This is a genomic window from Bacillus sp. FSL K6-2431, assembly GCF_038005165.1.
Taxonomy (GTDB): domain Bacteria; phylum Bacillota; class Bacilli; order Bacillales; family Bacillaceae; genus Bacillus; species Bacillus pumilus.
Genome location: NZ_JBBOSQ010000001.1, coordinates 2,705,804 through 3,550,276, shown reverse-complemented (window position 1 = coordinate 3,550,276; position 844,473 = coordinate 2,705,804). Strand labels below are relative to the sequence as shown.

The following is an 844,473-nucleotide window of genomic DNA, read 5'->3' as shown; positions in this document are numbered from 1 at the left end:
AGAATGCGAGGGTTTGTCTACACGCTGAGCATCTCTATAAAAAGAGATGCTTTTTTTCATACGTTTAAAGAGAAAAGCCATTGATAAATGGATTTTGTTCCTGCTCCGTAAGTACAGTGGTTTCTCCGCCATGTCCACTTAAAACAAGAGTTGATTCTGGTAAAGACAATAATTTGTTATGAATTGATTGAAGCAGCACTTCTTGACTGCCCCCTACTAAATCTGTTCTCCCGATGCCGCCTTCAAATAGCGTGTCACCAGAAATCACAAATCCTTCTTCCGCCGAATAGTAAGACACACTGCCTGGTGAATGCCCAGGAGTGTGGAACATCTCTAATGTAAACGATCCAATTTGAAGAGTTCCTTCTGACGTAATTAATTTTTCAGCTTCTTTGACCGTAATTCCATTTCCAATCAATCGAGCTGAACCGTTTAATTCAGCGTTCGTGAGCCATTCTTTTTCATTCTCGTGTACATAGAGTGGCACTCCCCACTCTGCGCGCACTTCATCTGCGGCACCGATATGATCAAAATGAGCATGTGTCAGTAAGACCGCAAGCGGTGTGAGCTGTTTTTCTTTTACATAGGAAATTAGCTTTTGTGCTTCACCGCCTGGATCAAAGATTAAACATTCTCCGTGCTCATTTTTCCAAATATACGCATTCGCTTGTACATAGCCTAGTGGCATTCTTCTCCAATTCATTTTCATCACCTACTTTATTCATTCTTTTTTATTATGAAGGCTACACAATAAAAATTCAAACAATCGTCAACTGGAATCTACTCGACAAGCTTTATGAAAACGGTTAAAATGAAAAGAAAGGAAATCAAGGGGATTGATGACAAAGGGGGACTTTCACATGATGCTCGTCATTATTTTTGGTCTAGTCACGATTTTAGCTGCACTCGGGATCTATCGCTCACTTAAAAAAGTGAACGTACTTGCCATCGCTTTTGCTGGCGCGACATTTTTGGTTTTTGGCTGGTTTACTGTCATGACCATCATCTATAGCGGTTATCCAACTGCACATTAAAAAGCCTGCATTTAGCAGGCTTTCGGATTGTTGACAAAGGGCTAAAATGATCTTTATTTTAGCCCTTTGTCTTTTTTTCAGCGTGATAGAAAACCTTTGCAGCCCTAGGAAGGACGAGTACCGGAGCGGAGCGAATTTGATATTCGTGAGCACCGGCACGCAGGACTGACACCGAATGCGAGGGTTTGTCTACACGCTGAAAGCCTGCATTTAGCAGGCTTTTTTTATTGATTCAAGTGCTTATTCACGCTTTCTATTTTACTTGTAAGCGTTGTGGTTTGATCCCGCCTGTCATCAATGCGGATATTGGTCGCTACGCGGTGCAGTCCCTTTTCAAAAGGTGCTTCATGAATGTGCTGAATGACTTCAAATAAAACGGATAATTCACCTTCAATTAATGTATTCATTGGTGTTAGTTGATAATTAATTTTCCCTTCTTTTTGAAAGCCTTCTAAAATTCTTTGTACATCTGCTACATAAGCACTGACACTTGGTGTTTCCGTACCTATTGGAATGATAGTGACATCTGCTATGGCCATGTTTATTGCCCCTTTCCACTCAAATCCTCATGTTTTCTCGTCCTCATTGTAACCTATTCGCAATCCATCATGCCATGCTCACGTTGCATTTAAAGAAGGTTTGTCCCGTTCTATCGTCAAATCCGCCCTCTCTACCTTCCCAATTTTTGTGAATAGCAGCAGGCATATCCCTGATACAGCTTCAATGATGCCTCCAGCCGCAATGACATATCCGGAACCAAATAATGTCGCCATATAGCCGCCAATGAGAGCGCCTAACGGGATCATGAAGAAGGAAATCATATTGATAATTGCATACACTTGCGGCTGATCCTCTGCTTTTACTGACAATTGAATCATTGTATGTTCAGGCACGTTGACTGCACTGATGGCGGCACCTAATGCAAAAGCTGATATAAACACAAGTGGTAAAAATGCGTTCATACCTGTGATGAAAAACGAGATTCCATCAACAATCCCGGCACCTATAAACAGCAGCCCATACCGGTTCACTTTTACCTTTGTCAAAACAAACCCCATCAAGAATGCACCTAGTGCCGTTGTGACTTTAATAAATGAATAGATCACGGGTCCACTATGTAAATCCTCTGTTAAATAAATAACAGACAATGCTTCCCATGGTGCGGCAGCAAAATTTGAGCAGACACAAAAAATCGCCAATGGGAACAAAATATGATGCCTTCTCACAAGTGAAAATCCCCGAATCAATCTTTTGCCGTATGATACCCCTTTTTTGGCTTTATCAATGATGATTTCTGTTTCATATGTAATGATTAATACAAGTAAAGCGGACAAGAGATAAAGAGGAATAATCACAAGCATTGTATATCCTACCCCTACAAACGCAATCATGACACCACAAACCGTGACCGTCACAAGCCTGACTACATGACTTGCTGATTGAATAGTTGCATTCGCTTTTTGTATGAGGTCCTCATGGACAAGCTTTGGAATAATTGATACAGACGCCGGTTCGTAGGAGCCACCAGTTGCCGAATGAAGCAGCATACACCCAATAACAAGTGCTAATGGCGTGAAACCATAAAAGTAACTGACCACAATCACAAGAATTATCGCTCCTCTTGTTAAATCAGCAAAACACATCCAAAATTTCAATTGATGCGGCTTCATCATTGGGGTAATTAGTGGCCCAACAATGGCTTGCGGAACAAAGCTGACCGCAATAAAAAAGGCTGTTCCAACTGCCCCTTTTCCGCCTAGTACTAAAAGCCACAAGATGGTGTTGAAAGATAAACTATCAGCTGTTATTTTGCACATTTTAGACATAAATAAGTAAGTGAAATTCCTTTTCCACAGGCTTTGAGCACTCAATGATCGACATCTCCCTAAAACATATCCTTTTTTTTACATCCATACCTTTCACAATAGCTCACAATTCAGCCTTCGTCAATTGCCCTAACATTATTTTTATTGACAATAAGAAATTGCTTCATGTTCAAATGTAAAAAGCACCTGACAGGTGCTTTTTAACACTTACATGCTTCCCATAACAACCGCTTTGTTTTCTCATAGATCGTGTCAAATTGATTCATGGAAAGAGGATTTTTTCCTAGGCCAAGCTCGACTGTATAGCCCTCATTGTGACATTGATAAATAAACCAATCACGATAGCCTGCATAGCTGTCAAGATATTGAATCGGTTTATAGCCGCTTACTTGTTCGAATCGTTTGACCGTTTCTTTTGAGATGGCTGGTTCATGACCAAGAAACCCCCAGTATATCTCTTCTCCTTGTGTATGGAGAGCAACAAGCCTGTCAAAGCGTTTTCGTAACGCTAGATTTGCCATCGCTTTCGCTTCTGGTTCTGTTAGCGGCTGATACCCAGGAAAACCTCGATTGGACGGAGCCTTAGTCTCATGACGGTAGTATTCGATCTCCCAATAAGCAGGAAATTGATTGTTCAAATCCACCCCTCGTATATTTGCTTTCCACTCCTGATAGTCAGCATATCCATCATGTAGCGGTGTGAATTCTTCACTGCTCAGACCAAGTGACTCTGGTCCATTTCGTACGAGGTCCACACCATCTGGATTCACCAATGGTACGATAGAGAGAGCTGTGGTTCGCAGAATATGAACGGCTTCATGATGCCTTGCTTGCACCGGGTCAGATGCAGCCAAACACAGCGATTTCAGCCATTTTATTAAAACAGACGTCGTGATCCATTCATTTGCATGAAAAGAGGCATTCAAATGAATAGAATGTAAATGCTGAACAGGCTCTGTTCGGATTTCATAAATAGGTGTATCAAGCACTGAATGACCTATGATGCTCATTTGAAGAAAAGGAAATGCGGCTTTCAAGTAGCTCAGCTCTTCTTCTAATTGAGCACTATCATATTCAAAGGTTCCATTGATCCAATCATCGGATTGCTGCAGCCTGTAAGGCGCAATAAATTTCTGCAGCTCACCTATGGAAGAAAATGAATGGATGCCTTCCGGAAGTCGGTATCCCGGTAAAAGGAGGTACTCATTGCTGATTTGATTGGATAAATGGAAAGCTGCATTCCCTATCTCTAACTGCTTTGCTACATGATCCTTTTCCTCTCCATCTAGGTGCCATTCAATTTTCCCAAACGACGTTGTCTTCATTTACATCCCTCCTCTCATACTATATGAGCCGGCAGACCAAAAAAGAAAACCTCTGCATGTAAAAATAACAGAGGTTTTCTCGTATGTTAGGACGCCTTTTTTAGCTGAGTTTCATCTTCTTTTTTGGATGGAGAATGGTCCGGGCTATTCCGGTCATAAAATCTAAGGAGATCCCCATAGATGATTTGATCAGAGAATTGGAGCTCTTGCTTTGCTTTCTCTTCATAAGACTGACACACAGTCTCATCATCTCTTGGCTCACCCGTTTTTTTATTGTAGCAAACACCATCTGTGAAAACACTGTCCTTCGTAATAAAACTGCCATCACGAAGCACGGTAAAATTATTCGTATCTTTCGATAAAAGATCATGGCCAAATTGAATTTGTTTACTTGTATCAATTCCTAATAGATTGAGTACAGTTGGGCGGAGATCGACCTGACCACCTACCGTATCAATTTCTTTTGGATGTTGGTCTGTGATCCCTGGAATGTGTACAACAAACGGGACTTTTTGAAGCTGTACTTCTTCAAATGGCGTAATTTCTTTATTTAAAAATTGCCCCATGGCTTCGTTATGGTTTTCCGAAATTCCGTAATGATCCCCATACAAAACAAAGATGGAGTTATCGTATAACCCAGCTTCCTTCATCTTCTTAAAGAAAAGCTTAAGTGCTTCATCTTGATAACGCACTGTAGGGAAATATTTGTTTAGCGTTTTGCTCTTAGAATCATATTCATCAATGAGCTTATCTTCTTCATCTAGATCAAACGGAAAGTGATTCGTTAATGTAATCAATCTCGTATAGAAAGGCTGCGGGATCGATTTCATCAATTCCGCTGACTGTTCGAAGAATGGACCATCTTTCAGCCCCCAGCCAACTGAATTTTCTTCATTTACATCAAATGATTTAATATCAAAAAACTTATCGTAGCCAAAGCTATCGTAGATCAGGTCACGGTTCCAGAAACTTTTGTTATTCGCATGAATGACAGAAGAATGGTACCCCTCATCCTTTAACAGCTCAGGTGTGGCTGTAAACTCATTGCTTGGATTTGTGAAGAACACAGCCCCTCTTCCAAGTGGATAGAGAGAGTTATCAACAATAAACTCTGAGTCAGATGTTTTCCCTTGACCTGTTTGATGATAGAAATTAGTAAAGTTGTAGCTTTTCTTGATTAATTTGTTTAAAAACGGGGTGATTTCTTTCCCGTTTAGTTTTTCATTGATCACGAAACTTTGTGTAGATTCAAGTGAGACAAGAATGACATTTCGTCCTTTTGCTTGACCAAACGTCTTTTCATTACGGTCGGTTTGATTTGCACTTATATAGTTTTCAATTTCTGTTAAGCTATTGCTGTCAGCAAGGGCTCGTTGAGCAGACTGCTTCGATTGCAGCACTCCATCATAAATATGGAAATTATATAAGCTGATATTTTTTACCAGCATCTCACGGTCAAATGAGCGAGTGAGCAGTTCTGGTCTCTCTGTTTCAGCCAAACCAAGGTTAAAGAAGAAAGTCGCTGCCACAAATAAATAATAGGCTGCTCGTTCTTTTCGTGAAATGGTGACATCCGTTCTAAAGGAAGGCTGCTTTTTATAGAGCCACATTAAAATGATAATATCAACGAACATTAGAAAATCGACTGGTTCAATTAAAGAGGTAATACTTGACCCGAGGTCACCCATATTGTTTGTTTGAAATAGGACGGGGATGGTTAAAAAGTCACTATAGAATCGGTAAAACACAATGTTAGCTAACAAAATAAATGTCAGAATAAAGCTCGTCACGATGATATATCGATTGCGATTTTTTTCTTTCATAAATAAACCGATTCCGAAGATAAACAAGATAAAGCTAAGCGGATTAATAAACAGGATGAACTCCTGCATGAAATTTTCTATTTTAATATTGAAGCTAGATTTATAGATAACATAGGTTTTGACCCACATGAGCAATGTCGCAATCAGTAAAAATGAAATCGCCTTTAATCTTTTCTTTCGCATTGTAACCTCCTTATGCTAAGCGAGCACTCAAGCTAGGGATACACCCTAATTATTGGTGCTTCTTCAAAAATAACTAAACTATATCTTATCCTGTATGTGCTGGAAAATCAATGTCTTTTTCCTCATGACAAACTTATGAATATGCTAAACATTTCATTTCATGCCCATCTATCGCTTTTTTTAATAAAAATGACATCATGATGACTTTTTTGTTTAAGACAACCATTTGTTTTTTGCCATCCATGCACCGCCGATGACTCCTGCATCGTTTCCGAGAGAGGCAATCACGACTTCGACATCATCAGCGCAAGGCGGAAATGCGTGATGCTTAACAACGCGCTCTACTTTACTGCGAAGGAGCTCACCTGCTTTTGAAACACCGCCGCCAATCACAATTTTTGTTGGGTTTAACGCACTGGCAAGATTCGCTAACACAATCCCAAGATGAGTCGTCACTTCTTCTACGACACGCATGGCAAGATCATCTCCACTTTCAGCGGCCTTAAACACATCCTTTGCAGTCAGCGAAGTGAGCGTGCCAAGTGAAGATGTATGCTGCTCTGTTACTAATTTATCCTTTGCAAGCCGGACGATGCCAGTCGCAGATGCAATGGTTTCAATACAGCCCGCTCTTCCGCAGTTACACGGTGCTCCTTGGAATGGAACGGCACAAATATGGCCAATTTCTCCGCCAGCCCCTGTCTCACCTTGAACAACTTCACCATTTACAATAATGCCGCCGCCAACACCTGTGCCAAGTGTGACCATCAGGATGTTTTTTGCACCATCGCCTGCACCCTTCCACATTTCACCGAGTGCAGCAATATTCGCATCATTTTCGATGACAGATGGAAGTCCGGTCTCTGCCTCTAGGTGATCTTTGAGTGGATAGTTTGTCCAGCCGAGATTCGTTGTTTTATAGACAATCCCAGATACTTTATCTACAGGCCCAGGTGCACCCATTCCAATCCCAATCAGCGCTGATTTGGGCATATTGATTTCGACTAGTTTGTGGTCAATTGATTTGGCAATATCGACTGTGATCGTCTGCCCTGATTTATCCGTAGGAATCTCCCACTTATGCTGAATTTCACCATATAGATTAATGAACGCAAGCTTAATTGTCGTACCGCCAAGATCTACTCCTACAAACCAATCCCCGATCATATGCCCTCCACCTTCACATTGTTTTTCGATTTAATTTGGCTAGTTCCATTTGAAGAATCGTCATTGCGTTTGACCATTCTGTCCGGTCAATAATGCCCGATGTATACATTTCCTTCAGTTCATCTGCCATAAAATCTAATTCCACTTCACGATCTCCGAAATACACATAATTTCCAAATCTCATGAGCAGCTGCTGTACATCATATAACGTTTTCATTGTTTTCACCATTTCTTCTCATCAACAGATAGGATAAGCGTATTCATAAATGCGCTTTCAGTCAAGTCATTCAATGTGTTTGCGAGTTTTTAATATATTGTTTCAGCTTTAAAAATTGATCATTTTTTGGATCTTGGTCTAACCCTTTTTCTATTAGAGCCTCTGCTTTCGCTGTCTCTCCTTTTTCTACGTACAACAACGATAAATGATACAGTTTATTTGGATCATCTGGATTTTTTTTAAGCGACTTTTGTAAAAATCCAATCGCTTTGTCAAGGTGTCCGAGCTGGGCTTCCGATAGTGCATATATATGTAGAGCCTCAGCTGATGCATCCTTTTGATGTACATATTCCTCTAGACGTTTACTTGCTTCGTTATAGTTCTTGTCATCAAATAAACTTGCTGCCTCACTTACTGCTGCCGCTTCCTTTTGATCGTCTGAATGAAACCCTGTATACAATCCAAAACCACCAATCAACAGTAGAACAATACTAGCAAGAAACATTTTGACAGGCTTCACCTGTTTAGGAAGCCGGACAGCTAAAGCCGCTAAAAAACCGCCAACCAGACCGCCAAGGTGCCCTGCGTTATCAATACCTGATACGGTAAAGCCGATCCCTAAATTGATGAGGATGATCACAATAATATTTGTCCCCATCGTCCGGAAGAAGAGCTTGCGGTTAGAAATTGCCAAATATAATAGTGCACCTAAGCATCCAAAGATCGCGCCTGATGCACCGGCTGCGATGGCCGTATTAAAGACAAAGCTCGCTATGGAACCAAAAATGCCGGAAATGAAATAGATGAGCAAAAATCTCCATGAGCCATAAATTTTCTCAACAGCCGCTCCGACAGACCAAAGAGCAAATGTATTAAAGAGTAAGTGTGTCAAGCCAATATGCAAAAACATTGGTGTAATCAGACGCCACCATTCTCCATCTAAGATCAGCCCATTATTTTTAGCACCAAACGCTGTCAAAGTTGCCGTATTGGTACTTCCGCCAAATAGTTCAAGTAAAAGAAACATCACCACTTGAACAGCGATGAACAGGTAGGTGAAAATCGGTCTGCCATTTTGAAAAACGGCCCGTTCTCGTTCACGCTGCTTTTCCTGATCATCAAATGCTTGAAGTACGCTCACTTTAAGCTGGATGACATCTTCAGCTGTGTCTCTTTTTGCCTCTTCTACATCCACTGTCAGCGATGTATTGAGCCATTTTTGCAGCTCATTTACGTCGTGTTGAAGAGTGTCTGCATTGAGTAATACAGGTGTAACCGTCACCTTTTGCTTTTTTTGCGGTTGACCGTTTAGGTCCTCCCAATCATCTACAGGGTCGTCAGCTGTAAATTGGAGCTGTAAGAGATGCAGAGAACGTTTACGCATGGCCTCTCTCAGCTGATCCATCCGATACGTCTGTTCTTCGATATCTCGAACGATCTCCTGTTTAAAATTCACATCTTTTCTATATAGACGGATGAGATCATACCCTGAGTTTCGTGGTGCTTCAAAAAATATTTCATCTTCTGGAAACGGACTTTGAATCATCTCGTACCCTTTTTGTCTTAATTCATCAACAACTCGCCAAAATAAACTATCTATGACATTCATTCATTCGCGCTCCATTTTTTACATTATTATAACAAGAATCGTTCTGATCCGCATTTCTGAACAAAAAAATCCCGGCGTCTGCGGGATTAGAATGCTTGGCGAATAAATTTCGTCCGAAAATATGGGATTTTCATCAGCCACTTAATAAAAAAGTGACGCACTTGATTTTGACCTAAGATCAAATTCATCAGCCGGTAACGATTTTGCACGAGAACGAATGCAAACAATGTGAACACAATGCTCCAAATCATTTTATTCATCATATTCCCTCCTATGTTCGTATCGTGGCTTAAATAGGATGTGTTTATGCATGAACCATCATTTTTATCGCTTACCATGCGATATGCTTTCACACTCTAATCCCTTGTTCTTTTGATTGAATATAATAGACCTCTTCACACTCGGATTGATCATAAGAAACGTCAAATTGATGAAGATCGATTAAATCCTTGAACGTATGAGGCAGCTTACAATTCGGCTCTACCTCTTCCATCTTGTGAGGGAAGTAACTGTCGTATGGATTTGGTGTATGAACATATACAGCGTCTAAACCAGGGTCATGTTCGTGAATACAAATCCATGTTTGGTATGGCTTTTCAAAGCCTTCAAGCTGTTTTAACAGCCTATGATATAAAGCGATATGGGCTTTGATATGCTCTCTTCTTATTTTTAAGCTATTTTCCCCGACCCCAAAAAAATCAAGGTGCGTATGCCAAAAATAAAACCATGAATCCTGATCAAGTTTGAGGTCACAAGTATTCACTTCCTCCCACATATTGCGGAAGTATCTTTTCTTTCCACGAAATTTTTTCAAAACGGACCTCCTATCAGCTAAAATGCCATGACCTTATGAAACAACAAAAAGCCCGTTCTTTGGACAATCAGCGGACTTTTACTTTTGATATGACGTGCCTTTTTCACTGACAATCATAGACACCGGTATGTCGTGCGCTTCAGTCGGCACATGCCTGATTTGCTGTAAAGACAGACAAAGTGCAATGGTTCCCCCGTGATAGTCAGCTAAGTAGCGGTCATAATAGCCGCCCCCAAATCCAATCCGGTAGCCTTTTTGATCGAAGCATACCCCAGGCACAATGATTAAATCAATGGTTTCTTTATGTACAGCTGTTGATACTTGAGGGTCTGGTTCCAATAGCCCAAAGTAGCTGGATGTCATCTTTGTTTCGGGTGTATATTCATAAAACATCATCTCTTTTGTTTTCGGAAAACAGGTAGGGATACATACTGTTTTTCCTTCTTCCCACGCTTTTTCAATTAGAGGCATTGTCGGTATCTCTTTTCCTCTAGACATCGTCAAAGCGATCTTTTTCGCCTGTTTCCATGCTGGCAGCTGCAATAAGTGCTCATGAAGTAAAGCCGTGCTGCGCTCAAATTCTTCAGGGCTTATCTGATCAAGCTTGGCTAATGTTTGAAGGCGAAGCTCCTTTTTCATACAGATCATCTCCCATCATAAAAAAACAGCAGGAAAATTCCCTGCTGCTTACTTTGTTTCACGATGTACAGTTTGTTTTTTATCACGTGAGCAATACTTTTTGAATTCAACGCGATCTGGATTGTTTCGCTTATTCTTTTTAGTAATATAGTTACGCTCACCGCATTCAGTGCAAGCTAGAGTAATATTTACGCGCATATTTTTCCCTCCAAACTAAAATCAATTCACATTCAGACCTAACTATAATACCACTTCTAGCTTAGGAATGCTAGAATGTTTTTTCACCAATTTCAATTTGAGTGCATCCACTTACATATCGCATGCTTATGTCATGAAAAATCGTCTGCTCCCCTATAAAACCTGATCCTTTGTCGTACTGTATACATGAGAGACCCTCTTCTCCCCGCCGCTTTCATTTATTTTGACAGCGAGGCAAGGTTTTCATACCCGTTTTACATATAAAAAGAAAAAAGATGAAAAAAAGGTGATTTTCTTCAGCAATTCCTTTTGAAACTAGCTTTTTTATGGTATAAAAAAGAAGGGTCGAAAACTGTCTGAAACAATCTTGGAAGCCTTTTATGGCTTTCAGCATTAAAATATGAATAAAAGGTGATGAAACATGGAAATTGCAATTATCGGATTGCTTGTTGTCAGTATTGTACTGATCGCATTCTCATATTTTCAAAGAGAACCGATTAAAGAAGTCGAGCAGGAACTTGAAACACTTCAACTATCTGCAATGCAAGAAATCTATAAACTGAAAAAGAAAATGAAAGTGCTTGAAGAAGAATTACTTGAAACAAACATCGTCGTCCGCAAGCATTCAGAAATTGATCCATCCATCGCAAGACAGATCATTTCAAAGCACCAAAATGGCATGTCTCCTGAGGCCATTGCGCGCGCTGAGCATGTATCTGTAGAAGATGTCAACATGATCATTAAAGACAACGAGAGGGTGCTTGTATGACGAAAAAAAGCATCCAAACGTTTGCAGCAGGTATGATTCTTGCAACTGGGGTTCTTGCGATTGTCTTTTTCCTCACTGGGAAAGACGAGGCAGCAGCTGATACAACAACAAAAGAAACCCTCGCACAGAAAGTAACAGACACTGACGTGAAAAACTATTTAGACTCCAAAAAAGAAGTCACTGTCAGCCGTGAAACGTACCAGCAGCTTCTTGACTATAAGGAAAAAGCGCTGAAGGCAAATGAAGACGGAGATTCTAAAAGTGATCAACAAAAAGAGGACAAGCCTAAAGGCAAATCGATCAAATTTGTGATTAAAAACGGTATGAGTACAAGTGATGTTTCAGACATGCTTGAAAAGGACGGCATCATCAACTCGTCTAAAGATTTTAATGATTACGTAATTGACGCCGGCTACCATAAAGAAATTCGTGCAGGCAAGTTCAATTTAAAAACAGGAATGACATTCAAACAGATTGTCAAAGCCTTAACAAAATAACAACAAACCCCCCTGGCGGCACTGACCTCCAGGGGGGTTTTGTTATCCAAATCGACCAGATATATAATCATTCGTTCTTTGATCGTTTGGCTCAGAAAACATCACATTCGTATCATTGACCTCAACAAGCTCCCCCATTAAGAAGAAGGCCGTTCGGTCTGATACCCGAGCCGCTTGCTGCATGTTATGCGTCACAATGGCAATCGTATATTTCTCTTTCAATTTCATAATCAATTCTTCAATCTTTAATGTTGAGACAGGATCAAGCGCTGATGTTGGTTCATCCATTAATAAGATGTCTGGGCTTGTAGCAATGGCTCTTGCGATACAAAGACGCTGCTGCTGACCGCCAGAAAGGCCTAGAGCGGGAGCACTTAATCGATCTTTCACTTCATCCCATAGGGCAACATCTCGAAGCGATTTTTCCGCGATTTCTTTCAATTGCTGCTTGCTCTTAACTCCATGAATTCTTGGTCCGTATACGACATTATCAAAAATTGACTGAGGGAAAGGATTTCCTTTTTGAAACACCATCCCGACATTTTTACGCAGCTCCACTAAATCGACACGACCTTTTAAAATGTTGTCATCTTTATACATCATATCCCCGGTGATTTTCACACCTGGCACTGTTTTGACCATAAGATTTAACGTTTTAATAAACGTTGACTTTCCGCAGCCGGACGGGCCGATAATCGCTGTGACTTCATGCTCTCTGATCGCTAAGTCAATATGCTTCAATGCATGATGCTGTCCATACCAAAGATTCATATCATTCACACGAAACACTTCTTTTTTTGCTGCTTTAGTTGCTACTGCATTCATCAAATCCACCCGCCTTATCCAAATCGACCATTGATATAGTCTTCTGTTTTTTGCTGTGCAGGACGTGTAAAGATACGTTCTGTGGCATCATATTCTACTAGATCTCCGTTTAAGAAAAAGGCCGTACGGTCTGATACACGGAGCGCTTGCTGCATGTTGTGTGTCACAATGACGATTGAATAATCATTTTTTAATTCGCCTAATAGCTCTTCAATTTTCGCATTTGAGATAGGGTCTAGGGCAGAAGCCGGTTCATCTAATAATAAGACACTAGGTTTCATCGCAAGTGTACGTGCAATACAAAGTCGCTGCTGCTGACCGCCTGACAATGACAAAGCAGATCGGTGCAGACGATCTTTGACCTCATCCCATAACGCCGCCTTTGTTAAGCTTTCCTCAACCGCATCATCAAGCACAGATTTTCTTTTTTCCCCGGCATACTTTAACGCATGGGTGATGTTATTGTAGATCGATTTAGGAAATGGATTTGGTTTTTGGAAGACCATGCCGATTTCTCTTCTTAAATTCACCACATTAATACGGTCATCCAAAATATTTAATCCTTCGTACATGATCGCCCCTTCACTTCTCGCACCTGGAATTAAGTCGTTCATGCGGTTAATGCTGCGTAAAAAGGTTGACTTCCCGCAGCCGGATGGACCGATTAATGCAGTAATTGCATTCTTCTCAATCTCGAATGAAATGTGATTGACCGCTCTTTTTTCACCATAATAAATGCTTAAATCCTGCACCTGTAAAATCTGTTCCGCTTGAAGTGGAGCCTTTTTCGCTGCAATCTCTTTTTTTTCTGCTAGCATTTGAACCATATCCCCTTCACACCTCTCTCACATTATTTTGACGTAAGCTTTTTATGAATAAATGAACCAAGCCATCTAGCAGCTAGGTTGAACAATAAAACTGAAAGCACAAGTACAGCTGATGCACCATTTGCGATGGCTTCTGCATCTGGAATGATTCCTTGTGTATTGACGTTCCATATATGAACGGCTAATGTTTCTGCCGGTCTAAACACATTCAGCGGTGACGTATCAGAAAAAGGACTCCAGTTTGTGAAATCAAGGCGCGGTGTGGAGAGACCTGCTGTAAAAAGAAGAGCAGCCGCCTCACCAAAGACTCTTCCTGATGCTAAAATCGCACCAGTGATAATAGACGGAAGCGCACCTGGAATAAGGACCGTTTTGACTGTATGCCACTTCGTTACACCAAGCGCTAGTGATGCTTCCTTTTGATCCTTCGGTACAGAGCGCAGCGCATCTTCTGTCACCCTGACCATCACCGGCAGGTTAAACACAGTGAGCGCAAGAGCTCCTCCAATAATCGTATAGCCCCAGCCTGTTAAATTCACAAACATGAGTAAACCAAACATACCAATGACGATAGACGGAAGTGAAGACAACACTTCGATACATGTACGAATAAAGTCTGTGACTTTGTTTTGAGGAGCGTACTCTGCCATATACACTCCGCCGCCGACGCCAAGCGGTACTGTAATCAGCATCGTAATAAACAAAATATAAAACGAGTTAAACAGCTGATCCCTGATGCCGCCGCCAGAGCCAATCGCACTTGAGCGGGTTGTCAAAAAGTCGAAATTTAATTCTTTTGCACCGTTGAAAATGATATAAGAAAACAAACCAACGAGAATCGCCGTAATAATGGCAGCACATAATCCAAATATAAATGTGGCAAAACGATCGGTCATTTTGCTATTCATTAAATCTTCCTCCTAGACGACAAGTATCTGATAATGAGTATGAACATAAATGATACAACTAGAAGGACAAGTCCCATTGACCAAAGTGTATTGTTCTCAACACTTCCATACGTTGTGTGACCCATGTTTAACGTAATAATGGTTGTTAATGTACCAGCTGTATCCATAATGCTCTCTGGTAAATTACGCGTGTTTCCAATGACCATCTGTACAGCAAGGGCTTCTCCAAATGCTCTAGCCATGCCAAGAACGACCGCTGTCATTAATGTTGGCAGAGCTGCTGGGACAAGCACACGTCTAATCGTTTGCCATCTTGTTGCGCCTAATGCGTACGATCCCTCACGTAAACTTTTTGGTAGTGAACCCATTGCATCAGTCGCAATGGATGTAACGGTTGGCAGGATCATAATAGACAGGACAATCGTTCCTGCTAGCACGCTATGCCCTGAGCCGCTTGACTTAAAATGTCCGATAAACGGCACCAATACTGTAAGACCTATGAATCCGTAAACAACGGATGGAATCCCTACAAGCAATTCAATGACTGGCTGGAGGATTTTACGTCCCCAAGCAGGTGCAATTTCTGTCATAAAGATTGCGCCTGCGATGCCTAGCGGCGCTGCAATGAGTGCCGATAGGAGCGTGACGGCGATTGATCCGAAAATAAAAGGAAATGCGCCGTACTGCGGGTTTTCTGCTGTTGGGTTCCAATTGATACTGGTTAAGAACTCAATTGGGCTTACACCATTTACAATGAAAGATTGTAAACCCTTAATGCCAAGGAAGATGGTAATGGCGATTGATACAGCAATCATTAAGAATGCGCAGAATCTCACCAAAATACTTCCTCTTACTTCATCCATTTGCCTATTTTTCTTCGAGCTGATCAGTCGATCGCTCGCTTCTGTATGTTCTATCTGCTTCATCTTTTTCTACACTCCTATGAATGTCATAAAAGGAAAAGTGAAAAGCTCCACTTTTCCTTCATCAGCAATTCAAGACCTCTTACTTATCTGTTTGTTTGCCTGTTGCGTCTCTTTCTACTTTCATATTAGCAACTGAGATGTAGCCTTGGTCTTTGACGATTTCTTTTTGTACTTCATCACTCATGAGGTAATCTAAGAATTGTTTTGCTAGACCATCTGGCTCACCTTTTGTATAAGAATGCTCGTAAGCCCAAATTGTATATTTACCGCTTTCTACATTGCTTTCTTCCGGTTTCACACCATCAATGCTAAGCGGTGTAATTTTGTCATCTGTTAAATAAGAGAATGCTAGGTATCCAATCGCACCTGGCGTTTCTGCAATCAGTTTTTTCACTGTGTTTGAAGAATCTTCTGTGATTCCTTCTGCAGGTGTTGCACCATCAAGTGCATATTTCACAAATGTTGCACGAGTTCCTGAAGAGTCAGGTCTGTTCACAAGAGTGATTTTTTGGTCTTTGCCGCCAAGCTCTTTCCAGTTTTTGATTTTACCAGTGAAGATTTTTTTCAATTCGTTCTTTGTGATGTCCTTGACACCCACTTCAGGGTTTACAGCTGCGGCCATTCCAACAACTGCTACTTTGTGGTCTGTTAAAGCTTTTGCGTCGATTCCGTCTTTCTCTTCTGCGAATACATCTGAGTTACCAATTTGTACAGATCCTTCTGACACTTGAGAAAGTCCTGTTCCTGAACCGCCGGCTTGTACTTGAATATCGGCTTTTGGATGTTTATCCATGAATTTTTCTGCTGCCGCAAGAACTAAAGGCTGCATCGCAGATGATCCTGAGATGGTAATGGAACCTGATGCCTCATCTTTGTTTGAAGCATTTCCTTTACTGTCTTTTGAATCTCCGCTTGAGCTGCTGTTTCCGCATGCTGTGACGAATGCTAACAATGCGATAGTAAGGAAAGTAAGCAGCCATAATTTGTTCTTTTTCATTTCAAGAATACCCCCTGAATAATTTGTCCTACGAGTAATACATTAAAGGTTCTTTATTAATTTCGTTTAAATGGAATGTTAAGGTTTTGTAAATGTCGAAGTTTTGTAGAGATCTTGCGATGTTTTTTATGTATTTTGTCAATTTATCTCGAAAATTTTGAAGAAAACGTAAAAAAACGCCCACAAAAAGTGAGCGTTTTTACCTAGAAAAGGTCTAGTCATTTGTTTCTGCTTCATTTTCAATTTTATTTTTGTTCTTCGCTTGTGTATCATTGCTTTCCTGTTTTGATTTTAGCTCAAAGTATTTGTCTAATACTTGTTCACCGATATCATTTGTAATTGGATAGCGCTGATTGTAGTCTTGATACACCCATGGTACAACGACGGAAATGGCCACTTCTGGATTATCAGCAGGCGCATACGCAACAAGTGTTGTGTTATATGTTGGTGTGCCGCGTTTGCTTTTAATTGGGCCGTCATAGAATGATTGAGCGGTTCCTGTTTTGCCAGCTGGGTTATATTTTTTGTTGCCAAAGTTCGAGTAGGCCGTCCCTCTTGGGTTCTGCATGACAAGCTTGAAGCCTTGCTGAACACGCTTGATCTCATCACCTGTCATGTCTAGTTTATTCAATACGTCTGGTTTGACGGATTCTGTTACAGCACCAATGCCGCGCTGCGGATCTGGCTCTCTCACTTCTTTAACAAGCTGCGGACGTAAACGATATCCACCATTGGCAATCGTTGAAACGTATTGCGCCATTTGCAGCGGTGTAAACGTATCATACTGTCCAATTGCATAGTCAAGCAGGAGACCAGATTGTGTAGACGTTCCCCGGTAGCCTGTCGCTTCGTTTGGCAGGTCAATCCCTGTTTTGACACCAAGACCAAATTTACTGAAATTATAACGGAATGTATCAAAAGCTTTCGGATCGATTGGGAGCGGCTGGTTCTTACGATACTCCCCTTTTCCAACGGCAATCGCTGTTTTAAACATATACACGTTAGATGAACGTTCGAGTGCCGTTAAATCATTAATGAGTCCCATATTTTGATAGGATTTCTTAGGCGGTGACTGCGCGATATACAGCGGTTCATCGTACTGGGTACTTCCAATATGAATCACGCCTGTTTTATATCCCGTCAGTACAGTGGCCCCTTTTACAGCTGAGCCCATCGCATAGGATGAAGTCATCGTTCCTAATGCGTAGTCATCAAATTTGTATTTTCCGTTTTTGTTTGAAATCTGTTTCCCCGCAACGGAGAGAACTTCTCCATTTCTAGGGTCCATCATGACAACAAACGCACGATCAAGAAGCTCTGTCCCGCCTCTTTGTTTCGCACTTCTTAAGTTCTTTTCAACGATTTTTTCTACTGCTTTTTGCAGCTGAATATCAATGGTGAGCACTAGGTCTTTCCCGCTCTTTCCTTCTGTTAGCACTTTAGAGCTTGTCACATTGCCCTCTTTATCAGTTGTACTCTGCTCTTTTTCCTTTTGGCCTTGCAGGACATCTTCATATTGATATTCTAGATAGCTTTTTCCTACACGGTCATTTCGGCTGTAGCCGAGCGATAAATAATGTTCAAGAAGTGACTGCGGAAGTCCTTCATCACTTGAGGACACGCTGCCGAGCATACTGCGAAGCAGTCCTTTATACGGATAGCTGCGTGACCAGTCTGTTGTGACATCCACACCTGGCAGCTCGTCCAAATGCTCAGAGACGTAAGCAATTTCGCTTGGCTTCACATCATCATTTTTAATGAATTGAGGCGTAAGTGCATAGCCTGCATCCATTTGTCTTTTAATCGCAAGCACTTGTAAGTCTTTTTTCGTCAGTTGATTTAATTCCTTGTCCGTGATGCGTTTCAGCTGAAGTTCATATAATTTATCATCAGCGACCTTATCGTCACCCTTTAATTCCGATTCCTTTTGAACAAGCTTTTTCGCTTCATTCGGGTGCGTTAAAATCCAGAAATCTTTTTTGTCACGATCGGTGATTTTTTTCGTACTCACATGAATCATATCCGCTAATTTTGTAGCCACTTTGAGCCGCTCTTCTTGTGAAGTCGTCGAGGTTCTCGTATATGTAATGGCATTTAGCGCTTTATTGCTGACAATCGTATTATAGTTTCGATCGTAAATTTTTCCGCGCGGAGCAGATGAGCTGACATTCACATCCTCTTGTTTTTCTGCCTGCTTTTTATAATCTTCTCCATTGACAATTTGTACAAATCCGAGTCTTACAACAACACCGGTAAAAATAATAAACGCAGCTAAAAATAGTAAATTCAGCCGAAGTGGAAGTGTTTTGCGCCCTTCCTTCACGTCTTTTTTGTTTTTCTTGTTTCTCATCACATCACCTTTTCTATCAAGAAAGAAATGGCACCCCTTTTTGTGTATAAAAGGTGCCATCATCATTTTAGCGGTTTTTCTATTATTTATCTAGAAATTTGATGTTCCATTGGTAAGAAATTTTACCTTTCTCCCTTAATAAGGTTCGTCTGAGAAACTGGCTTTTGACCGTCTGCCTCTTTCATATCAGCAGTTTTTTCTTTCAAATGAATATCTTTTACAAAGAAATAAATGAGAGTATGTCCCGCTCCAAGCACAACAAGAGATGCAGGTATCCCGAGCTCATCACCAAGTAAAGTGACAGACAGAAGAAACAACACAATGGAACAAATACGGCCAGCATTTAAAAACAGCTCCCTGACCACAATATATTCAATTCGGGCTTTCCTTGCATACCTTGCATGACCGATGACATCGTATGTTAAGGAAACATATGGAACAAGCAGAAGCGGATATCCTATCGCGATGGCTACCGCATACATGAGAAGTGATACATAGGACAAGTGAAAGACGATTAAGAACAAGGCGCCGTATAAAATCAGCCCGCCAAGCATAATGGCTTTCTTACGCCATTTTTTCTTAATCAAACGCGTAGCGAAGAAATAAGCGAAAAAGGCAACACCTGAGTTCACCAAACCAAATGTCCCGAGAGCAAGCTCACTGTTTGTTGCGATAAACACAAAGACACTGATTAAGAAGACAAAGACCCCTTCACGAAGCCCTTGAAAAAAGTGAGCTGTTGTAATCTTACGCCAATTCTCGTCGGCATGGCGTTCTTTCCATATTTGCTTGATGATAAATTTTCCTTTGGACTGCCTTCTCTTGAGGAAAAAGCTCATCACAACCGCTAATGAAAACAAAATTAGCGATAAAGTAAAAATCACTGTATAGCCCGTATCATCTGTTAATTGAGAAATGACAATACCCGCGATCAGTGGACCGATCATGCCAGCTGTAGAAGTGAGGACTCCGAGAAACCCATTAAAGAAATCTCTTGTTTCAGGCTCGGTGATCTCAAAGGTAAGTACGTTAAAAGCAAGCCAGTAAAAACCATAGCCGATCCCAAGGACACTCCCTAATAAAACAAGCCGCGCGGCCGCGTGCTCTCCTGCTATTAAGACAATTAAGTAAAAAGCGGCTAAGAAGATCACGCCGAAACGAAGGACAAACGCCCGGTCTATTTTTTTAGCAAGCCGGCCTGCGAATAAAAATGTAATGGGCTGAAGCACAACAATAGCCAGATTGTAAATCGCAAGATCTGTGAATTTCCCAGACTGTTTCCATAAATACACGTTTACAAACGTATTAGAAAGTGCAATGGCAAGTGCGTATAATCCGCCAATCGTGAGGAGGAGCATTAAATCTCTTGTAACATCCATGTCCCCGAACATTTTCTTTAATCTGCTCATATATTTCATTCTCCTTTTCTACACAATAGTCTGTCTCATCAAAAGGCAGATATGTAAAAAAAGGAGGGAAAATATAAAAAGACCTGCTTCTCTAAAGAGCAGGTCTTTTCAAATCAAATGGTTTATTTAGCTTCGCTGTAAAGGCGAGCCACTTCATCCCAGTTCACAACATTCCAGAAAGCTGAAATGTAATCAGGACGACGGTTTTGGTAGTTTAGGTAGTAAGCATGCTCCCAAACGTCAAGTCCTAGAATTGGTGTTTTTCCTTCAGTTAAAGGAGAATCTTGGTTTGGCGTGCTTGTGATTTCAAGTTTGCCATTGTTCACAACAAGCCATGCCCAACCAGAACCAAAGCGTCCTGCAGCTGCTGCAGCGAAATCAGATTTGAATTTTTCAAATCCGCCTAATTCTTTTTCGATTGCATCTGCAAGTTCACCAGTTGGTGCGCCGCCACCGTTTGGTGAAAGAAGCGTCCAGAATAATGAGTGGTTAGCATGTCCTCCGCCATTGTTACGTACAGCTGTACGAACGTTTTCAGGTACAGAGTTTAGGTTAGCCACTAGCTCTTCGATTGATTGATCTTCAAGAGCTGATACACCTTCGATTGCTTTGTTTAAGTTTGTTACATATGTGTTGTGGTGTTTTGTGTGGTGAATCGTCATTGTTTCCTTGTCGATATGTGGTTCTAATGCATCGTAAGCATATGGTAATTCTGGAAGTTTAAAAGCCATGGTTAAATTCCTCCTTAGAAATGTATGTACTGAAATGCTTCCTTAGGTCGTAAGCAAGCAATTCACCCTACTCAAAGAGTATCAAAAGAATTGGCTTGTTTCAACGTTATTGCTCATGATCTGAAACATTTCAGTGTTTATTTTGTATTTAGCCCTTTAGAAAGAGTTTTAAACGCCCTTTTTCTATTTATCGAAGAACATAAAATAAAAAGATGCCCAGCATCAGCGCTTGAATCAATCCTTTGGCAAATACACCTGATATAAATCCGATTAACGAGCCTAATCCTACTTTCACACTTGTTTTCACATCTTTTTGATGAACAAGGAGCTCTGCTATAACACTTCCGATAAATGGACCAATGATAATTCCTGCAATCGGAATCACAAAAGGACCGACTAATAACCCAATGGTGCTTCCCCAAATAGCTGCACGGCTACCGCCAAAACGCTTGACCCCAATCAGGTTCGAGACATAATCTGCCGCAAATAATACCGCGGTAAATACGGCTTGAATGAGCCAAAACGTCAGTGTCAGCGGCTCGAAGCTGAAAAAGAAACCATATAGAATAAATCCGAGAACCATAAAAACCACACTAGGGATAATTGGATAAACAAGTCCAACAAATGCAATGATAAATGCACAAATGATCAGAATCCAATACAGCACGTCCAAGTCACAGCCGCCTCCTTTTTATTTGCTGTATACATTATGCCTCATTCCCTCTATCTTAACCAGCAATGAAGGCCATACTTGTACTTGTTAGATAGACATTGATACAATATGAGAAATAGAAAAGAATGTAGGAAGTGAATTGATTGAACGTATTTAAACTATTGTTAAAAGGCATTTATTCACCAAAAGATATTGCGAAAGCACGGTTTACAGGGATTGGCAAAGCGATTTTATTCATTTTTATCCTTTCGATCATCGCAGCAGTTCCACAGGGCTATCATATGAGTCAAGAGATCTCGAATGCGATGTCAGGATTTCAGCATGTGATCAAAAAAGATTTACCTGATTTCTCAATCGAAAAAGGAAAGCTTCAAGCGGATCAAAGTGAACCGATAGAAAAAGAAGAAAACGGCATTACGATCATTTTTGATCCTGCTGAAAAAATAAAAGCAAGTGAGCTTGAATCAAAGCAAACGGCCATCGCATTATTAAAAGAAAAAGCTGTGATTGCTATTGATGGGCAAATGACAGATATCCCGTATCAACTGCTTGGTGGGACGCTGACAAAAGACGAACTTGCCCGCGTCACAAATCAGAATCAAGCGATTATTATCCCAGTCATCTGTGTGCTGTTATATCTATCAACTGCGGCTCTCATGTTCATTAGCGCAACTTTCCTTGCGATGCTTGGTACATTTATTAAACGCATGCAGCAAAAAGAGCTGTCCTTCCAAATGCTATGGAAGCTCTCTGCTTACTCACTCACATTAACAACAGTCTTTTTCGCCATCATGAGTGCATTAAACACGCCTGTTGCGAATTCATTTTTATTAAATTGGGTCATTAACTTTATCTTCTTATACCTTGTCGTAAAAGAAATACCCGCTAAACATAAACCACTTGTCAAAAATTAATTTAGTATATGAAAGCTCCCCCAACTTGGAGGAGCTTTTTATGTATGTGCATTCTCTATGATTCATCCGGATGAATGATCGCAAACAAATAATGATCTTCCCACACGTCATTAATCTTTACTTTTTTACGATTGAGTCCCTCATTTTCAAAACCTGTCTTTTCAAGCACACGAATGGAACCTATATTACTCGGCTTTACTCCAGCTTCAATACGATGCAGGTGCAGCTCATCAAAGGCATAATCGATGATTAAACGAATGGCTTCTGTCATATACCCTTTCCCGCCATGCTTTTCATCAAGTACATACCCCAGCCAAGCTCCTTCTACCGGGCCTCTTACGACAGAATTTAATGAGATTGTCCCAATTAAGGCATCTGTTTCATTTAAGAAAATACCGTGCATGTAGGCTTCATCCTGTACGCATCTTTCCACACTGCGCTGAATTCGTTCAATTTGACGAGATAACGTGAAAAAATCATCTTTGACCAAAGGTGTAAATTGCTGAAAATAGGAGCGATTCTCAAGTTCAAGTGCGAGTAGTGATTGTGCATCTTCTTCTGTTAGCGCTCTCACATATATATGCTGACTGATTTTCTTCATAAACTCTCCCCCCTGCTTTTATTTTATCATAATCGTGATAGAAGCTTGAAAAAGCACCGCCGAGCGTAAATTCAATACAAGACACACTAGAACGAACTAGAACCTCCCTTTCCAGCTTTTTTCCTCATGTTGGTTCTATCATTTCGGGACACGCATAGACTGAAGTAAACTCTTAAAAGCGGTGAGTGAAATGCGGCGTATTATTTTTTTGCTAATCAGTTTGTTTGTCCTATTTATTATCTTTTTTGATTTAAAAAATGGCACCATTCCCGTTGAAGAAGGTCCAGCTGTCCCTGCAAATGCCTTTCAAACACCTGAGAAAAAAGCATATAAGAACGTCACAGTGAAACAAGGTGAAACCGTCGTCTCTATCGTCCATACAAGTAAGCCTCTTGATGAAGTCATTGAAGATTTTGAAGAGCTGAATCAAGGCGTCAAAGCAAACGAAATTCGGGCAGGCAGCACATATAAGTTTCCGGTATATAAGAGATAAAACGTTAATTCCTTGTCATTCATACAAAGAGACTGTTACAATATGAACTGTAAAACAAGACGTACATGGCAAAGAATTGCTTGTACACTAAGGAGCGATTGACAAGTGAGTGAAGTCACACATCGTACTAAAACACGTCCCGTCAAAGTGGGACCTTTAACTATAGGTGGAAATAATGAGGTTGTCATTCAAAGTATGGCAACAACCAAAACACATGATGTCGAAGCGACAGTAGCTGAAATTAAGCGTCTTGAAGAAGCTGGCTGTCAAATCGTGCGTATCGCATGCCCAGACGAGCGTGCAGCAAATGCGATTGCAGACATAAAAAAACAGATCAACATCCCGCTAGTTGTCGATATTCATTTTGACTACAAGCTTGCACTGAAAGCGATTGAAGCAGGTGCAGACAAAATTCGAATCAACCCAGGAAACATCGGAAGACGAGAAAAAGTCGAAGCGGTTGTGAAAGCAGCAAAAGAAAAAGGCATTCCAATCCGTATTGGGGTAAACGCTGGTTCATTAGAGAAAAAAATTCTTGATAAATACGGCTACCCAACAGCAGATGGTATGGTCGAAAGTGCACTGCACCACATTAAAATTCTTGAAGATCTAGATTTTCATGATATCATCGTCAGCATGAAAGCATCTGATGTCAACCTAGCGATTGAGGCGTACGAAAAAGCTGCAAAAGCATTTGACTACCCTCTTCACCTTGGAATTACAGAATCAGGTACATTATTTGCAGGTACGGTCAAAAGTGCAGCTGGTCTCGGCGCTATCTTGAATATGGGGATTGGGAATACACTCCGCATCTCTTTAAGTGCTGATCCAGTTGAGGAAGTAAAAGTAGCACGTGAACTGTTGAAATCATTTGGTCTTGCAGCAAATGCAGCCACACTGATCTCTTGCCCAACTTGTGGACGAATTGAAATTGACCTCATTAGCATTGCAAATGAAGTCGAAGAATATATCTCCACGATTAAAGCACCGATTAAAGTAGCTGTTCTTGGCTGTGCTGTAAACGGTCCAGGTGAAGCGCGTGAAGCTGATATCGGAATTGCCGGAGCTAGAGGCGAAGGCCTATTGTTCCGTAAAGGTGAAATTGTTCGTAAAGTGCCAGAAGAAACAATGGTCGAAGAACTGAAAAAAGAAATCGATAAAATTGCTGAAGAGCATTATGCAAAAATGGAAGCTGAAAAAGCAAAAGCCAACGCATAACAAAAAACGCCTGACGTCACTGTCAGGCGTTTTTCTGTTCTTGTTAAAAGAACGGGGTGATAAATATGCCAAGGATGACGGAAACAATTCCGATCCCGATTGACCATGCGCCAAGCGCATGTGCTCCTTTTCTTCTTGCAATATAACCAACGACGATTGCCGCTACTCCTAATAGCACCGGCAAGACAAATAACGAGATAATCGCAATCGCGAGTGCTGTATAGCCTATCCCCTTACTGCCTGAATCGTCACCTACTTGGTCACGTTCTCGTCTGTCTACTCGATCTCTTGAAGCCTGATATGGCTCTGCAATTTCAGCAGCTGTTTCCTCTAGATAGCCATCATCATTACTAAAGTGTGTGTCGATTTCACGATCATTTCTTCTGAAATCTTCGTCTCTTTCCATGATCAATTCCCCCTTTTGGTTAATAGAAAGGAGCTTTTTTAGTATGAGCAAAAATGTCTGTTTCATGTTTGCTAAAACTTGCTGGAATTGTGAATTGATTATGTTACACTTTAAGAGTATAAAAATGAGGAGTGTGGGCATGTTACGTTTAGGAATTGATATAGATGGCACAGTGACGGCGCAGGACACCTTTGTTCCCTATTTAAATGAGTCGTTCCAATGTGCCATGACACTAGATGATATGACAGAATATGATTTGACGAAGCTTTTAAATATTTCTCAAGAAGAGTTTTGGGGCTGGATGAATCAGCATGAGCCTCTTATATATAAACAGGCAAAGCCTGCTAAGGACGCAAAAGAGATGCTTGATCAAATGAAACATCAACACAGGCTGATCTATATTACAGCGAGAAGGCAGCATCATGCGGATATCACCTACGAGTGGTTTCACAAACATCACGTGCACTATGATGACATTGAGCTGGTTGGCGGTCATCATAAGCTCGAAGCTGTTCAAAAGCACAAAATTGATGTGTTTTTCGAGGATCATCATGGAAATGCCACAATGATTGCAAAAGAGGCTGACATCCCGGTTATTCTTTTTAACTCCCCATATAATCAAATGCCCATTGACGACAGGATTATACGCGTCAACAACTGGCAGGAAGCATCTCAATGGATTAAACAATACGAGCAGCGTTTGGAAACTGCTTATTAATACAGAAAAGCCGATACTCTAATGTATCGGCTTTTTTGATGGAGCAAGCTTCCCTTCTGTCATGAGGAAATGGTACAGCGCTCCCTTCATGCCTGCCTGATTCAAGTAATAGCACGTTTCCACCTTCACTTGAATGTTCTTCCACGCAGGCAGAGTATGTAAATGTTTCTCAATATTTGATAGCAAATCTGGTCTTGCACTTACACCGCCACCAATGAGGATTTTCTCAGGATTAAGGACAGTTGCTACATTGTAAATACCAATGGCGATTCGCTTGTACCACTGATCCACTAGCTTTTCAATGGACGGATCATGCTTTGCCTTTTCAAAAATGTCTTGACCGTCTATTTGCGTGCTTTGCGGAATTCCTTGCTTTTCTTTATAGCTGCGAATTAAACCAGCTGTTGAAGCACTGCTGTTGAGTGTTGTAAATTGTCCATTGTCTGTCTCTGTCAGCATCATGCCAAATTCACCGCCGCGGAAGGAAGCCCCGCGTACAAGCTGACCGCCAGCGAAAATACCACCGCCAACACCTGTGCCAAGCGTCATACAAATAAAACTGTCACACTCTTTCGCATGGCCACTGTATTTTTCTGCAAGAGCTGCACAGTTCGCATCATTTTCGACTTCAACACGAAGAGAGGTTTTCTCTTCTAAAAGAGTTTTTACATTTTGACCATTTAAGGCAATGATGGCTCCTGCAAATTCTGTATAACCTGTTTCACTGTCCACAAAGCCCGGAAGACTAATAGCGATTCCGCTAACATCTGACGTTCTCTGATATTGTTTGACCACATCCGCCATCGCTTCTAAAAACGGTTCAAGCTGACGGCAGTTCGTTTCATAGTCACCGCTCGTGACCAACTCCCCATCCCGATCCATTAATCCATGTTTTGTTCTCGTCCCGCCTACATCAAACACGACATAATACGCCATTTTTGACCCTCCCTTTACTCCAAAAGACACAAATTTCTTCAGTACCTTGTTCTCATTTTAATGAAACAGCCGCCCTTTGTAAAACGTTTTCAAAAAGACAAGAGAAAAAGCCAGCTCTGCGGCTGGCTGTTTTATGAGTGAACTTCCTTCGGTTCGCAGGAAGGACACGTTCCGTATATTTCGAATTTATGTCCGCTAATGTGATAATCCTCTAGATCGGCGTCTAACTTGTCCATAGGGCAGGCATCGATCTCCTTTGTTTTACCGCATGTCAGACAAATAAAATGATGGTGGTGATGAGAAAAGGAACATTTAAAACGAAAAAGCTTCTCACCTGACAATTCCGTTGTTTCTAATATACCTAAGTCTTCATATAGCGACAGGTTTCGGTAAATCGTATCAAAGCTAAGACCCGGGTAGTCTTCACTTAGTGCCGTCAGCACATTTTTAGCAGTCAAATATTTATCAGAATCAGAAAACAGTTGAAGCATGTCTTCACGTTTGCTTGTATACTTGTAGCCTTTTTCCTTTAATAAATCAAGCGCTTCTTGTACGTTCATGATGATTCCCCCTTTTGAATTTTCCAATAAAAATACATCCGATTAAAATCAAAATGGACAGCATCACAATGGTTCCGCCTGGCGCTAAATCTAGATAATAGCTTAAGATCAATCCCGCCAATACAGACAATTCACCGAACAAGATCGAAAGGAAAATCGCCTGTTTGAACCCTTTAGCAATGCGGATACTTGCCGCAACAGGAAGTGTCATGAGCGCAGAGACAAGTAGTGTACCTACGATACGCATCGATGCCGCAATGACAAGTGCAACAACTAAGATAAAAATAAAATGAATCCATTTCGCTGAAATACCAGAAGCCTTTGCATGCTCTTCATCAAAAGAAAGTAAAAATAATTCTTTATATAAAAGCACGACAACTAACACCACAACGAGTGAGATCCCAACAACAATCCAAAGATCTAATCTCGACACCGCACTGACACTTCCGAACAAATAACTAAACAAATCTGTATTAAAGCCATTCGCTAGTGAAATGAAGATGACGGAAATCCCGATACCGCCTGATAAAATAATAGGTATCGCCAGCTCCTGATAATGCTTATACACAGAGCGCAGGCGTTCAATAAATAACGAACCGGCAACAGAAAACGCCATCCCTAAGTACAGCGGGCTTACCCCTGTCAAGAGGCCAAACTTTTTATCAAGAAATAAACTAGCTGCAATACCGGCAAGTGATACGTGACTGAGGGCATCTGCAATCAGCGAGAGCCTTCTCACGACGATAAATACACCAAGCAAGGGCGCAATAAAACCGATCAGCATTCCTGCGATAAACGCATTTTGTAAAAATTCATAATGAAAAAATGGAAATAGCATTATTCATGTCCCCCATGATGGTGATGATCGTGATGAATCACTTGAATGTCATGTCCGTAAAATTGAGATAACGCCTGATCATCCATTGAATCAAACGTTGCTGCATCTCCGTGGAAATGAAGTGTCTGATTTAAACAAGCCACATGGGTGACTTTATCAGAAACGGTGCCCACGTCGTGTGTGACGAGAATTAAAGACATTCCTTTTTCTTTGTTTAATGTTTCGAGCAGCTGATAAAAGCCTTCTACTGTCCGCTGGTCTACCCCAACCGTCGGTTCATCTAAAATGAGCAGCTTCGGCTGACTGACGAGCGCACGTGCAATAAAGGCACGCTGCTGCTGACCGCCTGAAAGTTCCCCGATGTTTTGGTGCTTTAAATCTTGTATCCCAACTGAACGAATGGCTTCCTCAACTTGCCATTTATCCTGCTTGCTCATTCGTTTGAATAAACCTATTTTCGCCGTCAATCCACTTGCGACGACTTCGTAAACAGAAGCAGGGAAACCTGTATTAAAACTATTCGCCTTTTGAGAAACAAATCCAATTTGATCCCAGTCTCTAAATTTTGAAGCAGGCGTGCCAAATAGCTTTAATTCACCTTGCTGTGGTTTAATGAGCCCAAGCAGGCACTTTAATAAGGTTGTTTTACCAGATCCATTCGGTCCAACAAGTGCTAGAAAATTTCCTTCCTCGACTGTTAAATGAATGTGATCTATGACATTTCGCTGTCCATACGAGTACGAAATGTCCTTCATTTCAATAATTGGCTTTGCCATGAATCTTTCCACCTTTAATCAATATAAAAAGAATGATTACGATTTATACAACAAAAAGAAAATGGCTTTTGCCATTTTCTCTGTCCATACATACATTTCATTATATAAAAGAAAGATTAAAAAGTAAAATAAAAGCTAATGAATGGCTGTTTTGAACTTACCGCCTTTTGTTTCATGCGTATCCATAATCGTAATAAATGCTTGACTATCAATTTCAAATACAATGGATTTTAGCTTTGTGATTTCAAGTCTTGTGACAACGGCGTAGATGACATCTTTTTCTTCATCTGTATAACCGCCTTTCCCTCTCAGCTTTGTCGTTCCCCTTCCAAGTCGATGAAGAATCGCATCTGAAATTTCATCATAATAATCTGACACGATAATGACAGCTTTTGTTTCATCAAGCCCTTGAATGACAGCATCAATTGTTTTCATTGCCAAATAATATGTCATAACAGAATACATAGCCTGCTCTGGTCCGAAGACAAAGCCTGCCCAAATAAAAATGAACACATTGACGATCATGACAAACTCACCGACGGAGAATGGAATTTTTTTCGTTAGCAGAATGCCTAAGATCTCTGTTCCATCCATTGAGCCTCCATTTCGAATGACAAGTCCCACACCAAAACCAAGTAATAGCCCGCCAAATACAGTGGCTAAGATTGGCTGATTTGTAAATGCCTCTACATGATGGAGCGAAGATTCAATCACGGCTAAGCTGACAATCCCAATTACTGTGGAAACCAGAAAGGTTTTCCCAATATGTTTGTATCCTGATATCATAAATGGAATATTCAAAATGACAACAATCGTCGCAAAATTGATGAATGGGTTATCTGTAAAGAGATAATCCAAAATAAGCGAAATGCCGATGATGCCTCCATCGATAATATTGTTTGGCACTAAAAATAATTCAATGCTGACTGCTGCGCATGTAGCTCCTACTAGAATCAGGAAAATTCTAAATATAAAATGAGGCACTGATTCCTTTCTATGCTGTTTACTATTTGCCATACGTTCTCCCCTCTACACAACTTAAATTTTCAATGAACATTTTATTCACTTTACTATTTTATCATTTCACAGGGTAAAATAAAATTTTTTGCACATTTTCCGTTTTCGCCCATACATTGTTACAGAGGGGAGGAATGGAATTGATTTTAATTCAAAAAATTGTCCTGCAACGGCTCAATCAGATCACAGCAAATGATCTGTTAAGGTATGCGAAGCAGTATGGTGTCAGTTTAACGTCAAACCAAGCTGCTGAGGTGGCCAAACTCATGAATGGGAAGAACATCAATATTTTTAATGATGCAGAGCGTAGCCGGCTTCTTAAGCAAGTAGAAGCGATTACATCTAAACAGACAGCTCAGACTGTCAATGATCTGTTTAATCAGTTTACAAGTTAAACAAAAAAGGGCCGCATTTAGCGGCACCTCATGATGTTATATGCTTTTTTACTGATTCTTAATTTTATCTAGTAAGCCTTCGTCAAATTGCTTTTCTTTTAGCATTGCAATTTCGAATTTGTAAGGTGGCTTTTTGTTCTTTTTATCTTCACCTACATAAGGCGTTTCTAAGATTTTTGGTACATCTTGAAGCTGCGGATGATGCACAATATTGTTCAGTGCATCGAAGCCAATTTCACCAAAGCCGATATTTTCATGTCGGTCTTTTCTTGCGCCTTGTACGTTTTTACTGTCATTAATATGAAGAACCTTGATTCGGTCAATACCAATGATTCGATCAAATTCTTCTAACACCCCATCAAAGTCAGTCACAATCGGATAACCAGCATCGTGTGTGTGACACGTATCAAAGCAGACAGAAAGTGCTTCGTTATGTGTCACTCCGTCGATAATTTGGGCAAGCTCTTCAAAGCTTCTTCCGCACTCTGATCCTTTGCCAGCCATTGTTTCAAGTGCAATTTGAACCTTTTGCCCTTTTACGATGACTTCGTTTAAACCTTCGATGATTTTTTGGATTCCTGCTTCTGGTCCTGCTCCGACATGTGCACCTGGGTGGAGAACAATCTGCCTCGCACCTAGCGCTTCTGTACGTTCAATCTCAGAGCGAAGGAAGTCCACACCAAGCTCAAACGTCGCTGGATTGACGGTGTTCCCAATATTAATAATATATGGTGCATGCACGACGATATCTGTCATACCATGCTCTTTCATATGCGCTTGTCCAGCTTCAATATTGAGGTCTTCAATTTTTTTACGGCGCGTATTTTGCGGTGCACCTGTATAAATCATAAACGTATTCGAACCATAAGAGGCAGCTTCTTGACTCGCTGCAAGAAGCATATGTTTTCCGCTCATGGATACATGTGAACCAATCTTCAACAATGTTTCCCCCTACTTTCCATTACGCTTTGACTTTCTACGTTCCTGTCTTTTGATTTTGTCCATCTCACGTGTCATTTTCTTTTTATATCCAGGTTTGACGGCTTTCGGTTTTCTCACAAGACGCTTTGCTTTTTCTTCAATTTCATTAGGTGCTTTTTTACGTCTTTGACGCTTCAAGCGGTCATCTGCATCTCGCCATTCGCCATGAACAATGGTTTTGTTTTCAAACACAACGCCCATTTTCTCAATTTGAATGAGTGCATCCTCATCAGCAAGCTCATAAATAGTCATCGCAATTCCAGATGAACCAGCTCGAGCCGTTCGACCAACACGGTGAACATAAAAATCAAGATCAGATGGAAGTTCATAGTTGATCACATGGCTGACACCTTTAATATCAATTCCGCGGGCTGCAAGGTCAGATGCCACAATATAAGTGAACTCTAAATCATCAATTTGTTTCATCACTTTTTTACGTTCGCGCGGCGTTAATCCACCATGAAGCACTCCAACTTTCATTCCTTTTTCTTGTAGGAATGATGCGATTTCATCAACGGTTGTTTTTGTATTGGCAAAAATGATGCCTAAATAAGGCTGTACATTCGTCACCATTTCATGGAGCAATTTTAGCTTGTCGCGCTGTTTAGATGGGACTAAAATATGCTGGATGTTTTCAGCTGTAATCCGTTTTGGTTCAACATGGGCATATTTTGGATTGTCCATATATTTTTTCAGGAATGGCTTTAGTTTTTCTGGAATCGTTGCTGAGAACACAAGCATTTGCAGCTGCTCTGGCATTTGTGAACCAATACGGTCCACATCTTCTAAAAAGCCCATATCCAGCATTAAATCCGCTTCATCAATGACAAGAGATGTCGCTTTGTAAACGTTCAGCGCCTGCTCATGAATGAGGTCCGCAATACGTCCAGGTGTGCCGACAACCAAATGCGGCTGGTTTTTTAGCTTTTGAATGGATTTCTGCTTGTCCGTTCCGCCAATGTAAAGCTTTGCTTTAATTTCTTCTTCTGGAGAGGCCTTCTTTAAGATCGTTTGGGCTTCTTTGAAAATTTGATTGGCTAATTCTCTTGTAGGTGCAGTAATCACGACTTGTACGTGCTCTTTGCTTGGATCAATTGAATGAATAAGCGGCAATAAGTACGCGTGGGTTTTCCCTGTTCCTGTTTGTGATTGACCAATCACGCTTTCTCCTTTTAACACAGCAGGGATAATTCTTTTTTGAATATCAGTTGGCTCATAAAAGCCCAGTTCATGAATAGCATCTATTATAAAAGACTTTAATTCATATGTCGTAAATTTTGTTTCGTTCATGTTTTCACTCCTTAAGGCAATGCCTTTTTGCTCATCTCCTCATTATAGCTGATTTTCAGCAAAAAAACCATGTCCGCTTTTCTTACAGGAAACCAATTGATGCTTCCTTGCATAACCTATGATTAGAAAGAGAATGCAGTAAGGGAGGTACAAGTATGTTAGGGCAAAGGCCTATGGGCGATTTTCAGCCGCACCGTCCCTCACGCCGGCATCTTGGAAATGGCGGACAGCCCGGAATTTTTCAAAGGAGGCAGCAGGCTCCTATCGAACAGACTTTTCAAGGGCAAGGCAATCAATTTCAGCAAATGATGCCTCGCTCCCCGTCTGTACAGGGAGGCGGTGTACGCGGAATGGGCGGAATTCCAGGAGGCGAAAGCCGTGCACTAGGCGGCGGAGCAGGAATGAAAGGCTTGCTCTCTAAATTTCTTCCTGGCGCAGGGGGAGCAGGGGTTTCTGGAGGTGGTGCGGGATTACAAGGAATCCAGAGCTTCGCAAATCCTGCAACCCTCTCAAGCATGTTGGGAAATGTTCAAAAGGTGCTCGGAATGGCGCAGCAATTTACGCCAATGATTCAGCAATACGGTCCTTTAGTCAGAAATTTACCTGCGATGATTAAGCTGTACAGCCAGCTTGGCAGTGCAGATGATGATGAAACAAGTACAGATGAAGAACCTAAAGAAATCGGCGAGGAAACAGAAGTGCAAAAAGAGGTTGCATCAGGAGATGATGAAATAGAAGAAAACGAAGAACCAGAGGACATCCTCGTCAAAAAAGCAGATCCTCACACATCACCTGCTCCTGAAGTAAAACCGAAAAAAAGACCTGGCAGCTCTGTTCCAAAACTATATGTCTAGTGATCTTTTAACGGCGAAGTGTCCCCTGCGTATAACAATCTTTGATATATACGCTTACTTTGGCTATAATGGAAGCTAGAGAATGATAAAAAGCCGTTTTTCCACGGCTTTTTATATTGTTCTTCTCTAGCAGCACTTCCCTACAGGAGGACGAATAAATGAATGTAATTAAAATTTCGCCGCGTGGCTATTGCTATGGCGTTGTAGATGCAATGGTCATTGCTAAAAATGCCGCACTTGATAAAAACTTGCCACGCCCAATTTATATATTAGGTATGATTGTGCACAACAAACACGTGACAGATGCCTTCGAAGAAGATGGGATCTACACACTGGACGGCCCAAACCGCTTGGACATTTTAAAGCAGGTTGAAAGCGGAACAGTTATTTTCACTGCTCACGGCGTTTCACCTGAGGTTCGTCAAATTGCAGAAGAAAAAGGTCTTGTCGCCATTGATGCAACCTGTCCCGATGTAACAAAAACACATGAACTCATTTCAGAGAAAACAGCCGATGGGTATGACATTATTTATATCGGAAAAAAAGGTCATCCTGAGCCAGAGGGAGCTGTCGGAGTAGCCCCTGACAAGGTGCATCTTGTCGAATCAGAAGCGGACATTGAGGCGCTCGATTTAACATCAGATAAATTGCTTATCACCAATCAGACAACGATGTCTCAGTGGGATGTCCACGATCTGATGGAGCTCATAAAAGAGAAATATCCTCACGTCGAGTACCATCAAGAAATTTGTCTTGCGACACAAGTACGTCAGGAAGCTGTATCTCAGCAAGCTGGCCAAGCCGATCTTACCATTGTTGTCGGCGATCCAAAAAGTAATAACTCCAACCGTCTGGCACAAGTGTCAATGGAGATTGCTGGAACGCAGGCTTACCGTATTGGTGACCTAAGTGAGCTCAAGCTGGAGTGGCTGCAAGGCGTAAATACCGTTGCCATTACTGCTGGCGCTTCTACACCAACGCCTATTACAAAAGAAGTGATCCGTTTCTTAGAAAACTACGAGCCGGATGATGAATCAACTTGGAAGATTGAACGATCGGTTCCTCTTTCGAAAATACTACCGCGCGTGAAAACAAAGAAATAAATAAACGTCAGAGCTTCTATGCTCTGACGTTTTTTGTTTACATAAATTGAAATGGATTTGTGTTTGATTCAGAAACAAAGAGCTGTACATCATACTTTTTCTCTGAACATAGCGATTGAAGCTTCGCCTTTACGCCCTCTTTCATCATCTTTTCTGCATAATGCCCTGGGTCCACTACGTTCAGCCCGAGCATCATGGCATCATGGGCGACATGGAAATAAAGATCCCCTGTCACATACACATCAGCACCCATTCTTTTTGCTTGATGAATGTATTTATTTCCGTCTCCGCCAAGCACAGCTACTTTTTTCACAACAGCGTCCTGATCACCTACAAAGCGAGCACCATTTACATCCAGCTTTGTCTTCACAAATCGCGCGAAGTCTCCAAGGGGCATAGGCTCTCTTAGCTCCCCTATACGGCCAAGCCCTTTTTGAATAGGAGGAAGGTCTGTCGTGTGTACACTATAAGCGACTTCTTCATAAGGATGTGCTTTGATCATTTCACGAATGACTTGTTTTTCAATACTTGCCGGGAAAATGGTTTCAATCCGTACTTCTTTAACAAATTCCAATTGACCGGTCTCACCAATGAACGGGTCCGCATCTTCTGATGGCAAAAAGCTGCCTGTCCCTTCATTTGAAAACGCACAATGGCTGTAGTTGCCAATATGGCCGGCGCCCGCATTTCCTAAAGCTGTCCGGATGGCTTCTTCAAATTCCTGCGGGACATAGAGGGCAAGCTGTTTGATTTGATCTTCATATGTCGGGACTAACACACTTGTTTCTTCAAGCTCTAAAGCCTCCGCAAGCAAGTCATTGACTCCTCCATCAGCCACATCTAAATTCGTATGTGCCACATATACTGCAATATCATGTTTGATGCATTTCTCAATGATTCGTCCAGCTGGCTGATCTGTCGCTACATGTTTTAACGGACGGAAGATCGGCGGATGGTGAGCAATCATGAGATCCACATTTTTTTCGATCGCCTCATCTACCACATTCTCTAGTACATCTAAGGTGATCATGACATTGTTTACCTTTTTATTTAACGTCCCAATCTGGAGACCGATTTTGTCTCCTTCCATGGCATATGCCTTTGGTGAAAATTGTTCAAATAATTGGATGATTTCATGTCCGTTTACTGTTTTAGCCAACAGTCAAAACCTCCTTTAGAATCTTTATTTTTACATGCAGCTCTTCAAGACGCTCCTTGTTCTCTTCTGTTCGCGCTGCCTGCTGAATTTGACTTTCTATCTTCTCCATATGCTGGAGCTCTTGCATCCACTTGCGCCGGAAGACGTCATTTTGCTCTTTCGCAAGAAACGGACCAACTAGCATGCCTGTTTCAATTGACATCCCTTCATAGGCTTTATCTTTGTCGCCTTTTTCGGCGATGATGATTTCGTATATTTTGCCATCCTCTTCTAAAATGACTTCACCCATCAATTCATACCCCTCTTGATAGAGCCATAAACGAATGTGGTGAGCATGGATATTCGGCTGAAGAATAAGCCTTTCATGGCCTGTGAGCTTATGCTTGCCGTCATGTAAAATGCTTGCGATGAGTGCTCCGCCCATACCTGCAATCGTTACAGCATTCACTTCGCCCTTTTCAATGACTTCAAGACCATTACCTTTTCTGACCGAGATCTGGTCATCTAATTCAAGTCTATGTACTTGCTGCTTCGCCGATTGAAGCGGTCCTTCTGTAATTTCACCAGCAACCGCTTTTACTGCTTTTTGATGCAGGATTGCATAGCACGGCAAATAGGCATGATCTGAGCCGATATCAGCAAAGACAGCCTCATGTGGTAAAAAGTCTGCGACTCTTTTTAATCGTTTTGATAAATTCATTTCATTCATACGTATCACTACTTTTCTTTAATGTTCATACTTGTCTATCTTATATAAATTATGGACTTTTTAAAAGTCGTTTTCAAATGAAAAAAGCTCTTCTGATCAAAAAGAGCTTTTTGCGTAACTTTATTTAATTTTGGATACCCATTCTGACATTTCATCAAGCTTCTCATTCGGGATTAGCCCGCCTGGCATCCCGTTGCCGCCTTCTTGAATTTTCTTCTTAATGTCTGCTACTTCAAGCTTGTCTCCAACACCTTTTAATGCAGGACCAGCACCGCCTTCATAGTTTTCCCCGTGACAACTCAGACAGTTTTGCTTATACAATTCTTCCGGCGTCGCATTCGCTGTTTCTTCTTGCTTTTGCTCCTCGCCTCCAGAGGCGATTTTGTCTTCATCTTTCAGCCCCTTCATTGATAAGAAAAAAGTGAGTCCAATACCTAAAATGGCAATCAATAAAAATGGTATAAGTGGATTCCGTTTCATTTCTTTCATCCTCCCCTTTGTGAAAACCCCTTTAAGACTATACAAACAATTCTAATTCTACTTTAATTTTACAAAAAGTAAACGAATTATGATACAAAACTTTGGTCAAGTTCACAGATTAGACAAAAATGATGCAAAGATGAGAAATGAAGCCTTCAGCACATTTTGATGTATTTTTTATACATCTTTTCTCTAAGAACGTTGCAAATTTATTATTTATTCAGTAAAATATAATCAGATTGAAAAAAGCGTTTTCATTTTTGATGAAGAAAGAACGGATCTCTTTCAAGATCCGTCCAGTTTCTACTCTAAGAAGTCTTTTAATCGTTTACTTCTGCTTGGGTGTCTTAATTTACGCAGAGCTTTCGCTTCAATTTGGCGGATACGCTCTCTTGTGACGCCGAACACCTTTCCAACCTCTTCTAACGTACGTGTTCTTCCGTCATCTAGTCCGAAACGTAGTCTCAGTACATTTTCTTCACGGTCCGTTAGCGTGTCTAGTACATCTTCAAGCTGCTCTTTTAACAATTCGTATGCAGCATGGTCAGATGGAGATGTCGCCTCTTGGTCTTCAATAAAATCACCAAGGTGCGAGTCATCTTCTTCACCAATAGGTGTTTCTAAAGATACTGGCTCTTGTGCAATTTTAAGAATTTCTCTAACCTTTTCTGGCGTTAAATCCATGTCTTCAGCAATTTCCTCTGGCGTTGGTTCTCTGCCTAGGTCTTGCAGAAGCTGTCTTTGAACACGGATCAATTTATTAATGGTTTCGACCATATGAACCGGGATCCTGATTGTTCTTGCCTGATCGGCAATCGCACGCGTGATCGCCTGTCTAATCCACCAAGTCGCATATGTTGAGAATTTGTATCCTTTGCGGTAATCAAATTTCTCAACTGCCTTCATAAGACCCATGTTTCCTTCTTGAATCAAGTCAAGGAACAGCATACCACGTCCGACGTAGCGTTTCGCGATGCTGACAACGAGACGAAGGTTTGCTTCCGCTAATCTTCTTTTTGATTCCTCATCGCCTTCTTCGATCTTTTGAGCATACGTAATTTCTTCTTTAGCAGATAACAAATTGACGCGTCCGATTTCTTTTAAGTACATACGAACAGGATCATTAATTTTGACACCTGGTGGTACGCTTAAATCATTTAGGTCAAATTCTTCTTCTGCTTTAGCCAGCTGCTGAACATTTGGGTCTTCTGTCTCTTCGTTTTCACTAATGAGCTCTACACCCTGTTCGCCTAAATATTCATAGTATTCATCCATTTGGTCTGATTCAATTTCAAAGCTAGACATACGCTCTGCAATTTCTTCGTATGTTAAAACGCCCCGTTTTTTACCCGTTTCAGTGAGCTTATCTCTCACCTGTTCAAAGGTTAATTCAGTTTCGGTTTCGTGGGCTTGTTTATCAGCCATTATGGATCCCTCCTTCCAAAGCTTGCAACGAATTCTAAAGTAACTTGCGATTTGCTTCCGCTCTGCTTTTCTCTCTTTATCAAACAGATGAGCAAATAGGAATAAAATAAAAAATGATGAAGGCAAGATGCTTGCGGTCTTATGCTCCTCCCGTAAAGGATTCATTGCCAGCCGTAAGTCTTGTCATAAATATTAGACGTATTACTTCAGCGAACGGTTCAACTGAACAATTTCTTTTGCAAGTGTTGCCGCTTTGAAGAAATCTTTTTGCCTCTCCGCTTCTGCACGTTCTAGTTCTTTTTCCTTTATCATTGACAAATTCCGATGATTCAACACTTTTTTTACATAATCACTTAATTCAGCTTCACTTAGTTCGTCTCCAACTTGAATCATGAATATATCCGTCAGAAGCTGATTGATGATATCATCTTCTATACGGTTCATTAGGTGCTGCGGCGTTGGTTCTTTGCCTTCTTCATACAAAGCATAAATGTACGTGGCCAGCGCCCTGTGAGAATCTATATTAAATTCAATCCCTACTCTGTCAAGTACTTTTCGGATCACGTCATCGCTTTTCAACATATGAGCAAGCAGCATTCGCTCTGCATTTTCATATGCTGGCCGCAGGCGCTTTCTTCGTACCTGTGTTGACAGATGTGCACGCCGTTTTTCAAGCCCGCTTTCTTCCTGCGTGCTTTTGGCTTCTTGACGCTGCTGTTTTTCAAACAGCTCCAGTTGTTCCTTTAATGAATCAAGTGAGATCGAGAACTCTCCAGCAAGCTGTTTCATGTAAATCTCTTGTTCCAAGGAACCGTTTAATCGGCTAATTTCTCGGAGTACCTGCTTCATATAAGTAAGCCGGTCTCCTTCATCAGATAAATTCTTTCCCCTACGGAAAAAGTTCATCTTAAAAGTCATTAATGTCACACTTGCATCTATGATGTCATTCCTAAATTTCTCGCCACCATATTTACGAATGTAATCATCTGGATCAAGTCCATCTGGTATCATGGCAACGCGAACTTTACATCCTCTTTTTCCAAGCAAATCTGATGCTTTCATGGTGGCTTCATAACCGGCCGTGTCAGAGTCATAGCAAAGAATGATCTCTTCTACGTTCCGTCTGAGAAGTTTTACGTGCTCTTCTGTTAGAGACGTACCCATTGTTGCAACACTTTCGCCGACACCTGATGTGACAGCTGAAATGACGTCAGCAAATCCTTCGAAAAGAACCGCCCGTTCGCGTTTTCGAATATGCATACGCGCGTCATGAAAGTGATAAAGCAGCTTACTTTTATGAAAAAGTGGCGTTTCAGGACTATTCATATACTTAGGCTGCTGATCACCAAGCGATCTTCCGGAAAAAGCGATGACTGTCCCGTGATGATCATGAATGGGAAACATCACACGATCCCTAAAGCGGTCAAAAAAGCCTGTTCCGTTTTCACGTTGAATCAAAAGACCGGCCTTCTCCATCATCGCAGGATCAAACCCTCGCTTTTCTAAAAACTTGGTCACGAAATCCCAAGAGTCAAGAGCATATCCGATCTCAAACTTGGCAATTGTTTCATCTGTAAAGCCTCTCGCCCGTAAATAATCGAGTGCATTTTGACCTTCCTTTGTATTTACCAGCAAATGGTGGTAAAATTTCTTAAGAAGCTCATGCGCTTCAATCATTTTATGATCTGCAGTGTCCTCTTGCTGTGAGGAGCTGATCTGAGCATTTGCTACATGATCAGGCAAATCAATATGGTACTTATCAGCAACATGTGAAACGGCTTCAATAAATGAGTAGCCTTCCATTTGTCTGAGGAACGAAAATACATTACCTCCTGCACCACAGCCAAAACAATGGAAGATTTGCTTATCTGCTGAAACAGAGAATGAAGGAGTATTTTCACCATGGAATGGACAAAGACCGAAATAATTTCGACCTTGCTTTCTAAGCTGTACGTATTCTCCAATCACTTCGACAATGTCTGCGTTTTTTTGGATTTGCTCCAAAAGTTCATCTGGTATACGTTTGCTCATCCTAATAACACTCCGTCGTACATTATTCGCCTTTTAATTCAAAAATCCTTCATGATTCGACAGGATTTTTTGTAGTTGCGTAATAAATCGCTTTTTATCCTCTTCTAAAAGCTTTTTGGGACCTTTTCCATATACACCTTTTCTTCGCTGTTTACTGGAAACATGTCTGCGTTCCAAATCAAAATCAATTGTTTCGTTTGTGTACATCCGTCCTCTTTCAGACAGTACAATGACCTGTCTTGGAAGCAGTAAGGAGGCAAGACCAATGTCTTGGGTGACGACAATATCATGCGCTGAAGCTGAGTTCGCAATGACTAAATCCGCTGCTTCCTTATGTGTATCTACAAAACGCCAATCTTCAAGTGGAGATCTTTTGGTTTGAAAATGCTCATATGAAGCAATGAACGTCACAGGTACTTGAAATTGAGATGCGACAGAAAGGATTTCGTCTTTTACAGGACAAGCATCTGCATCGACATAAATCGTCCTCTCTTGTTTATGTTCATTCAGGTGACTAATTCTCCATCCCTCCACCTTATTCCTGCTTTAGAGAAGCAAAAAGACCATACTTTTCCCCCATATAGCAAACAACAGTAAAACTCATTTTGTCGAAAAGTTATGTTCAGAATCACTTGACTTCTGCCAATATTAGTTTATTCGTTCTTGACTTAACTTAAACCTAAAATCAATCATTTTATCACAATTTTTTATTATAATACAAATGCAGCAAATATGCCATTGTTTTTGTTTACCCATTTCCCACCATAGGAAAAACCCAGGAGGAGCATCCTGAGTTTATTCGGAACCTCTTTTGGTCAGCATTTGATGAATGACATTTGCCGTTTCTTCAACTGCTTTATTCGATACATCAACGACTTGACAGTTAATGCGGTCCACCACTTTTTCAAAATACTCTAGCTCTTCTTTAATCCGTTCAATGTTCGCATAAATCGCGCGATCATTTAAACCTAGAGATTTCAAACGCTCTTTACGAATATGATTTAGTTTGTCTGGACTGATTTTCAGACCGATGCATTTCTTTGGATCAACTGAAAATAACTCCTCTGGCGGATCTACTTCAGGAACAATTGGAACGTTTGCTACCTTCAGCCGTTTATGCGCCAAGTATTGAGATAGTGGTGTCTTAGATGTGCGTGATACACCGATGAGCACAATATCAGCCTTTAGAATGCCTCTTGGGTCTCTGCCGTCATCATACTTCACTGCGAACTCAATGGCTTCAACCTTTTTAAAATAATCCTCATCTAATTGACGTACACGCCCCGGCTCATGTTTCGCTTCATTTCCATAAGCAGTCTCCATTTTATCGATCAGTGGTCCGATGATGTCATAATAAACGACTCCGTTTGCTTCTGCCTCTTCAATTAAGAATTGGCGCATTTCTGGCACAACAAGAGTAAAGCAGACGATTCCGTTATCTGCTTTCGCCAGTGAAATGACTTCTTTAATCGTACCGACATCCTCTACATACGGGATTCTTCTGATATTTGAATGGTCTGATGAGCCGCCATCAAATTGGCTAAGTGCCGCTTTGACTACGAGCTCTGCCGTTTCTCCTACTGAATCTGATACCACAAAAATTACGCGATTACTCATAACATCCCCTCGCAGTCTTCTGTAATTAGATTATTTCATTCTCCGATAAGTTAACAAGTATTTTCGTCATGTTTGTTTTTGTAATTCTGCCGACCACTTCAAAGCCTTTATCCGTATCTTTTATAACAGGAAGTGCGTCTATCTGCTTTTCAATCAAGTGCTTCGCCACACCCATAATGAAATCTTCCTTGCGACAAACGGTAATGTTCGGCATTCTTGTCATAATAATATGGACAGGAATAGATGGAAGCTCCTGTTTTCCAATACTTGCGCGAAGGAGGTCTTTCCTTGACAACACGCCTGTTAAAATAGAGTGATCGTCCACAACGAATAATGTGCCCACATCTTCTAAAAACATCGTACAAATCGCATCATAAACTGAAACATTCTCATGTATCACCACTGGAATGGATTGAAAATCTTTCACTTGAAGTTTTTTCAACTTATCTGCTAGAAGCTGCGTACCTGTTTTTCCTGTGAAAAAGTAGCCGACCCTTGGTCTTGCTTCTAAAAAGCCTGACATCGTTAATATGGCTAAATCCGGTCTGAGGGTCGCCCTAGTTAAGTTCAGCCGATCGGCGATATGCTCTCCAGTGATCGGACCATTCTCTTTGACAATCTGTAAAATCTGCTCTTGCCGTTTATTTAACTCGATTGTACTCACCACCTTTAAATAGAGAGAGCGAATCTTTACTTTATGTATATCATTTTCATAACTCATCATATTATAGCGCATCTTTGTCCGAATGAAACAAAAATCCACTCAAAAACCGTGAATTAAATGAGTAAAAAACGATTGCCCTTCAAAAAAGGCAACCGTTCTTAGGTATTTATTTTACTATTAAATTGTTCATATTCGCAAATGATTGAATGACTTTTGCTAGTTTAACCATTTGTGCCAAACGATTTCGCTTCAGCTTTTCATCATCTGCATGAACCATTGTGTGATCGAAATAATGAACAATCGGTGTTTTTAACGTATCAAGCGCCTCAAGTGCTGCGCTGTATTGCCCTGCTGCTACATGTTCATTGACAGCTGTCTCTACTTGCTGATACGCCTCATATAGCTTTTGCTCATGCTCATTTTCAAACAGCTCAGGCTGAATCTCTGCGTCTTCCCCTTTTTTACTGATTGAAATGACGCGTCCTAATGCTTCTGCTGTTTCTTTGAAGCTTTCTTGTTTCACGCTCTCTTCAAGAACAGCTGCTTTTTTCACGACTGCATAAGGTTCAATATTTTCAACATCCAGTACTGCATCGACAACATCATGACGGATATGCTCTGCTTGAAGGACATATTTTAAACGGTGTGTTAAAAATTCAATGAGAGCCGTTTCATGTGCTGCTTCTACTTGAGCAAGTGCCAAAAGCTCTTTGAATGAAATGTTCCAATGACGATCAAGCAGAATTTGAACGATACCGCTCGCTTGTCTTCTTAGTCCATAAGGATCTTGAGAGCCCGTTGGAATGACATCAATTGAGAAGAAGGAACAAATAGAATCCAGCTTATCGGCTACTGCCACAATCGCACCAATTAAAGTGGAAGGCGCCTCATCACCGGCAAAGCGCGGCATATAGTGCTCATTGATGCTCTTTGCCACTTCTTCATGTTCACCAAGTGCTTTTGCATATTTCTCGCCCATGATTCCTTGTAATTCTGGGAATTCATAGACCATTTGAGTCACAAGATCAAATTTCGAAATACTTGCGGCTCTTGCCACACGCTCTGTCGTTTCGTCATTTGCACCGACATGCGCTGCTAGACGCGTCGCAATGTCTGTCACTCTCTTGAGCTTGTCGCCAATTGTGCCAAGTTTCTCATGGAATACAACCTTATCAAGCTTTTTAATATTGTCTTCAATGACTAGTTTTTCGTCTTCTTTATAGAAGAAGGCAGCATCTGATAAACGTGCACGAAGTACTTTTTCGTTCCCTCTTGCGACATTTTCAAGCGCCTCACTGTTTCCATTTCTCACCGTAATAAAGTGAGGCAATAATTCACCTTGCTCATTTTTCACAGGGAAATAGCGCTGATGCTCTTTCATTGTCGTTACCAATACTTCTTCCGGCAATGCAAGGAATTCTTCTTCAAAGGAACCAGATAGTACCGTTGGGTATTCTACAAGATTGTTGACCTCTTCTAGAAGCTCAGGATCAACAGGTATCACCCAGCCTTTTTCTGAAGATAGAGCATTTAGCTGCTCGGTAATGGATTGTTTTCTTTTATCTGAATCTGCAATGACAAATTGATCGCGCAATGTTTGCTCATAAGAAGCAGGCGAGTCGATGGTGGCTGCCTTACCAAGGAAACGGTGTCCTCTTGTCTCGCGACCGCTTTTCACCCCAGCAATGTGAGCAGGTACAATCTCCTCTCCAAATAAACAAACAATCCATTTAATCGGACGGATGTAGCGTAAATCTTTGCTTCCCCATCTCATGTTCTTTGGAAAACTTAATGAAGCGGCGATCTCACCTAATGCTGGCAGAAGGTCTTTGACTTGCTTTCCTTCTTGAAACTTCTGGACATGGACATAATCTACTCCTTTGATCTCTTTAAAATAGAGATCATCTGTTGAAGCACCTTGTCCGCGGGCAAAGCCTTCCGCTGCTTTTGTCCAATTGCCTTCCGCATCTTGTGCGATCTTTTTAGCCGGACCTTTTGCTTCTTCTTTGATGTCTTCTTGTTTTTCTGCGACACCTTTCACAAGTACAGCAAGACGTCTTGGTGAGTTAAATAGAGCAACATCTTCAAATGAAATGTTTTGCTCTTCAAACCACACTTTTACTTTCTCGCCTAGCTGCTTTGTGCTTTCTGGCATGAAACGAGCCGGCATCTCTTCTAAGCCGATTTCGAGTAATACATCTTGTTTATTCATGAGAAGCCGCCTCCTCTTTTAGCATAGGGAATCCCAATTTTTCTCGTTCTTCATAATATGTTTTGGCTACTTTTCTTGCTAACTGGCGCACTCTTCCGATATAACCAGTTCGCTCAGTAACAGAAATTGCGCCCTTTGCATCGAGCAGGTTAAACGTATGAGAGCATTTGAGCACATAATCGTATGCCGGGTGAACAAGCCCTTTGTCCATTTGGCTATGCGCTTCTTTCTCATAGGTTGTAAATAAATCAAACAGCATATCAGTATTAGATGTTTCAAATGTATAAACAGAATGCTCATATTCAGCCATTAAGAATAAATCTCTCACCGTGAATCCGTCAGTCCATTCAAGATCGAAGACATTTTCTTTGTCTTGGATGTAGGAAGCAAGACGTTCAATACCGTATGTGATTTCAACGGAAACGGGCTTACATTCTAAGCCGCCGACTTGCTGGAAATACGTGAATTGGGTGATTTCCATCCCATCAAGCCATACTTCCCAGCCTAGCCCTGCACAGCCAAGAGATGGGTTTTCCCAGTTGTCTTCTACAAAACGAATATCATGTTTCAGCGGGTCAATACCAAGCGCTTTCAAAGATTCAAGATACAGTTCTTGAATATTGTCAGGTGACGGCTTAATGATTACTTGGAATTGATGATGCTGATACAATCTATTTGGGTTTTCTCCATATCTGCCATCAGCCGGGCGTCTTGAAGGCTCTACATACGCTACCTTCCATGGCTCTGGACCAATGCTTCGCAGGAACGTGTATGGACTCATCGTTCCGGCACCTTTTTCTGTGTCATACGCCTGCATTAATACGCAGCCTTCATTTGACCAATGCTTTTGCAGCGTCAAAATCATGTCTTGGATATTCAATGATCGCACCTCCATCTTTTCTACACCAGCCGCTATGTATGGCGGGTGGGTCTAGAACCCCGCAAAAGAACACAAAAACTCCCGTCTCTATGCTCGCAAGGCTCCTTGCAAACATAGGGACGAGAGTTTTTCCCGCGGTTCCACCCTATTTGCTGGTATCGTAGCATCCAGCCGCTTTGTTTTACGTTGCTCAAGAATGCCTTTCGTTACGCCTCCATCCTTAGCTTACACCGCCCTAAGGTCGCTTTTATGGATTTTGCGCAAGTACTTCTTTCTGTCAATGCAACATATTTTATCTTAGATGATCTTACAAAAAGTTATGGAAGATGTCAACTTTTGTTTTCCCCGCCCATGAGCTTTTTCATGGATTCCATCTGATTCATGAATTTTTTTGATTTCAAATAAAGGCCTGAATACTCTTCATAGTAGTGATCGAGCACTTGACGAATTTCTTGTTTCGTCTGCGGTTTCACATCAACCTGACCGAGCCTTGATAAATCAAAATAATGAAATAAACGGAGCAGCCTTGCAGCTGCTGGAGATAAGGGCAGTTTATACGGATCTTTAGAAAAGCAATTTCGGCAAATAAAGCCGTTGTCTCTAATCGAGAAATGAAACTGCCCTTCTTTTTGACCACAGTGGACACATTGATCCAGTTCGGGCTTCATTCCCATCACTGATAACATTTTGACCTCTACGATAAATAAGATAATATCAGCATCTGTGCCTTCATTCAGATGACGCAAAGATTGAAGCAGGAGCTCAAACAAATAAGGGTTTGGCTTTTTTTCTTCTGTGCCTTTATCGAGTAACTCTGTCATATATGCGGCATATGCGGTCAAAAATAAATCTTCCCGAATGGTTCGCATACTTTCAATCATTTCGCCTTGCTGGAGCGTTCCAAGTCCTGTTGATGATTGGATCAGGAAGGTTCCGTATAAAAACGGCTGGCTTATGGCTGACAGGCGGCTGTTTGATTTTTTTGCGCCTCTTGCCATCACACCAATTTTCCCATGTTCTCTAGTGATCAGCGTGACAATTTTGTTTGTTTCGCCATAATCTGTTGTTCTAAGGACGATTCCTTCACTTTTAATGAGCATTTGTCTACACTCCGAGCATTGGAGGGGGTCAAGAATTATAAGATTGGAAAATCAAATCGTGCTATCTCTTCTTCAAGTACATCGGGTCTTTCCAGGTTCTCCTTTTCTAATTCTTTGAAAAGCAGATACGTGTCAACGCTTCCTGTTTGTGAAAATACGTTCCATGTAAAATTCAACATAAAAACCCCACCTTTCTTTATTAGAAGCAGCAACGCTACATCCAACATATTAATTATATCTTGACCAGGCTACCTCCATTTCATGATAAACAATTTTTACTAATCGAACCGCACCATTGTCAGATTTTATGACAATAGCAGCAATTTTTTAATATTCGTCGTCTCTAAATCCGAAGTCACGAAGGTGAGTGGATTTATTACGCCAGTCCTTCTGAACCTTTACCCAAAGCTCCAGATACACTTTTGAACCGAGAAGTGCTTCAATATCTCTGCGCGCTTTTTGTCCCACTTCTTTTAATAAGCTGCCTCGTTTCCCAATAACAATCCCTTTTTGTGAATCACGTTCTACGACAATGGTCGCCGCCACATGGATCTTGCCATTTTCATCTGGCTTAATGGATTCGATCGCCACTGCAATGCTGTGCGGGATCTCTTCTCTTGTTAAATGCAGCACTTTTTCGCGAATTAATTCAGAAATAATAAACCTCTCTGGATGATCTGTTACTTGATCTGCTGGATAAAATTGCGGGCCCTCAGGAAGATAACCTTCAACCTGCTGAAGAAGCGTGTCAATGTTGTTTCCTTCAAGAGCTGAAATTGGCACAATTTCCTTAAATGGATAACGTGTGCGGTATTCATCAATTAAAAGGAACAGCTCATCTGGGTGAATTTGGTCGATTTTATTGACGACTAGGAATACCGGTGTAGATGTTTGCTTGAGTCGTTCAATGATGAATTCATCACCCTTGCCATAGCCTTCCTTTGCATTGATCATAAACAAGATCAGGTCGACTTCCTTCAGTGTATTTGTAGCCACTTTCATCATAAAATCACCAAGCTTATGCTTAGGTTTATGAATCCCTGGTGTATCGATAAAGATCGTTTGTGACGTATTTGTTGTTAAGACACCTTGCACTTTGTTTCGTGTCGTTTGGGGCTTATCACTCATGATGGCGATCTTTTGTCCAATCACACGATTAAGAAAGGTTGATTTTCCTACATTTGGTCTTCCAATAATGGATACAAATCCTGATTTGAAGCTTTCGTTAGTCATTTAAATCCTCCGGTGAAAATGCGCCTGGCAATAGTTCGTTTACTGTTGTTTCGTATATTTGTCCTTTTAAGTTCGTTAGAATCACTGGCATGTCAGGTGCACATAGCTCTGAAATAACCTGTCTGCATGCGCCGCACGGCGAAACAGGCCGGTCTGTATCAGCCACTACCGCTAGCATTTGAAACGATGTGATGCCTTCTGAATAGGCTTTAAAAAGTGCTGTTCTTTCCGCACAATTACACATACCATATGCTGCATTTTCAATGTTGCAGCCGCCATACACTTTTCCATCATTCGACAACAATGCTGCACCGACTTTGAATTTTGAATAGGGTACATATGCAAAATCTCTTGCTTTAACTGCTTCTGAAATCAACTCTTGTTTGTTCATTCCTAGTTCCCACTTTCAGAAGAAATGGACCCACTGTCACATTTATATTTTACATAATTCACGTGACATTTTCACGCCCATTTCTAAAAATGTTAATAAATAGTAATATTGTTCTATTGCATGATCTTCGGTAAGAAGATCATCAACCCAATCATAACCGAAATCGCGGCGTAAACGCAAACAGCGCCTGCTGCGGCGTCTTTCGCTTTCTCAGCAAGCGGGTGCCTCTCTTCTGTCATAAGGTCCACTGTATGTTCAATGGCTGTATTGACAAGTTCAAGGGCAAACATCCCCCCGCATAAAAGCAAAACGATCATCCATTCGAATGGTTCAATGTGAAACCAAAAGCCGCAGATCACCACGATGATGGCTGCGACTGTATGAAATCGAAAATTCCGTTCATTCAAGAAAGTTCGCCATATTCCTCTAAATGCATAATAAAAGCTCCGAAAAAAACGGGCAAGCGGCCTTCTTTTCTTACGAAGATCTTGAAAGGCCATAATCATCCAAGATCTTTGTCTGTTTGGCGAACATTTCTTTTTCATCTTCCTCTGTCATATGATCAAACCCGAGCAAATGCAGGAACCCATGAATGGTGAGAAATCCAAGCTCTCTCATAAAGGAATGTCCATATTCCTCTGCCTGCTCTTTCGTACGGTCCACACTAATGATGATGTCACCGAGTACAGGCGGAATATCATCAGCACCAATGATTTCAATTTCCCCTTCTCCTTCTTCTTCGAGTGCAAAGGAGATCACATCCGTTGGTGCGTCTTTTCCGCGGTATTCTTTATTAATTTGATGAATCTCTTCATTCGAAACGATCGTCACTGATACCTCCGCTTGATCTTTGACCTCAAGGGCATCAGCAGCGAACTGAAGAAGCTTTTCCACTTCTTCAAGCTGCTCTTTTGATACTTGTCCTGTTTCATCTATTAAATCGATTAACAATGTCATTTACTTCACCTTCTGCTTTGGGGCATCTGGATATTCAATCCGAGAATGGAAAATCCCCTTTAATGTTGTACAAATCGTTTGACTAATAATATTTAACTCTTTAAATGTCAGATCACATTCGCTAAATTGCCCATCCTGCATTTTATCGGAAATAATGCCTTTGACGAGCTTTTCGATCCGCTCTGGATTTGGATTATGCATCGATCGTACCGCCGCTTCCACGCTGTCCGCTACAGAAATAATGGCCGCTTCTTTTGATTGCGGTTTTGGCCCAGGATAACGGAATTCTTCTTCTGTCACCTGATCATCACGCTCTTTTGCCTTATAGTAAAAGAACTTTAACAGCGACTTCCCGTGATGCTGTTCGGCAATATCGACAAGCTCTTCAGGAAACTTCTTTTCTCTCAGCATATCAGCTCCATCTGTCGTATGGGCAATAATGATATTTTTACTTAGCTGAGGAGAAAGCTTGTCGTGCGGATTATCAATATTCATTTGGTTTTCGATAAAGTATTGCGGTCTTTTCGTTTTCCCAATGTCGTGATAATAAGCGCCGACCCTTGCTAAAAGACCGTTTGCTCCGACTGCTTCACATGCAGCATCCGCTAAATTTGCCACCATGACACTATGATGATATGTACCTGGTGTCTCTGTTAAAATCTTTTTAAGCAGCGGATGATTTGGGTTTGATAGTTCAATCAGCTTCATTGTTGAAAGAATGCCGAACATGCTCTCAAACACAGGCATTAGCCCAATGACCAAAATAGATGATGCAAACCCTGAAACAATCGCCATCATAAGGTTCACACCGATTTCAAGCCCTGATGGTGAGGAGTTTTGAATCAGCGTAATGGATAGAACCACAAGGACATTCACCAAAGCAACCGAAAGCCCTGCCTGCAATATTTTTGAACGTGCATTATGCTTTCTCAAAAATAAAATGCCCGCCATCCCGCTCACAAGGTAATAAGCGCAGATCACATAGTTAAAGACGCCGGTTACTCCTTGATTAAACATCATACTGCCGCAAAGAGCAAATACAAGGCCAGAGAAGATCGCTAGCCGCTCATTGATAAGGAGCTTGATCAGCATCGTGCCAAGCGCCACTGGCACCACATAACCTATCGTCGTATACTTCGTTTCCTGGAAGAGACTGAATACTTCCATGATAACTAAAATAATGGTGAAAATGAGCGAGTAGAGAAGCAACGACTTATTCTTATGAACAAGCGATTTTTTCCTCGATTCAAGTGAATGAATAATCGCTGCTAAGAATAGACCAATCAAGATCATAAGACCGCTTACAGGTTTAATCAAATTGGAGCTATTTAAGAGCCCTGTCAGTTCTAATTTACGATACACTTCTCGGTCGATAAGTTCTCCTTCTTCGACTAAGATTTGCCCTTGCTTAATTTGAACCGGCTGAATATTATCAGCGGCTTCTTGCCTTTTCTTCTCTGTCGCCACTGGATCAAATACATAGTTTGGAATGATCGCAAATTCACCAATTTCTTTCGCCGCATTTAAGTATTTGGATGGAATTGAGTTATTTTCAAGCTCTGTTTTCACTTGTTTTTTCTCATCTTGTAATTTCGCTGCTGTGATTTCTTTACTCATCAGTGAATTCACCACTGTGATGATGGAATCCTTAGTAAAAGAGAGATTTTCGTCACTTGCCTGAAGCAGTGCTTTGATGGATTGGTCTGAAACAGCCTCCTGCATATCTGATGTGAGTTTTTCTTTGACACGCTTGACCATTTCTTTATCTGATGGCGGATTTTCTTTTTCATCAGCTGCTTTCTTCTCTTCTTTAATGGCTTCGAAAAGGGAGGAGATGAGGTCAACACGATTGTCAGAATACGCTTTTTTGAGTGTATATTGATCCTCTACTTGATCTGTTGCTTCTTGCTTCTTTTCTTCTGTCGCTTCTTGATCATCGACGGTTGATGGAGAATAGATGGTCTGTTCGCTCACTGAAAATAGATCTAAGTCGAGCGATTCAGGCTTTACATGGAAGAAGAGCACCACGAATAGAATGGCTGCTAAACCAGCGTATAGCAAAACATTTAAATAACGTGAGCGCTCCATTTTCTGAGGTTCTTTTTTAGACAGCAGTCTTTTGCGCTTACTGTCTTTCTGATTCTTTCTCAAGGAAAGTACCTCCTTTTTTACTTTAAACCACGATCGAAACAAAATGACCCGATGAAGACGATCGGGTCACTAAGGTCATTTTTGCTTTTCGTATGCTCCGATGATCTTTGCCACAAGCGGGTGTCTGACCACATCTGTCTGGTCTAGCTCAATAAATGAGATGCCCTTGATCTCTGCAAGCATGTCCTTTGCAGCTGCAAGGCCAGACTGCATGCCCTTCGGCAGGTCAATCTGTGTAATATCTCCTGTAATGACCATTTTAGAGCCAAACCCAAGTCTCGTCAAAAACATTTTCATTTGGGCAGGCGTTGTATTCTGCGCTTCATCTAAAATAACAAATGCATCATCGAGTGTCCGTCCTCTCATATAGGCAAGAGGCGCTATTTCAATCACACCGCGCTCGATTAAACGTTCCGTATGATCACTGCCAAGCACATCATGCAAGGCATCATATAGTGGTCTTAAATAAGGATCTACTTTTTCCTTTAGATCACCTGGTAAAAAGCCAAGACTTTCTCCTGCTTCAACAGCTGGTCTTGTCAGGATAATCCGTTTCACATGTCCATTTTTCAGTGCATGAACGGCGTTGACGACGGCCAAATACGTCTTTCCTGTACCAGCTGGTCCAATTCCAAAGACCAGGTCATCTTTTTTCATCGCCGCAGCATATTCCCGCTGGCCAATGGTTTTTACCCTGATTGACTTTCCTTTAGCATTTTTCGTAATTTCATCTTCATACATATTTTCAAAATAATTGAGCTTGTCTTTTTGCGCCATTTTGATGGCATATACGACATCCCGTTCAGAAATCTCAATTCCTTTTCGGATGAGATGTAAGAGAGATGTCATCAGACGGCTCGCTGTTTCTCTTGATGCTTCCTGACCAGAAACATACACCTTTTCTCCGCGCGTAATAATGGAGACATTCAGCTCGTTTTCCATCAGTTTCAGATAAGCATCTTGATTTCCAAATAAAGCAATGGCTTCGTTTGGGCTATCTAATTTTTGTTGAATTTCAAGTAAATGTTCTGTCATTCTCTAGTCTCCCTGAACAATAGGTGTTGGTTGAACAATATCTTCTATTACTTGGTAAAGGATGATTAACTTAACTTTACCATTCCCTGTTGTCTCGTGCAAAACTTTTTCACTTTTCACCTCTCCTGTTTGACCTAGCTTCTCTTCTAATTCTTTTTTACCCATTTTAATCCCTGCTTGAACCGCTTCTTTATTTGTGTATGTCCGGTTTATTTTTTCGGTTTCGCGTGTCGTTTCTTTTTTATAGGAAAATGGGAGCTGGAAGTTTAAGAAATGGAGTGGGTGAACTTCAGTTTCTGTTTTTGGCTGCTTAAAATCATCCTTTTTAAAGGAAAAGCCCCAAAATGGCATTGAACCTCCAAATGCGGAGAGCTTGTGCTTTGTCTTCATTTTACCCGTAAAGACATCAAAAGATGTTCGAAGAGGGACAGAAACTTCAGAACGATACCACGTTTCACCATAAATTTTCGCTTTAGCACCAACCGTTTTTTGCTGGTCTTCGCTGCCGATGAGGCCAGAGACAAGCATTTGTCCTTTCTTCACATGTTCATCAACTGCGGCAAGCGGCTCCCCTTTTTCCACATACATTCTCGTGATGACCGCCTTCTTCTTGGCCACAATATGCTGAGGACTCGTATATTTCTCTTTTTCCGGCTCATTTTTTTCCACAACTTTCATTTGAAAAGTTGTACCGTTTAGTTCAACGCCGACCCATGTAATGCTTTGAATATTGGCGGTCAGTGATTTTTGAATTTTTTCAGGTGTTCCCATTAGAAACTGGAAACGGCCTTTTTGCACACCAATCTCGTCTAAATGCTTTCTCATCTGATGTTCAGTTTCTGGATTGGCCCCTTTAATATCAATTTTCCACACCATGTTTGAAAGTGCCAATATCGTCACTAGAAAAAACACAATCCCAAGGGTAAACCCAATATTCTTCCTTGACCATAGGAGAAGGAACGGAAATCCTTTCTTTTGATGAAATGAACATGTTACCTCATGATGTCTTTGTACTTTTCTAAAGGCATGTACATCTGATAAGCGAATAAATAAGCGCACGCTGTCTTGACGGCGGCTCACTTGAAACATTGTGATCCCCTGTCTCGTGCACTCATTGATGAGCCGCTCAATGCCGTTTCCCTTGATTTCCACTTCCACTCTGCCAATAAAATAGGCGAACCATTTATTCTTCACACTTCTCCCCTCCGTCAGTTAAGAATCAATATAACGGACCTCATCGATTTTCCCTTCTAATAAGATCTCTTCTGGCAAAATCGTTTTAATCACAAAATCTTTCCCTGAAATAATGCATTGTCCTTGTTTGAGCATCAGCCTTACCTCTTGATCACTGAAAAGCAAAAGCCCTTTATGATTCTCTATGTAAATGTGGAGTCTGCCAACCATCGTAATACGGGGAAGATCCATCATGACGTCTGGAGGGATTTCAAGTGTTCTTGTCAGCCATGCTTTAAGTCGATTTTTTCTTTTTCCCATTCAATTAGAACCCCTTCCCGCCCCATGTGTATGAGATCAAACTGAAAGATGGTGAGACTGATGAGAAAGCCTCTATATCATCCTATTCCTCAGCGGTTCAGATCATGCTAATGAATCCCGCAAAACAGCCGTTTCAGCATTTTTACTGCGAGAAATCTCCATCAGGTCAAACAAAAAAAAGCCCCTTTATATAAAGGGACTTTCTCGTTTATCTGTTATATGGCCGTTTCATCGTTCTGTGCGGCTTTTTCGCGCGCGGCTCTCCAAATACTTCTCCAAGGATCATCCCCTGAACAATTGTATCTTGATTGAGCTTCTCAATGATCTTTGGCTTCACTTCGGCAGAAGCAGCCTTTGGCCTTGTCAGTTCTCTTTCAAGCGATTGGAATTCTCTATTCAGCTCGCTTTTTCTTTCTTCCATTTCGGCAAGTGTAGCAGTATAGCGGTCCTGTAAGGATTGAGATGTTTTTTTCTTCATCCCGCCATGATCATGTACATCGCCGAAATCGTCCATCTGATCCGTCACGACTGGATCTGGACTTGTTTGTTTTGTTTGCTTTTGGGGCATCTGCTTACGCTGAGGAGCTGGCTTGTTTTGCTGATTCTTTTGTTCGTTCTCCTCTTGTTTGCCGATTTTCCCAAAGACAGCAGAGATGATACCGATGATAATCGCAATTAGTAACGGATTTTCAAATAGAATGTCCATTGGGCTCCCTCCTTAAAGCGTGAGAGGATGCTTATTTGTTTTCATTATCAGATGGACCTTTTGTCATTTTACCAAATGAATCTCTCATGTCCGTATCAGCATCGATATTCTTAATATTCATGTAGTCCATGACTCCAATATTACCTTCACGTAATGCTTCAGCCATTGCAAGTGGTACTTCAGCCTCTGCTTCTACAACTTTCGCGCGCATTTCTTCAACTCTTGCACGCATTTCTTGCTCCTGGGCAACAGCCATTGCGCGGCGTTCTTCCGCTTTTGCCTGTGCAATGTTTTTGTCTGCTTCTGCTTGGTCTGTTTGCAGAATCGCCCCGATGTTCTTACCGATATCAACATCTGCGATATCAATCGAGAGGATTTCAAACGCAGTACCTGAATCTAATCCTTTACCAAGAACTGTTTGTGAAATCATATCAGGGTTCTCAAGAACCTTTTTATGATTATCTGATGAACCGATTGTAGAGACAATCCCTTCACCTACACGAGCAATAATCGTTTCTTCCCCTGCACCACCAACAAGTCGGTCGATGTTTGCACGAACTGTAATACGTGCTTTTGCTTTCACTTCAATCCCGTCCATCGCCACACCAGAGATAAATGGTGTTTCAATGACTTTAGGGTTTACACTCATTTGAACTGCTTCAAGTACGTCACGGCCTGCTAGGTCGATCGCTGCACAGCGTGCAAAGTTCAATTCGATATTCGCGCGTTGAGCTGCGATTAATGCGTTCACAACTCGGTCCACGTTACCACCTGCAAGATAGTGGCTCTCTAACTGGTTAATCGTCGCATCAAGACCTGCTTTATGTGCTTTAATAAGCGGGTTGACCACTCGGTTTGGAATAACGCGGCGAAGTCTCATTCCTACAAGTGTAAAAATGCTTACCTTTACGCCAGCCGCTAGGGCAGAAATCCACAGCATCACCGGTACAAAGGTGAAGAAGATCGATAGAACGATCAGACCTGCTGCGATAATCACAAATAATAGTAAAGTAGATGGATCCATTTTATTCCTCCTATAAAATCAGTTATCTATACTTTCCTCACGACAATGCGTGAGCCTTCCGCTTTCACAATTTTTACTTGTTCATCCTTATCGATGAATGCACCTTCTGACACAACATCAATGCGCTCATCTCCAAATACTATTGTACCTGACGGACGAAGTGCGGTTGCTGTCACCGCGATTTGCCCAACAAGATCTTCTCTTGTTTCATTTGAGACATAACCGCTTTCCTTATTGGTTGAATCGGTTAAAATGAACTTTTTGAAAAATTTCATACGTTTCCCCAACACCTTTGTCAATAAAATAACTGCTACGATTGAAACAGCAGTGGCAATCAAGATGGAAATCGCCATTTCTGTAAAGCTTCCAGCTGCTAAAAACAAGCTGACAACCACACAGATCAGTCCAATGACACCTACGATTCCCCCGGGCAAAAACAATTCCAGAATCATGAGCAATATCCCTGCTATAAACAGGAACAACGTCTCATATCCTGCAAAACCAGCCACGAGATGACCATAAAAGAATAAAAGAAGCGCTGTCACTCCCATGGTGCCTGGAATCCCAAAGCCAGGAGAATAGAGCTCAACAATTAACCCTAAGCTTGCGATGGATAAAAGGATTGGAATGACGATTGGGTGCGTGAGAAAGCGCGCAACCTTTTCAGCAAAGCTCACTTCATCGTATTGAACAGAAGCATCGGCTAAATTCAGCTTTTGAAGCAAGTCATCCATATTTTTCGCTTCCCCTTCTGCATAACCGAATTGAAGCGCACGGTCTGTGTTGAAGGTGAGCAATTCTCCTTTTGGTGCACCAGCTTCTTTTGCGTCTATATCTACATCTGCCATTGCAAGTGCATACTTTGGATCACGCCCCTGCTTTTCGGCAGCATCACTCATTTCAGCAAGCCATAGCGATTCAGATTTTTGATCGGCAGCATTGCCTTCTCCATCAATGATCGCCGCAGCCCCCATCTTTCCATTTGGGGTCATATAGATTTGATCGGCATTTAGTGCAAGGAATGCCCCAGCTGAAAGCGCTCTATGATTCACAAACGCTGTCACAGGGATATCAGACGCACGAATGGCATCTGCGATCTCTAGCGCAGCATCGACTGCACCACCTGGTGTATTGATGTCTAGAATGATATGTTTTGCTCGTTCGGACTTTGCCTGCTCAAATGATCGTTCAATAAATTGAGAAAGTCCTTTTTCTACTGTATCTTCAATAGGGATAACATGAACTTTCTGATCTACTGATTTCGCGGTCAATTGAACCCCTAATAATAAGCATATTATAAAACAACTGAAGAGAGCAATAGAAATTTTTATTTTTTTCATCTATTTGGTGATCCCTCCTCTCTATCTTCCATTTTACTGTTCCTTTACATACGTTACAAATGTATCATAGGTTTCATTTTTATATGACAGAATGATGAAGGTATAAAAAAAGTACCCTTCTAACAATAGAAGGATACTTTTTTATTGAGACAGCTGTTCGCTGACAAGTCTGTTAATGACAGCTCCATCAGCTTTACCTTTTACTTTTGGCATAATAGCGCTCATGACTTTACCCATATCAGTCTTCGATGAAGCACCTGTTTCAGCAATCGTTTCTTTCACGATCGTTTGCAGTTCTTCTTCAGAAAGCTGTTCAGGTAAATAAACGTCTAAGATGTCAATCTCTTTTTGAACTTTATCTACTAAATCTAAGCGATTAGCTTTCGAAAATTCATGGAGGGAGTCTTTACGTTGCTTAATCTCGCGGGAAAGGACGGTTAGTTCCTCATCGCCGGTCAAACTGTCTTTCTTAAGCTTAATTGCTTCATTTTGGAGCGAAGCCTTAACCATCCGAATGACAACAAGCTTGTCTTTCTCACGGTTTTTCATAAAAAGCTTCATATCAGAATTTAATTGCTCAAGAAGACTCATAAAATCCACCCTCTTTAGAATTTACGTTTTCTAGCAGCTTCAGACTTTTTCTTGCGCTTTACGCTAGGCTTTTCATAAAATTCACGCTTTCTTGCTTCTTGCAATGTTCCAGTTTTGGATACACTGCGTTTAAAGCGACGAAGAGCATCTTCAAGCGATTCGTTTTTTCTAACGACCGTTTTTGACATTCTCTTTCCCTCCCTCCGAATACACCAATCGACTGCATTAAAAAAAGATATACATGTAAAACATGTACCTAGACATTATAATATAAGCCTAGTGTGAGGTCAACTAAGTGATTTGGAAATATATTTTCGTCATGAGCAGGTAGACAAGTCCATATATTCATTGGTAAGAGGAGGACTTTTCTATGATGGCGATCATTTATTTTTGTGCACTTATTTTCATTTTTTTATGGTCAATGGGTTTGCTGAGAAAAGGATTAATGGCGCTTGCGTCGTCTCGTATTGAGAAATCACTTCTTCTCTTTACAGATCATCCGGTAAAAGCATTCTTAGTCAGCATCGTATTTACAGGGATTCTTCAAAGCAGTTCAGCGTTTATGGTCATCGTGATTGGCTTTGTCAGTACAGGTATTCTCTCTTTTAAAAAATCCATTCCAATGATTCTTGGTACCAATATTGGCTCTACGTTTACAACAGAATTTATCGCCATTAAAATGGATGTTTTCATGTGGGTTTTAATCCTAGCTGGTCTGATATGCATGATGTTAGGCAAAAAATCTTTTAGGCATGCAGGAAAAAGTATATTTGGACTCGGGATGATCTTTTTTTGTATTCAAGGCTTTTCTAAAATTGCAGGTATGATGACAAGTCAGCCTGAGACATTGCGCTTTCTCGAAATGATGCAGCATTCTGACTGGACGGCGCTGCTTTCTGGTACTATTTTCACAGCGATTGTTCATTCAAGCTCCGTCTGTATCGGCATTTTAATGGGGTTTATGAATGAAGGAACGGTTGGGCTTCAGGAAGGCATCAGCTTTGTGTTAGGGTCCAATATTGGGACATGTATTACAGCCGTAATGGCTGCCATATCTGGCGGCTATGCAGCACGTCAAACGGCTTATGCACACGTTTTGTTTAATGTGCTCGGAGTGCTTTTATGTCTCCCATTTCTCGCCATGATGACAGAATTCGTCGCCCTTCTTGCAAACGCTCCCGCACAGCAAATTGCGCACTTCAGCCTGCTGTTTAATGTGGCAAGCTCTTTGCTTTTCTTCCCGTTCATCCGTCCATTTCACACATTGATTTTATGCCTTTTACCGAATCAATCAAAATAAAACACCGGCTTGCCCTTTTGGCACCGGTGTTTGATTGATTATGAGGTCATTCTCACTTTGTCTGTTTGTACTTCATCGCTTATACGAACGAATTGTCCTTCGTTATAAGGATAACCCGCTTTCGTAATTTTCACTTTGACCAAACGGCCGATCATGTCCTCTGTTCCTTCAAAAACAACCTTCATATAGTTATCTGTATAGCCCACATAAAGATTGTGCTTTCCTTCTTGTTCTTTGAAGGATTCTTCCGGAATAATCTCTAGGACATCTCCTTCATAAGCTGATGCGTATTCTTTCGCAAGCTGGTCAGAAAGAGCGATCAAGCGGTGGACACGTTCGTTTTTCACATTTTCATCCACTTGATCTTCCATTCTTGCAGCTGGCGTACCTGTACGTTTGCTGTAAGGGAATACGTGCAGTTCAGAGAATTGATGGTCTTTGACAAAGTTGTATGTTTCCAAAAACTCTTCTTCTGTTTCTCCAGGGAATCCTACAATCACATCAGAGGTGACAGCAAGACCTGGCAATGCTTTTTTCAGCTTTGTCAAACGCTCTGCAAAGAATTCCATCGTATATTTACGGCGCATTCTTTTCAGCACTGTATTAGAGCCAGATTGAAGCGGGATGTGAAGGTGTCTGACAATCTTATCTGACTGATCAAGCACTTCTATCACTTCATCTGTAATTTGACTTGCTTCGATAGATGAAATACGAATTCGTTTTAAGCCGTTGACACGTTCATCTAATTCTTTCAGAAGCTTTGCAAAGTTATAATCCTTTAAGTCTTCTCCGTATCCACCTGTGTGAATACCTGTTAATACAATTTCTTTATAGCCGGCATCCACAAGCTGCTGCGCTTGGTTGATGACCTCTTCTGGATCACGAGAACGAAGAAGTCCGCGAGCCCAAGGAATAATGCAGAATGTACAGAAATTGTTACAGCCTTCTTGGATTTTTAATGACGCACGTGTTCTGTCTGTAAAAGCAGGAACATCGAGTTCTTCAAACACACGTGCTTTCATAATATTGCCAACCCCATTAATCGGCTGTCTTTCTCTGCGATATTCTTCAATGTAACCGAGTAATTTATGTCTGTCTTGTGTTCCCACGACAATATCAACACCAGGAATCGCCATGATTTCTGCTGGAGATGTTTGCGCATAACAGCCTGTTACACAAATGACACCATCCGGGTTATGACGAATGGCTCTTCTAATGACTTGGCGGCTTTTTTTATCGCCAGTATTCGTGACCGTACATGTATTAATGACGTATACGTCTGCTTTTGATTCGTACTCTTTTCTTTCATAGCCTGCTTCTTTAAACAGCTGCCAGATCGCTTCTGTTTCATAGTGATTGACCTTACAGCCAAGTGTATGGAACGCTACTGTTCCCATCATGATTCACCTCTTAATAACTCTGTTTGATAAGATATAGCAGAAAGCGCGTAAAGAGGAGCTGTTTCTGTTCTTAAAATGCGTGGTCCAAGCCCGCAAATGACTGCACCATGCGTTTCAAGCGCTTCAATCTCCTTTTCTGCTAAACCGCCTTCAGGGCCAAAAACCACTAGCAAGGTTTGTCCGCCTTTCATCTGTTGGAGCACAGTTTGAAAGCGGCTTTGCTCTCCTTCTTTCGATGATTCTTCGTATGCAACGACACATTTATCGAATTCACCAGCTAATTGAGTCAGCTCTTTAAATGTTGATACTGGATCAACACGAGGAATGATATTCCGGTAGGACTGTTCAGCTGCTTCTTTCGCGATTTTCTCCCAGCGCTCTCGTTTTTTATGTGACTTCTTTTGGTCAATTTTTGTAATAGAACGAGCCGCTTGAAACGGGATAAATGCGCTTGCGCCAAGCTCTGTGCCTTTTTGGATAATCAGCTCAAGCTTATCTCCCTTTGGGAGACCGCTCGCAATTGTTACTCTTACCGGAAGCTCTCTGTCCTGATTTGTCCAGCCTTCAACGTGACAAATGACTTCTTCCTTTGTTATTGTATCAATTTTACTGAGCGCTTCAAAGCCGTCTGTCGTTAAGCAAAGGATTTCCTGCCCTGCTTTCATGCGCATGACGTTGGAAAGGTGATGTACATCTTCACCATTGATGACGATAGATCCCTTTGCGATCACTTCTTCTTTCGTGAGGTCGATAAAATATCGTTGCATACGTGTCCTGACACCTACTCGCTTTATTTTTTCGCTATAATGCTGACCCAATCTTCCATTGACAGCACTTCAACAATGTCAAAACCTGCTTCTTCTAATGCTGTTTTGACTTGTAATTTCTTTTGTCCAATGATGCCTGATGTAATGAAATAGCCATCTTTCTTCAATAAGTCATAGGCTTGATCTGTAAAGCGCAAAATCACTTCTGCGAGAATGTTGGCGACGATCACATCACGTTCACCTGAAATCCCATCAAGTAAGTTGTTTTGCTTGACCGTCACTTGTTCGCTTACACCATTTAGCTCGATGTTTTGCTTTGCACTTTCAACCGCAACGGTGTCGAGATCAAAGGCTTGAATGTCCTTTGCACCAACCATCGCTGCTGCCACACTTAAAATCCCAGAGCCTGTTCCAACATCAATCACCGTATCGTTTTCCTTCACATAGCGCTCAAGCGCCTGAATACAAAGAACGGTTGTTGGATGTGTCCCTGTTCCAAATGCCATTCCTGGGTCCATTTCAATAATCAGTTCATCAGAATGAACCGGAGTATATTCTTCCCATGTTGGAACGATGGTGAATTTTTCAGAGATTTTCACAGGATGATAGTATTTTTTCCATGCGGTGGCCCATTCTTCTTCATTTACTTCACAAATGGACAGCGTATTTCGTCCAAGGTCAATATCGTATAGAAGAAGATTGTTGATGGCTTCTTTGATCTCATCTACCGTTTCCATTAAAAAGCTGTTCATTGGAAGATAGGCTTTGACGATGACCCCTTCTTCAGGATAGTCATTCGGATCGAGCTGGTAGATCTCACCGTATACATTTTCACGTTCCTTGACTAAATCAAGCGGGTCCTCAATCACGACACCACTCGCACCTGCTTCATGCAAAATATTGGTGATTGGTTCCACCGCTTCATTTGTTGTATGGACGCTAATTTCTGACCACTTCAATACTACCAACTCCTTATCCGTCTTACTCGCCTTTAAATGCGCGTTTTACCTTATCGAAGAAGCTCATCTCTTGTTCGTCCGGTTTATTTCCGCTCACTTCAGCAAATTTTCTAATGATATCTTTTTGATTGTCCGTTAAATTTGTTGGTGTGACGACTCGTACAACGATATGCTGATCGCCTTGGCCATAGCCGCGTACATTTTTCACACCTTTTCCTTTGAGTCTAAACTTCGTGCCAGTTTGCGTGCCAGCAGGGACTTTTAATTTCACTTTACCGTGTAATGTCGGCACTTCAATTTCGTCACCTAATGCAGCCTGTGCGAAGGTTAACGGCATTTCGCAGTAAATGTCATCCCCGTCTCGCTCGAAGAATTCATGCGAACGCACATGGAACACAACAAATAGATCGCCTGGAGGTCCTCCATTTACACCTGGCTCCCCTTGACCAGACACTCTGAGCTGCTGACCATCGTCAACACCAGCTGGGATCGTCACATTGATTTTCTTACGCTTACGCACTTTACCAGAGCCGCCGCATGTAGAACATTTGTGATCGATTTGTTTTCCTGTTCCGCTACAGTAGTTACATACTCTGCGGTTGACCACTTTACCAAACGGAGTTGACTGCTCAACATTTAATTGACCAGAGCCGCCGCAATGTGAACAAGTCTTCGCTTCTGTCCCAGACTTTGCCCCTGATCCATGACACGTTTCACATGATTCCTCACGAGGAATTTCAATCGTTGCTTCTTTCCCAAATGCTGCTTCTTCAAATGAAAGCGTCATTGTATATTGCAAGTCTGCTCCTTGACGCGGTGCATTTGGATCTCTTCTTCTGGCTCCACCGCCAAAAATACTAGAGAAGATGTCATCAAAGCCGCCGAAGCCGCCAAAGTCTCCTCCTCCGCCAAAACCGCCGCCGCCAAAGCCTTGGTTTGGATCGGTATGACCGAACTGATCATACTGCGAACGTTTTTGATCGTCAGAAAGGGTTTCATAGGCTTCTTTTACTTCTTTGAATTTCTCATCTGAGCCAGCTTCTTTATTAATATCAGGGTGATACTTTTTTGAAAGCTTGCGGTATGCCTTTTTGATCTCGTCTTTTGAGGCGCTCTTACTCACGCCAAGCACTTCATAGTAATCACGCTTACTCATCTCTTCACACTCCCGATTTTCTCACATAAGTACGATTGTATCATTTTGATTTGACCTTTTTCAATTGCTTTCATCGTTGGAAAGAAAAAAAGTCAAAGCCAAGAGATCCTGACTTTGACTTTCTGACGAGTACGTTTCAGCAGTCTTTTTCAAAAGTAAAGGTGATTATTTTTTCTCTTGATCGTCGTTTACTTCTTCGTATTCTGCATCCACTACATTGTCATCTGCTTTTTGAGCACCTTCAGCGCCTTCTTGCTGAGCTTGTGCTTGTTTTGCAGCTTCTTCATAAAGCTTTGTCGTTAGTTCTTGAACGATTGTTTGCAGCTCATCTTTTTTCGCTTTGATGTCTTCAAACTCGCCTTTTTCGATCGCAGCTTTTAGTGCATCTTTCGCGTCGTTTGCTTTTTTCACTTGCTCTTCATCGATTTTGCCTTCTAGATCTTTTAATGTTTTTTCTGTTGTAAACACTAATTGATCTGCTTCATTGCGCACTTCGATTTCTTCTTTTTTCTTCGCATCTGCTTCAGCATTTTCTTCTGCTTCTTTGACCATTTTTTCGATCTCATCATCAGAAAGACCTGAAGAAGATTTGATGGTGATGTTTTGCTCTTTGCCTGTACCCATATCTTTCGCACGTACGTTGACAATACCGTTTTTATCGATATCAAAAGATACTTCGATTTGTGGTACGCCGCGTGGTGCTGGCGGAATGTCAGTCAATTGGAAACGACCTAATGTTTTGTTGTCTGCTGCCATTGGGCGCTCACCTTGCAGAACATGGATGTCTACCGCTGTTTGGTTGTCAGCAGCCGTTGAGAATACTTGAGATTTACTTGTTGGAATTGTTGTATTACGTTCAATCAGCTTTGTGAATACGCCGCCCATTGTTTCAATTCCTAAAGAAAGTGGTGTTACATCAAGAAGAACAACGTCTTTGACATCTCCTGTGATGACTCCACCTTGAATCGCCGCACCAAGAGCAACCACTTCATCAGGGTTTACACCTTTATGAGGCTCTTTGCCTGTTTCTTTTTTGATTGCTTCTTGTACTGCAGGAATACGAGTTGATCCACCAACAAGGATGACTTTATCAATCTCGCTAGCAGATAAACCAGCATCTTTCAATGATTGACGTACAGGTGTCATTGTACGCTCTACAAGATCTGCAGAAAGCTCTTCGAATTTAGCACGTGTTAGCGTTAATTCAAGGTGAAGAGGACCTGCATCTCCAGCTGTGATAAACGGCAGTGAGATTTGTGTAGAAGATACACCAGAAAGATCTTTTTTCGCTTTTTCAGCAGCATCTTTTAAACGCTGAAGCGCCATTTTATCTTTTGAAAGGTCAATGCCATTTTCTTTTTTGAATTCAGCTACTAAGTGATCAATGATCACTTGGTCAAAATCGTCTCCACCTAGACGGTTGTCCCCAGCAGTTGAGCGTACTTCAAAGACGCCGTCTCCAAGCTCAAGGACTGATACGTCAAATGTACCGCCGCCAAGGTCGTATACAAGGATCGTTTGATCTTCATCTGTTTTATCTAAACCATAAGCAAGCGCAGCTGCTGTTGGTTCGTTGATGATACGTTCTACTTCAAGACCAGCAATTTTACCAGCATCTTTTGTAGCTTGACGTTCTGCATCGTTGAAGTAAGCAGGAACTGTGATAACAGCTTTTGTTACTTCTTCGCCAAGGTAGCCTTCAGCGTAAGATTTAAGGTGTTGAAGAATGATTGCAGAGATTTCCTGCGGTGTATAGTTCTTGCCTTCAACTTCTACTTTATAGTCTGTACCCATGTGTCTTTTAACAGACATGATTGTGTTCGGGTTTGTAATTGATTGGCGTTTCGCTACTTCACCAACTTGGCGCTCTCCATTTTTAAAAGCGACAACAGATGGTGTTGTACGTGCTCCTTCAGCGTTTGCAATGACTTTTGGCTCTCCGCCTTCAAGTACTGCAACACATGAGTTTGTTGTTCCTAAGTCAATCCCAATGATTTTACTCATAATCGATGACCTCCCATTATGTAGTTATTGATTTACTTTTACCATTGATGGACGAATAACTCGGTCTTTGAGTTTATAGCCCTTTTGCAATTCTTCTACTACGATATTTGAATCAAAGTTTTCATCTTCAACTTGCATGACGGCTTGATGAAGGTTTGGATCGAACTCTTTGCCGACAGCTTCAATTGGTTCAACGCCTTCATTTTTCAACGCTTCTACCAGCTGGCGGTAAACCATTTGCATTCCTTCTAACAAACTTTTCGCCTGCTCATTGTCTGGATCAATTCCAAGCGCTCTTTCAAAGTTGTCAAGAGCTGGGAGAAGATCGCTGACAACATGTTGAGAACGATATTTTTGCACGGTCTCCACTTCAGTTCGAGCACGGCGTTTATAGTTTTCAAAATCTGCTTGAACACGCAGAATCTTGTTTTCTTTTTCATCTAGAAGCTGCTGCAATTCATCGATTTTCTCTTGGAAGGCAGACTGTTCATCATGCTTTGCTTCCTCAGTATCTGCTTGAACTGCTTCTTCTTGTGCTTCAACCTCTGCTTCTTGCTCAGGTGTCTGTTTTTCTTCTGACATTGTGTTCACCTCCCTCAAAAGATTCAAGAATACGAAGGGGCAGTGCCCCTATCTTTTTATCACCCTACTCATCATACAAATTGGAAAGTGCGTTTGACAAGTCTTTTGATACATGATGCAAAAGACTAACGACTCGCCCGTAATCCATGCGGGTTGGTCCGATGACGGCAATGGAGCCAAGTGATTTTTGATCAATCGAATAAGTCGCTGTGATCAAACTACAGTTCTCCATTGCTTCCAAATTGTTTTCTGAACCGATTTTAATGGTGATACCTTGCTGATTTGGATGAAACAGCTGCATGACATCATTCTTTTGCTCAATCAGCATCATGAGTGAGCGAATGCGGTCGATGTCATGAAATTCAGGCTGATTCAACATATTAATCTTCCCGCCAAAGAAAAGTTTTGATTCATTTTGTGTCGATGTAAATGTGTTGCCAAGCGCATCTAAAATGTGATCATAATCTTTTAAATGTGTGCGCAGAAGCATGACTACTTCTTTATACATCCTGTCCTTCAACTGGTCCATTGGAACGCCAGCTAAGCGGCTATTCAAAATATTCATCAGCTTCTCAATATCGGAGACATCGAGATGCTCAGAGAAGGTAATGGTTTTGTTTTCAACATGTCCGCTGTCTGTAATCATGATTGCTACGGCTTTATTTGGCTGAACGGGGACAAGCTGAATTTGCTTTAATCGATTTTCACTCAGCTTTGGACCAAGCACGATCGATGTATAGTTTGTGAGATCTGATAAAATTTCCGCCGATTTTTGAACTGTTTTTTCCAGCTCAAAAATTTTCTCCTGAAAAGCCGACTGGATAAGCACAAGATCTTTAGACGACAGTTTTCGCGGAGAGAGCAAATGATCTACATAATAACGATATCCTTTTTCTGAAGGAATTCTTCCTGATGAAGAATGGGTCTTTTCGATAAAACCAAGTTCCTCCAAATCAGCCATTTCGTTTCTAATCGTCGCAGAGCTGAATGTGATGTCCTCTTTTTTAGAAAGAGTCCTTGATCCAACTGGCTGCGCCGAACGAATAAAGTCATTAATGATGACTTGCAGAATCAAAAGCTGACGATTTGTTAACATCATCATCACCCCTGTTAGCACTCTCTTTCAACGAGTGCTAATTGTATAAACAAAATTACCAAACTCAAATTAAAATGTCAATTATAACTCACCGAGAAACGCTTGAAATACTTCATTTCCTAACAATTTCCCTTTTCTTGTCAAACGAATTCCAATGTCATCTTTTACAATGAGACCTTTTTCTTCTAATTCTTCAAGAACTGAGGGAAAAAGAGCTTCTGGTGAAGCACCATATTTGGCTTGGAAGTCGGCACTTTTCACCCCTTCGATTTTTCGAAGGCCTAGAAACATTTCTTCTTCTATCTGCTCTGCTTTTGTGACTTGATGAGTTTCTTTATACGGGAACCCAGTTTGCTCAATCAGTTCCAAGTAATGCTTCACTGGTCCTGCGTTCACATTTCGGATGCCATCTACATACCCGTGTGCCCCTGCACCGAAACCGAAGTAATCTTCATTGCTCCAATAGGTCAGGTTATGCTGGCTTTCAAAGCCAGGTTTGGCGTAATTGCTGATTTCGTATTGATGTAATCCATGGCGCTCCATTTCATCCATCACAAGTTCATACATTTCAGCCTCACGTTCTTGCGGCGGTAAATGCAGTTTTCCTTTTTGCATTAAGTTGTAAAACACCGTTTTCGGCTCCACAATCAGTGAGTAGACAGAATAATGCTCTGCTCCTAAAGAGAAAGCTGTCTCAAGTGAATTCATAACATGATGCTTTTCTTGATGCGGCAAGCCAAACATGAGGTCAAGGCTAATGTTGTCAAATCCAACCGCTCTAGCTCTCTCAAAGGACGTGAGAACATCTTTCTTTTGATGAACTCGTCCGATTTTTTTGAGCAAATCATCTTCAAAGGTTTGGACGCCAAAGCTTAGCCGATTGACACCGGCTTCTTTTAACACATGCAGCTTCTCGAGTGATAATTCATCCGGATTCGCTTCAACTGCAAATTCAACCAGGTTTTTTGCCGGCTTTAACACACGGTGAATGCTGTTCATAAGCTGGTCTAGCTGGCTAACGGTCAATGATGTCGGAGTTCCCCCGCCAATAAAGATCGTCTTGAGTTCTTGCTCACCCTTTTGCTCGATCGTGTGCTGCATCTCTTTTTCAAGAGCCGCTAAGTATTCATCGACTGGCTGCGTTTTAATGAAAAATTTATTGAAATCACAATAGTGGCAAATGTGCTCACAAAATGGAATGTGAATGTATGCTGCTTTCATTTGATGACACCTTCTTTACAGGTAAAGAGCCGCAGTTTATCGCTGCGGCACCTTTGTTTGTTTTCGACTATAAACGCCAAGGCTGACATTGTAAAGCAGGTTGCCTTGAGGAGGATGTTATTTTTTCGGTGTGCTGTCGTCCATCTTCAGCACAGCCATAAATGCTTCTTGCGGGACTTCAACAGAGCCCACTTGTTTCATGCGCTTTTTCCCTTCTTTTTGCTTCTCAAGAAGCTTTCTTTTCCGGGAAATGTCTCCACCATAACATTTAGCAAGTACGTTTTTACGCATCGCTTTAATGGTAGAACGAGCCACAATTTTTTGTCCAATCGCCGCTTGAACTGGTACTTCAAAATGCTGGCGTGGAATGAGTTCTTTCAGCTTTTCTACGATGATCTTGCCTCGTTCATAGGCGTAATCGCGGTGAACAATAAAGGAAAGGGCATCGATTTTTTCACCATTCAGCATGATGTCCATTTTCACTAGAGTAGATGGACGATAGCCAATCAGCTCATAGTCAAAGGACGCATAGCCTTTTGTGTTGGACTTGAGCATATCAAAGAATTCATACACGATCTCCGCCAAAGGAATTTCGTACACAATGCTCACTCGGTTTGCATCAAGGTATTGCATATCAATGAAATGTCCGCGCTTTCCTTGGCAAAGCTCCATGACAGAGCCTACATAGTCATTCGGCACCATCATTGTTGCTTTCACGTATGGTTCTTCAATTTTCTCAATCTTTTGCGGATCAGGCAGATTGGACGGGTTATCGACGATGATTTTTTCTCCGTCTGTCATATACACATCGTAAATAACACTTGGTGCTGTCGTAATGAGATCGATTTTAAATTCACGCTCAATCCGTTCTTGGATGATTTCCATATGAAGCATTCCAAGAAAGCCGCAGCGGAAACCGAAGCCAAGTGCTTGGGACGTCTCTGCCTCATATTGAAGTGAAGAATCATTTAATTCAAGCTTTTCTAGTGCTTCACGTAAATCGTTATATTTCGCTGTATCAATCGGATAAAGACCGCAGTAAACCATTGGGTTCAGCTTTCTGTATCCTGGCAGCGCTTCTTTCGCTGGGTTCACCGCACTTGTGATCGTATCCCCCACACGTGTATCGCCGACATTTTTAATTGCTGCTGTTAAGTAGCCAACATCTCCAACAGTGAGTTCATCTGTCGGCATGGCTTTTGGTGTGAATACGCCGACTTCAAGGACTTCAAATTCTTTGCCCGTCGCCATCATTTTGATTTTCTGACCTGGTTTGACCGTTCCTTCCACAATTCGTATGTACGCAATAACGCCGCGATACGCATCGTAGAGAGAATCAAATATAAGAGCTTGAAGCGGTGCTTCTGGGTCCCCAGCAGGTGCTGGCACCTTTTCGACGATTTGTTCTAAAATATCTTCGATCCCAATACCAGCCTTAGCAGAGGTGAGAACAGCTTCAGACGCATCCAACCCGATGACATCTTCAATTTCTCCTCTTACACGCTCAGGCTCTGCACTTGGCAGATCGATTTTATTGATAATCGGAAGAATTTCTAAGTTGTTATCAAGAGCTAAATAAACATTCGCAAGTGTCTGTGCTTCAATTCCTTGTGCTGCATCTACTACGAGAATCGCACCTTCACAGGCAGCAAGGCTTCGAGATACCTCATAGGTGAAGTCGACATGCCCTGGTGTATCAATCAGGTGCATAATATATTCTTCTCCATCCTTCGCCTTATATTTCAGCTGGACAGAGTTTAATTTAATCGTTATGCCGCGTTCACGCTCTAAGTCCATGGAATCAAGTAATTGTTCTTTCATTTCTCGCTGCGTAATCGCCGCTGTTTTTTCTAAAATACGGTCGGCCAATGTGGATTTCCCGTGGTCAATATGGGCGATAATGGAGAAATTTCGAATTCTTGATTGCCGTTCTAATCGTTTTTCTTTATCTGTCACAATCTATCACTCCTACTATAAAACGCGGGTTGCGCTAGGTTAGATTATATCAATAGGGCTGTAAAGATTCAATCGAAATCAAGAAAAGCCGCTCATTGATTAGCGGCTTTAGTCATATGGTGTAGATTTATTTATTTCCCATTTACCCAATCATAAAGAGAACGAGCTGCATGTGTCATGCCATCAGACAACACCTTTCCTGCTTTGGAGAAGGCATTAAAGCTCTCTATTTCCTCAAGCTGCTTTTGTTTTTCGGCAAGATCCTTTTCTGTAACAGCCGTTCCTAAGATAGAGGCTTCTCGTTCTTCTTCGTCGTTCATTTGGATGGAGAAAGCGCCTTTTAATTGCGGGTCATGGTAACCCTTCATTTGCAGCATGCCATTATTTGCCTGTTGCATTCCTAAAAAGACGCCAAATAGCAAGACCAGTCCTAAAATAATGGTTTTTCCCATAAATGATCCCATGCACCGTCACCACCTCAAGAGCGTTTTTTCTCATCCTTTGCTTTGCCGTTTACTTTTTCCGCATCCCAGAAAATGTCGCTGAAGACATCAGCTGCTGCATTGGATGCATTTTTCAATTCTTCCATATTATTATCCACTCCGCCAAATTCTAAAAGAAGGGCTTTGTCGGATAAATCTTGATTATAAATTCCATTATCACCAATTTCGCCTTTGGCAAACACACCGACACTGAGTCCTTTATATTTTTTCTCCATCAAATGGTGGAACTCCGTCGCAAGCTTGAGGTTTTTCTCATAGCTTTGATTCTTCTTCCCAACAACAAACGCAATTCTCGCATATTTTTTCCCTTTGATCTCGGCAGTAGTGTCTTTCTTTCTTCTCGAGTCACGGTGGATATCGATTAAATATTCTAGATCATCATTTTTCGCTAAGGCTTCTTTTACGACCAGTCTTGATTCATTATAAGACTGGGGATACTTTAGTCCTTTTTGCAGAAGCCGTTTTTCAACTTCTGTTTTGTCGACCGTATTCCCGATTCCTTGCTGATTAAGCGCCTTTCCGAACATGTCACCGACAAGGGTGACATTCACTTTTGAGTGCCGTGCATTGTTTGGATTCGTTTCTCCTTTTAAAAATGGTAAATATGATTCCGTATTATGTGTATGGTAAATGTACACAGCTTTTCGTTTTCCTGTCGACCGGTCCGGCTCTTTCGCAGGCTTTTTCGGCACATCTTTGTCGAGCTTGTCCAGCTCTGCTAAATTTGCTTCTTTTTCATCTTGAATGACTTCACTTGGCGGCGGCGATTCCATTGGCATGTTGGTATAGTCTGTTCCTTCACCTGCTAAGATGATTTTTGTATCAAAATGTTCAAAGCCTGGAAGTTCTCTACCTAGAAAACTACGCGGGTCTTCTAAATTGATACTGGTCGCAAGCTTGAGTGACAGTCCAGAGAAATGAAACCCTTTTTGATCTTTCGGGACGGCTGAGGCGAAATATTGGTTTTCCATGCCCATTAATGTGGCGAAAAACGCCCCGGAAAGCTCATCTGCTACACCATATAGCGAGGCTTGTGGCCTCAGCTCAGGTTTTAAAGATGTCAACGCCCCTGACATCACAAACACTACAACAAGCGAGGCTATAAATAAGAAAATGCTTTTGACTACTTTTGTTCCATTAATCGCAACGACCAACTGTCGAGGACGGCGGGGTCTTTTTTTCATGATTTACTCCCTCCAGCACGCTTTCTAGTAATTACACTATGAGCGAGCTAGAGAAAGTAGAACCGATTAATGATTATAAGAACCCATGTTATCTTGAGAGATTTTTTGATGAAGCGCTGTGTTTAATCCATTGGCGAGCACGTTTGCCATATCATCAATGAATGTATCCACTTCCTTAGGCGTGACCATGAGATTTTGCCCTAGCGGTGCAAGCACTTCATGGATCAGCTGCCGTTTCTCTTCTTCTGGAAGAGTTCCTACGATACCTAAGAATGATTGACGCGTTTCTTCATCTGGTAAGTCTTCTTCGTTTAGAACTTTTTTCTTCCCAAACGTCAAACCAGCCGGCACAAGAGAGCGGGACGGCCTGTCATCTTTCAGTTCTCTACCAAAATGCTTTAAGACATAATCAATTGTGTCACTTGCAATGGTGACTGCATCTACCACTGTCGGAACGCCAATCGCAATCACTGGAATTCCCAACGTTTCTTTGCTTAATTCTTTTCGCTTATTCCCTACACCTGAACCGGGATGGATACCTGTATCAGAGATTTGAATCGTCGTATTCACCCGTTCCACTGCACGAGCAGCAAGGGCATCGATTGCAATGACAAAATCGGGTTTGGACCTCTCGATCACGCCTTGTATAATGTCGCTTGTTTCAATACCAGTCAGTCCCATCACTCCCGGTGATAAAGAGGACACTGGGCGGTAGCCTTCCTGTACATTTTCCGGCTGTAATTCAAAAAGATGCCGGGTCACAAGCAGACTTTCAACCGTGAGCGGACCTAGCGCATCTGGCGTGACATTCCAGTTTCCTAGTCCTACTACAAGACAGCTCGCATCAGTCTGAATGCCTCGATCTTTTAAAAACTGAGCAAAATGATGGGCAAAGACTTCGACAACTTTTTCCTGCATCTCAGAATCTTTCTCCCGAATGCCCTGCGCCTCAAGTGTCAAGTATGTTCCTGCCTTTTTGCTGGTCAGCGCCTCCCCTTCTTTCGTAATCTCCACCGTGCGTATACGGATGCCATGCTCCTCTTTTTCCTTTTCGACAATCCCTTGAATTCCATCCTTTTTGACAACATTCGGATCGTTCTCTTGTTCTAGTATCTCTTTTGTTTCAACAGCCAAGTCTGTCCGAATTTGATAAGCACTTAAATCAAGTTTCTGTTTCTCCATAAAAAGACTCCTTCCACCAAGTAATTAACAGTAGTCTTTCCATCTCTTGAAAGAAACATTCGAGCGCTTCATCAATGAAAAATACTTTACATTTATATTGCATTCTAAAGGTGTGTTTGATAGAATACAACTTGTTCTATTGTGAAGATTTAACCTTAAGACAATTGTGTTTAGGTTGTATCTTAGGAGGTGAAACACATGCCAAATATTAAATCAGCGATCAAACGTACAAAAACGAATAACGAACGCCGTGCACACAACGTGACAATCAAGTCTGCGATGCGTACTGCGATTAAACAAGTTGAAGTTTCTGTAGCTAACAACGATGCTGAGCAAGCAAAAGCTGCTCTTTCTTCTGCTGCAAAACGCATTGACAAAGCCGTTAAAACTGGTCTTGTACACAAAAACGCAGCTGCGCGTTACAAGTCAAGACTTGCTAAACAAGTAAACGGACTTTCTGCATAATGCTTGCAACGCCTCAGTAATGAGGCAACTGTTTAACTGTACGTCCGTCCTGACCGGCTCAGCCATTAGGACAGACTGACAATTATACATCTAAACAAAAACGACCCTCTTTTTAGAAGGTCGTTTTTTTATGTTCAAGCGCCTAATAGGCGAAGCAGAAACAATTCTAGCAATAGCTGCTTGTCCTTTTTACCGGTTTTCATTTCATAATCGATCGTTGATAGCTCTTTGACAATTTGCTTCAGCTCTTCTTCTGAAAACAGCCTTGCCTGATCCATAGCAAGTTTCACGCGGAATGGGTGGACTTTTAGATTTGAAGCAATTTGTTTTTGCCCATATCCTTGCTGAGCGAAATACTTCGTCTGTAAAATCAAACGAAATTGAGTGGATATAAGTGCTAATATTTTAATGGGTTCCTCATTTTGTTTCAGCAAATCATAAAACATCTGCATGGCCTGAGAGCGGCGTCTGTTGACAATTTGGTTAATTAATTCGAAAATATTCTGCTCTAAGCTTCTTGCAACGAGCTGATTGACATCCGCTAATTCAATTTCTTCTCGCTCTCCAATATATGTACTCAGCTTCCTGACCTCTTGAAACAATGAGGATAGGCTTCCGCCGCACAGCATCACAAGCTGCTCAGCCGCTTCAGATGTCATCGCCTTTCCTTCTGTTTTCACCAGCGTAATGGTGAAATCCGTTGTTTCTTTTGGGTTTAACTCTTTTGCCTCAACCATAGCCGCTTTCTTTTTTAGCAATTTGGTGATTTTCTTCCGTTCATCCAGCTTTTCATATGGTGCCAATAAGACGAGAATGGTATAAGGCGCCGGCTTTTCTAAATAAGCTTCTAACAGAGAAAGCTCATGCTCAATCTTCTCTTTTTTCTTTTCCGCTGTAAGAAAATAAGGGTTCTTGATCACAACGAGACGTCTTTCTCCCATGAACGGAAAGGTTTCTGCATCTGTCACAGCCTGTTCAAGCGGCACCTCTTCCATATCAAAGACGGAGAAATTAAAATCCTTTGTCTCTTCGTCTACTACAGCTTGTCTTAATTTAGCTGCTGTTTCTTGCAGTAAATACGTTTCTTTTCCATATAAGCAATAAACGGGATGGATATCCCCTCTTTTTAAATTGTTCCAAACCTCAAAGACCATAAATTGAATCCCTCTCTTTCACTTCCTCCTCTATCCTAAAGTGTGCGAAGACATTAGTAAAGAGGAAGCTGAAAGTACCGCCTCCTCATTTATAGTAAACGTCTGGTGCAAGCTCCCGGGTCAGCTTGCTTCAGACGATATTCATAAAATGATCATGAAAATGGAAAACGGTTACTTTACCTTCTAGCAATTCCAAATGAGTTCAAGTATACTAAAATTAGCCAGGAGGGATGAAAATGAATGAATTTGAAAAAAATGTTCAAAGCAAGCGGAATGATGTGACCGACTCAGCCGTTGGTTTTATCGTCACATTCGGATTTTTCGCCTCAATGTTTATTTTGGCAACCATTATACACCTCGTTGGATCTTAACTTCATGATTGCTACATGACTGCCGTTTTGGCAGTTTTTTTATTGTTTTTGTAAGATATCATATGGAGGATGCGTGTAAAACGTTCCTTCCTTCTCAAGAAATCCATAGGTCACACTTCCGTCTTGATCTGTGCGGTACACCTTCGTTTGATGATCCTTTAGTTTTTTCAAGACTTCCTGATGAGGATGCTGATAACGATTGCGTTCACCAGCCGAAATGAGTGCGTGCGACGGCTCCAGATGCCGAAGCCACTCATCACTTGTTGACCCTTTGCTCCCATGATGCCCAACCTTTAAGACATCTGCTTGCAGGTGAGGATAGGCTTCTATAATATCTCGTTCCCCTTCATGTTCAAGATCTCCAGTGAACAGAAACCGTTTCCCGCCAAGATTAAAAGTTAGAACAAGTGAATCATTGTTCTTACTTGTCACCCGGTCTTGCGAAGGGTGAAGAACCTCAAATATGTGCTCTCCAACTTGGAGCTGATCTCCTCTTTCTAATTCATCAATCATAATCCCTTTTTCAGCTGCTTCTTTTAGCAGCTTTGCATCTTCTGGACTTCGGGCAAAACCTTTTGGTATGGCTAGCCGCTTTACTTTATTTCGTTTGATTAAACGAACTGCTTCTCCCATGTGGTCTTGATCTGCATGCGTGAGAATCAGCACATCAAGTTTTGCTATACCTTTAGAATGCAAAAACGGGATTAGTGTTTGTTCACCGATCGTAGACACTTTACGTCTTTTTTTCCATGGTTCATCATCAAAAGAAGGTCTGCCACCTGTGTCCACAAGTAGATGTCCCTTTCGGTAAGGGAGCTGAATAAACAAACTATCCCCTTGTCCGACATCCAGCATCGTGACCTCCCCTTTTTGGAGAAAATTCGGGTTGAAATAGTGTGCACTCAAGACACCGATGAGTAATATAATCGGCACGGCATAGGATTTCACGGACATTTTGCACTCCATCACAAACAGCAAAAAAACAATGGCGCTCACTTCAAGCAGAATATGCCACCAAGTCGATTTCATAAAAATCAGGTTGAACCCATCAAAAACTGCCATATGTGCTGACAACTGATGACTTAGCTGGATGACCGAATCAAGCAACTGGAACAACACTTTTCCAAGCGGAAGATAAATGATAGACAAAAGAAAAAAGAGTAAGGATAGAGGCAGGACAACTGTTGTATAAAAAGGGACAAATATCATATTCAATGGGATGCTCAGCAAAGAAAATTGCTGAAAATGATATAAAAGAACAGGAAGCGAGGCAAGCTGTGCAACAAATGAGACAAGGAACAACTGCATCACGGCGCTTTTCGCTTGCGATAAGATTCTGGTCGATAACAAAATAAAAAACGTAACCACGAATGAAAGCTGAAATCCGATCTCGAATAGATATAGAGGATGAATCGCTAATAAGAATAAAAACGTTGCGCTTAATACGACAGCAGAAGGCTGTTTCATTTCTTTTGGCAGGCTTGTCATCACTAAATAGATTCCTGCCATAAGGCAAGCTCTTAAAACTGATGGTGCAGCACCTGTCAAACAAGCATAAACAGGAAGAAAGCATAATAGAAGAAGACGCGCTGTCTCTCTTGTCACACCGGCACGAAGCAGACACCAAAATAAACAGGCAAGAAGCGTTTGCACATGCAGTCCTGAGATCGCTAACAGATGAATAACACCGAGCATTTGATAGTCTCTTAGCGTGTCAGGATCAATCAAATCACGGTCTCCAAAAATAAGAGCCTGTACAATACCTACAGAGTTTTTAGGCACATGATCTTCTAAGAATTTTAAGCCCTTTTGCCTCATCTTTTGAAGATAATAGGAAGGACGATCATTTGTTGTACAGCCTTTGATTGACTGCGGTAAGAAAATAGCGCGAATACCTTTTGATTGTAGAAATTGATCGTATTGAAACCCGTTAGGAATGGTTGCGTGTTTAGGCGGTCGAACATCACCTGTCATATGACAGCTCATACCTGGCTCTACGTCTTTTAACGTCTCTTTTTCACGCTCTGTTTGAATGGTATAGAAAGCGGCTAGCCGGTCATCTTCTGTTGACACAGTTGCCGAAAAACGATTGCCATCTATTTTCGGAATCGTTTCAATCACAACAGAGCCGGAAAAGAATTTTTCTTGAACAGGTTGCTCCGTTTCAAAAAACTCATGAACCATAAAAATAAGAGTATAGACGGCTCCACATAGGCTGATCATGAGAAAGAGTTTGGGGATTTTTTTCAGTAGGCTGAGAAGGAAGATGATGAGAAGAAAGAGAAGGAAGTACATATGAAGATGATATGCAGCCAGAGCAATTCCAACAGCTGCTGAAATTGCCCCAAACGGCAAATAATTAAACATAGGAAGTAAATAATTGATTCGCCTTCTCATGCATATTGCGAATTTCTGATTCACTAAGTCCTGATTCACTTAGTTTGCCAATTAGATCTGCAACAAAGGCTAATTTTTCTTGATTTTTTAAGTCGATGATCATTTCATCGAGTTCAACTTGTTCCGTTTGAACACCTGCCTGCTCAAATAAATCAATGGCATATGGGTGATTTTTATAATCCTTTGCATAGTAAACGGTTCGAATACCTGCTTGAATAATGGCTTTACAGCACTGCAAACAAGGAAAATGTGTGACATATATTTCAGCATCGGCTGTAGGTGCACCAAATTTGGCACATTGTAAAATAGCGTTCATTTCCGCATGGATGGTGCGAACGCAGTGATGATCAATGACATAGCATCCCACATCTGCACAATGGACATCACCAGCAATTGAGCCATTATATCCCCCTGCAATGATACGCTTGTCTCTGACGATGGTCGCCCCAACAGCTAACCGCTCACAGGTGCTTCGCAGAGCAAGCAAATGGCTTTGCGCCATAAAATATTGATTCCATGAAATTCTTTCCACGAGCTGATCCCTCCAGAATGATGGTTGGTATTAAGTGTACATGCCTTCCTTCTATACCGTCAATTCTACTTAACGGTCAATTCATTTTTCAGCCGTTCAATGGTCTTCTCCCCAAAACCTGAAATGTTCCGCAAATCTTCAATTTGTTGAAATTCTCCGTGCTCCTCTCTGTACGTAATGATAGCTTCTGCTTTAGCTGGCCCTATTCCATTAATGGTTAGCAATTCCGCTGCATCAGCCTGATTCACATTGACACCTTGACTCTTTTCATTACCCGATGGAGCGTCTGCACCTGCTGTTTGTGCCTCTCTCTCTGCTTCTCCCTGCTTCCGGACATAAATCATCATACTGTCTTCTAATTTTGCTGCTTGATTAATTTCAATCGTGTCTGCTTTACTAGTAAAACCTCCTGCTCTTCGAATGGCTTCTTCTACCCGTGCATCAGATTGAAACGTATAAACACCTGGCTTTTTTACAGCCCCTTTGATCTCCACAAAAATGGAGGATGATTCATTATCGGTCTTTTCTTGTTTGTTTTCTAATGTGACTTGTTTGTCTTGATCGCCCTTCAATACACTTGGCTCTCTAGTGCTCCCCTTATTTCCTGCCAAAAGGAAGAAAGTGATGATGATCGCGCCCATGAGCCCAGCTCCGATATAAAGACTGTATTTTTTCAATGGAATGAGTCGCTTCACGTGCTCACGCTTCTTTCAATCATATTTTTCTATTGCTCAACATACTGTTTAGAAGATAACAGATCCTATGCGCCTAAGGAGGGAGAACGTTTGAATATCGGGATAATCGGTACAGGAAACATGGGTACCATACTTACTGAGGCATTTATTGAATCAAAGGCAGTCAATCCCTCATCCATCACCATTACAAACCGGACCATAGAAAAAGCGTTCAATATAAAAAAGAACCACCCAGAGCTTGAAGTAACAAAACAGCTTACAGGAGCTGTCATGGATAAAGATTTCATCTTTGTTTGTGTCAAGCCGCTTGATATTTATCCTCTTTTAAAAGAGCTGAGCCCTCTTTTAAAAGAGCACCAAACCATTGTCATTATTACAAGTCCGGTTCATCCTGAACAGCTTCAGGATATCGTTCCTTGTCAAACAGCCAGGCTGATTCCAAGCATTACGAACCGCGCTTTATCAGGTGCGTCACTTTTAACATTTGGATCGTCATGTAATGTCGCGACGAAAACAGCGTTAAGACAATTAGCTTCCTGCATTTCAACACCTATTGAAATTCATCATTCGATTACAAGAGCGGCGTCAGATATCGTCAGCTGCGGTCCTGCCTTTATCAGCTTCCTCGTTCAGAAAATGATTGAAGCAGCCGTTGAAGAAACAGATATTTCTAAAGAAGAAGCCACCACCTTATCAGAAGATATGCTTGTAGGGCTTGGCCGTTTGATTGAAAAAAGAGTCTATACCCTTCCGACACTACAAGACAAAGTGTGTGTAAAAGGCGGCGTTACGGGTGAAGGGATTAAAGCACTTGAAGCAGGTGTTCAAGATATGTTCCACCGCCTTTTTCAAAACACCCATGAAAAATTCGATGAAGATCTTGAAGCGGTTGCGCATCAATATCCGCCAAGTGTGTTTACTGATGATCGCAGAAATTAATCAACTCTGCAACAAGCGAAAAAAGGGTTTTAAAAAACCATCGTTCCATTAAACGATGGTTTTTGGCTTCTTAGCTGAAATGAAATATCTTTCGGCGAATTCCCTGGGCGCTTCATTTGTAAAATCAGCGGTCACTTCTATTTGTTCAAAGCCAGCGGACTCAAGGAACGCCGCATAGGTCTCAAATGGAAATGTACGCTGTTCATGTGTCTCATCATAACGCTGATACACGTCTCCGTCCTTTACAAAAAAGCTTAAATCGTGAATGACCGAATACATGTCATCCCCTTTATCACTCTGCCAAATATAGCTGATCTCTTCATCTTGATCGGCATAAGTTGAACCTGGGAATACCTCTTCCATTTTATAAGGAGTATGAACATCAAAGAGTAAAACCCCATCTGCCTCTAAAAGCTGAAACATGTTTTTAAAGGTTTTTTTGACGTCATTTTCGTTTTTTAAGTAATTCAAGGAATCACAGCATATAACCGCCGCTTGAAAGACTTGCTCAAAACCCGTCAGCTCTCTCATATCTTGATGTAAAAATTGAATGGACTGCTTTTTCGCCTGTGCTTTTTGCTGCGCGAAAACCAGCATTTCTTCACTGAGGTCAATTCCTGTGACTGCGTGACCCTTTTCAGCTAACCGAAGAGAAATCTCTCCAGTTCCACAGCCAACATCAATAATGGCAGCATTCGGTTTGATATTCTGCTGGATCCACTGAACCCATTCATCATAAGGTGCATGTGTCATGAGCTCGTCATACACACCTGCAAACCCTTGATAAATCATGAGTTAATGCCAAGTGAAAGCGTTTCTCTCGGCGCATCTCCCCATAGCTTCTCTAGGTTGTAGTATCCTCTTTCTTCTTTGTGGAACACATGAGCAATGACATCACCAAGATCAATCAATACCCATCTTGCTTCATCAAAGCCCTCCATCTTCTTCACTTCGATTCCGCTTTCCTCTGCAAGATGTTTTACTTCTCTTGCAATGGCCTGCACTTGTTTATCAGAGTTCCCGTGACAAATGAGAAAATAATCGGCAACAAGTGAGATTCCTTGCATATTAAGGGCAATAATATCCTCAGCCCGTTTATCATCGCATGCTCCTGCCGCGACGTTTAAAATTGATGATGAATCCATCCAAATTCCTCCTTAATTGTTCTTATGCACAAGTGAGTTGTAAGTCGCAAGCGTATCTGGATAGACTGGCTGGTTCTTTTTCAATAAAAAGCTGATCGTGTTTTTTAGTGACTGAATCAGTGCGCTATCTAAATCTTGCTCTGCTAACTCTCTTACTTCTTCAACACCAGGGAAATGACGTCCTGGTTCGATATAATCAGCGACATAAATGACCTTTTCAAGTAATGTCATGTTTGGTCTGCCTGATGTATGAAATTCAATGGCCGTTAAAATATCTTGGTCGTTAATAGCTGCTTCCTTTTTAACCAAATAGGCACCAACCGGGGCATGCCAAAGCTCGGGCGAATATTCCAGCAATAGAGGGTTCATCTGTTCCTGCTGGATAATCCCCTTCATTTCATCCTTTGGTCTAAATTTCGCATAATCATGAAAAATAGCGGCGATCTCTGCTTTTTTCACATCTGCACCGAACCGTTCCGCTAAAGAAATAGCTGTCTCCATAACCCCGAGTGTATGTGTATATCTATGCTCTGTTAACTGCTCTTTGACACAGCTTAATGCTTCTTCACGATTCATATAAGTGATGCTCCTTTATATAACGCTCAACAGCTTTCGGTATCAAATAATCGACAGGTTTTTCCTGCATGATTCGCTGCCTAATCAATGTCGATGATACATCAAAAGCTGGAACATCTGCAAATAAAAGAGGATATGTTGTATTTCGGGTATAACCCGGTCTTTTCATCCCAATAAAAGTAATCATCTGAAGCAAATCATCTATCCGATGCCATTTTGGCAAATACTCGACCATGTCCGCTCCAATCATAAAAAAGAACTCATCTTCAGGATGACGCTTCTTTAAAAGCTCCACCGTATCTACTGTATAAGATGGACCCTCTCGCTCCATTTCAATGAGCTCCAATCGAAAATGTGGATTTGACTGGATCGCCGCATCCACCATTTTCACCCGGTGACGACTATCTGCTCGCTTCCGGTCTGTTTTATGAGGAGGCTTGTGATTTGGGATAAACCAAATTTCATCAAGCCCTACTTGAAAACGCACTTCATTTGCCATCAGCAAATGCCCATTATGAGGAGGATCAAACGTACCGCCAAACAACCCTATTTTTTTCATATCACATCCACCTTTACGGCAGCTTAATTTGTTTATTTTCCTTTGATTCTTTATAAAGGACAATCACATTTCCGATCGTTTGAACAAGTTCAGCTTTTGCACCTTTGACAAGTGCTTTCGCAACTTCCGTTTTGTCCTCGTCGCAGTTTTGTAATATGCTGACCTTTAACAATTCTCTTACTTCAAGCGCCTCGGAAATTTGCTTGATCATATTGTCATTTACCCCGCCTTTTCCTACTTGAAAAATAGGTGATAAATGATGTGCTTTTGCACGTAAAAAACGTTTTTGTTTCCCTTTTAACATGGTGTTCCTCCTAATTTCTGTATCACAATTGACTTCATTTTTCTTGCGTCAGGCGTGATGCCTGTCCACAGTTCAAAGGCTCTAGCTGCTTGTCCAACAAACATGCCGACACCATCTACTGTTTTCAAACCTAACCCAGCTGCTTCTCTGAGCAGTTTTGTTTCTATTGGATTATACACAATATCACAAACAACCGCTGTTTTTTTTGCGTTTACTAAAGAAATCGGGGTTTCTTCAACATTCGGGTGCATACCAATTGAGGTTGTATGGATGATGACATCATATTCCCCAAGCTGCTCTTCCGCCGTCTTTAATGTAATGGCACTAGAAGTGAAGTTCCCATCTGCACTTTCAATTAAAGCCTCAGCTTTTTCAATGGTACGATTGGTGATATCAAAGCTTTTCGGTGCATAGTCAGCGATTGTCGTATAAATCGCATTTGCCGCTCCGCCAGCACCAATCATTAGAAATGACAGCTCTGATAAAGGCTGATCCAAGGCTTCAAGCAATGAATGAAGAAAGCCCTCCCCATCTGTGTTGTACCCGACGAGCTGACCTCCTTCGAGCCGCACCGTATTGACTGCACGCAGGCGTTCAGCTGTCACATCAATTTTGTCCAGGTACTGCATGATGTCTACCTTGTGCGGAACAGTGACGTTAAAGCCGCTGATTCCTAAGGCTTTCATACCGCTAATGGCATCTTTCAGGTCATCATTTTCTACTTGAAAGCCATGATAATGTCCATCAATTCCAGCATCCTTTAATGCTGCATTATGAATATCCGGAGACATTGAATGGCCAACAGGGTTACCGATTACTCCGTATAAAGGTTTCAAGGTCTCTCCCCCTCTGAACATTTAAATTAACGAACGTCTCATAAACACATGCACGCCTTTTGGCGCATAGACTTTGATTTGCTTACCTGCATCATTTGCCGTAATCCACCCTAAGCCTGAGAAGACGATATCCATTTTCGGCTGATCAATGGTAAAGGTATGTGGAACGAGTGGAGGAAAATCTTCCATCCCCTCTTTTGATGGCGGTGATAGCAGTTCACCGGCATGTTTTTCATATAAATCATCTGCGTTCTCTAACTTTGTTCTGTGTATGTTCAGCTCATTTGGCATATAGCAGACAAATGACGTTCTGCCGCCTTTTACATAATCAAATCGAGCAAGCCCGCCAAAATAAAGCGTTTGAGCTTCATTTAATTGGAACGTTCTCGGTTTCAATTCTTTTTTCGGCGTTAAGATCTTCAAGTCATTTTTGCTGACATAGTGCGCCATTTGATGACGGTTGATAATGCCCGGCGTATCAAATAGAGCAGATCCGTCATCAAGCGGGATCTCAATGGCATCAAGTGTTGTACCTGGATATTGGGATGTGGTGATCACGTTCTCTTCACCAGATACTTCTTTGATGATTCGATTGATAAATGTGGATTTCCCAACATTCGTACAGCCGACGACATAGACATTTCTTCCTTCGCGGTAATGATCGATCGCTTCCATCACCTCAGGTACGCCCTGACCTCTGCTTGCACTGATTAAGAAAACATCGATCGGGTTCAATCCGTTTTCTTTCGCTTCCCGTTTCATCCAATGAATTAAACGATCTTTTTTCACGGATTTCGGTAAAATATCTACTTTGTTGCCGACGAGTAAAATCGGGTTACCACCGACAATACGACTCAGCCCATTAATCCAGCTTCCGTTAAAGTCAAAAATATCAACGACCTTGACAATCAGAGAATCTGTCTCTCCGATACTGTGCAATATATTTAAAAAGTCGTCTTCTGTTAAAGAAACATCTTGTATTTCATTGTAGTTCTTTAACCTAAAACAGCGCTGACAGATCACATCTTCTTTCAATAGAGATGCTGCCGGCGCATATCCTAATTGATCTTTATCTTCCGTCTGAATGGCTACACCGCAGCCAATACAAACAACCTTTTCCATTATTACTCTTCCTCCCACTGAATGTGGCCCTTACGCTTTAAGGCTCCTAAAATTCTGCGTTCAATCTGCCTGTTAAACTTTGTGATAAATCCGTCTGAGGCAGCAACAGGGACGACCAAAATCGTATGGAAGCCGTGACGATTCCCGCCTAGAACATCGGTCATGAGCTGATCCCCAATGACCACCACATCTTCTTTTTTCAATTGCATATCAGCGACGGCCTTATTAAAAGCTCTTCCCATCGGCTTTTTCGCTTTATAAATAAACGGAATATGAACTGGTTCAGAAAAAAGCTTGACCCTTTTTTCATTATTGTTCGATACAATCGTCACTTGTATCCCGTGATCCTTCATTTCTTGAAACCATTCAATTAAGCGGGGCGTCGCACTTGGACGATCCCATTCTACTAGTGTGTTATCTAAATCGGTAATAATTCCTTTTACATTTCGTTCTTTTAGTTTTTGCGGTGAAATGTGGAAAATGCTTTTCACAAATTCATCCGGTAAGAAATACTTCTTTAGCACAATTTGCACCCTTTCTTCCATTGGTTTTTCAGCGATAGTGTCGAATCAAATCACAATTTGTCTGTCTATCGAATACAATGAAAAAGTTTTCGACATATGACGAGGACCTTCAACAGTTGTGGATAATTTTACACACATTATCCACCTATATTTCATCACGCTTTCATTCAATTATAAACACTCTACCCACAAGTTATCCACTTCACCATGTGGATAACAGAACGATTGTTCTTGTTTCCCATTCATGGTAGATTAAAGGTACTTCAGAGACATTCGATCAACCTATGATGATATGTCTTTTCCTCAAGTTTTATGCCAACTTTTTCAGGGGAGGTGTTTTTCCCATCATATGGGTTTCTAGTATGAAAAAGCTGTCAGATGATTTACTTATAGAATCGTATTATAAAGCAAATGAAATGAACTTAAATCGCGACTTCATTGAATTAATTGAGACAGAAATGAAAAGACGTTCGCTCGGGCATATGCTCTCTGTTTCCTCTTAATTCCATATCACAGGAACCATGCCTCCCGAGCATTCTCTTTTTAAACTCAGGTGACTGATATTATATCACTTGCGCTATAGGCTTACTACTATTTTCCGTAAAAAACACCCCTTCTCAAGTAAAGAAGAGGTGTCTTATTTGCAAGGCTGTTCATTCCAAAACCATAACCCTCCACCTACGACCAAAATAACCACAAGGAATACAACAAGAAAAGCGTAACCGATTCCTGCTCCTTGAGCTGGATAAGGCGAACACGCAGGGTAAGGATAAGGGCATCCCCACATATCAGTTACCTCCTTCTAGGAAGATATACTGTTAGACTATGCTAAATGGATGATCTTGTTTAGGCAGATGGCCATCATTTAAAAATGTTTGATGACATCACGCTCTTTGATTTCGTTATAAATGATTCTTGCCCCTTTTGGCGTCATATGATTGCCAGAAGGGTCGATTAAACCTGATTGAATCAACGCATTGTCACTATCTTCACCAGCTTCTCGGATGAACGCTTTCCAGTTGTCGACAAGCGGTACTTGCTGATCCTTGGCTATTTCTCTCGTGATGTCATTATAGGAATTTTGCCAAGCTCTTGCCCCGCCTCTCTCAGCAAAATAAGATGACTTATACCTAGAGTAATAATACAAGCCCTTTTTTCCGCCTTCTACAACAGGTACACAAGTCATGAGAACCGGGGTAATGCCTGCTTTTCTACTTTCAGAAATGAAGTAGGTTACATTTTCTTTAAATCTTTTTTTCGTCACTCGGGGATGTTTCCCGTCTAAAATCGCCGCATCATTCGTACCGAACATGATGAGGACGTAAGTTGGTTTCTGCTTTAAAATATCCTGCTCAAAGCGAAGCTTCGCATCTTCAGTCGTCTGCCCGCCAATCCCTGCGTTCTTCACTTGAATTTGACCGCGCTCGACGTTTTTCATGAGATTCACCCATTTTTCAGATGTTGGATAATCTCGGAAGTCCCAGTTTGATCCCTTTGTATTGCTGTCGCCAAATGCAATGACACTTTCTTGTTCTGGCTTTGAGCACCCAGCAGCGACACAAAGCAGGATGAAAAGGACAACATATTTCTTCACAACATTCACCTCCAAAAGCCCTCTTCATATAGTAAACGACAAGACTTTTGGTTTCAATGAATGACTGTTTTTGACGAATACTTCCTATTGCAGTTGAACAGGTACATACGCTTTGTCATGATGCAGCAGTTCGCTCACTTTGACAAATTCATATCCTCGATCCTTTAATTCAGGTATCACTTGTTTCAGTGCTTCGACCGTCTGCTTCCGGTTTCCCCCGCCATCATGCAAAAGAATGATATCGCCGCCTTGAATATGATCAATAATACGGCTCGCAATTTTATGCGCGCCTGGTCTTGACCAGTCCTTCGGATCTTGCGTAAAGGACCACATGACCACATCATATCCTTGCTTTGACAAAATGCGGAAAGATTTCATCGTCAAGCGGCCGCCAGGAGGACGAAATAATAAGGGCCCGCCAGGCTGGAGTGAAGCGATATGAGCCGCTGATTCTTTTAGCTCCTGCTTGATCTCCTTTGATGATAACAGGTCAAAATACGTATGATTCATCGTGTGGTTGCCAAGCTCATTTCCTTCGTCCACAATCCGTTCTGCGATCTTTGGATATGCGTGAACCCGGCTTCCTACGACAAAAAAGCTGGCATTTACTTGATGCTGCTTCAGCACATCCAATATTTGATTCGTGTAAACTGGATGAGGTCCATCATCAAAGGTGATCGCAATCTTTTTCCGTTCCGCTCTCATGTCCCAGAAGGCACGTCCCGTTTTTTCGAGATCGACTCGTTTTAATGTATGTGCCTCTACTTCATTAGGAACAAAAGCACATAGCAGCAATATACACATCAAGACATGCAACCCTCTCATTTGACCGCCTCCACAGAACATTCTTACAGATTAAATTGCCCGCTTTTTGATGAATCATTCAGCATTCATGGTCACGATCCGCATATCTGACTTCTTTTTTCACATAAAAAAAGCCGGCCCATCAGGCCCGCTTTTTGTTTCACGTTTGGTTTCTCTCTTCAACTGTCGAACGTTGCTTAGAATTCATACAGACACTCTCCTTCTTGGATTTGATTTTGAGCCCATAATAATTTCTGATAATACTGGTTGGACTTCTGGTATTGTTGAGAGGCTTCTAAGGCTGTCGCAATTTCTAGTGAGATATCCTCTATATAAGAGTATAGGCTAAGTTTTTCCAAATAATCAATGGTTTTTTGCAGTTGTTTTTCATTTATTCCTTGAACATATAAAGCATCCAGATACTCAAACATATGACAGAACAGCTGGTCTTCATGCTTCTTTGCAGCTAATTTTCCATCTTCTAATATGCGGCGTGCTGCTACTTGTTCATTTTGTCTAAAAAGCAGTTTTGCGAGCGTATAGAGTGTATGTGGAAGCGTGGGAAGCTTCTCTTTACAGGCAATATCAGCCGATTCCGTTAAATAGCGTTCTGCTTCCTCAAGGTAGCCCAGCTCCCCGTAACATTTTCCTAAATTATAAAGCGCTGAACTGTATATCCGCGGGTGATCAATTTGTGATGCGAGCTGTTTTGCCTTTTTTAAATGAGGCAGTGCCCGATCTTTTCGTTTTAAATCTTGGTAGTTTCCTGAGATCACAAACAGGCACTGAATGATGCGAATAGTATAGGCATCATGCTGATCGTATATTTCTAGCGCCTTTAAAATATGATGCATCGAGACATGCGTTTGCTTCATAATATAGTAGGCTTCTGCTACTTTAAAATGAAACTCAGCCTGCTCAATATCATCAAATACCATAGACAGCTGTTTTTCTGCCACTCGGTAATATTTGACGGCTTCTAAATATTCTTTTTGACTAAACTCATGCATGCCACGAAAAAATGCATGGTAATAATGCAGCATATCAGATAACTCATGATTGGAGTTTTCGATTTTATCGACAAGATTAGATACTGAGAAAGGTTGATATTTTGAAGGGTGTATATAGTCAAGCATGATCTGGTGCCGAAAACACATGAGCTGATAATAAATCAGTAAATGCTGGTCCTCTTCCATCCGTTCAATTTCTGCTTCTACTTCTGCTTTCAGGATTTCCGCATCTGGAACACTGAACTGCCGTATCATTCGATACCATTCATTAATTTTCATACCTACATGTGAAGATAGAACCTTCCCCATGTTCCGAAAAAACCCCTTCCTTTTCGGTCTAATATTACATATTTTAGCACGCTTCTTGACCGCCAAGCACCGCAAAGAAACCGCAAACATATGAGCAAGGCAGCAAAAACAGACGAACAGAAGCCCGTTTTTTTCGAAAAAGATGATTTTTTCATCGTACAGACACAGACAATCCCCCCTTCACATACATTTGAGGATATAGGCAGTGGCCTAAACATGGTGGAGGTGAAAATCGTGGCAGGAGTATTTACAGCGATGGGATTGATGGTCAAAGAATTGGTGTTCTTAGTGTCCTATGTCAAAAACAATGCCTTTCCACAGCCCCTTTCGGGAGATGATGAAAAAAAATACTTAGCCCTTATGGCACAGGGCGATGAACACGCAAGAAATATGCTGATTGAACATAACCTTCGGCTCGTCGCCCATATTGTCAAGAAATTTGAAAATACCGGGGAAGACGCTGAAGACCTCATCTCCATCGGGACGATCGGACTCATTAAAGCAATCGAAAGCTATTCCTCTGGAAAAGGAACAAAGCTGGCAACGTATGCGGCGCGGTGTATTGAAAATGAAATTCTGATGCATTTACGCGCGCTAAAAAAGACAAAAAAAGACGTCTCCTTACATGACCCCATTGGTCAGGATAAAGAAGGCAATGAAATTTCTTTAATTGATGTCTTAAAATCCGAAAATGAAGATGTGATTGATACGATTCAGCTCAACATGGAGCTTGAAAAAGTAAAGGAGTATATCGACATTCTCGACGGCCGGGAAAAAGAAGTGATCGTCGGCCGGTTCGGCCTTGATTTAAAGAAAGAAAAAACGCAGCGGGAAATAGCAAAGGAGCTCGGGATATCGCGGAGCTATGTGTCTCGTATTGAGAAGCGGGCGCTGATGAAGATGTTTCATGAGTTTTACCGGGCGGAGAAGGAGAAGCGGAAGCGGGAGAAGGGGAAGTGAAAACAAACTTTTCCCAACTCCTATTAAAAAAACAGACCTTGTTGGGTCTGTTTTTATTTGAACATCACAATATAGCCCACATACACAAAAGAAAACTATGTCATGTTTTATCCCCATTTATTTCACTATGCTGTTTTCTTTTAAGTAACGCTCAAAAAGCTTATGACCTTCCTCCTCAATTTGGTCATCTTCAATCAGAGATTCTCCAATCAATAGCCCTAGATCATTCCACTTCTCATATTCCTTCAAAAGTGTTACTCCATAACTTTTTTGATCAAAAAACAAGAGCCATCTTCCTGTTTCTAAACTCTTAAAAAAACACGCCTTCATAATCAAAACCATGTTCATAATACCCTACATGTAAATGCATAGTTTCATCTAAGCTATGTAATTTTTCTTCTGTACTCACTTTCATCTGGCACCCCTAGCTTTCCATATCCTCCTGAAAATCAATATCTCTCAACTCGATCCATTCAACAAAATCAGGAAACGTTTTTGTCGTCAAAAAATGATGAACGATTTGATATGCTTGATCCCGATTGATGTAGCTACACGACGGCACATACAATGGGGATCCTGCGACCAAATGTTCGATGGTTTCAATTTTTTCTCCCTTTTTAAAGGAACCAAAAAATTCGGATACCTCATGATCAAGAAACCATACGGTTCCGTATAAAAGAAAACTAGACTTTCACTTTCCCAATCTCCCTCAATCTCAATGGAAGATTCCCCATTTCCTTGTTTCCAATACTCTTCATCTTCTTGAAAGAAGATTCTTTTCAAGAATTCTTCTCCCGGATTTTCTACTGGAGCTCCTGTGGGGCCGTAGTATAAAAACATCCATATCTCTCCTTCATACCTATATCAACTTGTTAACCAACTGTTCTATTTCCTTCAAATTGATAAAAAGCTTGTGGTTCTTCGTTTAATTTTAGCCAGTTATATAACTTGGGATTTAGCTTTTGAAAAGTTTGCTTGCTGACCCATTTTACTTCTTTGATATCATGATCCGGATCGAGAATACTCATTTGTCCTCCGGTGATTTCGGCAAAGAAGGTGATCATCAGCGCATGATGCTTTTTGTCTTGAAAGTATGCTTCTCGAACCGAATGAAGTTCATTTACTTTGCAAACATACCCTGTCTCTTCTTTCACCTCGCGAATCACGGCTTGATGCAGGTGTTCTCCTTTTTCTACAGCACCACCAGGAACTTCCCAATATCCCTTTACGTTTTTGACCATTAACATATTTTCTTCCTCATCATAAATAATAGCTGATACTACGTCTACTCGTTTCAAATGAATCCCCCTCAATCATTCTCTGTTCACATCAATTGTCGAATAAATAGCACGAACTGTTCATTTCAATACATTCATTATACGGTATCCTTGATACAAGGTAATGGTTAAGGAAGCAAAACAGCATTCGTGAGCAGATTGGAGGCCACAGCATGTGGATCATCATCATTTTACTTATTGTCCTCATTGGATTTACTGGGAATATCGTTTCCTTATTAAGACAAATGAAAAAGTCAAACGAGAAAATCATACAACTGTTAGAACATCAAAAACCGAAAAAATAAAAACTTCTCTCATTTAGAGGGAAGTTTTTTTAGAAAAAGCAATTGGAGAATTCTTACCGTTTCTCATGAAGCAACATATATCTGATTTTATGAATATAATGCAGCGCAATATGAACGAGACATAAAATGAGCCCGATCATCGCAAGAATATAAATGGGCAGCATCAAACCAGGTACATAGTTGACGATAAAACCCAAACAAAACGCTGTCAGCATATATAGGCTGATCAACCTCATCAATACCATCCGAAGCCCTCCCTTTCCACACTCATTTTAACATCATTTCCCTTTATTTTCATAATTGGCTTTAAAAAAAGATGCGAATCCACTAAGATTCGCATGATCATTACGTATTCAATTCACCTTTCTTCGCCCGCAATTCCTTCCACTGCTCAAGCTCTGACACTGTCAACAATTGATATCCTTGTTTGGTTAATTCCTTGATAATCGTGACAGCTGCATTTGCCGAGGTGTCATAGATGTCGTGCATTAAGACGGTTTCTCCGCTAGACGCATGTGTGAGAATGTAGTTAGCAACGTACTGGCTGTTGCGATATTTCCAGTCTTCAGGATCTACGTCCCAAAGCGTGACTTTCATATTGACAGCCGCGTTGATTTGCCCGTTTGTTCCTCCATATGGCGGTCTAAAGTGAGTCGGTGTAAAACCGCTCGCTTTTTCAATGATTTGCTGGGTCTCTTCTACCTGTTTGACGGCTTGTTTTAATGGCAGTCTTGTGAGTAAAGGATGGCTATAGGAATGATTTCCGATTTCATTCCCACCCTTTCTGATTTTATTTAGCATATCGGGATAATATTGAACCCTGCTGCCTAATACAAAAAATGTCGCATGTCCTTTGTTTTCTTTTAAAGCTGTTAAAATTTTTGAAGTCGTTGATGGATTTGGTCCATCATCGAACGTAAGGGCAATGGCTTTTTGATTTGGATTAAACGCTGACTGTTTTGGCAGTTTTACGATTTTTCTTTTTGGAATCGGTTCTTTTTTCTCATTTTTGTTCTTTTCTTTATTAATATATTCAGGCTTTAACATTCCTTTAAGCAGGGTTTTTTTAATCGCCAGCACTTGAGGGCCTTGTTCGCTTGGTGCGATTTGCCCTGCTGGAAAGTAGAATTCAATAAAACGATCCTTGATGGCAAAATACTGATAATGCTCTGCCGCAGGAGACGTTCCTTGCTTGAGTAAATGCTCATTTTCAGCAAGAGAACGATCTTTCTTTAACTCCTCAAATGTCATTTGAGACAGTTTTTGCAGATCTTCTTTCTTTGATAAAAATAAATCATCTATTGATAAAAAATGCTGTTTCTTGAAATCAAAATTGAATATCTTCGTTTGATGTGCGCCTTTTACTCCGCCTTTCAATTCATATGTATTGAATTTAATCGCAGCAGTTTGCTTGGCATAATGAATAATCTCGTAATCTATATTTAATTCGTATCGATTCTCTTCATCGACATCGCTCGCTTCGCTAAATGATGTTTTGAATTTGTCTAGCGCTGTTTCTGCATATCTTTTCATCTCTTGATCTAGCTTTTCTTGATGAAAGACCGGATAGTTGACTGCATATCTCATGTATCTCCCGTCATTCACGAGGGTGACTATCTCCACTTCTTTATAGCTCGCATCTGGTTCTACCTTCTTCTTCTCCGTCCCACTTGCCTGCTGATTATGATAAAATGCAGCAATTCCGATGATGATTGCAAGTCCGCATAGGACGAGACTGATTTTCCATTTCATTGACACAATAATTCCCCTCTCGTGATGGCGTCATGCCTTGATGACGTGTGTTTGTAGGATAGACTTTGTGCGAACCTAATTTAGTTTTCAAAAAACATAATCGTCACACTTTAGACACATTTTAAAAGAGGAATAGAAAAAGGGCTTGATTTCTCAGCCCTATCATTATTTTTGCATATATAGTTGAAATAATCTCGTTTCTTCATCAATCGAACTCGCTCGATCAAAAGCCGCTCTGACCGTCTTTGTATTGTTCAAGCGCTCATAAAGCATAGTCAATACAAAGATAAATGCCGCATCTCCATCAATGTAATCATCCGGCGCTATATAGGACAGGGCACCTGCTGCTAAGAAGGCATCTGCTAATTTTTTCTCACCTAGTGTGCAGCCTGTAGAAATGACGTGAATCCCCTTTAATGAAGCATACTGCTTGATTTCATCCGCTCCAAAAGCAGCGCCTCTAGGCTCCTCATCTTCGTATACATCTTCCCCTAATTCAGGCATGATCAATGCTCCTTCTTCACCGTGAAACGATAAAAGAAGGTAATCTATTTCTCTTCTATTTCTACCAGATAACACATGAATCAGGTCATTCGGTCTTCCAATCCAATGCATATCGACTTTCGCGCCGAAGTTTTCAAGTGCTGCACGCAGTGCAAAAGATTCCAGCTCACTATTAGGTCCTGCTGCTAATGTGATGCACATGGCTTGTTGATCCACTTCTATCTCCTCCAGACTATGATAAAAATAAAACCATTTTTTCCTCATCTGCATATGTATGATCTGGCCATTTTAGTGCTTTTTCTTCAAGCGCGTATGACTCAAATCCAATAGAGCGATACAGGCGTTTGGCTGAGTGATTGGTCGTCACGACTGATAAATACATTTGCTCGATGTCGTGTCGTTCTCCGGCGAATGAAAGAACTTCTGTCATCAAGGTCTTGCCTACTCCTTTTCCGCGGGCGCCCGCTGTAACATACATCGCTGCCACATTCGCTCGGTGCTTTAATTTCTGTAAGTTTTCTTGGATGAGCGTGACCATGCCCACAAGCTTCCCTTGATCAAAGGCGCCAAAGGTCCACATCAATTGTACCGAAGTATTGTACCGATTTGCTCTTCTTCATAACTCATCGCAAAGCCCTCTGGATGTCATCGTAGTGCTTCTAGTCTCAACGCGGCATATTCTTCAGCATCATCTGGAATTAACAATCGAATATTCAGAACATCGCCCCCAACAGAATGATTCATACGTCCAATTTTATCTTGAAAGGAGATTTTGATCAAAATTTTTCTTCTGAAAATAAAAAGGCATCCCATAAAAGGATGCCCCCTTCATTACCACTTGCAGCGTTTCACTGGACGGCAGCAAGGGTTTTTGATATCACTGCCGCAATCGTATTCTTTCACGATATACTCGTTATGAGTCGACTCAGTGACAGGATAGTAGTTTTCAATTCTTTTGATATTTTTATTGACGTTTGTGATATGCGTTGGATGAATTTTTCTGATGGTTTGTTCATTCGTTCTTGTGTTGACAATTTGACGTGTGGGGAAAACAACCGTTTCATCTTCTCCATGGTTTCCTCTGCGAGGTCCAAAGAAAAAATCATCTAATCGATTCCGGCTCATCTCAACACCCCTTCAATTTGTCTTTCACTTACACTCTATCGTATGTAAGAGACGTCATTTGTGATTAGATGCTTGTCTATTTTTTAAAAAATCCACTATTCATCTCGTTTTCTCTTTCTTTACAAAAGGTCATTTTTAACATATTATACAAATGATATATTGCGCAGAAAGGACATCTATGAAAACAAAACATAAACTCTTTTTATTCATGACATTTATTGTCATCATCATTGCTCTTCCAATGCTATCACCTATGATCTTCACAAATTCAACCGAAAAAGGCGCTATCCGGAAATCAATTTACCAAGAAGGATACCCTTACCAAAGCTATTTTGCTATTTTGAAAAAAACGAAGTACAAAGATCCTGAGTATGGCCAGCTTTATGATGTTTACTGGCAGGCTTGGAAAAGTGAAACAGGGATGACACCTTCTGTCTGCTATTCGAAAAAGGTCGAGAAAAATGAATATAAGGTTAGCTGCGGTACCGCCCCATAACCTTCCCACTCATCATCAAACACGAGGTGAACGATATGATCAATACGACACAACCAATCGAACGAAACAAGCTGGACATTGCACTTGAACTGACTCAATTGCATTTGAATCGATATGAAACGAATCATCCTGATCAGCTGAGTGAGGTTTATGCAAAATATTATGCGCTGCTTGAAGTGCTGGATTTATCTTCTTATGATCAATTGATTGATTTATTGCCAGATGAGCTAAAACAGACGCTTGAGTAAAAAACCCTCTATCCACATGGGATAGAGGGTTTTCTTTATACTCGTGCTGCCATATCGGTTTCGATTTGCTCTAAGCTTCTTCCTTTTGTTTCAACTAGTACAAAGCGGGTGAACAATAGTCCGATTAAGCAGATGACACCAAATGAGGAGAAAATAACCCCAAAGCTGAATTTATCTGCCAGGATAGGGAACACGAGTCCGACGGCTAACGATCCCGTCCAGTTAAAGGCAGATGAAATACCTGCGCCGATACCTCTGACAGAAAGCGGGAAGATTTCGCCGATGATGATCCACGTGATCGGTGCCCATGAGAAGGCGTAGCACAAGATAAAGCAGCAAAGTGAAATCAATGTCACCCAGTTTAAAATCCCTTCACTCACACCAAGTGCACCTAATGCGGCTGGTGCAAAGAAAGAAAGGGCCATGCCCGTTCCCCCTACGGTGAGAATCGTTCGGCGGTCGAACCGGTCGACAAATTGTAAAAAGATCACGGTGGTGACGACAAAAATGACACCGACAATGACTGTAAAACCTGCGGCAACCTGAGGTGCAAGGCCTACATTCCGAGCAATACTCGTTGCATAATACACTATGGAGTTCGCGCCTTGTATTTGCTGAAGGGTCGCCATCCCAACCCCTATGAAAAGAGCCATTCTAAATTTCTTTTGGAACAATTCACGAATACCAGAGCGTTCTTCTTTTGCGACTTCTAAAATTTCCTGCATCTCTGCTTCGATTTCTTCACGAGAAGAGCGTAGTGATCCTAATACCTCTCGTGCTTTATGAGGCATTCCGTGCTTAATTAAATATCTCGGAGATTCAGGAAGTTTCAGCATCCCAATATAAAGTACGATGGCAAATAAAGCGGCACTACCGAGCATCCAGCGCCAGCTGTCTGGAACAGGTTCAAACACAAATGCAACAATATAGCTCAGCAATAGTCCGCTCACGATCATGAGCTGATTGAGCCCAGACAATTTCCCGCGAATTTTAGCAGGAGCAATTTCAGACATGTATGCCGGCACCAAAGATGAGGCAGTTCCTACGGCTGTTCCTAAAAAGATACGTGCAATGGTTAATGAAATCTCTTCTGGTGCGATAGCTGATCCGATCGCTCCGACAAAAAAGATAACAGATGAGACCAAAATAAGCTTTCTGCGACCAAATTTATCCCCTAACAGACCGCTTAAAATGGAGCCGATAATCGCCCCGCCCATTAATGAAGAGACGACAATTCCAAGCCATAATGGGCTGAGCTGAAATTCTTGCTGAATATGTCCTTCTGCCCCTGCAATAATACCAATATCATATCCGAATAAGATGCCTGCAAAGGATCCGAAAAAGAAAATAAATTTACTTGACACTTTTTTCTCCAAGTGGATGACCCCCTCACTTAATTAACCGCTTTCATTTCATCCCGTGCTTCTACTGCACTCAGTAGAAGACCTTTTACCCTTCTATAAAACCACATATTCTGCATTGACAAGTTTTGCAAAATGAACAATTTGATCAACCGTTAAATTGAGGGATACGACTGTATGATGACCCCCACCTTGCTTAATCCATGCTTTGACGCCGTCCTGAAAATTCGGCTTGATTTTCCAGAGCACACGTGCAACCGGTAAATGAGGTGCTGCTTCCTCCGGCTCAAAGGCTTCAACTTCTTGTATGAGCCATTTGAAATGAGTTCCAAAGTCAGCAATAGAAACGACAACACCTTCCCCTGCTTTTCCATCAAACACAAGGCGAGCTGGATCTTCCCTGTTTCCGATTCCAAGCGGAGATACGACAATGACAGGTTTCGTATGGGCGAGCGCTGGATCTACTTCTAACATATGAGATTGCAGCACTGCTTCCTGTCCAGAGGTCATTTCATACGTGTAGTCCTCCATAAAACCAGTGGATTGATGATGACTCATCACTTTTAATAACCGGTCCAGCGCAGCAGTTTTCCAATCGCCTTCCCCCGCAAAGCCATATCCCTTTGCCATTAGCCGCTGTACCGCAAGTCCTGGCAGCTGCTTCATTCCATGTAAATCTTCAAAGTTTGTCGTAAAGGCATTGTACCCGCCTTCATCTAAAAAGCGTTTGATAGCGATTTCATAGCGCGCTTGCACCTTAACACTTTTTTCCCAATCTTCAACTGAATACGTTCCATAATCCACATCATATTGCGTTAAATACTCTGCAAATAATGCATCTACCTCTGCTTCTTCTACTGCACTCACATATTCGACAAGATCGCCTATGCCAAAGTAATCAACGGTCCACCCTAACTGAATCTGGGCTTCGATTTTATCACCTTCTGTTACAGCCACGTGGCGCATGTTGTCACCAAACCTAGCCACTTTGATCTGAAAGCTTTCATGATAGGCAGCTGCCACGTCCATCCAATCAGCGATTTGCTGCTGCACATCCGGCTTAGACCAATGACCGGCAACAATTTGGTTTTGTTTATTTAAACGTGCATTGATATAGCCATATTCTCTGTCTCCATGGGCAGATTGATGAAGATTCATATAGTCCATGTCGATCGTGTCCCACGGAATCTTTTCATAATACTGTGTGACAAGATGCAAAAGAGGCTTCTGCAAAAGATTGGTCCCGCGTATCCACATTTTTGCCGGTGAAAATGTATGCATCCACGTCATGACGCCGACAACTTCATCACGATAATTGACCTCTTTCATCAGCTTTGTGATTTGATCCGCGCTGACAGCTAGCTCCTGCAAGATCACTGGATAAGGAAGTAAACCGCTCTCATTTAAGGCATCCGTCATTTTTTGTGCATCTGCTTTTACTTTCTGCAGTGCTTCATCTCCGTATAAATGCTGTGATCCGACAATAAACCAGCATTCTTTATGTTGACTTGTTAACATAGAAATCCCTCTTTTCTTTATCTTGAAGGTTTTTGTCCGTAATACGCATGTTCGCCGTGTTTTCTTAAGTAATGTTTATCTAAAATTCGCTGCGGAAGAGGTTCTGCGTATTCATTTAATTGCTTTGCGAACAAATTCATTTTGGCAACTTCATCTAAAATCACACTGTTTGTGACCGCACTTTTTGCATCTTTCCCCCACGTAAATGGGCCGTGGCCTTGAAGCAATACACCCGGCACCGCCATCACATCTAGGTTTCTTTTCTCAAACGTTTCGATGATCAGCCGGCCCGTTTCTACCTCATAACCGCGATTGACTTCTTCTTCTGTCAGAAATCGAGCACACGGAACAGCGCCGTAAAATGTATCGGCATGTGTTGTGCCCATTGCCTGTAAATCGAGACCTGCCTGCGCCCAAACGGTTGCCCACATGGAATGGCTATGTGAAATACCGCCAATTTCTTCAAAGTGTTTGTAAAGAACAGCATGTGTTGCTGTATCTGATGAAGGGCTGTATTCCCCTTCCACTACTTCACCGTCAAAGTCGACCACAACCATGTCTTTAGCTGATAATTGGTCATACGCTATACCGCTAGGCTTAATAACGAATAGACCGCTGTCACGATCACACGCACTGACATTGCCCCATGTGAATTTCACAAGTCCATATTTCGGTAAATCTAAATTGGCTTCGTATACTTCTTCTTTTAAGCGTTCTAGCATACGGTTGTCACTCCTTTCTTTGGCATCAGATGTGATACTGCCGCCTCTTCAATCGGAAGGCCGTCTTGATAGCGCTTTAAAAATTCGCCAAAGCCTTTGACATCAAGTGGATCGGGTTCTATCAGTTCTTCTGATGTATGGGCAAACACTTGATGCGTGAGAAATTCAGCCAATGTTTGCTTTTGATGATGGACCATATAGGAAGCGAGGACAGCCATTCCAAACGCACCGCCTTCTCCCGCAGTAGAAACGACTGATACAGGTGTATCAAGCGCTGCTGCCACCATTTTTTGACCAACGAGCGGTGTTTTAAATAACCCTCCATGCCCTAATAACCGATCAATCGCAACCTGTTCATGTTCTTTTAAACGGTCCATCCCTATTTTCATTGCGCCAAAAGCAGAAAAAAGATGGGTACGCATGAAGTTAGCCAGATTAAAGCGGCTTTCAGCTGATCTGACAAAAAGAGGTCTTCCTTCTGGCAGTCTTGTAATATTTTCACCAGAATAATAGCCATAGCTTAAGAGCCCGCCGCCATCTCGATCTGCTTCTAACGCCTGCTGCAATAAGGCTGCGTATACCTTTCCTGACGACACTTGCACGCCTAGTGCGTCAAATGCCTCTCTGAAGATATTCATCCAAGCATTTAAGTCACTTGTACAGTTGTTCGCATGAACCATTGCGACTGGCAGTCCGTCCGGCGTTGTGACCATATCCACTTCTGGATACACACCCTTTAGCTCCTGCTCTAACACAATCATGGCAAAAACAGATGTCCCAACTGAAATGTTCCCTGTCCGTTTTTCTACACTGTTTGTTGCCACCATGCCCGTTCCGGCGTCACCTTCCGGGGGGCAAAATGGAATGCCTGGCCGCAAATGTTTGCCTTGATCTAAAATGGCTGCTCCTGCTGCCGTTAACACACCAGCCTCCTCGCCTGCTAAATAAACACGCGGCAGAAGGTGACGTAGCTTCCACGGATAGCCTTTTTCTGCGATCAAGTCTTCAAATTGATGGAGCATTTCTTCATTGTAATCTTTCGTTTGTTCATCAATTGGGAACATGCCTGACGCATCCCCAATGCCAATGGCCTGCTTTCCTGTTAACAGCCAGTGAATGTATCCTGATAGAGTGGTTATATATTCTAAACGGGAAAGGTGTTTTTCCTCTTCTAATATGGCTTGATACAAATGGGCAATGCTCCATCTTTCTGGAATATGAAATTGGAAGACATCCGTCAGTTTTTGACTCGCCTCAATGGTTGTTGCATTCCGCCATGTGCGAAACGGAACGAGGACCTCTCCTGTATGATCACATGCCACATAGCCATGCATCATAGCTGATACCCCAATTGAGCCAATGGTTTGAATGGTCACGCCATACCTTTGCTCGACTTGCTCTTTCATCTCTCGGTACGCTACTTGAAGACCTGTAATGATATCAATTAAGTTGTACGTCCAAATTCCTTCCTGGAGAGAACTTTCCCACTCAAATGCACCTTGGGCAATTGGCTGAAACGCTTCATCTATTAAAATGGCTTTAATTCGTGTTGAACCAAATTCAATCCCTAAAGATGTCCGTCCTTCTTTTAAGGCTTTGGTCGTCTCTTCATGATTCATTCTGCGTTCACCTCCATGAATGATAACGGTTTCAATTTTCGTTTTCTAGATTCATTGATTCTCTGTGCACATTCACAATATAATATTTGTACGTACATATGTCAATAATAAATATAGTTGTACATACACGATATGACAAAAACCTGCACTTTTCTAAAGCTGGTAAGACAGAAAGGGGAAGCGCCTGTTTTTGATTCGACAACCATGTTAAAATATGTCCATACAATTTCTTCTCAATCCGAGTAGATGATCAACTGAGAAAGAAGTGAAACGATGAAAAAGAAGTACCAGATCATTATCGATGATATAAAAAGCAAAATACTCACAGGGGATTACCGGATCGGGGAACGTATTCCAACTGAATCAAGCCTGCAGGAGATGTATCAAGTGAGCAGGCATACGGTTCGAAAGGCCATCTTAGAATTGTCGAGTGAAGGGTTTTTGCGAAGTGAAAAGGGTTCAGGCACATTTGTGACCAATCAATATCAAACAAAGCCTGCTGGACATCCGCATATGAGAACGATTGGGGTTATCACGACATACATATCCGATTACATTTTCCCTTCCATCATTCGAGGCATTGAAAGCCGATTAAACGAAGAGAACTATTCTTTGTTACTGGCGAGTACGAATAATGATGTAGAACAGGAGAAAAAAGCGCTCGAAATGATGCTGTCCTTTGGTGTGGACGGACTCATTGTCGAGCCGACGAAAAGCAATTTATACAACCCGAACATCTCGTACTACCTATCTTTTAAAGAACAGGATGTACCGCTCATTATGATCAATGCCTATTATGAGCAGTTAGAGGTCCCTTTTCTCTGTTTGGATGATGTGAAGTCCAGCTATTTAGCCACAAAAGAGCTGATCACCTCGGGACATCAGCAAATCGGCCTGATCTCAAAAACAGATGATTTACAGGGAAAGTACCGAATGAAGGGCTATATTCAAGCGCTCGGTGAAGCCAAGCTTAATTTCCTGCCTAAGCACGTCCTCTTTTTCGATACAGAATCGAAGCAGCATTTGGGGGATGATATTAAAACTTTCTTATTAAAGCATCAGCATGAGCTGACTGCCCTTGTTTGCTATAACGATGAGGTTGGATTAGAAGTTGCCAATGTATGCAGTGACATCGGTCTGTCCATTCCAGAGGATCTTTCCATTATTGGACAGGACAATTCGTATATTGCCCAGAAAAATGCCCATGTGAAGCTGACAACACTGACGCACCCTCAGGAGCAAATGGGCCGGGATGCAGCAGACTGGATGATTAAAAAGGTGCAAGGGAAGAAGAATCTCCCTCATCAAACCTTTTACGAACCTGAATTGGTTCCAGGTGAAACGATCAAACAAATGAATGCAAGAAAAAAATGAGCCCTTTTTGGAGAAGGCTCATTTTTTATATGGTTAGATCTCTTCTTTAGGGGCAGGCACTGCGCATACGCCATCTGCACATGCTGCTTCAAATGAATTGGCAGCCTCTTTCTCAGCTTGAGCTGCTTCTTCTGTCCAAGCCGTTTCAAGTGCACGCAGGAAGGTATCGGCTGGCTGTGCACCTGCCACTGAATATTTGCCATTGATCAAGAAAAACGGAACAGCATTGATACCAAGCTGTCTCGCTTCTTGTTCGTCTTTTCGGACATGATCAGCAAACTCTTCGCCGCCTAGAACTTGCTGTACTTCCTGCAAATCAAGACCTGCTTTTTCTGCAATATCTAAAAGGGTTTGACGATCACCAACATGCTTTCCATCTGTGAAATATGCTTGAAACAGCTCTCCCATGACGAAATCGCCTTTTCCCATTTGACCAGCATATTGCGCCAGCTGGTGGGCATCAAAGGTGTTTGTCAACACGAGTGGATCAAATTGAAAATCGATTCCTTTCTCTTTGCCGGCCTGCTTCACCTGCTCATTCATCGCCATGGCCTGGCTGCGGCTCATCCCATATTTTTTGACGAGCATATCATGGACATCAAAATCGACCTGAGCAGGTGCATGTGGATCAAGCTCAAAGCTTTTAAACTCGATTTCTACCTGTTCCTTTTGAGGGAATTGTTCAAGCGCTGTTTCTAGTTGTTTTTTTCCTATATAACAAAAAGGACAGGCGATATCTGACCAGATTTGTACTTTCATCTTCATCTTCCTTCCATGTTTACGCTTTTTCTTTAACGATGTAACAATTATAGTTACAACAAATCGGTTATGTCAAGATTCTGATCTTGATTGGAATGAAAAAGCCTCTCCTTTTAAGAAAGGAAAGGCTTTGAAAATGACTATTCTAAATTGGCATGGTGACCGTACATTTTATGAGTGTCGAGTTCTTTTATTTCCATTAAACGTAAAATGACCGCATCGTATGTCAGAAGTAGCGCTTGCTCAAATAGCGAGCCCATTGGCTGAATGGTATGATGGCTTCCTTCCTGTTGATCCTTTGGTGCACCTGACAGTAAGATGACTTTATCCGATAGATCAGCTAGAGGTGACTCAGCAGAAAGCGTGAAAGCTGCCACTTTTCCGCCAATTGCTTTCGCCTTTTTTGCAAGGACAAGCAAAGTCTCTGTTCGGCCAGATCCGCTCCCCACAATCAAGAGATCTTCTTCTGTAAAGGAAGGTGTATTGGTTTCACCGATCACATAGACCTTGACGCCAATATGCGAGAGTCTCATGGCAAATGATTTTCCCATCAAACCAGACCTACCAGCCCCTGCCACAAAGACCTTTCTTGCAGCTAAAATGCTTGAGACGAGTCGCTCCGTTTGTTCGTCTTGAATAGCGGGCGAGTGCTCAGAAAGCTCATTCAAAATGGCTTTCACATAGTCACTGGTCTTCATGATTGTGCGATCAGCTGCTTCATTTGTGCGGCCACTTCTGCTTTATTATCCTGGCTTGCGATACCGCCACCGACAATGATCAAATCAGGGTTTAATTTCACGACTTCAGGTAACGTATCAAGCTTAATTCCGCCTGCAATGGCTGTTTTCGCTTGTTTGACGACTTGTTTAATGGTCATCAGGTCAGCAAATGAGTTTTGTCCAACCGCTTGCAGGTCATAGCCTGTGTGCACACAAATATAATCGACTCCTAGCTCATCCAGCTCTTTTGCCCGGCCAGCGATATCTTTGATACCAATCATATCAACTAAAATCTGTTTCCCTCTTGCTTTCGCTTCTTTCACCGCTCCTTGAATGGACATATCTTCTGCCGCTGCAAGAATGGTCACGATATCTGCTCCAGCTTCGGATGCCTGCTGCACTTCATAGCCGGCCGCATCCATAATTTTCAGATCAGCGAGTACACGTAAGTTTGGAAATGCCTGTTTGACTTCTTTGACGGCACGCAAGCCTTCGTTGATCACAACAGGTGTTCCAATTTCGACTACATCAATAGATCCTTCTACTTCTTTGATCAGCTCAATCGCTTCTGGTATATTCACTAAATCTAACGCTAATTGTAATTTCATGAACGTTCACTCCCGTTTTTTCATCTCATCTTCAAGAGCTCCGTGAATAGGGCTTCTTGAACGATGAAATGAGTATAACAACTGGATGGAAGCAATCCAAGTACGCACTTTTTTTTTACATACTATACTTTTTCGCATATGGTTACAAAAAAGATACTGTCTTTCGACCAGTATCTTTTGCATGTATTACTATTTATCATCCTTTAAAAAATTGCTGTCGAGATACTGTTTTCCCCAATCATACATCGATTCTAAAATCGGCATTAAGCTTTCTCCTAGTTCTGTCAGAGAATACTCAACCTTTGGCGGAACGACAGGATAAACCTCCCGATGCACAATGTGATCTTCCTCTAATTCTCTTAGCTGATTGACAAGCATTCTTTGCGTAATCCCAGGCATTAACGACTTTAGCTCACCAAACCGTTTTGTCCCTTCTCTGCCCAGGTGCCATAAAATCAGCATTTTCCACTTACCGCCGATAATATTTAGCGTCAGCTCTTTTTCGCAATTGAACACTTTATTTTCCATACGTGATGACAACAACATACACTCCTTTGGTACAAACCATTTACGCTTTATCATATACTGCGGCAAAATGGATTGTCGAGCATACAGTCTTTGTTATTGATTTTGTTTGTTCACAAATGTCATAACAGACTCTGTCATTTTTTGCGCTTCTTTTGGCGCTCTGTCTGATCCAAACCATTTATTTAAATCACTGTGGCTCAGCGAATGGACCCGAAACACAAACTTAGAACCTTTATCATGGTTCAGTTTTTCTGCAAATCGATACACCTCAGGATTTTCCCACCCCGTGACCAAATAAACAGGCGGTACATTCGCTTGATTCATATAAGTGACAGGTGATGCCTTTGTCCAGTTCTTCTCCTGTTTACCAAATACTTTTTTATACGATGGAATGGCTTGGATAAATTGATTGATGTTTAACGGACCATCTAAAATCACGATAGAATTGATCGTTTTTGGCGACAGCCCCACACGTTTTAAGTAAGTCGAATCTGTGGCCACCAATGCCGTCAAATGACCGCCCGCTGAGTGACCCATGACATTGATTTTTGATGAATCAATTTGATACTCATCTGCATGATCCTTGACCCATTTGATGGCGTTTGCCGTATCATCTGCCATCTGCTCATAGTTGGCATCAGGGTGAAGCCTGTAATTCATCGAAACAAACACATACCCTTGACCAGTAAAATAATCCGCCTTTGAAGCGACTCTATTCTTATCTCCGCCTGTCCAGCCGCCGCCATGGAGATAGATCATGACTGGATGCTTCTTCTTTTTGTCTTCTTCTTTTCCCTTTGGCATATATATATCCAGTGTTTGCTGTTTGTTTTGTGTGTCTGCATAATGGATGTTTGTCGTCGGCTTAGGCTGGTTGAAACGGAACACAAAGAATGCGCATACCAATAAGCCAGCGATGACTGCTGCAAATAAAAGCCACTTCATCATTCGATTCAATGTCATTGCACCTTTCTATATTGGGATGGAGAAGCATGATTCGCACATATGTAGAGAGACTAGCCCGATTCATTTGAAACGACTTGTATGACTTGAACCGTTTCACAATAAAAAGAAAAATACTGTTCTTCATAGTCTTCGACAAAGTAATTCAAATTTTCCCAGCCTCTATCCAAAAACTGAATGTCCAATAAAATATGGTCATCGTTTGTTAACTCCAAATCTTTGATTTGAACAGAAGAGACGTTGGTAAATTTCAGATGAATGTCTGCTTGTAGATTCGGGGATTCATATGGGATGTGTAGAACAATACAATTGATCAAGTCGTAATGTTCATTATACTCTTTAAAGTAGTGAAATTCATTGATTTGCTTTAGATAGTTGATATTGAAATCTGGGATTTGTTTTTGGATTTTTTCATCTAAAAACCATGTCATCGTTTGTCCTCTAAAAGGTTATTGTATAAGTGCAATCATTCGTTTTCTTGTTTCTTCATGGTATTGAACATAGGAATGCAATAAAGGATACGATTCAAGGATCTGTTGATACGATTTGATTTGGGGATATTGCTCTTCAAATGACTGACGTAGCACGTTTAACTGTTTTTTCGGTATTCGTTTATGATCGATCACATAACTTAAGCTGCCTGCAACAAGTGAAAAAAACATATAAAAATCATCTGAACATATACCAGTTTCTTCTTCAAAAGAGACGATCTCATCTGGATAAGCTGAATCTAATAAGTATTGATAACGTTGTTTTAAATCATCGAATAAATCTTGTTTATCACGGCTGATTTTCATGGACCTTTCCCCAATCTCTCATTGTTTTAAATTCTTATTTAGACGCTAATGAGATCTTCCTATACACTGCAGATAAATTCTTGTGAATCGAAACATACGTTTTTCGATTCTATTGCGAGTAACATCCCATTGATGTTAAATAGAAAATTTGCATTTGCTTCAAATTCTTCAAGTAGTTCATTGTTCAAGTTCCCTGTATCATAAAGATGAAAGACAGATTTAAAATTTTCTATTTTACCCCTTCTGTTATTAATTCTTCAAATCTAGAATTACCTTACCACATTTATAAATCGTATTTCATGATGAGTGACATTTTGTAATTTTGATTATTTTATTTTCAATTATTCTCTTGAATTACTTTTTACTTATATTTGTAGAATAATTTTTAATTCTTGGACTTCTTTTGTATTACCTCTATAACAATACACTTACTTTAACTTTCGTAAAAGTTTATAAGGTTTCATAAAACTATATACCCTTTTGGCATATCTTCTCATGTTTAAAATTTGGGCAACAAATAAATAACAAAAAATGCGCCTTATAGTGAATAACATACTAAAAGGCACATTTCTACTAAAGCTATTTATATTTTCTTATCCATTCTTCCAAATCCTCTTCTGTGTGGAAATAGGAATTGGGAGCATCTTTCAAATCAATTCCACTTAGAAGAATCAGCATATCCCAAACTTTTTCATCATCGACTTCAGGATCATCTGCACTAACATAAATCTCAGCCCAATCAGAAACTTCTTCTCTAGTCATAGTCCCATTTAAGACTTTTTGTATTTTATTTATACAGTCTATCATTTCTGGTTCGACCATAAATTACCACTTCCCTATATACTGACCTTTACTGTTAAAGCGGTAATGCACTTTAACTTTACCATTTTGTGGTCTTACTTGTCTTACTTTACCACGATGATCAATAGTTTCATGCCATGTTCTCTTTTTTCCTGTTTTATAATTCCATTCTCTTACTACTCTTCTGCCCGCCATTTCCCCTTTTTTCTTAGCCGGTGTTACGTGGCCATAGTAACGGTAACGTCCCCCAGATAAATGCCTAACTTTTGCCTTGCCATATTTTTGTGATTGCTTATAATGTTCTTTTAATTTGCTATGCCTAGCAGCATTGTGGGCAATATTTGAAGATCGTTTAGCACGCTTTACTACTTTTAACACCTTGAATACCTTCCCAGGTCCAAAATTCGATGCTGCTGCTAAAGCTGCGCCTTTCCAGCCCTTGCCCGATTTATAAGCTTTGTATCCATCATATACTGCAAATCCTGCATTGACAACAAACCATACCCAATGGCCGTCTGGGTCTACATTCATGACTGGGTTGTTGTTTCCATAGGTATATCCGTTTTGATCTAGTGAATCTCCATCGCTTCCTGGATCTGGGTCAAGTGATAGGAATACGCCGTTTCTTGGTTCATAGTAGCGTGCGATTAAATAGTACAGTCCTGTTTCTTCGTCGAAGCGGTAACCAGCATAGCGATATGGGTTGCCTTTTACTTCTTCATCTTCTTTTACCTTTGTTGGAACGCCCCATGTATCGTATTCGTACTCAGCAACGATTTTTCCTGCACTATTTGTGATGGCCATGACATCACCGTGTGCATTGTAGTGATAGAAATATTTGTTTCCATTTTGCGTGAATGCAAGGAGTTGTCCACTGTCACCGTATGTGTATGCTTTTGTGACTTCGTTGTCTCCATCTGTTTCGTATAAAACATTCAGGCTGTCGCCGTCATAAAAGTAATTGGTGACTTTTCCATTCACTGTTTTTTGAATTCTGTATCCACGCTCATCATATTTGTAAGTGACAAATGGCTTGTCTTCGCCTTTTTTCGTGATGGCCGTTATGTTATCTTCTGCATCCCATTCATAAAGGAATTGTCCGTCAGACGTTCGGTTGCCATTTTTGTCATAAGTTAAAGTCTCATCATTTACCTTTGTCAGTTGGTTCATGATGTTGAATGATGCGTTGATTGTTTTTTTAGTGCCATTTTTTTCAGTCGTAACTGTTTTTCTGTTTCCAAACCCATCATATGTGTACTCAATGACCGTGCCATCTGGATGACTTTCTTTGATCAATTGATCTAATTTTCCATATTCATAACGAATCTTCCCGTTGCTTCCTTGATCAACCGTTATTCTGTTTCCATTTTGACCATATTCGTAAGCTTCGTTTAAGATCGTCGTGCCTTGGCTTGTTCCAATGTGCAAATCATTGATTAAGTTGCGCTCATCATAAGCAAAGCTAGCACCACTGCCGTTACCTGTAATAAAGGACTGAACATTTCCATTTTCATCATAATCAAACGAATACGTAGAACTCGAATCCTTCATCTGCGTCATTTGATCAAGCTTATTGTAACTAAATTGGTTCTTCCCTTTTTGATTTCCGTGTGTCCACTCAAAGGATTTCAGTTTATCTGAATCGGCTGGATACGTCCAAGTTTGGCTGCTGCCACGCTCTGTTAACTTTGTGATGCGATTTTGTTGGTCAAACGTGCGATTTTTGGTTGTGTTTTGTTCTTTGTTGACAACCGTTGTTTCGTTTCCGTTTTTATCATAGCTAAAGTGATATTTTTCTGTTCCATTATACGACTTTGATTTCACTCGGTCTGTTCCATCATACGTGAGAGACACTTCATGTCCATTAGCAGAAATGGTTTTGATTAAGTTGCTATTCGCATCATATTCACTTTTTAACACATTTCCTAAAGGATCAATGGTTTTCGTCAATTTGCCCATCAGGTCGTATTCAAATTGATACGTCTGATCTGACTCTGCACGAATCGTTTTCGACTGTTCATTGCCCTCTTTATCATACGTTCTCACAATGGATGTCCCGTTAGATAAAGTGATTTTCTTCAGCTGATCAGCCTGGTCATATTCGAATGTTGTTTTTTCGCCTTTCGCATCTGTTTCAGAAAGCTTTTTGCCCGTTTCGTCGTAGGCAGATTGAGATGAGTAACCAAGTTCATCCTCTTCTTTAACAGCATAGTTCCCTTTCTCATCGTAAGTGGTTTTCGTTAACAGACTACCTTCTACTAGACGGATATCATCAAACCAAGCCGTTCCAGTCGCGCTTTTTTGGAAAACAATCTGAACGTCGACTTTTTTCAATGGTTTTGTTTTTGGTATGACAACCGCCGCTCGGTTCCACTCTTGTGTACCGGTTGGGAATTTCGCATTAAACGTTCCTGTTGTGCCATCTGTATACGTAACGGACGCTTGAAGTGAGTAATCATTCTCATTTGAGGCTTTGACATTTTCAGCCTTAGACATCCCAGTCAATGTGACATACACAGATTGATCATTCACACTTTGTTCAATCGGTACAGGTTGTTTATAGATGGCATTTGCTTGAGTTGTAGAGGTTCTTGTCATTTTTAACGAAACGTCATCGTTAAAGCCTTCTTCATTATCTAATGAACCACCTGTTCCGCTCCAGCTTGTTGTTTTATCCGTAAAGGAATTATTTTTGACTGGATTATAACTTGATGAAACTTCTCCTTTTTCTAGCTGAATCTCATCGAACCAGGCTTTTCCTTTTCCAGCCTTATCTCGATGATCCACTTCCATATAGATTACAGCTTTGCCTGCATGAGATGGCGTCGTAAACGTGACTTGGCGTTTTGTCCAATCGTTTTTGCCTAATAATGTGCTGTAGCCGTTGCTGATCCATTGAATTCGTTTGTTATTTGTATCTCTTAAATCGATGTTAAAAAATGCTCTTGCTTTCGTTAGCTCTGTCTTTATTTTTCCACTAAGTGTATACGTCGTATTTGGCTCTAGTATTACTTCTTGAGTAGCAGAAGAATAGCCAAGTTCTGTTCCTTCAGTTGTCGATTGTGAACTGATCTCTAATACTCGGCCGCCAGATAACGCACCACTTTTCCCAGCTATTTGTGCTAGTTTCCCGTCATCCTTAGATGAGGTAAGCTTCCAGCCAGTTAGCGTATTTTCAAAACTGCCATTTTTTAATATACTCGCACCTGAAGCAAGTTCTTTACTCGTTTGTACCAAATTCCCGTAAGAATCATAAATACTTGCTGAAGACATATTTCCGCTTTGATCTGTCTCAGATACAGCATCTAATCCATCATAGGCGATATCTGTGATATCTCCTTCTGTATCTTTCACTTTAGTGACATCATTGTTTTTGTTATACTCGTAGGTTTCTGTGCCATAAGCATCTTTCGCCTGAATGACGTTGCCATTTTTGTCATACGAATAGCTTTCTGTAGCTTTTCCTTTTTCTACATCATTTGGGTCAGTTTCTTCTACGATTTGGTTGCCTTCATATTTCGTATTAGTGGTAATTTTAAGCCCTTCCGCATCATCTACAAATTGAATTGGATTGGCTGCTTCGTTATACGTATACTGTATTTTCCGACCGTTTGGCTGCGTCAGCATGAGTGTCTTTTTAGATAAATCATATGCGTACTCAAAGGTTTCTTTTTTTGCATTGATTGCCTTGACTAAACGATGATTTTCATATTGGTATTCTGTAAAAACAGGCTGATCTTCTGTGCTGTTTTGAGAGAATTGTTTAATCAGTTTGCCATCTTTGTCGTATTCATACGAGATGCTCGTTCCATCTGAATCAATGATTTTCATTAGGAAGCCTGCATCATACTCATATGAAAGCTTTTTTCCTTTTGGTCCTTGAACCGAGATGATATGACCATCTTCATCATATTCCATTGTTATTTTTCGACCAGATGCATCTTCTATTGATGTGAGCTGATTGTTTTCGTTATATTTGTATGTCGTTGTATTTTTATGTCCATCTACAACCTTGGTGATTTTCCCACCATTTTTACTAAAGTGTGCAAAGGTTTGATCCTTCGTTTTTAACATGTATTCATCTTTTGATTCCGTTAATTCAAGGAAAATACCTGTTGGTGGTTGATACGTACCATCTGTTTTTTTTGTAAAAACATGAGTTGTGGCATCTTCATCAAGATAGATGGCACCTTCTTTTGTTGGCGTGATACTCGTTTCTACATCTGCGTACCACCCTTGACCAAACAGGTGGTCAGCTGCATCTAAACTGTTGTATGTGCGACCAATTCCAAGTCCCGGTCCTCTTCCATCAATCGACATTTCTTCTTCACTGACAATCACATTACCAGTCGCACCATTTAGCTGGCCGTCTGGTATATCAATAATCGACCAGTAATCCTCTGTTCCAAGGAATTCAGCCCCTTCATGGAATGTCGGGTTAAAGGCTGGTGTCGGAATGGTTTCTCCATTTGCATCGTAGGCGGAAAGAGTAAAGGAGTAGTTCTTGCGTCCTTTATAATTTCCATTCGCATTTTCATATACTGGTGATGGGTCTAGCGCTAATTCCCCGCCCTTTCCATCTGTATGAAGCACATATTTCCCACTTTTAACTTCAGTAGGAGTCGGCCAAATGTTCTTGTTTTGTGTAGTCCAATGATCGACATCACCAACATCAAATGTTTGATATGCCTTACCATTATAGATGTTAATTTTATACCCTTTTGCATTTTTCACTTTGTCCCAATGTAAATTGATATAACCTGTTTGGCTCTCTTTTGTATTGGTATAAGCATATCCAGATAAAGCTTTCGGTCTAGATAAATCAGGTAAAGTTGGTCCAGCTGGCGGTGAAGCAATGGCTTCTCCATCTTTATTATAGGCAATCACTCTGAAGGAATAATGTTTTTGAGCCCCATCTCCTCCAGCATTTTTGTAAGTCGCACCAGGATGAATTGGAAGCTCAGCACCTTTTCCATCTTGGAGGTGCAATGCATATTTACCTGCTTTGATCTCAGCAGCTGTCGGCCATACTTTTTTCCCTTTTGTTGACCATGATGTTTGATTCCCAAGATCCAATGTCTCATAGCTTTTCCCATTAAACATTTGTATTTTATAACCAGTCGCACCGGATACTGAATTCCAAGAGAGATCAAAGTAACCTGTTGCGTTATTATTATTGAATCCTTTTGTACTAGGTGCTTTCGCTCTAGCCACATTCGGCACGACAGGTTTTACTTTTGCGGACATTGCGCCTTCACCTTGGTCAAAAATCGCACTTACAGCTACCCAATAATTTTTACTTGCCGCATAATTGCCGCCTGAGTTTTTGTAAACCGGGGAAGGATCAACTGCTAATTCAGTCCCGCCTTTTCCATCTAAATGGAGTTTGTATTTTTTTACTGCAATTTCGCTTGCTGTTGGCCATATATTCTTTCCTTTTGTACTCCATGATGCCACATTTCCAACTGAAATGGCTTCATACTCTTTTCCGTTGTACAGCCATACTTTGTAGCCTTTTGCGCCAGACACCTTTTTCCAACTTAAATTGAAGTAGCCTGTCCCATTTCCATTACTAAAACCTTTTACAGTTGGTGCATTTGCCTGCGGAATGGTATACGTTACTTCAATGACTGGTTTATTGGTAGAGTTTGTTGATGAGATTATTTTTTTCCAATGGTCTTGCCCATTTCCATTTGCATGTAATTTAAATCCATAGTTAGCTGTTCCGCTATTCCAAGCTTTGATGGTCGATGTCACATCATAGCTCGCCCATTGTCCTTTATATACATTGGCTTTGCCGATATTTTTGGAGCTTGGTTTATTATTCCATGTTAGTTTTGTATGATCATAGTTGGCATTCACTGTATCCAGCCAAAGACCAGTAGCCTTCGTCCCGTAATATGAATGAGCAACATACGTTTTGAGCGTCGCTTTCGTTACATTCATATTTTGAATCGGCTTGAATGAATTAAACTTCATAAACGCATAGTTTGTACCAGTTGTTTTATCATAATAACCTGTTTTCAGTACATAACTTTTAAGTTTAGCATCCCATTTTTGCGTAGAGGATGAATAATTTGTTGTTGGGTATTTACTCATGATAAATGTGTCTGCTGACACAGATAAAGAAGTCGAAGGATCGATAGACACAGGATAAACTCGTTCAGGATCTTTTAGCCATTTTTCATCTGCTGTCACACGAAGTAAATAGCCATCATCTTCTTTTTCTAATTTAAAGCTCACATCTTCTGAGCGAGCCACTTCACCTGACTTTTCATCTAAATTAGAATCAGTCATAAACGGTTTTGGGACTTGAAAAATGGTCCGTTTCTTCTGATCATAAAATGTGATAGAACCGTCTTCCTCGATTTCCCCAGTTAGATCAGTCTTTATTTTAAATGTAAATGAATTGTAGCCATCATATCGATTGAGTACAATATCTTCTTTGATATTTTCATTAAAGGTAAATGAACGTAAATCTATATTTGGAAATACCTCTTCATATGTAAGCTCGTTGGTGTTCTCTTTAAATTGTGCAGATGAATCTTTGGAATCGATTTCTGATTTATTTTTCCCTGAAGCTTTTAAAATTGAAAATTCAATTTGATGCTTCTTGTGTTCAAATGTGGCATATAGCCCTTGTTTCATTTGCTTTTGAAAAGTTGATTCTAATCTTGCATTTTCTGTTTCTATTTCTTTTTTCGAGCTCGTCTTTAATTCAGGAGAGATATCCTCCCACTCAGCATCTGGGGTCTCTTTTATATGAATTGGATCAGGATATACCTCTTGTGTAAATACACCCTCTCCTTCATAAAAAAGCTTGCTGTTTTCTGTTCTTTCTGAAAGAATTTCTCCGTCTTTTCCAATTTCATCTTCGTCAATACCTGCCATTTCTAGGGCTTTTGAATTATCTAATTCTTCTAAGCTGTTATGACTTGGTTTTGTATTTTCGTCATGTTCTTCTGCAAAAATATCAGAAGGAAACATTGATAAAAGCATCACAAACGATAGTAGTGCTGCAATATTCTTTTTCCAATTTACTTTTCTTTTTAGATTCATATTAATCTCCTTATCATATATTTGTAACATTTGTAACATTACGCCATATATAATAATACATTTGAAATGATACTTCAATATATTTCAATAAATATATCATTCTTTCAAACTAAACCATATATCATCAACTTATCAATAAATCCCCTTTTTCACATAAAAAAAGCACCCTAAACGGATGCTTCAATCAAATGATATTTTTTCAAAATGCGATAGGTGATTTCTTTTGCTTCTATTCCGGTGCCTTCGATATTTGTGGCAAAGATGTAGGTTTTGTTTTCATGTTTGATGAAGCCTACGTACCAGCCGATACCTGACCCAGAGCCTGTTTTTCCGTATAGGGTGGCGTGTTTCTCTTCTTCTTGTACCATCATTCGTTTGACTGTTCTCATAACAGTTAGGTCAAATGGAAGAGTCTCTTCATATAGCTGTTTGAGGAAACGAACTTGTTCGATTGGAGAAATTCGCAGGGTACTGCTTAACCAAAATTGATCGATTCCGCCAGATATATCTTTGTTCCCATAATGAATGGCTTTCACCCAATGATTCATGCGTTCTTCTCCAATGTCACGCGCCATGGCTTGATAGTACCAGACGACTGAATCTCTCATGCCAGATCCTAATGTATGATCCCTATTCCAGCTGTCAATCTCTCTTTTTACGCCATCCCAATATTTGATGTCGTATTCATCTCTCACTGCGCCTGTTTGGAGTCCGATTAAAGCATTTGCTACCTTAAATGTCGATTGAGGTGCAAAGCGCTCTTTCGCTCTATTTTTGTTATACACCCAAGGAGACTTTTCTTTTACTTCTTGAATCACAAACGTGCCTTCCCGATTTTTAAAGAATTCATCTACTGACCACGCTGGTGATCTTGCTTCAGTTGATGAAGGCTGGCTGATACAAAGTGCCATCAGCATGATGCTAGAAAACAGCCATTTTATATACTTTTTCTTCAAGACAACCGCTCCTTTTCCCATGATTGCCATGATTGTAGCATGTTTAAGCGATGGGATATAAGGTACGCTTGTCCTCTTTTCTTTCAAATAAAAAAAAGCCGATTTATCCGGCTTTTTACTGTATATTAGCTCTCTTTTTTCTCTTGAATGGCCTGTTTCGCCATTTTTGATATCGTCATATCGTCCATTGGCGGGTTATGTAGCCCGGCACGAATATCTCGATAGTAGCGCTGCAGTGGACAGTCTAGGCTTAAGCTTTTCGCACCCACTAAACGCATAGCTTTATCGACAACTTGCAAACTGTGATTAACGACGGTATGCTTTACAGCACCAAATTCATTGATTAACAGCTCTCTTTTCTCTGGCTTTTCATACAAAGTGGTCGTTGAGTAGATGACGTGGCGTGCTTGCTTTAATAGTAAGTCGATTTCGCCAATCAGTGTTTGGACATTTGGCAGATCACTAATCGTTCCGCTGATGCTGTTCGGTGAGTGGGTGATAGCATACTGAACAGCATAGTCTCTTGCCGCTTGCGCAATCCCTAAATAGCAGGAAGGAATATGTGCAATCCAAGGATTTAGCGTAACACCCCGCGGCCCTTTTTGCACCTCCACAAGCATGTCATCTGAAACCTTCACCTGATCTAAGATTAAATCATGACTTTCAGTTCCTCTCATGCCCACAACATTCCACGTTTCTTCTATTGAAACACCTTCTGTCTCACGGTGAATTAAGAAGAAGCCCATGGCCTCTTTTTCCTCGATCCATACGCCGACTAAAAAGTATGTAAGTGCCGGTGACATCGTTGTGAAAATTTTACGTCCATTGATGATCCACTCATTACCTGATCTAGTGGCTGTTGTCCCAGGCTTCCCGCCTCTTGTTGGACTGCCTGTCTGCGCCTCGCTCACGGCACGGTTGACAAGGGCGCCCTTCTTCACTTCTTCCGCAAAGAATTGCAGCTGCTGCTCATTCCATTGTTTCTTTTCGTAAATTTCGCCTACAACCCCTTGGTGCCAGCCGATTGATAAAGCGGTCGCTCCGTCCATACTGCCGAGCGTCTCTTGAAACAGAACCATATCTTTCACAGATTGACTTCCGCCTCCGTATTCAGCAGGAAGAGACAACGTTGTATAGCCCATCTCTACTAATGATTCAATATTTTTTTCAGGAAAATAAGCGCCTTCATCATGTTCTTTTGCCGTTTGTTCGATCGTTTCACGAAGAGATTCTAGTTGATTGAGCCATGTTTTTTGAAAATCGGTATCGACAAATAATGCTTTAGACAAAACGTATCCAACTCCTCTATATCTCACAATCTATCATATCTGATTTTTCCAATTGGAATAAATAAAACACACTTTACTTATAGGATTTAATGTGTTAAATTTTATCAATATTAAGTACATATGTCAAAGGAACGTGATGCTTTTATGATTTCAGCTACTAATCTACATAAATCTTATGGGCAGACCCATGTGTTAAAAGGCATTGATTTCACCGTACAAGAAGGTGAAGTGGTCGCCATTATTGGACCGAGCGGGTCAGGAAAAACAACACTTCTTCGCAGCTTAAACAGCCTCGATATTCCAGACAAAGGTGAGCTGACGGTTGGTGAAGCCACGATTCAATTTGAACGATATCATAAAAAAGATCTGCTAAAACTCAGGCAGCAATCCTCCATGGTGTTTCAGCATTATCACTTGTTTCAGAATAAACGAGCACTTGAAAATATTACAGAAGGATTGATCGTGTCTCAAAACATGTCTAAAAAAGAAGCTGAAAAGGTAGGGGAGCAATTTTTAACGCGGATTGGACTGCTACATAAAAAGGATGCATTTCCGAGTGAATTGTCCGGCGGTCAGCAGCAGCGAATTGGCATAGCCCGCGCTCTTGCGATGAACCCTTCATTGCTTTTGTTTGATGAACCTACGTCGGCACTGGACCCAGAGATGGTAGGAGAAATTCTAGAAATGATCAAAGATATTGCAAGTCAAGGCATGACGATGGTCATTGTGACGCATGAAATTTCTTTTGCAAAGGACGTGGCGGATACGGTGATCTTTATGGCAGATGGCGAAATCGTTGAAAAAGGCTCACCAGAAGACGTCCTATTGAAGCCACAGCATGAACGAACGAAACAATTTTTATCAAGAATTCATCGCGGCATGTGGCAAGAATCGGAGAAAGACAAATGAAACAAAAGACAGCATTCATGATGTCCGGTGTCCTTCTGCTTTTTCTTTCTCTGATGGGCTGCAGCAGTGTGAAAACCACGACCGACGATGGCAGAAAAATTGTAAAAATCGCACTGAGTGCAGAGGTCAATCCACCCTTTTTAGCAACAAATGAACGAAACGAACCGATTGGCTATAACATTGATTATTTAAATGAAGTGGAAAAAAGACTTCCTCACGTACATTTTGATTACATTTTTGGCGAGGAAGAATCGAATTTAATTGGTGTAGGCGCAGGGAAGTTTGAAATGGCGGCTAATTGGTTTTTTAGTAATCCTGAACGTGAAAAGCGTTTCCTTTACCCTAAAATTCCGTATGGTTATTCGATGACAGGTTTAATTGTGAATGAATCAGACAAAGAGATTCGATCGCTTGATGATATGACATCTAAAAAGCTGGCTCCTGTCAGCCCTAGCGGAGGCTTGCGTTCGATATTAAATCAATATAATCAAGAGCATGATCCGGATATTCCGCTGACGACTATTGAGAGCCCTTCAAATGAGCTTAACTTAAAGCGCGTTGAAAGTGGACGGTCAGATGCAGCATTTATGAACATTTCAACCTTTGATACCATTCAAAAGCATTTAAACCTAAAGGTCAAAGTTGGCGGCATTGTGTCAAAGGAGCCTATCTATCTTGTCTTACAGCCAAGCGAGAAGAAGCTTGCAAAAGATTTGGACCGGATCACACAAGAGATGATTGATGATGGAACACTGCCTAAGCTGGCGAAAAAGTGGTTTGGGATTGATTTCTTTCAAGATATTGATGACATCTCAGAGCAAGGCGATCAAAATGAAGGAAGGAATGAAGCGTCATGACGTTTACAGCTGGAGATTGGCTGCGCATTTTTTTACAGGTGCTTGAACGCCTGCCACTCACTTTTCTCATTATTATCGTGTCATTGTTTTTTGCCATCATCATCGGCTTGCTATTTGCATGTATTCGTATCAAGCAAATCCCAGTGCTGAAGCAATTGGCTGTTATTTATTTATCTTTTACACGGAGTACGCCTTTAATTGTTCAGCTTTTCTTGATTTATTTTGGACTTCCTCAGCTTTTGCTTGTGGCAGGGATTCAAATCAATCATTGGGATCGTGTGCTATTTGTGATGATGACGTTTTCTTTACATACGGGCGCTTATTTATCTGAAGTTTTTCGCAGTGCGTATTCATCTGTCGGGAAGGATCAGCTGGAGGCCGCCTACATTGTTGGGATGACAGATACACAAGCATTGATTAGGATCATTATCCCGCAGGCCTTCCTCATTGCACTGCCGAACCTCGGAAATTACACCATTGATCTCGTCAAAGACACGGCAATTGCCTTTACAATCGGACTCATTGATATCATGGGACAGGTGAAGATCATTTTAGGAAATAACTACGGAATCGGTCTGTTTGAGGTGTATGTGATCATTGCGATTGTGTATTGGCTTATTTGCATGAGTATTGAACTGATCACCATGCTGCTTGAAAGAAAATTTGTAAAAGGCCGCACCAGCCTGTCACGTTAAGGAGGCGATTTGATGCAAACCATTGATATTCAATTTGCGATTGACCAAGTACCTCATATTCTAAAAGGCGTTCCTTTTACATTATTGATTGCACTCGTTTCCATGGCTGTAAGCCTGATGATTGGATCTGTTTTTGCTTTCATTCGTCTCTTCCGCATTCCTGTACTCAGGCAGCTTGTGACGCTCTATGTCTCCTTTTTTAGAGGAACGCCTCTTATTGTTCAGTTGTTCGCTTTCTTTTATGGACTTCCTTTTGTTCTAACCAAAGTGAGCGGTACATTCGGGCTGACCTTTCATCCAGATATGGTCTCTCCATTAGCTGTTGCCCTTATTACATTCAGCCTTCATTCAGCCGCCCATTTAACAGAGGTTGTTCGGAGTGCACTTCTTGCGGTAGACAAAGGACAGCTTGAAGCGGCAAAAATTGTAGGGATGACGACACGCCAAGCGATGATGCGCATTATTTTGCCGCAGGCATTTGTGGTAGCCCTGCCGAACTTAGGCAATCAGCTCATTCAGCTATTAAAAGCCACCTCTCTTTCGTTTACGATTGGAGTACTTGAGATCATGGGGATTTCCCGAATCATTGCGAACGACGGCTATCAGTTTTTAGAAACGTATCTCGTCTCTGCTTTGATCTATTGGCTGCTGAGCATTTTCTTTGAACTCGCTTTTGCCTTGTTAGAGAAACGTGTCAGCGTGTACGGAAGATCTCTTGGACGATAAAAAAGTCGATCAGTCACAGAACCTGATCGACTTTTTTTGATCCATTTATTCACCTTTTTTAAGTATGTTAAAGGAAATTGTCCTGCTCTTTCCATTGATTGATCACTATGAATAGAAAAGAGAATGGCTTTTGCCATTCCCCTTCGATGTCTTACTATTCAGCACTAACTAAAATTTTCACTTGATCTTTTTCATTGATTAATGCATTGAAGCCATCCTCGATTACATCGTCAAGCTTGATTTTTTTCGTAACGAGTGTGTCAGCAGAGAAATAGCCTTTTCTCATTAAGTTTAATACAGATGGGAATACGTCTCTATAGCCGATGATCCCTTTAACTGTACGTTCTTTAATGACGATGTCATTTGGCATAATTTCTGCGCCTTTTTCCCAAATGCTTACAATGACTGTTTCACCTGAAATTCTAGTTGATTGGATTGCTTGCTTCAATACAACAGGTACACCTGTCACTTCAAAAGAAACATCGACGCCACCGTTTGTACGGCGTGCAATTTCTTGAACAACATCTTCATATTGAGAAGGATCAACAATGATCGCTCCAAGCTCTTTCGCTTTTTCTTGGCGTTCTTTAGATAATTCTACTGCGTAAATATCAGTAGCACCAGCTGCTTTTAATGCTTCAATAACAAGCAAGCCAATTGGTCCGCAACCAAACACAGCCGCTGTATCCCCAGCTTGTACTTTACTAGAACGAACGGCATATAAAGCAACTGCTGAAGGCTCTACAAGTGCCCCTTGCTCATATGAAATTTCGTCTGGTAATAAATGAAGTAATTCTTCATCGACAGATACATATTCAGAGAATCCACCGCCGCCTCCGGCAAGTCCTAAAAAGCCCATGTTTTCATCTAAGTTGTAAGCACCTTGATGTCCGTGAGTTGCAAAAATAGGCTCAACAACCACTCGGTCGCCTACTTTGTAATTGCTGACGTCTTCTCCTACTTCAACAACCTCACCAGAAAATTCATGCCCCAGTGTAATAGGTGCTTTTTCTTTTGTCAGTGGATGAGGTTCATTCACTGGAATGAAGATAGGTCCTCCTAGATATTCATGTAAATCACTACCACAAATGCCGCACCATTTCACTTTAAGTTTCACTTTTCCTGGAGCAACTTTTGGTTCATCAATTTCCTCTAGTCGAATGTCCTTTTGATCGTGCCAGCGTAGTGCTTTCATGTGTAAGACTCCTTTTCTCATCAATTTAATTAACTTACTTAAATAATTATAACATAATTTTTTTAATTTTCTAAGTAGGATGCACTATCTTTTTGCCAGTCAATGGACGAAAGATGATAAAACATAGCAATAAACAGACAAGAAGCATACATAGACTCCCGGTGACAACGGAGGTTCGGATTGATAAAACATGTGCAAGCCCACCAGAGACACCTGTCAGCATGATCGTCAGAATGGCTTCAACTAAAGCATAAAAACTGGCTACCCTCCCCATCACCTCTATCGGAATATTCGTTTGATAGAAAGTCATAAAACCTGTGTTCGCAAATGCTAAAAAGAATGCTAATATAAAAAATCCAACAGCGGCTATAAACAATGTGCTGGAAAAAGCATAAATGAGATAGCCACATGCCACCAACAAACTGCCAATCCCAAGCATGATCGAAACAGGCAGCCTCTCCACAATCACCGAATTGAGACCTGCGCCTGCGATAATGCCTGCCCCAGCTATACTCACAAGAAGACCATATTGTGTATCAGTTAGCAGAAGCACTTCTTTTGCAAAGGCTGTTTCAAGAGAGTCTATGGCAGTAGGAAGTACCGTGATAGCGGCACTAAACAATAAATACACCGCCATAATTTGGCGTGATGTCAAACTAAATCGAAGAACAAGCCTCGCATCCTCTTTTAACATTGAAAGGGTAAAACCCTTTTGGCCAGCATCTTGTTTGAGCAAATTCGGTAAACACATTGTTAATAGAGCAGATACCAACAAGCAGATCGCATTTATATAAATTGAAAAAACAGGTGTACCGACTAAAAAAAGCAGACCTGCTGCAGCGGGGCCAAGTAAAAACCCACCCGATTGTAATAATGAGCGAATGGCATTAAACCGTTTTCGGTTATTCGCCGGGATCAATCCTGTCATATAGACCATCGACGCTGGATGAAACATCGCTTGTGCCATTTGAATGAGAAACACCATCACATACAGGATGAGCAGATGTCCTGAAAATAACGCAAAGGGTATGCATGCGATCAGGATAGCTCGGCTGATATCTAAGCTGATCATCACTTTCCGCTGATTCAGCCTGTCAATCAAACTGCCAGACCAGCTGTTTGTCAAAAGAGCCGCAGCCGGTCTCAGCATATAGACGGCTGTTACAGCCAGCACAGAGCCCGTTTCTTGAAAAATGAGCAGATGGAGAGCAATCATATAAATCCATTCTCCTATGTTCGCAATTCCGATGGCTCCAAGCAGTAAACTCATATCCCGCCAATGTTTTTTCATCACTTTTCCTCCTATTTGTCATAAAAAAATCCCGCCCCCAAGACATTTCTGTCTTGAGGACGGGATTTACTCCGCGTTGCCACCTTAGTTTATTCATCTGTTGCCAGATGAACCTTAGCAGGTCATCATGAACCCATCTCTGTAACGGGAGAATATCGCTGCACCATCATCTGAAGGAATCCGGTGCAGAGCTAAGAGGCTTGGTTCCATCATGCTGCCCGGCTCCTTCTCAGCTTCACGGAGTTCTCTGTGCGGGACAGCTCATGATGTACTCTTCTCTATTTGCGCTATGTCTTTATTTCATCACGATCTTCAGTTGAGTTGTTACATATTGTACTGCGCCTTGATCAAAGCGTCAATGTTTTTTCAAGTTAATCAGCATAGATCATCTTTCTGGTCATGCCGCCATCAACGACTAAATCTGTGCCGGTCACAAATTGATTCTCCTCATCGGTTAAATAAAAGCAGGCCTTCACAATATCCTTTGGCGTGCCGACTCGATTGGAAAGATGCTGCTGGTGATCGATCTCTCGAAGATTCTCCTCATCCTTCGTTTCAATCCATCCAGGTGAAATGCTATTCACTGTGATATGATCCGGACTAAATGAAGCCGCTAAGGCATGAGTCAGCGCAGATATTCCACCTTTTGATGCAGCATATGCTTCTGTATGAGGCTCTGACATGGTCGCGCGGGTGGATGAAATGTTCACAATAGAACCGCCTTTTGGATTCTCTTTTATATAACGTGCTGCTTCTCTTGCACATAAAAAAGTCCCCCTTAGGTTCGTCTGTAACACACGATCCCACTCATCGACCATTAATTCGTAAGGCGATACTGTGTACATGACACCAGCATTATTAATGAGAATATCAATCGTTTTACAGCGCTCCGCCGCAAACGACATGAACTGCTGAATCTCCTTTTCTTGCCTCACATCCGTTTTCTTAAAATAAGCTTCTAATGATTCTTTTTTTAGCTCTTCCTCCAAGTGCTTACCCTTTTCTTCATCTATATCCGCAAGCACCACTCGTGCTCCTTCTTTTGCATAGCCCCAGGCGATCATTTCACCAATTCCATTGGCTGCGCCTGTGATGATAACGGTTTTATTGTGAAATTTCATTGTTTATCCAACCCTTTCTCCATCAGATGTTGTCGTCTATCATACCACTCATATATAGACGATACCTAGCCACATGAAACATAAAAGAACACCCTCCAAGTGATCGTGTCATGAAGAGGGCGTTTCTTTGGAATTCATTGATTCTATTTTTCTATATGGTGATTTTAAAAAGCAGCCTTTAAAATATCTAAGTAGTCGGCTTTCGTAACAGTACGAACATTGCTTGATGTAGAGCCGTTTTGTTCTGCTAATTCAGCCATTTTTTCAAAATCCTCTTCTTTTACATAAGATAAATCTTTTAGTGCTGGAATACCTAATTTTTTTGTGAATGTATACATGCCATCAATTAATTTTTGAATCGCCACATCATCTGAATCCGTTTTATCTGCAAAGCTCATTATTTTGGCAAGCTCTGCGTGTAATACCTTATTTTCGACTGCATTGAATTGCATAACATAAGGCAAAAATACCGCGTTTGCGATACCATGAGGTGTATCATAAAGACTACCAAGTGCTTCTGCTAAGCAATGAACGGCTGCGACATCGGCTGAACCGAAGCATAAGCCAGCAAGTAAGCTCCCTTCCTGCATTTTATATCTCGCTTCTAGATCAGATCCATTTTCATATGCCTTGGGTAAGTATTTTACAATTGTCTCCATTGCACTTGAACCCATTGCTTTGGAAATAGGATTTGTTACTTTACATGAATAGCCTTCAATAGCATGTACCAATGCATCCACGCCTGTTGCGGCTGTTATGCCTTTTGGCACCGTCAATGTAAGAGCAGGATCTAAAATCGCAATGGTTGGCCGAAGCAAGCCATGCTTTAATGTGATTTTTTTATGTGAAGCAGCTAACGTAATGACAGATGAACGGGTCACCTCAGAACCAGTACCAGCCGTTGTTGGGATACAAATTAATGGAGATAGATTAGCATACGCCTTCTTCCCTGATATATAATCTTCAGGAATGCCGTCATTTGGACCTAATAAAGCAATCGCTTTCGCCGTATCCATTGGACTTCCGCCACCAATCGCAATGACCGCTGATGCTTGTTCTTTTCTAAAGAGCTCTGCACCAGCTAGACATTCACTATCTCTAGGATTTGGAGATACTTGATCAAATACAACGACAGAATAACCAGCTTCCTGCAAATACGCTTCAATAGGCTGAACGAGCCCTGCGCTCTTCACACCAGAGTCCGTCACCAGCATAACTGTGGCACCCGGCAATACAATATCTTCTACTATAGATCCGATTTCTTTTGATTGACCAGTCCCCATCATCATTTTTGTTTGGCAATGATATTCAAAATTCATCATGATTTTTCTACTCCTTCATTTGTGTTTATGGAGTTAGCAGTTTGTTTTTCTGCTCCCCACCATTCTATTTCTTTTAAACCTGGTATGCTAGATGCATAAAAGACAGGATCTTTGCCTAACAATATTTGTTGAATGTAATCATCCAAAGCGGCAAAAGCGAACTTGCCTAGAATTGCAATCGCAATCAAGTTGACAATTGCCATAATGGCCATCGACAAGTCGGCCAAAGTCCAAACGATTTGTATGTTGGCCACAGCCCCAAACATGATCATCATTAATACCATAATTCGATACATCAATAGCGCTGTTACACTTTTATGGATAAAACCGATATTGGCTTCACCATAATAGTAGCCACCTACAATAGAACTAAAAGCAAAAGTAAATATAGCAAATGCTAAGAAAATACTAGCCCAAGATCCAAAATGCTGTGCCATTGCTGCTTGTGTAATTTCGATACCAGATAATTCACCAGCTGTTTCTACTGTCGATAGCATAATAATAAAGGCAGTACAGCTACAAACAACTAATGTATCAAAAAATACACCTAATAATTGAACAAACCCTTGTTTTACTGGATGCGAAACATTAGCGGCAGCAGCGGCATTTGGAGCACTTCCCATTCCTGCTTCATTGGAAAAGAGCCCACGTTTTACACCGTTCATTATCGCAGCACCAATCCCGCCCCCAACGATTTGCTCTAACCCAAACGCACTTTTCATAATACTTGTTAATGCCGCGGGTACAGCACCGATATTTGTGACAATCACATAAAGTGCTAAAATGATATAAAATGCCGACATAATTGGCACAATGATTTGTGTAAAATTAGCGATTCGCTTGACACCACCAAAAATGATGCAAGCAGTAAAAATTGTGACAAATAGCCCCATGGCAATTGGGCTGATCCCAAATGAATATTGAAAGGCATTTGTAATTGTATTCGTTTGTACAGCGTTAAAAATTAAGCCGAAACTAAGAATAACAGAAAAGGCAAAAACCCTGCTTGGCCACTTCATTCCGAATTGCTTTTGAATATAGTAGCCTGGTCCCCCTTTAAATCCATCATTTGTTCTAATCTTATAGATTTGAGCTAGTGTACTTTCAACAAACGCAGAAGCCCCCCCTAAAACGGCCGCAAACCACATCCAAAAAATAGCTCCTGGACCGCCCACTGTGATGGCAATGGCTACGCCTGCCATATTTCCAGTACCAATTCTTGTAGCAGCTCCAATAAAAAAAGCTTGCATAGAGGAAATTTCATGACTTCCCTTTTTGGTTTTGGGCGCTTTTTCAAAAATAGAACGGAAAATCTCTTTTAGTAAGACAATTTGCATAAATTTCATTCTCACTGTAAAGTAAATTCCTATGCCGATTAACATGACTACTAAAATATATGTCCATAAAAAATCATTCACTGAATTGACAATCACTTCAAACAAAGCCATCTCCCCTTTGCAAATCTGAATATTTGAAATAATACAACTTGCAAGCGCTTACTTTTATGATAGTAAAAATGTTATGATCAATCTATAGAGGTTTTCTGATGATATCAATCGGCTCGTCCGATTTAGGGAGGCTTGAAGTTGGAGATCAAACAACTGATAATGTTTCAAACAGCATCAAAAGTATTAAACTTTACAAAAACTGCACAAATGCTTGGTTATGCTCAATCTAGCATCACAGCAAATATTGTTGCACTGGAAGAAGAGCTAGGAACCCCTCTATTTGAAAGGCTTGGAAAAAGGGTGGTCTTAACAGAAGCTGGCAAACAATTTCAACATTATACGGATAAAATTTTAGGCTTAACTGGGGAAGCATTAGAGGCTGTTGGCGGAATGAATGAGCCAAGCGGCATTTTGAGAATATGTGCATCTGAAACACAATGCACCTACCGGCTTCCTCACATTTTAACGGACTTTCAAACAAAGTATCCAAAAGTCGAACTGATCTTCCGCCCAGGAATAGCGGAAAAGAATGTTCTAAATCTATTATTAGAAGGACAAATTGATGTCGCTTTATTGTCCATGAATCCTGTAGTATCCTCACATTTACTTGTAAAAGAATTAAAAGATGAACCGATGGCCATTGTATGCTGCCCAACAAATCCTTTGAGCAAAAAACAAAAAGTATATCCAATTGATTTGAACGAGCAAAGATTGTTGTTAACTGAAGACTGTGATTATCGCTACGCCTTTGAACATTCATTAACACAAGCGGGAGCAAAACCGAGAAGTAAACTAGAATTAGCAGATGTAGAAGCCATAAAAAAATGTGTAATGGCAGGCTTAGGAATCGCTGTACTTCCCGAAATTTCTGTGAAAAGAGAAATTTTAGAAGGCAATATCATCAAAATCAATTGGGTGGAACCCAGTTTCACGACGAAAATCCAACTATTTTGGCATAAAAACAAATGGATGTCCCCTGCTTTAAAGGCATTTGTGGATTTAACAGAGGATTATATCCTTTTAAACGGGTAATATGAGCCGTTTTCTATTTCTTTCATTGCCCCGCCTCCAAAATACTGAAGAGTTATTGTATATAAAAACCCTCTATAGCTATATAGAGGGCTTAAGCTTTCTAAATGATAAAAGTAATTTCATGCAAAGAGATTAATAGGATCGTATATTTTTCAAACCAATCACCATAAAAACAATCGTAAACGCAGCTAAAATTGTTATGTCTAATAATAAGATTGAGTAATTGACAGTACCGCTCATCATCTCACCAAAACCAGACATCATCCATGTTTGAGGTATAGCCAACGAGATTTTCTTCATCATGTCTGGAACGATATCTAATGGCCAATAAATACCCCCTAGCATGCAAGTTCCTACAATGATAATTGCACTAAATACTTCAGCTTGCTTTTTTGTATGAGATAAGGTTGCAATCATAAAACCTAAACTCACAACAAGCCCTATAACAAATGATCCAAACACTAAAATAAGCATAAAGTTTCCTAAGTATACATTGAAGAATATTGATAAGATGGTCAGAAGGACACCCAGTTGTATCCATCCAAGAAGAAAATAAGCTATGAAATACCCCAATAGCACAGATATTTTCTGGATGGGACTTGAAAGCAATCTTTGCCATGTATAATCTTTATATTCCAGATGAATAGAGGATGCCGAGCTTGAGATCGCAAACATCATAAACATGATGGTAAAGCCAAGCGGTATTAAATTTGGATGCTGGCTTACTTGGCTATCTTGATTTTTTTCAACCAATGAAATGGTGCCAGATTCATTTAACTTGTTCAAAGCATTGATGAGAGAAACACTTTTCTGCTCTTTTACACCCTGATTGATTTGATAAATGATGGACGCTGTCTCTTTTAAATAGGGAGATAAGACTGCATATTCCTCAGTTTTCTTATAAACTGTCACATCAAAAATCTCTTGATCTTTTAGATGGGACTTTAACGGGTTTGCGACTTTCACAGACGCAATGACCTTTTCTTCAGATACTAAATCTTTTGCATCGCTTTCAGTCGCCTTTACCCAGAGAAATTTGGTGTTTTTTTCGAGAATTTGAAAAATTTCTTGATCAAGTTTACCTTGACTGGGCTCTAGAATAAAAGCAACTGTAGGTTTCTTTGTATCAGATGCGGTACTTCCAAAGATAAAACTAAATACAATTGGCATAACAAATAAAAAAATGAGGGTCAATGGGGACTTTAATGTTTCTTTTAGCTTTAAAGCAATAATGGCTGATATTTTATGCATAGTGATGCTTCCTTTCAAAAGACATTCTTAATAAAGCAATGATGAAGAAAGCAAGTCCCATCCCACAGCTAAGTAATAATCCACTTTGAATTTCACTAAAATCAGCACCTGCCATACTTTTCAAAAACATTTGAAGTGCAAGAGAATTAGGCAAGAAATAGCTTATGTTGATCAACCATTGTGGAAATAAGTATAAGGGAACCATACTTCCACCTAAAGCAGCTAACACTTGAGTGCCTAAAATCCCCACACTGTTAAACGTTTTTTCCCTTTTGATAAAAGAACCAATCAGCACCCCGAAGCCCGCAGCATTAACTATAAAACTGCATCCTATCATGAAAACACTAAAAGGCTCTCCCCAGTTCACCTTAAAGACAAAGCTAGTAAATAAAATAATGACCGCAAGTTGAATCATACTCATCAAAACAATACCCAATAACTTCCCAACGATGTAACTAGTATTGCTTAATTTTGATACAACTAACCTTTTATAAACCTCTTCCTCTTTTTCCTCTATCATACTTCCAACTAAGAAAACAACAGTCATTAATAAAAAGAGAACACCCATCCCGCCCGAGTAGTATTGGAAAGAAGTGATCGGCTGGTTGTTCATATGAATATCCCTTTCGTTCACCAGTTCCTTCTTTAGTTGATGAGAAACGATTTCCACTTTTTCACCTTGATTTAACGGCATCAGAATACGATTCATATGATAATTTTGAAAGAATTGTAGAACCACATTTTCTAAGACTATTTCTTGTAAGACTGAATTTGGTCCTTTCAAAATATTCAATTGCACATGTTCATGATTAAATAGGCTTTTTTCAAAATTTGGCTTGATGATGATGCCCACTTTGATTTCTCTATTATTTAAATCTTTCTCTAGCTGATCTTTGGAGATGACCCTTACATCAATGATGTCACTGAGCTCATTCTTAGACAATGTCGATAGAAACATTTTACTTGTAGCGGACTTATCTTGATCTGTAACTCCTACACGAAATGAATTGATGCTGACTTCACTTTCTTGCTTCATATTCTCTCCAAATGCTGCACCTAAAATAGCAATCAATATAATAGGCATAAAAAAAAGTGTAAAAAAGCTTTTCTTATCTCTAAAAAACAATAATAGATCTTTTAGTACAACCCAGATGCTCATGTGTTCACCTCTAAACAGTCTAATCCCTCAAATTTTTACTAGTTAAATACAAAAAGACATTTTCTAAATTTGGTTCTACGATTTCTGCTGAAATAATTTGAATATTTAATGCGGTCACACCTTGAATGAGATGACTTAATAATTGCTGAGGATGTTGATCAAATATTTTCATTTGATTTCCTTGAACGTCGATTTCCTTTAAAGGGTCGACTTCATGTATGAATTGACGCACTCGATCTATATCATTTTGTCCATGTTCACATTTTATGGTCAAAACAATTTCTCTTTGATTTCCGACAAGCTCACTTAATTCATGCTGATCCCCTAAAGCGATGATAGACCCATAATCCATAATGGCCATTCTTTCACATAAAAATTCAACTTCTTCCATGTAATGACTAGTATATATAATGGTCATTCCTTCTCCATTTAATGTCTTAACTGTTTCTAATATATGACTTCTAGATTGGGGATCTATGCCTACAGTAGGCTCATCCATGATTAATAGTTTTGGTTGATGTAATATCGCGCAACCGATATTTACTCTTCTTTTCATTCCTCCAGAGAATACTTTCACTTGATCATTTGCTCTATCTTTAAGACCAATTAGCTCAAGTGTTTCTTGTACTCTGCTTTTCAACTCTTTTCCTTTGAGTCCATACATTCTCCCCCAAAACATTAAATTTTCTTTTGCTGTCAAATGTAAATATAAAGCGATCTCTTGCGGAACAATTCCTATCATTTGCTGCGCCTTTTTTGTTTCTTTTTTTACATCTATACCTTCAATCGTTATGGTACCGCTTGTGGCATGAATCAGCCCTGTCAAGATGCCAATCAATGTGGATTTCCCCGCACCATTCGGACCTAATAGTCCAAAAGATTCTCCTTTTTTTAAGTGAAAGGTTATCCCTTTTAATACCTGTTTATCTTCATAATATTTCTTGATGTTGTGTACGTTTAGCAATCAATACCTCTCCCTAGTCATTTAATATCAATTAAATTATCTGGTATGAACTTCAACTGTAGAATAATTTTTCCAATTCATATATTTTAACATGAGATGTATTGCAGGAGAATAGTACAGGTCATTTTAAAATTGAACATAAAAAAACTTACAGGATATAATCTCCCGTAAGTTTTTTCGATTATTCTCATTGATTCATTATTTAGAAATCATCCCATGCGGGTCAATGACAAATTTCTTCGCTACACCGGAATCAAAGTCGCTGTATCCTTGAGGGGCTTGATCAAGGTTAATGACGGTTGCATTCACCGCTTTGGCGATTTGTGCTCTTCCGCTTAAAATGGATTTCATTAGACTGCGGTGATATTGCATGACAGGGGTTTGGCCTGTCACAAAGGTATGGGCTTTTGCCCAGCCGAGTCCAATTCGCACTTTCAGTGATCCAACTTTTGCATCAGCATCCACTGCACCTGGGTCTTCTGTGACGTAAAGCCCTGGGATTCCGAGTTTACCGCCAACTTTGGTAATATCCATAATTGTATTTAAAACGGTTGCAGGCGCTTCTCCTTGATCTCCATGACCTGAAGCCTCAAAGCCGACACAATCGACGGCACAGTCTACTTCTGGCTCTCCTAAGATATTGGTGATTTGTTCGCCGATTCGATCATGTTTTCTTAAATTGATCGTCTCACAGCCAAAGCTTCTGGCCTGCTCCAGCCTTTGTTCATTCAAATCACCGACAATGACCGTAGAAGCGCCAAGAAGCTGAGCGGAATGCGCTGCGGCAAGACCTACTGGCCCTGCACCGGCAATATATACGGTTGAACCAGGCTTTACTCCAGCCGAATATGCACCGTGAAAACCTGTCGGGAAAATATCGGAAAGCATCGTCAGATCAAGTATTTTTTCCATCGCTTGATCTTTGTCTGGAAATTTCAGCAGCTGGAAATCTGCATACGGCACCATGACGTACTCGGATTGGCCGCCAACCCATCCGCCCATATCGACATATCCATAGGCAGAGCCTGGACGGTCCGGGTTTACATTTAAGCACACATGGGTTTTTTGTTCCTTACACATGACGCATCGTCCGCAAGCAATATTAAAGGGAACGGACACAAGGTCTCCTTTTTGAATAAACTCCACATCTCGTCCAACCTCAACGACTTCACCTGTAATTTCATGACCAAGGACTAGTCCTGCAGGCGCAGTGGTACGACCTCTCACCATGTGCTGGTCACTTCCGCAAATATTCGTCGTCACTACTTTTAAAATGACGCCATGCTCACATTTGCGCCCCACATTGGCTTTCGGTACACCCGGGCCATCTCTTAAAATCAAATCAGGGTATCCAATATCCTCAACTGCTACATTTCCTGCTCCTTTATAAACGACACCTTTGTTTCCCGACATATTTTCATTCCTCCCTTTTTGTTTAAAAATGAAGTCTCTACAATTTTCTCTACTTCTGAAGCAATTCCCTGCTCCAAATGGCACAATTGATAAAAAAAAGCGAAAAATGTCTATCACGGAGAGAAAAATGTATCTTCCAGTCAAATAAAAAAGAAAATATTGAAAAAAAAGCTAAACTTTTGAAGAACGGTGTCGATATAATAAATAAGCCAGACAGGTATCCTTAATCGACAAACAAATTCCTTATATATACTATCATTCCTTACACACCTGGCTGGCGCCTACATCATATACAAAAGTCTCTTCTGGTGAAGAGACTTTTTTTAATTCGTTCAAACATGATTCAATGACACGCAAAGAAGCTCCTCTCACGAAGAGCCTCTTTTAGAATGCTTGTTCATTACCTGGGAAATATTTTCATCATTTTAACGCTTTGATACAGATGTATGTATCATAGTGATAAACCGAAACTTCTCTAAAGTGATACGCTGAAAATAGGCGGCTGATCTCTTGTTCACTATACGATGAAAAAGAATGTGACCGCTTTTGTTCCTTCATCAGTTCCTGCTGTTGGAATGATAAGAATACTTCTCCATCCACTTGAAGAACGCGGTACACTTCCTTCATGACTTGCTCAATATCCTTCAAGTAATAAATGGTCTGCACCGTAAATAATTTATTGAATGATCTGTCTTCAAAAGGTAAATGCTCGGCTTTACCAAGAGTCACAACGGCTTTATCCTGTTCCACAAGCTTCTTATGTTTTCTTTTTGCATATTTGATCATATGACGAGAGGCATCCACTCCATATACTTTACCGCGATCAAGTTTCTCTGCTACCTTCGATAATGTCATGCCTCTTCCAGTACCGATTTCTAAAATCCGGTCATTTTCTTGTATATTTAAGAGTTGAATCGTCCATTCATTGATATTATGATGATTTTTTTCCATATAGCGGGCAACCCATTTTGAGAACAAGCCTTTTGGTTCCCTCATTTGTTTTCCAATCCAGCTTTGAATCAATGTTAACACCTGCTTTGCACCAGTAAATAAAACTATTTACGAATTTTCTTACTTTTCATATCGGCTCACACCTAACAAAGTTTAAGACCTAGTCCTAATCATTTGTTATTGATTAGACGGCATCTTTTCAGAAAATGTTTCGCAGAACTTCAAAAAATTTAATCCGAATAGGCGTTTTCATTAATTGTGCTCAGATTGATTTCGTTTTCTGCATGAGCTGCATATTTTATGAATGTATCTTGATTAGATAAAGGTGGTGCTAGATTATGGGCTTTGGTGGAGGTTATGCTGGAGGCTGCGGTGGTTACGGTGGCGGCTTTGCAGGCGGATTCGCATTGCTTGTTGTACTGTTCATTTTGTTGATCATCATCGGTGCAAGCTGGATTTGCTAATGTAAAAGGAGCAGGAAACGATAACGTTTCCTGCTCCTTTTCTTTAATACCAATAAGCTCGGTACTGATACATATATTGTCTGAGCATTTCCTCTTGCTCTCTTTGCATTCGGTACGGATTACCGTATCCATGCTTTAAGGAATGCGGAATGGATGCATATCCGTGCCCCACTGACGGAAACCTCATATATGGTGACATCGACATTCGTTGATCACCTCACAATCTCCTTTTACGGATATCATATGTGCAGATGATCAATGTGGAGCGTGTCTAAACCTGGTCCTTCTCCATCGTATAACAATCAAGTATTGCAAGCATCATAAACATGTCAATCTCCTCCTTTTCGCATTTTTCTTTTCGTATTTTAGTTCATGTACTTTAGTTGTTTCTGCTTCATTTCTTCATAAAATGTTTCGATTTGTTGTTCATAAAGAACTGTTTCAATGTCTTTGTATTTTCGTCGGATCGTCAATGTGATAAAAAATAAATGGATTGTCATATACGCTCACCTCCCTTCAGTTCGCAGCACGCGAAATAGCCCGCAGATCTTCTTTGTCAGTTGACCTGTGGGCACACAAAAATGCAGATCAAAAGACAGTGTCTTCCAACCTGCAATGGATGATACGTAAAATCCTCGTTTACTTTAACAGTTTTGAAGCGTGTGCACCGTATAAGGTAAAGGAAGGACACGAGCTCTTCCACAGGCTGATGACATGATGAAATTGTTGGTTGAATTGTTCACAAGTAGATACGAATAACATATTCTTCAGCCTCCTTTACGTTTTTAATTACTTTGTTAGTATATCCAGCAAGCACCATTTTGTAAACCTGTTTTTAGTAAAATAGATGATTTTTGTGTGTTTGACTAAATTTCTACATTTATTCTTGTCCGATTGTCCAATACAATCAAAAAAGCCCCCTCACGTATATGAGGAGACTTTTCGAATTAATCTTCATCTAGTTCTTGCAGTTTCTTTTGAAAAAAGATCGCACGTCTCACACAAAAAAAAGCTGCTAATAAGAAAATACAATCAATTCCCATCATCAGCATTTTTGGAGATGCTTCGATGTGTTGGCTTGGTATGATCGTACCAATATATAAAAAGGTGCTGACAGCAAGCAAAATAAAAGCGTACTGCTTGTAATCTGTCACTAAACCACTCCACTTTTTCTTCACTTGAATCACCTTCCTGTTTAACATGTCTATTGATAGCTTAACATAGTAAAAGAAAGGTAGTAGCATGTAAATCTATCCATTCACTAGTGCGTTTAGTCCCTGCTTCATATCATTCAGTAAATCATCCACATCTTCAATCCCGACGGATATACGAATTAGCCCATCAGTGATGCCAAGCTCCTCGCGGCGGTCTTTTGGAATGGACGCATGAGTCATTCGAGCAGGAACAGAGATTAAGCTTTCAACCGCTCCAAGGCTTTCTGCGATCGTAAACAGCTTAAGCTGACTTAAAAACACATCGACATGTTCTTCTTTTCCAATGTCAAAAGAGATCATGCCGCCGTAGCCTGATGCTTGCGTTTTTGCAAGTTCATGTCCAGGGTGAGCATCAAGACCTGGGTAATAAACACGTGTGACTGCTGGATGTTGTTCTAAAAACTCAGCGATTTTCTGTGCATTTTGCTGATGTGCTTCCATTCTTAGTCCAAGCGTTTTGATTCCTCTCATGAGAAGCCATGAATCCTGCGGTCCAAGAATTCCACCAGTAGAATTTTGAACAAAATGCAGTTCTTCCCCAAGCTCTTCAGTCGCTGTTACAACTAGCCCGCCTACGACATCACTGTGGCCGCCTAAATATTTAGTGGCACTATGCAGGACAATGTCCGCCCCATATTCAATCGGCCTTTGGAAATAAGGTGTGAAAAATGTATTATCAACAATCATTAAGATGTTGGCTTCTTTTGTCAATTGGCCGATCGCTTTGAGATCAGTCATTTTCAGTAAAGGATTGGTTGGTGATTCAATGTAAACCGCTTTTGTTTCAGGTAAAATCGCCTTTTTCACTGCTTCAGGATCACTTGTGTCAACAAAGGTCGCTTGAATGCCAATACGGTTGAGTACCTTTGTGATGACGCGGTACGTTCCGCCGTATACGTCATCTGTCAGGACAATATGATCTCCGCTGTTAAACAGCATCATCACTGCCGTAATGGCAGCCATTCCTGAACCAAATGCGTAGCCGTTTGCTCCTCCTTCAAGGTCACGAATGACGGTTTCTAGTGCCGTTCTTGTTGGATTCGCAGTTCTTGAATATTCATATCCTGTATGTTCGCCTGCTTTCGGCTGCTTATATGTGCTCACTTGATATATCGGCACAGACACAGCGCCCGTTTTTTCATCACCAGTTGTTCCGCTGTGTATCATCATTGTTTTTCGTTTCATTTTATTTTCCTCCCTCATAAATTCCTTTACTTAAATACCGTTCACTGCTGTCAGGAAAAATGGTGACGATGACTGTCCCAGGTGCTGCCTTCTTCGCTTCTTCTAAAGCGGCAAATAACGCTGCACCCGAAGAACTCCCGATGAGAACGCCTTCTTTTTCAGCAGCTACTTTCACCATTTGGAAAGCATCATCATCACTGACGGTATATATCTCATCGAATAAAGCAGATTCCATATAGTCTGGGATAAATTCAAGGCCGATTCCTTCCGTTCTATGCGGACCCGGATCTCCTCCATTTAAAATCGATCCTTCAGGTTCGACAACAACTGTTTTTAACGCAGGATGCTGCTCTTTTAAATAGGCAGCACACCCTTGAAAAGTCCCGCCAGATCCCGCTCCTGAAACGAATACATCGATATTTCCTTGCAAATCGGACCATAATTCTGGACCAAGCGTTTTATAGTAAGTCAATGGATTTACTTGGTTTTTAAATTGTAAAACGCAATAGGCATTGTCAAGGCTTGCCTCTAGTTCAAGGGCTCGATCAATCGCACCCTTCATGCCCTCTTTTCTTGGTGTATGAATAATCTCTGCACCGAGCGCTTTCATGAGCTGTTGTTTTTCTTGACTAAAATGTTCTGGTACGCAAAAAATGGTCCGCAATTGATGCTTTCTTGCACTGAGGGCAAGCCCAATTCCTGTGTTTCCAGCAGTTGCTTCAATGATGGTTCCGCCAGGGCGCAATTTGCCAGATGCCAATGCTTCTCTTATGAGCATATCACCTAAACGATCTTTAATACTTCCACCCGGATTCATCATTTCAAGCTTTGCATATACCTCTACACCTTCCGGGATGCCGATTCCTGACAATTTTAAAAGCGGTGTGCGGCCAATTAATTCTGTAATATCCTGTATGACAGCCATATGATTCCCTTCCTTTGTATGGAAAAGAAGGGGGAATCCCCTTCTTTTATTGAGTTTGCTTTATCATACGCAAGACAAGGTCGGTTGAGTGAATCGCTGCTTGCTCAAGAAATTGATCAAATGAGACATTGGATTCTTTCCCTGCAATATCAGATAGCGCTCGAACGACAACAAATGGCGTTCCAAAGAGCTGGCAAACTTGTGCAACGGCTGCGGCTTCCATTTCCACCGCATATAGCTCTGGAAACTTCTCTCTCACAAACGCTACACGATCCGGATCATTCATAAATGAATCTCCGGTTGCAATCGTTCCTTTTGCCACTTGGATATGATCGATCTCTAAAGCCGATTCCTCTGCCAGCTTCACAAGCTTTTCGTCTGCAACAAAAGCAGCTGGCAATCCTGGTACTTGTCCGTATTCGTAATTAAAGATCGTGACATCCACATCATGATGTCTAACATCAGTAGAGATGACAATATCCCCTACATTTAATGTGTGATGGAAACCGCCAGCTGATCCTGTATTGATCACATAATCCGGCTGAAAGCGGTCAAGCAGAAGTGTTGTGCTGACCGCTGCATTCACTTTTCCAATCCCTGATTTTAATAAAATCACTTCTTTATCTTCATAAACACCTGTTGTGAATTCACACCCAGCGATGTTTTCTTGTGTAGCATTCTTTAGTTGATCTCTTAATATCGTCACTTCTTCTTCCATTGCACCTATGACTGCGATTTTCAAATCAAAAACATCCTTTCATTCCCTTTTCTTCGCTTCTACGATCCAAACAAAATCATTCATTTGATGAAAGGACGTACTAAAACCTTCTTCTTCAAAGATTTGCTTTAGCACATCGATGGATGGATAATATTCCGTTTCTAAATCCTCAGCAAGCTGATCGAATCCTGCCGCTTTCGCTTTGTCAATTTCAGCTTGATGTGCTGCTTGATTTTGAAACATTGTATCAGCAAAGACTATTTTACCATCTGAGTGAAGGATGTTGCTATAGGTGTGAATGGCTTGTTTTTTTTCTTCGTCCGTTAAATGGTGGAAAGCATATGAACTGACGATTGTATCCGGCTCAAATGGCAGCGCTGGAAATGATAAAAAATCCCCATCATGAATCACATCGGGTATTCCCTTTTGAAGAGCCGCTTTCTTCATGGCGTCTGATGGTTCAACGCCAAATACGTTCTTATCAGCTGCGAGCAGTGCCGCTGTTAAATTCCCCGTGCCGCTTCCAAACTCAAGAACATCTTGACCTGCACGCAGAACAATTTCTTTTAAAATAACCGGATACCGGCGAAACACTTCTTCATACTGCTCATCATGACCACTTACCGTGTCGTCATAAGAGTCAGCCCAATGATCAAATAAAGAAAGAAACTCACGTCCCATTTTCTTTTCCTCCACTTTATCTATTTATTCCTATGCGTATAGTATGTTTTAATCCGTCGAACAGTTCCTATCCTACCACATGTTCAGTTTCTTTCCTACTAAAAAATACTGGGAGGGGTAGAAAAATATTTGCTCTTTTAGAGGAGAGAGATTAAGATGAATGAAGAGTATGGAGAGGTGAATCAAATGGATTTCCAGTTGGATTTTCTAAAAGATAAAATTGAATTCTTTGAAGCATCGTCTTTAAAAGAACTTGAACAAAAGATCCAAAAACAAATTGAACATAATCAGGCAATCTTGCTGACCGTTCATTCTGTCAGTCATCAAACGACTGTGATCGATGACCGGATTTTGTATACAGCGGTTGTTCATTTTAAGGCGAATATCTAAAAAAAGATAGCATGGCTGCTATCTTTTTTTCATGTTTATTTTAATTTTTCAACCTTTACAGGTTTCCAGCCTTTTTCATCTACCCATGTGATTTCCACGCGGTAGCGTTCGCCTGTTGATTTGTCACGGATGGTTCCCTTTGCATCTTGAGGGCCTCCGTTATTTCCTAACCAAAGAACTGTCATTTGATCTTCTGAAATTCCCGTTGCATAGGACATGGCTTTCATCATTTCTTTCCAGTCTTTTGAGTTAGAATCATAGGTTGCTGTATGTGAACCGGATTGCTCTGTTCCTACAGGCTCCCAGTCATCGCTTTCGTATGTTTTGTCTACGTCACTCGTTTTGCCGCCATCTGTTTCTTTGGCGTCTTTTAACGCATCTTTATTAGGCTCTTTTTCATCATCTGACTTCTTCGCATCGTCGTCTTGATCAGATGAGTCATCTTTTTTTGCATCTGAATCATCGGATGTGTCTTTCTTTTGATCTTTCACATCTTCATCTGATTTTTGTTTATTTTCACTTGTTGCAGGCGCTGTTTTAGATGGTTCTTTCGCTACATCTGTGTCTTTCGGTTTATTAAAAATTAATAAACTCGTTGCGACCACCAAAATAAGCACCACAACGATACCAATTAATATGTTAAGCACCATATTGGCCTTTCTGCGCTTATCACGATGTTCAAATCGAGAATTTCTACTCAAAATCTCTGCACTCCTTTGCCTCTGTTCCCTAAGTCGTTACTATTTTAACATGACATGAAGGGATGTTCTATGTCTGTTTCTTTTCAATTTCGTTGACCTTTTTTACAATATCATAAAACGCATCATTTGTCTTAGCCCGCCCACTTGTCTCATCAAGGTGAACAACGACAAGAGCATATTTTGGTTTTTCCACCGGAAAGTATCCAGCAAACCACTTATGATAAAGCGGATTCCCCTTTTTATCTTTACTGCCAGTTTGGGCAGTGCCTGATTTCCCCGCCACATCAAATGGAAGGTCTCGAAACCTTCTTCCTGTTCCTTTGTCAGACGTTACCACCTGCCTTAAGTACCTTTGCAGTTTTTGTGCTGTATAGCGGTCAATACTGCCCCCTTCTGGTCGTTTGTTTTGAAAGGTTAGCATCGTTGTTCCGTTTTGATACAGCACTTTTTCAGCGATTTTCACTTCTTTTCGTTCTCCGCCTCTTGCAATCGACGCCATCATATTGGCCATTTGCAAAGGAGTCGTTTTGACATTTTTTTGCCCTATTGCGGTTTGGGCAATAGCCTTTTTAACATGCTTGTCTCTTTTATCCCCCCACACATTGCCGGTTTCTTCACGATCAAACTGTTTGAAATGCTGCTTATGATAGACATCCCCTTCCCAGCCAGCTCGATCAATGAGTCCAAGCTTTGCAGCCGTCTTTTCAATGATTTGATCATCTGTTTGGATCAGCTTGTCAGCAAGTGTTGCAAAGGTATAATTACAGCTCTGCGAAAAACTCTCAGACAGATTCAGGACTTCCTGCGTTCCTTCTGGCTCTCCATATAAATTCTTTCGACAGTCATACATCGTTTGTGGCTGGTCGAGGTTTTTTTCGATTGCTGCGGCAAGTACAGCGGTTTTAAAGACAGAGCCTGGTGCCATGGCAGTCAGCATGTAATTTCTTGCTTCATGCCGGTTTTTGCTTGTGACGTTTGGCATACTTGCCATCGCCAGCACACTGCTGCTTTCAATGTCGAGCAGAACGGCCCCGCCTTTTTCGACGCCCTGGTCTTTCAGTACCTTCTCCATTTCAGCTTGCATGTTTTCATCAATTGTTGTTTGAACTTGAAGAGGATAAAATGAATGAGCCTCTGCTGTATATTTGACGTCCATCCCAAACAAAGGGTTTCCCCTTCCGTCCACATGATATAACAATTTTGTGTCTTGCTCGGGTAATAAAAATTCGTCAAAGGTACTTTCCAGCCCAAAAGTGCCGATTTCTGTACGGATGGAAAGCTCTTTTTTGTCAGGATAACGCTTTCTGAGCAATTCTGGATTCTCGCTCGTGAAGCCTAATGTGTGGAGGGCAAGTCTTTTTTTGTCCTTCTCTTTCATATATACGCCGTACACACCTGAATATTTCATATCATTGATGTCTTTCAGCTTTTTTTTCGTGATGTCATCTTTGAGAATCAGAGGTTTTTTGGTTTCTGTCAGCTGTTTTTTGAGTTCATCTTCTTCCATCTCAAGAATAGAGGCGGTTTGTTTTAAATGAGGAAGATCATATTGCAGGAAAGGAAATAAGATCACCGCAGGCTGTTCTTTTGTGAGAAGCGCCTCGCCGTTTCGATCTAAAAATTCACCGCGGCCATCTGAAATGACCACTTCTTCTGTACGCTGTTTGACACTTTCTTGTATTAAATTGATATCAAGCTTTGAAAAGGATTCTGTGAAAAACAGTTGAATTTCTGCCAGTCTGATGAGAAGACCGAGCAGCAGTATAAAAATAATAGCACCTGTCCATTGAATTCTACGTTTTTTGCGCATAAAAACACCTCGTCCCTATTGTGGACGAGGTGTTTATCGTATAAACGTGATTATGAAATTTTTACAATTTGGACGAACATTTCTCCGCCAGGTGTTTGAACGGTTACTTTGTCGTCTACTTGTTTGCCTAATAGGCTTTTTGCAATTGGTGAATCGTTTGAAATCTTTCCTTCGAACGGATCAGCTTCTGCACTTCCAACGATTGTGTAAGACTCTTCTTCTCCGTCTGGTAATTCAACGAAAGTGACTGTTTTACCAAGTGAGACAATATTTGAGTTTCCTTCATCTTCGATAATTTTGGCATTGCGAATCATATTATCAAGCGTAGTGATACGCCCTTCTACAAACGCTTGCTCTTCTTTAGCAGAATCATATTCCGAGTTTTCAGAGAGGTCTCCAAAGCTTCTAGCAATTTTAATACGCTCTACAACCTCTTTACGTTTAACCGTTTTCAAATGTTCAAGCTCTTCTTCTAATTTCCGTTTTCCTTCTTCTGTCATTGGAAATACTTTCTCTTGTGCCATGAATCATTCACTCCTTCTATTAATCCTCATCATACATACTTTCTGCACGTGAGTGACGACTGAAATATACAAGAATGAGGACTTCTTCATGCCCTCATTCCTTCTGTCCCATATTTGTAAAAGTCCATCTTACATGGCGTCCCTTTTAGATGCAACTATTATGCCTTTTCTCAGATAGGACCATCCGCAGCGGTCAAAAGATGATCTATCTTATCGCACAAACTGTGGAAAGGCACAGGAAGCTCCTGTACCTCGTTCGCCATTTCGATCATATGTAGAAGAATAGCTTATCCATTCTCCATCTTCCCAATACATAATATGGTCAGTGTACGATATGTCTATGCTATATTATTACATAATTGCTTTTTGATCAAGAATTGTTTGAAAATTTGTGATGATTTGTTTGTCGTTTTTTTAATATACTTTTACAAAATCGAAACCACTTCAATATTCAGCTTGAAAACGACATTTTTCTACATCTATTTCACATCATTGTTTTCCTATCATATCAAATCTTTCATTCAAAGTGTTACTTCTTAAAATATTTAAGCAGCTTCTACTTTTAGAAACAAGTGAAATATGGTATTTATTCTCTTTATTATGATGTTGAAAAGACCTTTACAATGTAAAGGTCTTTTTCTCCTCCACCATTTACTCTGCTCGGCTTTGAAGAATCGTTTGAATTTTTGTCACCATTAAGTCAATCGCCACATGGTTTTGGCCGCCTTCTGGGATGATGATGTCAGCGTATCGCTTCGTCGGTTCAATGAATTGGTTATGCATGGGTCTGACAACAGATACATACTGTTCAATCACAGAATCGATTGAACGGCCTCTTTCTTTCGTATCGCGTAAAATGCGGCGAATGATGCGAAGATCTGCATCTGTATCGACATACAGTTTAATATCCATTAAGTCTCTTAGACGTTCGTCTTCTAGTGCAAAGATGCCTTCAACAATGATAACATCCTTTGGTTCAACATGGACAGTCTCTTCTGAACGTGTGTTGAGCTTGAAATCATATATTGGCTTTTCAATGGATTCGTACTTTAAGAGCTGTTCCAAATGCTCAAACATCAGGTCATTGTCGAATGCGAGCGGATGATCATAGTTCGTAAGCAGACGCTCTTCAAATGGCATATGACTTTGATTTTTGTAATATAAATCTTGCTGAAGCATGAGGATGGAATGTCCTTTAAATTTTTCATAGATTGAATTGGTGACGCTCGTTTTACCTGAACCTGAGCCGCCAGCAATCCCAATGACAACTGGTTTACTCCTCATGTGCCTGTTATTTCCCCTTTCTCATCATGTTGCTTGGGTATACTTTTTGATCTAGCTTGAATTTAACGATTTGTAGCGGATGACGAGCGGCATCTAGTTCATTTCCTTTTTCATCCCAAATCGTCTCAATTTTGCATGTGAAATTCTCAATTTCTGGTCCGAAAAATTCGACTTCGTCACCAACTTTAAAGAAGTTACGTTGCTGCAATGTGACGATTTGTTCTTTTTCATCATAATGAAGAACGAGACCTGCGAAATCAAAAGTCGTTTTCTTTCCATGAATGCCAAACATTTGCTCATCCGTTCCTGGTACACCTTCAAAAAAGGCTGGTGCTGTGTCACGGTTTGCACATTTATCTAATTCATCTAACCATTCCTGCTCAATGACAAAATTGTCCGGGTCCGCACAATAGGCGTCGATGACTTTGCGATACACACTCACGACAGTTGCCACATAATGAATTGATTTCATTCGCCCTTCGATTTTCAAGCTGTCAATTCCCATTTCGATCATTTGAGGAATGGATTCGACAAGCTTTAAGTCTTTTGGACTCATCGCAAATGATGCGTCTTCCTCTCCAAATAATGGCGCTTCCTCAGAACCTTCTAGTTTATAAAGATCATAATCCCAGCGGCAGGACTGGCAGCAGCCCCCGCGGTTAGAATCTCTTGCCGTCATATGGTTACTGAGCACGCAGCGGCCAGAGTAAGCAATACACATCGCACCGTGAATGAACGTTTCAATTTCAATATCGACCTTTTCTTTCATTTCTCTAATTTCCAGCGCACTTGTCTCGCGAGCCAGCACCACACGCTCAAGCCCTTCTTCTTTCCAAAACTGAACAGCTTTCCAGTTCGAAAGAGATTGCTGTGTGCTTAAATGGACTTCAAGCTTCGGTGCGACACGTTTACACGTTTCAATGATCAGCGGGTCAGCCACAATAATGCCCGCTACTCCAGCGCCTTCAATCCCTTGAAGGTATTCCTCCAGCCCGTCCATGTTTTCGTTGTGGGCAAAGATATTCGTTGTCACATAGATTCGTGCACCGTATTTTTTTGCAAATGCAACACCTTCAGCCATTTCCTCAATCGAAAAGTTATCGGCATTTGAACGAAGTCCAAATTCTTTTCCGCCTATAAAGACAGCGTCTGCTCCGTAATGTACAGCAATTTTCAGCTTTTCCAAATTTCCTGCTGGTGCAAGCAGTTCTGGTTTTTTTGTAATGACACGTTTCCCGTCAATCATTTCAGAAATACCATCTTTCAATAGTGCCATTTCCTCTGCCTCCTCTTATATTAATAAACCGTTTCTTTAAAGAAGAACCCTGTATCAATTGAACGATTCACTGGCTGAATCTCTTCAATCCGCTTCACCCAGTCCTCTTTCTGATCTTCATACGCGTCTTTGTCAGTCGCTAATAAATCAATTGCTTTTCTATATAGAGACGTCACCTCTGTCATATAAGAAAGTGACTTTAAAATTCCGTCAATTTTAACTGAGTCAATGCCTGCATCAACAAATTCCTCTAATTCATCAATCATACACACATCATTTGGACTCATAATATGAGTGCCGTTTGCATCCTCGAAAATAGGGTATTTGTTTTGACGCTCTTGATCATGAAGGAATAGTCCTTCCTCCATATTTCTGCCTTCGACGTCCATTTGTTTGCCCTGATATTCAAAGTAGTTGCCAATGAGCGTACGTTTTGATTGGAACATACATGTCATGCCATGGACTTGAATTTCGATTTCCACCTCGGCATTTTCTTTGATGTCTATGACACTGTCCATATTCAGTTCTTTGGCAAGAACAGCACGCGTTGCACCTTTTCTGCCCCAGTAGTTACAAGTGTAGTAGTTTGTCCCAGTCGTTTCTGTACTCCAGTGGAGATTCAGGCTTACCCCTGCTTCTTTGGCGGCCATGATCACAGCTGGGTCTCCAAAGACGACGCCGTCTACGTTTAATGCGTCGAGAAAGGTTAAGTAATCTCCAAGCAGCTGCACACGATCATTATGAAAAATCGCATTCATCGCCACATACACTTTTTTGTGATGCGCATGTGCAAGCAGAGCCGTCTGTTTCACATCTTCTCTTGAAAACTCGCCTGCAAGACGAATACCGTATGTTTGTTCGCCTATTAAGAATGCATCAGCTCCCGCCTCGATTAATGGCAGTACATCTGACACCTTGCTTGGCGTCACAAGCAATTCTGGTTTTTTCATGATTGGTCACCTCTTTTTGTACTAATGGCGATCCCGTCTCCCACTGGAATAATGCACGTTTGGAAATCGGGGTTTGACATAAGCCATTGATTGTATCGATCAATTTTTCCAATTAATTGTTTTTTTCTTTTATCTTCTATTTCTTCTTCATAGTTCGTTGCCACTAAGCCTTTAAATAATACGTTGTCTGTAATAATCATTCCGTCATGAGCAAGCATCGGTTCAAACAGCTCAAAAAAACGTTTGTACTGCCCTTTTGCGGCATCAATAAAGATCACATCATAGGGCGCCATCGTTTGGACTGTTTTAGCCGATTCCATGGCATCACCAAAGAACACGTGTATTCTTTCTTTTAACTTTAATTCCTCAATGTTCCGTGTCGCTTCTTCATAGCGTTTCGCATTTCGCTCAATCGTAAAAATTTCAGCAGCTGGTAGAGCTGTCGCCATTCGAATGGCGGAGTAGCCTATCGCTGTCCCAACCTCAAGAATTTTCTTCGGCTTCTTCATCGACAGCAGCTGCAGTAAAAGTTCAATGCTCACCTTTTCCATAATTGGCACATGATGCTCTTTTGCATATGCCTCTAATTGAGCGATTGCATCAGGACTTGGGTGAATTAAATGTTCAATATAATCATTCATTTGATCATCTTCGATAGTCATTATTTGTCTAGCTCCTTCATGACCTGAAAAAGAAGAGTCCTGCCTGTTGCAGCTCTCTTTCTCGTCAATCTTTCGTTCATCTAAGTAAAACAACCCGATATATTTTACCACAAAGAAGTGGTAATTGCGAACCTATAAAATGGATATTCCAACGAAAAAAACTGCAGGCAATCTTGTATTGTCTACAGTCTTTTTCGATTCACATGTACATTAATTGCTGCCTGTGATGTATTTGGCTTTCGCTTTGTTGTGCTCATTTAACGTTTTTGTAAAGACGACTTCTCCATCTTTCTTCGCAAGGAAGTACACATAATCTGTTTTATCTGGATGCAGTGCGGCTTTCCATGAAGATTCGCCAGCATTTGCAATAGGTCCAGGTGGCAGTCCCTTGTTGTTATACGTATTATAAGGAGATTTCACCTTAAGGTCTTTGTAATAAACACGGGATTTATGCTCACCTAGTGCATAGAGAACGGTTGGATCGGTTTGAAGCGGCATGTCCTTTTTCAACCGGTTATAAAAAACACTGGAGATTTTTGCGCGATCCGTCTTTTCCGTTGCTTCCATTTCAATCAGTGATGCCATCGTTAACACATCATGTATGGACATGTTTCTCTTTTTCATGTCTTTTTCATACGTTTTCACGTATTGATCTGTTTGTTTAATCATTGTTTCAATGATCGTTTCGAGTGATTCATCCTCACGATAAAATGGATACGTCGCAGGGAATAAATAACCTTCTAACGGATGTTTCACCTGTTTGCCATTTACCTGTGAAGTCACCGTTTTCGGATATTTTTTCATTAACGTTTGAATAAACGCTGGATCATCTAGCTTCGCTTCCACTTCCTTCGCTGAAAAATTCGTCTGGTTTGCAATAACTGCCGCAATATCAGACAGCTGTTTTCCTTCTGGAATCACAAGCTGAAAGGCGTAGTCTGTCCCTCCAGATGTCAGCTTTTGAATCAGCGTGTCTGCGTCCATCGTTTGTTTCAAATGAAAGTATCCTGCTTTAAAGCCGGACGCATTTTTGTATTTTGCATAATAAGTAAAAATCGTGTCATTCGAAATGAGCCCATTTTCTTTTAAAATGCCCGCAATCTCACGGACTGATGTCCCATTAGGAATATGAATATTAATCGTTTGTTTGCTTTTTTGATCGACCGGTCCAAGTGCTGATTTAACATATAAAAAGCCTGATAATGCTGCAATGATGATGACAGCAAGGACAGATAACAGGACGATCCCCATTTTCCTTTTGAAAAATGGTCGTTTCTTTTGTTCTGAAAACATGCATGGCCCTCCTCACATCTAGCTTTTATAGTACATGATTCGACGGAGTTCGGCAATTACTTGCTCATGCATGTCATGACAGAACTTGACATAATACGGCTAAACCAACGCCGCCACCGCTCCCAATAGCAGCCATGACATAGCTTCCAATCGGTAAGGTGCGCGCTTCGTAAAATAGTCTCACCATCATCGCAGCGCCCGATGCGCTATATGGATGCCCAAGACAAAGTGCACCGCCTCTTTTATTGATTCGGTCATAAGGAATATCCAGCGTACGAGCAATCAGCGCTATTTTCAGAGCAAAAGCTTCATTGATTTCAAACAGTGCGACATCCTCTGCCTTGATTTTCTCTTGATCTAGAAGTTTCTTCATCGCATCAATCGGCGCAGCAGCTGGAAAATCGGGATGCATCGCCGCCACAGCACTTCCGGCATATCGCAGCATTGGCTGAAATCCATTCGCCTCCGCTAGCGCTCTTTCCATCACAACGACCGCTGCTGCACCATCTGCTTCTTTGCAGCTATTGGCGGCAGTCACAGATCCTTTTCCCGGTGAAAATATAGGCTTTGCCCGCTGGATCAGTTTCGCCATCGGTCTTATTTTCGCGGCCGCTTCATCTATGCTCAGTCCGTCAATCGAAACGATTTCTTCAGAATATGTACCACGTTTGATTGCGTCTATACTTCTTTCCCAGCTTAAAAGTGCATAGTCATCTTGTTCTTTTCTTGTGACGGAAAATCTAGAAGCCGTTAGCTCTGCTGCTTCTCCCATAGACGGATCTCCTATCCACTCCGGAGAAAAGCGTGCTCTTTCTTTCATTGGTGATCTGGATATGCTCTCAGTCCCGCCAGCGATATACATTGAGCCTTCCCCTGATCGAACCATGACGCAAGCTGTTCGGATTGCTTCTAGACCAGAGGCACACTGCCTATCAACCGTCATACCGGGCACTCCTAAAGAAAGCCCTGCTTCTAATGAGGACAGACGGGCCATATTTCCGCCGCCTCCTACAACATTTCCTAATATGATGTCGTCCGGTGTCATCCCTTTAGACAAATACTGAATAAGAGGCGCGGCTAATTGCTCTGGACGATAATCCTTCAGCATCCCGTTTTTATCACCGAAGGGTGTCCGTTTTGCTTGTACGATTACTGCTTGCATGACATCTGCTCCTCTGCCCACTTTTTCATGCTGGCACGTGCTATTTTTCCGCCGGATGTTTCAATTATTTGATCAATAACAAGCCATTTTTTAGGCACCTTGTAGGCCGCAAGTTTTTCTTTGACAGCTTGCCGAACCGTCTTTGTGTGCTGTCCTTGTTCAATAATGGCAACAGGGATTTCACCCCAATATGGGTCAGGAACGCCAACTACAACCGATCGCTTCACCTCTGGCTGTTCATTTAGCACACGCTCAATTTCCTCTGGAAAAATATTCAGCCCTCCATAGACGATCATGCCATTTTCACGGCCGCTCATATACAAATAGCCGTCTTCATCCAGCCAGCCCATATCATAAACGGTTATCCACTCTTCCGGCGGTTTCACCTCATGTAAGTAGCCTGCAAAAGACATCGGGCTCTTCACATAAATTCTTCCTGTCTCATTTGGCTGGCAGACAGTTTGATCAGCTCGCCTCACTTCAATTTGAATGGGAGAGAAAGGCCGTCCGACAGAAGAAGGCTTTTGTAGAAAGTCATTTGAAGATAAGTAGGAAACAAAGCTTAGCTCTGATGTGCCGTAAAAATCAAAAAATGTCACATGCGGATAGTTGGTCACGAGTTGTTTCTTTGAAGGAATGCCCCAATCTGCTCCAGATGATATGACAAGAAGCGAATTGTCTCTCGCAAAAGCGTCTATTTCCAGCAACGATTCTGTCATTGTCGGGACAGTATACATCACAGTAATGTCTCCTGTCTGTAAGGTTTTTTTCGCTTTCACTGGCGTAAATTTTTCTAAAAGCGTCACTGTGCCGCCAAAGTATAATGTACTAATGGCACCATATAAAAAGTGAGAGGATAAGAGTGTGCCTGCTATCAGAACATGATCTTGATGAGTGATTCCAAATGTATCGGCTGTCGTTCGAAAGCTTTCGATCCATGACTGCTGACGCCTGATAAAGGCCTTAGGCGAACCCGTTGATCCTGACGTAAATCCCATATAAAAGATAGGGTCGATCTCGCTGTCGCATTTGTTAAATGGACCTTGTGTGATGAGACTCATTTTTTCCTTCCATTCAGATAAAGAAAGAACATGCATGTCTTCGCTGTACTTTTCAAATCTATTTAAATATCGATCCTCGATAATGACGAGAGCTGCCTCACTTAACAAAAGCTTTTCTACACATTCTTCATGGCTCCATCTCGGATCAAGCGGGATAGCTGTCCACCCTGCAGAAGCAGCGCCAGCAAATATTTGGAGAAAAGAAGCACCATTTGATAATAAAAAAGCGACTCTTTTTTGCTCATGAGCCGTTTGTTGTAACCATTGCGCTGATAGCCGGACACGCTCATACCAATCTTGATAAGTGACCCTTTCTTGTCCATCAATGATGGCGATATGATCTGGGTTCATTTCTGCATGTGATGCATAGCATTCCGTTATTCTATTCAAACTGCACGCCTCCCTTTACGCACATCCCTTTTTCGATATGACATGGCCGAAATGATTTTCACCGTTAGAACGGCACATATGCCCGCTTTGATGAGATCACCTGGAATATAAATCAGACTAAGAAGAGCTGCCTGAGTGACCTTGATATCCATCATCATCGCTTGAAAAGGAATGCCGCATACATACAAAATTCCGATACTGCATACCGCAAAGATCATAAAAAGACGCAGAGCGGTCACTTTTTTTAATCGGTTGATCCACAAACTAATCATGAGGGCAGCTACTGGATAGGCAAGTAAAAATCCACCGCTTGGACCAAAGAAGACCCCTATTCCGCCTCTCCCACCTGACAAAAGAGGTGCGCCTGCTGCCACAACCAAAAGAAACAGAAGTAAACTGATCAGTGCATGTTTTGGCTTTAACAGACCCCCAGCAAGCAAAAGACCTGCCGTTTGCAATGTGATGGGTACAGGTGTAAACGTAAGTAAAATCGGCGGGATCAATCCTAACATCCCGATAACCGCAGTCATTAGCGCCATTTGCATCATGTCTTGGATTTTCAATATTCATACCCCTCACTCAATTCATTGTTAAAAATAGAGTAAAAGGTACGACTTATTATGTCAACATAAAATAAAATAAAGTTAACATATTGATCGTAAAAAAAGACCTGTGAAGAAAGATCACTAAGATCCGTTCACAGGCCTTTTATTCGTTCTATTCTTCGTCTTCTTCTTGATCTAAGAACGTATTTAACGTTTCTTCAATCATGTCCCACTCTTCATCCGTTTCAATAGGCTCTAGCTCGCCATCTTCACCGTTTTCGTTCGGCGTGAAGCTTGATGCATGAATTTCAATTTCTTCATTGTCTTGCTCAGAAATTGGGTAGTAAAGAACATATGATTTGTTAAAATGGTCGCTTTCAAAAGTAAATAGTACTTCGCAAAGCTGTTCATTTCCATTATCATCAACGATTGTAATTTGCTTTTCTCCGTGTTCCATTTGATTCACCTCATTTTAATTTAAGCTGTCTAAGTACCCTTGCAGGATCATAACAGCCGCCATTTTATCAATGACTTTTTTACGCTTTTGTCTGCTCACATCTGCAGAGATGAGCATTTTTTCCGCTGCCATTGTCGACAGACGCTCGTCCCAAAGCACAACAGGAACATTGTACGTGTTTTCTAACACTTTCGCAAATGATTGGCTGGCTTCGCCTCTAGGACCGACCGTACCGTTCATATTTTTTGGAAAACCAAGTACAATTTTATCCGTTCCATATTGCGAGACGATCTCGGACAGGCGGCTGAGACCGAAGTCTCCGCCTGCTTCATCAATTTTAATTGTTTCAATCCCTTGCGCTGTCCATCCCATTTCATCACTGATCGCAACACCAAGGGTTTTCGTGCCTAAATCTAAGCCTAAAATTCTCATGTTTTACGCCTCTTTATGTGTCTCTAAGTACGATTTAACCAATTCCTCAATTAATTCGTCTCGTTCTAGTTTACGAATTAGGTTGCGAGCATCCTGATGTCTTGGAATATAAGCAGGGTCGCCTGACAGCAAGTATCCGACAATTTGATTGATCGGGTTGTATCCTTTTTCTTGGAGTGCGTCATGTACTTTAATGAGCACTTCATTCACATTGGTTTCAGCTGAATCATCAGAGAAGTTAAACTTCATTGTCTTATCAAATGAACTCACTGCTTCTTGCACCTCTCTTCCAACATTCTACTAGCAAGCTTTTTTCTAACCGCTCATCTAATACCATTATTCTACACTACATCGCCTGATTATAAAACGGATTTGACAGATTCTTCGACAATTGCCAGTGCTTCTTCTAGCTTTTCCGGTTGTTTTCCGCCTGCTTGTGCCATGTCTGGGCGTCCGCCTCCGCCTCCGCCGCAGATTTCAGCTGCCTGTTTCACAAGTTTCCCTGCATGCAGACCTTTTTCGATGACGTCTTTTGTCACTCCTGCTGAAATGTTTACTTTTCCATTTTGAACGGCTCCGAGCACAATGACAGCTGATCCTAATTTGGCTTTTAAGTCATCAACCATTGTTCTTAAATGGTTCATGTCTTTCGCGTTTACTTTTTCAGTTAACACTTTTACTCCGCCGATTTCTGTCACTTTCTCTAAAATAGAGCCTGCTTCAGCCTGGCTTAATTTTGCAAGAAGAGATTCGTTTTCTCTTTGAACCTCTTTTAAATCTGCCTGCAATGAAGCGATACGTTTTGGTACATCCTTCGTATTTGACTTCAGCTCACTCGCTGCCTGCTCTAAAATCGTCAGCTGGTCATTTAATTCTTCGTATGCCCCTTTACCAGTCACCGCCTCAATCCGGCGTGTTCCAGCACCAATACCCGATTCAGATGCAATTTTAAACAACCCGATTTCCGCAGTATTTTGCACATGACAGCCGCCGCATAGCTCGATGCTGTAATCGCCTACTTGGACAACTCGGACAATATCACCATACTTCTCGCCAAAGAGCGCCATTGCACCCATTTCTTTTGCTTCAGCAATCGGCTTCAGGTCAATAGCAACAGAGATGCCTTCCCAGATCTTTTCGTTCACAATTTTTTCAATCTGAGACAATTCTTCTTTTGTGACTTGTCCAAAGTGAGAGAAGTCAAAGCGAAGTCTATTTTCATTCACCAATGATCCTGCCTGGTTCACGTGGCTGCCCAAAACGTCTTTTAGCGCCTGATGCAAAAGATGTGTCGCTGTATGGTTTTTCACAATGCCTTTTCGAAGAGCTGATTCCACTTCCGCAGTGACTTCAAGTCCTTTTTTGGCTGTACCGCTTACGACTACTCCTTCATGAACATGCTGACCATTTGGCGCCTTTTTCACATCTTTGATGTCAATGTTCACTTCAGCGCTTTTCAATGTCCCTTTATCAGCCACTTGTCCGCCGCTTTCCGCATAGAAAGGTGTTTCATCTAACAAAATTTGCACTGTATCGCCTTCATGTGCTTCTGTAACAATTTCACCATTTTGAAGCAATTCGACGATACGGGCATCTGCCGTTAGATTTTCGTAGCCAACAAATGTGCTTTCTACTTTAATATCTCCTAAAGCGCCACCTTGAACCTGCATACTGCCGACATCTTGTCTCGCATTTCTTGCACGTTCACGCTGCTTCTCCATCTCAGCCTGGAAGCCTTCTCGATCCACTGTCATGTTCTCATCTTCTGCGTATTCTTCTGTGAGCTCGACAGGGAATCCATACGTGTCATACAGCTTAAATACATCTTCACCTGAAATCTGTGTGCTGCCTTTGTCTCTTTCTTTTTTGATGACCTCTGACAAAATAGCTAAGCCTTCGTTCAGTGTTTCATGGAAGCGTTCTTCTTCATTCTTGATGACTTTCGCAATAAATTCTTCTTTCGCTTGTACATCTGGGTAGAAATCCTTCATGATTTCCGCCACAACTGGAACTAGGTCAAACATAAACGGGCGATGGATGTGAATGGTTTTTGCATAACGCACTGCACGGCGAAGCAAACGTCTTAACACATACCCGCGGCCTTCATTGGAAGGAAGCGCTCCATCACTTACAGCAAAGGCAACCGTTCGGATGTGGTCCGCAATGACTTTGAATGCTGTATCCTTTTCCTTTGTCTCGCCATAGCTTTCTCCAGAAATGGTCTCAACTGCACGAATAATTGGCATGAATAGATCTGTATCAAAATTCGTTGGCACGTTTTGAATGACAGATACCATTCGTTCAAGACCCATCCCTGTATCAATGTTTTTCTTCGGCAGCGGCGTGTATGACCCATCTGGATTATGGTTAAATTCAGAGAACACTAGGTTCCACACTTCTAAATAACGCTCATTTTCTCCGCCAGGATATAATTCTGGATCGTTCATGTCGTCACCGTACGATTCACCACGGTCATAGAAAATTTCTGTATTCGGTCCACTTGGGCCCTCGCCAATATCCCAGAAGTTGCCTTCAAGGCGAATAATACGTTCTTCAGGTACACCGATTTTATCTCTCCATAGAACATACGCTTCTTCATCCTCTGGATGGACAGTGACAGATAACAAATTCGGGTCAAAACCAATCCACTCGTCACTTGTGAGGAATTCCCACGCCCATTCGATCGCTTCTTCTTTAAAATAATCACCAATAGAGAAGTTGCCGAGCATTTCAAAGAACGTATGATGGCGTGCCGTTTTTCCTACGTTTTCAATATCATTTGTACGAATCGATTTTTGCGCGTTGCAAATACGCGGATTTTCAGGTACGACGCGGCCATCAAAGTATTTCTTTAATGTTGCCACGCCGCTGTTGATCCACAAAAGTGTCGGATCATCATGCGGTACGAGTGATGCACTCGGTTCTACAGCATGTCCTTTTTCTTTAAAAAAGTCTAAAAACATTTGGCGTACTTGAGCTGAAGTTAAAGTTTTCATTCAAAAAATCCTCCCTTATCATTCATCAATCTCCACACAAACGAAAAAACATCCCGCCCTATGCAAGCACAAAACGACTTACACAGGGACGAGATGCTCTCGCGGTACCACCCTGATTATAGACCTATTCCGTCTATCACCTTCACATCCGATAACGCCGGAAGAGAGCGGCAGTGTTTATCTGCACTCGGGACTAGCTTCCGTTAAAGGTCTGATAAGGCTTTTCTCAGCAAAATAAAGCCTCTCTCTGCAACAGCTTTTTAACGTACTCGGGTCCGTCATTGAATTCAGTATGTAGTATGAATCGAAATTATTATAGACAACTCGGCTTCTCTTGTCAATAAACGCTTCGTCTCATGAGGATATATTGCACAATGATCACTCTGATGATAGCGGCAGTTGGTACGGCTAAAATCATGCCTATTAAACCAAATAACTCTCCTCCTGCTAGCAAGACAAGCATAATGACGACAGGATGCATATGAAGACTTCTTCCTACGATGATCGGGCTGAGGACGTTGCTTTCTAAAAATTGCAGCACCGCTACTGTAATCAGCACAATCATAACCGATTTAACCGAGATGGTAAACGCAATAAAGACAGCGGGAACCGCACCGATAATCGGCCCAAAATACGGAATAACATTCGTTGCGCCAATCAGCATACCTAGGACAAGCGGATACGGGATATGAAACAGCCAAAGCACAATGGCTGCTGCACCTCCAATTAATGAACAGACAAGCAGCTGCCCTCTAATATAATTACCAAGCGATTCATCAACTGCCTTCACAAACGCATGTCCCCTCTTCCGAAATGATGGCGGCGTCAAATACCATGCAGCCCGCTTCATCGTATTCATGTCCTTCACCATATAAAAAACAAGAAAAGGAATGAGCGCTGCAACTAATGCGTAATCAAGTAATACTTTACAGCTAAGAATCATTCGCTCCGCGCCGTTAGCTGCATATGTCTCCGATTGAACAATTAAGCGATCCAAGCGGTCGTGAAGTCCGTCGGGCCAATGGTTTGTATGATGATGAATATGTGATAAAGCGCCATTATACGTTTCCGCAAGTACAGGAATTTGTTCTGACAGCTCATTTAACTGCTTGATCATGACAGGCGCTCCTTTATAAACCGCAAGCCCAATCCCGCCAAAAAACAGTACATAAATCAATAAGAGACTAACAGTCCTTGGCAAGCCCCCCGCGTGCAATTTTTCCACTATCGGATAAAGCAGATAAGAAATAAAAATGGCAATGAGCAGCGGAATTAGAACCGCCTTTAACAACAAAAAAATAGGCATCCATAACTCGTCGAGCTGCAATAAAATGAGCAAGGATGCAAGGACAAGCAGGACCCCTGCGGCATATATCAGAAATTGGACCGGACGTTTCTTCACCTTTTTCACCTCTTTTCTTATTGTTTATCCATCTTCTGTAATTATCCATGTAAATAAAATTTGTCCTAACTTTGTTAAAAATGAATACACATGAAACATACAGCTCCATCCAAAGTCACTAAAATGTCTACACTGAATATTCCATCATGTACAAGAGGAGGTTCTTCATGATCACATTCGAAGAAGTCAACAAGCATTATGGCCAGTTCCATGTACTGAAAGACATTAACCTACATATTCAAAAAGGTGAGGTTGTCGTGATCATCGGCCCTTCAGGATCAGGTAAAAGCACGATGCTCAGATGCATCAATCGTCTTGAAAGCATTGATGAGGGAAAGGTACTCGTCAACGAAGTGCCTGTTCAGCATCCGAAGACCAACATCAATCTTGTCAGGCAAAATATTGGGATGGTGTTTCAGCATTTTCACCTCTACCCGCATAAGACGGTGCTTGAAAACATTATGCTTGCCCCAATGAAGGTGAAAAAGGTGAGCAAGGAAGAAGCAAGGGAAACAGCCGAATTTTATTTACATAAAGTCGGCATTCCTGATAAAGCTGACGCCTACCCTTCAAGACTCTCAGGCGGACAGCAGCAGCGTGTTGCGATTGCAAGAGGGCTTGCGATGAAGCCAGAGGTCATGCTGTTCGACGAACCGACATCGGCTCTTGACCCAGAGATGATCGGAGAGGTACTAGATGTGATGAAGCAGCTCGCCCGAGAAGGAATGACCATGGTTGTCGTCACACATGAGATGGGATTTGCCAGAGAGGTCGCCGACCGTATTGTCTTTATTGATGAAGGCAGAGTTCTTGAAGAGTCAACACCGGCTGCATTTTATGAGAAACCGCGTGAGAAACGCGCTCAGCTCTTTTTAAGCCGTATTTTAAATCACTAGGGGGAATGATTTGATGAAAAAAATGAAACGCTTTGGCCTACTACTCTTTATGACTTGCTGTATTGCTGCATTGGCTGCTTGCGGATCTGCTGAAAAAGGCTCGACTGATGCAAAAAAAGGAAGCTCTTTAGAAGCCATTCAAAAAGACAAAAAAATCATATTCGGGGTCAAGAATGATACACGTCTCTTCGGTCTAAAAAATCCTAGCAACGGAGATATCGAAGGGTTTGATATCGATATTGCAAAAGCCATCGCAAAGGAAATGCTCGGCGATGAAGGAAAAGCAGAATTCAAAGAAGTGACATCAAAAACGAGAATTCCTCTACTGCAAAAAGGAGATATTCATGCGATCGTCGCAACTATGACGATTACCGAAGAGCGTAAAAAAGAAGTCAATTTCTCAGATGTTTACTTTGAAGCAGGACAATCATTGCTTGTGAAAAAAGGAAGCGACATTCAATCGATTGATGATCTTAAAAAAGGGACGAAAGTGCTTGCAGTGAAAGGATCTACTTCTTCTCAAAATATCCGCGAAAAAGCACCTGAAGCGTCTGTATTAGAATTTGAGAACTATCAGGAGGCTTTTACAGCTTTAAAATCAAACCAAGGGCAAGTGCTGACAACCGATAATGCGATCTTATTTGGTATGGCAGATGAGGATTCAAATTACGAAGTCGTCGGCGGCACCTTTACAGATGAGCCTTATGGTATTGCTGTGAAAAAAGGTGATCAGAAATTAACAGCTGCGATCAATAAAGCCCTAAAAACCTTAAAAGACAATGGAGAGTATGACAAGATTCATCAAAAATGGATCAAAGAATGACCGTTTGACGTGTGAAGAATGATTCTCTCAGGGTGAGCCGCTCATTGGCTCACCTGTTGATCAGGAAGGAAGTGAACTGATTGCTACGGTTTTCCATTCTTATTGAAAATTTTCATCTTTATGTAGAAGGCTTTAAATATACCATTGGTGCAAGTGTCATTGCTTTGATTGGAAGCTTTTTGATCGGTACACTCATTGCCATTATGAGAATTGCGCCACTTAGGCCGCTCAACTGGTTAGGAACGGCTTACGTGGAGTTTGTTCGGAATATTCCGTTATTATTGATTACATTTGTCTTCTTCTTTGGATTACCCGTGCTAGGCATTGTAGCAGATGGCTTCACCGCTGGCACAATTGCCCTTGCCATTTATACGTCTGCCTTTATTGCTGAAGCCATTCGCGCAGGGATACAAGCTGTACCGCTTGGACAAATGGAAGCAGCCCGTGCTTCAGGTCTATCCTATGGCGGGACGATGCGGTATATCATTTTGCCGCAGGCGATTAAAATCGTCATTCCCCCTCTTGGGAATCAATTTATTAATCTTGTCAAAAACTCCTCTATTTTAGGTGTCATTGCAGGGTTTGATCTCATGTATCAAGGAGACCTCATCGCTTCTAGAACATTTGTGACATTTGATGTCTACATCTTTGTTGCCATGTTCTATCTGCTATTAACGATTCCGCTCAGTTTAGGCGTTGGTTATTTAGAAAAAAGATTAGCAAGAAGCCACTAGAAAGGAGGAAACATCATGGATTTTCTAGGTGCCTACCAGCCTGATCATCTCGCCTTTTTACTTGAAGGATTTGCTGTCACCTTAAAAGTGGCTTTTATCTCCATCATTTTGAGCTTTCTCATTGGATTAGTCATTGGCACATTGCGGTTCGCTCAGATTCCGGTTTTATCAAAGATACTTGCAGTCGTCGTCGAAACCATTCGAAACCTGCCGCTCTTATTGATCATCTTTTTCACATATTTTGCACTGCCCGAAATCGGCATTAAGCTGAGCATTACAGCCTCGGCTATTGCAGCTTTAACCGTATTTGAATCAGCGATGCTGTCAGAAATTATTCGAAGCGGTTTAAAATCAATTGATAAGGGGCAGATCGAAGCAGCTAGGTCTTCTGGTTTAACCTATATCCAAACGTTAAAAATGATTATTATGCCGCAGGCTTTACGCCGTATGGTACCGCCAATTGTTAGTCAGTTCATCTCTCTTTTAAAAGATACGTCACTAGCTGTTGTCATTGCCCTTCCAGAGCTATTGCATCACGCTCAAATATTAAACGGTCAGAGCCAATCTTACTTACTGCCCATTTTCCTATTAGCAGCGATGATGTATTTTGTCGTCAATTTCAGCTTATCATTACTCGCGCGCCGATTAGAATATAGGCAGGCATAAAAAAGGACATCCGCTTTTGGCTTTTGGCGGATGTCTTTTTGTTTACATCATTCTCATAACGCGTTTTCTTAGCTTTTTCATATCCCGCTTTGATGGCATATCATATCGGCTTGCAAAGTGATATGCGAGTGCACCTGCACCAAGCGTTAATAGTGAAGAAGTCATTTTGCCCATTCGAAATTCCCCCTTAACACTTATAGTTGAATTGAACGTTCATCATCACTAAACAGATCATCTAAGCTGCTTAGTGTTCCGTCTTCTTCCACTTGGTGTGTAGATATTTTGCCTTTTGACAGCGTCAATTCAATAAAACAGCCCCAGCAATAATATTGATTGACCCCAATTTTTCCGATGTCTTTACATTTGCAATTTGGGCAAATGAGCATAATCAGCACCTCTTTACTTTCGGTTTAGAACAAGTGCTTCCTTTTGAACGTTGATCAAGGTTCCGGCAGCCTGCAGCTGTTTTCGGACCCCTGAAAGCTCTGTAAAGAAGCCGTCCGAGAGTTCATATGCTACGATTGTGCCCGAATTTGTGCAAAAGTATACATCTTCCAAAATGCCTAAATTTTCACCATCAGGCGACTGCATCATTTTCTTTTTCAATTTCGAAAATAAGAATGATGGGGCGGAGGAATCCATGCCTATTCCCTCCAGGCAGCTCACATATAAGCCTTTGTCTGTCAGCTGATCCCCAGCCGAGAATGGAACGAGTGCACAGTCTTTCTTTTTCCCATCTAACACATATCCTCCGCAGCTGCCTCCGGCTAATAAGCAAATATCTTTTATCGAACCAAGTGAATGAGACGTTTCACCTGTATAAATTGACATTCCTTCAAGCTCTCGACATGTTCTCAAAATGTGCTCAACCACCTTTTGCGGAACAGTCTTATCGTGTGCGTTTACTGCAAGACTCATACGAAGAAATGGCTTCCATGAACGAAATATGAGGATTTCTTTTCATGCTAAAAAAGGCTCCCATCTGGAAGCCTTTTATTCATGCATAAAATCAAATGGAGTGATTCCCTCCATACCGATATTTGCATCATGCACGCTAAACGGCAGTTCTTTTTGAAGTGCTGCAAGCTCAGCATCCATAACCTCTTCGGTTTGCACGAGCCGCATCGTTAAGGACGTTTGTCTGAGCGAATCCTCATTGTTTTTCACGCCCCACTCCAGTGCTGATTCCTCGCCGCACAGAATTAAAAACTTTTTACTTCGTGTAATGGCTGTGTACAGCAGATTTCGCCGAAGCATTCTGTAGTAGCTTCTCACGACTGGAAGCACAACGATGGGGAATTCACTGCCTTGTGATTTGTGGATGGAGCAGCAATAGGCATGTGTAAATTGATGAAAATCCTTTTTTGTAAAGGTGATTTCATTCCCATCAAAGGAGATCACAGCCATGTCTTCTTTTTCCGTGTTTTCTTTCGCATAAAAAATCGAGACAATTTCGCCAATATCACCGTTAAAAATATTGTTCTCCGGCTGATTCACAAGCTGAAGCACTTTATCACCGGTCCGGTACACCACATCACCAAACGGGATTTCTCTGCCTTTTGGTTTTTTAGGATTTAAAATGTGCTGCAGCATTTTATTGAGCTCATTAATGCCTGCTTTTCCTTTATACATGGGCGCAAGCACTTGAATGTCTTTAGCTGAATAGCCTTTTTGAGCAGCATTGCTGACGACTTTCTCAATCACTTCTTTCATTTGATCAACTGAGCATTTTATGAAAGATCGATCCTTTGAACGTGCGGTAATATCCTTTGGCAGGACGCCATTTTTCATATCATGTGCAAGCTCAACAATGCTGGAGCCGTCTGCCTGACGGTAAATATCTGTCAGGGTAACAGCTGGCACAGCTTGTGATGCAAGCAAGTCTCTTAACACTTGGCCTGGTCCGACAGACGGAAGCTGATGTTCATCCCCCACCATGATCACTTGGATATGATCAGGAATGGCCTTAAACAAGTGATTCGCAAGCCAAATATCTAGCATGCTTGATTCATCAATAATGACAAGCTTTCCTTCAATCGGCTGTTCTTCATCATGCGAGAATCCCTCTGACCCATTCCAACCAAGCAGCCGGTGAATCGTCACAGCTGGAAGCCCTGTTGATTCTGTCATTCGTTTAGCTGCTCGTCCAGTTGGCGCCGCAAGCACAAATGGAAAGGATTCATCTTTTTTGTAATCACTCGGATCAAGAGATACACCGTGAAGATCGCTGTAAAGCTCAACAATCCCTTTAATGACTGTTGTCTTCCCAGTCCCAGGTCCGCCTGTTAAAAGCAGCATTGGGGACATGAGCGCCTTTTGAATCGCTTCTTTTTGTGTCGGTGCATACTGGACGCCCAGCCGTTCCTCTAGCTCACCAAGGGCTAGAAGGAATTCTGATTCAGGGAATTGGTCTGCATATTCCGTTTGGGAGACGATTTTTTGTATACGTTTGGCGACACTTTGCTCGGCATAAAATAAGGACGGATGATAGCAGCGCTCATCTTCAATGATCATCTCTTTCCCTTCGCCAAGTGCAATGATCTGATTGGCGACGTCCATTTCCGTCACTTTGTACTCATTGCCTGTCTGATTGAGCAGTTTTCGGGTTTCGACGATCAAATCCTTTGTTTGTATGTACGTATGACCGTCCTGAAGGCTGGCTGTCTCCACTGTATAAAGCAAGGCTGCACGGATTCGCTCTGGATCATTTCCTGAGATACCGGTTCTAGCGCCAAGCTCATCCGCCTTAATAAATCCGATTCCTTCGACATCCTTGACGAGCTGATAAGGGTTTTCTTCAATCTTCTGCAGCGTCTCACTCTCGTACACTTGGTATATCTTCATGCTGAGCTGCGGACCAAAGCCGTATTGATTCAGGCTGATCATAATTTGTTCCAATCCTTGATGCTCCTGGAGCGCTGCGGCCAGCTTATCTGCCTTCTTTTTTGATAAGCGCGGAACGTCATACAAAACCGCTGGGTCACGCATTATTTTATGAAGCGTCTGACTGCCAAGCTGCCCTACAATTTCTTCCGCCGTCTTTTTGCCTATCCCCTCAAATAAATCACTTGAAAGATAATGGATGATTCCTTGCTTTGTTGTCGGTACTTCCTTTTGAAAATGAGTTGCCTGAAACTGTTCACCAAATTTCGGGTGGCTTGTGACTTTGCCATAGAAGGTGTAAGTTTCTTCCTCATGAAGTGCTGGGAAGTAGCCTGTGACAGATGCTGTTTTTTCCTCTAAGTTTTCCGATGTTTCAATGACTTTCACCTTTAACACCGAGTATAAATTACTTTCATTATGGAAAATAACGGCTTGAACTGTCCCCTTTAAAAATGGTTCGTCCTCAAGCTTCATTTGATCTGGATGTTCCTGCACAGGTCTTCCCTCCTTCCGTCTATTCTGCCTCTTGAATTAGCTTTTGCGCATGTAGTGCCAGCATATGGTCAGGCTGCACGTCAATCGCTTTTCCTAGCATCTCAAGTGCTTCGTCTTTTTTCTCTAAGTATGCATACGCAACCCCTAAATTATAAAAGGCATCTGCATGCTGCGGATCACGCGCGATCACCTCGGTAAAGGTCGTCACCGCTTCTTCCAGCAATTGTTCATTGGCTAAGCACATGCCAAATTGGAACCTTGCTTCATTATCATCTTCATTCAGTTCGATGGCACGCTGAAGATAAGGCATCGCAAGCTTCGGCTGCTCTAATTTGATGAGCGTTTGCCCCAGCATATAAAATAAATCACTATTTTCCATCCCAGCTTGAAGTGCTTGTTCAAAATAGTCTTTTGCTTTCATAAAGTCTTCTTTTAATGTGTAGACATTTCCTGCCCCGTAATAGGCTGCAGCTGCGGCGTGATCAAGTTCTATTGCTTTTTGAAAGAAGTTTAACGCACGTTCAAATTCATTGATGCTTGAAAGCAAGTTCGCAAAGTTAATATATGGAACCGGGTCTTTCGGGCTTTCTTCAATGGCTTTCGTAAAAGCTTCTGCTGCTTTTTCGATGTTCCCTTGATTTAAGGCTTCTATGCCGATTTCGTTATGATTCATTCGCTCTCTCATCCTTTCATTAAAAAACCTCAACAGCGACGTTGAGGTTTTGAAAACATGTTTACACATACGACAGCTTTTGGCCGTCCTTAAAGACATCGTCAATTGTTCCGCCACCGAGACATTCGTCGCCATCATAAAAGACAACCGCTTGTCCTGGTGTGACAGCACGAACAGGTTCATCAAAGATGACCATCGCTTCTTGCTCACCTGTCATTTTCACCTTCACATGGTGATCTTCTTGACGGTATCTGAATTTAGCTGTGCAGATTAATTCACCGTTTTCACCGACAATATGAGGACGAGTCCAGCTAATATTGACGGCTGAAATACTTTCAGAATATAAAAGTGGATTGTGGAAACCTTGTTCGACAAACAGAATATTTTGTTCCAAGTCTTTTCCAACGACAAACCAAGGATCACCGCTGCCGCCAATGCCAAGACCTTGGCGCTGACCGATCGTGTAATACATCAATCCATCATGCTCCCCTTTGACTTCTCCGTCCATCGTCTGCATCACGCCAGGCTGTGCAGGCAAATATTGACTAAGGAACGTTTTAAAGTTTCTTTCTCCAATAAAGCAAATACCCGTTGAATCTTTTTTCGTTGCTGTTGCGAGCTCTGCTTCTTTTGCCAATTCACGAACCCTTTTTTTCTCTAGATCACCGATTGGGAACATGACTTTATCAAGCTGTTCCTGAGTCAGCTGATTTAAGAAATACGTTTGGTCTTTGTTGGCATCAAGACCTCTTAGCATTTTAACTTCATCGCCAGTTCTGTCGACGCGCGCATAGTGACCTGTTGCTAAATAATCCGCACCGAGTGACAATGCGTGCTCAAGGAACGCTTTGAACTTAATTTCTTTGTTGCACATGACATCTGGGTTTGGCGTTCTGCCCGCTTTATATTCATCAAGGAAATATTGAAACACTTTGTCCCAATATTGCTTCTCGAAATTCACTGCATAATAAGGGATTCCAATTTGGTTGCATACGCGGATGACATCCTCATAGTCCTCCGTTGCTGTACATACACCATTTTCATCTGTGTCATCCCAGTTTTTCATAAATATGCCGATTACATCATAGCCTTGCTCCTTTAACATAAGAGCAGCAACTGATGAATCGACTCCTCCGGACATACCGACCACAACTCTTGTGTCTTCTGGTCTTTTTGTCATCTTCATCAACTCCATTTTCAATGAAACAGCATGTGCGTTTCGTTCTTCAGGTGCCTGGCTGTTTCATTTTTCACACACGAACAAAAGAGGAACGTTTATTTGGCTAAGCGTTTGACAACAGTTACTATCTTGCGCGCCGCCTGCTTCACATGATCCTCTTCATTCCCAAGACCGAAGCTTATTCTGACTGAGGACGTCAGCTTGTCTGCTTCTTCGCCATACATGGCGCTTAACACGTGTGAAGGAAGGACGGATCCAGCCGTACATGCAGACCCACTTGAAACAGCAATTCCTTCCATATCTAAATTCACAAGTAACGATTCGATAGAAACGCCCGGGAAATGAACATTTAAAATGTGCGGCAATGTCTCTTCCGGGTGCCCATTGATAGAGAAGTCGAGTGATTCCTCTTCGAATACTTGTAGCATGATTTCTTTGAGCTTACCATAATGCATGGCTTTTTCTCTTCTATTTTGCTTCGTTAATTGAACAGCTTCTGCAAGTCCGACGATCCCTGCCACATTTTCAGTGCCAGCACGGCGTTTTCTTTCTTGTTCTCCTCCGAAAATTTGCGGAGAAAGTTTCACGCCTTCGTTTACATATAAAAAGCCCGTTCCCATTGGACCATTTAGCTTATGGCCAGAAGCAGATAAGAGATCAATATGAAGGTCTGCTACATCGATTGGCATTGTTCCAAACGCCTGCACGGCGTCTGTATGAAAATGAGCAGTGTGATTGTGTAAAAGCTCGCCAATGTCTTTGATTGGCTGAATCACACCTGTTTCATTATTGCCGTACATGATGGTCACAAGAATCGTATCATCTCTTAGTGCTTGTTTTAGTTGTTCAAGATGAATCAATCCAGTTTCATCCACATCTAAATATGTCACGTCAAATCCTAGCTTCTCTAGGCGTTCACATGTGTGCAGCACCGCATGATGCTCTGTTTTTGCTGTGATGATATGTTTTCCTTCATGCTGTCTTGCCATGGCCACACCTGTAATCGCCAGGTTGTCCGCCTCTGTTCCTCCACTTGTGAGGATGATCTCCTGTGGTTTACAGTGTAATTCTCCTGCAATCACTTCTCTTGCTTCATCGAGCCACTTTCTTGCCTCGCGCCCATATGAATGAATGCTAGAGGGATTGCCAAATATCTCTGTAAAGTAAGGCATCATCTTGTCCACAATACGCTGATCCATCGGCGTTGTGGCTGCATGATCTAAATAGATACGTTCCATTCCCGGTACACCTCTGATCTAAATATAGAACATATACGCCTCTTGATCCTCGTCATCTTTATAGCTTGCCAAGTCTTCAAGAGTTGTATTGTCCAGTACGTCTTTTACTGCATCACGAATTCGAATCCAAAGTGCACGTTTTGCTGGTTCTTCGTTTTCAATGACTTCGACAGGACTAATCGGTCCTTCTAATACACGAATAATATCACCGGCTGTGATCTCGTTTGGTTCATGTGCAAGAACATAGCCGCCATATGCACCGCGAATACTTTTCACCAGACGGGCATTCCGAAGTGGTGATACAAGCTGCTCTAAATAATGCTCAGACAAATTATTGTTTTGAGCGATTGATTTTAATGATGTAGGGCCTTCGCCATGTTTTTTGGCTAATTCGATCATGATCGTCAGACCATATCTGCCTTTAGTAGAAATTTTCAAGTTAAACACCTCTGCGTTTTCTATTTCTATGTCATCAATTATTTTTCTGATTTCATATACGCTTATATAGACCAAAAGCAATTATATCATACTTTCAGCCAACTTTCATTTGCCGGTTCTGAGCGCTATAAGAGGACGCATCCCTTTTCTATTTGAAGAAATTTCGGTACTCTATACAAACAAGACATTGCTTTAGGAGAGATAATCATGAAACCTTTAGCGTACCGGATGCGCCCAAGTCATATTGAAGACATCATTGGGCAGGAGCATCTCGTTGGAGAAGGTCAAATTATTAGACGAATGGTCGAGGCAAAACATTTATCCTCGATGATTTTATACGGACCGCCGGGCATCGGAAAAACATCGATTGCGACGGCGATCGCTGGCAGTACAAGCATTGCGTTTCGAACGTTGAATGCGGTCATTCATAACAAAAAGGATATGGAAGCTGTCGCTGCTGAAGCGAAAATGAGCGGCCAGGTCATCCTCATTTTAGACGAGGTTCACAGGCTTGATAAAGGAAAGCAGGATTTTCTTCTTCCTTATTTAGAAAATGGCATGATCATTTTAATTGGCGCAACGACAGCTAACCCCTATCATGCGATCAACCCTGCCATCCGAAGCCGGACACAAATATTTGAGCTAAAACCGCTTAAAACAGAGCAAATCAAAGCTGCATTAACAAGAGCGTTACAGGATGAACATCGCGGACTTGGCGGTTATGAGGTGACAGTGGACGATGAAGCGATGAATCATTTTTCCAATGGATGCGGCGGGGACGTACGCTCTGCTTTAAATGCTTTAGAACTAGCTGTTTTATCGACAAAAGCAGATGATGCTGGGCATATTATGATCACTCTTGCCGCAGCAGAAGAATGTTTACAAAAAAAGAGCTTCTCACATGATAAGAATGGTGATGCTCATTACGATGTCCTCTCGGCTTTTCAAAAATCCATTAGAGGCTCTGACGCAGATGCGGCGCTGCATTACCTTGCCAGACTGATTGAAGCAGGGGACCTCGAAAGCATTTCAAGGAGATTACTCGTGATGGCTTACGAAGATATTGGCTTAGCTAGTCCGCAGGCAGGCCCTCGTGTGTTAAGCGCTGTTCAAACAGCAGAAAGAGTCGGCTTCCCGGAAGCACGAATTCCGCTGGCTAACGCAGTCATTGAACTGTGTCTTTCTCCTAAGTCCAACTCAGCATATAAGGCGATCGATGCGGCACTTGGTGACATTCGTTCAGGGAAAATTGGTGAAATCCCTGTTCACTTAAAGGATGCTCACTACAAAGGAGCCACAGCACTTGGCAGAGGCGTCGATTACTTATACCCACACGATTATGAAAACGGCTGGGTGAAGCAGCAATACTTACCTGATCCGCTGAAAAACAAGCAATACTATGAACCAAAGCAAACAGGTAAATTTGAAGGCGCACTAAAACAGGTATATGAGAATTTAAAACGCCAAAAATAAAAAAGCCCACCTGCCTATTAGCAGGTGGGCTGTCAGATTGTTGACAAAGGGCTAAAATGATCTTGATTTTAGCCCTTTGTCTTCTTTTCAGCGTAATAGAAAACCTTTGCAGTCTAGGAAGGACGAGCATCGGAGCGGAGCGAATTTAACATTCGTGAGCACCGAAGCGCAGATCTGACACCGAATGCAAGGGTTTGTCTACACGCTGGCCCCTGCCTAATTAGCAGGTGGGCTGTTTATTTATCCTTCACACGTGTAATTGGAATATCTTTCAAAAGCTGCATAATGACATGACCACCCATGATCAGTCCTGCGACAGATGGGACAAATGCGTTGGATGATGGCGGCATTTGTGCCTTGCGAATCTTCGCTTCATCATTTCCAACTTCTTTTCTGACATCTTCGCGGATGACAATCGGACTTTCATCAGAGAAAATGACTTCAATTCCTTTACGAATCCCTTCTTTGCGTAGACGCGTTCTCACGACTTTTGCAATTGGGTCGGTATGTGTTTTTGAAATGTCATCAATTTTGAAGCGGGTCGGATCTGTTTTGTTTGCAGCTCCCATACTCGAAATGATGTTCACATTGCGTTTCAGACACTCTTTCATTAAATGAATTTTATAGTGAATCGTATCTGACGCATCGATGACATAATCAAGTGGATATTCAAAAAATTGCTCATATGTTCCCTCTGTATAAAACATCTTGAGTGCAACAACTTCACATTCTGGATTAATATCAGCGATTCTCGCCTGCATTAAGTCAACCTTTGGCTGACCAACTGTTGAAAGCAATGCTGGCAGCTGACGATTTACATTTGTAATATCAATATCATCTTTATCAACAAGAACAATACGGCCAACGCCTGAACGAGCGAGTGCCTCAACTGCAAATGAACCAACGCCGCCCACACCAAGCACTGCAACTGTACTGTTTTTTAATATATCTAAGCCTTCCTTGCCAATGGCAAGCTCGTTTCTTGAAAACTGATGTAACAAGTGCCTCACTCCACCTTTATTTAAAATGAATCGAAAGAATCATATCATATTCAGACTTCTTCGTCATCCTTCTGAAAAAGAAAAAAACACAAAAAAGTCCCGACAACGCCGCCAGCTTTTCCTTCGTTTTGAACCCCGCACCATGCAGGTGGGTGCTTTCTTCCTGACTTTATAAGTCCTCTAAAGAGGCATTTATGCAGAAAGGAAAGGCAAGCTCCCGTATAAAAAAATGTTCGGTCAAAACTAGGTAACCACCGTACGTATCAGGACTTTATTTATTGATTGATGAAAGCATATCATAGGCATGCCGCTTTTTCAAGCGTTTACATGCCTATATCCATGCGTCTATTTTACTGTTTTACTTTTGTTTTAATCGCTAAACTTAGCTCATCCAGCTGCGCTTCGCTCACATGACCTGGAGCATCTGTTAGCACGCAGCTCGCACTTGCCGTTTTCGGGAATGCAATCGTGTCTCTTAGGTTAGAGCGGCCGGCAAGCAGCATCACTAAGCGGTCAAGACCAAGCGCAATTCCGCCGTGCGGAGGAACACCGTGCTCAAAAGCATCTAGAAGGAAGCCGAATTGTTCATAAGCCTCTTCTTTTGAAAACCCAAGTAAGCTAAACATTTTTTCTTGAATGTCCTTTTCGAAAATACGAATCGAACCTCCGCCAAGCTCATAGCCATTCAGGACAAGATCGTATGCCTGTGCCTTCATGTCCTCTGGGCTTGTCTCAATTAATTCAAGATCGTCGCGTACTGGCATTGTGAAAGGATGATGGGCAGCATAGAAGCGTCCTTCTTCTTCATCTTTTTCAAGCAGCGGCCAATCAACGACCCATAAGAAGTTGAATACAGACTCATCGATGAGTTCAAGCTCTTTGCCGAGTTTTAAGCGAAGGGCACCAAGTGCGTCATGGACAACAGACGTCTTATCTGCAACAAAGAGTAAAAGGTCGCCTTCTTCGACTTGAAGCTGCTCCTTTAATTCTGCTTGCTTTGCTTCGTCAAAGAATTTAGCAATCGGCCCTTTTAATTCTGTGCCTTCTGCTTTAAGCCAAGCTAGACCTTTTGCACCGTAGTTCGCAGCAAATGCACCAAGGGCATCAATGTCTTTTCTTGAGTAATTCGCTGCAGCCCCTTTGACATTGATGGCTTTCACAGCTCCACCATTTTTTACAGCTCCGCTAAAGACTTTGAAATCAGAGTCTTTTACCGTGTCTGAAATGTTGACAAGCTTCATCTCAAAACGTGTATCTGGTTTATCAGAACCATAAAAATTCATCGCTTCATCATAAGTCATACGAGGTAATGGCAATGTCAGCTCTACGCCTTTGACATCTTTCATCACCTTTGCCATCATCTCTTCAGCAAGCGTCATAATGTCCTCCTGACTCATAAAGGACATTTCGATATCGACTTGTGTGAATTCCGGCTGACGGTCAGCACGCAAGTCTTCATCCCTAAAGCAGCGGGCAATTTGATAGTAACGATCCATTCCTGAGACCATCAGCAGTTGTTTAAATAATTGCGGGGACTGAGGCAAGGCATAGAACTCTCCTTCGTGTACACGGCTTGGAACAAGATAGTCACGTGCACCCTCTGGCGTACTTTTTGTTAAAATCGGTGTTTCAATATCTAGAAAGCCGTTGTCATCTAAGAAATGGCGGAATGCTCTTGTGACCTCGTGTCGCATTTTCATCGTTTCAAACATAGCAGGACGGCGAAGGTCTAAGTAACGGTATTTTAAGCGCACATCTTCTGATACCTCGTCCGCTTGATCTGAAATGACAAAAGGAGGGGTCTTCGCTTCATTTAACACGCTGACCGTTTCGACTTGTATTTCAATTTTCCCTGTTTTTAGATTTGGATTAATTGTTGCTTCTTCTCTTGCGACAACCGTTCCTTTAATATCAAGGACATATTCATTACGAATCGATTCTGCTGTCTCAAGTGCCTCTTTTGAAAGGTCTGGATTGAAGACAGCTTGTACAATTCCTGTACGGTCACGCAGATCAATAAAGATTAATCCGCCAAGGTCACGTCTTTTTTGAACCCATCCTTTTAATACAACGGTTTGACCGATTTGGTCTTCTGTTACTTCTCCACAATAAAAAGTTCTACCAAACACAAACATTCCACTCCTTCTTTACGCCTTCTTGTGGGCCTTCATCATTTGAATCAGCTCATCAAGCTTCACTTCAATTTGTTCACCCGTTGTCGTATCTTTTACATTCACAATGTGCTGTGCCAGCTCATCTTCACCAAGGACAGCAATAAACTTGGCTTTTAATCGATCAGCCGCTTTAAATTGTCCTTTTAATTTCTTCCCTGTATAGTCCATTTCACTTGAAATGCCTTCTTTTCTTAGACGATTTAATAATGAAACAGCGTAATCTTTCGCATCATCACCGAGTGCAGCAATGTATAGATCAATGCCATCTTGCAATGGAAGATCAATCCCTTCAGCATCGATTGCTGATAGGAAACGCTCAATACTCATAGCAAAACCGATTCCTGGTGATTCAGGACCGCCAATTCCTTCAACAAGTCCATCATATCGGCCTCCTCCGGCTAATGTGGTAATCGCACCAAAGCCTTCAGCATTACTCATGATCTCAAATGCCGTGTGATTGTAGTAATCAAGGCCGCGCACTAAGTTCGGATCGACGACATATTCAACGCCTATATCTGTTAAGTATTGTTTGACCTTTACAAAATAAGTCCGTGATTCATCATTTAAGTAATCTTGAATGGATGGAGCCGTTGCCATCAATTCGTGGTCACGATCCTTTTTGCAATCAAGAATTCGCAGCGGATTTTGATGTAAACGGGTTTGACAGTCATGACAGAATTCATCGATTCTTGGCTCAAAGTGCTCAACAAGTGCCTTGCGGTAGTCTGCACGGCTCTCTTTGTCACCAAGGCTGTTAATGACGAGCTTTAAGTTTGAAAGACCTGCTTTCTCATAAACACTCATCGCAAGGGAAATAACTTCTGCATCAATGGCTGGGTCCTTTGAACCGATCGCTTCAATCCCAAACTGATAAAATTGACGATATCTTCCCGTTTGCGGACGTTCATAGCGGAACATTGGTCCGATGTAATACAGCTTTGTTGGCTGCGCCGGCTGTGCAAATAATTTATTTTCAACATAAGAACGTACGGTTGATGCCGTTCCCTCTGGACGAAGGGTGATGCTGCGTCCCTTTTTATCTTCAAATGTATACATCTCTTTTTGAACGATATCGGTTGATTCGCCTACTCCCCGTGCAAACAGCTCTGTATGCTCAAAAATCGGTGTGCGGATTTCTTTGTATTGAAAGGCCGCACATGTATCTCTTGCAATTTGTTCAACATACTGCCAGCGTTCTGACTCTCCAGGTAAAATATCCTGTGTGCCTCTTGGAATATTAAAACTCATTTTTCGTCCTCCTACGACCATCATTCATTTTTTTATGTGGACATATAAAAAACCCCCGCCTCTACTATGTGTATAGTAGGGACGAGAGTTATACCCGTGGTGCCACCCTAGTTGGAACATGATCTAGCCATGTTCCCGCTCAAATCCTTAACGCAGATTCACGTTCTCCGCCTATTGACTCATTTTTAGAGCGTTCAGCAGGAAACCTACAGAGTGTTCTTTCGTGATAAATGCCATGCGGATTCGCTTTCAGCCTAAGGCGATTCCTCTCTGCTCACGCAATTTACCCTACTATTCTCTATCATCAGTTCCACATTTTAAATTTTCAAGTGTGTTGATTTATATTATAATAAGGTCGGTGCTGCCACTCTGTCAACCCTTGCCGTGCCTCTTTTTCTTTTCCAGCTCTTCTTTTGACGTACATCCGTATTCAGATGCGGTTTCTTCAAGGAAGCCTGGTTGATCCATTTCGTCGTGCTGCCAGCGATCGATATCACGATGTCCATTATATTGCACTCGTCCTAATTTTCTGCTTAATCTCATGTTTGTACATCCTTTTATCACGTTTTTATTTAGTATAAACAGATTGATTCAATTTTATTAGGGAAACTGCAAGGAATTAGTCCATTACATAACGAATTTACATTCATCGGTTTTACAAGGGAGGGGAAAACACCGTTTTGAATCTAAAAAAACACAATCAAATGATGATGCTTCTTACCTGTTTTGTTCTTATCGCAAGTACTTTGCCTATGGCACATGCTACAGCACAAACAGATCAAGCTGTGGTCGCTACAGATGAAATCAATGTGAGAACGGGTCCTGGTTTAAGCTATGGAATCGCAGCTGTTGTGAAGCGCGGAGAAAGCTATCCCATTCTCACGAAACAAGGAGAATGGGTGCAGATCGGGCTATCGAACGGTCAAAAAGGCTGGGTCGTCTCATGGCTGATTACAACATCATCTGGCAGCCAAAAGTCTGCTAAGCCGAAGACACAAAATCAAAGCTCAGCAGAGAGCAGTTCCATTACATCGACAGCCTCTGATCTTCGCATACGGACGGGCCCAGGGACTTCCTATCAAGTCGTCGGAACTTTCCCGCAAGGCGCTTCGGCTAAAAAGCTGCAGACAAGCGGCGAATGGACAAAAATTTCGTATAAACAAGCAGTAGGCTGGGTTCACTCTGATTATGTGTCAGGCGGCCAAAAAGCTTCTCAATCAAGCGCTGGCGAGTCCTCTCGCTCTAAACAGACAGGCACAGTTGGCGTATCGAGCTTGAATGTAAGGCAATCGGCGGCACCAAATGCACAAGTCGTCGCTTCACTTGCCCGCAACACACAGATCACCATTTTGCGCGAGCAGAACGGCTGGTATGAAATTGAGGCAAAAGGCGTGAAAGGCTGGGCAGCAAGCTATTACATCGTCACAAGCAATGGAGCGAGTTCGGAGGGTGAAAAGAACTCATCTTCATCGGCTTCCCAAAAGAAAGCGTACATTGTTTACGATGGCACCAACATTCGAAAAAGTGCTTCTACCTCTGCTCAGATTGCAGAAAGAGCCACAAAAGGTGCTGCCTATCAAATTGTTCGCACGCAAGGTGACTGGTACGAGGTGACATTATCAAACGGCGGAACTGGTTATGTGGCAAGCTGGGTCGTTCAAACGAATAAAAATAGCAGCGAGGCACCAAGACCACAGCAGGATTCATCGTCAGGAACTGGTTCTTTAAAAGGAAAAACGATTGTTCTTGATCCAGGTCATGGCGGAAAAGACAGCGGTACGATTGGCGCAGATGGTGCGTTTGAGAAGAACATTACCATCAAAACCGCTAATTTACTGGCAGGCAAATTAAGGGCTTCTGGAGCAAATGTTTATTTAACTAGAAGTGAAGATTCTTTTATCAGCCTTCAATCGAGGGTCGCGACATCTCATTACAGAAATGCAGATGCATTTATTAGTCTTCATTATGATAGTTTTATGGACCCAAGTGTCAGAGGAAGTACGGCGTATTATTATCAAGCAGCAAAAGACCAGCAATTAGCGACAAATGTTCATACAGAAGTTGCTAAACGCTCTCAAATCCCTGATAAGGGTGTCAAATTCGGAGATTATTTTGTGTTAAGAGAAAACAAACGTCCTTCTCTTTTATATGAACTCGGCTATTTAAGCAATCCTCAGGAGGAAGCCATCATTTATAGCGCCTCTTACCAAGAACGAGTCACAGAAGGAATGACAGAAGGATTAAAACAATATTTCCGCTAGAAAAAAGAGGCCACTGCGCCTCTTTTTTGTTTGGTCGCAAAAGAAAAAGACTCTAAACAAACTCCTGCATGAGTTTATCTACAGTCTAAAGTGAATCTATTCTTTGCTATCCATCCAGATGGTGACAGGTCCTGAATTGGTCAATGACACATCCATCATCGCGCCAAAACGGCCAGTTTCTACATGAATGCCTTTTTCTCTAAGGGCTTTATTGAAACATTCGTAAAGGGCGTTCGCCGCATCTGGCTTGGCTGCTTTCATAAAATTTGGCCTTCTGCCCTTTCTCGTATCACCATAAAGGGTAAACTGAGACACAGACAGCACGCTTCCTTTTACATCCAATAACGAATGATTCATTTTCCCGTTTTCATCCTCAAAAATACGTAAATGTGCAAGCTTATCAGCTAAATAATGCACATCTTCTTCTGTATCTTCGTGTGTGACACCAACGAGTACCATATATCCTTCATTGATGGCTCCTGTGATCTCTTCTTCTACCTTCACAGATGCACTTGTCACACGCTGCACAACAAGCCTCATAGACGATATACTTCCTTTCTAATTCATGAATCGGCGAACAGAGTAAATGTCTTTGATTTGTTTAATGCGTTCTACCACTTTGTGTAAATGGTTAATATTTTGAATAAAGATCGCCATATGGATCGTCGCCACTTTGTTACGATCAGACTTACCAGAAACCGACGAGATGTTCGTTTTGGTTTCGTTGACTGCTTGAAGCACCTCATTAAGTAAGCCGCGTCTGTCATATCCTAATATTTCAATTTCCACATTGTATTCTTTACGGTTTCGAGCAGGCTGTTCATGCTCCCACTCAACCGGTATTAACCGTTCCTGCGCTTCTCCTGTCTTCACGTTCGGACAGTCATCACGGTGAACAGATACGCCTCGGCCTTTCGTAATAAAACCAACAATGCTATCACCTGGAACAGGATTACAGCACTTAGATAAGCGGACAAGCAGGTTATCTATCCCTTTGACTCTTACACCTGCTTCTCGTTTCTTCCCGTGATACGTCTTTGGCTCTACAGTCACTTCTTGAACTGTTTTTTCTTGTTCTTCTTGATCTCTTTGTTTTCTTTCTTTTTCAGTTAAACGATTGGCGACTTGGAGTGCAGTAATTCCGTTATAACCAACCGCTGCATACATGTCCTCTTCGTTTGAGAAATTAAATTTGTCAGCCACTTTTTGCAGGTTTTCAGCTGTCAGAATGTCTTTGACATCAAACTCAAGGTTTTTGATTTCTTTCTCCACGAGTTCTCGGCCTTTTTCGACATTTTCTTCACGGCGCTGTTTTTTGAAAAACTGTCTGATCTTGTGCTTCGCTTGGGAGGTTTGGGCAAGTTTGACCCAATCCTGACTTGGTCCATAGCTGTGCTTTGATGTCAGAATTTCAATAATGTCACCTGTTTTCAATTTATGATCGAGCGTGACCATCTTTCCGTTGACCTTCGCACCGATCGTTTTGTTCCCAATTTCCGAGTGAATCCGGTAAGAGAAGTCAATCGGCACGGAACCCGATGGCAGTTCAATGACGTCTCCTTTTGGAGTAAAGACAAACACCATATCAGAGAAGAGATCGATCTTTAATGATTCCATAAATTCTTCTGCATCTGTCGATTCATTTTGGAATTCAAGGATTTCTCTAAACCAAGAGAGCTTCTTCTGGAAGACAGCTTCCTCCGTTGATTCTGCTGACTCTTTTCCTTCTTTGTATGCCCAGTGTGCAGCAATTCCGTACTCTGCAATTTCATGCATTTCCACTGTTCGGATTTGAACTTCAAGCGGGTCACCTTTTGGCCCAATCACTGTTGTATGAAGCGATTGGTACATGTTCGGCTTTGGCATTGCAATATAATCCTTAAACCTGCCTGGCATCGGCTTCCAGCATGTATGGATAATCCCGAGCACGGCATAGCAGTCTTTAATGCTGTCAACCAAAATACGAACGGCCAGCAGATCATAAATTTCATTAAACTGCTTATTTTGCAGGACCATTTTGCGATAAATACTATAAATATGCTTTGGTCTTCCGGAAAATTCAGCCTTGATGTTTACCTCTGACACCCGATCTTTTACTTCATTGACAACCTCGTCCAAGTATTCCTCACGTTCCGCTCGTTTACGCTTCATGAGATTCACGATCCGGTAATATTGCTGCGGATTTAAGTAACGGAGCGCTGTATCTTCAAGCTCCCACTTAATCTTTGAAATCCCTAATCTGTGCGCAAGCGGTGCAAAGATTTCAAGGGTTTCATTTGAAATTCTACGCTGCTTTTCCTGAGGAAGGTGTTTGAGCGTTCTCATATTGTGCAGACGGTCTGCCAGTTTAATCAAGATGACGCGTATATCCTGCGCCATTGCCACAAACATTTTTCGATGGTTTTCGGCCTGCTGTTCTTCTTGTGATTTATATTTAATCTTCCCGAGCTTTGTTACACCATCAACAAGCATCGCAACTTCTTCGTTAAAATGCTCTTTTAAATCCTGTAATGTCACATCTGTATCCTCGACAACATCGTGCAGGAAACCTCCTGCAATGGTCGATGGGTCCATTTCAAGGTCAACAAGAATCCCCGCCACTTGAATTGGATGGATAATATAAGGCTCACCAGACTTCCGGTATTGCTCCTTATGTGCATTTTCAGCATATTCATATGCTCGCTCTATAAATTGAATATGTTCAGCGGACAGGTATTCTCTTGCCTTGTCAATGACCTGCTGCGCCGTTAAAACTTGTTCGTTCGCCATGGAATCACCTTTTTAAATGAAAACTGTATTGTAGTTTATTATCAAGAAAAATTCGATAGATGTAAAGAGAAGAAGTCCGCTAAAAGATTTTTGATAGGAAAAAAGCACCCTTCTTACCGAGTGCTTTTTTCGTAAAACTCCATTAGTATTGCATTAACGTCAAGATATCGTAACCGTCAAGCTTCTTTCTGCCGTCCAGATACGTCAGCTCAATCAAGAATGCAATTCCTGCCACAACGCCGCCCAATTCCTCTACAAGCTTGATGGACGCTTCAATTGTTCCACCAGTCGCAAGTAAGTCATCTGTAATCAATACACGTTGACCAGGACGAATCGCATCTTTATGAATCGTTAATACATCTTTCCCATATTCTAAGCCGTATTCGACTTTAACGACTTCACGAGGAAGCTTTCCTTCTTTACGAACCGGTGCAAAACCTACACCAAGTGCGTAAGCTACAGGGCAGCCAATAATGAATCCACGCGCTTCAGGTCCAACAATGAGATCAATGTCTCTTTCCTTCGCGTATTCAACGATTTGATCCGTTGCATAACGGTACACTTCGCCTTTATCCATTAACGTTGTAATATCTTTAAATTGTACACCTTCCTTTGGGTAGTCAGGTACAACTGTCACATATTGTTTTAAATCCATCTTTTCCTTTTCCTCCTCGTACGTCAAAGCACAGGTGAGACTTCGCTCATCATGCTATTCAGCCATTCCTTCAGCTCTTTGGCTGAGGAATATGTTAGTGTTTGATCGAGTTCCATCAATCGTTGTTTTGCTGTATAGGATGCTGATGCCGTTAAATCTTTTTTAGGGGCATCACGTACTATTGACAGCACACCATTCTCTATTTTAACAAAACCGAGTTCAAAAAACACCTTTGTCATAAAAATCATTGTATCTTTTGTCCAGCCTCTATGTTTCGCAAGCTCCATTCCTTGCTCCTTGAGAGGGAAACTTCCTCGCTTTAACAAGAATCCATAAAACCATTTGAATTGATCGCGGCTAGGGAAAGAGGACATGAAATGATCTTCTTTTCTTTGGAAAACCGTATAAACTCTAGCTGGCTTTTGGTTTACTAACAGCTGCCTTAGTAAGTGTTCATCTGCTGGAACATCTGCAAAGACAACATACTTGCCTTCTACATTGAATGTTGAAACATTTTCTGCATGGACATGATGAATCGGGATTTTGACTTCCTGTTTTGTTTCTTCGTCAAAACAGACCACCTCATATTTTTCTGGGTCAAGCGTGGAGATTGTCTTTTCCCAATCTTTTTTGCCGCGCAAATCAAACAGCTGCCACTCATCTACTCGGGCATCTTTTAGCATGAGCTGTGGTTTCTTCCGGTTATTCCATTCATTGATGGACATTTCACCAATGACGGAAATGCGGCTACCTGTGACAACTTCTTCTTTTAATTGACCTTGATGAAAACCGACACAGTCAAGCAGCTGGTCTTCGTCTTTCAGAGACATTTTAATATGATTCTGATTTGCTCCAATTGTTCGGATTTCTTCAAGTCTCACATCTTCAATCATGATGAACGGCTTTGGATTCTGCATGCCAAATGGTGACAGCATCCCCACTTCTTCAATTGCTTCAACCGTCAACTCGTCTACCTTGCATACAGCATCGACCCGCTGAATCGGAATAAAGTCTTCTTCTGTCAACGTTTCATTCGCATATTGATTTAATCTTTCCCTTAGTAAAGGAACATCATCCGCTCGAAGTGTCATACCCGCAGCCATTGGGTGCCCGCCAAAATGCGGCAGAATGTCACGGCATTTGCTTAAATGGAAAAATAGATCGAAGCCAGGAATACTCCGCGCTGATCCTTTTGCCATTTGCGTCTCTTCATCTATTCCAAGCACAATCGCAGGACGAGAAAATTTATCCGTCAATTTAGAGGCAACAATTCCGACAACACCCGGATTCCAGCCAGCTTTCGCTACAACGATTGCAGACTGGTCATCACCTGTCTCTTCCACCATTTGAATGGCTTCTTCTGTGATCGTACTCACAATTTTTTGACGTTCTTTATTCAGTTCTTGTACAAAACGAGCGAGTTCTTCTGCTTCATCCTTATCCTCTGTCATGAGAAGATGAACAGCTGGATCGGCCTGTTCAATTCGTCCTACAGCATTCAGCCTTGGCGCAATTTGAAAGCCGACCGTTTCCTCATTTGCTTCTTCAAGAGTAGCACCTGCTTCTTTCAATAACGCCTTCAGCCCCGGTCTATTCGACTGCCTAAGCTGCATAAGCCCTTTTTTAGCGAGCCATCTATTCTCATCATGAAGCGGCACAAGATCCGCTATTGTCCCAATTGCCGCAAGATCTAACAGCTGAGTTGGCAGCTTTCCAAGAAGTGCATGCGCCACTTTAAATGCTACGCCTACACCGGCAAGTTCTTTAAAGGGATACTCACAGCCTGGCTGCTTAGGATGAACAATCGCAAGTGCCTCAGGCAGTTCCTCACTTGGTTCATGGTGATCTGTAATGATCAGGTCTAACCCTATTTCTTTTGCAATACGTGCTTCATTTACAGCTGCAATGCCTGTATCGACGGTGATGACAAGCGATGCGCCTTGCTCTTTGATATATCGGAAAGCCTGTTCATTAGGCCCATAGCCTTCTTTAAATCGATCTGGAATATAAAAGTCTACTTTCGCAGACAACTCTTTTAATGTATGTAAAAGCACAGACGTACTTGTCACACCATCCGCATCATAGTCTCCGAAGATCACAATCGATTCCTGCTCTTCGATCGCTGTGTTGATGCGCTCTACTGCCTCTTTCATTCCTTTTAATAGAAATGGATCATGAAATTCGGCTTTTTGATCAAATAAAAAAGACCTCGCTTCTTCTACTTCTTCAAGTCCTCTTTTTACAAGAAGCGATGCAGTCAGCGCTGAAATATTCAGATTTTCAGAGAGTGATTTCACTTTTTCTTCGCTTGGATGTTCATATTCCCAGCGCATTTTGGATAATAACATAAATTCACCCCTCAACCACACTATTATACTAGAGTGGCCTGAGGGGTTTCAATTTTTATTTTATGAAATTGTGCTGGAAGATTATTTTTCCTTCCGGTTAAATGATGCTGGCTGTTCTTTTAAAGGCGTCACATTCGGTTTCTTTTGAACGTCTTTGTCGATCTTTTTATTCGAAACAGCAGGTGCAGGTGCGGCTGCACGCTCAGCTTTTAATGCCTTTAGTTCACGTTTTAGTTTCATAATTTGGAAAATCCCTGCAAAAGCCACAATGAGTCCGCCCATGAGCACAGAACCAATAATGACAAGGATCAGCGGCCATTCAGCCGATCCAAATAAGTAGTCAACTTGCACCGGCCGCACATTGATCACGGCAAATACTGAGACAATTAATACGAAAATAAATGCGAGTATGATGGTCCATTGTTGTTTGTTCATCTACATATCCCCCAAGCTTTTTCTTTTATTCTTCCCTTTTCATAGTCCTTTTTAAACACAGAAAGAAAAGCGCGGAAGAAAATCTATCAGTATAGGCATGATACTTCTACAGTTTCAAGCGCTTTCGGCTTATATACCATGCCGCCTAAGATTGCTGCAATTTGTCTTGCTTCTTCATCGTTTAGCAAGATATCAGAAATAGATTCTTCATGATCGTCCTCTTGAAAATGATACATTTCTCTCCTGCCGTCATCGTGTGTAATGATGGCAAGCTTCTCATTATTTCTTGTGATCATTTCGGCTTTGTGACCGATACCTGGCAGTTCAGTTTCCCGAACCTTCATAACAGCCCCACCAAAGCCAAATGCCTCAAACGGACACTTGCTTTCTATACTTGTCTAAACGTATGTCATTATAGCAAAAGACCATTTCAAGATCAATGATACCCGGAATGTTTTTTCGAATCGTCTTATTTTCGGAAAAACTAAAGAAAAAAGACTGCCATTTAGGCAGTCTCACTCAATTAAATATCTTGCTCAGTATCAATCTTCGCCGGTTTTTTCATCTCACGGCCTTTCCACATGAGCCAAATTTGCGCTGCGATATATAGAGATGAGTACACCCCTGTTAACAGACCGACAAGTAAGGCGATGGAGAAGTTCGTAATTGACGCTGATCCAAAGATAAGCAGTGCGATTACAACGACAAGTACGGTTAATACCGTGTTGACAGATCGCGTAAAGGTTTGCTGTAAACTTAAGTTCACAATGTACGATAGATCTTCAATGGTTTTTGGTTTGCGCTTCTTCATTTGTTCACGAACCCTGTCAAAGGTGACGATCGTGTCGTTGATCGAATATCCGATGACTGTGAGGATCGCCGCAATGAAGGTGACATCCACCTCTAAACGCGTAATACTAAAGAAGGCCACGATAAAGAACGCGTCATACAGCAGTGAAATAATCGCTGCAATGGCCATTTTATATTCAAATCGAACGGAGACATATAAAATGATCCCGATTGAAGCAATGATGACAGCATATAATGCATTTCGGGCAAGTTCTTTCCCAACAGTCGGAGACACTGTACTTACGTTCGGCTCCGTTCCGTATTTATCTTTGAAGTAATCTTTCACTTCAGCAATCTTTTCTTTGTTCGGCACACCGACAAATCTCGCTGCTGCCTGATTTTCTTTTTGACCCGATAACACGACACTGTCTGTCTCAAGGTCCAGCTTTTTAAAGTCTTGCTCGACTTGTTCAGTTGACAGCTTGTGATCACTTTGGATATCAATTCTAGTTCCACTAGTAAAGTCAATTCCCGCATTCAGCTTGAAGATGGAAAGAACGATGATTCCCGCAATGGTGATAGTAGCTGAGAAAATCATAAATCCTTTACGTTTGCTGACGAAATCCCACTTATCAAATGGTGTTTTTGGCTCGGTGGTTTCTGTTGTTTCATGAATGTTCATAATGTCTTTTTGACGAACACCAAACCAGCCTTTTCTCCGGTCAAGATAGCGGCTTTCAACAAGAAGACCAAGAAGGAATCTTGATAGGAAGACAGCTGTGATAAAGCTAGTTAAAATCGATAGGATGAGCATCGTTGCAAATCCTTTTACCGAGCTTGTCCCGAAGAAGAACAGCACGCCGCCGGCAATAATACTTGTTAAGTTTGCATCAAAGATGGTTGCAAATGATCGGCGGTTCCCTGATCTGAAAGCAGAACGGACTGATTTGCCGAGCTTGAGCTCTTCTTTGATCCGCTCATAAGTAATAATGTTGGCATCAACAGCCATCCCTACCCCTAGAATCAATGCCGCAATTCCAGGCAGCGTCATGACTGCACCCATCCAATCAAACACTTGAAGCGTAATGTAAATATAAGCTGAAAGTGTGATGACAGCGATAAGACCAGGTAATCGGTAATAAAGCAGCATGAATAAGAAGATAAATGCGATTCCTACAATTCCTGCGAACACTGTTTCGTCCAGTGCTTGTTCACCAAACTGTGCACTCACAGATGTTGAATATTTTTCTGTTAATTTCACTGGCAATGCCCCGGCATTTAAAATACTTGCAAGGTCCTTTGCCTCTTGGACAGTAAATTTCCCTTCAATTTGCACGTCACTGCTGTTGATTTCTTGATTCACATTCGGTGCAGAGACATACTTATGGTTTGATTTTGAGACTTCTTTTTTGAAGGAATCTCCTTTGTGGTAATCAAGCCAAATGACAAGCTGGTTATTCGGCGCCATCGCCGCTACTTTTCTTGTGACGTCACCAAATTTTTTCGCATCCTTTAGTTTAACCGTCACAATTGGCTCATTCGTTTGACTGAATGTTTGTTTTGCACTGTTTTCGACCAGGTCAGCCCCGTTAAGGAGTTCTTTATCATTCGTATCTCTGAAGGATAGCTGTGCTTCAGTGGAAAGAATCTCCCTAGCTCTGTTTTGATCTTTTACTCCCGCAAGCTGCACACGGATACGATTGTTGCCTTCAATCGAGATGTTCGGCTCACTTACACCTAGCACATTGGCTCTTCGGTTTAAAGCCTCCACTGTACTGACGAGGACACTATTTGTGATTTTATCCTCTTTTTTCACTGGATGTACATCATACAGGACCTCAAATCCACCCTGTAAATCCAGCCCTAGCGTCATATCTTTCGCAACAGGCTTTGTTAGTAAGCCTACGCCAGTTCCGATTAACAGAACCACTAAGAAAAACGCAAGAATGCGCCCTTTTTTCATTATGTATTTCCTCCTTAAACACCTGAATCCATTAAGATGGCTTATTTCAACAGTTCATCTAGCATATTCTTGCCATCTTCACTGTCCAAAAAAGCAGACGTTTTAAACGACTGAACGGTTGCATAGTTCATAAATTCGCCAATTTTCACAGATAAAATATCTGCAACCATTTCATGAATCGGATACTCTTGTTTTTTCTTCCACTTCTTATTCTCTAAGTATGACCATAATTCCTCTAAATCTACATCTTTATAGCCCAAAACGATGAATTCTTCAAGCTTACTGAACAGAAAAGGCTTTAAATGGTCTTTGTAAATTGCAGCCGGATGTTGTGTCAATGGGACGCTCCCCCTTTTCAGTTTTTATCGAGAGACTTGTCATGCTTGGACGATATACACGCATATCTTATTGTATATGATTCTATGTCGTTTGAGAAGGCAGGTGATCTTTGATTTGACGAAGCAAACGTTTTTAAAGGGCACGATTATTTTAATTTTAGCAGGTTTTATCACGAGAATATTGGGTTTTGTCAATCGAATTGTCATTGCAAGGTTCATTGGCGAAGAAGGAGTCGGGCTTTATATGATGGCTGCTCCTACCTTTTTTCTCGCTGTGACGCTAACACAATTCGGACTGCCTGTCGCTATCAGCAAGCTTGTCGCAGAAGCAGAAGCCCGGGGTGACAAACAGAAAACAAAACGAATTCTTGTCATGTCTCTTGCGATAACAGGGACTCTCAGCCTGATATTCACGCCGCTCTTTTTATGGTTTGCACCCATCATGGCAGAAAATATGCTGACAGATCCTAGAACGGTCTATCCACTGCTTGCCATTACGCCCGTTGTCCCAGTCATCGCCATTTCCAGTGTGCTAAGAGGATATTTTCAAGGCAGACAGCAAATGAGCCCGCTTGCCATATCTCAAGTACTGGAACAGGTTGCAAGAATTTCTCTAGTGGCAGTATGTACAACGGCTTTCCTTCCTTATGGGATTGAATATGCGGCAGCAGGTGCGATGATTTCATCTGTTATTGGAGAGATGATTTCACTTGCTTATTTACTGATTGCCTTTCGTTATAAAAAGACCATTCGTATTCGAAAACGATTTTTTAAGGCGATTCATGACGGTAAGGACACGTTTAAGCAGCTGATGAGTATTGCCCTGCCAACAACAGGCAGCCGTTTTATCGGGAATATTTCGTGGTTTTTAGAGCCGATAGTTGTCGCGCAGAGTCTTGCCATTGCTGGATATGCGGCTGTTGAGGCGACAAGACAGTACGGGGAATTGACTGGTCTTGCGCTGACTCTTTTGACACTGCCAAGCTTCATTACGTATTCACTCGCCACGGCATTAGTCCCGGCGATCAGTGAAGGAATGGAGCAGAACAAACGCAAAACGGTCGAATACCGGCTGAAGCAGGCGATGCGTCTTTGTCTACTCAGCGGGGGTATTTCCTGTATTATTCTTTTCGTTTACGCAGAAGATTTAACGCTCTTTATGTATGGTACATCGCATGCGGCTATTTATGTGAAATTCATGGCACCATTTTTTCTTCTATATTATTTTCAAGGGCCGCTTCAAGCCGTCTTGCAAGCACTTAATTTGGCTGGTGCGGCGATGACGAATAGTCTGATAGGTGCTGTTGTGAAAACAGGAATGATTTTTGTTCTTGCTTCACAGCCGGGCTTTGGCATTATGGGGGCAGCACTTGCAATATTAATCGGCATCGTCCTTGTCACGCTGCTTCATGCGGCAACTGTCGGTAAAGTACTGCCTATTCATTTACCAATGAAGGAATATGGGATATGCGTTCTTGTGATCATCGGCACTGGAGCCGTGAGCCTTTGGCTGAAATCTCAAGTAAACGGGCTCTTTTCTGCCCCGATTGAGCTTGTGATGCTGATCTTTGTTACGTGCGTAATGTATGTCATTCTATTAATCTGTCTAGGGCTAGTGAAGCGAGAAGAGCTTCGCCGTATCCCGTTTATAGGGAAACTGCTTTAGCTCATTTCTTCTTGATCACTTCATCTTTCAAATCAATATAAAACGTCTTTTGATTAAAGCTGCAGTAGGAAATTTGATCAATTTCATGATAGCCCCTTTTGGCAAGCTCATCTTTCAGCCACTGTTCATTTTGATTAATTTGCTTCAAATGATCGTGCTGTACAACGCCATCAGCAATAAGTGGCAGCTCAAGCGCTCCGTGTGTGTGCTTGTTTTCTTTTTCGACAACCGCAAGCTTTCCGGATGGCTCTAAAATGGCGTAAGACACATCCTGAATGCTATCGATGTTGTTTTCTCTTAATTGAATGAGCAGGTCATCAAAATTGTATCGCTGTTTTCTCATCGCACCCTCGTCAATTTTCCCATTAATGATGAGCAGGACCGGTTTGCCGTCAAGAAAGCGCCGGACACCTTGGAATTTCAATGAGAGATAGGCAAGTGTGATTTGAATGAAGGTTAACAGCAGGATCGGCCATACCGTATGTAACATGTGATCCTCGACTTCTTCTATAGCAAGAACCGCAATTTCTGCGATCATCATAAAAATGACAAGATCTAAAATACTCAATTCGCCAATTTCTCTCTTGCCCATTAACCGAAAAATAAACCAAATAAGAAAATATAAAATGATTGTTCTCATGGAGATAATCAAGATGTCCTGCATGTGATGTAAACCCTCCTTCTCCACCATAGCTTGTGTCAAAACCCTTTATTTATGTAGAAAAGAAAGCCTCTGTTTTTATCGTGAGAAACATGTCTATTTTTTCTTCTATGTGAATACATTTTAGTAAAAGACAAGCTTCGGTCAATTGGAGAGGAGACGAATCACATGCAGGAAACGAAACAAATCGGAAAAGGGATTTTATCCGGCTTAATGGCCATTTTTATCGTCATGATTGTCACAAGCTTACTTGTATCGCTCATGCTTACCTTCACAAGTATGCAGGAATCATCGTTTAAATGGATGATTATGATTTTGTCCTTTGTGGCACTTTTATTAGGGGGGATCATTTCTGGAGGAAAGGCAAAGGAGCGCGGCTGGTTCATTGGTGCGATTACTTCGCTGATCTTTTCCCTCACTGTATTTTTGTTTCAATATTTAGGGTTTGGAGAAACCTTTTCACCAGAGCAGTTCATCTATCATGGGGCATTTCTAGGGATTTGTATGCTCGGCGGAATGATTGGCGTCAATCTTCGAGGCAAATAAAAAAAGAGCGGATCTATATCGCTCTTTTTTTTATGGCTATGTATCGGAGGATTAGCCTTTGTCAGCTAATTCTCTAATAGCACGACGATCGAAAGTTAAACGGTTGTTTTCGCTTGTTTTGATGACCACTTTTGATTCATCAATGTAGTCGATTTCACCGTGTAAACCACCGATTGTGACGATTTTATCGCCTTTTGATAAAGATTGCTGCATCTGACGCACAGCTTTTTGTTGCTTTTGCTGTGGACGGATTAATAAGAAGTAAAGCACAGCAAACATGACAACAATCATAATGATTGAACCCATACCACCATCCATTCTATTTCACCCCTTTCTAAAGCATTGTAAAGCCTTTTCGTTTATGCGTTAAAAGTTTTTCGCATTCGGTTCGTTAAAGCCGTAACGCTCAAAAAACTCTTCTTTAAAATCACCTAAACGATCCTCACGGATAGCTTCTCTCACTTGCTCCATTAATTTTAACAGAAAATGAAGATTATGATAAGTTGTTAATCGAATTCCGAACGTTTCATTTGTTTTGATCAAATGTCTAATATAAGCGCGTGTGTAGTTTTTACATGTGTAGCAGTCACAATTTTCATCGATTGGTCTGAAATCACGCTCATATTTTGCATTTTTCACAACTAGACGTCCTTCGCTTGTCATGAGCGTACCGTTTCTAGCAATTCGTGTTGGCAGCACGCAGTCAAACATATCTACACCGCGAATGGCGCCGTCAATTAAGGAATCTGGTGAGCCGACACCCATTAAGTACCTTGGCTTGTCTGCTGGTAACAATGGCGTTGTGAACTCGAGTACACGGTTCATCACATCTTTTGGTTCCCCAACAGATAAGCCTCCGATGGCGTAACCTGGGAAATCAAGTGACACGAGATCTTTTGCACTTTGTTTACGAAGCTCTTCGTATTCTCCGCCTTGGATGATTCCAAACAGCCCTTGATCCTCTGGACGCTGATGTGCTCCTAGACAGCGTTCTGCCCATCTGCTTGTCCGCTCTACAGAACGTTTCATGTAATCGTATTCTGCTGGATATGGCGGGCATTCATCAAATGCCATCATAATATCAGAGCCAAGCGCATTTTGAATGTCCATGGCCTTCTCAGGAGAAAGGAACAACTTATCTCCATTTAAGTGATTACGGAAGTGGACGCCTTCTTCTTCAATTTTTCTAAATTCACTCAAAGAGAAGACTTGGAATCCGCCTGAGTCGGTCAAAATCGCTCGATCCCAGTTCATAAATTTATGCAGGCCGCCTGCTTCTTTCACAATGTCATGACCCGGACGGAGCCATAGGTGGTACGTATTGCTTAAGATGATGCCTGCTTCCATTGCCTTTAGTTCTTCAGGCGCCATCGTTTTGACTGTAGCCAGTGTACCTACCGGCATAAATACAGGTGTGTCAAAGGAGCCGTGCGGTGTATGAACGCGCCCTAGTCGTGCACCTGTTTGTTTGCATGATTTAATGAACTCATAACGTATCGGTAATTGCGACAAAATGAGCCCTCCTGTCTTTGTTGTATGATGTTATTGAATCAGCATGGCATCGCCAAAGCTGAAGAAACGGTATTCCTCTTTTACAGCCTCATTGTACGCTTTTAGGACATGCTCTCGTCCAGCTAATGCGCTGACAAGCATGATTAACGAGGATTTTGGCAGATGGAAATTCGTGATCATGCCATCAATTGCCTTGAATGTGTAGCCGGGGTAAATAAAGATTGACGTCCAGCCGCTTGACGCTTTGAATTCACCGTCATGCGCACTTGCAATGGTTTCTAGCGTTCTCGTTGACGTTGTCCCCACTGAAATAATCCGCCCGCCTTCTTTGCGAACGCGATTAAGCTCTGCCGCTGTTTCTTCATTCATTTCGTAAAATTCCGCGTGCATTTCGTGTTCTTCAATACGATCTGCACTGACCGGACGAAAAGTACCAAGCCCCACGTGCAGTGTAATGAATGCGATGTGCACACCCTTTGCTTTCAGCGCATCCAGCAGTTCGTTTGTAAAGTGAAGACCAGCAGTTGGAGCAGCAGCGGAGCCGACCTCTTTCGAATACACCGTTTGATAGCGTTCACGATCGTCAAGCTGCTCTTTAATATAAGGAGGCAGCGGCATTTCACCAAGGGATTCAAGTACTTCATAAAAAATGCCGGTATACTGAAACTCAACTTTTCTGCCGCCATGATCTAATTCTTCTGTACATACCGCTTGAAGCCTTCCATCACCAAATGTGATCACTGTTCCTTTTTTCACCCGTTTGGCTGGCTTTACAAGTGTCTCCCATTTGTCGCCTTCCTCTTGTTTTAAGAGAAGAAGTTCAACTTTTGCACCTGTATCCTCTTTCATTCCAAACAAACGTGCCGGCAGAACGCGCGTATTATTTAAAACGAGACAATCACCCGTTTGAAAATAATCGGTGATTTGTGAGAATGTATCGTGTTTGATTGCACCCGTTTGTTTATTTAAGACCATCAGTCTTGATGCGTCTCGTTTTTCAAGCGGTACTTGTGCAATCAATCTTTCTGGTAAATCAAAATCAAATAGTTCTAACTTCATTTCCTTCACCTATTCTGTAGTTAACTAGTTAACGTTATTTCATCCGTCCAAAGATATTCAGTAATATGGTTAGCACGATGCTAATGACAATGCATGTGATCACAGGAAAAAAGAATGTCACATTTCCTTTTTTCACAAAAATATCACCTGGAAGCTTACCAACCAATTGAAAACCTAATCCTGCGGCAAAAAGGACACCACCTAAAATCATCAATATTTTAGGGAATTCAGTCACGAATCGGAACCTCCATTTGAAAATGTTCATACGCTTCTCTTGTGACGACCCGTCCTCTTGGTGTTCTTTGCAGGAAACCAATTTGCAGTAAATACGGTTCGTACACATCTTCAATCGTATGTGATTCTTCTCCAATTGTCGCTGAGATCGTATCAAGCCCAACAGGCCCGCCTCTAAATTTTTCAATCATACTTAAAAGCAGCTTATGGTCGATATGATCAAGACCAAGCTTGTCGACTTGAAGGCGCTCAAGGGCATCTTCTGCAATGTCCTCGGTAATCGCGTGATTCCCAAGCACCTGCGCAAAATCTCTTACTCTTCTGAGTAGACGATTGGCAACCCTCGGCGTACCGCGGGAACGTCTTGCGATCTCTTCGGCTGAGCGAAGATCGATCCCAATCTCGAACAGCTCTGCTGTTCTTGAAACAATGTGAGCCAAATCTCTTTGCTCATAGTATTCCAATCTTGCATGTACTCCAAACCTGTCACGAAGCGGCGCTGTTAAAAGCCCGACACGGGTCGTGGCACCTACAAGTGTAAATGGCGGTAAATCAAGCCGTACAGAGCGCGCTGTATCTCCTTTGCCAATGACGATATCTAAACAAAAATCCTCCATTGCTGGATAAAGCACTTCCTCAATTGAGCGCTGCAAGCGATGAATTTCATCTATAAACAACACATCACCTGGCTCAAGAGAAGTCAAGATCGCCGCCAAATCGCCAGGACGTTCAATCGCTGGTCCAGATGTTGTCCGCAGCTGAACATTCATTTCATTGGCAATAATCGACGCGAGCGTTGTTTTCCCGAGTCCGGGCGGTCCGTATAAAAGGACATGATCGAGTGTTTCCTGCCTCATCCGGGCAGCTTCAATAAACACGCTGAGGTTATCCTTTACTTTTTGCTGACCGATATATTGGCTAAGTGTCTGTGGCCGCAGACTTTGCTCAATGGCTGATTCATGGTTGTCTGCTTCAGTTGAGACGAGCCGTTCATCCATGAGACATCACCCTATTTCAACATTTTTTGTAAAGCTTTTTTCACATATTGATCGGTTGTGAGATTCTTTTCTTCTTTTAACAATGGAAGAACCTTTTTAATTTCGCGATCACCGTATCCGAGAACACTTAAGGCTTCAAGCGCTTCGTCTAATGCCGTTTGCTGCGTTTCGACCTGAATATGGTCCTCGTGATTAAATAGATTGCCAATCATTTCAGGCACAACATCAGCTAGCTTTCCTTTTAGGTCGAGAATGATTTGGCGAGCTGTCTTTTTGCCAACACCAGGGAATTTAATCAGGAACGCTTCATCTTCACGTTCTATCGCTGAAATGACAGCGCCAGGATCTCCTGAAGCAAGAATCGCTAGAGCCCCCTTCGGCCCAATCCCTGTGACATTTAACAGTTTTGTGAACAGCGCTTTTTCTTCTCGTGTTTGAAATCCATATAACGAAAAAGCGTCTTCCTTTATGTAATGATACGTATAAATCGTTTCTTGTTTATTGATTTGATAGATAAACGGGTTTGGGCTATAGACTTGATATCCCACTCCGCCGTTTTCTATGACAACATATTGCGGGCACACATAATCAATGGTCCCTTTTACAAACTCTATCACCGTTTTCACCTCTTTGACTGTTCTTCATTGTAACATAAATCGAGAAGAAAACCGCAATAAAAGTTAACATACGTTCGCTCAATGCATTTTTACGATGACACCACGAAAAACAGCTTGCGGCCTTCACACCAGCAAGCTGTTATACGCTTTAAAACGATATTTCATTTCGGTAAGGCTTCATGACTTCAAGCACATGCTCAAATTCATCCTTTGTTCGAAAAGGAATGCCTTGCTCAAGCTGCTCCTCCACATGACTTTCTAAACGGGACGTATCAATTTGAAAAAAGAGATGAATGGGCTCCGCCCAGCCGTCAGGCCTTCCATGAAACGTAGAAATCACACCGTCCTCTGATAATCCGATATATCCATTTGCTTTACTTAATGGAGAGATATCATCAATTTGCTTTCTAAAAAGCGCAAAATCCTCTTTCTGCTCTACTAGCGTCCAGCCTTTATACTGCGACCAGAATGTGTCTTTGTCTTCTAATGATGCCCGGTGTCTTTCAATACTCACATCTCCGTCTAGATAAACTTTTTCAAGCTGTACGGTGATCGAGTTTGACTGCTTTTGCAAGTGTTCTTTTCCTTCCATATCCGTAGCGAAAAAAAGCACACTTGTCATGATAAGTCCTGTAACGAAACATTTCATCTTCACTTTCACTATTTACACCTCTTTAAAACATGAGATCGATGCATGACATATGTAGTTTGACCCATTTTTCTAAACATTAACCAAATCGATGACATGAATATATGGGAAGAGTCTTTCGTTGTATCCTTCATTCGTAAATGGTATGTTTTATACAATCCATTGCTTTATCGAATGCTCGGTTTTTTCATCATTCGTTTTTCAGCCGCATAAACTGAAACCAAAGAAGGTGAAGTCAATGTCAGAAGTCAAAAGATTAGCCGAATCGATTCAGTATCATGAGGATAAACGTCTTCATAAGCTTGCCTTTAAACCGGCAGAGCTTGAGCTGTGCGGCAAAGGAAGAAGTGCCTATGTCTTTTCATACAAAAAAAACGGCAAGAAAATGGCGTTAAAAGTCTTTTTCCCTTCTTATCAGCATATTGCCCGCAAGGAAGCCGCCATTTATGAAAAACTTTCTGGTTCGTCTTACTACCCTGAGATTTATGAATCTGGGGATCAGTATATTTTAATGGAATATATTAAAGGATATACATTCTATGAATGCCTCACAAAGGGGATTCCTATTAAAAAACAAATGATTGAACAAGTCGATGATGCGCTAGAAGAAGCACGCGAGAAAGGATTGAACCCTTCTGATATCCACCTAAGGAATCTGATCTTAACGAAGGAAGGACAGGTCAGGGTCATCGACGTTGCCCGTTTCACACAAACAAAAGCATGCCACCAATGGGATGACTTAAAAGCCGCTTACGCTTATTATCAAAAACCTTTCTTCCCGAAAAAAGCACCGCGTCTTTGGCTTGAAGTGATTGCTTATTTGTATAAAAAGAACTGGCTGTCTCGCGGCCAGCTTAATAATCGGAATGATTTCTCTGCATAATGAAAGCCGCTCTCACTGAGCGGCTTTTCTGTGTCAATCTGTTTCAACATGGATGCTATTCACATTTAATAAGTTAATGATTTCATTATTCAGCTTAAACCAATGATTGGCTTCTTCAATTTTCTTATACACATCATAGGTAGCTGGACGTTTTAGCTCGAAATCAAGCACTTCCCCATTGTTCATATGAAATGTTACCTTAAATACTTTCATCATAAGATCACCTTCCACTCTCTCTTGTTAGCTGGCCAAATAGATCGGCTCTTTTCATTCATTCTCTACTCAACTCGTTTCCCCTCCTTCTTTCCTTTCAAACACAAAAAGTTTAAATTTTGTTTAAATTCAAACAATATCTCTATCCCTCTTCTTTGCAAAGAAGTATATTATTTTAAAAAGGAGGTTTTCTTTATGAAACGGAAAAAGAAACGAACATCCCCAGAAAGACAAACAGTCGTGTTTCATTTAACAGATGCCCTCATTCCGAGTCTGGACATGATAGGGGTTGCATTAAAGGCATTTTTCCACCTCTTAAGAAAAGCCTTATCCGCGATCTGATAAAACCCCGCACAACATGCGTGCGAGGTTCTTTTTTAGGATGAATATATTTGACTTCCTTGGCTGATAAACTCCTTCGCCTTCTTCTCCATCTCTTTTTTTACTTCTTCTGATTGATTGCGAATATCATGGGAAATTTTCATGCTGCAAAACTTCGGCCCGCACATTGAGCAAAAATGAGCAGTCTTAGCGCCTTCGGCAGGCAATGTTTCATCATGGAACGCCATCGCTCTTTCTGGATCAAGTGACAGGTTGAATTGGTCCCGCCATCTAAATTCAAACCTTGCTTTCGATAAAGCATCATCGCGCTTTTGAGCAGCAGGATGTCCTTTTGCTAGATCAGCAGCATGTGCAGCAATTTTATAGGCGATCACACCTTCTCTTACATCTTCTTTGTTCGGCAGCCCTAAATGCTCTTTTGGCGTCACATAGCATAGCATCGCTGTTCCATACCAGCCGATCATAGCTGCGCCGATGGCAGATGTAATATGATCATATCCCGGAGCAATATCTGTTGTAAGAGGTCCTAATGTATAAAATGGTGCCTCTTTGCAAATCTCCATTTGTTTGTCTACATTCTCTTTGATTTTATCCATTGGAACATGCCCAGGTCCTTCAATCATCACCTGAACATCATGTTTCCAAGCGATCTCTGTCAATTCACCTAACGTTTCCAGCTCTGCAAACTGCGCTTCATCATTGGCATCAGCTATTGATCCTGGTCTAAGCCCATCTCCAAGTGAAAAGGCAATATCATACGTTTTCATAATCTCACAAATATCTTCGAAGTGGGTATAAAGGAAATTCTCTTGATGATGAGCAAGACACCATCTTGCCATAATGGCACCGCCTCTTGAAACAATTCCGGTTACCCGATCGACTGTCAGCGGAATATACCTTAATCGCACACCCGCATGTATCGTGAAGTAGTCTACTCCTTGCTCTGCTTGTTCAATTAACGTGTCTCTGTACACGTCCCACGTCAAATCTTCTGCCACGCCATTCACCTTTTCAAGCGCCTGATAAATGGGAACGGTGCCTACTGGGACTGGGCAATTGCGTATGATCCATTCTCTCGTTGTATGAATGTCCTTTCCTGTAGACAGATCCATCATAGTGTCTGCACCCCATCTGATTGCCCAAGTCATTTTTTCAACTTCTTCATCAATGGATGATGTCACAGCTGAATTGCCAATGTTCGCATTGATTTTGACATGAAAATGCCTTCCGATAATCATCGGTTCACTTTCAGGATGGTTAATATTCGCTGGAATGACGGCTCTTCCGCTGGCTACTTCCTCTCTCACGAACTCAGGACTTAGCCCTTCTCTTAACGCGATGAACTCCATTTCAGGCGTCACAATACCTTTTTTTGCATAATGCATTTGCGTCACACAGGCACCTTGTTTTGCGCGAAGCGGCTCATGATGAAAATCAGTAAGAACATGCTGATGTGACGATTTCTCTTTGGAGCGATATCCGTTATCTTCAGGTTTTACATGACGTCCTTCATAACTTTCTGTATCCCCTCTTTCTTCGATCCATGCCGCTCTCAGACGATGAAGCCCCTTTGTAACATCGATATGGGCACGCTCATCGGTGTAAGGTCCACTCGTATCGTACACACGAATCGGTTCATTTTGAATGTTTCCTGCCTGCGTCACCGTTTGTGAGAGGGCAATCTCTCTTTTTGGCACTAAAATGTCAGGTCTTGACCCTTTCTCATACACCTTTCGGCTGCCATCAAAGCTTGATAATAACGATTGAGTTGTTAGGGTATTTTTCTTTTCTTTCATTTGCTGTTCTCTCCTTCTCTTCTTGTCACCGGACAGGATGGAATCAGCACCAGCAAAAAAAACAGGCTCTATGAACAGAACCTGGTTTCGTCGTTAGAAATAAACATGAATCTCATTTATAAGACACATGTATCATCTTCAACTTCCCCACGCTGGTACGAGCCAGATCAGGTCCAAAGGGTTAAGAAGCATACACTTCTCTCTCAGCCCAGCCGCGGGCACCCCTAGTCACATTTATTCATTTCCACAACAGTGTAGCATAGAGATGCCACGAAAAAAAGGAGTTTTAGGAAAATAGTTCCTTTTCACTACAAAAGAGATAAAGCCAGCTTGATATACACCTTTATATACATCATCCTCCTCAAACATTTAGATAAAATCTGAAATAATCATTGATCCTTTTCTCCTATTATGTATAATTAATCTAAACGGAGAATTTTTATACAGACTTTTTTAAAGGAAGTTCTAGTCGATTGCAAACATTTCTCACATTTATCGTCATAGGATTCTCAATTGCTCTACCAGTTGGAGCGATCACGGTTGAAATGACAAAACAAGGATTAAAAAACGGCTTCTTTCATGGTTTAACTGTAGGAGCAGGCGGCATGACCATTGATCTCTTACTAATCATGGCTTTGTATGCTGGATTTGCTCAGTTTTTATCACTGCCATTTGTCCAAATCCCGCTCTGGCTGATCGGAGCTATCTTCTTAATGATGCTCGCATACGATTCCATTAAACATGCGGATCAAGACATCCATTTAGCTGGCGAAAAAGTCAATAAATCTTTCGCAAAAACGTACAGAAACGGCTTGCTTGTCGCGGTGTCTCCTGGAAACCTTGTGTTCTGGGTTTCTGTATTCGGAGCTGTACTGGCAGATGCATATACAAAAACAGATTCATCTGAATTTATGCTGGCATCAGGCGGTATTTTGGCAGGGATTCTCCTTCTCCTTCATGACATCAGTCTTCTCACCCTTGTATCCTTAACAAGAAAAGTGATGAATCGAACGATGATCAAATGGACATCCATTATTGCTGGTATTTTATTACTTGGATTTGGCTGTTATTTCTTTTACGAATTCTATATAGGCATTAAGGTTTATTTTTAAGAAAAGGCTAAAGTTCTTGAGGAACTTTAGCCTTTTTTACTTATCGAGTCATGCCTGTTTGACCTGTTTCAAATTGTGTTCTTCTCATATCTCTAAAGCGTGTGAAAGCTCCCTCGTCTTTAATGACTTGGACAGCTCTTCCATCCGCATAACGAGTCGCTGCTTCTTCCACTTGTGATACGCCCTCTGACGTCAGACGTCCATCTGATTTAATGGCAATATACACATTTTCATCTGTTACCATCACCTGTGAGTCTGCAACGTGGTTCATTTTATTGACGCGATTGGCAATTTTTCTTGAACGCTGCACATTCTCTTGTTTATCGTAGCCAGAGAACGACATTTGGTTATGATAGTTCATATCTCCATGACTGTAGCGTCCGTCACCACCTGCGAGAGGCGTTCGATCATCTGCTTGAGGGCGGGTGCGATAATCAACATTCGTTGTATTCCCACCGTTCATTCCCTCCATGAGTTCAGAAACTGGCCCTTGATGATCTTGGTTATTGTCATCCGCACGGTTATTCGAATGATATCCGACTGGCTGACCTGATTGATTATGACGTGTATCTACACCTGCATTGTCATTTGTACCACATGCCGTTAACCCAATAGGAAGAAGCACTAATGCGATCGTTTTTTGCCATTTTTGTCTCAAACGAAAAACCCCCTGTACAAATTCAATCTCATGAGCGCGAAACAGGCTCTGTTTTAGCATGTACAGTTTGGGGAAAAATCAAGCTGTCAGTTATAAACAAAAAAAGGAACGATTGAGATCGTTCCCTCCAGTTTGCTAAAATGATCTTTATTTTAGCCCTTTTTCTTCTTTTCAGCGTGATAGAAAACCTTTGCAGTCTAGGAAGGGTGAGCACAGGAGCGGAGCGAATTTGACATTCGTGAGCACCGGAGCACAGCCCTGACAAAGAATGCGAGGGTTTGTCTACACGCTGAAAGGAACGATTGAGATCGCTCCTTCTGTTATTACTCTTCTCCGTCTTCCTCTGGTCTTGCAAAAACAGATTGACCTGGATATGGCTGCATATAAGGCTGAGCTGGATAAGCCCCCATTTGGCCATAAGGTACAGGATTCGGGTAATGTCCTGGCCATGGCTGATGCTGCTTCATGCCATCATCACATCCGCAGTCTTCCTTGCCATAAGCTTCATTTGAAACATTTGGATAAAAGCCTTGATTCACGTTCGCATTGACATTTGCGTTGGCATTGGCATTTGGATGCATATGGTGGTGCCAGTGATGCCCATCGTTTGCATGATGTTCATAATGTTCTCCATAATAAGCTGGCGCTTGATACGCAGGATAATACGGCTGCGCTGGGTATGGATATGGCATCATGTGATGGTGATAATATGGCTGGACAGGATAGCAAAGACCTGACCCTGGTAAAATTGGCGATGCTGGCACCATTTGCTGCGGATATGGATACATTGCCGGCATGTAATGACCATGACCATAATAAGGATCATATGCGTCATGATGCTGGTGATGGTGATGATGTTCCTTATTCTCAGCCATTCCCCCTACCGCTGCGCCTCCTACATTCGGCATTTGCGGGAAATTAGGAAGGTTTGGGTAATTGCTGTGCTCCATATCTTTTCCCTCCTCCTTTTGATGCGGAATATGAATAAACGGATCATACCCCTTTGCCACTTCATCTTTTAAATGACCTTTATTTTCATGATGGAAATGGTCCTTGTTGTCTTTATGCTCCTTATTCTCATAATGAACATGATCTTTATGATCCTTTTTGTCATGAACATGATCTTTCTTTTCATGAACGTGATCTTTTTTCTCATGATGTTCTTTTTTGGGAGGAGGCGTGAATGGCTGGTAGAGATTGGTCTGATAATAATTCACATCGACTTGTGGAAAAGCTGGCTGCTCGATCTTTGGCACTGGCGGTACATAAGGTACAGGTTCGTTTGGCTTTTCTTTCGGCTTCGTATCTTGCACTTGCACGACATCTTTTGGCTTTTCTTTCACATACGGATGTTCTTTCGGCTTTGGCATTTCTTTTGCTTTCTGATGATCTGTTTTTACAGGAACACCACTAGATGGAATCTTGATCTTCATACCCGGCATGATCAAATCTGGGTTACTGAGCTGTGAATTTAGTTTTTTCAATTCTTGAAAGTCGACTCCGTATTTCTTTGAAATTTTCCAAAGGGAGTCTCCTTTTTGCACAATATGAATTTTCAACGTTTTCCCCTCCTATGCAAAACGTGAACGTAACGGTTATGTCAGAAGTACAATATGTTTCACCATAAATTTATGCCTATTTACAAGCCGATATGATAAAAACTTGTTTTCTGATAGGAGGGGCTGATTCATTATTTAATGGCGAGCATTTTATTCAGTGCAAGTAAAGCGTCTTTTGTCGTGTCTTCATTGACTTGAATCAAACCGACCGGATCACCTTTCTCTATGCTTTCTAGTGACCATAACAAATGAGGGAGATCGATCCGATTCATCGTCAAACATGGACACATATCCGGATTGAGGGATTCGATTTGTTTATCTGGATGCTGATCTATGATTCGCTTGACCAAATTCATCTCTGTTCCAATCGCCCACTTGCTTCCTGCTGCTGCTTCCTTGATCGTATCAATAATAAATTTCGTTGAACCGGCAAGATCAGAAGCCGTGACGACTTCATGCGTGCACTCTGGATGGACAAGAATTTGAATGTCACGGTCTCTTTTTCTCGTTTCTTCAATATTCCGCACCGTAAATTTCTCATGGACAGAGCAATGGCCTTTCCATAAAATCATCTTGATGCGGGAAAGAGGCTGATCGGTGATGAGCCTTTCTTCTATTTGATCCCAGACAGCCATTTCTTCAAGTGAAATGCCTAAATCAAAGGCCGTATTACGCCCTAAATGCTGATCAGGGAGAAACAGAATGCGCTCTTTTTGTGTGAGCGCCCACTCCAGCACTTTTTTAGCGTTTGATGATGTCACAGTAGCCCCGCCATGCTTTCCGACAAATGCTTTAATATCAGCTGTTGAGTTGACATACGTAAGTGGAAGAATTGTCTCCCCAAACAGATTAGTGAGCTGCTCCCATGCTCTATCCGTTTGTTTCATGTTTGCCATATCTGCCATTGAACAGCCTGCTCTCATATCTGGCAATAGAACCTTTTGATTCTTGTTTGACAGCATATCTGCCGTTTCAGCCATGAAGTGAACACCGCAGAACACAATGTACTCCGCTTCCTTGTTGTCCGCGGCTATTTGTGCGAGCTGCAATGAATCTCCTGTTGCATCTGCGAATTGGATGACTTCATCCTTTTGATAATGATGCCCCGGTATAAAAAGCTTTGATCCAAAGGCTCGTTTAATGTCTAATACACGCTGCTTCATCTCATCAACAGAGCGGTGTTTATATTCTTCTGGCATCATGGCTGCATGTTGATTCGCGAGTACATTAAGCAGTGACATGAGTGGTTCCCCCTTTATGACTGAATTCCATATTCATACTAAAATCAAATGCTGGGGCAGAATGTGTCAGAAAACCGAGTGAAATAAGGTCGACACCTGTCCCTCTGTAACTTGGCAATGTCTCTAGCGTGATGCCTCCTGAAGCCTCAGTCAGAATTGTCTCCGGCGTCATTTGTTTAAAACGTTTTACTTCGTCCGGAGAGCAGTTGTCAAACATGATGACATCGGCCTTTGCATCTATGGCTTCCTTTAGCTGCGTTTCTGATTCAATTTCCACTTCAATTTTCACCATATGACCGGCATATGCTCTTGCTTTCTCTACTGCTTCACGAATAGAGCCGCATGCGGCGATATGATTATCTTTAATCATTACCCCATCTGATAAGCCGAAGCGATGATTCTTTCCCCCACCTGTCTTCACAGCGTATTTCTCTAACATACGCAAGCCGGGCGTCGTTTTTCTCGTATCACAAATCGTAATCGACGGGTCCGCTAATCGCTGCACTGCTTCATGTGTTAAAGTGGCGATACCTGTCATGCGCTGCAAGACATTTAAAATGACCCGTTCTCCTTTTAATAAGTCGCTGACTGGTCCCTTTATTTTCGCCAGCACTGCCCCTGAATGAATCCAATCACCTTCTTCAAAGAACAACTCAGTCTGAATCTGTTCATTCAGCAGGCGGTACCCTATGTCAATGACTTGAGAACCTGCCAATACACCCGATTGTTTTGCGATGATATAGGCTGTTCCTTTCTTTTCTCCAAAAATGCCATCAGCTGATACATCTCCAAAACCAATATCTTCTGTGAAAAAATGAGTCAGCATTTGTTTTAACTGTAAACGTTCCATTTGGCACCGATCCTTTCATTTTTCATCATGTGAATGTGGCCTTTTTCATGGACAATTTGCACGCCCCGCCATAATGCATCATTCCGATTTGGATAATCCAATCGATAATGACCGCCTCTACTTTCTGTACGAAGTAATGCAGACTTCACAAGACAAATCGCTAATGTCCATTGATTGCTTAATTCGATCTGTTCACTTGTGATATCCTTCACATTCATTTGCTGATAAGGGACTTGCTGTAATGTTTGCAGTAAGGTCTTTAGCCCTTTTTCGTCTCTTACAATTGCGGCATATGTCGTCATCCATTGTCTCAACTGATTCTCTGAAATCTCTGGCACGGACCATATTTCCTGAATTGAGAAAGAGGGGATTGTTTTTTTCTGTTTAGGTACTTGTTCAATTCTCCGTGCCGCTTTGTTTCCTAAAACGAGACCTTCCAAGAGAGAATTACTCGCCAATCGGTTCGCTCCGTGTAAGCCTGTACAGGCCGCTTCTCCGATAGCAAAAAGAGATGGAACCGTCGTTTCTCCATATTCATTCACGCAGATTCCGCCCATTAAAAAATGCATACCAGGGGAAACTGGGAGCCTGCCGCTTGCTATATCGACACCTGCACGCTCACACATTGCAGCAATGGCTGGAAAACGAACTGAGAAATGTGGAATTTCGCTGATATTGAGATACAGATCATGACCTAATTGCTGTTCATGAAAAATAGCTCTAGCGACAATATCTCTAGGCGCTAAATCAGCTTGTGGGTGAATGCCTTTCATGATCCTCCTGCCTGTTTCATCTTCTAAATAGGCTCCCTCTCCTCGGACTGCCTCTGAAACGAGACCGACTGCTTTTCCAGCGATCGTCAAGAGGGTGGGATGGAATTGAACAAATTCGAGATCAGCTAATTGTGCTCCGGCTCGATAAGCCATCATCAGTCCGTCTCCTGTTACAGAAGGGTCATTTGTGTTTGTTTCATATAGGGAGCCGCAGCCGCCCGTGGATAAAACAACGGCATCTGCGGTCATGGTATGTACGCGATCTTTCTCATCTTTCCAGACCACTCCTATGCAGGTTCCTTCGTGAACGAGCAGATCAACGACATGGGAATTTTCATATAAATGAATATGTGAGCCAAGCTGATTTTTTAAATACTGCACGAGGGTTTTACCTGTTTGGTCTCCTCCTGCATGCAAAATGCGATGAGTCGTATGCGCCCCCTCTTTACCTAATTGCGGCACGCCCGTCTCCGTTTGATCAAATGGACAGCCTTCTTCTACGAGCTGCTCCACCATATGCTTTCCAAGACGTACGATCTCTTGTACCGCCCTTTCATCATTGTGATCACAGCCGGCGGCTAATGTGTCTTGTACATGCTGATGAACAGAATCCTGTGCTGAAAAGGCAGCAGCGATTCCTCCTTGTGCAAGCATGGAATTACTAGAGGAAAATTGTTTTTTTGTCATCATGATGACTTCGCAGCTTGCTGAAATGGTTTTTGCAAAGGAAAGCGCTGCAATGCCTGATCCCACCACAATGATTTTTTTGATTGATGACACCATCGCCCCTCCTGTCATTTACACCTGTCTTGACACATATCATTACACAACACTACAATAAATACAAGAAAAAATTTTCTCATAGGAGATGGATGGATTGGTTTATTTAGATTACGCAGCTTCTACACCTGTTTCGGAGGAGGCACTGCATGTTTTTCATCAGCTAAGTAAAGATTGCTACGGGAATGCAAGCAGTCTACATGATGCAGGCGGAAGAGCAAATGACATACTGACTTACAGCAGACAATCAATCGCTGCCATTCTTGAGGGCGAACCAGAGGGCATCTACTTTACAAGCGGCGGAACGGAATCCAATCTTCTTGCGATTCAATCGATGGCAAATGGTCTGCCAGCAGACAGGCAGCATGTCATCACAACTTCTGTAGAGCATCCTTCTGTTCATCATGCGGTTAAGAGCTTAGAGCGTCTTGGCGCGAAGGTTACGATCATTGAACCGAATCAAGATGGGATCATCACTCAGGACATTCTCAAAGATGCATTATTGCCTGAAACAGGATTAGTATCTATCCAGCATGCTAATTCAGAAACAGGGATTATCCAGCCGCTCGCTGAATTAGCACCCATTTTAAAAGAAAGGCACATTCTTTTTCATACAGATGCCGTGCAAACATTCGGAAAGGTTCGTGTGTCCATCAAGGAGCTTGGGGTTGATGCCGTATCCATCTCTAGCCATAAAGTGTATGCACCTAAGGGCGCTGGTGCTGTCTATATGGGCGCTCACGTTCCTTGGAAGCCTTTATATTCAGGTGCAGTTCAGGAAAATGGCTTCCGCCCTGGAACAGTGAATGTTCCATGCATCGGTGCTTTTGCTGCTGCGAGCGAACAATTAATGCTTAAGCTAGATGAGCAAAAACGGCAAAATGAGCAGCTTCGTGATTATTTTCTTCAGCATCTGAAAATGAGACAGCTTCCTGTTCGTACACTTCAGAACAATGGCAATCGCCTTATGCTGCCTCATATTATTGGTTGTTTTTTTGAAGGGTTTGAAGGACAATATGTAATGTTAGCATGTAACCGGCATGGGATTTGTATATCGACTGGAAGCGCATGTGCTTCTGGTTATCATCATCCTTCCCCGGCTGTGAAGGCATTGCACGTATCAGACCGTGATGCTCTTCAATTCATTCGACTATCATTTGGATCGAAGTCGTCAAAAGAGGACATCGATCAGCTTTTGCATACATTTGAACAATTGCAAAAGGAGAAGAAAGGAGCATAAGACGTGGAGCAAGAGAGGAAACTCATTGGCGAAGAGAGAAGAAACGCCATTTTAGAGTGGCTAAAAGAGACAGATACACCGCTCACCGGAAGCTTTTTGGCTAAAAAGGCGGCTGTCTCTCGACAAGTCATTGTACAAGATATCTCACTATTGAAAGCAAAAAACGAACCCATTATTGCCACAAGTCAAGGCTATGTGTATATGGCATCTCAGCATGCGCCAGAAAGAGAAATTGAACAAATCATCGCCTGCAAGCATGATCCTGTTCGTACAGAAGAGGAACTGACCTTAATTGTAGATTTTGGGGTGACGGTAAAAGATGTGATTATAGAGCACCCTGTTTACGGTGAACTAACGGCCTCGATTCGCGTCAGCACTCGCAAGCAAGTAGCTGATTTCGTTCATCATATTTCTAACACGGGCGCCTCCTACTTGTCAGAACTAACAGACGGTGTGCATTTACATACACTCACTTCTTACAGTCAAAAGCAGCTTGACCAAGCCATCCAAGCGCTCGATGATGCTGGCTTTTTAATTAAAGACTAAAAAAATAGTGTCCTATAAGGGACACTATTTTTCATTCGTTAGTTCATATGTTTGGTAGCTGCCGAGCAATTTGACTTCACAGCCAATTGCTTCTAATTCCTGAATCGCACCAGGGACAAGGACATCATCCATTTCTTTTTCTATATCTATAATAAATAAATAGTGTCCAAGACCAGTTTTTGTTGGACGAGATTCAATTTTTGACAAGTTGAGATTTCGCCAAGAAAAGGCAGATAACACGCGGTGCAATGCACCTGATTGGTCATCCTTTGGCAGACTGACGACAATGGTCGTTTTTGGCTTCGATGAGAACCCTGCATTCATTGGGAACGATGCTTTAGGATCTTTATGTAAAATAACAAAGCGTGTATGATTGTGCGGATAATCATGAATGTCTTTTTTTGCAATCGTTAAACCATACGTTTGTGCGGCAATTTCATTCGCAATGGCCCCAGCAGCTTCATCCGGATGCTCACTGATATATTTCGCTGCATAACCTGTTGATTCAACTGGACGATGCGGAATATCTGGGTACTGCTTTTTCAGAAATTGATGACACTGGGCAATCGCGTGCGGATGTGATTGGATCACATCTAATGTCTCCCAGCTTTCCGCTCTTGATGGGTGGACAAGCAAATGCTGCCGAATCGGTGCTGTCATTTCACCAACAATGGACAGCGCTTCTTCATGAATTAAATAATCAATCGTTAAGTTTACAGATCCTTCGAGTGCATTTTCAAGTGGAACGACCGCCAAATCGACTTCGCCTTTTGACACAGCATCCATACATTGCGGAATCGTTGCATAGGCACGCTGCACTGCATCTGCTGGAAAGCAAGAGCATACGGCCAAATGAGTAAATGTTGCCTCTGGTCCAAAATAACCTACAGTTAATTGCTTCATCTGCTATGATCTCTCCTTTTACGCCCCAGAACCTAGAATTTCAACTTTTTCGACAAATTCAAGTTTTCTTAATTGATTCATGACTGTATTGATATCATCTGCCATACCAGCCGTGCTAATGGATAGGGTGACATTCGCTCTTCCTTGCAGCGGAATCGTTTGGTGAATGGATAACACATTACAGCCAGAGTCAGCCACAATTTGCAGCAGTCTTGACAGAGCCCCAGACCGATCCTCAAGGTGGAAAAACAATGTGATGATCTGCTCTTTCACCATCGTATAAAATGGAAAAACAGCATCTCTGTATTTATAAAAAGCACTGCGGCTTAAATCCGCTTGTTGAACAGCATCGGCAACTGAATCCGCTTTTTTGCGATCGAGAAGCTTTTTGACTTCAAGCGTTTTTCGCATCGCATCTGGAAGGACATCCTCTCTTACTAAATAGAACGTTTCTTCTTTCACCTGTTTTCTCCCCTTTTAAAAACGGGAGAGCCCATGGACTGGACCCTCCTTTTGATCAATCAATAAATTCAAATTCAAATTCAAGCAGACGAATGATGTCGCCGTCTTGTGCACCACGCTCACGCAAGGCATCATCGACACCCATTCCGCGCAATTGTCTAGAGAATCGTTTCACGGACTCATCTCTTGAGAAATCTGTCATCTTAAACAGTCGCTCAAGTGCTTTACCCGTTATGACAAATGTACCGTCAGGATCTCTTGTGATCTCAAATGGTGCATCTCCCTCATCAAACCTGTACATTACGCGGTTATCAGACAGTTCCTCTTCATTATAAAGCGGGAATTCCGGTGTTGTTTCAAGCTGATTGGCGATTTCAAATAAAAGCTCACGAAGCCCTTCTCTTGTGATCGCACTAATTGGGAACACTTTATAGTCATCCGTTAATTTTTCTTTAAATGCCGCTAGATTGTCAGCAGCATCTGGCATGTCCATTTTGTTCGCTACAATGATTTGTGGACGCTCAGTCAATCTCATATTGTATTGCTCAAGCTCTTCATTAATCGTCACATAATCTTCGTACGGGTCACGTCCTTCAAGTGCTGACATATCAATGACATGGACAATGACGCGTGTCCGCTCAATGTGGCGTAAAAATTGATGACCTAAGCCAACACCTTCGTGCGCGCCTTCGATCAGTCCTGGCAGATCCGCCATGACGAAGCTTCGGTTATCATCTGTTTCGACAACTCCTAGGTTCGGCACAAGCGTTGTGAAATGATAATCTGCAATTTTCGGTTTCGCAGAAGAGACAATTGAAAGCAGTGTCGACTTCCCGACACTTGGGAAACCAACAAGTCCAACATCTGCAAGTACTTTTAATTCTAAGATGACGTCACGCTCTTTACCTGGTTCGCCATTTTCAGAAAGCTGTGGTGCAGGGTTTGCCGGTGTTGCGAAACGTGAATTTCCACGTCCGCCTCGTCCGCCTTTTGCAATGACTGCCCGCTGTCCATGCTCTGTTAAGTCTGCGAGTACCTGTTCCGTCTCTGCATCCGTCACAACCGTACCGGGCGGAACTTTGACAACCATTTCTTCCGCATTTCGGCCGTGCTGGTTTTTACTCATTCCGTGCTCGCCGCGATCCGCCTTAAAATGGCGCTTATAACGAAAGTCCATCAATGTTCTGAGTCCTTCGTCTACTTCAAATACAACATCTGCACCATTTCCACCATCGCCGCCAGCCGGTCCGCCTTTTGGCACATATTTTTCACGACGAAACGCCACCATACCGTTTCCGCCGTCACCGCCTTTAACATACACTTTAACCTGATCTACAAACATAACTTCCTCCGTTTCTCTGCATCACATATCTCATTCTTGCCTCAAACAAAGCTCGATCATGGACTCATGACTTGTCACATGAAATTGAACTACACTCATACATGGATAGTTTGCGTCATGAAACGCATTTAACGCATCCAAACTTGTTAATTTTCCTTTGAAATCAAAATATAAGATCACATCATTCTCTTCATGATCTGTTTGAAACGTGACCGTTAAATGATTTTCAGTTTTCTGGCAAACTGATTGATCGAATATCGAAAACAACTCCTGTGATACCGTTAGCAGCTGCGATTCATATGCTGATAAGTCTCGGGTTTCACCAAGCACTTCGTATTCTAAGGTGATAAAATGCGACTCCCAATTAAATGTTAGAAAGTAATAGGCCAATTGGGGAATTTTTAAATTTGAGAGTTTGGATTCATGCTGTGCTTCAATGACCATTTCTTCTATAATTTCAAACACACGGTCATATTTTTCTAATGTCAAGTTGCCCTTGATCAGCTGCAATTTATTCATCCAGTCATGTCTTGAACGACTGAGCAGATAGATCAATTCATTTGTTAATGCAACGTGAGTTAATTTTTCGTTTTGTTTACTTGATATCTCTTCCATTATCGCACTCCCAATCGTTTGGTCTCTCTTTTAGGAGTCTTATCATCAATATGTCTCCCTGAATTATAACAGAGAAGACAGCATAGAAAAACACTAGTTATGTGAGGAAAGGTTGTTTTTTCTGATCTATAGGAGAAAATGAGGCAAAGTCAGCAAACGTTCTTTGATATTGATGGAGTGCATCTCTTTTTCATCTTCGATACTACTTGTAAAAAGTGAAAAAAACTCCAGTCAATGACCGGAGTTTTTAGCAATTATTGTGCCGCAGGATATACGCTCACTTTTTTACGGTCACGACCGAAACGTTCGAATTTAACTGTTCCGTCGATTTTAGCGAAAAGAGTGTCGTCGCCTCCGCGTCCAACGTTTTCACCTGGATAGATTTTCGTTCCACGTTGACGATAAAGGATAGAACCACCAGTTACGAATTGACCATCAGCACGTTTAGCGCCTAAACGTTTAGACTCAGAGTCACGTCCGTTCTTTGTAGAACCTACCCCTTTTTTAGATGCGAAAAATTGAAGATCTAATCTAAGCATGAAGTTCACCTCCTATTTTTTTGTAGATATTCTCACATAATCGTGATAATCTCGTTCGATTGTTTCTAAGGAAACGACCATGCCTTCTAAAAGCAGCTGGGCTTTTTCAAAGGATACTGGATCTGTATCAGCCGGCAATTCAAAAGAGAAATAGCCGCCTTCCTCGCCAATATCAAGCAGAGGGTCCAATCCTGTCAGTGCAATAATTGAATTGACTGAACCGAAAACAACAGCAGATACTCCTGCACAAACGAGATCCTGACCTTTTTCAGCAAACTCGGCATGTCCAGTCATCTGAAAAGACGTAATGCTTTCATCTGCTGCCGACCGAGTAATGGTTGCTTTGATCATATCACTCACACGCCTTAAGCGTTGATTTTTTCGATAACAACTTTAGTGTAAGGTTGACGATGACCTTGTTTCTTGTGGTTGTTTTTCTTCGGTTTGTACTTGAACACAGTAATTTTCTTACCGCGACCTTGTTTTTCAACTTTAGCCGTTACTGTTGCTCCAGCAACTGAAGGGTTACCCACTTTGACAGTGTCTCCGCCGACAAACAATACGTTTTCAAAAGTTACTGTTTCACCTGCTTCAGCAGCTAGTTTTTCAACATAAACAGTTTGACCTTCTTCAACTTTTACTTGTTTACCACCAGTTTCGATAATTGCGTACATCTCTGCACCTCCTAATAAACTCAGACTCGCCGAATACAGGGGGCCTTAGGCTCTTTACACCTGCTTCGCGCGGTTGTAGCACGGGTGCTACATATCCATAACATTAAAAAATATATCAAATTAGACGCAGAATGTCAACGTATTTTCATCACTAGTACGGCAAAAGAAGCTCTTCCATGGAGGAGGTAGTTCTTCGATCTGAAAAATATGCATGAAGCAGTTCATTTTCGTCAAGCTGGCTCATTTTCACGCCATCTCTTTCAATAATAATCGGATGCTTACAGCCTCTTTGGAATCGCGCCATGACTTCATATACTTTTTCCTCAGCGCTCGCTCTCAGCGGAATCAGCTTTTCTACCTTTTGCTCTTTTTTACCGTAATAACGTTCTAGTAAAAAACGAACCCTGACATAATGCCGCTGCCGGTACTCCATCACGAGTGAATAGGCTAAAAAGGTGAGCAGCACCCAGCCGTTGAATTGAAGCGGCGCAAACAAAAGTAATCCGCCTGTCAACAGACTAAAAAAGACAAGGGAGCCTTTTATGGCAAGGGCATGTGCACGTTGGAAAGGGTAATATGCTGATAAGAGCAAAAAGAATAATTTCCCGCCATCTAGCGGCCAAATCGGCAAAAGATTCACAAGGAAAATCGCCATATTATAAAAAGTGAACATCGTAAAAATGTCGTGTGAAATAAGAGAAGCTTCCATGAAAAACCACGCCATTAGCTGGAGCGGTACATGCTGGAGCGGCCCGCATAAAATGACCGCCAGCTCTTCCTTTAGCGGGCGGTTCCCATGCTCTTCTACTTCTACCGCTCCGCCAAACGGGAGTAGAAAAATCCGCCGAATGCGCCAATGATAATAGCAAGCAGCCGCTGCATGTCCAAGCTCATGGACAAAGACGATAATGAGCAGACAAAGCAGCGGCTTGATTTGACCAGAGAGGATCGCAAACGCCATCACAATCCACAGCAGCGGATGAATGTGAATTTTCGTCAGCATGACCAGCCATCTATTCAAAGGTCATCACCTGAATAGGATCGATAAACTGTTCATTTTGCTTAATGGCAAAGTAATACGTGCCCTTTCCTTGATCATCCAGTGAGATCTGGCCAATTTTCTCACCCTTATCGACAAAATCGTATAAGGCCACATTGGCTTCCTTTAATTGACCGTACCAGCTATAGCTGTTATCCGCATGCTGCACGACCACTGTCAGCCCTGTGTCACTTTTCTTTTTCACTTCTACTACATAGCCTTCCTTCATACTGTCAATCGCTTCAGCCGATGTTTCGATTTTGACACCTGCTCCATTTTGCGTAAAGGATTCCTGTACTTTTCCAGAAGCAGGTACGGCCAGTTCTTGGTTCGCTTGTACATCTTTTTGGTCTTCCTTTTTGTCTGTTAAAAAGGCAAGGGGGTTTCCAACTGTTTTCTCAAACCAGCGATTGGCAGCAGCAAATTGAAAATCTTGCTCAAAGGTCTGCGTAATGATCGGCTTCAGCTGCTGAAACGGCCCTGCCTGACCTTTAAATGAAATGGCTGCAATCAACACAAGAGACGCAGATAATAAACATTTCAGCACAAAGGCATTGGGGTTAAATAGCGGATGCTGATATTTCTTCGGCTGATGAGACGACGATTCAAAGGAAGACGACCCTGAATGCTTTTCTTCCTCTGTCAGCATGACCCATGGAGGGATATCCTCTTTTTTCTTAAAAGTCGTCTTCTTAGATGGAGCAGCTGACTGCTTCGTTTTGCGGCGCTGCGCGATTTTCTTTCGGTACTCGTCCACTCTTTTCATGAGATCACCCTTTACATACAAACAGTTTGTACATTTTATGTGGCGATCTCATCTGATATGCAACAAAAAGACCGATTCTGATCGAATCGGTCTCATCTTACCTGAATGCTTATTAAGCTCTTACACCAAAAAATGCTTTCAGCTTCGCAAACATTCCTTTGTTTTCATCTTCAAATGATTGAAGTGGAACAGATTCGCCTAGTACGCGGCGGGCGATATTACGATACGCAATCGAGACTTTATTTTTAGCATCCATGACAATCGGTTCACCATTGTTTGAAGCCTTAATCACGTCATCATCATCAGCGACAATGCCAAGAAGATCAATCGATAAGTGATGGACAACTTCATCCACATCCATTGAATCGCCACTTTTCGCCATGTGTGTACGAATACGGTTGACAATCAAACGAGGTGGTTCGATATCTTCTTGTTCTAACAAGCCGATGATACGGTCGGCATCTCTTACAGCTGAGATCTCAGGCGTCGTCACGACAATTGCCTTATCTGCACCAGATACAGCATTTTTAAAGCCTTGCTCAATTCCAGCAGGGCAATCAATGACGACATAGTCAAAGTCTTGTTTCAATGATTGAATTAATTCTTTGATCTGCTCCGGCTCTACAGCCGTTTTATCGCTTGTTTGAGCAGCGGGTAAAAGATACAAAAGATCCTCGAAACGCTTATCTTTTACAAGCGCTTGGTGAATTTTACATCTTCCTTCTACTACATCGACTAGATCATAAATAATGCGGTTCTCAAGCCCCATCACGACATCTAAATTCCGAAGGCCAATATCGGTATCAACTAGACACACCTTTTTCCCTTGAATTGCTAGTGCTGTGCCTAAGTTTGCAGATGTTGTTGTTTTGCCAACGCCGCCTTTTCCTGAGGTAATCACAATAGCCTCGCCCAATTTCACATTCCTCCCTCAAGCCTTGTCAGATTAGGTCTTATATGAGCCAATTGCTGCAGGCGTTCAATGATCATGTTGCCATCTATATCTAAATAAGCACATTCCATTTCATTTCCATCTTCTTTTTGATCTGGTGCACGGTTAAACACTTGTGCGATGCGAAGCTGTGTTGGAATCATACGAGATGCCGCAATGACAGCTTGTTTATTCCCATTACATCCAGCATGTGCCACGCCTTTTAAAGCACCGAGCACAAAAATATTTCCCCCTGCACGAATCGTTCCGCCAGGATTGACATCTCCTACTAATAAGAGATCTCCTTCGACATACAGTACCTGTCCAGAGCGCACAATTTTGGCTACAGAGGTAATGTCAGCCTCTGCTTTTAATCGTCTCGCCTCTTCAGTTGACATGACGTCACTTTCAATAGAGTGAATGACGAGATGTTCATTTTCAGAGACTGCTTCAGTCAAACGCATTTCCTGATCCTCTGTTAAATACCGAAAACCAAGCTTAATATGCACATTAACCTTATGACCTTCTCTTCCATCTGTATATTGCTCAAGTAAAAGAACCTCTCGCAAGCCAGAAAGAAGGTCATCAAACGAACAGTCATCATTTAACTGTAATGTTAATCCGTTTTTTGTACCTTTTATTGTCACATATTGCTGTTTTTGAGTTTTCAAGATGCTCACCTCAACAACATACTCATTTCGCCGTATTTGGACAAACTCCTGCTTTTATTCGTCGATCAGTCCTTGTTTCATGTTGATGAAAAAGAGCCTAAGCGGCACAACAAGTATGAGAGACGCAGCAGTATTTAAAAGAATCGTTGGAATAAAGCGTTCGATGACATACGTATTAAACGGCATAATCCCTGGTTGAATTGTCGCTTGAACGCCGTACACATAAAACTCCATCACGGAAACAGCAATAATCGACAGAAAGACGACCACTAACATATTCGTTTGCAAAACTTTAAAGGCTTTCGCTAGCAAATAGCAGAGCGCTCCAAAGCCAAACATATGAACACCAAGTATGCCTGTATACGAAATATCATATAAAAGTCCAAAGATAAAACCGAAAATCACACCATATTTTTGATTCACAAACGCCGTCATAAATACAAGTGCGAGTAAGATGAAATGAGGAGCTAAAATTTGATTGTCTGAAACAAATGGGAGCTTCACTAGATCGACAAAAATACTGTCAAATACGAAGATAAACAACATGACGAAAGCAAGAAGGACACGTCTCACGAGCCTTCCTCCTTCGTCAATTCAGATGCATCTGCCGTACTTGAGCTGCGATTCACCACAATCACACGGTCTAAATTGTTAAGTTCAGCCGCTGGTTCTACATAAATGATTTTTGTCAGGCCGTAATGATCTGGCTCGATTTCACTCACCTTACCAATCGTCAAGCCTTGAGGGAATACGCCCCCTGCTCCAGATGTTTCAACAAGATCTCCTTTTTTGACATCTCCATCTGCATCAGATTTCAGAATATTCATTGTCAGCATTTTTTTCTTACTGTCATAGCCGTTAATAATTCCGTTGAGTTCTTCTTTGCCCTTTTTCGCAAAAATTTTCGTTGAAATTCTATTATTTTGGTCAGTAGAGCTTAGCAACCTTACAGTCGAAGTAAAATTGTTGAGCTTATCACTTTCAATTTTCCCAATTAACGCACCACTCTCATTTGTGACCGCCATATCTTTGTCAACGCCTTGTTTTTTCCCTTTATCAATCATGATAAAGCTATCCCAAAGGGACGGGTTTCTCGCGATAACCGTTGATAGAATTGGCGTATAATCACGAATAGAGTTCACATAACCGAGCTGCTTGCGTAGCTTTTTGTTTTCATCTTCTAGTTCTTGTAGTTTCGCCTCATATTGGGTTTGTCCATCAAGTTTTTTTCGAAGACGTTCGTTTTCATCGTATGTGTTCTTTAAATCTTGTACATTCCCATAAATACCGGCAATAAATTGTGATGGTTTATGAAATACACCTTGAAAAAAGCCTGTCGTATCCCCCACTAATTTTTCCGGCCATGAAGCACCTCTGCCGCTTTTCACTGAAAAACCAATCATGGCCACCAGTACGATGACACAGACAAGGAGCAACATTAATCTTTTATTCATAAAAAACTGCGGCATGTCTTACACCTCTTTATTTACGCCCGATTATCGATTATCTTTTGATTTTCCTTTGAACAAATGAATATGCTCTAGTGCTTTTCCTGTCCCGATCGCCACACAGTCAAGCGGATCTTCAGCAATAATAACTGGCATCTTCGTTTCATCACTAATAACTTTGTCAAGATTACGAAGCAATGCACCGCCGCCAGTTAAGACGATTCCACGGTCCATAATATCTGCTGCCAGCTCAGGCGGAGTTTTTTCAAGTGTCATTTTCACCGCATCAACAATTGTTTCCACTGTATCACGAAGCGCTTTTGCAATCTCATCTGCTGTAATCGAGATTGTTTTTGGCAGACCAGTTAAAAGGTCACGGCCCCGAATATCCATTTCATCATGCACATCAGGCTGCGCAGAACCAATTTCCATTTTAATAGCTTCTGACGTACGATCACCGATCATCAGGTTATACGTTTTACGGATGTAGCTGCTGATCGCATCATCCATTTCATCTCCTGCCACGCGGATTGATTGTGATGTCACAATACCGCCAAGAGAAATAATGGCTACCTCTGTTGTACCGCCGCCAATGTCAACAACCATACTTCCTGTTGGCTCCCATACAGGCAGGTTAGCACCGATCGCCGCAGCAAATGGCTCTTCAATCGGGTATGCGTCACGTGCACCAGCTTGTCTTGTTGCATCAATAACTGCACGCTCTTCTACAGCTGTAATACCAGATGGTACACATACCATCACGTAAGGTTTACGAGCAAAAAGCCCTTTGCCTTTTAATGCTTGATTAATGTAATATTTCATCATTGTTGCTGTCGTCTCGTAATCTGCAATGACTCCGTCTTTCATTGGGCGAAGTGCCACAATATTACCAGGTGTACGGCCAATCATGTTTCTCGCGTCATTTCCAACCGCCACTATAGACTTCGTATCAGTTTCCAAAGCTACGACCGAAGGTTCTCTTACAACAATGCCTTTTCCTTTAATAAAAACAAGCGTGTTCGCTGTTCCAAGATCTATTCCAAGGTCTTTTGTACCAATTCCAAACATATGTATGTATCTTCCTTTCTTAAACCAAAATTCCCTTTAGGGAAAAACTCATAAACTCTATTATATCGTAAAACATTGAAAAAAAAAGTGTTACAAATACCCTTTTTCCTTCAAACTCACAAATTTTTGATCACCTATGACCAGATGATCAAGCAGCTGTATTCCAATCAGCTTTCCACATTCAAAAAGTCGCTGTGTAACTTCAATATCTTCCCTGCTGGGCGTCGGATCTCCAGATGGATGGTTATGCACACATATAAATGAAGCGGCCGATCGTTTAAAGGCTTCTTTGAAAATTTCACGCGGGTGAACGATCGATGAATTCAGGCTTCCAATAAACACGGTATGTTTATGAAGAACTTGATTTTTTGTATTGAGATAAAGACAAACGAAATTTTCCTGTGTCAAAAATCTCATATCTTCCATCACAAAGTTCGCTCCGTCTTCTGGTGTGCGGATCACATAGCGGTTATCCGTCGTTTGATGGTGTAATCTAGTGCCGAGTTCTAAAGCAGCTAAAAGAGAAATCGCCTTCGCCTTTCCAACTCCTCTAATCTTCGACATTTCTTCAATTGAGGCTTCTTTTACAGAGCGAAGACCGCCAAATGTTTGCAGAAGTCTTGCGGAAATTTGGAGAACTGATTCTTTTTTCGTGCCTGTTCTTAGAAGGATCGCAACAAGTTCATGATTTGACAAACTGCTGGGCCCGTATTTGATAAATCGTTCTCTCGGTTTTTCATCATGAGGGAGATGCTTTAGCAGCATAGGGAAATCGTTCAGGATGACCACTCCTTTTAGAATTCCTTCCTGTCTTCAAAAAGGGGTGATTCCAAAGGTTTCAAGCACTCTGACTGTTTTCGCAATAGGTAGACCGACAACGGAAAAATAATCACCATCTATTTTTTGAACAAACAGTGCGCCTTTCCCTTGAATGCCATAGCTTCCCGCTTTATCAAGGGGTTCGCCCGTATCGATATAGCGGTCTATTTCATTTTGAGTAAGCGTCCAAAATGTCACTTCTGTCTGTTCATAAAATGTTTCTTTTCTATTCTCTGACTGAACCGTGACACCCGTCAAGACTTGATGTGTCTTTCCTGATAATAATTGAAGCATAAAAGCCGCTTCTTTCTTATCTTTTGGTTTCCCAAGACATTTGCCGTCAATTGCAACAATTGTATCTGCACCAATGACCACAGCTTTGGGATTTAATCTTTGAATATCATTTGCTTTTTGTTCTGCCAACCATTGGACGTTCTCAGCAGGGGAAAGGTTTCGATTTATTTCTTCTTTTAAATGACTTGCTTGAATGTCATAAGAAAACCCTGCTAGATCAAGCAATTCTTTTCTTCTAGGTGATTGCGATGCGAGAATCAATTGGTTCATGTTTGTTCATCCTTTCAGGGTTTAGCCTAAGAAGTAAGATACCCATTCATCCTAGCAAATGTACATCTTACCGACAATTTACGAAAATTCATTTTTCATGTACCTTCATCATTATGTTGGATGCAAAAGAAAAAAACTAGTCATTTTTTGACTAGTTTCGTTTCTTAAAAAATGATTTTACGTATTTAATTGATCAAGCAATGCCTGCTGAGATTTCCAGCCGTTTTCAGCAGTTGGGTCATTTAAGAGCTGCACAGCTTTTAGCAAACTGCTCTTAGCCGGTGCATCCTCTGTTTTGGCACTTTCAAGCTCAGAAATTAGCTGCGTGACTTCCTTTTGATCCACTTCATCGCCTGCAATCACTTTGGATGATAATACAGATGCCTTTTCTATTAAACTAGTCAGCTCATCCGGCACTTGAAATGAGAGCTCCTTTCCTCCCCACGCCTCAAAGTGCTGATCAATCAATTTCTTCCCTACAGCGCTTGTCATCCCCTGCTCTGTCGCAAGACCGGCAATGACATAATATCCATCATCCATGGAAACCTTTTTCCCAGCATATCCTGCATCTTTTAAACTGCCAACTAAGTCATCTGCTCCTTTTTCAGAAGAGAATTTCCCAGCCTGTACAACAAAGGTTGATAAACTGCCAGAGGCACTTTTTTCATCTTTGTTCTCTTTTGATTCATCTGTAGTACCTGCATTCGGCGCATCCCCGCCAGCTTTCATCGATGATTGATTTTCAGAACCAGATGCCGAGACACTGATATCTCCACCTGAAGGATTTGATGTACCATCTTGACTTAAACTAAGCGCAAACACCCCAAGGCCTGTCCCAAGAACGACCGCAAACACAATCGTTGTCATCACTCTCTTGAAGGGACCGCGATTTTTACCGAACTTCTGATCAAAGGAGCTTTTTTTCTTTTGATAAGGTGTGACGACTTTTGGATCAGAATGATAAATATGATCAGCAGCATCATCCCACTGGAAATCCTCTTCTTTCGGTTTAGCCGAATCTTCCTGAGAAGCCGCTGTCTCCTGTTCCGAATGTCTCTTTTCCTCCCAATTCGAAAACGTCACTTGATCCTCTTGCTGTTTTGGCGGCTGATGATCATCTTCATGCACCATTTCTTCCTTGCCATTAATATTGACCTTTAGCCCTTGTTTTTTTGCCTGCCTTTTTTTCACTGTCATTCCCCGCTTTCTGACATGTTTGTAAGAAAGACCTTTCTGTCCAATGAATCAGTGCGAATTTAACCCGTCCTTCTTTCTGTTTCACACTTTACCATAGCAGTAAAAAAAAAGAACAAGACTTTTGTCGGCAGGGCAAAAAAGTGTTCGCCAATTTTTTCACCCCTTCGACTAACCAAATTGAAACAAGACAGGAGCACCACAGAGATACAGCAAAAAAGAAATAGCGATCGAAGGAACAAAAGGGAATGGCTCGTTTACTCGAAAGGAAAAGACCTTTGCATAAACCATTCCAGCGATACATGAGAGAAAAAGCATGAGAAGGAAGGGCTTGAAGCCAAAGCAAAACGCAAGCACACTGAACAGCTTCATATCAGCTCCGCCCAGACTATTCGGCTTAAAATAATCTAAACTAGAAAACAAAAGAATGCAAAAAATCAGAGAAGCCGCCCCTTCCCACCAGATAAGAAGCGGTTCCAACGTGCGGTATATGACGAAAAGAGGGAAAAAGAAGAGAAACAGCTCGTTCGGCACCCTCATATAGAGAAAATCACTCACGACAGCAATCACGAATAAACTACAAAGAATCACAAGGAAAAGACTTTCAAACGAAAAACCAGCGATCCTATAAATGAGCAAAAAAAGACCGCCTGACAGCATTTCAATCGTTGGATAGAGCCAAGATAGCCGAATGCCGCAATGTTTACAAGACCCCTTCCATACAGCATAAGAAACGAGCGGGATCATCTCGTGCAGGGATAGCGGCTGTTTACAGGCTGTGCAGTGAGAGCGAGGGAAGAGAATAGACCGCTTCACTGGCAGCCTTTCGCCAGCGAGATGTAAGAACGATCCCATCGTGACGCCTGCAAGAAACAGAAAAATCTCAATCATATGTGGTGCTCCTTCCGGTAATAAGATAGACCGGATTTTACCATGACCCTATCCACCAAAGCATCTAGTGAAAATATGATTTTTCCCCTCTTCTACATATAAAAAGAAAAAGACGCAGGAGGCATCAAAGCCATTTGCGTCTTTTCGTTACCCAATCATACGATTTCGTAAATCTGAAATAAAATAAAGAGAGCCTGTCACAAGGATCACCGCTGAAGGATCATCACTTTTTTTCTGAATGAACTCAAGCACTGTTTGAGGGTCATCGTCATACGATTTTGCCTCTAACTGACTGCATGCATAAAGCTTTTCCGCTGATTCAGCTCTTGGAAAATCAAATGAAACAAAATGGATAGAGGAACTAATGGCTTCAAGTTTTTGAATCATTTGCTTGTACGGCTTATCTTTTAAAGCACTAAAACAGACATGCACTTGTTTACTAGAAAAATGAGCTTGTACCGTTTCAATTAAACGGTCGATTCCTTCTTCATTATGAGCGCCGTCTAAATAAACTGGTGGATGGTCTTTGACTTTTTCAAATCTTCCAGCCCAAACTGCATGCCGAATACCTTCATATACCTGCTCTTCTGTCACGCTAATATAGCCTTCTTGCTCCAGCCATTCAATGAGTAGAACAGCAAGGGAAGCATTTTGCTGTTGATGCGTTCCGATTAACCCTGTTTCAAGCTGCGGATACTGCCTTTTTGATGTGCTTAACGTAAATCGTTCTCCTGTTTCTGTTGGCTGCTGATGACTGAAGGTACAAGTATCCTGTAATGAAATGCATTCCACCTTCTTTTCTTTTGCGATATTTTGAATGACCGCAAGTGCTTTCGGTTGATGAACTGCGGTGATCATCGGAATACCCTCTTTGATAATGCCCGCTTTTTCAGATGCAATTTGTTCAAGTGTATCACCTAGAATCGCCATATGATCATGACCAATCGATGTAATCGCTGTTAAGATAGGTACGGCAACATTTGTTGAATCAAGTCTTCCGCCAAGCCCTGTCTCTAATAGGACAAAGTCTACTTGCTGCACATCTGCAAAATAAGCAAATGCACATGCGGTAATGATTTCAAACTCTGTTGCTTCGCCAAGCTCTGTTTGATCTAACTCATCAACAAAAGGCTTGATTTTATTCACCAAACTCAGCCATTCTTCATCCTGTATAGGTGCTCCGTTCACGCTGATTCGTTCATTGAACGTTAAAATAAACGGGGAGGTGAAGGTGCCGACTGAATAGCCTGCTGCCTGTAAAACGGAACGAGTAAACGCAATCGTTGAACCTTTTCCATTTGTACCTGCAACATGTACCGCTTTTATGCGTTGTTCCGGATGGCTTAGTTTGTTCATCAGCCACTTCATTCTTTCAAGACCCGGTTTTACACCAAAGGCCAGTCTACTGTGAATCCACTCAATGGCTTCATGATAGGTTGTAAACAATGTCATCTCTCATTTCATCCGAAATTTTCAAAAAAGACGACTCCATTTTGTTAGGAGCCGTCTTTTCAACCTTATGCTTTCAGCTCTTCAATACGCTTTTGAACAGCTTCGCGTTTTGCGACATAGTCACGTTCTTTCGCACGCTCTTCTTCTACGACACTTTCAGGCGCTTTTTTCATAAAGCCTTCGTTGCCAAGCTTTTTCTGGACGCGCTCTACTTCTTTTGTCAACTTATCAAGCTCTTTTTGCAGACGAGCGATTTCCTCATCTAAGTTGATTAAGCCTTCAAGCGGCAGAATGAGCTCTGCTCCAGAAATAACAGCCGTCATCGCTTTATCACTAGCTGGGACATCTGTGCCAATTTCAAGTACACTTGGGTTCGTAAAACGCTCAATATATGAACGGTTTTTCTCTAAGCGTTCCTGCACATCAGATGTAGAAGCTTTAATGTAAAGCTCCACCTGTTTGCTCATTGGCGTATTCACTTCACTGCGGATGTTACGAACAGAACGGATGAGTTCCACAAGCAGCTTCATATCAGCAGACGCTTGTTCGTTTGAAAGCTCTGGCTTCACCTCAGGCCAAGCCGCTACAGTAATCGATTCACCTTCGTGCGGAAGATGCTGCCAGATTTCTTCTGTTAAGAATGGCATGAACGGATGAAGAAGTCTCATCGTCTGATCTAATACGTACGCAAGGATCGAACGAGTCGTTTTCTTCGCTGCTTCATCTTCTCCATAAAGCGGAAGCTTCGCCATCTCAATGTACCAATCACAGAAATCATCCCAAATGAAGTTGTATAAATGTCTGCCCACTTCACCGAATTCATACTTGTCAGCTAGCTGTGTGACACTTTCAATCGTTTCATTTAAGCGGGTTAAAATCCATTGGTCAGCAACTGATTTTTCTCCTGTTAAATCAAGCTCATCATACGTTAAGCCATCCATGTTCATTAAAGCAAAACGTGATGCGTTCCAAATTTTGTTCGCAAAGTTCCAAGTGGATTCAACCTTTTCAAAGCTAAAGCGAAGATCCTGACCTGGTGAGCTTCCAGTTGCTAAGAAATATCTTAATGAATCTGCACCGTACTTGTCGATGACCTCCATTGGATCAATTCCGTTACCTAGCGACTTACTCATTTTACGTCCTTGCTCGTCACGGATCAGCCCATGAATCAGAACGTCTTTAAACGGTTTTTCTCCTGTGAATTCAAGACCTTGGAAGATCATGCGAGAGACCCAGAAGAAAATGATGTCATAGCCTGTAACAAGCAGGTTTGTTGGATAGTAGCGCTTGAAGTCTTCACTATCTGCATCCGGCCAGCCCATTGTCGAGAAAGGCCAAAGCGCTGAACTAAACCATGTATCAAGCACATCGTTATCCTGTTCCCAGTTTTCTATATCTTCTGGTGCTTCCAGTCCAACATATACTTCTTTCGTTTCTTTATGATACCAAGCTGGAATGCGGTGTCCCCACCATAGCTGACGAGAAATACACCAGTCACGGATATTTTCCATCCAGTGTAAATACGTCTTTTCAAAGCGGTCTGGAACAAATTGAACTTGGTCGTCCCCATTTTGAAGGTTAATGGCTTCGTCTGCCAACGGCTGCATTTTTACAAACCATTGAGTAGATAAATAAGGTTCAACGACAGCTCCGCTTCTCTCACTATGACCAACTGAATGCATATGGTCCTCAATTTTGAACAAAATACCCTCTTCTTGCAAGTCTTTTACAAGCTGTTTACGGCATTCAAAGCGGTCCATTCCTTTGTATTGCAGTGCATTTGCATTCATTGTGCCATCTTCATTCATGACAAGGATACGCTCTAAGTTATGGCGGTTTCCAAGCTCAAAGTCATTCGGGTCATGAGCAGGTGTAATTTTCACAGCTCCTGAACCAAACTCCATATCGACATAATCATCAGCAACGATTGGAATCTCGCGTCCTGTAATTGGCAAGACCACTGTTTTTCCAATTAAATGCTGATAACGTTCGTCATCAGGATGCACGGCAACGGCTGTATCTCCGAGCATTGTTTCAGGTCTTGTCGTCGCAATTTCAATTGAACCCGTGCCATCTGAAAGTGGGTATCTTAAGTGATAAAACGCGCCTTGAACATCTTTATAAATGACTTCAATATCAGAAAGTGCCGTTTTCGTCGCTGGATCCCAGTTAATGATGTACTCTCCGCGATAGATCAGCCCTTTTTCATACAATTGAACAAACACTTGGCGTACCGCTTTATTCAGACCTTCATCTAATGTAAAACGTTCACGTGAGTAATCAAGACCAAGTCCCATTTTCGCCCACTGACTGCGAATAAAGTCCGCATATTCTTCTTTCCATTTCCACGTTTCTTCCACAAATTTCTCCCGGCCAAGGTCATAACGGCTTACGCCTTCTTCGCGAAGCTTTGCCTCAACCTTTGCTTGGGTCGCAATACCGGCATGATCCATTCCTGGAAGCCATAGAACGTCATAGCCCTGCATCCGCTTCATACGTGTCACGATGTCTTGAAGGGTAGAATCCCACGCATGCCCAAGGTGCAGTTTTCCTGTCACGTTTGGTGGAGGAATGACGACTGTATATGGATCTTTCGTTTTGTCATTTTGTGCTTCAAAGAATTTTCCTTCAAGCCAGTACGTATAGCGGTCTTTTTCAATCGCATTTGGGTCGTACTTTGTTGGCATTTCTTGATTATTTGTTTCCATTTATGTAACCTCCACATTTTTTCGGCTGATGAAACATAAAAAAGCCTTTTCATCCTTATAAAAGGACGAAAAAGCTTTTTCGCGGTACCACCTTTTTTCATGGAACACATAGACGTGTCCCATACACTCTAAAGGATAACGGGGTTCTCCCGAATTTCTCTACTTGTTCATTCAAGAAATTAAGCTCACAGGCGACCTTCCAAACAAGTGCATCCTAGGAAACCTTTCAGCTCATGGTCTCCCTCTCTTTAGGGTCTTGCTTGTACTCTTCCTGATCCACGCTTACGATATATCACGTTCATCAGCACATACTCATCTTTTATTTATATTACTAAATGCCTTTTGTTTTCGTCAATCATCTTTTCCGCTTTTCTTCTTCTTTATACAAATTGGGCAAGCACCCTTTTCCTCTTTGCCCATATGATAATAACAAAATGAAGAAGGAGGGCGTTTGCTTTGAAAAAGATCAATCCTTACACACTTCCCCCCTGGCTGAGACAAATTCGGGCAGTGGCCTCCCAAGTCGTTCTCCCGATTGCGATATTTCAAGGGTTTCGTACGATCATTTTCCCCACAACATTTGACGTCCTCATCCTAGGTATTCTCATTTTTCTCGCCTGCGCCTTTCACCTTGATTGGTTTTAGAGACTCGCGCTTATGTACACACAAAATAACCTCGTCATTCCGCTGATGACGAGGCACTTTGTTCTTCTTCAAGCCGTCTAGCCTGCTCAATCTCGTGAATCTTCATGACGGTCGGCTCTGAATTTTTCATCTGCCAATACGCTCTTAACAGCTGTTGACAGCTTTCCATCTCATCCTGCCCGCCTGCTTCATAGGTTTTAACTGTATCAAACAGACCTTGTGGATAAGCAAGGTAACTAAGAAACAAATGAAGCTCTTCCTCCCGAAGAGGATTTCCTTTTTGGTACGTATAAAACAAGGAAGTGCATTCAGGACAAGACGTGGGATAGGTTTTGAATGTCCGATAGTAAAAGGTCAGAAGGTCATAAATGGGGGCGGCTTTTTTTGACCGCTCAAAATTGGTGAAATGTCCTGTACCCACATCATTATACAAAAAGTGATGAATCGACAGCTGCCCATGATTTAACACAACACGTGTTGTTTCTTTATCTTTCATTTCTTCATGCCAGTCTTCTAGTCGTTCGAGGGCAAATTCGCTGGCAGACATCGCCTCTGAAAAATACATCGCAGCAGCCAGTTCAAATGGCGACATATACCAAGTTTGCTCTGCCCGCTCTATGAATCGTTCATACATGTCTTTCTCTGTTTCCCATTTGGTCTTGATTTGTGTGTAGTGCGCTTCGATCTCTTGCTCTGTGATATCCATCATCACTTCAGTCCGCTTATGAAGTCTTGCAATCTCTTGAAATAAATATTCATGTTTATCGTCCTGCTCTTCTCTCTTTTCATTCGTCAGCCAAGGCATGAGATAGTATGCGTACTGGCTTTCACGATGACTTGAGAAAAAAGAACCGCTCTTCGTCCGATAAATCGGCACAAAAGAGCGATAGCCCTTTGATTCTAGTTCAAGCATTTGCTCTGTAAACTGCATATGCCTGTTGGCTTTTACTCGCTTTAAGGCAAATACGCCCTGCTTTGTATATACTTTGACGACAGCAGGACTGACAGGTTCAACGTATTCCGCCTCAAGCCCGTATTCGTATAGGACAGATTGGATCTCATCCACGTTCACTCACCACATTTTCTCGATCGGTCATCTCTTGTTAGGCATTGCTTTTTTGATATTCAGGAATATAAAGAATCTGCCCTTCTTCAAGCTCCGCATCCACCGATAATGAGTTTGTGCGAAGAAGCTGCTGCACATTCAACTGATATCGCTCACAAATACGATCGACCGTATCTTCTTGCTGAACTATACATATTTTCATGCGAGAAAAATCTTCCTCCTCCTGCTTAGCAAACAGCTTTGTTAAATAAAGAGAGTTTTCACTGCCAGACGTTTCTCTCACATCTTCTTCAAACTCCTCTTCTTCTTGAGCTGACTCATATACTTTTGGCGCTTCTCGTTCATATAACCGTCCGAGCTGGTACGTGTCATCCTGCGCCTCTTGCTCCTCTTCCACGTGATAAGCCGGTGATTCAAATACTGGATACGGCTGAACCGTTTCTTCCAGCTCTTCAGCTGCTTCGGGATCTTTTCTCACTTCCACCTCAAAGAATGTATCCTCCCGTTTCTCTTCTTCTAAGAGCTTAGGCGGTTCAAAAAATGGTGGTTCTTGCACCTGAGCTTCTGGTAAGGAGCGATAACCAAGCACCACTTCTTCTTGGCTCTCCGATTCTTCCAGTTCTTCGGTTTCTTCTTCCCTACTCATCAGCTCTATCTCAATTTCTTCTTCCTGCTTTTCTTCTTCGGCGCGCGTGTCATGCTGTAATACAGCCTGATCCTCATCAATCTCACGTTCATAGCCTTGTAGCTCTTCTTGCTCTTCATCTTCTGGCTGCAGCTGATAATCGTAGGTCACGTCGCCATATTCTTCTTCAGAACGATGAACAAATTCATACGGCTCCTCTACAGGCGCTTGAGGCATTTCCTCGTCTAATAGACCCTCAATCGCCAGATCAGCTTGAATGGTGAGCAAACGATTTTCTGTCAGCTGGTAATCAAACGCATCAATAAACACAAACACATCATTTAAATGACTGATTTTGTTTTTAGGAATCGTGATATCGACTGGGAATTGATGCAGAAGCTCCGCCGTCCCGTCTTCTCTGACCTTCACCTCATCAGCTTCTCTGTATGATGCATAGGAACTCAATTCACCCAATAGCTCCTCTTGATTTATGTTGTATTCTCCTGTTAGCTCGAGTGAACCTCTAATCGAAACATAATCATTCACTTCTTGAACGAGAATGTCAGGATCGAGAGAAATAGACAGCAGCTCACTGACTTCCTGTCCGCTTTTGAAATAGATGGATTCTTCTACTGAAAACTGTAATCGATTGTTTTGAGACAAGTCGGTGTCCTCCTTTCATCTAATCCTTCAAAATAAAATTAGATGTCAATACAGATGTATGTGAGAGGCAATGAAAATATGATTGGTTTTCAGCAACACAAAAAAGCCGATATGTCTCCATATCGGCGCAGCGTGTAGACAAACCCTCGCATTCGTTGTCAGTCCTGCGCGCAGGTGCTCACGAATATCAATTCGCTCCGCTCCTGTGCTCGACCTTCCTAGACTTCAAAGGTTTTCAATTCACGCTGAAAGGAAGAACACAAGGCTGAAAGCAAGCCTTGTGTCATGATCAAAAGCCGATATGTTTCCATATCGGCTTTCGTTTATCGACGTAGTTTTTGAAATACTTTTTCCACTGTCTCAATCGTATATTCGATGTCTTCATCTGTGTGAGCTGTTGACAGGAATAGTCCTTCGAATTGAGAAGGGGGAAGGAAGATGCCGTGGTCGGCCATTTCCTTGTAAAATTCAGCAAATAAAGCGAGATCAGCTGTTTTGGCTTTGTCATAATTGACCACTTCTTCATTTGTAAAGAAGAATCCAATCATCGAACCCGCACGGTTAAACGTTAATGGAATTCCATGTGCTTTCGCCGCATTTGAAATGCCTTCTTCCAGCCGGTCTCCTTTTCGTCTAAACTCTTCATAAGACTCAGGTGTCAGCTGTTTTAAGGTTTCTAAGCCTGCTGTCATCGCAAGTGGGTTACCAGATAACGTTCCTGCTTGATAAATTGGACCGCTTGGCGCAATTTGTCTCATAATATCCGCTCTTCCGCCATAAGCGCCGACCGGAAGACCGCCTCCGATCACTTTACCAAGACACGTCAGATCAGGTGTGATGCCAAAGTAGCCTTGCGCGCAGTGATAATCCACACGGAAGCCGGTCATGACCTCATCAAAAATGAGTAAAGCTCCGTATTGCTCTGTGATGTCTCTCAGCCCTTGTAAGAAACCGTCTTGCGGAGGGACAACCCCCATATTTCCTGCAACCGGCTCGACAATGACACCTGCAATATCGTCTCCAAATTCCTGAAAGGCAACTTGAATGCTTTCTAAATCATTGTAGGGCACTGTGATCGTGTTGCTTGCAGTTCCTTCAGGTACCCCTGGGCTATCTGGAAGCCCTAGCGTTGCGACACCTGAACCTGCTTTAATGAGCAAAGAATCACCGTGGCCATGATAGCAGCCTTCAAATTTCACAATTTTATTTCTGCCTGTAAAGCCTCGAGCCAGACGAAGTGCACTCATGGTTGCCTCTGTACCAGAGCTGACCATACGAATGACTTCGATAGAAGGAACCCGCTCTGATACAAGCTTAGCTAATTCATTTTCAACTAATGTCGAAGCACCAAAGCTTGTCCCCTTTTCTGCCACTCGCTGAATGCTTTCAACCACACGGTCATTCGTATGACCTAAAATAAGCGGTCCCCACGATAAGACATAATCGATGTATTCATTTCCATCAATATCATAGATTTTGGCGCCTTTGCCTCGTTCCATAAAAATCGGATCTGTGTTCACTGATTTAAATGCACGTACAGGGCTGTTGACACCACCAGGCATTAAATGCTGCGCTTCTTCAAATGCTTGCTTTGATTTTTCATAGCTACGTCCCATTTCAACGTCCTCCTGTCTATCCGTTCTTTATTCTGAGAGCCATTTTGCTGCATCTTTTGCATGATACGTAATGATGAGTTCTGCTCCTGCACGTTTCATGCTTGTCAGCATTTCAAGAACAAGCTCTTTTTCAGAAATCCACCCATTTTGAGCAGCGGCTTTGACCATTGCATATTCTCCGCTCACATTGTAAGCAACAATAGGGAGTGTAAATTCATTTTTCACATCACGCATAATGTCTAAATAAGAAAGAGATGGTTTCACAATGAGGAAGTCAGCTCCCTCTTCTACGTCAGATTGCGCTTCTCTTAGTGCCTCTAAACGGTTTGCAGGGTCCATTTGGTATGTTTTACGATCTCCAAACTGCGGTGTGCTATGCGCCGCGTCACGAAACGGACCGTAAAACGCACTTGCATATTTCACAGCATATGACATGACAGGTACATGAATAAAGCCAGCTTCATCAAGCGCCTCACGAATGGCAATAACAAATCCATCCATCATATTAGAAGGAGCAATGATATCTGCACCTGCGCGCGCTTGGCTAACAGCAGTTTTCGCTAATAGCTGAAGAGATTCATCATTTAAAATTTCTCCATCTTCAACGATTCCGCAGTGTCCGTGATCTGTATATTGGCATAAGCAAGTGTCTGCAATGACCACAAGCTCTGGGAAATGCTTTTTGATCTCAAGCGTTGCTCTTTGAACAATGCCATGATCGTGATACGCTTCACTGCCCACATGGTCTTTATGATCTGGAACACCAAATACAATAATTGATTTGATGCCTAGGTCGACAAGCTCTTGGACTTCTTCTTTTACAAGGTCCACTGAAATGTGATAAACACCCGGCATTGAAGGGACTTCTTTTCGGACATTTTCTCCCTCTACAAAAAAGATCGGATAAATGAAATCAGATGGTCTTAAAAAGGTTTCTCTGACTAATTCTCTCATTCCTGCACTTGTCCGCAGTCTGCGGTGTCTGTTAAATTTCATCATTGGTTCAACTTCCTTTCAGATAAACGGCACATCAATTCAAGCATTCCGTCTATCGTATAAATATCTGGGGTTTCAGAAGAAATCCCGTATTGAAGCAGCGCCTCTTTTGTCAGAGGACCGATCGTCACAAAACAGGTGTCAGAAGCAGCTAGCTTCGCTGCACCTGCCTCCATGGCATGCATAAATGAATGGACAGTGGATGAGCTCGTAAATGTAATAAAATCAAATGATTGCTTCGTCATTGCCGTTTTGAGAGCGGCAATTCCTTCCTCATCCTTGACCGTTTCATATAAAATCCATTCCTTTACTTCTATGCCAAGTGGAACAAGCGTTTTCTTCACGACATCTCGAGACAGGTGTCCTTTTGCTACAAACACACGCTCTCCCGGACGCACATGGTCAAGCAGCGCATCTGCGAGCTCTTCCGCTATGAATCGTTCTGGTACGACATCCACCTTCAAGCCGTGCTGCTCAAGATAGGCAGAGGTTTTCTCACCTACCGCAGCCACTTTCAAATGGGATAAACTCTTATGTAAATGATGGTCTTCTATGTAGCTCAGAAAAAAAGACGCCCCATTTACACTCGTGAAAACAAGCCATTGGCTATTTTCTAAGTCCTTTAAAAAGGCCTGCGCTTTTTCATTTGTGAGCGTAGGCTCAAACCGAATAAGAGAGGTTAAAACAGCATGGCCGTTCAGCTCTTCGATCTTCTGCTGAAACACACCCGCTTGACGTTCATTTCGAGTGACAAGCACCGTCTGTCCGTGAAGCGATTGGCCTATGGTCATTGGGAGGACAGATCCTTTTTCACCTTGTCGATTAAATCCTTTGCTCCCTTATCAGCCATCTGCTTCGCACATGCTGTTCCAATTGCCTCAGGGTCATAGCCTGATACAGTTTCTCGAATAATCGTGTGTCCGTCAGCAGATGCCACAAGACCCGTCAGTTCAATTTCATCGCGCTCATTTATCGTTGCATAGCCAGCGATCGGTACCTGACAGCTGCCATCCATTTGTTTGAGGAAGGCTCGTTCAGCGAGAACCGTTTTCTTTGTGTATTCATTCGTAAATTGAGCGAGGAGCTGCAATAGCTCTTCATCATCTCCGCGGCACTCAATTGACAAAGCGCCTTGGCCAACTGCGGGCAGGCAAGTCTCAGGAGATAAAAATTCAGACACGACCTCTTTGCTCCAGCCCATTCTGGACAGACCGGCAGCCGCTAGAATAATGGCATCATATTCTTCATTTTTCAACTTTTCCAATCGTGTATCAATGTTTCCTCGAATCCATTTAATGTTCAGATCTGGTCTTTCCTGAAGAAGCTGGGCACTGCGCCGTAAGCTGCTCGTTCCCACAATAGCACCATTCGGCAGCTCGTGAAGACGCAGATGATCCTTCGATATAAGAGCGTCCCTTACATCTTCACGCTCAGGAATACAGCCAATGACTAATCCTTCAGGAAGAGCAGCCGGCATATCCTTCATACTGTGAACGGCCATATCGATGTCGTGATTTAGCATCGCCTGTTCAATTTCTTTGACAAACAGTCCTTTTCCGCCAACCTTTGATAAGGTCACATCTAAAATTTGATCACCCTTTGTCACAATCTCTTTTATTTCAAAAGAATAAGAAGGGTTTAGTTCAGACAGCTTTTGAATGACCCATTTTGTTTGTGTAATTGCAAGCTTACTTCTTCTAGAACCTACTTTAATTGTACGCAATTCGTCTTCCTCCCGACAATGCCCTTAAGACTCATCATTATTTATTGAAACCAATGAAAGGTTGATAAGCTACCAAGCAGAAAATAATTGATCATCAGCACAAGGAATGAACCGACATTCCACAGTGCCACGACTTTGCCCTGCATATTTCTCACCAATCTGATATATAAGTAAACACCATATAAAAACAGCATAATAAACGAACCAAGCACCTTTGTATCTGTCCAGTACAACGTATCATACGAAATATATGCCCAAATGATGCCAAGAATCAAACTAAGTAAGAGCATCGGCACGCCAATAATGTTTAATACGTATGCCATATGATCAAGCTTCGATAAATCTTCAATTCTTAGAAGCCATTTTCCCCATTTTTTCTTTTTCAGCAAACGATATTGAAAGAGATAGAGAAGAGAGAAAGCAAATGAAAGTGAAAAGGCACCGTATGATAAAATCGCCATCGTAATATGGATCACTAGCAATTCACTCGTCAGCTTCCCCGTTAGTTCTGCTGAGTGGAGATCCGATGGTGTAAAGGTGTGAATCGCCATCAAGGAAAAACCGATGACATTTGTAAAAAAGACGATAAATTCAACACGCAGTACTTTTGTGAGAACAAGTGAAAGTGTCACAAGCACCCACGTATAAAAATATAACCCCTCTGCTACATTCAACACAGGGAATCGGTCTGTTTCCATCATAATATAGAACATGTAGACTGTTTGCAGCAGCCAGACAATAGAAAGCAACCAGAAAGCCATTTTTCCAGCCTTCCGGTTGTGTTGAAGAAAATCTATGAAATAGAACAAGACACTTAGTGCATAGATCAAGGTCGTCGCTTCGCCTAGTCTCGCTACAATGGATTCCATCATCGCTTAATCACTCACTGGCAACTGTAGCAAGGCCTTGTGCCATATTTGGTTTAAACAGCTGAAATGACCCTTGCTCCACCTGCATCGGCTCCGCCCTTTGCTCTTCATCTTCAACCTGTAAATCAAAGATTTCTTTGAAGAGTAAAAGTTTTTCCTCTGCATTCGGCTCCGCGGCAATTTCTTTTGCCTTTAAGATAGGATCTTTCAGCATTTGATTGATAATGCTTTTCGTATGTTTATTTAATAGCTTCATTTCACGATGTGTGAGATTCGGAAGCTTTCGCTCAATACTCTGCATCGTATCCGCTTGAATCGTCAGCGCCTTTTCTCTAAGTGCAGAAATGACAGGAACCACACCAAGCGTATTCAGCCATTGCTTAAATTCCACAATTTCTGCTTCAATGAGGAGCTCAACCTGCTCAGCCACCGCACGGCGTTCTTTTAAGTTAGCTGCCACGATGCCCTCAAGATCATCAATGTCATACAAAAAAGCACCTTCTACTTCAGAAATGGCTGGATCTAAATCACGAGGGACAGCAATATCCACCATAAATAGAGGTCTGCCCTTCCGCTTTTTATTCGCACTTTCGACCATTTCTTTTGTAATGACAAATTGTTTCGCACCAGTGGAACTAATTAAAATGTCTGCTTCGGATAATGTTTTTTCCAATTGGTTTAAGCTTTTAGGCTCTCCTGAAAAACGGCCCGCCAATTCTTTTGCTTTCTCATACGTTCGATTGATAACCGTTACTTGACCAATCCCTTGACCTTGAAGGTTTTGAGCCGCTAGTTCGCCCATTTTACCCGCACCAAGAATCAGGACATGTTTATCAGAAAGACGTCCAAAGATTTTTTTCGCAAGCTCGACAGCTGCATAGCTGACAGACACGGCATTAGACGCAATGTCTGTTTCCGCATGAGAGCGTTTTGCAACGGTGACCGCCTGTTTGAATAAATAATTGAAAACGGTACCAATGGTCTTCTCCTCTTGAGCTACTTTAAAGCTAGAGCGCACTTGACCAAGTATTTGTGTTTCGCCAATCACCATGGAATCAAGTCCACAGGCCACACGGAATAAATGCTCGACCGCTCCATCATTTTCATAGAACTTCAAATACGGCGAGACATCTTCCTTTTCTAAACCGAACCAATCAGCTAAAAATCTTTTTATATAAAACCGTCCAGTATGAAGCTGATCTACCACTGCGTAGATCTCTGTTCGATTACATGTTGAGATGACGATATTCTCTAGAATGCTTTTTTCTTCTTTAAGCTTGGACATCGCTGTTCCGAGCTCGCTCGGTTCAAAGCTCAGCTGTTCCCGTATCTCAACAGGGGCTGTTTTATAATCTAAACCCACAACAAGAATATGCATAACTTCAGCTTGCACCCCCAACGCCCTGTCTAATTTATAATAATTACAATATAGAATTTATTATTTATAGTGATTATAACATATATTCATTTTTAACTGGATGAAAATTGTGAACAGATTTCAAAAATGTTGTGATATAGTAGAAAAATGTTCGACACCCATTATGCCATATCATCACTTCAAGCAATTTACCAGATTTGGCGCGTGCGGACAAATGATCTGCTTAAAAGAAGGTGACATCTTTGAAGAAGAAATCCATTTTGCTACCGCTCACTTTGCTGGCTGTAGCGCTATATGCCATTCTCTCAGGAGGTCAATTTGACATTTGGAAGGATCAAGAGAAATGGTATACACTCGTACTGCTTTTTGGCCTTGCTTTCTTATATCAAGGAAAGAAGGAGCAAGAAAGCGCTCATGTGTTTATCGGTATGCTGATGACGGGCCTTTCGCTACACTTTATTCTTCAGCCAAAATTGGACTACTGGCCAGACACATTTACGATGATCGTATTCATCGTTGGACTTGCTCTTTTTGTGAAATCATCTCAGAAAAAAGAATATCGTATTGAAAGTGTTGTTCTCATTGCACTCGGTCTGTTCCTTTATTTCTTTCAGCAAATTACAAAGCAGCTAAGTTCCCTTTCGATCCCTACTTCCGGTTTTGAATTGTACTGGCCTTATGTACTGATTGCTGTCAGTCTCCTCTTATTATTTTTAAAAAGGAAATAACTTATACAATAAAAAGGCATCTGCTCATGACAGATGCCTTTTTTTAGTTATTAATCTTCGCAAGGATGGCATTCCAGGCTTCGTCTTTTCCCTTTTTTGTTTCAGAAGAGAATAGGACTAGTTCATCTGATAGGGCAATGTCGAGTGTCTGTTTAACAACTTTCGCATGTTTTTCCCATTTGCCTTTTGGAATTTTGTCCGCCTTTGTTGCGATGACGATCACAGGAACGCCGTAATATTTCAGGAATTCATACATGTTCACATCATCTACTGATGGCTTATGACGCAGGTCCACAATTTGGACAACTGCTTTTAATTCTTCACGCATTGTAATATACGTTTCGATCATTCTACCCCAGGCTTCACGCTCTGTCTTTGATACTTTAGCAAAGCCGTAACCTGGAACGTCCACAAAATGGAGCATATCATTAATAATGTAGAAATTAAGCGTTTGAGTCTTACCTGGTTTAGAAGACGTACGTGCTAAATTTTTACGATTAATCAATGAGTTGATGAACGAGGACTTCCCAACATTTGATCGTCCAGCAAGAGCGATTTCAGGCAGTCCCCCGCTTGGGTACTGCTCTGGTTTTACCGCACTAATGACGATATCTGATTTTGTTACTTTCATCTTCCCTCTCCTACCAACGCTTTCTCAAGCACCTCATCTAAATGCGAGACCGGAATAAAGGTTAGTCCTTCTCTCACACTTTCAGGAATATCATCAATATCCTTCTCATTGTCCTTTGGAAGAATAATGGTTTTCAGTCCTGCACGATGTGCGCCTAATGCTTTTTCTTTTAGTCCGCCAATTGGAAGCACTCTTCCTCTTAACGTGATCTCTCCTGTCATACCAACCTCTTTTGACACAGGTCGTCCTGTGAGGGCTGATACAAGAGCCGTCGCAATGGTGATACCAGCTGATGGCCCGTCCTTTGGAACCGCACCCTCTGGAACATGGATATGAATATCATGCTTTTCATTAAAATTAGGATCAATGTTCAGTTCATCTGCTTTCGAACGAATATAACTGAATGCCGCCTGTGCAGATTCTCTCATGACATCACCAAGCTTACCTGTTAACAACAGCTTGCCTTTACCCGGAGAAAGTGATACCTCAATCGACAAGGTGTCTCCGCCAACAGTGGTATACGCAAGTCCTGTGACAACCCCCACTTGGTCTGTCGTTTCAGCCTGACCATAACGGTAAAGTCTTTTTCCGAGAAATTCAGATAAGTTCTTTTCCGTCACTGTGATGCGTTTGCGGTCTTCAGCCACAATCGCTCTTGCTGCTTTACGGCATATCGCCGCAAGCTGACGCTCTAATCCACGAACACCCGCTTCTCTTGTGTAATAGCGAATCGTATCATAAATCGCTGCTTCACGGAGCTGCAAGTTCCCTTTCTTTAATCCGTGCTCCTTTAGCTGCTTCGGCAGAAGGTGATCTTTCACAATTTCTGCTTTTTCAACCTCTGTATACCCTGCAATCGTGATAATCTCCATTCTATCACGAAGTGGACCTGGAATGGTTGCTAAATTGTTGGCAGTGGCAATAAATAGCACCTGAGACAAATCAAATGTTTCTTCAATATAGTGATCGCTGAAGTTATGATTTTGCTCTGGATCTAAGACTTCGAGCATCGCAGAAGATGGATCGCCTCTAAAATCAGAGGACATTTTATCAATTTCATCTAAAAGGAAGACCGGATTCATCGTTCCTGCCTTGCTCATTCCGCGAATGATACGGCCTGGCATCGCACCTACATACGTTCTTCTATGTCCACGAATCTCAGACTCATCACGCACACCGCCAAGGGAGATACGGATAAACTTTCGGTCAAGTGATTTGGCAATCGATTTGGCAAGTGACGTTTTCCCTACGCCAGGAGGTCCTGCTAAGCAAAGAATCGGTCCTTTTAATGAATTGGTCAGCTTCTGTACAGCAAGATATTCAAGCACCCGTTCTTTGACCTTTTCCAGCCCGTGATGCTCATCATCTAAAATTTCACTTGCAAGCTTTAAATCGAGACGATCTTCTGTATAGATGCCCCACGGGAGGCCGATCAGCCAATCAATATAATTTCGAATCACAGAGCTCTCAGCAGAGCTTGAAGGAATTTTTTCATAACGATTCAATTCTTTTAGCGCCGTTTCACGAACAGAATCCGGCATGCTCGACTCTTCGATTTTAGACATTAAAGAACTGACTTCGCCCGTTTTCCCTTCTTTGTCTCCAAGCTCCTTTTGAATGGCTTTCATTTGTTCACGTAAATAATATTCTTTTTGCGTCCGTTCCATTGAACGTTTCACGCGCTGCCCGATTTTCTTTTCAATCTCGAGCACTTCTTTTTCATTGTGAATTAAGCTGATGACCCGGTTCAGCCGTTTTTTGACATCTACTGTTTCCAGTACTTCTTGTTTGTCCTTTAATTTAAGCGGCAGGTGAGAAGCAACGATATCTGCCATTCTCCCCGGTTCTTCAATGTCCGTCACTGTTGCATATGTTTCAGCTGAGATTTTTTTTGAAATTTTTATGTATTGATCAAAGTGATCTAACAATGTACGCATGAGGGCTTCTGCTTCTGCGTCCTTTAATTCTTCTTCTGTCAATTCTTTAATGTCGACGGACGTATAGTCCTCCAGCTCGACATATGATTCGATCTGCGCTCGATTTAGGCCTTCAACGAGTACACGAATCGTTCCATTTGGCAGCTTCAGCATTTGTTTAATTTTTGTGTAGGTGCCGACTTTGAAAATTTCCTCTTCACCTGGTTCATCTATTGAAATTTCCCGCTGTGTAGCTAGAAAAATCATATGATCGTTCATCATCGCCTGTTCTAATGCTTGAACAGACTTTTCGCGTCCAACGTCCAAATGCAAGACCATTGTTGGATAAACAAGCAAACCTCGCAATGGAAGGAGCGGAACATTCTTTTTGATTTCATCTGCCATGTTGATTGACACCTCCGTCACTAGTATGAATCATTATAATATACCTGTTTCAGTCTTGTACAATGTAAAAGACTTGAGAAATGTTGATCTTACCGTAGTATACCCTTTCTTTTTATCTTGAAAAAGAAAAAAAGATCTATTTCACTAAAAAATCCCCATATGTGATGGGGATTAAACAGATTTTCTTTTCATTTCTTCTTCTAGTCCATCTTTCTTCTCGTCTGGCGGGTTAACCAAACACTGATCCAGCACTTCTTGGAAGTGCTTCACAGGCACAATGGTGACCCCTTCAATCTCTTTTAAGATCGACTGCTGGTTGTCATAAGGAATAATGACGGTTGTGGCACCAGCCTGCTTCGCTGCCTTTATCTTCGGTATCACACCACCGATCGGCTTCACCTGACCTTGCAATCCGATTTCACCCGTCATGGCTGTCAGATGATCAATCGGGATTTGATGTATGGCTGAGAAGATTGCGGTCGCCATGGCAATCCCAGCAGACGGCCCATCAATAGGGGCACCGCCTGGAAAATTAATATGGATGTCATATTCATTTGTCCGAATGCCTAAATTTCGAAGTACCGTTAATACATTTTCAACTGACCCTTTGGCCATACTTTTTCGTCTAATGGATTTCGATTGATTGCCAATGCTTTCTTCTTCTGCAATGCCTGTAATGTTGATACTGCCTTTCTCAAGCGCCTTACAGATGTTCACTTCAATCTCAAGCAAGGCACCGCTGTTTGGTCCATAAACAGCCAATCCATTGACTACCCCCACTTTTGGCTTTTCCGGTACTTTTTGTTCATATCTTGGTGTCAGCTGGCTCGAATGAATAACCCATTCTACATCTTCGATCGTGATGTCTTTTCGATTTTCCGTGACCGCCATGCCAGCGGCAATCTGCACCATGTTGACGGCTTCACGTCCATTTTTCACATAGGAGGTTAACAGGTTCAGCCCTTCATCACTTAATTCCTTTTGAATTTTTTGGACAGCCTTGGCAGCGACGATTTTCAGTTCATGCTGGTCAAGGTCTTTAAAGAAAATTTCGAGACATCTTGACCGGATCGCTGGTGGAATTTCGTCAGGTGTTCTTGTCGTGGCACCAATCAATCGAAAATCGGCCGGAAGTCCATTTTGGAAAATATCATGAATGTGATTCGGGATTTGGGTATTTTCTTCACTGTAGTAGGCACTGTCTAAAAAGACTTTCCGATCTTCCAGCACTTTGAGCATTTTGTTCATTTGGATCGGATGCAGCTCACCAATTTCATCGATAAACAGAACCCCGCCATGAGCATGTGTGACGGCTCCTTGTTTTGGCTGCGGAATGCCTGCCTGTCCCATTGCTCCAGCCCCTTGGTAAATTGGGTCATGCACGGAACCAATAAGCGGATCTGCAATGCCTCGTTCATCGAATCTCGCGGTTGTGGCATCGAGCTCTACAAAGACCGCATCTTTTTTAAAAGGAGAATCAGCGTGACGCTTCGCTTCTTCCATCACAAGACGGGCAGCGGCTGTTTTACCGACTCCCGGTGGTCCGTAGACGATGACATGCTGTGGGTTCGGCCCGCATAGTGCCGCTTTTAGTGCACGAATGCCGTCTTCCTGCCCTACAATATCCTGAAACCCCTTTGGCCGGACTCTCTCTGATAAAGGTTCACTCAGCTTGATTGACCGCATCTTTCTGAGTGCCTCCATTTCTTTCTTTGACTCTTTGTCTATCGTCACCTTTTGTGTGCGCTGATTTCGCAGTAAGTTCCAAAAGTACAGCCCGATGACGATACCAAAGAACAGTTGTATGAATAAAACGATTCCTGTCCAGCTCAATCGGTGCTCCCTCCTTCATCTATCGTATGTATTGGTTTCTGTCTGCTAGTATTTCCTAGAGCTGGACGGAATAAACACAACTTCCACGATAAATAAAAAACTCCTGAATCAAAAGGATTCAGGAGTGAGACTACTCTTATGCAGATGTTTTCGTATCTTTATTAACGACTGTGCCGTCCTTTAACACAAGACGCGGCGACACGCCATCAGCAACTGTTGCACCAGTGATGACACATTTTTCAATATCATCACGTGATGGAAGGTCAAACATCACATCAAGCATGATGCCTTCAATGATTGAACGTAGACCACGAGCTCCTGTTTTACGCTCAATTGCTTTTTTCGCAATTTCGCTAAGAGCATCTTCTTCAAATTCTAGCTCTACATCATCAAGCTCAAGCATTTTTGTATACTGCTTAACGAGTGCATTTTTAGGCTTCGTCAAGATCTCTACAAGTGCTTTTTCATCTAACGGCTCTAGGCTTGCAATAACCGGCAAGCGGCCGATGAATTCTGGGATTAAACCGAAGCGAAGCAAGTCTTCTGGGAGTACTTTTGATAAAAGAACTTCTTTTTCAAGATCTTCGATTTTATTTTCCGCACCGAATCCAATGACTTTTTGACCTAAGCGGCGTTTGATGATTTGCTCAATGCCGTCAAAGGCTCCACCACAAATAAAGAGGATATTTGTTGTATCGATTTGAATGAATTCTTGATGAGGATGCTTACGTCCACCTTGAGGCGGTACACTAGCGACAGTTCCTTCAAGAATTTTCAATAGTGCTTGCTGAACACCTTCCCCAGATACATCACGAGTGATAGAAGGGTTTTCTGACTTTCTTGCTACTTTATCGATTTCATCGATGTAGATAATACCTTTTTCTGCTTTTTCTACATCATAATCGGCTGCTTGGATCAGCTTTAGTAAAATATTCTCTACGTCTTCACCAACATAACCTGCTTCAGTTAAAGATGTTGCATCTGCAATCGCAAATGGCACATTTAAAATACGAGCAAGCGTTTGAGCAAGTAATGTTTTACCGCTTCCTGTTGGCCCAATCATAGAGATATTACTTTTCGAAAGCTCAACATCATCAATCTTGCTGTTGGAATTGATCCGTTTGTAGTGATTATAAACCGCTACAGCTAAGGATTTCTTCGCATTTTCTTGGCCGATGACATATTCATCAAGAATCTCCCGAATTTCATGAGGCTTCGGAACATCCTTGAATTCAACTTCTTCCTCAGTGCCGAGCTCTTCTTCAACTATTTCCGTGCAAAGCTCGATACATTCATCACATATATATACGCCAGGTCCTGCGACCAGTTTACGCACTTGATCTTGCGTTTTTCCGCAAAACGAGCATTTTAATTGACCTTTTTCCTCGTTGAATTTAAACATTCTTTCACCCCTTATTCTTCTTCACTTGCCTGTAGCTAACAGTCAGCTACCTTTCTGGGTCCAGTATGTATGCATTTTACCATACTTTCCTAAAAGACGGTAATGATGTGTTTCTAACACTGCACATCGAGATATGTATAACAGAAAGATGCGACTTACACTATCGTTTCCAAAAGAAGCGATGATAAGTCAAAAATTGTACAAAACAAGGCACGAGTCACTCGCGCCCTGTTTTATTATTATGCACCATATTAACGGTTTTCTACAAGAAAATCAATTGCTTTACGAACTTTTAGATCTTCTTTCATTGCGTCAGTAGATCCGATCGCTTGTTTAATATTTTCAATTGGCATGTTGTATGCTTCAGCCATTTTTGAAAGCTCTTCTTCTACTTCTTCATCAGACACTTGTAAGTTTTCTGCAGCAGCAATTGCTTCAAGTGTTAGGTTAGATTTTACGCGTTTAGCAGCATCTTCTTTCATTTGCTCTTTCAGCGCATTTTCATCTTGTCCTGAGAATTGGAAGTAAAGCTCAAGGTTCATTCCTTGCATTTGAAGGCGTTGTTCGAATTCTTTCATCATACGGTCTAGCTCTGTGTCAACCATCGCTTGTGGGATGTCAACTTCCGCATTTTCAGAAGCTTTCTCAACTAGCTCTTCACGAAGTTTACCTTCTGCTTCGTTTTCTTTCGCTTCTTCAAGACGTTTCTTTGTTTTTTCAGTTAGTTCAGCAAGAGTTTCTACTTCTTCATCAACATCTTTCGCGAACTCATCGTCAAGTGCTGGAAGTTCTTTTGCTTTGATTTCGTGAATTTTCACTTTGAATACAGCTGGTTTACCTGCAAGGTCTTCAGCATGGTATTCTTCTGGGAAAGTGACTTCTACGTCTTTTTCAGCTCCAGTTTCAAGACCAACTAACTGCTCTTCAAAACCAGGGATGAATGAATTAGACCCTACTTCAAGAGAGTAGTTCTCAGCTTTTCCGCCTTCGAATGCTTCTCCATCAACGAATCCTTCGAAATCAAGAACAACTGTATCGCCGTTTTCGATTGCGCCTTCTTCTTTGACAACAAGCTCAGCTTGACGGTTTTGCATGCCTTTTAACTCTTCTTGTACATCTTCATCAGTGACAGTAGCGTCGTCTTTTTCTACGTTAAGACCTTTGTAGTCACCAAGTTTCACTTCAGGCTTCACTGTTACTTTTGCAGTGAAGATTAAGCTTTCGCCTTTTTCGATTTTCTCAACATCGATTTCAGGGCGGTCAACTGGCTCGATACCAGCTTCGTCGATTGCTTTTGGATACTCAACTGGAAGAAGAATATCTAATGCATCTTGATAAAGAGATTCTACACCAAAACGCTGTTCGAAAAGACCACGTGGTACTTTCCCTTTACGGAATCCAGGGATCGATACTTGCTTAACAACTTTCTTAAACGCATCATCAAGTGCTTTGTTAAATGTTTCAGCATCAACTTCTACCGTTAAGATGCCTTCGTTACCTTCTTGTTTTTCCCATTTTACTGACATGTGTGTTTCCCTCCAAAAATCTATTCAGATTGTGCGTTGTTACATTCTAAAGCATCATAAAGACTTCGTCCAATTAAAAACCACGCACGCCGCTAAAGAAGCGGTATTATGTATACAACATTTGACTTGATTATACATATCGTCTTTCAACCATTGGAATCGACAACTGCACGATATATGCACAAATACAACCATTATATTATAACATAACAAGTCCGTCTTTCAACTAAATCGACAAATTACAAATAAGAAATTTCTTCAATATCTTTCAGCATTGTGCAAGCTTCTCTCAGCTCTCGTTCATCAAATTCATACAATAGATGCAATTCTTCGAGGTCAATCTCGATCCCATGCATTTCATAGCCGACTTTATGAAGTGCTGCTGCCCAAAGATTCGGATCTGTGTATTTAGGAAGAAATGGATATAGTACAAATAAGTGCCGGCGCCATAACTCTTCCACGCCTTGGTAAAGGGTTGGGTTCTCATTGCCGAGTGTGTCATCGAGCTTTCGAAGGACTTGCTGAAGCAGCGGCATTTGCTCTGGTTTAACAGCCTCAGAAGGAACAAGCGTTAAAGAATCACCGAACTTCGTCACATGAACCGGCTTTGCCACATCATGATCTGACAGAAGCTGCAGAATCAATGATTTGACCAAAGGGTTTCCATCAGGCTTTTGTAGGATCGTATTTAATAGACCCATGTGCGGCGTGATGTTTCGGTCTTTCAGCGAATGGATGAACTGCACCTGCTCCTCTGGACGCTCGAGCAGATCATCTATATTGATTTCACTGCCGTCCTCTTCATCTTCATCTAAAATCTGTTCAGGCGATTCGATCATTTTTCTACTAAATTCGAGCAGCTTGTAAAAATGCTCCGCGCTTTCTGCTGGAAGGTGGTTTTCCTCAAGTACTGCTTCAATTGTCTGCTTCACTTCTTCATATTCTTTCAGCTGAATTAAGATTGTCATATACACTTGAAGCACGGTGAAGTAATGACCATATCCTTCATGCAGCATCTTTTCACACACACGCTTTGCATCCTGCAGCTCGCCCAGCTCCAGAAAACAAATCGCCATACCGAGATGAATATCGGATTCTTCATCGTCATCATAAGATTTTGCTTCTGAAAACAAGTGAAGTGCCTCTTGATACTGTTTATCTTTTAATGCTGCCATTCCTTTTTCAATCAGTCTTTCTTTCAGACCAGGAAACAAAATGACATTATCTTTCTTCTTGTCATGTTTCATGCTTACGTTCCTTTCGGGCGCATATTTTTTATCAGTTTACCAACGAAGGTTAGTAAACACAAGTAACGAGAGGTTTTCATGCAAAAAAGAAGCCGTCACACCTCGGGCGGACGGCTTCTTGTTGTTTACGCACGCAGCCAGCTGCTGCGCTTATCTTCAAATGCTTGAATGTCATCTTCTAGTAGTAAAGTTAATGAGATTTCATCATAGCCATTCAGGAGCATTTCTCTCCAGTGAGGATCCACATCAAAAGGAGTGATATTCCCTTCGTGATCTTCTATTTGCTGTTTTTCAAGATCAACCGTCATCTCATACCCTTTGTTCTCATATGACGCAGCGAATGTTTTCCACACATCATAATCAAGACGAATCGGAAGCATCCCATTTTTAAAGCAGTTTTGGTGAAAAATATCTGCGAATGATGGTGCGATGACAATTTTGAAACCATAATCATCAAGTGCCCAAGGAGCATGTTCCCTTGATGATCCGCAGCCAAAGTTTTCTCCTGCGATCAAAATGGATGAACCTTCATAAATCGGCTGATTCAGTTCGAAATCAGGATTTGGGCTGCCATCGGCTAAATACCGCCAGTCGAAAAAGGCAAACCGGCCATATCCTGTTCGTTCAATTCTTTTCAAAAATTGCTTCGGAATAATTTGATCTGTATCTACGTTGATACGGTTAAGCACAGCGGCTTTTCCTTTGTGTGTGACTAAAGGCTCCATCTATCACAACTCCTTACACGACTGTTTTCTCTTGATTAAACTTCCTGACATCGACAAATCGGCCATGTATTGCAGCCATTGCGGCCATTGCCGGGCTGACAAGATGCGTTCTCGCACCTTTTCCTTGACGACCCTCAAAGTTACGGTTTGATGTGGATGCGCAGCGTTCTCCTTCTGGTACCACATCGTTATTCATGCTGAGACACATACTGCAGCCAGATTCTCTCCATTCAAATCCTGCTTCAAGGAAGATTTCATGAAGACCTTCTTCTTCTGCCTGCAATTTGACGCTTTGAGAGCCAGGCACGACAATCGCTCTGACATGATCAGCTACCTTTTGTCCTTCTATCATAGAAGCTGCTTGGCGTAAATCAGTCATTCTTGAGTTCGTACATGAGCCAATAAACACATGCTCAATCGTAATATCTTCAATACGCTGATGCGGATGAACACCCATGTATTCGTACGCACGAATCGCTTCTTTTTGGTCATCCTCTTGCGCAAAATCTTCAGGTCCTGGGATGGATGCATCTACAGGCAGCACCATTCCTGGGTTAATTCCCCATGTGACCATTGGTGAAATCTCATTCCCATCTAAAACAATCGTTTTATCATAGGTTGCACCCGGATCTGTTTTAAGTTCTTCCCATTCTTTAATCGCTGCTTCGAAGTCTTCTCCCTGCGGTGCATATTTGCGGCCGCGGCAATATTCAAAGGTGACTTCATCAGGTGCAATCAATCCTGCTCTTGCGCCTGCTTCAATCGACATATTACAAACGGTCATACGTTCATCCATCGTCATGTTTCTGAATACTTCCCCAGTGTATTCAATGACATAACCTGATCCAAACTTCACGCCATGCGCACCAATGACTGCTAAAATGACATCTTTGGCCGTTACCCCTTTTTGCAGCTTTCCGTCTACTCTAATTTCTAATGTTTTCGGACGCTGCTGCCAAAGTGTTTGTGTGGATAGTACATGTTCAACCTCACTTGTACCGATGCCAAAAGCAAGTGCGCCAAATGCGCCATGAGTGGATGTATGACTATCTCCGCAAACGATTGTTTTTCCCGGAAGTGTCAAACCAAGCTCTGGTCCAACGACATGGACGATTCCTTGGTCTACACTGTGAAGGTCAGCTAGACGGACACCAAATTCAGCACAGTTGCGCTCTAGAGCACTCACTTGTTTTTTAGCAACCTCATCTTTGATCACAAATCGATTCACAGTCGGGATGTTGTGATCCATCGTCGCAAACGTATTTTGAGGTCTTCTCACCTTGCGCCCTTTTTGTCTTAATCCTTCAAACGCTTGAGGCGATGTCACTTCATGCACCAAGTGCAGATCAATATATAAAAGGTCTGGTTTCCCCTCGCCGCTTTTGACAACGTGCTGATCCCATATTTTTTCGATGATTGTTCGAGGCATAACCCTTTTCCTCCCTCTACCTAATTCCACAAGATTCTATTTATACAATTGTTTTCGCGCGCTGCTTGAGTGCGTCTACAACTGCATGAGTGATGTCTTCAGTTGTTTGATACGTTCCCTCTTTTGCAGATAAATCCTTTGTTCTTTTGCCAGAGGCAAGAACAGCTTCAACAGCTTCTTCTATGGCAGCCGCTTCATCTTCTAATGCAAAGGATGTTCTAAGCAAGCTTGCTGCCGACAAAATAGTTGCCAGAGGGTTTGCGACGTTTTGCCCCGCAATATCGGGTGCTGATCCATGAATCGGCTCATATAAATGAAGGCCGGTGCTTGATAGACTAGCAGATGGCAACATACCGAGTGATCCAGTAATCATTGAAGCCTCGTCACTTAAGATGTCACCAAACATATTCTCTGTCACAATGACATCAAATTGTGCAGGCTTATAAATCAGCTGCATGGCGGCATTATCAACGAGCATGTGCTCAAATTCAACGTCTAGATATTGAGAAGCCACTTCTTCTACCGCATCCCGCCATAGTTTACTAGAAGCCAGAACATTCGCTTTATCCACAGACGTTACTTTTTTCCGTCTCGTTAACGCCATGTCGAATGCTTCTTTTAGTACACGGACAATCTCTTCCTTTGTATAAAGAAGCGTATCAACCGCAGCTTCTTTTCCTTCTTCATCTGTATAGCGCTCGCTTGGTTCACCAAAATAGAGACCACCTGTTAATTCACGAACGATGACAAAATCGACTCCGTTAATGTGATCCTGTTTTAACGGTGACGCCTCGCTTAAGCTATCGAACACTTTGACAGGACGAATATTAGCAAATAAGTCCAATTGTTTACGAATGGCGAGCAAGCCTTTTTCCGGACGAAGCTCTGGTGGGTTTTGATCCCATTTTGGTCCGCCGACTGCTCCTAATAAAATCGCATCCGCGCTCTTGCAAACATTAACCGTTTCTTTTGGGAGCGGATTGTTTTTTTCATCTATTGCGATACCGCCAATGAGCGCCGTTTCGAATTCGAATTCGTGCCTAAATTGAGCCGCTGTCTCTTTGAGGACAGCGACCGCTGATGTCACAACTTCCGGTCCGATTCCATCGCCGGGCAAAAGTGCAATTTTCTTTTTCATGAGGACCTACCTCCTTTCCTATGAGATCGCGTGATGTTTCTCAATTTCAATGAGATTTGATTTAAAGATTAAATGCCTGTTTACTGCATTGACGTAGGCTTTCGCCGATGCTTCCAGCACATCTTGCGCTACACCGCGTCCAGCTGTTTCTTTTCCTTCTATTGAAACATTGACATATACTTCCGCTAGTGCATCTCTGCCTTTTCCATTTGATTGAATACGGTAGTCTAGCAAATGAATTCTTTCCTCCATACAGCGCTCCAGTGTGTTGTACACAGCTTCTACACTGCCTGCGCCTGTAGCTGCTTCTTGAATAACTTCTTGCGTTTCTTGATTTTTCAGAGAGACCGTTGCTGTCGGCATCTGTTCTGTTCCATAATGCACTTGAAGACTTTCAAATTCGTAGCCAATTTTTCGGTCTGCTACTTTTTCTTCCAATATAATAGAAATCAAATCATCATCTGTGATTTCTTTTTTCTTCTCCGTCAAATTCTTGAAGGTTTCGAAGAACTTATTGATTTCTTCTTCTGTTAGTTTAAAACCTAGCGTTTTCATGCGGTCTTTAAACGCGTGTCTTCCGGAGTGTTTCCCAAGGACAAGTACGTCTGTTGTCACACCGACAAGCTCTGGAGAAATGATTTCATAGGTTGTTTTTTCTTTGAGGAAACCGTCTTGGTGAATACCTGATTCATGTGCAAAAGCGTTGTTACCAACGACAGCTTTATTGCGCGGTACAATCATTCCTGAGTATTTGCTCACTACATCACTTGTACGCTTAATTTCATTCAATTGAATCGTTGATTCGACCTGGTAGAAGTCTTTTCGAATATGAAGAGCGACTGCAATTTCTTCTAAAGCGGCATTTCCTGCACGTTCTCCAATTCCGTTAACAGCCGTTTCAATTTGATTTGCTCCATTTTCAATGGCTGCAAGTGAGTTTGCTACAGCCATCCCTAGATCATCATGACAGTGAGCAGACAAGTTGACGCGGTCGATATTTGGAACATGTTCCTTCATATATTTAAAGATATTGCCATACTCTTTTGGCGCTAAGTATCCAACTGTATCTGGCAAGTTAATGACACTCGCTCCAGCGTCAATGACCTTCTCTACAATTTCTGCTAAGAAAGCAAGATCTGTACGACATGCATCTTCTGCTGACCACTGGACAACTGGAAAACGTTCCTTCGCGTATTTCACCATGGAGACAGCCTGTTCTACGACCTCTTCACGTGTTTTCTTTAGTTTATGCTCCAAGTGAATATCAGAAGTAGCGATAAAGATATGAATTCTTGGTTCCACTCCATCTTTTAACGCTTCCCATGCAGCATCAATATCACCTTTTACACATCTCGCAAGACCAGCAACTGAACAGTTTTTGATCGTTCTAGCAATTTCTTGTACGCCTAAGAAATCCCCTCGGGATGAAGCGGGAAAACCCGCTTCAATGATATTAACCCCAAGGCGCTCAAGCTGCTTTGCAATGATTAGCTTTTCTTGTGCATTTAAGTTCACTCCTGGTGATTGCTCTCCATCTCGAAGTGTTGTGTCAAAAAAATTAATTTTCCGCACCGACGCTCACCGCTTCCTTTTTCTTTCCTTGTTTGACGAAAGGCATCATTTCACGAAGCTTTCTTCCGACGATTTCAATTTGGTGCTCATTTTCATTAGCATTGATCGCATTGAAACGTGGACGATTCACTTGGTTTTCAACAATCCATTCTTTTGCAAATGTTCCGTTTTGGATATCAGTCAAGACGGCTTTCATCGATTCTTTTACGTTTGCATCCACAACGCGTGGTCCTGATACGAAGTCACCCCATTGTGCTGTATCAGAGATTGAATATCTCATGCCTTCTAATCCTTCTTCGTACATAAGGTCAACGATCAGTTTCAGTTCATGTAGACACTCGAAGTATGCAAGCTCTGGCTGATAACCAGCTTCTGTTAATGTTTCAAATCCTGCTTTTACTAGTGAAGTAAGCCCCCCGCAAAGGACTGCTTGCTCACCGAATAGATCCGTTTCCGTTTCTTCTTTAAATGTTGTTTCAAGAACGCCCGCTCTTGCTCCACCAATTGCTTTTGCATAAGCAAGTGCTTTATCTTTCGCTTGACCAGATACATCTTGATAGATGGCAAATAGTGCAGGTACACCAGCGCCTTGCTCATATGTTCTTCTCACAAGATGTCCTGGACCTTTTGGAGCCACAAGATACACATCTACGTCACTTGGAGGAACGATTTGATGGAAATGAACGTTGAATCCGTGTGCGAATACAAGTGAGTTGCCTGCTTCTAATTGATCTTTGATTTCTTCGTCATATACTTTCTTTTGCTGCTCATCTGGAAGTAGTACCATGACGATGTCTGCTTGTGCTGCCGCTTCTTTTACTGTGAATACTTGATGGCCGTCTTCTTGTGCTTTTGTATAAGATCCGCCTTTTCTCACGCCGACGATGACATCTACGCCGCTTTCTTTTAAGTTCAATGCATGTGCATGACCTTGTGATCCATATCCAATGATGGCAACCTTTTGACCATTTAATACGTTTTCTTGGATATCACCGTTATAATATACTTTTACCATTTGACTCTCTCCTTTTGTTTAGACAATTGAAATTGTTTTATTTTGTTGCGGCTTTTGCTGATTATCTCTCGCAAAGGCCGTGGTGCCAGTTCTGGCGACTTCTTTAATGCCGTATGGCTTAAGTAATTCAATGAGTGCTTCAATTTTTGAAGACTCACCTGTCACCTGAATGACGACACTCTCTCTGCTAACATCTACAATAGAAGCTCTAAAAGGTTCAATGACCCCCGTGATCTCCATTCTAGATGCTGGTGCAGATACGACTTTTATCAAAGCCAGCTCTCGCTGAACGATTGATTGGTTTGTAATGTCTGTTACTTTCAGAACATCGATTTGTTTGTTCAGCTGTTTTGTCAGCTGTTCGATGTCTTTCTCTTGGTCTACATGGACGACGAACGTGATGCGTGATACATCTTGAATCTCAGAATGGCCGACCGTAATGCTTTCAATGTTGTAATGTCGTTTAGTAAAAAGGCCAGTGATTCGGTTCAGTACGCCTGATCGATTTAATACAGTCAACACAATAATTCTTTTCAAGGTTTCACCCCCACCATCTCATGAAGTCCTTTCCCCGGTGCTACCATCGGGAATACTTTTTCATCTCTCGCTACATTGACATCGATGAAAACAGGCTCTCTAGAGGTTAGCGCTTCTTCAAGCTTTTCTTTCGCCTCTTCGTCTGTTGAGATTCTGATTCCTTTAATGCCATAAGCTTCAGATAATTTAACGAAGTCTGGTTGCTCTGAAAATTTAGAATATGAGTAGCGTTCTTCGTAGAAAATTTCTTGCCATTGTCTTACCATTCCAAGGCTGTGATTATTTAGAACAATCACTTTCACTGGAAGGTTCAGCTCACGGATAACGGCAAGTTCTTGCAAGGTCATTTGGAAACCTCCGTCTCCTAAAATCGCCACAACCGTTGCCTCTTGATCAGCCAGCTGAGCGCCGATGGCTGCCGGTAAACCGAAGCCCATTGTACCAAGGCCACCAGATGTGACCCACTTATCAGCATTTTCAAATGGATAGAACTGCGCTGCCCACATTTGATGCTGTCCAACATCAGTTGCCACAATGGCTTCACCTTTTGTGAATTGATGAATGTATTCAATCAGCTTTTGAGGTTTAAAGCCCTCTGCTTCGTTTTCAACGTACCAGAGTGGATATTCTTCCTTCCACTGATCTAGTTGGTTTTTCCATTCGTCTGACTCTCCTTGCTTCCCGTCTTGCTTAATCAGCTCTTCAAGGACTAGCTTACTGTCTCCAACAACCGGGATATGGGTATGAATGTTCTTGCCAATTTCTGCTGGGTCGATATCGATATGTGCTACCTTCGCATGTTTCGCAAAGTGATTGAGATTGCCAGTTACCCTGTCATCGAATCTCGCACCAATTGAAATGAGCAAATCACATTGATGAAGAGCCATGTTCGCTGCATATGTGCCATGCATACCAGCCATCCCTAGGAAAAGAGGATGCTTTGCCGGGAAGCCGCCAAGTCCTAGCAGTGTATGAGCGACTGGAATTTGCTGCTGCTCTACATACTGCCTTAACTCTTCAGATGCTTTGCCATGAAGAACACCAGCTCCTGCTAGAATGACCGGTTTCTTCGCTCTGCTGACAGCTTCTACTAATTTGCGAATCTGCAAATAGTTTGGCTCTACTTTTGGCTGATAACCAGGTAAATCAATTGGCTGATCGTATTCAAACGTTCCTTCAATGCCTGCCACATCTTTTGGAATATCAATCAAGACTGGACCAGGTCTTCCTGTCGTTGCGATGTGGAACGCTTCTTTAATGACGCCCGGTAATTCCTCTGGATTTCTCACCTGGTAGCTGTGCTTTGTGATAGGCATTGTGATGCCGAGCACGTCTGCTTCCTGGAAAGCGTCTGATCCAATAACTGAGGTTGCCACCTGTCCTGTGAAGACGACAAGAGGAAGTGAATCAATCATCGCATCTGCAATTCCTGTGACTAGGTTTGTCGCTCCTGGTCCTGATGTAGCAATGACAACACCCGGTTTACCAGATACTCTAGCGTATCCTTCTGCCGCATGAATCGCTCCCTGCTCATGCCTTGGCAGGACATGAAATAAACCAGAATCATAAATTTTATCGTAGATCGGTAAAACCGCTCCGCCTGGATATCCGAAAATGACTTCTACTTTTTCTCTTTTGAGTGCCTCAATTAGCATGAGTGCACCGTTCATCGTTTGTGATGCTTTAGATGTTTCCGTCTCCACTTGTACATTTGTCCCCATTTGATTTCCTCCTCTTTGTCTTGCTTCAGTCAAGTTTTTTCACCCTTTTCTATTCAAGATCGAGATTTTAACCATATAAAAAAGCCTTCTCACCCCACAATGACACTACTTTTCACTAGGTCAAAGGGGCGAAAAAGCTTTGTTTTTCGCGGTACCACCCTTGTTCACAGCAACATCTGCTGCCGTCTCATGGACATCTTTCATCCATTTTGGTAACGAGTGAGCAATGTCACTCGGTCTGCCCTACTATCATTTCAAGCAGACACTCAGAGGTGAGTTCACTTTAGAAAGTAACACCGGTTTCCAGCTACCACCGGCTCTCTGTAGATACTGACTCTAAAACTACTAGTCCTCTTCAACGTTTATCGATATCTATTTAGCTTGCGTGAATGTTTTCATCTGTAAAAACGACTTTTTCTCCTTCTTCAACGACTCGCTTGCGGAATTGTTCAAGAAGTTTGTTTGTGTGAACCCCAGGTTTCCCTTCACCGATTGTACGGCCGTCAACCTTTACAACGGCAATCACTTCGGCTGCGGTTCCAGTTAGAAAAACTTCTTCTGCTGTATACACATCGTGCCTTGTGAATGGTTCTTCTTTCACTTCATAGCCTAAGTCTTCTGCAATCTCCATGATGGCATTTCTTGTGATGCCTTCAAGAGCGCCGATATAACCTGGCGGTGTATAGAGCTTACCTTTTTTATAAATAAACACATTGTCTGCAGAACCTTCTGCCACGTACCCTTGATCGTTCAGCATCAGTGCTTCACTCACACCGGCCATATGGGCTTCGATTCGGACAAGGATGTTATTCAAATAATTTAATGATTTCACTTTTGGACTCAGTACATCGGGACGATTTCGCCTCGTCGGTACCGTCACAATATCAATACCTGTTTCATATAGGTGCTTTGGAAAGATGGCCAGCGGCTCTACAATGATCACTGTGTTGGCTCTCCCGCAGTTGTTTGGATCTAAACCAAGATCACCAGCTCCTCTTGAGACAACAAGACGGATATAGGCATCCTTCAGTCCGTTCCTTTCAACTGTATGAATCATTTTTTCCGTGAGTTCCTCAAGTGAATATGGAATGTTCAGCATAATCGATCTGGCGGAATCATACAGGCGGTCTAAATGTTCTTTCATTCGAAAGATATTTCCGTTATACACGCGTATCCCTTCGAACACACCGTCACCGTATAAGAAGCCATGATCATAAACTGAAATTTTCGCATCCTCTTTTTTCACGAGTTCATCGTTTAAAAAGATCCACTGTTCCTTTTGGTCTTCCATTTTCAGTGAGCACCCTCTCTTTCAAACAAAAAGTAGTTGAATTTTCAGACACTTTATATTAAAGCGCCTCACGCTTGCTCTGCGTGTTTGTTTAGCTTTTGTTGAACCCATCTTACGCCGCTTTCCATACAGTGTCAACAGCATTTTTAAAATTATTAGACAATTTAGACTAATCAAAATTAAATGTATACGCTTACACCTTTGCTAGACAAGGAATGAAAAAAACTTAAAATTTTTTGTATTTTTTCTTCAATTGATTTACTTTACCTGAACGCTTTTCATTTGAGAAAACGTTTGTCATATTTTTTCACATTATTTTTAATGAAGACTGGTAGATTCCAGCGCTTTTGATTTTCTTTCGGTATGCCTTTCTAAAGCGTTTTCCTATGAATTTATGATAGAATGAGAGCATCTTATAGAAGGAGGGCAATACATGGCTAACATCAGAGGTTATATCGGAACGTATACAAAGGGAGACAGTAAAGGCATTTATACTTTTACATTAAATACGGACAAGCAGCAGATCGAACAAGTAGAAGTGGCTGCTGAACTTGAAAATCCTACATATTTAACCGTCTCAGATTCTCAAAAATTTGTGTATGCTGTTGTGAAAGAAGGATCACAGGGCGGCGTGGCTGCTTATCAAATCGATGCTGAAACCGGCACACTTCGTTTCATCAACCAAGAACTTGCCGAAGGCGCTTCTCCTTGTCACGTCAGCGTGGACAGTCAAACAAAAACAGCTTTTACAGCAAACTATCATAAAGGAACAGCAGAGATGTATGAAATCGATGCTGAAAATGGCTCAGTGATTCGCACGCTGTCACAGGCGCAGCATGAAGGAACTGGCCCTAACGAAGATCGTCAGGAAAAACCGCACACTCACTTTATGGGTCTGACACCAGATGAACAATTTGCAGTGGCTGTTGACCTTGGGACAGATGGCATTTATACGTATAAGAAAGAAAACGGCAAACTCGAGCTTGCTCATACATTTGAAACAAAACCAGGCACAGGGCCTCGCCATATTACATTCCATCCAACGAAACCTGTGGCATATGTGATGACAGAGCTAAGCTCAGAGGTGATTGTGCTTCGTTACTTTGAAGATGGTCATTTCGAAGAGATTCAAACGATCGCAACCATTCCAAGCGACTTTACAGAGAACAATCAAGGCAGTGCCATTCACGTCTCTTCAGACGGCCAATTTGTTTATGCAGGAAATCGCGGACATGACAGCATTGCGATTTTTAAAGCAGACGCTGACGGCCAATTAAGTCTTGTCGAGATTGCTTCTTCTGAAGGAAACTGGCCTAGAGACTTTGTGCTTGATCCAACTGAAGAATTCCTCGTCGGTTCAAACCAAGAGTCTAGCAACCTAGTGTTATACAAACGCGACAAAGAAACAGGACGACTCACTGTCTTACAATCAGACATCTCAGTCCCTCATCCAGTTTGCGTGAAATTTTTAGGATAATGAAAAAAAGCCTCCAACTGTGGAGGCTTCATATTGTTGACAAAGGGCTAAAATGATCTTGATTTTAGCCCTTTGTCTTCTTTTCAGCGTGTAGACGGCATCCCGCCATCTTCAAGCTTTTGATCAATCAGAGACGTATCGGTTTTTTCACCGAACCATTTTGACAGCCTGTCCTGCGCTTTTCCTTTCACATCATCATCAATGTAGACCGCTACTTGAATCAGAGCAAATGTGATCGCTCCTAAATCATCTGTATAGCCTACACCAATTAATGTATCGGGAATGAGGTCAATTGGAAGGATAAAGTATCCGAGTGCCCCAATAATAAGGGTTTTTGCTTTGACAGGTACTTCAGGTTTTTGCAATGTATAGTAAAGTAATAGCACAGCATAGACAAGAGAGACACCAGCTTTTTGTGCCGTCTTTTTTAACTTTTCCCAAAAGGCATGATCATTAAAATGCTTCTTTGAACGCTTCAATAGTTCTTTTTTCTCAGAACGATTCATCATATCGCCTCCATTTACAGCATAGACCTTTTCCCTTCGTTATACAAGATATTCGCCAATTCGACAAACAAAAAGCAGCAGAAAGCTGCTGCATTCTACTGCTCTTTGTAAAACTTTTCGATTGCCTTATCGATGTACACCCATCCTTTATAAGACACATGAATCGTATCTTTAAAGAAATAAGGATCGTACTCATGCTTAGTCAAATCTGCGACTTCATACCCGTTATCGCGTATTTGACGATTGATTTTCTCATAATACTCTGTACGTCCCTCTTTCGGAAAACCGGTATAATCATACCATTTTCCGTTAACAGGAATCGTCACAAACAAAGGCTTTGCCCCTGCCTGTTTTAAAATATCCAGCATGATTTGAAAATCTTTGTATTCTGGTGATTCCGCATAAGAATGACCTTCACGGGAATCTTTCATCTTTTTCATGATCGGTTTCAGCTTGCGGTCAAACAGTTTTTGATTAATATAAAACGGGTTGTTCCCTGCTTTTTCCGCACCTAAGACACTTGCTTCTTTTTCAAGCTCAGTCCATGTTTTTCCTTTGACTGAATGAGACGGTTGAAGCTTACGTTCATGTCCCGATCCAATTGTATAGTACATGTCTTTCTTTTGAAGCATGCCATAATACATTTTTGCAATAGGAGAAATCGCGCCATAAGCGAATTTGTTCCCAGAAAGCTCTGCTTTAAAAAGCTCTGTGATGACCATGTCGTTCTTCACTGCTTTAAACTTCATGATTCTCTTGATCAGTTCTTTTTTCACAGCTGGATCAATTTCTTTATTATAAGCGAGATTCAGTGCTTGAAGCGCTGAATAGTTCGGTGCAAAGTGATTTTCGTCAGATCCCCATTTCACAAACCACTGCGGGGACACGATAAACACAAGCTTCTTCCCTTTTAATTCATCCATATGCGCTGCAAAGTTCATCGCATGAATTAATGATTGCGATCCACCTTTTCCAATAAGATAAGGTGTAAACCCTTGAGGATTCTCATGAAAGAAATTCGAAGGGTGATATGGATCAAAACGTGATAGTTCAGAAGATCCATAGATCGGCAAATAAGTTGGATCTTTTAGCATTTCGTCTTGTAAATAAAGCCCTTGGAACATCCCCGGATCTAATTCTGTGGCTGACTTTTGTAATTTGTCTTTTGGGATCAGATGTGAGAGCCATGCATTTGGTACAAGAAGAACACCAATGAATAGAACAGCCGCTAAAATAAGCGGCCCAAAAAAACGCTTTTTCATTACTTCATCTCTGCCAGCTGCTCAGCAATGTGATTCGGTGTATCCCACACATCACGATCAAACTCTGTAATCGGAACAGTAATTCCAAGTTGACTTTCGATTGCCATAAGCAGCTCTACTGTACCAAATGAATCTAGAAGACCTTCGTCAAAAATTGCAATCTCTGGATTTTCTTTCACAACGTCATCCTGACAAACCTCTGCAATAATACCGTATACTTGATTTTTAAATTCCATAATTTTCTACTCCCTTAATCATTAATGATGAAATGGTTTTCCTGAAAAAATATAAAATCCGAAACAAATCACATGGAATGTAATAATGATCGACACAACCATTGTGACCTTATTATCCGGCCACCACTTGTGTTTTTTATTCCATTTCTCGAATAAATTGTAACCGGACATCACAACTGCGTGATATAGTCCGTAAATAATATATTGAAGGGCTAGACCATGCCAAGCACCCATCAATAGAAAGAGGACAAAGTACCCAATATTTGATACTGCCATACGGTTCTTGATCCACTTCTTTTTTGTCATAAAGAACACAAATCTCATAAACACGTAGTCTCTGAACCAGAAGGACAGGGACATGTGCCAGCGATTCCAGAAGTCTTTAATGTTCCGGCTGATAAACGGTTTGTTAAAGTTTTCTGGTGATTTAATGCCCATCATATAACTCACACCAACAGCAAATGCTGTATAACCAGCAAAGTCAAAGAACAAATACATACTGTACGCATACATATATGTTAACTGTTGAACAAAGTGACTGCTGCTAATGTGATGAATATTCATGAGAATATACGTGTGAATCAGATAACCAATAATGAACTTGTATAAGAAGCCGATAAAAATTTTATGAATACCGGCGTATAGAAGATCACTGTACGCTTCCTTTTCAGGCGGCGTATCCATATCCTTTTCAAACCGGCGGTAACGATCAATCGGACCTGATGAAATCGTCGGGAAAAAGACAATGAAATAGACCAAACGATGAATCGGCATTTTCTTCTTAATCAAGCCGTCTCTTGTCTCGATAATTAACTGAACACCTTTAAATGTTAAGTACGAGATCCCTAAAAAGCTCAGCCAGTTCATTGGCGGCGGTTGATGCGGCTGATGAGTTAAAAAGAACGGTAAAACCTTTGATAGCACAAGCGGCAAAATCGATGCCACCACTGCCATATAGAAGACAGACGCTTGATTCGCTTTCAACCGGTACGAAAGGTACAGGCGGATGATCAAGACTTGCCACACTGTAAACAAGAAGAGTAGCAGCGCGCCATGTGCATCCTTAGAGAAAATAAGGGCGAGTGCCACAACCGTTGCAAACATGTTGTAGCCCTGCATTCTTTTGCCGCGAAGACCAAGAATGATCGTCGGCAAAAGAAGAACACCAATTAGAATGAAGAAAAAGAATGAACTAAACGGAATCATAGAAGAACCTCTTTCGCGATTCTTTTACGGTCAACCTTCCCGTTTGGCGTCATGTATAGCTGCTCAAGATAGACAAACTTTCTTGGAATCATGTACGCTGGCAGTGAATCCGCCATTTCTTTCTTAATTGCACTTGTCAGCTGATATTCTTTTTCAAAAGAATGCGCTGCTGGAACAATGGCTGCAATTAAGTACTCCACATGACCGTTTGGCTGGAACGGCACAATCACACAAGCATTGACATACGTTGTCTCGCTCACATGATATTCAATTTCTTCAAGCTCCATTCGGTATCCATGCAGCTTAATTTGATAGTCCAGACGGCCGTGGCATGTAATCAAACCATCCTGCGTCACACCTGCGTCACCTGTACGGTAAGCAGGGCGCCCTTCGTATTCAAAGAACACTTTATCTGTTAAGGCTTGTTCACCTAAGTAGCCTCTCGTGACGCTTGGCCCCACGATGACAATTTCCCCTTTTTCACCGTCAGGAAGTGCATTGCCTTCTTCATCTAAAATAACGATATCTGTATCCGGTTTGGCGTAGCCGACTGGTAAAGAATCGTGCTGATCAAGAATCGCTTGCGTGACTTCAATCGATGTGATCGCAACAGTTGCTTCAGTCGGACCATACGTATTAAAGACCTGCGCCTTTGGAAAACGCTCAAGGAGTGCACTTGCTACAGATACAGGAAGTGCTTCTCCGCAGAACAAGAAAACTTTCAACTCTGGTAAAAGCTCCCCTGTAAAGGAAGGGTCCATTAAGCACATTTGCACAAAGGAAGGTGTTGATGTCCACACTTCAACGTCAGATTGACCAAGTGCTGCAAACATATCCTTCGGCTTATTCACTAGATCTTTCACTAAACAGTAAAGCGTGCCGCCTGATTGAAGCGCTGGATACAAATCCATCACTGATAAGTCAAAAGAAAATGGTGCTTGATTTAAGAACGTGCGTCCCCCGCCAATTGGGAAGTCTCGGCACATCCACTCTGTAAAGCTTTCTAAATTATTGGCTGTTACCTGAACGCCTTTCGGTTTTCCGGTACTGCCAGACGTATAAATGATGTAAAAGACATCATCCTGTTGAACCCACTGCGAGGATGGCGGTGCTTCTTTTTCAAGAGCTAAAAGAGATGCCGCACTTTTCACTTCAATGTGTTCTTCTACATCTAGTACATTCAGCTCATTTGCACAAATCAACAGACTGGCTTTTGAGCTTTCAATAATTGAGACGATACGCTCGGCAGGGATTGAGATGTCGACCGGAATGTATGGTCTACCTGATTTCACACTGCCTAAGAAAGAAATGAGCATCTCTGGCTCCATATGACCGTATACAATGACAGGTGCACTATCTGTAGCGACTGCATCGATCGCACCAGCCATTTGGTCTGATAGATGCCAAAGCTCATCATATGTGATCGAAGCATGTTGAGAAACAAATGCTGGCTGTGTTGGTTTCGTTTGTTGGTATTCTTGAATCGTGTGTAATAGTTTCATAGTTTAATCTCCAATTAAAAATCGTTGTAAATGAATGATCCCGTATTAGCTGTGTGGAATCCGTAAATAAAGAACAATAATAGCAAAATAAGTAAGTAAAAGCTCGTATATCCTATCCATTTTACAGACTTATTTTCTGATAGCTTTTTGAATAGCATATTGATAACCTCTTTTCTTTTGACACTTATAGAGACGCATGAATCATTAAAAGAGTTTCATATCAAAACATAAAAATTTTAAGAAATCATGAAAAAGATGTCGAACCTTGGAACGTCTCTTTTGAGCAAAGCTGTCTCATTGTAACAAAGATTTAATACATTTGAAATAAAATCCGAGCTTAAATTTGCCTTAAAATTGCTGAAAGCTGTCGAATAAACACAAAAGCCACCTAGTTTACCTAGATGGCTTTGATTTTAATTACTTCTTATATTTATTGACTTCGAACATGAGAATATTTTTGAACACCACATAATCCTTTTTACTTTCAAAGGGACCTTTGTTGTTGTCATGCTCGTCAATCTCATAAAACCCTGGTCCTTCTCCGGCATCACGCTTTTTGTACCAGGATAGGAAAGCGTTGACTTCTTTCATGGAGAGGTCATACTCTTTTTGCAAACCATTGACCATTGTGATGATGAGGAGAGCATCGCCGTCTTCATCGGTTGCACCGTCTTTTGGTGGTGTTGCTGGATCCGGGTCTTTGTCACCTGGAGGAGCTGTAGTGTCACTGTTTTTAAGACTTTTTAATGAAATAGATAAATTAGATTTGAAATCGTCCCTAGCGTAGTTAGGAGCATCATTACTCTGTGGAATACCTCCAATTACATAAAGTGTATCATCAATAATGGCGGATACATGCCCCATACGATAAGGAGCAGAAGAATTAGGGACAGTTCTTGATGTCTTAGTTTGCTTATCATAGAGTGTAACTTTAGAAACTCCACCTGTTCTTATAATATAATCTTCAAAATTTAATGCACTATAATAACGCCCAATTCCCCCAGACCCTACACTTGTCCACTGATCTATTGATGGATCATATTCAAACGTTGCTTGTCCAGATAAAACATAGAGTTTATTTTTTATAACTACAGCATTTCCAGCAGGAGCGTCTTTTTCAAATTTTTTCTTCTTTGTCCATTCTTTTGTTTTTATATCGTAACTATACGTGTTACTGCTGTAATTCTCGTGCTTTAACGGTTTATTATAACCCAAAACATAGATTTTATTATCTATAGCACCTGCGTATAAATCGAAAGCAGATATTTTCAATTCAAATGGGAGGTCTTCTGCCTCTTCCCATTTATCCATTTTGATGTTATAAACTTCTACGCTATTTGAAAACCCTTGATCTGTTCTCCCACCCATTACATATATATGATCCCCTACAATAACACTAGCAGCACCCATACGGCCTGTTTTCATACTAGCTTTTTCTGACCATTTATCTAACTTCGGATCATATACATAAGTAGTATTAGAATTGGCTTTACCTGAACCTATTCCACCTATTACATAGATTTTCCCATCATATACTTCGCTTACAGCTCCTACTCTTGCAGCTGGCAATTCTGCTCGTTTTTCCCATTCAAGAATATCTGCCTTTTCTGCTTTTATTGATTGTAATGGATAAATTAATGCAGAAATTAATAAAATGAAAATAAAAAACCATTTTTTCAAGATAAACACACTCCTTCAATTTGTTTACATAACAAATATCGGATAGTTATTTATTTTTTCCATGTTTTTGTTACTTATATATATTTATTTACTTACCGTCTCCCCAATGCGCCTATAAATTTCTAAAATTAGACTTCCGCATTAGAATTATTTCATATTTATGTTAATTAATTGCAGGCGTTACTCATATTTTTCTATATCTCCATCAAAAAAACCCATGATTTCATGGGTTTCTTCTCAGTCCATTATTAAAAAATCCGTCACAAGGCAAGCAGGCTCTCCGTTTTGATCTAGCCCCCAAAAGCTTGGATACATCCCGTCGCCGAAGCCTGTTGTAAACATGGCAATGTCCACTTTGTCATGAAAACGGGCGACGAGCCAGTCCCATGTGTGCTTGTAGTTTTGCTCAAGCGCTTCTGCAAATTCTTCATAAAGATAGAAATCATTGTCCTCTTTATACCGTTTATCCTCATAAGCTTGTAAATATCGTGCTGCTTCCGCATCCATGAAACAACCCATTCCCGTATTTACACCGTAGCCGAAGAACTCGTCTTCTTTCAATTGATTGAGTTCTTGCCCTGCTCTTGTGGCAAGCTCCCATTCTGTTGCTTGCTCGTTTGTGAACTTGATCATTGCATAGGCAACGCGTTCGTCACCGCTTTGCAACCGCTTAACTATAAGTAGAATAGGATATTTTCCTAGAGCAACCTTCCTCGTAAACGATTGGTCTCCTTCAGAAACAAAAGGATCACATGCAACGATATGACCGCTAGTGATCTCGATATGCCCTAACTGTTTGGCGAATAATTGATCACCTTCTAAGCTGCTTGATTTCTCTCCATTTTCATATAGTAGGTTTGTTGGATTGATGTTGTACAAGTGACCATTCCTTTCATTGTTTTTCTAGGGCGTTTGGGATTATGTGCTTTTTCCCCATTTAATCCGTCAATAAAAAATCTGTAACGAGACAAGTTTCATCTCCATTCTCGTCCATCCCCCAAAAGGTTGGGTTACGCCATCACCAAAACGAGTAGAAAAGATCGCTAAATCAACTTTCTCCTGAAAGCGCGTGGCTAACCAGCTTCTTGTATCCTCATAACTTTTCTCCAAACAGTTCTATGAAAGGGTTCTCCTTCTACTATACACTTTAATTTTTTTAGTTGGAAAATGAATATTCTCTCTTTTGAACATTTATCCCTTTGCGATGTCTTTTTCATTAGTTAAAAATAAATGGAAGGTTCATTAAAAAACGCCCTTCCAATGGAGGGGCTGTGTTATTAATTATTTTATTTTGAATATCTCTTAATAAATGTTTCGCTAATCCTGCTTACGATATAGATCGCAACCGCTAAAATCAGCATCAACGGAAACATACTTAAACGATCATCTGCAGCATAAACAATGATCCCCACAATGATAGCCACTACGATTGCCGTTAAAAAATGCTTCACCGCCATCTCACCCCTTTGTATACATCATATACATTTTATTACACAAAAGGTTCTATTGAAATAATTACCACAAAATCAGATATACGCAAGTCTAGATTGATTTCGACCACAAGCAGAAGTGGGTTTCCTTTGTTTCGCTCTATAAGTGGGTTTCTCCCCTCCCTTATATTGTTCGTATAATCTCTATATGCTAAAATTAACTAAAATACCTAGATAATGGATCAATCAGGAGGTCATTCAGTGACACAGCAAAGCAAACCATCCAAAATGTTATTAATTACTTTACCCGGCGCTATTATTGCCCTTGTGATGATCTTAGGGAAAATTGATACACCTGTAACATATGTTTTATTTTATATTGTGGCTTTTAGTGTTATGGGTTTAGTGGTTTCGAGCTTAGTGAAAGACTACAGAAAAAAGAATAGTTAAACTCTTCGTCTAGGAAGCTGTCGTTTATGCAGCTCCCTTTCTTTATGTGAACCCTCTCAAATTTCTACATTAAAGCAAAAACAACTGGAATTAAAAAGAGGGAAGTAAATGAGTAGAGAAATTAAAGGAGAATGGAATGAAAACCCTTGACGTCTTTGAGTTGAAGAATGGAATTGACCAAACGCTGAACAAGTTGAAGCAACAATCACAGAATGTTAAGTCCCTAGAAAAACAAATCAATCAAATCATCTCCTTAGATAGCGCATTAAAGGGAGAAGCTGGACAAGCAATAAAAGATTTTTATATGGAGTGTCACATTCCCTTTTTGCAATTCTTTCAGATCATCATTGAAGAATACAGTGGTGCGCTAAAAAAGACAAAACAGGCACTTCATGCTTTTGAATCAAACCCGAATGGTTTTATCTCTCAATCATTCATTGAACACGAGCTTGACCAAGGGTTAAAAAAAGACGAACGGGCCATTTCTGATATCGTATCAGATGTTAATCAAGCCATTGGCAGAGTAAACCATATTGTGCATTTGCCTCATGTAGACGAATCTACTTTCCAACAAAGCTATCAAAAAGCATGGCTCGAGACGTCCAAAACCATTGGACTACTTCATGCATTTGACAGAGAACAAACAAGTGCTCTAAATGAAACAAAAAGTTCCCTTCACACAATGAAGCAATACATAGATACTTTAAGCAAGATGTTCACTGGCCCGAAAATTGAGATGACCAGTTATCAAAAGGGCTCTATTTTCAAAGATGGAAAAGAAGAAAAAATCAAGAGCACCATCAACGGATTGAATGAAAAAATAGACAACCCTAAAGAAAACCCAATGATGATCATGCTCAAGAAGCTGAATGAAAAAGAGCGATCGAATGTGGATACGGTTGTGAAGAAGAAACCATCTAATAAAATCAATCAAAACGCCGTGATCGTAAATAGAAAAGTATATAATACAAATGAAAAGATTGACTTCGCAAATGCCAAAACAGTTGAAGTTATTCGAGATGGAATGCTGTATCGGTTACGAATATCGGATCAAAACAAAGTGAATATTGAAAGCATCACAAAGATTTCTGATGTGAAAACGGGAGAACAAACCTCAAACATCTTAAATACGGCGGTTGAATTTACAGGAATAAATGATGCAATTCGTGCCATCACAGGGAGAGATCCTGTAACAGGTGATAAAGTCGCTGACATGGACCGTCTAGTATCAAGCTTGTACATGATACCAGGAGCTAAAATCGCTAAAGTTGGAAAATATGTTTTTAAAAAAATGAAAGGAGAGAAAGTAGCCAAGAAGATTGTTAAAACACCTTCCTTCGGCAAACACTCCGTACCAAAAGGTCCGTATCGTGAAGTAAATGGTTTCCCTGCAAAGGTAAAACCAGGAGCTCAAGAGAAACATATTCCTGATGCACCTAACTATAAGCAAGAAGTTGCGAATGGCCGTCCAAATAAAAGCATTTTCAATGGAGATAATCAAACAGCACAAGAATTGCTAGATAAGTTCGCTGGGAAAGGTACAAAAATAGGTGAGCACAAAGAAAGAGTAGACTTTGGCCAAGTGATTGGAAAATACTATGATAAAGATACCGGTAAGTATGTGGAGACTACTAGAGGCTTAATACACTACAGCAAAAACGGCGCTCATATAGTACCATCAGAGCCTTTAAAACCATAAATTAAGGAGGATTCGAATGGGATATGATCCATTAATTTCAGCATTACGAAAATATAAAAATAACGATTTGATTTTAGAATGGAAAAACGGTTTAAAAGTTATTGGGGAATCTGACACACTTTATGAAACAGATAACGGATTGGAAGATGATGATGTCAATTATACAGAGTATGACGCAGTCGCATTTCAAGTTAATAACATCTTATCGCCCCCCGCTAATAACGACTGTGATATATACGATTGGTTAAAGCAAGAAAAAAGTTCCTTAATTGAAATTTCACTTTATAAAGATACACCAAATGCAGTATATTTAGCAGACGGTCAAAAATTATGGGAATTGGACAGTGATAATTAACAAAGGAAGGCCCCTCCAAATTGGAAGGGCTTTTCGTTTGTTTTTGCTTTACCTCAATATATTAAGTAGCAACCCTACAAATAAGCCCATTTTCAATTTATACATTTTTGATTTTGATCCATTTACGTTCATAGTCATTGAAGAAGCTAATCAGAAATCAGCCACCCATCTTGATAGCTTCTTTGATACAAAAATAGGGAACGGAAATACTTAAAAACAAATTCGCCCCCAACCCGCTCCCTAAACTCTAATTTGAAGCAATAATCGATCTTATGTTCCAAGAAATAAAAAAGCCTGAAATCCTTTCATATCAAGGATTTCAAGCTTTTACATTAGTACGTCCCAGGAGAGATTCGAACTCCCGACCGACGCCTTAGAAGGGCGTTGCTCTATCCAGCTGAGCTACTGGGACATGTTGTTATGTAGTGTTCTGTTGGTGAGTACCTCACCGACAAGATTTATTATATTACTATTGTTCTTTAAAGTCAACGGTTTTTCGAAAGTTTTTTCATAAGGGGCAAATGCTGCACCCTTATGAAATACCTTCCAATGTGACAGTGTTTTCGAGGTCTTGTATGGCTTGACCTTCGTCTGTGAAAAACTGTACGTTCGCTTCGCTTCCATCTAGTGTCAGTATAGCGTAGCTGCGCTCTTTACGCACTCTTGGCAGGTGCACGCTGCCTGGGTTAATGAGCAGTTTTCCTCTTAGCAGCTCACTGCCTGGGATGTGCGAGTGGCCAAAGCAGATGATGTCTGCGCCTAGCTCTTCTGCACGGTAGTAGACTTGAAGCAAGGATTGTTTGATGCCATGCAGATGTCCGTGAGTGAGAAATAGTTTTCCGCCACCATCAAGTGAAAGCAGGAGCTCTTCTTCAAAATCGCCCATAAAGTCACAATTTCCTTTGACGACTTTGTATCCTTCGAGAGCTGGGTGGTTCGTTTCGAGTTCTGAATCTCCGCAGTGAATCATCATGTCGACTTCAGCCACATGCCGTTTGGCAATGGTTTGAAGTTCGTCTGTGAGTCCATGACTGTCACTAATGATGAGTATCTTCATGGCTTCATTCCCCCTTATTCATTTGCGTCTAGCAGTGATGAAAGCTTTTGAAGCGCGACCGCTCGATGGCTAATCTTGTTTTTCTCCTCTGGTGATAACTCGGCCATCGTCTGGTCTTTGTCTTTGACGATGAAAATTGGGTCGTATCCGAAGCCGTTTTCGCCGATTGGTTCCTCGGCGATGAAGCCTTCTACTGATCCTTCTACCGTCTTTGTTTCTTTACCCGGTATGCTGACAGCAAGGGCACATCTGAATCTAGCTGTACGGTCTTCTTTTTCAATGCCTTGAAGCTCGCTCAGCACTTTTTCTACATTCTCAGCATCGTTTTTATGTTCACCAGCGTATCTCGCTGAATATACGCCAGGTTTTCCGCCAAGATAGTCAATCGACAAACCGGAATCGTCTGCAATGACCATTTCACCTGCTTTGGCTTGAATCGCCTCGGCTTTGATAATGGCATTTTCTTCGAAGGTTTGTCCTGTTTCTTCAATCTCTTCAGTAAAGCCGATGTCTGCTAGTGTTTTGACCGTGAATCCTTTTGGCTCAAGAATGGCTTTGAATTCTTTCGCTTTACCCGCATTGTGCGTTGCAATGATGGCTGTTTTCATCCTGATCAAACCCTTCTCTTTATTCGATGACTTCTCCTGTCACTGCTTTTTGCTTTTCGATTAATTCTTTGATGCCCTTTTCGGCTAAATCAAGCAGTCCGTTTAGCTGTTCTCTTGAGAATGTCGCTTCTTCGCCTGTGCCTTGAAGTTCAACAAAGCGTCCAGCGCCTGTCATGATGACATTCATATCTACTTCAGCTGAAGAATCTTCTTCATAATTTAAATCTAACAGAAGACCTTGCTGAGAATCAATTCCGACGGATATCGCCGCTAAATAATCAGTGATCGGGTTTTGTTTGATGACACCTTCTGCTCGAAGCTTTTGAATCGCAAGCGTCATGGCGACAAAAGCACCGGTAATAGATGCTGTGCGTGTGCCCCCGTCTGCTTGAATGACATCACAGTCAATCCAAATCGTGCGTTCGCCTAGCTTCTCTAAGTCAACGACTGCACGGAGTGCTCGTCCAATTAATCGCTGAATTTCCATTGTACGTCCTGTCACTTTTCCTTTAGATGATTCTCTAATGGTTCTTTGAGCGGTTGCTCTTGGAAGCATGCTATATTCTGCTGTAATCCAGCCTTTTCCTTGTCCTCTTAAAAAAGGAGGTACGCGGTCTTCGATGGATGCGTTACAAATCACCTTCGTATTGCCCGCTGAGATTAAGACAGAGCCTTCTGGATGCGTAATGTAGCCTGCCTCTATTTCAATTTTTCTTAATTCGTCATAGTGTCTTTCATCTAATCTCATGATTTACCTCCGTTACAATATACATTCCGCGCGGATGCCAGCGGGGTTCTCCTACTAACTTTGACAACCTCGGCTCGTTCTAATCGCTTGGAATAAAAAAGAGGCAGCGAATATGCATGCCTCTTTTTCTCCATTATATCAATGTGTGCCGTTAAAAACTACCTGTATTCACTTGTTCTGGTCTTGAAACCGGCTTTGTCAGCTCTGCTCCTTTTTCGTTCACAAGCTCAGCCTTGCCGTTTACCTTAACGGATACGCTTTTGACGTCCGGCAGCTCTGTTAATGTGAGCACGATGCTATCAAGAACTTTTTGTGAAATCACCTTTTTCTTTTCATCTGCGCTGCCGAAAATGGATTCGTTGAAATCAAGTGTCACATGTCCGTCTTTTACTTTCGGGATATCATTCAGCTTTACATCTTGATCAAAGTCTGTGAGCAAATGGCTTTTTTTGCTTGGTCCAGAGACGAGCTCATCAATGGCTGCTGTAATTTGATCATCCTCATCTTTTGGCGTCCTTTTGGTCACAGGAACATAGTACGTCTGTTCATCAGATTCAGCTAAGTAATAAACTGTCACTGGCTTTGTCGATGTCATATCAGCGGCAGCCTCGTGCTGAATATTAATACCGTCTTCTCTGCTTAAATCATCTGAAATCGGTGTGCCGTTCACAGGCATTTCTTTTAGTTCATGACCATTCATTTTCAATTTGACTTTGGCGACAGAATCAAACTGCGTTAACGTCCAAGTGACCGATTGCAGGATGCGCTGTTCGTCTTCTTTTTTATAGTTTTTGAATTCATTTGAAAAATCTACTACGGCCGTTCCGTCTTTAATGTCGACAGATACACTCGTGTCGGCCGGTAAAACAGCCCGGAATCCATTTGGCATGAGGTTAGAAATCGGTCCTCCGTCCACGAGGTATTCTAAGGTTTGTTTGGCACTCCCCTCATTTTTCGGCAGTGGAATGGATTGAGAAACGACATACCCGTTTTTATCAATTAAATATAATTCTCTCATGACTGTATCTGCCTTCTTCTCTTCTTTTCCTTCTTTCGCTGTTTGTTTCTCTTCTTTATTTTCTTTCACATATGTGACGTTTTGTGGCGGGTCAATCTCTGTTTTCGCTTGGTCTGTTTGAAACAATCCGCATCCTGACAAAAGCATGGCTGACGCGATACACGTCACAGCTGCTGTAGATCCTTTTTTCAGCATACTTCACCCTCCTCTAGTAGTTTGTACTACTATGTATACGAGCTCCTCCTGCGGATTAGACCCTTTTCATAAAAAAATAACCCACTTCAAATAGAAGGGGGTTATTGCTGATAGACGTGTTCGAGTGATACGGTTTCGACCTTCCCTGGCAGGTAGCCAAACCAGTCACGAGCGATGTTTTCAAAATTTTGCTGCTGCCCTGTTGTATAAAATGTATGAACAGGCGCTTCTTTAGAGGTATTTAACAGCCCTTTATAGGAAAGAATCGTACTTGCTTCTCTCGCTGTCTCGTCCCCTGATGAAATGATGCTCACATCACTGCCCATAAAGCGCTGAATCGACTCTTTTAAAATTGGATAGTGTGTACAGCCAAGAATGAGTGTATCAATTCCTGTTTCTTTCATCGGTTCAAGGGAATCTTTCACCACTTCATCTGCTGTCTGATCTAAAAACGTCCCGCTTTCCACAAAGGGAACAAGCAACGGACATGCCAGACTTTGAACCGCTAGTCCTGCTTTTAGGGATAGCAAAGCTTCTTTGTATGCCTCGCTTTTGATCGTATTGGCTGTACCAATGACACCAATCTGCTGATTGTTTGTCACCTTGATGGCTGTGCGGGCGCCGGGCTGAATCACGCCAATGACCGGAATATCAAGCGTTCCTTTGATTTCATCTAGTGCGATCGCCGTCGCTGTGTTGCATGCGATGACGAGCATTTTAATATGATGATGTCTTAATAAGTAGTGTGCCATTTCCCAAGTATATTGAAGAACCTCTTCTTCTTTCCGAGGACCATACGGGCACCGTTTTGTATCGCCTACGTAAATGATTTTTTCTTTTGGCAGTTGTCTCATGATTTCCTTTGCAACGGTTAAACCGCCGACGCCGGAATCAATGACGCCGATTGGTTGATCCAACAAAATCGCCTCATTTTCTTTTCATTTGCTGCTGTAGTTTCGTTAAGGATTGGTTGAAAACGATGGCTTCTTCTTCTGAGAAAGCCCCTAGAAGTTCACTGACGTATTCTTGGCGTTTAACAATCACTTCTTGAATGATCCGCTCGCCTTCAGGCAATAAATGAATGCGAACCACGCGGCGGTCAGAAGGATCTTTTACTCGTTCGACAAGTTCACTTTTTTCCATTCGATCAATTAAGTCGGTGGTTGTACTGCAAGCCAAATACATCTTTTGTGATAGCTCACCTATTGTCATATCTCCGAATTCATAAAGCCACTGAAGCCCTACAAATTGAGGAGGTGTAATCGTATATTGGTTCAGGATTTCTCTGCCTTTTTGCTTAATAATTGCAGCAATATGGCGCAATGATTTTTCAATCTCTGCTACATGGTCGAACTCATTCGTTTCCATTTCATTGATACCTCACTATAGCATCTCACTTTGATTAAAACGTACATTCCTATTTTCCTCGTTTTTCAGAGAAAATGCAAGAAGAGACTCATGGAAACCATATAGAAATAACCGGTTCCTTCCTAGAGTGGAAGGAAAACCGGCTGACTTTAGAGCTCTAGCTCACCCATACGCAGAAGCTCGACTACGGCCTGTGAACGACCTTTGACTCCTAGCTTTTGCATGGCATTCGAAATATGATTTCGAACAGTCTTTTCGCTAATAAAAAGCTCGCTTGCAATTTCTTTTGTTGTTTTATCTTGGACGAGCAATTCGAATACTTCTCTTTCTCTTTTGGTTAATAGCGGCTTGGATTGAAACTCTTTCTCCTTCAAGTATTGTAACCCTCCTTGCTAAGGTGAGAGCTCTAGTCTCTATAGAATGGGATTCTGTATAGTCGAGATATCATATGCCGGCTGCCCGAGGTAGGTGACGTTAAAATCGAGAATTCCTGCATATGAGCGTCCATTTTGTACGGTTTTATCCGCACAAAAAAGGACGAGTCTCCTACCCGAGACGTCGTCCTTTTCATACACGTATTTAAAAGATAGAAATGGCACCTGTTAACAAAGCAATAAGCGTTGTAAAAAGGGCAGTTAACACGGTCCACAGCAATGCGTACCTTTGCAAATCGCCAATATCTTTGTTCAGCATACTGACAAGAAGTAGCGTTGAAGCCACAAGAGGGCTCAGCAGATGAACAGGCTGTCCTATAATAGAGGCGCGTGCAATTTCCACTGGATCAATTCCGTAAGCTGCGCCGGCTTCTGCCAAGATCGGCAGCACCCCGAAATAATAAGCATCATTTGAAAGAACAAATGTAAATGGCATACTCGTTAAAGCCACAATGAGCGGAAAAAACGAACTGTAAGAATCTGGAATTAAGTAAATCACCAAGTTGGCAATCGACTCCACCATTTTTGTCCCCGAAAAGATTCCTGTAAAAATTCCTGCTGCAAACACAAGGGTAATGACCGTTAAGGCATTTCCCGCATGTGATAAGATTCTCTCGCGCTGATCTTCAACCTTTGGATAGTTGATCATGAGAGCGATGACAAATCCAATTAAGAAGAGAACTGGAATCGGTACGATATCTAAAACAAGTGTCGCCATCACTGCAATCGTCAAGAAGAAGTTCACCCAAATGAGATTCGGTCTCTTTATATCTTCTACGCCATCTTCGATTGACGCTGCCAGTTCAGGGGAGATCGAGACCTCTTCTTTGTACTGAATTTCTGCAACCCCAATTCGCTTCCGCTCTTTTTTCCCAAGCACATAAGCAGTAAAAAGGATGAATAGACCGCCAGCTACCATCGTTGGAATTAATGGAATAAAAAATTCAGCTGCATCCAAGCCAAGCGCAGCAATTGCACGAGTAGCTGGACCACCCCACGGGGTCATACCGCTCATAATACCTAATGATAATAATGAAATCGTTCCTAAAATCAACGGGTTCATCCCAATTCTTAAGAAAAGCGGCAGCAAAGCGGATACGGTAATCATGTAAGTTGTCGTCCCATCACCATCTAATGCAACAAGCATAGACAAAATCGCTACCCCAAACGCAATTTTGACAGGATCCCCTTTCACAATACGTAAAATGAGTTTAATCAGTGGATCAAACAGCCCAGCATCCAGCATGACACCGAAGAATAAAATGGCAAATAACAATAAAGCAGCAGATGGCGCAACCGTTTTGAGTCCATCGAGCATCATATCCCCTAACCCACTGTAAAACCCACCAATCAATGCAAAGATGATCGGTACTACGGTTAACGCCACCACCGGATGCATACGTTTTGTCATAATAAGAAATGTAAAAGTCACGACCATTAAAAGCCCTAAAATAGCTAGCACTATATATCCCTCCATCCTCTTCTTTACACGATCAGCAAGCGCCCCTTTGCACTTGTGATCTGAATGTTAGCGCTTTCTATTTCAAGGATATAATAGCTTTTTTCATAATGAAAATATTGATTTTTTCGTATCTTCTATAAATTCTTTTTATAATCAGCCTTGCTGGCTTCTTAAAAATTCGATGAATGCTTTCACAACAGATAAATGAAGGGAGTCAGGCTGGTACATAAGCCATGTATCTCTTAAAACAGGCTGTCCATCTTTATACGAAAGACCTTTTACAAATAGCTCATCACTTGGCCTGAGGCAAATTTCCGGGACAATGGCATAGCCTAAACCGTGCTTGACCATCTCTTTTGATGTATCCTGGCGATCTGTCTCCATCGTCACAAGCGGAGGCATGGCAAACGTTTCCTGCCACCATCTATTAATCAATCGTTTTAATGAACTATCTGTATGATAGTCAATGAGCGGCAGCTTCGGAAGGTCCTTTAGCTGAATTTCTGATTTTGAAATGATACAAAGCCGCTCTTTATCAAGCAAAAACCGCTCTCCATTCCAGTCGTAATCCCCTCTTAAAATCCCTAAATGAACACTTGATGTGCCTAATAAATCCATGACTTTCGTACTCCAGCCTGTATTCACCATGAATTGAACATGTGGATACTGCTTAGAAAATTCTTTTAATATTTCTGGCAGTTTATACTGGGCAAAGTTACTTGAGACCCCCAACCGGATCGTTCCTTTGACCTTTTTTTGCATATTGAGCATGCCATCTTTCGTTTGCTGCAGCTGTTTGAGCATGTCATTTGCATATTTAGCCAAGTATTCCCCCTCTGATGTAAATTCAATTCCTCGTTTTCTTTTAAAGAAAAGCTTCATATCAAACTCCTCTTCAAGCTGTTTCAATCGATAGCTTAAGGCAGGCTGAGAGACAAATAATTTTTCTGCCGCTTTTGTGATGTTCTTTTCTTCATAAAGTACCTTTAAAAACCGCCAATCTTTTTCATCCATTATATGCCCTCCTTTTTTACTAATTATAAAATATTTTTATCGATTTCTCTTAAAATAATGTATTTAACTTATTTCTTATTATACTTTACCATTTTGGTTAGATAAACAGTTAATTAAAAATTGAGGGTGAGAGTAATGAGAAAAGTTCCAATCACAATCATGCGAGGCGGTACAAGCAAAGGAGTATTCATTCACGCAAACAATGCACCATATGAACACGATGAGCTCGAAGCATTTCTATTAGACATTATGGGCAGCCCTGACCGGCTACAGGTCGATGGAATCGGCGGCGGTAATTCTTTAACAAGCAAAGTAGCCATTATTGATAAAGCCACACGCCCGGATGTGGATGTGAACTATACATTTGCACAAGTCAGCATCAATGAGAGATATGTCGACTTTAAAGGAAACTGCGGGAATATCTCATCAGCGGTTGGGCCATACGCCATCATTAAAGGACTTGTTCAAGCGGTTGAGCCCATTACGACTGTACGTATCCTCAATACCAACACAAATAAAGTCATCGTAGCAGAGGTTGAGGTTGAAAATGGCGAAGTGAAATTTGAGGGAGATGTAGAAATTCCAGGTGTAAAAGGGACAGGATCTCCCATCTATCTATCCTTTGAAAAACCTGAAGGCGCTGTGACTGGTAAAACCTTTCCGACAGGGAACCGCATGGATACGATTCAGACAAAATTCGGAGAGATTCCGATCTCGATCGTTGACATCGCAAATCCCATTGCCTTTGTCCGTGCGAAGGATCTTCATTTAAAAGGAACCGAATTACCTGAGGAGTTTACAGACGCATTACTGAATGATTTAGAAGAGATTCGTTCCATCGCTGCTGAAATGTGTCACTTTGCACCAAAAGACATGGCGACATTACAGTCACCAGCTGTTCCAAAGCTTGCGATCATTAGCGAGCCTGCTGATTATGTGGATACAACCGGAGTGATGAGACGAGCAGCCGATATGGATATCATCGTACGCATGTTATCGATGCAAAGACCACACCAAGCGCTTGCCATTACCGGCTCTGTCTGCGTGTCAGCCAGCTGTTTTATGGAACATACGCTTCCTGCACAGCTTTATAATGGACAACATGATACGCTTCGAATTGGGCATCCTGCCGGGATAATGCAAACGGACATTGACGTGTCCCAAAATAGAGTCAAAGTCATTCGAACTGCAAGAGAAATTCTAGACGGGGTTGTCTTTACGAAACAAGATTATATTGTGCAGCCTCATATTAAAAGAGAAGCCTAAAGCAGACGAGAACATCGTCTGCTTTTTTTAATGCTGAAGCGGGGCATCAATATCTCCGGCAGAATGAGCTTTGATCTGTCCTTTATCATCTTTTAGCTGAAGATGACCAAAGCGGTTAACGCCGCAGCAAATGCCTTCTTCCCATGTTTGTTTTTCACGATCTAACGAAATGCGAAGCGGCTTGTTTAGACGATATAACCGTTTATTATAAAGGGCAGTGAGTGCTTCAAACCCTTCATTCTGCCAGCGTGTATGGTATTTTTTAAAAGCCGCTGCCAGGTCTTTCACTAGCTGATCAGCTTTCACCTCTGTCAGCTCTGATAAGCAAATGGTTTTGTACGGGACATGCTCCGGCTTCGTCTCTACATTGATGCCAACACCGATATAAATGGCGCTGCGATCTGCTTCAATTAATGTGCCGGATACCTTTGCTTCATTAATGAGGATATCATTCGGCCATTTGATCGCCAGCTGATCGTCCGCTCTTATGAGTGGTTTCAGCACATCATAGATTGCTAGCGCTGTTAGCGGGGCGATCGTTGACTGGGTGGAGAGTTCTTCTGGCGGCATGACTGTCATGGTCACTGCCACATTCCCTAAAGGTGTTTCCCACGGCCTGCCGAGTCTGCCTCTTCCTTCTGTCTGCTGGCGTGCATAGACAGCAAATGAGGGCTTTTCTCCTTGCTGCATGAGCCTTTTCGCTTCATTATTTGTACTATCAATGGTGTCATATTGAAAAATCTTCATGTGTTCTCCTCTTGTTTCTTCTTGATATGGTGCTTTTATTATAACAAAATGGAGCGTGCACGTTGATGAGGTAGCATGCTACTCTTTTCTCTGCGCCCTAAATGTCTCTTTTTCTTCTTCAGTAAATGGGACAGATGTGCCTGTGTCTTTACTAATTTGCACCATGGTGACTGAGCCTGTAAAGCATGGCTCCTGCTGTTCATTTTCTCCTAAATAATGAAGAATGAGTGAGCTTGAGCCGACCTTCTCAGGCTTAACATACACTCGAAGCCTCTCTCCAATCTCTACCTGCTTGATGTAATCACATTGCAGGTTAGCGACGACTGTCATGGTTTCTCGCACACGTTTCATCCGTTTATCAACAATTCCTGTTTTTTGAAAAAAGGCAATGCGCGCCTCTTCAAAATACACAAAAGGGGTAACATTGTTCATGTGGCCAAACATATCCGTTTCTGAAAACCGAACGGTCGTTTCGACATAAAATCGAAAGGATGCCCTCCACTCTTCAAACGGTGCTTCAATATATGACGGCAATCTCACTTGATCATCTCCTTATTTGGAAACAAAACGCCTCTCCCGTATTGGAAGAGGCGTTTGTTTCAATATTGCATCCAGCCTCTTAAACACTCATCATGATTGGCAAAGAGGACTGAATGTGATGTTATTCTGCGTGATCGCTTCCGAAGAAGTTACGGAATGCTTGTAAAGTTGTATCTCGGTTAAGTGCAGCAATTGACGTTGTCAGCGGGATTCCTTTCGGACAAGACTGCACACAGTTTTGGGAGTTCCCACAGTTCGCAAGACCACCGTCCCCCATAATTTCTTCTAGACGGTCAGACTTATTCATTGCACCTGTCGGATGTGCGTTAAATAAACGAACTTGCGAAAGCGGTGCAGGTCCCATAAAGGAAGATTTATCATTCACGTTTGGACAAGCTTCAAGGCAGACACCACATGTCATACATTTCGAAAGCTCATAAGCCCATTGACGTTTTTTCTCAGGCATTCTTGGTCCAGGACCAAGGTCATACGTGCCATCGATCGGTACCCATGCTTTCACCTTTTTCAAGGAATTGAACATCCGGCTTCTATCAACCTGCAAATCTCTCACAACCGGGAATGTCTTCATCGGCTGAAGACGAATCGGCTGGTCTAATTGATCAATAAGAGCTGTACATGATTGGCGCGGCTTTCCATTAATGACCATAGAACAAGCTCCGCACACCTCTTCAAGACAGTTCATATCCCAGTTGATCGCCGTTGTTTTTTTCCCTTGTTTATTGACCGGGTTCCGTCTAATTTCCATGAGTGCGGAAATGACGTTCATATTTGGGCGGTAAGGGATTTCGAATTCTTCATCATAAGGCTTTCCATCTGCTGTATCTTGACGTGTGATTATGAATTGAATCGTGTTTTTTTCACTCATCTTATTTCTCCACCTTTTTCTTCGAGTAATCTCGTTTACGAGGTGCAATTAACGATACATCGACGTCCTCATAGTGGAATGCAGGCTTTTGATTTTTTCCTTTGAACGTAGCCATCGTTGTTTTTAGGAACTCTTCATCGTTTCTCTCTGGGAAGTCTGGTTTGTAGTGTGCGCCTCGGCTTTCATTCCTGTTGTAAGCCCCGATCGTAATGACTCTTGCCAGCTGAAGCATGTTGTCAAGCTGACGTGTGAAGGCAGCGCCTTGGTTGCTCCATGAAGCTGTATCGTTGATGTTGATCTGCTTGTAGCGCTCCATTAGTTCTTCGATTTTCTGATCTGTTTTTAAGAGTTTGTCATTGTAACGAACAACTGTGACGTTATCCGTCATCCATTCTCCAAGCTCTTTATGAAGCACGTACGCATTTTCTGTTCCGTCCATGCCGAGGATGTTGTCCCATTTCTCCTGCTCTTTCTTCACGGCGCTGTCAAATGTTGCAGAAGATAGGTCTTCCGCAGACTTTTCAAGACCGCTAATGTACTTCACAGCATTTGGTCCAGCGACCATTCCGCCGTAAATGGCAGAAAGCAGTGAGTTTGCACCAAGTCTGTTTCCGCCGTGCATAGAGTAATCACATTCTCCGGCAGCAAATAGACCTTTGATATTCGTCATTTGATCATAGTCAACCCATAATCCGCCCATTGAGTAATGAACAGCAGGGAAAATTTTCATTGGAAGCTTACGCGGGTCATCACCCATGAATTTTTCATAGATTTCAATGATGCCGCCAAGTTTAATATCAAGTTCTTTTGGATCTTTATGAGAAAGATCGAGATATACCATGTTCTCTCCGTTGATGCCAAGCTTTTGCTCGACACATACGTCAAAGATCTCACGTGTTGCAATATCACGCGGTACAAGGTTTCCGTATGCTGGATATTTTTCTTCTAGGAAGTACCAAGGCTTCCCGTCTTTATATGTCCAAACACGTCCGCCTTCACCACGAGCCGATTCACTCATGAGACGAAGCTTGTCATCTCCAGGGATCGCTGTTGGATGAATCTGAATGAATTCTCCATTTGCGTAATGAGCCCCTTGCTGATAGACGATAGATGCAGCAGATCCAGTGTTAATCATGGAGTTCGTTGATTTTCCGAACACGATTCCAGGACCGCCTGTTGCCATGATCACTGCATCTGAACGGAAGGATTCAATTTCCATTGTTGTTAAGTTCTGCGCGACAATGCCTCGGCATACTTCCTCGTCATCTAACACAGCGCCAAGGAATTCCCAGCCTTCATATTTCGTGACAAGCCCCGCTACTTCATAGCGGCGAACCTGCTCATCAAGTGCATATAATAGCTGCTGGCCTGTTGTAGCTCCAGCAAACGCTGTACGGTGATGCTGTGTTCCCCCGAAGCGGCGGAAGTCCAATAATCCCTCTGGTGTTCTGTTAAACATCACACCCATCCGATCAAGTAAATGGATAATGGACGGCGCTGCTTCACACATTGCCTTAACTGGCGGCTGGTTGGCTAAGAAGTCTCCGCCATACACCGTGTCGTCAAAATGCTCATAAGGTGAATCCCCTTCACCTTTTGTATTCACCGCTCCGTTGATTCCGCCCTGTGCACATACAGAATGCGAACGTTTTACAGGTACGATTGAAAATAGTTTAACAGCTGTTCCCGCTTCTGCTGCTTTAATAGTTGCCATGAGACCAGCTAAGCCGCCTCCGACAACGATGATGCTAGAATTACTCATTGTAGCCCCTCTCCCTCTTCTACTAATCTATTTCCTCTTAAACAAAAGCGAAAATTGCTCTTAGCCCTACATATGAAAGCGCTATAAATATACCTAATGTCACATATGTGGAGATTCTTTGTGAGCGTGGTGAAACAGTAATTCCCCAGCTGACAGCAAATGACCACAAGCCATTAGCAAAGTGGAAAATAGTAGATAAAACGCCGACAATATAGAAGCCTAGCATAAATGGAGAGCTTAAAATATTCGCCATCATGTCATAGTTCACTTCAGCTCCAAGCTGAGCTTGAATTCGTGTTTCCCATACATGCCAAGTCACAAAAATCAATGTGATGATACCTGAAATCCTTTGCAGTCTGAACAACCAGTTTCTTAAGTAACTGAAGCGAGACGTATTGTTTTGTGCCGTAAAGGCTATGTACACCCCATAAACAGCATGATAGATCAGTGGTAAGAAAATCACGAACAGCTCAAGTGCATATCTGAATGGAAGCTGTTCCATAAAGTGTGCAGCTTTGTTAAACGCCTCTGGTCCATTCGTCGCAAAGTGGTTAATCACTAAGTGCTGAATTAAAAATAGACCGACCGGAATGACGCCAAGCAAAGAATGCAATCTCCGATAAAAAAATTCTTTGTTCCCCGACATTACTTTACCCCCTAGTAAAAAGTGCAATTGCTGAAAATTGTCTTACCCCCGCTTCTTTCAATTGTAAGCACTTTATTCAAATTTATTGACAATTTCATTTTACTCCTATGTCAAAAAAGCGTCAAGAAACCGCGTACATAAATTAAAATTTTCCGAAATTTAAAAGTTTTAAATCAAAATTCGTTTTACTACAATAAGAATTTCTTAGACTTCAGGGAAAACTCTGTCATCATATGCTCACATAAGCTATAATAAATTGTTGAAAGAGGGGAGCCGTACAATGAATAAATTCGAATCTAACTTAGAACAGCTAAAAGAAATTGAAGTCAATGGATTTGCCTACGAGCTGATACGCGAAGTTCTGCTGCCTGATATTTTGGGTCAGGATCATTCATCTATGATGTATTTTGCGGGTAAGCTGCTTGCTCGTAAATTCCCTCAAGAGTCATGGGAGAAAATCCCCGAATTTTTCCATGATGCCGGATGGGGAACTCTCACGATGGTCCATTCGAAAAAACAGGAAATTGAGTTTGAGCTCGAAGGACCACTTGTATCAAATCGACTTACCTATCAAAAGGAGCCATGCTTTCAGATGGAAGCAGGTTTTATTGCTGAACAAATCCAGCTTCTCAACGAGCACGTGGCTGAATCTTATGAACAAGTGAAAAAGCGTGCTGATAAAGTCATTTTAACCGTTAAATGGGATTTAAGAGACCCTAGCTAACACTCTTTATGAAAGGCGCGGACTTTAGGTCACGCCTTTTTTGTTTGCCTTCTTCTATCATAGCATACTTAGTGAATGGGTTTACGCACGTTTTCCTTTCTAGCATGGGGGGTTTCGGATATAAAAAAGAGGTGCACTCTTTCAAGAGATACACCTCTCTGCCTGTTTAAGAATGGGCAGCTACCTTTGATAAATCAAACGCATCATGCAGTGCTTCAACTGCTTTGACCATATCGTCACGGCCAACCACTGTTGAGACTTTGATTTCAGACGTACTGACCATTTTCACTTGTATGTCTTTTTCCGCTAACACAGCGAACATTTCAGCGGCTACGCCTGGATTTGAGACCATACCAGATCCAACGATAGATACTTTGGCTAATTTGCTTTCTGTCTCGATCTGTTCGTAGCCAAGTGCTCCTTTATATTCTTCTAACACTTCAACTGTTTTAGACAAATCATCCGTTTTCACAGAGAAAGAGATCGACGTCTGATTGGTGCTTGTGACGGACTGAATGATGATATCCACATTGATATTTTGTTTCGCAAGTGTCGTAAAAATGGTCGATAATGTGGTGAGACCGCTTGAAAGACCGCACACCGTCACGCGTGTAATCTGATCCTCAAATGCAATGCCTCTGACGACTAAATTTTGTTCCATGGATGATTCCTCCTCAATTAACGTACCCGATTCATTTTCAATACTAGAACGGACTTCTAGTGGGACTTGATAATTTTTCGCAAATTCGACAGCTCTCGGATGCAAGACACCAGCTCCTAAATTAGCCAGTTCGAGCATCTCATCGTATGAAATACCTGCAAGCTTCCGCGCGGCCGGTACATAGCGCGGATCTGTCGTAAATACTCCTGGTACATCTGTGTAAATATCACATTTATCCGCTTTTAGTGCGGCAGCAAGTGCTACAGCCGTCGTATCTGATCCACCGCGTCCAAGTGTTGTGATATGCAGGTCATCTGCAATTCCTTGGAAGCCTGCCACAACAACGACTTTCCCAGCACTTAATTCCTCTTTTATTCTTGATTCATCGATGTCCACGATTCTTGCGTTACCGTGTACTTGCTCTGTTTTCATACCAGCCTGCCAGCCTGTAAAGGAAATCGCATCATAGCCTTTTGCTTGCAGCGCCATCGTTAATAAGGAAATGGTCACTTGCTCTCCAGTTGCGAGCAGCATATCCATTTCTCTTTTGCTCGGATGATCTGTGAGTTCTTCCGCTAGGTCTACTAGAACATCCGTTGATTTACCCATTGCCGACACAACCACAACCACATCATGTCCGGCCTCGCGTTCAGAGATGACCCTTTCTGCAGCATTGCGAATTTTTTCTGTCGATCCAACAGACGTTCCGCCAAATTTTTGTACAATTAGTCCCATGTCTACCACCCTTTTTCAAAAGATCACGTGTGAGAGAAGAGGCAAGAAGCGGCTTTGGAGACTGCCTGCTCACTGCAAATAAAAAAAGCAATGAGAGAACAGATCTCCCATTGCTTTATAATCATCATCAAACGATGCAAACAATGAGATAGCCCTCCAAGAAATACATTCTTGACAGCCCTACATTTCTTCAATGTACAGCCAGCGAATAAAATGAGTGGATTTTATTCACTTCGGCGACGCTCCCCTTTTAGCCCTCTTCCTAGATCCCATCGATCTCTGAAGGCTTACTCTTGAAGTTCGCACCTCTATCTTCAACAAACAACACGTTCATTTATTAAATTTAGTCACAATCTTAACAGACTTTTGGAAAAAGTACAATCTATTTTTTTAAAGCTTCCATTAAAAGCTCGGCCGTTTGTTTCGGGATACCAGCCTCCTGAAAGTCTTGGATAGAGGCTTCTTTCATCTTTTTCACAGAGCCAAAATGTTTAAGAAGCTGTTTTTTACGCTTTTCTCCGATACCTGGCACATCGTCTAAAATAGATTGAAATGCATTTTTTCCGCGCAGCTGCCGGTGAAAGCTAATCGCGAACCGGTGCACTTCATCTTGAATGCGCTGCAATAAATAGAAGGCCTGGCTATTTCGCTCTAGTGCAACAATTTCCAGTGTATCGCCCATCATCAGATTCGACGTCCGGTGCTTTTCATCTTTGACTAGACCTGCTACTGGAACAGACAGATTCAATTCATTTTCAAGCACATCTATCGCTGCATTGATCTGTCCCTTTCCTCCGTCAATTAAAATCAAATCTGGTAGCGGGAGCTCATCCTTTAACACGCGGGTATATCGCCTTCTAATGACTTCACGCATCGATGCATAATCATCTGGACCTGTGACAGTTTTAATTTTGTATTTTCGGTATTCCTTTTTATACGGCTTCCCGTCCTGAAAGACGACCATGGCAGAAACCGGGTCTGCACCTTGAATATTCGAGTTATCAAATGCCTCAATCCGGTAAGGCATATAAATATTTAGTGCATCTCCAAGCTGCTTCACTGCACCAATGGACCGCTCTTCATCACGCTCAATGAGCGAAAATTTTTCTTTTAAGGCGATTTTGGCATTTTGATGGGCAAGTAATAGCAAATCCTTTTTCTTTCCTTTTTTCGGCTGATGAACGTTCGTCTCAAGCAATTGTTCAATCATCTCTTGATCTACGCTATCTGGCACCAAAATTTCCTTCGGCAGAAAGTGGTTGTTCTTTGCATAAAATTGTCCCATAAATGTGAGAAACTCTTCCTCAGGGTCTTGATACATAGGAAACAGGCTGACATCACGTTCAATCAATTTCCCTTGCCTGATGAAGAAGACCTGGACACACATCCAGCCCTTGTCATAGGCATATGCAAAAACATCTCGATCTGATAAATCGCTCATCGTCATTTTCTGCTTTTCCATCGTAGAGTCGATATACGCGATTTGGTCTCTCAGTTCTTTTGCCCGTTCGAACTCTAATTGTTCGGCGGCTTCCTGCATCTTTTCGGTGAGTTCTTTTTTGATTTGCTGATGTCCTCCATTTAGAAACCTTATGATTTCGTCCACGAGCTGCTTATTCGTTTCTTCAGAAATGTCATACACACATGGCGCGAGACATTGTCCAAGATGATAATAGAGACAGACACGGTCAGGGAGGGTGCTACATTTTCTGAGAGGATATAAACGGTCGAGCAGCTTTTTCGTTTCTCTTGCTGCCTGTACGTTCGGGTATGGACCGAAATATTTCCCTTTATCCTTCTTCACATTGCGTGTGACGATCAGCTTAGGATGCCGTTCATTCGTAATTTTAATAAAAGGATACGTTTTGTCATCCTTGAGCATGACATTGTATTTTGGGTCGTATTTTTTGATTAAATTCAGCTCTAAAATGAGTGCCTCGATATTAGAAGAGGTGACAATGTATTCAAAGTCCTCAATTTCACTGACAAGCCGCTGCGTTTTGGCGTCATGAGATCCAGTGAAATAAGAGCGTACTCTATTTTTTAAGACCTTTGCCTTCCCTACATAAATGACTGTATTTTGCCGATCTTTCATTAAATAGCAGCCTGGTTGATCTGGCAAGACCGATAGCTTTTCTTTGATCAGTTTGTTCATCTTTTCATCCGTCCTTGTTTTCCTCTTTCACTCCTTCTAGTGTATCACGAACATTTGTTTTATACCATGTTGAAAGAAAAGCGGCTCTCGTCTTTACGAGAACCGCTTTAGTGAGTATGCCGATTGGGCATAGACAGGTTTATAGATGTTTGTTAACAAGCTCAGCAAGTGCTTCTTTTGGTTTGAAACCAACAGAAGTTTCTACCACTTCACCGTCTTTTAAAACAAGAAGTGTTGGGATACTCATCACGCCGTATTTACCAGCAGTTTCTTGGTTATCGTCTACATCAATTTTTACAATTTTCATTTTATCGCCCATTTCTTGATCAAGTTCTTCAAGAACTGGAGCAATCATTTTACAAGGTCCGCACCATGGTGCCCAAAAGTCCGCAATAACAACACCTTCTGCAGTTTCTTGTGAAAATGTTGCGTCAGTAGCTTTTACGATTGCCATTATTCATTCCTCCAATGTAAATTATGCTTTTTAGTATAGCATCTACCAATGTGACTTGCGAATGAAATGCTTACGAATCATTTTTTATGAAATGAATTAAAAAACAAACCGTACAATCGCACCAATGACAACAATTGCACCGATAATCATGAGAATCGTTCTAAGCATATAAATAACTCCCTTTCCGCTTCGTTTACAATGTATGATGCCCCAACATCCTGCTCATCAAACATCTAAATATGCGATCAAGCGAGATCAATCGTAATCATCACCACAGACATTGGCGGTAGCTCTATGCTCAACTCACCGGGTTTTACAGCAAATTGCTGAAACTCTGCTGGCTGGACAGCATGAGGATCATCAAATGTGTTGTGCGCATTCATGCGGTTTGCTGTCAGCACGCGGCCCGTGACTTTCGTTTCTGCATCCACACCTTCAATGGCAAGGGATACTTCGTTTTGTTCATGCGGATTCAGGTGACAGAAGCTAATATGCATCTTATCTGACGAACGCGAAGCTGACACGCTAACCTGAGGTATTTTTTCTCCTCTGCGTTCATAAGGCGTTGACACGAATTCCACTTCAAGTGCTTCTTCCTCTTGATGCACTTGAAACATGTGAAACACATGATACGTAGGTGTCAGAAGCATCTTTTCGTCTTCCGTTAACACCATTGCTTGCAGAACATTGACCGTCTGGGCAATATTCGCCATATGAATCCGCTGGCAATGACGATGAAAGATATGAAAATGAAGGGCACAAACAAGTGCGTCTCTTAGTGTGTTTTGCTGATACAAAAACCCTGGATTTGTTCCTGGTTCTGGGTCATACCATGTTCCCCATTCATCAATAATCATCCCAATTCGCTTGTCTGGATCATAACGATCCATGATCTCTCCATGATCCACGACAAGCCGTTCCATCTCATAGGCTTTTTTCAACGTGATAAACCATTCATCCTCATCAAATTCAGTCGCTGATCCTTTCTTCTCCCACGTACCAGGTACAGTGTAGTAATGCAGACTGAGTCCATCCATCCAAGGTGCGGCCCGCTCCATTAATACTTTTGTCCAATTCACATCATTTGAATTGGCTCCGCACGCAATTTTGTATATTGATTGACCTGCAAACTCTCTCACATACGTTTGATAACGTTTATATAAATCGGCATAGTATTCAGGCGTCATATTCCCGCCGCAGCCCCAACTTTCGTTTCCTACACCAACATAGGTCAAATCCCAAGGTTCTTGTTTTCCATTTTGAATGCGCCAATCAGACATAGGTGTTCCCTTTGGAAAAGTGATGTACTCGACCCAGTCTGCTAATTCTTGAACAGTCCCACTTCCCACATTTCCGCAAATATAAGGCTCACATTCAAGCAGCTCACACAATTTCATAAACTCATGTGTACCAAATTCATTGGATTCAACCGTACCACCCCAATGAGTGTTCACCATCGGCTTTCGTTCGCTGAGATCACCTACACCATTTGCCCAATGATACTCGTCTGCAAAGCAGCCGCCCGGCCACCTAAGCACCGGAATATGTAATGCTTGAAGGGCTTTTAGCACATCCGTACGAATCCCCTCAATATGATCGATCTCTGAATCTTTTCCGACCCAAATCCCATCATAAATCCCTCTTCCTAAATGCTCTTGAAAATGTCCATAGATGTGTTTAGAAATACGTCCGATCACGTCATTCGCTTTTACTGTTCCCTTCACTTATCAACCGCTCCTTTGTGTATTGATTACATACAAAAAAACCCAGAATACCTAGGCATTCTGAGTGTATGAGCGTTACGAGTGGATATTCATCTTTTTTAACTCTTCATTCAAAAGCGGTACCACTTCAAACAAGTCACCGACGATTCCGTAATCGGCAATTTTGAAGATCTCAGCTTCTGGGTCTTTGTTAATCGCCACAATGACTTTACTGTTAGACATCCCGGCTAAATGCTGAATCGCTCCTGATATCCCGCACGCAATATAGAGATCAGGTGTGACGACCTTGCCTGTTTGCCCAATTTGCAGGGCATAATCACAGTAGTCTGCGTCACAGGCACCACGCGAGGCACCGACTGCTGCGCCCAGCGTCTCAGCGAGTTCATTCAGCGGTTCAAACCCTTCCTTACTCTTGACCCCGCGTCCCCCAGCGACGATAACTTTTGCTTCAGATAAATCTACACCTTCTGACGTTTTTTTAATGACTTCCTTCACGATCGTTCGCAGGTTCTGAATATCGACAGAAACCGGTGTAATGTCTCCGCTGCGTGAGGCATCCCGCTCAAGAGGTGCCACGTTGTTCGGGCGTATGGTGGCCAAAAGCAGACGATCTGTTGAAATCACTTTTTCGAAGGCTTTTCCAGAGTAAATCGGTCTTGTGAAAACAAGATGTTCTCCGGTAACGCTTACATCAATCGCATCTGAAATTAGACCAGTCTGCAAGCGTGCAGCTATTTTCGGCGACAAATCTTTTCCGATAGATGTATGGCCAAAGAGGACGGCATCTGGGTCAACCTGATCTAATATGGCTTGAAGTGCCTGCGCAAAACCATCTGACGTATAGTATGAAAGGTGCGGATGCTCCACAATCATGACATGATCCGCTCCATAGTATAGCAGTTCATTCGCTTGGTCTTTGACGTCATCCCCTATTAACACGCCAATGACTTCACCGCCATCTGCCACTTGATGAGCGGCAGCAATCGCTTCAAATGTCACATTTCTTAATTTACCGTCACGACTTTCTCCAAGTACAACAACTTTTTTACTCATCTTTCAAGTTCCCCCTTGTTCTCGTGATATCGTAAAGTGGATGTTTAGATGACCTTTGCTTCATTTCTTAATAAATCCGTCAGTTCTTTAACTTGATCCTGAAGCTCACCGCTCAGCACCTTGCCACCCTCTTTTTTCTCCGGTAAGAAACGTTCAATTGTTTTGATTTTATATGGCACATCGTCTTCATCCAGATCTAAATCATCCAGTTCCAATTCTTCTAAAGGCTTTTTCTTTGCCTTCATAATGCCTGGTAATGATGGATAGCGAGGCTCGTTGAGACCTTGCTGCGCAGTGACGACAAGCGGGAGCTCAGCAGAAATGACTTCCACATCACCTTCTGCATCTCGTTCAATCGAAGCAGAGCCGCCGTCAATTTGAATACTTGTAATCGTTGTGACATATGAAAACCCAAGTAATTCAGCAAGACGCGGGGCAACCTGTCCAGAGCCACCGTCAATCGCCACATTCCCTGCTAAGATCAAGGAAGCCTCTTTGTCTTTTAAATAATGGTAAAGAATCGTAGAAGCTGAATATTGATCCCACTCTTCTAAGTCGTCTTCCACATTTAATAAAACGGCTTGATCGCAGCCCATAGCAAGCGCTGTTCTCAGCTGCTTTTCCGCATCCTCACTGCCAACTGTCACAACGGTCACTTCTCCCCCGTGCTCGTCGCGAAGCTGGATGGCTTCTTCTATGGCGTACTCGTCATAAGGATTAATAATGAACTCTGCTCCATCTTCTTGAATTGCACCAGACTGAATGGAAATCTTCTCTTCCGTGTCAAACGTACGCTTCATCAAAACAAATATATTCATCCATTTCTCCCCCTTGTTTCGTTTGAATCCTTTATTCCCCTTTAAAATTCGGTTTGCGCTTTTCGATAAAGGCTTGGATGCCTTCTTTGGCGTCATTCGATTGGAAAATCTCACCGAACTTTTTGGCTTCTAGCTTCATTCCGCCATCATATGAATACAATTTTGTCGCATTCAATAAATCCAGCACATACTCGAGTGATTTTGGACTTTTCGTTGCAAATTTTGACGCAAGTGTTTTGGCTGCTTCGAGCGCCTCTTCTTCTGTTTCTGCCAGCTTTGAAACAAGTCCGCAGGCAAATGCTTCTTCACCTGTAATCGGTTCAGCTGTACCCATCATTTCCAGCGCTTTAGCAGAACCAACATAGCGCGGCAGGCGCTGCGTACCGCCGAATCCCGGAATGATGCCGAGGTTTAGTTCCGGCAGTCCAAGCTTCGCATCTTTTGTGGCAATTCGGATATCACAAGACATGGCAAGCTCAAGGCCCCCGCCTAATGCCGCTCCGTGAATTGAAGCAATGACCGGTTTTGGACATTGTTCAATCCGTTCAAAGACCTGCTGCCCTCTGTCTGCAAGGCTTGAATAGTCAGACTCTTCCTGTAACGTCGTAAATTCCTTAATATCAGCTCCTGCTGAGAAAAATCTTCCTTCCCCGTGGATCACAATGGCTCTTACTTCTTCATTTTGTTCGAGCTGGTCAAACATGTCATTAAGCTCGGTGAGCAGCTGAGAAGATAAGGCGTTTGCTGGTGGATGCTGAATCGTGATAAGTGCTGTCTGTCCTTCATGATGTAAGGTGAGTATCTTTTCCATGTCAATCATCCTTTTTCAAAATGTCTTTAAGATTGATGTATTCCGTTTAAGAGTAGATCACGTACGTTTTCTGCGAGTGCAGGAAGATCATATTTTTGATCATTCATGACCCATGTTGTAGCGGTTTCATCAATCGTCCCAAATACCATTTGTCTCGCTAAGCGGACATCTAGATTTTGTCTGAATTCTCCTGTTTTCTTTCCTTCTGCTAATATCGACTCGAGCATATTTAAATACCCTTTCAGCACCTCATTGATTTTTTGCCGCAGCTCAAGGTTTGACTGCCTGAGTTCAAGCTGTGTCACAAGAGCCAAATGATGATTTTGCGCAAGCATACGAAAATGCTCCTCAATGAGCAGTAGAAGCTTTTCTTTCGCCGACGGTTTCTTTTGAATATCTGTTTCCATTCGTTCGATGAATTGTCCCATTTTTTCTTTGAACAATGAGATCAAAATATCCTCTTTATTTTTGAAATAAAGATAAATGGTTCCGTCTGCAACCCCTGCTTGTTTCGCAATTTTTGAAACTTGTGATTGGTGATAGCCGTTCTCTGCAATCACCACAACTGCTGCATCAATAATTTGCATGTACTTCGGTCTTTTCTGCTTCAATGTGCTTCGTCCCTTTCTGGATTGAATGAGTATTCATTCATAACTTTATGTTAAAAAGAAACGGGCGATTTGTCAAGTGATCTTCTCTTTCTTTTCCACCTTTAGCATACCAGAGGAGGCGGTCAACATTCAAATCATCCGGCCGATGGACCGGATGATGAAGCCGTTATGTTTTCGGTTGATCGGCAGGCGTTTCAGATGAAGAAGCGTGCTTTCTTTTTTCTTCTTCAATTAATACTCTGCGCAAAATCTTCCCGACGGCTGTTTTAGGCAGTGACTCTTTAAATTCATACACGCGCGGTACTTTAAATGAGGCAATTCTCGTCCTGACAAAGCGATCAAGTTCGTCCTCTGTTAAGTAGGCATCCTTTTTCGGTACAATAAATGCTTTCACTGTTTCTCCTCTGTACGGATCTGGAATACCTGCGACGACGACTTCTTGTACAAGCTCATGCTCATAAAGGGCTTCTTCGACTTCTCTTGGGTAAATATTATAGCCGCTCGCAATGATGACATCTTTTTTCCGGTCGACGATATAGAAAAAACCGTCCTCATCCATATACCCTATATCTCCGGTGAAAAACCAGCCATCTCGTAATACAGCCTCTGTCTCCTCTGGCTGATTCCAGTATCCTTTCATGATCTGAGGCCCTTTGACAATGATTTCTCCATGCTCATATGGTTCTTTGAGGCCTCCGGTTTCCTCGCAATAAATACCGGCATCTGTATTAGGCCACGGACAGCCAATGCTGCCTGTTTTGTTCGCTCCCCATAAAAAGTTAGAATGAGTGACGGGTGAGGTTTCTGAAAGTCCGTACCCCTCCACTAAGCGTCCTCCTGTTAATTTTTCAAAGCTTTGTTTGACTTCAACAGGAAGTGCCGCTGAGCCGCTTAGACATGCAGTGATGGACGATAGATCATACTTTTCAATGTTCGGATGATGCAGCAAGGCGATATACATGGTTGGTGCACCTGGAAAGAGCGTCGGCTTCTGTTTTTCAATCGTTTTGAGGGTATCAGCTGCGTCAAATCGCGGAAGTAGAATCATTGAATGCCCTTCTTTGACAGCAAGATTTAAGACGGTCGTCATTCCGTAGACATGAAAAAACGGAATGATGCCGAGGATGCGTTCTTTCCCCCTGGTCGTTTTATACATCCAGGAAGCGCACATTTCAGTATTCGCTAAAATATTTTCATGTGTGAGCATGACGCCTTTTGGTAACCCGGTCGTTCCGCCAGTATATTGCAAAACAGCGATATCCTCTTTCGGATCAAAGGCAAGTGCGGGTATCTGCTGTTCACCTTCCGATTCTTTCATAATCTGCGCGAAGTGATGAATGGTGTCATTTTTCTCCACTTGGATGACCATTTTATTTTTTCTTCTTTGCACAATAGGAAACAGTATGTTTTTCGGGAATGGTAAATAATCTTGTAGTTTGGTGACGATTAAGTGCTCCATACTTGTCAGCGCTTTCATTTTATAAGCCTTTGGATACAACAAATCTAGCGTGATCAGCACTTTGGCGCCGCTGTCTTCTATTTGATATTCCAGTTCTTTCTCCGTATAAAGCGGGTTTGTTTGAACAACGATGCCGCCTGCTATTAAAACAGCATAATAAGAAATGACCGATTGAGGACAGTTCGGCAGCATGATCGCTACTCTGTCGCCTTTTTTCACGCCAATTTTCAGCAGATGACTGGCTAGTTTCAATACGTCTTCTTGCAGCTGTTCATAGGTGATGTTCTTTCCTAGAAAATGAATGGCTGTATGCTCAGGTGCAGCCTCTGCGGAGCTGAATAAGTAAGATTGTAATGTTTCATTTGGGATGGTGAGTTCGTGGGGAATTTGATTCGGGTAATGCAGAAGCCAACGTTTATCTGACTGCATAAAAACCCTCCTTCCTGAACTTTCGTACTATTATATTATAGCAAACTTTTCCTTAGGGCAGTTTGCTTTTTTCTAATAGGGCTTGGTTCAATTGCATATGTTTACTTTTTCGCCGGTGTTTCGATAGAGGCTCTTTTTCCTTCATGATGCCACTGTTCATATAATCCACCGATTGCACGAAATGAGTCGTTGACTCTTTCTACGATCTGTTGATGGATACTAGGGTCATTCGGTAAATGCGTCTGGATGTTGTCGACTTGATACTTCCTCATCATGTCGATGTAAACCGTGAGAAAAATCGTGTCTTCTAAAATCCAGTAAATGACTTCATCCGCCGCTTTTGTTCTTTTATGTAGCATTTGAATGCCTCGTTCATATTGAATGAGGATATAACCACTCGAATCGATTTGAATATAGGGACTCAAATCATCAAAAAATCCTGACGTTTGAAACGGACGTGCAATATACGGTTTGTATATGTCTCTTGGAAGGGATGTCATTTGAAGACAAGTATCAATGCGCTTGATCAGTTCGTCTTTTTGCAGAATGTGCTTCATGTCATTCGCCGCCTTTGATGAGATAAAAGCTGCCAAGGGATTCCCTGACAGCTTTCTAACGCCTGTTTTTTTCATTTCACAGGAACAGATAAACGGCACCAATGACCGCAAAAGTGCAGGCAACTACGATTAATACTTTTGCTAGCTTTTCCATGTCGTCTCCTTAAATGCCGGCTGCTACTACGTAAGACAGCCCAACTGAAATGATGAGTGAAATAAACCCGACCGCTCTATTATCATTTTCAATCTCTTTGTCTACTTTAAAACGTGGTGTTAAAAATTCAAAAATGAAATAGCTGACAAGCAGCATCACAAAGCCGTATACGCCCCATCCAATCATTTGAAGAAGGGAATTGTGCTGAGCGATTGAATGCTGAAACACATTCGCAATCCCAAAGATTTTCCCGCCTGTTGCCATGGCAACGGCTAAGTTCCCCCGCTGAATCTCTTCCCAATTCTTATAGGAGGTGACGAGTTCAAAAATGGTTAGAAATAAGACGAGACACAGGACGGCCACGCTATAATAGGCGGCAATTTCCACAAGTTCATTTTCCCAAAAGGCTTTCATGCGTTTTCTCCTTTTTACTTTAATTCGACGATGGTGACGCCTGATCCTCCCTCACCTTGTTCGCCAAAACGAGCATTTTTCACACTTCGATGCTGTTTCAGTAATTCCTGAACCCCTTTTCTAAGGGCGCCAGTTCCTTTACCGTGAATAATAGACACGCGCGGATAACCAGCTAATACAGCATCATCTAAATATTTTTCGACTCTGCTTAAGGCATTTTCATAACGCTCGCCTCTTAAATCGAGTTCCAGCGAGACATGATAATCTTTCCCTTTGACTGCCGTGATGGCTTTTTCTTGCTTAAATTCAGGTGCTGATTTGATAAATTCCATGTCTTTTTCTTTTACCTTCATTTTCAGAATGCCCATTTGGACACTCCATTCTTTGTCGCCTGTTTGTTCAAGCAGCGTTCCTTTTTGCCCGAAGGTAAGCACTTTGACTTCGTCGCCTGACTTCAGCTGTCTTACTGCTTTTTTCGCTGGCTCTGGCTTCTTTTTCCTGTCAAACTCAGGAACAGCTTCTTCAAGACGCTTTCGCGCATCGATGAGTTCATGCTCTTTGAATGAGCGGTGCTCACTTTTTAACGACCGGAGCTCTTGAATGATATCTTCTGCTTCTTTTGATGCTTGTTCAATTTTCTCTTTCGCTTTCTGTTCAGCTTCTTCAAGCAGTTTGTCCTTTTGCTCATTCCATTCAAGAATTTGTCTTTGCAATTCTTTATGAAGCTTTTCTGCTTCTTTTCTATAGACTTCTGTCTCATGCAGTTCTTCTTCTGCTTGTTTCTTGCTATCTTCTAATGAAGCAATCATTTGGTCTACTTCATTATGCTCTGCATGCATATCTGCTTTTGCCCGGTCTATAAGGTGATCTGGCAAACCAAGACGCTTTGAAATTTCAAATGCGTTACTTCGTCCAGGCACACCGATGAGCAGGCGGTACGTTGGAGATAAGGTTTCAATATCAAACTCCACGCTTGCATTTGTGACGCCTTCCCGGTTATACCCATATGCCTTCAGCTCGGGGTAATGAGTCGTTGCGATGACACGTGCATTCGTTTGATGCACTTCATCTAATATGCTCATCGCAAGTGCCGCACCTTCAGCTGGGTCTGTTCCTGCCCCTAATTCATCAAATAAGACGAGAGTATTAGAAGTCAAATGCTTTAAGATATCGACAATATTGACCATATGAGATGAGAACGTACTCAAGCTTTGTTCAATGGATTGTTCGTCTCCAATATCAGCAAAGACTTGGTCGAACACAGCCACTTCAGAGCCTTCTTCAACTGGAATATGGAGGCCCGCCTGTGTCATCAGCGTCAGAAGACCTAGCGTTTTTAAAGTAACGGTCTTTCCCCCTGTATTTGGTCCAGTGATCACGATCGTTGAAAAATCTTTGCCGAGCTCAATATCATTTGCGACAACTTGATCCCGGGGCAATAGAGGATGTCTTGCTCGTTTTAAATAGATTTCTCCTTGATCATTCACAGCAGGTTTTGTGGCTTTTTCTGTCTTTGCATATTTAGCTTTAGCAAAAATAAAATCTAGCGTCTGCAGTTCCTTTACATTGTGAAGCAGTTCCCCAATGTGCTCTGAAACGCTCTCTGTCAGCATTTGCAGAATCTTTTCAACCTCTTGCTTCTCTTTTAAACGGGTTTGCTGCAAGGTGTTATTTACATCCACGACCACTTGCGGCTCAATAAAAAGGGTCGCCCCTGATGAAGACTGGTCATGAACAATTCCGCCGTAATTCGAGCGGTACTCTTGTTTCACCGGAATAACAAACCGGTCATTACGAATGGTGACAATTGTGTCTGACAGCATTTTCGAAGCCGATTGTGAACGAATCATTGCTTCTAATTTATCTCGGACTTTTGATTCTAGTGAGCGTAATTGAATACGCAATGAACGAAGTGCAGGAGTTGCATGATCAAGCACTTCTCCATTATCACCAATACAGCTTTCGATTTCTTTTCTGATTTCAGGCAGTAATATCAGTGTCTCAGCATATGTATGAAGGCGCGGTATATCTACTCCATCTTCATACATGGACGTGAGAAAGTGCTTCATATTTTTCACCGCATATAATAGCCCTGCGATTTCCATCAGCTCAGAAGGGCTTAATGTACTGCCGATTTCTGCCCGTTTCACTGCGCGTCTAATATCTGTTAACCCGCCAAATGGCGCTGATCCCTTTAAGCGGATCACATCTTGCGCTTCTGCTACCTCTTCCAGCAAATGCTGAATGGTTTCTATATCCGTCAGAGGTGTTAAATCCTGCGCTCTTTCTTTTCCTAATGTGGATGCGGTATAGGACATCACTTTTTCTTTTACTTTATGAAATTCTAATGATGCTAACACTTTTTGTTGCAGCATGGTCCAGCCTCCTAACGACTACCTGTCACGCGTTAAAAACTTTTTGATCTCGTTTAGAGTAAAAGTATTCACGACATTTGCTTTTGGTGTCCAGCCCTTTCTTGCAGCTGTTACACCGACTTCCATATGTTCCAGCATGGCGATGTTGTGCGCATCTGTATTGATCATGATGTGCACACCCGCTTCATTTGCTTTGATTAAATGCTCTGTTTTTAAATCAAGTCTTGACGGATTGCTGTTGAGCTCAAGTGCAGTGCCCGTTTTCTTCGCAAGCTCTATGAGTTGATCTATATTTAAGGCATAGCCATCCCGTCTGCCGATCAAACGGCCTGTTGGATGTGCAATTAAATCGACATGCTGATTACGCAAGGCATTTTCAAGGCGTTCCATAATGACTTCTTCCGGCTGAGAGAAGCTAGAATGAATAGACGCAATGACAAAATCCATGTCTTTTAAAAAGTCATCATCATAATCTAACGATCCATCCGGCAGGATATCCATTTCGACCCCTTTGAAAATGTGAAAATGCTCGAATTCCTGATTAAGCTTGTCAATTTCTTTTGCTTGCAGACGCAAACGTTCTTTTGTTAAGCCGTTGGCTACTTTTAAATATTGCGAGTGATCTGTTATCGCCATGTATTCATAGCCTTTTGCGATACATGCTTCCGCCATTTCACGAATAGAGAAGGCTCCGTCACTCCATGTCGAGTGCATATGAAGGTCGCCTTTGATATCTTTCAGTTCTACAAACTGCATACTTTCTTTATACGTATCAATCTCCGCTCCGGTTTCACGAATTTCTGGCGGAATGAGCGGAAGTTGAAAATGTGCATAAAAAGCGCTCTCGTCTTCAAACGTTTTTACTTCTCCAGTTTCAATTGTTTCCACACCATATTCGCTAATGCGCTCTCCGCGTTCCTTCGCAAGCTGACGCATTCGAATATTGTGATCTTTTGAGCCAGTGAAATGGTGCAGTGTAGTTGCGAATTGGTCTACTGTCACAAGCCGGAAGTCGACACTGATCTCAAAATCAAGGGCAAGCACAACAGATACCTTCGTATCACCGCTTGCGATGACATCTTTCACATCATCAAGTGCAACGAGCTGCTCTCTGACTTGCTCAGGATTGTCTGTTGCAATGATATAATCTAAATCTTTGACGGTTTCGCGTGCACGTCTTAAACTGCCAGCTCTTGAAAAACGGATGATACCTTTCATCTCTTCAAGCGCATAATCAATCCGCTCTGCCACATCTAATGCAAAGCCAATTGGCAGTCGTTCCGGCTGCTTTCCTGCTTCCTCAAGAGCTGCGAGAATCTTTTCTTCTGTTTTTTTGCCGAAGCCAGCAAGCGCTTGTACCTTTTCCGCTTCGCATGCTTCTTTTAGAGACTGTGCATCATGGACGCCAAGCTCTTGGTAAAGCTTAGCGATCTTTTTGCCGCCGAGTCCTGGCAATTTCAAAAGCGGGACAAGTCCTTCAGGCACTTCCCTTTTTAATTGTTCGAGTGTTTCTGATTGTCCTTTTTCGATATACTCAGTGATCACAGCAAAGGTTCCTTTTCCAATGCCGGGTAATGCTAGTAGATCATCTATTTGAGAAAGGCTGCGGTCATCTTGCTCCAGTGCCGCTGCTGCTTTACGAAAGGCAGAAATCTTAAAAGGATTATCTCCTTTTAGCTCCATATATACTGCAATTGTTTCAAGAAGTTTGATAATATCTTTTTTATTCATCTCTCATCCTCCAGCCGCTTTGGCATCTTCCTTTATAAATATACAAACTTTTCCTTCATCCTACAACTTTCTGTCATGGAATGAGAAAAAACTTCTCCAAGAAAGGAGAAGTTTTTAAACTCCATACGTCGTCCATAAGTCTTTAACAAGACCGGACAGATAAGGGGTGTTGCTTACGATCGCATCTGCTAATATGGATTTGCTCAACATTGTTTGCAGTGCATCGACTGGAAGTAATGCAGCGACAAACAAGAGAATAAATACAAATAGATAGGTTTCAAGAAATCCTAAAACACCGCCAAGCAGTTTGTTGACCTGTTTAATCACAGGTATACTTGCAATGGTTGTGAGCAATCCGCCAATGATGGCGAGCAGGATTTTGGTCAAGATAAACAGAATGATAAACGCAATGGTATTATAATAAGCTGTTTCTAGATTCCCACTAAAGAAAGCGAGCTGCGCTTGACCGCCGCTAAAATTAGGTGCTGGAATCCACGTAAGCTGTGGTGCAAGTGACTGATAAAACATGGAAGCCACTAAGATAGAAACAACAAAGCTGATCAATTTAATAAATTGAAGAATAAACCCGCGTTTTAGACCGACAAGCGTTCCCATAAGAAGCAAAAACAAAATGATGATATCGATCACGGTAATTTCATTCCTTTTCTTTAAGCTGAATCTCTAGTTTTTCGTATTGCTCTTTTAATTTCAAGTAGTCGTGGACGACATTGACTGCTGTCAGTACAGCTAATTTGTTTATATCAAGGTATGGGTTTTTTTCATTTATTTCTCTCATTTTATCATCAACAATTGAAGCAACGTGTCGCATATGCATCTTCGTTTCTTGACCGATGATCGTATAGGACTGTCCGTAAATCTCAACTGTTGTTTTCGTTTTACCGCCGTCAGACAACGTTTCTCCTCCATTCCACGAGAATCCTAGTCTCTATCATAACATGTTTAGACATTGAATGGAAAGACGAGCCCTTCCCTGTTATGGTACACTTTAGAAATCAATGATATCAAGGTAAAAAGGAGTTATCCACTGTGCCCCAATCCGTCTTAAAAGCAACATCAGAAGACCTTAAAAAAATGAAGAGCGCGTATGCGCACCACTTAACTGATACGTTTCCACCAGGCGCCCTTTTTCAAGCAAAGGTTCCTGGCTGTACAATTACAGCCTATCGATCTGGAAAAGTGCTATTTCAAGGTCAAAAGGCAGAAGCTGAAGCCAGTCAATTCAGCCATTTACAAACAGCTGATCCGAAAAGTCCAAAAGCACCTGCTGTCACAAAATATAGTCCGCCGTCAGGGATTGCTTCTATGTCCGTCATCGGTTCAGATGAAGTAGGAACAGGTGATTATTTTGGACCGATAACGGTCTGTGCCGCCTATGTCGATTCAAGCAAGCTTGCTCTCATGAAAGAGCTTGGCGTAAAAGACTCAAAAGGTCTAAAAGACCCGCAAATTATCAACATTGCCAAAGATCTCATCAAAACCATTCCGTTCAGCCTGCTCGTACTCCGAAATGAAAAGTACAATGCGATGCAGGAAAAGGGCATGAGCCAAGGAAAAATGAAGGCGCTCCTTCACAACCAAGTCATCACCTCTGTGCTGGAGAAATTAGATGGGAAACAGCCTGAAGCTATTTTGATTGACCAATTTGCAGAACCGGGTATTTATTTCAAGCATCTTGCTGGGAAAAAAATCATTCGGGAGCGGACGTACTTTAGCACAAAAGCAGAAGGCATTCATTTGTCAGTTGCTGCGGCTTCCATTATTGCAAGGTACTCTTTTTTAATTGAAATGGATAAGTTATCTAAAGCAGCAGGGTTTGACATTCCAAAAGGAGCCGGTCCTCATGTGGACAAGGCGGCTGCAAAGCTCATCAAGCTGCACGGCGAAGAGGCTTTACGTCAATTTACAAAGCTGCATTTTGCCAACACACAAAAAGCGAAAAAATGGTTATAAAAAAGAGCTAGGCCCATATGGCCTTAGCTCTTTTTTCTTTAACCGCGCAAGACGGCTTGATACGTATTTTCTAATGCTTTCAATACGTTTGTATGAACAGCGGTGACTTCTTCCTCTGTCAATGTTTGTTCCGGATTTAAATATTGGAGAGAGAATGCAACAGATTTTTTGCCTTCTTCCATGTGTTCACCTTCATACACGTCAAAGACGGATAGATCAGTCAGTAAATCCCCGCCTGCCTCATAGATGACCCGCTCCAGCTGTCCGCTTGAGATATGCTGATCTACAACAAGTGCAATATCTCTTGTCACAGCAGGGAATCTCGGAATTGCTGTATATTTCATATCCTTCGATTCAGACGTCATCACATCTGTTAAATCAAACTCGAAGACATATGTTTCTTTTAAATCTAATTCCTTTTCAATAACTGGATGAAGTGCAGCAACAAACCCAATGACTTTTCCATTTAAATGAACATCTGCTGTACGACCTGGGTGAAGACCCTCACGCTCTGCTTGAACATATGTGATTTGGTCTGATACACCAAGCTTTTCAAATAGACCTTCTGCAATTCCTTTCGCTACATAAAAATCGACAGCTTTTTTCTCGCCCTGCCAAAGATTTTTATGCCATAGGCCTGTCAGCGCACCAGCGACATGCTCTTTTTCCACCGGTTTTGCTCCTTCAGCTTCTGCTAAGAACACAGAACCCGTTTCATAAAAACCAAATGAATCAGCTTGTCTTGCCAGGTTATATGCAACGGAATCAAGTAAGTTTGGCAGAAGACTTTGTCTAAGCACACTTCGTTCTTCACTCATTGGCAGGGAAAGTCTCGTTTTATAAGCTGGATTCAATGCAAAAGCTGTAGACTTATGCTGATTTGTCAATGAATACGTGATCGCTTGAGAAAGACCTGCGCCTTCTAAGAAGCGTCTCACCTTTCTGCGCTTCACTTGATATGGCGTGAGACCGCCAACTGTACCAGCTGTCGCAGGCAGTGTAGACGGGATATTATCGTAGCCATATAATCTCGCAACTTCTTCAGTGAGGTCTTCTTCAATCGTGATATCCATTCTACGAGAAGGAACCGTTACAACAAGAACGTCATTTGATTCGCCTACTGTAAAGCCCAATTTGTTGAAAATTTGAATCATATCTTCTTTTGAAATGCTCATGCCAAGCACCTTGTTCACACGCTCAGTAGATACTTGGATGACATTCATACTTGTTTCAAGGTGGTTTTCCTCCACAGTCCCGCTTAGCACTTCACCACCTGCATAGAGACTGATCAGTTGCGCTGCTCTTTCGGCTGCTGATTTCGTACGTTGCGGATCAAGTCCTTTTTCAAATCGTGTACTTGATTCACTGCGAAGCCCCAAGTCTCTAGATGCTTGACGGACTGTTTGACCGTTGAAATATGCCGCTTCTAAAAGAATTGTTGTCGTTTCATCACGCACCTCTGATTCAAGACCGCCCATGACGCCTGCGACAGCGTGCGCTTTCGTCCCATTAGTGATCACAAGATGCTTTGATGAAAGTGTACGCTCTTGCTCATCAAGTGTTTGAATGCTTTCGCTATCAGTCGCTTTACGTACGACCACTTGCTTTGAACCAAAGCGGTCATAATCAAATGCATGAAGCGGCTGACCGTATTCAAGCAGTACAAAGTTCGTAATATCGACGACGTTGTTAATTGGGCGAATGCCTGCATTCATCAATCTTGTTTGAATCCAAAGCGGTGCTGGTCCAATCTTTACATGTTTAATGATCTTCGCAGCATAAAGTGGATTCGCTTCTTGATCCTCAATTTTCACTGAAATATAGTCTGCTGCTTTTTCTGAAGACGTGTCATGTGCTGTATCAGGAAGTTTGATATCCTTCCCTAAAATGGCTGCAACCTCATAGGCGACACCTAGCATATTCAGGGCATCCGCACGGTTTGGCGTTAAGCCAAGCTCAAGTACCGCATCGTCTAATTGAAGTGCCTGAAGGGCATCATCTCCGGGCTTGACGTCATTTGGGAAAACAAAAATACCTTCTGCATATTCCTTTGGTACGAGTTTGCTTTCTACACCTAATTCTTGCAGAGAACAAATCATGCCATGAGACTCTTCGCCGCGCAGCTTTGCTTTTTTAATTTTAAAATTCCCAGGAAGGACTGCGCCAACCGTTGCGACAGCCACATATTGTCCTTTATCCACATTCGGAGCTCCGCAAATAATTTGAACCGGTTCGTCTTCTCCGATATCTACGAGACATTTGTTTAATTTGTCGGCATTTGGGTGCTGTTCTCGCTCCACGACGTGTCCAACGACAACTCCTTTAATGCCTTCGCCTTTATATTCAACGGCTTCCACTTCAATTCCGCTTCTTGTGATTTTCTCTGCTAATTCATCCGGCTGAATGCCTTCTAAATCGACATAGTCTTCTAACCATTTATATGAAACAAACATGTTGATTTCCTCCTCTTAGTCCTGCTTGAATTGCTTTGTGAATCTAATATCATTTGTGTAGAAATGGCGAATATCATCAATGCCGTATTTGAGCATTGCAATCCGTTCAACACCCATTCCAAAAGCAAAGCCTTGGTAAGTTTCTGGATCAAATCCGCTCATTTTCAGAACATTTGGATGAACCATCCCAGCTCCTAAAATTTCAATCCAGCCTGTTCCTTTACATACAGAACAGCCTTTTCCGCCGCATTTAAAGCAAGACACATCCACTTCGACAGATGGTTCTGTAAATGGGAAAAAGCTTGGACGCAGTCTAATTTCACGATCTTCACCAAACATTTTTCTTGCGACTGTCTCAAGCGTACCTTTTAAATCACTCATGCTAATATTGTGATCGACAACAAGCCCTTCAATCTGCATGAATTGATGTGAATGAGTCGCGTCATCGCTGTCTCGTCTATATACTTTCCCAGGGCAGATGATCTTCACAGGACCTTGTCCTTTATATTTTTCGAGTGTACGTGCTTGAACTGGTGACGTTTGTGTTCTAAGCAGTGTATCCTCGGTAATATAGAAGCTGTCCTGCATATCACGTGCCGGATGCTCCTTTGGAAGATTCAGCGCTTCAAAGTTATAATAATCCGTTTCTACCTCAGGACCTTCCTCAACGGTATAGCCCATACCAATAAATAAATCTTCAATATCTTCGACAACAATCGTTAATGGATGTCTTGCCCCCATTTTGATTGGGCTTGCTGGCAATGTAACATCGATCGTTTGTGACGCAAGTTTCTTCTTCACTTCTTCTTTTTCTAGCTGTTCATTTTTTTCAGCAATAGCACCAGCAATCTGCTCTCTCACTTCGTTTGCGAGTGCGCCCATTTTTGGTCTTTCTTCTGCGGAAAGCTTGCCCATTCCGCGAAGCACCTCTGTGATCGGCCCTTTTTTCCCTAAATATTGAACACGAATGTCATTGACTTCTTTGAGCGAGCTAGCTGCTTCAACCTTCGCTATCGCTTCTAATTCAAGCTGTTTTAACGTTTCTTGCATGAGTGTAATCCTCCTTTTGATATACAAAACCGCCTGGATAAACGGCTGTTTGATCGTTTGAAGACAATAAAAAAACCCGTCTCCTCTAGAAAAGAAGGGACGAGTTGTGGTCGCGGTACCACCCTTGTTAAGCACAAATACATGTGCGAATAAGCTTCATTGACATAACGGAATCAAACGAATCCGGTTCACCTTTACGCAAAGCTTGCGGTCCCGGTGACAACTCCAGAGGTGAATTCCTGTTTCAGCATTCCTTAAATGCACTTTCAGTCTACGATGCATTCTCCCTATAAGGCCGCTCCTTGAAACAATCTTCCTCTATCATGGTTTTTAAAATATTAGTTTCATTATAGTGAAAATAAGCGCATGTTGCAACACTATCCACGCAAATGATAGACAAGAACAGCTGCTGCAACAGCCACATTTAATGATTCTGCCTGTCCATACATTGGCACATATAAATTATGGTCTGTCATTTGCAGAATCTCTGGGTTTATACCCGCGCCTTCATTGCCCACAATTAATGCAAACGAACCTTCTGCCGTTACGCTTCTATACGCTTTCGCCTTATTTAAAGCACTTCCGTATACAGGAATGCCTTGCTCCTTACATGCTGGTATGGTCTGCTGAAGGCTTTGCTTTAAAATGGGCAGGTGGAAATGTGACCCTTGTGCGGAACGGAGCGTTTTTCCGTTAAACGCATCCACTGTTCCATCGCCTAAGATCACAGCATCAAGTCCAGCAGCATCTGCTGTCCGAATGAGTGTGCCTAGATTCCCTGGGTCCTGCACTGCATCTAATAGAAGAAGTCGTTCATACTTCTTTTCTTCAAATACAGGAACTGTACAAACTGCCGCGATGTGCTGAGGCGTTTCCGTTTCGGTCATGGCAGAAAAGGCTTCCTCGCTCAGTTCATAAAGTTCAATGTCCGGATCAATATGAAAAGGAAGCTTATCAGGCGATGTGACCATTAATTCTTTCACAACTCCGCTCTTCAATGCTTCTTCCACTAAGTGGATTCCCTCCACGAGAAACAGCCCCGTTTTCGTTCGTTCTTTTTTCGTATGGAGCTTTTTCCACTGTTTAATGTTTGTGTTTTTAGCTGATTCTATATATTTCAAGCGACTTTAACTCCTTTAAATATCATGAATTTATTATATCTCATGCACACTACATAATAAACCTGTCTTTGAGACAGAATAGGGCTATTACCATCAAAAAAGGAGTGTGGGCAATGGATTTTAATTTAAGAGGCGCAGTCATTCAAAACATCACTGGCCATAATCAAGAGCAGCTTGAGCATACGATTTTAGATGCCATTCAAAGCGGTGAGGAAAAAATGCTGCCAGGCCTTGGCGTGTTGTTCGAAGTGCTATGGCAAGAAGCATCAGAAAACGAGAAAAACGAGATTCTTGAAACATTAGAGCAAGGCTTAAAGCCTCATCAGCAGCAATAAAAGAAGCCGGTTTGCTTATCATAGCAAACCGGCTTTTTCATTTAGCCAGTGATCGGTGTTTCCATCCGAAGCGCTGGATCACGCCAAATGTCGACCCATTTTTTAATCGCAAACACAATAATCACAAATCCTAAGATCAGCATAATGATTGACAGCACAGCATTCAGCACGCTGTAACCTGCTGCCTCGGGATTAAGGTATACATTTGCTACCATCCAATAGCCCGCATAATTCACTGTCACATATAAGTAAGCAAGTGGAATTAAACAAGTCAGCATATATCGCCTTTTATCTGCAATTTTTAAGACAACGGTTGCTCCTATGATGAGACCGACCGATGCCATTAACTGGTTTGATACCCCAAATAGTGCCCAAATAGACCCGATGTCTCCAGAGTAAAGCAAGTACCCCCACATAAAACAAGCAAGCGCACTTGCGAACACCGACCCAGGGACCCAGTCATTTCGTTTAAGCGGTTTATAAGCTTCGCCAAAGAAGTCTTGAATCAAATATCGTGCCACACGTGTCCCTGCATCAATAGCGGTTAAAATAAAGACGGCCTCAAACATAATGACGAATTGGAAAAAATAAGACGCCAAATGACTAAAGAACGGAATTCCCGTAAAGATATACGCCATCCCTACAGCTAATGTCACAGCTCCACCCGTTCTTCCTTCTAAATCAAGACCAATTTCCTTACTCAGCTGCGGAAGGTTCTCGACACTCATCCCGAGTGTTCTGAACACTTCTGGCGTACTGTTTATCGCAAAATAATCGCCTGGATGAAGAGCGGTAGCGGCAATTAACGCCATAATTCCAACTAGACATTCTACTAGCATTGCGCCAAAAGCGACGGGCTTCATATCACTCCAGCGGTCAAGCATTTTAGGTGTTGTCCCAGATCCAACAAATGCGTGGAAACCAGATATGGCACCGCAAGCAATGGTTATTGAAATAAAAGGCCAGACAGGACCAGCTAAAACAGGACCTCCTCCATTCACAAACTCCGTAAAGGCTGGGAATTGAATCGTTGGATTGACGACAAAGATTCCAGCAATCAATGCGATAAAAACACCTATTTTCATAAAGCTGCTTAAATAGTCCCTCGGTGCGAGCAGCAGCCAAACCGGCAATGCCGCAGCAAAAAAAGCATAGATCGGCAAGGCAAGAGCAAGTGTTTTTGTATCAAGTGTTAAAAGATCGCCAAGTGCCGTTCCTTGAATATTCGGCCCAAGGAATACACCAACCATCAGCAAAATAAATCCCGCAGTTGTCGCCAGTTTTAAATTGCCTGTCTTTTTATAATAAAGACCAACCCCCATCGCAATTGGAATCGTGATTCCGACTGCAAATGTCCCCCAAGGGTTACGTTCTAACGCATGAAGCACAACCATAGACAGTCCTGCCATTGTGATCGTAATGATAAACAGCATCGCAAGCCCTGTACAAAATCCTGCGACAGGTCCTAGCTCTTCCTTCGCTACCTCTGATAACGATTTCCCCTTTTTTCGCATCGACGCAAATAAGACGACAAGATCATGTACAGCTCCGCCTATCACTGCGCCAATTAACAGCCAAAGAAGACCCGGTAAATACCCAAATTGTGCGGCTAAAATCGGACCCACTAACGGACCTGCAGCTGCAATCGCAGCAAAGTGATGCCCAAATGTGACCCATTTATTGGTTGGCACATAATCCTTCCCGTCCTCTAATGTGTGAGCCGGTGTAGGATGATCGTCTGTCACCTTTAAGACCTTGACCATCATAAATGTGCCATAAAGACGATAGGCAATCGCTAAAATACACATAGATGCTATGACAATTGTAACCGCATTCATTTAACCATCCCCTTTGCACAAACAATTTGTTACAAATATAGCATAAATTGATTGATTTTTCTTCCCTTTAAAACCAAGTTGACAAATAAGAATAATGTGTTTATTCTTAAGGTAGCTTCACCTACTTCCATAAACTCTCTTTTGACAGGGCATTCTTTAGGCTCTGTCCTTTTTATTGCTTTCATCTTACAAAAATAAAAGCTAGATCACATGTGCCTTATTCACTAGAATATTTTTTCTTCTTCTCTCAAAAACAGTTCTTTTGGCGTAACTTAAAATGACAGTTCATTTCCTGGGAAATTCAATGAAATAAAAAAAGCCCTTCCCCTATACTGAGGAAAGGCTTTCTTACTTAAGAACCGTACGTGATCTGCTCAACCGTTTTTTGATCAAGTCTTTTGATCACTTCTGTTAAAAGCTTCACTGCATTTTCATAATCATCTCGGTGAATCATCGCTGCATGGGTATGAATATATCTACTTGGTATCCCGATCGATAGTGATGGCACACCATGACCTGTTAAATGGATACCGCCAGCATCTGTCCCGCCGCCAGGCATAGAGTCATATTGGTACGGAATGTTCAATTCATCCGCTGTTTGGACAACAAAATCCCGAAGCCCTTTATGCGATACCATAGAAGCATCAAATACAACAATCGTTGGTCCTTTGCCAAGTTTGCTTGTTGCTTCTTTTTCAGTAATGCCCGGTGTGTCTCCTGCTACACCAACATCAATGGCAAATCCAATATCAGGCTGGATTGTAGCCGCTGCTGTTTTGGCACCACGCAGGCCAACTTCCTCTTGTACAGTTGCAACACTGTAAGCAATATTCTCATGCTGAGTATTGTGTAAGTTCTTCATGACATCAATCGCAACTGCACAGCCGATACGGTTGTCCCATGCTTTTGCAAGGAGCATTTTTTCATCATTCATCACTGTAAACTCAAAATAAGGGACGATTTGATCTCCAGGCAGAACGCCCCACTCCATTGCCTGTTCTTTGCTTGATGCACCGATATCAATAAACATATCTGTAATCTCAATCGATTTTTTTCGAGCTTCAGGTGACAAGACGTGCGGCGGCTTTGAGCCAATCACACCTGTTATGTCTCCCTTTTTCGTTACAATCGTCACACGCTGCGCGAGCATGACCTGTGACCACCATCCGCCGACAGTTTGGAAGCGAATGTAGCCTTTGTCATCAATTTTTGTCACCATGAATCCTACTTCATCTAAGTGACCAGCAAGCATAATTTTAGGTCCGTTTGCGTTTCCTTCCTTCTTAGCAATTAAGCTGCCAAGGCGGTCACTAGAGACTTCATCTGCATATGATTCTATGTATGTCTGCATGACTTTTTTGACATCACGTTCATTTCCTGGAATCCCTTTTGCATCCGTTAGGTCTTTCAGCATAGTTAATGTTTGATCTAGCTTTGTCATTCCATATATCCTCCTTTATCTTCATGGTGCATTCTTATTATACAAAACCTTTTTCGTTCAATACGATCTTTTTATGAATATTTTTTCGTTTTCCGAAATATTTTTTTAAAAAAAGTTGAAACCTTTTGGCCTTTTCATTCGTAGTACATCAGATAACGGTATTGGAGGTGCATCCTGTCATGTTTGTAATCCTCATTAGACTAGCTCTTGTTGCACTGCTTGTCTACATCTTCTACATGGCGGTAAAATTCTTCTCAAATCCGAGAAGAAAGCTGAAACAAGCACAATTAAAAGAAGGCTTTTATTTTATGGACGAACAACAAAATGCACGTAAAAATTTTAATTTCGTCTATAAAGGTGTCTTGTTTGAAGGGGAGAAGCATGTTCCTTCTAAGGATCATCCTCTATTTGTCCACTCCATTTACGTTTGGACGGAGTCACCTGAGAAGCTAAGTGAATTTACATTAGAAGACTTTGAAAAATTGGAGGAAAACATTATCGAACGTTATCCTCAAACAAAAATTGATTGGGATCAGCCCATTAAAAAAATCAAACAAAAAAAAGGAGCAGACACGCCGTCTTGATGGCGTCTGCTCCTTTTTCAGATGAACTTGATATATCCTAATATGATCAACTGCACCATGATTAACATTGGCATGCCAATTTGAAAGGCAGGATGCTTTGTTTTATGACGGAAATACTGCATCCCTAGATACGATCCAGCAGCCCCAAAAAGCACGGCAGCACTCCATAAGTGCGCCTCTGAAATTCTCCATTTATGCGCTTTTGCCCGGCGCTTGTCCTCTCCCATGAGAAAGAAACCATAGCCATTTACCAAGATCAGCAGCACAATCAACGCGATATTCATTCATTTCACCTCACATGATGAGCAAAAAAGATCACCCCTCGACGGAATGATCTTTCTTATGACTTACTTGTCTAGTTGTGCTTTTGCAGCATCAGCAAGCTGATTGAATGCACTTAGGTCATTCACAGCAAGGTCAGCAAGCATTTTGCGGTTTACTTCGATACCAGAAAGCTTTAGGCCATGCATTAAACGGCTGTAAGAAAGACCGTTCATACGAGCTGCAGCATTGATACGAGTGATCCATAGTTTACGGAAGTCACGTTTTTTCTGACGACGGTCACGGAAAGCGTAGTTTCCAGATTTCATCACCTGTTGGTTTGCTACTTTGTATAATCTATGTTTTGAACCGAAATAACCTTTTGCTAATTTAAGAACCTTTTTACGACGCTGACGCGACACAGTTCCGCCTTTTACTCTTGGCATTGTAATTCCCTCCTATGATTCCTATTCCAAATTACTTGATGTTTGCAAGTTGTTGTTTGATACGTTTGAAATCTCCAGCACTTACGATTGCGCTCTTACGCAATTTACGTTTTTGCTTTGTAGATTTGTTAGCGAACAGGTGACTTGTGTACGCATGAGAACGTTTAAGTTTACCAGAACCTGTTTTTTTGAAACGTTTAGCAGATCCGCGGTGAGTTTTCATTTTTGGCATTGGATATTTCCTCCCTCTGTTACTTTACTTTTCGACTTTTGGTGCAAGCATGAGGAACATGCTACGTCCGTCCATCTTAGGTTTTGTTTCTACTGTTGCTACTTCAGCGCAAGCTTCAGAGAAACGGTCTAACACGCGCTGTCCGATTTCTTTATGCGTAATCGCACGCCCTTTAAAGCGGATAGAAGCTTTCACTTTATCGCCCTTTTCAAGGAATTTGATTGCATTACGGAGCTTCGTGTTAAAATCATGTTCATCAATTGTCGGGCTCAACCGAACTTCTTTTAAGCTAATGATTTTTTGATTCTTACGTGCCTCTTTATCCTTCTTCTGCTGTTCGAATCGGAACTTACCATAGTCCATGATTCGGCAAACAGGTGGTTTTGCATTTGCAGCAACTAACACAAGGTCAAGATTGGCTTTCGTAGCAATTTCCAGAGCTTCCTGGCGGGTTTTAATCCCCAGCTGATCGCCATTTTGTCCGATCAAACGAACTTCACGCGCACGAATACCTTCATTAACTAATTGATCTTTGCTAATAGTGAGCCACCTCCATGAGATTTTGAATTGAGTTCACAATTCATTTTGACCATTTCGTTGTATGTTTTACAGGCAAACAAAAAGTGTGGGCATATAAAACACCCACACTGCGAACATTTGCATGAAAAAATAAATGTACGGTCAACCTGTCAACTACAAACACGTGTCAATCAGGTGAGAAGCGGGTGCTTCTGCTTGTGATATCTATTCAATTCGTTAATTATTCTACACAATTTTCATTTGTCCGTCAAGTAACCGAACTCTTGAAACAACTTTTTCATTTTAGCATGATTAAACGAATTGGGCAAGGCTTTTCAAAACAATGACGTCATCAAAGAATCAATTGCATAAAGATTGGGATGACGATGACGGTCACAACCCCTACGACCACAACAGCAATACTTGCCATGGCCGCTTCCACTTCACCCATCTCAATCCCAACAGAGACGCCAAGTGCATGTCCTGATGTACCGAGTGCAAGCCCTTTTGCCACTGGATTTTTAATTCGAAACCATTTTAAGAAGAAAGCACCTAGTGCATACACAATGACTGCATTAAATATGACCGCAAAGGCTGTGATATCTGCAATTCCGCCAATATCCTTTGCAATCGGAAGAGCAATCGCTGTCGTCGCTGCCTGCGGGAGCATACTTTTCATTACAGCCGCATCAAGATGAATTCCTTTTGCTACGATATACACAATTGTAATGGAGCAAAGTGATCCTACAAAAATAGCGGATAAAATCTGCCACCAATATTTTTTAAGCAATGCGCGCTGCTTATAAAGCGGAATAGCGAAAGCAATGGTCGCAGGCTCTAAGAAAAACTTGATAATCTTGCCACCCTCATTATAATCTGCATAGGAAAAACCGCCAATTTTCAAAAATAAAATACCTAACACCATGGCGACAAAAAGTGGTGTAAATAAGAAGAAGCCTTTTGATTTTTTAAATAAGAATGTACCGATTCCAAAGGCGACCAATGAGACGACTATACCAAAATAAGGACTCATCGTACTTGTACCCATCCTGCATCTCTCCTTTAATGCGTACTTGAAGCTGGTTTATTAGAATGAGAAGGAGTCGATTTGCTCTCCTTTGTCTCTTTACGTTTCTGTGGTTTGTCTGATAATTGCATGAGAAACTGCGTGAATAGCCCTGTCGCTGCAAGTAACATAATCGTTGCAATGATAATGACACCGACGACTTGCACACCTACTTCTTGCATGACACCTAGTGATTGAATAACCGAGATACCAGAGGGAACAAATAGAAAGCTAATGAGCCCTGTCAATGATGTACCTAATTGCTCCACTTGCTCCAGTTTGATGATTTTCGTTGTCAGCAAAACAAATAATAGAACCAGACCGATCACAGATGCAGGCATCGGAATTGGTAAATACATTGAAATGAGATTAGAAACGAACATTACGGTTGCAAAGATAAATGCTTGAGATAGAAATCCATATACTTTAGTGGCACTCATGCCCCTTCACCTCTTTCTTCGACTGCCCTCAGTATATGGCATGAAATAAATGAATGAAGCGTTTACAATCAAACTCGCCGGATTCAATGAATGAAATGCAGAAAACGAGTATTGAAATACAAATAAAAAAAGCCGTCCTACTCTAGCAGGAGCGACTTCTTTAGTTCTTTGGCGTAAGTGCGGCTGACAGGAATAATCGACCCGTCTGTCATATGCAGATTATACGTCGAATTAAACCACGGCTGTACTTCTTTCATATGAGAGGTGTTCACGATATAGCTTCGATGAACCCTCATAAAATAAGCCTCAGGGAGTTTCTTTTCAATGACCACAAGCGGTTCTGTGACCTCATACATGTGATCCTTTGTTTTTACAACCTTTTTCCCCTCACTAAGCCCTACATACATGATCTCTTCTACTTGCAGAATGACAATTGAATCATCGACTGAGATGGCTAATTTTTGCTGATGGGGGATTTTCTCATCTGATAGCTGGTGGTCTTGCGTCTCAACAGATTTCCACTTTTTAAACTTTTGGATCGTTTGCAAAAGCCGTTCTTCATCAAATGGTTTTGTTAAATAATCGAGCGCACTGACCTCAAACGCCTTCAGCGCATACTGATCAAAGGCTGTCGCAAATACAATCGCTGGCGGATCAGACATCCGGTTGAGCCTTTTGGCAATATCAAATCCATTTTCACCAGATAAATCAATGTCTAAAAAGAGCAGGTCCGGCTTATGATCCACCATCCGATCAAAAGCTGATTCTATATTTTCTGCTTCCTCTATTTGAACATCCTCTTTCGTTCTGCGTAATAAGTATTTTAATTCGTCTCTTGCTAACACTTCATCATCTACGATTAATACATTTATCAACGAAAATCATCCTCTTTTACATAGTCCATTGGAATGCGAAATGAGATGTCAGTGCCTTGGCCGCTATGAATAGATAGAGCGGCTTGTCTGCCAAAAATCCCTCTTAACCGCTGATCTAAATTAAAAAGAGCCGTACCTGTTCCTTCTTTGGATTCAACAGGCGCTTTTAATAACTGAGCCATCTTGTCATTCTCGATTCCCTGTCCATTATCCGTCACTTTCATATTGACATGCCCATCTTTCATCACAGCAGATACGATGACTTCACAGCTCGTTTGATGTTTAGGAAATGCGTGTCTCACTGCATTTTCAACAAGCACCTGAAGCACAAATGGCGGAATCATCACCTGCTCTAGCTCCTTTTCAATTTGAAAGGTCACGTGGTATTTATTTGGAAACCTTGCTTGTGCAAGTGACAAATAGGCTTCTACATGCTGAATTTCTTTATGAAGTGGAATGAGCAGCTGGCGGGCGCCTTGCAAATTGGATCGAAAATATATACTCAGCTGAAGCAGCAGCTTCCTAGCCATCTCTACGTTCGTTCTGCACAAGACAGAGATGGTATTAATGGCGTTAAATAAAAAGTGCGGATTCACTTGCGCTTGAAGTGCTTTGATCTCTGCATCTTTTAGCAGGCGGCTTTGGGTTTCTGCCTCTCCAAGCTCAAGCTGTGTGGAAAACAGCATTGCCAAGCCTTCTGCAAGTTCCTCCTCTACCCTGCTTAATCCGACCGGAGAATTGAAATACATTTTTAACGTTCCGATCGTTTGACCATTGGAGGTGAGGGGCAACACAATCGCCGCTTGAAGCGGGCAATGGGTGACTGAACAATTGATTTCATCTTTCGAATGCGCCTTCATAATTTTGCCGCTCATCAATACTTGTTTCGACAGTCCTGTAATGAGGCTTTTCGATGGAATATGATGATCCGTCCCATCTCCAACATGCGCTAAAATCTTTTCTGTATCGGTTAAGGAGACCGCATCTGTTTCTGTTAATCGATGAATGATCTCCGCCACGCTTTTACATGACTGTTCATTTAACCCTTGGCGGAAGAAAGGCAGCGTTTGATCGGCGATTGAAAATACACGGTGTGTCTGCATCGCCTTTGCCTGCTCTTCTTGCCGAATGACTGACTGTAAAATCGATAAAAAGATAAAGCTACCAATTCCATTCACAAAAATCATCGGCAGGGCAATAATACTCACAAGCCCCCAAGCTTCAGCAAATGGCTTTGTAAATAGAAGGATAATAATCATCTGCAAGGACTCCATTGCCACACCAAAAAGTGCGGCTTGGCGAGGTGTCACCATTCGATTCTTCCGCTTAAACCTGCTGCCGACATAGCCTGCAATCACACCAGCTAAAATCGAAGAAATCGCACAGCTGAGTGCCGTGCTTCCTCCTAATGAATAGCGATGAATCCCAGCTAGAAGCCCTGCGCCAATGCCAACAAACGGCCCTCCTATTAATCCGCCCATTTCGATTCCCATGATTCTCGTATTGGCAATTGAGCTTGACGAGCCGAGATGATAGGAAAACTCATGATTCATGACCATCTGCTGCTGGATTTCAATTCCTGTGTAATTGCTGATAATACTAAAAGAAGCAAAAATAAAGACAAGGACTGCCTTTTTTCGAAACCCTTCATTATGAAGCAATAGATTGCGAAAGCCCTTCACATGGGCAAGCACAAACCCTAAAATAACGATGATCCCAACACGCTCGATCATCATAATAATTAAATGAAGCAAACCTGCCACCTCAATTGATGTATGTATTATTTACTGTCTTTCTATTCTATCATGTGCGGTCAATGTTCAAATATCTCTCAAATCTTTTCTTTATTGCCCTCATCTTCTATTGTAAAATGAACTTGAGCCGTCACTTGCAATTGAAGGTAACATATACATAACAAGGGAGAAGATCATGAAAGCCGTATTTTTCGATTTAGATGATACTTTGCTTTGGGATGAAAAAAGCATTCACACCACTTTTCAGGAAACATGCCGCGAAGCGGAAAAGAAATATGGACTGAATCCAGAAACATTTGAACAAATTGTACGTGAAGAAGCAAGAAAGCTGTATTCGTCCTATGAAACATATGATTATACTGTCATGATCGGAATTAATCCTTTCGAAGGACTGTGGTCCAATTTTAGTGAACCGATTAGCGAAGGCTTTCAAAAATTGAATGCCCTTGCACCAGAGTATCGCAAGAACGCTTGGACCAATGGCTTAAAAGAAGCAGGAATTGACGATGAGGCATTTGGACAATATTTGGCTGATTTCTTTGCAGCAGAGCGGAGAAAACGCCCATTTGTCTATGAAGAAACGTACCCTGTTTTAGACCGTCTGAAAGGCAGCTATGAATTGCTCCTTTTAACAAACGGAGATCCTAGTCTTCAAAAGGAAAAACTGGCCGGTGTTCCTGAGCTTGCACCTTATTTTAATGAAATTGTCATTTCAGGAGATTACGGGAAAGGCAAACCTGACCCTGGCATCTTTGAGCACTGCCTTCAGCTGTTAAATCTAACAAAAGACGATGTGATCATGGTGGGAGATAATCCAAAAACAGATATTCTTGGGGCATCTCGAGCCGGGATTCAAACCGTTTGGATCAATCGACATGGCAAAAAGAATGAAACAGATGTAACGCCCGATTATGAAATCAAAGACTTATATGAATTGTTTGATATATTAAAATAGAACAAACGAGAAAACACCCTTCTCCTAACGAGATTGGGTGTTTTTTGTGTGCTCAAACTACACAATTCCCGCTAGACTTTGCGCTTGCTTGTCTAAGCTGCGGGCTGCTTCTCCTACATTCATAAATTCCTCGCTTGCCTGCTTTACAAGATCGCGATTTGTAAACACCGTTGTCTTGGCCCGGCTCGTTCCGCTGCTGACCTTCTCTACTTCCGCATGAATCGCCTTTACATATTGATCTACTTTGACGATCGCTTCTTTTGCATCAGTTGCAAGCTTTCGAATTTCTGCCGCCACTACACTAAAGCCATTTCCATAGGAACCTGCATGGGCTGCTTCGATCGCCGCATTTAATGCAAGGAGCTGGGTTTGTGAGGAAATGCTGTTAATCGTTGTAGCGATGAAGCTGATGGACTCTACCTGCTCTGTTAATCCTTCTAGTAAGCTCATATTTTGATCTGTTTCGTTTGCTATATGATCAAAGGAGACATTGACTCTTTGACTATGCTGGATGCCCACTTCTGCTCGCTCCATTAATTTCGCAGACATGTCCTTTAAATCGCCTACGACCTGTTTCATCGTGCTTTCTCTTTCTGTTATGTCTGTTGCGACTTTCACAACACCCACTACGCGTTCCTCTTCATTGCGGACAGGTGTATATGTCGCTTCAAGCCATAAATTGTCACCATTCTTCGTCGTCCGCTGCACCTTTTCCTGAAAGACTTGCCCCGCTTTCAAACGCTTCCAAAACATTTGATAGCTTGCGTGTTCTGCAATATGAGGAGGACAAAACTGTCTATGTTTTAAACCAATCATCTCTTGCTTTGAATATCCCATGGCTTTTGCAAAAATATCATTGACCCATAGCACTTCACCTGTCACATCAAATTCAATCATCGCCAGTGAGTGTTCCAATGCACGAAGTACTGCTGATCGCTCCAATACTTGTGATGATAAAGTGTTTGTTGTTTTCATCATCGCTTTCATACCCCCAATTTAACTCGAACCAATAGTACATACTTACCCATACTTTCATACTATCTAAACGTATCATTCAAGGGACTGGATCACTAGTGGAGAATTTTTCCCGAAAAGAAAAAGCCAGTGATCTAAGGAGAAAGATCACTGACTGCTTCGCTTGAAAAAGATTATTTTTTCGCTTCTGCTACTGCATGTTTCACAAAGGCTTCAAGATCCATTGTTTCTGAATCTTGCTCTCCGTATTTTCTTACATTGACTGCGCCATTTTCTGCTTCTTGATCTCCGACGACTAGCATGTACGGAATCTTTTGCATTTGCGCTTCTCTAATTTTGTATCCGATTTTTTCATCACGGCTGTCAAGCTCTACGCGAAGACCTTCAAGCTGCAAACGTTCTTGTACTTTTTTCGCATAGTCTAAATGGACAGAAGGTGAAACCGGGATGACTTGGAATTGTACAGGTGCCAGCCAAGTTGGTAGGGCTCCTTTGTATTCTTCAATTAAGAAGGCAACAAAACGCTCCATTGTAGAAACAACACCTCTATGAATCACGACTGGACGATGGTGCTTGCCATCTTCTCCGATATATGTGAGATCGAAGCGCTCTGGAAGTAAGAAATCAAGCTGTACAGTAGACAGTGTCTCTTCTTTTCCAAGAGCTGTCTTCACTTGAACGTCAAGCTTCGGACCATAAAATGCCGCTTCGCCTTCTGCCTCATAATAGTCATGACCAAGCTCGTCCATTGCATCCTTTAGCATCGATTGCGCTTTATTCCACATGGCATCATCGTCGAAATACTTCTCAGTATCTTCTGGATCACGGTAAGATAAGCGGAATGTGTAGTCATTCAAGCCAAAGTCTTGATACACTTCTTCAATTAGGCGAACTGTACGAATGAATTCGTCTTTGATTTGATCTGGACGTACAAAGATATGGGCATCGTTTAATGTCATACCGCGAACACGCTGAAGGCCGGATAAAGCACCTGACATTTCATAACGGTGCATTGTACCAAGCTCTGCAATACGAATTGGCAATTCGCGATAGCTATGCGGCTCGTTTTTGTAAATCATCATATGGTGAGGACAGTTCATCGGACGAAGAACAAGATCTTCGTTGTCCATTTCCATCACAGGGAACATGTCTTCTTGATAATGCGCCCAGTGCCCTGATGTTTTATACAATTCAACATTTGCAAGAACTGGTGTATACACATGCTCATAACCAAGGCGTACTTCTTTATCGACAATGTAACGCTCAATAACGCGGCGGATCGTTGCGCCTTTTGGCAGCCAAAGCGGTAGACCTTGACCTACCTTTTGAGAGTTCGCGAACAGTTTCAGCTCTTTTCCTAGTTTACGGTGATCGCGTTCTTTCGCTTCTTCAAGCAGGCGTAGATGCTCATTTAGATCATCTTTGCTGAAGAAAGCTGTACCGTAAATACGCTGAAGCATTTGATTGTTGCTGTCACCTCTCCAGTATGCACCTGCAAGGCTTAACAGTTTAAACTCTTTGATTTTCCCTGTTGACGGCAAGTGAATGCCGCGGCAGAGATCAAAGAATTCACCCTGCTCATAAATCGTGACAGCTTCACCTTCTGGAATCGCCTCTAACAGCTCAAGCTTTAATTGATCACCAATCGCTTCAAAGCGTTTTTTCGCTTCTTCTCTTGATACTTCAATTCGCTCGATTGGCAGATTGCTGTTAATGATTTTTTTCATTTCTTTTTCAATCTTTGGTAAATCTTCCGGTGTGATGGCAACATCGATGTCCACATCGTAGTAGAAGCCATTTTCAATCACAGGACCTACGCCAAACTGAACGTGATGCTCTTTTCCATACAGGCGTTTGATTGCCTGTGCTAGCAAATGAGCTGTGCTGTGGCGCATAATGTCGAGTGCTTCATCACTTTTATCTGTGATGATCTCAATTGTTCCACTTTCTAGTAGCGGCGTACGCAGATCTATTTCTTTGCCGTTCAATTTACCGGCAAGCGCTTTTTTCTTTAGGCCTGGGCTAATTGATGCCGCGATGTCTTCTGTTGTAGCTGTGTTGTCAAACTCCTTGACTGCTCCATCTGGAAATGTAAGTTGAATTTGTTCTGACATCTCTGGTCACTCCTTTTTTTGGCAATATAAAAACCCCGCCCCCTGGAAAGGGACGAGGTTGAATAAAACGGAATCGTGGTTCCACCCTTTTTCCCGTATTTGCAGCTTACTTTTTCATAAGCAAACACGGCTTGTGGTTCGATAACGGGAATTCCCGTCAGCCATTACTAAAACGTTCACAGCTGATGTTCAAAGGTGGTAAAGCAAATGGTCCTCTGCTAGGAAGCTTTCAGCCGCGGCTTCCCTCTCTTTAAGCGGGTGTTCATTTGTTCATGTCCTTATCAATACGGTCTTTGTATGAAGTTACACCGTATTATAAAACGTTTTTTCGTGAAAATCAAGAAAGCTTTTCACTTTTCTGTTCCAAATGGTCATGGACAAATTGAACATTGTGTTCTTGAAATGAATGAGCCGGGAATACCTCGACCCTTTCTTGAAAAATATTTTGAATGGTCTGTACCATCGAGTGACCTGTATCATTTGTAAACAGGTCAATCTTTTTGGGCGCTATGGATACGAGTGGTGCAATCAGCTGCGAATCAATATACATTGGATGCTCTCTTACAAACTGTCTGTCTATGTATTGTTTTTGATCACGCTCAGAAGCGTACCGAAATTCCCAAATCATCAGGCGATCCTGATGCACAACATGTACTTTTTCGAGCTTCGGTTCTTTTGCCATCACATAGTCTCGAAGCGATTGAATGAAGTTTTGATATTCTTGTTCCATTTTGTATTCTTCAATGGAGACTTCAACATAGTTCTTCAGCCTCCTGTCATACTCTGACAGTCTGAATGTCATAAATGAACCAATTGAAAAAATACCATGCTGTAAAGAAATCGTCTCGAGCTCCTTTGTTAACAGGGCTTCTCTTGACGGTTCTTGATGAATGCCGGGAATATCATCTAAATCCCCGTTCATGATGCTGTGGGCAATTGAAAGAATTTGGTGCTGCTCTTCAGGATCTTTAAATAGATACGTGTTTTCAAGAATGCTGCGCATGCGCTCATTTTCTTTGCATTCCAAAAAAAAGTGAACCAGTAATGGCCGCACAATGGACTCAAGTCCTTCCTTTGATTCCTTCGCCTCTATGAGAAGCCGGTCTTTCCCTTGTTGAATTGACATGTGATGCCGACTGTCCAAGTGTTCAGCAAGATGTAAAAAAGCGGCGGTATCATATTCATCTTCAAAGATTATTTCAAGCATGTTTGTCCCCCCTAACGACATCTGTTACATATATATGGGGAGAACATAAAAAATAGACGCCTAAAATAAATCAGGCATCTTTCTTTTTAAAATGAGCGGAACTGAGATAAAGATTAGATAAATCAAACAAACGATTGCTAAAGCGGCATAATTGCCACTGACAAAGCTTGAGCCAAGGACATTTAATGCAACTGTACCCGGTATTAAGCCTAAAAAGGTAGCTGCCGTAAATGCACGATAATTTGCACGTGAAGCTGCTGCCGCATAGCTGACAAAGTCAAAATGGATTGGGGCAATTCGCAATAACAAAATGTAAAGAAACCCATGCTCCTGAATGCGGGACGTCACCGCTTTCAGCTTCCGGCTGCTTGATTGTGTTTCCTTCTTTTTTGCACGAAAGGTTGTGGCAAGCAGGAAGGAGCATGTTGCTCCGGCGGTAGCACCAACGAGGGCATAAATCGTCCCAAGAACACTGCCAAATGCCAAACCTGCTGCCAGCGAAAAAACCGTAATAGGGACGAGAACAAACGGGCGAAAAAGAGATAAGAAAAGAAAAACAAAGGGTGCCAGCATCCCAAATTGAAGCACCCAATTTTTCACATCTTTTGGCGCCAGCTGAAGATGCTGTTTGTTCAGCCACCAAAGTAAAACAGCGAGACCTGCAATCACGAGAAAAAGCAGCCATTTTCTTTTGTTCATTTCATTTGCTCCTCCTTCAGGTGATAGACGCTTTTATAAATGACGGCGGTTTTCTCCTTCGAGCAAGACTGCCTCTGCTAAATAGAGAATCCGTTCCATTAAACGAGCGGCTTTGACCTCTTCTTTTTCCCCGCGCTGTGAGTACGTAAAGTGATGCTTCAGTTCACTTGGTGAGAAATTAGAAGAGAAGAAAGTCGGCAGCTGCTCTGCCATACGGTATTGTAAAATCGTTCCGAGTAGTTCATCTCGAACCCAGCTTGTCATCGACTCTGCCCCAATATCATCAAGCATTAAAATAGGGGTGGATTTGACCATGTTCAGTTTTGATTCTAGTGTATGATCGGCTAACGAATTTTTTAGCTCTCTCACAAATTCAGGCACGTACACAAGGAGAGATGGGTATTCCTTCTCCGCTAACTGCTGCGCAATGGCTGCCAGAATATACGTTTTTCCTACTCCAAACTTTCCGTGTAAATATAAGCCCTTCCCTTTGCCCGTCTCATCATAGCTTTGCAGGAATTGCCCTACTTTTTGAATGACTTCCTGTCTTCCCACAACGTTCAAATCAGCGAACGTCGCTTGAAGAACATTTTGCGGAATGTACATGCTTTTCATGAGCTCTTGCTGTTTTTTCTGTCTATCGAGCCGCAGCTTGACTGGACAAGGGGAATATTCAATATCAATACTCTGACCTTTGATCACAAGCTTCGGGTGATAACCGTCTAAAATCGCATTGACGTTCTCTTCATCTAAGCAATATGAACAGCCCTTCGACTGCTGCACATATTCAAAAAGCCGGTTCAAGCTGCGATTGATCATGTCTTCGTGTATGTCTTCTTGGTGCTCCTGTAAAAAGGCTTTTACATCTTCATCAGATAACACACTCTCTTTAATCTGATTGTATCTCACACGAAAATCTACGCGCCCTTTTAGCTGTTCAAATGAACGACCGATCGGTTTCATCCTCATCTCACCTCATCTTAATGTGCATTGTACTTTTTCATATTTTTAAACTGATCTAACAGTTTTTCTTTTTCTCGTTCGAGGTCTTCTGTCGACAGGCTGTCTGTTTGTTCTTTTGCAGGCTGTTCTTTCGTTTCGGTTTCTTTCATCCAATCAGGAAGCTTCTCTTCACGGACAACTTTCCCTGATCCGTATGTGCTACGCTGCTTTTTCTGCTGCGCCCACTCTGTCATTTGCCTGTTCTCTTCTTTGGCCATTTTCATGGCCGCCGCTACGGTTTTAATTTTCTTTCTCACCCAATGAGCGGCGATTTTTTGCATATATGTTTTCGACAGCTTCATATCTGTTTTCAGTAATGTATAGTAGATCAAAACGTTCATGACACCTGGCTCTAGCTGTTGCTCAAGCATAATATCTTCGACAATTCTTAAGTCGGCATATGTTGGCTCAATGCCGTCAGCCATATCTTTTAGCAGCTCCCTAGGCGAAATATGATCAAGCTTTTCAATCAATTTGGCATCCGGCGTATCTGCCACTGGCGCTTTTGAAGCATCTTGACGCAAGTGTCTCGGCTGTTTTTGATCAATGAGTTTTGGCTGCTCGCCTCTGTATTCAATTTGGTACCAGTCTCTTGCCGCTTTTCTCAGCTCTTCTGTTGAGATCATTTGATCCGAACCACAGGCGCCTGCTACAATATTTTGCATTTGAAGCGGGGTGATGCCGTATACAACGGCTAACTTCTTAATGGTTTCTTTCACCTGCTTTGTCAAAGCCTTTCTTGGAATCATCATATCAGACATGCCTGCTAACAATAAATCGAAATCAAAGGATTCGTCTGAGAGAGGAGCCGGCTGACTCGATCCAACGGTCACATATTCATAGCCCTGATCAAGTGATGACGCCTGATTGATTTCTTCTGTCATCCTGCGTTCACCTGGCTGCAATACGTGAAAAACTTCTTCAAACGACCGCGAGATGTTCTTTGCCTCTGCCGGAACACCGGGATATGAGAAATAATCACGAAGCTGCATATATTTCGCTTTCTCTACACGATGGTACAGCAGAACATTCAGCATACCATCTTGGAAAAACTCATCTGGTCTTAACGGCGGCACAAGCTCATATGTAAACAGTCTGCCTTCTTCCGTTTCCTGTTCATATGTGCGGAGTAAACCAATCGCTTCAAGCTTTAAACGTTCCTCAAAAATATCATTCAAATTCGTTTGCAGCATGACCATGAGCTGCCGATGAGGTGCGGGTTTCCCCCACATACGATTTTGTTCCAGCTCTCCCCACAGCGTCATATATAAGCTGAAAGCGGACATGCCTATAAGCGGCTGATATAAAAGAGTGATGAGCTGTCTATCGATGTCACCGAGCAATGAAGCGCTTTTGACGACATACGGATCGACGGCTAGCACTTCCTTCCAATGCTCTGTCATATGCTGATCCTCCCCATGAATTGCAATTGTTTCTATTGTACACCCTTTTTGCGTTTTACGCTTTACGCAGGAAAAAGAGCATGAAGAATCTTCAGCTCTTTTTTAGCGTTCTTTCTTTAATAAATCTTTTAATTCATCAATAAAGACGTTGATATCTTTAAACTGCCGGTAAACGGAGGCAAACCTGACGTAAGACACTTCATCAATTTTTGCCAGCTCGTCCATCACCATTTCACCTACAAGCTCACTTTTCACTTCTGACATACCTTGATTACGCAGTTCTTTTTCAATATTAAAGCAGACATCCTCCAGCTGCTTTAAAGCAACAGGTCGCTTTTCACATGCTTTTATGAGTCCTCTCAGCATCTTTTCGCGGCTGAATTCTTCTCGAATTCCTTCTTTTTTCACCACAATCAGTGGTAATTCTTCTAATTTCTCAAACGTCGTAAAGCGATATTGGCAGCTTTCGCACTCTCTTCTACGACGGATGGATTTCCCTTCATCTACTGGTCTTGAATCAAGCACCCTTGTGCCAAGGTGCTGACATGTGGGACATTTCATTTCATCAGCTCCGATCTATTCTTGGAAGTTGTTTGTCTAGTTCATCATAAAGGGAAAAAACCGTTTTCTCACTATAGCCAAAATCTGTTGGCAAGGCTGTTTCTGTTGTCACATTAAAATCGACAGCTGTTTCAAAAGGACGAATTGAAATGACAGTCGCTACGAGAAAGGCTTTTTTCGGCATACTGATGTTTGCGCTGATTTCACCTCGTTCTGCTGAAACAGATGTTACTTGATAGGAAGCGTGCCCAGAAAGCATGGCTTCCACCGCTTGAAAAACTTGCGCATTCGTCGATTTGTAGTAATGGCTTTTCAGTTCTGACACTGGATGCTCGTCAGATGTTTCTGTATGGTTTGACATGAACCGTTTGAACTTTTGTCCTAAAATCATCTACGTATCCCCTTTGCCATAATGCCTCTTCTTTATTTTATAAAAAAAACCTTTGTTTTCCTAGAACAAAAGTATAGGCGAGTTGGGGAATGTTGGATTTTCTCTATCAAACAAATATAAAAAGGAGCATAACACAAAGGCATTTCAATGCTTTTGGCCAGCTCCCATTGCGATCTTTTTTTATGTTTATAGTGCTTTGGCTTGCGCCTGTTTCACTTGTACAGGTCCCATGCCTCGAGGAATTTCAATGTTTTCTCTTGTTTCAGCACCTAATTCATCTCCGATATGATCTGCTGCGATATTCGGATCTAGGTCGCCGCAAGTATAAACATCTATGCTCGCATAACCATGTTCAGGAAAGCTGTGAATTGTCAGATGAGATTCAGAAATAATGACAACTCCACTTACTCCTTGAGGTGCAAATTTGTGAAAAGCAACCTCTCTTACTTCAGCTCCTGATTTCAAAGCTGCATTTACAAACGTTTTTTCAATAAAATCCATGTCGTTCAGTTTATCACAGTCGCATCCCCATAGCTCGGAGATAACGTGACGTCCGATTGTTTCCATCATGGACCCCCCTTAAACAAGAATGAAAGAGTGAAGTTCTAAGCAGCCGGACCGGACATATACCACGGGGGAAAGTTAGTCCAAAGAGGTCCTAACCCTTTAAGTATACCCGAATGAGTCTGCGAACAAGAAGTTCACGAAAAATAGTATACTTTGTTTAGACCCATTTTGCAAGCTGTGTTTTCAATGGGATTTTCTCTCATTCCTTGAAAAGGGACGTTCGTCTTCTTCATTTCAAACAGCAGAAAGCTCTTTCATCTGCGATCCGACAAACTTCACAAGATCCACCACTCTGCATGAATAACCCCATTCATTGTCATACCATGCAAGAACTTTTACTTTTCTATCCCCCATCACCATCGTTGTCAGTCCATCTACGACAGCTGAATAAGGGTTCGTATTAAAGTCTGTAGAAACAAGCGGCTCATCCGTGTAATCTAAAATACCGGAAAGAGAAGTTTTTGATGCATTTGAGAAGGCTGCATTGACTTCTTCTGCTGTGACATCTTTTTTCAAGTCGACAACAAGATCAACCATCGATACATTGGAAACTGGCACGCGAAGTGCAAGTCCATGCAATTTCCCTTTCATGTGCGGTAGCACTAAAGAAAGCGCTTTAGCGGCACCCGTCGTCGTTGGAATAATGGACTGGGCACATGCTCTTGCCCGGCGCAAATCCTTATGCGGGTTATCGATATTTTTTTGATCATTTGTATACGCATGAACCGTTGTCATTAAACCGTTGTCGATACCGAATTCATCATCTAACAATTTGACAACTGGTGCTAAACAGTTTGTTGTACAAGATGCGTTTGAAATAACGACGTGCTTTTCAGGATCAAGATCATCCTCATTGACACCCATCACAATTGTAATGTCTTCATTTTTACCTGGAGCTGTAAGTACGACCTTTTTCGCTCCGGCATCTATATGGCCCATCGCTTGATCTTTTGAATTAAATTTTCCGGTTGCTTCTATGACGATATCAATCCCAAGCTCTCCCCACGGAAGCTGCTTTGGGTCTCTGTTATTGAGCAAAAGCACTCTTTTCCCATTTACAATCAGTGCGTCATCTTCTGCTGTCACATCGCATTCGTAACGTCCATGATTTGTATCATATTTAATTAAATGTGCTAGCGTTTCGGCAGGATAGCTTGCGTTCACCGCTACAATTTGAATTTGATCATCAAGCATTGCTTTTCTGAAGACCATGCGTCCAATTCTGCCAAACCCATTGATCGCTGCTTTTACCTTCATGAACAGGTCACTCCTCTATTATGTGTTATACTCAATAAATTTATTTATGAAATTAGTATATCACATTAGATTGTAATTGCCAGTATATAAACGTATATTTTCTAAAAAGGGCTGTTCTTTTCATGAGAAATATAAAAGCATAAAAAAAGAAGAGTACGTGTATGTACTCTTACTTATCAGTATGTTCCCATTCATTTAATATGTTCTGCAATTGCTTTCTAATAAAAGCAAGATCTTGTGTATTTTCTATCACCCGGTCTGCTTTCTTACATTTTTCTTCAAGAGGCTGCTGAGAGTGAATCCGATTCAGCGCTTCTTCCGCGCTAAGGTCGTTTCGATTCATGAGTCGTGATAGCTGTAATTCTGGTGTTGTATACACCACAATAATGCGATCGACGAGACTTTCCAGCTGACTCTCAAATAAAAGCGGGATATCCAGGACAACGAATGTTTCTCGGCTGTCGATTCCTTCATCTCGCTGCCTGAGCATTTCCTTTCGCACTTCTGGGTGAACGATCGCATTTAGCTGCTTTCTTTTCTCTTCATTAGAAAAAATAATGGCTCCCAGCTGCTGCCGGTCTAGCTCTCCATTTGGCAGGAGGACACCCTCACCAAAGGTTTGAACGATATGATGAAGGGCGGGTGTTCCTTTGGCGACCGCTTCTTTTGCAATCACATCTGCGTCCACAACCCGGATGCCCTGCTCTTTTATCATCTGCGAGACTGTGCTTTTTCCGCTAGCAATCCCGCCGGTTAATCCAATGACAAGCGTCAATTGATTTCCTCCTTTTACAGCTTCCAAACCCCAATTAATATGAGCAGAAGCCCTGGTAAGCATGCGAGTTTATCGATCCAGCGCCAATTTGCCAAGTAATGACCGGCACGCAGACCGATACAGACAAAAAGTGAGCTCATCACTGCGACCGTGATACTCATGACAATTGGAGAAAAGCCTAGTATCGCTGCGCCAATCCCTGCGCCAAATGCATCAATGGATAAAGCAATTCCAAGAAGTACCGCTTCTATTCCATTAATCGTCCCAGATCGGTCTATATCTGCACTTGTCGGCTTTCTTAAAATGTGAATGACAAGCCCAAGTGATTTCACTTCCACATTAAGCAATGTCTTTTCATGAAGAAGCAAATCACGCTCTTTCGCTGGTTTGTAAAATTGATACAGGACCCAAAGGCCAATGGCAATTAAGATGCCTCCCCCAAGTTTATCGGTCACTGAGACAGGGAGAAATGTCATCAGCAAGCTGCCAATCAGCATAGAAATGAGCAGCACAATCCCTGAGCAGCATGCAATAATGACGATGGCTTTAAATGGGATTCTCATTTTGCGGAGACCATACGTAAAGCCTACAGAAAAGCTGTCGATGCTGACTGCAATAGCTAAAAACAGGAGCGAAATCGAAATCATACCTGAACTCTTCCTTTCTGTTCATGCAACGATGATCAAGAGTCTCTAGGCGTTCTTAGACTCTTCTTCACTATATGAAGAGCAGGTGGGCTGTGTGTCAGTCTACACCTTGCTGAAAAATGAATGTTTTTTATCGTATGCATCGCAAAAAGGAAGCATGCTCATGGCTAAGCTTTATTGAGGACGTTTTTGGCAGGTCACACAAAAGTGTGTACCGCGCCCTCCGACTACTGTTTTCTCAATGATGCTTCCGCATGTTTGGCAAGGCTCTCCCCGCCGGTCATATACAAGAAGCTGCAATTGAAATGTGCCAATATCTCCTTGTGAGTTGATATAAGAACGAATTGTACTTCCTCCCGCATCTACCGCCACCTGAAGCGTATCGATGATCTGTTTGTGAAGCACTTTGCAAGATTCCAGGCTGAGCTGATTCGCTTTCGTTTCTGGATGAATCCCTGATTTAAACAGGACCTCATCTACGTAAATGTTACCAAGTCCTACGACAATCTTTTGATCAAGCAGTGCTGTTTTGACCACGCGAGTTGTTTTTTTCAATTGCTCCCATAAATACTCAGGAGTAAACTGTTCATCGAATGGTTCATATCCCAGCTGTGATAGCGGGAGTTCCCTTTCCTCTTCACCCGGCTGAAATAAATGCATCGTGCCAAATTTACGCACATCATGGTACCGAAGCTCCGTCCCATCTGTAAACGTAAAGACGACGTGTACGTGTTTATCATAAGGCTCATGCGCTTCATGTACACGATATTTCCCTTCCATCCTTAAATGGGAGACCATCACATAATGGTCTAAATGAAAGAGGAGGAACTTTCCTCTTCTTTCAATGGTTTGTATGGTTTCTCCAACCAATCTTCTTGCGAACTCTTCCGGCTCCCCAGGACGTTTGATGATGTTTGGCCATTTGATATCGACCGTTTCAATCGTCTTTCCTTCGACTAACCGCTTGAGAGTGCGCCGGACGGTTTCAACTTCTGGTAATTCCGGCATGCTCCTCGCTCCTTTTTCTCTCTATTATTTATTTCGCATCGTACCAAGATGGACCTGAAGCAAAATCAACTTTTAGCGGCACATCAAGCTGAAGTGCATTTTCCATGACTTCAGGAACAATCTTTTCAAGAATGGCGATTTCTTCTTTCGGCGCTTCAAAGATCAATTCATCGTGCACCTGTAATAAAAGATTTGTCTGCAGGTTTTCTTCTTTGAGCCTTCGCGCCATATCAATCATCGCTTTTTTAATAATATCGGCTGCGCTGCCTTGGATCGGTGTGTTCATGGCTGTTCGTTCTGCAAAGCTTTTGATATTAAAATTTCGGCTTGTGATATCTGGGATATACCGTCTGCGTTTAAGAAGCGTCGTGACGTAGCCTTTTTGTTTCGCTTCCTGAACGATTTCTTCCATATAGGTTTTCACGCCTTTAAAGCTTGTTAAATAGCGCTCGATAAATGCGGCGGCTTCTTTTCTTGTGATCCCAAGGTTTTGAGAAAGTCCATAGTCGCTGATTCCGTATACAATACCGAAATTTACCGCCTTGGCTTGTCTTCTCATAGCGGAAGTCACTTCTTCTTCTGAGACATGGAACACATCCATCGCTGTTTTCGTGTGAATGTCCATGTCCCTCGTAAATGCTTCGATCAAATTCTCATCTTGTGAAATATGAGCGAGTACACGCAGCTCGATTTGTGAATAGTCAGCTGCAAACATGAGCCAGCCTTCTTTTGAAGGAACGAATGCTTGACGAATCTTCCGTCCTTCTTCTAAACGAATCGGGATGTTTTGAAGGTTTGGATCTGTTGAGCTTAATCTTCCTGTTTGGGTGAGTGCTTGATTAAATCTTGTATGCACTTTATGGGTATCCTTGCGCGTTACTTTCATTAACCCTTCTACATAGGTCGATTGCAGCTTTCCAATTTGTCTGTAGTGCAGAATGGATCGAATGATTTCATGCTTATCTTCAAGCTTTTCGAGCACATCTGCAGACGTTGAATAGCCTGTTTTTGTCTTCTTGATAATCGGGAGACCCAATTTTTCAAAAAGGATGACACCAAGCTGTTTAGGAGAATTGATGTTAAACGTTTCTCCTGCTAAGCGGTGAATGGTTTCTTCATATTCTTTGAGCTTTTTCGTTAATTCTTCACCCATTTTCTCTAGGCGCTTTATATCTACCTTTACTCCAAGAGATTCCATTTCGCCTAAGATGAGTGCTAGCGGCAGCTCTAAATCTTCATATAGTTCATGCTGATCATTTTTTTCTAATGCTTCTAGTGTTAAATCATGCAAGGCTGAGATCGCCGCTGCTTTTCGTCCGAGATGTCCTTTCAGTTCATCTTCAGGTGGAATCGCCTGTTTTGCTCCTTTTCCGTATACTTTTTCATCAGAAAGAGCGATATTCAGACCATATTCCTTCGCTACACTTGCGACGTCTTCGTATGATTTCTGCGGGTTGACGACGTAGGAAGCGAGCAGAACATCATTGTCGACACCTTTTAGGTCCACATCATGCCATCTGAGAGCGACAACTGCTCTTTTTGAATCAAAGACCCATTTTTTCTTCGTTTCATCCTGTACCCATTCTTTAAATGCATCTGATTGAAGCGCATCTTCTTTCGTCATAAAGAACGCACCATTTTCATTATGGATCGCAAAACCGATCAAATCTGCTTCGTGATAATTATCTCCAAGCTGTTCTACCACAAGGGCTGCATGATCTGTCAGCATGTCGCCTCCTGCAGCTGTCATTTTTTTCACTTCTAATGCGTCTACTTCAACCTGTTCATCTGTTTCTGGTGCTTCTCCTAGACGCTCTAGCAGGGTTTGAAAGCCTAGTTCTTTATAAAGAGAGATCACTTGATCCATGTGTGGACCTTCGTAGGCAAGATCTTTGCTCGACACATCAATAGGTGCTTCTACGAGAATGGTCGCCAGCTCTTTACTCATGACTGCTTGTTCTTTATATTCTTCAAGCTTTTCTTTGAGCTTTTTCCCGCTCACTTCATCAATATGTTCAAGCAGGTTCTCAACTGTTTCAAACTGCTTTAACAATTTAATGGCTGTTTTTTCACCTACACCTGGGACGCCTGGGATATTATCTGAGGAATCTCCCATCAGCCCTTTCATATCAATGATTTGATCTGGTCGCAGGCCATATTTCTCTTCAATATGAGCAGGTGTGTAGTATTCTACTTCTGTGATGCCTTTTTTCGTAATAGCGACTGTCGTATGATCTGTTGAGAGCTGTGTTAAGTCTTTATCTCCTGAGAAGATTTTGACTTCAAAGCCGTTTTTTTCTGCCTCGACAGCCAACGTACCGATAATATCATCTGCCTCATATTGAGGAAGCTCGTACCTTTTCACCTGATAGGCATCTAATAGTTCACGGATGAATGGCATTTGTTCTGATAGCTCTGGCGGGGTTTTTTGTCTTCCGCCTTTATATTCTTTAAATGTCTCGTGGCGGAAGGTTGTTTTTCCCGCATCAAATGCGACGAGCATATGGGTTGGCTTCTCGTCCTCCAGCATTTTCATTAAAATCATCGCAAAGCCATAAATAGCATTTGTATGTACGCCTTTATCATTTGATAATAGCGGCAAAGCAAAAAAGGCTCGATATGCGAGGCTGTTTCCATCCACTAACACTAATTTCTTTTTGTCTGTCATGTTTTAATCCTCCATCGGCTGAGCATTTCAGCCGTCTCTTTCACACATTGTATCTTCATTTTATCAAAGTTTATTTTGAAAAGAAAATAGTCGAGCCTGCATAAAAAAGGGACGAAAACAACAAGTGTTTTCGTCCTTCCAAAATTGGCTCCTTGGATGAAGGGGTTCCTATTCATCCTATCAATGAATGTTTAACAAAACATGAATTCATTGTAAAGATCATGTAAATTTTAACGTGACTTTCCTTTTTTCTCTATGTCGATTTCAGGCTCACTGTAAAAGTCGTTCCTTTACCTTGTTTGCTGCGGACAGAAATTGTTCCTTCATGCGCTTCCACAAGGTGTTTGACAATGGCAAGGCCAAGACCTGTACCGCCTGAATTCCTGCTTCTATCTTTATCAATTCGATAAAATCTCTCAAATATTCTTGGAATCTCACTTTTCTTCATACCGATCCCTGTATCTGCTACATCAAATTCATAGGCACCTTTTCTCGGTCTTGCTGAGATGGTGACACTTCCTCCCTCTGGTGTATAGGTCAGGGCATTATTAACGAGATTGAGGAAGATTTGCTTTAACCTTAGCGGGTCTGCCATGACATAGACCGGTTCTTTCGGGACACGCACGTGTAATTGAATGCCTTTTTCTGTAGCCTTTTGTTTTAACAGCACTTGAATCTCTTGGATGATTTCTGTCGCATTGGCTTCTTGAATATTCAGCTTGAATTGCTGCTGCTCAATTTTAGAAAGATCAAGTAAGTCTTGAATCAATGTTTCTAGACGGACACTCTCTTTTAAAATGATAGAAAGGAATTCTGTCAGTGCTTCTTTGTCATCAATCGCGCCATCAAGAAGGGTTTCAGAAAATCCTTTAATCGACGTAATCGGTGTTTTTAACTCATGAGACACATTGGCAACAAAGTCTTTTCGCATCTGCTCCAGCTGCTTCGTTTCTGTCACGTCATGAAACACGAGGACAATTCCTTTCCATTCATCGTCTGTACTTAAAATGGGTACACCATCCACTTGGAAGTAGCGTCGTTCAATGTCAACGGCTAGACGTAAAAACTTCCGCACCTTCGTTTCTGTCATGAAAATTTCGTCAATTAATTCGATAATCTCTTCATGGGTAAACGCTTCATGATAAAGCTTGTGCATGTAAATGTGCTTTTGCACCTTAAACTGCTTGCGGAAGGTTCGATTGACGAGGTGGATATACCCCATCTTATCAATCAATATAATCCCCGCTCCAATATTTTCAATGACCGTTTGCAGCCGGTCTCTCTGCATTTCACCAGCACTTGTCATTTCTTGAAGACTTTCTGCCAAACGCTTCATGGAAGTATTCAGTTCACTTGTTTCAATCATCAGCTCTTCATAATTATTCGTATCATAGTTCCCGCGTTCTAGCTGTTTAGCTACCTTTGTCGCATAATCAATTGGTTTCACATATTTCATCGACATGCGGTACCCAAAGAAAACGATAATGATAATCGCCGAGCCAAGACAAAAGGCTAGGGCAAGCCAAAGCTGGCCGTCAATTTCATTTAAAGGCTCGTATGACGCATGGAGAAATAAATAACCCGCCGGTTCGTTTTGTTTTAAGATCGGGACAGCATAATGGAAAAGCGCATCCTTCTCATCGTCAATAACGACCCCTTTTGTTTGGAGACGTTCATTGTTTAGTGTGTTTTGAATGACGGCCTTTTGTTCTGCTTGACCCGTTGTATGTATGATCTTCCCCTTTAAATCCACAATCGACGCATTCATATCAAAATGCTGCTTTGCCTGATTGAGGACCTCTTTGTTTTGCTTCGCCTTTAAATCATCACCATTCATAGAAGACAGGAGAAAGCTCGATTCCTTTTCCATTCGTTCCGTTAATTTTGTTTCATAGAAAACATGGAACATGTGATCTAGGAAAAGACCAAGTGCCACAAACACAATAAAAAGGAGAAAAATGAGTCCCGAAAACAGACGGGTTCTAATTTTACTCATTTGACTTTGGCTCCTCCAATTTGTAGCCTAAGCCGCGAATCGTTTTAATGTATGTTGGTTTTTTTGTGTTCTTTTCAATTTTGTCCCGCAAGTGACTAATATGGACATCCACAATACGAGTGTCACCTGCAAAGTCATAATTCCAAACGGCACTTAGCAATAAATCACGCGTGAGGACACGTCCTTTATGCTTCGCCAAATAAAGCAGCAGTTCAAATTCTTTTGGCGTTAGCTCTAGACGTTCTTCCTGGAAATAGACTTCGTAGTGTTCTGGTAAAATACGCAGTTCACCAATTTTGATTTGATCTGCAATGATCTCTTCCTTCTCCTCTTGCGTGGGGATAGGCTGAGATTGCTGTGCTCTTCTCAAGATGGCTTTTACCCGAGCACCCACTTCTCTAGGACTGAACGGCTTTGTCATGTAATCATCGGCCCCAAGCTCAAGACCTAGCACCTTATCAAATTCATCGTCCTTTGCTGTCAGCATTAAAATAGGGAACATCATTTTTTGAATTCTCAGTTGTTTGCACACTTCAATGCCGTCCATCTTCGGAAGCATTAAATCTAATACAATGAGATCAGGCTGTTCACTTGCTGCTTTTTCAAGTGCTTCTTCCCCGTCTCTTGCTGTGACGACATCATAGCCCGCTCTTTCGAGGTTATAGCTTAGAAGTGTTACAATCGATTCTTCATCATCCACAACTAATATTTTTTTATTCATGTTGTGCCTCCAATTAGTGATTTCCCCTGCATCCGTTTTTTTGTATCTTATGTGAAAAGCGAGAAGTCATGCTTTCTCTTTCATTTTAACGAAAGCTTAACAAGAGAACAATTTAAAATTTCGACAAGATTTGTTTTGTAAACAAAAAGAAGACTCCTCATCAGAGAAGCCTTCTTTTTTATTCATATTAAGACAATACTTTCATGACATTCTTAACAGATTCAACAGAACGGTCAAGCTGACTTCTTTCTTCTTCTGTCAGCTCAAGCTCGATGATCTGCTCAAGGCCGTTTCCACCTACGATTGTTGGTACACCTAGGTAAATGCCTTCGTAGCCATATTCACCTTCAAGGTAAGCAATCGTCGGCATGACGCGGCGCTGATCTTTAAGGATCGCCTCAACCATTTCAACTAGTGAAGCAGCAGGAGCATAATATGCACTACCGTTACCTAATAGGTTCACGATTTCGCCGCCGCCTTTTCTTGTTCTTTCAACAATTGCATCAATTCGCTCTTTAGGAATCAATGTTTCAAGCGGGATACCGCCTGCATAAGAGTAACGAACAAGAGGAACCATGTCATCGCCATGTCCACCAAGCACAAAGCCCGTCACGTCTTTAACAGATAGGTTTAATTCTTGAGCAACGAACGTACGGAAACGTGCTGTATCAAGAATGCCCGATTGTCCAATGACTTTTTCTTTTGGTAATCCTGATTCTTTATAAACTGCATACGTCATTGCATCAACAGGGTTTGTTAATACAACAATGATTGTTTCTGGAGAATATTTAACGATTTCGCGTGTCACACTGCGCATGATTTTTTCATTTGTTGACACGAGATCGTCACGGCTCATTCCCGGCTTTCTTGCAATTCCCGCCGTAATGACCACGACATCAGAACCGGCTGTATCTTCGTAGTTAGAAGTTCCTGTAATGTTTGCATCGAAGCCTTGAACAGGACTTGCTTCCAGCATATCAAGTGCTTTCCCTTTTGTTGGGTTCTCAAGCTGCGGGATATCGACTAATACGACGTCCGCTAATTCTTTTTGAGCCGTTAGAAATGCTGTAGTTGCTCCAGTAAAGCCTGCTCCGATAACAGATACTTTTTTACGCTTGTTTGCCATTTCCTTTTTCCCCTTTAACTTTAAAGTTTAAGAATCAAGACAAGTTTTTGATGAGCTCGTCAGCAAACTCAGAACATTTCACTTCTGTTGCGCCATCCATTAATCTAGCAAAATCGTAAGTGACGACTTTTGATGCAATTGTATTTTCAACAGATTGAATCACTAGATCAGCTGCTTCCTGCCAGCCAAGGTGCTCAAGTAAAAGCACGCCTGATAGAAGAACAGAAGATGGGTTCACTTTATCAAGACCAGCATATTTTGGTGCTGTTCCGTGAGTCGCTTCAAAAATAGCGTGTCCTGTTTCGTAGTTGATGTTCGCACCTGGTGCGATACCAATTCCACCTACTTGTGCTGCAAGAGCATCAGAGATGTAATCTCCGTTTAAGTTCATTGTTGCCACAACATCGAACTCAGCTGGACGAGTTAGGATTTGTTGAAGGAAAATATCTGCAATGCTGTCTTTGACAATAATTTTGCCAGCAGCTTCTGCTTCACTTTGCGCTTTATTTGCCGCATCTTTTCCATCTTGTTCTACAATACGATCATATTGTGCCCATGTAAAGACCTTGTCGCCAAACTCTTTTTCAGCCACTTCGTAGCCCCAGTTTTTGAAGGCACCTTCTGTGAATTTCATGATGTTTCCTTTGTGAACAAGTGTCACAGACTTACGGCCTTGGTCGATTGCATATTGGATAGCCGCTCTGACAAGGCGAGAAGTTCCTTCTTCAGAAACTGGCTTGATTCCGATACCTGATGTTTCTGGGAAACGGATTTTGTTTACACCTAATTCGTTTTTCAAGAAGTCAATTAACTTCTTCACTTCGTCTGATCCTTGTGCATACTCGATACCAGCATAGATATCTTCTGTATTCTCACGGAAGATGACCATATCTGTGTCTTCTGGACGTTTCACAGGAGACGGTACGCCTTTGAACCAGCGAACTGGACGTAAGCATGTGAATAGATCAAGCTCTTGTCTAAGTGCCACGTTTAATGAACGGATTCCTCCGCCGATTGGTGTTGTCAGTGGTCCTTTGATTGCGATTAAGTATTCACGAATGTCTTCAAGTGTTTGCTCAGGAAGCCATTCTCCAGTTTTATTGTAAGCTTTCTCACCGGCATATACTTCTTTCCAAGTGATTTGCTTTTCACCTTTATATGCTTTTTCTACAGCGGCTTCAAGTACTCTTGATGCTGCTTTCCAAATGTCAGGACCGATTCCGTCCCCTTCGATAAACGGGATGATTGGATTATTTGGTACATTCAATACGCCGCCAGTAACTGTAATTTTTTCGCCTTGTGACAATGATATTACCTCCCAGGTTATGTAGTGAATATTTGAAACTTCTTGGCTTGATGTCTGCAAGCGAAGAAGTTTTTCACGTGATTCGTTTTTTGTTGATCTAGAGGCTGATTGGCCTTCGTGAGGATCAGCCCCCGCTTATTCTATAAACATTAGTCTCTTTCACTGATCGGAACAAACGTTTGAAGATCAGGTCCAATGTAGTCAGCTCTTGGACGGATGAGACGATTGTTGTCATACTGCTCTAAAATGTGAGCAATCCATCCAGAGAATCGGCTGATCACGAAAATTGGTGTAAACAAGTCATGATCAATCCCAAGACTGTGATATACAGATGCAGAATAAAAATCAACATTTGGTGGAAGATTCTTCTCTGATGTCACGATTTCCTCTGCGCGAACAGACATTTCATACCATTTCGGCTCGCCAGTCAGGTTTGTTAAACGCTGGCTCATTTCTTTTAGATGCTTTGCACGCGGGTCACCTTGACGGTATACGCGGTGGCCAAAGCCCATAATTTTTTCTTTCTTCTCTAGCTTACCATGAATATAGGAATCTACGTTTTCAACTTCGCCAATTTCTGAAAGCATCTTCATCACGCCTTCGTTGGCTCCGCCATGAAGTGGTCCTTTCAGCGCACCGATAGCCGCTGTTACACCAGAGTAGATATCTGATAGTGTAGCAACACATACACGCGCTGTAAATGTCGATGCGTTTAATTCATGATCAGCATGTAGAATGAGTGCCTTATCAATTGCCTCAATTTCTACTGGTGACGGCTCTTCGCCATTTAGCATATACAAGAAGTTCGCAGCATAGCTGTATTCTTCTTTTGGCTGTACAGGCTCAAGTCCCTTACGAATGCGTGAAAACGCAGCGACTAGTCCAGAAATTTTCGCCTGTAAGCGAATGGCTTTTCTGTAATTTGCTTCTTTGTCCATAATCTCTGATTCGTCATCAAGTAATCCTAGTAAGGATACCGCTGTACGAATCGCAGACATTGGATGAACCCCATCCAGCGAATACGATTTAAAGTGCTCAATGATTTCTTGCGGAATGTGAGCATTTTCGTTGAGCTGCTGTTTTAACTCACTCAGCTCTTGCTCATTCGGCAGCTTTAAGTGCCATAACAGGTAGACAATTTCTTCGAATGTAGCTTTTTCAGTTAAATCATCGATATTGTACCCTACATAAGTAAGAGTATCATCAATAATTGAGCTTACGGATGAAGTTGTTGCCACGATACCTTCAAGACCTCTTGTTGCTGTCATGTTCAATCTCCCCTTTTTAAAAAGATTCCCCTTCGTTGCAGAATTCTCGCTTTTTGAAAGCGCTATCCAATCCGAATAAGTCGGCACGTTCAAAAAAGAAAATGCTTACATTTACCTATACGGTTAGAGCGCTTTTAGCCTCATATCTCTTGTGTGATCAATGAGTTCAAAATTAAGCCTATTCCCATTATAAACAATAATCAGACATTTGTTAAATGTTTAACTATAATTTTTTTTGATATTTTTTTTTCCAGTCTTCCATATCAGGCATGGAATAAAGGGATTTTGCTTCTTTTATTATATTTAATTATGTTTTTTTGCAAAAGCTCACGCAAGAAAAAAATAAAAAAGAAAGTGGCATGAACCACTCTCTTTTCAACCGCTGAAAAATTTCACAGCCTGCATCGCCAAATAAGCAATTCCTGCTCCGATCAGCGGACCGACAGCTACCCCTTTAAATAAGCTGACTGCCAAAATCGTCCCGAACACAAGCGCTGCTGTGATATGCGGATCATTTTCGAGTAGCACAATACCATTTTTTGCGATTAATGCTACTAATATACCCGCTCCAAGTGCAATCCAAGCATAAGAAGATTTCATGGCTTCTCCAAGCTGCTTAAATCCAATGTCACCTGTTGCAATAGGAACAAGCACAGCAATTGTAATGACGGTGACGCCCCAATTGATGCCCTTCGATTGAAGAACTGGGAAAAATTTTTGATCCAAACCAATCAGCTTAATCCCAATGAGCACAGAAACCGCTAAAATTAATGAATTGTTTTTTGCAATAAGTGCAATAACGAGTAAAAGAACCAAAAATAAATTTGCTTGAGTAAACATACGCCGCCCCTTCCTTTCTTTTTATTGCGACCTTTTCATATTACTAATCTTTTTGAATAAAATGAAGTATCGGACATGCTTGTTTTTTGGAGGGGATTGTGTGAATCACACCTATATGGCCATTTTTCTACGAAGTTTGATGATGATCAGCATTGCTGTTTTTGCGGTTGTCTTTTTATATCAGTCTTTTTCTTTTTTATATCCTTTTTGGATTGCACTTATTGTATCCTGCCTGATTCACCCTGCTGTATGCAAAATAGAAGAGATCACCGGAATGCCGAGAGGATTTGTTGTCGTCATTGTACTACTGCTCTTTTTAGTAGTAGCAGCCGGTTTCATCACACTCTTAGTAGCAGAAATCATTTCAGGAAGTGCTTATTTGGCAAAGGTTCTGCCTGGTCACCTTGATCGCATGATTGGGATTGTGGAACAGTTTTTTACAGATAAGATCCTGCCTTTGTACCATGATGTAACCGCCCAATTTAATACACTGCAAGCTGGTCAAAAGGAATCGATTTTGGGACAAATCCAAGCGCTAGGCGATGAAGCTGCCGCAAAAATAGGGACTTTTCTTTCAAAAACACTCGAGCTCATCCCGGCTTTTTTAGGTCTTTTGCCTGATGCAGCCGCAACCCTTTTGTTTTCTGCATTGGCGACTTTTTTTATCACGAAAGATTGGTTTACATTAAAAAAATATGGTTCTCGTATCTTTCCCGCAAAATGGATGCAGCATACACGAGCCATTTTATCTGAAATCAAAAAAGCCATTACCGGTTTTATGAAGGCGCAGCTTTTGCTTGTTGCGATGACCATCGGCCTTGTCATCATTGGACTGATCATCTTAAAAGTCGAGCACGCCCTTGTCATTGCTTTATGTATTGGGTTTGTCGATTTACTTCCTTATATCGGGAGCGGCACCGTTTTTCTGCCGTGGATCATTTACTCCGCCATGACAGGAAACCTTTCACTCGCCATCGGGCTCGGCATTTTGTATATTGTCGTGCTCATTCAAAGACAAATATCAGAGCCAAAAGTCTTAAGCAAATCCATTGGGCTTAATCCTTTAGCCACGCTTGTGGCGCTATTTGTCGGGTTAAAATGGTTGGGTTTCCTCGGACTCGTCATTGGCCCTGCTTCCCTTGTCGTGTGGCAAGCATTTCGTAATGCAGGTGTTTTCAGGGATATCTATCAGTACATTCGGTACGGCATGCAAAAGTAAAAGAGACCTTCAGCTCAAGGTCTCTTTAGCGAATAATTGTATAGCGACTGCGATTAGACATGTTTCTGAGCCAGCGTTCAAAAAGCGGCTTGATTTGCTTTCTCGTCATCGGAATGAGCAGCAGCGCACCGATGATATCTGATAAGAAGCCGGGAATGAGTAGCAGCAGACCGCCGATTAGAATGCAAAAACCATCGACAATCGCTACCCCTGGCATTTTGCCATATTGTAAATCTCTTTGCACTTTTTGAAAAGCTTCGATTCCTTGTTTTCTTGCAAAATAAGCACCTAATGCACTCGTGAGTACGATCATCAGCATCGTTGGCAAAATGCCAATGATTTTACTTGATATTAAAAATAAACTGATTTCCACGGCAGGGAACAGAATCAATAATAGTAGCAAATATTTTTTCAAGCCATATCACCTCATGGGGTATCTTTCACCCGAAAGCTGTTTTACTTTTTTAGTGTAACATAAAAAAAGAGAGGAGTCAGACAACTCCCCTCGTGTGTATCAATTAAAGGACGCTTGCACGGCCTTTGTAGATCGCTCCGCGTGCCGGATCTACTGTAATCTCTTCGCCTTCTTTTAGCAGTGTTGTTGCACCATCAAGACCTACAATCACTGGAATGCCAAGGCTAAGTCCAACGACTGCTGCATGGCTTGTTAGTCCGCCTTCTTCAGTGATCAGGGCAGATGCTTTTTCTAAAGCACCCATCATATCACGGTCTGTACAGTTTGCAACAAGAATTGCACCATCATACATTTTTTCCTCTGCTTCTTTTCCGCTTTGCGCAATGACAACCGGTCCAAATGCAGATTTACGGCCAATTCCTTGACCTTTCGCAATGATGTCACCGACAACATAAACTTTCATTAAGTTTGTTGTACCTGTTTCACCAACTGGCACACCAGCTGTAATAACGATTAAATCGCCATGTCTCACGTAGCCTGTTTCAATCGATTTCTCGACTGCATTCTCAAGCATTTCATCAGTAGACGTCGTTTTTGAGCCGCTCTTTGCAAATACACCGAATACAAGAGATAGCTTTCTCGCAACTGATTCGTTTGCTGTAACTGCTACGATTGGTGCTTTTGGTCTATATTTTGAAATCATTCTCGCTGTATGACCGCTTTCCGTAGGTGTCACAATCGCTGCAACGTCAAGCTTCATCGCTGTATGTGCAACAGATTGACCGATGGCATCTGTAATGCTGACATCTACTTCTTCGCTTCTGCGAGAAAGAATGGCTTTATAGTTGAGTGCATCTTCTGAACGTGATGCAATGTTATGCATCGTTTGTACAGCTTCTACTGGATATGTTCCTGCTGCTGTTTCACCAGAAAGCATAATCGCATCTGTGCCATCAAAAATGGCATTTGCCACGTCACTTGCTTCCGCACGAGTTGGACGAGGATTACGCTGCATGCTATCAAGCATTTGGGTCGCTGTGATGACTGGTTTGCCTAAGCGATTGCATTTTTTGATCAGCATTTTTTGAACAAGTGGTACTTCTTCTGCCGGGATCTCTACACCAAGATCTCCACGTGCAACCATCAAACCGTCTGATACCTCAAGGATTTCATCGATGTTATCAACACCCTCTTGGTTTTCAATCTTAGGAATGATTTGAATGTCAGCTGCGTTATTCTTTTCAAGAAGCTCACGAATTTCAAGAACATCAGAAGCTCGTCTCACAAAAGAAGCTGCGATGAAATCGACGCCTTGTTCAACTCCGAACAGAATATCATTGGCATCCTTTTCTGTAATACCTGGCAGGTTCACACTTACACCTGGTACGTTTACACCTTTTTTGTTTTTGAGCGTGCCTGTATTCATGACCTTTGTGACGATTTCTTTGCGGTCCATGTTAATTTCTTTCACTTCTAAACCAATAAGACCATCATCTAATAGAATCGTTGAGCCTACTTCTACATCATGAATTAACTCTTCATACGTCACACTAATTTTTTCCGTATTTCCAACAATGTCTTCCATACTTACGATAAGATCTGCACCAGCGACTAGCTCAATTGAGCCGTTTTCAACTGTGCGTGTACGGATCTCTGGACCTTTTGTATCAAGAAGGATCGCAATGTCCTTGCCTAATGTTTTACCTGCTTTACGAATGTTTTCAATGCGTGCACCATGCTCTTCAAAATCTCCATGAGAGAAGTTTAGTCTGGCTACATTCATTCCTGCTTCAATCAATTCAGTCAGCTTTTCAATAGTTTCACTTGCTGGACCGATTGTACAAACGATTTTTGTCTTTCTCATTACTGTTCCTCCTAAGGTCTTCTCGTTTTATATAGAGAGCTCTTGTGAAAGTCGGTACATATTTTGATCGACTGTATGTTTTTTATCTAAGATATCTAAAATATCGTGGTGAACGAGTTCGTTGCTTTGAATGCCCACACAGCGTCCGCCTTTTCCTTCAAGAAGAAGTTCTACTGCGTATGCTCCTAAACGGCTTGCGAGTACTCGGTCAAATGCGCTTGGAGAACCTCCGCGCTGAATATGTCCTAAGACAGATACACGGGTTTCAAGGCTTGTCTCCTCTTCAATCCGCTTACCAAATTCAACACCGCTGCCTACGCCTTCTGCGACGATGATGATACTGTGCTTCTTGCCGCGCTCGTGCCCTCTTCTTAATCTCGCGATAATTTCATCCATGTCATAGTCTGCTTCAGGAATCAAAATAGATTCGGCTCCGCCTGCAAGACCTGACCAAAGAGCAATATCACCAGCATGTCTTCCCATTACTTCCACTACGTATGTACGTTCATGAGATGTGGCTGTATCACGAATTTTATCAATGGCGTCAATGACTGTATTCAGTGCTGTATCAAAGCCAATAGTGAAATCAGTACCTGGGATATCGTTGTCGATTGTACCCGGGACACCTACACATGGAAAACCGAGCTCAGTTAATTTCTTCGCTCCCATGAATGAACCGTCTCCGCCAATCACAACAAGTCCTTCAATACCGAATTTTTTTAAGTTCTCAATGCCTTTTTCACGACCTTCAACTGTCTTGAATTCAGGGCATCTTGCCGTGTAAAGTTTTGTTCCTCCACGATGAATGATATCGCCAACTGAACCTATTTCAAGTTTCTCAATTTTACCGTTAATTAGACCTGAATATCCATTATAAATACCGTAAACTTCAACATTATGGTAAATCGCTTTCCTTACAACTGCGCGCACAGCTGCATTCATTCCTGGGGAATCCCCACCGCTCGTTAAAACTCCTATACGCTTCATCTTTTTCACCTCAGAGACCATATATGAATTAAACATACCATTTCCACTGCTTGAAAACAATCATGAGCAAAACCGGATGTTTTCAATACGTATTTCTAAAACCGTACTTATTATACAATTAAATAAACCGTTTTTAAACAAAAGTTAAGAAAGTCATGAAAGCAATTCTTTCAAAAGCGAGGAATATCCAGCCTTCTAAAGCCCACCGTATCAGGGTTTTCAGACGTTTCAAACTTTATGAAAACAAAAGAAAATTATTTTCAAATAGCGCTTACATGAGGTCGGTTTTCATGAAAAAGGATGAAAAAAAATAAACGCCAGCCAAAAAGGCTGTACGTTTATTTAGTTTACCCCAATATATTGATTTTCAACCGATACTTTCCCGATTGCTTTGTATTTTTGATATCTTTGTTCGACTAGTTCTTCAGGTGTTAGTTTGAGCAAAGATGTAAGTGACTGTTTTAATGTTTTTTCAATGTAGGCTGCTTGTTGTTTCACGTCTCGGTGTGCTCCACCTTGCACTTCTTTAATAACATCATCTATAATATCTAATTCTTTTAGGTCTGGAGCCGTAATTTTCATTGATTCTGCAGCTTTTTTCGCAAGTGATGAGTCCTTCCAGAGCAGTGCTGCTGCACCTTCAGGTGAAATCACTGAATACGTTGAATTCTCTAGCATGTATAGGTGGTTTCCTACGCCTAAGCCTAGTGCGCCGCCACTTCCGCCTTCTCCAATGACAATACAGACAACCGGTACACGAAGTCCTGCCATTTCGAATAGGTTTTTCGCAATTGCTTCACTTTGCCCGCGTTCTTCAGCTGCTTTACCAGGATAAGCTCCTTTTGTATCAATAAAACAAATGATCGGGCGATTAAATTTATCTGCTTGTTTCATCAAGCGCAGCGCTTTACGGTAGCCTTCTGGATGAGGCATTCCGAAATTACGGCGCAAGTTTTCTTTTGTATCTTTACCGCGCTGATGGCCAATCACCGTGACAGGAAGCCCTTTAAACGTGGCAATTCCTCCAACGATCGCTTCATCATCGCCATAAAAACGGTCACCGTGACACTCGAAAAAGTTGTCAAACAGCTCTTGAATGTAATCGAGAGTTGTTGGGCGCATCGCATGACGAGCAATCTGTACTCTGTCCCACGGTTTTAAATTTGTATAAATGTCTGCTTCAAGTTTGCTCAGACGTGTTTCAAGACGCTCAATTTCTGCACTTAAATCCATTTCTGAGTTTTGTGTGAACTTTTTCAGTTCATCAATTTTCGCTCGAAGTTCAATGACAGGTTTTTCAAATTCTAGTTCTCCAGCCACTCTCGTTCACCTCCTGTGCTGTGTAATGCTAAGATTCGGCCTAGTGTTTCTTTCATCTCTGCACGATGAATGACAGCATCCAATTGACCATGCTTCATTAAAAATTCAGCCGTTTGGAAGTCCTCTGGCAGGTCTTCACGAATGGTTTGTTCAATGATTCTACGACCTGCAAACCCAATTAAAGCACCAGGTTCTGCAAAGTTGTAATCACCAAGAGACGCGAAACTAGCTGATACACCGCCAGTTGTTGGGTTCGTCATCACAGAGATAATCAAACCTTGATCCTCGCTGAACAGCTTTAATGCTGAGCTTGTTTTTGCCATTTGCATAAGACTGAGGATCCCCTCTTGCATTCTCGCTCCGCCAGATGCAGTAAAGATGATAAATGGCACCTTGTCCGCTTTTGCTTTCTCGATCGCAAGTGTGATCTTTTCACCAACAACTGAGCCCATGCTGCCCATACGGAATGTGGCATCCATGACAGCGATCACAGCAGGCTTGCCTTCAATTTCACCTTGACCTGTGACAATGGCTTCATTCAAAGACGTTTTTTCTCTGTCTTTCTCAAGCTTTTCTTCGTAGCCTGGGAATCCGAGCGGGTTTTCTGAGATCAGATGCCCGTTAAATTCTTCAAATGTGCCTTCGTCAACAAGGCTGTCAATACGCTGTTTTGCATTCATTTGCAAATGTCTACCGCAATTCATGCAAACACGTAAATTTTTATCTAGTTCTTTGGTGAGCATTATTTTTTTACATTGCGGACATTTGGTCATGATGCCTTCAGGCACATCTTGACTTGCCTGTTCAGAGGGTACAGATGCATATTTTTTCTTTTTACTGAAAATATTTTTGATTGACAAATGACTACCTCCCTTTTTGAAGGGTTTTTTCTTTACACGCACATCCACTATTATAGGACATGTCATAACTGTACCGAAACTATTGTACTTTTTTTGTCAAACGCTGTCATCCTTCATTCAATTTTTTCAGTGGGGAATTGATGAGAAATGAGTATGTGTTTGGGGCGCTGAGCAGTTGATATATGTGAATTGTGAACGTCTACAAAAAAATATCATTCCGGATGAAAAAATTTTCGCGTATGAGAGGAAATGGTGCACGTCTTTCCTCCAATTTCAGAAAGAACGTGCACACTTTTCCAATTGATTATTCGCCGATAATCGTTAATTTTCTTGTTTTTTCAGCGACTTCTTCTGGGTCGACTTTGATTCTTGCAACACCAGTTTCCATTGCTGCTTTTGCTACTGCTTTTGCTACCGCTGGTGCTACACGTGCATCAAATGGTTCAGGGATGACGTATTCAGCTGACAATTTATCATCTGAAACAAGAGAAGCAATTGCTTCAACGGCTGCAATTTTCATTTCTTCGTTAATGTGGGTTGCACGTACATCTAGTGCTCCGCGGAAAATTCCTGGGAATGCCAGTACGTTGTTTACTTGGTTCGGGAAGTCAGAACGGCCAGTTCCTACAACACTTGCGCCTGCTGCATGTGCATCTTCTGGCATGATCTCTGGATTAGGATTCGCCATTGCGAAGATGACAGGATCTTTTGCCATTTTGCCAACCATTTCTTTTGTTAGAGCGCCTGCTGCTGAAACCCCAATGAAGACGTCAGCGCCTTCAATCACTTCTTCTAATGAACCTTCTTTACGGTCTTGGTTCGTGAATTTAGCCACTTCGTTTTTCACTGCATTCATACCGTTCGGGCGGCCTTCGTAAATTGCGCCTTTTGTATCACACATGATGATATCACGTACACCGAAATGATATAGAAGCTTGATAATCGCAATTCCCGCTGCTCCAGCGCCGTTTGCCACCACTTTGATAGAGGACATTGATTTTCCAGACAGTTTCAGTGCATTTACAAGTCCAGCTACTGTCACAATCGCTGTTCCGTGCTGATCATCGTGGAACACTGGAATGTTTGTCTCTTTTTTCAAGCGCTCTTCGATAATGAAGCAGTTTGGAGCTGCAATATCTTCAAGGTTGACACCGCCAAACGTTGGCTCAAGAAGCTTTACTGTTTCAACGATTTTGTCTACATCGTTTGTCGCAAGCGCGATTGGGAAGGCATCAACGCCAGCGAAGCTTTTGAATAATACAGCTTTTCCTTCCATGACTGGAAGAGATGCTTCTGCACCAATATTTCCAAGCCCTAAAACAGCACTTCCGTCTGTGACAACAGCGACCATGTTGCCTTTCATTGTATAATCATACACTTTGCTTGTGTCGTCATAAATATCTTTACATGGTTCTGCAACACCAGGTGAGTAAGCCAAGCTCAAGTCTTTCGCATTTTTCACTTGTACTTTTGATTTTGATTCAAGTTTGCCTTGATTCTCTTTGTGCATATGTAATGCTTCTTCTCTTAATGACATGTGATGAACACTCCTTCAAGTGGAAAATGATTTAATGAATTGCTAAGTTGATAAGCACATACTGGCAGTTTTAAATACACAGAATCTTTAAAATGATAACACAATAGGTGAATTTGTAAAACATATTCAGGCGATTTGTCATCATTTAATCACAACGTTTTGTTCACCGAGCAGCTCTTTTAACTGGAAAATGACAGCATGATCTGCATGAACTTTGTATGCATCTGGAAGTCTCACTGTCTTTTTTTGCTTCTCATAATACAAATAGACATCTGCTTCTCCGCTGTGCATCGAGATCACCCGCTTTACTTGCTCTAGCAGCTCCTGCGTATGATTTTCTTCTTTCACTCGAATGTAGACAGACTCTTTTCTTTGTGTGCCCATCTCTTCAAGCAGAACGGCTTCTTGCACGATGATCTGGCTGCTGTCATTTCTGACATCTATTCTGCCTTCAACATAAAGCATGGCGCCCTCCTCAAGTAAGGGGGACAGCTTTCTAAATTGCTCTGGAAAGACGACGCCTTCCATTTCTCCCGTTTCATCCCCAAATGTGATAAATGCCATCGATTGTCCATTTTTTGTTCGAATCGATTTCACTTTTGTCAAAAGACCACCCATTGAGACCTTTCGCTTTATATAGGAAGAAAGTCTGATGATGTCCACTGCACCATTCTCTCTTAAGCGATCTCGGTACGCTTGTACAGGATGATTTGATAAATATAGTCCAAGTGCCTCTTTTTCAAATTGCAGGAGATCGACAAGCGGCAATTCTTCTATCTCCGCATATTTTGGCTTAATGGAGAAGGTTGTATCCCCCAGAAAGTCGAGCTGATCATCTGGATTTAAAAATGACACGTGGTCTAATGCAATATCTATTGATGCCAATAACGAAGCACGATTTGGATAAAGCTCATCCATCGCCCCTGAAAAAATGAGCGCTTCAATCGTTTTTCGGTTGACACTCTTTGCTGATACTCTTGCGCAAAAATCAAATAAATCTTCAAACGGCTTTTCCTGTCTTGCCCTGTATATATCCTTTACAGCTGACACTCCGACATTTTTGATCGCTCTTAAGCTGTAGCGGATCTCCCCTTTTTCAACCGTAAATGGAAATTCACTCTTATTAATAGAAGGCTTCAACACAGATATCCCTTTTTCCTTTGCCTCATAGAAATATTGAGCGACTTTGTCTTCATTTCCAATCACACTCGTTAAAAGTCCGCACATAAAATATAACGGATAATGCGCTTTTAAGTAAGCAAGCTGAAAGCCAATCATGCTATATGCAACAGCATGGCTTCTATTAAAACCATAGTTTGCAAATTTGACGATTAAGTCATAAACGTCATTTGCAATGTTAACAGGATACTCCTTTTTTAGGCATCCTTCAACAAAATGGCTCCGCTCTTCATCAAGGACCTTTTTATCCTTCTTCGAAACAGCTCTTCTTAATAGATCTGCCTCGCCAAGCTGAAAGCCTGCCATCTTCGCTGCAATCAGCATAATTTGCTCCTGATAGACGATAACCCCATATGTGTCTTTTAAAATGTCATACAAATCAGGATGCGGGTAAGAGACCTTGACTCTGCCGTGCTTTCGATCGATAAAAAGCGGGATATTCTCCATTGGACCTGGGCGATAGAGGGCATTGACTGCCACGATGTCTTCTAAACTAGAGGGCTTAAGGCGTCTCAGCACCTGACGCATCCCTTGTGATTCAAGCTGGAAAATCCCAGTTGTATCTCCCGCTGATAACAATTCAAATGTTTTCTGATCTTCATATGAAATGTCACTAAAGTTAATGTGGACGTTTTCCTGTCTTTCAATCTGGTTTTTAATGGATTCAATTAAGGTTAAGTTCCTTAGTCCTAAGAAATCCATCTTTAAAAGCCCGAGATCTTCTAAATAATTCATCGCATACTGCGTTAAATACACACCATCATGGCCGTCTTGAATAGGAACAATCTCTGTCAGCGGCTCCTCGCTCAGCACAACGCCGGCTGCATGTGTCGAGGTATGTCTTGGCAAGCCTTCTACCTTTAAAGCAGTTTGAAAGACTTGTCTGAGCTCTTCGGACTGCTGGAGCATTGTTTTTAATTCAGGAGATGCAGCTAGCGCTTCTTTCAGCGTCGTTCCTGGCTTTGATGGAATCAGCTTTGCGAGACGGTCCGCTGCCTTTGAATCAATCCCCATCACACGTCCGACATCTCTTAAGGCCGCTTTTGCTGCAAGGGTTCCAAACGTGACAATTTGCGCCACATGCATGTCTCCGTATTTGTCTTTTACATAAGAAATGATTTCATCTCTTCTCGTATCGGGGAAATCAATATCAATATCTGGCATACTGATTCGCTCAGGATTTAAGAAACGCTCAAATAACAGGCCGTGACGGAGCGGATCAACATCCGTAATAAACAGTACATAGGCAACAAGTGAGCCTGCTGCCGATCCCCGGCCCGGCCCTGTGACAATGCCTTGGTCATGGGCATACTTCATAAAATCCCACACGATGAGAAAATAATCACTGAAATTCATTTTTTGGATAATGCTCAGTTCGTACTCAAGTCTTTTCACATACGCGTCATTTGAAGCAATCTTTCTTTGCTTCATCCCTTCTACACACACTTTGCGTAAAAACTGATCTGCTGTTGATTGATCAGGGGTCGGATAGGATGGGAGTTTTGTCTGCCCAAGATTTAAATCGACTTCACAGCGGTCTGCGATCTCCACCGTTCTTGATAGCAGCTCCGTATCCTGCGTATACCATTCCTTCATTTCTTCAAAGGTTCTGAAATGCTTTTCTGCTCGGTCTTCCTCAATTTCGGACAACTGCTGCCCTGCCTTAATGGCCTTTAAACACATATAGGCCGTTTTGTCTTTCAGGTTGATGTAGTGGACATCTCCTGTCGCAACAAGAGGAATGTCCGCACTTTTTGAGACATCCCTCAGTTTACCTGTAAGCGATTCGTCTTGCTGAAATGGCTGAAGTGCGATGTATACATGTCCCTCACCGAAAATATGTTTCAATTGTTTCGCCGCATCATGCGCTTCTTCTAGCTGATCATGCTGAAGCAGCGTTTCAATGTAACCAGAAACGCCTGGTGTGATGGCAATGAGCCCGCGGTGGTAGCTTTTCAGCCATTTCTCTTTCAGTCCAGCTTTTGATTTTGATTTCAGCACACTGCTGATCTTGATCAAATTTTGGTAGCCTTCATTGTTTTTGGCAAGGAGTACCAAGGGATAAGCCTCTGTCTCTTGTTCATCTATGAAGACAGAAGCTGTTAAACCGATGACAGGCTTGATGCCATGTTTTTTACATTCCTTATAAAATTCAACCGTTCCATACATCACATGGTCATCGGTAAGAGCGAGCGCCTTGCAGCCAAGTTCTTTCGCTTTCAGCACGAGCTCCTTTACTTTTGCTGCACTGCTTAATAAGCTGTATCCACTGTGGACCTGAAGATGAACATAAGACATGCTTAATCCACTCCTTTCGTCTAAAGTCATTCTTTCATTATAAAACGCGATGCGATGAGAAACAAATGTTCTTTCTTTTCTGTCCGTTCATACTTGTCCCGCACGCACCATATATTGAATAGAGTGAGGTGGACAAAATGGATGTGAAGGAAGCTTTTATTCCAAATTTTATTAGCTGTTATTTTATTGCACTTGGGGTCATTTTGGGTGGTGCCATTATAGGCGGTGTTGGTGCTTATTTGTCCGGTCAGCCGCCTTTATCCATTATTACGAGTCTTGCCAACCGTTTAAAGATTTGGGCGCTTGTCGCAGCTATCGGCGGAACGTTTGATGCTGTTTATAGCTTTGAAAGAGGTATTTTTGAAGGGAACACGCGTGATATTTTCAAGCAGATTTTATTAATTGTCTCTGCCATGGGCGGTGCGCAAACGGGTTATCTTATTATCACGTGGCTCACACAGGAGCATGTGTCATCATGAGGGTGCCGGAGCTGTACAAACGTCCAGGCTGGCAGCGTTTTTTTGCGGGGATGATGTTTGGCGCGATTGTGAGCTGGCTCATTTTCCTCTTTACATACGGAACCTTTCAGGAAAAGCAGGTGACACTGCTGAGAAGCCAGCAGCACCATATGGACAGTCTGAAAGAACAAATCACACTCTATCGGGAAGATTTGCATAAGTTAAATGAGGATAATAAGAAGCGGCTGCTGATCCAAAGCGTAGATGTCCATCTCGTCAATCGTGAGCAATATAAAATCCCAGAGCCAGATACGCTAAAATTTGAAGATCAGGTCAAGGAGGATATCTCAGAGGTTATTACAAAGGATATTGAAAGTGTCTATAAAACAAAGGAATTATTAAAACGCACGGTCGAAAACAAAGAATATACCATTCGGGAAAAGGCATACCGCGCCAAAGTGACAGAGCTGACAATTTATACAAAGCTTTCACTTGAAGTGCGCATTTCATTTGCTGAATAAATGATCATGTGGAATTTTTATGAATTTCTGCCCTCAATGATCGCTTTTCCCCCTTAATTTTTATACACTAAAAGTAGAACGAGATCTAAAACAGAAAGAGGTGAGGACAATGGAGGTTTATAGCTATCGTCAAATGGCACGAGACAAAGCAAGCCGGATCAAGGACGGCATGTGTGCTTATGCTGAGACAGAAATGATGGCTCATTTAATTAAAAAAGAATTAAAGCATCAAAATCTCCAAGCCTATGAAGATTCAACTGACATCGGCTGCTGGTTTATCCCTGTATGCAAGTAACCCTTTTCTCCATGACAAAAAAAGAGAGAGGGGACTTGAAGCCCCCTCTCTCATGATGATGATTTACATACTTCTTCTAAATCACGCAAAATCTCATCTGCCACGGCCCAATCATAAATAGACGCACCAGCTGCAAGCGGGTGGCCGCCGCCATGATATTTTTTCGCAATGGTATTAATGACGACGCCTTTCGAACGGAATCTAACACGAATCTGATCGTTTTCTTCCACAAAAAAGACCCATGCCTTAATCCCTGCAATATTTCCAAGTGTTCCAACAAGCTGTGAGGCTTGCTGCGCTGTCGTTTGGAACGATTCCAAAATATCCTGCTTAATGAAAACAGAAGCGACCCCATTCTCTGACAAAGAAATATGTTGAAAAATATAGCCATTTAATTTCACGACATTGAGATCCGTCTCATACAATTGATTGAAAAGGGCTGAAGATGAAAATGGATATTCAATCAGTTCTCCAGCATATTTGAGCGTCTTTTTCGTCGTGTTTGGGAAAAGGAAGCGGCCTGTGTCTCCTACAATGCCGGCATAAATGAGTTCAGCCGCCTTTGTATTCAGCTGATATCCTTCTTCTTTCCCCTCTAAATACAATTCATAAATCATTTCGCTCACAGAGCTTGCCTCTGTATCCACCCAAAGCAAATCACCATAAGGATCTTCATTTGGATGATGGTCAATTTTCATCAGCTTGTCGCCCATTGAATAGCGCTGATCGTCAATTCTTGCTTGATTGGCTGTATCACAGACAATGACAAGGGCATCTTTGTACACGTCATCCGGCACCTCATCAAGTTCATATAAAAATGAAAGGGTTGGCTCCGGGGTTCCTGTCGCATAAATATTTTTTTCTGGATAGGTCGCACGCAAGATTTCCGTAAGGCCGCACTGCGATCCATACGCATCAGGATCTGGTCTTACATGTCTATGAATGATGATGGTGTCATATAATGATATGGTTCTAATCAGTTCTTTTTTCATAAAAACTCCTTCTTATCCGATACTCTTTTTATTATTAAATCATAATCTATCCTGACGGAAAAGTGAGAAATAGACAATTTATTCTAGTAAGCAAGCCTATTTACGTTTAAAATAGGGTTGTAACCACTTACAATGGAGGCTTGGCACATGCTTGTTTTGATTGTGTTTATTATTTGTTCTGCCATGTTTTATTTATACTACAAAGCAAAGAATGTACGTACGAACCGCCCAGTCGAAAAGAAATTCTGGTCGGCGAAATCCAGTATGGCACTTGGCTGCTTTGTCCTGCTCTTCGGTGTGAATCAATTATTTTTAAACCGCTCGTCACTCGCATTTGTCATTGGATTTATTTTTGTTGCTGTCGGTATCGGCAGTACGTGGGCTGGATATAAAGCCTACAAGCATTACCTTCCGCTCTTTTTAAAGGAAGGCGAAAAAGATCACGCATAATAAGAGAGAAGGGCTAAAATGATGTTTATTTTAGCCCTTTGTCTTTTTCAGCAGATTATCCTCTCTCCATGAGCTGCACCATCAGCATGGCTTTACCGACGATATTCGATTGATGATAAACTTCCACTTCCAGCTTTCCAAACTTGCGTCCTACTTCTAAAATATTTGGCTTGATTTGTATCGTGGATTCCATTTGAACCGGTTTTAAGAAGTAGACAGAGAGACTTTCGACAATCAGCTCCCCTTTTTTATGAGACTTTAAGAAGCGGTTGGCGGATTCAATTAAAATTTGCGTGAACACGCCATATGAAATGTTTCCGAGCTGGTTTGTCATTTGTGGTGTGACCTCATATTGATACACGGCATCTGCCTTTGGTTTTTCTGTATCGGTCTCTTTAAACCCTCTTGAGACAACATCATCCAGTTTTTCTCCGACCTGCGGCTGCTTTTGAATCATTTGAAGCGCCTTCAGCACGTCCTGACGACTGATCATTCCAATCAGTTTCGCATAATCATCTACAACAGGCAGCACCTCAATGCCTTCCCATACCATCATTTGAGCAGCAGAAGCGACAGAGGTTTTGCCAATGACTGTCAGTGGGTTTTTCGTCATGACCTTTTCAATCGGTGTGGAGCGGTCATGCCCCGCGATATCCTTTGAGGTGAGAATGCCGTGAATTTTCATTTGGTCGTCTGCGACCGGAAAGCGTCCGTGGCCAGTTTCATAGTTCTTTTCATACCATTTTTCAAGCTTATCCTCTGGTGATAAATACACTGTTCGTTCTATCGGCGTTAAAATATCTTCCACAAGCACAATCTCTTTTTTTATGAGTTGGTCATAAATGGCCCGGTTAATGAGAGCTGCTACGGTAAATGTATCGTAGCTTGTCGATAAGATCGGCAGCTCAAGCTCATCTGCGAGCTGAATGATTTCATCATCTGTTGAGAAGCCGCCCGTGACCAGCACAGCTGCTCCTGCCTCTAATGCTTGTCTGTGGGCATTGATCCGGTTTCCGACAATTAGCAGGTTTCCAGCTGCCGTATAGCGCATCATCGCATCAAGCTCCATCGCTCCGATGACAAATTTGTTTAATGTTTTATGTAAGCCCGCTCGTCCTCCAAGCACCTGTCCGTCAATCACATTGACCACTTCTGCATATGTCAGTTTTTCAATATTTTCTTTTTTCTTCTGTTCAATTCGAATGGTACCAACTCGTTCAATGGTACTGACGAATCCTTTATTTTCAGCATCCTTGATGGCCCGGTAAGCGGTCCCTTCACTCACTTTCATTTCTTTCGCAATACGCCGGACTGAAATTTTCTCTCCGACTTCTAATGAATCAATATACGATAAAATTTGTTCATGCTTTGTCGCCAATCCCGTTCACCCTTTTTGTTTTCAGCGTTTTCATCTAACTTTCATTATAAGGGCAGGAGGCTTTTAATAGCAATTTGTCTTTTTTCAGCGCGATACATGTAAACAAAAAAGCCGGCATTTGAGTGCCGGCTTTCAGATTGTTGACAAAGGGCTAAAATGATTTTTATTTTAGCCCTTTGTCTTCTTTTCAGCGTGATAGAAAACCTTTGCAGTCAAGGAAGGACGAGTACTGGCGCGGAGCGAATTTGACATTCGTGAGCACCAGCACGCAGGACTGACAATGAATGCGAGGGTTTGTCTACACGCTGAAAGCCGGCATTTGAGTGCCGACCTTTTGCTATGTTGATTAAATCTCGATCGATTCTCCGCTGTTTAACACATGACCGACGCCGCCATGGAGGCTGTCTGCAAATGCATGTGGGTCCTGCTCAATCGGCGGGAATGTGCTGTAGTGAATTGGCACGACTTGCTTCGCCCGAAGCCATTCGGCTGCGATTCTTGCATCGTCCGGTCCCATCGTGAAGTTATCACCGATCGGAAGGAATGCAAGCTCAATATGATTCAGCTCACCGATCAGCTTCATATCTGAAAAGAGTGCAGTGTCTCCGGCATGATAAATCGTTTTGCCCTCTGCGGTAAATAGAATACCTGATGGCATGCCTGTATACGTAATCGTTTTGGCATCTTCATCAATGATAGCAGAACCATGGAACGCTTGAGTGAGCTTCACTTTACCAAATTCAAACTCACGTCCGCCTCCAATCGAAAGCGGGTGCGTTTTCACCCCTTGCCAGCTTAAATAAGTGGCAAGCTCGAATGGAGCAATAACGAGCGCATCATTGTTTTTGGCGATTTCAATGGTGTCACCGACGTGATCTCCATGCCCGTGCGTGAGCAAAATGACATCCGCTTTGACATCTTGCGGTTTGATATCTGTGTGCTTATTTCCATTTAAAAATGGATCAATCCAAATATGGTATCCGTTTGTTTCAATGTGTACGACTGAATGTCCGTGATATGTAGCTTTCATGTGAGTATATCCACCTTTCGAATTTGATCTCATTTCATCTATTCCCTGTATAAAAAACTGAAAAACTTAATGTCTGTGAATGACGTTAAGACCACCTGTTGCTTCAATAACGGTTCCTGTAATCAGATCAGAGCGGTCATCGCATAAAAAGGAAATGATGCGCCCGATATCTTCTCCAGTACCAGACCTGCCAATCGGCGTTTCATCGTCTTTCATCTGGCGCGCTTCTTCTATTGTCGATTCTTTCATGTCTCCAACGATTTTGCCTGGACAAACCATATTGGCTGTGATGCCATTTTCGGCTTCTTCAATCGCAATGGTTTTCGTCAGTGACGCCAGCCCCACTTTTGCTGCTCCGAAGGCTGATCTGTGCATCCATCCCGGCGCATGGTCTGCGCCTTGAAAGCCATATGTGACAATTCGGCCGAAGCTTTGCTTTCTCATCATTGGGATGACCATACGGAACAAATGGAACACAGCAGATAGGTTGCCTTCCATCATTTGATACCATTCATCTTCGGAATAATCCGCTAGTTTTTTTCGTTCAAAAATATAAGGTCCGGCATTGTTAATCAAGGCATCGATCCGCCCAAATCGCTCGGCTGCCAGCTCGACCATATTTTTTAAATCTTCTTTGTTTGTCACGTCACCTTGGACAAATTGAAGCTTCTCTTCATATTGCTGCAATTCTTCTTTCATCTGGCGCACAGCTTCATCATCACTTCGATAATTTACTGTCACAGAATACCCCATATTCAGTAAAGACTCGGTGACTTTCCTGCCAAGTCCCTTAGAACCCGCTGTTATTAATGCGTGTCGCACACAATCTCCTCCTAAAACAAAGGTTGCAAGTTCATGTGTTTCTTTTGTTATCTTTACTTTACTATAAACCAGCATCTGGCGCACTTATGAACCCTTTCTGCTATTTCTATTTAGAATGAAAAAATGAAGGATGATTCATCCACTTTTGGATATCCCACGAGCCATGAATATCAAGAAGCAGCGAAACAAAACGGTAGCATTCTCTCACCTCATAAAGCTGACGAGGAAGCGGGCAAATCTCTTCATAGCCCAACTGAACATCGTGTGCAGCTTCTTTCGTCAAAAGGTATTCCAATGCAATAAAATCAAACGCAGCTGGTCCAAATACGACGTATTCCGTATCAACTAGACTCGTCACTTGATCATACTTTTCAATATATTGCGACGGATCTAAATCAATTAAAATGAGACTGGCTGAATCAGGAGGACTGAGGTGGTCTAGCTTTTGCTGCACCATTTCTCCATAGCACTGAAATTCAGGCTGATCAGCGTAATAGCGGCTTATAAGTTTAGGCACAGCCCTTTTTAAAAGAGCATGGAATTCACTCAAATGTCTCTTTTCTGCTCCGTATATAGTACCGAAGGAGTGAGTTCGATGTGAATGAAGATGTGCTAGCTTCCTCCCGTAATCCATATAGAAATCTGATGAACGTCCCTTAAAAGATGTTAAAGGTGTTCCTTCTACTTTTTCCATGACATCAGAATGTCTCCCCGCCATCTTCACTTTACGAACAACTTCCGGAATATGAAAGGAATTCGTATGAGCCAGCTTTTCATTGATTTGATCGAGATGCTCTTGTCCCATATCGGCATTGACCCCATAGATCATGTTGATCCCATATACAAATTCACTTTCTGCTTTTGTCATTTTAGGAGATTTCACCACATATTCCGTTTTGTCTTGTAAGGAGATCAGCCACACATCATTGGCCCGTCCGTCGTACTGTTCTCCTAACGTCTTAACTGAGACGATGGGCTGGTCAAACAAAGCCTGAAGCGTTTTCTTCATGGACTACTGTCACTCCCTCTTCAGCTTAACACTGGTATGTTTTCAACTTCTCTAATGATGATCAATCTCCTTTTCCCAAGACAAAAAACCATCCGTATAAACGAATGGTTTTGGTCAGTTATGCTAGGCAGGCTTTTGCTTTTTCTAAAGCGAGCTGAATTTGTTTAAATCCAGTTCCACCTGCGCTTGTTCTTTTTTCAACAGCAACATAAGGATCAAGAACGGTGTAAATGTCTTCTTCAAAAAGATCGCTCGCTTCTGTAAATGTCTCAAACGGAAGATCACTTAAGTAGATGCCTTTTTGAATGCATGTATACACGAGCTTGCCAACGATTTCGTGTGCTTCACGGAATGGCATGCCTTTTTTCGCAAGGTAGTCTGCCACTTCGGTCGCATTTGAGAAATCTTCTTTCGTTGCTTTTTTCATGACATCTTCGTTCACTGTCATTGTTTGAATCATGCCTGTGAAGATTTGCAGGCTGCCGGCGATGGTTTTGACTGTATCAAACATGCCTTCTTTATCTTCTTGCAGGTCTTTGTTATACGTAAGCGGCAAGCCTTTCATAATGGTGAGAAGCCCCATCAGGTTGCCATACACACGGCCTGTTTTCCCGCGGATCAATTCTGCCATATCCGGGTTTTTCTTTTGCGGCATCATGCTGCTGCCTGTTGCATATGTGTCATCAAGCTCAATGAATTTGAATTCTTGAGAGCACCATAAAATGATTTCCTCACAAAGACGCGAGAGGTGCATCATGACAAGGCTGCTGTTAGACAAGAACTCTAAAATGAAATCCCGATCACTTACGCCATCAAGGCTGTTTTCGTAAATATGATCAAAACCAAGCAGCTCCGCTGTATATTCACGATCAATTGGGAATGTCGTTCCTGCTAGCGCCCCGCATCCAAGTGGAGACACGTTAATTCGTTTCAAAGAATCTTGAAAACGCGCTTTGTCACGCTCTAGCATCCAGAAATAGGCGAGCATATGATGTGCAAAGGAAATAGGCTGTGCACGCTGTAAGTGCGTATAACCTGGAAAAATCGTTTCAACGTGCTGTTCTGCTTTTTCCACAAGCACTGTTTGAAAGGAAGAGATCAGTTCAACGATATGCTCTACTTGGTTATTCAAATATAAATGCATATCAGTGGCAACCTGATCATTCCGGCTTCTCGCTGTATGCAATTTGCCGCCAAGCGGACCAATCTCATCAATGAGCATTTTTTCAAGGTTTAAATGGATGTCCTCATAATCCACTGAGAATTCGAGTTCATTTGCCTCTGCCTTTTTCATGAGCGTATTCAATCCATCTTTAATGGCAGCGGCCTCGTCATCGCCCAGGATACCGCATGTATTCAGCATACTTGCATGAGCAAGGGAGCCGGTCAGATCTTCTTTGACTAATTGTTTGTCGAAATGAATGGATGCGCCAAACTCATCGACCCATTTTTCTGGTGTTTTTTGAAATCGGCCTCCCCAAAGCTTTTTCATGCTTTAACCTGCTCCTTTTTATTCACGATGCTGTTCACTTTTGTTGGTAAGCCCCAAAGGTTAATAAATCCTACCGCTGCATCATGATCGAATTCATCTGCTTTTGTGTAAGTTGCTAAATTTTCATCATAAAGTGAATATGGTGATTTACGTCCTTCAACAATGGCATGGCCTTTAAATAGTTTTACACGTACAACACCTGTTACGTTCTGTTGTGTTTCTTGTAAGAAAGCATCTAGTGCTCCTTTAAGAGGTGAGAACCATAATCCGTTGTATATTAATTCAGCCATTTTTTGTTCAACGATTGGCTTAAAGTGTGCGACTTCCTTCACTAGCGTTAAGTCTTCAAGCTCTTTATGTGCTTTTAGAAGTGTGACAGCACCTGGGCATTCGTACACTTCACGAGATTTAATGCCTACAAGACGGTTTTCAACGTGGTCGATTCTGCCAACTCCATGCTGACCAGCGACTTCATTTAAATGAAGAATAAGATCTGATAAGGAATACTGAATACCATCAATAGCTGTTGGTTTTCCTTTTTCAAACGTGATTTCAATGATTTCAGGTGTGTCAGGTGTTTTTTCAAGTGGCGTCGTTAAATCATACGCTCCTTCTGGCGGTGCAGCCCAAGGATCTTCTAAAATGCCGCACTCGTTACTTCTGCCCCAAAGGTTTTGGTCGATTGAATATGGGCTGTCTAAGTTAATCGGAATTGGAATACCATGTTTTTGTGCATAATCGATTTCTTCATCACGAGACCATTTCCACTCACGCACTGGTGCAAGAACTTCTAGGTCTGGATTCAACGCTTTAATGGATACTTCAAAACGGACTTGGTCGTTTCCTTTTCCAGTACATCCGTGCGCAACCGCTACTGCATTTTCTTTCTCTGCGACTTCCACTAGTTTTTTTGCAATAAGTGGACGAGATAATGCAGATACAAGCGGATATTTCCCTTCATACATTGTGTGTGCTTGTAAGGCAGTTAGTGCAAATTCCTCTGCGAATTCTTCTTTTGCGTCAATCATGTAAGACTGAACCGCTCCGACTTGAAGTGCTTTTTGTTGAACGAATGCTAAGTCTTTTCCTTCACCTACGTCTAGGCAGCAAGCGACGACTTCGTATCCTTGCTCTTGTAACCATTTAACTGCAACAGAGGTATCAAGACCTCCGGAATATGCTAATACGACTTTTTTATTTTGTGACATGATTGAAAAGCTCCTCTCACTTGTTTTGATTCTGTGAATGTTTTTTTGCATAAAAATAAGTTTTAATTTATAAACATGCATTTAGTATGTATACACTGTAACAAGGAAAAATTGTTTTTTCAACCCCTTTATGAAAAAAACTCCGCCAAATTTTCTTGGCAGAGTCATTTTGGGCTATTTTTGATCCTTTTCAAGCTCTCGTAAGACGTGAGGAAGCTCTGGAATGATGAGTTTTGTCATGGCTAAACGAACAGCTCCAGTAGAGCCTGGTGTGGCAAAGACGGCTTTTTGATTGACGACCCCTGCCGCTGCCCGGGACAACATAGCGGCTGAACCGATGTCTTCTGTATAGCTTAGCATGCGGAAAATTTCGCCAAAGCCAGGCAGCTCCTTGGAGAAAAGCGGGGTGATCGCTTCAATGGTGACATCCCTTGCGGCAATTCCTGTGCCTCCGTTTAACAAGACGGCATCTATTTTGGGTTCGCTTGTTCCCTCTAGCACAGCGTCTTGGATCGCTCCAATGTCATCTTTTACAATATCATATGCAAGAATGAGATGTCCCTGTTCTTTAAGCAAATCAATCATCAGACGGCCGCTTTTATCTGTTTCTTTCGTTCTTGTATCACTGACCGTAATGACTTTCACATAAAGCCTCGCTTTCGCCTCACGTTTATGTTCTGTCACGCCCATTTTCGCACCGCTCCCTTTTGCTTCGTATTGGACAACATTATAGCATGCTGCTTTTAACAGAAAAAAGCTCTTTTCCTTATTGGAAAAGAGCTTCTTCATTTTGATTACGCTAAGCGCATAACGTCTCTTGCAATCATGACTTCTTCGTTCGTTGGAATAACGATCACTTTTACAGGAGAGTGCGGGTAGCTGATGAATGCTTCTTCGCCTCTCATGTTGTTAAGAGAAGGATCCCAGTAAACGCCCATGAATTCTAGACCACGAAGGACACGTGCTCTTACTTCTGAACTGTTTTCACCGATTCCAGCTGTGAAGATGATCGCATCTACGCCATTCATTCTCGCTGCATAAGAACCGATATATTTATGAATACGGCTTGCAAAAATATCAAGAGCTACTTCTGCACGGTCGTTTCCTTCTTCTGTTGCTTCTTCAATATCACGAAGGTCACTTGATAGACCAGACACACCTAAAAGACCACTCTTCTTATTCAAAGTTGAAAGTACTTCTTCAGCTGTATGTCCTGTTTTCTCCATAATAAATGGAATAAGGGCAGGGTCAATGTTACCTGAACGTGTTCCCATTGCAACACCCGCAAGCGGCGTGAAGCCCATTGAAGTATCGATTGATCTTCCGCCTTCAACTGCTGCGATACTCGCACCATTTCCAAGGTGACAAGAGATCAGACGAAGCTCTTCAAGAGGACGGCCTAATAGCTCTGATGCACGCTCTGTTACGAACTTATGGCTTGTCCCGTGGAATCCGTATTTACGAATACCAAAGTTTTTGTAGTAGTCGTACGGAAGGCTGTATAGGTAAGACTGCTCTGGCATTGTTTGGTGGAAAGCTGTATCGAACACAGCAATCGCTGGTACGTCAGGCAGAATTTGTTTGAATGCTTTGATTCCTACAACGTTTGCAGGGTTGTGCAGTGGTGCTAGCTCTGAAAGCTGATCAATGTCATTGATGACTTCATCAGTTAAAAGAACAGAGTCGCTGAATTTCTCTCCACCGTGAACAACACGGTGTCCTACGCCATCAATTTCATTAAAGTCTTTGATGATGTTAAATTCAATTAGTTTTTCAAGTAGCATTTTAACCGCTACTGCATGATCTGGAATATCTGTGACTTCTGTTTTCTTTTCTCCATCTACAGAAATCGTGAAGATACTGTTGTCCATTCCGATTCTTTCAACAAGACCTTTTGTTAAAACGGTTTCTTCTGGCATGTCGAACAATTGGAATTTAAGAGATGAGCTTCCTGCGTTGATTGCAATAATTTTAGACATTCTTGTCGCTCCTTTTACTCAGTTGTTATATAAGGTTTCACGTTTTTTCCGGTGCTATATTCAACCTGTATGACGGGTCTTTTATAGTTTAACGATAAGTCCGAAAAATATCTGACTTTTTCATTTAAACATTGAAAACTTTGCATTTCAAGTGCACCTTCGAACTGTTATCGCTTACATCGATAAGTCGATATTTTCTGAATAATAAAAAAGCCAGACATCACTCTGGCTATTCTTTCGTTTCTTTTTCTTCTATAAACCATTGGTCTAATTTTCTCATTACACCCAACATTGATTCTTTTTGTGAGAAAGACGGTAGATTGGCAAACAGCATCCGTTTTGGTGCTTCGAGCCCTTCCTTTTTCTTTTGCATCACAAACAAGCTTTTGGCGTGCTTTTTGTCCTTGAACATGGAGACCGGCAGCTGAATTAATGCATTCATATATGCATGATCTTTGATAAAGTCCTTTAATTGCACGCTTTCTTTTCCTTCAAACAAATCGTTTGGAATGATGAAGAACAAGAAGCCGCCTTCTTTTGTATAACGAAGGCTTTGTTCAATAAATAAATAATGCGCAAAGGCATGTCCTTCTTTTGCCTTTAATTCATAGTCTGCTGCACGCTCATCATTTGGATAATAACCAACTGGCAGACTGCATACAGTGACATCTACTGGAGAGATCAAAAGCGGCTCAAGACTGTCTTGATGGAAAAGCTCGACTTCCTTCTCTTCCAAGTTCGCCTGTGCCCATGCAATTTTAATGAGGACATCATCAATTTCAGACGCAAAGCCGCGCTTTGTTTCTGCAGTCAGATTATTTAAGACAGCAAGCAGTAAGTTCCCTGTTCCTGCTGCTGGATCAAAGACAACTAGCTCTTTTTGTCCTTCTAAAAATTTATTCACCAAGTAGCTGACAAACAGCCCGATCGTATCTGGTGTCATCTGACGATTTGGATGGGAAATATCCTTTTGTCCTTTCAATACGGCGAGCTGAAACGCTTTACGAATCTGCTCATGATCATAAGAGGCAAAATCTGCTTTCTCTATTAAATCCTTTAGTAAACCGTCTCGATCATTTGCTTGGAAAAAGGCTTCTCCTGCTTCAGCTAATGCCTCAATATAGGAAATGCTTTGGTCCTTTTTTAATCGAATAGAAGCTGTATCGAGCAGCTCGAAAATCGTACTTACTTGATCTTTCTGCAATGCTTTTCTCTCCTCGCTTTGTTAAAAGCTATATGTTCTCATTGAAAAGAGCCCCAGTATGAAGCCGGAGCTCTTGTCGATGCTGCTTTTATAACAGTGATTTTGCAGCTTCAATGGCTTTTTCATAATTTGGGTGATTCGTTGCTTCGCTTACGTATTCAGTGTAAACCACTTTCCCATTAGGGTCTAATACGAAAACTGCACGCGCCAATAAACGCAATTCTTTCATATACACACCGAATGCTTCACCAAATGACATATCTCTGTGATCAGATAATGTTTCGACATTTTCAATTCCGTTTGCTCCGCACCAGCGTGCTTGTGCAAATGGAAGGTCTGCACTAATTGTATAGATATTGACCGGACCTAAACCGGCTGCCTCTTCATTGAAACGTCTTGTTTGTGCGTCACACACACCTGTATCAATAGAAGGAATCACTGAGATGATCGTCACTTTTCCTGTTAAATCAGAAAGTGAAACTTCCCCTAGTGAGTTCGTTAATACCGTGAAATCCGGAGCCTGCTCGCCTACTTTTACTTCATTTCCTACAAGCGTGACAGAACTCCCTTTAAATGTGATCGATGCCAAAACAATTCCTCCCTTATCAAATGTATGGTTCTATCATAGTAGAGAAAGCAAAAAACTGCAAAGCCTAATCTTCGCTTTTGAAAAAAAAGTTAACTGCAGCGCAGCTAACTTTTTAAAGGTCTATGTCATCTAGTTTTCGTTCTTTATGACGGTTCTCCCGTTCATCCTTCTTAAACATGTGCTGAAGACGTTCAATTGCTTGAGGAGCAGAATCCAATATTTTATCAAGCAGATGTGTATGTTCATCCAAATGAAGCATTCGAACGCCGTTTGTTCCGACAATTAAGAAGGCGATTGGTGTAATAGACACACCTCCGCCGCTTCCTCCGCCAAATGGGAGTCTCGGTTCTTTTCGTTCTTGATCATCAGAACGTTTTTCTTTCTTTTGGTTTCCGTTAAATTCACTGCCGCCGGCTGCAAATCCAAAACCAACCTTCGACACAGTAAGGATGACACTGCCGTCAGGGGTTTCGACTGGATCGCCGATGATCGTATTCACATCTATCATTTCTTTTAAGTTTTCCATCGCTGTCTTCATAAGACCTTGGATTGGATGATCTGCCATTTTCGGGTTCCTCCTTAAACAGATGATTCATTCTTCGTTGCTTGAAGAGAGGCACTTTTTCTCGCCTTTCTTCCTTTTAACCAATGAACAAGTAAACGAATGGCTGCAAGCATAGCATGTCCAATACGAAAATAAGCTATACATGTAAACTGGGTCTGTGACACATTGTGCTGAAAGGCAGGAATGACTTCATATACCGGTTTATGCTTAAAGGTGAGATGCTCCTGCATAAAGGCAAGTAGTGCTCCTTTCACTGACCATACACCGCCGGCTGCTACACCTGTCAAAGCGGCGTCATGAAAGCCGATCCATGTTGACCAGTGAAACGATACAATTCTCATGCGAATGAAGAATTTACGCATGATCCGGTTTAAATCGACGATCTCTTTTGTGATGCGCTCCATTTGATGAAGGATCTGCTTCATATCACGTTTTCCCACTTTTTTATGTATGGATTCTTTTTCGTGACTAGGGGTTTTGGCGCTCGCCATTTTCTTTTCACGTATATCAATCGTTTGATCCTCTGGATTGACCCTCACCATCGGAATGTCTTTTTTGAGTCTGATGATTCCATATAAGGTGATGATCTTCAGTGCAAGATGATCATCGTCATTTGCATGTGAATAATCCAGTGAAATGGTCACTTTCATGAAGATTAATAAGATTCCAAGGAACAAAAAAGCTGCGATCCAAACGTAAAGCACTGTGCTCACTTCCTTCATAACAAATGATGCTTCCTCTACGATTATGGCTCTCATTCTGGATTTTATACCCAATCATAAAAAAAAGAGTTTGACCGGTACCCGGCCAAACTCCTCTGATTATACGTTTGCTTCTGTTTTTTCATATAGGTGTTCATGGACGACCACCGTATCAGCAAAGTAATCATGAACCCCTTGCTTTTTCGGTGTGAATCCAACAACAGCATAGAGAACAAAGAGCGTATTGATATAGCGTCCTACAATCTCTCTAAAGAAAATGACATCCCATGCCAGCTTCTTTTCAGGCTGAAGTGAGACCACTTTGATTCCAAACACCATTTTCCCAAGTGTTTGCTGAAAGAATTTCGTCATGATGGCGAAATAAAGCAGGAATACAATCGTCGTTGTGACGGAGAATGGACAAAACCATCCTCCTCCTTTGGACCAGCCGAACAGACTAAAGATTGGAGAAACCGTCAAATGGTTGACACCCCAGACGACGAGCCAATCAAGAATAAACGCCCAAAACCTAATCCAAAAGCCTGCAAACGCCTGTGCTTCAATCACTGCACGTTTCGCAAGAGCCGGATTCGATTCTTCTTGGCTACGGCTTTCGGTTACTTCATCGAATGTAGAATCCATCTATGATCCCTCCTTTATTTTGAATAGAGATACATCGGTTTAGACCCATTTGAGCCAGCCAGTGTTTCTTTTAGATTGAGAAAATCAATTTCACTTTTAAAGAGTTTGCTTGCGCTCATATTGAAGAGAGAGTTCCAGCCAAAGCTTTGAGAATAGCTGATCACTGTCGCTCCTTTTAACCCTTTTTCATTTTTCTTCATTGCTTTGATTGCATCTTCATAATATCCAAGCTCATCGACTAATCCGTTCGATTTCGCCTGTGTTCCGTCATAGACCCGGCCGTCAGCAATTTTCTTGACGTTCTGTTTTGACATGCCGCGTCCTTCAGAGATGACTTTGACAAATCCTTCATACGAGTTATCCACCATGCTTTGCATGATGTCGCGCTCATCTTTTGTCATGTCACGATTTGGCGACATGATGTCTTTGAATTTTCCGCTCTTAATTGTTTCGTATTTAATACCTAAATTATCTGCCAGCTTTGAATAGTTCAAGCTTTGCATGATCACACCTAACGATCCTGTTAATGTTTCAGGTGAAGCAAAGATTTTTTTGGCTGGAGTTGATACGTAGTAGCCGCCAGAAGCTGCCATAGAGCCCATGGAGACGTAAATCGGCTTCTTCGCTTTTTTCACTTCTTCTAATTTTTTATGTATTTCTGCACTTTCATAGACACCGCCGCCAGGAGAGTTAACGCGTAGCAGTACACCTTTTACTGAAGCATCATCTTTCGCTTTTTCTAGTTCCTTGAGGAATGCACGATGATCATAGCCTTCTCCGCCTAACAGACTTGATGCGCCGCCATTATCTTGAATGGTTCCATTAATCTCAAGAACCGCTATTTTTCCAGCACCGCTTCCATCCTCTAGTACCTTCTCTTCTATTTCATCCCCAAATTGATAGCTCATTTTATTGTCATTGAAGCTTTCATACAAAGCCGTCGTGACACTAATCACAATTGAAAATCCGAAAACTCCAAGTGCAATGATTAACGCTACCCATCTTTTCGCATTCATCTTTTTCTCCTCCTTTTTGTCTCTCTTCATTGATACGAATATTCACATGAAATGTTTCACAGGAATTGTGGTTTTTTTACATTTCATTTCATCATATGATAGCACCTCTCTTCTTTCACGATCAACTTTACATCGTCTGCCAAGAGATACGTGTGACGAAAAATTGGCTTTTTTATCCTCTCTCTGCACCTATTAGGCTAGGTCTTCACCACAACAAAACACCTAAGCCACTCTTTCATAAGAAAACAGCTATTCAATTATGCTCAAATTCTGCCCTTTTCAAATCCCTTACATTGACTCATTTCTAAAAACGAATGCCACCATCATGAAGGTTTTTCTAATGTTTTTACTTTCATATGAAAAAAGTGTAAAATGTGAGCAAGGCTTCATATGTAAGCCCTTTATTACTCTAAATCTACTTTTGACAACGAAGGGGAGAACGTCAATGACAGACAATCGTCGCAATGTATTTTTCTTTTACAAAAAAGATCATGAATTGGATGGACACATTTCTTCTCTGGAGAAGCTCGCTACCGATCAAGGCTTTCAAGTCGTCAAGCGTGCAGAGGATGCCCATATTATTGCTTCAATTGGCGGAGATGGCACATTTCTTCAAGCAGTCCGCAAAACGAACTTCCGGGATGACTGCTTGTATGTAGGGGTATCAAAAACAGAGAATTCGCATCTATACTGCGATTTTTCATTAGAACATTTTGATAAAATGATTGATGCCATGAACACTGAACAGATTGAAGTGAGAAAATATCCGATCATTGATGTAAGCGTTGACAGTACAAACCAGTTCCATTGCTTAAATGAACTGTCGATCCGCTCAAGCATTATTAAAACATTTGTGATCGATGTGTATATAGATGATTTCCACTTTGAAACATTTAGAGGAGACGGAATGATTATTTCTACTCCGACTGGCTCAACAGCCTACAATAAATCGGTAAACGGCGCCGTGGTTGATCCGATGCTCCCTTGTATGCAAGTTACAGAGCTTGCATCGCTAAACAACAACTCGTACCGTACACTGGGCGCTCCTTTCATCTTAAGCAGTGACCGCAAGCTAACGCTGAAGGTTGTGCAGGACGGAAACGACCATCCGATTATCGGGCTTGATAACGAAGCGCTTGGCACAAAACACGTCAAACAAATCGACATCGGCCTTTCAGGAAAAGTCATTAAAACGGTAAAATTAAAAGACAACTCCTACTGGGAAAAAGTAAAACGCAGATTCCTTTAATCAAAAAGCTCCTTTACGGGGCTTTTTTTCATGTTTTTTCATTCACGGTCATGATTATGGTATGATGTCACAAGTATGAATGTACGAAAAGGAGAACACGATGACATTACAACAATTTGATCAATATCCATTAAGCGATGATTTAAAACAAGCGCTAAAAGCACTTCACTTCCATACACCTACACCTGTTCAGCACGAGACATTATCCGTTGCTTTTTCAAGGCAGGATCTGATCGTCAAATCTCAGACTGGCAGCGGGAAGACCGCAGCCTATGGTCTGCCGATTTGTGAAATGGTCGATTGGGCTGAAAATAAACCTCAAGCCCTCATCCTCGTTCCAACGCGAGAACTCGCCATGCAGGTAAAACAGGACCTTACAAGCCTTGGACGATTGAAACGAATTAAAGCCGCAGCCATTTATGGAAAAGCCCCTTTTCAAGCCCAAAAAGTAGAGCTTGCACAAAAAAACCACATTGTGTGCGGAACACCAGGACGAGTCTTGGATCACCTTGAGAAAGGTACTCTTTCATTAGAAAACCTCAAATTTTTCGTGTTAGATGAAGCGGATGAAATGCTGAACATGGGATTTATTGATCAAGTCTCTTCTATTATTCAGTATCTGCCGCCAAAGCGAATGTCGATGCTGTTTTCAGCGACTATGTCTAATGAGATGAAGAAATTAAGTGGACAGTTTCTACAATCACCAAAAGTGATTGAAATTGCACGCGCGGAAACGTCTGTACAACAAATCACCCACACCGTGATTGAAACGGAAGAAGAAGCGAAATTCTCTCTTCTTCAGCGTACGATCGTCATTGAAAATCCAGATAGCTGCATTATTTTCTGTAATACACAGGATCGAGTCAATGAACTCACGATGAAGCTGGATGATTGGGATGTGCCTTGTGACAAAATTCATGGAGGCATGAGACAGGAAGACCGTTTCGCTGTTATGGATGAATTCAAAAACGGGGAATTCCGTTATTTGATCGCAACCGATATAGCAGCCCGGGGCATTGATGTCAGTGACATGACACATGTGATTCATTATGACCTCCCCTATGAAAAAGAGCGCTATATTCACCGAACAGGAAGAACAGGCAGAGCGGGAAAAAGCGGAAAAACCATTGCGTTTATGACGAAAAATGCAAAACCTCTAATTGATGAATTAAAGCAGGAAGCAGGTATTGATTTCAAAACGCAGCCTTATCCAACAAAGGAAGATGCAGAGCCGCATGTAGAAGGCTTTGAAGAAAAGATTGAAACGCCAGTTCAAAAGGAAAATAAACAGGCGGGCGTTGAGAAAGATATTATGAAGCTTTATTTTAACGGTGGGAAGAAAAAAAAGCTGCGGGCCGTTGATTTCGTTGGGACCATTGCCAAAATAGAAGGCGTTGCCTTTGATGACATTGGGATTATTACCATTCAAGATACGAAAACTTATGTCGATATTTTAAACGGCAAAGGCCCTCTTGTGCTAAATGCTATGCGCCACACAACCATTAAAGGCAAGCAGTTAAAAGTTCATGAAGCACGTTCATAAAAAGTGAAGGCTAAGCGCCTTTACTTTTTTATTTAAAATAAAATAAGCTTACAAACCCTGATACCGTCAGCCTTTCCTGCAATCAACATGACAAATGTCATATTAAATACATGATGGGTGCTACTATGAGCATGACACCTTTCCTTCTATACTTTGAAGTAGAAAGAAACGGAAAGGACTTGAACGTTCATGACGACTTCAACAAACACACAGCAGCAAGCCACTTTAAGAAAACAAGTTGGCCAATTCTCTGGTGCTGATTCAAAAAAAAGTATCATGCAACTCCTTAATACATTTATTCCATTTTTGGGGCTTTGGTTTCTTGCCTATTATAGCCTGAACATCTCCTACCTTTTAACCCTCTTCTTTGCGGTTATTGCAGCTGGTTTTTTAGTACGTGTCTTTATTATTTTTCACGACTGCTGCCACCAATCCTTTTTTAAACAGAAGCCGCTGAATCACCTGTTTGGTTTCATAACGGGTGTACTCACCCTTTTCCCTTATCTTCAATGGCAAAGAGATCATTCAATTCACCATGCCACAAGCAGTAATTTAGACAAACGAGGTACTGGTGACATTTGGCTCCTGACAGTCAAAGAATATCAAGAAGCATCTGCATGGACGAAATTCCGCTACAGATTTTATCGTAATCCTTTTGTGATGTTTATTTTAGGACCGATCTTTGTTTTTCTCTTAAAAAACCGTTTCAACGTCAAAAATGCTCGTAAAAAAGAGCGCTGGAACACGTATTTCACAAATGTGAGCATCATTGCGCTAGCAGCTGCAACGTGTCTACTTTTTGGCTGGCAGGAGTTCCTGCTTGTCCAAGGTCCAATCTTCCTGATCTCAGGATCAATCGGTGTATGGCTGTTTTATGTGCAGCATACATTTGAGGATTCTTACTTTGAAGAAGATGAACATTGGAATTATGTGCAGGCGGCAGTAGAAGGCAGTTCTTTTTACAAATTGCCAAAGCTTCTTCAGTGGTTAACAGGCAATATCGGCTATCACCATGTTCATCATTTAAGTCCGAGGGTACCGAATTATCACTTGGAACATGCACATGATCATAGTGAGCCGCTTCAAAATGTTCCAACCATCACTTTAAAAACAAGTATCGAATCAATGAAATTTAGACTTTGGGATGAAGAAACGAAAGCATTCGTTACCTTTAAAGAAGCACGGCAATCTAAGAAGATGCCCGCACCTGTCATTAAAGGAGACATTCTAAAGAAAAATGCATAATTGGTGCAAGCTCTTTCTTACACTAGAAGGAGCTTGTTGTCATTTACAGGATGCAACCATAAGTTGAATTTGATAAAGTAAGGAAAAAGAACGAAAACGGAAAAGGTGGCACACGGATGAAAAAACAGTTAAAAATTCAAAAATTACATGGGATTTCTCCCTATATATGGGCCATTTTTTTCATCCTTCCCTTTTATTTTATCATTAAGGCTCCTTCGACTTTAGGCATTGTAATCGGCATTATTTTGAACGTTGTCTTTTTCGCTGTCTATCGTTTTGCCTTTATCGCAAAAGGCTGGTCTTTATATGTATTAGGCCTTCTCTTGATTGCGATTTCTACTGGCTATGTCATGCTCTACAGCTACATTTATTTCGCTTTTTGCATCGCCTATTTCAATGGGCATATTAAAAGAAAAGTACCTTTCTATATCTTATACTATATTCATGTCGGGAGCGCCGCCATTGCTGTAAACTTCAGTCTGATCTTAAAAAAGGGCTGGTTTCTCACGCAAATCCCCTTGGTTCTCATTACACTCATTAGTGCCATTCTCCTCCCTCTCAGCATTCGAAGCAGGAAGGAACGTGAACGGCTCGAAGAGAAATTAGAAGATGCCAATGAACGGATCGCTGACCTTGTAAAAATTGAAGAAAGGCAGCGCATTGCACGTGATCTGCATGATACCCTTGGACAAAAGCTTTCCCTCATCGGTTTAAAGAGTGATCTTGCCCGAAAACTGGTTTATAAAGACCCAGAGCAGGCACGCGCCGAACTGAAAAGCATCCAGCAAACAGCCAGAACGTCTCTCAATGAAGTGCGGAAAATTGTTTCCTCCATGAAAGGTATTCGGATCAAGGATGAAATGTCGAACATCGAGCAAATTCTCGAAGCAGCGGGGATTGAATTGATTTATGATGAAAAGGAAGCGCCAAAACACATCTCTCTTCTTAACGAAAACATTGTAAGCATGTGCATCAAAGAGGCCGTGACAAATGTCGTCAAACATAGTGATGCGACCGTTTGCAAAGTCACCATTCATCAAAAATCAAAGGAAGCTATCATCACCGTTGAGGATGACGGGACATTTAAAGGCGATGATCCACTCTCTCCAATGAAGGGGCATGGCCTTTTAGGAATTAGAGAAAGATTGGAATTTGCAAATGGGCGCCTGCGTATTGAGACAAAGGACGGAACAAAGCTGATCATGAGCATTCCAAATGATTCAGCAGCAAAAGACAAGGAGGGGATGAAATGATCAACATCTTTATCGCAGAAGATCAGCAAATGCTGCTCGGTGCGCTCGGTTCACTTCTTGATTTAGAAGACGATATGACGGTTGTTGGAAAAGGTACGAACGGTCAGGACGCCATCGATTTTGCCAAAAAACACCCTGTTGATATTTGCTTAATGGATATTGAAATGCCAGGAAAAACGGGACTTGATGCAGCGGAAGAGCTCAAAGGAACAAATGTAAAAATCATCATTTTAACGACCTTTGCCCGCTCTGGTTATTTCCAAAGGGCGCTCAAAGCTGGCGTCAGCGGCTATATGCTGAAAGATAGTCCAAGTGAAGATCTGGCAAGTGCCATTCGCAGTGTGATGAAAGGGAAAAAGGTGTACGCCCCTGAATTAATGGAAGACTTATATAGTGACGAAAACCCTTTAACAGATCGAGAGAAATCAGTCCTTGAACTCGTTGCCGACGGCAAAAACACAAAAGAAATTGCGAAGGAGCTCAGCATTAAAAGCGGCACTGTCCGAAACTACATTTCCATTATTTTAGATAAGCTAGAAGTGAAAAACCGCATTGAAGCCATTACACGCTCAAAAGAAAAAGGCTGGTTTAAATAAGAAAAAAGATCAGGACACATGCTGCCTTGATCTTTTTTTTCTACCAAAAATCTCCTCTCCTATTTTTTATCACCAACTATCAAAATGTAATTGACAACAGACCGCACTTCTATGATATGATATCCAAGTGATAATAATTATCATTATCACTCATACAATCAAATACTCGGCTAATGTGCCGATTTCAAAGGAGTCTACATTCATGAAGAAAATATTGTTCCCTCTGATGCTCATCTTTGTACTTGCATTGAGCGCATGTGGCAATAGCAGCAGCTCTTCCTCAAATAAAGGAAATCAATCAACAGCATCAGACAAAATTACATATGAATCTGAAAATGGCCCTGTGAAGCTGCCAGCGCACCCAAAACGTGTCGTTGTACTTGGTTCTTACACTGGTAATGTTATGTCACTTGGTGTGAACCTGGTCGGCGTCGACTCTTGGTCAAAAAAGAACCCTCGCTTCCAAAAGGAATTAAAAAATGTGGAAGAAGTGTCGGATGCCAATGTCGAAAAAATCATGAAGCTAAAGCCTGATGTCATCATTGGCTTAAGCAATACAAAAAATGTAGAAAAACTAAAAAAAATTGCACCCACCGTCTTGTTTACGTATAACAAAGTCGATTACCTACAGCAGCATATTGAAATTGGAAAAGTATTAAACAAAGAAAAAGAAGCCAAAGCATGGGTAAAAGATTTTAAAGAACGCGCAGCTGAAGCTGGAAAAGAAATTAAAGCAAAAATCGGCGAGGATGCGACGGTTTCTGTGTTTGAAAGTGGCACAAAAGATCTTTACGTGTTCGGAGATGCATGGGGCCGGGGCACAGAAATTCTTTACCAAGCAATGAAACTAAAAATGCCTGAAAAAGTGAAAGAAAAAGCATTAAAGGCTGGCTACTATGCGGTTTCACAAGAAGTTATTCCTGAATTTGCTGGAGACTATATGATCATTAGTAAAAACAGCGAAATGGACAATTCCTATCAAAACAGTGAAATTTACAAGTCCATACCAGCTGTGAAAAAACATCGTGTGTATGTGGCAAATGCAGAAGAATTCTATTTTAATGATCCGCTCACACTTGAGTATCAACTATCATTCTTTAAAAAGCACTTTTTAGGTAAATAAACTGAAGCAAGGGAGCCCTTCCCTTGCTTTTTTCTTATATGCTTCTAGCGGCAGCATCTTTTTTCCGCTACAATGACATACAAGCGAATACAAAAAGTGTGGTGCTGATTTTGTTTAAAATTTTACTCATTGAGGATGATACAACCCTCTTCCAAGAAATCAAAGAACGTTTAGTCAACTGGTCCTATGATGTTTATGGGATTCACGATTTTCAACAGGTGATGCAGGAATTCACTTCTGTTCAGCCTGATCTCGTCATTATCGATATACAGCTCCCAAAATACGATGGCTTTCATTGGTGCCGGATGATTCGGCATCATTCAAATGTACCAATCATCTTCCTCTCCTCACGTGACCATCCTGCTGATATGGTTATGTCAATGCAGCTCGGTGCCGATGATTTTGTACAAAAGCCCTTTCACTTTGACGTGCTTATTGCCAAAGTCAGTGCCGTTCTTCGCCGCGTGCATGATTATAATGCAGAACCGGCTAGCCTAAAGGTATGGTGCGGCGCTACGATTGATCTAGAAAAAAACACCGTCACAAATGATCACGGTGAAGTTGAATTAACGAAAAATGAACTGTTTATTCTCAAGGAATTGATCCAGCATAAAAATCATATTGTCAGCCGGGAATCACTCATTCAAGCACTGTGGGAGGATGAACGGTTTGTCAGTGACAATACACTTACTGTGAACGTCAATCGCCTTAGAAAAAAACTAGATGAGATCTCCCTTGGCACCTACATTGAAACAAAAGTGGGCCAAGGCTATCTTGCAAAGGAAAAGGATGATCAATGATGCTGCACGCATTTTTAAAAGAACGAAGAAGCTGGATTCTGTTCTTTCTTAGTTTGCAGCTCCTCATTCTGTTTGTTGCTTATTTGGATACGACCATTCCAATGGCATCTCTTTTTTATATTGTGTTATTATCTACGTTTTTCATGATCGTCTTTCTCTTTTTCCGATACCGTAAAGAAACGGCGTATTATGAGCGGCTGAAAGAATGGGATGATCATATTGATCATCAAATGCGGCTCACGCCATCTTCCCCATTTGAACAGCTTGTACATGATGCGACGTCTGAGCAAATTGCCCGCTACCGAAAAATGGCAGCAGAACAGCAAATTGCCCTTGAAGAAGAGAAGGATGAATTACTCTCATGGATACATGAAGTGAAGACACCTCTCACAGCGATGCACTTGATGATTGACCGCTTAACAGAGCAGCCGCTGAAATCAAATATGACGTACGAATGGCTCAGAATTCATTTATTACTCGATGCCCAGCTGCATCAAAGCAGAATACGTCATATCGAAAATGATTTATTTATTGAACAGCTGGACCTGCAAAGCATCATAGCGAAGGAAATCAAAGCGCTCCAATCATGGTGCATGCAAAAAGGGATCGGCTTTGAACTCACGCTAGAAGAACGTCACGTATTAAGTGATACAAAATGGTTATCCTTTATGATCAGACAGTTACTCACAAATGCAGTCAAGTACAGCCAATCGTCCGATATTGCCATTGAAAGCAAGAAAATGGATGACCAAGTGATGCTGACGATTACAGATCAAGGCAGAGGAATTGACCCAAGAGACCTTCCACGTATTTTTGAAAAAGGCTTTACCTCAACTAGACATCACAATGACACAGCCTCAACAGGAATGGGACTCTATTTAACAAAAAAAGGAGCAGACGCTCTTCATATCAAGATCGAGGTCAACTCCACGATAGATCAAGGCACAACCTTCACCTTCATCTTTCCGAAAAAGAATGATTTTGTGCATATTGCGAGCATGTAACAAAACAGACGAATCAAAATCTCTTCGCATACGGCTGCAAGCTAGTGCGAAGAGATTTCATTCTTTTATTTAAGAAATGCTCTCTGCCTCTTGACGCACAATATCTCCCATCTTTCTACGTCTATAAATACTTAAAATCATCCCAACAGCCATCAATTCAAGCAGAATATGAGAACCGCCATAGCTCATGAAAGGCATGGACAATCCAGAAAAAGGCAGAAAGCCGAAATTAGTAACAATGCTTAAAATCAATTTTGCTGCAAACACAGCTGCAAAACCTGTCATCAGCATTTTTCCATAAGCCATTTTTACGCGTTTTGTTGTATGAAAGATTCGGTAAATAAAAATGACAAACAACATAAATACAACGACTCCTGCTAGCCAGCCAAATGAAAAAATGATATATGTAAACATCCAATCAGTGTGAACCTCGGACATTGCAGAAGGAATGATTTGAAGTCCGTTTGAACTAAATTGATGGACTGTGTAAAGTTGTCTACCTGCTTGAAAAAGAGAAAACATTTCAAACATTAGATATATACCGCCTGCTGCTGCCAGCGGAATGATTTGCCTTAAACTAGCACTAGACACACACATCATCGTTAAACACATGACAAAACAGATAACGGTCGCAGGAAGAAAACCAATCGCACTGATTAGAATAACTGGTAAAGCCATAATCCCTACTCCAAGCCAAGCTTTGAGACCATTCTCCCAATTCCAAGAGTGAAAGATACCTGCTAAAGAAACAGCCACAAGAAATGGTACGACCTCCGTCAAATTGATTGAGATATCGCTTAATCTTAAAAACAGAACACCGTTTACTCTTATGCCAAAAATCATCGTCAGAAGCACCATTCCAAGCGTCCCTATATATAAATGCCAGGAGTATTTCAATAAGCGCCGATAATCGAAGGAAAATAAAACAAACATAAGCACTAGTCCAACTAAATAAAAGGCGAGACTTTTATAAAAAATATTCATGTCTTGTAGATTTGTAAACTCCGAATGAAACTGCAAAAAGTACATGATAAGCAGTCCAAAAGAACAAGCGGCTAATACAAGAAGAAACATTTTAAGATCCATTTCGGTTTTATGTGTTTCATGAAGCTGCGCTCCAAGAATGGTCGCATCCCCAATTTGCTCTAGCGCTTGATCCACCGCCTCTTCTTCAGACATCCCAGCATTCATCGCTTCCTCTTTTAGCGTGTATAGATGATCCATAAGTTCAAGCTTGATTTCCGAATGGACATCTTTATTTTTGACTCGTTTACATACATTCTTCATATATTTTTCAAACTTTTTTTCTAATCCCATGCGATTTTCACTCCGTTCAACACGCCATCGACTGCATTTTTGAAAACATCCCATTCTTCTTTCTTTTCTTGCATAAATGCTTTTCCTTGTTCATTTATTTTGTAATATTTTCTTTTCCGATTGCCATTCCCTTCGCCCCAGTAAGAGATAATGAATTCTTTCCCCTCCAAGTTGTGCAAAATCGGATAGATTGTTCCTTCTTTAAAGCTGAAAATACCTTCAGACTTCTCCTCCAATGCTTTGATCATTTCATATCCATACATTGGCTTTTCATTTAACAAGCTTAAAATCAGGGTAGCTGTACTTCCCTTTAAAAGCTCTTTACTTACTTTCATTTCTGGTCACTCCTAATACATAGATTTACTATGCATATATTTAATATGCATATCATACATGATTAAAATGACCGTGTAAAGCTCCTAAACGTCTTCATACCAAGAAAAATCCAAGAAGATTGATACATAAGAATGAAAAACAGATAAAATGAATGTGTGATGATCAGAAACAAACTTAAACAAAACATATGAACCGTTTAAAAAAACAAGCATGTGACAACAATGTCACATGCTCGTCTGTTTTGTTCGCCAAATCGAAGGAAGTCCGGCGGGCTTCTTTTTATACTAGAGATATCAATTAAATAGAAAAGGGGATCGACAAATGAACATTTTAGAAGCTCGCAAAATATATAAAAGCTACGGAAATAAATTCAACAAACAAGAGGTGCTGAGTGGCATTGATTTGACCATTGAAGCCGGAGAATTTGTCAGTATTATGGGGCCATCAGGCTCGGGGAAAACAACCCTTCTGAACGTATTGTCCTCTATTGATCATGTGTCCAGCGGATCAATTCGTATCGCAGATGTTGAGATGACACAAATGAAAGATCAGCAGCTCGCAGAATTCAGAAAAAAGCAACTTGGCTTTGTTTTTCAGGATTATAACTTACTTGATACACTCACGGTCAAAGAGAACATCCTCTTGCCATTATCCATCTCCAAAACGCCGAAGAAAGAAGCTTTCGAACGTTTTCAACAACTTGCGGAGGACATGGGCATCTATGAACTAAGAGACAAATATCCGAATGAACTCTCTGGTGGACAAAAGCAGCGGACATCAGCGGTTCGTGCCTTCATTCATGAGCCAAGTCTGATTTTCGCAGATGAACCTACTGGAGCGCTTGATTCCAAATCTGCATCTGATTTACTCAATAAACTGCAAGATTTCAATCGAAAACGAAAAGCGACCATTGTCATGGTGACACATGATCCTGTTGCAGCCAGCTATTCAAGACGCGTCATTTTTATCAAGGACGGACAGATTTATACTCAGTTGAATAAAGGTGCTTTAGAGAGAAAGATGTTTTTCGAGGATATTATGAAAACGCAAGGTGTTTTAGGCGGTGTGAAGCATGAACATTAATCAGCTCATTCTCCGTAACCTGAAGAAAAATTTGAAGAATTACTATTTATATGTGTTTGCTCTCGTGTTTAGTGTGGCGCTCTACTTTTCCTTTGTCACCTTGCAGTACTCACCAGCACTTGATGATGTAAAAGGGTCCATTAAAGGCGGTGCGTCGATTAAAGCCGCTTCGGTCCTGCTTATTGCCATCGTTGGGATCTTCCTGTTATATGCGAACAGCATTTTTATTAAACGCCGAGGGAAAGAAATAGGTCTCCTGCAACTCATTGGCATGACGAAACAAAAAATTGCCAAACTGCTCAATGCAGAAAATTTTATCCTCTACGTGTTCTCAATGGCTGTTGGCATCATAGCTGGATTTATTGGTTCAAAGCTCATGCTGATGGTGTTATTTAAAGTAACCGGCGTGAACGCCATCGCCAACCTGCATTTTTCAGGCATGGCCCTTTTGCAGACACTTATCGTCTTTTTCATCATCTATGGATTAATTATGCTAAGAAATAGACGGTTTATTAGTAAACAGACAATTTTATCTTTGTTTCGAACCACGTCTTCTACAGAGCAGCGTGTGAAAAAGATCTCTGTGTTTGAAATCATCATTGGGGTTTTCGGTATTGCCTTGATTAGCTCAGGCTATTATATTTCTTCTCAGCTTTTTAGCGGCTCATATACGTCTATACTTGAATTATTTTTAGCCATGATTTATATTCTAGCCTCTGTCATTATCGGTACCTTTCTTTTTTATAAAGGCTCTGTTTCTTTCATTGCCAATATTGTACGTAAAAGAAAAAATGGCTATCTCGCCATTCATGAAGTCCTGTCTTTGTCATCTATTATGTTCCGATTAAAATCAAATGCACTGCTTTTAACGATTATTACAACCGTATCTGCTCTTGCCATCGGGTTGTTATCTTTAAGCTACATTTCCTATTACTCAGCAGAAAAAACGGCTGAACAACAGATTCCATCACATTTTGTCATGGGCTCAGAGAAAGAAGCCAATACCTTCGCTCGTGCACTTTCTGACAAACATATTGCATATGAAAAAAAGCAGTTCAAGGTCATTCAAGCGGATTTTGACGCAAAGAAGATCATGGATTCGGAATTAGATAGTTTGAAGAAGGATCCAGGAGTCTTGACACTGTCTGTGATCAGTGAGAAAAATGCACCTCATATTCATGTGGAGAACAACGAAGTCATTTTAAGCGGCTACAGTGATATATTGAAGAAATTCATGCCGATTCAAAGCTCAGGTGATGTGAAACTTCTTATCAAGAAACCGCTTGATTTAAAAGTCATTGATATGAAGAAAGATTACATCATCTCTTACAAGTTCACTTTTGGCGGTCTGCCTGTTGCCGTCGTAAGTCAAAGTGTTTTTGAGCAGCTTGACCAGCAGAAAGATCCTAAACTGCAGCTTGAGAATAACCAATATAACGCAATCAATATAAAAGATGATCAAAATCTTGAACAAGCCAATGATGTGTTTACATCTTTAAAACTAAGTGACAACAGCATGTCTCAATTAGCTTCAGCTCAGCAGCAAAAGCAAACAATGGGACTGATGATGTTTGTGGTTGGATTTTTAGGTTTAAGCTTCCTTGTCACATCAGGCTGTATTTTATACTTCAAACAGATGAATGAAAGTGAAGAAGAACAAAGCTCGTACACGATCTTACGTAAGCTTGGATTTACAGAGAAAGATCTATTAAAAGGCATACGACTCAAACAGCTATTTAACTTTGGGATTCCGCTCATCATCGGATTGCTGCACAGCTACTTTGCCGTACAGTCAGGCTGGTTTTTATTCGGCGGTGAACTGTGGACACCAATGCTCATCGTCATGTCGATTTATACGGTGTTATATTCTATCTTCGGATTCCTATCTGTCCAGTATTACAAAAAGGTCATTAAAGAATCCTTGTAATTTATTCCCCATAGGCCGCTGCCTATGGGGATATGTTTGTTTATGATGGAGTTGATTCAAACTTATGCGATAGAATATGATCTCTTGCCGCATAAGCTTTCCGTTTGACCTCTTCTAGGTTCACACCGACAAGCTTTCCGTTTCGTTTCACTGCTTTTCCAGCCACATAGACAGAATCAACATTTGAAGGGTGTGCCGTTTGGACAACCGCTCCAGCCGGATCTGTCATCGGCAGAAGATTCATGCTTGTTCGGTCGATCAGGATGAAATCAGCTTCTTTTCCAGGTGTGAGCGAGCCAATTTTATGATCAAGCTGTAATGCACGAGCTCCATTGATCGTCGCAGCTTCAAGCATTTGATGAGCAGAAATCCCAAGTTCAGGTCCTGGCATAATGCCCTCCATCAGCAATGATTGATTTTGGAGCGCGCGCTCTGCCTGAAGTCCAAATTTCATTTGAGCAAACAAATCACCGCCTGTCGCTGTGACCACGTCTACACCGAGTGTTGGAAGAACACCTTGTTCGATCGCAAGTCCTGTGACAGGATAACCGTGACCCATCATCATCTCAATTTCAGGTGTAATGGATATGGAGCTTCCGCTGTCTGCCAGCATCTTCATTTGATCCGCATCGATTGCATTGATATGCACCATGTTGAGATCAGGTCCAAGTAATCCCGCTTTGTGAAGTCGCTCAATTGAACGATCCTCCGCTCCCCAGTTCCCAAAGCCAATATGCATACTGCATAAAGCATCTAGAGACCGGGCTGTTTCAATTTCAAATACTGAAGTTTCCCATGAAGAAAACTCTGGTCCACGAATCGCAAGCCCCATCGTCAAAAGCTGATCTGATGATTGAAAATGCGCTTTTTTCACGCGTGCTGCGTCCTCCATATTGGTGAGCGTGCTCTCCCTATCCCAATACTCAGCATCTCCAGAGGAACCGAAAGCAAAAACAGCTCGAATGCCCGCATCTTTCAAACCTCCGATGAGTTCTTCTGTATGATCCATTGAATTGATCATCGTCCAGTCTAGAAATGTGGTCACTCCTGCATCTAATGCCTCTAATGCCCCTAAATAATTTGCGATTCGATCATCGGATGGGCGTCTCATCGCACCATAGTTTCCATAATAGATTTTGCTCAAATATGTCTGCAACGACCAATCTGTGCCTATGCCTCTGATAACAGACTGCCACACATGGCGATGTGTATCCACAAGCCCTGGCATGATCACCATATCGGACGCATCGACGATGTCAGCATCATTTGCTTCAATGAAAGGTCCGACCTCTAAAATGTGTGTCCCTTCAATTAATAAATCTCCTTTTTCTAAAAAACCTAAAGTTGGATCAAGTGTTAAAAGCGCTGCATCTTTAAACAATGTTTTCTTCATCCATATCCCCCTTTTCAAATGACGAGGAAGAGTTCTCCCACCCTCACTGTTATTTTAAAACATAAAAGGATTGAATTAGAAGAAAAGTGACTTCGCTAACTATTTTATGAGCTGATTTTTCTGAAATAGTTGTAGATACGTTTTAATTTGACCTCATGTTTTCCTTTTGGGCTTTCCATCATGCCGAACTCAAAGAACTTCACAGGTTTGATTCCGACATAGTGTAAAAGGGCTCGTTTCATTAAGATCTTGTGTGCATTTTGCAAAAAGAACAAAGGGTAGTTGGTTGGCCCTTGCATCGTCGATACACAAACAGCACTTTTTCCTTTTAACAATCCTTCTGGAAACAGCCCGCCTGTTTGACGATAAGCAAAATTCGCAGCAAACATGCGGTCAATAAAGCCAAGCAGCATGGCTGGAGGTCTTCCCCACCAAATAGGATATACGAACACGATTTTGTCCGCCCATTTGATCTTCTCCTGATACATCCGAATGTCAGGGTCTTTATGCATGTCACGCCTTTTTTTCTCTTTATTAAAAATCAGCACAGGATCAAATTCTTCTTTGTATAAATCGATGATTTTCACTTCATGAACTAGTGGATTTTCTTCACTGCCTTTCATGATTTCTTTTAAAAAAGCACCATTTAAACTATTGTGATGGGGGTGAGTATAAATAATGAGTACATTCATGTATGATCTCCTTTTATTATCATTTGATAACCAAATGATATACCTCCGTTAAATAGTTGTCAAATGATAATTGTTTTTTGATAATAATTTTGGTATGTTACGTAGGAGGTGATAAACATGAAACATCCCCATTTCTTCAAGGAATTCGTAGCATTTGCTTCTACTTTTTCAGAACTAAAACATGACCTGATGAACAAAGTCAAACCAGCTAGCTTAACGACCTTACAATACTTAATACTAGAGCAACTAGCTGTCAGCGAGCCGCTTACGCCTAGTGAAATTGCCGACTGTCAGCACATGTCTCTTCCGAATGTCAGCAGAGAACTTAAAAAACTGCACGAGAAACAATTCATTGATAGAGAAGAAGACCGTGATGACAAACGAAAACATGTCATTATGCTGTCTGACAAAGGCCGTGCCTGTATGAACGAAGCCTTTCAGCATATCGAAGGGATGCTATTAGACAGCCTAACTTCCTCGGATATAGAACAAATGGATGATATCGTACAAGCTTTCCGTCTTTTAAATCAAACGATTTTCAAAAAATAACCTAAAAAGGCATGAGCGATACGCTCATGCAAAGGTGGCTAAACGTCAAAATACAAAAAAGCGCGGGCTCTCATCTACCCAAACGCTTCTCGCTTTTTTCTCTATGTACTTTTATACAATCAATTGATACGCAATGTATAACGCGACAAGCCAGATCATGACCGCTGAAGCTTTATTGATACGGTTCATCCACTTACCGTTTGTATCTAACTTCCCTAGCATTTTCCCTAAAAGAGTGAGCCCAATAAACCATAACCAGGACACGATGATACAAGCGAGTGTAAATGCCCATTTTTCTGCCCCGTTATATTGAAGCGAATTTGTTCCAATCACACCAATGGTATCGAGAATGGCGTGGGGATTTAAAAGTGAAACTGAACAGGCAAAGACAATTTGTTTTCTCGCAGGCATGAATTCCTGCTTCTCTTTAGCATCTGTTGATGAGCTTGTGTTCCACACGGACCATCCCATATAAACTAAAAAACAAAACCCAATGATATAAAGACCGATTTGCAGTACAGGAATGGTGAACACCACAACAGAAACACCAATGACAGCTAATGCAATTAATAGTGTATCACAAAGAGCAGCAGTGATAACGACAGGTAAAGCCTGATATAATCGCGGCTGAAGCGCTCCTTGCTGAAACACAAATACATTTTGTGCGCCCAATGGTAAGATGAGGCCAAAAGCAAGCACGATTCCATGAATGATGGCAATGAACATCTTCTAACATTCTCCTTTTCCAGCAATTTCTTCACATTTTAACATAAAACATCATGATCGCTTCCAGCAGATTTGATTTTCCATAAAAAAAGCGCTGGATGCTTTCATCCAAACGCTTTTCGTTTATTCATCAAGATCCTTTTCGTGCAAGTTCTCTTTCTCTCAGCTCGACACGGCGAATTTTCGCTGACGGTGTTTTTGGCAGCTCGTCGATGAATTCGATTTCTCTTGGGTATTTGTAAGGTGCTGTTGTGTTTTTCACATGCGTTTGCAGCTCTTTGATTAGCTCGTCACTTTGTGCAGTTCCATCACGTAGGACGACATATGCTTTGACGATTGATCCTCTGATTTCATCAGGGCTAGCCACAACCGCACATTCTTTGACTGCTGCGTGTTTGATCAGTGCATCTTCTACTTCAAACGGTCCAATGGTATAGCCTGAGCTGACGATGATATCATCTCTACGGCTTTCAAACCAGAAGTACCCATCTTCGTCTTTTTTCGCGCGGTCACCCGTAATAAAGTAATTCCCGCGGCGCTGCGCCTTTGTACGCTCTTCATCTTTGTAGTATTCCTTAAATAAAGCCGGCGTTTCAAGATGAACCGCAATATCACCAATTTCTCCAGGAGCGCATACGCTGCCGTCCTCATCAATGATCTCGACTTCGTTTCCAGGTGTTGGTTTTCCCATACTGCCTGGCTTGATGTCCATTCCTTTTAGAACCCCTACAAGCAGTGTGCTTTCTGTTTGGCCATAGCCATCTCGTACTTCTATATCGAAATGCTTTTTGAATGTATCAATGACTTCACGGTTCAGTGGCTCTCCCGCAGAAACGGCACTATGCAATTTTGGCAGCTCGTACTGACTTAAGTCATCTACTTTCGCCATAAATCGGTATTCTGTCGGCGTACAGCATAGGACATTGATTTCATTTTTTTGAAGCAGCTCTAAGTACGTATTTGGATTGAATTTTCCTCCGTATACAAAGCCTTCTGCGCCACTTCCTAACACAGATAAGAGTGGGCTCCACACCCATTTTTGCCAGCCTGGTCCTGCTGTCGCCCATACTTTATCTCCTTCATTAATGGAGAGCCATGCTTTGGCAGCGGTGCGTAAATGTGCATATGCCCAGCCATGTGTATGAACAACCCCTTTTGGGTTGCCTGTTGTACCAGATGTATAGGATAAGAACGCCATGTCTGTGCGTGTTGTTGGAGCCATTGGAAGCTCGCTTGATTGGTGATCCTTTTCCGCAAGAATATTTGTCCAGCCTTGATCGTTTTCACCGATTGAGAATGTTTTAAAATCGTTTGGCTGATTGGTTCCGTCGAACGATTGAATGAATGAAGAGTAAACGATCGCTCCCTTTGCTTCTGCATGTTCAATTCGGTAATCTAAATCTTTTGCACGCAGCATTTCTGAACAAGGAATGACGACCATTCCTGTTTTCAAGATCGCTAAATAAATGCTGTATGCCTCTAGCATGCGCGGCACCATCACAATGATTTTATCGCCTTTTTTAAAGCCTGCATTTAATAATACATGACCAATTTTATTTGCTTCTTCCACTAAAGATGCATACGTCACATGTGCTTCGTAGCCATTTCCATCCTGCCAGTGCAGGGCCTTTTTCTCCTTGTCATGACTGAACGCTTCAATCTCACTGACTAAGTTATATTGTTCTGGTGCAATTAAGTCTTCTCTTTTCATGGTACAGCTCCTTTTAGCCTCTTTCTATGAAACGAAACATGTTTCAATTTACCTATTCTAACATTCATAACTGAAAAATGCTTGAATTAGGACCTACTCCTAGTATTATGCCATAATTTTTTCATTCCGTCTTCTTTTTTGTAAATATTCAAACTATTTTTATGTACAAAAAGAAAAGAGCGGGAATGATCCCGCTCCTAAGCCATAGCTTTTTAATTGTGTGTCTTAGAAAGATCCGCCACCCATATGTTGTTGAGCGTAAGATACAAGACGTTTAGTGATTTCTCCACCAACTGATCCGTTAGCGCGAGCTGTTGTTTCTGGTCCAAGGTTTACACCAAATTCTGAAGCGATTTCATACTTCATTTGGTCGATCGCTTGTGCAGCGCCTGGAACGACTAATTGATTAGAACTGCTTTGTCTGTTTTGTTGAGCCATGTGTTCTCACCTCCTTGTGAATATAGAATGTGTAGAAACACATGACTTCATGCGATCGATTTTATGGTAATTATTATGAAATTTTTATTTTAGAATAAATCAGCGAATTCGTCTGCCGTTTTCTTCTCATTTGTGACGATGATCGTTTCGATTTGATCCACTGCCTCATCAAGCATTGGCTCGAAATCAGCAAAGCTTTCGTAGCGTTCTACTTTCTCAAGCTTTGGTTTTGTTTTAGGAGACGGCGGCGTAAAGATCGTACAGCAATCCTCGAAAGGTTGAATACTTGTATCGTATGTGCCAATTCGTCTCGCTTCTTCAATAATGTCATTCTTATCAACCGCAATAAGCGGGCGAATGATTGGTGTATTGGTTACATGGTTAATGGCATACATGCTTTCAAGTGTCTGACTTGCGACTTGTCCAAGGCTTTCACCGGTAATAATCGCAAGAGCATCACGCTTCTCTCTTATTTTATCTGCGATTTTCAGCATCATTCTTCTTGTTGATGTCATCGTATAGTTTTCAGGTACTTGTTTGTGAATCAGCTCTTGAATTTTTGTGAAAGGTACGATGTGAAGCTTCACTTCGCCCCCATATGCAGCTAAGCATTCTGTAAGATCAATGACCTTTTGTTTGGCACGTTCACTTGTATATGGGGGACTAAAGAAATGGACGGCCTCAATTTGAATTCCGCGTTTCATCGCTTGGTAGCCGGCAACTGGGCTGTCAAAGCCGCCTGAAAGCATGAGCATCGCTCTTCCGCTTGAACCCACTGGCAGTCCGCCTGCACCCTTGACATCTTTAAATGTAATGTATGTCGCATGTTCTCTTATTTCAATGCGCAAATGTACATCCGGCTGTTTGACATTGACCGTTAAGTTTTCCGTATTCTTCAGCACATGTCCGCCAATTTCCCGGTTCATTTCATTTGAATCAAGTTCAAATTGCTTATAAGAGCGTTTCGTTGAGACCTTAAATGTATTTCCTTGTTCATATACTTCCTGTACCGCTGTGAGTGCCGCTTCTTTGATGGCATCGAGATTTGTCTCACATTTCACCGCCAGACTAAAGCTCTGAATGCCAAATACACCTTTAAGCTGTTCTGAAATCGGTTCAGGGTCTTCACCGTTCAGCATGATCGTGATGCGGTCTCTGTCAGATGCATACTTTAATGCTTCAAAGTCTTTTAATACAAACCGGATATGCTGCCTTAGTTTTTCAATAAATTTCTTTCTATTTTTTCCTTTTGTTGAAATTTCACCAAAACGGACTAAAATATGATCATATTTCATGCTGTTATCTCATTCCTTTTAATTTTTTCACACTTTGTGCGATCGATGTGATGATTTGCGGCGCTAGTTCGGGTCCTTGTCCATACGTCAAACTGATTCTCATACTGCTTTTTGCCACTTCTTCCGGCCTCCCCATCGCTAGGAGAACTTGGCTTGGCTCTTTTTTCTTGGCTGAACAGGCAGATGTTGTCGAAACATACATGCCTTCTTTTTCAAGCATATGAAGAAGGACCTCAATTTGAATACCTGGTACTGAAAAATTCACAATGTGCGGCGCACTTTGCGTCAGCGGTGTGTTGATGACAATACCTTCTATTTCTCCAAGCTGCTTTTGCAGCTGCGTTTTTAAGTTTAACATTTCATCATGATGTTTTTTTTGCAGCTCGAATGATTGTTTCATGGCTTTTGCTAAGCTGACAGCACCAGCAGGGTTTTCGGTACCTGAACGTAGGCCTAATTCCTGCTCTCCTCCTGTAATAAAAGGGGCAAGCACTACACCTTTCTTTAAAAAGAGCGCTCCTGTGCCTTTTAAGCCATGAATTTTATGGCCAGATATCGTCAAAAGATCCACATCCAGTTGTTTATCAAGTGCTACTCTGCACATTCCCTGCACCCCGTCGACATGAAATAGGGCATTTTCAGCATGCTCACGAATCATGCCAGCAGCTTCTTCAATTGGCTGGGTGGCACCCGTTTCGTTATTGACGTGCATCATGCTGACAAGCACTGTATCAGGGCGAAGCACTTCTTTTAAATGATTCATATCTGCATGGCCATGCTCATTTACTTGAATATAGGAGATGTCAAAACCAAATAAAGCCTTCAGCTGTTCAAACGATTCGATGACAGACGGGTGTTCAATTGCTGTTGTCACAATATGTTTCCCCCGATTCATTTTGGCGAGAGCTGCTCCTTTAATGGCGATGTTATTTGCTTCTGTTGCACCAGAAGTAAAAATAACCTCATATTGTTTCAAACCTGTATAGTGAAGGATTTGTTTTCTCGTTTCACTTAGCAAGCGGCTCGCATCAATTCCAAGCTGATGTAGCGAAGACGGATTCCCAAAAAAACGTTCACTCACTTGCTGATATACTTGTAAAACCTCAGGGTACGGTTTTGTTGTTGCACTATTATCGAGATAAATCATACTTGGACTCCTTACAAAAAGCTTTAAAAATAAATGCATTTATATGTTACCATAATGAAGTCAGACAGAGAATTTTCTGAAAATGGCAGTTGACAACTTTTCATTTTCACTATATCATGCATAGTGCAATTGGCACATAAACACCTAAATTGTCAGAATATTTAAATTTAGCACATTACATTGGATAAGGAGGAACTATTTTGAAAAATAGTTTAAGTATAAAAGAGACATTAGCCATTGGTTTAATGCTTTTTGCATTATTCTTTGGCGCAGGAAATATGATTTTCCCGCCTGTCCTTGGACAATATGCAGGTGAGAATGTTTGGCTTGCTATCGGTGGATTTTTACTCACCGGAGTTGGTCTTCCGCTTCTAGGAGTTATTGCTATTGCCCTTACAGGTACCGGTGCGAAAGGCCTTGCGGATAAAGCCCATCCTATATTTGGAACCATTTTCACTGTCATTCTGTATTTATCCATAGGACCATTTTTTGCTATCCCGCGAACAGGTACGGTTTCTTACGAGATTGGTTTAGCACCGTTTCTGTCTGAAACACAAACCTCTTCATGGGTACCGCTTTTCTTATTCACCCTTGTGTTTTTCACGATTACGTATCTGCTCGCTTTGAACCCTTCAAAGCTTGTTGATCGAATCGGCAAAGTGTTGACACCTATCTTATTAACGGTCATTGCAATTATTGTATTTAAAGCCATAGCTACACCGATGGGAATAATCGGTGCGCCTGATGCGACTTATAAAGCAAACCCTCTCTTCACTGGGTTTTTAGAGGGCTATAAAACAATGGATGCTCTCGCTTCTCTCGTATTTGGAATCGTTGTTGTGACAGCTGTTAAAGAAAGAGGCATCACAGAGCGCAAATCTCTTGCGGCGGCCTGTATAAAAGCTGGCCTTGTTGCAGCAGCTGGACTAGCACTAGTGTATATCTCGCTTGCTTATGTCGGTGCTTCAAGTCCTGATACAACCGGAATGGTTGGGGCAAATGAAGGCGGCAAACTGCTTTCACTATCAGCAAACTTTTTATTTGGTTCTGCTGGTAACATTGTCCTTGGTGTAGCCATTTTATTTGCTTGTCTCACAACAAGTGTTGGGCTTGTCTCATCATGCGGCGAATATTTTTCAAAGCTTTTCCCAGCACTTTCTTATCGCACAGTCGTACTCATTGTTTCTTTATTTAGCACATTGGTTGCAAACCTTGGACTGGCACAAATCATCTCTCTATCGGTCCCTGTACTCGTAGCGATATATCCACTGGCAATTGTCATTATTTTATTGTCATTCCTTGACCGCTGGATTAACGGTAGACGAGTGATTTATGTAGTATCCCTCATCTTTACTGGTTTCTTTGCCATCATTGATGGATTATTAGCTGCCAAAATCAATCTCGGTGGGTTGCCTGCCTTCTTAGATGCATTCATTCCATTTTACGATTTAGGCATTGGATGGGTCGTACCAGCAATTATCGGCGCAGGTATTGGCGTACTCATCTCTATGTTGACTAGCCCGCCTAAACAGCTCGCATCATAATCATGCTTCAAACATCCCCTTCCAAAGATGAAGGGGATGTTTTTTTATTGTCCTCCATATACTAAAATAGAAAAATTCATGACTTTTGTACGAAAACACATGTTGACATCAGACGCACATCCTTTATAATTAGTGAATGTTAATGAAGAACGGTTTTAGCAACTAATTAACAGAATATTTCAACATAATATTGGAGGCTTTATATTCAATGAAGGCAACATTGTCGACGAAAGATACAGTTATTATCGGTTTTATGTTATTTGCTCTATTCTTCGGCGCCGGAAATATGATTTATCCACCAGAACTTGGGCAATATGCTGGCACAAATGTATGGAAAGCAATGGGCGGATTTTTATTAACAGGTGTCGGTTTACCTCTTCTAGGGATTATTGCGATCGCTTTAACAGGTCGAGATGCGAAAGGATTAGCTGATAAAGCTCACCCAGCTTTTGGAACAGCGTTTACCGTCATTTTATATTTATCTATTGGGCCGCTTTTCGCTATTCCTCGAACAGGAACGGTTTCATATGAAATTGGTGCATTACCCTTTTTAGCAGGTGTACCAGCTTGGCTCTCCCTTCTTTTATTCACACTTGTCTTTTTTGGTATTACGTATTATCTTGCTCTAAATCCAACGAAGATTGTAGATCGTGTAGGGAAAGTGTTAACACCGATTAAATTTACGATCATTCTTATAATTATTGTCAAAGCCATTTTAACGCCGATGGGCGTCATTGGCACACCTGATGTATCCTATAGCAACGGATCATTTTTCAAAGGATTTTTAGAGGGCTATAAAACCATGGATGCTCTTGCTTCTATAGTGTTTGGGGTTGTTGTCATCAACGCCATTAAAGGACGCGGTGTGACAAGTAAAAAGGCACTGACATCTGCTTGTATCAAAGCAGGTCTGATTGCAGCCTGCGGATTAACATTTGTTTATCTATCTCTTGCTTATTTAGGCGCTTCAAGTACACATGCCATTGGTTTTGTTGGAGATGGTAGTAAAATCTTGGCTCAGTCTTCTCAATTCCTATTTGGCAGCTTAGGAAATATTGTGTTGGGTGCTGCGATTACGGTTGCTTGTTTAACAACAAGTATCGGCCTCGTTACATCATGCGGAGAGTATTTCTCGAAGTTACTACCTAAGCTTTCGTATAAAATGGTCGTTACACTCGTGACATTATTCAGTTTTATCATTTCGAATTTTGGACTTGCTCATATTATCGCTTTCTCTGTACCAGTTTTAACTGCGATTTATCCGCTAGCGATTGTGATCATTGTTTTGTCACTTGCTGATAAGTGGCTTGGACATAGAAGACCTGTATATGCTCTCTCTTTAATTTTAACAGGCTGCGTTAGCTTATTTGACGGCTTAGCAGCAGCGAAACTTCCAATCGATCCAATAAAAGACGTCTTCCAATCAATACTGCCTTTATATGACCTTGGCATAGGCTGGATTGTCCCTGCAATACTTGGAATCGTGATCGGATTTGTAATCTCTCTTTTCACTTCTTCTGCTTCAGAAGAGCGTCAAAAACAAGCGTCATAATATAAAAAAGCTGAAGTCCATTGATAGGACTTCAGCTTTTTTATTGATGCTGATACTCTTTTTCTTGCTGAGCTAACAGCTTTTGAACAGCTCCGGGTGATGCTTTTTCAACAGCCGCTGCTGCTATATCAAATGATCCGTTGTAATCATAGGCGTAAAATCTTCGTTCAGCCTCTTTCAATTGTTCTGAAAGAATGTGGTTTTGACTTCTAAAGCGATTGCCATATTGAATGATTCGTTCAATTTGATCCACTTTACCAAGTATTTCTTCTGTCTCATCCACAACATTTTTGACTGTGTCAGAAGCATCTTTTAATTGCTGATTTACTGCCGGCATGTTGAGTGGCAGGTTTTCCAGCTGCTCGTGCACTTGATGAATCATCTCCTGCGCTTTTTCAGCCCGCTCTTTCATCTCAGCAGGTACACCTGGAATATTGCTTTTATGCAGCTGGCGTACTGTATCTGTCAGCATGGTTTTGAGCTCAGCCAGTGTTTCTCTCGCTTGTAATTCTTCTTTTCTTAATGATTGGAGATGACCTTTAAATGTGTCATGCAATGCTTTTGCATCCTCGATAAAGGTGTCCAGCTGATTGATTTCATCCATTAATAATGAATATGCCACGTGATCACGATCAAGCTTCTCACGGATTTGTTTCATCAGCTTTTCAATTTCTTCTAAACGTTTTTCAAATGCCTTCTGTTGATCGAGTTCTCCTGCGGTCAGCTTGTAGCTTTCTTTCACAAGAGCCGTTTCTGCCTTTGTTTGTGTGTGATCTTGCTCGAGCTTTTCGAATGCTTCTGTGAGCTCAGGCATTCTGCTTTTAATTTCCTGACCTGCCTCTACTTCCGCCTCTAGCTGATCATACAGCGTCTCAATCGCATCATCAATCATTTGCAGAATGCTTGATGCCTCTTCTAAATTGAGTTCATCAATGAGCAATTTTTCCGCCCTCGCAAGCTGTTTGTTTAAAGTCTCCAGCTCTTTCGTGATCTGGATGTGCTCCAGCTTGTAGCCTTTTTCCGACATTTCTTGATATCCGTCTTTCAGCTTCGTCAGCTGACCTGGTACGGTTTGTTTGCAGTCTGCAATAAGCTTTGGTACATCATTGATATATAGTTGAAGCTGGTCGAGTCTGCGGTCTTGCTCAAGCAAAATCTTTCTTGCTTTCATGTAGTTTCCGTTTTCTGTTTCTTCCTCGTACTGCTTGATCCCTTCCCAGGCCTCATCTAAGTCCTGCTCCATTTTGTCATAAAGGGTGCCATACAAATGGCTGTACGCAAGCAGATTTTTTCGAACCGTTTGATATTGCTCTTTGACCTTTTCAATGTCCTTGCGATTTTGCTCCTCGCTTGTGACAAGGTCTGCTATTTCTTTTAAAATGTCTTCAATGTTCGAATCAGCAGCACTCAGCAAATCCTCAATATGCGTTAGAACCTGCTTAGCTTTGGAGAATCGATATTTATCAGAATACTCTTCTGCGTCATATAATAGCTCCTCTACCTTTGGAAGATGGGCTGTGACGATATCGTCCCACTCTGCACGCCATCTTTCAAAAAACTGCTCTGTTTCTCCGGTCATTTTTAAGTGTTTGATTTTTGAAATTTCTTCTACAATTGATCTGTTTAAAATTTCAATTTTCCATGCTTCCAATCGGTCAATCTCTTTATATATATTTTTTCTGAGGAAATAACCGACTGAAAACAAAGCAAGCAAAATGACAATTAAACCGATGATAAACTCCATAATGAGCCCCCTTGTTGTGATCTAAGTGATGTCAGGGTAAAAGTGTCCCGAGTAGACCTGAGAACCCTTTCGTGTCCGCTTTGCATTTGTCTTTTTATAAACAGGATCGTATGTTTTCCAATACCATCCATTCACGGTTGTATGTATGTTTTTCAAGAAAGTATTTGATCGCTTTCTATCATTTGATCACACGTATCCATGTGACCTGCTTTTATGTATGCGGAAGCTGTCGTTTTCATTGTTATTATGATACCATGTAACCAGCATTTTTGGTCATGATTTTTCATTATTTTCGCTGATAAACATGACGTTTTTCAAAATATCGACAAGAGGTGACGACATGCTGAAGCAAGATGCACATCTACATACACCGTTTTGCCCTCACGGCTCGCTTGATTCTTTTCATTCTTATATTGAAAAAGCCATCAAAAAGGGATTTGATTCCATAACCTTTACCGAGCATGCCCCTCTGCCTCCATCGTTCCATGATCCAACACCAGAGCAGGATAGTGCCATGAAGCTCCAAGAACTTGACTCGTATATAACGAAATTGGATCAGTTGAAACAGGAATACAAAGGCCAATTAATAGTAAAAACTGGGCTTGAGGTTGACTATATCAAAGAGTATGAAGAGGAAACAAGTGCCTTTTTAGACTGCTATGGTCCAGAATTAGACGATAGCATTTTATCTGTTCACTTTCTTCCTGCTGGCGATGATTATATTTGCCTTGATTTTGACGAGCATGCCTTCCAGCAGCTAACAAGCCTCTATGGCAGCATCGAAAAGGTCTATCAAAGCTACTATGACCAAATTCATTCTTCTATTCTATCATCTTTAGGTCGCTATAAGCCAAATAGAATCGGTCATATCACCCTTGTGCAGAAATTCAAACAGCTTTTCCCATTTGAGATGACTTCTGCACTTTGTCAAAAGGTCACCCTTTGTCTTGAAGAAACGGCAAAAAAAGGCATGTCCTTAGATTTTAATACATCAGGTCTTCGTAAAACATATGCCAGAAGTATCTATTTAGATCAATGGATGATTGATCTTGCAAAACAGAAAAAAATTCCGCTCATTTTTGGGTCTGATGCCCATCAAGCGGAAGATCTCGGATATGCTTATGATCAATTCGAAGACATCATGAGTTTTAAATGAGAATCTAATGCCGGCTTTTTTGGTTCTAGTAAATGATGAAGCGAGCGGCTCAGTTCTTTAAAATACGTTTGATAGAAATAAGGCTCATTTGGATTTAAATAAAGCACCTCTGTTAAATATTGCGGCTGTAAATAGGGCATCATGAGTAGTGATTTCAGCTGAATCATAAAAGAGGAGATGGAGAGCTGCTCACAAATCACATGGGTGCTTTTTCCTTTTTCAATGATGAGCTGAAACAAATATTTTTCTTTCGTTAAATAGGTCGACATAATTTCTCTAATGAGCGTCGAATCAATCGTTACCTCTCGATAAACGAAACGGGTTAATTGACGGTGCTCGTGCTGATAAGATAAAATATCAAAAACCACATGTAGTAAGCATTCTTTTGCATGACGAGTTTCCATGTGATGGATATGTGATTCAATCATGTGAATATAGCCTTCATAAAAATCGGATACGAGCTGCTCAAGCAGCCCTCCTTTTCCTTGAAAGTAATAAGAAATGTGGGCAACATTGACGTTTGCTTCCTTCGCAATCTCACGGACAGAGGTTCCAGAAAATCCTTTTTGGTTAAAAAGTCTGATGGCAGCTTCAATAATACGGTCTTTTGTTTGCATGGTTGTTGATGCTTTCATCCGCTCACCCCTCTTCATGTGTACATACTTCAAGATGAAGGCGGAAGTTCCTTTTACAATTGCTCGACAAATCCCACATGTGAGACGCAAGTTATGTATTTTTGAGATAGAAAGTAGGAGATTTTCATGTTTCATGTCGAAAAACAGTCTGGCGATCCATCAAAAGACTATCAATTGCTCGTTAAACAGGTCGAAGCCATTACAGATGGTGAGCCTGATCTAATTGCCAACCTAGCAAATGCGGCGGCGCTATTGTATCATTCACTCCCAGAGGTCAATTGGGCAGGGTTTTATTTGGCTAAAGGCGGCGAGCTTGTGCTCGGACCGTTTAACGGACTGCCTGCATGTGTGCGTATCCCATCTGGAAAAGGCGTTTGCGGTACGGCATTTGCAACAGGTGAAGTCCAGCGTATCGCTGATGTGCACGCATTCCCTGGGCATATCGCATGTGATGCAGCATCACAATCTGAAATTGTCGTTCCGCTCAAGGTAAATGGAGAGATCATTGGGGTGCTCGACATTGACAGTCCCGTGAAAGACCGTTTCAGTGAAGTAGATGAAACCTACTTAATTCAATTTACCGAGGTACTCCAAAAGGCATTATCAGCCTCTACAAATGAGTAATCTTACAAAAAGCAGGCATATTGTCTGCTTTTTTATTTTCTTCGCAGACGCGAAGCATCGCCATTGTCTCTAAATAGGTTGACTTCTCCTATCCAGCGTCATATAATAGAGTTTGTGTGAAATATGGCAGCCTTTTTGTTCGGCTTTTTTGTATCATTTTGTTCCTTCTATATGAAGGTGCATCTTGTAACTCCCTGCTGCTGGAGCGAGGATGCATGAAAACATAATGACGGAAAAGACAAAGAACAGACGGTTTTTATTTTTCACAAATAAAAACAAATAAGGAGGAGTCACATTATGGCTCGCTATACAGGTCCAAGTTGGAAGATTTCCCGCCGTTTAGGCATTTCATTAAGCGGAACAGGTAAGGAACTTGAAAAACGCCCTTACGCTCCAGGCCCACATGGTCCAGGACAACGCAAAAAACTATCTGAATACGGTTTACAATTACAAGAGAAGCAAAAGCTTCGTCACATGTACGGTGTCAACGAACGTCAATTCCGTACACTATTTGACAAAGCTGCTAAACTTCCTGGTAAACAAGGTGAAAACTTCATGATCCTTCTTGAAACTCGCCTTGACAACTTAGTATACCGTCTTGGCCTTGCTCGTACTCGTCGCCAAGCTCGTCAGCTAGTCAACCATGGTCACATCCTTGTTGATGGAAGCCGTGTAGACATCCCATCTTTCTCTGTGAAACCAGGTCAAACGATTGCTCTTCGTGAGAAATCTCAAAACCTTGCAGTTGTGAAAGAATCAGTTGAAGTTAACAGCTTCGTTCCTGAATACCTTACTTTCGATGCTGAAAAGCTTGAAGGAACTTTCACTCGTCTTCCAGAGCGTTCTGAATTAGCGCCTGAAATCAGCGAACAACTAATCGTTGAGTTCTACTCTCGTTAATTTCATGACTCTCCAAAGAGAGATCAAACAAACCCTAGATCCCTTGATTGTTCAAGGTGGTCTAGGGTTTTTTGTTTGCGATTCTCCTATGAACAAATCAATTTAAAACATATATAGAAAACAGACTATACACAAGACGAGCACCAGGCAAAACTTCTAAAAGCATTTCTACACATTTAAGTTAGTCTAATTTTTTAATAATAATAGAGGCATTCACGTTTGTTTGAGTCCCTCCTGCTAGGGTTTGAAGAGTAACTGCTGCTGCGGAAGTATGGTTTACAAGAGTAAGCGTGTCACCCGCTGCTAGAGCGAGGATTGCCTGACCGTTATTCTGTTGAGTACCAGCTCCTGACCCATAAACTGTGTTCGTCACAGGACCTCCATTTACAAATAGGGTAAATTGATTTGGCTCTACGCCAGAAACTGAAAAAGTAACCTCGTAGTTTCCTGGATTGGTGACTATAATTTGAGAAGTCCCAGGGGCATGTGTAATACCAGAAGTAATAATTCCAGTTGAGTCAAAAATCACCGGGGCCTCTAAAGCTACTGTTTCAGCACTTAGATTGTATACATATGCAAATTCAGCTAGCCCTGCTCCTGTGGCTCCTGTGGCTCCCGTATCTCCTGTTGCACCCGTTGGACCGATTGCTCCTGTTGCTCCCGTATCTCCTGTTGGACCGGTTGCTCCTGCGGCTCCCGTTGCTCCTGTTGGACCGGTCGCTCCTGTGGCTCCCGTATCTCCTGTTGGACCGGTTGCTCCTGTTGCACCCGTTGAACCGGTTGCTCCTGTGGCTCCCGTATCTCCTGTTGGACCGGTTGCTCCTGTTGCACCGGTCGCTCCTGTGGCTCCCGTATCTCCTGTTGGACCGGTTGCTCCTGTTGCACCCGTTGAACCGGTTGCTCCTGTGGCTCCCGTTGCACCCGTTGAACCGGTTGCTCCTGTTGCTCCCGTATCTCCCGTTGCACCCGTTGGACCGGTTGCTCCCGTATCTCCTGTTGGACCGGTCGCTCCTGTGGCTCCCGTATCTCCTGTTGGACCGGTTGCTCCTGTTGCACCCGTTGAACCGGTTGCTCCTGTGGCTCCCGTTGCACCCGTTGAACCGGTTGCTCCTGTTGCTCCCGTATCTCCCGTTGCACCCGTTGGACCGGTTGCTCCCGTATCTCCTGTTGGACCGGTCGCTCCTGTGGCTCCCGCGGCTCCTGTTGGACCGGTTGCTCCTGTGGCTCCCGTATCTCCTGTTGGACCGGTTGTTCCTGTGGCTCCTGTTGCACCGGTCGCTCCTGTGGCTCCCGTATCTCCTGTTGCACCTGTTGGACCGGTTGCTCCTGTTGCACCTGTTGAACCGGTTGCTCCTGTGGCTCCCGTTGCACCCGTTGAACCGGTTGCTCCTGTGGCTCCCGTATCTCCCGTTGTACCTGTTGGACCGGTTGCTCCTGTGGCTCCTGCGGCACCCGTTGCTCCCGTTGCTCCTGTGCCCGTGCCCGTTGCTCCTGTTGGACCGGTCGCTCCTGTAGCTCCTCGAATCCCTCGTAATCCCCGTAATCCTCTTCGTCCTACAATTACTTTTGTTTCACAAATAATGCAGCAGTTTGATTTTGATAGTTTCTGTTTACATTTAGGGCATTTTTTATACTTATCACAACCCATCAGTTATTCATCTCCTTTATCATTATTCATATGCCACATCTGTAAATAGGTGTGGATAAGTAAAACGTACAAAGAATAAAGATAAGCGTAGAATAAACACAAATTGCCAGATTATTCTAAAATTCTTTTGATTTTGAAAATTTGATTGTATTTTGCGCTAAATTTGTCTATTGTTTTTTCATAAAAAGCTATTCAAAACCATATAATCTATCATGAAAAAAATCCCCTAGAATTCTAGAGGATTTTTTTGTTCCAAGGTTCTCTCAAGTATTATTAAGCGTATGGCGGTATCTTTTATTTTACCATCCAATTACTAATCAATTGATCTGTTGTCATGACAGTCGCAAATTCATCATGCAGTGTGGCAAGTGAGAGCCGGTGGATCGTCTCGGGGTCAAAATATGTACCGGTATGATCTGTTAGTCCAAAGGCGGCTGTTGCATCTGAGATGAGGTACGTATCAAAGCCAAGGTTTCCGCTCATTCTTGTGGTTGTGGATACGCAGTGCGGTGTTGTGAGCCCTGCAATCACGACCGTGTCAATATGGTTTGATCTTAACTGTTCCTCCAAGTTCGTACCAATGAAACTGCTGTTGACTTTCTTTTGGATCACCGTTTCTTCCTCTAACGGTCTGGCGATATCTTTGAACAGATGTCCTTCATTTGCCGGATGAAACACAGAGTCTGGATTGTCGGATGTATGCTGAATATGAATGACTGTCCAGCCTTTCTCTCTCCAAAACCTCAATAGGCGGCTGATATTCTCCTCTGCCTCTAGATTATTTCGTTCTCCCCATTTTTCATGCTCGAACGCCTTCTGTACATCGACAATGATCAAAGCCTTTTGACTCGTTTGCACAAACGCTCACCTCCAAATATTATTATCCACTACATGTAGTGTAAGGAATGGTGATCCATTTGTACATGCTTTTACTGGTGTTTTACCTGTTTTTGCATCAAAAAAACAAACCACACACTAGTGATGATGTAATAGATACCGATAATCGATGTACAATTAGATAGCACCTCATCTATTTGAACTGATTTGACGAACTTCATCCAAATGAAATAGATGATGAGAAATGAGCATAGAAAATAGAGAAAGTATCTGAAGAAATAATGCTTGAGTTTTTGCGTCATCGTTTTTCCTCCCTTTTCAATATCTCTCTCATCTAGCAGTTGCCATATGTCAGATGACATCAAAAAAGACAGCGGCTTTCGCTGTCTTTTTTTGCTTTTTAATTCGTATTCTGTCCTCCGCCGTTCAGTCCTTCTTTAATATACCCTTTCACTTGGCTTGAGGTTAATAGACCGATATGACCAACGCCATGGATCAGGACGTTTTTTGCGCCAATTAAACGCGAGAGACTGTTGACAACAATCATATCGGCTGAGCTATAGACAGATGTGTAAAGAATTTTTTGATTTGGATCTGTGCCTGGTAGTGCTCTGCTTGAAACAAGTCCGTTTGCTCCACCAATTGTGACGACGTTTTCAATTTTATCACCGCCGTCTAGATTCTTAATATAATATAGCGTGTTCGCTCCGCCCATACTATGACCCACAATATCTACTTTTTTAGCACCCGTTTTGTCTAACACATCTTTGACGAATCTAGATAGACGCGGACCATTGTTGCGGTTATTCCCTGTTTTGTCTATGAAATCGATAGCAAATAATTTGTTACGATCCCAGCCTTGTGTGACCAAGTAACTTTTAATAGAAGCAAAGTTATAAGACGCACCGCCAATGCCATGTACCATCACAACCGGATTGTGCTCAGCCGCTTTGATCTCTTTCGGCTGGATGAAGGCCATTGAACCTATCACTAATGCAAGCGCAACAAGAATTTGCAAACTCTTTTTCTTAAAACAAATCACTTTCATTCCCCCTTATTCATCTTATTCGACTCTATTTTATACAAGAAAAATATGTCATAAAAGTGAACAAGGCACTGTTTGTTGCTCTATTTTATAGAAAATAATTACTGAAAAAGCACCTTTGACTTTCTAAGCGTCAATGCCAAAAGACTAGGCAATGTCTCTATGAGCAGTCTATTAGACTCTTAACTGAGCACCCTCCTCACATTTTGAATAAAAAAAGCAGCCGGTAATCTCAGCCGGCTGCACATCGTTTTTATTTGTAATTCACAAGGAAGTATTTCTTTTTCCCTCTCCTTAAGACGGTAAATTGGTTTTCAATTCTATCTTCAGCTGAAAGGACGTAGTCTTTATCGGTTTGTCTCTCTCCGTTGATGGAAACTGCACCATTTGTGATGTCTTCACGCGCTTGACGTTTTGATGGTGACAGCTTTGATTCCACAAGGACATCGACAAGTGTTAACTCTTCTGTGCTGCTTTTCTCCATTGATGGAACATCTTTAAAGCCTACTTTGACTTCTTCTGCTGAAAGAGATTTAATCTCGCCTTTAAATAGCGCATTTGAGATGTTGACCGCCTGTTCTAGTGATTCACGGCCATGTACAAGTGTCGTCACTTCCTCTGCTAGACGGCGCTGTGCTTCACGTTTTTCAGGTGCTGTTTGCACTTTTTCTTCGTACGATGCGATCTCTTCTTTTGATAAGAACGTAAAGTATTTTAAGTATTTCACGACGTCACGGTCATCTGTGTTGATCCAGAATTGGTAGAACTCATATGGAGACGTTTTTTCTTTATCTAACCAGATGGCGCCGCCTTCTGTTTTACCAAATTTCGTACCGTCTGCTTTCGTGACGAGCGGCATCGTTAAACCGAATGCTTTTGCCCCTTCTGCTTCAGACTTACGGATCAGTTCAAGTCCAGATGTGATATTTCCCCACTGGTCGCTTCCGCCAATTTGCAGCTTACAGTTTTCATTTCTGTAAAGATTTAAGAAGTCTAAAGATTGCAGGATGACGTAGCTAAACTCTGTGTACGAAATGCCTGTCTCAATCCGTGAGCTGACGATATCTTTTGCCAGCATGAAGTTCACACCGAAATTCTTTCCAATATCACGAAGGAACGTGATGACATTCATTTGGCTGATCCAGTCGTAGTTATTCACGATAACGGCTGGATTCTCGCCTGCTTCAAAATCAAGAAATTGAGAGAGCTGTCCTTTGATTTTATCTGACCACTGTTCGACGATTTCTGCTGGGTTTAGTGAACGTTCTGCTTTTTTGAAGCTAGGGTCGCCGATTAGTCCAGTTGCGCCGCCAACAAGAGCAATCGGATGATGGCCTGCTTCCTGGAATCTGCGTAATGTTAAAATTGGCAATAGGTGACCAATGTGTAAGCTGTCCGCTGTTGGGTCAAAACCGGAGTAAAGCTTGATTTTTTCTTCCGATAATAATTTTGTTAAACCTTCTTCATCTGTTTGCTGCTGAATTAATCCTCTGAACGATAACTCTTCCATCAATTGACTCATATCCAATTCTCCTTTTTTTACAATTCAACATAAAAAACGCCCCTTCGAATGAACGAAGGGACGATATATATCGCGGTACCACCCTGCTTAAAAGACAATAAATCACGCCTTTTCACTTACACTGATAACGGATAGATCCGTTCTTTCACTAATCAGGACAGCATACATGCTCCTTTTCGTAAAAGCGGTTCGTGAGGGTAATTCGAATATCTCTTTGTACTGACTCGCACCAGCCGTCAGCTCTCTTGGACAGGGAAAGATGATTCTACTGAATCTCAGTCAAAACCTTTACATATTCAACTAATGTCATTTTAAACATATTTTTGATATCAAGTCAACTGATGAAAAAATTAATCTTCCATTGTCGATAGGTCGCCAGCCGGTAAATTCAGCTCCCACGCCTTTAGCACACGTCTCATAATTTTTCCGCTTCGCGTCTTAGGCAGTTTGTCCTTAAACTCGATTTCTCTCGGTGCCGCATGTGCAGCGAGTCCTTTTTTCACAAACGTACGGATCTCTTCTTTCAGCTCATCTGTCGGCTCATATCCACTTCTAAGCGCAATGAATGCTTTAATAATTTCGCCGCGGACCGGATCTGGTTTTCCAATGACACCAGCCTCTGCAATGGCCGGATGTTCGACCAGTTTGCTTTCCACCTCAAAAGGACCAACCCGCTCTCCTGATGTCATGATCACATCATCGACACGTCCCTGGAACCAAAAGTATCCGTCTTCGTCCATATAAGCTGAATCTCCTGAAACATACCAATCTCCCGGCATAAAGTAAGATTCATATTTTTCAGGATTGTTCCAGATCGTATGCATCATAGACGGCCAGCCTTTTTTGATGGCGAGGTTGCCCATCCGATATGGCGGAAGTTCATTTCCGGCATTATCCACAATCGCAGCTTCTACGCCTGGAATCGGTTTCCCCATTGAACCTGGTTTAATGTCCATGCATGGATAATTACAAATCAGCTGTGCACCGGTTTCCGTCATCCACCAAGTATCATGAATTCGTTTGCCAAATACAGCGTCTCCCCAGCGGATGACTTCTGGATTAAGAGGCTCACCTACACTTAACACATGACGGAGCGATCTGAGATCATATTTTTGAATGAGGTCATCTCCTGCCCCCATTAGCATTCTAAAGGCGGTCGGTGCACTGTACCAAACGGTCACACCTAGTGATTCAATCGTTTCATACCACGTATCAGGGTTAAATCTGCCGCCTAAAATGACATTCGTCGTCCCATTTAACCACGGTGAAAAAATGCCGTACACTGTGCCTGTTACCCAGCCTGGGTCAGCTGTACACCAGTAGACATCGTCTTCTTTCAGATCAAGCACCCATTTACCAGTCTGGTCTTGCTGAACCATTGCGCCATGGACATGCAGCACACCTTTTGGCGTACCTGTCGACCCTGACGTGTAATGAAGCAGAAAGCCGTCTTTTTCATCCATCCATTCGATTTCAAGGTCCTTCGCCGCCTGCGCAAAAGCCTCTTCATAATGGATTGTCCGAACGCCATCGACGTCTTCCTTTTCACCGCCGACAATGATGACAGATTCAAGTTTTGGAAGCTCTGCAAATGGAATTCGTTCAAGCAGATCCGGCGTTGTCACAATGACCTTCGCCTCGCTATTTTCTAAACGGTCTTTGACCGCACCTTCCATAAATGCCTCAAATAACGGGCCAACGATCGCACCAATTTTGACTGCGCCAAGCAGAAGAAAATAGAGCTCAGGTGATCTTGGCATAAAGATAAATACGCGATCCCCTTTTTGCACATGCGCATTTTCTCTGAATAGATTGCCCGCTTTATTTGTGTTGATTTTCATATCTCTGAACGTATACTTTTCATCCCGCTGTGAATCTCTGTAGTGAAGCGCCACCTTGTTCTTACGAAACGAGTCCGCATGTCTGTCAATCGCTTCATAGGCTGCATTTATGTTTCCTGTTTCATACCATGAGAAGTTTTTTCTTGCTTCTTCCCATGAAAATTCTTTGTATGCCTGCTCATAATCATTTAAATGATAGTCCCCTTTTACTGATGGTAGCGTTTCCACTTTCATCAAACAGTCCCCCTTTGCATACGTTTACAATGACTATTATAGTATAGATGACTTTTTTTCTCAATTTTTAAAAAACTTATAGTGAAACCGTTTTAATTCTTGCAAGTTTTAAGATAAAATAGAGACGACTCACTAGAATTTGAGGCGGTGGATACGTGGAGCATCCTAAAACTTATTATTCAAAAATCATTAAGCGAGAAACAGGTACCATCCTGATTGAAGGTCCGGTACCTGCATCAGAGCTTGCGAACTATACGTTTCATGAAGGCCTAACGGCATTTCGCACGCCAGAGGAACAGAAACAAGCACTTGTTGAAATAGCAGACCTTCCAGAAGGACGTATTATCATTGCAAGAGTGGATGAGCTTGTTGTCGGCTATGTCACGTATTTGTATCCTGATCCGCTTGAGCGCTGGTCAGAGGGCAACATGGACAATTTAATCGAGCTTGGCGCGATTGAGGTCGCTCCTCCATTTAGAGGCTGCTCACTTGGTAAGCATTTACTTGATGTGAGCATGATGGATGAGCAAATGGAGAATTATATCGTCATTACAACTGAATATTACTGGCATTGGGATTTAAAGGGGACAAAGAAAAACGTGTGGGAGTACCGCAAGATGATGGAGAAAATGATGAACGCAGGCGGTCTTGTTTGGTTTGCAACAGACGAGCCAGAGATCAGCTCACATCCAGCCAATTGTTTAATGGCCAGAATCGGGAAAAACGTGAGTCCTGATTCGATTGAGCGTTTCGATCGTCTTCGCTTCCATCAACGCTTTATGTATTAACGTTCAATTCGTTTTTTTGGCAAAGGGGATTGGTAAACAATGATGATTGAACAAATTATGGAGCGTGATGTGATCACGCTGCGAAAAACCGATACGATTGAAGAAGCCATAAAAAAAATGAGTGCACATCACATTCGGCATATTCCAATCGTATCTGATCAAGATTCTGTCATTGGGATGGTGACAGATCGAGATATTAAAAATGCCAGTCCAAGTATATTTGAAACAGAAAAAAGGAAGCTCTTTATTCAGCGGCCTGTTGAAGAGATCATGGTATTAGAGACGATTACTGCTCATCCGCTTGATTTCGTTGAAGAGATTTCTAGTGTCTTTTTTGAACACGGAATTGGCTGCCTTCCAGTGGTGAGACGCGGCAAGCTTGTAGGCATTATCACAAAGACTGATTTGCTTCGTACGTTTGTCAGACTGACAGGTGCAGATCAGCCTGGGTCACACTTAGAGGTTGAAGTGGACCAAATGACAGAAGGTCTTGCAGACATTACGACCATTTTAAAAGAGCAGCATATTCAAATGCTGAGTGTGCTTGTGTATCCACATGCAAATGAATCGTCTAAAGTGCTCGTCTTCCGCCTTCAAACCATGCATGCAGATCATGTGACGAAGCTGATTCGTGCAAAAGGCTATAAGGTGCTGTGGCCTATGGAGCAGACGATCAAATGAAGGAAGCGACCTTTGTTTTTTCACCCTCTTTTCAAACGTACCAGTTTCACCAAGACCATCCCTTCAATCAGCTTCGTGTCTACTTAACATATGACCTGCTTCAAAAAATGAAGGCGTTAACAGATGATGAGATCGTCGCACCGCGTATGGCGACCCTCGAGGAATTAAAGCTCGTCCATACAGCCGATTATATTCAAGCTGTGCAGCGGGCTAGTCAAGGAAAGCTCTCTACAGCAGAGGGGGAGCGCTACGGTCTTGGCACGGAGGATACACCGATGTTTGCAGGTATGCATGAGGCAGCTTCTCTCCTTGTTGGCGGGACACTCACAGCCGTTGACCAAGTAATGATGGGACACTCGCAGCATGCACTGAATCTTGGCGGTGGACTTCATCACGGGTTTAAAGGGCGTGCATCTGGCTTCTGTATTTATAATGACAGCTCAGTGGCGATTCAATATATTCAAAAGACATATGGTGCAAGAATTTTATATATTGATACGGATGCCCATCATGGAGATGGTGTACAATTCAGCTTCTATGACGACCCTGAGGTATGTACGGTCTCGATTCATGAAACGGGACGCTATTTGTTCCCTGGAACTGGACAAGTACAGGAAAGAGGTCATGATAAAGGCTATGGCTACGCCTACAATATTCCGCTTGATGCATTTACAGAAGACGAATCGTTCCTTGAAGCATACCGAACAGCAGTGACGGAAATTGCTGCTTTTTTTAAACCAGATGTGATTTTGACGCAAAACGGCGCAGACGCACACTACTATGATCCGTTAACCCATTTATCTGCCACCATGAAAATATATGAGGAAATTCCTAGACTTGCCCATGAATTAGCGCATCAATATTGTGATGGCAAATGGATCGCTGTCGGCGGAGGAGGATATGATATTTGGCGTGTCGTGCCAAGGGCGTGGAGCCGAATTTGGCTTGAAATGAAAGGCATTACACCGCCTAATGAACTGCCTCAGGACTGGGTTCAGGCTTGGCATAAACAATCTCCTGTCACCCTGCCATCCACATGGAGAGACCCTGACGATTTATATCCACCGATCCCAAGAAAAGCAGAAATCACAGAAAAAAATGCTCAAACTGTAGAAAAAGCACTGATGCCCGTTAGAAGAGAAAAGAAAAATGCATAAGAAAAGCAGGCATTCACTGATGTGTAAGCCTGCTTTTTCGTTTTATTTTGTTGATTGTCTTTCTTCAATTCTGTGTGGAAGTTCCACAATTTGGTCATCTACTTGCTCTTTGTTCATCAGCTTTGTCAGCAGTCTCATTGCGACAGCACCAATATCATACGTCGGCTGAACAACAGTTGTCAGCTGAGGACGCACCATGAGAGAAAGTCTCGTGTTATCAAAGCCAATCACTTCTAAATCGTCAGGAATGGATACGCCTCTATCTTGTGCTCCATGAATGACACCTAGCGCCATTTCATCCGTAGCCGCAATAACAGCTGTCGGCTTGTCAGACTGCTCAAGCAAGTGAGCAAGTGATTCAATTCCAGAATCATACGAATAATCGCCTTCAGCGACGAGCGCATCGTCAAATGCGATGCCCGCTTCTTCGAGCGCACGCTTATAGCCTGCAAGCTTTCTCATAGAGTTAATCGGTTCTGACATTGGGCCAGATACGAAGGCAATTCGCTTATGTCCTTTTTCAACTAAAAGCTGAACTGAATCATAAATCGCTTGCTCGTAGTTGATGTTGACAGACGGTGTTTGAGCTTGCTCTTCAACAGATGCAGCAAGAACAATTGGCACAGGAGAGCGCTTAAATTCTTCAACAAGCACATCTGTGATATTTCCACCCATAAAGACAATCCCATCTACTTGTTTACCTAGCATTGTATTTAAAAGATGAAGCTCTTTATCGGTATTTTGATCTGAGTTGCTCAAAATGATGTTGTACTTATACATCGTGGCGATATCTTCAATTCCGCGAGCAAGCTCTGAATAGAAGATACTCGAAATATCAGGGATGATGACTCCCACCGTTGTTGTTTTTTTACTTGCAAGGCCTCGTGCCACCGCATTCGGGCGATAGCCAAGGCGATCAATCGCTTCAAGTACCTTTTTTCTTGTTGTTGGTTTTACATTCGGATTCCCATTCACTACGCGTGATACCGTTGCCATACTTACATTTGCTTCTCTTGCTACATCATATATTGTAACATTATTCACATAAATCACTCCTTCAAATACACTTCATATCTATAGCATTCACCAATTGGATAGAGACATGTCAGATACGAGGAAAATAATATCCTATTTGTCATTAAAACGATGAAAAGAGACACATAATTTTTCAATCTACATCAAAATGACATTCTTTTATGAAATTATACACGTTTTTTCACCATATGAAAACGTTCCCTTTCTTTTTATAACTAAATTAAACAAACTTTAATGAGCTTGTTACCTGTAAATTGAATCATATTTCATGAAAAGTCGTCGAGAACGTCAGCTATGACAATGATCTTAGCAGATTCTATTGAATTTTAAAAATGAAAACATTGTGAACAAGCACTTTTAAAGCTTGCAATGTGCTCTTTTCCTTTCATTCCCAATATCCATCATGTTTTATCCATAGAAAAACCGCCGGGCAGTCATCCGGCGGCTTTCTATCTATGATTACGCGTGAATGTTAACAAGTGGTCTTAACGCATCTAACCATTTTTCGAATTGAGGAATGTCCATTTGCTGCGCTGAGTCAGATAGAGCAACAGATGGATCTGGATGCACTTCTGCCATGACACCGTCTGCTCCAATCGCAAGAGCTGCTTTCGCTGTTGGAAGGAGAAGATCTCTACGTCCAGTTGAGTGCGTCACATCAACAAAGACTGGTAAATGTGTTTCTTGTTTCAAGATTGGCACAGCAGAAATATCTAGTGTATTTCTTGTCGCTGTTTCATATGTGCGGATACCGCGCTCGCAAAGGATGATTTGGTCATTTCCTTGGGCGATGATGTATTCAGCTGCATTGATGAATTCTGAAATAGTCGCTGCAAGACCACGTTTTAAAAGAACTGGTTTCTTCACAGATCCGGCTGCTTTTAATAGCTCGAAGTTTTGCATGTTCCGTGCACCAATTTGGATGACATCGATATGCTCAATCGCTTCTTCAATATGAGCAGGATTGACGATTTCACTAATGACAGCAAGACCGTATTCATCCGCTACACGCTTTAGAATTTTAAGACCGTCTACACCAAGTCCTTGGAAATCGTATGGACTTGTGCGAGGTTTAAATGCACCTCCGCGAAGTAGTTTTAGTCCTTGCTGTTTCGCTGCTGCCGCCACTTCTGCAACTTGCTCGTAGCTTTCAACAGCACATGGTCCAACGATGAAGCGCTGTTTCCCATCACCGATCGCTTCTCCATTGATGTTCACGATTGTATTTTCCGATTTTTTCTTACGAGAAACAAGAAGTGCTTTGCTGTGGTCATCTTCTTGAAGCTCTAGGCCTGCTTTGAAAATCTCTTTGAAAATATGCTGAATTGTTGAGTTTTCGAATGGTCCATCATTTGCTTCAAGAATTTGGTTCAGCATTGTGCGCTCTCTGACAGGATCATAACGGTTGACACCTTGCGCTTCTTTCGCCTTTCCAATTTCTTTTACAATGCTTCCTCTTTCATTGATCAGTTTTAAGATTTGAAGATTTAGTTCATCTGCCTGCTGTCTCAATTGTTCTAGTTCATTGTTGCTCATTTTTGTCATCCTTTCCTCTGCCTGTTCTCGCTTTTTTTTTTTCATTCTCTCATGATAGGGTTTATTATAAACAAAGATTTCGGAATTGTCACGAAAATTTTCTTTATTACCCAAACGCTTTTAAGCGATAAAGTATTATGTGTAAGATTATAGCATAGTTTTGATTGAAGTAAACCTTTTTTATAAAAAAAACGTCAGCAGTTGCTGACGTTCAGATTGTTGACAAAGGGCTAAAATGATCTTTATTTTAGCCCTTTGTCTTCTTTTCAGCGTGTTAGAAAACCTTTGCAGTCTAGGAAGGGCGAGCACAGGAGCGGAGCGAATTTGACATTCGTGAGCACCGGAGCACAGTCCTGACAAAGAATGCGAGGGTTTGTCTACACGCTGAAACGTCAGCAGTTGCTGACGTTTCTTTTACACATTATGTTCAAGCGCTTCTTTTGTAATGCTTGAGTGGGATGCATGCCATTTTACTTTTCCACCGCTAAAGACGAGTGCCTGGGGACTTTCGTGCTTTACCCCTGACTTTTCTGTCACATAGGATGAAAGCTCTCTTGTGTTTTGAATTTGCAAGAAATAAGTTGGCACGTCTTCATGTGCAGACGCAAATGCTTCAAACTCTTGAAAAGCCGCTTGACTGATCGGACATGTCAAACTGTGCTTAAAAAAGACAAAGGTCCCATCTTGATTCGTTAGTTGATCAAACTGTTCTTCTGTTTCAATGAGTTGTTTTGACATGATGTTCTCCTTCTTCACTCTGTGCAGTAAGAGTTAGCCTTTAGTCGATTGTTCTACTTTTTCTTTGACATCTTTAATGCCATCTTCAATTTCTGATTTCGCTTCTTGTGCTCGTACTTTGGCTTCATCCGCTACATCTGATGCTTCACTTGCTATGTCAGCTGCCGCATCTTCTGCTTCACTTTTCACATGATTAGCTTTTCCAGCTGCACGTTCTTTTATGTCTTTCACTTTGTCTAAAATTTGGTTTGACTGTTCTGCCACCATTTGAGACAATTCAGACGTTTTATCTTTCGCAATCGTCACATATTCAGTGCCTCTTTCTTTTGCATCTGTTGTGAGTCGATCTGTTTTTTCTTTTAAAACATTCGCTTGGGTGTTCAAATCATCGCGAAGCTCTTTCCCTGACTTCGGTGCTAAAAATAAAGCTGTTGTTGCACCCACAATTCCACCAATAAGTGTTCCGATCAAAAAGTCTTTGCTATTGATTCCGTCTTTGCTCATGATTATTCCTCCTATGCGAAAATGGTTTATTTTTGGTGTTTTCGTTGTTTCCATTTTTTATAAATTTCAAGTGCTGCGTTACTCCAGCTTACCACATCCGTGACTTTTTCTTGATTTCGTTCAACGGATGAAGAAACCGCACCAGCTGCCTGCTTTATGCTTGTATTAAATTGGTTGATCGAGCCGCCAATTCCCTGCACCGCATCCACAACTGTGTTGAGTTTTGCCGATTTGTCTTGAATATCTTCAGCAAGCTGATTCGTCTTATGTAGCAACTGTGCTGTCTCTGTGGTGATCCCCTGCATCTGACCTTCAAGACCTTCTAAAGTTGATGCGACATTCTTTAATGTCAGCTGTAAGGATTTTAATGTTTTGGACAAGTAGATGACAAGAATGAGGAAAGCAATTGCAATCAGTGCAACGCTTAGATATAGAATAATAATCATCTGATACCTCCTTTGCTGCGGGCATATTCAATTCATTACCCTCTCGTTGTATCATTCAAACATCGCGTAGAATGACCGATTGAATAATAATTCTACACTTATTCGCTGATTCCTGTCCACAGCGAACGAAAAAAAGCGGAAGATGTTGACACAATTAGCCGCTTTGTCACATTTTATTCAAAATAAAAAAAGTGCCGATCAAAACGGCACTTTTCGTTTAAGTATTTATACAGCGACTTTTTCATAAGCACGCAAATATTTTTGAATGTCTCCTGCTCCCATAAAGACCAGAATCCCATCTTTGTGCGCTTTCAGCACAGATGTATCTTCTTCTGCAATCAATTGGGCCTGCGGGATTTTTTCTCGTAAGTCTTCGATACTCAGCTTCCCGATGTTTTCACGGGCTGAACCGAAAATATCACATAGGTATACATAGTCCGCTTTTTTCAAACTGTCAGCAAATTCACTTAAGAATTGCTGTGTACGTGTGAAGGTATGCGGCTGGAAGACAGCGACAATCTCACGGTCTGGATACTTTTGGCGTGCTGCTTCAATTGTGACTTCAATCTCCGTTGGGTGATGGGCATAGTCGTCAATTAAAACCTGCTCACCGACTACTTTTTCATTAAAGCGGCGTTTGACTCCACCAAATGTCGTTAGTGCCCCTTTGATGAGCTCTACATCAATGGCTTCATAGTGACATAATGCAATCACAGCTAATGAATTAAGGACATTGTGATTTCCGTAGGCAGGAATGTAGAAGGTATCATAAAACGTATTACGTACAAATACATCAAATGTAGTGCCTTCCGTGTTCTTCACAACATTGCGTGCTTGGAAATCATTTTCTTCATTGAAACCGTAGTATACAACAGGTACCTTCGCTTGAATTTTAGGTAGATGCTCGTCATCACCGCAAGCGATAATGGCCTTTTTCACTTGTAGCGCCATGTTTTGAAATGCATCAAACACGTCGTCAATATCCGAGAAGTAATCAGGATGATCAAAATCAATATTGGTCATGATCGCATAGTCTGGATGATAGCTGAGGAAGTGTCTGCGGTATTCGCATGCTTCAAATACAAAATACTCGCTGTTTTCTTTCCCCATACCAGATCCATCACCGATTAAGTATGAAGTTGGTTTCGCTGATTGCATCACATGGGCAAGCAGTCCTGTTGTTGACGTTTTACCATGAGCACCAGTAATCGCAACGTTTGTGAATGTATCCATGTATTCTCCAAGGAATTTATGGTAACGAATGACAGGAATCCCTTCAGAAAGGGCGCGTTCAATCTCAGGGTGTGTATCAGGAAATGCATTACCTGCAATGACGGTCATCCCTGGCTGAATATTATCTGGGTCAAATGGAAGAATTTTAATATTTCGTTCTTCTAATGCTTTTTGTGTAAAGATATGTTTTTCGATATCCGATCCTTGGACAGTATACCCAGTATCATGAAGAATTTGGGCCAGTGGACTCATACCTGTCCCTTTTATTCCAACAAAATGATAAACAGTCATAATTGTACCTCCAACAAACGTCTATCTGACTTACAGTATATGACGCTCATTTCAATTTGCAACTTGTGATTTTCGCCTCTAGCGGCTCACAGATCGCAGCTCCAAATAAAGATTTTTTTCCGATCTTCCTATTCTAATCAAAATTAACTATGATTAGTATCCGACAACTTTCCTATTTCTAACACCTGCTTTCGCTCATTTTACATAAAAAAGCGTTCTGACAGGCATGCGAAAAGCGTCCAATTCCAAAATTGCACCTATGTGCTATCATACCATGTTTATGAAAAAAATGAAGTGGTTTGTTTAGATCAGCTGTTCTAAGTCACTCAGTGTCATGAGGACTTCCCTTGGCTTACTGCCTTTTGCACCAGAGATCATGCCCTCGCGTTCCATCATGTCGATCAATCTGGCTGCACGATTGTAGCCAATTCTAAATCTTCTCTGCAAACTCGATGTACTAGCGCTATTCTGCTCAATGGCAAAACGGCAGGCATCCATAAACAATTCGTCTTCATCTGTAATCGCAGAGCCTTGGAGCATTAATTCCTCCTGTTCGAAAAGGAACACCGGCTTACGCTGTTTTCTAACATGTGCCACCACTTGATCGATCTCGCGGTCTGATACAAAGTTCCCTTGCAGCCTCGTCGGCTTGCCGGAGCCATTTTCTAAGAAGAGCATGTCTCCTTTTCCGAGAAGCTTTTCTGCACCTGCCATGTCGATGATCGTTCTAGAATCTACCTGACTTGAGACAGAGAATGCAATTCTTGTTGGAATATTGGCTTTAATCAGACCTGTGATGACATCAACAGAAGGTCTTTGTGTGGCAATCAATAAGTGAATGCCGCATGCTCTTGCTTTTTGCGCGATTCGGCAAATGCTTTCTTCGACTTCATTTGGTGCGACCATCATTAAATCAGCAAGCTCATCGATCACCACGACAAGATAAGGTAGTTTTTCACCCATTTGTTTTTCTTTGACAAGCTCATTGAATCGTTTGATTTCTCTCACACCAGAGTGCGCAAACAGCTCGTAGCGTCTTTCCATTTCATCCACTACCCATTTCAGAGCAGCTGTCGCTGTCTTCGCATCGGTAATAACAGGACTCACGAGATGCGGAATATGATTATACGGCGCTAATTCGACCATTTTAGGGTCGATTAACAGCATTTTCACTTCATCTGGTGATGCTTTAAACATTAAGCTCACTAAAATGGTATTGATGCAGACACTTTTTCCTGAACCTGTTGCTCCAGCAATTAAGCCATGCGGCATTTTTTGCAAATCAACGACAACAGGTTGTCCTGAGATATCTAATCCGAGTGCTGCTGTTAAAGGAGATGGATTGTCTCTAAACGCACTGCTTCTGATCATCTCTCGTAAGAAAACCATTTTACTGTGAAGGTTCGGCACTTCGATCCCGATCGTGTTCTTTCCTGGTATCGGTGCTTCAATTCGAATATCCTTTGCGGACAAACTAAGTTTAATATCATCTGACAGGTTCGTGATTTTGTTCACTTTGACCCCTGGTTCTGGATGTACTTCAAACCTTGTCACAGAAGGACCTTGCGTGACATGAACCACACTTGCTCTGACATTGAAATTTTTCAGCGTGGCATTGAGTAGCTCTGCTCGCTCTTTCACCCATGTCCCGTCCTCTTCTTTTTGAGCTGGAGGTACGTCTAAAAGGGCGAGGCTTGGAAACACATATCCTTGGGCATCTGCTGCTTTCTTTTGTCCTTGCACGCGCTGATCACTTTTTAACATCATGACGTTAAAAGGAACCGTTGAGGTTTGTCCACTTGCACGTTGTGGCTGAGGAGATGCCTGTTTCGGTTTTTCTTCGATCACTTCATGCACTTGTTCTTGCTTTTCTTGCTGCTCTATGACAGGTTCTACTCGTTCAGTAGCGGTCTGTTCGTCTGTTACTTGTTCTATTGGCATCACTTGATCTTCTACTATTTCCGCTTCTTCTATCAATTGCTCTTCTTGCAGATCATGCTCGGCAACTGGCTCTGTTTCTTCCAATGCTGCCGCCGCTGGCTCTTCTTGATGGTCTTCTAAGGAATCAGCTTCTATTTCCTCGACTGGTTCTGCTGAGATGACGTCTAGTACCTCTACTTCTTCTGCCGGCATGTCTACTTCCATTTCAATTGCGGAATGCGTGTCTTCCGCTGTTTCGAATGTCAACGGTTCTATTTCTATTTCCTGAGTATGATCTACAAGCTGTTCTACCGGCTCGTCCTGTATTTCTTCGTTTTCACTGGAAACATCCTGTACAGGCTCAGACTCTACCGGCGGCTTGTGATATACTTCGGCTTGCTGATGATGTAAGTCAGCTTCAATATGGTCTTGAGGCTCAGAAAAGGCTGGCTCTTTTTCCTCTGTTTGAATGAAAGGCTCGTCATTTAAACGCTCCATCGTCGATTGAACGTGATCGTGATAAGCGAGCTCCTCTTGCAAAGTAAGCGGGGTCACGTCTGTTTGCATGTCCACTCTTTCTTCTGCTGGCGCTGAAACTGTTTCTTCCATACGATTTTCTTTCCGTATTGATGGAATGTTCATTTGCTGTCTGACATTTCGTTCACGCTCTGCCTCTTCTGATAACAGGGTGACGCGCTGCGCTGTTTCTGCTGCTTTCATTTGAACAGAAGATGATTCTTCTTTCGACTCTGTTCGTTTCGGACGCATGTCCTGATGATAGCCATAGATCGGTGATGGAATTTGCTCTGGTTTGAATGGCTTTTTATGAATGTCAGGCTGAACCGTTTGTTTTGACTCATAGGTCTTCTGCTTAGCCTTTGGCTGGCCTTGCTTCGAGCGTCTTCTTTCCTGCTTTACTCCGTCACGCTGAGGTTCATCTGGAACGAGCGGAAAGCGGAAGTTGCCTGTCGGATATTCATAATAGACTTTTGTATCTTCAATTTTTTTATATTCTTTATGCTGTTCAAAAACTGGCTGCTTTGGTGCAACTGGACCTTCCTCAGGTCTCACAGCTTTTTCTTCTTTCTTTTCTTCTCCTAAAAATACACTAAAAAATTTATCTAACCAACTCATCATTTATCACTCACTTTAACTCCCCTTACGTTTTCTTGGGCGATTTTTAGTATACCATTGCTTTTTCATGCAGAAAAGCGAGAAAAGTGCCGCTCTTTGCTATTTGTGCTGTCTGTAGATGAAAAAAAGTCACTAAGTACGTACTTAGTGACTTTTGGTATAACACAATCTTCGCTCTGATGTGCCCGTTTATGGGAGGTTATGCTTGAAAGGCTTTGCCAGCTTGATGGCTTCCTTCTAGAACAAGAATCCCTTTTTCAGCAGGCGCGTCTGGAAGATCTAGTTCTTTTGCTGAACAAATCATTCCGCTTGATGGAACACCTCTTAGCTCAGCATCTTTGATGATTAAACCGCTTGGCATCACTGCCCCAACCTTCGCAACCACGACATATTGCCCTTGATCAACGTTTGGTGCACCGCACACGATTTGTAATGTTTCATCGCCAACATCCACTTGGCAAATGTTTAATTTATCTGCATTCGGATGCTTTTCTTTTTCCTTTACATAACCGACAACAAATTTTGGTGATAGATCGACAGTCAACGTTTCACTGACACCGTTGCGGTTTAAAATTTCGTTGATATCTTGAACAAGTGTTTCAGAAAGTGGTACAGATCCGTTTTCTTCAATTTTCATGTAAGTGGATGCGTTGAAGATATTAAAGCCTGTTGTTTCTTTTGTTTCTTGATTGAAGATTCTTACGACATCTCCAAACGTCTCATGACCTACTTCTTCTCTCGTCACATCTTTCAATGAAATAAGGAGTGTGTCGCCTACACCTTCTGCATTATAAAAAACGTTCATTCTTCAAAATTCCCTTCTACTGCTGTTTTGGTCTGCTTTTAGCAAGAATAAAGATCGGTTCAAGCCTGCCTTCATCATATAAAAATGACAATGCGGTAATCGGAACCGTGCCGCTGGCGAAGAAGCTCATCGACATCTGTCCTAAAATATCATAGCCTGATTCATTGCGAACATCTGCAATGATGAATACATCTTGATGGGGGACAGAGATGGCCATCTGTCCTTCTATTTTTTGAGCGTATTCTTGTAAAATCGATTCATTTAAAAGTCTGCTGGCATCATATCCGTCATTCGCACGGAAGAAATAAAACCGGTTGCCTGCCACTTCATCCATTTTCACTACAGTTTCAAGTGAGCGGACATTGAAGCTTGCAGTTTCCCTGATTCGTTCTTTTGTCCAGTTTTCCTTTTGAAGCATCTTTTCATCAATTAATCTGTAGGTGCTTCCAAGGTCAAGTGCATAGTAGATTCTCGTTTCAGCTGTATGCTCATCAAAAACAAGCGGAATCTCGTCACTTGATGTCTCAGGAAAGGAAGTGGATCGAATGACCGGATAAATTTGCTTTTCTTTTCCTGAGATGTGCTGCGCTTCGCCTTTCATAGCACTTAGCGCCTCTTTCACATAATAAACGATCTCATCCAATGTTTCATCAGGCTTTACTTCCCACTTTGCAATGATTGGCGGGAGCTCTAGTGTGATCCCTTTGCCTGTTTGTTTATCTTCAATACGAAGCGTATCTTTTTCTCGGTCAAACTGGTGTGACCAGCTGTCATTTGTCAGACGGCTTTTGAGTTCGTTCGCAAGCTGTCTTGATGTCATTTTTGCCATGATTTAGACTCTCCTTTCATTATTTAGAAAGAGAATCTGTTAAAAATGCTTCAATCTCTTCCTTCGTTTTACGATCCTTGCTGACAAAGCGGTTAATCTCTTGCCCATTTTTAAATACTAAAAAGCTTGGAATGCCGTAAATTTCCCACTCTGCGCAAGTGTCAATAAATTGATCTCTATCCACATAGAAGTACTCAAATTCTGGGTAGTTTGCTTCAAGCTCTGGCAAGAATGGTTCGATAAAGGTGCAGTCCGGGCACCAGTCCGCTGAAAATAGCAATACTGTTAAGTCTTCTTGAATTACTTTTTGTAATTCTTCGTTAGATTCAATTTTTTTCATGTTTCATTCCTCCAGTTTGTATGGTTAAATCTCCGAATTGTATATAGCCTTTCTTTCTCATCCATTCTGATACTACCAAACTAATCACTGCCGGGCCAACGATATGCAAAAGAGCAATCGCCAGAAAAACGGATGGATGAAATCCCATAACGGTCAGTGTCATGAGCTGTCCAACAAGGCCACTCGTTCCCATTCCTGCCCCTGCCGCATTATTGACCATCCCAAAGCCAATAATACCAATTGGCGCGAGAATGAGGCCCGCTATCGTCGGCGGAATAAGGATAAGGGGATTTTTCACAATGTTCGGCAGCTGCAATTTTGACGTGCCAATACCGACAGCGGCAAGTCCGCCAAAACGATTTTCTCTAAAGCCTGCAGCGGCAAAACCGACCATTTGAGCGCAGCAGCCAATCGTTGCAGCACCAGCAGCTGTTCCGCTTAAGTCAAGCATGAGCGCAAGCGCAGCACTTGAAATCGGTGAGCTGAGAGCAAGTCCAACAATGGTTGCTACTAGCATGCCCATGATGAGCGGACTTTGGTCAGTCCCCCACATAATGAGCCTGCCAAGCCCTGTCATCATGGCTTCAATCCCAGGACCGATCAAAGCGGCGGTGGCAAAACCAGTGATGATAGTAACAAGCGGTGTCAAAATGATATCAATTTTTGTCTCACCACTGACCAGTTTGCCGAGTTCTACACCAATTAATGCTGCGACAAAGCTTCCAGCAGGTCCACCAAGCTCTGCTCCTGCAGCGCCTGAGACAACACTTGCAAAAATGATCAATGGAGATGCCTGTAACCGGTATGCAACGGCTACGCCAATCGCTGGTCCCATGAGCCCCATGGCGAGTGTTCCCATTTTGATGATGAGCGGAAGTGATAACAGACCGCCTGCTGTTTTTAAAATCAGACCTACTACTAATGTAGCAAATAGACCTAAAGCCATATAAGAGAGTGCATCAATGAAGTACACTTTTGGCGAAAGGGAGATTCCCTTTCTTTTCAAATAAGTCATCAACGTCGTCTTCCTGCTTTCTCATAGGAAAGACGAAGAGGCCTGTCCTTCCCATTATATGTAGTATTCTTACGATGAAAAATAATCTCTACCATGAATATCATAATCATATTTTTTTTGCTTTATCAAGCACTTCTTGTGTAACATGAAAAGAAACAGGGCAAACCTTTACTAAGTTTGTACAAAAGGAGGAGATCGTTATGCAATTAACCGTCTATTTAGCAGGAGAAATTCATAGCCAGTGGCGCGATGAAATCAAGGAGAAAAGCCAATCGTTGAAACTGCCAGTGACATTTGTTGGTCCAATGGAGAATCATGACCGCTCCGATCACATTGGTGAGGACATTTTAGGTGAGCAGCCGAATGCCATATTCAAAGATGATGCCGCTTCTGATTTGAACAATTTTCGTACTGAGATCCTATTAAACAAGGCAGACGTCGTCATTGCCCGCTTTGGTGAGAAATATAAACAGTGGAACACGGCGATGGATGCATCTGCTGCCATCGCTAAAGGGAAACCTCTCATTTTGATCCGCCCAAAAGAACTGCACCATCCGTTAAAGGAGCTATCAAACAAAGCGAATATCACTGTGGAAACCGTGAACCAAGCGATCAAAGCGTTATCTTACGTGTTTGAACAGCAATAAAAAAAGGCTGCTCTCTTGAAAGAGGCAGCCTTTTGATTACTTTACACCTGTTGATATATAGAATCCACTGTACTTTGATCACAGTTTTTCACAAGACGGACGATTAATTCTTTTGCCGCTGCATAGTCATCCACATGCAATACTGAATGACTTGTGTGAATGTAGCGAGCACACACTCCAATGACAGCAGAAGGCACGCCTTGGTTTGAAATATGCACACGTCCAGCGTCCGTACCACCTGGTGATACGAAGTATTGGTATGGAATACTGTTTGACTCAGCTGTATCGAGCACAAAATCTCTCATGCCGCGGTGCGTAATCATGGTTCGATCAAAAATACGCAGAAGTGCACCTTTTCCTAGCTGGCCGAATTGGGTTTTGTCACCTGTCACATCGTTTGCAGGGCTTGCATCTAAAGCAAAGAACAGATCTGGCTGAATCATATTCGCAGCTACTTCTGCCCCTCTAAGACCTACTTCTTCCTGAACCGTTGCACCAGAATACAGATGACATGAAAGTGGTTCGTCTTTTATTTCTTTTAATAATTCAATCGCAAGTCCGCAGCCATAGCGGTTATCCCAAGCCTTCGCTAAAATCTTCTTAGGATTCGCCATAGGAGTAAAGACTGTTGCAGGCACGATTTGCTGTCCTGGACGAATGCCAAGTTCTTTTGCCTCTTCTTCACTGTCTGCCCCAATATCAATGAGCATGTCTGATGGTTTCACAGGTTTGCTTTTTTGTTCTGGTGTTAGAAGATGAGGTGGTGTACTAGAGACGACACCAGGAATTGGCCCGTGATCGGTATGAACATCGACACGCTGCGCCAGCATGACTTGACTCCACCAGCCGCCGAGTGTTTGGAAGCGGATCATCCCGTTTTTCGTAATGGATGAAACCATGAATCCCACTTCATCCATATGACCAGCCACCATGATTTTAGGTGCGTTCTCTGGCCCCTTGCGTACCCCAAACACACCGCCAAGACGATCCTGAATGAGTTCGTCAGAATATTTCTCAAGTTCCTTTTTCATAAAAGCACGCACATGGTGCTCATTACCTGGGGTACCTTGTAATTCTGTTAAATTTCGGAAAAGCGACAATGTTTCTTCATTCATTCTACGATTTACCTCGTTTCTATGTAATGACCATATATATTCCTATAAAAATAACACTCACTTTATACTATAAGAATTCTTTCGGTTTTCCAAGTATCTCTCCAGAAATTTTGAATATGCTTTCAACTATTCGGATTCCTTAACATCAATGGACAAGTTTTGTATAATGGAAAAAACAGCAATACGGAGGTGCAGCACGTTGAAGTTAAAACATGTTCTGATTGGTGCGAGTATTGGCGTAGCCGCTGCAATTGTTGCAAAGAAAGTATTTTTCCCTACGTATATCTCGTCTGAAAAAGCATTAAAAATTGTGAAATCCGCTTTTAAACAGCGCGGCCCGATTGATGGCTCTTGGATTTATACTGTACCAGAACCGTATACCGTAAATGGTGAAACGATTGATGTGTACAAATCTGGCATTACTCGCTCAGCCTTTGGCGAGCTTGAACAGTACGAAGTCATGATTGATGCCAAAACAGGCATGATTGTGGATGTCATTGATTCTGTGGCTTGATAAAGAAAGCTTCGCAAAGTTGTGTCCTTGCGAAGCTTCTTTTTTATATGGCTTTGATTTTTTTGTACACAGGATGCCACATAGCGTCCTGTACAGCCTGAATAAGGTCATCAGGCGTTTCCTCTGCAATTCCTTCATCGATCGCTGCTTGCGCCACACGAACAGCTACTGTTGCTGAAACGGTTCGAAGCTGATCGACACTTGGCAGCATCGCTGCACCCGGCTTTCCGACATTGACCATGCTGGCAATCGCTTCAGCACTCGCAACAAACATGCTGTCTGTCATGAGGCGTGCTTTAGACACAATCGTTCCAAGGCCAAGCCCTGGAAACACAAGAGCATTATTTGCTTGCCCAATTTCATATGTGACGCCGCCATATTCGACAGGATCAAATGGGCTTCCTGTTGTCACGAGGGCGCGTCCTTCTGTCCACTCAATGAGATCTTCAGGCTTTGCTTCTGAAAGAGGTGTCGGGTTCGACATCGGTAAAATGGCTGGGCGCTCCACGTGTGACGCCATTTCTTTCACAATTTCCTCTGTAAATGCTCCTCCTACTGTCGAGGTGCCAATTAAGATGGTTGGTTTAGCCTGTTTGACGACCTCTAATAAATCAATGGAATGCTTAGGACCATTACGGGCATAATCCTTTACTTCGTCAGAACGTCTTGCATATGGCTTTTGAAATGGCTGAATGTCAGGCGAATCATCTGTAAGTAAACCTGTTTTATCAATACACCAGAAATGATCATATGATTCCTCTTCTTTGACTCCGTCTCTGACAATCGCATCACGGATCTGCTCCGCTATGCCAATCCCTGCCGTACCCGCTCCGAAAATGACGATTCGGTGATCTTTCAGCGGAACCTTCGAAGCTTTTGCACATGCCATAACCGCAGCAAGTGAAACAGCTCCAGTCCCTTGAATGTCATCATTAAATGTACAAATCCGTTCCTTATATTTTTCCAATATGGCTCGTGCATTTTTTGTCCCAAAGTCTTCCCAGTGAAGGAGGGCATTTGGAAAGGTTGCGCGGGCAAGCTCTACATATTGATCGATAAACTGATCATAACGCTCGCCTCGAACGCGAGAATGCTGATTTCCAACATAAAGCGGATCATTCAAGAGACTTTCTTGGTTCGTCCCTGCATCAAGTACTACGGCCAGCACGCGGCTAGGATCAATGCCTGCTGCGGCTGTATAAACAGCAAGTTTCCCGACTGAAATGGCAATACCGCCAACACCCCAGTCTCCAATACCTAAAATACCTTCTGCATCTGTCGCAACGATTAAGTCAATGGATTCATCCACACCGTAAGAGGCAAAGATCTCTTCCATGCCTTCCAAGTCATCAATTGATAAATAAAGCCCCCTTGGCTTTCGATACTCGTGGCTATAACGCTGAATGGCTGTTCCAACCGTCGGTGTATAGACAATCGGCAGCATCTCTGCCAAGTGCTCATTTAGTAATTTGTAAAAAAGCACTTCGTTTCTGTCATGAAGTGATGTTAAATACACATTTTTCCCCAGTTCATCTGGCTGTGCCTTGAACTGCTCATATGCACGCTTTGCCTGATCCTCTAATGTTAAAACCTTAGGTGGTAGAAAGCCCTTTAAACCAAGCTCTTCCCGCTCTTCCTTCGTAAATGCAACCCCTTTGTTTAAATAAGGGACGGACATGACTTCCATCCCTCTTAATGGTGTTTCAATGACATCACCATGTACACGATAAAATTGGTTCACCTGCACTCTTCCTTTCACAAGTTCATTTTGTCGTTATTTTGTGTGAAAGGCGAAAAAACATGCAGATGATCTTTTATTTTCCTGTTTCTCTTTTGACTTCATGTGTGATTTGCCCATCTTCATCCCACTTAACAGCGCGGTAAATCGCATCATGATAAAACAAGTACCACGCATTTTTTTCTTCTGCAAATGCCTGCCATTTTTGCTTAGCTGGAATTGAGGTCATTGGGTAATCATCATATGCCAAGACCCATAATGGATTTTTATGAGCGTGCGTTGGCATAATGTCAGCTAAATGAATTGCTGTTTCGCCCTGACTTGTGAGCGTTAAGATGCTATGGCCATTGCTATGACCGCCTGTATGATGCAGCTCAATGCCTTCTATTACTTCGATGCTTTCTTCAAATGGCACCACTTGATCTGCTATAGGCTCCCAGTTTTCTTTCCAATATGTATTTCTTGAGCGGATGTTAGGCGCCCTCATTTCATCCCATTCGATTTTGGATGTGATGATTTTTGCTTGCGGAAAAACAGACACGAGTTTTTCTCCTTCGAGTTTTGTTAATCCGCTTGCATGATCAAAGTGAAGATGCGTCATTAAGACGTAATCAATATCTGCTGTTTGCAGGCCGAGTGCCGCGAGTGACTTTTCCAATTTTGTCTCTTCTGTTACGCCGTAATTGCGTTTTTGTTTATCCGTCAGCTTCCCTGATCCGATGCCAGAATCCACTAAAAAATGGAGACCATTCCACCGTATGAGGATTGGGTCACACCGCAGTTCAATTTGATTGCGATCGTTCACCGGGTATTTTTTTGACCATAACGGCTTTGGCACCACACCAAACATCGCACCTCCGTCCATGTGTGTATCTCCCCCGTTTAACCAGAACAGTTCCATGTCACCTATGTTCATTGTCTCCATTGCTGTCATCCCTCCTTTTTCTATCGTAGCAAATACAGCTGAAAATCGCATGCATCAATCTTTTCATGAAAAAAGCTGACTGCAATTCTTTTTGCAGCCAGCTTGATGTCACTTGTTATTCTGAAAATTTCACTTCTGATCGATAGATAGGTTGTCCCATAGACGAGAATTTCTCTTCGTATTCCGTCATCACATTTCCTTCTAGTCCGTCCTTATGTAAATCTAAGCTTACATACGTTAAAAGAAGGCCATATGCAGAAAAGCTCTTTAAGGAATATTCAAATAACCCGCGGTTATCTGTTTTGAAATGCAATTCACCGCCTGGACGGAGAATATGTTCATATCGCTCTAAAAAGGCCTTAAACGTCAATCTGCGCTTTTCATGTCTTGCTTTTGGCCACGGATCAGAGAAATTCAAATACACTCGGTCAATCTCATTTTCCGCAAACACATCTGTCAGCGTTTCCGCATTAATGTTCAAGAGCTTTACATTTTCAACATCTGTCTCTTTGATTTTATCTACTGCTGTCACAATGACACTTTTAAATAATTCAATGCCAATATAGTTGGTATCAGGATGAAGCTTGCCCATTCCAGCGATAAAGCTTCCTTTTCCTGTGCCAACTTCAATATGGATTGGATGATCATTTCCAAACAGCTCATGCCATTTCCCTTTATATTGCTCGGGGTTAGCTAAGGCAATATGAGCATTTTCAGCTAAGTAATCATCAGCCCATGGTTTATGTCGCATTCTCAATTTGATACACCTCTATTTTCTTTACATTTTATCAAGATACCATGAAACATAAAGACCCGCAAGACAGCATCTTTATGCGCATATGAAAAAGACCAGCCCTTCGCTTGAGCTGGTCTGCCGCATGTATAAATTGGACGCTGAATGCACAGTTTAACCACATAAATGACACGCAGAAAAGGAGCATACGTATGGGATTAAACCGTCAACATCAGCTTCAATTAATCAAAGATATTTTAACCGATCACCAGTTGGATTGCTGCGGGACTGTTGCAGAATATGAACAGGTGGGACGCGTGATTCAATTCATGCTGGCAAAAGAAGACCTTGATGCCGACATTCGTCAATTATTAACTGATATTTATGATTACAGCCAAAAGGGCACTTCTGTCAGTTCAATCGATGCACATATTGAGGCGCATCAATCGCATTTGTCAGAGTGGGTCGAGAATATTCCTCTGTCTTAATGAATATTTAACCGCTGTAAGAGTGCGCACAGCTCCGCTTGCACTTCTTGCTGCGCTTTTTCATTCCCTTTTCTTTTATGCCACACGACAAACGATACGGTTTCAGCGAGGACGTACCAAGCCATGCGTTTTCGCAAATTGTCTGTCAGCGGGGCACCGTACATTGAGAGCCAGCTTTCCCAGTTCTCTTCTTCAACATAATGGTATAAAAGTGGTCCAAGATCAATGGCTGGGTCAGCAATCATCGCCCCATCCCAATCGATCAAGTAAAGCTGGTTTTCATCTGTCAGCAGCCAATTATTATGATTCAGGTCACAATGACACACGACCTTGTCTTCAAATTGAACTGCCTCCACATGCTTCTCTAAGTACTGGATAGCACGTGTGACGTCGCGCGAATCAATTTGCTCTTTAAATATGGACTGTTTTAAATGCTTCAGAATGGATGCTGGGTCTAGAGAGTGCTTCTCTAATCGTTTCAGCATATCAAGCAATTCTTTCGATGTATGAATTTTTCTTAGCTGCTCTGCTACAGGACGGTCATTCATGTCCTTTGGCTTCAGCTCTCTGCCGCTCAGCCAGTGCTGCGCAGTGATGACATCCCCATTTTCCATCCGTTTTGTCCAGACAAGCTTCGGCACAATGCCTTCAGCTGACAAAACCGCAAGAAACGGTGACGTATTGCGTTTTAAAAATAGCTTTTGGTCATTGTGTGTTGCGAAGTACGCATCTCCCGTAGCGCCTCCAGCAGGAGAGATGTGCCATTCGCTACCTAATATTTGTCCCAACCAGTTCATATCAATTTTCAACCCATCATTTCTTAAAATATTTTAAATCGTGCTTTTTTAGTCGACAAAATTCAGCCGATTGAAGGTCAATAGGCTGTTTCTTTTTTTATTTATATGATCATAAAAACAAAAAGGACAGCTATTGAGAATGAGATGCTAAACAATAGCCGTCCTATAGATTTTATCGTTACCTTCTTATACTCGTCAAGCAAAACTAGAAAATCAGGACAAGAACCTTATGAAAAGAAAGGCTTTTTTCATGGTTCTTTGACTAAGACATTCACGATAAGTGATTTAAGCACGTAATTTTAAGGAGTACTCACTCGCCTTCACAAAAACAGGCGTCGCGCCGATCACTTCTCCATCTGCATGAAATAAGATTTTTCCATCTGCCTCCAAGTACGCTTCTTCGTGCTGAAACAGGGTAACGCCCTTCATTCCAAGGTGCTTGCGAAACACCATCGCACTTAGAAACAAGAGCACTTTAAATGGATTCAAACCTGTGACAACGAGTGTTTGAAAGCCTGGCTGCCTTGCGCTTACTTCTGGCGCTGCTTCCAGCCCACCTCCGTAATAGGGGTGATTACAAACAATCACAAACCACACTTGGCGAAAGACCTTCTTCTCGTTTTCAATAAACAGTGCAAGGTCGAACGGCTTAAAGGACCATAAAGAATGGAGAAATGACAGCGGGTAGATGATAAACCCAAGCCCCAGTCGTTTCAGCCACTTTTTTCCTCTGAAATGCACTGTTTTCCTTAGCACATGCGCATCAAACCCAGCACCGATATGATTGAGAAAGAGAACGGATTGTGCGCTTTCTGCGTGATCTTGAAAGGAGCCGAGCGAAAATGTTTTGGTGAGCATTCTTTTTTGCTTTCTCACTTCTTTTAGGACATCTTGACGATGGATGCCAAGGCCCTTCGCCGCATCATTCCAATGACCGGCGGGGACAAAGCTTAGCTGCACATGATCCATTTCCTTTAAGCCATTTAGGACTTCATGAATGGTTCCGTCACCGCCAATGACAATCAGGCGCTTTAGCCTGTCATCTTGCATGGCGCTAATTTGTCTTGCCAATACTTCTGCATGACCTTCATGCTGGGTGAGAAACGATCGATATGAGATCTCCATCCTTTGTAGTTCTTTCTCTATGCTCCTCCATGTACGAAGTCCTTTTCCATGTCCTGCTGCTGGATTAACGATAAAGTACCATTCATTCATATATTAGCTCCACTCAGGTCTCATTTTTCGTGACCTTCCATTATGCCTTTAATCGAGCCATTCCTGCCTTCTTTTGCTGTCTGATTCACCATAAGCAAGCAATGCTTTTGTCGCCTTAAATTGCTGATGCTTTGTCGGCGCAGTATTTTTCCGCTGCTTTTCAAACCAATCTTCCGCCTTCTTCTTATCGACAACCTCCATCCCGTATGGAACTTCCGGTAAGTCAATATACGAGGTACGGCTGATCAGGATTTTTTTCACAGGAAGATGGACACCGCTTTGCTGTAAGATCTTTGACACGACGGTGCCAGAGCGTAGAAGGCTTGCGCAAGGATTCAAAACGGACTGAACCGCTTTCCCATTCGCCCGCTTTTCCCAAAAACGTTCCTTCGTTCCGATATATACGCTGTCAGGCTCTGCCTCTAAGAAGGATAAACAAATCACTTCCAGCGGCGTAATGAGGACTGGACATAATTCCATCTCTGCTTTTTGAATGAGCAGCACCGGTTTGTACATCACAAAATATGAATCCGGAAGCTGCCTAGCAAGCATGCGCAGCTTTTCGTCATACCGAATGTGATGGGAAACGGTCGAAATGTTGGAAATCGTCGAGCTCGCCCATTTTAATTGAACATCATATAGATGATCCTTAAAAAAATGAATGAGCTTCGTTTCATCTGTAGGAACGTTTGTAAAGACACCTTGCTCTATATCTGTCGGCTCGTTAAAAAGACTCAGGTCCCGTTCCTTCTTCATATCGGCTTCTTTTTGCTTTCTCTTTAAGGAGAATTTCTTTCTCTTTTCCTCCTCTTGTTCAGGCGCTTGTTCAGAGATTTGGTCAAATGAATGCTGCGTCTTCTCTTTTGAAGCTTTTTTTAACTCGTCCCACCTTTGCTTTTTCAATCGAATGAATTGATTGATGTAGTGATGCGGGTCTTGTTCATATCGTGATATATAATCTTGAATTTTGATAATTTGCGCCATCTGCTGCTCACTCCAACTTTTAGAATCATTTATGTAGTGCAAATTGTTTGATTGCGTGATAACGCGGGGTTTCTCTCGGGCGTATTTCATATAGAGTCATACAAGAAACCTCTATCACGTATGGCTCTTTGCGTAAAGGCGCTTGTTCTGCAAAAGAGTGATCCGCATTCCATTTGCGCGCAATCGTCATATGCGGATGAAACGGTCTCTTTTCAACAGGATGTCCTGCTGACAATACGGCTTCTTTCACCTTTTCTCTTAATTGCATGAGTGGTTCACTTTCATCAGGTTTTGCAAAAAAGACTCTCGGGCGTTCCTTCGTGCCAAACTGTCCGACCTCATTCAGCTCTAGTGAAAATGCAGTGGCTTCCTTTGAGAGGATCTCAAGCAGCTCGATGATCTTCTTTAAGCGCTCATCTGGAATGGCACCTAAAAAGATCAAGGTCACATGATAATCATGTGGTGCTGTCCACTTTTGAAAAGACAGTCCGCTTCTTTGATCAATGTCTTTTTTGATTTGATGCGCAAGTTGTTCAGGGATGTGAACCCCAATAAAATAATGACGGTTTTCTGACACAATATCACCTGTCCTTTTATAACAAACTTTACGAATCCCCATTGATGATAGTATAACTAAAGAAATGCGGAATGAGAAGAAAGGGTGTCACATGATGAAGGTTGCACAAAATATAGCGGAGCTGATTGGCGATACACCACTTGTTCAATTACAGCGGCTTCAGCCAGACAATGCGGCAGCTGTTTATTTAAAACTGGAATCGTTTAATCCTAGCGGCAGTGTGAAGGACCGCGCTGCTTACAATATGATCGTCGAGGCTGAAAGGCAAGGAAAGCTTACAAAAGGAGCGACCATTATTGAACCGACGAGTGGAAATACAGGGATTGGTTTAGCTATGAATGCAGCAGCTAGAGGGTATCAAGCCATCCTTGTGATGCCTGATACGATGACAAAGGAACGAATCAATATTTTGAAGGCTTACGGGGCGCAGGTCGTTTTAACCCCAGGAGAAGAAAAAATGCCAGGCTGTATTCGCAAGGCAGAGGAGCTGGCAGCTCAAATTCCTCATAGCTTTATCCCGATGCAATTTGATAATAGAGCGAATCCAGATGCTCATAGAGGCACAACGGCTGTTGAAATCATGGAAGCTGTCAAACAACTTGGCAAGCCCCTTGGAGCCTTTGTCGCAACAGCAGGAACTGGCGGAACCATTACAGGCACTGGTGAGGAATTAAAGAAAGCTTTCCCTCATTTGACCATACGTGTGGCAGAGCCGAAGGGATCTCCAGTCTTATCTGGCGGGACACCTGGCAAACATAAACTTGTTGGCACAAGCCCAGGATTTATTCCCAAAATTTTAAACGAGCATGTCTATGATGAGATCGTGCAAGTAAGCGATGAAGATGCGTACAATATCACACGTCAGCTTGCCCGGCTTGAAGGAATTTTAGTTGGTCCATCCTCTGGAGCAGCCTGCTATGCTGCGATTGAAACAGCCAAGCAATTGCCGGTAGATCAAATTGTGATCTGTATGACAGCAGATACAGGCGAACGATACTTATCAAGTGATGTTTTTCAAGATTAAAAAAGGAACAGGGTCATGAATCCCTGTTCCTTTCAGATTGTTGACAAAGGGCTAAAATGATCTTGATTTTAGCCCTTTGTCTTCTTTTCAGCGTGATAGAAAACCTTTGCAGCCCTAGGAAGGACGAGCACCGGAACGGAGCGAATTTGACATTCGTGAGTACCGGCGCGCAGGACTGACACCGAATGCGAGGGTTTGTCTACATGCTGTTTCAAGGTTAGGACGATTTGTCGGACTTCACCTCAGCCTGCTCCCCTGTGATGAGTAAAGCCTGCTCATCAGTAAGCGGGCATAAATCGAGCGTCTGCTCATACTGCTCCATGATTTGCTGCGCAGCCTCGCCTAAATAGGTATTGTACATATGCGGTACCGGACAGTAGCTTATCTCATTGAATCCTTGATAAGATGAAAGCTCTGGTGCCTTCTGCCGATCATCCATCACGGAGATATATTCAATGCTTGGCGCCATGATGATACTCCCTGCGGATTCGCCAATGTACAACTTGCCTTTATTGATTTCTTCTTTTAGCACGTCATCGAGACCGTGATTTCTCAATTCCTGCAGCAAATAGAAGGTGTTGCCTCCTGATACGTACACCACATCATTTTGTTTTATCATCTTTATGATTTCTTCGGCAGACTGCTCAGCTATTTGAACGATTTCTAGCTGCATACCGAGTTGATGAAAGGCTTCTTTCGCTGCCTCCACATAGTGAGTGACTTCTTCCACAGCACTTGCTGTTGGAAAAAATGTCACACGTTTTCCTTTTAATGATTCACCCGTAAAGTCAGATAAGAGAGAATAGCTGTCTTTGAATGAAGAGCATAAGAACATTTTTTTCACTGTAAATCCCTCTTCTCTTTTTCTATTTTGCCAATTCATACATGGCTTGTGCATATAGAGCGGTTGCTCTTAGTAGATCATCGATTTCGATATATTCATCCTTCTGGTGTGCGCAATCTGGTCTGCCAGGGAAGAGAGGACCAAAGGCAACGCCTGCTTCTAAAGATCTCGCATACGTTCCTCCACCAATGGCAATCAGGTGAGCTGGATCTCCCGTTTGTTCCTCATATACCCGCTGCAATGTTTTGACAAGTGGGTGATCTTTTGAGACGTGATGCGGGGGGCTGTCATCAAATTTTAGAAGGGTAGCCCCTTTGATGCCTTCGATCCCTTTTTTAACGTCCTTGCCGTCTGCTGTCACTGGATAGCGGACATTTAATCCTAGCTTCGCTTCCTCGCTTTGTGTATAGCGGATCGTGCCAACATTCAAGGTCAAATCTCCGCTAATGTCATCTTTGCAAGCAATCCCCAGCTTTTTCCCTCTTGTATCCTGATCAAATAAAGCATTGATTTGAGAGGTAAAAGCAAGCCCGTCTTCATCTAATTCTTGTCCACATAGGAAATTGGCCATATGAATGCCCGCATTGATGCCATGCGCCGGCTCCATAGCATGAACTGATTCACCTTTTAATGTGAAATGCAGTCCATCCGCTACATTCTTTACCTCACCTGATAATTGATTGTCAGCAAGATAAGCTTCAAAAGCTGTTTTTAATGATTCAGCATCGTGTTCTTGTGCCGCTGTCACAGTGGCAGTTGCCTCATCCGGCACCATATTCAGCCGCATACCCGATGTGAATTGCTTGAGCGTATAGCGCTGATGTTGTTCTGTATGTTGATATGTAAATGACACAATGGCATCAATGATCCCTTTTTCAGCATGAATAATCGGAAAATCAGCATCTGGTGCAAATCCAATTTGCGGCATCGCCTCGTGCTTGAAATAATGGTCCACACAGCGCCAATCACTTTCTTCATCTGTTCCAATGATCATTCGAATCTTTTTTGACAGCTTCATCCCTGTATCTTTTAACATCTTCAGTGCGTAGAAAGCCGCCATGGTTGGCCCTTTATCATCAATGGCGCCTCGTGCAAATATTTTATTTTCTCTTATGTCCGCTGAAAATGGCGGGGTTGTCCAACCGTCACCAGCAGGCACAACGTCCACATGGCATAGCACACCTACAATGTCTTCGCCTTCTCCATATTCAATATGACCAGCATAGCCATCCACATTCTTGACTGTGAATCCTTCGTCTTCCCCTTTTTTCAGCATATACTGAAGGGCCTGATCGACTTTTTCACCAAATGGCTTTCCTTCTTTTCCACCTTCTTCATCAAGGACACTTTCAATTTGTAAAAAAGATTGTGTGTCCTCAATCAAATCGTCTTTTTTTCGTATGACTTCAGCTTCCCAATTCATTTTTCCATTCCTCCTTGAAAAAAGGTTGCAATCCACCCTTAAAACGAATATTATATTAATTGTTTTGTAATAATGTTCGTAAATGGAGGATTTTATGTTTCAGTTAAAAGAAAACCAAACCAACATAAAGAGAGAATTAATCGCTGGTATGACGACATTCTTTACTATGGTATATATTGTTGCCGTTAACCCAGGAATTCTTTCAAAAGCAGGCATTCCTTTTGACCAAGTCTTTACTGCAACAATTATCGCTGCTGTCGTCGGTACACTCTGGATGGCACTATTTGCAAACTACCCGATTGCGATTGCACCAGGCATGGGGCTGAATGTCTATTTCACCTTTACAGTTGTCGGTGGTGGCGGCATCAGCTATCAAACAGCGTTCAGTGCGGTATTTGTTGCTGGAATACTCTTTATTATTTTATCGTTAACATCCCTTAGAAAACAACTGATTCAAGCCATTCCAGATAATTTAAAATACGGCATTACAGCCGGAATCGGGCTTTTTATTGCATTTATCGGCCTCCGTCAGTCTGGGATTATCGCAGCTGACCCGGAAAATTTAGTGAAGCTTGGCAACTTAAGCTCGCCTGTTGTCATTTTAACGCTTGTCGGCTTAATGATCTCTGTTATTTTAATGGTACTTCAAGTAAATGGCGCTCTGTTTATCGGCATGTTAGCGACGACACTGATTGCGGTCGTAACAGGCCAGCTTCATTTTCCGAAAATGCTGATGGACATCCCTGCACTACCAGAAGGCATGCTGATTACAAACCCATTCGCTGCCTTCGGCGATGTATTCTCTCATCATTTATACGCTGTCGTCTTCTCCTTCTTACTAGTGACGATTTTTGATACAACGGGCACAATGATCGGAGTGGCCGAACAAGCAGGACTCATGAAAAATGGGCAGCTGCCAAAAGTACGCAGAGCCCTGCTCGCTGATTCTGCTGCAACGACGATCGGTTCTATGTTTGGGACAAGCCCAACGACAGCTTATATTGAATCATCATCTGGGGTTGCTGCTGGCGGAAGAACCGGGCTAACGTCTTTAACGGTCGCTGCATTGTTTATTGTGGCATTGTTTTTTGGCCCGCTCATTCAAGCCATTTCTTCTTTACCATCCATCACATCACCTGTTCTCATCATTGTCGGGTGCTTGATGATGAACTCCGTGTCACGCATTCGCTGGAACGAGCTAGACGAAGCATTCCCTGCTTTTCTAGTGATCCTTTCCATGCCGCTGACATCTAGTATTTCAACCGGAATTTCACTTGGATTTATTTCATATCCACTTGTGAAACTGGCAAAAGGGAAATGGAGAGAAGTACATGTACTTGTTCTCATCTTTGCCATTTTATTTTTCATTCAGCTCTTTTTCTTAGAAGGATAACAGAAACAAAAAAGGCACATTCTAACAAGGGATGTGTCTTTTTAAGATGAGTGAATTTTTTATTTTGTAAATTTTCTGTGTTTCATTTTTGGACGTTTGAATGTGACAGTATTCTCCATACGCCTTACGCCCATTGGGTTGTAACCGAATTCAAAACATGGTATATACCATGTTTCGATTCATGAAGACAAGTTAAATAACATGTAAAGTTGACTTTTTGGTGGAACTAGATGCATAATAACGTGTATAATAGAATAAAACATTAAGAAACACGAACATTTACCATTGTTGCATGTCCTTATTTCGCAGTTTTAGTGTAGTAAGTTGTGGTTAGTCAAGTCCATCCGATCTTATTGATAGGGAGTGGTTTTTTGAAACCTTCAACAAACCGTATGATGACTCGAATAAAATCAGTCTATATGTTCATTCAAGAGAAAGGTCTTGTGACGACACAAGAGCTGGTTGATGAATTCGGGATCACACCTAGAACCATTCAAAGAGACTTAAACGTGCTTGCCTATAACGATCTTGTTCATAGTCCAAGCAGAGGCAAATGGGAAACAACGAGAAAAAAAGTAAAAATATCATCTTAAGCGTATAATGAACTGTCCATATAACAAAAAGAACCGGCGACATGCCGGTTCTTTTCTTTTGTTCTACATTTATGGTCGATTGATTAAGCTGTCTAATTCTTCGTCCGTCAATTCACGGTACTCCCCTGGCGCTAGATCTTCATCTAAAGAGATAGCCCCCATCGAGCGTCTTTTTAAAAAGATGACCTCATTTCCCACTGCTTGCGCCATCAGCTTCACTTGATGGTACTTTCCTTCAGTAATTGTTAAACGAATGCGTGTATCTTCACTTTCATTCGCATCTACTTCAACCTTTGCCGGCTTCGTGCGGTAATCATCTAAAATGACAACACCCTCTTCAAGACGCTTGATGTCTTGATCTCCTAATGGATATTTCAAATGAACCTCGTACGTTTTTGGCACATGCTTTTTTGGAGAAAGTAATTGATGAGCAAGCTGTCCATCATTTGTGAGGAGGAGAAGACCGACTGTATCCTTGTCTAGTCTCCCAACAGGAAATGGCTCCCTTGCGATATCCTCCGGCTCAAGTAAATCGACGACCGTTTCATCCCGCAAATCTTCAGTAGCTGAGATGACCCCATCTGGTTTGTTCATCATTAAGTAAATGAATTCTTTATATTCTACACGCTCCCCGTGTACGAGCACTTCATCATTCGATGGATCAACATGATCTTTCACCTGCTTCGCCAGTTCTCCATTCACGGTGACTGCCCGTGCCTTGACCAGCTTCTTTACATCTTTTCTTGAACCAAAGCCGCTGCTAGCAAGCAATTTATCAAGCCTCATGAAACTCCACCTCTTCTTAACTCTTTTTTCTTAAAAATTTGGGCATACGGCTGCCGAGTACACGCTCAAGTAATCCTACCTTATATGACAAGAACAGATACACACCGCCGCCAGTGATCATTGAAATTAAAATGACGATACCCGCGTTAATAATTCCACCTTCATACGAAATCACTTGGCTCACAAGCTGACATGTCGCATACGCCACTACAGCCATAATCGCAGTCAAAATACCAATGAGAATAAATCGTTTGAAAATCCTGCGGAACGAATAGCCGGCATGGCGCTTAATCATGATAAACATATACAAGATGGACGCACTATAGCCTAACGCAGTCGCAAGCACAGAACCATTTCCTTGCAGCCAGCTGATTAGCGGAATGTTCAGAACCGTTTTAATGATGATCCCTAACAACAGACTGACGATGGCAAATTTTTGTTTGTTAATTCCCTGCAAAATCGCTGCATTAATGGTGAATAAAGAAAACAATAACGCAACAGGTGCATACCAGAACAAAATTGACATCCCAATCTCAGGATGAACAGACGGATAGAAAAACCAATAAACCGGTCCAGCTAATGCCGAGATACCAAATGAAGCAGGCAGCACGAAAAATAATATGACCTGCATCGTCTGATCAATTTGTCTATTGAGCAGCTTGTAGTTACGAGCTGTAAATGATTCCGTAATCGTTGGAATCAAGGTTAAGCCAAACGCTGTTGCAAGGGACACAGGAATCATCACGAGCTTCGGTAAATATAACGTCACAATAGACAATACCGCTGTACTAATATCCTGATGGCCTGATGCAATCATGGCTCTGTTAATCGTGTTTGTATCTATATAAGAATAAATTGGAATCGCCAGTCCAACAAACACATACGGTGCGGCATAGCTAAATAGCTCTGTAAACATTTGCTTATAAGATAAGTCAGAGGAAGCACCTGTATTCGGTTGCATGGATAAGAGCCGATCCTTGCGCTTCAGCCAATATAAATAAAGCGTGAATAAGCCGCCAAATGCGCCGATAAGTGCTGCAAACGTAGCATATCCGACAGCGATGACAAGACCGCCGTCAAGCACTTTTAAAATAATAAACGTTGCTGTTAATAGGAAGATGATTCTGACAAGCTGCTCGATGACTTGGGAAACAGCTGTCGGTCCCATCATAGAGTGTCCTTGGAAGAACCCTCGCACGAGACTCATAATTGGTACAACCAAAAGACCTAAACTGACCATCCGAATCACATATACCACTTGGTCGACGGTCAAACCGCCTGTTTCATTTGATCCGCCAAGCTGAATTTTGGCGAAAATTGGTGCACTCAAATATAAAAGAGAAAAAGCGATAATCCCGGTGACAAGCATGACCGACATACCCGCCCTGAACATTTTTCTTGTTGTCTCATAATCGCCAATTGCATTATATTTAGAAACAAATTTTGATACCGCTGTTGGAAAACCAAGCGTAGCAATACTTAAAAAGATCGTATACTGATTGTATCCATATTGAAATAGCGCTCCACCAGTAGCTCCAACCATTGCGCTAAATGGAATTAAATAAATCATACCAAGAATACGAGAGAGATAAGTCCCTATCGTTAAAACCAAAGTACCACGAAGCAGTTTATTAGACATGCGCTTAACCACCATTTTTCTAATGAATATTCAACTCAACTATTTTACCACATCATTTCGACGCACAGGTAACAAATCCAATACAGAAGGCACAAAACCAATCAATTCATATTTCAGCCTTCCCCAATTTTCGTTATAATAGATGAATGACTGAAAGTAGAAAGAGGAATGTAACATGAAACATTATGATGTCATTGTCATTGGCGGTGGACCTTCTGGACTGATGGCCGCTATTGCATCAGCAGAGCACGGTGCAACTGTTCTGTTAATTGACAAAGGAACCAAGCTTGGCAGAAAGCTCGCCATTTCTGGCGGTGGACGCTGTAACGTCACCAATCGCCTTCCAGTAGAAGAAATCATCAAGCATATTCCCGGAAACGGCCGTTTTTTATATAGTGCATTTTCTGAGTTCAATAACGAGGATATTATTTCGTTTTTTGAAAACCTCGGCATTGAACTTAAAGAAGAAGACCATGGACGTATGTTCCCTGTCTCAAACAAAGCACAATCTGTTGTGGATGCCCTTTTAGACAGGCTCCGTAACCTCAATGTGACCATTCGAACGAATGAGAAGATTAAAACAGTTCTGTATCAAGACGGACAAGCAGCCGGAATTGTTACAAATAATGATGAAAAAATTTCAAGTAAATCCGTTGTGATTGCTGTTGGCGGAAAAAGTGTGCCGCATACTGGTTCTACTGGTGACGGCTACGCATGGGCAGAAGCCGCTGGTCATACGATTACAGAGCTCTTCCCAACAGAAGTACCGGTCACATCAGATGAACGTTTTATAAAAGAAAAAGTGCTCCAAGGGCTTTCTTTAAGAAGTGTGGCTGTCAGTGTTTTAAATAAAAAAGGAAAACCCGTCGTCACACATGTCATGGATATGATCTTTACACACTTTGGCTTATCCGGCCCAGCTGTTCTTAGATGCAGCGGATTTGTGGTGAAAGAATTGAAAAAGCAGCAGGTCGTCCGTCTGCAAATAGACTTATATCCGAAGCTTAATGACGAAGAGCTTTTCCAAAAGCTTCATCGAGACCTAAAAGATGAACCAAAAAAAGCCATTAAAAATGTCCTAAAGTCTTGGATGCAAGAACGCTATTTATTGTTTTTGTTAGAGAGGAACGGTATAGATCCGCAAGACACTTTTTCTGGTCTTGCTAAGGACAAACTGCGCGCATTCGCCCATGATTGCAAACATTTTATCGTTCATGCCAATGGTACTCTCTCGTTGGACAAAGCGTTTGTTACAGGAGGCGGCGTTTCTGTGAAAGAAATTGAACCGAAGAAAATGGCGTCTAAAAAAATGCCCGGTCTTTATTTCTGCGGAGAAATTCTAGACATTCATGGTTATACAGGCGGATACAATATCACGTCAGCACTTGTGACTGGCAGGCTTGCTGGTATGAATGCTGCACTCGAAGCAAAGGAGAGATTTTCATGATAAGACGTGCACTTCCGATTATCCTAGCAGTTGTGATTAGTTTGACAGCCGCTGTTTTCTTAAAGCTGTCCATTACCCCATTAAAAGTTGCCATTGTGTTGGCATTTACCATCTTCGCTGTTTGTTTAAAAGAATACGTTTATCGTCTTCGTAAACGTATTGAAGAAAAATCATCTTCACATATCGATAGTTGATTAATGGAAGCAAAACATGTTACGGTAAAGTAGAGGTCGAGTGAGAAGCTCGCCTCTTTTTGTTTGAAATTAGTTGAGTTAGGGGATATTAAGTAAATCCTCTGCTTAAACGTGTAGAACAACAGGAGAGTGAGATGGTGTGAAAAACGTATCAAGTGTATTTTGGATTGTGATTGCGATCACATTTGTTGCCGTCATATGGGGAGCTTTTTCTCCAGAAACACTGCAAAATGTCACAGATCAAATTCAAACATACATTACAAATGACTTTGGCTGGTATTACTTGTTAGTGGTGTCACTACTCGTCGGCTTTTGTCTATTCTTTATTTTTAGCCCAATCGGTAAGATTACGCTAGGAAAACCTGGGGAAGAGCCTGAATTCGGCTTATTTTCTTGGTTTGCGATGCTATTTAGTGCCGGTATGGGAATTGGTCTTGTTTTTTACGGAGCAGCTGAACCGATCAGCCACTATGCCATCCAGTCACCAACGGGTGATACTGAAACGGCGCAGGCATTCCGAGATTCCCTTCGATATACTTTTTTCCATTGGGGGCTTCATGCATGGGCTATTTATGCCATTGTTGCACTTTGTATTGCTTACTTTAAATTTAGAAAAGATGCACCTGGCTTAATCAGTGCAACGTTGCAGCCGGTTTTAGGAAATAAAACGAATGGATGGATCGGAAAAACCATCGATTGTATTGCGGTATTTGCAACTGTAGTTGGTGTTGCGACAAGCCTTGGATTAGGCGCGGCACAAATAAACGGTGGATTGAATTACCTGTTTCAAATTCCGAATGCTTTTAGCACACAATTGATCATTATCATGATTGTGACGGTGCTTTTCCTTGCATCTGCTCTAAGCGGGATTGGAAAAGGCATTAAATATTTAAGTAATATCAACATGGTATTAGCAGCTGTTCTGATGTTTTTCTTACTTTTGGTAGGTCCAACTGTTTTTATCTTAAATTCATTTACTGACTCAATTGGGCAATACTTATCCAACATCGTTCAAATGAGCTTCCGTCTATCTCCAAATGATCCTGAGAAGAGAGAATGGATTAATGGATGGACAATCTTTTATTGGGCATGGTGGATTTCTTGGGCACCATTTGTCGGAATCTTTATCGCAAGGGTGTCACGCGGACGAACGATTCGAGAATTTTTAGTAGGTGTCTTAGTGGCTCCTTCTATCCTAGTATTTCTATGGTTCTCGATTTTCGGTGTATCTGCGATGGATTTACAGCAAAAGAATATTGTCGATGTTGCGGGTCTATCAACAGAAACAATGCTCTTCGGTGTACTAAATGAATATCCGCTGGCGATGATCACATCGATTCTAGCACTTATTTTAATCGCTATATTCTTTATTACATCGGCTGATTCAGCTACATTTGTGCTTGGAATGCAGACAACCTATGGATCATTGAACCCTTCTGGCAGTGTCAAAGTTAGCTGGGGTATCATCCAATCTTCTGTTGCTGCCGTACTTTTATTTTCAGGGGGACTTGAAGCCCTGCAAAATACAGCCAAGCTCGCAGCCTTGCCGTTCTCCGTTGTCATTATTTTGATGATTGTCTCACTGTACAAGTCACTGAATGATGAACGAAGAGCCATCAAGCAAGCCAATAAAGTCAGTAAACCACGAAGTCCAAGAGTAAAAAAAGCATAATCTCAAGCGAAAAAGCCGTTCCTCATAAGAACGGCTTTCAGATTGTTGACAAAGGGCTAAAATGATGTTTATTTTAGCCCTTTGTCTTCTTTTCAGCGTGATAGAAAAAACCTTTGCAGTCTAGGAAGGACGAGCACCGGAACGGAGCGAATTTAACATTCGTGAGTACCGACGCGCAGGACTGACACCGAATGCGAGGGTTTGTCTACACGCTGAAAGCCGTTCCTCATAAGAACGGCTTTTTTCTATATAGACAATTTAAGATTGTTGCAAGCATGAGGATTCCTGTAAAATAATAATGAAATCATTTCTACAATGGAGGTTTATATGACGCTGCCTACATTCAAGTACAACCCAGATCCAGTTTCGTTAAACGTGATCAAAAAAGAGCCTACGACATGTCCTGTTTGTGAAAAAGATAGAGAATATGTGTATCATGGTCCATTTTATTCTGTTGAAGGTGTGAAAGGAATTTGCCCTTGGTGCATTAAAGATGGTTCAGCCGCTAAAAAATACGATGGCACCTTTCAAGACGATGCAAGTTGTGATGACGTTGAGCAAGAGGAATATATAGATGAACTGATCTTTAGAACGCCAGGTTATCGCGGCTGGCAGCAGGAATATTGGTTAAGCCATTGCGGAGATTTTTGCGCGATCGTCCAGTATGTCGGTTGGAAAGAGATAGAACATTTAGAGGAAGAGCTCACAGAAGATATCGAAGACATTTGCAGCGGCGGGGGATTAACGAAAGAAAACCTAAAACAATGGCTCGTCAACGGCGGAGATCTGCAAGGCTATCTCTTTCAATGTGTTCACTGCAACAAGCATCGTTTATATATTGACGCTAGTTAAACAAAGTAAAAGGACCCTTCAAATAGGTCCTATTTTTTATATAAAATGAGGGCAGAAAAACAGTAGAGCTGTTCTCCTCCTTGCTCACAGATCACTGCTACATTGTACTTGATGTCAATGATTTGGTCGTCATCCATTCCTTTTAAAAAAAGATTGATTTCGCTCTGCAAATCTTTTTCGTGCTCTTCATCAAATACAGCTACCTTTAGCACATATGCCACTCTCCCTTCTCTCGCTACTCTATCTTTATGCACATGAGGGCGGGCATATGAACAAAAAAAGCCTTTCATCTATGAGATGAAAGGACTTCTGTTTACAGCTTCGGTTTTGTTTCTCCTGTCCAAGCAAGCATTCCGCCAACGACATTGGTCGCTTGATAGCCTTGGTCTTCTAGGAAATAGCAGACATTTTCACTACGTTTACCAGAGCGGCAAATAATATAATACTCCTGCGTTTGATCGAATGCATCCAGTTTCTCAGGGATATCTCCCATTCGGATGTGGACAGCTTCTGGAATCATTCCTTCTGCTACTTCCTCGTCCTCACGCACATCAACAAGCTGAATGGCTTCTTCTTGCTCTAGCTTTTGTTTTAATTCTTCTATTGAGATTTCTTTTACTGACACGACGCTCATCTCTCCTTTTAATCACAGTGACACCATTATAGCAAATGAACCCCATTACTGTGTATTCACCCGCTTCGATTGCAGGAAAGACGGCAGGCGTTTCTTTACTTCGGCTGTCTGCTGCTCACTTTCAAACTCTACTTTTTTGAATACTTGATAGGCGAGCCACATATGACCATAGGCGAGTATACTCACACTAAAGAACGGCACGATTCCCGGCAAATAAGCAAAGAGAACAAACAGCAGAGCCGAGAAAACGAGCATACAGAGTGTATATTGCAAATATGAGATACCAAGCAAAAGAGAGAATTTTAGATAGAGACGTTTTTTCCAATCATAATGAGCCAGCAGCGGAAAAATATAAAACAAGCTCACAACAAAGAGAAATCCAAAGATATAAATGGCAAAACGAAGCACATGCAAAAACCAGCTCGTTGGATAAATATACGCAAGGTCAACATATATAATCGTTCCTATGATCAATAGCGCCAATCCAATCAAGTTAGAGCGTACAAACTCCTCACGGTACACCTTCCAAAAAGTCCGGAAAACGCTCACTTGCTCATGCCCTTGTATCCACTTTCTCATCACCGAAAATAACGCAGTGGTCGCAGGCATCAATCCAAAGATCCCAAGTCCCAGCATGGTGAACAGCAACCATAGCAAATTTGTATAGGCGAGTCGCATCACCCACTCACACATTCGAAGCATTCTGCTCATTGAACCATCATGATCCATCTCTTTCCCCTCCTCTCTTTTTTTATGACACCGTCTCTTTATGAAGCAACTCTTCTATGTCAATTGGGCGCTTCTCTGCAACAGACCGCCACATGCCTTCCCCAAGTGCAATTGAATAAGCACCAGCCTCTGCCCCTGCTGATATGTCATAGTAAATTAAAGGATCTTTCCCGATAAATAAATCGGCCAAAAGCAGAGGATCTCCGCCGCCATGTCCTCCTGGCTGCTTCACAACTTCAATCGTCTCTTTTGCCCCAAACATCGGATAATAAGAAATCGTCTGTTCTGGGAATTGAAAAGGAATTCTTGATGGCACATGAAACTCATTTGTTTCAATACGCCCCTTCGTCCCATTTATAGCAAGCCGGTATCCTTCGTAGGGTGCTGAGAATTGAATCGAATAGCTGAAGAGAGCCCCTTGGTCATATGCCACTGATGCCACATATGTATCCTCAATGTCAATTTCCTCATCAAAAATACAGGCGTCTGGGCGATAATTGGTGTATTGCTGCGTTTGCTCCTGACCGGATTCAATATGATCGTCCTCGACATTTGAGCGTACTACCCTCGGATTCCACCTTGCTTCATAATGACATGTATCCTTCACATGACATGTTCCGCAATACCTGTTTTCTTCCCCCTGCAAAGGATTCCAAGGACTTTTATCTCCGTAATAGTTCAGCGCCCCGTAGGCAAATACTTGCTTCGGCTTTTGATTGATCCACCAATTGACCAAATCAAAATGATGCGTCGATTTATGAATGGATAGTCCGCCAGAGAATTGCCGCGTGCGGTTCCACCTTTTGAAATAACTAGCGCCATGATACGTATCAATGAGCCAGCTCAGTTCAACAGATGTGACCCTACCAATCTTTCCTTCTAAAATGAGTTCTTTGATCTTTCGATGAAATGGATTGTAGCGATAATTGAAAGTGACTGTGACCTTTCCTTTACTTTCCTTTTCTTTTTCCATTACTTTTTTGGCGTCTTTTGCTGTTGTGACCATTGGCTTTTCAGTGATGACATCGAGATCATGGTCAAGTGCTTGCAAAATATAGGTGACATGTGTGTCATCCCTGCCTGCCACAATGACGATATCTGGCTTTGCTTCCTTCACCATTTGATCAAATGCCTCTTCATGAAAAAACGAGACGCCCCGCAGTGATGGAAAACGCTCCTGACAAAGTGTATACCGATGATGATCTATATCTAAAAGCCCTGTAATCCTGTAATGCTCATTGAAATCCTCTGTGAGCGGTTTAATAAACATATTGAACGCACGCTGACTGAGTCCGCAAATTACGACCCGTTTCACAGTCCCCACCCCTATTTCTATCGATTTTCACGAAGCTGTTTCATGAGAGACAGCGCCTCTTTAGACTTGTCTGCATAAACGGGAATAAAAGCGACCATATCTCGATGTAATCGAAAGGTATAGCCGTTTAGCTTCTTCGTGCCTTTACTAACTTGAACCGCATAATCAACCGTTTTACCTGTCCTTTGATCCTCGATCGTATATGGCCCTGCCGCTTGATCATCAATACCCATCTCTTCAAGCAGCTGAAAGCTTTCAGGATCATCATATGTTCGAAACATTTCTTCCGGGACAAGCATGATGTCCCCCTCTTTGGCGGTAATTTCAACAAGAAGCTTTTCAGGAATCGCCGGAAAGATGTGGACGCTATACGTTTCTTGTTCCGTTTGAAAAGCCTTCTCGACTAATTGATCCTTCATCCCCTTTGACATGTCAGAAAAAATCAGAACATCGATACCGTTTGTTTTCCCATGACAGGCTGACAAACAAAAGGCAGCGATAAAGCTGAGGAGCCATGCCACAGCCCTTTTTTGCCTCTTCATGCCTTTTGAAAAACAGGCAGCTTCTCTAGCTCAGTTAACGCCATAATAAAAGCGCCTGCCCCGTGTAAATCATTTGTGCTTCTTTCTCTACCGACGTAGTAATCATAAAATCCAGCGGATGTTCCGATACATATATCATTGATGGTAAGATCACCGTTTTCTGTCACAGCCGTCTTATGCTGAATTAAGCCTTGGTAAGCTTTCACCACATGATCTGTGTAGCGGGGGCTGACATACCCTTCGTTCATGGCTTTTGCCATGGCGTACATGAATAAACACGATCCAGAGCTTTCAAGCCAATTGTCGCTATGAGTACCTTTATCAATGATTTGATGCCAGAGACCTGTGTCTTGATCCTGGTACCTAGCTACACTCTCCAGCATGTCTGTCAGCGTTTCCTTCCACATCTTTCGCCCTTCATGCTGCTCTGGCAGATCCTCGATCATATCTGCTAATGCAAGGACATACCAGCCAAATGACCTTGCCCAAAACTCGGGAGAACAGCCTGTCTTTTGATCAGCCCATGGCATCACTTTTCGTTCGTCCCACGCGTGATAATACAGACCTGTTTTTTCATCTTTTGTATGCTTTCTCATGAGATACTCTTGCTGGATCACCATATCCACCAGTTCCTCTTCATCTTTCAGCTTTGCAAACTTTAAGGCAAAAGGTCCGCCCATGTAGAGACCATCCAGCCACATTTGATAAGCATAATTGTCTTTATGCCAAAATCCGCCCTCAGATGTGCGATTCAATGTGCGATAAAGCCCGCGGAGCTTCTCCGCTGCCAGCACATACCGCTTCTCTCCTGTTCGTTCATAAAGAGGGAATAAAATGAGCCCAGCTTGGATCGCATCAAGCTCATCTCTTCGAAATAACAGGTTTCCATACTCATCAATGAGCGAATCTGCGTAGCTTTTCACATAATTGAAATACGTCTCGTTCCCCGTTGACTCATATAGCTTCATCACACCGCAAAGAAAAACGCCTTGATGATAATGCCATCTTCCAGCTGGAGGTAGCTCGATTGGTGTATGCGCTTTCATAATTGTTTGTGCTAATTTCTCTGCATGCTCAAGTGGTGATCCCTTTTTAGTCGATAATGTCATTCTTTTTCATCTCCCTTTTTAGTAAATACCTTCTTCCCCAAATTTCTTCGCTAAACGGTTCGCCAGCATAACCAAAATGAGTCCAACGGCTGCTTTAAATAGACCAACAGCGGTACTATAGCTGAATTGCCCTTGCTTAAGACCAGCTGTATAAACGTACGTATCAAAGATTTCTGCTACTTCCCGGTTTGTTGCATTGAGTAATAAATAGACATGCTCAAAGCCAAGCTCTAATGTGTCACCAATTTTTAAAATAAGCAGAACGACAATCACACTTTTAATGGCAGGGAGCGTAATGTGCCACATTTGTCTCAGTCTGCCGGCTCCATCCATTTTCGCTGCTTCATATAGCTGCGGATCTACCGCTGTAATCGCCGCAAGGTAAATGATCGTCGACCAGCCTGCTTCCCGCCAGATTACTTGTAAAATGTACATCGGCCTGAACCATTCCTGACTAAGAAGGAAGTTAATCTTTTCCCCTCCAAAGAAAGCAATTAATTCATTGATTAACCCACCATCTACTGTTAACAAAACAAAGGATAAGGACACGACAATCACCCATGACATGAAGTGAGGAATGTATATCATCGTCTGCACAAATTTCTTAAACAATGCCAATCTGACCTCGTTTAAAAGCAGGGCCAATAAGATCGGAATTGGAAAGAAAATCACGACATTCATGGTAAATAAAATCAGTGTATTTTTTAATAAGATGAAAAATGTTGGTTCTGTAAACAATCGAATAAAGTGTTTGAAGCCAACCCACTCACTACCGAGAATACCGAGAAACGGCTGGTAATCTTGAAAGGCAATGATCAGCCCCCACATCGGCACATATTTAAAGACAAGAAAATAAATGAGCCCTGGCAAAATCATGACATACAAAAACTTTTGACTAAACATTTGATTAAGTAAGCGCTTTCTTCTTTCTTTTTTCAAAGCTGCCGCAGGCACACCCTTGGCAGTAACATCCTCTGTTTTCATAGATAAAGCCTCCCCTCATGCTGGTGCATGTGTTAACTGTATCTTAAGGATGAAAAATCCGTCTACAATCATATCATCAGATCATATTTACTTAGGGGAAGCTACTCAAAACGTTACATAAAACATGAGAAAATGATCCTAATCTCAGAAAATGATTATTGACAAACCTACCAAATTTTTGGATTAATAAATAAAGAGGAAAAGATTGTTCCGTTTGAAATGGGGGGTTTTATGAAAAGAAGGCAATATAAATTTTATTACAAGCTCGTCACGTTTTTTTTCATGCTTAGTACGATTCCTGTCATCATTGTCGGTATTTTTTCTTATCAGCATTCACAAAAAACAGCACTCGAAAATATCTCAAATGAAAAGCTGGACAGCGTTAAACAAACGCAATCCAATATTGAGCATATTTTAAAGACAGTTGATCACTCTCTCACTCACTATGTCAGTTCGCCGCCTCTCCTTCAAACACTGGCAGAACCTTTAAATCCAGACCAATTCCAGCTTTATAATCAAGTACAGCAGGAACTGAACTACCTGCAAACCTTTGACACCGATCTTTCCAATATTACGCTCGTCAGTAAAATGGAAGACTGGTACATGAACAATTCGGGGCTTTATCATGTCACAAGCGGGGACCAAGAGAAAGCGCTCACCTCTTACCTCAATATTCCGAGTCATTCCAGCTGGGCACTTGAAGAGAATAATCCACTTGTTGCGACAAAGGAAGGAAAGGCCTCCTTTTGCAAATACAATGTGAACTTAATCAAACAACTCCCTATGAACAGTGTCCAGAAAAAAGGGATCGCTGTCGCCAGCATTCCCAGCTGCACGATTGCTGACAATATGCCTGACTTCTCTCAATCTGACAGTATGTTTGTCATTGATACTAACGGAAAAGTGCTGTTACATAACCGCAAAGAACAAATTGGTGAATCCTTGAAAAATCAAGAGTTCGTCAAGCATGTCCTATCGCGTGAAAAACGATCAGGTCAATTTAACATGAAGATCGAGGAACTAAACTATCAAATTACGTTTCAAAAATCAGACTATAACGAATGGACGTACCTATCCTTTGTTTCCATACCAGAACTCAAGGCACAAACGAAATCAATTGGGTGGATCACCTTTATTATCTGCTTTATTTTGTTAGCGCTTTCATTGCTATTTTCATGGTTTGGGTCCAGACATTTTTATAAACCAATCCGCTTGTTATACGAGTCCTTTGCACGCAATGAATCCTTTTTGCAAAAGCAGCCTTTTCAAAATGAATTTGAGTTGATTGAGTCGAGTATTAAACAAATGAAGGATCAAAACAATGATTTAGAGGAACGTATTGAGCAGCAAGTCACGCACCTCCAGCAATACTTTATGGTGCGGCTATTGCTCGGAAAGCTGACAGAAGAAGAAATTAACAACCGGTTCCAAAGTTTAGGCTTCCCTCAGGACTGGTCTCACTTATCCATGCTTGTGACCCAAATTGATACGCTAAAAGGGACACCTTATGAAAAAAAGGATGCTGACTTACTTTTATTTGCGATCAATGGACTCATTGAGCAGATTATTCCGCAAGAGGAGCACCTTCAGCCAACAGTTGTCAATCAGCATCAAACGACGATTATCCTAAATCACTCAAAGTCAGATGAAGAGTTTACTGAATATTTAAACCAATTAGCGGAAACGACTCAGCTACGTATCGAGGAAGAGCTTGGTTTATCGATCAGCATCGGAATCAGCCGTCAGTTTCAGGAGCTCACGATGGCAAAACAGGCTTACATTGAAGGAAAAGAGGCCTTAAAATACAGACTCAAAGCAGAGAAAAAGTCCATTATCTTATATGAACATATCCAGCAAGGAAAAACGTTTAAAACTCATTTTCCAAAGCAGCTTCAACATGATTTATTTGATGCGATGAAAGCAGGTGATCAAGGCAAGGCAGATCACTATTTACATGTGCTCCTGCAATCCATTTTCTCTAAAAATGCAGGACCGCACGAGTACCATATCGCCCTCGCCCGTTTTTTAAACAATTTGATTGAGCTGATGCATTTGCTTGGCATTGAATTATTTGAGGTCGAAGACAATAAAATGCTGTATGATACGATTTTTGAATTTAAAACGTTTGAAGATACCGAAGCATGGCTGAAACATGAGATCATTCGGCCGATTATTGACCAGCTAGGTGCACGCGAGGAATCACAATACAAAAACATCTCAGAAAAGATCATCCATATCATTCATCAAGAATTCGACTCAGATCTCACATTGGATGAAATCGCCACACGCCTGCATTACAACCCAAATTATTTAAGCAGTATCTTTAGAAAGGAAATGGATATCTCCTTTAGTGAATATCTCTCATCTTACAGACACCATGTCGCCAAAAACTGGCTCGTGGAGACCGATATGTCCGTCAAAGAAATTTCGGAAAAACTGAAATATAAAAACCCGCAAAACTTCATCCGTTCCTTCAAAAAACTAGAAGGCACGACCCCTGGCAAATACCGCGACCAGAAAAAAGGCATATAAGACAAAAAGTCCCGCTCTCATAGGAGGAAGCGGGACTTTTTTATTTAAATTGTTCATTTAAAATGCTGTCTTCTAGCACTGAAAGCGGCTCTCCGTACACACGTTCAATATGAGCTGCTCCCCAATCACATAGCGCATTCAGAATTCTTTCGAGCGACTGACCGTATTCACTTAATTCATATTCCACTTTAGGCGGTACTTGCTCATACACAATCCGGTTAATCACCCCATCACTTTCAAGCTCTCTCAGCTGCTGCGTGAGCATTTTTTGTGTGATGTTTGGCATGAGTCTCTTCAATTCACTTGTGCGTTTTTTTCCATGTGTTAAATGACATAAAATCACGCACTTCCACTTCCCGCCAATGACCTCAAGGGTCGCTTCCACGGAGATATTATATTTTTTCTTTTCCATTAAATCCTCACTCCTCATTATACGAACAGGCACTTTTTAGTACCTATATTACAAAAAAGTACGTACTTTTTTTTTCGTCATCCATGTTAGATAATAACTCTTGCCGATCGGCTTCGTCTATCAAAATGTCATCTCAGAAGGATGTGAACTGATTCATGAAGAAAAAACAAAACCAATTTGCCCTTCTCGCACTAGCTATTAGTGCTTTTGCTATAGGAACCACTGAGTTTATTAGTGTCGGTCTTTTGCCGATGATTTCAGAGGACTTTGGAGTGAGCGTCAGCCAGGCGGGCTGGACCGTCTCTTTATATGCACTTGGTGTGACATTCGGCGCCCCTATTTTGACTTCTCTGACTTCAGCGATGAAAAGAAAAACATTGCTTTTGCTCATTATGCTCGTCTTTTTGATTGGAAATACACTCGCCACGATGGCTCCGACCTTTTCAGTGCTATTAATCGGCCGGGTCATTTCAGCCTTATCCCATGGAATCTTTATGTCCATCGGCTCTACGATCGCTGCAAGCCTTGTAGTGAAAGAAAAACGGGCAAGCGCGATTGCCTTTATGTTCACTGGTTTAACAGTAGCGACTGTGACGGGCGTGCCATTCGGGACATTTCTTGGTCATGAGCTCGGCTGGCGGACATCATTCGGTGTGATTGTCATTATTGGTCTGATCGCACTAATATCTAACTATTTTCTTGTTCCATCTCAATTAAAGCAAGGCGTGAAAACATCATTTAAGGATCAAGCTGTTTTATTAAAAACAAAAAGAATCTTGCTTCTATTTGTCATTACAGCAACAGGATACGGAGGAACCTTTGTCGTCTTTACGTATTTATCCCCTCTCTTACAGCATGTGACAGGTCTTGCGCCTGGGGCGGTGGCATTGATCCTGCTTTTATACGGGATCACGATCGCAGCTGGAAATGTCATTGGCGGAAAGGCTGCAAATGAGAAGCCAATGAAAGCACTCATTTACATGTTTATCATCCAAAGCATCATTTTGTTTATCCTTAGCTTGACTGCTGGATTTACGGTGCTAGGCATCGCAACCGTCATGCTGATGGGACTGTTTGCTTTCATGAATGTCCCAGGGCTTCAAGTAGCTGTCGTTGATTTTGCAGAAAGATACACACCAGGAGCAGTCGACGTCGCTTCCGCTATGAATATCGCTGCCTTTAATGCTGGTATCGCCATCGGCTCATTTTTAGGCGGCATCGTGACAGATACTCTTGGGCTTCTGCATACAGGCTGGGTCGGTGGTATCATGGTCCTCATCGCTGCGATTCTCACGATGATTAGTTTTCGAATCGAACAACAAGAACAAAATCAAACCATCTAAGGAGTGTTCAATATGAATCATTTACAAAGTACAAAAACATTAAACAATGGAGTCCACATGCCAGGATTTGGTCTCGGTGTATTCAAGGTGGAAGATGGTGCAGAATTAATAGACGCCGTCAAAACAGCCATTCAAATAGGCTATCGCAGTATTGATACAGCGGCTATTTATGGCAATGAGGAAGGGGTTGGACGAGGCATACAACTTGGTCTTGCAGAAACAGGACTGCGCCGCGAAGACCTCTTTGTGACATCAAAAGTGTGGAATGCCGATTTAGGATATGAATCCACTCTACAAGCATATGAGGAAAGTTTGAAAAAACTTCAGCTTGACTATTTGGATCTATATTTAATCCATTGGCCGGTTGAGGGCAAATATAAAGACGCTTGGCGTGCGCTGGAAACTTTGTATCGTGAAGGAAAGGTGAGAGCAATCGGTGTGAGCAACTTCCAGCCGCATCATCTAGACGAACTATTAAAAGATGCAGACATCATACCAGCTATCAATCAAGTCGAGTTTCACCCAAAACTAACGCAGGAAGCACTCTATACGTATTTGAACACACATGGCATTCAAATGGAAGCTTGGTCACCGCTCATGCAGGGGGAACTGCTTCATCATCCGGTGATCAAAGAACTCTCGGACACATACGGCAAAACACCTGCTCAAATTATTTTGCGCTGGGATGTGCAAAAAGGCGTCATCACCATTCCAAAATCAACGAAAGCGCATCGTTTAAAAGAAAATGCAGACATATTTGATTTTGTCTTATCTGATGAGGATATGAAACGTCTTTCTGACTTAAATGAAAACAAACGGATCGGTCCAGACCCAGACAATTTTGACTTTTAATAGAAACACCCCCGCTCTTTAACTGTGCGGGGGTGTTGATGTTGATTATTTTGATTTTTTAAAGGAAGCTTCATATTCTTCAATGATTTTATTGCCACCATTTGATTTCCACTTCTCTACATCTTTCTTAAATTGATCTTCACTGATGTCTCCAAGAATGAACTTATAGGTCGCATCATCGATGATTTTTTTCAATTCATTTCCTCGTTCTGAGGCTGTTTCTGAATACAGGCTTTCAGCAGGGTTGGCGACGATGATCTTTTGATTGTCTTCTTCCAGCTCTTCATATTTTGTACGAACCGCATCCCCTTTATTTTTCAAGTAGCGTTTATCAATGCCTACTAGACTGACAAGCGGCTGTACATCTGTCTGCCAGCTTTTCACTTGGCTTTCTTCCCTGACAAATGTATTCCCTTCTTCTTTCTTATAATGCTCACCATCTATACCGTACGTCATGAGACCATAGACATCTTCTTCTGCAATGCGATCAAAGAAGGCCAAAATTCGCTTTAATTCTGCCTCTGATTTCACGCTTGTTTTAGGGAATGCGAAGATGCCATTATGACCACCTGATGCCCACACCCGTTCTTTGCCATCTGGACCTTTGATTCGGTTCAAGATATCGACTTTCATGTTTTTATCTGTCGCGTCATCTCTCAAGTTCACAGCATCTACCATATTTCCAACATAGATTCCTGCTTTTCCTTGTGAGAATAATTCCTGCTGCTGTGTTTTGCTTGTCACAGGGAAGTCTTTGTTGATATAGCCATTATCACGCAGTTTCTTCATGTACTTCATCGTATTCATGTACTCATCTGTCATAAAGTCTGGCGTGAATTTGCCGTTATCTTCTTTCCAGTCTGTTGGCATTCCCTCATATGAACCCAGCGTTTTAAATGCCCCATAAATCAAATCGTTCCGATCCGTAAAGCCAATTGTATCCGCTTTTCCGTTTTGATTCGGATCTTTTTCAGTAAAGGCTTTCGCTACCTCATAAAGATCATCCAACGTTTTTGGTGTATCCAAATTTAAATTTTCAAGCCAATCCTTTCGAATGACAATTCCTTGTCTTGAAAGTGGTCTCTCTCTATAAATACCATAAAGCTTACCGTCTATAGAGGCGTTTTTATTGATCAGTTCGTTCATCTTACTTAAATTTGGATAATCCTTCAAATACGGACCGACTTCCCAGAACATACCTGATCTGAATGCATTAATAGCAGACGAATTCTTAATGTCTTGAATCGTCACAATCTGCGGCAGATTCCCAGCTGCAAGTGCAGAATTTAACCGATCTTCCTTCACAGCATCAGGCACCCACGTAATATCAAGTTCTGTATTTGTAAGCTTCTCAATCTCTTTTAAAACCGAATCTTTCGGCGGCTGCTGATGATACAAAATCGCCATCCATGTCAGCTTCACTTTTTTGTCTAAATCAACCTTTTCATTCGATGAACTTCCTTTGCTTGAACATGCGGATAAAATACCGCTTGCTGCAAATAACAGAACAAACGCAATCAACCATAATTTCTTTCTCCCCATAAGATCCCTCCGTTGTTCCTTCTTTTTAACCTTTTACAGAACCTAGTAATGCCCCTTTGTTGAAATGCTTTTGAATAAATGGATAGACAAGCAGAACGGGAATGGTGGCTACCACAATGACAGCCATTTTAATCGTTTGGTCTGGCGGTGGTGTGGATGATCCCATATCCGACATATCTCCCTGCATTCCGCTCGAAACAATGACAATCTGCCTTAGAAGTACCTGAATCGGCCATTTCACTGAATCATTTAAATACAGGATGGCGGTCATGTACGTATTCCAATACGTCACGGCATAAAAAAGTGAAATGGTCGCAATAGCTGGCAAAGAAAGTGGCAGCACAATTTTAAAGAAAATCCCTAAATCGTTACAGCCATCCATCTTCGCTGATTCCTCAAGGCTTGCGGGAATGTTTTGAAAGAAGTTTTTCAAGATGATCAAATTGAACGCATTGATCGCAACCGGTAGAATTAGTGACCAATAGGTATCAAGTAGACCAAGTGTTTTCACCACAATAAACGTCGGAATCATACCTCCGCTAAATAGCATCGTGAAGACAACGAGAAACATCAATGTTCTCCGGCCTTTTAACTCCTGACGAGACAGCCCATATGCCATGAGTGAGGACAAAAACATGCTGACAGCTGTTCCAACGAGTGTCACAAGAATGGACACGATAAGGCTGCGGTACACAATATCCGTAGAGAAAATATACCGATAGGCCTCTAAAGAAAACGTGGTCGGGAACAAGATAAACTTCTTCGTGATGACCTCTTCTACTGTAGCAAAAGAGGCAGCAATGACATGGATGAACGGAAGCACACATATTAATGCGAACATGAGTAGAAAAGAGTAATTAAATAAGTTGAACAATCGGTCTTTAATAGAACGATCTATGTTCATCACACCCTTTCTTTGAAAGCGTTATCATTTTATCCGAAAATAAGCTGCAGCCTGTGACGATATCGTGATTAAAATGTAACAAATGGGGGAAGAAAGCGTCTATAATCATCTTGACAGTCCAACTGGGTCGATCCTGTCAGTCGTGCTTTTATGCTCATGAAACAAAAGAATAAGATCATCAGCTAATGACATGATTATGCCCTATGCCTGATCGTTTTCTTCAAGGATTTCCGTCGTATTCACATCGGGTCTATAGCCTAACTCCTGCTTCGTGTTTTCCGTAGACCAAGGCTTTTCTTCGTTTTCTGATACGGCATAATATGTCCCAAAGGGAACGGTCGTTTCAATCGCTGCCTTTATCATCCGTGCTAGATCCTCGTGTGAAAGAAGTGTTCGTTTCGTCCGTTCTTTCTCGTGTAATGCCTCCATCTCATCTGTCACAACCGTTCCAATCCGTAAATTGATAACAGACATTCCCGTTTGATCGTGGAACAAACGGCCTAGCTGTTCAGAAGCAAATTTTAAAATGCCATAGACATTTTGAGTCGCAGGTACATCGTTTGTTGTAATATGTCTCCCTAGTAAGGAGCGTCCATCTTTTTCATAACGATCGGTCACGTGATTGCTGCTTGCAAAAATGACTTTTCGTATGCCGAGGCTTGCAGCTGATCGAAACATAGAATAAGAGCTCCTCCAAAAAATATCATTCATTTTTTCAAACTCCTCATGATTCATCACATCATGCGTCATCTCCATGTTTAAAAGGTGTATGATGACATCTGTATCTCGCGGAATCGCCTCATATAATTCCTGTTCATTCGTTGCATCTGCTAAAATGTCTCCTTTTACACAGCCCGTTTGATCAATAATGGTGATCTCATACTCAGAAGAGAGCGTTTTTGTTAAAATACGGCCAATCACACCGCACCCGCCAATGATCGTGATCTTCTTCATGTGTCTCCTCCTTTCTAATGACGTAGTATGTCCAAGCCTTTATAGATTACAGCCATTTTTTTAAGAATCGAGTGGCCTCGTGACGCATAGCGGCTGTTTCAAAATGACCTGCATGAAGACCAACAAGCTGATACCGTTCTTTCAATGAAGCCGCTTGATAAGTTTGGCTCAATCCCTTTTGAATGCGAGCGACGCCTTCAGCAGGCGTGAGTGGATCAAGTTTTCCAACTAAGCTTAAATGCGGCCTTGGAAAAATCATTTCCTGAATATCAGCTGCCGTAAAGTGCTTTGCTAAGCTTGGTACATAGTAATAAAAGCCATGCCTGTCTAAATTGTTCGTTTCAATTAATGTGTGGTGATCGACCTGTGCGCAAAGATCAATACACACACTGACCCTCTCATCAAGCGCAGCCGTCCACCAGGAAAGAAGCCCGCCCATTGACATTCCAAAAATAGCTAACCGGTCCGGCAGCACATCAGGTCGAGACAGCACATAATCAATTGCACACATGCTTTCATACAGCATCATGCCCCACATCACTTTCCCTGTTAAAAGCATTTCCTTAAAAATTTCACTTTCGGTTCTTCCTCTTCTCTCACCAAATCCTGCATGATCAATAGCCAGAACACTATAGCCTTTTGAGGTGAACTCTTTCGCATATGAAGGCGCTTGCAAATAATGAGCACCCTTGATGAGCTCTTCCTTCCCATCGACGTAGTTCCCGCCATGAGAGTGCTGAAACAGCACAACTGGTCTTTTTTTCACCGTATCCTTCGGCTTCACAAAATAAGCGGGCACTTCCTCTACACCATGGATTGAAAGAATGAGTGTTTCGATAACGTACGATTCACGATCCTCGACCTTTAACGTATATGCCTCCACGCGATGGCGTTCTGGCATTTCTCCTAACAGACTGAGCAGTTGTTCACGTTTGCTTTCCTTTTCCATTGACGTCACTCCTCCTTTTGTTGATCATCTGTTAACATACGAGATCGATCGTGCAATCACCTTGTTTTCGACAAAATTATGTCCCGGGAAATAAAGAACACCCACCGGTTCATACCGATGGGTGTCATCATTAATTCGCAACAATATTGACAAGCTTCCCAGGAACCGCAATCACTTTGCGAATGGTTTTCCCTTCAAGCTGTTCTTTTACACGTGCATCATTTTTTGCAAGCTCTTCTAACTGTTCTTTAGTTGCATCAGCAGGAACAGTTAATTTTGCTTTCACTTTCCCATTCAATTGTACGACAATTTCTACTTCATCGTCGACAAGCTTTGACTCGTCATATTGCGGCCATGCTTCATAAGAGATAGACCCTTCATGACCAAGTTTATTCCAAAGCTCTTCCGCTACATGCGGTGCAATTGGAGAAAGTAGTTTCACAAAGCCTTCTGCATATTCTTTCGGCAGTGTATCAGCCTTGTAGGCATCATTGATAAACACCATTAATTGTGAAATCCCTGTATTGAAGCGCAGGCCTTCATAGTGGTCTGTCACCTTCATCACGGTTTCATGATAGCTGCGTTCTAATGCGCCTCCAGTTTGCTCTGTTATTTTATCACTGATTGTGCCATCTTCGTTTGTGAATAGACGCCATACACGATCAAGGAAGCGGCGAGCACCATCAAGTCCTGTTTCAGACCAAGCGATTGATGCATCTAAAGGTCCCATGAACATTTCATAAAGGCGCAATGTATCCGCACCATGAGATTCTACGATATCATCTGGATTGACGACATTTCCTTTTGATTTACTCATTTTTTCATTATTTTCCCCAAGAATCATTCCTTGGTTGAACAATTTCATGAAAGGTTCTTTTGTCGGAACAACGCCGATATCATACAAGAACTTATGCCAGAAGCGCGCATATAGAAGATGAAGTACAGCATGTTCTGCTCCGCCAATATATACATCAACAGGAAGCCATTTCTTCAGCTTTTCAGGAGATGCAAGCTCTTCTGAGTTATGCGGGTCAATATAACGTAAGAAATACCAGCAGCTGCCTGCCCATTGCGGCATTGTATTGGTTTCACGGCGTCCTTTTTTACCTGTGACAGGATCGACAACCTCAACCCAATCTTTAATATTGGCTAAAGGTGATTCACCTGTGCCACTTGGCTTAATCTCAGTCGTTTTAGGCAAAATGAGTGGAAGCTCTTCCTCTGAAACAGCTGAAGACGTTCCGTCCTCCCAATGAATAATTGGAATTGGCTCACCCCAATAACGCTGGCGGCTAAATAGCCAGTCTCTTAAACGGTAAGTGACTTTCTTTTCGCCTTTTTGATGTTCTTCCAGCCATGCAATGACTTTTTCAATCGCTTCTTCTTTTCCTAATCCATCGAGGAAATCAGAGTTAATGTGTTTTCCATCGCCTGTGTAAGCTTCTTTTTCAATGTCTCCTCCTTCGACAACTTCCTTGATTGGAAGATCAAATGTTTTGGCGAATTCATAGTCACGCTCATCATGGGCAGGTACCGCCATAATCGCGCCTGTTCCATAAGTAGCCAGCACGTAATCTGCAATCCAGATCGGCATCTTTTCACCATTTAATGGATTGATGGCATAAGCGCCTGTGAAAATACCCGTCTTCGTTTTTGCAAGATCTGTCCGCTCTAAGTCGCTCTTAGATTGAATTTCTTTCATATATGCTTCGACTGCTTCTTTTTGAGCAGCTGTTGTCATTTTTTCAACAAGTGCATGTTCTGGTGCAAGTACCGCATAGGTTGCCCCAAACAATGTATCAGGACGCGTTGTGAAAACAGTAAACTGTTCATCATGTCCTTCTACTTCGAAATGAACATGTGCACCTTCTGAACGTCCGATCCAGTTACGCTGCATATCTTTAATGCTTTCAGGCCAATCAATGTCTTCTAAATCTTCTAACAGCCTGTCCGCATATGCCGTAATCTTTAGCATCCATTGCTTCATCGGACGTCTTTCAACCGGATGCCCTCCGCGTTCACTTTTTCCATCAATGACTTCTTCGTTTGCAAGGACTGTGCCAAGCGCTGGGCACCAGTTCACTGGTACTTCATCGATATACGCCAATCCCTTTTCGTACAATTTCAAGAAAATCCATTGTGTCCATTTATAATAATTTGGATCAGTCGTGTTGATTTCTCGATCCCAATCATATGAGAACCCTAGTGATTGAATTTGGCGGCGGAAGTTATTGATGTTCTCTTCTGTAAAGACCGCCGGATCATTCCCTGTATCTAGCGCATACTGTTCTGCTGGAAGACCAAATGCGTCCCATCCCATTGGATGAAGAACATCATATCCCTGCATACGTTTCATGCGTGATAAAATATCCGTTGCTGTGTAGCCCTCAGGGTGCCCGACATGAAGTCCTGCTCCTGATGGATATGGAAACATATCAAGTGCATAGAACTTTGGTTTATCTTCCGAGTCAGATGTGGCGAATGTTTTATGTGTCAGCCAATAATCCTGCCACTTCTTTTCAATTTCCCGATGCTGAAAACTCAATGTGAAAACCTCCTTTAATATGTACGGCTGTATCTGCTCAGATGACCACCGCGAGAATTCAGATTTTTCTAAAATCAACAAAAAACCCTCATCCCTAGAAAGGGACGAGAGATTTTTTGGTTCCCGCGGTACCACCCTTGTTAGCGTAACTTTCTGTTTGTACGCTCACTTAATATCTTTAACGCAGACATGCGACAGAAGCTTTAACGCAACTGCAACTCTGAGGCGAGTTCAGAAGCAGATTTGATTGACTTTCACCAGCCGTCAATTCTCTAAAGACAAATACTGCTTTCCTACTACTCCTCTTCACTGTTCTTATCGTAACCGTCATCTAAGTAGTATTTTATAGAATTATGATCATAAGTGCAAGCAGGTTTGTATACAATGGGAATGTACCCTAGATCAGGGTAAAGTAGAGGATATTATTCGTGTGGAGATCGGTTATGACGGTTGGAGTCTGCATTCTGTGAATGCTGTTCTCTTACAAAATCAAAGCTTCGCAGAACTGCTTCTCCTCCGTAACCTGAAATAATTGATAAGATGACCAAGTGCAGACTAGAATCGGGATTTGAGGATAAGACAAGCAGTGTAGCGGCAATCATCCCAACGAGCCAATCTTCAATAAACCCTAAATAAATAAACTTTTTTGTCATTCTGGGCTTCTCTAGCCTGCCTTTTTTCTTTACGTGACCGAGAATGCCCATGACCCCTCCAATGGCGCAAGCAATAATGACTTGTTGCAGCATTTTCATCACCTTCCTAAAGCCCTTAGAATAGTAAAGCGACTTCAGGCTGTCCAGCCCCCTGTAATGCCATTCTGCTGTTCCGTCATAATCCATGTAAAAGGTCTATTCTCTCTAACGAAGAAAAAAGCTTGTTTCTTCCATTATATGTGAATGACCCAAAACAATCTTGATGCATTGGAATCATTTTTACCTAATCCATATTGACTATTTTTGTCATTTTATGAATTATGAGCAATTGATTCCTTCTTTTTCTAAAGAAAAGTCTCCTTACTTACTATATTCTAATGGAGGACAAACTATGATGACAAATTTAACAAAGCCATTGCAATCGTTGAAACAGAACATATGTTATGTTACGTTAGTAAGGAATACCTTTGGTTGAAAAGACAACCATTTGATATGTCTGATAGCAGCAACAAAGGAGGGTAATATGGTCAGCTCGAACATCTTCGGCTTACAAAAACAGCTTGAACTCATAAAAAAAGCGCTAGATCATGCGCGGATCGGTGTTGTCATTACAGACCCTTCTTTAGAGGATAACCCTATCGTTTATGTGAATCATGGCTTTACACACATGACTGGATACAAACCAGATGAGATTCTTGGGCGTAACTGTCGATTCCTTCAAGGGAAAGACACAGATCAAAAGCAGCTTGATTTAATACGTCATGGAATACAGAATAAAACACCTATTACCACACAGCTAAAAAATTATAAAAAAGACGGTACTTTTTTTTGGAATGAACTCAATATAGATCCTCTATACATTGAACAAGATGATAAAACATTTTTCATTGGCTTTCAAAAGGATATTACGAAACAGAAAGAATATGAACAGCTCCTAGAAGATTCCTTACAGGAAGTCACCTCTCTTTCGACGCCAATCGTCCCAATCAAAAATGGTGTATCTGCTCTGCCACTCATTGGAAAACTATCTGAAGAACGCTTTGATGCCATTGTCGCGAAGTTAACTTGTATATTAGATGATTCAAAGGATGATTATTTAATTGTCGATCTTTCTGGTTTAATCGATGTCGATGATTCCGTTGCAGCACGCATTTTCAAGCTGCATCGTCTTCTTAATCTAACCGGAACCGAACTGATCATCACAGGAATCAAACCGCAGCTTGCAATGAAAATGAAAGACTTGGATACAGATTTTCAGGATACAATCACTTATTTGACGGTTAAGGAAGCAATCAAAGGATTACCATTAGCTGAAAACCCTGTGTAAAACAGGGTTTTTTTAGTTGAAACGCCCCCTAAAAATGGAAAAATGAGGTATGATAGGTGTAATAAAGGATGTAGGGGGGCTACTAGATGATGATGTTACTCATCATAGGTCTTTTATGTGTTTGTTTTGCCATAGGATATGCCGTCAATTTCTTATTACTCAAACACCAGAATGCGCAGATCTTTTCAAAGAAACTATTTTATCCTTTCTTGATCTTGGGTCTCATCTTTTCCATTATGTCATTACCGTTTGCTGCCACAGATGCACCGAAGGCACAAGCAGATCCATCTTCAGAACAGCTGTTAAAGGATCAAAAGCAGCTCACATCTGACATAACGCGCTTAAAAGCTGATAAAGAGGAGCTTACCGCTTCTTTAGAGGACGCAACAAAGGATAAAGAAAAACTAGCGAAAAAGCTAGAAACCATCACCTCAGAAAAAGAAACAATCAAAAAGCAAGAAAAGACCATTCAAGCGCTTGAAGAGAAAATAGACAAGCTTGCCTCAAGCAACGAAACACTTAAAAAAGAGAATAAGAAAAGCAGCAACGATACGGATTCTTCTACCGTTCAGCGGTCCGCTCCTAAAGATGAAGGAAAAAGCACAGGCGGTCATGAGTCACAGAAGGAAACAAAAAAAGGATCTGCAGCCTGTAACATCAAAGGAAGTGTCAACGGTATTTATCACACACCGAGCAGCAGATACTACTCTAGAACAAAGAATGTAACCAAGCTATTCTGCTCTGTAGAAGAGGCAGAGCGTGCAGGGTACCGGGCACCTAAGCAATAGCTATACGAAAAAAGAACCTCCTGTCAGCCCAATTGGGTGCTTAGGAGGTTCTTTTTTTAGATTTCTCTTCTTAATGCTGCTAATACATTCGTTTTTGTTGCTTTACGTGCTGGGTTGAGCCCTGAAAGGATTGCTACCCCTGCGCTAATCACTGTTGCTGTAATTACAAGGCTGAGCGGAATATAGGAGAAGGTGATCGAGAATTGATCGCTTGACCCTCCCTCTGACATGGACGACAAAATGGCTGGAATGATTAAATTGACAGCGAAACTAATGATATATGAGATGATAATACCGATGATCGACCCAATCACCCCAATGTAAGCACTTTCCATGAGGAACATTCGCTTGATAATCGATGGATTCGCGCCAATGGCTTTCATAATCCCAATTTCTTGTGTCCGCTCTGTTACTGCCATTGTCATCGTATTAAAAATACCAATTGCAGAAATAATGACCGCAATACATCCAACAAAAATAAGTCCAATTTTGAAGACTGTAAAGAACATATCCATTCCTTCGAGCTGATTCGTCACAGAGATGACTTGATAGCCCTCATCTGTCAGCTTATTCGTGAGTGCACCGACATTGTCGAATTTATCTGCATAAACAGAGGTCTTTTTCTCGACATTTCCTGCTTCAGGAGATAGATCGAGTACTTGACCAAATTCCTTTTCATACGCATTCGGAATAAAAATTTTATGATCCTCTTGCCACTCCAGATTCGGCTTTTTCAACACACCTACTACACGGAAATCAAATGTTTTTTCTTTGACGACTTCATTTTCTTCGTTGAGTTTTGGTACCTTGACTTGAATCACTTTATTTAAAATATCTTTCGTGTAGCCCTTAGGCTCTTTTGGTGTTTCTTCGCCATTTGATGTCTGATTTAATTTTTTTTCATAGGCTTGGCGTTCTTTTTTTGTCCACAGTTGTTCAGCCATATGATACCCGACCACAATTTCGTTCGCTGATGTTGGGACTTTTCCTCGGTCTAGCTCAAGCCCTGCTTCTTTTTCTTCTTTCATATCGGTTAGAGCAGCCTGCGTTTCACCTGAGCGATCATCGAGCTCGACGTTTACCAATGGAATGAGCGCCGTTCTTGAGACGACAGATTTCACATGATCATATTTCTTTAAATCATCTGTCTTGACGTCACCTTTTTCCTTGCCTAACACTTTCACTTCTGTGATGATTTGCTGTTTCATGATTTCATCTTGCGCCGATTTTTGCAGACCAAAACCGACAGATGCTAAAACGATTAAGAAAGAGCATGCCATTGTCGTCGCAAGAATGGTCATAAACACACGCAATCTATTTTTCTTCATGTTTCTTCTAATAAATTTGACCTGATCTCTAAATTTCAATGGATTGTTCCCCTTTCTTTAATACACCATCATGAAGCTGGAACGTTGTATCTGCGATTGAAGCGACTTCATCGTCATGTGTAATAATGACAAACGTGATTCCTTTTTCACGATTAAGCTGCTGGATAAAGGCTAAGATTTCTCCTTCGGTTTCTGAATCTAGACTGCCTGTTGGTTCATCCGCTAAAATAATAGATGGATTTAAAATCAAGGCTCTTGCAATACTCACACGCTGCTGCTGCCCGCCTGACAACTCATTCGGGTAATGCCCAGCATGATGTTCTAAACCTACTCGTTTCAGCATTTCTTCTACTTTCGCCTTTCGTTCAGACGGCTTCACACCTTTTAAAGTGAGCGGAAGTTCAACATTTTCATACGTCGTTAAGCTCCCGATCAATTGAAAGCTTTGAAAGATAAAACCAAAGTGATCTAAGCGGAAGTCCGCCCATTCTTTTTCATTAAACCCAGTCACATCGGTACCATCAATGACAATTTGTCCGCTCGTTGGCGTAATATATCCTGAAATTAAGTTCAATAGGGTAGATTTCCCCGAACCACTTCGCCCCACTATACAAGCAATATCGCCTCTTTTGATGGATAGGTCAATCCCTTTCAGCACAGGAATCTCATTCTCTCTGCCCTTTTTACCAATTGTAAACACATGATCTAACGCTTGAACTTGAATCATCTCTACTCCCCTACTCTCTGTTTATCTTTTTCGATATATTAAGAAATAACTTGTTAGTGCACCTACAACGCCGCCTATGATCATGCCGACAAAATAACCTAATAACGAATCGGAAGAGAAGCCAACCCAGCCAAAACCTAAAACACCGAACACGATGACCATAATTTGAATTGGCCAATCCATCGCTGAAAAGAGGAAGAACCTCCCATTTCGTTCGGTTGGATGTTTGGTAAAGCTAAACAAACCAACTAGGTAAAATATGACCATCATGACAAGTGGAATGATGAATTCTTCACCATTGAACCAACGCTGATAATCCTGTTGAAAATAGTCATTTGTAATATAAGTAATTGGAGATAGAGGCGATATCAAATAATTGAAGCTCGTATCTATCCAATTCTCAGTTGGTCTAATGATAAAATCTAAATGAACGATCGGAAGTCCAATCATCAAAAATGGTAGAATGGATGTACTGAATCCAACGATTGTTTGAGATATGGCACTTCCTGTTAATGTACCTGCTGCTAAAAATAAACTATAGACCATCAAGGCTGACAACAGTGCATAAAAATAACGACTGTTGAACTCAGGTGTCTCTATTGGATGAAGACCTAATTTAAGTAAATAAATGATAAGGTATGAGACAACATGAACGCTTGCAATGATTCCAGCCCCTAAAAAAAACTTGGAATGAAAGATGGCACTTCTGCTAAATGGCAAGGATAATGTAAAGTCTATTTGCCCTTTATTTCTCTCAAATCCTAGCTGAATCACAGCAAAAAATATTCCCATTATCCATGAAAGTGAGAGAAATGCATCTTGGTTAAACATATAAGTGAATGTTGCTGTATCACTTATACAAGATGGACTTTTCAAACAATCTTGAAAAGTTGAGTAACCCATAAAGAGAGATAATGGCGTCGCAAACACCGCAACCAGCATCACTAAAATAAATGTCAGCTCTGATTGCTTCCATTCCTTATATAATAATTGCCGCTTTACCATCTCCGTTTCCCTCCAAACTTTGCAATGAATACTTCTTCTAAATTCACAGGCAGTTCATGCCATACTTTTGGCTGCAGCGACTTCAAGTACTCTTTGGCCTCTACATCGGTTTTAAGAATAAGTGCTGTATAAAAAATGCCCGCTTGATCTAATATAGCAACGCCATTTTTTCGTATACTCAAGTTCATATCTTCTTCAAAAGCCATCTGGATTTTGACATAATCATTCTTTAATTCATCTAGATCCATGACACTTGTGAGTTGATTTCCTTCTAAAAACCCGATTCGGTTGCACATACGCTCAATATCCTCTAATCGGTGCGATGTGATGAGAATCGACGTTTCACGTTCCGCTACCTCGTCGATCATGAGCTGAAGAACATCATTTCTTGTGACGGCATCAATACCATCTGTTGGTTCATCTAACAGAATCACGGCTGGCTTGATCGCAAAGCTTAAAATTAATGAGAGCTGTTTTTTTAACCCTGTCGATAGTTCACGATATTTCACTTTTTCCGGAATTTCATAGCGATTCACAAGCTCATTGGCATATGTCACGTCAAACTTCGGGTAAATATGCTTTAACAGCTGGACAAGCTGCCCGTAATTGTATCTGTCAAAGTAGGGATTGACGACTGGCATATACACAATATTTTGCTTTACTAACGGGTGGTCTTTCACAAGCACGTCTTTAAAATAAATCTCTCCTTCATCTGGAAGAAGAATTTGCTGAATCAAGCGGAGAAGTGTTGTTTTACCAGAGCCATTCCTGCCAAGCAAACCAAAGATCTCACCTTCGCCTATTTTGAAGGAAACGTTACTGAGTACTTCACGTCCATTTAATGTCTTCGATACATTTCTAACCTCAATCAACTTTATTTCCTCCCTCGAGACTTGAGCCAATCTCTTCTATCCATTCCTTCAGTTGTTGAATATCAATACCGGCATAATGAGCTTCTATAATGAGTTGTCTTAATTGCTCCTTCATCTCCAATACCTTCCCTTCATTCAGCTTTAACCGAGCCTCTTCTGTTACATACGTACCGCGCCCTCTTAGTGTTTCAATAATCCCTTCCCGCTCAAGCTCCTTATATGCTTTACTGACGGTGTTTGGATTGGCGATGATAATAGTGGCGAGCTCTCTGACAGAGGGCAGTTTGTCACCAGGTTTCATTACACCTTTTAGACATAAAATTTTGAGTTGCTCAATGATTTGTTCATATATTGGCGCAGCGCTTCGTGGATCTATTTGAATCATGATGGCTCCCTCTTTCCTCATTCATGCTTTTGCAGTCCTATTGCTTGTTCATGCCCTTGCATTAAAGGGATTGAATTAAGTATCAAATCTTTTTGAACTTCAAAACCAATGAAAACGAGAACGAAAAAAAATGTACATGCTAACACAACAGCCAGCACCATCCACTTCAAATTGATTGGTTTTTTTTCTTTTTTCATGGTTAAACACCTTTCTTCACTTTTTAAGTGTCTTTAGTGTATTAGTTGATGTAGTACACTTAATACATTATAGACACTTAAATAAAAAGTCAATAGCCTTTCAAAAAATAAAAAACAGACCCTTTAAAAAAGGATCTGTTCATCATTCGTTGTCGTAAGAAATGCCTAAAATCATTTGATTTTGCAAGCTTTGCATTTGAACACGTGCCCTGTCTAACCGCTCTCTTTGCTGGTCATTGGCGACATCTTTTAATTTTTCTAATTCGTTCACCGCATCTTCAAGCATAAGCTGTGCCTTAGAAAATTCGTCCTCATTATAATGCTCTTGGCGTAAGTTCAAATCAAATTGCTCATTTGCAAACTCAAGGGTTTCAGTACTTTTTTGGATAAATTCATCGATTGACTGCCTTGTTGCCATCTTGCATTCCCTCCATTTCATCATTGCTCCCGCCTATTTTGCCCACGTAAAGCTTTTTCACTAAAGAAAATGTTGGACAGATTCAATTGTCCTCCTTCATGATTTTTGTTAAACTTTAAGGATGCCTATTATTACGCAAGGAGGTTACTGACTTGGATCAGCATAACCCTTTTTTATATTCAAACAGCGAAAAACGCTATCACACATGGAACTATCATTTGCGAGAGCACTTTGGTCATAAAGTTTTTAAAGTGGCCTTAGACGGCGGCTTTGACTGCCCAAACCGTGATGGTACTGTAGCCCATGGAGGCTGTACATTTTGCAGTGCCGCAGGATCTGGTGATTTTGCAGGAAACCGTGCGGATGATCTCATCACTCAATTTAACGAAATCAAAGACCGGATGCATACTAAATGGAAAGACGGAAAATATATGGCGTATTTTCAGGCGTATACAAACACACACGCCCCGCTTCCTGTTTTAAAGGAAAAATTTGAAACCGTGATGAATTTAGATGGTGTGGTTGGCTTATCTATTGCGACAAGACCTGACTGCCTGCCAGATGACGTGGTGGAGTATTTAGCTGAATTAAATGAGCGTACTTATCTCTGGGTAGAGCTTGGTCTTCAAACGGTTCATGAACGGACAGCGATGCTCATTAACCGTGCCCATGATTATGAATGCTACGTAGAAGGTGTAGAAAAACTGCGAAAACACGGCATTCGTGTCTGCTCGCATATCATCAACGGCTTGCCTCTTGAAAACCGGGACATGATGATGGAGACAGCAAAAGCTGTTGCTGATTTAGATGTGCAAGGAATTAAAATTCATTTGCTTCACCTTTTAAAAGGAACCCCAATGGTCAAGCAATATGAAAAAGGCAAATTGGAGTTTCTAAGCCAGGAAGAATATGTCCAGCTTGTTTGTGATCAGCTGGAGATCCTGCCGCCAGAAATGATTATTCATCGTATTACAGGCGATGGCCCGATTGAATTAATGGTTGGTCCAATGTGGAGTGTAAACAAATGGGAAGTATTAAATGCCATTAATGCTGAGCTTGAAAGACGTAACAGCTACCAAGGCAAACGTTTCGTCAGATTGGAAGAAGCAGCAAAATGATCTTGAAACGCATGCTCCCTTTTAGTAAAGAGCTGTTAGAACGGGCTTGTCAAAAAGGCGACATCGTCATTGATGCAACGATGGGAAATGGCCACGATACAATCTATTTAGCTGATCTTGTTGGTCATGATGGACAAGTTTTTGCATTCGACGTACAAGAAGAAGCCATACAGCAGACGCGTAACAGACTTGGTGAGGGATATCCATATGTTCATCTCATTCACGATGGTCATGAAAAACTGGCTCAACACCTGCCAAGGGATGTTTATGGACATATCTCTGGCGCGGTGTTTAACCTTGGGTACTTGCCCGGAGGCGATAAAGCCGTCACCACTCAGGCCGATACAACCATTGAAGCCATTGAGCAGCTCCTCGACTGGCTTAAACCCGGAGGTCTGATCGTCCTTGTGATTTATCATGGACACCCCGAAGGGAAAAAAGAAAAAGAAGTGCTTCTCGACTATTGCAGATCACTTCCTCATGAAGAGGTACAAGTTTTATCATATCAATACATGAATATTCAAAACGACCCGCCTTTTGTGGTCGCCATTGAAAAAAAACTAAAGCTCAAATCCTAATGGATTTGAGCTTTTTTATGAGGATTTCATCCAAGGCATTTTCTGATAGGTCCGGTAGGCTCTTCCGTTGATATAGAAAAAGAACGATGTTTTCCCGCTTGATTTGATCAGCCGTTTTGCCAGCTTATTCATCTCTTTTTGGGCTGTTACTTTTTCATCGGACAAATAGACTGCCAATAATCCTCTGTTAATTAATTTGTGAAAGTTTTCGTGCGGAATGCCTTTCAGCTGCTCATCCGCTTTTTCAATAAAATGCTGAAGTCTATCCATCATCTCATGATGAGAGGCATAGTAGGAGCAAAAGTTCAGATCTCCTCCAAGCCGGTCTTCTTCTTGGTCAATTAAATAATCAAGTAAAATGTGCAGACCTTGAATATAAGGGAAATAACTTTCATAAATTTGCTTCGCCTGCTTTTCTGTAAAGTCCGGTTGCAGCGCGTACGCCACAAGACAGAAAATCCCTAACGTTGATCCTGCACAAGCTGAAAATTCATACCATTCCATCTTAGGCAAATCCTTTTCATATTGGCGGAACCATGACTCTAGTCGCGGAACCCGCTCATGAGGAACGACGTGTTTATGTACTTGCAAATCACTGTAGTAATCGCACAGCGTGTGTAAATATGGCTGAATGATCGGATAATGCTTAAGACGCGACAGCACGTCTTGGCATGTGCGGACAAGCGCGTGTAAATATCCATGATCTTCTTGATCATCACGGAATTGGTAGTATGGCTTGAGCTCAGCATGAATATCAAGCGCATCTCTCATCGCTTGATGCAGCATATGAAAATCTTTTGGATCAAGCGACGTACTGCGGTCACACAGGTTATCTAAGTAATCACTGATGGTTTGATACGCCACAATGAATTCAATACACGTTTCTTTCGCCTCACCTGCTAGAAGAGATAAAATGCCTCCGCCTTCGCAGTGGAAGGTTTTACTCGATATGCTCGCTAACGCCTGCGTACGCAGTTCTTCATTTTCAATCATTTCTGCATGAGCCCGCCACTTTTTTAGCTCCTGATGAACAAGCGGAAAAATATCTTTATACACCTTTGTCATCAGTGCAAAAGGACGCTCTGGTACTGACAAATCAATCCACCCCTAACTTAAAGCTCACCATCAAATATATTGATCTGTAAAGGCTCTTGCTGCCTTAAACACATCTTCTCTTTCCGGTTCATTAAAAATTTCGTGATACAGTTCTTCCCATTCACGATATGATTTATTGGTTGATTCAATGCCATTGAACCATTTGATCACCCTCGTTTTATCGACGATCTTATCATCGCCCGCCTGCATTAAAAGGAGCGGAATCGATTTAAAAACATTCGTAGGCTGCATGGCTGCATCAATATTTTTGATCAGCTCTCGGTACCAGCGAACCGACACCTTTGTTACGTAAAGGGAATCATTTGAGTCTGCTTCAATCACAGCCTGATTTCGTGTGGCTAGTTCAATCGACAGCCCTGACTCGACTTTAAAGGACGGTGCGAGCACATTTAGACCTTTTGATGCAAAATCCATTAGCTTCTTCGGTTTAAATTGCAGACCTAAACAAGGTGATGATAAAATAAGGCCATCAATCTTCGTATGGGTATACTGCTTGACCCACTCAATTGAAATGAGTCCGCCCATACTGTGTCCAAGTAAAAAAGTAGGAAGCCTGAATGATTTCGCATGTTCGATCCATTCATCTACTGTATCAATGTATTCTTGAAACGAACGAATGTGGCCGCGCGCACGTGTCGACGTCCCTTGCCCAGGCAAGTCACCCATGACGACGTGATAGCCGGCATTTCGCCACATTTCGATCAGCCATTTATATCGGCCGTGATATTCACTCGCACCATGTACTATCACAATTGTACCAACTGGTCTTTCAGCATGCCAAGTCCACAAAGTAAACACCTCACAAATGTTGTATTAAGAAAGGAAGTCGAAAAAGTGATTTATCCATATCATCAGTTTACACCTGAGATTCATGAATCGGTCTTTGTCGCAGATAACGCCACCATTACAGGAGATGTCACGATTGGAGAATATTCGAGCGTGTGGTTCCAAACCGTCATCAGAGGCGATGTCGCTCCTGTGAGAATTGGAAAAAACGTCAATATTCAAGATTTATCCTGTCTGCATCAAAGTCCTGGAAAAACACTTCTTATAGAAGATGGTGCTACCATTGGACACCAAGTCACATTACATAGCTCAATCATTCGAAAAAATGCCCTAATTGGTATGGGGTCTATCATTCTCGATGGTGCAGAAATTGGCGAAGGTGCCTTTATCGGTGCAGGTAGTCTTGTCCCTCAAGGAAAGGTCATTCCAAAAGGATCACTCGCTTTCGGCCGTCCAGTCAAGGTCGTCCGGCAGTTAACAGATGAAGATATCCAAGACATGGACAGAATCCGTAGAGAATATGTAGAAAAAGGACAATACTATCGTTCCCTTATACCCCGTTAACATCATACGCGTTATCTTCACTTTATCATGTTTTTTTCAGGATATTAAGCAATAACTATGAACCGCTTGTTATTTTACCCTTTTCCGCCACTTTCTATCATAACAAAAAAGGTTTTCAGCTTTGTGCTGAAAACCTTTTTTCATTAACTAAAGATAACTTCTTTCGGTTGATGATTCAACTGCTCTGGATCAATGCTGCGCTCCACATAAATGCTGTGCCAAATCATAAAGATAAGGACGGTCCAAATCTTACGGCTATGATCTGCTTTACCAGCACAATGCTCATTTAATAAATCAAGCACATACTCTTTGTTAATGTATTCATCTGTTTGACTGTTTTTGATGATGTCTTTTGCCCAAGCATTCATCTCATTTTTCAACCAATGACGAATTGGCACAGGGAAACCAAGCTTTTTACGGTTTAACACATGGTCAGGCACAATGCCTTCTGCTGCTTTACGCAATAAATATTTCGTTGTGCCATCTTTTGTTTTCAGCTCTTCTGGAATTTTAGAAGCCGCTTCAAAAACGACCTTATCAAGGAATGGAACACGAAGCTCAAGAGAATTCGCCATCGTCATCTTGTCTGCTTTCAATAAGATGTCTCCGCGCATCCACGTATGGATATCAACATATTGCATTTTGTTAATATCACTGTAGCCTGCGCTTTCCTCGAAGTATGTCTTCGTTATGTCACGATATGTGATGCTTGGATCATAATGTTTGAGGAGATTTTTCTTCACTGGCTCTTCAAAGATTTTCGCATTACCGATATAACGTTCCTCTAATGGCGTACAGCCGCGAACGATAAAGCTCTTCCCTTTCATTCCTTCTGGCATTAAACGAGCCAGACGAAGAAGAAACTTTTTCAGCATAGATGGTACAGATTCAAATGGTTTAAGAGAAAGAGGCTCACGGTAAATATTATATCCACCGAACAGCTCGTCCGCTCCTTCACCTGAAAGAACAACCGTCACTTGTTTCTTCGCTTCTTTTGCCACGAAATACAATGGAATCGCTGCCGGATCAGCTAAAGGATCGTCTAAATGCCAAACAATCTTCGGAAGCTCGTTCATATATTCCTCTGGAGAAATAACGGCGCTGAAGTTTTGTAAGCCTAGCTTGTCAGCTGTTTCCTTCGCGACATCGACTTCACTAAAGCCATCCTGCTGGAAGCCAACAGAGAATGTCTTTAGCTCAGGGTGTAATTCCTTTGCGACAGACACGATGAAGGAAGAATCAATACCACCTGATAGGAATGAACCAACAGGTACATCACTTCTCATGTGAACTTTCACAGAATCATAGATCGCATCGCGTACTTCTTCAATTAACTTCTGTTCTTGTGTTTGCTCAGGCTTGAATTGAACTTTCCAGTATGTCTTAAATTCGATCTCCTGTCCTGGGCGTAAAATAAACTGATGACCAGGCTCAACTTTATGCACCTTTTGATCAAGCGTATTTGGCTCAGGAACGAATTGGAACGACATGTACTGCTGCAATGAAGTCTCATCAAATAAAATGTTCTCGTTCACAGCCATCAAGCTTTTGCGCTCAGACGCAAAGTACACTTGCTCATCCATTTGTGTGAAATAAAGCGGTTTGATGCCAAAAGGATCTCTTGCGCCATATAATTGCTGCGCTTCTTTATCCCAAATTAAAAATGCAAACATGCCGCGAAGCTTAGAAGCCGCTTCTTCTTTATAATGACGGTATGTGGCAAGCAGTACTTCCGTATCAGAATCTGTGCTGAACGTATAGCCCTTTTTCACAAGCTCTTCCTTCAGCTCCACATAGTTATAAATTTCCCCGTTAAAAATAATCCAGTACTTTTCATCTTCATAAGAAAGCGGCTGCTTTCCGTGTTCAACATCTATAATACTTAAACGTCTAAATCCAAATCCTACATGCTCATCATGAAAGTACCCCTCATCATCCGGACCACGGTGAACGATGAGACGATTCATTTGTTTAATTAACTCTTCCTGCTCAGTAGTTTCGGACAATGGACGGTGATTAAACACACCAACAAACCCACACATATTATTGCCTCCACGTTATGTTATTTCTTAAAAGTAGACCTATAATTAGACAGTTATTTGTCCGATTTTGTTTCACATTTTTTCGCTTTTTGTAGAATTTTTTTTAATCAAAAGGAAAACCGCTTAAAATAAGCGGTTTTATATGTTGTTATTGTCCTAATGCTTCCTTGCGAAGCGTATCGGCTTTATCCGTTTTTTCCCACGGAAGATCTAAATCATGACGGCCGAAATGTCCGTATGCAGCTGTTTGTTTGTAGATCGGACGACGCAGGTCAAGCATTTTAATAATGCCAGCTGGACGAAGATCGAAGTTCGCACGAACCACTTCAATTAATTTTTCTTCAGAAGCTTTTCCTGTTCCGAAAGTATCAATTGAAATCGATACAGGCTGTGCAACACCAATTGCATAAGCAAGCTGTACTTCACAAGAATCTGCAAGGCCAGCAGCTACGATGTTTTTCGCTACGTAACGAGCAGCGTATGCCGCAGAACGGTCAACCTTTGTTGCGTCCTTCCCAGAGAAAGCACCGCCGCCATGACGAGCGTATCCGCCATACGTATCAACGATGATTTTACGTCCAGTTAAACCAGCATCCCCTTGAGGTCCACCGATCACGAAACGGCCAGTTGGGTTAATAAAGTATTTTGTCTGTTCATCAATTAGTTCACTTGGAACGACAGGGCGGATGACATGCTCTTTTAAGTCGCTTTGAATTTGTTCAAGCGTTACTTCTGGTGCATGCTGCGTTGAAATAACCACTGTATCAATACGAACAGGTTTATTTTGGTCATCATATTCTACTGTTACTTGTGTTTTTCCATCTGGACGTAGATAAGCAAGTGTTTGATCCTTGCGTACTTCAGTTAAACGGAGAGATAATTTATGCGCTAGTGAAATCGGCAGCGGCATAAGTTCTTCGGTTTCGTTGTTGGCAAAACCAAACATCAATCCTTGGTCACCTGCACCAATCGCATCAAGTTCTTCTTCAGTCATTGTGCCTTCACGTGCTTCAAGCGCTTTGTCTACACCTTGCGCAATATCAGCAGACTGTTCATCAATAGATGTGAGCACTGCACATGTTTCCGCATCAAAACCATATTTCGCACGCGTGTAGCCAATTTCCTTAATCGTGTCACGCACCGTCTTTGGAATATCGACATAAGTAGACGTTGTAATTTCTCCGCTTACTAATACGAGACCCGTTGTAACAGAAGTTTCACAGGCAACACGTGCATTTGGATCTTTCTTTAAAATTTCATCCAAAATGCTGTCTGAAATTTGATCACAGATTTTATCCGGATGTCCTTCCGTCACTGATTCTGAAGTAAATAAACGACGATTTTGACTCATAATGGCTATTTCCTCCTGTACAAGACCACATCATCCCAAGATGAGGTCTCCAATATGATACGGAACTCGTTCCCTCTTATATTTGAAAACGTTTCTATTAGAGATGTTATTGGCAATTTGTTCATATGATATCCCAAAAATAAAAAAACCATTTCCTTCATTGCGAGGAAAGGGTCTGAGATCGCATGCCTTTCACTCTTATCGCTCAAGGTGTTCTTGTACCTTGCATCAGGTTAGCACCTTGGTTTCTCAGCATATTCATGCCTTTTCATAAGAAACCGGTTGCTGGGCTTCATCGGGCCTGTCCCTCCACCAACTCGGGATAAGAGTATCCGTTCAATAAGATATCTTATCTTAAATACTTGTATCATGTCAATGCTTCATCAGAATTATCTTCCCTTTTTTTCACCACGTTATTAGCATCACCAAAAAGCATATTTTCATAGCAGAAATGAAAAAACACACACAAAAATATTTAAATAGTATAGACTATTATTACGAATGTGTTATACTAATCGAAACAAAACAAATTCAACGGTAAAGGAAGGGTTTTTTTATGAACTCAGTGGATTTAAAAGAAGATTTGCAGTCATTGCTCTCATTAGAAAATACGCACCAAAATTTATCTGTTCCGAAACTTGTTGAAAAGATTTTGGCACGTGATGAAGGCGTTTTAACATCAACAGGAGCTGTCCGTGCTACAACCGGTGCCTACACAGGACGTTCGCCTAAAGATAAATTTATCGTGAAAGAAGAAAGCTCTGAACATAAAATTGATTGGGGTCAAATCAACCAGCCGATTTCTAAAGAAGCATTTGACCGTTTATATACAAAGGTTGTGTCATACTTAAAAGAACGTGATGAACTATTCGTCTTTGAAGGATTTGCCGGTGCAGATGAAAGATACCGTATGCCAATTACAGTGGTAAACGAATTTGCATGGCACAATCTCTTTGCAAAGCAGCTATTCATCAGACCTGACGGATCAACACCTTCTTCAAACGAAAAACCGTTCACCATCTTATCTGCACCGCATTTTAAAGCAGATCCTGAAACAGATGGCACAAACTCTGAAACGTTTATTATCGTTTCTTTTGAAAAACGTACCATTCTGATCGGTGGAACAGAGTATGCAGGAGAGATGAAAAAGTCCATCTTCTCTGTCATGAACTACCTGCTTCCTGAGCAAGATATTTTATCCATGCACTGCTCAGCAAACGTCGGTCAAGAAGGCGATGTCGCACTATTCTTCGGCCTTTCAGGTACTGGGAAAACGACGCTTTCTGCAAGCGCAAGCCGCAAGCTGATCGGTGACGATGAACACGGCTGGTCTGGCTCAGGAGTCTTCAATATTGAGGGCGGATGCTATGCGAAATGTGTGAACTTAAGCGAAGAAAAAGAACCGCAAATCTACAAAGCCATCAGCTTCGGATCAGTTCTTGAAAATGTTGTGCTTGATGAAGAAACACGTGAAGCGGATTATGATGACACGTTCTTTACTGAAAACACACGCGCTGCTTACCCAATCGAAATGATTGATAACATCGTGACGCCAAGTATCGCAGGACACCCATCTGCCATTGTCTTCTTAACAGCTGATGCATTTGGCGTTTTACCTCCAATCAGCCGTTTAACAAAAGAACAGGCGATGTACCATTTCTTGAGCGGTTACACAAGTAAATTAGCAGGAACTGAGCGCGGTGTCACATCACCAGAAACGACATTCTCTACTTGCTTCGGTTCACCATTCTTGCCGCTTCCAGCTCACGTTTATGCTGAAATGCTTGGCAAGAAAATTGATGAGCACGGCGCAAAAGTATTCCTTGTGAATACAGGTTGGACTGGCGGAGGCTATGGTACAGGCAAACGTATGAACCTAGCGCATACAAGAGCAATGGTGCAAGCAGCGATCGAAGGCGACCTCGACAACGCCGAAATGATCACTGATGACATCTTTGGATTACACATCCCGCTTCATATTCCTGGCGTTCCAGATGAAGTGCTTCAACCTTCTAAAACATGGGATGACCAAGAGGCTTATCAAGAAAAAGCACACTTCCTTGCCAATGAATTTAAAAAGAACTTCCAAAAATTCAGCCACGCAGCAAGTGACATTGAAGCCAAAGGCGGACCACTCGTATAATCAAATGACAAAAGCTGAGGGGAATCATTCCCTCAGCTTTTTTTGTTAGTTCGTTGAATGTAATGAGACGAGACGGTAAGTGACCTTTGTCACATTGTCTGTAAGCTCTAGCTTTTCAACGTGTGCTGTCCCTGTTTTTTCTCCGTCTTTCGTTTTACGCACCTCAAGCGGAATATTTAATGGATAAATGCGGTACCCTTCCTTCATGAGTTCAAATACATTCTCTTCAATTCTTGTCTCTTTTCCCTTCGTGACAATCATTGTATTAAATTCAACAGGCATTCCCATATTGAAAATCCCCCTACTTTCTAAAATTCGTTATACTGCTTATTTTACCACATTTCCGCTTTTCCGGCTGTGCATCCACGTCGTCAGCCTTCTGACAATTTCCCGATTATGCTGCGGCGGAAAATAATGGTTGTATCCATGGAAATACCAAGTCTCCACTGACTTTCCGTGCTGGCGCAGCGCATCTTCTAATAAATACGCATGCTCAATGGATACATTCTGATCCTCTTCTCCGTGGATGATGAGAACAGGCGCTTCAATTTTGTCTACATCATTTAAAGGCGTTCTATCCTCATAGGCCTCTGGCACTTTGTGCGGGGGACCGCCAATCACACGTTTCATCATCCTTCTCATATCCACACGCTCTTCATAGGTGAGCTTCATATCACTGACGCCTCCCCATGTCACAAAGGAAGCGGCCTCCTGTTTCATTTCAACAGCGGTCCAAATGCCCATAATGCCTCCGCGCGAAAAACCAAAGATATGAATACGCTCCTGCTTCACCTTTTTATGATGCTTTAACAACTGAAAGGCAGCAAAAGCATCTTTCCGGTCCTCTCCGGCAAAGTCTTCGTTCCCTTCGCCTCCCTGATTTCCTCGGTAAAAGGGCGCAAATACAACAAATCCCTGCGCGGCAAATTGCACAATCCGGCCTGGTCTGACCATTCCCACATTTTTTATGCCGCCTCTTAAATACAAAAAGCCGTCATAGAGACCTTCTCCGGCCGGTTCTGCGAGCAGCCCTTTGATCCGAAGTCCATCTGCCTCATAGGTCACTGTAAATAAGTGAATATGCGGATGGGGGGACGGAAACCTTCTTTTTTCCACAATCACTTGATTTCTCTCCTTTTCATCTGTTCTTACGTCAAATGCTTGATGATCGCTTCTGCAACGAGCTGGCCTGATTTAGTCACCATCGGCGTGCCGCCGCCTGGATGACTCGTTCCTCCAACAAACCATAGCCCTTCAATGTCCTTTGACTGATTATTGATGCGGAAGAACGCCTGCTTGAACGAGTTGGAAGACATACCATAAATGGCTCCATGATATGCGCCCGTTTTCTGCTGCAGATCAAGCGGAGTTTGAACCGCTTCATATTCGGCCACCTTATCCAGATCAAAGAGACCCTTTTTCTTTAATTTTGTTTTCATATGCTGCGGGTATGTCTCCTTTAGCATGTCCCAATCGTGTTCATTTGTCACATAAGGCGCATTCGCCAGTACAAACAAGTTGCTTCTTCCCGGTCCTCCGCTTAAAGCTGGTTCTGAATGACCTGAATAACAGATGTAAAGCGTTGGATCCTGAGGCAGTTGTTTTTTCTGAAAAATATCCTTGAATTCTTGCTCATAATTCTCTGGGAAAAACACATTGTGATGGGACAGCTGTTCATAGACTTTAGGTACACCTAATAAGAGAACAAAGCCAGATAGTGACGGTTCAATGACAGTAAGCTTTTGATTTAAAAAGCTTGGGCGGTCTTTTTCATCAATCAGATGGCGGTAGACAGTCAGCGCGTCCGCTCCGGAAATGACTTGATCTGCTTCATACATCTGGTGAGCCGTTTCTACTCCTTTGATTCGCCGGTCCTTCACATGAATCTTGTTGACTTGTTCATTCAGGTGAATCTGTACGCCTAATTCCTTTGCCAAAGTCTCAAATGCTTCAACTAAACGATATGTACCGCCCTTTATTCCATATATCCCTTTCTCCCCTTCTAAATACGCCATCATATTAAAAATAGCCGGAGCCTGATAGGGAGAAGAGCCGATGTATGTAGCATACCGTCCAAACATCGCCAATGTATGCGGATGATGGAAATATTGACGCAGCAAGCGTTGAACGGTTGTAAACGGTTTGACAGAGAGAAGTGCTTTCACGAGCTTTACATCCGCCTTATCCTTCCACGTCAATAACAAACGATTTAAAAACTGATCCTCAGCCTGTTGAAAAAGCATCTTTGATTCCTGTAAAAATGCACGGTATTGCTTCGCATCTTCAGGACTGAATGCTGCAATTTGTGATTCCATCTGCTCAATATTCGGCGTAAATTCGACCGTATGTCCATCTGAAAAAACATTTTTGGTCAGAGGAGAAATCGGATAAAATGTGACGTAATCCTCCATCCTTCTATGACAGGAAGCAAATACTTCCTCAAAGTATGACTTCATTGTAATGGTACTCGGTCCTAGATCAAAAGAATAGCCAGCCTCCTGATGGCGCTGCAATTTCCCGCCTAAAGCTGCTTCTTTTTCTAATATGGTGACCTGAATCCCGTGTGACTGTAAGCGGATCGCTGCTGATAATCCGCCAAGCCCGCCGCCGATGATGATCACTTTTTTCATTCGTACCTTCTCCCTTTCCATTCATACCCTTCTTTTTTCAGCCCGATTCTCATAGAAGCAAAGCCAATGGCGATCAGACTCAAAATACTGACCGGTAATAAAAAGGCCATTGCAGATGTTCTTCCGTTCTCAATATCAATTGCCGCTTTGATCGACACACCTAGTCCGTAGCAAAGAATGGCTAAGCATATACTAAGCACATCCAGCTTTAGCAAAGCCACCATCAAGCAAATGATTGGAGCCAAATAAAGCAGGGTGTATAAACAAAAGACACTGCTTAACAAAGCAATGCTTCGATTGACACCTGGAAACAAATTTTTCCTGTAACCTTCCCATACCTCTTGTCCACTCTCATACATTCTCATATACACAAACGGATGAATGCTTGCAAGTGTGAACGGAAAGCCTTGTTCCTTCACCCGTCTAGCCAATGCCATATCATCCACTAGCGAATCCTTAATCGCTTCATGCCCGCCTATGTCGTGATAGCAATTCTTTTCAATGGCAATAAAGCCTCCATGTGCGGCGGCAAAAGCCGGATTCTTTGATTTTCTGACCCACTTCACAGGCAGATGACAGCCAATCGTAAACATCATCATGGGAACGACAAGATGCTCAAAGAATGTTCCTGTTTTTTGCTCTGGGAAACCTGACAGCATGCCCGTTTTTTGCGCGCATAACTGCTCGTACACAGCTTCAATTGCTCCCCGTTTCAACCGGACATCCGCATCTAAAAATAACAGCCAATCAGAAGCCGCCACCTCAGCGAGCTGAGAACAGGCGTATGATTTTCCTAGCCAGCCTGGCTTTAATGGCCGGCCTGACTGCACACGAATCCATGGATATGTTTGTGAGAAGCGCTCCACAATCGCTCTTGTCTGATCGGTCGAATGATCATCAAGTACAATCACCTCTTTCGGATAAAGACGTTGATCAACGATCGACTGAAGACAGGCTTCTATCCGTTTCTCCTCATTTCTAGCCGGAATCAAGATCGATAACGAAATGGGTTCATCTGGCGAAAAGGAAGCGGGCTTTAACACAGGAAACTGCTTCATATTCCATATGGTGAATAGAAACTGACAAAGCAACAGCACACTGATTACAGTTAAGAAGAGCGCCATGTTCTCACCCACTTTTTAAAAGAATCAAACGCATCACTTGTTGACTGACTTGTCCTTGTGATCTGTTTAAATTCTTCGTTTATTGAAAAATCAGGATCCTCAATGACCTGTGCTTGATGCCTGTTTAACTGCGTTTCAAGCAGATCGCCAAGCATACGCGTCACATCCTTGCTTCGCAGGGAGCTTCCAGATACGATGGCATCATCACCGAACACAACAGAAACTGTCGGCTTTTGAAATTGATTAAATGTATACTGCAAGGTTACAGGCTTCACCACAACTTGTTCAAATCGCCTCACTAAAAAAGAAGCCCCTCCTTCCAGTTGAAGCGGCCGCACATCCTGATGCATAATTTTCCCCTGTGGAAAAAGCCATACCGCTCCGCCGTCCTGCATGTTCTCTTTTGCTGTCATTAAAGCTTGTTTCACGCTTCTCAGGTTCTCTTTATGAACCGGAAACGCCCCAAGCTTACGGAAAAAAGCATATTGCTTCAGCTGCTTCTCTTCCATCATCATGTAGTGATCAAGTTCAGACGCTTTTTCTGTTAAAAGAAAAATGATCAGTCCATCCCACCATGAGCTATGATTGGCGAGATAAAGAACAGGCAGGTTTTCCTTCGGGTCCACCGAGCCTTTCATCATCACACAGCGGAAATGCTTATGGAGCAAATATCGCTCTAGATAAAGTGAAAATAGACGTCTAAACGATCGGCTTTTGTCGCTTTCTTTCAAATCGAACCCTTCCTTCACACAAAATGACAATGATCAGTGCTAAATAAAAAATGACATCGAGTCCGCCCTTTAATGCCAAAAGACCAAAAAAGAACACCATCGCCTGATAAATACGACTCGTCCAGCTGAGTGCCTTTTGATCAATTGAGACAAGCGGGAAAAGAAATGAAAGTCCTGCTCCAATCATACCCCAGCTCACAAAATTCTCAAAAGGAATACCATAAAACCCACCGCCGTCATACCACACCCAAAACTTCCGCTCAGCTGCTACTGGATCTAATATGAGGTCAAGCAACACAATCCATATCCCCGTTTCGACGGCTCGTCTCCACTTTGACTGCTGACTGGATAAAAAAAGGCTGTTTAAAAACACGCCAACCCAAGCAAATGCAATGGTTAACGGCACCCCCGCCACTAGAAAACCTAGCGTCGGATAATAGTCATAGGCCCCAAATGGGAACCCCGTTGTGATCCCTACCCACTCCACCGTAAATGTAAGCACCCCGACAATGACTGCCCTTTTGATGACAAACCCCCATGACCCATAAATCTGTCGCCCAATCTCTATGACGCAGCAAGCATACAGCACAAGAAAGATTCCGTTTGCAAACTGAAGCCATGCTGGCACTTCAAAAAAGACCATTAAGATCAGACCTACTAAATACCATCCAATAAATACCCAACTCAATCTATACACGAAACCGCTCCTTTATTTCTGCCAAATTCAAGAAATCCTTCATGCCTCTAGTATAGAAAAAAAGACGCGTTCTATAAATAAACAATGCGCTTCTTATTTTCATCTAGGCACTCACCAAAAATCCCTTTTCACATACTTTAATAGTGATCTAGAACAAAGGAGGCGAATTACTCTTGAATCGTTCCATCAAAGTCAGACTGGCATTCATCGTCGTCGTCCTGCTCTTTATTCCATTTGTCGCCTGTAAAAAAGAACAGGAGCAGACCGTACAAGTAGCCGAGGTGACCCATTCGGTCTTTTATGCTCCGCTATATGTCGCCTTATCAGAGGATTTCTTCAAAGAAGAAGGCCTGGAGGTTGAACTAAAAACCACTTGGGGCGGCGATAAAACGATGACAGCTCTCTTATCAGGCGGTGCTGATATCGCACTGACCGGGTCTGAATCCTCTATCTATGTAGAGGCTCAAGACACAAAGGATTCTGTCATAAACTTTGCACAGCTGACGCAAACAGACGGCACATTTCTTGTTTCAAGGGAGAAAGTAAACCAATTCTCTTGGGATCAATTAAAAGGTAAAGATTTCTTAGGACAGCGGAAAGGCGGCATGCCGCAAATGGTCGGTGAATATGTCTTGAAAAAAGAAGGCATTGATGTAAAAAAGGATCTTCGTATGATTCAAAATATTGATTTTGCCAACATTTCAGGTGCGTTCTCCTCTGGAACTGGCGATTTTGTACAGTTATTCGAACCGACCGCTTCCTTACTCGAAAAAGAAGGTAAAGGGTACATTACCGCCTCCTTTGGAGAAGCTTCTGGCAAGGTGCCATATACCACCTTCATGGCAAAGAAGAGTTACTTAGAGGAAAACAAAGAGACCGCTGAAGCGTTCACCCGAGCCATTTACAAAGCGCAGAAATGGGTAGAAGCCAAGCAGCCTGAGGAGATTGCAAAGGCCATTCAAGCTCATTTTCCTGATACAGACCTTGATGTCTTATCAACTGCCATCAAACGCTACAAACAGCAAGATTCCTATGCAACAGATCCCCTTCTAAATGAAGAAGAATGGAACAAATTGCAGGAAATCATGAAGGAGAGCGGTGAATTGCCGGAATTTATTCCGTACAAACAACTTGTCGATTCATCCATTGCAAAGAAGGTCACAGATCACAAATAGAATAGGAGGTAGCACATGTCTTTCCTTCAAATTGACCATGTGACCCATACGTACTTCTCTTTAAAAGAAAAAACAACAGCTATACAGCACATCAATATGGAGATAGACCAAGGTGAATTCATCTCATTTATTGGTCCCAGCGGCTGCGGAAAAACCACCTTGCTGTCTATCATCGCAGGAATTACGCCGCCCTCTGAAGGTCGAATTTTAATCGAAGGAAAAGAACCAAATCAACAGGAGCATCAAATCGGCTATATGCTCCAGCAAGATTATTTGTTTCCTTGGAAGACCATCAAGGAAAATGTCATTCTCGGGTTAAAAATTGCGAAACAAGATTCACATGAGTCCGTCTCAGCTGCCCTTGATTTACTGCCAAAGCTTGGACTGCCTGAAGTCGAGGAAAAATATCCGAAGGAGCTGTCTGGCGGAATGAGGCAGCGTGCGGCTCTCGCCCGAACGCTTGCAGTTGATCCCGGTCTGCTTTTACTAGATGAGCCATTTTCAGCGCTAGACTACCAAACCAAACTCACATTAGAAGATCTCGTCTTTCACACATTAAAAGACTATCAAAAAACAGCGGTTCTTGTGACACATGACATCGGTGAAGCCATTGCGATGAGTGACCGCATTTTCTTATTCTCAAAGCACCCAGGCTCTATCCAGCGAATCTTTACCGTTCCAGACGACATAAGGGCTCTCTCTCCATTTGAAGCGAGACAGACCACGCATTTCCAAGAGCTCTTTCAAACGATTTGGAAGGAGCTGAAAACAGTTGAAACACAGTGACCTTTTACATGAAGCCTATCGCAAAAAATACCGAATGGAAAAACGGATCACACGTATCTATCAGCTCATCATATTTGCCAGCTTCTTTTCGCTTTGGGAGCTTGCCAGTCATTTCAGGTTCATTGATCCGCTTATTTTCAGTTCACCCTCTGCGGTCTGCCAATTGTTTGTGCAAAAAATTCAAGATGGTTCTCTAATGAATCATATGAGTATTACATTATTTGAAACGGTGCTCGGTTTTCTACTTGGTACCTTTTGCGGCATTTTGCTCGCTGCCGCCTTATGGTGGTCCACCCGATTAGCAAACGTTCTTGATCCTTATTTAGTCATTTTAAATGCCATGCCGAAAGTTGCCCTCGCCCCCATTTTAATTGTTGCCCTTGGACCTGGTATGATCAGCATCGTCGCCATGGGTGCGATCATTAGTGTGATCATTACGACGATCGTCATTTACACTGCCTTTCAAGAGGTCGATGAGAATTATTTAAAGGTGATGAAAACCTTTGGCGCGAAAAAAAGCGTCGTCTTTCGTGAGGTCATTTTGCCAGCTAGTATTCCAACGATGATTTCTGCCATCAAAGTGAATGTTGGTCTTTCTTGGGTTGGGGTCATTGTAGGGGAATTTCTTGTATCCTCAAAAGGGCTCGGCTACATGATCATTTACGGCTTTCAAGTCTTCAACTTTACACTCGTGTTCTTAAGTCTTTTCATTATTGCTGTGTTTGCGACCATCATGTACCAGCTTGTGGAATGGCTCGAACGCCGTTTTCTCCAAAAATAAAAAGCACAGGGAGATCTCCCTGCGCTTTTTTTAACGAATCAAACCGTTCTTTTCTAAATAAGCAAGACTTTGTCTTAACACATCATCTTTCATAATAAAACTGAAATTCTTATTTTTTGCGATGGATCTTGGCAAGTCTGCGAAAAGAACAGGTCCTTTCGTTTCAAAATACGTGTCTTGCTTCACTAGCCTTTCAATATCAGCGAAATAAATATTTTTTACGATGACCTTTTCTCTGCCTAGCACCTGATACTGACCAATATACGTTAATTCACGAACAACAGCACCCGTCTCTTCTTGAATCTCACGTATAGCGGCTTGGTCTGCTTCTTCATTTGGCTCAACTTTCCCTCCTGGAAACTCATAGCCCCGATCCTCATGTTCAGTGAGCAGCCATTTCCCCTGGTAACGGCAGATAGCCCAAACATGCTTTGGATGACTTGAAAAAGGCTTCTCTTCAAAGGAGAGCTTGACCGTATTATGATAATAGTCTTTAAATACATGCATGTGAAATCCCTCATATCCTGTCCTTGCTTCTTGTAAAACATCATACCACAGATCACATTTCTCTGAAGAATTTTTATCAAAAGTGAAACAAACGAGTGGTTTCATTTCGTCTGTATTTAAAATGAGGTCTTGTTGCTAAAACCTTTTTATCATCCCCAACTTCACCCTATTTTAATCATGAAACCTTTTATCCCTTGATGACGTAAATCAATTATTGTTTGTCCTATTACGACAAGGAGGAAAACAGCATGAGGATAACAAATGGGTCAAAACAAGAAAAAGATCAATCGCTTACGCCCAGTAAAATTGAAAAAGATGACGCCCCTCATGAGGTGATCAAGAAACACCTCATCAAAGGGCAAAAGCTAGATTTAACTAAAGACAATCCAAATATCGACCAAATTCAAATCGGGCTTGGCTGGGATTTGGCTGGCCAGCCAATTGATTTAGATACGCAAGTGTTTCTCTTAAATGAAGAGGACAAACTGTTGTCTCCAAGCCATCTGATCTATTATCATCAGCAGCAGAGCTTAGACGGAGCTGTTCGCCATCTTGGTGATCATCAAGTTGGCGGCGGATATCGAGACAATGAAATGATCATTATGCAATTAAGCAGAGTCTCTCCTGATATTCATAAAATCGTTGTAACAGCCACGATACATGATGCACACGAGCACAAGCATCATTTTGGACAAGTGACGAACGCTTATGTGCATCTGACTGATCAAATATCACAACAAGAGATTTGTACCTTTCAATTAACAGAAGATTATTCGTATTGTACCTCCATCATTTGCGCCCAACTCATAAGAGATGAGGAAGAATGGAAAATTATCGCCACCGGACAAGGAACTACGCTAGATTTAAATGATTTATGCCGCATCTATGGATTCACATCTTGACGCAGGAAAGGAGCCGGCACCAATGGGATTTCAATTCAACACAATAGAAGAACTCACTTTACAAGCAGAAGGCAGCGGAATCTTTTTTGCGAAAAAAGGCGCAATGATTGCCGATCAAGGTACGTTTCAATACCGCAAACGACTACTCGGTACGAACAAAGGAAATATGGTCAGTCAAGTATTTAACCATATCAGCAGAAAATTGACAGGTGAAAACCTTGAGGTGATGGAAGTAAGTGGACGAGGTACTTGTTATTTGGCTGATTCCAGCGAGCACGTGACAGTGATTAACCTTGAGCCGAGCGGTCCTTGGCAGCATGTAAGTGTAGAAAGTGAGGATTTACTTGCCTTTACTGAGGAATGTCATTACGGCGTGACACCAGTAGGCGTAGGGATTTTATCACAGAAAGGACTGTTTACATCAAAGCTCTCCTATCAAGGCCACGGGGCGCAGGTCGCCATTAAAACAAATGGAAACCCGCTCATTTTAAAAGCCCCTTGCCGTGTAGACCCTGACGCCATCGTCGCTTGGACAGGTAAAGCACCGAAGGTCAAATTAGATGTGAACTGGAAGACCCTCATCGGACAAACATCTGGTGAATCCTACTTATTTGAGTTCCAAGAACAAGACCAAATTGTCATTATCCAGCCATCTGAGCGTACATCCGGCTTACGGGTTGGTTTAGATGATAACCGTTATAAGCCTCAGAGCCAGAACTCCTCCCATGAATTCACTAATTCACAGACATCTCAGCAAGAGAATAGAGGGGGGCTTAGTGATCTGATCGGAGGCATCTTACAACCGCGAAAATAAAAGCATGTAGAAAATCTCTACATGCTTTTTCAATTCATTAATCCATTTGTTTCAATAAAGTTCTTTGTCTCTTCATTCCCGAGCTCGAAAATCATTGAGTATATCTCTTTTCTTTTTCGATCCATTTCATCATTCGGACTGTCATAATGATATTCAAGATACGGAACATGCGCTCGAAAGAAGCCTTTCCAATCTGTCATATACTGTTCATCGAAATAGTCTCTCAGCTGCAAAATTTGATCATCGTCTGCTTCTATTTGAAATTGCCAAGCCGCCGCATCTCTATGCTGAGATATCGACCCATCCTGTACGGATACATAATATGTGTGTCTCGTCATCTGATTCATCCTTTTTCCTTTAGTATGACCAGATATAAAGAAATTACGGCTTTTTGCGCAATTTATTTTTTAACATGTCCAACACATCAATAAACAACTGTGGAATGGGAATTCCGAGGGCATTGGCTGTCGAGACGATTTGGTAAGATTCATAAATAATATAGAAGATGATCGCTAAATCCTTAATCATCCCATTTGTCTTCAGCATGACATCGAAGAAATGCGCCATGGATATTAAGGAGACCGTCACAATCTTTCGAACAAGCCGTGTAGAAAAACGTTTCATTGTGAGCTGTCCTGTCAAAGATTCTCTTAGGCTTGAACAAATTAATTCAATGGCCATGAGTGTTACTAATATCATCAGTAAATATCCTGCTCCACCAAACAGAAAGCCCATCGCTGACAAACTGACTGTAAACAACGAAAAGATGCCTAAATCTTTGCTCACTTGGCATCAACATCCTTTCAGAGTGGAACTCCTTACCTCAATAGTATATGTCAGATCCTCGCAATAGCTTGGACGACAAAAAATAAAGGCGTCGCCTTTTAAATCAGAGAGAGTGATGACAAGGAAAAAAGCCACCTTGTGCGGCGGCTTCCATCTTTAGACTCTCACATCAATAAAGCGAGCGTCTGAATCCTTTGGTTGAACAGCTTGAGGCTGCTGCTGAACTTGATCCAGCATGACCATGGCTTGTGCTGTATTCGTAGCAAGCTGTGAATTCAACAAACTAATATTAAGTGTTTTTTGAATGCTCGCGACTTGCTGACTCATCATTCCTGCAATAGAAGACATCTTCTCCCCTCCCTTCTCTTTTCTCTTCGGCTGAAAGCCCTATGATTTCAATGGGCTGTCTGTCCCGATTCCAACAAAAAAGGAATGTCGATCTCTTCATGATCGACATTCCTTCCACATACGTATTATCCTAAAAATGCTTTAAGCATCCAGTTGTGTTTCTCAATAGATTGATGAATCGCAAGCAACATATCACCTGTTGTTTCATCGCCAACTTCTCCAGCCAGCTCCATTCCTTGCTTTAATTCCTCAGCGATATTGGAGAAATCATCATATAGATTTTTCACCATTTGCTCCGCTGATTCATTACCTTCAGCTTCTTGAATACTAGAAATTTCCAAACATTCTTTCATTGTCGCAACAGGCTTTCCATTTAACGCGAGCATACGCTCAGCCAAATCATCAATGTATGTCGCTGTTTCTGTATAAAGTTCCTCAAATTTCTCATGGAGTGTAAAGAAGTCTTTTCCCTTTACGTACCAGTGATAGTTATGTAATTTTACGTAAAGCACAGTCCAATCAGCTACTTGTTTATTGACGACGTGTAATAATTTTTCAGACATGTTTATTCCTCCTTATGTAATTGCGTTTAGTATGAGAATACCCTTTTCCTATTATACTGAAACCTGCCATGAATTTCTTCTATTTTGACTGCATGAAATATATGTTAATATGGAAATAAGGAGGGAGTTAGATGCTGCTACTTGGAATTATCAGCTTTATCATTATCTCAATCGTTGTCTTTTTATCGTTGTGGACAACATCGAAGGCTTATGAATATAAGCATAAAATCGATTCACCACAGGATGCTGAACCAAACCAACGTCCTAACCCGAAATAAAATGACACTTAATGATGTGAGGTTTCTTCTTCAGTAGATGAACTCTCTTTTTTCACATCACCTACATGGATATTTGTCTTTGGCATATTATGCTGCTGTTTAGCTGTCACATGGACTTGTATGATATAAAGGCCATCTTTTTTAAAGGCTGTATGCAATTCATATACACCTTTGTTCTCTTTCTTTGGCTGAATCATCTTGCTGTTATCCTTATCGCCATCTTTCCACACTTCAAATTGAACTTCGTCTGCATCATCAACAGGCGTATCACCATATGTGACAGCTGCTTTTACTATAACGCTTTCATTTTTCTCCACTTGTTCAGGTCCTGTAAGCTTCACTTCTAATAGCTCAGGTACCTCCCCTTTGCCACTATTTGCTGCAGAGTTCCCACATGCACTTAGTAACAAGAGCATCAATATCATTCCCAACATTTTTCGCATCCCGAGTTCCCCCTTCTTTTACTGACATGTCCATTTTAACAAATATCCCCTATTTTGACATCTCATGATCGAATACAAAAAAACCGGACATCATCATGTCCGGTTTATGATCGATTAACCAAATACTTTTAGAAGCTCTTCTTGATCTTGAGAAAGCCAGAAACGCATCAAACGTTTTGCCCCTTCAAGGTCATGAAGCTTCGCTTGACCGCATTGCTCTTCGTTTGCAGCAGGAATCTCTGTTACCTCAACTGCATCCTTGAATGTTGCATCAAGAAGTTCAACGATTTCTTTTGGAGTTGGTGCACCACTGACCACTAAATAGTAGCCTGTCTGGCAGCCCATTGGAGAAATATCAATGATATCAAAATGGTCGTATTTCTCTGAGTGTGTTCTAATGTTAAACGCAAGTAAATGCTCTAATGTATGAATCGTATCAGGTTTCATTGCTTGTTTGTTTGGCTGACAAAAACGAATATCAAATTTATTGACTTCTCCATCTGATCCCACTTTATGAACGCCACAATGACGAACGTATGGCGCTTTTACAGCATTATGATCAAGTTCAAAGCTTTCAACTGAAGGCATAATCACCACTCCTATAATTGCAATTTCCTATATTATAACATATTTCTCCGACCAGTTTAGTTTATAAAACTTTCCTTCCTTGTCCTTTTTTCTTATACTGTGGAAGACAGACAAGGAGGAACTTCTATGAAACAAATTTTTATCGGCATCATACGCTTTTATCAAAAGTGTATTTCCCCTCTTACACCGCCTAGCTGCCGGTTTTACCCAACATGCTCAAACTACGGGCTAGAAGCGATCAAAACGCATGGCGCTTTAAAAGGCGGCTGGCTCACCATCAAACGGATTTTAAAATGTCATCCGCTCCATCCTGGCGGCATCGATCCTGTCCCGCCGAAAAAGGAAAAATAAATTATTTTTCTTCATATCCGTTGACGACTACGTCAAGCTTGCCAGTTCCTGGATCAATGACAAGACCGTGCACAGGCACATTTGATGGGAGAAGCGGGTGATTTTTGACAACGGACACACTGTCCTTCACGCTCTCTTCAACCGAACTAAAGCTTTTGAGCCACTGTTTAAAATCGATTCCTGAGTATTCCAGTACTTCAATACGTTTTTCTGGGATACCACGCTCAATGGCTTTGTTTAAAAGTGTTTGGCTGTCTATTTTGCTCATACCGCAATCATGATGCCCAATGACATAAACCTCGTCAGCATTTAATTCATAAACAGCCACTAAAATGCTTCGCATAATACTTCCAAATGGATGAGACACAAGAGCACCAGCACTTTTAACGATCTTGATATCTCCATTTCTCATGTTCATTGCACGTGGAAGCAACTCGACAAGTCTTGTATCCATACATGACAGAATGACAGATTTTTTCTGTGGAAACTTCGTTGTTGTAAATTCTTCGTATTTCTTTTCTTCAATAAATTGTTGATTATATTCGATGATTTCTTCTAAAAGTTTCATACGTTGTCCATTCCTTTATCTTTTTTTAAAAATAAATATAGCACAATGTGAGAAATTTCGTCACGTTTTGCAGCGCATTTTTTTAAAAGGAAACATATGCTGTTGAAAATTTTTTATTTTCCTCTTTTCAAATCGTAATTATTACGATACAATAACTCAGGACATTAAATCGTAATCATTTCTATCTAATAGATTGAGAGGAGACATTTTTCACATGAAAAAAATCTTTTATATGTTAACAGCTGCTTTATTTGCGATCGGTCTTGCCGCTTGCTCAAGCAGTGCGGGGACAAATGCTTCAAAAGGGAAAGCAGACGGAAAACTAACCGTTTACACCACAATTTTCCCGATTCAAGATTTCACTGAAAAAATTGGTGGTTCTCATGTTCATGCGCAAAGCGTGTACCCTGCCAATGCAGATGCACACAGCTTTGAACCAAGTTCAAAAACGATGGTTGAAATGGCTGAAGGAGACGCCTTCATCTACAGCGGCACAGGCGCTGAAGCATTCGCTGACAAAACCGCTTCTACGTTAAAAGACCAAGGCGTGAAAACAGTCAAAGCAGCCGAAGGCATCAAATTGTTATCGACAAAAGAAGAGCATTCACATGAAGAAGGCGAAGACCATGATCACGATCATGAAGGGGAAGATCATGACCATGATGGACACGATCACGGAGATAAAGATCCTCATGCATGGTTAGACCCTGTTTATGCACAGCAAATGGCAAAAAACATTAAAGATACACTCGTTTCATTAGATCCAGATCATAAAGACGAATACACAAAAAACTATGAAAAACTAAAAAAGGATTTGCAATCGCTAGATCAAGAGTTCAACACAACGTTATCTAAAGCAAAACATAAAGAAATCCTTGTTTCCCACGCAGCCTACGGTTATTGGGAAAAGCGCTACGGCATTGAACAAATCAGTGTATTAGGGTTATCCGCTTCTGAAGAGCCTTCACAAAAGCAGCTCGAAAGCATTGTACAAAAAGCTGAAAAGCATCACATTCAATATGTGATTTTTGAAAACAACGTCAGCAGCAAAGTCTCAGATACGATCCGCAGTGAAATTGGGGCAAAAAGCCTCACACTTAAAAATCTAGAATCTATTACTGAAGATGATGCCAAAAATGGAGAAAGCTACGTCAGCTTAATGAAACAAAATCTAAAGACCTTAAAAACCGCTTTAAATGATTAATTGTTAAAATCCCGGATGATTATTCGGGGTTTTTTGCTGTAAAAAAAGCACACCATTGTAGGGTGTGCTTTTTATATTACATTTGATACTTTTTCTTAAACAACTCGGCTCTTCCGCCTTTTTCTCCGAACTTTTGGCGTCCTGTATAAAAAGGATGCGTATCAGAGCTTGTTTCTACTTTAATGACAGGATACGTTTTCCCATCTTCCCATTCTACTGTCTCATTGGATGACTTTGTCGATTTACTCAAAAAGCGGTAACCGCTGTTTACGTCCATAAATACAACTTCATGTGAGGTTGGATGAATATCTCTTTTCAATGTCAAAACTCCTTTCGTTATCAAAACGTAATTATTACGTTTTATTTTTATATTCTACTCCCTCTCTTACAACTTGTCAAAAATCAAGCTTTCTTAGTCAGGAAGAATAATCTAAAAATGGTGGAGAATAATAACATCATGAAAAAGAGAAGCGATAAGAAAGGCGGAGAAAAAAATTGACTGATCTCGTTTTAGCTAGAAGCCTGTTCGGCACAACCATGGGCTTTCACATTATTTATGCCTCGCTTGGTGTCGGCATCCCGCTAATGATTTTGTTAGCTGAACTCATCTTCCAAAAAACGAAGGACCCTCACTATGCTGTCATGGCGAAACGGTGGACGAAAGCGCAGGCTGTCTTGTTAGGTGTCGCCATTCCAACAGGCACGATTGCTGGTACCCAGCTCGCTCTTCTATGGCCAGGTTTTATGGAGGTCATCGGAAAGGTCATGTCACTGCCATTTCAGATTGAAATTTATGCGTTCTTTATTGAAGCATTATTTATGTCTATTTATGTGTACGCAGCGGATCGCCTATCACCTGCTATGCGCATCATTACTGTTATTTTTGTCGTGATTGGTGCAGCCGCTTCAGCGATTCTGATCACAAACGTACATGCGTTTGAAGGTACTCCTGCTGGCTTTCAAATGGTCAATGGAGAAATTACGAATATCGAGCCCTGGAAGGCCTTTTTCAATCCAAGCTTTGTCGTAACTGCGACACATGTCGTGCTGTCTGCTTTTACAACAGGTGCTTTTGTGATTGCATCAGTGGCAGCTTTTAAAATGCTTAAAACAAGAAAGAATGAGAAACTCTATACGTTTCATCGAAAAGCCCTTTTTCTTGGACTTATTGTAGGCGGCCTCTTCTCATTTCTTACGGCCATAAATGGTCATGAGTCTGCTCAGCTTCTGTATGAATATCAGCCAGAAAAATTAGCTGGTGCTGAAGGTTTATTTGAAACACAATCACATGCGCCGCTCGCAATAGGTGGTTTTACTGATGCTGATTCAAAGGAAATTAAAGGAGCAATTGAAATCCCTTGGGCGCTTAGCTTTCTGGCAGGAAATAGCTTTGATACGGTGGTCAAAGGCTTAAATGATTTCCCTCGTGACGAGTGGCCGCCTTTATTTATTCACACGTTATTTAACGGCATGGTCATTATTGGCTCAGTTCTCATTTTGTTTGCGGTGTTAGCACTGCTTTACCGTAAAATTTTAAAACGCGAGCATTATCCGAAGTGGCTCCTTTTTCTTTACTTATTCGGCGGGCCCCTTAGTCTTTTGGCCATTGAGTTCGGCTGGATCTTTGCATGTACAGGCCGTCAGCCATGGGTCATTTATCGAATGCTCAAAACCTCAGAGGTCGTCACATCATCAGGCTCGATCGGTACGCTCTTTATCCTTTTTGCCATTGTCTATCTCATCTTAGGCATAGCAACTGTGATTGTGCTGACGTACTACTTTAGAAAACATTCGATTGAAGAAGACCTACGGTTAACAGAATCTTAAAAAGGAGCGATCAAGATGCAAATGGATGTGACAACTGATGCACTCATTGCAATCACCATCTTATGGGGGTTCGTTTTTATCTATGCAGTGATGGCATCAATGGATTTCGGCGCAGGATTTTGGTCCATGATTTATATGAATAAAGAACAAACAAAGGCCGCTAATATCGCAAATAAGTACCTTTCTCCAACATGGGAAGTAACTAACGTATTCATTGTGGCAATTGTTGTCGCATTGTTTAGTATGTTTCCAGGTGCGACCTTTGTCCTTGGTACTGTTTTATTAATACCTGGCAGCATTATATTATTGCTTCTTGCACTGCGAAGCGGGTTTCTCGTGTTTTCTCATTCTCTTCCTAAAAAATACAGAAAAGCAGTGACTTACATTTCAGGGATTAGCGGCTTTATCATTCCATCGATCCTGATCATGGTTCTTCCGATTACTCATGGTGGATTTATCTTTGAGGAGAACAACAACTACTCATTAGATCTTGGACTGGTCTTTACGAGTGCAAATGTCTATTCTTTTGTCGGCTTTGCCATTTTCAGCACCCTTTTTCTTTCGTCATTGCTTTTAGCTGATTTCTCGAATGTGGCTGATGAAGATGAAGCTTATAGCATTTATAGAAGAGGAGCGCTCATTACGGGTCCGCTTTCACTCATGATGGCCTTTTTCATCATGCTAACATTAAGAAGCGAGGCAAATTGGCTGTTTACAAAAATGATGCAGAACATCCCTATTCTTCTTGTATCACTCCTGATGTTTTTGCTAGCAGGGCTGGCTCTATTTTTACCAAATAGTCGGTTTAAGCATAGAAAAGGCCGGCCTCGTTTAGCTGTCATTGCGATTACCATTCAATATTTTTTAGCAAGCTATGTGTACGGACGTGCCCATTTGCCTTATATGGCCTATCCGGATATTACAATCATGTCTGGATTTACAGACCCTGTGACATTTAGAGCATTATTTATCACGTATATTGTAGGTTTTATCATATTATTCCCTGGGTTCTATTTCTTCTGGAAATTGTTTATGAAGGATAAGCGCTATATTCGCCAGGAAGATTAACTTGAATGGATGAGGTTCATTTCGGTTACATTATAGAAGAAAGACATACTCAAAAGGAGGTCATCTGTATGAGTCAAAAAATCCTTTGTGAAGTCAATAACTGTTCCTATTGGAATGCTGGAAACCGCTGTGGGGCAGATGCAATCTATGTCGTCAGCCACACAGGAAATACGGCTGAAAAAAGTGAAGAAACGGATTGTAAAACGTTTAAACCACAAGATCTTTAAGTCTCATTTAAGGAGGCGCTTCGCATTGAAACACGATCGGCTGCTTCAAACGTTTTTTTATGAAATTCACGACGCGGACGAAGCCGCATTTTATCAGGCTGCTCACTCCTTTTTAAACCTTTGGGATTATGAATATGGCCATGCAGCAGACATGCCCAGTGAAATGAATCACTATATTGGACAGCTTGCTTATGACAGCGAACTGGTAGAAGAGTAAGAAAGAGCGGATCACCGCTCTTTCTTTTTTGTTGAGACAGGAAGGAAAAACTTTCTCTCACTATATATAGATTTTATTGGATGTGCAAAAGGTGAATACCTTATTTTCACATCACAAAATCATGTTTTGTAAAGACGTCAATTTTATCTGAAAAGGAACGAAGCGCTTGATAATCCACTTCTACGCCCATTCCTGGGGAACGAGGCACCTCAATAAAACCATTTTCAACCTTGATTTCAGGATAAATGATATCCTGCTCCCAATATTTTGACGAAGCGGAAATATCACCTGGAATTGTAAATTGCGGAAGCGAAGCAAGTGCCACGTTCTGTGCGCGAGAAATGCCTGTTTCAATCATTCCTCCGCACCATAACGGAATTTGATGCTCCTTACTGAATGTATGGATTTTAAGGGCTTCTGTCAGCCCTCCAACTCGTGAAGGCTTCACATTAATAATTTGACAGCTGCCAAGCTCTACAGCTTTTCTAGCATCATCTAAGGAACAAATACTTTCATCCAAACATATCGGTGTTTTTAAATGCTTTTGCAAATGGCGATGATCGACGATATCATCTGCAGCTAATGGCTGTTCAATCATTAATAAACGAATGTCATCGAGCTGTTTGAGCTTGCTAATATCCTTTAATTCATAAGCAGAGTTTGCATCCGCCATTAGTGGAAGGTGAGGGAAAGACTCTCTAATTTTTTTAAGGAGTCCGATATCCTGTCCCGGCTTAATTTTCACCTTCACCCGCTGATAGCCTTGGTCCACAAATTGCTGTATTTGCTTCAGCATGTCATCAATGGGTCCTAACCCCGCCACAACACCAGAAGGTATTCTATCCTTGGTGCCGCCTAATACATCTCGTAACGACTTATTCTCACGCTTCGCATAAATATCCCAAACAGCCGCTTCAATTCCCGCTTTCGCCATCCTATTACCTTTAAATTGGTACAGGCTGTCTGGTATTTCTGAAGGGTGTGTAAAGGTGCGTGTCAGCACATTTGGTATAAAAAAAGCTCTCAGCATATGGTAACAAGTCTCAATGGTTTCTTCTGTATACCAAGGAGAAGAAAAGGCTGACACCTCTCCCCATCCAGTCAATCCCGTTTGATCTTTTACCTCGACAATAATAAACTCACGCTCTGAGATGGTCCCAAGACTTGTGGTAAATGGCTGCTTGAGCTTCATCGTGACATGATATAAAATCACTCGTTCAATTTGAATCATCTAAAAACCCCTTTGACTTGAGTCTGTGCCTCTGCAATTTATTTGACGCATTTCTTGGCAGCTCGTCCACAAAGTGAAAAGCGGCAGGCCATTTATATTTTGCTAGATGCGACTCACATAAAGCATAGAGCTCGTTCTCCGGTATTTTATGGTCTGTGACAAGAAAGGCAGCTGGTACCTCTCCCCATCTATCATCATACATACCCGTCACTCCGGCTTCCTTTACATGCGGATGTGTTAACAGGATCGCTTCAATTTCAGCAGGATAAATATTCTCACCGCCAGAAATAATTAAATCTGAACGGCGGTCAAGCACAAATAAAAATCCTTCCTCATCCACATAGCCGATATCACCCGTTTTCAGCCAGCCTTGATCAAAAGCAGCCGCGGTCGCCTCTTCGCGGTAAAGGTACCCTTTCATGACATTTGCCCCTTTCACCATAATTTCGCCATGCTCAAAAGGACGACAAATGCGTGTACCATCTTGAATTTTCAGCTCACATCCAAAAAGGGGTTTTCCCGCTGATCCAAGCTTCTCTACACTAAATTCAGGCGCAAGGGTCACAATTTGTGAACAGGTTTCTGTCATGCCGTACGATTGAAACACAGGGAAGCCTTTCTCTTTGCTTTCTTGCAGCATCGCAAAAGGCGCAGGTCCTCCGCCTAATAACAGACAGCGCAAAGAAGACGGACATTCTTCCAGCCTGCTTAATAAACGGGATAACATCGTTTGAACAACAGATATCATCGTCACACGATGCTGTTCAATCGAACCCTTTACTTCATCGACATCAAACTTTTGATGAAGTACGACAGTCATCCCATAAATCACAGACTTAAATAAAGCGGATAACCCGCTAATATGAAAAAGAGGCAGTGCAATAAGCCAGCGGTCATCCTCTCTGAGGCCCATATTGAGTGCAGAGGAAACAGCACTATAAAAATGATTACCAAACGTTTGCTCGACCCCTTTTGGTTGTCCTGTTGTGCCAGACGTATACATGATCGTTGCTGTTTCATTCAAATCAAATTCGCTTTCGATTTTCTTTCCATTGTCGTGACCTGCTTCTGGTAAAGTCTCCATTGTATAAACGGGTAGATCACCCTTATGATCACTTGCATAAACAGGTTCAGTAAATAAAGCGGCTGCTTTTGCATCTTCAAGTTGATAGCGCCTTTCAGCTTTTGTTAACTTATTGTTCAATAGCACGATTTTGAATCCTAATGAAAAACAAGCATGAACAAGCATCACCATTTGAGGCTGGTTGTTCATCAAAAGCCCGACCGTTTCCCCTTTTTTTAATGATGCTTGTGCAAGTCTATTTGAAAGCTCATTGACTTCATCAGCTAAATCGCGAAATGTCCACTGTTTATCCTGAAAAATGAGTGCGACTCTTTCTGGTGTTAAATAAGCACGGTGCAGCAGCCAATTCGGTTGCTTCATCATGACACCTCCTTTTTGTAAAAGAAAACAGCTTAGTCTGATGCACTAAGCTGTTTTTCATCGCTATGATTGAATCAAGGGAAACGCGGGAACTGACCGAAGTCCGGCTTGCGTTTTTCCTTAAAGGAATCGCGTCCTTCTTTTGCTTCATCTGTTGTGTAATAAAGAAGTGTCGCATCTCCTGCAAATTGTTGAATTCCAGCTAATCCATCCGTATCTGCATTAAATGCAGCCTTCAAGAATCGTAAAGCAGTCGGGCTCTTTTCTAGCATCTCCTCGCACCACTTCACTGTTTCCTCTTCAAGCTGCTCTAATGGTACAACAGTATTAACAAGTCCCATATCAAGCGCTTCTTGTGCATTGTATTGACGGCATAAGTACCAGATTTCTCTCGCTTTCTTATGACCAACAATACGTGCAAGGTAGCCTGAGCCATAACCAGCATCAAAGCTGCCTACTTTTGGACCAGTTTGTCCAAAAATCGCATTATCTGCTGCAATTGTCAGGTCACATACAATATGAAGAACGTGTCCGCCGCCGATTGCATAACCAGCAACCATTGCAACAACAGGTTTTGGAATCACACGAATTAAACGCTGTAAGTCGAGTACATTTAGACGCGGAATTTGATCGTCTCCTACATAACCGCCATGACCGCGTACTTTTTGATCTCCACCAGAACAGAATGCTTTGCCGCCAGCACCTGCAAGTACGATCACACCAACATTCGAATTATCACGAGCACGTGAAAATGCATCAATCAATTCACTCACAGTCTTTGGTGTAAACGCGTTATGTACATGTGGACGATTAATCGTGATCTTTGCAATCCCATTGCATGTTTCATATAAAATTTCGTCATATTGACGCTCAGTTTGCCATTCAATAGCCATCAATAGTTCCTCCTCTAATCTTGCGTAATAAACTCACTTACTATTTTACCAAAAAAATGTGGTTGTTCCACATGAACTGTATGCCCAGCCTGCTCAACCAATATGAATTGACTGCCTTCAAGCTCCTGCTGCATACGTGTGGCGATCTTGCAGAACTTTTCATCAAGCGCTCCGCACATCAACAAAACAGGTAAATTCATATGCTTTAACCCCTTCCAAACAGAGGGCTGCGAACCTGTTCCTATGCCTTCTAAGCTGCGAGCCAGTCCAAGTGGATTGGCATTTAGCCTTTCCTCTCGTAGTTGAGCCTGCGTGTCAGCTGATAAAGTTTTCTGAGAAGCAAACAGTGGAATACTCTCCCAAAAATCCACAAACTTCACTAAACCTTCATGTCTCATTTTCTGAGCCAGCTGATGATCATGTTTGAGTCTTGCCATCCGCTCTTTAAACGTGCGAAGCCCTGGAGAGGTACTCTCTAGAATCAACTTGTTGACTCGCTCTGAATAACGAGAGGCAAATGATAAAGCAATACGTCCTCCCATAGAATATCCGAGAATATTCACTTTGTGAAGCTTTAATTGGTTTAAAATCTCTGCAAGATCTGCTAGCTGATGCGACATCGCATATCTTCTTATACTTTCTGGTGAGTCCGTGCGGCCATGTCCAAGCAGGCTGACTTGAATCAATCTTGTATTTCCCATATAAGCATTCAAGAATGTCCAAGAAGCCGCGCTTCCAGTGAAGCCGTGTAAGCATAGCGTGGCATTCTCACCTGATGGATTCTGATCCACCACCTCGTACGCCACACCATCACGCATCCGTATTATGAAAGAAGACATTCTTTTTTCACTTCTTCCAATATGTCATCCATCATTTGACGATGCTTGCTTACACGAGAATGCCGATCTGTTTCAATTTCAATTAAATGAAGTCCAGGCTCTTCTATATGCGCCTTGTAGACATCATGTAATTCTTGTTTCGTTGACGGTTTCGAATAGGTTCCCCCATACAACTTCGAAGCATACTCAAAATTCAGTCCAGTCGGTGTACCAAAGAGTTTTTCATAATACGGTTCCTCAGACGCCTGTGGAAGGAAAGAAAAGATGCCTCCTCCATCATTGTTTAACAACACAACCGTCAGTGGAATGTCCATCAACTTCGCTGCAAGGAGACCATTCATATCATGGTAAAATGATAAATCTCCAATCACTAAGGTGACCGGCTGTTTCAAAGCTGCATACGTGCCAAGTGCTGTAGACACAACACCATCAATACCATTTGCTCCTCGATTCGCCATCATTCGAAAAGGCTTCGATTGCGCTTCAAAAAATGTATCCACATCACGAATCGGCATACTATTCCCGATAAAAAGGACACTCTCCTTCGGCAAAAGATGCTGAAGCTGACGGTACACATTCCCCTCAAATGACAGATCCTCATCAGAATAATGGGAAGCATGCGTTCTGAATGATGAATTTGCATCCTGCCAGCGCTTTAGAAAACTTGTATCCTCACGTTGATCCGATCTATTGACTACTTCATCTACAAAAGCTGCCACATCACTTTCAAAGACATATGAAGCACTCAGCCCAGGATCTCGAAAACCTCCGGCAGCATCAACAACAATCTGATTCACTTCCGCATGTTTTTCCAGCCACTTGAATAAAGGCTTAGACACAGGCATTGGTCCAAAACGAATGACCATATCCGGCAATAGGTGCTGCTGCAATGCTTCATCTTTCAATAAAGAATCATACGCATCAATAATAAGATCTGCATGCTCATGACCATTTCGTAAATGAGAAAGCGGGTCCGCTAAAATCGGCATATGCAAGGCTTTTGAAAGACGTAATACTGCCTCTATCTCTTCCTCTGTATGAAGCTCGCCACACACAATCAGTCCCTTTTTGGAACGGTTCATAACCGTCACAATTTCAGATATCGCATCATCATTTGGGAAAGCCTGTCCTGTAGCTAATACCTTTTTCAGGTCTGTTTCTTCTCGCTCGAAAGGATCAATAGACAAATCAGGAAGCAATGGTTCTCTCAGAGGGACATTGATTTGTACAGGTCCCTTCGGCTCTTGCATCGACATATGATTTGCTCTTGCCGCAGCCGTCTGAACATAGCGTAACATCGTCTGACTTTCTTCTGGCAATGCTAAGTCTGTGAACCATTTAACAAACTTACCGAATAAGAATTGCTGATCAATCGCTTGAGGTGCTCCAACTTCCCTCAATTCGTGCGGCCGATCAGCAGTTAAAACAATAAGTGGGACACGGGAATAATGTGCCTCTACAATGGCTGGGTAAAAGTTAGCTGCTGCTGTACCTGACGTACAAATAAGCAGCACTGGTGTTTGACTTGCTTTTGCAAGACCAAGCGCATAAAAAGCAGCAGACCGTTCATCCACTAATACATGGACATTGATGTCTTGGTGGGCTAGAGCCAGCATTGCAAGCGGGGTCGAACGAGAACCTGGACAGACAACTGCCTCTTGTACGCCACCTTGGACAAATTCATCCATCAATCTGCCAATATATGTTGTCATGATTTGATTATTCAATAGGACGACCTCCAAGGGCAGATAGCATTGGTCTTAATTTCACTTGCGTTTCCTCGTACTCCTGCTTTGCAAGGGAATCCTCTACAATGCCGCAGCCAGCGAACAAACGAACATGGTCTTCCTCAATAAGACCTGACCGAATGGCAACAGCAAATTCTCCATTATCCTGAGAGTCAATCCACCCTACCGGCGCTGCGTACCAGCCACGTTTCAACGGTTCGATTTCACGAATGACCTCAACCGCCTTTTCCTTCGGATATCCGCCTAATGCTGGCGTCGGATGGAGCTGTTCAATTAATGAAAAGAGAGAACAGCTGCTTTTAATTTCTCCTACAATCGGTGTAAACAAATGCTGAATGTTTTTTGTTTTATAAAGACTAGGTTGATTTGGTTTATGGACGCGAAGGCAATTAGCCTCAAATGCTTGCTCAATCATATTGACAACAATTTGATGTTCAATCAAATTCTTCTCATCATGCAGCAGTTCCTCGCCTAATGCTCGATCTTCCGCTTCATCTTTTCCACGAACAATCGAACCTGCTAAACAAGATGAAAAGACCTCTCCGCCGCTTTTTTTCACTAAGCGTTCCGGCGTAGCTCCGACAAATGCTTGTCTCCCCTGTTCAACCGCAAATACATAACTCGTTGTTTGATGCTTTAATAATTCTGATAACAGTGGAGCGAGTTCAATTTGATTTTTATAGTGAAGCAAGACTTCTCTTGCTAAAACAACCTTTTCATATTCGTTTGCACGAATGTGGTCTGTCGCTTCTTGGATCGCCTTCATCCATTCCTTCACATCTCGTTCTTCCATATGAACAAGTTCAGCTTGTCCACCATGTCTGAGCGGTAATGTTTCGTAATGAGAGGCTTTTTGTTCTAATTCTTGAATGAGCTGATGAACATTCCCGTCCACCTGCTTCCATTCATTGATCGTCAGAAACGTGCCTTCTTTCGAGACAGTAAGCATCATCGATGGCACAAAAAAATGAGCCTCGCCAAAAGCTTCCCAGTGACGCGCCTTCTCTTCATACGGATCAAATGAGAATCCTCCAAATAAAAGCGGACCAACAGCCGCTTGCCTTAACTCCTTCTCATCATGAAAATGGAACATGTGCTGCTTCAGCTGTTCCCATTCTTGATGGACTGTATCAAATCGTTCCTTGCCTTGCTCAGATGATTTAATAACGGCCGCTCTGCCAAGTCCAGAAAATATCATTTGGCTTTCTGGATCAGACCAAAAAAACCGCTCGCCTAAAAAATCCGCTTCGCCGCTTTGGAAAAAGGCAAGAGGATCCAGATCGTCAACTCTTCTGGAGTAGCTTATCAAAACAGCATGGTTGACGTTATTCGCTTCTTCTAATGTCGCAAGCGCTTCCTGCCGGAAAGTACTTTGCACTGTTGTCACCATGATACATTCCTCCAAAATCCATGAAATAACATAAAAAAATAAAACCATAATGAAAAAATACGTGAACATTCGAGTATGTCGAATGACCTGCTTTTCTATTATAAACCTTAACAGATGAACTTAGTAAAGAAAACAGCTTTTTAAACCTAGAATCCTTATTATATCACGCTTTCTAGATTTTTTCGCTCCTGCTTCTTGAAACGAGAGCATCTATAAGAAAAATGGAAAGTCTTGTTCTAAGATCAAGCTTTCTCTCGATATGGCAACGATTAGCAAACATCTTTTTCAGGTTTCATCGCATCAATATATTGACACCTTTTTGAACTTTGCTAAACTGGAATTTGGACGTGTACGTATTTTTTTATTTAAAGGAGTATATTTTATGCAGCATCAATCGATATCAGATCAGCTTTCACCGATTAAGCCTGATAAGAACTGGCGGATTTGGTGGAATTTACTACGACCGCATACATTAACAGCAGCATTTATTCCCGTTACTTTAGGAACTGTTCTCGCACTTCCAAGTGGTCAAATACATGTTGGGCTATTTTTAGCTATGCTGTTTGCATCTATGTTTATCCAAATCGCAACGAACATGTTTAATGAGTACTTTGATTATGTTCGCGGATTGGACAACGAGAAATCTGTCGGCATCGGCGGCGCCATTGTCAGAAATGGTGTGAAACCTAAAACCGTTCTCAGCCTTGCTTATGCACTATTTGCGCTTTCTTTACTACTAGGGGTGTACATTTGCATGATGTCTAGCTGGTGGATTGCACTGATAGGACTCATATGTATGGCAGCAGGCTATTTCTATACAGGCGGTCCTGTTCCTATTGCATATACACCGTTTGGAGAAGTTGTGTCAGGTGCTTTTATGGGACTAGGAATCATCCTGATCAGTTTCTATATTCAAACAGGCACACTGACGTCTAAAGCTGTTCTCGTCTCATTACCAATTTCTATTTTAGTTGGTGCCATCTTACTATCGAACAATATCCGCGATTTAGACGGCGATAAAGAAAATGGACGAAAAACACTTGCTATTCTTGCTGGGCGAAAGGCTGCTGTGAACATTTTACTTTCCATGTTTTTGATCTCTTATGTACTTATTTTTGTTTATATCTTCACAGATATTGTTGGCCTTTGGAGTCTTCTTGTTTTACTCAGTGTCCCAAAAGCATATACAGCTATCAAAGAATTTAAGCAAAAAGAAAAACCAATTGAATTAATGAATGCCATGAAATCTACAGCTCAAACCAATACATTTTTCGGTTTCCTGCTGACAATCGCTTTGATCTTACAATACTATATCGCGTAACAAAGAACGCCTGCAGCCGCAGGCGTTTTTTCATGAGGAATTGCTTCAATTTGGAACTAGTCTTACAGACAAAATTGCTCATACTAATATTATGTTTAATATGAAAGGATGATCGCTTTGTTGTCTAAAGACGAATTACATCATTTGAAGCAGCGACTTCTCGATGAAAAGCACGAACTCGAAGCCAAAAGCCATGACGATGAACAAAAAGTATCATTTCCTTATGATTCGGTCGGAGACCTGTCAGCCTATGATAATCACCCAGGTGATCAAGGGACAGAGCTGTTCGAACGCGGGAAAGATATTGCGTTAAACAGTTTGGAACATGAACATCTGTTAGACGTTAATGAAGCACTTCAAGCCATCACAGACGGCTCTTATGGCCTATGCAAGGTCTGTAAATCACCTATCCCAAAGGAACGCTTAGAGGCCTTACCTAGTGCCGTCACATGCACAGAGCATTCAAAAGAACAAACCGTTTCACAAAACCGTCCGATTGAAGAGGATTTATTAAGTCCGCCATCAGGGCAATTCGAAAATGAAGAAAGTGCAGCCTATGATGGAGAGGATGCATATCAAGACGTAGAACGCTACGGAAACTCTGATACGCCGTCTGATATGGAATTTCCTCCATTGACATACGATGATGTGTATACACAATCAGAAGATGAAGATTATGTCGAAGACTATGAAGGATTCGCAGCTGCTGATATTGAGGGCAAAGCAAGCAAAGTATATCCAAATAAAGCCCACGAAGCCTATGAAGAGGCATTGGATGACGAAGGCGTCATGACCGTATTTGGTGACTTGAAGCCGTACGAAGAAGAACCTTATACAGAAGAAAATCATTAGTCCCCTCATAATGGGGGCTTAATGTTTATATCATGTAATGATTGGGAAATCACTTTAAGAGTGAATTTGATTGGAGGAGATTCTTAATGGCGAGAAAAAGTATCATTTGGGCAGTGGTTGTCTTCTTTATTACATACGCATTATTCTCTATTGCCGGATTCTTGTTTCCGATTGACAGAGAGTGGTATGATGCATTAAATAAACCGGAATGGACACCGAGTGGTGGAGTAATTGGCGCTGTGTGGGCTGTCTTATTTGCTCTCATCTCGTTGTCCGCAGCGATCATTTATGGAAAATATGGATTTCAAAAAATCACTTTACCCTTTTGGATTCTTTTTCTTTTAAATTACGTATTTAATCAAGCCTTTAGTTTTTTTCAATTTACACAAAAAGATCTATTTGCCGCTACGATCGACTGCCTGCTTGTAGCGCTGACAGCACTTGCTCTTGTTATCGTCTCGCGTAAACTAAGCAAAGTCGTTCCAATTTTACTAATTCCTTATGTCTTATGGGGCTTCTTTGCAACATACTTGTCTTATACGATCTATTCCATGAACATGTAAAAAAAGACCGCTATAATGGCGGTCTTTCTTTTTTGAAGAAAATAAAAAAGAGATCTTTGACAAGACCTCTTTCTAAACATGACCCGTACGGGATTCGAACCCGTGTTACCGCCGTGAAAGGGCGGTGTCTTAACCGCTTGACCAACGGGCCAGATAAATGGCGGAGAAGGAGGGATTTGAACCCTCGCGCCGCTCGCGCGACCTACACCCTTAGCAGGGGCGCCTCTTCAGCCACTTGAGTACTTCTCCATTTGGCTCCGCAGGTAGGACTCGAACCTACGACCGATCGGTTAACAGCCGATAGCTCTACCACTGAGCTACTGCGGAATATCATGGTGGGCCTGAGTGGACTCGAACCACCGACCTCACGCTTATCAGGCGTGCGCTCTAACCAGCTGAGCTACAGGCCCATGAATGGATATACAAATGGAGCGGGTGATGGGAATCGAACCCACGACATCAGCTTGGAAGGCTGAGGTTTTACCACTAAACTACACCCGCAAAAATATGTATGGGGCGATTGATGGGAATCGAACCCACGAGTGCCAGAGCCACAATCTGGTGCGTTAACCACTTCGCCACAACCGCCATACTATCAATATTTTTTTATAAAAGTGGCTCGGGACGGAATCGAACCGCCGACACACGGATTTTCAGTCCGTTGCTCTACCAACTGAGCTACCGAGCCAAGTATTCATTTTAAAAATGGCGGTCCGGACGGGACTCGAACCCGCGACCTCCTGCGTGACAGGCAGGCATTCTAACCAACTGAACTACCGGACCATTTTGGTTGTACTCAATGAGCACTCCCCATTGGTACATAAAATAATTTGGTTGCGGGGGCAGGATTTGAACCTGCGACCTTCGGGTTATGAGCCCGACGAGCTACCGAACTGCTCCACCCCGCGATGATATAAGTTTTTAAAAAATATGGCGGAGGAAGAGGGATTCGAACCCCCGCGGGCTTTGACACCCCTGTCGGTTTTCAAGACCGATCCCTTCAGCCGGACTTGGGTATTCCTCCGTATAGATGGTGGACCTTGTAGGACTCGAACCTACGACCGGACGGTTATGAGCCGTCTGCTCTAACCAACTGAGCTAAAGGTCCTTTATAGCGGCGGAGGGGATCGAACCCCCGACCTCACGGGTATGAACCGTACGCTCTAGCCAGCTGAGCTACACCGCCATGATCAAAATAATCTTTTAAAAGTGGAGCCTAGCGGGATCGAACCGCTGACCTCCTGCGTGCAAGGCAGGCGCTCTCCCAGCTGAGCTAAGGCCCCATAAAAGATGGTCGGGAAGACAGGATTCGAACCTGCGACCCCTTGGTCCCAAACCAAGTGCTCTACCAAGCTGAGCTACTTCCCGATCTTAATGGCGCGCCCGAGAGGAGTCGAACCCCTAACCTTTTGATCCGTAGTCAAACGCTCTATCCAATTGAGCTACGGGCGCTTATTGTATAATGCCGAGGGCCGGACTTGAACCGGCACGGTAGTCACCTACCGCAGGATTTTAAGTCCTGTGTGTCTGCCAATTCCACCACCCCGGCGTGGATGGTATAAGCGGAAGACGGGATTCGAACCCGCGACCCCCACCTTGGCAAGGTGGTGTTCTACCACTGAACTACTTCCGCATTACAGGATTTCTTTATTTTACTTGGCAATGCGGGTGAAGGGACTTGAACCCCCACGTCATAAAGACACTAGATCCTAAGTCTAGCGCGTCTGCCAATTCCGCCACACCCGCATGAAACATGGTGAGCCATGAAGGACTCGAACCTTCGACCCTCTGATTAAAAGTCAGATGCTCTACCAACTGAGCTAATGGCTCGCTTTAAAAGCGACTTGTCTATCTTACCATATGAAACTGGTGCCGGCAAGAGGACTTGAACCCCCAACCTACTGATTACAAGTCAGTTGCTCTACCAGTTGAGCTACACCGGCTTTATCTATCCTAACATTATGTAAGAATAAATATGGTGGAGGATGACGGGCTCGAACCGCCGACCCTCTGCTTGTAAGGCAGATGCTCTCCCAGCTGAGCTAATCCTCCACTATGTAGGAATCTCTCGATCCGACAAAGATTATTATATACAGGTTTTCATCATTTGTAAAGGCTATATTAAAAAAATTTTATTTCAATTTTCATTACGTATTTCTTTTAACAAATGACCTTTATTTCCTCTATTCAAACAGCGTGATCTAACGTTCATCACTTAAACTTCTCCACTCTATATTCTCTTTAAAAACGGGCAATTCCTTTATAAATATGAACATCTCACATTAGATACAGTATGTCCGAAATGGAATTATCTACTAATAACGATATAGAGCTCTTCTATCATTTATTAATCTAACTCTCTACTGGTTTAACTGAAACGCTCGATCTCTTTTGTTTTAATGTGTTCACATGCTTGTAAATGAGTTAGAGTGTCGAAACGTTCATCAAACAAGTGCAATCAGCAGCATATTTTCTCAAGAAGCACAAAAAAGACCAGTTCCGTATGGAACTGATCCTTATACAAGCTTGGCGGCGTCCTACTCTCACAGGGGGAGACCCCCAACTACCATCGGCGCTGAAGAGCTTAACTTCCGTGTTCGGTATGGGAACGGGTGTGACCTCTTCGCTATCGCCACCAAACCTGATGGAGAGAATGTTCTCTCAAAACTAGATAACAATGTTCAAACTTCACATTAGAATATAGGTTAAGTCCTCGATCTATTAGTATCTGTCAGCTCCACGTGTCACCACGCTTCCACCTCAGACCTATCAACCTGATCATCTTTCAGGGATCTTACTTCCTTGCGGAATGGGAAATCTCATCTTGAGGGGGGCTTCATGCTTAGATGCTTTCAGCACTTATCCCGTCCGCACATAGCTACCCAGCGATGCCCTTGGCAGAACAACTGGTACACCAGCGGTGCGTCCATCCCGGTCCTCTCGTACTAAGGACAGCTCCTCTCAAATTTCCTGCGCCCGCGACGGATAGGGACCGAACTGTCTCACGACGTTCTGAACCCAGCTCGCGTACCGCTTTAATGGGCGAACAGCCCAACCCTTGGGACCGACTACAGCCCCAGGATGCGATGAGCCGACATCGAGGTGCCAAACCTCCCCGTCGATGTGGACTCTTGGGGGAGATAAGCCTGTTATCCCCGGGGTAGCTTTTATCCGTTGAGCGATGGCCCTTCCATGCGGAACCACCGGATCACTAAGCCCGACTTTCGTCCCTGCTCGACTTGTAGGTCTCGCAGTCAAGCTCCCTTGTGCCTTTACACTCTGCGAATGATTTCCAACCATTCTGAGGGAACCTTTGGGCGCCTCCGTTACATTTTAGGAGGCGACCGCCCCAGTCAAACTGCCCACCTGACACTGTCTCCCTGCCCGATAAGGGCAGCGGGTTAGAAGGTCAATACAGCCAGGGTAGTATCCCACCGATGCCTCCACCGAAGCTAGCGCTCCGGTTTCCAAGGCTCCTACCTATCCTGTACAAGCTGTACCAACATTCAATATCAGGCTGCAGTAAAGCTCCACGGGGTCTTTCCGTCCTGTCGCGGGTAACCTGCATCTTCACAGGTACTATAATTTCACCGAGTCTCTCGTTGAGACAGTGCCCAGATCGTTGCGCCTTTCGTGCGGGTCGGAACTTACCCGACAAGGAATTTCGCTACCTTAGGACCGTTATAGTTACGGCCGCCGTTTACTGGGGCTTCAATTCGCACCTTCGCTTACGCTAAGCGCTCCTCTTAACCTTCCAGCACCGGGCAGGCGTCAGCCCCTATACTTCGCCTTACGGCTTCGCAGAGACCTGTGTTTTTGCTAAACAGTCGCCTGGGCCTATTCACTGCGGCTTCTCGGGGCTTTAACACCCTAAGAAGCACCCCTTCTCCCGAAGTTACGGGGTCATTTTGCCGAGTTCCTTAACGAGAGTTCTCTCGATCACCTTAGGATTCTCTCCTCGCCTACCTGTGTCGGTTTGCGGTACGGGCACCTCTCACCTCGCTAGAGGCTTTTCTTGGCAGTGTGGAATCAGGAACTTCGCTACTAAATTTCGCTCGCCATCACAGCTCAGCCTTTACGGGAAACGGATTTGCCTATTTCCCAGCCTAACTGCTTGGACGCGGATATCCAATACCGCGCTTACCCTATCCTCCTGCGTCCCCCCATTGCTCAAATGGTGAGGAGGTGGTACAGGAATATCAACCTGTTGTCCATCGCCTACGCCTTTCGGCCTCGGCTTAGGTCCCGACTAACCCTGAGCGGACGAGCCTTCCTCAGGAAACCTTAGGCATTCGGTGGACGGGATTCTCACCCGTCTTTCGCTACTCATACCGGCATTCTCACTTCTAAGCGCTCCACCAGTCCTTCCGGTCTGACTTCACAGCACTTAGAACGCTCTCCTACCACTGTTCGTAAGAACAGTCCGCAGCTTCGGTGATACGTTTAGCCCCGGTACATTTTCGGCGCAGAGTCACTCGACCAGTGAGCTATTACGCACTCTTTAAATGGTGGCTGCTTCTAAGCCAACATCCTGGTTGTCTAAGCAACTCCACATCCTTTTCCACTTAACGTATACTTTGGGACCTTAGCTGGCGGTCTGGGCTGTTTCCCTTTCGACTACGGATCTTATCACTCGCAGTCTGACTCCCAAGGATAAGTCATCGGCATTCGGAGTTTGACTGAATTCGGTAACCCGGTAGGGGCCCCTAGTCCAATCAGTGCTCTACCTCCGAGACTCTTACCTTGAGGCTAGCCCTAAAGCTATTTCGGAGAGAACCAGCTATCTCCAGGTTCGATTGGCATTTCACCCCTACCCACACCTCATCCCCGCACTTTTCAACGTGCGTGGGTTCGGGCCTCCATTCAGTGTTACCTGAACTTCACCCTGGACATGGGTAGATCACCTGGTTTCGGGTCTACGACCACGTACTCATGCGCCCTATTCAGACTCGCTTTCGCTGCGGCTCCGCATCTTCTGCTTAACCTTGCACGGGATCGTAACTCGCCGGTTCATTCTACAAAAGGCACGCCATCACCCTTTAACGGGCTCTGACTACTTGTAGGCACACGGTTTCAGGATCTATTTCACTCCCCTTCCGGGGTGCTTTTCACCTTTCCCTCACGGTACTGGTTCACTATCGGTCACTAGGGAGTATTTAGCCTTGGGAGATGGTCCTCCCGGATTCCGACGGAATTTCACGTGTTCCGCCGTACTCAGGATCCACTCTGGAGAGAACAACATTTCAGTTACAGGGCTGTTACCTTCTTTGGCGGGCCTTTCCAGACCTCTTCGCTTATATCGTTCCTTTGTAACTCCGTATAGAGTGTCCTACAACCCCAAGAGGCAAGCCTCTTGGTTTGGGCTGTTCCCGTTTCGCTCGCCGCTACTCAGGGAATCGCATTTGCTTTCTCTTCCTCCGGGTACTTAGATGTTTCAGTTCCCCGGGTATGCCTTCTCATACTCTATGTATTCAAGTATGGATACTACTCCATTACGAGCAGTGGGTTTCCCCATTCGGAAATCTCCGGATCAAAGCTTGCTTACAGCTCCCCGAAGCATATCGGTGTTCGTCCCGTCCTTCATCGGCTCCTAGTGCCAAGGCATCCACCGTGCGCCCTTTCTAACTTAACCATTTCTTACTTTAGAAAGAATCACTATGTGTGATGAACTTTGCATTGCATTCAATGTGAATGTATTACTTATTGTTATCTAGTTTTCAAAGAACAATCCTGTCTCGCTAGAGACATGTCTTGAAGGAATGATCCTTCAAAACTAAACAAGACGAAAACGCACACTGCTCCATATATCCTTAGAAAGGAGGTGATCCAGCCGCACCTTCCGATACGGCTACCTTGTTACGACTTCACCCCAATCATCTGCCCCACCTTCGGCGGCTGGCTCCATAAAGGTTACCTCACCGACTTCGGGTGTTGCAAACTCTCGTGGTGTGACGGGCGGTGTGTACAAGGCCCGGGAACGTATTCACCGCGGCATGCTGATCCGCGATTACTAGCGATTCCAGCTTCACGCAGTCGAGTTGCAGACTGCGATCCGAACTGAGAACAGATTTATGGGATTGGCTAAACCTTGCGGTCTCGCAGCCCTTTGTTCTGTCCATTGTAGCACGTGTGTAGCCCAGGTCATAAGGGGCATGATGATTTGACGTCATCCCCACCTTCCTCCGGTTTGTCACCGGCAGTCACCTTAGAGTGCCCAACTAAATGCTGGCAACTAAGATCAAGGGTTGCGCTCGTTGCGGGACTTAACCCAACATCTCACGACACGAGCTGACGACAACCATGCACCACCTGTCACTCTGTCCCCGAAGGGAAAGCCCTATCTCTAGGGTTGTCAGAGGATGTCAAGACCTGGTAAGGTTCTTCGCGTTGCTTCGAATTAAACCACATGCTCCACCGCTTGTGCGGGCCCCCGTCAATTCCTTTGAGTTTCAGTCTTGCGACCGTACTCCCCAGGCGGAGTGCTTAATGCGTTAGCTGCAGCACTAAGGGGCGGAAACCCCCTAACACTTAGCACTCATCGTTTACGGCGTGGACTACCAGGGTATCTAATCCTGTTCGCTCCCCACGCTTTCGCTCCTCAGCGTCAGTTACAGACCAGAGAGTCGCCTTCGCCACTGGTGTTCCTCCACATCTCTACGCATTTCACCGCTACACGTGGAATTCCACTCTCCTCTTCTGCACTCAAGTTTCCCAGTTTCCAATGACCCTCCCCGGTTGAGCCGGGGGCTTTCACATCAGACTTAAGAAACCGCCTGCGAGCCCTTTACGCCCAATAATTCCGGACAACGCTTGCCACCTACGTATTACCGCGGCTGCTGGCACGTAGTTAGCCGTGGCTTTCTGGTTAGGTACCGTCAAGGTGCGAGCAGTTACTCTCGCACTTGTTCTTCCCTAACAACAGAGCTTTACGATCCGAAAACCTTCATCACTCACGCGGCGTTGCTCCGTCAGACTTTCGTCCATTGCGGAAGATTCCCTACTGCTGCCTCCCGTAGGAGTCTGGGCCGTGTCTCAGTCCCAGTGTGGCCGATCACCCTCTCAGGTCGGCTACGCATCGTCGCCTTGGTGAGCCATTACCCCACCAACTAGCTAATGCGCCGCGGGTCCATCTGTAAGTGACAGCCGAAACCGTCTTTCATCCTTGAACCATGCGGTTCAAGGAACTATCCGGTATTAGCTCCGGTTTCCCGGAGTTATCCCAGTCTTACAGGCAGGTTACCCACGTGTTACTCACCCGTCCGCCGCTAACATCCGGGAGCAAGCTCCCTTCTGTCCGCTCGACTTGCATGTATTAGGCACGCCGCCAGCGTTCGTCCTGAGCCAGGATCAAACTCTCCGAGGTATGCAGGATGCATATCACACATGCGTTGCTACACGATGTAGCGAACTTAGCATGTGATCATTTCCTGCCTCGTCAGCGTTTGACTGACTACCTATGATGTTTCATAGGATTTTTTTATAAAAACTCGAATTAACAGGTACGTTTTGTCTTGTTTAGTTTTCAAAGATCATCTTCGTCGTCTCTCAGAGGCGACTTTATTAATATAACATTCTATCAAGATAAAGTCAATAACTTTTTTCTTTATGTTATTTAATAACCGCGCTGTTTTAGCGGCGAATACAAATATAACACCTTTTGAGAGAGGAAACAAGTATTTTTTCTAAATAATTTATTTTTTCTTATCTCTTCCTATATAACCATACAAAAATTGATTGTCACAGGAATTCTCTATTGTTGATCCTGAAGGTCTTTAGTATATTTATAATAGAAGAAAACTAAATAACCGCAGGGGGAGCTTTGTGCTGAGAGTGAACACTCGTTGTTCTGACCCTTTGAACCTGTCAGTTAATACTGAAGTAGGAATGTGGATTCAATTGAATACATGTGGTGTATTCAACTCGATATGTTTTTCTATGAATAACATACTCATCCTTACACGGTCTCTCCTTGCTCAATTCATGAAAAGGGAGATTTTTTTATGCAGCAATCAAATCAATTGGTACGACTGATGGAAATCGCAATTATGACTTCACTTGCACTAGTATTAGATTACTTATCAGGTCTCTTTTTAAGAATGCCGAACGGCGGATCTCTTGCGCTGATTATGATACCCGTCATTCTTATGTCTATTAGATGGGGAATATCAACCGGGTTTATCATTGGTGTGCTTATTGCAGGCCTTCAGCTGATGAATGGCCCTATTATCGCTACACCAGTTCAAGGATTTCTCGATTATTTCGTCGCATCTGTTGTCATTTCCCTAAGCGGCCTCTTTTCTGGATTGATTAAAAAAGCCATTCAGGACCAAAAGCGAAAGCAGCAATTCTTCTATATTATCCTATCCGTATTTGTTGCAAGTTTCTTCAGACTGTTGACGTTCTTTATCTCTGGTGTTGTTTTCTTTTCTCATTATGCACCAAAAGGAACTCCAGGTTGGGTTTACTCTTTAATTTATAACAGCACATATATGGTTCCTTCATTTATTATTTGCAGTATCGTTCTTTGCATACTCATACCAAGTGCATCTCGTTTGGTTTTTCCTCACAAAAAATAACTGGCTGATTTCAGCTGGTTATTTTTTTATGCATAATTTGCCGCTCTATGGAATCTATTAATAGTAGAAGATTTCATGTTGGAGGTACGCCAATGAACCCTTACTCCATTATGCTGTGCTGCTATATTCTCAGTCTTGCTTATTTTTTGGCAGGTTTCTATGAAGCTTTAAAAATAGCAGGAATAAAAGGAAAAGTAGAAGCTTCTCCTCTTATCTCTTATATGCTTTTAGCTGTGCTTTTCACTTTTTTCTCCCATTATTATTGGAAGCTGACGATTTAATTCGGTGTAGATGGTCATTTAATACAGGCAGCTCCCACCCATACCCTATTTCATCATGCTTCTCGCCAGCCAGCTCGAACTGGCTGGTAACGACAAAATGAGGTTGAAGCTTTTGATAAAAATGCTTTGCCGAATTTTGTTCAAATACCCACAGCATGATATTCTGATACCCTTTCTCTATTAAATAGCTCACTCCTTCTGTAATTAAAGCGATACCTGCTCCTGATTTCTGTTTCTCTTGCAATAAATAGATCGCGTAAAGTTCTCCATCATATGTTGGATAGCGCTCATCACGTTGTTTTCCAAAAGAAGCAAAACCAAATACCCCCTCGTCATCTTCTGCGACAAACGTCCCTTCAAGTGACCTTCTTCTCCAGCTCTCTTCTCGATCTTCTATATTTAAACCATCCAAATAATCCTGATTAATAATGCCTTGATAAGTCGTCTGCCAGCTCTTCACATGTATTTCGGCAATTTTAGGAATATCTTTTTGTACAGCATGTCTCACCTTCATCCGCGCCACTCCTTCTCACTGTTTTCATCCTATCTTTATTATGATAAATTCCTATTTCCTAAAATTCAATCAATAAAGGATATTCGTTGACATTTTGTCAACACACCTTTATATTGGGTACGACTTCTTCTATAGAAGAGTTGATACATCATACAAAGGATGGCGTAAAATGGATTCTAAAACAACTGAGCTTGGGTCTCTCTTAAAGGAAAGATTGCAACAACGTTCTTTATCTTTAAGAGAGCTCAGCACATACACAGAAATTGATAAAGCGACACTGTCTCGAATCATGAATGGAAAAAGAAAACCAACTTTGAATCACTTGCAGCGGCTTTCAGATTCTCTGAACCTATCATTAGATCAACTATTAGCTGCTGCAGGGTTTCCAATCAAAAACGAAAAGGTACATAGTGATACGTTCATACAAACGGTCGTAGAGATCGAAAAAACACTGAAAGATGAGAAGGTCTACGACGGTACATTTAGTCAGACCAAATTGAAACAAAAGCTAAACGAATATGAGACCTATAGCCAAACAAACGAGGGAAAAGAAACGATCTCAGCAAAGTTTGAGAAAAAGATGGAGGCGGTAAACGGCGCCGGGCCATTCCTTCAGCATTTGAAAGACATGTACAGCTTATTTATGACCGGACGAGGTACTTCTCGAGAATTAATGATGATGGGGAGCGCACTCCTTTATTTCATTATGCCTGTTGACTTAATACCAGATTTTATTTTTCCGATCGGCTATATTGATGATGCTGCGGCTGTGAAAATCATCATAGACCAGCTGACAAATAGGTAACAGGACAAGAAGCTATGAAAAAACAGTACAACATTGACTTCGTACTTTTACTCACTGTGATTTGTTTATTTGTCATCAGCCTAATAGCTGTATATAGCGGATCAGGACAGTATGAATCGCAGGATATGTTTTATTTCGTCAAAAGACAAATTTTCTGGTATATCGTCGGTTTCGGTCTTATGGCCGCTGCTGCATACTTTGATTATGAACTTCTTGAGCGTTTATCTTTTCGGTTATTTACAGGTGGTATTTTTCTCATTATTCTTGTGCACTTTTTCGGAACGAGTCAAAACGGATCCCAAAGATGGATCAGCTTCGGTTCAATCAAAATTCAGCCATCAGAGTTCATGAAAATTTTTGTGATCCTGCTACTAGCGGCTGTCTTGAACCAATACAAGCATCAGCGATTTTCGTTTAAAGAAAGTATCATTCCTACAAGTAAAGTCGTTTGCTGGACCGTTGTCCCTTTTTTCCTCATCTTAATTCAGCCTGATTTAGGGACAGCGCTCGTGATATTATCTATCGCCTTTACACTGATGCTCGTGTCAGGAATTTCCAGCAAGATGATGACCGCATTAATGGCTTCTTTTCTTGCACTTCTTTCATTTTTGGTCTACTTACACAACGAACACTTTGAGCATTTCACAAAAATCATTAAGCCACATCAGCTTGATCGCATTTATGGCTGGCTCTCCCCCGATGAATTTGATTCAACATACGGGTATCAGCTGAAACAATCGATGCTCGGTATTGGATCAGGTCAATTATCAGGAAGCGGTTTTACAAAGGGGCATCAAGTACAAGGCGGTAATATCCCCGAAGCGCATACGGATTTTATCTTTGCCGTCATTGGTGAGGAGTTTGGTTTTATCGGCGCCTCCCTTTTGATGTGTTTGTACTTAATGATGATTTACCGAATCATTCATGTGGCTATGCATGCTAATACGCTTTATGGTTTGTACATATGTGCAGGAGTCGTTGGGCTGATCGTGTTTCAAGTTTTCCAAAACGTAGGGATGACAATCGGTTTAATGCCTGTGACGGGACTCGCGCTTCCTTTTATCAGCTATGGAGGCAGTGCGCTACTCACTAACATGATCGCCATTGGCCTCGTGTTTAGTGTCAATATCAGGTCATCATCCTATATGTTTGGAGACAACTGGAATTGAAGATGATGGCATTTCTTCTATCTCATCTCAAAAAAGTCGACCTCGTTCTTGTTGGAACGATTGTGTTCCTCTGCTTATTTGGTTTACTGATGGTGTACAGTGCAAGTTATCCTTTAGGAGAAGTGAAGTATGAGAAGGGCAGCTATTTCTTTATTAAACAATGGCAATGGCTCCTGATTGGGGGATTCTTTTTTTTCATTGCTGCTCTTTTCCCTTATCAGATTTATCGTAAATGGATGAAATGGCTTGTCATGCTGTCATTGCTATGTCTCATCCTAGTCCTGATTCCTGGAATTGGTGTTGTCAAAAACAATTCACAGCGGTGGATTCAGCTGGGCTCTCTTATGCTCCAACCTTCTGAAGCTGTGAAACTAGTGATGGTGATCTATTTTGCCTATGTGTACGCGAATAAACAGGCGTACATTACATCTTTTAAAAAAGGCGTACTGCCGCCACTCATCCTTTTAAGTCTTGTTTTTTTATTAATCTTAAAGCAGCCTGATTTAGGCACAGCTGTGTCTATTTTATTAAGCTGTGGCATCATTTTATTATGCGCTGGGTTGAAAACGCGCCATTTCATTTTGCTAGGATCGACTGCCGTAGCATGTATCACTTTTTTTGCAGTGACAGCTCCTTACCGTTTGAAGCGGCTGACTTCTTTTCGTGATCCCTTTCAGTATGAAGATGGGGATGGCTATCAGTTGATTCATTCGTATCTCGCAATGAATTCCGGCGGGCTGATAGGGAATGGCTTAGGCGGGAGTATTCAAAAGCTAGGCTTTCTTCCCGAACCCCATACGGATTTTATTATGGCCATTATCAGTGAAGAGCTGGGCATTATGGGGATTTTGATTGTGATAGGTGCATATCTATTCATCATGTATCGCGCAATGCGAATTGTGCAGGCTTTACATGACCCTTTTGGAAAACTGTTAACGATTGGGCTTACGTTTCAAATCATGCTCCAAGCAGTCTTTAATTTAGGCGCTGTCTTTGGTCTTCTTCCGATCACAGGCATTCCGCTTCCTTTCATTAGTTATGGTGGCTCCTCCCTAGTGTTCATGATGATATCTGCTGGTATTCTCGTAAATCTTTCTTCATATGTAAAAAGGAACCCATATCGGGCACATGCCAAATAGACACCTTCTGATGGAAGGTGTCTATTTATTTTATTCTTCTATTTGAGTATCAGCGATCTCTTTTTTTCTTGGCTGTTTGATTTCATTCGTTAGTTCCTGAATGCTTTGCTTCACATTGCCTTTGCCGGAAAAGTTCTCAATAATTTCTTTGACATCAATTCCAGAGGATGCTTTCAGGCTTTCTTGCAGACTGGACATAAGGTTTGTAGCATAGCCAGTGACTTTATTGGCACCGCTGCCTTCTCCGTTACCTCCCGTATCCACAACCGTAATTTTATCAATGTTAGAAAGTGGTGCAGATACTTGCTTCGCATATTCAGGAAGCATTTTCACAATCATATCAAGAATCGCTGCCTGACCATACTGTTCGAATGCTTCAGCGATTTTCTCTTTCGCTTCGGCTTCCGCAAGTCCTTTCAGTCTAATGACTTCTGCCTCTGTTTCCCCTTTTGCACGATCAGCTTCCGCTTTGGCAAGCCCGTCAATTCGGACTTTCTCAGCTTCTGCTTTTGCCATTGCTTCAATGCTGTATTTCTTGGCATCTGCTTCTGCGAGGCGTTTCGCTTTTTCCGCTGCAGCTGACTGCTCAACCGCATAACGGTCCGCATCTGCTTTCTTTTTCACTTCAGAATCGTATTGACGCTCACGACGCTGGATCTCTTTTTCTTCTAATTCAATTTGCTTCTGACGTTCAATGATTTTTACTTGCATTTCTTGTTCAGTTACGTGCTGACGATTACGTGCTGTTTCAAGATCGTACGCTTGGTCGGCACTTGCTTTTGCTGTATCTTGTTCACGTCTGAATTCTGCTCTTTTCAGTTCATTGATCTTTTCTGCTTCAGCGATTTCAGTGGCACGCTCAAGCTCAGATTTCTTCGCATCTTTATCTGCTTCTGCACGTTTGATACGTGTTTCTTTATCTGCTTCTGCTGTTGCAATATCTGCATCGCGTTTCACTTGGGCAATTCTAGGTTTACCTAGTGATTCTAAATAGCCATTTTTATCACGGACATCTTTGATGGTAAACGATACAATGACAAGACCCATTTTCGCTAGATCTTGAGAAGCGACACGCTGTACTTCTTGAGAAAATTTCTCTCTGTTTTTATAAATCTCTTCAACTGTCATTGACCCTAAAATGGAGCGAAGGTGTCCTTCTAGTACTTCTCTCGCTTCGTTTTCGCGGTCTTCTTTTGTTTTACCTAAAAACTGCTCTGCAGCAGTAGCAATTTCTTCAATCGACCCGCCGATTTTAATGATGGCTGTTCCGTCCGCCATGACTGGTACACCTTGTTCAGTATAGACTTCAGGTGTTGAAACATCTAGCTTGCTAGATAGTAAGCTGAGCGGCTCTGCTTGTTGAAAAACAGGGAGTACAAAGGTACCTCCGCCTCTTACAATCTTAATCTTGTTTCCACCTTCATCCACGTGGACATTTTTACTTCCGAGGTAACTTCCTGTGACGATTAACGCTTCATCTGGACCTGCAGTCCGGTATTTCGAAACAAATACACCAATAAGTGCAATCAGAATCACAAGCACAATTCCAATGATTATCAAAATGGTTGTTCCTGGCATAGCATTCCCTCCTAGATTTCTTCATTTGGTATAACTGATAAGACGCCTTTGTTCACTTCGACGACCAGTACCCGAGTTCCATATGGAATCTCCTCTTCGTCGAAGCTGACGGCAGGCTTTGAGATTTTCCCGCTATTACTAATTAACAGCACTTCTCCAAACCCGTCTTTTGGAACAGATACAATGATCTCCCCAGTTCTTCCTTTTAAGTCGGCCTCCGTATATGAGAGAGATTCTTCAGCAGAGGAAAGCGGGACTAAGACAAATACATTCAAACAGGTCACCAGAACCACTGCGAGGATGGCAGATAAGACTGCGCCAAGCCCACTTCCTACAATTGCTGTTTTTTCAGAGATAAACCCTCCAGCCGAGAAAAAGGTAAGAAATGCGAGGATTAATGTTGGTTGAAGGAATGGAACAGGAATCGCTTCAAACAATCCATCAAATACATCGCCGAAAAAGACGAAAACAAGTGTCAGGATTCCTGATATCATCAATATGTATAAATACAGCGTCTGAAGTGGCAGCCCGAACACATCCATCTTCCTCACCCTTTCTTCATGAAATGAACAGCCTTTGTTTCATTTAGACCATGCTCACCTCCAATGTATTCCTTCTAACAGGTAATACGAACCACTTTTGTAAAGGTTTCAAATTTCCTCACAATTCTTCACAGGAATTCACCGATAGCTCAAGAATGATTGTCATGTACCAGTATGTTAAAATTTGATCTTGAGGTGATGAAAATGAGTTTATTACATGATGCAAGACAAGAATTGTGGCAAGAGCTACAAGGTTTGAACGAAGAGCAATTGAATCAAAAATTATCTGATGATACTTGGAGTATTCAAGAGGTGACAGATCATTTAAAGAAGATGGACCTCGTGGCAGCAAAACATCTAGCTGCTGAGGGAAAAAAAGCACCGATCAAAGAATATGAGCCAAAGCCGGTGGAAATGGCAGAGGATCGTTCTAGAAAAGCGACTGCGCCTAGTATTGTTGAGCCTGAGCGCAAGCATGTGACACCTACACATTTAAAAGATGAGCTCGATACAGCCCGTGAGCAGCTCAATCAAATTCTATCAACGTTTACTGAGGATGATTTCAAACGCGTCATTGCACACCCTGTGTTTGAAGAGTTATCGCTTAAGCAATATCTTGATTTTATCGGCGCACACGAAAAACGCCATATCCATCAAATCAAAGAAATTAAAGAACAGCTATAAGACATAAAAAAGACTCCCTTTTGGGAGCCTTTTTTCATTGTTACACTGTTTTAGGTGTTAGATCAAAACAGCGAGCATAAATCCAGTTGTACGCTTTTTCGTTTAGATCTCTTGGGTTTCCAATTGTTTGCGGATCTTTCATTGCTTCTTTAGATAAACGGTCAATCATATCTTTTGATACACCTTGTTCTTCTAATGAAGGAACTTCTAGGTCTTCCACTAAATCATACATCCAGTTCACTGCTGCTTTTGCGGCTTCCTCTGTTGACATTCGGCTAATATCAATTCCAAACGCTTGCGCAATACGAGCAAATTTTTCGGGATACCCTTTCCAGTTATACTCCATCACCGGTCCCATCATTGCTGCGACACACTGACCATGCGCTACAGGAATAATGCCTCCGAGTGTTTGACTCATCGCATGTGCAGCTCCAGCTGATTCGCTTCCATAAGAAAGCCCGGCAAGCATTGCAGCTTGTGCCATTCCATACCTGGCTTCTAAGTCCTCACCATCGGCAAAGGCACGGCGAATATAATGAGCTGCATATTCAATGGCCATGAGCGCGACCGCATCTGTAATAGGCTGAGCAAATTTCATTGTATAGCATTCAATGGCGTGTGCAAGTGCATCAATTCCAGTCATTGCCGTCACATGAGGCGGCATGGATACATGTAGCTTTGGATCAATGACTGTGAGGTGAGCTGCAATGAGTGGGCCACCTGTGTTGAATTTGAATTCTCTTTCTTCATCTGTAATCACTGCCCACTGCGTGACTTCTGAACCTGTACCAGCTGTTGTCGGAATAGTGGTTAAAGGCGGGATTCTGTTTTCAAGCGGTTTTTTCCCCTCTGCCGCTTCGTAATCAAGGACTGAGCCTTCATGCGTCGCTTCTACACCGATCGCCTTCGCTGTATCCATTGAGCTTCCGCCGCCTACTGCGACTAATCCATTACAGCCTTCTTTTTCATATAACGCAGAGCCTTCATTCACTAAACGGACTGGCGGGTTTGGCTCTACTTTATCAAATAGCACCACATCGATTTGTGCTTCTTTTAATGAAGCAATCACTGGATCTACCACGCCCGCCAGGTAAATACCTGGGTCTGTTACAAGTAATACCTTTGAGACACCGTATGCTTTTACTTCTTCCCCAACATGTTTCACTGCACCGATGCCATGTTTGATGACAGTCGGAATTTCAAATGTATGGAATTTCTGCATGCTTTCAATTTTCATATTTAATGTCATATAGAATCTCCTCCAAATGTGTGATTTTTATTGAAACCAACGAATCGCTTCAGGTTTTGTATTACGATATACATGCTTCAGTTCCGTATATTCCTCAAGACCGGTGCGTCCTAATTCACGTCCTAGACCTGATTGCTTATATCCACCCCAAGGTGCTTGAGCGAAATAAGGATGGAAGTCATTGATCCAAACTGTGCCTAATCTTAATTGACGAGCGACTCTTTCGGCCTTGCTGATATCAGTAGACCACACGGCTCCTGCTAATCCATAAATCGTATCGTTTGCCAGCTCAATCACTTCTTCCTCTGTACGAAAGGATTCAACTGTCAATACTGGGCCAAAGACTTCTTCCTGGACAATCCGCATCTCTGACGTGCAGCCTGAGAATATCGTTGGCAAGTAGAAGAACCCATTTGAAAGCTCCTCTGCGTCCGGTCTTTTTCCGCCTGTTTCTAATTTGGCGCCTTCATCTAACCCAATGCTGACGTATTTTTCTACTTTTTCTCGATGCTCAGCTGAGATGAGCGGGCCGCTCTGGGTTTCTTCATCAAAGCCGTTGCCTAGCTTGATTTTTTTCGTGCGCTTCACCAGTTCTTCTAAAAATTCAGCATGAATGGATTCTTCCACTAGCAAACGTGAACCTGCTGAACACACTTGCCCCGCATGGAAAAACACAGCATTCATTGCCTGGTCAACCGCTACGTCTAAATCAGCATCTTGAAACACAATATTCGGATTTTTCCCGCCGAGCTCAAGGGCGATTTTCTTCACATTCCCACTGGCTCCCTGCATGATTTTCTTACCTGTTTCAATACCGCCTGTAAATGAAATCAAATCGACTTGATCATTCACAGCAAGCTCATCACCAACCGTTGCACCTGGTCCAAGGACTAGGTTCGCAACCCCTGCTGGAATGCCTGCTTCTTCCATGAGTTTGAATACTTTGATCGTGGTGAGTGGTGTAATTTCACTTGGTTTTAAAACGATTGTGTTCCCCGCCGCTAGAGCAGGAGCGATTTTCCAGCTTGCTTGAAGCAATGGATAGTTCCAAGGAGTAATTTGTCCGCATACACCGACAGGCTCTCTGACCAATTCGCTTTTAGAGTTCGGAATTGGCGATGCAATGATTTCCCCGCCATCTTTGTCGGCAAGACCGGCGTAATATTGGAACACGTTCGCAATATCGTCCATGTCTGCTTTGCTTTCCTCTACTGTTTTACCAGTATCAAGCGATTCTAATTTGGCTAGTTCATCAAGATCACGTCTAATCAATTCAGCAATCTTAAACACCATATTTCCTCTTTCAAGTCCAGGCAAGTTTGCCCAGTCACCTTGATCGAAGGCTTTTCTCGCTGCTTTAATGGCGAGCTGCGCGTCATTTCTTGATCCTTCACTGACTGTCGCGATCACTTCTTGATTAAATGGATTAATGATATCCCGCGTGTCGCCACTTTTGGCGCCAATCCATTGTCCATCTATAAATAGTGTTTGACTCATAGAAGGAACCTCCTCTGATTCTCTTTGGTAAGTTTGTTAAATAAAAATTTAACGTTTTGAACATAATTAACGTATCATGTTCAAATTTTTCTGTCAAAGGGAGATATGCTTCATTTTCTTTTGACATTTTGCATTCTTTCGTTAACATATAGTCCATAAAGATTTTTTTGAACGTATTGAATTCTCTTAATAGAAAGCAGGGACAGGATGAAAAAGCAGGAACAGCCGCAAGCAGAAGAGCGTATTTTAGCTGCTAAAGATCTAGTCATTGATTCCATAGCTGAAACGATGGATCTCTATGGAATTACACGAAGTGCTGGTATTCTTTATGGGACCATGTATTTAAATGAGGAAATGACGCTGGATGAAATGCGTGAAGAGCTGCAAATGAGCAAGCCGAGTATGAGTACAGGTGTGAAAAAACTGCAAGACATGAATATTGTCAAAAAGACCTTTCACCGAGGACGAAGAAAACATAGCTTTGTTGCTGAAAAAGACTTTTTTAAGTTTTTCATGAACTTCTTTCCACAAAAGTGGGAACGAGAGGTCGAGGTCAATTTAGCAGCGATAGAAGAAGCGCAAGTCCGGCTTCAAGAGGTGGCTCGTGATGATCAGTTGGAGGAACATATAAGAGAGGAAGCGCAGCAGCTCATAGAGCAGCTTGAAAGCTCAAAAGCCTACTATGACTGGCTGAGACGCTTAGCAGACTCTGTTCATTCAGGGGAAATCTTTGACTATATCCCGATTGATCAGAAAGAAAAATAGACGATGTGTGTGCGTTTTAAAGCTTGAATTTTACAGGAGGATTGATTATAATAAATTAAGTCGTAACACATCGGGGCATTAGCTCAGCTGGGAGAGCGCTACGCTGGCAGCGTAGAGGTCAGCGGTTCGATCCCGCTATGCTCCATAAGAAAAACCCTTACAGCAGTAAGGGTTTTTCTTGTTTTCAACATTTTTATCTTTCGTCTGTCTCATGGGCTAGCTTTATCAAGCTTCTCAGCTCAGCCATTGCCCTAGATTGAACATTTAGGAATGTAGCATGACGATCCCAAGCAAATAGAAATTCGCGTATTCTTCCTCAATATCGGTAAAATCTGAAACGACTGATTTTTTCTTTTTCAGCTCTTTGATCATTTCGTCTTTGCTTTCAACAAACATGATCTTCTTCGCCTGTACTATAGCGGTGAACTGAATCTGTATTTGTTCCCACAGTAGATCAACAGGTGAAAACTCCTGAATGCCCTGCATGATCTCAAACGGTTCAGCTGGCATGTGCTTTGAGTAAAATCCTTGTGTCTTTAAGTTTTGTTCCCTTTTGAAGCACCACGAATAGGAGCGCTCCCTTTCAGTTTTTCATCCCATTTGTCGCTCGCTTTCCACTTTCTAATTGTGTTTGCAGTGACCCCTAATTCTTCCGCAATTCCTTTTAATAAGCGGTTTCCGTCACTTTCCTTCCACAACTGAATTGCTTTGTCTCGATTCGGATTTCTTGTCCTTGTCATGTAACATCACCGCCACTCCTTTCTTTGTGTTGTTTTGTAATTTTTATTTCGTAACAAACTTATCATCTTTTGCTAACTCATGAAGAGTATCTTTACAGATCTCAGCCATTCCAACAGCTTCTAGGTATAATTCATTATGGTAAATAGTCATTAGTGTTCCGTCTTTCATCTTGAATGTAGTAACAAAGCTGTCTATATCATGAAAGTTCTGTTCAATCCAATTAATCAGCCCATTTACCGCTCCTAGGAACACTCTTTTAACTTTACCCCATTCAATCATCACTCCCTTTGATTTATTCGCTCTAAATTACCGCCGCACTCTACCTTTAAGCCGATTCTTTGCGTAGAGATTATCAGAAGCAGTTTACAGGGAACAAGCACCCTGTAAGGGTGCTTAAAGAGTGTTAAATACTAATGAATACTTAGTTAAAAGATAGTAATCCCACTTTCATTTAAAGAAGTCCAATAAACTTCGCCATCTTGGTCCTGTACTCTAATATTAACTATTTCCCCTGTGTGACTAGTGTCTATCACTTTAAATTCTTTAATAACTTCGCCTGTTTTACCGATTAAATCTTCTCGTCTTTCAGTATTTAGAGTTCCCATTACTAAAAAACCTCCATTTTTTTATAGTAAAAAGAAGCACTTAAAATTAAAGTGCTCCTTTTCAATAAATAATATGCTTTTCTTAGCTATCTTCTTCGGTTGTATTCTCTGTTCTAATGTTTCGTAGGATCCTTCTATTTTCGTTCACTTGATTTATAACTTGTTGAAAAGCAGTAATAGATTCTTCATCTCTAGCTACATCTTTCACGACAAATTTATCCAATTGATTTCGTTGAACAGTTATCTGTTTATCCTCTTCGGAATCATAATATCTAATACTATCAATGACTACATCCGGGGAATGGATAGCTGCCAATACAATTGGATTACCATTTAATTCACCATCTGCCTTTGACCTAATGCGTAAGAAATCTAGTTTAGAATTATCCTCTTCATTCCAGAACTTCTTGAATGAATCATTGAAAGACTCTTCGCCATAAATATCTTCACTTAGGCTACCTCTTTTATTAATATTGCTTACATCAATAGCAGTAACTTTATTTACTTTAAACCAGCGTAAAAACATTTCGTTTCCTTCAGGCAATAAACTTGGTAAAGCTACGAAGGGTGCTTTGTATATCTCATTAAATGCGCTGTTTAAAATTTCTGTTAGCCGGTTTAGAGTTCTACCTGGCTCTAAATTTTTTGGTGAATATCTTCGATTTTGAAGCAAAAAGCTTCTGCTGTTAAAATCAATAGCAAAAATAGTACGTTCATAAGGTTCTCCCTGCAACCTTTCTAGGCTCTTATCTTCATTTACTTCATAAGAGTTAGGAATAAATTCTTCTGATATACTCCCTACAAGAACTCCTCTTTCATACTCTACATCGCTATTTATGACAAACTTTAAACCTTGTCCCGCATTGAAAAAGTCTAAATTTTTCAGGTAATTTTGTATTTCTACCTCTTTACCTTCATAATTAGTATCGCCAAAGATTCGATAGATTTTAAAATCCATTTTTCCAACTCCCGATTAGTTATTTTTTCCTACATTTTTAATATCGGGACCTTCAATATAAAGTTAATATTTTGCAAAATTTGTCGAACGAATCCCAAGCTAGCAAGAGCAAGTGAAAATATATTAATTTGTGGAGACGCTGGAAATTATGCCTTCAAGTTTACACTGCGGTTTTAAGTGATTTCAAATGTTGAAGAAAATTGACTTTCTTGACTTCTTTGACGATGTTGCTGATTATATTGTGTCTCTTGAGCATTCAAAATGTTAATAAAAAACGGACACCAACCAACACCCGTAAAAGGTGTCCGCAGGCTCTCCATTTTAAATGTATTATTTCCGTTTCCAGTGACCGTGTGGTGTTTTGCCATTTTATAGACTCTTGTTGCAAACGCTTCGTCTACCTCCAAGAGCTGGTCATCGAGTGGAAGATGACTAAAGAATAGCTATAGGCGTATCTAGCAATTTTCTTACCTTATTGCGATTACCATTTATCCTTGAAAAAAATCACTTTTTTAGCAATTGTTCCATTTTGTTCTTCGTCTTCGGACCGTAAATCCCGTCTGCCGCTAGACCATTCATGAGCTGGAACCGCTTGGCCGCATTCGCTGTTTTCGGTCCATAATAGCCATCAACTCCGTTGTTTTTTGCCCCTTTGTCCGGGTAGAAATAGAGTGAGGATAAGGCTTTTTGCACGGCTATAACTTGTGATCCTTTTGTTAAGGGCTTGGTTATTTTTAAGATGCCAGATGGCAGATTTGACGATTTCTGTTTGGTAACTGGTGCTTTGTGACTCAAGCTCTCTGTTCGAACTGGCTTTCTTGTACTTTTGCTGCCGGTACGAGCTGTGGCTATTCCAGCTTTAAATTGATCCCACCGTCCGAGCAATTTCCTTGGACATTCTTTCCCGCTCCAATGTTTATGAGGCACTACATTTGATAAAGGAATTCCCAAATCGCCCATTAGCTTTCGAATGAGCCATTGGGCATTTTCGACTGCTTGTTCAAAGTTGCTGTCTGTATTTTCGCAAATTTCAATTCCGATTGATTTCATATTGCCATTGCCTCTGCCATCTCCTGCATGCCAACCGTTCTCGTTTAACGGTAAATGCTGATAAATCACCTGATCGTCGACAGTGTAATGCCAGCTGACTCCGGTACTTGAACGGGCAACAAACGCTGCGTGACTCCCCGCATTTGCACCTTTTGCCGTGTTAGAGGTATTATGCACCGTAATATAGAGCGGCTTCATCGTATTTCCTGGTCTGTTGCGGTTGTGTTTTGGAATGTAGGCTTGAATGATATTGACCATATTGTTTCTCCTTCAACGATTATTTTGTTAGCCCTCTTTGTTTCAGGGTATCTTTTTGTAATTGACCTTTGTAGGTTACATAATTATTTTTAAACCAAGCGATAATGGCTGTCACCATCGTAAAAATGGTGGAACCTGCTACATATAGTGCCTCACCAGCGGTTTGTACTTGCTCCTCACTAATCGGCAGCACCGTCTGTCCAAACATGACAAGTGTTTGATTGATGAGCGCAATAAAAAGAAGCACTGTGCGAATCACAGTGCCTTTGTCGAATGTTTTCATGATTTCTCCTCCTATTTTAAATTCCGTTCAATTTTGTCGAGTTTGTCGATCACAACATCATACTTCTCACTAAACTTTGCTAACACATCATTTTGCGCCTCGATTTGTTCATTGAGCTTGTTTTCTCTTTCCTTTGTTGTGTTTAATACATAAAACAGCACCCAACAAAAGAGAACGGCAAACGGGCCTTGTGTCATTAAGTTTTGAACAACATCTACTTCCATTGAAATCACCTTCTTTCCGGCAAAAAAATAAAGCCATTAAGCTTCGTATATTTCTCCAGTTATATCTTGATAGTCGTCTGCCGAGATCCAGCCAATGCTTACATAAAATGCAATGTCCTCTGGTCCGTAACATTGCCAGTCCCAGAATTGTTTGATATCTGCTACAGTTGGAAACATCATTCTGAATTTCCCCCTTTCTGCATAGCCAATAACTGCGTTAATTGTTTTGATAACAAAGCATTTTGTTTCTTTAAAAGTTCTATATCACTTGGCGGGAGAGGGGCTGGCTTTAGGCTATCTATATACTCCTGTGTCGCTGATTCATACCAGTGTTGTTTTTCCACATCAAATGCAGCTTTATAAAAAGAAGGATGATTGGGTGGTGCAATCGTTGTGCATTGATCTGGAATGACATAATTGCCTTCATCATCTCTTTCGAACACTTCGATAGGTCTGACCAATTCATTTTGATGATTGTATTCATAAGCTAGTATCATTTTTATCACTTCCTTAATTTAATGGGACGACCGTGTCTAAATAGTAGCCAGTTACGGCACTTTCATTCGCTGCCAGTAAACCTGTTAGCTTTAGCTCTCCTGTCTTATATATAAGTAATTTACTATGACCCGTTGTACCTGATACAGGCACTGACACTACAAGACCTTTCTCTGATAAACCCGCGGCTGGAATCCATCCACAGATGATTTCTCTATTTGCTTTTAGGTGGCCTCTTAGCAATAATAAATTTCCCCATTTTACATATTCAACTGGTCTATCCCCTATAGATGAACTTTTGTCTAAGGTCACACTCTGCCACGTGACATTTTCAAACTCAGTATTTGTCATTAGCTGTTTCCAGCCTCTGAACCCCCCATCTGTATGAGTCGTTCCGTACCAATGACTATTATCATAGCTTCGACTCACATGAAATGTTTTGCGGTTATTTCCCGTTTCTATAATATCTACATTAAACCAAGAAGCATCGGTCGTTGATGGCATATTCACTGCGTTCGTTCCAGAGACATAATAAAAGCCAGATGGCAGTGTTAATATATCTGTACCAGTAGGGATAAGCATTCTATTTCCATTCGCCTTCAATAACGGATGCTCGTTCAACCTCTTCCATCCGCTCCATTCTTGCTGAGTACCCGAAACATCTGTCGTGGAACGATTGATGTACACATCACCTGTATTATTTGCCCCAATAATCCAGCCATAGGTATTTTCACTAAAGACTGATAAGGCTCTCATAGAACTTCTTGTCGGCAAATCAGGATGTGCTTCGTGGATATACCAAGAATGCACGCCTGGTAATTTGATGAGTTTATCCAAAATACTAGGATCGTTTGCATTAATTCTTTCGTATGCTCTTCCATCGTCAGCGGTAATTTTAGATAGTTGTCCTGCGTCCCATTTGTTTTTTTCGTTTTGACTAGGTATTTGCAGCCAATTGATCGCAAGGTCATTCACATGATAGGAAAAACAAAATGCATTGCCTGATGTGTCAATCGCCATTCCTACACCAATATTATTTTGACCAACAAGCTGAAAGCCTCTTAATGCAGCATTACCTATAGCAGGAGAATCAACTACCCCAGAACCGCCTGGAGCATAAAATGAGCAGGCACCTAACGATTTTATCCCGTTATAAATACTGCTGCCAGATGGGATATTGATCAACTGGGATCCGTTATCATTCGTCATTTTATATAGCTGAGATTGATTCCATTTCTGCTTTTCTGTTTTAGATGCATGAGATGTTACATCATTTTCGTGTTGATTGATATGATTTAATAGTTCAGCATCATTTTCAATAATAACCTTTACCATGTCATTAAACAGATCTGCATGGGCTTTATCACTTGTTTTGAAAGTACGTGGTGTCTTTATCTCCATGTGATTCTCCTTTCACATTGTTTATGGAATTATCTTGTACTGAACTTAAAACCAAATGTAATAAACTCAGTTGGATTAGCATTATTTGAAGATGATTGCACACTTACATTCCCATTCTTATCTACTAAGGTTCGATGGAATTGAGGTACTCCAGGTGTCCCTATACTCGAAGCGATACCTACAAAATGGATCGCCTGCTGCGGCCGATATCCTTCAGGCAAAATAAACACTGGGTTATTTCCTAAAATCCCACCTTTTATAGCACCTACTATCTCAACTTCCCCCAAGAGATTCTTTCGATATTTCACTGGCAAATTAATAGGGTCATATTCCTTCCAATTGCCATTAATCTCTTTAGGTGTTTCCCATGAACCTTCTAATAGATCTGATAGCGTGATTTGCTTCTCCCATGGTGTCCATGATTGTGCTTTGTGTCTAAGAACTCTAAAGTATGTGTTCTTCCCATAAACAGATTCGTATGCTATTTGTACTAATGTACTGCCATAACTCATGACCAACAAAAACACTCGATCATGGGAAGGCGATGGACCATTCACTCCAGTATTATATATAAGATACATCCCTGTCTCCGTAAGGGTATTGTAGTCTGTTTCGCTAGCAAATCCATGATAAAAGGGCTTTCCATCATCTTGTGTGATTTTTACTAATTGACCGTTATCCCATCTTTTTCTATCGCTTTCTGTAGGCAGCTTTGTCCATTTAATCGACGTATGTCCGGCTTCGTAATAGAAAAAATAAGCATTACCTGAACTATCCATCGCAAAACCAGAGCCAATATTTTCTTGACCTACTGTCTGCAGCCCTCTAATTGACATATTCGATGAGGCCGGAGAATCCTCCACACCAGCAGCTGCATAAAAAGTACATGTTCCTTTATCTTTTATCGCATCAAATATTCTGCCATCAGCAGATACATTAATCAGCTGTCTTCCACTATCTGCTGTGATCTTATAGTTCTGTGAATTATTCCATTTCTTCTTTTCTGTTTCAGATGCGTGTACTCTCGCATCATTTGTATGTTTTAAGAACTGCTCTATTAATCCATGATCATTTTCAAGAAGTACTTTGACCATGTCATTAAACAAATCAGCATGTGCTTTATCATTTACTTCAAAAGGTTTTGGTTGTTTTATTTCCATTCAGTTTTCACTCCCTTGCTTTGATGCTTGGTTCCATTTCTTGTAGCTGCTCTAGAGTGAGCATCCTTTGCTCATATCCTGTTTTTAAATCTTCCATTGAACAATCGCCTAGTTCCACCGCTTGTTTGACCAATTCAGGAGTCACCCATTTAAAATACAACGCCATCACCCAATAATTCATGATTCACGCTCTCCTTTATATAAAAGGATCTCATTTTTTAGCGCTTTTATTTCGTTTGTTAGATGATCACATTGATGTTCAAGCTGTTTTCTTATGAGCTTTTCTTTGGCTACTTCTTGTGCTAGATAATCTAGCGGAAGAGGCGGTTGATACCTTGGATTGATTTGAGATTCGTCCCACCATTCTTTCAATTCTTTTGCCGTTGGCTTTGGCACATCTAGATGCCACTCGTTAATGTAAGAACCGTCTCCATCATTTCTAAGTTCAAAGTCCTTTTGCGGATCCGCATCGGGGTATTTATACTTAATGGCTTCATATAAAATCATAGAATCCTCCTATCCTCTCAGGAAATTTCTGCCGCCTACTTCTGTAATATCAAAATAGTTGTACCAGCCTGAATTTTCAGATACATAACGACTAACATCTCCGTCATATCCTGCATACATGTAAATTTCTAAATAATCCCCTTTATTAGCCGGTACATTCGCAGCACCATAAAGTCCCATACTAAAGCTCAACGTATCAGATGGGCTGGTCGGGCTCTGTCTTTGATGTGCAATATTTTTATACCTTTTTCCATTTAAATAGATCGATAATTCAAAGTTTGCGTATCGTTGAAAGGTTTCAATATAAACACCTGCATTCACTGAATACATTCCGTTTTCAGGGCAGATGAAGCGATTATTTTTGATATCAAAATTGTTATGACTGTCTTTTATCTTTCGATTAAAAAGGATTTTTTGATACTCACCTTTGGTTAATAACTGTTTTCCAGTTGTACCTATATTGGCATGACAGAATCCAGAGAGCTTATGCCAGTCGGTCCAACCAGATCCAGTCCACCAATGACGGCACCACGTACCTGTGCTATCAAAATAACTGCCCGCTTCGTTTCCAGTCCCATAGTAATATTGAACAAATCGAAAGTTACTATATTTTTCATTTTTCACAAAGCCAAATCTCGTAGGATATCCGGTATCATTCGCTTGTCCAATATCCATGAACGTAATGCCATTAGGATATTCCTCACCGCTGACTGATGCATCTTGAATGGCTTGATCGCCTGTTAGTTTAAATAAGCTTTCATTTGTGATTCCTTCTATTTGTAGCCTGAGCGCATTGTCATTCTCTACTAGAGTGTCGACCATCCGGTTAAATAAGCTGGCATGTGCTTTGTCAGAGGTTTCAAACGGTAAAGGTGATTTGATGTCCATTTCATTCCCCTCCATTAATAAATATCATCAATCTCAAAAACAAATTCGATGTCGCCGTCTTTTTGTTTGTCTGTCATGGTGCGGATGGCGGTGAATTTGCCGGCTTCGTCGACAAGTGCTAGTTCGTTGATGACTTCTCCTGCAAGTTCTCCTTCGGCGATCGTGCAGGTGTAGCGGATTTTTGCTGGTTCCATGAAGGTAAACGAATCAATCTCTTTTTGGACGAGTTCTTTTTTGAGTTTTTGTTCAGTGCCGTCTAGTGAGATCGGTTTCCCATCCTTCGTCCCACCATTTCCAAATGCCATTTTGACGACTTTTGTGAGTTTTGTTCCTTCGGCTCTTGCCTTTGCCATTTGTTGACGTGCATATAATGTTGTTACGGTTAATTGATCAGCCATTGTGATCCTCCTTATAGCTCTATTTTTTGAGAAGTAGCTGCTAGCATTTTTGATCCGTCGAGCGGAACAGATCCGTCGAGAATCCAGTAATGATCCTTGATCAGTAAGCTGCCGCCCTGTTCAGTTTGGACATGTACTGGCAATCGGAACGTCATTTTCTTCTTGGTTTGATGCTGGAGCTGATTTTTTGTGCGTAAAGTCAATGCCGCTCCTTGCTTCGTTTCATGTACCGCTCCAGTCATGACATAATTCATTCGGTATGTGTTCTCTGACTTATGCTGAAGCGGCATTCTCATCTTCAACGAATGCCGAAAACGAGCAGGTACATCGGTTGTCCCTCGTGTTCCGCTCAGATAAAACGACCCATTTAATACAAATTCACCATTGAGTAAAATCGGGATATGATCGAAAAAACCCACTCTGCTTCGCAGTGTGAGCCTCCCGTGATGATCATTTATTTCATGTACATCGGTATGATGAAATGCAGTGAACGTATAAGCCAAATGAGCTGGCTTTAACGTTTCAAGTATTTCTACAATATATCTAGTGTTTTGCAGATCATCTAGATTCACACGTAAGGCGAAATGGTAGCGATTGGTGGTCAGACGGATGATGGCACTTGGATTTTTGAGAAAGCGATTCACCGATTTCTCTAAAGAAAGATACGTGATCGGTGGAATGTTTGACATCATATTGAGTAAGCGTGCTCTGCGAAGTTCAATGGAATCATCTGATTCTCGCTGCACCTTCAGCATTCTTTCCCATCTATTCAATCCCCATGTCGCTGTCAAAGGGAAGAGCTGATCCGTTAAATCGAAAATGGATTCATCCAATTGCTCAAACTCTGGCGCTTCTGTTTTGAGCAGGTGATCAACTTCATAAATCTCTGTAAAATATGGCGGCAAGTAGTTTTTCATTTCATCCTGTTTGCTCAATAACCTTCACCTGCCTCAGACGCGGTATCTCAATGTCCTGTAATACTAAGTTTTTTGACTCCCCATTCAATAACACGTTTGCATAATCTGATACACTTTCTGAATGGTACAGAATGTCATTTAATGCGGACATTCGAATGGTACTCTTTTCAAATGCAATTGATTTCAACAGCGCTTTGACCTTTTCTTCTATTTCTTTCTGCGCTCCTTCAAGGGTCCAGTCCATTTGAAGTTCGACGGCTACTTCTATGTCAATGTCCAGCCATTTGGCGCTTTCGACGGTCGCTTTTGAACCAATAGGCGCTTGTCCTTCTCCTTCGCCTGGTACTGGGTCGATATATTCCTGTACTCTTTTAACAAGCAGATCTGATGCAACATCTAGATTGCCGTCTGTGATGACAATCTTGACTGTTCCTTCTCCATTCCAAAGCGGGAATACCTTCGCTCTGCCAACCCCTGTCACTTCCTCAGCCCATTTTTTATAATGCGCCTTGTTGGCACTGACAGCCTCTCGCCTAGCACGTATTAAGTAGCGATCATATAACGAAGCGTCATCTTCTTCCTCTTGTCCGGGTATTACCAAATCTTTCATGATAATTGATTCAAGCCCCGGGATTGTATCAAGAGATAGTAGCGGCTGATCTGTTAATTGACCATTGCCGATCCTGCCAGGTGTCTCGCATTCTAGCGTGCCATCGTTCGAATATTGGAAATAGACGTCTTCAATAAAAAACCGTGAGCCAGCTGGGATGTTGATATCCTCCGGCTGAATAGCTGCGGACCAAACCGCTTTAGTCGCTGGTTTTCTTTCAATTCCTACTTCAGCGGCCCGCCGATCTAGAAACTCTCCTTGTGCTGTATCTGCAAAGACCAGCTCGAATACTTGATCAAGCCAAATATAGGACTGGGCCAGTTCAGCGGCAGCAGGTGCCAAGGCATTCCAAATGACGCTGTTTTCTCTTTTATCTATATCATCTGGCAGTCTGTCTAGCATTCTTTCCATTAATGCTTCATACGTTTGTTCCTCAAACATCGCTCTCCATCACCTCCTCTATTTCTAATGTGCCTTCATCTGTGACAATAGCTAGCTTGACATGAAACGAGTCATTCTCCTTTGTGACCTCTATCTCTTCAATATGATCAATCCGTTCGTCCACAATCAATGCTTCCTCTAGCAGCCTCGGAATCTCCATTTCTTTGTATTCATCCGTGGCTTCTGTATCCGTCAAGAGCTCCTGAATTTCAGTGCCAATGTCGTGGCTGTAAATAGGATGTGCATACCGCTCTGTCCTAAGTGTCATATAAACGAATTGACGAATTGCTTCAATGCCTGAAATGGTTTCACCTGTCAATCTGCCAGTTTCAACATCTATTCGATACGTCGTCGAGGTTTCCACCTCTTCGTCTTCTTCTGTTTCCTCAATTTCTTCCTCTGGTGAAAGTGCCACGTTCATCACCTCCCTTACAATTTGTCGATGATGTAGAAGGATTGTCCTCCTGCCATTGCCAGCACCATAATGCTGTCTCCCCTTTTTAGTTCATCATCCTCACCCTTATTTAGGCGCTTTGGCCAAATCAGTAATTCTTCCGGGATGATCAGTTTATGGTTTTCATTTAACTGGATGCTTACAGGAGAAACTGCCGTGACTTCTCCAATCACCAGATCAATTGGAGAGGCGGCGTCTACAGCATTCACTGCTAATCGTTTAATCGCTTCACTTAACCTCACGCTTGATCACCCTTTGGAATGGAATTTTTCTCAACGACATCAATTGTCATGGTGTGTTTCACTCCACTGAATTCATGTTTGTCTTGATCGATCCAGTACGTTTTTTTTACGTTGATTTCAGGGATTTTCAAATAGATTGGAAGACCGCTTTGCAGTTCAGGAATGCCTAGCGCTTGGATGCTTTTGACTTCTTGTTTCACGCCTTTTTTCTCTGCCAGCCGTACTTTGGCTCTTTTTTGCAGCTGCGGCTGGTTGATTTGCCCTGTAACCGTCTCAACATGCTGTAAAATACCGTATTTACTCTGACCTGCTTTATCCTGTTCGACCACTACAATCTCTGATTTGCTACCTTTTTTCTTATTTTTCCTCTGTTCATCCGCAGACGTGCGCAGCTTGACACGAGTGGCTGTTTCTTCAATCGAGGTGCTGTACTGATAGCCAATGAGATTGACACCTGATTCAATGACCCATACGTCCTCTGGATCTGGCCAAGCTCTCAGCCCCATCTTTCCTTTAGCAGAATAGATTTGATAGTTTCTGCCGGTTTGCCGCTTTGTCTCTTTTAATGCTTTCAGAATCATGTCATATAGGCTCGTATCGTTTTTAAACACTAGTGATTTTATGACATGACCTGTATTGGCGATGGAGGTCATGGGAATTTGAAAGTCAGCTCCAATCCGTCTCAAGATTTGATCTGCTCTTTGTTTTGAAAAAACATAGACATCTTGGTTTTTCACCAAATATTGAAGCATGTCGTATGCGGTAAAGGTCAGTTTCCCTTCAACAGGCGTCCTAGAAAACACAATGCCTCTGAACAGCTCTTTTCCTTTCCATTTAAAAAGAACCGTGTCCCCTTCTGAGACACGGTAATATGTTTGACTCCCTTGCTTTGTGATAATATTTGCTTGAATAGAACGAGGGGCTTGATACCTTTGCCCCTGAAGTGTCACACTCTCTGTGACAAGCTCATACATGGTGCCGCTTCTGATGGCAAAAAGCTCGATCAATGCCAGCCCCCCTATTGTGGTATTTTTAACCTTTGTCCAGGGAAAATCCAATGCCCCGGCTGCTTAATATTGCGTTTGCTACGTTTAATCATCGCTAATTTATTGGCATTCCAAATACGTCGCCATTTTGTACTGTCGCCATAAAACCTGCCTGAAATAGCCCATAGCGTATCCCCTTTTTTGACGGTGTACATTTTTGGCGGTGTTTTTGAAGGCCTTTTCTTTTTTGTTTGTTTTGCTTTTTTCTTTCGTTTAATTTTCCTAGGTGATGCGGTTTTGTATTCCTTTAACTCGATCGTAAATTCACGATCGCCAATATCATATGATCCTTCTTTATGGGTGAAGCTTTCAATGCTGCACGTCATATTGATTTTTGTCCCCGTTACAATCAACCGCACAGACTTCTTTGAACGCATCATTCGTTCTATTTTCGCTATCGCATTCTCCGGTGATGGAATGCTTTTATATTCAGCAATTGGCGAATATTTCTTAGGAAATAATGAAGTGAATGATACTTGCTTAGCCGATGGGACATCAATAAAGGTCAGTTCTCCAAAAGAGGCAACCTTTACCGTTTCATTTTGTACGTTATTTGTGATTTCAAGTTCGGATGGAAGGACAGGGAATCGCAACTTGTCCTTTCCTTGGGAAATCCACAATTGATACACTGATTTACCCATCAATCACGACCCCCTTCGTTCCTGTATGAAGCTCTACTTCCAGTTCATCTACGAGCATTTGTCTAATTTTTTCGACAAGCGATTGCTGATCTTGTCCATTATGGAAATGCTGGTCCCCATTGAATTGAATGGTGATTTGCTTATTACTTGACGATGCTGTACGACTAGAAGACTGAGCTGAGGTGACTTGCTGCATTTGTGATTCTGGTAAAGGAGCAGACGCATTTGCTGGATCATATACTTGCATTCCAAGTGCCTTGGCTGCCTGGGTTAATAAATACCTTCCGCGTATGCCTCTTTCTTCAGGAATGATCCATTCGCGTTTGTTTCCTTCACCAACTCTAGCAACCTGCTCCTGAGTAATCAGTCCACCATTTGCGTAGCCTTTATAAGGCCCGCCTCTTCTCATACTTCGTAATCCCGGTGTATTGAAGACTGTTCCATATCTGCCCTTGATGTAGTTAATGGCTGCTACGGCATTATGAATTGGGTTCCAAATGTCATTCATGCCCTTGCCTTTATTAGAGTTAAACGTCGTTCCAATGGTTTGCATTAAGCCTTTAGAAGGCGTTCCCTTCTTGGCGTTAGAATCCCATAAGTTGATTGCTCTCGGATTTCCATTCGATTCATGCTGCGCAATGGTCATAAGTCCTGGAAGCCAGTTCATCGATGTGCCAGTTGCCATGAGAGCTGCCATGAGCCATTGCTGAACACTAAGACCTGAAGCCCCCATACCGCTGAAGGCACCGATTAATGAACCAGCCTGATTTTCAGCAAACTTTTTCACATCAACTGAGTCGAGTCCTTTGACGACACCGATCGATGCGAATTTCCCAAGACTCATCATGACGCGTGAAGGGGAATGAATATCTAATTCCTCTCTAAACGCCTGCTCTACTTTCTTCGCCATTTCTTTGGCGGCTTGTGTGACTTCACTTGCTTTTGAACGCATGCCACTGTTAAAGGCATCCATCATTCCTGAGCCCCAGCCTGGTGATTCTTGTTTTGCTTGTAGAAATGGTTGTTTGATGTGCTGATCTACGTATTGGCTAGTACCAACTGATGTGGCATTTTGACCTGTGGCAAAACCACTAACCGTTCCAGAACCCCAAGTTGGCGATGCTGTCATCACTTGTTGGTATGGTGCTTTTACACGACTTTGCAAAAAGCTATCTGTTCCTGTTGGTGTCATCTGCTGACCATTCGCAAAAGCAGCAACTGTTTGCTGACCGTACTTATTTGAGTCTGAGGTCAATTGACCAAAAGGCTGCTGAATATTCTTTTGTTTCCATTGATCAAGTGTAATCATTTTTTGATTTAATCCTTGTTCAAAATCCTTATTAAATTGCTCGCCTATGCTGGAGGCTTGAATGTTCCCAGTCATCGAGACCGATCCGTCTATTGAACCGACAGAAGATGATGAAGCTACTGCTGTAGGAGCTGGAGAGCTTGATACTTGATTTCCAGCTGCTCCGCTTGGCATAACAGACATCCCAAGATGAGAAGCAGCCTGAGCAAGCAGCATCTTCCCGCGCCCTCGGTTATTTTGAGTTGGAATGACAAATTCGTTACCTGCTTCACCGACCCATGATAAGGTTGGCTGGGTGATATAGCCGCCTGTGGCATTGTTATCGGGTTTTTTCTTCCCAACAATCCAATTTATGACTACATCTACAATACCGCCTGCTTTGTCAAAAATCTTTTTAACCCACCCAAACGCTTTAGAAAACCCATCACCAATAGCTTCTGCTACTTTTACAATCGGCTTTTGAATGTTGTCCTCAAACCATTTGGATAATCCATCCCATATATCTGTCACCACTTTATACGCTTCTTCGAACTTTTTCCCGAAACTGTCTTTAATGGTTCCTACGGTATCTACAAGTGGATTCCACACATTTTCCATAAACCATGACGATACAGCTCCAAAGATTGATTGTATCTTTTTCCATGCATTTGATAATGCTGTCCAAATCCCTGTAGCGACTGTAACAACTGTACTGCTCAGTGGTGTCCAAACGTTTTCAATAAACCAACCTGCAACTGCACTGAACGTTTCTTGTATCCATGTCCAGGCATTGACTAGACTTGTCCAGATGGTTGTTGCTACCGTAACGACTGTGTCGCTGAGCGGTGTCCATACGTTTTCGATAAACCAGCTTGCAACTGCACTAAATGTTTCTTGAATCCATGTCCAGGCATTGACTAGATTTGTCCAGATGGTCGTTGCTACTGTAACGACTGTATCACTTAGTGGCGTCCATACGTTTTCGATAAACCAGCCTGCAACTGCACTAAATGTTTCTTGAATCCATGTCCAGGCATTGACTAGATTTGTCCAGATGGTCGTTGCTACTGTAACGACTGTATCACTTAGTGGCGTCCATACATTTTCTGTGAACCAAGCCGCGACTGTTGACCAAACTTCGACAATTTGATTTTTGATTTCAATGGCTTTTTGGCCAATCTTTTCAAATCCGCCGCCATCAAACCATTTTCCAATTGTTTCACCGATAGATTCTCCGCCCATACTTCCAGCGATGCCGCCTACTAGACCGCCGATGGCTGTACCTATCCCTGGGACTACGCTTCCAATAGCTGCACCTGCTGCAGCACCTGCCATTCCACCGGCGATGCCGCCTCCAGTCGTACCAATCTTTTCACCAGCATTCTCTTTGTTCATACCAATTAGATTTGTTGCACTAAGTACACTTCCTAGAATAGGTACTTTCTTTAATAATTTTCCGCTCCCTTTACCTATACTTTTCATTGCATTCCCTAATCCACTTAACCCCTTGCTACCTTTCACTAAACCCGTAAGTCCGCCAGCTGAAGCTGCGATACCCGCACCTTTCTTTAGTCCAGTAGGGATTTTTCCAAATAATTTACCTGCATTTGTTTTCAGTTTCCCTAATCTACTTGGAGGTCTTCTATTCATTTCGGCCCTTGATGTAGCATTTGGATTTCTTGTCTGTCTTGGTGAGCGACCATTTCGATTTTTAGTTTTAGTAGATCCTCCCCTGCTTAAACCTCTTGCACAGCAGGGGCAACAACTATTGCGAAACAAGCCTTTTCCACCTCGCGACTGAGGTTTCGTTTTGGGAGCTGGATTTGATGGTGTTGATGTTGGTGCTGTTGTTGGTGCTGTTGTTGGTGCTGTTGTTGGTGCTGTTGTTGGTGCTGTTGTTGGTGCTGTTGTTGGTGCCTGAGTGGTACTTTCACTTGATTGATCACTTGCACCTAAGAACCGATCTAATACATTAGTCACCAATTGATCTAGTTTTTTTTCAGGATTAAATTTAATTTTCTCTTTAATTCTTCCGATCACATCTTGCTTGTACTCTTCTATTTTATTTTCAACCCAAGGAAGTGCTTTTTCATCCCAAAACTTTCTAGGACTCAATTTTTCCTTCACTTTATCTGCAACGTCACCTGCATATTTTTGAATTTCACTTAATCCCTTATTGGCAAGGTTCTGGAGCCAGCTCTGTTTAGGATCTTCCGTTTTCACTGACGGACTAACAGCCTCAGGTTCTTTTTTTATGTTTTGTTCTTTCACAACCGACTCTGCTTGATCTCGTTTTTTCAACTTACTCTTTGCATTGTCTTGAACAGACACTCTGATTTCGTGTTTAGACATCGTCAAGCTTTTGAGCGTCTTTTTGATTCGTTGAATTGCAGCGGTGGCTTGGTCAACCATGTTTAATCTCATATAGTACGTTCTGTTCATGAGCTGAAAGATAGATTTTTTGATTGATGACATTTTACCTGACAATTGATCGTTTAGTTTAAACGTCAGCATAATGGGGCTTGTTCCCGCTTGCTTTAAACGATTTATGCTCGATTTAATGACATCTAATCCCTTCGCTTGAATGGATATGACCAAGTGATTCGGGAACATATTTAACTGATTGTTTAATGCTTTAAGATCACTATAGATTCCTTGATCCAGCCTCATGGAAATCACTGACATTTTCCGAAGCGATAAACTAAAGTTTCTTAATTTTTTGTCATCTATATCCAGGTTTATTTTCACCGGTTTTCTAAATGGTTTGAGCTGCTTCTCAAAGGTTTGAAATCGTTTTTGAATGCGCAGCAGCTTCTTCGATACTTTGTCTTCTAATTCAAATCGCGCAGTGAGTTTCGCCAATTATTTCCCTCCTTTCTTTGCTTCTTTTTCTAGCATGTCGAGTTTGTAGCTGATGAGTCCAAATAGGAGTGCTTTGAATGGTCTTGGTGATTCGTATAAATCTAGGAGTTCAGATGGGGAATAGTGAAGCTCGTGCATGGCGTAATATAAAAACACGGCTTCCTTATCCCCATCTTTTATTAGTTTTTTGCTGCGTCTTCTAAATCTTCAATTTCGTCTTCGAATCCGTTGATTTCAATCGCTTTGTTTAACCAGTTTGCGTATTCACCGCCGACAGATAATACACGTTTTGCGACTTCAACTGGATCTTGTGTGCTGTAGGCTTCTCTTAATTCCTTCGAGCGGAAATCTGGATAAATAGTCGATTCAATGGCAATTCGTGCGTAGAAACGCTGGCTGTCTAAGTCCTTCACGCGGCCTCTGCCTTTGACATTCTTGAAGGTCGTATTTTCTTTTTCCAGTTCATCAATGCGTTCAGTTGTAATGGCTTTAAAGACAAAAGGGATGACATTCCCTTTTTTATCAACAAAACGCTTAGAAATTGGTACTTTGACCTCTTCCGCTTCTACTGTTTTTCCTGGCATAAAAAATGAAAGATCAAATGTTTGTTTTTCGCTCATGTATAAAAACTCCCTTTGTTATGTTTTTTTGAATGCAAAAAAGCACATCCATTTTTTGAATGTGCTTTCCAATCTTTTCATGTATAATCTAAATTGTACAATTGAACGGCTTGCTCAAGGGTGTCTGGCTCATCCCCGATAGGAAGGGGGTGATGCCAATGTCAACATTTGAAGCGATTTCCCTAATGCTTTTATTCGGGATGTTTATCTTTACTTTGTTGACGTATATAGACAAAAAATAGACTCCCCTTGAGCTTTGGACGGTTGAAGGGAAAGTCTATCCTTAAAAACTATCTAATTGATAAGCCAGCCCCTTGAGGGCCAAATTGTACATTGCCGGGATGTTGACGCATCCTGGCTTCTTTTTATTTTATGCAAAGTACTTTGCATGTAAACATATTTCTAAAAAACTTTTTGGGGTTACACAGTAACACTTTTGTAGCTACTCTGTAACTATGAAAAATTATACCATATCGTTGAATAAAATAAAAATAACATATATTTTCGTCATTTGTATGCCTTTTGTTCATTAAAAGGAATTCTTCAGCTTTTCAGGAAGATCAAAGTCCTCGAACGTAAACGGAACTTCTTCTTCAAGTGCTTCTGAATCGACATCCAGTCCAGCAATTTTAGCCGAATCAAAGTTGACATCAAATAATGTCACACGCTCAGTACCTCGGCCTGATGATTTATCGTCAATCACCGCTTGAAGAGTGAAATAAGGATCTTCCCCTTTTTTCACATAGTTGAGCATGAGTTGTACGAAACGTGAAGTGACTTTATAGAATGTTGCCGTTCCTGTTCCGTTTGCCCCAGTTGTTTTATGACCAGTCATTCTTCGGCCCATCACGTTGACTTCTGATTTGTTTTTCTCCACGTTTGCTTCAAACGTTTTGATAAAGGCAAGCTCCTCACCTTCTAAGAAAAGACGACCCTCTTTACCTGAAATTGTATTTTGCGCTTTAAAAGCCATCTTACTTCACCTCCACATTGAAATAGAATTTTTCTGCTGCATCTACTGGTTGAACAGCTAGATCGATAATAAATCCATCACGATCTTCATTGAGACCGATCACGATATCTGTTTCTGAGTTAAAGCCTGTAATGCCGCTGCCATCTTGAAGCTGTGTGAGATACTGTGTAATCAGTGTTTTCACAAGCTGCACTCCATCATCAGATGCTGGAATGTCATTGCCATTGGCTTTGCGTAATTTAATCAGATTTTTTAATTCGAACGTTAAATCATTGTTGATGGCATCAAGCACACGAATGATTTTGTTTTTCGCCATTTGCTGATTCTTTTCAGCTGTGAAGCTTGTTAAAGAGTTAATATCTTTTTCAACACTCACCGTGCGGTCTCTCGCATCAAAAGTAAAGAGGAACTCCCCTTGTGATAATCGGTATTCTACTTGATCATTATCAAGGCGTTCTAATGTATCCACTGCTCCTTCGTATTCAACAAAGGTGAGTGACTGATTGAAGTTTGCACCTGCACTTGCCCCTGCAACCCAAGCTGTTGTTTGAGCAGGTGTTAGTTCTGTTCCATCTTCCAGCACAACACCGCTTGTCACATTAATGATGCCTTCTTGGTCAGCTGCATAGTTCGCCACAACGCCTTGCACCTTACGTCCTTGCTTATCACGTAGACGCTCGATAAATGAAGCGAAGGTTGCTTTTAATTGCTCACTATTATCGACTGGGAGCGCAATGACATCAAAATATTCTGTTTCTGCTGCTTCTAGGAAAGCTGTATAATCTGCGACACTTGCCACACCGTTTTTCCCGCCGCTTAGTGCCACACCAGCCGTGATAACTGCTTCACCTTCACCAGAAAATTGAACATATTTGTTTTCTACAAGATCTTTGACATCCGTGACAACCTGCTTATCGACAATATCTGTTCCAAGATAAGTGATGACGTCACGTTTTGTGCTGTCGAGTACATTTTCTGCCACTTGGATAGTGATCTCATTTCCTTTTTGACCGCCATAATTGGCTGTGACCACAAATTTTTCTGCGATTTCCGCTTTGGCTTGTACCCCTTCGTTTAGGCGGTAAAGCAAGACCGTTTGTGCTTTTTTCTTTGCTTCACGGAAAAGAAGAAGAGACTTGTCATCAATGTTGAGTCCAACCTTTTTATTTAAGTCTTCCATATTGGAAACGGAAATAAAGGTTTTTGGTTCTCCCCAGCTCATCACAAGAGGAAGTGCCACCGTACCTCGATCGCCTAAAGTAATTCGCTGCTCTGCTGTTGTTTTAAAATTAAAGTAAATGCCAGGACGCTTTTTCTCTGTACCTGGTGTAAATGTGCCTCCGTTCATCCTTTAAACCTCCTTGGACAAAAAAGCATCAATGTGCTTTTTCGCTTCTGTTTTTGTAATTGGTTGATGTTTGATATAAAAAAGAGCACCTTCAAGGATTTCTGGTTTAACCCCAAAAAGATCCTTACTGTGCTCCTTTAAGGCTTCAAATGAAAAGCCAAATTCTTTTTCTTCGCCAGCTGTTTGAGCAGGCTCTGCTTTTTTAGTCTTGCTCACGTTTGATCACCCCATCTGAAAAGTTGATGTCTTCAAGGCTCGCTTGTTTGTCTCGGTTATACCAATAACTGCTATCCCACGTCAGGACAATCGCTGCTACGCCTTGATCTAACATTCTGGTTTCCACTCTTTTTATGCGGACATAATCATCAAGCACCTCTCCATCTTCACTCATCATCTGAATCATTTGACGATCAGCAAGCAATGCATCAACAATTATTTCTGCCGCGTCATGTGCTTTTTCTGAATCCATATGAAACACTTTCACTTGCAGCGAATAAGATTTCATAAATGTAGATACCGTATCTGGACCGCTGATGACTGTTACGGGCGGCACATAAACGGATGGCACTTGAAAACGCTCTGGCAAAAGTCGATCATACATTGTCACAGGAAAGTGTGTGTAAATATAATGCATGATTGCCCCGACTTCTTGATTCATTTCATCACCTCCCAAAATGTCGATCGAACCAGCTTTGAAGCTTTCGATCCAGCGACTGTTCAAACATTTGCTCATAGAGCATGACAGCATGATCCCAGTAGCCATTTCCATCTACCCATTGAGAGGCAAGCATCATTCCTGTCTTTGCATTCGGATCATATTCAAAGCGACTGCCAGCCCATCTGCCAGGCACCCATCTTCGCTCTCCACTTGAAGAAGTAGCATGTCCGTCATTGACATAGGAGGCATATTCAAGCTTCGTTCCCACTTCAAGTGTGAGACCACCTTTTGACATGAGAAAATGATTCTCCTTGTCTCCTTGCGTAAAGGAGCTTAGAAGCCGACCTGTATCGACAGCATTCTCCTTGATTAACTCATCCTGAATGATGTCCAAAAGCTCTAGACCCATGTCCTCTAGCCAATCTTGATATTCTGCTTTTAAGCCGCCGGCACACGCTGTTTCCAGCTGTGAAAGCAGCCGGTCAAGTCCATCAATTTTCATAGATTTTCCTTCCTGACTGCCATCACTTCAATGTGATGATTTTTCACTTTTTTGGGCTGCTGCAACTTAAGTGAGACGCCGTTCCACACCATTTTGTCATGCAGGCGAATATCACTTGCTAAAGGAAAATGGACAAGATAGGACTGATAAATCACTGTATTCGGCTCTTCTTGCACAAGCGACTGATTCTTTTCTATGACATAACAAGCCAGATCTGTCAGGCTAGGCGCATCGGGATAGGAAAGAGTCATTTGTAAGTCATCAGCTGGAATCCCGAATTTTCCTCGGGAAGCCTCCTGATGTTCAAGGTGAAAAAGATCACAGCGATCTGTTAAGAGAGATTGATAACTCATAATGATCTCACCTTTAATTTGGTACTGCCGCCAGTAAATGATGGTTCAATGTAATCGACAAGCAGGGCATATACATAAGGTTTGCCTTTCACTTGATCAGCTGCCTTCGCATATGAATAATCACCCATTTTTTCTGACGTAAAGCCCTTCATCATAGATTCATCATCATTCAGCATGGCAAAATATTGGGCCATCTTTAATAATGCGATTCTTGCTTTTTCAGGGAGGGGCTGATATTTTTCGCTTGAGAAATCATGACCTACGATCTGAAATACCGCAGCTTCTGCTTCGATAATATCTGCTGTCAGTCTTTCTACAGATCGATTTTTCACACGCTCAAATACAGAATAGGCTTGCAGTTCTTCAGGAGAAATAATCATGGCCTGATGTCACCTACTCTTTCACTTTCATCACTTTTGCTACAGCATCCTCTTCCTCAAATTTGCTGTCTAGCTTCGCTGTTAGGACAATAATAAATTTACGTCTGCGAATATCTTTTTCTACTTCAATTCGAATATGACGAGAAAAACCTACGATAATATTTTTAGGGTGTGTCAGCAAAATATCTGATACGTCTGTTCCCGCTTCGTCATATGGCTGCATATTGGCAAGACCTTTGACCGGCACACCGAATGCAGAAGAAAGTCCGCCTTGAATAACCGCATCTCCGAGAGTTGTCTGACGGTTTGCTACTTGATCCTTCCATTCCACCTCTAAACTTGGGGATGTGTAGAAACGGAAATCCTGAGGTACACGTAAATATTTTGACGGCATCGCTTTATAGGCTTGTTTAAACATTTGACGGCTAATTTCCGCTCCATTTGCATCTACAATATGAGATACCGCTTGTTTTCTGACGCCATCCATTTGGGCTAAAAACGGATCTGCTGAAGTCGTATCCCCATTGACGATGAGCTCTTCAATATCAACTGCCGCTCGTTCAGCAAGCATTTGCATAATCGTCTGCTGAATTCCGTCTTTTTCAATATTGTTTTCAATGCTGTCGTAGGTCATATGAATCTCTGCAATGACCTCTTTTGCATTTAGCTGGACAGTGCTTGTCGCTGGGACAACACGGTCTTTCGCATCAAGCGCTTTGCCTTCCTCTGCCGGGCGCAAAATACGCTGGCCAAAGCCGATTTTTTCGATTTTTTGTGAATCACTTTCCATCGGAATGATGCGTGCATCATTTAAAACGGTTGGTGTGTTTTGCATCATTCTAATGAATGTGTTGGATTGGGTTGCGTTCATGAGACCGCCGGTTTTTAAGCTGGCAAGTGTCATTTCGGCCTTACGAATCAACTCTTGATTTCTCACACTGTTTCCTCCTTATTTCGGCTTATAGTAAGCCATCCCATATGGGTTTTGTCGTGTCGTTTTGTGTATCGTGGATTGTTTGTTTTGATATGCCCCTTGCCTTTTCAAGCATGTGAATCCGCTCTGAAATAGGCAAAAGCTGCTCCTGAAGCACTTCCTGCATCGCTGCTTTTTCTCTGCTGGCTGATTTTTCTAAGGAAGAGAGCTGATGACGAATCGGTGCAACGACTTGCTCGAGCACTTTTTGGACAGGTTCTTCCCCTGTTTGTTCTGTTTCCTGCTTTTCAGCCTGCTGCAAGACGTTTTCGATGGCCTTTTTTGCCTTTTCGAGCTCTCGCACTTGATCCGTCGTCAAAGCGGCCTCTTCTTTTTGTACGTCTGCTGGCCTTTCACCAATCGTTTGAAGTACATCCTCTGTCTTCAGAATGTCCTGCATGATTGGAATGAGCTGTTCTAAGGTAGCTCTTACATCCGCCTCATCACCATCACTTGACTGTAAGGTTTCCAGCAGATGGTCTAAAATATTCCAAAATGATTGTGACATGTTTGCACCTTCCTCTTTTAAAAAGAAATTTTTCAGCAAAGAAAAAAGCCCTCTCTCATTTGTGTCTTGAGATAGAAGCTGATCTTGTTCTTCTATGGCGACGATGTCCGCCGTTCCGGCCATTGAGTAGCCTGTAATGTGGCCTTTTTGAATTTGATCCCAAATCTCTTGGGAAGCCTTTGTCACAAGCACCCAAGATCCTTTGCGAATCAGCTCCCCGCCCACTTCAACATCAGTCGGAGCAATATATGATTCAACCACTTCGCCAACACCATCTTGAAAATCATGCTGCTTATCAATATGACGGGCATCCTTCATAAAGCCGTGTGCCGCTCTTTCAATTTCCTTGGCTGTCATAAAGTCTTGATGTGCATCAGGTGTATTCGGCTCATACACGACACCGTACACGAGGCGATGAGCATCTTCTGCCTTTGTCAGGACACTGACCTCTTTTTGAAAGTCAGGCCGCTTTTTCTTTGCTTTCATCAAAAAGAATTTCTTCTTGTTCGCTGCTTTGTCCACGTAGGAAACATGCGTAATTTTAGCGTTTTTTAGTTCTCTTGGCATATGTTCACCCCCTTTCAAAAAAGCGCACCCGCTTCTGTTTATTTCGTCAGCTGGTCCGGCTCTGGTTGAGGCTTTTCTTCAGCTGATTTCATGCGGCTTTCTAAAGGGCGGTGATACAGTTCCTCAGGCCATTCCTCTAGCGTTTTTCCGAGGATTCTTCCTGCTAAATCGCGCAAATCGTTAGGTGACACTGCCCCCGCCTGAATAAATGGTGTCAGTACTTTGGCAATCTCTAATGGATCTCTAAAATCAGGACCATTTAATAGAAAACGGACATGCCAAATTTCAAGATCCGGCAGGAAAAGAGTATTGAGTTTTCCTGTGATGAGATGCCGTTCCGGCTGAAATACTTGCTCTTCAGTTGTTTTACGCGCTGTATCTGCTGTCGCTTTGTTATAGTCTTGAGACTCACCTGTGTAAATTGGTGGAAGGCGAAACGCAGAGCGGATTTTGTTTCTTGTTTTTTCATCGTATTCTAAAAAGAGCGCATCTTCTTGCAGGATCTCGGCTAGAGATTTGAAGTTTACTTTGACATTTGAGACATCTTCTTCTCCCGTTAACCCTTTTTCTGTCGGCAGACCTTCAACTTCAAGCAATAGAAATTTATGTGCATGATCAGATCCTTCAATATCGTCCATATAATCTTGAAGCTGCTGATAAGAGGATTCTGACAGCATCCCATTTTCGACAATGATGGCACCTGGTACATGCCGTCCTTGTTTAAAATAAAGATAGTTCAGCTCCTCTGCCTTGCGTGCTCCGTACATATTGACGATGTTGCCAATCCAGCGGGGAATCCCATACGTTCCGCTGCCAATTTTAAAATGAATTACTTCTGTTGCGCGAAGCGGCTCTGGTGTGGTGTCATCGTACTTGCCTGTTTCACAGTGCAAAATGCGCGGATCACCATACTCCTTGAAGAAGACTTTCTTTTCGTTGATCACCTGCACATATTTGCGGAATCGTTTCTTTCGATTCATTGTTCTTAATTCGCCATTTTCTGTGTAACTGAATTCAACGTCGACTGGCTCACTAAGCTTGCAAATGCGGATATGGAGCGCATCTAAATACTCGATTCCGGCCGGCTTTCCTTGTCCATCTCTCAGCACCTCTAAAAAGCCATTACCCGTTTTCTCTCGGTCTTCGAGGACATAGCCAAGAATCACATCAGCGGACTCATCATAGTTCATGTACTTCGTAAACTCTTCAAGTCTTGTCCATTCCTTTTCTGCGGCTTTCTTTTTTGCCGGTTTTACACCTTCTGCATTAAAGTCAAAGGCATATTCCACCCCAAACCCAAAACCCAAAATATTCGTTTTGTACGCATCAATACATTGCTGAAGAATGGTTGAATATTCTGCCATGCTTTTTAATTCATTGATGTTGTAAGGCGGGGGAACAATGTCGTCTTTTTCATAGGAAAATTCATCTGCATACATTTGTTTTGTATGATCAGACATGTTTGCCTTCATAATCGTTGCTTTCAATTGTTTCATTGTATGGACCTCCTCTCTCTGTTTGGACGGACACGCTCTGAGGCGGTCTGTTTCAAATCCGTCACTTCATAATCATCCAGCGCATACCAGATCGCTGATAATGTGTGCGGATCGATTTGAAATGCATCTTCCTCTAAACGTCCATCCTTATCTGCCTTATAGGTCAGTGATTGAAGTTCATAGATTGTGTACGGACAAGCATCAGAGCAAATGATTTTTTTAAACCGTTTGATCTTTTTCGTATACTGCAAACGAGAGCCTTGGAACTTATGTGCTGCCACCATTTGAAATCCACGCTGCCGAAAATAGTGAATGGTTTTAGGCTCGGCTGCATCGGCTTTGATGAGTTCCTTTGATTCAATGAACTCTTTTAGGTCAACAGCTGTTTCATCATCTGTTTTCCCGCGGTCGTAATATTCCCAGTAAATATATAAGTACTTTTTTTCATGGTCGACGGCTAATCGAATGAGCGCATTGTATGATTCAACAAATCCAAAATCCATGCCTGCTCGTTTTAGCGGCCGGTCAATCTGCTGAATGGCTTCTAATACATCAGAATGGCTTCTCACCTCAAATTGAGGAAAAACCTTTGTGCCGTTGATGCCGAAATAGCCCTTCCTCGCAATTCGATAGAGGTCTGGGTCGTATTCTTTCAGCTCATCCAGCTGCTCCACATAGCTTTTAGGGAGAAATAGGTTATCTTCCGCTGTGGAGTGATGATAGTACGTATCCTTGATCACAACGGTGCGTTTTTTGTATAAGGTTTCGTCATCTAGGACAAATCGCTTCAGCTGTTCATCTCGAAAGAAATGTCTGTACGTCCAATTATCTTGACCAACAGGATTGGTCGATAACATCATATAAAGCGGTAAGGACGGGTGCCTCAGCCTTCCAAGCAGCTCTTTAAAGCCTTCATAAGAAACCTCTGAACACTCCTCAATCCAAATCATCGATATATTGTTAATCGATTTCAATTTCTCAGGCTTGTCCAGCCCTTTGAATAAGATGCTGCTGCCATTTCGAAACGTCAAGGCAAGCGGCGAACTGCGGCACTTCACCACATGATCGATGCCAAGATCGCTTACGATCTCTTGTAAGAGAGAAAATGTTGATTCGCGGTGCGTATCATATACTTCTCGAATGACAAGTGCTGTCCGTTTTTCTTCCAGCAGCTTTAAAATGAGTTTTAACGCAATGTGATAGCTTTTCGAGGAGCCGTAGCCGCCTACTAAAAATTGAAACTTTTGATTCCAATCGAATAGAAAGTGTTCAAAGTGAGGATTGACTTCTTTTTCAATCAATGGCGTCATGAGTTATCCTCTTTTCGTTTGATCATGATGTGAAGATCTTCCTCTTTTTCTTCGCGCACTGCTTTTTTTGTTTTTTCGATGGTCAGTTCAATTTGCTTTAGCCTTAATCTTCGTTCATCCTTCGCATGTGCAAGCTCTTCAAACTGTTTAATGAGACGCCTGAGCTCTCCCATTGCACGGGATTGGGCATTTAAAAAGGTGGCATGCCGATCCCATGAAAATTGAAACGAATATTCTTCTGTGCTGATTTCTTGTTCTGGCTGAATGCCTTCTACTGTTTCTTCTAATGAAGAAGGCATGTATGCTGCCTTTTTCAGCTCTTTGATCATGTCATCTTGATCTGACACATACATGATTCGCTGCGCCCGAATAATGGCAGCATATTGAATTTGAATTTGATCCCAGATTAAATCAAGCGATGTACGCCCGCCCATTTTCTCCATGATTTCAATTGTTTCATCTGAAAGAAACTGATTGAAGATCGAGTGTGCCTGCTTTGACGAACCTTTTTGCCTTTGCCATCCGTATCGTCTTTTCCAAGATTTCACGGTATGGATCGAGACATTGTAATGATCAGCAATTTGCTGGTACGTCATCCCTTTCATATAATCTTGCTTGGCTTCTATCCGTTTATCTTTCATTTACATTCACCTGCCGCCTCCTTTTAATTCGAACGATTTCCTGTGAAGGAATCATTTGTGTAGGGCTAGCAAACATCCGTTTGGTCTTTCTAACTATAGGTGGCAACTGTAAGACAAGTGTTGCTCCATTTATTTTGTAAAAGAAAAAACGCCTATTCAGCTACTTCGAATAGGCGTTCTTGTACTTTTTTGGCCATCTTTGTCCGAGCTCTCTCCATATGTTTTTGGACAGTTCCTTTCTTCACATCCAGCATGATCGCAATCTCGCTAAACGATAATCCTTGCGTTGTGTGCATGAAAAATACGTCCTTTTCTCGGTCCGTTAAAACGGACAAGGCTTCATCAATTCGTTTCTTGTCCCGCTCACTGAATTCTTTTTCATTTTCTTGGATGATTGTATATTCATGTGATAAAGCCTCTAACACTTCTGGATTTGCTAGAATGGTGCGCTGATAGACTGAACGTCTGTCTAATCCTCTGCGTGCGCCTGGCTCTCTTCCAATTTGAAGCCACTCTACTACGTATTCGAGATCGCTCACCATACTGGCGATCATTTTTTTATCATGCTTGTCTTGAACGGACAGCTGATGTTCTTCTTTTTCTTTAAATGGTTCATATTGTTTTCTAGCATCCTTTAATGCTCGTTTGTATTCGATAAGTAAATCTTGCATATTGGCTCTCTCCCTTTTTTAAGAAAATAAAAAACGGACACCAATCAGTCCCCTTTTCATAGGGTCTTGATCAGTGTCCGCAGGCTTTCCGTCTTGGACGTATGATGTTGTGATCTGTTCTGTGATCTAGCTGATTTTAAAACCAATCTCGTGATCTACTCTTGCAAAATGACCTTTTGCCGTTTGGATAATGGTTTTTCCATGTTCAGGTACATCTATCTGATAAGCTGTTCCTACATTCCCATCTAACACGATGACTTGAATTTTTCCTGTTTCCATCTCACCGACAAATGTCTGGTTTTCTTGAATGAATAATTGTTTTGGCTCGTTCATATGCTTGTCTCCTTAATTGGTGAGGACTTCGTGCCATCACCTATCGTATTTAAAATGATTTCAATTCTTGGACGCATACTATAAAACTGGGAAACTCTTAAATCGACAATCTGTAGAGGGGCCCTATCCGCAATAGAATGAAGTGCTTCTTGAATATGGTGTAATCGGGGCTGAAAGATGCTGACGTTCACTGGACGTATCAAACCTTTCTCTGCGTATGTACGCTTGATTTGACAATCAGCTATGTCAAGCGGCATGTCGTCAAATAAACGAATCTCGAGTGATAGTGCGTCTTTTATTTTCTGCGGGCATTGCGCTTTTGCAGCTGCTCGTATTCTTTTTATCAATGTATCTTTTGTGAACAATAACTCTGTCTCAATGATGAAATGGATGACCATGTTATGATCTCCCGTCATCCTTTTCCCACTGACGAATGTCTTGTTCGTTTTTACTCGCTTTGAGCAAGCATTTGAGGATTTCCATGATTTTCTTCCATCGTTTCATGTCGTCTTGCTTCCTCCTTTTTTGCTTCAGCGAGCTTTTCCGCCAAGAGGGTCATGTATGTTTGCTTGTCTTCTGATGTGGAAAAAACAAACACCGGTTTTTGGTGTTGAAAGGTCATCCAGCCGCCGGCTTGGACTAAACAGAGCTGCGCTTCCTTTCTGGCATCAAACGTCATCTGATGTTTCATCTTCTTCAAATCCCTCCAGACTCTCTTCAATCTCGACTTGATACCCATAACGTGTCATGTCATATGACCAATAGCTTTTTGGATATCCAAAATCATTCATCTGCGCTACCATTGGATGTTCAATATTCATTTTGTTCGTCTCCCCTTTTCAAAGAAGTGCTCTTCCTTTAAAGAATTACTCATTTCGTGTAACTTTTGGTCAAAAAAAAGCTCTTGAACACCCCTATTCAGCAAATCTGCAATATGCTTTGCTATTTCTAAGCTGGGCTTCGTTCTGCCCATTTCTATATTTGCATAGCCGCTCGTATACTTATACCCTAACTTTTTCGCCAAATAGGTTTGTGTTTTTCCTTGTAAAATGCGTTCTTCTCGTAAATTTTCAAGTTTCATCTTTTCACCTCTTACTCAATATGTGTAAGTTATATTCATTATGATAATATACACAAAACGAGTAAGTCAATCATTTTTTATTCTTTTTGTGTAATTATTTATCTTTTCCGTGTAATTCATGATAAAATTTACTCATAACATGAAAAAAGGTGTTTCCAATGGATAATTTGACTGGGAAGATTTTAACTGAATTAAGAGAGAAGCATGGATGGAGCAAGTCAACGGTTGCTAAAAAACTCGGATTAAAGGCGATGTCCACTTATGCAAATTGGGAATATGGCTTGAGAAAGCCCGACGGTGAAATGATTGTGAAAATCGCCGAGTTATACGGGGTTTCAACGGACTATCTTCTCACAGGTAAGGACAAAGGCGGAACTGATGGCGACCTTGCAGACGATCCTGATTTGCAAATTGCGTTTAAGGCTGCCTCCGATTTTTCCGAAGAAGCACGAAGACAAACCATCGATTTTATTCACTACATTAAAGAAAAAGAGAAGCAAAAAGGCCGTCAGCCAAAACAGCGAGACGACGATTGAGCATCTCTTTTCATAAAGCTTTACATTGCTGGGATACGCCCAGCTTTTTTTTATGCCTCTTTTTCCCCTAAAAAAGAGAAGGCTCATGAATAATATGTGACAATTTTCACCATAAATACTCTTTTTTCCACATATTTTAATTGACATATAATACTATTATTATTAATATATGTATATGCCAAAAAAAGGAGTGTTACCGATGAAAAAATTAATGAAAGCTTGTACATTGTCTTTAGCTGCTTTAGGTGCTCTTACGTTCTTCCAAACTGAAGGTGCACATGCAGCTGCACAGCCAAAAGAACCAGTTATAGCAAAAGCTCCTATTATGAATAAAGTGATTACAGTGAACCGTACGCTTACTGTAGGTTCTTCAATCGCCGTCTCTCTTCCAGCAAGTCAAATTTCTGTGTCAGGCGCAACATATGCCATTCAATTAGATCAAACAGCTCCGAACTTCACTTGGATTCGTGCCGTACAACGTGGTTCTGTCACAGTTTCTTACTATAATTCACTAGGCGAGCTTGTGATTAACTATATTACTGTTCGATAAGCTATAAGGCTTTACATATAAAAAGGCGATGACTTCATGATCATCGCCTTTTTGTGTGTCTTCAAGTATTTTTGTAGACTTCATTTATCCAATGCTTGCCAACGACTATCCATTATGTTAACTTTTAATAAAAATAAGTTAACATAATGAGAGGAGCTTATGATGGGAAAACACATATCTTTGTCTTGGGAAGCGATAGCAGAAAAAGCGCTGAAAAATGAACGGATCACTCTTCAAGAAGGTCTAGATATTCTTGAAGCTGACGATAGAGAATTATTATCTATCATGCATGCAGCCTATCAAGTACGATTTCATTTTTTTCAAAATAAGGTGAAATTAAATATGATTCTTAACGCAAAAAGCGGTTATTGTCCTGAAAACTGTGGTTATTGTTCACAGTCGATCATTTCTAAAGCATCGGTTGAACGATATACAATGCTTGATCAAAAAACGATTGTGGCTGGCGCGCGTGAGGCGCTCAAGAGAAAAGCGGGGACTTATTGTATTGTCGCGAGCGGCAGAGCACCTTCTCACAGAGAATTAGATGAGGTGACAGCAGCAGTAAAAGAGATCACTGAGACCATGCCTTTGAAGGTGTGTGCATGTCTTGGGTTATTAAATGAAGACAAAGCGAAGCGGCTGAAGGAAGCAGGGGTTCATCGGTACAATCACAATATCAATACACATCAAGATCATCATACTCACATTACGACAACTCATACATATCATGACCGCTTGTCGACCCTTGAGGAGGTCAAACAGTCGGGCATGTCACCTTGCTCAGGGGTTATTATTGGAATGGGTGAAACCAACCAGCAAATTGTTGAAATGGCTTTTGCGCTCAGAGCCATTGATGCGGATTCCATTCCAGTCAACTTTCTTCATGCAATTGAGGGAACACCACTTGAGCATCAAGAACGAACACATCCGGTCAAAGCATTGAAAGTGTTGGCACTCATGAGGTTTGTCAATCCAACCAAGGAAATTCGAGTGTCTGGAGGCAGAGAGTTCAATTTACGGACGCTTCAGCCGCTTGCCCTTTATGCGGCAAATTCCATTTTCGTAGGCGATTATTTAACAACAAAAGGTCAGCAAGTCAAAATGGATCATCATATCATTGAAGATTTAGGTTTTGACATAGAAGAATGTGCGTTATAAAAAAAGTCTGCCGGTGAATCGGCAGACTTTTAACAATAAGATTAGAATCTTTTATGGAAGTCGACAGTGCCGCTTCCTTCCTCACGGTCAAAGCTGCCGACAAATGTCCAGTTAATATAGCCGCCGTCACCATTATTGACGAACGTCCCATCTTCAAATACCCAAATACCAAACGTAATACCATCATATTCAACACTATCATAGTAAACCACATTGTTCAGTCCGCTAAAGTCATGGTCTTGGCTTAAGTTTTGGACAACGACGTTATAGTTTTGACCTGCTTCATAGAAGGCGCTGTACGCCGCATTTTTAACGAATCCATCACGATTTTGAGATGATTTTACTGCTTGTTCAATTTTATCGGCAATGGCTACTGGATCAATAGAGACACTTCCATCAACACCTGTTGTCGTTGCAGCTTCAGCCGTTTGACCAAAAGTCGTAAGAGATAGAGGGGCAGCAACCATTGACGTAGCGATCACAGAACTAACAAAGAATTTGCTTGTTTTTCTCATTATTTCTAACTCCTCCTTTAATTGGTATGTTTATGTACTACCCCTTCTCCAATCTCTTAAACACTAATTTATGAAAAAACTTCTTTTTCTACCAAATAAGAGGGTGATTTTACTGTTTAAAATAGTTAAAACAACAAAAAACTACTCTTTAATAAGAGTAGTTTTCAGCATTACATGAATAGGATAAATAAAATCACACCTAGGATTATTCGATATATTGCAAAAGGCACCAGTTTGATTTTATTGATCAGTTTTAGGAAGAATCGAACAACGAAGAGAGCCACAACAAATGCACTCACAAAGCCGACGATAAAGAATGGCAGCATGTCTGTTGTTAAATATTCGGCATTTTTCACCAGTGTTAACAAGCTTGCCCCCGCCATAATCGGCATCGCCATGATAAATGTAAAGTCAGCTGCTGCACGGTGATTCAAACCAAGAATAACCCCGCCTGCGATCGTCGAACCTGAGCGCGAGAAGCCTGGCCATAATGCCAAACATTGAAACAGTCCGATATAAAGCGCCTGTTTATACGTCATGTTATCGACAGAGCTTGTTTCTGTTTTACGTTTATTGATCCAGTCAGCGACAAGCATCAGCACTGCGCCTAAAATCAAACCGACAGCAACTGTTCTCACGTCAAACAAGTATTTATCAATATAATCTTCAAATAAGAATCCTAAAATGACGGCTGGGACGAGTCCTACTGCAATTTGAGCAATGGTCAGTTTATGCCCGCTGCGCTTTTGTTCTTCAGTGATATTTTTCTTTAAGCCTAACAAGTTCAAAATTCGATCCTTGAACACAATCATGACAGCTAAAATAGAGCCTAACTGAATCACGACTTTAAATGTGTTTGCCGCCTCTGGCGTAATGATTTCCTTTGACTTTAACCAAAGATCATCGACAATGATCATGTGACCTGTAGACGAGACAGGTGCATACTCTGTTAATCCTTCGACAATTCCTAAAACCAGTGCCACGAATAAATCCCATAGATTCATGATTTTCTTTCCTTTCAATTCTGATCTTTTGAACAGGCAACCATCTATGTCCACATAAAGACAAGCTTCCTATTTCGAAAGCTCGTCTTTATGATACTATATTTTTTTCAAAAAAAGATTATGACATCAAACCTTTTCTTCTTTATACAAATTGGATCGCATTTTAAACCAATCAAATAAGTGAGTCGTGATGACTTTCAGCACGGCGTACGTCGGAATAGCGACAATGATGCCGACCACGCTGAACAGTTTACCTGCTGTTAAAAGAACAAAAATGATGGTGATTGGATGGATGTGAAGATTTTTCCCCATAACCTGTGGAGAAATGAATTTCCCTTCAATCAGCTGGACAACCGTCCAAACAATGATCAATTTTAACAGCATAATTGGTGACGTGACAAGGGCAATCACAATCGCTGGTGTAATGGCAATCGTTGGACCAAGGTAAGGCACGATACTTGTACAAGCAGCAATGATGGCCAGCAGTAAGGCATAGTCTAACCCGATAATCATGTATCCAATTAAGAGAAGAAAACCGATACAGAAGCTGACAATGATCTGGCCGAGAATATAAGAGCTCAGGCGATGGTTCATTTCGTGAAGCACGATATGTGTATGTTCTCTAAACTTATTCGGAATAAATTTCAGGAAATAGTCAGGCAATTTTTTGCCGTCTTTTAATAAATAAAACAGAATGAACGGAACGGTCACGATTGAAATGATGACTTCAGTAAGCGCCCCTAGGAATGTCCCCACTCCGGTAAAGGTACTTTCCAAAATTTTCGTCGCTTGACTTGACGCTTTGCTCACCAATTCAGAAACGTTAAAATTCATCGCTTTTTGCGCTTGATTAATGAAGTTGCTTCCCGTTAGTTGTCTAATCTGATCTTCTACCGTATCAACATATTTCGGAAGGTTATGAAACAGACTCATCATTTGCGCTTGTAAAAACGGAATAATAGACACAATCGTCACTGTAATAATGCCAATAATGACAATATATAAAAGCAAAATCGAAAAGATCCGTTTGACTCTAAACTTCTCTAACAAATTGACAATTGGATTTAATAAATAATACACGACCCCCGTTAAAATAATCGGTAAGGCGATGGTTTTGACGAGTACAATGAGCGGTGTGAAAATAAAGGATGTTTTCATGAAAACAAGGATATTCAATCCAATTAATAGCAGGACGAGTAAAAAGAGAACAAACTTGTTATCAAGAAAAAATTTTCTAAATCGACTGCTCCACATTTGCATAGAATTCATATCGTTCCTCCAAACTCGGGCTATTTTATGAATAAATTGTACACTACCTGATCATGATATGGTGGTCATTGTTTCAGCTTTTTTTCCCATTTCGCAATGGACATCACCCATACAATCAGAATGGGCTGTCCTATCAGTCTTATCCATAGCAAAGACTGCTCTGTGCTTTCTTGACCTGGAAATGGAATTCCCTCTCGTGCAGCAAATAAGTTTGCAGGGAAAATGAGGACAAGATAGACAGCAATGATTTTTGCTGCTGCGATCCTGACATTTGGCAAAAGCAGCAAGACAGCAAGCAGCCATTCTAGGCATGCCGTCGCATAGACCATACCATATGGAAATGGCCAGCCTGGCATCATACGGGCAAAGCCACTCGGCTCTATCACATGAAAAATACCGGCTGCTATGAATAAAAGCGCAAAGACGTATGTACTTCCTATATGCAGGACGCGCTTCATGGTCGTTTCCTCCTCTCCCTTCTATCAGAGTATTACCCGAATGAAGGAAGAAACTACCCCTTTTCGTACATTTATATCCTTTATGTAAGACGCATCAGCCTATATAAAGGTTTCATCCGCTTTTCAATAAAAAGAATGTTCTTTCATACAAACGCTTTCAAAGGATGTATAATCAGAGAAAGTAGAAGGAGGGAACGACATGATTCGATTTGCTGTCATCGGAACGAACTGGATTACAGATCGATTCTTACAGGCCGGTGAAGGAGTAGCTGATTTTACATGTACAGCCGTCTATTCACGGTCCGCTGAAAAAGGCCAGGCATTTGCCGAAAAATACGGTATTGATACAGTTTTTACGAACTTACATCAAATGGCAGAAAGTGATGCGTTTGATGCCGTATATATTGCGAGTCCAAATGCCCTTCATAAAGAGCAGGCCATGTTGATGATGGAGCACCAAAAGCACGTATTATGCGAAAAACCATTTGCCTCTCACCGAAAAGAAGTAGAAGAAATGATTGCTGCAGCGAAGAAACATCAAGTGTGTTTGATGGAAGCGATGAAAACGACATTTCTGCCCAACTTCCTTCAAATCAAACAGCACCTTGATCAGCTTGGACCCATTCGGCAAGTGGTCGCTCATTACTGTAAATATTCCTCAAGATACGATGCCTACCGAAATGGCGAGATTCCAAATGCGTTTAAGCCTGAATTATCCAATGGTTCTTTAATGGATATCGGTGTGTATCTCGTCTACCCGGCGCTCTATTTATTTGGTCTGCCGAATCAAATCACCGCGAGAGGCTATAAGCTTTCTTCTGGTGTAGATGGGAGCGGCTCTGTCCTTTTACAATATGACGAGCATCAAGCACTCCTTTTTCATTCTAAAATTTCAACGTCTCATTTATCTGCGGAAATTCAAGGAGAGGATGCGACGATGGTGATTGATCAGTTCCACCGTCCTTCGCATATCACAATCCATGATCGGCAAGGACACCATACCGACATCTCTCTCAAAGATGATCAGCCAGCCATGTATTATGAAATCTGTCATTTTATTGAGTGTATTCAGCAAGGAATGAGGCAGTCTCCGGTCAATACATTTGCCTTATCTGTTCAAACCATGTCCGTCATGGACGAGGCGAGAAAACAAATGGGCGTGAGGTTTCCTGCCGATAGATAAAATGAATGGGGCATGAAATGATGAACAAAGGGCGAACATGATGTGCAAATTCGCCCTTTTTTTATTTTGGATCAATAGTTTATGTTGCCGCTAATACATCCGCAAATGCTTTCACATAGGGAGGAAGATCCGGTGGACGTCTGCTCGAGACGAGATGACCATCTGTGACGACTGCTTCATCAAACCAGTCTGCTCCAGCATTTGTCATATCATCTTTAATACCAGGTGTGCTCGTTACTTTTTTGCCTTGCAGGATGCCTGCTGAAATGAGCACCCAGCCAGCATGGCAAATTTGTCCGATTGGTTTCGCCTTTTCATCAAACGTACGGACAATGTCTAATACTTCTGGATAACGACGCAGTTTATCGGGCGCCCATCCGCCTGGGACGAGCACAGCATCATATTCATCCGCTTGAATGGAATAAAAATCTGCATCGGATACGGCAGGCACACCATACTTGCCGAGGTACTCATGATCTGCTTTTTCTCCTACGAGATGGACGGTTGCGCCCTCCTCTCTTAAACGCAGAACCGGATACCATAGCTCTAAATCTTCAAAATCATCACTGACAAACGCAATGACCTTCTTATTTGATAAACGCATAACATCTCTCCTATTCTTTCAATTTCCTCTATTGTACGAGATGACCGCTTAAAAAGAAAAGCGGTTCCCCTTGAGGAGAACCACTTGATCTTATTCACTGATCTTGAATTTTTTAATTAAATCACGTAATTCTTCCGCCATTTGGGAAAGAGTCGTAGAGGAAGAACTAATCTCTTCCATAGAAGCAAGCTGCTCTTCAGCAGATGCAGCGATATCTTGGATACTTGCTGAACTCTCTCGTGATACATCTGCAATTTCATTCACTGCTTTAGAAATTTGCTCAGATCCTTTTGAAAGCTCGCGTACTGTTGTATTCATTTCATTCATTCTTGTAGCGATTTCCGCTGTTTGCTGATTAATTTGTGAGAAGCTTTCTTTCGTTTGATCTGTAATGGAAAGACCATTCTTCACTTCTTCATTCACTGATTTGAACATATTTTGAGATGTTTCGATTTCAGATACAATTTCTTTCACAAGCTTTTCAATCTCTTTTGCTGAATCTGATGATTGAACTGCAAGTTTACGTACTTCCTCTGCGACAACAGAGAAGCCTCTGCCTGACTCACCTGCACGTGCTGCTTCAATAGCTGCATTGAGTGCAAGTAAATTCGTTTGATCCGCAATGCCGTTAATCACGCCTAGGATGTTTGTGATGTCTTTTGATTTATGCTCTAGCCCGTTGATCACCCCTTCAGCTTCTTTCACTGAATGGTCGATCGTCTTCATTTGGCCAACGGTTTGCTCCACAAGCTGCCCGCCTGATTCCGCGACTGTTCTTGATTGAATAGATGATGCTGCGATGACATCAGATGTTTCTGCGACCTCGTTCAGACCTTCATTCATTTGTTTTAAATGAGCCGCACTTTGCTCCACCATTTCGCTTTGATTTTCGTTGCCGTTTGAGAATGTTTCAATAGATGATGTAATATGTTCGGTTGCTTTTGTTGTTTGACCTGCGCTTGCTGTCAGTTCTTCAGATGAAGAAGCCACGTTTTCTACAGATGTTTGTACAGCTTGGATGACATCTCTTAATGATTCACTCATTTCATTAAAGCTTGTGCCTAGCTGTCCAATTTCATCTTTTGACCGGACATCAATTTTTTCTGTTAAATCTCCCTCACTGATTTTCTTTGAAGAAGAGACAAGTATAGATAGTGGTTTTGTAATGGAACGGATGATCAAGAAGATCAGAATCCCGCCAATGATGAGCGCGCCAGCTAAAATGATAGCGGCCATGTTAAAGACTGGCTGTGCAGCTTCTTCTACTTCTGTCACAAACATCGTACCGACAATTTTCCAGCCAGTCGCTTTGTTTGTGGTGAATTCCATTTGCTTTTCTTTTCCTTCAAACATATAACTCATAGAACCTTCATCTTGTGAATAAAGCTTTTCTAGCCATTCACCAGATAATTTTGTTCCCGCTTTTTTCGTAGGATGGGCAACAAAGGTACGATCCGGACTTCCGATAAAGGCATAGCCTTGTTTCCCAATGTTTATGCTATTTGATTCTTTTACTAGATTCGCAATGTCTAGGTTCATTGCAATGACTCCTGATCCGTCTTCTAACTTTTTAGAGATGGTGACCACAAGCGTACCTGTAGAAGCTGTTGGATACGGTGCTGAAACAGACAGCTCTCCGTTTTTCTCCCAGCCGTCTTTATACCAATCCCGCTCCGTTGCGACATAGTCAGCAGGCATTTTTTTATTAGGATATCTTGAAAACACTTTGCCATCACTTGAAGCGACAAAAATGCCTTCTGTGTCATCATTCATACTCATGAACTGCTCAAACCGTCCTTGAATATCTGTCGTGCCTTTTTGCTTAAGCTTTTTCTCCGTGATCCATTTGCTAAAGAAATCGGCTGCGTCTGTTTTCACTTTCACAACCTTCGTAATATTTTTATCTAGCTGCTCGACGTTCTCCTTTGCACTTTGCATAATTTGATCATTCAAAGAAGTACTCGCCGTATGATATGAAGAGAATGCCAACACAATGATTGGGCATAAGAGAATAAATAAGAAAGAGAATACGAGCTTTTTTGAAATAGATGGCTTCCTGAAATACTGTATGAATTTCATAAAAAAGAAAACTCCTTTTCGTAAGATAGTATATATATCGGAAGTACTACTATGTTCTTTACTTTTTTAACTTATTAAAGTCTAAATAAGACCAAAATACCCAAATTATATGTATTGAATGGAAAAAACACCTGACGCCAAAACGTCAGGTGCTTCCCTATATTCTTATATTTTAAATTGTTTAATGAGCTCTCTTAGCTCTTCTGCCATCTGAGATAACGTAGCAGAGGAGGAACTGATCTCTTCCATAGATGCCAGCTGTTCTTCTGCGGATGCTGCGATATCTTGGAAGCCTGCGGAGCTTTCTCGTGAAAGCTCTTTAATTTGATTCACCGCATGTGAAATATCATTTGAGCCATGCGAGAGTTCTTTAGCCGTTCCGTTCATTTGTTTCATTTGTTCTGTCATTTCTGATGTTTTATCGGTAATTTTCTCAAAGCTGATTTTCGTTTCATCTGTAATGTTTAATCCAGATTGTACTTCACCTGCTACTTGTTTAAACATGTTCTGTGATTTTTTAATTTCCTCTACAATCTCGTTCGTCAAGCTTTCAATTTCCTTTGAAGAGCTTCCGGATTGCTCTGCCAGCTTACGAACTTCTTCTGCAACAACAGAGAAACCTCTGCCTGCTTCTCCTGCCCGAGCGGCTTCTATCGCAGCATTTAAAGCTAGGAGATTGGTCTGGTCGGCAATGCCGTTAATGACACCCAGAATGTTCGTAATATCTTTTGATTTCTGCTCTAAGCCTTGAATCACAAGCTCTGCTTCTTTCACTGCCTGCTCGATGGTTTGCATTTGCCCTGCTGTTTTTTGAACAAGCTCTCCACCGGCCTGAGCCGTTTTGCTTGAATCAATCGACGATTCCATCATATGAGAGGTCGTATCGACCATATGGGATAAGCTGCGATCCATTTCGTTCAACTGGACTGAGCTTTTTTCGATCATATCATTTTGATGTTCATTGCTGTTTGAGAACTGTTCAATAGATGATGTGATATGCTCAGTCGCTTGAGCGGTCTGTCCCGCACTTGCTGTTAATTCTTCAGAAGAGGCGGCCACATTTTCGATGGAATTTTGAACAGCTTGAATGACTTGTTTCAGCTTAGCTGACATCTCGTTAAAGCTCTGCGCAAGCTTGCCGATTTCATCGTGCGTACGAACTTCAATGTGCTGGGTCAGATCACCCTGACTGATTTTCTCAGCCGATTCAGAGAGCGCTATCAGTGGCTTTCGGATCGATTTAATAATAAAATAAATCGCGATTCCGCCTATGGCAATCGCAACTGCCAGTATGATCATTGTTAAGTCGAGCACTGGCTGTGCAGCTTCTTTGACTTCGTCCACATACATGGTTCCAGCAAGCTTCCAGCCTGTTGCTTCATTTGTGTCAAAGAACATTTGCTTCGGCTGTCCATTGTATTCATATTTGAAACTGCCTTGTTTTTTAGCATACAATTTCGTGATGAAATCACCTGTCAATTTCGCCCCAGGCTTGTCTGTTTTATGGGCAATATAATGCTGATCTGAAGTCGCGACAAACGCATAGCCTTCTTTGCCTATTTTGATGCTGTTTGTATCTTTCACGATCGTGTTCAAGCGCACATTGATTCCAATCACACCAGAACCATCTGCTAGCTGTTCTGATATTCTGATGAGCAGGTCATCTGATGACTTGTCGGCAAAAGGATCTGAAATGATGAGTTTCTCATCTCTCATCGATTGTTGAAACCACGGTTCGTTTTTTGCACTCGCTTCACTACCTTTATGAATCTCGGAATATTCGGTTAGTTTACCATTTTGATCTGCAATGAATACTTCCACAACATCTTCGTCTGTTTCCGATAATTGCTTTAATTTCACCTTGAGTAAATCCTTATTTTTAGAAGTCAATTCACTCTTTTTCACCGATTTCGATAAATAAGAAACGATATCAATTTTAGGCTGTACATCTTTATTAATGAGTTCGTTTAATTGCTGAACACCATTTGCAGCACTAGACATAATCTCATTATTGAGAGACTTTGATGCCACTTCATAAGAAAATGCTGCCAATACGAGAATTGGCACTAGGAGAATCGCTAAGAATGCAGTAATTAATTTCTTGGACATTGTAAAATGCTTAAAAAAGTTGATTTTTTTCATGACTCTACTCCTTTTGAATTATGATTTGTGGTATTTCCCTTCTATTCTTAGGTAATATGAATTATTTTTCAAGGGGTAATGTTCGAAATCTAATTAAAATGAGTAAATTTACCTATTTCTTTTGATTTATTCGATTGAAAAAGAGCCCTTTAACTGAAGGGCTCTTTTCTTTTTGTCTATTCGACTTTAAATTTGCTGATCAAATCACGCAATTCTTCTGCCATTGATGAAAGCGTAGCAGAGGAGGAGCTGATTTCTTCCATAGATGCGAGCTGTTCTTCCGCTGAAGCCGCAATGTCTTGAATGTTTGCGGAGCTTTCACGTGAGACGTCTGCAATCTCACGGACAGCCTCTGACACATGTGCAGAGCCATTTGAAAGCTGGACAACTGTTTGATTCATGGTTTGAAGCTGGTCAGAAATTTCCTTTGTCATTTCGAAAATATTGTGGAAGCTGACTCTTGTTTGTTCAGTGAAGCTTAGGCCTGATTGAACTTCTCGATTCACTGCAGTGAATACTTCCTGTGATACATCGATGTCTTGAACGATTTCTTTAATCAAATTCTCGATTTCTTTCGCCGAATTGGCTGATTGAACAGCCAGTTTTCTTACTTCTTCTGCTACAACGGAGAAGCCTCTGCCAGATTCCCCAGCTCTTGCTGCCTCAATTGCTGCATTTAGCGCAAGTAGATTCGTTTGGTCGGCGATACCATTGATGACACCTAGAATTTGTGTAATGTCTTTTGATTTACTTTCAAGAGCGCTGATGACATTCTCTGCTTTTTTCACGGACTGATCAATGACATTCATTTGAGAAGCGGTTTTTTCGACAAGCTGTCCGCCTTCCCCTGCGATATCTGTTGATTTGATCGATGAAGCAGTAATGGATTCAGCCGACTCATTCATGTGCTGAAGGCCACGGTTCATTTCATCTAACTCTTCTGAGCTGGATTCGACTTTGTCATTTTGACTTTCATTTCCATTGGAAAATTGTTCAATGGCTAGTGTAATATGCTCTGTTGCTTTACTTGTTTGCCCTGCGCTGGCGGTCAGTTCTTCTGATGAAGAAGCGACATTTTCGACTGAGGTTTGGACGGCACCAATGAGGGTTCTTAATGAGTCAATCATTGTATTAAAGCCTTTCCCAACTTGGCCAATTTCGTCATCTGATTGGATCTGAAGCTTATCGCGCAAATCACCTTCGCTGACTTTTTTCGAGAAGCGGGCAAGGTTGGATAATCTTTTAGATATAGAGCGGACGATAAAGAAGATGAGGGTACCTGCTACGATAAGTGTCACACTGAACACAATAAGGGCTGTATTGAAAACGGGCTTTGCTGCATCTTCTACTTCTGATACGAGCATCGTTCCACCGATTTTCCAGCCGGTTAATTCGTTGGTCACATACGCAACCTTTTTATCTATTCCTTTGAGTGTGTAGCTGCCGTTTCCTTCTTTGTTTTGATAAATAATATTTGCTAGATTCTCATTGACCTGACTTCCTGGCTTTTGGGTCGGATCTGCTAAAACTGTTTTATCTTTCTCCATGATGAAGGCATAGCCTTTTTGCCCAATTTTGATTTCTTTTAACTTTTGAATCAGGGTGTCAATTTCCATATCAAGTCCAATAACACCTGACCCATCTTTCATTTTTTGAGTAATCGTGATGACCATTTTGCCTGTGGAGGCTGCTACGTATGGTTTTGTGATGACTTGTTTACCGTTCTCTGCATTGAGCGCTTCTTGATACCATGGACGCTCTCTTGGATCGTAGCCATCAGGCATCTTTTGAACTGGATATTGCATAAACAATCCCTTTTCGGAGCCTGCATAGATAGCAGAAACATCTTTTTCATTAATTTTTCCAAATTGCTGCAATTCTTTGATGGTCGCATTTCTATTTTTTTCTTGAAGATTAGACGCTTTGAGTGAGTCTGTAAACAGAGCCACAGCATCTGCTTTGTTTCCTATATTCTCATTGATTAAAGTATCAAATGCATTGACTTGACTCATCGCACTGCCCATAATCTGTTTGTCTAGCTCTGTCTTTGATGTAAAAAACGCACTAATTGTCAGTGCAGTGGTTGGCAGGATAAGGACTACCAAAAAGGCAATAATTAATTTTTTTGAAATGGATGGTTTTTTTAACCATTGAATCATTTTCCCCATTTTCTCTTTCCCCCTTTACTTCTCTAAAGTTATTATCGGATGAAAGGTTTATTTTTACAGGCTGAAAACGATGTTTAAAATATAAAAAAAATACCCAGACAATTCTGGGTATTTTTTCATCATTATTTAATCAATTTTAAATTGACTTGTGAGCTCTTTTAGTTCCTCTGCCATGTTAGAAAGTGTCACTGAAGAAGATGATATTTCTTCCATAGATGCCAGTTGCTCTTCAGCAGAAGCCGCAATGTCCTGAATGTTTGCAGCACTTTCTCTAGAGACTTGACGCATCTCCTGCATAGCTTGTGAAACTAGCTTCGAACCGCTCGATAGATCAATGGCTGTATCGTTTAATTGCGTCAGTTTTTTCGACATTCCTTCTGCCGCCTCATAAATGTTCTGGAAGCTTTCTTTTGCTTCTTCTGTCATACCAAGTCCTGCATGTACTTCTCGATTGACCGTTTTGAACATATCTTGAGATTTAGCAATTTCTAACACAATTTCTTGAATGAGCTTTTCTATTTCTTTCGCTGAGTCTGCCGATTGGACAGCCAATTTTCTCACTTCTTCTGCCACGACAGAGAAGCCGCGTCCTGATTCGCCTGCTCTTGCTGCTTCGATGGCTGCATTTAACGCAAGAAGATTCGTTTGATCTGCAATGCCGTTAATGACATTTAAAATGCTCGTAATATCTTTAGACTTATATTCTAATTGCTTCATGACTTGTTCTGCTTCTTGTACAGATGTATCAATATGTTTCATTTGGCTCGCTGTGCTTTCAACTATTCGGCCGCCTTGACCAGCTGCCTCTGTCGATTGAAGTGAGACAGTAGCCACTTCTGATGACGTTTGTGACATGCCTTGTAATCCTTCATTCATTGCCACAAGCTGATTCGTACTAGATTCGACTTTCTCGTTTTGTGCTTCATTTCCATTTGAAAATTGTTCAATCGACATCGTGATATGCTCAGTTGCTTGACTTGTTTGGCTGGCACTTGCCGTCAGCTCCTCGGAAGCGGAAGCCACATTGTCGACAGATTGCTGTACCGCTCGAATGACGTCACGAAGGGATTCACTCATTTTGCTAAAGCTTCTTGTGAGATCTCCAATTTCATCCTTCGATTTGGTTTCAAGGGTTTCGGTTAAATCACCATCACTCACCTTTTCTGAGAAATCAACAAGCTTTCGAAGTCCAATTGTGATGGAGCGAACGATAAAGAAGATCGCAATACCGCCAAGGATAAAGGAAGAAATTAAAAGAATAATGGCAGAATTCCAAACTGGCTGTGCTGCTTCTTCTGTTTCTGATACAAACATCGTTCCAGCAATTTTCCAACCTGTTAAATCATTTGTCACAAAAACGAGGCGTTTTTGTTCTCCTTTATTCTCATAAGTTGATGTTCCTTCTTTTCCGCTGTAAAGGATTGATGAAATATTTTCAGTAACCTTAGATCCTGATTTTTCTTCTAGATGGGCCACAATTTGCTTGTTTTTATTCGCAATAATTGGGTATCCTTCTCGTCCAATTTTAATCTCTTTTATTTTATCGACAATGTCTTGTACATCAATGTCGATTCCGATCACTCCCGCCCCATCCTTCAGGCGCTGGGCAATCGTGACAACCATGCCGTTTGTTGTGGCAGAAATGTATGGATTGGTGACAACTGGATTACCACTCTCATCCTGCATAGCTAGTTGATACCAATCGCGCGTTGTTGGATCATAGCCTTTTGGCATATCTACTTTAGGAAACTGAATGAAGTCACGCTTTTTACTTGCTGCATAAAACCCAACCACATCATCTTCATTGATTTTGCTGTATATCTCAAAATGCTCATACAGCTTGTCCTGGTTGTTCTTTTTAAAGTCTGCAGCAGTAGCTGTTTCAGTAAAGAGTTTTACTGCGTTTTCCTTATTCATCAGCTTTTGCTGGATCATGTCATTCAGTTCATTGACTCTTGCTTTTGCTCCGTACATGATTTCATGATCTAATTCTTCTTTGGCAATCTGATATGAAATCGTACTGAGTGTAATAATTGGCAAGACAAGGACGAGAGTGAATGAAATAATCAGTCTCTTAGAAATCGATGGTTTTTTCAACCATTTTATTGCATTTTTCATGTTTTTCCTCCTTTTAAACGATATGTTATATATCGGACAGCTTCATATTATTTTCATGTTTTTCAAATAAAAAGGATGCTTTTTTGTTTATTTACACAAATTGATTCCTTGCCCAAGCACCCTGCATACGCTAATACAAAAGGGGGCGCTTTTCATATGATTATCCTTTCAGGACAGCCAGTGACAAATGAGCAGCTGGCTTCATTTCAGCTAGAGGGACAAAAGCGGATCATTTTGATGCAGTTACAAGCCTCAAATGATACGTTCCGCTATAGGCAAGCATCTGATTTGTTATTTGAGGTTACATTGAGATCGAACATTATGAATGCTGCAAGAGATTTGCATAAAAGTGGTGCCTCATTTGCCATCTTTCAAAAGTCTCGTGCAAATGACGCCTTTTGGCGCGTATCTGAAGCAGGAGCACTAGAGCTGCGCTATCAAGTCGAACCATCTAGAGGCATTAAAGACATTTTTGAAAATGGCTCACAATATGCATTTGAATGTGCCACCGCCATTGTCATCGTGTTTTATATGGGCGTCTTGCAAACGGTAGGAGACGAGAAGTTTAACCGAAGGCTTCGCAGTCTAACTCTGTATGACTGGCATTATGATACATTGTCGATTTATACAGAGCGCGGGAATGACTTTATCTATGGGGATTGCTTATATTTCGAGAATCCAGAATTTAGCTATCAGCAGTCACAGTGGCGCGGGGAAAATGTGATTTACTTAGGAGAAGATCAATATTACGGACATGGACTTGGGATTTTAACAGCGGCAGAAATTATCGACAAATTGAATAAGAGAAGGCGGCCAGGTGCTGTTCAATCTGCTTATCTATTGCCGCAGACCACCCGGATGGATGTGATTTATCTCAGGCAAATGTTCGGCAGCTAAAAAAAGCCTCTTGTCTAGTGGTTATGACAAGGGGCTTTTATATGCCTTGCGCTTTCGATAATCTTGCAGCGTGCCAAGCATCGTGTTCGCAAGGAGCTCCATTTTTTCTAAGTCTTTTCTTGTGACCGGCGGATCGTGCCGGCTCCATTTTACATAACGAACAAAATAGTAATGACGAATGGGCGTAAGGACGGCAGGAGAGTGCGGAAATTCATCAAACCAAAATTCAATTTGGCCTTTTTTTCGGTATGAATGTTTTAAGATGTCCACCCTTTCACACCACCCAACATGATTTTATATGTGCGTCAGTTCATACATGATCTCCTCAACGGTTAAAATCGAGTGAATACGGCCAACGCCCTGTCCTGCCCAAAGAGCCATTTGATCAGGGTTTCCCGCCGCCGCAGCTGCTTTTCGCATCGGTGTCGTCCATACATGCTGAACCGGATAAGGAAGAACCCTATCTTCATTCTGTCTTTCTTCCTCCATCCACTGATTCACAATACCTCTTGCTCTTTTTCCAGAAAAAAGCTTCGTGATCTTTGTTTCACTGCTTGCTGCCTGTAAAATCGCCTTTTTGTATATGTCTGCCGCAGCACTTTCCTGACTGGCTAAAAATCGTGTGCCGATTTGCACCGCATCCGCTCCAAGTGCTAGAGCGGCTTCCACACCTGCTCGATCTGTAATCCCGCCTGCGGCGATCAATGGCACATGACAGAGCGGCTTGACGTCAGAGATCAGGCTAAAGAGTCCCATCAGGGCATCTCCTTTTGCAGGTAAAAAGGTACCTCGGTGACCCCCTGCTTCACTTCCTTGCAGAACAATGGCATCCATCCCCTTTTCCTCTAAAAGCAGTGCTTCCTCTTTTGTTGTGGCGGTTCCAATTAAAAAGATCCCCTTTTGTTTTAAGCGATGTATCGTTTGTTCGTTTGGACAAGCGAAGGTAAAGGAAACGACCGGTACGTCCTCATCCAAAAGAATGTTGATTTTCTGTTCAAAATCATTCCACAATTCCTCTTCGCTCGGCAGTCTATCGGCTACTGGTCGTGCTGGCAGTCTCTTCTCCCAAAATGCCACATCCTCTTTTTTGACTTCAGGAATTGGCTCTGGTACAAATACATTGACCTGAAACAGGCGAGTTGTCAGTTGTTTGACCTGTCTGATCTGCTGCCTCAAATGGTCAGGTTGCACATATCCACTTGCCAAACTGCCAAGTCCTCCGCATTGCGAAACAGCGGCTGCCAGCTGAGGTGTCACGGCACCTCCTGCCATTGGCGCTTGAATAATACCATATTTGATTTGCAGTAATTTCGTGATATCCCCCATTTATTTCCCCCATCTCTTACTCGTTTGATGATACCTGTATATAAAAATGGCGATGTCTCGGCCCGTCAAACTCACAGAAATAAATTCCCTGCCATGTGCCAAGGACAGGATCACCATGATTAATGAGAATATGCTGCGTAGCACCCATAAAGCTTGCTTTCATATGTGCGGCTGTATTTCCTTCCATATGGCGGTCCTTCGGATGTTCCCACGGAAAGACTTCGTCAAGCCGGCGGAGCATATCTCGTTTCACATCTGGGTCCGCATTTTCATTAATGGTCATCCCTGCTGTCGTATGAGGACAGTAGACAATGACGGTTCCGTTTTGAATACCTGTTTCCTTGATATATTGATGGACCTCATTCGTCACGTCGATCATCTCATCGCGTCTATTTGTTTGTACATTAATTTTTTTCATATGAGAGGCTCCTTTTTGTGATTTCTATCAAACCATACCCTTTTTATGTGAAGTCAATCACTGTTTATCGGTAGAAGGCATTATCTCACCTAAAGTTTACCAAGTAAAAAAACCTCGTCAAGTGTTACGAGGTTTTTAGGAAAAGTGGACCTTTTTGATGTCAATGGTCCGAATATGATGGTCTTCTGCATCTATGATGGTAAATTCACAGCCTTCTGCTTCAATCGTATCTCCAATCTCAATATCAAATTTATGTGTCATCATCCAGCCAGCAATTGTATCAACATCATCATTCTCAATGGCTAAATCCAATAAATCATTTACTTCATCAATCAAGGCTTTCCCATCCATTACATAGTGGAAGTCACCTTTTTTGACGATATGAGGTGTTTCATCCTGATCATATTCATCTCGAATTTCGCCCACGATTTCCTCTAATATGTCCTCTACTGTAACAAGCCCGGCTGTTCCTCCATATTCGTCTACGAGCACAGACATATGAATTCGCTCCTTTTGCATCAAAATGAGCAATTCTTGAACAGGAGTACTTTCAATCACCCGAATCACTGGACGCATTAAGTCTTCAATCGTCACATCTTGATTCAGGAAGCTCGCCTTAAACACATCTTTGCTATTGATGACACCAATCACATGATCTTTGTCTTCTTTAATGACGGGGTAGCGTGTGTATCTTTCGTTCAGCATATAATGCGTCACATCTTCAAGCGTCTGTTCAATCTCTATGGCTGAAATTTCTGTACGAGGAATCATGATCTCTCTCGCCACTCGGTTATCAAATTCAAAAATTTTATTCACATATTTGTACTCAGACTGGTTAATCTCACCCTTTTCATAGCTTTCAGATAAAATGAGACGCAATTCTTCCTCACTGATCGCCACTTCATGTTCTTTGACAGAATGAAAACCGAATAATTTCACAATGCCTCGCGCAGATCCATTTAATGCTTTAATAAACGGGTACATGACTCTATAGAAAAAGATGAGTGGCTTTGCTGTCACAAGGCTGACCGCCTCTGCCTTTTGAATGGCAATCGTTTTAGGCGCCAGTTCTCCCACAACGACATGTAAAAACGTAATGATCACAAATGCGATGATAAACGATAGGATGTCGGTTAATGCGGAATGAAGCCCCAACTCCTCAAACAGTGGATGCAGAAAATGCTCCACCGTCGGCTCGCCCAGCCACCCTAAGCCTAAAGCGGTAATGGTAATACCGAGTTGACAGGCGGATAAATATTCATCGAGATTTGATATGAGCTTTTGTACGTGAATGGCTCTCTTATCACCGCTTTCAATCAGCTGATTGATTTTAGAGCCTCTAATTTTCACAATCGCAAATTCAGTGACAACAAAAAACGCTGTCGCAGCAATGAGTAATATGACTAAAAATACGTTTAAAATATACAAAAAAACCCTTACCTAACAACGGTAAGGGCTCACCTCCTCTGGCATCAATTAATCATTACGGCCATTTAGGAAGATCATTACAAAACGGAGCAATTCAAACAAGGAGACAAGGGCTGCTGCGACGTACGTAAGAGCGGCAGCATTTAACACCTTGTTCACGCCTCTTTCTTCACTGCTTCTAATGATTCCTTCTGAAACAATGATATCTTTCGCACGAGAACTTGCATTAAACTCGACAGGCAATGTCACAAGCTGAAAGAACACAGCCGCTGAGAACAAAATGATCCCAAGCCCGATTAAGTTAAGGCTGCCAAGTAAGATTCCACCAAGGAAAAGAAGCGGGGCAACACCAGATGCAAAGTTCACGACAGGAAAGATCTTATGTCTCAAGACAAGCGCACCATAGGATTCCTGATGCTGCAAGGCATGTCCAACCTCGTGTGATGCGACTGAAATGGCTGAAATGGAGTGGCCGTAGTACACAGGTTCAGATAAGCGAACCACACGCTGCGTCGGGTCGTAATGATCAGTCAAAGTTCCTCTTACCGGTTCAACAGGCACGTCGTATAACCCGTTGCGATCTAAAATATGTCGAGCGGTTTCCGCACCTGTTTTCATACTGGATGCTTCAACCTTTGAATACTTTTCAAAATTATTCTTTACTTTAAATTGTGCCCAAAATGATAATCCCAATGCGGCAAAAGTTAAAAAATAAAAAAACAGCATGCTCATCAGCTTCCTTTTTATTTTATATATTTATTTACAATTTTAATGACTTTTATGTAACGTGTACAGAAAAAAGCACTAGGTCTTTTTAAGGGGGATCACTACGCCAATGAAAAAGAAGAACACACCTAAGCATGCTGTATAAAAGGTCACCGTTCCGTATAGGTTTTGAAAAAAGTGCAGCCATGAAAAATCATTCATAAAATGATTCACCGCATTTAAGTCAAACACAAGTAAGATCATAGCTGATGATAAAAAGTGAGCGCCGATAAAAAGAAGTACGGTCTTTTGAACGAACGACATTCGCATTCCCTCCTTCTTCTCTCTTATTTTAAGATATGGGATCTACATGACGAAGATGAAAAAATGTTTCCTCAATCGGGCATACTGACATTAGCAGTCTCCTGAAAGGAAGAGTCCGATGAAATCAAACCGTATCTTTATCGCTTGGCTAAGGTGGCCACTGTATATTCGCATTGCCATCATCATCTGTTTCTTGCTTCTTTTTTTTGGACAATTAATCGTCTTGCTTGAACCGAAGCAGTATCATACGATCTTTGATGGGATCTGGTGGGCTCTCATTACAGTCGCGACGGTCGGCTACGGTGATTTTGTGCCGCAAACCATGCCCGGGCAAATCGCAGGTATGGCGCTGATTCTGATCGGGGCAAGCTTTGTCACGGCTTATTTTGCCACACTCGCTGCCGCTGTGTTCAGCAAGCAGCACCATTATGTAGAAGGGAAGGTCGCGTTTAAAGGAAAAGGACATCTCATTATCGTCGGCTGGAATGAAAAAACGAACAAACTGCTTCAATCGTTTCAAACGATTGATCCAGCTATGCCGATTGTTCTAATTGATGATTCCTTGAAGGAAGGGCCGCTTCTAGAGAATGTTCATTTTATTAAAGGGCATGGCACCGAAGATGGCACACTTCGTAAAGCCAATATTTCAGGTGCAGATGCACTGATGATTACCGCAGATCAGCACGAGAATGAAGTGACAGCTGATATGCAGAGTGTTTTAACATTACTTGCAGCAAAAGGATTAAACCCTTCACTCTACTGTTTAATTGAAATTTTAACAGATCGTTACGTGAAAAATGCCGAGCGGGCTGGCGCCAATCAAGTCATTCATACCTCTGATGCAGTCAATCATTTAATGGTCGAGCATTTTCTTTTAAAGGAACAGTTCAAAGCGTTAAAGAAAAAACGTCATATGACCTTGCATAAACAGATCACCATCATACCGGTTCCAGCTTCGTTAGCCGGAGAAACATTCTTAACAGCGCTCCATCATTTTTTAGAGCATCATGTGATCATTGTCGGTGTACAAAAAAAAGAAGGACCCATGATGAATCCTCCCTTTGATTATGAGCTTCATCCTGAGGATGAACTGATCAGCCTTTAAAGCAGTGCGTCTTCTAATTCCTTGACGAGCGAAAAGCCAATCTCAGTATAAGCTTTTGATACATCTCCATCTTTCTCTTTTGGTTCTTGGAATTGGTTAAAGGATGCTCCCACATTTCCAACCATCGCATGATCATCTAACTTATCTTGATAGACATGCTTTAAGAGAAATGGATCTCCCAGTTTCACCACAACGCCTGGCTGATCCAGCTGGCCCTTTTCGGCTGTAAAAGGAACTCTGAGAAAGGTATAGCCATCACGATTATCAATTTTATAATCAAAGTATCCGTGATCGTAATCCCAGTTACCATTAATGACATAGCCGAGCGGCTTCATCGTCTCTTCTAAATGGTAAAGTGAAAAGCTTTCACCAGTCAGCCTGGATGGTACATGAATCATACGAAACCCTCCTTTTTGTCTAATAGGTTTCGTTAAAGAGAGGAATTCATACATCTATCTCTCGTGATTTGTACATTGTTTGAAAAAGTGGCATCAAATAAGCTTTGATTGGATGATTGATTCGTCTCGTTCGCACTGCCGGACCCTGATGTTTCCTTCGTAGCACTCATAGGACAAATGCGTCCGACATTGCCAAAGTTGACGATTGCCTGGCCAGAAATATCGTGAATGTAAATATGATTCGTTCTCATGTTTCACCCTCCTCTACTCATTATTCTATGTACAGAGCGTAAGGAGGCTTGCACAGGAACCGTGCGAAAATAAAAAAGGCACACCCTTCAAAGGTGTGCTCAGCGTGTAGACAAACCCTTGCATTCGTTGTCAGGTCTGCGCGCTTGGTGCTCACGAATGTTAAATTCGCTCCGCGCCAGTGCTCGCCCTTCCTAGACTTCAAAGGTTTTCTATCACGCTGAAAGGTGTGCTTTTCATTCTTACGATTGTTTCAGGCGGCTTTCAAGCTCGGCTTTTTTCTCTTCGAAGCCTGGTTTTCCTAATAAAGCAAACATATTCACTTTATAAGCTTCTACGCCAGGCTGGTCAAATGGATTGACGCCTAGTAGATATCCAGACATCGCGCATGCTTTCTCAAAGAAGTAAACGAGATATCCGAATGTATAAGCATCCATCTCAGGAATTGTAACGATCAAATTCGGTACTTTTCCATCTGTATGAGCAAGCATCGTTCCTTCAAATGCTTTTTTATTAACGAAATCAACCGTTTTTCCTGCTAGATAGTTCAAGCCATCAAGGTCTTGTTCTTCTGCTTCGATGACAAGCTCATGACGAGGCTTGTCTACATTAACGATTGTTTCAAACAAGTCTCTTCTTCCTTCTTGAACATATTGACCAAGTGAATGAAGATCTGTTGAGAAGTTCGCAGATGAAGGGTAGATTCCTTTTTCATCTTTCCCTTCACTTTCACCGAATAATTGTTTCCACCATTCTGCAAAGTATTGCAATCCTGGCTCATAGTTAATCAGCATTTCAATCGTTCTGCCTTTATTGTAAAGGACATTACGGACGACAGCATATTGGTATGCCGCATTCTCAGAAAGCTCAGATGAAGCGAAGTCTTCGCTTGCTTTTGCCGCACCTTCCATCATCTGATCAATGTCTGCACCGCTCACAGCGATTGGCAATAGACCCACTGCTGTTAAGACTGAATAACGTCCACCTACATCATCAGGGATGATAAATGATTCGTAGCCTTCTTCTGTTGCTAATGTTTTCAATGCACCGCGTGCCTTGTCCGTTGTTGCATAAATACGTTTTTTCGCTTCTTCGGCACCGTATTTTTCAATGAGGAGCTTTTTAAAGATGCGGAACGCAATCGCTGGCTCTGTTGTTGTACCAGATTTTGAAATGACGTTAATAGAGAAATCTGCATCTTCCAATAGATCCATCACATCAGTTAAATAAGAAGAACTGATGTTGTTTCCAATAAAGATGATTTGCGGCGTCTTGCGTTTGCCTTTTGGCAGCGTGTTATAGAAAGAGTGGTTCAAAAATTCAATCGCCGCACGTGCGCCGAGATATGAACCGCCGATTCCGACAACAAGTAAGACATCAGAGTCTGACTTAATTTTATCTGCACTTTTTTTAATGCGGGCAAATTCTTCGCGATCATATTGCTTCGGCAAGTCAACCCAGCCTAAATAATCACTGCCTGTACCCGTTTGTTCATGAATATTATGATGGGCCACCTTCACAAAATCTTTTAAATATGTAAGCTCATGCTCTTGAAAGAAAGGTAACGCTTTTGAGTAGTCAAATTGAATATGTGTCATCGCTTGTAAGCCCTCCATTACGTTAGTTCTATCCCTTTCACTTTAGCGGAACTAGCTATTGAAATCAAGTGATCGTCACTCCCATAGCAAAAAGCCGTTTCTCATAGAGAGAAACGGCACGAAGGATTATAAAGAAGCTTTCAAAATAGAAAGAATGTCATCACGATCAAGTTTCATAAAGTTACCAAAACCACCGTATTCCATTTCTTTCGCCGCAATGTCGGCAATTTTGTCCAGCTGATCTTCACCAATGTCATAATCTGCTAGACGGCTTGGTGCACCGAGGCTTGTCCAGAAGGCTGACAGCTTGTCGATTCCTTCTAATGCGATATCACGATCAGATTTTCCCTCTGTCTCGATGTCAAACATGTTTAGCATTAGATTTTTAAAGCGATCCACATTGTGATCGAGTGTATGACGCATCCAATTTGGGAAGAGGATCGCAAGTCCGCCTGCATGCGGAATGTCATAGACAGCCGATACTGCATGCTCAATCGTATGGGACGCCCAGTCGCCAAAGTAACCCATTTGCAGCGTTCCATTTAAAGCGATCGTTCCTGCGTAAAGGATCGTTTCACGGTGCTCATAGTTTTGTAAGTCTTCAAGCAGTTTTGGTGCTGTCTCAATGACTGTTTGAAGAACAGCAAAACACATTCGATCCTGTAAAGGCGTGTTTTTCACATTATGGAAGTATTGCTCGAAGACGTGGCTCATCATATCGACCATGCCGTACACCGTCTGGTTTTCTGGCACTGAATAAGTATGCTCAGGGTCTAAAATTGAAAAAGCAGGATGAGTGACTGAACTGCCCCACACATATTTTTCATTTGTTTCCCAGTTTGTGATGACAGAGTCTGGATTCATTTCTGAACCAGTTGCCGCAAGTGTGAGCACTGTGCCAAACGGCAATGCTTTTTGAGCGGTTGTTTTCTTTGAGATAATGTCCCACACATCTCCGTCATATTCCGCTCCGGCTGCAATCGCTTTTGTACAGTCGATCACACTGCCGCCGCCAACAGCTAATAGGAAATCAATTTTTTCATTTTGGCAGATGTCGATTCCTTTTTTCACTGTGGTGAGGCGCGGGTTTGGTTCAACACCTGACAGCTCAAATACGTCAGCTTCTGCTTCATTTAACGCGCTGATCACATTATCATAAAGACCATTTTTCTTAATGCTGCCTCCACCATATACAAGTAACACTCGTTTTCCATAACGAGCGAGTTCGCTTTTTAGTCCGTCTAGTTGTCCTTTTCCAAACATTAATTTCGTTGGATTATAATAAATAAAATTTTCCATCTGTTGATACATCTCCTTACAGCGTATATATCCAAAAACATGAAAGACTACTTTAACATATGTACACGTCGAACTCAAAAAAGATAACTGCTCGAAAGCAATTATCTTTTCATTGTTTGATTATAAAGAAGCATTCAAAATAGCTAGAACATCTTCTTTGTTTAGCTTTTTAAATTGACCAAATTCACCGCGTGCCATTGCACGATCTGCGATTAAATCAATTTTCTCATCGTTGATATCATAGTCCGCTAAACGGTTCGGTGCGCCAAGACTTGTCCAGAAAGCTGACAATTTGTCGATTCCTTCTAAGCCTACTTCTTCGTCTGTTTTGCCCGCAGGATCCACATCGAATACGCGTACCGCTAATTGTTTAAAGCGGCCTGGGTTTTCCTGAATGACATGCTTCATCCAGTTCGGGAACAAGATCGCAAGTCCGCCTGCATGAGGGATATCATAGATAGCAGATACCGCATGCTCGATGTTGTGAGATGCCCAGTCACCGCGTGCTCCCATTGACAGCATACCATTGAGCGCAATGGTACCAGTGAATAAGATCGTTTCACGCAGCTCATAGTTCTCAAGATCGTTGATCAGCTTCGGAGCTGTTTCAATGACCGTACGAAGAAGCCCTTCACACATACGGTCTTGGTAAGGTGTATTTTCCGTGTGATGGAAATATTGTTCGAACACGTGAGACATCATATCAACCATGCCATAAATCGTATGGTTTTTTGGCACAGTGAACGTGTTCACTGGATCAAGAATAGAGAATTTAGGGAAGACTGCTGGACTTCCCCAGCCATATTTCTCATTTGTTTCCCAGTTTGTGATCACTGATCCAGAGTTCATTTCAGAACCTGTTGCAGCAAGGGTTAACACCGTACCGAACGGAATTGCTTCCATTGGGACATGCTTACGCGTCACGATATCCCAAGCATCTCCATCGTACTTGGCTCCGGCTGCGATCGCTTTCGTTGCATCAATAACACTGCCGCCGCCAACTGCCAAAATAAAGTCAACGTTGTTCTCTTTGCAAAGCTCAACCCCTTTTCTTACCGTTGTTAAGCGCGGGTTTGGCTCAACACCAGCAAGTTCAGTGATTGCAGCTCCTGATTCTTTTAGGATGCTGACAACTTGGTCATAAAGGCCGTTTCGTTTAATACTGCCTCCACCATATACAAGTAATACGTTTTTTCCGTAGTGTTTGAGTTCATCTGAAAGGGCTGAAACTTCTCCCTTTCCAAATATTAATTTCGTTGGGTTCCAATAAGTAAATCGATCCATTTGATCTCCTCCTCGCGCTACATTATGCGCCTCAATCATTCCAAAAGTAAAGTAATTTGCTTTAATCCATTTTCTTACGCATAGTTTGGCTAAAAATCTGCAAAATATAAATGTATTGATGCTGTAGCGAAAGGAGGAATCACGATGAGTGCTATTCAGCGTATTGCCCTCGTGCTCACGATTATCGGTGCTATTAACTGGGGACTAATCGGCTTTTTTCAATTTGACTTAGTAGCAGCGATCTTTGGCGGACAAGGCTCTGCATTATCACGTATTATTTATGGTCTTGTTGGAATTGCAGGTCTTGTTAACCTTGGTCTATTGTTCAAGCCAAGCGAAGAAGCTGTTCGCCGTGACGAGCCGAATCCAGAGGTTCGCTAAACAAAAAGACATAAAAAAGGCCGCCTATACGAGGCAGCCAAAGGCACCGTTTGAAGCGGTGCTTTTTTTATTTCTTGATCAAATCTTTACGGTTAGATTGCTCAATCCACTCTTCAAGTTTATCTTTAAGTGTATTGAAACCTTGTGGTGTAGCAGCTTCTTCTTTCACTTGCTGTGGTCTTTGTTTCTTTGGTTTGCTTTCTTTTCTTTCAGGTGCTTCTTGTGTAGCACGGATAGAAAGGCTGATTTTACCAGCTTTTTCATCAACAGAAAGAACTTTCACTTGAACTTCGTCACCAATTGAAAGATGCTCGTTGATGTCTTTTACGAAACCATGTGTTACTTCAGAAATATGCACAAGTCCTTGAGTTTCTTCATCTAATGCAACAAACGCACCATACGCTTGTAATCCTGTTACTTTACCAGTGTAAACACTGCCTACTTCAAACTTTGTCGCCATGATAACAACTCCTAAATAAATGTTTTAATATTCGTTTATACGCAATTAAAAACTATATCACAGAACGGTCTTTTACGCAAAATATTTTTTAATTGGGTTTAGATCAGTTCAAAAGGGGGAATACCTGAAAACAAGAATGCTTTCTAGTATTCCCCCCTAATTTGAGAGGCATGAGTCCTAATGGATTGATGCCTTTTTTTATTTGATGATGGCAGGTGCTTCTTCTTTCACTTGTCGTTCCTGCAAAAAGCGCTGGATTCTTGAAAGTGATTCCTGAAGATGGTCAAGAGACGAAGCATATGAACAACGAATATGACCTTCACCACTCGGTCCGAAGACATTACCAGGGACTACGGCTACTTTTTCACTTAGGAGCAGCTCCTCAGCAAATTGTTCTGACGTCATGCCCGTCGTTTTAATGGACGGGAAAGCGTAAAATGCGCCGTTTGGCTGGTGACATGTGAGCCCCAGTTCATTCAAAGAGCCGACAAACAAATTTCGCCGCCTTCTGTAGCTTTTCTTCATTTTCTCTACATCTTCAAGCCCATTTTTCAAGGCTTCTTCTGCTGCATATTGTGCCATTGAGGGCGCGCACATCATAGAATATTGGTGTATTTTCAGCATGGCATCGCGCAGTACAGGTGGTGCTGCCACATATCCTAAGCGCCAGCCAGTCATAGCAAACCCTTTTGAAAAGCCTGAAATGAGGATCGTTCTTTCCTTCATATCTTGAATTGCCGCAACGCTTGTAAAAGCTTCATCGTACGTCAGCTCTGCGTAAATCTCATCTGTGATAATGAGAAGGTCATGCTCTTTTGCAAATTGAGCAATATCTTCAAGCTCTTCCTTTGAATAGACAGAACCAGTTGGATTTGACGGTGAGCAAAGCAGGATCGCTTTTGTCTTAGGCGTCAGCTTCGTGCGAAGATCCGTAGAGTCTGCTTTGAAATCTTTTTCAGCCGATGTACTTAAATAAACAGGTACTCCGCCCGCAAGTGTCGTAAGGGCCCCATATGCTACGAAACAAGGCTCTGGAATGATCACTTCATCCCCGCTGTTTAAAATCGCACGAAACGCCAAATCAAGTGCCTGGCTTCCGCCAACTGTGATAATCAGTTCTTCTTCAGGACTGTAGTCAATGTGAAACCGCTTATATAAATAGTTGCTCAATTCTTTTCGCAAAGATAATAACCCTGCATTCGCCGTATAAGAGGTAAGCCCTTGTTCTAATGACATAATACTTGCTTCTCTGACATTCCAAGCTGTCACGAAATCTGGCTCGCCGACACCAAGGGAAATGACCCCTTCCATTGTGGCTGCCAAATCAAAGAATTTCCGAATACCTGACGGCTGAATGCTTTGTACCGTTTCAGATAAATAAGACTTTTTCATTTAAGGTGACACCACGATTCTTTTGTCATCGTCTCCTGTTTCAAACACTTTCCCATCATGTTTATATCTCTTCAAAATAAAGTGGGTAGTTGTTGAAACAACGGAATCAAGTGTAGATAATTTTTCAGACACGAAGCGGGCAATATCAGACATAGATCTTCCGCGGATCACAACAGATAGATCGTAAACACCTGACATGAGATAGACAGACTCCACTTCCTGAAAGCGATAAATACGTTCAGCAATTTCATCAAATCCGACGCCTCTTTTTGGTGTCACTTTGACATCAATCATGGCTGTGACGCCTTCATGACCATCTACTTTACGCCAGTCAATCATGGTTGAGTAATCAATAATGACTTTTTGATCTTCAAGTTTTTGAATAATCGCTTCTGCTTCTTCTGTTGTCACGCCTGCCATTTTTGCAATTGTATTTAAATCGGCACGGCTGTTTTCATCTAAAATCTCTAATATTTCAGTTTCTTTTTCTGTTAGTTTCATTTGATTTCACACCTCAGATTGTAAAAAGCTAGTTTTAAAAAATCTTCTGAACATTATAGCACGTTTTTCCCATTATGCTAAGCAGGGAAAAGATGCTAACCATAGCTTAAAATCCACTTTTTAGGGTACAATACAGTCACCTAACAGAGAGTATCAAGTATCGGAGTGATGAGTATGGACATTGTTCAGCCAGCTTATATGAAAAGTAAATTCGGTTTAGACATCTATTACGAGCACTATCCAAATCAGGGGAAGAAAACATTGATCTTAATTCATGGTCTTTTCTCTTCTACCTTCAGCTATCGAAAGCTCATCCCGCTTCTGAAACAAGACTTCAATTTAATCGCGATCGATCTGCCGCCATTTGGACAGTCCGAGAAATCGAATACGTTTATTTACAGCTATCGCAACATGGCAAAGATCATTATCGAGCTAGCTGGTTACTTACAGATTCAGCATGCGATTCTTGTGGGTCATTCGATGGGCGGCCAAATTGCTTTATATGCCACATCTGAACGGCCAGACCTATTTGAAAAGGCGGTCCTTTTGTGCAGCTCAGGATATTTAAATAAATCAAAGAGATCAGTTGTTTACAGCACATATATTCCTTATTTTTATCTCTATCTTAAAAGAAAGCTCTTGAAGCAAGGCATCATGAAAAATTTAACGGCTGTTGTACATGATCATTCCATCATTGATCAAGAGATGGTGGACGGATATTTAAAGCCTTTTTCTGATGATCAAATTTTCCGAGGGATTTTCCGCTTGATTCGGCACCGGGAAGGGGATTTGACCTCGGATGTCCTAAAGAAAATGGAGACACCCGTGCTGCTCATTTGGGGTGAGGAAGATCGAATCGTTCCCATCCAAATAGGAGAGAGGCTGCACAAGGATCTGCCAAACTCGACCTTGCACGCATTAAAAAAAACCGGGCACCTCGTTCCTGAGGAAAATCCGGTCTTTGTGTCTGATCAAATCGGACATTTCAGCCTGTCTTAGCGTGTGCAGGAGCTGCTGTCTCGTATGACGAAAAGCTGATTCGCTATATGTTGACAGCTCTCAAAAGGCAGGAGCTGCTCAAATGAGTGATGATAAATGGCTTGAATGTCTTTTGCTAAAGATAAAGAGTCTTCTGCGTCGTATAATGCACTGATGACGTCAGCAGGCTCCGTTTCATAAAAGTCCTCCCCATATTGAAAAGGGTCCCATGCCTTAATGAGTTGAATCATCTCTTCTACAGCTTGACTATCTTTCATCGGTATCACCGCTTATAATAAATTTTGTGATGTTTATTTTAGCACAACCAACAATGGTTGAAAAACGGCTAGAGGTGGGTTTCATGAATTTCGACGAACAGATCATACGTAAAGGTTCAAAATCAGTGAAATGGGATCAAGCAGAGTCTTTATTCCTAACAACAGATGCGCTGCCAATGTGGGTAGCCGATATGGATTTTAAAGCGCCGCAGGTCGTCCTTGATGCATTAAAAAAGCGATTGGATCACGGTGTATTTGGCTATGCCTTTCAAGATCAGGATACGCAGCAGGCAGTAGCTGAATGGCTCAAAAGAAGGCATGGATGGTCGATCCAGACAGAAGCTGTCACCTTCACACCTGGAATTGTCACGGCACTTAGTTTTGCAGTCCAAGCCTATACAAAACCAAGTGACGAAGTCGTCATACAGTCCCCTGTGTATACACCTTTTTATCAAATGATTGAACGAAATGGACGAACAGTCTCAACCAATCCTTTAAAAATAGAAAACAACCGCTATGTCATGGATTTTGATGATTTAGAGAAAAAATTAAGCAGACCTGAAGCGAAGCTCATGTTCCTCTGTCATCCGCATAATCCGTCCGGAAGAGCGTGGTCAAAAGAGGAATTAAAGCAAGTTGGAGACCTCTGTATCAAGCACGGTGTCACAGTCGTTTCAGATGAGATTCATTCTGATTTGATGCTATACGGAAAGCCGCATGTACCATTTGCTAGTCTTTCTGACGACATAGCACATATCACAGTGACGTGCATTGCACCAAGTAAAACATTTAATTTAGCTGGCCTCCAAGCATCTGCCATTATCATTTCCGATGAAGAAAAAAGAACCCTTTTCAACAATGAAATGCAAAGAAACGGACTGGCCAAACTGAATGCTTTTGCGATCCCTGCGATGGAAGCAGCCTACCGCCATGGCGACGAGTGGCTTGATGCACTTGTTCTTTATCTCGAAAACAATATGAAAATGGCAATGGACTATATTGACGAACATCTTCCAAACATGCGTTATATGAAACCAGATGCTTCTTATTTATTGTGGCTAGACATTCGGGATTATCAATTCAGTCAAGCGGAATTGAAACGCAATTTGCTAAAAAAGGGCAAAGTGATCCTAGAGATTGGTCACGTGTACGGACTCGAAGGAGACGGCTTTATTCGGATGAATCTCGGCTGTCCTACTTCAACAGTCAAAGAAGGATTGAAACGCCTTCATCAAGCGTTTACGCAATCATCTGATTAAGACCTATATGATCGAAAGAACATCCTCACGGGTGTTCTTTTTAAAGAAAAAAACCCTCCTTTTATCATATCTACTTTGTACATGAAATGATATAATGAGAGGAATTACTATTATTTACGAGGAGAGCATTTAAATGGAAATGTTCAAGGATTTTCTGCTCCATGTATCTTTTATTCTATTTCCAATCTTTTTATATCACGCGCTATGGCTAAGCCGGACCCCTGCTCATTTCCCAAAAACGAATAAACTGCTCATCACAGTATTCGCATCCATCTCTTCAGCACTATGTATTATGTATCCAGTTGGTTCGATTTTAGACTTGCAGACTGGCCTTCAATCCATCCCTCTTGTACTTGCCATTTTATACGGAGGCTACACAGCTGGGATCGTCGCCATCTTGATAAGTTCCATGGTCAAATTCGTGATGTATGGCTCTTTTTTATGGGTTGGACTCATTGTCGTACCGATTTACTTTTTCATCCCATTTCTGTTCTACCGGAAATGGCGTCAATATTCGAAGCTGAAAAAGCTGATGTATGGAGTGCTTATCGGTTTATCCAAAGGATTCTTTATTTACATTGGACTATTTGCGGTCAGCTTAATGGAATACAGCCCGGCCTTTATTATGCAGCAGAAGTTACTTGAGTTATTTCTCTCAACTCTTTACTACATATTCTTTCTCGTGCTAAGTATCTATTCCATTGAATTCGTCAAAGAAAATGCGCAAATGAGAACACAGCTCGTCCAATCAGAAAAGCTGACCATTGTAAGTGAACTCGCTGCAAGCGTTGCCCATGAAGTACGCAATCCGCTGACAGTGGTGAGAGGCTTTATCCAATTGCTCTTTTCTAGTGACAATACAAAAGAGACATCAACCAATAAAGATTATAAAAATCTCGTTTTGTCCGAGTTAGACAGGGCGCAGGATATTATTACGAGTTATCTTGACATTGCGAAACAAAATTATTATCAAATTGAATCTCTCAACCTATCTAAATTACTCGAGGAATGTGCATCACTGATGACATCCTATGCGAATTTCAAATCGGTCACGATTCATCAATCCATTGAACCTGACTTATACATTCAAGGTGATGAAACGAAGATCAAGCAAGTCATGATTAATTTAATCAAAAATGCGATTGAAGCAGCCCCAGAACACGAAGGGAAAATTGAGCTTTATGCTTCAAAAGAAAATCATAAAATATGCCTTTTTTTCGTGGATAACGGTGTAGGAATGACAGAAAGCCAAATGAAAAAGCTTGGCGAACCCTATTACACATTGAAAAATAAAGGGACTGGACTTGGGCTGACCGTGACATTTTCTATCATTGAAAATCACCATGGAACCATTCGTTTCAAAAGCTCGCTGCAGTCTGGTACAACCGTTACCGTGAAGTTTCCTGAAGATACAAGAAGAAAATGATCAATCCATTTTTTTTGTCTTTTTTTCATCTATCCGCTCCTGCTTCTTAGACGCACGAACGATCAGACGAAAGCAAATAAATGCAGCCATAAAGAAAATCACAGTGGTGATTGCCGCTGGGATGTACTCCCTTTTATCTTCAGGAAAATACAGTAGAAAGAGTGCGATGAACGACAACATTCGCCATTCCCCCTTTTGCTCGTTTACTTCACTATATTGGCTAAAAGAAATGAAATACCTTCCTACGAGAAGGAAATGGAGGAATTTCACATGACAGACATTCAAATTGGACAAGTTGTGAAAGGATTTTATAAAACAGGTGTTTACATTGGGGAAGTGACAGCAGTGAAACCATCGGCCTATCTCGTTCAAGTAAAAGCCGTTCTGACACATCCCACTCAAGGCGACCTGCATCACCCAAAAGAAGCAGACGTGCCTTTTTTCCAAGAAAGACGGGCTTTGGCCTATCGTGAACAGACGAATATCCCTCATCATATGGTGAAGCCTTATGATGGCGTTATACCAGATTATCAAGTATCACTAAAAGAAGCTGTAGAAAAATTAAAACAAGCGCTCCATGCGGATGAATCCAAATGGGCGGAAAAATCAAGAGCATGCCTATCTTCTCTCGAAAAAGATTATTTTCCAGAAGACGCCCGCTAATCAGCCGAATCAAAAAAATGTGAGAAATCGATCAGCTCACCAATTTTGGTTGTTTGCGGATTTTCCACATAGGCTCTGTCTTTTTCAAAAAGGGTTAACAGCTGATAAGTCGTCATGGCATCATCTAGTGCTTTATGATGCTTACCAGCTCCTTCACTGCCGTATTCCTTTGCCGCCTTGCGAAGCCCTGTCAGTGTGCGATCACCAAAAAAGGTTTTATATTCAAAGGCAAGGTCCCTCAGCTTCCCCTTAAAAGGAAAGGCAATGTGATTGAGCATACAGTTTTGCTTCAGCACTTTCATGTCCATATTGCCCCATGTAATAATCTCACAATCCTCTCCCCCATCTAGCGACACAAGCTTCTCGATAAATGCCTCAAAGGAAATTCCGCTCTCTACATCCTGCTGCGTAATACCGAGGAACGATTTACAGCGCTTCGTCAGCTTCGGGAACTTTTTCGGTTTGACGTAGCTAGAGAACGTGTCTATGATCGTTTCACTTGCCGCTTTCACTACCCCAGCTTCAATAATTTCAGGAAAAAAATTTTGCGGATGATACTTTCCATCAGGCATCGTAAATTCAAAATCGACCACAAGCACCGTCTTCTGTTCCACCAGTCTCACCTCACTTTTTCATCAGTTTTTCATTCTGATACCATTATATTAAGACGGACCTTGAAATCACTTCATTTTCTTGAAAATAATGCAGATTCACTATGCCCAACCTATTCATCAGATGAAAGATCGTTTAGTTTCCTTTATAATTATTAAGGAACACGAAATAAATAAAGAAGGTGGTCTCTATCACAAACAGGAAGAAAAACTTGTACATCATGTGGTTTGTGAACTTTTTTGTATCTGCCAGCATTACAATGATCGTCCCTTTTTTATCACTTTACATAGAATCTCTTGATAGCAGTTATTCAAATGAATTTGTCCAAAGATGGAGCGGCTATGTCTTTGGCGTCACGTTTTTAACGGCCTTTCTGATTTCTCCGATTTGGGGACGGATTGGAGATCGGCATGGCTATAAAAAGATTTTGCTCATTAACGGGATTGGGATCGCAACAAGTATTCTATTAATGGGGCTTGTGCAAACCGTTTATCAGCTATTCGCCCTGCGGCTCTTCATGGGGCTTGTCACAGGTTTTATCTCGACTTCAATGGCACTCATCTCTGCACAGACCGAAAAGGCAACTGCAGGTAAAACCCTTGGAACGATGCAGATGAGTAATGTCGCCGGAGGATTGTTTGGTCCATTAATGGGTGGATTCATGGCAGACAGCGTCGGATTTATTTATACGTTTTTCCTCACAGCGGCTGTCATTTATGTGTCAGCAATTGTGATTATTTTCGGAGTGAAAGAACATCCCATCCGTTCAAAAGAAGCGAGGCGCGTTTCTTACTCACGGAAGGATGTGCTCGTTCATATTTTCAAACAGCCTTTGCTTGTCGTCACGATGCTTTTAACGTTCATTACACAAGTAGGGAACTTTAGCATTCAGCCACTTTTGGCTTTATACATTCATGATTTACACGGTCCTGTTAATCTCGCATTTTATGCAGGTCTTGCGTTCTCTGCAACTGGACTTGGCAACCTGCTCTTTACACGAAAATGGGGAGATCTGGGAGATCGAATTGGTCACGACAAGGTGCTGCTTGCCCTTCTCATCCTCTCCTCTATTTTATTCATCCCGCAAGCAATGGCGGATTCCTATGCGATGTTAGTACTTTTCCGTTTTCTATACGGGATGGCACTTGGCGGGATTATTCCATGTACGACGGCGTATATTCGGATCAAAGCACCTGCCTCTATGCAAGGGGAAGTGCTTGGATACAATGTCAGCTTCCGTTTTCTTGGGAATGTTGTCGGTCCGGTAATTGGCGGCATTGTGGCGAGTCATTACGGGATTCCAGCTGTCTTTTATGTCACCGCCGGCATTTTTCTATTTGGCGCATTATTTTTATGGGCAGTCCGCTCACAGTCGAAGGCAAAAGAAAGGAGTGTCTGATCCAGCATCAGATACTCTTTTTTCTTGTGTAGAAGCCTTATTCACTAGACTTCAAGCCCATTCTTTTCTAAAAATAACCTTCTCGTATTCGCAAAAGAATGGTACGATATGGCTAGAAAATTGAAGAAAGTGAGTGACCTCATGTTTCGTGCAATGATTGGTTGGTTATTACTTGCTGCCCTCATTCCATTATTTGTTCTGACTTTTTATCTATCAAAGGAAGAAGCTGCAAGTGTGAAGCCTGTGAACGAAGTGCTTGATCAAAAAATCAAGCTGGAAAAGATAGATTTTTCCCAAAACAGTTATATGTATGACCGGGATGGCTCTCTCATCTCAGAGATCGTTTCAAACGATGAAAACCGAGTGTTCGTCACGTATGATAAAATTCCTGATCATGTGAAGGAGCTGTTCCTCCGCTCAGAGGACCGTAACTTTTATGACCATAAAGGCATTGACTTTATGGGAGTTGTTCGTGCCCTTGCCTCAAATGTGAAAAACCATGGCATCAGCCAAGGCGCAAGTACGATCACACAGCAATTATCTCGTAATTTATATTTAAGCCATGAACGTTCGTTCACCCGAAAGTTTACAGAGCTGCTCTATTCCTATGAATTAGAGCGGAAATTCTCGAAAGATGAAATACTCGAAAGCTATTTAAATACGATTTATTTCAGTAATGGTGTTTACGGTGTCGGTTCTGCGGCTAATTACTATTTTGATAAGCCACTTAGTTCTTTAACGCTTGCACAGATGGCATTTATCTCTGCGATTCCAAACAACCCAACACTGTATGACCCATTGAAGCAATTCAAACACACAAAAAAACGCCAAGAACGACTGCTTGGCATTTTAAAGAAAGACGGCGTCATCACCAAAAAGCAATACAAAAAAGCCGTCAAACAAAAAATCAGCCTGTCCTTGAGTGAAAAGAAAAACCTTTACCCTGACTATGTGACATACGCCAATGAGGAATTTACCGATCTTGTGTCAGATCAGGAAGGCTTTACAAAACGCTTGAAGAAGGCCAAAACAGATGGAGCAAAAAAAGCCATTCAAAAAGAATTATCTGAAAAGGTCAGTGCCCTGCTTCAGGATGGGGTCAAAATTTATACGGCACTTGATCCTTCCTTACAGCAACGAGCCGTCTATCAGCTCAATGCGCAGCTACCTTACCAAGGTGTAGAAGGCGGATCAGCGGTCATTAATCATGAAACGCATCAAATTGTCGCACTTGCTGGCGGGAAGAACTATAAAAAGTTTGATTTCAACTACGCCTATCAAGCGCAAAGACAGCCTGGTTCTGCGATTAAGCCGCTTTTAGACTATGGTCCTTACATCGACCAAACCGGTGCAACAGCTTCAAGCAAAATTAGTGCCGGCAAGTTTTGTAGCAGCGGATACTGTCCGCAGAACTATAATCATAAAACGTATGGAACCGTCACACTTGAAACAGCCTTTAAAAACTCTTACAATACCCCTGCGATCCGAATGCTAGATACAGTCGGTGTCAAAAAGGGCTTTAGCTATTTAGAGAAATTCTCATTCGAGCATATCGTAGCGGATGATTACCGCCTTCCTTCTGCACTTGGCGGATTTACGAAGGGCTTCTCGCCGCTAGAAATAACAGATGCGTATACCGTCTTTGGCAACCAAGGTGCTTACACGCAAAATCATTCGATCACAAAGGTGACAGACTTAAACGGCAAGACACTTTACAAGTGGAAAGAGTCACCGAAGCAAGTGTATTCTCAGCGGACAAATGACACCATGCGTAAACTGCTTGCCTCCGTTGTAAAAAGCGGAACAGGGAAAAAAGCGAATTTCAGTTCCCCTTACATTGGTGGTAAAACAGGAACATCCAATGACTACAAAGACATTTGGTTTGTTGGACTGACAGATCAATATACAATGGGTGTATGGGTTGGAAGAGATAGAGGAACGGTTGAATCTATTTACAGCTCAAGTCCGCACTTACGTATTTGGAAAAATACGATGCAATACGCCAGATAAACAGGAGGTTTGATTGCAATGCATTCAACACATCCATCCCATTTAATTTTATTTGATGGTGTCTGCAACGTGTGCAGCGGCGCTGTTCAGTTTGTGATTAAGCGTGATCCAAATGAGCGAATGATGTTTGCTTCATTACAATCAGAGACAGGGCAGCGCATTTTAAAAGAAAACGGTTTGCCTTTAGATGAGTTTAATTCATTCATTTATATTGAAAAAGGAACCCTTTATACGAAGTCGACAGGCATCTTAAAAGCCACGCGGCATTTAAAAGGAATCTACAGATGGAGTTATTTATTCCTTGCCATTCCGCGCCCTATCCGTGATTGGTTTTATGAGCGGATAGCGAAAAATCGCTACAAATGGTTCGGTCAAAAAACATCTTGTATGATGCCTACACCTGATATTCAAAAACGGTTTCTATCATAAAAAAAGCATCCTCCACTATCGGAGGATGCTTTCTTTGTCTGTTTATGAAGGCAGACTTGCCATAACACTGTTATAAAGCTTAATAAATAAGTACAAAATGCCGATTAAAAACGTGGCCCAAAACAGCAAAATAAACATCATAAATCCAATTAAATTCAGCATGGAAAGCGATTGATAAATGCGGACCACAACCCAGATAAAATAGACAAGACCTGCTAAAACAAATAGTCCGACAAGCAAAATCAGCTGCTGCGTCAGCAGAAATGCAAGCAAGCTGGCAAATAAATAAACAACGGATGCAATCCGAATTTTCTTTAAGTTCTCTCCTTCAGGATCTTTCGCGAAAAAGAGTAGCGCCAGCTCTAACACCGTATCTGCAATCAGTTTCAAGGCAGATAAAATCATAAAATAAACAAGTGCAAAAGCAGCAAAAAGAGCAAGCCGGATGCCCTGTTCCGAGAAGAATTCCAGCATTCCTTTTAAAATACCTGCTTGAGTCAAGAAATCAGTCATTATCCCTACTGTGAAAATCGAAAAAGCAGAGCTGAATAGTAAAATCGAAATCAGCGGAAAATATCCAGTCAAATATGTATTTTTCATAAATAGATCCTTTCTCATAAGCTCACATTTATTATGGCTCACTTAAAACGGATTGACAAGATGCTTTCAAAGTAAACTGGTAGCAAAATCAAATTTGTGATTTTGCACGTACATTCCTTCACAAACTTACATTTTCCCGTTAAAGTATTACTATTACGAAAAAATCGTGCGTTAGGGGTATACTCGTGAAAAAAACATTAAGATTGCAAACACGACTGACGATTTTTGTTTGTATCGTTGTCCTGATCTCCCTTTGTATCACTTTCTTTACGATCTGGTCAGAAACAGCTAAAAACATTCATCAGCAGGAACGTGACATCGCCCTCTCCACTGCCAAAATGGTCGCAGAGGCTCCGATCACAGCGAAATCATTAGAAGAAAATCGATCGTATTCAGCACTCCGTCAATATACAACAAGTGTTCAGCGAATCACCAAAACCGAATTCGTTGTCGTGATGGATATGAACGGCATTCGCAAAACCCATCCAAATCCGCAGAAGATCGGGAAGCGGTTTGCTGGCGGTGATGAAAAACTAGCATTACAGGGTAAAGAGCATATTAGTACGGCTTCTGGAACACTTGGCAGATCCATGCGTGCTTTTGTTCCGGTTTATGATCAAAATGGGAAGCAGCTCGGGGCTGTGGCAGTAGGGATTACATTAAAGGAAATTGACTTGATTATTCATCAAAGCTTACTTCCACTCTACTTCGTCATATCGCTCAGTCTTCTTTCTGGTATCATTGGAGCACTCATTGTGGCAAGAAAAGTGAAGAAAATTATGTTTGGACTAGAGCCAGATGAGATTGCTACATTATTAAAAGAACGAAGCGCCATGCTAGAATCAACAAAAGAAGGGATTCTTGCCGTCGATCAGCACGGTAAAATCAAGCTCGCCAATGCTGAAGCGAAACGGCTCTTTCATATTATGGGCATTATGGTTGATCCTAGAGAACAAGATGTTCAGGTGCTCCTCCCTTCAAGCGGTCTAAAGCAAGTCATTGAAACACGCAAGCCGCTGCTTGACCGCGACGTGAGAATGAACGGACTGGAGCTCGTATTTAACGAAGTCCCGATTACGGTAAAGGGCGAGATCGTTGGAGCAATCGCCACCTTCCGTGACAAAACAGAAGTCAAACACTTGGCTGAGCAGCTGAGCGGAGTCAAAATGTATGCAAATGCCCTCCGTGCCCAGTCACATGAATTTATGAACAAGCTTCATGTCATTTTAGGATTGGTTCAGCTCAAAAACTACGATGACCTTGGCACTTATATCAAAGATATTGCGATCTATCAGCAGACGGAAACAAATGAAATCATCAACCATGTGAAAAACTCTGTTTTAGCAGGATTTTTACTAGGAAAACAAAGCTATATCAGGGAACAAGGCGCGACCTTAGAAGTCATATGCAGCACACAAGTCCCAAATTCAGAGGACCCGGCAGTGACGCATGATCTCATTACCGTCATTGGCAACCTGTTAAATAACGCACTCGATGCTGTTTCTCATACTGAGACGAAAAACATCTCGATCTCATTCCGATACGTTCAGGAGCAGCTTCATATTGAAATTACAGACACAGGTGTTGGTCTCACAAAAAAAGAACAAGACATCATGTTTGATCAAGGCTTTTCAACTAAAGGAGAAGACAGAGGATTCGGTCTCTACTTCGTTGATCAAAGCATCAAAAAATTGAACGGTCATCTGATTGTCACGAGTGAAAAAGGAGAAGGAACGACCTTTAGTCTCCGTATTCCGTATAAACAAAAGGAGGATTCACATGATTAATGTGTTAATAGTAGAAGACGACCCAATGGTTGGGGAGCTGAACAAACGCTACCTGACCCAAATCGACGGCTTTGAATTAAAAGGGATTGCCACCTCTTTTCAGCAGGCACTGGACATCTTAAAAACAGAAGCCATTCACCTTGTACTGCTCGATATTTATATGCCTGGACAAAATGGCCTGGCATTATTATCAGAAATTCGCAAACAAAATCATTCGGTTGATGTCATTGTCATTTCAGCTGCCAATGAAGTCGACGTGATCCAGCAAACGATGCGAAACGGGGCTGTTGATTATTTGATCAAGCCGTTTGAATTTGAACGTTTCCAATCAGCGCTCTCAGAATATAAACGAAAACACGCCTTGTACCAAACGATGAACAGCATCTCGCAAAATGATTTAGATGCGAAACTCTTTCATAAAAAAGCAGAGACGGAAAAAGTCCTTCTGCCAAAAGGCCTGACCAAAAGCACACTCAAACTCATCTGGACAAGTATTCAATCATTCGGTCATCAGGCTTTCACGACCGAAGACCTAGCGAATCATACAGAAATCTCTCAAGTCTCTATTAGAAAATACTTGAAATTCCTTGAGGACATCGAAGTAGTTGATGTTGAAATGGCATACGGGACAATTGGACGCCCTGTTTTCCAATATAAACTCAGTACAACAAATATGAATTTAATTCAGCAATATCTATAATTTGACACATCTGACCTTATACAGAGGCCAGATGTTTTTTTATGGAACATGATGTGACAAACCCCTTGATATCAGTGGTTCCACTGTAGTAGATCACATCACAAAAGCGGCATTATATCATATTTCAGCACATAAAAAGACATCGAATTTAGCCTTTTAACATTTTTTTTAAAATAAAACAAATTTCTATTTATTTATTCGATTGGAAATGATAAATTATGATTGATTAGTTCAACGAGATATAAGTCTGATGTCTTACATCTTCTCTCCTGTCCTCCATAAGTTTCAGGAGAAAGCAGGATAAAATACCCTATTCAGAAGGGTGAGAAGAGATAGGTCGGTCTTTTTTCGCGAGACTTTTCTGAAACTTTTAAATTTTATAGGGGGTTATGTTTTGAAGAAGCGCAAAATTGGACTAGCATTGTCCTTAGTCGTAGCAGCAGGAACCATCCTTGGAGCATGCGGCAACTCTGGCTCAAACAGCGGTGAAAGCAAAAAAGATAAAGATCAATTCACTGTTGCAATGGTAACTGATGTCGGTGGTGTCGATGACAAATCGTTTAACCAATCAGCTTGGGAAGGTTTACAAGCATTTGGAAAAGACAACAATCTAAAAAAAGGTAAAAACGGCTTTGATTACTTACAATCTAAATCAGACGCTGACTATACAACAAACTTAAACACACTTGCTCGTGAGAAATTCGACCTAATTTACGGAATTGGTTTCTTAATGCAAGATTCTATTAGTGAAATTGCAGATCAGCGTAAGAAAAACCACTTTGCCATCGTTGATGCTGTCGTGAAAAAAGACAACGTAGCCAGCATTGTGTTCAACGAAAATGAAGGATCATTCCTTGTGGGTGTTGCGGCTGCTCTTTCTACAAAATCAAACAAAATTGGTTTTGTTGGCGGCGTTGATTCTGAATTAGTCAGAAAATTCGAAGTTGGTTTCCGTGCAGGCGTTGAAGCAGCTAACCCGAAAGCAAAAGTTGAAGTGAAATATGCTGGTGCATTCGATAAGGCAGACATCGGGAAAGCAACAGCTGAAAGCATGTACAAATCCGGCGTCGACATCATTTATCATGCTGCTGGCGGCACTGGAACTGGTGTCTTCACAGAAGCGAAAAACCTGAAAAAAGCGGATCCTAACCGCAAAGTTTGGGTCATCGGTGTAGATAAAGACCAGTATGACGAAGGAAAAGTACCTGGAACAAAACAAAGTGTCACCCTTACTTCTATGGTTAAGAAAGTAGACAAAGCGGTACAAGACTTAACAACGAAAGCAAAAGAAGGTAAGTTCCCTGGCGGCGAAGTGATCACATATGGTCTGAAAGAAGGCGCTCTTGACATTTCTCCATCTCAGGACAACCTTAATAAAGATGTATTGAAGAAAGTAGAAGAATGGAAACAAAAAATCATCAAGGGCGAAATTAAAATCCCTGCAACACGTGATGAACTAAAAGATTTTAAAGCTTAATTTGAACATCGGGATAAGCGCGCCTTATCCCCTTGTTTCTCCTTTACCTCCTCTTTATTCGTAAAAGGTGGTAAAAGAAAAGCTGCAGCCTCGTTTTGCAGCTTTTCTTTTGCTAGTTTTTATCTTCATCAGCACCCTAAAAAAGGAGCGGTTAAACCTGTGGATTATGTCATTGAAATGTTGAATATACGCAAAGAATTCCCTGGCATTGTAGCAAACGATAACATTACGCTGCAGCTAAAAAAGGGCGAAATTCATGCGCTGCTTGGTGAAAACGGCGCTGGAAAATCAACGCTCATGAACGTGCTTTTCGGACTGTACCAGCCTGAAAAAGGTGAAATCAAGGTTCACGGAAAACCTGTGACCATCTCTAGCCCGAATGATGCAAGTGATTTAGGCATCGGTATGGTGCATCAGCACTTTATGCTTGTCGATACCTTCACCGTCGCTGAAAACATCATTTTAGGAAAAGAGCCCAAGAAATTTGGAAAGATCGACAAAGAACAAGCCATACAGCAAGTACAAGAGCTTTCTGACCGCTATGGTTTAAAAATAGACCCTGCCGCAAAAGTATCTGACATCTCTGTCGGCATGCAGCAGCGTGCAGAAATTTTAAAAACTCTTTACCGCGGCGCTGATATTTTGATCTTCGACGAACCAACAGCCGTCTTAACACCTCAAGAAATTAAAGAACTCATACAAATTATGAAAAACTTAATCAATGAAGGCAAATCCATTATTTTAATTACCCATAAGCTGAAAGAAATTATGGATGCATGTCACCGCGTCACCATTATCCGAAAAGGCCAAGGCATTCGTACACTTGATGTGGAAAGCACAAACAAAGATGAGCTTGCAAGCCTCATGGTCGGTCGTGAAGTTTCATTTAAGACAGACAAAAAAGACGCCTCTCCTGCTGAGGAAGTACTTCAAATTCAGGATCTTACGGTAAAAGACGCGCGAGGAATTGAAGCGGTCAAACATCTCAATCTCTCAGTAAAGGCTGGAGAAATTGTCGGTATTGCTGGAGTCGATGGCAATGGTCAATCTGAATTGATTGAAGCCATTACCGGTCTAAAAAAATCAGAATCTGGCACGATCATGCTAAACGGGAAAGCCATTCAAAATCTTCCGCCTCGTAAGGTGACCGAATCTGGAATTGGACACATTCCTCAAGACCGTCATAAACACGGACTAGTGCTTGATTTTTCAATAGGAGAGAATATTTCGTTACAAACGTATTACCAGCGTCCATACTCAAAATTTGGCTTGATGAATATGAAAAATATATACCAAAAGGCAAAGCAAATCATTGCCGAGTATGACGTAAGAACACCGAGTGAATATACAGAGGCACGCGCCCTGTCAGGCGGGAATCAGCAAAAAGCCATTATTGGCCGTGAAGTTGACCGCAATCCCGATTTATTAATTGCCGCTCAGCCGACACGTGGACTTGATGTTGGTGCGATTGAATTTGTTCATAAGCGCCTCATTGAGCAAAGGGACACAGGCAAAGCCGTCCTCCTCATCTCATTTGAGCTTGATGAAATTATGAATGTCAGTGATAAGATTGCTGTTATATTCGAAGGCAGCATTATTGCCATCGTTGATCCAAAAGAAACAACAGAGCAAGAGCTTGGTCTATTAATGGCTGGAAGTACGCAACAGGAAGTGGGGAAAGAAGCAAATGTCTAATCGCTTAACAAATCTGCTTATTCCGCTTATAGCCATTGTACTTGGTCTTTTTGTTGGGGCCATTATTATGCTGGCAAGCGGTTATAGTGTCATCGAAGGCTATGGCGCCCTTTGGAATGGCGTCTTCGGTGAAACCTATTATATGGGAGAAACCATCAGACAAGTGACACCTTACATTTTATCAGGGCTTGCTGTTGCTTTTGCATTTCGGACAGGTCTCTTTAATATCGGTGTAGAAGGTCAAATGCTCATTGGCTGGGTAGCTGCTGTATGGATCGGTACAACTGTCCATGCACCTATGTACATCCATCTGCCACTTGCACTCATCACCGCAGCTGCTGCTGGTGCATTATGGGGCTTTATTCCTGGGTTTTTAAAGGCTCGTTTTTATGTTCATGAAGTGATTGTCACGATCATGATGAACTACATTGCCCTTCATGTGACGAACTATTTGATTTCAAATGTCTTAACAAATAATAAAGATAAAACAGAAAAAATCGATGCCACTGCCTCGCTTCGCTCTGGTTTCTTTGAACAAATCACCGATTTCTCCCGGATGCATAATGGTATTTTTGTTGCCATTATAGCTGCGGTCGTGATGTGGGTCATTATTCAAAAAACCTCTAAAGGCTTTGAATTGCGGGCTGTTGGAATGAACCAGCAGGCATCCCATTATGCCGGTATGAATGTTCGCCGCAATATCATTTATGCGATGCTCATTTCAGGTGCTTTTGCAGGTCTTGCAGGCGCCATGGAAGGTCTTGGTACATTTGAATATGCATCAATTAAAGGCTCGTTTACCGGTGTAGGTTTTGACGGAATCGCCGTCGCTTTATTAGGTGGAAATACTGCTGTTGGTGTTGTTCTTGCTGCACTGCTGCTTGGTGGATTGAAGGTCGGCGCTTTAAATATGCCACTTGAATCTGGCGTACCGACTGAGGTCGTTGATATTGTCATTGCGATCATTATTCTTTTCGTTGCCTCAAGCTATATTATCCGTCTTGTGATGAACCAAATGAAGAAAAAGGGGGGAAAATAAGTGGGATTTCTGCAAATTCTTGAAATCATCGTCCCAGCAACACTTGTCTATGCTGCACCACTTATTTTAACCGCTCTTGGAGGCGTCTTTTCAGAAAGATCAGGTGTTGTGAATATCGGTCTTGAAGGTTTGATGGTCGTCGGAGCATTTTCCAGTATTATCTTTAACTTGTTTTTTGCTGATACATTTGGCGCCTTGACCCCGTGGCTTGGGCTCCTCGTTGGAATGGCGATTGGCGGATTGTTCTCTCTCATTCATGCAGTTGCGACCATTACATTCCGTGCAGATCAAACGGTCAGTGGTGTTGCGATTAACATGCTGGCACTTGGCGCTACGCTGTTTGTCGTGAAACTCATTTACGGGAAAGCTCAAACAGATAAAATTACAGAGCCTTTCTATAAAGGGGATATTCCCCTTTTAAGTGACATTCCGATAATTGGCGATATCTTCTTTAAAGATGTTTATTATACGTCCATACTCGCATTAGCGCTTGCGGTTGTAGCTTGGTTTGTTTTATTTAAAATGCCGTTTGGTCTTCGTCTTCGTGCAGTCGGAGAACATCCAATGGCTGCTGATACAATGGGAATCAAAGTGTACCGGATGCGCTATATCGGCGTCTTTATTAGTGGACTGTTTGGTGGTCTTGGCGGAGCTGTTTATGCCTCAACCATCGCACTTGATTTCTCACATGCGACCATAACTGGACAAGGCTTCATCGCACTAGCTGCACTTGTCTTCGGTAAATGGCACCCATTCGGCGCAATGGGCGCTGCTTTATTCTTTGGATTTGCTCAAAGTTTAAGCATTATAGGCTCTCTCCTGCCGCTCTTCCAAGATATACCGAACGTGTATATGCTCATTGCACCATATGTGCTGACCATCTTAGCACTCACTGGCTTCATCGGCCGAGCAGATGCACCGAAAGCACTTGGGACACCTTATTTAAAAGGAAAACGATAATAACGATGTATGATCAATCCCCTGAAGGATAAACTACCTTCAGGGGATTTTTGTATGATAAAAACATAAAAACTCCTGTTTATTTTACTTTTATTACACTTAATTTAGTTTAATAAATAGATGAGTGTCACAGAATCTTCTACAATTGAGACAAATAGCATTTGGGGGTGTTTATGTGGCTAATACACAACAATTGAAATCGATTACAGACGATTCTGACAATAATAAAAGCGTTTTCCGTAAGATCATGTCTTGGAAAATTGGTGTTATTGACTTACCTGTGTATTTAGTACTTGCAGCGATTATTTTAACTGCCGCTTATTTTAATAAAATTCCAGCAAATATGCTTGGTGGTTTCGCTGTTATTATGATTTTGGGGATTTTCCTTGGAGATATAGGACAACGGATTCCGATATTAAAAGATATTGGTGGACCAGCGATTCTTTCTTTATTCGTACCATCGTTCCTGGTCTTTTTTCATGTTCTGAATCCGAACTCGTTGGAAGCGGTTACGTCTCTTATGAAGACGTCGAACTTCCTTTACTTCTATATTTCTGCTCTTGTAGTAGGTAGTATTCTTGGGATGCAGCGAACTGTTTTAGTACAAGGCCTTATTCGTATGTTTGTTCCTCTTGTTGCAGGTACAATTGCAGCTGTGACTGCCGGAATTCTTGTTGGTCTTTTAGTTGGTTACACACCGCATCATTCGTTCTTCTTTATTATTGTTCCGATTATTGCTGGTGGTGTTGGAGAAGGGATTTTGCCATTATCTATTGCTTATTCACAAATTCTTGGTGTATCAGCAGAGTCATTAATCTCTCAATTAATTCCTGCTGCCGTCATTGGGAACGTCATTGCCATTATCTGTGCTGGCGCAATGAAGAAGCTTGGTGAAAAACGTCCTGAACTAAACGGGAATGGTCGTCTTGTAAAATCTAAAGAGGCAAATGAAATTTTTGAACAGCCTGATATGGATCCAAAAGTTGATTTTGGGTTAATGGGTGCTGGTGTACTCGTGGCTTGTACAACGTTCATTTTTGGTGGTTTATTAGAAAGCTTTGTTCATATTCCAGGTCCAATCTTAATGATTGTTCTTGCCGCTTTAATCAAATACTTAAACGTGATGCCTCAGCATCTGCAAGATGGCTCACAGCAGTTCTACAAGTTTGTATCAAGAAGCTTTACATGGCCGCTTATGGTCGGTCTAGGGATTCTATACATTCCACTTGATGATGTAGCAACAGTGATTTCTATTCCATTCGTTTGTGTATGTATCGCTGTCGTTCTTGGAATGGTGGGTTCTGGTTACTTCGTTGGGAAATTGATGAACATGTACCCAGTAGAATCTGCGATTGTGACAGGCTGTCACAGCGGACTTGGCGGTACTGGTGACGTTGCGATCCTTTCAGCTTCTGGAAGAATGGGTCTCATGCCTTTCGCACAAGTATCTACACGTCTTGGTGGAGCAGCTACTGTGATCTGCGCAACAATCTTACTTAGAATGTTTACTTAAAACATTGAAACATCAAAAGCATGTGCCCTCTCATAGGCACATGCTTTATTATATTTCTTTTATCCTATATGATTTTATTCATCAGCTAATACAATTCGTAAATATTCCCTAGGCTGAAAAGGATACAGCTTAGTTTCCTGATAGCTCATGCGGAAAAGGTGCTCAGAAAATAGCGGCCATTCACTGCCTTCCTGCCACCTTTTTTGATCATTTCGGTCAATCAAGAATGCTCCTCCTAAAATCGTGCAGAATATGCTTAAGCTGATGGCGATCTTTCGTTTCATTTAATCAGCTCCTTTAAGAAAAGCATGTACGAAAAACAAAACAATATACAATGAGTTTCATTTTTGATAAAATTATTTTTGTGGTCAAAAGAACCCAAAACAAATACAGTTTGCTCGAAATCGTTTCAAACCAATGCACTATGGCTGTATTTAAGATATAATTTTAATTACCAGTTCTTTAGAACGTGAATTTATATTGATCAAAGGAGGTTCATTTTCTTGCAACTTATTCACTTCGCCATCCTATCACCTTTTTTACTCGCCTTTGTTGTACCTTTCCTTTTTAAATATGTAAGGCGTATACATACAGGGTGGTTTGTTCTCATCTTGCCGATTCTTTTATTCACCTATTTCATCCAAATGTTACACATTACCTCGAATGGACGAACGCTTTTCTCACAAGCTGAATGGATTCCATCTTTAGGGATGAATTTTACTGTATATGTCGATGGCCTTAGCCTGTTATTTGCATTATTAATTACAGGTATTGGCGCACTTGTGGTCTTGTACAGTATTTTCTACTTATCAAAAGAAAAAGAACAGCTTGGCTCTTTCTATACGTATTTGTTAATGTTTATGACCGCTATGCTTGGTGTGGTTCTCTCTGACAATATGGTGGTTCTGTACTTGTTTTGGGAGCTAACGAGTATTTCTTCCTTCCTCTTAATTGGGTATTGGTATAAGCGGGAGCGCTCTAGATATGGTGCAACCAAATCACTGCTTATTACTGTTTTTGGCGGATTAGCTATGCTTGGTGGCTTCATCCTCATCTACCTGATCACTGATTCATTCAGTATTCGTGAAGCAGTCAATCAGCTTCAGCTCATTATGGCATCACCTTACTTTATCCCTGCCATGATCCTGATCTTACTAGGTGCCTTTACGAAATCAGCGCAATTCCCATTCTATATCTGGCTGCCTGATGCAATGGAAGCACCTACCCCTGTGAGCAGTTATCTGCATTCTGCTACGATGGTGAAAGCCGGTATTTATCTTGTTGCCCGCTTCAGTCCGATCTTTGCTATATCAGAGGTGTGGTTCTGGACCATATCCATTGTCGGACTTATCACATTATTCTGGGGATCATTCCATGCCGTCCGGCAAAATGATTTGAAAGCCATTCTGGCCTACTCGACAGTTAGTCAGCTCGGCATGATTATGCTCATGCTTGGCGTCGGCGCAGCTGCGATTCATGAAAACAACCCTGCCTTTTTTGGCGCAGCCGTTCTTGCTGCTATTTTTCACCTCATTAACCATGCTACGTTTAAAGGTAGTCTCTTTATGGCAGCAGGTATTATCGATCACGAAACAGGTACTCGTGACATTCGGAAATTAGGTGGTTTAATGACCATCATGCCGATTACCTTTACGATTACGCTAATCGGTACATTTTCAATGGCTGGACTACCGCCATTTAACGGCTTCTTAAGTAAAGAGCTGTTTTTCACAAGTATGTTACGTATTTCTGAGATCAGCTTTACAGATATTTCGACATGGGGCGCTATTTTTCCAGCAATTGCTTGGCTCGCTAGTGTCTTTACGTTCATTTACAGTATGATGCTTCTCTTTAAAACATTTAGAGGCAATCTTCAGTTAGATCAATTAGAGAAAAAGCCGCATGAAGCACCAATTGGCATGCTCATCCCGCCAATCATTCTCGCTGCACTTGTGGTCACTTTCTTCTTTTTCCCAAATATTCTAGCTTATTCTGTCATTGAACCTGCAATTGCAGCCATTATCCCTGATGCGGTTGATCCTGGAAAACGCATTGTTGTCAAAATTGAAGCATGGCACGGCTTTAAGCCAGAGCTCTATATGACAATGGGTGTTGTCGCTTTAGGAATCATCGGATATTTGACGTTGTCAAAATGGCGTCCAATGTACAATATATTTAAGGAAAAATGGTCATTTAACACGTTATACGATCGTTCTCTAATCGGTTTAGAAAAAGGTTCATACCGCCTGACAAACAGTTATATGACCGGTTTCCTTCGTGATTACCTTGTCTATGTGTTTGGGTTCATGATTATTGTACTTGGCAGCGTGATGTTCTATCAGCAAGCTTTCTCATTTGAAACAGAAAAAGCTGCGCCAATTGGCACGTATGAAGCCATTCTTTCACTTGTGATGGTGGCGGCGACGGTCACGACCGTATTCGCCCGCTCACGCTTAACTGCCATTATTGCTCTAGGTGTCATGGGATACACGCTGTCATTATTCTTCGTGATTTTCAGGGCACCTGACCTTGCCCTGACACAGCTGATTATTGAAACGATTTCTGTCGCACTATTTTTACTTTGCTTCTATCATTTACCGAAGCTGAGCTTAAAGCAAAAAACGAGAAAATTCAAATTAACCAATTTGATCATTTCAATAGGTGTTGGTCTCACTGTCACTTGTCTTGCTTTTGCTTCCACAAGTCAGCAGTCACTTGAGTCCATTTCAACTTACTTTATTGAAAACAGCTATAAACTTGCTGGCGGCGACAACATTGTCAATGTCATTCTTGTAGATTTCAGGGGCTTTGATACACTCTTTGAAATTACCGTACTTGCCATTGCGGCACTCGGTATTTATGGATTATTAAAGGCACAGGCACAAGGAAAACGGAAGAGAGGCGTGCGGCGATGAGGAAGATTGATACGAATGATATGCTCTTACAAGTCACAACAAAAATCACAGCATTCATCATCTTGCTTTTTTCCCTTCACTTATTTCTTGCGGGACATAATAATCCTGGCGGGGGGTTCATTGGCGGCCTGATGAGTGCCAGTGCTGTCGTCCTTCTGCTTTTAGCCTACGATCTGAAAACAGTGAGACGTATTCTGCCCTTTAATTTTATTTATGTTGCAGCGACCGGGCTGCTCGTCGCGATCCTGACGGGGATGGGATCCTTTCTATTCGGTGCACCTTTTCTATCCCATGCATTTGATTATTTTCAACTGCCGTTTTTAGGGAAAACAGAACTGGCGACAGCCGTACTGTTTGATATCGGTGTATATTTAGTTGTTGTCGGTGTCACCATGACCATTATTCAAACGATTGGAGAGAAGGAATAATGGAATTTCTAATGTCTATAATCGTCGGTATTATTTTTATGGCGGCGACCTATTTAATGCTTTCAAAAAGCCTTCTACGGGTCATCGTCGGTACTGCTGTTTTAAGTCACGGCGTCCATTTGCTTCTTTTGACAATGGGCGGCTTAAAAAAAGGAGCTCCACCTATTTTAAAAGAGGGGCTCACATCCTATGTAGATCCATTACCACAAGCATTAATTTTAACAGCCATTGTCATTGCTTTTGGTGTGACATCCTTTTTACTTGTCATGGCCTTCCGTGCCTTCCAAGAGCTGCGAACAGATGACATGGATCAAATGAGAGGAAATGATCAGCATGAATAATCTCGTGATCCTGCCAATTTTAATTCCATTATTAGCTGCTACACTATTGATCTTTATGAATAAGAACATCATGCTGTCGAGAGGCTTTAGTGTGTTTGCTTCGCTCTTAGCCATTGTCTGTAATTTGTATTTAGTCCAAACCATCTTTACTAATGGGATTCAAACTCTCTATTTAGGAGGCTGGAAAGCACCATTTGGGATTGCCCTTGTGGCCGATCAGTTTGCTGCGCTCCTTGTGCTCACCGCTTCCGTTGTTGGGCTAGTGACAGTTCTATTCTCCTTTCAAACAATTGGGAAGGAAAAGGAGCGGCTTTTCTATTACTCTGGCGTACAATTTTTGTTAGCTGGCGTAAGTGGGGCCTTTTTAACAGGCGATATTTTCAACCTGTTTGTCTTTTTTGAGTTGCTGCTAATGGCGTCTTATATGCTCATTGTGTTAGGCGGATCAAAGCCTCAGCTTCGAGAATCACTCAAATATATTGTATTTAATATCATCTCGTCGGCATTATTTATTGTCGGTGTCGCTTGCTTATATGCAGTCACGGGCACTTTGAATATGGCTGATTTAAGCGTGAAAATAGCTGAATCAGGGCAAACAGGATTAATCACTGTCATTTCTATTCTGTTTCTCATTGTATTTGGCTTAAAAGCTGGGATCTTCCCGCTTTATTTCTGGCTGCCAGGATCATATCATGCACCGCCAGCGGCTATTTCTGCTCTATTTGGTGCACTGCTGACAAAGGTTGGCTTATATGCGATTGCCAGAGTTTTTACGTTAATTTTTATACATGATACAGGGTTTACACATACACTCATGGCTTGGTTTGCCGCACTAACGGTGATATTCGGTGTGATTGGCTCTATTGCCTATTCTGATGTGCAAAAGATCGTCATCTATAACATTGTCACAGCAGTTGGGGTCATTTTGTTTGGGATTGCAGCCAATACACCCGCCTCACTCCAAGGGGCCATTTATTATCTCATTCATGACATGGTGATTAAAGGCGCTTTATTTATGCTGGCAGGTGCACTCTTTGTGTATGCTGGCACCAATCACTTGAAAAAGATGGGCGGACTGATTCAATCTCAGCCTTTACTAGGGTGGATGTTTTTCATTTCGGCTTTATCCCTAGCAGGAATTCCTCCTCTGAGTGGGTTTGTTGGAAAGCTAAAGATTGTAGAAGGTGGATTTTCTGCTGGACACATGACCTTTTCTATCCTTGTCTTAATGTCCAGCCTTCTTGTCCTGTATTCGATTATGAGGATCTTCATACTCGCATTTTGGGGCGAGGATCAAGATATGCGAAGAAGGAAACCGTCGATTAAAGGAATGGTGTACCCTGGCGTACTGCTTGTGATCTTGTCGCTTGCCATTGGGTTAGGGACAGAGTTCATTGCCCCTTATATCAATCAAGCAGCGGAAATGCTCTCAACACCAGAAAAATATATTCAAGCTGTGCTGAAGGAGTAGATGAACATGGCCTTTCAAATATTACTAAACGCTCTCCTCGCCTTTACATGGATGTTTATGAATGATACATACAGAGCCGCAGACTTTGTATCAGGCTTTGTACTAGGGATGGTCGCCATTTTTATGCTTCGGCGGTTTTTCCCGCAGCGTTTTTACGGCTATGCCCTGTTTGCAATTTTCAAGCTCGTATTGATTTTTATTCGGGAGCTGCTTCTTGCCAATTTAAGTGTATTAAAGACCGTATTATCTCCAAAGCTCACCATTAAGCCCGGTATTTTCGCCTTTCGTACAGATTTGAAAACGGATTGGGAAATCACCATACTGGCTAATATGATTACATTGACACCAGGTACACTCGTCATTGATATTTCTGATGATCGTTCCATTTTATACATTCATGCGATGGATATTGAAGATGCAGAAAAAGCCATTCACGATATCCGGGTTTCATTTGAAAAAGCGATTCAGGAGGTGAGCGGTAAGTAATGGAGCTCATATTACAAATTTCACTTGGCATTCTTGCGCTGTCCACCTTTCTTTTTGTGATACGGGTTATCAAAGGGCCCTCTATTCCTGATCGTGTAAGTGCGCTTGATGCGATAGGAATCAATTTAATTGGGATGACAGCTATCGTTTCTATTTTGCTGAAAACGACAACGTTCTTTGAAATTATTTTACTGCTCGGTATCCTTGCCTTTATCGGCACTGTCGCTTTTTCCAAATTCCTTGAGAAAGGGGAAGTGATTGAAAATGATCGTCATCGCTAAAGCTATTGTCATTTTCTTTATCCTGCTTGGCGCCATCCTTTGTCTCATTTCAGCCATTGGCGTTCTTCGCCTGCCGGATGTTTATACACGTATGCATGCTGCATCAAAAGCATCGACACTTGGGGTTGTCCTCATATTAGTTGGGGTGTTCTTTCACGAATGGTTTCTTGCAGGGATTATTTCTGCGAAGATCCTACTTGGGATTGTCTTTATCTTTTTAACAGCTCCAGTCGGCGCACACTTGATCGGAAGAGCCGCCTACAATACTGGTGTCAAGATGGACAAACGAAGTGTACAAGATGATTATGGTGGTTTTCGTAACTTCGTGATTAAACGCAAAGAAGACTCGTACTTATAAACCAAAAGAAGATCCTCACATGCGAGGATCTTCTTTTTATGAATCAATTCAACCTAAAAAAAGCTTCCGCTGCACCGGGAGCTTTTTTTATATGCGATCAATGACAGCAAGTGTGCATCTTGACGTACAAATGTGCCGGTCTCGATCATCTTTAATATCAATTTGAAATACCATTGTACGGCGCCCGACATGTACAGGAACAGCCGTCGCTGTCACTACTCCATCACGTACAGATTTTAAGTGATTGGCATTGATTTCAATCCCTGAGCAAACTTGCTGAGTTAAGTCTAAATGAGCCGCAGCTCCCATGCTTGCCACTGTTTCTGCTAGAGCAGCAGAAGCTCCTCCGTGTAGCAGTCCAAATGGCTGTTTTGTTCTGTGATCAACTGGCATTGTCGCTACGCATCGAGACTCATTACACTCTACAATCTCAATCCCCAGTGCCTCAAGCAGTGTATTTGATCCACTCACTTCCATCAGGGTTCTCTCCCTTCACACGTTTACAGCACACTTTCAGATTTTGCAATTAACACCGCTTCGGTTCGAGAGCCAACATTCAGCTTATTAAAGATGGACGTCAAGCTGTATTCAATCGAGCGTTTGCTCAAATGCAGCACATCGGCAATCTCTTGGTTCGTGTATCCTTTTTCCACTTCTCTCAGGATCAAACACTCTCGCTCTGTTAACAGCTCGTGATCGGTCTCCTGAGCCTGTTCTGGCTTTTCTTGCTGCTGTGAAATTAATTTCTTTAAATAGGATAGCTGAATGACAACTTCTCCTTGCAATGTGCGGTGTATGTATTCAATAATTTTGTCTTTTGTCTCTGTTTTACTAATTGCACCGTGCAATCCAGCCCGAATGGCCTCTTCAAAATAATCATCTACTTCATACCCTGTATAAATGATGATTTTCACTTGTTGGTTGGTTTCTAGAATTTGTTTCGCAATGTCCATTCCATTGATATCCCCGAGATTTAAATCCATCAAAATCACATCATAGATGGAAAAGTCATGCGTCTTTAAAAAGGCGGCTTCTGCATCAGGACTTAAACAATCGACTGATAGCTGCTGATCTGATTCTAATATGCTTTTTGTCCCTTCCATGACAGCCGGATGATCATCAATGACCAATATCTTCTTCATGTCTTCCTCCCTTTAAATCACTCACTTCCATTTTATATAAAAGACTTGGCAGATGCCAAGTCTTATTCCTTAATAAATCGTTACAATTCCATTTCAATTTTCACCTTCAGCCCTTTTTCAGGTGCGGTATGAATGTGAAGCTTCCCATTTAACGCCTTGACTCGTTCTCTGATGCCAGAAAGGCCCATGCTCATGGTGTGCTGATCAAGATGTCTTGCGTCAAACCCAACTCCATCATCCTCGTAGTGAAGAACAACCTGATCTTTAATACAAATCAGCATTACGAGCACTTGGCTGGCTTGAGAATGTTTCAAGGCATTGGATAACAGCTCCTGAACAATTCGGTAAATATTGAGCTGGGAGTCAATATCAATGTCCAGCTCCTTATCAAAGCGTGTCGTATTCAGCCGAATATGAAATGGTGCTTCCTCCTGAATTTGAGAAGTCAGCTTCGATATCGCCTTCACTAAACCTAAATCGTACAGCAGCTGCGGCCGAAGTTCATGACACGTTTCTCTCGTCGTTTGAATCACCTTAGACATTTGTTCATTCCATGAGATAAGCGATTGTTCAATAGACGTTGGGCATTGATCGTTTTGGAAATTCGTTAAAAACATCTCTGACTGTCTTTTCAGCGATATCAAATCCTGCAGCACGGAATCATGAAGATCCCTCGCTAAATCGGAGCGCTGTTTTTCCTCCATCGCAAACATGACTTTTTTCAGCCAAGCAGGGTTCGCTTCACGCTGCTTCAAATCTTCAAGATGCTCCATCAATTCTTCAATCTTGACGACATTTTCTAAACTGACACTTGTGTAAAATGCCAATGTTTTCAACCAAGAAATCTCATCCCGCGTCAATTTAGGTGTACGTAAATTAGATAAACAGCAAATCACAAAAGAGTGACCGCCCCGCTCACCAATTTTCATCATGAACCCTTTATCAAGCGCAATGATTTTTCCGACTTCACCTAAAATATCTTGAAATTGATCCACATAATCTTTCCATAGCTGGCTTTCTTCTATTGATTCATCAATTTCAACAATTTGTCCATCTGCCTTCACTTCAAGCACAAAGGCTTTGTTCACAACAAGTACTTCTAAGATGGTGTATTTTAAATGATACAATACTTGATGAAGTGATGACGCCTCACGAATAAGCTGTGTAAATTTAAATACACTATCCTGATAATTATGCTTCTCTGAAAAACGCTTCAAACGAAAGCGGAAATCGATGATTTCTTTAAAGTAGAAAACGGTGAGCATAAGAATGTACGTGATGATCGTAAATTTCACTGTATAGAAATTTGCATTCGGCTTTTGAATAAAATCAAAAAGAACAACCACTAGTATTGTTGGTGTAATCGCTAAAAAACCGTAGTATTTAATCCTCCCCATAAAGAAATCAACATTATACAGCTTATTTGACATAAATTGATAGACTAAGAAAAAAGGAATTAAAAGAACAAACGATGCTACAACATATGGTGAAATAAAATATATACCAAAAAAATAAGGAATGATAAAAAATAGCATGAATGGACTGAATGCTGAGATTAAAATGAGTGCAAATGCTCGAAGTACATTGCTGACTTCATTGTCTTTCAATTTTTTAGCAGCCCTTATAGTGATAATAATCGAAAGGAAAGCCAAAACAAAAAATGAAAGTAAATTGACATATGCTAATAGATCTACTGGTCCAGCTTTATTTTTATAGAATAAAACTAATAAAACGTTAGTAACTGGAACTAGATACAAATAAAAAAGAACTCGACGACGAATAATTTCTGTTCCTAATTCTTTTAAATATTGATACATAAAGTGCATATATAGTGGAGGTACAATATTCATTGTAACGATTACAAGAATACGACTGATAGCCTCTCCTTTTCCAGAACCACCAGAACTTACATAACCTATAGACACCGCCAAAAGAAATAAAGCTAAAATATAAGCTGACTCTTTTTGGTTTGCTTTATTCATTTTTAAAATCATAAATATACAAAATAGACAGATGGAATAAAGAATGACTGGTATTAGATAAATAAACAGATTCGCTTGACTCAATAACCTTACATTCTCTAAATCAATTTTATCACCATGTCTATCAACGACTAAACTTTTAACATTAGCTAAAAAACCTCTTTTAACTTCTTCAACTGGTTTTTTATTCCCATTCACTTCAAGTATGATATCGCCTTTTCTAACTCCAGCTAGATAGCTATCTGTAAAATTATCGACATCCACTACCTCAAGTTGACCGTGACTATTTTCCTTAACAGCTGCTCCAACAAAAATATTAAATACGTTGATATAAGAGATATAAATCACATAGATGAAGCTAAGGATAACTAATATAACTGTTAACTTAGAGTAAAACTTTCTCATAATATTTATCTACTCAAGCAGTTGACCATATGATTGCTTTAATAACGTCTTCTTTCTGGAATCCGTCAACAATAATACTTGCAGTTTCTTGATCAACGTGAAGCAGTGATGCGTTCCCATTAACGATTTGATTTAATGTTGAAGGATTCTCCACTAAATAACTAACCAATTCCTGAATTTTCATCTTCTCCATCTCCAATTAAAAAAAGTATCAGTTTTTTCTTTTTTGAAGCCTCTAAATGTAGTTTCTTGAATGTTTCTTTAAACTTATTTCTGAGAAGGTTTCTCATAATAAATACATATTGTTGAGCACCAGATTTTTTTAATTTATCCTTTAATTCTTCAGAGCCGGCACTCTTATCCTTTGATTGAAAATACCTTAGCAAGTCTGAACTAGATGGATTAAACTCATTTTTCAAGTAAACTAGCGGTAATGTTTGCATTCTTTTAAAATCAATATTCTCTTTATTAAAAAGACCTAAATAGTCATTTTCAAGCTGCTCTGCCATACCTAGATAATACGCATATTCTTCTACATTCTTTTCAAAAGAACCTGTTGCCAAAATAACCCCTAACACACAGGGTAACACAAACAGTGATCCTGCTTTTGACTTCATGATATCTAAACAATCCTGCTCATTCTTCGGCTCCAGTGTAATATCCATATGCTGCCCTTGCATTGACTGAATGGAATAGGAATATACATTGTTTAACAGCTCTGTTGCATGGTCAAGCTTTGAAAAGACTTCAAAACTCAATGTAAAAAGAACATTCGCCGCATTAATCGCAATTCCGCTCTGACATTTCATCCAAGGATACGAATCTTTATCCTGATCTTCGATATCATCTAATATATCGGCTGATAAGATGAGAAGTTCAATCCCTGCTGCCAATTGTGTAATCGCTTGCTTGTCTTGTCCGCCAAATGCCTCATAATGCTTGTAAGCCAATTGCCCAAAGGGAAATTCATTCTTTATATCTGTAAATTCTAGAAGCAGTTGTTGTAAATCTTTCTGCCTGACTGCATGTTGAATAAAATCAGACATATTCTGCTTGATTTTTGTATTCTCTAGATAGTTTAGCATACTCGGTCTTGTCCCTCACCCTTCCGCCTTTTATTTTACTAAAAAGACATGAGCAAATGTCCACTGACATCACTATTTAACAATTATATAATAATATATCCTTTTTTTGTATGTATTTGGATAAAAAAAAGACTTGATGATTATCAAGTCTTTAAGAAATTTTCACATATTCATATTTGTCGTATTGATCAATGCTTTTGTTAATGTTATGAAGAGAAGCCGTTGTTTCTCTAATTTCGTTTTCAAGTTTCCATAATAATTGTTTAAGTTCTTCGATTTCATACTTTTCCATCGATTCCACTCTCCTTTTTTGGAAGATCAATGTATTTGTGTATGGTGATTGGGTCATAAGTATTTGATCTATTACTAACAGTGTAAATGTAATTGAGTATTTTTTCACCGAAAAGTATGCACAAAATGTGTGCGTGATACCGCAAAATTCAATAGGTCTTTTTTCATCATTTTCTGACTTTTCAAATCATACTTTTATCTTAATTTCAAAGGAATTGTGTCACTAATGCAACAAGAATAGGCATCATTCGTCACACTTCTCTCACAATAGAACATACGATCCCTTCTATAACCTCGGTTTTGCGTGTTATAGGTCAGACGACAGACCCCATTGTGGACACCGCAATTTTTTGGCGACATTCACCGAAATTGACCGCAAAAGTACCTATTTTTATGTTGGATTTATAAAGATAGAAAGATCATTTTGATTCTTTATTCTGATTTTCTACATACATTTAGAACAGATATCCGTCCAATTTCACGTCAATGAGAGAAGAGGTGACCATGTGTTTTACTATGTTCCTTATCCTGCTTTGCAAGGTCCCGCAATGAGCCGTGCATATTCGCGCACGCCTATGACTTTTCCTCCAGTAGATGCCCACTCGTTTCAACGAGCCGCAAAGGAATCAGCCCGACTTGTTGCTGATGCTTCACTTATTACACAGCAGATTTCCAGCTCGCTTTCGTTTGCACAGCGGATCATGGAGGCTGCTGAGCGCTCTGATTCAGCAAGTGTCATCCGAATGCTGAAACAAATCGGTGTGAAAAGTGGTATTGACATCCGCTTTAGTCCAGAAGGCATTCGTATCTACTTGTCTCTCGCCTCTAGCAGACTTTTTCTCCTTTTACAGTGGGCATAACAAAAAAAGCCGCTCTGACGTGAGCGGCTTTTACGATTCAAACATTTTATGACACCATTCAATGGCTTCTATATAACATCCGTAGGCTTCTTGCTTCGGGAGATTCCCATCTAACATCTCATGATCCCATTCATTTCGTTCAATCCGTTTGGCTACACCGAGTACAAATGAATAATCATTTTCATAGCCAAGCAGTGCCTCGCCCACTTCATCAGAAAGCGGCAGCTCTTTCACAAGTTCTGTGATATCTGCCCTGACAAGTGTATCGATGAGAGAAAACATACCTGTCAGCATATAAGAGGCTGGGTGCTCTCGTTCGGTACGACTCGCAATCAGTTCACACGTTTTCGCCCGAATGAAGGACATTTTGATAATTTCTTTTTGGCTTGAATTGGCTTGAACATTCAATTCTTTAAATGAAAGAATAAAGATCCAGCGCCGAATTTCATTAAACCCGAGCAGAATAATCGCCTGCCGGATACTTTTGATTTGATAAAGACGTCTCATGCCGCCTGAATTGAGCATTTTTAATAATTGGTATGATAGCGAAAGGTCACTTTCAATAAAATGGGTCACGACCTGGATATTCGGCTGTTCCTTGCTCAGCTCATTTAATAGCTGGTGGTACGCATGGAAGCTGGTTGATAATGCTCGTCCTGATATAACATGCGGCTCACTAAAGAAATACCCTTGAAACAAATGGAAGCCGGCTTCTAGCGCTTCTTCATATTCTCTTCGCGTTTCCACCTTTTCTGCAAGGAAGCGAAGTCGATATTTTTTATAGGTATGTAGAATATTTCTACGTTCTTTCGATGTAGTCTTTAGAAAGTCAATTTTTAAAATATCAATGCAATAGAGGAGTTCGTCAAGCAACTTGTCACTGAAATGTGATCCGCTTAGAAAAAAATCATCAAGTGCAATCGTATATCCCCATTTTTTTAACTCCTTACATCTCATAATAAGAGCCGGGGTAATCGGGACATTTTCTAATATCTCGATCACAAGCTGATGCGGATCAAAATAGGTGAGCAGATCAGACGAAAGTAAGCTTTCGGTGAAATTAATGTAGCATCTTTTGCCTTCTGTCAATGTTTCGATGCCGATATTTAAAAAACTGTTAATAATGAGGTCCGTTGTCGCTTTGTCACCATCTTCAGCGCTATATGTATTGGTTTCACTATCTCTATAAAGTAGCTCGTATGATACGACTTGTTCTTTTCTGTTAAAAATAGGCTGTCTCGCAACAAACACCCTCAACTGCTCCAATCCTCCTTTATGCAATGACAAACAAGATGTGCTTTCAGTATACCAAATGATTGCGCTTATGGTTCAATTTGAATCGGTGAAAAAATAAAAAAAGAGATCACCTGACTGGATGATCTCCTTTTCTTCCAACGTTAGCTTTCATAAAGCTCTAGTTTAATTTTATTTTTCACGTCATGGATAAACTGCATCTTGTTATCCCAGCATTTTTGACTCAAATCGACTGGATATTCTTCTGGTTTGCTGATTCGTTTATATTCCTCCCAGAAAAGTCCGAGGCTATCCTGCACATAGGCTTGAATCGTTTGAATATCCGGATTGTCATATACAAGTTTTCCTTGTTCGAAAATCGGGACATGTAGATCCTTCGCCACAAAGTTTGTGACAAATTTGCTGATAAATGTATGCACAGGGTGGAACATTTTTAGCTTATCCTCACTATGAACATCTTCCTCTTCGAGCGCAATGTAGTCACCCTCTGAGTGATGATTCAATTGGTTGATAATGCGGTACACACGTTTACGTCCTGGTGTTGTCACTTTCTCTGGGTTGGACGAAATTTTAATGGTATCATTCATCTTACCATTCTCTTCAATCGACACAAGCTTATACACTGCACCGAGAGCTGGCTGATCAAATGCTGTGATCAGTTTTGTTCCAACACCCCACACATCAATTTTGGCACCCTGTGCTTTTAAATTCATGATGGTATGTTCATCGAGATCACTTGATGCAATGATTTTTGCGTCATGGAATCCAGCTTCATCCAGCATCGTTCTAGCTTTTTTAGACAAGTAGGCAAGGTCACCACTATCAAGTCTGACACCAATAAAGTTGATCTTGTCTCCGAATTCTTTCGCTACCTTAATGGCATTCGGAATACCGGATCTCACGGTATCATACGTATCGACTAAAAAGACACAGTCTGTATGGGTTTCAGCGTATTTTTTAAATGCCGTATATTCATCACGGTATGCTTGTACAAGTGCGTGAGCATGTGTTCCTGACACTGGGATGTTGAAGCGCTTCCCAGCACGAACATTACTTGTCGCCTGAAAGCCGCCGATGAGTGCCGCCCTTGCTCCCCACATTGCTGCATCCATTTCATGTGCACGTCTTGTTCCAAATTCTAGTGCTGTCTCGTCTTCAATGATTCCTTTAATCCGAGCTGCCTTTGTTGCAATCAGCGTCTGGAAGTTCACAATATTCAGCAAGGCGGTTTCGATTAGCTGCGCTTCGACAAGCGTTGCCTCGATACGCATAATTGGTTCATTTGCAAAGACAATTTCGCCTTCCCGCATTGAATGAAGGGAGCCTGTAAAGGATAACCCGCTTAAATAATCAATGAAATCGCTTTTATAACCGAGTTCGTCTTTTAAATACGCTAGATCACTTTCGGTAAAGGAGAAGTCCGATAAATACTCAATCGCTTTCTCTAAACCAGCAAATACAGCGAAGCCATTGTCAAATGGAAGCTTTCTGAAGAAGAGTTCAAACACTGCCTTCTTCTCATGAATGCCGTCTCTCCAATACGTTTCTGCCATGTTAATTTGATAAAGGTCTGTATGTAGTGATAAACTGTCGTCAATAAACCGATGCTCCAACTTCCATTCTCCTTCCCTTACTTAACCACTTTCGCACCAAGCGACTGCTCAAAGTGAGAAAGTGCCCACTCGTGCCCCGCTTCATTAAAACTCGCTACAGCATTCTCGTGAATCACAAGTTCGAAGCCTTTATTGTACGCATCAACAGCTGTATGAAGTACACAAATATCGGTACATACGCCGGCTAAATGAAGTTCAGTGATGCCACGCTCGCGCAGTTTCATTTCTAATTGAGTGCCTGCAAAAGCAGAGTATCTTGTTTTTTCCATATAGTAGACATGTTTTAAATGCTTTGACGTGTGAAATAGTGAACTTAGTTTGCCATAAAGTTCAATTCCCTTTGTCCCGCGAATATTATGGGGCGGAAATAACTTTGTCTCTGGATGATAAAGGTCTTGCTCCTCATGATGATCGACTGCAAAGACGACAAAGTGCCCTTCATCAATAAACGAAGAAGTGATCTCTGTGATCTTAGGCTCTATCGCCTGTCCAGGCTTTCCGCATGTCAATTTTCCATCGTCTGCAACAAAATCAACGGTATAATCAATACAAATCAATGCTTTGCCCATCCGCATCTCTCCCATATGCTCTTTTGACTCATTATAGCTTATTCATTTCACTAGGGAAACCTATTCAACAGATTCGTGAGAAAAAGCCTTTTGAAACAGCTCATCTTCGATATAGATGTGCTCTTGATTGACCGCATTCGGCAGCTCTATCACAAGACCAAAAGGAGAATGTGCCTCATGATGATTCACCACTTTAAAGGAACATCCAGCGGCATTAGCCATTTTCACATATTGAGAATAAGAAGCATAGGACAACTCACCATTTAAAAGAACAGTGGCCTGACGGTTGGCCTTTAATATTTGTTCGACCTCTTGATACGGTTTATTTCGTGATACCTGTCCCTTTGTCAGGGCAAGAAGCGCTCGTTCCCTTAATGAACCCAGAAACATTCTTCGTTCATCGGGTTTTGTTTCAGCATGTCCAAATATCCCTTGCTGCAAATAAAAGTCTACGGATTCTTCTTTCATCGCTGTTTTCACTCCTGGTTTTAAAATTTACATTTCTGTGACCCAGTGCACAATCTTTAGTGCAAGTTCACGGGCTTCGTCTGTTTCTGCTCTTTCCATTAAGGATTGCTCGAGCGTATGGATCAGCTGCTCTTTTTCGTCCTCGTACGCAATGGATATACTCCATTCAATGTCAGGTACGGCAACAAGCGTTTTATATTCTTTTTTATTTTCATGTAAATATACATTGTAGGTCTTTGGCTGCCGGCTTGTGATGTGTGCTTTTCTAATTTTCATTTGACTCTGTTCACACCTCTTTTTTCTTCTTACATCCATATCCATTGTACCATAAAAAAAGACAGCTTCTGAAAAGGAATACCCTTTCAAAGCTGGCTACGCATTGAAGCTCTTTTGCTGACTAATAAGATTAGAATCCCAAACAAATGTGACGTTTGGACTGTTAAAAAATTGGACGAGGTCCCCTGCATTATAGGTACCTGAACCACCGGCGGAGTGATCAACACTTTTTGGTGAAATAGCAAAAACATCACCGAAATGTGCCGCCCCATTTCCGTACACACGATCTATATGAATAGGTCCAACAATCGCTGGCATTGCTCCACCACCTTTTCTATCCACATCATATGCCCAGCTCAACAATACGTGTATCACAAATAAAAAAAGACAGCTGATATTTGATCACCAGCTGTCTTTCTATGCATTAAATGATTGAGGCTGGCCAAACAATGTGAAGTCCCAAAGCATCGTCGCATTTGGATCACTTGTAAGAGACATATAATCACCTGAATTAAAGGCTCCAGCCCCGCCAGTCGAGTGGTCTACAGCTAAAGGGGCAATGGCCAGTACATCACCGAAAGTAGCTGCACCATTTCCTCCTAATGACTCGATATGAATAGGTCCAACGATGGCAGGCATCAGAATCTCCCCCTATCTGCTTATGTCAATCATCTTATGCAGAAAGGGAAAAGTTGTGCATTTGCCCTGCCTTAGACGTTTAAATGCTGTTCTTTACGAGACCGCTGACGCAGCTGAACCAATCTGACAATATTCAGGGTGATGGCTTTGAGCAGTGCATAGACAGGAACCGCAAAGATCATGCCAAGGATACCGCCAAAGCTTCCTGCCCCAATTAATAATAGGATAATGGTCAAAGGATGTGTGTTCAGGCGTTTCCCAATGATCAATGGAGAAATGACATTTCCGTCAATTTGCTGCACGACAAGAATCACAATCACTGTCACCACTGCTTTTCCAGGCGAATCAAGAAAGGCAATCAGCACAGCTGGTGCCGCGCCAAGATATGGTCCAAGGTATGGAATCACATTTGTGACCGCAATGATAATACCGAGAATAAGCGCATATTTCACACCAATTAATAAGTATCCAATAAAACAAGCGACTCCGACAAACAAACAGACAATAATCTGCCCCTGTATGTAAGCTGCGAGCGTGTCGTTTAATTCTTTGAAGATCTTGAGCCCTTCCTTGCGGTAAGGCATTGGTAAGAACTGAACGAGCTTGTCCGGAAACTTATGCCCGTCTTTCAGCATATAAAATAAAATAAATGGAACTGTGATGACGGCTAAAGCAATATTCGCAATCACGCCAAACACCGCAGACATGCTTGAAGCAATGTTTTCCGGTAATGCCTTTAATGTCGAAACGACCGTCTGTTCAAACTTTGAGACAGACACATAATCTTGGCTCATCATCCAAGTAAATGTTTTAGAATGCGAAAAGTCATTGATAAATTTCTGCATGTCCGTCACATATCCAGGGAAGCTTTTGACAAGTCCGCCTAACTGCGTGACAATGACAGGTCCGGCAGCATTGACGATGATTGTGATGAGTCCGATGAACAGGAGATAAATGATCAGGATAGCGAGTGTCCTAGGCATTTTCTTGGACAAAAATTGAACAATTGGATTAAAGATGAAAAAGAGAATACCCGCCAGCAAAATGGGGACAAACAGTGTTGATGCAAATAAAATAATCGGCTGAAATAAAAACGAAACCTTTGTTGATACATACACAATGAGTAAAACAAGTAATATTTGGAATGTCCAAAAATGAACTTTAGATTTTAACAAAGATGCTCCTCCTGTTACGTATTGATCTTATTAAAAAACTACTATTCAACCCACCATCTGTCAACTGCTTCTTGTTTTTAGAACCTCATTTTTTGAAAAAAAAAGAACAATTGGTATATCATGCACTTTTTCTAGATATACATTCTATAAGCATGAAAAAAAGCAGACACCTATGCGTCTGCTTGTTACACTCTTTCACTGTGATCAGGCATCACCGACACGATTTGCTGGATCCGCACATAAAAAACTGATTTCGCCCCCGCTTCTATGACAATATGATCCGGCATGACTTCCTTCAATTTCCCACGGACCGTATCTTTCACTGTTTGCACAATTAATCTCATACCGACCACTTTCTGCAATGTTTGATAAACATATGGATCAACTAATGAAACAAGCTGTGGACTTCCTTGTTGTGCCATACTACCCGCCCCTTTACTTGTGTATTTACCCACAGCGTATGCATGAACCCATGTGAATGTCACTCAGGGCAATCCCACAACATTAATACCATATTTTAACAATTGGTATGTTTTTACATTTTTTAGAAGTATAATAGATTGGTGCTGCCAACCATTTAAAACATTTGAAGAGGTGAATTGTCTTGAAAAAACTCATCTGTATTGTTGCTGTCATGCTCTTTCTATCCTCTGCATGTTATGCGCATGCAGGGACAATTGGAGACCCACCAGGGACGCCAGGAAAGTGGTTTAAAGGCGAAGAGCCCGTTCAAAAAGACGGATCAAAACCACCACTTGTTTTTGTTCATGGCATTAACAGCTCCTCCTCCACTTGGTCCAATCGAAACGATATGGCAAAGCAGGCTGTTTTGAACGGATACGAAAGCGCATTCATAGATTTGCACCCAGATCAGGACATGAAAAAGAACGGCAAACTATTAGCGGAAAAGCTCAAAGAAATCTATGATTCGTTTGGTAGAAAACTCATTGTGATTGGTCATAGTAAAGGCGGGGTCGATACACAGTCCGCCCTGGTGTATTTCAAAGCCCATCCCTATGTGGAAAAGGTCATTACTCTCGGCTCTCCTCATAACGGGACACCGCTTGCGGATCTAGCGTATAGCAAGGGCGGAAGCTGGCTGGCGGAAATTCTTGGACAAAAAAGCGACGCGCTTTATTCTTTGCAAACCGGTCTGATGGCGGCTTTTCGAAGTGAAACCGACCAGCTTGAGGCGTTTCCCAATAAATATGTCACCTACTCTGGTTCGGAATGGGGAACATTTGGCGGTGCGCTGTATTTAGGCGGCATGTATTTAAAGAGCTTTGGTACAAATGATGGTGCCGTCACGGTAAACAGCACAAAACTATCATATGCAAACAATATTTTAACCGGAAAATGGGATCACTATTCAATCAAAAACGGCACAAGTATGTTTCCTGTGTTCCAGCATCAGCTGCTGGCAAATGCCGCGAGCGCTGAAAATAAACATAAAGAGGAACAAGAGCCCGTTTCTGCTGAGCTCAATACAGATGTTTATGTGAAAGGTGGAGAAAGTGAAAAGGATCAAACAGAAGCGTTCTATGTAGAGGAAGGAACGAATGGCTTATCGATCCAGTGGTTAAATGAAAGGCAGGAGACGCAGCCCGAAATCATTGCCCCAAATGGAGATGTCTTAACAAACCTTAAGACATCGGAAGCATCTTTCCCATATGAAGGCGCATATTCACACCATGTAAAAATCAATAAACCCGTTCCTGGAAAATGGACGATTCAATCGAATTCAGGAAAAAGAGCTCCTTATCTGCTGCTTGTAACCTTTGATTCTCCATTAAATGAAGAAATTAAAGAAGCTGCTTCGAAGTCAGGAGATGCATCGACCCATTCAAGCGGTCTGATTAAACGGTTAAGCAGAACGGTGGAAACCACTTACTTTCAAGATGCAAAAAAAGATCATCCATTGAAAACAAGTACCTCATCAGCCGTTCAATTGAAAAAAGAAGGTGCTTATTCTGTCACGGTAAATTACACTGGACTCACTGCGTCAGGGACATCTGCGTTTAACCGTACCGTTATTCGCACATTGTATGTCGATCAGCACGGAACGATTCATGGTGACATTCCATATTAAACAGAGCGTTTCATGGGCTGAAGTGCCTGCTGCACTTTCTGATCCAAATCAGCAATTTTTTTCATTGCGAGTGATTCGTCTATTTGTCTGTAATGGTGGTGTCCGCCAGGCTCTTCATCCATTTCATCTGCTTTCTTCACAATTTGTTGGAGTGTGTCCTTATGAAGGTCGCCCTCTGGCAAATAGGAATCTGTATGAAGCAGAATCGCAAGTGCAATATCTTTGGCTGCTTTTGGTTCCTCCCCGAGCCGTATGAGCAGTTTATGTGCCCGCTCCGCACCTTTAATGGCATGAATATCATTTCGTCTATATGTCTCGTAATCCCATTCTCCGCCGGCTGTATACCATTCATAATGGCCAATGTCATGTAAGAGCGCTGCTTTCACAGCCAGATCTGGGTTAATCCCAGCCTTCATCGCCAGCTTGAATGCGTGATAAGCACAAGCAATCGCATGGGCTTTTCCTGAACGATTTAAATACTTTTGAGCAACTGGATGGGTGTAAACATCCATTAATGTAACCTTTCTCATGGAGACCCCTCCTTATCTATATTTTTAGCATCCTAACATATTCTGAAAAGAAACTCAAATGTTCTGTTATATTTTCTATGAGTCTCAAGATTAGCTTATGTCAAATTGGCCGGTTTTGCTTGTACAAGACGGAAAAAAGCAGTCGTTATGACTGCTTTTTCACATACTCACGTGCATCGTATACACAGCCGCCAGCTGGATCACCCGCTAAAAGATCGAGCAAAATACCTGCGACTTCATCTGGACTCTTCAGTGTGCCTGTTTCATATAATTGCTGAAAACGATCAATTTGTTCGAAGTCCTGTTTTGATGATTTCCGAATCTCTCCTTGCATATCTGTATCAATCGTGCCTGGGGAAAATGAAAACGTGTTGATTGGATACGCCTCGTCCTGCTGTTCCTCATGCAAAGTCCTCATAAACATATCAAGTCCTGCCTTTGAGCTGCAATACGCACTCCAGCCTTTATATGGATTTTTCGCCGCTCCAGAAGAAAGGTGAACAATCGTTTTCTTTCCATTAAATGATTGAGTCTGCTTAACAAACACATGGCTCAGCAAAACAGGAATCACAAGATTCAGTGTATAATGCTGATGAAGCTTATCCTGTCCGCCTTGCCCCACACGCTTGATAGGTGTCACCATGCCTGCATTATTGACGAATAAGAGGTCATCAGCTGCTGTCAGTGTTTGCGGCGTGAGACAATCTTGAAGCCATTTGGCTGCTGCTTGCTCATCTGTCAGGTCGACCTGTGTATGTGTAAGCTTCGGATGAGAAATTGGTGATGCACTTCTTGCTGCCGTGTACACATGATCTCCGCGTGAGAGCAGCCGGTTCACAAGTGCTAGGCCAAATCCTTTTGATCCGCCTGTAACGATTGAAATTCGAATGACAATCTCCTCCCTCGATAACTCTATTTTACGTAGTGAAACGGTACGACTTCAAGCAATCTGCATAAAGAAAAACCTGCCTCTTTTTAAAGAGACAGGCTATTTCTTTTCAGCCTTCACATTCACCTTTGGAATTAGAATGACCATCACAACGATGCCAAAGACGATTAAGAAACCAAAGATGATCGGAAGCAGTGCGGATGACTGCTTCTCATAATCATCTCCAGAAGGTGCCGATACAGCGGCATCACGAAAAGAGATATTCATCTCTTCCATCATGTGAGCTGATGTTTTGGGCGGGTTCTCTTTTAGATCACTGAAAAGCTGCGGAGAAAGAGACCCTCCCGGAGTTTTAGGCGGTTCAGCAAAATGAATGTCTGTTTTAACTGTTGATGTCTTTTTGCTTTGTTCGTATTTCGTTTGGTCCCTCAATATACTTGAGTTAATATTGAGTTCTTTTTCTTGATATTCATTCGGCTTGACATTTGTATCCGTATCTTCACCAGCGGCGAAAGCAGCAGGAATGAGGAGAAAAAGGGACATGACACCAAGTGCCATCCCTTTCACGAACAGATTAAGCCTCATGAGTCACATCACGTTCCTCCGTTTTATCTTTCCATAGCTTTGTCACAAGCGGGATGGCCATGAAGAGGACAGTTAAAATCACTAATCCTATAACACCCATTCCAAAGTGATCTCCATTTCCATATTGGATGGACAAGTACACGTCTGTCACTGGATTTGTGAAATGGAAATTCGGCATCACCAAATCAATTAATGGTGCGACAAAGAAGAAAATAAGCGCCGTTGCTGCCATCCATCCGGCAATAGAGCCGAAAAGGAACGCCGTGCGAATAAAGGCGGAACAAGCCACTAATAGTAAAATCGTGAAAATGGACCACTGAATCGCTTGATCATCTGCAAGCTTGTAAATGTTCAGTCCGAACAAGCTGATCATGAGTCCGACTAATAGATTTAAGATGCCAAACAGTGCACCTTTAACCAGCATCGGAGCTGCCGCATAATACGAGCTGAAAAAGCCAATTAACAAACTACTGATCATCACAATGACCAAAATGACCACTGGCGGTACAGTCTGCGTTTTTTCTTCTGGTACATCACCACTAATTTTCAGCGGATTGGCTAAGTGATTATACACATAGTTGCTGTTGCCTTGATCGCTTAATGTGTTTCCTAAAATACCTTTCAAATCTTGCTGAACAAGTTTCGTGGAATGAACATTCTTGCTCCAGTTTTCATTCAGCGTATCCGCTTTTTCTTGGACCGTTGTCACACTCTCTTCAATGTTATTCGTATAATCCGCCACCCCTTTTTGGCGGTCGGTTAACGAACTCATATTTTCAGAAAGTCGAAGCACTTCCTGACCAATTGAATCCTGTGCACTGACAACAATAGAACTGCCTGCAAGGTCTGCCGTATACACTGCATCTCCTTGATCAGCCATTTGCTTCGCAACATTGTCCGCACTTTCAGAAATTGTGTTTAATTCCTGTTCCATGCTTGCCTGCTGAGTCGAAATGTATTCTGCATAGCCATCTGAAAACTTCTGCATCTCATCAATAAAAGTAGACACATCATCGTTTGACGTCAGCATTTGTTTTTTGAGCGTATCCCAGTTTTCTGTTTCCTCTTTTTTGATGGAGAGGATGGACTGGATATTCTCTTCTTTTGCGTCATATAAAGAAGAGTTATTAGATGGTTGATAGACATTTGCGATCATCAGCTCTAGCTGAGAGAGTTGATTGGAATACTCCATTAATTTTTTAGTTCTTGTTGATTTTGTTTCGAACTTTTTCTCAAAAAGATTGTCATTAAAAGCTTCACCAATCGGTGAGTTTCTGCGCTTCAGCTCTTTTACTTTGCTTAAAATAGTGGACTCCTGATTTTTGATTTCATTTGGAATCACATTATATCGATCTTGTAACCATAGGAACATCTTTTCAAGCTTTTCTACTTTTTTCGTAAGTTTCTCAAGCTCTTTACTCATTTGACTCACTTTGTCTTTCAATTCGTCATTATGAGCGGAAGCTTTTTCTTGAATTTTCTTTTTCACTTCATCTAAGCGGGTTGAGAGTGCTTTTAGGTCATCCTGCGATGAATTCTTGTTGCCGGTATCTGGCTGAGCAGGATTTTCGCCCGCTTCACCTTCTTCCCCATCTCCGGTCGAAGGCGGTGTCTCTTGTTCTCCTAATTGATCCGCAAGGTCGTTCATTTCTATTGAAATTTGCGAGAGCTCATTTGTTTCTTCATCTAGGTTAATCCCAATCTCTTCTGGGTTTTCATTATCTTGATCTGATGGCTCGTCATCTTCAGAATCAACTGGCGGCTCAGGCTCATCCATCAACTCTTGCCGTTTAGCCAATAGCTTTGTCTGCAAGGCTGATATCTTATTTCGATAGTCTTCTAAGTAACGCTCTTCATACTTTTTAATCAGTTCTTCCTGAGACTCCTGAACAAGCTTAGTTAATCCCGTCGATTGCTTAGGAATAGCGTCCTCTCTTGACTTGTGAACAGATTGGATGGCGCTGTCCGTTGTGTTTAGCTGACTTTGTACGCCGTTGATGTCTGTTTTGAGTCCACCCATTTGATCACTAAAGCTGCGGGCATTTTGGTTTTGGATATCAGCGAGCTGTTTGAGCCCCTGCTGGATTTGTTTTTGGTTTGTTGATTGCGCTTTGATCAGGAGGTCCTTTTGTTTGTCTTGATACTGCTGGTATTGATCGACTACTTTCACAAAGCCCTTTAACTGGTTCTTTGCTTCTTCTGTTGTACTCAGACCATCTTTATATTGTTTCTGCGAATCGGCCATCGCATTTTTTAATTCTTCTATTTGTTTCTTCTGCTGCTGAACAGCGTCTGATAGTTTGTTTGAGTTCGGCTTATAGAAGTTATACATCGTGTTTTGGAATTCGACTTCTTTACCGACAATTTGCTCAAACTCTTCTCTGACATTGCCGATTTCCTGTGATACAAAGCTCCAGTATAACGTTGACATCTGTTCATTCATTTTCTTTTGCGCATTTTCCAGCTCTCTTTGCACTTTCTCTTTATTGACTGAATTGAGCTGATCTTGAATGGAAAATTGAATGGATGCCTTTTCAGGATGATCTTTATCATAGCTCAGCACATTTTTAGAGAAATCAGACGGAATATAGAGGACAGCGTCATACTTTCTGCTTTTCAGTCCATTTTCCGCTGCACTGCGGTTCACTACGGTCCATGTATAATCTGGACGCTCTGATAATGCGGCCACGACATCCTGTCCGAAACGAGCGGTGTTTTCACTTTCGCTCGCTCCCATATCCTCATTGACCACAGCAATATTACGTGTGGCATTCTTTTTCTGTTTTGCCGGATCATCTCCAATAAGGTGGAAAAATAAAATCGGCAGAACCAGAATCAATATCATGGTTGATACGATTTTGATGGAGCTTTTTTGCTGCTCTGTCATTGAACACTCTTCCTTTCTACCGCACATAAAGGAACCTGGATTTTCTTCTCTTTCCCGTTTTCAACCAAATACCCGAAGCCTGGCTGAATATCTGGTTCTTGTCTTGCATACGGAAGCGGTATGATGTTTTGCTCTGATTTTTTCATGAGTAACATAGCATGACGAACTTGTTTGATTTCGTTTGTGAGTGCATCATAGCCTTTACTGAATTCGGTATGATTTCCTGATGCGATCAGGCTAAAGCCTAGGTGTGCATATGACTTCATGAAATCAGCCAATTGATCTTGAAGGCGCGGGTCGATCGTCTGCTGAAAACGCGTAATGCCATCAATCACAAGCACAATTTGAGAGAACGACAACTGATCAGTCTCTCCCCGGCGCACAGCTTCGACGTACATCTCTTCACGCACCTTGAATAAACGGTCTATTTCCTCAGCCCATTCGGTGATATCACCTTTTGTTTCAAGGTAATCAATGTTCTCTTCTTTTGCATAATGAGAGAGACCCCGATCAATCGAATCAAAGACGGCTAGCTTCTCAGGTTTTGCTGCTAATAGCTGATCAAGCATCAGTTTTGTCACATTTGTTTTCCCTCGCTGCGTTTGACCGATGATGAGGCAGTGTTTATTCTTCTTCAAGTCAAAGTAAACAGGAGCAACAGATTCCTCATCTAGTCCGACTGGAATGTCATACGGCTGTTTTTGTTCTTCTAAGCGACTTTCTAGCTCCCAAATGGTTAGTTTATCAGGAAGCATTGGTACAGGTTTTGGTTTTTCAGCTGATGCAAAGCGATCATGAAGAAGCTGGATCTCTTGTTTCAAATGCTCAAACAGCTCGAGGTCGTTATCTCCTTCAACTGGCAGGAACATTTGTGCAAAGTAAAGCTCTTCTTTGTTGATAATAACTCGTCCTGGAATCGGCTCTAAGCTAAATTTCGGTCTGCCAATAATCGAGTACGCCTCTCCTTGATCCATTAAGTAATGGACGACCTTTGTTTTCAAGTTGTTCATAAGAGATTGACGGACTGCGTTTACCCGAGTCGCTGTAATTAAGAAGTAAATTCCTAATGATTGTCCATCACGGCTCAGCTGGATAAATTCAGATTCAAGTTCATGCATTTCGTCTTTGACAATGTCAAAGTTGTCGATCACGATGAAAATGAATGGGAGCTTTTTCTCATTTAAGGCGTTGTACATTTTGATATGACTCATTTCTTGCTGCCTGAATAAACGCTTGCGGTATTCAACCTCTTCCCGCAGACGCGTCATCGACTTTTGAATCTTTCTCATTTGATCCATTAAGAAATAATCCGCCGTGTGCGGCAGCTTGGCCAACGGAAGCAATGTTCCATTTCCGAAGTCATAAATATACGCATGCCATTCTTCAGGTGAATATCTCTCCGCAAAGCTCATGAGTAGTGTTGTTGCAGCAAGTGATTTTCCGTAGCCAGAGGAACCAAAGATCCCAATGTTCCCATCCTCCATCATTTGATAAGAAAGTGGATGCTGGCTTTGCTGATCTGGCTCATCGACAAGCGCAAAATGGAAGACATGCTCTTCACTCGACGCGTAACGTGATTTTGGAATCCGTTCTTCGAGCGGTGGAAGCCAAGGACTTGGGAGCTTCTCAATCCCAAGCTCCTGCTGCATACGTTCAATTTCATCCACAACAGCAGAAATCTCCGACACTGTCTCTTTTTTCACAGCCGGCTCTGTGCTTACCCCAGATAACGGAATAAGTCCAGTATCTGTCACAATGGCAATGTCATCTTCTGATCCGTAGCCATCCTCCATATAAGGCGCACCGCTCCAAGCTGATTGGAACAATTCATAGATTTCATTGTTTCCTACTTGTAAGTAGCCACGGCCTGTAACGGTAATAGACGCCGCATCACTATTTTTCAATATTTCCTTACTGTCTGACGCATCCTGTACTTTCAGTGCGACCTTAAAGCGTGAGTTACTCCAAATTTGATCATCAATGACCCCGCCTGGCTTTTGGGTAGCCAAAATGAGATGAACCCCAAGGCTTCGGCCGATACGTGCCGCACTGACAAGCTCTCTAATAAAGTCCGGCTCTTCACTTTTTAATTCAGCGAACTCATCAGAGATTAAGAATAAATGAGGCATTGCCTGTTCAGCCTTTTTCTCCTTATAGAGCTTCGTATAATCATTGATGTGATTCACATGATATTGATCAAACAAGCGTTGTCTTTTCTTCAACTCACTTTTAATTGAGGCAAGCGCCCTTTCACTAAAGTTCTTACTGCCTTCAATATTGGTGATCGTGCCAAGTAAATGAGGAATATTCCGGAACGGCTGCGCCATTCCGCCTCCTTTATAGTCAATCAATAGAAATGCGACTTCATGCGGATGAAAGTGTACAGCGAGCGATAAAATGTACGTCTGTAAAAATTCACTTTTCCCTGATCCTGTTGTTCCCGCCAACAGGCCGTGCGGACCGTGTGCTTTTTCGTGTAGGTTCAGATCCACAATGTCATTTTTCCCTTTATAACCGATTGGCACAGAGAGTGATTTGGCCGTTTCTGATGTGAGCCACTTTTCACGAATGCCAATCTCGTCTACCTGTTTGGCATGAAAAAGATCAAGGAAGGAGACCGTTTCAGGAATCGAATTGGTCATGCCAACTTGATGATCTAATGTTCTCAGCGTTCTGGCAAACAGCTCATTGTCCCCGCGCTCATGTGTATCAAGCTGAAATGGAATTCGGACGGCTTTCTTGTGCTGAATGAGAATATCTCCTTCTTCCTCGTTAATATAACGGACAAGCGTCGAGATATTTTCAGCTAAGCTTTCCTTTGTTTCAGCAGCAAAAATAATGGAGATGCCAAGGTCCGTTCGGCTGCCTTCTAAATATTCTAAAATCACATGTTCCGCAATGAGCTCATGATTTGTCACGATAAACACAAAGTGAGGCGTAAAGATTTTTTTCTCTTTTTCTTCTTCTAGATCACGCTCACGTAAAATTTCATAAATGGAGGACAACAGCTGATCACGTGTTTGTTCGTTGTAAATGAACCCTTTGCCGTATGTATGAGGCAGCTGGAAATGCGGAAGCCATTTCATCCATTCCCACTTCTCATACTCCTGCTCATGAAAGATAAAAACAAATCTCAAATCGTGATAGCTATGCGAGAAAGCAAGCTGTCCGACAAGCTGATGAAGCTCCTTTTTCACAATGGCTGGCTTTCCAATCAATCCAGTTGGGCCATCGGCAAGACCGAATGTGATGGGTACATCCTTTACTTCACGATAGACCTGTTGCATGTGCTGCGTTTGTTCCATTAATTCATCGATATCACGATTGGCCATATCGCCGCCGCTCATCGATAGTTCATAGCTTGACGGGACTGCGCCCGTCCCAAGACGCAACTGCAAGAAATCATCACTCATCAGTGTTTTTTCCCAAATTCGGCCGCTAATTTCTGACGTTAAATACTTCATTTGTTCAAATGATGGATAATGATACGTCAAAATATATTGCTGGCGGTCGTAGAGCTCTTGCAGTTCTTTTCGTTTATTTTCTAAGTAAAGAGAATAGACTCGCTGCCGTTTCTCTTCCCTTCTTTTACGTTGTGATTTCTCTTTAAAGTATTGAACAGACGATGTGATTAACGTCATGATAAACATCGCCATCGACACGACAATAAAGATCCCGCGCGGCTGGACAAGAGCGACAATTCCCATCACAAGAAGCATCACAAGCGGCGGGAGGACAACAAGCCAAAGCCCTCTGCTGCTATTTTCACTCTCCTGCGAAGGAAAGCTAAAGGAAACCCGGTCATCTGGCAGATCATAAATTAAACGCGGTGTTCGTCTATATAAAGGATATTTTTGTTTTGTTTCTGTGCTTGGTGCTCTTGTTTTTTCCAAACGTGTTTGAAATGGTTCATATGCAGTCACCTGCAATAAATCATCATCTTTCAATGTCACCGTTAGAAAGTTCCAGAACAGCTCATCTCCAGCATCAATTGTCTCTGGACCGCGAATTTTTTGCCCGTTCACATAAATCGTTTCGTCCTGAGGCATGACATACCAAGTTCCTTCGATTTTCTCCAAAGTAAATTGGCTCGCATCTTGAAACATGGAATGCGCTTGTTCTTTCCACACATCGATATCATCTTTGTTCTCACGTGAAAAAGACAGCTCGACTCTATTTCCTAGGTAATAAATGTGTTGATCATGATGTGCTTCCATTAAAACAAGTGTCAGTGTACCAAGCTTATATGGTTCATGTGGAAGTAATGTGCCTTTCTTCTCTTCACCCTGATAAATGGAAAAGCCATCATTCGGTTCATCAGGAGTTAAACAGATGACCCCTTCATCAAACGAAAGTGAAGGGATTGTCACCGTATGCTCTATTTCAGGTCCAATCACAGCTTCTCGATTGAACTGCTCGTCTAAACGGACGGTTTGATAATCCTCCTCATAAAAAACCCAAAGAAGACTCAAACGCTCCACCTCCTCATGGGACAGCACCAACTGTCAGTTGTATCGAAAGAATTATTTTTTCTCATCTTTTTTCGTCTGAGAGGTTTTCTTTTTCGCTTCAGATTCTTTCTCTTTTTTCTCTTGATCGGCTTTTGACTGCTCTTTTTGTTCAGCTGTTTCATCTGTTTGACTTGCGCCCGAGGATTCATTGGTGCTTGTCTCCGTTGTTTCTTTTTCTTCATATTTCGCCATTTCCTTAATGATCGGATCTAGCTGTTTTTGTTTTTCTTCCGCAGAAAGACTGTCATCGTTTTGAATGTCGTTGCGGTAGGCGACGAGTGCCGTAAATATGTACCGGTCGTCTCCAAGTACCCGTGCAATATCAAGTGCTTCCTTGCTATTGCCTTGTCCAATATGAATCCAGAAAAGGAAATATTGCGGATCAGTCTGTAATGTGTATGTATCTGTGATTTCTTTTTTATGCTGATCGAGTAACAGGTTGCCTTGATTTGTTTGTACATACGAAATGGCCAGTTCATATTGAAGAGAGACCGGCATTTGATTGGCTGAATATTTTTCTAACGTATCCACCACTTGGCTGTACTGTTTGTTGAGATAATATTTGTTTGCCTCGACATACGCTTCTTGTTTCGGCATCGCAAAAAAGAAGGTGTAAATGGTGTACACCAATGCAGGGATTAATAGGACAAGCAGACCTAGTCCGATATATCGTTCGACCTTCCATTTCTTTTTCGGAATGGTCAATAGCGTTTTCTCTTTCGTTTCAATCGCTTCGATCTTTTGCTGAATCAGGGCAGACAATTCTTCCAGAGACTTCGTTTCGCTGATCTCTTTTGCCAGTTCAGATAATTTCAGTGTCTCGCTGTAAGCCACATATTCTTGAAACTGATATTCATGGTCCACCACTCGAAGAATGACGGCTTTGACCTCTTTTAACAGACGATGCTCATCCGTTTCATATGGCGGGATGCTTTCTTTGACGCCGTAATGCAAAAATGCAGGAGCTAAGCCTTGATGAAAAACAATGTTTTCAGGAGAAACAATAGGATGCAGCCGCTTCACGTCGTGTTTGCACACTGCATCGACAAGCTGGTATGAAAAAATCCATTTGCTTTTTTCATCCTTCGCATGGATGAAACGAAATTCCTGATAGGCAGGAGGCGGTTGAATCGAAATAATGACCTCATCTTCAGTTAATTGAATCTCTTTTTTGAATGAAGGGTTGATGTCTTTGATCGGTGCCGCTTCTAAACCGTCTAAGAGTTTAATGGTCTCTCTTTGAAAAATGAAGCTGTAGGTTCCGCCCTCTTTTTTCATCACTGCTTCTAATTGTTCTTCTAAATAGGAACTCTTTTTATCTGCCATTTACAAAAGTCCTTTCATAGTATTTCCAGCCTGTCTCCTGTGGTGATTCCACAGTCTGACAGCTTATATTCGCCTGAAAACACAGCTTTCTTATTGACTACTCGCACCCAGCCGCCTTCTCGCTTAGGGAGTGAGATTTGTTTTGCCTGCCAGGCGATATGGATGACTTGTTTAATATGTAAATAATTTGATAGTCTCAAATCAAACACACTGCCATCATAATTTTTTAAGTCGATGGTAATATCGATATACACAAATTTCCACCTCACAAAATAGAAAGAGCGCCGGCATCCATTGACAGACTCGGCGCTTTTTCTGCTTTTCACACTTAGAAAGGAAATCCCTTTGATTAGCCGCGGATTTGGCTAGCGATGTCTTGGTCAGTGCTTTCAAGTGTATTTGCCGTTTGATCAAGCTGATTGCTGACATCTGTTAATAGATCAGACATTTTGATGAATGAAGGCTTTAACTGCTCGTATTGATCAGCAAATGCTTCACTAGAAGCACCTTCCCACATTCCTTTTAAATCTGAGATCATTCTATTTAGACGATCAACTTGGTTTAACACTTCTTGACTTTCAACACCATATTGCTTAGCGGTCGCTCTTAGTTCTTCTGGGGTTACGCGAATAATTCCTGACATATTCCTCATTACCTCCCGTGCATAGCCGCCATATAATGGGCTAATCCACTTATTTTTTGACGTTATTATTATAAAAACAGAAATGATACACAGTCAAACAAATCTGTTTTTATTTTACAAAATGAGTCTATAGAATTACTGTATTTTCGCTTTTTATCTAGTATTTAACATTTTTTTGGTCATATATTCTTAATAAGTGTAGACACACTTCACTGAATCTTTCCGCCTATTGATTTATTACTACGTTATTATTGTACTATTTCTTTTTCGCCTTCTTTCAGCATCGGTGCGCTCGCTTTTCATAGCGATCTCTTTTTTAAATTTATGGCATTTTGTTATTGATTTACGTACCTCTTTCTCTTCATAATGTAAGTACGTGAAATATTCGAAAAAGCAGGGGTTTTTATGACAAAAAAGACAGATCCATTTAAGTATAGTCTTGATCGTTTAGAGGATGTGGCAGACCAAATTAGTGATGTGCTCAATTGCCCTATTACTATAGAAGATACGCATCATCGATTGCTCGCTTATAGCACACATAATGATTTTACTGATCCCGCCAGAACTTCAACCATTATCTCCCGCCGTGTACCGGAAAAGGTCATTAATCGGCTTTGGAAGGACGGCATCATTCCTACACTCCTTAAAACAGACGAACCGCTTCGTGTCCCTCAAATTGCAGAGGTGGGTTTATCTAGCAGGGTTGCCATTTCAATCTGGAAGGACAAAGAAGTACTCGGATTTATCTGGGCAATTGAATCCGCACAGCCATTTTCAGAAGAAGAAATGGACCTTCTGAAGATGGCAGCACATGCTGTTAAAAACAAATTACTTAACTTACAAATTCGCAAAACGAAAACAGAAGAACGCAATCAGGAGCTTTTTTGGAAGATGCTCACAGGTCATATTCATGAAAAGGATGAGATGCTCGACCTATTTTTAAGACTCGGCATCAGATGTCCAGACACGTATGCCATCATCATCTTCCGACTTCGTGACGAACTCACAGAGGACACAGAAAAAAAGCTATCTTATCTGCTTGAAACAACACAGCAAGTCCAAGTGCTGTTAACGACTGTTGATTTTCACGAATTCATTATTCTTGTCTCACCAAAAACAGAGCACCCACTGCAGGATATTAAACAATTCACAAGCGGCATGCTGCAGCAGCTGTCTGATCGTTATCATATCCATCACGTTCAAGCAGCGATTGGTGGAATTTACGATAACATCTCTCATATTCAGCCATCCTATAAAGAAGCACTGGCTGTATTAAAAACAAAAGAGCGCTTCCCTGTTGAAACCGAACGTTTACACAGTTTTTCTGAACTTGGTATTTATCAATATTTAGATGTCCTCGCTGAAAAACGAAGGGGTTCATCTTACTCCAGTTACTCTTTATCAAAGCTGGAAGATTACGACCTGAGGCATCATTCCAACCTAGTCGAAACCCTTGAACGGTTTATTGACTGTGACAGCAATGCCAATATTGCCGCAAAGCAATTAAACATCCACATCAATACATTGAATTACAGATTAAAACGCATTACGGACATTGCAGAAATCGATTTAAAAAACATGAATGAGAAAATGACCATATACCTTGATATGAAACTAAAAAACGTCCATTTGTGAAATTTCACAAAGAGGCGTTTTTTTATTTTTTATTTCAACCGAAGCATTTTTTAAACATTCAGGATACACTAGACATACAATATGAATAGATAAGCATGGGAGGAATAAACATGATCATCGGCATTCCGAAAGAGATTAAGAACAATGAAAACCGAGTGGCATTAACACCAGGAGCAGCTTCTCAATTACTTTCAGCTGGACATCAGATTTTGATTGAAACAAACGCTGGTTTTGGAAGCGGATTCACTGATGACGATTATGTATCTGTTGGTGCAGAAATTCTTGATCAAGCGAAAGATGTGTGGGCTTCTTCTGATATGATCATGAAGGTAAAAGAACCATTACCTGAGGAATATTCATTTTTCAGAGAAGGACTCATCTTATTTACGTACCTGCATCTTGCGGCAGAGCCCTCCTTGGCTGAAGCTTTAAAACAAAAAGGCGTCACAGCTATTGCTTATGAAACAGTAACGGACGGAAAATCACTCCCTCTCTTAACACCTATGTCTGAAGTGGCAGGCAGAATGGCCGCCCAAATCGGTGCACAATTTTTAGAAAAGCCAAAAGGCGGTAAAGGCATCTTGCTCGCAGGCGTACCAGGGGTATCAAGAGGGAAGGTCACAATTATAGGCGGCGGTGTTGTTGGAACAAACGCAGCGAAAATGGCGATTGGACTTGGCGCAGATGTCACTCTTATTGACGTAAACGCAGAACGATTACGTCAGCTGGACGATCAATTTGGTCATCAAATGAAAACGTTAATGTCTAACCCTGTCAATATCGCCGATTCAGTCAGTGAGGCGGACCTTCTCATTTGTGCGGTGCTGATCCCAGGTGCCAAAGCACCAACGCTTGTGACGGAAGAAATGGTGAAGCAAATGAAGCCCGGTTCCGTCATCGTAGACGTAGCCATTGACCAAGGCGGCATTGTCGAAACCATAGATCATATCACAACACATGATCAACCTACTTATGAAAAACACGGTATTTTACATTATGCTGTCGCCAATATGCCTGGAGCAGTTCCACGGACATCGACTGTTGCTTTAACAAATGTCACCGTTCCCTACGCACTGCAAATTGCTAATAAAGGCGCTGCAAAAGCCATTCAAGAAAACAAAGCCATCGCAGAAGGTGTCAATGTCATGAACGGACATATCACATATGAAGCCGTCGCTCGTGATCTCGGCTATGATTATGTACCTGTTCATCAAGCGATCGATGCGTCCTCTATGACAGAAGCTTAATACAGACCCGCCCTTTTGATGGGCGGGTTTTATTGTTAACCAATATTAAAAACAGGTTGACAAATAACCTTCATCCCCTTAATCTATTTGTACAGATAAGACAGGGGGAAACATCATGCAACAGAAAACAAGAACCGCTGATTTTGTGCTAGTCGGAATGTTTGCTGCACTCATGGCGATTGGAGCGAATATCACATCCATTGTGCCGTTTTTACAGGTCGGCGGAATTCCACTTACGATGCAACCATTTTTTTGTGTACTTGCTGGTCTTTTGCTCGGCAGACGGCTTGGTGCTTTAGCGATGATTGTATATGCCTTGGTCGGAATTGCTGGCGCACCTGTATTCGCACAGTTTTCAGCAGGCTTTGGGGTGATTTTAGGCAAAAGCGGTGGTTTTGTCTTATCGTATATTCCTGCTGCCTGGCTAGCTGGATTCATTTTAGAAAAAAGAAAAAATCCTGGATTTGGCCGCTTTTTACTTGCAGCTATTGCAGGTACGACCGTCATGTATGTGATCGGAACGACTTATACGTACCTCGCATTAAATGTGTGGCTGAATGCCCCGATTTCTTATCAAACCACGTGGTTCTTTATGATCTGGTTTATGGTGAAAGATTACGCATTGACGATATTACTTGCGATGCTGGCACCTAAAATTTATCGCTCTGTTTCAAAAGCTACGTCCTTTCGAAAACAACAAGCCGCATCATAAGTGCAGACATCATCTACAAGTCGCATAGAAAAGAGCCTGTCTTCATTCAGGCTCTTTTTTCATCATTATTCAGCGTATTGGTCAATGATTCCTTCTAGCATCCCTTCAAGCACTTCTACATCTTCAAGGTCTGATGGACTGAAGCGGTAGCGCACAAGCTGTTCTCCATCATGATACATCTCCTCAAGCCACCCTCTGAGTCCTCTTGCTCTGCGGTCGACTTCGAAAACAATGTCTAATCCGCCTTCATCTATCAGAAAAATCAGCTCTAATTCATCAAGCATATAACGATAGTCATCTGATGTCGGAATAAACTCGAATTCTTGAACAAATGGCAGACGACGCTGGAAGTAAGGTGCTTGTTCACAGTCCGCTTCGTTCAGGTGGAAGCCAAGATTTCTAGTGGCCTCCAGTACATTTCTCACCCAAGGATGTGCTTCAACGAAAATGCGGTCATAGTCAGATTTATCGATTCCTCCTTGGATATCAAGGTCTGTCATTACTGCAATTTCTACTTTTCCGATCGTCATCGGGGTATCGATAGGAAGAATAAATGAAAACGGAAATTCATGCTTTTCTCCAGGCTGGATGATAAAAGAATCCGTCACCCGTAAAGTAAAGATATTCACATATTTTCTATGCTCTTCATCATCTTTCACAATCACATACTGTGTTTGAATCTTGACATTGATATAGCGGATGTCCTGAGAGATTTTCCCGCCTTTTGCATGGACAGTTCCCCTTACCTCTTGTCCAGGATAATAAGTGTTTTTCTCCAAAATGGTATCTACCTTTGCCGCACCAATCCCTGCACTTGCCGCTAGCTTTTTAAAAAATGACATCTCTCATCTTCCCCTTTTCGTTTTTATCAGCATATATACGTAAGATAGAGGAAGAAAGATTCATTTAATTCATACTTTAGTCCTAATTATTTTTTCGCTTGTGAACAACAAAAAAGCTTATAGAAAAAACATCATCGTTTTCTCTACAAGCTTTTCATCTTACAGGATAATCGCTGCAAGCCAGCCGAATAGAACAAGTGGGATATTATAATAGATAAAAGTCGGGACACATGTACCCCAAATGTGGTGATGCTGTCCATCCATGTTCAATCCAGATGTCGGTCCAAGCGTACTGTCACTTGCAGGTGAACCTGCATCACCAACAGCCGCAGCTGAACCAATAATGGCAATGGTCGCCATTGGACTAAATCCAAGGTGTAAACAAAGTGGAACAAAGATGGTCGTAATAATAGGAATCGTGGCAAATGATGATCCGATCCCCATTGTCACAAGCAGACCCACAAGCAGCATTAAAATGGCCGCGAGACTCTGGCTGTTGCCGATAAATTGTGAAGATGCTTTAACAAGCGTTTCAATGTCTCCTGTTTTGGTTAAAACGTTGGCAAATCCAGCCGCAACAAGCATGACAAAACCGATAAATGCCATCATGTTCATGCCAGATGTAATCAGTTGATCTGCTTCATCGCGTTTCATCATTCCGGTCACAAACAAGACAAGCAGTCCTGCGAGTGCACCGAAGATCATCCCTTCCACGCCAAGGCTTTGAGACAGATAAAGCTGGACAATCAATGACACGAGAATGGCAAGACCGGCAAAGAATAGACTTTTTGTCGTATAGGCTGATTTCTCTACATCTGTAATATCGCGATCCTCATATACTTTTGGCTTACGATACATGAAAAGAGAGACAATCAATCCTAGCACCATCCCCCCAACAGGGATCAGCATGGCATATGGAATATCTGCTAAATTCACAGCTAGACCTGCATCCTTCATATTGTCACGGAGCATTCCGTGGAAAATCTGTCCAAAACCGACTGGAAGTAAAATATATGGTGCAGTGAGTCCGAAGGTCATGACACACGCTAGCAGTCTACGGTCAATTTGAAGCTCGTTAAACACTTTTAATAATGGCGGAATTAAGACCGGAATAAAGGCAATGTGAACAGGAACGACGTTTTGTGAAAAACAAGATACGATCAAAATCACAAGAATGATCAGTATTTTTGATAATGTTTTTCTTCTTGAGTCGCCTTCTTTTCCTAAAAGCTTCACTGCTCCTTCAACCATGGCATCTGGAAGACCCGTTTTTGTCAGCGCCGCAGCAAATGCCCCTAAAAGCGCATAACTAATTGCCACTGTCGCATTTCCTCCGAGCCCGTCAGTAAAGGCTTCCACTGTTCCTCCCAGGCCTAATCCACCTGCAAGTCCGCCAGCTAAAGCACCAAGTGCGAGGGCAATGACCACATTGACCCGCAGCAAGCTTAATATCAACATTAAAACAACCGCTAAAACAACTGCATTCATGGTGAAACCCCCGAAATCCTTTAGTTTACTAATGTAGTAGATAATTAAAGTACCAACGTATGTTACCATAGAAAAAATACTACGTCAAATGGCGTTTGACCTACATAAAAAAGGCCCTGCCATTTGGCAGAGCCTCATCCTTTATTTCTTTCCTTCAAATCGTTCCACAAATGTGGCCAATGACCGTACCATCACACCTGTCGCCCCCGTTGGTCCAAAGCATGAAGGCTTTTCTGTTGTGGCTGTTCCTGCAATATCCAAGTGAACCCAAGGCGTATCCTCAGCAAACTCACCGATGAAAGCTCCTGCCATGATCGCATGACCATCGCGGCCTGGTGAGTTATTGAGATCAGCCATTTTGCTGTTTCGTACGCGCTTTTTATCTTTTTCAGTGATTGGCAGCTGCCAAATCATTTCACCGCATTCTTCTGATGCCTCTTTAAACTGGGCATACAGTTCATCGTTATTTGTCATGACGCCTGTTGTCTCATTTCCAAGTGCCACAATGACTCCGCCTGTTAATGTCGCCACGTCTACAAGAACAGAGGCACCGTGCTGCTTCGCATATGTCACACCATCTGCTAAAACAAGACGGCCTTCTGCATCCGTATTCAGCACTTCGATTGTTTTACCGCTAAGCGACACAATGACGTCATCCGGTTTCATCGCATCAGCCGAGATCATATTGTCTGTCGAAGCAATAACAGCAATGACATTTTGCTCTGGGCGCAGTTCACCGATGATTTCCATAGCGCCTAAAACAGAGGCTGAGCCGCCCATATCAGTTTTCATCCCAACCATACTGGCTCTTGGCTTTAACGAATAGCCACCAGTATCATATGTGATGCCTTTACCGACAAGCCCAATCACGTCCGTCCATTCTTCCTTGCCTTGATATTTCAGAACGATGAGCTTTGGTGGTTCTGTTGAGCCTCTATTGACAGCTAGAATCCCGCCCATCCCGAGCTCTTCCATTTGTTCTTTATCTAAAATTTCAATCTCAAATTCGTATTTATACGCAAGCTCTGCCGCGTACGAAGCCAGATCAGAGGATGTGAGCATGTTCGGCGGCATATTCACAAGGGTACGAGCCGAATTGACGGACTGTCCGTAGACCTCGCCCACTTTCAGACTTGCCTGAATTTCAGTCGTATCATGATCCGTCATTGCATAAACAAATTCGATGAAGCGATCCGGCTCATTTGTTTTATGTTTAAAATCTTGTAATTCATATGTAGCTAAAAGGCAGCTTTCAGAAAGGGCATGGGCTGCATCTTGGGCAGGCAGATCCTTTCCAATAAACGTATCCAGTAAGACCGAAACCGCTTGCTTTTTATCTTGATGAAGCTTTTTAAATAAATGGGCAAACCCTTCTTTTGCCTCTTCAAACGTGTAATCTGATTCCTTCCCAAGTCCGACAAAATAAATGCGTTTGATGCCTGTTTCAGGGGATGGGAAAAACTTCGAAAGCTGATTTCGTTTAGATGAAATATCGCCTTCTTTTAATAATTCAGTGATTCGTCCTTCAAGTAATTCATCCATTTCTTTTGCTTTTCCTGATAATTGGCTCTTTTGAAAAAGTCCGATCGCCAGTGTATCTTTATGTTGCCATTCATTTGTCGAGAAAAACATATTTATCACACGCTCCTTCAATGAACTCCATTTTTCACATTGGAACTTCTATTATATCAAAATTTGCGGGTCTATACGATCATTGCCAGTCTGTCTTTACTTGATGAACATTTATATTTTCACACGCGGAAGGGCATCATGAAAAAGCGATGAAAACTTGTACAGCCCGTCCGCGTCTCCTCGTTCCACATCTACTTTCTTTAATGTTATAATTGAACATGGACTTGGCAGCATTTGAATCTGCTATCATTTTTTCATCATACTAGGGTACACAGTCCACCATTTTGCACGATATTTTTTCTTACAGAGAGGATGTTTCTTGTTCATGAGCGTACTGACGAATTTTCCGCTGCTTGCCAGCCTTGCAGCCATCTTTTTTGCTCAATTTGTAAAAGTACCGATTCAATTTATCATTTCTAGACGACTAGATTGGTCGCTCATTACAAGCACAGGCGGAATGCCAAGTTCACACTCCGCAGCCGTAACAGCACTCTCAACAGCAGTGGCTTTAGAGCACGGGCTAAATACATCAATCTTTGCGATTTCCGCCATCTTTGCGATTATTACCATGTTCGATGCGACAGGTGTGCGCAGACAGGCAGGAGAACAGGCAACTGTACTGAACAAGCTGGTAACAGATTTTAACCGATTTGTTTCTGAAGCAAAGAATTTCCCGAGTGCGGAAGAAAAAGAAAAGCAAAAGAAATTGAAAGAGCTTCTTGGTCATAAGCCGATTGAAGTCTTCTTTGGCGGCTTAACAGGGATCTTGCTGACACTTATCTTAGATTATTACTTCATGTAGAAGCGAAAAAAGCTTTGGACCTCAAACTTGTCCAAAGCTTTTTTATTCTTTATTGGCTTGAAACTGCTGACGGAATACTTGCATTGATTTTGCTTCATTAAGCTGGTTTAAGTCTTTTTCCGTTAACGTTCCTTCGCCCTTTTTGATGATATACACATCGAGCACTTTTTTACCCCATTCTCTATACACATCATCTACTGTTTCATAGTATAAATCAAGCTTATGACCTTTAATGGCTTTTCCCGTATCTGCGACCACTCCGTAGCCATAGTTTGGGATAAAGAGTACCGTTCCAATCGGAAAGACTGATGGGTCCGCAGCCACAGTTGAATATAAATCACGTTTCACTTTGACGCCTGAATATGTAATGCCATATGCATGGTGTTCCTTCGTTTTACCTGTTGATTCCACACCTGCTGTATAGCCTGTGGCGACAACCTTTTGCTTCGGGTAATCGTTCCAATTGAACGCTTCTTCGAGAGAAATAGCCCGCAAGTCATCACTTTTGAGTGCCATCGTTTCTCTTTTTTGCTGTTGGAAAAAAGAAGATACTTGCTTGCCAGGATCAGTCTCTTTCACCCAGGCAGCTACATCACTTGGTTCGACTCCAGATATGCCCGTAAAGCTTGTCAAAAGAGCAAGCATAAAAAGGGCTGTCATGAACAATCGTTTCATCCATGTTTTCATCTTTATTTGTCACTCCTCTACCCATCTATTTGTTTCCAAACAAAATGGAAACTATGCAATGGAGAAACAAAAAAACCCACTTGCCTATCTACAAGTGAGTTAAAACATTTGATACCCTCTTTTTCGAAGTGCATTAATGACAAAACCTGATGCAATTGCACCAATCAGACCGCTTAACAAAATAATGATATCAGCGGCTGCTAGAGAGACAATGCGGTCCCCTATTCCTGAAAAAGCGATGCCCGGTTCTCTGACATAAGCGATCATCTTTTGATTGTTGATAATGAAAAGGCATACAATTGGATATAAAATAGCCATAATCCATGACATTCTCAGCAGCATATTGAGCAAAAAGCCAATGCCGAAGAATAACACGAAAAATAAAATAACGGAAATAATAACGACTGGTAAACTGATCACTTCATCTCCACCCCCAAATATCCCATCATTAGTTTAACTTGGAAATAGAGATGAAGTCAATCAATGGAAAAAGCAGATGGATTAAAGCTTCTTTCCTGTCCCTTTACATTCCTCACATGTTTCAGATCCGCCGAGCAATAGCTGAAAATATCCTTTCCCCGAACAATATTGACAGGTGGACTTCTTTTCTTTTGTATGTGCATTCATATTGCTCACTCCCTTAATCTAAATTTTCTGATAATTTATCATACCATACTTTACTGCCGATAACCAAGTAAGAAAATATGTCAAAAAAAACGTGTATCACGAGGATACACGTTTTTGTCTATATCGGTTTAGAAGAACTTGAATTTTCCTTTTTTCAGAACAAGTCCTGGTCCGCCAACCATGAATAAAGAGCGGTTGTCGATGATTTTCTTCATTGCTGAAGCTTTTGTTCCTTGAAGTTTTTTACCAAACGCAACACCTACAGCGTCGTGTTCACCAAGTGAAGCAACTGTTCCTTTGATGTCTGGCTTAAAGCTTTCAAGAGAACCACCTTTCACTAGTGCTGCAAGGTTTTTCGCTACTGTTTCACCTTGCTGCATAGCGATTTGTGCAGTTGGTGGGTATGGACGGTTGATTTCTTCATTGATGATCAATGAACAGTCACCGATGATGAATACATCATCATTTTCTGGTACACGAAGATCTGGAGATACTTTTACGCGTCCGCGCATATTTTCAAATCCAGCTTCTTCAACGATTGGGTTACCGCGTACACCAGCAGCCCAAACAACAGTTTCAGCTTTGATTTCTTCAGTATCATCGTCTTTTCCAACAATGATGCCTTCAGGCGTACATTCTTTGATCGCTGTACCAATTTTGAACTCAACGCCTTTACCTTGAAGGTAGTTCATTGCATAGTCGATCAATGCAGGATCGAATCCTGGAAGAGCTGTTGGTGCAGCTTCTACACAGATGATGCGCACATCTTTTTGATCAATATCATACTCTTTGCAAAGCTCAGGCACACGGTTTCCAAGCTCACCAAGGAACTCAATACCTGTGAAGCCCGCACCGCCGACAACGATTGTCAAGCGCTCTGGACGTTTATCAGCTTCCGTATTATACGTCGCAAATTGAAGCTCAATATGCTCACGAAGCTGACGAGCAGAGTTGATGTTAGAGATTGAGAATGCATATTCTTTCAGTCCTGCAATACCAAATGTTTCAGGAACAGCACCAAGCGCAACAACAAGGTAGTCGTAAGAAAGTTCGCCATCTGATGTCACGACTTTCTTCTCTTCCTTATTAATGCTTTCAACTGTTGCTTGTACAAAGTTGACACGGGAACTGTTAATCACATCTTTGATTTGATAACGACAGCGGTCATGATGAAGTGTACCTGCACTTGCTTCATGTAACCATGTTGTTTCGTAATGATAATTATGCTTGTTCACAAGAGTAATGTCCGCATCATTTGTGCCAAGCTGTTTTGTTAATCTTGTTACAGTCATTAATCCGCCATAACCTGCACCTAATACAACGATTTTCGGTTTATTCACTGGAATCACATCCACCTTTTTTAAATTTGCTGTAAAACGGATAAAGAATTACATATCGTTATTCTCAACCGCTTTGCGGCATTTTATGAAATTTAAACAAAAAAATAAGTATGTGAAAATCTGAACTTTCACCTACATAAAACGAAAGCATTTGACCGTATCCGACAAAAATTCATAAAAAATTAATATTTAGTTCCCTTAACAATAATAGCGAGTTCTGATCCAATTTTCAAGGCTTTAAACTGAAAATCCTTATGATAAACGGTCTTTCTCACTTTTTCCTCTTTTTCAAAGCTTCGGCATCAAAAAACGACAAGTTTTTCAAAACAAGTCAAACGACGATGTGTGGTATGATATGATATAGTGATAACAATTTTCATTTGGGAGGATTAAAGGAATGCAAGAAGATTCTAAGGTATATGACATTACCGTTATCGGGGGCGGCCCAGTAGGATTGTTTACTGCGTTTTACGGTGGCATGAGACAGGCAAGTGTGAAAATCATTGAAAGCCTTCCTCAGCTCGGCGGTCAATTATCCGCTCTTTACCCTGAAAAATACATTTATGATGTGGCTGGTTTTCCAAAAATCCGCGCACAAGAATTAATTGATAACTTAAAGGAACAAATGGATAAATTTGATCAAACCATTTGCTTAGAGCAAGCAGTTGAAACGGTTGAAAAACAGGCAGATGGTATCTTTAAACTTGTGACAAATCAAGAGGTTCATTATTCTAAAACGATCATCATCACAGCTGGTAACGGTGCATTCCAACCGAGAAAGCTTGAACTAGATGCAGCAGAATCATTTGAAGGAAGCAACCTGCATTACTTCATTAATGATTTGAATCAATTTGCTGGCAGACGTGTCGCTGTTCTTGGCGGCGGAGACTCTGCGGTGGACTGGGCACTGATGCTTGAACCTATCGCAAAAGAGGTTTCCATTATTCACCGCCGCGATAAATTCCGCGCGCATGAGCACAGTGTAGAAAACCTGCACAATTCGAAAGTCAATGTCGTGACGCCATTTGTCCCAACAGAGCTCATTGGTGAAGACCGCATTGAACAGATTGTGCTAGAAGAAGTCAAAGGCGACAAAAAACAAGTGCTTGATGTGGACGACGTGATCGTCAACTTCGGTTTTGTTTCCTCTCTTGGGCCAATTAAGCAATGGGGTCTTGAAATCGAAAAGAACTCGATCGTCGTGAAATCCACAATGGAAACAAACATTGAAGGCTTCTATGCGGCAGGAGACATTTGTACGTATGAAGGAAAAGTCAAATTGATTGCCAGCGGATTTGGTGAAGCACCAACGGCTGTCAACAATGCGAAAGCCTACATGGACCCGAAAGCCCGTGTACAGCCTCTTCATTCCACAAGCTTATTTGAAAACAAATAAGCGAAATCAAAAAAAGGAGTTCCCACTAGCGGAACTCCTTTTTCGTTTATTTAAAAATCCCAATATAGGCATTCGCCATTCCAAGTACCATTGCAGCAAGCAGCACCACAACAATCCCTGCCACAACCAAAATCACCCGATCTTTTACACGTTCCTTTTTCGGAAGCGGCTTCTCAATCCCGCAAGCTGGACACGTTTTAGAACGATACGGAATCAGTTCATGACAGTTCCTGCAATTGATTTGTTCACTCAAACTTCAGCAACCTCTTTTCTACCTACAGTTTATGTTTGGTTCTCATGATACTCTTTTCGGGTGGAAATAGCCAGTTGTGAGAGCAAGCTGTAACAAAATTGAGCGATTTATAAATTGTTGAAGAGAGAATGAAGGTTTTATCTGATCAACCGATATAGGAAAAGAAGAAGATCATAATGAAGGATAGGTGGAAAAATGTTAAAGCGTTTCATGATCAGTTTGATCTTGTTACTGATGATTGGTGGCTCAGTTGAGCTGTTTGCAAAAGACTATAACAAACATTATGCGCAGTTCGCAGCAGGACTGAATATTGATGTTGATCAGCTAGAACCTTTTTTAAAGCGTGTGTCCACTTCCATTTTAGATTCTGGTTTGAGTGATCAAGAAATCAAACAGATACTCTCTAAAGTCCAAAAAATGAATAAAAACAATGAAACGAAAAAAGTGGGTACTTTTGAAGTAATGTATCATGAAAAACCAGCAAATATTAAAATTGTGATTGAAGTCCATGTGGAAGATGGCAATAAAGAAATGGTGATCTATATGTTTAGCACCCAAGAGCTGGTGGATGTCTTGGATAAAGAGCTGTTGAAAATAGAAGAAGCAATATGAGAAAGAGACACTGGATGAGTGTCTTTTTTTAAATTTCTTCTCCACCTTTAACATCACATGCTGTTCCACTTAGTCATTTCCAATCATGTCATTATTTTAATAGGCTTAGATTAAGTGAAATCCCCAAAATTAATCAGGTTATTTTAATAACAAATTTTCCATTCATCAATCCTTTTTCTATTGACCCTCACGTAACGTCATATTTTATAGTGATATCAAGAGAGGTGAATTGAAATGAAAGTAAAAGAAGTAGCTGAATTGTTTGGTATTAGTATTCGGACACTTCATCATTACGATCAGATTGGCTTATTGATTCCGAAAGAAGTCACAGATAATCGTTATCGACTCTATTCAGAAGAAAACCTTGAAACATTACAGCAGATATTATTTTTCAGAGAACTTGGATTTCCATTGAAGGAAATAAAAAAGATGATGCATAATCCTTCATTTGAGAAGAAAGAAGCATTTATTTTACAAAGAAAAATGTTAATAGAGAAACGAGATAAATTTGATAAAATGATCGAAAATATTGATAAGACGCTACAGCATTTGATGGGAGAATCTCTCTACACCCATAAAGAAAGGTTCGAGAATATGAATATGAAATTTAGTCAATATGGAGAAGAAGCTCGTCACCGTTGGGGAAATGAAACTGTTGATCAAGTCAGCTCAAAACTAAATCATTTGTCTAAAGATGAACAAATTGAATTATCTGATAGCTGGGATAGCATATTTAATAAACTAGCCTCTCTTCGCAATCATTCCCCTAAATCCAAAGAGGTGCAAATCGTAATCAAACAATGGTACGACTTTTTAAACAAAAACTTTAGTTATTACTCTCTTGATGCTTTTTACGGTTTAGGCCAACTCTATATTCAAGATGAACGTTTCACAAAGAATATAGATCAATATGGTGAGGGCTTGGCATCATTTATGAGCGAAGCGATGAAAGTCTTTACTACTCTTCATAAAAGAGGGAACAGCTATGAAAATTATGATTGAGAATACAATCGATCAATACGAAAAATTATTCTCAACGAAACACAATAAAGAACGTTTTTTCCAACACACCATGATGAAACCTTTTGAAAAGATGTGGAATATGATTAACGTTCCGCTAAAAGCTAAACAGCAAAATGGATATGATGTAATAATGGCAACCAAGATGCTTGGCTATCTTGATGTAACAGATACACAAACTGGACAACAGGCATTGAAGAGACTACGAGAAATTCAGGCTCTTCAAACAGCAGATATCACCTTAAACCATTGTATGGATTTCATAGAAAAGCACAACCTTCAAATAAATGCTGATGAGTTGAGATTTGGTCTATATATAGCTGATCCGAAAAAGCTTGAACTGCAAAAAGGATATTGTGGCTTTGGGGGAATTCCTGGATTTATTCAAGTATCACTATATCCAAATTCATATAATATCCCTAGAATTCCTGCTCTCATTGCACATGAATTCCATCATAATATCCGTTTTTCACATTTTGAATGGGATTACGGAAACGTCACGGTTGGAGATTATTTAATTATAGAGGGTTTAGCTGAATCATTTGTAAAAGAGCTTTATGGTGAACATGTGTTAGGACCTTGGGTCACTTCTTTTGATAAAGAGGAATTAGACTATTCAAAAGAAGTGATAAAAGAGGCTTTACATACAAAAGGGTTTGCTGAGGTCAGCAGTTATATGTTTGGTGATATCATTGCAAAAGAACAAGGCTTTCAGCCTGTCGGATTATCACCCTTTGCAGGCTATGCAGTAGGCTATCAAGCTGTACAATCTTTTATGAGAAAAAATAATATAGGAATAGAAGAAGCCACCTTACTTGGTACAGATGAAATATTAAGAAATTGCGAACTTTTTTATACTTAAATACCATACAAAAAAAAGACGGTGCTGAGTGATTTAAGTTATCTCCCCTTTTCACATCTTTAATACAATACAAAAAAACCTCCTCGAATCATAACCAATTTGAGGAGGTTTTAAATATTCAATATGGATTTACAAAATTAATTGTTACTAACCTTAACACTCTTCCGGCGTACCGGTATTTGTCGCTGTTCTGAAAGAAGAACCGCATCCGCATGAAGCAATCGCGTTCGGATTATCAATAGTGAAACCGCCGCCCATTAGTGATTGTTTGAAATCAATGATGGTGCCGTTCATGATATCAAGGCTTTCGGAGTCGACAAGGACCTGGATGCCTTGCTGTTCGAAATGCGTGTCTTTCTCTGAAACTTCATGGTCAAAGCCCATTCCGTATGAAAGACCGCTACAGCCGCCGCCTTTTACGCCAACTCGTAGGAACGCATTTTCTTCTTCATGCTCTTTCATCATATCTTTAATCTGCAGTGCAGCAGCTTCTGTAATGGTTACTGGTGTACTCATGATCATCCCTCCTTTTGACTGGATGTTTCTTTTCAATTATAAACCTGATGGTGCCTTTTCTCAAATAAATGGTTTACAGATAAAATGTGCCGTCACAAATCGTTTCAGCAGGCCCTGTCATGAGCACATGGTCGTTGTCTTTCCAGCGAATGATGAGATCTCCGCCTGCTAAGTGAACCGTCATGTCCGTTTCTTTTTTCGCCTGTCCATTCACAATCGTGGATACGGCAGCCGCGCAAGCTCCCGTTCCGCAGGCTTGAGTAATGCCAGATCCTCTTTCCCACACACGAAAATGCAGTTCTGTTTCACTAACCACTTCTACAAATTCTACATTGACGCCTTCTGGGAACATGTCGTGTTTTTCGATGATTGGCCCAGTTGTATCAAGCGGTGCCTTTTCAATGTCCTCTAAATAAAACACGATGTGCGGATTTCCCATTGAAACGGCCGTTCCATTTAAGGTCGTCGTGCCAAAATCAAGCGGTTCATTAATCGTTGTGCTTGCTGGTTCACCTAGCATCGGCATCGCTTCTTTTTCAAAACGAGGCTTTCCCATATCTACTGTCACTAAATGTACGTGACCATCCTGTACATGAACGGTCGCTTCAACGAGTCCTGACAATGTCTCAATCTGGAACGTTGTGTCTGTGACGATTTGATGCTCATACACATATTTTGCGACGCAGCGCAGACCGTTGCCGCAGTTTTTTCCCTCTGATCCATCATTGTTGAAAATGCGCATTTTCACAGGTGCAACATCTGATGGACAAATAAGGATCATTCCGTCTGAACCGATTCCTGTATAAACAGAAGAAACCTGGATCGCTATCTCTGATAGCTGCTCTTCTGGAAGCTGTTCCTTCATCTGATTGACGTATATATAATTATTTCCTAATCCGTGCATTTTCGTGAATTGAAATGATGTCATGAGCTTCCTCCAAAAATGTTGTTTCTTTATAGTATAAAAGGAGTCGATTCAGGAGACAATCTTATCATCCCCCGTTTTTCATACATAAAAGCTCTTTGCTGCCATGGCAAGGGGCTTTTATTATGCATATGCCTCATTTTCTCTCGTGTGATGCTTCATTTTAATGATATTTTATTAGCATAACATATTGGATGCGCTTTCTATTCATTCTCCTTAAAAATGGAAACTTAAAATATGAAAAAAATGCACCTCATGACCCATGTGGTGCATTTAAAACATCTCATTTTCCTCTATAAAAGCATAAATACGCTCAACTAGCTGCTCTGCATTTTCTCCGGAAACAAATTCTCCATTCACGAGTGCAAATGGGGAGTCCATACATTTGCCGCAGTAGCTTAAACAGCCGTATTCCATAACGTCTAGGTTTGGGTCTTTATCAAGCTTCTCTTTTGCTTCTTGAGACCCTTGTGCAAGATTACTTACACAAAATTCGATCAGTGGGAACACTTTGCTTCACCTCACATTGCTTTACCATCCTACCGAAATTCCTTCTATTAGTCAAAACATGAGCTTCACCTGTATCGTTACGCCTATTCCTCGTAAAATGTTTTACTATTTAGGACTAACTAATGAATATGTAGGTTATTTTGAAACAATTATTGTGGTTTCACAGTAAATTCGATATAATTTTATTTGGTATTTTAACTTAAAGTTTTTTAGTATAAGTGTTTTTCAATGTCTACGGGGAAAAGGAGAATCGTCATGAAAAATTTAGTCTTGATCGGCGGAGGTTACGGGAATATGCGGGTTCTCCACCGCTTATTGCCAAATCAATTACCTGATGATGTTACTATCACATTAATTGATCGAAATCCTTACCACTGTTTAAAAACAGAATATTATGCACTCGCTGCTGGAACGATCTCTGATCATCACATTCGAGTATCTTTTCCAGAGCATCCGAAGCTGGATATTCAATATGGGGAAGTAGAAAAAATTGATATTGAAAACAAACAGATCTTATTCAGCGACCGTGAACCCATTCCTTATGACGACACGGTGATTGGACTCGGCTGTGAGGACAAGTATCATAATGTCCCTGGTGCGAAAGAACATACATACAGCATTCAAACCATTGATCAGTCAAGACATACGTATAACAAATTAAACAATTTGGGTGCAGGTGCAACGGTTGGTATCGTCGGTGCTGGACTTAGCGGGGTAGAGCTAGCCAGTGAATTAAGAGAAAGCCGTGCTGATTTAAACATTATTCTTTTTGACCGCGGAGAGCTGATTCTATCAAGCTTCCCAAAAAGATTAAGTTTATATGTGCAAAAGTGGTTTGAAGAAAATGACGTAAAGATCATTAACTGTGCCAATATTACGAAGGTTGAAGAAGGTGTTGTTTACAACCATGATGATGCCATTGAAGCAGAGGTCATCGTATGGACAGCAGGCATTCAGCCAAGCAAAGTGATACGAGAGATGGATGTTGAAAAGGACGTACAAGGCCGCGTCGTATTAACACCTCATCACAATCTCCCTGGAGATGAGCACGTCTATGTCGTGGGTGATTGCGCAAGTCTTCCGCATGCCCCAAGTGCACAGCTTGCCGAGGCGCAGGCAGAACAAATTGTCCAATCTCTGCAAAAACGCTGGAAAAACGAGCCGCTTCCTGAGGCTTATCCTCAGTTTAAGCTAAAAGGTGTCTTAGGCTCTTTAGGGAAAAAAGCCGGCTTTGGCTTAGTAGCAGATCGTCCACTTATTGGCCGTGTACCAAGACTTCTAAAATCCGGACTCCTTTGGATGTATAAGCATCACAATGGCTAACATCATGTGAATTTTATCTCAAAGCTCCTTCTCGTCGAGGGAGCTTTTTTCTATGAAACGGCATGTGCCGATGAACGGGTCCATTTGATCGGAGCAAGGGCAAGGATGCAGTCTTTACGAAACGTTCTCATCGTCTTTTTCGATAAACAATACGCTTGGATGAGCTGGTCTGTTTGACGGTGGACAATGATTTTACGCTTCGTGCACTCTCCGTTTTTCTTCATATAAATCATCTCAATTGGTATTTGCTGTTGAAGAGATTGTTTCAGTAAATAATTCATGATGCTCACGCTCCTTTCATTTCATTATAATCGAACAAACGTTCTTTTTCAACCCGAAAAGGAACGTTTGTTCTGTTTATTTTCTCAAAAAAAGAACAGTTTATTCACTGCTCTCCGTGTAACCGTATTTCTCCATTTCTTGATAAATGTCTTTTAATTTTGGATTGCCCTCTCCGACAATTTGATCCTCCACTAAGACAAGCGGATAAAAGAATTCATCATCAAGAATTCGTTCAGACAATTCCTTTTGGTGTTCGTTTTCTGGTGGGTGCTCAATATCAATATATGTGATGCGAAACGGCTGATTTGGATATTTTCGTTTTAACGCTGCATCTAACCACTCAAATGTGTCTTTTGATGAAGGCAGATTCACGCAGCTAGCGCAAAGTACATCTCTTCCATATACATAAAGATCGACGGTTTGATTCATTTGACAAGCCCCCTATTCTTTCTTTATTTTAGCTGAATTTTCTGTATGAAAAAAGTCAAAATCACTTTTTGTTTCAAGATGAGATTGTGCTATAATGAGAAGGAAACTTTGAAACCAATCAATAGATTTTTATCGTCCAGATGAATATAATGGTGATATGTTGTGAAAGGAGCGATTGTATCTAATGACTGAAGTCGAAATGAAAGACCAAGTACAGGAAGTACTAGACAAACTTCGTCCATTTCTATTACGTGATGGTGGAGACTGTGAGCTTGTAGACATTGAAGATGGCATTGTCAAATTGCGTCTTCTTGGTGCATGCGGCAGCTGCCCAAGTTCAACCATTACATTGAAAGCCGGTATTGAGCGCGCATTATTAGAAGAAGTGCCTGGCGTTGTAGAAGTTGAACAGGTTTTCTAATTCATATATGACATGAAAACGACCCGAATTTGGGTCGTTTTTTTCAGTATTAGCCTTTTTCAGCGTGATATGAAAACCCTTGAATTCTAGGAAGGACGAGTACTGGCGCGGAGCGAATTGATATTCGTGAGCACAAGCACGCAGGACTGACACGGAATGCGAGGGTTTGTCATCACGCTGAAACGACCCGATTTGGGTCGTTTTTTTATTATTAGCTTAGCTTCTCTCTAAACCAATCCTTTATAAAGGTCAGTCTTTGAATACGCTGCCCCGGATGGCCGCTTCTGGATAAATCATGAGATGCTTTCGGGAATTTGACGAGCCTTGTGTCTTTCCCAAGCTCCTTCAGTGCTACAAAAAGCTGTTCTGCTTGATCGACTGGGCAGCGATAGTCTTCGTCGCTGTGTAGGATGAGAAGCGGCGTATTTACCTGCTTCACATACTTGAGCGGCGAACGATCCCATAGCTTATCGACTGAATCATAAATATTCCCATCCATCTGCCACCTTGTGAAATAATAACCGATATCACTGATGCCATAAAAGCTAATCCAGTTTGAAATGGACCGCTGTGTGACGGCTGCGCGAAAACGGTCGGTCTGTCCGACAATCCAGTTGGTCATAAAACCGCCATAGCTGCCGCCTGTCACTCCAAGTCTTGTTTCATCAAGGAAATCATAGGCTTTCAGCACATGATCAACAGCCTGCATGACATCCTCATAATCAACGTCACCATAACTCCCTCTCACACGGTCGGTAAACATTTGTCCGTATCCATGACTGCCATGAGGATTGATATATACGATGGCATAGCCTTCCGCGGCAAGCATTTGAAATTCATGAAAATACGTATAACCATACATGGCATGCGGCCCGCCATGAATTTCTAAAATAAGCGGATAAGTCTTCCCCTCTTCCAATTGGGATGGCTTCATAAACCAGCCATGCACCTCGTCGCCTTCTTTTGACTGAAACGAAAATGGCTCTGGTACCGATAGGACATGCTCCTTGAGGAATTCATCATGCTCGAACGTGATTCGCTTTAGATCCGCCTCCCCTAATGTCAGCTCATACAGCTCACTTGGAGAAACGGGTGACAGCCGGCTCAGCAGCATTTTGGATTCATTCGGATGAAGGCTGAAGTTTGTGATATGCTCTGCCTCTAATCGAACAGGATAGGCTAAGCCTTCAACAGAGAAATAATAAATCCCTGTACTGCCTTGATCAGAAACAAGCGCATAAAACCCTTGGCTATCCTTTGTCCACTGCGGAAACTGATTGGCTTCGCCCATAACACTATCCCCTGCCATACAGTTGCCCACATACATATCGAGCATTTCTGACAGCTGAACGCCGTTTCCCTCCTTCAGATCATACAGCCATAATGCTGGGAACGTAGCATTTTGAAATTCTCGCTCATGTCCGATATACACGAGGCTTTCTCCATTAGGAGCAAAAGACACGGCGGAATAAGCGCCAGCAGATTGTGTAATTTTCTTTGTCGTACCGTCCTCTAATGATTGGAGGCATACATCACTTATGTAAGGTTTCTGAGGATTTGATTGAATATAGGCAAGCCATTTCCCGCACGGAGAGAGCGTGTGATTCACATGATGATGCTGTCCGCTCGTAACTGCCTCGATCTCTCCTGAATGAACATCCACTTGAATGATCTGCGTAAAACGCCCATCTAAAAAACCTCTGCCATCTGCTTTATAGGTCAAATCATCATATACCGCAGGAGCGAACTCATCTCGCTCTTCCTTCTTTTCATCATGTATAGACTCTGTTTGTTTCAGTGACACAGCCGCATAAATGAAAGCTCCATTTGGTGAAAAGACAGGATGAGATACTCCGTATGGAATCGACGTTAAGGTACGCACACCGCCTCCCTCGCTCTGAATCAGTGCAAGCTGGGGAGCTTCCTTTGGCTTTTGCAAAATAAACGCAAGCTGCCTGCTGTCTTTTGACCACACTGGCTGATGATGCTTTCCATCCTCAAATGTCCATTGTGACAGCTCCTCTGTCTCTTCATCTCGAACCCATAAATGGATGTTGTAATCGTCCTTTTTGTCATTCACCGTGACCTTTGTAAAAACCGCCTTTTTTCCATCTGGTGAATAAACCGGATGAGAAACAGAAACAATCTTCGTTAAATCTTCTGCTGTCATCAATTTCTTCATGAATGTATCTCCTCCTTTTATGCATAAAAAATAGTTCGATCCTCTAAATAATAATCCCTGCTTCATTTTATAAAAACAAGAATAAAAAAAGAACGTGCATTTTTACAGCACGTTCTCAGGTTATTGAAAAAGGGCTAAAATGATCTTTATTTTAGCTCTTTTTCTTCTTTTCAGCGTGATAGAGAACCTTTGCAGTCTAGGAAGGACGAGTACTGGAGCGGAGCGAATTAATATTCGTGAGCACCAGCACGCAGGACTGACACCGAATGCGAGGGTTTGCCTACACGCTGGAACGTGCATTTTTACAGCACGTTCTTTACTTGATTGACTGGATCATGCTCCACGACAACACCTTCTACTGGTACTGTCAGCAAATCTACTTCGCAATGCGGGAAGTTTTGGGCAAGCTGCTTTTTCAGCGCTTCTCCCTTCCCTTTTTCAACTAAGGTTAAGATTGTCGGACCAGCACCGCTTAATGCCGTTCCATACGCTCCTTTTAGCGAAGCGACATGCTCTACCTTCGACAGCTCTGGGACGAGCATTGTGCGGTAAGGCTGATGAAATAAATCCTTATTCATCATTTCTCCAACAAGCGGCCAGTTTTGCGTCATTAAGGCGGCAACAAGCACGTTGCTCACAGCACTCGCACTGACAGCATGTTTATAGGAAAAATCCTCTGGCAGGACATCACGGGCATCCTTTGTCAGTACTTCATAAAAAGGAATCACGACAACAACATCTATATCCACATGCTTCACTTTGACAGCATGTGTCTTGTCTTCTTCATGAAGACCAATCAGTAAACCTCCGAATAAAGAAGCACCCGCATTATCTGGATGACCTTCTACCTCACTTGCAAAAAAGAGCTTTTGATCATCCGGCATATTTAATTCGAGAAGCTGATTGGCTAGCTCAATGGCTGCCACAATTGCAGCAGCACTGCTGCCTAGCCCCCGTGCCAATGGAATATCACTCCACACTTTGACATAAACAGGCGGGAGTGTTTTTCCAAAGTGATCTGCGACCTTTTTGGCTGTTTGATAAATGAGGTTGTCGGTGCCTGATGGAATTCCAGACACGACATCTGATTCTGCTTCAAACAGCCAGCTATCATGGTCATAGACCGATAGCTTTAAATAGCGGCTGAGCGCCATTCCAACTGAATCAAAGCCTGGTCCTAAATTGGCAGTGCTTCCCGGTACTGTGATTGAAAAAAGCATGGAGGCTTTACTCATACGCGCGCGGCCTTTTCTAAGTGTTCAAGAATTTGATCTTCATCTGCATCAAGTGTGACCGGCTTAATTTGTGAAATATCAATGGCCGTATTCGGATCTTTCAATCCGTTGCCTGTTAATACCGCAACAACTTTACTGCCTGGCTTGATTTCTCCGGATTTCACCTGCTTTAGCACACCTGCGATAGACGCACATGAGCCTGGCTCTGCAAACACACCTTCTTCACGAGCAATCAATTGATATGCATGGAGAATTTCTTCGTCTGTCACTTCATCAATCTTTCCGTTTGATTCATCTGCCGCTGCCACAGCTTGTTTCCAGCTTGCAGGATTTCCGATACGGATGGCAGTTGCCACTGTTTCTGGCTGTTCAATCACTTCATTTCGCACGATCGCTGCTGCGCCTTCTGCTTCAAAGCCGCGCATAACAGGCAGTCCAGTTCCTTTTTTCTCATGGTATTCCTTGAAGCCTTTCCAGTAGGCGGTAATATTCCCCGCATTTCCAACAGGAATCGCCAGTACGTCCGGGGCCGAGCCTAGCTGCTCACAGATTTCAAATGCCGCCGTTTTTTGTCCTTCAATTCGGTACGGATTGACAGAGTTAACAAGGGCAATCGGCGATTTTTCACAGATGCTGCGGACGATTTTCAGTGCATCATCAAAGTTACCGTCAATTGCAATGATCTCTGCTCCGTACATCACAGCCTGTGCAAGCTTGCCAAAGGCAATTTTTCCGTCTGGAATGATGACGATACATTTCATATCAGCACGGGCAGCATAAGCCGCTGCCGCTGCAGAAGTATTCCCTGTCGAAGCACACATGACCGTATCATTGCCTTCTTCTTTTGCCTTTGCAACAGCCATGACCATCCCGCGGTCCTTGAAAGAGCCTGTTGGATTGACGCCTTCTGTTTTCACATGAAGCTCAATCCCTAGCTTTTCCGAAAGCTTGGCAAGGTGGATCAGCGGTGTATTCCCTTCATTTAATGTTAGTTTTGGTGTTGATTCGTTTACTGGTAAGAATTCCTGGAATTCTTCAATAAGTCCATTCCACTTCATCAGCTTAAACCGTTCCCTTCTACTCGGTACGTGCTCTTCACTTGAACCACCACGTCGAGATCGTTTAATTTTTGCAGGATATTTGAGAAATCTTCTTCTGAGGTCCGGTGTGTAATAATCACAATTTCAGCCAGCTCATCATGCCCTTTCACAGGAAGCTGAAGGATCTTTTCAAAGCTGATGCCTCTTTCAGAAAAAATAGATGTAATGCGGGAAAATGCCCCGACTTGATCTCTAACATGAATTCTTAAAAATTGCTGAGCAAATACTTCCGATGGAGATTTGATCTTTTTCTCAAACTGCGGTGCGATAAATCCGCTTCCGTTAACGCCAAGACGCATGTTTTTCATGACTGCGACTAAGTCTGATACAACAGCGGTTGCCGTTGGCAGACTTCCAGCTCCAGGTCCGTAAAACATCGTTTCCCCTACAGCACTCCCATAGACATACACCGCATTGAATTCATTGTTGACTGATGATAACGGATGGTGATCAGGGAGTAAGGTTGGCTGGACACTGACTTCCACTTTCTCTCCGTCCCGCTGGGCAATTCCGATCAGCTTCATTGTGTAGCCAAATCGTTTACTGAAATTAATGTCTTCATCAGAAACGTCAGAGATGCCTCTGACCTTCACATCGTCTAATTCCACATTCATGGAAAAACCGAGTCTTGCAAGAATCGCCATTTTCCTTGCTGCATCCAGTCCTTCTACATCAGCTGTCGGGTCTGCTTCTGCAAAGCCAAGATCCTGCGCTTCTTTTAAGACATCCTCATATGCGCTTTTATCGACGTTCATTTTCGTTAATATAAAATTGGTTGTGCCGTTCACAATTCCCATCATTTTCGTAATTCGGTCAGATGCCAATCCTTCCTCCAGCGTACGCAGAATCGGAATTCCTCCGGCGACACTTGCTTCATAATAAAGATCACAGCCATTTTCTTTCGCCACATGTAAAAGCTCTGTTCCGTAAAGTGCCATTAAATCTTTATTGGCGGTAATGACATGCTTCTTTTCATTTAACGCATCTATTAAATATTGTTTTGTCTCTTCAATGCCGCCCATCACTTCAATAATGACGTCGACCTCTGGATCTCTAATCACATCGTATACTTCAGTTGTGAAGACTTCTCTTGCCACATCCACATCTCTCTTTTTATCGGGATTGCTCACAAGCACTTTTTGTATTAATACCGGACAGCCGATCTGGTGCATTAATTTATCCTGATGATCTTGGATAATCTTGACGACACCGCTTCCCACTGTTCCTAATCCTAATAGTCCAACTCGAATTGCCTTCACCTGAAATTCCACCTTTCTCCGTCAATGTCCTCTCTAAAAAGACATTTGTTAACCCAACACAGACATTCAATGTACACACATTATAAAGGGGTATCCTCATTTTGACAAGGTAATAAAATATGAGATTGTTAGAATGAAACCGCTTAACAGCTATTTATATCAAGATTCTATATTTTCAAAATATTTTTGTCAGAAAAGCTCCCGAAACTCAGGGAGCCTGAAATGATGAACGAACCGGCGTTTTGGCTTGCTGACCTTGTAGGACAAGCGCAATATTTTCAGCACATAAACGCATCATCGTTTTTCTCGTTTCGACACTTGCACTTCCAATATGAGGGAGAACCGTGACGTTACGTAATGTTGTTAACGGATGAGATGGGCTGACAGGCTCCTGTCTAAATACATCCAGGCCAGCGCCGGCAATTTTTCCTGTCGTGACTGCCTCATATAAAGCATCCTCATCCACAGTCTGTCCTCTTGATACGTTAATAAAATAAGCAGAGTTCTTCATCAGATCAAATGCCTTTTCATTAAACATGTCTTTCGTTTCTGGGGTTAACGGCGTCAGGCAGACGATGAAATCAGACTGCGTGAGCAAGTCCTCAAAAGCCGCATAGGTCACGCCGAGCTGCGCTTCTGCCTCTGGCTTTCTTGACCGGTTATGGTACAGCACCTTCATGTCAAAGCCTGCTGCCCGCTTGGCAAGCGCTGTTCCGATACTGCCCATGCCGACAATTCCAAGGTTTTTGTGATGAACATCAGCTCCTGCAAGAAGAAGCGGTCCCCAGCCTGTCCAATTTCCTTCCTTAATCCAATCACTCGCCTCGACAATCCGTCTAGCTGACGCCATCAGAAGGGCAAAGGCTAAATCAGCCGTGGATTCCGTTAATACATCAGGCGTATGACAAATGGTGATGTTGCGCTTATTAGCGGCTTCAAGATCAATATTGTCATAACCCACAGCAAGGTTTGCGATCACCTTAACATGTGGAGCCTTTGATAAAAGGGCTTCATCTACTTGATCTGACAGCATGGTGAGAAGCGCATCCGCTTTCGCTGCTTGTTTTTCTAATTCTTCTCGTGGACATGGCTCATCTTCGTTTGGCCACATCTCGATATGAGCGACTTCTTTTAGTGGTGTAAGTGATGCTTCATCCAGCTTTCTTGTGATATAGACATAAGGTTTCGGCAAGAAGAACACTCCTTTGATTGATTTCTTTAAGCATAACGAAAAACGCCTCAAGAGAAAAGAGACGTTTCATCTGTTCACTGAAACTTCAAATCAGTGGACCTGTGATCCAGCCAACAGGTGGAATGAGGCTCCCGCCGCTTCGCATGGCACTCATTTCTTGAAAGACCTTTAGAAAGTATTCATAGCGATTGGCATCATTTAAGACGTAATCTAGCCGTTCTTCATAATATGATTTTTCATTTTCTCCCGACATGTAGTAGCCTTCCACAATTTCAAAGTAATGAAGCGGGAACAACAGGCGGCTGTATAACAAACGCTTAGAAAAGGAAGAAAGTGGTGTCACCTGCTCATATTGCTGTAGAAAAGAGAAGCCCTCCTCAATTAAATCTTCCTTATGCTGGACAAAGGTTTCTCTTAAGTATTCGGCAATATCCCGGGTTGGATGATCAAAGACCCAATCTACAGGTAAACGAAGCGGCTGCTCATGCGGCCATGTCCTTCGCGAAAAACGTTGGTGGCAGACAGTGCCTGAGTCACATTCTTTCGGTTCATCATCCAGCTCAGTATCCACTAAATATTGAATGGCGTTTTCCGTTAATCCAAGATAATACGGAAAGGATTCGATGAATTTTTTTTCAAATCGTTCCAGTGGTTTTTGGTGCATTTGCTGCATCCAAAAGCCTTCAAGCTGATCTAACCGTTTTGCCCATAATTCCTTCCACGCTCCCACACGTTTTGTTTCAGACACCTCATATGGAAAACCTCTTCCCCTGACATGAAAGGCCGCCAGCTCTGACGCCTGTTGAAACGAGCGGCTCGAGATCGGCGGTGCTGCCTTTAATAAAGCATACAGCTCCTTTCCATGAGTAAAGGTGGACTTCTCTTCATTTGTTAATTCAAACACAGCGACGTATGGGTCTCCGGCATTCAGTAAATACTGACTGATATGAAACAGCTCTGTGAGTTCTTCTTCTCGCAAATGAGACACAGGAACAATGATAAAGAGAGCCTCCGACGTTTGAAAGCTCTGATAACTGCCATATGGCATAAGTTGACGCACATCAATACCAAATGTGTGATAAATGGTTTCTTTCATGTTTTCACCTGCGTTCATATGATCGATCTCTTATCATATCGTAGTCGCAGGTTGAGGGATTTATGAATACTATTTACTATCCGAAGCTTTTTACACGTTGTGGACAAATTACGAGGATTGGGTGAGGAATATATGCCACATCATCATGAGATGAACGAAGTAGAAAAAACAGCAAGACGCCGTTTACAAGAACGAGGCGTATCCATTCAAGATATAGCAGACCTTGTCTACTTTTTACAGGAAAAATATCATCCTGGCTTAGACATGACAGAATGCATCCACAATGTGGAGCGTGTCATCGCAAAACGAGAAGTCCAAAATGCGATATTAACTGGCGTCGAACTAGACGTACTCGCCGAGCAAAAAAAACTGACCGAGCCGCTTCAGTCTATTCTAGAAACAGACGAAAGCCTGTATGGTGTTGATGAAATTTTATCGTTTGCTATCGTCAATATTTATGGTTCGATCGGCTTTACGAATTACGGATATATCGATAAAGAAAAACCAGGAATTCTCGGGATACTCAACGATAAATCCACAGGGGAGTGCCACACCTTTTTAGATGACATTGTCGGCGCCATTGCTGCTGCAGCATCAAGCAGGCTGGCACATAGTGCGAGAAATGTGGAATAAAGCAAAAAAGAGGACGCGCGCATAACGCTTGTCCTCTTTTTTTATGATAATCGTTCAATCCACTCAGATAATGAATCAATGACATAGGTTGGCTGTTTGTCATATTTGTGAAGCAGCTCTTTTGTTGTCACGCCTGTATGAACGAGCAATGTGTCCATTCCTGCATTCATCCCTGCCATAATATCCGTATCATAGTTATCGCCTACCATGAGCGTCTCAGACACATCCGTCCCGAGCACTCGCATGGCTTGTTCCATGATGATCGATTCTGGCTTCCCGATAAATGTTGGCTGGACTGTAGTAGTCACGGTCAATACAGATGTTAACGAGCCGTTGCCTGGCAAAAGCCCTCTTTCGGTTGGAATAGCAATGTCTCCATTTGTTGAGACAAATTGTGCGCCTTGACGGATGGCAATCGCACCGACTGCGAATTTTTCATATGTAATGCTGCGATCAATTCCAACAACAACGAAATCAGCGTTTTCCTGACCAAACGTCAGCCCTTTTTCTTCAATGGCCTGCTTGATTCCTTCTTCACCGATGACGTAAACAGACGCGTCTTTCTTTTGTTCGGCAATATAATTGGCTGTTGCCATACTTGTTGTAAAGACTTGTTCTTCAGTTGCTGGGATATCGAATGAAACGAGTTTTTCTGCTACCTGCTTTGGCGTGCGTGACGAGTTATTCGTGACAAACAAGTAGGGAATGTTTAGCTCATTTAACTTTTGAACAAATTGACCTGCTTCTTCGATCTTTTCTGTTCCTTTATACATGGTTCCGTCTAAATCAATTAAATAGCCTTTGTATTTCATGATGTTCACAACTCCAATGGATTATTTAAACGCTGATACTGGGCCTAGCTCCTGCTCTAAGTAGGTACGGATGCGGTTTGGGAAAACCTGTAGCGCATGCTCAACCTCGCTGATCACCTGCAGCAAGTCGTGATGAACCACTTCTTGGTATTGCTGTACAAGTGTTTTGCGGCACGAGACAAGCTTTTTCAGCTGACTGCCTTCCTCTTCTGGTACAACCTTTTCATCAACAAGAATATCCATGATGTCATCATAGCTTCCTGGATCACGCATAATAAAGCCATCAATCATGTCATTTCCCGTATCAAGAATACATTCGACGAGCAAATGGACAATTCGTTCCAGCGCTTTTTTCTCTAGTGGACTTGTCCATGTTTGATGACTGCGCATCAACTCATATTGCTCCTCGAAAAAACGTAATGTCTTTTCAATCTTTTTCCTATCTACGAAATACATCATGACGCTCCCCTTTGCGTTATTTTCTGATTCGTTTTAAGACAAAATAGGCACAGCCAAAATTACAGTATTCATAAATGTATTCATCGAGTGTGCTGATTTTTGTATCAAATGTGGCCTTTTGGTTTTGGTCATCAAAGAACCCCTTCAATCTCAGCTGATTGTAGCCCCAGTCCCCCACAATATAATCGTACTTATTTAAAATATCTGAGTACCTTGCTTTAAACGCTTCTTCATCAAAACCGTCTTTAATATCTCTTACAAGATCAAAAGTAGCATTCTGAATGACGATCATCTTCTCACCTCTTTTTAAACGATCCATCTTTAATGATAATTCATTGGAAGAACTCCATCAATTGCTAAAGCATGTTTTTTCAGATTTAGCCGAAGCTAAAGAAAAAAGGAGGTCACTTTTATGAAGAAACAACTGACAGCCGCGATTCTTCTCAGCATGCTTTTAGGCGGGTGCGGCTTTCAATCAGGTATGAACCGGCAAGTGGATGAAGATTCTTCAAGTAAAACCATCCGTCTGTCGGATCGTCATGAAGGAAATAATTCTAACATGCCAGAAGCAGACACAAACAGAGCAGGGTATGTTCGTTATCAGCACCAGCAAGTAACGGATCAGAAAGAAAGAACACCTGCTTTAAATCGTGAGCATCTTGCCCACGTCATTACAAGTTTAACTGTGCAGCTGCCAAACATCAAAGATGCAGCCACACTTGTGACAGATGAGGATGCACTGATTGTGTATCGAACAGGCAACAAAAACCGGGATGAATCTGCCGATCAAGTAAAGAAAACGGCGGTTTCTGTTCTCCCTCGTTATTATCATGTATACGTCTCTGATAATCCAGAGCACTTTCAATCCATTGCCAATTTTTCACGTCTTCAAACCAATTCACGTGATTTTGATCAAATCTTAACCAAAACAATTCAACAAATGAAATATTCCCCTCAAGGTGGAGATATTTCTACGAAAGAAGATGCAAATGGTATGACGAATTCCGACCGTACCATGAGAAGAAATGCCCCTTACGGCCAAAATTAACACGAGAAAAAACGCCAGAGAGCTCTGGCGTTTTCTTGTTATGCTTGCGCCTGACGCTTTTTAGACGCTTCATTTACTTGTTCATCTGCATGGTAGGAAGAGCGCACAAGCGGTCCAGCTTCACAATGGCTGAAGCCTTTTGACATCGCAATTTCTTTCAGCTCTGCAAACTCATCCGGATGATAGTATTTTTGAACTTTTAGATGTTTTTTCGAAGGCTGTAAATACTGACCAATCGCCATAATATCGACGTTGTTAGCAAGAAGATCATCCATGACTTCAATGATTTCTTCCTTCGTTTCACCGAGTCCAATCATAATGCTTGATTTCGTTGGAATGTCGGGCTGCATTTCTTTTGCACGGCGCAAGAATTCTAATGAACGATCATATGTAGCACGCGCGCGAACCCTTGGCGTTAATCTGCGAACTGTTTCAATATTGTGATTTAAAATGTCAGGACGTGTGTCCATTAACGTCTTCAAGTTATCATAATTGCCGCCCATATCTGAAGGGAGAACTTCAATTGTCGTAAATGGGCTTTTTCTTCTAATGGCACGAACGGTTTCAGCAAACACACCTGCTCCGCCATCCTTTTGGTCATCCCTTGCAACCGCTGTTATGACAGCATGCTTTAAGTTCATCAAAGCCACTGAATCTGCCACGCGTTCTGGCTCTTGCAGGTCTAGCTCAGTTGGAAGTCCAGTTTTCACCGCACAGAAACGGCATGCGCGCGTACAAACAGATCCAAGGATCATAAATGTAGCGGTTCTTCTCACTGCCCAGCATTCATGAATATTCGGACATTTTGCTTCCTCACAAACGGTATTCAGGTTGTTTTCCCGCATCATTTTTTTCAAACCGGTATAGTTTTCATTCGTATTCAGCTTAATTTTAAGCCAGTCCGGTTTTCTTACGTGCTCTTCCTTCTTTGCCAATTCCATCATCTCCATATGAATTCGTTAAAGGTGCATCTACAAAAATCTTCCTGCTATATACGATGGATGCAGCTAAGAAGCTGCAAAAAATTGAATCTTCGGCCTAAAGCCTTTTCTTTAGACACTTTAACATAGTACAGATTGAACAACAAGGGAATGAGCTGCAAAAATACCCAAAAGCCTCCTAAAAAAATCACAAGAAAATTACTAACATTTTCTTCTTATGAAATAGGGTGATCTAACCACACTAAACGGTAGAAGACGATGCTTGATGAAAGGAGATGGACGTTTGTGAAAGTGGTTTTAGCCATCATGATCGCTCTTTCAATGCTTCCTTTACCTGTTCATGCACAGGGGGAAGGCAAGCAGCCAGATGTACTGAAGCAGCGAATGGCACTTTACGAAAAAGTCGCCATCACGACACAGGTTCCATGGTATGTACTTGCTGCGGTTGATCAGTATGAGCACAATATTCGAAAAAGCAGAAGAGATTTACCGAAACAAAAAGGCGTCATTGGCATCTACATTCCCCGGGAAATGTGGATCGGCCCTGAAAACCCGAATAAGCAGGATACCTCTCCTTTAAGCATTAAAGTGTTTGATGGAATTGGACTTGATGGAAACGGGGATGGAAAAGCGAACAGCGATGACGATGAGGATGTATTATTCACGTTTGCTCAATACTTGCTTCATTACGGCAACAGCATTGATCAATTAAAAATTGCTTTATGGGACTATTATGGACGAGATCAAACCGTTGGAATCATTTCATCTTTTATGAAGCTATATCAGCACTATGGTCATCTTGACCTCGGAAAGCACGCTTTCCCTCTTCCAGTCGGAGCTGACTACAGCTACCGGAGTACATGGGGAGATGCAAGAGGATTTGGAGGCAGAAGAATTCATGAGGGTACGGATTTATTTGCCCATTATGGACTTCCCGTTCGTGCGACATCGTATGGCGTGATTGAAATGAAAGGCTGGAACCGCTTTGGCGGCTGGCGGATTGGGATTCGAGATATTCATAACCATTATCATTACTTCGCTCATTTAAATGGCTTTGCAAAAGGACTCAAAACAGGTCAAATTGTTGAACCCGGACAGGTCATTGGATCTGTCGGAAGCTCCGGTTATGGCCCTCCAGGCACAGCAGGAAAATTTCCGCCGCATCTTCACTATGGCATGTATAAAGACAATGGCAGAACTGAATGGTCTTTTGATCCATACCCTCATTTAAGGGCGTGGGAAAGAGCTGAGCGAAAACGACATTAAAGAAAAGGAGAAGTTTAGCGTTTTCGCACCCTTCTCCTTTTTCATGTCTAAGCAAGTTACTGCTCATTTTTCTCCTTCAAACCTAAAATTAAAAATAGAATTCCCATGATGAGAAAAATGAAATACACAACGGTTACTTCCAATGGAATCATGTCAAACATACCTCTAAAAATATCGATACTTAAGCTTTCATTTCTGACCAGTAAAATGGATGCTGTGATATATTTAGCACTAAATACTATAGCAAAAACCAAAAAACAAATACCACTTACATAAAGTTTCTTCATAAAGCTCCCCCTAATAACAATTAAAATTGATCATGACACATTCATCTATATGGAATCAAGTAGTGAATGAGGTTTTTATTTACAATAAATGCACATCAAAAAAAAGCCCAATCATTCCTTGGGCTGTTATTCTTTCTTCTCCTTTTTCTCTGGGAGAACAATCGATGGAGCGCCTGAGTTCGTTCCGCTGCCATTGTAATAATCTGGTACGTCTCCTTGAACGGCTTGGATGGAGACGGGAACTGAATTTTTGACTACGATTGTTTCAGATGCAAACGGGATGATGACTCTCACCTTGACCTCAATTAGAACACTAATATCAATCAAGGCATTGTTGATGCCATAAGGCTTAATGTTTTTTTCAACGTCCGTATGCGGATCGCCAATGAGACTAAACCGTACAGGCACTTTTGGTCCTAGGTTGGCGATGAGTGCATTTCCGGACGCTTGCCCAAGCGGAATGTTATATATAATGCCGTCATGTCCATCTGTTTGATCCTTTAATGCTTCTTTTGCCTCTTTTTGAAAATTCCCCTTTTCAATGTCCTCTAAATTTTTTTGAAGATGACGTGACAGGTCAGCCATTGCTTTCGATGTTGCTTGCGCATTAAAATCGATGGTCGTTACTTTTCCGTTCTCACTTGTATTCATGACCACCATATCCTTCATATTCTCCTGATCTTCTGCAAAATCTTGGACGGAATATTGAATCAGATGATTGGCGATACGCTCTGTTTCTAGTTCAGCAATGTGTATAAGGGTTGGTTTAATGGAGCGGTTAATAAAAAATAGACTTATGACGGTTGAGAGTACAAAGAATAAGATCGCAAGCAGCATGACGTATCGGAATGGCAAAGGGCCCTTTTTATAGGGGCGATAGCGGCGGTTCATTCTCAATAAAAAATCCCCCCTTCTCCATTACAAGTGTATGCAGACAGGCGGGGGGATAGGAATCATCTCTTCATTTTATTTCACCATTTTTAATAAGGCGTCTCTTCCAATGGTTCCAACTGTAATGCCTAACGCTTCTGCAGCGTATGTCACAGATTCTAAAGGGGCATCAAGCAATTGCTCTATCGTTCTCACACCAACTGCTCTCCCTGCGATAATACCTCTATCTGCAAGCTTTTCATTTAAGAGCCCGACATCCAGTGCACCGCACATAATATACCCATGTTCATTTGTCACTGCCATAAAATTCGTCTTCGGCAGTTTGACGGTGACGGCTGTAAAGGAATGTCCATCAATATTAATAGGTGTTAAATTCACCAAATCCCTTCACTCCTCTCATCACAATCTATGTGACAAGAGGGCGAGTGTTGTTAGGCTAAAGCGGATTTCATGTGGCTTCCTTCAGGCGCCAAGTAAGCACATCACGTAAAAATTCCGGCATGAAATATTCAATGTGTTCATGGTCACGGATATGAGGAAATAGAGAGCCTAATGTATACATATCGACTGTGCCAACCGTATATAAGGCGTCTTTTCTGATCAATTGATCATGCACAAAAACATCCTTTACTCGTTTGGTTTCACCTTCTTCTACTGTATAGGTGAGGCCGCTATACAGCATTTTCCCCATCAACTCACCTCTAAAGCCGAAGCCCTTAATGCGTAGCTGTTCCATTTTTTCTTCACAGGCACGCCGAACGGTTTCGATAAGCTGTTGACCGGAAAGCGTCACCCTAATTGGGTTAATTGGGTGCGGGCAGATTCGGTGGACTTCTTCTCTAGTCACGATTCCTGCCTCTAATGAATCAAGCACCATACCTGCATTCATCATGCCGATATCTGCCCCGCACCAATCTTTAATGGCATCTGTTAAGAGCTGCGGAAGCGGGGATTCATCAAACCACTTCGTTTCTAGCCTTGACTCAATCGCAGTTACTTTCTCCTGCATGAGGGCTCTCGCTCTTCTCTCTGCTTGCTGTAAGGTAGTGATCGCTTCATCCGATTCACTGATCAGCTGGTCCACTGACTGCACCGTTGCTTTTTTCTCGATTAACTCTTTGCTCGCTGTGTCAATGGTCAGCTCGACACAGCCAATATAATGCCCATACTTTTCAGCGCATGCAAGCAGTACCCCATTGTCCATTTCACCCTGTTCTAACAAATGATGCGTGTGTGAGCCTAGGATAATATCGATGTCAGGAAAATCATGGGCGACCTCCCGATCATGGATGATACCAAGATGGGATAAGAGCACAATGATATCCGCTTGTCCCTTCACTTCCTGCAGCATGTCCCGTATGCTGTCAAACGGATCTGTTATTTCCCAGCCCAGCTTTTCATAGACAGGTGTATACGCAATGGTCACGCCTAAGAGACATATTTTCAGTCCGTTTTCCATTTGGATTATATGATAGGGCTGTGCCCACGATGGTCTGTTGCCTTTCTCAAATAAATTTGACAGGATCACTGGAAATTGCGCATGCTCGTACAATTGATCGAGCTGATCATGAGGCAGCGTAATGCCTTCATTATTTCCAATTGTGACCCCGTCATAGCCAAGCTGATTGAGGAGCTTGACGTTTACCTTTCCATAATCAGCTTCTGACACAAGGTTCACTCGGTCCATATGATCGCCAATATCAAACAAGAGCATCTGATCGTGAACTTGACGCTTTTCCTCAATATAAGCTGCGATTTTGGGCCAGTTCTCAAAGTGGCTGTGCAAGTCGTTTGTATGATATAACCATAGCTTCTGCAGCATGTTGATCTCTCCCTCAAGTTGTCACTGAACCGTCTCATTCAAGTTGAAAGCCGCAGCTCTCATTTAACTAAATAAATCTAACTGCTTCGGAGAAAGGCTTGAATACGTAATATCCAGCAAATCAATCATCTGCTGACCATTCGCCGCTGCATCTCCGCCGGAGTTATTATTAAACACGACATACACATCTTTCGATTGCTGATGCAGGATGTCGAGATTCTTTTTCCACTCTTTTAATTCAGCTTCATTATATAAATATAAGTATCGCACTTCACGCCAATTCTCATGGTCTGCTGGGTGAAGCCAGCCCTGTTTATTTCTTCCGTGAAAACGGACCAATGTTTTATCACGGTGCGTAGCTTGTATGACTGGCGGAATGGAGCCTTCTCCAACTTGCGGCTCATCACAAACAGAATGAATCCAGCCTTCTTTTTCCATAAAGGACAAGGTCTGCTCATAAAATTCATCTGAGAACCATGTGCGGTTACGGAATTCGAGGGCACACGGAATGTCCCCCATCTTCTCTTTACACCATCTTAAATAAAGGACGTGCTCTTTTTTGCAATCAAACCATGGTGGAAATTGAAATAGAACCATGGCTAGTTTCCCTTCACGAATAAGCGGAGTCAATGAAAGAATAAATGCGTCAAACATCTCTTCCTTCGAAGCAAACGGAATTTCGCCTCTCTGATGACCGGTCATTCCTTGATATGCTTTCACGACAAATTGAAAGGTATCTGGCGTATCCTTGATCCACTTTTCATGATTACGTTCAGGCTGAACTGCATAAAAGCTGGCATCCAGCTCCACAATGGGAAACGTAGACGAATAGTGAAACAGCTTTTGCGCGCTGCCGATTTTCGGCGGATAAAGACTGTCATGGTCACCCCAGCCAGTTAATCCGATATAAATCATGTTTCTCACCTCTTGCCACTCTCATGTATAGACGGCTTCCTCACATGAAAGCCTTTTTCTCTTGTCATACCCATCTTTCTGAAAGAAATTCTTCTGTCTACAACATATCATATTTGCCCGTAATTCTGAATGAAGATGACTGATGGTGCGTGATTTTATCATGAACTCTGTTTGTTTGTGATATTAGTTGACAACTTTCTATCTTAAATGATTTGAGCTGATAACATAAAATGCATATCAGAGAAGTGAACAGTGATTGTCCATTTATTTATTCATCTTCACCAAGAACTAAAGTTCTCAATAAAGGAGACTTAGTGGATATGAACTTAGACGATAACCAGTTTGAAGCATTGCAAAAAATCGCCGAAAGGATTCACAAGCCTGTCTATTTGTGTAACCAGCATGGGCGCCTTCTCTGCAACTCGCACATCATCATCACGAGCCCAGATTGGATTCGCATTCTCCCCTTTTTCAAAAGCCGGACACCCCATTATTTTTCAATAATAGATACGAAGCAAACCTTTTCTGTCTTTCCGATTGATCTAACCGAACAAACATGTGAGTATGTGGTCATTCCTTCCTTCATCCTTCCGCTGGATGAAACACTGCAAGTCATCATTGAACAAGCAGTACACGAAATCTCGATTGCGCGAATGAGACAATATTCTGCCCAGCAAACGGCCAAGCGTGCCAGAAATGAAGGATTTCGCAGATGGATAGAGGGTTCATCGTATTCTCAGCAAGACGCTTCAAACATTGCGAAGGCGTTTGGATTAAATGTAGATAGCAGCTATCTATGTATGATCTGTCAGCTTGATCAGTGTCATGAGACCACTCATTTTTTGAAGCAGCAACTGATGTTAGAACAAGTCGTTGATCTGCTCGACAGCGCACTTCCAAGCTCTCCTTTCCCTTCCTTTTTATTTGTCAAAGGTGATATGGGCATTGTATTAATGGAAGAGACGGGCAGTTGGTCAGAGATGAGTGAAAGACTCCTTTCTTTTTTGAAGCAGCTGCAGATGCTCGTTAGCATTCAAGTGAATCACACCATTTCCTTTGGCGCGAGCTTGACTAGTTGTCGCATCACCCATCTATCTGAGGGCTATAGTGAAGCATTAGAAGCGCTTCAAGCCGGACATCTCTCGGCGCAGTCGGAATATATACACTTCTATCAGGCAAAGGATGTGCCAGATTTATTAAAGCTTATTCCAAGAAAGGATTTAGTCACGTTTCACCAGATGCACCTTCACCCGTTATATGAAGCCGGTCAAAATCTCCTCCACACCTTATCTGTCTATTTAGAAACGCATTGCCACATTTCAGAAACAGCGAAACGTTTGTCTATTCATCGCAACACGGTCATTTATCGATTGGAGAAGTGTGAGGAGCTGCTGCGGATCAGCTTAAAAGACCCTGAAACCACATTTAGGCTGCGCTTAGCATTACGTATTCACATGCTTCTTTCACCCCATCCTGAGTGAATGTTTTCTTCCGAAGTTTCATATAGTTTGGAGGAGAAAAATGATACAAGAGGAGGGATGATAAATGGATGATGAGCTGCGTCACATCCCGCAACCCATTCGAGAGGATGGTGCTGGTGCCACCGATCTAGGCCCGCGGGACGTCCTTCGAGATATCGAGAACCCAGATATGCTTGTTCCACCTAAAACCGATGCCGGAATCATTCCTAATTTAAAATTTTCATATTCCGATACACATATGCATTTAAATCATGGCGGCTGGTCGAGAGAAATTACGAAGCGAGAGCTGCCTGTTTCCACAACGATTGCGGGTGTCAACATGCGGCTGACTCGAGGCGGAGTGCGAGAGCTCCATTGGCATAAGCAGGCTGAATGGGCGTATATGATTTTAGGAAAAGCCCGCATCACCTCTGTAGATGCAGAAGGGCGAAATATGATCGCTGATGTAGCAGAAGGAGATTTATGGTATTTCCCCCCAGGTATTCCGCACTCCATTCAAGGACTTGAGGACGGGTGTGAATTTCTTTTAGTCTTTGATGATGGCGCTTTTTCTGAATTTGATACGTTCACCATCACAGACTGGTTTGCCCATACACCGAAAAACATTCTCTCCGACAATTTTGGCGTTCCTAAGAAGCTGTTTGACCATATTCCGAATAAGCAGCGCTACATGTTTCAAGGCTCTCCGCCAGCATCAATAGAAAGCCAAACGGTATCTGATCCATACGGAAGCATCGAGCCGCCATTTACGTACCAGCTGCTTCGCCAAAAACCGCTGACGACCTCTGGGGGAACTGTCCGCATTGTCGATTCACGGAATTTCCCTGTTTCAAAAACCATTGCAGCTGCGCTTGTTGAAGTAAAGCCTGGCGGCATGAGAGAAATGCACTGGCACCCTAATAATGATGAGTGGCAATACTATTTAACCGGTACAGCCAAAATGACAGTCTTTGGAGCCGGGGGCACTGCCCGCACCTTTAATTACAGAGCAGGTGATGTCGGATATGTTCCTTTTGGTATGGGACATTACATCCAAAATATCGGCCAAACGAGCCTTTGGTTTTTAGAAATGTTTAAAAGTGATCGCTTTGCAGATATTTCGTTGAATCAGTGGATGGCCTTAACACCTCCTCAATTAGTGAAAGAGCATTTGCATGTAGATGATGCCATGATTCGTGCGCTTCATAAAGAAAAATCACCTGTCGTGACATATAAGAGATGATGCGCATCAAAAAACCGATCAAGCCGTACTGATCGGTTTTTTATAAACAAATTTTAAGAAACTGTCGAAGGATGCTGCACTTTTTTCCCCCACACGATGGATGCAATGAAGCTTATGCAAAGCACCAGTGTTCCGAGCATAAAAGGAAACTCAATATTCACATCAAATAAAATGCCCGCAAGGCTCGGTCCGACAATATTGGCAAGGCTCATAAAGGATGTATTGAGGCCGCCCGCTACTCCTTGCTGATTACCTGCCATTTTGGACAGCAATGTATTGAGGGCTGGACGAACAAATGATGTAGCCGATAAAAATAAAATAGAGCCTGCAAAGATTAGCCAAAAGGACGGCGCAACACGGCAGACGATGAGCATCAAAGCCGCTCCTAGCAGTGCATAACGCACGACGCGCATTTCACCAAATCGTTTCACAGAGGCATTCACCAACGCACCTTGGACAAGCACGCCTGCAAGACCCGCAACCGTAATCACAAACGCAATATCCTTCGGTGTAAATCCATGTTTTTGGTCTACATATAAGCCGAAAATCGATTCAAAATGAATGATGCCAAAATTGAGGACAAACGCCAATATAAACAAAAAACCGTAGGATGTCTTTAAAGCTTGCAGCATTTGTACAAACGGGTTGAAATGAATGTCTTTGTTTAACCTCGCTTCTTCCTGCTTTTCCTTTGTTAATGTTTCAGGTAAAAACAGGATGGACAATAGGGTAGAAAGAGCTGCAAAGGAACCTGCGATGAGAAAAGGAAAAGCGATTCCGTACTCGACCAAATAGCCGCCTACGCCTGGTCCAATGACAAAGCCTAACGTCATTGCAGCACTAAATAGCCCCATTCCTTTCCCTCGATCCTTCTCACTTGTGATATCAGCGATGTATGCAAACATGGCTGGCATGAGTAAAGCCCCGGCAGCACCACCTAAAAACCGAGACACAAACAGCATCCAAAGCTGATCAGCAAATGCAAAAATAAACTGGGCAATCGTAAAGCCGGCAATCCCCGCAATGATCAATTTTCTACGTCCAAATCGATCGGTCAGTGCGCCTGCAACCGGCGATAAAGCAAACTGTGTAAGACCTGTTGCAGCGACAAGAAAACCGAGTGTTTTTCCTGTTGCGCCAAAGGCTTCAATGTAACTTGGCATGACAGGGACAATGAGGCCAAAGCCAAGCATGGCAATAAAAATATTGAGCATCAAAATGTATAATCTGCCCATTTTCTTCATATCAAAAAACCTCTTTCTGCAAAATAAATGAAAATGATGACAAAAATGATCAGAACTTCTTCAGTATAGCGATATCACTGTCTATAAGTCTAGTTTTTCAAAATTTAGTTTTCTTTTCCAAATAAAAAATACCCGCAAATAGCGAGTATCCTTATGACTTTATTCACCTTGTTCATAGATAGAAAGAGCCGCCTGAAGCCCTGCGCCGCAATGGATGGATGCACCATGCTTGATTAAAATTGCTTCTAGCCCTGCTAACACAAACAGCACATTTTCTTTTCGGCAGCTATAGCCCATTGTGCCAATTCTCCATATACGTCCGGCTAGCGGTCCAAAGGAGCTGGCAATTTCGATACCAAAATGCTTAAGCAGATCGGCACGTACCGCTTCTCCATCCATACCACTTGGAATCTCAATACATGTCACAACCGGCATTTTACAATGTGGATCACCGAACAATTCAAGTCCCATCGCTTCAAGTCCTTTCATCAAGGCCTTCTCGTGATATGCGTGCCTTTGGAAACGCTCAGACAGACCTTCTTCCAGCACAACACGAACCCCTTCTCGAAGTGCATAGAGCATCGTTGTCGCTTCTGTATGATGATTTAATCGCCTAGGGCTCCAATAATCCTGAAGCTGGCTGAGATCAAAGTAATTGCTTTTAATTGGAGAAATATCCATTTGCTCCTGCAATTCATCCTGTGTCGCAATTCCCTTTTCCACTTTCTTTCTCGATTCAACGACAGCTGCAACCCGGTCATTATACGTGATAGGGGACATGCCTGATGGAACAGACAAGCACTTCTGCGTACCGCCAATCGCCGCATCAATCTTCCATTCATCCACTTTCACCTGAACCCCGCCAATGGTTGCTACAGCGTCTACAATGAACAATGCATCCAGTGCCCGGCACGCTTCACCAATTTGCTCAAGTGGCTGCAACCGCCCGGTGGATGTTTCACCATGGACCATCGCAACGATTTTAGGCTTGACCTGCTTCATTTTCTGAATGATATCACTTGGGTCAAAAACGGTTCCCCATTCACATTCCATTGTATGTACCTCAGCACCATAGCGCTGTCCTATTTCAATGAGAAGATGACCGAACCGGCCAAAGACAGGCACAAGCATCGAATCTCCCGGCTCAATGACACTGGCAAGCACAGCTTCAAGCCCTGAACGAGACGTGCCGTCAATTGGAAAAGCCCATTCATTTTCTGTTTGGAAAAGGGACCGCAATAAGGTCATCGTCTCATTCATGATATGTGTAAATGCTGGATCAAATTGACCGAGAATTGGCGTACTCATTACACGGAGCACCCTGGGATCTACTTCAACAGGTCCTGGTGTCATAATCGTTCTTGAAGGTATTTGCAGTTCTTTCACGTTATCCATCCTTTCCCTTGCTGTCATCCTATATGCCCACTTATACAGTAATGCTGATAAAATAGCAATCTCTTTTCCTATGAACTCATTACATAAAATTTACGAGAAATCCATTTATTTCTTTCTGACATTATGATAGAAATAAAGAGAATACATTCCCTATCAAGGAGGAAATCGAATGAAGAGAACCTTATTTGGAACTGTGGCTGCCGGAATCATGATATTCGGTACGTTAGCCGCCCCGCTGCCGCAAACTGCGAATGCTCAAAGCTTTACTTTGAATGAACCGAGCCAAACCATCACATTTTCCCCGTTACAGCTTCAAAACGAAACATCTACACAACAAGCGAAAACAACCGCTACAAGTCAAATCGATTCCTATTATCAATCTGCTAATGGCAAATCAGGACCCGCTTTAAAGAAAGCTTTACACGATATTATTGATGATCATAAGCAGCTATCCTACAGCCAAGTTTGGGATGCCTTAAAGAAAACAGATGAAGATCCAAAAAATCCAAGCAATGTTCTCTTGCTCTATAGCGGTGTCTCTCGCTCAAAGCAAGAGAATGGCGGAAATGTTGGTCAGTGGAACCGGGAGCATGTGTGGGCTAAGTCACACGGCAATTTTGGGACAAGCCAGGGCCCTGGTACAGATCTCCATCATCTGCGAGCAACAGACGTGCAAACGAATAGCACACGAGGAAATTTAGATTTTGATATGGGCGGAAATGAATACAAGGGAGCACCGGGCAATTTTTACGATAGCGACTCATTCGAACCTCATAGCCGGGTGAAAGGGGATGTGGCAAGAATGCTCTTTTATATGGCAGTGCGATACGAAGGGGATGACCGCTTTCCAGATTTAGAATTAAACGACAAAGTGAATAATGGTAGCGCCCCTCTTCACGGCAAAATGTCCGTACTTCTCAAGTGGCACAAACAAGATCCTGTCGATCAAATCGAACGAAACCGCAACGAGATTATTTATGAAACGTATCAGAACAACCGCAATCCCTTTATCGATCACCCAGAATGGGCAAGTGCGATTTGGGAATAAAAAAGAAAGGCACTGCTACGAACAAGCAGTGCCTTTTAAAATAAAATGACTTCACCGCTCATACACATTCTGGATATTCCGTTATTCCTTAAATTCACTAATGATTATTCTCTCTAAATTTTTATCTAAGTAGAAAAATTCTATTTTGATATCATGCTCCGAATCCTTATAACCTATTATGTTATATCCTTGGTCATCGTCTCTACCGTATGTATTTTCACCAAAATAATCATATATATCTTTCTTAGTTGAATGAATATTTATTGTGTTGTTTATATTACTTTGATTATTTTCTAAAGAAATTGCCACTATTTCTTTTCTTCTATTCACTTTAAAATAATTTGAATTTGAAGTTTTCATCCATTCATTTTCACTGCTTTTTTCCTTTTTCAATCCCAACTTCAAATGTCCTACCTTTAATTCAGTCAGATTTGTATTTTTTACTGTAAGAAAAGAAATTTGGTTTTTAAGTGGTTGAATAAAAAACAAGCCCACGATGATTGTCATCATAAAAATGATACATATTATAATTTTTTTCATATGAGTTCCTTCCATAAAATATGAGATGATGAAATAACAAAAAAACTTTATTTAATTTTACACCTAACTATTTAAACCAATAAAAAAACACCTTCAGTATAAGGTGTTTTTTTATTTTAGCGGACAGACAAGACAATAATCGAGACTCTCAGATTTTTTCTCGAGCTTATAATACATACAGCAAGTCTTTCGGTTGGATGTTTCTAGTAAACTGTCATCTAAGTTTAAGCTGTGATGAAATGGATTTTGTTTTGCTCCAAATACATCACCAGCTGCTTGCTTCAGATACAGATAATCCTCCCGCACGCGCTGCTTCACCGCAGGGTCTTCAGCCTCTCGCATCATGCTGCGATAAAGAGAATTGATGCGAACTGCTATATTCTCCCACAAAATGGTATACGGAAGTCTTGACGTACGCTTCATTACATCTAAAAGAGGTGTGACACACTCCGTAAACAGCGCATGCACAGCCTGCTCTCTCCATTCATTCCGATCTCCTTCTAATGGAACAAACGAACACAATGACTCATCAATTTCGATTTTCCGATCCTCTCTAAAGACACATGCCTCTGGTGGAAACTGATAAACACCGTCATACAGCGTCATCATGTACAAAGAGGAACTGACCGCTAAGTAGGCATAACGCTTTGAAAACATCGACGCTGCTACCGCCACATTCGGTGCATGCATAGCTTCCTTTTCAGCCTCTAATAAACGCAGGACAGATGCTTCTGAAAAAAGCGCAGCAAGTGTGCGATCAGATGTCATTGGTCCATTTGTGATGTGTACCCCGAAATCAAGTAATTCTCTCTCAACCCACTCTGGCCTCATATCAAAACCTCCATCTTTCGTTTATCGATTTCTCTGCTGGTATAACAAATAAATAAAGAACGGTGCCCCAATTGCAGCTGTGAATACACCTGCTGGTACATCTAACGGTAGAAAAGCCGTTCTAGCGACTAAATCTGCGAGCATCACGAGAATACTTCCAACAAGCGCAGATGCCGGGACCAGCGCAATGAAGGAACGGCCGATGATCATCCGTGCAACATGCGGCGCCATCAGTCCAACAAATTCAATACCGCCAGCAAAGGCAACAGCAATCCCTGCCAATGTCACACTCATCAGCAGAAAGAATAACCGTTTTGCCTGCACTTTTACCCCGAGACCTGTTGCAAGATCATCTCCAAGCTCCTTCACATTCATCGTTCTTGCTAACACCATGACAATCGGTAAAATGATCATGATCCAAGGAAGCATCGACGTGACGTCCTTCATCGTAGAACCATATAAACTGCCTGTCAGCCAAATATATGATTTTGTCGTTGTCATCGTATCACTAAGAACAAGAGTAAACGTCACACACGCCTTCATAATGGCAGAAATCCCAATGCCCATTAGGACAAGTGTGATCGGCTTGACCCCTTTTTTCCATGAAAGCAAATAAATCAGACACGAGACAGCAAACGCACCTGCAATCGCCCATAACGATTGATACGCAATAGGCACAGTGCCCATCCAAAAAACAATAAACATAATCGCACCGAACGAAGCACCACTCGTAATCCCGATGATGTCAGGCGATGCAAGCGGATTGCGAATTAACCCTTGCAAAATAAGCCCTGATACCGCAAGTGCGGCTCCCACTAAGACAGCCAGCAATGTTCTTGGAATCCTCAGTGTATTGAGCACAAAGGTATTTCCCTCTCCCTGACCGATTATATGAAGAAGCACATCCACAGGCGAAATAAATCGGCTGCCCATACAGAGACTGAGAATAAACAACCCAAAAGCAATGGCCGTCAATAAAAGTAAAATCAAAAACGTCCGCTTTGAAAATTGAAATGAAATGCGCCCGCCCTTTGAACGCACTGTATATGTTTTAGCCACCTGTCTTCAACCCCTTGCGCACGAGATAAACAAATAGAGGCGCTCCTGCTACCGCCGTCATGACACCAATCGGTACTTCCTGCGGCATGATCAGAAAACGAGCCGCAAGGTCTGCGACAAGTAAAAGCGACGCCCCCACTACGGCACAATACGGCAGTACCCAGCGGTGGTCAGGTCCGACAAGCTTTTTCACAATATGCGGCACTAGAAAACCAACAAATCCAATCGATCCTGCGACAGCGACGGAACCACCCGCTAAAAAGACGACGAGAACTCCCATCGTGATTTTCAGCGCCAGCGTACGTTGACCAAGTCCCTTCGCAATATCATCTCCTGACAAAAGGACATTGATGGAGCGTCCAAGAAGCAGCGCCACAACTGTCGCACCTAAAATATAAGGCAAAACAGGCAGCAGCATATCAATGCTTCTTCCAGAAACTGAACCCGCCATCCAAAACAGGATGCTTTGAATCGACTGTTCATTCACGATTAAAAGACCTTGTGTAAAGGACGCAAACAGTGCAGATATCGCCGCACCTGCAAGGACAATTTTGACCGGTGTCAATCCATCTCTTCCAATAGAGCCCAAGAGAAAAACGAGCATCCCTGCAATTGCCGCACCTAGAAAGGCTGTCCACATATAGCCTGTTAATGACTCTGTTGAAAAGAAAACAATTGAAATGACGATAAAAAATAGTCCACCTGCATTAATTCCTAACAAATCTGGCGCTGCAAGCGGATTTCTCGTTAATGCCTGCATCAGTGCACCTGAAATCGCTAGACTTGATCCAACAACTGTTGCAATTAAAGCTCTTGATAATCTGGATGTCATGACAATGACACTGTTTGGATCCGATTCATCAAAATGAAGAAACGCATGGATGGTGGCTTTGAGGGAAATCGAGGTTTGCCCAAGAGAAATGCTGAGTATAAAAAAGACCACCATCAATACGACGAATCCAGCAAACAGCAGCGCCTTGCTCGAATCCTTTTTTAATAAACTTCTCATCTGATTCCCGCTTTCAATCTGTTATGGAAAAAGGAGAAAATGGTTTTTCACATTTTCTCCTCTGTTATCCTTATTTATCAATTCCGAGACGATCATCAATATCATCAAGCATCATGTTTGCAGCGATAATACCGCCGCCCATGTTCCAAGTGATTTCATCCACTTTATGCACTTGTTTCGCTTTCACTGCGTCAAGCTGCTTCCATAAAGGATGACTCGTCCACTCTTTATATGCTTTTTCAACGGCTTTATCCTGATCATCCATGAAGTAATAGATCACATCTGCATCCATTTGCGGAATGCTCTCTTTGTCTGTCAGTGTAATGATGTCTTGCTTTTTATCTTTGACATTCTTAGGTCCTTCAAAGCCTAGCTCTGTTAAAATGGACCCTGCGAATCCAGTTTGATAGATTCTAGCATGATCTGCACGGAAGTTCACTACAGACACACTCATTGGCCAGTTTTTGATGTCTTTTTTCGCTTTTTCTTTGAAGTCAGCGACGCGGTCATCCCACTTCGTTAGCAATTCTTTTGACTTGTCTTGCTGGTTTAACGCTTCACCCATTAATTTTACTGTATCTTTAAATGTGAACACTGTTTCTGTTGCAACAGTTGGAGCGATTTCTTTCAGCTGATCAAAAATTTGCTCATGGCGGACTTTTGATGCAATGATCAAATCTGGGTTAAGCTTTTCAATTTCCTCTAAGTTTGGCTGTATTTCCTGTCCAACAATTTTGACATCCTTTAAATCATCTCTTAAATATTTATACGTAGGTGCTTCAAGCCAAGATTCTACAACACCCACTGGTTTAATGCCCATCGCGACTGCTGCATCTGTTGCTCCTTGGTACAGCGTCACCACACGTTTAGGCGATCCTTTAATTTCAGTTGAACCGATAGCGCTTTCAACGGTTCTTGCTTTTTCTTTACTGTTTGACTTGCCTTCACTGCTATTGCTGCCGCAAGCTGCAAGTAAAACGATGGAGAGCACAACTAATAGCGACCAAAAAGATTTTTTGAACATGTACCTCACCTATCCATTCTATATGTAGTCATATCGTTTGATAACGATTCTCATTATCACACTATGATTTTATCATAGAAAAGGATGGTGTCAATGTAAATTTTTAAGAAAAAGGGAGAGTGTTGACTAGTTGCTCATACTAAATAGAACGATTCCACATTTGGATGGTCCTTCCAATCCATTTTCCCGCTTCGAGTAACACCGACAAATGGGTATGTCCATCCATCACTTCATAGACTGAGTGTTGCTTGATCTCTTCATTTGGCAGTTCATGATAGGCAAAAAATTTTTCTATATCATACAGCTCATCCTCGCTGCCTACTAACATCGCATATGGCCGATCCATCATCGCAAATTGTTTTTTAGGTGCAGACGGGGTTAAAGCAAGTGACAGATTGACGGTGATGGCTGTCAACAAAAGCGGATCCTGCTCGACTGCCCATATTGGATAGTGAAAACGAACGGCTTCAGAATGACTCATCAGCAATCCTTTTGTCATGGCAGACAGAACGAATTTCCATACTTGAACGGTTGCAAAAGGGATTTGATTAGGGCTCGCAGTGCCTGATTTATAGCCAAATTCAGGGGCAATAAAAAAGTAACCGTCTACTTCTCTTTTTTTCGGCCAAGATAGGTAGTTTAGCAGTAATCCCGCTCCAGATGAATGCCCGCAAAGATAAACAGCTCCTTTATGCTGCTGTTTGACCATATTCACAAACTGCGAAATATCGTGCCACACATCTGTGACACTAGGTGTATCACCCTTTTTTCCATCAGAATAGCCGTGACCTCTTAAATCGATTAAAAACGGATTCACATGAAAATCATGTTGCAGCGTATAGGCGATATGCTCGTAACCAGCTAGGCTGTGAGCGCCTCCACCATGGATCAAGATGACATTTGCCACGTTCTTTTTTTCTGCTAAAAACGGATAATACGCAAGGCTTGTGCCGTCGTGTGATGGCATGAATTGTCTTTCTGGAATATGAACAGGAGCTGCCTGCTGCATACTTGTAAATGAAAATGGTTCTGTCTTCGTGTCTGTCAATTTTTTCGCTCCTTCAAACGAGAATGGCAAGCGATACTGGCCATTCTCATGACTACATTCTATTAAGTAATATCCCGCAAAGGAAAGGTCTTGTTTTGAATAATGGCAACAATTTGTTTTAACGCTTTTTATGCTTCGGGTATAGGAAAGACGTAATTTATTTCATAGCTTTTCATGCTTTTTTGGGCAGTGCAATGACAATATTTCTATAAAGCTTTTTTAATTTTCAGCATCAATTTCTAAATCCGCATTTAACGATAATTCTTCATGAACAAATCCATTGATATCGTTCTTATTTATTGTCCTATTGTATACCAACTTTTAAGTAGCAAGTAATGAATTTATTATTACCCACTATGACTTTTTAGCATTTTAATAAAGAAAAATATCACCATTCTCTTTATACATATTATTGTGACCGCTGAGCAGAAAGAGATACTTTTTTACTAGATATGATGACATGCTTTTTTCCAGTTAATGATGTTCATTTCACCCGGCGGTCACAACAATAAGCCATATGCTGATGAATTTCAGAAAAACAATCATTTTTTTATGATTATCTATATGTATTGAATCTAATTGTTTACTAAATATACATTTTCTATTTTTGTTATAGACTTAGATTGAAAACTGTGATTATCCATTTCTACGTAAAGGGAAAAATCATTGTTTTTAACAAAAATTATATCGCTTCCATTATTAAGTTTTATTTTTAATGCATTGCCTTCTTTTTGAGTATTACGAAAGGTATTCTCAATCATATTGTAGTCTAATTCAGTCCACTTGCCATTGATGATCATTTTTGTCATCCCCATTATCTTATGACTGATACTATTGGGGATCATTTTCTTTTGAAATTTTTCAGAAATATCTTCGTTATCTAATTGCTGAAATCCAATTTGAAAGGCCTCTTTTTCAAAATAAGGTAAGTACATGTTTCTCCATCGTGATGAAATTTTAAGTAGTCCAAATAATTTATATTCGATTCTTTCTGGCGTTTGTACATCAAATGCTTTGTCTAAAAGCGATTGATGTAAATAATCAATATCTGATACATCAATCATTAAGCATATTGCTCCTCTTGTGCCTCGATTATACAACTCTGTCCAATCTTTTTTCCAGCCACCGCCATCCTTCTGTGTTATATTCACTAATTCAAGATACTCCTTTCCAATCCAAAGATTGCTTATTTTAAAGCCTTTTGTTCTTTTACCTTTTTTAGGTGCATACGGAAAACCATTTTGTTGTATCATATCTATCATTTTTTTGTCTTTTTGATATTTCTCATCAACATTGATAACAATATGATCGATTTTATTCATCGGTTAACTCCCTCGTCTTAATTAAATGAATAGCTTCATAAAGATACTTCATTTTCATTTCTTCCATTTCATAAATGTAATCAAACGTTAGTCTTGTTAAAGGAGGTAGATTCATTTGTTTCTCTTTTTCTTCTTCACCCTTTTCTATTTCTGCTAAATGTCTTTTTTGCGCTTCAATTTGAATATTTAATGATTTAACAGCTTCTTGTTTTTCAATTTCGTCAGCAAACATTAGTCCAGCAAAAAGTTGAGTTGGATAAGTATTTTGAGATTCTACAAGACATTTCATCACACATTCTTTCTTGTGTTCTTTTCCAAGTTCTGTAATTTTATAAATTTTAGTACTCTTTTTCCCTACCGTCCTAGTTTCACAAACTTTTATATAGTTTCCTTTTTCTAATTTATTTAGCGCATAATAGATTGAGCCAACTAGAATTCCTCCCCATCTATCGACCATTGTATTTTTTAAATTCTGCTCAACATCATACCCTGACATCGGTTTCATCGATATTAATCCTAATATATATAAGTCCGTCATCAGATTCCTCCTATTCAATATCTATTTACACAATACTCAACATTGAGTATTATTTCAAGATTAGATTTAAATTTTCTTTCATGCTAAGCACTTTTTCAGAGCTCTCAAAAAATCCTGTAAGCAAGCGTTAGCGTGATGTTTATAGAGGTGTGCAATACGATGAGTGAGCCACCTCGATCAAACAAAAAAAAGACGAACGGCAACCGTTCGTCTTCTTCCCTCACTTCCCTCACTTCACTTCTTCATGCTCCTGAACAGCATGTCGTTTACTGGCAATAAAGAGTGCAACGGTCATGGCTAGAATGGTCAGCGCCCACCAGAAGGTCGACACAGCCTCTTTATGATCGATGATAATCAAACGGATGACGGCTGTGATGCCAATATAAATAAAATAGCGAAGCGGAAAATGAAAATTTGATTTAAAGTACTTAATAATTAAGGCAATAAACTCAAAGTACATAAAGAAGATCAGCAGCTCACCAAGCATTTCATAATAGCTTTCTCCTTTGTTGACCACATTCTTGTAGACAAATTGGACAATATACCAAGTTTCACTAATTAAGAGGACGCTTAAAGCAAGGGCTAGAAAGAATAGACAGATATTCAGAAGACCTTGCAAGAGATCGGGTACCTTTTGGAAGTTGTTGAATCGTTTCATTAGATTGTCTCTCCATTCCATGTTATTCATTTGTCATCTATATTTTGATGTGCCAGAATCGCAGCACGATGTAGTAAACACCGCTTTTTTCCATCTTTTCAAACTGTCCGTGCATGCGGGACATCATTCGTTTAATGCTTCGTTCACCAAGTCGAGTGCTTTCCTGCGTGTCATTTGTCTCTTTTATCGCATTGCTGACATGGATCTCAAAGATTTCTTGATCGGATAGAAACGTGAGATTGATGTCTTTTTTCGGATCGGCGTATTTCAGTATGTTCGACATCAGATTATCAAACACTCGGCCAAGCTCCTCAACATTCACGTTGATATAGCTGTCTGGCAGCTCTCCTAAAAGATGAACCTTGAATGTCTCTTGCTGCAAGATCGTCACCTGATCTGATAAGAGATCGTAAATGACCTCTTTGACTGCAACGGTCTCAAGCTCAGGTTCATGTTCTTTATCAAGTAGAAAATAGGCAAACAGATTATCAGACAGATTTTTCAATTGCAGTGCTTTTTCATAAGCACTTGTTATATATTGATCTTTACGGGTATCCGCTCCAGCCTCCTCTTTTTTCGCAAACTCTAAATTCATCATCAGCGATGTCAGCGGTGTTCTCATATCGTGTGACATTTCAGTAACCAAGCTGCGACTCTCTTCTTGTAGCTCGTCAATGGCTTGGAGCTTGTCCAGAAAAGCTTTACGAAGATCCTCAATACTTTTGGCAATCATCGCTAATTCATCATGCCCTTTCACCGTCATCTCATAGTCCAGCTCGCCGCCTTCAAGAATATGAATGTCTTGGTGAATCGTTTGCAGGTAGCGTAAACTTTTGCGAATGCCAAGCAGAACAATGAGGAGAAAAATAAGTGTCGCCCCAAGCAGCTCGAGTGTAAAGGCGAGATCGTGGTAACGAGACGAATAGAAACCATCCACCATAACCCGGCCTTCACCATCGCTAAACTGAACTGGATACGAATGATGCTCAGCGTACTGGGTCACCTTTTCTTTTCCATACGCCGATTCATCAGCAGACGAATAGATGGAGTCATATTGCAGCACTTCATCCTTGAAGATGGTCAAATTAATGTAATTCTCTTTTTTCACCCACTCACCAAACGCTTGTCGATCTGTAGAAGACAGCTCATTCTCAGACACATAGCGGCTGAATTTTTGAATATATCTGGCTGACTCCGCCTCGTAATACTCGTCCGAACTCAAATATCCGTCAATGAGGTCATCGGTGATCTTTTGCAGCATCAAAAAGACAAGTCCACTCACGACTGTAGCTGTCAAAATCAATAGTGCTAGCTTTTTGGCTAGTGTATATTTACGATGTGCCAAATCGGTATCCTCTTCCCCATTCTGTTTTGATATATACAGGACGTGCAGGATCATCTTCAATTTTGGCACGCAGCTTTCGAATATGCACCATCACCGTATTGTTGGAACAATAGAAATAAGGCTGTCCCCATACACTCTCATAAATATTTTGGGCTGAAAAGATTTTGTTTCGCCTGCTCATGAGCAGCTTCAACATACGGTATTCTAAATCAGATAGCTTGATTTGTTGATTTTCTTTCCACACTTCATTAAATTCTTCGCTCACTCTTAGCTTGCCCCCAACAAGAAACGTTTCTTCCTGTTCCTTCTTTTCCTGATAGACGGTGTACCTGCGTAATTGTGCAATGACTCTAGCATGAAGCTCCTCTTGTGAAAAGGGTTTTGTCATATAATCATCCCCGCCGGCAAGTAAGCCTTCGGTTTTATCGAATGTACTTGATTTAGCTGTTAGAAATAGAATCGGGACGTTAGAAGAGGCTCTCATTTGCCGGCACGTTTCGATGCCTGATATGCCTGGCATCATCACATCCAAAATCACCAAATCGAGCGAATCGTCCGCAAACTTCAATGCTTGCTCGCCATTCATCGCTCTTTGCACCTCATATCCAGCACGTGTAAGGGATTCCTGCAAAAGGTCTCCAATATCCTGATCATCTTCTACGACTAATATTCGATGCGTCATGTTTCTCTCACCTCATGATACGTGATGTACTTTCTTTTATGTCTTTACTATATATCATCTAGCTATGTGAAAAGATACAGCAGAAATCTTAACAGTTTATGAATTTGACCATCTTCCATCAATTTGTCACATTTATTTTCAAAAAATTGGATCTTCATAAATTGTTAAGAATTGGGACGTATATTGATTCATTGTAAGGATCGATGGATTGATCCGAATGACATTTATCATAACAAGAAAAGGAGCATGGATATGAATGCAAACAAAGTAGAACACGCGATGAGTTTGAAGGATCGGGTTCATTTCTTAGACATCGTACGGGGATTTGCCTTAATGGGAATTATTCTGGTGAATTACTTTTTGATCGTGGATTCGGCGAAGGGGTTCGATATGGAAGCAAATAATGTCTTTCACAACTTGGTGAATTGGTTCGCCTCAGGGAAATTTATTACGTTGTTCTCCTTCCTATTCGGGGTTGGTTTTATGATTTTTATGGACCGCGCTGCTCAGAAGGTGGACAGTCCGAACAAGCTGTTTGCCCGCAGATTAACCATTCTCTTAGGGTTTGGCCTTCTGCATGTCACCTTTGTTTGGATTGGTGATATTTTAGCGTATTATGCAGTCGCTGGCTTTTTATTGCTTTTCTTTTACAAACGTACAGCCAAAACCATCCGATACTGGCTGATCACACTCTTTATGATTCAATTGCTCACACCCTTTTTCACAATGCTGCTTCATACCATCAGTACAGGCTCATCGGGCAAGCCGGACTTTGCCGATTTTGATTTGACCAGCCACAACAGTCTGACTTATTTAGCATCTATTGGTGACCGATGGACAGATATGGTGACGATGGCTTCCAGCTCATTTTCAATCGTCTATTCCATGTTCTTCATGTTTTTGCTTGGTGTTTATTTTGTGAAAATGGCGTTTTTCAAAAACATGGAAGCGAAAAAAACGATTTGGAATCGCATTTGGATCATTTGTACCATCGCTTTTCTCATCACACAAAGCAGTACGATTATAGCAGCGGTCAATCCTTTTGAACATACACTCTGGGTGAACATGGCCACTGCTCTGGAACAAAACGGGGGATTAACTGGCAGTATGTTCTATATGAGTACACTTGCGATGCTGTTTCTGCACGTTCCTCAGCTGCGAGGTGCTTTGATGGTCTTTACCAAAGTCGGACGGATGTCCCTGACCTGTTATTTGCTTCACTCGATCATTGGAACCATGCTATTTCTAAAATATGGAGCGGGGCTTGTCGATCATCTTCAGCCGGCTGGTACGTTCTTCATGGCTATTGGCGTGTATGTCTTCCTTGTGCTTTTCAGTACGTTTTGGTTAAAGCGGTTTAAGTATGGACCGATGGAATTTATTTGGCGTCAGCTGACGTATGGGAAGGTCAATGACAGATCGAAAACCAATACATTTCATGCGGCGAAGTAAAAGAAAAAAGGCGAATGGCTACAGTTCGCCTTTTTTAATATGTTAAGTTTGTGATTCAGAGACAATCCGTTCACTTTCAATACTGCTCAATCATTTCTTGTAATTGAGTCAAATAACTCTCTTTTAATTCATCTGGGTATTCAATTTTCACATGCTTCCCAAATGAGATCAAATAGTGAGTCATATACGATAATTCTTCTTGGTTGTACCCACCCATAATATATGGAGTATCATCAATGATCTCCAATCTCATATTCGGGTAATGATTCTTCAAAAACTTTTCTTTTCCTTGTTCCGTTAATCGACATTTAAATGAGATATCATGATAAGTTTTTTCGTACTCGACCTGCATTGCTTTTAATTCTTCCTTCGTAAAGGTGCCTCTGCCTTCTTCTTCAATGATCAAGTCCTTCATAAAATCACATCTATAGATGGCCCACTTTTTATTTTGAACATCATATGCTTTGGTGAACCAAATCCCATTTCGATAAAACAACTCAAGAAATTGCAGCCTGATCCTTTTATTTTCATATTGAGTGTACGTCATCTTCACGATTTGATCTTCCATCATCGCCTGTAAAATCAATTCCAAATGATTTTGTTCACTAACTGGTGCGACATTATAGTAATGAATCACATCCAAAGTCTCCGTGATCATTCGTTTTCTCTCATCAGACATTGTGGCAAACAGCTTTTGCCGAATTTGTGAGTAAGACTTTTTAAATGGTGTTGCTGACACCAGGTCTAGCGCTTTAAGCGCGAAAAAAATAGCTTGAACTTCATCGGTATTGAAATAAATAGGGACCATTGGAGATTGTTTCACCAGTCGATATCCTCCATGTCTGCCAGGTTCAACATAAAAAGCTAAACCCATGGACTCTAGCTCTTCCATATCTCTCAAAGCCGTACGTTTCGATATGCCAAATTCGGTTTCTAAATCCTTTAACTGAAATGAGTATTTATCACTTAAAAAAATAAGCTCTTGGTTTAATCGTTCTGATTTTTTCATTTGAATTTCCTTTTAAAAAAGGTGACATGTTTTGTCATCTTTATATTTTATACTCAGTTTATCAAAAGAAAAGGAGCATGTATATGCAAACATTAATCATTAATGCGCACCCTGAATTCACTCATCGAGAAAGTTATTCAAACAAACTGCAAACACTATTTTTAGAACAGTTTAAAGAAAGATTTCCTCATGACGAACCAACAATTTTACATTTATATGGAACTGAAATTCCTCGTATCGAAAAAGACCAGCTGCTACGTATTTGGGATAAGCAAGCATCTGAACAAACATTAACAGCTACCGAAGAAAAAATCGCTGCTGCTTCATCTGCTTTATTGGCTCAATTCAAAGCACATCATCGAATCGTCATTGTATCACCTGTTCATAATTTTAATGTGACTTCACGTATGAAAGATTATATAGATAATATCTTTATTGCTAGAGAAACATTTAAATATACAGAAGATGGTTCAGTTGGTCTGATGACTGACGATTATCGTGTACTTTTGCTTCAAGCAAGTGGCTCAATTTTCACAAATAACGATCGATATACACCTTTGGAATTTTCACATGATTACCTAAAAGAAATATTCCAAAACTTGATGGGCTTTCAACAATTTCATATTGTCCGAGCACAAGGAACAGCGATTTTAGAAGAAGAAACGATCTTGTCATCTGCAGCTGACGATTTGTCTAAAGCCTTTGATGCGTTTTACTCGCCTAGCGGGATGTAAGATTTGTTTTTTCAAAAACAAAAAGACCAAAAACGTTTAATATCACGTTTTTGGTCTTTTATTATTAACCGATTGAACCTTCCATTTCGAACTTAATTAATCTAGGATTTTAGAGTGTATCAAAACTATCTGGAATCCTAGGGGCGATTTTTGTATACAAGCTTTCAAAATGTATATAATTCAATCAGTACACCGTAAATTAACCAGGATTTTGAGTAGCATAGATATATTAAAGTATTACATCTATTTCAAATACTTAAATATGCACTGGAAGGATTGTGGAAACGAAATTGGTTAGAAATAAAGAGTATTATTATTTCACTTTAAAAGGTAGAATGTACGTAATCAAAAGTTAAAAATTAACCTATGTCAGTCTGTATTCGGTTTTATTTAAGCCCGGTCTCTTCTAGATAAGATAAGCTTTCATCAAAAGAGTTTTTTGATCGCTCAATCTTTTCATTTAACATTCCTTTAGCTACTGCTCCGGTTATAAAGGCTGTTGCAAAAGAAGTCCCTCGTACTGTTTCATAAGTTCCATCTTTATTGGTAGTGTAAATATTAGTTCCTGGACCAAAAACATCTATTTTACCTGACGAACTCAAAACATCGACTTCTCCTGTTTCATTCATAGAACCTACTGAAATTACATTTGGGTATTTTGCGGGAAAGTCTACTTCTTGCCCCAATCTATTTCCAGCTGAAGCAATTACTATAATCCCCTCTGATGTTAAGGTGTTAATAGTCTCTTCGAGTTCAATATAACTTTTTGAAAAACCAAAGCTAATATTAATAATATCTACTTCTTTTTCATAAGCCCACATTAATCCTCGTAAAATATCATCAATTTCTCCTTTACCCTCAGAATTTAGTACCTTTACATCAAATAGTTCAATGTCTTGACTCACACCGATCATTCCAATTGAATTTTGGTTTGCAGTTAGAATGCCTGCGATGTTTGTACCATGGCCATAATCATCTACTATATTATCTGTAGCGTTTATAGCGTTAAAACTTTCAACAACTTTTCCTTCAAGGTCTTCATGTTCTGAAAAAATTCCACTATCTATCACTGCAACTTTTATCTTTTTGCCTGTTTCTTTATTAGCAATTCCTATATATTCATGACCCCATGTAACGATTTCTTTGTTTTCCCTAGAGTTATTTTCGTCAGCAGAGCAGCCAACAAGATGAATTATTAATAGTGAGAGGAAACTAACAATAAGAGAGTTTCTTTTAATTATAATCTTCTCCTACCATTAAAGTACTATACTTTGTTTTAAATTTTTCATACTTTCTCTCATCCTTAAATAATAAGAATGCCCCTCTGTCATCATAAATATGATAAATAAAATCTTTATTTATAAAGAATATTTCAGGATAACTACTATATTTGTCATTGAACCTTGGAGCCATACTTTTAAAATCTTGATTACATATTGCCTTGATTATTTTCTTGTACTCTATATGCTGTTTTTTTGTTTCTAAAGAATACTGAATTACTTTTCCATTCTCATCTTTAGAATTTTTTACATTGAGTCTATATTTATTAATTTTTTTTGAATACTTACTATATACTCCTATCGGCCTCCGTAATGAATGCTCGCTTCGAACAATTGTGACGACGAACAATAAATCGTTCTCCCCAAAAAGTTCATCAAATATACTTATTGCAACATTATAAACCTTATTAAAATATTGAGGATTCAAATTGCCTTGATCATTAAACTGATACATTTCTTTTTCGAGTTGAATATGAAGGCTTAGAGGTAACTCGTTAAAGGAATCATTCATTAAATCAATATTGAATTCACTTTGTAAATAATCTAGGTGAACCATATCTCATTCTCCTTTCGTTCTTTTATGTACAATTTTTATTTTCTTAATATATGACCACTTTTATTTAGTGTAGCTATACGCTCTCCGGATTTATTCATTAATTTGTAGTAACTTCCTCCATGAGAATTCCCTTTCCCAAGATCTCTTGAAATGGACCAACCAGATTTAGGATCTTTCCACTCTTGTTTACCTTTAACCTTCTTAGTGAAAAGAGAAATCTTAACTCCAGTATCATTCAATAAAGATTTTTTTACATTTTTTGTAGCTAGTCTTGCTGAAGAGTTAAGAGCGTTAGTGACAACCTTTTTACCATACTTCTTTATAGCCCATTGAACACCAAATCTAACAATTTGTACAGCAATAATTACTAAAGGCACAGCAGATGCATCTGCTAATCTAGTATCGAATTCATATTTTTCATTAGTATTTAAATCTACTAAATAACCACCAAAATCTTCTCCATCCATATAATCCAAGTACACTTGAAAATTCGCATCAATCAATTCATTATTATCAGCAATTTGGCCTTCAAAAAACATTTCCCCTGATTCAAGATCAGTAGATAATACAGTATCTGCCTGTAAGTCTTCTTCATCAATCTTCGTAGAAATATGACTAACTTCATCATTAAAGTATTCTGTTATTGCCAAATTTTCTTCTAATTCAATTATTTCTTTATCTTCAAGTTGCTCTAATAAACTAGTATCAATTACATTTATCTCCTCAACTGTGCTCTCACTATTTTTAGCTGAAGCAAATGATGGTGCAATAGTCGTAAATACAATTGTAAAAACAAGAACAAAGCTCAAAATCTTACTAAACATGTTAAAACCTCCAAAGTTTATTTAATACAAAAATTTATATTACCAATAAACGCAGGAAAAAAGCAACATTTTTATCGCAAGAAAGTAAAATAAGTGATTATATTGTAATGCAATAACTTTTGTAACTATATCACTCTTAAGTGTATGGTACCTTGCAAACCATCCTAATACTTTGAAATTGAATTTTCTTATTTTCAGAACCAATGAAATAGAAAAAGACGAACTTAAAAAGTTCGTCTCCTACACTAAAAGGTCATCTTGATCGGCACAAATTCGGCACGCTTCATCAACCTCTTATATCAATCATTTTCAATCCTCTATATTAACCAATAGAACCTTCCATTTCAAACTTAATCAAACGGTTCATTTCAACGGCGTATTCCATTGGTAGTTCTTTTGTGAATGGCTCGATGAAGCCCATGACGATCATTTCTGTTGCTTCTTCTTCAGAAATTCCGCGGCTCATCAAGTAGAATAGCTGCTCTTCTGATACTTTTGATACCTTCGCTTCGTGCTCTAATGAAATGTTGTCGTTTAAGATTTCATTGTAAGGAATCGTATCAGATGTTGATTTGTTATCCATGATGAGTGTGTCACACTCGATGTTTGAGCGTGCACCCTCTGCTTTACGTCCGAAGTGAACGATTCCGCGGTATGTGACTTTACCGCCTTGTTTGGAAATCGATTTCGATACGATCGTTGAAGATGTGTTTGGTGCAAGGTGAATCATTTTTGCACCTGCATCTTGGTGCTGACCTTTACCTGCTAGGGCAATACTTAATGTCATACCACGAGCGCCCTCACCTTTTAGGATGACCGCTGGGTATTTCATTGTCAGCTTAGAACCGATGTTTCCATCAATCCATTCCATTGTCGCATTCTCTTCACATACTGTACGTTTTGTGACAAGGTTGAAGACGTTGTTTGCCCAGTTTTGAATCGTTGTGTAACGGCAGTAGCCGCCTTTTTTCACGACAATTTCAACAACCGCACTGTGAAGTGAGTTTGTTGTGTAAACTGGTGCTGTACAGCCTTCTACGTAATGCACATGTGCGCCTTCATCAACGATGATGAGTGTACGCTCGAACTGACCCATGTTTTCAGAGTTGATACGGAAGTATGCTTGAAGTGGTGTATCTACTTTGACACCCTTCGGTACGTAGATAAATGAACCACCAGACCATACAGCCGAGTTAAGCGCAGCAAATTTGTTGTCAGTCGGAGGAATGACTTTTGCCCAGTGCTCACGGAAGATGTCTTCGTTCTCTTTTAATGCGCTGTCTGTATCTTTAAACACAATGCCTAGATCTTCAAGGTCTTGCTTCATGTTGTGATACACAACTTCAGATTCATACTGAGCAGATACACCTGCTAAGTACTTTTGCTCTGCTTCAGGGATACCAAGCTTATCAAAGGTTTCTTTGATTTCTTCTGGTACTTCATCCCAAGAACGCTCAGAGCGCTCTGATGGCTTTACGTAGTACGTAATTTCATCAAAGTTTAATGCATTTAAATCTCCGCCCCATTGTGGCATCGGCATGTTGTAAAAGAGCTCAAGAGATTTCAAACGAAAGTCGAGCATCCACTGAGGCTCTTCTTTCATACGAGAAATTTCTTCAACGATCTCTTTTGTCAATCCGCGCTCTGAACGGAAAATGGAAACGTCTTTATCAGAAAAGCCGTATTTATATTCACCAACATCTGGCATTTTTTTAGCCATCCATTTTCACTCCAATCTTATGATTTGCCGTTATCTTCGGCAGATGCGCCTTTTTCAAGCGCCTTCCAGGATAATGTTGCACATTTGATGCGGGCAGGGAATTTTGCCACTCCCTGCAGCGCCTCAATGTCACCAAGATCAATGGAATCGTCGTATTCTTTTCCTAGCATCATATCGGAGAAAATCTGAGACATTTTCAAAGCTGTTTCAATATCTTTCCCTTTAATCGCCTGCGTCATCATAGAGGCAGATGCCATCGAAATGGAGCATCCTTCTCCTTCAAATTTCGCATCCATGACTTTTTCGTCTTCGATTTTCATCGTGAGACGAATGCGGTCACCACACGTTGGGTTGTTCATATCGACGACAATGCTGTCGTTTAACACACCTTTGTTTCTCGGATTTTTATAATGATCCATAATCACTTGTCTATACAGTGTGTCTAAGTTTACATTAAAAGACATTCGTAAAATACTCCTTTGTCTTACGGAGCGCTGCAATGAGTTTGTCAATCTCTTCTTCTGTATTGTACAGATAGAAGCTTGCTCTTGCAGTCGCTGATACACCAAGCCATTTCATGAGCGGCTGTGCACAGTGATGTCCAGCACGAATGGCGACACCTTCCGTATCCAGAACAGTCGACGCATCATGCGGATGGACGTCATCTAAATTAAACGTCACAAGCCCAGCTCGGTGCTGCGGTCCATAAACAGTCGCACCTTCAAGCTCCTTGAAGCGCTCAAGCGCATAAGTGGCAAGCTGATGCTCGTAACGGCTGACTTCCTCCATACCAATGTCATTTAAGAAATCAATCGCTTTTCCTAGTCCAACTGCTCCGGCAATAATCGGTGTACCCGCTTCAAATTTCCACGGGAGCTCTTTCCAAGTAGAATCATACAGATCCACAAAGTCGATCATTTCACCGCCAAACTCAGCAGGCTCCATATTATTCAAAAGGTCCTTCTTCCCGTAAAGCACACCGATGCCAGTCGGTCCACACATTTTATGCCCGGAGAATGCGAAAAAGTCACAATCTAGATCCTGAACATCAATTTGCATATGCGGCGTGCTTTGTGCACCATCGACGACAATGATTGCCCCATGATCGTGGGCAATTTTGGCGATTTCTTTAATCGGGTTGATGGTTCCTAATACGTTTGAGACATGTGTGACAGCGACGATTTTCGTTTGATGTGTGATCGTTTGGTTTACATCTTCAAGCGATAGCGTGCCGTCTTCCTGTAACGGAATGTATTTCAATGTGGCGCCAGTTGCTTTTGCTGCTTGCTGCCAAGGGATGATATTCGCATGGTGCTCCATGTGCGAAATGACAATCTCATCGCCTTCTTTGAGGTTTGCTCTAGCATAGCTGATCGCCACTGTGTTTAGTGCAGTTGTTGTACCTCTAGTAAAAATAATTTCTTGGACAGATGAAGCACGGATGAATGCACGAACTTTCTCTCTCGCACCCTCGTATGCGTCCGTTGCTTTTGTGCCAAGGGTATGAACACCCCGGTGGACGTTCGAGTTGTAAGACCGGTAATACTCATTCATTGCATCAATGACCACTCTTGGTTTTTGAGAAGTCGCTGCACTGTCCAAATACACCAAATCATGTCCGTTCACTTGCTGATGAAGGATTGGAAATTGCTCACGAACGTCTTTGATATTCATTATTTTACTTTCCTTTCAATCACAGAAACGAGCTGCTTTTTAACTCCTTCAATCGGCAGTTCTTTGACGACTGGATTTAAGAAGCCATAAATCACAAGTCTTTCTGCATCTTCTTTGGAAATCCCGCGGCTCATGAGGTAATAGAGTTGAATTGGATCGACACGTCCAACAGAAGCAGCATGCCCTGCTGTTACATCATCTTCATCAATTAATAGAATTGGGTTTGCATCACCGCGTGCTTTTTCACTCAGCATGAGAACACGTGATTCCTGCTCGGCATTTGACTTCGTTGCGCCATGCTCGATTTTACCAATTCCGTTAAAGATAGAGGATGCTTGATCCTTCATCACACCATGCTTCAAGATATACCCTTCAGAGTTTTTACCGAAGTGGATGATGCTTGTTGTAAAGTTTTCCGTTTGATTCCCGCGGCCGACAACAACTGATTTTGTATCACCGAATGTCCCGTCGCCCATAAGCTTTGTGATGTTTTCAGACACGACGTCTCCATCATTCATAAGGCCAAGCGCCCATTCGATTTTACTGTCACGGCCATTTGCCATACCGCGTCTGTTCACATAGACTGTGACACCTTCTGAAAGGTTATCTACTGCGCCGTATGTGACGCGGGCATTAGCTCCCGTGAACACTTCGGACACGATATTGAAGATTGCTTCTTCAGGTTTTGCTGTACTAATGTAGTTTTCTACATATGTCACTGCACTATGATCGTCTGCTACGACGATGACATGGTTGAACAAAGTCGTGTCGTCATTTTCATGCAGGTAGACGGCTTGAATTGGCGCTTCAAGTTCTACATTTTTTGGTACATAGAGGAAAGCTCCGCCATTGACTAAAGCTGCATGTAAAGCTGTTAGTTTATGCTCATCTACTTTCACTGCATCCGTCATGAAGTATTTCTTCACTAGATCACCATGTTCGCGAAGCGCTGTATGAAGATCAGTGAAGATCACGCCTTTGTCTTTCGCTTCCGTTGAAAGAGACAAGTATGCTGGCGTTTGATCACGCTGAATGTAGACTGTCTTATCCGTGTCCTCTAAATCAATGAGAGATTTCACTTCTTCAGGAAGCTCTTCTAATGATCCAAATGGCGCACTTTCGACTGTATGCTGTTTGAAATTGGTTAAATTCCATTTAGAAATATTCGTTTTGTCAGGCTTTGGCATTGGAAGGTCTTCTGCTTTTTCAAGAGCCTGTAAGCGAAGGGAACTCATCCATGCCGGTTCCTGATGCTTCTCGGAGAAGCTTTTGACATAATCTTGATCTACTGATAATTTCGTTTCTAATGTCATCAATAATCCTCCTAACGCTTACGCTTCTTGACCAACAGTTTCGTCTTCAATTCCTAACTCTTTTTTAATCCAGTCATAGCCTTCTGCTTCTAGACGTTGTGCAAGCTCTGGTCCGCCAGATTTCACGATACGTCCTTGCATCATGACATGAACGTGATCTGGTGTGATGTAGTTCAGTAGACGCTGATAGTGAGTGATCATTAAGCAGCCGAAGCTTTCGCCGCGCATTCTGTTAATTCCTTTAGAAACCACTTTCAACGCATCGATATCAAGACCAGAATCGATTTCATCAAGGATCGCAATTTTAGGTTCAATCATCATTAATTGAAGAATTTCATTGCGTTTTTTCTCTCCGCCTGAGAAACCTTCGTTTAGGTAGCGTTGCGCCATGTCTGGGTCCATTTCAAGGAACTCCATGTTTTCGTCCATTTTGCGGATGAATTTCATTAGAGAGATTTCATCGCCTTCTTCTCTGCGAGCGTTAATAGCAGAACGAAGGAAGTCCGCATTTGTCACACCACTAATTTCAGATGGGTATTGCATCGCAAGGAAAAGACCTGCTTGAGCGCGCTCATCTACTTCCATTTCAAGTACATCTTCGCCATCAAGCAAAATGCTACCTTTTGTTACTTCATATTTAGGGTGACCCATAATGGCAGCAGATAAAGTTGATTTACCTGTACCGTTTGGTCCCATTACTGCGTGGAATTCTCCACCTTTTATCTCGAGGTTTACACCCTTTAAGATTTCTTTCCCTTCAATCTCAACGTGCAAGTCCTTAATTGTTAATGTCGAAGCAGTCATATATCGATACCTCCAAAATAATCATTATTCTCAATTTATTCTCATTCTAATTTTATAACAAATTAAAACTGAATACAACACATTCACGATATGCGTGAGAGGATGCTCTCAAAATTCTAACAAAAAAAGCCGGTAGATAAAAGGATTTATGTCGAAAAGACTGTTTTCATAAAGAAAGGACGGGAATCTGTTCTCCCCGCCCCTTAGCTATTTAATAGCCTCGTATATTCATTTTTGCGAGCTGTCTTTTCTCATCTCGATAGGACTGCTCTCGTTTATATTCCACTTTCATCCGTAAGTCATGGTCTCTTTCGTACTCTGGATAGCTCATGCCATGAGCCTTATGCATGGCCTTTTCCATCTCGGCGGTATAATCCAATCCCAGTGTACTATGGTCCGAACAAATAATAAACCATTCCCTTCTTTGAGTGTAGCTTCATTGTATCAAAGACATGTGGCTTCACTCAAAAGGGATATGACGCGCTATGCTGGCATATTTTCTCACACAATCGGCTGAGAAGGACTCAACTCCCTGATATGGATAAATGCCATCTTATCCTTCCCTTAATGCGTCTGTCCTCCAAATTCGTCAATACATTGCTGAACAACTGTGATGCCTTGACTTAGTGCAGCACCGCCGCCGAACGCTGCCGCCACACTGACGACCTCTAGCAAATTCTCTTCTGTCGCGCCTTGGTCGAGCGCTCCCTTTGTATGATAAATCATGCAGTATTCATCCTGTGCATGAATACTGATGCCAAGGGCAATCATTTGTTTTTCCTTTTGCGTTAATGAATCGCTCTGAAAGCACTGCTCCGTGAATTCATTGAATTTCTTCCCAAACACCGGCATTTTCTTCTGAAATTCACCCATTGCGGTTTTATAATCAGTCAGTGATTGCTGCATGGATCCGCTCATATGCTGTTCATTCATCTTCATTCCATCCCTTCAGGTCATTTGTACATTTTTATTATGAGCGAGATTTGAAAAAATACACAAAAAAACCTCGCTTTGATGAAAGCGAGGTTAACACATTGTTATTCAGATACCGGTAGTACAGCACCGTCATATTTTTTGTCGATGAATTCTTTGATTTTATCAGAGTGAAGAACTTCCATTAATGTCTTGATCTTATCTGATTTTTCTTCACCTTTGCGAACCGCCACGATGTTTGCATATGGGTTGTTCTTTGTTTGCTCAAGTTCAATTGAATCTTTTTTCGGATTCAATTTATTTTGAATCGCATAGTTGACGTTAATAAACACAGCATCGCCTTCACTGTTTTCATAAGCTTTCGCTGTTAGTTCAGGAGCGATTTTTTTGAACTTTAGGTTCTTCGGGTTTTCTTTGATGTTCTTTACTGTTGCGTTGATTGTATCAACTTTAGGATCAATCTTAATGACACCAGCATTTTGCAATAGTGCAAGCATACGGCCTTGTTCAGCTACGTTGTTTGTCATGATGATCGTCCCGCCGTTTGGAATATCTTTTACTGATTTGTATTTCTTAGAGTAGATACCGAAAGGCTCAAGGTGAACCGCACCAGCACTAACTAGGTTGTAATCTTTGTTTGATTTATTTTCTTCATTTAAGTAAGGGATATGTTGGAAAAAGTTTGCATCCACTTCTTTTTCAGCTAACGCTTTGTTGTACATTTTATAATCACTAAGTACTTTCACTTTTAGATCGTAGCCTTTTTCTTTTAGAAGTGGTTTTGCTTCTTCAAGAATCTCGGCATGGGGTGTTTTTGAAGCGGCAACCGTAATGGTTTTGCTATCACTTGCGTTATTAGATGAACCGCATGCAGCTAAGATGCCTGCAAATGCTAGAAATAGTGCACTTAAAATCAATTTCTTCATGAATAAATCCTCCCTTAACGTTTATCAATTTTATTTGTAATCAAATCACCGATTATTTGAATAATAAAGACGATGATGAGAATAAACACAGTGGCAACAAGTGTAACATCTGTATTACCAGATTGGTATCCTTCCACATAAGCAAGGTCACCAAGTCCGCCTGCTCCAATTGCACCTGCAATCGCAGTTGAGCCAATTAAAGCAATCGCTGTTACGGTAATACCTGAAATGAGGGCTGGCAATGATTCTGGCAGCAATACTTTGAAAATGATGGTCGACGTTTTCGCTCCCATTGACCGTGCTGCTTCAATGACTCCTTTGTCTACCTCACGCAGTGCAATTTCAACAAGACGTGCATAGAATGGAGCTGACCCAATGACAAGGGCAGGGAGTGCTGCATTTGGACCTAGAATTGTGCCCATAATTAATTTTGTAAACCCTAATAATAGAATGATTAAAATGATAAAAGGAATCGATCTGAAAATGTTGACGACTGCACCGATGACAGCATTGATCGGTTTATTTTCCCAAAGACCGCCTTTTCCTGTAAGGAAAAGCAGGAGTCCTAGGATAATCCCGATTGCAAAAGCAAATGCCAATGAAATGAGTGTCATATACACTGTTTCACCTGTTGCACTCCAGATGACGTCTAGATCAACGTTCGGAAACCATTTCTCAAACATGTGTCATCACCTCAATTTCAACCTGTTTGCTTTGGATATAGGCGATGGCTTTTTCTACCTCGGTCTCTTCTCCATTTATATGGATAAAGAGTGTTCCAAACGCGCCTTCCTGCGTTTGAGAAATCTTTCCTTGAAGGATGTTTACATCGACATTGAAGGATCGAACGATTTCAGTGATGAGCGGCTGCTCGGCAGAATCGCCAATAAAGGACAACCGTACGACCTGACCTTCTTTTACACGCTCTAAGACGTGCTCGATTGTTTCTTTCGCTTCCTCTGGTTCAGCAAGCTGCTGTACAAATCGCTTCGTCATCTCTTCCTTCGGCTGTCTGAAGACGCGTAATACTTCGCCTTCTTCGACAATGCGTCCATTTTCCATGACCGCGACGCGATGACAAATTTTGCGAATGACGTGCATTTCGTGTGTGATGAGCACAATTGTCAGCCCTAAACGTTTATTGATATCCGCTAAAAGATCAAGGATAGAATCCGTTGTTTGCGGATCAAGCGCTGACGTCGCTTCGTCACAAAGAAGAACCTTTGGATCATTTGCTAATGCTCTCGCAATCCCCACACGCTGCTTTTGTCCGCCGCTAAGCTGAGACGGATACGCATTTTCTTTTCCTTCTAAACCGACTAATTTAATCAGTTCATTCGCACGCTCTCTCCGTTTCGATGTAGGTACACCTGCGATCTCAAGCGGGAACATAATATTTTGTCTCACTGTTCTTGACCAAAGTAGGTTAAAGTGCTGGAAAATCATGCTGATTTCTTGTCTTGCTTTCCGAAGTTTCGCATTCGATACTTCATTGATCCGGTTGCCTGCCACTTCAACAATTCCTGCTGTTGGCAGCTCCAGACCGTTTAATAGGCGAATAAGCGAGCTTTTTCCGGCACCGCTATACCCGATAATTCCGAATATTTCACCTTTATCGATATCCAAGTTGACGTCTTTCACGGCATCAACATTTCCGCTTTTTGAGTGGTACGTTTTTGATACATTCTGTAAATGGATCACAGTCTGTTCACCTGCTTTCTTGCTGAATCTATAGGTTGCCATCACATACGTTATTTATTCTTCCTGCTGCCATGCCTCGTGCCTGACGTGAGGTCAGTAAAAAAGACCTAACTGCAATGCAAGCAGAAAGGCCTTTTATGTTCAATACGCCTTTCTCTCATCTTTCAAAGCATTGCGGCTTTGAGTGAATTGGCACCAATTTCAGCTATGCTGACGGTTGCCGGGTTTCATAGGGCACGTCCCTCCACCTCTCTTAATAAGAGAAAATATGTTGTTTTATGTGATGTTCATGTTTTTACTAACGTAGAATATCATGCTACCCGAGATATGTCAACGCTGTAAATCGCTAATTTCCAAGTAAACGACTAAGTTATCATTTTTCGAAAAAAACCGTTCGTCAGCCAAAGTACCGCCTCTAGTCTTAGGAGCGCACGGAATGACCCTTTTACTTTCACTTGTCCCCTGCTAATTAACTGCTGTAAGGACATATCTCCATCTAATAATTGAAGTATTTCTTTTCTCTCACCATAAAAGATGAGATCCGATAACTCAATTGCAGGTAGTTTCTTCACTTCACCACGCTCATCCACAATCAATGTACAAGAGTCAGTTTCCGCCTCAAATGTAATCTTCAAGGATGATGATGAGAGCAGCGGTTTCAGCAATAATCGCTGCCCTGTGTTTCCATGGGTTTTCACTTTTTCCACATGTATAACCTCCCTGTCATTTGGTTATACATAACATTTCTCTACAAACATTCGCTTGTCCTTTATAAATAACTCGACAAATTTTCAGATGAATTGCTTGAAATATGACAAAAAACCGCTTTATTTAGCGGTTTCAATCATTTCATGAAGATATGGTACGGAGTGAAAGGCATAGCCTTTTTGCACCAGCTCACCTTTTTTAAACAGTAGAAAGCAAGGAACGCTTTCGATCTCAAAAGCCTTCGCAAAGCCTGGTGAGTAGTTTAAGTTATTTTCATAAAAAGGTACATCCGGCTGCATGGTGTCTACGACAGCCAGCATTTTCTTTGCCAGCTGACATGTTCCGCAAAACGGTGTATATAAGTATAAAAGAAATAAATCGTCCTTTATCTCCTTGAATTCGTGTTCTTCAATCTCTTTCATATACGTCCACCCTCATAAATATTTCGAATGAACATCAATGTTTGCAGCTAATAGGATAGATGCAATGTGGGCTGACGGTGAAGCGGCCACTTCGCGGTACGTTCTGTCGACAAAAAGATGAAATGCTTCAGGGAATTCTTTTCGAAATTGCTTCCGCAGTTTGTCGCCTGCATCGTCACTGTCTGCTAATATGTAAACGTCTTTCCCCAATAATTCGTCTACGAGCTGATCCAGCTTCGATGTACTGATCGTGCCATTGGTGCAAATGATGGTAACAGGTTCACTTATGACTTCTTTTAGCTTTTGTTTGTCTGTTTTACCTTCTACAATGATGACCTTTTCTACCTCTACATTCATCACGATCACCCGGCCCTTTTGACGTTGTTCACTTCTCCCTTAGATTACAATTTTTCATTCAGGTTGTAAAGATTGGGCGCTTGCACTAAAAAGACTGCAGCTTATGCTCACTGCAGCCTCATCTGTGATTAGCACCAGCCATTTTCATCATCACAGTCTACATATTTTTCTGTTCCGTGGGTCAATGTATCCGTCAGACGATAAAAACGATTTTGCTCATAGGAATAACCTGATTTTAACTCATATTGGTTTTCACTAATCATCGTGCCAATCTCTTCATTTTGATGATACAGCACCATGCCGCTTTCTTTGAATCGTCCAGTGACATGATCTGTTATATCCACATGTTCTTTTTGAAAAGACAAATTGGACACCCCCCATAAAGGTAGAGTGTCCAATTTCACGTGAATTAGTCTTCTTTTGTCATTTCTTCATATTGCTCAGCAGTCATCAAGTTCTCAATTTCAGATGTATCAGCTGGCTCTACCACGATCATCCATGCTTTTTCGTATGGAGAGTCGTTGACGAATTCAGGGCTGTCATCCAGCTCATCGTTCACTTCGACGATTGTACCGTTGATCGGTGCGTAAAGCTCAGAAACTGTTTTCACAGATTCTACACTTCCGAAAGGCTCGTCCGCTGTAATTTTGTCTCCTACTTCAGGAAGCTCAACGAACACGATATCGCCTAGCTCAGATTGAGCAAAATGCGTAATACCGATACGCACCTTATCTCCTTCTACTTTGACCCATTCATGTTCTTCTGAATAACGTAAATCTTTTGGTGTGCTCATTCAATACCCCTCCAGTCTTTTCTTTCAATCTATATTGAAGATACCACAATCTGAATGAAAGTTACATCATTTCCAGACGCTTTTAAATGTATCTTCATTAAATCCAACTGTGACTCGTTTACCGTCTGTTGTAATCGGGCGCTTGATCAGCATTCCGTTAGATGCGAGTAATTCTAGCTGCTCGCCTTCTGACATTGCAGGAAGTTGATCTTTCAGCTGTAGCTCTCGGTATTTCTGTCCGCTTGTATTAAAGAACTTCTTCAGCTCTAAGCCACTTTTTTCGTAAAGCGCTTTTAATGTTTCTTTATCAGGCGTCTCTTCGACGATATGTATGCTGTTGATATCTTTATTGTGTTCTTCCAGCCATTTTTTTGCTTTTCGGCATGTACCGCAAGATGGGTATTCATAAAAATCTAAAGCCACTATTTTCACCTCCTGCAAGTAGTGAGAACATTTTATCACAAAATATTTTAAAAACCTAAATGTATGCTTAAAAAAGGTGCGGAGTGATACCCGCACCTCAGATTGTTGACAAAGGGCTAAAATGGTTTTTATTTTAGCCCTTTGTCTTCTTTTCAGCGTGATAGAAAACCTTTGAAGTCTAGGAAGGACGAGCATCGGAGCGGAGCGAATTTGACATTCGTGAGCACCGGAGCGCAGACCTGACAACGAATGCGAGGGTTTGTCTACACGCTGAGGTGCGGAGTGATACCCGCACCTTTTCAGCCGTCTTATACGATATATTTCTCTGCTTCAAAGATTCGTTTCGCCACTTCGCGCTTTTTGGCGATGACATTGATCGGGGTGAATCTTGTCAGTTTGCGAAGAGCTGACAGACTCATGCGGAGTGCATCTCCTTCTTCCATCGCGATCAAGGATTCTTTTGCATGAGCTTCAATTTTTAAGAAGGCTTCCTGCGTGAAAATTTGTGTGTAAGCAAGCTTTTGAGTATTCTTATCTAGCCCTGATGCAGCGATTGCCTTTTCAGTACGCAGAATCGCCGATTCAGCAGCAAAAATTTCATTGACGATATCCGCTATGTTCACAAGAATCTCTTGCTCTTTGTCTAATGCTTTTCCATACTTCATCGCCGCCATTCCAGATACCATTAAGGCGATCTTTTTCGCATGGGCGAGCAAGTATTTTTCTTGATCGAGCGGCTGATCACCTGGCTCTTCCGGCATCATCATCATGAGCTCTTCCTGTAAGGTTTGCGCCTTTTGAAGCAGCGGAAGCTCTCCCTTCATCGCTTTCTTCAAGAATGTGCCTGGTACAAGCAGACGGTTGATTTCGTTAGTCCCTTCAAAAATACGGTTAATCCGCGAGTCACGATAGGCTCTTTCGACCTCGTATTCTTGCATGAATCCATATCCGCCGTGAATCTGCACGCCCTCATCCGCTATATAGTCTAAAGTTTCAGAGCCAAGCACTTTACAAAGAGAGCATTCAATCGCATATTCTGCAATGGACTGGGCAATTTGTTTGCCATCCTTTTGCTCTTCTTCACTTAATAGACCCATGCGCTGTTCAAATAATCCGACTGTGCGGTAAACAGCACTTTCCATCGCATAGAGCTTTGCCGACATGTTGGCTACTTTTTCACCAATTAAGCTAAATCGAGAAATTGGCGTTTGGAATTGCTTACGTTGGTTTGCATATTCTGCCGATAATTGAATGACACGTTTTGACGCACCAACTGTTCCGACAGCCAGCTTGTAGCGTCCGATATTCAAAATGTTAAAGGCAATGACATGACCTCTGCCAGCCTCACCTAGTAAATTCTCCTTCGGCACTTGAGCATCTTCGAGAATTAACGTTCTTGTCGATGAACCTTTTATGCCCATCTTTTTCTCTTCAGGTCCCGTTTTGACACCTGGAAAATCCTTTTCTACGATAAAAGCAGAGAAGTGTTCACCATCAATTTTCGCATATACGACAAAGACGTCGGCAAATGCGGAGTTTGTGATCCACTGTTTTTCCCCATTCAGCACATAATGAGTTCCGGCTTCATTTAAGACCGCAGTTGTCTTTGCTCCAAGGGCGTCAGAGCCTGATCCTGGCTCAGTGAGGGCGTACGCTGCAATTGTTTCTCCAGAAGCGAGTCCAGGAAGATATGTTTCCTTTTGCGCTTGATTTCCAAACAGCACGATTGGCAGAGACCCAATGCCGACATGGGCGCCATATGAAAGCGAGAAGCTCCCTGCTCTGGAAAATTTCTCGGTAATAATGGCTGAACTGATTTTATCTAATCCGAGCCCGCCGAATTCTTCAGGCACGTCAGCTCCTAGCAGCCCAAGCTCTCCAGCCTTTTTGAGAAGCCTGACGGAATGCTCAAATTCATGGTTTTCAATTTGATCTATATATGGAACAACGTCTTGTAAAATATAATCCTCTGTTGTCTTTCCAATCATTTGATGCTCATCAGAGAAATCCTCTGGTGTAAAGATATGCTCATAATTCGTCTCATCAATTAAGAAGCTTCCACCCTTTTTTACCTCTTCCATTGCTTTCATTCTGTTTTCCCCCTTTAGATCAATTCAAAAATTCCTGCTGCTCCCATGCCCCCGCCGATACACATTGTGACGATGCCAAATTGCTCGTTTCGCCGCTTCATTTCATGAATGAGTGACAGTGTCAGTTTCGTTCCTGTACAGCCGAGCGGATGTCCTAGCGCGATTGCCCCGCCATTGACATTCACTTTCTCTTCATCAATCCCTAAATGACGAATAACTTGAATGGCCTGAGAGGCAAACGCTTCGTTTAATTCAAACAGCCCGATATCCTTCAGCTCAAGTCCAGCGATTTTCAGCGCACGCGGAATGGCTTCAATTGGACCAATTCCCATCACTTCAGGTGGTACACCGCCAACAGCAAACGCCCGGAACTTGGCGAGCGGCTGAAGGGAAAGTGAGGATGCTTTCTCACGATCCATCATCATCACACACGCAGCGCCGTCACTTGTTTGTGAAGAGTTTCCTGCGGTTACCGTGCCCTTTGTTGAAAAAGCCGGACGCAAATTGGAAAGAATCTCCTCCGTTGTCCCTGCTCTTACGCCTTCATCCTGTGAGAACGTGAATTGATGTTCTTCTAATTGATATTGCTCTCCTACCCGCCGCTCTGTTACATCAACGGAGACAATTTCATCTGAAAATTTTCCTTCCTGTAATGCTTTGGCTGCCTTTTGATGACTTCTTACCGCAAAGGCGTCCTGATCTTGACGTGTGACCTGATACTTTTGCGCCACCTGCTCTGCCGTGTGCCCCATGCTCATATAGTATTCAGGCGCTTGTTCTGCCAATTGAGCATTCGGACGAATGGAATGACCCATCATCGGCACCTGTGACATCGATTCGACTCCTCCAGCTAAGATCGTTTCTGCCTGACCGAGCATAATCCGCTCACCTGCATAAGCGATTGACTGAAGACCAGATGAGCAGTAGCGGTTGATGGTGATGGCAGGGACTGTATACGGAAGTCCTGCTAACGCCCCAATATTCCGAGCCACATTTAACCCCTGCTCTGCTTCTGGTGTTGCACATCCGATGATCAAATCATCTATCTGTCCGTCGTAATCACCGGCACGCTTTAATGTTTCTTTTACACACAATGCGCCCATATCATCAGGCCGAACATGTTTTAACGATCCTTTTTTCGCCTTCCCTACTGGTGTTCTCGCGCCAGCGACAATGACTGCTTCTCTCATTTTGACTCCCCCTTAGTTACGTAAAGGTTTTCCTTTGACGAGCATGTGCTGCATGCGTGCTTGTGATTTCACTTCTCCTACAAGACTTAAAAAGGCTTCCCTTTCAAGCTCTAATAAGTATTGCTCCTCTACCTCTGTTCCAAATGGCAGTTTTCCGCCGGAAATAACATGAGCTAATTTTTTAACAATGGTCATGTCATGCTCTGAAATGTATCCAGATAATCTCATATTTTCAGCCGCCAATATCATCGCTGCATAGCCTGTTTCTCCCATGACGGGTACCTTTTGCTTGAGAGGCGCACGATAACCTGCTTCATCAAGAGAGAGCACAAGTTGTTTCGCATCATAGATCAGGTGATCACCGTTCATACTGATTCGGTCACTCGCGCGCAGCATGTTCATATCCCGCGCTTCCTCTGCCGAAGTGGATACTTTCGCCATTGCAATTGTTTCAAATGTTTTCATCGTGGCGTCTTGTATAGCGGTCTGCGATGGCTTCGCTGATCCTTGCAGATGGCGAAGGTATAATTCTTTGTTTCCACCGCCGCCTGGAATCAGTCCAACTCCCGCTTCGACAAGACCCATGTATGCTTCACTCGACGCCTGAATAGCTGCTGCCGGCAGACAAACCTCTGTTCCGCCTCCAAGTGTCATACCAAACGGTGCAGCAACGATTGGACGGTCGCTATATTTCACCTTCATCATTGCCTGCTGGAAGCGGCGGATCACAAAGTCAATTTCAAAGAAATTATCGTCCTGAGCCTCCATTAAAATGAGAGCAAGGTTGGCACCAACACAGAAGTTCTTGCCTTGGTTTCCGATGACAAGCCCTCTATAATTTTGTTCCACCTCATCGACAGCGCGATTGATCATGTCAATGACATCTAGTCCAATGGCATTGCTTTTGGAGTGAAATTCGAGCAAGGCGACATCATCACCGATATCAATCAAGCTCGCACCAGCATTTTTAAAAATCACGCCGTTCTTCTTTTTCAATTTCGCTAAGGAAATATTCTTGTCGTTTCCTTTTTCCTGTTCGTAAGCCCCATTGTGATAAAATGCACGCTCTCCATCAGCATTTTCTTGATAGAATGTGTCGTGTCCTTCTGACAGCATGTCTTGCACCCACTGCGGGATGCTGTGACCTTCTGCTTCCATGCGCTCGACTGCTTTTTTCACACCAATTGCATCCCAGAGCTCAAATGGACCGTGCTGCCAGCCAAATCCCCACTTCATTGCGTTATCGATGGACTGAATATCATCCGCAATTTCGCCTGTTAACTGAGCTGAGTAAAGGAGCACAGGTGCCGTCATGTTCCAGAGCAATTGTCCTGCACGACCATCTTGATAAATAAGCGCTTTCAATTTCGCTTTCGTTCCCTTTTGCTGCTTCGCCATCTCAATGCCTGGATCTTTCAGCTTCGTTCGTTCTCCGTATGTGAGCGTCACAGGGTCAAGTTCTAAAATGGTCTTCCCATTTTTTTGATAAAATCCTTGCCCTGCCTTGCTGCCAATCCATCCCTTTTCAAGCATTCTTTCAATAAACTCAGGCAGCTGGAAAATATCTTTTTCCTTTCCTTCTACTTGGTCATATACGTTGCGGGCTACATGGAAAAACGTGTCGAGCCCTACGACATCAAGTGTACGGAAGGTCGCACTTTTCGGTCTTCCAATGAGGGGTCCTGTGACCGAATCCACCTCTCCGATGGTGTATTTGTTTTCAAGCATTTCACGCACTGTCACAAGGAGTCCATAAGTACCAATACGATTGGCAATAAAATTCGGCGTATCTTTCGCTTCAACGACGCCTTTACCAAGTACATCCTCGCCAAACGTTTTCATAAATTGGAGTACTTCTGGATCTGTTTCTTGAATAGGAATGATTTCTAAAAGCTTTAAATAACGAGCTGGGTTAAAAAAATGTGTACCTAAAAAGTGGCGTTTAAAATCCTCTGATCGGCCTTCTGCCATTTTTTCAACCGAAATTCCAGATGTGTTACTTGATACGATACTGCCTTCTTTGCGGTGTTCGTCGATGAGAGAGAATACATGTTGTTTGATGCTGAGCTTTTCAGTGACGACTTCAATGATCCAGTCAGCATCATGTAATAAGGAAAGGTGATCTGTGAGATTTCCCGGTGTGATGTATGATAGGTTTTTTGCTGAAGTAAGAGGTGCTGGCTTTTGCTTTAACAATTTTTTCATCGCTTCTTGACTTAATCTATTCCGAACACTAGGGTGATCAAGCGTTCGCTTTTTTGCCGTTTCTTCCTTTGTCAGTTCGTTTGGCACAATATCTAGCAATGTTACTGGTATCCCGATATTGGCTAGATGCGCAGCAATGCCTGAGCCCATGACACCTGAACCAATGACAGCCGCCTTGCGAATATGTTTGCCCATAAATATCCCCCTAAACATTTTGAATGAACAGTCATTCATTTTTTGTCCAAAAAAAAGCAATGCCTCTTTCTTTATCTTAAAAGATTTTCCGAAACAGTTCAAGAGCGGATTTCAAAAATTTACACATTCTCATGTGCCTTACTTTGCGGCGTATGAATTAAAGATGAGAGGGCATTGTAAGAATGGAGGTGATGTCCACATGTCTCGTTTGAAGAAAAACCCATCGAAAGCAGGCGTAAGTGCTGCAAGTGTAAAAGGAAACGCAGGTCCATCACAGGAAGCAGACCTAGGCGGCAAAAAGACTAGTCAAAATCAACAATATAAAAAAAATCAGTAAGGAAACAAAATTGTAAGGAGGAACACACCTTGAACAATCAGCAAATGAATATGCCCCCGCAAGTCATTTCAGTGAAGGATTCCTTGTACTTAGAGGATATGCTGAATTGGAACTTGATCGCTATGAAAAAGGCTCACTTTATGGCCGAGCATTGCCAGGATCAAACATTGAAACAAGAATTAAATCAAGTGGGCCAAATGCACCATCAGCATTACACACAAATTCTTCAGCATTTAGGCAGCTCAGGGCAAGGCCAGTCTACTGGCTTTATGCAATAGGAGGAAAAAACATGGAACAACAAAACCAACAAAAAATCGGGAATCCTCAAACTCCGGTTCCCACGACAACAAACATGAATGATCGTGATTTTGTCACAGATCTCTTGTCGACTGAAAAATATATGACAAGCGGATACAACACAGCGCTCAATGAATTCAGTCATGAATCTCTTTATCAGGATATTCAGCGAATTGCGCTAGAAACTCAGAAAACACAAAGACATTTATATGATGTCATGTTCCAATATGGCTGGTATTCTGTTGAAGCCGCTGAACAGCAAAAGCTCCAGCAGGCGCACCAGAAATTTCAGCAAACACTGACAGAACAATCTCCATACGGACCATCACAGATGTCATAAAGAAAAACTGCCAGTATGGAGCTGGCAGTTTTTTTAACGATCTTGATTCGCTCGATGAACTTCGTTCATTTGTTTGATTCGCTGAATGGTTTCTTTGATTTCTTCCTTAGCCTCTGGATACGATTCATTAAAATGCTTTGCTAGAGGCGGCATGCTTTTTGCGATATGAGAGTAGATCACCCATTGTTTCACATCTTGTTTCAGTGCGTCTGTTGATTCGCCAAGCAGTAGCTCAGTATATTTCTCAAGCAAGCCTTCCAGCTTTTCATCTAGTTCATTTCCCATTGATCTTCCGCTCCTTTTTCAGAAAAAAGCCTGACTCTGTACGTAACAGATGTCAGGCTTTTGACATACAATTATCTTGCAGCGAGAAATGTCTCCGCTTGCGCTTGCTGCACAATACAGCGTCCTCTGCCGTGCGGAATACATAATGGAGTTCCGAATAAAGGATCTGTTGTCACTTGGCAGTTCATATCGAAAACATTTTTCACAAGATCACAATTAATGACCGTTTCTGGTCTTCCTTCTGCATAAATCGTCTTGTCTTTAATCGCTACAAGGTGATGAGCATATCTACATGCGAGATTCAGGTCATGAAGAACCATGACAATCGTGCGCTGCTCTTTTTCATTTAAGTCAAACAGAAGGTCGAGAATTTCAATTTGATGCGTCATATCTAAATACGTCGTCGGCTCATCTAACAAAATGATATCCGTCTCCTGCGCTAACGTCATCGCAATCCATGCACGCTGCCTTTGTCCACCTGATAATGAATCGACCGTTCGATCAGCGAGGTCTTCCATCTTTGTTGACTTCAGTGCACGATTCACTGCTTCTTCGTCTTGCTTTGACCACTGCTTCAGCCAATTTTGATAAGGATATCTGCCTTGCTTCACTAGCTGATGCACGGTTAATCCTTCTGGCGCTTCTGGTCCTTGCGGAAGAATAGCGAGCTGTTTCGCTACTTCCTTTGTTGGTAATTTGGCAATGGAATGACCTTCAAGCAGGACAGACCCACCCATTGGCTTCATGAGACGGGCCAAAGAGCGAAGTAGCGTGGATTTACCGCATCCATTGCTGCCAATAAATACTGTGATTTCACCCTTAGGGATCGATACATTTAGTTCATCTATGATCATTGTTTCTCCGTAGCCTAAGCTTAAACCTTCAGTAGAAATGGCACTCATTCCGCTCAAACGCTCCTTTTCTCATGCAAATTTTTTATATGAAATATCGTCTATATATAGACGCAAAAGATCACTTATCTCAATTTAGTGTATCAGATTTAAGTGATTTTGAAAATCATTTTCAATTAAAAAATGAGAAAGTTCCGTTTTACTTCTTCTTTTGGAATGTACGTTTGGTCCCATCTTCAAGCTTCATATCGACCTGAATTCGCTGATAATCATCGTCTAAATTAAAAGCAGCTAATAGCTCATTGACATACGTTTCATTGATCTTCGCACTAGGAATCGACATATCATTTAGCTTCATCTTCATCTCGCGTAAAGCTTCTTCACCTTCATAGCGGACACCGTTCATATGATCACGAATCAGTGCTTCTTCTTTTCCTTTCGCCTGACGATAGGTGGCTTCGTATAATTCGCTTTTCTGCCCGTATTGAACATGCAGGTGGAGATGCTCAAATGGAAGTTCCTTCATTTGAACCGCTGAGAGACTCTCTGCTTCCGCTTCCTTTGTTTGCTGGAGCGGCTCAATCGATTGGCAGCCAGACAGCATAAAAAGCAGCACTCCTATTTGTCCCGCCTTCTTCCAACACATCATGCGCTTCCTCCTATTTCTTATCATCGCTTTTTATTCTTCTCCATCCTTCTTTTCGTTATTCAATAAAAGAGCGGGCTATGGTAAATTGAAACAAAAAGGAGGTACGAGATGATGAAAAGGACAGCCATTGTAACTGGTGCCAATAGCGGCTTTGGCAAGCTCATCACGATAGGGCTCGCCAAGCAAGGCTATACAGTGATTGCAGGTGTCAGGCAGGAAGCAAATGCGAAAAAGCTTGCTGAAGAAATCGAGCAAGCCTCGTTAGCCGAAGCGATACATATTGAAGCATTAGATGTGACAGACACGCAGTCAATTCAAGCATTTCAGAAAAAGTTGCATACTTACGCCCCCATTACCTTGCTTGTCAACAATGCTGGAACAGCCTATGCGGGTTTTGCTGAAGAGGTTCCTGTTGACACGTACCGCCAGCAATTTGATGTCAATGTTTTCGGAGTCATGGAAGTGACACAAGCCGTCCTTCCGCTGATGACAAATGGTGCAAAGATATTCAATATGAGCAGCATCAGCGGATTAATGGGAATGCCCGCACTTTCTCCTTATGTATCCTCCAAGTTTGCTTTAGAGGGCTACACAGAGAGCTTGCGCATTGAACTGGCATCGTTCGGTATACAGGCAGCCTTGATCGAACCAGGCTCTTTCCAAACGAATATTTGGAACACGTCTATGAACGAGCACATGTTACAGCCAGAAGAAGGATCAAAATACATACACCTCTATCAAAAAATGATGGCTCATATCAATGCCCAGAAATCAAACTACGGGGACCCGCGTGAAGTCGCAGAGCTTGTGATTCGATTAGCCGAGAAGAAGCGGCTGAAAAAGCTGAGATATCCGATTGGGAAAGGAGTGCGGCTTTCATTCACAGCAAAGCAGCTCCTGCCTTGGAGCATGTGGGAAAAGATCATATTACGTACACTCTCTTCAAAAAAATAAGCATAAAAAAACAGGTAGACCTTTAACGTCCACCTGTTTTTTCATTTATTCTGTTTCAGACTGTCCGAGGGTAATGTCTAGATTTTTGTTTTTCCCTTCACGAATAACAGTCATTGTCGTTTTATCGCCGACTTTTGTTTCTTTGTACAAAATTTCTTTCAGCTGAGAGCTATTCGCTACGTTTTTCCCTTTAAACTTGATGATGACATCTCCAGACTTCAAGCCTGCTTTTTGTGCAGGTGATCCTTTTGATACATCCTTTACGTAAATCCCTTTGCCGATTTGTTTATCAAATAGGCCGAGCGTATTTTCTTGATACGTTTCAGGCACTTGCTCAAGGTCAATCATTTGTACGCCAAGATAAGGACGTTCAACCTTTCCGTTTTTCAACAGCTCATCTACAATCGGTTTGACATCGTTACTTGGAATCGCAAAGCCGAGTGATTCCACACCGCTTTCGCTAATTTTTAAGCTATTGATACCAATGACTTGACCATCTGTATTGATAAGCGGTCCACCGCTGTTTCCTGGATTGATCGCTGCATCTGTTTGCAGTACATTCATTTCCACCGTACCAGATGATGTGTTCGCTTCAACTGTACGATCAAGACCACTAATAATCCCTTCTGTCACAGTACCAGAGAACTGGGCACCAAGCGGGTTCCCAATTGCAATCACTTTGTCTCCAGCACGGAGCTTAGAAGAATCACCAAAGCTCGCCACTTTATCAATGCCGTCTGCATTGATTTCGACAACAGCTAAATCTGTCATCACGTCACTGCCGACAAGCTTCGCGTCTTTTGTTTTTCCGTCATAAAGTGTGACCTTCAATTTATTGGCACCCTCGACTACGTGGTTATTTGTAATAATGTACGCTTTTTTGCCATCTTTTTTAAAGATGACACCAGAACCCGTTCCAGCTTCAGCTTCTGTTGAATCACCGCTAAGGCCAAACGAATTTTGGGTAGATTGGTAGTTTGAGACTCCCACAATGGTTGGCTCTAAATCTTCTACCATATCAGAAACATTCGTGGCATTGGTGATTTGTTTTGTTGAGAAATTTTCAGAGGCTGCCGGTTCACTTGACGCTGTTTGCGTTTGAGTGTTTGCTGCTGTGTTCTGTGACTGCGGCAAAAGCGGTGTAATGCCAAGCACAAGGCCTCCGCCAATAATTCCTCCAAGGATCGGACTGAGCCATGCTGCTTTCCGCTTTTTCTCCTTTTTCGACACACGGTCATCCCCCATTTGAGGAGAATGGTTTGTCACACTCTCCTGAGTGGCAGAAGCTTCGTTTTCATGAGGTTGAAAAACGAGTTCCTTTTCTTTTTCAGGTTCGTCTATTTGTTTCTCATTCTCTTGATGTACATCTTCTTGTTGATTCAACTTCTTCTCTTCATCTTCTCTTCGGAAATCCATCGCTTACACTCCTTTACATCATGTTCATGACTTGCTTGATTCATATGTGTAGATCGGACTCATGTCCTCTTAATGGCAACATCATTGAAGATACTACATGACAATATGTCAAATTATATAATACTTATTCATAGAAAAAAAGCAAGGTGCGCACATTCGTGAAAAGCACCTATTGATCTGCCTTTTGTCTATGCCCTTTTTTCCCTTGAGCTTATCATAAACAAACATTATGGGATAATAATGAGAAGAATATGTGAAATTGTGAAAAAAGCATGTGATTGTTGACATGCCGCCTTTGTATCCCGTTATAATGACGTTGAGAGGATGTGGAAGACTTTGTCGTACACCATTTATTTAGTGGAAGATGAACAAAACTTAAACGAACTTTTAACCAAATATTTAGAAAGTGAAAATTGGAATGTCTCCTCTTTTTTAACCGGAGAAGCGGCACGCGAAGCAATGAATAAGCCGCCGCATCTATGGATTTTAGATATCATGCTGCCTGATACAGATGGCTACACACTGATTAAAGAAATCAAAGCCGCATCACCTGACGTACCGGTCATTTTCATTTCAGCACGCGACGCAGATATCGATCGTGTCCTCGGTTTAGAGCTAGGAAGCAGTGACTATATTGCGAAGCCATTTCTTCCGCGCGAGCTGATCATTCGGGTGCAAAAGCTGCTTGAGCTTGTGTACAAAAACAGCGATACTCCGCAGCAGCAAAGTGTCACACCCGTCTCCTCATATGTCATTCATGAGGATATAAGAGAGGTGTATGAAGGAGATCAGCTGATTAACTTAACTTCTAAGGAATTTGACTTGCTGCTTTTATTTACACATCATCAAGGACATGCTTTTTCTCGTGAAGATATCCTCATCAAAATTTGGGGACACGATTACTTCGGGACAGATCGTGTGGTCGATGACCTTGTCAGACGATTACGCAAAAAAATGCCCGACTTAAAGGTCGAGACCATCTATGGATTTGGCTATAGGATGCTAAAAGGATGAAGAACAAACCACTCGCTTTTCAAATTTGGATCGTCATCTCTGGTATTTTGCTCACCATCTCGATTGTTCTGATCATCCTATTTTCCAATACATTACGAAATTTTTTCACGAATGAAATTTATAAAAATATCGAAAATGAACAGCAGGTGCTCACAGAATATCCGTTGAACCGAGACGGCTCGCCAAAGTCGACACCGGAAAACCGCTCGGTGCAACACATTCTGATTCCGTCAGATGAATTAAACCAAATGGGGCAGTTTTTCCCGCACGCCTTTATTGAGAAAATCCAAGCCTTTGTGAAAAAACAAAAAAGCGCAACGAAACGCTATTCTGAAGAGGTGAATGGCCAGCACATCTTTTTTGTCATCAAAAAAGTATCAACAGACAATACACAATATATTCTTTTGTCTTATGCGCCAGACTCTTATCGAGATGACCTGTCCTTTACGCTGTTTAAACAGCTGATCTTTATCTTGGGCACCGTTATTTTATTAAGCTGGATTCCATCGATTTGGCTTGCCCGCTACTTATCCCGTCCAATCGTTGCGTTTGAAAAACACGTGAAGCGGATTGCACAAGAGGACTGGGACGATCCTGTCATCGTTGACCGGCAAGATGAAATCGGAAAGCTTGGTCATACCATTGAAGAAATGAGACAAAAACTCATTCAAAAGGATGAAACAGAACGGACTCTTTTGCAAAATATATCACATGACTTAAAGACACCTGTCATGGTCATCCGCGGCTATACGCAGTCGATTAAAGATGGTATTTTTCCTAAGGGAGATCTTGAACAAACAGTGGAAGTCATTGAAGGTGAAGCGGAAAAGCTTGAGAAGAAAATCAAGGATTTGCTGTACTTAACAAAGCTTGATTATTTATCAAATCAACACCCTGCACATGCTTCCTTCCTACTCAGTAATACGATGCTGGAAGTGGTCGACCGAATACGCTGGTCGAAAAATGAATTACAGTGGAACGTGGACTTAGATGATGAGGCTGCTCTTGAAGGCGATCCAGAACAATGGAGCAAATTATTTGAAAATGTCCTAGAAAATCAACTTCGCTACGCAAAAAGGAAAATTGATATTCAAATGAAACAGGAAGAGGATCAAATACGCATTGTCATTCGTAATGACGGTCCTCCAATTGAAGAACATATGCTATCCAGCCTATACGAACCTTTTAGTAAGGGAAAAAAGGGCGAATTCGGTATTGGATTAAGCATTGTCAAAAAAATTCTCTCCATGCATCAAGCGTCTATATCAATTGAAAATGATGATCTAGGTGTACGTTATACGATCACGGTACCAAAGAAGAGACTGTAGGTTTTTGACCGCAGTCTTTTTTAGATGAATGAATACCCATTGAAATCACGGTATGTGGCTTTGATTTTCTTGCCGGCTTGATACATCCATTTCTTTTCAATGGTTGTCTCTTTCGGCATTTTGACTTTTTCTACTTGAATTCCTTTTGTTCGCAAGCGTCTTATCATATCATCGATTTCTCTCATGGAACATCATCCTTTCACATTTTTTGACCAGTTGGTCACCTTACTTTATAATATAAAGAATTACACTGTAAAAAACAAGTTACAATCTGATTAATTTTTGAAAACTTTCGTCGTTTATGACCGATAAGTCACATCTCTTTGCGCACGTTTCCTAAGACATTTGTCTCTCGGTAAGAAAGGATGACATTCATATTGAAAAAGAAAGAGAAAATGATCATTGAGGCTGGCATGAAATTGTTTGCCAGTAAAGGCTACAATACAACGTCTGTTCAGGAAATTGCGGATGAATGCCACATGTCAAAGGGTGCTTTTTATCTTTATTTTAAATCAAAGGAAGCACTGCTCATTTCAATCTTACATTACTATTACGATAAGGTATTTACCCGGATCCACGAGGTTCAAACAGAGGGCGGCACACCAAAGGAAGCCTACCGCAAGCAGCTTACTGTCTACTACGATAATATTTTGCAGCAAAAGGATTTTATTAAAATGCAGCTGAGCGATCGAGCACTGCCAATGAATGAAGAAACGCAGCAGCTCGCAAAACAAATCAGACTTGCCACCATTCAGCTTCACATTGATAACATTAAGCAGGTATATGGAGATGCAGCGATTCCTTATATGGCTGATCTTTGTTTGACAATTGAGGGCATGAGCCACGTTTATTTCGAGCTTGCGATTTTATATGATTTTCAGCTGGAGGCTGAGGAGCTAGCCGCAACGATGATTCACCGTATCGATGATTTGATGGGCGGTATGATGGCGCGACATGATCTTCCGCTCATCTCTGTAGATCAAGCGAGCGATTGGTTTGGTCCTATTTATGAACGGTCATTCGACCCGCTGACAGAATCTCTTTTAAAAGAATTAAGAGAGCAGGCTGAAGCACACTATGAAGTGAAAGACGAGCCTGATTTATTTGAAGCACTCGGCATTCTAGAAAATGAATTAAACAAACAAAAACCTAGACAAGTCATCGTGAAAGGTATGCTGCATCAACTGAAATTGTTCGCACCGCTCCAATCCGTATCTGAGTCACTTTTGCGTATTTTGAAAGAGGATCATTTGTAGAACCCAAGGCAGAACCTGGGTTTCATTTTTGTCCACATCACATTCAATGAAAAAAACCAAGGGCAGCCGCCCCTGGTTTTTATTTTGCTTTCGGTGTCACCATTTCTTCTGGTTTCACAAACTCTTCAAACTGCTCTTCTGTTAACAGCTCTAATTGAAGTGCTGCTTCTTTTAACGTTAATCCTTCTTTGTGAGCAAGCTTTGCAATTTTCGCTGCATTTTCATATCCGATGTGCGGGTTAAGTGCCGTCACAAGCATCAATGAATCGTTCAAGTTTTTCTCGATTGTTTCTAGGTTTGGTTCGATTCCAACTGCACACTTGTCATGGAATGAGTTCATGCCGTCAGCAAGTAATTCAACTGATTGCAAGAAGTTATAGATGATGACCGGCTTAAATACGTTCAGCTCAAAGTTTCCTTGGCTCGCGGCAAAACCGATTGTTGCGTCATTCCCCATGATTTGTGCTGCAATCATTGTTAATGCTTCACTTTGAGTTGGGTTGACTTTACCTGGCATAATGGAGCTTCCTGGCTCATTTTCAGGAATGATCAATTCACCAATTCCGCAGCGAGGACCACTTGCCAGCCATCTCACATCGTTGGCAATTTTCATTAAATCAGCTGCAAGTGCTTTTAGGGCACCGTGTGCATACGTAATTTCATCATGGCTTGTCAGCGCATGGAATTTGTTTGGTGAAGAATTGAAATTTTGACCTGTCAGCTTGCTGATTTCCTCAGCGACATATTGACCAAACTCAGGATGTGCGTTAATTCCTGTACCAACAGCTGTTCCGCCAATCGCAAGCTCTCTCATTTTTTCAGTTGATTCTAGAATCATTTCTTTTGAACGGTCCAGCATGTACACCCAGCCGCTAATTTCTTGACCTACTGTCAGTGGAGTTGCGTCTTGCAAATGCGTACGACCGATTTTAACAATCCCTTGATATGCTTTTGCCTTCTCATCAAGAGTCGCTCTTAATTGATCAATCGCAGGCAATAATTTTTTGTACACAGCTAAAACAGCTGCCACGTGCATAGCAGTTGGGAATGTGTCATTTGAGCTTTGGCTGCGGTTGACGTCATCATTCGGATGAATGCTGAACTCACTATTTTTATCTTTCAAGTAAGCAGTTGCTCTATTTGCAACGACTTCGTTCATATTCATGTTACTTTGTGTCCCGCTACCTGTCTGCCATACAACAAGCGGGAAATGCTCGTCATACTTTCCGCTGATGATGTCATCACATACAGCAGCAATTGCTTCTGCTTTTTCGCTCTCAAGGTTGCCAAGACGTTCGTTGGCAATCGCTGTGCTACGTTTCAAAATTGCAAACGCATTCACAACTTCCTTTGGCATTTTCTCAGAACCGATTTTGAAATTTTCTTTGCTTCGTTGTGTTTGTGCACCCCAGAACTTGTCCTTTGGCACCTTGATTTCGCCCATTGTATCTTTTTCGATTCTAAATTCTGTCATTATGTATCCCTCCATAGCTTTATACACTCAACTCTATTCTATACAAAAAACGAAAATCCTTTAAGCGTTTTCAATTAAAATTTTATCTTTATTTTAATTTTAGTTCAATATAAACGCGGACATCTTTCGAATATTTGTATTTTGGGTTCGTTTTTCCGTAATCCTTTGATGTATATGTCACTTCATAATGCTTGTCAAACGACTGTAGAATACGGTCAATCTCCTCTTTTGTTCCTGCTAAACGAATTTGTGCCATCTTGTTTCCTCCAAAACCCTCATTCTTTCTTTTACCACAAAATAATGTAACACAGAATATTGTTTTTTCAAGCAGGTAATGCTAAGAAAAAGTTATTTGAGGTGGGTGATCCTTTTGAATCAGACTCCATTGAAAGAACACTTATACGATAATCTCTCCGTCATTCTCCCGCAATTAAAGGAAATGGATGATTTGGTCCATGAGAAAAAAACGCTGCCTCACGGGCAGGTTGTTTACTATTTATACATAAAAGAAATGAACGAAAAGATGGAGATTCAAACCTTTTTAAAGCTGCTTCTCCAAGATCATACCTCTCTTACAAAAGAGAAGTTGGAAGCTAATTTATCCATGATGACGACACGTTCGGTGAAGACCTCTGAAGAATTGATCGATGCGATTTTTGAAGGGCATTGCGTGGTGCTGATTAATGGATTTCAGCATGCGTATATTTTAGAAACGCATGGAACGAAGAAACGCAGTTTAGGGGATTCTACATCTGAAACAGTCGTAAGAGGGCCGAAAGTTGGCTTCATTGAAGATTTAAACACGAACTTAGCTCTCGTGCGACAGCGCTTGAAAAACCCTGACCTCAAAACAGTAAACATGAAGATCGGGGAAAAGAAATACACCCAAGTGACCATCATGTACATTGACGGTATCGTTGAAACCTCTGTTTTAAAAGAGGTAAAAAAACGGCTCAAGCAAGTCACCATTGATGATATACAAGACTCTGGTGTTCTTGAGGAGCTCATTGAAGACAATGTGTACTCTCCTTTCCCACAAATTCAAAACACAGAACGGCCGGATAAAGTCGCGTCTGCTTTAAATAATGGCCGGGTCGCCATTTTTGTCGATCATTCACCTTTTGTGTTAATTGTACCTGCTTCGCTCGCGACGATTATGCAATCACCTGATGATTATTATGAAAGATGGATCGCCGCCTCTCTCATTCGTATGCTGCGGTTTACCTCGATCTTTCTGACATTATTTTTATCAGCCATTTATATTGCGCTTGTGTCGTTCCATCAAGGACTTTTACCAACAACTCTGGCTATTTCGATCTCAAGTACAAGAGAAAATGTCCCCTTTCCGCCTATTGTGGAGGCACTCATCATGGAGATGACGATTGAGCTCCTGCGGGAAGCCGGCTTAAGGCTGCCAAACCCGCTCGGTCAAACGATCGGACTTGTTGGCGGGGTTGTTATTGGCCAGGCAGCCGTTCAGGCTCATATTGTGAGCTCGATCATGGTGATTATCGTCAGCGTGATGGCCCTTGCGTCCTTTACTGTTCCTCAATACGGGATGGGCATGTCCTTTCGTGTGCTCCGCTTTGTGTCCATGTTTGCTGCGGCTACCTTTGGTTTATACGGGATTGTGCTGTTTATGCTCGTACTCCTTACTCATCTCACACGGCAAAAAAGTTTTGGCACACCGTATTTCTCACCAGATTTTGTGTTCAGCTATAAAAACGAGGACAATTCCATTATTCGATTGCCCTTAAAAAATCAACAGAAAGGAGAACGAGATGGTCAATCATAAAGAGTCGATATCAAGCTATCAGGCAAGTGCCATTATTGCAAATACAACACTAGGCGCAAGTATGATGATTCTGCCAAGATCGATGGCTCAGGCTGCGGCTACACCTGACGGCTGGATTGCACTCTTACTTATGAGTGTCATTTACATAGTGTTTATTTTTGCAAATGTCCTGATGATGAAAAAAGTCCCCTTCTCCTCTTATTATGATTATACGAACGAAGGGCTTGGGAAATGGCTGGGCGCTCTTGCCAATCTCATGATTATTATTTATTTTCTTGGCGTCGCCAGCTATGAAGTACGCGCGATGTCGGAAATGGTCAAATTCTTTCTGCTTCAAAACACGCCAGTAGCCGTGACAATGATCAGCTTTATTGTAGTTGGGTTTTATCTGGTGATTGGCGGAATTGGTGATTTAGCCCGGCTTTTCCCTTTTATACTGATTGTGACGCTCATCATCTTATTTGTCGCTTATGGACTTAGTCTCCAAGAATTTAAGTTAGATAACCTCCGTCCCGTTTTAGGAGAGGGGTTCTCCCCTGTCTTCAATTCCTTGAATGCATCTGCCATATCGTTTGTCGGCATTGAAATGATACTGTTTATGCCTGCTTATCTGAACACACAAAAACACACCTTTGCTTATGGGACAGTCGGCTTTTTGATTCCTGCGATTATTTATATTTTCACTTATATGATGGTGATTGGTGCGCTGACTGTTAAAGAAACGGCGACTTTGACTTGGCCGACCATTGCCTTATTTCAATCATTTGATATTCAGGGGATTTTTATTGAACGAATTGACTCCTTTTTGCTTATCGTTTGGCTGATTCAGCTTTATACAAGCTTTGTCGGATATACATTTTTTGCTGCAATCGGGGTGTCTAAACTGACCAAGTTTCCTAAAAAAGTGGTCCTTGTTTTAATGGGAATTGTCATTTACTTTGCAGCGATTTTTCCAAAGGATGTCGATACAGTGCGAAATTATTTAACCTATGTGAACAACCTCTTTTTCCTGCTGTTCGGCATTCTCCCGTTTCTCTTATTTATCATCGTGTTTTTCAAAAGGAGGCGGAACACAACATGAAAAAAAAAGCAGCTGTTGCTCTTTTGACGCTGGTTCTATTAAGTGGTTGTTGGGATAGCACAAATATTGAGGAGCTTAACATGGCGATTGGATTTGCAGTAGACAAAGGGGACCAAGGGAATAAATTAAAGGTATCTATGCAAGTCCTCGTTCCTCAAAAGATTTCTCAGGAATCAAACATCAAAGACCCTACGAAAATCATTGAAACAAACGGGGATTCTGTGCATCAAATATTCCGCACAACGGCGCTGAAAAGCCATCGCATTTTCGCACAGCAGCTACGGGTGTTTTTGTTTTCTGAGGAACTCATCAATGAGAATGATTTCGACCTCGTCATTAATCAATTCATTCGAGACAATGAAACGAGGAGAGGAGGCCTCGTCTTTATGACCTCTAAGAATCCTGGAGACATGCTGAAAATCAATGACGACGGACAGCCAGCCTCTACGACCTTATACGATCTTTCTGAGAATAGAAAATCAACCATTCGCATGTTTAAGACTAGCTCATTAGGAGATATTTCTTCTGCCATGCAAAACAATGTATCTTTCGCTATTCCGAAAGTCAGCGTCGATCAAGGAAAATTAATGATCGATGGAGCCTCTATTATTAAGAATAAGCGATTTCTCACCAATATCTCTCCGTTAGCAGTACAGTCATACAATCTGTTAACTGGAGACGGACTGGGTGGAGTCATTGAATTTGAATATGAACACAGCATCTACTCTTTTGAGATATTCAAACTCAAGCACCATATTAAAACCAATAAATCAGCCAGCGGAAAATATCAATTTGATGTGTCAGTGGAACTTGATGGACGATTGTCTGAGGATTGGAATGAACGTGAGAACGCTTTTAATGAAAAGTATCTCAGAGAAATTGAAGGCGTTGTCAAGCGTCGAATAGAGACAAGCGTTAAAGATTTCATCGGTGAATTACAGCACGAGATCAAAGCAGATATTTGCGGATTCTATCAAAAGGCGAGTATTGCCTACCCGAAGGATTTTCGAAAAGAAGCAAAACATTGGGATGAAATTTTTAGTGAATCAGATATTCGTTACAAAGCAAATGTGAAAATCCGTGACTTCGGGACTAAGGGCGCAACACAATCCTTATAGAGTATGTTAAAATGGTAAGAAAAAAAGGGTGTCAATCATGAAACGAGCTTTACTTTCGGCCGGCATTCTATTTTTGATTCTAGGAATACTCCTGTTAGTCGTTGTATTCATGCAATCAAAAGAAGATTTCTTCATTGAAGCCGACAGCTTTTCAAGCACATTTTTGATCGTGATCTATTATGGACAAACCCCTGCGCTCCTTCTTATTGGAGGCGGTATATTCGTCGGACTTTCACAGATCATTGGTTTGCAAGAGAAAAAGGCAGCTTTGGCAAAGGAGAGCGTAAAGCTATTATCCGAGATGAAGAAAGCCCTAGAAGACAAATCGGCCGAGGAGCAGGAGGCTTTTCCAGTTCCTGAGCTCCATCAACTATCCGAACGTCCGATCACAGGACAGAAGGACTAAACTTACGCATGTTCTAGCAGCTTTCTTTTGAAAGCTGTTTTTTTATTTTATTGGATCAGCTTATGACGATGTGCATACACAGCCGCTTGCGTCCGATCTTCTACATCAAGTTTGGAAAGAATGTTCGTAATATGTGTCTTCACTGTTTTAATTGTAATAAATAGTTCCTCAGCGATGACCTTATTCGATTTCCCATCGGCAATCAGCTTCAAGATTTCCATTTCCCTTGCTGTTAATGCATCATGAAGGATCGATCCATTTGAGGAATGACGAAGTTTATTCATCACCTTTCCAGCTACTTTTGATTCTAGTCTTGGTTCGCCGATACTTGCAGACCGAATGGCATCTGCAATTTCTCCTGCCTTGGATGTTTTTAATAAATAACTTAAAGCACCTGCTTCAATCACTGGATAAACTTTATCATCGTCAATAAAGCTCGTCAGAACGATAATTCGAGCATCTTCAATTTCCTGACAAATTCTTTTCGTTGCTTCGATGCCATCCATGCCTTCCATGACAAGATCCATTAAAATGACATCTGGCCTTAATTCAACTGCGAGCTCTACACCTTTTTGTCCATCTGACGCTTCACCAATGACTTCAATATCAGCCTGTGCCTCTAAAAAAGCAGCAAGCCCCATTCTAACCATTTCGTGATCGTCGATTAAAAGCACTCGAATCATCGAACGTTCTCTCCTTTTCCTTCATCAAAAATGGGAACCTTCACATCAATTTGTGTTCCTTTTCCCTCAAATGACATAATCTCTGCGACACCGCCTACTTCACTTGTTCTTTCACGAATTGATTCCAGTCCGTAGGAGGCCGTCTTCACATGATCGGTTTGAAAGCCGATCCCATTGTCGATAATCTTCAGCTGCACCTGCCGATTTCGAATGAGCAGACGAACCGTCACCTTTGTCGCCTTTGCATGCCTGAATACATTTGACAGGGCTTCCTGTACAATTCGGAAGAGGTGATCCTCTACTCCTTTTGAGAGCGGAACATCATCTTCTATTTCCCAATCAATATCAATCGGCTGTTTTGCTTGAAATTCATTTAGGAGCTCAATCAAGCCCTTTTTCAAGTCTTTTCCTTCAAGGGTGATCGGTCTGAGATGAAGCAAAAGCGCACGCATTTCATTTTGTGCATCGCCAGCCATTCGTTCGACTAGGCGCATTTGCTTTAAAATCTTTTCATCCTTTTCCTTCATGACTTCAAGAATCGCAGAGGTCATCATCGAGATCGCAAATAACTGCTGGCTAACCGCATCATGCAGTTCTCGTGCTAAACGCTGACGTTCTTCTGAGACGACCGACTTTTTCATTTGCACCTGCCATTCTGCCCGCTCATTCGAGAGCTTTTGCAAAGAGGCTACTTGACCTTCCACTCGTTTCGCCATTTCATTTAATTGATCAGCCGCTAAGCCAATTTCATCGTCGCCAAGAGACGGCAGTCTGTATGCAAAGTTCCCATTTTCAAACTTTAAAATCGACTCTACAAGCTGATCAAGACGCTTTTTATGCTGATAGCCAAATACATGTGAGGCAGAAAACCCAATGGCAAGACTAATGATCAGTAAAATACAAAAAAACGGGATGCCAAACCAGCGGGTAGAGAGGAGAATCATCGGATCAAGCTGATAATAAAAAAACATGGGCAGCATCGTCATGATGACAACACCAAGCGAGATCCCTACTCCAAGACGAATAGATTGCCACTGGATACCTAGATGGAGTTTCCTCATAAGTATCTCACATCCACATCTCCGATCAGTAAAGAGATGGAGATTTTCACTTTTCGTTTGCTCTCATCGTAATTGTCTGTCATCACATACACTTTACTGCCGAATCCGCTTCTTTTTTCATCAATAATTTTCATATCACCAATGGCAGCTGAAGCACTCACACATACTTCAATATCCTGCGGTACGAAAATATCCACATCTCCGATGAGCCCGCTTATCACGATCGTGCTCTCTTCTTCTGCGATGATGGCCTTTGATAAGTCGATTTTGACATCCCCGATAAACCCTGAAATCGTCAAATCACTTAATTGAAACGGCTTTTTCATCAGCCTGACTTCACCGATAAAAAAGTCATGCTCCTTGCGCGGCTTTGTCTGGCTCTTTGTTTTCTTTTGCTCGCCCTCTTTTTCAAGATTGACTTTCAATGAAGGCTTATCGCTCTCCGGTGCTTCCTTTTTATCGACATCAAAAACAGGTTTGTTTTTCAATAAGCGATAGCCGGCATATATCAAAAAGGCCGCAAATAAATATCCTGTGAGACTAAATGTAATATTGAGCAGGAATTTTAAAAAGAGAAAGCCGGCAAAAATATAGGAAACTGAACCGAGCCAACGTTTGGATCTTGAGTGCAGCCAATAGCCCGCAAGCGCAAAAAACACAGGCCAAAACAAATCGGCTCCGATCCCAATAATTTTGAGAAATAGATTAATACCAAAAATCACGACAATGATGCCTAAAATTTGATTCCTTGAAAAACGCAGTTGACTCGCCTCCTTCCTTTGTTTCGTTCATTACCGCAGCTTTAAGTTTCCGCTTGTCATTTCAATATCGACTAAGTGTGTCCCTTTTCCCCGCGTGCCTGTAAAGCCTCGACCTTCACTATCTGCTTGATCAAAGTGATAGGTGTGATCGACACTTCCACTTGTTTTTTTCACTTGGACATTAAAATCTCCTTCATCCGGCAGGTTAAATTTTGCGCTGCCTGATGTCATGTGAAAAGAGACAGGTGATTCAATGGTATCAAAACTTGCCGTTAATCTACCACTTGTCATTTCTAGCTGCATTTCGCCTTTGACATCTTTAATATCGGCACGCCCTGAGGTTGCTCCAATATCGCTATTTTTCGCATCGATGTGAGACACAGAGAGTCTGCCAGATGTCGCTTTGATTTCGACATTGTTTGCTGAGAAATTCTCGGCATTGAGGTTTCCGCTTGTTGATTTGAGGATCACATCTTCAAGTGCCAGCTTCCCTTCGCCGTCCATCTCACTGACCCCGCTTCCACCCGTAATCTTCACATTTTTATGATAATCTGTTGGCATTTTGACTAAGAGTTCTCCTTTTTCAAATGAAGTGAAAAACAAGAATCCTTTATTTTCAGCACGGATTTTAAATGTACTGCCTGTTTGTTCCGCATACATTTTCCCTTTTCCACCTACGACCATCACGGAAATATCGGAACGATTTTCAGGTTTTACCTTCACGCGAAATCCAGAAAGAGAAATATCTAATTGATCAATTTCATCTTTTTTCGCTGAAGCTGTTGTGACTGGTTTTTCACGGGAGAAACTCAAATGAAAGAGATTTTCGTTTTTGAAAAGCATCCCAATCATTAAAAAGACACCTACGAGTATACAAATTAGACCAATTAATCGCTTCATTCATACCATCCCTTTATCTTCTGACCTTTTCATTATAAGGAAAAGCGAAACAGAAAGAAATCAAATATCGGAAGAAAAATCCTGCTTTTCTTCCGATCTGCCATTGATTTCTTAGTTTGCTTGCTGCTGCTCAGGCTTCTTCTCCAGCTTGAGCTTCTGCCATTCTTTTTCAACCTCATCAGCATAGTCTAGATGAGCATATGCTCCTTGATCCTCAAATTGTGTATAGCTGCCCGCTTTTGTCTCCATTTCTTCGATACGGTTCTCCATTCGAAGAAATTCTTTATATGCACTTTCACTATCTACTTTATTCATAGATTCGTTCATATGCTGCTTTGCCTGTGCGGCATTTGCTCTTGCTATGAGTGCCTGCTTCTTGTCTTTAATATCACGCAGCTTCGTTTCTAACTGTTGCAATTGCTCTTTCAGCTCTTTTAATTGTTTCACAGATTGCTGATAAGCTTCCTGATATTCCTGATGCTTTTCTTCAAAATACTTCATTTCTGTGAGCGCTTTTCGTGCTAATTCTTCTTCTCCTGCATGAAATGCCAGCTCAGCCTGCTTCTTTCTTTTATCAGCAAATGCTTCCGTCTCTTCTGCTTTGCGCAGGAAGCCTTGTTGAATCGTTTGCTGTTTGATGATCGCATGTTTCGCTTTGGCAATATCGTCCTCCATATCACGAACGTACTGATTCAGCATGACACGTGGATTCTCCATTTTATCTAAGCCCTCATTGACCGTTGCAACAAACATATCTCTCATTCTTCTGAATACCATTTGAATTTCCTCCTCTTATTTTTTCTTTAAAAAGTCTTCCCATTCTTGATCAAATGACGTGTGCATAGGTTCTTCCATTTTCGGTGACGTGTTTGGCTCCATATATGATCTACTTGATGATTCTTTTGCCTGTTTACCATTGATCATCGTCCAGCCGAAGTAGAGAAGCCACCCAGCTAGTGCGATTCCAAGGATAAATGGAAGAGCTTGCACAACGATCATGACACCAATGACTGCTAGAATGACGCCGAAGGTTTTACTGCCTTTTTCATATTTCTTTACACCTACATAGATGAGCCACGCCCCAATCAGAATTGGGATCAGCCCTCCTAGTGAGCCACCGAAGAAGATGGATAGACCGACAAACATTAAAATCGAACCGATGATGGTTTTACTTGTTATTTTCATCTTCATGCCTCCTTTCTTTCTCCTTGCTTTTACTATAGTCAAAAAAGAAAGCTGGCAAAACGTGTCGCAGATTGATCTTTCATTGCGACCAGAGTCGTAACTTCGCTCAGACTGAGCGGTAGAACCCAATAAAAAAGCACTCTTCTCATTTGAAGAGTGCTTTCCTTTATTTAGACCGAAATACGTTTGCACTTCGTTCATATTCAACATCCGCTTCACCGAGCCGATGATTCACGATTCGGGCGGCTGCAAATAAATAGTCAGAGAGCCGGTTTACATAAGTGAGCGCAACTGCTGGAATCTCCTCCTGCTTCGCAAGCGTCACCATATGCCGCTCTGCTCTTCTGACGACTGTCCGCGCCACATGTAAGAGAGCTGCACCTTCCTGACCGCCCGGTAAAATAAACTTCGTGAGAGGCGCGGCTTCTTCTACATAGTCATCCATTCTTTGCTCAAGGACTGCTACAGACGCTTCAGTTAATTTACCTTCTTTCGGTGGTTTGACTGCTGCCAAATCACCGCCGCAGTCAAACAGCTCGTGCTGTATCACAATCAGCTCTGACAAAATGTCTTGAAACAATTCGCCATGCTGACGTAAAAGTGCATGTGCGAGTCCAATGAAGCTATTCGCCTCATCTAACGTGCCGTATGCCTCTACTCTCACATCATCCTTATCGGCTCTCCCGCCGATCAAGCCTGTTTGACCTTGATCCCCTGTTTTTGTATAAAGTTTCATTGGTATTCCTCCTTTTCTTTTGCTTTGTCCTTTTAGTATAACCTGAAGTGAAAAGGATGTATTTGTTTAACTAAAGTACTGTGATCGCATCATAAACAAAAAGCGAACCATTTGGTTCACTTTTAAATGGCATTTAATGAATAAAGAAGAGGGTGCACTTTCTGCTTTAATCTTTCGTGTAAATGCTCATCATCTTCTGTTTCCTGCATACCCACAGCAGCGATACAAAGATGATGAATGGACATGCTCGTCTCCTGTTTTATCATGTGGACAAGCTGCCCCATAAGCTGAACAGACGATCCGTCTGATATAGACTCTTTCAATACAAGCCAAATGGTCAGCTCTTCTTGATGACGCATACCGTAAAGCACCATGTTGTCGTCTGTGTCTTCAGCAGCAAATTGTTTTGGTCCACTCGTTAGGTTATAAAACAATAGTCCCTCACGATCATCCAACTCGTCACGAAGCATGTCACTTCCCGTTCCGAGAGACCTTTTCCAAAAGAAGCCGCCCTTTTTCTGATGTGAGGAAAGGATGCGGAGCGGCTGTTTGAGGGAAAACGTCATTCCTTCTCCTCCATACGTTTTCCACCCATCCGCTAACTTTGCATTTGATGCTACAGAAGCCCCCGCAGGTTCAATGATCAGCTGAGGATTTGCCCTTCGCGGGTGTTGGAGCGGTGTTACATCTGTTTCATACACACGGTTGATTCGCTCAGGCGTCAAGACGTGATGCGGCAGCCCTACTATTTCCGTCTTTCCTTCATCAAGCAGCAGCAGCCGGTCACAATACAAACTGGCGATGTTCACATCATGAAACACACCGATCACCGTTAGCCTAGAGGAAGTGGTCTCTTCTTTAATTAAATCAAGCAAATCCTTTTGATAGGCCAAATCAAGAAAACTGGTTGGTTCATCCAGCAATAAATATTCAGGCTGCTGGGCTAATGCCTGTGCCAAGTACACACGCTGCTGTTCTCCCCCGCTTAGCTCATGAATAGATTGATTCTTAAACTGTGCAACATCCGTTTGTTCCATAACTTTGTTTACGATTCGCATATCCTCTTGGGTAACAGATTGTAGCCATCCTTTTTGATATGGATAACGACCGAATTGAACCGTTTCTTCCACTGTAAATGAGAAGGCTTGGTCCGTTTTCTGCGGTAGAACAGCCATTTTTTGCGCAAGCGCCTTTGGACGATAGGATTGAATCAGTTGACCGCTCAGGCGAACTTCACCACTATCAGGTTCCAGCAACCCAGAGATCATTTTAAGCAAGGTCGACTTCCCGCTTCCATTTGGACCAAGTATACCGAGAAATTCCCCTTGATTTACCTCAAAACTGATGCCACGTATGACCTCTTTCTCTCCATATCCACCTTTGATTTCCTTCACTTGAATCATAGATGAGTCCCTCCTCTATATTTACGAATGAGGATGATGCCGAATACAGGGGCACCAATTAACGCTGTGATGATGCCGATCGGTAATTCAGTCGGCTCAATGATCGTACGCGATAACACATCTGCTAAAACAAGAAAGGAAGCGCCATTCAGCATAGACAAAGGCAGGAGGTGCCGGTGGTCTGTGATCGCTAAGAGGCGAATAAAATGAGGAATCACAAGTCCCACAAACCCAATCGTCCCTGACACTGCTACTGCACTACCAGTCAGAATCGATCCAGCAAGCAGCACGATATATTTGCTCCTTTTCACATGTACACCTAATAGCTTTGCCTTCTCCTCGCCATACGTCATGACATTCAAATCTCGCCCCATCAGCATTAATGCAAAGGTCCCAATCAGAAAGAAAGGAAGGAAAAGCACAATATAGCGCCAGCCCCTCATGGACACACTGCCAAGAAGCCAATGAATAATCTCTTTTAAATCATCACCCGTTAAGGCAATCATCAATGATATAAGCGCGCCCAAAAAAGAACTGAAAATCACCCCTGTTAAAATTAAAGAGGAGATGCTCATCCCCCGATGGACAAGACGCGCAAAAAAGAGGACGAGACATAGGGTCACAAGCGCTGTTGTCATACTGAAAAAAGGCAGTGTGAAACTGCCGAGCAAAGGGAGCTGCAAACTGAAAAATAGGGTCGCGACGGCTCCAACTGATGCCCCTTGAGATACACCCAGTGTATATGGGTCAGCAAGAGGATTTTTTAATAAACCTTGAAATGCTGCACCAGATAACGCCAGCGCTGCTCCGACTAATGCCGCTAATATCACTCTCGGCAGCCGGATATTCATCATAATATTGCGATCAATTGAATCTATTGTGCCTATCTGCACACCGAATAGTTCATGAACAAATATACGGAGAATAGAAGGAATGGGAATCCCTAAGCTTCCAAAGGAGATTCCCATTCCAATGCTCATCACAAGAAGTAAAGCACTTAGTGTGTATGCGATGATGAATTTATTTGAACGTGTCAGGATAGATGCTTTTCGCAAGAGCCTCGACTCCTTCAACCAATCGCGGCCCCGGTCTTGATGCGAGATCCGTATTCAATTGAAAGACTTGTTTTTCCTTCACTGCTTTGATCGCATTCCAGCCGTCTCTCTTTTTCAGATCAGCTAAGCTGGAACCATCAATTGTGACGATTACGTCAGGGTTTCGTTTGATAATCGATTCTTCTGTCATTTGCACCCAGCCAGTTTGATCACCAGCAGCATTTTTCGCATGGATAACAGAAAGCATTTCATCCATAAATGTATGAGTACCTGTTGTATAAATTTCAGGCGTACCTGAAACTTCAACAAAGACTGTTTTTTGTTTGTCTTTCGAGATCGCCTCTGCTTGTTTCTTGATGTGATTCAATTTTGCTTTCATCTCGTCTACAAGCTTTGTTGATGCTTCTTTTGCACCTGTTGCTTCACCGATCGTATTGATCGATTTGTACACATCCTTAAAGGAAGTGGCATCATTTACAGTCAGTACTTGAATTCCTGCATCCTCTAGCTGTTTAAATCCCTCTTTTGATCCCAGCTGCGAGGCATGAGCTAGTACAAGATCAGGCTTTAAGGAAATCACCTTCTCGACATTGAATTCAAGTCCGCCAATCTTCTCTACCTTTTCAACTTCCTTTGGATAATTGTCAAAATCAGATCGTCCAACCATTTTATCTCCAAGACCAAGCGCATAGGCAACCTCTGTATTACTTGGAATTAATGAGACAATCCGTTTAGGCTGTTCTTTGATTTCGACTGTTTTACCAGCTGCATCTTTAATCGAGACAGGAAATGCCGCAGCCGCTGTTTCGTTATTTTGTGAACTCTTTGCTTTATGGTCTGTTTCAGCACCTGCACATCCTGCTAAAACACCCATCACAAGCAATAGCGATAGCCAAATGGCCGTTAACTTTTTCATGAATGAACCCCCTGATTTATGTACTGCTTGACGAAAGCTCTTCCGTCAATTCTTTTCTAATTTCGGGAATATTATACTACAGTGCAGTTAGGTTGTATATGTGATTTCTAAAAGCGTCTTTTTCGTTCTGATAAAAGAAAAACAGCCTCTAAAAAGACTGTTTTCCGCCCATCTATTTATTAATTTGATCCCCATTGATGACGACTTTCTGAAAAGAAGGCGCTACTGCATGCTCCAAAGAAAGTGGATACGTCACATGATCTATGACACAATTTTTCATGTTGAAGTTTGTCACGGGGGAATGTGAGTAGGCCGCTATTTTCACACCATATCGTCCGCCGCTGCTTTTCAGTCCTTCCACTTGAATATGACGTACAACAGGACAATGTGGACCCGCATCCCCTTCCTCATACATCATGTCGATACAGACCACTTCATGCTTTAAGCTTTTGACTGTGTTGTTTTTAAAGTAAATATGTTCAATGGTACCGCCTCTGACAGAGTTGGTTTTAATCCGCAGTGCCCGGTCAAGGTTCGGACTATCCATGACATTATTCTCTGCATAGATATACCTTACCCCTCCAGAGATTTCACTCCCAATCGTCACTCCGCCGTGTCCATCACGCATCTCATTTCTACGAATGACAATGTTCTCAGATGGAATCCCTATTCTCCGTCCGTCCTCGTTCCTTCCAGATTTGATGGCAATACAATCGTCGCCATTATCAAAATAACAATCTTCAATGAGCACATTCCGGCAAGACTCCGGATTGACACCATCTGTGTTTGGTCCATGCCCGATAATATGAACTCCACGGACAATCACATGTTCACTTAGTACAGGGTGAATTTGCCACATCGGTGAATCCTTCACTGTCACTCCCTCAATAAGAACTTGCTGACATTGGTAGGGCTGGATAAAGCTTGATCTTAAATAATGGCCTTCTCCAAACACTCTTTCTTCTACTGGTATTCTCTTTTCAGCCATGTCAAATAGAAGCTGACGATCCCGATCTTGAGAAGGCTGGCCATTCGTGCCATATTTCCAAGGCCACCAATGATGCTCATCTCCTCTGCCATCAAGCGTTCCAGCTCCTGTAATGGCGATGTTTTCTGCATGGTGTGCATAAATGAGAGGTGAATAATTATAAAGCTCAACCCCTTCATATCTTGTCAGGACAAGCGGCAGATAATCCTTTCGGTTTTGGCTGAATGCCACATACGCTTTCTCATGCAAATGCAATTCTACATGACTCTTCAATTCTAGCGCACCTGTCACAAACGTCCCTTCTGGAATCAGTACACGTCCCCCTTTCAAACGGTGCGCATCATTAATGGCAGACTGGATAGCATCTGTTGAAAGCTCGGTTCCTTTTGCATCTGCCCCATAATGAACCACATTAAATTCACGATCAGGGAACAGTGGTGCTTTTATCTGCTTTAACACTTGATCGATTCCGTTTGCTTCTTTGTCTTTCTTCCCTTGCCTTGCTAAACGAGTGAGTCCGATTCCTGTGAGTACCGTTCCTGCTGTGATATACATCAAATCCCGTTTTCTAGACACATTCTCATCCCCCAGTCGCCTTAAAGTGTGACACCTGTTTTGAAAATAGCCAGCTCTCTAAAATTGTTTTTTTCATGATTTAATAGCTTCCCGCTCGCCACATCAATGACAGTTGAAATAAATTTTTCTAACACAATATCTTCTGGTACATCTTCAAGCAGTTCTCCCGCATTAAAGTCAATCCAATGTTTTTTTGTTTCATATAAGGCTGTATTCGTCGAGACCTTCATTGTTGGGACAAACGTGCCGAATGGTGTCCCTCTGCCTGTTGTAAAAAGAACCAACTGACAGCCAGAAGCGGCAAGAGCAGATGAAGCAACCAAATCATTTCCCGGTGCACTTAATAAATTTAGGCCCTTTCGCTTCAGCAATTCCCCATATTTCAATACATCTTGAATGTCAGAAGTTCCTGCTTTTTGTGTACAACCGAGAGATTTATCCTCTAATGTCGAAATTCCACCTGCTTTATTTCCCGGGGAAGGATTTTCATATACTGGCTGTCGATGATCCATGAAGTATTGTTTAAAGTCATTGATCATTTGCACAATATTGTCGAAAGTCGCTTCTGATTCCGCCCTCTCCATTAAAATCGTTTCTGCTCCAAACATTTCGGGCACTTCTGTTAACACTGTCGTGCCGCCTTGAGCAACAATAAAATCGGACAGCCTTCCTAAAAGCGGATTTGCGGTAATACCTGAGAATCCATCTGATCCCCCGCACTTCAAGCCGATTTTCAGCTCAGATAACGGGATTTCTTCACGGTGATCTTCTTTCGCTGCCTCATAAATTTCCTTGAGTAAAGCGACTCCCGCCTCAATCTCATCTCCTACTTCTTGGCTTCTTAAAAATTTCACTCTCTCATGGTCATATTCACCTAATGTAGATTGAAAATCTTCAATGTCGTTATTTTCACAACCAAGTCCGAGGACAAGCACTCCTCCAGCATTGGGATGCTTCACGGCATTTTGTAAAATGATTTTTGTATTCTCATGATCGTCCCCAAGCTGTGAGCATCCATAATTGTGCTTTAATACAAGAGCTGTTTCAAACGGATGGATGCTTCCGCCCATTTCAGCGGTAAAAATTTGAATGATTTGATCGGCGATGCCATTTACGCATCCAACGGTTGGGACAATCCAAAGCTCATTGCGAATCCCGCTTTCCCCATTTTTTCGTTTATATCCTTTAAATGTAAGATTCGTTTTTTTATAGGGGTTATTTGTAAATGAAGGCTCGTATTCATAATCGAGCTTGCCTGATAGATTGGTTTTGATGTTATGTGTATGCACCCATTCTCCAGCAGAAATGGCAGTCGTTGCATGCCCAATGGGGTAACCGTATTTCATGATATTCTCTCTTTGCTTGATATCAGCCAATGCAAACTTATGACCTTTGGCGATGGTCTCTTTTAAAATAACGGAATGATCTTGATAATGCAGCTCCTCCCCTTGTTCAAGTACTTTTAAAGCAATACCGACATTATCTGAAGGGTGAATCACAATAAAATCTTTCATGCCTTCTCCCCCTGACTTTCATATTGATGTTGCAGCATTCGTTGAACAGCCGCTCTCATTCCTTGCTCCTGTATGAGGGTAAGCTGATCAGCTACAGCATGAACCAAATCATTTATATCCGTTAAATTTTCCCCCCATAATGACTCACATGATAGAATCTTAGCTGCGATCGCTTCATTAGATTGGTTCTCTCCTTCAAAGGCTTCCTTCATGAATACCAGTACAGTCTCATCATCCTTTATCTTTTCTGCATGTGCTCTGTAAAAATAAATGAGGCTGCTGAGTGAAAACACGAGTTTCATTGGCAGTTGTTTCTTTTGCTCAACATAATCAAACAATGACGGGAGAATACGGGTTCGAAACTTAGATACACCATTGAGCGCAATATCCAGCAATTGATGCTTCACAAATGGATTGCAAAAGCGATCCCAAACCGATTGTGTATAAAGAAGAAGCTCATCTCGAGAGAGCTCAAGCCCTGGCAGTATTTCCTCCTCCAGCATCCGCCGGATGAACGGGCCAACATCCTCATCATTCACAGCCTCTTTTACAGTTTCTACCCCGCATGAGTAAGCGATTGGCACCATCGCTGTATGGGCACCGTTTAAAATCCGTACCTTGCTCATGCGATAAGGCGCAATATCCTCTACAAAAAGGACATTTAAACCTGCTTCTTGAAAGGGAAGCTCTTTTTGTACGAAGACAGGTGCTTCAATAACAAAGAGGTGATAGTATTCTGCCGTGACAAGCAACTCGTCGATATACCCCTCTTCCTTTTGAACAATTTCAGCTGCTTCCTTAGAAAACCCAGGAACAATCCGATCCACAAGCGTATTACAAAACGTATTGGCTTCCTTGATCCATGTGATAAACGCAAGCGGCAGATCCCACTCAGCTGCCATGTCTATCACATATTCCTTCAAGCGATCACCGTTATGTTCGACCAGCTCACATGGAAGGATGATCAGCCCTTTTTGTTCATCTCCAGCAAATGCTTTAAACCTGTGATATAGGAACGCCGTCAGCTTTCCTGGAAAACTCGCTTGCGGTCGATCCTCCAAGCGATCCGCCTTTCTGAACATAAGCCCTGCCTCTGTCGTGTTGGAGAAGACAAAGCGGAGATCGGGGTTTTCAGCTACTTGTAAAAAAACATCATAATCCATATACGTACTGATTCCTCTGCTGATCGATTGAATGACCATCCGCTCATTCATTTCTTGCTGGTCATGATAGCCCTGTATACATAATGTGTATAAGCCATCTTGTTCATTTAAAGCTGCAACAGATCCTTTTCTCGGGGGAACAACAACAGCTCTTCCTTTAAAATCTGTGCAGTCGTTCAGCTTTTGGATGTGCCAATTAATAAAGCCTCGCATAAAATTCCCTTCACCAATCTGCAAAATCGTTTCCGGATACTCAGGCACCGGGTATAGGGCTTTTGATAAACGTTTCAAATGGATTCCCCTCTCTGTAATTTATGCACACGTGAACATTCTTCTATAAAAGATGCTGATTACTGCACCTTTTTGACTGAATCTCTGATCATCAGCTCTGTGTGGACATACATTTTTTCCATATGATCCTCTTCCTGCTCTTCACCGTTTATGACGGATAGGATGGCTTCTGCTCCAAGTGCACACATTTTTTCGATTGGCTTTTTCACCGTTGTCAGTGCAGGCGTGGTATAGGATGAAAATGCAATATCATCAAAACCAATAATAGAGATATCACCTGGACACGTCTTGCCCTTTGCGTATAAAGCATTCATCGCACCAATGGCCATGTCATCGTTAGAGCAAAAAAGCGCTGTTGGCGGATGATCAAGGGTCAGCAGAGATTCCATTGATTCATAGCCGCTTTTCATATGGTAGTCACCCGTGATCATATATTCTTTTTTCATAGGAATATGGTGATCAATTAACGCTTGGAGAAAGCCAGCTTTTCTCTCCTGAGTCGATTTAAAGCCTTCTTTTCCTTCAATGATGGCGATTTGTTGATGGCCTTGCTGAATGAAATAGTGCGCTGCCTGATATGCTCCTTGACTATCATCTGCTAATATATTCATCACTTCATTACTTTCTACACGACGGTTCAGCACAATGATTGGAATGCCCTGTTTCTTGACATGATGGATAAACGCTTCATCGTGCTCGCTTTGGCTCATCAGCAAAATGCCATCGTAGCGCTGTTTATGAATGGTTGTGTAATCGTGAAAATCGTCAATACCCCTAACAAACAGATTGTAATGCTCTGTCATGACGCTATTGACGCCTTTTAACGCATCCACAAAGAAGCTTGAGGATGTGCCTTCTGTTAAACTCGTGAAAAACAGACCGATTGTAAACGATTTTTGTGATACAAGGCCTCTGGCATGGACATTTGGTGAATAGTTCAGCTGTTTTGCAATCGACAAAATCTTTTGTTTTGTCTTCTCTTTAATAAAAGGACTGTTATTCAAAGCCCTTGATACTGTGGTATGAGAGACATTTGCCAATTTTGCTATGTCTTTAATTGTGACTGTCATGCTATTCCGCCTTTTATGATTTTTTTCCATCTTATCATAAAACCGCTTTCATTTTCTCACCTTTTTCCTCATGTGATTTTACTTTGATGATGGAGCTGCTTTGCCCGGTCAAATTGAAAATATTGCTTGGCATTTTCATAGCTGATACCTTTCACAATGCCCCCTAACAGCTCAAGGTCATAGGGGACTTCTCCTTTTTCTACCCAATCCCCGATGATATCACAAAGCAGTCTTCGGAAATATTCATGCCTTGTATAGGACAAAAAGCTTCGTGAATCTGTTAGCATTCCGATAAAACGGCTGATCAGTCCGATACTGGAAAGAGCCATCATCTGCTCTGTCATTCCTTGCTTCGTATCATTAAACCACCAGGCTGTTCCGTGCTGCATCTTCCCAGGTGTCTTCCCGTCTTGAAAGCTTCCAGCCAACGTTGATATCACTACATTGTCCCTTGGATTTAAGGAATAAAGAATCGTGTTTGGCAATGCATCTTCTTGTTCTAAACGATCTAATATTCGGCAAAGCGGCTTTGCAATGTCTTCGTCATTCATCGCATCGTACCCCGTATCTGGTCCGAGCCTCTTAAACATTTTCGTATTGTTGTTTCTAAGTGCATTGATATGAAGCTGCATTGCCCAGCCACGCTCACAGTAAGCCTGACCTAGCATAATGAATGTCTCTGTTTTAAATTTGATCTTCTCTTTTTCCGTCAATGGATGACCAGACATTCTTTTATGAAAGATGGTCTCCACTTCTTCTTGTGTCGTTTCTTCATATGTCATTTCATTAATGGCATGATCTGAGATCAAGCAGCCGTGATCATGAAAAAAATCAATTCTCGCACGGAGGGCATGTAAGAAGTCTTGGTAGGATTGTATTGGGATAGCTGAAGCCTCTGCCAGCTCATGAACATATTTTTCAAACAGATCATTCGCTATATCGAGTGTTTTATCAGGTCGAAACCCTGGAAGCACTTGTACAGAGAATCCCTCTTCCCGCAGTTTTTGATGATATTGAAGAGAATCGACCGGATCATCTGTTGTGACAACGGTTTCAACGTTTGATTTCATGATGAAGTCTCTCGCCCCAAATCCCTCTCCTTGCAGCTTTTCATTGACTTTCTGCCAAATGATGTCTGCATTTTTTTCATTTAATAGGTCTTCGACTCCGAAATACCTTCTCAGCTCTAGATGAGTCCAGTGATAGAGCGGATTTCCTATGGTCATAGGGACGGTCTTTGCCCACGCCAAAAATTTATCATCATCAGATGCATCCCCCGTGACGTGCGTTTCAGGGATGCCGTTTGCTCTCATGGCACGCCATTTGTAATGATCTCCATAAAGCCATGCCTCGGTGATATTTCGGAAGGTTTTATTTTCATAGATGTCTTTAGGACTTAAATGACAATGGTAATCTATGATTGGAAGGTCCTTTGCAAACTCATGGTATAACTTTTCCGCCGTTGGACTGTTTAGTAAAAACTGCTCATCTAAAAAGGCTTTCATCAAATTCCCCCATCCCTCTTATCGTATGAAATTGTTTTGTTCACGTTAACAATTTAATTGTAATCGTTTACAAAGTTGATTTCAATCCTAAAACAGGAAAAAACGATCTCCTTTTGAAAGGAAAATCGTTTTTTGGCTATTTTACAGGAGGTGATTTTTTTAGGATAATCGCAATAGTTGTTCCAGCACCTTGTTCACTTTCCACTTGAATATCACCGTCATGCAGCAAGACAAGCTCTTTTGCAATCGCCAGCCCGAGTCCTGTTCCATTCGTTGGGTCATTTGTATTTGTCCCTCTATAGTAGCGGTTAAATAAGTGATCGACCGTTTCTTGTGCCATTCCGCATCCGTTGTCTTTCATTTCGATCCGAACTTCTTCATTTGTTTCAGATAAGGTAGCTGTAATATGAGTTCCTTTTTGGTTATGCTTGACTGCATTCGCTAGCAGGTTCTCAATCACTCGTCTGAACCAGGCTTTGTCGATCTCAAACATGACACCATCAGTTTGATCTTCGAAGGAGGATGGGAAATCTTCTGAAAATGAGCTCCTTGAAAACTCGTCCATAATGGATGCTAAGAATTCACCAAGCTCGATCGGCTTTCGATTAATAGGCAATGCGCCATTTTTTAGTCGATACGTGAGGTTTAAATCTTCAATCAAGGTCGACATGTATTCTGATTTCTCACGAATCACCTGTCCCATTTCCATGACTTCTTCCTTGGACCATTGATATTGATCAGATTCAAGCATGAGCCCGTAGCCGTAAATCGTACTAAGGGGTGTTTTCAAATCATGAGACAATCCTGCAATCCATTCTTCCCTTGTGGTTTGAATTTTTCTTCGGTTTGCTTCATTCTCTTTTAATGTAAGCGTGAGCTGATCCATTGTTTTTAGGATATCCTCAAATAATCGGTATTCCCGCTTAATACGACCTTTTTTATTTTTACTGATTGGAATTCCTTTTCTATTTGTTGGTTCCTGCAATTTATTTCTAGATAAGAAAATCAGCCAGCGGATAATGTGATAGATCGGCAGTCCATAGCGATACGAGTACCATAATGTCATGACGATAATAATCGTAATCGCAAGACCTGCAATTAAGATGGTCGTATATTGATTTAAAGCGTCTGTTTCTTTATCGTATAATCCATCTGGGCTGTATACTTTATTTGGTACAGAAATAATGATATACAGGTTTTTATTCACTCTGATATAAGACAGATCACTTCTAAACTCCCAAGGCTTTGATTGATACTTGAGCAGTTCAACATCTGTTACCTCATGTTTCAAATTGGTATTGGCTCGAATACCTTGTAAATATTTCCCTTCATCATTGAACAGATGCACCGATCCATTCATTCTCTTCAAGAATTCTTTCGTTTCAACCGAATATTGAGATAATGCAGCCAAGTCTTTCTCGTGTTGCTTCAGATAGTTGGCGACCTTTGTGCTGTTCGTTTTGAACCCGTATAGCACGATAAAGCTTTTTTGATCAATCTCAATGGGCCAGAAGTACATCTTGTAATCTTTATATTGCCTTTTTTCAAAGATCTTGATCATTTCATCCTTTTGATAGGAAGTTGGAATGGACTTAGGGCGGTGATAGCTATAGACGTTATCCTTTTTTGAATCAATGACTTGCAGCCATCCGTCTCGTTTTCTCACTGCTTGTTTCAGCTGATCATCGGCTTCCATTTTTCCATCCTCATTAAAATAAAGCCAGCTCATGAGTGTATCTCCATCAGCTTTTGTTAAACCGGTTTCAGCCATGTTCTCGTAGTATTTTTTTAAATATAAATTATCAGAGAACGTATTTCCGATGATCAAAATGGCAATCACAATAAACATTTGTCCGACAAAGTGAAAGAAGAGTTTTGCTCGTAGATTCATAAATTATTTAAGAACCTTTGCTGGGTGCGGTATAAATTTATAGCCCATACCACGGATCGTCACAATATATTCTGGCTGACTCGGATCTAGCTCGATCTTTTCTCTCAGCTTTCGGATATGAACCATCACGGTGTTGTTATCACCATATGATGGGACGCCCCATACTTTCTCATAGATTTGATCTTTTGAAAGAACCACATTCGGATGATCACAAAAGTACTTCAGCAAGGAAAGCAGCTGAGCTGAGCATGCAGTCACCTCTCCTCTTACTTTCAATTCGGCTGAATGAGGATGATAAGAGAAATGGGCATATTCGTATTGACTTTGAGCCTCATCATGGTCTTCCTTTAAAGAGATATATGTTCGGTTTAAGTGAGCCTTAATTCTAGCCACTAGCTCTAGCGGGTTAAATGGCTTTGTGATGTAATCATCTGCTCCTTGAGCAAAGCCGGTCAGTTTATCTACATCAGACGTTCTTGCGGTTAAATAGAAAATGGGCGCTTTCGTATATTTTCTCATTTCAGGAAGAACATCAAAACCAGACTTACCGGGCATCATCACATCTAGAAGTAAAAGGTGGATGTCCTCGTTTTTGACAACATCTAATGCTTCATCTGCATGGTAGGCTTTATAAATATGCTTGAATCCTTCTTTTTTTAATACGCGTTCAACCATTTTTACAATTGCTTCTTCGTCATCTGCAATCAATATTTTTGCTGTTTCCACGCATCTCTTTCCTTTCTAGCTATGATCTCTAACCGTATATTACCATTGTCTAAAGTAAAAAAGTACCTCTTTTCTGCATAAAAGCGAAAAAATATCAACTGGAGAAAATGGCAGCACTAGGAAGTTTCAGAGACGCAAAAAAACTCGGCTATTCCACCGAGTTCCTTTTACTTCTATTATCCATTCACAGCTTCTAGCTTTCTTTCATGATTCATTAAGTCATATGTTAAACAGATCGGCTTATTCGTTCTAGGGTCAAGTACGATTTCTGCATCAATGTGGAATACCTGACCAAGCACTTCTTTGGTCATGACCTCATGAGGCGTCCCATCTTTGATGACTTTTCCTTGATTGAGGGCAATCATGTAATGAGAAAAACGTGCCGCATGATTCAAATCATGAATGACCATCAACACAGTTCGTCCCTGCTCTCTGTTTAACCGTTCTAGCAACTGAAGAATCTCGAGCTGATGTGCAAGGTCCAAATACGTCGTCGGCTCATCCAATAGAAGCAGTTCTGTTTCCTGGGCAAGTGCCATCGCAATCCATACACGCTGACGCTGTCCACCAGAAAGTGCTTCAATTGGCCGGTCATGAAAAGCAATCATACCCGTTTCTTCAAGTGCCCATCTGATGATTCGTTTATCTTCATTTGATAAGCGTCCAAATCCATTTTGATGTGGGAAACGTCCATATGACACCAGCTCATACACTGTCAGTCCACTTGGTGCTTCGGGCGTTTGCGGTAAGATCGCCATTTGTTTTGAAATTTCTTTTGTAGGCGTTTGATGAATAGCCTGACCATTTAAGTAAACAACGCCTTGATTGGACTTCATGATACGGGACATTGTTTTTAAAATCGTTGATTTTCCGCACCCATTCGGTCCAATCAATGTCGTCACCTTGCCTTTTGGGATACTGATATTTAAATCGTCTACAATCAAACGGTCATTATAGCCAATACAAAGCTTTTCTGTTTCGAGCGATTTCATATGTTGTACTCTCCTTCCTTCTTAGTTCGTTTTCATCAATAAGTAAATGAAGTAAGGTGCGCCTAAAGCCGAAACGACAAGACCAACTGGCACCTCTGATGGTGCAAGTATGACGCGGCCAAGTGTATCTGCCAGTAATAATAACAATGCGCCAATCAACGCGGAGGCTGGTATCATTCCTTGATGCTTTGGTCCAACAAGCTTTCTCGCCAAGTGCGGTGCGGCTAACCCTAAGAACGAGATACTACCTGCAACAGCGACACTAGCACCTGCTAATGCAACAGCAATCAGCATAAAAAAGCTTCTTTCTGTATGAACCGAGATCCCTAAGCCGTAGGAAAGCTGGTCACCTAAATTCATGATATTTAAGTAACGTGCTCTCACAAACGCTAACACAAGGAAAATAAGCATCCATGGCAGAACTGATAGGACATACGTCCAGCTCGATCCCCAAATGCTTCCTGATAACCACACGATGGCTTGGTTAAAATCATTTGGGCTCATTTTTAATTGAATAACCACAATTGCTGCTGAAAACGCAGCATTCACGCCAATACCCGTTAAAATCAATCGAACAGGTGTGATGCCTTTTTTCCACGCTAACACATAGATGAGAAATGCAGCAAAGCCTGCACCTACAAAAGCGAAGAGCGGCAGTACAAAGATCGTAAAATCACCTAGGTTTGACATCGTACCTTGGAAAGCAAAAATAAACAAAACCACTGCAAAGCCTGCGCCCGCATTGACACCAAGAATGCCTGGATCGGCTAAACCGTTTTGAGAAACACCTTGCCAAATCGCTCCTGATACAGCGATAGAAGCGCCAACAAGTAAAGCGATGACCATTCTTGGAAGTCTGAACTCGAATAATACAAGCTCATCCATTTCACTTCCGAATCCAAAAAATGTTTTCAATGTATCCATCGGAGAAATGCGAATTTCTCCGGTATTTAAACTAATAAGGAACACAGCCACGATCGCCAAAAAGATCATGAGCATCGTTCGTTTGTATTTCTTTTTCTTTGCCTGCTGCACCATTTCCATCTAAATCCCGCTCCTTTCACGTCTAGCTAAATATAAGAAGAAAGGAACGCCTATAATTGCAGTAATGGCACCGACTGGCGTTTCAAATGGGGCATTGACCAGCCTTGCAGCAATGTCTGCATAAATTAACAGAACCGCCCCTAAAATAGCTGAGCATGGGATAATCCATCGATAGTCAACTCCGACCAAGAAACGAGTGACATGAGGAATCACAAGCCCGATAAAGCCAATAGTACCGGCCACTGAGACAGCAGCACCTGTTAGAAGAATGACGACCAATATTCCAAGTACCTTGACAGTTTTCGTGTACTGTCCAAGCCCTTTTGCCAATTCATCACCTAAGCTGAGAACAGTGATCGAGCGGGCAAGAATCATTGCGATGATCAGCCCCGCAACCGCAACTGGAATGATGACCTTAATATTGCTCCAATTCACACCAGCCACGCCGCCAGCATACCAAAAGCTCATGTCTTGAGCGACGTCAAACCGGATGGCAATTGCTGAGGAGATGGAGCTTAAAAGTGCCCCAACAGCCGTACCAGCTAGTGCGAGCTTCACTGGGGTCAATCCACCTTTTGAAAGAGTACCGACACCAAACACAATAGAGGCAGCGAGTGCCGCACCAACAAATGACCAAAGAATTAATGTAAAAGAAGATTGTCCTGGGAAAAAAGCAAACGCAATGGCAATCGCAAATGCAGAGCCATTTGTCACACCCATAATTTCAGGAGACGCAAGCGCATTTCTTGTCATGCCTTGCATAATAGCTCCCGATACGGCTAAAAAGGCACCGACGAGTGCAGCCCCAACTGTACGCGGCAGCCTCAATTCCCGGATGATTTGATGTGAAGTTTGCTCTTGATCAAATTGAAAAATGGCTTCCCATACCGTGTGAAGATGAATATTTGCTGCTCCTAATGATACCGATAAAAAAAGACCAAATGCTAAAGCGATAATTCCTATGATGACAACAACTGCTGTTCCAAAGGGTTTCGTGACAATATCCATTGCATCGTCTTTGGCCGGCAGCTGTTTATTCGATTGTGAGCCCAAAACCAGTCTCTTCCTTTCCGTTCAAATCTATTCCTCATTAGTGATAATGATTATCAATCTCGAAGTCTAGTATATCACTTTCTTTTCTTTTTGAAATCATTGTTCTGAACATTTTCTTTATTTTCATCAAAAAACCGGGAGAAATTCACCATTTTTCTTTAGGCCCTAAAATAGCCGATGCATTTTTCATTCCATCATGTTACGATATAATTGAAATTGATAATCATTATCATATATGAGTGAATAGGAGAGAATCTTTGTGAAAAACCGATCTGGATTTCTTTTGATATCCTTAGCCATTCTCATGCTTTTTACAGCTGCTTGCGGCAGCACTTCAAATAAAAAATCTGGCGCCAACCAGGATGACACAATCACCTATCAGGATGTAAAAGGTGAAGTCAAACTCCCTAAAGATCCAAAACGAATTGTGCTTCTGGCAGAAAGCTACTACGGTGACCTCGTGACACTTGGCAAGACGCCAATTGCTGCAACGGCACCCATCTTTAAAAACCCTTTCTATAAAGGCAAAACGGATGGTGTCAAAAACCTTGGAACAACCCCTTCTGTCGAAAAGGTCGCCGCTTTGAAGCCAGATATGATTATTGCTTGGGGAGAAGACGAGAAATTTGATCAATACAAAAAAATTGCGCCAACCGTTGCCATTAAATACAATCAATATTCCTTTAAAGATCAACTAAAAGAATTCGGTAAAATGACAGGTACACCGAAAAAAGCAGCAGAATGGATCAAAAAATGGGATGCCAAAATAGATGAGGTAAAGCCTAAAGTAACAAAAGCGGTCGGCAGTAAAACCGTTTCAATCGTGTCACCTTTTGATAAAGGGATCTATATCTTTGGAAACACCTTTGCACGCGGAGGCGAAATTATTTATGATGAGCTGAAATTACGTGCGCCAAAGGCAGTTAAAAAAGATGCCATCGACAGCGGCGTCGGCTATGCAAACATTTCCCTTGAAAAGCTGCCAGAATACGCAGGCGACTATATTTTCACTAGTCCATGGAGCGGGTCAAAAAGTAAAGGAGACCAGGTGTATGAAAGCAGCATTTGGGCATCACTTCCTGCTGTACAAAATAAACACGTATTTGAAATCGACCCTGTCGGTTACTTCTTTAATGACCCAGTTTCATTAGAAGGACAGCTTGAGTTTATTGTGGACCGATTAACATCTGCATCATAAAAAAACGTTTCTCCATATGTGGAGAAACGTTTCCCTTATTCCGTTCCTTTGGCAAATCCTTTTGACATGAATGGATAAAGCAAAATACCTACTAAGAACAGACCGATGCCAAGTCCAAATGTTTTCAAATCAGCTGTTCCTGAAATAATGACCCAAGCGGAATACCCCATCGCAACAAGCGCAATGATTCCGTCTCTTGTTCGCTTCCCTTTTTGAAGATCATACGTGTCACCTTGCATGATGACTTTAAAGCTATAGATCGAAGACACAATATACGGAATGAGATACGCAAGTGTCGCTGATGTCGTTAAAAAGGTAAAAGCTTCATTAATCGTACGAGACATCACTGAGAAAATAAACAGCTGTGACATGATATTTGTAACCGTTAAAGCAAAAACAGGACTGCCTTTTTTGTTTGTTTTTGCAAATACTGCCGGGAAATCGCCAGCCTTTGCTGCTTGGTATGGTACTTCTGAACCAAGTAAGATCCAGCCAAGCATCGAGCCAAATAAACAAATAATCGCAAGCAATGCCATCACAATTCCACCAGCCGGTCCAATAATAAGCTGAAGCACGTCTACGAATGGTTTATCTGAGCCTTGCAACTGATCGTGTGGCAGGACGCCCATTGTAATCAAAGTAATAATCATGTAGATAGAAAGTGCAATTAAAAGACCTGTAATCGTTGCACGTTTCACATCGCGCTGCGAGGACGCTCTTCCTGATAAAATGACAGCAGATTCGATGCCAATAAATGCCCATAGAGTGGAAATGGCCGCATGATGAATTTGGCCTCCAAGTCCGAGCATTCCTTCGCCTTCTGCTGCAACTGGGAAGTAATAATGTTCAAATAATGCCGTTTGGAATGCAAATAATCCCGCAACAATAAAAAGGACGAATCCAAGTACCTTTGAAAAGGTCGTAATAAAGTTTAATTTACTTGCAGCACTTAAGCTTGTAATTAAGATCGTATGTGTTCCCCAAAGAAGAATGGTACATACAATAAACGTTGTCAGCTGACCAAGTGTGATCGCTTCTTTACCAAAGGTGAAAATCTCCGTCTTCACTGTGAGAATTGGGAAAAATGTCGTTAAATAACCGGCAAGACTCGTAATAATCGCGACATTACTAATCCAGCTTGCTACCCAATATCCCCAAACCATTGTAAAACCGGCCGCTTTCCCCTTTTTCGGATCGTTAAAAAGTGCTCTTGCATAACTTTGTGGTCCTGCCGTTAGCTGCGGCTTATGAATGGACAAATGCCCAAAAACAAGTGCAATCATCAGCACACCGCCACCTGTAACAAGCCATGCCATCGTCACACCTAAAGGACTCGCATGCTGGGCAAGCGTACTTGGCAGCATAAAGATGCCTGAACCTACCATATTTCCGACGACAAAAGCCGTCAATAACCAAAAACCCCATTTTTTTGTCTGTTCCATTTCCGTACCTCCGTTATATTCACTTCGGACCAGACCCGGCAGTATCTTCATTGATATATTTGTGAAGCAATGACTTGTATTCTTTATGTTCCTCATGGGTCCACTTTCTTAACAGCATACCCTTATCTTCGGTACTCAGAACATAAAAAAAAGCCTGAACAACAGTCCATGCTTTTCAAAACATACACCTTGATCTCCGGATAGCCCTCCACGCTTCAAAGACGTGGCAGTCCTGCATTTATTCAATGCAGACCCAGCATAAAGAAAGTTGGAGCTCTCTCTACACTTCGGCGCTGATGCCTTTTTTCTCATGTTCTTCGATTCCATCTCTCCCATGAGTGACTCATCATCCGCGCAACCTCTACCTCACTGAGACATAGCGTGAGGATTTCTATTCATTTTTACTACACGAAGGTTATCAAACATTCTCACTTCTGTCAAAGGGAAAAACATAGAAAAAGGGCAGAGATCCTTTTCTCTGCCCTGTACCTGTTTATTGATCGTTGTTTTTCTTCTTTTGTACAGCTTCCTGAAGCGGATCGCCTGCTAGCTCTTTGCTTGCTTCTTCTAACAGCTGATCTACTTGCTTGTGGTCTTTCTCGCTTTTCGCCTTTTTATCCTTTTGGAAAAATGACATCGCTGTTTCCTCCCTTTTCATAAAATGCGGTTGCCTGTTTAATTTGTGCTACAGTGCGCCGCATTATACAAAGTGGAAAGGCTCAATCATCATGAAAGGTCTGTCTCATTTTTTGCAGATACGTCAAATAGGTCTTTAAGTCTTCCTTTGTGAAGTCTGACATCATATGCTGAATCACCTTTCCGAAAAGACGTGTGTGCTTTTCATAAATCACCTGCCCTTTTTCGGTGGCTTCTAATCGGACGAGCGAGGGGTCGTCTTTGTCCCGTTCTCTCTGAATATAGCCCTGCTCACATAATTTATTGAGTGCAATGGAGGCTGCACCTGGGTTTAAAGAGAGTCTTTGTTTCAGCTCTTCGGCATGTGATACTTTGCCTTGTATCAAAATAGAAAGAGCATATATCTGCGGAGGCGTGATGTCTTTTTCTAACTCAAGTAACTTGCGGTTTAATTTACGGCTGACTTCATAATGTACAAGAACAATTTCTTTTAAAATGTCTGCATTACCCATCCGAATCGCATCCTTATCGTTAGTATCAACATGACTTCCCCCTTATTATAGAATGTTTTTCCAATCAGCCAACCCTTTTGCCCTCTTTTTCTTTAGAAATAAGTCTTGCTGAATGAATTCACCCTTGATATAGTGAGGACTTGAACAAAAAACAGAACAGGAGTACGCATCATGACAGGAAAAACACACATTATGGGCGGAATCGCCGCCTCAACAGCCGTCGCCTACTACTACGGATTCGACCCAGTCATCATGGCTGCAGCTGGATCAGCAGGTGCTTTGATCCCCGATCTTTGCCATACAAAAAGTAAAATCGGTAGAAAATTTCCGCTGCTCTCGGCACTGATCAGCAGCGTATTCGGTCATCGCACGTTCACTCACAGTTTATTATTTCTGCTGATCATTTATTTTCTTGCGACAACATACATTCCAAATGACAGCCTAAGTATCGGTTTACTAGTTGGAATGGCGAGCCACCTTATCCTTGATGCTGGAACAGTGAACGGCATTAAATTTTTATTTCCAGCTTCCATTAAAGTGCGTCTCCCCTTCTATGTCAAAACAGGCAGCACAGGAGAACAAGTCGTACTAGCTGCTCTCACTGTCGTCACCTGCTATTACATCGCCGTCATCTGCGGCATATCTATCCCCATCCAGTTCTAACAGAATAAAAAAGAGTTTTGCGAAAAAGATAAGATATGAATTGATCATTCCTCATTTTTTTAGTAGGTTTAAGATAAGTGTTTTTGCCTTGCAGCTGAATACAGAATGATGAGGAGATACATAAATGAAAGCGTTTTTCAAAAATCACTGGTTTTTAGTGTATTCCATCCTCTTCATGTGGATGAAAACATACATCATTTATCAACTAGGTTTTCACATACGAACGGCCAATCTGTTTCATGAATGGCTGCTTTTGATCAATCCACTTAGCTTTCTACTCCCTTTGTTTGGGATAGCTCTTTTTTTAAATGAAACCAAACAAAAGGTTTTTTTATTGACTGCAAATTTTATTCTTACGGCGATTCTTATATCGAATACGATCTTTTATGGTTTTTACATTGATTTCATTACCATTCCCGTGCTATTCCAAGCGAAGAACATGGGAGATATGGGCAGCAGTATGACGGAATTATTCCACCCGCTCTTTGTGCTGATGCTCGTTGATTTTGTCGTACTTGCTTGGCTGCTCAAGCGCAAACCATTAGCCCCAAAAGCGTCATACAAGACGATCAAAACATATTATGCGATCTGCTGCAGCTTCCTATTGTTTCATGTCAGCTCAGCTATGATGGATCACCCTCGATTTCTGACAAGCTCTTATGATCGTGAAGTCATTGTCAGAAACCTCGGGCTATTCCAATTCCATCTTTACGACGGTGCTGCCCAAACGGCACGCATTGGACAAAAGGCTTTTGCAGATGAAGATACTCTTTCTACTGTAGCAAACTACACAAAGGCTGATTACAGCGCACCAAACGAAGAGTACTTCGGACTTGCTAAAGGCAAGAACGTTGTGTTCATTTCACTTGAATCGACGCAGCAATTTGTCATGAATCAAAAGGTAAATGGACAATATATCACTCCCTTTTTAAATCAATTGGCTAAAAAGAGTTTTTATTTTGATGAATTTTATCAGCAGACAGAGCAGGGGAAGACGTCCGATTCAGAGTTTATTGTCGCGAATTCCCTCTACCCTTCTAGCAGCGGCGCTGTCTTTTTCACAGCGAGTGATAATGAATATGATACGTTATACAAGCAGTTGAAAAAGGAAAACTATCAATCCGTCCAATTTCATGCGAATAATAAAACGTTTTGGAATCGTGATGTAATGTATGAATCTCTAGGAATTGATCGTTTTTATGATGTCGATTCATATCATGTCAATGAACGGAATTCCACTGGCTGGGGCTTAAAGGATATCGACTTCTTTGATCAATCCATTGATTATTTAAAAAAGTTGAAGCAGCCTTATTACAGTACGTTCATTACTTTGACCAATCATTTTCCATTTGAAATTGACCCGAAGGATCAGTTTATTGATGAATATGATTCGTCCAGTACCATTTTAAACCGCTATGTGACGACCGTCCGCTATCAAGATGAAGCGATTAAGATGTTTTTTGACCGTATGAAAGAAGAAGGATTGTATAACAATACGATGTTTGTCCTCATGGGTGACCATTATGGCATCTCTGAGGCACATCATGAGGCAATGGCACAGCTGCTCAATCAAGAGGAAATCACACCGTTTGATGCGGTCAAACTGCAGCGTGTTCCGTTTTTGATTTACATTCCTGGTGTCACGGACCAAGCACCGCAGACGATTTCTGAAACAGCTGGTCAAATGGACGTCAAGCCGACACTTCTTCACTTACTAGGGATTGAAACGAAGGATTCCATTCAATTCGGCAATGATTTATTTTCAAATGAACGGACGCCTTTCGCTGTATTGAGAAACGGTAACTTTATTACAGATGATTATCTCTATACAAAGAACACCTGCTATGATCAAAAAACAAAAGAACCCGTGAAGCAGGATGAGGTATGTCAGCCTTATATCGAAAAAGCCAATAAAGAGCTCTCCTTATCAGACAAGGTGATCAATGGGAATTTGCTGCGTTTTTATCAGCAGTAAACAGGATAAAACGATCTCCTTAGTCGTCACGCTGAAAGTCGCCATTTGGCGGCTTTTTCTTTTCTCTTTTTATTGAAAGCCTATGAATGCTCAAATAAGTTTGCTTATAATAAAGGGAACTACATGATATTGAATGATAAGAGGTGTGAACATGAAGTATATATTCTTAGCCTTCATCTCCATATGTTTGCTTCTGAGTGGATGCCAAACAGAGATGAAGCCATCTAATTCGAATAAAAAAACAGAGCTTGTGATTTCAGCAGCGGCAAGTCTTCAGGATGCACTAAAGGAAATTGAAGTCTCCTTTCACAAACAGCATCCACATGTGACATTAACGAATAACTTCGGATCATCCGGCGCATTGAAGCAGCAAATCGCTCAAGGAGCAAAAGCGGATCTCTTTTTCTCAGCAGCTGAAGAGCCCTTCAATAAACTTGTTCAATCTGGAGACATTGACCGAGAATATATCAAGGACGCCATACAAAATGAGCTAGTCCTTATTGTGCCAAAAGATGGCTCTTCCTCTATTAAAAGCTTTCAAGACGTCCAGCACGTAAAAGGAAAGATCGCTCTTGGCACACCTGAATCGGTTCCTGCTGGTACATATGGCAAAGAGATTTTCACAAAACTGAATATATGGGATCAAGTGAAAAAGAATGCTGTCTATGCCAAAGATGTACGGCAAGTTTTAAGCTACGTTGAAACTGGAAATGTCGAAGCAGGTGTTGTGTATAAAACAGACGCCCTCGTTTCTAAAAAAGTAAAGATTGCAGCTGAAGCAAATTCGGACATGCACTCCCCGGTTATATATCCAGTAGGGATTGTCAAAGGGACAAATCATCTTACGGAAGCCAAAGCCTTTTTTCAATTTCTTCAATCTGATAAAGCCACATCCATTTTTAAGAAATACGGCTTTCAAGTGTCGTAATGCCTATGCTGACTGAAGACTTTCTATCACCCATTTGGCTGTCCGTGCAAGTGGCTATCGTCAGCGGGCTGTTGGCCACAGTTTTTGGCACAACAATTGGCTTCTGGATGGCGCGAACAACTTTTAAAGGGAAAATGATTGTGGAAACGCTCCTGATGATGCCGCTCGTTCTCCCGCCAACAGTCGTTGGCTTTTTATTGCTCGTCGTATTCGGAAAGCATAGTGTAATAGGGGGCGCGATTGAATGGATCTTCCATCAGCCGGTCATTTTCACATGGTGGGCGGCGGTTATTGCTTCGACAGTCGTGGCATTCCCGCTCATGTATCAATCAGCAAAGGCGGGCTTTTCTACAATTGAGTCAGATATTGAAGGGGCTGCAAAAGTAGATGGTGCTCATTCCTTCCAAGTCTTTGCCTATATCACCGTACCACTTGCCCTGCCTTCCCTCTTGTCAGGCAGCATCCTTAGCTTTGCAAGAGCCCTTGGAGAATTCGGGGCGACCTTAATGTTTGCCGGCAACATCCCAGGAAAAACCCAAACACTCCCAACCGCTATCTATGTGGCGATTGATTCTGGACGCATGGAGCTTGCTTGGGCGTGGACGATCTGTATTGTGATCTTATCTTTTATTATGCTTTTGGCTGTGCGTAGAAGTAGTACGTAAAAAAATCCCCTTTCTCACGTGAGAAAGAGGATTTTTTCATTTATTCAAACCCAACCGTCATCGTCTCTGGATTCGAGCCGACACGCTCGTTATTGTTTAATGCATCGATTTTTTCCATGTCTTCTTTTGAAAGTTCGAAATCAAAAATATCTGCATTTTGTTTAATGCGTTCTTCGTTGATTGATTTTGGAATCGTCACGACACCGCTTTGCAGATCCCAGCGCAGGATGACCTGTGCAACAGATTTGTTGTAGCGTGCAGCCATGTCCTTTAATACGTCATGATCTAATAGCTTTCCTTGCATGAGCGGAGACCATGCTTCAATTTGAATGCCTTTTTCTTTTGCGTATTGACGTAGTTCGACAAGTGTCAGTTTCGGATGAAATTCAACTTGGTTCACGGCTGGAACAACCTCAGCATCTTTTAATAGCTCTTCTAAATGCTGAATGTAGAAGTTGCTGACGCCAATGGCTCTCACTTTCCCATCCTTGTAAAGCTTCTCAAGCGCACGCCATGTGTCTTTAAATGTTTCTGCATTTGGGCCAGGCCAATGAATCAAATAGAGGTCTAAGTAATCAAGACCTAATCGATTCAAGCTTGCGTCAAATGCAGCCAGCGCTTTATCATAGCCTTGATCCGTATTCCATACTTTAGACGTAATGAACAAATCTTCTCGTTTCACGCCAGATTCTTTAATTGCTTTGCCTACGCCTGTCTCATTTTTATAAACGGCAGCCGTATCAATACTGCGGTATCCGTTGCGTATGGCTGCTTTTACGGCATCTACCACTTGATTGCCGTCCTCCACTTTGAATACACCTAAACCAAACCAAGGCATTTCCACTCCGTTATTCAGTGTTACGGTATCATTCAAGCTTTTAACCATTTTAACAACCACCTTTTTCATAGATTCCATCTTTTTCATTATCTCACGTTGTCCATTAAAACTCTATTATCAGGCGTTTTTCTTCGCTTCGATGGCTAACAGCAAAGCACCTGTCATGCCGGCCTTGTCTTCAAGTCCAGGAGAGACAATATATGAATCAAGCGGCGGCAGGTCTACATAATCATTGAGATAAGCAGCAAGCTTCTCTCGAATTAGTGGAAACAGTTGTTTTTGCTTCATGACGCCCCCGCCCATAATGATGCGCTCTGGGCTTAAAATAAGCGAGTACTGCATCAGCGCCTGCGCCAAATAGTCGGCTTCAAGTGCCCAAACTGATTCTTCCTCCGTAAGCTCTTTAGCAGATTTCCCCCATCTTTTCTCAATCGCTGGTCCAGCTGCCAGTCCTTCTAAACACGTCCCATGCGCTGGGCAGACTCCTTCAAACACGTCTGATTCATGCTGCCTGACAAGGATGTGCCCCATTTCTGGGTGCGAATGACCATGAAGAAGCTCGTTTTTTACAACAGCGCCAGCACCGATACCCGTACCGACCGTGATATACAAACAACTATTCAGCCCTTTGGCTGCTCCTTTTGTTAATTCACCTAAGGCTGCCGCATTTACATCTGTTGTAAAAGCTACTGGGACTTCTAATTGCTTCTCTAGCTCTGGAATGAACGGGTAATGCTTCCACCCTACTTTCGGCGTGTTCATGATATAACCGTAAGAAGGGTCGTCCTTTTGGACACAAATCGGTCCAAAGGAGCCGACCCCTAATGCTTCAATGTCATGCTGCTCGAAAAATGGCATGAGCTTTTGTAATGTTTTTTCTGGGTGCTCTGTAGGAATTGTCATTTCTTCGAGAATGTCCCCGTGCTCATTGCCAATTGCACAACAAAACTTTGTACCGCCAGCTTCAATTGCTCCATAATACGCCATCATTGATCTCCCCCTGCTTGTTCTCTTTCTTCATCATAAAACATAGGGAAAAAGATAACAACATTACGTGTTGGTCAGGAGAACAGCTTCCATATCATTGATATACTCCCTTAGATGATGGGCAATATCACGATTGATTTCACCATTTTCATACAAAGTTTGAATTTCATTTCGAATCGTCTGTACAGCTTGGAAGTTAAGCTCTTTTTTCTTCCGGTCAAACGAACGGTCTTTTTGCTGAAAGAAGCTTGGACCGTGTTCACATCGATAAATGACTTGGTTGTAAAAGCCAATCACTTGGTGACATGTTTGTTTATTTTCATCGGTCATATGCTGTTTGATCGAGTCCACAGCAGCCTCTGCCGTTTTCTTACGGATTTGCTTGTACGAGTCTTCGTTTTCTAAAATACCGCTGGAAACGAGCTGATTCGGTCGCCATAATTGGAGCCATTGAAGCAAGCGCAGGAACTTCACTTTTGAAAAACGAATTTTGAAGGAGTTTGAATACAGCATTTCCAGCTCATGAAATCTCTCCTGTAGCTCATAGGCTTCTTCTTTATCTAATTTCTCTTCATCAATTAATTGCTGAAGCTTCATTTGTTCTGCTTTAATTCCATGCAATCTAATTTTTCGTTCCTGTCTTCTCATCCCGAATTGGTACGGCTCACGCTGGATATTACGCAGCTTCATTCGGTAATCATTAATGAGTGCTAGAGACACTTCCCTGTTGTCTTCATTCATTCCTTCTCTTAAGGTTTTAATGGCACTTCTCAGCAGCTTCCGTTTCGCATGCTGAACCTTTGTATCCAAATCCACGGCAATTTGTTTGTCTTTTTTCTCAGATAAAAGAGGCAATAATACACTAGCTAAAATGAGTGTACATAAAATGACGCCTGCTGCGAGGAAAATAATCAAATGCCGCTCGGGGAATGGTGATCCGTCCGCAAGCGTAAATGGGATTGAGAAGGCACCAGCTAAAGTGACAGCACCACGAACACCAGAGAATGTCATCAGCATCGAAGCACGCAGCTTCGGTTTTTTCACATTCTGCTTTTTCGTTACACTCCAGTTACCTGCCCAGAAGAGCCATACCCATAAGAATCTCAGGATCATGAGACATAGCGTGATGATTAAGATGTAACTGATGACCTGCATATTATTAAACGCTTCATCCTGGAAAATCACTGTCGATACATCCGGAATCTGCAATCCAAGAATAACGAAAACAAGTCCGTTTAAAATAAATAAAATAATATTCCATGTGTTTGATGAAGCAATTTGCAGTTTGGCTAAATTTGCTTCCATTCGATCCTGCTCAATGGCATGTGTCACACCGCCAGCAACAACCGCTAAAATACCGGATACACCAATTTCTTCAGCTGCTAAATAGATGACAAATGGTGTAAGGATTTGCAGAATGATATGCATCGTGACATCGTCCATTCCTAAACGGCGGAGAAAATAGCGAAAACGAATGATAAAAAAGGATAGAATAAATCCAGTCAATAGACCACCTGCGGCAATCAGGACAAAGCTAAAGGATGCCTCAGCAATTGAAAAAGCGCCAGTTACTGTTGCTGCAATGGCAAATTTAAAGGCGACAAGTCCTGATGCATCGTTCATCAATCCCTCGCCTTCCAGCAGTCTCATGATGCCCTTTGGCATGTTCACACGGCTGGAAAGAGCACTGACTGCTACCACATCTGTCGGTGATAAAATCGCTGCAAGCGCAAATGCGGCTGGAAGTGGTATGCTTGGGATCATCCAATGGATGGTATATCCCGCGACAATGACTGTCGCAAAGACTAACCCTAGGGCTAACAGAAGAATCGGCGCTCTTAATTTCCACAGCTCATCCCTTGGGGTACGCTTCCCGTCATTAAATAACAGCGGCGCAATGAATAAAACGAAGAATAGTTCAGGATTTAAAGAAATATGTAAACCTGAAGGAAAAGCTGCCACCAGTATTCCTAAGCCCACTTGAATTAACGGGACTGGAATAAAGGGGACAAAACGATTGATAATATTAGATGATGCAATGAGTGCAAGTAGTACGAGCACTGCCAAAAAAATCTCCACTAGTACGTGTCCCTCCTATTTTAATTTTTTCGTCAAGTTTTGCTTACATGCAAAGATGTGTTCATTTCGAGTTGATTCATCCGTCCGATCATAGAAGCTTCTTTAGTATTCCGCAAAATGTGAAACCAACACATAACAATCCATCTAGGCAAAAAAAGGCTGAATCCAGATATTCAGCCAGCTGACAAAATTTTCATCATATGTATTGTTCCAATGATGAACAAAAGACCCTGCTTTTATTTTACACGAAAACTCCATTACCTGCTGACATCCAGCTCGTTTCAAACACAAAAAAAAGAGCGAAATCGCTCTTTTCTCGTTTTACCCTTTATTTAAAAAATAAGACCTAGCGGGAAGCCGCCATTTGAATAGGTAGGAACAAACCCTGCATACGACGAGGATGAGAAACAGCAAATACAAAGCAATCTCTCCTTGTGCTAAACCGAGTCCTACGAGTAAGCCGCCAAGTGCTGCCCAGACTGCGTAAATCTCTGCTTTTAGCACAAGTGGCTTTCGCCCTGCCAATAAATCACGCACAATTCCGCCACCGCTTCCAGTCAGAATGGCTGCCACAATGACCGCACTGAGCGGAAGCTCTCTTTGCACAGCAAATAATGCACCTTGAATCGCAAACGCTGCTAAGCCAATCGCATCCGAGAAATTCCCCCATGTGCTCCAGTGCTTGAGCAAAAGCTTTGGAAAAAGAAACACAATCGTAATGGATACAAGAGCAATGGTAAACATCTTGCCCTGTGACCATAAAGCAGACACCGGAAGACCGATTAATAGATTCCGAATCGCTCCACCGCCAAATGCTGTCACAATCCCTAAAATGTACACACCAAGAATATCGTACTCTTCCTCCATTGCCACTATCGCACCACTAATGGCGAACGCGATAATACCAATGATACTTAAGACTTCCCATGCCATTTTCCGCTTATCTCCTTACATGATCTGATCATCTAACACTACTCCCTTAATGTATATCTGACATAAGCGAAAAGCAATACAAATTTTCTTTAAATTTTATCTTTTTACAAAAATAAAAAAATAGCCCGCTAAAAAGCAGGCTATCTCTCAATCTTCTTTTGCATTTAACAGCAGCATACTGATGATAATCAGAATAAATGCAATAAGTGCTAATAGCGGAATGGTGATAAAACCAAACCAGTTCAAATAATCAACAGAACAAGGAATGCCGCTGAGGCAAGGGCGAATCGACGCAAAGCCTGGGATCTTTTGTTCCATATAATGATAGATGGAAAAGCCAGCACCGATTACAGCTAATGGCAGTACGTAATACTTCACTTTGACATCACCCCGGAACGTAGCAATTCCAAGTAAAAGCACGAGCGGGTACATGAAAATACGCTGGAACCAGCACATATCGCATGGAATAAACTTTTTGATTTCACTTAAATACAGGCTGCTCATCGTCGCAACGATCGAGACAATCCAAGCACTGTACAAGTAAATAAGCTTATTCTTCATGATTTCTTCCCTTTAAGCTCTTGATCAATTAATTCTTTGATTTCATCATAGTCATAGAAGTTTTGGACTTGTTTATTGTTAATGAAAATCGTTGGTGTTGAATTCACTTTGTATTTGTTCACAAGCTGATCGTCTGTGTTCAGCTGCGGCTGATACGTTTTCTTTGATAGGTTATCTTTGAGTTTGTCCGTATCAATTTTTGTTGTCTTTTTCGCTAATTCAGTCAGCTTAGCAGGCGTAACCCATTCTGCTTCACTATCTGGCTGTGCTTGATAGACAGCTTCATGGAATGCCCAGAAGTTTTTTGGATCTTCTTTCCATACTTCTTCAGAAGCTAGTGCTGCTAACACTGCGCCATCTCCATGAACAGGCAGTGGCAAGTTAATAAATGAAAATGATACATCGCCTTTATCTATGTAGTCTGCTTTCAGTTTTGGGAAAATGTCTGTTTCGAATGATTTACATGACGGACATTTGTAGTCCCCAAACTCGACAATTTGCACCGCCGCATCTTTGTCTCCTATGACAGGCTGTCCTTTAATCGAAGGCTTACTGTCAACTGTTTGTGCTTCTTGGCTGTTCTTGTTTCCAATCACAACAAATATACCGATGAGAAGAGCTGCGATGATGGTTAAAATGACAGCAAATTTAATGGATGAAGATTGATTATTTTTCTTACTCACATAAGCACCTACCTTATCTTTTTCATTCCTTTTAAAAAAGAAAAAGGATAATAGCTTAGAAAAATGCCATTATCCAACTTCTTCTATTTTAACAAGAGGGGGTCCATTATGAAAGATGGTATTCATGAAATTTTCCTTACAATTTTATTTCATGACCCTCATCGCATTTAAAACAGCGAGTACGGTGACACCGACATCCGAGAAGACGGCTTCCCACATCGTCGCAATTCCGAATGCTCCGAGTAATAGGAAAACGCCTTTGACACCAAGGGCAAATGCAATATTCTGCCAAACAATCCTTCTTGTTCGTTTTGCGACAGCGATGGCTTCTGCTACCTTTGATGGCTGGTCCGTCATGATGACGATATCAGCCGCTTCGACAGCTGCATCTGAACCAAGCCCGCCCATTGCAATTCCTATGTCCGCTCTTGCTAATACCGGTGTATCATTAATGCCGTCCCCAACAAATAATAGCTTTTCTTGAGGCGCTTTTTTCTGATCAATTTCTTCTAATTTCGTTACTTTGTCCTGCGGTAATAATTCTGCATGTACTTCATCAATGCCAATTTGCTTAGCGACCGCCGTTCCGACTTGCTTAGCATCACCAGTGAGCATGACGGTTTGAATACCAGACGCCTTTAGAGCAGAAACGGCTTCGATTGCATCGTCCTTTAATTCATCTGCGATCAAGATTGATCCGGCAAACTCACCGTTAATTGCCATGTACACAACGGTTCCGCTTCTTTTTTCTTTTTCATACGCAATGTCTTCTCGCTCCATCAAGCGATGATTTCCGGCTAAGACGTGAGATCCGCTGATGGTCGCTTTAATTCCATGTCCCGCGATATCCTCATATGCTTCGATCTGGCTTTCATCAAGCGGTGAGCTATATGCCGCTTTAATCGATTCTGCAATAGGGTGAGAGGAATGGGCTTCTGCTAGTGCTGCAAAAGAAAGCAGCTCTTCTTCTGACCACCTGTCACTGGCTGTGGCAATATTGGTCACTGTAAAGTTTCCTTTTGTAAGCGTGCCCGTCTTATCAAATACCGCATATTTCACAGAATTCAATGCTTCTAAATAGTTACTGCCTTTGACAAGGATGCCTCGTTTAGACGCTGCCCCAATTCCCCCGAAAAACCCTAATGGAATGGATACAACAAGAGCACAAGGACAAGAGATCACGAGAAAGACAAGCGCCCGGTACACCCAGTCAGACAATTGTGCTGATGGAATAAGAAGCGGCGGCACAAAGGCAAGCAATAAGGCGAGCACGACGACAGCCGGTGTATAATATTTTGCAAACTTTGTGATGAAATTTTCTGTCTGTGCTTTTCGGCTGCTTGCATTCTCAACCAAATCTAAAATTTTCGTCACTGCCGATTCGCTTAACTCTTTTTGGACTTCAATTTCAAGTATACCGTTTTGATTCACAAATCCTGCAAGAACTTCTTTTCCCGCTTCTACATCCCGCGGCACCGATTCCCCTGTTAATGCGGATGTATCAACAAGTGAGAAGCCCTCAATAACGAGCCCATCCAGCGGAATTTTTTCACCAGGCTTCACGACAATACGGTCACCGGCTTTTACTTCTTCTGGATTCACTTTTTTCGTTTCATTTCCAACTTTTAGATTCGCGTATTCTGGACGTATATTCATTAATTCACTAATTGAACGTCTTGAACGATTCACTGCCGCCCCTTGGAAGAGCTCTCCAATTTGGTAAAAGAGCATCACTGCCAGTGCCTCTGGATATTGCTGAATCACAAAAGCGCCAACTGTTGCAATGGTCATTAAAAAGTTCTCATCAAATACTTGGCCTCGCACGATATTTTTCAGCGCTTTAAAAACCACATCACCGCCGACTAGTAAATATGCTGCGAAGAACATAAGGAACTTTAATACACCATCTTCAGGTATAAAGAAAGCGGCTGTTCCAATGACTGCACCGCCAATTAATTTCAGCACAATCGTTTTTAAATTTTTTGTCCCATGATCATGATCGTGATGATGTCCTTCTTCTTTCGGTGATACACTCACATGAGGTTCAATGGACTGAACAGTTTTTTCAATACGCTTTGTCATCGTTTCTTGCTTATCTGCATGCGTCACAGTCAAGGTGCCTGTCGCAAAGTTAACAGAGCAAGCTTCCACTCCATCCATTTTGCTGACGCCTGTTTCTATTTTACGTGCACAGTTGCCGCAATCAAGACCGCTTAATACGTATTCATCCTTCATCTTTTTCATGTTCTCACCTTTTTCTATATGATAAGTAACGTTCCCTGGATCGATTCAACCTATTAAAAATCAAAAACTTTATATATGAGCATATATTCATATATCGGATTACCCTTATTATATGAGGATTTCTTATCTTCTGTCAATCATTTATGAAGAAATAATTGGTTTTTTGTGTCCCATTCTGTCACACGGATTTTCAATAAACCAAGCTCATGTCCCCCTTTCTGCGCATAACATAAAAACGATCGTTTGATCTCTGACAGAATAAGTGCAGTTTTTTCTCTTTACAAAAGAAGGACAGACGCTTAGAATGAAATAAAAGTTTCCTCAAGGAAACAAATTAGCGTTAGAGAATCATTTCATCCTTTAGTCAAAATTATTTAATGTATGCATATATCTTTAGGAAGTGCAATGATGATCGAAAGGGGCCGCAAGAGATGCCAAATGCTTTAACAATCGACCGTCTTCATGTCTCATATCACGGGCAGGATGCTTTAGAGAATATCTCTCTTTCCATACAGGAAGGAACAATGACAGGAATCATAGGTCCAAATGGTGCCGGTAAATCGACTTTACTCAAGGCATGCTTGGATTTAATTGAAAAAGATCAAGGGGATATTCGCTTTTTTGAACAGCCCTTTAAACAAGTTAGAAAACAGATCGCCTATGTACCTCAGAGAAATGATCTAGACTGGACGTTTCCTATTCATGTGCTGGATACCGTCCTACTTGGAACATATCCGAAGCTTGGCCTGATCAAACGTCCGAAAAAAGAAGACCGGGCATATGCGTACCACTGTTTAGAAAAAGTCGGCATGCAGGACTTTGCCAAAAGACAAATTGGTGAGTTATCCGGCGGTCAGCAGCAGCGTGTCTTCCTTGCAAGAGCACTTGCGCAAAACGCACAGCTCTTCTGTTTGGATGAACCATTTGTTGGGATTGATATGGCAAGTGAAGAAACGATGGTTGGCATTTTGAAGGAATTACGGGATGAAGGAAAAACCATTTTGGTGGTCCATCATGATTTAAGTAAAGCCGATGATTACTTCAGCCATCTCGTTCTGTTAAATAAAAAACTCATCAAAGCTGGACCTGTACACGATATCCTTCGCCCAGAGGTCATGCTGGAGGCATATGAAACGCAGCTACCATTCTTAAAATCAGCAGGAGGAGACGTGTAATGGAATTTTTAACCGGACTCTTTGAATATGCGTTTTTACAAAAAGCATTATTTACATCCGTGATGGTAGGCATTATTTGCGGGGTCATTGGCTGCTTTATCATTTTACGGGGCATGGCCTTGATGGGAGACGCCATATCGCATGCTGTGCTGCCAGGTGTCGCCATCTCTTATATGCTGGGAATTAACTTTTTCTTCGGAGCCGTCTTAACTGGCGTATTAACAGCGATTGGGATCGGATATGTGAGTCAAAACAGCCGCATTAAAAATGACTCTGCCATCGGTATTGTCTTCACCGCTTTTTTCTCAATCGGAATTATTTTGATCACATTTTTGAAAAGTTCCAGTGATTTATATCATATCTTGTTTGGAAACGTTCTAGCTGTTCGTTCATCTGATATGTGGATTACGCTTGGCATCGGCATTTTTATCCTGCTGGCCGTCATCATTTTCTACAAAGAATTGCTCATTAGTTCATTTGATCCGGTGATTTCTTCGGTTTACGGTTTACCGAATCGAATGATCCATTATTTTCTCATGACCTTGTTGACCCTTGTGACCGTTGCTTCACTACAAACTGTTGGGATTATTCTTGTCGTTGCCATGCTTATTACGCCGGCAGCCACTGCGTATCTCTTAACAGACCGGCTATGGATTATGATTTATTTATCTGCATTTTTCGGGGCAGTTTCTGCCGTTGCCGGTCTTGGGCTTAGTTTTACGTATAACTTGTCGTCTGGCGCTTCTATCGTGCTAGTTGCGACCATTTTATTCGGGAGTGCCTTTATCCTTTCACCAAAGCAAGGAATTCTATGGAGATCATTAAGATCTAAACGAAAACGAACGCAGCTAAAAAAGGAAGCGTCTATGTAAAAGGAGGACATATATGAAGAAGGTATTTGCAATCCGTTTGACCGCAGTATTCATTGCCCTTATGGTCATCACAGGCTGTTCTACAAAACAAAATAATTCCGGCAAAGATGACGGCACATTAAAAGTCGTCACGACCTACTCTATTCTTTATGACATTGTGAAGGAAGTAGGCGGAGAGCATGTCTCTATTCACAGCATTGTTCCCATTGGTACAGACCCACATGAATTTGACCCACTGCCAAAGGATGTTCAGCATACAACGGATGCAGACCTTGTTCTATATAATGGCTTAAACCTTGAAACAGGGAATGGCTGGTTTCAAAAGCTGCTCGAATCGAGTGGCAAGGACGGGGATGATGCACCTGTAGCCGAAATGAGTAAAGGCGTCAAAGTAAAACATTTATCTTCAAAAGGCCTCGAAAGCCAGCAGGACCCACATGCCTGGCTAAATGTCGAAAATGGGATTCTGTATGCTAAAAATGCCAGAGATGCACTTATTAAAGCGGACCCTGAGCATCAAGAGGATTACGAAAAAAATGCAGAAGCCTATATCAAAAAGCTTCAAGCGCTTCATGATGAAGCAAAAGACAAGTTCGACCAGCTGCCGAAAGACAAAAAGCGTCTTGTGACAAGTGAGGGAGCCTTCAAGTATTTTGCAGATGCCTATGGACTAAAGGCAGGCTACATTTGGGAGATCAACACAGAGAATGAAGGAACACCTGGACAAATGAAGCGCATCATTCATTTCGTCAAAGATCATCAAGTGCCTGCGCTCTTTCTTGAAACAAGTGTCGATCCACGCAGCCTTGAAAGCCTATCTGAAGAAACTGGTGTTCCGATTAAAGGAAAAGTATTTACTGACTCCATTGGAAAGAAAGGTGAAGATGGGGACAGCTACTATAAGATGATGAAATGGAATATTGACACCATTTACAAAGGGCTTTCATCATAAGAAAAGACAGGCGGAGTGAGTTCGCCTGTCTTTTTTATTAGCTGGCTATATTTTGCGGGTGTTTTTTCGGCCAGATCACATAGCTGATGCTAATGACGAAATCAATGGCTAAGACCATTCCCCATACTCTCGCTAGCTGCATCAGTGCTTCCGTTCGTTCTGGTGCTTGGATGAGATAAGATAACCCAAATAGTAGACCGGCTCCGATGACATAAGAGACGAGATGCCGCGTCCAGCCGACTATTTCATATACAGACCGTTCCTTCCCGTACTTTGGTCTTCCCTTCGGCTTAGGGCCTCCTGCAAATCGATAAGCAAACCGGACATCTGCCCATTTCACCATTTGATGTCCAAAAGCGAGACTCACCCCAATATAAACAGCTGCGAGCCCGTGAATGACACTTGCCACAGCCCCCTCTCTTAAATCCATATAAGTCGCTGCAAGAAGTATGAGATCCAAAATCGGTGTACAAATGAGGAAGAAGGCGCCCCACTTTTTCTGTCTAAACACATAACGAAGTGTTAACCCCACCAGAATAAACAGCCAAAAGCCAATTTCACATGCCACAATCAATAACCCGATCAATATTCACCACATCCTTTTTAATACGATTGTATTAAATAAAAAATAACACAACTGTGTTAAAAAAACAATAGCTGTGTTAAAATCAATGTATGCCAAAAATCGTCGATCACTATAAACAAAAACAAAAAGTCGCTCAAGCTGCCATGAGAGTGATTAAACAGGATGGATTGGAAAACGCTTCTGTACGAAAAGTAGCGGTAGAAGCTGGCATTTCAGCGGGCTCTATGCGTCATTATTTCTCCACACAGCAGGAGCTATTTCTTTTCTCTATGACATTGATTCAGGAAAGAGTCAAAGAGCGGATGACAGGACTTCAGCTGAACGGTTCAACGGAAGAAAATGTCCTAGCGTTATTGGAGCAGGTTCTCCCACTTGATGAAGAACGAAGATTTGAAATGGAGGTGTGGCAGGCTTTTACAGTCAAGTCGATGACTGAACCTGATTTACAGCCGCTCAATGCAAAGATGTATGACGAGCTTTTCCAAATGACCCAATATTGTTTAATGAAATTAAAAGAGGATGGGCTCTTGCTTGATCATATCGATCTTTTAGTCGAAACTGAGCGGCTTTATGCGGTCATCAATGGGCTTGCATTGAATGGAATCTTGCAGCCTCATCGCTTACCGCCTCAGCTCATACGCTCCGTACTGCAGATGCACATGCAATCCATCACCAAAAAAGACATGTCTCCCTCATGAGGGAGCATGTCTTTTTTTAATCTTCCATAAAAATACGTTTTGCTTCGTAGTAGAGTACCTGCACAAATTTCTTCACATTGATACGGGTATGTTCTTCTCTACCGCTCGTCTCTTTTGTTAATTCACTCATTTTCTTTCGCACGATGGTGAAATCAAAGAATTTAGAAGCGTAATTTTCAAAGGTCGGATGAGAAAAATCAGTTAACCCAAGTGAAGCGATGTGTTTCAAGGATTGGTTGATCGCACGCCTCACCCGCTGTTCCGCTGCTTTCGCTTCTCTTGCAATGTCTGCCGATGTGTAAGGCTCATTTAATTTATCCTCGGTGACACCCGTGAAAATGACCTTTAAAGAAGGAAATGAATCATGATGTTCGGTATGTAGCGCTAAATACTGATCTGTGAAGAGGATCATATCTAATAAATCTTTAGATCCCTTTTCGCCCACAATTCCAAGCTCTGCAAGCAAGAACTGGCCTGCCTCTGCAAGACTTTTCCCACGCTGCTTCGTTTTCGTCTGACCGCGCTGCTGAAACTGCATGACGGATTTGAGTGAGTGCTGAATATTTTCAATTGAATGCTCTAAATGAAGCCGCTCAATCATGAGGTGGAGCACACTTAAGACCTCTACACGATTGATTGGCTTTGTCACATAATACTCGACACCAAGCGTATACGCCTGGCCGATTAATTCCTTTGTTTCTACCTGTGACAGCATTAAGTATTTGCCATGAAACTCATCCTTAATGGCTCGAATCGTTTCAAGTCCGTCTCGTTCCGGCATCAATAGATCAATACATAAGATATCAATGTGCAAATCATTTAAGTAGCTTGACGTTAACTCTGCGCCATCCTCTGCTTCTCCCGCGACGAAGCCAAGCTCTTCATCTTCAATAAGCTGAGCGAGTGAAGAACGCACGGCTTCATCATCATCCACAATAAAAAATCTCATCTCCCAATCCCCTCTTTTCTACTAACTTGATCCATTGGTATCGTTAACGTGAAAGTCGTTTGTTTATTTGGGATACTCTTCATCTCAACACTTCCGCCAAGCTTCTCCGCTGTATCCTTTACATAGGAAAGACCGATACCGCTTGATGGATTCCCAGCCTGATCGTATTTTAAAGTAAAACCGGGTTTAAAAATCACATGATGATTACGCTCTTTAATGCCAGGCCCGTTGTCACTAATTTGAAAGATCACATGGCTCTCTTTCTGGGAAATAGAGAGTGACACCTCTCCATCCACCGGAATGGCTTCGACAGCATTGGAAACGATATTATTTAACAAAGATAGAATGGTATACACGTGATAGACGGGATGCTGCCCATCTTCATCATAATGAAAGACAATGTTTTTTTTAAGAGATTCTGCGTAATTTTCATGAATACGAATCACGAGCCCAGCAATATGCGCAGGACTTGCATACGCCTGAAAATTTTCTTCATGAATCAGCTTTGATAATGCAGAAAAAATCCGCTGGTTATCCTTTTTGATCTCATGCACCTCTCCTGCGATTTGCAGGGCTGTTTTTCCGAGCTTTTTCAAATCCAATGACTCTGCATCCTTTGCGTGATGCAGGGATTGATACAATTGATAGGATGTCGCTGTAATGTGCTCAGCATGTGCAAGTGTTTTATGAAAGTATGTAGATTCCGTGTAAAGATTAGACAGGAGCATGAGCAGATGTTCCTTCTCCTTTTTCATCTGACGCTCTCTCGCCTGCTCTTCATATAATCGAATCATTGTATAACAAGCCAACACGAAAAAGCTTCTGAAAATCGCCAACACGAAAAGTTGAAACAGCGTCCGCATTGTTAAAATTTCATCGATGGTGCCACGAAGTGCAATCATTTCAACAACGCTCGCGCATAGCTCCATGATGATACCTGTCGCTCCAATCAGCCAAGGCTGATCGCGGAAACGTCTGACCTTTAATAAATAAAAGAGCGTGCCGTAGACGACGTAATAAAGCAGGGAAGGAAATCTTAAAGAAATCGCCTCTTCCAGCGGAAGATGACCTGTGACGGCTGTATCAAGAAGCACGCGAAACGCAAAAACAGAAACCCCTGCAATGATACCGCTTGCCCATGCTGGGAATTTTTTCATTTGGAGTAGGATAAAGAAAAAGACAACGGTTCCAAAGCTGACCCGAAAACTGTCCTCAAATGGATAAAATTTAAACTCTCCGCCAATCGGTGTCAGTACAATGAGCATCACAATTAAATAAGGCTCTGTATTTAGCCATTTTTTCAGTAGATTCAAACGCAGTCACATCCCTAATAATTGACGATAGTATACTATGTGGGCTTGAGAAAAACAAACATCCATAAAAAAGCGCACACCGGAACTTTGTCGGTGTGCGCTTCTCATGATGCTGCTTAATCTTCTAAACGATCCTTTTCTAAAAGTGATGCGCCAGCAATACCTGGTTTAGTCATTTCAAAAGGATTCAAGATGACATCAAGCTCTTCCTCTGATAAAACATCATTTTGCAGACAAAGCTCACGTACAGATACGCCTGTAAGAATCGCTTCTCTGGCAATTCGTGCAGCAGCTTCATAACCAATATGCGGATTCACCGCTGTCATGACACCAGCACTTTTTTCTACATATTCTTTTAATCTAGATTCATCTGCTTTTAGGTCACGCAAGCAGTTGTCTACGAAGGACTCAAAGACATTTTTCATGATGCTGAGAGACTGAAGCAAGTTGAACACAAGGACTGGTTCCATCACGTTCAGCTCAAGCTGACCAGCCTCTGATGCAAGACAGATCGTGTGGTCATTTCCGATGACTTGGAATGCTACTTGGTTCATGACCTCTGGCATCACTGGGTTGACTTTCCCTGGCATGATGGATGAACCTGGCTGTCTTGGTGGCAAGTGAAGCTCACCAAAGCCTGCTCTTGGACCTGATGCCATCAAGCGAATATCGTTCGCCATTTTAGACATATTCATCATACATACTTTCAGTGCAGCTGATACTTCTGTATAAGCATCCGTATTTTGCGTGGCATCGACTAGGTCTTCAGCTCCAACTAACGGTAATCCGCTAATGTCAGATAGATAGCCAACCACCTGGCGAATATATTTAGGATCAGCATTTAAGCCAGTTCCGACTGCTGTTGCACCCATATTGACTTCATATAAATGCTGTTTAGACTGCTTGATACGTTTAATATCACGAGCAAGAACCTTTGCATAAGCACTAAACTCTTGACCAAGTCTGATTGGAACAGCGTCCTGAAGATGCGTACGTCCCATTTTGATGACATGATCGAATTCTTGCGCTTTTTCTGTCATAACTTGATGCATGTTTTCCATCGTATAAAGTAGTTTTTCAATCATATTCAATGTTGAAATATGAATCGCTGTTGGGAAAACGTCGTTTGTTGACTGCGACATGTTCACATGCGTGTTTGGACTTAGCTCAGTATAAGCGCCTTTTTCCTTTCCTAGTAGTTCAAGCGCTCTGTTTGCAATGACTTCATTGGCATTCATATTCATTGAAGTGCCAGCCCCGCCTTGAATTGGATCGACAATAAATTGATTGTTCCATTTTCCTTCAATAACCTCATCTGCTGCTTGAACAATTTTTTCCCCAAGACCAGAATATAGTCGCTTTGTATCCATATTTGCAAGTGCGGCTGCCTTTTTGACAATCCCTAATGCTTTGATGAGTTCCTCATGAACATGGTAGCCAGTAATTGGAAAGTTCTCTACTGCACGTAATGTTTGAATTCCATAATACGCTTGAGTATCTACTTCCTTTTCACCTAGAAAGTCTCGTTCGATTCGAACTTGCTTGTCCTGTAGCTTCGTCATTTGAAAAGATCTCCTTTTACGCTGCTTTTGTTTGTTGTTTTAATTCCTCAATATACTTCTTCGATTTCTCTTGATCAAAAACTTTTTCCCACTTAGACATGACAATGGCTGCAAGTGAGTTACCAAATACGTTAACAGTTGTACGAACCATGTCAAGAATACGGTCGATCCCAACGATGAAGGCAAGTCCTTCAAGCGGCAGTCCCATTGCACCAAGTGTTGTGATGACAACAACGATTGATGCACCTGGTACACCAGCCATTCCTTTAGATGTCAGCATCAAGATTAATAGTAACGTAATTTGCTCATAGATGGAAAGTGGCATGCCGTACATTTGTGCAACAAATATGGCGGCAATGGATTGATAGATGGCACTTCCATCTAAGTTAAAGGTGTAGCCTGTTGGGATAACGAACGACGTGATCGCTTTCGGGCAGCCGAACTTCTCCATTTTATCCATTAGTCTAGGCAGTACAGCTTCTGAACTTGCTGTTGAGAATGCAAGAATGATTTCTTCTTTTAGCACTCTAAATAGTGTAAAGACGCTTGTTCCAGCTAATTTTGCGATAATGCCAAGTACGACAATCACGAAGAATGCCATTGTGCCGTAAACGACAAGTACCAGCTTACCTAGCGGGAGAAGCGCTCCGACCCCGAATTTGATCACCGTCACACTGATGAGCGCGAATACACCAAATGGTGCAAACTTCATCACTTTATTGGTCACCCAGAACATGGCTTCGAGTATACCCTCAAAGAACCCTAACACTGGTTTCCCTTTGTCTCCTACTGCGGCAATTCCTAATCCGAATAAGACGGTAAAGAAGATCGTTGGTAATAGATCACCTTCTGCAATGGATTGGAAAACGTTTGTTGGCACTAGATGCACAATCGTTTCAGAGAAACTTGCTTTTTCGGAAGAAGCTTTCGATGTCTCTTCATATTTAGAGATATCGCCTTTTTCCATGTTGCTCATGTCAATTCCTGTACCAGGATGGAAGACGTTTGCTGCAAGCAGTCCTACTGCTAATGCAATCGTTGTCACAATTTCGAAGTAAAGAATCGTTTTCCCACCGAGTCTTCCGATGGTTTTCATATCCCCTACACCAGCTACTGCTACAATCAACGCAGCAATAACAATTGGAAGAACGATCATTTTAATTAAATGGATGAATATATCGCCAATCGGCGTTAACACATTAATAACGGTTTCATTTTGATAAAACAGCGCTCCCACGATAACACCCAGAACAAGTGCAATGAGTATTTGTGAAGCTAACCCTAACTTTTTCATACGTGAACCCCCTTTTTTTGATAACGCTTTCTTTGTTGCTTAATCGCATCTTAACGATGAACCTACAAAAAACGACAAAAAGGAACAAAAAGAAGTGAATTTTTTATGAAAAATCTTTTAAAAGGTGGGTTTTTCCACAAAATTGTTAAAAAAAGACTCCGCTTTTGGGCGAAGTCCTAATGATTTTGCATTTGTTCACTTGGTGTATCTTGTTGTGGATAAAATCTATCGTATATCGCATATCCAATAAGGACAAGAGCAACGTAGAACAATGCACTAATCGTCCAAATCCATTTGACATTCAGCTTCATTGTGCCACTCCCTCTCTAACCGGTTTCAATCGCTGCAATCTGAGCGCATTCAATACAACCGACACGGAGCTAAAGGCCATTGCTGCTCCTGCAAGCCATGGCGCAAGAAGTCCTAAAGCAGCTATCGGTATCCCAATACAATTATAAGCAAGCGCCCAAAATAGATTTTGCTTGATGTTTCTCATCGTTTTTTGACTAAATTCAAGCGCATCAGCAATGGCATGGAGGTCTCCTGTCATGAGTGTGATATCTGCTGCTTCCATGGCGACATCTGTCCCAGTTCCAACTGCCATCCCAATATTCGCTGTCGCAAGGGCCGGGGCATCATTAATACCATCTCCGACCATGGCGACTTTCTTTCCTTGTTCCTGAAGCGCCGCGATGTGAGCCGCCTTTTCCTCAGGCAGGACTTCAGCAATGACATGATCAATGCCCGCCTGTTTCGCAATCGCCTCTGCTGTCATCTTGTTATCACCTGTCATCATCACGACGTGAATCCCTTGCTCTTTCAGACGCTTGATCGCTTGAGGTGAAGATGATTTGATCGTATCTGCGACCGCGACAATGCCAGCGACTTCGCCGTCAATCGCGACGAGCATTGCCGTTTTCCCTTGCTGCTCCAGCGTTGTGACGGATGCTTCTACTTGATCATATGGGATATGATGTTTCTGTAATAGCTTACGCGTTCCAATCAAAAGCTTGCGCCCTGCTGCCGTTGCTTCAATTCCATGACCTGGGTCAGCTTGGAAGGCTTCAATCTCGACCGCTTCAAGACCTTGTTCCTTCATTCCGTCTGTGATGGCTCTAGCCAGCGGGTGTTCCGACTGCTGTTCAGCTGATCCTGCTAGCTGTAGCAGCGCATCTTCTGTCCAATTGGCATATGCCAGCACATCTGTCAGACTCGGCTCCCCTTTTGTCACAGTTCCTGTTTTATCTAAAACCACCGTGTCGAGTGATTGAGTCACTTCTAAATGCTCTCCGCCTTTAAACAAAATACCTGATTCAGCTGCACGGCCGCTCCCAGCCATAATCGAGGTTGGTGTGGCAAGGCCGAGCGCACACGGACATGCGATGACGATGACTGCGATAAACGTTTCAAGGGCTGACGTCACATTTCCTGGATCAACAAAGAAAAACCAAATCAGGAAGGTAAGCATGGCAATTCCTACGACGATGGGAACGAATATCCCTGATATTTGATCTGCCATCCTTTGAATCGGTGCTTTTGAGCCCTGTGCTTGTTCTACGACTTTAATAATCTGTGAAAGGGCGGTCTCTTTCCCAACCTTTGTCGCTTTCACTTTCACAAACCCATTTTTATTAATGGTTGCCCCGATGACCGCATCACCTGCCGTTTTATCAACAGGCAAACTTTCGCCCGTAATCATGGACTCGTCAATTGCGGTTGTTCCCTCCACGATCTCTCCATCTACCGGCACTTTCTCTCCCGGTTTGACAAACACAAGATCATTTACTTTCACTTCAGCAATAGGGACAGTCATCTCTTTCCCCTCTCGCTCGATGACCGCTTCTTTCGCTTGTAGACCCATCAGCTTTTGAATCGCTTCTGATGATCTCCCTTTTGCTCTTGCTTCCATTAATTTTCCGAGTACGATCAACGTAATGAGTACAGCACTTGTTTCATAATAGAGGGCTGCCTCATGTGTGCCTTGAGCCGCTGACTGAATGCTTTCATATAAACTATAGAAAAACGCAGCTGATGTCCCAAGTGCGACAAGAACATCCATGTTGGCACTTTTATTACGTAACGCTTTATACGCACCTACATAGAAGGGCCAGCCGACAATGAACTGAACGGGCGCTGCTAACGCCAGCTGAACCCAAGGATTCATGAACGCTTCAGGCAGCCAAATAAAAGACGTGAAAGAAAAATGACTGACCATTGCCCAAAGAAGTGGCAGTGACAGGATCATTGAGAATAGAAAGCGTGCCGTCTGCTTCTCTATTGCTGCTTGGCGATGATCTTTTTTTCCTTCCTCTGCTTCATCTGCAGCTGGTTCAATTAAAGAATACCCAATGGACTGAACCGCTTGCTTTATATCACTTGTAGACGTTTGGCCTGGGTGATACGTGACCTGAAGGGTCTCCAGCGCAAAGTTCACAGATCCGTGATCGACACCATCCATCCGGTTAATTTTTTTCTCGATTCGGTTGGCACACGCTGCACACGTCATTCCCTCTATATCAAATTCCGCTTGCTCCATCACCACATCGTAGCCGAGGGATTGAATTTTTTGCTTGAGATCATCTGGTGTGAGTTGTTCTGCTTCATACACAATATGAGATGTTTCCAGCGCCAAATTCACATTGGCATCCTCCACACCTTCCAGCCTGTTCAATCCCTTTTCAATTCGTCCTGCACAGGCAGCACAGGTCATCCCCGTAATTTGAAAGTCGATTTCCTTCTTCATTGACCTCACCTCTCCATATACACCATGGGGGTATTATATTTTGAAAAAAATACGTGCTGTTATTCAGCACGTATGTTCATTTATACGACATCATATCCCTGTTCTTCAATTACATCAGAGATACGGTGCAACGTGACTTGATCTGGGTGAAATGAAACTTCCACCTCTCCTTTGTCTAAATGGACTTTCACAGATTCAACACCTGCTAGTTCTCCTACATTTCCTTCGACTGCTTTCACGCAATGTCCGCAAGACATGCCCTGCACTTGAAGTGTTGCTTGTTCCACTTCTCATCGCCTCCATCAATCATTTTCTACATTTTACTATACCCTAGTAGGGTATCAATGTAAACATAAATGCTATGATTTTGTCAGTTTCGTAAAGACCGTCATTAACTCTTCAATGGCTTCATCCCCATTGCCGCTCTTGATCGCATCCGCTACGCAATGATGTGTATGCTTTTCCATTAAATGAAGACTGACCTTTTTCAAAGCCGCATTGACTGCGGAGATTTGATTGACAACATCTATACAGTAACGATCGTTTTCAATCATTTGCTGAATCCCGCGCACTTGTCCTTCCACTCGTTTCAACCGATTGATCAATTGATCTTTTTCCTTCTCGGCTCTAGGCGAAGCCATATGTCTTTCTTCATGTTCTGTCATGTGATCACCTTTTTTCCATTATGACTTGTCTTTACCTAAATTAAAGCATATCTCCACCGGAAAAGGCAAAGATATGCTGAATACACTCTATAGTGTTTGCTTTAGTTTGTTAATTGTTCAATGTCCTGCAATAGATTGACGGATTGCTGAAGCTGCTTAATCAATCCTTGCTGGTCCTCAAGCATGGCGGCAACGTCAATGTTGTCTGCTTTCAATTGCTGTAAATACGTCTGAATTTCCTCTGACAGCACTTTATTTTTTTCAATGATTTGCGCATGCAGGTCTTCTGCCATTTTTGGCGCTGTGACCTCATTAAAATCTTGAATGTCTGCCTTCAATGATTCAAGCTGCTGCGTTAATTCTGCCTTTTTGGCGGCGTTTTGGACAGCTTCTTCAGCAAGCTTTGGAAAGTCCTCTGTAAATTGCTGAATGTCTGTGACATAGTCATTTGCCTCAGTGACATATGTCGTTGTATCGTTGACTTGATCAAGTAAGCTGGAGCACCCGCTTAATACAAGCATTCCGGAAAATAGGAAAGCTATCACATATTTTTTCAAGTTCGATCATCCTTTCATCTGTGGGATTAAACGCATCATTTGTTCTGCTTCCCTATCACACAGACTTAAAAAGACCTTAAAAATAGCCAGACCTTTGCCTCATGTGTGATAGGCAAAGGTCTGGCTAACATTGTTCATGCCGGAATGGCCGAGAAGCAATCGCTGCTTCTGTAATGACGACCAAACCGTAAAAGCTACTCCCCTTTAGGAAACCGTTCAAATGTTATGTTTATCATATCGAATGTCAGGACAACCGTCAATGAGAAGCCGGCGGCTGATCATGCTCTTCATACAGCATATAGTCCGCTCCAGTGGACGCATAAATCCGGTTCCGTCCTTGGCGTTTTGACATATACAAGGCCTGGTCCGCTTCAAATAGAAGAGTTTCTAATACATTGGGATCATAAGCTGTATGAGCAATTCCAAAGCTCGCTGTCACTTGCACTTTTTCCTCATCAGTCTCAAAGAAACTCGTCTCAAACGAATGTCTAATTTGCTCCGCAATATGACATGCCTCTTCAAAGGAATGATGCGGCAGACAAATAGCAAACTCTTCTCCGCCATATCGTCCGAATAAATCGTCCATTTGTAAATGCTGCTGACAAATGGTGACAACATGACGCAGTGCCTCGTCTCCAATATGATGTCCGTGTGTGTCATTGATTTGTTTAAAGAAATCAATATCAAACAGCATAACAGCCGTATCCTGCGCATCCTCTTCCAGGATCATCTGCGTTCGTTCAATAAATGAAGACCGATTGAAGATATTCGTCAATCCATCAATATACGCACGACGCTCCAGCTCTTCCTGCAGCAAACGCTGCTCTGTTACATCACTGATCACAATTTGCCTGCCCTCAATCTCTCCTCTTCTATTAAATAACGATGAAGCGGTCAGAAGATAATAGCTGGACTGATCTTCTTCCTTTTTCCACATTAAATCATATTGCGAATGATCCTGCGGAGAACGCAGCCACTGGAAGAACGCGGTATCTTTGATGATCCCTGAGAAAATATCGTCAATTTTAAAGCCAATCCCCTTTTTATTAGAAAGTGCTGGAATGATCGATGCAGCAGCGGGGTTGTAATCTATGAGTGTCCGGTATCGATCTAAAATGAGAACCCCTTCAGACATATGCTCAAACACACGCTCCATCGCAATGGGAGAGAGCTTAAAGAGCTGGAATGACATAATCGCCCATAAGTAGAGCGCATTGGTTAAAAACATCACCACAGGGACCGGGTCAATATGAAGAGGTGTCACGCCTAATAAATAGATAAAAGATGTCGTGATTGGCAGTAACATGCCCACTAGCAAAATAAGGATCTGCTTTAAATACTCTTTTTTTGTAACACGCAAAAACCAAACCAGCATAAAAATAGCGAGCATCGAACAGCCAAATGTATAGACGCCATGAATGATATACCAATAGCCAATCGTAAAGTCAGCCAATAAAAATCCGTCTACTGGATTCATCGTGATGCTTCGATAAAAGAGTGAATGAAAAGAGTTGGTGAACACCATAATGGTGGTGAGAGTTGGAATCAGTAAGATGAGAAGCACGCGGCGCTTTGTGAAATATTGATGGAATCCCGTAAATTGCAGCACAATCATCAGACTGAATGGCGCGATGAACGGAAGACCTATGTATTGAAAACAAACCCAGAACATAATCTCCCCAGGTGTACTTGCCAATAATTCAAACGTGTGCCCAAAGATATAAATCGCAGTTGCTCCAGACATGTACATAAACAATTGACAGCCAATATACCGGTGGCGGTTCGCATGAGCAATGATTGATAATATCACGGACAGAATGCCAGAAACACTCATGATCACAATAAAATGTAAAACAATCGAATCCATGTAAACGCCCCAATTTCAGTTATTTAGAACTAGTCTAATATAACTATATATGAGGAAGTCACAAATGGGAAGATGTGATTTTGATTTGGGTGGAGGTTTTTTGTAACATTTCAGGCGTTATCTGTTCGTGATCTCTTATATTTTCACTACTTTTTGCTTAATTTAAGATAGAAGTATGTTGCGCTCGGAGAAATATCTGTACAATGTGGGGATGAATGGAGAGGAGACTCAAAAGAAATATGACTTTTTGGATGATCATGACAGGGCTGTTTATACTGATTCTTTTGAAGAAACCGTTTGAAAAGAGAAGTTCTGGATTGTTATTTTTGATCAGTTATTTACTGCTGATTGCGATTTATGTGATCCAAACAACGTTTGTGGAACTTGTGCCGGATGGATTTTTGATGATGATTGCGGTGGTTGTCGTTTTTCCTTTGTTTGTTCGGTTGGTGGTGTCTTCTCAGAAGACACGTTCTTGAAAACTATACAAAAATGAGACTATGTTAGTACTTATTTTGCAAGTTTAATTATTAGTTAAATAGACAACTAACTAGTGTAAATGGTCAATTGAATTACCTTACAAAAAATAAGCAAGCAGAAGCTTGCTTATTTTTCATAATCACTTATTAGTAAATAACTTATCAATAATGTTAATAGCAATAAGACAAATAGGAAGTGCAATGATAATGTACAAAAAGTTTTTAGGTACAAACATATTGTAATAATAGAAAAATACACTGATAAAGAGAATCATAACAGCATACTTCATTATACTTTTCACAAAATTCCTCCTAATAAATATCCACCCAGCCATTATTAGGGCGTTTATCCCTTTTATCTAATTGTTTAGCAATTTGGGTTCCAATATCCAAATAATTTAGAGCAATTGCGACAGCAACACCAATAGAAACCGCTAATTTTTTAGCTCCCCACGCCTTTAATCTACTTGTTACGGTTTTAGTGAATATTCTTTTAGCTTCTGCTTTGCCTTTTTTAATAATAAATGATTGTATAACACCAACGCCACCCCCAACAGCAAAACCAATCACAGCATTGAAAACTGCACCTGCAAACCTAACAGATACACCAACCTTTATACCAGATGATTTTTTCTTTTTAGCAGCTTCAACTTCTTTAACCCCAAATGAAGAAGCAAATACCTCTTTAGCAAATGCTAAATTCTCATTTTCAAATAGAGTTGAATCATTTATTTCTTCCACTAACTCTTCTTGTGCTGCTGACAAATCATTATATGTATCAGATTCTTTATCGAAGAAATTTGTTAATTCTTTTTTAAATATTTCCTTCTCACTAACATTTGCAAGCTCTGTTTGTTCTTCTACTATTTTATCAAAAAGTTGCCTCTCATCTTTCGTCATTTCATCTATCGAAGGCATATTTCTAACCTCTTCTTCAAGATCGAACTCTTCAGATAAAACTTCCCTACTCAATTTAACATCATTTGAATTTATACCCTCTACTGTTTCACCTACTAGAACCCCCTCTAACACAGGTTGTTCCTCATTATCTGACTCTGCAAAACTAGTTAGAGTAGATAATGAACTAATCGTAAAGATAATTACTGTCAAAATTGATACTCTCTTAAAAAATACATTCATCGACACCTTTACAAATACCTCCTATAAAAGTTAAATTAAAACACATAAAGTCTATTTTAACATAAAAATCATAAAAAAATAGTATAATATTCTCTAGATAGGTAAATAATTAATAAATATAATCGAATTTCCAATTCTTAATACCTGCAAAAACGCCGAATAATAATTTAGGTTATAATACTACGGAATAAAAAAAAGACGCTTAAAATAGCGTCTTTTTTATTCTTAAAGTTTTTAATAAAATCCTTTTGTGTTAACCAATCGTTTAGAACACCATGTTGCCAAAATGTTGCCAGCCCCCGAATCAAGGGCTTTCAAACCCTTGATTCGGCTGCATTCTAAAAGTTTTGATGGAGACGGTGGGAGTCGAACCCACGTCCAGAGACATCGATTACTTAAGCGTCTACGAGCGTAGTCAACATATTTGGTGTTCACTCATCCTCATGCCTGCTGACGGGCGCTTGGAGAGCTAGTCTGATGGATCTCTTCTTACGTCCTCAGACGAAAACGTAAGCGTAGCCTACTTCATTGGGCTCCTCACAGACACATAGGCGATGTCAGGAAGAGCTCGCTGCACTTATTAGGCAGCTAGTGCTAAGTTTTGGTTAAAACTTTTAGTTTTGCCAGTTACATTTAGTGCGTGTTAACGAGATCGCCTCTCGGCTCGCAGCTCAAGCTCGAACCGCCCCTGTCGAATCCGTAACGTCCCCTTGTAAAAGGGATATACGGGATGGAAACGTTCAGCTTAACTGCTTCCGTATATAACTATTATAACAATCTTATCGCTTGAAACAACTGGTGGTTTCTGTAAGAAAAGCGGTGATTGTTTACTGCATAACATATTGTAGCATAATGCTTCCGCTCTCAGCAAGCCATCTGCATCAGGCTAGAATTGCTTTTGTCGATCACGGAAGGCACGGTCGATTTCGCGTTTTGCATCTTTTTTCTTCAGATCTTCACGTTTATCGTATTTCTTTTTCCCTTTACCAATTCCGATCAACACTTTGGCAAAGCCATTTTTTAAATAGAGTTTCAGAGGCACGAGTGAGTAGCCTTCTTCCTTTGTCGCACCAATCAATTTACTAATTTGCTTGCGATGAAGCAGCAGCTTTCTCGTTCTCAGCGGGTCATGGTTATAACGGTTCCCCTGCTCGTATGGGCTCACGTGCATGTTGTGAAGAAACACTTCTCCTCGCTCAATTTTGGCAAAGGAATCTTTTAAATTCACTTTTCCTGCACGAATCGATTTGATTTCAGTTCCTTGTAACACAAGGCCAGCTTCATACGTTTCTTCTATAAAATAGTCATGATTTGCTTTTTTGTTTTGGGAAACAACCTTTCCCTCTCCCTTTGGCATTGGCGTACACCCTCCTTTTGACACAAACACGGTCCAAATCGTACGGATTATTTTATCAAACAATCCAGCTTTCGACAACGCTGACGCTATGTGGTCAAAAAGCAAATAGAGCGTGATGCTCTATTTGCTTTTTGTCACGTTACTTTTTCTTTTTACGTTTTTGTTTTGGTGCGTTATCAAATACGCGTTTTTTCTTTTTCTTCTTCTTACGGCCTGTGAACCAGTCACTTCCGCCTTTATCCTCTTTGGCTTTATCCCCAGAGGCATTTTGGCCTCCGTGCCCTTTTTTCGCTGGTGAATCTGTTCGTTTTTTAAACTTAAAATCTTTCGGCGATTTACGGCGGGTGCCTTTCATGCCGACGATTTCAAAATCAATCGAGTGCTCATCTTTATTGACATTCACCACTTTGACTGTGATTTCATCACCGATACGGTAGACATTTCCTGTGCGTTCACCGATCATGGCAAAGTGCTGCTCATCAAAGCGATAGTAGTCGTCTGTCATGTAGCTGACATGAACAAGACCTTCAATTGTATTCGGCAGTTCAACAAATAGTCCGAAGTTCGTCACGGAACTAATCATGCCATCAAACTCTTCACCGATTTTATCAAGCATAAATTCTGCCTTCTTGAGATCATCTGTTTCACGCTCTGCATCGACTGAGCGGCGCTCCATTGTAGACGCATGATCTGCAATTTCAGGAAGCAGCTGACCCCACTTTTCTAGAGTTGCTTCGTCTGTCTTTTTCTGAATCAAATAGGTTCTAATTAGTCTATGCACGATTAAATCCGGATAACGGCGGATCGGTGATGTGAAATGTGTATAGAATTCCGTTGATAATCCAAAATGGCCGATGCTTTCTGGATCATATTTCGCCTGTTTCATCGAACGAAGCATCACGGTTTGTATCACAACTTCTTCTGGTTGATCCCTCACAGCATCAAGTACACTTTGAAGTGCACGCGGGTGAATGTTTGTCGACGTTCCTTTCACAATGTAACCAAACGTTGTCACGAACTCTAAAAAGCGCTGAAGCTTCTCAGGATTTGGTTCTTCGTGAATTCGATAAATGAAAGGTACATTCAACCAGTGGAAATGCTCTGCAACTGTTTCGTTAGCAACAAGCATGAATTCTTCAATTAATTTCTCTGCGACAGAACGCTCGCGAACGACAACGTCTTTTGCTGCGCCTTCATCATCTACAAGTACTTTTGCTTCCTTGAAGTCAAAGTCTACTGCCCCGCGCTCCATCCGTTTTTCGCGAAGGATCTCTGCAAGCTTCTCCATCTCTTGGAACATTGGGACGAGCGGCTCGTATTTGTCTATAAGCTCCTCGTCTTGATCGACTAAAATCTTATTCACATCAGTATAGGTCATTCTTTCCGTCGTTTTGATCACACTTTGGAAAATCTCGTGTTTGACGACCTTCCCATTTCGATCAATGACCATTTCACAAGACAGCGTGAGACGATCGACCTTCGGATTCAACGAGCAAATACCGTTTGACAGGCGGTGCGGGATCATAGGAATGACGCGGTCTACGAGATATACACTCGTTCCACGCTCATAAGCTTCCTGATCAATCGGAGAGTTCTCTGTGACATAATGAGAGACATCTGCAATATGCACCCCTAGCTTATATTTGCCATCATCCAGCTTTTGCACCGTAACGGCATCATCTAAGTCCTTCGCATCTGCTCCGTCAATGGTTACAATCGTTTCATTGCGTAAGTCACGTCTGCCTTCTAGGTCTTTTTCATCAATCGTTTCAGGTGTGTCTACTGCCTGCTGGAGCGCTTCTTCTGGGAACTCACCTGGCAGGCCGTGTTTATGAATGATTGATAGTATATCAATGCCAGGGTCATTTTTATGACCAAGGATTTCAGTGACTTCGCCCTCTGCACTCATTCTTCCTTCTGGGTAGCTAGTCAGCGTCACGACCACTTTATGCCCTTCGACCGCTCCATTTTTAGCGGATTTCGGGATGAAGATATCGGTTGTGATTTTTTTATCATCAGGAATGACAAAGCCAAAGCTTTTCGTTTCTGTATAGGTACCGACAACCGTCTGAGTATTACGCTCCAGAATTCGGATGACAGTCCCTTCTTTTTTTGTGCCGTTTGATTTGTGGCTGACACGAACCATGACCGTATCACCATTCATCGCTGTGCCTAGCTCATTAGGCGGAATGAAAATATCATCCTGTCCAAACTCTTCTGGTGTCACAAATGCAAAGCCTTTTGCATGAGCAGACAGCTTTCCTTTTACCAAGTTCATTTTTTCCGGTACACCGTAGCGATCGCTGCGCGTGCGAACGATGAGTCCTTGATCTTCCAGCATCACAAGTGCTTTGACGAGCTCTTTATAATCATCTGGATTGGTAATCTCCATCATCACTTCCAGCTCTTGAACGGTTAACGGTTTATACGCTTCATCTTTCATAAAAGCGAGTAATTCATTCATAAATTCTTCTTTTTGCACACTCTAACCCCCTATATATTTAAACTGACCAATCAAGTGATTCTAAGAATGCATATACATCCTGATGAACCTTCTCGCGCTCTTTATCAAGCGTGATCGCATGGCCTGATTCTTCATACCATTTCAAATGCTTTTGATCTGTCTCTACTTCGTTGTAAATGATATTCGCACTGTCTGTATTAATCATATGATCGTGACGTGCCTGAACAACAAAAGTAGGTGAATAAATCATGTCGACATTGTTTCTGACATCTGCAATGAGTTCTTGCAGGCTCCTCAGTGTATCCATTGGCGTTTTCTTGAACTCTTCCATTTCCTGTTCAATTTGGTCCTCTGACTTACCCTCGAATTTCTTATAGTTACGGGCATATTCTAGTACACCCTGGTACATGACTTCTTCACTTTTTATGTACATAGGTGCACACATAGGTACAATTCCCTTTACAGGTACAGTGTAACCTAATTTCAATGAAAAAACTCCTCCGAGGGATAGTCCGCAAACTGCAATTTCCTCATAGCCTTCATCCTTTAAGAATTGATAGGCTTCTTGTACATCCTTCCACCAGTCATCCGGTCCAAAATGGACAAGTTCTTCTGGCGGCACGCCGTGTCCTTTATATTGTGGTGCATGACACGTATACCCTCTTTCGTTCAAATAACGGCCTAGCATTCGAACATCGGCTGTATTCCCAGTAAAACCGTGAAGAAGAAGCACCGCCTTTTCTCCACCTTTAAACGTAAATGGTTTTGGTGTAACAACTTTCATGATGTGACTTCCTTTCCTTCCGATATAGTTTATATTTTCCACTTGTATGTATGAAACAAACACAAAAGAGTGCTGATAATAAAAAAAGGTCTGAAAAAAGATCAGACCTTCTGTTACTCGCGCTTTATACGCCTAAATATGCCAATGCAAGTGTTAAGATGAAGAAAAGCACTGACAAAATAACCGTTAAACGGTGAAGTATCAAGTCAAGACCTCTCGCTTTTTGCTTACCGAAAAGCTGCTCGGCTCCACCTGAAATAGCGCCTGACAGTCCAGCACTTTTACTAGATTGTAACAATACAACGATGATAAGTGCGATACTGACAATTACGAGTAATGTGATAACAAATGCGTGCATGAAAACACCTCCAGACAAACTGGTACACATAACTTTATTTTACATGAAAACAAGGTGCATGTCACGAAACATCAAAATAAAGATTCCCTCTATATTCTGGACTTTACTCGTTATTTTGATTCAATTTCATTCCAAAGAGTAGTATGCAGCATTTTTTATATGCAATTTTCGGTTAAAAACACGTTTTTAACGGGTTGCTTCTTCTTTCAATAGCTGTTTTAATTCTACTAACAAACGTTCAGCTCCTTCAGGACTCAGCATCACTTTCCCATTTCCATAGCTTTTGTTATACTTCGTCACTTGTCCAGTTAACAGGCAGCTCTTATCTGCATCATATTTTTTCAGCATAATAGTTTGATCTTCAATGAAAATTTCTAAAAGCTGCTCTTCTTTAATATTGAGTACCTTGCGCATTTCTGAAGGCAGAACAATTCTGCCTAGTGAATCAATATGTCTGACCATCCCAGTTCTTTTCAACGACATTGCCTCCTTGATCATTTCATTCATTGACTTTTGTCAACATTTTCATAGTAAAATAGATCTTCAAATTTTTTATCAAAGTAATGAATCATTTTGCCAATGACAAGCTGGCCTGGTTTCCGATGACCATTTAATACCCTGCTGAGTGTGGCAGGAGAAATGCCAATTTCATCAGCGAGCTGATTTAAAGACATATCGTTTTCGATCATATACTGCATGACATAAGTCCGCCTGATCTGAATCTTTTCGACCATCATTACAACCTCCTATGGAATCAATATGTACAACGTGTAGGTGCTCACATGAAACAGATTCATTAACTTAAGTCAACACTTTTACCCCTCTGCTATTTCCTTTGGTCAATGATCATACTAAAATAAGTCATATACTGAAATGTGAGGTTCGATGTCATGAATCACTTTGGTGAACAATTACGCATTTTAAGAGAAAATAGAAAAATGTCTGTCAATCAACTCGCCATGTATTCAGGTGTAAGCGCTGCTGGTATTTCTCGAATCGAAAATGGAAAGCGTGGTGTGCCGAAGCCTTTAACCATAAAAAAATTAGCACACGCCTTGAAGGTGCCTTATGAGGATTTAATGCTGCTTGCCGGTCATATTGAACAGGAACAAGTTCATGAAATGAAACCAAAATATGAATCCATGTTGAAAATCTATCAAACGGCGCTTCAAAAGGATGTAGAACATCTTCCCATTTTTGACGGAGACCTATGGGAAAGGCTATCCGCACAAGACATCAGCCAGCTGAATGAATACTTTCTCACGCTCATCAACCAAAAAAAGACGAACAAATAGCGGGGCATAACCCTAAGATACATTCACTATTAACTAATGTCAATATTTTCATGGTATACTTGTTGCCAATAGTCAACAAATCAAGTAAAATAGATATATCTAATCTATAACCATGTGAGGTTTTGCCTTGATGAACTTTGGTGCATACTTAAGAGCATTACGTGAGGAAAAGAAGCTGTCAGTGAACCAATTAGCGATGTATTCAGAAGTCAGTGCTGCTGGTATTTCTCGTATTGAAAATGGGAAACGCGGCATTCCGAAGCCTCCTACGATAAAAAAACTAGCCGGTGCATTAAAGGTTCCTTATGAGGAAATGATGCAGGCTGCGGGCTATATTGAGGAAGCCTCTTCTGTCCATCAGCTGAAGGAAGAGGAAACGGCATTATCCAAAATAAAGGAAGCCGCAGCGCAATATGAACTTGGTGATCTCGAGCTATTTGATGGAGGCATTTGGTCAACTCTTTCGAAAAAAGAAATAGAAGATCTTAACCGCTATCTGTTATTTATATTAAACAGCCGTTCGTCATCATAGAATGTTTTGATCATTAACAAGCTTTTTGAGCTGATTTATGACAAATTTACGGTATAATGGGTTCAGATTGGAGTGAAGAAAGATGAATCAATCTGACATGTGCCCGCGGTTTGAAAAAGCAGTTGAGTTATTGAGTAAACGCTGGGTTGCACTGATTGTTTTTCAGCTTCTCTCAAGTCCGCAGCGCTTTGGTGAAATTGAGGCCGCTCTGACAAATTTAAGCGGAAGAGTATTATCTGAGAGATTAAAAGAGCTGGAAGCAGCAGGCATTGTAAAACGGGAGGTTTTTGCTGAAACACCCGTGCGTATTGAGTATTCTTTAACTGATATGGGGCGTTCCCTTGCACCCGTTTTTGAGGAAATTTCGAAGTGGTCTACTGAATGGATCACGCTTGAATCATAAAATACCCGCATGTGAACTGCCTGATCATCATAAAACTACCTCCCTTACAGATGTAAGGGAGGTTTTGTCTTTTCAACCGCTTAAGCAGATGTCATGTTTTTTTCAGCTAATGCTTTTCTTTCTTTTTTCTTGTTCGTTGGGCTTAAATAGCGTTCGAGCCAGCCCATGACTAGGTCAGCGATAATGGCCATGAGTGCAGTTGGAATAGCACCTGCTAAAATGATGGCTGTTCCGTTTGTGGCGTTTGATCCTCTGATGATGATATCACCTAGACCTCCTGCGCCAACAAATGTCCCAATCGCTGTAATGCCGATGGCGATGACCAGCGCAGTTCTTAAACCAGCCATAATAACCGATAAAGCAAGCGGTAATTCAACCATTCTCAGCACTTGCCATTTCGTCATGCCCATCGCTTTACCCGATTCTAAATAAGCATGTTCAATGCTGACAATCCCTGTATACGTGTTGCGGATGATCGGCAACAGCGAATACAGAAAGAGTGATATGATGACTGTATTTGCGCCAAGTCCTAACACGAGCATCAACACGGAAAGCATTGCTAACGCCGGTATGGTTTGAATGACGTTGGTAATGGCGAAGATCCAATTGCTTAGCTTACGGTAATGCGCCACAAAGATGCCTACTGGAATTCCGACTATTGCCGCAAACAGCACCCCATACGCTGACATGAGAAAATGCCGATAAAATTCTTCTAACACATATGAACCGTTCTGCTGATAATACGTCCATAATTGCTGCAGTGTGTCCATCAGCCGTGACACCTCCCCATCTTACTCAAAGTAATTGTGCTTTTTCAGGAAATTCTTCGCAACGGTGGCTGGTTCTTGAAGCTCTCCGTCGACTTGATAGTTCAGCTCTTGCATTTGTTCTGTATTAATTTTTCCGATCAGTCTGTTGATCACCTTATCAAGCCCTGGGTTCTCTTTTAAAACTTTTTCCGGGACAACGGGCGATGCATCATATGGCGGGAAAAACCGCTTATCATCTTTTAAAATTTTGAGGTCATAGGCTTTGATTCGCCCATCTGTTGAATAGGCAAGCACAATATCCATTTTTTCATTTTTTAATGCATCGTACACTAAACCAATCTGCATTGGATACGTGCTTCCAAATTCAATTCCGTATGTTTTCACGAATCCTTCATAACCGTCGCCTTTCTTTTTGAGCCATATATTATCGACACCGAACCGGTAATTCTTCGCATTCTTTTTCAAGTCAGAGACCGTTTCTAACTTGTTTTCCTTCGCCATCTTTTGCGTCACGGCAAAGGCATACGTATTGTCAAAGCCATAGGAATCAAACCATTTGTAATCATAGCGTTTCTTAAATTCTTTTTGGACGATTTCCATTGCACGCTCCGGGTCTTTTTCCGCATCCATTCCAAGCGTACTTGTCAAATCTGTCCCTGTATATCTTGTCGCCGAAATGTCGATATCCCCATTTTCCATTGCTTTCTGCTGTACGGTATTAGAGCCTAGGTTTTTCACAATGGTTGTCTTTTTATCTGTGTAATGTTCGATGATCTCGCTAACCATATAGGCCATGATTTCTGATTCGGTAAAGTTTTGTGCTCCCACCCGCAGCGTATTGCCTGAGGAGCCGGCTAGTCCAGGAAGTGAACAGCCGCTTATCAATAGCAAGCATCCAGCAAGCAGTGCGCTGATCCATTTTGTTTTTCGATTCTTCACATAAGCCAACTCCTTATGAAACTTCCTTCAATCCTTTTAAGCCTTCTGGTGTTACTTTTTTCTCCAGCTTCATCAATGTAAAGTCAATGATGACCGCTAAAATGGTGACTGGGATGGCACCTGCAATAATGTATTCCGGCTGGTATAGCTGAAGTCCAATCAAAATGTAGTCACCAAGACCGCCTCCACCGATAAAAGCAGCAAGTGTTGTCCAGCCAATTAAATAAATCGTTGACGTTCGGACACCTGCCATAATGATCGGTACAGCAAGCGGAAGTTCCACGAGACGAATTTGTTCCCATGTCGTCATGCCGATCCCTTTACCGGATTCAAGCAGATTTTTGTTCACACCTTTGACGCCGGCATACGTATTTCTCAAAATAGGCAATACCGAATAAAAAAAGAGAGCAACGATTGCAGGTATTTTCCCAACCCCCAAAATAGGAATAAAAAATGCAAGAATCGCTAAACTAGGGAGTGTTTGAAAGATATTCACGACACCGATGACAAAACCTGCGCCTCGTTTCATTCGCGTGAGAACGACGCCTAAAGGAACGGCAACGATAATTCCTAGCACGACAGCAATTAAGGAAATATATAAATGCTCCCACATTTTTGTGAGGAGTTCCCCACCATTTTTCTCTAGAAAATCGATGATTTGATCCATGTGTCCACCTCCCTTAGTTCATTTCAATGGCAGACGCTGGCGTATCGTCTCCCCAAATGGAGTCGTACACAACATCTACAAGACTTGCCCGTGTCACAATGCCTTTTAAATGCCCTTTGGCATCGACAACTGGTACATATTTAATACCGCGTATTAAGATTTTCCGAACGGTGTCTCTGAGAAGTGCGCCTTCTTGTACAGTATAGAACTCTGTATTTAAGATCTCACCAACGAAAGCCGCTTTTCTGCGGTTCGCATCAATAGTTTCAATATCGATATAGCCTTTTAACACATCATGTTCATCTACTACAAGCAAGGAATCGACCCGCTTTTCTCTCATGATGTAGATGGCATCAGTCAACGTTTGTTCGACTGTAATGGTAACTGGTGACGTGTTCATCATTTGTTCTACACGTTCCATATTCGGATTTGACTGAAGCAGGCGTTCTTTTCCGATGAATTCTTCAACGAACTCGTTGGCTGGGTTACGCAAAATATCTTCAGGTGTGCCTACTTGGACAATCTCTCCATCTTTTAAAATCACAATTCGGTCAGCCAGTTTAATCGCTTCATCCATGTCATGTGTGACGAATACGATGGTTTTATTTAACGTTTTTTGCAGCTTCTTAAATTCTTCCTGCAATGTATCTCGTGTAATTGGATCAAGTGCACCAAATGGTTCGTCCATGAGGATCAGAGGGGGTTCTGCTGCCAGTGCGCGAAGAACTCCGATGCGCTGCTGCTGTCCTCCACTGAGTTCATGAGGATAGCGCTCTAAAAATTCTGGGCCCATGTCGACGAGCTTCAACAGTTCGCGTGCTCGTTCCTTCCGTTTTTCTTCCGGCCATTTTAAGAGCTTCGGCACAAGTGAGATGTTTTGCGCGATGGTCATATGGGGGAACAGTCCAATTTGCTGAATCACATAACCGATTTCTCTTCTTAATTGAACTGGATCTTTTTTCATAATATTTTCTCCCTCGATAAAAATGTTTCCTGAGGAAGGTTCGATGAGTCGGTTGATCATCTTCATGGTTGTGGTCTTACCACAGCCACTCGGTCCAATAAAACAAATAAATTCTCCTTTTGCTATGTCTAAATCAATATTTTTGACAGCTTTTTTTCCGCCTTTATACGTCTTAGATACATTCTCTAGTTTCAGCAAATGAGACACCTCCAATTAGTTGGATCTATATATTCAGAAAATTTACACCTTATTAATTATAGTGCAAACTTTATAAAATAAAAAGTTTATGATGTGTTTGTATTGCATAACATTTATATAAAATTTTCAGTTAACGCCGTAATATCTAGATATCTCTCCTTTTTCCTCCAAATTACTAGCAATTACTCAATATTTATTGTTTTCATCAACAAACAGGTATATGATATATTGTGTTACAAATTGTCAGTCGTGAAGGGATGAAGCGGGGAGTGGACAAGCAAGCGCTAGGCGCCATTCAAAAAGCACAGGATCATTATATTGAAAAAGCTGCAGAGAACATGAATGCCTTTGGTCTTTCTTCTACAGTGGGTAGAGTGCTTGGTATCATTCACATGAACCGTAAACCAATGACGCTGGAAGAGCTATCAGAGGCGACCGGCATGAGCAAAACGAGGATGAGTCAAGTCGTTCGAGAAATGCTCGATTTAAATATTGCGGAAAAGGTTTATGAAAAAGGAATACGTAAAGATCTTTATGACGTTGAGCAAGATCAATACCAAACGTTTATTTCATTGTTTGCAGCCAATTGGACACGTGTTGTCAGTAAAAACCGTAAAGCACATAAGAAAACGTGCAAGGAATTGCAAGAGCTGCTTGAACAGGAAGATTTACCAGAAGAAACAGAGGATAAAATCAATCTGCTTCTTTCAGAAATCAAGGAAAGTCTTGATTACTATGATTGGATTAGCCGCTTAATTGAGTTCTTTGAAAGTGAAGAAGTATTTAAGCATGTGCCGAAACCTTAAAAAAAGCTGTTTTATTTTACATCATTGTAGAAAAAAACAGCTTTTTTATATACACTTATGACATAAACATCGGAAACATCCCTTTTAAGCCTGCACCGATCATTTCAACTGCCACTACAGCCAGAATTAATCCCATCAAACGCGTCACGACATTCATCTCTGTTTTCCCCATTTTTCTCATAATAAAACTTGAATAATGAAAGGCATAATACGTCATGGCAAGAACGATGACAATGCCGATTAGAATCGCAAACATGTGGAGCATCCCTTGACTTCCCGGGGTTAAACTCATCACTGTAGCGATTGTACCGGGACCAGCGATGATCGGAATGGCGAGCGGCGTAACGGAGATATCTGCCTTCTCTTTGCTTTCTGCCTTTTCCTCCGAATGAGGATTTTGGACGTGTGATTCTTTTGCATTCAGTAAATTGTAAGCGATACCAAAAATAAAAATACCGCCAGCGATGCGAAGTGCATGAATATCAATTCCAAACAGTTTGAAAATGAGCCTGCCTGCCAATAGAAAGGCAATCAAAATAATAAAAGAGACCACGATGGCTTTTTTGGCTGTCTGGGAGCGCTCTTTCTCTGTATAGCCCTCTGTTAAGGTGATGAAAAGAGGTACGTTTCCTATGGGGTTTGATACAGCAAATAATGAGACGACAACATGAATCATAAAGGAAATCAACAGACACCCTCCTTTTTGCATAGTGTCTGCCATTCTGATGTGAATATTCCCTTGTGATGTTAAAACCTGTATATCTTTAACCGATGATAATAATGGTTTAAAGAAAGGGGTTCACACATGAAGAAAACAATGACGATCATTCTTCTGTCTGTAGCAGTTATTACCTTAGGTGGCTGGATTGTTTGGCAGCAGCAGACCATCGTAAAAGCAGAGAAAACACATCAGCAAGAAAGCAAAACGAGCGATCTGAAGCTCTCGCAGTTAACATCAGATCAAACAGATATGAAGCATAAAAACGATGAACAAAAAAAGCAAATAGCCACCGTCACAAAAAAGCTCAAAAAAGAAAAGAAAGCCTATGAAAAAGAGGTCAAACAGCGTAAAGCGATTGAGATAAAAGTCGACCAGCTTCAAAAAGAGCTGGCAGCAGCAAAAGCCACTGCTCAAGCAAATAAGCAGACCGCTCAGGGTACAAGAAAACCAACTGTGAAAAAAGACCCGAATGTCACTCATCACCCTCCCTCACAGTGGGTACAGGACCAATATGATTGGGGCGTGAAACAAGGGTATATAAAAGAATAGAAAGGATGAAAAAGTGTGATACAGATTCGGCCATTATCTCATGATCAATCTCTCCCGATGGATCTTTTACTATTAGCTGATCCTTCAAAGGAAAAGGTTCTTGCTTATGTACAATCCGGCTCTTGTTATGCCGCCTTTCATGAACAGGAAGTGATTGGTGTCTATGTGCTATCATCGCTCTCTCAGCATTCAGTGGAAATCATGAATGTTGCTGTGAAGGAGTCATGGCAAGGAAGGGGAATTGGGAAGCAGCTGATCCGCCATGCGATCGCTGAAGCGAAAGCCACTGGTTTTCATACGATTGAAATCGGCACAGGCAACTCGAGTATTCAGCAGCTCGCACTTTATCAAAAATGCGGTTTCCGTCTAACGTCGATCGATCGCGATTTCTTCCTTAAGCATTATGATGAACCAATTTATGAAAACGGGATTCAGTGTATGGATATGGTACGGCTGTCTCTAACATTTCAAGCAGACTGACTATTTGTTCAGCCTGCTTTTTTTATGCTCTTCGTTTCTTCATAGCATGAATCACATATTGAATGAAAAAGTAAAGCACAGCGCCGGCTAAAAAGCAGACAACGCATCCAAAAAGCGTCGCCTCAGAGCTGAATTGATACTCTTCAATTTTCATAATATAAAATGGCATACCAAACAGCGTTGGACTTGATTCGATATGATTGACCTCTAATAGCAGTAAAAAGACAGGGGTCATAAACACAGCAAATATATACAGCATCGCAAGTGTTAAGCCGCTAGAAAACGAATGAAATACTTTGATCATCTCTTTCTCTCCTTCATCTCTTTTAAACTGACTGTGATATTTTTCCCGTCTGGGCAAGCTGGATGCAGCATCACAGTGTTCAGTAAAGAAAAAAACAGCAGCTGATGACTCACCGAATGCTTCCACGTTAATAAAAGCACAATTGAGCAGAGTACCGGAAACAGCGGACCTGCAAGTGCCACCATCAGATTAAAGCTCGGCCGGGCAAATGTCTCATGGACGATCGCCACATGCTTCCAATCAATCGTTACCACAAAATCAAAGAGCGGCCTTTTTTCGACTTTGTTACACACCATGATCATCAGCATATGACCGAGTTCATGAATGAGCACAACCGCTAGTAAACTAATGACAAGCCCCATCATCGCAATATCGGCCTTTTTAACATCACAGCATATATACAACTGAAAAAGGTAAGTGACCCAAGCAGATAAGCGGTGGCAAGAAGAAACATATGAGCTGACAGCCACTCTAATAAAAGCATATCGATGAAGCTGAATACAGCAATCATCATCACGATGACAAACAGTTTATTAAAATCACTGATTTTCACGACAAACCCCGTACAGGCTGCCATGACAGTCATGAATAAAATGGACAAACTCGCCAAGCCATGACCTTCACTTTCAATACCGATCACCAAATAAGCAAGGCCAATATACACAAAATAAATGAGTAAATTGATTGTGTAATAAAATAAAATTCTTGGCAATATATACACGCCCTTTGATGTATTTAACATAAAGATGGCCCGTTGATTGATATGATATTCTCTGCCAATCATCAGCGGAAGCATGATCAATATTTCCTTTAACGCAAACTGCACAATAAAGGCATACAGCCAGCCAGTTTCTTCCGGTGTAAAAACAAATGGCAGCCCAATCGTCAAACAAACGAGAAAGAGGAACAAAATGCCTTGTTCTTTAAAAACAGTTGATCGGATGAAATAGACCATTTCCTGCCGCACATGCGTCAGAAAGGAAGAGTACGTCCTAATTTTCTGGTAAGAAAATGACTTTACCTCTGTTTTCAGCTGCAAAAACATTTGATGAACATAGCAAGCTGCTAAGCCCTTTCCCCATAGCCAGCCAGAGCTTAGAAGAATTACCAGCAACGTCAGATAGACAGCCGGCCATACATGGATCATCTCCACTGCTTTTTGAAAAAGAAGAAATATGAGTACTTGAAGTGTCGCAAAGCCGATTGTTTGTAGCAGTAAATGCTCCTTTGTTTTTGATACGAAATAACTTACACCGATCCTCATTAGCATCCATGAAGAGAGCGTATAAAGTGCCAATATGCCGCATGTGATGCAGACAACGATGATCCAATACAGAGATGGGGTAACACCTGTGATAAAAAGACCTAATACAATCGGTAAAAAAAGCAGTCCAGCCATGAGGAAGCAAAAAAGCACTGGAAAGAAATACGCACAAAGGACAAAGGGTACACTTTGTATCGCACTGTTCAAAAAGTAGAATTGATATTCTTGGCGCTTCAGTTTATTGCGGGATAACACAATCCCTGCTCCTAATAGTAAGAGCGACATTTTGACAAATTGGAGATATAGCGCAGCTGGCTCACTTTCACCTGCCTGCATGTAAAAGCGCAGGCTGATGACAACGTATATCGCATAGATGAGCAAGAGAAAAACGGCAGCTGAGAGCAGCTGCAAAGGATACTTTTTTCCAAGCTGCTTTCCTTTCGTTGTCAGCATGCCCCACTCTATTTTATGAAGAACGTGTCGTGTCCAAATCATTGAGTAACCTCTCCACCTGCATATAGTAATCTCGATTTACTTCTTTATAAATCTCTTCAAGTGCCTGATGAGGAAATGTCTCATTCGTTTCTTGGCGGGACATATTCAGCTTGACGTCACCATTTCTTAAGATCATGAGATGATCATATAATGTATCACCAAAACTCAAATGATGAGTTGAAATCAGGATGCCAGCGCCTTGATCTCTCAGCTTCATGAGCACCTTTTTTAAGATGATCATCATATCTGGATCAAGTCCGTTCGTTGGCTCGTCGAACACATAATAATCACACGGTCTGAGAAGCTGCGAAATGATCTGTGTTTTCTTTTGATTGCCATGGGACAGCTGAGCGATTGGCTGATCCATATACGGACTCAGCTCAAACAAATCGGTGAAGGTCTCTTCACGTGTGACATCTTGCTCATGTGGCAGCTGAAGTAATTGAAAGTATTCCCTCGGTGTTAAATAATCGAACAACGCATGATCGTCAGGAATATAGGAAACATGTTTTTTCAACAGGGAAATATGTGCTGAGGATTGAAGGTTCAGCTGTTCACCATGTAAGGAAACGTAGCCAGTAAATGGCGTCAGCCCAAACATAGCTTGAATCATCGTTGTCTTTCCTGCACCATTATGCCCTAAAAGAAGCATCATCCGGCCTTTCTCCACGTTCATTTGTATATGGCGGAGAGAGAAGGTGCGGCTATACGTTTTTTCTTGTAATTGTAATGTCAGCATCATATCCCTCCGTTTGTTTCAGATGGAACAGATGACCTTGCATCTGTTCTCATCCCTGTTAGAAACCGCATTGGATTTTAACGTACATGCCTAATAATTTGAACTCTCCTAAAAATTTGGAGCCCTGTCCAAAGGTCTTACATGCCCAAATCAATGCTCCAAGTGAAATAATGCCCAATATAGCGGCAAGGACATAAATCCAAAATGCGTTTTTCTGTACATTCTTAGAAGTTAGAATTCGTTGCTTCCTTTCATCATATGCCGCCAGTAGGTGGAGAATATACATATACACACCTACTGGAAAACGAAGGCTAAAAGGATTCAGCATCTCATCACCCCCTAATATATGTAAAATGATACCACCCCCTTACAGAAAGCATAAGTTCATTTCAGATCATATTTTTAGTCGATTTTTCATGATCTATTGCTTATAAATGGTGGATCTTCTCACTTTCCCTCTGACTGAAGGATGACTTTTTACAAAAATAGGATGTGACTATTGAAACAGCTGCGGGATCTCATTCAACAAAAAAAAACGCTGCGCCCACTCTTTTATAAGAGCGGAACGCAGCGCGTTGCTGGCATTATTTATTCAAGTTATAGAATGTTGCAATGCCATGATATTGTGCTGTTTCAGCCAATTGATCTTCGATGCGAAGTAATTGGTTGTATTTCGCCACACGGTCCGTACGAGACGGAGCACCTGTTTTGATTTGTCCAGCGTTTGTTGCAACAGCGATGTCTGCAATTGTGCTGTCTTCTGTTTCACCAGAGCGGTGAGAGATAACAGCTGTGTATCCTGCACGTTTTGCCATTTCGATTGCATCAAATGTTTCAGTTAATGTACCGATTTGGTTTACTTTGATTAGGATTGAGTTACCAACGCCGTTTTTGATTCCTTCAGAAAGCTTCTTCGTGTTTGTCACAAACAAGTCATCTCCTACTAGCTGAACCTTGCTGCCAAGGCGCTCAGTTAATAGTTTGTGACCTTCCCAGTCGTTTTCATCAAGGCCGTCTTCGATCGAGATGATTGGGTATTTCGATACCATATCTTCATACCAGTCAACCATTTCAGCAGATGTTTTCACAACACCTTCGCCTGATAAATGATATTTACCGTCTTCTTTGTTGTAGAACTCAGAAGATGCAGCATCCATTGCAAGTTTCACTTCTTCACCTGGTTTGAAACCAGCTTTTTCAATCGCTTCAACGATTGTTTGAAGTGCTTCTTCGTTAGAACCAAGGTTTGGAGCGAATCCACCTTCGTCACCTACAGCTGTGTTTAAGCCTTTTGCACTTAATACAGATTTCAGGCTATGGAAGATTTGTGCGCCCATGCGAAGTGCTTCACGGAAGTTAGGTGCACCTACAGGCATAATCATGAATTCTTGAATGTCTACGTTGTTATCCGCATGCTCTCCGCCGTTGACGATGTTCATCATTGGCACTGGAAGCGTTTTGGAGTTGAATCCACCAAGGTATTGGTAAAGTGGAATTTGTAAGAAATCAGCAGCAGCACGTGCTACAGCGATAGATACGCCAAGGATTGCGTTTGCGCCTAATTTCCCTTTGTTTTCTGTTCCGTCAAGTTCGATTAACATTTTGTCAATTGCTACTTGTTCAGTTACATCAAAGCCTAAAAGCTCTGGTGCAATGATTTCGTTTACGTTGTTTACAGCTGTCAGAACACCTTTTCCAAGGTAACGGTCTTTGTCTCCGTCACGTAGTTCTACTGCTTCATATTCACCAGTAGAGGCACCACTTGGTACTAGTGCACGGCCAAAGCCGCCAGATTCTGTGTAAACTTCTACTTCAACTGTTGGGTTACCGCGGGAGTCTAATACTTCGCGTGCATATACGTCAACAATGTATGGCATCGTTATTTCTCTCCTTTTGAATCAATTTGTTATTTCTGAATCAATGATGTTCCTGTCATCTCTTTTGGTTTTTCAAGACCAAGTAAGTCTAAAAGCGTTGGAGATAGATCGGCTAGAATGCCGCCTTCTCTAAGCGTTGCACCTTTTTTCGTTACGATGACTGGAACAGGGTTTGTCGTATGTGCAGTATGCGGCTTTCCTTCTTCAGTAATCAGCACGTCTGCGTTACCGTGGTCTGCCGTGATGATGGCATGTCCGCCTTTTGCTAGGATTGCGTCGACAACAGCTCCTAAGCATTCATCTACTGCTTCAATGGCTTTGATTGTTGGCTCAAGCATACCTGAATGACCAACCATATCCGGGTTAGCAAAGTTCAGGATGATCGCATCATGCTTGTCAGCATTGATGTCTGCAACAAGTGCATCCTTTACCTCATAAGCGCTCATTTCTGGCTTGAGGTCATAGGTTGCCACATCTGGCGAATTGATCAAGATGCGGTCTTCACCAGGAAATTCTTCTTCACGTCCACCGCTCATAAAGAACGTCACGTGAGGATATTTCTCTGTTTCAGCAATCCGCAGCTGTTTCAATCCATTTTGCGCTAGCACTTCTCCTACTGTGTTATCCAAATTCACTGGTTTGAAGGCAACATAGCCATCAACCGTTTCACTGAAGTGTGTGAAGCAGACGAAGTGTAAATGCTTCGGATGTGCTTCTCCGCGATCAAACGAGCGGAAATCTTCATTTGTGAAGGTGTTCGAAATTTGGATTGCACGGTCTGGGCGGAAGTTATAGAAAATCACAGAATCGCCGTCGTTTACTTTTGCAACTGGCTCACCATTTTCTCTCGTGATGACAGATGGAATAACGAATTCATCGTAGATTCCATTTTCATAGGAGTCATCAACGACATCATAGATGTTTTGATAACTTGGGCCTTCACCATACGCCATCGCGCGATATGCTTTCTCCACACGATCCCAGCGTTTGTCACGGTCCATTGAGTAATAGCGTCCAGAAAGTGTTGCCACTTCTCCGACACCGATTTCTTTGATTTGTTCTTCAAGCTGTTTTAAGTACACTTTGGCTGTCTTTTGACCAACATCACGTCCGTCCAAGAAGCCATGAATGTATACTTTTGTTAAGCCTTCTTTTTTCGCTAGTTTCAGCAAGGCAAAAAGGTGCTGGATGTGGCTGTGCACACCGCCGTCTGACAGGAGACCGAATAAATGAAGGGCCTTGTCATTCTCTTTTGCATAAGTCATTGCCTCTAGGAACGTTTCGTTTTTCTCAAATTCCCCATCACGAATGGCAACATTCACTCTTGTTAAGCTTTGATACACAATGCGTCCTGCACCGATGTTCAAATGTCCAACTTCAGAGTTCCCCATTTGACCTTGTGGGAGGCCTACTGCCTCACCTGAAGCCGTTAAGGTTTGATGCGGGAATTCGTTCCAGTAGCGGTCGAAGTTCGGTTTCTTTGCTTGGGCAACAGCGTTACCAACTGTTTCGCCTCTTAAACCGAATCCATCTAAGATGATTAATGCAGCTGGTTTCTTACTCATATTGACCTTCCTCCAATAATTGAACGAAAGACTGAGGTTCTAAGCTTGCGCCGCCTACCAAAGCACCGTCAATATCGGATTCTGCCATATATTCTTTAATATTCGCAGGTTTCACGCTTCCGCCATATTGAATGCGAAGGCTGTCTGCCGCTTCTTGACCATATTCGCTTGCAACCGTTTGACGGATATGCGCACAAACGTCGTTTGCATCTTTCGCTGTAGAAGATTTCCCTGTACCGATCGCCCAGATTGGCTCATATGCAATAACAGATTCAGAAACTTGCTGAGTTGTTAAACCAGCTAGTGCTTTCTTCACTTGATCAGCGACAAGTTCATTTGTTTTGCCAGCTTCACGCTCTTCAAGCGTTTCACCTACACAGATAATTGGAACGATGCCATGCTTGAATGCAGCATGTGCTTTTTTGTTCACTGTTTCATCTGTTTCAGCGAAGAATTCACGGCGCTCTGAATGACCGATCACTGAGTAGCCAATGCCAAGATCTTTTAGCGCAGCAGGACTGATTTCACCAGTGAATGCACCATTTTCTTCAAAGTGCATGTTTTGTGCACCAATTTTAAGGTCTGTTCCGTTAGAAAGGCTGTTTAGCTTTTCAAGGAAAAGAGATGGCGCACAGACAATTGCTTCCACTTTGTCAGGAGATGGAATGGATGACTTGACTTCTTCAACGAAGCTAACCGCTTCGCCAAGTGTTTTGTTCATTTTCCAGTTCCCAGCTATAATTGGTTTTCTCATGATTGACACTTCCTTATAGCAGTTTTGGTCTTATTTATCGTTTAATGCAGTAACACCTGGAAGCTCTTTGCCTTCCATAAATTCAAGTGAAGCGCCGCCGCCTGTAGAAATATGGCTCATCTGATCAGCAAGACCAAATTTCTCAACAGCTGCTGCTGAATCTCCACCGCCAATGACAGAATATGTATCTTTTGCTTCTGCCAGTGCTTCTGCGATTGCTTTTGTTCCTTTAGCGAATGCGTCGATTTCAAATACACCCATTGGTCCGTTCCAAACAACAAGCTTGCTGTTTTTAATCACATCAGCGTACTTGCCGATTGTCTCTGTTCCAATATCAAGTGCTTCTAGATCACTTGGAATTTCAGAGATTGGCACAATGCTTGTATTCGCATCATTTGAAAAGTCGTCGGCTACCAGAACATCTGTTGGAATCAGGAAGTTCACGCCTTTTTCTTTTGCACGGTCCATAAAGGATTTCGCTAAATCGACTTTGTCTTCTTCTAATAAAGATTTTCCTACTTCGTGGCCTAGTGCTTTCACAAATGTGTAAGCAAGTCCGCCGCCGATGATGAGGTTGTCCACTTTATCAAGAAGACTTTCAATCACACCGATTTTATCCTTTACTTTTGCGCCACCGATAATCGCTGTAAATGGGCGATCAGGGTTTGAAATGGCTTTTCCTAGAACCTCAAGCTCTTTTTGCATGAGGAAGCCAGAAACAGCCGGAAGATATGCTGCAATACCAGCAGTGGATGCATGTGCACGGTGTGCAGCACCGAATGCATCATTGACATACACATCGGCTAAATCAGCAAATGCTTTTGATAATTCAGGATCGTTCTTTTCTTCACCAGGATAGAAACGAACGTTTTCAAGCACTAGCACATCTCCTTCTTTTAAGTCAGAGATTTGCTTTTTCACGTTGTCGCCGTAAGCTTCATCCGCTTTTTTCACTTCTTGTCCAAGAAGCTCTTGAAGACGTTTCGCTACAGGTGTCAGACGCAGTTCTTCAGTAACTTGACCCTTCGGACGACCCAAATGACTAGCTAGTAGTACCTTTGCGCCTTGTCCTGTTAAATACTCAATCGTTGGTAATGCTGCGCGAATACGAGTATCATCCGTCACTTTTCCGTCTTTCATTGGAACGTTAAAATCTACGCGGCAGAACACAACTTTACCTTTTACGTCAATGTCTTTTACTGATTTCTTATTCATGCTCGTCAGGAGATCCTCCTTTATTCTGGTTTCCTTACGCATTGGACAAGTCTCTCTTTATCCTTTTCCCATTTTGCCCTCATCAAAACGAGAAATCGTGCAGAACGGATAAAAACAGAGAAAAAGGGAAAGGGATGCTTCCCCTTCCCTTGTCCGTCTTCATTATATCGTGTCTATAGGAAAGAACCAAGTGAGTTCCTTCAGTGTGACAAATTAAAGACCTTGTTTTGCAATGTAAGCTGCAAGGTCAACAACGCGGTGAGAATATCCACTCTCGTTATCGTACCAAGAAATGACTTTCACCATGCTGCCTTCCATTACCATTGTAGAAAGAGCATCAATTGTTGAAGAGTTTGCATTACCATTGTAGTCACCAGATACTAATGGCTCTTCGCTGTAGCCAAGGATTCCATTAAGTTCTCCTTCAGCTGCTTCTTTAAGTGCTGCATTTACATCTTCAACAGTTACATCTTGGTTTAATTCAGCCACAAGGTCAACTAAAGAAACGTTAGGTGTTGGAACACGCATAGCGCCACCGTTTAATTTACCTTTAAGTTCAGGCAATACAAGTGAAACAGCTTTCGCAGCACCTGTAGAAGTTGGGATGATATTTTCCGCAGCTGCACGAGCACGACGGTAGTCTTTGTGCGGAAGATCAAGAATTTGTTGGTCATTTGTGTATGAGTGAACAGTTGTCATCATACCGCGTTTGATACCAAATTTATCGTTAAGTACTTTTGCAAATGGAGCTAAGCAGTTTGTTGTACAAGATGCATTAGAGATGACATCGTGGCTAGCTGCATCGTATTTGTCTTCGTTTACACCCATAACGATTGTGATATCTTCTTCGTTAGCAGGAGCAGAGATGATGACTTTTTTAGCGCCAGCTTCTAAGTGTTTTGCAGCGTCTGCACGTTTTGTGAAGAATCCAGTAGATTCAACAACGATTTCTACGCCTTGTTTACCCCAGCTTAATTTCGCAGGGTCACGCTCAGCTGATACTTCGATTGTTTTACCGTTCACTACTAAGTTCGTACCGTCTACAGAAACCTCTGCATCTAGTTTTCCGTGAACAGAGTCATATTGTAAAAGGTGTGCAAGCATGTTAGCGTCTGTTAGATCGTTAACCGCTACTACCTCAACTTCAGGATTGTTTAATGCTGCACGAAATACGTTACGTCCAATACGTCCAAATCCGTTAATACCGACTTTTACTGCCATGATGTTTCCTCCTTTTATAGGTCACAATGTTTTATATTGAGGGATCAATTGACTCCCTTAATAACTCTTTTGCGGCTCCTTCGTCTGTGACGAGAACCGTTCGGCGGGGTTTTTTGAAATAAGCTTCAATGGCCCCTGCCTTTGATGATCCACCTGCAACAGCAATGATGTGTGGAATGCTTTCTAAATCATCTAGCTGCATGCCGACGGAGTGCACTTTGTGGACGACCTCACCATCACGATTAAAGTAATAGCCAAAGGCCTCTGTCACTGCGTCATGCTCATCAATCTTTTTTAAATCTTCAGCTGGTGTGTTTCGTCTCATCGCCATTGTTTTTGCTTCACCGATTCCATGAATGAGCATCGTGGATGATTTAATCGTTTGAAGCACTTCTTTGACTGACGGCTCTTCAATAATGGAAGAGTAAGCACCTTCTGACAGCTGTCCTGGAACAAACAGCAGTTTGTAAGTACCGGAAGCTTTTTCAGCCATGTGGGCACAAATGGTGTTTGCCTGATTTTTTACATTCTCCCCAAGACCGCCTCTCGCAGGGACAAACATCATGTCTCTGTTTTTGGCATCAGGGGTCATCATTTCGGCAACGGCTTCCATCGTCGTTCCGCCAGTGACGGCGACGATATTATTTCCAGTAAACCTTTTTTTCATACATTGGACAGCAGCTCTTCCCATCTCTTGCTTCACCCACGGGGATTCGTCACTGTCACCAGAAACGATCACGACTTCTTCTAGGCCTAACTTCCTCTTCAATGTATTTTCCAAAAAGGTTAAACCTAAAACGTCTTTCATCATTCCTTCAAGCATTTCAAGCAAAGCGTGGCCTTCACTCGTCAGCATCATGCCGCTCGTTTTGACATCCAGCAGATTTTGTTCTTTTAAAAACTGAACTTCAGCTCTTAAGATGCGCTCACTGAGACCAAGACTCGTCGCAAGACTTCTGCGGCCGATTGGTTCAGCTAATCTGATGTACTGCAAAATGTCGTAGCGTTTTTGCATAACGATGAGAAGATCTGGCAATAATTTTTTTTGAGCTTCCAATAAACGATTCATGGCTAACGACCCTTTCTTTTCACGTTGGACTAAAAACGTCCCACTGTGACAAAAAACGTCCCGCCACAGCCAAAAAAAATCAATCCCTGCTTTCTTTAATTATTTTAACAGGATCATCTTGCATTTTCAACTATTACAAACACATTTAGACAAAAAATAGACACATTTTCACCCATAGCCTGCTTGCCATCAAGGTTCTTGCTATGATTTTTCTTTTCGAAATATTTTATTTTCTTCTATATTGAATGAATTCATCAATGAAAGTGTGCATGCGTAAGAGGTCCGCATACACACTTTTTTGATATAGTCGTCTTTTATGTTTTTGGGATTCCTTCCTCTTCGGCGAAACGCTTTGCCTCTTCCTTCGGTTTGATTTTGAGATAATAAATGATGTAGCAGGCAGCCATGAACGGAACACCGCAATAAAGGCCAATCCGCTGATCCTCGATAAAAAATAAGCTAATGAGCACGATGCCAAATGCGATGAAGCCTGCTAGTGGGACAAATGGATAGAGCGGTGTACGGAAGACGAGATCCTTCACATCTCCCCCGTCTTTTATGAATTGTTTTCTAAAGAAATATTGAGACAAACAAATGGACATCCACACCACAACAAGAACCATTCCAGAAATCGAAATAAGCCACACATACACCGTTTTTGGTGCCACAATACTTGTGAGCAGAGATAGAGCGGATACACCCATTGTCACCAATAATGCATTGATCGGGATTTTACGCTTGGACAGCTTTTTCGTAAAGGCAGGTCCTTTCCCGTCCTTTGAAAGCGACCAGAGCATACGTGATGATGCATATAATCCAGAGTTTGCTACAGACAAGACAGCTGTGATGATAATAAAATTCATGAAATCTGCAGCATATGGGATGCCGACCTTGTCCAGCACGACCACAAACGGACTGTCGACAGCGCCTGCTGTCTGCCATGGAAGAAGTGCGGCTAGAACCGCAATTGATAAAACGAAAAAGACCATCGTTCTCCAAATAATATTCCGTATTGATCGAGGCAATGTTTTTTCAGGGCTTTCACTCTCACCTGCTGCGATCCCTACAAGTTCTGTTCCTTGGAAGGAGAAATTGACCGTGACCATGGTTAATAAAATAGCAAAAACACCATTAGGAAATAGTCCGCCATGATCCGTCAAATGACGAAATAAAGGGGCTGGTTCTCCGCCTTTTAAATGAATCATTCCGAAAATTGCGCCAATTCCGATGATAATAAACAATAGGATGGCCGCAACCTTGATGGCTGAAAACCAAAACTCCGTTTCAGCGAAGCTGCGAGCAGAGATGGCATTCACGGCAAATAATATCACGCTAAATGCTAGACACCAGAGCCAAACCGGAATATCTGGAAACCACCTTTGGAGCAATATGCCTGCTGATGTAAACTCCAGACCAATCGTACACGCCCAGCTAAACCAATACAGCCAGCCGATCATAAAGCCTGTGGACGGGCCTATATATTTGGTTGCATATTCCTGAAAGGAACCGGCTGTTGGCATCGCCACTGCTAATTCTCCAAGACAGAGCATGACCAAATACATTAAAAATCCGCCAATGATAAACGATAGAATGGCTCCCCCCGGTCCTGCCTGATGGATAATCAACCCTGACCCAAGGAAAAGCCCTGTACCGATGACGCCGCCTAAGGCAATCATAAAGAGATGTCTGCTTTTCATGGAACGCTCTAGTTCATTATGCTGTTCTTGCATCAAATCCACTTCCCCACTTTCCCTCTTCTATTCAGCATCCTTTGACAAAATTCGCTGTTCGTTGAAAAAGAAAGGGAGAAAGTGAAGCTTCCTCCCCCTTTGCCATTTAAGCTTGAAACAGTGCTTCAATATGACCAATCGCCCAGTCTAAATCTGCTTTTGAAATGGTCAGTGGTGGTGCAAAACGGATGACTGTTTCATGGGTTTCCTTACATAACAAACCTGCTTGCTTCAGCTTTTCACAATAAGGTCTAGCTGCCTCTGTCAGCTCCATTCCTATAAATAGTCCGCGGCCGCGCACTTCTTTAATCACAGGACTTTGAATGTGTGCCAATTTGTCTTTGAAGTATTCACCAAGCTCCATAGAGCGTGCTGCAAGCTTTTCGTCGATTAAAACATCCAGTGCAGCAAGCGACACTGCACACGCAAGAGGATTTCCTCCAAAGGTAGACCCATGAGAACCAGGGTTAAACACGCCTAAAATATCGCGGTTTGCTACAACACACGAGATTGGGAATACTCCGCCGCCTAAAGCTTTCCCAAGAATCAGCATATCTGGCTCAATGTCTTCCCAATCACACGCAAACATCTTACCTGTTCGTGCTAACCCCACTTGAATCTCATCCGCAATGAACAGCACATGTTCTTGCTCACAAAGCGTTTTGGCTTCTTTCAAGAAGCCTTCTGGCGGCATGACAATCCCCGCTTCTCCTTGAATCGGCTCAATGAGGAAAGCCGCTGTCTGTGGTGTGATCGCTTCACGTAACGCTTCAATATCTCCGTAAGGAATTAGCTTAATTCCAGGAAGCATTGGGCCGAAACCTCTTTGGTATTCTGCTTCTGAGGAAAGAGATACAGCCGTCATCGTCCTCCCATGGAAATTGCCAACACACGCAATGATTTCTGCACGATTCTCTTCGATTCCTTTCACATCATAGCCCCAGCGTCTCGCTGCTTTTACAGCGGTTTCTACAGCCTCAGCACCTGTATTCATTGGCAGTGCCATGTCTTTATTCGTCAGTTTGCAAATTTTTTCATACCAAGGACCAAGCTGATCATTATGAAAGGCTCTCGAGGTGAGCGTCACGCGGTCTGCCTGTTTTTTGAGCGCTTCAATAATGCGGGGATGGCGATGTCCTTGGTTCACTGCGGAATACGCACTCAGCATATCCATATATCGATTGCCTTCAGGGTCTGTCACCCACACTCCCTCAGCCTCTGAAATGACAATTGGCAGCGGATGATAGTTTGCCGCTCCATATTGCTCTGTTTGTTGAATCAATTCATTTGTCTGTGTCGTCATCATCTATTCCTCCTTCTGTAAGGTAGCTTCTTTCAATTGGGTTCATCTTCATCCATATGTTATGCAAGGATCGTGCCAACTTTCTGACCGCTTGATCATGGGGTCTACTTCATTAATTACGCAAAATTTCTTTGCATACGCCAAATTTTTTAGAGGAAACCGCAAAATTTTTCATGTAAAATAGAGGTAACGTCAGGAGGTGGCGCAATTGAAAAAAGATCTGCATGCCGCAAAGCTTGAAAATGAGATTGATTTATATAAACAAATGCTCGATTTAATTGATGTCGGGGTTCATGCAATTGATGAGAATGGACATACGGTTGTTTATAATAAAAAAATGATGGAGATCGAGTCTTTAAAACGCTCAGATGTTCTCCATAAAAATGTACTCGATTTCTTCGCCTTTCAAGATGAGATGCACAGTACACTTGTCCAAGCGCTGCGTACCGGGAAACAAACCGTACATGCCAAGCAGACGTATCATAATTACAACGGAAAAGAAATCACAACGATTAACCATACATACCCGCTCGTTCGAGATGGTCTCATTCAAGGGGCAGTTGAAATTTCGAATGATGTGACCAAGCTGGAACGGCTGATTCATCACAATATGAAGAAAAAAGGAAGCACCCGCTTTACCTTCGATTCTATTATTGGACAAAGCCCTGCCTTTTTAGAGGTGATTGAGCATGCGAAACGAGCGACACGCACCTCTTCCTATGTGCTCATTGTTGGCGAAACTGGGACTGGGAAAGAGCTGTTTGCTCAAAGCATTCATAACGGCAGCAGCCGGTCATCTGGACCTTTTATTACTCAAAATTGTGCGGCACTGCCTGATAATTTGATTGAAAGTCTGCTCTTTGGTACACAAAAAGGGGCTTTTACGGGAGCAACTGATCAGCCTGGCTTATTTGAGCAGGCGCAAGGAGGAACCTTGCTTTTAGATGAGATCAACTCACTAAATCCTCATCTTCAAGCAAAACTACTGCGCGTCTTACAGGAGAAACGTGTGAGAAGGCTAGGAAGCACAAAGGAAATTGCTGTTGATGTAAGGGTGATTGCCAATATGAATGAGGACCCTGTGGATGCAATCGCAGGTGGACGCATGCGCAAGGATTTATTTTATCGTCTCGGTATTGTCACCTTATTTATTCCGCCGCTTTCTGAACGAAAAGAGGACATTCCTACGTTTGTGAATCATTTTATTCAAAAATATAATGAGCTGTTTCAAATGAAGGTGAAGACGGCTGATGAAGAGGTACTTGCCCTTTTTAAGGCGTATCATTGGCCAGGCAATGTAAGAGAACTTGAGCATGTGATTGAGGCGGGGATGAATATGATGATGGATGAAGACGACTTAAGCATGCATCACCTTCCCTATCATTTTAGATTTAAGCACGGGGAAGTCCGTCCTAAGGCGCAATTGCAAGCAAATTCTTTGCAGCAAACCGCAGCTGCTGACACCTTTGTGTATACAAGCCCAGAACAGACGACTGATTTCCAAACCCAAATGGAACGATTCGAAAAACAATACATCGTCCATTACTTAGAAAAAATGGACGATAATATTTCACAGACTGCAAAGTTATTGGGCATGAGCAGGCAAAGTCTGCAATATCGAATGAAAAAGCTACATATTTCTCTTCAATAATAGAGCTGTGCCATCATCCGGCACAGCTTATTGTGTATCTGACTGTTCTGCTGGTTTTTGCAGCACATCACCGAGCAGATTTTCTACATTTTTCAAATGCGTAAGCATCGCTTTCTCTGCTTCTTCTGGCTGCCTTGCAACGATGGCTTTGTAAATTTGTTCATGTTCTTCGTAAAGCTTCCGAATGGAGGCTTTCGTTGAGAATAACACGACTTTTCTCGTTTCCCGCATCGTTTCTACTAACAAGGATGAGACTTGATTCATTAACACCTTTAATACATCATTCTTCGAGGCTTTGGCTAAGGCGAGATGGAAGGTAAGATCTGCCTCTTCACCAATTTCTTCATGGGCTTCTGCCAGCTTCATTTGTTCGAGTGCATCACGCAGCTGATGTAGGTCATCGTCCGTCCGAAGCAGCGCCGCCTTTTTGACAGCACCTGTTTCAATAATGGTTCTCACTTCAAGGAGCTGCCTGACATCATGCTGCTTCATTAAAAATGCAGGAGATAAAGAAAATGCGAGCTGTTCAGGATCGAACTGCTTCACATATGTGCCTTCTCCTTGTTTCATCTCTATTAATCCGATCGCTTTGAGAGCAGACAGCGCCTCTCTCACAGCGGAACGGCTGACTTGAAAGCTTTCTGAGAGCGATTGAACCGAATCTAATTTTTCTCCCGGAAGAAGCTCACCAGTGCGAATCGATTCGATTAATGCATCCGCAATTTCTTCATATATTTTTTTGGTTTTGATTTGTTTATATTTCAATTGGTCTCACCTCATCACTGTTGTCTACCCTTTTCGGCTCATGCCCTATCTTATACTTTACCCCAAAATTTCCGTTCACACGTCTCCCCGATTTAATTTTCAAAAAATCTTCTGTATGCCTCGCTTTCAACTAAAAAAGCACCTGCCATGTTTCTGGCAAGTACTTCTTTTTAATCATAGCGCTTCCGCAGTGTAGATGATGGAAGATTCATTTGTTCACGATATTTCGCAATGGTTCTGCGCGACACTCGGATGCCAAAGGTTTGCTGTAGCTGCGTCATCATTTGCTGATCTGAATACGGTTTTTTCTTATTTTCCGTTTGGATCAGCTCTGCGATGTACGTCTTGACTGTGTAGCTGGACGCCTCTTCCAGCGAGGGTCCTTCTAGCTTTGCTTGGAAAAATTGCTTCATTTCCATGAGGCCATAAGGGGTTTGCACCATTTTCCCTTTCACCGTTCGACTGACTGTTGACTCATGCACTTGCAATATATCTGCGATCCGCTTCATCGTAAGCGGTTTCATTTTATGTTTCCCTGTAAGGAAAAAATCTGTCTGGTGTAAGATAATCTCACGAACGACATGGGTCATCGTTTGTTTTCTTTGCTTCAGCGCTTGGACAAGCCAATTGTACTGCTGCTCTTTTTCCTTTAGATACGCATATGCTTCATGCCGCTTTCGGTCTTGAATCATGGCGAAGTATCCTTCATTCATTTCAACGTCTGGGAAAGCGCGCTGATTCAGCTCAAATGTGATGTGGTCCTGCACGACAGTAATCGTCACATCCGGCTCTATATACACATGGTCTTCTTCGTATGAGAAATGGATGCCGGGTCTTGGTTCAAGCTGCGACACCTCATCTTGTACCGCTTGAAGTGTTTTCATGGAAATGCCTGTTTTCGCCGCGATTTCCTTCCAAGCCTTTCTTGCAAAGAGAAAGAAGTGCTCATCAATGATCAGCTCGGCTTCATACCAGCGCTCCTTTTTTCTTCTCAGCTGAAGCAGGATGCATTCTTGTAAAGATCTTGCGCCAATACCGGCAGGCTCTAGCGATTGAAGCTGATGAAGGACGGCTTCTACTTCTTCAGCTGACACCTTTAAGACAGCTGCCATCTCGTCAACCGGTTCATTTAAATAGCCATTAGAATCAATGGACTCAATCATAAAGTGAAAGATCCTTTGATTCTTTTCACTTAGATTTAAATCAATGGCTTGCTTCTTTAAATACATTTGCAGGCTTTCTTTTTGATGCGTTCGATACGGCTCTGTCATTCGATCTTGAGATTTTTTATGATAAACTGGTTGATAGCTGTCCGTGTCTTTCCGCTCAATCAGAGGGTTCTCAAGCGCTAACTGGTCAAGATACTCGCCAAGCTCAGTGCTATTCAGCTGGAGCAATGTAATGGCCTGCCTGAGTTCTGGTGTGAGCACCTGCTTTAATACTTGTTCTTGTTGCAGATTAAGGCTCATTGTCTCCCCTCCCTCTCATCATTTTACATGAAGATTGACGGACCGTATATACGAAATAGGAGTGATTCCCATGTCTGAACTTTTTTCCGTTCCATACTTTGTTGACAACTTGAAACAACACATCGCCATGAATCAAAATGAAGACAAGATTCATGCCATGAATGCCTATTACCGCTCAGTGGTGTCAACGCTTGTACAAGACCAGCTGACCAAAAATGCTGTGGTTTTGAAGCGAATTCAGCACCTTGATGAGGCGTATCAAAAGGTGAAAAAAGAAAGCGAATGAACGAAAAAGAACACCCTTTGTCACGATGGCAAAGGGTGTTTTTCATTTGCAAAAAGCTTCCGATCCAGCCTTGATTTGTACATCATCAAAAAGCCAGAACGTCCTACAGTATAGATGATAAAAGCAAACCATAATCCGTGATTGTGCCAAATAGGCGTAACTGCTGCTTGAACAACGATAAACAAGATCATCGCAAACAGCATCGAATTTCTGACAGGGGCAATTTCTGTCGCACCTGTAAATACGCCGTATATGACCAAACCGAAACAAGCGGCAAACGGATAGAGAACGAGCCAGTCTGCATAGCCTAATGTCACATCAAGAAGCCGGGGAAGATTTGTAAACAAGCCCAAGATCGGCTCTTTTAAGAGGAAATAAACCGACGCAATGACGCATGCCATGACAAGTGCCCACTGCCTTGAAAGGGTTAAGGTTCTCTCATAAAGGGTGCGGTCATTTGCACCAACTGATCTGCCCACAAGGATGCTGGATGCATTGGCAAAACCATCGAACAAATAAGCCATGATGTAGTGAATTTGAAATAAGATGGCATTGGCCGCAAGCATTTCTGTTCCAAAAGAAGCACCTTTTGCTGTAAACATGTTAATCACGACAAGGAGACAAATCGTCCGAATAAACAAATCTTTATTCACATGAAACATTTTCTGCACTGCCTGTGTATCCATGATTTTCTTAATAGAAGGCATCTGGAACCCGTTTTTTGAATGCTTCATGATGATCCATGCGCCTAATACAAAGGCGATTAATTCAGATATCAATGTCGCAGCCGCCACCCCTTTGACTGCAAACGAAAACACATGAACAAGCAGAAGGGCAAGGACCATATTCATGACATTGATCAAGATTTGTAAAGAGAGGGCTTCTTTCATTTTTGCCATCCCCATAAGCCAGCCTAATATCACATAATTCATCAAGGTAAACGGCGCACCCCAAATCCGAATATGAAAATAATCTGCTGCAAATTGCCGAACATCCGCAGAGGGAGAGATCACTAGAAAAGCAGATTGAATAATGGGCCATTGCAGGGCAATAAAACAAAGGCCGACAATGATAGCGATTAAAAAGGGTCTTAGAAAAGCAAGTACACCCTGCTCTTCACTTTGCGCCCCGTTTGCTTGAGCGGCAAAAGCAGATGTACTCACCCGCAAAAAACCAAAGAGCCAATAGAGTGTACTGAAAATGAGACTGCCAACTGCGACGCCTCCAATATAAGCGGGATTGGCAAGCTGACCGACAACTGCTGTATCAACAGCTCCAAGTAATGGAGTGGTCATCGTTGAGATGGTTAAAGGAATGGCTAAAGCTAAATACGCTCGATGGTTCACGATGCCACCTGCCTTTCATGAAAAATAGCCTCTCTAAAAGAGGCATTGATGAAATGAAGATTTATCGAACCGGTCTGCCAATTGTTCGGGACAAAGGATGGTCTGCGAGCATTGCATCTCTCATCTTTTGCACCGCTTTCTCTTCTGATGAAAAGAAATCATCCTTTGATCGAAATTGAGCAACAAGTTCACCTTGATCTAATATCGCCAATTGATCACTTAAGTGATAGGCTGCCGTCATATCATGCGTAATAAATAAGTAAGCGACACCTAGTTCCTTCTTTAATTCTACTAATAAATCTAAAATGACACCCTGTGTGACCATGTCTAAGCTGCTGACGGATTCATCCAGTACGACGAGCTTTGGCTGCAGCAATAAGGCTCTTGCAATGTTGATTCTTTGCAGCTGGCCGCCGCTGAATTGATGCGGATATTTAGACAAGTCCTTTTCACTGAGCCCGACTCTTTCCAGCCAATGGATCAGCACGCTTTTGCGTTCTTTTCGGCTCATGGTTTCATAGTTTTCAAGCGGCTCGGATAAAATTTGTTCGACTGTCCACCTTGGATTTACCGCCGAGTACGAATCTTGAAACACCGCTTGCACATGCCGGCGATAATGTTTGCGTGTTCTTTGATCTGCACAATATATATCTTGCCCTTCAAAAAGGACCTGACCGGCTTTTGGCTTCTCTAGACCAAGTATGATACGGCCTAGCGTGCTTTTCCCTGCACCGCTTTGCCCCAGCAATCCGACGCACGTGCCTTCTTCAATGATCAAATTGACGCCGTTTAAGACTTGATCTGCGCCTTTTCTTCTCATCAGAAACGACCGGCTGTTGTATGAATGACTAACTGCTTTCACTTCTAATAAATGCAAGGGCCTTCTCACCTCAAATCGGGCAAACAGCTGGGATGGATGGACGAGCTGCTAATAGTTTCTTTGTATAATCATGCTTGGGGTTTTCAAAAAGCTCAAGCACTTCTGCTTTTTCAACCATTTCTCCCTGTCTCATGACAACAACCTGATCTGCCATTTCTGCAATGACGCCAAGATCGTGAGTAATGAGCAAGATGGCAGTTCCATAGTCATGACGAATTTGGTTCAGATGCTCCAGCACCAGCTTCTGCGTGTGTACATCTAAAGCAGTTGTTGGTTCATCTGCTATGAGGAGAGGCGGGTGCATACAGGCAGCCATGGCAATCATGACACGCTGCAGCATGCCGCCGCTTAGTTCAAAGGGATACTTGTTTAACAGCTTGTCTGGCTGCGGCAGATTCATCTGCGCTAACGCATCGACTGCCTTCGCTTTTGCCTGCCTTTTACTGACAGCGGTATGCCGGCGGATGGTTTCAATCAGCTGATGACCGATCGTCCATACTGGCGTAAAGCTGTTCATTGGATTTTGCATGATATATGAGATGTCCTTGCCCCGAATAGAACGCATATCCCTTTCACTCAGACCGATCAATTCTCGTCCTTGAAGTGTGATGCTACCAGTGACATCGGTTGTTTTTCGGTCAAGCATATGTAATATCGACATACTTGTCACCGTTTTCCCGCAGCCGCTCTCACCTATTAATCCAACGATTTGACCTCGCCCTACTTCAAACGATACGTCCTGAATAAGAGAGGTTGTTCCATAAGGCGTTTTCGTCTGCACATGCAGGTTCTCTATTTGTAAAATGGACTCTTGCACATTGATCATTCCTTTACACACGGCGTTTGATACCATATTTCTCTGAAAGGGCTTCTCCTAGTAAATTAAAGAGGACGACGACAGCCATGATGACAAGACCTGGATACAGCATCAACTGAGGATTTGTTTGAATATACGATTTCCCTTCATGGATCATCGCTCCCCATTCAGGCATAGGAGGCTGAACGCCTAATCCGAGAAAGGACATCGCAGAAATATCCATAATCGCCCAGCCCATTTCAAGTGTGCCAATGACCGCGAGTGGCGGCAGGACATTTGGAATCATATGCTTTCTCATGATGTTCCAGTGGGATGTCCCGCTGATTTTCGCAGCGGCAATAAAGTTCTGTTCTTTTAAACTCAGCACCATTCCTCGGAAGACGCGAGCATAGTATACCCACTGCACAAGCATCAAGGCAAGCACTACTTGAGAAAGTCCAGGACCGAAGATGCCGACTAATCCGAGGATCAGCACCAGGTTCGGGAATGCCATGATCCCGTCGCAGATTCTCATTAAGACGTGATCGATCCAGCCACCTTTGTAACCTGACAACAAACCAACGATTAACCCAATCAATAAAGAAGAGATAAAGATTAATAACGCACAGCCTAGTGAAACACGTGCACCATATAAAATTCGAGATAAATTGCATCGGCCTAATTGATCTGTCCCAAGAGGATACTCCCACGAAGACCCCTTTAGCTTCATCGCTAGATTGACAGCCGCCGGATCATGTGGAGCGATCCACGGTGCACATATTGTCACAATCAGCAATAGACCAAGGAGCACCACGCAGATCGAGATCAGCTTTTGATGAGAGAAGAGATATTTTCCTTTTGTCATCATGACTGGCGGCCTTCCTTTCTGGAAATACGGGGGTCAATGATCAGCTGAAGTAAGTCCACAATCAAGCTGCTCAAGATAAAGATACATGCTGCCATGAGGACATAGAATTGAATGACCGGCAGATCCCGGTTAAAGATCGCTTCAATAAAGAAGCGTCCAAACCCTGGCCATGAAAAAACTGCCTCTACGATAATGGTTCCTGTCAGCAGCTTGCCAAGATTCACCCCAAGCCCTGTCAGCATTGGCGATATCGCGATTCTCAATACATGCTTGAACATGATCGACCGTTCCTTTAATCCTCTGATTCTCGCATATTGAACAAACGGCTCTTGAAGCGCCTCACTCACACTTGATCGTAATAGCCTTGTATACATCGCAATTAAAGGGACTGCCAGTGTGACCGACGGCAGAATGAGATGCTCCCATGTTCCCACCCCTTCAACCGGTAGAAGATCGAGCTTCACCGAAAAAAAGAAGATGAGCAAATACCCCAAGACAAATGTCGGGATAGATGCTCCTAAGAAAGAAATGAGCCGGCTCACATGATCAACGATGCCATTTTTCCTCATGCCGCTGAAAAAACCGAGTGGAATGCTGACACAAATTGCAATCAGTAGACTAGTCAGCGCCAATTGAATCGTCGCTGGTATTCTATAGATCACCTCATTGAGCACAGGCTGGTTGGACATATATGACTTGCCAAAATCAAGATGAATGACTTTTTCAATGGTGTGAAGATACTGCATATAAAACGGTTGGTCTAAACCAAATTCACTTCGTTTTTGCGCTAATATTTCATCCGTTGGCTGGATATGAGCCGCTGCTAAATATGCCTCAGCCGGGTCGACTGGCGAAAGGTGAATCATACCAGTCGTGAAAAGAGTGGCTAATAAAAATACAGGGATGATTGATAGCATGCGTTTGACGATATAGCGGCCCATTTCCTAACCTTCCTTCTATTACTTCAGCTTAATACCTGTGAATGGATGTTCGTCGCGATTTGCTGGGAACTCAAAGTCCTTCACATTTTTTTGATAAACGGCTGTCTTTTTAAAATAAGAGATTGGCACAATTGCCCCTTGATCCTGTAATGAAGATAAGACAGACGAATAAAGTGCTTTTCGTTTGTTTTCATTGGTTGTTGATGGAATTTCGCTCATTTCTTTGATCAGCTTGTCCTTATTTGGATAGGCTGAAATGGCTTCTTTGAATCCAAAACCATCTGATGAGACGACGTTCATAAATGTATGCGGATCATATGGCGCTCCGTAGTTGCTAAAGAAGTTCATATCAAACTTATTAGCTTTAAAGCGCTGCACCTGTGTTGCCAGCTCCACACCTTCAAGTTTGACACCAACGCCAATGGCACCCCATTCTGCTTGAAGGGTCTCAGCCATCGCTTTTTGAATCGATTCTGCTGAATCATACATCATACTAAATTCAAGCGTTTTTCCATCTTTTTCACGAACGGTTTTTCCTTTTGGTAGTGTCCAGCCTGCTTCATCCAGCAATGCTTTCGCTTTGTCTACATCATATTGGAACGACTTCACCTTAATATCAGAAGTGTAAGGCATGTTGGTCGGCAATATGTGATCTGCTTCATCCTCTAAGCCAGAGGTGACACCTTCAACCATTGATTTCTTATTCATAGCATATTGAAGGGCATGACGCACTTTCTCATCTGACAGCTGATCCACTTTTGTGTTCATGACAAGCTGTCTCGTTGCAACTGGCTCTGACATTTTCGTTTCGTACTTACCGCTCGCCTCTAGCTGTTTGTAGGCATCAAGGCTAATGGTTCCTTCTCCGTAAAGGACGTCTACATCACCTTTTTCAAATGCCATGACTCTCGTTTCCGCATCTGGGATGACCTTGACTTTGATTTCTTTGACCTTTGGTTTTTCTCCCCAATAATGATCATTTCGTTCGAAAATGGCATAGTCATCTTTTTGATATGTTTTTAATACCCAAGGGCCTGTCCCCACTGGTTTTTCAATTCCTTTTGACGTATCTCCGTTTTTAGGGAAGCCTGCTTCGCCTAAGAAACGAACTGGGCGGACAACGGCTAATTCTTGAACAGTTGGATAATATGGCTCTGTTAATGTGAGTTTAAACGTTTTCTTGTCTACTGCTTCTGTCTTTTTGATTTTTTTTATCACACCTAACCAGCTATGTATATCCTTGTTTTTTAAGATGGAATCAAAGTTCTTTTTCACAATGTTTGCATTAAACTCAGATCCATCTGAAAATGTCACTTTGTCTCTTAAATGGAACGTGTACACCTTGCCATCCTTTGACACATCCCATGATTTCGCTAATTCAGGTTTTAGCTTTCCATTCTTTTGATAGCTGACCAATGGCTCATAAATCATTGATTGCGCGAACAATTGTGATGGGTTGTATACGTGCGGATTCATTTCGCCAATATCTCTCGGCCAAGCCATCGTGATCATGTCAGGATGATCCTTGTTTCCATCTGCTCCATTGTTTGCTTGAGAGCAGCCTACTAATAAAAAGATAAGTAAAAATGTAAACACAGTATTTATTTTAATTTTCGGAAAAAATTGGCTCCAAATAGACATAAGATGTTCCTCCTAATTGATGCTGATAATCATTTTCATTTTAAGGAGGAACAACCCCGTTGTCAATAACATATTTAAAACGATATGACAACAAAAAATCCTAATTATTCCATTAGTTGATGAATTTGATAAAAAGAGAGGCAGGCTGCTTACAAGTGAGCAGCCTGTGAGGAGGTGAAGTTTTTTTCTCGCAGGGCATGACGAAGTGTGTCAATGATACGATCCTGTTCAACGTCTGTCATACTTGTTCCAGAGGGGAGACAAAGCCCTGTTTCAAATAACAATTCAGATACGGGAGTGCCTTTCGCCGCTGAATAAAAGGGACAATCACGAAAGAGCGGCTGCTCGTGCAGCGGCTTCCATACACGTCTTGCTTCAATCTGTTCTTCTTCTAGTGCAGCAATGATGTCCACTGGAGAGGTATTTTTATCGCGATCAATAGTCAATGTCGTCAGCCAGCGGTTGGACTTGGTGTCTTGATATTCAGGCATGAAATAAAGACCCTCTACTTTAGATAACGCCTCCTGATAACGCCTGAAAATGCGGCGCTTTTGTTCAACACGCTCGTCCAATATTTCCATCTGAGCAATCCCGACGCCTGCTAGCAGGTTGCTCATGCGATAGTTGTATCCTATCTCTTGATGCTCATAATGCATCGCGCGTTCTCTAGCCTGTGAAGCGAGAAAGCGGCAGCGTTCGATCGCAGCTTCATCATCACTCACAAGCATTCCGCCGCCTGATGTTGTAATGATTTTATTTCCATTAAACGAATAGACACCGAACCTGCCCATTGAGCCGCTTTTTTTTCCTTTATATAGAGAGCCTAACGATTCAGCCGCATCCTCAATGACTGGTACATCATATGCTTCACACAACGCCAAGATCTCGTCCATTTTTGCGCTTTGTCCATATAAATGCACGACAATGACAGCACGGGGTCTTTTTCCAAGTCGTTTTGATTCCACAAATGCCTTTTCTAAAGCAATCGGGCACATATTCCATGTATCCCTTTCAGAATCAATAAAAACGGGTGTCGCTTGTTCATATAAAATCGGATTTGCAGTTGCAACAAATGTGAGGGTGGAACAAAAGACAATGTCCCCTTTTTGAACGCCAATAAGCTTTAAGGCGAGGTGAATTGCTGCTGTTCCAGAAGATAAAGCCGCTCCTGCATCCACTCCTGCATAGCACGCAACTGCCTGCTCAAATTCATTCACAAGAGGTCCAAGCGGTGCAATCCAGTTGCTCTTGAAGGCTTCCTCTATTTTCAAATACTCTTTTCCGCTCATATGCGGTGGTGATAAGTAAATTCGTTTCCTTTCTTGCATCATTTCCCACCCTCTCGCCGATCTTTGATTTCTATTGCAGGAATGCCTACAGCGACTTTCTGATCGTGTATATCTCTTGTTACTGCGGCTCCTGCGCCAATGAGTGTCCAGCTTCCGATCGATGTCCCGGGTATCACAACAGCACCTGCTCCAATATGTGTACCCATTCGTACAGACACACAGCCAGTTAACACTGCTCCCGGTGACAGATGGACAAACGATTCCAGTATACAGTCATGCTCTACGATAGATCCTGTGTTGATAATCGCATGTTCACCGATTGCTGCATCTGCTTGAACTACTGCCCTTGCCATAACGACAGCTCCTCTTCCAATGACTGCTGATGGACTTACGACCGCCTGTGGATGGATGAGTGTGGCAAATGCCGTGTTTTCAAAGGAGAGGCGTTCCTTTACTAACTGTCTGCTCTCATTTTGTCCGATCGCAATCAGCCATTTCATATGTGGCATTGTCTCTCTCAGCTGTTGACTCATGGAGATCGGTCCATACAAGATACTGCTTTGAGTCGTCGTCTCTTCAAATTGATCATCTAATACGGCACATAATGAGTAATCGGGATGGGCAGCAATCATTTCTTGAATGACTTTGCTATGCCCGCCATCCCCAATTAAACCAATCGGTTGCTCTTTATATATCAGTTCCTTTGAATTTTTCAGCTGTGGCATGATGCGGCTGCTGCACCCCCTCTGTTTTGATGACTTTCAGCAAGGTCATCCATAAAATTTTCATATCAAGCCAAAATGATTGATGCTCGACGTACCAGAGGTCATAGGTGAATTTCTCCTCCCAAGAGATCGTGTTCCTTCCATTCACCTGTGCCCATCCAGTAATGCCAGGCTTGACAAGATGGCGCCTTGCTTGCTCCTCTGTATACATCGGCAAATACTCCATCAGAAGCGGCCTTGGTCCAACGAGACTGAGCTCTCCTTTTAGGACATTGACTAGCTGCGGCAATTCATCAAGACTGAGCTTGCGAATCAAAGCGCCGGTTTTTGTTAATCGAAGATGATCTGGCAGGAGCGCCCCTTGCTCGTCACGTTCATCGGTCATCGTCCGAAATTTATATAGCATAAATGGCCGGCCATACAGACCAGGCCGCTTCTGCCGAAACAACACAGGCGTCCCAATTTTCCACCGAATCAGTCCATAAAGCAGAGGAAAAAGAAGACTGCCTGCGATGAGCAGCGTCAATGCCACCATCACATCTAACATTCTTTTCATCATGAAATCTCCTTATCTCACTAGCGGGAAACAGCTTGTTTTACCTTGTGCACCAGCTGCTGCCGCTCTCGTTTTGTTCCTGCAAATTGATACAAGTAGCCCATATAGAGAAAGAAACATAGACCGCCAATACAAAACAGCTCCCACCAGGACGTCACGTCATAAATCGCTTGAATTCCTGCACAGACGCCCCAAACCATGAGCGTTCCTGCAAGTGGAACCATCGTATGTTTGTAAAAGATGGTGCGTTTCTGATTCGTGATGCGGGCCGTATAAAATGGCAGAAACACGATATTTTTGATCAATAAAACAATCGCTCCCGCTGATGCAATGCCGTATAAACCAAGCTGAAGCGTATGAGTCAATCCATAGGCAAAAAGCACATTGGATACACCTAATATGAGCGTGACCACCGCTGGAACCTTCAATCGATTAAAAGCGGTCGGCACATATGTCAGCGGTAAAAACATCAAGGTCAAGCATAAATAAGCAGCATGAATCATGAGAAGCCATTTCAGCTCTTCAAAGGCAGGTCCAAGCCATAAAAGCATGAGCGGACCGGCAAGTCCTCCTAGCAGAGCGGCCGGAAACGCGACAAATAATCCGCTCCACTTAATGGCACTGGCTGCATATTGGATGAGACCGTCTTCATCTTGATTCGAGTAAAATTTTGTGATCGTTGGAGCAAACACAACCGCCAATGTCCCTGCGAGTGTGCGTAATAATAATGGAAATTGTAATATCGCCGCATACTGTCCCGTCGCTTCCGCTCCAATGAGCAGATTGGTCATCAATAAATCAATCTGTAAAAATAGTAAAATCCCCATTTGCTCAAAAGAATGCCAGACCCCTGATCGAACAAGTGTGAGACTAGAAGATAGTGAAACGTGCCGCCACTTAAACGAAAACCAAGGAATAAGCTTTTTAAAATAATAGATACCAATTCCCATAGCCGCCAAGCTTCCTATCACAGCCGCAAGTGGAATATGCCAGATGGCTGGTGCCGTCCATGTAAACAGCAGCACAATCATCAGTGCCCTCAAAAACATTTGAATGGCCTGACCAATACTTGATACATATAACTTATTCGCATAAAACGGCGCAGCCCCAATGCCGGACATGACAAAATTGAGCATAAATAAAAGACCCCCTAATATAAAGGCGGTCTGTGTGTCTTTTGCGAGATAAATAGGCACATGAAGCCACTCTACCAGCTGGCGGGACATGAATAGACAAAACAGAAAAAGGCTAATCGATAAAAAAATGGAACTGACGAAATAAGATGAGAGATAGCGCTGCGCCTTCTCCATTTCCCCTTTATGAGCCGCCACAGAAAAAAAGCGCACCACCACAGCACTTAATGACGCCGTAATAACCGATAAATAGTTGATCATATTTTGCGTCAGATGGATTAAGCCGAATGCTTCGACTCCAAGTGTATGAACGATGTACGGTGTTAAACAAACAGACATAAGCATCATCAAGACAAACGTCATGATGTTTGCACTGGCATTGTAAAGAAACGCTCGATTCATTTTGATTTCACGCAGCGTGTAAAAGCCTTCATCCAGCTTCCTCTCCCTTTTGTCCGCTCGTTTTCATCAGCTGATGAATCGCCTCTTTCACAGACGCCCCATTCGGTTCTTTCAATAGCGTCAAAAACGGAAGATGAGCCACCCATTCATACCCTTCCATCACCTTATGATCAAACGACCTGAGGACAACACACGGTGTTTGCGTAATCGCACAAAAAATCATGCCGTGAAGCCGGTCTGTCACGACGACCTGCGCCTTACTTAACTCTGTCCATAAGGCAGATAATTCATCTAAGCGAGTCGTTCGATCCACTCGTTTGCCAATTGTCGTTGTGATCAAACCGACTTGATCATACGTCTCTTGAACATGCTGCTTTAGCTGCCGCCGCTCCTTTTCGGTGAGGTACGCTTCCTTATCCTCTCGCAAACAAAGTAAAACCCCTTCACGTTTTTGTTCCTTGGTTGATTCATCTAATGTCAGCACCATATCAGGCTGTTTCCACACATCTTGATCAGGGAAATGCTGCTTCATCCAAGTGTAGGTTGTTTGATCTCTTGCCATGAGAAGCAGCCTCGGATGGTGTTTGTATGTTTGAATAGCGCGGCGTTCCTCTCTTTTTCCTCTCTTTGTTTCTGTAAAATGGGCAGTGGCCGGCAGTTGAATCACCGGATAGGACTTGAAGGTTTTCATGATAAATTGTCTCGTCCATTCTTCATAACGGTATAAGTCCCCCATATTGCCCCCACCGATGATACAGACGATGTCTTCCGGGTGCCGCATACGCTTTAACGGACGGGCGAGGCGATAGATCTCTTTCATGTCCACTTCCATGATGTCATAGGCGGGAAAGTGCTCTTTTAAAAAACAATAACTCGCATAGGCAATCGCATGATCCCCTAAATTATCATGTCCTGGCAGCAGCGTGAGAATGATTTTCTTCTGATGACTCCGCTCTGGCAGGCTTTGGCGGCTCAGTCGATATTCAAGCGGATATTTAACCTTTAAGAGCAGCCACTCTGCGGCGTGCGCCTTCAATTGCTGCAATGTCAATCTCATCACCCCTATTTCCTTGTTTGATATTCGATCCATTTTTGATAGCTAGAAGCGGCGGCAGAAAGCGGATAGACCAGCCGGCACTTCGCAAGGAATAAAATCATTCGCTTTCGCGCGGTGAGCTTCGATGGTTCCACTTGTTTGACGGCATGCTGAAAAGCCTCGTGTGTCACCATTTCCCGCATATGATCAAGCTTTTCCCGAAGAGAGAGTGCATTTTGGCTCTTCCATTCGTTGAGCATACAATGAAGGGTGTGATTGACAATAAAAAAATCAAGTGCCTTCTCATACAGAGAGATGTCATCATATTCTGTCAAAAACAAGCGCTGTGCATGATAAAAGGTTAGTCCATGATGAAAATACTGCTTCTGATATCGCTGCACAATAGAAGATAGATGAACACGGTAGTAATAAAGTGGTTCATGAACAAAGGCAATACTGCGTGATAAAGAAAAACAGCGCAGCGTCACATATTGATCTTCTATGTTCTCAAGTTCCCCCCGCAGCGGAAATCGAATGTGATGTTCTTCGATAAAGGCACGCCGATACAGCTTATTCCATGAGAACCCCGTCATGTCTCCGTGCAATAACGCTTCAATTAAACTCGTTTTTTCGGCCGACCGCTCGGCTAACAGCGTCGTTGGTATGGTTCGCTTTGACTGTTCAAATTGAATCCAGTACTCACTGATAACTAAATCTGCGCCGATCATTTCAGCTTTTTCATACAAGGCTTCGCAGTAATGAGGCGCGAGAATATCATCTGAATCAATAAAGGCAATATACGTGCCCTTTGCTTCTTCGATGCCCCGGTTTCTCACAGCGCCTAACCCTTGATTGGTTTGATGAATGACCCGAAACCGCTGATCTTGTGCAGCAAATGCTTCAAGATATTCTCCGCTGTGATCTGTAGATCCATCATTCACGAGAATAACCTCTATATCTGAAAAACTTTGATCTGCAATTGATTGAAGGCATTGCTCCACATACTGACTCGTATTGTAGACTGCGACCAATAGACTGATAGCTGGCATTACAACATGCCCCACCTTTCTCAAAATCTACTTTGTAAATATCGTCCTGTACGGTAACACAGATGAATCGAACGGCATCAGCATGATGCTGTACAGAATATAGCAAACAGCAATCCCTACATAGATAAAAACATTAGACCGCTGATCAAAAATACGTGTGAAATACGGCAGTAAAATAAGCTGATACAAGCCAAAATAAATATGAAATCTTGCATAAATGACATCCTTGGTGGCAAGGATGCCAAACAAGAAACCGAGCAAACAAAAGTTCACAACGTAATCACTCTCAGGCGTCAGCTCACGAAGCCGTTTTCGATAAAAGAACGCAAGCAAAAGCGGCAAAATCAATACACCGATTTTTGTCACATTCATTCCATTTGTATTCGTTGTGAGCCATTCCTCGTAATGCCCATATGAACTGCCTTGCAGCATTACGACAAACACAGAAATAAAGCGGTCATAAAGAGCGGTTAACCCTAAGAAAATCATGCATAAGACCAGCATCATCCAAGACCACGATTTTGTTCTCACGATAAAATATACAGGAATCATGATGAGAGCCGATGAATGAAACAATGAACATACGAGGACGAGCGGAAAATACAATTTCCACTGACCATTGATCACAAGACGGATGGCATAAAAAAGAACCGCCGCCACCATATACTGACGCATGCCATTAAACGAAGCGTAATAATGAAAGGTGCCGAGAAAAAGCAGCATACTCAGCTCAAAGGGACGACCATATTGAATGAGCGTCTTGATGATAAAAAAATAAGTGATCGCCCCAACCGAGATATACATGATTTGCGGATCATGGGACAGTTGATTGAGCATCCATAAAATAAACGTAAATCCTGGGTCAGTGGCCGCCTTGTCCACACCAAATCCGAATATGTGCCAAGGTTTTTCATAATTGATGGAGAACTCATACATCTGTCCATATGTGACAAAATCGGTTCCTACTTTGTAACGAATACCAGCGACAATACAAAGAAACAAAAACGGAAATAACACGAGAATCTTGTTAGGCCGCCATCCGCTTTGAATGGTATCATCACGCCTGCCGTAAAATGCGGCAAAGCTCGACCATAAATAGACCATGATCATGTTCACCAAATATACCGCCATCTGCCATTCCTTCCTTACAGTCCATATCCTTTCATCACACGTGTGATGTTCTGTTTGACATCAAATCCTCTTTGTTCAAGCTGGTACGTAATGGTCTCTTGAAGAGGAGGCTCTGCATGATACGCTTCAAGCACCGCCTTCATCCATTCATGCGCGGAATCCCGCAGCGACATTCTTTTCACAAGACCGCAGCCTAAATCTACTTCCTCTGTAATATGATCTGAAATCACACAAGGCAATCCAGATGCCTGTGCTTCCACTAAAACGAGTGGAAGGCCTTCAAACAAGGAAGGCATCACAAATACATCAAATGCTTTCATATAGTCTGGAACGTCCGATACAACGCCTGTAAAGACAATGTTGTCTAACAAACCGGCCTTTTCCGCATATGATTCAACCACCTGCCTCAGCGGTCCATCCCCTACAAGGACAAGCTGAAATGAGACCCCCTGCTTCTTTAAGGTCTGTGCCAATTCCATAAAAAAAACGTGATTTTTTTGTTCATGAAAACGACCAATATGACCTATCACCATACTCTTTTCCTGAAGACCAAGCTGCTTTTTGATCTTCACCTTTTCTTCTGGATCAGGCTGAAAGAAAAGGGATAAATCAATCCCATTCGGCAGCACCTCAACCTGTCTATTCTTCATTTTTTTCTGCCCAAATAAAAAGGAGCCGGCATCCTCACCGCATGCAACAAGCTTTGTAGAAAATGCAAAAATCAGCCGGCGAAACCCTTTGAGCATCATATGGTCTACCCAATTTGGCGACTGTTTCCAAGCTGTATTATGCGAATGACAAATCCGCACCTTTACACCCGCCAATTTCGCAGCAAGGGCAGAGAAGCCTGTTTGAAAATCTGTATGTGCATGCACTGCTTGATACGGTCCTGTTCGTTTGATCGTCTTTGTCAATGTTCTGACAAATGCCAAAGGAGAGGATGCCCCAATACTCGGGACGTAAAAGATACGTCCTCCGAGCCTCTGAATTTCCTCATCATAATCACAGACATCCTTCCGGTGGGTAATAAAGTCAAATTGGAGGACATTTCTATCGAGTGCACGATAGATGTTCATGATCATCGTTTCAGCTCCGCCGCGGTTCATCCCGCCCACAATATGAAGTACACGCTTTGGCTCACTCATCCCGAATCGTCCTCCTTTTCAACAAAGACGCCTCCAGCTTCCGCTGGTGATAAAATTTCATGATCTTCGGTGATAAACAGGCGCGAACCACCGGCTTTAGCGCAAACAAATAATGAACCGGCGACAATTTTAATAACCAGCATGCTTTCAAAACGAGCCAAGCATTGTCTATCGAATATTGAAACTTACGACGCTGAAAAGCCGCTTCATCCTCTCTCACAAGGTATAACGGCTCTTGTAAATTAAAGCCTTTTCTCCCCGTAGCAAAAAAACGGATCCACAGATCAATATCTTCCATCCGCCTCGTTGTTTTCACAGAGCGATATCCATTTAAAGCCTTGTACGCAGCAGCCCTCATCATAATGGTTCCATGACAAAAAGGCGTCCCTCTTGCCAGCACTTTTCGATCAGGCTCTGAAATCAGTGCACGTACACCTTTTGTACCCGATTCATCAAACACGGTCATCGCCGTCCCAACCACATCATATTCAGGATGTGATTCAAGGAAATGCACCTGTTTTTCTAAACGATCAGGTACTGATATATCGTCGCCATCCTGCCTTGCAATCAAGTCTCCCCTCGCTTCAGCTAGACAGCGATTCAGACTGGCAGCGAGCCTTTGATTATGCTCATTGCGGATAAGGCGAATTCTTTCAGGTTCTCGTTTTGTATAGGACAGCACTTTTTCATAGGTGCCGTCTGTTGATGCGTCATCACATATGATGAACTCCCAATTATCATATGTTTGATGAAGAATGGATTCAATACTTTCTTCTACTGTGTCTTGGCAATTGTAGACGCCCATGATGATAGACACCTTTGGCTTATGCATGCTCACATCACCTTCTCTGCTTGATCCATAAAGGTTGTATAAATTTCTTCCATAGCACTCACCGTCTGCTCCTGTGCAAATGCATGGGCTAAGAAGCGCCCCGCTTTTCCCATGAGGGGCAGCTGATCTCTTCTGTGATAAAGCTGGTGCAAATATTCAGCCAAGTCATTCACATCATGCGGTTTGACTAAAAAACCATTCACGCCATGTCTGATCAACTCACAGTGTCCTCTATTCTCTGTTGCAATGACCGGCTTTTCCGCAGACATCGCTTCAAGCAGATTCATGCCGAGCCCTTCTCTCAAACTAGTCGACACACATACATCACTCAAATGCATCCATTCCTCAATTTGTTTGCAAAAACCAGCAAAGTGGACATGCTTTTCAAGATGGAGCTCGTGAACCAACTTTTCATACATCGGCCTCATTGACCCTTCACCGGCAAACACGATCTTCACATTTGGTATTTTCCTAAATAGCTGGGCACATGCTTTGATGAGCATTCCTTGGTTTTTATTCGCATTTAATTCGCCAGCGCACAGCACAATAAAATCTTCTGAAGAAAAGCCATGGACTGCACGAAGACGCTGCTTCTCTTTTTCATGAACTGGTGCAAATCGTTTCATATCCACACCCATACCAGGAACGTAATAAACAGATGCCCGCTCTTTTGATAGACGATCTGCTCTTTTAAAATCCTCTCCATTAATGGTGATCAAAGCGTCTGTATGGCGGGCGAGCCATCGCTCAATCGGATAATAGAGCAGCCAGTTTTGAAGCGGCGCTCCTTGCCAAAAGTGAAAGCCATGTGCTGTGTAAAGAACCTTCGTCCCTTTTTTGCGCGCGCTTTTAGCTGCAAGTCTGCCAATTACACTTCCCATTGGTGTGTGGCAATGGATGAAGTCGTAGTGCTCTTTCGCTAACAGCTTCTTCAGCTCCACATACGCAAACCGGTTGTGCACATGAAAAGGAGAGCGCTGAATCGGAATTGAGTGCGCTTGATCCACATAGGGAAGCTCCAGCTGACCATTTGCCGCTGTATGCACTTCCCATCCTTGTTCCTGAAACCACCGGAAATACGGAAGGTGAAATGCCTTAAAATGATAGTCAACCGTTGCGCAAAACAAGACTTTTTTCTTCATCGGCAAGCGCTTCCCCCTCTCTTGTCATCTGTTCAGACAACAAATCATGCGATTCGATGGCAGCAAACAATGCTTCTCTCATTTGCTCTTCACTCATCATGTCAAATTCATGGATAAAGCGGTTCAGCACATATGGATCCCCATCCAGCGCATGGCCGATATGAATTTTCGGGAAAATTTGTTCCTGTGCTTTTTCATGCTGGTTGAGTAGTTCCTCATACATTTTCTCCCCAGGGCGAATGCCTGTGAACGTAATCGGAATCTGGTCTGTGGTGTAGCCTGAGAGGTGAATGAGGTTTTCTGCGAGGTCAACAATTTTCACTGGCTCCCCCATATCTAATACAAAAATCTGTCTTCCTTCTGCCAAGGCACCCGCCTGAATGACAAGTCTCGATGCTTCTGGAATGGTCATAAAATATCTTGTCATGGCTGGGTGCGTGACCGTGACCGGCCCGCCTTGTTCGATCTGTTTCTTAAAAATTGGAATGACGCTTCCCCTGCTTCCGAGTACATTTCCAAACCGAACCGCGACAAATTTTGTGTCACTGCTTGCCCCCATTTGCATGATCAGCATTTCAGCAAATCGCTTTGTGGCGCCCATCACATTGGCAGGATTGACCGCTTTGTCAGAGGAAATGAGGACGAATGTTTCAATGCCATGCTCATGTGCAGCTTCTGCGACATTTTTTGTCCCGATAATATTGTTTTTCACTGCTTCTTTTGGACTGATCTCCATGAGCGGGACGTGCTTATGTGCCGCAGCATGATAAATCATATCCGGCTGAAACTGACCAACGATTTCACTCATTTTCTGTTTATCTTGGATATCCGCAATTTGCGGATAGAGACTGATGGTGTCCCCATAGATTTCTTTCAGCTCTAGTAAAATAGAATGAATGCTAAATTCTCCATGTCCCACAAGCACAATCGCTTGAGGAGCAAACACACAAATTTGACGACAGATTTCTGACCCAATCGATCCGCCTGCCCCTGTGACCATGATGGTTTTCCCCTTTAAATGGACAGATAGACGGCTCGAATCTAATTGAATCGGTTCTCTACCTAATAAATCCTCTGGCTGTACATCTCGTAATTGATTCAGCGCATGGGTTCCTTTTAAAATCTGCTCCATCTCCGGCATGATCTGTGTCTTGATCCCAGTCGCTACGCATTCCTTATACAGTCCTTTTAACGTATGGCTGCTTTTGGACGGAATGGCGATGATGATCTTTTGAATATCCATCATCACAACAGCTGTTTGAATCTGTTCTTTTCCCCCTAGAACAGGCAGTCCCATGATTTCAAGCCTATGCTTCGTCTTGTCATCATCTATGAAGGCGACTGGCTCAATATGTACATCACTCGATTGCTGAAGCTGACGAACGATGATGGTTCCAGCTGATCCGGCGCCAATGATTAAGGCCCGCTCCTTTTCTACCTGCAGCCGCTTTGCCCCATCATGTAATAGCCGGGACGCCATTCGAGATGCACCGATGAATAATACGTGAAAAAGCCACACGATGAATAAAAAACGGAAGGGCCATGTCTGCACGAAAAGGTACAGTATTGCCATTGAAAATAAAAAAGAACATACAAAGGTCTTCATTAAAGAAAATAGCTCTCTTACCCCTGTATAAGCCCATACTTGCTTGTACACGTGAAAAATATACGAAAACAAATGGTGCCCAATGAGTAGACTGAGCGAAGAAATGACGAGCATTTCAAATGTATAAACAGTTAACGCCGCTTCTTGGACAAATTGAAAACCAAAAAAGACAGCCACTAAGATGAGATATGAATCTAGTGCCACGATGATTGATAATCTTTGGGCGTAAGTCAACGCTCCTCCCCCTTTTTAAAACATCACTATTCTTACGTAAAATGGGCATCAAACCCGTCCTCACATCCCACTATTGATGACGAGCATCTAAGGCATTGGTCATGCCCACAGCAGGATCGAGTGCCTCCATTGTTAAAGATTAGGAGACATCACCTATCAATCTTGTTAATACATATACAGCCTTCCCTTTTTCTCTTTCTTGCCATTTAGCATAGCCCCAAGCAGTTTACCTGTTGTCCCGTCTAACACTTCTTTTGATTTCTTGACCGCAGCTATCTTGGTTTTGCCGCTTAAGACAACAAGAATGCTTCCATCTGTCCGGTTCGCCAGGATCTTTGCATCGGCTACTGGCAGAAGCGGCGCAGAATCAACAATCACCATGTCATATTGCTGTTCAATTTCATAAAACAGCTGCTTCATGACAGATGAGGAGAGCAGCTCAGCTGGATTCGGCGGAATGGTTCCGCTCGGAAGCAGCTCTAAATGTTCAATAGGTGTGGGTAAAATAGCTTCCTCCAAGCTGCAATTATTTAATAGCACATTGGTCAAGCCCGTGTGATGACTCAGGTCAAAATATTCATGAACAGCCGGCTTTCGCAAATCAGCATCCATTAGCAGCACCCGCTTTTTCTGCTGTGCAAAAACAGCTGCTAGATTTGCAGCCGTAAATGATTTCCCTTCCTTCGGCAAGGAGGATGTCACCAATATGGATTTCAGCCTTGTTTGGATTGATGTGAATTCGATGTTCGTTCGGATCGTACGAAATTGTTCTGCTATGACAGAGTGAGGATCTAATACAGAAATACAGGATAAATCTCTCTTTTCTCTTTTCTTTCTCTTAAAGATCAATGTTCTGTCCTCCCGTTATGACGGACTGCTTGTCTTTTTTTGCCCTCCTGTCTGCCTGCATCTGATAGACGCTACCGAGCGACGGCAATCCGATCTCTTCTCTTATTTGATGTGTTCGTTTTACAGTATCATCGAGTAGGTTCATTAAGAAAATGAGTGTTATCCCCCCTAATAAAGAGGCGCCTAGTGCCAGTACGATATGAACGAATTTTCTTGAATTCATGAGAATCGTATTAGACAGCTTGGCTTCAGACAAAACATTAATGCGATCCATATTCATGGTTTTTTTGATTTCTTCTTGCAGCACCTCTGTTGCAGTATTCGCGATGGCAACTGCCTTTGCGCGATCCTCATCTTGCACAGAAATATTGATGACCTCAGACTCATTTTCTGTACTTGTGGCAATTTTGTGTTTTAATCCTTCAGCTGATTCTGTGAGATTGAGTGTTTCTTTTACTTTTTCAATGACGATCGGACTTTTTAATAAAACTTGAAAGGTACGTGTATATTGAAGGTTCATCTGAATATCGTTTAAGTTCGCTTGTGCGTCATTGCTGCGTTTATGAACAAGAATTTGAGTGGTTGCCTGATATACAGGAGTCGAGACATAGAACTGATAGTAGGCTGAAATGCCCGTTACGATCAGGACAATCAGGATCAGAAGGGCCATTTTCTCTTTAATGACAGAAAACAGCTGCTTAAAACCTATATTCTCATTCATAGATACCTCCCGATTTCATCATAAAAAGGTTATATATGGTTTCTTTTTGTTAATGATTGGATTATAAAAGATAATACCCGCAAAGAAAAATGTCATAATAGGTCTTATAGTTCTTTTTAAAGAACGAAATCGTTCGTTTTCTTTTGTTTACTTCCTAATTCTTACGTTTTTGAATTTTATAAAGAACAATTTATTTCTTATAATGAACGAAAAGGTCGCAGTACGATTCGCCAGGAAGAAGGGATGATCGAATGATAGGAAAGGTGATACGCATTTACCGAAAGAGGAAGGGATACTCCATTCAGCAGCTGGCTGAAGATGCCCATGTTTCTAAATCGTATTTGAGTAAGATAGAGCGTGGTGTCCACAGAAATCCATCTGTCCAGTTTTTAAAAAAGGTATCCTCTTCGCTAGAGATTGATTTACAAGAGCTATTTGATGCAGAGACGTTGATGTTTCATGAGTCTGAGAGTGGTGAACACGAATGGCGGGAGCATATCGTCAATGCCGTCCAATCCGGCATGCCAAAAGAAGAACTCTATCAGCTGCTCCAAACGTACCGAAAGGAGCAGGAAGAAAAGACGTTACATGTCACTCATAGAAAGTTGACGGATTCGAATATAACAGAATGGAAGCGTCTGATGAGTGAGGCGAAAGCTATCGGCTTAAGCATTGAGGAAGTAAAAGCATTCCTCGCCAACATGGGAGAACGACGGGCGTAAGCCTTTCAGGAAGAGTCAAATTGCGGGGAGAGGCGTTTGACGCTTCGCTGAAAAAGAGCCTTTTATCATGAAAAGGCTCTTTTTCCTCTTATTCTGCTTTTTTTGTTCGTGCTTTTTTCGTTATATCATTGTTTTTCCAATAGGCCCAGAGAGATGTAATTCCAAGAAAGACTAACGTGATGAATTGCTGAATACCTTCTTCATCAATAGGTATTGGGCTTTTTCCCGCAGCGGTTAGCGCACTGTTGACAAGCGCGAGCAAAAGCAGCACAAGCCTTGCGATTGTACCTGCACTAATTTTTTGAACTTCCAACTGTAACCCCTCCCTTTCTTCCCCTTCACGGGCGGTACGGCTCGTTCTCTCTCATATGTATGCAAAAACCGAAAGAATAGAAGACCGGATCAAAAAAAGAGACATCATGCCTATATAAGGAATGATGCCTGATTTCATCTTATTTTGATGTAGAAAACATCTCTTTCGCTTCATCCAATGCCATTTTATTGCCTAGTGCTGAGTAATCGAGCCATGGCTGATCGGCAATCGGATAGACTTGATTGTTCTTCACAGCTTTTAGACCCTTCCAAATCGGCGTCTTTTCTAATTGCTTGAATGCCTGCTGCGCTTTATCGTCACGGTTCACGACGACAAAGATAGCATCTGCATCATAGTCAGGAAGAACCTCTTGAGAAATCACTTCAAATGGCCGTTTGCTGTCCAGTTTCTTCACCCCATCGACAGGTGTGAGGCCTAAATCCTCGTACAAAATTGGACCCATTGGGCGCTTCATGCTAAATACTCGAAGCTCCTTTGCCGTCACACGGATCGCCATTACTTTTCCGTTTCCAATCTTTTGTTTGATGAGCGATTTGACTTCTTTTGCTTCTTGATTGTAATCCTGAATATATTGATCGGCTTCTTTCTCTTTATTGACGAGCTTGCCGATTTTTTTCAAATGATCACGCCAAGTGCCGTTATTTAAATCAAACACTTCCGTTTTGGCGATTTTCTTATATTTCGATAAATCTTGTCCAGCTAGTTCTTCATCGACATATATAACATCTGGTTTTAATGCAAGCAGCGACTCCATATCAGGATCGGCTGCGATGCCCAGCTTCTTCGTACCACTCAGCTGCTTTTTGGCATGTGGAAGAAAATCTTTTAAATCCCCTCCTACAACAGAGCCTGCTGGCTTGATACCGAGAGCTAATAAGTCATTCGTTAAATGAATAGACAAGGAAGCAATTTTCGGTGTTCCATGATCATTTTGAGTTGCTTTATTCTTTGTTTCCTGTTGACCACAAGCGGCAAGCAAAATAAAACAGAGCGTTAAACCAAGCACAAGTAATTTTTTCATGATGAGTTCCTCTTTCTTGTTTATTTCGTTTTTGTTAATAAATAGAGAAAATAAGGAGCGCCGATAAAAGCCACAACGACACCCGCTGGTATGGCATTTGGGGCAAAGATGGAACGTCCAATTGTATCGGCACTGACCAAAATCAACAAGCCAAGCAGCGCACTAACCGGTAAAAAGTATTGATGAAGCGAGCCGACAAGTCGCCTTGCCAAATGCGGGGCGACAAGTCCAATAAAACCAATACCGCCTGTCATCGAAACACTTGCACTCGCCAAACCAACAGCTAAGGTCAGCAAAAGGAGACGCTGACGCTGAACACGTACACCTACACTTGAGGCGACAGCATCTCCTAATGTCAACGCATTGAGCGTGCTTGACTGCATCAGCGTAAGCGGCACAAGGCATACAATCCAAGGCAGAAGCGCTAACACATGAATCCAATCTCTCCCCCAGACATTTCCGACAAGCCATCTTGAAGCAAATGTGTAAGTATCTTCATCTAGCTTCAATGACAAAAATAATGTCAAAGCACTGAATCCCGCTGCAACTGCAATTCCTACTAAAATCAGCCGGATGGGAACGAGCCCTTCCTGCCGGTCATACGCCAGAAGCACAATGACCGCTGCCGCAAGTAACCCTCCGCCAAATGTAAAGAGCGGAATCAGAAGAGAGGGATTGCCTTCTAGTGCGTGGAAATACGTCACAAACACGATTAAGCCAAATGCGGCGCCTGCATTCAGTCCAATAATCCCTGGATCGGCCAGCGGGTTACGAGATAAACTTTGCAAAATGCCTCCCGCCATACCAAGACCAATTCCCGCTAGCATCGTTACCACGATTCGAGGCAGACGATAGTCAAACAGCACCGTTTCACTTTGAAAATCTCCAAAGCCGAATAACGTTTTGACGACTACAAGAGGATTTAGTTTTAGCGTACCGGTATTTAAGCTATACAGCACAACAGCCACACTTAAACAAAGCAAAACGACTGTCACAACAAGAGCCCGCTGTTTCTCTCTCATGACAGGTTCCTCCCTTCTTTTCTGGCAATATACAAGAAGAAAGGAACACCGACAAGTGCCACCATCACGCCAATGGCAAGCTCTCGCGGCGGATTAACGGTGCGGCTGGCAAGGTCAGCAAAGACAAGCAGCACCGCGCCTAATATCGCTGACATCGGAATGACGAAACGATAGTTTATACCAACCAGCTTTCGTGCGATATGCGGGATGACAAGACCGACAAACCCAATGGAGCCGACTGCTGACACAGAAACCCCTGCTAATAATACAGCAGCTACCATTCCTAGTATTCGCACTTGTCGCGTTTTCACCCCTAAATTTGCCGCTACATCTTCACCAAGCGACAGTAGCGACAATGACCGTCCTAATAGCATCGCCCATACGATCACTATGAGAATGACCGGAGCAAGAATTGTCAGCTGCGGCCATTTCACACCAGCCACGCCGCCTGCATACCAAAACGCAAGATCCTGACTTAAGTCAAAATAAATCGCGATTCCAGAGCTAAGTGCATGAAGCAATGCAGCCACAACGGCTCCTGCTACAGTTAAGCGCAGCGGTGTCAAAACGCCGCCTGCCGCACCAATCGCAAAGATCAGCAGCGTACTGAGCACTGCACCAAAAAAGGAAGACAACATAAGTGCCGAATAAGGGATGCCTGGGAAAAAAGCAAAACAAAGAGCGACCACAAACATCGCACCGCCATTGATGCCCAAAATTCCCGCATCGGCCAGCGGGTTTCTTGTAATCCCCTGCATGAGCGCACCCGCTACGGCAAATGCCGCTCCAACAAGAGCTGCTCCTAAAACACGAGGAAGTCTTAACTCATGGATGATCTGCTGCTCTGTGACATCTGACTGATAGTCAAATACAGCTGTCCAAACCGTTTGCAGAGACAATGTTTTGGCACCATATGACACAGCCAAAAACATGGCAGCCGCCAAACCAAGGACGGCGAGAAAAAATATCAAAAAGAACAGAATATATGATGATCGTTTTTGTTGAGGTGTTCGCTTATCCTGCAAAATCGGTGTCATCCTTTTCTTCATTAAAAGTCTGTTTGAAAATGAGAATCATAATCATCAAAATTATATCTGCCTGCCTCTCAAAAATCAATGTACACCTCATTTTTTAATTAATGAAGGTATGCAGGTGACAGTGTCATACAGTGTCTTTGCTCGTTTGAAATGGCCTATCATTTTTTCTCATAGTTTAATAGGAAAATAGTTGACATTCCGCCTGAACATCCTCTAAAATGACAAAAGTAAGTCAAATGTTATAAAAATATTACAAACAGATGTCAAACTGATAAAGAATGACCCGTCTTGAGAGGAGATTTGAACGTTGTGTCATTAAAGGGAAAATGGAGTATCGGCCTATTTGCACTTGCGATCGTCATTGGAGTCGTTGCTTTCTTTCAGAATCAACAAGCAAGTGGGACCGAGAAGAAAAATGTAAAGCAGGATACGAACTATAAAAACGTCGAAATCGTTACTCTCGTAAATGACGGGAAATTTATGAGATATGCAGTCAACTATCCTCTTTTTCATCAAAAAGAGCTAGATGACAAGATTCAAAGCTACGCAAATTCAGCTTTAGAGCATTTCAAAAAGACGTTTAGTGAAGCCAAGGACGTCGATGAAAACAAACGCTTTGAACTGAATATTGATTATGATATGGTGCATTATGCGAAGCAGTCGGCTGCTATTCGCTTTACGACTTATACCTATACAGGTCAGCAAAATGGGACCACCAATCATCTCACAATCAACTATGATTTTCAGAAAAAAACCTTTCTTGACACAAAAGATTTATTTCTACCTAAAACCAACTTTTTAAAGAAATTATCCTACATTACATATTCAGAGCTTCAAAAGGACAAAACCTTATCTAAGGATCAGACGCTCCTTCAGAAAGGAACAGCCCCTACTGCCCAAAACTTCAGTCAATTTGCCTTGAAAGAGAAATATGTAGAATTTTATTTCCCAGCATCTCAAGTAGCCGGCGAGGATCTTGGTCCCCAAACACTTGCGATTAAAAAGACGCTGCTGAAAGATATAATGAAGCCAGAATATATGAATAAAACCAAAAATCAAAATGAAATGAAAGAACCAAATCCGAAAAGAAAAGCCGTCAAGCTGCCGCAAAAATCAAAGCTTGATCCAAATAAAAAAGCCATCGCCCTCACATTTGATGATGGTCCGAACCCAGCGACCACCTCAAAGATTTTAGAAGCACTGAAGGAAAATAAAGGACATGCGACCTTTTTCGTATTAGGCAGCAGGGTGCAGTATTATCCTAGTATGCTTGCCGATATTCTAAAAGGCGGGAATGAAATCGGAAACCATTCTTACAGTCATCCTTTATTAACAAGACTGCCTTTAAAGGAGGCGGTAAAACAAGTGAAGGACACTCAGAAGCTGATTGAGAAAGCGAGCGGGTATACACCTACGCACTTTAGACCGCCATATGGTGGAACAAATCAAGACATCAATCAAGCGGTTGAGATGAAGGTCTCTTTATGGGATGTTGATCCTGAGGATTGGAAAATTCGCAACAGCCAGCAGATCACAAACCACGTTCTTTCACATGCAGCAGATGGCAGAACGGTGTTAATGCACGATATTTATGACAGCTCAGCTCAAGCAGCAGTGAAGATCATTCATGAACTCACCAAACAAGGCTATCAGCTCGTCACCGTCAGTGAGCTTGATCAATTAAAAAAAGAACGACATGAACAAGCCCCTGTGCAATAAACACAGGGGTTTTCTTTATGACTCCAAAGATTTCTTTTGTTTCAATAATGCTTGAAATGTCTCCTCCAGCTCCTGAGACGGCTCAATACTTAACCGGCTGAGCACTTCAGACAGCTGTAAATCAATTAACAGAAGCTCCTCTTCTCTTTGGGTCACAGCTGGTTTGTCGCCTTTTTGTTTATACGCTTCATATGTTCCACAAAAAGCTTCAATACGCTTTTCATGAACATGGAAAATGCGAGTCGCCACATTCTCAATCAATCTGCGATCATGGGAAACGAACACAACCGTACCCGGGTAATCCTTCAATAGACCTTCAAGCGCTTCAACTGCCGCCAGATCTAGAAAGTTCGTCGGTTCATCCAGCATGAGAACATTGGCATCGCTGACAAGCAAGGACGCCAGCATGGTCTTCACCCTTTCTCCTCCGCTTAACACCCCGACAGGTTTATACACGTCATCCCCTCGAAACCCAAGTCTCGCTAAAACCGTTCGTACCACTGTCTCATCTTGAACTGCCTCTTTCAGCGCATTTTGTAAAATCGATTCATCTACCTTTAATCCTGAAAGATCCTGACGAAAATAGCCGAGCTTGACAGCTTCTGAGCGAGAAACTCCGGGATGTCCATTTACCAGCATTCGGGAAAATGTCGTTTTCCCGCTCCCATTCTTGCCAATGATGGCGACCTTGTCCCCGCCTCTCACTTCCACATTCGCCTGCTTCCAAAGCAATTGATCGCCCGCCTTGCCATCTACATTTTTCACTCGCAAAATGGTACGGCTCGCTACTTCCTTCATTGTGTGCTGCGTCATTTGAATGGGCTGAATGTCTTTTACTTTCTCAACCTTTTCTAATTTCTCCATCCTTGTTTCAATCGATTTGGCTGTTTTTTGCAGCTTTTTTTGCTTATTTGCATAGTAGGGCTTTGCAATTTTTGGCCCTGAGGATTTCAGCTTTTGGGATGGCTTTGTCGCTTTGTCGGCTTTTTTCTTTTTCTTTTCTAGCGCATGCTCTAACTGTTTTTTCTTTTGAGTATAAGCTTCGTACGCTTCCACCTGCTGACGATGCGCCAGCTCTTTTTGCTGTGCAAATTGCGTGTAGTTACCTTTGTATTGATTGAGCTGTCCATGATCCAGCTCCCAAATCTCCGTACATACCGCATCTAAAAAAGCACGATCATGTGAAACGACAATGAGGGCTCCTTGATAATTGTTCAGCTTCTCTTCCAGCCACTCAATGTGCTCTGTATCTAAATGAGTCGTTGGTTCATCTGCTAATAAAAGGGTAGAAGGACGGTTTAACGCGCTTTCAATATACGTCTGGGTCATCTCACCACCACTCCGTGTGCCATCCGCTTGTTTTAGCTGAGGAAGCAGTGTGCAGGTCGTTGTGGCGGCAAACGTGCCACTGTCTGGTGTCTCTTGCCCCGCGAGCACATGCAATAACGTCGTTTTCCCGCTTCCATTTGCCCCGACAAGTCCAATGCGGTCACTTTGATGGATAGCAAGCTCCTCAATATCAAATAACAATCGATCTTTTCGAAACACCTTTAACTGATTGGCTTTTACTAACATCCAACCCTCTCCTTTCGTATCAGGAGACATGAAAAAGCCTCCCATTCTCAGAATAGGAGGCAAAATGGTGTACAAAAATAAGCGGATCAATTCCAGATGACGTGCCGTTCCTATCTGAACACACACATCCCCCGTATCAATCTTCTCATTCTTTGATTCCCAAGCTGTACCATCCTATTCCGAAGCTAAAAAATGAAAACGCAGCAAACATGGCAAACCAATCGTTTGCTCACTGCCTTCGTTTTTTCATTTTGCTTACAGGTCATAGGATTAGTACTTCATTGCATTGGGTCACCCTTCCGTCGTTTGTTACGTTTACAATAAAAGATTGGTTATTTTTTGTCAAGCTGAAATGGCACAGGTGAGTCCATTCAATTCAGCGTAATAGAAAACCTTTGAAGTCTTGGAAGGACTGGTACCGAAGCGGAACGAATTCCACTTTCACGCACGTCAGACACCAAATGCGTGGGTTTACCTACACGCTAACAGACTCATGATTGAGTCTGTTTCGTCTGCATCCATTGATCAATCGTCCGCAATGCTTTATCTGTTCCTCCTGCTGTTTGGAAGCTTTCTTCAATTTTTTCGATTCCAGCACGGTACGTGTTACTTCCCAGAACAGATTCCACGGTTTCTCTTAGCTGCTTTGCTGTCAGCTGTTCTTTATCAAGTGCACGGGCAGCAGATAGCTCGGTCAGTCTTTGTGCGACCATCGGCTGATCTTTGTCGACAGGAATGACAACCATCGGAACGTGATAATGAATGCCTTCATTGACACTGTTCATTCCGCCATGCGTCACAAACACATCTGTCAGCTCAAGCACTTCAAGCTGCGGCACATAAGGCTCAATCAGAAAATGAGAAGGTGCTTCTTTCAAGAGAGACCGATCCACTTTTTCACCTGTTGCGAGCACCACTTTTCCATCAAAGTCGGCAAAGGCATCAATACACATATTAAAAAATGCCTCTGTATCCCCAAGAACGGTGCCCATCGAAATAAAGACGACTTTATCTTGCTCAAGTGCTTCCAGCGGGAAATCATGCTGATCTGCCCTTTTTAGAAAGCTCGGTCCAATGAAAACAAATGAATCGTTCACTGCATCGACAGACGGCTGAAAATACTCACTTGTATACACGATATTCAGTTCTCCGCGATTTTTCATGAATTGCATCAAACGCGTTGGCTGAACGCCAAAGCGCTCTTGTATGCTTTCTAACAGATGATCGGCTTTCTCATCTTTTCTGTATAGTGGTGTATCAAAATGCGCCTCTTGCAGTACAAAAGATGGGTTTGAACCGATCCCTGGAATTTGTAAATAATCTCGAACAAGCTCCCCTGCCCCAAACATATCAAAATAGACAAAATCAAATGAATGCTGCTGAGAAAGTGTTTCCACCACCTCTAAAATATCAAATGATGTTTGCAGCATGGCATGAAAGAATGGCTGCATGGAATCGAGATTTCCTTCATCCACGTGTAATGTCCGAATATAGTCTGGATGTTTATGTACGTGAGCGCCTAAGCGTTTGATTCGTTCCTCATAATGTACAGTTGTGACCGCATGCACTTCATCTCCACGATCCGCCCAAGCTTTGATGATCCCTAACATAGGATTCACATGCCCTTCAGCGGGAAATGTAATCAATAAAATCTTCGCCACAAGAAATCCCTCCTCATTGTCAATTCTCTTCCATGTTAATCATATACAGCCAGCAGGCTCAACAAATACGCCTGTAAAGGGAAGAAATGAGTCTTATGGCTAGTATTTTAAGAGATGACTAGAAGAAAAAAGACAAAGCCCCAAGTTAAGTGCTTTGTCCTTTTTCTATTATTTTTTGAGCAGCATTTGTTTAAACGCAGCAGACTGTTTTCAATAGAGATCGGATCAGCATAGATAAATTCATTGATTGAAGTTGAAGAACATTATTCAAACATTAAAATTTTGAGGTCTTTATTGTAACAGTGAACAAGCATAGCATGTAATTGTCCCCTATGATGATATACATGTGCTAATATTTCTAACAACCATTCATACCTTGTATATGTCACACCCCAATATGAAGTGGTACGAGACAGTAGTTCTGTGTCCGATAATTTCATATAATTATTTTTTAATGAATGAAAATTAGTCATTAAGCCATTTTCTATCGACTTTAAAGTTCTATATGATACATTAGCATAAAACTTTTCCATCTCTTCTTGGGTAGCCTCATTAGCAATACGCCAGTCCGCTTCACAAATGATCGCAATGTGTTCCAGCAACTCTCCGATAGACTGCTTATGAGGTGTTGGTTTTTTTTGTAAATCATCTTCTTCTAATTGACTTACTATTTCTATTAATGTTTTAACAGCTACTTCAATTTGATGTAAAACACTTTCACAATTCATGAGTGCCCTCCTTATTAAAGGATTCTGCCCTTTTAGTTGAACAAGCTTTGAGAATATTGTTGATTCAATGATTTTAGACTCCAATTATAGATTAACTTTACTTAATCACTATCATAAAGAAAATTTGTCTTTTTAACAATTTTACTCCGTGCTTTTTGGTACAAAATGAACTACTTCACTTAAACGATGATAAATAGTGAAGTTCCTCTCAATTTACTCACACAATACCACTCATAAAAAAACAAAAAACCCTTTATTTCAAAGGGTTTTCAGCTTTTTCATAAATGATAGAACGAAGCCTATCGGATACTATAGACGCGCTCGGAGGGATTCGAACCCCCGGCAGACGTGGTACCGGAAACCACCGCTCTATCCAACTGAGCTACGAGCGCACGATATGTTTTTGAACGTCAGCATATCAAATTATAAGGGAAATGCTGCAAGAAAGCAATGATATTCTGATGACTTCAAAGAAGAAGCCTGCACCGAAAAGATGCAGACATGTCGATTTATGCACTTTTAACAGATGCAATAATTTTTCGTTCCATGTTTTCATTTACTTCATCCACTGTTTTGACAAGACAAATGATCCCATCAATAAATGGCCAAATGAACAATGTCAACCATCCTAGTAGAAGCATGGTCACTGCATAGCCTTTCTTTTCATCAAGATAAAAACGATGAACGGCAATAGCTCCAAGGAACCACCACAAAATAAATACAACTAATTTCGACTTTTTTTTGGCTTGAAGTTCAGTTGATACAACAATACGCTGTTGATCAGTCAAACTACTTTTCTCCAAAAGATTATCCACTATTCTTCCTTCTTTCTGACTATATATAATAATAACATAGGTAATATTACCTCATAACAGAAAGTTTTACCATATTTTTTTAAAACTTTTCCATGGTTTAAGAAAAATAAATTTTGGGAAAAATAACATGTGGCTGTCGAATTTTTTGATTGCGTTTTGTTTGACCTTTATTGACCAAAAATGTATCATTGAATTACATACTTACCTAAAAGGTGAAGGAGGAACATTATGAATTTAATACCTACAGTCATTGAACAAACAAATCGTGGGGAAAGAGCTTACGACATTTATTCTCGTCTTTTAAAAGACCGTATTATCATGCTTGGTTCTGCGATCGATGACAATGTTGCCAACTCCATCGTGTCACAGCTGCTTTTCTTAGAAGCTGAAGATCCAGAAAAAGATATTTCTATCTACATTAACAGCCCTGGCGGTTCAATCACAGCTGGTATGGCCATTTACGATACGATGCAATTTATTAAACCAAAGGTATCAACCATTTGTATTGGTATGGCTGCATCTATGGGTGCGTTCCTGCTTGCTGCTGGTGAAAAAGGTAAGCGTTATGCTCTTCCAAACAGTGAAGTCATGATTCACCAACCACTAGGTGGTGCCCAAGGTCAAGCAACAGAAATTGAAATTGCGGCAAAACGAATCCTTTCTTTACGCGATAAACTGAACCAAGTACTTGCTGAACGTACTGGTCAGCCAATCGAAGTCATTGAGCGCGATACAGATCGTGACAACTTCAAAACAGCAGAAGAAGCACTTCAATACGGACTCATTGACAAAGTCTTGACCCGTAATTCAGAAGAACAAAAATAATATGACAAAACAAACCGTCTGCTCCTTGAACAGACGGTTTTTTGTGGTTGAAATACGCTTTACTTTAAGACAGCTCCGTCCATTTCTGCTGAAGAGATGGTGTTTGATAAGAAGCCATCTGCGTGATTAATTCCTCCGGTTCGCTGGAGGCATGTAACAATTGGAGGTGTGATTCATTCGAGAAACCTTCCTGTACACTAAACTTCACCATGTCAATGAGCGGATTGAAATAGTCATTCACTTGATACAAGCCGATTGGCTTTTGGTGAATGCCGATTTGTGCCCAGCATAGCACCTCAAATAATTCTTCATATGTACCAAAGCCGCCTGGCATCGCAATAAATCCATCAGCCAGCTCACTCATTTTCGCTTTTCGTTCATGCATTCCCGTTACCTCAATTAACTCTGTCAGCTCTTGATGTACAACTTCTCCTCTAAAAAGCCCCTTAGGCATAACTCCAATGACTTGCCCGCCATGTCTTAAGACCTCATCTGCAATGGCACCCATCAATCCAATTCGTGAACCGCCGTATACAAGACGGATGTCATGCTCTGCCATAAAAGTCCCCAGCTCTACAGCCTTTTCTTTGTACACGTCCTTCACGCCTGGATTCGAACCAGCAAACACACAAATCGTTTTCATCAAAACAGCTCCATCTCTCTCTATGATTTCTTCACCCACTCATTCTACTATAATTGTTTTTAAAAAAACAGCCGCTTCATCTATATATAGTGTAAAATCAAAAGGTGCACACCATATAAGGAGCTGTATAAAGAGAATGCAAACAAATGAGATGGAGAAATGGATCAAGGATTTTTACAAAAAGAGAAATTGGACAGAATACGGACCGTTTATCCGGTTAGGGTTCCTGATGGAAGAAACAGGAGAACTCGCTCGCGCTGTTAGAGCCATCGAGATCGGACGTGACCGGCCTGACGAGCAAAAACAAAAATCATCTGAGTTGAAGAAAGAACTCGTTGAAGAAATGGGAGATGTGTTAGCGAATCTACTTATTTTAGCCGATCTCTATGATGTCACAGTAGAAGAGATTTTCTCCTCTCATCAACAGAAACTCACAAAGCGTTTTTCAGAACTGAAAAGCACGTGACCACATCGTCACGTGCTTTTTTCCACCTTTATAGCTGCTGTGGTGAGATATCATCTGTTCGTTCAAAGAAATGCTGTTTTCCAATATGATGGAAAAGACCTGTTCTGTGCAAAAGCTCTTTCGGCTGTGATTGAAGTCCGACAATCATCAGCTTGCCATTATGATGCTTTAACCGATTGGAGATATTCATCAGCACCGCTTCTGCTGATGTGTCCATATAGTTGACTTTATTCATGAGCAGAATGAGCGTTTTCGGCTTTGTCTGAACATGGTCAAGAATCGAATTTTCGAGTGAATCTGTTGTTCCGAAAAACAGCGGCCCTTCAATGGCGTACATACTGATGCCTTGCTGGTCTGTCTGTTTTTCTAAAGCAGCTGCTGTTTCCATCTGGGGAACCGCAACGTTTGGATGAATGCTGGTCGTCTGGCTCATTTTTTTGATGAAAGCGATAAAGGCTAAAATGAGACCTGCGGTGACGCCAATAATCAAATCACCGATGACCGTCAGCAGGAAGGTCACAACAAGTACAAGGGAATCCGCATTTTTCACTTTTACAATATTGATAAACTCTTTTTTCTCACTCATATTCCAAGCCACAAACATTAAAATCGGTGCCATCGCAGCAAGTGGAATCATCGACGCATATGGCGCAAAGAGCATTAAGATGAGCAGCACGACGACGCCATGCACAACACCTGAAATCGGGCTTGCTCCGCCATTTTTGATGTTTGTTGCCGTACGGGCAATCGCCCCAGTCGCCGGAATTCCTCCGAACAGCGGTGCCGCCATATTGGCGATCCCTTGTCCGACAAGCTCCTTGTTGCTATCATGCTTAGAGCCTTTCATATTATCAGCAACCATTGCGGACAAGATCGATTCTACTCCGCCTAAAAGCGCAATGACAATCGCTGGAGGGAGGAGGTAGATCATTTTTTCAATCGTTAATTCAGGAAAAGCAAAGCTTGGCAGCTGACGAGGAATTTCCCCATATGCCGAGCCGATCGTTTCAACTTGTCCTTGGAAAAAGAGAACAGCTAGAAACGTTGAAGCCAATAGACCTAATAGAGCACCAGGTATTTTGGGAATGTATTTTTGTGCCACCAAAATCACAATAAGCCCAATAACAGCTGTGATGATGGCAAGACTGTTTGCGGTACCGAGATGGACCACAATTTCTCTCATATTGAGGAAAAAGCTTTCATGCTTTTCAACACCCTTTAATCCGAGGAAATTGGCAATTTGTCCTGAAAAAATAATGACAGCAATGCCAGCAGTAAAGCCGATGATAACCGGACGAGGAATAAATTTCATGAGCTTCCCTAGTTTGAATATCCCGAATAATACAAGCATACACCCTGCCATAAAACCGGCAATGAGTAAGTTTTCGATACCATATTGGCTGACGATACCAAATAAAATCGGAACAAACGCCCCAGTCGGCCCGCCGATCTGATACTTTGAACCACCAAACAATGAAATCAAAATGCCGGCAACGATGACTGTGTATAATCCATATTCTGGTCCGACACCAGATGCAATGGCAAAAGCCATGCCTAAAGGAATTGCCACAACGCCCACGACAAGCCCAGCGATTAAATCACGTCTAAATTTTGATGAATCATATCCTTCAAATCTTCCATAAAAACGCATGGTATGTGTTGGCCTCCTTCAAGTATGTGTAGATGATTTAGGTATACTGCGCATCAATCTGATTATCTTTCACAACGACATCCAGCTTTCCCGTTGCTGGATGAATGACAAGTCCATGAACAGCCACATCACTTGGCATCAATGGATGCTCTTTGACCAATTTCACACTTTGGGACACACTCTCTTCAACCGAATCAAAGCCTGTCAGCCATCCCTTTAAATCAACTCCTGAGCTTTTCACAATGCTCAAACATTTCTCTTCAATGCCACGCGCTTTCGCCTTTTCAAGTAAAGGATCTGCCGCAAGACCTGCCATTCCGCATTCATGATGTCCTACAATGCATACCTCTTCTGCCTTTAGCTCATAGATTGCTAGCAGAATACTCCGCATCACACTGCCAAAAGGATGTGTGACGATGGCGCCCGCATTTTTAATGATCTTCGCATCACCGTTACGTAGCCCCATGGATTGCGGCAATAATTCCAAAAGACGTGTATCCATACAAGTTAATATGACGAGTTTCTTTTCAGGAAATTTCCCCGCTTTGTAAGGCTCATAATGTCTCTCTTGTACGAACTTTGAATTGTGCTGAAGAATCTGTTCTAATTTTGATCCCATCCTGCCATCTCCCATCTTTTTATAAGTCACGTAAGCTCCTGCCTGTCCTCCTTTTCTTTCGTGTGTTCTCAAGCATAAAGATGAAAAATGATAGAAAAAAAAGAAAAAAATGAGAAAACGATGAGAAGAAATGTGATCATTTTCTCTCATTTACGCTTCATCGCAAGGGGGACGCGGTCTTCCTTTCAATCTATCGTTCTCTACTCGCCAAAAGACGATGAAATGGTTTAGTAGAAAACGACCTTCCCGTTTAATATGTTTCAAATATAATCATTTTTCTATCAAAAAATCTCGATCTATTTTCCAGTTTGTCAGATAATCTCTCAGAAAAACCGGCTTTTTCATATATCACAACTCCCATTAGCTGATTTTCATCTAAGTAAAAAATGCATCAGATGGCATATGAATACCCTTTTTCACTAAGAAAATGTCTCTCTTTTCCGTTATTTTAGTATATTAAATATTGAGCAGATAACCTTCAAACGTGTTCAGCCGAAATGGTTGCTTTATAATAAAAGGAGCAAGATGATCATGTGAAAGGAGCGAGTTGACAATGAAACCACACATTTTTGTCGCCAAACCATTACCTGCTTCATTTGAGGAAATACTAAAGGAACATTGTACATACGAGGTGTGGCAATCCAAGGACCCCATTCCAAAAGATATTTTGTTTCAAAAACTGCAGCATGCTGATGGTCTTTTAACGTCTGGGACGAAAATCGATCAAGAGCTATTAGATCACGCACCAAAACTCAAAGTAGTGAGCAATAACTCTGTCGGCTATGACAATTTCGATATAGAATTGATGAGCCAAAGAGGCGTAATTGGTACGCACACGCCTCATACACTCGACCATACTGTGGCTGACCTTGCATTTTCACTCATTCTTTCCTCTGCGCGAAGAATTGCCGAGCTTGATCGTTTTATCCGTGAGGGGAAATGGACGAAATTTGTACAGGAAGAGGATATCTTTGGCATCGATGTCCATCATCAAACGCTTGGCATTATTGGCATGGGACGAATCGGAGAGCAAGTCGCCAAACGAGCTGCACATGGTTTTGATATGAATGTTCTGTATCATAACCGCAGCCGGAATGAAAAGGCTGAATCAGCATATGGCGCTTTATATTGCACACTTGATGACCTGCTAAAGCAAGCTGATATCATTGTGTTGATTACACCGCTGACCGATGAAACGTATCATATGATTGGCGAACGAGAATTGAAGTTAATGAAGCAAACGGCTTTATTTGTAAACATCTCCCGCGGGAAAACAGTGGACGAAAAAAGCCTCATTCAAGCGCTTCAAGAGGGATGGATCAAAGGCGCAGGTCTTGATGTGTTTGAACAGGAACCGCTTCAGGAGAATCATCCTTTCAAAGAAATGAACAATGTCACCCTTGTTCCCCACATCGGTTCCGCTACTGAAACAACACGGGATCTTATGCTGAAACGAGCCATTCATAATGTGATTCATGGAATTGATGGCAAAGCCCCTGTAGATATTGTGAAGGAGCTTGCTTCATCTTAATCGGAAAAGACGCAGGATTCAGAGCTGCGTCTTTTTATTTATTTCAATAGAAGGATATCAGGAAAAAAGCCTCATTTTAGCAAAGATCCTGTTTCTTTACATTTCCTTCATATTCGGGTGCTATAATATGAGGTAGACAAGCATCAAGAGGACAGCTTCCGATTTCCTTAATAGGAGGATGAAGATGAAAAAAATCAGTTCGGTTTTTACTATGTTTGCTCTGATCGCTGCTATTCTGTTTTCTGGTTTTATTCCGCAGCAAGCCTATGCCGAAACACCACTTACACCGACCGCCACAAATGAAACAGCTTCTGTTCAACTGACATCAGATGTTCATACCCTTGCCGTCATTAATACGTTTGATGGTGTAGCCGATTATTTGATTCGCTACAAACGACTGCCTGATAACTACATCACAAAATCACAAGCAAGTGCTCTTGGATGGGTGGCATCAAAGGGAAATCTAGCAGAGGTTGCCCCAGGCAAAAGCATCGGTGGAGATGTTTTCTCTAACCGGGAGGGACGTCTTCCTTCAGCAAGCGGCCGCACATGGCGTGAGGCAGATATCAACTACGTCTCAGGCTTCCGCAATGCTGACCGCCTCTTGTATTCAAGCGATTGGCTCATTTACAAAACAACAGACCATTACGCTACATTCACACGTATTCGATAATCAATCAAAAAACAGCCCCATTTGACGCAGGGCTGTTTTTTTGATGCTACTTATGGCAGCAGGGTTTTCACGTATTCCTCAAAAGGCAGAGGCAGCGGTTTTTTCGACACTTCTTCATGTTCATGTATGGTGACATGATCCTCGGTGACGATTACACGTCCTGTTGGTGTGAGCTTTGAAGCAAGCGGTCTTTTGTTAAAAGGAGAGGCTTCATTTTCATAAATCTGCTTTCTCATTTGGACCAATGTAGGCTCACTCACCTCTTCCAATGTAAATGCATAGCCTGTCTCAGCGCCTTCTCCTCTATCTAATTGGACAAGATGCGTACCTTTTTCGGTTTTCTCTTCTTTGACTCGAAACCGAATAGACGCTCCTTCGACCCATTCTTCAGTAAAGGGTACAGGCTGAAGAGGTAAATTCACACCAAAACCCGCATCAATCAGATACCGTTCGTTGTGATGATTCAACGTCATGGCTACGTGCGTGCCATCGATTGCCCATGTGCCCGCTTCCTTGTTATACACGGTCCCTTGAACGAGCTGTACAGCGAGTCCTGCCTCTTTTAACACATAATATAAAAGAGGATTGAGATCGTAACAAAGACCTCCTCTGTTTCCTTCAAGAAGATGCTGCTTCAATCCTTCTTGATTCAAGGCATAGGATTGTTTGTTCAGCACAGATCTATTTTCAAATGGAAAGGTGTAGGCCATCTTTTTTAATAATGCAGGCAGGTCATCAAAGGTGATAGACTGTCCTTCGTATCCGATCTTCTGTAAAAATGCTGATTGCATCATGTTCATTCCCTTCTAAAAAAACTGAGTCTGTGAAGAGACTCAGTTTTCTTGATTGATAAAATCAGTTAACGCATCAATGGCTTCTTGTTCATCCGCACCATCTGCTATCAGTTTGACAGTGATCCCAGAGCTGATCGCAAGGCTCATGAGACCCATAATGCTCTTCGCATTGACTCTTTTTCCGTCCTTCTCTAGAAAAATTTCAGCCCCAAAGCGATTCGCTTCCTGTACGAACAAAGCAGCGGGACGTGCCTGCAAGCCTGTTTTCAACTGGATGGTGACCGTTTTTTCCACCATATGATCTGCCTCCCTTTTTCATTCTCCTATTTAAGTGTAACAGCTTGTCCGTTTCGTAATTGTTCTGCAATTTGATCTAGCTTTCTTAAGCGGTGATTAATGCCTGATTTGCTGATCTTGCCGCTTTCCACCATTTCTCCCAATTCCTTTAGCGTGACCTCTTGATAGTCGACTCGCAGCTTTGCAATTTCTCGCAGCTTATCTGGCAGGGCATCAAGTCCAATTTTTTCATCAATGAATTGAATGTTCTCGACCTGGCGCAGGGATGCACCAATCGTTTTATTCAAGTTTGCTGTTTCACAATTGACGAGCCGGTTCACGGAATTCCGCATATCACGGACGATTCGAACGTCTTCAAAGCGAAGAAGTGAATTATGCGCACCTACAACACTTAAGAATTCGGTGATTTTTTCGGCTTCTTTCATATATGTGATGTAGCCTTTTTTACGCTCAAGTGTTTTACTGTTGAGATGAAATTGGTTCATCAGCTCACAAAGGGCATCATTGTGTTCTTTATATAGTGAAAAAATCTCAAGGTGATAGGAAGACGTTTCTGGATTATTTACAGAACCGCCTGCTAAAAAAGCACCTCTCATATAGGAGCGCTTACAGCATCTTTTCTTTACAAGCTCTTCTGAAATGTTACGCTCAAATACAAATTGCTCACCTAATATTTTCAAATCCTCTAAAATGGTTTTCGCTCGTTCTACCAGTCTGACAATATACACATTATTCTTTTTTAATCTCATTTTCTTACGAACGAGCAGCTCGACTGTGACATCATATTTCTTTTTTAGCAGCGTATAAATCCGTCTTGCGATAGCTGCGTTCTCTGTTTGTATATCTAGAATTAATTTTCGATTAGAGAAAGATAATGAACCGTTCATACGGATGAGGGCAGAAAGCTCTGCTTTTGTGCAGCAGTCCTTCACGTCCAGATTAGTCAGCTCTTTTTTTGTTTCGGATGCAAATGACATCCTTGCCACCCCCATTCCTATTTTTTCTTATGCAGCAGGTCGACAAGCAGCGCGGCTACTTTCAGCGTGTCGTGACGAATCACATGCTGGTCGTATGTAATGATTTCCCCAGGGATGACTTCCAGTCCCATTGCCTTGAGTACATCTGTGTCGAACTGTACAGGCTGTGCCTGTTCTTCTGCATATTTTGCTTTGATCTCTTCTGGAATTTCTTTATTGTTTACAAAAATGGTATCAATAAATGGACGAACCATATGATCGTTTAATGCCTGCACATGATCAGCTGCACTGTAGGAAAGCGTTTCCCCTGGCTGCGTCATGACATTGCAAATATACACTTTTTTCGCCTTAGAACGAATCACTTCTTCGCCAATATGCGGTACAAGCAAGTTTGGCAAAATACTTGTATACAAGCTGCCAGGTCCAATGACGATCAAATCAGCTTCACGAATGACTTGAATCGATTCTGGGAGCGGCTCAATCGTATTGGGTGTGAGGAACACTCGTTTAATTCGCTCACCATAGGTTGGGATTTTTGATTCTCCTGTTACCACTTGCCCATTTTCTAATTCAGCATGTAGAACAACACTTGAATTCGCTGCTGGCAAGACTTTTCCTCTCACATTTAAGACCTTGCTCATTTCTGTGACGGCATGAAAAAAATCACCGGTTATATTTGTCATGGCCGCAAGAATGAGGTTGCCAAGAGAGTGGCCTGTTAAGTCATTCCCTTTGTTAAAACGGTGCTGAAATAAGTCTTCTACAAGCGGTTCAACATCAGAGAGAGCTGCAAGGACATTTCGAATATCGCCTGGGGGCGGAATATTCAAATCATGCCGCAGTCTGCCTGAGCTGCCTCCGTCATCAGCAACCGTTACAATAGCGGTAATGTCCACTGGCTTTGTTTTTAGCCCTCTGAGCAAAACAGATAAGCCAGTGCCCCCGCCAAGAATGACCACCTTTGGAAGTGTCGTCATCTATTTTCTGCTTCTCTTTTCAATGTCCCGGTGAGTGACATGAGTGTAGTAGTCATTTTTAAAATACTCCGATAAGTAGTTCGCTAGCGTCACTGATCGGTGCTGCCCGCCTGTACAGCCAATAGCGATCACAAGCTGGCTTTTTCCTTCTCGTTTATAGGACGGAAGCATAAAGCTGAGAAGGTCAATTAATTTCTCTGTGAATTTTTGTGTCTCGCTCCATTTCATTACATAGGAGCGCACTTCTTCATCGTTTCCAGTCTGTGGACGCATGCTCTCAATATAGTAAGGATTCGGCAGAAATCTCACATCAAATACAAGATCAGCATCAATCGGCAGACCGTATTTAAAACCGAAGGACATCACATTCACTGTAAACACCTGTCCTTGGGTCGTGGCAAAGTGCGCGACAATTTTTTCTCGAAGCTGTTTTGGTTTTAAATCCGATGTATCAAAAATCATTTGAGCCCGGCCTTTTAACTCTTCTAACAGATCGCGTTCCATTGCGATTCCTTCGAGCGGCAAACCTGTAGTCGCAAGAGGATGCGAACGTCTCGTTTCTTTGTATCTTGAGACAAGCACCTTATCGTTTGCATCTAGAAATAATATTCTTGGTGTGATCCAGCCAAGATCACTCATTTCATCTAAGGCTGCAATCAAGCTGTCAAAGAATTCTCGTCCGCGCAAATCCATCACAAGGGCAACCTTACTCATCTTCGAATTCGATTCCTTCATGAGTTCTAGGAACTTTGGTAAAAGTGATGGCGGCAAGTTATCTACACAGAAGTAACCTAAATCTTCAAAGCTTTGAATGGCAACGGTTTTCCCCGCACCTGACATTCCTGTAATAATCACAAGCTGAATATCTTCTTGTTTGTGCGTATTCATGCCTGCTTCCTCTCCTTCTTTATAAAAACGGTTCATGTATTAGTCTCCTTGAGGATCTAACCGATAAGCAATCAATTCAAAATCAGGTGTATACGTAAAAGTACCGTGAAGAAGTCCTTTTCCCTTTAGCATGAAATCAAGAATATGGGAATCCCCTGGTGCCATCGGTAAATGCGGCACATCCTTTACTTCATGCCACTTTAAAATGCCTTCCTCTGACTCTGTCACGTTTTTTCCAGTAAATGAATCTGCCATAAAGGTGAACATCATCCACTCTTGAACGATTTGATCGCCTTCTTTTATGATAAAGGTAAAAACACCTTTTAACTGTGGATTTAAAATATAAATTCCTGTTTCTTCTCTATACTCTCGAACGACTGAATCCTTGACCGATTCTCCGCTTTCCATTTTTCCGCCCGGCGCTACCCACCAGCCTCGTCTTGGCTTTTGCAGCAAGAGAACTTGATCTTCGTGATGCAGCACACAATTGGTTACTCGTTGCATCAGCTGTCACCTACTCTTTTATGTCTTTAACTTATTATACAGGTTCATCCTGACTCCCACAATGAACATGCCCCTTCTTCACCGAAAACAGACCGAATTTCGTCTGAAAGAAGTGGCGGGCATTTTCTCTACTCTTTATTTTACAGCAATCAATGGTTCTCCATGCGTCATTTGTGAACATCTCATGAATTTCTGATTTTAAGCAAAAAAAAGGACACGGATTCTCATCCGTGCCAAACATGTATTCCTTATAAAAGGGGGTCAATTACTAGTTTTATCATAACGGAAAATTGTTTCACCCGTGTTACATTCCAGTTAAAAGCCCATGACGCTATATTAAGGATTTACGACAGCCTTTTATTTCGTTGCTTTGAGTTTTTCAGCAAGCTCTTCTACATAATGCTGTGCGCTTTGTGCGGCAATACTTCCGTCACCTGTTGCTGTCACAATTTGACGGAGTGTTTTTTCACGAATGTCACCAGCGGCGAAAATGCCTTCCACTCTCGTTTCCATTCTTTCGTTTGTTTCGATGTAGCCTTCTTTATTTGTAATGCCGAGATTTTCAAATGGTTTAGACAGTGGCAGCATTCCGATATAGATAAAGGCGCCATCTGTTTTAAAGTCTTCTTCTTCACCAGTCACCGTATCAATCAAAGTCACACTGCCGACTTTACCGTTTTCTTCATTAATTTGTTTAACGGTTTTGTTCCACATGAAGTCGATTTTTTCATTATCAAAAGCACGTGCTTGTAAAATGCTTTGGGCACGAAGCTTATCTCGTCTATGAACGATCGTTACTTTTGATGCAAAGCGTGTGAGGTACACACCCTCTTCTACCGCAGAGTCTCCTCCACCAATGACGACGAGCTCTTTGTTTTTAAAGAAAGCACCGTCACATACTGCACAGTAAGAGACGCCTCGACCGCCAAGTTCTTTTTCACCTGGTGCACCGATTTTTTTGTATTCCGCACCTGCTGCAATAATGACAGAGCGTCCTTTGTATTCTTTTGAACCGGCTTTGACGATTTTGTACTCTTCACCGTCTACGATTTCTTTGATATCGCCATATGCATACTCAGCACCGAATTTCTTCGCATGGTCAAACATTTTATTTGAAAGTTCTGGCCCTAAAATGCTTTCAAAGCCAGGAT

869 protein-coding genes, 24 tRNA genes, 3 rRNA genes, 2 other RNA genes, 7 pseudogenes, 6 riboswitches and 9 other annotated features (1 of these 920 running past the window's edge) are annotated in these 844,473 nt (G+C 41.9%); of the genes and pseudogenes, 201 read left to right on the top strand and 704 right to left on the bottom strand.

Annotated elements, in window-relative coordinates; translation table 11 throughout:
• Window positions 1-64: 64 nt before the first annotated feature.
• Window positions 65-703 carry an MBL fold metallo-hydrolase gene (locus tag MHH40_RS17965; protein ID WP_003217463.1) on the bottom strand — a complete coding sequence of 213 codons (639 nt, stop codon included), beginning with the start codon at window positions 701-703 and terminating at the stop codon, window positions 65-67.
• 157 nt (window positions 704-860) lie between these two features.
• On the opposite strand from MHH40_RS17965, the gene MHH40_RS17960 reads away from it, so the two are divergent.
• Window positions 861-1,034, top strand: a complete 174-nt coding sequence (locus tag MHH40_RS17960) for a DUF2759 domain-containing protein (protein ID WP_003217333.1) — start codon at window positions 861-863, stop codon at window positions 1,032-1,034.
• Window positions 1,035-1,258: 224 nt separating this feature from the next.
• On the opposite strand, the gene MHH40_RS17955 is transcribed toward MHH40_RS17960, so the two are convergent.
• From MHH40_RS17955 to rpmG, 11 genes are all read right to left on the bottom strand, one after another.
• The gene (locus tag MHH40_RS17955; RefSeq protein ID WP_003217504.1) at window positions 1,259-1,573 is read right to left on the bottom strand and encodes an MTH1187 family thiamine-binding protein; all 315 of its coding nucleotides are present in this window, start codon (window positions 1,571-1,573) and stop codon (window positions 1,259-1,261) included.
• A 78-nt stretch (window positions 1,574-1,651) separates the two neighbouring features.
• Window positions 1,652-2,905, bottom strand: a complete 1,254-nt coding sequence (locus MHH40_RS17950) for an MFS transporter (RefSeq protein WP_340901403.1) — start codon at window positions 2,903-2,905, stop codon at window positions 1,652-1,654.
• A 155-nt stretch (window positions 2,906-3,060) separates the two neighbouring features.
• Window positions 3,061-4,185, bottom strand: coding sequence for a M14 family metallopeptidase (locus tag MHH40_RS17945; RefSeq protein WP_340901400.1), 1,125 nt, complete (start codon window positions 4,183-4,185; stop codon window positions 3,061-3,063).
• Window positions 4,186-4,271: 86 nt separating this feature from the next.
• The gene (locus tag MHH40_RS17940; protein ID WP_212045907.1) at window positions 4,272-6,191 is read right to left on the bottom strand and encodes an LTA synthase family protein; all 1,920 of its coding nucleotides are present in this window, start codon (window positions 6,189-6,191) and stop codon (window positions 4,272-4,274) included.
• A 213-nt stretch (window positions 6,192-6,404) separates the two neighbouring features.
• Entirely contained in the window at window positions 6,405-7,358 is a 954-nt protein-coding gene (locus tag MHH40_RS17935; protein ID WP_137054973.1) for an ROK family glucokinase, read from the bottom strand.
• A 13-nt stretch (window positions 7,359-7,371) separates the two neighbouring features.
• The gene (locus MHH40_RS17930) at window positions 7,372-7,575 is read right to left on the bottom strand and encodes a YqgQ family protein (RefSeq protein WP_050943971.1); all 204 of its coding nucleotides are present in this window, start codon (window positions 7,573-7,575) and stop codon (window positions 7,372-7,374) included.
• A gap of 70 nt (window positions 7,576-7,645) precedes the next feature.
• Window positions 7,646-9,184 (bottom strand): rhomboid family intramembrane serine protease, encoded by a 1,539-nt coding sequence (locus MHH40_RS17925; protein WP_268458402.1) that lies wholly within the window; start codon window positions 9,182-9,184, stop codon window positions 7,646-7,648.
• A gap of 86 nt (window positions 9,185-9,270) precedes the next feature.
• A complete protein-coding gene (locus MHH40_RS17920) occupies window positions 9,271-9,444 on the bottom strand; it encodes a hypothetical protein (protein ID WP_017367602.1) in 174 nt (57 codons plus the stop codon).
• 89 nt (window positions 9,445-9,533) lie between these two features.
• Window positions 9,534-9,998, bottom strand: a complete 465-nt coding sequence (locus MHH40_RS17915; RefSeq protein ID WP_137054971.1) for a hypothetical protein — start codon at window positions 9,996-9,998, stop codon at window positions 9,534-9,536.
• A 78-nt stretch (window positions 9,999-10,076) separates the two neighbouring features.
• Window positions 10,077-10,637 (bottom strand): 5-formyltetrahydrofolate cyclo-ligase, encoded by a 561-nt coding sequence (locus MHH40_RS17910; protein WP_340901396.1) that lies wholly within the window; start codon window positions 10,635-10,637, stop codon window positions 10,077-10,079.
• Between the two features lie 48 nt (window positions 10,638-10,685).
• The gene (gene rpmG / locus MHH40_RS17905) at window positions 10,686-10,835 is read right to left on the bottom strand and encodes a 50S ribosomal protein L33 (protein WP_012010579.1); all 150 of its coding nucleotides are present in this window, start codon (window positions 10,833-10,835) and stop codon (window positions 10,686-10,688) included.
• Between the two features lie 421 nt (window positions 10,836-11,256).
• Between rpmG and MHH40_RS17900 the strand changes: the two genes are divergently transcribed.
• Together MHH40_RS17900 and MHH40_RS17895 are read left to right on the top strand one after the other, a co-directional pair.
• Window positions 11,257-11,604, top strand: a complete 348-nt coding sequence (locus MHH40_RS17900) for a hypothetical protein (RefSeq protein WP_003217285.1) — start codon at window positions 11,257-11,259, stop codon at window positions 11,602-11,604.
• Window positions 11,601-12,101, top strand: a complete 501-nt coding sequence (locus MHH40_RS17895) for an endolytic transglycosylase MltG (RefSeq protein WP_003217472.1) — start codon at window positions 11,601-11,603, stop codon at window positions 12,099-12,101. Before MHH40_RS17900 ends, MHH40_RS17895 begins: the two co-directional genes overlap by 4 nt.
• 42 nt (window positions 12,102-12,143) lie before the next feature.
• Here the strand turns inward: MHH40_RS17895 and pstB (MHH40_RS17890) are convergent, their stop codons facing one another.
• From pstB (MHH40_RS17890) to MHH40_RS17850, 9 genes are all read right to left on the bottom strand, one after another.
• A complete protein-coding gene (pstB, locus tag MHH40_RS17890) occupies window positions 12,144-12,926 on the bottom strand; it encodes a phosphate ABC transporter ATP-binding protein PstB (protein ID WP_340901395.1) in 783 nt (260 codons plus the stop codon).
• A 14-nt stretch (window positions 12,927-12,940) separates the two neighbouring features.
• Entirely contained in the window at window positions 12,941-13,753 is an 813-nt protein-coding gene (gene pstB, locus MHH40_RS17885; RefSeq protein ID WP_034661308.1) for a phosphate ABC transporter ATP-binding protein PstB, read from the bottom strand.
• A 23-nt stretch (window positions 13,754-13,776) separates the two neighbouring features.
• Window positions 13,777-14,661 carry a phosphate ABC transporter permease PstA gene (pstA, locus tag MHH40_RS17880; protein ID WP_003217489.1) on the bottom strand — a complete coding sequence of 295 codons (885 nt, stop codon included), beginning with the start codon at window positions 14,659-14,661 and terminating at the stop codon, window positions 13,777-13,779.
• The gene (gene pstC, locus MHH40_RS17875) at window positions 14,661-15,587 is read right to left on the bottom strand and encodes a phosphate ABC transporter permease subunit PstC (RefSeq protein WP_003217329.1); all 927 of its coding nucleotides are present in this window, start codon (window positions 15,585-15,587) and stop codon (window positions 14,661-14,663) included. Before pstC ends, pstA begins: the two co-directional genes overlap by 1 nt.
• Window positions 15,588-15,666: 79 nt before the next feature.
• The gene (locus tag MHH40_RS17870) at window positions 15,667-16,584 is read right to left on the bottom strand and encodes a phosphate ABC transporter substrate-binding protein (protein WP_253622425.1); all 918 of its coding nucleotides are present in this window, start codon (window positions 16,582-16,584) and stop codon (window positions 15,667-15,669) included.
• A gap of 214 nt (window positions 16,585-16,798) precedes the next feature.
• The gene (locus MHH40_RS17865) at window positions 16,799-18,934 is read right to left on the bottom strand and encodes a peptidoglycan D,D-transpeptidase FtsI family protein (RefSeq protein ID WP_050943970.1); all 2,136 of its coding nucleotides are present in this window, start codon (window positions 18,932-18,934) and stop codon (window positions 16,799-16,801) included.
• A gap of 122 nt (window positions 18,935-19,056) precedes the next feature.
• Window positions 19,057-20,343 carry an MFS transporter gene (locus MHH40_RS17860; protein ID WP_003217361.1) on the bottom strand — a complete coding sequence of 429 codons (1,287 nt, stop codon included), beginning with the start codon at window positions 20,341-20,343 and terminating at the stop codon, window positions 19,057-19,059.
• A gap of 122 nt (window positions 20,344-20,465) precedes the next feature.
• Window positions 20,466-21,074, bottom strand: a complete 609-nt coding sequence (gene sodA, locus MHH40_RS17855) for a superoxide dismutase SodA (RefSeq protein WP_003217313.1) — start codon at window positions 21,072-21,074, stop codon at window positions 20,466-20,468.
• Window positions 21,075-21,261: 187 nt separating this feature from the next.
• Window positions 21,262-21,747 (bottom strand): DUF456 domain-containing protein, encoded by a 486-nt coding sequence (locus MHH40_RS17850; protein ID WP_003217408.1) that lies wholly within the window; start codon window positions 21,745-21,747, stop codon window positions 21,262-21,264.
• 143 nt (window positions 21,748-21,890) lie between these two features.
• Between MHH40_RS17850 and MHH40_RS17845 the strand changes: the two genes are divergently transcribed.
• Complete coding sequence (locus MHH40_RS17845; protein WP_003217320.1) at window positions 21,891-22,661, top strand: DUF1189 domain-containing protein; 771 nt, start codon at window positions 21,891-21,893, stop codon at window positions 22,659-22,661.
• 55 nt (window positions 22,662-22,716) lie between these two features.
• Here the strand turns inward: MHH40_RS17845 and MHH40_RS17840 are convergent, their stop codons facing one another.
• Entirely contained in the window at window positions 22,717-23,262 is a 546-nt protein-coding gene (locus MHH40_RS17840; RefSeq protein WP_050943755.1) for a GNAT family N-acetyltransferase, read from the bottom strand.
• Window positions 23,263-23,452: 190 nt separating this feature from the next.
• Between MHH40_RS17840 and MHH40_RS17835 the strand changes: the two genes are divergently transcribed.
• A complete protein-coding gene (locus MHH40_RS17835) occupies window positions 23,453-23,755 on the top strand; it encodes a hypothetical protein (protein ID WP_003217371.1) in 303 nt (100 codons plus the stop codon).
• 105 nt (window positions 23,756-23,860) lie between these two features.
• Window positions 23,861-24,973, top strand: a complete 1,113-nt coding sequence (ispG, locus tag MHH40_RS17830; RefSeq protein ID WP_050943754.1) for a flavodoxin-dependent (E)-4-hydroxy-3-methylbut-2-enyl-diphosphate synthase — start codon at window positions 23,861-23,863, stop codon at window positions 24,971-24,973.
• 43 nt (window positions 24,974-25,016) lie between these two features.
• On the opposite strand, the gene MHH40_RS17825 is transcribed toward ispG, so the two are convergent.
• Window positions 25,017-25,379: a DUF308 domain-containing protein gene (locus MHH40_RS17825; RefSeq protein ID WP_003217474.1), complete on the bottom strand. Its 363-nt coding sequence runs from the start codon at window positions 25,377-25,379 to the stop codon at window positions 25,017-25,019.
• A gap of 139 nt (window positions 25,380-25,518) precedes the next feature.
• On the opposite strand from MHH40_RS17825, the gene MHH40_RS17820 reads away from it, so the two are divergent.
• Window positions 25,519-26,097, top strand: a complete 579-nt coding sequence (locus MHH40_RS17820) for a 5' nucleotidase, NT5C type (RefSeq protein ID WP_050943753.1) — start codon at window positions 25,519-25,521, stop codon at window positions 26,095-26,097.
• Window positions 26,098-26,115: 18 nt separating this feature from the next.
• On the opposite strand, the gene MHH40_RS17815 is transcribed toward MHH40_RS17820, so the two are convergent.
• From MHH40_RS17815 to MHH40_RS17795, 5 genes are all read right to left on the bottom strand, one after another.
• Window positions 26,116-27,033, bottom strand: a complete 918-nt coding sequence (locus MHH40_RS17815; RefSeq protein WP_340901391.1) for an ROK family protein — start codon at window positions 27,031-27,033, stop codon at window positions 26,116-26,118.
• Window positions 27,034-27,164: 131 nt separating this feature from the next.
• Window positions 27,165-27,593 carry a Fur family transcriptional regulator gene (locus tag MHH40_RS17810; RefSeq protein WP_003217433.1) on the bottom strand — a complete coding sequence of 143 codons (429 nt, stop codon included), beginning with the start codon at window positions 27,591-27,593 and terminating at the stop codon, window positions 27,165-27,167.
• A complete protein-coding gene (locus MHH40_RS17805) occupies window positions 27,571-28,431 on the bottom strand; it encodes a metal ABC transporter permease (RefSeq protein WP_003217436.1) in 861 nt (286 codons plus the stop codon). The genes MHH40_RS17810 and MHH40_RS17805 overlap by 23 nt, the downstream gene beginning before the upstream one ends.
• On the bottom strand, window positions 28,431-29,207 hold the full coding sequence (locus tag MHH40_RS17800; protein ID WP_050943751.1) for a metal ABC transporter ATP-binding protein: 777 nt from the start codon (window positions 29,205-29,207) through the stop codon (window positions 28,431-28,433). The genes MHH40_RS17805 and MHH40_RS17800 overlap by 1 nt, the downstream gene beginning before the upstream one ends.
• Before the next feature lie 135 nt (window positions 29,208-29,342).
• Window positions 29,343-30,224: a YitT family protein gene (locus tag MHH40_RS17795; RefSeq protein ID WP_003217308.1), complete on the bottom strand. Its 882-nt coding sequence runs from the start codon at window positions 30,222-30,224 to the stop codon at window positions 29,343-29,345.
• A gap of 140 nt (window positions 30,225-30,364) precedes the next feature.
• Here MHH40_RS17795 and MHH40_RS17790 point away from each other — a divergent pair, with 140 nt between their 5' ends.
• Window positions 30,365-30,619: a DUF2624 domain-containing protein gene (locus tag MHH40_RS17790; RefSeq protein WP_003217420.1), complete on the top strand. Its 255-nt coding sequence runs from the start codon at window positions 30,365-30,367 to the stop codon at window positions 30,617-30,619.
• 48 nt (window positions 30,620-30,667) lie between these two features.
• Here MHH40_RS17790 and MHH40_RS17785 read toward each other — a convergent pair whose 3' ends face one another.
• Window positions 30,668-31,561: a deoxyribonuclease IV gene (locus tag MHH40_RS17785; protein WP_003217337.1), complete on the bottom strand. Its 894-nt coding sequence runs from the start codon at window positions 31,559-31,561 to the stop codon at window positions 30,668-30,670.
• A 9-nt stretch (window positions 31,562-31,570) separates the two neighbouring features.
• Entirely contained in the window at window positions 31,571-32,890 is a 1,320-nt protein-coding gene (locus tag MHH40_RS17780) for a DEAD/DEAH box helicase (RefSeq protein ID WP_003217519.1), read from the bottom strand.
• Window positions 32,891-33,045: 155 nt separating this feature from the next.
• On the opposite strand from MHH40_RS17780, the gene vrrA reads away from it, so the two are divergent.
• On the top strand, window positions 33,046-33,744 hold the full coding sequence (vrrA, locus tag MHH40_RS17775; RefSeq protein ID WP_335355991.1) for a VrrA/YqfQ family protein: 699 nt from the start codon (window positions 33,046-33,048) through the stop codon (window positions 33,742-33,744).
• 158 nt (window positions 33,745-33,902) lie between these two features.
• Entirely contained in the window at window positions 33,903-34,847 is a 945-nt protein-coding gene (locus MHH40_RS17770) for a 4-hydroxy-3-methylbut-2-enyl diphosphate reductase (protein ID WP_003217509.1), read from the top strand.
• A gap of 37 nt (window positions 34,848-34,884) precedes the next feature.
• Here the strand turns inward: MHH40_RS17770 and MHH40_RS17765 are convergent, their stop codons facing one another.
• The 25 genes from MHH40_RS17765 to rpsU form a co-directional block, all read right to left on the bottom strand.
• Window positions 34,885-36,006: a Nif3-like dinuclear metal center hexameric protein gene (locus MHH40_RS17765; RefSeq protein WP_268458405.1), complete on the bottom strand. Its 1,122-nt coding sequence runs from the start codon at window positions 36,004-36,006 to the stop codon at window positions 34,885-34,887.
• Window positions 35,999-36,715, bottom strand: a complete 717-nt coding sequence (locus tag MHH40_RS17760; RefSeq protein ID WP_106029136.1) for a tRNA (adenine(22)-N(1))-methyltransferase — start codon at window positions 36,713-36,715, stop codon at window positions 35,999-36,001. Before MHH40_RS17760 ends, MHH40_RS17765 begins: the two co-directional genes overlap by 8 nt.
• 120 nt (window positions 36,716-36,835) lie before the next feature.
• Entirely contained in the window at window positions 36,836-37,195 is a 360-nt protein-coding gene (cccA, locus tag MHH40_RS17755) for a cytochrome c550 (RefSeq protein WP_003217503.1), read from the bottom strand.
• 303 nt (window positions 37,196-37,498) lie between these two features.
• On the bottom strand, window positions 37,499-38,620 hold the full coding sequence (rpoD, locus tag MHH40_RS17750; RefSeq protein WP_008342392.1) for an RNA polymerase sigma factor RpoD: 1,122 nt from the start codon (window positions 38,618-38,620) through the stop codon (window positions 37,499-37,501).
• 201 nt (window positions 38,621-38,821) lie between these two features.
• Window positions 38,822-40,651: a DNA primase gene (gene dnaG / locus MHH40_RS17745; RefSeq protein ID WP_050943746.1), complete on the bottom strand. Its 1,830-nt coding sequence runs from the start codon at window positions 40,649-40,651 to the stop codon at window positions 38,822-38,824.
• Window positions 40,652-40,684: 33 nt separating this feature from the next.
• Complete coding sequence (locus MHH40_RS17740) at window positions 40,685-41,185, bottom strand: YaiI/YqxD family protein (protein ID WP_003217513.1); 501 nt, start codon at window positions 41,183-41,185, stop codon at window positions 40,685-40,687.
• A gap of 261 nt (window positions 41,186-41,446) precedes the next feature.
• A complete protein-coding gene (locus MHH40_RS17735; protein WP_008342399.1) occupies window positions 41,447-42,268 on the bottom strand; it encodes a pyruvate, water dikinase regulatory protein in 822 nt (273 codons plus the stop codon).
• A 25-nt stretch (window positions 42,269-42,293) separates the two neighbouring features.
• A complete protein-coding gene (locus MHH40_RS17730; RefSeq protein WP_034620854.1) occupies window positions 42,294-42,932 on the bottom strand; it encodes a helix-turn-helix transcriptional regulator in 639 nt (212 codons plus the stop codon).
• A 166-nt stretch (window positions 42,933-43,098) separates the two neighbouring features.
• Window positions 43,099-45,144: a glycine--tRNA ligase subunit beta gene (gene glyS, locus MHH40_RS17725; RefSeq protein WP_137054962.1), complete on the bottom strand. Its 2,046-nt coding sequence runs from the start codon at window positions 45,142-45,144 to the stop codon at window positions 43,099-43,101.
• Entirely contained in the window at window positions 45,137-46,024 is an 888-nt protein-coding gene (gene glyQ / locus MHH40_RS17720) for a glycine--tRNA ligase subunit alpha (protein ID WP_003217487.1), read from the bottom strand. The genes glyS and glyQ overlap by 8 nt, the downstream gene beginning before the upstream one ends.
• Before the next feature lie 329 nt (window positions 46,025-46,353).
• The gene (gene recO, locus MHH40_RS17715; RefSeq protein ID WP_050943744.1) at window positions 46,354-47,124 is read right to left on the bottom strand and encodes a DNA repair protein RecO; all 771 of its coding nucleotides are present in this window, start codon (window positions 47,122-47,124) and stop codon (window positions 46,354-46,356) included.
• A 35-nt stretch (window positions 47,125-47,159) separates the two neighbouring features.
• Window positions 47,160-47,303 carry a YqzL family protein gene (locus MHH40_RS17710; protein WP_003217288.1) on the bottom strand — a complete coding sequence of 48 codons (144 nt, stop codon included), beginning with the start codon at window positions 47,301-47,303 and terminating at the stop codon, window positions 47,160-47,162.
• A 148-nt stretch (window positions 47,304-47,451) separates the two neighbouring features.
• Window positions 47,452-48,357 carry a GTPase Era gene (era, locus tag MHH40_RS17705; RefSeq protein WP_003217394.1) on the bottom strand — a complete coding sequence of 302 codons (906 nt, stop codon included), beginning with the start codon at window positions 48,355-48,357 and terminating at the stop codon, window positions 47,452-47,454.
• Window positions 48,350-48,748, bottom strand: coding sequence for a cytidine deaminase (locus MHH40_RS17700; protein ID WP_003217296.1), 399 nt, complete (start codon window positions 48,746-48,748; stop codon window positions 48,350-48,352). Before MHH40_RS17700 ends, era begins: the two co-directional genes overlap by 8 nt.
• 113 nt (window positions 48,749-48,861) lie before the next feature.
• Window positions 48,862-49,248, bottom strand: a complete 387-nt coding sequence (locus tag MHH40_RS17695; RefSeq protein WP_003217363.1) for a diacylglycerol kinase family protein — start codon at window positions 49,246-49,248, stop codon at window positions 48,862-48,864.
• Complete coding sequence (gene ybeY, locus MHH40_RS17690; RefSeq protein WP_012010615.1) at window positions 49,226-49,705, bottom strand: rRNA maturation RNase YbeY; 480 nt, start codon at window positions 49,703-49,705, stop codon at window positions 49,226-49,228. The genes MHH40_RS17695 and ybeY overlap by 23 nt, the downstream gene beginning before the upstream one ends.
• Window positions 49,706-51,817, bottom strand: coding sequence for an HD family phosphohydrolase (locus tag MHH40_RS17685; RefSeq protein WP_374726557.1), 2,112 nt, complete (start codon window positions 51,815-51,817; stop codon window positions 49,706-49,708).
• Between the two features lie 114 nt (window positions 51,818-51,931).
• The gene (locus tag MHH40_RS17680) at window positions 51,932-52,891 is read right to left on the bottom strand and encodes a PhoH family protein (RefSeq protein WP_003217430.1); all 960 of its coding nucleotides are present in this window, start codon (window positions 52,889-52,891) and stop codon (window positions 51,932-51,934) included.
• Between the two features lie 3 nt (window positions 52,892-52,894).
• Window positions 52,895-54,085 carry a sporulation protein YqfD gene (gene yqfD, locus MHH40_RS17675; protein ID WP_050943743.1) on the bottom strand — a complete coding sequence of 397 codons (1,191 nt, stop codon included), beginning with the start codon at window positions 54,083-54,085 and terminating at the stop codon, window positions 52,895-52,897.
• Window positions 54,086-54,103: 18 nt separating this feature from the next.
• Window positions 54,104-54,385, bottom strand: coding sequence for a sporulation protein YqfC (gene yqfC, locus MHH40_RS17670; RefSeq protein WP_012010618.1), 282 nt, complete (start codon window positions 54,383-54,385; stop codon window positions 54,104-54,106).
• Between the two features lie 208 nt (window positions 54,386-54,593).
• A complete protein-coding gene (locus MHH40_RS17665; protein WP_003217339.1) occupies window positions 54,594-55,091 on the bottom strand; it encodes a hypothetical protein in 498 nt (165 codons plus the stop codon).
• A gap of 31 nt (window positions 55,092-55,122) precedes the next feature.
• Window positions 55,123-56,115 carry a flotillin-like protein FloA gene (gene floA, locus MHH40_RS17660; RefSeq protein WP_003217317.1) on the bottom strand — a complete coding sequence of 331 codons (993 nt, stop codon included), beginning with the start codon at window positions 56,113-56,115 and terminating at the stop codon, window positions 55,123-55,125.
• 26 nt (window positions 56,116-56,141) lie between these two features.
• A complete protein-coding gene (locus MHH40_RS17655) occupies window positions 56,142-57,455 on the bottom strand; it encodes an NfeD family protein (protein WP_050943742.1) in 1,314 nt (437 codons plus the stop codon).
• 141 nt (window positions 57,456-57,596) lie between these two features.
• Window positions 57,597-58,046, bottom strand: coding sequence for a GatB/YqeY domain-containing protein (locus tag MHH40_RS17650; protein WP_003217508.1), 450 nt, complete (start codon window positions 58,044-58,046; stop codon window positions 57,597-57,599).
• Window positions 58,047-58,060: 14 nt separating this feature from the next.
• Entirely contained in the window at window positions 58,061-58,234 is a 174-nt protein-coding gene (gene rpsU / locus MHH40_RS17645; protein WP_003152957.1) for a 30S ribosomal protein S21, read from the bottom strand.
• Window positions 58,235-58,416: 182 nt separating this feature from the next.
• Here rpsU and MHH40_RS17640 point away from each other — a divergent pair, with 182 nt between their 5' ends.
• Window positions 58,417-59,346: a Na/Pi symporter gene (locus MHH40_RS17640; RefSeq protein ID WP_003217427.1), complete on the top strand. Its 930-nt coding sequence runs from the start codon at window positions 58,417-58,419 to the stop codon at window positions 59,344-59,346.
• A 38-nt stretch (window positions 59,347-59,384) separates the two neighbouring features.
• Here MHH40_RS17640 and mtaB read toward each other — a convergent pair whose 3' ends face one another.
• The 12 genes from mtaB to gpr form a co-directional block, all read right to left on the bottom strand.
• Window positions 59,385-60,743, bottom strand: coding sequence for a tRNA (N(6)-L-threonylcarbamoyladenosine(37)-C(2))-methylthiotransferase MtaB (gene mtaB, locus MHH40_RS17635; protein WP_050943741.1), 1,359 nt, complete (start codon window positions 60,741-60,743; stop codon window positions 59,385-59,387).
• Entirely contained in the window at window positions 60,743-61,513 is a 771-nt protein-coding gene (locus tag MHH40_RS17630; protein ID WP_050943740.1) for a 16S rRNA (uracil(1498)-N(3))-methyltransferase, read from the bottom strand. Before MHH40_RS17630 ends, mtaB begins: the two co-directional genes overlap by 1 nt.
• 23 nt (window positions 61,514-61,536) lie before the next feature.
• Window positions 61,537-62,472 (bottom strand): 50S ribosomal protein L11 methyltransferase, encoded by a 936-nt coding sequence (gene prmA, locus MHH40_RS17625; protein WP_003217481.1) that lies wholly within the window; start codon window positions 62,470-62,472, stop codon window positions 61,537-61,539.
• 22 nt (window positions 62,473-62,494) lie between these two features.
• Window positions 62,495-63,628, bottom strand: a complete 1,134-nt coding sequence (gene dnaJ / locus MHH40_RS17620) for a molecular chaperone DnaJ (protein WP_050943739.1) — start codon at window positions 63,626-63,628, stop codon at window positions 62,495-62,497.
• A gap of 165 nt (window positions 63,629-63,793) precedes the next feature.
• Entirely contained in the window at window positions 63,794-65,632 is a 1,839-nt protein-coding gene (dnaK, locus tag MHH40_RS17615) for a molecular chaperone DnaK (RefSeq protein ID WP_050943738.1), read from the bottom strand.
• Between the two features lie 24 nt (window positions 65,633-65,656).
• A complete protein-coding gene (gene grpE, locus MHH40_RS17610) occupies window positions 65,657-66,214 on the bottom strand; it encodes a nucleotide exchange factor GrpE (RefSeq protein WP_003217485.1) in 558 nt (185 codons plus the stop codon).
• A gap of 64 nt (window positions 66,215-66,278) precedes the next feature.
• Window positions 66,279-67,310 (bottom strand): heat-inducible transcriptional repressor HrcA, encoded by a 1,032-nt coding sequence (gene hrcA / locus MHH40_RS17605; RefSeq protein WP_050943737.1) that lies wholly within the window; start codon window positions 67,308-67,310, stop codon window positions 66,279-66,281.
• 81 nt (window positions 67,311-67,391) lie between these two features.
• Window positions 67,392-68,531, bottom strand: coding sequence for a radical SAM family heme chaperone HemW (gene hemW, locus MHH40_RS17600; protein ID WP_050943736.1), 1,140 nt, complete (start codon window positions 68,529-68,531; stop codon window positions 67,392-67,394).
• Between the two features lie 117 nt (window positions 68,532-68,648).
• Entirely contained in the window at window positions 68,649-70,487 is a 1,839-nt protein-coding gene (gene lepA / locus MHH40_RS17595; RefSeq protein ID WP_050943735.1) for a translation elongation factor 4, read from the bottom strand.
• A 131-nt stretch (window positions 70,488-70,618) separates the two neighbouring features.
• Window positions 70,619-70,951 carry a YqxA family protein gene (locus MHH40_RS17590; protein ID WP_050943734.1) on the bottom strand — a complete coding sequence of 111 codons (333 nt, stop codon included), beginning with the start codon at window positions 70,949-70,951 and terminating at the stop codon, window positions 70,619-70,621.
• A gap of 14 nt (window positions 70,952-70,965) precedes the next feature.
• A complete protein-coding gene (locus MHH40_RS17585) occupies window positions 70,966-72,174 on the bottom strand; it encodes a stage II sporulation protein P (RefSeq protein WP_050943733.1) in 1,209 nt (402 codons plus the stop codon).
• A gap of 66 nt (window positions 72,175-72,240) precedes the next feature.
• Entirely contained in the window at window positions 72,241-73,356 is a 1,116-nt protein-coding gene (gene gpr, locus MHH40_RS17580; RefSeq protein ID WP_003217353.1) for a GPR endopeptidase, read from the bottom strand.
• 198 nt (window positions 73,357-73,554) lie between these two features.
• Between gpr and rpsT the strand changes: the two genes are divergently transcribed.
• Entirely contained in the window at window positions 73,555-73,821 is a 267-nt protein-coding gene (rpsT, locus tag MHH40_RS17575) for a 30S ribosomal protein S20 (RefSeq protein WP_003217506.1), read from the top strand.
• A gap of 134 nt (window positions 73,822-73,955) precedes the next feature.
• Here rpsT and holA read toward each other — a convergent pair whose 3' ends face one another.
• Window positions 73,956-74,975, bottom strand: a complete 1,020-nt coding sequence (gene holA, locus MHH40_RS17570; RefSeq protein WP_050943732.1) for a DNA polymerase III subunit delta — start codon at window positions 74,973-74,975, stop codon at window positions 73,956-73,958.
• A gap of 236 nt (window positions 74,976-75,211) precedes the next feature.
• Here holA and MHH40_RS17565 point away from each other — a divergent pair, with 236 nt between their 5' ends.
• Complete coding sequence (locus tag MHH40_RS17565) at window positions 75,212-75,346, top strand: YqzM family protein (RefSeq protein WP_012010638.1); 135 nt, start codon at window positions 75,212-75,214, stop codon at window positions 75,344-75,346.
• A gap of 39 nt (window positions 75,347-75,385) precedes the next feature.
• Here the strand turns inward: MHH40_RS17565 and MHH40_RS17560 are convergent, their stop codons facing one another.
• From MHH40_RS17560 to MHH40_RS17550, 3 genes are all read right to left on the bottom strand, one after another.
• A complete protein-coding gene (locus tag MHH40_RS17560; protein ID WP_050943731.1) occupies window positions 75,386-77,713 on the bottom strand; it encodes a DNA internalization-related competence protein ComEC/Rec2 in 2,328 nt (775 codons plus the stop codon).
• Window positions 77,706-78,275 carry a ComE operon protein 2 gene (locus tag MHH40_RS17555; RefSeq protein WP_003217422.1) on the bottom strand — a complete coding sequence of 190 codons (570 nt, stop codon included), beginning with the start codon at window positions 78,273-78,275 and terminating at the stop codon, window positions 77,706-77,708. Before MHH40_RS17555 ends, MHH40_RS17560 begins: the two co-directional genes overlap by 8 nt.
• A gap of 65 nt (window positions 78,276-78,340) precedes the next feature.
• Window positions 78,341-78,970, bottom strand: coding sequence for a helix-hairpin-helix domain-containing protein (locus tag MHH40_RS17550; RefSeq protein WP_050943730.1), 630 nt, complete (start codon window positions 78,968-78,970; stop codon window positions 78,341-78,343).
• Between the two features lie 90 nt (window positions 78,971-79,060).
• Here MHH40_RS17550 and comER point away from each other — a divergent pair, with 90 nt between their 5' ends.
• Entirely contained in the window at window positions 79,061-79,909 is an 849-nt protein-coding gene (comER, locus tag MHH40_RS17545) for a late competence protein ComER (RefSeq protein ID WP_003217379.1), read from the top strand.
• Between the two features lie 48 nt (window positions 79,910-79,957).
• On the opposite strand, the gene MHH40_RS17540 is transcribed toward comER, so the two are convergent.
• Genes MHH40_RS17540 through MHH40_RS17505 form a run of 8 tightly spaced genes read right to left on the bottom strand, consistent with a single transcriptional unit; the run spans window position 79,958 to window position 84,975 of the window.
• Entirely contained in the window at window positions 79,958-80,701 is a 744-nt protein-coding gene (locus MHH40_RS17540; protein ID WP_212045894.1) for a class I SAM-dependent DNA methyltransferase, read from the bottom strand.
• Window positions 80,698-81,054, bottom strand: coding sequence for a ribosome silencing factor (gene rsfS, locus MHH40_RS17535; protein ID WP_003217467.1), 357 nt, complete (start codon window positions 81,052-81,054; stop codon window positions 80,698-80,700). The genes MHH40_RS17540 and rsfS overlap by 4 nt, the downstream gene beginning before the upstream one ends.
• A gap of 12 nt (window positions 81,055-81,066) precedes the next feature.
• Complete coding sequence (gene yqeK, locus MHH40_RS17530; protein WP_003217386.1) at window positions 81,067-81,630, bottom strand: bis(5'-nucleosyl)-tetraphosphatase (symmetrical) YqeK; 564 nt, start codon at window positions 81,628-81,630, stop codon at window positions 81,067-81,069.
• A complete protein-coding gene (locus MHH40_RS17525; RefSeq protein WP_106029125.1) occupies window positions 81,620-82,189 on the bottom strand; it encodes a nicotinate-nucleotide adenylyltransferase in 570 nt (189 codons plus the stop codon). Before MHH40_RS17525 ends, yqeK begins: the two co-directional genes overlap by 11 nt.
• Before the next feature lie 13 nt (window positions 82,190-82,202).
• Window positions 82,203-82,493, bottom strand: a complete 291-nt coding sequence (gene yhbY / locus MHH40_RS17520; RefSeq protein ID WP_003217501.1) for a ribosome assembly RNA-binding protein YhbY — start codon at window positions 82,491-82,493, stop codon at window positions 82,203-82,205.
• Window positions 82,487-83,329 (bottom strand): shikimate dehydrogenase, encoded by an 843-nt coding sequence (aroE, locus tag MHH40_RS17515; protein ID WP_050943728.1) that lies wholly within the window; start codon window positions 83,327-83,329, stop codon window positions 82,487-82,489. The genes yhbY and aroE overlap by 7 nt, the downstream gene beginning before the upstream one ends.
• Before the next feature lie 21 nt (window positions 83,330-83,350).
• Complete coding sequence (yqeH, locus tag MHH40_RS17510) at window positions 83,351-84,451, bottom strand: ribosome biogenesis GTPase YqeH (protein ID WP_044139444.1); 1,101 nt, start codon at window positions 84,449-84,451, stop codon at window positions 83,351-83,353.
• 2 nt (window positions 84,452-84,453) lie between these two features.
• Window positions 84,454-84,975, bottom strand: coding sequence for a YqeG family HAD IIIA-type phosphatase (locus MHH40_RS17505; protein ID WP_034620856.1), 522 nt, complete (start codon window positions 84,973-84,975; stop codon window positions 84,454-84,456).
• 362 nt (window positions 84,976-85,337) lie between these two features.
• Here MHH40_RS17505 and MHH40_RS17500 point away from each other — a divergent pair, with 362 nt between their 5' ends.
• Window positions 85,338-85,478, top strand: a complete 141-nt coding sequence (locus MHH40_RS17500; protein ID WP_003217327.1) for a sporulation histidine kinase inhibitor Sda — start codon at window positions 85,338-85,340, stop codon at window positions 85,476-85,478.
• Between the two features lie 134 nt (window positions 85,479-85,612).
• Here the strand turns inward: MHH40_RS17500 and MHH40_RS17495 are convergent, their stop codons facing one another.
• From MHH40_RS17495 to MHH40_RS17480, 4 genes are all read right to left on the bottom strand, one after another.
• The gene (locus tag MHH40_RS17495) at window positions 85,613-85,762 is read right to left on the bottom strand and encodes a hypothetical protein (protein WP_003217499.1); all 150 of its coding nucleotides are present in this window, start codon (window positions 85,760-85,762) and stop codon (window positions 85,613-85,615) included.
• Between the two features lie 78 nt (window positions 85,763-85,840).
• On the bottom strand, window positions 85,841-86,569 hold the full coding sequence (locus MHH40_RS17490) for an SGNH/GDSL hydrolase family protein (RefSeq protein ID WP_223251386.1): 729 nt from the start codon (window positions 86,567-86,569) through the stop codon (window positions 85,841-85,843).
• An 84-nt stretch (window positions 86,570-86,653) separates the two neighbouring features.
• A complete protein-coding gene (locus tag MHH40_RS17485; protein WP_050943726.1) occupies window positions 86,654-87,394 on the bottom strand; it encodes a polysaccharide deacetylase family protein in 741 nt (246 codons plus the stop codon).
• Window positions 87,395-87,570: 176 nt separating this feature from the next.
• Window positions 87,571-88,692, bottom strand: coding sequence for a Rap family tetratricopeptide repeat protein (locus MHH40_RS17480; RefSeq protein ID WP_137054956.1), 1,122 nt, complete (start codon window positions 88,690-88,692; stop codon window positions 87,571-87,573).
• A 231-nt stretch (window positions 88,693-88,923) separates the two neighbouring features.
• On the opposite strand from MHH40_RS17480, the gene sigK reads away from it, so the two are divergent.
• Complete coding sequence (sigK, locus tag MHH40_RS17475) at window positions 88,924-89,652, top strand: RNA polymerase sporulation sigma factor SigK (protein WP_034738387.1); 729 nt, start codon at window positions 88,924-88,926, stop codon at window positions 89,650-89,652.
• A 117-nt stretch (window positions 89,653-89,769) separates the two neighbouring features.
• On the opposite strand, the gene MHH40_RS17470 is transcribed toward sigK, so the two are convergent.
• The 3 genes and pseudogenes from MHH40_RS17470 to MHH40_RS17460 form a co-directional block, all read right to left on the bottom strand.
• Window positions 89,770-89,937: a hypothetical protein gene (locus MHH40_RS17470; protein ID WP_268458434.1), complete on the bottom strand. Its 168-nt coding sequence runs from the start codon at window positions 89,935-89,937 to the stop codon at window positions 89,770-89,772.
• 139 nt (window positions 89,938-90,076) lie between these two features.
• Window positions 90,077-90,492, bottom strand: a pseudogene (locus MHH40_RS17465) (hypothetical protein).
• Window positions 90,493-90,524: 32 nt separating this feature from the next.
• On the bottom strand, window positions 90,525-90,950 hold the full coding sequence (locus MHH40_RS17460; protein WP_309216980.1) for an NUDIX hydrolase: 426 nt from the start codon (window positions 90,948-90,950) through the stop codon (window positions 90,525-90,527).
• A 152-nt stretch (window positions 90,951-91,102) separates the two neighbouring features.
• Between MHH40_RS17460 and MHH40_RS17455 the strand changes: the two genes are divergently transcribed.
• Window positions 91,103-91,234 carry a hypothetical protein gene (locus MHH40_RS17455; protein ID WP_267875469.1) on the top strand — a complete coding sequence of 44 codons (132 nt, stop codon included), beginning with the start codon at window positions 91,103-91,105 and terminating at the stop codon, window positions 91,232-91,234.
• Window positions 91,235-91,287: 53 nt separating this feature from the next.
• Here MHH40_RS17455 and MHH40_RS17450 read toward each other — a convergent pair whose 3' ends face one another.
• The 6 genes from MHH40_RS17450 to MHH40_RS17425 form a co-directional block, all read right to left on the bottom strand.
• Window positions 91,288-91,479, bottom strand: a complete 192-nt coding sequence (locus MHH40_RS17450; RefSeq protein ID WP_050943721.1) for a hypothetical protein — start codon at window positions 91,477-91,479, stop codon at window positions 91,288-91,290.
• A 100-nt stretch (window positions 91,480-91,579) separates the two neighbouring features.
• A complete protein-coding gene (locus MHH40_RS17445; protein WP_309216983.1) occupies window positions 91,580-92,992 on the bottom strand; it encodes a polysaccharide deacetylase family protein in 1,413 nt (470 codons plus the stop codon).
• Between the two features lie 159 nt (window positions 92,993-93,151).
• On the bottom strand, window positions 93,152-93,691 hold the full coding sequence (locus MHH40_RS17440; protein ID WP_268459559.1) for a delta-aminolevulinic acid dehydratase: 540 nt from the start codon (window positions 93,689-93,691) through the stop codon (window positions 93,152-93,154).
• Between the two features lie 31 nt (window positions 93,692-93,722).
• Complete coding sequence (locus tag MHH40_RS17435) at window positions 93,723-94,028, bottom strand: GNAT family N-acetyltransferase (protein ID WP_327839426.1); 306 nt, start codon at window positions 94,026-94,028, stop codon at window positions 93,723-93,725.
• A gap of 107 nt (window positions 94,029-94,135) precedes the next feature.
• Window positions 94,136-94,303 (bottom strand): hypothetical protein, encoded by a 168-nt coding sequence (locus MHH40_RS17430; RefSeq protein ID WP_253622411.1) that lies wholly within the window; start codon window positions 94,301-94,303, stop codon window positions 94,136-94,138.
• An 18-nt stretch (window positions 94,304-94,321) separates the two neighbouring features.
• Window positions 94,322-94,615 carry a CotD family spore coat protein gene (locus MHH40_RS17425; protein ID WP_003216648.1) on the bottom strand — a complete coding sequence of 98 codons (294 nt, stop codon included), beginning with the start codon at window positions 94,613-94,615 and terminating at the stop codon, window positions 94,322-94,324.
• A 178-nt stretch (window positions 94,616-94,793) separates the two neighbouring features.
• Here MHH40_RS17425 and MHH40_RS17420 point away from each other — a divergent pair, with 178 nt between their 5' ends.
• Both MHH40_RS17420 and MHH40_RS17415 read left to right on the top strand, forming a co-directional pair.
• Window positions 94,794-95,111, top strand: coding sequence for a hypothetical protein (locus tag MHH40_RS17420; RefSeq protein ID WP_050943717.1), 318 nt, complete (start codon window positions 94,794-94,796; stop codon window positions 95,109-95,111).
• A gap of 35 nt (window positions 95,112-95,146) precedes the next feature.
• Window positions 95,147-95,359: a hypothetical protein gene (locus MHH40_RS17415; RefSeq protein ID WP_003216677.1), complete on the top strand. Its 213-nt coding sequence runs from the start codon at window positions 95,147-95,149 to the stop codon at window positions 95,357-95,359.
• A gap of 35 nt (window positions 95,360-95,394) precedes the next feature.
• Here the strand turns inward: MHH40_RS17415 and MHH40_RS17410 are convergent, their stop codons facing one another.
• From MHH40_RS17410 to MHH40_RS17395, 4 genes are all read right to left on the bottom strand, one after another.
• On the bottom strand, window positions 95,395-96,735 hold the full coding sequence (locus MHH40_RS17410; protein WP_050943716.1) for a sugar porter family MFS transporter: 1,341 nt from the start codon (window positions 96,733-96,735) through the stop codon (window positions 95,395-95,397).
• 81 nt (window positions 96,736-96,816) lie between these two features.
• A complete protein-coding gene (araA, locus tag MHH40_RS17405; protein WP_106029117.1) occupies window positions 96,817-98,238 on the bottom strand; it encodes an L-arabinose isomerase in 1,422 nt (473 codons plus the stop codon).
• A 17-nt stretch (window positions 98,239-98,255) separates the two neighbouring features.
• Window positions 98,256-98,960 (bottom strand): L-ribulose-5-phosphate 4-epimerase, encoded by a 705-nt coding sequence (locus MHH40_RS17400; protein WP_106029116.1) that lies wholly within the window; start codon window positions 98,958-98,960, stop codon window positions 98,256-98,258.
• Window positions 98,954-100,579 (bottom strand): xylulokinase, encoded by a 1,626-nt coding sequence (locus MHH40_RS17395; protein WP_340901365.1) that lies wholly within the window; start codon window positions 100,577-100,579, stop codon window positions 98,954-98,956. The genes MHH40_RS17400 and MHH40_RS17395 overlap by 7 nt, the downstream gene beginning before the upstream one ends.
• Before the next feature lie 273 nt (window positions 100,580-100,852).
• On the opposite strand from MHH40_RS17395, the gene MHH40_RS17390 reads away from it, so the two are divergent.
• Window positions 100,853-101,953, top strand: a complete 1,101-nt coding sequence (locus MHH40_RS17390; RefSeq protein ID WP_340901363.1) for a GntR family transcriptional regulator — start codon at window positions 100,853-100,855, stop codon at window positions 101,951-101,953.
• Between the two features lie 33 nt (window positions 101,954-101,986).
• Here the strand turns inward: MHH40_RS17390 and MHH40_RS17385 are convergent, their stop codons facing one another.
• From MHH40_RS17385 to MHH40_RS17335, 12 genes are all read right to left on the bottom strand, one after another.
• A complete protein-coding gene (locus MHH40_RS17385) occupies window positions 101,987-102,712 on the bottom strand; it encodes a DsbA family oxidoreductase (RefSeq protein WP_003216513.1) in 726 nt (241 codons plus the stop codon).
• Between the two features lie 140 nt (window positions 102,713-102,852).
• Entirely contained in the window at window positions 102,853-103,410 is a 558-nt protein-coding gene (gene hxlB, locus MHH40_RS17380; RefSeq protein WP_212046142.1) for a 6-phospho-3-hexuloisomerase, read from the bottom strand.
• Window positions 103,407-104,039, bottom strand: coding sequence for a 3-hexulose-6-phosphate synthase (hxlA, locus tag MHH40_RS17375; protein WP_003216301.1), 633 nt, complete (start codon window positions 104,037-104,039; stop codon window positions 103,407-103,409). The genes hxlB and hxlA overlap by 4 nt, the downstream gene beginning before the upstream one ends.
• 189 nt (window positions 104,040-104,228) lie before the next feature.
• Window positions 104,229-104,585, bottom strand: a complete 357-nt coding sequence (locus tag MHH40_RS17370; protein WP_065098474.1) for a winged helix-turn-helix transcriptional regulator — start codon at window positions 104,583-104,585, stop codon at window positions 104,229-104,231.
• 75 nt (window positions 104,586-104,660) lie between these two features.
• The gene (locus tag MHH40_RS17365; protein WP_340901362.1) at window positions 104,661-105,530 is read right to left on the bottom strand and encodes an alpha/beta hydrolase; all 870 of its coding nucleotides are present in this window, start codon (window positions 105,528-105,530) and stop codon (window positions 104,661-104,663) included.
• A 53-nt stretch (window positions 105,531-105,583) separates the two neighbouring features.
• A complete protein-coding gene (locus MHH40_RS17360; protein ID WP_340901361.1) occupies window positions 105,584-105,961 on the bottom strand; it encodes a hypothetical protein in 378 nt (125 codons plus the stop codon).
• An 18-nt stretch (window positions 105,962-105,979) separates the two neighbouring features.
• On the bottom strand, window positions 105,980-106,327 hold the full coding sequence (locus tag MHH40_RS17355) for a YxiJ family protein (protein ID WP_003216235.1): 348 nt from the start codon (window positions 106,325-106,327) through the stop codon (window positions 105,980-105,982).
• 59 nt (window positions 106,328-106,386) lie between these two features.
• On the bottom strand, window positions 106,387-106,515 hold the full coding sequence (locus tag MHH40_RS18940) for a YxiG family protein (RefSeq protein WP_423220680.1): 129 nt from the start codon (window positions 106,513-106,515) through the stop codon (window positions 106,387-106,389).
• Between the two features lie 391 nt (window positions 106,516-106,906).
• Window positions 106,907-107,149 (bottom strand): DNA-binding protein, encoded by a 243-nt coding sequence (locus tag MHH40_RS17350; RefSeq protein ID WP_050943707.1) that lies wholly within the window; start codon window positions 107,147-107,149, stop codon window positions 106,907-106,909.
• 3 nt (window positions 107,150-107,152) lie between these two features.
• On the bottom strand, window positions 107,153-114,187 hold the full coding sequence (locus MHH40_RS17345; RefSeq protein WP_340901360.1) for a DNRLRE domain-containing protein: 7,035 nt from the start codon (window positions 114,185-114,187) through the stop codon (window positions 107,153-107,155).
• Between the two features lie 167 nt (window positions 114,188-114,354).
• On the bottom strand, window positions 114,355-115,143 hold the full coding sequence (blaBPU, locus tag MHH40_RS17340; RefSeq protein ID WP_277551944.1) for a BPU family class D beta-lactamase: 789 nt from the start codon (window positions 115,141-115,143) through the stop codon (window positions 114,355-114,357).
• Between the two features lie 125 nt (window positions 115,144-115,268).
• A complete protein-coding gene (locus tag MHH40_RS17335) occupies window positions 115,269-116,432 on the bottom strand; it encodes an acyl-CoA dehydrogenase family protein (RefSeq protein WP_050943704.1) in 1,164 nt (387 codons plus the stop codon).
• Window positions 116,433-116,576: 144 nt separating this feature from the next.
• Here MHH40_RS17335 and MHH40_RS17330 point away from each other — a divergent pair, with 144 nt between their 5' ends.
• Genes MHH40_RS17330 through MHH40_RS17315 form a run of 4 tightly spaced genes read left to right on the top strand, consistent with a single transcriptional unit; the run spans window position 116,577 to window position 119,619 of the window.
• Window positions 116,577-117,341, top strand: a complete 765-nt coding sequence (locus tag MHH40_RS17330) for an amino acid ABC transporter ATP-binding protein (RefSeq protein ID WP_050943968.1) — start codon at window positions 116,577-116,579, stop codon at window positions 117,339-117,341.
• On the top strand, window positions 117,338-118,198 hold the full coding sequence (locus MHH40_RS17325; RefSeq protein WP_212046145.1) for an amino acid ABC transporter substrate-binding protein: 861 nt from the start codon (window positions 117,338-117,340) through the stop codon (window positions 118,196-118,198). Before MHH40_RS17330 ends, MHH40_RS17325 begins: the two co-directional genes overlap by 4 nt.
• A complete protein-coding gene (locus MHH40_RS17320) occupies window positions 118,195-118,893 on the top strand; it encodes an amino acid ABC transporter permease (RefSeq protein WP_137054937.1) in 699 nt (232 codons plus the stop codon). The genes MHH40_RS17325 and MHH40_RS17320 overlap by 4 nt, the downstream gene beginning before the upstream one ends.
• A 12-nt stretch (window positions 118,894-118,905) precedes the next feature.
• Window positions 118,906-119,619: an amino acid ABC transporter permease gene (locus tag MHH40_RS17315; protein WP_050943701.1), complete on the top strand. Its 714-nt coding sequence runs from the start codon at window positions 118,906-118,908 to the stop codon at window positions 119,617-119,619.
• Window positions 119,620-119,773: 154 nt separating this feature from the next.
• On the opposite strand, the gene MHH40_RS17310 is transcribed toward MHH40_RS17315, so the two are convergent.
• The 5 genes from MHH40_RS17310 to MHH40_RS17290 form a co-directional block, all read right to left on the bottom strand.
• Complete coding sequence (locus tag MHH40_RS17310) at window positions 119,774-120,814, bottom strand: 2,3-butanediol dehydrogenase (RefSeq protein WP_050943700.1); 1,041 nt, start codon at window positions 120,812-120,814, stop codon at window positions 119,774-119,776.
• Window positions 120,815-120,884: 70 nt separating this feature from the next.
• Window positions 120,885-122,105 carry an MFS transporter gene (locus MHH40_RS17305; RefSeq protein WP_050943699.1) on the bottom strand — a complete coding sequence of 407 codons (1,221 nt, stop codon included), beginning with the start codon at window positions 122,103-122,105 and terminating at the stop codon, window positions 120,885-120,887.
• Between the two features lie 371 nt (window positions 122,106-122,476).
• Window positions 122,477-123,226, bottom strand: coding sequence for an SDR family oxidoreductase (locus MHH40_RS17300; protein ID WP_050943698.1), 750 nt, complete (start codon window positions 123,224-123,226; stop codon window positions 122,477-122,479).
• 164 nt (window positions 123,227-123,390) lie between these two features.
• Complete coding sequence (locus tag MHH40_RS17295; RefSeq protein WP_340901359.1) at window positions 123,391-124,548, bottom strand: iron-containing alcohol dehydrogenase; 1,158 nt, start codon at window positions 124,546-124,548, stop codon at window positions 123,391-123,393.
• Window positions 124,545-125,996 (bottom strand): alanine/glycine:cation symporter family protein, encoded by a 1,452-nt coding sequence (locus MHH40_RS17290; protein ID WP_212046147.1) that lies wholly within the window; start codon window positions 125,994-125,996, stop codon window positions 124,545-124,547. Before MHH40_RS17290 ends, MHH40_RS17295 begins: the two co-directional genes overlap by 4 nt.
• Before the next feature lie 138 nt (window positions 125,997-126,134).
• Here MHH40_RS17290 and MHH40_RS17285 point away from each other — a divergent pair, with 138 nt between their 5' ends.
• On the top strand, window positions 126,135-127,028 hold the full coding sequence (locus MHH40_RS17285) for a LysR family transcriptional regulator (protein WP_212046148.1): 894 nt from the start codon (window positions 126,135-126,137) through the stop codon (window positions 127,026-127,028).
• A 132-nt stretch (window positions 127,029-127,160) separates the two neighbouring features.
• On the opposite strand, the gene MHH40_RS17280 is transcribed toward MHH40_RS17285, so the two are convergent.
• From MHH40_RS17280 to MHH40_RS17260, 5 genes are all read right to left on the bottom strand, one after another.
• Window positions 127,161-128,279 (bottom strand): ABC transporter permease, encoded by a 1,119-nt coding sequence (locus MHH40_RS17280; RefSeq protein ID WP_340901356.1) that lies wholly within the window; start codon window positions 128,277-128,279, stop codon window positions 127,161-127,163.
• The gene (locus MHH40_RS17275; protein ID WP_340901354.1) at window positions 128,272-129,438 is read right to left on the bottom strand and encodes an ABC transporter permease; all 1,167 of its coding nucleotides are present in this window, start codon (window positions 129,436-129,438) and stop codon (window positions 128,272-128,274) included. Before MHH40_RS17275 ends, MHH40_RS17280 begins: the two co-directional genes overlap by 8 nt.
• Before the next feature lie 19 nt (window positions 129,439-129,457).
• Window positions 129,458-130,402 (bottom strand): ABC transporter ATP-binding protein, encoded by a 945-nt coding sequence (locus MHH40_RS17270; RefSeq protein WP_340901353.1) that lies wholly within the window; start codon window positions 130,400-130,402, stop codon window positions 129,458-129,460.
• A gap of 198 nt (window positions 130,403-130,600) precedes the next feature.
• The gene (gene fdhA, locus MHH40_RS17265; RefSeq protein WP_058014590.1) at window positions 130,601-131,815 is read right to left on the bottom strand and encodes a formaldehyde dehydrogenase, glutathione-independent; all 1,215 of its coding nucleotides are present in this window, start codon (window positions 131,813-131,815) and stop codon (window positions 130,601-130,603) included.
• A 420-nt stretch (window positions 131,816-132,235) separates the two neighbouring features.
• Complete coding sequence (locus tag MHH40_RS17260) at window positions 132,236-132,838, bottom strand: class I SAM-dependent methyltransferase (protein WP_003216605.1); 603 nt, start codon at window positions 132,836-132,838, stop codon at window positions 132,236-132,238.
• Between the two features lie 308 nt (window positions 132,839-133,146).
• Between MHH40_RS17260 and MHH40_RS17255 the strand changes: the two are divergent.
• Window positions 133,147-133,230, top strand: a pseudogene (locus tag MHH40_RS17255) (YjcZ family sporulation protein); the annotation flags it as partial.
• Window positions 133,231-133,273: 43 nt separating this feature from the next.
• Here the strand turns inward: MHH40_RS17255 and MHH40_RS17250 are convergent.
• From MHH40_RS17250 to MHH40_RS17215, 8 genes are all read right to left on the bottom strand, one after another.
• The gene (locus tag MHH40_RS17250; protein ID WP_159037603.1) at window positions 133,274-133,435 is read right to left on the bottom strand and encodes a hypothetical protein; all 162 of its coding nucleotides are present in this window, start codon (window positions 133,433-133,435) and stop codon (window positions 133,274-133,276) included.
• A gap of 160 nt (window positions 133,436-133,595) precedes the next feature.
• The gene (locus MHH40_RS17245) at window positions 133,596-133,730 is read right to left on the bottom strand and encodes a YrzI family small protein (RefSeq protein WP_137054930.1); all 135 of its coding nucleotides are present in this window, start codon (window positions 133,728-133,730) and stop codon (window positions 133,596-133,598) included.
• A 139-nt stretch (window positions 133,731-133,869) separates the two neighbouring features.
• Window positions 133,870-133,992, bottom strand: coding sequence for a hypothetical protein (locus tag MHH40_RS17240; protein ID WP_276606913.1), 123 nt, complete (start codon window positions 133,990-133,992; stop codon window positions 133,870-133,872).
• Between the two features lie 185 nt (window positions 133,993-134,177).
• Complete coding sequence (locus MHH40_RS17235; protein WP_080984731.1) at window positions 134,178-134,408, bottom strand: YrhC family protein; 231 nt, start codon at window positions 134,406-134,408, stop codon at window positions 134,178-134,180.
• Window positions 134,409-134,480: 72 nt separating this feature from the next.
• Window positions 134,481-135,629, bottom strand: coding sequence for a bifunctional cystathionine gamma-lyase/homocysteine desulfhydrase (locus tag MHH40_RS17230; RefSeq protein ID WP_003216259.1), 1,149 nt, complete (start codon window positions 135,627-135,629; stop codon window positions 134,481-134,483).
• A 1-nt stretch (window position 135,630) separates the two neighbouring features.
• On the bottom strand, window positions 135,631-136,554 hold the full coding sequence (locus tag MHH40_RS17225; protein WP_113387175.1) for a PLP-dependent cysteine synthase family protein: 924 nt from the start codon (window positions 136,552-136,554) through the stop codon (window positions 135,631-135,633).
• Between the two features lie 46 nt (window positions 136,555-136,600).
• A complete protein-coding gene (gene mtnN / locus MHH40_RS17220) occupies window positions 136,601-137,296 on the bottom strand; it encodes a 5'-methylthioadenosine/S-adenosylhomocysteine nucleosidase (protein ID WP_050943689.1) in 696 nt (231 codons plus the stop codon).
• A 15-nt stretch (window positions 137,297-137,311) separates the two neighbouring features.
• Window positions 137,312-137,953, bottom strand: a complete 642-nt coding sequence (locus tag MHH40_RS17215; RefSeq protein ID WP_050943688.1) for a class I SAM-dependent DNA methyltransferase — start codon at window positions 137,951-137,953, stop codon at window positions 137,312-137,314.
• 186 nt (window positions 137,954-138,139) lie between these two features.
• Between MHH40_RS17215 and MHH40_RS17210 the strand changes: the two genes are divergently transcribed.
• A complete protein-coding gene (locus MHH40_RS17210; protein ID WP_034620637.1) occupies window positions 138,140-138,343 on the top strand; it encodes a YrzA family protein in 204 nt (67 codons plus the stop codon).
• Between the two features lie 35 nt (window positions 138,344-138,378).
• On the opposite strand, the gene MHH40_RS17205 is transcribed toward MHH40_RS17210, so the two are convergent.
• The 16 genes from MHH40_RS17205 to MHH40_RS17130 form a co-directional block, all read right to left on the bottom strand.
• Window positions 138,379-139,044 (bottom strand): YrrS family protein, encoded by a 666-nt coding sequence (locus tag MHH40_RS17205; protein WP_050943687.1) that lies wholly within the window; start codon window positions 139,042-139,044, stop codon window positions 138,379-138,381.
• Between the two features lie 67 nt (window positions 139,045-139,111).
• Window positions 139,112-140,854, bottom strand: a complete 1,743-nt coding sequence (locus MHH40_RS17200; RefSeq protein WP_050943686.1) for a peptidoglycan D,D-transpeptidase FtsI family protein — start codon at window positions 140,852-140,854, stop codon at window positions 139,112-139,114.
• 50 nt (window positions 140,855-140,904) lie between these two features.
• Complete coding sequence (greA, locus tag MHH40_RS17195; protein ID WP_003216248.1) at window positions 140,905-141,378, bottom strand: transcription elongation factor GreA; 474 nt, start codon at window positions 141,376-141,378, stop codon at window positions 140,905-140,907.
• Window positions 141,379-142,029: 651 nt separating this feature from the next.
• Window positions 142,030-142,662: a uridine kinase gene (gene udk / locus MHH40_RS17190; RefSeq protein ID WP_106065659.1), complete on the bottom strand. Its 633-nt coding sequence runs from the start codon at window positions 142,660-142,662 to the stop codon at window positions 142,030-142,032.
• 7 nt (window positions 142,663-142,669) lie between these two features.
• Window positions 142,670-143,938 (bottom strand): peptidase U32 family protein, encoded by a 1,269-nt coding sequence (locus MHH40_RS17185; protein WP_340901349.1) that lies wholly within the window; start codon window positions 143,936-143,938, stop codon window positions 142,670-142,672.
• Window positions 143,939-143,958: 20 nt separating this feature from the next.
• Window positions 143,959-144,888, bottom strand: coding sequence for a peptidase U32 family protein (locus MHH40_RS17180; RefSeq protein ID WP_340901348.1), 930 nt, complete (start codon window positions 144,886-144,888; stop codon window positions 143,959-143,961).
• The gene (locus MHH40_RS17175) at window positions 144,885-145,550 is read right to left on the bottom strand and encodes an O-methyltransferase (protein WP_003216230.1); all 666 of its coding nucleotides are present in this window, start codon (window positions 145,548-145,550) and stop codon (window positions 144,885-144,887) included. The genes MHH40_RS17180 and MHH40_RS17175 overlap by 4 nt, the downstream gene beginning before the upstream one ends.
• A 210-nt stretch (window positions 145,551-145,760) precedes the next feature.
• On the bottom strand, window positions 145,761-146,843 hold the full coding sequence (mltG, locus tag MHH40_RS17170; protein WP_137054921.1) for an endolytic transglycosylase MltG: 1,083 nt from the start codon (window positions 146,841-146,843) through the stop codon (window positions 145,761-145,763).
• 73 nt (window positions 146,844-146,916) lie between these two features.
• On the bottom strand, window positions 146,917-148,005 hold the full coding sequence (locus MHH40_RS17165; RefSeq protein ID WP_340901346.1) for an acetyl-CoA C-acyltransferase: 1,089 nt from the start codon (window positions 148,003-148,005) through the stop codon (window positions 146,917-146,919).
• A complete protein-coding gene (locus tag MHH40_RS17160) occupies window positions 147,993-149,456 on the bottom strand; it encodes an acyl-CoA synthetase (RefSeq protein WP_080984730.1) in 1,464 nt (487 codons plus the stop codon). Before MHH40_RS17160 ends, MHH40_RS17165 begins: the two co-directional genes overlap by 13 nt.
• Window positions 149,453-150,019: a biotin transporter BioY gene (locus tag MHH40_RS17155; protein ID WP_050943680.1), complete on the bottom strand. Its 567-nt coding sequence runs from the start codon at window positions 150,017-150,019 to the stop codon at window positions 149,453-149,455. Before MHH40_RS17155 ends, MHH40_RS17160 begins: the two co-directional genes overlap by 4 nt.
• Before the next feature lie 154 nt (window positions 150,020-150,173).
• Window positions 150,174-150,458 carry a DUF1292 domain-containing protein gene (locus MHH40_RS17150; protein WP_003216483.1) on the bottom strand — a complete coding sequence of 95 codons (285 nt, stop codon included), beginning with the start codon at window positions 150,456-150,458 and terminating at the stop codon, window positions 150,174-150,176.
• A gap of 15 nt (window positions 150,459-150,473) precedes the next feature.
• Entirely contained in the window at window positions 150,474-150,890 is a 417-nt protein-coding gene (gene ruvX / locus MHH40_RS17145) for a Holliday junction resolvase RuvX (protein WP_003216519.1), read from the bottom strand.
• 3 nt (window positions 150,891-150,893) lie between these two features.
• Complete coding sequence (locus tag MHH40_RS17140) at window positions 150,894-151,160, bottom strand: IreB family regulatory phosphoprotein (RefSeq protein WP_034620648.1); 267 nt, start codon at window positions 151,158-151,160, stop codon at window positions 150,894-150,896.
• A gap of 89 nt (window positions 151,161-151,249) precedes the next feature.
• Window positions 151,250-153,886, bottom strand: coding sequence for an alanine--tRNA ligase (alaS, locus tag MHH40_RS17135; protein ID WP_050943679.1), 2,637 nt, complete (start codon window positions 153,884-153,886; stop codon window positions 151,250-151,252).
• A gap of 81 nt (window positions 153,887-153,967) precedes the next feature.
• Window positions 153,968-154,177, bottom strand: a binding site (T-box leader).
• Between the two features lie 46 nt (window positions 154,178-154,223).
• Window positions 154,224-155,288, bottom strand: a complete 1,065-nt coding sequence (locus MHH40_RS17130; protein ID WP_050943678.1) for an AI-2E family transporter — start codon at window positions 155,286-155,288, stop codon at window positions 154,224-154,226.
• A 167-nt stretch (window positions 155,289-155,455) separates the two neighbouring features.
• Between MHH40_RS17130 and MHH40_RS17125 the strand changes: the two genes are divergently transcribed.
• From MHH40_RS17125 to MHH40_RS17110, 4 genes are all read left to right on the top strand, one after another.
• Window positions 155,456-156,184: an amino acid ABC transporter ATP-binding protein gene (locus MHH40_RS17125; protein WP_050943677.1), complete on the top strand. Its 729-nt coding sequence runs from the start codon at window positions 155,456-155,458 to the stop codon at window positions 156,182-156,184.
• 13 nt (window positions 156,185-156,197) lie between these two features.
• Window positions 156,198-157,007, top strand: a complete 810-nt coding sequence (locus MHH40_RS17120; protein WP_050943676.1) for a transporter substrate-binding domain-containing protein — start codon at window positions 156,198-156,200, stop codon at window positions 157,005-157,007.
• A gap of 80 nt (window positions 157,008-157,087) precedes the next feature.
• The gene (locus MHH40_RS17115) at window positions 157,088-157,741 is read left to right on the top strand and encodes an amino acid ABC transporter permease (RefSeq protein WP_003216507.1); all 654 of its coding nucleotides are present in this window, start codon (window positions 157,088-157,090) and stop codon (window positions 157,739-157,741) included.
• 15 nt (window positions 157,742-157,756) lie between these two features.
• Complete coding sequence (locus tag MHH40_RS17110; RefSeq protein ID WP_003216394.1) at window positions 157,757-158,407, top strand: amino acid ABC transporter permease; 651 nt, start codon at window positions 157,757-157,759, stop codon at window positions 158,405-158,407.
• 42 nt (window positions 158,408-158,449) lie between these two features.
• Here MHH40_RS17110 and MHH40_RS17105 read toward each other — a convergent pair whose 3' ends face one another.
• From MHH40_RS17105 to cymR, 8 genes are all read right to left on the bottom strand, one after another.
• Window positions 158,450-158,581, bottom strand: a complete 132-nt coding sequence (locus MHH40_RS17105; RefSeq protein WP_003216198.1) for a YrzQ family protein — start codon at window positions 158,579-158,581, stop codon at window positions 158,450-158,452.
• Between the two features lie 20 nt (window positions 158,582-158,601).
• Window positions 158,602-158,793, bottom strand: a complete 192-nt coding sequence (locus MHH40_RS17100; protein WP_003216308.1) for a hypothetical protein — start codon at window positions 158,791-158,793, stop codon at window positions 158,602-158,604.
• A gap of 13 nt (window positions 158,794-158,806) precedes the next feature.
• Complete coding sequence (locus MHH40_RS17095; protein ID WP_233421701.1) at window positions 158,807-159,265, bottom strand: PRC-barrel domain-containing protein; 459 nt, start codon at window positions 159,263-159,265, stop codon at window positions 158,807-158,809.
• Window positions 159,266-159,400: 135 nt separating this feature from the next.
• Complete coding sequence (gene recD2 / locus MHH40_RS17090) at window positions 159,401-161,785, bottom strand: SF1B family DNA helicase RecD2 (protein ID WP_003216666.1); 2,385 nt, start codon at window positions 161,783-161,785, stop codon at window positions 159,401-159,403.
• Window positions 161,786-161,804: 19 nt separating this feature from the next.
• The gene (locus tag MHH40_RS17085) at window positions 161,805-162,458 is read right to left on the bottom strand and encodes a tetratricopeptide repeat protein (RefSeq protein ID WP_003216571.1); all 654 of its coding nucleotides are present in this window, start codon (window positions 162,456-162,458) and stop codon (window positions 161,805-161,807) included.
• A gap of 61 nt (window positions 162,459-162,519) precedes the next feature.
• A complete protein-coding gene (gene mnmA, locus MHH40_RS17080) occupies window positions 162,520-163,638 on the bottom strand; it encodes a tRNA 2-thiouridine(34) synthase MnmA (RefSeq protein ID WP_050943674.1) in 1,119 nt (372 codons plus the stop codon).
• A gap of 95 nt (window positions 163,639-163,733) precedes the next feature.
• Entirely contained in the window at window positions 163,734-164,876 is a 1,143-nt protein-coding gene (locus MHH40_RS17075) for a cysteine desulfurase family protein (protein WP_050943673.1), read from the bottom strand.
• 18 nt (window positions 164,877-164,894) lie between these two features.
• Complete coding sequence (gene cymR / locus MHH40_RS17070; RefSeq protein WP_034620651.1) at window positions 164,895-165,314, bottom strand: cysteine metabolism transcriptional regulator CymR; 420 nt, start codon at window positions 165,312-165,314, stop codon at window positions 164,895-164,897.
• Between the two features lie 207 nt (window positions 165,315-165,521).
• On the opposite strand from cymR, the gene MHH40_RS17065 reads away from it, so the two are divergent.
• A complete protein-coding gene (locus MHH40_RS17065) occupies window positions 165,522-166,787 on the top strand; it encodes a replication-associated recombination protein A (protein ID WP_050943672.1) in 1,266 nt (421 codons plus the stop codon).
• Window positions 166,788-167,023: 236 nt separating this feature from the next.
• Here the strand turns inward: MHH40_RS17065 and MHH40_RS17060 are convergent, their stop codons facing one another.
• The 5 genes from MHH40_RS17060 to MHH40_RS17040 all read right to left on the bottom strand — a co-directional run bounded on the left by MHH40_RS17060 (window position 167,024) and on the right by MHH40_RS17040 (window position 171,753).
• Window positions 167,024-167,788 carry a tRNA threonylcarbamoyladenosine dehydratase gene (locus MHH40_RS17060; protein WP_050943671.1) on the bottom strand — a complete coding sequence of 255 codons (765 nt, stop codon included), beginning with the start codon at window positions 167,786-167,788 and terminating at the stop codon, window positions 167,024-167,026.
• Window positions 167,789-167,880: 92 nt separating this feature from the next.
• Window positions 167,881-168,061: non-coding RNA, 6S RNA (ssrS, locus tag MHH40_RS17055), on the bottom strand.
• Window positions 168,062-168,138: 77 nt separating this feature from the next.
• Window positions 168,139-169,917, bottom strand: a complete 1,779-nt coding sequence (gene aspS, locus MHH40_RS17050; protein WP_106918387.1) for an aspartate--tRNA ligase — start codon at window positions 169,915-169,917, stop codon at window positions 168,139-168,141.
• Between the two features lie 18 nt (window positions 169,918-169,935).
• Complete coding sequence (gene hisS, locus MHH40_RS17045; RefSeq protein WP_050943669.1) at window positions 169,936-171,210, bottom strand: histidine--tRNA ligase; 1,275 nt, start codon at window positions 171,208-171,210, stop codon at window positions 169,936-169,938.
• 74 nt (window positions 171,211-171,284) lie between these two features.
• Window positions 171,285-171,524 (bottom strand) — a binding site (T-box leader).
• Between the two features lie 58 nt (window positions 171,525-171,582).
• On the bottom strand, window positions 171,583-171,753 hold the full coding sequence (locus tag MHH40_RS17040; RefSeq protein ID WP_003216250.1) for a YrzK family protein: 171 nt from the start codon (window positions 171,751-171,753) through the stop codon (window positions 171,583-171,585).
• A gap of 161 nt (window positions 171,754-171,914) precedes the next feature.
• Between MHH40_RS17040 and MHH40_RS17035 the strand changes: the two genes are divergently transcribed.
• Window positions 171,915-173,471, top strand: a complete 1,557-nt coding sequence (locus MHH40_RS17035) for an SH3 domain-containing protein (protein ID WP_428839760.1) — start codon at window positions 171,915-171,917, stop codon at window positions 173,469-173,471.
• Window positions 173,472-173,567: 96 nt separating this feature from the next.
• Here MHH40_RS17035 and dtd read toward each other — a convergent pair whose 3' ends face one another.
• The 8 genes and pseudogenes from dtd to MHH40_RS16995 all read right to left on the bottom strand — a co-directional run bounded on the left by dtd (window position 173,568) and on the right by MHH40_RS16995 (window position 182,768).
• Window positions 173,568-174,011 (bottom strand): D-aminoacyl-tRNA deacylase, encoded by a 444-nt coding sequence (dtd, locus tag MHH40_RS17030; protein WP_003216527.1) that lies wholly within the window; start codon window positions 174,009-174,011, stop codon window positions 173,568-173,570.
• Window positions 174,012-174,029: 18 nt separating this feature from the next.
• Window positions 174,030-176,240 carry a RelA/SpoT family protein gene (locus MHH40_RS17025; protein ID WP_012010732.1) on the bottom strand — a complete coding sequence of 737 codons (2,211 nt, stop codon included), beginning with the start codon at window positions 176,238-176,240 and terminating at the stop codon, window positions 174,030-174,032.
• Window positions 176,241-176,382: 142 nt separating this feature from the next.
• The gene (locus tag MHH40_RS17020; RefSeq protein ID WP_003216770.1) at window positions 176,383-176,895 is read right to left on the bottom strand and encodes an adenine phosphoribosyltransferase; all 513 of its coding nucleotides are present in this window, start codon (window positions 176,893-176,895) and stop codon (window positions 176,383-176,385) included.
• A gap of 23 nt (window positions 176,896-176,918) precedes the next feature.
• Window positions 176,919-179,243, bottom strand: coding sequence for a single-stranded-DNA-specific exonuclease RecJ (gene recJ / locus MHH40_RS17015; protein WP_050943667.1), 2,325 nt, complete (start codon window positions 179,241-179,243; stop codon window positions 176,919-176,921).
• Window positions 179,244-179,324: 81 nt separating this feature from the next.
• A complete protein-coding gene (locus MHH40_RS17010; protein ID WP_003216178.1) occupies window positions 179,325-179,678 on the bottom strand; it encodes a LapA family protein in 354 nt (117 codons plus the stop codon).
• 98 nt (window positions 179,679-179,776) lie between these two features.
• A pseudogene (locus MHH40_RS17005) lies at window positions 179,777-180,022 on the bottom strand (cation:proton antiporter regulatory subunit); the annotation flags it as partial.
• Window positions 180,023-180,201: 179 nt separating this feature from the next.
• Window positions 180,202-182,430: a protein translocase subunit SecDF gene (gene secDF / locus MHH40_RS17000; protein WP_003216337.1), complete on the bottom strand. Its 2,229-nt coding sequence runs from the start codon at window positions 182,428-182,430 to the stop codon at window positions 180,202-180,204.
• A gap of 41 nt (window positions 182,431-182,471) precedes the next feature.
• On the bottom strand, window positions 182,472-182,768 hold the full coding sequence (locus tag MHH40_RS16995; protein ID WP_003216788.1) for a post-transcriptional regulator: 297 nt from the start codon (window positions 182,766-182,768) through the stop codon (window positions 182,472-182,474).
• A gap of 115 nt (window positions 182,769-182,883) precedes the next feature.
• Between MHH40_RS16995 and spoVB the strand changes: the two genes are divergently transcribed.
• Window positions 182,884-184,434 carry a stage V sporulation protein B gene (spoVB, locus tag MHH40_RS16990; RefSeq protein ID WP_340901345.1) on the top strand — a complete coding sequence of 517 codons (1,551 nt, stop codon included), beginning with the start codon at window positions 182,884-182,886 and terminating at the stop codon, window positions 184,432-184,434.
• 1 nt (window position 184,435) lies between these two features.
• Here spoVB and MHH40_RS16985 read toward each other — a convergent pair whose 3' ends face one another.
• Window positions 184,436-185,098, bottom strand: coding sequence for a DUF421 domain-containing protein (locus tag MHH40_RS16985; protein WP_003216185.1), 663 nt, complete (start codon window positions 185,096-185,098; stop codon window positions 184,436-184,438).
• A 165-nt stretch (window positions 185,099-185,263) separates the two neighbouring features.
• Here MHH40_RS16985 and MHH40_RS16980 point away from each other — a divergent pair, with 165 nt between their 5' ends.
• Entirely contained in the window at window positions 185,264-185,641 is a 378-nt protein-coding gene (locus MHH40_RS16980; RefSeq protein ID WP_003216839.1) for a TIGR04086 family membrane protein, read from the top strand.
• Window positions 185,642-185,692: 51 nt separating this feature from the next.
• On the opposite strand, the gene yajC is transcribed toward MHH40_RS16980, so the two are convergent.
• The 7 genes from yajC to MHH40_RS16945 form a co-directional block, all read right to left on the bottom strand.
• A complete protein-coding gene (yajC, locus tag MHH40_RS16975) occupies window positions 185,693-185,959 on the bottom strand; it encodes a preprotein translocase subunit YajC (protein WP_003216659.1) in 267 nt (88 codons plus the stop codon).
• A 48-nt stretch (window positions 185,960-186,007) separates the two neighbouring features.
• Entirely contained in the window at window positions 186,008-187,153 is a 1,146-nt protein-coding gene (gene tgt / locus MHH40_RS16970; RefSeq protein ID WP_050943665.1) for a tRNA guanosine(34) transglycosylase Tgt, read from the bottom strand.
• 30 nt (window positions 187,154-187,183) lie between these two features.
• Entirely contained in the window at window positions 187,184-188,212 is a 1,029-nt protein-coding gene (gene queA, locus MHH40_RS16965) for a tRNA preQ1(34) S-adenosylmethionine ribosyltransferase-isomerase QueA (RefSeq protein WP_050943664.1), read from the bottom strand.
• A gap of 34 nt (window positions 188,213-188,246) precedes the next feature.
• Window positions 188,247-188,447, bottom strand: coding sequence for a DUF2905 domain-containing protein (locus tag MHH40_RS16960; RefSeq protein ID WP_003216361.1), 201 nt, complete (start codon window positions 188,445-188,447; stop codon window positions 188,247-188,249).
• Window positions 188,440-189,444 (bottom strand): Holliday junction branch migration DNA helicase RuvB, encoded by a 1,005-nt coding sequence (ruvB, locus tag MHH40_RS16955; protein WP_050943663.1) that lies wholly within the window; start codon window positions 189,442-189,444, stop codon window positions 188,440-188,442. The genes MHH40_RS16960 and ruvB overlap by 8 nt, the downstream gene beginning before the upstream one ends.
• An 11-nt stretch (window positions 189,445-189,455) precedes the next feature.
• Complete coding sequence (gene ruvA / locus MHH40_RS16950) at window positions 189,456-190,061, bottom strand: Holliday junction branch migration protein RuvA (RefSeq protein ID WP_044140019.1); 606 nt, start codon at window positions 190,059-190,061, stop codon at window positions 189,456-189,458.
• A gap of 148 nt (window positions 190,062-190,209) precedes the next feature.
• Window positions 190,210-190,710, bottom strand: coding sequence for an intercompartmental signaling factor BofC (locus tag MHH40_RS16945; RefSeq protein WP_170966011.1), 501 nt, complete (start codon window positions 190,708-190,710; stop codon window positions 190,210-190,212).
• A gap of 238 nt (window positions 190,711-190,948) precedes the next feature.
• On the opposite strand from MHH40_RS16945, the gene MHH40_RS16940 reads away from it, so the two are divergent.
• Window positions 190,949-191,593, top strand: a complete 645-nt coding sequence (locus MHH40_RS16940) for a serine/threonine protein kinase (RefSeq protein ID WP_050943662.1) — start codon at window positions 190,949-190,951, stop codon at window positions 191,591-191,593.
• Between the two features lie 33 nt (window positions 191,594-191,626).
• On the opposite strand, the gene MHH40_RS16935 is transcribed toward MHH40_RS16940, so the two are convergent.
• A complete protein-coding gene (locus MHH40_RS16935) occupies window positions 191,627-191,809 on the bottom strand; it encodes a hypothetical protein (protein WP_003216799.1) in 183 nt (60 codons plus the stop codon).
• Window positions 191,810-192,001: 192 nt separating this feature from the next.
• Between MHH40_RS16935 and MHH40_RS16930 the strand changes: the two genes are divergently transcribed.
• The gene (locus tag MHH40_RS16930; protein ID WP_003216600.1) at window positions 192,002-192,148 is read left to right on the top strand and encodes a hypothetical protein; all 147 of its coding nucleotides are present in this window, start codon (window positions 192,002-192,004) and stop codon (window positions 192,146-192,148) included.
• Window positions 192,149-192,183: 35 nt separating this feature from the next.
• Here MHH40_RS16930 and thiC read toward each other — a convergent pair whose 3' ends face one another.
• Window positions 192,184-193,944, bottom strand: coding sequence for a phosphomethylpyrimidine synthase ThiC (gene thiC, locus MHH40_RS16925; protein WP_050943661.1), 1,761 nt, complete (start codon window positions 193,942-193,944; stop codon window positions 192,184-192,186).
• A 127-nt stretch (window positions 193,945-194,071) separates the two neighbouring features.
• Window positions 194,072-194,180, bottom strand: a riboswitch (TPP riboswitch).
• Between the two features lie 237 nt (window positions 194,181-194,417).
• On the opposite strand from thiC, the gene MHH40_RS16920 reads away from it, so the two are divergent.
• Entirely contained in the window at window positions 194,418-195,056 is a 639-nt protein-coding gene (locus tag MHH40_RS16920; RefSeq protein ID WP_050943660.1) for a LysE family translocator, read from the top strand.
• 40 nt (window positions 195,057-195,096) lie between these two features.
• Here MHH40_RS16920 and MHH40_RS16915 read toward each other — a convergent pair whose 3' ends face one another.
• From MHH40_RS16915 to nadB, 5 genes are all read right to left on the bottom strand, one after another.
• Window positions 195,097-195,714 (bottom strand): YhcN/YlaJ family sporulation lipoprotein, encoded by a 618-nt coding sequence (locus MHH40_RS16915; protein ID WP_003216228.1) that lies wholly within the window; start codon window positions 195,712-195,714, stop codon window positions 195,097-195,099.
• 323 nt (window positions 195,715-196,037) lie between these two features.
• Entirely contained in the window at window positions 196,038-197,273 is a 1,236-nt protein-coding gene (gene safA / locus MHH40_RS16910; protein WP_050943659.1) for a SafA/ExsA family spore coat assembly protein, read from the bottom strand.
• Window positions 197,274-197,404: 131 nt separating this feature from the next.
• The gene (gene nadA / locus MHH40_RS16905) at window positions 197,405-198,514 is read right to left on the bottom strand and encodes a quinolinate synthase NadA (RefSeq protein WP_050943658.1); all 1,110 of its coding nucleotides are present in this window, start codon (window positions 198,512-198,514) and stop codon (window positions 197,405-197,407) included.
• On the bottom strand, window positions 198,501-199,364 hold the full coding sequence (nadC, locus tag MHH40_RS16900; RefSeq protein ID WP_003216390.1) for a carboxylating nicotinate-nucleotide diphosphorylase: 864 nt from the start codon (window positions 199,362-199,364) through the stop codon (window positions 198,501-198,503). Before nadC ends, nadA begins: the two co-directional genes overlap by 14 nt.
• The gene (nadB, locus tag MHH40_RS16895) at window positions 199,346-200,920 is read right to left on the bottom strand and encodes an L-aspartate oxidase (protein WP_050943657.1); all 1,575 of its coding nucleotides are present in this window, start codon (window positions 200,918-200,920) and stop codon (window positions 199,346-199,348) included. The genes nadC and nadB overlap by 19 nt, the downstream gene beginning before the upstream one ends.
• Before the next feature lie 94 nt (window positions 200,921-201,014).
• On the opposite strand from nadB, the gene MHH40_RS16890 reads away from it, so the two are divergent.
• A complete protein-coding gene (locus MHH40_RS16890; protein ID WP_050943656.1) occupies window positions 201,015-202,157 on the top strand; it encodes an IscS subfamily cysteine desulfurase in 1,143 nt (380 codons plus the stop codon).
• Between the two features lie 3 nt (window positions 202,158-202,160).
• Entirely contained in the window at window positions 202,161-202,703 is a 543-nt protein-coding gene (locus MHH40_RS16885) for a transcription repressor NadR (protein ID WP_050943655.1), read from the top strand.
• Window positions 202,704-202,727: 24 nt separating this feature from the next.
• On the opposite strand, the gene pheA is transcribed toward MHH40_RS16885, so the two are convergent.
• The 20 genes from pheA to MHH40_RS16785 all read right to left on the bottom strand — a co-directional run bounded on the left by pheA (window position 202,728) and on the right by MHH40_RS16785 (window position 220,789).
• On the bottom strand, window positions 202,728-203,606 hold the full coding sequence (pheA, locus tag MHH40_RS16880) for a prephenate dehydratase (protein ID WP_034661622.1): 879 nt from the start codon (window positions 203,604-203,606) through the stop codon (window positions 202,728-202,730).
• A gap of 18 nt (window positions 203,607-203,624) precedes the next feature.
• The gene (locus tag MHH40_RS16875; RefSeq protein ID WP_003216269.1) at window positions 203,625-204,068 is read right to left on the bottom strand and encodes an ACT domain-containing protein; all 444 of its coding nucleotides are present in this window, start codon (window positions 204,066-204,068) and stop codon (window positions 203,625-203,627) included.
• A gap of 55 nt (window positions 204,069-204,123) precedes the next feature.
• Window positions 204,124-205,410, bottom strand: coding sequence for a GTPase ObgE (gene obgE, locus MHH40_RS16870; RefSeq protein ID WP_003216191.1), 1,287 nt, complete (start codon window positions 205,408-205,410; stop codon window positions 204,124-204,126).
• A 30-nt stretch (window positions 205,411-205,440) separates the two neighbouring features.
• Window positions 205,441-206,025, bottom strand: coding sequence for a sporulation initiation phosphotransferase B (locus tag MHH40_RS16865; RefSeq protein WP_003216825.1), 585 nt, complete (start codon window positions 206,023-206,025; stop codon window positions 205,441-205,443).
• 254 nt (window positions 206,026-206,279) lie between these two features.
• On the bottom strand, window positions 206,280-206,564 hold the full coding sequence (gene rpmA / locus MHH40_RS16860) for a 50S ribosomal protein L27 (RefSeq protein WP_003216586.1): 285 nt from the start codon (window positions 206,562-206,564) through the stop codon (window positions 206,280-206,282).
• Between the two features lie 12 nt (window positions 206,565-206,576).
• Window positions 206,577-206,915 (bottom strand): ribosomal-processing cysteine protease Prp, encoded by a 339-nt coding sequence (locus MHH40_RS16855; RefSeq protein ID WP_003216478.1) that lies wholly within the window; start codon window positions 206,913-206,915, stop codon window positions 206,577-206,579.
• 14 nt (window positions 206,916-206,929) lie between these two features.
• Complete coding sequence (rplU, locus tag MHH40_RS16850) at window positions 206,930-207,238, bottom strand: 50S ribosomal protein L21 (RefSeq protein WP_003216781.1); 309 nt, start codon at window positions 207,236-207,238, stop codon at window positions 206,930-206,932.
• Between the two features lie 12 nt (window positions 207,239-207,250).
• Window positions 207,251-207,323: a sequence feature (ribosomal protein L21 leader region), on the bottom strand.
• Between the two features lie 66 nt (window positions 207,324-207,389).
• Complete coding sequence (locus tag MHH40_RS16845; protein ID WP_034620586.1) at window positions 207,390-208,259, bottom strand: M50 family metallopeptidase; 870 nt, start codon at window positions 208,257-208,259, stop codon at window positions 207,390-207,392.
• The gene (locus tag MHH40_RS16840) at window positions 208,252-209,043 is read right to left on the bottom strand and encodes a M23 family metallopeptidase (protein ID WP_050943654.1); all 792 of its coding nucleotides are present in this window, start codon (window positions 209,041-209,043) and stop codon (window positions 208,252-208,254) included. The genes MHH40_RS16845 and MHH40_RS16840 overlap by 8 nt, the downstream gene beginning before the upstream one ends.
• A gap of 112 nt (window positions 209,044-209,155) precedes the next feature.
• Window positions 209,156-209,959 carry a septum site-determining protein MinD gene (gene minD / locus MHH40_RS16835; RefSeq protein ID WP_003216504.1) on the bottom strand — a complete coding sequence of 268 codons (804 nt, stop codon included), beginning with the start codon at window positions 209,957-209,959 and terminating at the stop codon, window positions 209,156-209,158.
• A gap of 2 nt (window positions 209,960-209,961) precedes the next feature.
• Window positions 209,962-210,645 (bottom strand): septum site-determining protein MinC, encoded by a 684-nt coding sequence (gene minC / locus MHH40_RS16830; RefSeq protein ID WP_050943653.1) that lies wholly within the window; start codon window positions 210,643-210,645, stop codon window positions 209,962-209,964.
• A 54-nt stretch (window positions 210,646-210,699) separates the two neighbouring features.
• Complete coding sequence (gene mreD / locus MHH40_RS16825) at window positions 210,700-211,218, bottom strand: rod shape-determining protein MreD (RefSeq protein WP_034661648.1); 519 nt, start codon at window positions 211,216-211,218, stop codon at window positions 210,700-210,702.
• The gene (gene mreC / locus MHH40_RS16820; protein ID WP_050943652.1) at window positions 211,215-212,114 is read right to left on the bottom strand and encodes a rod shape-determining protein MreC; all 900 of its coding nucleotides are present in this window, start codon (window positions 212,112-212,114) and stop codon (window positions 211,215-211,217) included. Before mreC ends, mreD begins: the two co-directional genes overlap by 4 nt.
• Window positions 212,115-212,141: 27 nt before the next feature.
• Window positions 212,142-213,161, bottom strand: a complete 1,020-nt coding sequence (locus MHH40_RS16815) for a rod shape-determining protein (RefSeq protein ID WP_003216532.1) — start codon at window positions 213,159-213,161, stop codon at window positions 212,142-212,144.
• Window positions 213,162-213,251: 90 nt separating this feature from the next.
• Window positions 213,252-213,926 carry a RadC family protein gene (gene radC / locus MHH40_RS16810; RefSeq protein ID WP_034620589.1) on the bottom strand — a complete coding sequence of 225 codons (675 nt, stop codon included), beginning with the start codon at window positions 213,924-213,926 and terminating at the stop codon, window positions 213,252-213,254.
• A 48-nt stretch (window positions 213,927-213,974) separates the two neighbouring features.
• Window positions 213,975-214,544 carry a Maf family protein gene (locus tag MHH40_RS16805; RefSeq protein WP_003216355.1) on the bottom strand — a complete coding sequence of 190 codons (570 nt, stop codon included), beginning with the start codon at window positions 214,542-214,544 and terminating at the stop codon, window positions 213,975-213,977.
• A gap of 177 nt (window positions 214,545-214,721) precedes the next feature.
• Window positions 214,722-215,741: an SPOR domain-containing protein gene (locus tag MHH40_RS16800; RefSeq protein WP_050943650.1), complete on the bottom strand. Its 1,020-nt coding sequence runs from the start codon at window positions 215,739-215,741 to the stop codon at window positions 214,722-214,724.
• 168 nt (window positions 215,742-215,909) lie between these two features.
• Window positions 215,910-216,629, bottom strand: coding sequence for a prepilin peptidase (locus tag MHH40_RS16795; RefSeq protein WP_050943649.1), 720 nt, complete (start codon window positions 216,627-216,629; stop codon window positions 215,910-215,912).
• Window positions 216,630-216,776: 147 nt separating this feature from the next.
• Window positions 216,777-218,075 carry a bifunctional folylpolyglutamate synthase/dihydrofolate synthase gene (locus MHH40_RS16790; RefSeq protein WP_199852774.1) on the bottom strand — a complete coding sequence of 433 codons (1,299 nt, stop codon included), beginning with the start codon at window positions 218,073-218,075 and terminating at the stop codon, window positions 216,777-216,779.
• Between the two features lie 71 nt (window positions 218,076-218,146).
• Complete coding sequence (locus MHH40_RS16785) at window positions 218,147-220,789, bottom strand: valine--tRNA ligase (RefSeq protein ID WP_321999437.1); 2,643 nt, start codon at window positions 220,787-220,789, stop codon at window positions 218,147-218,149.
• Between the two features lie 58 nt (window positions 220,790-220,847).
• Window positions 220,848-221,077, bottom strand: a binding site (T-box leader).
• Between the two features lie 168 nt (window positions 221,078-221,245).
• Between MHH40_RS16785 and MHH40_RS16780 the strand changes: the two genes are divergently transcribed.
• Window positions 221,246-221,434, top strand: a complete 189-nt coding sequence (locus MHH40_RS16780) for a hypothetical protein (protein WP_003216497.1) — start codon at window positions 221,246-221,248, stop codon at window positions 221,432-221,434.
• A 34-nt stretch (window positions 221,435-221,468) separates the two neighbouring features.
• Here MHH40_RS16780 and ysxE read toward each other — a convergent pair whose 3' ends face one another.
• The 8 genes from ysxE to hemA all read right to left on the bottom strand — a co-directional run bounded on the left by ysxE (window position 221,469) and on the right by hemA (window position 230,370).
• Complete coding sequence (gene ysxE, locus MHH40_RS16775; protein ID WP_050943646.1) at window positions 221,469-222,500, bottom strand: spore coat protein YsxE; 1,032 nt, start codon at window positions 222,498-222,500, stop codon at window positions 221,469-221,471.
• A 37-nt stretch (window positions 222,501-222,537) separates the two neighbouring features.
• Window positions 222,538-223,788 carry a LysM peptidoglycan-binding domain-containing protein gene (locus tag MHH40_RS16770; protein WP_050943645.1) on the bottom strand — a complete coding sequence of 417 codons (1,251 nt, stop codon included), beginning with the start codon at window positions 223,786-223,788 and terminating at the stop codon, window positions 222,538-222,540.
• Window positions 223,789-224,111: 323 nt separating this feature from the next.
• Window positions 224,112-225,404: a glutamate-1-semialdehyde 2,1-aminomutase gene (hemL, locus tag MHH40_RS16765; protein ID WP_003216796.1), complete on the bottom strand. Its 1,293-nt coding sequence runs from the start codon at window positions 225,402-225,404 to the stop codon at window positions 224,112-224,114.
• Window positions 225,405-225,431: 27 nt separating this feature from the next.
• Window positions 225,432-226,403, bottom strand: a complete 972-nt coding sequence (gene hemB, locus MHH40_RS16760; protein WP_050943644.1) for a porphobilinogen synthase — start codon at window positions 226,401-226,403, stop codon at window positions 225,432-225,434.
• On the bottom strand, window positions 226,400-227,191 hold the full coding sequence (locus MHH40_RS16755; protein WP_050943643.1) for a uroporphyrinogen-III synthase: 792 nt from the start codon (window positions 227,189-227,191) through the stop codon (window positions 226,400-226,402). The genes hemB and MHH40_RS16755 overlap by 4 nt, the downstream gene beginning before the upstream one ends.
• Window positions 227,188-228,123, bottom strand: a complete 936-nt coding sequence (gene hemC, locus MHH40_RS16750; protein ID WP_050943642.1) for a hydroxymethylbilane synthase — start codon at window positions 228,121-228,123, stop codon at window positions 227,188-227,190. The genes MHH40_RS16755 and hemC overlap by 4 nt, the downstream gene beginning before the upstream one ends.
• 41 nt (window positions 228,124-228,164) lie before the next feature.
• Window positions 228,165-228,995: a cytochrome c biogenesis protein gene (locus MHH40_RS16745; protein ID WP_050943641.1), complete on the bottom strand. Its 831-nt coding sequence runs from the start codon at window positions 228,993-228,995 to the stop codon at window positions 228,165-228,167.
• A gap of 7 nt (window positions 228,996-229,002) precedes the next feature.
• On the bottom strand, window positions 229,003-230,370 hold the full coding sequence (hemA, locus tag MHH40_RS16740) for a glutamyl-tRNA reductase (protein ID WP_050943640.1): 1,368 nt from the start codon (window positions 230,368-230,370) through the stop codon (window positions 229,003-229,005).
• A gap of 242 nt (window positions 230,371-230,612) precedes the next feature.
• Between hemA and MHH40_RS16735 the strand changes: the two genes are divergently transcribed.
• Entirely contained in the window at window positions 230,613-231,098 is a 486-nt protein-coding gene (locus MHH40_RS16735; RefSeq protein WP_044139987.1) for a hypothetical protein, read from the top strand.
• A gap of 43 nt (window positions 231,099-231,141) precedes the next feature.
• Here the strand turns inward: MHH40_RS16735 and yihA are convergent, their stop codons facing one another.
• From yihA to ilvE, 14 genes are all read right to left on the bottom strand, one after another.
• On the bottom strand, window positions 231,142-231,729 hold the full coding sequence (gene yihA, locus MHH40_RS16730) for a ribosome biogenesis GTP-binding protein YihA/YsxC (RefSeq protein ID WP_050943639.1): 588 nt from the start codon (window positions 231,727-231,729) through the stop codon (window positions 231,142-231,144).
• On the bottom strand, window positions 231,726-234,050 hold the full coding sequence (lon, locus tag MHH40_RS16725; RefSeq protein ID WP_003216539.1) for an endopeptidase La: 2,325 nt from the start codon (window positions 234,048-234,050) through the stop codon (window positions 231,726-231,728). The genes yihA and lon overlap by 4 nt, the downstream gene beginning before the upstream one ends.
• 171 nt (window positions 234,051-234,221) lie before the next feature.
• A complete protein-coding gene (gene lonB, locus MHH40_RS16720) occupies window positions 234,222-235,883 on the bottom strand; it encodes an ATP-dependent protease LonB (protein ID WP_003216675.1) in 1,662 nt (553 codons plus the stop codon).
• 136 nt (window positions 235,884-236,019) lie between these two features.
• Entirely contained in the window at window positions 236,020-237,285 is a 1,266-nt protein-coding gene (clpX, locus tag MHH40_RS16715; protein WP_003216176.1) for an ATP-dependent protease ATP-binding subunit ClpX, read from the bottom strand.
• Window positions 237,286-237,536: 251 nt separating this feature from the next.
• Window positions 237,537-238,811: a trigger factor gene (gene tig / locus MHH40_RS16710; protein WP_003216748.1), complete on the bottom strand. Its 1,275-nt coding sequence runs from the start codon at window positions 238,809-238,811 to the stop codon at window positions 237,537-237,539.
• A gap of 239 nt (window positions 238,812-239,050) precedes the next feature.
• Window positions 239,051-240,058, bottom strand: coding sequence for a DNA damage checkpoint antagonist DdcA (ddcA, locus tag MHH40_RS16705; protein ID WP_050943638.1), 1,008 nt, complete (start codon window positions 240,056-240,058; stop codon window positions 239,051-239,053).
• Window positions 240,059-240,183: 125 nt separating this feature from the next.
• Entirely contained in the window at window positions 240,184-240,783 is a 600-nt protein-coding gene (gene leuD, locus MHH40_RS16700) for a 3-isopropylmalate dehydratase small subunit (protein WP_003216415.1), read from the bottom strand.
• Window positions 240,784-240,796: 13 nt separating this feature from the next.
• Window positions 240,797-242,212 carry a 3-isopropylmalate dehydratase large subunit gene (gene leuC / locus MHH40_RS16695; RefSeq protein WP_050943637.1) on the bottom strand — a complete coding sequence of 472 codons (1,416 nt, stop codon included), beginning with the start codon at window positions 242,210-242,212 and terminating at the stop codon, window positions 240,797-240,799.
• Between the two features lie 40 nt (window positions 242,213-242,252).
• Window positions 242,253-243,350, bottom strand: coding sequence for a 3-isopropylmalate dehydrogenase (gene leuB, locus MHH40_RS16690; RefSeq protein WP_050943636.1), 1,098 nt, complete (start codon window positions 243,348-243,350; stop codon window positions 242,253-242,255).
• 18 nt (window positions 243,351-243,368) lie between these two features.
• The gene (locus MHH40_RS16685) at window positions 243,369-244,922 is read right to left on the bottom strand and encodes a 2-isopropylmalate synthase (RefSeq protein ID WP_050943635.1); all 1,554 of its coding nucleotides are present in this window, start codon (window positions 244,920-244,922) and stop codon (window positions 243,369-243,371) included.
• Window positions 244,909-245,937 (bottom strand): ketol-acid reductoisomerase, encoded by a 1,029-nt coding sequence (gene ilvC / locus MHH40_RS16680; protein WP_003216490.1) that lies wholly within the window; start codon window positions 245,935-245,937, stop codon window positions 244,909-244,911. The genes MHH40_RS16685 and ilvC overlap by 14 nt, the downstream gene beginning before the upstream one ends.
• Before the next feature lie 18 nt (window positions 245,938-245,955).
• Entirely contained in the window at window positions 245,956-246,474 is a 519-nt protein-coding gene (gene ilvN, locus MHH40_RS16675) for an acetolactate synthase small subunit (protein WP_003216637.1), read from the bottom strand.
• A complete protein-coding gene (gene ilvB / locus MHH40_RS16670) occupies window positions 246,471-248,195 on the bottom strand; it encodes an acetolactate synthase large subunit (RefSeq protein WP_050943634.1) in 1,725 nt (574 codons plus the stop codon). The genes ilvN and ilvB overlap by 4 nt, the downstream gene beginning before the upstream one ends.
• 121 nt (window positions 248,196-248,316) lie before the next feature.
• Window positions 248,317-248,563 (bottom strand) — a binding site (T-box leader).
• Between the two features lie 8 nt (window positions 248,564-248,571).
• Window positions 248,572-249,486, bottom strand: a complete 915-nt coding sequence (gene ilvE, locus MHH40_RS16665) for a branched-chain-amino-acid transaminase (protein ID WP_003216381.1) — start codon at window positions 249,484-249,486, stop codon at window positions 248,572-248,574.
• 433 nt (window positions 249,487-249,919) lie between these two features.
• Between ilvE and MHH40_RS16660 the strand changes: the two genes are divergently transcribed.
• Window positions 249,920-250,963: a lactonase family protein gene (locus tag MHH40_RS16660; RefSeq protein ID WP_003216692.1), complete on the top strand. Its 1,044-nt coding sequence runs from the start codon at window positions 249,920-249,922 to the stop codon at window positions 250,961-250,963.
• A gap of 83 nt (window positions 250,964-251,046) precedes the next feature.
• Here MHH40_RS16660 and MHH40_RS16655 read toward each other — a convergent pair whose 3' ends face one another.
• The 9 genes from MHH40_RS16655 to MHH40_RS16615 form a co-directional block, all read right to left on the bottom strand.
• Window positions 251,047-251,469 (bottom strand): YkvA family protein, encoded by a 423-nt coding sequence (locus MHH40_RS16655; RefSeq protein WP_034620597.1) that lies wholly within the window; start codon window positions 251,467-251,469, stop codon window positions 251,047-251,049.
• Window positions 251,470-251,564: 95 nt separating this feature from the next.
• Window positions 251,565-252,731 carry a D-alanyl-lipoteichoic acid biosynthesis protein DltD gene (dltD, locus tag MHH40_RS16650; RefSeq protein ID WP_340901341.1) on the bottom strand — a complete coding sequence of 389 codons (1,167 nt, stop codon included), beginning with the start codon at window positions 252,729-252,731 and terminating at the stop codon, window positions 251,565-251,567.
• A complete protein-coding gene (gene dltC / locus MHH40_RS16645; protein ID WP_003216498.1) occupies window positions 252,731-252,967 on the bottom strand; it encodes a D-alanine--poly(phosphoribitol) ligase subunit 2 in 237 nt (78 codons plus the stop codon). Before dltC ends, dltD begins: the two co-directional genes overlap by 1 nt.
• Before the next feature lie 21 nt (window positions 252,968-252,988).
• Window positions 252,989-254,173, bottom strand: a complete 1,185-nt coding sequence (gene dltB, locus MHH40_RS16640) for a D-alanyl-lipoteichoic acid biosynthesis protein DltB (RefSeq protein WP_050943632.1) — start codon at window positions 254,171-254,173, stop codon at window positions 252,989-252,991.
• Window positions 254,170-255,675, bottom strand: coding sequence for a D-alanine--poly(phosphoribitol) ligase subunit DltA (gene dltA, locus MHH40_RS16635; RefSeq protein WP_050943631.1), 1,506 nt, complete (start codon window positions 255,673-255,675; stop codon window positions 254,170-254,172). Before dltA ends, dltB begins: the two co-directional genes overlap by 4 nt.
• Window positions 255,676-255,689: 14 nt before the next feature.
• Window positions 255,690-255,839: a teichoic acid D-Ala incorporation-associated protein DltX gene (locus tag MHH40_RS16630; protein WP_024427820.1), complete on the bottom strand. Its 150-nt coding sequence runs from the start codon at window positions 255,837-255,839 to the stop codon at window positions 255,690-255,692.
• A gap of 253 nt (window positions 255,840-256,092) precedes the next feature.
• Complete coding sequence (locus MHH40_RS16625) at window positions 256,093-257,364, bottom strand: Kelch repeat-containing protein (RefSeq protein ID WP_233421700.1); 1,272 nt, start codon at window positions 257,362-257,364, stop codon at window positions 256,093-256,095.
• Between the two features lie 228 nt (window positions 257,365-257,592).
• Window positions 257,593-258,234, bottom strand: coding sequence for a DUF4241 domain-containing protein (locus tag MHH40_RS16620; protein ID WP_050943629.1), 642 nt, complete (start codon window positions 258,232-258,234; stop codon window positions 257,593-257,595).
• Between the two features lie 407 nt (window positions 258,235-258,641).
• Window positions 258,642-258,806 carry a hypothetical protein gene (locus MHH40_RS16615; RefSeq protein WP_162531759.1) on the bottom strand — a complete coding sequence of 55 codons (165 nt, stop codon included), beginning with the start codon at window positions 258,804-258,806 and terminating at the stop codon, window positions 258,642-258,644.
• Window positions 258,807-259,046: 240 nt separating this feature from the next.
• Between MHH40_RS16615 and MHH40_RS16610 the strand changes: the two genes are divergently transcribed.
• From MHH40_RS16610 to MHH40_RS16600, 3 genes are all read left to right on the top strand, one after another.
• Window positions 259,047-259,235, top strand: coding sequence for a hypothetical protein (locus tag MHH40_RS16610; protein ID WP_340901339.1), 189 nt, complete (start codon window positions 259,047-259,049; stop codon window positions 259,233-259,235).
• A gap of 136 nt (window positions 259,236-259,371) precedes the next feature.
• The gene (locus MHH40_RS16605; RefSeq protein ID WP_050943627.1) at window positions 259,372-260,934 is read left to right on the top strand and encodes a T7SS effector LXG polymorphic toxin; all 1,563 of its coding nucleotides are present in this window, start codon (window positions 259,372-259,374) and stop codon (window positions 260,932-260,934) included.
• A 16-nt stretch (window positions 260,935-260,950) separates the two neighbouring features.
• Window positions 260,951-261,289, top strand: coding sequence for a hypothetical protein (locus MHH40_RS16600; RefSeq protein ID WP_050943626.1), 339 nt, complete (start codon window positions 260,951-260,953; stop codon window positions 261,287-261,289).
• 338 nt (window positions 261,290-261,627) lie between these two features.
• Here the strand turns inward: MHH40_RS16600 and MHH40_RS16595 are convergent.
• The 10 genes from MHH40_RS16595 to MHH40_RS16550 all read right to left on the bottom strand — a co-directional run bounded on the left by MHH40_RS16595 (window position 261,628) and on the right by MHH40_RS16550 (window position 269,193).
• A tRNA-Arg gene (locus tag MHH40_RS16595) sits at window positions 261,628-261,701 on the bottom strand.
• Window positions 261,702-261,821: 120 nt separating this feature from the next.
• Window positions 261,822-262,346: a YfcE family phosphodiesterase gene (locus tag MHH40_RS16590; RefSeq protein ID WP_050943624.1), complete on the bottom strand. Its 525-nt coding sequence runs from the start codon at window positions 262,344-262,346 to the stop codon at window positions 261,822-261,824.
• Between the two features lie 14 nt (window positions 262,347-262,360).
• A complete protein-coding gene (locus MHH40_RS16585; RefSeq protein ID WP_181185471.1) occupies window positions 262,361-262,963 on the bottom strand; it encodes an XTP/dITP diphosphatase in 603 nt (200 codons plus the stop codon).
• 10 nt (window positions 262,964-262,973) lie between these two features.
• On the bottom strand, window positions 262,974-263,702 hold the full coding sequence (gene rph / locus MHH40_RS16580) for a ribonuclease PH (protein WP_003216792.1): 729 nt from the start codon (window positions 263,700-263,702) through the stop codon (window positions 262,974-262,976).
• Window positions 263,703-263,853: 151 nt separating this feature from the next.
• Window positions 263,854-264,915, bottom strand: coding sequence for a GerMN domain-containing protein (locus tag MHH40_RS16575; protein ID WP_137054884.1), 1,062 nt, complete (start codon window positions 264,913-264,915; stop codon window positions 263,854-263,856).
• A gap of 101 nt (window positions 264,916-265,016) precedes the next feature.
• Window positions 265,017-265,835, bottom strand: a complete 819-nt coding sequence (gene racE, locus MHH40_RS16570) for a glutamate racemase (protein WP_095117850.1) — start codon at window positions 265,833-265,835, stop codon at window positions 265,017-265,019.
• A 7-nt stretch (window positions 265,836-265,842) separates the two neighbouring features.
• On the bottom strand, window positions 265,843-266,283 hold the full coding sequence (locus tag MHH40_RS16565; RefSeq protein WP_003216546.1) for a MarR family winged helix-turn-helix transcriptional regulator: 441 nt from the start codon (window positions 266,281-266,283) through the stop codon (window positions 265,843-265,845).
• Window positions 266,284-266,432: 149 nt separating this feature from the next.
• Entirely contained in the window at window positions 266,433-266,657 is a 225-nt protein-coding gene (gerE, locus tag MHH40_RS16560) for a spore germination transcription factor GerE (RefSeq protein WP_003184172.1), read from the bottom strand.
• 205 nt (window positions 266,658-266,862) lie between these two features.
• Complete coding sequence (locus MHH40_RS16555) at window positions 266,863-268,179, bottom strand: CitMHS family transporter (RefSeq protein ID WP_050943621.1); 1,317 nt, start codon at window positions 268,177-268,179, stop codon at window positions 266,863-266,865.
• 153 nt (window positions 268,180-268,332) lie between these two features.
• Window positions 268,333-269,193, bottom strand: coding sequence for a LysR family transcriptional regulator (locus tag MHH40_RS16550; RefSeq protein ID WP_050943620.1), 861 nt, complete (start codon window positions 269,191-269,193; stop codon window positions 268,333-268,335).
• Window positions 269,194-269,328: 135 nt separating this feature from the next.
• Between MHH40_RS16550 and MHH40_RS16545 the strand changes: the two genes are divergently transcribed.
• A complete protein-coding gene (locus MHH40_RS16545; RefSeq protein ID WP_340901338.1) occupies window positions 269,329-270,459 on the top strand; it encodes a 2-methylaconitate cis-trans isomerase PrpF family protein in 1,131 nt (376 codons plus the stop codon).
• Between the two features lie 27 nt (window positions 270,460-270,486).
• On the opposite strand, the gene MHH40_RS16540 is transcribed toward MHH40_RS16545, so the two are convergent.
• The 5 genes from MHH40_RS16540 to MHH40_RS16520 form a co-directional block, all read right to left on the bottom strand.
• Window positions 270,487-271,206: a biotin--[acetyl-CoA-carboxylase] ligase gene (locus MHH40_RS16540; RefSeq protein WP_335365428.1), complete on the bottom strand. Its 720-nt coding sequence runs from the start codon at window positions 271,204-271,206 to the stop codon at window positions 270,487-270,489.
• Window positions 271,207-271,284: 78 nt separating this feature from the next.
• On the bottom strand, window positions 271,285-271,746 hold the full coding sequence (locus tag MHH40_RS16535; RefSeq protein ID WP_106029055.1) for an acyl-CoA thioesterase: 462 nt from the start codon (window positions 271,744-271,746) through the stop codon (window positions 271,285-271,287).
• Between the two features lie 121 nt (window positions 271,747-271,867).
• Window positions 271,868-272,632: a succinate dehydrogenase iron-sulfur subunit gene (sdhB, locus tag MHH40_RS16530; protein ID WP_050943616.1), complete on the bottom strand. Its 765-nt coding sequence runs from the start codon at window positions 272,630-272,632 to the stop codon at window positions 271,868-271,870.
• Between the two features lies 1 nt (window position 272,633).
• On the bottom strand, window positions 272,634-274,394 hold the full coding sequence (sdhA, locus tag MHH40_RS16525) for a succinate dehydrogenase flavoprotein subunit (RefSeq protein WP_003216403.1): 1,761 nt from the start codon (window positions 274,392-274,394) through the stop codon (window positions 272,634-272,636).
• Window positions 274,395-274,431: 37 nt separating this feature from the next.
• On the bottom strand, window positions 274,432-275,040 hold the full coding sequence (locus tag MHH40_RS16520) for a succinate dehydrogenase cytochrome b558 subunit (protein ID WP_106032633.1): 609 nt from the start codon (window positions 275,038-275,040) through the stop codon (window positions 274,432-274,434).
• Window positions 275,041-275,320: 280 nt separating this feature from the next.
• Here MHH40_RS16520 and MHH40_RS16515 point away from each other — a divergent pair, with 280 nt between their 5' ends.
• Entirely contained in the window at window positions 275,321-275,764 is a 444-nt protein-coding gene (locus MHH40_RS16515; protein WP_003216293.1) for a YslB family protein, read from the top strand.
• Window positions 275,765-275,930: 166 nt separating this feature from the next.
• Here MHH40_RS16515 and MHH40_RS16510 read toward each other — a convergent pair whose 3' ends face one another.
• The 15 genes from MHH40_RS16510 to zapA form a co-directional block, all read right to left on the bottom strand.
• Window positions 275,931-277,160, bottom strand: a complete 1,230-nt coding sequence (locus tag MHH40_RS16510) for an aspartate kinase (protein ID WP_050943615.1) — start codon at window positions 277,158-277,160, stop codon at window positions 275,931-275,933.
• 141 nt (window positions 277,161-277,301) lie between these two features.
• A riboswitch (Lysine riboswitch) is annotated at window positions 277,302-277,479 on the bottom strand.
• A gap of 63 nt (window positions 277,480-277,542) precedes the next feature.
• Entirely contained in the window at window positions 277,543-279,315 is a 1,773-nt protein-coding gene (uvrC, locus tag MHH40_RS16505) for an excinuclease ABC subunit UvrC (RefSeq protein WP_050943614.1), read from the bottom strand.
• Window positions 279,316-279,454: 139 nt separating this feature from the next.
• Complete coding sequence (gene trxA, locus MHH40_RS16500) at window positions 279,455-279,769, bottom strand: thioredoxin (protein ID WP_003216330.1); 315 nt, start codon at window positions 279,767-279,769, stop codon at window positions 279,455-279,457.
• 245 nt (window positions 279,770-280,014) lie between these two features.
• Window positions 280,015-281,493 (bottom strand): alpha-N-arabinofuranosidase, encoded by a 1,479-nt coding sequence (locus MHH40_RS16495; protein ID WP_050943613.1) that lies wholly within the window; start codon window positions 281,491-281,493, stop codon window positions 280,015-280,017.
• Between the two features lie 75 nt (window positions 281,494-281,568).
• Window positions 281,569-282,546, bottom strand: a complete 978-nt coding sequence (locus MHH40_RS16490; RefSeq protein ID WP_003216494.1) for an electron transfer flavoprotein subunit alpha/FixB family protein — start codon at window positions 282,544-282,546, stop codon at window positions 281,569-281,571.
• A 44-nt stretch (window positions 282,547-282,590) separates the two neighbouring features.
• Entirely contained in the window at window positions 282,591-283,364 is a 774-nt protein-coding gene (locus MHH40_RS16485; protein ID WP_012010823.1) for an electron transfer flavoprotein subunit beta/FixA family protein, read from the bottom strand.
• 31 nt (window positions 283,365-283,395) lie between these two features.
• Window positions 283,396-284,175 carry an enoyl-CoA hydratase gene (locus MHH40_RS16480; protein WP_003216795.1) on the bottom strand — a complete coding sequence of 260 codons (780 nt, stop codon included), beginning with the start codon at window positions 284,173-284,175 and terminating at the stop codon, window positions 283,396-283,398.
• A 26-nt stretch (window positions 284,176-284,201) separates the two neighbouring features.
• Window positions 284,202-284,786 (bottom strand): TetR/AcrR family transcriptional regulator, encoded by a 585-nt coding sequence (locus MHH40_RS16475; protein WP_003216590.1) that lies wholly within the window; start codon window positions 284,784-284,786, stop codon window positions 284,202-284,204.
• A 166-nt stretch (window positions 284,787-284,952) separates the two neighbouring features.
• A complete protein-coding gene (locus MHH40_RS16470) occupies window positions 284,953-286,674 on the bottom strand; it encodes an AMP-binding protein (RefSeq protein ID WP_050943612.1) in 1,722 nt (573 codons plus the stop codon).
• Between the two features lie 101 nt (window positions 286,675-286,775).
• Entirely contained in the window at window positions 286,776-287,231 is a 456-nt protein-coding gene (locus tag MHH40_RS16465; RefSeq protein WP_340901336.1) for an immunity 63 family protein, read from the bottom strand.
• Window positions 287,232-287,394: 163 nt separating this feature from the next.
• Complete coding sequence (locus tag MHH40_RS16460; protein WP_008345990.1) at window positions 287,395-287,799, bottom strand: DUF350 domain-containing protein; 405 nt, start codon at window positions 287,797-287,799, stop codon at window positions 287,395-287,397.
• 14 nt (window positions 287,800-287,813) lie between these two features.
• Window positions 287,814-290,171, bottom strand: coding sequence for an endonuclease MutS2 (locus MHH40_RS16455; protein ID WP_340901433.1), 2,358 nt, complete (start codon window positions 290,169-290,171; stop codon window positions 287,814-287,816).
• 21 nt (window positions 290,172-290,192) lie between these two features.
• Window positions 290,193-291,905 (bottom strand): DNA polymerase/3'-5' exonuclease PolX, encoded by a 1,713-nt coding sequence (polX, locus tag MHH40_RS16450; RefSeq protein WP_340901334.1) that lies wholly within the window; start codon window positions 291,903-291,905, stop codon window positions 290,193-290,195.
• Between the two features lie 114 nt (window positions 291,906-292,019).
• Entirely contained in the window at window positions 292,020-292,553 is a 534-nt protein-coding gene (locus MHH40_RS16445; protein ID WP_003216761.1) for a CvpA family protein, read from the bottom strand.
• Window positions 292,554-292,560: 7 nt separating this feature from the next.
• A complete protein-coding gene (gene zapA / locus MHH40_RS16440) occupies window positions 292,561-292,818 on the bottom strand; it encodes a cell division protein ZapA (protein ID WP_012010831.1) in 258 nt (85 codons plus the stop codon).
• Between the two features lie 134 nt (window positions 292,819-292,952).
• Between zapA and rnhC the strand changes: the two genes are divergently transcribed.
• A complete protein-coding gene (gene rnhC / locus MHH40_RS16435; protein ID WP_340901332.1) occupies window positions 292,953-293,876 on the top strand; it encodes a ribonuclease HIII in 924 nt (307 codons plus the stop codon).
• Between the two features lie 38 nt (window positions 293,877-293,914).
• Here the strand turns inward: rnhC and pheT are convergent, their stop codons facing one another.
• From pheT to MHH40_RS16420, 3 genes are all read right to left on the bottom strand, one after another.
• Window positions 293,915-296,329: a phenylalanine--tRNA ligase subunit beta gene (gene pheT / locus MHH40_RS16430; protein WP_050943609.1), complete on the bottom strand. Its 2,415-nt coding sequence runs from the start codon at window positions 296,327-296,329 to the stop codon at window positions 293,915-293,917.
• 15 nt (window positions 296,330-296,344) lie between these two features.
• A complete protein-coding gene (gene pheS / locus MHH40_RS16425; protein WP_050943608.1) occupies window positions 296,345-297,379 on the bottom strand; it encodes a phenylalanine--tRNA ligase subunit alpha in 1,035 nt (344 codons plus the stop codon).
• A gap of 377 nt (window positions 297,380-297,756) precedes the next feature.
• Window positions 297,757-298,500 carry a TrmH family RNA methyltransferase gene (locus MHH40_RS16420; protein WP_309217105.1) on the bottom strand — a complete coding sequence of 248 codons (744 nt, stop codon included), beginning with the start codon at window positions 298,498-298,500 and terminating at the stop codon, window positions 297,757-297,759.
• 113 nt (window positions 298,501-298,613) lie between these two features.
• Between MHH40_RS16420 and sspI the strand changes: the two genes are divergently transcribed.
• The gene (gene sspI, locus MHH40_RS16415) at window positions 298,614-298,835 is read left to right on the top strand and encodes a small acid-soluble spore protein SspI (RefSeq protein WP_003216243.1); all 222 of its coding nucleotides are present in this window, start codon (window positions 298,614-298,616) and stop codon (window positions 298,833-298,835) included.
• A 41-nt stretch (window positions 298,836-298,876) separates the two neighbouring features.
• On the opposite strand, the gene cstA is transcribed toward sspI, so the two are convergent.
• Together cstA and MHH40_RS16405 are read right to left on the bottom strand one after the other, a co-directional pair.
• On the bottom strand, window positions 298,877-300,673 hold the full coding sequence (gene cstA / locus MHH40_RS16410) for a carbon starvation protein CstA (protein WP_106029044.1): 1,797 nt from the start codon (window positions 300,671-300,673) through the stop codon (window positions 298,877-298,879).
• A 352-nt stretch (window positions 300,674-301,025) separates the two neighbouring features.
• Complete coding sequence (locus MHH40_RS16405) at window positions 301,026-302,114, bottom strand: M42 family metallopeptidase (RefSeq protein ID WP_050943605.1); 1,089 nt, start codon at window positions 302,112-302,114, stop codon at window positions 301,026-301,028.
• A gap of 179 nt (window positions 302,115-302,293) precedes the next feature.
• Here MHH40_RS16405 and MHH40_RS16400 point away from each other — a divergent pair, with 179 nt between their 5' ends.
• Window positions 302,294-302,698, top strand: coding sequence for a hypothetical protein (locus MHH40_RS16400; protein ID WP_003216690.1), 405 nt, complete (start codon window positions 302,294-302,296; stop codon window positions 302,696-302,698).
• 17 nt (window positions 302,699-302,715) lie between these two features.
• Here the strand turns inward: MHH40_RS16400 and MHH40_RS16395 are convergent, their stop codons facing one another.
• The 8 genes from MHH40_RS16395 to MHH40_RS16360 all read right to left on the bottom strand — a co-directional run bounded on the left by MHH40_RS16395 (window position 302,716) and on the right by MHH40_RS16360 (window position 308,291).
• Entirely contained in the window at window positions 302,716-302,982 is a 267-nt protein-coding gene (locus MHH40_RS16395; RefSeq protein WP_212046202.1) for a DUF1294 domain-containing protein, read from the bottom strand.
• Window positions 302,983-303,045: 63 nt separating this feature from the next.
• Window positions 303,046-303,405, bottom strand: coding sequence for a 50S ribosomal protein L20 (rplT, locus tag MHH40_RS16390; RefSeq protein WP_003216409.1), 360 nt, complete (start codon window positions 303,403-303,405; stop codon window positions 303,046-303,048).
• Window positions 303,406-303,436: 31 nt separating this feature from the next.
• Complete coding sequence (gene rpmI / locus MHH40_RS16385) at window positions 303,437-303,637, bottom strand: 50S ribosomal protein L35 (protein ID WP_003216324.1); 201 nt, start codon at window positions 303,635-303,637, stop codon at window positions 303,437-303,439.
• 24 nt (window positions 303,638-303,661) lie between these two features.
• Window positions 303,662-304,177, bottom strand: a complete 516-nt coding sequence (infC, locus tag MHH40_RS16380) for a translation initiation factor IF-3 (RefSeq protein WP_034620611.1) — start codon at window positions 304,175-304,177, stop codon at window positions 303,662-303,664.
• A 71-nt stretch (window positions 304,178-304,248) separates the two neighbouring features.
• Window positions 304,249-304,380, bottom strand: a sequence feature (ribosomal protein L20 leader region).
• Between the two features lie 128 nt (window positions 304,381-304,508).
• The gene (gene lrgB, locus MHH40_RS16375; protein WP_212046203.1) at window positions 304,509-305,204 is read right to left on the bottom strand and encodes an antiholin-like protein LrgB; all 696 of its coding nucleotides are present in this window, start codon (window positions 305,202-305,204) and stop codon (window positions 304,509-304,511) included.
• A 14-nt stretch (window positions 305,205-305,218) separates the two neighbouring features.
• Window positions 305,219-305,662 (bottom strand): antiholin-like murein hydrolase modulator LrgA, encoded by a 444-nt coding sequence (lrgA, locus tag MHH40_RS16370; RefSeq protein ID WP_050943604.1) that lies wholly within the window; start codon window positions 305,660-305,662, stop codon window positions 305,219-305,221.
• Window positions 305,663-305,799: 137 nt separating this feature from the next.
• Window positions 305,800-306,537, bottom strand: a complete 738-nt coding sequence (locus MHH40_RS16365) for a LytR/AlgR family response regulator transcription factor (protein WP_044139936.1) — start codon at window positions 306,535-306,537, stop codon at window positions 305,800-305,802.
• Complete coding sequence (locus MHH40_RS16360; RefSeq protein ID WP_340901329.1) at window positions 306,534-308,291, bottom strand: sensor histidine kinase; 1,758 nt, start codon at window positions 308,289-308,291, stop codon at window positions 306,534-306,536. Before MHH40_RS16360 ends, MHH40_RS16365 begins: the two co-directional genes overlap by 4 nt.
• Before the next feature lie 175 nt (window positions 308,292-308,466).
• On the opposite strand from MHH40_RS16360, the gene MHH40_RS16355 reads away from it, so the two are divergent.
• On the top strand, window positions 308,467-309,246 hold the full coding sequence (locus tag MHH40_RS16355) for an HAD family hydrolase (protein WP_050943602.1): 780 nt from the start codon (window positions 308,467-308,469) through the stop codon (window positions 309,244-309,246).
• Window positions 309,247-309,303: 57 nt separating this feature from the next.
• Here MHH40_RS16355 and MHH40_RS16350 read toward each other — a convergent pair whose 3' ends face one another.
• The 20 genes from MHH40_RS16350 to MHH40_RS16255 form a co-directional block, all read right to left on the bottom strand.
• Complete coding sequence (locus MHH40_RS16350; RefSeq protein WP_050943601.1) at window positions 309,304-310,224, bottom strand: methyl-accepting chemotaxis protein; 921 nt, start codon at window positions 310,222-310,224, stop codon at window positions 309,304-309,306.
• Window positions 310,225-310,394: 170 nt separating this feature from the next.
• A complete protein-coding gene (thrS, locus tag MHH40_RS16345; RefSeq protein WP_050943600.1) occupies window positions 310,395-312,335 on the bottom strand; it encodes a threonine--tRNA ligase in 1,941 nt (646 codons plus the stop codon).
• Between the two features lie 45 nt (window positions 312,336-312,380).
• Window positions 312,381-312,629 (bottom strand) — a binding site (T-box leader).
• Between the two features lie 43 nt (window positions 312,630-312,672).
• The gene (gene ytxC / locus MHH40_RS16340; protein ID WP_340901328.1) at window positions 312,673-313,542 is read right to left on the bottom strand and encodes a putative sporulation protein YtxC; all 870 of its coding nucleotides are present in this window, start codon (window positions 313,540-313,542) and stop codon (window positions 312,673-312,675) included.
• Window positions 313,543-313,602: 60 nt separating this feature from the next.
• The gene (locus MHH40_RS16335; RefSeq protein ID WP_003216366.1) at window positions 313,603-314,241 is read right to left on the bottom strand and encodes a TVP38/TMEM64 family protein; all 639 of its coding nucleotides are present in this window, start codon (window positions 314,239-314,241) and stop codon (window positions 313,603-313,605) included.
• 33 nt (window positions 314,242-314,274) lie between these two features.
• The gene (gene dnaI, locus MHH40_RS16330; protein ID WP_034620615.1) at window positions 314,275-315,204 is read right to left on the bottom strand and encodes a primosomal protein DnaI; all 930 of its coding nucleotides are present in this window, start codon (window positions 315,202-315,204) and stop codon (window positions 314,275-314,277) included.
• Window positions 315,205-315,221: 17 nt separating this feature from the next.
• Complete coding sequence (locus MHH40_RS16325) at window positions 315,222-316,646, bottom strand: replication initiation and membrane attachment family protein (RefSeq protein WP_050943597.1); 1,425 nt, start codon at window positions 316,644-316,646, stop codon at window positions 315,222-315,224.
• Window positions 316,647-316,748: 102 nt separating this feature from the next.
• Window positions 316,749-317,207, bottom strand: coding sequence for a transcriptional regulator NrdR (nrdR, locus tag MHH40_RS16320; RefSeq protein WP_003216720.1), 459 nt, complete (start codon window positions 317,205-317,207; stop codon window positions 316,749-316,751).
• Window positions 317,208-317,211: 4 nt separating this feature from the next.
• Window positions 317,212-317,598 carry a hypothetical protein gene (locus MHH40_RS16315; RefSeq protein ID WP_003216254.1) on the bottom strand — a complete coding sequence of 129 codons (387 nt, stop codon included), beginning with the start codon at window positions 317,596-317,598 and terminating at the stop codon, window positions 317,212-317,214.
• A gap of 186 nt (window positions 317,599-317,784) precedes the next feature.
• Window positions 317,785-318,165, bottom strand: a complete 381-nt coding sequence (gene speD, locus MHH40_RS16310; protein ID WP_003216492.1) for an adenosylmethionine decarboxylase — start codon at window positions 318,163-318,165, stop codon at window positions 317,785-317,787.
• A 234-nt stretch (window positions 318,166-318,399) separates the two neighbouring features.
• Entirely contained in the window at window positions 318,400-319,422 is a 1,023-nt protein-coding gene (locus MHH40_RS16305; RefSeq protein WP_003216683.1) for a glyceraldehyde-3-phosphate dehydrogenase, read from the bottom strand.
• A gap of 169 nt (window positions 319,423-319,591) precedes the next feature.
• A complete protein-coding gene (gene coaE, locus MHH40_RS16300) occupies window positions 319,592-320,197 on the bottom strand; it encodes a dephospho-CoA kinase (protein ID WP_050943596.1) in 606 nt (201 codons plus the stop codon).
• 14 nt (window positions 320,198-320,211) lie between these two features.
• A complete protein-coding gene (ytaF, locus tag MHH40_RS16295) occupies window positions 320,212-320,844 on the bottom strand; it encodes a sporulation membrane protein YtaF (protein ID WP_137055320.1) in 633 nt (210 codons plus the stop codon).
• A 174-nt stretch (window positions 320,845-321,018) separates the two neighbouring features.
• Entirely contained in the window at window positions 321,019-321,852 is an 834-nt protein-coding gene (gene mutM / locus MHH40_RS16290; RefSeq protein WP_003216358.1) for a DNA-formamidopyrimidine glycosylase, read from the bottom strand.
• 28 nt (window positions 321,853-321,880) lie between these two features.
• Window positions 321,881-324,520 carry a DNA polymerase I gene (gene polA / locus MHH40_RS16285; protein WP_050943594.1) on the bottom strand — a complete coding sequence of 880 codons (2,640 nt, stop codon included), beginning with the start codon at window positions 324,518-324,520 and terminating at the stop codon, window positions 321,881-321,883.
• 253 nt (window positions 324,521-324,773) lie between these two features.
• Window positions 324,774-326,516: a two-component system histidine kinase PnpS gene (pnpS, locus tag MHH40_RS16280; RefSeq protein ID WP_106029038.1), complete on the bottom strand. Its 1,743-nt coding sequence runs from the start codon at window positions 326,514-326,516 to the stop codon at window positions 324,774-324,776.
• Window positions 326,509-327,237, bottom strand: a complete 729-nt coding sequence (locus MHH40_RS16275) for a response regulator transcription factor (protein ID WP_340901327.1) — start codon at window positions 327,235-327,237, stop codon at window positions 326,509-326,511. Before MHH40_RS16275 ends, pnpS begins: the two co-directional genes overlap by 8 nt.
• 187 nt (window positions 327,238-327,424) lie before the next feature.
• Complete coding sequence (gene mdh, locus MHH40_RS16270) at window positions 327,425-328,363, bottom strand: malate dehydrogenase (protein WP_003216833.1); 939 nt, start codon at window positions 328,361-328,363, stop codon at window positions 327,425-327,427.
• Window positions 328,364-328,397: 34 nt separating this feature from the next.
• Window positions 328,398-329,669 (bottom strand): NADP-dependent isocitrate dehydrogenase, encoded by a 1,272-nt coding sequence (icd, locus tag MHH40_RS16265; protein WP_003216780.1) that lies wholly within the window; start codon window positions 329,667-329,669, stop codon window positions 328,398-328,400.
• 149 nt (window positions 329,670-329,818) lie between these two features.
• Window positions 329,819-330,937 (bottom strand): citrate synthase, encoded by a 1,119-nt coding sequence (gene citZ / locus MHH40_RS16260; RefSeq protein WP_008346063.1) that lies wholly within the window; start codon window positions 330,935-330,937, stop codon window positions 329,819-329,821.
• A 375-nt stretch (window positions 330,938-331,312) separates the two neighbouring features.
• Complete coding sequence (locus MHH40_RS16255; protein WP_050943590.1) at window positions 331,313-331,777, bottom strand: DUF441 domain-containing protein; 465 nt, start codon at window positions 331,775-331,777, stop codon at window positions 331,313-331,315.
• A 100-nt stretch (window positions 331,778-331,877) separates the two neighbouring features.
• Between MHH40_RS16255 and ytvI the strand changes: the two genes are divergently transcribed.
• Window positions 331,878-332,996, top strand: a complete 1,119-nt coding sequence (gene ytvI / locus MHH40_RS16250; RefSeq protein WP_050943589.1) for a sporulation integral membrane protein YtvI — start codon at window positions 331,878-331,880, stop codon at window positions 332,994-332,996.
• 25 nt (window positions 332,997-333,021) lie between these two features.
• On the opposite strand, the gene MHH40_RS16245 is transcribed toward ytvI, so the two are convergent.
• From MHH40_RS16245 to dnaE, 7 genes are all read right to left on the bottom strand, one after another.
• Window positions 333,022-333,411 (bottom strand): FxsA family protein, encoded by a 390-nt coding sequence (locus tag MHH40_RS16245; RefSeq protein ID WP_003216718.1) that lies wholly within the window; start codon window positions 333,409-333,411, stop codon window positions 333,022-333,024.
• A 103-nt stretch (window positions 333,412-333,514) separates the two neighbouring features.
• Window positions 333,515-335,275, bottom strand: a complete 1,761-nt coding sequence (pyk, locus tag MHH40_RS16240; protein ID WP_050943588.1) for a pyruvate kinase — start codon at window positions 335,273-335,275, stop codon at window positions 333,515-333,517.
• A 27-nt stretch (window positions 335,276-335,302) separates the two neighbouring features.
• Window positions 335,303-336,262: a 6-phosphofructokinase gene (pfkA, locus tag MHH40_RS16235; protein ID WP_012010865.1), complete on the bottom strand. Its 960-nt coding sequence runs from the start codon at window positions 336,260-336,262 to the stop codon at window positions 335,303-335,305.
• Between the two features lie 342 nt (window positions 336,263-336,604).
• The gene (gene accA / locus MHH40_RS16230; protein ID WP_003216264.1) at window positions 336,605-337,582 is read right to left on the bottom strand and encodes an acetyl-CoA carboxylase carboxyl transferase subunit alpha; all 978 of its coding nucleotides are present in this window, start codon (window positions 337,580-337,582) and stop codon (window positions 336,605-336,607) included.
• Window positions 337,567-338,442, bottom strand: a complete 876-nt coding sequence (gene accD / locus MHH40_RS16225; RefSeq protein WP_050943587.1) for an acetyl-CoA carboxylase, carboxyltransferase subunit beta — start codon at window positions 338,440-338,442, stop codon at window positions 337,567-337,569. Before accD ends, accA begins: the two co-directional genes overlap by 16 nt.
• Window positions 338,443-338,746: 304 nt before the next feature.
• Window positions 338,747-339,979, bottom strand: coding sequence for an NAD(P)-dependent malic enzyme (locus MHH40_RS16220; protein WP_050943586.1), 1,233 nt, complete (start codon window positions 339,977-339,979; stop codon window positions 338,747-338,749).
• A gap of 141 nt (window positions 339,980-340,120) precedes the next feature.
• Complete coding sequence (gene dnaE / locus MHH40_RS16215; RefSeq protein WP_050943585.1) at window positions 340,121-343,456, bottom strand: DNA polymerase III subunit alpha; 3,336 nt, start codon at window positions 343,454-343,456, stop codon at window positions 340,121-340,123.
• 137 nt (window positions 343,457-343,593) lie between these two features.
• Between dnaE and MHH40_RS16210 the strand changes: the two genes are divergently transcribed.
• The 3 genes from MHH40_RS16210 to MHH40_RS16200 all read left to right on the top strand — a co-directional run bounded on the left by MHH40_RS16210 (window position 343,594) and on the right by MHH40_RS16200 (window position 344,730).
• Window positions 343,594-343,935, top strand: coding sequence for a YtrH family sporulation protein (locus MHH40_RS16210; protein WP_034661856.1), 342 nt, complete (start codon window positions 343,594-343,596; stop codon window positions 343,933-343,935).
• The gene (gene ytrI, locus MHH40_RS16205) at window positions 343,932-344,435 is read left to right on the top strand and encodes a sporulation membrane protein YtrI (RefSeq protein WP_003216226.1); all 504 of its coding nucleotides are present in this window, start codon (window positions 343,932-343,934) and stop codon (window positions 344,433-344,435) included. Before MHH40_RS16210 ends, ytrI begins: the two co-directional genes overlap by 4 nt.
• A gap of 109 nt (window positions 344,436-344,544) precedes the next feature.
• The gene (locus MHH40_RS16200) at window positions 344,545-344,730 is read left to right on the top strand and encodes a hypothetical protein (RefSeq protein WP_003216400.1); all 186 of its coding nucleotides are present in this window, start codon (window positions 344,545-344,547) and stop codon (window positions 344,728-344,730) included.
• 50 nt (window positions 344,731-344,780) lie between these two features.
• On the opposite strand, the gene MHH40_RS16195 is transcribed toward MHH40_RS16200, so the two are convergent.
• Window positions 344,781-345,722 (bottom strand): DHH family phosphoesterase, encoded by a 942-nt coding sequence (locus tag MHH40_RS16195; protein WP_050943584.1) that lies wholly within the window; start codon window positions 345,720-345,722, stop codon window positions 344,781-344,783.
• A 147-nt stretch (window positions 345,723-345,869) separates the two neighbouring features.
• Between MHH40_RS16195 and MHH40_RS16190 the strand changes: the two genes are divergently transcribed.
• Window positions 345,870-346,172, top strand: coding sequence for a YtpI family protein (locus MHH40_RS16190; RefSeq protein WP_003216665.1), 303 nt, complete (start codon window positions 345,870-345,872; stop codon window positions 346,170-346,172).
• A 55-nt stretch (window positions 346,173-346,227) separates the two neighbouring features.
• On the opposite strand, the gene MHH40_RS16185 is transcribed toward MHH40_RS16190, so the two are convergent.
• From MHH40_RS16185 to sppA, 14 genes are all read right to left on the bottom strand, one after another.
• On the bottom strand, window positions 346,228-347,550 hold the full coding sequence (locus MHH40_RS16185; protein ID WP_003216834.1) for a CBS domain-containing protein: 1,323 nt from the start codon (window positions 347,548-347,550) through the stop codon (window positions 346,228-346,230).
• A gap of 346 nt (window positions 347,551-347,896) precedes the next feature.
• Window positions 347,897-348,580: a metal-dependent hydrolase gene (locus MHH40_RS16180; RefSeq protein ID WP_321999455.1), complete on the bottom strand. Its 684-nt coding sequence runs from the start codon at window positions 348,578-348,580 to the stop codon at window positions 347,897-347,899.
• Window positions 348,581-348,646: 66 nt separating this feature from the next.
• A complete protein-coding gene (locus MHH40_RS16175; protein WP_050943582.1) occupies window positions 348,647-349,402 on the bottom strand; it encodes an SDR family oxidoreductase in 756 nt (251 codons plus the stop codon).
• Between the two features lie 106 nt (window positions 349,403-349,508).
• Window positions 349,509-350,411 (bottom strand): aminoglycoside phosphotransferase family protein, encoded by a 903-nt coding sequence (locus tag MHH40_RS16170; protein ID WP_340901322.1) that lies wholly within the window; start codon window positions 350,409-350,411, stop codon window positions 349,509-349,511.
• A gap of 118 nt (window positions 350,412-350,529) precedes the next feature.
• Complete coding sequence (gene argH, locus MHH40_RS16165) at window positions 350,530-351,903, bottom strand: argininosuccinate lyase (RefSeq protein WP_050943580.1); 1,374 nt, start codon at window positions 351,901-351,903, stop codon at window positions 350,530-350,532.
• Window positions 351,900-353,111 carry an argininosuccinate synthase gene (locus MHH40_RS16160; RefSeq protein WP_003216486.1) on the bottom strand — a complete coding sequence of 404 codons (1,212 nt, stop codon included), beginning with the start codon at window positions 353,109-353,111 and terminating at the stop codon, window positions 351,900-351,902. The genes argH and MHH40_RS16160 overlap by 4 nt, the downstream gene beginning before the upstream one ends.
• A 174-nt stretch (window positions 353,112-353,285) precedes the next feature.
• On the bottom strand, window positions 353,286-353,801 hold the full coding sequence (locus tag MHH40_RS16155; RefSeq protein ID WP_034620671.1) for a MogA/MoaB family molybdenum cofactor biosynthesis protein: 516 nt from the start codon (window positions 353,799-353,801) through the stop codon (window positions 353,286-353,288).
• 104 nt (window positions 353,802-353,905) lie between these two features.
• Window positions 353,906-355,090 carry an acetate kinase gene (locus MHH40_RS16150; protein WP_003216471.1) on the bottom strand — a complete coding sequence of 395 codons (1,185 nt, stop codon included), beginning with the start codon at window positions 355,088-355,090 and terminating at the stop codon, window positions 353,906-353,908.
• Between the two features lie 229 nt (window positions 355,091-355,319).
• Window positions 355,320-356,294 (bottom strand): class I SAM-dependent methyltransferase, encoded by a 975-nt coding sequence (locus MHH40_RS16145; protein WP_003216620.1) that lies wholly within the window; start codon window positions 356,292-356,294, stop codon window positions 355,320-355,322.
• Between the two features lie 88 nt (window positions 356,295-356,382).
• Entirely contained in the window at window positions 356,383-356,883 is a 501-nt protein-coding gene (tpx, locus tag MHH40_RS16140) for a thiol peroxidase (protein WP_003216787.1), read from the bottom strand.
• A gap of 112 nt (window positions 356,884-356,995) precedes the next feature.
• The gene (gene ytfJ, locus MHH40_RS16135; RefSeq protein ID WP_003216488.1) at window positions 356,996-357,448 is read right to left on the bottom strand and encodes a GerW family sporulation protein; all 453 of its coding nucleotides are present in this window, start codon (window positions 357,446-357,448) and stop codon (window positions 356,996-356,998) included.
• Window positions 357,449-357,462: 14 nt separating this feature from the next.
• Window positions 357,463-358,170 (bottom strand): DUF2953 domain-containing protein, encoded by a 708-nt coding sequence (locus MHH40_RS16130; RefSeq protein ID WP_106032619.1) that lies wholly within the window; start codon window positions 358,168-358,170, stop codon window positions 357,463-357,465.
• A gap of 99 nt (window positions 358,171-358,269) precedes the next feature.
• Window positions 358,270-358,791, bottom strand: coding sequence for an RDD family protein (locus MHH40_RS16125; protein ID WP_340901321.1), 522 nt, complete (start codon window positions 358,789-358,791; stop codon window positions 358,270-358,272).
• 14 nt (window positions 358,792-358,805) lie between these two features.
• The gene (gene sppA, locus MHH40_RS16120) at window positions 358,806-359,807 is read right to left on the bottom strand and encodes a signal peptide peptidase SppA (RefSeq protein ID WP_050943576.1); all 1,002 of its coding nucleotides are present in this window, start codon (window positions 359,805-359,807) and stop codon (window positions 358,806-358,808) included.
• Between the two features lie 445 nt (window positions 359,808-360,252).
• On the opposite strand from sppA, the gene MHH40_RS16115 reads away from it, so the two are divergent.
• From MHH40_RS16115 to MHH40_RS16080, 8 genes are all read left to right on the top strand, one after another.
• Window positions 360,253-361,056 (top strand): NAD kinase, encoded by an 804-nt coding sequence (locus MHH40_RS16115; RefSeq protein WP_003216672.1) that lies wholly within the window; start codon window positions 360,253-360,255, stop codon window positions 361,054-361,056.
• A gap of 100 nt (window positions 361,057-361,156) precedes the next feature.
• Entirely contained in the window at window positions 361,157-362,599 is a 1,443-nt protein-coding gene (locus tag MHH40_RS16110; protein WP_335353031.1) for a DEAD/DEAH box helicase, read from the top strand.
• A 189-nt stretch (window positions 362,600-362,788) separates the two neighbouring features.
• Complete coding sequence (locus MHH40_RS16105) at window positions 362,789-363,844, top strand: fatty acid desaturase (protein ID WP_310426559.1); 1,056 nt, start codon at window positions 362,789-362,791, stop codon at window positions 363,842-363,844.
• A gap of 116 nt (window positions 363,845-363,960) precedes the next feature.
• A complete protein-coding gene (locus tag MHH40_RS16100) occupies window positions 363,961-365,097 on the top strand; it encodes a sensor histidine kinase (RefSeq protein WP_003216252.1) in 1,137 nt (378 codons plus the stop codon).
• Entirely contained in the window at window positions 365,094-365,693 is a 600-nt protein-coding gene (locus MHH40_RS16095; RefSeq protein WP_050943572.1) for a response regulator transcription factor, read from the top strand. Before MHH40_RS16100 ends, MHH40_RS16095 begins: the two co-directional genes overlap by 4 nt.
• A 202-nt stretch (window positions 365,694-365,895) precedes the next feature.
• Entirely contained in the window at window positions 365,896-366,816 is a 921-nt protein-coding gene (locus tag MHH40_RS16090; protein ID WP_137055339.1) for an iron-hydroxamate ABC transporter substrate-binding protein, read from the top strand.
• 110 nt (window positions 366,817-366,926) lie between these two features.
• Entirely contained in the window at window positions 366,927-367,616 is a 690-nt protein-coding gene (locus MHH40_RS16085; protein ID WP_148660152.1) for a response regulator transcription factor, read from the top strand.
• Complete coding sequence (locus MHH40_RS16080; protein WP_050943570.1) at window positions 367,616-368,620, top strand: sensor histidine kinase; 1,005 nt, start codon at window positions 367,616-367,618, stop codon at window positions 368,618-368,620. The genes MHH40_RS16085 and MHH40_RS16080 overlap by 1 nt, the downstream gene beginning before the upstream one ends.
• A 69-nt stretch (window positions 368,621-368,689) precedes the next feature.
• Here the strand turns inward: MHH40_RS16080 and MHH40_RS16075 are convergent, their stop codons facing one another.
• Both MHH40_RS16075 and MHH40_RS16070 read right to left on the bottom strand, forming a co-directional pair.
• Complete coding sequence (locus MHH40_RS16075) at window positions 368,690-369,937, bottom strand: FtsW/RodA/SpoVE family cell cycle protein (RefSeq protein WP_340901316.1); 1,248 nt, start codon at window positions 369,935-369,937, stop codon at window positions 368,690-368,692.
• Window positions 369,928-370,272: a PadR family transcriptional regulator gene (locus MHH40_RS16070; RefSeq protein ID WP_003216467.1), complete on the bottom strand. Its 345-nt coding sequence runs from the start codon at window positions 370,270-370,272 to the stop codon at window positions 369,928-369,930. The genes MHH40_RS16075 and MHH40_RS16070 overlap by 10 nt, the downstream gene beginning before the upstream one ends.
• A gap of 322 nt (window positions 370,273-370,594) precedes the next feature.
• Here MHH40_RS16070 and MHH40_RS16065 point away from each other — a divergent pair, with 322 nt between their 5' ends.
• Complete coding sequence (locus MHH40_RS16065; RefSeq protein ID WP_003216695.1) at window positions 370,595-371,356, top strand: ABC transporter ATP-binding protein; 762 nt, start codon at window positions 370,595-370,597, stop codon at window positions 371,354-371,356.
• Window positions 371,346-373,283: an ABC transporter permease gene (locus MHH40_RS16060; RefSeq protein WP_050943568.1), complete on the top strand. Its 1,938-nt coding sequence runs from the start codon at window positions 371,346-371,348 to the stop codon at window positions 373,281-373,283. The genes MHH40_RS16065 and MHH40_RS16060 overlap by 11 nt, the downstream gene beginning before the upstream one ends.
• 40 nt (window positions 373,284-373,323) lie before the next feature.
• Here the strand turns inward: MHH40_RS16060 and MHH40_RS16055 are convergent, their stop codons facing one another.
• Both MHH40_RS16055 and MHH40_RS16050 read right to left on the bottom strand, forming a co-directional pair.
• A complete protein-coding gene (locus MHH40_RS16055; protein WP_321999459.1) occupies window positions 373,324-374,676 on the bottom strand; it encodes an amidohydrolase family protein in 1,353 nt (450 codons plus the stop codon).
• A gap of 104 nt (window positions 374,677-374,780) precedes the next feature.
• A complete protein-coding gene (locus MHH40_RS16050) occupies window positions 374,781-375,368 on the bottom strand; it encodes an NAD(P)H-dependent oxidoreductase (protein WP_003216455.1) in 588 nt (195 codons plus the stop codon).
• A 117-nt stretch (window positions 375,369-375,485) separates the two neighbouring features.
• On the opposite strand from MHH40_RS16050, the gene MHH40_RS16045 reads away from it, so the two are divergent.
• Window positions 375,486-375,917: a MarR family winged helix-turn-helix transcriptional regulator gene (locus tag MHH40_RS16045; RefSeq protein ID WP_212046213.1), complete on the top strand. Its 432-nt coding sequence runs from the start codon at window positions 375,486-375,488 to the stop codon at window positions 375,915-375,917.
• Between the two features lie 111 nt (window positions 375,918-376,028).
• On the opposite strand, the gene MHH40_RS16040 is transcribed toward MHH40_RS16045, so the two are convergent.
• The 5 genes from MHH40_RS16040 to MHH40_RS16020 all read right to left on the bottom strand — a co-directional run bounded on the left by MHH40_RS16040 (window position 376,029) and on the right by MHH40_RS16020 (window position 381,234).
• A complete protein-coding gene (locus MHH40_RS16040; protein ID WP_340901313.1) occupies window positions 376,029-376,643 on the bottom strand; it encodes a LysE/ArgO family amino acid transporter in 615 nt (204 codons plus the stop codon).
• Window positions 376,644-376,773: 130 nt separating this feature from the next.
• Entirely contained in the window at window positions 376,774-378,354 is a 1,581-nt protein-coding gene (gene mbcS / locus MHH40_RS16035; RefSeq protein WP_340901312.1) for an acyl-CoA synthetase MbcS, read from the bottom strand.
• A 225-nt stretch (window positions 378,355-378,579) separates the two neighbouring features.
• Complete coding sequence (locus tag MHH40_RS16030; protein ID WP_003216385.1) at window positions 378,580-378,792, bottom strand: alpha/beta-type small acid-soluble spore protein; 213 nt, start codon at window positions 378,790-378,792, stop codon at window positions 378,580-378,582.
• An 89-nt stretch (window positions 378,793-378,881) separates the two neighbouring features.
• Window positions 378,882-380,087 carry a tRNA uracil 4-sulfurtransferase ThiI gene (gene thiI, locus MHH40_RS16025; RefSeq protein WP_050943563.1) on the bottom strand — a complete coding sequence of 402 codons (1,206 nt, stop codon included), beginning with the start codon at window positions 380,085-380,087 and terminating at the stop codon, window positions 378,882-378,884.
• 4 nt (window positions 380,088-380,091) lie between these two features.
• Window positions 380,092-381,234 carry a cysteine desulfurase family protein gene (locus tag MHH40_RS16020; RefSeq protein ID WP_050943562.1) on the bottom strand — a complete coding sequence of 381 codons (1,143 nt, stop codon included), beginning with the start codon at window positions 381,232-381,234 and terminating at the stop codon, window positions 380,092-380,094.
• A gap of 200 nt (window positions 381,235-381,434) precedes the next feature.
• On the opposite strand from MHH40_RS16020, the gene brnQ (MHH40_RS16015) reads away from it, so the two are divergent.
• Together brnQ (MHH40_RS16015) and brnQ (MHH40_RS16010) are read left to right on the top strand one after the other, a co-directional pair.
• A complete protein-coding gene (gene brnQ, locus MHH40_RS16015; RefSeq protein WP_050943561.1) occupies window positions 381,435-382,778 on the top strand; it encodes a branched-chain amino acid transport system II carrier protein in 1,344 nt (447 codons plus the stop codon).
• 208 nt (window positions 382,779-382,986) lie between these two features.
• A complete protein-coding gene (brnQ, locus tag MHH40_RS16010) occupies window positions 382,987-384,330 on the top strand; it encodes a branched-chain amino acid transport system II carrier protein (RefSeq protein WP_003216733.1) in 1,344 nt (447 codons plus the stop codon).
• A 40-nt stretch (window positions 384,331-384,370) separates the two neighbouring features.
• Here brnQ (MHH40_RS16010) and ezrA read toward each other — a convergent pair whose 3' ends face one another.
• Window positions 384,371-386,074, bottom strand: a complete 1,704-nt coding sequence (gene ezrA / locus MHH40_RS16005; RefSeq protein WP_050943560.1) for a septation ring formation regulator EzrA — start codon at window positions 386,072-386,074, stop codon at window positions 384,371-384,373.
• Between the two features lie 340 nt (window positions 386,075-386,414).
• Between ezrA and hisJ the strand changes: the two genes are divergently transcribed.
• Complete coding sequence (hisJ, locus tag MHH40_RS16000) at window positions 386,415-387,230, top strand: histidinol-phosphatase HisJ (RefSeq protein WP_340901310.1); 816 nt, start codon at window positions 386,415-386,417, stop codon at window positions 387,228-387,230.
• On the opposite strand, the gene refZ is transcribed toward hisJ, so the two are convergent.
• Window positions 387,200-387,865, bottom strand: coding sequence for a forespore capture DNA-binding protein RefZ (refZ, locus tag MHH40_RS15995; RefSeq protein WP_113387241.1), 666 nt, complete (start codon window positions 387,863-387,865; stop codon window positions 387,200-387,202). The genes hisJ and refZ overlap by 31 nt on opposite strands.
• A gap of 126 nt (window positions 387,866-387,991) precedes the next feature.
• On the opposite strand from refZ, the gene MHH40_RS15990 reads away from it, so the two are divergent.
• Together MHH40_RS15990 and rpsD are read left to right on the top strand one after the other, a co-directional pair.
• Window positions 387,992-388,489, top strand: a complete 498-nt coding sequence (locus MHH40_RS15990) for a GAF domain-containing protein (RefSeq protein ID WP_212046215.1) — start codon at window positions 387,992-387,994, stop codon at window positions 388,487-388,489.
• Window positions 388,490-388,786: 297 nt separating this feature from the next.
• Window positions 388,787-389,389: a 30S ribosomal protein S4 gene (rpsD, locus tag MHH40_RS15985; protein ID WP_012010904.1), complete on the top strand. Its 603-nt coding sequence runs from the start codon at window positions 388,787-388,789 to the stop codon at window positions 389,387-389,389.
• 181 nt (window positions 389,390-389,570) lie between these two features.
• Here the strand turns inward: rpsD and MHH40_RS15980 are convergent, their stop codons facing one another.
• The 6 genes from MHH40_RS15980 to acsA all read right to left on the bottom strand — a co-directional run bounded on the left by MHH40_RS15980 (window position 389,571) and on the right by acsA (window position 396,516).
• A complete protein-coding gene (locus MHH40_RS15980; RefSeq protein ID WP_340901308.1) occupies window positions 389,571-391,037 on the bottom strand; it encodes a BclA C-terminal domain-containing protein in 1,467 nt (488 codons plus the stop codon).
• Between the two features lie 294 nt (window positions 391,038-391,331).
• Entirely contained in the window at window positions 391,332-391,895 is a 564-nt protein-coding gene (locus MHH40_RS15975; RefSeq protein ID WP_113387243.1) for a cysteine hydrolase family protein, read from the bottom strand.
• A 71-nt stretch (window positions 391,896-391,966) separates the two neighbouring features.
• Window positions 391,967-392,176, bottom strand: a complete 210-nt coding sequence (locus tag MHH40_RS15970; protein ID WP_340901307.1) for a hypothetical protein — start codon at window positions 392,174-392,176, stop codon at window positions 391,967-391,969.
• 98 nt (window positions 392,177-392,274) lie between these two features.
• Window positions 392,275-392,853 (bottom strand): esterase/lipase family protein, encoded by a 579-nt coding sequence (locus MHH40_RS15965; RefSeq protein WP_374726556.1) that lies wholly within the window; start codon window positions 392,851-392,853, stop codon window positions 392,275-392,277.
• Window positions 392,854-393,172: 319 nt separating this feature from the next.
• Window positions 393,173-394,441, bottom strand: coding sequence for a tyrosine--tRNA ligase (gene tyrS, locus MHH40_RS15960; RefSeq protein WP_106065767.1), 1,269 nt, complete (start codon window positions 394,439-394,441; stop codon window positions 393,173-393,175).
• Between the two features lie 53 nt (window positions 394,442-394,494).
• Window positions 394,495-394,733: a binding site (T-box leader), on the bottom strand.
• A 58-nt stretch (window positions 394,734-394,791) separates the two neighbouring features.
• On the bottom strand, window positions 394,792-396,516 hold the full coding sequence (gene acsA / locus MHH40_RS15955) for an acetate--CoA ligase (RefSeq protein ID WP_284906113.1): 1,725 nt from the start codon (window positions 396,514-396,516) through the stop codon (window positions 394,792-394,794).
• Between the two features lie 155 nt (window positions 396,517-396,671).
• Between acsA and MHH40_RS15950 the strand changes: the two genes are divergently transcribed.
• The 3 genes from MHH40_RS15950 to MHH40_RS15940 are packed head-to-tail and all read left to right on the top strand — an operon-like array spanning window position 396,672 to window position 399,142.
• Complete coding sequence (locus MHH40_RS15950) at window positions 396,672-397,304, top strand: GNAT family N-acetyltransferase (RefSeq protein ID WP_284906111.1); 633 nt, start codon at window positions 396,672-396,674, stop codon at window positions 397,302-397,304.
• A gap of 39 nt (window positions 397,305-397,343) precedes the next feature.
• Window positions 397,344-397,985 carry a CBS and ACT domain-containing protein gene (locus tag MHH40_RS15945; RefSeq protein WP_003217690.1) on the top strand — a complete coding sequence of 214 codons (642 nt, stop codon included), beginning with the start codon at window positions 397,344-397,346 and terminating at the stop codon, window positions 397,983-397,985.
• Window positions 397,982-399,142, top strand: a complete 1,161-nt coding sequence (locus tag MHH40_RS15940) for an acetoin utilization protein AcuC (RefSeq protein WP_003217659.1) — start codon at window positions 397,982-397,984, stop codon at window positions 399,140-399,142. Before MHH40_RS15945 ends, MHH40_RS15940 begins: the two co-directional genes overlap by 4 nt.
• A gap of 42 nt (window positions 399,143-399,184) precedes the next feature.
• On the opposite strand, the gene ccpA is transcribed toward MHH40_RS15940, so the two are convergent.
• From ccpA to MHH40_RS15885, 11 genes are all read right to left on the bottom strand, one after another.
• Entirely contained in the window at window positions 399,185-400,186 is a 1,002-nt protein-coding gene (ccpA, locus tag MHH40_RS15935) for a catabolite control protein A (RefSeq protein WP_003217727.1), read from the bottom strand.
• Between the two features lie 450 nt (window positions 400,187-400,636).
• The gene (locus tag MHH40_RS15930) at window positions 400,637-401,713 is read right to left on the bottom strand and encodes a bifunctional 3-deoxy-7-phosphoheptulonate synthase/chorismate mutase (protein ID WP_003217626.1); all 1,077 of its coding nucleotides are present in this window, start codon (window positions 401,711-401,713) and stop codon (window positions 400,637-400,639) included.
• 414 nt (window positions 401,714-402,127) lie between these two features.
• Window positions 402,128-402,451 (bottom strand): bacillithiol system redox-active protein YtxJ, encoded by a 324-nt coding sequence (gene ytxJ, locus MHH40_RS15925; protein ID WP_003217729.1) that lies wholly within the window; start codon window positions 402,449-402,451, stop codon window positions 402,128-402,130.
• 33 nt (window positions 402,452-402,484) lie between these two features.
• The gene (locus tag MHH40_RS15920; RefSeq protein ID WP_003217681.1) at window positions 402,485-402,955 is read right to left on the bottom strand and encodes a YtxH domain-containing protein; all 471 of its coding nucleotides are present in this window, start codon (window positions 402,953-402,955) and stop codon (window positions 402,485-402,487) included.
• A 26-nt stretch (window positions 402,956-402,981) separates the two neighbouring features.
• The gene (locus tag MHH40_RS15915) at window positions 402,982-403,401 is read right to left on the bottom strand and encodes a DUF948 domain-containing protein (protein WP_024424855.1); all 420 of its coding nucleotides are present in this window, start codon (window positions 403,399-403,401) and stop codon (window positions 402,982-402,984) included.
• Between the two features lie 225 nt (window positions 403,402-403,626).
• Entirely contained in the window at window positions 403,627-404,925 is a 1,299-nt protein-coding gene (gene murC, locus MHH40_RS15910) for a UDP-N-acetylmuramate--L-alanine ligase (RefSeq protein ID WP_003217748.1), read from the bottom strand.
• 303 nt (window positions 404,926-405,228) lie between these two features.
• Entirely contained in the window at window positions 405,229-407,982 is a 2,754-nt protein-coding gene (locus MHH40_RS15905) for a DNA translocase FtsK (RefSeq protein WP_340901305.1), read from the bottom strand.
• Between the two features lie 196 nt (window positions 407,983-408,178).
• The gene (ytpR, locus tag MHH40_RS15900) at window positions 408,179-408,784 is read right to left on the bottom strand and encodes a YtpR family tRNA-binding protein (RefSeq protein ID WP_340901304.1); all 606 of its coding nucleotides are present in this window, start codon (window positions 408,782-408,784) and stop codon (window positions 408,179-408,181) included.
• Between the two features lie 16 nt (window positions 408,785-408,800).
• Window positions 408,801-409,613 carry a DUF1444 domain-containing protein gene (locus tag MHH40_RS15895; RefSeq protein ID WP_335364917.1) on the bottom strand — a complete coding sequence of 271 codons (813 nt, stop codon included), beginning with the start codon at window positions 409,611-409,613 and terminating at the stop codon, window positions 408,801-408,803.
• Between the two features lie 19 nt (window positions 409,614-409,632).
• Entirely contained in the window at window positions 409,633-409,953 is a 321-nt protein-coding gene (locus MHH40_RS15890; protein ID WP_003217665.1) for a thioredoxin family protein, read from the bottom strand.
• On the bottom strand, window positions 409,940-410,968 hold the full coding sequence (locus MHH40_RS15885) for a PTS transporter subunit IIC (RefSeq protein WP_050943550.1): 1,029 nt from the start codon (window positions 410,966-410,968) through the stop codon (window positions 409,940-409,942). The genes MHH40_RS15890 and MHH40_RS15885 overlap by 14 nt, the downstream gene beginning before the upstream one ends.
• Window positions 410,969-411,168: 200 nt before the next feature.
• Here MHH40_RS15885 and MHH40_RS15880 point away from each other — a divergent pair, with 200 nt between their 5' ends.
• A complete protein-coding gene (locus MHH40_RS15880) occupies window positions 411,169-411,615 on the top strand; it encodes a YtoQ family protein (RefSeq protein ID WP_003217634.1) in 447 nt (148 codons plus the stop codon).
• A 41-nt stretch (window positions 411,616-411,656) separates the two neighbouring features.
• Here MHH40_RS15880 and MHH40_RS15875 read toward each other — a convergent pair whose 3' ends face one another.
• Window positions 411,657-412,730, bottom strand: a complete 1,074-nt coding sequence (locus MHH40_RS15875) for a M42 family metallopeptidase (protein WP_003217679.1) — start codon at window positions 412,728-412,730, stop codon at window positions 411,657-411,659.
• 199 nt (window positions 412,731-412,929) lie between these two features.
• On the opposite strand from MHH40_RS15875, the gene MHH40_RS15870 reads away from it, so the two are divergent.
• Window positions 412,930-413,244 carry a PepSY domain-containing protein gene (locus MHH40_RS15870; RefSeq protein ID WP_003217759.1) on the top strand — a complete coding sequence of 105 codons (315 nt, stop codon included), beginning with the start codon at window positions 412,930-412,932 and terminating at the stop codon, window positions 413,242-413,244.
• A 43-nt stretch (window positions 413,245-413,287) separates the two neighbouring features.
• Here the strand turns inward: MHH40_RS15870 and MHH40_RS15865 are convergent, their stop codons facing one another.
• The 3 genes from MHH40_RS15865 to trmB all read right to left on the bottom strand — a co-directional run bounded on the left by MHH40_RS15865 (window position 413,288) and on the right by trmB (window position 416,664).
• A complete protein-coding gene (locus tag MHH40_RS15865) occupies window positions 413,288-414,985 on the bottom strand; it encodes an NAD-dependent malic enzyme (RefSeq protein WP_003217562.1) in 1,698 nt (565 codons plus the stop codon).
• Between the two features lie 73 nt (window positions 414,986-415,058).
• Complete coding sequence (locus tag MHH40_RS15860; protein WP_106033039.1) at window positions 415,059-415,907, bottom strand: YtnP family quorum-quenching lactonase; 849 nt, start codon at window positions 415,905-415,907, stop codon at window positions 415,059-415,061.
• A 115-nt stretch (window positions 415,908-416,022) separates the two neighbouring features.
• A complete protein-coding gene (gene trmB / locus MHH40_RS15855) occupies window positions 416,023-416,664 on the bottom strand; it encodes a tRNA (guanosine(46)-N7)-methyltransferase TrmB (RefSeq protein WP_050943547.1) in 642 nt (213 codons plus the stop codon).
• A gap of 188 nt (window positions 416,665-416,852) precedes the next feature.
• On the opposite strand from trmB, the gene MHH40_RS15850 reads away from it, so the two are divergent.
• Complete coding sequence (locus MHH40_RS15850) at window positions 416,853-417,128, top strand: YtzH-like family protein (RefSeq protein ID WP_126740821.1); 276 nt, start codon at window positions 416,853-416,855, stop codon at window positions 417,126-417,128.
• On the opposite strand, the gene MHH40_RS15845 is transcribed toward MHH40_RS15850, so the two are convergent.
• The 4 genes from MHH40_RS15845 to thpR form a co-directional block, all read right to left on the bottom strand.
• Window positions 417,125-417,925 (bottom strand): phosphotransferase family protein, encoded by an 801-nt coding sequence (locus MHH40_RS15845; RefSeq protein ID WP_170966030.1) that lies wholly within the window; start codon window positions 417,923-417,925, stop codon window positions 417,125-417,127. The two genes, MHH40_RS15850 and MHH40_RS15845, sit on opposite strands and share 4 nt — an antisense overlap.
• A gap of 285 nt (window positions 417,926-418,210) precedes the next feature.
• A complete protein-coding gene (locus MHH40_RS15840; protein WP_340901303.1) occupies window positions 418,211-419,140 on the bottom strand; it encodes a YegS/Rv2252/BmrU family lipid kinase in 930 nt (309 codons plus the stop codon).
• Window positions 419,141-419,188: 48 nt separating this feature from the next.
• Entirely contained in the window at window positions 419,189-420,124 is a 936-nt protein-coding gene (locus MHH40_RS15835) for a hypothetical protein (RefSeq protein ID WP_106033037.1), read from the bottom strand.
• Window positions 420,125-420,149: 25 nt separating this feature from the next.
• Entirely contained in the window at window positions 420,150-420,701 is a 552-nt protein-coding gene (thpR, locus tag MHH40_RS15830; protein WP_137055367.1) for an RNA 2',3'-cyclic phosphodiesterase, read from the bottom strand.
• Window positions 420,702-420,795: 94 nt separating this feature from the next.
• On the opposite strand from thpR, the gene cysK reads away from it, so the two are divergent.
• Complete coding sequence (cysK, locus tag MHH40_RS15825; RefSeq protein ID WP_417894794.1) at window positions 420,796-421,725, top strand: cysteine synthase A; 930 nt, start codon at window positions 420,796-420,798, stop codon at window positions 421,723-421,725.
• 217 nt (window positions 421,726-421,942) lie between these two features.
• Here cysK and MHH40_RS15820 read toward each other — a convergent pair whose 3' ends face one another.
• A complete protein-coding gene (locus tag MHH40_RS15820) occupies window positions 421,943-422,569 on the bottom strand; it encodes a Type 1 glutamine amidotransferase-like domain-containing protein (RefSeq protein ID WP_321999464.1) in 627 nt (208 codons plus the stop codon).
• Between the two features lie 22 nt (window positions 422,570-422,591).
• Window positions 422,592-423,992 carry a dipeptidase PepV gene (gene pepV / locus MHH40_RS15815; RefSeq protein WP_003217592.1) on the bottom strand — a complete coding sequence of 467 codons (1,401 nt, stop codon included), beginning with the start codon at window positions 423,990-423,992 and terminating at the stop codon, window positions 422,592-422,594.
• A gap of 94 nt (window positions 423,993-424,086) precedes the next feature.
• On the opposite strand from pepV, the gene MHH40_RS15810 reads away from it, so the two are divergent.
• Window positions 424,087-425,385, top strand: a complete 1,299-nt coding sequence (locus MHH40_RS15810) for an NCS2 family permease (protein WP_340901300.1) — start codon at window positions 424,087-424,089, stop codon at window positions 425,383-425,385.
• Window positions 425,386-425,756: 371 nt separating this feature from the next.
• On the top strand, window positions 425,757-425,978 hold the full coding sequence (locus MHH40_RS15805) for a DeoR family transcriptional regulator (protein ID WP_008356419.1): 222 nt from the start codon (window positions 425,757-425,759) through the stop codon (window positions 425,976-425,978).
• A gap of 69 nt (window positions 425,979-426,047) precedes the next feature.
• Here the strand turns inward: MHH40_RS15805 and MHH40_RS15800 are convergent, their stop codons facing one another.
• Entirely contained in the window at window positions 426,048-426,764 is a 717-nt protein-coding gene (locus MHH40_RS15800; protein WP_050943540.1) for a pseudouridine synthase, read from the bottom strand.
• Between the two features lie 16 nt (window positions 426,765-426,780).
• Window positions 426,781-428,403, bottom strand: coding sequence for a putative polysaccharide biosynthesis protein (locus MHH40_RS15795; RefSeq protein ID WP_003217649.1), 1,623 nt, complete (start codon window positions 428,401-428,403; stop codon window positions 426,781-426,783).
• Window positions 428,404-428,578: 175 nt separating this feature from the next.
• Between MHH40_RS15795 and MHH40_RS15790 the strand changes: the two genes are divergently transcribed.
• From MHH40_RS15790 to MHH40_RS15775, 4 genes are all read left to right on the top strand, one after another.
• On the top strand, window positions 428,579-429,850 hold the full coding sequence (locus MHH40_RS15790) for a BaiN/RdsA family NAD(P)/FAD-dependent oxidoreductase (RefSeq protein WP_050943539.1): 1,272 nt from the start codon (window positions 428,579-428,581) through the stop codon (window positions 429,848-429,850).
• Window positions 429,847-430,044: a hypothetical protein gene (locus MHH40_RS15785; RefSeq protein WP_050943538.1), complete on the top strand. Its 198-nt coding sequence runs from the start codon at window positions 429,847-429,849 to the stop codon at window positions 430,042-430,044. The genes MHH40_RS15790 and MHH40_RS15785 overlap by 4 nt, the downstream gene beginning before the upstream one ends.
• Before the next feature lie 139 nt (window positions 430,045-430,183).
• Window positions 430,184-431,716, top strand: coding sequence for a glycine betaine transporter OpuD (opuD, locus tag MHH40_RS15780; RefSeq protein WP_050943537.1), 1,533 nt, complete (start codon window positions 430,184-430,186; stop codon window positions 431,714-431,716).
• A gap of 327 nt (window positions 431,717-432,043) precedes the next feature.
• Window positions 432,044-432,568: a CbrC family protein gene (locus MHH40_RS15775; protein ID WP_050943536.1), complete on the top strand. Its 525-nt coding sequence runs from the start codon at window positions 432,044-432,046 to the stop codon at window positions 432,566-432,568.
• 29 nt (window positions 432,569-432,597) lie between these two features.
• Here the strand turns inward: MHH40_RS15775 and MHH40_RS15770 are convergent, their stop codons facing one another.
• The 7 genes from MHH40_RS15770 to MHH40_RS15740 form a co-directional block, all read right to left on the bottom strand.
• Window positions 432,598-432,780, bottom strand: a complete 183-nt coding sequence (locus MHH40_RS15770) for a sporulation protein Cse60 (protein WP_003217582.1) — start codon at window positions 432,778-432,780, stop codon at window positions 432,598-432,600.
• 101 nt (window positions 432,781-432,881) lie between these two features.
• On the bottom strand, window positions 432,882-433,193 hold the full coding sequence (locus MHH40_RS15765) for a rhodanese-like domain-containing protein (protein WP_003217560.1): 312 nt from the start codon (window positions 433,191-433,193) through the stop codon (window positions 432,882-432,884).
• Window positions 433,194-433,247: 54 nt separating this feature from the next.
• On the bottom strand, window positions 433,248-433,931 hold the full coding sequence (locus tag MHH40_RS15760) for a YesL family protein (protein ID WP_050943535.1): 684 nt from the start codon (window positions 433,929-433,931) through the stop codon (window positions 433,248-433,250).
• A gap of 22 nt (window positions 433,932-433,953) precedes the next feature.
• On the bottom strand, window positions 433,954-435,246 hold the full coding sequence (locus tag MHH40_RS15755; RefSeq protein WP_050943534.1) for a Gfo/Idh/MocA family protein: 1,293 nt from the start codon (window positions 435,244-435,246) through the stop codon (window positions 433,954-433,956).
• A gap of 17 nt (window positions 435,247-435,263) precedes the next feature.
• Window positions 435,264-435,788, bottom strand: a complete 525-nt coding sequence (locus tag MHH40_RS15750; RefSeq protein WP_050943533.1) for a hypothetical protein — start codon at window positions 435,786-435,788, stop codon at window positions 435,264-435,266.
• Window positions 435,785-436,897 carry a glycoside hydrolase family 88/105 protein gene (locus tag MHH40_RS15745; RefSeq protein ID WP_050943532.1) on the bottom strand — a complete coding sequence of 371 codons (1,113 nt, stop codon included), beginning with the start codon at window positions 436,895-436,897 and terminating at the stop codon, window positions 435,785-435,787. Before MHH40_RS15745 ends, MHH40_RS15750 begins: the two co-directional genes overlap by 4 nt.
• An 18-nt stretch (window positions 436,898-436,915) precedes the next feature.
• Entirely contained in the window at window positions 436,916-437,881 is a 966-nt protein-coding gene (locus MHH40_RS15740; RefSeq protein ID WP_050943531.1) for an ABC transporter permease, read from the bottom strand.
• Window positions 437,882-438,112: 231 nt separating this feature from the next.
• Here MHH40_RS15740 and MHH40_RS15735 point away from each other — a divergent pair, with 231 nt between their 5' ends.
• A complete protein-coding gene (locus tag MHH40_RS15735; RefSeq protein WP_050943530.1) occupies window positions 438,113-440,413 on the top strand; it encodes a helix-turn-helix domain-containing protein in 2,301 nt (766 codons plus the stop codon).
• 40 nt (window positions 440,414-440,453) lie between these two features.
• On the opposite strand, the gene MHH40_RS15730 is transcribed toward MHH40_RS15735, so the two are convergent.
• The gene (locus MHH40_RS15730) at window positions 440,454-440,825 is read right to left on the bottom strand and encodes a winged helix-turn-helix transcriptional regulator (protein WP_003217763.1); all 372 of its coding nucleotides are present in this window, start codon (window positions 440,823-440,825) and stop codon (window positions 440,454-440,456) included.
• A gap of 155 nt (window positions 440,826-440,980) precedes the next feature.
• Here MHH40_RS15730 and MHH40_RS15725 point away from each other — a divergent pair, with 155 nt between their 5' ends.
• Together MHH40_RS15725 and MHH40_RS15720 are read left to right on the top strand one after the other, a co-directional pair.
• Window positions 440,981-442,168 carry an MFS transporter gene (locus MHH40_RS15725; protein ID WP_050943529.1) on the top strand — a complete coding sequence of 396 codons (1,188 nt, stop codon included), beginning with the start codon at window positions 440,981-440,983 and terminating at the stop codon, window positions 442,166-442,168.
• Between the two features lie 12 nt (window positions 442,169-442,180).
• A complete protein-coding gene (locus MHH40_RS15720; protein WP_050943528.1) occupies window positions 442,181-443,020 on the top strand; it encodes an aldo/keto reductase in 840 nt (279 codons plus the stop codon).
• A 45-nt stretch (window positions 443,021-443,065) separates the two neighbouring features.
• On the opposite strand, the gene MHH40_RS15715 is transcribed toward MHH40_RS15720, so the two are convergent.
• From MHH40_RS15715 to MHH40_RS15690, 6 genes are all read right to left on the bottom strand, one after another.
• Window positions 443,066-444,562: an extracellular solute-binding protein gene (locus MHH40_RS15715; RefSeq protein ID WP_050943527.1), complete on the bottom strand. Its 1,497-nt coding sequence runs from the start codon at window positions 444,560-444,562 to the stop codon at window positions 443,066-443,068.
• Window positions 444,563-444,587: 25 nt separating this feature from the next.
• Window positions 444,588-445,448, bottom strand: a complete 861-nt coding sequence (locus MHH40_RS15710) for a carbohydrate ABC transporter permease (protein WP_095117953.1) — start codon at window positions 445,446-445,448, stop codon at window positions 444,588-444,590.
• Window positions 445,449-445,667: 219 nt separating this feature from the next.
• Window positions 445,668-446,420 (bottom strand): NAD-dependent epimerase/dehydratase family protein, encoded by a 753-nt coding sequence (locus tag MHH40_RS15705; protein WP_050943526.1) that lies wholly within the window; start codon window positions 446,418-446,420, stop codon window positions 445,668-445,670.
• 46 nt (window positions 446,421-446,466) lie between these two features.
• Window positions 446,467-447,369, bottom strand: a complete 903-nt coding sequence (locus MHH40_RS15700; RefSeq protein WP_050943525.1) for a dienelactone hydrolase family protein — start codon at window positions 447,367-447,369, stop codon at window positions 446,467-446,469.
• 130 nt (window positions 447,370-447,499) lie between these two features.
• Window positions 447,500-449,914, bottom strand: a complete 2,415-nt coding sequence (gene leuS / locus MHH40_RS15695) for a leucine--tRNA ligase (RefSeq protein ID WP_050943523.1) — start codon at window positions 449,912-449,914, stop codon at window positions 447,500-447,502.
• A gap of 97 nt (window positions 449,915-450,011) precedes the next feature.
• Window positions 450,012-450,233 (bottom strand) — a binding site (T-box leader).
• Window positions 450,234-450,336: 103 nt separating this feature from the next.
• On the bottom strand, window positions 450,337-450,666 hold the full coding sequence (locus MHH40_RS15690; RefSeq protein WP_223250657.1) for a DUF4257 domain-containing protein: 330 nt from the start codon (window positions 450,664-450,666) through the stop codon (window positions 450,337-450,339).
• Between the two features lie 424 nt (window positions 450,667-451,090).
• Here MHH40_RS15690 and MHH40_RS15685 point away from each other — a divergent pair, with 424 nt between their 5' ends.
• Window positions 451,091-451,894 carry a PAS domain-containing protein gene (locus tag MHH40_RS15685; RefSeq protein ID WP_003217570.1) on the top strand — a complete coding sequence of 268 codons (804 nt, stop codon included), beginning with the start codon at window positions 451,091-451,093 and terminating at the stop codon, window positions 451,892-451,894.
• Between the two features lie 86 nt (window positions 451,895-451,980).
• Entirely contained in the window at window positions 451,981-452,682 is a 702-nt protein-coding gene (locus tag MHH40_RS15680; RefSeq protein ID WP_050943520.1) for a coiled-coil domain-containing protein, read from the top strand.
• Window positions 452,683-452,738: 56 nt separating this feature from the next.
• Here MHH40_RS15680 and MHH40_RS15675 read toward each other — a convergent pair whose 3' ends face one another.
• From MHH40_RS15675 to MHH40_RS15645, 7 genes are all read right to left on the bottom strand, one after another.
• Window positions 452,739-454,049, bottom strand: a complete 1,311-nt coding sequence (locus tag MHH40_RS15675) for an ABC transporter permease (protein ID WP_050943518.1) — start codon at window positions 454,047-454,049, stop codon at window positions 452,739-452,741.
• Window positions 454,039-454,737, bottom strand: coding sequence for an ABC transporter ATP-binding protein (locus tag MHH40_RS15670; RefSeq protein ID WP_044142163.1), 699 nt, complete (start codon window positions 454,735-454,737; stop codon window positions 454,039-454,041). The genes MHH40_RS15675 and MHH40_RS15670 overlap by 11 nt, the downstream gene beginning before the upstream one ends.
• A gap of 21 nt (window positions 454,738-454,758) precedes the next feature.
• Entirely contained in the window at window positions 454,759-455,742 is a 984-nt protein-coding gene (locus MHH40_RS15665) for an ABC transporter permease subunit (RefSeq protein ID WP_050943516.1), read from the bottom strand.
• A complete protein-coding gene (locus tag MHH40_RS15660) occupies window positions 455,736-456,614 on the bottom strand; it encodes an ATP-binding cassette domain-containing protein (protein ID WP_050943515.1) in 879 nt (292 codons plus the stop codon). Before MHH40_RS15660 ends, MHH40_RS15665 begins: the two co-directional genes overlap by 7 nt.
• Window positions 456,607-456,999 carry a GntR family transcriptional regulator gene (locus MHH40_RS15655; RefSeq protein WP_003217551.1) on the bottom strand — a complete coding sequence of 131 codons (393 nt, stop codon included), beginning with the start codon at window positions 456,997-456,999 and terminating at the stop codon, window positions 456,607-456,609. The genes MHH40_RS15660 and MHH40_RS15655 overlap by 8 nt, the downstream gene beginning before the upstream one ends.
• 17 nt (window positions 457,000-457,016) lie before the next feature.
• Window positions 457,017-457,196 (bottom strand): hypothetical protein, encoded by a 180-nt coding sequence (locus tag MHH40_RS15650; protein ID WP_003217546.1) that lies wholly within the window; start codon window positions 457,194-457,196, stop codon window positions 457,017-457,019.
• A gap of 142 nt (window positions 457,197-457,338) precedes the next feature.
• On the bottom strand, window positions 457,339-457,614 hold the full coding sequence (locus MHH40_RS15645) for a YtzC family protein (protein ID WP_003217632.1): 276 nt from the start codon (window positions 457,612-457,614) through the stop codon (window positions 457,339-457,341).
• A gap of 152 nt (window positions 457,615-457,766) precedes the next feature.
• Here MHH40_RS15645 and MHH40_RS15640 point away from each other — a divergent pair, with 152 nt between their 5' ends.
• Together MHH40_RS15640 and MHH40_RS15635 are read left to right on the top strand one after the other, a co-directional pair.
• Window positions 457,767-458,732 (top strand): TIGR01212 family radical SAM protein, encoded by a 966-nt coding sequence (locus tag MHH40_RS15640; protein ID WP_003217704.1) that lies wholly within the window; start codon window positions 457,767-457,769, stop codon window positions 458,730-458,732.
• Entirely contained in the window at window positions 458,729-459,310 is a 582-nt protein-coding gene (locus MHH40_RS15635; protein ID WP_050943514.1) for a class I SAM-dependent methyltransferase, read from the top strand. Before MHH40_RS15640 ends, MHH40_RS15635 begins: the two co-directional genes overlap by 4 nt.
• A gap of 15 nt (window positions 459,311-459,325) precedes the next feature.
• Here MHH40_RS15635 and MHH40_RS15630 read toward each other — a convergent pair whose 3' ends face one another.
• Both MHH40_RS15630 and MHH40_RS15625 read right to left on the bottom strand, forming a co-directional pair.
• On the bottom strand, window positions 459,326-460,405 hold the full coding sequence (locus tag MHH40_RS15630) for a tetraprenyl-beta-curcumene synthase family protein (RefSeq protein ID WP_050943513.1): 1,080 nt from the start codon (window positions 460,403-460,405) through the stop codon (window positions 459,326-459,328).
• A gap of 30 nt (window positions 460,406-460,435) precedes the next feature.
• Window positions 460,436-461,215 (bottom strand): alpha/beta hydrolase, encoded by a 780-nt coding sequence (locus MHH40_RS15625; protein WP_003217757.1) that lies wholly within the window; start codon window positions 461,213-461,215, stop codon window positions 460,436-460,438.
• Between the two features lie 45 nt (window positions 461,216-461,260).
• On the opposite strand from MHH40_RS15625, the gene MHH40_RS15620 reads away from it, so the two are divergent.
• Window positions 461,261-461,776: a gamma carbonic anhydrase gene (locus MHH40_RS15620; protein ID WP_050943512.1), complete on the top strand. Its 516-nt coding sequence runs from the start codon at window positions 461,261-461,263 to the stop codon at window positions 461,774-461,776.
• Window positions 461,777-461,919: 143 nt separating this feature from the next.
• Here the strand turns inward: MHH40_RS15620 and asnB are convergent, their stop codons facing one another.
• The gene (gene asnB, locus MHH40_RS15615; RefSeq protein WP_050943511.1) at window positions 461,920-463,818 is read right to left on the bottom strand and encodes an asparagine synthase (glutamine-hydrolyzing); all 1,899 of its coding nucleotides are present in this window, start codon (window positions 463,816-463,818) and stop codon (window positions 461,920-461,922) included.
• A 148-nt stretch (window positions 463,819-463,966) separates the two neighbouring features.
• Window positions 463,967-465,169 carry a methionine adenosyltransferase gene (metK, locus tag MHH40_RS15610; protein WP_050943510.1) on the bottom strand — a complete coding sequence of 401 codons (1,203 nt, stop codon included), beginning with the start codon at window positions 465,167-465,169 and terminating at the stop codon, window positions 463,967-463,969.
• Between the two features lie 195 nt (window positions 465,170-465,364).
• Window positions 465,365-465,498, bottom strand: a riboswitch (SAM riboswitch).
• Window positions 465,499-465,725: 227 nt separating this feature from the next.
• Between metK and pckA the strand changes: the two genes are divergently transcribed.
• Complete coding sequence (pckA, locus tag MHH40_RS15605; RefSeq protein ID WP_050943508.1) at window positions 465,726-467,312, top strand: phosphoenolpyruvate carboxykinase (ATP); 1,587 nt, start codon at window positions 465,726-465,728, stop codon at window positions 467,310-467,312.
• 45 nt (window positions 467,313-467,357) lie between these two features.
• On the opposite strand, the gene MHH40_RS15600 is transcribed toward pckA, so the two are convergent.
• Genes MHH40_RS15600 through MHH40_RS15575 form a run of 6 tightly spaced genes read right to left on the bottom strand, consistent with a single transcriptional unit; the run spans window position 467,358 to window position 472,494 of the window.
• On the bottom strand, window positions 467,358-467,600 hold the full coding sequence (locus MHH40_RS15600; RefSeq protein ID WP_003217584.1) for a DUF2584 domain-containing protein: 243 nt from the start codon (window positions 467,598-467,600) through the stop codon (window positions 467,358-467,360).
• Window positions 467,601-467,639: 39 nt separating this feature from the next.
• On the bottom strand, window positions 467,640-468,434 hold the full coding sequence (locus tag MHH40_RS15595; RefSeq protein WP_050943506.1) for an alpha/beta hydrolase family protein: 795 nt from the start codon (window positions 468,432-468,434) through the stop codon (window positions 467,640-467,642).
• A gap of 26 nt (window positions 468,435-468,460) precedes the next feature.
• Complete coding sequence (locus MHH40_RS15590) at window positions 468,461-469,942, bottom strand: phytoene desaturase family protein (protein WP_050943504.1); 1,482 nt, start codon at window positions 469,940-469,942, stop codon at window positions 468,461-468,463.
• Window positions 469,939-471,066 (bottom strand): glycosyltransferase, encoded by a 1,128-nt coding sequence (locus MHH40_RS15585; RefSeq protein WP_050943502.1) that lies wholly within the window; start codon window positions 471,064-471,066, stop codon window positions 469,939-469,941. The genes MHH40_RS15590 and MHH40_RS15585 overlap by 4 nt, the downstream gene beginning before the upstream one ends.
• Window positions 471,051-471,797, bottom strand: coding sequence for a lysophospholipid acyltransferase family protein (locus tag MHH40_RS15580; protein ID WP_050943500.1), 747 nt, complete (start codon window positions 471,795-471,797; stop codon window positions 471,051-471,053). The genes MHH40_RS15585 and MHH40_RS15580 overlap by 16 nt, the downstream gene beginning before the upstream one ends.
• Window positions 471,766-472,494 (bottom strand): carotenoid biosynthesis protein, encoded by a 729-nt coding sequence (locus MHH40_RS15575; protein ID WP_050943498.1) that lies wholly within the window; start codon window positions 472,492-472,494, stop codon window positions 471,766-471,768. The genes MHH40_RS15580 and MHH40_RS15575 overlap by 32 nt, the downstream gene beginning before the upstream one ends.
• Window positions 472,495-472,667: 173 nt before the next feature.
• Between MHH40_RS15575 and MHH40_RS15570 the strand changes: the two genes are divergently transcribed.
• Genes MHH40_RS15570 through MHH40_RS15560 form a run of 3 tightly spaced genes read left to right on the top strand, consistent with a single transcriptional unit; the run spans window position 472,668 to window position 475,236 of the window.
• Window positions 472,668-473,669: an ABC transporter substrate-binding protein gene (locus MHH40_RS15570; RefSeq protein WP_003217688.1), complete on the top strand. Its 1,002-nt coding sequence runs from the start codon at window positions 472,668-472,670 to the stop codon at window positions 473,667-473,669.
• A 15-nt stretch (window positions 473,670-473,684) separates the two neighbouring features.
• On the top strand, window positions 473,685-474,455 hold the full coding sequence (locus tag MHH40_RS15565; RefSeq protein WP_050943495.1) for an ABC transporter ATP-binding protein: 771 nt from the start codon (window positions 473,685-473,687) through the stop codon (window positions 474,453-474,455).
• A gap of 34 nt (window positions 474,456-474,489) precedes the next feature.
• The gene (locus MHH40_RS15560; protein WP_371475125.1) at window positions 474,490-475,236 is read left to right on the top strand and encodes an ABC transporter permease; all 747 of its coding nucleotides are present in this window, start codon (window positions 474,490-474,492) and stop codon (window positions 475,234-475,236) included.
• 30 nt (window positions 475,237-475,266) lie between these two features.
• Here the strand turns inward: MHH40_RS15560 and ytkD are convergent, their stop codons facing one another.
• A complete protein-coding gene (gene ytkD / locus MHH40_RS15555) occupies window positions 475,267-475,743 on the bottom strand; it encodes an RNA deprotection pyrophosphohydrolase (protein ID WP_034665337.1) in 477 nt (158 codons plus the stop codon).
• 248 nt (window positions 475,744-475,991) lie between these two features.
• Here ytkD and MHH40_RS15550 point away from each other — a divergent pair, with 248 nt between their 5' ends.
• Together MHH40_RS15550 and MHH40_RS15545 are read left to right on the top strand one after the other, a co-directional pair.
• The gene (locus tag MHH40_RS15550; RefSeq protein ID WP_003217746.1) at window positions 475,992-476,645 is read left to right on the top strand and encodes a TerD family protein; all 654 of its coding nucleotides are present in this window, start codon (window positions 475,992-475,994) and stop codon (window positions 476,643-476,645) included.
• A 22-nt stretch (window positions 476,646-476,667) separates the two neighbouring features.
• Window positions 476,668-477,459, top strand: coding sequence for an AIM24 family protein (locus tag MHH40_RS15545; RefSeq protein WP_050943494.1), 792 nt, complete (start codon window positions 476,668-476,670; stop codon window positions 477,457-477,459).
• 29 nt (window positions 477,460-477,488) lie between these two features.
• Here the strand turns inward: MHH40_RS15545 and MHH40_RS15540 are convergent, their stop codons facing one another.
• The 4 genes from MHH40_RS15540 to MHH40_RS15525 form a co-directional block, all read right to left on the bottom strand.
• Window positions 477,489-477,797 (bottom strand): hypothetical protein, encoded by a 309-nt coding sequence (locus MHH40_RS15540; protein ID WP_003217683.1) that lies wholly within the window; start codon window positions 477,795-477,797, stop codon window positions 477,489-477,491.
• A gap of 43 nt (window positions 477,798-477,840) precedes the next feature.
• The gene (locus tag MHH40_RS15535; RefSeq protein WP_003217754.1) at window positions 477,841-478,245 is read right to left on the bottom strand and encodes a phage holin family protein; all 405 of its coding nucleotides are present in this window, start codon (window positions 478,243-478,245) and stop codon (window positions 477,841-477,843) included.
• Between the two features lie 156 nt (window positions 478,246-478,401).
• Window positions 478,402-478,593 (bottom strand): hypothetical protein, encoded by a 192-nt coding sequence (locus tag MHH40_RS15530; RefSeq protein WP_003217712.1) that lies wholly within the window; start codon window positions 478,591-478,593, stop codon window positions 478,402-478,404.
• 125 nt (window positions 478,594-478,718) lie between these two features.
• Complete coding sequence (locus tag MHH40_RS15525) at window positions 478,719-479,156, bottom strand: Dps family protein (protein WP_044142138.1); 438 nt, start codon at window positions 479,154-479,156, stop codon at window positions 478,719-478,721.
• A gap of 131 nt (window positions 479,157-479,287) precedes the next feature.
• On the opposite strand from MHH40_RS15525, the gene ytzI reads away from it, so the two are divergent.
• Window positions 479,288-479,434 (top strand): YtzI protein, encoded by a 147-nt coding sequence (ytzI, locus tag MHH40_RS15520; RefSeq protein ID WP_034665318.1) that lies wholly within the window; start codon window positions 479,288-479,290, stop codon window positions 479,432-479,434.
• 8 nt (window positions 479,435-479,442) lie between these two features.
• Here the strand turns inward: ytzI and MHH40_RS15515 are convergent, their stop codons facing one another.
• Complete coding sequence (locus tag MHH40_RS15515) at window positions 479,443-479,877, bottom strand: FixH family protein (protein ID WP_044142137.1); 435 nt, start codon at window positions 479,875-479,877, stop codon at window positions 479,443-479,445.
• Between the two features lie 114 nt (window positions 479,878-479,991).
• Window positions 479,992-480,465, bottom strand: a complete 474-nt coding sequence (locus MHH40_RS15510; protein WP_003217624.1) for an S-ribosylhomocysteine lyase — start codon at window positions 480,463-480,465, stop codon at window positions 479,992-479,994.
• Between the two features lie 126 nt (window positions 480,466-480,591).
• Here MHH40_RS15510 and yidD point away from each other — a divergent pair, with 126 nt between their 5' ends.
• On the top strand, window positions 480,592-480,816 hold the full coding sequence (yidD, locus tag MHH40_RS15505) for a membrane protein insertion efficiency factor YidD (protein WP_003217666.1): 225 nt from the start codon (window positions 480,592-480,594) through the stop codon (window positions 480,814-480,816).
• Between the two features lies 1 nt (window position 480,817).
• Here yidD and MHH40_RS15500 read toward each other — a convergent pair whose 3' ends face one another.
• Entirely contained in the window at window positions 480,818-481,384 is a 567-nt protein-coding gene (locus MHH40_RS15500; protein WP_050943492.1) for a beta-class carbonic anhydrase, read from the bottom strand.
• Between the two features lie 214 nt (window positions 481,385-481,598).
• Here MHH40_RS15500 and MHH40_RS15495 point away from each other — a divergent pair, with 214 nt between their 5' ends.
• On the top strand, window positions 481,599-482,588 hold the full coding sequence (locus tag MHH40_RS15495; RefSeq protein ID WP_003217657.1) for a metal ABC transporter solute-binding protein, Zn/Mn family: 990 nt from the start codon (window positions 481,599-481,601) through the stop codon (window positions 482,586-482,588).
• A gap of 76 nt (window positions 482,589-482,664) precedes the next feature.
• Here the strand turns inward: MHH40_RS15495 and MHH40_RS15490 are convergent, their stop codons facing one another.
• Entirely contained in the window at window positions 482,665-482,907 is a 243-nt protein-coding gene (locus MHH40_RS15490; RefSeq protein WP_003217579.1) for a type B 50S ribosomal protein L31, read from the bottom strand.
• A gap of 176 nt (window positions 482,908-483,083) precedes the next feature.
• On the opposite strand from MHH40_RS15490, the gene MHH40_RS15485 reads away from it, so the two are divergent.
• The 4 genes from MHH40_RS15485 to MHH40_RS15470 all read left to right on the top strand — a co-directional run bounded on the left by MHH40_RS15485 (window position 483,084) and on the right by MHH40_RS15470 (window position 485,927).
• Window positions 483,084-484,415, top strand: coding sequence for a cytochrome ubiquinol oxidase subunit I (locus tag MHH40_RS15485; protein WP_003217550.1), 1,332 nt, complete (start codon window positions 483,084-483,086; stop codon window positions 484,413-484,415).
• Window positions 484,416-484,436: 21 nt separating this feature from the next.
• On the top strand, window positions 484,437-485,483 hold the full coding sequence (locus MHH40_RS15480) for a cytochrome d ubiquinol oxidase subunit II (protein ID WP_170966031.1): 1,047 nt from the start codon (window positions 484,437-484,439) through the stop codon (window positions 485,481-485,483).
• Window positions 485,484-485,551: 68 nt separating this feature from the next.
• The gene (locus tag MHH40_RS15475) at window positions 485,552-485,710 is read left to right on the top strand and encodes a DUF1540 domain-containing protein (RefSeq protein WP_008360682.1); all 159 of its coding nucleotides are present in this window, start codon (window positions 485,552-485,554) and stop codon (window positions 485,708-485,710) included.
• Between the two features lie 25 nt (window positions 485,711-485,735).
• Window positions 485,736-485,927, top strand: a complete 192-nt coding sequence (locus MHH40_RS15470) for a hypothetical protein (RefSeq protein ID WP_050943488.1) — start codon at window positions 485,736-485,738, stop codon at window positions 485,925-485,927.
• Between the two features lie 106 nt (window positions 485,928-486,033).
• On the opposite strand, the gene menC is transcribed toward MHH40_RS15470, so the two are convergent.
• From menC to MHH40_RS15440, 6 genes are all read right to left on the bottom strand, one after another.
• Window positions 486,034-487,158: an o-succinylbenzoate synthase gene (gene menC, locus MHH40_RS15465; RefSeq protein WP_050943486.1), complete on the bottom strand. Its 1,125-nt coding sequence runs from the start codon at window positions 487,156-487,158 to the stop codon at window positions 486,034-486,036.
• A complete protein-coding gene (locus MHH40_RS15460) occupies window positions 487,145-488,605 on the bottom strand; it encodes an o-succinylbenzoate--CoA ligase (RefSeq protein ID WP_050943484.1) in 1,461 nt (486 codons plus the stop codon). Before MHH40_RS15460 ends, menC begins: the two co-directional genes overlap by 14 nt.
• A 71-nt stretch (window positions 488,606-488,676) precedes the next feature.
• Window positions 488,677-489,495 (bottom strand): 1,4-dihydroxy-2-naphthoyl-CoA synthase, encoded by an 819-nt coding sequence (gene menB, locus MHH40_RS15455; RefSeq protein ID WP_003217719.1) that lies wholly within the window; start codon window positions 489,493-489,495, stop codon window positions 488,677-488,679.
• Window positions 489,496-489,509: 14 nt separating this feature from the next.
• Window positions 489,510-490,334 (bottom strand): 2-succinyl-6-hydroxy-2,4-cyclohexadiene-1-carboxylate synthase, encoded by an 825-nt coding sequence (gene menH / locus MHH40_RS15450; RefSeq protein WP_050943483.1) that lies wholly within the window; start codon window positions 490,332-490,334, stop codon window positions 489,510-489,512.
• Window positions 490,319-492,061, bottom strand: coding sequence for a 2-succinyl-5-enolpyruvyl-6-hydroxy-3-cyclohexene-1-carboxylic-acid synthase (menD, locus tag MHH40_RS15445; RefSeq protein WP_050943481.1), 1,743 nt, complete (start codon window positions 492,059-492,061; stop codon window positions 490,319-490,321). The genes menH and menD overlap by 16 nt, the downstream gene beginning before the upstream one ends.
• The gene (locus tag MHH40_RS15440) at window positions 492,054-493,472 is read right to left on the bottom strand and encodes an isochorismate synthase (RefSeq protein WP_044142126.1); all 1,419 of its coding nucleotides are present in this window, start codon (window positions 493,470-493,472) and stop codon (window positions 492,054-492,056) included. The genes menD and MHH40_RS15440 overlap by 8 nt, the downstream gene beginning before the upstream one ends.
• 382 nt (window positions 493,473-493,854) lie before the next feature.
• Here MHH40_RS15440 and MHH40_RS15435 point away from each other — a divergent pair, with 382 nt between their 5' ends.
• The 3 genes from MHH40_RS15435 to MHH40_RS15425 all read left to right on the top strand — a co-directional run bounded on the left by MHH40_RS15435 (window position 493,855) and on the right by MHH40_RS15425 (window position 496,208).
• Window positions 493,855-494,793: a 1,4-dihydroxy-2-naphthoate polyprenyltransferase gene (locus MHH40_RS15435; RefSeq protein ID WP_003217744.1), complete on the top strand. Its 939-nt coding sequence runs from the start codon at window positions 493,855-493,857 to the stop codon at window positions 494,791-494,793.
• 117 nt (window positions 494,794-494,910) lie between these two features.
• Window positions 494,911-495,645 carry a TraR/DksA C4-type zinc finger protein gene (locus MHH40_RS15430; RefSeq protein ID WP_050943479.1) on the top strand — a complete coding sequence of 245 codons (735 nt, stop codon included), beginning with the start codon at window positions 494,911-494,913 and terminating at the stop codon, window positions 495,643-495,645.
• Between the two features lie 86 nt (window positions 495,646-495,731).
• Entirely contained in the window at window positions 495,732-496,208 is a 477-nt protein-coding gene (locus tag MHH40_RS15425; protein ID WP_034620862.1) for a TspO/MBR family protein, read from the top strand.
• A 79-nt stretch (window positions 496,209-496,287) separates the two neighbouring features.
• Here MHH40_RS15425 and MHH40_RS15420 read toward each other — a convergent pair.
• From MHH40_RS15420 to MHH40_RS15305, 24 genes are all read right to left on the bottom strand, one after another.
• Window positions 496,288-496,359 (bottom strand) — tRNA-Glu (locus MHH40_RS15420).
• Window positions 496,360-496,366: 7 nt separating this feature from the next.
• Window positions 496,367-496,457 (bottom strand) — tRNA-Ser (locus MHH40_RS15415).
• Between the two features lie 3 nt (window positions 496,458-496,460).
• Window positions 496,461-496,535 (bottom strand) — tRNA-Asn (locus MHH40_RS15410).
• Between the two features lie 6 nt (window positions 496,536-496,541).
• Window positions 496,542-496,618, bottom strand: a tRNA-Ile gene (locus MHH40_RS15405).
• 17 nt (window positions 496,619-496,635) lie between these two features.
• Window positions 496,636-496,709, bottom strand: a tRNA-Gly gene (locus tag MHH40_RS15400).
• Between the two features lie 11 nt (window positions 496,710-496,720).
• Window positions 496,721-496,796, bottom strand: a tRNA-His gene (locus tag MHH40_RS15395).
• 27 nt (window positions 496,797-496,823) lie between these two features.
• Window positions 496,824-496,896: transfer RNA gene (locus MHH40_RS15390), tRNA-Phe, on the bottom strand.
• Between the two features lie 18 nt (window positions 496,897-496,914).
• Window positions 496,915-496,991 (bottom strand) — tRNA-Asp (locus MHH40_RS15385).
• 48 nt (window positions 496,992-497,039) lie between these two features.
• Window positions 497,040-497,116 (bottom strand) — tRNA-Met (locus MHH40_RS15380).
• Window positions 497,117-497,139: 23 nt separating this feature from the next.
• Window positions 497,140-497,232, bottom strand: a tRNA-Ser gene (locus MHH40_RS15375).
• 7 nt (window positions 497,233-497,239) lie between these two features.
• Window positions 497,240-497,316: transfer RNA gene (locus MHH40_RS15370), tRNA-Ile, on the bottom strand.
• Between the two features lie 4 nt (window positions 497,317-497,320).
• Window positions 497,321-497,394: transfer RNA gene (locus MHH40_RS15365), tRNA-Met, on the bottom strand.
• A gap of 24 nt (window positions 497,395-497,418) precedes the next feature.
• Window positions 497,419-497,491 (bottom strand) — tRNA-Ala (locus tag MHH40_RS15360).
• A gap of 8 nt (window positions 497,492-497,499) precedes the next feature.
• Window positions 497,500-497,576: transfer RNA gene (locus tag MHH40_RS15355), tRNA-Pro, on the bottom strand.
• 7 nt (window positions 497,577-497,583) lie between these two features.
• Window positions 497,584-497,660: transfer RNA gene (locus MHH40_RS15350), tRNA-Arg, on the bottom strand.
• An 11-nt stretch (window positions 497,661-497,671) separates the two neighbouring features.
• A tRNA-Leu gene (locus tag MHH40_RS15345) sits at window positions 497,672-497,757 on the bottom strand.
• 12 nt (window positions 497,758-497,769) lie between these two features.
• Window positions 497,770-497,841: transfer RNA gene (locus MHH40_RS15340), tRNA-Gly, on the bottom strand.
• Between the two features lie 30 nt (window positions 497,842-497,871).
• Window positions 497,872-497,954: transfer RNA gene (locus MHH40_RS15335), tRNA-Leu, on the bottom strand.
• A gap of 8 nt (window positions 497,955-497,962) precedes the next feature.
• Window positions 497,963-498,038, bottom strand: a tRNA-Lys gene (locus MHH40_RS15330).
• 37 nt (window positions 498,039-498,075) lie between these two features.
• Window positions 498,076-498,151 (bottom strand) — tRNA-Thr (locus MHH40_RS15325).
• 33 nt (window positions 498,152-498,184) lie between these two features.
• Window positions 498,185-498,260 (bottom strand) — tRNA-Val (locus MHH40_RS15320).
• Between the two features lie 472 nt (window positions 498,261-498,732).
• Window positions 498,733-498,848: ribosomal RNA gene (gene rrf / locus MHH40_RS15315) — 5S ribosomal RNA — on the bottom strand.
• 61 nt (window positions 498,849-498,909) lie between these two features.
• Window positions 498,910-501,840 (bottom strand): 23S ribosomal RNA (locus tag MHH40_RS15310).
• 182 nt (window positions 501,841-502,022) lie between these two features.
• Window positions 502,023-503,571: ribosomal RNA gene (locus tag MHH40_RS15305) — 16S ribosomal RNA — on the bottom strand.
• Together the 16S, 23S and 5S rRNA genes with 21 tRNA genes alongside form the textbook arrangement of a ribosomal RNA operon.
• A gap of 437 nt (window positions 503,572-504,008) precedes the next feature.
• A riboswitch (TPP riboswitch) is annotated at window positions 504,009-504,110 on the top strand.
• Between the two features lie 98 nt (window positions 504,111-504,208).
• On the opposite strand from MHH40_RS15305, the gene thiT reads away from it, so the two are divergent.
• Window positions 504,209-504,784 (top strand): energy-coupled thiamine transporter ThiT, encoded by a 576-nt coding sequence (thiT, locus tag MHH40_RS15300; protein ID WP_050943983.1) that lies wholly within the window; start codon window positions 504,209-504,211, stop codon window positions 504,782-504,784.
• Between the two features lie 240 nt (window positions 504,785-505,024).
• On the opposite strand, the gene MHH40_RS15295 is transcribed toward thiT, so the two are convergent.
• The gene (locus tag MHH40_RS15295; RefSeq protein WP_050943984.1) at window positions 505,025-505,579 is read right to left on the bottom strand and encodes a GNAT family N-acetyltransferase; all 555 of its coding nucleotides are present in this window, start codon (window positions 505,577-505,579) and stop codon (window positions 505,025-505,027) included.
• 169 nt (window positions 505,580-505,748) lie between these two features.
• Here MHH40_RS15295 and MHH40_RS15290 point away from each other — a divergent pair, with 169 nt between their 5' ends.
• From MHH40_RS15290 to ftsW, 3 genes are read left to right on the top strand one after another with little or no spacing between them, the layout of a single operon-like run.
• Window positions 505,749-506,384: a DUF1232 domain-containing protein gene (locus tag MHH40_RS15290; protein ID WP_050943985.1), complete on the top strand. Its 636-nt coding sequence runs from the start codon at window positions 505,749-505,751 to the stop codon at window positions 506,382-506,384.
• Between the two features lie 14 nt (window positions 506,385-506,398).
• The gene (rodA, locus tag MHH40_RS15285) at window positions 506,399-507,553 is read left to right on the top strand and encodes a rod shape-determining protein RodA (protein WP_050943986.1); all 1,155 of its coding nucleotides are present in this window, start codon (window positions 506,399-506,401) and stop codon (window positions 507,551-507,553) included.
• A gap of 5 nt (window positions 507,554-507,558) precedes the next feature.
• Entirely contained in the window at window positions 507,559-508,692 is a 1,134-nt protein-coding gene (gene ftsW, locus MHH40_RS15280) for a putative lipid II flippase FtsW (RefSeq protein WP_106918402.1), read from the top strand.
• Window positions 508,693-508,722: 30 nt separating this feature from the next.
• Here the strand turns inward: ftsW and MHH40_RS15275 are convergent, their stop codons facing one another.
• Window positions 508,723-510,270, bottom strand: a complete 1,548-nt coding sequence (locus MHH40_RS15275; protein ID WP_003213366.1) for a flotillin family protein — start codon at window positions 510,268-510,270, stop codon at window positions 508,723-508,725.
• Between the two features lie 11 nt (window positions 510,271-510,281).
• The gene (locus MHH40_RS15270; RefSeq protein WP_034620073.1) at window positions 510,282-510,812 is read right to left on the bottom strand and encodes a hypothetical protein; all 531 of its coding nucleotides are present in this window, start codon (window positions 510,810-510,812) and stop codon (window positions 510,282-510,284) included.
• A 204-nt stretch (window positions 510,813-511,016) separates the two neighbouring features.
• On the opposite strand from MHH40_RS15270, the gene MHH40_RS15265 reads away from it, so the two are divergent.
• Window positions 511,017-511,496 carry a DinB family protein gene (locus MHH40_RS15265; RefSeq protein ID WP_212045464.1) on the top strand — a complete coding sequence of 160 codons (480 nt, stop codon included), beginning with the start codon at window positions 511,017-511,019 and terminating at the stop codon, window positions 511,494-511,496.
• 40 nt (window positions 511,497-511,536) lie between these two features.
• Here the strand turns inward: MHH40_RS15265 and MHH40_RS15260 are convergent, their stop codons facing one another.
• Complete coding sequence (locus MHH40_RS15260; protein ID WP_003213555.1) at window positions 511,537-512,745, bottom strand: iron-containing alcohol dehydrogenase; 1,209 nt, start codon at window positions 512,743-512,745, stop codon at window positions 511,537-511,539.
• A 27-nt stretch (window positions 512,746-512,772) separates the two neighbouring features.
• A complete protein-coding gene (betB, locus tag MHH40_RS15255; RefSeq protein WP_340901288.1) occupies window positions 512,773-514,242 on the bottom strand; it encodes a betaine-aldehyde dehydrogenase in 1,470 nt (489 codons plus the stop codon).
• Window positions 514,243-514,449: 207 nt separating this feature from the next.
• On the opposite strand from betB, the gene cudC reads away from it, so the two are divergent.
• Window positions 514,450-515,007, top strand: coding sequence for a choline uptake/conversion transcriptional regulator CudC (gene cudC / locus MHH40_RS15250; RefSeq protein WP_106029201.1), 558 nt, complete (start codon window positions 514,450-514,452; stop codon window positions 515,005-515,007).
• A gap of 72 nt (window positions 515,008-515,079) precedes the next feature.
• A tRNA-Ala gene (locus MHH40_RS15245) sits at window positions 515,080-515,152 on the top strand.
• 119 nt (window positions 515,153-515,271) lie between these two features.
• Here MHH40_RS15245 and MHH40_RS18935 read toward each other — a convergent pair.
• From MHH40_RS18935 to MHH40_RS15125, 25 genes are all read right to left on the bottom strand, one after another.
• A complete protein-coding gene (locus MHH40_RS18935) occupies window positions 515,272-515,517 on the bottom strand; it encodes a hypothetical protein (RefSeq protein ID WP_050943991.1) in 246 nt (81 codons plus the stop codon).
• Between the two features lie 26 nt (window positions 515,518-515,543).
• A complete protein-coding gene (locus tag MHH40_RS18930; protein ID WP_050943992.1) occupies window positions 515,544-515,747 on the bottom strand; it encodes a phage terminase small subunit-related protein in 204 nt (67 codons plus the stop codon).
• 43 nt (window positions 515,748-515,790) lie between these two features.
• Window positions 515,791-516,027 (bottom strand): hypothetical protein, encoded by a 237-nt coding sequence (locus MHH40_RS15235; protein WP_050943993.1) that lies wholly within the window; start codon window positions 516,025-516,027, stop codon window positions 515,791-515,793.
• A 146-nt stretch (window positions 516,028-516,173) separates the two neighbouring features.
• A complete protein-coding gene (locus MHH40_RS15230; RefSeq protein WP_050943994.1) occupies window positions 516,174-516,353 on the bottom strand; it encodes a hypothetical protein in 180 nt (59 codons plus the stop codon).
• 82 nt (window positions 516,354-516,435) lie between these two features.
• Window positions 516,436-517,311: a hypothetical protein gene (locus MHH40_RS15225; RefSeq protein WP_050943995.1), complete on the bottom strand. Its 876-nt coding sequence runs from the start codon at window positions 517,309-517,311 to the stop codon at window positions 516,436-516,438.
• A gap of 504 nt (window positions 517,312-517,815) precedes the next feature.
• The gene (locus MHH40_RS15220) at window positions 517,816-518,619 is read right to left on the bottom strand and encodes a peptidoglycan recognition protein family protein (RefSeq protein ID WP_050943997.1); all 804 of its coding nucleotides are present in this window, start codon (window positions 518,617-518,619) and stop codon (window positions 517,816-517,818) included.
• Window positions 518,620-518,638: 19 nt separating this feature from the next.
• Window positions 518,639-518,902, bottom strand: a complete 264-nt coding sequence (locus MHH40_RS15215) for a phage holin (protein ID WP_003212734.1) — start codon at window positions 518,900-518,902, stop codon at window positions 518,639-518,641.
• Window positions 518,903-518,913: 11 nt separating this feature from the next.
• Entirely contained in the window at window positions 518,914-519,126 is a 213-nt protein-coding gene (locus tag MHH40_RS15210) for a BhlA/UviB family holin-like peptide (RefSeq protein WP_003213245.1), read from the bottom strand.
• Between the two features lie 36 nt (window positions 519,127-519,162).
• Window positions 519,163-519,306, bottom strand: a complete 144-nt coding sequence (locus MHH40_RS15205; protein ID WP_039180954.1) for an XkdX family protein — start codon at window positions 519,304-519,306, stop codon at window positions 519,163-519,165.
• A complete protein-coding gene (locus tag MHH40_RS15200; protein WP_044140756.1) occupies window positions 519,303-519,623 on the bottom strand; it encodes a hypothetical protein in 321 nt (106 codons plus the stop codon). Before MHH40_RS15200 ends, MHH40_RS15205 begins: the two co-directional genes overlap by 4 nt.
• Before the next feature lie 13 nt (window positions 519,624-519,636).
• On the bottom strand, window positions 519,637-521,022 hold the full coding sequence (locus MHH40_RS15195) for a hypothetical protein (protein WP_050943998.1): 1,386 nt from the start codon (window positions 521,020-521,022) through the stop codon (window positions 519,637-519,639).
• Window positions 521,023-521,051: 29 nt separating this feature from the next.
• The gene (locus MHH40_RS15190) at window positions 521,052-522,182 is read right to left on the bottom strand and encodes a pyocin knob domain-containing protein (RefSeq protein ID WP_050943999.1); all 1,131 of its coding nucleotides are present in this window, start codon (window positions 522,180-522,182) and stop codon (window positions 521,052-521,054) included.
• Window positions 522,183-522,189: 7 nt separating this feature from the next.
• Window positions 522,190-522,363, bottom strand: a complete 174-nt coding sequence (locus tag MHH40_RS15185) for a hypothetical protein (protein WP_003212881.1) — start codon at window positions 522,361-522,363, stop codon at window positions 522,190-522,192.
• Window positions 522,360-522,689: an XkdW family protein gene (locus MHH40_RS15180; RefSeq protein WP_050944000.1), complete on the bottom strand. Its 330-nt coding sequence runs from the start codon at window positions 522,687-522,689 to the stop codon at window positions 522,360-522,362. The genes MHH40_RS15185 and MHH40_RS15180 overlap by 4 nt, the downstream gene beginning before the upstream one ends.
• Before the next feature lie 9 nt (window positions 522,690-522,698).
• Window positions 522,699-523,577 carry a hypothetical protein gene (locus tag MHH40_RS15175; protein ID WP_050944001.1) on the bottom strand — a complete coding sequence of 293 codons (879 nt, stop codon included), beginning with the start codon at window positions 523,575-523,577 and terminating at the stop codon, window positions 522,699-522,701.
• Between the two features lie 14 nt (window positions 523,578-523,591).
• On the bottom strand, window positions 523,592-523,975 hold the full coding sequence (locus tag MHH40_RS15170) for a phage tail-collar fiber domain-containing protein (RefSeq protein WP_003212666.1): 384 nt from the start codon (window positions 523,973-523,975) through the stop codon (window positions 523,592-523,594).
• 11 nt (window positions 523,976-523,986) lie between these two features.
• Window positions 523,987-524,910 (bottom strand): YmfQ family protein, encoded by a 924-nt coding sequence (locus MHH40_RS15165; protein WP_050944002.1) that lies wholly within the window; start codon window positions 524,908-524,910, stop codon window positions 523,987-523,989.
• Entirely contained in the window at window positions 524,894-525,943 is a 1,050-nt protein-coding gene (locus MHH40_RS15160; RefSeq protein WP_050944003.1) for a baseplate J/gp47 family protein, read from the bottom strand. Before MHH40_RS15160 ends, MHH40_RS15165 begins: the two co-directional genes overlap by 17 nt.
• Window positions 525,936-526,358 (bottom strand): DUF2634 domain-containing protein, encoded by a 423-nt coding sequence (locus tag MHH40_RS15155; protein ID WP_012011034.1) that lies wholly within the window; start codon window positions 526,356-526,358, stop codon window positions 525,936-525,938. The genes MHH40_RS15160 and MHH40_RS15155 overlap by 8 nt, the downstream gene beginning before the upstream one ends.
• Window positions 526,359-526,372: 14 nt before the next feature.
• Window positions 526,373-526,639: a DUF2577 family protein gene (locus tag MHH40_RS15150; RefSeq protein ID WP_003212971.1), complete on the bottom strand. Its 267-nt coding sequence runs from the start codon at window positions 526,637-526,639 to the stop codon at window positions 526,373-526,375.
• The gene (locus MHH40_RS15145; RefSeq protein ID WP_050944004.1) at window positions 526,636-527,646 is read right to left on the bottom strand and encodes an XkdQ/YqbQ family protein; all 1,011 of its coding nucleotides are present in this window, start codon (window positions 527,644-527,646) and stop codon (window positions 526,636-526,638) included. The genes MHH40_RS15150 and MHH40_RS15145 overlap by 4 nt, the downstream gene beginning before the upstream one ends.
• 11 nt (window positions 527,647-527,657) lie before the next feature.
• Window positions 527,658-528,326: a LysM peptidoglycan-binding domain-containing protein gene (locus MHH40_RS15140; RefSeq protein WP_003213616.1), complete on the bottom strand. Its 669-nt coding sequence runs from the start codon at window positions 528,324-528,326 to the stop codon at window positions 527,658-527,660.
• Window positions 528,319-532,476: a transglycosylase SLT domain-containing protein gene (locus tag MHH40_RS15135; RefSeq protein ID WP_340901283.1), complete on the bottom strand. Its 4,158-nt coding sequence runs from the start codon at window positions 532,474-532,476 to the stop codon at window positions 528,319-528,321. Before MHH40_RS15135 ends, MHH40_RS15140 begins: the two co-directional genes overlap by 8 nt.
• Window positions 532,477-532,614, bottom strand: a complete 138-nt coding sequence (locus tag MHH40_RS15130) for a hypothetical protein (RefSeq protein ID WP_088002055.1) — start codon at window positions 532,612-532,614, stop codon at window positions 532,477-532,479.
• A gap of 41 nt (window positions 532,615-532,655) precedes the next feature.
• Window positions 532,656-533,096, bottom strand: a complete 441-nt coding sequence (locus tag MHH40_RS15125) for a phage tail assembly chaperone (protein WP_050944005.1) — start codon at window positions 533,094-533,096, stop codon at window positions 532,656-532,658.
• A 152-nt stretch (window positions 533,097-533,248) separates the two neighbouring features.
• Between MHH40_RS15125 and MHH40_RS18925 the strand changes: the two genes are divergently transcribed.
• On the top strand, window positions 533,249-533,338 hold the full coding sequence (locus MHH40_RS18925; protein WP_106918392.1) for a putative holin-like toxin: 90 nt from the start codon (window positions 533,249-533,251) through the stop codon (window positions 533,336-533,338).
• 287 nt (window positions 533,339-533,625) lie between these two features.
• Here the strand turns inward: MHH40_RS18925 and MHH40_RS15120 are convergent, their stop codons facing one another.
• The 18 genes from MHH40_RS15120 to MHH40_RS15035 all read right to left on the bottom strand — a co-directional run bounded on the left by MHH40_RS15120 (window position 533,626) and on the right by MHH40_RS15035 (window position 544,890).
• On the bottom strand, window positions 533,626-534,069 hold the full coding sequence (locus MHH40_RS15120) for a phage tail tube protein (RefSeq protein ID WP_003213309.1): 444 nt from the start codon (window positions 534,067-534,069) through the stop codon (window positions 533,626-533,628).
• Window position 534,070: 1 nt separating this feature from the next.
• Window positions 534,071-535,417, bottom strand: a complete 1,347-nt coding sequence (locus MHH40_RS15115) for a phage tail sheath family protein (protein ID WP_050944006.1) — start codon at window positions 535,415-535,417, stop codon at window positions 534,071-534,073.
• Between the two features lie 3 nt (window positions 535,418-535,420).
• Window positions 535,421-535,633 carry a hypothetical protein gene (locus MHH40_RS15110; protein ID WP_003212736.1) on the bottom strand — a complete coding sequence of 71 codons (213 nt, stop codon included), beginning with the start codon at window positions 535,631-535,633 and terminating at the stop codon, window positions 535,421-535,423.
• Window positions 535,620-536,075 (bottom strand): hypothetical protein, encoded by a 456-nt coding sequence (locus MHH40_RS15105; RefSeq protein WP_050944007.1) that lies wholly within the window; start codon window positions 536,073-536,075, stop codon window positions 535,620-535,622. Before MHH40_RS15105 ends, MHH40_RS15110 begins: the two co-directional genes overlap by 14 nt.
• 4 nt (window positions 536,076-536,079) lie before the next feature.
• The gene (locus MHH40_RS15100; RefSeq protein WP_050944008.1) at window positions 536,080-536,577 is read right to left on the bottom strand and encodes an HK97 gp10 family phage protein; all 498 of its coding nucleotides are present in this window, start codon (window positions 536,575-536,577) and stop codon (window positions 536,080-536,082) included.
• Window positions 536,574-536,930 (bottom strand): YqbH/XkdH family protein, encoded by a 357-nt coding sequence (locus tag MHH40_RS15095; RefSeq protein ID WP_003212773.1) that lies wholly within the window; start codon window positions 536,928-536,930, stop codon window positions 536,574-536,576. Before MHH40_RS15095 ends, MHH40_RS15100 begins: the two co-directional genes overlap by 4 nt.
• Complete coding sequence (gene yqbG / locus MHH40_RS15090) at window positions 536,927-537,310, bottom strand: protein YqbG (RefSeq protein ID WP_050944009.1); 384 nt, start codon at window positions 537,308-537,310, stop codon at window positions 536,927-536,929. The genes MHH40_RS15095 and yqbG overlap by 4 nt, the downstream gene beginning before the upstream one ends.
• A 13-nt stretch (window positions 537,311-537,323) precedes the next feature.
• Entirely contained in the window at window positions 537,324-538,247 is a 924-nt protein-coding gene (locus MHH40_RS15085) for a phage major capsid protein (protein ID WP_050944010.1), read from the bottom strand.
• A 22-nt stretch (window positions 538,248-538,269) separates the two neighbouring features.
• On the bottom strand, window positions 538,270-539,358 hold the full coding sequence (locus MHH40_RS15080; RefSeq protein ID WP_050944011.1) for an XkdF-like putative serine protease domain-containing protein: 1,089 nt from the start codon (window positions 539,356-539,358) through the stop codon (window positions 538,270-538,272).
• Window positions 539,359-539,396: 38 nt separating this feature from the next.
• Window positions 539,397-540,854: a phage portal protein gene (locus MHH40_RS15075; protein WP_044140773.1), complete on the bottom strand. Its 1,458-nt coding sequence runs from the start codon at window positions 540,852-540,854 to the stop codon at window positions 539,397-539,399.
• Complete coding sequence (locus tag MHH40_RS15070) at window positions 540,851-542,152, bottom strand: PBSX family phage terminase large subunit (RefSeq protein ID WP_161802746.1); 1,302 nt, start codon at window positions 542,150-542,152, stop codon at window positions 540,851-540,853. The genes MHH40_RS15075 and MHH40_RS15070 overlap by 4 nt, the downstream gene beginning before the upstream one ends.
• A gap of 8 nt (window positions 542,153-542,160) precedes the next feature.
• Window positions 542,161-542,805 (bottom strand): phage terminase small subunit, encoded by a 645-nt coding sequence (terS, locus tag MHH40_RS15065; RefSeq protein ID WP_003213198.1) that lies wholly within the window; start codon window positions 542,803-542,805, stop codon window positions 542,161-542,163.
• Window positions 542,806-542,957: 152 nt separating this feature from the next.
• Window positions 542,958-543,476, bottom strand: a complete 519-nt coding sequence (locus MHH40_RS15060; RefSeq protein WP_050944013.1) for a sigma-70 family RNA polymerase sigma factor — start codon at window positions 543,474-543,476, stop codon at window positions 542,958-542,960.
• A 126-nt stretch (window positions 543,477-543,602) separates the two neighbouring features.
• The gene (locus MHH40_RS15055) at window positions 543,603-543,809 is read right to left on the bottom strand and encodes an XtrA/YqaO family protein (protein ID WP_012011053.1); all 207 of its coding nucleotides are present in this window, start codon (window positions 543,807-543,809) and stop codon (window positions 543,603-543,605) included.
• Window positions 543,806-544,207 carry a hypothetical protein gene (locus MHH40_RS15050; RefSeq protein WP_050944014.1) on the bottom strand — a complete coding sequence of 134 codons (402 nt, stop codon included), beginning with the start codon at window positions 544,205-544,207 and terminating at the stop codon, window positions 543,806-543,808. The genes MHH40_RS15055 and MHH40_RS15050 overlap by 4 nt, the downstream gene beginning before the upstream one ends.
• Before the next feature lie 50 nt (window positions 544,208-544,257).
• Window positions 544,258-544,500 carry a hypothetical protein gene (locus MHH40_RS15045; protein ID WP_233421710.1) on the bottom strand — a complete coding sequence of 81 codons (243 nt, stop codon included), beginning with the start codon at window positions 544,498-544,500 and terminating at the stop codon, window positions 544,258-544,260.
• Entirely contained in the window at window positions 544,478-544,630 is a 153-nt protein-coding gene (locus MHH40_RS15040; RefSeq protein ID WP_170965973.1) for a hypothetical protein, read from the bottom strand. The genes MHH40_RS15045 and MHH40_RS15040 overlap by 23 nt, the downstream gene beginning before the upstream one ends.
• Window positions 544,627-544,890: a helix-turn-helix transcriptional regulator gene (locus tag MHH40_RS15035; RefSeq protein WP_050944015.1), complete on the bottom strand. Its 264-nt coding sequence runs from the start codon at window positions 544,888-544,890 to the stop codon at window positions 544,627-544,629. Before MHH40_RS15035 ends, MHH40_RS15040 begins: the two co-directional genes overlap by 4 nt.
• A gap of 158 nt (window positions 544,891-545,048) precedes the next feature.
• Between MHH40_RS15035 and MHH40_RS15030 the strand changes: the two genes are divergently transcribed.
• The 3 genes from MHH40_RS15030 (at window position 545,049) to bioB (ending at window position 547,134) form a co-directional block, all read left to right on the top strand.
• Window positions 545,049-545,426 (top strand): helix-turn-helix domain-containing protein, encoded by a 378-nt coding sequence (locus MHH40_RS15030; RefSeq protein ID WP_050944016.1) that lies wholly within the window; start codon window positions 545,049-545,051, stop codon window positions 545,424-545,426.
• A 199-nt stretch (window positions 545,427-545,625) separates the two neighbouring features.
• Entirely contained in the window at window positions 545,626-545,976 is a 351-nt protein-coding gene (locus tag MHH40_RS15025) for a hypothetical protein (RefSeq protein WP_003213146.1), read from the top strand.
• Between the two features lie 162 nt (window positions 545,977-546,138).
• Window positions 546,139-547,134, top strand: a complete 996-nt coding sequence (gene bioB, locus MHH40_RS15020) for a biotin synthase BioB (protein WP_050944017.1) — start codon at window positions 546,139-546,141, stop codon at window positions 547,132-547,134.
• A 41-nt stretch (window positions 547,135-547,175) separates the two neighbouring features.
• Here bioB and MHH40_RS15015 read toward each other — a convergent pair whose 3' ends face one another.
• The 4 genes from MHH40_RS15015 to MHH40_RS15000 form a co-directional block, all read right to left on the bottom strand.
• Entirely contained in the window at window positions 547,176-547,649 is a 474-nt protein-coding gene (locus MHH40_RS15015; protein WP_003212767.1) for a hypothetical protein, read from the bottom strand.
• Window positions 547,650-547,819: 170 nt separating this feature from the next.
• Window positions 547,820-548,653, bottom strand: coding sequence for an undecaprenyl-diphosphate phosphatase (locus tag MHH40_RS15010; protein ID WP_050944681.1), 834 nt, complete (start codon window positions 548,651-548,653; stop codon window positions 547,820-547,822).
• A gap of 126 nt (window positions 548,654-548,779) precedes the next feature.
• Window positions 548,780-549,922 (bottom strand): AI-2E family transporter, encoded by a 1,143-nt coding sequence (locus MHH40_RS15005; RefSeq protein ID WP_050944018.1) that lies wholly within the window; start codon window positions 549,920-549,922, stop codon window positions 548,780-548,782.
• Between the two features lie 65 nt (window positions 549,923-549,987).
• Window positions 549,988-550,380 (bottom strand): DoxX family protein, encoded by a 393-nt coding sequence (locus MHH40_RS15000; protein WP_050944019.1) that lies wholly within the window; start codon window positions 550,378-550,380, stop codon window positions 549,988-549,990.
• A 199-nt stretch (window positions 550,381-550,579) separates the two neighbouring features.
• Between MHH40_RS15000 and MHH40_RS14995 the strand changes: the two genes are divergently transcribed.
• The gene (locus tag MHH40_RS14995; protein WP_050944020.1) at window positions 550,580-551,563 is read left to right on the top strand and encodes a Gfo/Idh/MocA family protein; all 984 of its coding nucleotides are present in this window, start codon (window positions 550,580-550,582) and stop codon (window positions 551,561-551,563) included.
• Window positions 551,564-551,642: 79 nt separating this feature from the next.
• Here MHH40_RS14995 and MHH40_RS14990 read toward each other — a convergent pair whose 3' ends face one another.
• The 8 genes and pseudogenes from MHH40_RS14990 to MHH40_RS18895 form a co-directional block, all read right to left on the bottom strand.
• Entirely contained in the window at window positions 551,643-552,167 is a 525-nt protein-coding gene (locus MHH40_RS14990; RefSeq protein ID WP_050944021.1) for a type 1 glutamine amidotransferase domain-containing protein, read from the bottom strand.
• 90 nt (window positions 552,168-552,257) lie between these two features.
• A complete protein-coding gene (gene tlpB, locus MHH40_RS14985; protein WP_050944022.1) occupies window positions 552,258-554,246 on the bottom strand; it encodes a methyl-accepting chemotaxis protein TlpB in 1,989 nt (662 codons plus the stop codon).
• Window positions 554,247-554,411: 165 nt separating this feature from the next.
• The gene (locus tag MHH40_RS18920) at window positions 554,412-555,359 is read right to left on the bottom strand and encodes a methyl-accepting chemotaxis protein (RefSeq protein WP_404841090.1); all 948 of its coding nucleotides are present in this window, start codon (window positions 555,357-555,359) and stop codon (window positions 554,412-554,414) included.
• Window positions 555,351-556,247 (bottom strand): annotated as a pseudogene (locus tag MHH40_RS18915) (HAMP domain-containing protein); the annotation flags it as partial. The gene MHH40_RS18920 and the pseudogene MHH40_RS18915, both read right to left, overlap by 9 nt.
• Window positions 556,248-556,564: 317 nt before the next feature.
• Entirely contained in the window at window positions 556,565-557,515 is a 951-nt protein-coding gene (locus MHH40_RS18910; protein ID WP_371475563.1) for a methyl-accepting chemotaxis protein, read from the bottom strand.
• Window positions 557,510-558,400 (bottom strand): annotated as a pseudogene (locus MHH40_RS18905) (cache domain-containing protein); the annotation flags it as partial. The pseudogene MHH40_RS18905 and the gene MHH40_RS18910, both read right to left, overlap by 6 nt.
• Window positions 558,401-558,682: 282 nt before the next feature.
• A complete protein-coding gene (locus tag MHH40_RS18900) occupies window positions 558,683-559,510 on the bottom strand; it encodes a methyl-accepting chemotaxis protein (protein WP_371475561.1) in 828 nt (275 codons plus the stop codon).
• A gap of 114 nt (window positions 559,511-559,624) precedes the next feature.
• Window positions 559,625-560,473: pseudogene (locus MHH40_RS18895) on the bottom strand (cache domain-containing protein); the annotation flags it as partial.
• A 357-nt stretch (window positions 560,474-560,830) separates the two neighbouring features.
• Between MHH40_RS18895 and MHH40_RS14965 the strand changes: the two are divergent.
• On the top strand, window positions 560,831-561,571 hold the full coding sequence (locus MHH40_RS14965; RefSeq protein ID WP_060597195.1) for a protein-glutamine gamma-glutamyltransferase: 741 nt from the start codon (window positions 560,831-560,833) through the stop codon (window positions 561,569-561,571).
• Between the two features lie 21 nt (window positions 561,572-561,592).
• Here the strand turns inward: MHH40_RS14965 and MHH40_RS14960 are convergent, their stop codons facing one another.
• The 6 genes from MHH40_RS14960 to MHH40_RS14935 form a co-directional block, all read right to left on the bottom strand.
• Window positions 561,593-561,841 carry a hypothetical protein gene (locus MHH40_RS14960; protein ID WP_050944026.1) on the bottom strand — a complete coding sequence of 83 codons (249 nt, stop codon included), beginning with the start codon at window positions 561,839-561,841 and terminating at the stop codon, window positions 561,593-561,595.
• Window positions 561,842-561,865: 24 nt separating this feature from the next.
• On the bottom strand, window positions 561,866-562,897 hold the full coding sequence (locus tag MHH40_RS14955; protein ID WP_212045478.1) for a nitronate monooxygenase: 1,032 nt from the start codon (window positions 562,895-562,897) through the stop codon (window positions 561,866-561,868).
• Window positions 562,898-562,913: 16 nt separating this feature from the next.
• Complete coding sequence (locus MHH40_RS14950; protein ID WP_212045479.1) at window positions 562,914-563,315, bottom strand: secondary thiamine-phosphate synthase enzyme YjbQ; 402 nt, start codon at window positions 563,313-563,315, stop codon at window positions 562,914-562,916.
• 135 nt (window positions 563,316-563,450) lie between these two features.
• On the bottom strand, window positions 563,451-564,743 hold the full coding sequence (locus tag MHH40_RS14945; RefSeq protein WP_284907286.1) for a hemolysin family protein: 1,293 nt from the start codon (window positions 564,741-564,743) through the stop codon (window positions 563,451-563,453).
• 48 nt (window positions 564,744-564,791) lie between these two features.
• Window positions 564,792-565,466 (bottom strand): zinc metallopeptidase, encoded by a 675-nt coding sequence (locus tag MHH40_RS14940; protein ID WP_041816317.1) that lies wholly within the window; start codon window positions 565,464-565,466, stop codon window positions 564,792-564,794.
• A gap of 81 nt (window positions 565,467-565,547) precedes the next feature.
• Window positions 565,548-565,772 (bottom strand): hypothetical protein, encoded by a 225-nt coding sequence (locus MHH40_RS14935; protein WP_003213467.1) that lies wholly within the window; start codon window positions 565,770-565,772, stop codon window positions 565,548-565,550.
• A gap of 118 nt (window positions 565,773-565,890) precedes the next feature.
• On the opposite strand from MHH40_RS14935, the gene MHH40_RS14930 reads away from it, so the two are divergent.
• Window positions 565,891-566,877 (top strand): potassium channel family protein, encoded by a 987-nt coding sequence (locus MHH40_RS14930; protein ID WP_137054473.1) that lies wholly within the window; start codon window positions 565,891-565,893, stop codon window positions 566,875-566,877.
• On the opposite strand, the gene MHH40_RS14925 is transcribed toward MHH40_RS14930, so the two are convergent.
• From MHH40_RS14925 to MHH40_RS14905, 5 genes are all read right to left on the bottom strand, one after another.
• On the bottom strand, window positions 566,874-567,275 hold the full coding sequence (locus tag MHH40_RS14925) for a YugN-like family protein (RefSeq protein WP_003212880.1): 402 nt from the start codon (window positions 567,273-567,275) through the stop codon (window positions 566,874-566,876). The genes MHH40_RS14930 and MHH40_RS14925 overlap by 4 nt on opposite strands.
• Before the next feature lie 32 nt (window positions 567,276-567,307).
• On the bottom strand, window positions 567,308-567,526 hold the full coding sequence (locus MHH40_RS14920; RefSeq protein WP_003213169.1) for a spore germination protein: 219 nt from the start codon (window positions 567,524-567,526) through the stop codon (window positions 567,308-567,310).
• 240 nt (window positions 567,527-567,766) lie between these two features.
• The gene (locus tag MHH40_RS14915; RefSeq protein WP_012011080.1) at window positions 567,767-569,122 is read right to left on the bottom strand and encodes a glucose-6-phosphate isomerase; all 1,356 of its coding nucleotides are present in this window, start codon (window positions 569,120-569,122) and stop codon (window positions 567,767-567,769) included.
• A 126-nt stretch (window positions 569,123-569,248) separates the two neighbouring features.
• On the bottom strand, window positions 569,249-570,421 hold the full coding sequence (locus MHH40_RS14910) for an iron-containing alcohol dehydrogenase (protein ID WP_050944031.1): 1,173 nt from the start codon (window positions 570,419-570,421) through the stop codon (window positions 569,249-569,251).
• Window positions 570,422-570,541: 120 nt separating this feature from the next.
• The gene (locus tag MHH40_RS14905) at window positions 570,542-571,705 is read right to left on the bottom strand and encodes an iron-containing alcohol dehydrogenase (RefSeq protein WP_050944032.1); all 1,164 of its coding nucleotides are present in this window, start codon (window positions 571,703-571,705) and stop codon (window positions 570,542-570,544) included.
• Between the two features lie 144 nt (window positions 571,706-571,849).
• Between MHH40_RS14905 and MHH40_RS14900 the strand changes: the two genes are divergently transcribed.
• Entirely contained in the window at window positions 571,850-572,086 is a 237-nt protein-coding gene (locus MHH40_RS14900) for a DUF378 domain-containing protein (RefSeq protein ID WP_003212952.1), read from the top strand.
• A gap of 67 nt (window positions 572,087-572,153) precedes the next feature.
• Here MHH40_RS14900 and yugI read toward each other — a convergent pair whose 3' ends face one another.
• The 3 genes from yugI to MHH40_RS14885 form a co-directional block, all read right to left on the bottom strand.
• The gene (yugI, locus tag MHH40_RS14895) at window positions 572,154-572,546 is read right to left on the bottom strand and encodes a S1 domain-containing post-transcriptional regulator GSP13 (protein WP_003213420.1); all 393 of its coding nucleotides are present in this window, start codon (window positions 572,544-572,546) and stop codon (window positions 572,154-572,156) included.
• A 198-nt stretch (window positions 572,547-572,744) separates the two neighbouring features.
• A complete protein-coding gene (locus MHH40_RS14890; RefSeq protein ID WP_003213272.1) occupies window positions 572,745-573,938 on the bottom strand; it encodes an aminotransferase in 1,194 nt (397 codons plus the stop codon).
• Window positions 573,939-574,439: an Lrp/AsnC family transcriptional regulator gene (locus tag MHH40_RS14885; protein ID WP_003213765.1), complete on the bottom strand. Its 501-nt coding sequence runs from the start codon at window positions 574,437-574,439 to the stop codon at window positions 573,939-573,941.
• A 174-nt stretch (window positions 574,440-574,613) separates the two neighbouring features.
• Between MHH40_RS14885 and MHH40_RS14880 the strand changes: the two genes are divergently transcribed.
• Window positions 574,614-575,438, top strand: coding sequence for an alpha/beta fold hydrolase (locus MHH40_RS14880; protein ID WP_137054471.1), 825 nt, complete (start codon window positions 574,614-574,616; stop codon window positions 575,436-575,438).
• Here the strand turns inward: MHH40_RS14880 and MHH40_RS14875 are convergent.
• Window positions 575,435-575,695, bottom strand: a complete 261-nt coding sequence (locus MHH40_RS14875; RefSeq protein WP_003213422.1) for a YugE family protein — start codon at window positions 575,693-575,695, stop codon at window positions 575,435-575,437. The genes MHH40_RS14880 and MHH40_RS14875 overlap by 4 nt on opposite strands.
• A gap of 83 nt (window positions 575,696-575,778) precedes the next feature.
• Here MHH40_RS14875 and MHH40_RS14870 point away from each other — a divergent pair, with 83 nt between their 5' ends.
• Entirely contained in the window at window positions 575,779-576,954 is a 1,176-nt protein-coding gene (locus MHH40_RS14870) for a MalY/PatB family protein (RefSeq protein WP_340901271.1), read from the top strand.
• A gap of 133 nt (window positions 576,955-577,087) precedes the next feature.
• Window positions 577,088-578,380 carry an ATP-binding protein gene (locus MHH40_RS14865; protein WP_050944035.1) on the top strand — a complete coding sequence of 431 codons (1,293 nt, stop codon included), beginning with the start codon at window positions 577,088-577,090 and terminating at the stop codon, window positions 578,378-578,380.
• Here MHH40_RS14865 and MHH40_RS14860 read toward each other — a convergent pair whose 3' ends face one another.
• Entirely contained in the window at window positions 578,381-578,560 is a 180-nt protein-coding gene (locus MHH40_RS14860; RefSeq protein ID WP_003213469.1) for a hypothetical protein, read from the bottom strand.
• Window positions 578,561-578,650: 90 nt separating this feature from the next.
• Here MHH40_RS14860 and MHH40_RS14855 point away from each other — a divergent pair, with 90 nt between their 5' ends.
• On the top strand, window positions 578,651-579,043 hold the full coding sequence (locus MHH40_RS14855) for a kinase-associated lipoprotein B (protein ID WP_003213196.1): 393 nt from the start codon (window positions 578,651-578,653) through the stop codon (window positions 579,041-579,043).
• Here MHH40_RS14855 and kapD read toward each other — a convergent pair.
• Window positions 579,040-579,657 (bottom strand): 3'-5' exonuclease KapD, encoded by a 618-nt coding sequence (gene kapD, locus MHH40_RS14850; protein WP_003213730.1) that lies wholly within the window; start codon window positions 579,655-579,657, stop codon window positions 579,040-579,042. The genes MHH40_RS14855 and kapD overlap by 4 nt on opposite strands.
• Window positions 579,658-579,875: 218 nt before the next feature.
• On the opposite strand from kapD, the gene MHH40_RS14845 reads away from it, so the two are divergent.
• The 3 genes from MHH40_RS14845 to MHH40_RS14835 all read left to right on the top strand — a co-directional run bounded on the left by MHH40_RS14845 (window position 579,876) and on the right by MHH40_RS14835 (window position 583,493).
• On the top strand, window positions 579,876-581,054 hold the full coding sequence (locus MHH40_RS14845) for an MFS transporter (RefSeq protein WP_249118190.1): 1,179 nt from the start codon (window positions 579,876-579,878) through the stop codon (window positions 581,052-581,054).
• Window positions 581,055-581,162: 108 nt separating this feature from the next.
• On the top strand, window positions 581,163-583,064 hold the full coding sequence (locus MHH40_RS14840) for a transglycosylase domain-containing protein (protein ID WP_050944036.1): 1,902 nt from the start codon (window positions 581,163-581,165) through the stop codon (window positions 583,062-583,064).
• 18 nt (window positions 583,065-583,082) lie between these two features.
• A complete protein-coding gene (locus MHH40_RS14835) occupies window positions 583,083-583,493 on the top strand; it encodes a thiol-disulfide oxidoreductase DCC family protein (protein WP_003213597.1) in 411 nt (136 codons plus the stop codon).
• A 42-nt stretch (window positions 583,494-583,535) separates the two neighbouring features.
• On the opposite strand, the gene MHH40_RS14830 is transcribed toward MHH40_RS14835, so the two are convergent.
• Window positions 583,536-584,093, bottom strand: a complete 558-nt coding sequence (locus MHH40_RS14830) for a YufK family protein (RefSeq protein ID WP_003212871.1) — start codon at window positions 584,091-584,093, stop codon at window positions 583,536-583,538.
• A 185-nt stretch (window positions 584,094-584,278) separates the two neighbouring features.
• On the opposite strand from MHH40_RS14830, the gene malK reads away from it, so the two are divergent.
• The 7 genes from malK (at window position 584,279) to MHH40_RS14795 (ending at window position 593,264) form a co-directional block, all read left to right on the top strand.
• The gene (gene malK / locus MHH40_RS14825) at window positions 584,279-585,880 is read left to right on the top strand and encodes a malate sensor histidine kinase MalK (RefSeq protein WP_050944037.1); all 1,602 of its coding nucleotides are present in this window, start codon (window positions 584,279-584,281) and stop codon (window positions 585,878-585,880) included.
• Window positions 585,873-586,580 carry a response regulator gene (locus tag MHH40_RS14820; protein WP_003213073.1) on the top strand — a complete coding sequence of 236 codons (708 nt, stop codon included), beginning with the start codon at window positions 585,873-585,875 and terminating at the stop codon, window positions 586,578-586,580. Before malK ends, MHH40_RS14820 begins: the two co-directional genes overlap by 8 nt.
• A 394-nt stretch (window positions 586,581-586,974) precedes the next feature.
• Window positions 586,975-588,057, top strand: coding sequence for a BMP family lipoprotein (locus MHH40_RS14815; RefSeq protein WP_044140813.1), 1,083 nt, complete (start codon window positions 586,975-586,977; stop codon window positions 588,055-588,057).
• A 159-nt stretch (window positions 588,058-588,216) separates the two neighbouring features.
• Entirely contained in the window at window positions 588,217-589,752 is a 1,536-nt protein-coding gene (locus MHH40_RS14810; RefSeq protein WP_003213375.1) for an ABC transporter ATP-binding protein, read from the top strand.
• Window positions 589,745-590,791, top strand: a complete 1,047-nt coding sequence (locus tag MHH40_RS14805) for an ABC transporter permease (RefSeq protein ID WP_003212654.1) — start codon at window positions 589,745-589,747, stop codon at window positions 590,789-590,791. Before MHH40_RS14810 ends, MHH40_RS14805 begins: the two co-directional genes overlap by 8 nt.
• Window positions 590,792-591,751, top strand: coding sequence for an ABC transporter permease (locus MHH40_RS14800; RefSeq protein ID WP_003213713.1), 960 nt, complete (start codon window positions 590,792-590,794; stop codon window positions 591,749-591,751). It abuts the gene before it with no gap.
• Window positions 591,752-591,926: 175 nt separating this feature from the next.
• Complete coding sequence (locus tag MHH40_RS14795) at window positions 591,927-593,264, top strand: 2-hydroxycarboxylate transporter family protein (RefSeq protein ID WP_003213451.1); 1,338 nt, start codon at window positions 591,927-591,929, stop codon at window positions 593,262-593,264.
• Window positions 593,265-593,338: 74 nt separating this feature from the next.
• Here MHH40_RS14795 and MHH40_RS14790 read toward each other — a convergent pair whose 3' ends face one another.
• Window positions 593,339-593,548 carry a hypothetical protein gene (locus tag MHH40_RS14790; RefSeq protein ID WP_050944039.1) on the bottom strand — a complete coding sequence of 70 codons (210 nt, stop codon included), beginning with the start codon at window positions 593,546-593,548 and terminating at the stop codon, window positions 593,339-593,341.
• A 219-nt stretch (window positions 593,549-593,767) separates the two neighbouring features.
• Here MHH40_RS14790 and MHH40_RS14785 point away from each other — a divergent pair, with 219 nt between their 5' ends.
• The 7 genes from MHH40_RS14785 to mnhG are packed head-to-tail and all read left to right on the top strand — an operon-like array spanning window position 593,768 to window position 599,544.
• Window positions 593,768-596,179 (top strand): Na+/H+ antiporter subunit A, encoded by a 2,412-nt coding sequence (locus MHH40_RS14785; RefSeq protein WP_050944040.1) that lies wholly within the window; start codon window positions 593,768-593,770, stop codon window positions 596,177-596,179.
• A complete protein-coding gene (locus tag MHH40_RS14780; RefSeq protein WP_034620105.1) occupies window positions 596,176-596,607 on the top strand; it encodes a Na(+)/H(+) antiporter subunit B in 432 nt (143 codons plus the stop codon). The genes MHH40_RS14785 and MHH40_RS14780 overlap by 4 nt, the downstream gene beginning before the upstream one ends.
• Entirely contained in the window at window positions 596,607-596,948 is a 342-nt protein-coding gene (locus MHH40_RS14775; RefSeq protein WP_003213576.1) for a Na(+)/H(+) antiporter subunit C, read from the top strand. The genes MHH40_RS14780 and MHH40_RS14775 overlap by 1 nt, the downstream gene beginning before the upstream one ends.
• The gene (locus MHH40_RS14770; protein WP_340901267.1) at window positions 596,941-598,419 is read left to right on the top strand and encodes a Na+/H+ antiporter subunit D; all 1,479 of its coding nucleotides are present in this window, start codon (window positions 596,941-596,943) and stop codon (window positions 598,417-598,419) included. The genes MHH40_RS14775 and MHH40_RS14770 overlap by 8 nt, the downstream gene beginning before the upstream one ends.
• A 6-nt stretch (window positions 598,420-598,425) precedes the next feature.
• The gene (locus tag MHH40_RS14765) at window positions 598,426-598,905 is read left to right on the top strand and encodes a Na+/H+ antiporter subunit E (protein ID WP_044140819.1); all 480 of its coding nucleotides are present in this window, start codon (window positions 598,426-598,428) and stop codon (window positions 598,903-598,905) included.
• On the top strand, window positions 598,905-599,186 hold the full coding sequence (locus MHH40_RS14760; protein WP_003213177.1) for a Na(+)/H(+) antiporter subunit F1: 282 nt from the start codon (window positions 598,905-598,907) through the stop codon (window positions 599,184-599,186). Before MHH40_RS14765 ends, MHH40_RS14760 begins: the two co-directional genes overlap by 1 nt.
• On the top strand, window positions 599,170-599,544 hold the full coding sequence (gene mnhG, locus MHH40_RS14755) for a monovalent cation/H(+) antiporter subunit G (RefSeq protein WP_003213369.1): 375 nt from the start codon (window positions 599,170-599,172) through the stop codon (window positions 599,542-599,544). Before MHH40_RS14760 ends, mnhG begins: the two co-directional genes overlap by 17 nt.
• Before the next feature lie 87 nt (window positions 599,545-599,631).
• On the opposite strand, the gene MHH40_RS14750 is transcribed toward mnhG, so the two are convergent.
• The 6 genes from MHH40_RS14750 to degQ all read right to left on the bottom strand — a co-directional run bounded on the left by MHH40_RS14750 (window position 599,632) and on the right by degQ (window position 604,450).
• Window positions 599,632-600,021 carry a hotdog fold thioesterase gene (locus tag MHH40_RS14750; RefSeq protein ID WP_003213775.1) on the bottom strand — a complete coding sequence of 130 codons (390 nt, stop codon included), beginning with the start codon at window positions 600,019-600,021 and terminating at the stop codon, window positions 599,632-599,634.
• A 23-nt stretch (window positions 600,022-600,044) separates the two neighbouring features.
• On the bottom strand, window positions 600,045-600,686 hold the full coding sequence (locus tag MHH40_RS14745; RefSeq protein ID WP_003213500.1) for a response regulator transcription factor: 642 nt from the start codon (window positions 600,684-600,686) through the stop codon (window positions 600,045-600,047).
• Between the two features lie 80 nt (window positions 600,687-600,766).
• Entirely contained in the window at window positions 600,767-603,073 is a 2,307-nt protein-coding gene (locus MHH40_RS14740; protein WP_044140820.1) for a sensor histidine kinase, read from the bottom strand.
• 13 nt (window positions 603,074-603,086) lie between these two features.
• Window positions 603,087-603,257: a competence pheromone ComX gene (comX, locus tag MHH40_RS14735; protein WP_012011107.1), complete on the bottom strand. Its 171-nt coding sequence runs from the start codon at window positions 603,255-603,257 to the stop codon at window positions 603,087-603,089.
• Window positions 603,235-604,158, bottom strand: a complete 924-nt coding sequence (locus tag MHH40_RS14730; protein WP_050944042.1) for a polyprenyl synthetase family protein — start codon at window positions 604,156-604,158, stop codon at window positions 603,235-603,237. Before MHH40_RS14730 ends, comX begins: the two co-directional genes overlap by 23 nt.
• Window positions 604,159-604,309: 151 nt before the next feature.
• The gene (degQ, locus tag MHH40_RS14725; RefSeq protein WP_003213123.1) at window positions 604,310-604,450 is read right to left on the bottom strand and encodes a degradation enzyme regulation protein DegQ; all 141 of its coding nucleotides are present in this window, start codon (window positions 604,448-604,450) and stop codon (window positions 604,310-604,312) included.
• A gap of 505 nt (window positions 604,451-604,955) precedes the next feature.
• Here degQ and MHH40_RS14720 point away from each other — a divergent pair.
• A complete protein-coding gene (locus MHH40_RS14720) occupies window positions 604,956-605,309 on the top strand; it encodes a hypothetical protein (RefSeq protein WP_050944043.1) in 354 nt (117 codons plus the stop codon).
• Between the two features lie 30 nt (window positions 605,310-605,339).
• Here MHH40_RS14720 and MHH40_RS14715 read toward each other — a convergent pair whose 3' ends face one another.
• The 9 genes from MHH40_RS14715 to MHH40_RS14675 form a co-directional block, all read right to left on the bottom strand.
• Window positions 605,340-606,566, bottom strand: a complete 1,227-nt coding sequence (locus MHH40_RS14715) for an EAL and HDOD domain-containing protein (RefSeq protein ID WP_050944044.1) — start codon at window positions 606,564-606,566, stop codon at window positions 605,340-605,342.
• Between the two features lie 140 nt (window positions 606,567-606,706).
• On the bottom strand, window positions 606,707-608,176 hold the full coding sequence (locus MHH40_RS14710; protein WP_003212630.1) for a nicotinate phosphoribosyltransferase: 1,470 nt from the start codon (window positions 608,174-608,176) through the stop codon (window positions 606,707-606,709).
• 17 nt (window positions 608,177-608,193) lie between these two features.
• Window positions 608,194-608,745: a cysteine hydrolase family protein gene (locus MHH40_RS14705; protein WP_003213138.1), complete on the bottom strand. Its 552-nt coding sequence runs from the start codon at window positions 608,743-608,745 to the stop codon at window positions 608,194-608,196.
• 60 nt (window positions 608,746-608,805) lie between these two features.
• Window positions 608,806-609,213 carry a YueI family protein gene (locus MHH40_RS14700; RefSeq protein ID WP_050944045.1) on the bottom strand — a complete coding sequence of 136 codons (408 nt, stop codon included), beginning with the start codon at window positions 609,211-609,213 and terminating at the stop codon, window positions 608,806-608,808.
• A 27-nt stretch (window positions 609,214-609,240) separates the two neighbouring features.
• Window positions 609,241-609,489: a YueH family protein gene (locus MHH40_RS14695; RefSeq protein WP_034660684.1), complete on the bottom strand. Its 249-nt coding sequence runs from the start codon at window positions 609,487-609,489 to the stop codon at window positions 609,241-609,243.
• Window positions 609,490-609,585: 96 nt separating this feature from the next.
• Window positions 609,586-609,807, bottom strand: coding sequence for a spore germination protein (locus MHH40_RS14690; RefSeq protein WP_050944046.1), 222 nt, complete (start codon window positions 609,805-609,807; stop codon window positions 609,586-609,588).
• A gap of 99 nt (window positions 609,808-609,906) precedes the next feature.
• On the bottom strand, window positions 609,907-610,128 hold the full coding sequence (locus tag MHH40_RS14685; RefSeq protein ID WP_003213446.1) for a spore germination protein: 222 nt from the start codon (window positions 610,126-610,128) through the stop codon (window positions 609,907-609,909).
• 71 nt (window positions 610,129-610,199) lie between these two features.
• Entirely contained in the window at window positions 610,200-611,303 is a 1,104-nt protein-coding gene (locus tag MHH40_RS14680) for an AI-2E family transporter (RefSeq protein ID WP_050944047.1), read from the bottom strand.
• A 185-nt stretch (window positions 611,304-611,488) separates the two neighbouring features.
• The gene (locus tag MHH40_RS14675) at window positions 611,489-611,725 is read right to left on the bottom strand and encodes a YuzF family protein (RefSeq protein WP_003213721.1); all 237 of its coding nucleotides are present in this window, start codon (window positions 611,723-611,725) and stop codon (window positions 611,489-611,491) included.
• Window positions 611,726-611,907: 182 nt separating this feature from the next.
• On the opposite strand from MHH40_RS14675, the gene MHH40_RS14670 reads away from it, so the two are divergent.
• Entirely contained in the window at window positions 611,908-613,392 is a 1,485-nt protein-coding gene (locus tag MHH40_RS14670) for an esterase/lipase family protein (RefSeq protein ID WP_050944048.1), read from the top strand.
• On the opposite strand, the gene MHH40_RS14665 is transcribed toward MHH40_RS14670, so the two are convergent.
• From MHH40_RS14665 to MHH40_RS14630, 8 genes are all read right to left on the bottom strand, one after another.
• Complete coding sequence (locus MHH40_RS14665; protein ID WP_003212819.1) at window positions 613,389-613,922, bottom strand: HD domain-containing protein; 534 nt, start codon at window positions 613,920-613,922, stop codon at window positions 613,389-613,391. The genes MHH40_RS14670 and MHH40_RS14665 overlap by 4 nt on opposite strands.
• A gap of 145 nt (window positions 613,923-614,067) precedes the next feature.
• Window positions 614,068-614,811 carry a (S)-benzoin forming benzil reductase gene (locus MHH40_RS14660; RefSeq protein WP_050944049.1) on the bottom strand — a complete coding sequence of 248 codons (744 nt, stop codon included), beginning with the start codon at window positions 614,809-614,811 and terminating at the stop codon, window positions 614,068-614,070.
• Window positions 614,812-614,910: 99 nt separating this feature from the next.
• Entirely contained in the window at window positions 614,911-615,396 is a 486-nt protein-coding gene (essA, locus tag MHH40_RS14655; RefSeq protein ID WP_050944050.1) for a type VII secretion protein EssA, read from the bottom strand.
• Window positions 615,386-618,283, bottom strand: a complete 2,898-nt coding sequence (gene esaA / locus MHH40_RS14650; RefSeq protein ID WP_340901262.1) for a type VII secretion protein EsaA — start codon at window positions 618,281-618,283, stop codon at window positions 615,386-615,388. Before esaA ends, essA begins: the two co-directional genes overlap by 11 nt.
• Window positions 618,280-622,755: a type VII secretion protein EssC gene (gene essC, locus MHH40_RS14645; protein ID WP_340901261.1), complete on the bottom strand. Its 4,476-nt coding sequence runs from the start codon at window positions 622,753-622,755 to the stop codon at window positions 618,280-618,282. The genes esaA and essC overlap by 4 nt, the downstream gene beginning before the upstream one ends.
• A gap of 51 nt (window positions 622,756-622,806) precedes the next feature.
• A complete protein-coding gene (gene essB / locus MHH40_RS14640) occupies window positions 622,807-624,120 on the bottom strand; it encodes a type VII secretion protein EssB (protein WP_340901260.1) in 1,314 nt (437 codons plus the stop codon).
• 14 nt (window positions 624,121-624,134) lie between these two features.
• Window positions 624,135-624,374: an EsaB/YukD family protein gene (locus tag MHH40_RS14635; RefSeq protein WP_003213579.1), complete on the bottom strand. Its 240-nt coding sequence runs from the start codon at window positions 624,372-624,374 to the stop codon at window positions 624,135-624,137.
• A gap of 95 nt (window positions 624,375-624,469) precedes the next feature.
• Window positions 624,470-624,763 (bottom strand): WXG100 family type VII secretion target, encoded by a 294-nt coding sequence (locus MHH40_RS14630; protein ID WP_003213769.1) that lies wholly within the window; start codon window positions 624,761-624,763, stop codon window positions 624,470-624,472.
• A 405-nt stretch (window positions 624,764-625,168) separates the two neighbouring features.
• On the opposite strand from MHH40_RS14630, the gene MHH40_RS14625 reads away from it, so the two are divergent.
• The 3 genes from MHH40_RS14625 to MHH40_RS14615 all read left to right on the top strand — a co-directional run bounded on the left by MHH40_RS14625 (window position 625,169) and on the right by MHH40_RS14615 (window position 628,357).
• The gene (locus tag MHH40_RS14625) at window positions 625,169-626,398 is read left to right on the top strand and encodes a PucR family transcriptional regulator (protein ID WP_050944054.1); all 1,230 of its coding nucleotides are present in this window, start codon (window positions 625,169-625,171) and stop codon (window positions 626,396-626,398) included.
• Between the two features lie 110 nt (window positions 626,399-626,508).
• The gene (ald, locus tag MHH40_RS14620; RefSeq protein WP_061409499.1) at window positions 626,509-627,645 is read left to right on the top strand and encodes an alanine dehydrogenase; all 1,137 of its coding nucleotides are present in this window, start codon (window positions 626,509-626,511) and stop codon (window positions 627,643-627,645) included.
• Window positions 627,646-627,760: 115 nt separating this feature from the next.
• Window positions 627,761-628,357 (top strand): biotin transporter BioY, encoded by a 597-nt coding sequence (locus MHH40_RS14615; protein WP_003212636.1) that lies wholly within the window; start codon window positions 627,761-627,763, stop codon window positions 628,355-628,357.
• A gap of 65 nt (window positions 628,358-628,422) precedes the next feature.
• Here MHH40_RS14615 and MHH40_RS14610 read toward each other — a convergent pair whose 3' ends face one another.
• From MHH40_RS14610 to MHH40_RS14600, 3 genes are all read right to left on the bottom strand, one after another.
• On the bottom strand, window positions 628,423-629,199 hold the full coding sequence (locus tag MHH40_RS14610; protein WP_137054456.1) for a sporulation protein: 777 nt from the start codon (window positions 629,197-629,199) through the stop codon (window positions 628,423-628,425).
• Window positions 629,200-629,358: 159 nt separating this feature from the next.
• The gene (locus MHH40_RS14605; protein ID WP_340901256.1) at window positions 629,359-630,687 is read right to left on the bottom strand and encodes a Na+/H+ antiporter family protein; all 1,329 of its coding nucleotides are present in this window, start codon (window positions 630,685-630,687) and stop codon (window positions 629,359-629,361) included.
• Between the two features lie 141 nt (window positions 630,688-630,828).
• A complete protein-coding gene (locus MHH40_RS14600; protein WP_050944058.1) occupies window positions 630,829-632,319 on the bottom strand; it encodes a leucyl aminopeptidase in 1,491 nt (496 codons plus the stop codon).
• Between the two features lie 325 nt (window positions 632,320-632,644).
• Here MHH40_RS14600 and MHH40_RS14595 point away from each other — a divergent pair, with 325 nt between their 5' ends.
• The gene (locus MHH40_RS14595; protein WP_003212726.1) at window positions 632,645-633,121 is read left to right on the top strand and encodes a divergent PAP2 family protein; all 477 of its coding nucleotides are present in this window, start codon (window positions 632,645-632,647) and stop codon (window positions 633,119-633,121) included.
• Between the two features lie 42 nt (window positions 633,122-633,163).
• On the opposite strand, the gene MHH40_RS14590 is transcribed toward MHH40_RS14595, so the two are convergent.
• The 4 genes from MHH40_RS14590 to MHH40_RS14575 all read right to left on the bottom strand — a co-directional run bounded on the left by MHH40_RS14590 (window position 633,164) and on the right by MHH40_RS14575 (window position 635,781).
• Window positions 633,164-633,808, bottom strand: a complete 645-nt coding sequence (locus MHH40_RS14590) for a 3D domain-containing protein (protein WP_003212854.1) — start codon at window positions 633,806-633,808, stop codon at window positions 633,164-633,166.
• Between the two features lie 99 nt (window positions 633,809-633,907).
• Window positions 633,908-634,228, bottom strand: a complete 321-nt coding sequence (locus MHH40_RS14585) for a YuiB family protein (protein WP_003212933.1) — start codon at window positions 634,226-634,228, stop codon at window positions 633,908-633,910.
• Window positions 634,229-634,309: 81 nt separating this feature from the next.
• Entirely contained in the window at window positions 634,310-634,435 is a 126-nt protein-coding gene (locus MHH40_RS14580; protein WP_157957789.1) for a YuiA family protein, read from the bottom strand.
• Between the two features lie 128 nt (window positions 634,436-634,563).
• Window positions 634,564-635,781, bottom strand: a complete 1,218-nt coding sequence (locus tag MHH40_RS14575; RefSeq protein WP_161802747.1) for an NAD(P)/FAD-dependent oxidoreductase — start codon at window positions 635,779-635,781, stop codon at window positions 634,564-634,566.
• A 391-nt stretch (window positions 635,782-636,172) separates the two neighbouring features.
• Between MHH40_RS14575 and yumC the strand changes: the two genes are divergently transcribed.
• Window positions 636,173-637,171 carry a ferredoxin--NADP reductase 2 gene (gene yumC, locus MHH40_RS14570; protein ID WP_003212844.1) on the top strand — a complete coding sequence of 333 codons (999 nt, stop codon included), beginning with the start codon at window positions 636,173-636,175 and terminating at the stop codon, window positions 637,169-637,171.
• 46 nt (window positions 637,172-637,217) lie between these two features.
• Here the strand turns inward: yumC and MHH40_RS14565 are convergent, their stop codons facing one another.
• The gene (locus tag MHH40_RS14565; RefSeq protein WP_044140840.1) at window positions 637,218-637,424 is read right to left on the bottom strand and encodes a hypothetical protein; all 207 of its coding nucleotides are present in this window, start codon (window positions 637,422-637,424) and stop codon (window positions 637,218-637,220) included.
• A gap of 195 nt (window positions 637,425-637,619) precedes the next feature.
• Here MHH40_RS14565 and MHH40_RS14560 point away from each other — a divergent pair, with 195 nt between their 5' ends.
• The 3 genes from MHH40_RS14560 to MHH40_RS14550 all read left to right on the top strand — a co-directional run bounded on the left by MHH40_RS14560 (window position 637,620) and on the right by MHH40_RS14550 (window position 639,918).
• Window positions 637,620-638,036, top strand: coding sequence for a hypothetical protein (locus tag MHH40_RS14560; RefSeq protein ID WP_050944060.1), 417 nt, complete (start codon window positions 637,620-637,622; stop codon window positions 638,034-638,036).
• Window positions 638,037-638,270: 234 nt separating this feature from the next.
• Window positions 638,271-639,038: a MerR family transcriptional regulator gene (locus MHH40_RS14555; protein WP_199852783.1), complete on the top strand. Its 768-nt coding sequence runs from the start codon at window positions 638,271-638,273 to the stop codon at window positions 639,036-639,038.
• A complete protein-coding gene (locus tag MHH40_RS14550) occupies window positions 639,022-639,918 on the top strand; it encodes a DUF2268 domain-containing protein (protein ID WP_050944062.1) in 897 nt (298 codons plus the stop codon). The genes MHH40_RS14555 and MHH40_RS14550 overlap by 17 nt, the downstream gene beginning before the upstream one ends.
• Before the next feature lie 153 nt (window positions 639,919-640,071).
• Here the strand turns inward: MHH40_RS14550 and erpA are convergent, their stop codons facing one another.
• The 3 genes from erpA to MHH40_RS14535 all read right to left on the bottom strand — a co-directional run bounded on the left by erpA (window position 640,072) and on the right by MHH40_RS14535 (window position 641,869).
• Window positions 640,072-640,434, bottom strand: coding sequence for an iron-sulfur cluster insertion protein ErpA (gene erpA, locus MHH40_RS14545; RefSeq protein ID WP_340901254.1), 363 nt, complete (start codon window positions 640,432-640,434; stop codon window positions 640,072-640,074).
• 73 nt (window positions 640,435-640,507) lie between these two features.
• Entirely contained in the window at window positions 640,508-641,362 is an 855-nt protein-coding gene (gene dapF, locus MHH40_RS14540; protein ID WP_251191386.1) for a diaminopimelate epimerase, read from the bottom strand.
• 270 nt (window positions 641,363-641,632) lie between these two features.
• Window positions 641,633-641,869, bottom strand: a complete 237-nt coding sequence (locus MHH40_RS14535) for a YuzB family protein (RefSeq protein ID WP_003213414.1) — start codon at window positions 641,867-641,869, stop codon at window positions 641,633-641,635.
• A 255-nt stretch (window positions 641,870-642,124) separates the two neighbouring features.
• On the opposite strand from MHH40_RS14535, the gene MHH40_RS14530 reads away from it, so the two are divergent.
• Entirely contained in the window at window positions 642,125-643,192 is a 1,068-nt protein-coding gene (locus MHH40_RS14530; RefSeq protein WP_212045504.1) for an NAD(P)/FAD-dependent oxidoreductase, read from the top strand.
• Between the two features lie 50 nt (window positions 643,193-643,242).
• Here MHH40_RS14530 and MHH40_RS14525 read toward each other — a convergent pair whose 3' ends face one another.
• Window positions 643,243-643,473 (bottom strand): hypothetical protein, encoded by a 231-nt coding sequence (locus tag MHH40_RS14525; RefSeq protein WP_003213664.1) that lies wholly within the window; start codon window positions 643,471-643,473, stop codon window positions 643,243-643,245.
• Between the two features lie 100 nt (window positions 643,474-643,573).
• Complete coding sequence (locus MHH40_RS14520) at window positions 643,574-643,903, bottom strand: YuzD family protein (protein WP_003212989.1); 330 nt, start codon at window positions 643,901-643,903, stop codon at window positions 643,574-643,576.
• 121 nt (window positions 643,904-644,024) lie between these two features.
• On the opposite strand from MHH40_RS14520, the pseudogene MHH40_RS14515 reads away from it, so the two are divergent.
• Window positions 644,025-644,324 (top strand): annotated as a pseudogene (locus tag MHH40_RS14515) (NifU family protein).
• Window positions 644,325-644,535: 211 nt separating this feature from the next.
• Here MHH40_RS14515 and MHH40_RS14510 read toward each other — a convergent pair.
• The 6 genes from MHH40_RS14510 to yutH all read right to left on the bottom strand — a co-directional run bounded on the left by MHH40_RS14510 (window position 644,536) and on the right by yutH (window position 652,388).
• Complete coding sequence (locus MHH40_RS14510) at window positions 644,536-646,506, bottom strand: alpha/beta hydrolase family protein (protein ID WP_253622266.1); 1,971 nt, start codon at window positions 646,504-646,506, stop codon at window positions 644,536-644,538.
• Window positions 646,507-646,808: 302 nt separating this feature from the next.
• A complete protein-coding gene (gene thrB, locus MHH40_RS14505) occupies window positions 646,809-647,741 on the bottom strand; it encodes a homoserine kinase (protein WP_034620114.1) in 933 nt (310 codons plus the stop codon).
• On the bottom strand, window positions 647,738-648,799 hold the full coding sequence (thrC, locus tag MHH40_RS14500) for a threonine synthase (protein WP_044140848.1): 1,062 nt from the start codon (window positions 648,797-648,799) through the stop codon (window positions 647,738-647,740). Before thrC ends, thrB begins: the two co-directional genes overlap by 4 nt.
• Entirely contained in the window at window positions 648,799-650,100 is a 1,302-nt protein-coding gene (locus MHH40_RS14495) for a homoserine dehydrogenase (protein ID WP_113387332.1), read from the bottom strand. Before MHH40_RS14495 ends, thrC begins: the two co-directional genes overlap by 1 nt.
• Window positions 650,101-650,308: 208 nt before the next feature.
• Complete coding sequence (locus MHH40_RS14490; RefSeq protein ID WP_340901252.1) at window positions 650,309-651,292, bottom strand: 2-hydroxyacid dehydrogenase; 984 nt, start codon at window positions 651,290-651,292, stop codon at window positions 650,309-650,311.
• Window positions 651,293-651,377: 85 nt separating this feature from the next.
• Window positions 651,378-652,388, bottom strand: a complete 1,011-nt coding sequence (yutH, locus tag MHH40_RS14485) for a spore coat putative kinase YutH (RefSeq protein ID WP_268459368.1) — start codon at window positions 652,386-652,388, stop codon at window positions 651,378-651,380.
• Between the two features lie 132 nt (window positions 652,389-652,520).
• Here yutH and MHH40_RS14480 point away from each other — a divergent pair, with 132 nt between their 5' ends.
• A complete protein-coding gene (locus MHH40_RS14480) occupies window positions 652,521-653,021 on the top strand; it encodes a phosphatidylglycerophosphatase A family protein (RefSeq protein ID WP_003213652.1) in 501 nt (166 codons plus the stop codon).
• Between the two features lie 41 nt (window positions 653,022-653,062).
• On the opposite strand, the gene MHH40_RS14475 is transcribed toward MHH40_RS14480, so the two are convergent.
• Genes MHH40_RS14475 through MHH40_RS14465 form a run of 3 tightly spaced genes read right to left on the bottom strand, consistent with a single transcriptional unit; the run spans window position 653,063 to window position 654,584 of the window.
• Window positions 653,063-653,836 carry a TIGR01457 family HAD-type hydrolase gene (locus tag MHH40_RS14475; RefSeq protein WP_226805372.1) on the bottom strand — a complete coding sequence of 258 codons (774 nt, stop codon included), beginning with the start codon at window positions 653,834-653,836 and terminating at the stop codon, window positions 653,063-653,065.
• 18 nt (window positions 653,837-653,854) lie between these two features.
• The gene (locus MHH40_RS14470) at window positions 653,855-654,289 is read right to left on the bottom strand and encodes a DUF86 domain-containing protein (RefSeq protein WP_113387334.1); all 435 of its coding nucleotides are present in this window, start codon (window positions 654,287-654,289) and stop codon (window positions 653,855-653,857) included.
• A 19-nt stretch (window positions 654,290-654,308) separates the two neighbouring features.
• The gene (locus tag MHH40_RS14465) at window positions 654,309-654,584 is read right to left on the bottom strand and encodes a YutD family protein (RefSeq protein ID WP_003213192.1); all 276 of its coding nucleotides are present in this window, start codon (window positions 654,582-654,584) and stop codon (window positions 654,309-654,311) included.
• Window positions 654,585-654,704: 120 nt separating this feature from the next.
• Here MHH40_RS14465 and MHH40_RS14460 point away from each other — a divergent pair, with 120 nt between their 5' ends.
• Window positions 654,705-655,340, top strand: coding sequence for a YhcN/YlaJ family sporulation lipoprotein (locus MHH40_RS14460; RefSeq protein WP_050944070.1), 636 nt, complete (start codon window positions 654,705-654,707; stop codon window positions 655,338-655,340).
• Window positions 655,341-655,378: 38 nt separating this feature from the next.
• On the opposite strand, the gene lipA is transcribed toward MHH40_RS14460, so the two are convergent.
• Window positions 655,379-656,275: a lipoyl synthase gene (lipA, locus tag MHH40_RS14455; protein WP_034317455.1), complete on the bottom strand. Its 897-nt coding sequence runs from the start codon at window positions 656,273-656,275 to the stop codon at window positions 655,379-655,381.
• Window positions 656,276-656,602: 327 nt separating this feature from the next.
• Between lipA and MHH40_RS14450 the strand changes: the two genes are divergently transcribed.
• A complete protein-coding gene (locus tag MHH40_RS14450; RefSeq protein ID WP_223251234.1) occupies window positions 656,603-657,547 on the top strand; it encodes a M23 family metallopeptidase in 945 nt (314 codons plus the stop codon).
• 56 nt (window positions 657,548-657,603) lie between these two features.
• Here MHH40_RS14450 and MHH40_RS14445 read toward each other — a convergent pair whose 3' ends face one another.
• From MHH40_RS14445 to MHH40_RS14425, 5 genes are all read right to left on the bottom strand, one after another.
• Entirely contained in the window at window positions 657,604-657,834 is a 231-nt protein-coding gene (locus MHH40_RS14445; protein WP_003212760.1) for a hypothetical protein, read from the bottom strand.
• A 126-nt stretch (window positions 657,835-657,960) separates the two neighbouring features.
• On the bottom strand, window positions 657,961-658,725 hold the full coding sequence (gene yunB / locus MHH40_RS14440; protein ID WP_372706105.1) for a sporulation protein YunB: 765 nt from the start codon (window positions 658,723-658,725) through the stop codon (window positions 657,961-657,963).
• A 75-nt stretch (window positions 658,726-658,800) separates the two neighbouring features.
• A complete protein-coding gene (locus MHH40_RS14435) occupies window positions 658,801-659,106 on the bottom strand; it encodes a YunC family protein (protein WP_050944071.1) in 306 nt (101 codons plus the stop codon).
• Window positions 659,107-659,173: 67 nt separating this feature from the next.
• Window positions 659,174-660,547 carry a bifunctional metallophosphatase/5'-nucleotidase gene (locus tag MHH40_RS14430; protein ID WP_050944072.1) on the bottom strand — a complete coding sequence of 458 codons (1,374 nt, stop codon included), beginning with the start codon at window positions 660,545-660,547 and terminating at the stop codon, window positions 659,174-659,176.
• Between the two features lie 63 nt (window positions 660,548-660,610).
• The gene (locus MHH40_RS14425; protein ID WP_003212748.1) at window positions 660,611-661,462 is read right to left on the bottom strand and encodes a DUF72 domain-containing protein; all 852 of its coding nucleotides are present in this window, start codon (window positions 661,460-661,462) and stop codon (window positions 660,611-660,613) included.
• Between the two features lie 320 nt (window positions 661,463-661,782).
• On the opposite strand from MHH40_RS14425, the gene MHH40_RS14420 reads away from it, so the two are divergent.
• Window positions 661,783-662,943 carry a PucR family transcriptional regulator gene (locus MHH40_RS14420; RefSeq protein WP_050944073.1) on the top strand — a complete coding sequence of 387 codons (1,161 nt, stop codon included), beginning with the start codon at window positions 661,783-661,785 and terminating at the stop codon, window positions 662,941-662,943.
• Window positions 662,944-663,007: 64 nt separating this feature from the next.
• Window positions 663,008-664,165, top strand: a complete 1,158-nt coding sequence (locus MHH40_RS14415) for an oxalate decarboxylase family bicupin (protein ID WP_050944074.1) — start codon at window positions 663,008-663,010, stop codon at window positions 664,163-664,165.
• A 53-nt stretch (window positions 664,166-664,218) separates the two neighbouring features.
• On the opposite strand, the gene MHH40_RS14410 is transcribed toward MHH40_RS14415, so the two are convergent.
• Together MHH40_RS14410 and MHH40_RS14405 are read right to left on the bottom strand one after the other, a co-directional pair.
• The gene (locus tag MHH40_RS14410) at window positions 664,219-665,409 is read right to left on the bottom strand and encodes a tetracycline resistance MFS efflux pump (protein WP_003213581.1); all 1,191 of its coding nucleotides are present in this window, start codon (window positions 665,407-665,409) and stop codon (window positions 664,219-664,221) included.
• A 159-nt stretch (window positions 665,410-665,568) separates the two neighbouring features.
• A complete protein-coding gene (locus tag MHH40_RS14405) occupies window positions 665,569-666,804 on the bottom strand; it encodes a pyridoxal-phosphate-dependent aminotransferase family protein (protein WP_050944684.1) in 1,236 nt (411 codons plus the stop codon).
• Between the two features lie 169 nt (window positions 666,805-666,973).
• On the opposite strand from MHH40_RS14405, the gene MHH40_RS14400 reads away from it, so the two are divergent.
• Entirely contained in the window at window positions 666,974-667,852 is an 879-nt protein-coding gene (locus tag MHH40_RS14400; protein WP_050944075.1) for an endonuclease I family protein, read from the top strand.
• 81 nt (window positions 667,853-667,933) lie between these two features.
• On the opposite strand, the gene MHH40_RS14395 is transcribed toward MHH40_RS14400, so the two are convergent.
• From MHH40_RS14395 to MHH40_RS14345, 11 genes are all read right to left on the bottom strand, one after another.
• The gene (locus MHH40_RS14395) at window positions 667,934-668,392 is read right to left on the bottom strand and encodes a hypothetical protein (RefSeq protein WP_003212829.1); all 459 of its coding nucleotides are present in this window, start codon (window positions 668,390-668,392) and stop codon (window positions 667,934-667,936) included.
• A gap of 111 nt (window positions 668,393-668,503) precedes the next feature.
• Window positions 668,504-669,223, bottom strand: a complete 720-nt coding sequence (locus MHH40_RS14390) for an IucA/IucC family C-terminal-domain containing protein (RefSeq protein ID WP_050944076.1) — start codon at window positions 669,221-669,223, stop codon at window positions 668,504-668,506.
• A 21-nt stretch (window positions 669,224-669,244) separates the two neighbouring features.
• Window positions 669,245-670,282 carry a FecCD family ABC transporter permease gene (locus MHH40_RS14385; RefSeq protein ID WP_003212627.1) on the bottom strand — a complete coding sequence of 346 codons (1,038 nt, stop codon included), beginning with the start codon at window positions 670,280-670,282 and terminating at the stop codon, window positions 669,245-669,247.
• A complete protein-coding gene (locus MHH40_RS14380; RefSeq protein ID WP_003213394.1) occupies window positions 670,275-671,291 on the bottom strand; it encodes a FecCD family ABC transporter permease in 1,017 nt (338 codons plus the stop codon). The genes MHH40_RS14385 and MHH40_RS14380 overlap by 8 nt, the downstream gene beginning before the upstream one ends.
• 70 nt (window positions 671,292-671,361) lie before the next feature.
• Entirely contained in the window at window positions 671,362-672,315 is a 954-nt protein-coding gene (locus tag MHH40_RS14375; RefSeq protein ID WP_003213260.1) for an ABC transporter substrate-binding protein, read from the bottom strand.
• A 139-nt stretch (window positions 672,316-672,454) separates the two neighbouring features.
• Window positions 672,455-673,363, bottom strand: a complete 909-nt coding sequence (locus tag MHH40_RS14370) for an alpha/beta fold hydrolase (RefSeq protein ID WP_340901250.1) — start codon at window positions 673,361-673,363, stop codon at window positions 672,455-672,457.
• A gap of 575 nt (window positions 673,364-673,938) precedes the next feature.
• Window positions 673,939-674,685, bottom strand: coding sequence for a transporter (locus tag MHH40_RS14365; RefSeq protein WP_251191394.1), 747 nt, complete (start codon window positions 674,683-674,685; stop codon window positions 673,939-673,941).
• Complete coding sequence (locus MHH40_RS14360) at window positions 674,678-675,223, bottom strand: PadR family transcriptional regulator (RefSeq protein WP_284907316.1); 546 nt, start codon at window positions 675,221-675,223, stop codon at window positions 674,678-674,680. Before MHH40_RS14360 ends, MHH40_RS14365 begins: the two co-directional genes overlap by 8 nt.
• Window positions 675,224-675,452: 229 nt before the next feature.
• Window positions 675,453-675,881 carry a phosphate-starvation-inducible protein PsiE gene (gene psiE, locus MHH40_RS14355; protein ID WP_003212694.1) on the bottom strand — a complete coding sequence of 143 codons (429 nt, stop codon included), beginning with the start codon at window positions 675,879-675,881 and terminating at the stop codon, window positions 675,453-675,455.
• A 37-nt stretch (window positions 675,882-675,918) separates the two neighbouring features.
• Window positions 675,919-677,226, bottom strand: a complete 1,308-nt coding sequence (locus MHH40_RS14350; protein WP_212045518.1) for a HAMP domain-containing sensor histidine kinase — start codon at window positions 677,224-677,226, stop codon at window positions 675,919-675,921.
• Window positions 677,213-677,908 carry a response regulator transcription factor gene (locus tag MHH40_RS14345; protein WP_050944081.1) on the bottom strand — a complete coding sequence of 232 codons (696 nt, stop codon included), beginning with the start codon at window positions 677,906-677,908 and terminating at the stop codon, window positions 677,213-677,215. The genes MHH40_RS14350 and MHH40_RS14345 overlap by 14 nt, the downstream gene beginning before the upstream one ends.
• A 252-nt stretch (window positions 677,909-678,160) precedes the next feature.
• Between MHH40_RS14345 and MHH40_RS14340 the strand changes: the two genes are divergently transcribed.
• Complete coding sequence (locus MHH40_RS14340) at window positions 678,161-679,360, top strand: DUF418 domain-containing protein (RefSeq protein WP_050944082.1); 1,200 nt, start codon at window positions 678,161-678,163, stop codon at window positions 679,358-679,360.
• 76 nt (window positions 679,361-679,436) lie between these two features.
• Here the strand turns inward: MHH40_RS14340 and MHH40_RS14335 are convergent, their stop codons facing one another.
• Window positions 679,437-680,369: a helix-turn-helix transcriptional regulator gene (locus MHH40_RS14335; protein WP_050944083.1), complete on the bottom strand. Its 933-nt coding sequence runs from the start codon at window positions 680,367-680,369 to the stop codon at window positions 679,437-679,439.
• Window positions 680,370-680,452: 83 nt separating this feature from the next.
• On the opposite strand from MHH40_RS14335, the gene MHH40_RS14330 reads away from it, so the two are divergent.
• On the top strand, window positions 680,453-681,103 hold the full coding sequence (locus MHH40_RS14330) for an FMN-dependent NADH-azoreductase (RefSeq protein ID WP_050944084.1): 651 nt from the start codon (window positions 680,453-680,455) through the stop codon (window positions 681,101-681,103).
• A 386-nt stretch (window positions 681,104-681,489) separates the two neighbouring features.
• On the opposite strand, the gene MHH40_RS14325 is transcribed toward MHH40_RS14330, so the two are convergent.
• The 22 genes from MHH40_RS14325 to MHH40_RS14220 all read right to left on the bottom strand — a co-directional run bounded on the left by MHH40_RS14325 (window position 681,490) and on the right by MHH40_RS14220 (window position 701,217).
• Complete coding sequence (locus MHH40_RS14325) at window positions 681,490-682,185, bottom strand: S8 family peptidase (protein WP_267885142.1); 696 nt, start codon at window positions 682,183-682,185, stop codon at window positions 681,490-681,492.
• 151 nt (window positions 682,186-682,336) lie between these two features.
• Window positions 682,337-682,939, bottom strand: a complete 603-nt coding sequence (locus tag MHH40_RS14320; RefSeq protein ID WP_050944086.1) for a DUF3885 domain-containing protein — start codon at window positions 682,937-682,939, stop codon at window positions 682,337-682,339.
• Between the two features lie 35 nt (window positions 682,940-682,974).
• Window positions 682,975-683,763, bottom strand: coding sequence for an SAR2788 family putative toxin (locus tag MHH40_RS14315; RefSeq protein ID WP_162531760.1), 789 nt, complete (start codon window positions 683,761-683,763; stop codon window positions 682,975-682,977).
• Between the two features lie 322 nt (window positions 683,764-684,085).
• On the bottom strand, window positions 684,086-685,483 hold the full coding sequence (sufB, locus tag MHH40_RS14310) for a Fe-S cluster assembly protein SufB (protein WP_003213112.1): 1,398 nt from the start codon (window positions 685,481-685,483) through the stop codon (window positions 684,086-684,088).
• 17 nt (window positions 685,484-685,500) lie between these two features.
• Entirely contained in the window at window positions 685,501-685,947 is a 447-nt protein-coding gene (sufU, locus tag MHH40_RS14305) for a Fe-S cluster assembly sulfur transfer protein SufU (protein ID WP_003212941.1), read from the bottom strand.
• Window positions 685,937-687,157, bottom strand: coding sequence for a cysteine desulfurase (locus MHH40_RS14300; protein WP_339160459.1), 1,221 nt, complete (start codon window positions 687,155-687,157; stop codon window positions 685,937-685,939). Before MHH40_RS14300 ends, sufU begins: the two co-directional genes overlap by 11 nt.
• Window positions 687,157-688,470: a Fe-S cluster assembly protein SufD gene (sufD, locus tag MHH40_RS14295; protein ID WP_050944088.1), complete on the bottom strand. Its 1,314-nt coding sequence runs from the start codon at window positions 688,468-688,470 to the stop codon at window positions 687,157-687,159. Before sufD ends, MHH40_RS14300 begins: the two co-directional genes overlap by 1 nt.
• A gap of 18 nt (window positions 688,471-688,488) precedes the next feature.
• Window positions 688,489-689,274 carry a Fe-S cluster assembly ATPase SufC gene (gene sufC / locus MHH40_RS14290; RefSeq protein ID WP_003213654.1) on the bottom strand — a complete coding sequence of 262 codons (786 nt, stop codon included), beginning with the start codon at window positions 689,272-689,274 and terminating at the stop codon, window positions 688,489-688,491.
• A gap of 211 nt (window positions 689,275-689,485) precedes the next feature.
• A complete protein-coding gene (locus MHH40_RS14285; RefSeq protein ID WP_340901245.1) occupies window positions 689,486-689,623 on the bottom strand; it encodes a hypothetical protein in 138 nt (45 codons plus the stop codon).
• A 215-nt stretch (window positions 689,624-689,838) separates the two neighbouring features.
• Window positions 689,839-690,207 carry a carboxymuconolactone decarboxylase family protein gene (locus tag MHH40_RS14280; protein WP_003212803.1) on the bottom strand — a complete coding sequence of 123 codons (369 nt, stop codon included), beginning with the start codon at window positions 690,205-690,207 and terminating at the stop codon, window positions 689,839-689,841.
• A 104-nt stretch (window positions 690,208-690,311) separates the two neighbouring features.
• Window positions 690,312-691,133: a methionine ABC transporter substrate-binding lipoprotein MetQ gene (gene metQ, locus MHH40_RS14275; protein ID WP_003212678.1), complete on the bottom strand. Its 822-nt coding sequence runs from the start codon at window positions 691,131-691,133 to the stop codon at window positions 690,312-690,314.
• Between the two features lie 14 nt (window positions 691,134-691,147).
• Window positions 691,148-691,816, bottom strand: coding sequence for a methionine ABC transporter permease (locus tag MHH40_RS14270; protein WP_125586118.1), 669 nt, complete (start codon window positions 691,814-691,816; stop codon window positions 691,148-691,150).
• Window positions 691,809-692,834 carry a methionine ABC transporter ATP-binding protein gene (locus MHH40_RS14265; protein WP_137054426.1) on the bottom strand — a complete coding sequence of 342 codons (1,026 nt, stop codon included), beginning with the start codon at window positions 692,832-692,834 and terminating at the stop codon, window positions 691,809-691,811. Before MHH40_RS14265 ends, MHH40_RS14270 begins: the two co-directional genes overlap by 8 nt.
• Window positions 692,835-692,988: 154 nt before the next feature.
• A riboswitch (SAM riboswitch) is annotated at window positions 692,989-693,097 on the bottom strand.
• 102 nt (window positions 693,098-693,199) lie between these two features.
• Complete coding sequence (locus MHH40_RS14260; protein WP_003212918.1) at window positions 693,200-693,541, bottom strand: SCP2 sterol-binding domain-containing protein; 342 nt, start codon at window positions 693,539-693,541, stop codon at window positions 693,200-693,202.
• A 120-nt stretch (window positions 693,542-693,661) separates the two neighbouring features.
• Window positions 693,662-693,964, bottom strand: a complete 303-nt coding sequence (locus MHH40_RS14255) for a thioredoxin family protein (protein WP_003213095.1) — start codon at window positions 693,962-693,964, stop codon at window positions 693,662-693,664.
• A 12-nt stretch (window positions 693,965-693,976) separates the two neighbouring features.
• Window positions 693,977-694,321: a toprim domain-containing protein gene (locus tag MHH40_RS14250; protein WP_003213068.1), complete on the bottom strand. Its 345-nt coding sequence runs from the start codon at window positions 694,319-694,321 to the stop codon at window positions 693,977-693,979.
• A gap of 128 nt (window positions 694,322-694,449) precedes the next feature.
• The gene (locus tag MHH40_RS14245) at window positions 694,450-694,686 is read right to left on the bottom strand and encodes a YusG family protein (RefSeq protein WP_003212882.1); all 237 of its coding nucleotides are present in this window, start codon (window positions 694,684-694,686) and stop codon (window positions 694,450-694,452) included.
• Between the two features lie 44 nt (window positions 694,687-694,730).
• On the bottom strand, window positions 694,731-695,114 hold the full coding sequence (gene gcvH / locus MHH40_RS14240; RefSeq protein ID WP_003213614.1) for a glycine cleavage system protein GcvH: 384 nt from the start codon (window positions 695,112-695,114) through the stop codon (window positions 694,731-694,733).
• 66 nt (window positions 695,115-695,180) lie between these two features.
• On the bottom strand, window positions 695,181-695,537 hold the full coding sequence (locus tag MHH40_RS14235) for an arsenate reductase family protein (RefSeq protein ID WP_003213086.1): 357 nt from the start codon (window positions 695,535-695,537) through the stop codon (window positions 695,181-695,183).
• A gap of 308 nt (window positions 695,538-695,845) precedes the next feature.
• Window positions 695,846-697,627, bottom strand: a complete 1,782-nt coding sequence (locus tag MHH40_RS14230) for an acyl-CoA dehydrogenase family protein (protein ID WP_003213312.1) — start codon at window positions 697,625-697,627, stop codon at window positions 695,846-695,848.
• Between the two features lie 14 nt (window positions 697,628-697,641).
• Window positions 697,642-698,817, bottom strand: coding sequence for an acetyl-CoA C-acetyltransferase (locus tag MHH40_RS14225; protein ID WP_050944090.1), 1,176 nt, complete (start codon window positions 698,815-698,817; stop codon window positions 697,642-697,644).
• A 12-nt stretch (window positions 698,818-698,829) separates the two neighbouring features.
• Complete coding sequence (locus MHH40_RS14220; protein WP_050944091.1) at window positions 698,830-701,217, bottom strand: 3-hydroxyacyl-CoA dehydrogenase/enoyl-CoA hydratase family protein; 2,388 nt, start codon at window positions 701,215-701,217, stop codon at window positions 698,830-698,832.
• A gap of 199 nt (window positions 701,218-701,416) precedes the next feature.
• On the opposite strand from MHH40_RS14220, the gene MHH40_RS14215 reads away from it, so the two are divergent.
• The 3 genes from MHH40_RS14215 to MHH40_RS14205 are packed head-to-tail and all read left to right on the top strand — an operon-like array spanning window position 701,417 to window position 702,191.
• Complete coding sequence (locus MHH40_RS14215) at window positions 701,417-701,554, top strand: YuzL family protein (protein WP_003212904.1); 138 nt, start codon at window positions 701,417-701,419, stop codon at window positions 701,552-701,554.
• 44 nt (window positions 701,555-701,598) lie between these two features.
• Entirely contained in the window at window positions 701,599-701,832 is a 234-nt protein-coding gene (locus MHH40_RS14210; RefSeq protein ID WP_223250686.1) for a hypothetical protein, read from the top strand.
• 11 nt (window positions 701,833-701,843) lie between these two features.
• Window positions 701,844-702,191 (top strand): spore coat protein, encoded by a 348-nt coding sequence (locus MHH40_RS14205; RefSeq protein WP_050944092.1) that lies wholly within the window; start codon window positions 701,844-701,846, stop codon window positions 702,189-702,191.
• 33 nt (window positions 702,192-702,224) lie between these two features.
• On the opposite strand, the gene MHH40_RS14200 is transcribed toward MHH40_RS14205, so the two are convergent.
• The 3 genes from MHH40_RS14200 to MHH40_RS14190 form a co-directional block, all read right to left on the bottom strand.
• Window positions 702,225-702,476 (bottom strand): YusU family protein, encoded by a 252-nt coding sequence (locus MHH40_RS14200; RefSeq protein ID WP_050944093.1) that lies wholly within the window; start codon window positions 702,474-702,476, stop codon window positions 702,225-702,227.
• A gap of 71 nt (window positions 702,477-702,547) precedes the next feature.
• Window positions 702,548-703,378 carry an ABC transporter ATP-binding protein gene (locus MHH40_RS14195; protein ID WP_003213584.1) on the bottom strand — a complete coding sequence of 277 codons (831 nt, stop codon included), beginning with the start codon at window positions 703,376-703,378 and terminating at the stop codon, window positions 702,548-702,550.
• A 148-nt stretch (window positions 703,379-703,526) separates the two neighbouring features.
• Window positions 703,527-703,973: a YusW family protein gene (locus MHH40_RS14190; RefSeq protein WP_170965972.1), complete on the bottom strand. Its 447-nt coding sequence runs from the start codon at window positions 703,971-703,973 to the stop codon at window positions 703,527-703,529.
• A gap of 111 nt (window positions 703,974-704,084) precedes the next feature.
• Here MHH40_RS14190 and MHH40_RS14185 point away from each other — a divergent pair, with 111 nt between their 5' ends.
• A complete protein-coding gene (locus MHH40_RS14185) occupies window positions 704,085-704,930 on the top strand; it encodes an oxidoreductase (protein WP_050944095.1) in 846 nt (281 codons plus the stop codon).
• Window positions 704,931-704,975: 45 nt separating this feature from the next.
• On the opposite strand, the gene MHH40_RS14180 is transcribed toward MHH40_RS14185, so the two are convergent.
• Entirely contained in the window at window positions 704,976-706,346 is a 1,371-nt protein-coding gene (locus tag MHH40_RS14180; protein ID WP_050944096.1) for a S1C family serine protease, read from the bottom strand.
• 336 nt (window positions 706,347-706,682) lie between these two features.
• On the opposite strand from MHH40_RS14180, the gene MHH40_RS14175 reads away from it, so the two are divergent.
• Both MHH40_RS14175 and MHH40_RS14170 read left to right on the top strand, forming a co-directional pair.
• Window positions 706,683-707,360, top strand: coding sequence for a response regulator transcription factor (locus tag MHH40_RS14175; protein WP_050944097.1), 678 nt, complete (start codon window positions 706,683-706,685; stop codon window positions 707,358-707,360).
• The gene (locus MHH40_RS14170; protein ID WP_050944098.1) at window positions 707,357-708,688 is read left to right on the top strand and encodes a sensor histidine kinase; all 1,332 of its coding nucleotides are present in this window, start codon (window positions 707,357-707,359) and stop codon (window positions 708,686-708,688) included. The genes MHH40_RS14175 and MHH40_RS14170 overlap by 4 nt, the downstream gene beginning before the upstream one ends.
• 20 nt (window positions 708,689-708,708) lie before the next feature.
• Here the strand turns inward: MHH40_RS14170 and spxO are convergent, their stop codons facing one another.
• Window positions 708,709-708,873, bottom strand: coding sequence for an anti-adapter protein SpxO (gene spxO, locus MHH40_RS14165; RefSeq protein ID WP_003212782.1), 165 nt, complete (start codon window positions 708,871-708,873; stop codon window positions 708,709-708,711).
• 192 nt (window positions 708,874-709,065) lie between these two features.
• On the opposite strand from spxO, the gene MHH40_RS14160 reads away from it, so the two are divergent.
• Window positions 709,066-709,944 carry a TetR/AcrR family transcriptional regulator gene (locus MHH40_RS14160; RefSeq protein WP_050944099.1) on the top strand — a complete coding sequence of 293 codons (879 nt, stop codon included), beginning with the start codon at window positions 709,066-709,068 and terminating at the stop codon, window positions 709,942-709,944.
• Window positions 709,945-710,023: 79 nt separating this feature from the next.
• Here the strand turns inward: MHH40_RS14160 and fumC are convergent, their stop codons facing one another.
• Both fumC and MHH40_RS14150 read right to left on the bottom strand, forming a co-directional pair.
• Window positions 710,024-711,418, bottom strand: a complete 1,395-nt coding sequence (fumC, locus tag MHH40_RS14155; RefSeq protein WP_050944100.1) for a class II fumarate hydratase — start codon at window positions 711,416-711,418, stop codon at window positions 710,024-710,026.
• Window positions 711,419-711,506: 88 nt separating this feature from the next.
• The gene (locus MHH40_RS14150; RefSeq protein WP_003213147.1) at window positions 711,507-711,674 is read right to left on the bottom strand and encodes a YvzF family protein; all 168 of its coding nucleotides are present in this window, start codon (window positions 711,672-711,674) and stop codon (window positions 711,507-711,509) included.
• Between the two features lie 114 nt (window positions 711,675-711,788).
• Between MHH40_RS14150 and MHH40_RS14145 the strand changes: the two genes are divergently transcribed.
• Genes MHH40_RS14145 through MHH40_RS14130 form a run of 4 tightly spaced genes read left to right on the top strand, consistent with a single transcriptional unit; the run spans window position 711,789 to window position 715,818 of the window.
• A complete protein-coding gene (locus MHH40_RS14145; protein ID WP_050944101.1) occupies window positions 711,789-713,213 on the top strand; it encodes a spore germination protein in 1,425 nt (474 codons plus the stop codon).
• Complete coding sequence (locus tag MHH40_RS14140; protein WP_050944102.1) at window positions 713,200-714,294, top strand: GerAB/ArcD/ProY family transporter; 1,095 nt, start codon at window positions 713,200-713,202, stop codon at window positions 714,292-714,294. Before MHH40_RS14145 ends, MHH40_RS14140 begins: the two co-directional genes overlap by 14 nt.
• The gene (locus MHH40_RS14135; protein ID WP_050944103.1) at window positions 714,291-715,412 is read left to right on the top strand and encodes a Ger(x)C family spore germination protein; all 1,122 of its coding nucleotides are present in this window, start codon (window positions 714,291-714,293) and stop codon (window positions 715,410-715,412) included. Before MHH40_RS14140 ends, MHH40_RS14135 begins: the two co-directional genes overlap by 4 nt.
• 37 nt (window positions 715,413-715,449) lie before the next feature.
• Window positions 715,450-715,818, top strand: a complete 369-nt coding sequence (locus MHH40_RS14130) for a hypothetical protein (RefSeq protein ID WP_012011213.1) — start codon at window positions 715,450-715,452, stop codon at window positions 715,816-715,818.
• A 47-nt stretch (window positions 715,819-715,865) separates the two neighbouring features.
• Here MHH40_RS14130 and MHH40_RS14125 read toward each other — a convergent pair whose 3' ends face one another.
• From MHH40_RS14125 to MHH40_RS14030, 20 genes are all read right to left on the bottom strand, one after another.
• On the bottom strand, window positions 715,866-716,501 hold the full coding sequence (locus tag MHH40_RS14125; protein ID WP_003213157.1) for a response regulator: 636 nt from the start codon (window positions 716,499-716,501) through the stop codon (window positions 715,866-715,868).
• A complete protein-coding gene (gene liaS, locus MHH40_RS14120; RefSeq protein ID WP_003212649.1) occupies window positions 716,498-717,562 on the bottom strand; it encodes a two-component system sensor histidine kinase LiaS in 1,065 nt (354 codons plus the stop codon). Before liaS ends, MHH40_RS14125 begins: the two co-directional genes overlap by 4 nt.
• The gene (gene liaF / locus MHH40_RS14115) at window positions 717,559-718,323 is read right to left on the bottom strand and encodes a cell wall-active antibiotics response protein LiaF (protein ID WP_034620120.1); all 765 of its coding nucleotides are present in this window, start codon (window positions 718,321-718,323) and stop codon (window positions 717,559-717,561) included. The genes liaS and liaF overlap by 4 nt, the downstream gene beginning before the upstream one ends.
• 30 nt (window positions 718,324-718,353) lie before the next feature.
• Window positions 718,354-719,223: a LiaG family protein gene (gene liaG, locus MHH40_RS14110; protein ID WP_050944104.1), complete on the bottom strand. Its 870-nt coding sequence runs from the start codon at window positions 719,221-719,223 to the stop codon at window positions 718,354-718,356.
• Window positions 719,224-719,334: 111 nt separating this feature from the next.
• Window positions 719,335-720,000, bottom strand: coding sequence for a stress responsive protein LiaH (liaH, locus tag MHH40_RS14105; protein WP_003213665.1), 666 nt, complete (start codon window positions 719,998-720,000; stop codon window positions 719,335-719,337).
• A 15-nt stretch (window positions 720,001-720,015) separates the two neighbouring features.
• Window positions 720,016-720,408 carry a hypothetical protein gene (locus MHH40_RS14100; RefSeq protein ID WP_050944105.1) on the bottom strand — a complete coding sequence of 131 codons (393 nt, stop codon included), beginning with the start codon at window positions 720,406-720,408 and terminating at the stop codon, window positions 720,016-720,018.
• A 166-nt stretch (window positions 720,409-720,574) separates the two neighbouring features.
• Window positions 720,575-721,144: a cob(I)yrinic acid a,c-diamide adenosyltransferase gene (locus MHH40_RS14095; protein ID WP_050944106.1), complete on the bottom strand. Its 570-nt coding sequence runs from the start codon at window positions 721,142-721,144 to the stop codon at window positions 720,575-720,577.
• Between the two features lie 122 nt (window positions 721,145-721,266).
• On the bottom strand, window positions 721,267-722,547 hold the full coding sequence (locus tag MHH40_RS14090) for a heme ABC transporter ATP-binding protein (RefSeq protein ID WP_050944107.1): 1,281 nt from the start codon (window positions 722,545-722,547) through the stop codon (window positions 721,267-721,269).
• A complete protein-coding gene (locus MHH40_RS14085; protein ID WP_050944108.1) occupies window positions 722,544-723,602 on the bottom strand; it encodes a FecCD family ABC transporter permease in 1,059 nt (352 codons plus the stop codon). The genes MHH40_RS14090 and MHH40_RS14085 overlap by 4 nt, the downstream gene beginning before the upstream one ends.
• Window positions 723,568-724,518 (bottom strand): ABC transporter substrate-binding protein, encoded by a 951-nt coding sequence (locus tag MHH40_RS14080; RefSeq protein WP_050944109.1) that lies wholly within the window; start codon window positions 724,516-724,518, stop codon window positions 723,568-723,570. Before MHH40_RS14080 ends, MHH40_RS14085 begins: the two co-directional genes overlap by 35 nt.
• Before the next feature lie 172 nt (window positions 724,519-724,690).
• Entirely contained in the window at window positions 724,691-726,082 is a 1,392-nt protein-coding gene (locus tag MHH40_RS14075) for a glycoside hydrolase family 28 protein (RefSeq protein WP_050944110.1), read from the bottom strand.
• A gap of 20 nt (window positions 726,083-726,102) precedes the next feature.
• Window positions 726,103-727,596, bottom strand: a complete 1,494-nt coding sequence (locus tag MHH40_RS14070) for a UxaA family hydrolase (protein ID WP_050944111.1) — start codon at window positions 727,594-727,596, stop codon at window positions 726,103-726,105.
• Window positions 727,593-729,050, bottom strand: coding sequence for a tagaturonate reductase (locus tag MHH40_RS14065; RefSeq protein ID WP_050944112.1), 1,458 nt, complete (start codon window positions 729,048-729,050; stop codon window positions 727,593-727,595). Before MHH40_RS14065 ends, MHH40_RS14070 begins: the two co-directional genes overlap by 4 nt.
• Before the next feature lie 59 nt (window positions 729,051-729,109).
• Window positions 729,110-730,120 (bottom strand): LacI family DNA-binding transcriptional regulator, encoded by a 1,011-nt coding sequence (locus MHH40_RS14060; protein ID WP_253622245.1) that lies wholly within the window; start codon window positions 730,118-730,120, stop codon window positions 729,110-729,112.
• A 68-nt stretch (window positions 730,121-730,188) separates the two neighbouring features.
• On the bottom strand, window positions 730,189-731,625 hold the full coding sequence (gene uxaC, locus MHH40_RS14055; protein ID WP_340901243.1) for a glucuronate isomerase: 1,437 nt from the start codon (window positions 731,623-731,625) through the stop codon (window positions 730,189-730,191).
• 136 nt (window positions 731,626-731,761) lie between these two features.
• Window positions 731,762-733,516 (bottom strand): HAMP domain-containing sensor histidine kinase, encoded by a 1,755-nt coding sequence (locus tag MHH40_RS14050; RefSeq protein WP_050944114.1) that lies wholly within the window; start codon window positions 733,514-733,516, stop codon window positions 731,762-731,764.
• 3 nt (window positions 733,517-733,519) lie between these two features.
• Complete coding sequence (locus tag MHH40_RS14045) at window positions 733,520-734,242, bottom strand: response regulator transcription factor (RefSeq protein WP_050944115.1); 723 nt, start codon at window positions 734,240-734,242, stop codon at window positions 733,520-733,522.
• Between the two features lie 176 nt (window positions 734,243-734,418).
• The gene (locus MHH40_RS14040; RefSeq protein ID WP_137054411.1) at window positions 734,419-735,234 is read right to left on the bottom strand and encodes an ABC transporter ATP-binding protein; all 816 of its coding nucleotides are present in this window, start codon (window positions 735,232-735,234) and stop codon (window positions 734,419-734,421) included.
• 21 nt (window positions 735,235-735,255) lie between these two features.
• Entirely contained in the window at window positions 735,256-736,278 is a 1,023-nt protein-coding gene (locus MHH40_RS14035; protein WP_340901242.1) for a FecCD family ABC transporter permease, read from the bottom strand.
• Entirely contained in the window at window positions 736,279-737,331 is a 1,053-nt protein-coding gene (locus tag MHH40_RS14030) for a FecCD family ABC transporter permease (protein ID WP_340901240.1), read from the bottom strand.
• Between the two features lie 259 nt (window positions 737,332-737,590).
• On the opposite strand from MHH40_RS14030, the gene MHH40_RS14025 reads away from it, so the two are divergent.
• Window positions 737,591-738,529, top strand: coding sequence for an iron-hydroxamate ABC transporter substrate-binding protein (locus tag MHH40_RS14025; RefSeq protein WP_340901239.1), 939 nt, complete (start codon window positions 737,591-737,593; stop codon window positions 738,527-738,529).
• A 35-nt stretch (window positions 738,530-738,564) separates the two neighbouring features.
• Here MHH40_RS14025 and MHH40_RS14020 read toward each other — a convergent pair whose 3' ends face one another.
• The 3 genes from MHH40_RS14020 to MHH40_RS14010 form a co-directional block, all read right to left on the bottom strand.
• Window positions 738,565-739,971, bottom strand: coding sequence for an amino acid permease (locus MHH40_RS14020; RefSeq protein WP_050944120.1), 1,407 nt, complete (start codon window positions 739,969-739,971; stop codon window positions 738,565-738,567).
• Between the two features lie 193 nt (window positions 739,972-740,164).
• A riboswitch (Lysine riboswitch) is annotated at window positions 740,165-740,343 on the bottom strand.
• A 121-nt stretch (window positions 740,344-740,464) separates the two neighbouring features.
• Window positions 740,465-740,608: a small acid-soluble spore protein SspJ gene (sspJ, locus tag MHH40_RS14015; protein WP_003213383.1), complete on the bottom strand. Its 144-nt coding sequence runs from the start codon at window positions 740,606-740,608 to the stop codon at window positions 740,465-740,467.
• 82 nt (window positions 740,609-740,690) lie between these two features.
• A complete protein-coding gene (locus MHH40_RS14010) occupies window positions 740,691-741,119 on the bottom strand; it encodes a MarR family winged helix-turn-helix transcriptional regulator (RefSeq protein WP_003213061.1) in 429 nt (142 codons plus the stop codon).
• Between the two features lie 171 nt (window positions 741,120-741,290).
• Here MHH40_RS14010 and MHH40_RS14005 point away from each other — a divergent pair, with 171 nt between their 5' ends.
• The 4 genes from MHH40_RS14005 to modB all read left to right on the top strand — a co-directional run bounded on the left by MHH40_RS14005 (window position 741,291) and on the right by modB (window position 745,350).
• The gene (locus MHH40_RS14005; RefSeq protein ID WP_050944121.1) at window positions 741,291-741,782 is read left to right on the top strand and encodes a metal-dependent hydrolase; all 492 of its coding nucleotides are present in this window, start codon (window positions 741,291-741,293) and stop codon (window positions 741,780-741,782) included.
• Window positions 741,783-741,906: 124 nt separating this feature from the next.
• Complete coding sequence (locus MHH40_RS14000) at window positions 741,907-743,757, top strand: LTA synthase family protein (RefSeq protein WP_003213307.1); 1,851 nt, start codon at window positions 741,907-741,909, stop codon at window positions 743,755-743,757.
• Window positions 743,758-743,908: 151 nt separating this feature from the next.
• Window positions 743,909-744,685: a molybdate ABC transporter substrate-binding protein gene (gene modA, locus MHH40_RS13995; RefSeq protein WP_340901237.1), complete on the top strand. Its 777-nt coding sequence runs from the start codon at window positions 743,909-743,911 to the stop codon at window positions 744,683-744,685.
• Window positions 744,685-745,350: a molybdate ABC transporter permease subunit gene (gene modB / locus MHH40_RS13990; protein WP_212045537.1), complete on the top strand. Its 666-nt coding sequence runs from the start codon at window positions 744,685-744,687 to the stop codon at window positions 745,348-745,350. The genes modA and modB overlap by 1 nt, the downstream gene beginning before the upstream one ends.
• A 40-nt stretch (window positions 745,351-745,390) precedes the next feature.
• Here the strand turns inward: modB and MHH40_RS13985 are convergent, their stop codons facing one another.
• The 7 genes from MHH40_RS13985 to MHH40_RS13955 form a co-directional block, all read right to left on the bottom strand.
• Window positions 745,391-746,236 carry an aldo/keto reductase gene (locus tag MHH40_RS13985; protein ID WP_012011253.1) on the bottom strand — a complete coding sequence of 282 codons (846 nt, stop codon included), beginning with the start codon at window positions 746,234-746,236 and terminating at the stop codon, window positions 745,391-745,393.
• A 69-nt stretch (window positions 746,237-746,305) separates the two neighbouring features.
• Window positions 746,306-747,175 (bottom strand): ROK family protein, encoded by an 870-nt coding sequence (locus MHH40_RS13980; protein ID WP_340901236.1) that lies wholly within the window; start codon window positions 747,173-747,175, stop codon window positions 746,306-746,308.
• Between the two features lie 63 nt (window positions 747,176-747,238).
• Window positions 747,239-749,254 (bottom strand): Na+/H+ antiporter, encoded by a 2,016-nt coding sequence (locus MHH40_RS13975; protein WP_003212699.1) that lies wholly within the window; start codon window positions 749,252-749,254, stop codon window positions 747,239-747,241.
• Between the two features lie 321 nt (window positions 749,255-749,575).
• Window positions 749,576-750,187 carry a trimeric intracellular cation channel family protein gene (locus tag MHH40_RS13970; RefSeq protein WP_003212961.1) on the bottom strand — a complete coding sequence of 204 codons (612 nt, stop codon included), beginning with the start codon at window positions 750,185-750,187 and terminating at the stop codon, window positions 749,576-749,578.
• A gap of 147 nt (window positions 750,188-750,334) precedes the next feature.
• On the bottom strand, window positions 750,335-750,748 hold the full coding sequence (locus tag MHH40_RS13965) for a disulfide oxidoreductase (protein WP_003212957.1): 414 nt from the start codon (window positions 750,746-750,748) through the stop codon (window positions 750,335-750,337).
• Window positions 750,745-751,431 carry a DsbA family protein gene (locus MHH40_RS13960; protein ID WP_050944130.1) on the bottom strand — a complete coding sequence of 229 codons (687 nt, stop codon included), beginning with the start codon at window positions 751,429-751,431 and terminating at the stop codon, window positions 750,745-750,747. Before MHH40_RS13960 ends, MHH40_RS13965 begins: the two co-directional genes overlap by 4 nt.
• A 144-nt stretch (window positions 751,432-751,575) precedes the next feature.
• On the bottom strand, window positions 751,576-753,675 hold the full coding sequence (locus MHH40_RS13955; RefSeq protein WP_050944136.1) for a heavy metal translocating P-type ATPase: 2,100 nt from the start codon (window positions 753,673-753,675) through the stop codon (window positions 751,576-751,578).
• Window positions 753,676-754,106: 431 nt separating this feature from the next.
• Between MHH40_RS13955 and MHH40_RS13950 the strand changes: the two genes are divergently transcribed.
• From MHH40_RS13950 to MHH40_RS13940, 3 genes are read left to right on the top strand one after another with little or no spacing between them, the layout of a single operon-like run.
• Window positions 754,107-754,850: a metal ABC transporter ATP-binding protein gene (locus MHH40_RS13950; RefSeq protein WP_050944142.1), complete on the top strand. Its 744-nt coding sequence runs from the start codon at window positions 754,107-754,109 to the stop codon at window positions 754,848-754,850.
• The gene (locus MHH40_RS13945) at window positions 754,850-755,722 is read left to right on the top strand and encodes a metal ABC transporter permease (RefSeq protein ID WP_003212785.1); all 873 of its coding nucleotides are present in this window, start codon (window positions 754,850-754,852) and stop codon (window positions 755,720-755,722) included. Before MHH40_RS13950 ends, MHH40_RS13945 begins: the two co-directional genes overlap by 1 nt.
• A 13-nt stretch (window positions 755,723-755,735) precedes the next feature.
• On the top strand, window positions 755,736-756,674 hold the full coding sequence (locus MHH40_RS13940) for a metal ABC transporter substrate-binding protein (protein WP_050944146.1): 939 nt from the start codon (window positions 755,736-755,738) through the stop codon (window positions 756,672-756,674).
• 37 nt (window positions 756,675-756,711) lie between these two features.
• On the opposite strand, the gene MHH40_RS13935 is transcribed toward MHH40_RS13940, so the two are convergent.
• Entirely contained in the window at window positions 756,712-757,260 is a 549-nt protein-coding gene (locus MHH40_RS13935; RefSeq protein WP_003213116.1) for a hypothetical protein, read from the bottom strand.
• 89 nt (window positions 757,261-757,349) lie between these two features.
• Between MHH40_RS13935 and MHH40_RS13930 the strand changes: the two genes are divergently transcribed.
• A complete protein-coding gene (locus MHH40_RS13930) occupies window positions 757,350-757,958 on the top strand; it encodes a TetR/AcrR family transcriptional regulator (RefSeq protein ID WP_050944148.1) in 609 nt (202 codons plus the stop codon).
• A 16-nt stretch (window positions 757,959-757,974) separates the two neighbouring features.
• On the opposite strand, the gene MHH40_RS13925 is transcribed toward MHH40_RS13930, so the two are convergent.
• The 10 genes from MHH40_RS13925 to MHH40_RS13880 all read right to left on the bottom strand — a co-directional run bounded on the left by MHH40_RS13925 (window position 757,975) and on the right by MHH40_RS13880 (window position 768,908).
• Window positions 757,975-758,907: a response regulator gene (locus MHH40_RS13925; RefSeq protein WP_050944149.1), complete on the bottom strand. Its 933-nt coding sequence runs from the start codon at window positions 758,905-758,907 to the stop codon at window positions 757,975-757,977.
• Window positions 758,904-760,220 carry a sensor histidine kinase gene (locus MHH40_RS13920; RefSeq protein ID WP_003213283.1) on the bottom strand — a complete coding sequence of 439 codons (1,317 nt, stop codon included), beginning with the start codon at window positions 760,218-760,220 and terminating at the stop codon, window positions 758,904-758,906. The genes MHH40_RS13925 and MHH40_RS13920 overlap by 4 nt, the downstream gene beginning before the upstream one ends.
• A 116-nt stretch (window positions 760,221-760,336) precedes the next feature.
• Window positions 760,337-761,782: an aspartate ammonia-lyase gene (gene aspA / locus MHH40_RS13915; RefSeq protein WP_050944151.1), complete on the bottom strand. Its 1,446-nt coding sequence runs from the start codon at window positions 761,780-761,782 to the stop codon at window positions 760,337-760,339.
• Between the two features lie 16 nt (window positions 761,783-761,798).
• Window positions 761,799-763,076 (bottom strand): cation:dicarboxylate symporter family transporter, encoded by a 1,278-nt coding sequence (locus MHH40_RS13910; RefSeq protein ID WP_003213370.1) that lies wholly within the window; start codon window positions 763,074-763,076, stop codon window positions 761,799-761,801.
• A 176-nt stretch (window positions 763,077-763,252) separates the two neighbouring features.
• The gene (locus MHH40_RS13905; RefSeq protein WP_267885135.1) at window positions 763,253-763,387 is read right to left on the bottom strand and encodes a hypothetical protein; all 135 of its coding nucleotides are present in this window, start codon (window positions 763,385-763,387) and stop codon (window positions 763,253-763,255) included.
• Window positions 763,384-765,819, bottom strand: coding sequence for a heavy metal translocating P-type ATPase (locus MHH40_RS13900; RefSeq protein ID WP_050944153.1), 2,436 nt, complete (start codon window positions 765,817-765,819; stop codon window positions 763,384-763,386). The genes MHH40_RS13905 and MHH40_RS13900 overlap by 4 nt, the downstream gene beginning before the upstream one ends.
• An 80-nt stretch (window positions 765,820-765,899) precedes the next feature.
• A complete protein-coding gene (copZ, locus tag MHH40_RS13895; RefSeq protein WP_012011271.1) occupies window positions 765,900-766,106 on the bottom strand; it encodes a copper chaperone CopZ in 207 nt (68 codons plus the stop codon).
• Between the two features lie 72 nt (window positions 766,107-766,178).
• Entirely contained in the window at window positions 766,179-766,484 is a 306-nt protein-coding gene (locus MHH40_RS13890) for a metal-sensing transcriptional repressor (RefSeq protein WP_012011272.1), read from the bottom strand.
• Between the two features lie 101 nt (window positions 766,485-766,585).
• Window positions 766,586-767,041, bottom strand: a complete 456-nt coding sequence (locus MHH40_RS13885; RefSeq protein WP_050944157.1) for a DUF6376 family protein — start codon at window positions 767,039-767,041, stop codon at window positions 766,586-766,588.
• A gap of 256 nt (window positions 767,042-767,297) precedes the next feature.
• Window positions 767,298-768,908 carry a histidine kinase N-terminal 7TM domain-containing diguanylate cyclase gene (locus MHH40_RS13880; protein WP_050944159.1) on the bottom strand — a complete coding sequence of 537 codons (1,611 nt, stop codon included), beginning with the start codon at window positions 768,906-768,908 and terminating at the stop codon, window positions 767,298-767,300.
• Window positions 768,909-769,147: 239 nt separating this feature from the next.
• Here MHH40_RS13880 and MHH40_RS13875 point away from each other — a divergent pair, with 239 nt between their 5' ends.
• Window positions 769,148-769,387, top strand: a complete 240-nt coding sequence (locus tag MHH40_RS13875; protein ID WP_050944161.1) for a hypothetical protein — start codon at window positions 769,148-769,150, stop codon at window positions 769,385-769,387.
• A 312-nt stretch (window positions 769,388-769,699) separates the two neighbouring features.
• Here the strand turns inward: MHH40_RS13875 and MHH40_RS13870 are convergent, their stop codons facing one another.
• The 8 genes from MHH40_RS13870 to MHH40_RS13835 all read right to left on the bottom strand — a co-directional run bounded on the left by MHH40_RS13870 (window position 769,700) and on the right by MHH40_RS13835 (window position 776,227).
• Complete coding sequence (locus MHH40_RS13870) at window positions 769,700-770,533, bottom strand: hypothetical protein (RefSeq protein WP_106032204.1); 834 nt, start codon at window positions 770,531-770,533, stop codon at window positions 769,700-769,702.
• 342 nt (window positions 770,534-770,875) lie between these two features.
• Window positions 770,876-771,237, bottom strand: a transfer-messenger RNA (tmRNA) gene (ssrA, locus tag MHH40_RS13865).
• 176 nt (window positions 771,238-771,413) lie between these two features.
• A complete protein-coding gene (gene smpB / locus MHH40_RS13860; RefSeq protein ID WP_003213153.1) occupies window positions 771,414-771,884 on the bottom strand; it encodes an SsrA-binding protein SmpB in 471 nt (156 codons plus the stop codon).
• A gap of 139 nt (window positions 771,885-772,023) precedes the next feature.
• Window positions 772,024-774,366, bottom strand: a complete 2,343-nt coding sequence (gene rnr / locus MHH40_RS13855) for a ribonuclease R (RefSeq protein WP_050944163.1) — start codon at window positions 774,364-774,366, stop codon at window positions 772,024-772,026.
• 19 nt (window positions 774,367-774,385) lie between these two features.
• Complete coding sequence (locus tag MHH40_RS13850) at window positions 774,386-775,132, bottom strand: alpha/beta hydrolase (RefSeq protein ID WP_050944165.1); 747 nt, start codon at window positions 775,130-775,132, stop codon at window positions 774,386-774,388.
• Window positions 775,133-775,256: 124 nt separating this feature from the next.
• Window positions 775,257-775,490 carry a preprotein translocase subunit SecG gene (gene secG / locus MHH40_RS13845; protein ID WP_003212746.1) on the bottom strand — a complete coding sequence of 78 codons (234 nt, stop codon included), beginning with the start codon at window positions 775,488-775,490 and terminating at the stop codon, window positions 775,257-775,259.
• Window positions 775,491-775,676: 186 nt separating this feature from the next.
• Window positions 775,677-775,967: an AbrB/MazE/SpoVT family DNA-binding domain-containing protein gene (locus MHH40_RS13840; protein WP_003213714.1), complete on the bottom strand. Its 291-nt coding sequence runs from the start codon at window positions 775,965-775,967 to the stop codon at window positions 775,677-775,679.
• Window positions 775,968-775,993: 26 nt separating this feature from the next.
• Entirely contained in the window at window positions 775,994-776,227 is a 234-nt protein-coding gene (locus tag MHH40_RS13835; protein ID WP_003213379.1) for a helix-turn-helix domain-containing protein, read from the bottom strand.
• Window positions 776,228-776,380: 153 nt separating this feature from the next.
• Here MHH40_RS13835 and MHH40_RS13830 point away from each other — a divergent pair, with 153 nt between their 5' ends.
• The 3 genes from MHH40_RS13830 to MHH40_RS13820 all read left to right on the top strand — a co-directional run bounded on the left by MHH40_RS13830 (window position 776,381) and on the right by MHH40_RS13820 (window position 777,720).
• On the top strand, window positions 776,381-776,785 hold the full coding sequence (locus MHH40_RS13830; RefSeq protein WP_003213200.1) for a helix-turn-helix domain-containing protein: 405 nt from the start codon (window positions 776,381-776,383) through the stop codon (window positions 776,783-776,785).
• 130 nt (window positions 776,786-776,915) lie between these two features.
• Entirely contained in the window at window positions 776,916-777,317 is a 402-nt protein-coding gene (locus MHH40_RS13825; protein ID WP_050944167.1) for a helix-turn-helix domain-containing protein, read from the top strand.
• Window positions 777,318-777,399: 82 nt separating this feature from the next.
• Window positions 777,400-777,720, top strand: coding sequence for a winged helix-turn-helix transcriptional regulator (locus MHH40_RS13820; RefSeq protein WP_050944175.1), 321 nt, complete (start codon window positions 777,400-777,402; stop codon window positions 777,718-777,720).
• A gap of 80 nt (window positions 777,721-777,800) precedes the next feature.
• Here MHH40_RS13820 and MHH40_RS13815 read toward each other — a convergent pair whose 3' ends face one another.
• From MHH40_RS13815 to MHH40_RS13800, 4 genes are read right to left on the bottom strand one after another with little or no spacing between them, the layout of a single operon-like run.
• Window positions 777,801-778,490, bottom strand: a complete 690-nt coding sequence (locus tag MHH40_RS13815) for an ABC transporter permease (protein ID WP_003213726.1) — start codon at window positions 778,488-778,490, stop codon at window positions 777,801-777,803.
• Between the two features lie 21 nt (window positions 778,491-778,511).
• Window positions 778,512-779,429 carry an osmoprotectant ABC transporter substrate-binding protein gene (locus MHH40_RS13810; protein ID WP_003213573.1) on the bottom strand — a complete coding sequence of 306 codons (918 nt, stop codon included), beginning with the start codon at window positions 779,427-779,429 and terminating at the stop codon, window positions 778,512-778,514.
• Between the two features lie 13 nt (window positions 779,430-779,442).
• Complete coding sequence (locus MHH40_RS13805; protein ID WP_050944179.1) at window positions 779,443-780,096, bottom strand: ABC transporter permease; 654 nt, start codon at window positions 780,094-780,096, stop codon at window positions 779,443-779,445.
• Between the two features lie 13 nt (window positions 780,097-780,109).
• Window positions 780,110-781,258: a betaine/proline/choline family ABC transporter ATP-binding protein gene (locus MHH40_RS13800; RefSeq protein WP_003212926.1), complete on the bottom strand. Its 1,149-nt coding sequence runs from the start codon at window positions 781,256-781,258 to the stop codon at window positions 780,110-780,112.
• Window positions 781,259-781,527: 269 nt separating this feature from the next.
• On the opposite strand from MHH40_RS13800, the gene MHH40_RS13795 reads away from it, so the two are divergent.
• Complete coding sequence (locus MHH40_RS13795) at window positions 781,528-782,064, top strand: GbsR/MarR family transcriptional regulator (RefSeq protein ID WP_012011291.1); 537 nt, start codon at window positions 781,528-781,530, stop codon at window positions 782,062-782,064.
• Window positions 782,065-782,119: 55 nt separating this feature from the next.
• Here the strand turns inward: MHH40_RS13795 and MHH40_RS13790 are convergent, their stop codons facing one another.
• A complete protein-coding gene (locus MHH40_RS13790) occupies window positions 782,120-782,752 on the bottom strand; it encodes a MarC family protein (protein WP_003212698.1) in 633 nt (210 codons plus the stop codon).
• Window positions 782,753-782,869: 117 nt separating this feature from the next.
• Between MHH40_RS13790 and MHH40_RS13785 the strand changes: the two genes are divergently transcribed.
• Window positions 782,870-783,334 carry a hypothetical protein gene (locus tag MHH40_RS13785; RefSeq protein ID WP_050944181.1) on the top strand — a complete coding sequence of 155 codons (465 nt, stop codon included), beginning with the start codon at window positions 782,870-782,872 and terminating at the stop codon, window positions 783,332-783,334.
• A gap of 15 nt (window positions 783,335-783,349) precedes the next feature.
• Entirely contained in the window at window positions 783,350-783,814 is a 465-nt protein-coding gene (locus MHH40_RS13780; RefSeq protein WP_050944183.1) for a GNAT family N-acetyltransferase, read from the top strand.
• A 22-nt stretch (window positions 783,815-783,836) separates the two neighbouring features.
• Here the strand turns inward: MHH40_RS13780 and MHH40_RS13775 are convergent, their stop codons facing one another.
• The 13 genes from MHH40_RS13775 to MHH40_RS13715 form a co-directional block, all read right to left on the bottom strand.
• Window positions 783,837-784,118, bottom strand: a complete 282-nt coding sequence (locus tag MHH40_RS13775) for a hypothetical protein (RefSeq protein ID WP_003213050.1) — start codon at window positions 784,116-784,118, stop codon at window positions 783,837-783,839.
• On the bottom strand, window positions 784,115-784,483 hold the full coding sequence (locus tag MHH40_RS13770) for a hypothetical protein (RefSeq protein WP_050944185.1): 369 nt from the start codon (window positions 784,481-784,483) through the stop codon (window positions 784,115-784,117). Before MHH40_RS13770 ends, MHH40_RS13775 begins: the two co-directional genes overlap by 4 nt.
• On the bottom strand, window positions 784,480-785,877 hold the full coding sequence (locus MHH40_RS13765) for a hypothetical protein (RefSeq protein ID WP_340901233.1): 1,398 nt from the start codon (window positions 785,875-785,877) through the stop codon (window positions 784,480-784,482). The genes MHH40_RS13770 and MHH40_RS13765 overlap by 4 nt, the downstream gene beginning before the upstream one ends.
• Window positions 785,849-786,616 (bottom strand): ABC transporter ATP-binding protein, encoded by a 768-nt coding sequence (locus MHH40_RS13760; RefSeq protein ID WP_340901231.1) that lies wholly within the window; start codon window positions 786,614-786,616, stop codon window positions 785,849-785,851. The genes MHH40_RS13765 and MHH40_RS13760 overlap by 29 nt, the downstream gene beginning before the upstream one ends.
• A gap of 58 nt (window positions 786,617-786,674) precedes the next feature.
• The gene (locus MHH40_RS13755; protein ID WP_034620133.1) at window positions 786,675-786,944 is read right to left on the bottom strand and encodes a hypothetical protein; all 270 of its coding nucleotides are present in this window, start codon (window positions 786,942-786,944) and stop codon (window positions 786,675-786,677) included.
• 256 nt (window positions 786,945-787,200) lie between these two features.
• Complete coding sequence (gene eno, locus MHH40_RS13750) at window positions 787,201-788,493, bottom strand: phosphopyruvate hydratase (RefSeq protein ID WP_003212752.1); 1,293 nt, start codon at window positions 788,491-788,493, stop codon at window positions 787,201-787,203.
• Between the two features lie 29 nt (window positions 788,494-788,522).
• Entirely contained in the window at window positions 788,523-790,058 is a 1,536-nt protein-coding gene (gene gpmI / locus MHH40_RS13745) for a 2,3-bisphosphoglycerate-independent phosphoglycerate mutase (protein ID WP_050944194.1), read from the bottom strand.
• The gene (gene tpiA, locus MHH40_RS13740; RefSeq protein WP_050944200.1) at window positions 790,051-790,812 is read right to left on the bottom strand and encodes a triose-phosphate isomerase; all 762 of its coding nucleotides are present in this window, start codon (window positions 790,810-790,812) and stop codon (window positions 790,051-790,053) included. The genes gpmI and tpiA overlap by 8 nt, the downstream gene beginning before the upstream one ends.
• A gap of 30 nt (window positions 790,813-790,842) precedes the next feature.
• Complete coding sequence (locus tag MHH40_RS13735; protein ID WP_003213359.1) at window positions 790,843-792,027, bottom strand: phosphoglycerate kinase; 1,185 nt, start codon at window positions 792,025-792,027, stop codon at window positions 790,843-790,845.
• Between the two features lie 213 nt (window positions 792,028-792,240).
• A complete protein-coding gene (gene gap / locus MHH40_RS13730; RefSeq protein WP_003212811.1) occupies window positions 792,241-793,248 on the bottom strand; it encodes a type I glyceraldehyde-3-phosphate dehydrogenase in 1,008 nt (335 codons plus the stop codon).
• Window positions 793,249-793,279: 31 nt separating this feature from the next.
• On the bottom strand, window positions 793,280-794,317 hold the full coding sequence (locus MHH40_RS13725; RefSeq protein WP_003212739.1) for a sugar-binding transcriptional regulator: 1,038 nt from the start codon (window positions 794,315-794,317) through the stop codon (window positions 793,280-793,282).
• Window positions 794,318-794,631: 314 nt separating this feature from the next.
• Window positions 794,632-796,047, bottom strand: a complete 1,416-nt coding sequence (locus MHH40_RS13720; protein ID WP_050944204.1) for an amino acid permease — start codon at window positions 796,045-796,047, stop codon at window positions 794,632-794,634.
• 106 nt (window positions 796,048-796,153) lie between these two features.
• Window positions 796,154-797,353 (bottom strand): ornithine--oxo-acid transaminase, encoded by a 1,200-nt coding sequence (locus tag MHH40_RS13715; protein ID WP_411431629.1) that lies wholly within the window; start codon window positions 797,351-797,353, stop codon window positions 796,154-796,156.
• A 205-nt stretch (window positions 797,354-797,558) separates the two neighbouring features.
• On the opposite strand from MHH40_RS13715, the gene MHH40_RS13710 reads away from it, so the two are divergent.
• The gene (locus MHH40_RS13710; protein ID WP_080984749.1) at window positions 797,559-799,001 is read left to right on the top strand and encodes a sigma-54 interaction domain-containing protein; all 1,443 of its coding nucleotides are present in this window, start codon (window positions 797,559-797,561) and stop codon (window positions 798,999-799,001) included.
• Window positions 799,002-799,028: 27 nt separating this feature from the next.
• On the opposite strand, the gene MHH40_RS13705 is transcribed toward MHH40_RS13710, so the two are convergent.
• Window positions 799,029-799,766, bottom strand: coding sequence for a FadR/GntR family transcriptional regulator (locus tag MHH40_RS13705; RefSeq protein WP_003213412.1), 738 nt, complete (start codon window positions 799,764-799,766; stop codon window positions 799,029-799,031).
• 170 nt (window positions 799,767-799,936) lie between these two features.
• Entirely contained in the window at window positions 799,937-801,235 is a 1,299-nt protein-coding gene (gene rpoN / locus MHH40_RS13700) for an RNA polymerase factor sigma-54 (RefSeq protein WP_113387377.1), read from the bottom strand.
• Between the two features lie 70 nt (window positions 801,236-801,305).
• On the opposite strand from rpoN, the gene yvfG reads away from it, so the two are divergent.
• On the top strand, window positions 801,306-801,521 hold the full coding sequence (yvfG, locus tag MHH40_RS13695; RefSeq protein ID WP_003213121.1) for a protein YvfG: 216 nt from the start codon (window positions 801,306-801,308) through the stop codon (window positions 801,519-801,521).
• Between the two features lie 20 nt (window positions 801,522-801,541).
• On the opposite strand, the gene MHH40_RS13690 is transcribed toward yvfG, so the two are convergent.
• The 19 genes from MHH40_RS13690 to MHH40_RS13600 form a co-directional block, all read right to left on the bottom strand.
• On the bottom strand, window positions 801,542-802,867 hold the full coding sequence (locus tag MHH40_RS13690; protein WP_050944210.1) for an MATE family efflux transporter: 1,326 nt from the start codon (window positions 802,865-802,867) through the stop codon (window positions 801,542-801,544).
• Between the two features lie 61 nt (window positions 802,868-802,928).
• Entirely contained in the window at window positions 802,929-803,744 is an 816-nt protein-coding gene (locus MHH40_RS13685; protein WP_050944212.1) for an ABC transporter ATP-binding protein, read from the bottom strand.
• A 13-nt stretch (window positions 803,745-803,757) separates the two neighbouring features.
• The gene (locus tag MHH40_RS13680) at window positions 803,758-804,573 is read right to left on the bottom strand and encodes an ABC transporter ATP-binding protein (protein ID WP_199852785.1); all 816 of its coding nucleotides are present in this window, start codon (window positions 804,571-804,573) and stop codon (window positions 803,758-803,760) included.
• A gap of 4 nt (window positions 804,574-804,577) precedes the next feature.
• Entirely contained in the window at window positions 804,578-805,411 is an 834-nt protein-coding gene (nikC, locus tag MHH40_RS13675) for a nickel ABC transporter permease subunit NikC (protein ID WP_050944214.1), read from the bottom strand.
• Entirely contained in the window at window positions 805,408-806,352 is a 945-nt protein-coding gene (gene nikB, locus MHH40_RS13670) for a nickel ABC transporter permease subunit NikB (protein ID WP_050944215.1), read from the bottom strand. The genes nikC and nikB overlap by 4 nt, the downstream gene beginning before the upstream one ends.
• Before the next feature lie 18 nt (window positions 806,353-806,370).
• A complete protein-coding gene (gene nikA, locus MHH40_RS13665; RefSeq protein WP_050944217.1) occupies window positions 806,371-807,993 on the bottom strand; it encodes a nickel ABC transporter substrate-binding protein in 1,623 nt (540 codons plus the stop codon).
• A 149-nt stretch (window positions 807,994-808,142) separates the two neighbouring features.
• On the bottom strand, window positions 808,143-809,321 hold the full coding sequence (locus tag MHH40_RS13660; protein WP_050944691.1) for a DegT/DnrJ/EryC1/StrS family aminotransferase: 1,179 nt from the start codon (window positions 809,319-809,321) through the stop codon (window positions 808,143-808,145).
• Window positions 809,321-810,007 (bottom strand): acetyltransferase, encoded by a 687-nt coding sequence (locus MHH40_RS13655; RefSeq protein WP_050944219.1) that lies wholly within the window; start codon window positions 810,005-810,007, stop codon window positions 809,321-809,323. Before MHH40_RS13655 ends, MHH40_RS13660 begins: the two co-directional genes overlap by 1 nt.
• Entirely contained in the window at window positions 809,970-810,563 is a 594-nt protein-coding gene (locus MHH40_RS13650) for a sugar transferase (RefSeq protein WP_080984750.1), read from the bottom strand. Before MHH40_RS13650 ends, MHH40_RS13655 begins: the two co-directional genes overlap by 38 nt.
• A gap of 20 nt (window positions 810,564-810,583) precedes the next feature.
• Window positions 810,584-812,098, bottom strand: coding sequence for an MATE family efflux transporter (locus tag MHH40_RS13645; protein ID WP_340901222.1), 1,515 nt, complete (start codon window positions 812,096-812,098; stop codon window positions 810,584-810,586).
• A gap of 28 nt (window positions 812,099-812,126) precedes the next feature.
• On the bottom strand, window positions 812,127-813,155 hold the full coding sequence (locus MHH40_RS13640; protein ID WP_340901221.1) for a polysaccharide pyruvyl transferase family protein: 1,029 nt from the start codon (window positions 813,153-813,155) through the stop codon (window positions 812,127-812,129).
• Between the two features lie 5 nt (window positions 813,156-813,160).
• Window positions 813,161-814,183, bottom strand: a complete 1,023-nt coding sequence (locus tag MHH40_RS13635; RefSeq protein WP_340901219.1) for a glycosyltransferase family 2 protein — start codon at window positions 814,181-814,183, stop codon at window positions 813,161-813,163.
• Between the two features lie 27 nt (window positions 814,184-814,210).
• On the bottom strand, window positions 814,211-815,314 hold the full coding sequence (locus MHH40_RS13630) for an EpsG family protein (protein ID WP_003213102.1): 1,104 nt from the start codon (window positions 815,312-815,314) through the stop codon (window positions 814,211-814,213).
• A gap of 14 nt (window positions 815,315-815,328) precedes the next feature.
• Window positions 815,329-816,459, bottom strand: coding sequence for a glycosyltransferase family 1 protein (locus tag MHH40_RS13625; RefSeq protein WP_321999519.1), 1,131 nt, complete (start codon window positions 816,457-816,459; stop codon window positions 815,329-815,331).
• Entirely contained in the window at window positions 816,452-817,291 is an 840-nt protein-coding gene (locus MHH40_RS13620; protein ID WP_340901217.1) for a glycosyltransferase family 2 protein, read from the bottom strand. The genes MHH40_RS13625 and MHH40_RS13620 overlap by 8 nt, the downstream gene beginning before the upstream one ends.
• A gap of 2 nt (window positions 817,292-817,293) precedes the next feature.
• Window positions 817,294-818,433 carry a glycosyltransferase family 4 protein gene (locus MHH40_RS13615; RefSeq protein ID WP_340901216.1) on the bottom strand — a complete coding sequence of 380 codons (1,140 nt, stop codon included), beginning with the start codon at window positions 818,431-818,433 and terminating at the stop codon, window positions 817,294-817,296.
• Window positions 818,399-820,273: a polysaccharide biosynthesis protein gene (locus MHH40_RS13610; RefSeq protein ID WP_268459231.1), complete on the bottom strand. Its 1,875-nt coding sequence runs from the start codon at window positions 820,271-820,273 to the stop codon at window positions 818,399-818,401. The genes MHH40_RS13615 and MHH40_RS13610 overlap by 35 nt, the downstream gene beginning before the upstream one ends.
• A 165-nt stretch (window positions 820,274-820,438) precedes the next feature.
• On the bottom strand, window positions 820,439-821,122 hold the full coding sequence (locus MHH40_RS13605; protein WP_003212774.1) for a CpsD/CapB family tyrosine-protein kinase: 684 nt from the start codon (window positions 821,120-821,122) through the stop codon (window positions 820,439-820,441).
• On the bottom strand, window positions 821,112-821,843 hold the full coding sequence (locus MHH40_RS13600) for a YveK family protein (protein WP_044138999.1): 732 nt from the start codon (window positions 821,841-821,843) through the stop codon (window positions 821,112-821,114). The genes MHH40_RS13605 and MHH40_RS13600 overlap by 11 nt, the downstream gene beginning before the upstream one ends.
• A 251-nt stretch (window positions 821,844-822,094) precedes the next feature.
• On the opposite strand from MHH40_RS13600, the gene slrR reads away from it, so the two are divergent.
• Window positions 822,095-822,565: an HTH-type transcriptional regulator SlrR gene (gene slrR / locus MHH40_RS13595; RefSeq protein WP_050944236.1), complete on the top strand. Its 471-nt coding sequence runs from the start codon at window positions 822,095-822,097 to the stop codon at window positions 822,563-822,565.
• A gap of 88 nt (window positions 822,566-822,653) precedes the next feature.
• On the opposite strand, the gene MHH40_RS13590 is transcribed toward slrR, so the two are convergent.
• The 4 genes from MHH40_RS13590 to MHH40_RS13575 all read right to left on the bottom strand — a co-directional run bounded on the left by MHH40_RS13590 (window position 822,654) and on the right by MHH40_RS13575 (window position 825,967).
• On the bottom strand, window positions 822,654-822,878 hold the full coding sequence (locus MHH40_RS13590; protein ID WP_003212682.1) for a phage holin: 225 nt from the start codon (window positions 822,876-822,878) through the stop codon (window positions 822,654-822,656).
• 139 nt (window positions 822,879-823,017) lie between these two features.
• Entirely contained in the window at window positions 823,018-823,923 is a 906-nt protein-coding gene (locus MHH40_RS13585) for an iron-hydroxamate ABC transporter substrate-binding protein (RefSeq protein WP_309216255.1), read from the bottom strand.
• Window positions 823,924-823,940: 17 nt separating this feature from the next.
• Window positions 823,941-824,942: a FecCD family ABC transporter permease gene (locus tag MHH40_RS13580; RefSeq protein WP_050944240.1), complete on the bottom strand. Its 1,002-nt coding sequence runs from the start codon at window positions 824,940-824,942 to the stop codon at window positions 823,941-823,943.
• Entirely contained in the window at window positions 824,939-825,967 is a 1,029-nt protein-coding gene (locus MHH40_RS13575) for a FecCD family ABC transporter permease (RefSeq protein ID WP_340901212.1), read from the bottom strand. Before MHH40_RS13575 ends, MHH40_RS13580 begins: the two co-directional genes overlap by 4 nt.
• A gap of 321 nt (window positions 825,968-826,288) precedes the next feature.
• Between MHH40_RS13575 and MHH40_RS13570 the strand changes: the two genes are divergently transcribed.
• On the top strand, window positions 826,289-827,698 hold the full coding sequence (locus MHH40_RS13570) for a polysaccharide deacetylase family protein (RefSeq protein ID WP_310025785.1): 1,410 nt from the start codon (window positions 826,289-826,291) through the stop codon (window positions 827,696-827,698).
• A 15-nt stretch (window positions 827,699-827,713) separates the two neighbouring features.
• Here MHH40_RS13570 and abc-f read toward each other — a convergent pair whose 3' ends face one another.
• The 5 genes from abc-f to MHH40_RS13545 form a co-directional block, all read right to left on the bottom strand.
• Window positions 827,714-829,273, bottom strand: a complete 1,560-nt coding sequence (abc-f, locus tag MHH40_RS13565; RefSeq protein WP_340901427.1) for a ribosomal protection-like ABC-F family protein — start codon at window positions 829,271-829,273, stop codon at window positions 827,714-827,716.
• A 491-nt stretch (window positions 829,274-829,764) separates the two neighbouring features.
• Entirely contained in the window at window positions 829,765-830,934 is a 1,170-nt protein-coding gene (locus MHH40_RS13560) for a macrolide family glycosyltransferase (protein ID WP_212045564.1), read from the bottom strand.
• Window positions 830,935-831,197: 263 nt separating this feature from the next.
• Window positions 831,198-831,662, bottom strand: a complete 465-nt coding sequence (locus MHH40_RS13555) for a DinB family protein (RefSeq protein ID WP_050944245.1) — start codon at window positions 831,660-831,662, stop codon at window positions 831,198-831,200.
• A 316-nt stretch (window positions 831,663-831,978) separates the two neighbouring features.
• Window positions 831,979-832,054, bottom strand: a tRNA-Arg gene (locus MHH40_RS13550).
• A 117-nt stretch (window positions 832,055-832,171) separates the two neighbouring features.
• On the bottom strand, window positions 832,172-832,477 hold the full coding sequence (locus MHH40_RS13545; protein ID WP_050944247.1) for a TM2 domain-containing protein: 306 nt from the start codon (window positions 832,475-832,477) through the stop codon (window positions 832,172-832,174).
• A gap of 228 nt (window positions 832,478-832,705) precedes the next feature.
• Here MHH40_RS13545 and clpP point away from each other — a divergent pair, with 228 nt between their 5' ends.
• Window positions 832,706-833,302 carry an ATP-dependent Clp endopeptidase proteolytic subunit ClpP gene (gene clpP / locus MHH40_RS13540; protein ID WP_024719872.1) on the top strand — a complete coding sequence of 199 codons (597 nt, stop codon included), beginning with the start codon at window positions 832,706-832,708 and terminating at the stop codon, window positions 833,300-833,302.
• A gap of 64 nt (window positions 833,303-833,366) precedes the next feature.
• Here the strand turns inward: clpP and MHH40_RS13535 are convergent, their stop codons facing one another.
• The gene (locus MHH40_RS13535) at window positions 833,367-833,945 is read right to left on the bottom strand and encodes an LOG family protein (protein ID WP_327839646.1); all 579 of its coding nucleotides are present in this window, start codon (window positions 833,943-833,945) and stop codon (window positions 833,367-833,369) included.
• Window positions 833,946-834,081: 136 nt separating this feature from the next.
• Between MHH40_RS13535 and MHH40_RS13530 the strand changes: the two genes are divergently transcribed.
• Entirely contained in the window at window positions 834,082-834,411 is a 330-nt protein-coding gene (locus tag MHH40_RS13530; RefSeq protein ID WP_003213115.1) for a MazG nucleotide pyrophosphohydrolase domain-containing protein, read from the top strand.
• Window positions 834,412-834,439: 28 nt separating this feature from the next.
• Here the strand turns inward: MHH40_RS13530 and MHH40_RS13525 are convergent, their stop codons facing one another.
• A complete protein-coding gene (locus MHH40_RS13525; protein ID WP_310025426.1) occupies window positions 834,440-836,062 on the bottom strand; it encodes a SulP family inorganic anion transporter in 1,623 nt (540 codons plus the stop codon).
• Window positions 836,063-836,099: 37 nt separating this feature from the next.
• A complete protein-coding gene (locus MHH40_RS13520) occupies window positions 836,100-836,681 on the bottom strand; it encodes a beta-class carbonic anhydrase (protein WP_268459225.1) in 582 nt (193 codons plus the stop codon).
• A gap of 553 nt (window positions 836,682-837,234) precedes the next feature.
• Between MHH40_RS13520 and MHH40_RS13515 the strand changes: the two genes are divergently transcribed.
• On the top strand, window positions 837,235-838,212 hold the full coding sequence (locus MHH40_RS13515; RefSeq protein WP_212045565.1) for a 2-hydroxyacid dehydrogenase: 978 nt from the start codon (window positions 837,235-837,237) through the stop codon (window positions 838,210-838,212).
• A gap of 184 nt (window positions 838,213-838,396) precedes the next feature.
• Entirely contained in the window at window positions 838,397-838,885 is a 489-nt protein-coding gene (locus tag MHH40_RS13510) for a ribonuclease (protein WP_226804151.1), read from the top strand.
• Between the two features lie 50 nt (window positions 838,886-838,935).
• Here the strand turns inward: MHH40_RS13510 and MHH40_RS13505 are convergent, their stop codons facing one another.
• The 7 genes from MHH40_RS13505 to trxB form a co-directional block, all read right to left on the bottom strand.
• The gene (locus MHH40_RS13505) at window positions 838,936-839,679 is read right to left on the bottom strand and encodes an arylamine N-acetyltransferase family protein (RefSeq protein ID WP_340901209.1); all 744 of its coding nucleotides are present in this window, start codon (window positions 839,677-839,679) and stop codon (window positions 838,936-838,938) included.
• A gap of 39 nt (window positions 839,680-839,718) precedes the next feature.
• Window positions 839,719-839,976, bottom strand: coding sequence for an HPr family phosphocarrier protein (locus tag MHH40_RS13500; RefSeq protein ID WP_003212821.1), 258 nt, complete (start codon window positions 839,974-839,976; stop codon window positions 839,719-839,721).
• 26 nt (window positions 839,977-840,002) lie between these two features.
• Window positions 840,003-840,953, bottom strand: coding sequence for a DNA-binding protein WhiA (gene whiA / locus MHH40_RS13495; RefSeq protein ID WP_003213321.1), 951 nt, complete (start codon window positions 840,951-840,953; stop codon window positions 840,003-840,005).
• Between the two features lie 17 nt (window positions 840,954-840,970).
• The gene (locus tag MHH40_RS13490; protein WP_044139390.1) at window positions 840,971-841,930 is read right to left on the bottom strand and encodes a gluconeogenesis factor YvcK family protein; all 960 of its coding nucleotides are present in this window, start codon (window positions 841,928-841,930) and stop codon (window positions 840,971-840,973) included.
• Window positions 841,931-842,818: an RNase adapter RapZ gene (gene rapZ / locus MHH40_RS13485; protein WP_034620188.1), complete on the bottom strand. Its 888-nt coding sequence runs from the start codon at window positions 842,816-842,818 to the stop codon at window positions 841,931-841,933.
• Between the two features lie 39 nt (window positions 842,819-842,857).
• Entirely contained in the window at window positions 842,858-843,322 is a 465-nt protein-coding gene (locus MHH40_RS13480; RefSeq protein WP_003213484.1) for an 8-oxo-dGTP diphosphatase, read from the bottom strand.
• A gap of 357 nt (window positions 843,323-843,679) precedes the next feature.
• On the bottom strand, window positions 843,680-844,473 hold the 3' portion of the coding sequence (gene trxB / locus MHH40_RS13475) for a thioredoxin-disulfide reductase (RefSeq protein ID WP_034620189.1). The gene runs 157 nt beyond the window's last position; the window shows 794 of its 951 coding nt (coding positions 158-951); its start codon lies beyond the right edge, outside the window — the gene reads right to left on this strand; its stop codon occupies window positions 843,680-843,682.

Bases quoted from the DNA above. Each gene is read 5' to 3' on its own strand.
- MHH40_RS17965 (WP_003217463.1), bottom strand. From the start codon at position 703: ATGAATTGGAGAAGAATGCCACTAGGCTATGTACAAGCGAATGCGTAT.
- MHH40_RS17960 (WP_003217333.1), top strand. From the start codon at position 861: ATGATGCTCGTCATTATTTTTGGTCTAGTCACGATTTTAGCTGCACTC.
- MHH40_RS17955 (WP_003217504.1), bottom strand. From the start codon at position 1,573: ATGGCCATAGCAGATGTCACTATCATTCCAATAGGTACGGAAACACCA.
- MHH40_RS17945 (WP_340901400.1), bottom strand. From the start codon at position 4,185: ATGAAGACAACGTCGTTTGGGAAAATTGAATGGCACCTAGATGGAGAG.
- MHH40_RS17940 (WP_212045907.1), bottom strand. From the start codon at position 6,191: ATGCGAAAGAAAAGATTAAAGGCGATTTCATTTTTACTGATTGCGACA.
- MHH40_RS17935 (WP_137054973.1), bottom strand. From the start codon at position 7,358: ATGATCGGGGATTGGTTTGTAGGAGTAGATCTTGGCGGTACGACAATT.
- MHH40_RS17930 (WP_050943971.1), bottom strand. From the start codon at position 7,575: ATGAAAACGTTATATGATGTACAGCAGCTGCTCATGAGATTTGGAAAT.
- MHH40_RS17925 (WP_268458402.1), bottom strand. From the start codon at position 9,184: ATGAATGTCATAGATAGTTTATTTTGGCGAGTTGTTGATGAATTAAGA.
- MHH40_RS17920 (WP_017367602.1), bottom strand. From the start codon at position 9,444: ATGAATAAAATGATTTGGAGCATTGTGTTCACATTGTTTGCATTCGTT.
- MHH40_RS17910 (WP_340901396.1), bottom strand. From the start codon at position 10,637: ATGAAAAAGGAGCTTCGCCTTCAAACATTAGCCAAGCTTGATCAGATA.
- rpmG (WP_012010579.1), bottom strand. From the start codon at position 10,835: ATGCGCGTAAATATTACTCTAGCTTGCACTGAATGCGGTGAGCGTAAC.
- MHH40_RS17900 (WP_003217285.1), top strand. From the start codon at position 11,257: ATGGAAATTGCAATTATCGGATTGCTTGTTGTCAGTATTGTACTGATC.
- MHH40_RS17895 (WP_003217472.1), top strand. From the start codon at position 11,601: ATGACGAAAAAAAGCATCCAAACGTTTGCAGCAGGTATGATTCTTGCA.
- pstB (WP_340901395.1), bottom strand. From the start codon at position 12,926: ATGAATGCAGTAGCAACTAAAGCAGCAAAAAAAGAAGTGTTTCGTGTG.
- pstB (WP_034661308.1), bottom strand. From the start codon at position 13,753: ATGGTTCAAATGCTAGCAGAAAAAAAAGAGATTGCAGCGAAAAAGGCT.
- pstA (WP_003217489.1), bottom strand. From the start codon at position 14,661: ATGAATAGCAAAATGACCGATCGTTTTGCCACATTTATATTTGGATTA.
- pstC (WP_003217329.1), bottom strand. From the start codon at position 15,587: ATGAAGCAGATAGAACATACAGAAGCGAGCGATCGACTGATCAGCTCG.
- MHH40_RS17870 (WP_253622425.1), bottom strand. From the start codon at position 16,584: ATGAAAAAGAACAAATTATGGCTGCTTACTTTCCTTACTATCGCATTG.
- MHH40_RS17865 (WP_050943970.1), bottom strand. From the start codon at position 18,934: ATGAGAAACAAGAAAAACAAAAAAGACGTGAAGGAAGGGCGCAAAACA.
- MHH40_RS17860 (WP_003217361.1), bottom strand. From the start codon at position 20,343: ATGAGCAGATTAAAGAAAATGTTCGGGGACATGGATGTTACAAGAGAT.
- sodA (WP_003217313.1), bottom strand. From the start codon at position 21,074: ATGGCTTTTAAACTTCCAGAATTACCATATGCTTACGATGCATTAGAA.
- MHH40_RS17840 (WP_050943755.1), bottom strand. From the start codon at position 23,262: ATGAAGAAAATCAGTCAGCATATATATGTGAGAGCGCTAACAGAAGAA.
- MHH40_RS17835 (WP_003217371.1), top strand. From the start codon at position 23,453: ATGCGGCGTATTATTTTTTTGCTAATCAGTTTGTTTGTCCTATTTATT.
- MHH40_RS17825 (WP_003217474.1), bottom strand. From the start codon at position 25,379: ATGGAAAGAGACGAAGATTTCAGAAGAAATGATCGTGAAATCGACACA.
- MHH40_RS17820 (WP_050943753.1), top strand. From the start codon at position 25,519: ATGTTACGTTTAGGAATTGATATAGATGGCACAGTGACGGCGCAGGAC.
- MHH40_RS17815 (WP_340901391.1), bottom strand. From the start codon at position 27,033: ATGGCGTATTATGTCGTGTTTGATGTAGGCGGGACGAGAACAAAACAT.
- MHH40_RS17810 (WP_003217433.1), bottom strand. From the start codon at position 27,593: ATGAACGTACAAGAAGCGCTTGATTTATTAAAGGAAAAAGGCTACAAG.
- MHH40_RS17805 (WP_003217436.1), bottom strand. From the start codon at position 28,431: ATGCTATTTCCATTTTTTCATTATGAATTTTTACAAAATGCGTTTATC.
- MHH40_RS17800 (WP_050943751.1), bottom strand. From the start codon at position 29,207: ATGGCAAAGCCAATTATTGAAATGAAGGACATTTCGTACTCGTATGGA.
- MHH40_RS17795 (WP_003217308.1), bottom strand. From the start codon at position 30,224: ATGGCAAATAGTAAACAGCATAGAAAGGAATCAGTGCCTCATTTTATA.
- MHH40_RS17780 (WP_003217519.1), bottom strand. From the start codon at position 32,890: ATGAACGAAACAAAATTTACGACATATGAATTAAAGTCTTTTATAATA.
- vrrA (WP_335355991.1), top strand. From the start codon at position 33,046: ATGTTAGGGCAAAGGCCTATGGGCGATTTTCAGCCGCACCGTCCCTCA.
- MHH40_RS17770 (WP_003217509.1), top strand. From the start codon at position 33,903: ATGAATGTAATTAAAATTTCGCCGCGTGGCTATTGCTATGGCGTTGTA.
- MHH40_RS17760 (WP_106029136.1), bottom strand. From the start codon at position 36,715: ATGAATGAAATGAATTTATCAAAACGATTAAAAAGAGTCGCAGACTTT.
- cccA (WP_003217503.1), bottom strand. From the start codon at position 37,195: ATGAAACGGAATCCACTTATACCATTTTTATTGATTGCCATTTTAGGT.
- rpoD (WP_008342392.1), bottom strand. From the start codon at position 38,620: ATGGCTGATAAACAAGCCCACGAAACCGAAACTGAATTAACCTTTGAA.
- dnaG (WP_050943746.1), bottom strand. From the start codon at position 40,651: ATGAGCAAACGTATACCAGATGAACTTTTGGAGCAAATCCAAAAAAAC.
- MHH40_RS17735 (WP_008342399.1), bottom strand. From the start codon at position 42,268: ATGAGTAATCGCGTAATTTTTGTGGTATCAGATTCAGTAGGAGAAACG.
- glyS (WP_137054962.1), bottom strand. From the start codon at position 45,144: ATGAATAAACAAGATGTATTACTCGAAATCGGCTTAGAAGAGATGCCG.
- recO (WP_050943744.1), bottom strand. From the start codon at position 47,124: ATGCTCATTAAAAGTGAAGGAATCGTCCTTAGAACAACAGATTATGGC.
- MHH40_RS17710 (WP_003217288.1), bottom strand. From the start codon at position 47,303: ATGTTGAATTTTACATGGAACGTATTTTCACAAACAGGAAGCGTTGAC.
- era (WP_003217394.1), bottom strand. From the start codon at position 48,357: ATGACTAACGAAAGCTTCAAATCAGGATTTGTATCCATTATTGGAAGA.
- MHH40_RS17700 (WP_003217296.1), bottom strand. From the start codon at position 48,748: ATGAACAAACAAGAGTTGATTTCAGAAGCAGTTAAAGCAAGAGATTTT.
- MHH40_RS17695 (WP_003217363.1), bottom strand. From the start codon at position 49,248: ATGGCCTTTCAAGATCTTCGTAAGAAAAGAAGGCCGCTTGCCCGTTTT.
- ybeY (WP_012010615.1), bottom strand. From the start codon at position 49,705: ATGACATTGTTAATCGATTTAATAGATGAAACAGGACAAGTATCAAAA.
- MHH40_RS17680 (WP_003217430.1), bottom strand. From the start codon at position 52,891: ATGACAGAACATTTACTTGAAATTCAACAAAAATTAGATAGCCCAAAC.
- yqfC (WP_012010618.1), bottom strand. From the start codon at position 54,385: ATGGGAAAAAGAAAAAATCGACTTAAAGCATGGCTGACAAGAACACTT.
- MHH40_RS17665 (WP_003217339.1), bottom strand. From the start codon at position 55,091: ATGGACATTCTATTTGAAAATCCGTTACTAATTGCGATTATCATCGGT.
- floA (WP_003217317.1), bottom strand. From the start codon at position 56,115: ATGGATCCATCTACTTTACTATTATTTGTGATTATCGCAGCAGGTCTG.
- MHH40_RS17655 (WP_050943742.1), bottom strand. From the start codon at position 57,455: ATGAAAAAAATAAAAATTTCTATTGCTCTCTTCAGTTGTTTTATAATA.
- MHH40_RS17650 (WP_003217508.1), bottom strand. From the start codon at position 58,046: ATGAGTCTTCTTGAGCAATTAAATTCTGATATGAAGCTTTTTATGAAA.
- rpsU (WP_003152957.1), bottom strand. From the start codon at position 58,234: ATGTCAAAAACGGTCGTTAGAAAAAACGAATCGCTTGAAGATGCTCTT.
- MHH40_RS17640 (WP_003217427.1), top strand. From the start codon at position 58,417: ATGATGGCGATCATTTATTTTTGTGCACTTATTTTCATTTTTTTATGG.
- mtaB (WP_050943741.1), bottom strand. From the start codon at position 60,743: ATGGGAACAGTAGCGTTCCATACACTTGGCTGTAAGGTCAATCACTAT.
- MHH40_RS17630 (WP_050943740.1), bottom strand. From the start codon at position 61,513: ATGCAACGATATTTTATCGACCTCACGAAAGAAGAAGTGATCGCAAAG.
- dnaJ (WP_050943739.1), bottom strand. From the start codon at position 63,628: ATGAGTAAGCGTGATTACTATGAAGTGCTTGGCGTGAGTAAGAGCGCC.
- dnaK (WP_050943738.1), bottom strand. From the start codon at position 65,632: ATGAGTAAAATCATTGGGATTGACTTAGGAACAACAAACTCATGTGTT.
- grpE (WP_003217485.1), bottom strand. From the start codon at position 66,214: ATGTCAGAAGAAAAACAGACACCTGAGCAAGAAGCAGAGGTTGAAGCA.
- hrcA (WP_050943737.1), bottom strand. From the start codon at position 67,310: ATGTTAACAAATCGTCAGCTTTTGATTCTGCAAGTCATCATTAATGAC.
- hemW (WP_050943736.1), bottom strand. From the start codon at position 68,531: ATGAAAGCAGCATACATTCACATTCCATTTTGTGAGCACATTTGCCAC.
- MHH40_RS17590 (WP_050943734.1), bottom strand. From the start codon at position 70,951: ATGGGATCATTTATGGGAAAAACCATTATTTTAGGACTGGTCTTGCTA.
- MHH40_RS17585 (WP_050943733.1), bottom strand. From the start codon at position 72,174: ATGAAAAAAAGACCCCGCCGTCCTCGACAGTTGGTCGTTGCGATTAAT.
- gpr (WP_003217353.1), bottom strand. From the start codon at position 73,356: ATGGAGAAACAGAAACTTGATTTAAGTGCTTATCAAATTCGGACAGAC.
- rpsT (WP_003217506.1), top strand. From the start codon at position 73,555: ATGCCAAATATTAAATCAGCGATCAAACGTACAAAAACGAATAACGAA.
- holA (WP_050943732.1), bottom strand. From the start codon at position 74,975: ATGGTCTTTGAGGTTTGGAACAATTTAAAAAGAGGGGATATCCATCCC.
- MHH40_RS17565 (WP_012010638.1), top strand. From the start codon at position 75,212: ATGAATGAATTTGAAAAAAATGTTCAAAGCAAGCGGAATGATGTGACC.
- MHH40_RS17560 (WP_050943731.1), bottom strand. From the start codon at position 77,713: ATGTTTAATTATTTGCCGTTTGGGGCAATTTCAGCAGCTGTTGGAATT.
- MHH40_RS17540 (WP_212045894.1), bottom strand. From the start codon at position 80,701: ATGATTTATCAAGGGTTTGCAGGTGTGTATGACGAGCTCATGACACAT.
- rsfS (WP_003217467.1), bottom strand. From the start codon at position 81,054: ATGGATTCATCATCAATTTTAAACGTCGCGGCAGGAGCATGCGATGAT.
- yqeK (WP_003217386.1), bottom strand. From the start codon at position 81,630: ATGAATCGTGAAGAAGCATTAAGCTGTGTCAAAGAGCAGTTAACAGAG.
- MHH40_RS17525 (WP_106029125.1), bottom strand. From the start codon at position 82,189: ATGAAAAAAATAGGGTTGTTTGGCGGTACGTTTGATCCTCCTCATAAT.
- yhbY (WP_003217501.1), bottom strand. From the start codon at position 82,493: ATGTTAAAAGGGAAACAAAAACGTTTTTTACGTGCAAAAGCACATCAT.
- yqeH (WP_044139444.1), bottom strand. From the start codon at position 84,451: ATGGAAAAGGTTGTTTGTATTGGCTGCGGTGTAGCCATTCAGACGGAA.
- MHH40_RS17500 (WP_003217327.1), top strand. From the start codon at position 85,338: ATGAAAAAGCTGTCAGATGATTTACTTATAGAATCGTATTATAAAGCA.
- MHH40_RS17495 (WP_003217499.1), bottom strand. From the start codon at position 85,762: ATGTGGGGATGCCCTTATCCTTACCCTGCGTGTTCGCCTTATCCAGCT.
- MHH40_RS17485 (WP_050943726.1), bottom strand. From the start codon at position 87,394: ATGAGAGGGTTGCATGTCTTGATGTGTATATTGCTGCTATGTGCTTTT.
- MHH40_RS17480 (WP_137054956.1), bottom strand. From the start codon at position 88,692: ATGGGGAAGGTTCTATCTTCACATGTAGGTATGAAAATTAATGAATGG.
- MHH40_RS17455 (WP_267875469.1), top strand. From the start codon at position 91,103: ATGTGGATCATCATCATTTTACTTATTGTCCTCATTGGATTTACTGGG.
- MHH40_RS17450 (WP_050943721.1), bottom strand. From the start codon at position 91,479: ATGGTATTGATGAGGTTGATCAGCCTATATATGCTGACAGCGTTTTGT.
- MHH40_RS17440 (WP_268459559.1), bottom strand. From the start codon at position 93,691: ATGTGCATCACATTAGCAGCAGGACCTAATAGTGAGCTGGAATCTTTT.
- MHH40_RS17435 (WP_327839426.1), bottom strand. From the start codon at position 94,028: ATGGTCACGCTCATCCAAGAAAACTTACAGAAATTAAAGCACCGAGCG.
- MHH40_RS17430 (WP_253622411.1), bottom strand. From the start codon at position 94,303: ATGGGATGCCTTTTTATTTTCAGAAGAAAAATTTTGATCAAAATCTCC.
- MHH40_RS17425 (WP_003216648.1), bottom strand. From the start codon at position 94,615: ATGAGCCGGAATCGATTAGATGATTTTTTCTTTGGACCTCGCAGAGGA.
- MHH40_RS17420 (WP_050943717.1), top strand. From the start codon at position 94,794: ATGAAAACAAAACATAAACTCTTTTTATTCATGACATTTATTGTCATC.
- MHH40_RS17415 (WP_003216677.1), top strand. From the start codon at position 95,147: ATGATCAATACGACACAACCAATCGAACGAAACAAGCTGGACATTGCA.
- araA (WP_106029117.1), bottom strand. From the start codon at position 98,238: ATGTTAACAAGTCAACATAAAGAATGCTGGTTTATTGTCGGATCACAG.
- MHH40_RS17400 (WP_106029116.1), bottom strand. From the start codon at position 98,960: ATGCTAGAACGCTTAAAAGAAGAAGTATACGAAGCCAATTTAGATTTA.
- MHH40_RS17395 (WP_340901365.1), bottom strand. From the start codon at position 100,579: ATGAATCATGAAGAGACGACCAAAGCCTTAAAAGAAGGACGGACATCT.
- MHH40_RS17390 (WP_340901363.1), top strand. From the start codon at position 100,853: ATGAAAAAGAAGTACCAGATCATTATCGATGATATAAAAAGCAAAATA.
- MHH40_RS17385 (WP_003216513.1), bottom strand. From the start codon at position 102,712: ATGAAAGTACAAATCTGGTCAGATATCGCCTGTCCTTTTTGTTATATA.
- hxlB (WP_212046142.1), bottom strand. From the start codon at position 103,410: ATGAAGACCAGTGACTATGTGAAAGCCATTTTGAATGAGCTTTCTGAG.
- hxlA (WP_003216301.1), bottom strand. From the start codon at position 104,039: ATGAAATTACAATTAGCGTTAGATTTAGTGAATATACCAGAAGCGATT.
- MHH40_RS17370 (WP_065098474.1), bottom strand. From the start codon at position 104,585: ATGTTGTTGTCATCACGTATGGAAAATAAAGTGTTCAATTGCGAAAAA.
- MHH40_RS17365 (WP_340901362.1), bottom strand. From the start codon at position 105,530: ATGACATTGAATCGAATGATGAAGTGGCTTTTATTTGCAGCAGTCATC.
- MHH40_RS17360 (WP_340901361.1), bottom strand. From the start codon at position 105,961: ATGACATGGTTTTTAGATGAAAAAATCCAAAAACAAATCCCAGATTTC.
- MHH40_RS17355 (WP_003216235.1), bottom strand. From the start codon at position 106,327: ATGAAAATCAGCCGTGATAAACAAGATTTATTCGATGATTTAAAACAA.
- MHH40_RS17350 (WP_050943707.1), bottom strand. From the start codon at position 107,149: ATGGTCGAACCAGAAATGATAGACTGTATAAATAAAATACAAAAAGTC.
- MHH40_RS17345 (WP_340901360.1), bottom strand. From the start codon at position 114,187: ATGAATCTAAAAAGAAAAGTAAATTGGAAAAAGAATATTGCAGCACTA.
- MHH40_RS17330 (WP_050943968.1), top strand. From the start codon at position 116,577: ATGATTTCAGCTACTAATCTACATAAATCTTATGGGCAGACCCATGTG.
- MHH40_RS17325 (WP_212046145.1), top strand. From the start codon at position 117,338: ATGAAACAAAAGACAGCATTCATGATGTCCGGTGTCCTTCTGCTTTTT.
- MHH40_RS17320 (WP_137054937.1), top strand. From the start codon at position 118,195: ATGACGTTTACAGCTGGAGATTGGCTGCGCATTTTTTTACAGGTGCTT.
- MHH40_RS17315 (WP_050943701.1), top strand. From the start codon at position 118,906: ATGCAAACCATTGATATTCAATTTGCGATTGACCAAGTACCTCATATT.
- MHH40_RS17310 (WP_050943700.1), bottom strand. From the start codon at position 120,814: ATGAAAGCACTACGCTGGCACGATCAAAAGGACATTCGACTAGAGGAA.
- MHH40_RS17305 (WP_050943699.1), bottom strand. From the start codon at position 122,105: ATGAAAAAACATTGGCGGGATATGAGTTTACTGCTTGGAGCCATCGGA.
- MHH40_RS17300 (WP_050943698.1), bottom strand. From the start codon at position 123,226: ATGAAATTTCACAATAAAACCGTTATCATCACAGGCGCAGCCAATGGA.
- MHH40_RS17295 (WP_340901359.1), bottom strand. From the start codon at position 124,548: ATGATGAATTTTGAATATCATTGCCAAACAAAAATGATGATGGGGACT.
- MHH40_RS17290 (WP_212046147.1), bottom strand. From the start codon at position 125,996: ATGGCTTTGTTTGAAGTGATTGTCAATTCAGTGAATGATTTTTTATGG.
- MHH40_RS17280 (WP_340901356.1), bottom strand. From the start codon at position 128,279: ATGCATAAAATATCAGCCATTATTGCTTTAAAGCTAAAAGAAACATTA.
- MHH40_RS17275 (WP_340901354.1), bottom strand. From the start codon at position 129,438: ATGAGCATCTGGGTTGTACTAAAAGATCTATTATTGTTTTTTAGAGAT.
- fdhA (WP_058014590.1), bottom strand. From the start codon at position 131,815: ATGTCGGGAAACAAAGGTGTCGTTTATAAAGGAGCAGGAAATGTAGCA.
- MHH40_RS17250 (WP_159037603.1), bottom strand. From the start codon at position 133,435: ATGTCGATGTCACCATATATGAGGTTTCCGTCAGTGGGGCACGGATAT.
- MHH40_RS17245 (WP_137054930.1), bottom strand. From the start codon at position 133,730: ATGACAATCCATTTATTTTTTATCACATTGACGATCCGACGAAAATAC.
- MHH40_RS17240 (WP_276606913.1), bottom strand. From the start codon at position 133,992: ATGTTATTCGTATCTACTTGTGAACAATTCAACCAACAATTTCATCAT.
- MHH40_RS17230 (WP_003216259.1), bottom strand. From the start codon at position 135,629: ATGAAACGAAAAACAATGATGATACACAGCGGAACAACTGGTGATGAA.
- MHH40_RS17225 (WP_113387175.1), bottom strand. From the start codon at position 136,554: ATGGCTGTCATACAGGATATTACAGAATTAATTGGCCGCACACCGCTT.
- MHH40_RS17215 (WP_050943688.1), bottom strand. From the start codon at position 137,953: ATGGGACGTGAGTTTCTTTCTTTATTTGATCATTGGGCTGACTCTTAT.
- MHH40_RS17210 (WP_034620637.1), top strand. From the start codon at position 138,140: ATGGATTTCCAGTTGGATTTTCTAAAAGATAAAATTGAATTCTTTGAA.
- MHH40_RS17200 (WP_050943686.1), bottom strand. From the start codon at position 140,854: ATGCGCAAAAAACGTAGAATTCAATGGACAGGTGCTATTATTTTTATA.
- greA (WP_003216248.1), bottom strand. From the start codon at position 141,378: ATGGCACAAGAGAAAGTATTTCCAATGACAGAAGAAGGAAAACGGAAA.
- udk (WP_106065659.1), bottom strand. From the start codon at position 142,662: ATGAGGAGTAAACCAGTTGTCATTGGGATTGCTGGCGGCTCAGGTTCA.
- MHH40_RS17185 (WP_340901349.1), bottom strand. From the start codon at position 143,938: ATGGCACTATTGAAAGATGGTATTTCTGAAATGATTGACGGGAAACGT.
- MHH40_RS17180 (WP_340901348.1), bottom strand. From the start codon at position 144,888: ATGAAAAAACCAGAATTGCTTGTGACGCCAAGCAAGGTGTCAGATGTA.
- MHH40_RS17175 (WP_003216230.1), bottom strand. From the start codon at position 145,550: ATGACTATCGAAGATGATCAAATGAATGATTATATTGAACATTTAATT.
- mltG (WP_137054921.1), bottom strand. From the start codon at position 146,843: ATGTTTTCAGAACAAAAGAAACGACCATTTTTCAAAAGGAAAATGGGG.
- MHH40_RS17165 (WP_340901346.1), bottom strand. From the start codon at position 148,005: ATGCAAGCAGTAATCGTACAAGCAAAACGGACACCCTTCGGTGATAAA.
- MHH40_RS17150 (WP_003216483.1), bottom strand. From the start codon at position 150,458: ATGGAACACGGAGAAAAGCAAATTACAATCGTTGATGATAATGGAAAT.
- ruvX (WP_003216519.1), bottom strand. From the start codon at position 150,890: ATGAGAATTTTAGGCTTAGATTTAGGCACGAAAACCCTTGGTGTTGCG.
- alaS (WP_050943679.1), bottom strand. From the start codon at position 153,886: ATGAAAACTTTAACTTCAGCTCAAGTACGCCAAATGTTTTTAGACTTT.
- MHH40_RS17125 (WP_050943677.1), top strand. From the start codon at position 155,456: ATGATCACATTCGAAGAAGTCAACAAGCATTATGGCCAGTTCCATGTA.
- MHH40_RS17120 (WP_050943676.1), top strand. From the start codon at position 156,198: ATGAAAAAAATGAAACGCTTTGGCCTACTACTCTTTATGACTTGCTGT.
- MHH40_RS17110 (WP_003216394.1), top strand. From the start codon at position 157,757: ATGGATTTTCTAGGTGCCTACCAGCCTGATCATCTCGCCTTTTTACTT.
- MHH40_RS17105 (WP_003216198.1), bottom strand. From the start codon at position 158,581: ATGGGCAAAATGACTTCTTCACTATTAACGCTTGGTGCAGGTGCACTC.
- MHH40_RS17100 (WP_003216308.1), bottom strand. From the start codon at position 158,793: ATGCTCATTTGCCCAAATTGCAAATGTAAAGACATCGGAAAAATTGGG.
- MHH40_RS17085 (WP_003216571.1), bottom strand. From the start codon at position 162,458: ATGAATCATAACGAAATCGGCATAGAAGCCTTAAATCAAGGGAACATC.
- mnmA (WP_050943674.1), bottom strand. From the start codon at position 163,638: ATGACAAAAAGACCAGAAGACACAAGAGTTGTGGTCGGTATGTCCGGA.
- MHH40_RS17075 (WP_050943673.1), bottom strand. From the start codon at position 164,876: ATGGAACGTATCTATTTAGATCATGCAGCCACAACGCCGATGGATCAG.
- MHH40_RS17065 (WP_050943672.1), top strand. From the start codon at position 165,522: ATGAAACCTTTAGCGTACCGGATGCGCCCAAGTCATATTGAAGACATC.
- hisS (WP_050943669.1), bottom strand. From the start codon at position 171,210: ATGAGTTTTAATATTCCAAGAGGCACACAGGATATTTTACCTGGAGAG.
- MHH40_RS17040 (WP_003216250.1), bottom strand. From the start codon at position 171,753: ATGAGATTAAGCAGAAAATTAGGACGAGTGCAATATAATGGACATCGT.
- MHH40_RS17035 (WP_428839760.1), top strand. From the start codon at position 171,915: ATGATGATGCTTCTTACCTGTTTTGTTCTTATCGCAAGTACTTTGCCT.
- dtd (WP_003216527.1), bottom strand. From the start codon at position 174,011: ATGAGGCTTGTTGTGCAGCGTGTGACAAGTGCATCTGTGAAGGTAGAA.
- MHH40_RS17025 (WP_012010732.1), bottom strand. From the start codon at position 176,240: ATGGCGAACGAACAAGTTTTAACGGCGCAGCAGGTCATTGACAAGGCA.
- MHH40_RS17020 (WP_003216770.1), bottom strand. From the start codon at position 176,895: ATGGATTTAAAACAATATGTGACAGTTGTACCTGACTACCCAAAGGAA.
- recJ (WP_050943667.1), bottom strand. From the start codon at position 179,243: ATGTTATTATCCAAAATGCGCTGGGAATATGAACATCCAAGCGAAGAA.
- MHH40_RS17010 (WP_003216178.1), bottom strand. From the start codon at position 179,678: ATGAACAAACAACAATGGACCATCATACTCGCATTTATTTTCGTATTA.
- secDF (WP_003216337.1), bottom strand. From the start codon at position 182,430: ATGAAAAAAGGGCGCATTCTTGCGTTTTTCTTAGTGGTTCTGTTAATC.
- MHH40_RS16985 (WP_003216185.1), bottom strand. From the start codon at position 185,098: ATGCAGGACATCTTGATTATCTCCATGAGAACAATCATTTTATATTTT.
- MHH40_RS16980 (WP_003216839.1), top strand. From the start codon at position 185,264: ATGCAGGAAACGAAACAAATCGGAAAAGGGATTTTATCCGGCTTAATG.
- yajC (WP_003216659.1), bottom strand. From the start codon at position 185,959: ATGGATGGTGGTATGGGTTCAATCATTATGATTGTTGTCATGTTTGCT.
- queA (WP_050943664.1), bottom strand. From the start codon at position 188,212: ATGAAGTTAGAACTATTTGATTTTGATTTACCAGAAAGATTGATTGCA.
- ruvB (WP_050943663.1), bottom strand. From the start codon at position 189,444: ATGGATGAACGGCTCGTCTCAACTGAAGCAGACAACCATGAATCAGCC.
- MHH40_RS16945 (WP_170966011.1), bottom strand. From the start codon at position 190,710: ATGAAATGTTTCGTTACAGGACTTATCATGACAAGTGTGCTTTTTTTC.
- MHH40_RS16940 (WP_050943662.1), top strand. From the start codon at position 190,949: ATGTCAGAAGTCAAAAGATTAGCCGAATCGATTCAGTATCATGAGGAT.
- MHH40_RS16935 (WP_003216799.1), bottom strand. From the start codon at position 191,809: ATGATGAAAGTATTTAAGGTAACATTTCATATGAACAATGGGGAAGTG.
- MHH40_RS16930 (WP_003216600.1), top strand. From the start codon at position 192,002: ATGAAACGGAAAAAGAAACGAACATCCCCAGAAAGACAAACAGTCGTG.
- thiC (WP_050943661.1), bottom strand. From the start codon at position 193,944: ATGAAAGAAAAGAAAAATACCCTAACAACTCAATCGTTATTATCAAGC.
- nadA (WP_050943658.1), bottom strand. From the start codon at position 198,514: ATGTCACTGCTTAATGTACTCGCGAATCAACATGCAGCCATGATGCCA.
- nadC (WP_003216390.1), bottom strand. From the start codon at position 199,364: ATGGAACGTTTACAGTTAAAACAAATGCTGACTCATTTTTTCACAGAA.
- nadB (WP_050943657.1), bottom strand. From the start codon at position 200,920: ATGGTGTCATCAATCAAAAAAATCATTGTGGTGGGATCAGGCATTGCA.
- pheA (WP_034661622.1), bottom strand. From the start codon at position 203,606: ATGAAGCAATTAACTGTAGGTTATTTTGGACCAGAGGCAACATTTACT.
- obgE (WP_003216191.1), bottom strand. From the start codon at position 205,410: ATGTTTGTAGATCAGGTTAAAGTGTATGTTAAAGGCGGTGACGGCGGA.
- MHH40_RS16865 (WP_003216825.1), bottom strand. From the start codon at position 206,025: ATGGAAGAGATATCAAGTAAACAAAACGAAAAATTAACTCACGTTGCA.
- rpmA (WP_003216586.1), bottom strand. From the start codon at position 206,564: ATGCTTAGATTAGATCTTCAATTTTTCGCATCTAAAAAAGGGGTAGGT.
- MHH40_RS16855 (WP_003216478.1), bottom strand. From the start codon at position 206,915: ATGATCAAAGCAACCATTACTCGGTCGGCAGCAGATGAAAGCATTACG.
- rplU (WP_003216781.1), bottom strand. From the start codon at position 207,238: ATGTACGCAATTATCGAAACTGGTGGTAAACAAGTAAAAGTTGAAGAA.
- MHH40_RS16840 (WP_050943654.1), bottom strand. From the start codon at position 209,043: ATGAAAAGAGTGGACGAGTACCGAAAGAAAATCGCGCAGCGCCGCAAA.
- mreC (WP_050943652.1), bottom strand. From the start codon at position 212,114: ATGCCGCAGTTTTTTATGAATAAAAGATTAATGTTGCTCCTTGTCTGT.
- MHH40_RS16815 (WP_003216532.1), bottom strand. From the start codon at position 213,161: ATGTTTGGAATTGGTACAAAAGACCTTGGAATAGATCTTGGAACAGCG.
- radC (WP_034620589.1), bottom strand. From the start codon at position 213,926: ATGCTGCTAAAGCATCTCCCTCATGATGAAAAACCGAGAGAACGATTT.
- MHH40_RS16805 (WP_003216355.1), bottom strand. From the start codon at position 214,544: ATGAACCAATTGATTCTCGCATCGCAATCACCTAGAAGAAAAGAATTG.
- MHH40_RS16800 (WP_050943650.1), bottom strand. From the start codon at position 215,741: ATGACAGTGAAAAAAAGGCAGGCAAAAAAACAAGGGCTAAAGGTCAAT.
- MHH40_RS16795 (WP_050943649.1), bottom strand. From the start codon at position 216,629: ATGATTGAGATTTTTCTGTTTCTTGCAGGCGTCACGATGGGATCGTTC.
- MHH40_RS16785 (WP_321999437.1), bottom strand. From the start codon at position 220,789: ATGGAAACAAATAATCAAGAAATGCCAACAAAGTACGACCCAAATGCG.
- hemL (WP_003216796.1), bottom strand. From the start codon at position 225,404: ATGGGACGTAGCTATGAAAAATCAAAGCAAGCATTTGAAGAAGCGCAG.
- hemB (WP_050943644.1), bottom strand. From the start codon at position 226,403: ATGATGAAATTTAACAGACACCGCAGACTGCGGACAAGTGCAGGAATG.
- MHH40_RS16755 (WP_050943643.1), bottom strand. From the start codon at position 227,191: ATGACCATAGGCCAATCGCTTCACGGACAGACGGTGCTTGTCACTCGA.
- MHH40_RS16745 (WP_050943641.1), bottom strand. From the start codon at position 228,995: ATGATGGAATCCATTGTAGCGAGACTAGGCGAAGCGACGACCTTGATC.
- hemA (WP_050943640.1), bottom strand. From the start codon at position 230,370: ATGCATATTCTTGTTGTGGGTTTAGATTATAAAACAGCCCCTGTTGAG.
- yihA (WP_050943639.1), bottom strand. From the start codon at position 231,729: ATGAAAGTAACAAAATCAGATATCGTCATTAGTGCGGTAAAACCAGAG.
- lon (WP_003216539.1), bottom strand. From the start codon at position 234,050: ATGGCAGATGAAATCAAAAAGAATGTTCCGCTCCTTCCATTGCGAGGT.
- clpX (WP_003216176.1), bottom strand. From the start codon at position 237,285: ATGTTTAAATTCAACGAGGAAAAAGGTCAATTAAAATGCTCGTTTTGC.
- tig (WP_003216748.1), bottom strand. From the start codon at position 238,811: ATGTCAGTAAAATGGGAAAAACAAGAAGGTAACGAAGGCATCTTAACG.
- ddcA (WP_050943638.1), bottom strand. From the start codon at position 240,058: ATGAAACATGACAAGAAGAAAGATAATGTCATTTTGTTTCCTGGTCTG.
- leuD (WP_003216415.1), bottom strand. From the start codon at position 240,783: ATGGAGCCTTTAGTCACACACAAAGGAAAAGCCGCTGTGCTTAACCGT.
- leuC (WP_050943637.1), bottom strand. From the start codon at position 242,212: ATGCCTCGAACAATCATCGAAAAAATATGGGATCAGCACGTTGTCAAA.
- leuB (WP_050943636.1), bottom strand. From the start codon at position 243,350: ATGAAAAAGAAAATTGCACTTTTGCCCGGCGATGGAATCGGACCGGAA.
- ilvC (WP_003216490.1), bottom strand. From the start codon at position 245,937: ATGGTAAAAGTATATTATAACGGTGATATCCAAGAAAACGTATTAAAT.
- ilvB (WP_050943634.1), bottom strand. From the start codon at position 248,195: ATGGGGACAAATGTACAAGTGGAGACGGAAACATCTAAAGCATCACAA.
- ilvE (WP_003216381.1), bottom strand. From the start codon at position 249,486: ATGGAAGACCAAAAGGAACAGTGGATCTTTTTAAACGATGAACTCGTG.
- MHH40_RS16660 (WP_003216692.1), top strand. From the start codon at position 249,920: ATGGCTAACATCAGAGGTTATATCGGAACGTATACAAAGGGAGACAGT.
- MHH40_RS16655 (WP_034620597.1), bottom strand. From the start codon at position 251,469: ATGAATCGTTCTGAGAAAAAAGAACTATTGAAGCGTTCAAAGAAGCAT.
- dltD (WP_340901341.1), bottom strand. From the start codon at position 252,731: ATGAAAAAGCGTTTTTTTGGGCCGCTTATTTTAGCGGCTGTTCTATTC.
- dltC (WP_003216498.1), bottom strand. From the start codon at position 252,967: ATGGAATTTAAAAATCAAGTATACGGTATTATTGCAGAGGTTTGTCAG.
- dltB (WP_050943632.1), bottom strand. From the start codon at position 254,173: ATGATTCCGTTTAGTTCATTCTTTTTCTTCATTCTAATTGGTGTTCTT.
- dltA (WP_050943631.1), bottom strand. From the start codon at position 255,675: ATGAAACTATTACACACGATTCAAGAATACCAACAAACGAAACCAACA.
- MHH40_RS16605 (WP_050943627.1), top strand. From the start codon at position 259,372: ATGAAAACCCTTGACGTCTTTGAGTTGAAGAATGGAATTGACCAAACG.
- MHH40_RS16600 (WP_050943626.1), top strand. From the start codon at position 260,951: ATGGGATATGATCCATTAATTTCAGCATTACGAAAATATAAAAATAAC.
- MHH40_RS16590 (WP_050943624.1), bottom strand. From the start codon at position 262,346: ATGAAGATACTCATCATTAGTGACAGTCATGGACTCACAGACGAACTT.
- rph (WP_003216792.1), bottom strand. From the start codon at position 263,702: ATGAGATTAGATGAAAGACACTATGACGAATTAAGAAAAATTGAAATA.
- MHH40_RS16575 (WP_137054884.1), bottom strand. From the start codon at position 264,915: ATGCTGAAAAAAGGATCTACAGCAGCTGTGACGTGTATCGCGTCAGCC.
- MHH40_RS16565 (WP_003216546.1), bottom strand. From the start codon at position 266,283: ATGGAAACGAATGAGTTCGACCATGTAGCAGAGATTGAAAAATCATTG.
- MHH40_RS16550 (WP_050943620.1), bottom strand. From the start codon at position 269,193: ATGGATGAAAAAGATTGGCGGTTTTTAAAGGTACTTTATGAAGAAAAG.
- MHH40_RS16545 (WP_340901338.1), top strand. From the start codon at position 269,329: ATGAGAAAAGTTCCAATCACAATCATGCGAGGCGGTACAAGCAAAGGA.
- MHH40_RS16540 (WP_335365428.1), bottom strand. From the start codon at position 271,206: ATGAAGATTTTTCAATATGACACCATTGATAGTACAAATAATGAAGCG.
- sdhB (WP_050943616.1), bottom strand. From the start codon at position 272,632: ATGAGTGAAAAAAACACGATTCAATTCATAATCACACGTCAAGATACA.
- sdhA (WP_003216403.1), bottom strand. From the start codon at position 274,394: ATGAGTAATTCTAGCATCATCGTTGTCGGAGGCGGCTTAGCTGGTCTC.
- MHH40_RS16520 (WP_106032633.1), bottom strand. From the start codon at position 275,040: ATGTCGGGGAACAAAGAATTTTTTTATCGGAGATTGCATTCTTTGCTT.
- MHH40_RS16515 (WP_003216293.1), top strand. From the start codon at position 275,321: ATGAATAAATTCGAATCTAACTTAGAACAGCTAAAAGAAATTGAAGTC.
- MHH40_RS16510 (WP_050943615.1), bottom strand. From the start codon at position 277,160: ATGGGACTAATTGTACAAAAATTTGGCGGAACGTCTGTTGGATCGACA.
- uvrC (WP_050943614.1), bottom strand. From the start codon at position 279,315: ATGAACAAACTGATCAAAGAAAAGCTATCGGTCTTGCCAGATCAACCA.
- trxA (WP_003216330.1), bottom strand. From the start codon at position 279,769: ATGGCAATCGTAAAAGCTACTGACGCAACATTTTCACAAGAAACTGCA.
- MHH40_RS16490 (WP_003216494.1), bottom strand. From the start codon at position 282,546: ATGAGTAAAAAAGTTGTTGTACTTGGAGAAAGTCGTGACGGTAAATTA.
- MHH40_RS16485 (WP_012010823.1), bottom strand. From the start codon at position 283,364: ATGAATATATTTGTTTTGATGAAGCGTACGTTTGACACGGAAGAGAAG.
- MHH40_RS16480 (WP_003216795.1), bottom strand. From the start codon at position 284,175: ATGGAAAAGATACTCACCTTACATCATGAAGGACAGACAGCACTTATC.
- MHH40_RS16470 (WP_050943612.1), bottom strand. From the start codon at position 286,674: ATGCAGTCAGATAAACGTTGGCTTCTGCATTACCCGAATCAAATTCCC.
- MHH40_RS16465 (WP_340901336.1), bottom strand. From the start codon at position 287,231: ATGAAGCACATTCTGCAAAAAGACGAACTGATCAAGCGCATTGATACT.
- MHH40_RS16460 (WP_008345990.1), bottom strand. From the start codon at position 287,799: ATGAAAGCCTTTTGGGAAAATGAACTTGTGGAAATTGCCGCCTATTAT.
- polX (WP_340901334.1), bottom strand. From the start codon at position 291,905: ATGAATAAAAAAGATATTATCAAACTTCTTGAAACAATTGCAGTATAT.
- pheT (WP_050943609.1), bottom strand. From the start codon at position 296,329: ATGTTTGTTTCATATAAATGGTTAGAAGACTATGTCGATTTAGAAGGC.
- pheS (WP_050943608.1), bottom strand. From the start codon at position 297,379: ATGCAAGAAACGTTAAAACAGCTTGAATTAGAAGCGATAGCGAAGGTT.
- sspI (WP_003216243.1), top strand. From the start codon at position 298,614: ATGGATTTTAATTTAAGAGGCGCAGTCATTCAAAACATCACTGGCCAT.
- cstA (WP_106029044.1), bottom strand. From the start codon at position 300,673: ATGAATGCGGTTACAATTGTCATAGCATCTATGTGTATTTTAGCGATT.
- MHH40_RS16405 (WP_050943605.1), bottom strand. From the start codon at position 302,114: ATGACAAAGCTAGATCAAACATTAACTATGCTGAAAGACCTAACGGAT.
- MHH40_RS16400 (WP_003216690.1), top strand. From the start codon at position 302,294: ATGTTTGTAATCCTCATTAGACTAGCTCTTGTTGCACTGCTTGTCTAC.
- MHH40_RS16395 (WP_212046202.1), bottom strand. From the start codon at position 302,982: ATGAATATCGCGTTGATTGTGCTGCTGATCTTGGTAAATGGCTATGGT.
- rplT (WP_003216409.1), bottom strand. From the start codon at position 303,405: ATGCCAAGAGTAAAAGGCGGAACTGTGTCGCGTCAGCGTCGTAAAAAG.
- rpmI (WP_003216324.1), bottom strand. From the start codon at position 303,637: ATGCCAAAAATGAAAACTCACCGCGGATCTGCTAAACGTTTCAAAAAA.
- lrgB (WP_212046203.1), bottom strand. From the start codon at position 305,204: ATGGGTACAAGTACGATGAGTCCTTATTTTGGTATAGTCGTCTCATTG.
- lrgA (WP_050943604.1), bottom strand. From the start codon at position 305,662: ATGAGTGCCACTAAAGTATATGGATTTCTATCTCAAGCATTTATCTTT.
- MHH40_RS16355 (WP_050943602.1), top strand. From the start codon at position 308,467: ATGAAAGCCGTATTTTTCGATTTAGATGATACTTTGCTTTGGGATGAA.
- MHH40_RS16350 (WP_050943601.1), bottom strand. From the start codon at position 310,224: ATGATGAAAACAACAAACACTTTATCATCACAAGTATTGGAGCGATCA.
- thrS (WP_050943600.1), bottom strand. From the start codon at position 312,335: ATGTCAGAACAAATTCAACTTACATTTCCAGATGGAGCAGTCAAGGAG.
- ytxC (WP_340901328.1), bottom strand. From the start codon at position 313,542: ATGCTTGAAATAATCTTTGAAGATGAATATGATACCGCCGCTTTTTTA.
- MHH40_RS16335 (WP_003216366.1), bottom strand. From the start codon at position 314,241: ATGAACAAAAGAAAATGGCTGCTTTTTCTCGTGATTGCAGGTCTCGCT.
- dnaI (WP_034620615.1), bottom strand. From the start codon at position 315,204: ATGAAACCGATCGGTCGTTCATTTGAACAGCTAAAAGGGCGCGTAGAT.
- MHH40_RS16325 (WP_050943597.1), bottom strand. From the start codon at position 316,646: ATGACAGAGCATTGGAAGGAAGTGCTAGCCGTCGATCCGTATGTCGTC.
- nrdR (WP_003216720.1), bottom strand. From the start codon at position 317,207: ATGAAATGTCCCACATGTCAGCACCTTGGCACAAGGGTGCTTGATTCA.
- MHH40_RS16315 (WP_003216254.1), bottom strand. From the start codon at position 317,598: ATGATTTTAGGACAAAAGTTCAAACGGTTCATGTCAAACCATACAGAA.
- speD (WP_003216492.1), bottom strand. From the start codon at position 318,165: ATGGAAACAATCGGACGTCACGTTATCTCCGAGCTATGGGGATGCGAC.
- MHH40_RS16305 (WP_003216683.1), bottom strand. From the start codon at position 319,422: ATGAAGGTAAAAGCAGCGATCAATGGGTTTGGCAGAATTGGACGCATG.
- ytaF (WP_137055320.1), bottom strand. From the start codon at position 320,844: ATGATTTCGATTTCGCTCCTGTTTTTAGCTATTGCAGTCAGCATCGAC.
- mutM (WP_003216358.1), bottom strand. From the start codon at position 321,852: ATGCCGGAATTACCAGAAGTTGAAACCGTCCGGCGCACTCTCAAGCGG.
- polA (WP_050943594.1), bottom strand. From the start codon at position 324,520: ATGACAGACAAAAAGAAATTAGTGTTAGTGGATGGAAACAGCCTCGCA.
- pnpS (WP_106029038.1), bottom strand. From the start codon at position 326,516: ATGAGTAAAATTAGAACCCGTCTGTTTTCGGGACTCATTTTTCTCCTT.
- MHH40_RS16275 (WP_340901327.1), bottom strand. From the start codon at position 327,237: ATGAATAAAAAAATATTAGTTGTGGATGATGAAGAATCGATTGTAACA.
- mdh (WP_003216833.1), bottom strand. From the start codon at position 328,363: ATGGCAAACAAGCGTAAAAAAGTATCTGTTATCGGAGCAGGCTTTACT.
- citZ (WP_008346063.1), bottom strand. From the start codon at position 330,937: ATGACAGCAACAAGAGGTCTTGAAGGTATCGTGGCAACAACTTCATCC.
- MHH40_RS16255 (WP_050943590.1), bottom strand. From the start codon at position 331,777: ATGTTTACTCAAGCAAATTTATTTTTGGTTCTTTTACTCGTTATTGCA.
- pyk (WP_050943588.1), bottom strand. From the start codon at position 335,275: ATGAGAAAGACAAAAATCGTTTGTACAATCGGTCCAGCAAGTGAAACT.
- pfkA (WP_012010865.1), bottom strand. From the start codon at position 336,262: ATGAAGCGTATAGGAGTTTTAACGAGCGGTGGGGATTCCCCAGGAATG.
- MHH40_RS16220 (WP_050943586.1), bottom strand. From the start codon at position 339,979: ATGTCATTAAGAGAAGAAGCATTACATATGCACAAAGAGAATCAAGGC.
- dnaE (WP_050943585.1), bottom strand. From the start codon at position 343,456: ATGTCTTATGTTCATCTTCAGGTCCACAGTGGATACAGCTTATTAAGC.
- MHH40_RS16210 (WP_034661856.1), top strand. From the start codon at position 343,594: ATGGATGTGAAGGAAGCTTTTATTCCAAATTTTATTAGCTGTTATTTT.
- ytrI (WP_003216226.1), top strand. From the start codon at position 343,932: ATGAGGGTGCCGGAGCTGTACAAACGTCCAGGCTGGCAGCGTTTTTTT.
- MHH40_RS16200 (WP_003216400.1), top strand. From the start codon at position 344,545: ATGGAGGTTTATAGCTATCGTCAAATGGCACGAGACAAAGCAAGCCGG.
- MHH40_RS16195 (WP_050943584.1), bottom strand. From the start codon at position 345,722: ATGAAAAAAGAACTGATTAGAACCATATCATTATATGACACCATCATC.
- MHH40_RS16190 (WP_003216665.1), top strand. From the start codon at position 345,870: ATGCTTGTTTTGATTGTGTTTATTATTTGTTCTGCCATGTTTTATTTA.
- MHH40_RS16180 (WP_321999455.1), bottom strand. From the start codon at position 348,580: ATGAAAGCTACATATCACGGACATTCAGTCGTACACATTGAAACAAAC.
- MHH40_RS16170 (WP_340901322.1), bottom strand. From the start codon at position 350,411: ATGAAGAAAACGCTTCAGGCTTTGTTTGACCAGCCCATCGTCTCAGTT.
- argH (WP_050943580.1), bottom strand. From the start codon at position 351,903: ATGAAAAAGCTTTGGGGAGGCCGATTTCAAAAAACACCAGAAAAATGG.
- MHH40_RS16160 (WP_003216486.1), bottom strand. From the start codon at position 353,111: ATGTCACAAAATAAAAAAGTCGTATTAGCATATTCCGGAGGTCTTGAT.
- MHH40_RS16155 (WP_034620671.1), bottom strand. From the start codon at position 353,801: ATGGGCGTGACAGAACATAAACGTGAGGCGAAAGCGAGGCTTTATGTG.
- MHH40_RS16150 (WP_003216471.1), bottom strand. From the start codon at position 355,090: ATGTCTAAAATTATTGCAATCAACGCAGGAAGCTCATCTCTTAAATTC.
- ytfJ (WP_003216488.1), bottom strand. From the start codon at position 357,448: ATGGCAGATCATCCAATCCAAGGTCTTATGAAGACAGCGATGGAAAAC.
- MHH40_RS16130 (WP_106032619.1), bottom strand. From the start codon at position 358,170: ATGAAGGAAGTGAGCACAGTGCTTTACGTTTGGATCGCAGCTTTTTTG.
- MHH40_RS16125 (WP_340901321.1), bottom strand. From the start codon at position 358,791: ATGGATTCTACATTCGATGAAGTAACCGAAAGCCGTAGCCAAGAAGAA.
- sppA (WP_050943576.1), bottom strand. From the start codon at position 359,807: ATGAATGCGAAAAGATGGGTAGCGTTAATCATTGCACTTGGAGTTTTC.
- MHH40_RS16115 (WP_003216672.1), top strand. From the start codon at position 360,253: ATGACAGACAATCGTCGCAATGTATTTTTCTTTTACAAAAAAGATCAT.
- MHH40_RS16110 (WP_335353031.1), top strand. From the start codon at position 361,157: ATGACATTACAACAATTTGATCAATATCCATTAAGCGATGATTTAAAA.
- MHH40_RS16105 (WP_310426559.1), top strand. From the start codon at position 362,789: ATGACGACTTCAACAAACACACAGCAGCAAGCCACTTTAAGAAAACAA.
- MHH40_RS16100 (WP_003216252.1), top strand. From the start codon at position 363,961: ATGAAAAAACAGTTAAAAATTCAAAAATTACATGGGATTTCTCCCTAT.
- MHH40_RS16095 (WP_050943572.1), top strand. From the start codon at position 365,094: ATGATCAACATCTTTATCGCAGAAGATCAGCAAATGCTGCTCGGTGCG.
- MHH40_RS16090 (WP_137055339.1), top strand. From the start codon at position 365,896: ATGAAGAAAATATTGTTCCCTCTGATGCTCATCTTTGTACTTGCATTG.
- MHH40_RS16080 (WP_050943570.1), top strand. From the start codon at position 367,616: ATGCTGCACGCATTTTTAAAAGAACGAAGAAGCTGGATTCTGTTCTTT.
- MHH40_RS16075 (WP_340901316.1), bottom strand. From the start codon at position 369,937: ATGGGATTAGAAAAAAAGTTTGAAAAATATATGAAGAATGTATGTAAA.
- MHH40_RS16070 (WP_003216467.1), bottom strand. From the start codon at position 370,272: ATGAAAGTAAGTAAAGAGCTTTTAAAGGGAAGTACAGCTACCCTGATT.
- MHH40_RS16065 (WP_003216695.1), top strand. From the start codon at position 370,595: ATGAACATTTTAGAAGCTCGCAAAATATATAAAAGCTACGGAAATAAA.
- MHH40_RS16060 (WP_050943568.1), top strand. From the start codon at position 371,346: ATGAACATTAATCAGCTCATTCTCCGTAACCTGAAGAAAAATTTGAAG.
- MHH40_RS16055 (WP_321999459.1), bottom strand. From the start codon at position 374,676: ATGAAGAAAACATTGTTTAAAGATGCAGCGCTTTTAACACTTGATCCA.
- MHH40_RS16050 (WP_003216455.1), bottom strand. From the start codon at position 375,368: ATGAATGTACTCATTATTTATACTCACCCCCATCACAATAGTTTAAAT.
- MHH40_RS16045 (WP_212046213.1), top strand. From the start codon at position 375,486: ATGAAACATCCCCATTTCTTCAAGGAATTCGTAGCATTTGCTTCTACT.
- MHH40_RS16040 (WP_340901313.1), bottom strand. From the start codon at position 376,643: ATGTTCATTGCCATCATTCATGGAATCGTGCTTGCTTTTGGCCTCATC.
- mbcS (WP_340901312.1), bottom strand. From the start codon at position 378,354: ATGAAAAGAGAAGACTTAATTGCACCAGAACAATATAACTTAGTCAGT.
- MHH40_RS16030 (WP_003216385.1), bottom strand. From the start codon at position 378,792: ATGGCTCAACAAAACAGACAAAGCAGTTCTAATCAATTAGTCGTTCCA.
- thiI (WP_050943563.1), bottom strand. From the start codon at position 380,087: ATGAAATATGATCATATTTTAGTCCGTTTTGGTGAAATTTCAACAAAA.
- MHH40_RS16020 (WP_050943562.1), bottom strand. From the start codon at position 381,234: ATGATTTATCTCGATAATAGTGCAACAACAAAACCGTACCCTGAGGTT.
- brnQ (WP_003216733.1), top strand. From the start codon at position 382,987: ATGAAGGCAACATTGTCGACGAAAGATACAGTTATTATCGGTTTTATG.
- ezrA (WP_050943560.1), bottom strand. From the start codon at position 386,074: ATGGAGTTTATCATCGGTTTAATTGTCATTTTGCTTGCTTTGTTTTCA.
- hisJ (WP_340901310.1), top strand. From the start codon at position 386,415: ATGCTGAAGCAAGATGCACATCTACATACACCGTTTTGCCCTCACGGC.
- refZ (WP_113387241.1), bottom strand. From the start codon at position 387,865: ATGAAAGCATCAACAACCATGCAAACAAAAGACCGTATTATTGAAGCT.
- MHH40_RS15990 (WP_212046215.1), top strand. From the start codon at position 387,992: ATGTTTCATGTCGAAAAACAGTCTGGCGATCCATCAAAAGACTATCAA.
- rpsD (WP_012010904.1), top strand. From the start codon at position 388,787: ATGGCTCGCTATACAGGTCCAAGTTGGAAGATTTCCCGCCGTTTAGGC.
- MHH40_RS15980 (WP_340901308.1), bottom strand. From the start codon at position 391,037: ATGGGTTGTGATAAGTATAAAAAATGCCCTAAATGTAAACAGAAACTA.
- MHH40_RS15970 (WP_340901307.1), bottom strand. From the start codon at position 392,176: ATGACGCAAAAACTCAAGCATTATTTCTTCAGATACTTTCTCTATTTT.
- MHH40_RS15965 (WP_374726556.1), bottom strand. From the start codon at position 392,853: ATGGCCTTCATCCAGCCGAAAGAGATCAAAGCGGCTGAGCACAATCCG.
- tyrS (WP_106065767.1), bottom strand. From the start codon at position 394,441: ATGAGTCAATTGATGGAAGAGTTATCGTTCAGAGGATTAATTCAGCAG.
- acsA (WP_284906113.1), bottom strand. From the start codon at position 396,516: ATGAAAGTGGAAACGCTACCATCAGTAAAAGGGGACTATCATTTAAAT.
- MHH40_RS15945 (WP_003217690.1), top strand. From the start codon at position 397,344: ATGATGATTGAACAAATTATGGAGCGTGATGTGATCACGCTGCGAAAA.
- MHH40_RS15940 (WP_003217659.1), top strand. From the start codon at position 397,982: ATGAAGGAAGCGACCTTTGTTTTTTCACCCTCTTTTCAAACGTACCAG.
- MHH40_RS15930 (WP_003217626.1), bottom strand. From the start codon at position 401,713: ATGAGCAACAATGAACTAGAACAATTGAGACAGCAGGCAGATGAACTA.
- ytxJ (WP_003217729.1), bottom strand. From the start codon at position 402,451: ATGTCAAAACAACTCATTGAAACAGAAGAACAGTTTGATCAACTAACG.
- MHH40_RS15920 (WP_003217681.1), bottom strand. From the start codon at position 402,955: ATGAGCAAAGACGGAATCAATAGCAAAGACTTTTTGATCGGAACACTT.
- MHH40_RS15915 (WP_024424855.1), bottom strand. From the start codon at position 403,401: ATGATTATTATTCTATATCTAAGCGTTGCACTGATTGCAATTGCTTTC.
- murC (WP_003217748.1), bottom strand. From the start codon at position 404,925: ATGACTGTTTATCATTTTGTTGGAATAAAAGGGACAGGTATGAGTCCA.
- MHH40_RS15905 (WP_340901305.1), bottom strand. From the start codon at position 407,982: ATGATGAGTTGGTTAGATAAATTTTTTAGTGTATTTTTAGGAGAAGAA.
- ytpR (WP_340901304.1), bottom strand. From the start codon at position 408,784: ATGAACGTTTTTTATAATGCAGAAGGTGTAGGCGACACACTCCTTATT.
- MHH40_RS15895 (WP_335364917.1), bottom strand. From the start codon at position 409,613: ATGGCAAAAATGACATCAAGACAGCTTGCGAACGAACTCAAAAGCCGT.
- MHH40_RS15890 (WP_003217665.1), bottom strand. From the start codon at position 409,953: ATGAAAAAAATTGAATCTAACGAAGAATTACAAAAAGTAATTCAAGAA.
- MHH40_RS15885 (WP_050943550.1), bottom strand. From the start codon at position 410,968: ATGACTTATTTGAAAAGAAAGGGAATCTCCCTTTCGCCAAAAGTGTAC.
- MHH40_RS15880 (WP_003217634.1), top strand. From the start codon at position 411,169: ATGCAATTAACCGTCTATTTAGCAGGAGAAATTCATAGCCAGTGGCGC.
- MHH40_RS15875 (WP_003217679.1), bottom strand. From the start codon at position 412,730: ATGAATGAAGAAACATTGTCGCTTTTCCGAAATTTAACAGAATTACAA.
- MHH40_RS15860 (WP_106033039.1), bottom strand. From the start codon at position 415,907: ATGGAGACAATGAACATAGGTGACATGGAACTGTTCTGGTTAAACGGG.
- MHH40_RS15850 (WP_126740821.1), top strand. From the start codon at position 416,853: ATGGGATTAAACCGTCAACATCAGCTTCAATTAATCAAAGATATTTTA.
- MHH40_RS15845 (WP_170966030.1), bottom strand. From the start codon at position 417,925: ATGAACTGGTTGGGACAAATATTAGGTAGCGAATGGCACATCTCTCCT.
- MHH40_RS15840 (WP_340901303.1), bottom strand. From the start codon at position 419,140: ATGAATGAATGGTACTTTATCGTTAATCCAGCAGCAGGACATGGAAAA.
- MHH40_RS15835 (WP_106033037.1), bottom strand. From the start codon at position 420,124: ATGGCGCAAATTATCAAAATTCAAGATTATATATCACGATATGAACAA.
- cysK (WP_417894794.1), top strand. From the start codon at position 420,796: ATGAAGGTTGCACAAAATATAGCGGAGCTGATTGGCGATACACCACTT.
- pepV (WP_003217592.1), bottom strand. From the start codon at position 423,992: ATGAATTGGGAAGCTGAAGTCATACGAAAAAAAGACGATTTGATTGAG.
- MHH40_RS15810 (WP_340901300.1), top strand. From the start codon at position 424,087: ATGTTTCAGTTAAAAGAAAACCAAACCAACATAAAGAGAGAATTAATC.
- MHH40_RS15800 (WP_050943540.1), bottom strand. From the start codon at position 426,764: ATGAGGCTTGATAAATTGCTTGCTAGCAGCGGCTTTGGTTCAAGAAAA.
- MHH40_RS15795 (WP_003217649.1), bottom strand. From the start codon at position 428,403: ATGTCTAATAAACTGCTTCGTGGTACTTTGGTTTTAACGATAGGGACT.
- MHH40_RS15790 (WP_050943539.1), top strand. From the start codon at position 428,579: ATGAAACATTATGATGTCATTGTCATTGGCGGTGGACCTTCTGGACTG.
- MHH40_RS15785 (WP_050943538.1), top strand. From the start codon at position 429,847: ATGATAAGACGTGCACTTCCGATTATCCTAGCAGTTGTGATTAGTTTG.
- MHH40_RS15775 (WP_050943536.1), top strand. From the start codon at position 432,044: ATGACGCTGCCTACATTCAAGTACAACCCAGATCCAGTTTCGTTAAAC.
- MHH40_RS15760 (WP_050943535.1), bottom strand. From the start codon at position 433,931: ATGGATCATGATGGTTCAATGAGCAGAATGCTTCGAATGTGTGAGTGG.
- MHH40_RS15750 (WP_050943533.1), bottom strand. From the start codon at position 435,788: ATGAAGAGGCAAAAAAGGGCTGTGGCATGGCTCCTCAGCTTTATCGCT.
- MHH40_RS15745 (WP_050943532.1), bottom strand. From the start codon at position 436,897: ATGACATTATCGACTAAAAAGGGATCACCACTTGAGCATGCAGAGAAA.
- MHH40_RS15740 (WP_050943531.1), bottom strand. From the start codon at position 437,881: ATGAAAACAGAGGATGTTACTGCCAAGGGTGTGCCTGCGGCAGCTTTG.
- MHH40_RS15735 (WP_050943530.1), top strand. From the start codon at position 438,113: ATGAAAAGAAGGCAATATAAATTTTATTACAAGCTCGTCACGTTTTTT.
- MHH40_RS15730 (WP_003217763.1), bottom strand. From the start codon at position 440,825: ATGGAAAAGAAAAAATATAATATCTCCGTGGAAGCGACCCTTGAGGTC.
- MHH40_RS15725 (WP_050943529.1), top strand. From the start codon at position 440,981: ATGAAGAAAAAACAAAACCAATTTGCCCTTCTCGCACTAGCTATTAGT.
- MHH40_RS15720 (WP_050943528.1), top strand. From the start codon at position 442,181: ATGAATCATTTACAAAGTACAAAAACATTAAACAATGGAGTCCACATG.
- MHH40_RS15715 (WP_050943527.1), bottom strand. From the start codon at position 444,562: ATGGGGAGAAAGAAATTATGGTTGATTGCGTTTGTTCTGTTATTTGCA.
- MHH40_RS15705 (WP_050943526.1), bottom strand. From the start codon at position 446,420: ATGAAGAAGATCACGATCATTGGCGGGTGCGGTGTGATTGGCCGTATT.
- MHH40_RS15700 (WP_050943525.1), bottom strand. From the start codon at position 447,369: ATGGAAAAGGAAAGCAAACGTGAACAACTGCTCAGTCTGTTAGGAGAA.
- MHH40_RS15690 (WP_223250657.1), bottom strand. From the start codon at position 450,666: ATGAAAATGCTGCAACAAGTCATTATTGCTTGCGCCATTGGAGGGGTC.
- MHH40_RS15685 (WP_003217570.1), top strand. From the start codon at position 451,091: ATGGTCAGCTCGAACATCTTCGGCTTACAAAAACAGCTTGAACTCATA.
- MHH40_RS15680 (WP_050943520.1), top strand. From the start codon at position 451,981: ATGATGATGTTACTCATCATAGGTCTTTTATGTGTTTGTTTTGCCATA.
- MHH40_RS15670 (WP_044142163.1), bottom strand. From the start codon at position 454,737: ATGATTCAAGTTCAAGCGTTAGATCATGTGTTTACAATTGGTAAAAAG.
- MHH40_RS15665 (WP_050943516.1), bottom strand. From the start codon at position 455,742: ATGGTAAAGCGGCAATTATTATATAAGGAATGGAAGCAATCAGAGCTG.
- MHH40_RS15655 (WP_003217551.1), bottom strand. From the start codon at position 456,999: ATGATTCAAATAGATCCACGAAGCGCTGCGCCAATATATGAACAAATC.
- MHH40_RS15650 (WP_003217546.1), bottom strand. From the start codon at position 457,196: ATGAAAAAAGAAAAAAAACCAATCAATTTGAAGTGGATGGTGCTGGCT.
- MHH40_RS15645 (WP_003217632.1), bottom strand. From the start codon at position 457,614: ATGGCAACAAGGCAGTCAATCGATGAATTTATCCAAAAAAGTACTGAA.
- MHH40_RS15635 (WP_050943514.1), top strand. From the start codon at position 458,729: ATGATCTTGAAACGCATGCTCCCTTTTAGTAAAGAGCTGTTAGAACGG.
- asnB (WP_050943511.1), bottom strand. From the start codon at position 463,818: ATGTGTGGGTTTGTTGGTGTGTTTAATCACCGTCCATTGTCCGAAACT.
- metK (WP_050943510.1), bottom strand. From the start codon at position 465,169: ATGAGTCAAAATCGTCGTTTATTTACTTCAGAATCAGTGACGGAAGGA.
- pckA (WP_050943508.1), top strand. From the start codon at position 465,726: ATGAACTCAGTGGATTTAAAAGAAGATTTGCAGTCATTGCTCTCATTA.
- MHH40_RS15600 (WP_003217584.1), bottom strand. From the start codon at position 467,600: ATGGGAATGCCTGTTGAATTTAATACAATGATTGTCACGAAGGGAAAA.
- MHH40_RS15590 (WP_050943504.1), bottom strand. From the start codon at position 469,942: ATGAAAAAAGTGATCATCATCGGCGGCGGGCTTGGCGGATTATCAGCA.
- MHH40_RS15585 (WP_050943502.1), bottom strand. From the start codon at position 471,066: ATGGCGCTCTTCTTAACTGTAATCAGTGTGCTGTTGCTTTGTCAGTTT.
- MHH40_RS15565 (WP_050943495.1), top strand. From the start codon at position 473,685: ATGTCTTTCCTTCAAATTGACCATGTGACCCATACGTACTTCTCTTTA.
- MHH40_RS15560 (WP_371475125.1), top strand. From the start codon at position 474,490: ATGGAAAAACGGATCACACGTATCTATCAGCTCATCATATTTGCCAGC.
- ytkD (WP_034665337.1), bottom strand. From the start codon at position 475,743: ATGCATGTATTTAAAGACTATTATCATAATACGGTCAAGCTCTCCTTT.
- MHH40_RS15550 (WP_003217746.1), top strand. From the start codon at position 475,992: ATGAGGATAACAAATGGGTCAAAACAAGAAAAAGATCAATCGCTTACG.
- MHH40_RS15545 (WP_050943494.1), top strand. From the start codon at position 476,668: ATGGGATTTCAATTCAACACAATAGAAGAACTCACTTTACAAGCAGAA.
- MHH40_RS15540 (WP_003217683.1), bottom strand. From the start codon at position 477,797: ATGACGAGACACACATATTATGTATCCGTACAGGATGGGTCGATATCT.
- MHH40_RS15530 (WP_003217712.1), bottom strand. From the start codon at position 478,593: ATGTCTTCTATTGCAGGAATGATGAGTCAGCAAGTCGCGAGCATTCAA.
- MHH40_RS15525 (WP_044142138.1), bottom strand. From the start codon at position 479,156: ATGTCTGAAAAATTATTACACGTCGTCAATAAACAAGTAGCTGATTGG.
- ytzI (WP_034665318.1), top strand. From the start codon at position 479,288: ATGCTGCTACTTGGAATTATCAGCTTTATCATTATCTCAATCGTTGTC.
- MHH40_RS15515 (WP_044142137.1), bottom strand. From the start codon at position 479,877: ATGCGAAAAATGTTGGGAATGATATTGATGCTCTTGTTACTAAGTGCA.
- MHH40_RS15510 (WP_003217624.1), bottom strand. From the start codon at position 480,465: ATGCCTTCAGTTGAAAGCTTTGAACTTGATCATAATGCTGTAAAAGCG.
- yidD (WP_003217666.1), top strand. From the start codon at position 480,592: ATGAAACAAATTTTTATCGGCATCATACGCTTTTATCAAAAGTGTATT.
- MHH40_RS15500 (WP_050943492.1), bottom strand. From the start codon at position 481,384: ATGAAACTTTTAGAAGAAATCATCGAATATAATCAACAATTTATTGAA.
- MHH40_RS15495 (WP_003217657.1), top strand. From the start codon at position 481,599: ATGAAAAAAATCTTTTATATGTTAACAGCTGCTTTATTTGCGATCGGT.
- MHH40_RS15480 (WP_170966031.1), top strand. From the start codon at position 484,437: ATGGATGTGACAACTGATGCACTCATTGCAATCACCATCTTATGGGGG.
- MHH40_RS15475 (WP_008360682.1), top strand. From the start codon at position 485,552: ATGAGTCAAAAAATCCTTTGTGAAGTCAATAACTGTTCCTATTGGAAT.
- menC (WP_050943486.1), bottom strand. From the start codon at position 487,158: ATGATTCAAATTGAACGAGTGATTTTATATCATGTCACGATGAAGCTC.
- MHH40_RS15460 (WP_050943484.1), bottom strand. From the start codon at position 488,605: ATGATGAAGCAACCGAATTGGCTGCTGCACCGTGCTTATTTAACACCA.
- menB (WP_003217719.1), bottom strand. From the start codon at position 489,495: ATGGCTATTGAATGGCAAACTGAGCGTCAATATGACGAAATTTTATAT.
- menH (WP_050943483.1), bottom strand. From the start codon at position 490,334: ATGTCTTCTTTCATAATACGGATGCGTGATGGTGTGGCGTACGAGGTG.
- MHH40_RS15440 (WP_044142126.1), bottom strand. From the start codon at position 493,472: ATGGTGACAACAGTGCAAAGTACTTTCCGGCAGGAAGCGCTTGCGACA.
- MHH40_RS15435 (WP_003217744.1), top strand. From the start codon at position 493,855: ATGCAGCATCAATCGATATCAGATCAGCTTTCACCGATTAAGCCTGAT.
- MHH40_RS15425 (WP_034620862.1), top strand. From the start codon at position 495,732: ATGGCGAGAAAAAGTATCATTTGGGCAGTGGTTGTCTTCTTTATTACA.
- thiT (WP_050943983.1), top strand. From the start codon at position 504,209: ATGCAGCAATCAAATCAATTGGTACGACTGATGGAAATCGCAATTATG.
- MHH40_RS15295 (WP_050943984.1), bottom strand. From the start codon at position 505,579: ATGAAGGTGAGACATGCTGTACAAAAAGATATTCCTAAAATTGCCGAA.
- MHH40_RS15290 (WP_050943985.1), top strand. From the start codon at position 505,749: ATGGATTCTAAAACAACTGAGCTTGGGTCTCTCTTAAAGGAAAGATTG.
- rodA (WP_050943986.1), top strand. From the start codon at position 506,399: ATGAAAAAACAGTACAACATTGACTTCGTACTTTTACTCACTGTGATT.
- ftsW (WP_106918402.1), top strand. From the start codon at position 507,559: ATGGCATTTCTTCTATCTCATCTCAAAAAAGTCGACCTCGTTCTTGTT.
- MHH40_RS15275 (WP_003213366.1), bottom strand. From the start codon at position 510,270: ATGCCAGGAACAACCATTTTGATAATCATTGGAATTGTGCTTGTGATT.
- MHH40_RS15270 (WP_034620073.1), bottom strand. From the start codon at position 510,812: ATGGATGTGTTCGGGCTGCCACTTCAGACGCTGTATTTATACATATTG.
- MHH40_RS15265 (WP_212045464.1), top strand. From the start codon at position 511,017: ATGAGTTTATTACATGATGCAAGACAAGAATTGTGGCAAGAGCTACAA.
- MHH40_RS15260 (WP_003213555.1), bottom strand. From the start codon at position 512,745: ATGACATTAAATATGAAAATTGAAAGCATGCAGAAATTCCATACATTT.
- betB (WP_340901288.1), bottom strand. From the start codon at position 514,242: ATGAGTCAAACACTATTTATAGATGGACAATGGATTGGCGCCAAAAGT.
- cudC (WP_106029201.1), top strand. From the start codon at position 514,450: ATGAAAAAGCAGGAACAGCCGCAAGCAGAAGAGCGTATTTTAGCTGCT.
- MHH40_RS18935 (WP_050943991.1), bottom strand. From the start codon at position 515,517: ATGCCAGCTGAACCGTTTGAGATCATGCAGGGCATTCAGGAGTTTTCA.
- MHH40_RS18930 (WP_050943992.1), bottom strand. From the start codon at position 515,747: ATGACAAGGACAAGAAATCCGAATCGAGACAAAGCAATTCAGTTGTGG.
- MHH40_RS15235 (WP_050943993.1), bottom strand. From the start codon at position 516,027: ATGATTGAATGGGGTAAAGTTAAAAGAGTGTTCCTAGGAGCGGTAAAT.
- MHH40_RS15230 (WP_050943994.1), bottom strand. From the start codon at position 516,353: ATGGGAACTCTAAATACTGAAAGACGAGAAGATTTAATCGGTAAAACA.
- MHH40_RS15225 (WP_050943995.1), bottom strand. From the start codon at position 517,311: ATGGATTTTAAAATCTATCGAATCTTTGGCGATACTAATTATGAAGGT.
- MHH40_RS15220 (WP_050943997.1), bottom strand. From the start codon at position 518,619: ATGGTCAATATCATTCAAGCCTACATTCCAAAACACAACCGCAACAGA.
- MHH40_RS15215 (WP_003212734.1), bottom strand. From the start codon at position 518,902: ATGAAAACATTCGACAAAGGCACTGTGATTCGCACAGTGCTTCTTTTT.
- MHH40_RS15210 (WP_003213245.1), bottom strand. From the start codon at position 519,126: ATGGAAGTAGATGTTGTTCAAAACTTAATGACACAAGGCCCGTTTGCC.
- MHH40_RS15205 (WP_039180954.1), bottom strand. From the start codon at position 519,306: ATGATGTTTCCAACTGTAGCAGATATCAAACAATTCTGGGACTGGCAA.
- MHH40_RS15200 (WP_044140756.1), bottom strand. From the start codon at position 519,623: ATGATACTAGCTTATGAATACAATCATCAAAATGAATTGGTCAGACCT.
- MHH40_RS15195 (WP_050943998.1), bottom strand. From the start codon at position 521,022: ATGGAGATAAAGACACCACGTACTTTCAAAACAAGTGATAAAGCCCAT.
- MHH40_RS15190 (WP_050943999.1), bottom strand. From the start codon at position 522,182: ATGGAAATAAAACAACCAAAACCTTTTGAAGTAAATGATAAAGCACAT.
- MHH40_RS15185 (WP_003212881.1), bottom strand. From the start codon at position 522,363: ATGAATTATTGGGTGATGGCGTTGTATTTTAAATGGGTGACTCCTGAA.
- MHH40_RS15180 (WP_050944000.1), bottom strand. From the start codon at position 522,689: ATGATTTTATATGAAGCCATTAAGTATAAATACCCCGATGCGGATCCG.
- MHH40_RS15175 (WP_050944001.1), bottom strand. From the start codon at position 523,577: ATGGACATCAAATCACCTTTACCGTTTGAAACCTCTGACAAAGCACAT.
- MHH40_RS15170 (WP_003212666.1), bottom strand. From the start codon at position 523,975: ATGGCTGATCAATTAACCGTAACAACATTATATGCACGTCAACAAATG.
- MHH40_RS15160 (WP_050944003.1), bottom strand. From the start codon at position 525,943: ATGTTTGAGGAACAAACGTATGAAGCATTAATGGAAAGAATGCTAGAC.
- MHH40_RS15140 (WP_003213616.1), bottom strand. From the start codon at position 528,326: ATGGGTAAATCAGTGTATCAATTGTGGATTTCCCAAGGAAAGGACAAG.
- MHH40_RS15130 (WP_088002055.1), bottom strand. From the start codon at position 532,614: ATGCACGAGCTTCACTATTCCCCATCTGAACTCCTAGATTTATACGAA.
- MHH40_RS15125 (WP_050944005.1), bottom strand. From the start codon at position 533,096: ATGAGCGAAAAACAAACATTTGATCTTTCATTTTTTATGCCAGGAAAA.
- MHH40_RS18925 (WP_106918392.1), top strand. From the start codon at position 533,249: ATGCCAATGTCAACATTTGAAGCGATTTCCCTAATGCTTTTATTCGGG.
- MHH40_RS15120 (WP_003213309.1), bottom strand. From the start codon at position 534,069: ATGGCTTTTAAAGCGCAAAATACAATTTCAGGTAAAGAGGGTCGTCTT.
- MHH40_RS15115 (WP_050944006.1), bottom strand. From the start codon at position 535,417: ATGAACGGAGGCACATTTACACCAGGTACAGAGAAAAAGCGTCCTGGC.
- MHH40_RS15105 (WP_050944007.1), bottom strand. From the start codon at position 536,075: ATGAATCAAGAAGTCGGGGCAATCATGCATTATATTTACACACACTTT.
- MHH40_RS15100 (WP_050944008.1), bottom strand. From the start codon at position 536,577: ATGAAAATTGATGGACTTGACCGGCTGCTTTCACAGCTGGAAACAGCG.
- MHH40_RS15095 (WP_003212773.1), bottom strand. From the start codon at position 536,930: ATGAGTTATCAATCTCTCTTAACAGATCGCTGTGATCTTTTTCACCTT.
- yqbG (WP_050944009.1), bottom strand. From the start codon at position 537,310: ATGATTATTTCTCCTGAAGAACTGCAAGCCTATTCTGTATTTGAGCGT.
- MHH40_RS15080 (WP_050944011.1), bottom strand. From the start codon at position 539,358: ATGCCAAGAGAACTAAAAAACGCTAAAATTACGCATGTTTCCTACGTG.
- MHH40_RS15075 (WP_044140773.1), bottom strand. From the start codon at position 540,854: ATGAAACAATTGAAAGCAACGATTATGAAGGCAAACATGTCTGATCAT.
- terS (WP_003213198.1), bottom strand. From the start codon at position 542,805: ATGAAAGATAAACGGATAGAAGCCAAGCAAGATTATATGAAAGGGATG.
- MHH40_RS15060 (WP_050944013.1), bottom strand. From the start codon at position 543,476: ATGCAAGATTTACTTATCGAATACAAACGAGCATTAAAGGATGCTAGA.
- MHH40_RS15055 (WP_012011053.1), bottom strand. From the start codon at position 543,809: ATGAACGAGCCAAAACAATTATTCATTCAAGAAAACCAGACATTTGTC.
- MHH40_RS15050 (WP_050944014.1), bottom strand. From the start codon at position 544,207: ATGGTCATCCATTTCATCATTGAGACAGAGTTATTGTTCACAAAAGAT.
- MHH40_RS15045 (WP_233421710.1), bottom strand. From the start codon at position 544,500: ATGAAACATCAGATGACGTTTGATGCCAGAAAGGAAGCGCAGCTCTGT.
- MHH40_RS15040 (WP_170965973.1), bottom strand. From the start codon at position 544,630: ATGAATATTGAACATCCAATGGTAGCGCAGATGAATGATTTTGGATAT.
- MHH40_RS15035 (WP_050944015.1), bottom strand. From the start codon at position 544,890: ATGAAACTTGAAAATTTACGAGAAGAACGCATTTTACAAGGAAAAACA.
- MHH40_RS15030 (WP_050944016.1), top strand. From the start codon at position 545,049: ATGGATAATTTGACTGGGAAGATTTTAACTGAATTAAGAGAGAAGCAT.
- MHH40_RS15025 (WP_003213146.1), top strand. From the start codon at position 545,626: ATGAAAAAATTAATGAAAGCTTGTACATTGTCTTTAGCTGCTTTAGGT.
- bioB (WP_050944017.1), top strand. From the start codon at position 546,139: ATGGGAAAACACATATCTTTGTCTTGGGAAGCGATAGCAGAAAAAGCG.
- MHH40_RS15015 (WP_003212767.1), bottom strand. From the start codon at position 547,649: ATGAGAAAAACAAGCAAATTCTTTGTTAGTTCTGTGATCGCTACGTCA.
- MHH40_RS15010 (WP_050944681.1), bottom strand. From the start codon at position 548,653: ATGAATCTATGGGATTTATTCGTGGCACTGGTTTTAGGAATTGTCGAA.
- MHH40_RS15005 (WP_050944018.1), bottom strand. From the start codon at position 549,922: ATGAATTCTATGCAAATGTGGAGCAGTCGATTTAGAAAATTTTTTCTT.
- MHH40_RS15000 (WP_050944019.1), bottom strand. From the start codon at position 550,380: ATGAAGCGCGTCCTGCATATAGGAAGTACATACGTCTTTGCGCTTTTA.
- MHH40_RS14995 (WP_050944020.1), top strand. From the start codon at position 550,580: ATGATTCGATTTGCTGTCATCGGAACGAACTGGATTACAGATCGATTC.
- MHH40_RS14990 (WP_050944021.1), bottom strand. From the start codon at position 552,167: ATGCGTTTATCAAATAAGAAGGTCATTGCGTTTGTCAGTGATGATTTT.
- tlpB (WP_050944022.1), bottom strand. From the start codon at position 554,246: ATGAAATTCATACAGTATTTCAGGAAGCCATCTATTTCAAAAAAGCTC.
- MHH40_RS18920 (WP_404841090.1), bottom strand. From the start codon at position 555,359: ATGTCAGCTAAGCTGAAACAAGTCATTCAAGCTGTTCAAAATTCCATC.
- MHH40_RS18910 (WP_371475563.1), bottom strand. From the start codon at position 557,515: ATGATTGACTCATTAAGAACCCTCATTGGTGCCGTCCAAACCTCAGTC.
- MHH40_RS18900 (WP_371475561.1), bottom strand. From the start codon at position 559,510: ATGTCGATTGAACAATTTTCAAATGGAAATGAAGCACAAAACGAGAAA.
- MHH40_RS14965 (WP_060597195.1), top strand. From the start codon at position 560,831: ATGATTATCCTTTCAGGACAGCCAGTGACAAATGAGCAGCTGGCTTCA.
- MHH40_RS14955 (WP_212045478.1), bottom strand. From the start codon at position 562,897: ATGGGGGATATCACGAAATTACTGCAAATCAAATATGGTATTATTCAA.
- MHH40_RS14950 (WP_212045479.1), bottom strand. From the start codon at position 563,315: ATGAAAAAAATTAATGTACAAACAAATAGACGCGATGAGATGATCGAC.
- MHH40_RS14935 (WP_003213467.1), bottom strand. From the start codon at position 565,772: ATGTCGTTCGTTCAAAAGACCGTACTTCTTTTTATCGGCGCTCACTTT.
- MHH40_RS14930 (WP_137054473.1), top strand. From the start codon at position 565,891: ATGAAATCAAACCGTATCTTTATCGCTTGGCTAAGGTGGCCACTGTAT.
- MHH40_RS14925 (WP_003212880.1), bottom strand. From the start codon at position 567,275: ATGATTCATGTACCATCCAGGCTGACTGGTGAAAGCTTTTCACTTTAC.
- MHH40_RS14920 (WP_003213169.1), bottom strand. From the start codon at position 567,526: ATGAGAACGAATCATATTTACATTCACGATATTTCTGGCCAGGCAATC.
- MHH40_RS14915 (WP_012011080.1), bottom strand. From the start codon at position 569,122: ATGACACATATTCAATTTGACTACTCAAAAGCGTTACCTTTCTTTCAA.
- MHH40_RS14910 (WP_050944031.1), bottom strand. From the start codon at position 570,421: ATGGAAAATTTTATTTATTATAATCCAACGAAATTAATGTTTGGAAAA.
- MHH40_RS14905 (WP_050944032.1), bottom strand. From the start codon at position 571,705: ATGGATCGATTTACTTATTGGAACCCAACGAAATTAATATTTGGAAAG.
- MHH40_RS14900 (WP_003212952.1), top strand. From the start codon at position 571,850: ATGAGTGCTATTCAGCGTATTGCCCTCGTGCTCACGATTATCGGTGCT.
- yugI (WP_003213420.1), bottom strand. From the start codon at position 572,546: ATGGCGACAAAGTTTGAAGTAGGCAGTGTTTACACTGGTAAAGTAACA.
- MHH40_RS14890 (WP_003213272.1), bottom strand. From the start codon at position 573,938: ATGAAAAAGTCTTATTTATCTGAAACGGTACAAAGCATTCAGCCGTCA.
- MHH40_RS14885 (WP_003213765.1), bottom strand. From the start codon at position 574,439: ATGAAACTAACAGAAAAAGAAACTGAAATATTAGAGATTTTAGATGAA.
- MHH40_RS14880 (WP_137054471.1), top strand. From the start codon at position 574,614: ATGGACATTGTTCAGCCAGCTTATATGAAAAGTAAATTCGGTTTAGAC.
- MHH40_RS14875 (WP_003213422.1), bottom strand. From the start codon at position 575,695: ATGAAAGATAGTCAAGCTGTAGAAGAGATGATTCAACTCATTAAGGCA.
- MHH40_RS14870 (WP_340901271.1), top strand. From the start codon at position 575,779: ATGAATTTCGACGAACAGATCATACGTAAAGGTTCAAAATCAGTGAAA.
- MHH40_RS14865 (WP_050944035.1), top strand. From the start codon at position 577,088: ATGGAAATGTTCAAGGATTTTCTGCTCCATGTATCTTTTATTCTATTT.
- MHH40_RS14860 (WP_003213469.1), bottom strand. From the start codon at position 578,560: ATGTTGTCGTTCATCGCACTCTTTCTACTGTATTTTCCTGAAGATAAA.
- MHH40_RS14855 (WP_003213196.1), top strand. From the start codon at position 578,651: ATGACAGACATTCAAATTGGACAAGTTGTGAAAGGATTTTATAAAACA.
- MHH40_RS14845 (WP_249118190.1), top strand. From the start codon at position 579,876: ATGTGGTTTGTGAACTTTTTTGTATCTGCCAGCATTACAATGATCGTC.
- MHH40_RS14840 (WP_050944036.1), top strand. From the start codon at position 581,163: ATGGCTAGAAAATTGAAGAAAGTGAGTGACCTCATGTTTCGTGCAATG.
- MHH40_RS14835 (WP_003213597.1), top strand. From the start codon at position 583,083: ATGCATTCAACACATCCATCCCATTTAATTTTATTTGATGGTGTCTGC.
- MHH40_RS14830 (WP_003212871.1), bottom strand. From the start codon at position 584,093: ATGAAAAATACATATTTGACTGGATATTTTCCGCTGATTTCGATTTTA.
- MHH40_RS14820 (WP_003213073.1), top strand. From the start codon at position 585,873: ATGATTAATGTGTTAATAGTAGAAGACGACCCAATGGTTGGGGAGCTG.
- MHH40_RS14805 (WP_003212654.1), top strand. From the start codon at position 589,745: ATGTCTAATCGCTTAACAAATCTGCTTATTCCGCTTATAGCCATTGTA.
- MHH40_RS14790 (WP_050944039.1), bottom strand. From the start codon at position 593,548: ATGAAACGAAAGATCGCCATCAGCTTAAGCATATTCTGCACGATTTTA.
- MHH40_RS14780 (WP_034620105.1), top strand. From the start codon at position 596,176: ATGAGGAAGATTGATACGAATGATATGCTCTTACAAGTCACAACAAAA.
- MHH40_RS14775 (WP_003213576.1), top strand. From the start codon at position 596,607: ATGGAATTTCTAATGTCTATAATCGTCGGTATTATTTTTATGGCGGCG.
- MHH40_RS14770 (WP_340901267.1), top strand. From the start codon at position 596,941: ATGAATAATCTCGTGATCCTGCCAATTTTAATTCCATTATTAGCTGCT.
- MHH40_RS14765 (WP_044140819.1), top strand. From the start codon at position 598,426: ATGGCCTTTCAAATATTACTAAACGCTCTCCTCGCCTTTACATGGATG.
- MHH40_RS14760 (WP_003213177.1), top strand. From the start codon at position 598,905: ATGGAGCTCATATTACAAATTTCACTTGGCATTCTTGCGCTGTCCACC.
- mnhG (WP_003213369.1), top strand. From the start codon at position 599,170: ATGATCGTCATCGCTAAAGCTATTGTCATTTTCTTTATCCTGCTTGGC.
- MHH40_RS14750 (WP_003213775.1), bottom strand. From the start codon at position 600,021: ATGGAAGTGAGTGGATCAAATACACTGCTTGAGGCACTGGGGATTGAG.
- MHH40_RS14745 (WP_003213500.1), bottom strand. From the start codon at position 600,686: ATGAAGAAGATATTGGTCATTGATGATCATCCGGCTGTCATGGAAGGG.
- MHH40_RS14740 (WP_044140820.1), bottom strand. From the start codon at position 603,073: ATGAGAAAGTTTTACTCTAAGTTAACAGTTATATTAGTTATCCTTAGC.
- comX (WP_012011107.1), bottom strand. From the start codon at position 603,257: ATGAAAATTCAGGAATTGGTTAGTTATTTAGTGGAGAATCCTTCAACA.
- MHH40_RS14730 (WP_050944042.1), bottom strand. From the start codon at position 604,158: ATGCTAAACTATCTAGAGAATACAAAAATCAAGCAGAATATGTCTGAT.
- degQ (WP_003213123.1), bottom strand. From the start codon at position 604,450: ATGGAAAAGTATGAAATCGAAGAACTTAAACAATTATTATGGAAACTT.
- MHH40_RS14705 (WP_003213138.1), bottom strand. From the start codon at position 608,745: ATGGGCAAAGCATTGATTTGTATTGATTATACCGTTGATTTTGTTGCA.
- MHH40_RS14700 (WP_050944045.1), bottom strand. From the start codon at position 609,213: ATGAAAGAAGAATCCGTAGACTTTTATTTGCAGCAAGGGATATTTGGA.
- MHH40_RS14695 (WP_034660684.1), bottom strand. From the start codon at position 609,489: ATGAAAATTAGAAAAGCACACATCACAAGCCGGCAGCCAAAGACCTAC.
- MHH40_RS14690 (WP_050944046.1), bottom strand. From the start codon at position 609,807: ATGCCAGCGATTGTTGGACCTATTCATATAGATCGTGTGTACGGAAAT.
- MHH40_RS14685 (WP_003213446.1), bottom strand. From the start codon at position 610,128: ATGCCTGCCATCGTTGGACCTATTCATATCGAGTCATTAGGAGGAAAT.
- MHH40_RS14675 (WP_003213721.1), bottom strand. From the start codon at position 611,725: ATGGCACAACAAGGAAGTCCACAGCTTGTTTCATTAGTTGATCCATAT.
- MHH40_RS14665 (WP_003212819.1), bottom strand. From the start codon at position 613,922: ATGAGAAAGGTTACATTAATGGATGTTTACACCCATCCAGTTGCTCAA.
- essA (WP_050944050.1), bottom strand. From the start codon at position 615,396: ATGAGGCTTAATCTGTTCGTGAAAGGGATGGCACTTGGTGTCATGTCC.
- esaA (WP_340901262.1), bottom strand. From the start codon at position 618,283: ATGACAGAGCAGCAAAAAAGCTCCATCAAAATCGTATCAACCATGATA.
- essB (WP_340901260.1), bottom strand. From the start codon at position 624,120: ATGGCAGATAAAAAGAGTTCCTATTTAGAAGAACAATTAGAAGCAGTG.
- MHH40_RS14630 (WP_003213769.1), bottom strand. From the start codon at position 624,763: ATGTCAGGAATTATTCGCGTAACCCCAGAAGAACTAAGAGCGACCGCT.
- MHH40_RS14625 (WP_050944054.1), top strand. From the start codon at position 625,169: ATGACAAAAAAGACAGATCCATTTAAGTATAGTCTTGATCGTTTAGAG.
- ald (WP_061409499.1), top strand. From the start codon at position 626,509: ATGATCATCGGCATTCCGAAAGAGATTAAGAACAATGAAAACCGAGTG.
- MHH40_RS14615 (WP_003212636.1), top strand. From the start codon at position 627,761: ATGCAACAGAAAACAAGAACCGCTGATTTTGTGCTAGTCGGAATGTTT.
- MHH40_RS14610 (WP_137054456.1), bottom strand. From the start codon at position 629,199: ATGTCATTTTTTAAAAAGCTAGCGGCAAGTGCAGGGATTGGTGCGGCA.
- MHH40_RS14605 (WP_340901256.1), bottom strand. From the start codon at position 630,687: ATGAATGCAGTTGTTTTAGCGGTTGTTTTAATGTTGATATTAAGCTTG.
- MHH40_RS14600 (WP_050944058.1), bottom strand. From the start codon at position 632,319: ATGTTTTTCTCGACAAATGAATGGCAACATAAAGATACACTGGCGATC.
- MHH40_RS14595 (WP_003212726.1), top strand. From the start codon at position 632,645: ATGAGCGTACTGACGAATTTTCCGCTGCTTGCCAGCCTTGCAGCCATC.
- MHH40_RS14590 (WP_003212854.1), bottom strand. From the start codon at position 633,808: ATGAAAACATGGATGAAACGATTGTTCATGACAGCCCTTTTTATGCTT.
- MHH40_RS14580 (WP_157957789.1), bottom strand. From the start codon at position 634,435: ATGAATGCACATACAAAAGAAAAGAAGTCCACCTGTCAATATTGTTCG.
- yumC (WP_003212844.1), top strand. From the start codon at position 636,173: ATGCAAGAAGATTCTAAGGTATATGACATTACCGTTATCGGGGGCGGC.
- MHH40_RS14560 (WP_050944060.1), top strand. From the start codon at position 637,620: ATGTTAAAGCGTTTCATGATCAGTTTGATCTTGTTACTGATGATTGGT.
- MHH40_RS14555 (WP_199852783.1), top strand. From the start codon at position 638,271: ATGAAAGTAAAAGAAGTAGCTGAATTGTTTGGTATTAGTATTCGGACA.
- MHH40_RS14550 (WP_050944062.1), top strand. From the start codon at position 639,022: ATGAAAATTATGATTGAGAATACAATCGATCAATACGAAAAATTATTC.
- erpA (WP_340901254.1), bottom strand. From the start codon at position 640,434: ATGAGTACACCAGTAACCATTACAGAAGCTGCTGCACTGCAGATTAAA.
- dapF (WP_251191386.1), bottom strand. From the start codon at position 641,362: ATGACATCATTTCAATTCACGAAAATGCACGGATTAGGAAATAATTAT.
- MHH40_RS14530 (WP_212045504.1), top strand. From the start codon at position 642,125: ATGAAAAATTTAGTCTTGATCGGCGGAGGTTACGGGAATATGCGGGTT.
- MHH40_RS14525 (WP_003213664.1), bottom strand. From the start codon at position 643,473: ATGAATTATTTACTGAAACAATCTCTTCAACAGCAAATACCAATTGAG.
- MHH40_RS14520 (WP_003212989.1), bottom strand. From the start codon at position 643,903: ATGAATCAAACCGTCGATCTTTATGTATATGGAAGAGATGTACTTTGC.
- MHH40_RS14510 (WP_253622266.1), bottom strand. From the start codon at position 646,506: ATGAAGAAATTGATGACAGCAGAAGATTTAACGAAGATTGTTTCTGTT.
- thrB (WP_034620114.1), bottom strand. From the start codon at position 647,741: ATGAGTAAAGCCTCCATGCTTTTTTCAATCACAGTACCGGGAAGCACT.
- thrC (WP_044140848.1), bottom strand. From the start codon at position 648,799: ATGAAGTGGAATGGACTTATTGAAGAATTCCAGGAATTCTTACCAGTA.
- yutH (WP_268459368.1), bottom strand. From the start codon at position 652,388: ATGAAAGAAACCATTTATCACACATTTGGTATTGATGTGCGTCAACTT.
- MHH40_RS14480 (WP_003213652.1), top strand. From the start codon at position 652,521: ATGCCACATCATCATGAGATGAACGAAGTAGAAAAAACAGCAAGACGC.
- MHH40_RS14470 (WP_113387334.1), bottom strand. From the start codon at position 654,289: ATGTATTTCGTAGATAGGAAAAAGATTGAAAAGACATTACGTTTTTTC.
- MHH40_RS14465 (WP_003213192.1), bottom strand. From the start codon at position 654,584: ATGATCGTCATTCAGAATGCTACTTTTGATCTTGTAAGAGATATTAAA.
- MHH40_RS14460 (WP_050944070.1), top strand. From the start codon at position 654,705: ATGAAGAAACAACTGACAGCCGCGATTCTTCTCAGCATGCTTTTAGGC.
- MHH40_RS14450 (WP_223251234.1), top strand. From the start codon at position 656,603: ATGCTTCCTTTACCTGTTCATGCACAGGGGGAAGGCAAGCAGCCAGAT.
- MHH40_RS14445 (WP_003212760.1), bottom strand. From the start codon at position 657,834: ATGAAGAAACTTTATGTAAGTGGTATTTGTTTTTTGGTTTTTGCTATA.
- yunB (WP_372706105.1), bottom strand. From the start codon at position 658,725: ATGAACCGCCGCTATCGCCCCTATAAAAAGGGCCCTTTGCCATTCCGA.
- MHH40_RS14430 (WP_050944072.1), bottom strand. From the start codon at position 660,547: ATGCTGCAGAAGCTATGGTTATATCATACAAACGACTTGCACAGCCAC.
- MHH40_RS14425 (WP_003212748.1), bottom strand. From the start codon at position 661,462: ATGATTTATATCGGATTAACTGGCTGGGGTGACCATGACAGTCTTTAT.
- MHH40_RS14420 (WP_050944073.1), top strand. From the start codon at position 661,783: ATGAACTTAGACGATAACCAGTTTGAAGCATTGCAAAAAATCGCCGAA.
- MHH40_RS14415 (WP_050944074.1), top strand. From the start codon at position 663,008: ATGGATGATGAGCTGCGTCACATCCCGCAACCCATTCGAGAGGATGGT.
- MHH40_RS14410 (WP_003213581.1), bottom strand. From the start codon at position 665,409: ATGAAGAAAATGGGCAGATTATACATTTTGATGCTCAATATTTTTATT.
- MHH40_RS14405 (WP_050944684.1), bottom strand. From the start codon at position 666,804: ATGGATAACGTGAAAGAACTGCAAATACCTTCAAGAACGATTATGACA.
- MHH40_RS14400 (WP_050944075.1), top strand. From the start codon at position 666,974: ATGAAGAGAACCTTATTTGGAACTGTGGCTGCCGGAATCATGATATTC.
- MHH40_RS14395 (WP_003212829.1), bottom strand. From the start codon at position 668,392: ATGAAAAAAATTATAATATGTATCATTTTTATGATGACAATCATCGTG.
- MHH40_RS14390 (WP_050944076.1), bottom strand. From the start codon at position 669,223: ATGAGGCCAGAGTGGGTTGAGAGAGAATTACTTGATTTCGGGGTACAC.
- MHH40_RS14380 (WP_003213394.1), bottom strand. From the start codon at position 671,291: ATGAGAAGTTTATTAAAAAAGGATTCGAGCAAGGCGCTGCTGTTTGCT.
- MHH40_RS14375 (WP_003213260.1), bottom strand. From the start codon at position 672,315: ATGTTCAAAAAATCTTTTTGGTCGCTATTAGTTGTGCTCTCCATCGTT.
- MHH40_RS14365 (WP_251191394.1), bottom strand. From the start codon at position 674,685: ATGAATAAAATCGATCATATTGTTATCAATGTTGATGAGAAATATCAA.
- MHH40_RS14360 (WP_284907316.1), bottom strand. From the start codon at position 675,223: ATGACGGACTTATATATATTAGGATTAATATCGATGAAACCGATGTCA.
- psiE (WP_003212694.1), bottom strand. From the start codon at position 675,881: ATGAAACGATTCAACAACTTCCAAAAGGTACCCGATCTCTTGCAAGGT.
- MHH40_RS14345 (WP_050944081.1), bottom strand. From the start codon at position 677,908: ATGACGCATCGAATATTAGTCGTAGAAGATGATCAGGATATTGGAGAC.
- MHH40_RS14340 (WP_050944082.1), top strand. From the start codon at position 678,161: ATGAATGCAAACAAAGTAGAACACGCGATGAGTTTGAAGGATCGGGTT.
- MHH40_RS14335 (WP_050944083.1), bottom strand. From the start codon at position 680,369: ATGAAAAAATCAGAACGATTAAACCAAGAGCTTATTTTTTTAAGTGAT.
- MHH40_RS14330 (WP_050944084.1), top strand. From the start codon at position 680,453: ATGCAAACATTAATCATTAATGCGCACCCTGAATTCACTCATCGAGAA.
- MHH40_RS14320 (WP_050944086.1), bottom strand. From the start codon at position 682,939: ATGGTTCACCTAGATTATTTACAAAGTGAATTCAATATTGATTTAATG.
- MHH40_RS14315 (WP_162531760.1), bottom strand. From the start codon at position 683,763: ATGTTTAGTAAGATTTTGAGCTTTGTTCTTGTTTTTACAATTGTATTT.
- sufB (WP_003213112.1), bottom strand. From the start codon at position 685,483: ATGGCTAAAAAAATGCCAGATGTTGGTGAATATAAATACGGCTTTTCT.
- sufU (WP_003212941.1), bottom strand. From the start codon at position 685,947: ATGTCTTTTAATGTAAACTTAGACACACTGTATAGACAAGTGATTATG.
- MHH40_RS14300 (WP_339160459.1), bottom strand. From the start codon at position 687,157: ATGAATATCAAAGACGTTCGTGAGCAATTTCCAATCCTTCATCAGCAA.
- sufD (WP_050944088.1), bottom strand. From the start codon at position 688,470: ATGACATTAGAAACGAAATTATCAGTAGATCAAGATTATGTCAAAAGC.
- sufC (WP_003213654.1), bottom strand. From the start codon at position 689,274: ATGACTGCTTCGACATTAACAATTAAGGACTTGCACGTTGAGATTGAA.
- MHH40_RS14285 (WP_340901245.1), bottom strand. From the start codon at position 689,623: ATGCATAAGGCTCATGGCATGAGCTATCCAGAGTACGAAAGAGACCAT.
- MHH40_RS14280 (WP_003212803.1), bottom strand. From the start codon at position 690,207: ATGAATGAACAGCATATGAGCGGATCCATGCAGCAATCACTGACTGAT.
- metQ (WP_003212678.1), bottom strand. From the start codon at position 691,133: ATGAAGAAATTGATTTTAAGTGCACTATTTCTAGCATTTGCAGGCATC.
- MHH40_RS14270 (WP_125586118.1), bottom strand. From the start codon at position 691,816: ATGTTTGAGAAATGGTTTCCGAACGTTGATCTAGACGTCATCTGGAGT.
- MHH40_RS14255 (WP_003213095.1), bottom strand. From the start codon at position 693,964: ATGAAAGAGATTGAAGAACACGAATTCAAGGAGATAAAGGACGATTTA.
- MHH40_RS14250 (WP_003213068.1), bottom strand. From the start codon at position 694,321: ATGAATGTAGAGGTAGAAAAGGTCATCATTGTAGAAGGTAAAACAGAC.
- gcvH (WP_003213614.1), bottom strand. From the start codon at position 695,114: ATGAGCACACCAAAAGATTTACGTTATTCAGAAGAACATGAATGGGTC.
- MHH40_RS14230 (WP_003213312.1), bottom strand. From the start codon at position 697,627: ATGAAAGCAATGGAAGAGGTAAAAAAGGGTGGAAGCTTCTTAATTGAT.
- MHH40_RS14225 (WP_050944090.1), bottom strand. From the start codon at position 698,817: ATGAGAGAAGCAGTCATTGTCGCTGGCGCGAGAACACCAGTAGGGAAG.
- MHH40_RS14220 (WP_050944091.1), bottom strand. From the start codon at position 701,217: ATGGGCAAACATATTCGCAAGGCGGCTGTCATTGGTTCAGGTGTCATG.
- MHH40_RS14215 (WP_003212904.1), top strand. From the start codon at position 701,417: ATGTCTCGTTTGAAGAAAAACCCATCGAAAGCAGGCGTAAGTGCTGCA.
- MHH40_RS14210 (WP_223250686.1), top strand. From the start codon at position 701,599: ATGAATATGCCCCCGCAAGTCATTTCAGTGAAGGATTCCTTGTACTTA.
- MHH40_RS14205 (WP_050944092.1), top strand. From the start codon at position 701,844: ATGGAACAACAAAACCAACAAAAAATCGGGAATCCTCAAACTCCGGTT.
- MHH40_RS14200 (WP_050944093.1), bottom strand. From the start codon at position 702,476: ATGGGAAATGAACTAGATGAAAAGCTGGAAGGCTTGCTTGAGAAATAT.
- MHH40_RS14195 (WP_003213584.1), bottom strand. From the start codon at position 703,378: ATGAGTGCCATTTCTACTGAAGGTTTAAGCTTAGGCTACGGAGAAACA.
- MHH40_RS14190 (WP_170965972.1), bottom strand. From the start codon at position 703,973: ATGTGTTGGAAGAAGGCGGGACAAATAGGAGTGCTGCTTTTTATGCTG.
- MHH40_RS14185 (WP_050944095.1), top strand. From the start codon at position 704,085: ATGATGAAAAGGACAGCCATTGTAACTGGTGCCAATAGCGGCTTTGGC.
- MHH40_RS14180 (WP_050944096.1), bottom strand. From the start codon at position 706,346: ATGGATTTCCGAAGAGAAGATGAAGAGAAGAAGTTGAATCAACAAGAA.
- MHH40_RS14170 (WP_050944098.1), top strand. From the start codon at position 707,357: ATGAAGAACAAACCACTCGCTTTTCAAATTTGGATCGTCATCTCTGGT.
- spxO (WP_003212782.1), bottom strand. From the start codon at position 708,873: ATGAGAGAAATCGATGATATGATAAGACGCTTGCGAACAAAAGGAATT.
- fumC (WP_050944100.1), bottom strand. From the start codon at position 711,418: ATGACAGAATTTAGAATCGAAAAAGATACAATGGGCGAAATCAAGGTG.
- MHH40_RS14150 (WP_003213147.1), bottom strand. From the start codon at position 711,674: ATGGCACAAATTCGTTTAGCAGGAACAAAAGAGGAGATTGACCGTATT.
- MHH40_RS14140 (WP_050944102.1), top strand. From the start codon at position 713,200: ATGGTCAATCATAAAGAGTCGATATCAAGCTATCAGGCAAGTGCCATT.
- MHH40_RS14135 (WP_050944103.1), top strand. From the start codon at position 714,291: ATGAAAAAAAAAGCAGCTGTTGCTCTTTTGACGCTGGTTCTATTAAGT.
- MHH40_RS14130 (WP_012011213.1), top strand. From the start codon at position 715,450: ATGAAACGAGCTTTACTTTCGGCCGGCATTCTATTTTTGATTCTAGGA.
- MHH40_RS14125 (WP_003213157.1), bottom strand. From the start codon at position 716,501: ATGATTCGAGTGCTTTTAATCGACGATCACGAAATGGTTAGAATGGGG.
- liaS (WP_003212649.1), bottom strand. From the start codon at position 717,562: ATGAGGAAACTCCATCTAGGTATCCAGTGGCAATCTATTCGTCTTGGA.
- liaG (WP_050944104.1), bottom strand. From the start codon at position 719,223: ATGAAGCGATTAATTGGTCTAATTTGTATACTCGTAGGTGTCTTTTTA.
- liaH (WP_003213665.1), bottom strand. From the start codon at position 720,000: ATGGTATTCAGAAGAATGAGAGATATGTTTGTTGCAACGGTCAATGAG.
- MHH40_RS14100 (WP_050944105.1), bottom strand. From the start codon at position 720,408: ATGAAAATAACAAGTAAAACCATCATCGGTTCGATTTTAATGTTTGTC.
- MHH40_RS14095 (WP_050944106.1), bottom strand. From the start codon at position 721,144: ATGAAACTTTATACAAAAACAGGGGATCAAGGTCAAACAGGCTTGATC.
- MHH40_RS14090 (WP_050944107.1), bottom strand. From the start codon at position 722,547: ATGATTCAAGTGAAGGAAATCAAAGGTGGATATGGAGAGAAAGAGGTC.
- MHH40_RS14080 (WP_050944109.1), bottom strand. From the start codon at position 724,518: ATGAAAAAGTTAACGGCCATTTGGCTATCGCTATTGCTTGTGATGGGT.
- MHH40_RS14070 (WP_050944111.1), bottom strand. From the start codon at position 727,596: ATGAAAGATTTTATTGTGATTCACCCTTCAGATAATGTCGGTATTGCT.
- MHH40_RS14060 (WP_253622245.1), bottom strand. From the start codon at position 730,120: ATGACAGTCACAATTAAAGACATAGCAAAATTGGCAAATGTCTCTCAT.
- uxaC (WP_340901243.1), bottom strand. From the start codon at position 731,625: ATGAAAGCCTTTTTAGATGAGCAGTTTTTACTAAACAGTCCAACGGCG.
- MHH40_RS14050 (WP_050944114.1), bottom strand. From the start codon at position 733,516: ATGAATCTACGAGCAAAACTCTTCTTTCACTTTGTCGGACAAATGTTT.
- MHH40_RS14040 (WP_137054411.1), bottom strand. From the start codon at position 735,234: ATGAAATCGCTCGAAACAGAAAAGCTTTGTATTGGCTATAATGACCGT.
- MHH40_RS14035 (WP_340901242.1), bottom strand. From the start codon at position 736,278: ATGGAAATGGTGCAGCAGGCAAAGAAAAAGAAATACAAACGAACGATG.
- MHH40_RS14020 (WP_050944120.1), bottom strand. From the start codon at position 739,971: ATGGAACAGACAAAAAAATGGGGTTTTTGGTTATTGACGGCTTTTGTC.
- sspJ (WP_003213383.1), bottom strand. From the start codon at position 740,608: ATGTCATTTTTCCAAAAGGATAAAAAGGCGAAAAGCGAGAAAGACCAC.
- MHH40_RS14010 (WP_003213061.1), bottom strand. From the start codon at position 741,119: ATGGGTAATGCAGACATTTTAAAAGAAATTGTTCTTGTACATTATGAA.
- MHH40_RS14005 (WP_050944121.1), top strand. From the start codon at position 741,291: ATGACAGGAAAAACACACATTATGGGCGGAATCGCCGCCTCAACAGCC.
- MHH40_RS14000 (WP_003213307.1), top strand. From the start codon at position 741,907: ATGAAAGCGTTTTTCAAAAATCACTGGTTTTTAGTGTATTCCATCCTC.
- modA (WP_340901237.1), top strand. From the start codon at position 743,909: ATGAAGTATATATTCTTAGCCTTCATCTCCATATGTTTGCTTCTGAGT.
- modB (WP_212045537.1), top strand. From the start codon at position 744,685: ATGCCTATGCTGACTGAAGACTTTCTATCACCCATTTGGCTGTCCGTG.
- MHH40_RS13985 (WP_012011253.1), bottom strand. From the start codon at position 746,236: ATGGTTAAAAGCTTGAATGATACCGTAACACTGAATAACGGAGTGGAA.
- MHH40_RS13980 (WP_340901236.1), bottom strand. From the start codon at position 747,175: ATGGCGTATTATGGAGCAATTGAAGCTGGCGGTACAAAGTTTTGTTGT.
- MHH40_RS13970 (WP_003212961.1), bottom strand. From the start codon at position 750,187: ATGGCATGGGAAGTCTTAAGTATCATTGGTATTATCGCGTTCGCCATT.
- MHH40_RS13965 (WP_003212957.1), bottom strand. From the start codon at position 750,748: ATGAAGAATAAGCTTATTTACTTGTACAGTGCTTGGATTGTCTCGATC.
- MHH40_RS13955 (WP_050944136.1), bottom strand. From the start codon at position 753,675: ATGAAAAAGATGAAGGATGAATACGTATTAAGCGGTCTTGATTGCGGC.
- MHH40_RS13950 (WP_050944142.1), top strand. From the start codon at position 754,107: ATGCCAAATGCTTTAACAATCGACCGTCTTCATGTCTCATATCACGGG.
- MHH40_RS13945 (WP_003212785.1), top strand. From the start codon at position 754,850: ATGGAATTTTTAACCGGACTCTTTGAATATGCGTTTTTACAAAAAGCA.
- MHH40_RS13940 (WP_050944146.1), top strand. From the start codon at position 755,736: ATGAAGAAGGTATTTGCAATCCGTTTGACCGCAGTATTCATTGCCCTT.
- MHH40_RS13930 (WP_050944148.1), top strand. From the start codon at position 757,350: ATGCCAAAAATCGTCGATCACTATAAACAAAAACAAAAAGTCGCTCAA.
- MHH40_RS13925 (WP_050944149.1), bottom strand. From the start codon at position 758,907: ATGAGATTTTTTATTGTGGATGATGATGAAGCCGTGCGTTCTTCACTC.
- aspA (WP_050944151.1), bottom strand. From the start codon at position 761,782: ATGACGAAGCTACAGGACAAGCAAGTTCGAATCGAACGAGACTTTCTA.
- MHH40_RS13910 (WP_003213370.1), bottom strand. From the start codon at position 763,076: ATGAAAAAGTTAGGGTTAGCTTCACAAATACTCATTGCACTTGTTCTG.
- MHH40_RS13905 (WP_267885135.1), bottom strand. From the start codon at position 763,387: ATGAAGCTGAATGTCAAATGGATTTGGACGATTAGTGCATTGTTCTAC.
- MHH40_RS13900 (WP_050944153.1), bottom strand. From the start codon at position 765,819: ATGAAGAAGGAAATCGACTTTCAAATTACGGGGATGACCTGTGCTGCC.
- MHH40_RS13890 (WP_012011272.1), bottom strand. From the start codon at position 766,484: ATGACAGAACATGAAGAAAGACATATGGCTTCGCCTAGAGCCGAGAAG.
- MHH40_RS13880 (WP_050944159.1), bottom strand. From the start codon at position 768,908: ATGGATTCGATTGTTTTACATTTTATTGTGATCATGAGTGTTTCTGGC.
- MHH40_RS13875 (WP_050944161.1), top strand. From the start codon at position 769,148: ATGACTTTTTGGATGATCATGACAGGGCTGTTTATACTGATTCTTTTG.
- smpB (WP_003213153.1), bottom strand. From the start codon at position 771,884: ATGCCAAAGGGAGAGGGAAAGGTTGTTTCCCAAAACAAAAAAGCAAAT.
- MHH40_RS13850 (WP_050944165.1), bottom strand. From the start codon at position 775,132: ATGAAAGTTGTTACACCAAAACCATTTACGTTTAAAGGTGGAGAAAAG.
- secG (WP_003212746.1), bottom strand. From the start codon at position 775,490: ATGCACGCATTTGTTATCACATTACTCGTAATTGTCAGTATCGCACTT.
- MHH40_RS13835 (WP_003213379.1), bottom strand. From the start codon at position 776,227: ATGATGGTCGAAAAGATTCAGATCAGGCGGACTTATGTCATGCAGTAT.
- MHH40_RS13830 (WP_003213200.1), top strand. From the start codon at position 776,381: ATGAATCACTTTGGTGAACAATTACGCATTTTAAGAGAAAATAGAAAA.
- MHH40_RS13825 (WP_050944167.1), top strand. From the start codon at position 776,916: ATGAACTTTGGTGCATACTTAAGAGCATTACGTGAGGAAAAGAAGCTG.
- MHH40_RS13820 (WP_050944175.1), top strand. From the start codon at position 777,400: ATGAATCAATCTGACATGTGCCCGCGGTTTGAAAAAGCAGTTGAGTTA.
- MHH40_RS13815 (WP_003213726.1), bottom strand. From the start codon at position 778,490: ATGGACACACTGCAGCAATTATGGACGTATTATCAGCAGAACGGTTCA.
- MHH40_RS13805 (WP_050944179.1), bottom strand. From the start codon at position 780,096: ATGGATCAAATCATCGATTTTCTAGAGAAAAATGGTGGGGAACTCCTC.
- MHH40_RS13785 (WP_050944181.1), top strand. From the start codon at position 782,870: ATGAAGAAAACAATGACGATCATTCTTCTGTCTGTAGCAGTTATTACC.
- MHH40_RS13775 (WP_003213050.1), bottom strand. From the start codon at position 784,118: ATGATCAAAGTATTTCATTCGTTTTCTAGCGGCTTAACACTTGCGATG.
- MHH40_RS13770 (WP_050944185.1), bottom strand. From the start codon at position 784,483: ATGATGGGGCTTGTCATTAGTTTACTAGCGGTTGTGCTCATTCATGAA.
- MHH40_RS13765 (WP_340901233.1), bottom strand. From the start codon at position 785,877: ATGATTTGGACACGACACGTTCTTCATAAAATAGAGTGGGGCATGCTG.
- MHH40_RS13760 (WP_340901231.1), bottom strand. From the start codon at position 786,616: ATGCTGACATTACAATTACAAGAAAAAACGTATAGCCGCACCTTCTCT.
- MHH40_RS13755 (WP_034620133.1), bottom strand. From the start codon at position 786,944: ATGCTGAATCCTTTTAGCCTTCGTTTTCCAGTAGGTGTGTATATGTAT.
- eno (WP_003212752.1), bottom strand. From the start codon at position 788,493: ATGCCATACATTGTTGACGTATATGCACGCGAAGTATTAGACTCCCGC.
- gpmI (WP_050944194.1), bottom strand. From the start codon at position 790,058: ATGAGTAAGAAACCAGCTGCATTAATCATCTTAGATGGATTCGGTTTA.
- tpiA (WP_050944200.1), bottom strand. From the start codon at position 790,812: ATGAGAAAACCAATTATAGCTGGGAACTGGAAAATGAACAAAACACTT.
- MHH40_RS13735 (WP_003213359.1), bottom strand. From the start codon at position 792,027: ATGAATAAGAAATCAGTAAAAGACATTGACGTAAAAGGTAAAGTTGTG.
- gap (WP_003212811.1), bottom strand. From the start codon at position 793,248: ATGGCAGTAAAAGTCGGTATTAACGGATTTGGACGTATTGGACGTAAC.
- MHH40_RS13725 (WP_003212739.1), bottom strand. From the start codon at position 794,317: ATGAATCGTTTATTGGAAGCTCAAAAAAAATTATTGCCAGATCTTCTC.
- MHH40_RS13720 (WP_050944204.1), bottom strand. From the start codon at position 796,047: ATGCAAGAACAGCATAATGAACTAGAGCGTTCCATGAAAAGCAGACAT.
- MHH40_RS13715 (WP_411431629.1), bottom strand. From the start codon at position 797,353: ATGATGACGACACAGACAAATGAATTGATTCAACAAACAGAGCAATAT.
- rpoN (WP_113387377.1), bottom strand. From the start codon at position 801,235: ATGAGCCTTAATCTGCAACAAGAACAAGTATTAAAGCAGGTGCTCACA.
- yvfG (WP_003213121.1), top strand. From the start codon at position 801,306: ATGTCTGAACTTTTTTCCGTTCCATACTTTGTTGACAACTTGAAACAA.
- MHH40_RS13680 (WP_199852785.1), bottom strand. From the start codon at position 804,573: ATGATCAATGTGCAAGAGTCCATTTTACAAATAGAGAACCTGCATGTG.
- nikC (WP_050944214.1), bottom strand. From the start codon at position 805,411: ATGATGACAAAAGGAAAATATCTCTTCTCTCATCAAAAGCTGATCTCG.
- nikB (WP_050944215.1), bottom strand. From the start codon at position 806,352: ATGGGCCGCTATATCGTCAAACGCATGCTATCAATCATCCCTGTATTT.
- nikA (WP_050944217.1), bottom strand. From the start codon at position 807,993: ATGTCTATTTGGAGCCAATTTTTTCCGAAAATTAAAATAAATACTGTG.
- MHH40_RS13660 (WP_050944691.1), bottom strand. From the start codon at position 809,321: ATGCAAGAAAGGAAACGAATTTACTTATCACCACCGCATATGAGCGGA.
- MHH40_RS13655 (WP_050944219.1), bottom strand. From the start codon at position 810,007: ATGCCACAGCTGAAAAATTCAAAGGAACTGATATATAAAGAGCAACCG.
- MHH40_RS13650 (WP_080984750.1), bottom strand. From the start codon at position 810,563: ATGAAAAGAATGTTAGATGTGATGGTGGCATTGACGCTGCTCATCGCA.
- MHH40_RS13645 (WP_340901222.1), bottom strand. From the start codon at position 812,098: ATGAATCGAGCGTTTCTTTACAATGCCAGTGCAAACATCATGACGTTT.
- MHH40_RS13640 (WP_340901221.1), bottom strand. From the start codon at position 813,155: ATGAGATTGACATTGCAGCAATTGAAGGCGCACGCCGCAGAGTGGCTG.
- MHH40_RS13635 (WP_340901219.1), bottom strand. From the start codon at position 814,183: ATGCCAGCTATCAGTCTATTGGTCGCAGTCTACAATACGAGTCAGTAT.
- MHH40_RS13630 (WP_003213102.1), bottom strand. From the start codon at position 815,314: ATGGCGGTATATTTGGTGAACATGATCATGGTCTATTTATGGTCGAGC.
- MHH40_RS13625 (WP_321999519.1), bottom strand. From the start codon at position 816,459: ATGAGTGAGCCAAAGCGTGTACTTCATATTGTGGGCGGGATGAACCGC.
- MHH40_RS13620 (WP_340901217.1), bottom strand. From the start codon at position 817,291: ATGCATAAGCCAAAGGTGTCTATCATCATGGGCGTCTACAATTGCCAA.
- MHH40_RS13615 (WP_340901216.1), bottom strand. From the start codon at position 818,433: ATGAAGAAAAAAGTCTTGTTTTGCGCAACGGTTGACTATCATTTTAAG.
- MHH40_RS13600 (WP_044138999.1), bottom strand. From the start codon at position 821,843: ATGAATGAGAATATAGGTTTTAAGCAGCTGTTTTCTGTCATTAAAGAG.
- slrR (WP_050944236.1), top strand. From the start codon at position 822,095: ATGATAGGAAAGGTGATACGCATTTACCGAAAGAGGAAGGGATACTCC.
- MHH40_RS13580 (WP_050944240.1), bottom strand. From the start codon at position 824,942: ATGAGAGAGAAACAGCGGGCTCTTGTTGTGACAGTCGTTTTGCTTTGT.
- abc-f (WP_340901427.1), bottom strand. From the start codon at position 829,273: ATGTTAGTAAAAGCCAATCAGTTAAAGGTGTTTCGAAAAGATCGATTG.
- MHH40_RS13555 (WP_050944245.1), bottom strand. From the start codon at position 831,662: ATGAATTGTGAAAGTGTTTTACATCAAATTGAAGTAGCTGTTAAAACA.
- clpP (WP_024719872.1), top strand. From the start codon at position 832,706: ATGAATTTAATACCTACAGTCATTGAACAAACAAATCGTGGGGAAAGA.
- MHH40_RS13535 (WP_327839646.1), bottom strand. From the start codon at position 833,945: ATGAAAACGATTTGTGTGTTTGCTGGTTCGAATCCAGGCGTGAAGGAC.
- MHH40_RS13530 (WP_003213115.1), top strand. From the start codon at position 834,082: ATGCAAACAAATGAGATGGAGAAATGGATCAAGGATTTTTACAAAAAG.
- MHH40_RS13525 (WP_310025426.1), bottom strand. From the start codon at position 836,062: ATGCGTTTTTATGGAAGATTTGAAGGATATGATTCATCAAAATTTAGA.
- MHH40_RS13520 (WP_268459225.1), bottom strand. From the start codon at position 836,681: ATGGGATCAAAATTAGAACAGATTCTTCAGCACAATTCAAAGTTCGTA.
- MHH40_RS13515 (WP_212045565.1), top strand. From the start codon at position 837,235: ATGAAACCACACATTTTTGTCGCCAAACCATTACCTGCTTCATTTGAG.
- MHH40_RS13510 (WP_226804151.1), top strand. From the start codon at position 838,397: ATGAAAAAAATCAGTTCGGTTTTTACTATGTTTGCTCTGATCGCTGCT.
- MHH40_RS13505 (WP_340901209.1), bottom strand. From the start codon at position 839,679: ATGATGCAATCAGCATTTTTACAGAAGATCGGATACGAAGGACAGTCT.
- MHH40_RS13500 (WP_003212821.1), bottom strand. From the start codon at position 839,976: ATGGTGGAAAAAACGGTCACCATCCAGTTGAAAACAGGCTTGCAGGCA.
- whiA (WP_003213321.1), bottom strand. From the start codon at position 840,953: ATGTCATTTGCATCCGAAACAAAAAAAGAGCTGACTAATCTGGACGTG.
- MHH40_RS13490 (WP_044139390.1), bottom strand. From the start codon at position 841,930: ATGACGACACTTCCAAAGGTGGTCATTCTTGGCGGGGGCACTGGCTTA.
- rapZ (WP_034620188.1), bottom strand. From the start codon at position 842,818: ATGAATACGCACAAACAAGAAGATATTCAGCTTGTGATTATTACAGGA.
- MHH40_RS13480 (WP_003213484.1), bottom strand. From the start codon at position 843,322: ATGCAACGAGTAACCAATTGTGTGCTGCATCACGAAGATCAAGTTCTC.